General features: G+C 71.4%; 678 protein-coding genes, 2 tRNA genes and 16 pseudogenes (2 of these 696 running past the window's edge). 343 read left to right on the top strand and 353 right to left on the bottom strand.

Going from position 1 to position 922,746, the window contains the following annotated elements; genetic code table 11:
• Both WMF44_RS47705 and WMF44_RS47700 read right to left on the bottom strand, forming a co-directional pair.
• Positions 1 to 678, bottom strand: the start of a protein-coding gene (locus WMF44_RS47705; RefSeq protein WP_437296696.1) for a substrate-binding domain-containing protein. Its footprint begins 1,644 nt before the window's first position; the window shows 678 of its 2,322 coding nt (coding positions 1-678); it begins with the start codon at positions 676 to 678; the stop codon falls past the left edge of the window.
• Between the two features lie 112 nt (positions 679 to 790).
• Positions 791 to 3,040 (bottom strand): substrate-binding domain-containing protein, encoded by a 2,250-nt coding sequence (locus WMF44_RS47700; protein ID WP_437296695.1) that lies wholly within the window; start codon positions 3,038 to 3,040, stop codon positions 791 to 793.
• Between the two features lie 266 nt (positions 3,041 to 3,306).
• On the opposite strand from WMF44_RS47700, the gene WMF44_RS47695 reads away from it, so the two are divergent.
• The 3 genes from WMF44_RS47695 (at position 3,307) to WMF44_RS47685 (ending at position 7,183) form a co-directional block, all read left to right on the top strand.
• On the top strand, positions 3,307 to 4,500 hold the full coding sequence (locus WMF44_RS47695) for a hypothetical protein (RefSeq protein WP_437296694.1): 1,194 nt from the start codon (positions 3,307 to 3,309) through the stop codon (positions 4,498 to 4,500).
• Between the two features lie 250 nt (positions 4,501 to 4,750).
• The gene (locus WMF44_RS47690; RefSeq protein WP_437296693.1) at positions 4,751 to 5,839 is read left to right on the top strand and encodes an alpha/beta hydrolase family esterase; all 1,089 of its coding nucleotides are present in this window, start codon (positions 4,751 to 4,753) and stop codon (positions 5,837 to 5,839) included.
• A 108-nt stretch (positions 5,840 to 5,947) separates the two neighbouring features.
• Complete coding sequence (locus tag WMF44_RS47685) at positions 5,948 to 7,183, top strand: DUF3237 domain-containing protein (protein ID WP_437296692.1); 1,236 nt, start codon at positions 5,948 to 5,950, stop codon at positions 7,181 to 7,183.
• Between the two features lie 48 nt (positions 7,184 to 7,231).
• Here the strand turns inward: WMF44_RS47685 and WMF44_RS47680 are convergent, their stop codons facing one another.
• The 3 genes from WMF44_RS47680 to WMF44_RS47670 form a co-directional block, all read right to left on the bottom strand.
• Complete coding sequence (locus tag WMF44_RS47680; RefSeq protein WP_437296691.1) at positions 7,232 to 8,236, bottom strand: tetratricopeptide repeat protein; 1,005 nt, start codon at positions 8,234 to 8,236, stop codon at positions 7,232 to 7,234.
• Between the two features lie 33 nt (positions 8,237 to 8,269).
• Complete coding sequence (locus WMF44_RS47675; RefSeq protein ID WP_437296690.1) at positions 8,270 to 11,362, bottom strand: nSTAND1 domain-containing NTPase; 3,093 nt, start codon at positions 11,360 to 11,362, stop codon at positions 8,270 to 8,272.
• Between the two features lie 143 nt (positions 11,363 to 11,505).
• Positions 11,506 to 14,112: a glucosyltransferase-I gene (locus tag WMF44_RS47670; protein ID WP_437296689.1), complete on the bottom strand. Its 2,607-nt coding sequence runs from the start codon at positions 14,110 to 14,112 to the stop codon at positions 11,506 to 11,508.
• Positions 14,113 to 14,272: 160 nt separating this feature from the next.
• On the opposite strand from WMF44_RS47670, the gene WMF44_RS47665 reads away from it, so the two are divergent.
• Positions 14,273 to 15,736, top strand: a complete 1,464-nt coding sequence (locus tag WMF44_RS47665; RefSeq protein WP_437296688.1) for a sigma 54-interacting transcriptional regulator — start codon at positions 14,273 to 14,275, stop codon at positions 15,734 to 15,736.
• An 86-nt stretch (positions 15,737 to 15,822) separates the two neighbouring features.
• Here WMF44_RS47665 and WMF44_RS47660 read toward each other — a convergent pair whose 3' ends face one another.
• The 5 genes from WMF44_RS47660 to WMF44_RS47640 form a co-directional block, all read right to left on the bottom strand.
• Positions 15,823 to 16,851, bottom strand: a complete 1,029-nt coding sequence (locus WMF44_RS47660; RefSeq protein WP_437296687.1) for a hypothetical protein — start codon at positions 16,849 to 16,851, stop codon at positions 15,823 to 15,825.
• Complete coding sequence (locus tag WMF44_RS47655) at positions 16,848 to 17,516, bottom strand: hypothetical protein (protein ID WP_437296686.1); 669 nt, start codon at positions 17,514 to 17,516, stop codon at positions 16,848 to 16,850. The genes WMF44_RS47660 and WMF44_RS47655 overlap by 4 nt, the downstream gene beginning before the upstream one ends.
• Before the next feature lie 277 nt (positions 17,517 to 17,793).
• On the bottom strand, positions 17,794 to 18,969 hold the full coding sequence (locus tag WMF44_RS47650; protein ID WP_437296685.1) for a glycosyltransferase family 4 protein: 1,176 nt from the start codon (positions 18,967 to 18,969) through the stop codon (positions 17,794 to 17,796).
• Positions 18,966 to 20,336: a phenylacetate--CoA ligase family protein gene (locus WMF44_RS47645; protein WP_437296684.1), complete on the bottom strand. Its 1,371-nt coding sequence runs from the start codon at positions 20,334 to 20,336 to the stop codon at positions 18,966 to 18,968. Before WMF44_RS47645 ends, WMF44_RS47650 begins: the two co-directional genes overlap by 4 nt.
• 328 nt (positions 20,337 to 20,664) lie before the next feature.
• Positions 20,665 to 24,606: a protein kinase domain-containing protein gene (locus tag WMF44_RS47640; protein WP_437296683.1), complete on the bottom strand. Its 3,942-nt coding sequence runs from the start codon at positions 24,604 to 24,606 to the stop codon at positions 20,665 to 20,667.
• A 570-nt stretch (positions 24,607 to 25,176) separates the two neighbouring features.
• On the opposite strand from WMF44_RS47640, the gene WMF44_RS47635 reads away from it, so the two are divergent.
• The 3 genes from WMF44_RS47635 to hisC (WMF44_RS47625) are packed head-to-tail and all read left to right on the top strand — an operon-like array spanning position 25,177 to position 28,264.
• Complete coding sequence (locus WMF44_RS47635; protein ID WP_437296682.1) at positions 25,177 to 26,289, top strand: AAA family ATPase; 1,113 nt, start codon at positions 25,177 to 25,179, stop codon at positions 26,287 to 26,289.
• Positions 26,280 to 27,140: a hypothetical protein gene (locus tag WMF44_RS47630; RefSeq protein WP_437296681.1), complete on the top strand. Its 861-nt coding sequence runs from the start codon at positions 26,280 to 26,282 to the stop codon at positions 27,138 to 27,140. Before WMF44_RS47635 ends, WMF44_RS47630 begins: the two co-directional genes overlap by 10 nt.
• A gap of 41 nt (positions 27,141 to 27,181) precedes the next feature.
• A complete protein-coding gene (gene hisC, locus WMF44_RS47625) occupies positions 27,182 to 28,264 on the top strand; it encodes a histidinol-phosphate transaminase (RefSeq protein WP_437296680.1) in 1,083 nt (360 codons plus the stop codon).
• A 16-nt stretch (positions 28,265 to 28,280) separates the two neighbouring features.
• Here the strand turns inward: hisC (WMF44_RS47625) and WMF44_RS47620 are convergent, their stop codons facing one another.
• Both WMF44_RS47620 and WMF44_RS47615 read right to left on the bottom strand, forming a co-directional pair.
• Positions 28,281 to 29,000, bottom strand: a complete 720-nt coding sequence (locus WMF44_RS47620; protein WP_437296679.1) for a hypothetical protein — start codon at positions 28,998 to 29,000, stop codon at positions 28,281 to 28,283.
• Positions 29,001 to 29,343: 343 nt separating this feature from the next.
• Positions 29,344 to 30,537: a cytochrome P450 gene (locus WMF44_RS47615; protein ID WP_437296678.1), complete on the bottom strand. Its 1,194-nt coding sequence runs from the start codon at positions 30,535 to 30,537 to the stop codon at positions 29,344 to 29,346.
• A 42-nt stretch (positions 30,538 to 30,579) separates the two neighbouring features.
• Between WMF44_RS47615 and WMF44_RS47610 the strand changes: the two genes are divergently transcribed.
• Positions 30,580 to 31,326 (top strand): helix-turn-helix domain-containing protein, encoded by a 747-nt coding sequence (locus WMF44_RS47610; protein WP_437296677.1) that lies wholly within the window; start codon positions 30,580 to 30,582, stop codon positions 31,324 to 31,326.
• A 101-nt stretch (positions 31,327 to 31,427) separates the two neighbouring features.
• The gene (locus WMF44_RS47605; RefSeq protein WP_437296676.1) at positions 31,428 to 32,600 is read left to right on the top strand and encodes an aminotransferase class V-fold PLP-dependent enzyme; all 1,173 of its coding nucleotides are present in this window, start codon (positions 31,428 to 31,430) and stop codon (positions 32,598 to 32,600) included.
• Between the two features lie 61 nt (positions 32,601 to 32,661).
• Here WMF44_RS47605 and WMF44_RS47600 read toward each other — a convergent pair whose 3' ends face one another.
• The 7 genes from WMF44_RS47600 to WMF44_RS47570 all read right to left on the bottom strand — a co-directional run bounded on the left by WMF44_RS47600 (position 32,662) and on the right by WMF44_RS47570 (position 43,433).
• Positions 32,662 to 33,702 carry a hypothetical protein gene (locus WMF44_RS47600; protein WP_437296675.1) on the bottom strand — a complete coding sequence of 347 codons (1,041 nt, stop codon included), beginning with the start codon at positions 33,700 to 33,702 and terminating at the stop codon, positions 32,662 to 32,664.
• A gap of 66 nt (positions 33,703 to 33,768) precedes the next feature.
• Positions 33,769 to 35,022, bottom strand: a complete 1,254-nt coding sequence (locus WMF44_RS47595; RefSeq protein WP_437296674.1) for a phosphatase domain-containing protein — start codon at positions 35,020 to 35,022, stop codon at positions 33,769 to 33,771.
• A 194-nt stretch (positions 35,023 to 35,216) separates the two neighbouring features.
• Entirely contained in the window at positions 35,217 to 36,677 is a 1,461-nt protein-coding gene (locus tag WMF44_RS47590; RefSeq protein ID WP_437296673.1) for a PAS domain-containing protein, read from the bottom strand.
• A 64-nt stretch (positions 36,678 to 36,741) separates the two neighbouring features.
• Positions 36,742 to 37,797: a poly(ethylene terephthalate) hydrolase family protein gene (locus tag WMF44_RS47585; RefSeq protein WP_437296672.1), complete on the bottom strand. Its 1,056-nt coding sequence runs from the start codon at positions 37,795 to 37,797 to the stop codon at positions 36,742 to 36,744.
• A gap of 129 nt (positions 37,798 to 37,926) precedes the next feature.
• The gene (locus WMF44_RS47580) at positions 37,927 to 39,336 is read right to left on the bottom strand and encodes a c-type cytochrome (RefSeq protein ID WP_437296671.1); all 1,410 of its coding nucleotides are present in this window, start codon (positions 39,334 to 39,336) and stop codon (positions 37,927 to 37,929) included.
• Positions 39,333 to 41,681 carry a PKD domain-containing protein gene (locus WMF44_RS47575; RefSeq protein WP_437296670.1) on the bottom strand — a complete coding sequence of 783 codons (2,349 nt, stop codon included), beginning with the start codon at positions 41,679 to 41,681 and terminating at the stop codon, positions 39,333 to 39,335. The genes WMF44_RS47580 and WMF44_RS47575 overlap by 4 nt, the downstream gene beginning before the upstream one ends.
• 3 nt (positions 41,682 to 41,684) lie before the next feature.
• Positions 41,685 to 43,433: an Ig-like domain-containing protein gene (locus tag WMF44_RS47570; protein WP_437296669.1), complete on the bottom strand. Its 1,749-nt coding sequence runs from the start codon at positions 43,431 to 43,433 to the stop codon at positions 41,685 to 41,687.
• A gap of 602 nt (positions 43,434 to 44,035) precedes the next feature.
• On the opposite strand from WMF44_RS47570, the gene WMF44_RS47565 reads away from it, so the two are divergent.
• On the top strand, positions 44,036 to 45,136 hold the full coding sequence (locus WMF44_RS47565) for a hypothetical protein (RefSeq protein WP_437296668.1): 1,101 nt from the start codon (positions 44,036 to 44,038) through the stop codon (positions 45,134 to 45,136).
• Positions 45,137 to 45,273: 137 nt separating this feature from the next.
• Here the strand turns inward: WMF44_RS47565 and WMF44_RS47560 are convergent, their stop codons facing one another.
• The 3 genes from WMF44_RS47560 to WMF44_RS47550 all read right to left on the bottom strand — a co-directional run bounded on the left by WMF44_RS47560 (position 45,274) and on the right by WMF44_RS47550 (position 47,460).
• Entirely contained in the window at positions 45,274 to 46,293 is a 1,020-nt protein-coding gene (locus WMF44_RS47560; RefSeq protein WP_437296667.1) for a hypothetical protein, read from the bottom strand.
• The gene (locus tag WMF44_RS47555) at positions 46,290 to 46,880 is read right to left on the bottom strand and encodes an RNA polymerase sigma factor (protein WP_437296666.1); all 591 of its coding nucleotides are present in this window, start codon (positions 46,878 to 46,880) and stop codon (positions 46,290 to 46,292) included. Before WMF44_RS47555 ends, WMF44_RS47560 begins: the two co-directional genes overlap by 4 nt.
• Before the next feature lie 328 nt (positions 46,881 to 47,208).
• Positions 47,209 to 47,460 (bottom strand): helix-turn-helix transcriptional regulator, encoded by a 252-nt coding sequence (locus WMF44_RS47550; protein WP_437296665.1) that lies wholly within the window; start codon positions 47,458 to 47,460, stop codon positions 47,209 to 47,211.
• Between the two features lie 372 nt (positions 47,461 to 47,832).
• Here WMF44_RS47550 and WMF44_RS47545 point away from each other — a divergent pair, with 372 nt between their 5' ends.
• Positions 47,833 to 48,528 (top strand): HAD family hydrolase, encoded by a 696-nt coding sequence (locus WMF44_RS47545; protein ID WP_437296664.1) that lies wholly within the window; start codon positions 47,833 to 47,835, stop codon positions 48,526 to 48,528.
• 89 nt (positions 48,529 to 48,617) lie between these two features.
• Here the strand turns inward: WMF44_RS47545 and WMF44_RS47540 are convergent, their stop codons facing one another.
• Positions 48,618 to 49,202 (bottom strand): RNA polymerase sigma factor, encoded by a 585-nt coding sequence (locus tag WMF44_RS47540; RefSeq protein WP_231864596.1) that lies wholly within the window; start codon positions 49,200 to 49,202, stop codon positions 48,618 to 48,620.
• A gap of 285 nt (positions 49,203 to 49,487) precedes the next feature.
• Between WMF44_RS47540 and WMF44_RS47535 the strand changes: the two genes are divergently transcribed.
• The gene (locus WMF44_RS47535; protein WP_437296663.1) at positions 49,488 to 50,915 is read left to right on the top strand and encodes an ATP phosphoribosyltransferase regulatory subunit; all 1,428 of its coding nucleotides are present in this window, start codon (positions 49,488 to 49,490) and stop codon (positions 50,913 to 50,915) included.
• A gap of 112 nt (positions 50,916 to 51,027) precedes the next feature.
• A complete protein-coding gene (locus tag WMF44_RS47530; RefSeq protein ID WP_437296662.1) occupies positions 51,028 to 52,311 on the top strand; it encodes an adenylosuccinate synthase in 1,284 nt (427 codons plus the stop codon).
• Positions 52,312 to 52,460: 149 nt separating this feature from the next.
• On the opposite strand, the gene WMF44_RS47525 is transcribed toward WMF44_RS47530, so the two are convergent.
• On the bottom strand, positions 52,461 to 52,868 hold the full coding sequence (locus tag WMF44_RS47525; RefSeq protein WP_437296661.1) for a hypothetical protein: 408 nt from the start codon (positions 52,866 to 52,868) through the stop codon (positions 52,461 to 52,463).
• Positions 52,869 to 52,952: 84 nt separating this feature from the next.
• Here WMF44_RS47525 and WMF44_RS47520 point away from each other — a divergent pair.
• Positions 52,953 to 53,125 (top strand): annotated as a pseudogene (locus WMF44_RS47520) (adenylosuccinate synthetase); the annotation flags it as partial.
• Between the two features lie 108 nt (positions 53,126 to 53,233).
• Here the strand turns inward: WMF44_RS47520 and WMF44_RS47515 are convergent.
• Positions 53,234 to 53,755 (bottom strand): hypothetical protein, encoded by a 522-nt coding sequence (locus tag WMF44_RS47515; protein ID WP_437296660.1) that lies wholly within the window; start codon positions 53,753 to 53,755, stop codon positions 53,234 to 53,236.
• 665 nt (positions 53,756 to 54,420) lie between these two features.
• Here WMF44_RS47515 and WMF44_RS47510 point away from each other — a divergent pair.
• Both WMF44_RS47510 and WMF44_RS47505 read left to right on the top strand, forming a co-directional pair.
• The gene (locus WMF44_RS47510; protein ID WP_437296659.1) at positions 54,421 to 55,251 is read left to right on the top strand and encodes a class I SAM-dependent methyltransferase; all 831 of its coding nucleotides are present in this window, start codon (positions 54,421 to 54,423) and stop codon (positions 55,249 to 55,251) included.
• 493 nt (positions 55,252 to 55,744) lie between these two features.
• On the top strand, positions 55,745 to 56,590 hold the full coding sequence (locus WMF44_RS47505) for a DUF4142 domain-containing protein (protein WP_437296658.1): 846 nt from the start codon (positions 55,745 to 55,747) through the stop codon (positions 56,588 to 56,590).
• Between the two features lie 18 nt (positions 56,591 to 56,608).
• On the opposite strand, the gene WMF44_RS47500 is transcribed toward WMF44_RS47505, so the two are convergent.
• On the bottom strand, positions 56,609 to 57,277 hold the full coding sequence (locus WMF44_RS47500) for a hypothetical protein (protein ID WP_044967360.1): 669 nt from the start codon (positions 57,275 to 57,277) through the stop codon (positions 56,609 to 56,611).
• A 186-nt stretch (positions 57,278 to 57,463) separates the two neighbouring features.
• Between WMF44_RS47500 and WMF44_RS47495 the strand changes: the two genes are divergently transcribed.
• From WMF44_RS47495 to WMF44_RS47480, 4 genes are all read left to right on the top strand, one after another.
• Positions 57,464 to 58,657, top strand: coding sequence for a hypothetical protein (locus WMF44_RS47495; protein WP_437296657.1), 1,194 nt, complete (start codon positions 57,464 to 57,466; stop codon positions 58,655 to 58,657).
• Positions 58,654 to 59,697: a tetratricopeptide repeat protein gene (locus WMF44_RS47490; protein ID WP_437296656.1), complete on the top strand. Its 1,044-nt coding sequence runs from the start codon at positions 58,654 to 58,656 to the stop codon at positions 59,695 to 59,697. Before WMF44_RS47495 ends, WMF44_RS47490 begins: the two co-directional genes overlap by 4 nt.
• 243 nt (positions 59,698 to 59,940) lie before the next feature.
• On the top strand, positions 59,941 to 61,035 hold the full coding sequence (locus WMF44_RS47485) for a hypothetical protein (protein WP_437296655.1): 1,095 nt from the start codon (positions 59,941 to 59,943) through the stop codon (positions 61,033 to 61,035).
• 120 nt (positions 61,036 to 61,155) lie between these two features.
• A complete protein-coding gene (locus tag WMF44_RS47480; protein WP_437296654.1) occupies positions 61,156 to 61,608 on the top strand; it encodes a hypothetical protein in 453 nt (150 codons plus the stop codon).
• Positions 61,609 to 61,620: 12 nt separating this feature from the next.
• Here the strand turns inward: WMF44_RS47480 and WMF44_RS47475 are convergent, their stop codons facing one another.
• Positions 61,621 to 66,969, bottom strand: a complete 5,349-nt coding sequence (locus WMF44_RS47475) for an AAA family ATPase (protein WP_437296653.1) — start codon at positions 66,967 to 66,969, stop codon at positions 61,621 to 61,623.
• Between the two features lie 285 nt (positions 66,970 to 67,254).
• Here WMF44_RS47475 and WMF44_RS47470 point away from each other — a divergent pair, with 285 nt between their 5' ends.
• A complete protein-coding gene (locus tag WMF44_RS47470; protein WP_437296652.1) occupies positions 67,255 to 69,888 on the top strand; it encodes a hypothetical protein in 2,634 nt (877 codons plus the stop codon).
• Between the two features lie 28 nt (positions 69,889 to 69,916).
• On the opposite strand, the gene WMF44_RS47465 is transcribed toward WMF44_RS47470, so the two are convergent.
• The 3 genes from WMF44_RS47465 to WMF44_RS47455 all read right to left on the bottom strand — a co-directional run bounded on the left by WMF44_RS47465 (position 69,917) and on the right by WMF44_RS47455 (position 74,023).
• Positions 69,917 to 71,869 carry a protein kinase domain-containing protein gene (locus WMF44_RS47465; protein WP_437296651.1) on the bottom strand — a complete coding sequence of 651 codons (1,953 nt, stop codon included), beginning with the start codon at positions 71,867 to 71,869 and terminating at the stop codon, positions 69,917 to 69,919.
• Between the two features lie 77 nt (positions 71,870 to 71,946).
• Entirely contained in the window at positions 71,947 to 73,824 is a 1,878-nt protein-coding gene (locus WMF44_RS47460) for a sigma 54-interacting transcriptional regulator (protein WP_437296650.1), read from the bottom strand.
• A 70-nt stretch (positions 73,825 to 73,894) separates the two neighbouring features.
• A complete protein-coding gene (locus WMF44_RS47455) occupies positions 73,895 to 74,023 on the bottom strand; it encodes a hypothetical protein (protein ID WP_437296649.1) in 129 nt (42 codons plus the stop codon).
• A 424-nt stretch (positions 74,024 to 74,447) separates the two neighbouring features.
• Here WMF44_RS47455 and WMF44_RS47450 point away from each other — a divergent pair, with 424 nt between their 5' ends.
• Positions 74,448 to 75,089: a mannan-binding lectin gene (locus WMF44_RS47450; protein ID WP_437296648.1), complete on the top strand. Its 642-nt coding sequence runs from the start codon at positions 74,448 to 74,450 to the stop codon at positions 75,087 to 75,089.
• 213 nt (positions 75,090 to 75,302) lie between these two features.
• On the opposite strand, the gene WMF44_RS47445 is transcribed toward WMF44_RS47450, so the two are convergent.
• A complete protein-coding gene (locus WMF44_RS47445) occupies positions 75,303 to 76,145 on the bottom strand; it encodes a Uma2 family endonuclease (protein WP_437296647.1) in 843 nt (280 codons plus the stop codon).
• A 528-nt stretch (positions 76,146 to 76,673) separates the two neighbouring features.
• On the opposite strand from WMF44_RS47445, the gene WMF44_RS47440 reads away from it, so the two are divergent.
• Together WMF44_RS47440 and WMF44_RS47435 are read left to right on the top strand one after the other, a co-directional pair.
• A complete protein-coding gene (locus WMF44_RS47440; protein WP_437296646.1) occupies positions 76,674 to 78,512 on the top strand; it encodes a TolB family protein in 1,839 nt (612 codons plus the stop codon).
• A gap of 436 nt (positions 78,513 to 78,948) precedes the next feature.
• A complete protein-coding gene (locus tag WMF44_RS47435; RefSeq protein ID WP_437296645.1) occupies positions 78,949 to 81,249 on the top strand; it encodes a beta-propeller domain-containing protein in 2,301 nt (766 codons plus the stop codon).
• Positions 81,250 to 81,313: 64 nt separating this feature from the next.
• On the opposite strand, the gene WMF44_RS47430 is transcribed toward WMF44_RS47435, so the two are convergent.
• Complete coding sequence (locus WMF44_RS47430; RefSeq protein WP_437296644.1) at positions 81,314 to 82,042, bottom strand: glutathione S-transferase C-terminal domain-containing protein; 729 nt, start codon at positions 82,040 to 82,042, stop codon at positions 81,314 to 81,316.
• A gap of 86 nt (positions 82,043 to 82,128) precedes the next feature.
• Between WMF44_RS47430 and WMF44_RS47425 the strand changes: the two genes are divergently transcribed.
• Positions 82,129 to 82,857, top strand: a complete 729-nt coding sequence (locus WMF44_RS47425) for a helix-turn-helix transcriptional regulator (RefSeq protein ID WP_437296643.1) — start codon at positions 82,129 to 82,131, stop codon at positions 82,855 to 82,857.
• Between the two features lie 12 nt (positions 82,858 to 82,869).
• Here WMF44_RS47425 and WMF44_RS47420 read toward each other — a convergent pair whose 3' ends face one another.
• Positions 82,870 to 83,733 (bottom strand): helix-turn-helix transcriptional regulator, encoded by an 864-nt coding sequence (locus WMF44_RS47420; protein ID WP_437296642.1) that lies wholly within the window; start codon positions 83,731 to 83,733, stop codon positions 82,870 to 82,872.
• 158 nt (positions 83,734 to 83,891) lie between these two features.
• Between WMF44_RS47420 and WMF44_RS47415 the strand changes: the two genes are divergently transcribed.
• Positions 83,892 to 84,656, top strand: a complete 765-nt coding sequence (locus WMF44_RS47415; RefSeq protein ID WP_437296641.1) for an SDR family oxidoreductase — start codon at positions 83,892 to 83,894, stop codon at positions 84,654 to 84,656.
• 54 nt (positions 84,657 to 84,710) lie between these two features.
• Here WMF44_RS47415 and WMF44_RS47410 read toward each other — a convergent pair whose 3' ends face one another.
• Positions 84,711 to 85,499, bottom strand: coding sequence for a Uma2 family endonuclease (locus WMF44_RS47410; RefSeq protein ID WP_437296640.1), 789 nt, complete (start codon positions 85,497 to 85,499; stop codon positions 84,711 to 84,713).
• Between the two features lie 216 nt (positions 85,500 to 85,715).
• Here WMF44_RS47410 and WMF44_RS47405 point away from each other — a divergent pair, with 216 nt between their 5' ends.
• Positions 85,716 to 86,501 carry an HAD family hydrolase gene (locus WMF44_RS47405; protein WP_437296639.1) on the top strand — a complete coding sequence of 262 codons (786 nt, stop codon included), beginning with the start codon at positions 85,716 to 85,718 and terminating at the stop codon, positions 86,499 to 86,501.
• Positions 86,502 to 86,517: 16 nt separating this feature from the next.
• Here WMF44_RS47405 and WMF44_RS47400 read toward each other — a convergent pair whose 3' ends face one another.
• Together WMF44_RS47400 and WMF44_RS47395 are read right to left on the bottom strand one after the other, a co-directional pair.
• A complete protein-coding gene (locus WMF44_RS47400) occupies positions 86,518 to 87,459 on the bottom strand; it encodes a hypothetical protein (protein ID WP_437296638.1) in 942 nt (313 codons plus the stop codon).
• Between the two features lie 34 nt (positions 87,460 to 87,493).
• Positions 87,494 to 88,051 (bottom strand): glycine cleavage system protein R, encoded by a 558-nt coding sequence (locus WMF44_RS47395; RefSeq protein WP_437296637.1) that lies wholly within the window; start codon positions 88,049 to 88,051, stop codon positions 87,494 to 87,496.
• Positions 88,052 to 88,274: 223 nt separating this feature from the next.
• Here WMF44_RS47395 and hisC (WMF44_RS47390) point away from each other — a divergent pair, with 223 nt between their 5' ends.
• Positions 88,275 to 89,372 (top strand): histidinol-phosphate transaminase, encoded by a 1,098-nt coding sequence (gene hisC / locus WMF44_RS47390; RefSeq protein WP_437296636.1) that lies wholly within the window; start codon positions 88,275 to 88,277, stop codon positions 89,370 to 89,372.
• A 117-nt stretch (positions 89,373 to 89,489) separates the two neighbouring features.
• Positions 89,490 to 90,302 carry an alpha/beta hydrolase gene (locus WMF44_RS47385; protein WP_437296635.1) on the top strand — a complete coding sequence of 271 codons (813 nt, stop codon included), beginning with the start codon at positions 89,490 to 89,492 and terminating at the stop codon, positions 90,300 to 90,302.
• A gap of 70 nt (positions 90,303 to 90,372) precedes the next feature.
• Here the strand turns inward: WMF44_RS47385 and WMF44_RS47380 are convergent, their stop codons facing one another.
• Positions 90,373 to 91,305 carry a LysR family transcriptional regulator gene (locus WMF44_RS47380; RefSeq protein ID WP_437296634.1) on the bottom strand — a complete coding sequence of 311 codons (933 nt, stop codon included), beginning with the start codon at positions 91,303 to 91,305 and terminating at the stop codon, positions 90,373 to 90,375.
• A 186-nt stretch (positions 91,306 to 91,491) separates the two neighbouring features.
• Between WMF44_RS47380 and WMF44_RS47375 the strand changes: the two genes are divergently transcribed.
• Positions 91,492 to 92,445, top strand: coding sequence for a zinc-binding dehydrogenase (locus tag WMF44_RS47375; RefSeq protein ID WP_437301690.1), 954 nt, complete (start codon positions 91,492 to 91,494; stop codon positions 92,443 to 92,445).
• A 29-nt stretch (positions 92,446 to 92,474) separates the two neighbouring features.
• Here the strand turns inward: WMF44_RS47375 and WMF44_RS47370 are convergent, their stop codons facing one another.
• Together WMF44_RS47370 and WMF44_RS47365 are read right to left on the bottom strand one after the other, a co-directional pair.
• Entirely contained in the window at positions 92,475 to 93,287 is an 813-nt protein-coding gene (locus tag WMF44_RS47370; RefSeq protein ID WP_437296633.1) for a helix-turn-helix domain-containing protein, read from the bottom strand.
• Between the two features lie 54 nt (positions 93,288 to 93,341).
• A complete protein-coding gene (locus tag WMF44_RS47365) occupies positions 93,342 to 94,358 on the bottom strand; it encodes an aldo/keto reductase (RefSeq protein ID WP_437296632.1) in 1,017 nt (338 codons plus the stop codon).
• Between the two features lie 227 nt (positions 94,359 to 94,585).
• Between WMF44_RS47365 and WMF44_RS47360 the strand changes: the two genes are divergently transcribed.
• Positions 94,586 to 95,344, top strand: coding sequence for an SDR family NAD(P)-dependent oxidoreductase (locus WMF44_RS47360; RefSeq protein WP_437296631.1), 759 nt, complete (start codon positions 94,586 to 94,588; stop codon positions 95,342 to 95,344).
• Positions 95,345 to 95,920: 576 nt separating this feature from the next.
• Entirely contained in the window at positions 95,921 to 96,595 is a 675-nt protein-coding gene (locus WMF44_RS47355; protein ID WP_437296630.1) for a hypothetical protein, read from the top strand.
• Between the two features lie 301 nt (positions 96,596 to 96,896).
• Here WMF44_RS47355 and WMF44_RS47350 read toward each other — a convergent pair whose 3' ends face one another.
• Both WMF44_RS47350 and WMF44_RS47345 read right to left on the bottom strand, forming a co-directional pair.
• Complete coding sequence (locus WMF44_RS47350; RefSeq protein ID WP_437296629.1) at positions 96,897 to 98,036, bottom strand: hypothetical protein; 1,140 nt, start codon at positions 98,034 to 98,036, stop codon at positions 96,897 to 96,899.
• Between the two features lie 12 nt (positions 98,037 to 98,048).
• Entirely contained in the window at positions 98,049 to 98,624 is a 576-nt protein-coding gene (locus tag WMF44_RS47345) for a hypothetical protein (protein ID WP_437296628.1), read from the bottom strand.
• A 530-nt stretch (positions 98,625 to 99,154) separates the two neighbouring features.
• On the opposite strand from WMF44_RS47345, the gene WMF44_RS47340 reads away from it, so the two are divergent.
• Positions 99,155 to 99,304 (top strand): hypothetical protein, encoded by a 150-nt coding sequence (locus WMF44_RS47340; protein WP_437296627.1) that lies wholly within the window; start codon positions 99,155 to 99,157, stop codon positions 99,302 to 99,304.
• Here the strand turns inward: WMF44_RS47340 and eutB are convergent.
• The 3 genes from eutB to WMF44_RS47325 form a co-directional block, all read right to left on the bottom strand.
• On the bottom strand, positions 99,294 to 101,495 hold the full coding sequence (eutB, locus tag WMF44_RS47335; RefSeq protein ID WP_437296626.1) for an ethanolamine ammonia-lyase subunit EutB: 2,202 nt from the start codon (positions 101,493 to 101,495) through the stop codon (positions 99,294 to 99,296). The two genes, WMF44_RS47340 and eutB, sit on opposite strands and share 11 nt — an antisense overlap.
• 39 nt (positions 101,496 to 101,534) lie before the next feature.
• Positions 101,535 to 102,947 carry an ethanolamine ammonia-lyase reactivating factor EutA gene (locus WMF44_RS47330; RefSeq protein WP_437296625.1) on the bottom strand — a complete coding sequence of 471 codons (1,413 nt, stop codon included), beginning with the start codon at positions 102,945 to 102,947 and terminating at the stop codon, positions 101,535 to 101,537.
• Positions 102,948 to 103,026: 79 nt separating this feature from the next.
• Complete coding sequence (locus WMF44_RS47325) at positions 103,027 to 103,704, bottom strand: DUF4336 domain-containing protein (protein ID WP_437296624.1); 678 nt, start codon at positions 103,702 to 103,704, stop codon at positions 103,027 to 103,029.
• A 50-nt stretch (positions 103,705 to 103,754) separates the two neighbouring features.
• Here WMF44_RS47325 and WMF44_RS47320 point away from each other — a divergent pair, with 50 nt between their 5' ends.
• Positions 103,755 to 104,261 (top strand): MarR family winged helix-turn-helix transcriptional regulator, encoded by a 507-nt coding sequence (locus WMF44_RS47320; protein ID WP_437296623.1) that lies wholly within the window; start codon positions 103,755 to 103,757, stop codon positions 104,259 to 104,261.
• On the opposite strand, the gene WMF44_RS47315 is transcribed toward WMF44_RS47320, so the two are convergent.
• Complete coding sequence (locus WMF44_RS47315; protein WP_437296622.1) at positions 104,197 to 104,850, bottom strand: exonuclease domain-containing protein; 654 nt, start codon at positions 104,848 to 104,850, stop codon at positions 104,197 to 104,199. The genes WMF44_RS47320 and WMF44_RS47315 overlap by 65 nt on opposite strands.
• Before the next feature lie 324 nt (positions 104,851 to 105,174).
• Positions 105,175 to 106,080: a hypothetical protein gene (locus WMF44_RS47310; protein WP_437296621.1), complete on the bottom strand. Its 906-nt coding sequence runs from the start codon at positions 106,078 to 106,080 to the stop codon at positions 105,175 to 105,177.
• 217 nt (positions 106,081 to 106,297) lie between these two features.
• Between WMF44_RS47310 and WMF44_RS47305 the strand changes: the two genes are divergently transcribed.
• Positions 106,298 to 106,678, top strand: coding sequence for a hypothetical protein (locus WMF44_RS47305; RefSeq protein WP_012241451.1), 381 nt, complete (start codon positions 106,298 to 106,300; stop codon positions 106,676 to 106,678).
• Positions 106,679 to 106,696: 18 nt separating this feature from the next.
• Here WMF44_RS47305 and tam read toward each other — a convergent pair whose 3' ends face one another.
• Positions 106,697 to 107,467, bottom strand: coding sequence for a trans-aconitate 2-methyltransferase (tam, locus tag WMF44_RS47300; protein WP_437296620.1), 771 nt, complete (start codon positions 107,465 to 107,467; stop codon positions 106,697 to 106,699).
• Positions 107,468 to 107,542: 75 nt separating this feature from the next.
• Entirely contained in the window at positions 107,543 to 107,782 is a 240-nt protein-coding gene (locus WMF44_RS47295; protein WP_437296619.1) for a hypothetical protein, read from the bottom strand.
• Positions 107,783 to 107,792: 10 nt separating this feature from the next.
• On the opposite strand from WMF44_RS47295, the gene WMF44_RS47290 reads away from it, so the two are divergent.
• Both WMF44_RS47290 and WMF44_RS47285 read left to right on the top strand, forming a co-directional pair.
• Positions 107,793 to 108,404, top strand: coding sequence for an NADPH-dependent FMN reductase (locus WMF44_RS47290; RefSeq protein WP_437296618.1), 612 nt, complete (start codon positions 107,793 to 107,795; stop codon positions 108,402 to 108,404).
• Between the two features lie 35 nt (positions 108,405 to 108,439).
• Entirely contained in the window at positions 108,440 to 109,858 is a 1,419-nt protein-coding gene (locus WMF44_RS47285) for a sigma-54-dependent transcriptional regulator (RefSeq protein ID WP_437296617.1), read from the top strand.
• On the opposite strand, the gene WMF44_RS47280 is transcribed toward WMF44_RS47285, so the two are convergent.
• The 4 genes from WMF44_RS47280 to WMF44_RS47265 are packed head-to-tail and all read right to left on the bottom strand — an operon-like array spanning position 109,851 to position 114,374.
• On the bottom strand, positions 109,851 to 111,209 hold the full coding sequence (locus WMF44_RS47280) for a sensor histidine kinase (protein WP_437296616.1): 1,359 nt from the start codon (positions 111,207 to 111,209) through the stop codon (positions 109,851 to 109,853). The genes WMF44_RS47285 and WMF44_RS47280 overlap by 8 nt on opposite strands.
• Complete coding sequence (locus WMF44_RS47275) at positions 111,206 to 112,405, bottom strand: FtsX-like permease family protein (RefSeq protein ID WP_437296615.1); 1,200 nt, start codon at positions 112,403 to 112,405, stop codon at positions 111,206 to 111,208. The genes WMF44_RS47280 and WMF44_RS47275 overlap by 4 nt, the downstream gene beginning before the upstream one ends.
• The gene (locus tag WMF44_RS47270; RefSeq protein ID WP_437296614.1) at positions 112,399 to 113,658 is read right to left on the bottom strand and encodes an ABC transporter permease; all 1,260 of its coding nucleotides are present in this window, start codon (positions 113,656 to 113,658) and stop codon (positions 112,399 to 112,401) included. The genes WMF44_RS47275 and WMF44_RS47270 overlap by 7 nt, the downstream gene beginning before the upstream one ends.
• On the bottom strand, positions 113,655 to 114,374 hold the full coding sequence (locus tag WMF44_RS47265) for an ABC transporter ATP-binding protein (protein ID WP_437296613.1): 720 nt from the start codon (positions 114,372 to 114,374) through the stop codon (positions 113,655 to 113,657). The genes WMF44_RS47270 and WMF44_RS47265 overlap by 4 nt, the downstream gene beginning before the upstream one ends.
• A gap of 149 nt (positions 114,375 to 114,523) precedes the next feature.
• Here WMF44_RS47265 and WMF44_RS47260 point away from each other — a divergent pair, with 149 nt between their 5' ends.
• The 4 genes from WMF44_RS47260 to WMF44_RS47245 all read left to right on the top strand — a co-directional run bounded on the left by WMF44_RS47260 (position 114,524) and on the right by WMF44_RS47245 (position 117,064).
• On the top strand, positions 114,524 to 115,483 hold the full coding sequence (locus tag WMF44_RS47260; protein ID WP_437296612.1) for a GlxA family transcriptional regulator: 960 nt from the start codon (positions 114,524 to 114,526) through the stop codon (positions 115,481 to 115,483).
• Positions 115,484 to 115,697: 214 nt separating this feature from the next.
• Complete coding sequence (locus WMF44_RS47255) at positions 115,698 to 116,414, top strand: DJ-1/PfpI family protein (RefSeq protein ID WP_437296611.1); 717 nt, start codon at positions 115,698 to 115,700, stop codon at positions 116,412 to 116,414.
• A gap of 159 nt (positions 116,415 to 116,573) precedes the next feature.
• Positions 116,574 to 116,753: a hypothetical protein gene (locus WMF44_RS47250; protein ID WP_437296610.1), complete on the top strand. Its 180-nt coding sequence runs from the start codon at positions 116,574 to 116,576 to the stop codon at positions 116,751 to 116,753.
• Positions 116,750 to 117,064 carry a DUF3817 domain-containing protein gene (locus tag WMF44_RS47245; protein WP_437296609.1) on the top strand — a complete coding sequence of 105 codons (315 nt, stop codon included), beginning with the start codon at positions 116,750 to 116,752 and terminating at the stop codon, positions 117,062 to 117,064. The genes WMF44_RS47250 and WMF44_RS47245 overlap by 4 nt, the downstream gene beginning before the upstream one ends.
• 266 nt (positions 117,065 to 117,330) lie before the next feature.
• Here the strand turns inward: WMF44_RS47245 and WMF44_RS47240 are convergent, their stop codons facing one another.
• Positions 117,331 to 118,044 carry a glutathione S-transferase family protein gene (locus tag WMF44_RS47240; RefSeq protein ID WP_437296608.1) on the bottom strand — a complete coding sequence of 238 codons (714 nt, stop codon included), beginning with the start codon at positions 118,042 to 118,044 and terminating at the stop codon, positions 117,331 to 117,333.
• Between the two features lie 223 nt (positions 118,045 to 118,267).
• Positions 118,268 to 118,654, bottom strand: a complete 387-nt coding sequence (locus tag WMF44_RS47235; RefSeq protein ID WP_437296607.1) for a hypothetical protein — start codon at positions 118,652 to 118,654, stop codon at positions 118,268 to 118,270.
• Positions 118,655 to 118,773: 119 nt separating this feature from the next.
• Here WMF44_RS47235 and WMF44_RS47230 point away from each other — a divergent pair, with 119 nt between their 5' ends.
• The 3 genes from WMF44_RS47230 to tnpC all read left to right on the top strand — a co-directional run bounded on the left by WMF44_RS47230 (position 118,774) and on the right by tnpC (position 121,867).
• Positions 118,774 to 119,226, top strand: coding sequence for a helix-turn-helix domain-containing protein (locus WMF44_RS47230; protein WP_437294748.1), 453 nt, complete (start codon positions 118,774 to 118,776; stop codon positions 119,224 to 119,226).
• Entirely contained in the window at positions 119,223 to 119,567 is a 345-nt protein-coding gene (gene tnpB, locus WMF44_RS47225) for an IS66 family insertion sequence element accessory protein TnpB (protein ID WP_165373740.1), read from the top strand. The genes WMF44_RS47230 and tnpB overlap by 4 nt, the downstream gene beginning before the upstream one ends.
• A gap of 257 nt (positions 119,568 to 119,824) precedes the next feature.
• Positions 119,825 to 121,867 (top strand): IS66 family transposase, encoded by a 2,043-nt coding sequence (tnpC, locus tag WMF44_RS47220; RefSeq protein WP_437294747.1) that lies wholly within the window; start codon positions 119,825 to 119,827, stop codon positions 121,865 to 121,867.
• A gap of 590 nt (positions 121,868 to 122,457) precedes the next feature.
• Here tnpC and WMF44_RS47215 read toward each other — a convergent pair.
• From WMF44_RS47215 to WMF44_RS47205, 3 genes are all read right to left on the bottom strand, one after another.
• Complete coding sequence (locus WMF44_RS47215; RefSeq protein WP_437296606.1) at positions 122,458 to 123,216, bottom strand: hypothetical protein; 759 nt, start codon at positions 123,214 to 123,216, stop codon at positions 122,458 to 122,460.
• A 292-nt stretch (positions 123,217 to 123,508) separates the two neighbouring features.
• Positions 123,509 to 124,975: a hypothetical protein gene (locus WMF44_RS47210; RefSeq protein ID WP_437296605.1), complete on the bottom strand. Its 1,467-nt coding sequence runs from the start codon at positions 124,973 to 124,975 to the stop codon at positions 123,509 to 123,511.
• Entirely contained in the window at positions 124,972 to 126,201 is a 1,230-nt protein-coding gene (locus WMF44_RS47205; protein WP_437296604.1) for a hypothetical protein, read from the bottom strand. The genes WMF44_RS47210 and WMF44_RS47205 overlap by 4 nt, the downstream gene beginning before the upstream one ends.
• Before the next feature lie 476 nt (positions 126,202 to 126,677).
• On the opposite strand from WMF44_RS47205, the gene WMF44_RS47200 reads away from it, so the two are divergent.
• The 6 genes from WMF44_RS47200 to WMF44_RS47175 all read left to right on the top strand — a co-directional run bounded on the left by WMF44_RS47200 (position 126,678) and on the right by WMF44_RS47175 (position 133,967).
• On the top strand, positions 126,678 to 128,054 hold the full coding sequence (locus tag WMF44_RS47200) for a hypothetical protein (RefSeq protein ID WP_437296603.1): 1,377 nt from the start codon (positions 126,678 to 126,680) through the stop codon (positions 128,052 to 128,054).
• A gap of 10 nt (positions 128,055 to 128,064) precedes the next feature.
• Positions 128,065 to 129,375, top strand: coding sequence for a hypothetical protein (locus WMF44_RS47195; protein WP_437296602.1), 1,311 nt, complete (start codon positions 128,065 to 128,067; stop codon positions 129,373 to 129,375).
• A gap of 177 nt (positions 129,376 to 129,552) precedes the next feature.
• On the top strand, positions 129,553 to 130,212 hold the full coding sequence (locus WMF44_RS47190; protein ID WP_437296601.1) for a siderophore-interacting protein: 660 nt from the start codon (positions 129,553 to 129,555) through the stop codon (positions 130,210 to 130,212).
• A gap of 272 nt (positions 130,213 to 130,484) precedes the next feature.
• The gene (locus tag WMF44_RS47185) at positions 130,485 to 130,826 is read left to right on the top strand and encodes a hypothetical protein (RefSeq protein ID WP_437296600.1); all 342 of its coding nucleotides are present in this window, start codon (positions 130,485 to 130,487) and stop codon (positions 130,824 to 130,826) included.
• Positions 130,823 to 131,416, top strand: a complete 594-nt coding sequence (locus WMF44_RS47180) for a GNAT family N-acetyltransferase (RefSeq protein WP_437296599.1) — start codon at positions 130,823 to 130,825, stop codon at positions 131,414 to 131,416. The genes WMF44_RS47185 and WMF44_RS47180 overlap by 4 nt, the downstream gene beginning before the upstream one ends.
• Before the next feature lie 43 nt (positions 131,417 to 131,459).
• On the top strand, positions 131,460 to 133,967 hold the full coding sequence (locus WMF44_RS47175; protein ID WP_437296598.1) for a hypothetical protein: 2,508 nt from the start codon (positions 131,460 to 131,462) through the stop codon (positions 133,965 to 133,967).
• Positions 133,968 to 134,115: 148 nt separating this feature from the next.
• Here the strand turns inward: WMF44_RS47175 and WMF44_RS47170 are convergent, their stop codons facing one another.
• Both WMF44_RS47170 and WMF44_RS47165 read right to left on the bottom strand, forming a co-directional pair.
• Positions 134,116 to 135,765 carry a 5'-nucleotidase C-terminal domain-containing protein gene (locus WMF44_RS47170; protein ID WP_437296597.1) on the bottom strand — a complete coding sequence of 550 codons (1,650 nt, stop codon included), beginning with the start codon at positions 135,763 to 135,765 and terminating at the stop codon, positions 134,116 to 134,118.
• Between the two features lie 40 nt (positions 135,766 to 135,805).
• A complete protein-coding gene (locus tag WMF44_RS47165; protein WP_437296596.1) occupies positions 135,806 to 136,699 on the bottom strand; it encodes a LysR family transcriptional regulator in 894 nt (297 codons plus the stop codon).
• A 65-nt stretch (positions 136,700 to 136,764) separates the two neighbouring features.
• Between WMF44_RS47165 and WMF44_RS47160 the strand changes: the two genes are divergently transcribed.
• Entirely contained in the window at positions 136,765 to 137,709 is a 945-nt protein-coding gene (locus WMF44_RS47160) for an MBL fold metallo-hydrolase (RefSeq protein ID WP_437296595.1), read from the top strand.
• Positions 137,710 to 137,733: 24 nt separating this feature from the next.
• On the opposite strand, the gene WMF44_RS47155 is transcribed toward WMF44_RS47160, so the two are convergent.
• Positions 137,734 to 138,597 carry a LysR family transcriptional regulator gene (locus WMF44_RS47155; protein WP_437296594.1) on the bottom strand — a complete coding sequence of 288 codons (864 nt, stop codon included), beginning with the start codon at positions 138,595 to 138,597 and terminating at the stop codon, positions 137,734 to 137,736.
• An 83-nt stretch (positions 138,598 to 138,680) separates the two neighbouring features.
• Between WMF44_RS47155 and WMF44_RS47150 the strand changes: the two genes are divergently transcribed.
• Positions 138,681 to 139,529, top strand: coding sequence for a hypothetical protein (locus WMF44_RS47150; protein ID WP_437296593.1), 849 nt, complete (start codon positions 138,681 to 138,683; stop codon positions 139,527 to 139,529).
• Positions 139,516 to 140,322 carry a hypothetical protein gene (locus tag WMF44_RS47145; RefSeq protein ID WP_437296592.1) on the top strand — a complete coding sequence of 269 codons (807 nt, stop codon included), beginning with the start codon at positions 139,516 to 139,518 and terminating at the stop codon, positions 140,320 to 140,322. Before WMF44_RS47150 ends, WMF44_RS47145 begins: the two co-directional genes overlap by 14 nt.
• Before the next feature lie 150 nt (positions 140,323 to 140,472).
• Here WMF44_RS47145 and WMF44_RS47140 read toward each other — a convergent pair whose 3' ends face one another.
• The gene (locus WMF44_RS47140; RefSeq protein ID WP_437296591.1) at positions 140,473 to 141,438 is read right to left on the bottom strand and encodes a hypothetical protein; all 966 of its coding nucleotides are present in this window, start codon (positions 141,436 to 141,438) and stop codon (positions 140,473 to 140,475) included.
• A gap of 109 nt (positions 141,439 to 141,547) precedes the next feature.
• Complete coding sequence (locus WMF44_RS47135; protein ID WP_437296590.1) at positions 141,548 to 142,192, bottom strand: glutathione S-transferase N-terminal domain-containing protein; 645 nt, start codon at positions 142,190 to 142,192, stop codon at positions 141,548 to 141,550.
• 535 nt (positions 142,193 to 142,727) lie between these two features.
• Here WMF44_RS47135 and WMF44_RS47130 point away from each other — a divergent pair.
• From WMF44_RS47130 to WMF44_RS47115, 4 genes are all read left to right on the top strand, one after another.
• Positions 142,728 to 143,354, top strand: coding sequence for a high-affinity nickel-transport family protein (locus tag WMF44_RS47130; protein WP_437296589.1), 627 nt, complete (start codon positions 142,728 to 142,730; stop codon positions 143,352 to 143,354).
• A 46-nt stretch (positions 143,355 to 143,400) separates the two neighbouring features.
• Positions 143,401 to 144,741: a CobW family GTP-binding protein gene (locus WMF44_RS47125; RefSeq protein WP_437296588.1), complete on the top strand. Its 1,341-nt coding sequence runs from the start codon at positions 143,401 to 143,403 to the stop codon at positions 144,739 to 144,741.
• Positions 144,729 to 145,766, top strand: a complete 1,038-nt coding sequence (locus WMF44_RS47120; protein ID WP_437296587.1) for a WD40 repeat domain-containing protein — start codon at positions 144,729 to 144,731, stop codon at positions 145,764 to 145,766. Before WMF44_RS47125 ends, WMF44_RS47120 begins: the two co-directional genes overlap by 13 nt.
• Positions 145,767 to 145,978: 212 nt before the next feature.
• Complete coding sequence (locus WMF44_RS47115) at positions 145,979 to 146,329, top strand: hypothetical protein (protein WP_437296586.1); 351 nt, start codon at positions 145,979 to 145,981, stop codon at positions 146,327 to 146,329.
• A gap of 8 nt (positions 146,330 to 146,337) precedes the next feature.
• On the opposite strand, the gene WMF44_RS47110 is transcribed toward WMF44_RS47115, so the two are convergent.
• A complete protein-coding gene (locus WMF44_RS47110) occupies positions 146,338 to 146,943 on the bottom strand; it encodes a DUF1826 domain-containing protein (protein WP_437296585.1) in 606 nt (201 codons plus the stop codon).
• 171 nt (positions 146,944 to 147,114) lie between these two features.
• Between WMF44_RS47110 and WMF44_RS47105 the strand changes: the two genes are divergently transcribed.
• Positions 147,115 to 147,240, top strand: coding sequence for a hypothetical protein (locus WMF44_RS47105; RefSeq protein WP_437296584.1), 126 nt, complete (start codon positions 147,115 to 147,117; stop codon positions 147,238 to 147,240).
• A gap of 120 nt (positions 147,241 to 147,360) precedes the next feature.
• Positions 147,361 to 149,505 carry a cytochrome C peroxidase gene (locus WMF44_RS47100; RefSeq protein WP_437296583.1) on the top strand — a complete coding sequence of 715 codons (2,145 nt, stop codon included), beginning with the start codon at positions 147,361 to 147,363 and terminating at the stop codon, positions 149,503 to 149,505.
• 88 nt (positions 149,506 to 149,593) lie between these two features.
• On the opposite strand, the gene WMF44_RS47095 is transcribed toward WMF44_RS47100, so the two are convergent.
• Positions 149,594 to 150,130: a hypothetical protein gene (locus WMF44_RS47095; RefSeq protein ID WP_437296582.1), complete on the bottom strand. Its 537-nt coding sequence runs from the start codon at positions 150,128 to 150,130 to the stop codon at positions 149,594 to 149,596.
• Positions 150,131 to 150,313: 183 nt separating this feature from the next.
• Complete coding sequence (locus tag WMF44_RS47090; protein WP_437296581.1) at positions 150,314 to 151,054, bottom strand: SDR family NAD(P)-dependent oxidoreductase; 741 nt, start codon at positions 151,052 to 151,054, stop codon at positions 150,314 to 150,316.
• A gap of 108 nt (positions 151,055 to 151,162) precedes the next feature.
• Here WMF44_RS47090 and WMF44_RS47085 point away from each other — a divergent pair, with 108 nt between their 5' ends.
• Positions 151,163 to 151,780 carry a TetR/AcrR family transcriptional regulator gene (locus WMF44_RS47085; RefSeq protein WP_437301689.1) on the top strand — a complete coding sequence of 206 codons (618 nt, stop codon included), beginning with the start codon at positions 151,163 to 151,165 and terminating at the stop codon, positions 151,778 to 151,780.
• 33 nt (positions 151,781 to 151,813) lie between these two features.
• On the opposite strand, the gene WMF44_RS47080 is transcribed toward WMF44_RS47085, so the two are convergent.
• From WMF44_RS47080 to WMF44_RS47070, 3 genes are all read right to left on the bottom strand, one after another.
• Positions 151,814 to 152,539, bottom strand: coding sequence for an SDR family oxidoreductase (locus WMF44_RS47080; protein ID WP_437296580.1), 726 nt, complete (start codon positions 152,537 to 152,539; stop codon positions 151,814 to 151,816).
• A gap of 75 nt (positions 152,540 to 152,614) precedes the next feature.
• Positions 152,615 to 153,160: a hypothetical protein gene (locus WMF44_RS47075; RefSeq protein ID WP_437296579.1), complete on the bottom strand. Its 546-nt coding sequence runs from the start codon at positions 153,158 to 153,160 to the stop codon at positions 152,615 to 152,617.
• A complete protein-coding gene (locus WMF44_RS47070) occupies positions 153,160 to 154,512 on the bottom strand; it encodes an AAA family ATPase (protein WP_437296578.1) in 1,353 nt (450 codons plus the stop codon). The genes WMF44_RS47075 and WMF44_RS47070 overlap by 1 nt, the downstream gene beginning before the upstream one ends.
• A gap of 122 nt (positions 154,513 to 154,634) precedes the next feature.
• Between WMF44_RS47070 and WMF44_RS47065 the strand changes: the two genes are divergently transcribed.
• The 3 genes from WMF44_RS47065 to WMF44_RS47055 all read left to right on the top strand — a co-directional run bounded on the left by WMF44_RS47065 (position 154,635) and on the right by WMF44_RS47055 (position 157,172).
• Positions 154,635 to 154,781, top strand: coding sequence for a hypothetical protein (locus WMF44_RS47065; protein WP_437296577.1), 147 nt, complete (start codon positions 154,635 to 154,637; stop codon positions 154,779 to 154,781).
• A 12-nt stretch (positions 154,782 to 154,793) separates the two neighbouring features.
• Entirely contained in the window at positions 154,794 to 155,945 is a 1,152-nt protein-coding gene (locus WMF44_RS47060) for a methionine aminotransferase (protein WP_437296576.1), read from the top strand.
• 102 nt (positions 155,946 to 156,047) lie between these two features.
• Positions 156,048 to 157,172, top strand: a complete 1,125-nt coding sequence (locus WMF44_RS47055; RefSeq protein WP_437296575.1) for an acyl-CoA dehydrogenase family protein — start codon at positions 156,048 to 156,050, stop codon at positions 157,170 to 157,172.
• Between the two features lie 82 nt (positions 157,173 to 157,254).
• On the opposite strand, the gene WMF44_RS47050 is transcribed toward WMF44_RS47055, so the two are convergent.
• From WMF44_RS47050 to WMF44_RS47030, 5 genes are all read right to left on the bottom strand, one after another.
• Positions 157,255 to 157,611 carry a response regulator gene (locus WMF44_RS47050; RefSeq protein WP_437296574.1) on the bottom strand — a complete coding sequence of 119 codons (357 nt, stop codon included), beginning with the start codon at positions 157,609 to 157,611 and terminating at the stop codon, positions 157,255 to 157,257.
• A 79-nt stretch (positions 157,612 to 157,690) separates the two neighbouring features.
• Complete coding sequence (locus WMF44_RS47045; protein WP_437296573.1) at positions 157,691 to 158,425, bottom strand: response regulator; 735 nt, start codon at positions 158,423 to 158,425, stop codon at positions 157,691 to 157,693.
• Positions 158,426 to 158,447: 22 nt separating this feature from the next.
• The gene (locus WMF44_RS47040) at positions 158,448 to 160,028 is read right to left on the bottom strand and encodes a sensor histidine kinase (protein ID WP_437296572.1); all 1,581 of its coding nucleotides are present in this window, start codon (positions 160,026 to 160,028) and stop codon (positions 158,448 to 158,450) included.
• Between the two features lie 25 nt (positions 160,029 to 160,053).
• Complete coding sequence (locus tag WMF44_RS47035; protein WP_437296571.1) at positions 160,054 to 160,788, bottom strand: sensor histidine kinase; 735 nt, start codon at positions 160,786 to 160,788, stop codon at positions 160,054 to 160,056.
• Between the two features lie 46 nt (positions 160,789 to 160,834).
• The gene (locus WMF44_RS47030; protein ID WP_437296570.1) at positions 160,835 to 161,434 is read right to left on the bottom strand and encodes a response regulator transcription factor; all 600 of its coding nucleotides are present in this window, start codon (positions 161,432 to 161,434) and stop codon (positions 160,835 to 160,837) included.
• Positions 161,435 to 162,132: 698 nt separating this feature from the next.
• Between WMF44_RS47030 and WMF44_RS47025 the strand changes: the two genes are divergently transcribed.
• The 5 genes from WMF44_RS47025 (at position 162,133) to WMF44_RS47005 (ending at position 165,323) form a co-directional block, all read left to right on the top strand.
• On the top strand, positions 162,133 to 162,624 hold the full coding sequence (locus tag WMF44_RS47025) for a GreA/GreB family elongation factor (protein ID WP_157907361.1): 492 nt from the start codon (positions 162,133 to 162,135) through the stop codon (positions 162,622 to 162,624).
• 162 nt (positions 162,625 to 162,786) lie between these two features.
• On the top strand, positions 162,787 to 163,875 hold the full coding sequence (locus WMF44_RS47020) for a Spy/CpxP family protein refolding chaperone (RefSeq protein ID WP_437296569.1): 1,089 nt from the start codon (positions 162,787 to 162,789) through the stop codon (positions 163,873 to 163,875).
• A 29-nt stretch (positions 163,876 to 163,904) separates the two neighbouring features.
• On the top strand, positions 163,905 to 164,477 hold the full coding sequence (locus WMF44_RS47015) for an RNA polymerase sigma factor (protein WP_437296568.1): 573 nt from the start codon (positions 163,905 to 163,907) through the stop codon (positions 164,475 to 164,477).
• Complete coding sequence (locus WMF44_RS47010) at positions 164,470 to 164,865, top strand: hypothetical protein (RefSeq protein WP_437296567.1); 396 nt, start codon at positions 164,470 to 164,472, stop codon at positions 164,863 to 164,865. The genes WMF44_RS47015 and WMF44_RS47010 overlap by 8 nt, the downstream gene beginning before the upstream one ends.
• Positions 164,862 to 165,323: a hypothetical protein gene (locus tag WMF44_RS47005; RefSeq protein ID WP_437296566.1), complete on the top strand. Its 462-nt coding sequence runs from the start codon at positions 164,862 to 164,864 to the stop codon at positions 165,321 to 165,323. The genes WMF44_RS47010 and WMF44_RS47005 overlap by 4 nt, the downstream gene beginning before the upstream one ends.
• 40 nt (positions 165,324 to 165,363) lie before the next feature.
• On the opposite strand, the gene WMF44_RS47000 is transcribed toward WMF44_RS47005, so the two are convergent.
• Positions 165,364 to 166,287: an NAD(P)/FAD-dependent oxidoreductase gene (locus WMF44_RS47000; protein WP_437296565.1), complete on the bottom strand. Its 924-nt coding sequence runs from the start codon at positions 166,285 to 166,287 to the stop codon at positions 165,364 to 165,366.
• A gap of 542 nt (positions 166,288 to 166,829) precedes the next feature.
• On the opposite strand from WMF44_RS47000, the gene WMF44_RS46995 reads away from it, so the two are divergent.
• On the top strand, positions 166,830 to 167,681 hold the full coding sequence (locus WMF44_RS46995; RefSeq protein ID WP_437296564.1) for a hypothetical protein: 852 nt from the start codon (positions 166,830 to 166,832) through the stop codon (positions 167,679 to 167,681).
• 425 nt (positions 167,682 to 168,106) lie between these two features.
• A complete protein-coding gene (locus WMF44_RS46990; RefSeq protein WP_437296563.1) occupies positions 168,107 to 169,447 on the top strand; it encodes a PAS domain-containing protein in 1,341 nt (446 codons plus the stop codon).
• Positions 169,448 to 169,451: 4 nt separating this feature from the next.
• On the opposite strand, the gene WMF44_RS46985 is transcribed toward WMF44_RS46990, so the two are convergent.
• The 6 genes from WMF44_RS46985 to WMF44_RS46960 form a co-directional block, all read right to left on the bottom strand.
• Positions 169,452 to 170,489: a hypothetical protein gene (locus WMF44_RS46985; RefSeq protein WP_437296562.1), complete on the bottom strand. Its 1,038-nt coding sequence runs from the start codon at positions 170,487 to 170,489 to the stop codon at positions 169,452 to 169,454.
• A 26-nt stretch (positions 170,490 to 170,515) separates the two neighbouring features.
• A complete protein-coding gene (locus WMF44_RS46980) occupies positions 170,516 to 171,649 on the bottom strand; it encodes a tetratricopeptide repeat protein (RefSeq protein ID WP_437296561.1) in 1,134 nt (377 codons plus the stop codon).
• A 31-nt stretch (positions 171,650 to 171,680) separates the two neighbouring features.
• Entirely contained in the window at positions 171,681 to 173,240 is a 1,560-nt protein-coding gene (locus tag WMF44_RS46975; RefSeq protein ID WP_437296560.1) for a serine/threonine-protein kinase, read from the bottom strand.
• 243 nt (positions 173,241 to 173,483) lie between these two features.
• Positions 173,484 to 174,230 (bottom strand): cyclase family protein, encoded by a 747-nt coding sequence (locus tag WMF44_RS46970; protein WP_437296559.1) that lies wholly within the window; start codon positions 174,228 to 174,230, stop codon positions 173,484 to 173,486.
• Between the two features lie 88 nt (positions 174,231 to 174,318).
• Positions 174,319 to 174,501 carry an ATP-binding protein gene (locus WMF44_RS46965; RefSeq protein ID WP_437296558.1) on the bottom strand — a complete coding sequence of 61 codons (183 nt, stop codon included), beginning with the start codon at positions 174,499 to 174,501 and terminating at the stop codon, positions 174,319 to 174,321.
• A 133-nt stretch (positions 174,502 to 174,634) separates the two neighbouring features.
• Complete coding sequence (locus WMF44_RS46960; RefSeq protein WP_437296557.1) at positions 174,635 to 175,705, bottom strand: glycosyltransferase family 2 protein; 1,071 nt, start codon at positions 175,703 to 175,705, stop codon at positions 174,635 to 174,637.
• 318 nt (positions 175,706 to 176,023) lie between these two features.
• Here WMF44_RS46960 and WMF44_RS46955 point away from each other — a divergent pair, with 318 nt between their 5' ends.
• On the top strand, positions 176,024 to 177,577 hold the full coding sequence (locus WMF44_RS46955; protein WP_437296556.1) for a hypothetical protein: 1,554 nt from the start codon (positions 176,024 to 176,026) through the stop codon (positions 177,575 to 177,577).
• A 227-nt stretch (positions 177,578 to 177,804) separates the two neighbouring features.
• On the opposite strand, the gene WMF44_RS46950 is transcribed toward WMF44_RS46955, so the two are convergent.
• Positions 177,805 to 179,184 carry an O-antigen ligase family protein gene (locus WMF44_RS46950; protein ID WP_437301688.1) on the bottom strand — a complete coding sequence of 460 codons (1,380 nt, stop codon included), beginning with the start codon at positions 179,182 to 179,184 and terminating at the stop codon, positions 177,805 to 177,807.
• Positions 179,185 to 181,043: 1,859 nt separating this feature from the next.
• Between WMF44_RS46950 and WMF44_RS46945 the strand changes: the two genes are divergently transcribed.
• Positions 181,044 to 181,289 (top strand): hypothetical protein, encoded by a 246-nt coding sequence (locus WMF44_RS46945; protein ID WP_437296555.1) that lies wholly within the window; start codon positions 181,044 to 181,046, stop codon positions 181,287 to 181,289.
• 167 nt (positions 181,290 to 181,456) lie between these two features.
• Here the strand turns inward: WMF44_RS46945 and WMF44_RS46940 are convergent, their stop codons facing one another.
• On the bottom strand, positions 181,457 to 182,203 hold the full coding sequence (locus WMF44_RS46940) for a cyclase family protein (protein WP_437296554.1): 747 nt from the start codon (positions 182,201 to 182,203) through the stop codon (positions 181,457 to 181,459).
• A 317-nt stretch (positions 182,204 to 182,520) separates the two neighbouring features.
• A complete protein-coding gene (locus WMF44_RS46935; protein WP_437296553.1) occupies positions 182,521 to 184,068 on the bottom strand; it encodes a serine/threonine-protein kinase in 1,548 nt (515 codons plus the stop codon).
• 198 nt (positions 184,069 to 184,266) lie between these two features.
• Between WMF44_RS46935 and WMF44_RS46930 the strand changes: the two genes are divergently transcribed.
• From WMF44_RS46930 to WMF44_RS46920, 3 genes are all read left to right on the top strand, one after another.
• Positions 184,267 to 188,199, top strand: coding sequence for a serine/threonine-protein kinase (locus WMF44_RS46930; protein WP_437301687.1), 3,933 nt, complete (start codon positions 184,267 to 184,269; stop codon positions 188,197 to 188,199).
• 283 nt (positions 188,200 to 188,482) lie between these two features.
• A complete protein-coding gene (locus tag WMF44_RS46925) occupies positions 188,483 to 189,226 on the top strand; it encodes a hypothetical protein (protein WP_437296552.1) in 744 nt (247 codons plus the stop codon).
• Between the two features lie 78 nt (positions 189,227 to 189,304).
• Entirely contained in the window at positions 189,305 to 190,669 is a 1,365-nt protein-coding gene (locus WMF44_RS46920) for a sigma 54-interacting transcriptional regulator (RefSeq protein ID WP_437296551.1), read from the top strand.
• A gap of 146 nt (positions 190,670 to 190,815) precedes the next feature.
• Here the strand turns inward: WMF44_RS46920 and WMF44_RS46915 are convergent, their stop codons facing one another.
• From WMF44_RS46915 to WMF44_RS46905, 3 genes are all read right to left on the bottom strand, one after another.
• Positions 190,816 to 192,282 (bottom strand): hypothetical protein, encoded by a 1,467-nt coding sequence (locus tag WMF44_RS46915; protein ID WP_437296550.1) that lies wholly within the window; start codon positions 192,280 to 192,282, stop codon positions 190,816 to 190,818.
• A gap of 649 nt (positions 192,283 to 192,931) precedes the next feature.
• Positions 192,932 to 194,326 (bottom strand): pyridoxal-phosphate dependent enzyme, encoded by a 1,395-nt coding sequence (locus WMF44_RS46910; protein WP_437296549.1) that lies wholly within the window; start codon positions 194,324 to 194,326, stop codon positions 192,932 to 192,934.
• A gap of 197 nt (positions 194,327 to 194,523) precedes the next feature.
• Positions 194,524 to 196,251 carry a PHP domain-containing protein gene (locus WMF44_RS46905; protein ID WP_437296548.1) on the bottom strand — a complete coding sequence of 576 codons (1,728 nt, stop codon included), beginning with the start codon at positions 196,249 to 196,251 and terminating at the stop codon, positions 194,524 to 194,526.
• Positions 196,252 to 196,621: 370 nt separating this feature from the next.
• Between WMF44_RS46905 and WMF44_RS46900 the strand changes: the two genes are divergently transcribed.
• From WMF44_RS46900 to WMF44_RS46890, 3 genes are all read left to right on the top strand, one after another.
• Complete coding sequence (locus WMF44_RS46900; protein WP_437296547.1) at positions 196,622 to 197,998, top strand: AAA family ATPase; 1,377 nt, start codon at positions 196,622 to 196,624, stop codon at positions 197,996 to 197,998.
• 227 nt (positions 197,999 to 198,225) lie between these two features.
• Positions 198,226 to 199,188 carry a hypothetical protein gene (locus tag WMF44_RS46895; RefSeq protein ID WP_437296546.1) on the top strand — a complete coding sequence of 321 codons (963 nt, stop codon included), beginning with the start codon at positions 198,226 to 198,228 and terminating at the stop codon, positions 199,186 to 199,188.
• A gap of 2 nt (positions 199,189 to 199,190) precedes the next feature.
• Positions 199,191 to 200,804 (top strand): DUF262 domain-containing protein, encoded by a 1,614-nt coding sequence (locus WMF44_RS46890; RefSeq protein ID WP_437296545.1) that lies wholly within the window; start codon positions 199,191 to 199,193, stop codon positions 200,802 to 200,804.
• Between the two features lie 88 nt (positions 200,805 to 200,892).
• Here the strand turns inward: WMF44_RS46890 and WMF44_RS46885 are convergent, their stop codons facing one another.
• Positions 200,893 to 201,975 carry a formylglycine-generating enzyme family protein gene (locus WMF44_RS46885; RefSeq protein ID WP_437296544.1) on the bottom strand — a complete coding sequence of 361 codons (1,083 nt, stop codon included), beginning with the start codon at positions 201,973 to 201,975 and terminating at the stop codon, positions 200,893 to 200,895.
• Positions 201,976 to 202,189: 214 nt separating this feature from the next.
• On the opposite strand from WMF44_RS46885, the gene WMF44_RS46880 reads away from it, so the two are divergent.
• The 3 genes from WMF44_RS46880 to WMF44_RS46870 are packed head-to-tail and all read left to right on the top strand — an operon-like array spanning position 202,190 to position 204,761.
• Positions 202,190 to 202,705, top strand: a complete 516-nt coding sequence (locus tag WMF44_RS46880; protein WP_437296543.1) for a hypothetical protein — start codon at positions 202,190 to 202,192, stop codon at positions 202,703 to 202,705.
• Positions 202,705 to 203,427, top strand: a complete 723-nt coding sequence (locus WMF44_RS46875; protein WP_437296542.1) for a hypothetical protein — start codon at positions 202,705 to 202,707, stop codon at positions 203,425 to 203,427. Before WMF44_RS46880 ends, WMF44_RS46875 begins: the two co-directional genes overlap by 1 nt.
• On the top strand, positions 203,424 to 204,761 hold the full coding sequence (locus WMF44_RS46870; RefSeq protein ID WP_437296541.1) for an SLC13 family permease: 1,338 nt from the start codon (positions 203,424 to 203,426) through the stop codon (positions 204,759 to 204,761). The genes WMF44_RS46875 and WMF44_RS46870 overlap by 4 nt, the downstream gene beginning before the upstream one ends.
• 410 nt (positions 204,762 to 205,171) lie before the next feature.
• Here WMF44_RS46870 and WMF44_RS46865 read toward each other — a convergent pair whose 3' ends face one another.
• The gene (locus tag WMF44_RS46865; RefSeq protein ID WP_437296540.1) at positions 205,172 to 206,503 is read right to left on the bottom strand and encodes a hypothetical protein; all 1,332 of its coding nucleotides are present in this window, start codon (positions 206,501 to 206,503) and stop codon (positions 205,172 to 205,174) included.
• 139 nt (positions 206,504 to 206,642) lie between these two features.
• Here WMF44_RS46865 and WMF44_RS46860 point away from each other — a divergent pair, with 139 nt between their 5' ends.
• Both WMF44_RS46860 and WMF44_RS46855 read left to right on the top strand, forming a co-directional pair.
• On the top strand, positions 206,643 to 206,876 hold the full coding sequence (locus WMF44_RS46860) for a hypothetical protein (RefSeq protein WP_437296539.1): 234 nt from the start codon (positions 206,643 to 206,645) through the stop codon (positions 206,874 to 206,876).
• A 122-nt stretch (positions 206,877 to 206,998) separates the two neighbouring features.
• Positions 206,999 to 208,831, top strand: a complete 1,833-nt coding sequence (locus WMF44_RS46855; protein ID WP_437296538.1) for a hypothetical protein — start codon at positions 206,999 to 207,001, stop codon at positions 208,829 to 208,831.
• Between the two features lie 66 nt (positions 208,832 to 208,897).
• Here WMF44_RS46855 and WMF44_RS46850 read toward each other — a convergent pair whose 3' ends face one another.
• Positions 208,898 to 210,487, bottom strand: coding sequence for a hypothetical protein (locus WMF44_RS46850; protein ID WP_437296537.1), 1,590 nt, complete (start codon positions 210,485 to 210,487; stop codon positions 208,898 to 208,900).
• Positions 210,484 to 213,579 (bottom strand): hypothetical protein, encoded by a 3,096-nt coding sequence (locus WMF44_RS46845; RefSeq protein WP_437296536.1) that lies wholly within the window; start codon positions 213,577 to 213,579, stop codon positions 210,484 to 210,486. The genes WMF44_RS46850 and WMF44_RS46845 overlap by 4 nt, the downstream gene beginning before the upstream one ends.
• A gap of 721 nt (positions 213,580 to 214,300) precedes the next feature.
• On the opposite strand from WMF44_RS46845, the gene WMF44_RS46840 reads away from it, so the two are divergent.
• The 4 genes from WMF44_RS46840 to WMF44_RS46825 are packed head-to-tail and all read left to right on the top strand — an operon-like array spanning position 214,301 to position 221,987.
• Positions 214,301 to 215,944 (top strand): SulP family inorganic anion transporter, encoded by a 1,644-nt coding sequence (locus WMF44_RS46840; protein WP_437296535.1) that lies wholly within the window; start codon positions 214,301 to 214,303, stop codon positions 215,942 to 215,944.
• A 55-nt stretch (positions 215,945 to 215,999) separates the two neighbouring features.
• A complete protein-coding gene (locus tag WMF44_RS46835; protein ID WP_437296534.1) occupies positions 216,000 to 219,056 on the top strand; it encodes a YbcC family protein in 3,057 nt (1,018 codons plus the stop codon).
• Positions 219,046 to 220,488, top strand: coding sequence for a proton-conducting transporter transmembrane domain-containing protein (locus WMF44_RS46830; RefSeq protein WP_437296533.1), 1,443 nt, complete (start codon positions 219,046 to 219,048; stop codon positions 220,486 to 220,488). The genes WMF44_RS46835 and WMF44_RS46830 overlap by 11 nt, the downstream gene beginning before the upstream one ends.
• Positions 220,485 to 221,987: a complex I subunit 4 family protein gene (locus WMF44_RS46825; protein ID WP_437296532.1), complete on the top strand. Its 1,503-nt coding sequence runs from the start codon at positions 220,485 to 220,487 to the stop codon at positions 221,985 to 221,987. Before WMF44_RS46830 ends, WMF44_RS46825 begins: the two co-directional genes overlap by 4 nt.
• Positions 221,988 to 221,990: 3 nt before the next feature.
• Here the strand turns inward: WMF44_RS46825 and WMF44_RS46820 are convergent, their stop codons facing one another.
• From WMF44_RS46820 to WMF44_RS46795, 6 genes are all read right to left on the bottom strand, one after another.
• Entirely contained in the window at positions 221,991 to 222,422 is a 432-nt protein-coding gene (locus WMF44_RS46820) for a hypothetical protein (protein WP_437296531.1), read from the bottom strand.
• A 340-nt stretch (positions 222,423 to 222,762) separates the two neighbouring features.
• Positions 222,763 to 224,187 carry an SIR2 family protein gene (locus tag WMF44_RS46815; protein WP_437296530.1) on the bottom strand — a complete coding sequence of 475 codons (1,425 nt, stop codon included), beginning with the start codon at positions 224,185 to 224,187 and terminating at the stop codon, positions 222,763 to 222,765.
• Positions 224,188 to 224,383: 196 nt separating this feature from the next.
• The gene (locus tag WMF44_RS46810) at positions 224,384 to 225,523 is read right to left on the bottom strand and encodes a hypothetical protein (protein WP_437296529.1); all 1,140 of its coding nucleotides are present in this window, start codon (positions 225,521 to 225,523) and stop codon (positions 224,384 to 224,386) included.
• Positions 225,524 to 225,714: 191 nt separating this feature from the next.
• A complete protein-coding gene (locus tag WMF44_RS46805) occupies positions 225,715 to 227,943 on the bottom strand; it encodes a biotin carboxylase N-terminal domain-containing protein (RefSeq protein WP_437296528.1) in 2,229 nt (742 codons plus the stop codon).
• A gap of 111 nt (positions 227,944 to 228,054) precedes the next feature.
• A complete protein-coding gene (locus tag WMF44_RS46800) occupies positions 228,055 to 229,371 on the bottom strand; it encodes a FecR domain-containing protein (RefSeq protein ID WP_437296527.1) in 1,317 nt (438 codons plus the stop codon).
• On the bottom strand, positions 229,368 to 230,120 hold the full coding sequence (locus WMF44_RS46795; protein ID WP_437296526.1) for an RNA polymerase sigma factor: 753 nt from the start codon (positions 230,118 to 230,120) through the stop codon (positions 229,368 to 229,370). Before WMF44_RS46795 ends, WMF44_RS46800 begins: the two co-directional genes overlap by 4 nt.
• Positions 230,121 to 230,453: 333 nt before the next feature.
• Between WMF44_RS46795 and WMF44_RS46790 the strand changes: the two genes are divergently transcribed.
• Positions 230,454 to 230,675, top strand: coding sequence for a hypothetical protein (locus tag WMF44_RS46790; RefSeq protein ID WP_437296525.1), 222 nt, complete (start codon positions 230,454 to 230,456; stop codon positions 230,673 to 230,675).
• Positions 230,676 to 230,958: 283 nt separating this feature from the next.
• Positions 230,959 to 232,044 (top strand): hypothetical protein, encoded by a 1,086-nt coding sequence (locus WMF44_RS46785; protein WP_437296524.1) that lies wholly within the window; start codon positions 230,959 to 230,961, stop codon positions 232,042 to 232,044.
• Positions 232,045 to 232,100: 56 nt separating this feature from the next.
• On the opposite strand, the gene WMF44_RS46780 is transcribed toward WMF44_RS46785, so the two are convergent.
• Both WMF44_RS46780 and WMF44_RS46775 read right to left on the bottom strand, forming a co-directional pair.
• On the bottom strand, positions 232,101 to 233,036 hold the full coding sequence (locus WMF44_RS46780) for a ferritin-like domain-containing protein (protein WP_437296523.1): 936 nt from the start codon (positions 233,034 to 233,036) through the stop codon (positions 232,101 to 232,103).
• A 457-nt stretch (positions 233,037 to 233,493) separates the two neighbouring features.
• Positions 233,494 to 234,978 (bottom strand): serine/threonine protein kinase, encoded by a 1,485-nt coding sequence (locus tag WMF44_RS46775; RefSeq protein WP_437296522.1) that lies wholly within the window; start codon positions 234,976 to 234,978, stop codon positions 233,494 to 233,496.
• A gap of 293 nt (positions 234,979 to 235,271) precedes the next feature.
• Between WMF44_RS46775 and WMF44_RS46770 the strand changes: the two genes are divergently transcribed.
• Both WMF44_RS46770 and WMF44_RS46765 read left to right on the top strand, forming a co-directional pair.
• Positions 235,272 to 236,000 (top strand): hypothetical protein, encoded by a 729-nt coding sequence (locus tag WMF44_RS46770; protein ID WP_437296521.1) that lies wholly within the window; start codon positions 235,272 to 235,274, stop codon positions 235,998 to 236,000.
• A 7-nt stretch (positions 236,001 to 236,007) separates the two neighbouring features.
• Positions 236,008 to 240,282, top strand: coding sequence for a serine/threonine-protein kinase (locus WMF44_RS46765; RefSeq protein WP_437296520.1), 4,275 nt, complete (start codon positions 236,008 to 236,010; stop codon positions 240,280 to 240,282).
• Between the two features lie 28 nt (positions 240,283 to 240,310).
• Here the strand turns inward: WMF44_RS46765 and WMF44_RS46760 are convergent, their stop codons facing one another.
• The 5 genes from WMF44_RS46760 to aceB all read right to left on the bottom strand — a co-directional run bounded on the left by WMF44_RS46760 (position 240,311) and on the right by aceB (position 249,141).
• Positions 240,311 to 244,258 (bottom strand): serine/threonine-protein kinase, encoded by a 3,948-nt coding sequence (locus tag WMF44_RS46760; protein WP_437296519.1) that lies wholly within the window; start codon positions 244,256 to 244,258, stop codon positions 240,311 to 240,313.
• Positions 244,259 to 244,269: 11 nt separating this feature from the next.
• The gene (locus WMF44_RS46755; protein WP_437296518.1) at positions 244,270 to 245,184 is read right to left on the bottom strand and encodes a hypothetical protein; all 915 of its coding nucleotides are present in this window, start codon (positions 245,182 to 245,184) and stop codon (positions 244,270 to 244,272) included.
• 16 nt (positions 245,185 to 245,200) lie between these two features.
• A complete protein-coding gene (locus WMF44_RS46750; RefSeq protein ID WP_437296517.1) occupies positions 245,201 to 245,545 on the bottom strand; it encodes a hypothetical protein in 345 nt (114 codons plus the stop codon).
• Positions 245,546 to 246,144: 599 nt separating this feature from the next.
• Positions 246,145 to 247,443, bottom strand: a complete 1,299-nt coding sequence (gene aceA, locus WMF44_RS46745; protein WP_437296516.1) for an isocitrate lyase — start codon at positions 247,441 to 247,443, stop codon at positions 246,145 to 246,147.
• Between the two features lie 75 nt (positions 247,444 to 247,518).
• Positions 247,519 to 249,141, bottom strand: coding sequence for a malate synthase A (gene aceB / locus WMF44_RS46740; protein ID WP_437296515.1), 1,623 nt, complete (start codon positions 249,139 to 249,141; stop codon positions 247,519 to 247,521).
• Between the two features lie 210 nt (positions 249,142 to 249,351).
• Between aceB and WMF44_RS46735 the strand changes: the two genes are divergently transcribed.
• Complete coding sequence (locus WMF44_RS46735; RefSeq protein ID WP_437296514.1) at positions 249,352 to 250,782, top strand: helix-turn-helix domain-containing protein; 1,431 nt, start codon at positions 249,352 to 249,354, stop codon at positions 250,780 to 250,782.
• A 120-nt stretch (positions 250,783 to 250,902) separates the two neighbouring features.
• Here WMF44_RS46735 and WMF44_RS46730 read toward each other — a convergent pair whose 3' ends face one another.
• The 3 genes from WMF44_RS46730 to WMF44_RS46720 are packed head-to-tail and all read right to left on the bottom strand — an operon-like array spanning position 250,903 to position 253,427.
• Complete coding sequence (locus tag WMF44_RS46730) at positions 250,903 to 251,274, bottom strand: response regulator (RefSeq protein ID WP_437296513.1); 372 nt, start codon at positions 251,272 to 251,274, stop codon at positions 250,903 to 250,905.
• A complete protein-coding gene (locus tag WMF44_RS46725) occupies positions 251,274 to 251,966 on the bottom strand; it encodes a histidine kinase (protein WP_437296512.1) in 693 nt (230 codons plus the stop codon). The genes WMF44_RS46730 and WMF44_RS46725 overlap by 1 nt, the downstream gene beginning before the upstream one ends.
• Positions 251,967 to 251,993: 27 nt before the next feature.
• Positions 251,994 to 253,427: a sigma-54-dependent transcriptional regulator gene (locus tag WMF44_RS46720; RefSeq protein ID WP_272096441.1), complete on the bottom strand. Its 1,434-nt coding sequence runs from the start codon at positions 253,425 to 253,427 to the stop codon at positions 251,994 to 251,996.
• A gap of 798 nt (positions 253,428 to 254,225) precedes the next feature.
• On the opposite strand from WMF44_RS46720, the gene WMF44_RS46715 reads away from it, so the two are divergent.
• A complete protein-coding gene (locus tag WMF44_RS46715) occupies positions 254,226 to 254,705 on the top strand; it encodes a hemerythrin domain-containing protein (RefSeq protein WP_437296511.1) in 480 nt (159 codons plus the stop codon).
• Positions 254,706 to 254,739: 34 nt separating this feature from the next.
• On the opposite strand, the gene WMF44_RS46710 is transcribed toward WMF44_RS46715, so the two are convergent.
• From WMF44_RS46710 to WMF44_RS46695, 4 genes are all read right to left on the bottom strand, one after another.
• Entirely contained in the window at positions 254,740 to 255,024 is a 285-nt protein-coding gene (locus WMF44_RS46710; RefSeq protein ID WP_012241329.1) for a hypothetical protein, read from the bottom strand.
• A 15-nt stretch (positions 255,025 to 255,039) separates the two neighbouring features.
• A complete protein-coding gene (locus WMF44_RS46705) occupies positions 255,040 to 255,261 on the bottom strand; it encodes a hypothetical protein (RefSeq protein ID WP_437296510.1) in 222 nt (73 codons plus the stop codon).
• A 43-nt stretch (positions 255,262 to 255,304) separates the two neighbouring features.
• Positions 255,305 to 255,862, bottom strand: a complete 558-nt coding sequence (locus tag WMF44_RS46700; RefSeq protein ID WP_437296509.1) for a hypothetical protein — start codon at positions 255,860 to 255,862, stop codon at positions 255,305 to 255,307.
• 228 nt (positions 255,863 to 256,090) lie between these two features.
• Positions 256,091 to 256,255, bottom strand: a complete 165-nt coding sequence (locus tag WMF44_RS46695) for a DUF1328 domain-containing protein (protein ID WP_437296508.1) — start codon at positions 256,253 to 256,255, stop codon at positions 256,091 to 256,093.
• A 626-nt stretch (positions 256,256 to 256,881) separates the two neighbouring features.
• Here WMF44_RS46695 and WMF44_RS46690 point away from each other — a divergent pair.
• The 3 genes from WMF44_RS46690 (at position 256,882) to WMF44_RS46680 (ending at position 261,849) form a co-directional block, all read left to right on the top strand.
• Complete coding sequence (locus WMF44_RS46690; RefSeq protein ID WP_437296507.1) at positions 256,882 to 259,728, top strand: PAS domain-containing hybrid sensor histidine kinase/response regulator; 2,847 nt, start codon at positions 256,882 to 256,884, stop codon at positions 259,726 to 259,728.
• A gap of 67 nt (positions 259,729 to 259,795) precedes the next feature.
• Positions 259,796 to 260,212 (top strand): response regulator, encoded by a 417-nt coding sequence (locus WMF44_RS46685; protein WP_437296506.1) that lies wholly within the window; start codon positions 259,796 to 259,798, stop codon positions 260,210 to 260,212.
• Positions 260,209 to 261,849, top strand: coding sequence for an ATP-binding protein (locus WMF44_RS46680; RefSeq protein WP_437296505.1), 1,641 nt, complete (start codon positions 260,209 to 260,211; stop codon positions 261,847 to 261,849). The genes WMF44_RS46685 and WMF44_RS46680 overlap by 4 nt, the downstream gene beginning before the upstream one ends.
• A 6-nt stretch (positions 261,850 to 261,855) precedes the next feature.
• Here WMF44_RS46680 and WMF44_RS46675 read toward each other — a convergent pair whose 3' ends face one another.
• The 11 genes from WMF44_RS46675 to WMF44_RS46625 all read right to left on the bottom strand — a co-directional run bounded on the left by WMF44_RS46675 (position 261,856) and on the right by WMF44_RS46625 (position 285,270).
• Complete coding sequence (locus tag WMF44_RS46675) at positions 261,856 to 262,479, bottom strand: methyltransferase family protein (protein ID WP_437296504.1); 624 nt, start codon at positions 262,477 to 262,479, stop codon at positions 261,856 to 261,858.
• On the bottom strand, positions 262,476 to 265,670 hold the full coding sequence (locus WMF44_RS46670; RefSeq protein WP_437296503.1) for an efflux RND transporter permease subunit: 3,195 nt from the start codon (positions 265,668 to 265,670) through the stop codon (positions 262,476 to 262,478). The genes WMF44_RS46675 and WMF44_RS46670 overlap by 4 nt, the downstream gene beginning before the upstream one ends.
• A 16-nt stretch (positions 265,671 to 265,686) precedes the next feature.
• A complete protein-coding gene (locus WMF44_RS46665; RefSeq protein ID WP_437296502.1) occupies positions 265,687 to 267,048 on the bottom strand; it encodes an efflux RND transporter periplasmic adaptor subunit in 1,362 nt (453 codons plus the stop codon).
• Positions 267,045 to 268,301, bottom strand: coding sequence for a TolC family protein (locus WMF44_RS46660; RefSeq protein WP_437296501.1), 1,257 nt, complete (start codon positions 268,299 to 268,301; stop codon positions 267,045 to 267,047). The genes WMF44_RS46665 and WMF44_RS46660 overlap by 4 nt, the downstream gene beginning before the upstream one ends.
• Positions 268,302 to 268,465: 164 nt before the next feature.
• A complete protein-coding gene (locus WMF44_RS46655) occupies positions 268,466 to 268,855 on the bottom strand; it encodes a hypothetical protein (protein ID WP_437296500.1) in 390 nt (129 codons plus the stop codon).
• A 562-nt stretch (positions 268,856 to 269,417) separates the two neighbouring features.
• Positions 269,418 to 269,499 (bottom strand) — tRNA-Leu (locus WMF44_RS46650).
• 230 nt (positions 269,500 to 269,729) lie between these two features.
• Positions 269,730 to 270,962, bottom strand: coding sequence for an ATP-binding protein (locus tag WMF44_RS46645; RefSeq protein WP_437296499.1), 1,233 nt, complete (start codon positions 270,960 to 270,962; stop codon positions 269,730 to 269,732).
• Positions 270,963 to 271,019: 57 nt separating this feature from the next.
• Positions 271,020 to 272,795, bottom strand: coding sequence for a carboxypeptidase-like regulatory domain-containing protein (locus WMF44_RS46640; protein WP_437296498.1), 1,776 nt, complete (start codon positions 272,793 to 272,795; stop codon positions 271,020 to 271,022).
• A 367-nt stretch (positions 272,796 to 273,162) separates the two neighbouring features.
• Complete coding sequence (locus tag WMF44_RS46635) at positions 273,163 to 281,145, bottom strand: hypothetical protein (protein WP_437296497.1); 7,983 nt, start codon at positions 281,143 to 281,145, stop codon at positions 273,163 to 273,165.
• Between the two features lie 161 nt (positions 281,146 to 281,306).
• The gene (locus WMF44_RS46630; protein ID WP_437296496.1) at positions 281,307 to 283,166 is read right to left on the bottom strand and encodes a S49 family peptidase; all 1,860 of its coding nucleotides are present in this window, start codon (positions 283,164 to 283,166) and stop codon (positions 281,307 to 281,309) included.
• A complete protein-coding gene (locus tag WMF44_RS46625) occupies positions 283,159 to 285,270 on the bottom strand; it encodes a zinc-ribbon domain-containing protein (RefSeq protein WP_437296495.1) in 2,112 nt (703 codons plus the stop codon). The genes WMF44_RS46630 and WMF44_RS46625 overlap by 8 nt, the downstream gene beginning before the upstream one ends.
• A 600-nt stretch (positions 285,271 to 285,870) precedes the next feature.
• Here WMF44_RS46625 and WMF44_RS46620 point away from each other — a divergent pair.
• From WMF44_RS46620 to WMF44_RS46610, 3 genes are all read left to right on the top strand, one after another.
• On the top strand, positions 285,871 to 286,998 hold the full coding sequence (locus WMF44_RS46620) for a hypothetical protein (protein WP_437296494.1): 1,128 nt from the start codon (positions 285,871 to 285,873) through the stop codon (positions 286,996 to 286,998).
• 191 nt (positions 286,999 to 287,189) lie between these two features.
• Positions 287,190 to 287,507, top strand: coding sequence for a YtxH domain-containing protein (locus WMF44_RS46615; protein ID WP_437296493.1), 318 nt, complete (start codon positions 287,190 to 287,192; stop codon positions 287,505 to 287,507).
• Between the two features lie 190 nt (positions 287,508 to 287,697).
• The gene (locus WMF44_RS46610; RefSeq protein WP_437296492.1) at positions 287,698 to 288,213 is read left to right on the top strand and encodes a hypothetical protein; all 516 of its coding nucleotides are present in this window, start codon (positions 287,698 to 287,700) and stop codon (positions 288,211 to 288,213) included.
• Between the two features lie 80 nt (positions 288,214 to 288,293).
• Here WMF44_RS46610 and WMF44_RS46605 read toward each other — a convergent pair whose 3' ends face one another.
• The 4 genes from WMF44_RS46605 to WMF44_RS46590 form a co-directional block, all read right to left on the bottom strand.
• Positions 288,294 to 288,605 carry a hypothetical protein gene (locus WMF44_RS46605; protein ID WP_437296491.1) on the bottom strand — a complete coding sequence of 104 codons (312 nt, stop codon included), beginning with the start codon at positions 288,603 to 288,605 and terminating at the stop codon, positions 288,294 to 288,296.
• Between the two features lie 10 nt (positions 288,606 to 288,615).
• Positions 288,616 to 288,825, bottom strand: a complete 210-nt coding sequence (locus WMF44_RS46600; protein ID WP_012241308.1) for a hypothetical protein — start codon at positions 288,823 to 288,825, stop codon at positions 288,616 to 288,618.
• A 315-nt stretch (positions 288,826 to 289,140) separates the two neighbouring features.
• Positions 289,141 to 289,854: an HAD family hydrolase gene (locus WMF44_RS46595; protein WP_437296490.1), complete on the bottom strand. Its 714-nt coding sequence runs from the start codon at positions 289,852 to 289,854 to the stop codon at positions 289,141 to 289,143.
• A 3-nt stretch (positions 289,855 to 289,857) separates the two neighbouring features.
• The gene (locus tag WMF44_RS46590) at positions 289,858 to 291,654 is read right to left on the bottom strand and encodes an AMP-dependent synthetase/ligase (RefSeq protein ID WP_437296489.1); all 1,797 of its coding nucleotides are present in this window, start codon (positions 291,652 to 291,654) and stop codon (positions 289,858 to 289,860) included.
• A gap of 179 nt (positions 291,655 to 291,833) precedes the next feature.
• On the opposite strand from WMF44_RS46590, the gene WMF44_RS46585 reads away from it, so the two are divergent.
• Complete coding sequence (locus WMF44_RS46585) at positions 291,834 to 293,804, top strand: serine/threonine protein kinase (RefSeq protein WP_437296488.1); 1,971 nt, start codon at positions 291,834 to 291,836, stop codon at positions 293,802 to 293,804.
• 23 nt (positions 293,805 to 293,827) lie between these two features.
• Here the strand turns inward: WMF44_RS46585 and WMF44_RS46580 are convergent, their stop codons facing one another.
• The 4 genes from WMF44_RS46580 to WMF44_RS46565 form a co-directional block, all read right to left on the bottom strand.
• Positions 293,828 to 294,523 (bottom strand): hypothetical protein, encoded by a 696-nt coding sequence (locus WMF44_RS46580; RefSeq protein WP_437296487.1) that lies wholly within the window; start codon positions 294,521 to 294,523, stop codon positions 293,828 to 293,830.
• Between the two features lie 117 nt (positions 294,524 to 294,640).
• A complete protein-coding gene (locus tag WMF44_RS46575) occupies positions 294,641 to 295,000 on the bottom strand; it encodes a YXWGXW repeat-containing protein (protein ID WP_437296486.1) in 360 nt (119 codons plus the stop codon).
• Positions 294,997 to 295,959: a prepilin peptidase gene (locus WMF44_RS46570; RefSeq protein ID WP_437301686.1), complete on the bottom strand. Its 963-nt coding sequence runs from the start codon at positions 295,957 to 295,959 to the stop codon at positions 294,997 to 294,999. Before WMF44_RS46570 ends, WMF44_RS46575 begins: the two co-directional genes overlap by 4 nt.
• Positions 295,960 to 295,969: 10 nt before the next feature.
• On the bottom strand, positions 295,970 to 296,245 hold the full coding sequence (locus WMF44_RS46565; RefSeq protein WP_157907348.1) for a hypothetical protein: 276 nt from the start codon (positions 296,243 to 296,245) through the stop codon (positions 295,970 to 295,972).
• Positions 296,246 to 296,319: 74 nt separating this feature from the next.
• Here WMF44_RS46565 and WMF44_RS46560 point away from each other — a divergent pair, with 74 nt between their 5' ends.
• Positions 296,320 to 297,606, top strand: a complete 1,287-nt coding sequence (locus tag WMF44_RS46560; RefSeq protein WP_437296485.1) for a formylglycine-generating enzyme family protein — start codon at positions 296,320 to 296,322, stop codon at positions 297,604 to 297,606.
• 42 nt (positions 297,607 to 297,648) lie between these two features.
• Here the strand turns inward: WMF44_RS46560 and WMF44_RS46555 are convergent, their stop codons facing one another.
• From WMF44_RS46555 to WMF44_RS46535, 5 genes are all read right to left on the bottom strand, one after another.
• Complete coding sequence (locus tag WMF44_RS46555; RefSeq protein WP_437296484.1) at positions 297,649 to 298,089, bottom strand: YbjN domain-containing protein; 441 nt, start codon at positions 298,087 to 298,089, stop codon at positions 297,649 to 297,651.
• Between the two features lie 99 nt (positions 298,090 to 298,188).
• Positions 298,189 to 299,379, bottom strand: a complete 1,191-nt coding sequence (locus WMF44_RS46550) for a hypothetical protein (RefSeq protein WP_437296483.1) — start codon at positions 299,377 to 299,379, stop codon at positions 298,189 to 298,191.
• Entirely contained in the window at positions 299,376 to 300,440 is a 1,065-nt protein-coding gene (locus WMF44_RS46545) for an alpha/beta fold hydrolase (protein ID WP_437296482.1), read from the bottom strand. Before WMF44_RS46545 ends, WMF44_RS46550 begins: the two co-directional genes overlap by 4 nt.
• Before the next feature lie 42 nt (positions 300,441 to 300,482).
• Positions 300,483 to 300,713, bottom strand: coding sequence for a TIGR04563 family protein (locus tag WMF44_RS46540; protein ID WP_012241296.1), 231 nt, complete (start codon positions 300,711 to 300,713; stop codon positions 300,483 to 300,485).
• Between the two features lie 134 nt (positions 300,714 to 300,847).
• Positions 300,848 to 302,830 carry an aconitase family protein gene (locus WMF44_RS46535; protein ID WP_437296481.1) on the bottom strand — a complete coding sequence of 661 codons (1,983 nt, stop codon included), beginning with the start codon at positions 302,828 to 302,830 and terminating at the stop codon, positions 300,848 to 300,850.
• 229 nt (positions 302,831 to 303,059) lie between these two features.
• Between WMF44_RS46535 and WMF44_RS46530 the strand changes: the two genes are divergently transcribed.
• The 4 genes from WMF44_RS46530 to WMF44_RS46515 all read left to right on the top strand — a co-directional run bounded on the left by WMF44_RS46530 (position 303,060) and on the right by WMF44_RS46515 (position 308,251).
• Positions 303,060 to 304,409: a protoporphyrinogen/coproporphyrinogen oxidase gene (locus WMF44_RS46530; RefSeq protein WP_437296480.1), complete on the top strand. Its 1,350-nt coding sequence runs from the start codon at positions 303,060 to 303,062 to the stop codon at positions 304,407 to 304,409.
• Positions 304,406 to 305,149, top strand: a complete 744-nt coding sequence (locus WMF44_RS46525; RefSeq protein WP_437296479.1) for a glycosyltransferase — start codon at positions 304,406 to 304,408, stop codon at positions 305,147 to 305,149. The genes WMF44_RS46530 and WMF44_RS46525 overlap by 4 nt, the downstream gene beginning before the upstream one ends.
• 94 nt (positions 305,150 to 305,243) lie before the next feature.
• Positions 305,244 to 307,025: a glycerol-3-phosphate dehydrogenase/oxidase gene (locus WMF44_RS46520; RefSeq protein WP_437296478.1), complete on the top strand. Its 1,782-nt coding sequence runs from the start codon at positions 305,244 to 305,246 to the stop codon at positions 307,023 to 307,025.
• Entirely contained in the window at positions 307,004 to 308,251 is a 1,248-nt protein-coding gene (locus tag WMF44_RS46515) for an FAD-binding protein (RefSeq protein ID WP_437296477.1), read from the top strand. Before WMF44_RS46520 ends, WMF44_RS46515 begins: the two co-directional genes overlap by 22 nt.
• Before the next feature lie 45 nt (positions 308,252 to 308,296).
• On the opposite strand, the gene WMF44_RS46510 is transcribed toward WMF44_RS46515, so the two are convergent.
• Complete coding sequence (locus WMF44_RS46510; RefSeq protein WP_437296476.1) at positions 308,297 to 309,634, bottom strand: S41 family peptidase; 1,338 nt, start codon at positions 309,632 to 309,634, stop codon at positions 308,297 to 308,299.
• Between the two features lie 454 nt (positions 309,635 to 310,088).
• Here WMF44_RS46510 and WMF44_RS46505 point away from each other — a divergent pair, with 454 nt between their 5' ends.
• From WMF44_RS46505 to rpsT, 4 genes are all read left to right on the top strand, one after another.
• Positions 310,089 to 310,676: an RNA polymerase sigma factor gene (locus WMF44_RS46505; protein ID WP_012241290.1), complete on the top strand. Its 588-nt coding sequence runs from the start codon at positions 310,089 to 310,091 to the stop codon at positions 310,674 to 310,676.
• Positions 310,673 to 312,178, top strand: coding sequence for a hypothetical protein (locus tag WMF44_RS46500; RefSeq protein ID WP_437296475.1), 1,506 nt, complete (start codon positions 310,673 to 310,675; stop codon positions 312,176 to 312,178). The genes WMF44_RS46505 and WMF44_RS46500 overlap by 4 nt, the downstream gene beginning before the upstream one ends.
• Before the next feature lie 95 nt (positions 312,179 to 312,273).
• The gene (locus WMF44_RS46495) at positions 312,274 to 312,462 is read left to right on the top strand and encodes a hypothetical protein (protein ID WP_044967265.1); all 189 of its coding nucleotides are present in this window, start codon (positions 312,274 to 312,276) and stop codon (positions 312,460 to 312,462) included.
• Between the two features lie 13 nt (positions 312,463 to 312,475).
• A complete protein-coding gene (rpsT, locus tag WMF44_RS46490; protein ID WP_437296474.1) occupies positions 312,476 to 312,760 on the top strand; it encodes a 30S ribosomal protein S20 in 285 nt (94 codons plus the stop codon).
• A 306-nt stretch (positions 312,761 to 313,066) separates the two neighbouring features.
• Here rpsT and polA read toward each other — a convergent pair whose 3' ends face one another.
• The 6 genes from polA to WMF44_RS46460 form a co-directional block, all read right to left on the bottom strand.
• Complete coding sequence (gene polA, locus WMF44_RS46485; protein ID WP_437296473.1) at positions 313,067 to 315,769, bottom strand: DNA polymerase I; 2,703 nt, start codon at positions 315,767 to 315,769, stop codon at positions 313,067 to 313,069.
• Positions 315,770 to 315,802: 33 nt separating this feature from the next.
• On the bottom strand, positions 315,803 to 317,146 hold the full coding sequence (locus tag WMF44_RS46480) for a carboxypeptidase regulatory-like domain-containing protein (RefSeq protein WP_437296472.1): 1,344 nt from the start codon (positions 317,144 to 317,146) through the stop codon (positions 315,803 to 315,805).
• Between the two features lie 19 nt (positions 317,147 to 317,165).
• Positions 317,166 to 317,372 carry a hypothetical protein gene (locus tag WMF44_RS46475; protein WP_437296471.1) on the bottom strand — a complete coding sequence of 69 codons (207 nt, stop codon included), beginning with the start codon at positions 317,370 to 317,372 and terminating at the stop codon, positions 317,166 to 317,168.
• An 86-nt stretch (positions 317,373 to 317,458) separates the two neighbouring features.
• Positions 317,459 to 319,393 carry a S8 family serine peptidase gene (locus WMF44_RS46470; protein ID WP_437296470.1) on the bottom strand — a complete coding sequence of 645 codons (1,935 nt, stop codon included), beginning with the start codon at positions 319,391 to 319,393 and terminating at the stop codon, positions 317,459 to 317,461.
• Between the two features lie 475 nt (positions 319,394 to 319,868).
• Entirely contained in the window at positions 319,869 to 321,407 is a 1,539-nt protein-coding gene (locus WMF44_RS46465; protein WP_437296469.1) for an aminopeptidase P family protein, read from the bottom strand.
• 97 nt (positions 321,408 to 321,504) lie between these two features.
• A complete protein-coding gene (locus WMF44_RS46460) occupies positions 321,505 to 322,245 on the bottom strand; it encodes an SDR family oxidoreductase (protein WP_437296468.1) in 741 nt (246 codons plus the stop codon).
• A gap of 141 nt (positions 322,246 to 322,386) precedes the next feature.
• On the opposite strand from WMF44_RS46460, the gene WMF44_RS46455 reads away from it, so the two are divergent.
• Positions 322,387 to 323,235: a hypothetical protein gene (locus WMF44_RS46455; protein ID WP_437296467.1), complete on the top strand. Its 849-nt coding sequence runs from the start codon at positions 322,387 to 322,389 to the stop codon at positions 323,233 to 323,235.
• A 42-nt stretch (positions 323,236 to 323,277) separates the two neighbouring features.
• On the opposite strand, the gene WMF44_RS46450 is transcribed toward WMF44_RS46455, so the two are convergent.
• The 3 genes from WMF44_RS46450 to WMF44_RS46440 form a co-directional block, all read right to left on the bottom strand.
• On the bottom strand, positions 323,278 to 323,823 hold the full coding sequence (locus tag WMF44_RS46450) for an HdeD family acid-resistance protein (protein WP_437296466.1): 546 nt from the start codon (positions 323,821 to 323,823) through the stop codon (positions 323,278 to 323,280).
• A gap of 254 nt (positions 323,824 to 324,077) precedes the next feature.
• Positions 324,078 to 325,424 carry a DUF1552 domain-containing protein gene (locus WMF44_RS46445; RefSeq protein ID WP_437296465.1) on the bottom strand — a complete coding sequence of 449 codons (1,347 nt, stop codon included), beginning with the start codon at positions 325,422 to 325,424 and terminating at the stop codon, positions 324,078 to 324,080.
• Positions 325,425 to 325,467: 43 nt separating this feature from the next.
• Positions 325,468 to 327,168 (bottom strand): DUF1592 domain-containing protein, encoded by a 1,701-nt coding sequence (locus WMF44_RS46440; protein ID WP_437296464.1) that lies wholly within the window; start codon positions 327,166 to 327,168, stop codon positions 325,468 to 325,470.
• A gap of 724 nt (positions 327,169 to 327,892) precedes the next feature.
• Between WMF44_RS46440 and WMF44_RS46435 the strand changes: the two genes are divergently transcribed.
• From WMF44_RS46435 to WMF44_RS46420, 4 genes are all read left to right on the top strand, one after another.
• On the top strand, positions 327,893 to 330,154 hold the full coding sequence (locus tag WMF44_RS46435) for a bifunctional salicylyl-CoA 5-hydroxylase/oxidoreductase (RefSeq protein ID WP_437296463.1): 2,262 nt from the start codon (positions 327,893 to 327,895) through the stop codon (positions 330,152 to 330,154).
• Between the two features lie 164 nt (positions 330,155 to 330,318).
• On the top strand, positions 330,319 to 331,038 hold the full coding sequence (locus WMF44_RS46430) for a MerR family transcriptional regulator (RefSeq protein ID WP_437296462.1): 720 nt from the start codon (positions 330,319 to 330,321) through the stop codon (positions 331,036 to 331,038).
• Positions 331,039 to 331,376: 338 nt separating this feature from the next.
• On the top strand, positions 331,377 to 332,390 hold the full coding sequence (locus tag WMF44_RS46425) for a YihY/virulence factor BrkB family protein (RefSeq protein WP_437296461.1): 1,014 nt from the start codon (positions 331,377 to 331,379) through the stop codon (positions 332,388 to 332,390).
• A gap of 131 nt (positions 332,391 to 332,521) precedes the next feature.
• Positions 332,522 to 333,472, top strand: a complete 951-nt coding sequence (locus tag WMF44_RS46420; protein WP_437296460.1) for a diacylglycerol/lipid kinase family protein — start codon at positions 332,522 to 332,524, stop codon at positions 333,470 to 333,472.
• Between the two features lie 113 nt (positions 333,473 to 333,585).
• Here the strand turns inward: WMF44_RS46420 and WMF44_RS46415 are convergent, their stop codons facing one another.
• The 4 genes from WMF44_RS46415 to WMF44_RS46400 form a co-directional block, all read right to left on the bottom strand.
• Positions 333,586 to 334,524, bottom strand: coding sequence for a hypothetical protein (locus WMF44_RS46415; RefSeq protein ID WP_437296459.1), 939 nt, complete (start codon positions 334,522 to 334,524; stop codon positions 333,586 to 333,588).
• A gap of 81 nt (positions 334,525 to 334,605) precedes the next feature.
• Positions 334,606 to 335,730 carry a hypothetical protein gene (locus WMF44_RS46410; RefSeq protein WP_437296458.1) on the bottom strand — a complete coding sequence of 375 codons (1,125 nt, stop codon included), beginning with the start codon at positions 335,728 to 335,730 and terminating at the stop codon, positions 334,606 to 334,608.
• Positions 335,731 to 335,735: 5 nt separating this feature from the next.
• Positions 335,736 to 337,031 (bottom strand): FecR domain-containing protein, encoded by a 1,296-nt coding sequence (locus WMF44_RS46405; RefSeq protein ID WP_437296457.1) that lies wholly within the window; start codon positions 337,029 to 337,031, stop codon positions 335,736 to 335,738.
• Entirely contained in the window at positions 337,007 to 337,675 is a 669-nt protein-coding gene (locus WMF44_RS46400; protein ID WP_437296456.1) for an RNA polymerase sigma factor, read from the bottom strand. The genes WMF44_RS46405 and WMF44_RS46400 overlap by 25 nt, the downstream gene beginning before the upstream one ends.
• A gap of 132 nt (positions 337,676 to 337,807) precedes the next feature.
• On the opposite strand from WMF44_RS46400, the gene WMF44_RS46395 reads away from it, so the two are divergent.
• From WMF44_RS46395 to WMF44_RS46365, 7 genes are all read left to right on the top strand, one after another.
• Entirely contained in the window at positions 337,808 to 339,142 is a 1,335-nt protein-coding gene (locus WMF44_RS46395; RefSeq protein ID WP_437296455.1) for a ketopantoate reductase family protein, read from the top strand.
• A 214-nt stretch (positions 339,143 to 339,356) separates the two neighbouring features.
• Complete coding sequence (locus WMF44_RS46390; RefSeq protein ID WP_437296454.1) at positions 339,357 to 341,306, top strand: hypothetical protein; 1,950 nt, start codon at positions 339,357 to 339,359, stop codon at positions 341,304 to 341,306.
• A 2-nt stretch (positions 341,307 to 341,308) separates the two neighbouring features.
• Positions 341,309 to 343,126 carry an acetyltransferase gene (locus tag WMF44_RS46385; RefSeq protein WP_437296453.1) on the top strand — a complete coding sequence of 606 codons (1,818 nt, stop codon included), beginning with the start codon at positions 341,309 to 341,311 and terminating at the stop codon, positions 343,124 to 343,126.
• 29 nt (positions 343,127 to 343,155) lie between these two features.
• Positions 343,156 to 344,661 (top strand): OmpP1/FadL family transporter, encoded by a 1,506-nt coding sequence (locus WMF44_RS46380; RefSeq protein ID WP_437296452.1) that lies wholly within the window; start codon positions 343,156 to 343,158, stop codon positions 344,659 to 344,661.
• A 610-nt stretch (positions 344,662 to 345,271) separates the two neighbouring features.
• Positions 345,272 to 345,562 carry a hypothetical protein gene (locus WMF44_RS46375; RefSeq protein WP_437296451.1) on the top strand — a complete coding sequence of 97 codons (291 nt, stop codon included), beginning with the start codon at positions 345,272 to 345,274 and terminating at the stop codon, positions 345,560 to 345,562.
• A 200-nt stretch (positions 345,563 to 345,762) separates the two neighbouring features.
• On the top strand, positions 345,763 to 348,834 hold the full coding sequence (locus tag WMF44_RS46370) for a tetratricopeptide repeat protein (protein WP_437296450.1): 3,072 nt from the start codon (positions 345,763 to 345,765) through the stop codon (positions 348,832 to 348,834).
• A gap of 215 nt (positions 348,835 to 349,049) precedes the next feature.
• Complete coding sequence (locus tag WMF44_RS46365; RefSeq protein ID WP_437296449.1) at positions 349,050 to 351,917, top strand: kelch repeat-containing protein; 2,868 nt, start codon at positions 349,050 to 349,052, stop codon at positions 351,915 to 351,917.
• A 116-nt stretch (positions 351,918 to 352,033) separates the two neighbouring features.
• On the opposite strand, the gene WMF44_RS46360 is transcribed toward WMF44_RS46365, so the two are convergent.
• Positions 352,034 to 353,563 (bottom strand): sigma-54-dependent Fis family transcriptional regulator, encoded by a 1,530-nt coding sequence (locus WMF44_RS46360; protein ID WP_437296448.1) that lies wholly within the window; start codon positions 353,561 to 353,563, stop codon positions 352,034 to 352,036.
• Positions 353,564 to 354,195: 632 nt separating this feature from the next.
• On the opposite strand from WMF44_RS46360, the gene WMF44_RS46355 reads away from it, so the two are divergent.
• Positions 354,196 to 356,217 carry a hypothetical protein gene (locus WMF44_RS46355; protein ID WP_437296447.1) on the top strand — a complete coding sequence of 674 codons (2,022 nt, stop codon included), beginning with the start codon at positions 354,196 to 354,198 and terminating at the stop codon, positions 356,215 to 356,217.
• 35 nt (positions 356,218 to 356,252) lie between these two features.
• Here WMF44_RS46355 and WMF44_RS46350 read toward each other — a convergent pair whose 3' ends face one another.
• Together WMF44_RS46350 and WMF44_RS46345 are read right to left on the bottom strand one after the other, a co-directional pair.
• A complete protein-coding gene (locus WMF44_RS46350; RefSeq protein ID WP_437296446.1) occupies positions 356,253 to 357,704 on the bottom strand; it encodes a peptidoglycan-binding domain-containing protein in 1,452 nt (483 codons plus the stop codon).
• A 492-nt stretch (positions 357,705 to 358,196) separates the two neighbouring features.
• Positions 358,197 to 359,840, bottom strand: a complete 1,644-nt coding sequence (locus WMF44_RS46345; RefSeq protein ID WP_437296445.1) for an ATP-binding protein — start codon at positions 359,838 to 359,840, stop codon at positions 358,197 to 358,199.
• Positions 359,841 to 360,104: 264 nt separating this feature from the next.
• Between WMF44_RS46345 and WMF44_RS46340 the strand changes: the two genes are divergently transcribed.
• From WMF44_RS46340 to WMF44_RS46320, 5 genes are all read left to right on the top strand, one after another.
• Positions 360,105 to 360,695, top strand: a complete 591-nt coding sequence (locus WMF44_RS46340) for a Uma2 family endonuclease (RefSeq protein ID WP_437296444.1) — start codon at positions 360,105 to 360,107, stop codon at positions 360,693 to 360,695.
• Between the two features lie 209 nt (positions 360,696 to 360,904).
• Entirely contained in the window at positions 360,905 to 362,617 is a 1,713-nt protein-coding gene (locus tag WMF44_RS46335) for an endo-1,4-beta-xylanase (protein WP_437296443.1), read from the top strand.
• A gap of 112 nt (positions 362,618 to 362,729) precedes the next feature.
• A complete protein-coding gene (locus tag WMF44_RS46330) occupies positions 362,730 to 363,494 on the top strand; it encodes an ABC transporter ATP-binding protein (protein ID WP_437296442.1) in 765 nt (254 codons plus the stop codon).
• Complete coding sequence (locus tag WMF44_RS46325; protein WP_437296441.1) at positions 363,495 to 365,615, top strand: FtsX-like permease family protein; 2,121 nt, start codon at positions 363,495 to 363,497, stop codon at positions 365,613 to 365,615.
• Positions 365,616 to 366,149: 534 nt separating this feature from the next.
• Complete coding sequence (locus WMF44_RS46320; protein WP_437296440.1) at positions 366,150 to 367,931, top strand: right-handed parallel beta-helix repeat-containing protein; 1,782 nt, start codon at positions 366,150 to 366,152, stop codon at positions 367,929 to 367,931.
• Between the two features lie 30 nt (positions 367,932 to 367,961).
• On the opposite strand, the gene WMF44_RS46315 is transcribed toward WMF44_RS46320, so the two are convergent.
• Complete coding sequence (locus tag WMF44_RS46315; protein WP_437296439.1) at positions 367,962 to 368,678, bottom strand: RNA polymerase sigma factor; 717 nt, start codon at positions 368,676 to 368,678, stop codon at positions 367,962 to 367,964.
• Positions 368,679 to 369,203: 525 nt separating this feature from the next.
• Between WMF44_RS46315 and WMF44_RS46310 the strand changes: the two genes are divergently transcribed.
• The 5 genes from WMF44_RS46310 (at position 369,204) to WMF44_RS46290 (ending at position 375,733) form a co-directional block, all read left to right on the top strand.
• On the top strand, positions 369,204 to 371,150 hold the full coding sequence (locus WMF44_RS46310; RefSeq protein WP_437296438.1) for a YgiQ family radical SAM protein: 1,947 nt from the start codon (positions 369,204 to 369,206) through the stop codon (positions 371,148 to 371,150).
• Positions 371,125 to 372,351, top strand: a complete 1,227-nt coding sequence (locus tag WMF44_RS46305; RefSeq protein WP_437296437.1) for an aminotransferase class V-fold PLP-dependent enzyme — start codon at positions 371,125 to 371,127, stop codon at positions 372,349 to 372,351. Before WMF44_RS46310 ends, WMF44_RS46305 begins: the two co-directional genes overlap by 26 nt.
• A gap of 33 nt (positions 372,352 to 372,384) precedes the next feature.
• The gene (locus WMF44_RS46300; RefSeq protein ID WP_437296436.1) at positions 372,385 to 372,579 is read left to right on the top strand and encodes a hypothetical protein; all 195 of its coding nucleotides are present in this window, start codon (positions 372,385 to 372,387) and stop codon (positions 372,577 to 372,579) included.
• Positions 372,576 to 372,722, top strand: coding sequence for a hypothetical protein (locus WMF44_RS46295; protein ID WP_437296435.1), 147 nt, complete (start codon positions 372,576 to 372,578; stop codon positions 372,720 to 372,722). Before WMF44_RS46300 ends, WMF44_RS46295 begins: the two co-directional genes overlap by 4 nt.
• 656 nt (positions 372,723 to 373,378) lie before the next feature.
• Positions 373,379 to 375,733, top strand: coding sequence for a hypothetical protein (locus tag WMF44_RS46290; RefSeq protein WP_437296434.1), 2,355 nt, complete (start codon positions 373,379 to 373,381; stop codon positions 375,731 to 375,733).
• Positions 375,734 to 375,739: 6 nt separating this feature from the next.
• Here the strand turns inward: WMF44_RS46290 and WMF44_RS46285 are convergent, their stop codons facing one another.
• Both WMF44_RS46285 and WMF44_RS46280 read right to left on the bottom strand, forming a co-directional pair.
• Complete coding sequence (locus WMF44_RS46285; RefSeq protein ID WP_437296433.1) at positions 375,740 to 376,321, bottom strand: hypothetical protein; 582 nt, start codon at positions 376,319 to 376,321, stop codon at positions 375,740 to 375,742.
• Between the two features lie 39 nt (positions 376,322 to 376,360).
• Positions 376,361 to 377,239, bottom strand: a complete 879-nt coding sequence (locus WMF44_RS46280; protein WP_437296432.1) for a hypothetical protein — start codon at positions 377,237 to 377,239, stop codon at positions 376,361 to 376,363.
• A 92-nt stretch (positions 377,240 to 377,331) separates the two neighbouring features.
• Here WMF44_RS46280 and WMF44_RS46275 point away from each other — a divergent pair, with 92 nt between their 5' ends.
• The 4 genes from WMF44_RS46275 (at position 377,332) to WMF44_RS46260 (ending at position 383,830) form a co-directional block, all read left to right on the top strand.
• Positions 377,332 to 379,197, top strand: a complete 1,866-nt coding sequence (locus WMF44_RS46275) for a bifunctional homocysteine S-methyltransferase/methylenetetrahydrofolate reductase (RefSeq protein WP_437296431.1) — start codon at positions 377,332 to 377,334, stop codon at positions 379,195 to 379,197.
• 75 nt (positions 379,198 to 379,272) lie between these two features.
• A complete protein-coding gene (locus tag WMF44_RS46270; protein ID WP_437296430.1) occupies positions 379,273 to 381,936 on the top strand; it encodes a M1 family aminopeptidase in 2,664 nt (887 codons plus the stop codon).
• A gap of 44 nt (positions 381,937 to 381,980) precedes the next feature.
• A complete protein-coding gene (locus WMF44_RS46265) occupies positions 381,981 to 382,769 on the top strand; it encodes an enoyl-CoA hydratase-related protein (protein ID WP_437296429.1) in 789 nt (262 codons plus the stop codon).
• A 113-nt stretch (positions 382,770 to 382,882) separates the two neighbouring features.
• Positions 382,883 to 383,830 (top strand): hypothetical protein, encoded by a 948-nt coding sequence (locus tag WMF44_RS46260; protein WP_437296428.1) that lies wholly within the window; start codon positions 382,883 to 382,885, stop codon positions 383,828 to 383,830.
• Between the two features lie 200 nt (positions 383,831 to 384,030).
• Here the strand turns inward: WMF44_RS46260 and WMF44_RS46255 are convergent, their stop codons facing one another.
• A complete protein-coding gene (locus WMF44_RS46255) occupies positions 384,031 to 385,179 on the bottom strand; it encodes an FAD:protein FMN transferase (protein ID WP_437296427.1) in 1,149 nt (382 codons plus the stop codon).
• Positions 385,180 to 385,358: 179 nt separating this feature from the next.
• On the opposite strand from WMF44_RS46255, the gene WMF44_RS46250 reads away from it, so the two are divergent.
• Complete coding sequence (locus WMF44_RS46250) at positions 385,359 to 386,546, top strand: M20 family metallopeptidase (protein ID WP_437296426.1); 1,188 nt, start codon at positions 385,359 to 385,361, stop codon at positions 386,544 to 386,546.
• Between the two features lie 6 nt (positions 386,547 to 386,552).
• Here WMF44_RS46250 and WMF44_RS46245 read toward each other — a convergent pair whose 3' ends face one another.
• Positions 386,553 to 387,137, bottom strand: coding sequence for a hypothetical protein (locus tag WMF44_RS46245; protein WP_437296425.1), 585 nt, complete (start codon positions 387,135 to 387,137; stop codon positions 386,553 to 386,555).
• A gap of 227 nt (positions 387,138 to 387,364) precedes the next feature.
• Between WMF44_RS46245 and hemE the strand changes: the two genes are divergently transcribed.
• The 7 genes from hemE to WMF44_RS46210 all read left to right on the top strand — a co-directional run bounded on the left by hemE (position 387,365) and on the right by WMF44_RS46210 (position 396,810).
• Positions 387,365 to 388,414, top strand: coding sequence for a uroporphyrinogen decarboxylase (gene hemE / locus WMF44_RS46240; RefSeq protein ID WP_437296424.1), 1,050 nt, complete (start codon positions 387,365 to 387,367; stop codon positions 388,412 to 388,414).
• A gap of 221 nt (positions 388,415 to 388,635) precedes the next feature.
• Positions 388,636 to 389,421, top strand: coding sequence for a class II glutamine amidotransferase (locus tag WMF44_RS46235; protein WP_437296423.1), 786 nt, complete (start codon positions 388,636 to 388,638; stop codon positions 389,419 to 389,421).
• A 1,030-nt stretch (positions 389,422 to 390,451) separates the two neighbouring features.
• Entirely contained in the window at positions 390,452 to 391,351 is a 900-nt protein-coding gene (locus WMF44_RS46230; RefSeq protein WP_012241235.1) for a GGDEF domain-containing protein, read from the top strand.
• Between the two features lie 43 nt (positions 391,352 to 391,394).
• Entirely contained in the window at positions 391,395 to 392,753 is a 1,359-nt protein-coding gene (locus WMF44_RS46225; protein ID WP_437296422.1) for an aspartate aminotransferase family protein, read from the top strand.
• 40 nt (positions 392,754 to 392,793) lie between these two features.
• Positions 392,794 to 393,993 carry an acyl-protein synthetase gene (locus WMF44_RS46220; RefSeq protein WP_437296421.1) on the top strand — a complete coding sequence of 400 codons (1,200 nt, stop codon included), beginning with the start codon at positions 392,794 to 392,796 and terminating at the stop codon, positions 393,991 to 393,993.
• A gap of 2 nt (positions 393,994 to 393,995) precedes the next feature.
• Positions 393,996 to 395,114, top strand: a complete 1,119-nt coding sequence (locus WMF44_RS46215) for an acyl-CoA reductase (RefSeq protein WP_437301685.1) — start codon at positions 393,996 to 393,998, stop codon at positions 395,112 to 395,114.
• Positions 395,115 to 395,247: 133 nt separating this feature from the next.
• On the top strand, positions 395,248 to 396,810 hold the full coding sequence (locus WMF44_RS46210) for a GAF domain-containing protein (RefSeq protein ID WP_437296420.1): 1,563 nt from the start codon (positions 395,248 to 395,250) through the stop codon (positions 396,808 to 396,810).
• Between the two features lie 27 nt (positions 396,811 to 396,837).
• On the opposite strand, the gene WMF44_RS46205 is transcribed toward WMF44_RS46210, so the two are convergent.
• Positions 396,838 to 396,978 carry a hypothetical protein gene (locus tag WMF44_RS46205; protein WP_012241230.1) on the bottom strand — a complete coding sequence of 47 codons (141 nt, stop codon included), beginning with the start codon at positions 396,976 to 396,978 and terminating at the stop codon, positions 396,838 to 396,840.
• Positions 396,979 to 397,093: 115 nt separating this feature from the next.
• Between WMF44_RS46205 and queD the strand changes: the two genes are divergently transcribed.
• Positions 397,094 to 397,456, top strand: coding sequence for a 6-carboxytetrahydropterin synthase QueD (queD, locus tag WMF44_RS46200; protein ID WP_012241229.1), 363 nt, complete (start codon positions 397,094 to 397,096; stop codon positions 397,454 to 397,456).
• A 4-nt stretch (positions 397,457 to 397,460) separates the two neighbouring features.
• Positions 397,461 to 397,751, top strand: a complete 291-nt coding sequence (locus tag WMF44_RS46195) for a (2Fe-2S)-binding protein (RefSeq protein WP_437296419.1) — start codon at positions 397,461 to 397,463, stop codon at positions 397,749 to 397,751.
• A gap of 51 nt (positions 397,752 to 397,802) precedes the next feature.
• Here WMF44_RS46195 and WMF44_RS46190 read toward each other — a convergent pair whose 3' ends face one another.
• Positions 397,803 to 398,630 carry a class I SAM-dependent methyltransferase gene (locus WMF44_RS46190; RefSeq protein ID WP_012241227.1) on the bottom strand — a complete coding sequence of 276 codons (828 nt, stop codon included), beginning with the start codon at positions 398,628 to 398,630 and terminating at the stop codon, positions 397,803 to 397,805.
• Positions 398,630 to 399,307, bottom strand: coding sequence for a HEAT repeat domain-containing protein (locus tag WMF44_RS46185; protein ID WP_437296418.1), 678 nt, complete (start codon positions 399,305 to 399,307; stop codon positions 398,630 to 398,632). Before WMF44_RS46185 ends, WMF44_RS46190 begins: the two co-directional genes overlap by 1 nt.
• A 206-nt stretch (positions 399,308 to 399,513) precedes the next feature.
• Between WMF44_RS46185 and WMF44_RS46180 the strand changes: the two genes are divergently transcribed.
• Positions 399,514 to 400,455 (top strand): M23 family metallopeptidase, encoded by a 942-nt coding sequence (locus WMF44_RS46180; protein WP_437296417.1) that lies wholly within the window; start codon positions 399,514 to 399,516, stop codon positions 400,453 to 400,455.
• Here the strand turns inward: WMF44_RS46180 and WMF44_RS46175 are convergent.
• Positions 400,437 to 401,126: a response regulator transcription factor gene (locus WMF44_RS46175; protein WP_437296416.1), complete on the bottom strand. Its 690-nt coding sequence runs from the start codon at positions 401,124 to 401,126 to the stop codon at positions 400,437 to 400,439. The two genes, WMF44_RS46180 and WMF44_RS46175, sit on opposite strands and share 19 nt — an antisense overlap.
• Positions 401,127 to 401,336: 210 nt before the next feature.
• On the bottom strand, positions 401,337 to 403,694 hold the full coding sequence (locus WMF44_RS46170) for a hypothetical protein (RefSeq protein WP_437296415.1): 2,358 nt from the start codon (positions 403,692 to 403,694) through the stop codon (positions 401,337 to 401,339).
• A gap of 652 nt (positions 403,695 to 404,346) precedes the next feature.
• On the opposite strand from WMF44_RS46170, the gene mgtE reads away from it, so the two are divergent.
• Together mgtE and WMF44_RS46160 are read left to right on the top strand one after the other, a co-directional pair.
• A complete protein-coding gene (mgtE, locus tag WMF44_RS46165; protein ID WP_437296414.1) occupies positions 404,347 to 405,732 on the top strand; it encodes a magnesium transporter in 1,386 nt (461 codons plus the stop codon).
• Between the two features lie 288 nt (positions 405,733 to 406,020).
• Positions 406,021 to 406,623, top strand: coding sequence for a single-stranded DNA-binding protein (locus WMF44_RS46160; protein ID WP_437296413.1), 603 nt, complete (start codon positions 406,021 to 406,023; stop codon positions 406,621 to 406,623).
• A gap of 122 nt (positions 406,624 to 406,745) precedes the next feature.
• Here WMF44_RS46160 and WMF44_RS46155 read toward each other — a convergent pair whose 3' ends face one another.
• The 4 genes from WMF44_RS46155 to WMF44_RS46140 all read right to left on the bottom strand — a co-directional run bounded on the left by WMF44_RS46155 (position 406,746) and on the right by WMF44_RS46140 (position 409,958).
• Positions 406,746 to 407,408, bottom strand: a complete 663-nt coding sequence (locus WMF44_RS46155) for a hypothetical protein (protein ID WP_437296412.1) — start codon at positions 407,406 to 407,408, stop codon at positions 406,746 to 406,748.
• Positions 407,389 to 407,754, bottom strand: coding sequence for a MerR family transcriptional regulator (locus WMF44_RS46150; RefSeq protein WP_437296411.1), 366 nt, complete (start codon positions 407,752 to 407,754; stop codon positions 407,389 to 407,391). The genes WMF44_RS46155 and WMF44_RS46150 overlap by 20 nt, the downstream gene beginning before the upstream one ends.
• 11 nt (positions 407,755 to 407,765) lie before the next feature.
• A complete protein-coding gene (locus WMF44_RS46145) occupies positions 407,766 to 408,071 on the bottom strand; it encodes an integration host factor subunit alpha (protein WP_012241218.1) in 306 nt (101 codons plus the stop codon).
• 321 nt (positions 408,072 to 408,392) lie between these two features.
• Positions 408,393 to 409,958, bottom strand: coding sequence for a glycosyltransferase family 2 protein (locus WMF44_RS46140; RefSeq protein ID WP_437296410.1), 1,566 nt, complete (start codon positions 409,956 to 409,958; stop codon positions 408,393 to 408,395).
• Positions 409,959 to 410,476: 518 nt separating this feature from the next.
• On the opposite strand from WMF44_RS46140, the gene WMF44_RS46135 reads away from it, so the two are divergent.
• Positions 410,477 to 411,517 carry a hypothetical protein gene (locus WMF44_RS46135; protein ID WP_437296409.1) on the top strand — a complete coding sequence of 347 codons (1,041 nt, stop codon included), beginning with the start codon at positions 410,477 to 410,479 and terminating at the stop codon, positions 411,515 to 411,517.
• An 82-nt stretch (positions 411,518 to 411,599) separates the two neighbouring features.
• On the opposite strand, the gene WMF44_RS46130 is transcribed toward WMF44_RS46135, so the two are convergent.
• The 16 genes from WMF44_RS46130 to WMF44_RS46055 form a co-directional block, all read right to left on the bottom strand.
• Complete coding sequence (locus WMF44_RS46130; protein WP_012241215.1) at positions 411,600 to 411,974, bottom strand: response regulator; 375 nt, start codon at positions 411,972 to 411,974, stop codon at positions 411,600 to 411,602.
• Positions 411,975 to 412,269: 295 nt separating this feature from the next.
• Complete coding sequence (locus WMF44_RS46125; RefSeq protein WP_437296408.1) at positions 412,270 to 413,028, bottom strand: ABC transporter ATP-binding protein; 759 nt, start codon at positions 413,026 to 413,028, stop codon at positions 412,270 to 412,272.
• Positions 413,025 to 413,825, bottom strand: a complete 801-nt coding sequence (locus WMF44_RS46120) for an ABC transporter ATP-binding protein (RefSeq protein ID WP_437296407.1) — start codon at positions 413,823 to 413,825, stop codon at positions 413,025 to 413,027. The genes WMF44_RS46125 and WMF44_RS46120 overlap by 4 nt, the downstream gene beginning before the upstream one ends.
• Positions 413,822 to 415,072, bottom strand: a complete 1,251-nt coding sequence (locus tag WMF44_RS46115; protein ID WP_437296406.1) for a branched-chain amino acid ABC transporter permease — start codon at positions 415,070 to 415,072, stop codon at positions 413,822 to 413,824. The genes WMF44_RS46120 and WMF44_RS46115 overlap by 4 nt, the downstream gene beginning before the upstream one ends.
• Positions 415,073 to 415,128: 56 nt before the next feature.
• A complete protein-coding gene (locus tag WMF44_RS46110) occupies positions 415,129 to 415,845 on the bottom strand; it encodes a ClpXP protease specificity-enhancing factor SspB (RefSeq protein ID WP_437296405.1) in 717 nt (238 codons plus the stop codon).
• Positions 415,846 to 416,044: 199 nt separating this feature from the next.
• A complete protein-coding gene (locus tag WMF44_RS46105) occupies positions 416,045 to 417,367 on the bottom strand; it encodes a phenylacetate--CoA ligase family protein (protein ID WP_437296404.1) in 1,323 nt (440 codons plus the stop codon).
• A gap of 250 nt (positions 417,368 to 417,617) precedes the next feature.
• Entirely contained in the window at positions 417,618 to 418,559 is a 942-nt protein-coding gene (locus tag WMF44_RS46100) for a DMT family transporter (protein WP_437296403.1), read from the bottom strand.
• 55 nt (positions 418,560 to 418,614) lie between these two features.
• On the bottom strand, positions 418,615 to 420,324 hold the full coding sequence (locus tag WMF44_RS46095; protein ID WP_437296402.1) for an IgGFc-binding protein: 1,710 nt from the start codon (positions 420,322 to 420,324) through the stop codon (positions 418,615 to 418,617).
• Between the two features lie 471 nt (positions 420,325 to 420,795).
• Complete coding sequence (gene uvrA / locus WMF44_RS46090) at positions 420,796 to 423,840, bottom strand: excinuclease ABC subunit UvrA (protein ID WP_437296401.1); 3,045 nt, start codon at positions 423,838 to 423,840, stop codon at positions 420,796 to 420,798.
• A gap of 136 nt (positions 423,841 to 423,976) precedes the next feature.
• Entirely contained in the window at positions 423,977 to 424,747 is a 771-nt protein-coding gene (locus WMF44_RS46085; protein WP_437296400.1) for a PP2C family protein-serine/threonine phosphatase, read from the bottom strand.
• A 454-nt stretch (positions 424,748 to 425,201) separates the two neighbouring features.
• Complete coding sequence (locus tag WMF44_RS46080; protein WP_437296399.1) at positions 425,202 to 425,648, bottom strand: hypothetical protein; 447 nt, start codon at positions 425,646 to 425,648, stop codon at positions 425,202 to 425,204.
• A gap of 13 nt (positions 425,649 to 425,661) precedes the next feature.
• Positions 425,662 to 426,522 (bottom strand): DUF2894 domain-containing protein, encoded by an 861-nt coding sequence (locus WMF44_RS46075; RefSeq protein ID WP_437296398.1) that lies wholly within the window; start codon positions 426,520 to 426,522, stop codon positions 425,662 to 425,664.
• Positions 426,523 to 426,668: 146 nt separating this feature from the next.
• Positions 426,669 to 427,301: an OmpA family protein gene (locus tag WMF44_RS46070; protein ID WP_437301684.1), complete on the bottom strand. Its 633-nt coding sequence runs from the start codon at positions 427,299 to 427,301 to the stop codon at positions 426,669 to 426,671.
• Positions 427,302 to 427,416: 115 nt separating this feature from the next.
• Positions 427,417 to 430,065, bottom strand: a complete 2,649-nt coding sequence (locus WMF44_RS46065) for a hypothetical protein (protein WP_437296397.1) — start codon at positions 430,063 to 430,065, stop codon at positions 427,417 to 427,419.
• A gap of 18 nt (positions 430,066 to 430,083) precedes the next feature.
• On the bottom strand, positions 430,084 to 430,890 hold the full coding sequence (locus WMF44_RS46060) for a hypothetical protein (protein ID WP_437296396.1): 807 nt from the start codon (positions 430,888 to 430,890) through the stop codon (positions 430,084 to 430,086).
• Positions 430,891 to 431,047: 157 nt separating this feature from the next.
• On the bottom strand, positions 431,048 to 433,186 hold the full coding sequence (locus tag WMF44_RS46055) for a prolyl oligopeptidase family serine peptidase (protein ID WP_437296395.1): 2,139 nt from the start codon (positions 433,184 to 433,186) through the stop codon (positions 431,048 to 431,050).
• Positions 433,187 to 433,512: 326 nt separating this feature from the next.
• Here WMF44_RS46055 and WMF44_RS46050 point away from each other — a divergent pair, with 326 nt between their 5' ends.
• On the top strand, positions 433,513 to 434,307 hold the full coding sequence (locus tag WMF44_RS46050; RefSeq protein ID WP_437296394.1) for an AraC family transcriptional regulator ligand-binding domain-containing protein: 795 nt from the start codon (positions 433,513 to 433,515) through the stop codon (positions 434,305 to 434,307).
• Positions 434,308 to 434,431: 124 nt separating this feature from the next.
• Complete coding sequence (locus WMF44_RS46045; RefSeq protein WP_437296393.1) at positions 434,432 to 435,232, top strand: alpha/beta fold hydrolase; 801 nt, start codon at positions 434,432 to 434,434, stop codon at positions 435,230 to 435,232.
• 53 nt (positions 435,233 to 435,285) lie between these two features.
• Here the strand turns inward: WMF44_RS46045 and WMF44_RS46040 are convergent, their stop codons facing one another.
• Together WMF44_RS46040 and WMF44_RS46035 are read right to left on the bottom strand one after the other, a co-directional pair.
• Positions 435,286 to 436,599, bottom strand: a complete 1,314-nt coding sequence (locus WMF44_RS46040) for a lactonase family protein (protein WP_437296392.1) — start codon at positions 436,597 to 436,599, stop codon at positions 435,286 to 435,288.
• A gap of 270 nt (positions 436,600 to 436,869) precedes the next feature.
• Positions 436,870 to 437,010: pseudogene (locus tag WMF44_RS46035) on the bottom strand (AraC family transcriptional regulator); the annotation flags it as partial.
• Between the two features lie 20 nt (positions 437,011 to 437,030).
• On the opposite strand from WMF44_RS46035, the pseudogene WMF44_RS46030 reads away from it, so the two are divergent.
• The 4 genes and pseudogenes from WMF44_RS46030 to WMF44_RS46015 form a co-directional block, all read left to right on the top strand.
• Positions 437,031 to 437,246, top strand: a pseudogene (locus WMF44_RS46030) (3-beta hydroxysteroid dehydrogenase); the annotation flags it as partial.
• A gap of 212 nt (positions 437,247 to 437,458) precedes the next feature.
• Positions 437,459 to 439,789, top strand: coding sequence for a nitric-oxide reductase large subunit (locus tag WMF44_RS46025; protein WP_437296391.1), 2,331 nt, complete (start codon positions 437,459 to 437,461; stop codon positions 439,787 to 439,789).
• A complete protein-coding gene (locus WMF44_RS46020; protein ID WP_437296390.1) occupies positions 439,786 to 440,097 on the top strand; it encodes a hypothetical protein in 312 nt (103 codons plus the stop codon). Before WMF44_RS46025 ends, WMF44_RS46020 begins: the two co-directional genes overlap by 4 nt.
• 71 nt (positions 440,098 to 440,168) lie before the next feature.
• Positions 440,169 to 441,134, top strand: a complete 966-nt coding sequence (locus WMF44_RS46015; RefSeq protein WP_437296389.1) for a universal stress protein — start codon at positions 440,169 to 440,171, stop codon at positions 441,132 to 441,134.
• A 13-nt stretch (positions 441,135 to 441,147) separates the two neighbouring features.
• Here the strand turns inward: WMF44_RS46015 and WMF44_RS46010 are convergent, their stop codons facing one another.
• The 7 genes from WMF44_RS46010 to WMF44_RS45980 all read right to left on the bottom strand — a co-directional run bounded on the left by WMF44_RS46010 (position 441,148) and on the right by WMF44_RS45980 (position 447,971).
• On the bottom strand, positions 441,148 to 441,501 hold the full coding sequence (locus tag WMF44_RS46010; protein ID WP_437296388.1) for a Na+/H+ antiporter subunit G: 354 nt from the start codon (positions 441,499 to 441,501) through the stop codon (positions 441,148 to 441,150).
• A complete protein-coding gene (locus WMF44_RS46005) occupies positions 441,498 to 441,776 on the bottom strand; it encodes a K+/H+ antiporter subunit F (RefSeq protein ID WP_437296387.1) in 279 nt (92 codons plus the stop codon). Before WMF44_RS46005 ends, WMF44_RS46010 begins: the two co-directional genes overlap by 4 nt.
• The gene (locus WMF44_RS46000) at positions 441,773 to 442,270 is read right to left on the bottom strand and encodes a Na+/H+ antiporter subunit E (protein WP_437296386.1); all 498 of its coding nucleotides are present in this window, start codon (positions 442,268 to 442,270) and stop codon (positions 441,773 to 441,775) included. The genes WMF44_RS46005 and WMF44_RS46000 overlap by 4 nt, the downstream gene beginning before the upstream one ends.
• Positions 442,267 to 443,925: a monovalent cation/H+ antiporter subunit D gene (locus tag WMF44_RS45995; protein ID WP_437296385.1), complete on the bottom strand. Its 1,659-nt coding sequence runs from the start codon at positions 443,923 to 443,925 to the stop codon at positions 442,267 to 442,269. Before WMF44_RS45995 ends, WMF44_RS46000 begins: the two co-directional genes overlap by 4 nt.
• Entirely contained in the window at positions 443,922 to 444,266 is a 345-nt protein-coding gene (locus WMF44_RS45990) for a Na+/H+ antiporter subunit C (RefSeq protein WP_012241187.1), read from the bottom strand. The genes WMF44_RS45995 and WMF44_RS45990 overlap by 4 nt, the downstream gene beginning before the upstream one ends.
• On the bottom strand, positions 444,267 to 447,182 hold the full coding sequence (locus WMF44_RS45985) for a monovalent cation/H+ antiporter subunit A (RefSeq protein ID WP_437296384.1): 2,916 nt from the start codon (positions 447,180 to 447,182) through the stop codon (positions 444,267 to 444,269).
• 87 nt (positions 447,183 to 447,269) lie between these two features.
• Positions 447,270 to 447,971, bottom strand: coding sequence for a DUF998 domain-containing protein (locus WMF44_RS45980; protein ID WP_437296383.1), 702 nt, complete (start codon positions 447,969 to 447,971; stop codon positions 447,270 to 447,272).
• A 126-nt stretch (positions 447,972 to 448,097) separates the two neighbouring features.
• Here WMF44_RS45980 and WMF44_RS45975 point away from each other — a divergent pair, with 126 nt between their 5' ends.
• Together WMF44_RS45975 and WMF44_RS45970 are read left to right on the top strand one after the other, a co-directional pair.
• Positions 448,098 to 449,069 carry a LysR family transcriptional regulator gene (locus tag WMF44_RS45975; protein ID WP_437296382.1) on the top strand — a complete coding sequence of 324 codons (972 nt, stop codon included), beginning with the start codon at positions 448,098 to 448,100 and terminating at the stop codon, positions 449,067 to 449,069.
• A complete protein-coding gene (locus WMF44_RS45970; protein ID WP_437296381.1) occupies positions 449,066 to 449,299 on the top strand; it encodes a hypothetical protein in 234 nt (77 codons plus the stop codon). Before WMF44_RS45975 ends, WMF44_RS45970 begins: the two co-directional genes overlap by 4 nt.
• A gap of 29 nt (positions 449,300 to 449,328) precedes the next feature.
• Here WMF44_RS45970 and WMF44_RS45965 read toward each other — a convergent pair whose 3' ends face one another.
• From WMF44_RS45965 to WMF44_RS45955, 3 genes are all read right to left on the bottom strand, one after another.
• A complete protein-coding gene (locus tag WMF44_RS45965) occupies positions 449,329 to 449,613 on the bottom strand; it encodes a hypothetical protein (RefSeq protein WP_437296380.1) in 285 nt (94 codons plus the stop codon).
• A gap of 209 nt (positions 449,614 to 449,822) precedes the next feature.
• A complete protein-coding gene (locus WMF44_RS45960; RefSeq protein WP_437296379.1) occupies positions 449,823 to 450,005 on the bottom strand; it encodes a hypothetical protein in 183 nt (60 codons plus the stop codon).
• Between the two features lie 74 nt (positions 450,006 to 450,079).
• On the bottom strand, positions 450,080 to 450,940 hold the full coding sequence (locus WMF44_RS45955) for an aldo/keto reductase family oxidoreductase (protein WP_437296378.1): 861 nt from the start codon (positions 450,938 to 450,940) through the stop codon (positions 450,080 to 450,082).
• Between the two features lie 76 nt (positions 450,941 to 451,016).
• Between WMF44_RS45955 and WMF44_RS45950 the strand changes: the two genes are divergently transcribed.
• Positions 451,017 to 451,919, top strand: a complete 903-nt coding sequence (locus tag WMF44_RS45950) for a LysR family transcriptional regulator (protein WP_437296377.1) — start codon at positions 451,017 to 451,019, stop codon at positions 451,917 to 451,919.
• 1,197 nt (positions 451,920 to 453,116) lie between these two features.
• On the opposite strand, the gene WMF44_RS45945 is transcribed toward WMF44_RS45950, so the two are convergent.
• Positions 453,117 to 453,512, bottom strand: a complete 396-nt coding sequence (locus tag WMF44_RS45945) for a hypothetical protein (RefSeq protein WP_437296376.1) — start codon at positions 453,510 to 453,512, stop codon at positions 453,117 to 453,119.
• Positions 453,513 to 453,830: 318 nt separating this feature from the next.
• Between WMF44_RS45945 and WMF44_RS45940 the strand changes: the two genes are divergently transcribed.
• The 12 genes and pseudogenes from WMF44_RS45940 to WMF44_RS45885 all read left to right on the top strand — a co-directional run.
• Positions 453,831 to 454,535 carry a DNRLRE domain-containing protein gene (locus WMF44_RS45940; RefSeq protein ID WP_437296375.1) on the top strand — a complete coding sequence of 235 codons (705 nt, stop codon included), beginning with the start codon at positions 453,831 to 453,833 and terminating at the stop codon, positions 454,533 to 454,535.
• Positions 454,532 to 455,914: an ABC transporter ATP-binding protein gene (locus WMF44_RS45935; RefSeq protein WP_437296374.1), complete on the top strand. Its 1,383-nt coding sequence runs from the start codon at positions 454,532 to 454,534 to the stop codon at positions 455,912 to 455,914. The genes WMF44_RS45940 and WMF44_RS45935 overlap by 4 nt, the downstream gene beginning before the upstream one ends.
• Positions 455,911 to 456,990, top strand: a complete 1,080-nt coding sequence (locus tag WMF44_RS45930) for an ABC transporter ATP-binding protein (protein ID WP_437296373.1) — start codon at positions 455,911 to 455,913, stop codon at positions 456,988 to 456,990. Before WMF44_RS45935 ends, WMF44_RS45930 begins: the two co-directional genes overlap by 4 nt.
• A 285-nt stretch (positions 456,991 to 457,275) precedes the next feature.
• Complete coding sequence (locus tag WMF44_RS45925; RefSeq protein WP_437296372.1) at positions 457,276 to 458,052, top strand: hypothetical protein; 777 nt, start codon at positions 457,276 to 457,278, stop codon at positions 458,050 to 458,052.
• 196 nt (positions 458,053 to 458,248) lie between these two features.
• Positions 458,249 to 458,875, top strand: coding sequence for a hypothetical protein (locus WMF44_RS45920; RefSeq protein WP_437296371.1), 627 nt, complete (start codon positions 458,249 to 458,251; stop codon positions 458,873 to 458,875).
• A 102-nt stretch (positions 458,876 to 458,977) separates the two neighbouring features.
• On the top strand, positions 458,978 to 459,955 hold the full coding sequence (locus WMF44_RS45915; protein ID WP_437296370.1) for an NADPH:quinone oxidoreductase family protein: 978 nt from the start codon (positions 458,978 to 458,980) through the stop codon (positions 459,953 to 459,955).
• Positions 459,956 to 460,503: 548 nt separating this feature from the next.
• On the top strand, positions 460,504 to 465,405 hold the full coding sequence (locus WMF44_RS45910; RefSeq protein ID WP_437296369.1) for a neuraminidase-like domain-containing protein: 4,902 nt from the start codon (positions 460,504 to 460,506) through the stop codon (positions 465,403 to 465,405).
• A 36-nt stretch (positions 465,406 to 465,441) separates the two neighbouring features.
• Complete coding sequence (locus WMF44_RS45905; RefSeq protein ID WP_437296368.1) at positions 465,442 to 469,497, top strand: neuraminidase-like domain-containing protein; 4,056 nt, start codon at positions 465,442 to 465,444, stop codon at positions 469,495 to 469,497.
• Between the two features lie 2 nt (positions 469,498 to 469,499).
• Entirely contained in the window at positions 469,500 to 476,621 is a 7,122-nt protein-coding gene (locus WMF44_RS45900; protein ID WP_437296367.1) for a SpvB/TcaC N-terminal domain-containing protein, read from the top strand.
• Positions 476,622 to 476,680: 59 nt separating this feature from the next.
• Positions 476,681 to 477,094 (top strand): hypothetical protein, encoded by a 414-nt coding sequence (locus tag WMF44_RS45895; RefSeq protein ID WP_437296366.1) that lies wholly within the window; start codon positions 476,681 to 476,683, stop codon positions 477,092 to 477,094.
• A 465-nt stretch (positions 477,095 to 477,559) separates the two neighbouring features.
• Positions 477,560 to 478,051: a hypothetical protein gene (locus WMF44_RS45890; RefSeq protein ID WP_437296365.1), complete on the top strand. Its 492-nt coding sequence runs from the start codon at positions 477,560 to 477,562 to the stop codon at positions 478,049 to 478,051.
• Between the two features lie 528 nt (positions 478,052 to 478,579).
• A pseudogene (locus tag WMF44_RS45885) lies at positions 478,580 to 478,711 on the top strand (NADPH:quinone oxidoreductase family protein); the annotation flags it as partial.
• A gap of 155 nt (positions 478,712 to 478,866) precedes the next feature.
• On the opposite strand, the gene WMF44_RS45880 reads toward WMF44_RS45885, so the two are convergent.
• Positions 478,867 to 481,086: a glycoside hydrolase family 3 protein gene (locus WMF44_RS45880; RefSeq protein WP_437296364.1), complete on the bottom strand. Its 2,220-nt coding sequence runs from the start codon at positions 481,084 to 481,086 to the stop codon at positions 478,867 to 478,869.
• A gap of 968 nt (positions 481,087 to 482,054) precedes the next feature.
• Between WMF44_RS45880 and WMF44_RS45875 the strand changes: the two genes are divergently transcribed.
• The gene (locus WMF44_RS45875; protein ID WP_437296363.1) at positions 482,055 to 482,945 is read left to right on the top strand and encodes a hypothetical protein; all 891 of its coding nucleotides are present in this window, start codon (positions 482,055 to 482,057) and stop codon (positions 482,943 to 482,945) included.
• 35 nt (positions 482,946 to 482,980) lie between these two features.
• Here WMF44_RS45875 and WMF44_RS45870 read toward each other — a convergent pair whose 3' ends face one another.
• Entirely contained in the window at positions 482,981 to 484,906 is a 1,926-nt protein-coding gene (locus WMF44_RS45870; RefSeq protein WP_437296362.1) for a fructose-bisphosphatase class III, read from the bottom strand.
• A gap of 255 nt (positions 484,907 to 485,161) precedes the next feature.
• Between WMF44_RS45870 and WMF44_RS45865 the strand changes: the two genes are divergently transcribed.
• Entirely contained in the window at positions 485,162 to 485,515 is a 354-nt protein-coding gene (locus WMF44_RS45865) for a response regulator (RefSeq protein ID WP_437296361.1), read from the top strand.
• Between the two features lie 16 nt (positions 485,516 to 485,531).
• Here the strand turns inward: WMF44_RS45865 and WMF44_RS45860 are convergent, their stop codons facing one another.
• Positions 485,532 to 488,069 carry a protein kinase domain-containing protein gene (locus tag WMF44_RS45860; protein WP_437296360.1) on the bottom strand — a complete coding sequence of 846 codons (2,538 nt, stop codon included), beginning with the start codon at positions 488,067 to 488,069 and terminating at the stop codon, positions 485,532 to 485,534.
• Between the two features lie 280 nt (positions 488,070 to 488,349).
• Between WMF44_RS45860 and ggt (WMF44_RS45855) the strand changes: the two genes are divergently transcribed.
• Together ggt (WMF44_RS45855) and WMF44_RS45850 are read left to right on the top strand one after the other, a co-directional pair.
• Positions 488,350 to 490,179 carry a gamma-glutamyltransferase gene (gene ggt, locus WMF44_RS45855; RefSeq protein WP_437296359.1) on the top strand — a complete coding sequence of 610 codons (1,830 nt, stop codon included), beginning with the start codon at positions 488,350 to 488,352 and terminating at the stop codon, positions 490,177 to 490,179.
• Between the two features lie 639 nt (positions 490,180 to 490,818).
• Positions 490,819 to 495,759, top strand: coding sequence for an AAA family ATPase (locus tag WMF44_RS45850; protein WP_437296358.1), 4,941 nt, complete (start codon positions 490,819 to 490,821; stop codon positions 495,757 to 495,759).
• Positions 495,760 to 495,838: 79 nt separating this feature from the next.
• Here the strand turns inward: WMF44_RS45850 and WMF44_RS45845 are convergent, their stop codons facing one another.
• From WMF44_RS45845 to WMF44_RS45835, 3 genes are all read right to left on the bottom strand, one after another.
• On the bottom strand, positions 495,839 to 496,843 hold the full coding sequence (locus tag WMF44_RS45845; protein ID WP_437296357.1) for a terpene synthase family protein: 1,005 nt from the start codon (positions 496,841 to 496,843) through the stop codon (positions 495,839 to 495,841).
• Positions 496,844 to 496,890: 47 nt separating this feature from the next.
• Complete coding sequence (locus WMF44_RS45840) at positions 496,891 to 498,114, bottom strand: cytochrome P450 (protein ID WP_437296356.1); 1,224 nt, start codon at positions 498,112 to 498,114, stop codon at positions 496,891 to 496,893.
• Positions 498,115 to 498,674: 560 nt separating this feature from the next.
• Positions 498,675 to 498,944 carry a hypothetical protein gene (locus WMF44_RS45835; RefSeq protein ID WP_437296355.1) on the bottom strand — a complete coding sequence of 90 codons (270 nt, stop codon included), beginning with the start codon at positions 498,942 to 498,944 and terminating at the stop codon, positions 498,675 to 498,677.
• A 551-nt stretch (positions 498,945 to 499,495) separates the two neighbouring features.
• On the opposite strand from WMF44_RS45835, the gene WMF44_RS45830 reads away from it, so the two are divergent.
• The 3 genes from WMF44_RS45830 to WMF44_RS45820 all read left to right on the top strand — a co-directional run bounded on the left by WMF44_RS45830 (position 499,496) and on the right by WMF44_RS45820 (position 502,754).
• Positions 499,496 to 500,164 carry a TetR/AcrR family transcriptional regulator gene (locus WMF44_RS45830; protein WP_437296354.1) on the top strand — a complete coding sequence of 223 codons (669 nt, stop codon included), beginning with the start codon at positions 499,496 to 499,498 and terminating at the stop codon, positions 500,162 to 500,164.
• A gap of 22 nt (positions 500,165 to 500,186) precedes the next feature.
• Entirely contained in the window at positions 500,187 to 500,951 is a 765-nt protein-coding gene (locus WMF44_RS45825; protein WP_437296353.1) for an SDR family NAD(P)-dependent oxidoreductase, read from the top strand.
• A 276-nt stretch (positions 500,952 to 501,227) separates the two neighbouring features.
• Positions 501,228 to 502,754 carry an ATP-binding cassette domain-containing protein gene (locus tag WMF44_RS45820; protein WP_437296352.1) on the top strand — a complete coding sequence of 509 codons (1,527 nt, stop codon included), beginning with the start codon at positions 501,228 to 501,230 and terminating at the stop codon, positions 502,752 to 502,754.
• Between the two features lie 46 nt (positions 502,755 to 502,800).
• Here WMF44_RS45820 and WMF44_RS45815 read toward each other — a convergent pair whose 3' ends face one another.
• From WMF44_RS45815 to WMF44_RS45765, 11 genes are all read right to left on the bottom strand, one after another.
• Positions 502,801 to 505,023 (bottom strand): S46 family peptidase, encoded by a 2,223-nt coding sequence (locus WMF44_RS45815; RefSeq protein WP_437296351.1) that lies wholly within the window; start codon positions 505,021 to 505,023, stop codon positions 502,801 to 502,803.
• A gap of 556 nt (positions 505,024 to 505,579) precedes the next feature.
• Entirely contained in the window at positions 505,580 to 505,840 is a 261-nt protein-coding gene (locus WMF44_RS45810) for a hypothetical protein (RefSeq protein ID WP_437296350.1), read from the bottom strand.
• A gap of 115 nt (positions 505,841 to 505,955) precedes the next feature.
• Positions 505,956 to 507,932: an ABC-F family ATP-binding cassette domain-containing protein gene (locus WMF44_RS45805; protein WP_437296349.1), complete on the bottom strand. Its 1,977-nt coding sequence runs from the start codon at positions 507,930 to 507,932 to the stop codon at positions 505,956 to 505,958.
• Between the two features lie 12 nt (positions 507,933 to 507,944).
• A complete protein-coding gene (locus WMF44_RS45800; RefSeq protein ID WP_437296348.1) occupies positions 507,945 to 508,520 on the bottom strand; it encodes a hypothetical protein in 576 nt (191 codons plus the stop codon).
• Entirely contained in the window at positions 508,513 to 509,829 is a 1,317-nt protein-coding gene (locus WMF44_RS45795) for a DUF3696 domain-containing protein (RefSeq protein ID WP_437296347.1), read from the bottom strand. Before WMF44_RS45795 ends, WMF44_RS45800 begins: the two co-directional genes overlap by 8 nt.
• A gap of 87 nt (positions 509,830 to 509,916) precedes the next feature.
• Positions 509,917 to 510,435, bottom strand: a complete 519-nt coding sequence (locus tag WMF44_RS45790; protein ID WP_437296346.1) for a hypothetical protein — start codon at positions 510,433 to 510,435, stop codon at positions 509,917 to 509,919.
• Positions 510,432 to 511,265 (bottom strand): hypothetical protein, encoded by an 834-nt coding sequence (locus tag WMF44_RS45785; RefSeq protein WP_437296345.1) that lies wholly within the window; start codon positions 511,263 to 511,265, stop codon positions 510,432 to 510,434. The genes WMF44_RS45790 and WMF44_RS45785 overlap by 4 nt, the downstream gene beginning before the upstream one ends.
• Before the next feature lie 311 nt (positions 511,266 to 511,576).
• Positions 511,577 to 512,569 (bottom strand): carbohydrate-binding family 9-like protein, encoded by a 993-nt coding sequence (locus WMF44_RS45780; RefSeq protein ID WP_437296344.1) that lies wholly within the window; start codon positions 512,567 to 512,569, stop codon positions 511,577 to 511,579.
• Between the two features lie 82 nt (positions 512,570 to 512,651).
• Positions 512,652 to 514,292 carry a signal recognition particle protein gene (gene ffh / locus WMF44_RS45775; protein ID WP_437296343.1) on the bottom strand — a complete coding sequence of 547 codons (1,641 nt, stop codon included), beginning with the start codon at positions 514,290 to 514,292 and terminating at the stop codon, positions 512,652 to 512,654.
• A gap of 169 nt (positions 514,293 to 514,461) precedes the next feature.
• Entirely contained in the window at positions 514,462 to 515,004 is a 543-nt protein-coding gene (locus tag WMF44_RS45770; RefSeq protein ID WP_437296342.1) for a hypothetical protein, read from the bottom strand.
• 11 nt (positions 515,005 to 515,015) lie between these two features.
• Positions 515,016 to 515,558 carry a hypothetical protein gene (locus tag WMF44_RS45765; RefSeq protein ID WP_437296341.1) on the bottom strand — a complete coding sequence of 181 codons (543 nt, stop codon included), beginning with the start codon at positions 515,556 to 515,558 and terminating at the stop codon, positions 515,016 to 515,018.
• Positions 515,559 to 515,712: 154 nt separating this feature from the next.
• Here WMF44_RS45765 and WMF44_RS45760 point away from each other — a divergent pair, with 154 nt between their 5' ends.
• The 4 genes from WMF44_RS45760 (at position 515,713) to WMF44_RS45745 (ending at position 523,835) form a co-directional block, all read left to right on the top strand.
• A complete protein-coding gene (locus tag WMF44_RS45760) occupies positions 515,713 to 519,720 on the top strand; it encodes an RHS repeat-associated core domain-containing protein (protein WP_437296340.1) in 4,008 nt (1,335 codons plus the stop codon).
• A 416-nt stretch (positions 519,721 to 520,136) separates the two neighbouring features.
• Positions 520,137 to 521,402, top strand: coding sequence for a hypothetical protein (locus WMF44_RS45755; RefSeq protein ID WP_437296339.1), 1,266 nt, complete (start codon positions 520,137 to 520,139; stop codon positions 521,400 to 521,402).
• Positions 521,403 to 522,184: 782 nt separating this feature from the next.
• Entirely contained in the window at positions 522,185 to 523,012 is an 828-nt protein-coding gene (locus WMF44_RS45750) for a hypothetical protein (RefSeq protein WP_437296338.1), read from the top strand.
• A gap of 40 nt (positions 523,013 to 523,052) precedes the next feature.
• The gene (locus WMF44_RS45745) at positions 523,053 to 523,835 is read left to right on the top strand and encodes a hypothetical protein (RefSeq protein ID WP_437296337.1); all 783 of its coding nucleotides are present in this window, start codon (positions 523,053 to 523,055) and stop codon (positions 523,833 to 523,835) included.
• A gap of 278 nt (positions 523,836 to 524,113) precedes the next feature.
• On the opposite strand, the gene WMF44_RS45740 is transcribed toward WMF44_RS45745, so the two are convergent.
• The 3 genes from WMF44_RS45740 to WMF44_RS45730 are packed head-to-tail and all read right to left on the bottom strand — an operon-like array spanning position 524,114 to position 524,935.
• Positions 524,114 to 524,380 carry a PIN domain-containing protein gene (locus tag WMF44_RS45740; protein ID WP_437296336.1) on the bottom strand — a complete coding sequence of 89 codons (267 nt, stop codon included), beginning with the start codon at positions 524,378 to 524,380 and terminating at the stop codon, positions 524,114 to 524,116.
• Positions 524,368 to 524,640 carry a hypothetical protein gene (locus tag WMF44_RS45735; RefSeq protein WP_437296335.1) on the bottom strand — a complete coding sequence of 91 codons (273 nt, stop codon included), beginning with the start codon at positions 524,638 to 524,640 and terminating at the stop codon, positions 524,368 to 524,370. Before WMF44_RS45735 ends, WMF44_RS45740 begins: the two co-directional genes overlap by 13 nt.
• A 25-nt stretch (positions 524,641 to 524,665) precedes the next feature.
• Positions 524,666 to 524,935 carry a hypothetical protein gene (locus WMF44_RS45730; protein ID WP_437296334.1) on the bottom strand — a complete coding sequence of 90 codons (270 nt, stop codon included), beginning with the start codon at positions 524,933 to 524,935 and terminating at the stop codon, positions 524,666 to 524,668.
• 776 nt (positions 524,936 to 525,711) lie between these two features.
• On the opposite strand from WMF44_RS45730, the gene WMF44_RS45725 reads away from it, so the two are divergent.
• The 8 genes from WMF44_RS45725 (at position 525,712) to WMF44_RS45690 (ending at position 533,013) form a co-directional block, all read left to right on the top strand.
• Entirely contained in the window at positions 525,712 to 525,987 is a 276-nt protein-coding gene (locus WMF44_RS45725; protein ID WP_437296333.1) for a hypothetical protein, read from the top strand.
• Between the two features lie 13 nt (positions 525,988 to 526,000).
• Positions 526,001 to 526,354, top strand: a complete 354-nt coding sequence (locus WMF44_RS45720) for a type II toxin-antitoxin system RelE/ParE family toxin (RefSeq protein WP_437296332.1) — start codon at positions 526,001 to 526,003, stop codon at positions 526,352 to 526,354.
• Between the two features lie 102 nt (positions 526,355 to 526,456).
• Entirely contained in the window at positions 526,457 to 527,566 is a 1,110-nt protein-coding gene (gene thiO / locus WMF44_RS45715; RefSeq protein WP_437296331.1) for a glycine oxidase ThiO, read from the top strand.
• A gap of 544 nt (positions 527,567 to 528,110) precedes the next feature.
• Positions 528,111 to 529,838, top strand: a complete 1,728-nt coding sequence (locus tag WMF44_RS45710) for a discoidin domain-containing protein (protein ID WP_437296330.1) — start codon at positions 528,111 to 528,113, stop codon at positions 529,836 to 529,838.
• A 202-nt stretch (positions 529,839 to 530,040) separates the two neighbouring features.
• The gene (locus WMF44_RS45705) at positions 530,041 to 530,625 is read left to right on the top strand and encodes an RNA polymerase sigma factor (protein WP_437296329.1); all 585 of its coding nucleotides are present in this window, start codon (positions 530,041 to 530,043) and stop codon (positions 530,623 to 530,625) included.
• Positions 530,565 to 531,308, top strand: coding sequence for a zf-HC2 domain-containing protein (locus tag WMF44_RS45700; RefSeq protein WP_437296328.1), 744 nt, complete (start codon positions 530,565 to 530,567; stop codon positions 531,306 to 531,308). Before WMF44_RS45705 ends, WMF44_RS45700 begins: the two co-directional genes overlap by 61 nt.
• 21 nt (positions 531,309 to 531,329) lie before the next feature.
• A complete protein-coding gene (locus tag WMF44_RS45695) occupies positions 531,330 to 532,433 on the top strand; it encodes a cytochrome c biogenesis protein/redoxin (protein ID WP_437296327.1) in 1,104 nt (367 codons plus the stop codon).
• 97 nt (positions 532,434 to 532,530) lie between these two features.
• On the top strand, positions 532,531 to 533,013 hold the full coding sequence (locus WMF44_RS45690) for a DoxX family protein (RefSeq protein WP_437296326.1): 483 nt from the start codon (positions 532,531 to 532,533) through the stop codon (positions 533,011 to 533,013).
• A gap of 52 nt (positions 533,014 to 533,065) precedes the next feature.
• Here the strand turns inward: WMF44_RS45690 and WMF44_RS45685 are convergent, their stop codons facing one another.
• On the bottom strand, positions 533,066 to 533,494 hold the full coding sequence (locus WMF44_RS45685) for a (deoxy)nucleoside triphosphate pyrophosphohydrolase (protein ID WP_437296325.1): 429 nt from the start codon (positions 533,492 to 533,494) through the stop codon (positions 533,066 to 533,068).
• Between the two features lie 442 nt (positions 533,495 to 533,936).
• Here WMF44_RS45685 and WMF44_RS45680 point away from each other — a divergent pair, with 442 nt between their 5' ends.
• The 3 genes and pseudogenes from WMF44_RS45680 to WMF44_RS45670 all read left to right on the top strand — a co-directional run.
• Entirely contained in the window at positions 533,937 to 534,569 is a 633-nt protein-coding gene (locus WMF44_RS45680) for a hypothetical protein (RefSeq protein WP_437296324.1), read from the top strand.
• 16 nt (positions 534,570 to 534,585) lie between these two features.
• Positions 534,586 to 535,341: a VOC family protein gene (locus WMF44_RS45675; RefSeq protein WP_437296323.1), complete on the top strand. Its 756-nt coding sequence runs from the start codon at positions 534,586 to 534,588 to the stop codon at positions 535,339 to 535,341.
• Positions 535,342 to 535,403: 62 nt separating this feature from the next.
• Positions 535,404 to 535,541, top strand: a pseudogene (locus WMF44_RS45670) (AIR synthase related protein); the annotation flags it as partial.
• Positions 535,542 to 535,573: 32 nt separating this feature from the next.
• On the opposite strand, the gene WMF44_RS45665 reads toward WMF44_RS45670, so the two are convergent.
• Both WMF44_RS45665 and WMF44_RS45660 read right to left on the bottom strand, forming a co-directional pair.
• Positions 535,574 to 537,388, bottom strand: coding sequence for a hypothetical protein (locus WMF44_RS45665; RefSeq protein WP_437301708.1), 1,815 nt, complete (start codon positions 537,386 to 537,388; stop codon positions 535,574 to 535,576).
• A 181-nt stretch (positions 537,389 to 537,569) separates the two neighbouring features.
• Positions 537,570 to 537,707, bottom strand: a pseudogene (locus WMF44_RS45660) (DUF6531 domain-containing protein); the annotation flags it as partial.
• 485 nt (positions 537,708 to 538,192) lie between these two features.
• Between WMF44_RS45660 and purM the strand changes: the two are divergent.
• On the top strand, positions 538,193 to 539,239 hold the full coding sequence (gene purM / locus WMF44_RS45655) for a phosphoribosylformylglycinamidine cyclo-ligase (RefSeq protein ID WP_437296322.1): 1,047 nt from the start codon (positions 538,193 to 538,195) through the stop codon (positions 539,237 to 539,239).
• An 81-nt stretch (positions 539,240 to 539,320) separates the two neighbouring features.
• Here the strand turns inward: purM and WMF44_RS45650 are convergent, their stop codons facing one another.
• Positions 539,321 to 543,046 carry a protein kinase domain-containing protein gene (locus tag WMF44_RS45650; protein WP_437296321.1) on the bottom strand — a complete coding sequence of 1,242 codons (3,726 nt, stop codon included), beginning with the start codon at positions 543,044 to 543,046 and terminating at the stop codon, positions 539,321 to 539,323.
• Positions 543,047 to 543,238: 192 nt separating this feature from the next.
• On the bottom strand, positions 543,239 to 544,063 hold the full coding sequence (locus tag WMF44_RS45645) for a hypothetical protein (RefSeq protein WP_437296320.1): 825 nt from the start codon (positions 544,061 to 544,063) through the stop codon (positions 543,239 to 543,241).
• 661 nt (positions 544,064 to 544,724) lie between these two features.
• On the opposite strand from WMF44_RS45645, the gene purN reads away from it, so the two are divergent.
• Together purN and WMF44_RS45635 are read left to right on the top strand one after the other, a co-directional pair.
• Positions 544,725 to 545,447: a phosphoribosylglycinamide formyltransferase gene (purN, locus tag WMF44_RS45640; RefSeq protein WP_437296319.1), complete on the top strand. Its 723-nt coding sequence runs from the start codon at positions 544,725 to 544,727 to the stop codon at positions 545,445 to 545,447.
• Positions 545,444 to 547,069, top strand: coding sequence for an NAD(P)-binding protein (locus WMF44_RS45635; RefSeq protein WP_437296318.1), 1,626 nt, complete (start codon positions 545,444 to 545,446; stop codon positions 547,067 to 547,069). The genes purN and WMF44_RS45635 overlap by 4 nt, the downstream gene beginning before the upstream one ends.
• A gap of 268 nt (positions 547,070 to 547,337) precedes the next feature.
• On the opposite strand, the gene WMF44_RS45630 is transcribed toward WMF44_RS45635, so the two are convergent.
• The gene (locus WMF44_RS45630; RefSeq protein ID WP_437296317.1) at positions 547,338 to 548,132 is read right to left on the bottom strand and encodes an ABC transporter ATP-binding protein; all 795 of its coding nucleotides are present in this window, start codon (positions 548,130 to 548,132) and stop codon (positions 547,338 to 547,340) included.
• Between the two features lie 327 nt (positions 548,133 to 548,459).
• On the opposite strand from WMF44_RS45630, the gene WMF44_RS45625 reads away from it, so the two are divergent.
• Positions 548,460 to 549,929 (top strand): cellulose binding domain-containing protein, encoded by a 1,470-nt coding sequence (locus tag WMF44_RS45625; RefSeq protein ID WP_437296316.1) that lies wholly within the window; start codon positions 548,460 to 548,462, stop codon positions 549,927 to 549,929.
• 289 nt (positions 549,930 to 550,218) lie between these two features.
• Complete coding sequence (locus tag WMF44_RS45620) at positions 550,219 to 551,583, top strand: hypothetical protein (RefSeq protein ID WP_437296315.1); 1,365 nt, start codon at positions 550,219 to 550,221, stop codon at positions 551,581 to 551,583.
• 230 nt (positions 551,584 to 551,813) lie between these two features.
• Here the strand turns inward: WMF44_RS45620 and WMF44_RS45615 are convergent, their stop codons facing one another.
• Both WMF44_RS45615 and WMF44_RS45610 read right to left on the bottom strand, forming a co-directional pair.
• Positions 551,814 to 552,836, bottom strand: coding sequence for an aminoglycoside phosphotransferase family protein (locus tag WMF44_RS45615; protein ID WP_437296314.1), 1,023 nt, complete (start codon positions 552,834 to 552,836; stop codon positions 551,814 to 551,816).
• 34 nt (positions 552,837 to 552,870) lie between these two features.
• A complete protein-coding gene (locus WMF44_RS45610; protein WP_157907324.1) occupies positions 552,871 to 553,209 on the bottom strand; it encodes a hypothetical protein in 339 nt (112 codons plus the stop codon).
• Positions 553,210 to 553,280: 71 nt separating this feature from the next.
• On the opposite strand from WMF44_RS45610, the gene WMF44_RS45605 reads away from it, so the two are divergent.
• Positions 553,281 to 555,158 carry a DUF2169 family type VI secretion system accessory protein gene (locus WMF44_RS45605; RefSeq protein ID WP_437296313.1) on the top strand — a complete coding sequence of 626 codons (1,878 nt, stop codon included), beginning with the start codon at positions 553,281 to 553,283 and terminating at the stop codon, positions 555,156 to 555,158.
• A 648-nt stretch (positions 555,159 to 555,806) separates the two neighbouring features.
• The gene (locus WMF44_RS45600; protein ID WP_437296312.1) at positions 555,807 to 557,399 is read left to right on the top strand and encodes a type VI secretion system Vgr family protein; all 1,593 of its coding nucleotides are present in this window, start codon (positions 555,807 to 555,809) and stop codon (positions 557,397 to 557,399) included.
• Between the two features lie 108 nt (positions 557,400 to 557,507).
• Here the strand turns inward: WMF44_RS45600 and WMF44_RS45595 are convergent, their stop codons facing one another.
• Complete coding sequence (locus tag WMF44_RS45595) at positions 557,508 to 558,743, bottom strand: STAS domain-containing protein (protein WP_437296311.1); 1,236 nt, start codon at positions 558,741 to 558,743, stop codon at positions 557,508 to 557,510.
• 186 nt (positions 558,744 to 558,929) lie between these two features.
• Positions 558,930 to 559,763 carry a hypothetical protein gene (locus WMF44_RS45590; RefSeq protein ID WP_437296310.1) on the bottom strand — a complete coding sequence of 278 codons (834 nt, stop codon included), beginning with the start codon at positions 559,761 to 559,763 and terminating at the stop codon, positions 558,930 to 558,932.
• 102 nt (positions 559,764 to 559,865) lie between these two features.
• On the opposite strand from WMF44_RS45590, the gene WMF44_RS45585 reads away from it, so the two are divergent.
• From WMF44_RS45585 to WMF44_RS45545, 9 genes are all read left to right on the top strand, one after another.
• A complete protein-coding gene (locus WMF44_RS45585) occupies positions 559,866 to 560,660 on the top strand; it encodes a hypothetical protein (RefSeq protein ID WP_437296309.1) in 795 nt (264 codons plus the stop codon).
• Positions 560,661 to 561,304: 644 nt separating this feature from the next.
• Positions 561,305 to 562,693: a hypothetical protein gene (locus tag WMF44_RS45580; RefSeq protein ID WP_437296308.1), complete on the top strand. Its 1,389-nt coding sequence runs from the start codon at positions 561,305 to 561,307 to the stop codon at positions 562,691 to 562,693.
• On the top strand, positions 562,690 to 564,918 hold the full coding sequence (locus tag WMF44_RS45575; RefSeq protein WP_437296307.1) for a hypothetical protein: 2,229 nt from the start codon (positions 562,690 to 562,692) through the stop codon (positions 564,916 to 564,918). Before WMF44_RS45580 ends, WMF44_RS45575 begins: the two co-directional genes overlap by 4 nt.
• On the top strand, positions 564,915 to 565,955 hold the full coding sequence (locus tag WMF44_RS45570) for a hypothetical protein (RefSeq protein WP_437296306.1): 1,041 nt from the start codon (positions 564,915 to 564,917) through the stop codon (positions 565,953 to 565,955). Before WMF44_RS45575 ends, WMF44_RS45570 begins: the two co-directional genes overlap by 4 nt.
• 1 nt (position 565,956) lies before the next feature.
• A complete protein-coding gene (locus WMF44_RS45565; protein ID WP_437296305.1) occupies positions 565,957 to 566,478 on the top strand; it encodes a hypothetical protein in 522 nt (173 codons plus the stop codon).
• 262 nt (positions 566,479 to 566,740) lie between these two features.
• Positions 566,741 to 568,552, top strand: a complete 1,812-nt coding sequence (locus WMF44_RS45560; RefSeq protein ID WP_437296304.1) for an ATP-binding protein — start codon at positions 566,741 to 566,743, stop codon at positions 568,550 to 568,552.
• A complete protein-coding gene (locus WMF44_RS45555; RefSeq protein WP_437296303.1) occupies positions 568,549 to 573,888 on the top strand; it encodes a hypothetical protein in 5,340 nt (1,779 codons plus the stop codon). Before WMF44_RS45560 ends, WMF44_RS45555 begins: the two co-directional genes overlap by 4 nt.
• Before the next feature lie 62 nt (positions 573,889 to 573,950).
• Positions 573,951 to 574,562, top strand: a complete 612-nt coding sequence (locus WMF44_RS45550) for a DUF488 domain-containing protein (RefSeq protein ID WP_437296302.1) — start codon at positions 573,951 to 573,953, stop codon at positions 574,560 to 574,562.
• Positions 574,563 to 574,951: 389 nt separating this feature from the next.
• Entirely contained in the window at positions 574,952 to 576,208 is a 1,257-nt protein-coding gene (locus WMF44_RS45545) for a hypothetical protein (RefSeq protein ID WP_437296301.1), read from the top strand.
• A gap of 208 nt (positions 576,209 to 576,416) precedes the next feature.
• Here WMF44_RS45545 and WMF44_RS45540 read toward each other — a convergent pair whose 3' ends face one another.
• Positions 576,417 to 577,346: a ketopantoate reductase family protein gene (locus WMF44_RS45540; RefSeq protein ID WP_437296300.1), complete on the bottom strand. Its 930-nt coding sequence runs from the start codon at positions 577,344 to 577,346 to the stop codon at positions 576,417 to 576,419.
• Positions 577,347 to 577,432: 86 nt separating this feature from the next.
• Here WMF44_RS45540 and WMF44_RS45535 point away from each other — a divergent pair, with 86 nt between their 5' ends.
• The 5 genes from WMF44_RS45535 (at position 577,433) to WMF44_RS45515 (ending at position 587,659) form a co-directional block, all read left to right on the top strand.
• Complete coding sequence (locus WMF44_RS45535; RefSeq protein WP_437296299.1) at positions 577,433 to 580,183, top strand: ATP-binding protein; 2,751 nt, start codon at positions 577,433 to 577,435, stop codon at positions 580,181 to 580,183.
• 373 nt (positions 580,184 to 580,556) lie between these two features.
• The gene (gene nirB, locus WMF44_RS45530; RefSeq protein WP_437296298.1) at positions 580,557 to 583,097 is read left to right on the top strand and encodes a nitrite reductase large subunit NirB; all 2,541 of its coding nucleotides are present in this window, start codon (positions 580,557 to 580,559) and stop codon (positions 583,095 to 583,097) included.
• A 37-nt stretch (positions 583,098 to 583,134) separates the two neighbouring features.
• Entirely contained in the window at positions 583,135 to 583,533 is a 399-nt protein-coding gene (gene nirD, locus WMF44_RS45525; RefSeq protein ID WP_437296297.1) for a nitrite reductase small subunit NirD, read from the top strand.
• A 119-nt stretch (positions 583,534 to 583,652) separates the two neighbouring features.
• Positions 583,653 to 585,395: a DmsC/YnfH family molybdoenzyme membrane anchor subunit gene (locus WMF44_RS45520; protein WP_437296296.1), complete on the top strand. Its 1,743-nt coding sequence runs from the start codon at positions 583,653 to 583,655 to the stop codon at positions 585,393 to 585,395.
• Positions 585,395 to 587,659 carry a molybdopterin oxidoreductase family protein gene (locus WMF44_RS45515; RefSeq protein ID WP_437296295.1) on the top strand — a complete coding sequence of 755 codons (2,265 nt, stop codon included), beginning with the start codon at positions 585,395 to 585,397 and terminating at the stop codon, positions 587,657 to 587,659. Before WMF44_RS45520 ends, WMF44_RS45515 begins: the two co-directional genes overlap by 1 nt.
• A gap of 63 nt (positions 587,660 to 587,722) precedes the next feature.
• Here WMF44_RS45515 and WMF44_RS45510 read toward each other — a convergent pair whose 3' ends face one another.
• Both WMF44_RS45510 and WMF44_RS45505 read right to left on the bottom strand, forming a co-directional pair.
• Positions 587,723 to 591,757 (bottom strand): non-ribosomal peptide synthetase, encoded by a 4,035-nt coding sequence (locus WMF44_RS45510; protein ID WP_437296294.1) that lies wholly within the window; start codon positions 591,755 to 591,757, stop codon positions 587,723 to 587,725.
• 44 nt (positions 591,758 to 591,801) lie between these two features.
• Positions 591,802 to 592,977, bottom strand: a complete 1,176-nt coding sequence (locus tag WMF44_RS45505; protein ID WP_437296293.1) for a PAS domain S-box protein — start codon at positions 592,975 to 592,977, stop codon at positions 591,802 to 591,804.
• A gap of 1,044 nt (positions 592,978 to 594,021) precedes the next feature.
• Between WMF44_RS45505 and WMF44_RS45500 the strand changes: the two genes are divergently transcribed.
• The 5 genes and pseudogenes from WMF44_RS45500 to WMF44_RS45480 all read left to right on the top strand — a co-directional run bounded on the left by WMF44_RS45500 (position 594,022) and on the right by WMF44_RS45480 (position 599,515).
• Positions 594,022 to 594,963: an AAA family ATPase gene (locus tag WMF44_RS45500; protein ID WP_437301683.1), complete on the top strand. Its 942-nt coding sequence runs from the start codon at positions 594,022 to 594,024 to the stop codon at positions 594,961 to 594,963.
• Positions 594,923 to 595,153: pseudogene (locus WMF44_RS45495) on the top strand (S8 family serine peptidase); the annotation flags it as partial. The gene WMF44_RS45500 and the pseudogene WMF44_RS45495, both read left to right, overlap by 41 nt.
• 475 nt (positions 595,154 to 595,628) lie before the next feature.
• Positions 595,629 to 596,774 carry an AAA family ATPase gene (locus tag WMF44_RS45490; RefSeq protein ID WP_437296292.1) on the top strand — a complete coding sequence of 382 codons (1,146 nt, stop codon included), beginning with the start codon at positions 595,629 to 595,631 and terminating at the stop codon, positions 596,772 to 596,774.
• Positions 596,775 to 596,777: 3 nt separating this feature from the next.
• On the top strand, positions 596,778 to 597,941 hold the full coding sequence (locus WMF44_RS45485; RefSeq protein ID WP_437296291.1) for a hypothetical protein: 1,164 nt from the start codon (positions 596,778 to 596,780) through the stop codon (positions 597,939 to 597,941).
• Positions 597,942 to 597,943: 2 nt separating this feature from the next.
• Complete coding sequence (locus WMF44_RS45480; RefSeq protein ID WP_437296290.1) at positions 597,944 to 599,515, top strand: DUF262 domain-containing protein; 1,572 nt, start codon at positions 597,944 to 597,946, stop codon at positions 599,513 to 599,515.
• Between the two features lie 568 nt (positions 599,516 to 600,083).
• Here WMF44_RS45480 and WMF44_RS45475 read toward each other — a convergent pair.
• A complete protein-coding gene (locus WMF44_RS45475) occupies positions 600,084 to 600,257 on the bottom strand; it encodes a hypothetical protein (RefSeq protein ID WP_437296289.1) in 174 nt (57 codons plus the stop codon).
• A 97-nt stretch (positions 600,258 to 600,354) separates the two neighbouring features.
• On the opposite strand from WMF44_RS45475, the gene WMF44_RS45470 reads away from it, so the two are divergent.
• Entirely contained in the window at positions 600,355 to 600,699 is a 345-nt protein-coding gene (locus WMF44_RS45470) for a hypothetical protein (RefSeq protein ID WP_437296288.1), read from the top strand.
• Here the strand turns inward: WMF44_RS45470 and WMF44_RS45465 are convergent.
• On the bottom strand, positions 600,683 to 601,882 hold the full coding sequence (locus WMF44_RS45465; RefSeq protein WP_437296287.1) for a 2-isopropylmalate synthase: 1,200 nt from the start codon (positions 601,880 to 601,882) through the stop codon (positions 600,683 to 600,685). The genes WMF44_RS45470 and WMF44_RS45465 overlap by 17 nt on opposite strands.
• 349 nt (positions 601,883 to 602,231) lie before the next feature.
• Here WMF44_RS45465 and WMF44_RS45460 point away from each other — a divergent pair, with 349 nt between their 5' ends.
• Both WMF44_RS45460 and WMF44_RS45455 read left to right on the top strand, forming a co-directional pair.
• Positions 602,232 to 602,417: a hypothetical protein gene (locus WMF44_RS45460; RefSeq protein WP_437296286.1), complete on the top strand. Its 186-nt coding sequence runs from the start codon at positions 602,232 to 602,234 to the stop codon at positions 602,415 to 602,417.
• Positions 602,418 to 602,534: 117 nt separating this feature from the next.
• Positions 602,535 to 602,750, top strand: coding sequence for a hypothetical protein (locus tag WMF44_RS45455; protein ID WP_437296285.1), 216 nt, complete (start codon positions 602,535 to 602,537; stop codon positions 602,748 to 602,750).
• 456 nt (positions 602,751 to 603,206) lie between these two features.
• Here the strand turns inward: WMF44_RS45455 and WMF44_RS45450 are convergent, their stop codons facing one another.
• Entirely contained in the window at positions 603,207 to 603,392 is a 186-nt protein-coding gene (locus tag WMF44_RS45450; RefSeq protein ID WP_437296284.1) for a hypothetical protein, read from the bottom strand.
• Between the two features lie 317 nt (positions 603,393 to 603,709).
• On the opposite strand from WMF44_RS45450, the gene WMF44_RS45445 reads away from it, so the two are divergent.
• The 5 genes from WMF44_RS45445 to WMF44_RS45425 all read left to right on the top strand — a co-directional run bounded on the left by WMF44_RS45445 (position 603,710) and on the right by WMF44_RS45425 (position 611,084).
• Positions 603,710 to 606,094, top strand: coding sequence for a type VI secretion system Vgr family protein (locus WMF44_RS45445; RefSeq protein WP_437296283.1), 2,385 nt, complete (start codon positions 603,710 to 603,712; stop codon positions 606,092 to 606,094).
• 58 nt (positions 606,095 to 606,152) lie between these two features.
• Positions 606,153 to 608,831 carry a DUF2169 domain-containing protein gene (locus tag WMF44_RS45440; RefSeq protein WP_437296282.1) on the top strand — a complete coding sequence of 893 codons (2,679 nt, stop codon included), beginning with the start codon at positions 606,153 to 606,155 and terminating at the stop codon, positions 608,829 to 608,831.
• Positions 608,828 to 609,898, top strand: a complete 1,071-nt coding sequence (locus tag WMF44_RS45435; protein WP_437296281.1) for a pentapeptide repeat-containing protein — start codon at positions 608,828 to 608,830, stop codon at positions 609,896 to 609,898. Before WMF44_RS45440 ends, WMF44_RS45435 begins: the two co-directional genes overlap by 4 nt.
• 107 nt (positions 609,899 to 610,005) lie before the next feature.
• The gene (locus WMF44_RS45430) at positions 610,006 to 610,653 is read left to right on the top strand and encodes a DUF3540 domain-containing protein (protein ID WP_437296280.1); all 648 of its coding nucleotides are present in this window, start codon (positions 610,006 to 610,008) and stop codon (positions 610,651 to 610,653) included.
• 29 nt (positions 610,654 to 610,682) lie between these two features.
• Positions 610,683 to 611,084 (top strand): DUF4150 domain-containing protein, encoded by a 402-nt coding sequence (locus tag WMF44_RS45425; RefSeq protein WP_437296279.1) that lies wholly within the window; start codon positions 610,683 to 610,685, stop codon positions 611,082 to 611,084.
• Between the two features lie 61 nt (positions 611,085 to 611,145).
• Here the strand turns inward: WMF44_RS45425 and WMF44_RS45420 are convergent, their stop codons facing one another.
• On the bottom strand, positions 611,146 to 612,096 hold the full coding sequence (locus tag WMF44_RS45420) for a hypothetical protein (RefSeq protein ID WP_437296278.1): 951 nt from the start codon (positions 612,094 to 612,096) through the stop codon (positions 611,146 to 611,148).
• Positions 612,097 to 612,138: 42 nt separating this feature from the next.
• Between WMF44_RS45420 and WMF44_RS45415 the strand changes: the two are divergent.
• Positions 612,139 to 612,288: pseudogene (locus tag WMF44_RS45415) on the top strand (type VI secretion protein); the annotation flags it as partial.
• 64 nt (positions 612,289 to 612,352) lie between these two features.
• Here WMF44_RS45415 and WMF44_RS45410 read toward each other — a convergent pair.
• From WMF44_RS45410 to WMF44_RS45400, 3 genes are all read right to left on the bottom strand, one after another.
• Entirely contained in the window at positions 612,353 to 612,622 is a 270-nt protein-coding gene (locus tag WMF44_RS45410; protein WP_437296277.1) for a hypothetical protein, read from the bottom strand.
• 317 nt (positions 612,623 to 612,939) lie between these two features.
• Positions 612,940 to 613,647 carry a hypothetical protein gene (locus WMF44_RS45405; protein ID WP_437296276.1) on the bottom strand — a complete coding sequence of 236 codons (708 nt, stop codon included), beginning with the start codon at positions 613,645 to 613,647 and terminating at the stop codon, positions 612,940 to 612,942.
• A gap of 267 nt (positions 613,648 to 613,914) precedes the next feature.
• Positions 613,915 to 616,416, bottom strand: a complete 2,502-nt coding sequence (locus WMF44_RS45400) for a DUF2169 family type VI secretion system accessory protein (RefSeq protein WP_437296275.1) — start codon at positions 616,414 to 616,416, stop codon at positions 613,915 to 613,917.
• 160 nt (positions 616,417 to 616,576) lie between these two features.
• Here WMF44_RS45400 and WMF44_RS45395 point away from each other — a divergent pair, with 160 nt between their 5' ends.
• Positions 616,577 to 617,395: a metallophosphoesterase family protein gene (locus WMF44_RS45395; protein WP_437296274.1), complete on the top strand. Its 819-nt coding sequence runs from the start codon at positions 616,577 to 616,579 to the stop codon at positions 617,393 to 617,395.
• 202 nt (positions 617,396 to 617,597) lie between these two features.
• Entirely contained in the window at positions 617,598 to 618,059 is a 462-nt protein-coding gene (locus WMF44_RS45390) for a hypothetical protein (protein ID WP_437296273.1), read from the top strand.
• A gap of 494 nt (positions 618,060 to 618,553) precedes the next feature.
• Here WMF44_RS45390 and WMF44_RS45385 read toward each other — a convergent pair whose 3' ends face one another.
• Positions 618,554 to 620,485 (bottom strand): transketolase, encoded by a 1,932-nt coding sequence (locus WMF44_RS45385; RefSeq protein WP_437301682.1) that lies wholly within the window; start codon positions 620,483 to 620,485, stop codon positions 618,554 to 618,556.
• 388 nt (positions 620,486 to 620,873) lie between these two features.
• The gene (locus tag WMF44_RS45380) at positions 620,874 to 622,277 is read right to left on the bottom strand and encodes a serine/threonine-protein kinase (protein ID WP_437296272.1); all 1,404 of its coding nucleotides are present in this window, start codon (positions 622,275 to 622,277) and stop codon (positions 620,874 to 620,876) included.
• Positions 622,278 to 622,933: 656 nt separating this feature from the next.
• Here WMF44_RS45380 and WMF44_RS45375 point away from each other — a divergent pair.
• Positions 622,934 to 623,197, top strand: a complete 264-nt coding sequence (locus tag WMF44_RS45375) for a hypothetical protein (RefSeq protein ID WP_437296271.1) — start codon at positions 622,934 to 622,936, stop codon at positions 623,195 to 623,197.
• A gap of 837 nt (positions 623,198 to 624,034) precedes the next feature.
• Here WMF44_RS45375 and WMF44_RS45370 read toward each other — a convergent pair.
• The 4 genes from WMF44_RS45370 to WMF44_RS45355 all read right to left on the bottom strand — a co-directional run bounded on the left by WMF44_RS45370 (position 624,035) and on the right by WMF44_RS45355 (position 630,538).
• The gene (locus WMF44_RS45370; protein ID WP_437296270.1) at positions 624,035 to 625,282 is read right to left on the bottom strand and encodes a neprosin family prolyl endopeptidase; all 1,248 of its coding nucleotides are present in this window, start codon (positions 625,280 to 625,282) and stop codon (positions 624,035 to 624,037) included.
• Between the two features lie 674 nt (positions 625,283 to 625,956).
• Positions 625,957 to 626,985: a hypothetical protein gene (locus WMF44_RS45365; RefSeq protein ID WP_437296269.1), complete on the bottom strand. Its 1,029-nt coding sequence runs from the start codon at positions 626,983 to 626,985 to the stop codon at positions 625,957 to 625,959.
• Positions 626,982 to 628,637, bottom strand: coding sequence for a M16 family metallopeptidase (locus tag WMF44_RS45360; RefSeq protein WP_437296268.1), 1,656 nt, complete (start codon positions 628,635 to 628,637; stop codon positions 626,982 to 626,984). Before WMF44_RS45360 ends, WMF44_RS45365 begins: the two co-directional genes overlap by 4 nt.
• A gap of 35 nt (positions 628,638 to 628,672) precedes the next feature.
• Positions 628,673 to 630,538 carry an insulinase family protein gene (locus WMF44_RS45355; protein WP_437296267.1) on the bottom strand — a complete coding sequence of 622 codons (1,866 nt, stop codon included), beginning with the start codon at positions 630,536 to 630,538 and terminating at the stop codon, positions 628,673 to 628,675.
• Positions 630,539 to 630,730: 192 nt separating this feature from the next.
• On the opposite strand from WMF44_RS45355, the gene WMF44_RS45350 reads away from it, so the two are divergent.
• The 3 genes from WMF44_RS45350 (at position 630,731) to WMF44_RS45340 (ending at position 632,762) form a co-directional block, all read left to right on the top strand.
• Positions 630,731 to 630,934 carry a DUF350 domain-containing protein gene (locus WMF44_RS45350; protein WP_437296266.1) on the top strand — a complete coding sequence of 68 codons (204 nt, stop codon included), beginning with the start codon at positions 630,731 to 630,733 and terminating at the stop codon, positions 630,932 to 630,934.
• Between the two features lie 16 nt (positions 630,935 to 630,950).
• Positions 630,951 to 632,123 (top strand): hypothetical protein, encoded by a 1,173-nt coding sequence (locus WMF44_RS45345; RefSeq protein WP_437296265.1) that lies wholly within the window; start codon positions 630,951 to 630,953, stop codon positions 632,121 to 632,123.
• 228 nt (positions 632,124 to 632,351) lie between these two features.
• A complete protein-coding gene (locus tag WMF44_RS45340; RefSeq protein WP_437296264.1) occupies positions 632,352 to 632,762 on the top strand; it encodes a response regulator in 411 nt (136 codons plus the stop codon).
• Here WMF44_RS45340 and WMF44_RS45335 read toward each other — a convergent pair.
• Entirely contained in the window at positions 632,759 to 632,998 is a 240-nt protein-coding gene (locus WMF44_RS45335) for a hypothetical protein (RefSeq protein ID WP_437296263.1), read from the bottom strand. The genes WMF44_RS45340 and WMF44_RS45335 overlap by 4 nt on opposite strands.
• A gap of 472 nt (positions 632,999 to 633,470) precedes the next feature.
• On the opposite strand from WMF44_RS45335, the gene WMF44_RS45330 reads away from it, so the two are divergent.
• Positions 633,471 to 633,755, top strand: coding sequence for a hypothetical protein (locus tag WMF44_RS45330; protein WP_437296262.1), 285 nt, complete (start codon positions 633,471 to 633,473; stop codon positions 633,753 to 633,755).
• A 72-nt stretch (positions 633,756 to 633,827) separates the two neighbouring features.
• Here the strand turns inward: WMF44_RS45330 and WMF44_RS45325 are convergent.
• Both WMF44_RS45325 and WMF44_RS45320 read right to left on the bottom strand, forming a co-directional pair.
• Positions 633,828 to 635,080, bottom strand: a pseudogene (locus WMF44_RS45325) (P1 family peptidase).
• A gap of 330 nt (positions 635,081 to 635,410) precedes the next feature.
• Positions 635,411 to 636,025 carry an NAD(P)H-dependent oxidoreductase gene (locus tag WMF44_RS45320; RefSeq protein WP_437296261.1) on the bottom strand — a complete coding sequence of 205 codons (615 nt, stop codon included), beginning with the start codon at positions 636,023 to 636,025 and terminating at the stop codon, positions 635,411 to 635,413.
• A gap of 69 nt (positions 636,026 to 636,094) precedes the next feature.
• Between WMF44_RS45320 and WMF44_RS45315 the strand changes: the two genes are divergently transcribed.
• Both WMF44_RS45315 and WMF44_RS45310 read left to right on the top strand, forming a co-directional pair.
• Entirely contained in the window at positions 636,095 to 637,102 is a 1,008-nt protein-coding gene (locus WMF44_RS45315) for a LysR family transcriptional regulator (protein ID WP_437296260.1), read from the top strand.
• A gap of 213 nt (positions 637,103 to 637,315) precedes the next feature.
• A complete protein-coding gene (locus WMF44_RS45310; RefSeq protein ID WP_437296259.1) occupies positions 637,316 to 638,659 on the top strand; it encodes a serpin family protein in 1,344 nt (447 codons plus the stop codon).
• A gap of 88 nt (positions 638,660 to 638,747) precedes the next feature.
• On the opposite strand, the gene WMF44_RS45305 is transcribed toward WMF44_RS45310, so the two are convergent.
• Entirely contained in the window at positions 638,748 to 639,728 is a 981-nt protein-coding gene (locus tag WMF44_RS45305) for an HTTM domain-containing protein (RefSeq protein WP_437296258.1), read from the bottom strand.
• On the bottom strand, positions 639,725 to 640,426 hold the full coding sequence (locus tag WMF44_RS45300) for a hypothetical protein (RefSeq protein ID WP_437296257.1): 702 nt from the start codon (positions 640,424 to 640,426) through the stop codon (positions 639,725 to 639,727). Before WMF44_RS45300 ends, WMF44_RS45305 begins: the two co-directional genes overlap by 4 nt.
• A gap of 304 nt (positions 640,427 to 640,730) precedes the next feature.
• Between WMF44_RS45300 and WMF44_RS45295 the strand changes: the two genes are divergently transcribed.
• Complete coding sequence (locus WMF44_RS45295) at positions 640,731 to 643,718, top strand: beta-propeller domain-containing protein (RefSeq protein ID WP_437296256.1); 2,988 nt, start codon at positions 640,731 to 640,733, stop codon at positions 643,716 to 643,718.
• 209 nt (positions 643,719 to 643,927) lie between these two features.
• On the top strand, positions 643,928 to 644,644 hold the full coding sequence (locus tag WMF44_RS45290; RefSeq protein WP_437296255.1) for a hypothetical protein: 717 nt from the start codon (positions 643,928 to 643,930) through the stop codon (positions 644,642 to 644,644).
• A gap of 534 nt (positions 644,645 to 645,178) precedes the next feature.
• Here the strand turns inward: WMF44_RS45290 and WMF44_RS45285 are convergent.
• Both WMF44_RS45285 and WMF44_RS45280 read right to left on the bottom strand, forming a co-directional pair.
• Complete coding sequence (locus WMF44_RS45285) at positions 645,179 to 646,423, bottom strand: type I restriction endonuclease (RefSeq protein WP_437296254.1); 1,245 nt, start codon at positions 646,421 to 646,423, stop codon at positions 645,179 to 645,181.
• 530 nt (positions 646,424 to 646,953) lie between these two features.
• Positions 646,954 to 647,898, bottom strand: coding sequence for a hypothetical protein (locus WMF44_RS45280; RefSeq protein ID WP_437296253.1), 945 nt, complete (start codon positions 647,896 to 647,898; stop codon positions 646,954 to 646,956).
• A gap of 765 nt (positions 647,899 to 648,663) precedes the next feature.
• On the opposite strand from WMF44_RS45280, the gene WMF44_RS45275 reads away from it, so the two are divergent.
• Together WMF44_RS45275 and WMF44_RS45270 are read left to right on the top strand one after the other, a co-directional pair.
• Positions 648,664 to 649,767 (top strand): glycosyl hydrolase, encoded by a 1,104-nt coding sequence (locus WMF44_RS45275; protein WP_437296252.1) that lies wholly within the window; start codon positions 648,664 to 648,666, stop codon positions 649,765 to 649,767.
• 226 nt (positions 649,768 to 649,993) lie between these two features.
• A complete protein-coding gene (locus WMF44_RS45270) occupies positions 649,994 to 652,834 on the top strand; it encodes an AAA family ATPase (RefSeq protein ID WP_437296251.1) in 2,841 nt (946 codons plus the stop codon).
• Between the two features lie 9 nt (positions 652,835 to 652,843).
• Here the strand turns inward: WMF44_RS45270 and WMF44_RS45265 are convergent, their stop codons facing one another.
• The 3 genes from WMF44_RS45265 to WMF44_RS45255 all read right to left on the bottom strand — a co-directional run bounded on the left by WMF44_RS45265 (position 652,844) and on the right by WMF44_RS45255 (position 656,844).
• Positions 652,844 to 653,227 (bottom strand): nuclear transport factor 2 family protein, encoded by a 384-nt coding sequence (locus tag WMF44_RS45265; protein WP_437296250.1) that lies wholly within the window; start codon positions 653,225 to 653,227, stop codon positions 652,844 to 652,846.
• Positions 653,228 to 653,293: 66 nt separating this feature from the next.
• Entirely contained in the window at positions 653,294 to 654,001 is a 708-nt protein-coding gene (locus WMF44_RS45260; RefSeq protein ID WP_437296249.1) for a hypothetical protein, read from the bottom strand.
• A gap of 50 nt (positions 654,002 to 654,051) precedes the next feature.
• The gene (locus WMF44_RS45255) at positions 654,052 to 656,844 is read right to left on the bottom strand and encodes a DUF4388 domain-containing protein (protein ID WP_437296248.1); all 2,793 of its coding nucleotides are present in this window, start codon (positions 656,842 to 656,844) and stop codon (positions 654,052 to 654,054) included.
• Positions 656,845 to 657,147: 303 nt separating this feature from the next.
• Here WMF44_RS45255 and WMF44_RS45250 point away from each other — a divergent pair, with 303 nt between their 5' ends.
• The 7 genes from WMF44_RS45250 (at position 657,148) to WMF44_RS45220 (ending at position 664,835) form a co-directional block, all read left to right on the top strand.
• Positions 657,148 to 657,354 (top strand): hypothetical protein, encoded by a 207-nt coding sequence (locus WMF44_RS45250; RefSeq protein ID WP_437296247.1) that lies wholly within the window; start codon positions 657,148 to 657,150, stop codon positions 657,352 to 657,354.
• 66 nt (positions 657,355 to 657,420) lie between these two features.
• Positions 657,421 to 658,098: a sterol desaturase family protein gene (locus WMF44_RS45245; RefSeq protein ID WP_437296246.1), complete on the top strand. Its 678-nt coding sequence runs from the start codon at positions 657,421 to 657,423 to the stop codon at positions 658,096 to 658,098.
• Between the two features lie 329 nt (positions 658,099 to 658,427).
• Entirely contained in the window at positions 658,428 to 659,621 is a 1,194-nt protein-coding gene (locus tag WMF44_RS45240; RefSeq protein WP_437296245.1) for a hypothetical protein, read from the top strand.
• A 255-nt stretch (positions 659,622 to 659,876) separates the two neighbouring features.
• On the top strand, positions 659,877 to 661,553 hold the full coding sequence (locus WMF44_RS45235; RefSeq protein WP_437296244.1) for an ATP-binding protein: 1,677 nt from the start codon (positions 659,877 to 659,879) through the stop codon (positions 661,551 to 661,553).
• A complete protein-coding gene (locus WMF44_RS45230; RefSeq protein ID WP_437296243.1) occupies positions 661,550 to 662,719 on the top strand; it encodes a response regulator in 1,170 nt (389 codons plus the stop codon). Before WMF44_RS45235 ends, WMF44_RS45230 begins: the two co-directional genes overlap by 4 nt.
• Positions 662,720 to 662,905: 186 nt before the next feature.
• The gene (locus WMF44_RS45225) at positions 662,906 to 663,937 is read left to right on the top strand and encodes a hypothetical protein (protein ID WP_437296242.1); all 1,032 of its coding nucleotides are present in this window, start codon (positions 662,906 to 662,908) and stop codon (positions 663,935 to 663,937) included.
• 241 nt (positions 663,938 to 664,178) lie between these two features.
• Positions 664,179 to 664,835: a superoxide dismutase family protein gene (locus WMF44_RS45220; protein ID WP_437296241.1), complete on the top strand. Its 657-nt coding sequence runs from the start codon at positions 664,179 to 664,181 to the stop codon at positions 664,833 to 664,835.
• Between the two features lie 117 nt (positions 664,836 to 664,952).
• Here WMF44_RS45220 and WMF44_RS45215 read toward each other — a convergent pair whose 3' ends face one another.
• From WMF44_RS45215 to WMF44_RS45190, 6 genes are all read right to left on the bottom strand, one after another.
• Positions 664,953 to 666,920 (bottom strand): protein kinase domain-containing protein, encoded by a 1,968-nt coding sequence (locus WMF44_RS45215; protein WP_437296240.1) that lies wholly within the window; start codon positions 666,918 to 666,920, stop codon positions 664,953 to 664,955.
• A 215-nt stretch (positions 666,921 to 667,135) separates the two neighbouring features.
• Entirely contained in the window at positions 667,136 to 670,507 is a 3,372-nt protein-coding gene (locus WMF44_RS45210) for a protein kinase domain-containing protein (RefSeq protein ID WP_437296239.1), read from the bottom strand.
• Between the two features lie 67 nt (positions 670,508 to 670,574).
• Complete coding sequence (locus WMF44_RS45205; protein WP_437296238.1) at positions 670,575 to 674,210, bottom strand: FIST N-terminal domain-containing protein; 3,636 nt, start codon at positions 674,208 to 674,210, stop codon at positions 670,575 to 670,577.
• Positions 674,211 to 674,329: 119 nt separating this feature from the next.
• Positions 674,330 to 675,583: a PP2C family protein-serine/threonine phosphatase gene (locus WMF44_RS45200; RefSeq protein WP_437296237.1), complete on the bottom strand. Its 1,254-nt coding sequence runs from the start codon at positions 675,581 to 675,583 to the stop codon at positions 674,330 to 674,332.
• Between the two features lie 48 nt (positions 675,584 to 675,631).
• On the bottom strand, positions 675,632 to 676,654 hold the full coding sequence (locus tag WMF44_RS45195) for a hypothetical protein (RefSeq protein ID WP_437296236.1): 1,023 nt from the start codon (positions 676,652 to 676,654) through the stop codon (positions 675,632 to 675,634).
• 231 nt (positions 676,655 to 676,885) lie between these two features.
• A complete protein-coding gene (locus tag WMF44_RS45190) occupies positions 676,886 to 677,749 on the bottom strand; it encodes a hypothetical protein (protein WP_437296235.1) in 864 nt (287 codons plus the stop codon).
• Between the two features lie 448 nt (positions 677,750 to 678,197).
• Between WMF44_RS45190 and WMF44_RS45185 the strand changes: the two genes are divergently transcribed.
• Entirely contained in the window at positions 678,198 to 679,922 is a 1,725-nt protein-coding gene (locus tag WMF44_RS45185; protein ID WP_437296234.1) for an ABC transporter substrate-binding protein, read from the top strand.
• Between the two features lie 71 nt (positions 679,923 to 679,993).
• Here WMF44_RS45185 and WMF44_RS45180 read toward each other — a convergent pair whose 3' ends face one another.
• Entirely contained in the window at positions 679,994 to 681,085 is a 1,092-nt protein-coding gene (locus tag WMF44_RS45180; protein ID WP_437296233.1) for a PEGA domain-containing protein, read from the bottom strand.
• Between the two features lie 235 nt (positions 681,086 to 681,320).
• Between WMF44_RS45180 and hsdR the strand changes: the two genes are divergently transcribed.
• From hsdR to WMF44_RS45155, 5 genes are all read left to right on the top strand, one after another.
• Positions 681,321 to 684,773 carry a type I restriction-modification system endonuclease gene (gene hsdR, locus WMF44_RS45175; protein ID WP_437296232.1) on the top strand — a complete coding sequence of 1,151 codons (3,453 nt, stop codon included), beginning with the start codon at positions 681,321 to 681,323 and terminating at the stop codon, positions 684,771 to 684,773.
• Positions 684,774 to 684,798: 25 nt separating this feature from the next.
• Entirely contained in the window at positions 684,799 to 686,223 is a 1,425-nt protein-coding gene (locus WMF44_RS45170; protein ID WP_437296231.1) for an N-6 DNA methylase, read from the top strand.
• Positions 686,220 to 687,851, top strand: a complete 1,632-nt coding sequence (locus WMF44_RS45165; RefSeq protein WP_437296230.1) for a hypothetical protein — start codon at positions 686,220 to 686,222, stop codon at positions 687,849 to 687,851. Before WMF44_RS45170 ends, WMF44_RS45165 begins: the two co-directional genes overlap by 4 nt.
• Positions 687,852 to 688,538: 687 nt before the next feature.
• Positions 688,539 to 689,597, top strand: coding sequence for a hypothetical protein (locus WMF44_RS45160; protein WP_437296229.1), 1,059 nt, complete (start codon positions 688,539 to 688,541; stop codon positions 689,595 to 689,597).
• A 52-nt stretch (positions 689,598 to 689,649) separates the two neighbouring features.
• A complete protein-coding gene (locus tag WMF44_RS45155) occupies positions 689,650 to 690,054 on the top strand; it encodes a hypothetical protein (RefSeq protein ID WP_437296228.1) in 405 nt (134 codons plus the stop codon).
• A 227-nt stretch (positions 690,055 to 690,281) separates the two neighbouring features.
• Here the strand turns inward: WMF44_RS45155 and WMF44_RS45150 are convergent, their stop codons facing one another.
• Positions 690,282 to 691,763 (bottom strand): hypothetical protein, encoded by a 1,482-nt coding sequence (locus WMF44_RS45150; protein WP_437296227.1) that lies wholly within the window; start codon positions 691,761 to 691,763, stop codon positions 690,282 to 690,284.
• Positions 691,764 to 691,861: 98 nt separating this feature from the next.
• Between WMF44_RS45150 and WMF44_RS45145 the strand changes: the two genes are divergently transcribed.
• The 5 genes and pseudogenes from WMF44_RS45145 to WMF44_RS45125 form a co-directional block, all read left to right on the top strand.
• The gene (locus tag WMF44_RS45145) at positions 691,862 to 692,743 is read left to right on the top strand and encodes a hypothetical protein (RefSeq protein WP_437296226.1); all 882 of its coding nucleotides are present in this window, start codon (positions 691,862 to 691,864) and stop codon (positions 692,741 to 692,743) included.
• A gap of 610 nt (positions 692,744 to 693,353) precedes the next feature.
• Entirely contained in the window at positions 693,354 to 694,172 is an 819-nt protein-coding gene (locus WMF44_RS45140) for a hypothetical protein (RefSeq protein ID WP_437296225.1), read from the top strand.
• Between the two features lie 486 nt (positions 694,173 to 694,658).
• Positions 694,659 to 695,555 (top strand): hypothetical protein, encoded by an 897-nt coding sequence (locus WMF44_RS45135; protein WP_437296224.1) that lies wholly within the window; start codon positions 694,659 to 694,661, stop codon positions 695,553 to 695,555.
• Positions 695,556 to 696,105: 550 nt separating this feature from the next.
• Positions 696,106 to 697,002: a hypothetical protein gene (locus WMF44_RS45130; RefSeq protein ID WP_437296223.1), complete on the top strand. Its 897-nt coding sequence runs from the start codon at positions 696,106 to 696,108 to the stop codon at positions 697,000 to 697,002.
• Between the two features lie 384 nt (positions 697,003 to 697,386).
• Positions 697,387 to 697,842, top strand: a pseudogene (locus WMF44_RS45125) (hypothetical protein); the annotation flags it as partial.
• A 186-nt stretch (positions 697,843 to 698,028) separates the two neighbouring features.
• On the opposite strand, the gene WMF44_RS45120 reads toward WMF44_RS45125, so the two are convergent.
• The 7 genes from WMF44_RS45120 to WMF44_RS45090 form a co-directional block, all read right to left on the bottom strand.
• A complete protein-coding gene (locus tag WMF44_RS45120) occupies positions 698,029 to 698,988 on the bottom strand; it encodes an ATPase (RefSeq protein ID WP_437296222.1) in 960 nt (319 codons plus the stop codon).
• A gap of 906 nt (positions 698,989 to 699,894) precedes the next feature.
• On the bottom strand, positions 699,895 to 702,072 hold the full coding sequence (locus WMF44_RS45115) for a hypothetical protein (RefSeq protein ID WP_437296221.1): 2,178 nt from the start codon (positions 702,070 to 702,072) through the stop codon (positions 699,895 to 699,897).
• A gap of 9 nt (positions 702,073 to 702,081) precedes the next feature.
• Entirely contained in the window at positions 702,082 to 704,130 is a 2,049-nt protein-coding gene (locus WMF44_RS45110; RefSeq protein WP_437296220.1) for a DCC1-like thiol-disulfide oxidoreductase family protein, read from the bottom strand.
• The gene (locus WMF44_RS45105; protein WP_437296219.1) at positions 704,127 to 705,227 is read right to left on the bottom strand and encodes a tryptophan 2,3-dioxygenase family protein; all 1,101 of its coding nucleotides are present in this window, start codon (positions 705,225 to 705,227) and stop codon (positions 704,127 to 704,129) included. Before WMF44_RS45105 ends, WMF44_RS45110 begins: the two co-directional genes overlap by 4 nt.
• Positions 705,228 to 705,492: 265 nt before the next feature.
• Positions 705,493 to 706,179, bottom strand: a complete 687-nt coding sequence (locus tag WMF44_RS45100; protein ID WP_437296218.1) for a hypothetical protein — start codon at positions 706,177 to 706,179, stop codon at positions 705,493 to 705,495.
• A gap of 43 nt (positions 706,180 to 706,222) precedes the next feature.
• Positions 706,223 to 706,630 (bottom strand): hypothetical protein, encoded by a 408-nt coding sequence (locus WMF44_RS45095; RefSeq protein ID WP_437296217.1) that lies wholly within the window; start codon positions 706,628 to 706,630, stop codon positions 706,223 to 706,225.
• Between the two features lie 202 nt (positions 706,631 to 706,832).
• Positions 706,833 to 707,174 carry a hypothetical protein gene (locus WMF44_RS45090; protein WP_437296216.1) on the bottom strand — a complete coding sequence of 114 codons (342 nt, stop codon included), beginning with the start codon at positions 707,172 to 707,174 and terminating at the stop codon, positions 706,833 to 706,835.
• A gap of 205 nt (positions 707,175 to 707,379) precedes the next feature.
• Between WMF44_RS45090 and WMF44_RS45085 the strand changes: the two genes are divergently transcribed.
• Together WMF44_RS45085 and WMF44_RS45080 are read left to right on the top strand one after the other, a co-directional pair.
• Positions 707,380 to 711,447, top strand: a complete 4,068-nt coding sequence (locus WMF44_RS45085; RefSeq protein ID WP_437296215.1) for a DUF6531 domain-containing protein — start codon at positions 707,380 to 707,382, stop codon at positions 711,445 to 711,447.
• A gap of 8 nt (positions 711,448 to 711,455) precedes the next feature.
• Positions 711,456 to 712,136 carry a hypothetical protein gene (locus WMF44_RS45080; RefSeq protein WP_437296214.1) on the top strand — a complete coding sequence of 227 codons (681 nt, stop codon included), beginning with the start codon at positions 711,456 to 711,458 and terminating at the stop codon, positions 712,134 to 712,136.
• Between the two features lie 232 nt (positions 712,137 to 712,368).
• On the opposite strand, the gene WMF44_RS45075 is transcribed toward WMF44_RS45080, so the two are convergent.
• The gene (locus tag WMF44_RS45075) at positions 712,369 to 713,844 is read right to left on the bottom strand and encodes an MBOAT family O-acyltransferase (protein ID WP_437296213.1); all 1,476 of its coding nucleotides are present in this window, start codon (positions 713,842 to 713,844) and stop codon (positions 712,369 to 712,371) included.
• 378 nt (positions 713,845 to 714,222) lie between these two features.
• Between WMF44_RS45075 and WMF44_RS45070 the strand changes: the two genes are divergently transcribed.
• From WMF44_RS45070 to WMF44_RS45060, 3 genes are read left to right on the top strand one after another with little or no spacing between them, the layout of a single operon-like run.
• Positions 714,223 to 714,783, top strand: a complete 561-nt coding sequence (locus tag WMF44_RS45070; RefSeq protein WP_437296212.1) for a hypothetical protein — start codon at positions 714,223 to 714,225, stop codon at positions 714,781 to 714,783.
• Positions 714,784 to 714,786: 3 nt separating this feature from the next.
• Complete coding sequence (locus WMF44_RS45065) at positions 714,787 to 715,596, top strand: polysaccharide deacetylase family protein (RefSeq protein WP_437296211.1); 810 nt, start codon at positions 714,787 to 714,789, stop codon at positions 715,594 to 715,596.
• A gap of 11 nt (positions 715,597 to 715,607) precedes the next feature.
• The gene (locus WMF44_RS45060) at positions 715,608 to 715,736 is read left to right on the top strand and encodes a hypothetical protein (protein ID WP_437296210.1); all 129 of its coding nucleotides are present in this window, start codon (positions 715,608 to 715,610) and stop codon (positions 715,734 to 715,736) included.
• A gap of 108 nt (positions 715,737 to 715,844) precedes the next feature.
• Here WMF44_RS45060 and WMF44_RS45055 read toward each other — a convergent pair whose 3' ends face one another.
• Together WMF44_RS45055 and WMF44_RS45050 are read right to left on the bottom strand one after the other, a co-directional pair.
• Positions 715,845 to 716,063: a hypothetical protein gene (locus WMF44_RS45055; protein WP_437296209.1), complete on the bottom strand. Its 219-nt coding sequence runs from the start codon at positions 716,061 to 716,063 to the stop codon at positions 715,845 to 715,847.
• A complete protein-coding gene (locus WMF44_RS45050; protein WP_437296208.1) occupies positions 716,057 to 716,452 on the bottom strand; it encodes a hypothetical protein in 396 nt (131 codons plus the stop codon). The genes WMF44_RS45055 and WMF44_RS45050 overlap by 7 nt, the downstream gene beginning before the upstream one ends.
• Before the next feature lie 350 nt (positions 716,453 to 716,802).
• Here WMF44_RS45050 and WMF44_RS45045 point away from each other — a divergent pair, with 350 nt between their 5' ends.
• Entirely contained in the window at positions 716,803 to 717,558 is a 756-nt protein-coding gene (locus tag WMF44_RS45045; protein WP_437296207.1) for a SirB1 family protein, read from the top strand.
• A 41-nt stretch (positions 717,559 to 717,599) separates the two neighbouring features.
• On the top strand, positions 717,600 to 717,998 hold the full coding sequence (locus tag WMF44_RS45040; protein WP_437296206.1) for a Uma2 family endonuclease: 399 nt from the start codon (positions 717,600 to 717,602) through the stop codon (positions 717,996 to 717,998).
• Positions 717,999 to 718,008: 10 nt separating this feature from the next.
• Here the strand turns inward: WMF44_RS45040 and WMF44_RS45035 are convergent, their stop codons facing one another.
• Positions 718,009 to 719,643, bottom strand: coding sequence for an ATP-binding protein (locus WMF44_RS45035; protein ID WP_437296205.1), 1,635 nt, complete (start codon positions 719,641 to 719,643; stop codon positions 718,009 to 718,011).
• 145 nt (positions 719,644 to 719,788) lie between these two features.
• On the opposite strand from WMF44_RS45035, the gene WMF44_RS45030 reads away from it, so the two are divergent.
• The 6 genes and pseudogenes from WMF44_RS45030 (at position 719,789) to WMF44_RS45005 (ending at position 724,015) form a co-directional block, all read left to right on the top strand.
• The gene (locus WMF44_RS45030; RefSeq protein ID WP_437296204.1) at positions 719,789 to 720,424 is read left to right on the top strand and encodes a CPBP family intramembrane glutamic endopeptidase; all 636 of its coding nucleotides are present in this window, start codon (positions 719,789 to 719,791) and stop codon (positions 720,422 to 720,424) included.
• A 322-nt stretch (positions 720,425 to 720,746) separates the two neighbouring features.
• Positions 720,747 to 721,793, top strand: coding sequence for an FG-GAP repeat domain-containing protein (locus WMF44_RS45025; protein WP_437296203.1), 1,047 nt, complete (start codon positions 720,747 to 720,749; stop codon positions 721,791 to 721,793).
• A gap of 399 nt (positions 721,794 to 722,192) precedes the next feature.
• Complete coding sequence (locus WMF44_RS45020; RefSeq protein ID WP_437296202.1) at positions 722,193 to 722,651, top strand: hypothetical protein; 459 nt, start codon at positions 722,193 to 722,195, stop codon at positions 722,649 to 722,651.
• Positions 722,652 to 722,692: 41 nt separating this feature from the next.
• Positions 722,693 to 722,965: a hypothetical protein gene (locus WMF44_RS45015; RefSeq protein WP_437296201.1), complete on the top strand. Its 273-nt coding sequence runs from the start codon at positions 722,693 to 722,695 to the stop codon at positions 722,963 to 722,965.
• Between the two features lie 32 nt (positions 722,966 to 722,997).
• Positions 722,998 to 723,204 (top strand): annotated as a pseudogene (locus WMF44_RS45010) (DUF6922 domain-containing protein); the annotation flags it as partial.
• 178 nt (positions 723,205 to 723,382) lie between these two features.
• Complete coding sequence (locus tag WMF44_RS45005; protein WP_437296200.1) at positions 723,383 to 724,015, top strand: nucleotidyl transferase AbiEii/AbiGii toxin family protein; 633 nt, start codon at positions 723,383 to 723,385, stop codon at positions 724,013 to 724,015.
• Positions 724,016 to 724,119: 104 nt separating this feature from the next.
• Here WMF44_RS45005 and WMF44_RS45000 read toward each other — a convergent pair whose 3' ends face one another.
• The 5 genes from WMF44_RS45000 to WMF44_RS44980 form a co-directional block, all read right to left on the bottom strand.
• Positions 724,120 to 726,624 carry a DUF5916 domain-containing protein gene (locus WMF44_RS45000; protein WP_437296199.1) on the bottom strand — a complete coding sequence of 835 codons (2,505 nt, stop codon included), beginning with the start codon at positions 726,622 to 726,624 and terminating at the stop codon, positions 724,120 to 724,122.
• Between the two features lie 171 nt (positions 726,625 to 726,795).
• Positions 726,796 to 728,136: a hypothetical protein gene (locus tag WMF44_RS44995; RefSeq protein ID WP_437296198.1), complete on the bottom strand. Its 1,341-nt coding sequence runs from the start codon at positions 728,134 to 728,136 to the stop codon at positions 726,796 to 726,798.
• A 170-nt stretch (positions 728,137 to 728,306) separates the two neighbouring features.
• Positions 728,307 to 729,221, bottom strand: coding sequence for an aKG-HExxH-type peptide beta-hydroxylase (locus tag WMF44_RS44990; protein ID WP_437296197.1), 915 nt, complete (start codon positions 729,219 to 729,221; stop codon positions 728,307 to 728,309).
• 70 nt (positions 729,222 to 729,291) lie between these two features.
• A complete protein-coding gene (locus WMF44_RS44985) occupies positions 729,292 to 729,441 on the bottom strand; it encodes a hypothetical protein (RefSeq protein ID WP_437296196.1) in 150 nt (49 codons plus the stop codon).
• 736 nt (positions 729,442 to 730,177) lie between these two features.
• Positions 730,178 to 731,782, bottom strand: a complete 1,605-nt coding sequence (locus WMF44_RS44980) for a sigma 54-interacting transcriptional regulator (RefSeq protein WP_437296195.1) — start codon at positions 731,780 to 731,782, stop codon at positions 730,178 to 730,180.
• Positions 731,783 to 732,337: 555 nt separating this feature from the next.
• Between WMF44_RS44980 and WMF44_RS44975 the strand changes: the two genes are divergently transcribed.
• Together WMF44_RS44975 and WMF44_RS44970 are read left to right on the top strand one after the other, a co-directional pair.
• Positions 732,338 to 734,932, top strand: a complete 2,595-nt coding sequence (locus WMF44_RS44975) for a diguanylate cyclase (protein WP_437296194.1) — start codon at positions 732,338 to 732,340, stop codon at positions 734,930 to 734,932.
• Between the two features lie 76 nt (positions 734,933 to 735,008).
• Positions 735,009 to 735,383: a hypothetical protein gene (locus WMF44_RS44970; protein ID WP_437296193.1), complete on the top strand. Its 375-nt coding sequence runs from the start codon at positions 735,009 to 735,011 to the stop codon at positions 735,381 to 735,383.
• 67 nt (positions 735,384 to 735,450) lie between these two features.
• Here WMF44_RS44970 and WMF44_RS44965 read toward each other — a convergent pair whose 3' ends face one another.
• The 3 genes from WMF44_RS44965 to WMF44_RS44955 form a co-directional block, all read right to left on the bottom strand.
• Positions 735,451 to 736,884, bottom strand: coding sequence for a hypothetical protein (locus tag WMF44_RS44965; RefSeq protein ID WP_437296192.1), 1,434 nt, complete (start codon positions 736,882 to 736,884; stop codon positions 735,451 to 735,453).
• Positions 736,885 to 737,403: 519 nt separating this feature from the next.
• The gene (locus tag WMF44_RS44960; RefSeq protein WP_437296191.1) at positions 737,404 to 738,531 is read right to left on the bottom strand and encodes a protein-glutamine glutaminase family protein; all 1,128 of its coding nucleotides are present in this window, start codon (positions 738,529 to 738,531) and stop codon (positions 737,404 to 737,406) included.
• A 195-nt stretch (positions 738,532 to 738,726) separates the two neighbouring features.
• Positions 738,727 to 739,821 (bottom strand): LacI family DNA-binding transcriptional regulator, encoded by a 1,095-nt coding sequence (locus WMF44_RS44955; RefSeq protein ID WP_437296190.1) that lies wholly within the window; start codon positions 739,819 to 739,821, stop codon positions 738,727 to 738,729.
• Positions 739,822 to 740,159: 338 nt separating this feature from the next.
• On the opposite strand from WMF44_RS44955, the gene WMF44_RS44950 reads away from it, so the two are divergent.
• Entirely contained in the window at positions 740,160 to 741,713 is a 1,554-nt protein-coding gene (locus WMF44_RS44950; RefSeq protein WP_437296189.1) for an L-fucose/L-arabinose isomerase family protein, read from the top strand.
• Positions 741,714 to 741,740: 27 nt separating this feature from the next.
• On the opposite strand, the gene WMF44_RS44945 is transcribed toward WMF44_RS44950, so the two are convergent.
• The 7 genes from WMF44_RS44945 to WMF44_RS44915 all read right to left on the bottom strand — a co-directional run bounded on the left by WMF44_RS44945 (position 741,741) and on the right by WMF44_RS44915 (position 752,661).
• On the bottom strand, positions 741,741 to 747,011 hold the full coding sequence (locus WMF44_RS44945) for a pentapeptide repeat-containing protein (RefSeq protein WP_437296188.1): 5,271 nt from the start codon (positions 747,009 to 747,011) through the stop codon (positions 741,741 to 741,743).
• A gap of 151 nt (positions 747,012 to 747,162) precedes the next feature.
• The gene (locus WMF44_RS44940) at positions 747,163 to 747,648 is read right to left on the bottom strand and encodes an SLATT domain-containing protein (protein ID WP_437296187.1); all 486 of its coding nucleotides are present in this window, start codon (positions 747,646 to 747,648) and stop codon (positions 747,163 to 747,165) included.
• Between the two features lie 159 nt (positions 747,649 to 747,807).
• Positions 747,808 to 749,142 (bottom strand): outer membrane protein assembly factor BamB family protein, encoded by a 1,335-nt coding sequence (locus WMF44_RS44935; RefSeq protein ID WP_437296186.1) that lies wholly within the window; start codon positions 749,140 to 749,142, stop codon positions 747,808 to 747,810.
• An 82-nt stretch (positions 749,143 to 749,224) separates the two neighbouring features.
• Positions 749,225 to 749,977, bottom strand: coding sequence for an SDR family oxidoreductase (locus WMF44_RS44930; RefSeq protein WP_437296185.1), 753 nt, complete (start codon positions 749,975 to 749,977; stop codon positions 749,225 to 749,227).
• Between the two features lie 103 nt (positions 749,978 to 750,080).
• Positions 750,081 to 750,665 (bottom strand): TetR/AcrR family transcriptional regulator, encoded by a 585-nt coding sequence (locus WMF44_RS44925; RefSeq protein WP_437296184.1) that lies wholly within the window; start codon positions 750,663 to 750,665, stop codon positions 750,081 to 750,083.
• Positions 750,666 to 750,751: 86 nt separating this feature from the next.
• Positions 750,752 to 751,633, bottom strand: a complete 882-nt coding sequence (gene sigJ, locus WMF44_RS44920) for an RNA polymerase sigma factor SigJ (RefSeq protein ID WP_437296183.1) — start codon at positions 751,631 to 751,633, stop codon at positions 750,752 to 750,754.
• A 5-nt stretch (positions 751,634 to 751,638) separates the two neighbouring features.
• Complete coding sequence (locus WMF44_RS44915; protein WP_437296182.1) at positions 751,639 to 752,661, bottom strand: NAD(P)H-dependent oxidoreductase; 1,023 nt, start codon at positions 752,659 to 752,661, stop codon at positions 751,639 to 751,641.
• Positions 752,662 to 752,804: 143 nt separating this feature from the next.
• Between WMF44_RS44915 and WMF44_RS44910 the strand changes: the two are divergent.
• The 3 genes and pseudogenes from WMF44_RS44910 to WMF44_RS44900 form a co-directional block, all read left to right on the top strand.
• Positions 752,805 to 752,972 (top strand): annotated as a pseudogene (locus WMF44_RS44910) (lipase family protein); the annotation flags it as partial.
• A 60-nt stretch (positions 752,973 to 753,032) separates the two neighbouring features.
• Positions 753,033 to 753,314 (top strand): hypothetical protein, encoded by a 282-nt coding sequence (locus WMF44_RS44905; protein WP_437296181.1) that lies wholly within the window; start codon positions 753,033 to 753,035, stop codon positions 753,312 to 753,314.
• A gap of 236 nt (positions 753,315 to 753,550) precedes the next feature.
• Positions 753,551 to 753,829 (top strand): annotated as a pseudogene (locus tag WMF44_RS44900) (PAS domain-containing protein); the annotation flags it as partial.
• Here the strand turns inward: WMF44_RS44900 and WMF44_RS44895 are convergent.
• Together WMF44_RS44895 and WMF44_RS44890 are read right to left on the bottom strand one after the other, a co-directional pair.
• A complete protein-coding gene (locus WMF44_RS44895; protein ID WP_437296180.1) occupies positions 753,801 to 754,232 on the bottom strand; it encodes an OsmC family protein in 432 nt (143 codons plus the stop codon). The pseudogene WMF44_RS44900 and the gene WMF44_RS44895 sit on opposite strands and share 29 nt — an antisense overlap.
• Positions 754,233 to 754,667: 435 nt before the next feature.
• Positions 754,668 to 755,120, bottom strand: a complete 453-nt coding sequence (locus tag WMF44_RS44890) for an FG-GAP-like repeat-containing protein (RefSeq protein WP_437296179.1) — start codon at positions 755,118 to 755,120, stop codon at positions 754,668 to 754,670.
• 610 nt (positions 755,121 to 755,730) lie between these two features.
• Here WMF44_RS44890 and WMF44_RS44885 point away from each other — a divergent pair.
• On the top strand, positions 755,731 to 757,032 hold the full coding sequence (locus WMF44_RS44885) for an L-fuconate dehydratase (protein ID WP_437296178.1): 1,302 nt from the start codon (positions 755,731 to 755,733) through the stop codon (positions 757,030 to 757,032).
• 82 nt (positions 757,033 to 757,114) lie between these two features.
• On the opposite strand, the gene WMF44_RS44880 is transcribed toward WMF44_RS44885, so the two are convergent.
• Positions 757,115 to 757,681, bottom strand: a complete 567-nt coding sequence (locus tag WMF44_RS44880; RefSeq protein ID WP_437296177.1) for a YaeQ family protein — start codon at positions 757,679 to 757,681, stop codon at positions 757,115 to 757,117.
• 2 nt (positions 757,682 to 757,683) lie between these two features.
• Between WMF44_RS44880 and WMF44_RS44875 the strand changes: the two genes are divergently transcribed.
• From WMF44_RS44875 to WMF44_RS44860, 4 genes are all read left to right on the top strand, one after another.
• On the top strand, positions 757,684 to 757,815 hold the full coding sequence (locus tag WMF44_RS44875) for a hypothetical protein (protein WP_437296176.1): 132 nt from the start codon (positions 757,684 to 757,686) through the stop codon (positions 757,813 to 757,815).
• Positions 757,816 to 757,982: 167 nt separating this feature from the next.
• Positions 757,983 to 758,612 (top strand): hypothetical protein, encoded by a 630-nt coding sequence (locus tag WMF44_RS44870; protein WP_437296175.1) that lies wholly within the window; start codon positions 757,983 to 757,985, stop codon positions 758,610 to 758,612.
• Between the two features lie 220 nt (positions 758,613 to 758,832).
• Positions 758,833 to 760,542, top strand: coding sequence for a CotH kinase family protein (locus WMF44_RS44865; protein WP_437296174.1), 1,710 nt, complete (start codon positions 758,833 to 758,835; stop codon positions 760,540 to 760,542).
• A 94-nt stretch (positions 760,543 to 760,636) separates the two neighbouring features.
• Positions 760,637 to 761,200, top strand: coding sequence for a bifunctional diaminohydroxyphosphoribosylaminopyrimidine deaminase/5-amino-6-(5-phosphoribosylamino)uracil reductase RibD (locus WMF44_RS44860; RefSeq protein ID WP_437296173.1), 564 nt, complete (start codon positions 760,637 to 760,639; stop codon positions 761,198 to 761,200).
• Between the two features lie 78 nt (positions 761,201 to 761,278).
• Here the strand turns inward: WMF44_RS44860 and WMF44_RS44855 are convergent, their stop codons facing one another.
• The 3 genes from WMF44_RS44855 to WMF44_RS44845 all read right to left on the bottom strand — a co-directional run bounded on the left by WMF44_RS44855 (position 761,279) and on the right by WMF44_RS44845 (position 766,568).
• Positions 761,279 to 761,806: an RDD family protein gene (locus WMF44_RS44855; RefSeq protein WP_437296172.1), complete on the bottom strand. Its 528-nt coding sequence runs from the start codon at positions 761,804 to 761,806 to the stop codon at positions 761,279 to 761,281.
• A gap of 143 nt (positions 761,807 to 761,949) precedes the next feature.
• A complete protein-coding gene (locus WMF44_RS44850) occupies positions 761,950 to 765,120 on the bottom strand; it encodes a hypothetical protein (protein WP_437296171.1) in 3,171 nt (1,056 codons plus the stop codon).
• A 440-nt stretch (positions 765,121 to 765,560) separates the two neighbouring features.
• Positions 765,561 to 766,568 (bottom strand): DUF2806 domain-containing protein, encoded by a 1,008-nt coding sequence (locus tag WMF44_RS44845; protein WP_437296170.1) that lies wholly within the window; start codon positions 766,566 to 766,568, stop codon positions 765,561 to 765,563.
• 978 nt (positions 766,569 to 767,546) lie between these two features.
• Here WMF44_RS44845 and WMF44_RS44840 point away from each other — a divergent pair.
• Positions 767,547 to 768,632, top strand: a complete 1,086-nt coding sequence (locus tag WMF44_RS44840) for a hypothetical protein (RefSeq protein ID WP_437296169.1) — start codon at positions 767,547 to 767,549, stop codon at positions 768,630 to 768,632.
• Between the two features lie 157 nt (positions 768,633 to 768,789).
• Here the strand turns inward: WMF44_RS44840 and WMF44_RS44835 are convergent, their stop codons facing one another.
• Entirely contained in the window at positions 768,790 to 769,827 is a 1,038-nt protein-coding gene (locus WMF44_RS44835) for a hypothetical protein (RefSeq protein ID WP_437296168.1), read from the bottom strand.
• A 498-nt stretch (positions 769,828 to 770,325) separates the two neighbouring features.
• The gene (locus tag WMF44_RS44830; protein ID WP_437296167.1) at positions 770,326 to 771,936 is read right to left on the bottom strand and encodes a hypothetical protein; all 1,611 of its coding nucleotides are present in this window, start codon (positions 771,934 to 771,936) and stop codon (positions 770,326 to 770,328) included.
• A gap of 512 nt (positions 771,937 to 772,448) precedes the next feature.
• Here WMF44_RS44830 and WMF44_RS44825 point away from each other — a divergent pair.
• Positions 772,449 to 772,910, top strand: a complete 462-nt coding sequence (locus WMF44_RS44825; RefSeq protein ID WP_437296166.1) for a VOC family protein — start codon at positions 772,449 to 772,451, stop codon at positions 772,908 to 772,910.
• Here the strand turns inward: WMF44_RS44825 and WMF44_RS44820 are convergent.
• Complete coding sequence (locus tag WMF44_RS44820) at positions 772,904 to 774,574, bottom strand: vWA domain-containing protein (protein ID WP_437296165.1); 1,671 nt, start codon at positions 774,572 to 774,574, stop codon at positions 772,904 to 772,906. The two genes, WMF44_RS44825 and WMF44_RS44820, sit on opposite strands and share 7 nt — an antisense overlap.
• A 349-nt stretch (positions 774,575 to 774,923) precedes the next feature.
• On the opposite strand from WMF44_RS44820, the gene WMF44_RS44815 reads away from it, so the two are divergent.
• The 3 genes from WMF44_RS44815 to WMF44_RS44805 all read left to right on the top strand — a co-directional run bounded on the left by WMF44_RS44815 (position 774,924) and on the right by WMF44_RS44805 (position 776,660).
• Positions 774,924 to 775,601, top strand: coding sequence for a hypothetical protein (locus WMF44_RS44815; RefSeq protein WP_437296164.1), 678 nt, complete (start codon positions 774,924 to 774,926; stop codon positions 775,599 to 775,601).
• 400 nt (positions 775,602 to 776,001) lie between these two features.
• Entirely contained in the window at positions 776,002 to 776,397 is a 396-nt protein-coding gene (locus WMF44_RS44810; protein WP_437301681.1) for a GFA family protein, read from the top strand.
• Positions 776,394 to 776,660, top strand: a complete 267-nt coding sequence (locus WMF44_RS44805) for a hypothetical protein (RefSeq protein WP_437296163.1) — start codon at positions 776,394 to 776,396, stop codon at positions 776,658 to 776,660. Before WMF44_RS44810 ends, WMF44_RS44805 begins: the two co-directional genes overlap by 4 nt.
• 21 nt (positions 776,661 to 776,681) lie before the next feature.
• Here the strand turns inward: WMF44_RS44805 and WMF44_RS44800 are convergent, their stop codons facing one another.
• Positions 776,682 to 777,995, bottom strand: a complete 1,314-nt coding sequence (locus WMF44_RS44800) for a hypothetical protein (protein WP_437296162.1) — start codon at positions 777,993 to 777,995, stop codon at positions 776,682 to 776,684.
• A 319-nt stretch (positions 777,996 to 778,314) separates the two neighbouring features.
• Here WMF44_RS44800 and WMF44_RS44795 point away from each other — a divergent pair, with 319 nt between their 5' ends.
• Together WMF44_RS44795 and WMF44_RS44790 are read left to right on the top strand one after the other, a co-directional pair.
• Positions 778,315 to 778,902, top strand: coding sequence for a hypothetical protein (locus WMF44_RS44795; protein WP_437296161.1), 588 nt, complete (start codon positions 778,315 to 778,317; stop codon positions 778,900 to 778,902).
• Between the two features lie 65 nt (positions 778,903 to 778,967).
• Positions 778,968 to 780,515: an MYXO-CTERM sorting domain-containing protein gene (locus tag WMF44_RS44790; RefSeq protein ID WP_437296160.1), complete on the top strand. Its 1,548-nt coding sequence runs from the start codon at positions 778,968 to 778,970 to the stop codon at positions 780,513 to 780,515.
• Positions 780,516 to 780,572: 57 nt separating this feature from the next.
• Here the strand turns inward: WMF44_RS44790 and WMF44_RS44785 are convergent, their stop codons facing one another.
• On the bottom strand, positions 780,573 to 781,190 hold the full coding sequence (locus tag WMF44_RS44785; RefSeq protein WP_437296159.1) for a hypothetical protein: 618 nt from the start codon (positions 781,188 to 781,190) through the stop codon (positions 780,573 to 780,575).
• Between WMF44_RS44785 and WMF44_RS44780 the strand changes: the two genes are divergently transcribed.
• Positions 781,153 to 782,295, top strand: coding sequence for an epoxide hydrolase family protein (locus WMF44_RS44780; protein WP_437301680.1), 1,143 nt, complete (start codon positions 781,153 to 781,155; stop codon positions 782,293 to 782,295). The two genes, WMF44_RS44785 and WMF44_RS44780, sit on opposite strands and share 38 nt — an antisense overlap.
• Positions 782,296 to 782,529: 234 nt before the next feature.
• On the opposite strand, the gene WMF44_RS44775 is transcribed toward WMF44_RS44780, so the two are convergent.
• The 11 genes from WMF44_RS44775 to WMF44_RS44725 all read right to left on the bottom strand — a co-directional run bounded on the left by WMF44_RS44775 (position 782,530) and on the right by WMF44_RS44725 (position 795,938).
• Positions 782,530 to 783,036, bottom strand: coding sequence for a hypothetical protein (locus WMF44_RS44775; RefSeq protein ID WP_437296158.1), 507 nt, complete (start codon positions 783,034 to 783,036; stop codon positions 782,530 to 782,532).
• Entirely contained in the window at positions 783,026 to 785,389 is a 2,364-nt protein-coding gene (locus WMF44_RS44770) for a glycosyltransferase (protein ID WP_437296157.1), read from the bottom strand. Before WMF44_RS44770 ends, WMF44_RS44775 begins: the two co-directional genes overlap by 11 nt.
• A complete protein-coding gene (locus WMF44_RS44765; protein ID WP_437296156.1) occupies positions 785,386 to 785,802 on the bottom strand; it encodes a hypothetical protein in 417 nt (138 codons plus the stop codon). Before WMF44_RS44765 ends, WMF44_RS44770 begins: the two co-directional genes overlap by 4 nt.
• Positions 785,803 to 785,816: 14 nt before the next feature.
• Positions 785,817 to 786,326: a hypothetical protein gene (locus tag WMF44_RS44760; RefSeq protein ID WP_012240970.1), complete on the bottom strand. Its 510-nt coding sequence runs from the start codon at positions 786,324 to 786,326 to the stop codon at positions 785,817 to 785,819.
• A 66-nt stretch (positions 786,327 to 786,392) separates the two neighbouring features.
• Complete coding sequence (locus tag WMF44_RS44755; protein ID WP_437296155.1) at positions 786,393 to 787,802, bottom strand: hypothetical protein; 1,410 nt, start codon at positions 787,800 to 787,802, stop codon at positions 786,393 to 786,395.
• A gap of 80 nt (positions 787,803 to 787,882) precedes the next feature.
• Positions 787,883 to 788,368 (bottom strand): DUF4150 domain-containing protein, encoded by a 486-nt coding sequence (locus WMF44_RS44750; RefSeq protein ID WP_437296154.1) that lies wholly within the window; start codon positions 788,366 to 788,368, stop codon positions 787,883 to 787,885.
• 12 nt (positions 788,369 to 788,380) lie between these two features.
• Positions 788,381 to 789,442 (bottom strand): hypothetical protein, encoded by a 1,062-nt coding sequence (locus tag WMF44_RS44745; protein WP_437296153.1) that lies wholly within the window; start codon positions 789,440 to 789,442, stop codon positions 788,381 to 788,383.
• The gene (locus WMF44_RS44740; RefSeq protein WP_437296152.1) at positions 789,439 to 790,458 is read right to left on the bottom strand and encodes a DUF2169 family type VI secretion system accessory protein; all 1,020 of its coding nucleotides are present in this window, start codon (positions 790,456 to 790,458) and stop codon (positions 789,439 to 789,441) included. The genes WMF44_RS44745 and WMF44_RS44740 overlap by 4 nt, the downstream gene beginning before the upstream one ends.
• A gap of 2 nt (positions 790,459 to 790,460) precedes the next feature.
• A complete protein-coding gene (locus WMF44_RS44735) occupies positions 790,461 to 792,491 on the bottom strand; it encodes a DUF2169 domain-containing protein (protein WP_437296151.1) in 2,031 nt (676 codons plus the stop codon).
• Positions 792,488 to 793,717, bottom strand: a complete 1,230-nt coding sequence (locus tag WMF44_RS44730; protein WP_437296150.1) for a TIGR02270 family protein — start codon at positions 793,715 to 793,717, stop codon at positions 792,488 to 792,490. Before WMF44_RS44730 ends, WMF44_RS44735 begins: the two co-directional genes overlap by 4 nt.
• 43 nt (positions 793,718 to 793,760) lie before the next feature.
• Positions 793,761 to 795,938: a type VI secretion system Vgr family protein gene (locus WMF44_RS44725; RefSeq protein WP_437296149.1), complete on the bottom strand. Its 2,178-nt coding sequence runs from the start codon at positions 795,936 to 795,938 to the stop codon at positions 793,761 to 793,763.
• A gap of 255 nt (positions 795,939 to 796,193) precedes the next feature.
• On the opposite strand from WMF44_RS44725, the gene WMF44_RS44720 reads away from it, so the two are divergent.
• The 8 genes from WMF44_RS44720 to WMF44_RS44685 all read left to right on the top strand — a co-directional run bounded on the left by WMF44_RS44720 (position 796,194) and on the right by WMF44_RS44685 (position 805,829).
• On the top strand, positions 796,194 to 797,666 hold the full coding sequence (locus tag WMF44_RS44720) for a hypothetical protein (RefSeq protein WP_437296148.1): 1,473 nt from the start codon (positions 796,194 to 796,196) through the stop codon (positions 797,664 to 797,666).
• Between the two features lie 302 nt (positions 797,667 to 797,968).
• Positions 797,969 to 798,931 (top strand): hypothetical protein, encoded by a 963-nt coding sequence (locus WMF44_RS44715; protein WP_437296147.1) that lies wholly within the window; start codon positions 797,969 to 797,971, stop codon positions 798,929 to 798,931.
• A 29-nt stretch (positions 798,932 to 798,960) separates the two neighbouring features.
• On the top strand, positions 798,961 to 799,908 hold the full coding sequence (locus WMF44_RS44710) for a glycosyltransferase family protein (RefSeq protein ID WP_437296146.1): 948 nt from the start codon (positions 798,961 to 798,963) through the stop codon (positions 799,906 to 799,908).
• Positions 799,909 to 799,923: 15 nt separating this feature from the next.
• Complete coding sequence (locus tag WMF44_RS44705) at positions 799,924 to 802,323, top strand: glycosyltransferase (RefSeq protein WP_437296145.1); 2,400 nt, start codon at positions 799,924 to 799,926, stop codon at positions 802,321 to 802,323.
• A 55-nt stretch (positions 802,324 to 802,378) separates the two neighbouring features.
• Positions 802,379 to 803,299 carry a LysR family transcriptional regulator gene (locus tag WMF44_RS44700; protein WP_437296144.1) on the top strand — a complete coding sequence of 307 codons (921 nt, stop codon included), beginning with the start codon at positions 802,379 to 802,381 and terminating at the stop codon, positions 803,297 to 803,299.
• Positions 803,300 to 803,397: 98 nt separating this feature from the next.
• Positions 803,398 to 804,324, top strand: a complete 927-nt coding sequence (locus WMF44_RS44695) for a pirin family protein (RefSeq protein WP_437296143.1) — start codon at positions 803,398 to 803,400, stop codon at positions 804,322 to 804,324.
• 75 nt (positions 804,325 to 804,399) lie between these two features.
• Positions 804,400 to 805,023 (top strand): isochorismate family cysteine hydrolase YcaC, encoded by a 624-nt coding sequence (gene ycaC, locus WMF44_RS44690; RefSeq protein ID WP_437296142.1) that lies wholly within the window; start codon positions 804,400 to 804,402, stop codon positions 805,021 to 805,023.
• A gap of 329 nt (positions 805,024 to 805,352) precedes the next feature.
• Positions 805,353 to 805,829 (top strand): glutathione peroxidase, encoded by a 477-nt coding sequence (locus WMF44_RS44685; RefSeq protein ID WP_437301679.1) that lies wholly within the window; start codon positions 805,353 to 805,355, stop codon positions 805,827 to 805,829.
• A gap of 40 nt (positions 805,830 to 805,869) precedes the next feature.
• Here WMF44_RS44685 and WMF44_RS44680 read toward each other — a convergent pair whose 3' ends face one another.
• Both WMF44_RS44680 and WMF44_RS44675 read right to left on the bottom strand, forming a co-directional pair.
• Positions 805,870 to 806,949 carry a hypothetical protein gene (locus WMF44_RS44680; protein WP_437296141.1) on the bottom strand — a complete coding sequence of 360 codons (1,080 nt, stop codon included), beginning with the start codon at positions 806,947 to 806,949 and terminating at the stop codon, positions 805,870 to 805,872.
• 361 nt (positions 806,950 to 807,310) lie between these two features.
• Positions 807,311 to 808,387 (bottom strand): endonuclease/exonuclease/phosphatase family protein, encoded by a 1,077-nt coding sequence (locus WMF44_RS44675; RefSeq protein WP_437296140.1) that lies wholly within the window; start codon positions 808,385 to 808,387, stop codon positions 807,311 to 807,313.
• Between the two features lie 276 nt (positions 808,388 to 808,663).
• Between WMF44_RS44675 and WMF44_RS44670 the strand changes: the two genes are divergently transcribed.
• A complete protein-coding gene (locus WMF44_RS44670; protein ID WP_437296139.1) occupies positions 808,664 to 809,485 on the top strand; it encodes an aldo/keto reductase in 822 nt (273 codons plus the stop codon).
• Positions 809,486 to 809,569: 84 nt separating this feature from the next.
• Here the strand turns inward: WMF44_RS44670 and WMF44_RS44665 are convergent, their stop codons facing one another.
• Positions 809,570 to 810,292 (bottom strand): MBL fold metallo-hydrolase, encoded by a 723-nt coding sequence (locus WMF44_RS44665; RefSeq protein ID WP_437296138.1) that lies wholly within the window; start codon positions 810,290 to 810,292, stop codon positions 809,570 to 809,572.
• Between the two features lie 98 nt (positions 810,293 to 810,390).
• Complete coding sequence (locus tag WMF44_RS44660; RefSeq protein WP_437296137.1) at positions 810,391 to 811,296, bottom strand: hypothetical protein; 906 nt, start codon at positions 811,294 to 811,296, stop codon at positions 810,391 to 810,393.
• Between the two features lie 357 nt (positions 811,297 to 811,653).
• On the opposite strand from WMF44_RS44660, the gene WMF44_RS44655 reads away from it, so the two are divergent.
• Complete coding sequence (locus WMF44_RS44655; protein ID WP_437296136.1) at positions 811,654 to 813,060, top strand: formylglycine-generating enzyme family protein; 1,407 nt, start codon at positions 811,654 to 811,656, stop codon at positions 813,058 to 813,060.
• Between the two features lie 38 nt (positions 813,061 to 813,098).
• Here the strand turns inward: WMF44_RS44655 and WMF44_RS44650 are convergent, their stop codons facing one another.
• Both WMF44_RS44650 and WMF44_RS44645 read right to left on the bottom strand, forming a co-directional pair.
• Positions 813,099 to 815,819, bottom strand: coding sequence for a Kelch repeat-containing protein (locus WMF44_RS44650; protein WP_437296135.1), 2,721 nt, complete (start codon positions 815,817 to 815,819; stop codon positions 813,099 to 813,101).
• 245 nt (positions 815,820 to 816,064) lie between these two features.
• Positions 816,065 to 816,208, bottom strand: coding sequence for a hypothetical protein (locus WMF44_RS44645; RefSeq protein ID WP_437296134.1), 144 nt, complete (start codon positions 816,206 to 816,208; stop codon positions 816,065 to 816,067).
• Between the two features lie 416 nt (positions 816,209 to 816,624).
• On the opposite strand from WMF44_RS44645, the gene WMF44_RS44640 reads away from it, so the two are divergent.
• The 14 genes and pseudogenes from WMF44_RS44640 (at position 816,625) to WMF44_RS44575 (ending at position 832,446) form a co-directional block, all read left to right on the top strand.
• Positions 816,625 to 816,840, top strand: a complete 216-nt coding sequence (locus WMF44_RS44640; RefSeq protein ID WP_437296133.1) for a hypothetical protein — start codon at positions 816,625 to 816,627, stop codon at positions 816,838 to 816,840.
• A 244-nt stretch (positions 816,841 to 817,084) separates the two neighbouring features.
• Positions 817,085 to 818,304: pseudogene (locus WMF44_RS44635) on the top strand (GGDEF domain-containing protein).
• A 466-nt stretch (positions 818,305 to 818,770) separates the two neighbouring features.
• The gene (locus WMF44_RS44630) at positions 818,771 to 819,268 is read left to right on the top strand and encodes a DUF2505 domain-containing protein (RefSeq protein WP_012240946.1); all 498 of its coding nucleotides are present in this window, start codon (positions 818,771 to 818,773) and stop codon (positions 819,266 to 819,268) included.
• Positions 819,265 to 822,027: a signal peptide peptidase SppA gene (sppA, locus tag WMF44_RS44625; RefSeq protein WP_437296132.1), complete on the top strand. Its 2,763-nt coding sequence runs from the start codon at positions 819,265 to 819,267 to the stop codon at positions 822,025 to 822,027. Before WMF44_RS44630 ends, sppA begins: the two co-directional genes overlap by 4 nt.
• Positions 822,028 to 822,031: 4 nt before the next feature.
• On the top strand, positions 822,032 to 823,030 hold the full coding sequence (locus WMF44_RS44620) for an ABC transporter ATP-binding protein (protein WP_437296131.1): 999 nt from the start codon (positions 822,032 to 822,034) through the stop codon (positions 823,028 to 823,030).
• 30 nt (positions 823,031 to 823,060) lie between these two features.
• On the top strand, positions 823,061 to 823,714 hold the full coding sequence (locus WMF44_RS44615; RefSeq protein WP_437296130.1) for a hypothetical protein: 654 nt from the start codon (positions 823,061 to 823,063) through the stop codon (positions 823,712 to 823,714).
• Entirely contained in the window at positions 823,707 to 824,846 is a 1,140-nt protein-coding gene (proB, locus tag WMF44_RS44610) for a glutamate 5-kinase (RefSeq protein ID WP_437296129.1), read from the top strand. The genes WMF44_RS44615 and proB overlap by 8 nt, the downstream gene beginning before the upstream one ends.
• Positions 824,847 to 825,172: 326 nt before the next feature.
• On the top strand, positions 825,173 to 825,709 hold the full coding sequence (locus WMF44_RS44605) for a hypothetical protein (RefSeq protein WP_437296128.1): 537 nt from the start codon (positions 825,173 to 825,175) through the stop codon (positions 825,707 to 825,709).
• Between the two features lie 339 nt (positions 825,710 to 826,048).
• Positions 826,049 to 826,876: a trypsin-like serine peptidase gene (locus WMF44_RS44600; RefSeq protein ID WP_437296127.1), complete on the top strand. Its 828-nt coding sequence runs from the start codon at positions 826,049 to 826,051 to the stop codon at positions 826,874 to 826,876.
• Between the two features lie 72 nt (positions 826,877 to 826,948).
• Positions 826,949 to 827,587 carry a signal peptidase I gene (gene lepB, locus WMF44_RS44595; protein WP_437296126.1) on the top strand — a complete coding sequence of 213 codons (639 nt, stop codon included), beginning with the start codon at positions 826,949 to 826,951 and terminating at the stop codon, positions 827,585 to 827,587.
• Positions 827,588 to 827,816: 229 nt separating this feature from the next.
• Positions 827,817 to 828,875, top strand: coding sequence for an FHA domain-containing protein (locus tag WMF44_RS44590; protein ID WP_437296125.1), 1,059 nt, complete (start codon positions 827,817 to 827,819; stop codon positions 828,873 to 828,875).
• Positions 828,876 to 828,905: 30 nt separating this feature from the next.
• A complete protein-coding gene (locus WMF44_RS44585; RefSeq protein WP_437296124.1) occupies positions 828,906 to 830,735 on the top strand; it encodes a DUF2169 domain-containing protein in 1,830 nt (609 codons plus the stop codon).
• A gap of 27 nt (positions 830,736 to 830,762) precedes the next feature.
• Positions 830,763 to 831,314, top strand: coding sequence for a DUF3540 domain-containing protein (locus WMF44_RS44580; protein WP_437296123.1), 552 nt, complete (start codon positions 830,763 to 830,765; stop codon positions 831,312 to 831,314).
• 19 nt (positions 831,315 to 831,333) lie between these two features.
• Positions 831,334 to 832,446, top strand: a complete 1,113-nt coding sequence (locus WMF44_RS44575; protein WP_437296122.1) for a hypothetical protein — start codon at positions 831,334 to 831,336, stop codon at positions 832,444 to 832,446.
• Positions 832,447 to 832,464: 18 nt separating this feature from the next.
• On the opposite strand, the gene WMF44_RS44570 is transcribed toward WMF44_RS44575, so the two are convergent.
• The 5 genes from WMF44_RS44570 to WMF44_RS44550 form a co-directional block, all read right to left on the bottom strand.
• Positions 832,465 to 833,232 carry a hypothetical protein gene (locus WMF44_RS44570; RefSeq protein WP_437296121.1) on the bottom strand — a complete coding sequence of 256 codons (768 nt, stop codon included), beginning with the start codon at positions 833,230 to 833,232 and terminating at the stop codon, positions 832,465 to 832,467.
• A gap of 91 nt (positions 833,233 to 833,323) precedes the next feature.
• Positions 833,324 to 834,286, bottom strand: a complete 963-nt coding sequence (locus tag WMF44_RS44565) for a S41 family peptidase (RefSeq protein ID WP_437296120.1) — start codon at positions 834,284 to 834,286, stop codon at positions 833,324 to 833,326.
• 20 nt (positions 834,287 to 834,306) lie between these two features.
• Complete coding sequence (locus WMF44_RS44560) at positions 834,307 to 836,046, bottom strand: pentapeptide repeat-containing protein (protein WP_437296119.1); 1,740 nt, start codon at positions 836,044 to 836,046, stop codon at positions 834,307 to 834,309.
• Complete coding sequence (locus WMF44_RS44555) at positions 836,043 to 838,280, bottom strand: pentapeptide repeat-containing protein (RefSeq protein WP_437296118.1); 2,238 nt, start codon at positions 838,278 to 838,280, stop codon at positions 836,043 to 836,045. The genes WMF44_RS44560 and WMF44_RS44555 overlap by 4 nt, the downstream gene beginning before the upstream one ends.
• Complete coding sequence (locus WMF44_RS44550; RefSeq protein WP_437296117.1) at positions 838,280 to 839,479, bottom strand: hypothetical protein; 1,200 nt, start codon at positions 839,477 to 839,479, stop codon at positions 838,280 to 838,282. The genes WMF44_RS44555 and WMF44_RS44550 overlap by 1 nt, the downstream gene beginning before the upstream one ends.
• Positions 839,480 to 839,532: 53 nt before the next feature.
• Here WMF44_RS44550 and tssI point away from each other — a divergent pair, with 53 nt between their 5' ends.
• On the top strand, positions 839,533 to 841,545 hold the full coding sequence (tssI, locus tag WMF44_RS44545) for a type VI secretion system tip protein TssI/VgrG (protein ID WP_437296116.1): 2,013 nt from the start codon (positions 839,533 to 839,535) through the stop codon (positions 841,543 to 841,545).
• A gap of 12 nt (positions 841,546 to 841,557) precedes the next feature.
• On the opposite strand, the gene WMF44_RS44540 is transcribed toward tssI, so the two are convergent.
• On the bottom strand, positions 841,558 to 842,256 hold the full coding sequence (locus WMF44_RS44540; protein WP_012240929.1) for a GbsR/MarR family transcriptional regulator: 699 nt from the start codon (positions 842,254 to 842,256) through the stop codon (positions 841,558 to 841,560).
• Between the two features lie 522 nt (positions 842,257 to 842,778).
• Here WMF44_RS44540 and WMF44_RS44535 point away from each other — a divergent pair.
• Positions 842,779 to 843,153, top strand: coding sequence for a hypothetical protein (locus WMF44_RS44535; RefSeq protein ID WP_437296115.1), 375 nt, complete (start codon positions 842,779 to 842,781; stop codon positions 843,151 to 843,153).
• A 148-nt stretch (positions 843,154 to 843,301) separates the two neighbouring features.
• Here WMF44_RS44535 and WMF44_RS44530 read toward each other — a convergent pair whose 3' ends face one another.
• From WMF44_RS44530 to WMF44_RS44505, 6 genes are all read right to left on the bottom strand, one after another.
• Positions 843,302 to 843,820, bottom strand: coding sequence for a hypothetical protein (locus WMF44_RS44530; protein WP_437296114.1), 519 nt, complete (start codon positions 843,818 to 843,820; stop codon positions 843,302 to 843,304).
• A gap of 5 nt (positions 843,821 to 843,825) precedes the next feature.
• Entirely contained in the window at positions 843,826 to 845,643 is a 1,818-nt protein-coding gene (locus WMF44_RS44525) for an AAA family ATPase (RefSeq protein WP_437296113.1), read from the bottom strand.
• A gap of 46 nt (positions 845,644 to 845,689) precedes the next feature.
• Positions 845,690 to 846,340 (bottom strand): TlpA family protein disulfide reductase, encoded by a 651-nt coding sequence (locus WMF44_RS44520; RefSeq protein ID WP_437296112.1) that lies wholly within the window; start codon positions 846,338 to 846,340, stop codon positions 845,690 to 845,692.
• Between the two features lie 77 nt (positions 846,341 to 846,417).
• A complete protein-coding gene (locus WMF44_RS44515; RefSeq protein ID WP_437301678.1) occupies positions 846,418 to 846,666 on the bottom strand; it encodes a glutaredoxin family protein in 249 nt (82 codons plus the stop codon).
• A gap of 38 nt (positions 846,667 to 846,704) precedes the next feature.
• Positions 846,705 to 848,180, bottom strand: coding sequence for a B12-binding domain-containing radical SAM protein (locus WMF44_RS44510; protein WP_437296111.1), 1,476 nt, complete (start codon positions 848,178 to 848,180; stop codon positions 846,705 to 846,707).
• Positions 848,181 to 848,279: 99 nt separating this feature from the next.
• On the bottom strand, positions 848,280 to 850,823 hold the full coding sequence (locus WMF44_RS44505) for a DNA internalization-related competence protein ComEC/Rec2 (RefSeq protein WP_437296110.1): 2,544 nt from the start codon (positions 850,821 to 850,823) through the stop codon (positions 848,280 to 848,282).
• Between the two features lie 289 nt (positions 850,824 to 851,112).
• Between WMF44_RS44505 and WMF44_RS44500 the strand changes: the two genes are divergently transcribed.
• The 6 genes from WMF44_RS44500 (at position 851,113) to WMF44_RS44475 (ending at position 857,213) form a co-directional block, all read left to right on the top strand.
• Positions 851,113 to 852,294 carry a trypsin-like serine peptidase gene (locus WMF44_RS44500; protein WP_437296109.1) on the top strand — a complete coding sequence of 394 codons (1,182 nt, stop codon included), beginning with the start codon at positions 851,113 to 851,115 and terminating at the stop codon, positions 852,292 to 852,294.
• Complete coding sequence (locus tag WMF44_RS44495) at positions 852,287 to 853,360, top strand: ABC transporter substrate-binding protein (protein WP_437296108.1); 1,074 nt, start codon at positions 852,287 to 852,289, stop codon at positions 853,358 to 853,360. Before WMF44_RS44500 ends, WMF44_RS44495 begins: the two co-directional genes overlap by 8 nt.
• On the top strand, positions 853,357 to 854,103 hold the full coding sequence (locus WMF44_RS44490; RefSeq protein WP_437296107.1) for a TlyA family RNA methyltransferase: 747 nt from the start codon (positions 853,357 to 853,359) through the stop codon (positions 854,101 to 854,103). Before WMF44_RS44495 ends, WMF44_RS44490 begins: the two co-directional genes overlap by 4 nt.
• A gap of 257 nt (positions 854,104 to 854,360) precedes the next feature.
• Positions 854,361 to 855,557 carry an ABC transporter substrate-binding protein gene (locus WMF44_RS44485; RefSeq protein ID WP_437296106.1) on the top strand — a complete coding sequence of 399 codons (1,197 nt, stop codon included), beginning with the start codon at positions 854,361 to 854,363 and terminating at the stop codon, positions 855,555 to 855,557.
• Positions 855,558 to 855,657: 100 nt separating this feature from the next.
• Entirely contained in the window at positions 855,658 to 856,542 is an 885-nt protein-coding gene (locus WMF44_RS44480; RefSeq protein ID WP_437296105.1) for a branched-chain amino acid ABC transporter permease, read from the top strand.
• A gap of 104 nt (positions 856,543 to 856,646) precedes the next feature.
• On the top strand, positions 856,647 to 857,213 hold the full coding sequence (locus WMF44_RS44475) for a hypothetical protein (RefSeq protein ID WP_437296104.1): 567 nt from the start codon (positions 856,647 to 856,649) through the stop codon (positions 857,211 to 857,213).
• A gap of 153 nt (positions 857,214 to 857,366) precedes the next feature.
• On the opposite strand, the gene WMF44_RS44470 is transcribed toward WMF44_RS44475, so the two are convergent.
• From WMF44_RS44470 to WMF44_RS44455, 4 genes are all read right to left on the bottom strand, one after another.
• Positions 857,367 to 857,624 (bottom strand): hypothetical protein, encoded by a 258-nt coding sequence (locus WMF44_RS44470; protein ID WP_437296103.1) that lies wholly within the window; start codon positions 857,622 to 857,624, stop codon positions 857,367 to 857,369.
• A gap of 116 nt (positions 857,625 to 857,740) precedes the next feature.
• Positions 857,741 to 858,562 carry a succinate dehydrogenase iron-sulfur subunit gene (sdhB, locus tag WMF44_RS44465; protein WP_437296102.1) on the bottom strand — a complete coding sequence of 274 codons (822 nt, stop codon included), beginning with the start codon at positions 858,560 to 858,562 and terminating at the stop codon, positions 857,741 to 857,743.
• A gap of 1 nt (position 858,563) precedes the next feature.
• Complete coding sequence (sdhA, locus tag WMF44_RS44460) at positions 858,564 to 860,579, bottom strand: succinate dehydrogenase flavoprotein subunit (RefSeq protein WP_437296101.1); 2,016 nt, start codon at positions 860,577 to 860,579, stop codon at positions 858,564 to 858,566.
• 55 nt (positions 860,580 to 860,634) lie between these two features.
• Complete coding sequence (locus WMF44_RS44455; protein ID WP_437296100.1) at positions 860,635 to 861,468, bottom strand: succinate dehydrogenase; 834 nt, start codon at positions 861,466 to 861,468, stop codon at positions 860,635 to 860,637.
• 176 nt (positions 861,469 to 861,644) lie between these two features.
• On the opposite strand from WMF44_RS44455, the gene WMF44_RS44450 reads away from it, so the two are divergent.
• From WMF44_RS44450 to WMF44_RS44430, 5 genes are all read left to right on the top strand, one after another.
• The gene (locus WMF44_RS44450; RefSeq protein ID WP_437296099.1) at positions 861,645 to 863,570 is read left to right on the top strand and encodes a hypothetical protein; all 1,926 of its coding nucleotides are present in this window, start codon (positions 861,645 to 861,647) and stop codon (positions 863,568 to 863,570) included.
• Between the two features lie 172 nt (positions 863,571 to 863,742).
• Positions 863,743 to 864,876, top strand: coding sequence for a hypothetical protein (locus WMF44_RS44445; RefSeq protein ID WP_437296098.1), 1,134 nt, complete (start codon positions 863,743 to 863,745; stop codon positions 864,874 to 864,876).
• A gap of 3 nt (positions 864,877 to 864,879) precedes the next feature.
• Positions 864,880 to 865,431, top strand: a complete 552-nt coding sequence (gene tsaE, locus WMF44_RS44440; RefSeq protein ID WP_437296097.1) for a tRNA (adenosine(37)-N6)-threonylcarbamoyltransferase complex ATPase subunit type 1 TsaE — start codon at positions 864,880 to 864,882, stop codon at positions 865,429 to 865,431.
• Positions 865,432 to 865,617: 186 nt separating this feature from the next.
• A complete protein-coding gene (locus WMF44_RS44435) occupies positions 865,618 to 866,418 on the top strand; it encodes an MlaE family ABC transporter permease (RefSeq protein ID WP_437296096.1) in 801 nt (266 codons plus the stop codon).
• Positions 866,419 to 866,475: 57 nt separating this feature from the next.
• A complete protein-coding gene (locus WMF44_RS44430; protein ID WP_437296095.1) occupies positions 866,476 to 867,501 on the top strand; it encodes an NADP-dependent oxidoreductase in 1,026 nt (341 codons plus the stop codon).
• Positions 867,502 to 868,153: 652 nt separating this feature from the next.
• Here WMF44_RS44430 and WMF44_RS44425 read toward each other — a convergent pair.
• From WMF44_RS44425 to WMF44_RS44415, 3 genes are all read right to left on the bottom strand, one after another.
• The gene (locus tag WMF44_RS44425; RefSeq protein WP_437296094.1) at positions 868,154 to 869,254 is read right to left on the bottom strand and encodes an LLM class flavin-dependent oxidoreductase; all 1,101 of its coding nucleotides are present in this window, start codon (positions 869,252 to 869,254) and stop codon (positions 868,154 to 868,156) included.
• Between the two features lie 259 nt (positions 869,255 to 869,513).
• Complete coding sequence (locus tag WMF44_RS44420; RefSeq protein WP_437296093.1) at positions 869,514 to 870,722, bottom strand: hypothetical protein; 1,209 nt, start codon at positions 870,720 to 870,722, stop codon at positions 869,514 to 869,516.
• 11 nt (positions 870,723 to 870,733) lie between these two features.
• Positions 870,734 to 871,720 carry an ArsA family ATPase gene (locus WMF44_RS44415; protein ID WP_437296092.1) on the bottom strand — a complete coding sequence of 329 codons (987 nt, stop codon included), beginning with the start codon at positions 871,718 to 871,720 and terminating at the stop codon, positions 870,734 to 870,736.
• Positions 871,721 to 871,798: 78 nt separating this feature from the next.
• On the opposite strand from WMF44_RS44415, the gene WMF44_RS44410 reads away from it, so the two are divergent.
• From WMF44_RS44410 to WMF44_RS44400, 3 genes are all read left to right on the top strand, one after another.
• Positions 871,799 to 872,566 (top strand): phosphoadenylyl-sulfate reductase, encoded by a 768-nt coding sequence (locus WMF44_RS44410; protein ID WP_437296091.1) that lies wholly within the window; start codon positions 871,799 to 871,801, stop codon positions 872,564 to 872,566.
• Between the two features lie 129 nt (positions 872,567 to 872,695).
• Positions 872,696 to 873,358 carry an HAD family hydrolase gene (locus tag WMF44_RS44405; protein ID WP_012240903.1) on the top strand — a complete coding sequence of 221 codons (663 nt, stop codon included), beginning with the start codon at positions 872,696 to 872,698 and terminating at the stop codon, positions 873,356 to 873,358.
• Between the two features lie 73 nt (positions 873,359 to 873,431).
• Positions 873,432 to 875,012, top strand: a complete 1,581-nt coding sequence (locus WMF44_RS44400; protein WP_012240902.1) for a lactate racemase domain-containing protein — start codon at positions 873,432 to 873,434, stop codon at positions 875,010 to 875,012.
• 292 nt (positions 875,013 to 875,304) lie between these two features.
• Here the strand turns inward: WMF44_RS44400 and WMF44_RS44395 are convergent, their stop codons facing one another.
• Positions 875,305 to 877,101 carry a DUF885 domain-containing protein gene (locus WMF44_RS44395; protein ID WP_437296090.1) on the bottom strand — a complete coding sequence of 599 codons (1,797 nt, stop codon included), beginning with the start codon at positions 877,099 to 877,101 and terminating at the stop codon, positions 875,305 to 875,307.
• A gap of 47 nt (positions 877,102 to 877,148) precedes the next feature.
• A complete protein-coding gene (gene purB / locus WMF44_RS44390; RefSeq protein WP_437296089.1) occupies positions 877,149 to 878,447 on the bottom strand; it encodes an adenylosuccinate lyase in 1,299 nt (432 codons plus the stop codon).
• A gap of 182 nt (positions 878,448 to 878,629) precedes the next feature.
• On the opposite strand from purB, the gene WMF44_RS44385 reads away from it, so the two are divergent.
• Positions 878,630 to 879,373 carry a universal stress protein gene (locus tag WMF44_RS44385; RefSeq protein WP_437296088.1) on the top strand — a complete coding sequence of 248 codons (744 nt, stop codon included), beginning with the start codon at positions 878,630 to 878,632 and terminating at the stop codon, positions 879,371 to 879,373.
• A 94-nt stretch (positions 879,374 to 879,467) separates the two neighbouring features.
• Here WMF44_RS44385 and ggt (WMF44_RS44380) read toward each other — a convergent pair whose 3' ends face one another.
• The 4 genes from ggt (WMF44_RS44380) to WMF44_RS44365 all read right to left on the bottom strand — a co-directional run bounded on the left by ggt (WMF44_RS44380) (position 879,468) and on the right by WMF44_RS44365 (position 884,736).
• A complete protein-coding gene (gene ggt, locus WMF44_RS44380; RefSeq protein ID WP_437296087.1) occupies positions 879,468 to 881,342 on the bottom strand; it encodes a gamma-glutamyltransferase in 1,875 nt (624 codons plus the stop codon).
• 155 nt (positions 881,343 to 881,497) lie between these two features.
• Complete coding sequence (locus tag WMF44_RS44375) at positions 881,498 to 882,097, bottom strand: hypothetical protein (protein ID WP_437296086.1); 600 nt, start codon at positions 882,095 to 882,097, stop codon at positions 881,498 to 881,500.
• Between the two features lie 430 nt (positions 882,098 to 882,527).
• Positions 882,528 to 883,622, bottom strand: a complete 1,095-nt coding sequence (locus WMF44_RS44370) for a WD40/YVTN/BNR-like repeat-containing protein (protein ID WP_437296085.1) — start codon at positions 883,620 to 883,622, stop codon at positions 882,528 to 882,530.
• A 7-nt stretch (positions 883,623 to 883,629) separates the two neighbouring features.
• Positions 883,630 to 884,736: a hypothetical protein gene (locus tag WMF44_RS44365; protein WP_437296084.1), complete on the bottom strand. Its 1,107-nt coding sequence runs from the start codon at positions 884,734 to 884,736 to the stop codon at positions 883,630 to 883,632.
• A gap of 157 nt (positions 884,737 to 884,893) precedes the next feature.
• On the opposite strand from WMF44_RS44365, the gene WMF44_RS44360 reads away from it, so the two are divergent.
• Positions 884,894 to 885,115 carry a hypothetical protein gene (locus tag WMF44_RS44360; protein ID WP_437296083.1) on the top strand — a complete coding sequence of 74 codons (222 nt, stop codon included), beginning with the start codon at positions 884,894 to 884,896 and terminating at the stop codon, positions 885,113 to 885,115.
• A gap of 92 nt (positions 885,116 to 885,207) precedes the next feature.
• Positions 885,208 to 886,413: a protein kinase domain-containing protein gene (locus tag WMF44_RS44355; RefSeq protein ID WP_437296082.1), complete on the top strand. Its 1,206-nt coding sequence runs from the start codon at positions 885,208 to 885,210 to the stop codon at positions 886,411 to 886,413.
• 92 nt (positions 886,414 to 886,505) lie between these two features.
• Here WMF44_RS44355 and WMF44_RS44350 read toward each other — a convergent pair whose 3' ends face one another.
• Positions 886,506 to 887,807 carry a citrate synthase gene (locus tag WMF44_RS44350; RefSeq protein ID WP_437296081.1) on the bottom strand — a complete coding sequence of 434 codons (1,302 nt, stop codon included), beginning with the start codon at positions 887,805 to 887,807 and terminating at the stop codon, positions 886,506 to 886,508.
• A gap of 76 nt (positions 887,808 to 887,883) precedes the next feature.
• Between WMF44_RS44350 and WMF44_RS44345 the strand changes: the two genes are divergently transcribed.
• On the top strand, positions 887,884 to 888,555 hold the full coding sequence (locus WMF44_RS44345) for a hypothetical protein (RefSeq protein WP_231864534.1): 672 nt from the start codon (positions 887,884 to 887,886) through the stop codon (positions 888,553 to 888,555).
• Between the two features lie 88 nt (positions 888,556 to 888,643).
• Here the strand turns inward: WMF44_RS44345 and WMF44_RS44340 are convergent, their stop codons facing one another.
• The 6 genes from WMF44_RS44340 to WMF44_RS44315 form a co-directional block, all read right to left on the bottom strand.
• Complete coding sequence (locus tag WMF44_RS44340; RefSeq protein WP_437296080.1) at positions 888,644 to 890,080, bottom strand: ABC1 kinase family protein; 1,437 nt, start codon at positions 890,078 to 890,080, stop codon at positions 888,644 to 888,646.
• 155 nt (positions 890,081 to 890,235) lie between these two features.
• Positions 890,236 to 890,571 carry an HU family DNA-binding protein gene (locus tag WMF44_RS44335; RefSeq protein WP_012240887.1) on the bottom strand — a complete coding sequence of 112 codons (336 nt, stop codon included), beginning with the start codon at positions 890,569 to 890,571 and terminating at the stop codon, positions 890,236 to 890,238.
• Positions 890,572 to 890,881: 310 nt separating this feature from the next.
• A complete protein-coding gene (locus WMF44_RS44330) occupies positions 890,882 to 891,829 on the bottom strand; it encodes an NAD(+)/NADH kinase (RefSeq protein ID WP_437296079.1) in 948 nt (315 codons plus the stop codon).
• Positions 891,829 to 892,491 (bottom strand): NUDIX hydrolase, encoded by a 663-nt coding sequence (locus tag WMF44_RS44325; RefSeq protein WP_437296078.1) that lies wholly within the window; start codon positions 892,489 to 892,491, stop codon positions 891,829 to 891,831. Before WMF44_RS44325 ends, WMF44_RS44330 begins: the two co-directional genes overlap by 1 nt.
• 102 nt (positions 892,492 to 892,593) lie before the next feature.
• Positions 892,594 to 893,334 (bottom strand): CPBP family glutamic-type intramembrane protease, encoded by a 741-nt coding sequence (locus WMF44_RS44320; protein ID WP_437296077.1) that lies wholly within the window; start codon positions 893,332 to 893,334, stop codon positions 892,594 to 892,596.
• Positions 893,334 to 894,308, bottom strand: a complete 975-nt coding sequence (locus tag WMF44_RS44315; RefSeq protein ID WP_437296076.1) for a decaprenyl-phosphate phosphoribosyltransferase — start codon at positions 894,306 to 894,308, stop codon at positions 893,334 to 893,336. Before WMF44_RS44315 ends, WMF44_RS44320 begins: the two co-directional genes overlap by 1 nt.
• A 488-nt stretch (positions 894,309 to 894,796) precedes the next feature.
• Between WMF44_RS44315 and WMF44_RS44310 the strand changes: the two genes are divergently transcribed.
• The 3 genes from WMF44_RS44310 to WMF44_RS44300 are packed head-to-tail and all read left to right on the top strand — an operon-like array spanning position 894,797 to position 899,164.
• Positions 894,797 to 895,762 (top strand): AAA family ATPase, encoded by a 966-nt coding sequence (locus WMF44_RS44310; protein WP_044967114.1) that lies wholly within the window; start codon positions 894,797 to 894,799, stop codon positions 895,760 to 895,762.
• Positions 895,763 to 895,772: 10 nt separating this feature from the next.
• Complete coding sequence (locus WMF44_RS44305; RefSeq protein WP_437296075.1) at positions 895,773 to 896,993, top strand: DUF58 domain-containing protein; 1,221 nt, start codon at positions 895,773 to 895,775, stop codon at positions 896,991 to 896,993.
• Positions 896,990 to 899,164 carry a transglutaminaseTgpA domain-containing protein gene (locus tag WMF44_RS44300; RefSeq protein WP_437296074.1) on the top strand — a complete coding sequence of 725 codons (2,175 nt, stop codon included), beginning with the start codon at positions 896,990 to 896,992 and terminating at the stop codon, positions 899,162 to 899,164. The genes WMF44_RS44305 and WMF44_RS44300 overlap by 4 nt, the downstream gene beginning before the upstream one ends.
• Before the next feature lie 35 nt (positions 899,165 to 899,199).
• Here WMF44_RS44300 and WMF44_RS44295 read toward each other — a convergent pair whose 3' ends face one another.
• Positions 899,200 to 901,188, bottom strand: coding sequence for a hypothetical protein (locus WMF44_RS44295; protein ID WP_437296073.1), 1,989 nt, complete (start codon positions 901,186 to 901,188; stop codon positions 899,200 to 899,202).
• 197 nt (positions 901,189 to 901,385) lie between these two features.
• Here WMF44_RS44295 and aspS point away from each other — a divergent pair, with 197 nt between their 5' ends.
• Positions 901,386 to 903,347 carry an aspartate--tRNA ligase gene (aspS, locus tag WMF44_RS44290; protein WP_437296072.1) on the top strand — a complete coding sequence of 654 codons (1,962 nt, stop codon included), beginning with the start codon at positions 901,386 to 901,388 and terminating at the stop codon, positions 903,345 to 903,347.
• A gap of 201 nt (positions 903,348 to 903,548) precedes the next feature.
• Positions 903,549 to 904,934, top strand: a complete 1,386-nt coding sequence (locus WMF44_RS44285) for a DUF4388 domain-containing protein (RefSeq protein ID WP_437296071.1) — start codon at positions 903,549 to 903,551, stop codon at positions 904,932 to 904,934.
• Between the two features lie 227 nt (positions 904,935 to 905,161).
• Here WMF44_RS44285 and WMF44_RS44280 read toward each other — a convergent pair.
• From WMF44_RS44280 to mxcH, 4 genes and pseudogenes are all read right to left on the bottom strand, one after another.
• Positions 905,162 to 905,248 (bottom strand) — tRNA-Ser (locus tag WMF44_RS44280).
• A gap of 865 nt (positions 905,249 to 906,113) precedes the next feature.
• A pseudogene (locus tag WMF44_RS44275) lies at positions 906,114 to 907,202 on the bottom strand (PepSY-associated TM helix domain-containing protein); the annotation flags it as partial.
• A gap of 55 nt (positions 907,203 to 907,257) precedes the next feature.
• On the bottom strand, positions 907,258 to 908,538 hold the full coding sequence (locus tag WMF44_RS44270) for a hypothetical protein (RefSeq protein ID WP_437296070.1): 1,281 nt from the start codon (positions 908,536 to 908,538) through the stop codon (positions 907,258 to 907,260).
• A gap of 54 nt (positions 908,539 to 908,592) precedes the next feature.
• Entirely contained in the window at positions 908,593 to 911,178 is a 2,586-nt protein-coding gene (gene mxcH, locus WMF44_RS44265; RefSeq protein ID WP_437296069.1) for a TonB-dependent siderophore myxochelin receptor MxcH, read from the bottom strand.
• A 97-nt stretch (positions 911,179 to 911,275) separates the two neighbouring features.
• On the opposite strand from mxcH, the gene WMF44_RS44260 reads away from it, so the two are divergent.
• The 3 genes from WMF44_RS44260 (at position 911,276) to WMF44_RS44250 (ending at position 915,441) form a co-directional block, all read left to right on the top strand.
• Positions 911,276 to 911,512 carry a hypothetical protein gene (locus WMF44_RS44260; protein ID WP_437296068.1) on the top strand — a complete coding sequence of 79 codons (237 nt, stop codon included), beginning with the start codon at positions 911,276 to 911,278 and terminating at the stop codon, positions 911,510 to 911,512.
• Positions 911,513 to 911,533: 21 nt separating this feature from the next.
• On the top strand, positions 911,534 to 913,918 hold the full coding sequence (locus WMF44_RS44255; RefSeq protein ID WP_437296067.1) for a penicillin acylase family protein: 2,385 nt from the start codon (positions 911,534 to 911,536) through the stop codon (positions 913,916 to 913,918).
• Between the two features lie 68 nt (positions 913,919 to 913,986).
• On the top strand, positions 913,987 to 915,441 hold the full coding sequence (locus tag WMF44_RS44250; protein ID WP_437296066.1) for a diaminobutyrate--2-oxoglutarate transaminase: 1,455 nt from the start codon (positions 913,987 to 913,989) through the stop codon (positions 915,439 to 915,441).
• A 44-nt stretch (positions 915,442 to 915,485) separates the two neighbouring features.
• Here the strand turns inward: WMF44_RS44250 and WMF44_RS44245 are convergent, their stop codons facing one another.
• From WMF44_RS44245 to WMF44_RS44230, 4 genes and pseudogenes are all read right to left on the bottom strand, one after another.
• Positions 915,486 to 916,382: a hypothetical protein gene (locus WMF44_RS44245; RefSeq protein WP_437296065.1), complete on the bottom strand. Its 897-nt coding sequence runs from the start codon at positions 916,380 to 916,382 to the stop codon at positions 915,486 to 915,488.
• A gap of 635 nt (positions 916,383 to 917,017) precedes the next feature.
• Positions 917,018 to 918,430 carry a hypothetical protein gene (locus WMF44_RS44240; RefSeq protein WP_437296064.1) on the bottom strand — a complete coding sequence of 471 codons (1,413 nt, stop codon included), beginning with the start codon at positions 918,428 to 918,430 and terminating at the stop codon, positions 917,018 to 917,020.
• 624 nt (positions 918,431 to 919,054) lie between these two features.
• Positions 919,055 to 922,024 (bottom strand): SulP family inorganic anion transporter, encoded by a 2,970-nt coding sequence (locus WMF44_RS44235; protein WP_437296063.1) that lies wholly within the window; start codon positions 922,022 to 922,024, stop codon positions 919,055 to 919,057.
• Positions 922,025 to 922,492: 468 nt separating this feature from the next.
• Positions 922,493 to 922,746 (bottom strand): annotated as a pseudogene (locus tag WMF44_RS44230) (transposase); its annotated part runs 148 nt beyond the window's last position; the annotation flags it as partial.

The following is a 922,746-nucleotide window of genomic DNA, read 5'->3' as shown; positions in this document are numbered from 1 at the left end:
GTCGCTCCGGATGACCAGATCGGGGTCGAAGGCGATGCCCGCCTCGGCGAGCGTGTCCTTGTAGGACGCGAAGCGCTCGCGCACGTCGTACGCGTCGAAGTAGCCGACGAACGCGATGCGCCGGTGCCCGTGCTCGATCAGGTGGCGCACCGCGCTCCGCATCCCGCCGTGGTTGTCCGGGATCACGGCTGGACAGGCGACATCGGCGGCGCGCGTGCCGACGGTGATGAACGGGACCCGGCCGCGCGCGAGCGCCTCGATGCCGTGCAGCTCGATCAGGACGATCCACCCATCCACCTCCTCCCCGGCGAGCGACGGCGCGTGGACCTCGAACGGCGTACCGCGCAGCACCAGCGTGCGAAACCCGCGCTGCTGGGCCGAGTCATGGATGCCGAGCAGGACAGGGTTCCAGAATGAGCCGTCGAGAAAGGGGGAGATCACCCCGAGGGTGCGAGGGCGGGCCGCGGCGCCGGCCGCCGGGACATGGAGCGGCGGGGCGTCGGTGCGGCGCGCCGGAGGGAGAGAAGAGCGGCGCGGCGCAGGGAGAGAAGAGCGGCGCACCGGAGGGAAAGAAGAGCCGGTGCCGCGCCCCGAGCCCTCCCCCTGCCCCGGTGCGCCGGAAGGATCGCCCCACTGCTCCGGCACCACGATGCCGCTGTCCCGCCTCCCCTCGCCCATCCTCGCGCTCCCTCCCGCCCTGCTCGCCCACGTCCGGCCGAGCCTCTCCACTTCCGTGGCCGGCGCCATCCTTAATCGATTTCAGTCGGGAGGTGAGGAAAGCGACACGGCCTCACCGCGCGCCCGGCCCCGCTGCTCGCGCCGCGCGCACCCCCGCCTGGCCGAGCTCGAGGAGCGCCATCGCGAGCGAGGAGAACGTGGCCAGCTCGCCGAGGTCGACGTCGATGAGGCTCTCCGCGATCTCGGGGCGCACGCCGACCAGGTAGACCCGCGCGCCGAGCAGGGCAGCCGCGCGGCTGGTCATGCCCAGGAAATGGGCGACCTGGATGTCCACGAACGGAACGCCCGTGAGGTCGAGCAGCACGGACAGCGCCTCGTGCCGGCTCACCCCCTCGGCCACCTTCTCGAGCACCTGCTGGGCGCGGCCGTTGTCGAGCATCCCGATCAGCGGCACGAGCAGCACGCCGGAGAGGAGCGGGATGATCGGGCAGCCCAGCTCCCGCACCGTCCGCGACAGCGCGCGCTCGCTCGCGAACGCCTGCTGGAGGTCGGCGTGCCGCGCCGACAGCGACGCCAGCAGCGCGTCGCGCTCGAGGGCCGCCCCGAGCAGCGTCCCCCAGATCGCGACCGTGCCCTCGTCCCCGGTCATCGCGACGACGGCCGGGCCGATGAGCACGAGGATCCCCCAGTCGCGCTCCACGGAGCGTATCGGCAGGAGCAGCACCATGTACGTGCCGTCCGCGGCCGAGGGCGGCAGCATCTCCGCCGGCGGGAACGCCTCCAGCCGATGGCGGCTCCCGTTCGGGGGGACCGGGCTGCCGTCGCGGCTGTAGGCGCCCGCGACGACGAGGGCTGTGCGCTCCGCCGGGTCATCCCATAACGCGAGGCAACCCCAGACCATCGTGGTCGTCTCGAGCCACGAGAGCGACCGGTACTCCTGCTGGGTGCCGCCGAGCAGGGCGAAGCTCACATCGTAGTTGGTCCTCGCGAGCACCCCGAGCTGGTGGACGGAGTGGGTCTCGGCGTCGAGCCGCGCCCGCGCGCTCGCGAGGCGCGCCAGCTCCACGAAGTCCTGGACCCGCCGCCTGGCCGCGGCGTCCAGGGACATGCTGCGCCGCTCCGGGAGCTGATCCATCAGGCGGGCCGTCGACAGCAGGGCCCCCAGATCGGGCGTGATGGCGACGGCCTGGCGATAGGCGCGCTCGAGCTCGGCGGCCGGGGCGGGCGCGGTGCCCCGGAGCGCCGCGAAATACATGTCGACCACCCGCGTGACCGCCGGCCAGACCGCGGCCGGCGGGGTATCCGGCGGGAGCGGGCGCGGCAGGAGCAGCTGCTCGACCATCTGCCGGGCCAGGGTGTCTCCGGCGTCCTCCTCGGAGACCGCGCCCTCGGTGTCGAGGAAGTTCTGGACCACATTGCAGCCACACGAGCTCCGCAGGACGAGCGCGTTGGCCGTGCGCACGCCCTCGGGCGGGAAGGGCTCGCCGGCGATCATCGACGCCAGCAGCTCGCACGCCGCGCTCCCCATCATCTCGAACCGCTGGCGCACCGTGGTCAGCGGCGGGTCGGCGCTCTGCGCCTCCACGACGTCGTCGAAGCCGATGATCGCGAAATCCTCGGGGATGCGGACGCCCGCCGCCTTCAGCTCGGACATCGTCCCGAGCGCGTTCTTGTCGGTCCCGAAGACCGCCGCCGTGCACCCGGGCAGCTGCGCGAGGAGCGCCGGCGCGGCGGCCCGGCCTCCGCTGTACATGTTGTTGTCGCACGGGATGACCAGATCGGGGTCGAAGGGGATCCCGGCCTCGGCGAGCGTGCTGATGTAGGCGTCGCGGCGCTCGCGCACGTCGTACGCGGCGAAGCTGCCGACGAACGCGATGCGCCGGTGCCCGTGCTCGATCAGGTGGAGCACCGCGTTCCGGATGCCGCCGTGGTTGTCCGGGACCACCGCGGGACAGCGGACGCCGGCGGGGCGGGCGCCGAGCGTGATGAACGGGACCCCCGCATCGGCGAGCGCCTCGAGGCCGCCGAACTCGATGATGACGAGCCACCCGTCCACCTGCTCTCTGGCGAGCGAGGGGGCCATGACCTCGGAGGGCGTGCCGCGCAGCACCAGCGTGCGGATCCCGCGCCGCTGGGCCGTTTCATGGATGCCGAGCAGGACAGGGCCCCAGAACGCGCCGGAGAGAAACGGGGCGACGACGCCGAGGGTGGGAGGGCGGACCGCCGCGTGCGCGCCCGCGGACCGGCGCGGATCAGGGCCGGAGACGCCGGCCTTTCCCCTGGCCTTCCGCTCCGCTGCGCCAGGCAGCTCGCCCCACTGCTCCGGCAACGGTACCGCACTGCCCTGGCGACGCTGACCCATTCCCGACGGCCTCCTGCTCCACAACCTGACCGCCTTTCCCACGGCCGCTGCGGACCGGCTACATCGTATACGCTGCGCCGCCGGCCCGGGCGAGGAGTCTCGTGTCCTGCCGCAGAATCCGGGGCGTGGCGTCGGACTGCGGACATGGCCGCCCCACGCGCGGCGCGTGTGTCGACGCGCTTCGACGCGCTTCGACGCGCTCCGACGACCGGCGCGCCGCCGGCGCCTGGCGTCGCTGACGGGCTGGTCGGTGGTATCGTCGAGCAATGCACTACCGCGACGAACGAGACGCGCTGCGGGGGCGTGTGGACAGCCTCGAGGAGCAGCTCGCGGCGGCCAGGAAGGAGCTCGAGGAGCACCGCGACGACGATCGGGCCGCGCGGGTCGAGCAGATCGAGCGCCAGATGGCGGAGGCCCGCCGCGTGCTCGACCAGCTCGGCCGGGAGCTCGACGCGGTGCGCGGCCGGCCGAAGCGGTCGTCGGCGGTGCCGCTCCTTGTGACGATGGCGGGCGTGGGGCTCTGCGCGATGATAGCGAGCTACCTCTTGGCGCGGCCCGCGCGCGAGACGATGGCGATCGTCCAGCAGCCGGCCCCGCCCCCGCCTGCCCCTCCCCTCCCGGAGCTGCCGGCGCCGGTCCCCGAGCCAGCGCAAGCGCCGCCGGAGCCGGCCGCGCCGGCGAGCGAGGCGCCGCCGCGGACCGCGACCGCGACCTGGAGGGCGAGCGTCACGCGCGCCACGGGGCTCCCCCTCGCGGCCGGCGCGGCGTGCACGGTCGAGGCGGAGCTCGCGAGCTCGGGCGACGACATCCGCGTGCCCGCGCTCCGGGTCCTCTGCGGCGGCAAGCCGATCTACCGGTCGAGCGATCCGCTGAACGGCATGTCGATGTTCAGCAGCGGCGTGGAGGAGGACTCCGGTCCTGAGCCTGGCACCTATGCTTATGCCCTCTCGTACCAGGACAAGGGCTCGCGCGCCGGCGAGCGGGCCGAGGTCTCGCTCGACAGCATCCGCAAGACGGGCGCCGTCTGGCGCGACTCGGCGCCCGCGTACCGCGTCGAGCTCATGCTGGCTTACCAGAGCCTGTCCGTCGCGGGGGAGCCGCTCCTCGACGCCACCCGGAGGGCGCTGCGCCGGTCCGCGCGCGTCACCGAGTCCACGGGACCGAGCCCGGTGAAGGTGGGCCAGCGGTGCGCGCTGCTCGTCTCGCCGCTCCCGCGCGGCGGCAAGTGCCTCACGCGCCTCGCGTGCGCCGGCCGCATGCTCTACGGCGCGGGCACGACCGGCGTCTCCGAGTGCACGGTCGAGGGAGACAAGGTCGTCCGCGTCCACGACGGGAACACGACCCCGAACGGCGGCGACCCGGCGTTCGATCTCGACGCCGCGACGGGGCGCATCACCGTGAAGGACGACGTGGGCGGCGCCGCGTGGACCGTCGGCGTGCAGCTCGATCCGAGCGGCTAGCTGGAACCGTGCCGTTCGCGCCGACCTTGCCGCTTCGAGCTCGCCCCTCGCCCGCGTCGTCCAGTCCACCCCTCCGGGCGTGACGTCTCGCATCGCGGCATAGGCAAATATGCCTATGCCTCACGCCCGAGGCATAGGTGAGTATGCCTATGCCTCGGGTGTGAGGCATAGGATACGACATCGTCGCAGATGACCTGCATCGGGTGATGCGAGGACGGACGGCGATCTTAGAATAGAGAGGCGGGGACGAATGAAAACGCTTCGCAATTTCGGCGTGATCGCTCCAGGGATCGTTGCGCTCGCGGCGTTCGCGGCGCTGGGCTGCGCCAGCCAGGGAGAAGCAACGACCGAGGCATCATCCGGCGGCAGCGCCGGAGGGCCCGCTGGGCCCGGCTCCAGCGCCTCCGGCGCCACGGGTAGCACGTCGGCGACCGGTGGCTCGTCGGCAAACGGTGGCTCGTCGGCAAACGGTGGCTCGTCGGCAAACGGTGGCTCGTCGGGGACGGCCAGCGGCGCCGGCGGCAGCGGCGGGAGCCCGGACCCGGGGGCAACTGGCGCGGGCGGCGGGGGCGTTGTCGGCTCCGGCTCGAGCGGCGCTGGAGGAGAGGCGCAGAGCGCCGGCTGCGGCAGCGCGACAGCGCCGAAGAGCGGCCGCTTCAGCGTCGATGTCGGGGGCACGACGCGCGAGTACATCCTCGCCGTGCCGGACAACTACGATTCGAAGCACCCTTACCGGCTGATCTTCGCCTGGCATCCCCGCGGCGGCTCGGCCGAGCAGGTCGCGACCGGGTTCGGCGGCGGCTACTACGGCCTCCAGAGCCGCGCCAACGGCTCGGCGATCTTCGTCTCGCCCGAGGGCATCGACCAGGGCTGGGCGAACACGGGGGGCCGCGACATCGCGTTCCTGCGCGCCATGCTCGACCGCTTCCGCGCCGATCTCTGCATCGACGAGAGCAGGATCTTTTCGACGGGGTTCAGCTACGGCGGCATGATGTCCTACGCGATCGGCTGTGCGATGGGCGACGAATTCCGCGCCATCGCCTCCATGTCCGGCGCGCTCTACAGCGGCTGCGAGGACGGCGACAGCCCCGTCGCCATGTGGGGCGCCCACGGCGACGCCGACAACGTGGTTCCGCTCGAGAACGGCCAGAGCGCTCGCGATGTCTTCCTCGAGCGAAACCACTGCGGCCAGCAGACCACACCGGTCGAGCCGAGCCCCTGCGTCAGCTACGAGGGCTGCGACGCGGGCTATCCCGTCGTCTGGTGCGAGTTCGACGGGGGCCACGCCCCGCAGAACAACTCCGGCGAGTCGATCTGGAGCTTCTTCTCGCAGTTCTGAGGCGGGTGTCGCTCGAACCAGCGCCACGTCTCGGCGTGCATCGAATCGCAGCGCGCGATTGAATGGATGGGTCCAGCAATGGTGTTCAAGAATCTGCCAGCGAAGCTCTTGATAACTGGAATCCTGGGCATCTGCTCTGGAGGGTGTGGTTCGTCGACCGACGATACAAGCGGAGCGACGGCGAGCAGCAGCTCCGGCGGCGCGGCGTCGAGCGGTCCCGGCGGAGCGACCGGCACCGGCGGCGACGCCGGCACGGGCGGCGCGGGCAGCGGAACCACCGCGGGCAGCGGGACCACCGGAGCCGGCGGCGCCGAGGAGACGGGCAGCGGCGGCGGCGGCGGCGCTGGCGGGACGCCCGGCGCTGGCGGCGGCGACAACGGCAGCGACGAGGCGACGATCGTCCCCGATCCGTCGTGGACCTGCGGGATGCCGGACGGCATTCCGCTCCCCACGCGCGGCGAGCTCGTCTTCCGGGCGACGCTCCAGCTCGGCGAGACCCACGACGTCGGGACCACCCAGTTCGGCCACCGCCGCCTCCTCGACGTGAAAGGGGGCACGCTCGCGGGCGACAAGATCCAGGCCACCTTCCTCACGGGCGGCATGGACCTCGAGCTCACGCTGTCGAACGGATCCGTCGAGCTCGAGGAGATCAACATCCTGAAGGCGAGCGACGGCAGCTCCATCTTGATGCGGACCTGCGGCGTCGCCGCCGCCGGTGATGACGTCGTCCGGATCGTCCCGGACTTCGAGGTCCCCAACTCGAGCTCGCTCGCGTGGCTCAACACCGGGAAGTTCGCGGGCACCCGTGTCGTCGACGCCGCGGCGGGCACGATCCAGCTCGACGTCTATGACATCAGCGAGGTGGCCGCCGGAGAGCCGAAGATCCAGCTCAAGGATCCCGCGGGCGTCCCGAACCAATCGTGGGAGTGCTCGAAGGCGACCGGGGCGAGGGGCTCGAGCGTGTTCACCGAGTCCGTCACGCTCGGCTCATCCGTGTCTGTCGGCGCCAGCAAGCGCGGCACGCGCAACATCATTCCCATCACCGGGGGCACGGTCACCGGCGGAATGCTGCTGAGCGGCCTGTCGGGCTCGGTGCTCCCCGGAGGCGCGGATTACCAGCTCATCGGATCGACCACGGTGCTGGACGCCCGGTACGCGCTGTCCTCGAAGGACGGCGAGGTCATCGTGGTGAGGAACTGCGGACCGTTCGGCGCGCTCATTCCTGTCTTCGAGACGCGCGCGGACGGCCCCTATGCGATCCTCAACACGAAGCAGTACGTGAGCTCCGACCCGGGTGGCGCGGCGGGCGGCGGGGTGAGCCTCACCTTCTACGAGCGCAAATAGAACAGCAGCGCCGCGGTGACACCGGCGCCGTCCGGTGCCTTCGGCGCTTCAAAAGGAAAGCCGAGCTGACAGCCCGGCCGCCGCGCCCGGCGCCGCGGGCACGATCCGGAGCTCGACGCCGCCTTGATCCTCGGTGCGATACGCCCGCGGCATGTTGAGGAACACGAGGACCGCGCCTGCCGCCAGGGTCGCGCCGCCGGCGATGAACAGGCCGGTGGCGACACGGCTCTCCGTCATACCCCGGCTCGACGTGTCCGTCGTCATCGGAGCGCAACCCGACATGCAGGTCTCTTCAAACTGCCGCTCCGCCTCCTCCAGATGCTCGTCGGCCTGCCAGCGCAACACCGCGCCAGCCAGCCCGAGGGCTGCGCCCGCCCCGACAACGGCCCAGGGTTTCCAGGCGGACCACCTGCGCACCGTGACGATGCCGTCGGCGCTCAGCGTGAGCACGCCCGAGGCCTGGACCCCGGCGAGCACGACGACGGGCTCGACGAGGGGGAAATGCCCCTTCTTCCTCGCGCTGACGACGTGCTCTCCGGGCGTCACGAACCGGCGCGCCGAGCCCGGACCGACGAACCACGACCTCCCGTCGAGCAGCACCTCGGCGCCGGGCTCATCGCAGCGCATCTCGACGACGGCCAGCTCGCGCTCGACGAGCTCCTTCATCAGCGCGCGCGCCTCTTCATGGTCCTCGGGCTCGAGCGACGCCGGCCCCCACCGGAGCGAGAGGCGCAGGTTCTCGTAGGCAAGCAGCGGCATCCCCATCATCTTGAGCACCCTGCCCAGATAGAACCGGAGATCCGGGTGCTCCCACAGGGCGAGCGCCTCCTCGTACTTCTTCTTGGCGTCGCCGAGCACCATCCTTCTGTGCAGGTCCCGCCCCTGCATGAAGAGCTCCAGCGCCGCCTGCTTGCGCTCCTCTGCGACGCCCTCGTGCCAGGGGGGCAGCGCCGGCTCCGTCTGAGCCCACGCGGGCACGGCCCGGGACACGAGGATCGCGATCGACAGCCATGAACAGATCGCAGCTCGGGTGCTCGTCGGCGTCCTCTGCACGGGGAATGGTTCGATGATCTCCCGGAGCGCTTTTTACCTCAAGCGGTCCCGGACCCGCCCGACGGAGCGCTGGATGAGCTGCTCCAGCGCCTCCTTGCTCCGGCGCTCGTCGTCTGCCGCTTGCATGGCCTTCCGCTCCTCGACGCCGACCCTGGCCCGCTCATCATCGGCCTGAGCTTCGGCGCGCCGCGCCTCGGCCTCGGACGCCCGCGCCTCGTCGCGCGCCGTCCGAGCCTCCTCGGCCGCGGCGTGCGCCCTCTCGCTCTCGACCTCGGCCCTGTCCCTGGCCTCCTCGGCCTCCTTCTGCAGCCGCTCGGCCCGGTTCCGCTGCTCTTCCGTGCTCATCCTCGCCTGCTCGGCGGCTCGTCGAGACGCCGTCTCTCTCGCGAGCGCCTCCTCGAGGCTGCGCTCGGTCCGGCGGATGTCCGCGAGCTGCGCGCTGATGACCCGGTTCTGGCGGGCCACCGTGACGATCCCCGCGGCGGCGCCGACGACCAGGAGGGCCAGGCTCGCGATGGTTCCGACGATGAGATTGCGCTTCCGGCGCTGCGCCTGGCCGGCCAGCCTGACCACGGCGTCGAGGTAGCGCTGCTCTCGCTCGGGCAGCCGGCGCGCCGACCGCTCCGAGAAGCGGCGCGCTTCCTCCGCGAGCTTGCCGCGCCACAAGAGGTCCTCGGCGCGGCCGCTCGACTCCCACTGCCGCGCCGCCGCGCGCAGCTTGTCGAGGAACACCGAGTCTTCCTGGCTCTCGTCGAGCCAGCGCTGCAGCGTCGGCCAGCGCGCGATGAGCGACTCGTGCACGATCTCCACCTTGCTGCCGGCGTTGTCGCGCCCCGTCTCGATGGCGAGGAGCCGCGCGTCGGCCAGCAGATGGACGACGCGCTCGATCTCGTCCGGATCCCCGTCCCCTGGCAGCTCGCGGAGCTCTTCCAGGCTGGCCATGGCCCGCGTGCGCTCGGGCGTGACCAGGCGCTCGAAGATGGCTCGGCAGAGCTTCGCTTGACCGCCGCTGAGCCCGGCCCGCACCGCGTCGGCGTGGCTCGCCAGCGCTCCCGCCACGCCGCCGATGGCCTCGTAGCTCGCCCGCGTGAGGAGCCGCCGCTCGCGGTCGCGCATGTCCCACAGCCTGGCCGCAGTGAACTGCAGGATGGGGAGGGCGCCTGGGGTCGTCTCCAGCGCATCGAGGGTGCCCTCGACCATCGCCGGGTCCTCGATCTCGTACCGCGCCGCCTGGACCGGCTTCAAGAGCGCCTCGCGCAGCCCTCCCCGGCCGATGGGCGAGAGGAACACGAGGCCGCGGGTCACCCCCGCCATGAAGCGCCTGTCCTCGGCCACCCGCTCGATGAAATCCGAGCGGGTGGACAGGATGACGCGGAGGGGCGAGGAGGCGTCGTCGGCGACGCCTTCGAGGCACGAGAAGAAGGCGGCGCGCTCTCGGGCGCCGCACGAGAGGGTATAGAGCTCCTCGAACTGGTCGACGAACAGCACGATGCGCCGCTGGGTCCGGGCGGACCACGCGCGCAGCCGGGCGCCCAGGTGGCCGGGCTCGGCGCGCAGCCGCTCGATCACCTGCCCGCGCTCGGCCACCTGCCCGCGCTCGGCCACCTGCCCGCGCTCGGCCACCTGCCCGCGCTCGGCCACCTGCCCGCGCTCGGCCACCTGCCCGCGCTCGGCCACCTGCCCGCGCTCGGCCTCACGGCCGCGCGCCGCCGGCGAGCCGACCTCGCCCTGCTCCAGGAGGGATGGATGGTCGAGCAGATCGGCGAGCGCCGCCATGGGCTCGCGCCCGGGCCGCATGACGAGCGACTCCCACCCGGCCCCCGAGCGCTTGAGCGCCGGGATGATCCCCGCCCTCACCAGCGATGACTTCCCTACCCCCGACGCGCCGACGATCGCGAGGAGCGGCTGGCTCTTCAGGCGCGCGACCATGCCGGCGATGTCGTCGTCGCGGCCGAAGAAGCGGTCCGCGTCGACCTCCTGGAACGCCGAGAGGCCGGCGAATGGGCTCTCGTCGGCGCCGAGGACGACCTCGCGGCGCCCCGGCAGGAGCGGCATGAGCTCGGCCAGGAGCTGCCGCGCCGAGGCGATGCGCTCGGATGTCCGCCTGCGCAGGCACCGCTCGATGATCGGCCCGAGCGCGCCCAGCTCGGCGCGCATCTCGCCGATCTTCCGGACGGACGCGTCGAGCGCGCCGGCCGTCATCGCCCCGTCGAACGGGCGCGCGCCGGTCACGAGCTCATAAAGCATGATCCCCACGGCCCAGATGTCCGTCGCCTGGTCGATCTCCTCTCCGGCCTGCTGCTCGGGAGACATGTAGGCCAGCGTCCCCATGACGGCCCCTTCGTGCGTCAGGGTCAGCTCGCTCCCGGGAGCAGGGCGCTCGCACGTGACGGCGGCGTCGACGTCGAGCAGCTTGGCGATGCCGAAATCGAGCACCTTGATCGCTCCGGACGGCTCCAACATGATGTTTTCCGGCTTGAGATCGCGGTGCACGATGCCGAGCTGATGGGCGCACACGAGGGCGCGCACCACGGGCACCATCAGCTCCACCGCGGCGCTCGTCGACACCGAGGTGGCCGCGACGCCCGCTGGCGCGCCCGCCGGCCTCCGCTGCGCCATCCACGCGCGGAGGCTCTGGCCCTCGATGTATTCGAGCACCATGTAAGGATACCCCTTGTGCTCGTTCACATCGTGGATGGTCACGATGTTCTCGTGCTTGCAGAGCGCAGTGGCGCGGGCCTCGACAAGGAATCGGTCGAGCCGGGAGCCGGTCAGCGTGGTGACGAGCTTGATCGCCACCAGGCGGCCCAGCCGGACGTCGCGGGCCAGAAAGACCGTGCCCATGCCCCCGCGGCCGAGCTCGCGGATGAGCTCGTAGTGACCGAGCGACGTCCCGGCGTCGATGGGCAGGTCGCGCGGCGCTCGCCGCGCAGGGTCGGTCCTGGACGCCGTGACCTCCACCGCACGGAGATCGTGGTCGGTGCTCCAGGTCGCCGACGGGTACATCCCCTCTTCTGACTCCGGACGTCCCCTCCGGCTCGGCGGCGGGGCGGCCGCCTCCTCGTCGACGGCAGAGGCGGCGGATTCGCCCACAGAAGCGAAGCGTATTTCCTTCATCGGGCTCATGACAACTCACCGCAACGACCCGACAGGCTCACGCCTGCGGGCCGGAAGCCTGGCCGGCGCGGCGGCGCCGCGGCGCGCAGAGAGGCTCCGGGTCGTCCATCGCAGCACGAAGCCAACCGAAACCAGGCATCCGCCCTCCGCCTTCACCGGCGGAACGCTGTCCGGCCGAATCGATAACTGCGGTCGCCGCGGGGATCATTGCCGTAAAAAAACACATTACCCAAAGAATCACCCCATACCATCTGGGTGGCCCCAAGTGCTCCGGAACGCATGGGCAGCCAAGATACACCGTCGAAGTGCAGCACGCCGCCGTCGACGGCGAAGACATCGTTGGGCCCGCTGCCCCACAGGCCGGTAAACACGACATCGCGCGCCGATGTCATCGCCGTCCAGGAGCTGCCGTCGAAGTGCAGGATGGCGCCCTGTTCTCCGACGGCGAAGACGTCGCTCGGTCCGCTCCCCCACACGCGGTTGAGAGGCACATGGACCGGCGATGCCATCGCCGTCCAGGAGCGGCCGTCGAAATGCAGCACGGTGCCCCGATCTCCGACGGCGAACACATCGCTCGGCCCGCTCCCCCATACGCCGTAGAGCGGCTGATCGATGCCCTCTACAGACATGCGTGTCCAGGAGCGACCGTCATAGTGCAGCACCACCGGTGGCGGCCCCCCGGCTGACGACCCCCCGACGGCGAAGACGTCGCTCGCTCCGCTTCCCCACACGCCGCCGAGATGCACATGGACCGGCGATGCCATCGCCGTCCATGAGCTGCCGTCGAAATGCAGCACGGTGCTATGCGTTCCGACGGCGAAGACGTCGCTCGCTGCGCTCCCCCACACGCCGTTGAGAACAAGCGTATCGACCGGCGATTCCATCGCCGTCCATGAGCTGCCGTCGAAATGCAGCACGGTGCCCCCCCATCCGACGGCGAAGACGTCACTCGCTCCGCTTCCCCATAGATCCACAACGTTAAAGGTCTTGGCATCGGCCGCGGCAGGCAGCTCTGTCAGGGTGATGCCATCGAAATGCAGCACGCTGCCGGAGACGGCGGCGAAGACGTCGCTCGGACCGCTGCCCCACACGGCCCTCATCTCCGCGCGGCCCGAGTCGCTGACCGACGCGAACGTCGGTGGGGTCATCTTCGTCCAGGCGCGGCCGTCGAAGTGCGCCAGGACATTTCCGACGGCGAAGACGTCGCTCGCGCTGCTGCCCCACACGCGGCGAAGTCCCATCTCGAACGTCGAAGGCATCTCTGCCCAGGAAGTTCCGTCAAAATGTAGCGCGCCCCCTTCTCCGACGGCGAAGACGTCGCTCGGACCGCTGCCCCACACGTCGCCCAGCCACCATTCGACCGGCGAGAGCATCTGTGCCCAGGAATTTCCGTCAAAATGCAGCACGGTGCCCTCCTCCCCGACGGCGAAGACGTCGATCTGGTCGCTCTCGTCGCTCGGACCGATGCCCCACACGCCGCTCAGATTCACATCGACCGGCGAAGTCATCTTCGTCCAGGAGCGGCCGTCGAAGCGGGCCAAGGTGCCCCCAGCGCCGACGGCGAAGACGTCATTCGGGCCGCTGCCCCACACGTCGTAAAGAGCCTCCTCGTAGGGCCAGGGCATCCGAGTCCATGAGTCTCCATCATAGTGCAGCACGAGGCCGTTGACTCCGGCGGCGCGGTCCTCGCGTCCGACGACGAAGACGTCGCTCGGACCGCTGCCCCACACGCCGCGCATATCTGCGCTCGTACCGACCGGTAACGAGATCAATGTCCAGACGGTGCCGTCGTAATGAATCATGGTGCCCCAGTCCCCGACGGCGTAGACGTCGCGCGCTCCGCTTCCCCACATGTCGTTGAGCGGCGCCTGTGTCGGCGCCCCCGTGAAGCGCCAATTGAAGTCGCCGCAGCCCACGACGTCCAGCGAGTCGCAGGCACGCGAGCAGGTAGGGCGGCCGAAATCGTAACGGAGATCCACGCAGGAGGCGGCCAAAGGAACGGCGGGGTCACACGTCTCCTCCTCCGCGACCTCGCCGTCGCCGCAATGAAGCCGGCAGTCCAGGCGGCACACCCCGCCCGCCGACACGTTCTGGCGATCGCTGCACACCGGCTCCCGGGGCGCGACGGCATCGGCGCCGCAGTCACACGCCTCGCCTGGGTCGCGGATCGCGTTGCCGCACACCTCCCGCTGGCAGGTCGCCCCGCACCCGTCGCCCGCCGCTACGTCGCCCTCGTCGCACCCCTCGCCGGGATCGACGATCCCGTTGCCGCACTCCTCCCGCCGGCAGGTCGCGCCGCACCCGTCGCCCGCCGCTACGTCGCCCTCGTCGCACTCCTCGCCGGGATCGACGATCCCGTTGCCGCACTCCTCCCGCCGGCAGGTCGCGCCGCACCCGTCGCCCGCCGCTACGTCGCCCTCGTCGCACCCCTCGCCGGGATCGACGATCCCGTTGCCGCACTCCTCCCGCCGGCAGGTCGCGCCGCACCCGTCGCCCGCCGCTACGTCGCCCTCGTCGCACTCCTCGCCGGGATCGACGATCCCGTTGCCACAGACGTTCCGCGGCGTATCCTGCGGCACGCACCGCGGCGCTCCATCCTTCGAATCGACGCACTGGTAATCCGCCAGGCAGTAGCCGTCCCCGCAGGGAGTGGACACGTCGCACGCGGCCGCGACGAGGAGGAGGCTCGACATCAAGAACACGCGATGATTCATGACGAGGAACTCTCCTGTCGCCGTCGACAGCGACCCATTTGCCATGGATGCCCGCCTGGAAGCTAGCCCCCCATCGGCGCGTCCCGCGCGCCGTCACGTCGCATGGCTGGCACACGGGCCAGGCGCAGGGCGTCCTGAGCGCCCCTCGCCGTGGAGCGGCGGCGCCGAGCTCCGTCTACCGCGGCGGGTGCCCCCTGCACAGGGCATGCGAGCCGCGTTACGCTCGGCGGCGATCGTGGCGCCCCCTGCACCGAACACGACCCTGGACGACGCACCCGGCCCCCCGTCGGAGCACCGCGGCCTCCGGAAGCCAAGGCCCGGGCTGCTCCTGATCTTCTCGGTGGACGGCCCCCGCTGCGATGTACTCCCCCTGGAGGACGGGGAGATCGAGCTCGGGCGATGCGAGGTAGCGGGCGTGCTCCTGGACGACCAGCGGATGTCGCGCAAGCACGCGCGCGTGCGCTGGATCGAGGGCACGTGGCAGGTCGAGGATCTCGACAGCCGGAACGGCACCTGGCTCGATGGCGTCCCGCTGAGCGGCGCGCGCGCCGGCGCCGAGCTCCGGATCCTGCGCACAGGCTGGTCGGTGTTCTTGCTCCAGGCCGATGTGGAGCCGTTCCGCGCGGGGATCTCGCGCGCCGAGGGCACGATCCTCGGCCCGACCCTCGCCCGCACGTGGGATGCGATCGGTCAGGCGGCGAGCCTCGGGACGACGCTGCACATCACCGGCGAGAGCGGGACGGGCAAGGAGCACGCGGCGCGGGCCTTCCACGTCCTCGGCCCGCGGCGCGATGGGCCCTTCGTCGCCGTGAACTGCGCCGCCATCCCCGAGGTGCTCGCCGAGCGGCTGCTCTTCGGCGCGCGCAAAGGGGCGTACTCGGGCGCCTCGGACGCCGAGGGCTACGTGCAGGCAGCGCACGGCGGGGTGCTCTTTCTCGACGAGGTGGCCGAGCTCGACCTCGGGGTGCAGGCGAAGCTCCTGCGGGCGCTGGAGGCGAAGGAGGTGATCCCCCTCGGGGCCTCGCGGCCGGTGAGCGTGGATTTCGCGCTGGTCTCGGCGACCCACAAGGATTTGCGAGCCCAGATGGCCGCGGGGAAGCTGCGCGACGATCTCTTCTTCCGCATCGCGCGGCCTTCGGTCCGCATACCGCCGCTGAGCGAGCGATCGGAGGACATCCCGTGGCTCGTCGATGCGGCCCTGCGACATGCGACGTCGGCTGGCGCGCACGCCGAGGCGACCGCGCCCGCTCGGGCGCATGCGTCGCTGATCGAGGCGTGCCTCCTGCGGGCGTGGCCAGGAAACATTCGAGAGCTCACCGCAGAGATCCGGGCAGCAGCGCAGGAGGCGCAGCTTGCGGGCAGCTCGGTGGTCCACGAGCGGCACCTCTGCCCGTCGGCTGGGCGGCTGAGCGCCCCTGAGCCACCAGCGGGCATGTCCGGCGGGGTCCCGGGCGAGACCGTGAAGGACGCCGCGTGGACGCAGCGGCCGGCGGCGGAGAAGGGGCCCTCGCGGCGGGCAGCGGCGTGGCCCGCCGCGGAGGAGATCGAGGCGGCGCTGCAACGTGAAAACGGCAGCGTGATGCGCGCGGCCCGGGCGCTCGGCATGCACCGGACCCAGCTCTACCGCTGGCTCGCGCAACGCGCGGCGGGCGGGAACGAAGAAGGGTGAGGCAGCGGGCCCGCGTGCGGCGCTCGCCCGGCCGATCGGCAGAGCCGCCCTGGAGCACCGGCCGGGGTCCGACGAGGGGGCAACCGCTACCAGGGCCTGGGGAGTTGGTCGGCCATCTCCGCCGACGTCTTTTGCGCGGCGCGGACCGCCGCGAGCCAGTGGACCTGGTCCGGGTCGCCGTCCCACGGCGGCGCCTCGCGCCAGCGCGCGTCCCAGTACTCGCGCGCGGCCGCCTCGGCCGTCGCGAGCTCGCTCTCGTCCTCGGGCGCGTCCTCGACGCGATCTGCAACGAACCGCCACGGTTCCGAGTCGCGGTTGCACCGCTTCGACCAAGGGCACGCAGGCTCCCCGTCGAGGATTCCGTCGCTGCTCCGGAGATAGGCCTCGTAGGCGCTCTGCGCCATCGCGTCGCGCCGGTGGACGATGACCCAGTACGCGCACGTCTCGCGGTACACCTCGGCCCAGGCGCGATCCTCCTCGGGCACGTCCTCTCGCCAGGCGCTGACATAGAGCTCACGCAGCGCCTGTCTGATTTTCGTGCTTTCCTCCACGCCCTTGCTGTCGTGCCACTGGACCAGGAGGATTCGATTGCGCTCTGCGCTCGGTCCAGGAAGCTCCAAGCTGTTCAACGTGCCGCGCCAAAAATAGGGCGGGTCCACCAACCGAGGGATGTTCCTCTTCGTTGAGTAGGGTCTCTCGCTTCGTCCCAGCCGGAAGCCCCGCTGGAACGCGCGGAGCGCCTCGGGGCCGTGGCCCTGAGCCACATCGTCGGCCGTCAGCAGCTTCCAGAGATAGGTCCTGTCCAGGCGCGCGAGCGCCTCGGCCTCCGTGGTGGGCTTTTGCTCGAGAGCCCCATAGCCAGCAACGAACGCGCGCTTCACGGCGGCGATCAGCATCGGCCACGGCGGGGCGGCTCTGCCGTCGACCCAGTGGTTGAATTCTTTCCGGTGCGCCTCGGCCCACGCGCGATCCTCCTCCTCTGCCAGATCGTCTCGCCATGCCGCGCCGCACACCTCGCCCAGTTTCTGGAGGGAGGACTTCCATTCTCGTGGGTCCTTGGTCGTGAACATGACCGACCCATTGCCCGCCTCGCGCACGACGAGATGATGTTTCACGGTTGATCCCCACCAGGAGGGTTCGTGGGCTCTCCGCCTGTAGGAAACGAGTCGGACGGCCGGGGAGGGCATCCCCAGCCCTCCCCGGCGCCGAGCGGGCAGAGGAGCGGCGCGAACCGAGGAATAGCCCACCCTGGAGGCGGCCCCGGAAGGGTGATCATGGCTTGGATGATATCATCCGACTCGATCGCATCGATATCGACCATCTTCGGGTCCAACTTCTCGGGCTCGTACCGAAAATCCCACACATACTTGCACTCGATGTCGGTGAACTCGGGCAACAGAGCCTTGATTTCGCCCTGCGCGGAAGGCACGACGTAGCGTGCAAACTCCTCAGCGCAAAAGATGTACGACGGAAAGTCGGGCTTTTCCCTGAGACACTTGATCATATCACGAACAGTCAAAAACTGATGCGGACGGTCGTACCAACCGCTCCACAGCCCGCCCTCGTTGTCGCGGCAGATTACCTTGCCCACCTGGTCGTTCTCGTCCCTTGTCTTCAACCATTTCTTCGCCAGCTCGTGCATGGTCCAGCGCTTCATCTGCGTCAGATTGTCGTGCGGCAGCATCGCGATCTGACGTCTCAGCTCCGCGCGATCTTCTGGGTCCAGGATCGAGCAGCCGACGACGAGCGAAACGAGCACGGCGACACGCAGACGTCTCATACCCCTCCCTCCTGAGCGTGACGCACGCTACACCGCACCGCGTCGCCGGACAAGACGTCCCGGGGCCCGTACAGCGCGAGCGGCAAGACTCCCCTTGTGAGCACGGCGCCCGCAACGTCTGCCTTCGTGGTCCCCTCACATGCGGCGACGACGGCAATCAACAGGCTCAACGGCGAGCCGTAGGCCAGCGCCACCCGCGACTGGTTGCCGCGGGGACGAAATCGAAAGCCGCGCGTTCACCTGTGGAGCCGACACTCCGTATCGTGCCCCGCGAACGTTACCCTCCGAGCACCTCGTCATAGAGGTCCTCGTACGCGCGCGCCATGCGGTCGAGCCCGAACCGCTCCATCACCCGCGCGCGCCCGCGCAACCCCATCTCCGCGCGATCCTCCCGCACGGCCACCGCCTCGAGCGCGCCCGCCAGGGTCTCCGGCGCTCCAGGCGGCACCAGCATCCCTGTCTCGCCATCCACAACGATCTCCGGATTGCCCCCCACCCGCGTCGCGACGATCGGCAACCCCGCCGCCGCCGCCTCGATGAGCGTCAGCGAGATCCCCTCCGTCAACGACGCGAGCGCGAACACGTCGAACGCCGGCAAGAGCTCCGCCACGTCACCGCGCGTCCCCGTGAACGTCACCGCCCCGCCGAGCCCGAGCCGCGCCGCCTGCGCCTCGAGCGCAGGCCGCCGCGGGCCGTCGCCGATCAGCGTCAGATGCGCGCCAGGCCGCGCCGCGCGGAGCCGCGCGAAGGCGTCGAGCAGCGTCGCGTGATCCTTCTCCGGCGACAGCCGCGCGACACACCCCACGTGGTAGCCCGTCGCCGGCACCCCGAGCCGCGCGCGCGCCGCGCCCGCGTCGCCCGGCCGGAACACGTCCGTGTCCACGCCGTTCAAGATCGTCACGACCTTGGCCGGGTCGACATGCTCCACCTCGAGCGCGACCGCGCGCGTGTCGTCGCTCACCGCCACCACCCGGTCCGTGAGCGCCGCGGCCAGCCGGTTGACCAGCACCTTCCGCTTCTGCTTCGGGTAGTTGCGCCCGTGCTTCGTGTGGATGACGCGCGGCCCGCCGCCGCCAGGGAGCGCCGCCGCCCGCAGCAGGCCCGCCGCCAGCGCGCCATAGAGGTGCGGCCCCGGGTTGTGCGTGTGCACGAGCGCGATCCCCTCGCGCCGCAGCCACGCCGAGAGCCGCAACGGCAGCCCCGGGTCGAGGCCGGGCTTCCGCGAGAGCACGACGATCGGCACGCCGAGCCGCGCCAGCTCCTCCGCCAGCGCGCCGGGCTCCTGGAGCGCGCACACCACCGGCGCGAACCGGTCGCGCGCCATCCTGTCGAGCAGCCGGAGCACCACCCGCTCGAGCCCACCCACGTTGAGCGAGAGCACCACGTGGGCGACCTTCGCGGGACGGCCCGGCGCGGCGCGCGGCGCCGGCCGGACCCCGGGCGCTCCAGTCACGCCGCAGCCCCGCGGCCGAACTCGATCGGCACCTCGGTCATGGTGAAGCGGAACTTCCCCCCCGAGGTGACCGGGATGTCGCTGACGAGCTGGACCCGGATGTCCGCCCGCTCCCCGAGGAACCGGCGCAGATCGCGCTCGATGGCCTGCGACGTCTCCGGCCCGTACCCCTCGCCAGGGATGATCTTGATCGTGATCGCCCGCGTCTTGTCCTGGTGGACCTGATACCGCTCCACCGTCGGGTTGTCCTTGAAGAAGTAAGGGAAGAACACGGACGAGAGGAGCTGGCCGTCCGTCCCGACGATCATGTCGAGCACCCGCCCCTCGACCGAGGCGAGCAGCGGCAACCCGCGGCCGCACGAGCAGGCCTTGTCGGCCGCGACCACCACGTCCTCGTTCTTGTAACGGAGCAGCGGCATCGACCGGCACACGAGGTCGCTCAGGATCACCTCGCCCGGCTCGCCGGGCCGCGCGTGCCGGCCGCCGCGCACCACCTCGAGGAAGACGTTCTCGATGTTGAGGTGCTTGCCCTCGTGGCGCTCACACTCCGCGCCGATCAGCATCATCTCCCTGCACCCGTAGCGATCGTAGACCGGCGCCTGGAACGCCCGCTCGATCACCTCGCGCTGGTGAGGGAAGAGCCGCTCCGCCGTCGCGATGATCCCCCTCGGCGTGGGCAGCCGGTGCCCCGTCTCGAGCGCATAGCGCGCCGTGTAGTAGAGAGGGCTCGTGTACCCCACGACGAGGTTCGGCTCGTAGCGCCGGATCTCGTCCACCACCCCCGCGAGCCGCTCCTCCGCCAGGTTCCACGCGCTGACCGTCTTCTTCCGGATCAGCGCCTCGTGCAGCGTGCGCTTCGCCTTCTTCCAGCGGGGCTCCAGGGTCGGAATCCCCCAGATGTACAGCTCCTTGTCCCCGATCCGGCCGCCAGCCCACGCGTCGGAGCGCAGGGCCGCGGCGCTTCTACACTCGTACGTCGCGTGATCGTAAAAGAAGCGCGCCGGCTCTCCGGTCGATCCGCCCGTACCGCTCCTGAAGAGCTTGCCGCGCCACCCATCCGCGATGAGCTCGCTGCCGTGCGCGCGGAGATCGGCTTTGGTCAACACCGGAAAACGCGCGAGATCCTCGGGCGCGTGAACGTCCTTGACCCGCACCCCGTATTCGGCGAAGCGGCGCCGGTAGAAGGGCACGCTCTGCTCGGCAAAGCGGAGGGCCGCCAGCATCTTTCTCCAGTTGAGCTCCCTGAGCTCGCGCTCCGGGCGCCACTGGGACCGCTCCAGCTCCCCCAGGTAGGCCAGCGTGGCTCTCCCTCGGAGTTTCGTCTCGTAAAACGGAAAGAGCACGTTCCGAAAGAGGGTTGAATACATGGCTGCTGAGGATTCTTTCGAACCTCGGCCACACAGTCAAGCAGCCACGGCCGGGTCGCCGCTTCCCCACGCACGCCCCACCCGCGCGCGCCACCCACGCGCGCCCACCCACATGTCGCGCACGCCACGCCACCCGCGGCCACGATTGGTTACCGCGGAGATGGCGTGAGTGAACTCCTCATGACAGCGGCGCGGCGCAGCTCGATCCGCTCACCGCGGCGCGGTGACACGCGCGCCGCGCATCCCCGTCGCCCTCGCCCGCCGGCGCGGCCGGGCGAGCCGCCGCACAGGGGCTCTTCCGTCCACAGCGCGGCCGCGACTCGGCGCCTCACTGCAGCGTCGGCTCCGCTTCTTGCTGCCAGAGCGCCGCCAGCGCGAACGTCTTGGCGTTCTCCGGCACGGCCTGGCAAAAGCTCTCCCGCCGCGCCGGGTCCTGGATCCATTGCGCCCGCGCGACGAGCCGCTGCATCGCCACCGTGATCGCCTCGCGCGCCGCCTCGTGGTGGCCGTGGGCGCGGAGCGACTCGGCATACACGAGCCGGATCTGCGCCTCGCCCTCCTCCGTCCCGCCGACCGACACGAGCAGCCCGAGCCCGCGCCGGGCCGCCTCGAGCGCCTCCGCTGCCCGGCCCTGCTCGAGCAGCACCCGCGCGCGCACCGAGAGCGCGTGCGCCTGGAGCGTCGGCACGTGCGCCAGCATCGCCACGGCCGCGCCCGCCTCGTTGTCCGCCGCGTCGAGGTCGCCGAGCCGCGTCAGGATCGCGGCGAGGTACGCCCGCGATCGCGCCTCCTGCCGCCGGTTCGCCTGCGCCACGAAGGCGTCGATCGCCTCGGCCGTGGCCGCGCGCGCCGCGCCGAGATCGCCCTGCTGGATCCAGAGCAGGCCCTGGTTCTGCTTCGCGAACGCCGCCACGTTGTAGAGCCCGAGCCGCCCCGCCTCCGCGAGCGCGTCGCGCAGCTCGGCCTCGGCGCGGCCGTAGACCCCGAGCTGGAGCAGGCAGTGCGCCGCGTTCACGCGGCTCAGGCACGCGTTCCTGAGGTCGCCTGTCTGGAGGTAGGCGGGGATGCTCTGCTCCGTGCACGCGAGCGACGCCGCAGGGTCGCCGTAGCAGAGCGCCCGCGACGCCCGGAGCGCGTGGATGCGCGCGGCCACCGCCGCGTCGCGCTCGGCGAGCGGCATCGCCACCCGGGCGAGCTCCTGCACGATCTCCTCCGCCGCGGCGTACTGGCCCCCGTGCAGGAGCGACCCGGCGATGCGCGCCAGCGCGCTCACGGAGGCGCCGGTCGCCTCCGCGACGTCGACCCACGAGCCGCGGTCCCCGCTGCCCGGGCCGGCCCCCCGGAGCTCCTCGACGAGATCCGCGAGCCGGTCGCCCATGCCGAGGCGCACGCGCATCGACGCGGCCTCCCCGGCCGCCGCGTACCAGAGCGCGCTCTTCCGGGGGAAGCCCCGCATCGCCATGACGGCGCACCGCTCGGCCTGGGAGGCCTCGCCGAGCCACTTGTGCGCCTCGGCCTGGACGAGGCGCAGCGCCGCGAAGAGCTCCCCGTCCACGTCGGCGCTCGCGGCCCCCTGCTCGGCGCGCTGGATCGCGGCGCGGAAGTCGTTCGCCCCGAGCGCCTGCTCCGCCGCGCGCCGGAACCAGACGACAGCGCGCTCGGCGTCGCCGCCGCGCTCGAAGTGGTCCGCCAGGAGCGCCGCGTCGCGCTCGCCGGCCGCGTCCAGCCACTCGCCGGCGAGCAGGTGGCCGAGCGCGCGATCCTCGTCCGTGAGCGTCGCGTACGCCGCCTCGCGCACGAGCGCGTGCCGGAACGCGTACTCGTGCTCGCTCCGGAACTTGCCCTCGCCCCGCCGCGCGATGAGCTCGCGATCGACGAGCACCGCGAGCCACCCGTCCACCTGGGGGGCGCGGCGCTCGCCGCCGAGCAGCGCCATCAGCCCGCCGCGCCAGAACTTCTGGCCGAACACGCTCGCGGCCCGGAGCACCCGCCGCGCCTCGCCGTCGAGCGACTCGAGGCGGGCCTGCACCATCGACAGCACCGTCTCGGGGAGCGCCTCGGTCCGGCCCGAGGCGGCGGCGCGGATGAGCTCTTCCAGGTAGAACGCGTTGCCCCCGGCCCGCTCGCACAGGCGCGCGCAGAGGTCGGGCGTCACGGCGTCGCCGAGCACCTCGCGCACGAGCCGCTCGCTCCCCCGCCGCCCGATCTCGCGCAGCCGGAGCTCCTGGACGCCGCGCGAGACCCACACCTTCGGGAAGACGGTCTCCACCTCCGGCCGCGCCAGCGCGAGCACCATGAGCGGCTGGTCCCGGAGCGCGAGGGCCGCGTCGATGAGCTTCACCGTGGGCACGTCGCCCCACTGGAGATCCTCGAGCACGAGGAGCACCGGCTCGGCCCGGCACTCGGCGAGCACGAAGTCCTCGAAGGCGCGGCGGATCTGGTCGCCCATGAGCATCGGGTCGCTCCGCGCGGCGCGCAGCTCCACCCGGCCCTCGTCGGAGAAGCGGATCCGCGCCACCTCGCCGAGGAACTCGGTCACGCGGTCGAGGTCGGCGCCGTTCAGGTAGCGGCCTACCCGCGCGCGCAGGCGCTGCTCCCGCACCTCCTGCGGCTCGCCGCCCGAGAGCCCGGCCTCGCGGCGGAGCATCTGGCGCAGCATCCCGAAGGGCGAGCCGGCGCTCATCGGGTCGGCGTGGCCGAGCCAGACCTGCACCCGCTCCTTGCGCTCCTCGACGCGGCGCAGAAACTCGTAGCGCAGCCGGCTCTTGCCGAGCCCCGCGGGCGCCGTGATGAGCACCGCGCGCGCGGTCGGCTCGGAGAGGCACTCGTCGAGCACGGCGTCGAGGATGGCGAGCTCGTGGTCGCGCCCCACGAACGGCGTCGTGCGCCCGAGCAGCGTCCGCGCGGCCTCGACGAGGTCGCGCTCGGCGCGGAGCACGAGGCCGGTCGCGTCGCCGCCGACCTCGAAGCGGGCGTCGAGCAGGCCGGCCATCACCTCGTCGAGGCGGATCGACCCGCCGTCGGCGCGGTCGAGCAGCCGCACGGCGCGGTCGATGGTGGGCCCCATCGGGAGCTGGTCGTCGGCGGAGCCGCGGCCGGCGACGAGCGCCATCTGCACGCCGGGCAGGAGGTCCCGCACCTCGAGCGCGCACCGCGCCGCGCGCGCGGCCTGGTCGGTGATGAGGCCGCGCCCCTCGAGGGTGATGAGCAGCAGCCCGTCCGCCAGCGTCTGCAGCGCCCCGCCGAAGCGCGACGCCACGCGCTTCACCTCGTCCTCCGGGACGGTGCGCGCGAGGGGCATCGTCATCGGGAGCGTCATCGGCATGGTGGGCCCCTGCCACGAGGGGGCCTCCGGCGCGCCCATGCGCGCGAGCATCAGGCACAGCGTGCGCCGCTCGCCGGTCGTGAGCGCGCTCGCGCGCCGGCTCGCGGGCGCGGGGGGGGTGCTCTTGATCTCGCCGACGCGGAGCAGCTCGAGGGCCACGGCGGCGCCGTTCGCGGGCCGGTCCGCCGGGATCTTGGCGAGCATGCGCGCCACGGCGATGTCGACGTTCTCGGGGACGTCGGCGCGCAGGTCGCGGAGGCGCGGCGCCTCGTCGAGCACGACGCGGAGGAGGGCCGTGTGGATGTCGTCGCCGACGAACGGCGGGCGCCCGGTGAGGCAGTGGAACAGGACGCAGCCGAGCGCGAACACGTCGGCCTGGGTGCCGACGTCGCGCTCGCCGCGCGCCTGCTCCGGCGCCATGTAGAACGGCGTGCCCATCACGACGCCGGTCATCGTGAGGGGCGCGAGCGACGTGAGGCGGGCGATGCCGAAGTCGAGGAGCTTGACCTGCTCGGCCGACTTGTCGACGAGGTACAGGTTGCTCGGCTTGAGGTCGCGGTGGACGACGTTGTGGCGGTGCGCCTCGGCGAGCGCCTCGGCGACCCGGAGGCCGAGCGTGACGCTCTCGGCGATGGTGAGCCCGCGCCGGCGCAGCCGGTCGCCGAGGCTCTCGCCCTCGAGCCACTCGAGCGCGAGCCAGGGCTCGCCGCTCTCGGTGGCGCCCTGCGCGATGTACCGGACGATGCCGGGGTGCCGCAGCTCGGCGAGCACCTGCGCCTCGCGCGCGAAGCGCTCGCCGTGCTCGAGGCCGCGGCCCGACATGACCTTGAGCGCCGCCGTCTCGCCCGTGTGCCGATCGAGGGCGCGGTAGACGGAGCCCATCCCGCCCGACCCGGCGAGGCGCTCGATCAAGAAGCGGTCGGCGACGATGTCCCCGGGTTTCATCGGGACGGCGAGTATCACACGGAGGGCGCGCCCAGAGGCCAGATCCCGGCGTCCGGCGCGCGGTGACGCCGCAGGCAGCCTCGCGGCACGGGCCCCCACGGGCGCAGGAGGGCGGTGGAGCCGTGGGGAGGTGGGAGGGGAGGCGCCGGGCTGCTGGGAGTGACACCACATGTATCCATCCGTTCACAGCAAGGGCTCCGAAATGACACTACGTGTGTCCCATCGTTTACAGGAAGGGCTCCGAAATGACACTACGTGTGCCCCGTCGTTTACAGGAAGGGCTCCGAAATGACACTACGTACGCCCTGTCGTCTCCAGCGCTCCGCGACGGGGGTCGCTTCGCTCCTCGGCGACCTCGTCGCCACGGCATTCACGAGCAGCCCGGCCGCTCGTAGAGGCGCGTCGCGGCCTTTCGGCCGAGGTCGCGCGATGCCTCTCTCCACCTGGAGCGGGGCCCGAGCGGCGCCGCGGCTGCGCGCCCCGTGCTTGCAAGGCGCTGCACGGGTAGGCCGCCCTGATCGAGCGTGGTAAGACGTCGCGCCGTCGGTTCTCCGTGACGAGGTTCTCTCCATGAAGATCAGCCGAGCGACGATCGAGAACTTCAAGAAATTCGCTCCTCCCGGCGTCGAGCTGGACTTCAAGAACAAGGCGACCGGCGATGTGGCGGATCGGTACTTGATCCTCGGCGACAATGCGTCGGGGAAAACGACCATCCTGCAAGCCATCGCCCTCACGCTGTCGCTGGCGCAGCGGAAGATCCCCGATATCCGCCATTTCGGCTGGACCGGCTGGGCGCCCGAGCGTTACTTCGTGCACGGCGACCCGATCGTCGAGCTGACGGTCGAGTTCGAGGCGGACGAGATTGAGGCGACGCAGGAAGCCGCGAGGCGCTGGTGGGATCTCGCCAACCCCACGAGCAGGAACCTGTTTCGGGAGCCTGGAGACAGCCGGGTCGTGACGCTGCGCCTCGAGGGAGCGCGGGTGAGGACGACCGGCTCCGCGCGCGAGATTTATCAGTTCCGAGGGCGCTCGTACGTCGCCTCCTCGCTCAAGAACGACCCCAGGCTCCGCGAACTCTTCTCTCGGTTACCAGGGGTGTTCTGGTACGACCAGTTCCGCAACATCGCGCTGTCCGGCGCGCGCGAGCCGCCGGAGCGCGAAGCGCCCGACCACGCTCCGCCGAACGAGATGGGCATCCGGTTCGAGACCGCCGTCGAGCGGCTCGATCGGATCCTCAAGCTCTGGCATCGGAACCGCGAGCAGCACGGTCCCCACCCGGACCGCGACTATCTCGGTGATCTGGAAGCGCTCTACAAGACGGCGTTCCCGGGTCGCAGCTTCGCTGGGGTCGAGATCTTGTACGACGGACCCACGCCGGCGGACGATCGCTTCGTGCTGCAGGACGGAGGCCGCACATACACGCTGAGCGAGATGTCCGCGGGCGAGCAATCCGTGTTTCCGCTCCTGTTCGAGTTCGTGAGGCAGCAGGTCCACCGATCGGTCGTGCTCATCGACGAGATCGACTTGAACCTGCACCCGCCGCTCGCACAGACGATGCTCGGCCTGTTGCCGCGCCTCGGCGAGGACAATCAATTCCTGTTCACGACGCACGCGCGCGCGGTCTCGACGCTCGTCAGCCCTCACACCATCCACCGACTTCCGGAGGGGCGGCCGTGCCTGTGAGCGTGCTGCTGTGCGAAGGGGAGGACAACAGTCCGGACGGCAGGCTCCTCCACGCGATCCTCCGAGGTACCGGCGTTCAGATCGAGCCCTCGGGCGGCAAGGACGCCTTCGCGGGCTTGATCCGCGGCCGGCGCCGCCAGAACCCTGGTGTCTGCGGGCTCGTCGATGGCGACTTCCCCAGGGACCCCGACGCCTGGACGGAGACCACCGACCCCGGTCCTCGCAGGTGGACCATGCGCGACCGCCAGAAGCAGATCGTGCTCGGATGGACGTGGGGGCGCAAAGAGGTGGAGAATTATCTGGTCGATCCCGAGGTCCTGGCGCGTGCGCTCCGGTGGACCCCTGAGACGAAGAAGCGTTATCTGGCGCAGATCGAGCGAGTCTTCGATACGCTCGGCCATGTCACCGCGGCGCGCATTGCGTTGACCTGCTGCGCGCCACGGCGGAACCGGATCAACACCGAGGTGCCCCTCGCCGCCACCAAGGAGAAGCTGGCGCAGGAGCTCCATGAGAGGGCCGATGCGTACACCGAGGGCGCTCGGCTCGACAGGGACAAGCTGCTTCAGGTCTTCGAACGCCACGTGCCGGACTGCCTGAGCGGACGGTTCCGTCAGCACGCGATCGAGGTGTTCGCCGGAAAGGACATCCTCGCGAAGATCCAGAGCACTTCGGGCTTCGACCAGGAGTTGAAGGTGTTGAAGAACCAACCCGCGCTCGAGGAGCGGGTCCTCAACGCGCTGGAGCACGACGCGGAGCCCCACGCGTGGCTGCCCGAGTGGGCGGCGCTCCGGTCGGCTGTGGAGACCTGGATGCCCGCGCCCGAAACCGAGGCGACGAACACAGACGCCTGATCCATCCGCTCACGCCTCGGAGGTGTGATAGGGTGCGCGCTATGTCCGCGCTAGTTCTGCCCTCCGTCGAGCTGCTTTCGCCTTACGAGACGGGGAAGCCGCTCGATGAGCTCGCGCGCGAGCTCGGCGTGACGGACGCCGTGAAGCTCGCCTCGAACGAGAACCCGCTCGGCCCGAGCCCGCGCGCCCTCGAGGCGGCGCGCCGGGCGCTCGAGAGCGTGCACCTCTACCCGGACGGGGCGGCCTACCGGCTGCGCGAGCGGCTCGCGGCGGTCCACGGCGTCACGATGGAGGAGATCGTCCAGGGAAACGGCTCGAACGAGCTGCTCGACCTGATCGTGCACGCCTTCGCGACGCCCGGCTCGCACATCGTGTTCGCCGACCCGGCCTTCGTCGTCTACAAGCTCGCCGCGCTCGCCTACGGCGTCCCGTTCACGGCCGTGCCGCTGCGCGACCTGCGGCACGACCTCGAGGCCATGGCCGCGGCCGTCACGCCGAAGACGCGGCTCCTGTTCATCGCGAACCCGAACAACCCGACGGGCACGCACGTGGGCCGCGCCGCTGTCGAGCGCCTGCTCAGGGAGCTCCCGCCCGAGGTGATCGTGGTCATGGACGAGGCGTACATCGAGTACACGGACGCGCCGGACTTCCCGGACTCCATGCGCCTCCGCGGGCTCCGCGAGCGGCTGCTCGTGCTCCGCACCTTCTCGAAGATCTACGGCCTGGCGGGCTTCCGCGTCGGCTACGCCGTGGGCCCGGTTCAGCTCATCGACTACCTGAACCGGGTGCGCGCGCCGTTCAACGTGAGCGCGCTGGCGCAGGCGGCCGCCGTCGCGGCGCTCGACGACGCCGAGCACGTCGAGAAGAGCCGCGCGCTGAACCTCCGCGAGCGCGACCGGCTCACGCGCGAGCTCACGCGGCTCGGGCTGTCGGTGGCGCCGAGCCAGGCGAACTTCGTGCTCGTGGACGTCGGGCGGCCGGCGCGCCCTGTGTACGACGCCCTGCTCCGGAAGGGCGTCATCGTGCGGCCCTTCGGCAACCTGCCGACCAGCCTTCGGGTCACCATCGGCACCGAGCGCGAGAACCAGCGATTCCTCGACAGCCTGTCCGAAGTGCTGGCCTGACCCGGCGAGCGGCGCGCTACCAGCGCCTCGCCTCCGGCGGCGCGCAGCCCACCGCGGCGCGCAGCATGCCGCCGAGGCGCAGCGGCACGAGCGTGATGAGCTCGCGCTCCTCCGCGGCGCCGGGGCGCGCCGATGGGCTCTCGTAGACGTGCAGGAAGTCGCAGCCGCCCGCCGGCTCGGCCGCCGTCTGCCCGACCTCGAAGACGAACGGGCTACCTCGATCGTTCACCTCCGGATCGAACGAGGAGGCGAGCCTGGACATGAGCTCGTCCGCGCCCTCCGGCGGGCTCGTGCGCGCGATGTCGACGAAGCGCGAGAACAGCGCATAGCTCGACGGGTGAGCCACCGAGCAAAGGCAAAACACGGGTCGACCCGGGTGAGCGAGCATGTACCGGATCAGGCGCAAAAGGACCTGGCGGAGGACGCCATCGTCGCCTGCGTGCTCGCCGAGCGCCCCGGACTCGCCGCGGAAGATCGCGATCTGCGCGCCGGAGGGCTCCGGATCCATGATCTGAACCGCGAAATAGCCGGTGATCTGGCCGTCAGCGCCCCTGTGGACCACGACGGCGCCGTGCTCCGCGCCAGCGTCGATGACGTGGGTGGCGAAGCTCTTCTCCCGCTGCGCGCCCTCGAAGATCACGCGGCGTAAGCCATAGAGCTCGTCGATGAGGCGCAGCCTCTGATCCGGCGACATCTCACGTGGAACGAGAACCTCGACGGAGGTCTGGTCTTTCATCGAATCCTCCATGCCTGCCCATCCCGATCGACCACCTCGGCCGCGGGACGGCGGTCCGCTGGGCGCCGCCAGCGTCGTTCATGCGGCCGGCGCCGGCGCCATCAGCGCCATCAGCGCCATCAGCGCCATCCCATTCAGCAATGGTGGTGCCACCGGTGCGAGGCGCGGCGATGACGCCACAGCTGTCCCGCATCGTCGGCGTCCGAGCCGCGCGCGGCGCGGCGGCGCGCCCGCCCGAGCTCGGCGACGCGGCGGATTCAGGCGTCCATCGCTGTACAGCGGCTGCGTTCGCCGGAACGCACTGCGGAGCGGGTGAGGCCGTCGGGCATCAGGCCGGCAGGCATCAGCCCGCGCCGCCGCCGAGGCGCGGCCCCGGCGTGAAGCGGATCGGCAGGCGGGTCGGGCCGTGCACGTGGATCGCCCGGCGCGGCTCCCACGGCGCGTCGCTCGCGAGCTCGAGGCCGCCGAGCCGCGCGACGAGATCCGCCAGCGCTACCCTGGACTCGAGGCGCGAGAGCGGCGCCCCGATACAGAAGTGAATGCCGTGCCCGAACGCGATGTGCGGGTTGGGATCGCGCGCGATGTCGAAGCGGTCAGGATCGCGAAATTGCTCTGGATCTCGGTTGGCGGAGCCGATCATCGCCAGCACCGCCTTGCCGGCCGGGATCACCTGGCCGTGCATCGGGACATCGCGCCTCGTCACGCGGAACATCGCCTGGACCGGCGAGCGGTAGCGCAGGACCTCCTCGATCGCGGAGGGCAGCAGATCGGGCGCGGCCCGGAGGCGGGCGAGCTCGTCCGGGTTCTCGAGGAAACACAGCATCGCATTGCCGATCAGGTTCGTCGTCGTCTCGTGGCCGGCCACGAGGAGGAGCTGGAAGAAGCCCAGGATCTCGTCCTCGTTCAGCCGCTCTCCGTCCACCTCGGCCTCGACGAGCCTGGTCAGGAGGTCATCCTCCGGCGCCGCCCGCCGCTGCTCGATGAGGCCCCTCAGGTAGGCCTGCATCTCGGCCGTCACCGCGGTGAACGCGTCGAGCGCGCGGACCGCCTCCTCGCTGCCGGAGACGGTATGGCTGAGGTCCAGGATCGCGTCGCTCCAGCGCTTGAACCGCGGCTGGTCCGCGATCGGGGCGCCGAGCATCTCGGCGATCACCAGGAGGGGGAGCGGGACCGCGTAGTCCTCGGCGACGTCCATCTGGCCGCTCTCGATCGTCCGGTCCAGGAGCTCGCGCGACAGCCGGCGGATGCGCGGCTCGAGCCCCGCGACCGCGCGCGGGGTGAAGGCCCGTGTGATGAGGGCGCGCAGCTTGGTGTGGCGCGGAGGGTCCGAGAAGACGAGCCACTCGGCGGTCCTGGTGCCCGGCGGCGACACGACCGAGCTGAACGCCTCGTGATCGTGGAGCGCCCGCTTCACGCCGTCGTGATCGAAGATCATCCACGCGTCGGACGGCGGGTAGTGGAGCACGGGAGTGCGGCTCCGGAGCTGGTCGTACGCGGGGTAAGGGTTTCGGCGCATCTCTTCCGAGAACAGGTTCATCGCTCACCACCTCCAGCGGTGGCCAGGGTAGGATCAGGCGACGTGGGCCGCTTGAACGAATCCCGGATCAGCGCCGTGCTCGCGGACGCCTTCGCGGTGCGCGCCTCGACGGCGATGGGGTCGACCCTCCACGCAGAGCACGGCGCGGCGATCCTGGTGGGGCTCGAGCGCGAGGTGACCGTGACCGAGCCGGGCGGCGCGGTCGTGCGCGGGCGCGCGGTCGTGGTGCCCCCCGACCTGTGGCACGCCGCCGCGAGCCCCGGGCCGACGCTCGGGTTCCTGTACGACCCCGAGGCGATGCCGCAGGTGGCGGGTTACGCGCGCCTGCGCGGCGGCCCCTGTCCGCTCGAAGGCCGGCTCCTCGCGCGCCTCGACGGAGCCCTTTCGGCGCACCGCGCGTCCCTGTCGCGCCCCGACGTGCTCGGCGGCCTCGCGCGCGAGGTCGCGTCCTGGCTCGCGCGGGAGTCGCCGCGCGTCGCCCTGGATGGGCGGGTCGCCCGCGTCCTCGAGGCCCTGCGCGATCCGGCCGCGGACCGGCGCCTCGCGGTCTCGCGCGCCGGGGTCTCCGAGGCGCACCTGCAGGCGCTGTTCGTGCGCGACGTGGGGCTGCCCATCCGCACCTTCCAGCTCTGGCGCCGGCTGCTCGCGGCGCTCCTGGCGTTCGCGCGCCTCGACGCGACCGGCGCCGCCCACGCCGCGGGGTTCGCCGATCTGGCGCACTTCTCGCGGACCTGCCGCCGCATGCTCGGCTATTCCCCGAGCGAGCTGCGCGGCGGGCTCATGAAATAGCCCTCACCGCGCTTCACCGGGCGAGCTGCCGCCGGCGGCCGCCGTGATTGACGTGGAGCTGCCCAGCCGGCAGCGTGTCGGCCTCCCGAGGAGACGACGTCATGACGATGGATATCGCCGCGCTGCGCCGCGACACCCCGGCCTGCGCCAGCGTCCTTCACTTCAACAACGCGGGTTCCTCGCTGCCTCCAGCCGTGGTGGTCGACACGGTGGTCGAGCACCTGCGCCGCGAGGCGACCGTCGGCGGCTACGAGGCCGAGGCGGAGGCGGGCGAGCGGATCGAGGCGGTCTACGGCGCGATCGCCCGGCTGATCGGCGCTTCGCCCGGCGAGATCGCGCTCGTCGAGAACGCCACGCGCGCCTGGGACATGGCGTTTTACTCGCTCCGCTTCGGCCCTGGCGATCGCATCCTGACCGCGCGGACCGAGTACGCCTCGAACTACATCGCGTTCCTGCAGGTCGCGCGGCGCACCGGCGCGGAGATCGTCCCCATCCCGAGCGACGAGCGCGGCGCGGTATCGCTGCCCGCGCTCGATCGCCTGCTCGACGGGCGGGTCAAGCTGATCGCCATCACCCATGTCCCCACGAACGGCGGGCTGGTCAACCCGGCGGAGGAGATCGGCCGCCGCGCCCGGTCGGCCGGCGTGCCCTTCCTGCTCGATGCCTGCCAGTCGGTGGGCCAGCTGCCGATCGACGTCGAGGCCATCGGCTGCGATCTCCTGTCGGCGACGGGGCGCAAGTACCTGCGCGGGCCGCGCGGCACCGGCTTTCTCTATGTCCGGCGCGCGCTGCTCGACCGGCTGGAGCCGCCGTTCCTCGATCTCCACGCGGCGCGCTGGACGGCGCCGGATCGCTACGAGCTGCGGCCCGACGCCCGGCGGTTCGAGAACTGGGAGAGTTATGTCGCCGGCCGGCTCGGGCTCGGCGCGGCCGCGGAGTATGCGCTCCGGCTGGGCCTGCCGGCGATCCGCGACCGGGTAGGTGCGCTGGCCGAGCGCCTGCGCGCGCGGCTCTCCGAGCTCCCCGGGGTCACCGTGCGCGACCTCGGCGAGCAGCGCTGCGGCATCGTGACCTTCACCCGGGCCGGCGAGGACGCCGCGGCCATCAAGGAGCGGCTCGGCGCGCAGGCGATCCACGTCAGCGTGTCGACCGCCGCCGGGACGCTGCTCGACTTCGAGGATCGCGGGATTCCCGATCTGGTGCGCGCCTCGGTCCATTATTACAACGACGAATCCGAGATCGACCGCTTCGTCGCCGCGCTCGCCGCGGCCTGAGCGAGGGGGAGGCTCGGGGCGGTCCTTCGCGCGGCCTCCGCGAGGGGGACGCGGCCCGCGATCAGCCAGCGCGCGGCGCGCCGCCGCCGAGCGCCTCCGCCAGGGCCTCGAGGACGCCCTCCAGCCGCGGGGCCGCGCCGCGGATCGCGCGAAAGAAGGTCACCACATCGCGCGCGAGCAAGAGCGGAGGGGAGCCATAGGACTCGTCCGTCAGGTAGATCTCCGCCGTTCCGACGCGGAACGCGAGGTACAGGTTCACGGTGAACTCGACGCCGCGCTCGGACTCCCTGGGCAGCATGCGCTCTGGCAGCCGGGCAAGCACGAGGAGCTGCATCTCGCCCATCGCGCTCGACGAGCTCGATTTGCGGACGGCGCTCGCCCAGGCGAGCGGCGACACGAGGACAAGCGCCCCCGGCGGGAGAGCGGCGGGCCACGGCACCCGGGACGGCGGGGAGGCCGAATCAAGGAGCGCCAGGCCGTCGATGGCGGCGTAGAGCGCCTCGATCTGCGGGTGAAATGCCCCGTGGCGCGCCTCGACCTCGGCCACGTCGCGAAGGCGATCCGGAGAGGGGGTCTTCACCGCGACGGAGCGGCCGGCGCACGGCGAGGAGGCGTCGCGCCGCGCGATGGCGCCACGGAGCGTGTCGCCGAGCCGGTCGTCCGCGGGCGCCGCGCCCGGCTCGCCCGCGCGCGCCGCGGCGTGGCGCGGGTCGAGGCAGGCGTCGATGAGCCCCGCGAGCGCCTCGTCGACGCCCGCGTCGGCGCGGAGGGGGCCGCGGTCGAGGAACGGCGTGTAGCGGAGCGCGGCGGCGATGCGGGCGACCTCCTGGCGCCCGCGCGCGCCATAACGCCGCTCGAAGTACGCGCGCCAGGCCAGCGCCGCGTCCGTGAGCGCCGGGAGCGCGGCGCGCACGACCGCATCGGCGTGCTCGCCGGAGAGCACCCACCCGAACACCATCCCGCCGCCGCGCTCCACTGCGATGAGGCCCTTCAGCACCGAAGTGAAGTTCGCCTGTGCCTCTGTGAACGAGAGCGCGTCGTCCGGCTGATGGCGCGCCATGGCCTCGAAGAACCACGCAAGCAGACGTCCCTCGCCGCCCATGATGCCTGTCAGTCTACCCTTTCGAGGCCCGGGAGGCTCTCGGCGCGGCTAGCCTGATACCCTCTTTCACGGCTGTCCTGTCCGCAGCGAAGGCGGCAGCACCTCGTTCAGGCGTGCGACGTCGCGCGCCATCTCGAGGCGGCGCGCCTCCTTGTCCACCTGTGACGGGAACGGTATCGCGGCGAACGCCGCCGTGGCGGCCTCGGCCACGCGCGCCGCGCCCTCGCGGCCGAGGAGGCCGCGCTCGAGGGCCGTGAGCGCGGCGCCGATGTAGGTATCGAACAGGTGCACGCCCGAGGCCGCGAGCTCCCTCCGCGCGAGATCGGGCGTGGCGACCACGTCGTGAATGAACACCGCCTTCACCGCCCCCGGCGCGAGCTCGAGCATGCGCTGGCCGAAGTGGATATCGCCCTGCCCGCTGTCACCGATGAAGACGAAATCGTACTCCGGGTACAGCCGCCGGTACTCGAGGAAGTTCTCGAGCTTCTTCTCCGCGATCGTGCGGTTGCCGATGAGGCGCGTGAACGAGCCCGCGAGCACGGTCGCGGTGAGCTGACCGCGCTCGGCGAGCGCCTTGATCGTCGCGTCTTCCACGAGGCCGAGGCGGTCGCCGGGGCGGGCGGTGACGAAGGTCAGATCGCCGGCCCGCCCGGGCACGGGGCCAGGGCCGCGGTCGAGCTCCGCATAGAACTGCAGGACGCCGGGATAGACGGTCTTCTTCGGGTACCGGGCGTCCTTCCAGTTCGCATAGAACGTATCGTCGATATCGGACAGGATCTTCACCTCGCGCACCGAGACCGAGCCAGACGCCGAGACCGCCTCTCGCGCGAAGTGCGCGAGCAGCTCCTCGCGCAGGGAGTCGTCGTCGATATCGTGGTAGAAGAGCTGGTGAAGATCGCGGTAGCCTCCCCGGCCGTCGAGCGCGTTCTTGAGCCGCGTGACGTCGGCGCCGCGCGTGCCGAGCCAGAGGCGGCGCAGCGCCTGCTCGTCGAGGCTACCGGTCCGGCCGCGCTGCAGCGCCGAGGCGAGCGCCGCGCGGGCCGGGATCCCGAGGTCGCCGAGGCGCTCGGCGGTCAGGAGATCGAGCAGCGCCGTGCGGTTGTCGGGGCCGATGAGGCGATCGTCGATGTCTCCGAGCAGCGCGGGCAGATCGAGCTGGAGGAGCAGCTGATCGAGCTCGACGGCGGTCGAGCCCGCGAGGATCTCCAGGACCCGTCGCTCGTCGTCCCGATCGGTGTGGGAGGCCATGCGCTGCCGGATCTCGTCGAGCTTCGACAGCACCGACGGGATGGGCGCGTCGGGAGAGGTGTCGATCGTCATGGGGTCCTGACAACGTAACCGATCCGGCGGGCGCTGGTAGTCTCGGCCAGCTCCCGCCGACCGACCACGCGCCTTGCCGCCCGCCCCTCCGGCGGCGGCCGCGCGGCAGGCCTACATGGCAACGCATCAGCGTGGCTCGGCGGTCGAAGAACACGGCTGCCAGGCGGCCCGAGCTCCTGCTCCTTCAGGCGGGTTCACCCCGCCGACCGCTGGTTCCCCGGGTTGCGGAGGGCGTGCGCGATGCCGCTTTGCAGGGTGCCCAGCGTGGTGATACCGGACAGATCCACGCCGAGGGTGACCAGCGTCTGCGCGACCTCCGAGCGCACGCCGGTGAGCACCACGCGTGTGCCGAGCAGCTGGGCGGCGCGCGCGGTCCGCGTCAGGGCATCGGCGACGTGCTCGTCGACAGCGCGCACGCCGGTGACGTCCAGGATCGCGGTGTGTGCGCTCTGACTGCTGATGCCGGACAGCAGCGTCTCCATGATCTGCGCTGCGCGCGCGCTGTCGATCGTCCCCACGAGCGGCATCGCCACCACCCGGTCGGCGATCGGGATGAGCGGCGTGGACAGCTCCCGGAGGGCCGCCTGCTGGGCGACGATGATCTTCTCCTGCAGCGCGGCCCGCTCGGCCTCCGCGTGCCTCAGCAAGGTGGTGTTGGTGACGACGCCGCCGAGGCCCATCGGCTCGCCACGCCCGTCGAGGATCGGGAACTTGACGGTGGAGAAATGAATCGTCGTGTCGCCGAGCCGCAGGACCTCTTCGTACTGCATCGCCTTTCCCCCGGCCATCACCTCATGCTCTTTCGTCACGACCTGCTCGATGGCCTCGGTGGCCAGGGGGCTCAGCTCGATTTCATTCTTGCCGATGACCTCGAGGACGTGCCTCTGGAGGGCCTCGGCGTGAGCTCGGTTGACGAAGACGTAGCGCCCGTCTGTGTCCTTGACGAAGATGGAATTGCGCGAGTGGTCCACCAGCTGGAGGAGCAGCTGAAGCCGCCCGAGCAGCACGTGCTCGCTCCACGGTGGGTCGCCGGTGTCCTCGACGATCGCCGCGATCTCACGCGCGCCGCCGCTGTCGTCGCGCAGCACCGCGTGGGTCCACCGGAAGAGGCGCGCCTGCCCGTCTTTCGTCCTGCCCTCGCTCGTGGCCGAGGCGAACCGGTTCTCCGCCCAGTCGAGCAAGAGCGCACGCACCGCGTCCGGGGACACGGGATCTGCGCCCACGAGCTCGGAGAGCCTGCGGCCGACGGCCTCGCCCTCGCTCCAGCCAAAGACACGTTCGGCGCCATCGTTCCAGCGGGTCACCGTGCCATCGGGACGCCAGTGGATCTGCGCCCGCGCCGGTGTGAGCAGCCACGCGAGCGGGCCGAAGGCGGTGTGAGCGTCCGCGCTCACCGCGCCGGGCTGCGCTGCTCCCCCGGCCGCGCCGCCGCTCGACCGCTCCGCCAGCGCGCTCTCCAGCTCCTCGACCCGCGCGTGCAGCACTGCGATCTCCGCCCTGAGCCGCCCGATCTCCCCTAATCCCTCATCTGCCATTCGTTGGATGATGGACTGTATCCGGAGCGCGCTCGGGGTGGCAAGGTCGACATCCCCGAAGATGTACGCGAGATCCGTACGCCGGCACACTGCTATGCTGTGAATCGCGACATTCCTCAACCAACCGACGGGGCTGCACGTCTCCGATGGTGGATGGGGTCGTGCCGTCTCCCTCGGCGCCAGGTCATTCCCAGCTCTTGCGCTGGGGATTCACCCAGGGGGAGGTGCACATCACGCAATCATCACCGTAGAAATAGTGCTTCCCACCGGTGTCCTGGTAGATCCAGTAACGGAGCCAGGCCACGATCGCCGGCCGCTGGACGCCTCCCACGTCGCGCGTGATGTACCCGTGATCCGCGCCCATCACCGTCGCCAGGAATGTCTGGGTCTGGGACATGTCGTACGTTTTTTGCTGCATTGGAAGCCCGACCGTGTCCTGCGTTCCGCTGGTCTGCAGCATGGGCCCGTGCAGGGCCGCCGTCGCGACGTGGCCGTGGATGGAGACGACGGTGGCCACGGCCTCATGGCCGCCGATCTCCACAGCGGCGGTGCCGCCGACCGAGTAGCCCATGGAAACGGCGTGCTCCACGTCGATCTTGCCCTCGTAGAGGCTGCCCGCCTCGCTGTTTTGCTCGATGATCCAGTCGAGCCCCTCGAGCATGGCCGCGCGGTTGTTCGGGGCGTTGGGGCCGCCCGTGAGGAGGTTGGCGCCGACCACCACGAAGCCGTGAGATGCGAAGTTCGACAGGAGAGCCGTGTAGCTGGTCACCTGCGTATTGATCCCGGGGCCGAAGATGATCGGCGCATGCAGGAAGCCGCCCTCACCCAGGCGCTCAGGCCTGAAGATCGTGAAGTTGCCGCTGGGCCCCGCGCTCCGCTCCACGGTCGTCGCGAACGGCCCCTCGGCAGAGTAATCGGTGATCGGCGGGAGCGGCGAGCCCCCGGCTCCGCCCGCTCCGGCGCCGCCGTCGCCTGCTCCGCCCGCGCCTGCTCCGCCCGCGCCCGCGCCTGCTCCGCCCATTCCGCCGTCGCTCACGTCGGCGCCGCCGCTGCCGCTGGCAGCGCCGCCTGACCCAGCGGTCACGCCGGTCGGCGCCCCGCTGGCGGCTGACACGCTCGAGCTGCCCGAGCCCGCGGCTTGCGCCGCGCCGCCGCTCTCTTCGCCGCACGCCAGCATCGCGACGCTCGAGAGAAAGCAGAAGACATGGAAGCGCCTGATGGCTTTCTTTTCGTGGTCCACGATGCCCCTCGGGTTACGTCACGCCAGCGCGAAGCGGGCAAGGCAATGCAGGTCCTGGAGCGCCAAATGTGAACGCTCACATAACCTGCGTCAACCCCAAACTGGCGCGCGGCGGTCACGCGGACGGCGCTATTTGGCCAGCTCTTCGATGGCCGCGGCGAGCTCCGCGGGGGGCAGCTCGTCGGCGGCGCGCCACGGCGGCATGCGCAGCGGCGAGGTCGCGGGCTCCTGCAAGCGGAAGATGGCTTTGTCCTTCGTCTCTCGCGACATCGCGTCCAGGTTCTTCACGTTGAACCTGGCGCGGTTCAGCGCCGGGTTCCCGCGACCGTCGTGACAGCGCGAGCAGAGCTGCGTGAGCACGGCGCGCCCGCTCGCCCCGGGCGGCGGCACCAGGCCGAGCTTCACCTTCGCGTCTGCGGAGAAGAGGTCGCGCAGATCGAGCAGGGATTGTCGCGGGGCCGCGCCCGTCACCACGTCGAGGTAGGACCGGGCCCGCTCCGCGCGGAGCGCGGGATCCGTCACGTCCACGAGCGGGTAAGGAACCGAGATCGAATCACCCGCCTGCGACAAGGCGAACTGCTCCTCCCAGATCGAGCTCGACGCGCCGGCCTTGGCCTCGGCCTCGATGCGCGGGTCGAACGCGTTCGGCTGCGCCGCCTGGCCTTCGGCGACGAGCAACGCCTCGAGCTGCGCGCCGCTGCCCTCGTCGATGGCATTCTCGATGGTCGCGATGGGGATGCCGCCGTACTGCGCGTCCTCCGCGTGGGCTTCCAGGAACTGCGCCGTGAGCACCCGATCGGACTCCGTCCGCTGCACGAAGCGCTGCGGGAACCAGTGCATCCAGGGGAACTCCAGCTCCTGCATGCGCAAGATCTTCTTCGTGCCATAGCCGCCTGGCTGGTGGCACGAGCGACAGTCGAACGACGTGTTCTCGACGTCTTCCTCGCTGTAAATGGTGAACGCGGTCCAGCCGTGCTCTATCTCTTCGGTGAGCAGGCTCGCCAGATCGCAGCTGCCGTCGTAATCACACTGCCGCTCGAACGTGAACAGGTAGAAATTGTAGTCACCGGTCGAGAGGTCGCGGCTCACGATCTCGACGAAGGGCTCGCCGCGAACGAAGCCGAGCGCGGTCATCTCAGCCGGCCTCTCGCGCATCTCGGTCACGCGCGGAAAGACGATGAGGCGCGGATTGACCGCGGAGACGGCGCCCTTCACGAGCGAGGTGGAGTTGCCGGTGAGCGCGAAGGCGCGATCATCGTCGAGCTTCGCGACGCTGAGCAAGCTGGCGAAGTCGGTGATGTCCGGGCGGGGCGCGGCGCACACCGCCTGCCAGAAGCTGTCGCCGCGCGGCGTCGCGCACAGCGCGCGATACTGCGCCTCGCGCCTGGGCAGGCCCGACAGCTCCGCGTCGGGAGCATTCACGGACGGCAGCGTGTCCCAGTCGGTCGTCGCCTCGTCCGTGGCGACGCCCCCGCCGATCTCGCCGACGCACGCCGCCAGCAGCAGCGAAACCAGGCACAGGCTCTGCAGACGCCTCACGTGGGCCTCCCTCGGCGGGCGCCGAACGTCATCAACGCCGCCACGAGCGCGAACGAAAGGAGCGGCGCGCGGCGATCGCCGCGCCCGCCCGCCGCGCTGCAGCCGAAGAGGCCCTCCTCGCTCGGCTCCTCACCCGCGCCGTCACCCTTGCTCGGCTCCAGGTCGACGGTGCCGTCCAGCTGCTGCACGTAGGCGATGAGCTGCCCGAGCTCGGCTTCGCTGAGCGCGCTGGTGAAGGCGTGACGATCATCAGGGTTGGCCGTGACGAGGACATCGCGCAGCGTCGGCGCGGAGCCGTCGTGCAGGTACGGCGCCGTCTCCCAGACGCCGTTCAGCGTCGGCGTGTCGATGCCGAGCAGCGGCTCGCCGGCGCGCATCCCGGAGGACGGCTTCACGGTGCCGACGTCGTGCAGCTTGCCGCCCGCGCTGTCGGTTCCGTCGGGACCCGTGTGGCAGAAGCCGCAGCCCAGGCGCTTGAAGATGGCGCGACCCGCGACGCCGTCCTGGGTGAGCGAGCCGTCGGGATTGCGAAAGGGGCTCGGCCGGTAGGTGTCGAGCGAGCCGAGGAACGCCGCGAGCGCGTCGAGCTCGGGGCTCAGGCCGGCCTTCTTGTCTCCGCGCGGCGTGCCGACCGTCCCTAGGGCGATCTGCTCGGCGGTCAGGAAGCCCTTCCCGCCGAACAGGTGGCGGATGTTGTCGTCCGAGTCCTGGATCTCGTCGAAGCTGCCGCTCCAGTTGACGTTGCCGTGGCCCGTGCCGCGCCGCCCCAGCAGCGAGACGGTGTTGCGGAGCCCCTCCCCCGCGCTGCCGAAGTCCCAGACTCGCCCGTCCTCCGCGCCGTCGAAGTGACACGACGCGCAGCTGATGTAGCCCTGGTCGCTCATGCGGATGTCGGCCGAGTTGAAGAACAGCTGCTTGCCGCGCAAGACCTGCGGGTCGAGCTTCTCCACGGCGACCGTCGGGATCTCGGCCAGCTTCTTGGTGATGAGGTCGTGCGAGCTGACGATGTCGGCGACGTCGTAGACAGTCACCGTGCGGCTGAGCGACCCGTGAACGAACAGCTTGTTGGTCTCGGTCAGCGCCAGGCCGCGCGGCGCGAAGCCCGCCTCCTTCAGCGCGGTCACGAACTCGCCCGTGTAGGCGTCGCGGACCTCCACCAGGGCCGAGCCGGCGACGCTGATGAACGCGTAGTCGCCGAGCGGCGTGAACACGACCTGGTTCGGCAGGTTGCGATCGTCCAGATCGATGCGCCGCGCGACGTCCTCGGCGCCCTCCGCGAGGTTCAGCAGCGCCACGAGCGGACGTACCGTGTTGTCGTCGGTGAGGTCTAGCCCATCGCGAAATGGACCACGAAAGATGTTGTCCTTCTTGCCCGGCACCCACGCGAACGAGCCGTCGGGCGAGAGCCCCACCGAGAACAGGTAGCTCGGCAGGCCGCGCCCTTGTTGGTCCGTGTCCTCCGTCGTGGTGTCCGCGGCGAGCGCGAAGCGCGTGCTCACCTGGAAGGTCGCCGCGTCGATGCGCGCCACCTCGCCGTGGCTGTCCTCGGAGAGGAAGCGCGTGACGTAGATCTGCGAGCCGTCGTGCGACACCGAGACGCCCCGCGGCGTACCGCCGAGCGAGAGCTCGGCCACGACGGCGCCGCTCGCCACGTCCAGCTTCAGCACCTTGCCGACCGCCATCAGCGTCACGTACGCGGCGTCCCCGGTCGGGCTGATCGCGAGGCCCATCGGTTGCGACGCGTACGGCAGCGCGATCTCGCGCTCCACCGAGAGCGACGCGGTGTCGAGGATGGAGACTGCGTGCGCATCCCGGTGCAGCACCCACAGCGTGCCTTGCGCGGTGAGCGCGAGCCCGACCGGGCCGCGCGCCACCGGCACCTCCGCGACCTTGGTCAGCGCGCTCGCGTCGAGCACGCTCACGCTGTCGTTCTCGTAATTGGCTGTGTAGACCTTCGCGTTCGGCGGGTCGTACACGAGGTCGGTCGAGCCCGCCGCGCTGCCCGTGACGAGCGGCCGGTGCGCCGTGTGCACGAAGGCGACGCTGGTGAACCCGACATCGTCTTTGACCGTCACGAGCACCGGGTAGTGGCCGGGAGCGGCGTAGGTGTGGACCTGCTGCACGTCGTCGACCATGAACTCGGTGCGCGTCTCGTCTCCCATGTCCCAGCGCACCTGAACGGGGCCGACCGCGTCGCCGATCGTCAGGTCGAACGTGACGGCCTCGCCGGCGAGCGAGGGCGCGCGCACGGGGACGCTGGCCGTGACGGCGCGCGCCTCGGCCGGCCAGGCCGCCGCCGCGCAGATGCCTCCGAGCAGGCCGAGGAGCTTCGGGAGCGAGCGCATGGCTCAGGGACCGGTCGTGAACGTCGACTTGAACTCGGCCGCGATGCCGTTGCCGACGAGATCCTTCATGCCGTCCTTCGGCAGCACGATCTCGTAGGTCGTGTTCGGCATCAGGTCCTCGTCGGGGTCGAAGCTCACGATGCCCATGTACAGGCCGAACGAGCCCTTCACCGGCTGCCCGCCCATCGGCCTTACGATGAAGCTGCCGTGGTGAACCGTGGCGATCTCGACGTTGTCGGTGAGGCTGAGGCCGATGCGCGACCTCCTGGACAGCCCCGTCGCCCCGTTCTTCGGCAGCACCGTGTCGACCGCCGGGGGCGTGGTGTCCGGCTCGGTCGAGTGCGCGGCGATGACCATGCCGCGGTAGGGCAGCTCGTCGTCGGCCAGCACCAGCAGGCTGCCGACCGGGATCGAGAACTGGTCGTCGCCGTTCGTGAACTCGAGCCGCCCCCAGACCCGGCTCTTGATCGACATCTTGTGGATGTCGCGCACGTCGATCTTGGAGACGCCGGCGTCCGGCCGCAGGTGACCGAGGAACAGGGTGCCGTCGGAGAAGCTCATGTACTCGGACCCGGCGGGGTAGCCCATGGCCCTGAACGCCGAGTCGGGCAGCGTGGCGATGGGTGAATTGGCCGAGCCGATGTCGGTGGGGTCGGTCAGCACGTCCCACACGCGCAGCGGCGACTGCACGTAGACGTGCTTGCCGTACAGACCGCAGATGTAGCTCTTGCTCGGGGTGATGAAGTCGAGCGCGACCGGGTTCATCGGATCGCTGATGTCCATCGTCGCGATGCCGCCGTTGTCCTTGGGCGTCGTGATGACCAGCGTATTGCCCACGGCCCACAGCGGACCGGCGCTCACGCCGCCGAACTGCGAGATCGGGATCTTCTTGACGAACTTCACGTCCTCGGGATCCGCGGCGTCCAGGATGTGCAGGCCCGTGTTGGTGCCGCCGACGTAGATGACGCTGCCCTGCCAGTACATGCCCCAGACGGCGTCGGTGAAGTCCCCGTAGTTGATGCCGTCGAGCTTGACGAGCCTCACGTGACGAGGCGCGCGGGCGTCGGTGACGTCCCAGATGTCGACGCCGGTGCCCGAGGTGGTGACCTGGTAGAACTTGTCGCCATAGCGACCGAGCGAGGTCTGGTGCGACTCCGCCTCGCCGACGCCCTTGGGCCCTCCCCTGGGATCGAAGCCAGGGCTCTGGATGCGCGAGAGCATCTTCGGGTTGGTCGGATCGGCGATGTCGTAGAAGACGATCTCGGCGTTGCCGGCGCCCTGAACGTAGCCGTTGATGACGATCGGCTGGTTCTGGTGATGGCCCGCCTCGAGCGTCGGCGACACCAGGCCGTCTCGCCAGCTGTTGCGCGGCAAGTTGATCTTGTTCGCCGGCATGGGCATGTTCGGGATCTTGCCCTCCGGCGCGGTGATCGTGTCCGGGTCGATTCCGCCCGCGCCGCCGCTTCCGGTCGTGGCGCCTCCACCGGCTCCGCTCGTGGCGCTGCTGCTCGTGGCCCCGCTGCTCGTGGCGCTGCTGCTCGCGGCGCTGCTGCTCGTGGCCCCGCTGCTCGTGGCTCCCGCCGCCGGCGTCGGGGCTGCGCCGCCGCTGCCTGCCACCATGGAGGTGGTGTCGCCGGAGCCACCGCCGTCATTTCCTTCCGGTGAGTTGAGGTCCCCGCCGGAACACGCCGCGAGCAGGGCGGCGAACGAAGAAAAGCCGAACCAACGTAGTCCCATCCTCTTCGAATGCATCCCTGACCTCTCCTCTGGCGCGTGGGTCATGACGGGTGGCCACCCCGCCGGAACTCGGGGCCGACAGCACCCGCCGCGATCGCGCGGACACACGGGTACACGAACGCGCGATACGCGATACGCGATGCGCCCCCGCAAATGAATCGGTTAAGATGTGGAGAATTGTGAACGTTCACATATGGAATGTCAAGCGCGATCGGCCGCGCTCGTTGTGAGGCGATCCGGCGGCTCGACCCCGCAGGCCGAGGCGCGAAGGCGGCCCCTTCGTGGTCGAGGCCGAGCAGGTTCTACCGCCCAGGTCCACCAGAACGGACGAGAGCTGACGAGGTCGCACGAGAGCTCACGCGGGCGCCGCGGCGCCCTGCTCCGACTCTAGGATCGCCGGTTTTCGATGGACGCTGCAAATGTGAACGCTCACATAGGCTGGCCAGGTGCTGGACTTCCGGCTGCCTCACGTACCACAACGCCGCGCTGTCGTAGCCCTGCGCCCATGAGCACGCCGCCGGCAAGGTGAAGCGGTACCTATCCACCAGCGCGTGCAGCGCGGCTGTACGGTGGCGATCTCGCTTCTCCTGCGCGAGCGTCTTTGATAGGAAGTCATCATGAGATATTTGCGCCAGTTCTTCGTATGTTCCGTCCTCGCGGCACTTGCGATGCAGGTGGGTTGTGGAGCGGAGACGCCGGACGGCGTCGGGCAGGCGTCCGAGGTCGGCTCGATCAGCCTCGCCCTCGTCGGGACCAGCGTCACGGGCGCGACGTACCGCCTGTCGAACGCGTGGTTCAATATCCACGGTCCGACGAACCGGCTCGTCGACGGCTCGATCGAGGCGCCGGTGATCACGGAGGTGCTTCCGGTCGGCCACTATGACGTGTACCTCGAGCCCTCCTGGGTCCTCGAGCGGTGGACCGGCGTCGGTTACCAGCCCGTTCAGGCGGTCCTGACGTCGCCGAATCCGCTGCAGGTCTTCATCAACGAAGGCACGACATCGACGGTCGTGTTCCAGTTCCGCGCCGACGGCGATGTCGTCTCCGTCGGTCAGGGGAGCCTCGACATCGTCATCGGCGTCGACGACACGGCGGCGCCGCGCGAGGACACCGACGCGGCCTGCGGCAACGGCTACGATGACGACGAGGACGGGCTCGCGGATTGCGCCGATCCGGAGTGTCAGGGGCTGCCCCTCTGCGCGCCGCCGAGCATCGCGGCACAGTTCACCGACACGCTCGGCGATGACATCCCCGCCATGTGGCCTGCTGTCGTGCTCGCGGATGCGACAGACGCGGACGACATCGTGCTGGAATGCAGAGAATGCGCGGATTGCGGGACGTCGCGGTGGAGCCTCGCGAGCGTGGGCTTCAGCCAGGAGCAGATCAGCGAGATGACCTATTATTTCACGACAAAGGAAGCGGTCGTGGACGGGGAGGAGGACATCATGCAGTGGTCAGCTGGCTGCGTCGACTGCTACGGGGCCTCTTGCTACCCGCAATACAACTTCTTGTACTGGAGCGCGGGCAGCGGCCTGGCGCACTTCCATCTGACCGAGACCGCGGCGGACTGCAGCTCCTCGGTGTGGAACGTCATGGGACCGCGGGATACGAACGGCGCCGAAGGAAACCTGTGCGGGCCCGGTGTCGTCGGAGGCGTATCCCAGTATTCCGGCAAGGTGGGCGAATGGTTCCAGATTTCGATCGTGAACCCGCGGTAGGGCACCAACCAAGGTCGGGTGCCCCCTGACCCTCCACCGCCGGATGGGCGCTCCGGGCGACGGGCAGCGAGCGCGCGGAGGAACGGCAGCGCGTGGGCGCGGTCTCCCGCCACGCCATGACGATGCCTCTTTTCATATCAGTCTGCGGGTCCGCTCCTCCGCTGCACGGCTCCTTTGCGCGCGTCGAGCCCGGCGGCCGACTCGACGCGATCGGCGTGAGGGCTGCCCGGGTGTGCCTCGAGGAAGCGCCGCGCCGCCGCGTGTGCGCCCGCGCGATCCCCCTTGCGCGCCAGCGCCTCGACGCGGATCGCGGCGGCCTCGTCGGAGAGCTGGGCGCTCGGGAACTCGCGCGCGTGGCGAGCCAGGAGCGCGAGGGCGGCCGCCGGATCACCGCGTCGCAGCGCGCGCCGCGCGGTGTCGAGCAGCGCCAGCTCGGCGGCCAGCGTCGGCGCGTTCCTCTCGCGTGCGCGCGGGCTGCTCGCCGCCGTGGCGACAGGAGCCGTGGCGGCGGGCGCGGCCATGGGCGGAGCCTCGTCCGTTCGCTCCTCCGGGACGCGCTCGTGCAGCTCCGCCTCGGCCGCGACGGGTGCGCGCGGCGCGGCGAGCGCAGTCGGCGCGCTGGCCGCCTCCTGAGCGCGCCCCGCGGGCGTCGGCGCGTCGACGTGCGTCCATTCGGCGACCCCGAGCGTGAGGACCCCTGCGACCGCGCCGATCCCGAGCGCGCTCAAGATGCCGCTCCCGCCCGCCACGCCCGCCACCTTCAGCGCGGCGCTCGCCCCCGCCGCAGCCGCGCCCCCCGTCGCGGCCGCGCCCCCCACCCCCGCGACCGCGCCCCCTGCCGCGACCGCGCCCCCTGCCACGGCCGCGCCCCCTGCCACGGCCGCGCCCCCTGCCACGGCCGCGCCCCCCGCCGCGGCCGCACCCCCTGCCGCGCCCGCGCCCCCTGCCGCGCCCGCGCCCCCGGTCCCCGCCACGGCCGCGCCCCCGGTCCCCGCCGCGGCCGCGCTCCCGGTCCCCGCCACGGCCGCGCCGACGCCGACCGCGACGAGCATTCGCCGGGTCAAGCCGCTCGGCGGACTCTCGTCGAGCGCCGCGCGGAGGAGCGTCGTTCGCAGAGCACTCCCCTTCTGGTCCAGAAGGCGCTCGGGATCGGTCATGGCGATTCACCTCGGAAATGGGCCCGCGCCTCTATCCGCCTCACGGCGGCCTGGAAGTGCTCGCGCGCCCGGCGGAGGCGAGACGCGACGGTGCCTGCCGGAAGATCGAGCAGCGCCGCGATGTTCGCCGTCGTCATCTGCTCCAGCTCGAACAGCACGAAGACAGCGCGCTGCTCGAGGGGCATCGTGTCGAGGATGGCATCGAGCGCCGCGCGGGCGCGAGCGCGATCCATCATCTCCTCGGGGTCCGGCGCCGGGTCGACGCGCTCGCTGGGCGCTTCCTCCAGCACCTCCCGGCGCCGCTGCTGGGTTCTCCGCGCGCGCGAGGCGATCCGCAGCGCCGTGCTGAACAGGAACGCGGCCTCCCGGCCCGATTCGATGTCGCCGAGCCGCCGGGCCGCCACGAGGAACACCTGCTGCGCCGCGTCCTCCGCGTCGGCGCGCGGCACGCCGAGCCGCACCAGCGAGCGCCAGACGAACGCCGAATGCTCCATCACGAGCCCGGTGAGGCGCCCGGCCGCCGCCCGGCTGTCGGGCGGCGCTGCGGCGGGGAGCTGCATCAGGGTCAGCGCTTCACCACGGCTCACGCCTTGTGCAATCTCCGGATCGAGACAACTCGATCACAAAATCGACAGGCCAGCACGGAGCAGCAGCACCCGGTGACCGCGGGCGCTTCGTGGATGAGCTGCGCCGGGCGTTCGAACCAGCATGAACGCCGCACCAGCGGAAATTGCGGTCCTTATTGCACGTCGACGCGCACAAGCGCGCTAAGCGTGGGCTCCCCGTACTGCATCCGCGTCGCCTCACGTTGGAGCACGACCGCGCGCGCAGCGCCTTCGTCGTCGCCGGCACTCGCGGTCACGACGACGCTTCCTTTCCTGTGCCCTTGTTCGACACGGGCAAGCACCGTTGTTCTCAACCCCGCTCGCCCGACGCGTCACCTTTCCACTGAAAGACGTGCTCGAGCGGCACGCCGAAGGCCGCCGCGATGCGGAAGGCGACCTCGAGGGAGGGCGAGTAGCGGCCCTGCTCGACGGCGACGATGGTTTGACGGGTGACGCCGACCTTCTCGGCCAGCTCCGCCTGGGTCATCTCGCCCGCCTGAAACCTCAGCGTGCGGATGACGTTCGTGATCCGAGGTTGCCCCTTGCCCACGCCGCGCTCCATTCCTTGAACGTCACCTCGCCCTCCGAGCCAGCGCGTCCTTCCCCATCCGCAGGCGGCGAGCTCCGCCTTCCACACATCCGGCCGCAGATGGCCGGACGTCTGCGCCGCTTCACGCGCGCGGCCCCGGCTCTGTTTCCTCGCGGTTTCGCCCCGCTCGCGCCCCGGCGCCCGCTCCGCGGCCGCGCTGGTTCGAGGTGTCCGCGATCCCTGGAGGGATCGCGGAAACCTCGAACCAGGTAACTGACCGGCGAACCAATGTCAACTATTTCAATCATAGAGTCTTAATTAATGGACACCGAGTCCGGTTTTTATGACATCTGGGTGCTCGCCGTACCTTCCGTCAGCGAGGGCACCAGCGTAGGCTCTCTGGCGATGCTCACTCCCACGGTGGTCGTGTTCGACCTGGACGGTACGTTGATCGACAGTCGGGGCGACATCGTGGCGGCGGTGAACCATGCGCTCGTGGCGACGGGCCGTGCTCCGCTGCCCGGGCAGGTGATCGTCCGGTACGTGGGCGACGGCGCGCGCGCGCTGTGTGCGCGCGCCGCCAGGCTCCCCGAGACATCCGAGAGCGTCGAGGACGTCCTCCGCCACTTCCTCGACTACTACGCGCGGCACCCGCTCGACTTCACCCGCTGGATGCCCGGCGCGCAGGAGATGCTCGAGAGGCTCTCGGACCTCGGCGATCTCGCGCTCTGCGTCTGCACGAACAAGCCGCGCTCGACCACCGACGCGGTGCTCGCCGCGCTCGGGGTCGGCGCGCGCTTCCGCGCGGTGGTCGCGGGCGGCGACGTCGCCGCCAAGAAGCCGGACGCGGCGCCGCTGCTCCACCTCGCGGCGCGCCTCGGCGTCCAGCCGCACAAGATGGTGATGGTCGGCGACGGCCCCCAGGACATCGAGTGCGCTCGCCGCGCGGGCGCGCGATCGATCGCCGTCCTCGGCGGCTTCGCATCGCAAGACGAGCTCCTCGACGCCCGCCCCGACGTGCTCCTCCGTACCCTGGGAGAGCTCTGGGACGTCCTCCGCCGCTGGCGCGACGCGACGGTCAGGCTCTCCACCGTTCGTTAGCTGCACACCCCCGGGTGGTGCGCGTCGGATTTGCGCGCGCGGCCAGCCTCCCTCCCCGCACGCGCGGGACGTCGCCGCCCGCGCGCCCCTCAGGCCGCGACGCCCTCGGCGATCTCGCGCCCGAACGCCGTCGCGTTGAGGATCGCGCGCAGGCGCACGCGCGCCCGGTGGAGCCGCGAGCGGACAGCGCTCTCGCTCACGGCGAGCTTCTGCGCGATCTCCTGGAGGCCGAGGTCCTCGTGGTAGTGCGCGAGCACCACGTCGCGGTAGTCGTCCGGCAGCTCGCAGAGCGCCTCTCGGACGTACGCTTCCCGCTCCGCCGCGGACGCGGCGTCGTCCTCGCCGATCGTGCTGCGCATCGTCGGCAAGAGGCCGAGCTCCTCGAAGTCGAGCCCCTCGACGATGCGCGCGCGCTGCCGCCGCTGCGACCGCATCAGCATGAGCGCCTCGTTCGCCGTCACGCGGAAGAGCCACGTCGTGAAGCTCGAGTCGCCGCGGAACGAGCGGATCGTCCGCACCACCTGCAGCAGCGTCGACTGCACGAGGTCGAGCCGATCCTCGTCGGACACGGGGTAGCGCGCGAGCTGCCGCTCCACGTGCGGGCGGATGAGCCGCGTGAGCTCGTCGAGCGACTCCCGATCGCCGTCCTTCGCCCGGCAGATGACCTCGGCCAACGGGCCCGCGCTCGGGGCGCGGGGCGAAGGGCGCGACCCGACCACGCCGGGCGGGGTGAGACCGCAGGGCGCCAGAGGAGTCTCAGGCCTCGTGCTGGCGCTCGGTACATCGGTCGGAACGGCGGTCAGAGCCATGAGCCATCTCTCCGTCGAGGGCGCCGCGTGCGCTTCCGGCCCACGGGCCCGGTGGTGCGCACCGACCAGCAAAGGCCTTGCCACGGCAAGCTCAACGGACGTGCGCGCCGCGTGCGCACCGCGTGCTCAGCCGGTATAAGCGGGGCCACGATGTCCAGCGACGCTCCGCGATGGGAAGCCCCCCGAGGGGGAAACAGCCACGTTCCGACGCCCGAGGTGGACCGGCCAGCGCCGTCCGCCTCCACCCCGCCGCGTGCGCTGGCCCACCCGCTGCCCGCCGGGATGCGCGATCTCCTCCCCGAGGAGGCGCGGCGCCGGCGCGCGCTCGCCAGGCGCGTGCTCGATCACTTCGTGCTCTGCGGCTACCAGCCGGTCTCGCTGCCCGCGTTCGAGTTCGCCGAGGTGCTCGAGCGCGGGCTCGGCACGCTCGACGCCGCGGACGTGCTGCGCTTCATCGAGCCCGAGTCGGGCGAGGTGGCGGCGCTCCGCCCGGACATGACCCCGCAGATCGCGCGGCTCGTGGCCACGCGGCTCGCGGACGCGCCCCGCCCCATCCGCCTCTGCTACGAGGGCACGGTCCTGCGCCGCCGCCAGGGGCGGGCGCGGCGCCACCGGCAGATCCCGCAGGCCGGCGTCGAGCTCTACGGCGTCGGCACGCTCGCCGGTGAGCTCGAGATCCTCCGCCTCGCCGCCTCCGCGGTGCGGGAGGCCGGCCTGGAGCACTTCGTCGTGGACCTCGGCCACGCGATGATCGCGCGCGCGCTGCTCGACGCCGTCCCGGCGGGGCTCGCGGCCGAGCTCTCGGAGGTGCTCGAGCTGAAGGACGCCTCCCGCCTCGCCGCCGTGCTCGCGAGCCCGAAGGCCGCCGACGTCCCGCGCCGCATCGTCGCGGCCATCGCCGCGCTGCCGGATCTCGCGGGCGGCGGCGCGGCCGACCCGGACGGCGCCGCTGTCTTCGACCGCGCCACGCGCCTGCTCACCGGCACGCCCGCCGAGGCGCCGCTCGCCGAGCTCCGCGCGCTGTGGGACGCGGCGAGGGCGAGCCCCGAGCTCGGCCCGGCGCTCCGGGTCGACCTCGGCGAGCTCCGCGGTCTGGCGTACTATACGGGTGTAATTTTCCACGTACTGGCCGATGGCCCCGGGGAGGCGATCGCGGCGGGCGGGCGCTACGACATGCTGCTCTCCCGCTTCGGCCTGCCGATGCCGGCCGTCGGCTTCGGGCTGAACCTCGACGCGATGGCCTGGGCGCGCGACGTCGCGGGCGCGGCGGACGAGCCGGCGCTGCGGGTGCTCGTCGCAGCGCGGCCGGAGCGCGCCGCGTCGCTCGCGGCGGCGCTGCGGGGGCTGGGAGTCCCGGCCGTGGCGCACGCGCCGGACCAGGATCCTGAAGGGTACGCGCTGTCCTGGCGGTTCTCTCACCTGGTGCGGGAGCGCGACGGGGCGCTTGTGGTCGAGGCGACATCCGGCGGCGGCGAGGCCGCGACGAGCGCGAGCGCGGTTCCGGCGGCCCTCGACGACGCCGCGGCGGCCCAGGCGATCGTGCTGAAGACGGGGGCAGGACGTCCGGGCGGCAAGTAGACGCTCGCTCGGCAAGCGAGCCTGGGGTAAAGGCGAACCTGGACCCGGACGGAGCCGCTCGGAGTGACGAGCGGGCCGAGGCCGGGCCACGTGATCCAAGAGGAGCTTCGGAATGACCGCGATCGTGATCGTCGGCGCACAGTGGGGCGACGAGGGCAAGGGCAAGGTCGTCGACCTTTATACGGAGAGCGCCGACCTCGTGGTGCGCTACGCCGGCGGGCCCAACGCCGGCCACACGCTGGTGGTGGGCGGGGAGAAGCTCATCGTTCGGCTCATCCCGAGCGGCATCCTCCGCTCGAACGCCCGCTGCGTGATGGCGCAGGGCATGGTGGTCGATCCCGGGGTGCTCGTCTCCGAGATCGACGCGGTGGAGGCGCGGGGCTGCTCGACGCAGGGGCGGCTGTTCGTGTCCGATCGCGCGCACCTGATCTTGCCGTTCCACCCGCTCGTCGACTCGCTCCGCGAGGCGGCGGCGGCGGACGGCGTGCGGCTCGGGACGACCAAGCGCGGCATCGGCCCCTGCTACGAGGACAAGGCGTCGCGGCGCGGGGCGCGGCTCGGCGATCTGCGCGACATGAAGCGGCTCGCGCAGCTCGTGTCGCGCTCGCTCGAGGCGTGGACGCCGACGCTGCGCGCCCTGGGCGGCGAGCCGCCGTCGCTCGACGCGATCCTCGACGAGCTCACGCCGCTGGCGAAGCGCATCACGCCGCTGCTCGCCGACACGTCGCAGCTCATCGACGGCGCGCTCCGCCGCGGCGAGCGCGTGCTCCTCGAGGGGGCGCAGGGGACGCTGCTCGACATCGACCATGGCACGTTCCCGTTCGTGACGTCGTCGTCGGCGATCGCGGGGGGCGCGTGCGTCGGCGCCGGGGTCGGCCCGACGCGCATCCGCCGCGTGCTCGGCCTGGCGAAGGCGTACTGCACGCGCGTGGGCGAGGGGCCGTTCCCGACCGAGCTCGACGGCCCGCTCGGCGAGCGGCTCAGGTCGGTCGGCGGCGAGTACGGCTCGGTGACGGGCCGGCCGCGCCGGACCGGGTGGCTGGACCTGCCGGCGCTGCGCTACGCGGCGCGGGTGAACGGCCTCGACGGGATCGCGCTCACCAAGCTCGACGTGCTGACCGGCATGCCGGAGCTCAAGGTCTGCGTCGCCTACGACACGCCGTCGGGGCGCACGCGCGAGTTCCCGATCGACGACATCGCGACGGCCAAGCCGGTGCTCGAGACGGTGGCCGAGTGGAGCGAGCCGATCGACAGCGCGCGGTCGATGACCGAGCTGCCGGCGGCGGCGCGGCACTACGTCGAGATGGTCGAGAAGGAGACCGGCGTGCCGGTCGACGTCGTCTCGGTCGGCGCGGACCGCGAGGCGACCATCGTCCGGCGCAACGCGTTCGCCTGAGGGGGCGGGACCAGGGGCGCGCCGCTGCGCGGGCGCCCCGCCGGGGAGTCGGTCGCTACCGGCGGCGCGGGCGGGTGTAGGCGCCCGCGGACACGCGGCTGGCGCTCGTCCGTCGATGACGGCGTAACGCAGTCACAGCCCGCGGTAGATCATTCCGGATCGGAGGGGGTGGAGGAGGGGGCCACGCTCGACAAGCAGGGCTCCTGCTTGACCCAATTCAGGATCAAGCTTCGGGCGATGGCCCGTCCATTGGCCAGGTGATAGGCGACCCATGCAACTCGGCCGTCGGCAGTTCTCTCCTTGGGATCTAGCCAGCTCGTAAAGGCACCAGATACGGACCCCGCGGACTCCTCCAGCTCGCGCTTGATCGACGCTGGATCAACTTGGACCCGAACGAACAACGATTCGAGGTATTCGGCCAAGGCGACGCACGGATGATTCCCGATGGCCCGCAGTCGCTCGACAACCTCGGCGTCGCTCAGCGAGAGGATCCAGACCTCCTCTGGACCATACCCACTGGAAAATTCAGCAAGAATCTCGTCGATCGACTTGTCCATCTCTCGTTCGCACCGCTCATTGCACCAGGCATTGACCAAAGCAAATGCCACTGGTGACCGGACCAAGATGCGCGCGTCGCACACCTCCGTGCAACATTCGGCGAGTACGGCTCGGTGACGGGCCGGCCGCGGCGGACCGGGTGGCTGGACCTGCCGGCGCTGCGCTGCGCGGCGCGGGTGAACGGCCTCGACTTGATCGCGCTCACCGAGCTCGACGTGCTGACCGGCATGCCGAGCTCGAGGTCTGCGTCGCCTACGTGCGGCGCAACGCGTTCGCGTGAGCGGCGGGACCTCGGCTCACCGCAGCGGGCGATGAGCCGCCGTCTCGTCCAGCGGGACGGTTGTCCAGACGTGCAGCTTGAAGATTACTGGCCGGAGCCGCCGCTCTTGCTACCGCCGCCGGGCGCGCCGCCCCGCTGGCCGCTGCCGCCGCCCGGCGCGGTGGTCCCGCCCGGCGTGCCGGTTCCGCCGCCCGGCGCGTAAGCCCCTCCCCCCGGCGTGCCGCCGGTGCCGCTGCCCGGCGTGCCGCCCGTGCCCGGCGCGCCGCCGGTGCTCGGCGTGCCGCCCGTCGTGCCGCCCGTGCCCGGCGCGCCGCTCGGCGTGCCGCCGCTCGTGCCGCCCGTGCCCGGTCTGCGGTGGGTGCCGCTGCCCCACTCCTGCGTGCCTCCCTGGGTGCCCTGCCCGCCCTGGGCGCCCGGCTCTCCCATCTCTCCAGGCACCGTATCCGCGCCGGGCGTTCCGCTCTCGGGCGCTCCTGGGGTTCCAGGCGCGCCGGGGGTCTCTCCACCCGCCGGCGCGGGCGCCGGCGAGGCCGCCTCTCCGCCTTGATTGCCCCCACAGGCCATGAGCGGCAACGCGGTCAGGACTACCAGAAACATGCTTCGCATGATGTGTCTCCCAGGTCGTTTGCGTTCGCGGCTCGTGCCGAGCCGCCGGCGATGCGGACGCGCCCGTGCGCGCGAAGGCCGCCTCCGGAGCCTGGCGGCGTAGCGTCCCGCGCTCGACATGCTGGGGCCGGATCCGGCCCTCGGGATCGAGACGACGCCGGAACGGTGCATCGGGCCGCGCCCGATCGAGAGCCGTTAACCCCTCGGGACACGAACAACGCCTGACGCCGGCCGGCGCGCGCTCGACGACAGGCGCTCAGCCGGCCACGGAGCGAGCGAATCGATCCACACGCGCCACACGCGCCACACGCGCCACACGCGCCACACGTCACCGCGCCCGGGCCGCGCTGGCCCAGCTCCGGCGGCAGGGCGGCGGCGTGCTCATCAGACGCCGCGCGGGAAGGGGCGCCTCCTGCGCGCCGCGGTCCTCGGGCTCGCGGCCCTCGCGCCCGCCGCGCCAGGCCTCTTGTGGCTCCGCCCAAGGCTGCTCGCGTAGACGCGCGGCGGTGACGGCGCGCTCCATTGAAGGCGTCTGGACATAACGTCGGGACAAGCGCGCTTTACAGCCCGGGCCGAACAGCCCACCCGCTGTGCGCCGCTCGACAGATCGATGCCGCTGGAAGAAGGTCGGGCGAAGTCAGCAGGGAGAAGTTCGCTTTTCCTCCATGGGATCGACTATTCTGTCCATTCCTATGGCCGAGGACAGCTACGTGTTTGCGGGTTCGGAGCGTGCGCGAGAGCTGGAGCGCCTGCGGCGGATCGAGGGCTTCTTCGACCCCGGCAGCCGGCGCCTTCTCAAGGCGTCCGGGATGGGGCCCGGCTGGAGCTGCCTCGAGGTAGGAGCCGGCGCCGGGTCGATCGCCTGCTGGATGGCAGAGCGCGTGGGCCTCGAGGGCGAGGTGGTCGCGGTCGACCTCGATGTCGGGTTCATGGACGCTTCTCCGCCGCCGGGCGTCCGGATCATCGAGGGCGACATCCGCCAGCTCAATTTCCACGCGGCGCGCTTCGATCTGGTCCACGCCCGCTACGTGCTCGTCCACAACGCGGATTTCCAGGATCTCCTCGACGCCATGCTCGCAGCGCTCAAGCCGGGCGGCCACCTGGTGCTCGAGGAGCCGGACTTCACCGCGGCGAGGGGCGCCTCCGGTCCGGATATCGAGGCCTTCGATCGGGTCAATCGGTCGATCCTCGCGATGTTCGAGGCCGACGGCAAGGACCCCGGCCTCGGCCTGCGCCTCCCCGCGATCCTGACGTCGCGAGGGCTCGCCATCGAGGCCGTCGAGAACGAGGTGCCGCTGTGCCCTGGCGGTCACCCGCTGTCCGAGATCATGAGCCTCTCAGCCACCCAGCTCCAGCACAGGTACCTCGCGACAGGGCGGGTCAGCGCGGAAGATCTCGCCGGCTACGCCCGGTTCGCGGCCGATCCGTCGGCCTGGGGTGTCTACTATGGCACCGTCGGCGTCCTGGCCCGCAAACCGGCCAGGATCTCCGACTGACGTCCTTCTCCCGCCCGGGCGGCCAGGTGACGTGCCAGGTGACGGTGCCAGGTGACGTGCCAGGTGACGGCGACCAAGAGCCCGACTCCGGGCCCGTCCTCCAGCAAAGCGGCAAACTCCGTCCTGCGCTCTCCGTCGAGCCAGGACATGGCATCACGCTGATCCTCCGACAGCGCCGCTCCCGGCCCCCGCCCGCCCTCACGCAGGGATTCCAGCGCCTCCGCCCGGGCGGGCGCCCGCGTCCGTTCATCGACGTCGAGAGGTGGCACCTCTGCGCCGGTCCGTCGCGCGGCACGGACGATTCAGCCGATCCTGCGCGCTGGTGAGAATTGCCTATTTGATGTTCTCGCGGCTTGCGTCTCCCAACAACAGTTCAAGATACGTGACGGGGCGGGCCAGGCATCACCGCCGAGCGCTCCAGCGCCGGCCCCGCTTCCGTCAATGACATGGGGGAATTATGAACATTCGAGTCGACTCTCTTCGTTTTGCATGGATGGCAGCCCTCGCGCTCGCGGGGACCAGCGCTTGCTCCGTCGCGGCGGGAGACGGTGTTCTGGTGGCGGCGGACGAGGACAGCTCGGAGGAGGCGGTCGAGTCCACCTCACAGGCCTTCTCGCTCACCATGCCGCAGCTCGCCGCGGTGCTCGCCGCCTTCAACGCGACCGAGCTCAGCGACGCGCAGATGGCCCGCGCCAAGGCGTCGGACGCGCACGTCTTCGAGCTCGCCCAGACGCTGTTCGATCATCACACCGCCGCGAGCGAGCAGCTCGCGCTCGCGCTCACGCAGATGGGCATGGCGCCGGTGGACAACGAGATCAGCCTGGCGCTGATCGAGCAGGGCGCGGCGAGCCAGCAGCAGCTCACGGGGCTCGCGGGGCCCAGCTTCGACTGGACGTTCGTCAATGTTCAGATCTATCGACACCGGGAGTTCCTCGCCCATCTCCAGGAGCAGATGGCCATCGTGGGGCCCGAGCTGCACCCGGGGCTCTCTCACCTCGTCCCGGAGGTCCTGAGCGCCACGAAGCGGAACCTCTCGTTCGCCACGTCGCTCCTCGCGCTCATCGGCAGCCCGTACATTCCGGAGGGCGGCTATCCGCCTGGCGTGCCCTATTTCGGCAACTACGGCACCTACGGCAGCTACATCGACTACGGCAACTACGGTAACTACGGCAATTACGGCAGCTACGGCGGCGGCTTCGCCAACAGCGCGCCTTCCTACGGGCCCGTCTACTTCGGCGCCAACGGGCCCTACTCGCCCGCCGTCTCCCCCTACTACGGGGTTTACGGCCGCGGCGCGCCGTCTGGCTTCGGCGCGCCCGGCCCGTACCCCCGCCCGTGAGCCGAGGGGCGCGGCGCGCTACAGGCGGCGCCGCGCCCGGCCGCGATCCGGGATGACCGCGTGGATCTCCGCCTCGCTGAAGCCAGCCGCCCTGTAGAGACGCTTCAGGTGCACCAGCTCGATGTGCGCGCTCTTCGCCACCGAGGCGCGGATGCGGTCGAGCACGCTCAGCCGCTCCAGCGGCAGCCGGGTCGCCTCGACCGTCGAGCGCACCGCCGCCGCCGCCGACTTCACCTCGGCCGCCGCGGCCTGCGCCTTGTCCAGGCTGAGCTTCGGGTGGATCCCCGAGCCGAGCAGCTGCGCGAGCACCTCCAGCCGATCCGGCTGCCCCGTGAGATCGCCGTCCTCGTCGTCGGCGAAGTAGGCCACGCCGCCCGGGAACAGGATCGACAGCGCAGGATCCGCGGAGGGGCGGCCCACGGCGTTCCAGACGTCGTCGGCGACCTTGCCGAGCGCGTCGTCGGCGCGCGCGGACTCGGCCTCGACCTTGGCGAGCAGCGGCTCCGCCTCGGAGCGCGCGGCGTTGCGCTGGGCCTCCACCCCGTCGAAGAGCGTCAGCACGGGCACGAGCCGCTGCTCGGCGAGCTCCCGGAGGGGCCCGCCCTTCGCGGAAGCGCTGTGGAGCGTCGCGCGCACGTCACCGATGATGTCGTCCGCTGGCGCATCCTTGCGAATCACCTCGCCCATGATGTCGATCCTCCTCAGGCTCCAAGGCTGCGGAGTCCAGCGAAACACGACCCGCGAACGCCCCCCGTCGACGCTGTCACCTCGGGCACCATAACGGACCAACGCCCACCCGATCAACCGGATCGCAGCCCTGCGCCGCCGGCCCCGGCGTGAGCCTCCAGCGCGCCTCCCTGGTACACTCTCGCCGTGCACCTCGGCCCGCTGCTGCTCACGGCCCTGCTCGTCCTCCCGCTCGCCGCGCACGCCGGACAGGGCGGCGATCTGGTCGCCGCCGCGGCGGCCGCGGGGCGTCCGCCCGAGTGCTCGGCGCGATCCGGCCGGGCCATCGCGCGGGGGCCCACCGTCTGGGAGCGCGCGCGGGCGCCTGAGCTCCCGCGCTACTGCGACCTGCTCGCGCGCGGCCAGGCGCAGCTCGGCGGCGACGCCGAGGCGGCGCGCGCGTCGGCGCGCCTCGCCGACCAGCTCCTCCCGGGGCACGCCGCGCCGCAGGTCCTGCTCGCCCGCGCCGCCCTCGCGCTCGGCTCGCCCGAGGACGCCGCGCGCGCCTTCGAGCGGGCGCGGAGCGTCGATCCCCGCAGCGTCGAGGATCCGCAGACGATGCACGACCTCGCGCGCTCGCTCGCCCGCACCGGCAAGCGCGGCGAGGCGATCGCGATCTACCGCGCGCTCGTCCCGCGGATCGATCTGCTCGGGACCGCGGACCAGCGCGCGCTCGTGCTGCTCGAGGCGGCGCACCTGTCGATGGCCACCGCGGGCGCGGCGTCCGTCGCCGACGCCAGCGCGAGGCCGCCCGCCGGCGCGCACAGAGACGCGCACGGAGAGGCGGCCGCCCGCGGGGACCTCGACGAGGCGATCGCCTACCTGCGCGAGGCGCGCCTGCGCGCGCAGACGCAGCTCGCCCGCGACGTCACGCTGTCGCTCGCGCTCGCGCTGGACCGCTCCGGCGACAAGGCCCAGGCGGACGCCGCGCTCGAAGGCGACGCGACCGCGCTCGAGGCGGCGCGCCCGCGCGGCGAAGGCGCGCGCGGGCGCGCGGACGACCGGAGCGCCGGCGCGGCCGCGCGCGAGCGGACCGCGGACGACCTCGCCAGCGCGTCGGCGCGCCTGCGCACCGTCGAGTACCTCGCGGTCCCGGAGGACAGGCTCGCCCTCGAGGCGCTCGCGCTGGAGCGGGCCATGACGGCGGCCGCGATCGCGCGCTGGGAGGCGTACCTGGCGGGCGCCGGCGGCCAGGGGCCGTGGGCCCCGGCGGCGCGCGCGCGCCTCGACGCCCTCCGGCGAGGCGCCGGCGGCGGAGGCAACCGGCCCGCGCGCGCGGCCGGGCGCGCCCCGCAGGAGCGGAGCGCGGCGCCGCGGCCAGGCGCGGGAGGGGCGCGGTGACGCGGCCATCGCCCCCGCCCCGGCGGTCGCCCCTGCCGTGGCGCTCGCGCCTGCCGGGCGTCGCGGCGCTCCTCGCGTCCGCGCTCGCGGCGGGGCCCCTCCACGCAGCGCCGACCGTCTGGTCCCGCGCGCTCGATCCGGCGGCCGACGAGCGCGAGGAGCTCATCTCCCAGGCGGACGCGCTGCTCGCGCGGTACGACCAGCTCCGGCGCTCGCCGCTCCTGGAGCGGGTCGAGGAGATCGGCCCGCTCTGGCTGCGCGAGGCGCGCGCCCTGTACGAGCGCGCCGGCGCGGCGACGTCGCGCACCCCTTCGGTGCGGCTGCGCTACGCCGACATCCTGGAGCACCTCGGCGACGTGCAGGGCGCCGTCGCGACGCTCGAGGGGCTCCTCCGGCTCCAGCCTCCGGCGCCTTTCCGGGCCGACGCCTGGCACGCGCTGGCGGTCTGCTACGCGCGGCTCGGCAGGTACACGGACGAGATCGAGGCGTACGACGAGGCGCTGGTGCTCGAGCCGCACGCGGCCTCGCGGGCGCTGCTGCTGGCCAACCAGGCCGAGGCCTACATGGCGCTCGGCGACATCACGTCGGCGGTCGAGGGCTACCGCGCCTCGCTCTCGACCCTCGGGTCGCTCGATATGGTCCGTTACGGCGTGACCACGCTCTGGGGGCTCGCCGTGGCGCTCGACCGGTCCGGCGACCTGGAGGGGGGCATCGAGAACATCCGGCTCGCGAGGACCTACGACCGGGCCGACCAGCAGATCAACGGCGCGGGCTGGTTCTACGTGCCCGCCCACGACGAGGCCTGGTACGCGGCGCTCGGCCACTGGGCCGCGGCGCGGAGCGCAGAGCTCGGCGCCGCGCGCGCGGAGGCCTACCTGCAGGCCGTGGCCGCGTGGGACTCCTACATCGCCCGGGCGCCGGGCAACGATCCCTGGCTGCCGCTGGCGAAGGCGCGGCGGGCGCAGTGCGAGAGGGAATCGGAGCAGACGTTGAAGACGTTGAAGCGCCTGCGCAAGCTCGCGGCGCCGCAGCGGCGCTGAGCCGAGGCGGCGGGCGCTTCATCGTCTGGACGGCCGCGCGCCGCTCCCGCCCGCTCCGGCGGCGTACGGCGAAGGGCGGCGGCGCGTGCGCGTGGTTACCGATGGCGCTCTGGTCGTACAGCGTACAGCGGGCGATGGCGAGAGCCCCCTTTACGACCCCGGCCGGCGGGTTCACCTTAACGTGGTCGCCCTCGCGCGCGGGGGCGCGCCGGCCAGCTCACCCCGAACGGAGGATCCATCGAGATGCGTGACTCGGTGTTCGATGAGGTTGTGCTCTGGTCCGGACGTCCCAAGGTCGTCGCGACGCCGATGCTCTACCTCGTGGGCGCGGCGGTCTGCGGCGTGACCTCCGCGATCAGCACCGCGTCCGCCGTCGTCGTGAGCAAGGCGCTCGACGCGTCGCCGAACCAGCTGCTCGCCTTCGCGGCCTGGATGGCGAGCCTCGCGGTGGCGTTCAGCTACCTGCCGCGCTGGTGGCGCTCGGAGCTGGAGTACATGCTCACCGATCGGCACATCGTCGTGCAGCGCGGGAAGCTCCGGCGCTCCATCGAGCGGCGGTCGATCAGCTACGCGCGCATCCACTGGAACCCGAAGCACCCCGGCGTCGGCGACCTCGAGCTCGTCAGGGCGGTGCCGACCGGGGCCCTCCGGCGGCGGCTGTCGATCGTGCTGACCGGTGTCGTGGCCCCGGATCGCGTCTGGGCGATCCTCCGGGGCGTGGTCCCGTCGGCGCCCGCGGGCGACGGTCACCGCCTGCTCTCGCAGCGCCTCGACGAGGGCGAGCGGGTGCTCTGGTCGGCGCACCCGGCCGACGGCTGGCACAAGTGGCTCCCGAACGGCCTGCGCGGCGTCGGCTCGGTGCTGCTCGGCGTGCTCCTCGGCGGCTTCGCGGTGGTCACGGCGGTGCACGCCGTGCGCAGCATCCGCATCGTGACCGCGGCGGGCATGGATCCGGAGAGCGTCTCCTTCGTGGCGCTCGTCGCGTCCCTGTCGCTCACGATCGTGCTGCTCGTCGCCGCGGGCGCGGCGATGCTCTACATGTCGGTGGTGCGCCCGGCGCGGCTCGCGGCGCGGACGCGGTACCTCATCACCGATCGGCGCGTGCTCATCCAGCGGGGCGACGAGGAGCTGCACCTCGATCGCTCGCGCATCGTCGACGTGATCGACGCGCCGGGCGCCGGGGGCCTCCGGGACGTGTTCCTCGTGCTCGACGGCCCGCGCGCCCGCGCCGTCGCCGCGAGCGGCGCCTTCGGCGAGGCCCCGGGCGCCGGGCTCCAGCCGGTGCTGCACCGGGTCACGGACGTGGACTCGGTGCGGCAGATCCTGCGGCCGGCGTAGTCCGCTGCGCGGTGCCGTTCAGGCTGGATCTCGAGCGCTGCCTCACACGCGAGCCCCGATCCTGCGCCTCCGAGCTGAGCAGTGTACCCCGCGCACGCTGGATCAGGGTAAGGAGCCCCCATGCCGATCGTTCAGATCTCCGATCCGCAGCAGCCGGCGCCGACGAGCTGCGGCGTCATCGTCTTTCGCGTCGATCTCCAGACGGGCAATGTCGACGGCACCTTCGCCCTCGCCCTCTACGAGGGGGAGCTCGCGCGCGAGACCGGAACCAAGATCAGCGGCCCGCCCGGAGATTTCGAGGGCGAGTACTCGGTCGTCACCCTGCGCCCCGACGGGACCACGTTCGCCCGAGGCCGCATGATCGCCCAGCGGCTCGGCGCGCAGGGCGTCTACCTGGTCCGCTGGTACCTCGAGCCGGTCCCGGAGGCGCTCGAGGATCTCGGCTATGTCCCGGGGACGCGGCTCATCTACGAGGCGATAGGGATGACGCTCCGAGGCGGCGCGGAGATCGCGGTCGCCTGGGACAACAACGTCTTCGCGCGGCGCTGGCCCCAGGGATCCGCCCCGCAATAGAGAGCCCCAGCCTCAGCCGGGCAACGCGACGATGAACGTCGCGCCCTCGCCTTCCTTTCCATCGACCCGGATCGTGCCCCGGTGGGCCTGGACGATGTCGTAGCTCAGCGACAGCCCGAGCCCCGTGCCCTGGCCCGTGGGCTTCGTCGTGAAGAACGGGTGGAAGATCTTCTCCCGCAGCGCCGCGGGGACGCCGACCCCGTTGTCGCGCACCCGGATCTCGACCTCGCGCCCGAGCCGCCGCGTGCTCACCGCCAGCGTCGGCACGTACGGCCCGGCCGCCGAGCGCTGCTTGTCTCGCAGCGCGTGGAAGGCGTTCGTCAGGAGGTTCACGAACACCCGCCCGATCTCCTGCGGCACCAGCTCGATCGCGCCCACCGCCGCGTCGTAATCGCGCTCGATGATCACGTTCAGATCGAGCTTCTGCGCCCGCATCCCGTGGTAGGCGAGGCTCACGTACTGATCGAGCAGCCCGTTCAGCCCGACGCTCTGGCGCTCGCCCGTGCCGCCGCTCGCGTGCTGCATCATCCCCCGCACGATCCCGTCGGTGCGCCGCCCGTTCTCGGCGATCTTCTCGGCGCTCTGCTTCAGGCTCACCACCAGCTCCTCGATCTCGGCGACCCGGAGATCCCGGTTCGACGCGAGCCCGTCCAGGATCTCGGCGGCGATATCGACGTTCGCCTCGGCGAAGTTGTTGATGAAGTTGAGCGGGTTCTTGATCTCGTGCGCGATGCCCGCGGTGAGCTGGCCGAGCGAGGCCATCTTCTCCGATTGCACGAGCTGGAACTGCGTCGCCTTGAGGTGATGCAGCGCCTCCTCGAGGTCGGCGTTCTTCTTCCGCAGCTCCGCCGTCCGCTCCCCGACCCGCTGCTCGAGCTGCCCGTAGAGCACCGCGTTCTCGATGGACACGGCCATCTGGGCCGAGAGCAGCCGCAGGACCTCCAGCCGCTCCTGCGTGAACGCGCCCGTGGCCAGGTTGTTCTCGAGATAGAGCACGCCGATGAGCTTGCCCTGGTTGAGGAGCGGCATGCACAGGACCGACCGCGTCTGGTTCCGGGTGATGTAGGGGCTCTGGGTGAAATCGCCCTCGTGCGCCGCGTCGCCGAGCAGCACGCTCTCGCGGGTCCGCTCCACGTAGACGGCGATGCTCTCCGCGAACTGCCCCCCCTCCACGGAGGACACCAGATCCAGCTCCGTGACCGCGGGGGCGGCCCGCGGGTCGGCCGGATCCACGCGCGCCTCCACGCTGGGGATGAGCTCCTCGCCCTGCGCGAGCAGCAAGACGCCGCGCTCGGCCCCCGCGTTCTCGATGACGATGGTCATCAGCTTGGTGAGCAGCCGCTCCAGCACGAGCTCGCTGGCGATCGCCTGCGACGCCTTGAGCACGCTGCCCAGATCGAGCACCCGCGACGTCTGCTGCCGGGTGCTCGTGGTGGTGAGCGTCGTCCGGTCGAGGGGCGCCTCGGCCAGCGGCTGCGGCGGGTTGAGCTCCGCGTCGAGCAGCGCCACCTTGCGCCGCGCGCCCCAGAGCTCGAAGCCATAACGCGCGTCGGCAAGGTAATCCCTGCCGAGCCGCTCCTTCCCGCGCCGGAGCCAGAACCTGCCGTAAAGCTCGCTCGCGAGCGCCTCGTCCTGGAGGAACCCGTGCGCCCTCGCCGAGGTGATGGCGCGCTCGTAGCGCTCGATGGCCTCCCCGGTCTCGCCCGCGAGCCGCGAAAGCTCGGCTCCGACCAGCGCGTGCATGTGCGAGAACGTCTCGGGGCAGACCTCCGCCCAGCGCCCCAGCTGATCCCGCCTCGCCGCGGCGGCCTCCAGGAAGGCCCGCCGCTCGTCCGCCCCGGCGCCGTCGGCCAGCGCCGCGAGGCACAGCGCGTGATGAAACTGGTGCTCCGCCGACGCCACGTTGCCGGTGACGGCCGAGATGAGCGCCTCGGCCCTCGTCGCCGCGGCGCGCGCCCCCGCCAGATCGCCGTGCAGGTAGAGCGTCTGCGTCTTCAGGATGTGATGGTAACAGAGCGCCATCACGCTCTGGTTCGCCTCGCATGCGGCCAGGTAGTCGGCCTCGGCGGCGGGATCCGGCGCGGCGCCCCCGGCCCTGCCCGAGAGGTCCGCGATCGCGAGCTCCAGCCCGCGGATGATGTCGATCGCGATCTGGTTCTTGCTCTTCTGGTTGAAGTGCAAAAACTCCGGCAGATCCGCGAGCACCTGGGCGAGGGGCCTGCCCTCGTACAGCTGGTTGAACAGCTTGTAGATGAGGATGTAGCCCGCGTACCGCAGCTCCCCGGCCTCGAGCCCCGCCTTGTACCCAGCGTCGTTGACCGCCTGGGCCGCCGGCAGGTGCTTCACCCACGGCAACAGGAAATTGCCGAGGGCGAAGCAGCCGTTGCAGACGTCGCCGGGGCTGTTGAACCGCTCGCCGAGCCGCACCGCGAGCACCCCCATCTCGTAACCCGCGAGCTGCTGGCCCCGGAACCCCGAGAGCACGATCCCGTAGAACGCGAAGATCGAGCAGGCGCCGGGGGCGAGCCCGTACTGGAGGCTCAGGCCGACCGACTTCGTGACGGTGAACGCGTAGAGCTGCCGGTCCACGTAGAACGTCGCCGAGAGCACGTTCGAGAGCAGCTTGAGCGCGGCCTTGCCGGCGGGGTCCTCCACGGCGGGCGCCTCCAGCAGCGACTCGAGGGGGCGATCGGCGAGCCGGCGGTCGACGTCCGCGAGCTCCGCCTCGAGCGCCGCGCCGAGATCCCGCTCGGGCAGGTCGATGCCGAGCAGGGCGAGCCCGCGCCGGGCCACGTCGATGGCCTCCGCGTACCGCCCGACCATGGTGCAATGGCTGACAAGCGCGTCGTAGACGCCGGCCTGCTCTAGCGGCGTCCGCGCGTGATCGAGCAGCGCCCGGGCGAGCGTCTCGGCGCGCGCGTGGTTGCCGTTGAGCCCCTCGGCCTCCGCGAGCGCGCGGTGGAGATCCGCGGTGAGATCGTGGTGCTCTCCCCAGGAGCCCTCGGGCAGGAGCGCGAGCCCCGCGGCGAGGTACTCCCGCGCCGCGGCGTAGGCGGTGGAGCTCTTCGCCCGCTTCCCGGCCTCCAGGTTCAGCCGGGCGATCTCGAGCCGCTCGACCGGATCCGTGACGAGGCTCTGGCCCTGGTTCAGGTGCGTCGCGAGCTGGAAGATCCGCTCGGCCCGCTCCGGCCCGCTGATCTTCGAGAGGAGCAGCCGCCCGATCCTGAGGTGCACCGCGGGCCGCTCCGCCTCCTCGACGAGCGCGTACGCCGCCTGCTGCACCCGGTCGTGCAAAAACCGGTAATGCCGCACGAGCAGCGAGGGATTGGTCGAGTCCTGGACCACCTCGAGCTCGGAGGCCGGGAGCAGGAGCCCCTCCAGCGCCGCCGCGAAGAGCGCCTGGGACAGCGCCTCCTCGGACCTGCCCGCCACCAGCGAGAGCGCGCGCCCGTCGATCTCGCTGCCCATGCAGGCGCCGAGGCTGAGCGCCTGCTGGGTCGCGGCCGGCAGGCTGCGGATCTTGCCGATCATGAGATCGATGATGCCGTCGGTGACGCCCTTCGCCTCGATCCGGCCGAGGTCCCATTGCCACCGCCCCCGCTGCCGGTCGAAGGCGATGAAGCCCTCCTTGTGCACCGCCTTCAGCAGCTCGCTCACGAACAGCGGGTTGCCCTCGGTCTTGCGCACGATGAGCTCCGCCAGCGGGCGGACCCGCTCCGGCTCCGCGTGCATGGCCTGGCCGAGCAGCTCCTCCACGTGCTCGCGCGCGAGCGGCCCGAGGTGGATCTCGCGCACCGCCGTCCCGTACGCGCGGATGGCCGCGAGCGTCATCGCGAGCGGGTGAGCCGGCCCGACCTCGTTGTCCCGGTAGGCCCCGATCAGGAAGAGGTGCGCCAGCCGCTCCTCGCCGAGCACCCGCTCGAGCAGCCGCAGGCTGGCCGCGTCGGCCCATTGCAGGTCGTCGAGGAAGATCACGAGCGGGTGCTCCCGCTTCGCGAAGACCCGCAGGAAGCGCTCGAGCACCAGGTTGAAGCGGTTCTGCGTCTCCGTCGGCCCGAGCTCGGGCACGGGCGGCTGCGGCCCGAGGATCGCCTCCACCTCGGGGATCACGTCGAGGATGACCTGCCCGTTCTGGCCGAGCGCGCCGCGCAGCGCCTCCTGCCACCCCGCGAGCCGCGCCTGGCTCTCCCCGAGGATCTGCCGCACAAGCGACCGGAACGCCGCCACCACGGCCGCGTAGGGCGTCGCCCGCTGGAGCTGGTCGTACTTCCCGCCGATGAAGTACCCCCGCCGCCGCGTGATCGGCTCGTACAGCTCGCGCACGAGCGCGCTCTTGCCGATGCCCGAGGAGCCGGTCACGAGCAGCAGCTCGGCCGCCCCGCGCGCCCCCTCGACGGCGCTCCGCGCGCCCTGCGCGACCCGCTCGAAGGTCGAGAGCAGCGCCTCCACCTCGCGCTCCCTGCCGTAGAGCCGCTGGGGGATCTGGAACCGCTCCGGCACGTCGCGCGCCCCCAGCTCGATCGCCCCCACCGCGCCCGTCTCGCGGAGCGCCGCGATGCACGCCGCGAGATCCGCCTTGATGCCGTACGTGCTCTGGTATCTCGCCTCGGGCGCCTTCTCCAGGAGCCGCATCACCACGTCCGACACCGCCCTCGGCACGCCTTTCGCCCGGGTGTGAGGCGGCGCCGGGAGCCTCGCCAGGTGGCAATGCACGAGCTCCATCGCGTCCTGCGCCGGGAAGGGGAGCGCCCCGGTGAAGAGCTCGTAGAGGGTGACGCCGAGCGAGTAGAAGTCGGTGCGGTAATCGATCGCCCGGTTGGTCCGGCCGGTCTGCTCGGGGGCGATGTACATGAGCGTCCCGTCGAGCACGTCCGGGCTCTTGAGGACGGGGTTCTCCCGCGAGAGCACGGTGGAGATGCCAAAGTCGATGATGGCGAGCCGCTCCCGCTCCGCGCTCCAGACGATGTTCGAGGGGTTGATGTCCTTGTGGATGATGCGCTGCTCGTGGAGCTGCCCGAGCGCGTCGACGACACGGACGGCGATGTCCAGCGCCTCGGCGAGCGGCGGCGTCCCCCGGCGCAGCAGCCTGTCCAGCGACTCCCCGCCGAAGTCCTCGATAGCCATCGTCCAGCCCTGCAGCTCGAGCCCGAGGCCGTAGGCGCGGGGGACGCAGGGCAGCTCGATCCCGCGCTGCATATCGTATTCGCGCTGGAACCAGGCGAGCCGCTCGGGAGACGGGCGGAGCGGCTTCAGGATCTTGAGGATGAGGGGCGCCCCGTCCGCCTTGCGCAGGGCGCGGCAGACGCGGGTGTTGGTGCTGTCGTAGACCTGAGCCTGTATCTCGTACCCGGGCAGGACCATGCTGGATCTAGCCTCGAAGCGCCGCGGGGCAGCGGGGCGAGTGGCGGAGGGCGGCGCGCATGGGAGCGGATTGGACCACGGTCCGCGGGACAAAGCCATGTCCGCGCCGGAACCGACGCCCACGACGCCCACGACGCCCACGACGCCCACGACGCCCACGACGCCGCTTCGACGCTCCTTCGACGCTCCTTTGTTCGAGCGCGCGCGGCGCCTCCTCCCGCCGGAGGTGGTTGCGAGGCGACCCACATTGACGCCCGCATTGCGGTGCTGATAACAACGACCCTCATGCTCCGTTCAAGGGGGGGAAAAGCCCTCGCGCCGTGGATCCTGCTGGTGGGCCTCGGAGGTTGTTCCAAGCCGCCCCCGTGCGCCCCTGTCCAGATCCACGAGCGGAAGCACCCGTTCATCGCCTTCGATCGCCAGGAGATCCCCGCCCTGCGCCAGCGGGTCACCCAGGACCCTTACAAGACCTGGATGGACGATGTCCGCCGCGGCCCGCCGGGGCAGGGCCACCCGTGCGGGGCCCCCTCCACGGATACGGACGCCAAAGAGCTCCAGCTCTCCAACTGCGCGCTGTACGGGGCCCTCTCCTGGGTGATCGAGCAGCGCGCCGACGGATTGAAGGCGGCGCGCGGCGCGCTGCTGAAGGCGGGCGACACCGCCACCGGCTGGAGCCAGACGCCCGGCGCCTGGTACTGGGGCGGAAGCCTGCTCAACTATGCCTACGCCTACGACCTCGTGCAGCCGGCGCTGAGCGCGGACGACGACGCGGCCATCCGCGACAAGCTGGAGGACGCGCTCGGGAAGACGATGGGTGTGTACGAGGAGTTCAACACGACGTACGTCACCAACTTCCGCTATCGCGTGGGCAGCGGCGCGGCCACGCTGAGCTACGCCCTGGGCGAGCGCGATCACGCCTGCACCGTCGAGCGCGATCTCTTCGGCGACGCGCCGCTGGAGTCGCTCTTCGCCCTCCGCTCCTACGGTCCCTACATGCAAGCCTGCCTCACCCAGGACGGCACCTACGTCGAGGGCCCGAGCTACCAGGACGACGTGTTCTCCGTGATGCTGCCCTATCTCCAGGCCATGAAGAGGCTCTCCGGCGGGGCGCGCGACGGCCGGGATTACATCAACGCGGTGAACACGCCCGCTGCCTGGGGCAATGACAACCGCATCGCCCGCATGCTCCGCTACGGGGCCGCCCTCTCCATGCCGGACGGCAACGCGGCCACCATCGAGACCGGCTGGCGCGAGCCCCTGCAGCTGAGCAGCATCGCCGCCAGCATGCTCAGCGAGAAAGAGGGGCGCCGCGACGCGAAGGGCCTCTATGGCTGGCTCAGCGCGAAGGGCAAGGCCGTCGTCAACAACCCGGTCTACAGCATCCTCTACACCGATCCCGACATCGCCAAGGCCTTCGCCGGGGGCCAGGAGCCCACGTACACGTCGATCGTCACCTCGGACATGACGTCGCTGCGCTCCGGCTGGAGCGCGGACGCGGTTCACCTGCTGATGACCACCGAGCACGAGTACCGGCCGTCCTCGCACAGCCAGCCCGACCAGACGAGCTTCCTCCTGCACGCGAAGGGGCAATACCTGATCATCGATCCGGGCGACGGCCGCAACTACGACCCCGCGGGCAGCGCCCACACCTCGCTGTTCTACTGGGTCAACTTCAGCCCGGAGTCGCACAACCTGGTCACCGTCGACAGCTTCAAGGGGATCCGGGATACTTACCAGACGCCCGCGTGGCGCCAGCTCGGTGTCTTCAGCGATCTGACCCGGCCCGTGGACGATCCGGCGATCCTCCGGGCCTCGTTCCTGACCGGGGAGCTCGACTCCTCGACGGTCACGATCGACGACTACGTCAACGTGCCCGACGTGTCCACGCGGCGCACGGCGGCGCTCGCGCGGAGGAGCTACGTGGTCGTCTTCGACCACATGATCTCCGCGGGCGTCGGCTCGGCCCAACCGATGCTCCACTATTACGACACCCACCTCCATTACAGCGGTTGGCTGGGCTGCCGGCCGGGCGCGCCCGCCATCTGCACCGACTACGCCACCGCCAGGCCCTCCTCGCCCAGCACCGATGTGGACTGCGGCGACGTCTGCGGCGAGGTCCGGATGGCCAGCGACCTCGCGGCGGAGGCAGCGACGGGGCTCGCCCCGAGCGGGCCGGTGACGCCGGACGCCGCCGGCCGCGCTGCGTCCGCCCCCACGGCGGGCCGGCTGGTGTGGGCGACGCGGACCGACGACGGCAAGCGCGAGCTCGAGCTCGACGTGGTCTACGTCCCCCGACCTGACGCCTTCTCGGTCGATCGAAGCGGCTTCACCAACTTCTTCCCGAACATGACCTTCCGGCACCCGTTCTCGGTGGCGCGCTACATCGCCTCGAGCACGCAATGGCTGACCGTGCTCTACCCGCGCGACCTCACCGCGGGCGAGCCGAAGCCGGCGGTCGAGGCGCTCACGGTGAGCGGCGGGAGCGGCTCGGCCGCGCTGATCTCCATCGCCGAGCAAGACACGCAGGATCTCGCGCTGGTCTCCGACGGCGCGCAGCCGGTGGAGGTCGGCGACGGTCCGCGCGTGCCCTCCACGAAGCTGCAGGGTCGCAGCGCGCTGCTGCTCCTGCGCCACAGGGCGCTCGAGCGCGCCCAGGTCGACGCCGGCACCTCCCTGAGCGTCGGCGGCCGCGCCCTGCTGCTCGCCACGTCGCCCGTGTCCGCGTCGCTACGGCCCGAGGGCGCCGGCGTCGCCGCGGAGCTGGTGCTCTCGAGCGCGGCGCAGGTCGGCCTCGCCGTCTCCCAGAAGGACGCGCAGCTTTACCTCGACGGCAAGCCCGCGCCGACGCGCTACGACGCCGCCAGCGGCACGGCCTCGACGAGCGTGCCCCAGGGCCGCCACCGCCTCGCGGCGCGCTGAGGCGCTTCGCGGCAGCGCCTTCGCGGCCTCATCGCATGGTGGTCGTCGAGTGGACTCCGACGGTCGGCTCGCACCCTGCGATGACGTCGACCGGAGCGCGCTTGACGAGGTTGAAGACGCTCACGGGAGGGGCCCCCGGCAGCAGGCTCCTCGCGCCGACGTCTTCGAAATCGAAGAGCTGCTGCGCGGCCTCGCGGACGGTCGCTTCGACGAGGATCTCCCCGGGCCGCGACGCCCTGGCGAGGTGCGCGGCGGCGTTGACCACCTCGCCGAGCACCGTGTAGTCGAGCCGGCCGTACGCCTGAGATCCGACGCTGCCGGAGAGGACCTGCCCCGTGGAGAGCCCGATGCAGATCCCCTGCGTGTACGGCGAGCCCTCGCCGGCGCGGCGCGCCACCGCCGACATCTGCGCGCGGACGGCCACGCACGCGCTGAGCGCCCGCGACAGGTGATCCGGCCCCTGGAACACCGTCATCACCGCGTCGCCGAGGAACTTGTCGACGACCCCCCCCTTGGCGACGAGCTCCGGGACGATCACCTCGAAGTTGGCCCGGAGCAGCCGCATGGCCTCGCCCGGCAGCCTCTCCCTTGTCACGGGCGTGAACTGGAAGATGTCGATGAACGCCACCGTGGCCATGACCGCCTCGCTCGCGAGCGCGATCGCGGGGCCCATCTCCCGGATCCGCTCGATCAACGCCGCGCTCGTGAACTGCCGGAGGATCTTGTTCTCCTCGTCCGAGCGGGCGTTCCTCCGCAGCTCCGCGACGTGCTTGATGGTCTTGTCGATGGTCGCCTCGAGATCGCCGCGCTGGATCGGCTTGAGCAGGAAATCGAACGCTCCCTGGTTCATCGCGCTCCGGATGTTCCCCATGTCGCCGTAGGCGGACATCATCACCGTCCTCGCAAAGGGGCTCACCTCGGGGACGCGCCCGAGGAACGTGAGGCCGTCCATCACGGGCATGTTGATGTCGGTGACGACGACGTCGATGTCGGGGTGGCGCCGGAGCTCGTCGAGGGCGTTCTCGCCGTTGTCGGCGAAGATGAACTCGTAGACCCGGTCGCGGATCTTCTGCCGGAAGAGCAGCTTCATCATGAGCGCCACGTCGGGCTCATCGTCGGCGATGAGGATCTTGGCGGGGCCCCCGCTGGCCTCGATCACCGCCGCGAACGCCGCCACGAAATCGGCCGCGGACTGGAACCGCTGCGCCGGGTCCTTCGCGAGCGCGTGCTCGAAGAAGCGGTCGAAGCCGGGCAGCAGGCCGGGCACGAGGCCCGACGGCGCCGGGAACGGATCGGTACAGATGCTGATGAGCAGCTCTCCGATCCCGCTCGCCGCGAAGGGGAGCCGGCCCGTGAGGGCCCTGTAGGTGATGACGCCGAGCGACCAGAGATCGCTCAGGTGATCCGGCACGACGGCGCGCACCTGCTCGGGGCTTATGTACGACGGCGTGCCGACGACCCTGCCGAACGAGCCCTGCTGTTCCTCGTCCGACTCGAAGACCGTCCACACCACGCCGAAATCCAGGAGCTTCACGCACTCTCCTGGCTCCTTCCGCGCCAGGAAGACGTTCGCCGGCTTGAGATCGCGGTGAATGATCCCCGCTGAGCTCGCCACCTGCAGGCCAATGGCGATCTGCCGGAGCAGGGCGAGCGTCGCCGACGGCGAGAGCTGCCGCTCCCGGGTGAGCCTGGCCTCGAGGTCCTCCCCTTCGAGCAGCTCCATGACGATGTACGGGCAATCTTCGTCGATGCCGTAGTCGTGTATCTGGATGATGTGCTCGTTCTGGAGCCGCGCGATCGCCATCGCCTCTCGCTCGAACCGGCGTCGCGCCGAGTCCGAGCTGACATGCTCGGGCGTCATCACCTTGAGCGCCACGGGGCGCCGGAGCACCTGATCGAACGCCTCCCAGATGACGCCCATCCCGCCGCGTCCGATCTCTCGTCTCAGCGCGTACTTCCGCGCGATCGTGCGATTCAGCATGGTCAGCGCAGTGTAGCGAGCTCCCAGCGCGCTTGCTCAGGTTCGAGACGCGGGAGCGCGCCGGCGGCAGCCGCGCATCATCGAGGAGACGGCCGCTTCACCCCCAGGACCTTCATGCGGTAGGACAGCGTGCGCACCGGGATCCCCAGCCTGCGCGCGGCCTCGGTCCGGTTCCAGCCCGCGGCTTCGAGCATGTCCTGGAGCAGCTTGGCCTCGTACTGCTGCACCTTCCCCCGGACCCGCCCGCCCTCGGGGGGCGCCTCCTTCGGGGCGGACGGCGTGGGGCAGAACACGGCCATGTCCGGCGGAGCGCCGCCGAGCTCGGCGTCCCTCCCCCGGTCCGCGGGGCGCTCCGACTCGCCGCGCGCCGCCGCCGCGCGCACCCTCGGGGGCAGATCCTCGAGCCCGACGAGCGCGCCGGGCGTCACCACGACCGCGCGCTCGATCACGTTGCGCAGCTCGCGCACGTTGCCAGGCCACGCGTACGCGCAGAGCAGGGCGAGCGCCTCGGGGGTGATGCCCTCGACATGGCGCCCGTTGGCCGCGCTGGCCGCGCGCAAGAAATGCCGCGCGAGCGGCTCGATCTCGTCCGTTCGAGCGCGCAGCGGCGGGATGTCGATCACGACCCCGCCGAGCCGATAATACAGGTCGGCCCGGAACGCGCCCGACGCGGCCATCGCCTCGAGATCCCGGTGCGTCGCCGCGACGACGCGCACGTCGACCTCGATCTCGCGGCTCGAGCCGACGCGGCTGAACGACCCCGACTCGAGCACGCGGAGCAGCGCGGCCTGGGCCGGCGGCGGCAGCTCGCCGATCTCGTCCAGGAACACCGTGCCGCCGTCGGCCTCCTCGAACACGCCCTTCTGCTGCTGCAGCGCGCCCGTGAACGCCCCGCGCTCGTGGCCGAACAGGGTGCTCTCCACGAGGTCCTTCGGGATCGCGCCGCAGTTGACGCGCACAACGCGCCGCCCCTTGCGCGGGCCGCCCTCGTGGATCATCCGCGCGACGACCTCCTTGCCGGTCCCCGTCTCGCCGTGAAGGATGACCGGGATGCGCGAGGCGCCCACGCGCCTCACCGTGTCGATCACCTCGCGCATCTGCTGGCCGGCGATGATCCCCCCTTCCTCCGGCTCCTCGCGCGCGAGCACCGAGGTCGCGGCGGGGCCGCACGCCACCGGGCGCTCGGGCGAGGCGTGGCGGGCCGCCTCGCGGGCGGCCGCGAAGACCTCGTCCGCGGTGCTGCCGGCGTCCGGGTAGAGGGCGAGGCCGACGAGGAGCCGGGCGTCGCTGCCCACGAAGGAGGCCGCGATGGCCTGCGCGGTGCGGCTCGCCTCCTCGGCGCCGGCCTCGGGCAGCAGCACGTGGGCAGCGCAGGTGCCGTAGAGCGCCACGCGGTGCACGGGCTGGAGGCAGGCGCGCACGGCGTTGATCCAGCCCTCCGCCGCCACCGCCGCGCTGATGCGCACGTGGAGCAGCGCGAACGGGCGGCGAAAATGCCGGGCGCGCGTCAGCTCGTCCTCCACGCGGCGCAAGAGCTTCTCCTCCCCCTCGAGATCGAGGGACTCGCCCCCGGCGCCGAACGCCTGCACCCGCAGCGCGACGCTGCCGAGAACGACCTCATCCCCTACCGCGATCCCGGCGCGGGAGACGCGGCGGCCGTCGAGGAACGTGCCGTTCTTGGATCCCAGGTCATCGACCCACACCCGCCCGCGCGAGAGGAGGAAGCGGGCGTGCTCCCGCGACAGGGTGCGATCGTCGATGCAGAGCGCGGCAGGCGCGGCGCGCCCCACGACAAGCGGCGTGTCGGGCGAGAGCAAACGTCTCTCCGTCTTTCCGGCGTAGTGCCAGACGAGCGCGATGCCCAGCGCCGCGGTCTGCTGAACGGCAGAGATCGACCTCCCTGCCAAGGTCCAGGTCTTCGCCGCGTCGTCCTGCACCGATTTGCCTGACCGCATGCACTCCGCCTCGCTGGTCTCTATATCAGGCTCCTCCGGGAGGTCCAAGCGCCACCACGGACCTCGCCGCTCATGAGTATCCGCCGCGCCGCTGCTGTTGGTGTCGCCAGGTCGACGCAGGCGGTCGATTCATTTCCACTTCCACTTCCACTTCCACTTCCACTTCCACTTCCACTTCCACTTCCACTTCCACGTCCATTGCGCGCGAGCATTCGCCGACGCGCCCGGCGCGCCCGGTCATGCACGGTGGGCCAGGGACCGGGGGCTCTGGCCGGCTCACGTGCCGGGCGGAGGGACGATCTGGACGAAGGCCGCGATGATCGCCGGAAGGACACCGCTGTTACGTTCGGCCCATCCTTGCCGGCAAACTCTTGCCGGGCAACTCGCGACGGCGATCTCTCGCGGGCAAGGTCTTGCCGAGACGGCCGCCGGCGGGCGCGCCGCGCCCCCGGCGACGCGCGGGTGCCGCTCGCATTCTGCCCGCTGACATAGAGGGCCTGGCGCTTCCGAGGAGAGCGCGCCCTGGTGGCACGCGCGCTGCAAACAACCGAAACCAGAAGCGGACGGGCGGCGAACATCGCGACCCAAGACATCCACCAGACCGACCACTCCAGGAGCCGACCATGAACACGAAACACATCTTCTCCGGACTCTTCACCTCCAGCGCGCTCGGCATCATGCTCATCGCGGGTTGCAGCGTACCGATGGAAGAAGGCGACTCCGAGCAGGCGTTCGCCGACGAGGAGACCGTCGAGGAGGCGTCGCAGGCGCTCGGCCCTGCGTGCGTCGCCACGAACCTCGCACTGGAGGCCGGGCCCATCTGGAACAACATCGATGCCCAGACCAAGTGCCCGAACGTCTGCGACCCCCAGAACATGAACTGGAACGGTCAGTGGTGGACCACCGTTCCGGGCGCGATGTCGGTCTGCGAATGCAGCCCGCGCCCTGCCGCCGTCGTGCAGGCCGGCCCCATCTGGAACAACATTCACGCTCAGACGCAGTGTCCGAACACCTGCGCCGCGTACAGCAGCGCGACGAAGTGGAACGGGCAATGGTGGACGACCGTCCCGGGCCAGATGTCCGTCTGCGAGTGCGCGTTCACCCCGCCGGCCACGGTGTCGCTCGAGGCCGGGCCCATCTGGAGCAACGCCGACGCCCCGAGCAAGTGCCCCGCCGCCTGCGGCACGAGCCGCGCCTGGAACGGGCAGTGGAGCACGACCGTCTCGGGCCAGATGTCCGTCTGCGGATGCGCTTGCACGCCCTGACGTCGCGACGACCCCCTCGTGAGCGCGCTGGCGCAGCCGGGTCGCGGCGCTGAGGCATCCCCTCGAATTCTTCGGGGAATTCACAGGGAGACGGGGAGACGGGGAGGGGAATCTTCAAATACTCCCTGTCTCCTCGCCTCCCTGTTCAATTTCTCCGCTGAAAAGGGCTGCAAAAATCAGGGGATTCCTCGGGCCCCGGCGAGCGCACCGCGCTCACCTCCGGGTCACGCGGGCCTCCAGGTCGCGCACCCGCGCCTCGAGCTCGCGGACCCGCGCCTCGGCGGCGGCGCGGGCGCGCTGCTCCGCGACGCGGGCGCGCTGCTCCAGGGCGCGCGCCTCGCCCTCGGCGCGGAGGGCCTCTTCCTCGGCAGGCACGAGATCCGTCGCGCGGGAGCTCCGCGCGACGCGCAACGTCGGGTGCGGGCCGTCCTTCAGCACGACGAGGTGCGCGTCGAGCGCCTCGATCCAGACGGGATCGCCGCTCCCGTGGACCCGCAGGTAGGTGCCGTCCGCGTCCCGCCGGTACAGCTGGAGAGGCACCCGCTCCTCCGCGAGCGGCGCGCGGGCAGCAGCCGCCTCGGGATCGAAGAGCAGGAGCTCGGGACAGCCGAGCTGCCAGTACTTCGCCGGCGCATCCTCGTACATACGGCGCCAGTCGCCCGCGACCACCTCCAGCGCGAACCGCGGCGGACGATGGCCCGGCAGCCAGGTCTGCCACTGCCGCGGGATGGGCGGCAGCGGGCGATGATCGAGGACGTAGAGGTCCGGCAGGACGCGCACGAACGGCTCGCTTCGCACCCACGCGAAGAAGTGCCCGGTGCCTGCATACAAGTCGGCCCAGCCACGCTCGCGCGCCAGCTGCGCGATCACCGAGAGCAGCAGGCGGACGACCTCGGACCTTCCGACCTTGTCAGGACGCTCCGCGTCATCGGGCAGATACCAGCCGGACCAGTCGATCGCGGCGCCGGCCTCCTCCGGCGAGAGATCGCGGAGCACGAGCGCGCGGGGAGAACGCCGAGGGGTAAGGGGGAACCCGATGCGATTCGGCGATGCCACGCGAGGAAACTAGCACCCCGACAGGCCCCGCGGGGCAGCAGAGACAACGGACGCAACCGACGCAACGAGCGCAACCGACGCGGCCGACGCGGCCGACGCGGCCGACGCAACCGTCGCAACCGACGCAACCGTCGCAACCGACGCAACCGACGCAACCGACGCAACGCGACGCAACGCGACGCGACCGGCGGCAACCAGGCCAGGCGACGTGCCCCTGCCGGGCGCTTGACAGCGACAAGGGTCCATGTCCTCTTACCTGCTCGAACCTTTCTTCACATCATCGTCAACGGCGGCAACGGCGGCAGCCTCGCGCTGAGCGATCTCGCGATCCGCTGCTGGTACACCCCGGAGCCCGGCGCGACGAACCAGCAGCACCGTGACCACGCAGCCATCGCGTCAGCCCGGGTTCGGGCGCGTCGCGCAAGCGTCCGGGATCAACGCCGGCCGCGGCCGCGAGCTCACGGCTGTACCTCACGGTGTGCTGGTCCGGTAGCGCCGAGCCCCGGGCGCGCGCACGGAGGAACCTGGATGAGAACCTTGCATCGACGGATCGGGACTCTGGTGATCGGCTCTGCCTGCGCGATCGCCTGCTCTGCAGGCGCGGATCGGCCCCCGCAGCAGGTCCAGGGAACTGGCGGCGCGGGCGGCATCCCGGACGACATCGGCGGCGGAACGGGTGGCATCTTCGACGTGGGCAGCGGCGGCCCCGTGGAGCCGCCTCCCTGCGCGGTGTGCGAGGACTTTCCCGCGGCCCCGGTGCTCGACGACAGCGGGACGCCGCCGCCGGCGAACGCGGCCGAGCTCTTCGGCGCCCCGGGCAGCGGCGGGACAGGCGGCCCGTGCCTGGCCGAGCCGGAGATCGGCGCGCTCTACCCGAACAACTGGCTGCGGCCCAGGTTCCGCTGGATCGCGCCGCAGGGACAGGACCTGTTCGAGATCCGCGTGCACGCCGACAGGGAGAAGAACGATCTGGTCGTCTACACGACGAACAGAGAATGGAAGATGCCCAAGGACATGTGGGAGCAGCTGGCCGCGCACGTCCGCGGCGAGCCGATCACCATCACGATCCGCTCCGTGTCGACGAGCGCGCCGGGCGCGCCGCTCGTGGGCTCCTCCGGCCCGATCACCATCGCGCCGGCGCCGGCGGGCGGCAGCATGGTGTACTGGGCGGCGATCGGCGAAGGGCCCGCGGACGCCTGGCTGGCAGGCTTCGGCGTGGGCGAGGAGGGCGTCGTCGACGCGCTGAAGGTCGACCAGGTGCAGCAGGGCGGCCGGCGCGACGAGAACGGCAACGTGAGGGGCGACGGCAAGGCGCGGTGCATCGGGTGCCATTCGTCGACGCCCGACGGCGAGGCCGTCATGTTCATGGACCACTGGCCGTGGGATCTCGCCATCGCGTCCGTGAAGGAAGACTCGGTCGGAGCGGTCCCCGCCTATGTGACGCCCGGCGGCTCGGAGGCCATGAACCAGGCCTGGCTCGGGCCACCCAAGATGTCGCCCGCGCATTTCTCCCCCGGAGACCGGATCTTCATCACCTCCTATGGCCGGGACAAGGGCAGCGTCTGGGATGGCCAGTCGCACACCAGCATGCCGAACGCGCGCCTCGCGTGGTTCGACCTGGAGTCGCCCGCGCCGACCTACGCCGAGGGGACGAACGCCACGATGGCCAAGACCGAGATGGCGGCCGCGGAAGGGACCGCCTTCGGCTTCATCGAGCGCGAGGGCGACCCGCGCGGGGCGATGATGCCGGACTGGAGCAACAACGGCCAGACCATCGTCTACGTGTCGACCGACACCGGCAAGGACGGGCGCCTCGCCGCAGGCGCCGGCGATCTCTACACCGTGCCTTACAACAACAGGCAGGGCGGCGCGGCCGCGCCCCTGCCCGGCGCCGCAGAGGCGAATTTCAACGAGTACTACCCGGCATTCGCCCCCGACGACAAGCTGATCGCGTTCAACAGGGCGCCTGGTCCGGGGGAGATGTACTATAACCCCAACTCCGATATTCACGTCATCCCCGCGGCCGGCGGCACGCCGACGCGGCTCGCGGCCAACGACCCGCCCGCGTGCCTCGGGGTCACGAGCCCTGGAATCCACAACAGCTGGCCTCAATGGTCGCCCGAGGCCACGACCGTCGACGGCAAGACGTATTACTGGGTCATCTTCTCGTCGTCGCGCGACGGCTATACGCTCCAGAAGGCCTCGAACAAGAAGGCTTCGCAGCTCTACGTGACCGGCGTGGTCGTGGAGGGCACGACGGTGCACACGTATCCGGCCATCTACCTCTGGAACCAGGATCCAGGCACGAGCAACCACACGCCCGCATGGGACGTGTTCAAGATCCCTCCGGCGCCCGTCCCCCTCTGATCCAGCGAGAGACTCACACGTTTCAGAACGCTCACCCCACAAGGTGTGCTGTCCAGGTCTCATGAAGGTCCGCGCCATCCCGTACTGACGGAAACCAACAGTCGCACCATCCGTCTGGCACACGTGTGCCAAGCGGCCTGCGGCCAGTGCTTGCATGTCGTGCTCTCCGCGGCGCGGCAGGAGCGGCGCGCGAGCGAAGCGCGGTGAACCGAGCGAGCGGGCGGCTGGCGCGGGCCTTGCGAACGCAGCAGGCACCATGCGAACCCACCGCACCCATTCCTCCCTTTGGCTCCTCCTGGCAACAGGCCTCCTCGCTGTCGGATGCGAGACGGGATCAACGCCTGGCGAGCCTGTCGACTCTCAGCGGGCGGCGCTCCACCGGGCTCAGTCCTGCGACGACCTCGAAGCGCTGCTGAAGCAGGACGCGCTCGCCAAGATGAACGCCCAGATCGACGCCACGATCGCGAGCTACTCGGCGTACGGCTACCCCCGCGGCGGCGTCGTCGGCGGCGTCGACAACGGCAGCGTCGGCGTCCCCGGAGGGGCCCAGGATCCCACGGACACGCCCGCCCCGGTGCCGCCCACGGCAGGCGACGGGGATACCGGCCAGGAGACCTCGGGGGAAGACAGCGGCAGCGGCGCCGACCCTGCCCACTCCGAGACGAACACCCAGGTCGCCGGCGTCGATGAGGCGGATATCATCAAGACCGACGGCAACAACATCTACGTGCTCCACGGCCAGAGCTTCTACACCCTGACGGCGTGGCCGGCGTCGTCGCTCGCGGTGGGCAGCTCGCTCGCTATCGAGGGGTCGCCCCTCGAGATGTTCGTGGCAGGCGACAAGGTCGTCGTCTACTCGTCGGTCAACGGGGCCGCGATCTACGAGCAGGCGGGCGTCACGCCGCGGCCGGGGTACTACGACTACCTGCTCGTCGACACCATGGTCGGCGGCGGCGGCGTCGCGCCGACGCCTGGAAACCCCAGCGCGCCGAGCGGCGCGCCGGGGACCCCCGCCGACGGCGGAGACGCGAGGCCGCTGCCGCCGGACGACACCGAGCCGCCGTCCGGCGGTGATACGCCGTCGGAGGACGACACGCCCCCCGACGCCGAGGAGCCGTCCGGCGGTGAAGCGCCGGCGCCCCCGCCTCCGGACGGCGGCGGGGCCGATGAGCCGCCGCCGCCCGACCCGGGCGTCGACGTGCCCGGCTCGGGCGGCGTCTGGGCGCCGCTCACGAAGATCACCGTCCTGAGCCTCGCCGGCGGCGCACCCAGCGTGGTCAAGGAGGTCTACTTCGAGGGAGGTTACAGCTCGGCGCGGCGCACCGGCCCGAACGTGCGCACGGTGCTGGCCGGCGGCGCCCACGGCCCCGCGCTCCGCTACTGGCCGTCAGGCCTGACCGAGTACCCCGAGACCGCCGAGGCGTGGACCGCGGCGTTCGAGCAGCTCCGCACCGAGAACGCGGCGCTCATCGAGGACGCCCCGCTCTCGACGTGGCTGCCGTACCGCTTCGAGAAGCAGGGAGAGGCGGTCACGCTGCTCGACGCGAGCTGCTCGGACTTCTACGTTCCGGAGGCCGGCACGACGTCGTACGGCCTGACGCAGATCGAGTCGATCGACCTCGGCGACCTCGCCGCGGCGCCGGAGTCGACGTCGATCGTCGGCGCGACCGACACCGTGTACGCGAGCCACGACGCGCTCTACGTCGCCGCGCGCTCCTGGCAGCAGCAGGCGGCGCCGGGCGAGGTGTTCGTCGGCACGAACCGCACCCACCTGCACAAGTTCGATCTGATCGCCGACCCGAGCCAGCCCGGGTACGTCGCGTCAGGCTCGGTGCCCGGCCACATCATCAACCAGTTCTCGCTCGATGAGCACAACGGCAAGCTCCGCGTCTCGACGACCTCGCAGGTGCCGGCGGAGCCGAGGTGGACGACGAGCAACAACGTGTTCGTCCTCGAGGCGCAAGGGGCCGATCTCGCCCAGATCGGCGCCGTCACCGATCTCGCCCCCGGCGAGACCATCCAGTCCACCCGGTTCGTCGGAGATCGCGGTTATGTCGTGACGTTCCGCCGGGTCGATCCGCTGTTCGTGATCGATCTCGCGGACCCGGCGTCCCCCTCCGTCGCGGGTGAGCTCAAGATCCCCGGCTTCAGCGAGTACATGCACCCGCTCGACGACGGTCACCTCCTGACGATCGGCAGGGATGGCGAGGAGGACGGCACGGTGACCGGCCTTGCTCTCCAGATCTTCGACGTCACGAGCGCGTCGGCGCCCGCGCTCCTGCACAAGGAGGCGCTCGACGGGGCGCGGTACATGCACTCCGAGGCCGAGTACAACCACAAGGCGTTCACGTACTACGGCGAGCTCGGCGTGCTCGCCTTCCCGCTCGTGAGCTTCGACGGGGAGACCGGCGCGATGTCGAGCACGCTGGAGCTGTTCAACGTCGATATCGAGGACGGGTTCAGCCGGCTCGGCGCGGTCGACCACAGCGGCTTCTTCAGCAGCGTGCCGTCGGGGTGCACCTACGGCGGGGCCGCCGTGCAGCGCGGGCTGTTCATCGAGGACTACGTCTACTCGTACTCCCAGGGCGGCGTGCTCGTGAACGCGCTCGACGACCTCGCGACGCCGGTGGCGTCGCTGCCCCTGCCCACCCCGGACTCGACCGGGTACGCGTGCGCCGGCGTCGACGGCGGCGTCGCGGAGCCCGGGCCGGCGCCCGAGCCGGCGCCCGAGGAGTAGCGCCGACCAGGCGGCGATCGGCCGCAGCGCCGCCGCCCCGTCCGGGCCGGCGGCGCTGCGCCGCTCAGGCGCCCGGCCGCGCCGCCTCCCACGGGTGATCCGGGTAAAACTCCTTCATGAGCCGCGCGGTGTACGCGGTGAGGTTCGCGAACCCCTCGGCCCTGCGCCGCAGCGGCGAGTCGAAGAACGGCGTGAGGATGCCCGCCAGCACCGCGAACGCCGTCGCGTCGACGCCCGCCGGGCGCGCTCCGAAGAGGTACGGCTTGTCCCCGAGCAGCGCGGAGAGCGCGGAGAGCGAGCGCGCGCCGAGCTCGACGATCTCGGCGTCCGAGTGCCGCCCGATGCCCATCGCGCGGAAGTTCTCGCGGACGCGCGCGAGGAGCTCCTCGCGCAGCTTCGGTCGCGCCTCCTCCGGCGCGCCGCTCACGAAATTCGCCGGGCCCTTCGCGAAGTTCTCCGGGATGAGCCAGCGCGCGCAGCCCGAGGCCGCGGCGAGCTGGTGCTCGAGCATGCGCTCGACGGCCCACGCCTCGGCGCGCTGCCGGGCGTCGAGGCCGGCGTCGAGATCCTTGCCGTGCTTCTTCTCGAGGTGCTCGCGGATGAAGTGCGAGTCGGCGATGCGCGCGCCGCCGTCGTCGATGAAGGGCAGCTGCCCCTTCGGCGACAGATCGGGCCGCGCGCGCTCCTTCGCGTAGGGCAGGCCCAGCAGCTTGAGCTGGACCTCGGTCTTGGTGACGTAGGGGCTGGCCTCCGGCAAGCCGAACATGGGGCCGAAGCTGTGGAGCGTGATCATGGGCAATCTCCGAGCGGTTGTGGGTGCGCCGTGGACTGCGCTTGATGTAGCCCCGCCCTGCTGACAACCTGGTGTCAGCATCCCCCGTGCGACGCGCCGATCGCCTGTTCCAGATCCTGCAGATCCTGCGCCGGCAGCGGGCGCCGATCACGGCGGCGGCGCTCGCCGAGGAGCTCGAGACGTCGAAGCGCACCGTCTACCGCGACATCGCGGACCTCCTGGCCCAGCGCGTCCCGATCCGCGGCGAGGCCGGCACGGGGTACGTGCTCGATCGCGGCTTCGACATGCCGCCGCTGATGCTGACGCCCGACGAGATCGAGGTCGCGGTCCTCGGCGCGCAGTGGGTCGCCCAGCGCGGGGACGTCGCCCTGCAGCGGGCGGCGAAGGACCTCATCGCGAAGATCGCAGCGGCGGTCCCCGAGCGGCTGCGGCCCTTCGTGTTCGAGCCCGCGACGGGCGCGCACGCCGCGGGGGACCAGGCGCCCGACGCGCTCGACCTGGCCGAGGTGCGGGCGTCGATCCGCGCCGGCACGAAGATCGCGCTTCGCTACCGCGACGAGACGGGGTGCGAGAGCGAGCGCGTCGTGTGGCCCGTGATCGTGGGGTATCGCGAGTCGACGCGGCTCCTCGCGGCGTGGTGCGAGCTCCGCCAGGACTTCCGCCACTTCCGCACGGACCGCGTGACAGGCGCCAGGTTCCTCGACGAGCGCTACGCCGAGAAGCCGAGCGCCCTCCGCGCGCGGTGGCGCGCGCACATGCGCGCGCGCAGGGAGCTGCCGGAGCACGCCGGCGCGACGTCGGCCAGGGCGCGCTAGGACGTCAGCAATTCATCCGCTGTCAGCCCCGCACAGCGCCGCGAGGCGGCGCTCGTCCTCGGATCCGCCCGCCGCGCGCGCCGTGTAGTAGACGAGCTGCTGGCGGCTCGACGTCGTCGAGGCGAGCGTGTGCCACTCGAGCACGAGCGGCCCGGCGCCGCCGGCGTCGCTGCCGCCCGCGCCCTCGGCCTCGACGCGGAAGGCCTTCGTGCCGCTCACCTTGGCGCGGACCTCGTGCCGCGCCCAGATCGCCCGGAACGCCTCGCTCGTCTCGAGCAGCTCGGCGACGAGCGCGTCGAACTCCGGATCTCCCACGTGCGAGCTCGCGCTGAAGCGGAAGGCGGCCACGACCTCCCGCTCGATCACGCCGATCTCCGCGTAGCGCGCGCGGTAGGCCGCATGGCGGAAGGTCATCCAGAGCAGGTTGCGCCTCCGCGGGGAGACGTCGCCGAAGTCCACGAGCAGGCGGCGCGCCGCGCCGCTCCACGCGAGCACGTCGAACCGAGGGCTGAAGACGAGCGCCGGGACGCGCATCGCCTCGAGCGCGCGCGCCATCGCCGGCTCGGCCCTCTCCTGGCGCGCCGCGGCCCGCGCGGGCTCGGGCCTCGCCAGGTAGAACAGGTGACCTCGCTCGTCGTCGTCGAGCTTCAGCACGCGCGCGATCGCCTCGAGCGTCTCGCGCGACGGGTTCACGTCACGCCCTTGCTCGAGCCGCGTGTACCAGTCGACGCTGAGCCCGGCGAGCTGCGCGATCTCCTCGCGCCTGAGGCCCGGCGTGCGCCGCCGCTTCCCCGCGAACGCGCCGCCCGCGATCGGCGCCGCGCGCATCCGCCTCCCTCGGAGGAAATCCGCCAGCTCGCTCCGCCTGTCGCTCACGATCGCGCGCGCCCCGGGCACGCATCGAAAGATGCACTGTTCGCGCTTCTCTATCCAGGGATTGCGAATCCCAGGTTCGCGGCACGTCTGCCTAACCTCGACGCGGAGCTCCAGATTGCGGGCACCCCCGAGCGGGGACCCAACCAGGAGCTGGCACCATGTCTCAACATCTTCCTCTCGCAGGTCGCATCGCCGTCGTCACCGGGGCCTCCAGCGGCATCGGTGAGGCCACCGCGCGCAAGCTCGCAGCGCAGGGCGCCGCCGTCGCGCTCCTCGCGCGCCGCAAAGACCGCCTCGATTCGCTGGCCGAGGGCATCCGCGCCGCGGGCGGGCGCGCGCTGGCGCTCGCGGTCGACGCCAGGGACAGGACCGCCGTCGCCGGCGCGGCGCGGTCGATCGCGGCCGAGCTCGGCCCCGTCGACCTCGTGATCAACAACGCCGGCGTCATGTTGCCGTCCGGCGTCGAGGAGCACCGGATCGCCGATTTCGAGCAGATGATCGAGGTCAACCTCACCGGCGCGATGCGGGTCGTCGACGCGTTCATCGATCCGCTGCTCGCGGCCGCGAGGCGGGGCGGCCCGTCGGACCTCATCAACATCTCGTCGATCGGCGCGCACGGCGTCTTTCCGACGTTCGCCGTGTACTGCGCCACCAAGGCCGCCGTCACCCACCTCTCGCGCAACCTGCGCGCCGAGCTCGGACCGAAGCACGTCCGCGTCTCGGTCATCGAGCCTGGGTTCGTCGACACGGAGCTCCAGAGCCACATGACCGACGAGGCCGCCAAGGCGTGGATCGCCGAGGCGAGGCAGCAGATCACGTGGCTCACGGCGGACGACCTGGCGAGCACCATCGCCTTCACGGCCGCCCTCCCGCGGCACGTCAACCTGGCGCACGTCACCGTCATGCCGACCCAGCAGGTGTGACCGGCGCCTCCTCGCGACCGGAGACGCTCGCGGCGCCGTGACGCGCGCCCTGCGCTACCCGTGATCCAGCTTCTCCAGCTCGCGCACGCGCGCCTCCAGCTCACGCACGCGCGCCTCGGCCGCCTCCCTCGCGCGGGCCTCGATCGCCGCGGCTTCCTCCTGGGTGGGCACGAGCTCGCCCTTGCCGCCGGTGCGCGTGAGGCGGAGCCGGGCCTCGGCCCCGCTGCCGATCACGCAGAGCCAGCTGTCGAGCGCGGGGCTCCACACGCGCCCGGCGCCGGCGTACACGCGGACATACGCGCCGTCGGGGTCGCGCCGGTAGGCCTGGAGCGCCACGCGCCCCGCCGGCGGCCGGTGCGTGGCGGCCAGCGGATCGAAGATCGCGAGCTCGGGGCAGCCGAGCTGGCAGTACTTGAGCGGGACGTCCTCGTAGGCCTTCTGCCAGTCGGTCGCCACGATCTCCAGGGCGAAGCGCGGGGGCCGGTGTCCGGGCAGCCAGGTCTGCCACTGCTTGGGCAGCGGCGGCGCGGGGCGGTGATCGAGGAGGTAGACGTCCGGCGAGACGCGCACGAGCGGCTCCTCGCGCACCCAGGCGAAGAACCGATCCGTGCCGGCGTGGTGGTCGGTCCAGCCGCGCTCGCGTGCGAGCTGCGCGATCGAGGAGAGGAGCAGGCGGGAGATCTCGTCGTGCTCGCCCCACGCGCCGATGCCGTCCGCGTCGTCCAGGTACCAGTCCGACCAGTCGATGGTCGCGCGGAGCTCCTCGGGCTCCGGGTCGCGGACGACGAGCGCGCGCGGCAGGCGCGTCGCAGGGGGAGCGGCTCCGGAACGGGCAGGCAGCACGAGCCCGCACGGTAGCACCCCGAGCGGAGCGGCGGGAGCCACAGGCGGGCGCGACGGCGCGCGGCAGTCGGCCGTGGCGCGCCGTCGGGCGGAGCCGGAGGAGGCGCGGCGCGGCGCCGCGGGCGGCTGTCGCCAGCGCGCTCCAACGGACTGCGCGCCGCGTCGCCGAGGCGGCGTGGGGCTCCCGATCCGGCGCGCCGGCGCCATGTCGGCGGCATGCGTTCTCTCGGGGGAGTGCTCTTCGACGTGGATGGGGTGGTTGTCGACTCGCCGCATGAGCGCGCCTGGCAGGAGGCGCTGGAGGCGCTGATGGCGACCGAGTGGCGCGCGATCGCGCCCGAGACGCGCTACGCGCCGGAGCGGTTCACGACGGACGTCTACCAGAGCGAAGTCGCCGGCAAGGCGCGCGAGAGCGGCGCGCGCGCGGCGCTCGACTACTTCGGCGTGCCCGACGCGGCGGAGCGCGCCCGGGTCTACGCCGAGCGCAAGCAGGAGGTGCTGCTCCAGAAGATCGCGGCGGGGAAGTTCGTCGTGTTCCCTGACGCGACGCGGCTGATCCTGGAGCTCAAGGCGCGCGGCGTGCTCCTCGCGGCGGCGTCGTCGTCCAGGAACGCCAGCGAGCTCCTCCGCAGGATCCGCGTCGACGCCTTCGTCGAGCACCAGAACCCCCGCCGCGCGCCGGTCTCCCTGGGCGGGACGCTGCTCGATCTGTTCGACGCCGACCTCTGCGGCGTCGCGGTGGCGCGCGGAAAACCGGCGCCGGACCTGTTCCTGGCCGCCGCGCGCGCGCTCGGCGTCCCGCCGCCGCGCTGCCTCGTGATCGAGGACGCGCCCTCCGGGGTGCAGGCCGCGAAGGCGGCCGGGATGATCTCGATCGGCGTGGCACGGCTCGCCGACGAGGCGCTGCTGGCCGCCGCGGGGGCGGATCGCGTCGTGACGACGCTCGATCAGCTCGATCCGGACGCGCTGGTCGACGGGCGGATCGCGGCGCGCGCGGCGTGAGCCGCGGCGCCCCCCCTCAGCCGCCCTGCTTGCGGACGATCGCCAGGCTCCAGATCTCCCCGGCGCTCGTCCCGACCCACAGCGTCGGCGACCCCTTGCCCGCGACCGCGAGCACGGCCGGCTCGCCGCGGGCGCCGAGCGTGACGCTCGCCGTCGGCGCGGGCGGCGCGCCGGTGGCGGCCTCGATGGCGGCGCCGTCGAACAGCGCGACGCGGCCGTCCGCGAAGGCCGCGAAGAGGCTCGACTCGAGGACGGCGACGTCGGCGACGGGATCGGCGAACGTGAGCATCTTGGCCGCGAGCTTGCCGGACGACCTCACGACCGCGCAGAGCGCGCTCGCGCCGCGCTTGTACACCGCCGTCAGCTTCGGGCCGCCGCGCACGCGATCGAGGTTCTTGGCCGCGCGCGGCAGCGAGGCGCGGAGCGTCGGGCCCGGCTCGGGCGTGGCGCCGGGGTGGACGCGGAGCTCGCCGCCCTCCCCCGCGCCGTCCATCACCACGTGCGCCTCGGTCTCGGTCAGGTCGAACGCCCGCGCGGAGCCGCGCACCGCGAACGTGCGGCCGTTCACCTCGGTCTTGTCGAGCTTGAGCTCCGTCGCGCTGCCGTCCCAGCCGAGCGCGAGCGCCGTCTCGCCCGACGGCCGCGTGGCGAGCTGCCGCGCGTCCCGGCCGACCTGATCGAGCTTCGGGCCGTGCGTGATGCCGAGCAGCGCCCACACCGCGTCGTCGCCGCTCCGCACCACGGCGACGTCCTTCGACAGGAGCGCCACGTCGTGCGCCGAAGGCAGCGACAGGTTCGTCGTCTTCGCGCCGGAGCCGCCGACCGGGCAGACGACGAGGCGCACCGGATCGGTCGAGACCATCGCGACGAGCCCGGGGCTCGCGAGGACCGCGGCGCCTCGGATCTCCGCGTCCAGGCCGTGCACCTTGCGGGGGGAGCTCAGATTGCTGAAGGGCATGGCCCGCTAGGATACCGGTTCTCGCGCGGCGCGGTCAGCCCTTGATGAGCGAGCGGACGTCGATGTCGAGGTTCTCGGACTCCGCGACCGCATCCATCGCCTTGCGGAGCTGGGTGACGGTCACCCCGGCGGGGACGTCGACGCGGGCCTCCATCCGGAAGAGCTGCGAGCCGGTGACGGGCGCCTCGTAGGCCGAGGTCTCGAGCGAGACGATGTTGACGCCGACGCCGTGGAGCGCGCGCGACACCGCGCGCACGATGCCCTCGTGATCGAGCGCGTCGACGGAGATGACGCAAGGGATGGTCGCCGCGCGCCGGTGCGACTCCGGGCTCTTGGTCCTGCGGCTCTGCACCGTGAGCCCCGTCGCCCGGGTGAGCGCCTCCGTCTCGCGCTCGACCGCCGCGATCGCGCCGGGGGGCCCCGACGCGAGCAGGAGGATGCCGAACTCGCCGCCGAGCACCGCCATCCGGCTGTCCTCCACGTTGGCGCCGCGCTCCGTCAGGTAGTGGGTCACCTCCGCGACGATGCCCGTCCGATCAGGGCCGAGGCAGGAGAGGACCAGGAAGACTTCAGGCTCGGACGTCGTCGTCATGCGGCGCATCTTAGTCCGATCCGCGCGGCCAGCGCACCTCGCCGCCGGCGCGCGGCGAGGCGCGCGTCCCGGACGACGAGCGCCCGGGCAACGCCGTCCGTGTCCTCCGGCCGAGCTCCCCCGAGGGCGGCCGGATCGAGCGCCGCGCGCGCGTCCGCGCGCGTCATGCCGGCGACGAGGCGCTTGTCTCCGGCGGGCCAGTGGGCGAGAGACGGCCATCCCCATGCTGTACGAACGCGACAACATCCATCGACTCACGCCCTACACGCCCGGCGAGCAGCCGCAGCGGGCCGACGTGGTCAAGCTCAACACGAACGAGAACCCGTACCCGCCGCCGGCCGCCGTGCTCGAGGCGATCCGGGACGTCTCGGCCGATCAGCTCCGCCGGTACCCGCCGCCCCGGGCGCAGCAGTTCCGCGAGACAGCGGCGCGGATCCATGGCCTGTCGCCCGAGCAGGTGATCGCCACGAACGGCGGCGACGAGCTGCTCCGCATGGCCGTGACGGTGTTCTGCGAGCCCGGCGGCCGCGGCATCGGCGAGACGTACCCGACCTACTCGCTCTACGACGTGCTCGCGGAGATCCACGGCACGACGATCACCCAGGTCCCCCTCGCGGAGGACTGGTCGGTCCCGGAGGATTTCGCAGAGCGCCTGAACGAGCGCGGCTGCCGGCTCGCGCTCCTCGTCAACCCGCACGCGCCGTCGGGGCGGCAGGAGCCGCTCGACAAGCTCGAGCGCGTCGCGCGGGCGTTCCGCGGCGTGCTCCTCATCGACGAGGCGTACGTCGACTTCGCGGAGCTCGACGCGACGCCGCTGCTCGACCCGGCGCGGGGGCTCGACAACGTGCTGCTGCTGCGGACCCTGAGCAAAGGGTACTCGCTCGCGGGGCTCAGGTTCGGGTACGGGCTCGGGCACCCGCGGCTCATCGAGACGCTCGACAAGGCCCGCGACAGCTACAACACCGACATCCTCTCGCAGGCCGCGGCCACCGCGGCGCTGTCCGCGCGGGACGAGGCGCGGAAGAGCTGGGAGAAGGTGATCGCCGAGCGCGCCCGGCTCACGGGGGCGCTCCGGCAGAGGGGGTTCACGGTGGCGCCGAGCCAGAGCAACTTCGTCCTGGCGAGCCCGCCGGGAGGAGGGCTGTCGGCGCAGGCGATGTACCGGGCGCTCTACGACCGCGCGATCTTCGTGCGCTACTGGGACGCGCCGCGCATCCAGGACAGGCTGCGGATCACGGTGGGCACGCCGGAGCAGAACGACGCGCTGCTTGGCGCGATCGACGCGCTGTCGCGCGCCGCCGGGGCCGCGAGCGCGCGATGAGCTGAGCCGCTCGATTCACGGACAAAAAGAAGAGCGCTTTTGCGTCACCGGAGCAGCCCGCGCGGTGCGCTGTCATCGCGCGGCGCTGGTCGGCACCACAGCAAAGGAGAAGCACCGATGAGCCAGGAATCCGAGCGAGACAAGATGATGAAGAGGACGGCGGTCCTCGAGATCCCCGGCATGGATGCCGTCCTCCTCCGCAGGGATATCGCGTACCAGGCGACCGATGCAGGCGCCCTGACCTTCGACCTCTACGCTCCACCAACCTCGGTGGCCGTGGCGCGGGCGCCAGCCGTCGTCTTCGTGTCCGGATATCCGGATCCGGGGTTCGAGTCGGTGTTCGGCTGCAAACGCAAGGAGATAGGGCAATCGACGTCGTGGGGACGGCTGGTGGCCGCTTCCGGCCTCGTGGGCATCAATTACACGAACCGGGAGCCGTCCGATCTCCACGCGCTGCTCGATCACCTCCGGCAGAACGCCGCCTCGCTCGGGATCGACGAGCGCCGGATCGGCCTGTGGGCCTGCTCGGGCAACGTCCCCATGGCCCTGTCGGCGCTGATGCGGGAACCGAGCGGCTCGCTCCGGTGCGCCGCCCTCTGCTACGGCTTCATGCTCGATCTCGGTGCGTCCACCCGCGTCGCGGAGGCGGCGGCGCAGTTCCGGTTCGTCAACCCGTGCGCCGGGAAGTCGATCGACGACCTCCCTCAGGATCTGCCCCTGTTCATCGCCAGGGCAGGACAGGACAGGATGCCTCACCTGAACGAGACGATCGATGACTTCGCCGCCGGAGCGCTGGCCCGCAACCTGCCAGTGACGCTCGTGAACCACGCCGCGGGGCCGCACGCGTTCGATCTGCTCGACGACAGCGAGGCTTCGCGAGAGACGATCAGGAGCCTCCTGGGGTTCCTGCGCTTCTATCTCCTGGGGTAGCGCGATCCGGCCTGCGCGCTCGGCTCACCGGGCCCCGCCGGCGAGCGACGCCACAAGCCCCCGCTCGGCCTCACGCTCTGACGGACGACGGCTCGGCCGCGCCGCGCACCGCGTCGCGGAACCACCGCTGCGCCGGATCGCGGTGGTGGCGCTCGTGCCAGTACATGCGCACCTCGAAGCCGGGGAGCTTCACCGGCGGATCGACAACGCGCAAGGGGAGGATCTCCGCGAAGGCCTCGGCCACGCGCGCGCCGACGGTGACGACCAGGTCGGAGCCGGCGACCACGTGGGGCGCGAGGAGGAAGTGCGGCACCGCCAGCGCCACGCGACGGCGCTTGCCGAGCTGCGCCAGCGTCTCGTCGACGACACCGCCGGGCGTGCCGCGCGGGGCGATGAAGACGTGGCGCATCGACGTCCAGGCGGCGAGGTCGATGCCCTTCTTCACCAGCGGGTGCCCCTTGCGCACGAGGCAGACGAAGCGCTCGCGGTAGAGCGGGCGTGACCGGATGCCAGCGGGGAGCCCCTCGCTGCGCGCCGGGGCCACCACCACGTCGGCGTCGCCGCGGGCGAGCTGCTCCCCGAAGGAGGCGTCGACCGCGCGGAGCCAGAGATCGACGTTAGGCGCCTCGCGCCCGAGGCGATCGAGGAGCTTCGGCGCGAGGACGAAGGAGCCGTAGTCAGCGGTGGCGACGCTGAAGCTGCGGGCGGCGCTCGCGGCGACGAACGGCTCCTCGGCGCGGAAGCAGCGATCGAGAGCGCGCATCGCCTCGCGCACCGGCTCCGCCAGCTCCTCGGCCCGCGCCGTCGGGGCGAGGCCGCGCGAGGTGCGGACGAAGAGCGGATCGCCGAAGAGGCGCCGGAGCCGGCCGAGCGCGTGGCTCGTCGCCGACTGGGTGAGGCCGAGCCGCTTGCCCGCGCGCGTGAGGTGCCGCTCGTCGAGGAGCGCGCCGAGCACCCGCACGAGGTTGAGATCGACCGAGGCCACGTCATGAAGGGCAGGCATGATGAGTATGTCTATCATGCAGTGGATCGATGCGCCGAGCCGACGCATCTTCTCCGCGTCGACGGCGCGTTCGCCGTGAAGAACAAGGAGCACGCACATGCACTGCGTCATCGCGGGGGTTCGGGGGAAACGGGCTCGGTCGTCGCCAACACGGCGCCACCGCCACAATCGTTTGGAGGTTTCAGCATGAAAGCGGCAGTCGTACATGCGCTCGGTGTCCCGCCGTCCTATGACGATTTCCGTGAGCCGGAGCCCGGCGACGGTGAGACCGTGGTGACCGTACACGCCGCTCCGCTCAGCCCCATCGTCAAAGGCCTGGCCTCGGGCAGGCACTATGCGAGCGGAACGAGCGGCGGCTTCGTCCCGGGCGTCGACGGCGTCGGCACAGACGCTGCGGGGAGGCGTGTCTACTTCCTGTTCCCGAAGGCGCCCTTCGGCTCGATGGCCGAGAGGTCGCTCGCCATGGACAGCATGATCGTGCCGGTGCCCGACGCGCTATCCGATGAGCAGGCCGCAGCGATCGCGACAGCGGGGCTCGCCTCCTGGATCGCGCTGTCACGCCGGGCGCTCCTCCAGGAGGGCGACACGGTGCTCGTGAACGGCGCGACGGGCGCGGCGGGGGGCATGGCGATTCAAACCGCCCGTCACTTCGGAGCGAGCAAGGTGATCGCTGTCGGTCGTGACAAGGTGAAGCTGGACCGGCTCGACGCCGACGTGAAAATCGCCTTGGACGAGGACGCGGATCGATCATTGCGGGATCAATTCGATCAAGGCGTCGACGTCGTGCTCGACTTCGTGTGGGGCGAGCCGGCCGTCCGCGTTCTCCGGGCAGCGACGAAGGACCGTGGGTCCAGGGCTGGCGAGCCACGCCTGCGCTTCGTTCAGCTGGGTACCGTGGCTGGCGACGAGACTCCAATCCGAGGTGACATGCTGCGCAGCACGGGGCTCGAGCTCATCGGCAGCGGTATCGGAAGCGTTCCCGTGAAGGATCTGCTGGCCGGGGCCGGCGAGTTGCTGGCAGCGGCCCCGGAGGCCGGCTTTCGTGCGCCGTTCAAGAGTCTGCCCCTCAGCGCTGTGACCAATGCCTGGAACGAGGAGCCGGATGTGCGGTGTCTTCTCCTGCCGAATGCGACGGCCTAGAGCGGGGCGTATCTTCGTGCGCTACGGGCTCATCCGCGTCGTTCGGCTCGCTGCGGCGTACTTTCGCACGGAGAACTCGTCATCCGGCCGCCCGCGCGTTTGAAGAACGCGCCCGGTGTGAGCCCGACGAGCTGACGGAAGTCGGCGATGAGGTGGGCCTGGTCATAATAGCCCGCGTCCGCGGCGATGCGCGCCCAGTCGCACGAGGTCGCCGCCATCCGCACCGCGCGTTGCAGGCGGACGGTCCGCGCGAACTCCTTCGGGCCGATGCCGACGTTCTCGATGAAAGCGCGGCGAAGATGCCGCGCCGTGACGCCGAGCCGATCGGCGACACGCTCCACCCGGACCTCGCCCCCTTCGAGCAAGCGAACCGCACGGCGGGCGAGCTCCCCCGATGTCGTCTCGAAGGGTTGGCCGGCGCGGAGGGCGAGCGCCCGGGCGACGCGGTCGATCACGTCCGCGCGGCTCCTCGCGGCGAGTAGCTCACCGCAGAGCTCGCGCCCCGCGCGGCCCCACACGTCCTCCAGCGGAACGATCCGGTCCGTGAGCTCGCTCGCCGCCACGCCGAGCAGCGGAACCGACCAGCCAGGCTTGAACCGAAGAGTGACCGTCCGCGCGAGGCCGGTCTTGCTCTTGAATATCGCGCGCGTCCGGGGGCCCGCGGCCCACACGTCCCCCTCACGCCCCCCCTCGAGCACTCGAAAAAAGAGGCCCGTTCTGCCGTCGGGAAGCCACTCGACGTCGAACACCCGACCGGGGGGTGCCGCGACATCACGGACGTCCTCGACGAAGCGCGGGAGCGCGAGGGTGAAGAGATCCATCGCTGCGGCCACGTTCGTCATTCTTACGCCTCTCGTGCGGCCGTTCAAGCCGACGCGGGTGCCCGCGTCGATCGGCTACCGCTCACTGTCGAGCGCCTTCATGTGCTGGGCGGGGTAGCGCGTGCCGCCGATCGCGTCCGCTGGCACGATGCTCTCGAGCGCCGCGACGTCGCTCGCCGACAGCGGCTTGTCGAGGGCCACGAGGGCATCGTCGAGCTGGGCTCGCGTGCGGGCCCCGACGATCGGCACCAGCGTGGGCTGCTTCGCCAGCACCCACGCGAGCGCAACCTGAGCCGGCGTCATCCCGCGCTCGCCAGCGAAGGCGTGGAGCTTCTCGACGACGCTCGCGTTCTTTGCCCCCTGTTCGCCGGCGAAGCGCGGCATGTACTGCCGGAAGTCCCCCTTTCCGGAGGGCTTGCTGCCAGTGAGCAGCCCCCGCGCAAAGACCCCGTAGAGCGTCGCGCTCATCCCCAGCTCTTCGAGCGCGGGGAAGATGGACGCCTCGGGCCCGCGCGTCGCGATCGCATACTCGATCTGCAGGTCCACGATCGGGTGCACCTTGCTCGCGCGCCGGATCGTCTCGACCCCCACCTCGGACAGCCCGATATGCCGGACGAAGCCGGCCTTGATGAGATCGGCGATCGCCCCGACGGTGTCCTCGATGGGCACCTGCGGGTCGAGGCGCGCGGGGCGGTACACATCGATGACCTCCACGCCCAGCCGTTGCAGGCTGTACGTCACGAAGTTCTTCACGGCCGCCGGGCGGGTGTCGATGCCCAGCGCTGCGCCGTCCGGGCCGCGCATCGCGCCGAACTTCACCGACAGGTGGACCTTGTCGCGCACCCCCTCGATCGCGCGCCGGATGAGGAGCTCGTTGTGCCCGTTGCCGTAGAAGTCTCCGGTGTCGATCAGGGTGATCCCTCGCTCGATGGCGTGGCGGATCGTCGCCACGCTCTCGGCGTCCTCGGCCGGACCGTAGGCGCCGGACATCGCCATGCAGCCGAGGCCGACGGGAAAGACGCTGGGCCCGGTCTTGCCCAGCGGAGTCGATCGGAGCGGGGAGCGGCCCATCGTGGCATCGAGGTGGGTCATGGGGTGTTCATGCCACGCGCCCGCGGCCTCCGATTGGAAGAACCGGACATTTCGACGATCCGGCAGACCACAACCGTGTCGTGCACCGGCTCGTGCACGGCGGGTTGCTCATGCGGCGCGGGACGACCGCTCACGGTGTCCGCTCCTTCCAATCGGAGGGCGGTGGCAAGGGGTACGAAGGCGTGGACATACGCTGTATCCAGCCAACCACCGTCAGGAGCGAACACATGCAAGACAATCACGTCGCCTTGGTCACGGGGGCCAATCAGGGGATCGGCCTCCAGATCGCAAAGGAGCTCGCCGCGAAGAACTTCACCGTTATGGTCGGCTCGCGTGACTTCGTGCGCGGCGTGGAGGCGGCCAAGACGATCGACGGAGACGCCCGCGCGCTCCAGCTCGACGTGACGGATCGGGCTTCGATCGCCGCTGCGGCGAGGCGCATCCGCGAGGAGCTCGGCCGCCTCGACGTGCTCGTCAACAACGCGGCCATCTCGCACACGGGACGGCGGCCGGGCCTGACCGTCGAGGAGTATGCCAGGTCGACCCTCGCGAGCAACGTGTCCCTCGATGAGCTGCGCGCTGTGTTCGAGACCAACGTGTTCGGCGTCGTCGCTGTTTTCCAGGCGATGCTGCCGCTCCTGCGCGAGGCGCCGGCGGCCCGCATCGTCAACGTGTCGAGCGGCGCTGGCTCGCTGACGATGAACGCGGATCCGGCCTTTCCATGGCGCTCGATCTTCGGCCCCGCCTACCCTGCATCCAAGACGGCTCTCAACGCGATGACGCTCGCCATGGCGATCGAGCTGGAGTCGACCGGGATCAAGGTCAACGCCGCCTCCCCGGGCTTCACCAGGACGAACCTCAACAACTATTCGGGCACGGAGACCGTCGAGGAGGGCGCCCGCGAGGCGGTCCGCCTTGCGCTGCTCGGCCCGGACGGCCCCACGGGTACGTTCTCGCACGCAAACCTCGGACGGCTTCCGTGGTGACCGCGTGTTGGGCACGCCGGGTCTGAAAACAGCTCCATGACAACGTCACCCGCAACCATCGGTGCACGACCATCCACGAACTCGTCAAGGAGGTGGATGATTGCCTGCAGGCCCTCTCCCCCCTACCCGGGGTCGACCGCGAGCCTGCGGCCGGTGCTCAGCTCGCCCGTTGCCGATTCAGGATCGGCTATTTAGGTGCAGCCTCAGCCGAACAGTGCTCTCACACGGGTCAACCGACTCATGGGCACCTGTTCCCGCCGCGACAGGGGTGACCCTGCAGCATCCCTCTGGCTTCGAGATGCGGGTCAGGTAGGACCCAGATCCCGTCGCTGCGCTCCGAGCGCGCCCGGGCGCTCCTGAACGGGTCGCCGAGCGCTGGTGGAATGGGCGGCCGAGTCGATCGGAATACGCATTCGGCAGCAAATGAGCGTGGCTTGCGCGCGGTGTTTGTTGTAAGAAGTGAGTATGAATCAGCTTGCGAAATCAGGGGGGACAAGGGGAGCTGCCCGTCAATCATCCGTCCGAGGGATCCCCGTCGCGGGCGGTGGGCCTGCTCCGCGCGCGACGAGCAGCGCCATGTCGCGCATCATCGGGGGTATCGCGATCGTCGGTGCGCTCCCTCTGGCGTATTGGCTCGGCACCCGTACGGCGACGGCCGATCGTCCGGCGCTCACGGCGCGGGAGTCCGGCGCGCCGGATCGCAGCGTCTCCGCACCTATCAAGAAACCGCCCGTGATCCCAGCTGCGCCTGATGTCGTGCGCGAGGGATCCCCCGCCGAGCCCGAGTCGGCTGTCGGCGCGCCGCCCTCCGAGCCTCTGGAACCACCGCAACAGGAGCCGTCGGCGCTCGAGCATCGCGATCGGGTCGTGGCTGAGCTGCGCGCCTCTGGCGTGGACCGCCGCCTGGGCGCGCCGGCATCGACGGTGGTCGACGGGTGGTCGAGCAAGCTCGCGCGGTTCGCGGTCGGCGGGTCGTTCGAGAAGGAGGAGTGTTTCGCGAAGGGCTGCTTTGTGACCATCGTCCACCCATCGCTGCAGGACGCGGAGAAAGCCACCGATATCATCACCCGCACCGGCGAGTTCAATGGCTGGCAAGCGGGCAAGATGCGCAGCGGTCCGATCGCTCACGACGATGGTCGCGTGGAACTTACATGGGTGATGTATCCACCGCCGCCCGACGGCCATGTGCTCCCCGAGACGCTGCCCCCGGACAACTTCGAGGAGCTGATGCGGCGCGGCTCCCCCCAGTGAGGGGTGCTCACGTCTGCATGATCGTGAGCGCCGGGCGCCTGTCTTGAGGTACGAAGTCTGTCGCGGGCCCGGGCTCCGACCCGACGCGCTGACCGCGCCAGCTCGTCTCGGCCCTGCTTGTCGAGCCCGCCCGCGGCTAGAGCACCGATCACGTTGAAACCCGGAGAAATTTCACAGGGAGGCGGGGAGGCGGGGAGGAAGAAGAAAATGAATTTCTCCCTCTTGCCGTCTCTCGCTCCCCGCCTCTCCGCCTCCCGGTGAAATTTCTCCTCTTTCTCGTGGTTTCAACCCGTTTGTCGCTCTAGATGCCGTTGTCGTTTACTGGAGACACGCTCACGGTGGACGTGATCCCTTCGAGCGTCACGTTCGACGGCAGCTTGCACATGACACCGACCTGCACCTCGGGGCCGATCAGCGTCCTGTAGGCGTCGAGGCGCACTTGACGCGTGACGCCGGCTACCTTTGTAAATGATGCGGATTCGGACATGCTCCCATCCCGGGTGACCCAGGTGAGCTTGCAGTCCGGGCAGCTGCCGCCGGCGACGCAGCCCGACGTGGCGGTGCCTCCCGCGTATTGAACCTCGGTGAACGAGATGAACCGGTTGTGCTCGGCGGTGTCGTCCGCGGGCGGAGTGATGGGACAGAACACGTCCAGCTCCGAAACCGACGTGTTGGTGATCCCGGACTCGCTGCGCGTGATCCCCGAGACCCCGCTCGCGGTCGTGGCCGCCGAGCACTCGATGCCGCTGACCTGGACGTTGTTCCAAACCGGCGTGAGGGACCAGGGATCGGGGACCGTCGACGGCAGCGAGTCGGGATTGTTGAGGGAGTCGCAGTTGTCAGCGAGCTGACACAGCATGATTTTGTAGCCGAGTATCGCCGTGGAGGCCGGCAAGACGCAGTTGTAGTCCAGGCTAGCCGCAGTCAAGCCCTCGTTGGCTTCCAGCGTGTGCGTTGCGTCGCTCCCCCAGAAGCTGCCGAAAGAACTGGGGTTGGAGTAGGCTGACGCGTCCGCGAGCTTGATCTTGCCGCTCCCGGCACCACCGGTGTTGCTCACCGTCGTGCTGTAGTACTTCGATCCATTGTTGGCCTGCATTCCGGCGTAGCAGCTGACGGTGCGAGAAGGGACGAAGGTCTGTCGCTGAAAATTCACGACCGCCAACATGGCCTCCGCCCAGTGATTGGCGTTGAAAGTGTAGGAGCCAGGGCCGTTGGAGCCCCAGCGGCTGGCCAGGGAGATCGGACAGATGGCCGTCCGATTCGACTGGGTGGTGTTGAGGAGGGCGCCGCTGCTGTAGACCACGCGATCGTCCGCGAGCGGTGTCGCGAAGTGACATGCCGCCCCACCGTCCTTCAGCAGCCAGTTCTTGTGCGTGGCCGACGCTGCCCCGGCGAACAGAGAGCAAGCACCGAACAATGCTATCATCGCGAGCTTTTTCATGGTGTTCACCTGTCAGTTCGGGATGACCGTGCTCGCGTAGTAGTAGATGCTGGTCAAATTGGGGGCATTGCAGGTCAGGCCCCAGTTCATCGTGGATTGGGAGCCGAATTCATTGAAGAAATACATGCTGCCGCCCCCTGTCCACGAGCTCGGCCCCGGGGTGGTGCAGCCCTGACTCGGGTCCGCCGAGCACGCGTAACGCGTGACTCCATAAGAGATGGATCCGTTGATCGCCTTCTCGAACTGACGGCAGCTGACCGAAGCAGTGCTGGCAGCATCATACACCCTGACCACGGTTGCCAGAGGGTCCACGTAGGTCGGATCATCGCTGTCCACTCCGTAGTAAGCCGTTGACCGCCGCGTGATCGGGCAGAACAGCGTGACCCCTCCAGGGGCCAAGGACAAGATTCCGCCTATGCTGCGCTGGAGATACACCTCGTCGCTCGATGTCCCGGCGACGCACCGGCTACCGCTCATGTTCACGTTGTTGTCCCCCCGGGTGTAGATGAAGTTGACCGGCGCCGCGTCGACCCCGACCGCCAGAGTGCTGACCACACCGAGCGCCAGCGCCTGCATTTGTAATTTCATGATGTCCTCCTTGGGATTCCCTTCTCACGCGCGAACCCCGAATAACGATCGGGCCCCGCCTCACGTAGCCGCATGGCTTCGCATCCGGCGCACCGGCTCTTCGTGAGACCTCGGAGAGGCGCTTCCGACGTTGCGTGTCGCCCGTTGCTGCGCCTGATGCGCTTGCCCGCTGGTGTTTATTGAAGAATGGCGAGCAACACGCGCCAGAGGGCGTGGCCGCGGGGAGATCTAGCACCCCGCGTGCCAGAGGCCGAGGAGGGCTGAGCCCTGGGGCGCTCGCCTCCGCCGCCGCGGCGTCGGCAGCGCGTGAGGGGCTGGCAGTGCGGACGCCGCCTGGGAACAGCTCCGGCCAGACAACAGGCGTGGAGAATGTTGCCGTCGCTGATCACGGAGAATGCGTGACATGTCACGGTGCAGGCGTGACATGTCACGGTGCAGGCGTGACATGTCACGGTGCAGGCGTGACATGTCACGGGACAGGCGTGACATGTCACGGGACAGGCGTGACATGTCACGGGAACGAGCCGGTCATGGGCCTTGTCCTGCAGGGGCGAAAAGAAACGGTGCTAGGGGCCGATTCGTTTCCGATGGGCGTTGGCGAGTGTCTGCTCAGCAAGTTCGGCGCATCGCCGAAGCACGACCTCCCGGCAGGATTGCTGGCCCGCAGCGCTACGCTGTGAGCGACGCCTCCAGCCGGTTGCCGGCCGCACGGTGAGCGAGCACCGCCACGACCTTCTCGACGATCACGCCCCCCGCCTCCGCGGCGGGCAGCCCGCCAGCGTGGATGTTGGAGATCACCGTGTATTCGAAGCCGATCGCAGGGTTGCCGCTGAAGGCGGCGGCCGCCTCCTGGTCCGCGCCGGGCGTGAGGCGGTAGGCGAGGTAGGCCGAGAGGCTGCTCGACGCCAGCTCGCCGCTCCCCGGGCGCTCGCCGAGCAGCACGACGACCAGCCGCGCCGCGAGCCGCTCGGCGACGGCCTCCGCGAGCTTCACCCGGCCATAACGCGCGAGCAGCGGCTGGCCGACGGTCACGCCGCGCGCCCCCAGGCCGTCCAGCAGGACCGGGAGCAGGTCAGGGATGTTGCGGTGAACGGCCTCGGCGCTCAGGCCGTCCGACACAACGATCTGCACCTCGGCCTCCTCCGGCGCGAGCCGGGCGGCGCTCTCCGGGGAGAGGCGCGCCCCCGCGTCGGCGGAGCCGAGGTGCTCTCCCTTGCTGGCCGCCGTCGTGGCGATGAGGCGGAACGCGGCGACGCGGGCCAGCTCGTCCTCGCGCAGCTCGGTGGCGAGCGCCGCCCGCGCGATGGCCTCGTCGCGGCGACCGCGGCGGCTCACCGCGTTGGCCGGGCGCGGGCCGGCGATCGCGAAGCCGTGGGCGGCGGGCGTGGCCGCGAGCAGCTCGGCGAGCTCGGCCTCGTCCGGGCAGAACTGCCGCACGTCGCCGAAGCGCGGCCCGCGGGTGATCGCGCCCGCCTCGCCCTGCCCCTCCCCCGCGCGCGCCAGGATGCCCCGGGCGAGGGCCCACTCCAGGAACTCGCCGCCGGGCGCGCGGCCGTGGATCTCCCGCAACGTCTGCACGTCATGCCCGCTCGTGTCGAAATAGGCGAGCATGCGATCGGTGTTGAGACAGACATCCATGTAGTAGTTGGCGCCCGCGGCGGTGAGGAGCTGCGTCGCCATCTGCTGGCCCTCCAGCGTGACGTGGGCGTGGAGGGTGTAACAAGGGGCCATGCCCATGGGCACGCCGAGGAGCTTGCCCATGAAATGGTCCTGGAGGTTCGCGAGGATCATCTCGCGGTCGTCGAGGTGCGTCTCCGGGCCGATGAAGCCGGTGACGTTGTTGAGCATGAACGGGTCCCAGCGGCGGGCGAGGCCGTAACAGAGCGCCTCGGCCGTGGCCATGTCGATGCCCTCGTGCTTGCCGTACGTGAGCTCGCTGCCCTGGCCGGTCTCGAAATACATGAACTGCTCGGCCTGGCCCGCGAGCGGGCCGCGCGCGGCCATGCGGCGATAGCCCTCGTCGATGAGATCCACGGTGACGTCGAACTCGGTGACACAGCACGACTCGGTGCCGGCCAGGCTCTGAAAGAGGATCTCCACGGGCGCGCCCTGGTCGAGCGCGGCGAGCTGCACCTTGAGGTGCGACAGGCAGCAGATCTGCGTGGGCACGCCTGTCGCGCGGCGGATGCGGTCGAGGTGGCGGAGGATCGCGGCGGTGGCCTCCACCGTGCCGGACGCGGGGTTGACGCCGAGCAGCGCGTCGCCGGCGCCGATGGAAAGGCCCCAGTAGAGCAGCAGGGTGATCCCTCGGAGATCGTCGGTGGGGTGGTTCGGCTGGAGGCGCGAGGCGAGCGTGCCGGGGGCGCCGAGGAGCGTGCGGGCGCGGGTCGGGCGGCTGATCTTGCGGGCGAGGTACACGAGCTCGTGCACGTCGCAGAGCTTGACGAGCGCCGCGGCCATGACCCCGGTCAGGGCGCGGCCGAGGCGCGCCACCTCCGGGCCGGGGGCGCGGAGCAGGTGGTCCTTGAGCTCGCCGACGCGCAGCGAGGCGATCCGGGCGAAGGCGTCTCGGTCGATGTCGTAATTGACGCGCATCACCGCGTCGATCTCGCCCCGCTCGCCGGTGAGCGGGTGATCGTGGAGGTGCTCCAGGGTCAGCTCGCCGAGCAGCTCCCGCGCGGCTTCTCGCGCCGCGTCGTCGCTCGCCGCGAGGCCTGCCTGGCGATCGCCGGCCTTGCTGCAGTCGGCGGCGCCGAGGAGCCGCTTCAAGCCGCGGAACGAGCCGTCGTGGCCAGGCAGGCGGGCCGCGTAGACGACGTCGGTCCGGGGGCGAGGGACCTCGATCCGATCGAGCGGGGTCGGTTCCTTCACGGCGCGCTCCTCCCTTCACGGAAGGTTCGCCGAGCGACGTCATGGCGTCATCCCGTAGAACGAGATCGGCAGGATCTGATCGCACAGGCGGCCGACCTGGACGAACCGGGCGCCGTGCGCCTGCACCTCGTCGATGACGACGAGGTCGATCGGCAGCGCGCCCCAGCCGGTCACGTAGCCCCCGAGCGTCTTGCCCGCGTTCTGCGCGGTGAGCAGCACGAGGGGGTGCTCGGGGATCGGTCCGGCGCGGCGCAGCGCGCCGGCGATGCGCGCGCCGAGGCCCTTGAGGGTGGCCGCCGAGACGTCGTCGAGGGCGATCTCCAGAGCGCCGCCGCGGGTGCTCCGGCGGAAGAGGTCCACGGCGTGATCGAGCTCGGCGTCGGACGAGGCGGGCGAGAGGCGCGCCAGGATGGGCACGTCGCGCAGGGGCAAGCGCTCGGGGCGCGGGAGGAACAGCGTCGCGCCGGAGAGCTGGGTGGCGTGGCGCAGCAGGCCGTACGCCGTGGCCCGGCCCATGCTGGCCGGCGTCGCGACCCGCGCGCTCAGCCGGGGCGAGGCGAGGATCGCGCGGGCGAGGTCCACGCCGAGATCGCCGTGGTGAGCCGGCTCGGGCAGCGGGCGCCCGGCCAGGCCGGCGTAGATCAGCTCGCCCACGCCCCCGGAGAACGTGAGGGTGGGCGCCGCGAACCCCTCCGGCAGCGAGAAGGGCACCTGCACGTGGCGCGCGGCAGCGGGCGTGTCGAAGGCGCCGGCGCGCCCCGCGATCGCCGCCTCGAGCAGGTCCACGTAGAAGGCGACGACGGCCTCGGCCTCGGCCTGCGAGAGCACCTCGCCCGGGCCGCGGCGGAGCCCGAGGTGGTCGAAGGCGGCGCGGGCCTCGGGCGAGAGGGCGCGGAGGCGGCGCGAGCGCGGATCGAGCGCGACGTGCCGCGCGCCCACGAGGAGGCAGCCGGTGCGCTGGACCTCGCCGGCCAGGCCGAGCGCGAGGTTCGTGGTGCCGCCGCCGATGTCCAGGTTGACGAGGGGCTCGCCGGGGCGCGCGCGCGACAGGGGAGCAGCGCTGCCCATGAAGGCCACCCAGGACTCGAGGCAGGGGTCCTCGGCGACGGCGAGCAGCGCGTCCCCAACCCGCGCGCGGATCAGCGCGGCGAGCGCGTCGGCGTTGCTCCGGCGGGCGGCGAGGCCGGTGATGATCGCCCCGCCGCCGAAGAGGGCCCCGGGCGCCACGCCCGCCTCGGCGAGCCAGCGATCGAGGAGCGCCGCCGCGGCGTCGAGATCGAGGGCGTCGCCGGCGAGGGGCGTGAGCGCCATCTCCGATCGGTACCGCTCCTCCAGCGCGCCGAGCTCCACCCGGCCGCTGCCCGCGGCGCGCGTGAGCGTCGCCGAGGCGGCCACGGCGCAGCTCGTGGTGGAGCCGAAATCCAGGCCGAGCAGGGTGACCTGGGCGCCCATCACCGGACCTTCCTGATCTTCATGGCCAGGCCCCAGTCCTACCGCACCGGCGCCCGCGCGCCGCTCCACGTCAGGGACGTCAGAGCACCCGCTCGAACGCCGCCTGCAGCGCGTCTCGACCGCCGCGCTCGACGACGTCGCCGTGCGCCACCACGATGCGCTCCGGCGCCCACGCGAGCATCCGCTCCAGCGAGGCGCGCACCGCGGCGCGATCGCGCATCATCGAGCGGGCGATGCGGGACGGGCCGAACCTCCCGTAGGCGCCGTTCAGGCGCATGAAGAGGCGCGTCGGGAGGTGCTCGCTCTGCGCGATGTGAAAGCAGAGATCCCAGACGAAGAGGGTCCTGCTCGGCCGGTGGAAGAAGACCGTCTCCTCGAGCTTCGGCATCCCGAAGGCCGCCGCCTGGTCGATCTCCGCGGACCAGAGCGGGTCCGGCGCGCCGTCGAGCGCGCCGGTGAACGTCACGTCAGGGCGCTTCTCGCGGAGCCCCCGCGCGCCGTAGAGCCGCGCCCCCGGGAACAGCCGCGCCGCCGGCGAGAGGCCGAGGTGGTGCAGCAGGTTCGGCGCCACGATCGCCCGCACCTCGCCGAGCGCGCGGATCTCGTCCGCCTCCCGCTCCACGCTCGGGAGCGGCGAGAACAGCAGCAGCCCGCCGTCCTCGAGGCGCACGACCGGAGATCGCACCGGAAACCGGAGAAACCCCACCTTCAACGTGTCTTCCGCAACCCAGAGGGATTGATCGAGCCGTCGCAGCATGGTTCAATTGGTAAACCAACTTGACCATTTAGTCAAGTAAGTTGACCATCATGACCAAGCACGACCTCGATCCATGCGACGTCGCCGAGCTCGAGCGGCGCAAGCGTGTGAGCCTCGGGCAGCTCCTGCTCCGCTCGGCGCGGCTGCTCGACGAGCGGGCGGTGGCGCGCGTCGCCCGGCGCGGCGCGACCGGGGTGCGCCGGGCGCACACGGCGCTCATGCCGTACATCGACCTCGAGGGCACGCGGCAGATCGACCTGGCGGAGCGCGCCGGCGTGACGAAGCAGGCCGTGGGTCAGCTCGTGGAGGAGCTCGAGGCGGCGGGCGTGGTGGAGCGGACGCCCGATCCGGAGGACCGGCGGGCGAAGCGGGTGCGGTTCACGCCGCACGGGCTGAAGATGCTCCTCCACGGGCTCGGGGTGCTGCAGGAGCTGGAGGAGGAGCTCACGCGAGCCCTGGGGGAGAAGCAGATGGCCTCGCTGAAGAAGGGGCTCACCGCGCTGCTCGCGGCGCTGGAGGCGCCGGAGACCCCGGAGACGCCGCCCGAGGGCCGGTGAGCGGCGGCGCGGCGGGGCTCCCGGGGGCGCCGGCTGGGTGGGGCTCGAGGCCCAGCGCGTGCGGAAGGAGCCGCGCGATGTTGCGGGCGTCGTCGATGGCGCGGTGCTGCGTCCCCTGAAACGAGAGGCCGACCCGGCGCAGGGCCTGCCCCACGCCGAGCTCGCGCTCGGCGCCGAGGCGGCGGGCAAAGGCCCGCTTGAGGTTGAGGTGATCGCCGCCGAAGGGCAGCGCCACCCCGTGGCGGCGGGCGTCGCGCTCGATCTGCCGCTTGTCGTAGCCGCCCCAGGAGCAGAAGAGCGCCTGTTTCCCGCGCACCAGCTCCCTCAGCCGCGCCGCCGCCGCGGGGAAGCGCGGGGCGGCGTCGACGTCGGCCTGGCGGATGCTCGTCAGCCGCATGCAGAACGCCGAGAGGCGCGGGTGTCGGATCGGGCGCACGAAGCACTGCAGCTCGGCGGCGGGTCGCAGGGTGGCGGCATCGACGAGCACGGCGCCGACCTCGATGATCTCCATCTCGTCGCGGGGGAAGGCGGGGTCGTCGCTGCAGGTCGCCTCGAGATCGATGACCAGGTAGTGAGTGAGGGAAGACATCGGCGTTCTCCTTGAATTCGTTGCGGGTAGTCTGCGGTCGCGACGACCGGAGGACCCGGACACGATTCCGGACACGCCGCCCCAACCGGCTCGTCCACGCGGAGGCGATCGCGCTCGCCGAGTCGGCGTGCCGTCACGCGGGCGACAGCCGCTTCGCCCGGCTACCAGCGATGGCGCTGCTCCCCCTCGCGTGCATCCTGGGCGAGGAGGAGGGGGCGCCGGCGCAGGCGCGAGCGCTCCAGATCGCGCGGCGGCTCGAGGACGAAGAGCTCCTCTGGCGGGGAGAGCGGCTCGCGCCGCGCTGTTCGGGCGCAGCGCCGCCCGTCAGGAGATCACGTCGGAAGCGTCCTTTGCTTCGAGCGCGTTATCGACCCACCGATCGAGGGTCGCAGGGTCCTTGCACGCCTGGATGCGCTCGCGATGGTCGGCGGTGAGGGCGATCCCTGCGCGCGCCACCAGCCGGAGCAATGCGTCGCGCTTGGCCTCGAGGATGCCCTCGAGCTTGCCCTCCCGGATGCCCTCGATCCGGCCACGCTCGATGAGCTGCTGGGCGAACGGGGGAAAAGTTGCCTTGCCTTCGGTCTGCCGCTCCATGATCAGCGCCTCCAGGGCTCTCCGCATGGGTTCACGCAACGCATTGTAGACGATCTGGAAGTACACCGCCGCGTGCTCGTGGTCGAGCCGTCCGAGCGCCCCCAGCGCGGACTGGACCACGGCGAGACCGTTCGGTCCGTTGCCGTGCGCCACGGCCGAGAGAATGGCGAGCTCCGTCTCCTTTTCCGCCTCGGCCTGATCCGTCACCTCCGGCACACTCGCCGGCCCCAGCACCAGCGGCTGGAGCGTCCCGAGCCCCAGCCCGAGATCGATTTTCTGCGCGGCCCAGGCGGCCACCTCCGCGTCGGGCGCGACGACGAGGACGACAGCCGAGCACTCCTTCCGGGCCCGCACGACCGCGACGTAGACAGGCCATGAGTAGCCCTTGCGCCGATCGATGTCGCGCTGGACCTCGAGGACGATGGAGAGCACCAGCGCACCGGCCCCGTCGCGGAGCTCGAGCACCAGGTCGGCGCAGAACTCGACCGGGAGGAGCTGGTCCAGCGAAGCCTCGACGACCGCGACCGTGGCATACGGCGGGAGATCCAGGTGAAAGAGGATCTGGAGGAAATGAGGCGCGAGCGAAGGATTCTCGCGGAACATGTCGACGAAACCGTTGTGCTCGAGCGTCGGCATGGGCAGCACGCTACTGCCACCTACATGAGGTGGGCAAGCCGCGCGCACGCCTCCAGCCATGTCTCCCATGAGCGTAAATGAGCGAAATGAACCATGGTTCAACCACGCAAGTCGCCGTGTCGCTCCACACGCGACGGCTCAACCGTACAGGCCGGCGCCAAGCAGCTCCACGCAACGAGGGCTTCCCGTGGCGGCGCCGCCGCGATAGGACAGCGCGGTGACACGCCCCATTGCACGGTGGATACCCCTCCTCGCAGCGCTCTCCGCCGGGTGCGCCCCGGCGCCGCCCCCCGCGGCCCCGACGGCCGAAGAGGTCACCGCGAAGAAGGCCGCCAGCATGGCGCTCACCGCGCTGTTGAACCGCAAGTTCGACGTCCAGGGCTGCGACGCCTCCGAGGCGCGCGTGGTCCAGGAGGCCGAGGCGCGCGCGGGCACGCCCCAGGGCGAGCGCTGCGCCATCCTCGTCGCGCGCAGGAGCGACCGGACCTGGCTCGTCGCCGTCCGCTCCTCGCTCTCGTCGGCGTCCGTCGGAGCGCAGGCGCTCGTGACCGTGCTCCCCGAGGCCGAAGGCGTCGGCGCCATCGAGTACACGCGCTGAGCCGCGCGGCGGCCACGCTCACCGCGCCGTGGCGACGAGGAACAACCGCCGGAACGGAAACGGCGTCTTCCCGTCCGCCGCCTTCGGATACGCCGCCGCCACCCGCCCGCCGTACTCCTCCAGGAACTCGGCCCGCTCATGCTCATCGAGCGCCGCGAGCAGCGGCCGCAGCGCCGTCCCCTTGGTCCACTCGACGACCGGATTCGCGCCCTCGAGGACGTGCAGATACTCCGTCTCCCAGATGTCGAGCCGCGCCGCGTGCGGCGCCAGCATCCCGTAATACGCCGCCGGCGCCGCGACCGGGCTCTCCCTCACCACCGCCGCCAGCCTGTCGCGGAAGCGAGGCAACCGGCTCGCCTCCGCCATCGCCGCGTGCGACGGCGCGCCGTGGTTCCTCGGCATCTGCACCGCCAGCACGCCGCCGGCCGCGAGCCGCCCGAGCAGCGCCGGGAACAGCGCCTGGTGGTCGTCCAGCCAGTGCAGCGCGGCGTTGCTGAAGATCAGCGCGGGCGGCGCGGACGGCGCGAAGCGCGCGATGTCGCCCTCGACGAACCGCGCCCCGGGCATCGCGGCGCGCGCCTGCGCCAGCATCTCCGGAGAGCTGTCGACCCCGAGGATCCCCCGGCTCGGAAAGCGCTGCGCCACGAGGCGGGTGATGTTGCCGGCCCCGCACCCGAGATCGACGATCTCGCCCGGCGCGGTGAGATCGACCCGGCCGAGCAGGTCAATCGCAGGACGCGCCCTCTGGTCCTCGAACTTCAGGTACTGCGCAGGATCCCAGTCCGCCATCGCGCCCTCCGCCGATCCAGCGCGGCAGAGCGTGAGCTCTCCTCAGCGTGAGCTCTCCGCCGCCGTTTCCTCTCCCTACTTCCAGCAGATCCGGGCGCGCCTGTCGACGCAGAAACCGAGGACGACCCCGGCGGCGACAGCGCAGGAGCCGCCGAGGCCGCCGCGCTGGACATCCCCGCACGGGAGCGGCACCCTCGCGCCGGTGGATGCCCCGGAGATCTCCGATTCCTCGACCCGCCGCGCGAGCGCGGGGTAGCATCGCGCCGCAATCCACCGATCACCGAGGAGCGCCGCGCGATCCGTCGCCGGTCGCACGCAATACCCTATGAAGCTCGCTGTCATCTCAGGCAGTCACCGCAACGGCTCCGAATCGGGGAAGATCGCCCGCCACGTGCAGCAACAGCTGGCGTCGTCGGCGGACGTCTCCTCCACGTACACGCTCGATCTCGCCGACAACCCGCTCCCGCTCTGGGACCCGGAGGTCTGGCAGCCGTCCGAGAAATGGGAGCGCGTCTGGGGCCCCATCTCCGCCGAGCTCAAGACGTCCGACGCCTTCGTGATCATCGCGCCGGAGTGGGGCGGCATGGTCCCCGCCGGGCTGAAGAACTTCTTCCTCCTGTGCACCCGGGGCGAGCTCGCGCACAAGCCCGCGCTCATCGTCGGGGTCTCCGCGAGCGCGGGCGGCGCCTACCCGATCGCGGAGCTGCGCATGAGCAGCTACAAGAACACGTACCTCTGCTACATCCCGGACCACGTGATCGTGCGCAACGTCCGCGGCCTCCTCAACGACCCGGAGGCGCCGCAGTCCCCCGACGACGAGCGCATCCGCGAGCGGCTCCGCTACGCGCTGGGCATGCTCCTCCAGTACGGAAAGGCCCTGCAGCAGGTCCGCGCGAGCGGCGTGATCGACCTGGCCAAGTACCCTTACGGGATGTGACCGGCCCCCGGCGGCGAACACGCTAGTCTCGCCGGGTGCCGAAGATCCTCGTCATCGACGATCAGCCCGCCGTCTGCGTCGCGCTGACGACGCTGTTCGAGCTGCACGGGCACGAGGTCCGCGTCGCCGCCACGCCCGACGAGGCGATGGCGGCGGTGCTCGGCGACGAGCTCGGCGCCGTGGTCCAGGACATGAACTTCCGGCAGAGCGCCACCTCGGGCGAAGAGGGGATGGATCTGCTCCGCCGGATCAAGGCCGTCGACCCCGAGCTGCCCGTCGTGGCCATGACCGCGTTCACGTCGATCGCGGGCGCGGTCGAGCTGATCAAGGCCGGGGCGAGCGACTACGTGCCCAAGCCGTGGGACGACCAGAAGCTCGTCGCCACCGTGGGCAACCTCGCGCGGCTGCGGGCGCTCGAGCAGGAGAACGCGCGCCTCCTGGCCCAGCGCGGGCGCGCGCGGCACAGGCTCGCCGAGCGCCACGACCTGGCCGGGCTCGTGTACGCGAGCGACGCGATGCACGAGGTCATGAGCCTCGCCGTCAAGGTCGCCCCCGCCGACGTGCCCGTCCTCATCACAGGGCCGAACGGGACCGGGAAGGAGCTCCTCGCCACCATCGTCCAGGCCAACTCGCGGCGGCGGGACCGGCCGTTCGTCAAGGTGAACGCCGGGGCCCTCCCCGACGAGCTCGTCGAGGCGGAGCTGTTCGGCGCCGAGCCAGGCGCGTTCACCGGCGCGACCCGCCTCCGCGCAGGCCGCTTCGAGGAGGCCGACGGCGGCACCCTCTTCCTCGACGAGATCGGCACGCTGTCGCTGAACGGCCAGAAGAAGCTGCTGCGCGTCCTCCAGACCGGCGAGTACCAGCGGCTCGGGAGCAGCGTCACCCGCAAGGCCGACGTGCGCGTGCTGAGCGCGACCAACCGCGATCTCCCGCGGGCGATCGCCGAGGGATCTTTCCGCGAAGACCTGTACTTCAGGCTCAACGTCATCGAATTGACGATCCCCGCGCTGCGCGATCGCCCCGAGGACATCGTGCCGATCGCGAGCCACCTGCTCGATCGCCTCGCCGCGCGCGCGGCGGGCGGTGAGCGGGTGGCGCTCGGCCCGCGCGCGCGCCACGCGCTCGCCGAGCACGACTGGCCGGGCAACGTCCGCGAGCTGGAGAACCGGCTCACGCGCGCGGCGCTGGTGCGCAAGGGCGAGACGATCGAGCCGCACGACCTGGGGCTCGACGCGGTCGCGCGCGCGCCGCCGACGCCCATCGCGACCGGCGCCGCGCCCGCCGCGTCGTCCGCGCCTTCCGCGACGTCCTCCGAGCGCCTCGAGATCGAGCGCGCGCTCGTCGAGGCGCGGGGCGTCGTCGCCAAGGCCGCGGCGTCGCTCGGCCTGAGCCGGCAGGGGCTCTACCGGCGCATGGACCGGCTCGGGATCCAGATCGAGCGGAAGCTCAAGTAGCGCGCTCGTCCGGCGGCGGCGGCAGGCGGCACTCCGCCTCGGCCCCGCCCCCCTCGCGGCGCCGCAGCGCGAGCGCGCCGCCGTGCGCTGTCGCGATCTCGCGGCAGAGCGCGAGGCCGAGCCCGCGGCCCTGCTGCTTCGTCGAGTAGAAGGGCAGGAGCGCCTTGCCCGGGGCGTCGTCCGGCAGCCCGTGGCCGCGGTCGGCCACCGTGAGCGCGAGCTCGCCCGTCGAGAGGCGCCGCACCGAGACCTCGATCTGGTCGGGCGGGCTCCCGGCCTCGACCGCGTTCTTGAGCAGGTTCAGGAGGAGCTGCTGGATCTGCGCTGGATCGAAGAAGCCTGGCTCGTCCGGCGCGCCGCCCAGCGTGAAGGGCGCGAGCCCGCGCAGCCGCTCGAGGAAGGGGCGCCACGGGACCCGCTCGGGGGCGGGCGGCGGGAGGCGCGCGAGCTCGGCGTAAGCGGCGAGGAAGCGGGCGAGGTGCGCGCTCCGCTCCTCGATGGTGTCGAAGACGACGCCGAGGCGCTCCCGCTGCTCCGGGCGATCGAGCAGGAGGCGGCCCGAGTGGAGGAGCGAGGAGATCGGCGCGAGGGAGTTGTTGAGCTCGTGGCTGATGAGCCGGATCGCGTTCCTGTGGAGCTCCGCCTCCCGGCGCGAGATCTCGCGCGTGAGCGACCGGACCGAGACGAGGACGTGCGCCTGGGTGTTCAGGCGGAAGGCGCGGCGGGCGACGTACAGCGTCTCGAGCTCGCCCCGGCGCTCGACGGACACGAGGGCGTCCCGCCCGGCGACCATCGCGGCGCGGAGCTCCTCGGGCTCCCCCGCGAGCAGCGCGGAGAGCGTCCTCTGGCCGACGCGCTCGCCCGCGGCGAAGAGGGCGCGCGCGGCGCCGTTGCCGTACACGATCCGGCCCGCCTCGTCGTGGAGCACCATCGCGACGGGCGTGGCGTCGAGCGCCGTCTCGAGCAGGAGCTCCTTCTGGTAGAGGTCGTCGCGCTGCGCCCGCAGGGCGTCGCCGAGGCGGTTGTGGCGCTCGACGAGATCCCCGAGCTCGTCCCGGCGGTCGTGCCGGACGCGCTGCGTGTAGTCGGACTCGGCGAAGCTCGAGAGGCCGTCGGTCACCGCGCGGAGCAGGCCGACAGCGCGCCCGAGCAGCGCGCGGGAGGCGAGCGCGCCGGCGACAAGGGCGAGCCCGAGCCCCGCAAGGGCGGACACGGGCAGGGACACCTGCGATCGCGCGGCGGCGAGGCTCCCGGCGCAAGCGGCGGCGGCGGTCAGGGCGACCACGGAGGCGAGGCGGACCCGGAGGGGCACGCGGAGCGGCGCCCGGAGCCACGCGTGGAAGAAGGTCATGATCGCGACGCCTCCGCGGGGGAGACGGCGCTCGCCCGGAGCGCGGGCACGACCGCCGCGGCCATGCCCGCGAGCCAGAAGGCCACGGCGACGAGGAGCGCCGTCGGCGGCTCGAGGGGCACGTCGAGCTCGGGGGCGGCGGCGCGCGCCGCGGCCCGGAGCCCCGCGAGGGCGACGGCGCCGGCGGCGAGGCCGGCCGTCGTGAGCAGCGCGTTCTCCGCGAGCACGAGGCGCGCGACGCCGGCGCGGGTCGCGCCCAGGGCGCGGCGGATGCCGAGGGCCTGGCGGCGCTCGGCCACGAGCAGCGAGGCCATCCCGATGCGCCCAAGGAACACGACGACGAAGATCGCCCCGAGGAGCGCGAGGGCCAGGCCGCCCGCGCCGCGGCTCGTGCCGGCGTCGAGGTCGACGCCCTCGTCGAGCCGGCGCACGAGCACGGCGCGGCGCGGATCGGCGCGCTCGAGGGCCTCGCGCACGCGCGCGCCGGCGCGGTCGTCAGCGCCCGGACCGACGCGGACGAGGTACGCCAGCGAGCGGCCGAGGGCGGGCCCCTCGGCCGCGAAGAGGGCGCGCTGGGCGTCGTCGGGATCGCGGCCCATGGAGACGCGGAACGACGGGACGACGCCGACGACGACGAGGGGCCTCTGCCGGGCGCTCCGGCGCACGATCTGCCCGACCGCGCGGCCGTCCGGGAAGAGGCGCGCCGCGAGCGCCTGCGTGACGACGGCGGGCGTCGCCTCCGCGCCCGCGGCGTCCCCCGCGGCGAGCAGGCGCCCCGCGAGGGGAGCGAGGCCGAGGACCCCGGCGACGCCGCCGCGATCGTCGAGCATCCAGGCGACCGCGCGCGGGCCGCCCGGGAGGGTCGTCTCGACGACCTCCCTGTGCGTGAGGTTGAACGGCGCCGCGGCCGCCTCGGCGGCGGCGAGGACGCCGGCGACGCGCGCGAGGGCCGCGGCGTCGCGGCGGACCGCGGCCGCGCGCTCGTCGAGGGACGCGAAGCTCGGGCCGTCGCGCTCGGTCGCGGCGAGGAGCAGCGACCGCGTCTCGATGCCGCGCGGCGCGGAGGCGCCGCGGGCGTAGTGGACGGCGAGCCCCGAGGCGTGCACGGCCACGGCGAAGCCGAAGGCGGTCTCGAGCACCATGAGGAGCGCGGGCGTCTTCCGGCGAGAGAGCGCCCTGACGAGGGGGCCTAGCACGATCGCCGGAGCCCTTCGGCCGGGGGGATCCTCGCCGCGCGCAGGGCCGGGTACGCGCCGGCGAGGAGGCCGGCGGCCATCGCGGCCACGAGCGCCGCGCCGGCGGAGCGCGCCTCGAGGTGGTAGTCGACCGGCCGGAGGTGGATGACGCGGTTGACGATCTCGAGCGCCGCCGCGGCGACGCCGACGGCGAGCGCGGCGGCGCTCGCGGCGACGAGCGCCACCTCGGTCAGGAGCCCGAGGAAGACGGCGCGGGCGCTCGCGCCGAACGCGCGGTAGACGGCGATCTCGGCGCGCTTCGCGCGGAGCTTCCCCTCGAGCAGCCGCGCGACGCTGAGCGTGCAGGCGCCGAGGAGGACGTCGGCGAGCAGGACGAACAGGGTCGTGCCGGGGTCGTCCGCGCGGAGCGCGTGCAGGCGCTCGCGCGGCACGAGCTCGGCCCCGAGGACGCGCCGGCCGCGCGCGCGCTCGCCGCGGGCGTAGGCGTCGAGCTCGGCCTGGAACGCGGCCCGGCTGGGCTCGTCGCGCAGCTCGACCACGAGATCCAGCCAGCCGTTGTCGGTGGCGGCGAGCGCGTCGAAGCTGCCGCCCGGGTCCTCGACCTCGCGGACCAGCGCCGGCCGGACGCCGAGCGCGAGGCCGGCGGCGCTCGGCGCGAAGACAACGGCCGTGCGCGGCGCGCGCGTGCGCGGGGCGGCCGGGAGCGCGACGACGCCGACCACCCGGAACGGCTCCCCGAAGAGCCGCAGCGTGCGCCCGATCCCGCTCGCTCCGGAGAACAGCGCGCGCTCCGCCGCGTCGGAGAGCACGACGGGGCGCTCCTGGCCGGCGCCCTCCGCCGCCGGCCAGATCGCGCCGCTCCGGACCGTCGCGCCCACCATCCCGAAGAGATCGCTGGTGCAAAAGATCACCTGGACGGGGACGAGCGGGCCGTCGTCCGGGCGCCCGGCGGCCACGGCGGCGAAGAGATCCGACGCGCGCGAAGGGTGGGGGCTCTCGAGGAGGACGCGATCGCGGTGGCTCGGGGGATCGATCGCCCTGGGATCGGTGACGGCGCCGCCCTCCCGCGGGAGGGAGACGAAGTAGAGCCCGCGCGCCGACGCGAACGGATCGGACGCGCGCGCGTGGAGGACCGCGCGCGCGGCGGTCCATGCCGCGAGGCCGAGCGTGAACGCCAGCAGCATGATGGCGGTGTGCCCAGGCTGCCGGCCGAGGCTCCTGAGGGCCATCCGGAGCGCGTCGCCAGCCGTCACGGGAGGCCCTCCGGCGGAGCTTCCGAGGGCGGCGCCGGCGGCGCGGGGGCCCAGGGATCGATGAGCTTGCCGTCGAGCACGTGGACCCTGCGGCGCGCCCGCGCCGCCAGCTCGGGGTCGTGCGTGGTCATGACGATCGTCGTACCGCCGGCGTGGATGCGCTCGAGCAGATCGAGGATCTGCCGCGCCGCGCGGGAGTCGAGGTTGCCGGTGGGCTCGTCGGCCAGGAGGAGCGAGGGCTCGCCGACCAGCGCGCGCGCGATCGCGACGCGCTGCTGCTGGCCGCCCGAGAGCTCGCTGGGCCGGTGGTGGAGCCGCGCGCTCAGGCCGACGCCCTCGAGCGCGCGCAGGGCGCGCTCGCGCCGCGCCCGCGCGCCCAGGCCCCGGACCCGCAGCGGCACGTCGACGTTGTCGAGCACGTCGAGGTCGGCGATGAGCTGGAAGCTCTGGAACACGAAGCCGATCTTCCGGTTCCTGACCGCGCTCGCGCGGGCGTCGGAGAGCCCCTGCATCGGCTCGCCGTCGAGCAGGTACTCGCCCCCGTCGAAGGGATCGAGGAGCCCTGCGACGTTGAGGAACGTCGTCTTCCCGGAGCCGGAGGGGCCCATCACGGCGAGGAACTCGCCGCGCGCGACGCGCAGCGTGAACCCGGCGAGCGCGTGGGTCTCGAACAGGCCGCGCCGGTAGACCTTGGTGACGCTCGTCATCCGTATCATGTCGGCCACTTTGGCAGGAATTGCAGGTACTTTATCTTCACGGCCACCGGCCAGCCAGCTACCGTCGTCGCGTGAAGCGGCTGTCTCCATCGAAATCCGCTCCCTCTGCCACCCCGCGCGCGCATCGCCATGGACCGACGCGCAGGGTCGTGGCCGTGGTCTACGACGGCGCGAGCGCCATCGACGTGGCGGGGCCCACCGACGTGTTCGCCCTCGCCTCGGACATCGCGAGCGCGAAGGTGCCCGGCGCTCCCCCCGCCTATGCGGTCGAGATCGCGGCCGTGAACGGCGGCGTGATCCGGACGCTGTCGGGGGTGCAGATCGTCGCCCACAAGGCGCTCGCGGATCTGGCGCCAGGCATCGATACGGTGCTCGTCGCCGGGGGCGAGACCCGTGAAGCGACGCGGGATGCCCGGCTGCTCGCCTGGCTGCGCGCGACGACGCCCGAGGTGCGGCGCATGGGCTCCGTCTGCACGGGCGCCTTCCTCCTCGCCGCTGCGGGGCTGCTCGCGGGGCGCCGCGCGGCCACGCACTGGCATTCCGCGGCGGCGCTCGCGCGCGAGTTTCCCGGCGTCGAGGTCGACGCCGACGCCATCTTCGTGCGGTCCGGGAAGATCTACACGTCGGCGGGCATGACGGCGGGCATCGACCTCGCGCTCTCGATGGTGGAGGAGGATCTCGGATACGACATGGCGCTCCAGGTGGCGCGGGGGCTCGTGGTGTTCCTCAAGCGCCCGGGTGGACAGTCCCAGTTCAGCCGCCCGCTCCTCGCGCAGACGGTCGCCGCGGGCTCGCTGCGGGGCGTGATCGACTGGGTGCTCCGGCACCTCGACGCCGACCTGCGCGTCGAGGCGCTGGCGGAGAGGGCGGGGATGAGCCCGCGCAACTTCGCGCGGACGTTCACCCGGGCCATGCGGATGACGCCCGCGAAGTTCGTCGAGGCGGCCAGGCTGGAGCAGGCGCGCTCCTGCCTCGAGGGAGGCCGAGCCTCGATGAAGCAGCTCGCGCGCGACTGCGGCTTCGGCACGGACGAGCGGATGCGGCGCGCGTTCCAGCGCGCCCTGCAGGTCACGCCGGAGGACTACCGGAGGCGCTTCGGTCGAGCGTGAGCGGACGCGGGCGCCCTGCCGCGCGCCCGCGTGTCCTGAAAGCAGGGCACGATGTCCTTTCCGCCGCGGCCGGCACCGCTCACAGTCAGGCCTGCGAAGCGCGCTCCGCCGCGCTCGTGAGCGCCAGGCGCGGGGCCGCATCGAGACGAAGCCCCGCCATCGAGGCGATCCTCGGCAGATGACGAAACGAAACGAAAGGGTTCAGGGACGAACGATGACGGACACCTATGACATCAAGCTGCCAAGTCCTCAGCCGCCGCTCCGGGTCGGCATGGTGCTCTACCCGGGCCTCACGGCGCTGGATCTGATCGGCCCGCAAAACGTGCTGACCGCTCACGCGACGACGTATCTGCTCTGGAAGACGCGCGACCTGGTCATGACGGACTCGGGGGTTCCTATCCAGCCGACGGCGACCTTCAGCGACTGTCCGGACGACCTGGACATCCTGTTCGTGCCGGGCGGCATGGGCACCCCCGAGGCCATGGTGGATCAGGAGATCCTTCGGTTCCTGAGGGATCGGGGCGCCCGCTCCAGGTACGTGACCTCCGTGTGCACGGGGTCGCTCATCCTGGCCGCGGCGGGCTTGATGCAAGGATACAAGGCCACGACACACTGGTCCACGCGCCACATCCTGGAGGCGTTCGGCGTGGAGTGTGTCCCGGCGCGCGTCGTGGTCGATCGCAACCGGATCTCGGGCGGCGGGGTGACCGCAGGCATCGATTTCGGGCTGACGCTGCTGGCGCTGCTGCGCGGAGAAGATGCCGCGAAGCTGACGCAGCTCATGCTGGAATACGACCCCGACCCGCCCTTCAACGCCGGGGTGCCCGAAGCCGCGGGACCCGAGCTGACGCAGCGCCTATTGAGCATCCTCGAGCCGTACGATCAGCAGATGCGGAAGATCGCCGCCGAGAGGAGCAGCAGGGCGAGCTGAAGCGCGGGCCGCGCGGCCGCCACGGGCCGCAGCATCATGCCAGCATCTGTCGCCGCATCCCTCGTCGATCGGGAGCGCGCCGCCCACGCCGCGGCCTCCCCGGGGCTGGCCGTCACGTGAATCGCGGGATACCTCTTGACCGCGCTGCTACAACTCCCCATGACGGAGCTCTGGATCGCCGCGGCGATCCCCCTGTCGCGGGCTTCGCTGCTCGCCCTCGTCCATGACGCCGCGCGCGATCGACGGACGCTCGGCGTGTTCGTGACGACCTTTACCCCTCTCTTCGTGGTGCTGCTGATGATGGTCTTTCACCCCGCCTGGTCTGGTGTCGAACGATGAGCGCGCTCCGCACCCTGCGCCTCGTCGGCTTCCTGGAAGGGCTGTCCTTCCTGGTCCTCCTCGGCGTCGCGATGCCGCTCAAGTACCTCTTTGAGCTGCCGATCGCCGTGCGGATCGTCGGCAGCGCCCACGGGCTCCTCTTCCTCCTGTTCGTCGGCGCGCTGATTCGCGCGGCCACCGAGCGCGACTGGCCGCATCGCCGCTCCCTCGCGGCGCTCGTCGCGTCGCTCGTCCCCTTCGGGACGTTCGTGCTGGATCGCGCCCTGAAGCGCGAGATGGAGGGCGACGCGCAGGCGGCCGGCGATGGCTGACGCTGGCGCGTCGCGTCCACGTCACGCGCGCCGGCGCTGCGCGCGGATGCGGCTCTAAGGACACGGGCGTGATGCCCAGGTACGACGGACAGGCCAGGACTGGCTGAACTTGCGAGGCGGTCGCATTCGAATCGCCCCGGCGCGCTCGCCTGCTCGCGAAGCCGCTCGTCCGCCTCGAGGTCGCGACGCGCCGACGGCGCCTATCGCGCCTCCCTGTGACATTGTCTCCGCTGAAAAGGGCTGCAAATGCAGGGGATCCTCGGAGGTCAGGCGGGAGGGCTCCAGTCGGCATAGTAGCGTTGCCGCATGCGCTCACAGTAGGCAACGAGGTTGGGCTGGGCCTCGGCGTGGCGCTTCAGCGGGGAATCGACGGGGAAGCGGAGCACGCTGGCGAGGAGGGCGTACACGGTCGCGTCCACCGAGCTCGGCTCGGTCCCGAGCATGAAGGGCTGGTCGCCGAGCAGGGTGGCGATGGCGTCGAGGTCCGCCTTGCCCTGGGCATAGATCTCCTCGCGGCTGTGGCGCCCCGTGCCCTGCGTGCGGAGCATGCCGGTCATCCTCTTGCGCAGGAGCTCGACGATCACGCCGCCGGCGACCCGCGGCATGAGCGGAAGGAAGATGGGGCGGTAGGCGGCCCACCCCTCGGGCTCGCTCCAGCGGACGAACACCACCATCCAGTAGAACGCCTCCTCGAGCATGCGCCGGATCACATGGCCTCGAGCGCGCGCCTCCGCGGTGAGGTGGGCGTCGAGCTTGTCGCCGTGGGCGCGCTCCAGCTGCTCGATGATGAGCTGCGAGTCGCCCATGGTACAGCCGTCGATGTCGGCATAGGGGATCTTGCCCTTCGGCGCGCGGCGCGGGTCGGCGGAGCGCACCTCGTAGGGGAGGCCGGCCATGCGCAGCCAGGTCTCGAGCTTGAGGCAGAAGGGGCTGATGTTCGGGACGCCCCACGCGGCGGGGGCCTGATAGAGGGTGATCATGTCGGCGCTCCTATTACTACAGCCGCACATCGCGGAATCTCCGCGGATTTCGATGGGCGGGCGGACGATCGTGACGTGTGGCTCGTCCGCACACTGGTGAAGCCCAGCTCGTTCGGCGCTCTCCGACGTGCGGCTGTAGTACTATAGCGGGGTGCAGGTTCGTGTGATACGGGCTCAGCCGCTAGAACAGAGAACACGTTAAAAATTGCTTAATTTCAAAATGTTATACCGCTTCCTGGAGCAGCTGCCGCGCCGGATCGATATTCTGGATCGCTACCGCGCGCCGAAGATCGAACAGGTTCCTCCTGGCGCCGACGTTGGCACAGAGGGACGTCGAGCCCAGCCTTGAAGCTAGGAGCCAGAAGCAGCGGGATGCCCGCCTTGCGGCAGATCTCCTCGGGCCGACGCTCAGTGCTTTTCGACACGACGCGGGCGATCCCGCGCGCTGCATGCCGAGCAGGTTGATCGTGTCCTCGACCCGCCCGACCCTCGCTAAAGAACGGCTGGCGATGGCAACGCGCAGCGCTTTGAACACGGCCCGCCTCTCGCCCTCCGTCATCGCGCCGGACCGAACGAGCGCCACGGCCCGCTCCAGCAGCATCCGATCCATCTCGTGCGCGACCAGTCGCTCTCGGAACGCCTGCAGGGCGCGCTGCGAGAACGCAGTAGCCGCTCCGCAGACCGCGTCTTTCCCCTGGCCAGATTCGGTTACACGCTACGCGACGCCAGATGAGGGCCGTGCCCTCGCCGAGCGAAGAGGAGCGAGCGATGCCAGGAAGCAGGGAGCTGGTACAGCTGCGTGCAGAGCTGTCGAGGTATCGAGAGCAGAAGAGCCGTGGGAAATTCCCGAGCGAGCTGCGGGAGCGAGCCGAGGCGTACGCCAAGGCGCGCTCCCGCTCGGGGGCAACACCGACCGAGATCGCCACGGAGCTCGGTGTCCACAAGATGACTGCCGACCGATGGGTGGCTGACGGTGAGCGCGCACACGAGGGTGCGTTGCCAAGAGCCCCCAAGGCGGCCCAGCATGTTCCGTTCCTACCCGTCGTGGTGCGCCCGGAGCGCCGCGAGGCACCGCCTTTGCGGCTCAACGTCGCGTTTGCCGATGGGACGCGGATGCAGGTATGTGGGATAGGCGCGCGCGAGCTCGTGGAAGCGATCGAAGCGTTGCGGAGGGGACGGTGACCCCCGCGACGATAGCCGTGTATCTGGCGGTCGGTCCAGTGGACTTGCGTGGCGCTTTCGACCGGCTCGCCGCGATCACCCGGCAGGTGCTGTGCTTGGACCCGGCCAGCGGCGCGCTGTTCTTGTTCCTCAACAGGAGGCGTAACCGGCTCAAAGCCCTTTGGTGGGATCGCAATGGATACACGATCTTGTATAAGCGTCTCTCGAAGGGCGCATTTGCTCTGCCTTCGTTCACCGAGGCCGACGGCAGGTGTATCGAGCTGTCAGCACAGGACTTCGCGCAGCTGCTCGCCGGTCTGCCTGTAGAAGAGCTGGCAAGCCGCCGCCGGCTGGTCCACTGAGGCGTCTGCGCCGGCGCTCGTTCACCGCGCTGCCGGCGCCAGCGCGGCCCGATGGCGGCCGGCGCAGCCCGATGCGGAGATGGAGCAGGGCGCGCGCTGCATCGCGCCCGAAGACCTCGCGAGAGCGCGCCGCCGATGGCGCACCATGGCGGTCCTGCATTCCCGTCTTCGACGAGAAATTCTCATCAAAACCAGCGAATTTTTCTCTGCACAAGGTACTTGTCAAGAGCAAGCGCAGGGGGCATCCATGGCGCGCCTTGACCTCGACGACACGCCCCGGTGAGACCGCGCTGCCGCAGTCGACGGAGACAGAGCGCCTTGACGGCGCGGCGCTCGTGCTCGGCTATCTCCAGGCCAGGGGACAAGGACAGGGGAGCCCCGCCGGCCCCGCGTCGGTGGTCGACGCGCTGCTCCGGCGGGTGCAGGAGCTCGAGGCGAGGCTGGGTGAGCTTTCGACGGCGGAGCAGCAGGCCCAAGAGCTCGCTCGCACCGTCGCGTCGCTCAAGGCGTACAATCAACAGCTGCAGGAGACGATTCGGACCCTGGAGATCGGGTTCCGGCGCCACGTCTCCGAGCAGATCTCGCCTGACCAGCTGCGGCTTTCGCTGGCCGGGGAGCCAGATGCCTGTCCGCCTCCGACTTCGTCGCAGGTCGAGAGCGTCGACGCCGCGCCCGAAGTGGACCCGGGCGAGGCCAGCGGCCCGCCGCCGGGCTCCGCGGGACCACCGGAGCACGCGGGGACGGTAGAATCCTCCTCCGGCTCCGATCCCGGAGGTGGCAAGCCAGTCAAGCGCCACGAGCACGGGCGCCGCCGCATCGGTGTCATTCCGAGGGTGATCATCGAGTCGCTGCCGCAGGAGGTGCTGCTCAAAGGCCTCGAGCGCTTCGAGCGTGTGGGCGCCGAAGACAGCTCGAGCATCGGCTACCGGCGTGGCGGCCTCCTCGAGCTCGTCACGCGTCGCCTCAAGTACGTGGCCAAGGCGGAGGCACCGGCGGCGAGCAGCGCAGCTGAAGAGGAGCCGGCTCCTTCGCCAGCCGCCGGGCCGGCCTTGAATCACGAGCGCGGCGAGCCGCTCGTCGTGCGGGAGCACGAGCTCTCGGGGATCCCCGCGGACACGTCCTTCAAGCAAAGCCCCTTCGTCGACGGCGTCCTTGTACGCTACACGCCCGAGTCGGACGCTGCGGAGGACAGCGGACCGGTGAAGATCGCCTCGCTGCCGGAGCGCCCGATCGACAGGTGCCTTGCCGATCCGAGCCTCTTGGCCCATCTGTTCGTCCACAAGCTCGACTACCACACGCCCTACTACCGGCAAGAGGTGGAGTCGGATCGCCACGGCTTCCGCATCGGCCGCGGTAACATGACACGCTGGCAGTACGATTGTGGCGGCATCGCGATGCGCATCGCCGATGCCATCTGGAGCGACGCGCTCTCGAGGTCGTGGTTCGCCATGGATGCGACGGGCACCGCCATCCGGGCCAAGGACAAGCACCGCTATGGGCATGTCTTCGTCCTGGTCGCGCCGGGCGATGGGGTGCTGTTCCGCTATACACCGACGTACGACGGCCTCACCGTCGCGAAGCTCTTCGGCGGCTACCAGGGGACGCTCGTCGCCGATGCCTCGGCCAACCACAACGTGCTGTTCGGGCCGGGCAAGGCGCGTGAGGCCGGCTGCTGGAGCCATGCACGAAGGCGCTTCTTCAAGGCGTTCAAGGCCGGGGCGGGCAAGGAGGCGGCGTTCGCGCTCCAGACCCTCCAGGCGCTCTTCCACGTCGAGGAAGAATGCGCCCTGTGCAGCCCGGACGAGCGCCTCGAGATCCGGCAGCGCGAGTCCGCACCGATAATCGAGAAGCTCTTCGCCTGGGCCGAGGCGCAGCGGCAGGTCGTCCCGGAGCATTCGCCGTTGCGCGAGGGGCTGGTCTATCTGCACAACCAGAGGGAGGCGCTCTGCGAGTTCCTCTCCAACGGCGAGATCCCCATCCACAACAATGCCTCCGAGAGGGCTCTGCGCCGCGTCGTCAAGGGACGGCGCAACTGGCTCTTCCACGGCAGCGACGAGCACGCTGTCCGGTCTTGTGCCATCTCGTCGCTCATCGCGACCTGCCAGATGCACGGGCTCGACCCCGAGCTCTACTTGCAGGAGATCCTGACCGTGGCTCCGAGCTATCCGCTCAGTCGCATCCTCGACCTGAGTCCCAAGAACTGGGTCGCGACGCGACAACGCCTCATTGCCGAAGGGCGGCTCAAGTACCTGGACATGGCTCGGATCACCGGCTCGCGGCTCGCCTTCCGCGACCGCTGATCGCACCGCGTCGCCCGCTTCCGTCGCGCTCACAGCGCTCGTCGCGTCCGGAGCGGCCGAGACCGGCGCGCGTCCTTTCCGCGCCGAGGTGCGTCGGCTCGTCGAGCCGGTGCTGTCGTCGCTTCGCCCGGCCGCCGTCGACCTCGTCGTGGCGGGGCGCCTTCGGGTCGCATCGCTTCGGCGCTGCTTGTCCGCGCCTCGCGTCGGCCGCCGTCCGCCCACTTCCTCCGCGGACGGCTGGGCGGCGCTCTTGCGGCGTCGCACGTCGGCGGCCTCCGCCGCTCCCGAGCGCTCCTGCTGCCCGGCGGCGCGACGCGGGCGCCCCTTCGCGCGGGCGGGGACGTCCTCGCGGCCTTGCCACGCGACATGCGGCGCGGACAGCTTCAGCACCGCCGTCGTCAGGCTCGGGACTTCGACGCCTGCGTCCCCGCTCCGTCGCTCCGTCATCGCACCGCGACTCTACGTACGGGGCCGCCTTCCACAAGCACGCTTCGGAACGCGCTCGGCGGAGCGGCTACAGAACGCAGGCGTGACCGTACCCAAGCAGCCGAGCACCATCTGCCAGCGCAGGTCGACAACGGACAGTTCCTCTATTTCAGGAACAGCCAAGGAAACAGCGTCTTGACCAGGTCCCACTCGTGCTTTTCGGTCCACTCCGCGGAGACCACCGGGCACTGCTCGGCCAAACCGTGTGAGAGGATGATTGCGTCCGCAAAATCTGGCCAGCCATCGCGCGCCGACGCCCTTCGCGCCATCTCCTCGTGGAGCCCCAGGAACGCTTCGAGCACATCGAAGGAGAGCTCCGGAAACTGAAATACCTCCCACAGCGGCCAATCGCTGCCGCGGATGAGCATCGCTTCCATCACGGAAGAGGCGTTTGCGTGCCGCACCGGATCCTTGACACGCACGATACCAAAGCTCTCGATCAGCACCGCTGCGGGCACGATCAGATGTCCGGAGATGCCCCTTGAATCGAGTGCCTGGGCGAACGAGCGTGCCGCTCCCCGAAGTTTCGCTGCCGGACGGCCGGTGCTGCAAGGGATCGAGCTGAGGCGTCCGCTCGGCGGCAGCTCGTCCAGGAGATCAACGAAAAAATTGGTATCGAGGACGAGATCCGAGGCGCCTTCGCGACACTCCAGTTCTCGCTCGCTCAGCTCGGGCAGGGCGTACCACTGCCGGATATAATCTTCCTCACCCCTCACCTGTTCGAGTGCGTCATTCGCGAGCGCGCGGAAGCACTCGGTGAATGGACGCGGATCACGGAGCCAATCGCGCGGATCGCCGGCGAGAGGGGCACTGTCGACACCGCCTTCCGAGATGTTCGCGCGAGACCAGATGCAGAGGGGCATATTATCGGATGCTCCGTCGCCCCCGTCTAGCAGATGGAGCAAGCACCCCATCGTGCTTCGCTCCCGGTGCGCTTCGACCAGTTGTTGCCAGCAGTCGCGGAATGCCTCGACGTCGAATCTCCTGCCGCGTCGAGCACCAAAGTGAATTGCCCGGCAGAGCTCGAAGATCGGGAGCAGGAGAGCAGGGTTCGTGCCTCGCTCCTGCGCTCGTCGCCATAGCCCGTCCCGCTGCTCAGCGCTCCCGTAACAGTACTCGAGCGCATCGCCCTCTCGAAGCAGATCCACGGCCCGCTCAGTCGCCAGTCAAGTTGGTCCTCGACTTCCCGAGCACCGTGAAATCGTCTTCCTCCTCGTCGAGCGGTTGGCCGCTGGCCAGGAAAGCCTCCACGTAGCTTTTTTCAATCGGTGCAGGGATCGATTCACTGGCTGCTTTCCGCAGGATGGCGTGAGCGTAGCGGAGTGTGTCGCGCGGATATAAGCGAGCCTTGTCCATGGCCGGCGCCAGTGCCCCCTTTGCAAACGGGTAGATCTTGCCACGTTGAGGGTCATCCATTGGACGAAAATAATCCATGTACGTGATGAGCATATGTCTGAGTCGTGGCTCGTTCGACTTCCCTAGCTCGACGGAGATCCGCTCGATCTCTCCCGGCGAGAGCGGCGCAAGCTGATGTAATCCGACGCGCGCCCAGTGGTCCTTGAGGTACGTCTCAATCGAAGGGTGGATCGAGAGCACCGTGACGAAGTATTGGCGTCGGACAGCCGCGGAGTCCTGCTCGTAGAACACCTGGCGGAGCAGATCGAGGAATTCCTCGCGCTTCTTCCCGGTCTGATGAACGTAGATTTTCTCGAACTCATCAAGGAGGATGTAGAGCCTACGATAGCCGGCAAGGACCAGCACAGGGACGAGCCCATTGGTGAGCCACTCGGCGGCCGATCGCTTCCAACGGTAATCGCTCGCAACCCATCCGCCGTTCCGCCAGGCGACCCACGAGGCCTCGATAGAAGCCCCATGATTCAAGAACGCCGCAATGAAGGCGTTATCGAGGCAGGTCGGCGAGATCGCCTCGAGCCGATTCCGGGCGGCCTCGACTACGTCATCCGTTGTGAGGCCGAGCTCAGTGAGCAGGGAGGAGAAGCCGTCGCGTGACTCGAGCTCCTTCGTCAAGCCAGGGCGCTCCGCCACGGCGCTGAGCTGGTCCTCGTCGAGCAGGTCGAGCAGGACCGTCGCCCGAATCTCGCCGTCGATCTTGCGGATCAGACGCCGCCTTTCATGCGGGGCGCCGAGTTCGACGGTGTAGAGGGTCTCGAATAGCAGACGAATGAGCTCGAAAAAGCTTCCGTGCTTCTTCGGTTGCGGCAAGAGGTGGATCGCAAGAGCGGAGAGGCGCACGTCGTCGGGGTCGGCCCAGTCCATCCAGTCGCTCGTATTGAGCCGGACCATGAGGCGGTGAAGGAAGGTGGACTTCCCGTTGCCGCGGCCTCCTGCCTGCGGATCCAGCCTCACGAAGCCGAGCGGGATGGGCGGATCCCCCGTAGGGGGGATCACGAAGCGTTCGAAGAACGTCTTCTCCTCGTCACGGCGAAGCTCGGCATCGTAGATTTCGCCATTTTTCCGCGGGTCTGGGTCGGAAGAGACGAAGAGGGCATGAAACGGAAAAGGGTTGTCGCGGAGCCCATAGAGGCGTTGATATGGATTTTCGGCCGGCTTCAGCTGCTCGGCCTGCAGTCTTCGCTGCCGCTCGATGAGGTTCTTTGTCACCTCGATGCTCCTTGCGCTGCGGCGGGCTGCCGCATGGCGATAATGTACCGCGGAGTTCCGTCGATCATCACCGGCAAGGCTCCGGCGATCCGGAGCCGATCCCGAGGTGAAAGGTCCACCTCGAGCGCCATCGAGTAAGGCAGCTCACCCCGCAGCACCCGCGGGAAGATTCGTTGGAGCAGCGCCTCGAAGCACGCGTTGCCGATCCGGAGCTCGTAGCAGACGTGATCTCGCACAGCGAGGAGCGAGACGTACTCGGTCCGCTCGCGCTGCTGCCGAGCCCGATAACAGTCGTATAGCTCTGCCGCGAACTCGGTCTCCGCATCCGATCCAGACGGCGTATAAACGTGGTATATAAGCTCATCGCGGACAAGTCCCTGAACGGGAGAAAAACTCGGGTTCCCTGGCTTCCGAAATGCGCCGACCGGAAACCACACCCGCCCTCGCACGCCTGGAAGCCTCCGAGCGAGCAAAGTCAGTCCGGCCCATTCCATCCGGCTCTGCCATATGCGGAGATCGCGCGGGGCGACCACACCACCAAACAGCATCTCGTGCAGGCGATCCAACATGGCTTCCTTCAGCCGATCGAGCCGCCGTTTCAAGTTGAGGGACTCCCATCCTTCGCCGAGCCCGCGTTCCACTTTTTGAGCTATCTCTTCGACGGACGCAGGGGGCTCGAACCCGGGCATCTCGCTGGCGAGCTTCTGGAGCCAGGACTCGATGGCCCCCGCGAGCCACCTTTGGATCTCGTCTCGCTCGACGGGCGCGGCGTTCGATGGCGGATCGGCGAGGATCACAGCGCCCTGACGCCCCGGATTGATCTCCCACATCCGCGTGAGCAGCCGGCTCACAACCCGCTTGTTGTGCGCCTCGTGGGCTAGGCAGAGCGTCCGCGCGAAGGGCACGGGCGCACCGACCGGGCCACGCGCCGCGATTTCTTCGCCGACCTTCGTCAGCGCCCATTGTTCGCCGCGCGCCTCGATCCAGCCAAGCCCCGCGAGTTCGCGGAGGCGCCCATCGACATCGGCCGGGCCATCCTTCTCGGGCCGCCCGAAGAACGCGATCCGAACCTCCCGGTGCGTGTTGAGTGAGGCGGCAATCTGCGCCGCCGAAGATGGCCCGAGCCGATGGATCTCTTCGAGGATCTCGGCCAGTCGTCGCGGATCTCTCCCCGAGGAGGGGGCTGCTGCCCGTCCATCGTCGAATCGCTCGGAAGAGGGGCCCATCACGGCCTCAACCTACACCGCCACCCTGGGGGCTCGCCAGGACGATCCGCGCCCCTGCCCGTTCGGCAGCCTGGCGCTCTCCGTCTGTCGCGGGCAACTCGGAGACCATGGATCTCGCGGGCCACGGGGACAGCGCTCGATGCGAGCTGCACGGGTTCCCAGTCATCGCGCTCGGTCGGCCCCGGGTCAGTCCCTCAACGCCGAGATCTGCGGGTGGGACCTTACCCGCATCAACTTCGGAGCGGGGCTGCGACACTAGTTCAATCAGGTTCTAGGCACTCCGGCGCAAGACGCGCGGCTTGACGGTAGAAATCGAACCAGCAGGGTGCCCACCGCGTTGAAGCGGCGCCGGGCCACGCACGACACCTGTCCGCCTCCCCTACGGACACCTGTCCGGACGCGGACACGCCGCTGCGCGCGCCGCCCGCCGATTGCGGCCAATCCTCCCGGGCACGCCCGCTGCTTGGGCGCCTCGCATGCGTCTTCTCATCCACTTCGTCTTGCCCTCCGCCACGGCGCTCCTCCTCGGTTGTTCCCCCGAGGCGGCGCCGGGCGCGAGCCCCCCGACATTCCACAGGGACATCGAGCCGCTGCTCCAGAAGAGCTGCCTCGGCTGCCACGCGCAGGGCGGCACCGCGCCGGTGAGCCTGGCCTCGTACGAGAGCGCGAAGGCGCTCGCGCCGGTCATCGCCGATGAGACCGAGGCGCGGCGGATGCCGCCGTGGGGCGCCCTTCCGACCGACGAGTGCGGGCCCCCTCGCCCGTTCCGGGGGGACCTGCACCTCTCCCTCGACGAGATCGCCCTGCTCCGCGCCTGGAGCGACGCCGGCGCGCCCGAGGGGGATCCCGCGGACGCCCCGGCCCCCTACAAACCCATCGCGGCGGGCCTGTCGCGCACGGACCTCGAGCTCTCGCCAAAGGCCCCCTTCGCCGCGGCGGAGGGCTCCGACAGCTTCCGCTGCTTCGTCCTCGATCCGGGGCTCACGGAGCAGGCGTGGGTCCAGGGCTACGACGTGCTGCCGGGCAACCGCGCCGTCGTGCACCACGCGCTGCTCTTCATCGACGCGAACCGCGAGGGCGAGGCGCTCGGCGGCGAGAGCGGCAGCTACGAGTGCTTCGGCGACGCGCGCCTCTCGGAGACGGCGCTGCTCGGCGCCTGGGCGCCCGGCACGCAGGCGTTCGAGCTGCCGCCGGACATCGGCATCTCGATGCCAGCGAACGCGCTGCTCGTGATGCAGGTCCACTACCACCCGAAGCCCGGCGAGAAGCCGTCGCCCGACGCGACCCGGGTCGCGCTCCGCCTCGCGGACGAGAAGCCGAGCCGCGCGCTCTCGCACCTCGCGCTCGGCAACGCCGAGGCGCCGTTCCGGGACGGCACCGGGCTCCTGCCCGGGCCGGGCGACCGCGGGAGCGTCGAGTTCCGGATCCCCGCCGGCGCCCGGGGGCACGTCGAGCGGATGCGGTACGTCATCGACTTCCCGATCCCCGAGATCTCGATCTACGGCGCCGGCGTCCACATGCACCGGGCCGGCGTCGACCTCAAGGTCGACCAGATCCGCGCCGAGCCGCGGGGCGACGAGGCCGACCGCCAGTGCCTCGTCCAGACGCCCGCGTGGGACTACAACTGGCAGCGGCTCTACAGCTACGACGCGCCGATCGACGAGCTGCCCGCGCTGCGGTCGGGCGACACGATCGAGCTGCGCTGCACGTACGACAACACAACGGAGAACCCGGCGCTCGCGGCGCAGCTCATCGAGGAGCGCCTGCCCGCGCCGCAGGACATCGTCCTCGGCGAGTCGACGCTCGACGAGATGTGCGTGGCGTTCCTGCCTGTCGTCCACCCGAACCCCTGAGGAGACGCCGATGCCTTCGAACCCCTGTCACGCACTCTTCTGTCTCGGCGCGCTCCTGCTCGCCGCCTGCTCTTCACCGCCGAGCGCCGCGCCGCCCGGGCCCACGGCGCCGCGCGAGGACCTCTGCCCGGAAGGCTTCGCCGATTGCGACGGCGACAGCGACAACGGCTGCGAGGCCGCCCTGTTGACGAGCGTCGAGAGCTGCGGCGCGTGCGGCGCGCGCTGCGCGGGCGGCGACGGCGCGACCGCGCTCTGCGCGGCGGGCGCCTGCACCCTCGCGTGCGACGCCGGGCGAGCCGACTGCGACGGCGACGGCGCCAACGGCTGCGAGGTCCTCGTCGCGGAGGACCCGCGCCACTGCGGCGCCTGCGGCGTGACCTGCGCCGACGCTTGCTGGAACGGCACCTGCGACGCCGCCGTGCTCGCAGGCGAGCTCCGGCTGCCCACGTTCCTCGGGATGGACGCGACCGGGCTCTACTGGACGAACCAGGGCACGGGCGACGCGCCGGACGGCAGCGTCATGCGGCTCGATCCGGGCGGCGGGAAGCCGGTGGCGCTCGCGCCGGAGCAGGAGCTCCCGGGCCCGCTCGCGCTCGACGAGGCCGCCGTGTACTTCGCGCACGCGCGCGGCCTCGCGGCCGTCCCGAAGGCCGGCGGTGAGGTGGCCGAGCTCGCGCCCGGCACCCGCGGCGTCACGGCGCTCGCTGTCGACCAGGGCGCGCTCTACTGGGTCGAGGCGGGGGCGCCGCCGGCGTTCGAGGACGGCGGGCTGTTCACGCTGCCGCTCGGCGCCGAGCCCGGCGCGGCGAAGGTGATGCTCGCGGCCATCCCGGGCGCCGCCAGCGGGGTCGCGCTCGACGCAGGCCACGTCTACGTGACCGCGCGGGGCACCGGCGCGGCCGACGGCGCGATCTACCGGGTGGCGCGCGACGCGGCGCCGCCGAGCGCGCCGGAGCGGCTGCACGGGGCGCTGGTCGCCCCGCGCGCGCTCCAGGCGCGCGGCGGCGCGCTGTGGCTCATCGAGGGGCGCGGGATCGCCACCTTCTCGCCCGGGAGCCCGCTTCGCAGGGTCGTCCCGGATCTGCCCCAGATCCCCGCGCAGCTCGCGTTCGACGGCGCGCGCGTCTTCTGGACGACCGCGCGGGAGGCCGACGGTCAGGTGCAGAGCGCGCGGCTCGACGGGGGCGATCTCGCGACGCACGCGCGCAACCTGAGCTACCCGTGGGGCATCGCCGTGGACGGGACGAACGTCTACTTCAGCCTCGCGTGGAACGGCGGGCCCGCTACGGGGGCGCTCGTGCGCGGGCCGAAGGGCCCGTGACCGCGCGCTCCGCCGGGGGAGCCCGGCCTCAGCGCCGGCCGACCTTCGCGCTCGCCGCGGCGTGACCGCGCTGGATCGCGCGGGTCCAGAGGTCTGTGCAGGGCTTTCGCCCTCCGGTCCTCCGGCCTTTGCGCTTCTTCACGCACCGGCGCGGTCGCCCTGACTACGCTGACCCGCATGGCATCCGGAAAAGGTCGCTTGCTCGGGCTCCTCGGCGGGCTGGTCCTGGCCGAGGCGAAGGTGCAGGCCGTGGGCACGCCCCACCCGCTCTACCGGCGCGTGGTGCTCGAGGGCGAGGGGCTGCGCACGCGCAGCTGGCAGCCCGGCGACAAGATCCAGGTGCTCCTCCCCTCGAACGACGTGCGGACGTACACCCCGATCGACTGGGCGGAGGGTCGGACCACGCTGCTCCTCCACGCGCACGGGAGCGCGCCGGGCGCGCGGTGGACGGAGACCGTCCGCCCGGGCGACGTCGTGCGGTTCGTCGGCCCGCAACGCTCCCTCCGTCTGGGAGGCGTGGGCCTCCTGACCGGCGACGAGACCTCGCTCGGCGTGGCGGCCTCGGCGCGCCGCCTCGGCGTCCACGCCGTGCTCCGGGTGGCGAACGTGCCCGCGGCGGAGGCGGCGGCGCGATCGCTCGACGTCTCCGTGGACCTCGCGGGGTCCGACGAGGAGGCCGCCGCATTGCTCCGCGAGCGCGCGGCGGGCGTCGCCACGGCGGTGGCCTGCGGCGGCGGCGCGTGGATCCAGCGGGCCCGCCAGGTGCTCCGGGCGGCCGGGGTGCGTGAGGTGCGCGCCAAGGCCTACTGGATCGCAGGGAAGACCGGGATCGACTGACCCTCTCTGCACACCGGCGAGCGCTGTGCGGAGGGATCGGGAGCTCGATCCAGCGCGCCCGCGGCGCTGGCTCTGCGACGGCTCGAAATCGCCCCCTGCCACCGTTTCAGCGTCATTTCGTCCGTCATCACCGGACGTGGCAACGCTGTCGGGCGATTGCTCCCACGCTCGACGAAGGAGGACGATGCTGCATGTCAGGGCACCGAGCGCGCGGCCCGACCCGCGCGCCTCTCTTGACGGCCGGGCGGGCGGGGGACGAATCTGGCCATACCATGTTGGTGATCCGGCGGGCGCAGTGGGACCGGCTGGCGGACGTGGCCGACGAGGCGCTGGCGGACCGGCTGGCGGAGATCGCGCGCCTGCACTGGCCGGCGGCCGCGGCGTTGACGCCGGAGGCCCGGCGCGAGCGGGTGAAGGGCGCGCTGGCGCGCGGTCGGCGGGCCGGGTTCGTCGCCGATCGCGACGCGGGGTGCTTCGTCATGCTCGACTTCGCGCTCGGCGCTGGCTTCGAGCAGGAGCGGGACTGGGCGCGCGCCATCCTCGGCGCAGGAGGAACGAGGCCCGCCGAGCGCCTGCAGCGCCTGCTCACCCGGGCGCGCGGGGAGCTGGGGTGACCGGCGCGCTCGGGGGTGTGGCGGTCGGTGTTGCGGCAGGGCTGCCCGCGCCGCCGACGTCGCGAGGCGAGCCGTCCCTTCCTCCCGCCGTCCGCCTCGAGCGCCTGGGGTTCGAGCACGCCGCCGCGCTTCAGGCGCTGCTGTCGTCGGCGGCCGTGGCCGGGCCCCTCGGGCTGCGCCGCCCGCTGCGGCCCGATCACGCCGTGGGCGACGTGGCGGCGCTGCGCCACTTCGAGCGCGAGGGGACCCGCGTCGGATTCGCCGTGGTGGTCGCGGGCGCGGGGGGCGCCGCCGTCATCGCCGGTGGATGCGACCTCTGCGCCATCGATCGTCTCCGCGGCGAGGCCACGCTCCGCTTCTGGCTGGGCGAGCCGTTCTGGGGGCGCGGGATCGGGCGCGCCGCCGTGGGCGCGCTGCTCGACGAGGCGCGCGCCCGGAGCTTGCGGACGGCCAGGGCAGTGATAGCCGCCGACAACACCCGCTCCCGGCGCCTCGTCGAGGCGCTGGGCTTCGCCGTCGGCGGCGACGGGCAGCAACGCCCGGCGACGGAGCGGAGCGCGCCGCCCCTCGTCTACCTCCGCGCCATCTGACCGCCCCGGTCGAACGGAACGGCTCTCGAGCTACGAGCTACGAATGGACAATCCCGATCACCTTCCCGCCAAGCGGCTGTCTTCAAGGAACTGGGGGCAGGAGCGCGCCGGGTTCTTCCGGTCACCCACGCTGCAGGAGCTCGGCCTCGTCGATCTCTACCCGTTTCTGAGCTCGGAGGTGGAGGGGAGCTGGCCCGATTGCGACGAAGTGATCGAGCTGCTCGAGACCCTTCGTCTGCGGACCCGCTACTACCGCAAGCGGTTCATCACCATCGAGCAGAGCGGGCTCGACCTCTCCACCGCCGCGGTCCAGACCGAGATCGTGGACAGGAGCGGACCGACGGCGAGCTGCTCGTCCCTGACGGAGGAGGCCAGTCGTGAGGAGAAGGAAGGGGAGGAACGGCCCGAAAAGCGGCTCAAGGACCCGGGCTCCCCCGCGACGTCCGCCACCGAGCTGTTGCTGGCCTGCATCTACGAAGGGAACGTCGCAAAGGCGAAGGAGGCCATCCTGGCAGGCGCCGATCTCTACCTGCCCTGTGCGTACAAGCCGTGCATGATCGACAATTTCCTGTATCACTACTCGGGAGCCACCGATTTCTCATGCTCGCCCCGGCAGGCAGCGTACGTCGAGTATTGCTGCTCCCTGGTGGCCAACGGCGGGCTCTCGTGGGCGTGCCAATCGACGCCGCGCGACATGAAGGCGCGCCTCGCGATGCTGCAGCTGCTCCTCGACCATGACAAGACCGACGTCCACCCGGACGCGCTCCTGACCAGCAAGTTGAAGTTCGACCTGGGGCACCTCGAATGCCTCCTTGACGGGCCGCACTGGCAACATCGGGGCAAGCGGGATGCCTCCACCGACGTGCGCGACTTCATGCTCCTCTTGCTCTGCTGGCTGGTCGGCATGTGCACCGAGCTCAACGAAGCGAACCGCCAGCGCTCGTGTGGAATCGAGGATCTCTGGCAACGACTCCTGACGATCGACTCGCTCTGCGAGCTCTGTGTCGGGATCCTCTACGGCCAGGGGATGACGAACACCATCGGGCTGCCACCGTTGAAGGCGCCGCTGGCCTTCTCGGTCGAGCTCGTCACCGAGGTCTTCAAGCTGCAGGCCACCGCCTCCGATTGCGCCCGGGAGCTGGACAAGCGGCTGCGAAACGAGCTGAACATCGCCGCCCCCATCGTCCCGGGGGGACGCGAGGACCTGTGGGGAGCCGCGAAGCGAAACCTCTGGAACTACCTGCTGGAGATGCAGGACGCATTGCAAGGTTCGGACCTCATCTGGTCCGCCATCTTCACGCCGATGGACCCCGCCGCGCACGCCGAGCTCTTGAAGAATCCGACGGCCGTGTTCCATGGTTTCTGCGAGGCGCTGGAGAAGAGGGCGTCGAGGCACCCGGACAAGGCGGAGAGGTGCAAGCGACAGCTGGATGCCCTGCGCGAGTACGACATGATCGCGCGAGCGATCGTGAGCCGGTCGCTGAAACAGCGAGGTTGCATCGATCTCCAGACCCTGCTCACGCTCCGCCGCGAGCTGCCGGTCGCGGAGAAGGTCGAGGCGCTCATCGCTGGCGCGTTGGGCCTTGGGCAGAGCCTGCAGCAGCACATCGAGGAGGCTCTCGCGGCTGTTCACGCCTCGACGACGCACCCCGAGGAGTTCGGGGTCGCCAGGGAGATCAAGAACAAGGACGACCCCAGCGTCTGCGGGAGCGGTCCCGATGTCGAGTTCTACGGCCAGGGAGGCCTGGCGTGGGACGCCAAGCGCCTGGGCGGCAACCGCAAGGAATGGGACGCCACGCAGCGCAAGGGGTTCAAGACCAAAAGCGCGGTCCCGTGCGCGCTGCTGCTCGACGCCACCTACGGCAACCAGCGCCGCTACCAGCGGGCCTGGGCCGAGATCTTCGCGGTGATCGCCCGCGCCAAGCTGCGGCTGTTCCGCGTCGTGAAGGGGACCCGCCGCCCGGCGCTGCTCGAGATCTCGGTGACCATGATCTGCAAGGCGCGGAGCCCGCAGATCCTCATGCCGGGCGATCCCGAGCTGAGCCCGCGCTGCTCGTACGGGGCCCTCATCGTCGCCGACTGGCTCGACACAAGGAAGCTGAAGCCGGGGGGCAACGCCATCCAGCTGGACACCACCACGAGCTCACATCCGTGGCTGTCCGCGGCCCTGACCATGATCTGCAAGGGGGAGCTCACCTGGTATGACTTCTTCAAGGACCACACCAAGGAGCTGCCACTGCCAGATGGCCGCCACGTGTGCGTCGAGATCGCCCTCACCGCCGTCCCCGGCCTGACATTCCCGGAGCCCCCGAGCGAGGAGACCGGCGAGGAGATCAAGAAACTCTGGCGGATCATCTGGGTGGTCGACACCCATCAGTTCTTCATCACCTTCACGCACTACGAACGCTGGTCCCTGAACCACGAAAAGCAGATCCTGGGGATGCCGGCGTTCTTCGAGATCCTCGGCGCGCCGCCGCTGAACCTGAACCAACCGCCCACGGGCCAGACCGTGGAGACGGCGTTCGGCGCCTTCGTGGGGGCGCTGCAGTGAGAGCGCCGCCGGTCGCCAGCGGGAGGCGTGGCGCCGCAGCAGCTCGGTCACGCCGTGCAGCGAGCCGGCGGTAGAAGAGCCCTGGAGCTCCTCGTGAAAGCGGCCAATCAGCACGGGTTGGGCGCTACTCGCCCCGGTCGAGCCGCGCTCACGGATCGGATCGATCGCGCACCCCCGCGCCCGCGGGCGGCGGGGAGGACAGCGCGTCGACCTCGCCGCGCGTCACGCGCTTGTCGCCGTCGCGGTCGAGCGCCTTCATCATCTCGCCGACGACCACCTCGGACGGCGTCTCGGAGGTCGTCCTCGAGACGGCGTCCCTCAGCTCCTCGGCCGAGACGCGGCCGTCCCCGTCGGCGTCGATCGCCTCGAAGGCCCCGAGCTGGCGGACGAGGTCCGCGGCGAACGACTCGACGAGGACGAGCTTCGGATCGCGCCCGCTGTCCGCCGGCGGCACCTTCTCCGGGCGCTCCTGGGCGAAGCGGACCAGCGGCGCGATGTCATCCATGCCGCCGAGGAGCCCGCGCGGGAGGGCGATCCGGTACGCGCGATCGTCGACCAGCGGGAGGCCGTCTATCGCGGTCAGGACGCCTCGGGCGTCCGTCGCCATCTGGTCGTCGATCTGGAGGTAACCGCCGTGCTGGGCGGGGGCGCGCGACCGCGACGCGGCGACGGCCTCGCGGACGACGCGGCCAGGCAGGAGGGTCACCACCACCTCGTTGCTGAAGGGCACCTCGGCCTTGAGATCCCCGTACGTGAAGCGCTCCCGGTACGCGCGACCGCCGCGGATGCCGCCGCCGTTGAAGAGGCACCCGTCCGCCCCGAAGGCGTCTCGGATCCGCGAGCAGAGCAGCGCGCCGAGCGACGTCTGCTGGACCCGCGTCCCGACGGACGAGAGCTCGCTGCCCGGCGGGAGCCGGAGGAGGGTGGCCGCGTCGAGGTCCCGCACGATCTGCATGTGGCGGTCGACGCGCGCGCGCATCGCCGGATCCTCGGGATAGGCGCCGACCTCCTCGATCCGGACGGTGACCGCGGGCAGGTCGGGCACCCCGGCGGGCGGCGCCATGGCCGGCCACACGAGGTCGATGATCGCGGCGCTCTCCGCGTCCGTGCCGGCCTTCACGACCCAGCAGCCGTCCACGTCGTCGAGGATCACCTCGTGCTCGTGGCCGCCGAGGATCACGGGAAAGCGCGGATCGCGCTGCGCCCGCGCGAGCTCGAGGTCCTGGTCGCGGCTCTGGTGCGTGATCGGGATCACGCACGCGCACCCCTCGTCGCGGACGAGCCGGCGGGTCCAGCGGAGGGCCGCCTCGTTCGCCGGCTCGATGTCGATCCCCCCGAACGCATCCCGCCGGTACAGGCCCTTCACGTGCACGAGCAGGCCGAGGAGGCCGATCCGGACGGCGCGCCCGCCGGGGCTCGAGACATCGACGATCTCGTGCGTCGGCAGCGCCGGGGTGAACGAGGGCATGTTGGTGTTGAGCCACGTGCCCCGGAACTCCTGCACCCGCGCCCTGAGCTCCGGCAGCTCGACGTCGGCCTCGTGGTTGCCGAAGATGGTGTGGGTGATCGGCAGCGCGTTCATGCAGTCGACCATGCCCCTGCCGTGATCGAGGCTCGACAGCAGGCTCGGCGCGAGGAAGTCGCCGGCCATCACCACAAGGAAGCGATCGGCGGGCGCGGCGGCGTGGCGCCGCACGAGGGTCGCGAGGCGCGGCAGGTTGTCGAGCAGGTACACGTCGTTCACGCAGACGATCCGCAGAGAGGGGCCTCCGGGCAGGGCGTGTGCGGCGGCGGTCATGGCCATCGAAGATAGCCCAGCCCGCGGGCGCGCGACGCCGTCAGCGCCGAGCGCCCCTCGCCTTCGGCGGGCGCCACGCGCGCAGGCTCTCCGCGAGCGGCTCGAGCACGGCGCGCACCCGCGGAATGGCGCGGGCGCTGCGCGGGCAGAGCAGGACGAGCGAGCGTCGCGCGGGCGGCAGGTCCACCTTCAGCTCCACGAGCGGCGGGTGCCTCCGGAAGTGCGGGTGCTCGCGCGCGAGCATCATCGCGCCGAGCCCCAGCTCGCACGCGCGGATCTGCACGAGGTAGTCGTCGGACGCGAACGACGGGCGCCACCCCGGGATCAGGCGGCCGAGCGCGCTGTTCGGCGAGAGGTCGTCGAGCGGCGGCGCCCAGCCGATCCAGGCGAGCTCGGCCGGGTCGGTCTTGCCCGCCACCCGCGCCGCGTACTGCTCCGACGCGAAGGCGCGCAGCGCGATGTCGACCGAGGCGACGCTCTCCTCGCCGGCGGGGACGCCCAGCCGCAGCGCCAGATCCGCCTCTCGCCTCGTCAGGTCGAGCGGGCGCACCGTCGACACGACGTGCAGCTCGATCGCCGGCGCGCGCCGCGAGATGGCCGCCGCGAACGGGACGAGGAAGCCGTGCGCGATGCCGGGGGGCGCCGTCACCCGGACCACGCCCGTGGGCGCGTGCCGCCGCTCCGCCGCGCGGGTCAGCTCGGCGGCCCAGTCGGCCATCCGCTGCGCGGGCTCGACGAGGCCGGCCCCGTACACCGTCAGCGCCGTGCCGGCCACGCCGCGGTCGAAGAGCGGCTCGCCGAGGAGCGCCTCCAGCTCCGCGAGCCGCCGGCTCACCGTGGGCTGGGTCATCTGCAGCTTGCGCGCCGCGGCGCTCAGGCTGCCTGCCTCCGCCACCGCGAGGAACAGCCGCGCGTCGTCCCACGAGATATTCATCTGCGTATGACACCATGCGACTTTCGCCAGTTACTCATTCATTTTTCGGAGAACACACTGGCGGCATGTCCAGACGCACCTTCCGCTTCGTATCCCGCGCTCTCCTCGCCTCCGCGCTCCTGCTCGGCGCGTGCGCCGAGCCGCTCCCGGCGCCCAGGGACCCGCCCGCATCGACACACGGCGCGAAGAGGGCCACGCTCGGCACGCCGATCCGGCTGCAGGCGATGGAGGCGCTCCTCGACCAGGCGGGCCCCATCGCCGTCGAGACCGTCGTCAGCGCGCGGTGGGAGACCAGCCGCGCCGGGCTCATCAACCTGGCCCACGAGCGCGCCGCCGGCCTGACCGACGGCCTCGAGCCGGTCGACATCACCTTTCACGCGCTCGCGCACCCGGCCCGGGGCCTGTACCTCATCGACACGGGCGCGTCGCAGGCGCTCGCGGCGAGCGACCATCCCCTCCGCACCGGCCCCGTCGGACAGGCGCTGAACTTCGGCGCCTTGCGGGTGGAGGCCAGCCTGGGCGCCTTTCGCGGCGAGCGGGCGCTGGCCGGCGTGCTCCTCACACACCTGCACATCGACCACGTGCTCGGCCTGCCCGACGTCGCGCGCGACGTCCCGATCTTCGTCGGGCCCGGCGAGTCCACGTTCGAGAGCCCGTTCCATGCGCTCACCCAGTCCACCGTGGACCAGCTCCTCGAGGGCCGCGTGCCCCTCGAGGAGTGGGCCTTCGGCGGCGAGGGCGTGATCGACGTGCTCGGCGACGCCTCGCTCTTCGCGCTCTCGGCGCCGGGACACACGCCGGGCTCGGTCGCCTACGTCGCGCGCACGCCCGAGGGCCCGGTGCTCTTCACCGGCGATGTGTGCCACACGGCCTGGGGCTGGCGGAATGACGTCGAGCCCGGGAATTTCTCGTCCGACCCCGCCGGGAGCGCCGAGAGCCTCGCCTTCCTCCGCGCCCTCGCCGCCCGCCACCCGTCGATGCGGGTGCGCCTCGGGCACCAGTCGCTGTGAGCGCGGCCCTTCCCGGCAAGGCGCTCATCCGCCGGAGGTGAGCTCCTTCTGGAGGTGCCGCTCCAGCCGCTCCAGCACCTGGCGCGCCACGCGCCGGAGCCGCCGGGGGTAGACGACGACGAGGGGCGGGCTCGGCAGCGGGAGCCTGGGCAGGAGCCGGATCAAGCGCCCCTCCTGGACCCGGCGCGCGACAAGCCAGCGCGGGAGCACGCTCACGCCGAGCCCTGCCTCCACCGCCCTGAGGTTCGTCTCGATGTCGTCGGTCGTGAGCCTGACGGTGAGCCCCAGCTTCTCGAGCTCGCGCACCCCGCCGCTCGCCACGACCCGCACCGCGGCGAGCTCCGACATGGATGTCGGCGCCGGCTTGCCCGCGAACAGGCCGGCGCTGCCGACGAGCCACTGGGGCGAGGTCCCCAGCGCTCGCTCGATGAACGACGGCTCGCTGCGGACGCCGACGCGAAGCGCGAAATCGAACGCGCCTGCCACGAGGTCGACCCGCTGATCGGTCAGCGCGGCGTCCACGACGAGCCCCGGCGACTCATGCATGATCCGCACGAGCTCCGGCAAGAGGAGCCGGCGGCCGAGCGCCCCGGGCGCCGAGAGCTTCACGCGGCCCGCGAGGTCCCCGAAGCCGGACGCGGCGCGGAGCTCCGCGTCCTCGAGCGCGCGCACGTGCTCCTCGATCTGCTCGTAGTACGCGCGCCCCTCCAGGGTGAGCGCGACGCGCCGGGTGGTGCGCTCGAACAGCCGGAGACCGAGGCGCGACTCGAGATCGGCGATCCCGCGGCTCGCGGCCGATTGCGTCATGGAGAGCTCGCGCGCCGCCCGCGAGAAGCTGCCGCTGTCCGCCACCTTGCAGAACACGCGCAGCGCGAGGAACCGATCCATGGCTCAATTTATTCTGAATTGATATAACTGTAAGCCGTATTCTATCGGTACCGGCATGAGCGGGCGCTGACCATCCTGCGTGCATGCTCGTACGCCACACGTTCGATGGGCCGAGGCGGGGCCGTCTGCTCCGCCTCCTCGCGTTCTTGAGCGCGCTGCTGCCGCCGCTGGGCGCCCGCGCGGCCGAGGCCACGGGGGCATCTCCGCCGCCGGAGGTCGCGCCCCGCGGCGCCGATTCCGCGGGTCCGGGGCCCGCGGAGGCTCGCCTCGTCCTTGGATCACGCCTCGTGGGCAGGGACACGGGCGGCGGCCTGGAGCTCGACGGCCGCGTGCGCCTTTCGGGTGGGGCGCAGCTCGGAGCCGCTGCCTCCTTCTGGGCCCTCGAGCGAGCGTACATGGGGGGGCGAACGGTGACAGGCGCGAGCGGCGCCTCGGGCGCTGCGGTCTTCCTGATGCCGCTCGTGACGCACGGCCCGCTCGAGCTCGATCTGCGCCTCAGGACGGGGTTCCTGGCGCTCCGGGATGTCGGAGGGGGCAACGGGGGAGGCAGCACCGGGGGAGGCAGCACCGGGGGAGGCAGCACCGGGGGAGGCAGCACCCGGGGAGGCGGCGGCGCGCCCGCGTCGGCGCTCCGGCACGTCGACGAGCTATCGATGGTCGCTCACGTCGCGCTCGGCGAGGCGTGGCTGCTCCGCGCCGGGGCCGCCGTCGGCTTCGAGCTGGAGCTCGATCCGACAACGGAGCTGGCCGACCTGGCGCAGGTCCTGACGGCGGGCGCCGGCTACGCCGTGTCCGAGCACGTCCTCCTCACCCTCGACGCCAGCGCGGGAGGCAGCTTTGGGTTCAACGGCGACAACGGCAAGTTCCTGCTCGAGGGCTCCTTCGGAGCGCGCTTCGCTTTCGGACAAGGAGGCTCCCGTGTCGCTCACTGACCGCTGCGGCCGCGGCCTTCACCTCATGGCGCTCGCGTCGAGCGCGTGCCTCGCGCTCCTGCTCGGGGCCGCGCGGGCCTACGCGCAGGCTCCGGACGCGGGGTCCGGTGCCGTCGAGCGCGCCGGCGCGGGCGCCTTCGATGCCGGGCAGGCCGCGGCCGCGGAGGCGCGCGGCGCGCGCCGGCGCGCGCCGGACGTCCCGGTAGGCGGCTTCGTCGACCTCGAGTGGCGGGTGATGGGCCTTGGAGGGCACGTGTCGCACGGGCCGGCGTTCGCCGCCGGCGTGACCTTCGCCAACGGCCTGGTGCGCCTCGGCCTGGGTGGGCTCGGGCGGCCAGGGCCCATGAATCCTGCCACCTTCGAGGTCGCGCTGCCCGGAGGGCAGACCTACAAGGGGCAACACACGCTCGAGCTCAAGTCCGACGGATCCATGCTGGGCGCGCACGTCGGGCTCTCGTTCCGGCTCCCCTTCGCGGAAGCGCTGGCGGTCCAGATCCCGATCACGGTCGGCTACGGCGGGTTCGGCTTCTACTTGCAGGGGAACGATCGCAAGACGCCCGACGGACGCCGCGTGAGCGCGTGGGAGGACGAGCTCTTCGCGGGCAAGGATTCCTTCCTCGGCCTGGTCGTCGATACGGGGCTGCGCCTCGGGTACCAGCCGGACGACGCGCCGTGGTTCAGGCCCTACGTGGGCGCGAGCTTCACGGCGGTCCCCGGCTTCGACACGGTGGTGCGAGACGACTATTTCGGGTTCAGCGGAGTCCTCGGCGTGGAGATCGGCCACGGCATCTGAGCGGGCGCCTTCGCCGGTGTCGTCGGCCGGTCAACGCGGCCCCGACGCGCGAGCGCGCTCGATGAACGCGCTTCTCGGGTATTCCGTTGGAAGCCGACCCGGCTCCCATCTTCTGTGCGACAGGCCGGCTCGCTAGGCTCCTTCGAGGGCTCAGGAGCTCCGCACCGGCTCCGCGAGCCAGCGCACCAGCGCCTCGCTCTCGAGATCGAGCAACGCATCCTCGACCTCGCCCGGACCGCTCGCGCGGGCTCGCTCGAGGATCGATCGCTCTTCTTCCGCTGTCGGCCGTCGGCCGATCCGCCGCGCAAAGAGGCGACCGAGCAGCTCCGCGATCGCCTTCTCCTCCCCGCGCTGCTCGCCCCTTCGCTCGCCTCGTTGCTCTCCTCGTTCCTCCCCTCGCCGCTCGGCCTCGAGGATCAGCTCCCCGATGATCGGGGTGCGCCGGAGCAGCCCCTCTTCCTTGTCCTCCACCATGTCGACGAGCTCCTTCATCGGATTATGCCCCCAGGGATCGATGGCCGCCATCACCAGCAGCGCTGTGTACAGCTCGGCCCGCTCCGCGGCCGTCGCCGCCCCCGCGTGGATCTCCGCGACGACGTCCTGCAGCGCCGCCGCGGTCGCGTCCCGCGCGAGGGGGGCGAACACCAGCCAGAGCACGCTGCCGCGCGCCCGGAGCTCGCCGATCGTGTGCTGGTAGACGGCATCGATCCGGAAGTGCGCGCCGCTGAACGGCCGCCCCGGCCAGGCGGTAGAGCGCTCACCCGTCGCAGGCAGGCGCCGCCTTCTGCCCGAGAGGACCACGACGACGCTCTCGATCGGCGGCACCGGCTCGCCGGGGGCATCGAGTCGGAGCGCGGCGAAGAGGAAGCCGAGGTATTCGAAGATGCGATCCGGTACGTCGTCACGGAGCGCGAAGCAGAACTCGATGTGCAGCACCCGCGGCTCGCCGTCGATCCGCAAGCGCAGGGCCTTGTCGATGCGGCGCTCGATGTTTGTGACCTGACTGTCCACCCAGCCGACGACCTCGGTGCGATGGCCCTCGGGAACGAAGGCGCGCGCCAGGTCCCCGGGCCGCCTCCGGGCGAGGTGGCGCAACGTGATGTCCGCGTCTCCCATGCGTGGCGTCCCAGGCAGATCGCATGCCACGGAGGAAAAGGCCGAAATCACGGGCTCCCCGCAGGAGGTATGCGCATCGGGCGGGTGGCGGCGCCGTGGCGGGCTGCGCTCAGGGGTCGAACCTGTAGGTCGTCTCCACGGCGGACGCCCGCGCCGCGAACTCTCGACAGAAGCCGCTCAGCGCCGGATAGGGATCGGTCGGCAGGACGCGCCGGAACTCCAGATGCGTGACGAGGCAGAACAGCGCGACCTCCAGATAGCTGAGATCCCGGTCCGACGGGAGCGCGGCGAGCGCGTGACCCGCGTTGTCCTCCAGCCATGACATGGTGTTCATGAGGCTATTTCGCTGCTTGGCGTGGTGCGCGCTTCCGTCGCCGGCCCCGGCGGCGCCGGCCATGATCAGCCCGACCTCCGTCGCCATCGCATGAACGACGAGCTCGTGGGCGTTCGCGAGGAGGGGCTCTGCGAGGTCCTCCGGCCATACCGTGCGTACCGCGCGCTTCGACTGCCGCGACAGCTCGCGGCAGATATTGAGCGCGCCGAACCACACGCCGCGGGATGTCCGGAGAGCCGGCATCTTGAGGGCGGGGTTGCCCCCGTAGTCCGCCGCGTTGGACGACATGAGGTCCCGCACGACCTCGAGCGAATAGTCGACCCCCATCTCCACGGCGAAGATCCGCGTGACGCGCGTGAAGTGCGAGCTGGAACGGCCGACGATCACGGGCTTGACGAGCTCTCCTAGAGCATCTGACATGCTTGCTCCTCCCATCCAGGAACCATTCTGTGTCGATGCGGGCCTGGCGCGTGGATCGCCTCGAGCTCCGAGCCGGCCCCGTCGTGCGGCTCCCACGCATCGTGGAGCGGCAGCATAGCTGGCGCCCGACCCGCGCTGTCAAGCATCCCATGGAGAGACGAAAAGGCGCCCCGCCAGGCCCGCGCTGGTCCCACCGCACGGACGCAGCTCCAGCCGTTCACCTCAAAATCGCCCTCGATCCAGCGACTCCGCTCTCCCGCTCACCCCGATCGGGAGACCCTTGAGCTGAGCTTGGCAGCCAGGAGCGTCGTGAAGGGCGTGCCGATCGAGAGGCGCAAGAGATGGATCTACTCAACCTTAGATACTAATGCAATTTATTTGCAAATAACACGGAGGTCGGCTACGCGGACGCCATGCACCCGAACACGGAAGCTGCGCCGCGCGTCGGCCGCGGCGCGGTCCCCAGGGCGTCCTCGGACGCAGCAGAGCTTCACCTCGAGGCGGCGCGTCGCGCGCACCGCGCCGGAGGGCGGCCGTGACTGGCGTGTCAGCGCTGCTCCTCGGGCTCGGGCTCGGCCTGCGCCACGCCACGGACGCCGACCACCTCGTCGTCGTCGCCACGTTGCTCCAGCGCGAGCGTGGGCCGCGCCGCGCCGCGCTCATCGCGGCGCTCTGGGGGCTCGGCCACTCCGCCACCTTCCTCGGCGTAGGGCTGATCGTCGTCCTCCTCGGCCTGCGCATCCCCGCGCCCTTCGAGAGGGCGGCCGAGATCCTCGTCGCGTTCATGCTGATCGCGCTCGGCGCATGGCACCTCGTCCGCCCGCAGCGACGAGCGCCGGCGCCCGGTCACGGCGGCGCCGCGCACGCGAGGTCCATCGCCATCGGCCTCGTTCACGGCCTGGCGGGCTCCGCGGGCATCGCCCTGCTCGCGACGGCGAGCATCCCCTCGCGGCTCTGGGCCGCGGCGTACCTTGCGCTCTTCGGCCTGGGCACCGTCGCCGGCATGATCGCGCTGACGGTGATCCTGTCATGGCCCATCGGGTGGACGCTGACGCGAGGAGGAGCGCCGCGCCGCTTCTCGATCGTCACGGCGGCGCTGCTCGGCATCGCGACCGGCGTGGTGGTCGGAGCCGATGCCCTCTTCGGCGCAGGGGCGCAATGACCCCTCGCCCCCCGTCACGAACGAACCCCGGAACTCGAAGGGCCCCATGAATCAAGGCAAGATCCCCGTCACCGTGCTCACCGGCTTCCTCGGAGCAGGCAAGACCACGCTCCTCAACCGCATCCTGACGGAGAACCACGGCAAGCGCATCGCCGTCATCGAGAACGAGTTCGGAGAGATCGGCATAGACCAGGCCCTCGTCATCAACGCGGACGAGGAGGTCTTCGAGATGAATAACGGCTGCATCTGCTGCACCGTGCGTGGCGACCTCATCCGCATCCTCGGCGCCCTCATGAAGCGGAAGGACAAATTCGACCATGTGCTCGTGGAGACCACGGGCCTGGCCGATCCGGGGCCGGTGGCCCAGACGTTCTTCGTCGATGACGACGTCCGCGAGCTGTTCGCGCTCGACGCCATCGTCACCCTCGTCGACGCGAAGCACATCCATCTGCACCTCGAGGACTCGAGCGAGTGCAAAGAGCAGGTCGCCTTCGCGGACGTGCTCGTGCTCAACAAGGCCGACCTCGTCACCGAGCGCGAGCTCGACGCCCTCGAGCGGCGGCTGCGCGGCATGAACACGCTGGCCCGCGTGCTCCGCGCGACGAACGCCGACGTGCCGATCGCCGACGTGCTCGGCGTGGGTGGCTTCGATCTCGACCGCGCGCTCGCCCAGAAGCCGGCCTTCCTGGAGCCCGAGTACCCGTTCGAGTGGGCTTTCGCGTTCGACCTCGCGGAGGGCGGCTGCGAGCTCGTCCTGGAGCCAGGCCCCGACGAGTGCATGGACGTCGTGGTCCTGCCGCTCGAGCCGGCGGTCGATCCGGGCGCGCGCGAGGCCGCCGAGCGCGCCGTGCGGCTCTGGGCGGAGCCGGCGGCGCGCGTCGCGCCGGGGGGTAGCCTCTTGATCGGCGACCACCCCTCCAGGCTCGCCCTGCGCGATCCGGGGACGATGCGGTTCCGGCTCAACGCGCCGAAGAGCGGGCGTTACGGCCTGTATCTGCAGCACGCCCCGAGCGAGTTCCGGGCGCGGCTGGAGTCGGCCGGCGCCGTGGAGCCAGCGGTGGCGCGCGAGTTCGCGGCTGGGCACAGCCACGATGAGCAGGTGAGCTCGGTCGGCATCCACCTCGAGGGCGCCGTCGACCGCGAGCGGCTGACCCGATGGGTCTCGGAGCTCTTGCGCGAGAAGGGCGCGGACATCTTCCGGATGAAGGGCATCCTGAACCTCCGCGGCTCCGAGAACCGCTTCGTGTTCCAGGGCGTTCACATGCTCTTCGACGGGCGCGAGGATCGGCCCTGGGGAGACGAGCGCCGCGCCAGCGATCTCGTGTTCATCGGCCGCGACCTGGACCGCAAGCAGCTGACCCGGGGGTTCCAGCGATGCCTGGCGTGACGGCGCGGGCGCCGCGCGGCAAGACCGAGCTCCCGCCGCGCTGGCGGCTCTCGGCGGGAGACCATGTCGTCGCGATGAGCGTGACGCCCGACGGCAGCCTGTGCGCGATCGGGACCGGCGCCGGGACGGTGCTCGCCGTCGAGTTGCAGACCGGCGCGGTGCGCTGGCGCGCCGAGGCGCACCCGAACGGGATCCTCGCGCTCGGGTTCTCCCCCTCCGGAGCCCGCCTGGCCACGTGCGGCCAGGATGAGAAGGCGCGCCTCTTCGACCTCAGCGGCGCCCTCGTGGCCGAGCTCCCCGGCGGGGCGGCGTGGGTCGAGCACGTGGCGTGGGCGCCCGGCGGCGAGCGCCTGGCCACCGGCTCGGGGCGGACGGTGCGCGTCTGGACCGAGCGCGGCGAGCCGGTCGTCGAGACGGAGCCGCTGCCCAGCACGGTCGCCGCGCTCGCCTGGCGGGAGGGCCGCGCCGAGCTCGCCGCGGCGTGTTACGGAGGCGTCTATCTCTGGTCGATCGCCGCCGGTGCGACGTCGCGCCACCTCGCCTGGCAGGGCTCGCTCGTGTCGATGGCGTGGAGCCCCGACGGGAAGGTCATCGCCTGCGGCAGCCAGGACCGGTCGGTGCACTTCTGGCGCCTCTCGACCGGGCAGGACTCCGAGATGCGCGGGTATCCCGCGAAGCCGAAGGCGCTCGCGTGGGACGCGCAGTCGCGCCTGCTCGCGACCGGCGGCGCCCCGGCGGTCACGGTCTGGGACTTCTCGGGCAAAGGCCCCGAGGGCACCCGTCCAATCGAGCTCGAAGGTCATCAAGACACGTGCCTCCAGCTCGCGTTCAGCCCGCGCAAGGGGGTGCTCGCGAGCGGCGCCCAGGACCACGGCGTGCTGCTCTGGGAGCCGCGGCGGCTCGCCAGGCCGGTGCGCTACGCGTTCCTGGAGGACAAGGTCACCGCGCTCGCCTGGCACCCCGCGCACGCGGGGCTCCTCGGCGCAGACGCCTCCGGCACGGTCGTGCTCTGGCAGGTGGAGTAGCGGCAAGGCTGGCCGGGAGCCGGGCTTGACCAGGCGATTGCCGTTTCACAAGAATTTTCGATGACTACCGCACGCGGTGCGGGTAGGTTTGGTCACCTGGAGCCCAATTTCTCGTGTCTGCCAGCCGAGGAGTCGTGCTTCAGGGGTTGATGCAATCAGCCTCATCACCTTTCAGAGCTGTGCGTTTTCCCGCGCTCGACAAGGAGACCAGGATGAAGGACCACGCGACGCACGATGAGCATGCGCACGATCACGGCCAGGCGTGCGGACACCAGGCGATACGTCACGGTGACCACGTCGACTACCTGCACGATGGCCACTTGCACCACCGGCATGACGACCATGTCGACGAGCACGTCCTCTCGGTGAACGAGGAGAACCCTGCACAGTGCACCCCGAACCACGCGTGCTCAGGGCACGACGTGAAGCACGCGCACGGAGACAACTGCGGGCACCCCGCTGTTCCTCATGGAGATCACGTGGACTTCCTCGTCGACGGCCACTTGCACCACCCGCACGGCGGGCACTGCGACCATCACGGCGACGTACAGCTGACGGCGTAGCCGCGGATTCAGGCCAGGGCGTCGAGCGTCACGACGACACGCGGCGACGTTCCGGGGGGCGACCGGTGCACCGCGCCGCGATCCTGGTTGCCCGGCCACGCCTCTCCCTTGAGCAGCCCGACGTCGAACGGCTCCATCCGGCGGAGGCGCGCGCCGGCGCGCAGCACGCCGGAGACCTCGTCGGGGAGGCCGTTCGCGCGGTGTCCGAGCCGGTCGCGCCGGACGGCCGCGTGCTCTGCCCACTCCGTCCCAGGCCCGACATAGGTGGTCACCAGGCGGACGGTCACCATGTCCGCGTGCAGACGAGGGCACATGGGTTTGTCGAGCCGCGCGAGCCGCAGGCCGACCCGCGGGCAGCCCGTGAGATCCGCGAAGAGCGATATCAGCCCGCGCACGTCCTCGAGGAAGGCTTCACGACCGGGCGAGGGGGGTGCTCCAGCAGCCAGCGCCGCGAGGTCGGGCGCGACCGGATCGACGCTCAGCGCCTCGGCGAGCGGCCGTGGCAGCAGCCATTCGCGCACGAAGCCGTCCACGTCGGGGTCGACGCCCCGCCGCAGCACGCAGACGCTCACCTCGGGCGCCGCGAGCTCGGCCAGGTCGACGAGCTCCGTCACGACGCGCGTCGAGCTGGCTGGCGCCGCGCGCGGCGATGCGAAATTCTCGTGTTCCTCAGCGGTCGTTGTCGTCATCACGTCTTGTCTGGCCTTCCGTGGTGGGCGCCGCGACATGAGCCACCATGCCGCGACGAAGTCTCGCGAGCCATGATGCCATGGGGCACGGCGTTGATGCAATCAAGTTGCATCAACGGGCAACCGGTGGAGGGAGCGCTCGACGTCGGCTACCGCTGCGGAGACAACGACCTGAACGACTCGCCTCCTGACTGGGAACGCGTCATCTATCACGCGGATTGAGCCGGGGTCCGAGCAGGCCGCTCACCCCCGCCTGTCCGGCGCTCCGGCCAGGCACGGCGAGCGACCATCCCGCGGCGGCGCCCCTGTCACACTCTCGCCCGCTGGGCCGATGGCCCAGGCATGAGAGCCGCCGCTCCGACCGCCCTCGCCCTCCTCGCCCTCGCCTGCACCCCCTCCCCGCGCGACCCGGCCCCGGCGCCGCCGCCCAGCCCCCCTGCCGCGGCGGAGGCGCCGCCGCGGCCCACCTGCGCCCGGCGAGCGGCGGGCCCCGCGCCCGCGCCCCTCGACGCGACGCACGCCGGCTCCGGCGTCGCCCTCGCAAACCTCGGCGGGCGCACCCTCGCGTTCGTCGCCGACGAGGACGACGCCGCCCTCCACACCGTCGACATCGACGCACGCGCCGCGCTCGCGCGCACGCCGCTCGCTGGCCGGCCCGCCCAGGTGATCGTGCTGGGCGACGGCCGCGTCGTGGCCTCGCTGCGCGACCGCGCCCTGCTCGAGGTGCTGGAGCCGGTGGGCCCTGCCGCCCCGCTCCAGCGAAGGTGTCTGGTGCCCGTGGCGAGCGAGCCGGTGGGCCTCGCGATGACGCCGGACCGCGCCACGCTGCTCGTCGCGAGCCGCTGGGGCCACGCGCTCACCAGCCTCGCGACAGCCGACCTCCGGCGCACCGGCGAGCTCCCGCTCGCCCGCGATCCCAGCGCGGTCGTCGCGTCGAGCGACGGCCGGCGCGCGTTCGTCTCCCACGCGGTCGGCGGCCGCATCAGCGTCGTGACGCTCGGCGAAGGCGGCGCGCCGACCGGCGCACGCGAGCTGTCGACCGACGGGGTGGAGCGGCGCGCCCCGAGATCGACGTCGAAGCTCGCCAAGCCTTTCCCCCGCAGCTCGAGCGGGCCCTCACGGAAAGTGCCCTTCGATTTCGAGGACGGGACGCCGTTCCAGATGCGCCGCCCGACGGTGAGCGTGGATCGCCGCGGCTCCCAGGGCTTCGCGCTGGCGCGCGCGGCGAGCGGCGCGGTCTTCGCGCCCATCGCGCTCGTCGATCCGGGGCCCGCGACGGGCGCCGGCGGTTACGGCAGCGCGCTCGTCCACACCGTGATCGAGCACATCGCGGTCGTCGACGCGATGGGCGAACGCGCGGACGTCCCGCCGGTCTCGGCCCACCTCGGGCTCCGCGGCTGCCGGCTCCCGCGCGCTGCAGCGATCGAGCCCGGGGACGACGTCCTGCTCGTCGCGTGCCTCGGCCACGACGAGGTGATCGCCTACGACGCCCGCGCCCAGATCCCCGGCAAGCCGCAGCGGACCGGATCGGCGCGGGAACGCGAGATCTTCCGCGCCCGCGTGGGCGCCGGGCCCACCGCCATCGCGGTCGACGGCGCGCGCCGGCGCGCCGTTGTCTTCTCCCGGTTCGACGGCGCGCTGACGATCCTGCCCGCCGCGCGCGACCCGGAGCCGACCGCGATCGGCGCCAGCGGCAAGGAGCTCGCGGGCGAGCTGCCGGTCATCCCCCTGCCCCGCGCGTCGCGCCTCGACGAGCAGCGCGCGGAGGGCCAGCGGCTGTTCCACGCGGCCGGCGGCCGTCGCGTCGCGTTCGACGGCCGCGCCTGCGCCAGCTGCCACCCCGACGGCCGCGACGACGCGCTCACCTGGTCGACGCCGGAGGGCCCGCGCCAGACGCCGATGCTCATGGGGCGGCTCCAGGGCACCGCGCCGTACGGCTGGGAGGGCGGCAAGAAGGACCTGGAGAGCCACTTCGCCCGCACCATGTCCCGGCTCGCGGGCACCGGCCTGAGCGCGAAGGAGCGCGACGCCCTCTTCGCGTACCTCCGTGGCATGGATCCGCCGGCCGAGGCGGCGGTCCTCACGGCCGAGGAGCGCGCCGCGCTCGTGGCGGCGCCGGCCGGCGCCGGAGAAGCGGCGACCGCCGAGACGGCAGCCGCGGCGGCCGGCGCCCGCGCGGCCCTCGCCGCGCGCGGCGACGAGATCTTCCACGCCCGCGAGGCGGGCTGCTCGAGCTGCCATGTCGGCGACGAGCTGACCACCGACGGCGCGCGGCACGACGTGCGGAGCGCGACGCGCTTCGAGACGGAGCGCTCCTTCGAGACGCCCTCGCTGCGCTTCGTCGGCCGGTCCGCGCCGTACTACCACGACGGCCGCTACCCGACGCTGCTCGCGCTGGTCGAGGGGGTGGACGGCTCCATGGGCCACACGGCCCACCTGTCGGCCGGCGATCGGCGCGCCCTGGTCGCTTACCTGGAGTCGCTCTGAGGGCGGCGCGGCCGGTCTGATATGCGTCGTCCCGAGCGGGGCGACGCTCGGCTGCCACGCGCCCGATCTTCACGCCTCTCGCGGGAGCTCACGAGTGGCGAATCGGCTCCGCGAGCCAGCGAACCAGCGCCTCGCCCTCGAGATCGAGCAAGGCATCCGTGACCTCCCCAGGGCCGTTCGCTCGGGCTCGCTCGAGGATCGAACGCGCTTCGTCAGCCGTCGGCCGTCGCCCGATCCGCCGCGCGAAGAGGCGGCCGAGCAGCTCTGCGATCGCCTCCTGCGCTCGTTCTTCGCCTCGTCGCTCGGCCTCGATGATCATCTCTCCGATGATCGGCGTGCGCCGCAGCAGCCCCTCTTCCTTGTCCTCCACCATGTCGATGAGCTCCTTCCGCAGATTATGCCGCCAGGGATCGATGGCGGCCATCACCAGGAGCGCCGTGTACAGCTCGGCCCGCTCCGCCGCGGCCTTTGCCCCCGCGTGGATCTCCGCGACGACCTCCCGCAGCGCCGCCGCGGTCGCGTCCCGCGCCAGCGGGGCGAACACCAGCCAGAGCACGCTGCCGCGCGCCCGGAGCTCCGCGACCGTGCGCTGGTAGACGGCGTCCACGCGGGGTGGCGGCGCCATGGCGGGCTGCGCTCAGAGGTCGAATCGAGCTGCGATCTCGCTTGCCGACGCCGGCGCCGCGAAATGCCGAATGTCGGCAGATACCGATGCTCCTGGGACAACTCGACGGCACCGCGCCGTACCTCCCTGGAGTCGCCCTGGTGGCCGCGCGACCAGCGCCATGGCGGGCCGCGCAGCCCCCCCTCAGGCCGTGAACCCGCCGTCGATGGTGATCGTCGCTCCGGTGATGAAGCGCCCGCCTTCGCCGGCAAGATGAGCGACCGTGGCGGCGATGTCGTCGGTGTTGCCGTAGTGACCGAGCGCGAGCATGCTCCGCTGCCCATCCGCTCCAGCGCCGTTGGCCGGGTTCATGTCCGTGTCGATCGGGCCGGGCTGGATGAGGTTGGCGGTGATGCCGCGCGGCCCGAGATCGCGGGCGAGGCCCTTCGTGAGGCCGACAAGCGCGGTCTTGCTCATGGAGTACAGCGTGATTCCCGGCCCCGGCACCCGGTCGGCGAGGCAGCTGCCGATGCTGACGATGCGCCCGCCAGCGCCCATGTGCCGCGCCGCGGCCTGCGAGGCGAGGAAGACGCCCCGCACATGGATCCCCAGCGTCTTGTCCAGGTCCGCGAGCGTCACGGCCTCGAGCGGCGCCATGATGGCGACACCGGCGTTGTTGACGAGGATGTCCAGCCTGCCAAACTCGGCCACCGTCCGATCGACCGCGGCGACGATCGCAGCCGGATCCGCGGTGTCCGCCGCGATCGCCATCCCCCGCCGACCCGCCGCCTCGACGTCGGCGATCACCGAGCGCCCCCTGTCCGCGGCGCTCACGTACGTCAGCGCCACATCCGCCCCGCCCCGCGCCAGCCGCTTGACGATCGCCGCGCCAATCCCACGGCTGCCCCCGGTCACCAGCGCCACCTTGCCTGCGAATTCCGCCACGTGAACCTCTTTTCTGTACAGATCGATACAGAACGTATACGCTGTCCAGTGACCGGTGGTCAATCGGTTTTTTATCGATCGTCACAGAAATACAGAAAGGTCTCGATGATGGTCGGACGGGGTCGCCCTCGCAGCTTCGATCGAGACGCCGCCTTGCGGCGGGCGATGGAGGTGTTCTGGGAGCGGGGCTACGAGGGCACCTCGCTCAGCGATCTCACGGCCGCGATGGGCATCAACTCGCCGAGCCTCTACGCCGCGTTCGGCTGCAAGGAGGCGCTGTTTCGCGAGGCCGTGGCGCTCTACAGCGAGGTCGAGGGCGCGGCGACGAGCCGGGCCATGAGCGACGAGCCGACGGCGCGCGGGGCGGTCGAGGCGATGCTGCGCGGCAACGTGGAGGGGTACGCGACGCCGGGCAAGCCGAGCGGCTGCATGATCGTGCTCGCCGCGACGCTCGGCACGCCGGAGAACGAGCGCGTGCGCGCCTACCTCGCCGGGTGCCGGCGGGCGGCGCTCGACGCGCTCCGGCGCCGGCTGGATCGCGGCGTCGCCGAGGGCGACCTGCCGGCGGGCACCGACACGGCGGCGCTCGCCGCCTTCTACACCACCGTGCTCCAGGGCCTCTCCCTGCAGGCCCGCGACGGCGCCTCGCGCGAGGCGCTCCAGGCGATCGTCGACTGCGCGATGGCGGCATGGGAGACGCTGGCGAGGCCGCGCGCCGCTGTCTGAGCGCGCGCGGCGGCGCGCGAGGCGAGCCAACCTCTACGTGGCTTCGTTCATCGGCCGCATGACGATCTGCACGATACGCGAGCGGTCCCGCGGCAGCGCGGCGAGCACCACGGCCTCGGCCACGTCCTCCGGCGTGGAGAAGCCGCGCATGCGCTCCGAGCCGGCGGTGCGCCCGTCGCCGAGGGCGAAGTGGGTCTCGACGCCGCCCGGACAGACGGCGCTCACCTTGATGTTGTCCTGCCAGAACTCGCGATCGAGCGCCTGGGTCAGGCCCATCTGCGCGAACTTGGACGCGCAGTAGATGGCCTCGCTCGGATAGCCCTGCAGGCCGGCGACGCTGGCGACGTTGATGATGTGGCCGCCGCCCTGGCGGCGCATGTGGGGGATCACCTCGCGGCAGAAAAGCCACGTCCCCTTCACGTTCGTCGCCATGATGCGGTCGTAGTCGTCCTCCGACCACTCGAGGAAGGGCCGGTATCCGCCGATGCCCGCGTTGTTGACGAGGATGTCGACCCGCCCGAGCTGGCGGACGGCCTCCTCCACGCACGCGGCGACGGACGCCGCGCGGGTGACGTCGGCCTCGATCATCCGCCCGCGTCCGCCCGCCTCGCGGAGCTCCCGCTCGAGCGCCGCCAGATCGGCCGCGTTGCGCGCCACGCCGACCACGACGGCCCCCTCCCGGCTCAGCGCGAGCGCGCTGGCCCTCCCGATTCCCCTGCTCGCCCCGGTGATGAGCGCGATCTTGTCCTTCAGCCGCACGGTGTCCCCCTCTCTCCGCCGCGCGCAGAGGAGAGGAACGGAGCGCCGCCCCCCGCGCCGGCGGCAAGCACGCTATCACGGGCGCGGCTCGCCGGCGCGGAGCCGATACACGACCTCAGCCGGAGCGCCGGCCTCGAGCCAGGACAGGGCGCGGCCGCCCTCGGCCCCCGGGTTGACCCACACGATCGTCCGGAGCGCACGGACACGCCGCGACGCCCCAGCGAACAGGCCCCGCGCCGCGTCGTCCAGGGAGAGGATCGTCCGATCTGCGACCTGCGCCGCCTCGACCAGATGGACGTCCTTAAGCATCGCCGCGCGCCCCGGCTCGGTCGCCGGGGCGGCCTCGATCTCCCTGCGCAGCGAGGGATCCGCGGGCACGTCCTCCAAGAGCAGCTTCTTGCGGGCAACCATGGCGACCCGCCACTGGCTCGCGAACACCGACTGATGCTTGTTCCACTCGTCTCGGATGGCAGGGGGCATGACGGCCCGATGGCAGACGTCGAGCACCGTCTTCAGGGCGTCGCGGCACTGCTTGGACAGCGGGTATGTCGCGCCCTCGCCGCCCGCCGCACGGGCCACCGAGGCGTCGATGACGAGGCGCCGAGACGCCTTGGCGCGCATCAGCGCCCGGCCAGCCGCGCTTCGGCGGCGTCCAGGTACCGGCTCTGCACGGCCAGCGCGACCTCGGCGAAGTCTTCGGGCCAGTCCCCGAACGCGCCCGCGTCGTCCAGTTCGGCGCTCCGGACCTCGGTCGCACCGTCCTCGGTCTGGGAGAACCAGTGGAGCGCCACACGATCCGGTGAGAGCGCCCCTTCGGCGACGAGCGATTGCACGCCGAGCAGCAAGAGAGAGCTGTGCGTCTCGGCGACGATGCGCACGCCGCGGCTCGCGGCGTCCGCCAGGATCTGTGCTAGCGCGACCTGCGCCCGCGGGTGCAAGTGAATCTCCGGCTCCTCAAGGTATACGAGCTGACCGGGGCGCGCGATGAGGAGCGCCACGACCACCGGCAGGCACTGCGACAGACCGAAGCCCACGTCGGCGATGCTGACGAGATCACGCGCTCCCCCGCGGCCACCCCGGCGGAGGCGCCCGACGCGCAGCTCGACCTGCGTGTCGTCGATGCGGGAAGTCTCGACCTTCCACGTCAGCCCGAGCCTCTCCAGCGCCGCCCCGAGCTGCTTTTGTCGGATGTCCTTGGTGATCTGCCAGTGATGGATGATGCTGGCCACATAAGGCTCAAACGTACCGGGGAAGACGCCGCCCACAGCCGACGTCTTGTAGGTGCGCGTCGGGTTGCCGCGAAGCGCGGGTACGTGAATGATGCCTAGCAGCGCCGTGTCTATCAACCGAGGCGGGCCCATCACCGTTCCCGCCACATTAGCAAGACGGCCTATGCGCTTTCCCTCGGCTCGGACCGTCAGAAAGCAACGATCGCGAACAACGGAGAGGCTTTGAAACAACGTGGCGATCTGCTCGCGATCGCCTCCGGGGAGGGAATCAAGAATCTCGTCGCGAGACGCTCCGACCCGCACCGTGGAGGGCGATTCGCCTGGTCGCGGCGAGGACATTTCCACGAGGTCGAAGCCCATTCCAGGTTGTCGTTTGAAGCGCACCGTCACCTCTCCGCCCCCGATGACGGCCATCGTGACCGCGAAGCCTTCGCTCATGCGCCTCTTCCCGCTTCGCGAGAGCAACTGCTCTGCTGCGGTGAACCGCACATGCGGCCCATCGAGCAGGAGCGCGCCGGGATCGTAGGGTGCCTCGAGGGTCTGCTTGAGCAGGAGCGGCGCCTGCATCACGCTCGACTTGCCGGAACTGTTAGCGCCGGCGAGGAGCGTCAACGGACGTATCGCGACCTCCGTCCGCTGCCGCAGCGACTTGTACCCCTCGACCGCGACGGCGCTGATGCCGGCGGCTGGCGGAGCCTGCCTCGCGCGCGGGGAGGCCTTCTTCGTCCGCTCGTCCTTCGCCATCTTGCCGGGCGCACTGTCCCATACAGCGCCCCCGCGGTCCAGATTCACCGGCCCGCGCGGACCGCACCTGCCCGGCGGACCGCCGCCGCCCCGCCCCTCCCTCGAGCGGTTACTCCAAAGGCATGCGGCAGAACGTCGTCCTCACCCTCTCGCAGACCAAGCGCGCCGGCGCCCTGTCCTGGCTCCTGCTCCAGGCCGCCGGCCTGGTCTCGACGTCGGCCGTCGCCGCACGCGCGCCGCCGGGGAGCGCGGCCGCGCAGAAGGGGTGATATAAGCCTGCCATGACCACGCCCGCGCTCCCATCGAAGCTGCCGTCGACCGGCGTCAGCATCTTCACGGTGATGACGCGGCTCGCGAACGAGCACGGCGCCATCAACCTGTCGCAGGGCTTTCCGGATTTCGACTGCGCGCCGGAGCTGGTGGAGGCCGTCGCCCGCCACATGCGCGCCGGCCACAACCAGTATGCCCCCATGCCCGGCGCGCTGGCCCTGCGCGAGGCGCTCGCGATGAAGATCAAGCGGCTCTATGGCCGCCGCTACGATCCGGCGACCGAGATCACGATCACCTCGGGCGCCACCGAGGGCATCTTCAGCACGATCACGGCCTTCGTCCGCCCCGGGGACGAGGTCATCCTGTTCCAGCCCTGCTACGACTCGTACGCGCCGGCCGTGCTGCTGAACGGCGGAACGCCCGTGTTCGTCACGCTCCGCTTTCCGGAGTACCGCGTCGACTGGGACGAGGTGCGGCGCGCGATCACCCCGCGCACGCGGCTCCTGCTCATCAACTCACCGCACAACCCGACCGGAACGGCGCTGTCGGCCGACGACATGCGGGAGCTCGCCCGCGTCGTGGACGGGCGGGACGTCGTCGTCGTCGGCGACGAGGTCTACGAGCACATCCTCTTCGACGGGCGCCGGCACGAGAGCCTCGCGCGGTATCCGGAGCTCTCGGATCGCTCCGTCGTCATCAGCTCCTTCGGCAAGACGTACCACACGACCGGCTGGAAGGTGGGCTATTGCGCGGCGCCGCAGGCGCTCTCGGCCGAGATCCAGCGGGTGCACCAGTTCGTGACGTTCGCGGTGAACGGCGCCATCCAGCACGCGTATGCCGAGGTCGTGACGCGCGACCCGCTCGCCGCCGATCTCGCGCCGTTCTACCAGGCGAAGCGGGATCTCTTCCTGAAGCTCATCGAGGGCTCGCGGCTCCGCCCGCTGCCGTGCGAGGGCACGTATTTCCAGCTCGTCGACTATTCCGAGATCACGACGGAGCGAGACGCCGATTTCGCGCGGAGCCTCCTCCGCGAGCACGGCGTCGCCGCGATCCCGATCTCCCCGTTCCTCTCCGGCGTGGAGCCCGGGCCCGTCCTGCGGTTCTGCTTCGCCAAGCGGGACGAGACGCTCGAGCGCGCGGCGGAGCGGCTGCGCCGGGTCTGAGGCGTCCGCCGCGGCGGGCCGCCGGAGCGCCACGCTCTGTACATCCAGCTTCGTTGACAAACAAACCAACTCAATGCCTCGCAGCCACAGAGGAACGACCTCATGAATGCAGAGAAGAACGACGCACGTCAGGCCGGCGAGCTCCTCGCCGAGGCCGAGCGGATCTCGGCGGTCCTCGCCGAGCACGCGGCCCGGCACGACCGGGACGCCACCTTCCCGGTCGAGGGGCTGGCCGCCACGATCCGCTCCCCGATCAACACGGCGCTGCTCGGCGGGGCCGCGGGCGACGACGCCGCCCGTGCGCCCTGCTCGTGGCTCACCTTCGGCCGCATCGTCGCGCTCCTCGCGCGGGGCGACGCGTCGTTCGCCACGGCGTGGCTCATGCACCAGGGCGCCATGTCGGTGTACCGCGCCCTGGTCGACCCCGGCGAGCGGTCCCGCTTCGAGCAGGCGATCCGCCGCGGCGCGTGGGTCGGCAACGCGCTCTCCGAGCCCACCAGCGGCAACATGTTCCTCGTGCCGCGCCAGGTGGCCCAGAAGGCCGAGGGCGGCTATCGCCTGACCGGCGAGAAGCGCTTCGTCACCGGGTGCGAGCACGCGGATTTCTTCTTCACGGCCGCGGTCTGCGACGGCCAGCCCGCGTTCTTCCTCATCGAGAAGGACGACTCGATCGCCATCGAGCCCGTCTGGGACACGCTCGGCATGCGGGCCACGCGCAGCCAGATCGTCCGCTTCCAGGGCACGCTCCTGCCCGAGTCGCGGCGGCTCGCGGTCGATCCCACGGCGCCCAACCCCATTCCCAACGGCCTCGGCTGGCTCTCCGTGGGCATCGCCGAGGCCGCCATGGCCGCGGCCGTGGCCTACGCCAAGGAGCGGGTCCTGCCGCCGGGGGACCGGCCCATCGCCGAGCTGCAATGGGTGCAGTTCGCCGTGGCCGACATGAGCCTGCGCCTCGAGGCCGCGCGCGCCCTCGCCATGCGCACCGCCGCCGCCCTGGACGCGGGCGACCCGAGCTACGGCCTCCTGCAGCTGCAGTCCAAGGTGGTGGCCAACGAGGCCGCGGTGGCCATCGCCACCTCGGCCCTGGAGATCGCCGGCGGCGCCGGGTACATGCGCAGCCGCCCCATCGAGCGCCACCTGCGCGACGCGATGAGCGGCCCCATCATGGCCCTGTCCGGCCCCGCGATCCGCGACATCGTGGGCAAGGCCCTGCTCGGCGTCGCGTGACGCCGCGCGCGCGGCCGTCTCGCGCCGCGCGAGCCCGCGCCGCATCGGAGGGCGCGGCGCCGGCGCGCACGGCGCCTACGCGTCAGCCGAGCAGCTGCCGGATCCGATCGAGCAGATCCGGAAAGCCGATCCCCTTCGAGAGCACCGCGTCCGGCGGGGGCGCGTCGCCGAGGGCCTCGTCGCCGCTGCCGCTGATCAGCACCGCCTTCGCGCGCGGCAGGCGCGCCCGCAGCAGCGCCACGAGATCGGTGCCGTGGCCGTCGCCGAGGTTCTGATCGAGCAGCGCGAGGTCGTACCGCGCGCCCTCCGCCGCGATCTTCCGCCCGGCCTCGGCGAACGAGCCGGCCTCCTCCACCTGGAAGCCCTCGTCCTCCAGGAGCGTCGCGAGCACGAACCGGGACGACGCGTCGTCGTCGACGAGGAGCACGGTCACGCTCACGCCGCCCTCCTCCGCCCGCGCGGTCGCGGCCGGGCAGGGCGGAGCGCCCGCCCCTGCCCGGCGCCATGTCCCGCGGCCCTCAGCACGTCCCCGGGTCGCTCCGGGCGCGCGCGATCGTGTGCATCAGCTCGCGCACCTCGAACGGCTTGTGGAGGCAGGCGTACCCGCCCTGGCTCGTGAACGCGTGGATCATCTCCGGCGTCGCGTGGCCGGTCATCGCGATCACCGTGATCCCCCGGCTCAGCCGCCGGATCTGCTCGTGGGTCCTCACGCCGTCCAGGGACGGCATCCGCAGGTCGAGCACGCACACGTCGACCGCCGCGTCCCGCGCGCGCTGGATGGCCGTGTGCCCGTCGTACGCGGCCTCCGCGCGCAGCCCGGCCGCCGTGAGCCCCGCCACGATCGACTCCGCGACCGCGGGGAGGTCGTCCACCACGAGCACGCCGCGCGACGAGAGGGCCCGCGCGATGATCCGCATGAGGTGCTCCATCGAGAACGGCTTGTAGATGACCGCGTAGACGCCCTCGCCGATGCCCTGCTCGATGAGCTGCTCGCGCGCGAAGCCGGTCATCAGCACCACCGTGAGCTCCGGCTGGAGCCGCTTGATCTCCCGGAACGTCGCGACGCCGTCGAGGCCGGGCATCCTCACGTCGCTCAGCACGAGCGCGAAGCGCCGCTGCCTCACGAGCTCGAGCGCGTGCGCCCCGTCCCGCGCCTCGACGACCTCGTACCCCTCGAGCTCGAGGTTCGCGGCGAGCGTGGCGCGCATCCCCTCCTCGTCGTCCACCACGAGCACCGGTCCGGTCCCTTGCATCGACGGCCGTCTCCCTCCGCTGTCACGCGGGCTGCATGGAGGAGTGTACCTCCGGCGCCGCGGCGCGCGGTAACCGGATGGTGAACGTCGTCCCCGCGCCGGGCGCGCTCTCCACCGCGATCGTGCCGCCGTGCAGGCGGACGATCCCGGCGGTGATCGCGAGCCCGAGGCCCGTCCCCTTCAGCTTCGTGCTGAAGAGCGGCTCGAAGATCTTCGCGAGGTGCTCCTCCTCGATCCCCTCCCCGTTGTCGGCCACCTCGAGGCTCACGGCCTCGTCGCATACCCGTCCAACCACGCGCACCCACCCTTCGCGTTCGACCGGGATCGCCTCGGCCGCGTTCTGGATCAGGTTCACGAGCACCTGCCGGAACTGGTCCTTGTCGAGGCTCGGCACCGGCAGCGCCGCCGGCACGAGGTTCTCCAGGCGCACGTGCGCGGGCGGCGCGACGACCGACATGGCGTCGTCCACCAGGGGCGCTAGCGGACAGGCGGTGCGGCGGAGCCTGCGCTCACGCGCGAAGTCCAGGAGATCGCCGATGATCCGGTTGCACGAGAGCAGCTCCTTCTCCATCAGGCCGAGGAGCTGGGCGACGCGCGGCTCCGCGCCGACCTCGGTCCCGGCGAGGCGCTTCTTGAGGTAGTGCGTCGCGTTCCGGATGGCGCCGAGCGGGTTGCGGAGCTCGTGCCCGACGCTCGCCGCGAGCTGCCCTATCGCCGCGAGCCGCTCGACGCGCACGCTCGACGCCTGGGCCTCGCGCAAGCTCTCGGCCATGTGGCGGAGCGCCGTGCCCATGCGCCCGAACTCGTGCTTTCCCAGGTCGGGCAGCGGGTAATCGAGGTCGCCTCCGGCGATGCGCCGCGAGCACTCCGCGAGCGCGCCGAACCCGCGCGCCATCGAGCGCAGGAGCCCGCCGAGGAGGACGACGAGGAGCACGAGCGCCGCCGTCATCAGCGCGGTGCTCGCGATCCTGATCCTGGCGCCTGCGCGGCCCGCCTCCTCCGCGTTCCGCGCGACGTCGCGCCGCGCGTCGGCGATGGCCGCGTCGATCTGGGGCACGAACCCCTCCTCGTACTCGGCCTCGGGGCGCTCCACGAACCTCCGGTAGGCCGCCAGGTCCCCGGCGCTCGCCATGCGGGACACGTGGTCCACGCCCCCGGCGATCGTCGCGAAGCTCGCGCGCATCCGGCGCAGGCGCTCGTCGCCCTCCTGCGCCTCGCGCAGCGCCTCGGGGCCGCGCTCGCCCTCGATCAGCGCCCGCTCGAGCGGCGCCCACGCCCACTGGAGCGGCTCCCGCGCCCGCTCGAGCGGCGCCCGCGCCCGCTCGAGCGCCTCCGCCGCGGCCAGGTCCCGCGCGACGAGCCCGGCCAGGTGATGGAGCTCCTCGGTGTCGCCGCCGCCGAGGGAGATCTCCGCGGCTTCCCGCATGTAGCGGCCGGCGTGGTTGGCGAGCGTGACGTGGCGGGTGAGACCCTCGTACGACAGCTCGGCGCGCCGCTGGAGCCGCGTCATGCTGGCGGACGTGACGTGGAGCGCGCCGGTCGCGAGCAGCAGGACGGCCGCGGCCACGGCGAAGATCAGCGAGAGGGCGGCCCGGATGCTCATCGCGGCGCCTCGGCCGCGCGCGCCGTCACAGCCGCTCCTCGGCGCCCCCGCCGGGCGGCTCGGGCGGAAGAGCGAGGGGCAGCTCGATGCAGGCCAGCGTGCCCGAGGGCGCGCCGCGGCCGACGGTGAGCGCCCCGAAATAGCGGCGCGCCACGCGCCCGGCGATGTTGAGCCCGAGCCCGAGGCGGCCCGGCTTGGTGGTGTAGAACGGGCGCGTGATCGCCTCCCGCTCCTCCTCGGGCACGCCCGTCCCCGCGTCGCCGACCTCGATGCGGTAACGCGCGCCCACCACGCTCCCGCGCAGCGTGACCACCCCGCCCCCGGGCATCGACTCCGCCGCGTTCTCGACGAGGCACCGGACCGCCAGGGCGAGCTCGGCCGGATCGAGCTCGACCACGCCCTCCGCCGCGTCGACGTCGACGCGGATCGCCGGCTCGGCGATGCGCGCGCAGGCCGCCGCCGTGAGGACGCACGCGCGGGCGCTCGCGCTCACCGGCCGCCGCCTGAGGCTCGGGTTCGCGTCGACGGCGCCGTCGACGAGCGCGCTCGCCGCGATCGCCTCCTCGTCGATGACGTCGAGGAACTGCTCCACCCGCGGGTCGTCCCGAAAGGCCTGCTCCCGGGCGACCTTGCGCCGGAGGAAGAACGCCGCATTGCGGATCGTCCCGAAGCAATTGCGCAGATCGTGGCGCAGCGTGGCCACGATCTCCTCGGCCGTCGCGGTCTGCTCCACCGCGCCGAGCGGATCTCGGCTCGTCATCGTGGGGGATGGCCTCCTCGGGTGCCGCGTTCGCCGCCGCGGTCGATCACTTGAGGGTCCGGGCCGGGAGCCCAGCGTTTCCGCCCCGCACCGTGTCCAGGTAGCTCGACGCCGCGCGGGAGGACGGGGGCGGGTACGAGCTCACCCGCTCGCGCTGCGAGGACGCCGGCGCGTCCTGGGCCTCCCGCGGCCTGAGCGACGGCGCGGCCCGCCTCGTCTTCGAGGCGGGCGCGGCGGCCTCGCGCGCCGAGGAGGCGTCCGCGGACCGCCGCGCGTGGGCGAGGCGCGCGAGCTCCAGGACGATCCGGGTGACCCGGGCGGGCTCGAACGGCTTGAGGATGACGTAGTGGCGGCCCGCCTCGCCGGAGCGGATGTACTCCTCGTCGCCGGTGATCAGCAGGCAGCTCGTGTAGAACGGCAGGCCGGCGACCCGCTTGAGGAGCTCGTCTCCGTTCATCCCGGGCATCTTGTAGTCGGAGCAGACCACGTGGAACTGGCCTGTCTGCAGCAGCTCGAGGGCCCGGTGGGCGGACGTGCAGGTCTCGACATCGACGTCGTCGTCGAGGATGGCCGCGATGCTGTCCAGCATCCTCCGCTCGTCGTCGACGACGAGCACGCGCAGCCGCTCCTGGGCATACAGGCTCACGATTCTCCTCTTGTGTGCTCGTGCAGTGATCTGGACGCAGCCCGGGCGAGCAGCGGCAGGACGCCTCGCGTCATGTCGCGCGCGCTCCAGGCTGTGCGGTGGCGCCGCACGACACCCATGCTCTCGTGTCGATGCGTTCCAGCCCGGAACAGCGGCGCAGCAGATTAGGAATCTACACCACTCACCCTAGCCCGGCAAAGAGATTCCTGAACGATTCCTGAGCGGTTCTCCGGCTCGCCGTTCTGGGGCGTCTTCGAGCGTCGTCGTGCGTCTTCGAGCGTCTTCCCGCGTCTTCGTGCTTCCAAGTCACCGTCTTGAAACATTCGATTCACACGAGCGATAAGCGCGTCGGCAGTCCGCCGCTCGAGACGCGCATGGATTGCAGCTCTGCAAGGAGCGGGGAGATCTCGACGCGAAAAGGCGCCATGAGCTGCGACTCTGTGCGAGAGGCATCCATCACAGAGCTGCAATCAGCGCAGGTGTGCGCTCGGCGCCGCTCGCCGGCGGGCGGGCGCGCGGCGCGCGGCCTTCCCGGAGGAGCCGGGCTGCCTCCCGTCTCCTCCTCTGCACCGGCGGAGACGGACGCGCGCCGGGCGGCGCCGAGGACGGCCGCGCCCCTCGGCTGTCCTCAGCGCCGCGCGGCGCCTCGCGACCGTGGAGTGACCGCCGCGATCCCGTCTGGTAAGGTGTGCGTGTCCATGCCACCCGCCATCGACAAACGCGCGTTGCTCGCGGCCCTGAAGGACCAGCTCGCCCGTGAGCTCGAGCGCTCCACCGAGCGGGCGCGCGACGCCGCGAGCGCCGTGACGCACGAGGAGAACCGCGCCGAGGGCGACAAGGACATGCGCGCCACCGAGGCGTCCTACGTGGCGCGAGGTCACAGCGAGCGCGTGCTCCAGATCGAGCAGGCGCTCGCCAGGCTGGGCGCCGTCACGGTGCGCGACTTCGGCCCTGGCGCGGGCATCGAGAGCTCGGCGCTCGTGGAGCTGGAGAGCGGAAAGCGGCGCGCGCTCTACTTCCTCCTGCCGGCCGCGGGCGGCGAGCGCATCCAGTTCCAGGGGGTCGAGCTGCAGACCCTCGCCACGACGAGCCCCCTCGGCGCGTCCCTGCTGGGCCTGTCGGAGGGCGACGAGGCCGAGGTCGCCACACCGCAGGGGACGCGCACCCACCTGATCGCCAGCGTGCGGTAAGGCCGGGCCCGTTCCAACCCGCGCTGGCCTCTCCCGGCTCCCTGCGGAGCTTGCCTCCGGAAAAAGTAGCTCGCCCTCGTAGGGCCCCCCTCCCCTCCGGCGTCACAGGGATGAACGACCCGCTCGGCACGACGCGGGCGACGCAGGACAGGAGAAGAGTCCATGACGCAGTCTCGTTGGTGGAGGCTTGGTGGGATATTGCCGCTCGTCGGCGCGCTCGTCGGCGCGGCCGGTTGCACGGCGGAGACGGGGCAGGGCGACACGTCCCCGAGCGACGAGGCCGCCGAGGCGGCGCTCGCCAAGGGCCCGCCCAGGGCGGGCGGTCCCCGGGAAGGCTTCGGCGGCCATCGCGGCGGGCCGCGCGGCCCCGAGCACCTCCTGCGCGCGGCGCTCCACGAGCTCGACCTCTCCGACGCGCAGGAAGCGACGATCGAGGGCGCCCTCGAGGGGCTGCGCGACGGCGCGAAGGAGCGCCCGAAGGACGGGGCCGTCTTCGCGGCGCTCGCCGAGGGCGTGCGCGCCGGCAAGATCGATCGGGCGGCGATCGAGGCGAAGCTCCCCGACGCCGGCCGCGCGGCCGAGGAGCGCCACGCCCGCGTCGCCGGGGCGCTGAGCACCCTGCACGCAACGCTCACGAAGGAGCAGCGCCGGCAGCTCGTCGACGCGATCGCCGCGAAGTTGGACGGGCGAGGAAAGCGCGGTCCGCGCGGCGGCGAGCAAGGCGGCGAGCACCACCGCGGCCCGCGCGGCGGCGAGCACCACCGCGGCGGCATGGGCGGCCCCGGCATGCGCGGCGGTCCGCTGGGCCACCTCCTCGCCGGCCTCGACCTGCGCGACGAGCAGCGCGCGCAGATCGACAAGGCCCTCGAGGCGGCGCGCCCGCGCGACGCCGACCGGGTCGGGCGGAAGGAAGATCACGCGGCGAGGCGCGCCGAGATGCGCGCGCGGTTCGAGACGTTCGCCGCGGATCGCTTCGACGCGAACGCGTTCCTGCCGCGGCCGCCGGCGGGCGAGAAGATGGGCCCGCGGGCGCACCTGGACCGCATGGTCGGCGCGCTGGCCGCGATCGTCCCGATCCTCGACGAGGCGCAGCGCAAGGCGCTGGCCGAGCGCATCGAGAAGGGGCCGGCCGCGGTCAGGCCCGAGCGCGGCGAGCGCGGCCCCGGGCCTGGCAGGCACGGCGGCATGCGCGGCCCCGGGCCCGGCATGCGCGGCCCCGGGCCTGGCGGGCCCGGCTTCGAGCGCCGCTGAGCGCCCGTCCCGGTAGCGCGCGCGGTGCCATGGGCGCAGAATCGCGAGGGAACGTGATCGTCGACCTCAGGCTCGTCGCAGCGCGCGTCGCCAGGGGCGATGATGCGGCCTTCCGGCAGATCGTCGAGCACACGCGCGCGCCGATGTACCGCCTGGCCGCGCGCCTGGTCGGCGACCTCGCGGAGGCCGAGGACGCCCTGCAGGAGGCGTTCGTCGACGCCTACCGCGCCCTGCGCGAGGGGCGCTACGACGGGAGATCGAAGGTGGAGACCTGGCTGTACCGCATCGTGACGAACGCCTGCCTCGACGCCCTCCGGCGCCGCCGCGACACCCCGCGCGAGGCGTCGACCGAGCCGCGCTTCGACGGCCTCGTCTCCGCCGAGGCGCGCGTCGCGCTGCGCGAGCTCGACGCCCTGCTCGCCGCGCTCCCGCCCCAGGAGCGCGCCGCGCTCGTCCTCGTCGCCGTCGAGGGTCTGCCCGCGAAGGAGGCCGCGGCGGCGCTCGGCTGCTCCGAGGGCGCCGTCGAGCAACGCCTGGTGCGCGCCCGCGCCGCGCTCCGCGCCCGGCAGATAGAGATAGAGAAGGAGGCGCCGCATGTCTGACCGCGACGACGACCGGACCGGACCCGATCGGGACCTCGCGCGCCTCGCGGCCGCGACCGCTCGCATCGACGCCGACGACCGCTTCACGGCGGCCGTGCTGCGCGCTGCGACGGCCAGCGCGGCCAGCGATCCGCTCGCGCGCATCGCGGCCGCGACCGACGGCCTCGCGCCGGACGCCGGCTTCACCGAGGCCATGGTCCGCGCCGCGACGGCCTCTGCCCTGCCCGCGCGGCCCGCGATCGCCGACGGCATCGTCCGCTCGGGTCGCCCCGCCCTCGTCGTGACCGCCCTCGCGGCGGCCGCGAGCGTCCTCTTCTTCCTGCAGACGCAGCGCGACGTCGACAGCGCGATCATGGCCTCCGTGGAGGCCCTCGAGGCGAGCGAATGACAGAGCGCTCCGCGTCCCCGCCCGCCCTCGCCCGCTGGAAGCCGCTGGCCGTGCTCGCCGCGGTCTTCCTCTTCGGCGGCGTCGCCGGCGCGGCCATCGGCCGCGTCACGGCGTTGCGCGACCTCGAGGCCACCTTCCGGGGCCCTCCGACCGAGGCGCGCGCCCAGTTCCGCCTCAAGGCGATGCGCCGTCACCTCGACCTCAGCGACCGCCAGGTGCGCGAGCTCAGGGCGACCCTCGCCGAGGCCGAGGCCGAGCGGGACAGGCTCCTCTCCGAGTGCCGCCCCGCGCTCGACGCCCTCCGCGATCGCACCGACGCGCGCGTGAAGGGCGTGCTCACGCCCGAGCAGCTCACCCGCTACGAGGAGCTCGAGGCCGAGCGGCGGCGGCGCCCGGGCCCGCCGCCGTTCGGGCCGGGGCCCGGCCGCGGGCGCGGGCCGGGCGGTCGGGGCGACTGAGCGCCCGTCAGGGCGGCGCCGGCGAGGGCGCGCTGCCCCGCTACGCGAGATCCTCTTCTTGCAGCGCGCAGTTGATCCCGAACGCCGCGGCGGCGCCCTCGGCGGCGGCCACGATGGCGAGCAGGACCTCCTTCGAGGCGTCTCCGGCGACGAAGACCCCTTCGCGGGTCGTCTCCTCGTGCTCGGCGACCGTCTCGACGCCCCGCTCCTCCGTGACCGCGCAGCGGAGCCGCTCGGCCAGATCCGACCCCTGCTCCTGCTTCGCCTTGACGAAGAGCGAGCGGCGCTCCACCGCGCTGCCGTCCTCGAGCACCACGCGCTCCAGCATCCCGTCCCTGCCCTCGAGCCGGACGACGCGCTCCTCGCGCACGCCGATCCGGTGGCGCGCGAGCCGATCCGCGTCCGATCTCGACAGGGACGCTGGCCCGTCCGTGAACAGGACGACGTCATCGCTCCACGTCTTCATGTTCACGGCGAGCGAGACCCCGGTGCTGCCCTGTCCGTAGACGCCGATCGCCTGATCGCGCGCCTCCCATCCATCGCAGTAGGGGCAGTGGTGCACGCTCTTGCCGTACATCGCCGGGAGCCCCGGCAGCTCCGGCAGCCGGTCGACGAGCCCGGTGGCGAGCAGGAGCTTGCGGCAGCGCAGGCGCTCGCCGCCTTCCAGCGTCACCTCGAAGCGCCTCGCTCCGCGGCGGACGTCGGTGACGGCCGCCTCGCGGATCTCGACGCCGTACGGCGCCAGCTGCTCGCGCGCTATCCGCCGGAGCTCGGACGGCGCGATCCCGTCGCGCGACAGGAAGCCGTGCATCTCGCGCGCCGCGTGGTTGCGGTACTGCCCCGAGTCGCACACGAGGACGCGCCTCCGGCAGCGCCCCAGGATGAGCGCCGCGCTGAGGCCGGCCGGCCCTCCGCCGACGATGATCGCGTCGTATCCCGGGATGTCCTCTTCGCGTGTCGACATGGCCGGTGCCCGCCTCGCAACGGGCGCGCCGGGCGCGCCGGTGGCACGGCGCGCACGGCGTCGAGGTGGGCTCGCGGGCGCCGCTCGCGGGCGTTCGCTCGGTGAGGCGGATCGCAGACCCGAGCAGCTCGATCACCGCCCGCTCGGCCTGCCTGCACGAGATCCCCTGACAGCGTCGGCCGGGGCCCTCGGCGACGCGCTCGTCAGCGGTGTGCCCCGCGCCGTTGGCCCCAGCCGCGCACACGCTCCTATCGCCACACTGCACATTGCAACGACACACAGTCCGCTCGCTGCCCTTCTGTCGAGCCTTCATGCAATGTGAGATTTCGATCATCCACCGGTCTTCACTGGGTGTCAGACGACGCGCGACACGCGGCCTCGCGCTCGCCCAGCACGCCGTGGACAGAGCACCCCTGACTCCAACGATTCGAGAATTCTACACAAATCGCGAGTTGAGTACTGGACATGATGGCTAGTCATCGGTACACCCCATGTGACCTTCGACGAGGGCACGAAGGGACGAACCCGGGGGGGGAACGACGATGTACCGGATCAGCATCGCTGATTTCGCAGCGCTTTTGCTCGCGTCTCTGGTCGGCTGCGTCGCAGTTCAGGAAGAGGAGGAGGACTCCGTAGGAGCTGCCCTTAGCGAGCTCGAGTTCGTCAACGCCCTCAACCCCAACGCCCTCAACCCCAACGCCCTCAACCCCAACGCCCTCAACCCCAACGCCCTCAACCCCAACGCCCTCAACCCCAACGCATTGAGCCCGGCGGCCCTGAGCGCGATCCGGGATCCGGGCGCGGCCGGCGATCTCTCGCGCCAGCTCCTCAGCTATGTGGTCGGCTGTGCGTTCCTCCCCTCGCAGTCGTTCAGCTTCTCGTGGACCGACGGCTCGGGCACGGTGCATAGCGAGGAGTACAGGGGGATCATCGGCCTCGTGCCGGACTGGAGCACCAGGCCGCTCGGCACCAACGATCAGCAGTGGATCTCGGCGTGCATCGCGTCGCGGACGAACTGGTACGGCGTCTCGGTGACGATCTCCTCGCGGGGCAACTCCGCGGTCATCGACAAGAGCGGGACCCTCGAGCTCACGACGTACACGCATCTGGAAGGCGCCTTCTGGGGCAATCTATTTGCCCCCTCTCCTTACCTGAACGCCTGCTACGACGAGGCCAATCGCAGCTATGTGCGGTCGCTCTCGCGGGAGTGCGCCGCCGGTCACCTCACGAGCGGCGGGGCCGTCCAGCAATGCGGGATGCTCAGCATCCGCGGGTCGTGCGCCGCCTACTGCCAGCAGCTCAACACGAACGGCATGTACTACCCGAGCTGCGTCAACAACCTCACCGGCATCCCGGAGTCGACCACCCGTGTGATCACGGTCTTTCTTCCCTAGCTTCGGAGACGGCGAGCCCGAGCCGCGGGACCTATCCCTGGTCGACAGGACATTCTCCGGGAACAGGAGCCACGCAAACACGAAGCGGCGTCCGTCCGGATCGGATGTGCCTTTCGCCGTGTCGATAGCGCCTCGGAGATGCTCCGATGTACGAGGCGGCGAGCACGAAGGGCAGGTCCCGGTCGGTGGTGCGCGGGGCTGCGATGAGGGCGAGTCGGTCGTGCGTGGGAGTACCGCTGTCGGCGCGCCAGCCCGAGAGAACGAGCCAGCCCGGCCGATTCAGCACTTCACGGGGACAGCCTTATGGTGCACCATTTCAGCGCAGACGAACTCCGGGATGGCCGCGGGCGGGGGCTGAGCGCGCTCTCCTCGGCGGCGAGCGGCCGCGCGTGAGATCGCAGATCAGGTAGGGCTCAGGGGGAACGATGGAGATCGACCGGCACAGCGACGAGCGAATCAAGGCAGAGAACGCGCGGCTCCGGGCTCGCGTGGAGGAGCTGGAGCGAAGGCTCGGCTCGGGCGCGGCGCCGCGCGACGCGCAGCGCGAGCTCGCGGACAGCGTGCCTTACCGCGCGCTCTTCGATGCGGTGACCCTACCGCTGGTGGTCCACCGCGCGGACGGGCTCCTCGTCGCGATCAACCAGGCCGACTGCGCGCGATGGCGCATCAGGCCCGAGCAGATCATCGGCAAGTACAACGCGCTGGAGGATCCGCAGGCGGTGAAGACGGGCCACGCCGAGGCCTTCCGCCGTGCGCTCGCCGGGGAGGTGGTCACGCTGCCCCCGGTCCCCTACGACACCGAGCCGGGCGAGCTCTACAAGGAACGGCGTCGGCTCTGGACCGAGCCGAGCTACGTTGCGTTCGAGGACGCGAGCGGGGACCGCTTCGTGGCGGTGGTGAGCATCGACGTCACCGCGCGCGTGGAGTCCGAGGCGCAGAGGCGCCGGGGCGCCGCGCTGCTGGAGGCCTTCATTCAGAACGCGCCGATGCTCATGTTCGCGCGGGACAGCGAGGGCCGCCACACGCTGCTGAACCCGCCGGTCGAGGCGCTCCTCGGCAAGCCCCGCGAGGAGCTGATGGGGAAGACCCAGCACGACCTGTTCCCCGCGGAGATCGCCGACCGGTTCGCGACGCAGGACCGGGCGGCGATGGCGTCGTCCGAGCCCATCACCTCCGAGGACGAGATGGAGCTGTCCGACGGGACGCACGTGTACATGAGCACCAGGTTCGCGCTCCGCGACGAGGAGGGCAGGGTCTCCGGATGCGGGGCGATCGCGGTGGACATCACCGAGCGGGTGCGGGCCGAGGCGAGGACCCGGCACCTGCAGGAGAAGATGCTGCTCGTGCAGCAGGAGACGATACGGGCGATCTCGACGCCGCTGTTGCCCATCGCGGACGGGGTGCTCGTGGCGCCGCTGGTCGGCGAGCTGACCCGCGAGCGGGGCGCGCAGTTCACCGAGACGCTGCTGGACGGGATCTCCCGCCAGCACGCGCGGATCACCATCCTCGACGTGACGGGGGTGCCGCAGGCGGGGCCGGAGGTGGCGGACGCGCTGATCCGGGCGGCGCGGAGCGCGCGGCTGCTCGGGGCCGAGGTGGTGCTCACCGGGATCCGGCCGAGCGTGGCGCAGGCGCTCGTGCAGCTGGGGGCCGATCTAGGGGGGATCGTGACGCGGGGGACGCTGGAGCGCGGGGTGACCTACGCGCTCTCCAACCGCGAGGGGGCGCGGGCGCCAGCGCGAACCCGGAGCGGGCGCGGCGCGTAGCAGCTCACATCCCGGGGCCATCGTCGCTCTTCGCCAGCGTCGCGGCGTTGGCCTTCACCTGCTCGGGGGTGAGCGGCTCGCCGTACAGCGCGGCATACTGGATCGAGCCGCGAAGAGAGCGCCCGGCCTTCCGCGTATTTCCGAGCACGAGATACCACGTCGGCTCCGCCCACGTGAAGACATAGTCGGCGGGCGGCCGATCCGGGATCGCGTTCGTTTGCACATCGCCGTTCACGTAGAGATCGACGACGCCCTCGGCGGCGTTCAGCACGAGGTGCAGGACGCACGGCTGCTCCAGCTCCTCGACGGGAATGAACCACTGCCCCACGAACTGCGTCTTGGAGTCGGCGTAGATGTGGAACTGCAGCTCTCGGTTCCCCATCCCGTCGGGGTCGCCCGCGCTCAGCGAGTACTTCCCGAACTCGCCTGTATCGGTCCCGAGGTACAGGATGCGCGCCGGCACGCCCTCGACCGCCGCGTCCGTCACGCTCACCACGGTCTCGAGCGTGAGCGCCGCCTTCGATACGAGGAGCTTGCTCGGGGGCGTGGCGGTGGACGGAAACGCGGCCTCCACGCGCGCGTTGCCGCCGAGGTTGTTCCAGCGGATGCCCACGCGCCCCGCCTCGCCTTCCAGGTTGAGCCGCTCTCCGTCCGACACCACGTCGAGCGAGAGCCCCGGCTCCGGTCCCGAGTCGACGAGCTTGCCATCCGTGCCGTACGCGTCGAGGAAGTACCGCGCGAGCAAGCCATCATCGACAAGGCACGTCGAGACATGGCTCCCCGGCCCATCGCAGCCCTCCGGGGGAGCCCCGCCGCAGCCGCCACCCCCCTGGCCGCAAGGCTCCACGGTGCCACCGGCGCTGCCGCTCGTTCCGCCTGTTCCGCCTGTTCCGCCTGTTCCGCTCGTTCCGCCTGCGCCGCCCGCGCCGGGGACGACATCCTCGTAGCTGTAAAAGACGCAGCTACCCCCGGTAAGCGCGACAAGCGGGACGATCGTCGAGAGCGCCCGACCCATCCACGTCCAAGATACGATGCGCACCATCGGGACGATCCCTCTCTTCGGAAACCTCACCAGCGCTTGCTGATCACGAGCCCGCCCGGCATGGGGCTCACCGACAGGCCGGTCGCCGTCGCGTCCCGCGCGTCGGGCTGCCCTGTCAGGAGGACGTACGCCGCCGTGCCGAGCCCCGCCGCGCCCGCGGCCAGGAAGCTCCAGACCGCCGCGTTCGCGAGGTCTGCCTTGGCGTGTCCCAGGTCGTTGTACTGGCGCAGGTCGAGCCCGGGGCAGCGCGCAGGGTCCGTGCAGGCCGGCTCCAGGAGGCGCTGCTGCGCGCTCGCCTTCCCGTTCGAGAGCAGCACGAACGCGACGCCGAGCCCCGTCCCCGCGGCGGTCGCGGCGAGCCCCGTGTACACGACCGCGGTGCTGCGCGGGCTCGGGCGTCCATCCGCCGCGTCACCGCCCTCCTGGGCGCTGCCGTCGGCCGCCCCCTCCCCAGGGCCGAGCGGCCCGCCGCCCTCCTGGGCGCCGCCGTCGGCCGCGCCCTGCCCGGGGCCGAGCGGCTGCGGCTCGCCGCCCGCGTCGCGCCCGATCCTGTCGCTCTCGATCCGCACCTTGCCGGCCGCGAGATCGACCTCGACCTTGGCCATCATCCCCTCCTTGAGGACGATCTCCTTCGTCAGCCCGCGCCGTCCAGGCGCCCCCACGGCGAGCGTGTGGCTGCCCGGATCGCGCGCGACGGGCGTCGACGTCGGCACGTCGAGCCCGCCGAGCGCCACCTGCGCGCCCCCCGAGCCGGCGCCCGTCACGGTGATCTCCACGGTCGGGATGCGCGACGAGAGGGCCTCGAGCTCCGTCCTCGCCTCGGCCTGCGCCTGCCGGAACGCCTGCGAGGCGTCGGCCGAGAGCTGCTCGTCGACGATGACCTGGTAGACCGAGCGCGCCTCGGTCAGGCGGCCGAGCTTGTGGCAGGAGCGCGCGACCATGATCAGGAAGGTCGGCGCATGCACCGTGGCCTCAGCTCGGCGGAAGGCCTGGAGCGCGTCCCGGTACCGGCGTGCTCGGTAGGCCGTCCACCCCTGGTTGGCGTGCGCGACGGCCGCCTGCCGCGCCTTCGCCGACGGGGGCGGCGCCTGCGCGGACGCCTCCGCGCAGGCGAGCGTGGCAAGGAGGAACGTACCCATCACCGCCGCTCGGAAACGCATTCCTGCTCTCTGGGGACGCGGAGCCACCCGGCTAGAGCCCCCAGTCCGGCCTGCTCCCGCCGGACTTCTTGCGAGGAGCCGGCAGCGCCTTGCGCGTCGACGCGGTCCGAGCGGTGGCCGGAGACGTGGGGCGCGCGGGCGCCGCGCTCCGCGCCGCCGCCGCGGAGGGGACGGCGGAGGCCTGTGCCGGCGCCACGGAGGCGGCGCCCGGCGCGCCCGCGCCCGGGTCGAGCGGCAGCGGCGCCGGCACCACCGCGGGCGTCGCCGCGGCGCGCGCCTCGGGGGCGCTCGCGATGGCGGGGACCGCGGCGAGCCCGGCCGGCGCGCCGCTCGGCGGCGCGGCGGGCGCGGGCGCCGCGGCGGCCGCGGACGCCTGGGTCGCGGTCGGGTCGCCGTCGGTCGATGCGCCCCTGAGCGTGGCGACGAACAGGCCGCCCCCCACGGCGACGATCGTCGCCCCGACGGCGACGCGCCCCGCGACCCGCGCGATGGCGCCGCGCGCCGGGTGCGGCGCCGACAGGTTGATCGCGCCGGTCAAGGTGCCCGGCAACGATTGCGGGTTCGGCGTCGAGGCGCGGACATCGTTCGGGTCCGAGCGCCGCTGGATGGGCATCGTCGTCAGCTGCGCCACCGGCGGCGTGCCGAGCTCGGCGAGCCCGGGCTCCCCGCCGGAGCCCCGCGATGACCACCCGGCGCCCGGCGAGGTCTCCCCCACGAGCGAGAAGAACGGCGGCGCGCCCGCGACGCGCGCGAACTCGTTGACCATGTCGCGCACGTTCTGGAACCGCTTGTCGCGATCGCGCGCCAGCGCCCGCTCGAAGAACGCGTCGATGCCGCTCGGCAGATCGGGGGCGAGCTCGCGCGCCGACGGCACCGTGCCGAGGATCACCTTCGTGACCACGCGCCCGATCGCGTCGCCCGGGAACGGCAGCTGCCCCGTGAGCATCTTGAACAGGATGACCCCGAGCGACCAGAGATCGCTGCGCGCGTCCACGTCCCGCTCGCCATAGAACTGCTCCGGGCTCATGTAGTTGGGCGAGCCCATCACCTCGCCCGTGGCCGAGATGTCGGCCGCGAGCACCGCCGAGACGTCCTTCGCGATCCCGAAGTCGAGCAGCTTCACGATCTCGCCGTCCTCGCCGTCGACGCGCGCGAGGAAGAAGTTGGCGGGCTTGAGGTCGCGGTGCACGAACCCCGCTTCATGGACGCTGCGGAGCGCCTTCCCGGCCTGGACGATGATGTGCAGCGTCTCCGGGAGCGAGAGGCGGCCGCACCGCTGGAGGCGCTTGCTGAGATCCTCGCCCTGCAGGAGCTCCATGACGAGGTAGGGCACCTCGTCCTCCTCCTCGAAGCCGAAATCGTGGACCTGCACGATATGAGGGCTCTTGAGCTGCGCGGCGGCGCGCGCCTCCCGCTCGAAGCGCGCCCGGAGCACCGGCAGCCGCGAAAACGAGTCGCGCATGAACTTGATCGCGACGAGCGTGCCGAGCTGTACGTGCTGCGCCACCCAGATCGAGCCCATCCCGCCGTGCGATAGCTCTCGCTCCAGGCGGAATTTGCCGGCCAGAAGGACGTCTTTTTCGAACTTCATACGCCCGGACACCTCCCGAGGGGGGAGTCGAGAGGATACCGAATCCCGGGCAGGACGCGAAGCTCCGTGTGGTCGCTCCGGCGCGGGGAGCAGCACCTCGTACGACCGTCGCGGGGGGCGGTAGGCAAACAGGCGACACGGCGCCAGAGCAGGGCGACGGGGCCGGGACGACGCCGAGCTGCGCCCCGCGCTGCAATGCGCAACGCCACAGCCGCCCGATCCTGCCCGGGGATGCGCGCCGCGCTAGCTCGCCGGGCCGCCGGAGGCCGGCACCAGCGCCAGCACCCGGGCCGGCGCGCCGCTGCCGCGCGCGAGCGGGAGCGGCGCGACCACGACGACCGCCCCGGCCTCGGGCAGCTGCTCCAGATTGGCCAGGTTCTCGATGTGGTAGCCGCCGGCGCCAAGGAAGGCCCTGTGCTGCTCGAATGTCTCGCTCTGCCCCGGGTCGGTCGACAGCGTATCGATCCCGATGCAGCGCACGCCGCGCTCGCGCAGGTAGCGGCTCGCCTCCACGGACACCCCGGGAAAGTGCATCACGCCCTGGGGGTCCTGGTTCAGGTACCTCGCCGGATCGGACCAGCGAGCCCCCCAGCCCGTCCGGATCAGCACGATATGCCTCGCGCCCAGCGCGCCGTGCCGCGCCTCCCAGCTCCGGAGATCGTCCACGGTGACCCGGTGGTCCGGGCTCGCCGCCACGGCCGCCGTCACGTCCACGACCGCCGCCGCCCCGACGAGCTGCTCCGGCGCGATCTGCTCGACGGTCGCCGCCCCGGCCGTGAAGTGCGCCGGCGCGTCCACGTGCGTGCCCGCGTGCTCGGCCATCGAGAACCGATTGGAGCAATACGCGTCCTCCTCGATGGTGCTCAGCGCCTCCGGCGCATAGGGCTCGTCGCCGGGAAACAGCGGCATCTCCGGGGTGATCGGGTGCGTCAGATCGACCACCCGCGCCGCGGCGAGGTCGATCACGAGAGCTCCGTGCGCCTCCTTCATGGCGCGCAGCTCACCACGAGCCCGCCGCCCGCACAAGGCACGCCGACGGGCGCTCGCGCCGCGCCCGCCCGACGCGCCCGCCCGTGTGCTAGCGCAGCCTGCGCAGCATCGTGTCCGCGCTCAGGAAGCGCACGCTGTAGCCGTGCTGGCACGCGAGGTGTCCGAGCGCGTTCGCGAGGAAGGTCTTGCCGACGCTGCCCCATGACGCCGCGAACTTGCAGAGCCCGCTGCTCCTCGCCCGCCCGCACGCCCTGTCGCTGCGCAACGCCATTCCGCCGCGCCCTTCCCCTCCGGCTAGCGTAGGGCGAACGCCCGCGCCGCAGCCGGGCACGGTGGAACAGACGCGCGGCGCGGGGGAGCCGCACCGCCGCGTTGCCCTCGGCGAAGAGACCGAGAGACTCTGCTTACCCTCGCAGCTCAAACGTTCCGGTCGTATCGTGCAGTCTATTCACCGTTCCCGTGATGTCCGGCTGTCGATTGACGACGTCCCCCTCGGCGGTGCCGCTCTGGCGCGTCGCCAGCTCGGAACCTCGCGCTCCGCGATAATGACGGATCGATGGGGACCCAGAGGGGTACGGCCTGAGGAGCCGCGCAAAGACCTTCGTTCTTTCCCAGGAGAAATCGCGATCGGGATGGGGCAGAGAGCGCGGATAGCTCACGAACCAGCGCAGCAAGAAGGACAGCGCCGTCCAGCGATCGTCCTGGCACATGAACGCGATCGTGGCGTCTCGATAGAGGAAGGCGAACGCGGCTGGGCGGATGTGGCGGTATCTGGGATTGTCCTTGAAAAACCTGTCGAGCACGAGCACGAGGCCTTGATACATCGCCATGGCGTTCCGGCTCACCTGCTCGGGGTGCGCGCGATAGTAGTACAATGGCTCCTTCACCCGAGCCGTCGCGAAGGCGGCGGCGAGCCGAATCCACATCTCGCGATCCTCTGCGTAACGGATCTTGACGTCGAAGCCTCCGACCTGGTCGAAGCAGCGCCGCCGGACCATCACGGAGGACTGTGCCAGGGGAGTCCAGGTCAGGAAGTCCACCACGCTCAACCGATCGACCTCTGGCTTTTCAGGCAGGTCCGGCGGCAGCGCGCCCGAGCTCCCGGCTCCGCCGATGACGGAGAGATCGGGGTGAGCTTTCGACACCCGGATCTGCAGGGCCAGCTTCTGCGGATGCCACACGTCGTCGGCGTCCAGCAGGGCCACCCACTCGCCGGAGGCGAGGCCGATGCCGAGGTTGCGCGCCGCGGACACGCCCTGGTTTTGCTGGCGAACATACCGTATCCGGTCTCGGTAGGGGGCCAGTCGCTCGGGCGTATCATCGGAGCTCCCATCGTCGACCACGATGATCTCATGCCGCTCGTAAGTCTGCGCGAGCACGCTCTCCACGGCGTCCACCACAAAATGACCATAGTTGTATGTCGGGATCACCACCGACACCAGCGGTTCCTGCCGCAGCGGCTTCACCTCATTCATACATCAACCCTCCCCTGGGCACAGACCATATTCCATGTTCCTCGGACCCGCCAGCAGGTACTCATTATTGGTCAGAAATCCAACTCATCGTCCGACATGGGCGTGAGCTCCGTAGCCGCGATGGGTGTGCATGCATCGTTATTCGACGTATTAGAACGCGCGGGACGCAGGACGATGTCCGGAGCGGCCGACGCGTAGCGCCGGGCAGAGCGCATGCCGCAAATTCGGCACAAGCGCGTGGACCTGGCAAATCTGGCGCGCTAGAACGAGGGACGGCCACGTATCGACTTTACGGGCCTTACGAGGCTTGCGAGACACATGCAATCCATCGATATCGAGTATGGACAGGCGGCGAGCAAGCCGGCGAGTGTCGCGTCGCGCTGGTCCCGACTGCTCCCCGTCGGGAACGTCTCGGTGTCCTGGCTCAACACGCTCGTGTCGACCGCGGGCGGGTTCATCGTGACCCCGGCGCTCCTGGGAGCGCTCGGGGAGGTGAACTACGGGATCTGGCTCCTCATCACCTCGTTCATCTTCCAGCTGCGGATCCTCGATCTCGGCATGTCGAACGGGACGATGAAGTTCACCGCGGGCGCGTGCGAGCGAGGCGACAACCGGGAGCTCACGAGCGTATGGAGCGCGAGCCTCCTCCTCTTCGGCGCGGCCGCCCTCCTGACGCTTGGGGTCACGAACGTCCTCATGATGGTCCTGCCGAGCGTGTATCCAGCGTCGCTCGGGAAGCACAGAGACATCATCCTGGCGCTCGGGGCGGGCACCGCGCTGGAGCTCTTGCTGAGGCCGTACGCGGCGTGCCTACGCGCGCGCTCTCTCTTCTTCGTATGCGATGCGACCGAGACGGTGTCGTACGCCGTATTCAAGCTCGGCCTCGTGCTCTACTTCGCAGCGACAGGATCCATGTCCCTCGCGCTGCTCTGCGGCATCACGGTCACCGAGGTGGTGTTCAGGAACGTTGTCGTCGCCTCGGCTGCGCTCAAGCTCGCCCCGTGGACGCGCAGGTTCACGCCGCGGGCGGCAGACCGCGCTACACTGATCAAGCTGACGCGCTACGGCGGCGCGACGTTGCTCATCAACCTCGCCGATGTCTTGCGGTTCCAGATCGACTCGGCGGTCATTGGTTGCTTCATGCCAGGGGCGCTGGAGAACATCTCGATTTACAGCATCGGCATACGCCTCGTAACGGTCGCGTGGTACAGCATCGGTGTCATCGGCGCCGTGCTCATCCCGCGCTTCAGCGGGCTGTCCGAGAAGGGAGACGCGGCCGGGCTCACACGCCTCCTCGAGCGTGCGAACCTCGTCACGGGGCTGTTCACGGCTTACGTCCTCGTCAACATCGCAGCGCTGGGACCAGACCTCCTGGCGCTGTGGATCGACAAGCCGTGGATATCACAGAGCTCGACCGTCATGCTCCTCATGCTCCCCTCGTACTATGTGATGCTGTTGCACGGGCCCGCCACGAGCCTGCTCGCCGGGAGCGGGAAGCTGCGCGGCCAGATGAGCATCACTGCGGTCGAGGCGATCGCGAACGTGGCGCTCAGCGTCGCCCTCGTACGCCCGTTCGGGATCTACGGGGTATGCCTCGGCACGGCGATCCCGATGATGCTCGTGCGCGGCATCGTGTTCCCCATCGTCCTCAAGAAGGAGCTGGGCATCGGGGTCTTGCGTTATTACCGCACGCACCTCCCGACGGTGGCGATCGCCGCCGTTTACTCCATCGTGATCGTCGCCGCGCGCTTCCTTCCGATCCACGGCTCCCTCTCGCTCATCGCAGCGGGCGTGGCGAACACGCTGTTCTTCGCCGTCCTTGTCCTCGCGTTCATCCCCGAGGCGCGCCAGCTCGCCGCCACCCGCCGCTAATCCGCTCCTTGTGCCTGCGGTCGCCGGTCGCGTCCTGATGCGCGGCTGGTCGGGCGCGATCTCCGTCGGGCGGGGCTCGCGGGGCGACTGACCCGCTCTCGGGAGCGATCGCTCGGTCCTCTTCCTCGGGGCCGGGCCCCGCCGGGTCACATCTCTGTCTTCTCTTTGGATCGCGCCTTGACGCCGAGGGCCCTCCGCGGGCGAGAATGCTCTCGCTCGCCTGGCCTTCACCCTCTCAAGCGAAGGGAGATGTTCAAGGCTGCGAGGAGGGCGAACATGGCGCAGCACACGACGGCAATCTCCTTGGCCGATATGCGGATCGAGACGCGTGGGTCCTGCGCGCGCGCGGCGCCATACAGGGCCATGGAGGCGCCGAGCACGATGTAGAGCACGTCCTTGTAGCTCCACGACAGGAAGAAGATACCCACGAGCGCGCCGCACAGGCTCACGAAGACGGCCGGGGCGAAGCGCGACACCGTGACGTCGACATTGTAGCCGTCGCGCCAGATCTTGAACGACACCTTCAGCGATGCATAGAGGAGCAGCGCGAAGAGGCTCGCGCCGACGACGCCGGTTTCTGCAGCGGCAAGCAGGTAGGCATTGTGCGCGGTCTGCGCGCCCACGGATTCGTCGGTGAACTGGCCCATGCCGACGCCAATGCCCATGGTCCGCTGGATCATGTCGAAGCCTTCATGCAAGAGGTCGACGCGTGCATCCGTGCTCGAGGCGGCCTCGTCTCCGTCCCGGCCCCCGAACATGAGCATCGGCGTGCCCGCGAACCCTGCCACGAAGAGGCCCTTCAGGCCGTGCCGCTGTATGACGCACAGGCTGATGATGACGAGGTACACGAGGAGCCCCATCCGCGAGCGTGCAAAAACGATCATGGTCCCGATCCCGGCCAAGTTCGCCGTCGCGAAGACGGCGCGAAAGGTCGCCGCTACCCAGGAAACAGGCGTGCTGTGCTCCATGGCCGCCGCGTCCCAGCGCGGCGCATGCTGCAACGCGGGCGCGTGGCGCATACCGGCGCTCGAGTGAGCCCGTCTTCGATGTCGCCCAGTGAGGGTCAGGACAAAGGGAATGGTCATCCCCGCCATCAGCGACAGGTCGTTGGGATCCATGAGCGTTCCGCGGTAGCGGACGCGACTGCTGATGGTCGTGGTCGCGAACGGACCCGGACGCTCGCATCGATACTCCGCATAGGGGTCAGGCGCGTCGCGCCGGCAGTCGTAGTGGAACTCGCACGGGCGACCATCGGGCACCAGGTTCTCCCCGCTCGCCGCCGTGGGGTCGACGATCATGCACTCGAGAGGCGCATACGCCTGCTTGAGCGCGACGGCGGTGACCAGGACGGCGCAGCCGACCAGCGTGAGCACGAAGATCTGGAGGCCCCGCGACGAGGCGCACCCGAAAGCGAGCGCGAGCATCACGCACGCAGTGGGCAGCAGCGCCAGCGCGCGCTCGCCGAAGACGTGAGGGCTCTTCAGCGCGGTCGTCATGAGCGCCCACAGCATGAACCAGATCGCGTAACGCGTTTGCGGCGCGATCGTCAGCGCGATGCATCGCCTCCGGACATCGACGATGATGCAAGCGACGGTGATCGCGAGCATCACGTGCAGCACCGGTACGGCGCCGAGCGCCGGGACGAACTCTTGTGGCTTGATGATGATGAGCGCGCAGAGCGCGCAAGTAGCCCATGCAGCCATAGCGTCGTCGCGCCGCCGCTGCCACCGAGTTTTAGGCTCTATGCCGCGCCGGCCGCTCGTAAGAAGAGAGGCACTCTGGCGGACATACGAGCGGCGGGCGCCCCCTTCGATTTGCCAATTTACACCGGCAATCCATGCTTGTCCAGCACGCGGAGGCCGCCTTGCCGAGCCTTCTTTGAGGACGACCTGTGCTCGCGCCGAGTCGTGGGTCCACGCCGCCCCGCGCCCAGCGTGGTCGACCCCGGCGAGAGCGCAAGGGGCAGTGACCGTGGCGATGGCCTGGCGCTTACGGATCCGGAGCATCCGGAGGTATACAAGTCCGGGAGCTTGGACTCAGCGAGCAGAGGCGCGTGCCGCGCGCGCGAGTCAGGCTGCGCGGTGCGCGCCAGAGGTTTGGTGTCACGAGAAAGCGCCACGTCTTACTCAGGCATGACACTCGCTACCATGTATCGCGGGAGTGGTTTCCCGAACACAGTCTTCGAACGGCGCACAAACAGGGAGGTCGCAGGGAATTCGGCTGCTTCGCGACGAACGAGCGAGAAAATGTCGCTATGGCGCCTCCCGAGCCTCGACGCTCGCTTTCGCATGGCACCGTCGCGGCATCGTTCGCCCCGCCCATGTCGGCGAAGTAGCTCGAATGCGGCCTCGACGGAAGGATTCCGCCACGTGCGTCCGAGAATGTCCGGGAGAATTGGTCGCATCGCTTCGAGTGCCGCGATCTCCTCCGCCAGCGATAGGAAGGCGTGCCATTTTCCGCCGCGCCTGTCTACATCGAGCGCGGCGGGGTCCTCATGATGCATTTTCAGCCAGCGACAAATGGACTTCCATTCCACTTGAGACAGCGCATCCATCCGGCTTGCAGGCAATGATTCACTTGCGCGAGCGAGGTGGCGCAGCAACGCTTGCAATTCATCCTGGACCTATATTCACGCATTCAGCTAGCCATTTGCGCCGGCGTAAGCCACGGGCGGATGTCCAGCGATCGATACATGCCGATTGAGCGCAGCGCGACGCTGGGAATTCTGATCCTCGCTTGGCATCAATCTCACGCGCAAGGTCATGCATGATACCTCGGAGGAGCGGTCTGCGCAAAGACAGTCTGGAATTTCAATAGTGTCCGCCCACGACGCGGCAGTAGCGGTCCGTGCTCGAAATCGTGAGCAATCCGCCCTGGGCTGGGCGAGACGGCGAATTTGGACGATTCAGCGCCGGTGCCGCGCTACCTCGCCGACTCGCCGGAGCCCGGCACCAGCGCCAGCACCCGCGCAGGCGCGCGGCTTCATGTTCATCGTCGTCCCCTTCATCATCCTGGTGACGAAGCTCCTCGGCTGAGCCGGTGCGCTGGAGAGCGAGGCGCTCCGGAGTCGCATCACGGCCTTTATCGAGTTGGCCTGGACGCCCTGATCACCGCCCGAGGCGTATCTGCGCCGGTCGAAGGCCCTCTCTAGATCGAAGCGACCGTTCAACGGGGGCGAAACGCTGGTCGACAGCGATTGACGAGATTCGCGTGACAGGCCTCGAGTAGTGTTCGTTGACATGCTCCGGAGAGGTGCAGCCGATCCGCGACGGTGCTACGCTGGAGAGGATGAACAACGGTGAAAGTTGCCCGGTCATACCGCACGAGTCGGACTCACGCGTTCCGGACACGAGCGAACTGGCACACCTGTTCGCGCCCCTGTCACCGAATCGCGAGAGGCTGCGTCGCAGCTACCGCCTCCTGCAGCGCTACAAGCCGGCGCCGCCGCCGTATGTCTACTGGCACCTTGCGACGTCTCGTCGAGACCGCCGGCTTTTGCGTCGATAAGCTCGTCATGTTCGACGGCTATTCGAACGACCGTCAGGATCTGCGTACGCGCGCGCTGTGGTTCGGGACCGTCCTGTGGCACGCCGCCAGCCTGCAAGCAGGGCGCACGCGCAACCTCATCGATCGCAGCGGTTCGACGTTGATGGTCCTCGCGACGAAAGTCGCGCCTTGTAACGTGACCAGGGTCGCTGCCGTCAAGGTCTGAACCGCCAGGCGCTCGGGGCAGACACGCGCTCTCAGGCGTTCACGAGGGTGCGGCGATGGCGATTCCCCACCGGACAGGCGCGCGAACGACAGCGCCGCTCAATCGACCCGCGCGTGCCACTTCACACGCAATCAGGAGCGAACTTGGTCGGTGCGGTGTTGCTGCCGCTACGTCGCCGGCTCGGCTGAGCCCGGCACCAGCGCCAGCACCCGGGCCGGCGCGCCGCTGCCGCGCGCGAGCGGGAGCGGCGCGACCACGACGACCGCCCCGGCCTCGGGCAGCTGCTCCAGATTGGCCAGGTTCTCGATGTGGTAGCCGCCGGCGCCAAGGAAGGCCCTGTGCTGCTCGAATGTCTCGCTCTGCCCCGGGTCGGTCGACAGCGTATCGATCCCGATGCAGCGCACGCCGCGCTCGCGCAGGTAGCGGCTCGCCTCCACGGACACCCCGGGAAAGTGCATCACGCCCTGGGGGTCCTGGTTCAGGTACCTCGCCGGATCGGACCAGCGAGCCCCCCAGCCCGTCCGGATCAGCACGATATGCCTCGCGCCCAGCGCGCCGTGCCGCGCCTCCCAGCTCCGGAGATCGTCCACGGTGACCCGGTGGTCCGGGCTCGCCGCCACGGCCGCCGTCACGTCCACGACCGCCGCCGCCCCGACGAGCTGCTCCGGCGCGATCTGCTCGACGGTCGCCGCCCCGGCCGTGAAGTGCGCCGGCGCGTCCACGTGCGTGCCCGCGTGCTCGGCCATCGAGAACCGATTGGAGCAATACGCGTCCTCCTCGATGGTGCTCAGCGCCTCCGGCGCATAGGGCTCGTCGCCGGGAAACAGCGGCATCTCCGGGGTGATCGGGTGCGTCAGATCGACCACCCGCGCCGCGGCGAGGTCGATCACGAGAGCGCCGTGCGCCTCCTTCATGGCGCGCAGCTCACCACGAGCCCGCCGCCCGCACAAGGCACGCCGGCCGGCGCCCGCGCCGCGCCGCGCCGCGAGCGCCGCGCCCGCCCGACGCGACGACCGAGCGAGCCGGCATCGCCCGCGCGCGGGCCCGTGCCCGCGCGCGCGGCTCACACCTCGTGCAGCTTCACCCGGCGCCGAAGGTAGTTGCTCAGGTCGATGCGGGTAACCGGCCCGACGAACTCGTCACCGTCGGTCAGGGCCGCCGCGAGCAGCGTCCCGGACGACGAGCCGGCGAGGATGCCCGTCCTGGCGCACTGGGCATGAGGGGCGGGTGATCAGCCCTGTCGTGTCCGTGGCGCTGTGATCCGGCGGAGCGCGCCCTCTTCTCCTGTCGTTGCGATCTCCAGATCGGAAAGGAGCTCGGGTGAGGCGAAGACGCCCTCTCCGGCTTGGTCTGGCACCCACGCCGCGACCTCCAGCAGCTTGCCGGCTGCGGGCGAGCCGTCGCCGGTATCCATGAGCTCTCCCGCGTGGAGGCACAGGCGCACATCGACCCTGGGATCGCGCCCGGAGCGGGCCTCGAGCCGCTGGTAGATCGCGAGCGCCGTGCGCACCACCTGGCGGCGCGCCTCCCTGTCCCCGGCCGGGTCGTCGGGACGATCCGCCGTGAGAAGCACGCTGCTGCCGGTCTGCGCCATGCTCGTGAGACCGGCGCTGACGAGCTCGGCGGCGATGAAGGGGAGGATGACCTCGAGATCCGCGAGCAATCCATCCTCCGGCTCCTCGAGGGCGCTCGGCTCGACGTGCACTTCGGCGTAGAGCGCGAGCGCCTGCCGCGCGCGCGCGGCAGAAGACAGCGCGCCCGTCCCGCCGCTCGCCTCCACCTTGGCCCTCAGCTCGCTCAGAAAGGCCGTGATCGTCGGGGTGCGCTCCCTGCGATCCTTGCTCATCGCACGGAGGATCACCTCATCCAAGGCGGGATGGACGCGCGCCCGGGTGCTCGGGCGCGGCGGGTCCACGTAGAGGTGCAGCTGGCGCAGCATCGGATAGGAGCGCTCGACGAAGGGCGGCTCGCCGACGAGCATCCGGTACGTCAGCACCCCGAGCGCGTAGACGTCAGCGCGAGAGTCGATCGACTCGCCGAGGATCTGCTCCGGGCTGATGCACGTCGGGGTCCCGACGATGTGCCGCGACGACGTGAGCGCAGGCCCCGGCGCATCGAGCAGCTTGGCCACGCCGAAGTCGAGCAGCACCACCCGCCGCCGCCCGCCCTGCTCGGCGAGAAAGACATTCGATGCCTTGATATCCCGGTGCACGATCCCACAGCGGTGCGCCGCATCGAGCGCGCTGCAAAGCGGCTCCAGGAGCGCGAGCACATCGGCGGCGGACAGGCGTCCGCGGGCGCGGAGGTGCTCGTCGAGACTACATCCCTCGAGCAGCTCCATGACATAGTAGGGGTGACCACGGCTGCCGAGCCGCCCGTGATCGAAGATCTCGACCACGTTCGGATGATCCAGGCGCTGTATCGCCTCGATCTCCCGCGCGAAGCGGACGACCGCATCGAGATCCGAGGCGAGGTCGGCGTGAAGGACCTTGAGCGCCGCAGCGGTGCCGCGCTCGGCGTGCGTGGCGCGATAGACGAAGCTGAAGCCACCCTGGGCAAGGGGGCGCTCGAGGATGTAGTCGCCGACGCGAGCCCCCCGCGGCAGGGTGCGGAGCGGCAGATGGGACGACGGCTCCTCCAGCGTGGGCGTGGCCTCGGCCTCCCGTATCGGAAGTGTGCTGTCGTCGAGGGCGCTCGGCGGATGAGCCACGGCCGCCGTCGCCAGCGCGGAAGGGGTATGTGAGCTGGGGAGCGTGTCGTCTTCCGTGGTTCGTGCCATGCGCCGGGCAACAACGATATCATGAGCGCCGCTCACGGCCCCCGCGCGCGGCGCGAAGGGAAAACCGATTTGCATCGCTGTCCATCGTGCCACAGGCGGATCGCAGAGGCGGCCCCGTGCCCCCGGCACGGCGGGCCGCCGCTTGGGCCTGCGCCCGCAGAGGCCCGCGGCGCAGCGCCGCGCGTCGAGGGCTTCCGTCTGACCGAGCTCCTCGGTCTGGGCGGCTTCGCTGCCGTCTGGGCAGGCTGGCGCGAGCGCGACGAGATGCCGGTCGCCGTCAAGGTCGGCCTGAGCGACGCGGAGCAGAGCGATGCGCGCTTCCAGCGCGAGGCCGGCGCTCTCGAGCGGATCGGCCCCCCACACGTGCCGCGCCTCTACGGGCAGGGGAGGCTCGACGATGGCCGACCGTGGATCGCCATGGAGCGGCTGCGAGGGCGCACGCTCGCGGCGGACCTCGCGGCGCTGCCCGCGCCGCCGGACCTGGGCTGGGCGCTCGGGCGAGCCGATGCGCTGCTCGTCGCGCTCGAGGCGGCGCATGCCCGGGAGGTGATCCACCGCGACGTGAAGCCGGAGAACGTCTTCCTCGTGCCAGCGAGCGGCAGCGGAGCGCGCGCCGGCGCCGCGGGGCGAGGCATTCCCGGCGCGGAGGAGCGCGTGGTCCTGCTCGATTTCGGCCTCGCCAAGCGGGGCTCTGGCGCCGAGGCGACCGGCGCCGAGCTCACGCGCGCCGGGACCGTCGTGGGGACGCCCGTCTACATGTCGCCCGAGCAAGCGCGCGGGGACCTGGCGATCGACGCGCGCGCCGACATCTACGCATTCGGCGTGATCCTGTTCGAGCTCCTGACGCTGCGACCGCCGTTCGTCGGCGACGCGAGCGCCATCGAGCACGGCCACCTCGCGCTGCGTCCGCCGCGCCCGACCGAGCTGGCCGCCGTCCCGGCCGCGATCGAGGACGTGGTGCTCGCGTGCCTCGCCAAGGAACCAGATCGCCGGCCCGCGAGCGTGTCGCTGCTCCGGCGCGCCCTCGCCGGGGCGGTCGCTGGCCTCGCCCGCGGCGCCGTCGTGGACGCTGGCCGCGCCCGCGGCGCTGTCGCCGCGGAGGCGGCCCCGCCCGAGAGCGCCGGGAGCGGTCGGCTCATCGCGGACGGGCGCGAGCCGGTCTTGGTGCTGGTCGCGGACGTCGGCGGCGCCGTGCCGCCGGCCGTCGCCGCGCTGGCGAGCCGCAAGGGGCTCGTCGTCCGCCAGCGCGGACGCCGCCTCGTGGCGCTGTTCTCGGGCCTCGACATCGAGCATCCGGCGCAGGCGGCGCTCGCCGCCGCGCGGGAGCTCGTCGACCGATGCGATGCGCGCGCGGGGCTCCACCTCGCGGGCGTCACCGTGCGCCGGAAGGGGAGGTGCGCGCCCGTCGCCTACGGCGCGGCGGTGGATCGCCCGGAAGGCTGGCTGCCGCCCGAGCCCTGGACCGGGGTCGTGCTCAGCGCGGAGATCGAACGCGTGCTGGTGGAGACCGAACCCACGCCCCCCTCGGCAGGCGCCGCGGCCGCGACGGGCGCCGTCGACGGCGAGGTACCCCTGTTCGGGCGGAGCGAGGTCGTCGAGGCGCTGCTGGCGAGCGCCGCCGCGGCCTTTGACGGCACGTGTCCCGGCCTGATGACGCTGCTCGGCGACGCGGGCCTCGGCAAGACGCGCCTCGCGAGCGAGGCGGCTGCCGTGGCGCGATCGCTCCATCCGGGGGCGCTGGTGCTCTCGATGCGCGCGGCGCAGCCGCTGTCGTGCGAGCTCGCGCGAGACGCGGAGGAGATCCTGCGCGCCGCGCTGGGCGCGCAGGAAAGGCCGCCGGCCGACGTCGAGGCGTTCTGCGCGGAGCGGCTCGGCCACGAGATCGGGCGCGCGGCGGGGCCGTCCGTGGCGGCGGCGCTCGGGTGGGGCGCCCCGTCCGGCGGCGCGTCGCACGACCACGAGCTCCGGCGGGCGATCGCGGAAGGGCTCCGCCGGCGCGCGCGCCGCGGGCCGGTGGCCGTGATCCTCGACGACGCGCACTGGGCGGGCGACGCGTTGCTCGATGCCCTCGAGGTCGCGACGCTCGACGGCGCCGGCGTGGCGCTCTGGGTCGTGGTCGCCGCGCACCCGCGGTTCGAGCAGCTCCGCCCCGGGTGGGGTACCCGCACGCAACGCTTCGAGAAGAGGGCGCTTTCGCCGCTCGACGAGGGCGCCGGGATGCGGCTCGCGGCGGAGCTTCTCCTGCCGGCGGAGTACCCGCCGGCGGACACGCTGAGGCGGCTCGCCGCGTGGGCCGGCGGCAATCCGGCGTGCCTTGCGGCGATCGTCCGGGCGCTGAAGCGGGCCGGGATCGTGCGCCAGCGGTCGAACACAGGCAGCTATTACGCGGCGACCGCGGCGCCCGAAGGCCTGGCGTCCTCGCCTGGGTGGCAGTGGCTGGCCATGCGGAGGCTCGAAGCGCTGCCGCCGGAGCTCGCGGCGTGCGCGCGGCTCTGCGCGGTGCTCGGGGCCTCGTTCACCAGGGCGGAGCTGGAGTGGGTCCAGGACGCCGCCGATCGGGCCGGTGGGGCCGGGTCGCCGGTGGACGCGGGCTTCGGCCTGAGCGCGCTGGTCGAGCGGGGCATCCTGGAGCGCGCGCCGCGCGCGTCGCGCGCGCCAGGTGAGCGGTACGCGTTCCAGAGCGGCGTCTTCCGGGACTCGGTGATCGAGCTGCTCCATCCGGAGCACCGCAGGGACACCCACCGGTACGCGCTGGCCTTCTGGCGAGCGCGGGTCTCCGCCGGGGATGCGACCCCGGAGACCCTCGCCTCGCTGGCGCGGCACGCGAGCGCGTGCGGAGCCAGCGAGGAGGCGGCGGAAGCCTACGTGAAGCTCGGGGACATCGCGCTCTCGGCTCACCGGCACGTCGAGGCCGACCAGCACTACACTGCGGCCCTCGGGCGCATCTCCGAGGCGGACCTGCGCCGGCGCGCGCTCGCGCTCGCGGGCCGGGGCAGGGTACGCTACCGAGCGCACCGGACGCGGGAAGCCATCGAGGATCTGACCGTGGCGCGCGAGCTCGGCGAGCGCCTCGCCGACGAGGTGCTCGTCGCGGAGATCCTCCTGGAAGAGGCCACCCTGCTCGACTGGACCGGGGATTACGAAGGGTCGGCGCGGCGCGTGGAGCAGGCGCGCCCCCTCGTCGCGCGGTCGGGCTCACCGCGGCTCGCGGTCCGGCTCGTGGTGGCCGATGGGCGCAGGTGCGTGCGGACAGCGCAGGTGGCGCAGGCGATCGCGCTCCTGGAGAAGGGCGCCGTCGAGGCGGAGGCGCTCGGCGATCACGACAGCCGGATCGTCGCGCTGCTGCTCCTGTCGGTCGAGCTGGCGCACGCGGGCTCGTTCAGCGAGGCAGAGGAGCGCGCGCGCGAGGCGATCGACCTCTGTGCAAGGGTCCACGATCTGCCGCACCTGTGCGTCGCATACATGAACCGCGTCGTGCTCTGGACGCTGAAGAAGTCGCCGTCCCGGGCCACGGAGGATCTCCAGCGCGTCATCTCGCTCGCGCGCGAGATCGGCAACCCGTGGCTGGAGCGCGTGGCGACCTACAACGTCGCCGAGCTGCTCTACTGGAGCGACCGGCGCGAGGACGCGCTCGTGCTCGCCCGCCGGGCGCATGTCCTGGAGCGGCGGTTCATCGAGCGCCCGGTGCCCGAGTGTTCCCTGCTGCTCGCGCGGATCCTGGCCACGGCGGAGCAGGACGACGAGGCGCGCGAGCTCATCGCCTGGGTAGCGGGCTCCTGCCCGCCAGAGCCGGGGGCGCACGCTGCGTTTGCGTGCTTCCGGATGCTCCAGGCGCTGCTGATCGACGAGACGGGGCGCGTCGTCGGTCCCCATGAGACGGTGGCCCATGAGACGGTGGATGGAGCGATGGGCGCCGCCGGCAGCACGGGGAGCCTGCTGTTCGCCGATGAGCTCCTGGAGATCCTGTACTGGCGTGCTCGCCTCGCCCTCCGGGACCGGCGAGAGGCCGACGCTTCTGCGGTCGTGCGCAAGGCGCAGGCCATGCTGGAGGAGCACCCGGCGTGGCGGGATCGCTTCGATGGCCTCGCGCGCGCCCTCGAGAAGGTGCTGGCTGGGCCATGCAGCACCTGAGGGCTTCAACATGCAGGTACCGCCGGATCTCGGCCGCATGGGTGTTGCACGACTCACGTGCTTCGCGCGGCGGCGCGGCCATTTCTCATGCAGGGCCTGCTCCTGCCGGGGCGGGCCGCTGAAGCAGGGGGCCGGCCTGCGCCTTGCACAGCTTGCTCGCCGAGCACATGCGGTCGGCGCCGCGCGCTCCGGGGGGATCATGTCCATTTCACGAGCGTTCAGCGCTGTCACAACGGTTTTTTCTCTCTTCATCGCCGGATGTGGGGCAGAGCGGCACAGCGGCATGAGCTCGCGCACCGAGGAGCAGGACGCGATCATCGTCATGAACGGAGACGATCCTGCGTTCTTCTGGCGATCCGCGACGCAGCAAGCCTTGCGCGCCATGGCTGAGGTGCCGCTCGAGGGATCAAGCGGCGAGCTCACCGACACCCCGCTGCTCGCGAGCGCAGAGGGGCGGCGGCTCCTCTCCTACGTGGTCCTCTGCGCGCTCCCTGGAGGCGAGGCGCTGCGCGGTGAGGCCGCGGGGGTCTCCTTCGAGGGCGCGGTCGGCCTCGCGCCACGGTGGATATCCTCGCCTCTCGAGGACGTCGAGACACAGCGGTGGATGACGGCGTGCCTGCTTCAGACGCTCAACGGCCTCAGTATGGAAGTGGAGGTCCGGATGACGGGGAGCCATCCGGCGCTTGCCGGGCGCGCGGGGGCCGCGCCGTCCGAGTTCACCACCCCGGATGCCACGATGTTCGGCAACCTCTTCCATCCGGACAGCCCGGCTGCTTTCGCCTGCGTCGACAACGCGGATGTGGCGGCGTGCGGCGCCGACTGGAGCGGGCATTCGGTCCAGCGGATCTGCGGCATCTCGCCCACGTGTGGCGTCACCCTCCTTGGCCCGTGCTCCCTCGCCTGCGCTCGCGACGCGGACGGCCGCTCGACGTGTGACACGCCGAGAGACGGCCGCTACGTGGAGGCCATCTCCACGAGCCTGCATCGCAGTATCTCTCTCGACTCGTTCGCGCCCTGCAGCCTGTGACGCGCCGGACGGGCTCAGCGCTCGCCTGTGTGCGCGCCGAGAGCGCGGGTCGGTCGCTCGTGTGGTAGCTTGAGGTCGATGGCCTCGGAGCGACCCCCCTGTCAAGATGTCGGCGCGACAGCGGTGCTGGAGGCGCGCCCCCGCGAGGTGGCGTTCAGCCGGTTCCACGTCCAGGTGCAGCGCGGCCCTGATCAGGGCGCCTCGCAGGTGGCAGATGCGCCGGAGCTCGTGATCGGCTCCGCCCGCGGCAACCAGCTTGTCCTGACCGACCAGGCCGTGTCGCGGCACCACTGCGTGATCACCGTCACGCCACAGGGGTTTCTGCTCCGGGACCTCGGGAGCACCAATGGCACGAGGGTTTCGGGGATCCGCGTCGAGGCCGCGTACCTCGATCCGGGGGCGCTGATTGGCGTGGGCCAGTCCACGCTCCGCTTCGACGTCCTCCCGGACGAGATCCGCGAGCCGCTCGGCGACGAGGACCTCTCCGGGCGCGTCCTCGGGCAGAGCACCGCGATGCGGCGTATCTTTGCCATGCTGCCGCGGGTCGCGGCGTCCGACTCGACGGTGCTCCTCGAAGGGGAGACCGGCACCGGCAAGGGGCTCTTCGCCGAGCTCATCCATCAGCAGAGCCGCCGCGCCTCGGGGCCGTTCGTCGTGATCGACTGCGGCGCCATCCCACCCACGCTCATCGAGTCCGAGCTGTTCGGGCACGCCAAGGGGGCCTTCACGGGCGCGCAGCAGGCGCGGGCGGGCGCCTTCGAGGCAGCGCGCGGGGGGACGGTGCTGCTCGACGAGCTCGGCGAGCTCCGACTCGACCTGCAGCCCAAGCTGCTTCGCGCCCTGGAGGAGCGGACGATACGGCGCGTCGGCAGCCTCGACCCGATCCGCCTGGACGTGCGGGTGATCGCCGCCACGAACCGCGATCTGCGCCAGGAGGTGAACCGGGGCAACTTCCGCTCCGATCTCTTCTATCGGCTGAACGTGGTCCGGATACGCGTCCCGTCGCTTCGGGAGCGCCGCGAGGACATCCCGCTGCTCGTCGCGCACTTCTACCGGCAGTTCGCCGACGGGGCCAAGCCGCCCCTGGAGCTCGTGGAGGCGATGGCGCGCCACGACTGGCCGGGCAACGTCCGCGAGCTGCGCGGCGCGGTCGAGCGGGCCGTGCTGCTCGGGGATCCGCTCCTCTGGCGGGAGGGCGCGGCGACCGAGGGCGAGGCCGCGCAAGGCGAAGCCCGCGAGAACGTCTTCAGGGAAGACGATCTGTCGCTGTCGTTTCGTGAGGCGAAAGAGCGAGTCATCACGCTCTGGGAACGCGCTTATGTCCACGCGTTGATCCGCGCCAATGGCAGCAATGTCTCGCGCGCGGCGCGGGCGGCGCGGATGGATCGCAATTACCTGCGGGAGCTGCTTCGCCGGCACGGCGTCCTGGCGACCGACGTCTGAACGTCCGTGGGCCATCGCTGGCGCCGACGTGCAGGGCGGCCCGGCAAGCGATCATGACACCGCATCCAACCGGGAGGAGGGCGTGGAGGAGTTCCCCGGTTCGCCCTCCCATGGTCACGGTCGAACCCAGCCGCGGCGACCTCGGATCACATCGGCGTGCGGAACATGGCCTGCGCGGAGCAGAGGACGTGGGTCACCGCCTCCGCCTGCGCGTCGCTGGCGGCCGCCGCGGTGAGCGTCGGCGCGAGCGCCTCGACCCCCGCCGCGAACTTCGCGTAGGCCTCGACGATGCCGTCCAGCTCGGCGTCGAGGCTGGCCGACGCGCTCGGGTCGGCGTGCGCCTCGGCGTCGAGGTAGGCCGAGAGCGCGGCCTTCAGGTCGGCGTCGAGCTGCGCGTTGAGGTCGACCGTGGCATCGAGCACCGTCCGCAGCGCCGCCTCGGCGTCGGCCGTGGCGCCCACCAGGAGGCCGAGCGCACCGCCGGCCTCGGCCTGCGCCTCGCCGGAGAGGCTCGCGACGAAGTCGGCGCGCGCGGTCGTGATCGCGTCCACGCTGGCTGCTGCGGCCACGTCCGCCGTCAGCTTGGCGCCTGCGTCCGCGATCGCATCGACGGTGGCCTGCGCGGCGCCGCTCAGCTTGGCGATCTCCGTGGTCGCCTGCGCGGTCGCGCGCGCCTCCAGCTGTGCGGCGGCGTGGGCGCAGGCGAAGAGGACCACCTCTACGTCCGCGGACGCGTCGAGCTCCGCGCTGAGCGCGGCGCGGAAGGTCATGCTGGCCGCGGCCTGCGCCTGGGCGCGCACGTCGGCGGTGGCTCCCGCGGCGTCCAGCGCGGCGTCGACCTCCGCGAGGAACTGAGCGGTCGCCTCGCCGGCGGGAACCTCGCTGTCCAGCGCCGCGTTCAGTGTCTGGGCGGCCTCCAGCTCCGCGCTGGCGAGCGCGTCCGCGTCGATGTTCGCGCCCGCGGCTGCGAGCGCGCGCAGCTCCGCGTGGTGCGCTCCCAGGGTCGCCCCCGCGATCGCGTTCACGACCGCCTTGGTCTCGGCGCCGGCCGACGCCGCGGCCGCGACCGCGGCGGCGAGCTCCGCGTCGACGAGCGCGCGCACGTCCGTCGCCACGGTGGCGTCCACCGCGACGCTGGCGGCGAGATCGATGAGCACGAGCGCCTCGACCGAGCTCTCGGTCGAGATCGGCGCCGCGACGGCGATCTCGCCCGCGGCGCTCCCTGCCGCATCGAGGAACGCGGAGCCGATCACCTGGCCCGAGCCGTCGAGGGCCTGCACGATGAGCGGCTTTGCGTCCACCGGGACCTCCGCGGAGAAGGCCCCCTCCGCGTCGATCGTGGTCTCTGCCAGCGGCTCGAGTGCTCCGCTCTCGAGCAGATGAGAGACGCGGACCGTCCTCGTGTTCGCGACGGTGCTCTCGCCGGCGAGGCTGTGGTCGTGAGACCCGGCGCCCTCGTCGGTCACGTGTCCGTTGACGATCGCGAGTGCGCCGTCTCCGGTCTGCGGATCGCCGTCCGAGGACGAGCCACCGGAACCGGAAGAACATCCCAAGGCCATCGAGACGCCAATCACCAAGGCCAACACGCTGCACTTCGAAGAGATGGTTCTCATGCTCACTCCTGTGTTTGCGGTGTACGCTCCGCGCCGCTGGGCCATGTCGTTCGGACGAGCCGACGAACCCCCTGCGACGCGATCACGACGTGATCACGAGGCGATTTGCGGAGGTGGTCGCCGGACGGTGCCGACAGGAAGCAGGGTTCGCGCTGCGCGCCTGCTGTCCTGACCTACTAGCAGGCTGCGTGCCGCCGGCGCTGCGCGCCTGGCCCGCGGGGAAGGCACCGCAGGCCCGCGCGTCTTCGGCATGGAATCGACGGATCCGAAGGTGCGAATCGACCGGGTGTCACGAGCGCGAAGGGGTGTCGGTTGCTGGGGACAGCCAGCAGTGCCGCAGGCTGCCGCAAGCAGCGGCCGTCGACTTCCGTTCCGGATTGGACGTCCATGTAAGTGCGTTGATGTCGACCTGCGCATGGTCGGATGAACTCGGCCACGTCCTCCGCGCCGACGCGCAGCGGGCCCGAGCGGGAGGGGCGCGATTACCAACCACGACAGCCCCGGCCTCCGGGGGCTGATCCAGATGGGCCGGGTTCTCGATGTAGTAGCCGCCGGCGCCGAGGAAGACCCTGTGCTGCTCGAACGTCTCGCTCGGCCCCGGGTCGGTCGACATCGTATCGATACCGATGCAGCGCCCCGCGCGCGCGGCTCACACCTCGTGCAGCTTCACCCGGCGTCGCAGGTAGTTGATCAGGTCGATGCGGGTGACCAGCCCGACGAACTCGTCACCATCGGTCACGATCGGCACGAGCCCCGCGTCGAACATCGGAAGGAGCTCCCGGATCGGCGTCCGCACGTCGACCGTCCGGAGCCGCGTCGTCATCGCGGCCTCGACCGGCTGGCGGAAGCGCGTCACGTCGTCGACGGCCGCGAGGAGGAGGTCGGACTCGTCCAGGATGCCGATGATCTTGCCGTCCTCCAGGACGGGCAGCTGCGACACGTCGTAGAGCTTCATCCTCGCATAGGCCACGAGGAGCGCGTCCGACCGCTGCACCGTGACCACCGCCCTGTCGGCGTGGCGGCGCGTGATCACGTCGCGCAGATCCCCTGTCGGCGCGCGGTCGGTGAAGCCCTGATCGGCCATCCAGAAATCGTTGTACATCTTCGACAGGTACTTGTTGCCGCTGTCGCAGACGAGGGTACAGACGCGCTTCGGCGACGACTGCTCGCGGCAATAACGCAGGGCCGCCGCGAGCAGCGTCCCGGACGACGAGCCGGCGAGGATGCCCGTCCTGGAGAGCAGCAGCCGCGCCGTCTCCAGGCTCTCCCGGTCGGAGATCGTGTAAGCGCGCTTGACATGGGAGAGGTCGAGGATCGGAGGGAGGAAGTCCTCCCCGATGCCCTCCACGAGCCACGAGCCCGCCTTGCCGAGCTTGCCGGTCTTCACGTAGCCCGCCAGCACCGAGCCCTCCGGATCGGCGAGCACCATCTCGCAGCGCGGCTGCGCCCTGGCGAAGTAGCGCGAGAGCCCTGTCATGGTGCCGCCGGAGCCGACGCCGCACACCATCGCGTCGATCCTTCGATCGAGCTGCGCGTCGATCTCGGGGCCCGTCCCTGTCTCGTGGGCGAGCGCGTTCGCCGGGTTCTCGAACTGGTTCACGTAGAACGCGCCCTCCTCGCGCGCGATGCGGGCGGCGAGGTCCTGGTAATAGCTCGGGTGGCCCTTCTCGACGTCGGAGCGCGTCATCACCACCTGCGCGCCGAGCGCCCTCAGGTGGAACACCTTCTCCTGGCTCATCTTGTCCGGGATGACGAGCGTGAGCCGGTAGCCCTTCTGCGCCGCGACGAGCGCCAGGCCGAGCCCTGTGTTGCCCGCCGTCGCCTCGACCACGTGGCGCCGCTCGCCCCCGAGCTGGCCGGCGCGCTCGGCCGCCTCGATCATCGACAGGCCGATGCGATCCTTGATGCTGCCCCCCGGGTTCTGGCTCTCCATCTTGAGGAAGAGCTCGCACGGGCCGGCGTCGAGCTGAGTCACCTGGATCATCGGGGTGTGCCCGATGAGAGCGACGATGTTCTCTGCGGGCGCAGCGGTCGGCATGGGCATTGGCATGACAGCTCAACGGTCACACGACGCGCACCGTCTGTCGAGGTGGTGCCAGCGATGACGCGCGCGTCACGCGCGTCGCATGGGCGGCGTGGGCCGCGCAGGGTTGCCGCGGACGGCCGACCTCTGGACCGAAGCGACCTTCGCGGCGTCCGGGCCGCACGCTGCCACGCTCAGAGGCGCGATCAGGGACGCGATCAGGCGGGCCGGACCGCCTTCTGGAACGCGGCCGGGCCGAGCGCGTTCAGCACCTCGCCCCGGCGGAGGCCGCCTCGCCGCGCGGTCCCCACGCCGAAGCGCAGGTTGTGGAGCGCGCGCGTCGAGTGTGCGTCCGTCGAGACGACGAAGCGGATACCGCGCTTGCGCGCCTCCTTGATCCACCGGGGCTCCATGTCGAGGCGGTACGGGTCCCCGTTCACCTCGATGGCGGCCCTCGACTCGGCCACGGCGTCGAGCACCTCCTCGACGCGGCACGCGAACGGCTCGCGCCGCTGGATGAGCCGGCCGAGCGCGTGCCCCCAGATCTTGAAGACCGGCAGCCGCATGGCGCTGACGAGCCTGCGCGTCATCTGGTCCGCGTCCATCTTCATGCGCGAGTGGATGCTCGCGATGACCACGTCGAGCTGCTCCAGGATCGCGTCCGGATAATCGAGTCTCCCCGACTCGAGGATATCCGACTCGGTGCCTCGGAGGAGCTTCACGCTCACGCGCTCCTGGACGCGGGCGATCTCGTCCCACTGCTGCTTCAGCCGGTCGAGGCCGACGCCGTTCGCGTAGTGGGCGGCGGGCGAGTGATCGGTGATGGTGAGGTATTTCATCCCCATCGCCTCGGCCTCCAGGGCCATCTCCTCGATCGTGTTCTTGCCGTCCGAGTACACCGTGTGGCAGTGCACCATGCCCTGGATATCGCCCTGCTCGACGAGCTCGCCCTCGCGGCCCGCCCGCGCGGCGCGCTCGATGGCGGCGATGATGTCCTCCGCGCTCTCGCGGAGCTCGGGCGCGATGTACGGGACGCCGATGTGCTCGTAGAGGTCCTCTTCCGTCTTCACGGAGAGGCGCTTCTTGCCCCGCCAGAGCCCTCTCTCGTCGAGCGTGAGCCCCAGCTCGCGCGCGAGCGCGCCGAGGGCCGAGAGGTACTCGGGCGCCCCCGTCCGGTGGTGAAGCGCGGCCGCGTAGTCCCGGGGCGGCACGCAGAGGAGCTCGCCGCGCAGGCCGCCCGAGAGCCTCACCCTGCAACGCGCGTCGCCGCGCGCCTCGACCTCGGCGACCTGCGGGGACCGGACGAAGCAGTCGATCACCTGCGCGGCGTCGTCCGCCGCGGCCACGAGGTCGATGGCCGGCACCGCCTCTTCCCAGCGCCGGATCGAGCCCGCGAGATCGGCCTGCTCGGTCGCCTCGCAGCCGCGCACGTGGGCGAGGAGCGGCTCGGCCGCCTCGAGCGCGTCGACGAGCAGGACGCGCTCGTCGCGCGCCTCGTGGCGGGCTATCCCCTCGAGCAGGCTCGCCTCGGTCTTCGCCCCGAAGCCCTTCACCGCCCTGACCTTCCCGGCGAGACAGGCCCTCTTCAGCTCCTCCACGCTGCCGATGCCGAGCGCCTCGTGGAGCGCCTTCATCCGCTTGAGGCTCATCCCAGGCACTTGGGCGAGCTCCAGCACGCCGCTGGGCAGCTCGGCGCGGAGCTCCTCGAGCTGCGCGGAGCGCCCCGTCTGGTAGAGCTCGGCGATCTGGGCGGCGAGCGCCGGGCCGATGCCCTTGATGCCGGTGAGCTTCTTCTCCCGGACGAGCGCGCCGAGGTCGTCCGTGAGCTGCTCCAGCGCCTCGGCCCCCGTCTCGTAAGCGCGCGCTCTGAACGGGTTCTCGCCCTTGATCAGGAGGAGCGCGCCCGTCTCGCGGAGGGCGCGGGCGATGTCGAGCTTGTCGAGCATGGGTCGTGGCAACTCTAGCACCTGCGGCTCGCGGACCGGAGGACAGGAGGTGTGGCTTTTTGCAACGAGGCAGCTTGCCACAGATACGCGTCCAGCCCCCGCCACGGCGGACGACATTCCACGTCCAGAGCGGCGGAAGACGCTCCTCGCCCACGATCCTCCCGTGGAGCAGTTCGCCCCCCAGCTCGATCCGGCGTCGCCTCACCGCCGACCCAACATCGCGCGCCAGACGACGGCCCCCAGGCGGAGGCGCGCGTCGCGCACGGCCGCCAGGGGAGGCGGTGGAGCAAGGTCACGCGCCGAGGGCGCAGGACGCTCGGCCCGACGCCCCCCACCCGAGCTTGAGACGGCGAAAGCTCTACCGATTCCTATGCCCCGAAGCCTGCTCGATGGTCTCCCACGGCGCCGAACCGGTGCGCCGGCGCGCCGACGACGAACTTTCCACGGGAGGGAGGGCGCACTATGCTCCAGCGAGAGAGCGTTCATGCCCCGCCTGCGCCGCATCTTCGTCGAAAACTACCGCGCCTTCGAGCGCGGGCTCGACCTCGACCTCCGCCCCCTGACGCTTATCTACGGGAAGAACAACGCGGGCAAGAGTTCGGTCGTGCGGCTCGCTGGCATCCTCCACGACTCCGTCACGGAGGGCAGCAAGAGCCCGTTCGAGCTCGGCGGCGCCGCGGGGGGCAACGCGTCCTTCAGGGATGTCCTCAATGCGCGGGCGCGGGACGAGGGCAAGTCTTTCCTGGAGCTCACGCTCGGCTGGGACGACGACATCGAGGCTTCCTGGCGGATTGGTCTTCACGAGCCAGGGGGTGTGGATCGGGTCAGGGTCGAGCAGCTGCTGGTCAAGAACGGCGGCGCGCCGGCCCACTACGCCGCGCCCAAGGTCCTGGAAGCAATCCCTCCCGCGGGCGCCACGCACGTCCCGGAGCTCTCGTTCGGCGGACTCGTCCCGCTCGAAGCCCCCGCCCTCCCCGTTGCCGTGTCGGATTTGCGCGCGCGGCTGCGGGAGATTCACGGGCGCGTCCAGTACCTGTCCGCCGTGCGAGCTCCCTCGCCAAAGAGCGTTGAACCGCGGGGCGTTACGCCCGATCTTTCGGCCGACGGGAGGGAAGCGCAGGAGATCCTGCTCTACGACCGCGCTGTGCAAGCTGAGGTCGAGGCCTGGCTCCGAACCGAGGTCGACCGCGACCTTCGAAGGGAGCGCATGGGAGACAACAGCTGGCGCTGGCTCCTTCCTCCCTGCGCGGCGCCGACGCTCTCCATCCCCTTTGCCTCCACCGGAGAGGGCATGACCCAGGTGCTCCCGATCCTGGTGGCGCTCGCGCAACGCTGGGGCAAGGACCGCCCCGATGGCAAGCGGATGTTCGCGCTCGAGGAACCGACGACGCACCTGCACGACGATCTCCAGATCCGGCTTGCACGGCACTTCGCCTCCATCGCGATGGCAGCCGAGCCCCCGGTCGTCCTGCTGGAGACCCACGCCCGCCCGCTGCTGCTCGGCGTACAGCTCGCCATTCTGAAGGAAGGGTTGGACCCCGCGCGGGTGATCCTCTACTGGGTGGACCAGGACGAGACGGGCGCGAGCCACGCGGAGCCGGTGGAGTTCGACACAAATGGGCTCCCCAAGAGCAGCACCCTGCGCACAGCCTTCACGGAGGAGCGGCGCCTCCTCCAGGAGTTGAGCAGAGCGCACCTCCGCGGCCCGGTGTACGAAGCCCCCAAGGAGGAGCCTCCGACGCGATGATCGTCATCGTCGATCGGCGCCTCTTCCAGAAGGGCCTGCCCGCTCTCGTGCGCTGCCTCCAGTTCGTGTTCGCGGCGAGCACGCGGGAGCACGTGCTGCTGACCGACCCCCCATGGAACGCCGAGGACGACGCCCACCCGGTGCGCGTATGGCTCAGCGCCCTCTCAGCCGAGATCCAGGAGGCGGTGCAGAATGAGCTCGAGCGGAGCCTCGACAAGGCCACGACCATGGCCGCGCACGCCGCCAAGCTCCGCGTGCAGCCCATCGCGGAGAGCCGCTGGGAGGACGGCGTGCTCACCCCCGAGGACGCGCTCCGCGCCATGTACACACCGCTATGGCTCGCGCTGGAGAACGGACGCAACGATCTGCAATTTCTCCGTCGTATCCTGGAGGGGCGCGATCGTGCGGAGCTGGACAGATGCATTGCCGAAGGGCTCGTCGAAATCCCGCTCGGCGGCGGCACGGGAGAGCTCGCGGCCTTCCTGACGAGGCTCAAGGAGCCCGACGGGGCGACGGGCTGGATTCGCCGCCTCCGGAGCTGGGCCATGTTCGATCGGGACGCACACCCCAGCGATCGACGCCTGCCGTCGAAGGAGTCAGAGGACCTCCACGGCCACGTGGCGGCCATGCAGAAACCCTGGCCCTTTCCGGGGCACCAACTCGGCCGGCGTACCATCGAGAACTACCTGCCATTCGAGGCGCTCGACATGTGGGTGGAAGGCGGAAAAGGGCACGACAGGACGAGGCGCCGCCAGCAGGTAGAGGCGTTCAAGTCGGCCGACTTCGGACCGACGCGGCGCGCGTGCTTCAGCATGAAGGATGGTTTCGAGAAGGACGTCGCTCAGGAGGTCCGCGATGAGCTGAATCAGCGCAAGGAAAAGCAGTACAAGCTCAAGCGACAACGCCGCCAGCTCCTCCCTCGCAACCCACCGCAAAACCAGCGGGCCATCGCGCGTCCGACCGTGAGATGGCTGAAAGAGACGGAGTTGCCCGTGGTCTTCCAGGGGATGCAGAACGAGGCGTTCCGCAACCGACTGAACCGTGGCTTCGGGAGGAACATCGCGGATCTCTACTGCGAGGACGAGGACACGAAGATCGACGACATCTGGTTTCATCGCGTCTTCGAACTCGATCCCGCCGCGCAGGCCTGGCGCAAACGGCTCGTGGAGAGCCTCTGGAGCGTGCTCTGAACATGAGCCGGATGTTCGACACGCCGGTCCTGCCCCGGCTTCCCGAGCTGCTCCAGGAGGTGCACGAGGGCACGATCCAGGTCCCCGAGTTTCAGCGCGGCTACGCGTGGTCGGACGAGCAGCGGCTCCGGTTGATGGACAGCATCTGGCGCGGCATTCCGATCGGCAGCCTGCTCGTCTGGCGCACCACGTCGGATCGGGGGATCCGGGTCAAGACGCAAATCGGCCCCTGCCCCCTGCCCCAGGGCCAGCGTTCGGGCGCTCGCGGATATCTCGTTGACGGCTTGCAGCGCGTCACCACGCTGTACTCGGCCCTGATGCCGCTCCCCGAGGGCGTGGAGCAGGACGGCGAGGGGCGCCGCTGGCCCATCTACTACGATCTCGCCGCCCCGCCCAGCGACGACCTGCGCTTCCGATTGCGCCACGGCCGGCAGAACGCGCCGTCCACGTGGATACCGCTCGCGTGCTTGCTCGACGACGATCTGTTCTTCAAGTTCCGCACACAGCTCGTGGACATGGGGCGGCGGGATCTTCTGCAGGAGGCGCGGCGGCTGGAGAGCCGCTTCCGCAGCTACGTCGTGCCCGTAGTCCCGCTGGTCTCGGACGACCAGGAGCTGGTCACCGAGGCGTTCGCCCGGGTGAACAGCTACGGCCAGGACCTCGACGAAGGGGACATGGCCCACGCTCTCACGCTGGGGAGGACCTTCAGCTTCAACGACGAGCTGGCCGTCATCTCCGAGCAGCTCTCTCCGATGGGCTTCGGCGAGCTCGATCGCAAGACCATCATCGCCGCACTGAAAGGGATGTGGGATCTCGACATCTACAAGTCGGGCGCCAAGGGGCTGAAGCTCAAGCTCGAATCGCAGGACGGCCGAGATCTGCTCCGCGCGTTCCCCGAGATCTTCGCCCCGGTCGCCGATTTGCTGCGTGAGTTCGGGGTCTACGGTCCCGGAAGCCTGCCTTACGCCTACCAGCTCGTCGCCCTGGTGCGGGCGCGTCACGTCATCGGCGAGCCTGGCCTGCGGCAGGCTCGGCCGGCGCTGGAGCGGTGGTTCTTCTGGACGAGCTATCACGAGCACTTCACCGGCATGACGAGCGGTCAGCTCCGACAGGAGTTCGAGCGTGTCGAGGCGCTGATCCGGGGACATCACCTGGCGAACTTGATGGCGCGGCCCGTGGTCCAGCCCGTGGACAAGCTGCGGCTCAACTCGGTGCGCTCGCGCCTCGCCCTGCTCGTGATGGCGACCGCGGGCGACCGCGAAGCCGGCGGCGACACGCAGAGGCGCCTCTACGGCGCGATGGGCAACGAGGCGCTGCATCGCCTCTTTCCGGAGCGATCGGCGCACGATCTGGCGAACCGGGTCATCGCCAGCGACGACGGTCTAGCACAGCTCCGCGCATGGATCGGCGCGCCGGGCCCGGGTCTGCCGGGGCTCGAGAGCAATCGCGATGTCGAGCTAGCGGCTCGCCATCTGCTTCCAGCGGACGATAGAACGCGTACCCCGGAGACGGTGCTCGGCTGGCGCTACCAGCGGCTGTGGCGCGAAGAGCGTGACCTGATCCAGCATTTTGGCGGATCCTGGGAGCTCCCCGAAGGCGAAGATCTGGACGACTGAGTCACCAAAGACGATAGGAAGTCGGGCCAACGTTGGGGACGCTCGCGTGCGCGTTGGATCGCGCTGCCAGCCATGGCCGCGCGGAGGCTCACGGCCCTGGCAGGTCGCGCGCGCACATCGCCGATACATAGTAGTGGCGGCCATTCGTCTCGTACGGCGCGCGGTAGGTCGTCGTCTGCCGGTATCCGGCGGCGACGAAGCTCCCGCCGTGCGTGACGCGCAGGGCAGCGTGGTTGTCCAGGCGGGAGCAGTCGTCGCACGGCACGAGCGGGCGGTCGTCGTCGGCGGCGTCGCGCGTGACCTTGTAGGCCTCGCCGGCGAGATCGAGCTGGCCCCAGCGCCCCGCTCCCCTGGGAAAGGAGCCGACAGGCGCGAGATCGTCCGTGGTGCAGTGGATGAGGCTCCACGGGGGAAACGCGTCCTCGCAGGGCAGCGACGTCGCGCCTTCGCCCTGGCAGCAAAAGGCCGCGTCCTCGGAGGTGATGGGGGAAGAGCCCCACGGGTACAGCCGCTGCTCGTCGCCGCCTGCGGCCGCGTAGTTCATCTCGGCCTGGGTCGGCAGGCGCCCGCCGTCCCACGCGCAGAACGCGAACAGCTCGAGCCATGTCGCGCACACGATGGGTTTGTCCTCGTTCGCGGCCGGAGCGTCGGTCCACGTCGGCCAGCCGTAAGGATCGCAGACGAGCGCCTGCTTCATCGCGGCCGTTGTCGCCGGGAGCATCGCGTTCCAGGCCGCGTCCCACCCGCTGTCCGGGATCTTCGGGTGCGCCCCTGCGCCGGCCGGCGGCGGGCTCGCCTGCGTCGGGCCGCCTGTCTCTTCCAGGTAGCGGCGAAATCGCCCCACCGTGACCATGTACTTGTCGAGGTGGAAGCTGCTCACGCTCGCCGGATACCGCGGGTCGTTGAGCCGGTTGAACGTGCCGCCGGGCACGGGCAAGCTGGCGCAGCAGTCGTCGTCGTGGCCGAGGCCACAGCGGTCGTCGGCGCCGGGTGTGCCGCCCGCGCAGCTCGGCGGAGGCGCCTGCGCGCGGTCGCGCCCTGCGTGAACGGAAGCATTCGCGTCCTGCTCCGCAACGCCGCCGCTGTACGCGTGGCTGGATCCCAGGATCGCCGCGAGCGTGCAGAGGACGAGGAGGGTCGAGAGCGGCTGTCGAGGCGGTCGCGTGGCCATTGGAGCGGTTAGGTGCGAGCGCCGCCGCTCTGGTTGTGCGACACGGCGGAAGGCCAGCGCGAGGCGGCCCGGGCGCCCAGGCGCACGGGGACCAGCGAGCTCCTGCGCGCGTCCGCGCGCGCGCGTCCGCGCGCGCGCGTCCGCACTGTGCCGCTGGCGCGCGAGATCAGGCCTGGATCCAGGCCCTTCCGGGCAGCTACGCTGGAGTGCCCTCATGCCTCCGCACCGACCGCCTCGCGACCCCGGCCATCGCTACCCTTCATTGCCCTCCTCCGTGGTGTCCGCGTTCATCCGCCCCGCGAGGCTCGATGCGCTGCTCGCCCCCTGGATGCCCGACGCGGAGGAGCGCGCCTTCGTCGTCCGGTGCATCGTCGGGGAGGGCCCGGTCCATCACCGGGGCGCGAGCTACACGCTGGTCTGCCTGCTCGGTCTGCTGCTCGAGGAGCTCGGCCCGCCGGCGGGCGGCGCGCCGAGCGGCGAGTCGCTGCCCGTCCCGATCCGCCTGCCGCCGCACCTCGCGCGCGGCAGCGAGCACGACTACCCGCTGGCCATCCCGCTCGCGCCGCTGACGCGCCTCGCCCCGAAGGGCTCGCCGGAGCTCGCGGCGCTCGTCGACTGCCTGACCGACGGCCCGCCGCACCACGCGCTCGCCAACGCCGCGATGGTCTGCCTGCTCGACGCCCTCTTCGCGCGCGCCGAGCGCGCCCGCGCCGGGGCGGAGCCGGCCTGATGGCGCTGCCGCCGGCGCTCGGACAGGCGTTCCGGATGGTGGCCGCCGAGCTGGGCATGCGCTCGGCGGCGCGGCTGTTCCTGCGCGAGCTGATGGGCGAAGGCGGCGCCCCGCTCGCGCGCGAGGCCCGCGACCAGCTCGGGCGCGAGTTCCCCGTCCTCGACTTCGTCGCCGAGCAGTGGCTCTCCGGCGGCGCCGAGGCGCCGCTCGACCTGGCGGGCGTCCTCGACGCGCTCCGCGGCGTGACCCGGCTGCTCGTCGTGGGGCTGGAGGCCGACTGCCTCGACGCGCTCGTACCGCGGCTCTCCGGCGTCGAGGCGGGCCTCGTCACCGACGCGGGCGGGCTCGACACGGACTTCGGCCGCGTGCTCGCGAACTACGACGGGCTCATCGCGCCGGTGGGTCTGTCCGAGCTCCACCGCTGGGCCGGGCGCAGCAGCGCGCTGCTCACGTTCGTCTACGGCACCGACGGGCACGCGGCGCACGTGAGCCCCTCGTGGCTGCGCGTCTCGGGCCCCGACGTGCGGACCCAGTTCCGCTCGCTGATCGGCTGGGACATCCTCGGCCGGCCCATGACGGTGTACCCGCGCTGGATGGTCGAGACGAGCTCGGCCGATTTTTCCTGCCTCGTCGGGCCGGCCCCGCGCGCCCCCGCGCCCGAGGTCGCCGCCGCCGGCGCGGGCGACCCGCGCGCGCTCGCGAAGGCGATCGAGGCGACGTGACGGCCCCCCAGGCCGCGCTCTTCACCGTCCTGCTCGGCGCGCTGCTGCTCCAGGCGCTCCTGCCGTCGCGCCGCGTGCTCATCGTGACGGGCGGCGCGGGCCTCGCCTGCCTCGCATCGACGCTGCTCGGGGTCGCGACAACGCCGCTCCTGCTCGCCGACGTGCCGTGGGACGTGCTCGTCATCCTCGTGACGCTGGGGCTCCTGTCCCAGCTCTTCGCGGCCTCGCGGCTCTTCGATCGGCTCGCCGTCGCGGCGACGCGGCTGAGCGGCGCCGAGCCCTTCCGCGTCCTCCTCGTGTTCTCGGTCGCGATGTACGTCGTGAGCGGCGTCGTCAACAACCTCACGGCGCTCGTGCTCGTCCTGCCGGTGCTGCACGTGCTGCTCAAGCTGATGGGCACGCGCCAGCGGTACGTCTCCTGGCTGCTCGGCCTGCTGCTCGTCGCGTGCAACCTCGGCGGGGCCGCCACGCCGATCGGCGATTTCCCGGCCATCCTGCTGCTCGGCCGGGGCAGCATGACGTTCGGGGGCTACCTCTCGCGGGCCGCCCCGGCGACGCTCTGCGCGCTCGCCGTGCTGCTCCTCGTCGTGCGCGCCGTGGTGCGCCCGACCGCGGGGGTGCCGCGCGATCCGGTCTCGGCGCGGCTCACGCGCGCGGCCATGGAGGCGCTGCACCGGCGGGTGCGGACCGACCGGCGCCTCCTCGTGCCGGCGGCGGCGTCGCTCGGCGCGATGGTCGTCGCGTGGCTGTTCCTGCCCGCGGAGCTCGGCGTCGGCCCCGAGCTCGTGTGCTGGCTCGGCACCGGCGCGGCGCTGCTCGCGTCGCGCAGGCTCGGCGAGCGGCTCGCGCGGACGGGGCTCGACATCGAGGCGGTGCTCTTCCTGCTCTCGCTCTTCGTGATGGTCGCGGCGGTGCGGCGCACCGGCCTGTTCGAGGAGGTCTCGCGCTCGCTGGCGCGGCTCCCGGTCGCGCCGTCGCTGCAGCTCGTCGCGTTCCTCGTGCTCGCCGGCGTGCTCACCGGGCTGTTCTCGGCGGGCCCCAGCATGGCGGCGCTGCTCGACGTGGCCGAGTCGCTCGCCGAGCGGCTGCCCGCGCCCGCCGTGTATGTCGGCCTCGCCCTGTCCGTCTGCGCGGGCAGCTCGCTCTTCCTGACCGCCGCGACGTCGGGCCCGCTCGCGCAGGCGCTCACCGAGCGGGCCGACCTGCGGGACGTCGACGGCAGGCCCATCCGGTTCGGCTTCTTCGATTTCCTGCCGACCGGGCTCCTGAGCTTCGCGATCATCCAGGCCGTGGCGATCGCGTACGCGCTCCTCGCCATCTGGGCGGCCCGATGAGGGCGCCCGCCGGGGCAGGAGCTGGCTCGCGCATGCGGGAGATGGGTGGCATTCGCGTCCGGGTGGGTGCGCCTTGAGCATGAAGACGGGTCGCAGCCACCTCCGGCTGACTCCCCCTCCAGCACGAAGACGGGTCGCACTCGTCTCCCGCTGGACGTGCCTCCAACAAAACACGGGTCGCACTCGTCTCCCGCTGGACGTGCCTCCAACAAAACACGGGTCGCACTCGTCTCCCGCTGGACGTGCCTCCAACAAAACACGGGTCGCACTCGTCTCCCGCTGGACGTGCCTCCAACAAAACACGACCCCCGGAATCGCCGTGCCCCTCGCAGCCGTCCACCAGCTCGTCTCCGTCCATCCCGGCGGCTGGGAGTGGCGGAGGGACGAGCGCTCCGCCGCCTGAACGCCCGCTACCGGTTGCCCTCTCCTCGCCGGGTGACGACGAGATCGTCGCCCTCGCTGATCCTGCCGTTTTCGGCGCGCGGACCGCCTGCCTTGCCATCCTTGCCCACGCTGAACAGGCTGTAACCGCCGCCGTCCGGGCTCTTTCTGTACACGAGAGGTCCTGTCCCACAAGGGTCTTGCGCGAGGGCCGGGAGCGCCTCGGGGTAGCCGCCGTCCGTATACGCCCGCTCCGCCTCGACGGCCGCGCGCGCGAGGAGATACGACGCTCGCAGGGCGCAATCCCGCCGCGCCAGGTCCTGGAGAAACTCAGGGTCACGGAAACTGCCGAACGGGGTGGCGTCGGCGGCGAGAGAGTCGTTCGCGAGCTCCCGGAATCGCCCTATCTGAGACGGATCGCGCTGCGCATCGAGCGCGATCTGCTCCGCGCGCCGCAGCCGTGCGTCGAGCTGGGGGATGCCCTCGCCGAACACGGCGTCCGCCGGGAGCACCAGGGTGAGCGAGAGCGCGCTGGCGGACGTCACGCGAAAAGGGATCTCCTCGGCGGAAGTGCCTCCCTCGCTCAGGCCCACGGCCGTCTTCCGGAGGTCCAAGCGCTCCTTCCGGATAGCGTCGGAGAGCAGCGGCAGGTGGCGCCCTCGCTCCGCGAGCGCCCGGTCCAGCTCGGCGAGCTCCGCGGGGGCAAGCCGTGGCGCGCCGGCGACCAGCGCGGCGATGCCGCGGTACGCGGGCGTGGCGGCGAACGCGCTGCTCACGACAGCGGTGTGCGACCCAGCGGACATGTCCGCGCTGACCTTGGCCACGGTGAGATAGCGATCAAGGGCGCCGCGCGCGTCTCCCCTGGCCGCGAGCGCGTGCCCCTCGATCAAGACCAGTCGGCTCGCGCTCAGCGCCGGCCACACCGGCGCGAGATCGCCCAACGGCTCGTCTTTCGCCAGCTCGACGTGAGAGCACCGCGCCGCCTGCCGGAAGGCGTCCAGCGCCGGGCGCTGCCGCTCGAGGACGGCGAGGAGCTCGGGGGAGAGCGGCGCGCTGGGCCCAGCCTCCATCGCTTGCTCCACCATCTGGGAAAGGGGGCTCAGCGGGATCATCGGTATTCTCGCATAGCTCGCCCCGCAGTCCTCGCCCGCGGAGCCTTCGCGGGCGGCCCGCGCGCGCTCGCGGATCTGCGCGCGCTCTGCGTCCCACTCGGCCTCGGTGGCATCCACGTAATCGCGGAGCCGGGATTGCCCCCAAGCCGATGCGCCGGCCCGGAAGAGCACCAGAAGCGCGGCCGTCGCCGCGAGCCCGACGCCCAGATGCTTCAGCCTCCTCCGGAGGCGCGCCTCGCTGTCTGTCATCGGCTATGAAAAGCCCGGGCGTGACTGGCTATTCCGTGCCATTCTGTCAACCCCAGCGGCCGTGGATCGCGATGCCAGCGAGGCGTCGCCGAGCACGGTGAACCGCGCCGTCTGCTAATGCAACGACGGTCGAGCGTTCATGCACCATCTCGACCGCGCGGACCTGCTCGACGAGCACGGCGGCTCGGACATCGTGCAGGTGGCTCCTTCGGCGATTTCGTTCGACCGCGGCAGCGAGCTCATCGCCGCCGTGCGCCCCATCCGGGCGGCGCGTACAGGAGTAACCGCTGAGCCCAACGAGACACGCTTATCTGCTAAAGTTACTCGGTTTTTCTGGATGGCACGACCACGTCGCGGTTGTGGCGTCAGGTGAACTGGATGGGCGGGGTCTCGGACCACGCTGCCGGACGCGGCTCGCCAGAGCGTAATTTTCCACATCGCGATTGCCGCGCACGCAGAGCCGATGATAGCGTCTCCTGATTGCCTGGGGGTGCCATGCCTGTACGACATGTCATGTTCAATGCGCTGCCCGATCCCGTCCGCGATCGGCTCGTCCGGTGCCTCGAGGGTCAGGGTGCGCCCAGGCCGATCTTCTCCGCGCCGACGAGCGCAGGCGCGGGGATCCTCGGGTGGAGCTTCCTCGCGCTGGCCGCCGCCGCCGTGACCCTGGTGCTCGTCTGCAATCGTTTTGGATCGCTTTGGTCGGGCGTTCAGGGCACGGGGCACCTTCTCGGCTACGCCGGCGGCCTCTTCCTGCTCTTCGTGTCGACCCTGATGGCCATCAAGCGGCTCAGGTTCAAGTCGACCCTCCCGTTCAGGGCGGGCCGGTATCTCTTGCCGGCGGACTACGTCGACGCGACGGGGCCCAGGCTGACGATGATCCCGATGTCGGATCTCGTGAACGTCGGCGCGGTACACCACCACACGAATGGGGTCTACACCCACTCGCGCATCACCTTCAGCTTCCAGGGGAACGTCAGCCAGTCGTTCGACGTCCGTTCACAGGCAGAGGTCCAGGCCAAGATCGGCGAGCTCGAGTGGTCCCGGCAGGCGCTCCGGGCCGCGTTCGCGTCGAGGGACGTGCAGCAGCTCATCGCGCTGGATCCGTTCTTCGAGGTCCGGCGCGACGACGCCTGGGACAGGCTCGTGGCCGTCGATCCACCACACGCGCCACCGCACGCGGCGGGCGGCCACGCGCCGCGTGTGGGCACGATGCCGTCGTTCCTCCACCCCGGCGTCATCGCGGGCGCCTCGGCGCTGGTGGCCGTGATCCTCGCGCTGCCCTTGTGGTACGTGCGCAACCTCCTGAGCGACGAGGCGATGTTCCGCAGCGCCAAGGAGGTAGGGAGCGAGTTCGCCTACGAGGGCTATGTCCATTCAGGCCGCAGGCACCTCGATGAAGTGAAGAACAGCTTGCTCCCCCGGGCCGCGCTCGCGGAAGCAAAGCGCGAGGGCAGCGTCACCGCGCTGCGCGCCGTCCTCAAGAAGTACCCGGGATCGGTGGTGGAGGGAGAGACGCGCGCCGCGGTCCATGCGCTCTTCTCGAAGACGCTGGCCGACTTTCGAGCGCAAGCCTCGACGTCGGACCCGGTCATGCTGAGCTTCATGGAGAAGCTGATCTCGTATCTGGAGAAGAGCGAGCGGTCGACCGTCGAGGTCCGCTTCGACCCGCCCTCCACCGACATGCTCGCGAAGCTGGATGTGGTCTTGCAGCAGAAGGCGCAGGCCCTCCGCCCGCGGGGCGCGGGCGTGGCGCCCGTCGCGAAGCATTTCGATGTCGAGCACTCCCTTCCTCGCGAGGCGGCCATCGTGAACAACCTGGCGGCCGGCTTCAAGCGGGTCTTCCCGACGGACATCCTCGAGCTCAAGCAGGGGGAGCGCCTGACCGACGACGCCGGCGCAGCCAGGGTCGATCCGAGCGTTCCGACGATCGACATCCATTACGATGTCGGCTGGTCCGGCACCATGTACTCGGGCGAGCGCAGCGAACGAGCGTTCGTCGGCATCCTGGTCGATTTCGACGGGACCATGCGGATCCCCGGAGAGCGCGACGCGTTCGACTTCAAGCTGAAGGTGATGCCCCCGGACGAGTTCACCGTGGAGTACAGGAGCACGGCAGGGCTGGGGGCCAACCTCGCGAGCGCGCCTCCCGATGACCGGGTCTACGAGGTGATGGCGCTCCGCGCCTTCGACCAGCTCGCGGGCAAGCTCAGGAGCATCTTCTTCAAGCCTGGGAGCATAGCGCTCCAGGGGGCGGACGAGAGCGGCCCGGCGCAGGGGGGCTCGTCCCCCGGCGCGCGCCCGCTCGGGCGCTCCCCGCGCCAGTGACCGGCTGAGCACGCGCGGGCAGTCGCCCTCGAGGTGGCGGAGACTCCGCGACACGCGGCCGTAGCGCTAGTTGCACCCCAGCCGGCACACCATGGCCGCCGTGTAGGAGCACCCGTGGTCGCCCCATATCGTGGAGCTCGGCCCCGTGCACCGGAACGCGCACCCCCGCCCGTCCGCGGTCGCCTCGGCCGTCAGCCGGTATCCCTCGGCGCTGCAGCTCCCCGTCGATGACAGGCAGCTCGCCAGCTGCGGCTCGCACTGCTCGACCACGTAGCCGGCCGGGCACGTCCAGTCGACGCTCGCCCGGCCGTAGTCCGGCGACCGCCCCGTCTCGGTCGCGATCGGCTCGTGCTTCGAGAAGGTCGGCATGCCCGTCGTGACCTGGAGCGGCACCACGACGGCCCGCTCGCGCGGCACCACCGGGGCAGACGCGTCCTTCGGCTGCACGACGAACGTGTCCCGCCGCGTCTGACGCTCGCACCCGGCCGTCGCGCCCTCCGGCGTCCACGAGAACGCGAGCTCCGCGCTCCCGTGCGCGGGCACCTCGACCGTGCGCTCGCCGTGGGTCACCCGGACATCGACCTGCGCCCGGTTCGTGATGAGCGCCTGCGCCGTCCCCGTGGCGCCGTACGGCACCACGCCGAGGTCGACGGGCAGCGGCGCGATCTCCGGCTCGGCGAGCGAGAAGCGGCACACGTCCGCCACCGGGTAGATCGCGTACGCCAGCGGCACCGCCTTCTTGACCTCCATCCGCAGCGCGCCGAACGCCTGCCCGCCTCCCTTCGCGCCCGCGACCGGCGCGCCCTCGACGCCCTCGATGGCCAGCTCCCCGACCGAGGTCATCGTCACCCGGCGGTCCCCCGCCTCGAGCCGGGCCTTGAACAGGCCGAGCGCCGTGCCGTGCGCCTCGCCGGCCGTCACGTCCGTCTCGTAGGCGACCATCGCGCCGCGCTTCACCGCCCCGATGAAATGCGTCGCGCGACCGCAGGCGCAGCCGCCGGCCGCCGCCGGCACCACGCTCTCGGTCGGCTCGAAGAACTGCGGATCCTCGTCCGCGACCAGCGCCATCGCGACCAGCCGCAGCCGGCGCCGGTCGAGCGTCCCACCGGCGCTGAAGTACGCCGGCAGATCGACGTCGGCGCCGACGAGGACCGAGTCGACGGCGATGCCCACGTAACGGAAGTCGATCGCGCGCTCGCCCGGCGCCGGCGCGGGTGCGCCCGGCGCCGCCGTCGCCGCCGGGATCGCGGCCACCGTCTGCGCCGCGGGCGCTGCCGCCGCCCCGGGCGCGCCCGTCACCGCGGGCGCCACCGGCTCCGCCTTCGGACGGGCGCAAGCAAGGCCGACCGGCGAGAACGCGCCCGCCGCGCTCCTCGACAGCCCGCGGCCCGGCACCATCGCGCTCGACGTGTCGAGGAGGTAGTCGTGCCGCACGTCGCTGAACGCCCGCGCGGCGGCGAGCAGCGCCCCGGCCTGAGAGCAGCCGCTGTCCTTGCAGCCCGGCAACACCGCCGCGCCGGCCGGCTTGCGCGCCGGCGGGACCGGCACCTCCGGCGGCCCGGGGCAGCCGAGCGCGGAGGCCAGCGCCCCGAGGAGGAGCCCGCCCGCGCGCAGCGGCGCGGCGCGCCGCCGGCGAGCGCGATCTGCGCCGCTCACGGCCATGCGATCGTCATCCACCGGACGCGCCCCGAGCCGCTCACCGCGTCGTCCGCAAAGAACAGCGAGGCGCCGGACCGCCCCGCGAACGCCGGCGACACGTCCTGCGACGCGCCGCCGGTCAGCCACGCCAGCGGCTTCAGGGAGGGCGCCGACACGTCGCCGGGCGCCAGCGTGAACGCGTTCAGCTCCACCGCGTCCCCCGGGGCCGACGCGAGCACGCCGCGGCAGATCTTGTCGCACGCGAGCGCGAGCGACGAGACCGCCGCGCCGTCCGGGCCGCTCACCACGACGGGCGGGCCCTGCACCGCGCCGTTGCCGTCGACCCGCACGAGCCGCGCGCGCCCGCCGGCCCCCGCGCCCCCGCCGGACTCGTCGGCCGGCTCGTCGATCCAGCCGACGAAGAGCCCGCCTTCGAGCGGCGCGAGCACCGGGCTGCGCGAGTGCTCCGAGGACGCATGGAGGCGCGATTCGTCGCCGATCCGCTGCAGCGTCTTCGCGTCGAGCCGCGCGAGGAAGATGTCGCCGACGGGCTCATCGCCCTGGCCAGCCGCTCCGCCCGCAGCCGCGCCGCCCGCAGCCGCGCCGCCGCCCGCAGCCGCGCCGCCGCTCGCAGCCGCGCCGCCCTGGCGAGCTGCTCCGGCTCCCGCAGCCGCGCCGCCCGCAGCCGTGCCGCCCGCAGCCGCGCCGCCGTCCGTGCGCGCGTCGGACCACACGAGCCACACCTCCTGGCCGCGCACCGCGATCTGCACCTCGGCCGCGTCGAGCGGCGCGTTCGTGATGCGGCGGTCCGGCGCCGTCCGGTTCAGCGCGCGGTCCACCCGCGCCGCGTACACCTCGGCGTTGCCGTCGCGGGTGTCGATCCACGCGACGATGAAACCCCCCGCGCCGTCGTAGGCGATCGCCACGTCGGACGCCTCGCTCGCGGCGCCGCCCTGCTTCTTCCGCGGCGCCGTGGTGAGCTTCTTCTGCGCGACCTTCGCGCCCGTCGCGTCGACCTTGGTCAGGTACACCTGCGTCTCGCCCCGCTCGCGCGCGACCCACGCGATCACGCTCTCGCCCTGCGCCGCGCCCTTGCCCTTCGCGTCGGCCGGGAGCGGCGGCGCCGCCGCGATCGCGACGCCGCCGAGCGACGACGCCTTCTGCGAGAGGACGCTCAGCTTGCCGAGGCCGCCCGGGGACACGGCGCGCACCGCGAGCGTCGCGGAGACCTCCTGCCCGCGGGGCGCGGCGTCCGAGGCGCCCTCGACGAAGTACGTGACCCACGCCGAGAGCGCCGCGCCGCCGTCGAGCTCGACCGCCGCGACCTCGGCGATGGGGTCACCCTCGGCGAGCGCGCGCACCGCGGTCGCGCGCGGCGGCGGGTCCTTGTCCTCCCGGAACGCGGGCGCGCGCCACGCGCTCTCGCGCACCGGGAGCGACACCAGCGCGAGCGGCGCCCGCGCGCCCGCCGCGCCGCCAGCGCCGCCAGACGGCGCGCCGGGCGCGGCGCTCGCCAGCGTCGCGCACGCGCCCGCGTGGCACGTCAGCCCGCGCACGAGGTACGGCACGCCGTCCGTCGCCGCGAACGGCGCGGCGCGCACCGGCTCTGCCGCCCGCACCGAGAGATCCGGGCCGAACCGCACGAACGTCGGCCAGACCGGCGGCGCGGCCGCCCCGTCGCGCGCCATCTTGAGCGTGGCGGGCGCGAGCGTCACCGCGGCGAAGCCGTCGCCGTCGGCCACGATGTCGGGCGGCCCGCTCGCGCTGAAGACGAGCGCCGCCCGCTCCGCGCCGAGCGTCCCGTCCGGGCCGACCGACGCGAGGTGGATGAGGCGCCCCGGCCCGCGCGCGCCCGCGCCGCCGGCCTCGCCGCCGCGGGCGCGCAGCAGGTCCTCCCACGCGAGCAGCGCCCGCCCGCCTCCGCCCTGGGAGGGCGCGACGAGCGACACGAGCGCCTGCTCGCCGGACGGCGACGTCGCCTGCCGCGGCGCCACCACCACCTTGCCGCCCGGCTCGACCGCCGCGAGGTAGACGGCGCCGTCGATGTCCCGCTCGTCGGTCCAGGTGAGCAGGTAACGCCCACCGAGGGAGGCGATCTCGAGATCGATCTGCGCCGTCGGCTCGGGGCTGACGACCACCGGCGCCGACACCTTCCCGGCCGCGTCGATCTCCAGGAGCGCGACGGATCCGAGCTTCCCATCCTCCGCGGCGTCCGCCGCCTCCGCCTTGCGCGCGGGCTTGCCCTCGCCTCGGCCGCGCGGCGCGGCCGGCGGGAGCACGAGGGCGACCGCCGCGCCCCGCTCGGTGGCGACCGCGTGCCACCCGAGCACCTCGCGCGCGACCGACGCGGGCGCCGTCGGCTTGATCGCGGCGCCCTTGCCCTGCGCCACGACCGTCATGACCACGTCGACGCGGTCGACACCGGGGTGGGCGACACCGGGGTGGGCGACGCCGGGGTGGGCGACGCCGGCGCGAGCCGCGTCGCCCTGGGCCTCGCGCGGCATCTCCCACAGCACGAGCGCGCCCTGCGCGTTCGGGAGCACGTCGAGCCACGAGATCTCCTCGGCCGTCTGCGCGACGAGGCTCGCCGGGGCGCTCGGCTTGCCGGCGGGGTCGAGCGCGAGCACGCGCACCGCGCGGCTCCCCTCGATCTGCTCGATCCAGGCGGCGAGGTAGCCCTGCGGCGTGGCGCGCAGCGCGGCGACGGGCACGTCGGCGGCGACCGGCCCCGCGTCCACGGTGTCCCCTCGCGGCGCGCCGTCCGCGCCGAGGAGGCGCGTTCTCCAGCGCCCTCCCGCGGCGTGGAGCAGCAGCGCCTCGTCGCCGCGCCGGACGAAGTAGGGCGTCGCGTCCTCGTCGTCGAGCTCCGCGATCACGCGGGCCGGCAGGAGCGGCGGCCCTTCCGGCGCCTTCGGCTGCGCGGGCGGCGTCTTCACGACCCGCGCCGGGCGCGCGACGGGGGCCGGCGCTGCGCCGGAGCACCCGAGCGAGAGCGCGAGCGCGGCGCCGAGCAGCGCCGGCGCGCAGCGCCCGAGCGCGGGGCCGGTCAGGCGGCGCGCGTCGCGCCGCGGACCGCGTGGAACCGAGGGGAGAGCGCTGCGGACGAGCATGGCGGCGACCATGCCAGAAGCGAAGAGCCCCCGCTACAGGGCGCCGCGCGCAGGCCACTCCGAGGCTCGGCCGCGCTGGTCGAACGGCCCGATCCGCGGACCGGCGGGCCCGGGCGGTGGACCCAAGGAGCGCCCCTTCGAGGAGCGGTACCCCTCGGTAGGAGAGCTGAGCGCGCTCGATGCTCGCGCCGAGGCAGCGCTGCGCGGAGGGCGGGTCGTGCGGCTCGTTCAGGAGGGGGAGCGCGACACCGACGCCGTCCCTGGCCGGCATCGGGAGTATTGCGCCCCATGCGAAGCGCCGGAGTGCCGTGGTGCCCGGGCCAGCGCGGACTCGGTGTACCGGCGATCTGGGTATCTGGGTATCTCGGTATCTGGGTATCTCGGTATCTGGGTAGGGGACAGGCATTCGCGCGCAGGCACGGCGCGCCGATTCGTTTGTGGTAAAATGATCTGGCGCAGGTGCGTCGGGGCGGCAACCCCGAATTTCGTGTGGTCCGGTGCTGGACACGAGCCGCACCGTTTCCTAGGAACGCGTCGCCCGAGATCGTCCGAGGTCCGCCGCGAAGGACCGGCGTGGAGACGAGCCGCAACAGCGGCTCGCCGGCGCGCTGGCCACGTGTGCGACGAGCCTGGAACGAGCCTGGGCGACAACCCACCAGCGGCCGGAACGGCGACTGCGGGACTCTCGTCCTGCCCGCGCATCCGAAGGTCGAAAACCACCATGCCCGTGCCCAAGATCCCGGACCCACCACCAGAACCTGCGCTATCCACGTGGAAGAGCGATCTCGTCTCGGGGTTCCTCGTCTTCTTGATAGCGCTCCCGCTCTCCCTCGGCATCGCCATGGCGAGCGGATTCCCCCCCATCGCAGGCGTGCTCACCGCCGTCGTCGGCGGCGTGATCGCCACCTGGCTCGGCAGCGCGCAGCTCACCATCAAAGGCCCGGCAGCGGGGCTCATCGTCATCGCGCTCGGCGCGGTTCAGGAGCTCGGCGGCGGGGACAACGCGGCGGGCTACCGCCGCGCGCTCGCGTGCATCGTCGTCGCCGCCGCGGTGCAGATCGCCTTCGCGCTCGCGCGCGCCGGCACCCTCGGCGACTTCTTCCCCACCGCGGTGGTGCACGGCATGCTCGCGGCCATCGGGATCATCATCTGCTCGAAGCAGATCCACACGCTCCTCGGCGTCACCCCGGCGGCCAAGGAGCCGCTCCCCCTGCTGCTGGAGATCCCGGCGAGCGTCGTCCGGCTGAACCCCGCGATCGCCCTGATAGGCGTCCTGTCGCTCGTCCTCCTGTTCGGTTATCCGGCGCTGGCCAGGAGAACACGATGGATGCAGAAGATCCCCGCGCCGCTCCTGGTGCTCGCGGCCTCGATGCCGCTCGCGCTGGTCTTCGACCTCGAGCACAGGCACACGTACACCTTCTCGGTGACGGACTCGATCTACACGATCGGGCCAAAGTTCCTCGTCAACCTGCCGGGGAGCCTGGTGCAGGCGATCGCCTTTCCGGACTTCAGCCAGGTCGCCTCGTCCGCGTCACTCAAGTATGTCCTCATGTTCTCCCTGGTGGGAAGCATCGAGTCGCTGCTGTCCGCGAAGGCGGTGAGCTCCCTCGATCCCGAGCGGCGCAGCGCTGATCTCGACAAAGACCTGCTCGCCACCGGCGTCGGCAACCTCGTCGCGGGCATGCTGGGAGGGCTGCCGATGATCTCGGAGATCGTCCGCAGCTCCGCCAACATCGGCTACGGAGCGAGGAGCCGGCTCTCGAACTTCTTTCACGGCGCGTTCCTCCTGGTCTTCGTCGCCTTCGCGCCGGGGCTCATCCACAGGATCCCGCTCGCCGCGCTGGCCGCGATGCTCACCTTCACGGGCGTCCGCCTCGCCTCTCCCAGGGAGTTCGTGCACACGTTCCGCATCGGCAAGGAGCAGCTCGTGGTCTTCGTCGCCACCGCCGTGATCACCATCGCGACCGATCTGCTCGTGGGCGTCGCGGCCGGCATCGCCGTGGAGATGTTCATCCACGTGCTCAACGGCGCGCCGATCCGGAGCCTCTTCCGGCCCGACATCGAGGAGCGCGTCGACGGCGGGCGGCTGGTGCTGCGCGTCAAGCAGGCCGCCGTCTTCAGCAACTACCTCTCGATCAAGCGGAGGCTCGCGCGGCACCCCGACGCCACGGCCGTCGAGATCGACTTCGCCGACACCCGCCTGGTGGATCACACGGTCATGGCCAACCTGCACGATCTCAAGGCCACCCTCGAGCGCGAGGGACGGAGGCTGACGCTCTCGGGCCTCGACGACCACGGTCCGATGTCGTCGCACCCGCTCTCCGCGCGGAAGAAGGTCGTGCTCGCAGCCGCGATGAGCCGCTGAGCTTGCACGGCAGGCATGAGGCAACTTTGAACGACAATTACACTCCACGATTGACATGAACGAGCCAGGTTCGACGTTCGGCGCAGGCGAAGCTCCAGAAGAGCGACTGCGCGCCCTCCTCCAGCACGTCGGTCATTTCCTGCCAGCACAGGGGCCGATCGGCGTGTTCGTCCACCACAACACGCTGCACGCGTTTCAACACCTGCCGTTCCACGACGCGCTCGCCGCGGCGAGCGCGCTGTTCGAGGCAGAGCCGTACCTCTCCGAGGCGGAGTTCCGCGCGCACATCGCGTCGGGCCGCATCGACGACCAGGACATCGAGGCGGCGCTCGCCGAGCGCTTCGCCGAGGTGCCTGACGAGCGCCGAGGTCCGCTGTCACGCATCGAGATCGAGCGCCTCGCGCTGCGCTTCCCCATCGAGACCGCCACCCAGGCGGGGCTGGGGTGGCGCATCGCCGAGACGGGAGCGACGCGCGAGCTCCGGCCCGATCTGCCGTCCGGGCCGTACCACCGCCTCCTCGTCTATACGGAGCGCTGGCTCGCCGAGCGTCCCCACGCCGCCGCGCGCCTCCTGGACCAGGGCGGCCGTGACCCGGAGTCCCGCGCCGCGCTCGCCCTCTGGGACGCCTGCCGCGGCGTGCCGCTGCCGCCGACGGAGCCCGCCGAGCCGCCGCTCGTCGATCGCGTGGGCGTCGATCGATCGCACCGCGATCTCCTGCTCGCGATCACGGGGGAGGATCCGGCCGAGCTCATCGATCCGCCCTTCATCCGGCTCCTCGGCGCCTACCTCGACGAGGGCGTCGCGCACTGGGCGATGCCGGACCGCGCGCAGGGGCTCTTCCGCGCGTTCCGCGGCCTCGTGCTGGAGGGGTCGAGGCCGGCCGGCGCGCACTTCGCCGGGCTCGACGCGGAGCTCCGCGCGATCGGGGCGAACATGCCGCCAGCCGCCGTGGCCGTCGCCGCCCTGCGCGACCTCGGCGTCGCGGAGCCGCGCTGGGAGGGCTACGTGACGCGCGTGCTGCTCGAGCTGCCGGGCTGGGCGGGCATGGTCCACCGCTTCGAGCACACGCCGAGCGACCGGCCCGCGGGCGCGCCGCCGGCGTCGCTGATCGAGTACCTCGCCGTGCGCCTGACGCTCGCCCGGTACGCGCTGCGCGACGTGGCGCGCCGGAGGCTCGGGTACCGGGGGCCCCTCGCGGGGCTCGCCGAGCACGCCCGGCGCGCCGCGAGGCCCGTCGAGCCGCCGCCGCGCTCGCACGACGGCGACAGGCCCTTCCGCCTGTTCCAGCTCGCCCAGCTCGCTGGGCTGTCGGTCGCCCAGGTCCAGCCGCTCTCGGCGGCGGATCGCGTCTGGGCGCTCGAGGTGCTCGAGGGGCTCGACGAGACGGCGCGGCGGCGCCTCCTGCACGAGGCCTACGAGCACCACCACCGGGTCGAGGTGCTGCACGGCATCGCGGCGAACCTGCGCCGTCCGGCGGACGAGCGCGCGGTCCGCTCGCCCCGGTTCCAGGTCGCGCTCTGCATCGATGACCGCTGCGAGGGGCTCCGGCGGCACTTCGAGGAGCTCTCCCCGCGGCACGAGACCCTCGGCATCGCCGGGTTCTTCGGCGTGCCAATCCGCTACCGCGGGCTCGACGACGCAGGCCACGCGAGCCTCTGCCCTGTCAACGTCGCGCCGTCGCACGAGATCGTCGAGCGGCCCCGCGAGGAGGGCGCCGCGCTCGTCCGGAAGGCGCGCCGCAGGCGCTGGGCGCGCTTCGTCCATGCGCTCGGGCACGGGACCCGGACCCTCTCGCGCGGCGTCTTGCTCACGCCGACCCTCGGGCTGTTCTCCACGATCCCGCTCGTCGGCCGCACCCTCTTCCCGCGGGCGTACGCGCGGCTGCGCCGCGCGTTCGAGCGCCGCCTCCTGCCGGCGGTGCCGACCCACCTCCACAGCCCGGACGAGGAGGGGGCGGCGCAGGGCCGCGGAGGCGCGGCCTTCACGGCCTCCGAGAAGGCCGCGCGGGTGGCGGCGACGCTCGAGCTCATGGGGCTCACCCGGCGCTTCGCGCCGCTCGTGGTGATGCTCGGCCACGGCTCGATCAGCGTGAACAACCCGCACCAGTCCGCGTACGACTGCGGCGCGTGCGGCGGCCGCCACGGCGGCCCGAACGCGCGGCTGTTCGCCGCCATGGCCAACGACCGGGAGGTGCGCGCCCAGCTCCGCGAGCGCGGCATCGACATCCCGGACGGGACCTTCTTCCTCGGCGGGATGAACAACACGACGACGGAGGAGATCGTCCTCTACGACGATCACCTCGCGCCGGCGTCGCACCGCGGCGAGATCGCCGCGCTCAAGGGCGCCCTCGGCGAGGCGCGCAAGCGGCACGCGCACGAGCGCTGCCGTCGCTTCGCGTCAGCCCCGGCGCGCCTGAGCCCCGAGCAGGCGCTCGCGCACGTCGAGGCGCGCGCCGTGGACCTCAGCGAAGCGCGGCCCGAGCTCGGCCACGCCACCAACGCCGTCTGCGTGATCGGCCGCCGCGAGCTCACCCGCGGGTTGTTCCTCGACCGCCGGGTGTTCCTCGTCTCGTACGACCCGACGCAGGACCCCTCCGGCGCGATCCTCGAGCGCGTCCTGCTCTCGGCCGGGCCGGTCGGGGCGGGGATCAACCTGGAGTACTACTTCTCCCGCGTCGACAACCTCCGCTACGGCGCCGGCACCAAGCTCCCGCACAACCTCGCCTCGCTGCTCGGGGTCATGGACGGCGCGCTGAGCGATCTGCGCACCGGCCTGCCGAAGCAGATGATCGAGATCCACGAGCCGGTGCGCATGCTCACCGTCGTGGAGACGAGCACGGAGACGGCCGCGGCGATCTGCGCGCGGCAGCCGGCGCTCCGCGAGCTCATCCACAGCGGCTGGATCCAGCTCGCCTGCCTCGATCCGGCGACGGGCCAGATCGCGCGCTTCACCCGCGGCGCCTTCGCGCCGTTCACGCCCCCGGAGCGCCCGCTGCCCGAGGTGGCGCGGTCGCTCGACTGGTACGCGGGCAAGAGCGGCTTCGTCCCGCCCGCCATCATCCGCGCCACGCCCTCGCGGCCCTCCCTGGAGATCGCCGACCATGCTGCCTGACCTCGTCCTCGGCAAGCTCACCGCGCTCGCGGTGCTCTCTCCGGCGGCGGCCTTCGCCGCGCTCGGCGCCTTCCTGCTCCTCCTTCGCACGCCGAGCGAGCGGGTCGTGTCGGGCGTCGTCCTGTCCTCGCTCTCGCTCTCGCTCGCCGCCTCGCTCGTCGTCTGGGGCTCGTCCGTCCTCTCGCCCTACGCCTTCCTCCCGGTGGAGCTCGGGCACTGGTTCGAGGCGTCGGGCTACGCGTTCGACGTCGTCCTGCTCGTCGACCGGCTGTCGGCGACGATGATGGTGCTCGTCTCGCTGATCGCGCTCGTCGCCGGCAGGTTCTCGGTCGCGTACCTGCACCGCGAGGCGGGGTTCGCGCGGTTCTTCCTGCTCCTCGCCCTGTCCTCGGTGGGCATGCTCGCGCTCGTGTCCGCGGGGAGCCTCGACCTGCTCTTCGTCGGCTGGGAGCTCGTGGGCGCGACGAGCGTGCTCCTCGTGGCCTTCTTCCACGAGCGCGCGGCGCCGGCGCGGGCGGCGCTCAGGGTCTACATCACCTACCGGCTCTGCGACGTGGGGCTGCTCGTGGGCGTGGTGCTGATGCACGAGATCGCGGGCTCCTCCCGCTTCGGCGAGGTGTTCGGCGGGGCCGCCTGGCCCGGGCCCACCGCCGCGATCAGCGCCTCCGGGGCGACGGCGCTCGCGCTGTGCCTCTTCCTCGCCGCGATGGGCAAGAGCGCGCAGTTCCCCCTCGGCAGCTGGCTGCCGAGGGCGATGGAGGGCCCGACGCCCTCGAGCGCGCTCTTCTACGGCGCGATCTCGATCCACGCGGGCGTGTACCTGATGCTGCGCGCGGCGCCCGTGCTCGAGCGCTCGCCCGCGGCGAGCGCGGCGGTGGCCGTCGTCGGCGCGCTCACGGCCGTCCACGGGACGCTGGTGGGTCGCGTGCAGGCGGACGTGAAGAGCGCGCTCGCGTACGCGACGATGTCCCAGGTCGGGATCATCTTCGTGGAGATCGGGCTCGGGTATTACAGGCTCGCGCTCGTGCACCTGTTCGCGCACGCGTGCCTGCGGTGCCTGCAGATGCTGCGCGCGCCCTCGGCGCTCCGCGACGCGCAGGAGATCCGGGCCGCGCACGCCGGCGACCCGCTGCCGCACCTCGGGATCGCCTCCCGCCTGCTGCCGGCGCCGCTCGTGCGGCGCGTGTACTGGCTCGCCCTCGAGCGCTTCCACGTGGAGGCGCTGCAGCAGCGGCTCATCGCGGCGCCGTGCATGCGCCTCGGGCAGGCGTTCGACCGGCTCGAGCGCCGCTGGGTCGCCGCGCTGAGCGGCGTCGGCGAGCGCGAGCCCGGCGGCGCGGTCGCCGGGCTCACGCTCGGCGAGCGCGCGGGGGCGGCGGCTCCCGCGGCCGCCCCGGCCTCCGCGGCCGGCGCGAAGGGGGCGCGATCATGACGATGTTCCTGCTCCTCTCGGCGCTCGTCCTCGCGCCTGCGCTCGCCGCGCTGGCCGCCTCCCGCGCGCGCGGCGACGACGCCGCCCGCCGCGTGGCCCTCGCCGGCGCGGCGCTCACCCTGCTGCTCGCGCTCGTGGCGCTCGCGGTGTTCCACGCAGGCGGCGGCGTCGCCCTCGACGCGATGGGCCCGGCGATCCCGCTGCTCGGCGTGCGCCTCCGCCTCGGCCTCGACGGCTTCAGCGCCTCGCTGCTGCCGCTGCTCGGCTTCATGCTGCTCGCCCTGATCGCCTCGGGCCCGCGCGCCGCGCTCGACCGGCCGAACCTCGCGGCGCTGCTCGCCACGGGCAGCGCCATCCTCGGCGTCTACTGCGCGACCGATCTCGCGGTGCTCGCCGTGGCGTGGGTCGCCGCGCTCCTGCCGGGCGCGCGCCTCACCTCCGGGAGGGGCGCGTCCGATCAGCTCCTCCGGCGCACCTACCGCATCTTCTTGATCGGCGGCGCGGCGCCGCTCGTCCTCGGGATCGGCATGATGGCCGCGCTCGCGGCGCGCCGCGGCGCGGCGCTGCCGTTCGACATCCAGGCGGTCGCCCGCGCCGGCATCCCGGAGGCGTGGCAGTCGCCGCTGCTCGCGCTCGTCGGCATCTCCGTGCTGATGCGCATGGCCGCCGTGCCGTTCCACGGCTGGCTGCCGGTGCTGCTCGAGCGAGGGCCGATCGGCGTGACCGTCCTGCTCGCCGAGATGCAGGTCGGCGTCTGCGTGCTGGTCCGCGTGGCGGTGCCGCTCCTGCCCGACGCCTGCGCCGAGCACATGCCGTTCCTCGCCGTGCTGGGGCTCATCAGCGCCGTGCACGGCGCGATCCTCGCGCTCACGCAGGCGGATCTCCGTCGGATGATCGGGTACCTCGTGGCGAGCCAGAAGGGGCTCGTGCTGCTCGGGATCGCGTCGATGACCCCGCAGAGCGTGAGCGGCGCGCTGATCCAGAGCTTCGGCCTCTCGATCGCGGTCACCGGGGTGGCGATGGTCGTCTGGGCGATCGAGGCGCGGACGGGCACGGCGGACATGAGGGAGCTCGGCGGCCTCGTGGCGAGGACGCCGCGCATGGCCGCCTTCTTCTTTCTGCTCGCGTTCGCGGCGATCGGCTTCCCGGGGGCGCTGACGTTCATCGGCGAGGATCTGCTGCTGCACGGGATCTTGCACGTGCACGCCGTGCCCGCGGTGATGATGCTGGGCGCGACGGCGCTCAACGGGATCACGATGTTCCGCGCGTTCCAGCGCACCTTCCTGGGCCCGATCCCGCGCGGCCGGGCGAGCGCCGCCGCGATCACGCCGCTCCTGTTCCGCGAGCGGGCCGTCCTGCTGTCGATCCTGGCGCTCATCGTGACCCTGGGCGTCGCGCCGTCCCGGCTGCTCGCGCAACACGCGCCGGTGGTGGAGCGCGTCCTCGCGGCGGTCGGCGGCGGCCCGGCGGAGGTGTCGCCTCACGCGCGGGCGGAGTGAGCGCTAGAACGCGAGCAGGCGCCCGAGCAGCGTTCTGTACCTGCGCAGCGCGAGCCGGAGTTCCTCCGTCGACGCCTCGGCTCGCCCGGGCTCGCCGTCGACGAGGCGCTGCAGCGCGGCGCGCTCCTCCCGGAAGCTCTGCGTGACCCGCTGGATCACCTCGTTCACGAGCGCGTCGGCCTGCTCGACCGAGAGGCGCGGCGCTTCGATGAAGCCCGCCTGGATCGCGCTCCAGCGCTCGGACAGCTCGCGCGCCTCTTCCGGCGTGAGCACGGGCGCGCGCTCCGGCCAGGGCTCTCCGGTGGGCCCGCCGCGCGCCGTGTAGACGGCCGGCTGGCGGCCCGACTCGGGTGGGATCTCTTCGTCGGCGAACCGCGCCTCGGGCTGGCTGCTCTCGCGCGCCGTCACCATCCGTTCTCTGTGCAATGGGCTCACGATGGCCACCTCTCCGCTCGTTCGCGCTGTGCGCCCAGCGGACATAGCAAGCCGCATGCGCGTCCCGATGTGCATCCGCGCCCGCTGCGGCGCGCGCAGCGCGACAAGGCCAGAGGCCCGGAAGAGCGCGAGAAAATCCAGACAGCCCTCCGGGCACGCCGGGCTGCCCGGCGCCGATCACGCGGAGCGGCGATCCTTCACGAGTCGATGAGGCGGAAGAGTACGGAATACGCCCGGCGCCGGCCAGGCCGCCGCTCGCGCATGCTCGCGCATGCTCGCGCATCACGGAGCCGCCGCCCGAGCGCGGCAGGGCCGCCGCTCGGGCGAGCGGCGCGCAGATTCACCTCAGCGACGGGCGCAGCTTCGTCACGACCGCGCGGATCTCCCGCACCACCTGGAGGAGCGCCTCGTCTTCGTCGGGCCACTTGCTCACGGGCTTCTTGTCCCGCGGCACCGCCTGGAGCTCGGCGAAGCGCGTCGTCTCCCAGTCGCAGGGGCGGAGCAGGATCGGCACGACCACGGCCTGCCCCGCGGCGCGCCGCTCCATCGCGCGCGCCACCTGCGCGTCGCCCTGCTCGGACGCGAGGTAGCTCGCGCTCACCAGGAGGAGGACGAGGTCGGCCGCCTCGAGCTGCTCGCCGATCGCGCGCTCGGTGTCCTCGCCGGCGCCGATCTTCCCGCTGTGCCACGGCGCGATCAGCCCCTCCCGCCGGAGCGGGGTCATGTGCGCCTCGAGGCGCGCGAGGAGCTCCTCGTCGCGCGAGGCGTAGGAGAAGAAGACGCGCACCGGCCGCGGCGCCGCCGTCGCGCCCGCGCCCGGCGCGCGTGCCGCCACGGGCGAGGACGGCAACGTGGGCGACGACGGCTGCGCGGCCCGCGGCGCGGCGTGCGGCGGCGCAGCGGCATGCGGCGACGCAGCGGCGTGCGGCGGCGCAGCGGCATGCGGCGGCGCCGCCGCGCCAGGCTCCAGGCCGAGGAGGACCTGGACGACCTCCGCGTGATCGCCCGCCTGGTTCTCGTAGACGATGAGCCGGACGCCCGACTCCTCGAGCAGCCGGCGGCGGAACGGCGGCACCCCCTTCGGGAGCAGCGCGAAGTGCATCGGCGGCTGCCCGCCGGAGAGCGCGCGCACGCGGGCGAGCGTCTGGTCGATGTTGTCGTCGGCGAGGCCGAAGCCCACGAACAGGATGGAGTGCGTGCGGTAGAGGGCCCCGAACGCGTCCTGCAGCAGGGGCGAGCCGAAGATCGCCCGGTCGTACTGGTCGCGCGAGAACACCCAGGTGTCCCACGCCCGCAGCGTGCCGTGCAGCTTCAGGATGAAGCCCCTGTCCATGGCGACGTCGCCCGCCGGCCGATCGACCATGCGCCACTCGCCCTGGAACGCGCGCTCCAGGAAGCGATCGATGTTCGTTGTGAGCACGGCCTTGAGCTTCGGCTTGAGCGCGGCGATCGCCCGCGCCAGCGCCGGCACGTCGCGGCCGGTGTCGTCGAGCTCCTTGTCGACGGTCCAGTTGAAGTCCTGCGGCCCGAGCGCGAGCCTCGCGGCGGAGAGCGCGTTGATGAGCTGGTTCGAGGAGATGTACTGCTGGATCTCGTCGATGACCGCCTGGTCCGCGCTCCGCCGCCGCGCGCGGTCGCGCAGCTTCTCGGCGAGCTGCTTCCAGGTGGGCATGCCCGCGGCCGCCGAGACGCCGGCGCCCGCGAAGACGATCAGGTTCCCTGACGTGTAGCGCTCACGCAGCTGCTCGAGGATCTCTTCATCCATCAGCGATCAAGATACCGCGGATCTGCGCCAGCGGGCGGCGCCGCCCCCTCACCGCGCCGCACCCTCACCGCACCACAGCCTCATCGCGGCGGCGCGGAGCGCCGCACCCTCACCGCGGCGGCGCGGAGCGCCGCACCCTCACCGCGGCGGCGCGGAGCGCCGCACCCTCACCGCGGCGGCGCGGAGCGCCGCACCCTCACCGCGGCGGCGCGGAGCGCCGCTCGGTGGAGAGCGAGAGGCCGACCCCCAGCCAGGCCCCCTCGACGGCGCCCGCCTCCCCGCGGGCGCCCTCGTAGGGCGCAGGCCGGAGCACGATCCCCGGGTCCAGCGTGAGCCCGAGCCACACCGGGCCGCCCAGCCGGGTCTCCACGCCGAGCCCGAGGCCGGCGCGCGCGGACCACGTGTCGCGCTCGCCCGCGATGCCATCGACGGAGACGGCGGCGGGCAGCCTGAGCGACGCGACGGAGGCGGTGGCGCCGATCGAGAGGCGCCACGAGGCGGCCAGCCAGAAGCGGTAGTCGCCCGAGAAGCCCGCCTCGATCCAGCGCAGCGGCTCGCCGCCGGACGGCGCGGCCAGCAGGCGGGCGAACAGCGACTCCGTGAGCCGCAGGCGCCGCAGGCCGAGCGCGAGGCCGGCCCCGCCGAGCACCCGCGGCCCGCCCGAGACGATCGCCCCGTAGGGCCCGGCCGAGACGGACAGGGTGTCGAGATCGCGCGAGGCGAGCTCGACCTCGTCTTGCGTTGGGCGCCGCGGCGACGGCGGCCGCCGCGGGGCGCGCGCGCGGCGCATCTCGGCGAGGATCATCTCGGAGGCGGCGATCGCGACGAGCCGCGCGGCCACGTCCGAGGTGAGGCCGGAGACGGCGATCTGCCGCCGCACGACGGCGCGGCCGTCGAGGCGCACCTGGATCTCGAGGCGCGCCGCGGTGGGCCGGTCGACCCACACGCTCGCGACGCGGTCGCCGAGCGGGCCGACCGGCTCGGCGGCCAGCGCCGCGCCGTCCGGGAGCTCGATCTCGAGCAGGCGCCGCACGCGGACGCTCGAGACCTCCTCCGCCGCACCGCGCGACAGGGCGACGCGCACCTCGATGGGCGCCGCCCCCTCGGGGAGCCGCGGCGCGACGGGCGCGGCGGCGCGGCCGGTGATCGCCACGACGGCGCGCGGCTCGGCGGCCGCGGCCGGGAGGGCGAAGCTCAGCTGGACGACGACCGCGGAGGCGGCGAGCGCGGGAAGATCCCGGCGCGGGGGGCGCGCCGGGGGCAGGCGGCCAAAGCCCGTCCTCTGCGGCGCCGTCCGCGCCGGAGATGAGCCGCTGGGCATCCTCGCACGGGCCATCGGGGTACTTGGCCACATACCCTGTTGCGATCTGAATTGCCTCTTTCTTGTCGTCCGAGACCACCTCACCGAGGCTGCTCTGGCCGGACGAATCCCCCGCGACGCGCCCTCGATCGAGAACGGCCGCGCGTTCGCGGATTATTTCGCTGCCAGCGCTCACCCCACAGGGGAGCGCGGCTGCCTACCCCGGCTCACGCCTCCTGGCGGAACGCGGCCACGAGCCAGTTGACGTGACGTCCGGTGTCGTCGCCGCTCGAATGGCGCTTGAACAGCGGCATCCTCAGGATGCGCACGTGATCCTGGAGGTTCGTCTTGAAGGGCGAGCCCTGGATGGGCGTCCCGTCGGGCCGCACCTGCCGCCCCTCGATCTTCATCTTCTTCAGCACCTCGAGGGACGCGAGCCGCAGGAGCTCATAGGCCCTGTCCGGGTCCTTGCAGCTCACGGAGACGATGAGCTTGCCGAACGTGGGGTCCTTGTTCACGAGGACGTCCCCCGCCTCGAAGCCGCAGTCGAAGCGGACCTTCAGGTCGGTGAGGCCCTTCTCCTCGAGCGCCTCGCGGATCGGGTCGGTGTCGGGGAGCGCGATGCGATCGAAGATACCCGCGTTGGGCAAGAACAGCCCTTTGCCACCGTCCCGCGAGTCCCTGAGATCGGGATTCCAGCTCTCCGCGTTGATGCGGAACTCGCGGCTACAGTGGGTCTGCACCACGTGGTCCTGCTCGAAATCGATGGGTTGCCCGTCCGCGATGCGCATCTGCCACGCGACGAGGTTCACGGGGACGCGGCTGCGCTTCCGCTTGATGGCGTAGCTCTCCTCGCTGACGGGGTGCTCCACCTGGATGCGCGTGTTCATCTCCAGGAAGTAGAACTTCCCTTCCTTGAACATCAGCTCGACGGTGCCCGCGCCCACGTAGCCCACGCGGTCCGCGATCCGCACCGCGAGCCCGCAGATGCGCTCTTCCAGGCCCGGGTACCGCCGGAGCAGGGCCGGCGGCGCCTCCTCCTGGATCTTCTGGCTCGCGCGCTGCTCGCTGCAGTCGCGCATGCCGAAGTGCCGCGCGTTGCCGTAGCGATCCCGCAGCACCTGCACCTCCAGGTGGATCGTCTCCGGGATGTTCTGCTCGAACATCACGCCCGGCTGCCAGTTGTACGCCTTGATCTCGCCGAGGACCTTCTGGATGGCCTGAGGCACCTGCTCCACCGTCGGGATGACGGCCTGCCCGCGGCCGCCGCCGCCGTTGGCGGCCTTCAGCCGCCCCGGGAACGTGAAGCGCCCAGCCGCGTGGGCCTCCAGGACGATCCGCTGGATCTCGCCCGGATCGTCGCTGTCGATGACGATGCCCGGCGTCACCGCGGTCGGGTCGAAATCCTGGGCCATCAGGCGGAATTTGCGCTTGTCGCCGGCGCTCTCGACCACGTCCTGCATCGGGCCGACGAAGACGATGTTCTTCTGGCGGAAGTGCCGGATGGCCGCGGCGTTCTCCGCCAGCGGGCCGTACCCGGGGTAGAGCCCCGCGCGCGACAGCTCCTCCTGCCAGCCGTCGCCGAAGCGCCGCTCGAACTCGGCCCTCACCTTGTCCGCGATCTGGGTGAAGTTCGCGTAGCTCTCGCGGAAGCTCCCCTCGAGCCCCACGCCGAACCCGCCGCCCTCCCGCGCGATCCGCAGCTGCAGCGCGTTCGCGTCGTCCTGCAGGCTGTAGAGGACCACCGGGATCTTGCCGAGCGCGATCGCCTCCCGCGTCGCCCGCACGCCCATCTCGCCCTTGTCCGCGACGAGGACGTACTTGAGCTGGCCCGCGCTCACCGTCGTGGCGGGGTAGCTGTCCAGGCGATGCACGGCGGCGTACAGGAGATCCAGCGCCTGCGCGTCCTCCCGCAGGAGGTCGCCGGCCCGGGAGCGCAGGAGCTCCGCCGCCTTGTCGCGGAGCGAGGGCTCGTCCTGCTCCAGGATCAGGAATTTGAGGAGCCGCTCGTCGTCGAACTCACGGCGCTTCAGCGCCTGGAGCAGCCCGCCCTCCAGGTAGCGCGCGAACCCGTCGCGGTCCGCGGCCGTGATCGCCGCGCGCGTGTCCCGGATCCGCGCGAGCAGGCCCTCCGCCGCCGCGAGGTGCTCCTGCACCCGCTCCTCGTTGAGGAGCGCCCTGCGCAGCGCCGCTTCCAGGGGGCGCTGCCAGCCGAAGTGCGTCCTCCACACCTCGCCGTTCGCGATGAGGTACCGCAGCCCGAGGAGGCGGTGCGCGTCCTTGCCGCCGGCCAGCGTGCCCAGATCGAGCAGCACGAAGCCAGGGACGCCCATCGCCGTGGTGAACGCCTCCATCGAGGACACATAGCCGCCTCGGGGCAACACCAGCTTCCACGACGGGAGCGATTGAACGTCGTTGCGAGCGGGTAGAGAGCTGGTGCGGACGGCGGTGGTCATCCTGAGCGGTTCTCCGGCGCGGCGAGCAAGCAAGCGCAGAACCGCTAGGGGATGTCAAGCGTGTCCGCCGCGCTCGGCGGAGCGCGATCGACGTGGACGGGCGCCCCCGCGCTACGGGGTCGGGCTCGCGTCCGGGGCCGGCGGAGGCTGGGGCGGCGGGGCCGCGTGCTCCTCTTGCTCGACCGCCTCTTCACCGGACTCGCCGGAGACGATCCGCTGGACGTCCTCGCACCGGCCGTCCGGGTACTTGGCCACGTACTCCTTGGCCATCTGAGAGGCCTCTTCCTTGTGGCCGGCGACCACCTCGGCGCGGATGCGCTTGCAGAACGAGTCCTCCGCGAGGTTGCCCTCGGGCGACAGCGAGCGCGCCTGCTCGTAGTACTTCGCCGCCAGCGCCTGCTCGCCCATGCTCGCGTGCATGTCGCCGAGCTTGTAGGCTGCGATCGGCGCGTTCGCGTCGCTCGGGAAGCCCTCGACCACGCGCGCGAACGCGCGCATCGCCGCGGCGCGATCGCCGCCCTTCCCGCGCAAGAGGTCGCTGAGGTCCATCAGCTCCCTCGCCGTCTTCGCGGAGGCGATGGCCCCGTCGATGCCGCCGCTCTGCTGCTGCAGGCTCTGCAGCGCCTCGGCGACGTCGCCCGCGTTGTACCGCGCGCGCCAGTCCGGCGCGGCGGCGGCGGAGGCGGCCGGCGCGGCGGCCGCCGGCGGCTCGATCGGCGCCACCTCCGCGCTCGAGCGCGGGAGCGACGGGGCGCGGGCGCGCCGCGGCTCCGGCGGCGCCACGACCGCGATCCGCTGCCGGATCGGCACGCCCTCCTCGGCGTCGCCGCGCCCGAGCTCCCGCGAGCCGGCCGGCGACGTGAGCTTGACCGAGCCATCCGCGACGTTGACGTCGATCGCGTCGACGTTGTGCTTCACGCGCAGCACGCTGCCCGCCGCCGCCGCGAGGCGGGCCTCGCCGGCGACGAGCGCGAGCGCCGCCGTGCGCGTCCCGCTCACGGTGTCGAGCCACGCCTCGCCCTGCACGAGCCGCAGCGTCAGCGCGCCGCCGTCCGCCTGCTCGACCTCGACGGTCGTGCCCGCCGTCAGCGAGATCCTCCCGCCGCCCGGCAGCTGGAAGGTGCGCCCCTGCGAGCCCGCGGCGAACACGTCGACGAGCGACGGCGCGTCGTCGGCCGGCGCCACGGCGGTGGGCGCGGGCGCCGCGCGCTCGTCGCTCCAGATCGCCTTGCCGAGCCACAGGCCGCCGCCGAACGCCGCGAACGTCGCCGCCGCGAGCATCGCGGCCATGCCCGCGCGCCGCGGCGACGAGCGCTCGCGCGCCCCGAGGTCGTGCTCGATGCGGTCCCAGACGCGCGCGATCCGCTCCTCGGTCGCGTGGTCGCGCAGATCTGCCGTGGCGATCCGGGGTAGCCCTCGCCGGCTCATGATGAGACCTCGCTGCTGGTTGAATCTACAAAATGACCGTCGAGGAACTGCTGCGCCCGCGAAATCCGCCGCTTGACGGTCGCGAGCGAGCAGCCCGTCATCTGCGCGACCGTCTCGAGATCGTGCCCCTCCACCGAGCGGAGGATCCACGCGATCCGGTCGTCCGCCGGCAACGTCTGGAGCAGGGCGTAGATCTGCGCGATCTGCGCGCGCGCGTGGGGCGACGCGGCCGGGCTCGCCAGCGCGTCGAGATCGACCGGCTCGCTCGACTTGCCCATCCCGAGCACGCCGAGCAGCCGCGCGCGCCGCATCCGCGAGCGGACCTTGTGGACGATGATCGACCCGAGCCAGGCGCGGAACGCGGCGGGATCCACGAGATCGTCGAGGCGCTCGTAGGCGCGGAGGAACGCGTCGTGGACGATGTCCTCCACGTCGCGCGCGGAGCCCTCGATGCGCGTCGCGAGGTGGATGGCGAAGGCGACGTGCCGCCGGTAGAGCTGCTCGAGCGCGCCCACGTCCCCGCGGGCGCCGAGCACCACGAGCTGCGCGTCCGGCAGCTCCGCGAGGCCCGTTCCGCGCTCGGCCGGCCCGGTCGCGGCGGAGGACCGCCGGTCCTGCGCGCCCGCCCCCCCGAACCGGCCATCGCCGCGGCCGCGCTCCTCCGGAGCGAACGCGGGCCCGGCGTCGCCCATGTCCTCCTGGGCCTCCGCGGCCGGGGCAGCCGGGGCGGCCGGTTCGACAAGGCGCAAGCGCCCTCGCTGAGGTCTCAGAGCCATGCGTTCGTACCAGGGGACATGACTGGAAATGTACAGCAGACGGTGATCGCGGTGCCCTCGCGGGAGGCGGGGCAGCGGCCCGGGCGGAGCGCCGAGCCCTGAGCTCCTGTCCAGAGCGGCATCAGGAGCGCCCCGAGGTTCCCACACTTTTCTAGACGCCTGGTCGGGCCCGGGCGGCTCATCGAAAAAACTGTGAGCCGTTCTGGCCCCCAGCGGCGTCTGGGTGGTGGCCGCCGGATTTGCGTGCGGTTCACACGCCTGTTGGTTGTGAGGGTGGCCTGACCGCCCTCTTTTTCGGAGGATTCCATGAAGAAGCTCGTTCTTGCGCTCGTCGCCGTGTCGTCCCTCGTCGTCGCCTGCGGCGGCAGCGCCCCGGCCCCGACCGACCCGGGCGCGGCTCCGGCGGCTGACCCGGCGGCTGACCCGGCGGCGGCTCCGGCGGCTGACCCGGCGGCGGCTCCGGCGGCCGACCCGGCGGCGGCTCCGGCGGCCGACCCGGCGGCGGCCCCCGCCGACGCCCCCAAGTGAGCTCTCTGCGCGGCACGTCGCTTCCTGGTTGAAGCGCGCACCGCGGAGCGCTTTGGGCGACGCCTCTCCGGAGGCGCCGCCCTCTTTTATTTTGTGCCCCGCGTCGCGCATGCGGCCCCGGCCCGCGGCGCGCCTGTGCTTTGGCGCCATCCGTGGGCCGTCTCCATGTATGTTCCGTCCGCGCGCGTTCCCGTGGACGGCTCATCGCGGCGCCGCTGCAGCCCGCGAGCCGGTCCCGCTCCTTCTGACAACCCGACCTCTCGTGATCCCCGGGGCTGATCGTATGGGTACCACAAGCCGGCTGAGCTTCCTGCTGCGGCCCGGGCGGCGTCGCCCTGGCTTCCTCTCCTCGCGCGCCTTCGCCTGGTCTGCGCTCGTCGCCCTCGCGGGGGCCTCGCTCGGGGCGGGCTGCGGCCGCACCGAGACGTGGGAGTACGACAGCTCGTCCGGCGCCGAGCCCCCGGCGTGCGGCGACGGCGCCTGCAACGGCGCCGAGGACTGCCGCTCCTGCGCCCCCGACTGCGGCCCGTGCCAGGGCCAGGGGTGCGGCGACGGCGCCTGCTCGGGGACAGAGACGTGCTCGAGCTGCGCGATCGACTGCGGCCCGTGCGGGGGGTGCGGCGACGGCGCCTGCAACGGCGCCGAGGACTGCGGCAGCTGCGCCGAGGACTGCGGCATCTGTCCGCGCTGCGGCGACGCCGCCTGCGATCCGGCGAGCGAGTCGTGCTCGACGTGCCCGGGCGACTGCGGGGTGTGTCCGAACTGCGGCGACGGCGTGTGCAGCGGCGCCGAGACGTGCGCGACGTGCGCGGGCGACTGCGGCGTCTGCCAGGGCTGCGGCGACGGCGTCTGCTCGCCGCGGGAGGACTGCCGCTCGTGCGCCCCCGACTGCGGCGTCTGCGAGGCCTGCGGCAACGGCGTGTGCAACGGCGGGATCGAGAGCTGCTTCTCTTGCCCGGACGACTGCGGCGCCTGCGCCACGTGCGGCGACGGCGTCTGCTCGGGGACGGAGACGTGCGCGTCCTGCCGGCGCGACTGCGGCGTCTGCTCGGTGTGCTCGAACGGCGTCTGCGAGAGCTTCGAGACCTGCGGCATCTGCCCCCAGGACTGCGGCGCGTGCGAGCCCGTGGACTGCCAGGAGGTGGTCACCTGCGCCGCCCGGTGCATCGACAGGGAGCGGATGCCGCCGGAGTTCAGCGTCGCGTGCGTCTCCAGCTGCGTCTCGCGGGGCTGCCCCAACGCTCAGTTCTTCGCCGATCAGGCCCTCTCGTGCGCCTTCAGGTCGCTCGCCGCCTGCAACGGCGACTTCGCCTGCATCCAGAGGCGGTGCGGCGTCGAGCTCTCGGCCTGCGCCCGGTCCACCTGCTGATCTCTCCCCGGGGCCGGCGCGGGCGTCCGCGTCTTTCGCCCTCGGCCGCCCTCGCCTCACGCGTCGTCGAGCAGCTCCTTGGCCGTCAGCTCGCTGGCCGCCCGCCCGTGCTCGTACTCGAGCAGGCCGAGCGAGGCGTAGCGCGGCCGCATCCGCGCGGACAAAAGGCCGATCCGCTTCAGGTTCGGCACGATCCGCCTGAACATCGTCCGGCGGAAGAACCCCATCAGGTCGCTCTGGAGCATGAGCTCGTCCCACGCGCAGCGCGTCATGCGGTGAGCGTAGAACTCGTCATAGAACTCGTGCGCCAGGAAGCGGTTGCGCAGGAGCACCGACAGGTCGAACGCCCAGTCCTCACGCTCCCTCCGCGCCCGCTCGTCGATGCCCTCGCGGTAGAACCTGCTCAGCGCGAGCACCCCGTAGTGGACGTGGCGCGCCTCGTCGGTGATCACCGACCGGAGGACGTCCTTGAGGAGCGGCTCGCTCGTCATCTGTCGAATCGAGCCGAACGCGCCGAGCGCCAGGCCCTCGATCATGATCTGCATGCCGAGGAACTTCATGTCCCACCGGCCGTCGCTCATGATCGCGTCGATGACGACATAGAGGTTGTCGTTGATCTCGTAGAGCTTCTCCAGCTTCTGCGTCAGGTAGGCGTGGAACACCTCGACGTGGCGCCCCTCGTCGGCGACCTGCGTGCTCCCGTAGAGCTTCGCGTCGAGCGACGGCACGCACTCCGTGATCTGCGACGCCGCGAACAAGGCGCCCTGCTCGCCGTGCAGGAACTGGCTCAGCATCCAGGAGAGCAGCCCGTGGCGCTGCGTCGCGCGCTCCCGCTCGGAGAGCCTGCCCCAGGCGGGCAGCTTGGACGGCGGCATCCAGCTGTCGGGCAAGAGCGGCATTGCCGGGTCGAGCCAGTCGACGCTCCGCGACCAGTCGAGGTCTGTCGCAGCGTCCCACTGGGACGTCTTGGCGAGGTGGTAGAGCCTCGCCATGTCGGGGTCGTCCCGCCCGTAACTCCAGTTAAAGCTGGCCTCGTATCCAACCGAGATATCGGTCGAGACCACGCCCTTGCCCCGCCGCTGGACGAAGCCGCGGAAGGCGGGCCCGAGGAGCGAGGCGAGCACACGGACGTTACCGCTGCTCGATGCGTCGCGAAGGAGAGGGGCGGAATCGAGGAGGGTCTGGAGTGCTTGCTGAAGGCGCATGGACATGAGAGCTTTCCGGAGCCGCGAGGCGCGGGCGCGAGGCCGAGCGACCCGCGGGCGGCCCTTATAATGGCACCTATCATCGAGCGGCAATCGCCCCTCGCTCGTTTTTGCGTCGTCATATCGACTCCGGGAGCTCCCGAGTCGGCCAGGGGGTCCACGCCGAGCGCGCGCCCGTCGCCGACCTGACATCGCGCGTCGCGGGGGCGCGGCGCGCGTCGCTGAAGGGCCGACGCCGGCCGCGTCAGAGCGCGCGGCACCGCAGCGTCGGCGCCGGCGAGGAGCAGTGCCCGGAGAGCTCGCCGATCAGCAGGAGCCCGGGCGGCCCCGCGGAGAGCTCGAGTCCGCCGATCCCGCGGACCGCCGCCTCCGTCGCGCAGAGCGCGTGCACCGCGTCGACGGGCGCCCACGCCCCGACCCGGGCCAGGTCGCCGCCGATGATCTCCGGGTGGTTCGCCGAGCGCACCACGACCTGCCCGGCGTGCAGGCACAGGTTCGTGTGCACGCGCGTGTCCGGGCCGCTCCTCAGCGCGATCTCCTCGTGGAGCGAGGCGGCGATCTCGATCACCGCCGCGCGCTCCAGCAGCGACTCCCGCAGCTCGCTGGAGAGGAGGCGCACGGCGAGGATCTCGCTGCCGGTCACGGAGACCAGCGTGAGCCCGGCGTCCCGGAGGCGCTCCTCCGCGAGGTCGAGCACGAGGCCGAGCTCCTCGGCGAGCGCGTCGTCGAGATCGTCGGCGTCGGTGCGCACCCGGAGATCGAGGTAGATCGCGATCGCGTCGGTCTGGAGCTCCGGCATGCTGCTCCGCCCCGACGTCGGCTCGCCGACCGCCTCGCGCAGCGTGTAAAGGAAGCTCTTCACCGAAGGATAGCGGTGCTCCGGCTGCTTCTCCATGCAGCGCAGCACCACCGCGTCGAGCGCGGGCGGCAGCGGGGTCCGCCGGCTCGGGCGCGGCGCGGGCTCCTCCAGGTGCTGCCGGAGCAGCTCGGTCGCGTCCGGCGAGTAGAACGGGAGCTTGCCCGTGAGGAGCCTGTGCAGGAGGACGCCGAGCGCATACACGTCCACGCGCGCGTCGAGGACGCCGCCGAGGATCTGCTCGGGCGCCATGATCGTGAGGGTGCCAGGCGCCCTCCCCGCCGTGGTGAAGCCGCTCGCCCCCTCGTCCGGCTCCATCAGCTTGGCGATCCCGAAATCGAGGAGCTTGACCGCCCGCGGGGCGCCCCGCGAGACGAAGATGTTGCTGCCCTTCACGTCGCGATGGATGATCCCGGCCGCGTGCGCCGCGTCGAGCGCCGAGCAGACCGGCTCGAGCAGCTCGAGCGCCTGCTCCGGCGAGAGCCGCCCCTCCTGCCGGAGGAGCACGTCGAGCGTCACCCCGTCGAGGTGCTCCATCATATAAAATGGCCGGCCGTCCGCGAGCTCGCCGGCGTCATGAATCTCGACGATCCCGGGGTGGTTGAGCAGCCGCACCACCTCGATCTCGCGCAGGAAGCGCTTCACCATCTTCGGCGACGCGGCGAGCGTGCCGTGGAGCACCTTCATCGCCACGCGCTCGCCGGTCCGGAGGTGAATGGCCTCGTACACGGCCCCACATCCGCCCCGGGCGATGGGCGACACAACGGTGTACTCACCCGCCCGCGTGCCGCACGGCAGCTCGCCTCGGGAAAAGGACCTCTCCTCCAGTGAAAATGCCCGCGTCTCGTTATCTCGTGTCGCCAAAGCATCCATCGTCATAACCCCCCCGATGCGACTAAGGACTCACCCGAGCGAGGAGTTTCTCCGCGCCAGACGGCCGGGTTGGCGCTACACGCCGCTTCGCCAAGTGGTACAGTAAATCCATCGTTATCCTTACGGTAGCCTATTCCATCTGCTAGCAGAACGGGCGCGGAGGGGGACAGATGAAGAGGCGAATCCGAGCTCTGTGCGCGCACACATTTCTGTTGGCTTCAGTGCCGTGCTGCGGTGGCAGCGACGGATTTCCCGCGGAGTGGGGGTCGGTCGACGAGGTCTCAAGTGCGCTCGTGAATCACAACGCGCTGAACCCGAACGCCCTCAACCCGAACGCCCTCAACCCGAACGCCCTCGACCCGATTGCGCTCGCCCCGAACAGACTCGCCTCGAACGCCCTCTCGGCGGCGGTCCGCGCCGCCATCACCCGCCCAGGGGAGCTCGGCGCGATGTCCAGGCAGCTCCTTCAATACATCGTCGGCTGCGCGCTGACCCCGTCGCAGTCGTTCAGGTTCTCGTGGCGCGACGAGCGCGGCGAGCTGCGCGAGGAGGTCTACCAGGGTTACCTCGGGCTCGCGGCGAGCTGGGCCATCGCGCCGCTGAGCGAGTCCCGGGAGCAGTGGGTCTCGGCCTGCGTGGCGTCGCGCGCCAACCGGGCCGGCGTCTCCGTGATGATCTCGTCGCGCGCGGCGCACCTCGCCCTCAGGCACCCGGACGCGAGCGAGATCGAGTCGTATCCGATCGAGGAAGGCGCGTTCTGGGGCGATCTGTTCGCGACCCCGCCCCGCCTCTATGCCTGCTACAACAAATCCAACGTGGAGAGCTCTCGGGCCCTCAGCAGGGACTGCGCCGCGGGGCTCCCCGAGCCCGGCGGGGGCGTCCGAGAGTGCCCGAACATTCACATCGTGGGCTCATGCGATCTCGCGTGTGACGCGCCCGGCGCGGCCGACGGCTATCGCCCGAGCTGCACCGACGATCGAGGCGAGTCGTGGCCCGCGGTGATTACGACGTTCCTGCCATGAGGCCCCCATGTTGCCCGATGCTCGTCGAGGCGGAAGCGCGGCCCGCTCCGGGGCGCCCACCGCGCGGTGCAGGGAGTGCGGCAGGCGCGTCGCGCACGCGGATCCGGGGTGTCCGGAGCACGGCCCCGTGGTGCGGCAGGCGAGCCCCGAGCCCGGCGCGCCCGGCGGCGCGGACGAGTCCAGCGGCAGCTGGCTCGGCGCGAGCGCTCCGCCCAGCATCGAAGGTTACCGGGGCGTCCGGCTCGCCGGCGCAGGCGGGTTCGGGGCCGTGTTCGCGGCCGAGCCCGAGGAGGGCGGCCCGACCGTGGCGATCAAGGTCGCGCGCGTCGACCAGCCGGACGCGAGCGCGCGCCTCGTCAAGGAGATGCGAGCCCTCTACGACGTCGGGCCGCCCCACGTGCCCGCCGTCTACGGGTGCGGCCAGCTCGCCTCGGGCGCGCCGTACTTCGTCATGGAGTACCTCGACGGCCCCACGCTCGCCGACCGCCTCGTGGCGCGCGGGGTCGCCGGGCCGATGCCGGCGCGCGAGGCGTGCGCCCTCGCGCGCTCCGCGCTCCGGGCCCTCGAGGCGATCCACGCGCGCGGCTACGTGCACCGCGACGTCAAGCCGGAGAACATCTTCGTCTCCGGCGCGCCGCTCGCCGCGCGCGCCGGAGCTGGCGGGCACCGCGCCACCATCATCGATCTCGGCCTCGCCGCGGGGCACCGCGAGCCGTCGCCCCGCCTCACCGCCGAGAGCGACGCGCCCGGCACCGCCGAGTACATGGCCCCCGAGCAGTGCGACGGCCGCGGCGACGTCGACGCGCGCGCGGACGTGTACGCCCTCGGCGCCGTGCTGTTCGAGCTGCTCACCGGCAAGCCGCCCTTCTGGGGACCCCCCGCCCTGGTGCGGCAGGACCACCTCAGCCGCCGCCCCCCGCGGCCCTCCCTGATCGCGCCGATCTCGCGCTCGCTCGAGGAGATCGTGCTCCGGTGCCTCGCGAAGGACAGGGGCCAGCGCTTCGCGAGCGCCGCGGCGCTCGGCGCCGCCCTGGAGAGCTTCGAGCGCGGCCAGGAGCGCCGCCCCTCGCGCCTCCGGGGCCCCACCACCGAGCCGCCGCCGCCCAGCGGCCGCAGCGTCGAGCGGCGCGCCGTCGCGCTCCTCTTCTTCGAGGCCGAGCTCGACGTCGTGGCCCTCCAGCGGAGGCTCAGCGCGCTGGGCGGCGAGCTCGCCCACGCCGCGGGCGGCCGCTTCGTCGCCGTCTTCGATCACGCGGACGGCGCGAGCCCGCTGCGCCGCGCGGTGCACGCCGGCCGCGAGCTCGAGCAGCAGCGCGTCCTCTCCCGCGGGCTGCTCGACCTCGCGACCGTGTCCGTCCAGCCGCGGCCCGACGGCACGCGGCGGTTCCTGAGCCCGCTCTTCCACCGGGAGGATCGGCTCGCGGCGGGCGGCCCTCCGGGCCTCACCCTGTCGCCGGCGGCCGCGGCGGCGCTCGGCGACGACGCCTCCCAGGTCCCGGGCGACGGCGCCCCCTCGCCAGGACCGGCCTCCGCCGGGCCCGGGCTGGCCGCCGCCCTGCCCGACGCCGACACCGCGTTCGACTCGAGCTCCCAGCCGCTGTTCGGCCGGAGCGACGTGCTCGACGCGCTGGTCGCGGGCGCGCGCGACGCCGTGGCGACCGCGACGCCCACCATCGCCAGCGTCATCGGCGTGGCCGGCCACGGCAAGAGCCGCCTCGCCGGCGCGCTCGCGCAGCGGCTGCGCGCGATCGAGGGGCGCGCCGAGGTGATCGAGCTCCGGACCGGCGAGCCGGTCGCGGGCGGGGCCGATCGCGTCGTCCGGGAGATCCTGCAGCGGGCGCTCGCGCTGCCGTCGTCCCCTCCGGCGGACGGCGGCAGCGCGCTCCTCCGGCGCCGCCTCGCGGGCGCGCAGCAGGCGCGGCTCGGGGCCGCCGTGGCGCTCGCGCTCGGCTGGATCAGCGACGACCCGCTCGCCGAGGAGCGCTACCCCGAGCTCCGCGCGCTCTCCGCGGCGCCCGGCGCGCTCCGCGCCGCGCTCTCCGTGGCCGCCGGCGAGGCCCTCCGCCGGCGATCGCGCCGGACGCCGCTCTTCGTGGTGCTCGACGACGCGCACGTCGCCGACGACGCGGCGCTCGCCGCGCTCGAGTACGCGGCGCTCGCCGAGGCGCAGGCGCCGCTCTTCATCTGCGCGTTCGGGCGGCCGAGCTTCGAGAGCGCGCGCCCCTCCTTCGGCGAGCGCGCCGCGCGCCGCGAGACCTATCGGCTCGAGGCGCTCGATCGCGAGAGCGCGATCGCCCTGTGCCGGCGGCTGCTCCTGCCCGCGGAGGACGTGCCCGAGCCCGCGGTCGCGCACCTCGTCGAGCGCGCGCAGGGCGTCCCGCTCCTGCTCATCGAGCTCGTGCGCGGCCTCAAGCGGGGGGGCGTCGTGCGCCGGCACCCGCGGGGCGACGCGTGGTACCTCGCCACCGACGAGCTCGATCGGCTCCCCGACATGCCGCTCCTCGACTGGCTGGCCCTCGGCGAGATCGACGCGCTCCCGCCCGCGCTGCAGGCGCACGCGCGGCTCATCGCGCTGCTCGGCCCCGACGTCGCGGTCGCCGAGGTGGCCGGCGTGCTCCACCGGCTCGACGAGCACGGCGAGGCCGACGACCTGCCGCTCGACGCCGCGGTCGCCGTGAAGCGCCTGATCGCCGCGGGCCTCCTCGTCCAGGACCGGCGGGGGCGCATCGGCTTCCGCCACGCGCTGGTCCGCGAGGCGGTGGCCCGCGGCGCGCCCGAGCCGCTCCGCCGGCGCGTCCACCTCGCGGCCTTCAAGCTGCACCGCGACGCCGCGGGCGACGAGGCCGGCGAGCGCGACGCGCCGCACCTCAAGAACGAGCGCCTCATCCCGTTCGCGTACCACGCCGCCCAGGCGGGCCTCGGCGAGATCGCGGAGATCGCCTACCTCACCCTGGCGGAGCGCGCGCGCGCCCGGCACGCCTACCTCGACGCGGAGACGCTCTACAGCCGCGCCCTGGAGCAGCCGATCGAGCCGACGGCCCCGGGCGGAGGCCCGCCCAGCCGCCGCGCGCCGGGCGGGGCGCGCCCCGACCGCGCGGCCGCGCACCGGGGCCGCGGCCTCATGCGCTACCGCCTGGGCCGCTACCACGACGCGCTCGCCGATTTCGCCAGCGCGCGGGCCATCGCGCGGGCGCGCGGCGACGTCCGGGCGCAGATCGACATCCTGCTCGACGAGGCCACGGCGCTCGACTGGATGGACGAGTTCAAGAGCTCCGAGGAGCGCGTCGAGGAGGCGGGCGTGCTCGCCGAGGAGATCACGCTGTCGCCGGCGCTCACCGCGCGCCTCGCGCTCGGCGCCGGGCGCACGCTCCACCGCTTCAGCCGGGAGGAAGAGGCGGCCACCGCGCTCGAGCGCGCGGCGGCGTCGGCCGCCTCGCTCGGCGACGAAGGGTACGAGACGCTCGTCATCTCGCTGCTCATGCTCGGCTTCGTCCTCCAGGGGCTCGGCCGGCTCGACGACGCCGAGGACGCGCTCGGCCGGGCGATCGCGCTCTGCGAGGCGCACCACGACACGCTCCACCTCGGCTCCGTGACGAACAACCGCGCGCTCCTCTGGGCGTGCCGCGGCGACAAGGCCCGGATGATCGCCGACCTCGAGCGGGTGCTCGCGCTCGCGCGCGATCTCGGCCAGAGCGGGCTGGAGCGGGTCGGCGAGTACAACCTCGGCGAGTACCTCTACCTCATGGACGACCTCGCGGCGGCGGGGCCGCACATCGATCGCGCGCTCGAGATCGAGCGGCACCGGCTCTGCGGGGCGTGCCGGCCCGTCGCCTTGCTCCTCAAGGCCCGGTTCCTCTTCTTTTGCGGCGAGCATGCCGAGGCGCGCGCGCTGTTCGAGCAGATGCGCGAGATGCAGGAGCGCGCCCGCGACGAGGGCCAGGCCGACGCGCTGATGGTCCCCTCGGAGGAGGTGCTCTGCGCCATGATCGATCTGGCCACGCAGGACAGGGGCGCCGCGGACGACGCGGCGTGGGACGCGCTCGTGGACCGCTCGGCCCAGAGCTCCGTGGGCCAGGAGCACATCGAGGTCCTCGAGATCCGCGCGGTGACCGCGCTGCGCCGCGGCCGGCTCGCCGCCGCGCGCCGCGCGCTCTCGGCCGCGCTCGCGGCCTCAGCGCGCATCCCGAACGTGATGGGCGACCGGCTGCGCCGCCACGCCGCCGCCATCGCCGAGCGCGAGGCGGCGGAGGCCGCCCTGGATCAGCCGACGCAGCCGGCGTAGGCGAGCCGCGCCGCCGCCCCGTGAAATGTCACTCGGCGGCGGCGAGCGCGAGGGTCTTCGCGTTGTCGGGCACGCACGTCAAGAACCGCTCCCGGAAGGACGCGTCGCTGATCTTCGCCGCGCGGTCGAGCAGGTGCTGGCGCGCGACGGCGAGCGCCTCCGCCGCCTCGCGCGCGGCGCCCGCCGCCGCGAGCGCCTCGGCGTAGGCGAGCCGCACGAGCGACTCGCCCTCCTCGAGCGAGCCCGCCTCCTCGAGCTGCACGAACGCCTCGCGCGCGGCCGGCAGCGCCTCTTCCGGGCGGCCCTGCGCGAGCAGCGCGCGCGAGAGCACCGCCACGGCGGCGGCGCGGAGCGGAGGCGCCACCACCAGCGCCTCGACCGCGGCGCGCGCCTCGCGCTCGGCGGCCGCGGGATCGCCCGACAGGAGCATGATCTTCGCCATGTACGTCAGCGTCACGCCCTCCATGCGCCGGTCGCCCTGCTGCTGGAACGCCGCGGCGGCGCGCTGCTCGAGGAGCTTCGCCTCCTCGAGCTGCCCCAGGTGGGCGATGACGTAGCCGAGGTTCTGGAGCGCGGCCGTCTCCAGGTCGTCGAGGCCCATGCGCTGCGCCCCGGCCAGCGCCGTCCGGAGCTCGGACTCGGCCACCTCGAAGTCGCCGAGCTCGCCGTACAAAAAGCCCAGGTTCGAGCGCGCCGCGCAGGCGTTCCGGCGGTCGCCGGCCTGCTCGAACGCCGCGCTCGCCGCCGTGAACCCGCTCAGCGCGGCCCCGATGTCGCCCCTCGTGTGCGCCCGGATCGCGCGCGCTTGCTGGTATTGGCCCGCCGCCTGCGGCTCGAGCCCGGCGGGCTCGCTCGCGGCCGCCTCGAGCATCTGGATGAGCGCGTCGGCCGCCGTGTAGCGGCCGCCGAAGATCAGGTACATCGCGGCCTCGCACAGGCACATGATCCGCGCGCTGATCGCGCCCGCCGCCTCGGCCGCCCGCGTCGCCCACGCCTCGACGCGATCGAAGTGGCCGAGCTTCCCCTCCGCGATGATCACCTGCCCGATGGCGCGGAACCACGGCGAGCTCCCGGTCCGCACGAGGCTCGCCGCCTCGGTGCCGCGCTGCACGGCGAGCGCCGTCTCCTGTTGCCACAGGGCGATCTCGGCCTCCACGAGCCGCAGCCGCCCGAGCTCCTCGTCGGCCGCCCCGCACTGGACGCCCATCTCGGCGCGCGCGAGCGCGCTCGCCAGATCGTTCGCCTCGAGCGCCTGCTCCGCGGCCCTCCGGTACCACCGCACCGCGCGCGCCGGCTCGCCGCCGCGACGGAAGTGCTCCGCGAGCGCCATCGCGTCGGTGTGCCCGCTGCGCTCGAGCCACTCGCCGGCCAGCTTGTGGCCGAGGGCGCGGTCCGGCTCGGTGAGCATCGCGTACGCGGCCTCGCGCACGATCGCGTGGCGGAACACGTAGTCCGTCGGGATGAGCCACCCCGGCGTCGAGACCGGGGCGATGAGCTCCCGCGCCGCGAGCGCGTCGAGCCACGTCTCGGTCTCCTTCACGCGCGTCGCGCCGCCGAGCAGCGCCGCCACCGCGAGCTTCGAGAAGCGGTCGCCGAAGATGCTCGCGGCCCGCAGCACGCGCTTCGCCTCGTGCCCCTCGGCGTCGAGCCGCGCCTCGACCGTGCCCAGCACCGAGTCGGGCAGCACGTCCCCCTTGCCCGTCGCGACCGCGCGGATGAGCTCCTCCAGGTAGAACGGGTTGCCGTCGGCCCGCTCCACGACCCGGGCCACCGTCTCCGCGGGCGTGTCCTCGCCGAGCGCGCTCCGCACCATGCGCTCGCTCGCCTTGGCGGGCAGCGGCCCGAGCTTGATCGTCTGCACCTCCCGGTCGGTCCACAGCGCGGGGAACTGCTTGCTCACCTCGGGCCGGGCCAGCGCGAGCAGCATGAGCGGCAGGTCCCGGAGGTTCCGGAGCGTCTGATCGATGAGGCGCACGGTCGCCGGATCGCCGAAGTGCAGGTCCTCGAGCACGAGCAGCACCGGCTGCGCCGCGCACTCGGCGGCGAGCCAGTCCTCCCACGCCGCGCGCGTCGCGTCGGCCATGAGCATCGCGTTGTCGCGCGCCGCGCGCAGCCCGCTCGTCTCGCCGTCGGGGAACGGCGTCCGCGAGATCTCGCCCAGGAAGGCCGCGATCCGGCTCAGCGACTCGCCGCTCAGGTGGCGCCCTAGCCGGCGCGTCAGCTTGCGCCGCCGGGCCTCCACCGGCTCGCCCTCGCGCATCCCCGCCGCCTTGTGGATCGCGTCGGCGATGAGGCCGAACGGGGACCCCGCGGCCATCGACTCGGCCCGCCCGGAGAGGATCTCCACCGACCCGAACTGGCGCCGCACCCGGGTGAGGAACTCCAGGCGGAGCCTCGACTTCCCGGACCCCGCCGCGCCGATCACGAGCACCGCGCTCGCCAGCGACTCGCTCACGCACCCGGAGAACACGCCCTCCAGCATGGACAGCTCGCGGATGCGGCCGACCCAGACGCTCGGCTTGCCGAGGAGCACGGGGACGCTCTCGTCGGCCGCCGTCTCGGTCGCGAGGAACGGCCCGTTCTCGTCGGTCTCCACCTTGAGCCGGCCGCCGACCACGCTGGCCGTCACGTCGTCGAGCCGGACCGCCCCGGCGTGCGCGGCCCGCAGGGCGCGCACGCCCCGGTCGATGACGTCGCCCTCGATGAGCTTCGCCGACGACACCCCGCGCCCCGTGGCGACGGCGAGCGGGATGCCGGGGAACCGCGCGCGCAGCGCGAGCGCGCACCGCGCCGCCCGCTCGGCCCGGTCCACCGCGCTCCCGGCGCCGGCGAGGATCGCGATGAGCGAGCCTCGCGAGATCTCCGTGATGTGGGCGCCGTAGGGCTCCACCGCGGCCCGCACCTCCGAGCGCGGCACCGCGGAGCCCGGGCCCTCGCTCGAGAGCTCCTGCAGCACGCTCGAGACGTCCGAGGCGCTCGGCACGCCGCCGGCCGCCGCGACGCTCATCTGCACGTCGTCCGGCTCGCCGGCGAGCACGAGGGACACGAGCCGCTGCTCGCTGCGCGTGAGGAAGCCGTCGGGCCGCGCCGAGCGCATGGTCGCGTCGCGCGGGGAGGCCAGCGTGGCGGGCCGCGGCGTCGCCCAGGTGTCGAGCACCTCCGCGATCTGCGCGAGCTCGACCCCGACGTCGCCGCAGTCGCGCGGCCGGTCCTCGGGGTTCTTCGCCATCATCCGGTCCATGAGCTGCTCCAGCGGCTCCGGGACGTCCGCGCGGACCTCGCGCAGCCGGGGGGTCGTCTGGAACAGGAGCTTGGCGAGCGCCGCCATGACGTGCGCCCCCTCGAAGGCCGGGCGGCCCGCGACGCACTCGTAGAAGACGCACCCGAGCGAGAACACGTCCGCCCGCGCGTCGAGCGCGCCCCCGCCCTCGATCTGCTCGGGCGCGATGTACCCCGGGGTCCCGAGGATCCCGCCCGTGTAGGTGAGCCGCCGAGACTCCCCGTCCGGGCGCGCGATCCCGAAGTCGACGAGCCTGAGCTGGCCGACGTCGCCGGCGACGAGGAAGATGTTGCTCGGCTTGACGTCGCGGTGGATGATCCCGCGCGAGTGCGCGAAGGCGAGCGCGTCCGCGGTCCTGCGCAGCACCGAGAGGCTCTCGGCGAGCGCGAGCTGCCGGCGCGCGAGGCACGCCGCCAGGTCCTCGCCCTCCAGCCACTCCATGGCGAGGTAGTGGTCCCCGGCGCCGGTCCGCCCGTGCGCCACGTACCGCACGATCCCCGGGTGGCTCAGCTCGGCGAGGATCTGCGACTCGCGCTCGAACCGCTCGACGTCGAAGGCCTCGCGGCTGTGCAGGACCTTCAGGGCGACCGGGCGGTCGTCGAGGCGGTCGTGCGCGCGAAAGACCGTCCCCATCCCCCCGGCCGCAACCTTCTGCCCGACGACGAAGCGGTTCGCGAGGACGGCGCCGGAATCCACGCCGCCCGATGCTACTCGAGGAAGACGGACACCGAAGCCTTGTAGCGGTCGGTGCCGCGCGGAAAGACGGGGGGACCGCACGGAAGGTCGAGCGGCTCACGATCGCGGCAGTTCAAGAAGCTGCCGTCCGACCTCGGGCCATCGCACACATCCTCACACTTGCCCACGACATCGATCGGGCAGTTCTTGATCGAGGGCCCGCAGACGCGCGGGATCTGCCGCTTGCCCGGCGCCAGGCAGGCGAAGAGGCGCTGCGGCCTCTGGAAGACGTTACCGAAGTAGGTCGCCTCCTCCTCGTCGTATCTCGCCCGCTCCCGCTTCGTGGACGAGAGCGCTTCGTGCTGTCCGCGGAGCGAGATCATGACGTGTTCGCCCCGGTAGTTGACGCGCGCGAGCAGGCACGCGGAGACCCACTCCTGGCACTCTTCATCACACGAGCCACGCTTCGAGCCCCACTCGGGCGCGAGGCCGAGATCCCCCGCGAAGCTGTAGGGCACCCCATCGACCTTGACGTCGAGGCGGGCCTCCTCGGGGAGCGCGCAGCCCACGATGAAGCTGAGGAGCTCCCTCGACTCGGGGGAGCGGAGCGCATCTTTCAACCGCGAATTACCCATCAACGAATTGACGGTCAGCGCGTTGACGGTCAGCGCGTTGACGGTCAGCGCGTTGACGGTCAGCGCATTGACGGTCAGCGCATTGACGGTCAGCGCATTGACCGTTATGGCCGCCTGCTGGACCTCCTCCACCGCCTCATCGTCCCCTTCGAGCCCGGCAGACGCGACGCAAGCGGCCTGTGAGAACGACACCGCCACGCAAGCGAGGAGAGCGAACTGGCGTGCAGATTCCATAGTACCAATCAGATCTACACCACTCCAGCTATCAAGCTCAATTGATTTATGAACATTTTGCTGGACATCTTTCTCCACACCGCCACGACAGGCGTTACGTAGTCAGGTGCCGGGAGTGGGATAACGCAGAGCGCAGCACTCGGGCGCACCCCGCGTCGGGGGGGAAGCGAAACAGCGCGTGGGTGGGAGATTTACGCCAGCTTCCTGGGCAGCAGCGGAGTGACCAGGTCGGGGCTCGCCTTGCCGCCGGAGCCTTCATGACCTGACCGACGAAGAGCCCGATCCGCTTCGAATTCCCCGCATGGAAGCGGGGAACCTCGCCTGCGTGGCCGGCGATGATCGGGTCGACGACGCGCTCTAGGGCGCCTTCGTCGGCGACCTGCCGGAGCCCTCTCTGCGCGACGATCGCCTTCGTCTTCGGACTACCGCCCTGCTGCATTATCTCAGTGAGGACAGCTTTTCACTCTTCCCGGAAATCGTCTCGTCATCGTCAACGCCCGGTATCCCACGTGTTTCGATGAGGTGTCTGGCCTTCTCGGCCCGCGCCGGGTCGAGCCGCGCGAGGCGCTCCTCGGAGGGCGCGCGCTCGCGCCGAGGCTCCGGCGGCGGCGCCTTCTCGACCGTGGACAGGCTCGGTTCCACCTGACACCCGCTCAGGGCAACCAGCCAACCAGGATTCAAGTTCTCCAGGAAATCCCTTCCCCCCTTCGACCGCGTCGGGCCGCTCGGCCGCGACGAGCCGGTCGTGGAGCCGGGCCTCGGCGGTGAGCGCATGGGCGGCCGAGACCCAGAGCGACGTTCCCTTCGGCTTGCGGCCGTCGGGCGCGTCACCGCTCTTCGTGGGGGCGCTCGTACGTGCGGCGGAGCTCGACGACCTCTCCTGTGGCCTCGTCTCTCACCACGTCGCGACAGGTGACGAACCCGGCGTAGCCGAGCCGCGCCTGCTGCCCGGGCGCGCGCCGGGACCACTTCTTGGGGGGGCGCCGCGGCCGGCAGGCGCGGGCGTGCGCGACGGACGGCGCACGCCCGCGCGGGCGCTCAGAACTGGGCGGCCTCGGTGGACTCGTGGAGGGCCAGCGTGGACGCAGCGCCGCCCGAGATCACCTGAGCGACCTCGTCGAAGTAGCCCGTCCCGACCTCGCGCTGGTGGCGGGTCGCGCTGTAGCCGAACTGCTCGCCGGCGAACTCGGCCTGCTGGAGCTCGGAGTACGCCGCCATCCCCCGGCGCTGGTACTGGCGGGCGAGCTCGAACATGCTGTGATTCAGCGAGTGGAACCCGGCGAGGGTCACGAACTGGAACTTGTACCCCATCGCGCCGAGCTCGCGCTGGAACCGGGCGATCGTCGCGTCGTCGAGGTGCTTCTTCCAGTTGAACGAAGGCGAGCAGTTGTAGGCGAGCAGCTTGCCCGGGAACTGCTTGTGGATCCCCTCCGCGAAGCGCTTCGCCTGATCGAGGTCCGGCGTCGAGGTCTCGCACCAGACGAGGTCCGCGTAGGGCGCGTACGCGAGCCCGCGCGCGATGGCCGCCTCGAGGCCGCCCTTCAGCACGAAGAAGCCCTCGGGCGTGCGCTCGCCCGTGACGAACGGCCTGTCGCGCGGGTCGACGTCGGACGTGATCAGCTTGGCGCTGTCGGCGTCCGTGCGGGCCACGAGGACGGTCGGTACGCCCATGACGTCGCTGGCGAGGCGGGCCGCGATCAGCGTGCGGATGAACTGGCTGGTCGGGACGAGGACCTTGCCGCCCATGTGCCCGCACTTCTTCTCGGAGGCGAGCTGGTCCTCGAAGTGAACGCCCGAGGCGCCCGCCTCGATCATGGCCTTCATCAGCTCGAAGGCGTTGAGCGGCCCGCCGAAGCCCGCCTCCGCGTCGGCCATGATGGGCGCGAGCCAGTAGCGCCCCGCCTTGCCCTCGGCGCTCTCGATCTGGTCGGCGCGGAGGAGCGCCTGGTTGATGCGGCGCACGAGCGTCGGGACGCTGTTCGCCGGGTACAGGCTCTGGTCGGGGTACATGGTCCCGGCCTCGTTGTTGTCGGCCGCCACCTGCCACCCGCTCAGGTAGATGGCCTTGAGCCCGGCCCGGACCTGCTGCATCGCCTGGTTGCCGGTGAGGGCGCCGAGCGCCGCCACGTAGGGCTCGGCGTGCATCAGGTTCCAGAGCCGCTTGGCGCCGAGGGTCGCGAGCGTGTAGTCGATACGGACGGTGCCGCGGAGGCGCGCGACGTCCGCCTCGGAGTACGGGCGGACGACGCCGCTCCACCGGCCCGGGACGGTGTCGCTCGGCGGCGCGTGCAGCGAGTCGGCGGAGATCGGCGTGTTCAGCGGGAAAGCAGCGGACATGACTGGGCTCCTAGTGCGTTGGGGTTGGGGGCGGCAGCGGCCGCTGTGTCGACGTCAAACGAAGCGCGCCGGGCGTCACGAGCGCCGCTCTCCGGCGGTGGAGATCAAGAGCTCGTAAGCAGGCAGCGTGAGGAACTCCTCGAAGGTCTCTCCGATCGAGAGCCGCTCGAACAGCGCGCGCGCCTCGGCGAAGCGGCCGCCGTCGAAGCGCGACGGGCCGAGCGCGCCGCGGAGCGCGGCCATCTCGCCGTCCACCGCCGCGCGGAAGCGCTCCACGGTGAGCCGCTGGCCGTCGTCGAGCGTCGCCCCGTGGCGGATCCATTGCCAGACCTGGGTGCGGGAGATCTCCGCGGTGGCCGCGTCCTCCATCAGGTTGTAGAGCGGGACGCAGCCGAGGCCGCTGATCCACGCCTCGAGGTACTGGACGCCGACCCGGATGTTGTGGCGCAGGCCGGCCTCGGTGCGCGCGCCCTCCGGGACGCGCAGCAGGTCGGCCGCCGAGACGCGGACGTCCTCGCGCTTGCGCTCGATCTGGTTCGCAGCGGGCATGTGCGCGTCGAACACCTCGCGCGCGAGCGGCACGAGCCCCGGGTGCGCGACCCAGGTGCCGTCGTGTCCGTCCTTCACCTCGCGCAGCTTGTCGGCGCGCACCTTGTCGAGCGCCGCGCGGTTCGCCTCCGGGTCGCTCTTGATCGGGATCTGCGCCGCCATGCCGCCCATCGCGTGGACGCCGCGGCGGTGGCACGTCTTCACGAGCAGCTGCGTGTACGAGCGCAGGAAATGCTGCTCCATCGTCACCTGCGAGCGGTCCGGCATCACGCAGGCGGGGTCGTTCCGGAGCTTCTTGATGAAGCTGAAGATGTAGTCCCAGCGACCGCAGTTGAGGCCGGCCGAGTGCTGCCGGAGCTCGTGGAGGATCTCGTCCATCTCGAACGCCGCGGGCAGCGTCTCGATGAGGACCGTGGCCTTGATCGTGCCGATGGGGAGGCCGAGCGCCTCTTGCGCGAAAACGAAGACGTCGTTCCAGAGGCGCGCCTCCAGGTGACTCTCCATCTTCGGCAGATAGAAGTAAGGCCCGGTACCGCGGCGGACGAGCTCACGCGCGTTGTGGAAGAAATAGAGTCCGAAATCGAAGAGCCCGCCTGGCAGCGGCTTGCCGTCGAGCTCGACGTGCCTCTCGGGGAGGTGCCAGCCGCGCGGGCGCACGAGCAGCGTCGCCAGCCTGTCTCCGAGGGCGTACCGCTTGCCGGTCGCCGGGTCGTCGTAACGGAGCTCGCGCCGCGCCGCGAGCCTCAGCGCCGCTTGCCCCTCGATGAGGTTCTTCCACGTGGGCGACGTGGCGTCCTCGAAATCGGCCATGAACACGCTCGCGCCCGAGTTCAGCGCGTTGATGATCATCTTGGGATCGACCGGACCCGTGATCTCCACGCGCCGGTCGAGCAGGTCGTCGGGCAGCGGCGCCACCGTCCAGTCGCCCTCGCGCACATCCCGCGTCTCGGGGAGAAAATCGAACCGTTCGCCCGCGTCCAGCCGCTCTTGCACGGCGCGCCGCCGGGCGAGCAGGGCGGGTACCCGGTCAGCGAACTTGCGCCCAAGACCGGAGAGGAAACGAAGGGCCTCTGGCGTGAGGACGGACTCGTCTCCCCCGACCCGAGGAGCGAGCAAGCGGACGCTTGCGGTCTCATGATTCTGGCTCATCCACATCTCCTGCAACGCTGCGCGTCGTTACAAGCAACCTATGTTTGTCGACGAGGTTTCAGCGTCAACTTCGCTCTGAAATGCAGGCGGATAACGATGTAGACGAAAGGGCTTTACAGCGTGTTAACGTGTAAACTATTGTAAATTTCCACCAGGCGAGCTGCGCCTACATTTCATCCAGGTTGTCCTGGTCACGTCGGGAGGGTCCTCATGGCCGATGCACCTCTTCTCGGAGCCAAGGTCCGCGCGCTCCGGCGTCGCGAGCACATGACGCAGGTCGATCTGGCGGAGCGCCTCGGTGTCTCGGCGAGCTATCTGAACTTGATAGAGAACAACCGGCGTCCGCTGACTGCGCCGCTGCTCATCCGGCTCGCCCAGATATTCCAGCTCGACCTCCAGAACTTCGCGTCGGAAGAGGACGTCCGGCTCACGGCCGATCTCCACGAGGTGTTCGGCGATCCCATCTTCGAGAGCCACGGGCTGACGAACGCGGATCTGCGGGAGCTCGTCGCGGCGTCCCCGAACGTCGCGCGCGCGGTGCTCACGCTCTACCGGACCTACGCGACGACGCGCGAATCGCTGGATACGCTGGGAGAGCGGCTGGCGGGGGACGGGTTCGTCGCGGTCGACAACTCGCGTCTACCGTCCGAGGAGGTCAGCGATCTCATCCAGCGCCGGATGAACCATTTCGCGGAGCTCGAGGAAGGCGCCGAGGCGCTCTGGCGCGAGGCGGAGCTCGACGCGGACGACGTCTACCGCGGGCTCGTCCGGTACCTCCACGCGACGCGCGGCATCGAGGTGCGCATCGTCCGGGTCGCGGACGAGCGCCAGGCGATGCGGCGGTACGACCCCGACAGGCGCGTGCTGAGCATCTCCGAGGTGCTGCCGCCCCGGAGCCGCAGGTTCCAGCTCGCGCACCAGCTCGGCCTCCTGACGCAATCGACGGCCATCGACCGCATCCTGCGCGACGAGAACCTCACGACCCCGGAGTCCCGCGCGCTCGCCCGCGTCGCGCTGGCCAACTACTTCGCCGCCGCGATCCTCATGCCGTACCAGCCGTTCCTGGAGGCGGCGCGCGCCGAGCGCTACGACATCGAGCTCCTCGCGCACCGGTTCGGCACGAGCTTCGAGCAGGTGTGCCACCGGCTGACGACGCTCCGCCGGCCGGGCGCCGAGGGGGTGCCGATGCACATGGTCCGCATCGACATCGCGGGCAACATCTCGAAGCGCTTCAGCGGCTCCGGCATACGGTTCGCGCGGTTCAGCGGCGCGTGCCCCCGCTGGAACGTCCACGCCGCCCTGATGACGCCCGGCATGATCCGGATCCAGCTCTCGCAGATGCCCGACGGCGCCGTCTACTTCTGCATCGCGCGCACCGTGCGCAGCGACCGCGGCGGCTACCACGTCCCCCACACGGTGCAGTCGATCGGCATGGGCTGCGACGTCCGCTATGCCCGCGAGCTCGTCTACGCCGACGGGATCGACCTGGACAACATCGGCGCGGCCGTGCCCGTCGGCGTCACGTGCCGGACCTGCGAGCGCCTCGACTGCGCCCAGCGCGCGCTGCCGGCGCTGCAGCACCCGCTCCGCCTCGACGAGAACCGGCGGGGCGTCTCGTTCTACGCGTCAGTCGACAAGTGAGGCGACAAGTGAGGCGACAAGTGCGGCGACAAGTGCGGCGACAAGTGCGGCGAGCCCGCGGCCGCCCTGCGCCGCGCGCCGGGGTGGCCGGCGCGCGGCGCGGGACCGCCGGCGGCCCGCTCAGCTGGGCCGCCCGAGCAGCTGGTTGAGCGTGGCCACGAGCCGGGCCACGTCGATGGGCTTGACCATGTGCGCGTGAGCGCCGGCCGTCCGGCTCTTCTCGCGATCGTCGTCCCCGCCGAATCCGCTCACGACGATCACCGCCCGCGGCCTGTCCACGAGCGACGCGACAAGCTCGACGCCGCTGCCGTCGGGGAGCGACACGTCCGTCACCAGGGCGTCGACCGCGCTCGCGGCGAGCGTCGAGCGCCCTTCCTCGCACGAGCGCGCCACGAGCACGCGGAAGCCGCGGCGGCGGAGCGCCATGCCGAGCAGCGCCGCCGTGTCGTCGTCGTCGTCGAGCACCAGCACCTGCGGCAGCTCCGCGCTCATCAGGCCCCCGCCTTGCGATCGGCCGCGTTCAGCGGCCACTCCAGGGTGATCTGCGTCTCCGCGCCGACGCGGTCGGCCCGCGCCTCGCCGCCGTGCGCCTTGAGCACGCCGTCGATCACCCGGACGGGCAGCCCGCCGTCGGCGAGCGGATCCGCGTCCGGCGCGAGCGCCGCCTCGAAGAGCTTCTCCACCGAGGCCGCGCTCGAGTCGCTCGTCACCACCACCCGCGCGCGATCGCCGTGGGCCGCGAGCGCAACGACGACCCGCGCGCGGGCGACGTTCAGGGCGAGCATGAGCGCGTCCGAGAGCGCCGCGGTCATCGACGCGGCGTGCGCGAAGCCGCGCACAGGGACGAGGTCGAGCGCCACCGTGACGTCGCGCCGCCCGTAGACGAACGACGCCTCCGCGACGGCCTTCTGGACGAGCGCCTCGAGGTCGAGCGGCTGCGCCGGGGCGTCGAGCTGCCGCGACAGCTCGGACGCGGCGGTGTAGCGGTCGGCGAGGCGCAGCAGGCGGCGCACGCCCCGCCGCGCCATGGTGAAGTACGCCGCGTTCTGGGCGGTGGCCTCGCCCCCGAGGACGCTCTCCAGCTCGTTGAGCGCCGTGGCCACCACCCCGGCGGGCCCGCGCACGTCGTGCCCCGCGCGCGCGAACAGCCTGTAAATCGAGTCGGACAGCGCCTTTTCGCTCATTCGTTACGCCTCGCCTCGCGTCCCGCCTCAGCTCAACGAGGAGCTCGCCGAGCCCGGCGAAGAGGCCGCCTTGTCCTTGTCCGGGCCCTCGTCCCCGCCCGAGCCGTCCTGCTCCCCGTAGCGCTCCAGCTTGCGGTAGAGCGTCCGCCGATCGAACCCGAGCATCTGGGCGGCGCGCGATTTGTTGCCGCCGACGAGCGCGAGCACGCGCTTGATGTAGCGCTTCTCGAGCTCGTCCATCGTCATGATCTCCGCCGGCTCGTCGACGGCGACGACGAAGCGGTCCGGCCGGTAGGCCTGGACCTTCTCCGGCAGGTCCTCGACCGTGATCTGCTCGAAGCGCGCCAGCGCCACCGCGCGCTCGATGCTGTTCTCGAGCTCGCGCACGTTGCCCGGCCAGTTGTACGCCGTGAGCTTCTCCGCGGCCGCGGTCGAGAGCGAGAGCACGCCCTTGCTGCTGCGGGACGAGAACTTCTCGAGGAAGTGCATCGCGAGGTGGAGCACGTCGGTGCCGCGCTCCCGCAGGGGCGGCAGGTCGATCTTCACGACGTTGACCCGGTAGTAGAGGTCCTCGCGGAACCGCTTCTCGTACACCTCGGTCTCGAGATCGCGGTTCGTCGCCGTCACGATGCGGGCGTCGAAGGGGATCTCGGCGTTCGAGCCCACCGGCCGCACCTTGCGCTCCTGCAGCGCGCGGAGCAGCTTCGGCTGGACCTCGAGCGGCATCTCGCCGATCTCGTCGAGGAAGATGGTGCCGCCGCTGGCCTCCAGGAACAGGCCGGTGCGCTGGGTCTTGGCGTCGGTGAAGGCGCCGCGCGCGTGGCCGAAGAGCTCGCTCTCGAGGAGCGCCTGGGGCACCGCGGCGCAATTGACCGCCACGAAGGGGCCGGACCGGCCGCTGGCCTCGTGGATCGCCCGCGCGATGAGCTCCTTGCCGGTGCCCGTCTCGCCGTGCACGAGGACCGAGGCGTCGCTCCGCGCGACGCGGCCGATCAGATCGTAGACGCGCTTCATCGCAGGGCTTCGCCCGACGAGGCCCTTGGTCTGCTGGACGTCGTGGGCCGCCTCGCGCAGGCGCTTCACCTCCGAGCGGAGGCGCCTGTGCTGGACGGCGCGCGAGACCGTCAGGCCGAGGAGGTTCGCGTCGAGCGGCTTCGTGACGAAGTCGAACGCCCCGGCGCGCATGGAGGAAATGGCGGTCTCCATGCTCCCGAGCGCCGTCATGACGATGACGAGCATGTCGGGGCGGGCGCCGAGGATGCGCTCGCAGAGCTCCAGGCCGCTCATCTCGCTCATACCGACGTCGGTCAACACGACGTCGAAATCGTCCTCGCTCACCAGCTCGAGCGCGCTCTTGGCCGAGGTGCGCGCCGCGACGGAGAACTCCTGCCTCTTGAGGAGGGCTTCGACCAGATCACACGTCGCTTCGTCGTCGTCGACGACGAGTATCCTGCCGCTCATCGCGTGTCCTTCCCCGGCAGCTCTTCTAAAGGTCGACCGCTGCCTGCACTTGCAGGGAACGTGCCACGGAGAGTTCGCGCCATCAAGCCCAGTCCGCTCCTCGCTGACGTCCTTCCAACGTGACGTTTCGCCACAGGTGCGCGTTCTTGCCCCATCCTGGATGGCACCGGCCGCGCGCAGCGGCCGAGCGGTCCGCCGCCGACGGGGGCCAGTCAGCGCCGCTGCGCTGGAGGCGCCACGGCCGGTAGGGGGCTCACCGACCCGCCGTTCCTCCGTGGATCGGCGCGAGCCGGCGGCGCGCCTCGTCGGGGCGCGTGCCGCGCCTCCGGCGGGTCACGCGGGGCGAGGGGCCGCTACCGAGGCATCGCCGCGGTCCCCCGCGGACCGGCGCCTCTCTCGATCAGACGGCGCCGCCTGAAGGCAACAGCCGAGTTCGCCCGGGCTCCGGGAGCCATGGCGAGAGGCGAAATTCCACATCGATATTCCCTGTCCGGTGTCCAGCGTCTCTTCGCATCCGGAATGAACCTAATCGGCACGGTGATTGCTTGAGTGCGCCTCATGCAGAAGAGGGGGCGGGAGGGGGGCTCCCGCGCTCGCGGGCCTCGTCGCTGACGCTGCGCGACGGCGCGATATCACCCCGCTGAAGCTCGGCGCGCCGCCGCGGGCCCTCGCCCTCAGCCGCTGCGTGAGCTGGTCGCGAGCGAGCGAGCGTGACGAGCTCCTTTCCACCTCGATGAACGGCGGCCCAGCCACCTCGATGAACAACAACCCGACGTCCGGTCCTTGAGAGGAGAATGCATGAAGGCGACACAGCTCTTGAAGGGGCAACACCGCGAAGCCGAGAGGCTGTTCGATCTGGCCCTCTCGACCACAGGCGATGTCCGGGGAGCGACGGACGAGCTGACCAAGCACCTCCTCGCCCACATGCTCGCCGAGCAGGTGGTCCTCTTCCCGGAGCTGCTCGCCGTCGAGCCGGACCTCATCGGCGGAGCTTGCGAGGAGCATACGGTCACGCGGTTCGAGATCCGCCGCGTCGTCGGCACGGCGCCGGAGGACCCGAGCTTCCAGGCCAGGCTGGCCACCCTGAGGGAGCTCGTCACGCACCACGCCGAGGAGGAGGAGCGGGACCTCTTGCCGAGGATCGAGGCGGAGCTGACCGAGGACACGAACGAGCGCCTCGGCCGGCAGATGCTGGAGCTCTTCGAGGCGCTCATCGCCCACTCCCGCCGCCCCCACGCCTCGAGCCACGCCCCGCTCCGCACGGCGAGGGCGGCCTGACGGCCGGCGCCCTCCTCCGGCGGGCGGCGGTGGATCAGGGGCCGGTCGCGGGCGCGTCGCCGGGGCCGGTCGGGCCGCCGTGCGCGGGTCCATATCCATGGGACTCGCCGTAGCCGAGATCCTCGGGGACCATGGGGTCCGCCGGGCTCGACGGAGCGGTCGAGGCGGGGCTCCGCGCGTCGTTCGTGACGAGCTCGTAAACGCCGCGCTCGAGCTCCACCTCGTCGAGGGCCGAGCCGCAGGCCCGGCAGGGCGTGGCCGCCGTCGACACGAAGACGTACCGGCGGCCACAGGCTTTGCATCGGAGCTCGCGGATCATCGCTGCTCACCCGGTTCAGCTGGGTTGACCTCGCCGCGCAGCTTCCTCGGCTTCGCGCAGCTCGCCGCCCTCGGGTCCGTCGAGCGCGCGGGCGGCCTCCTCGGCGTGCTCCTTGATCTTGCCGGCCTTCACCGACTTCTCCACCCCTTCTCGGTAACGCCGATCGGCCGTGCGGTTGCCCTCTCCCTCGATGTCCGCCGACGGGGTCTGCTGAGTCGCCTTCTGATTCGCCATCATGTCCTCCTCGTGTCGAGCCTTGCTGGGCCCAGGCGAGCCTGCATCAAACGCGCCGCTTCACCGCCTGGATCGCGCGATCCAGCTCCTCCACGCGCTGGTAGACGCCTTGTTTCACCCGGTCGAGCGTCTCGCCGGTCGCCGTGTCGAGGTCGCGCAGGCTCCTGCGGACCGCCTCCGACTTGTCCTCCACGTCCTTCATCAGCCTGCCGACCTCGTCCTTGGGCAGCTTCTTCTCGGCCTTTTCGCGGAGCTCGACGGCATCCTTCTCGAGATCCTCGATCCTGCGCGACGTGGACGCGCGCACGTCCGCGCGCGCCTTCGCCAGCTCCGCCTCGGCCTCTGCGGTCTTCTCCTGGGCCTCGACCGCCGCGTTGTTGAGCTTCTCCGCGGCCTCGCGGAGCGCGTCGTCGGTGGCCCGCTCGGCCTTCTGGTCGATCTCGGCGACCTTCTTGTCGAGCTCGGTGGCGACCTCCGCCGCCTTCTGCTGCGCCTCGCGCTGCGCGCGCTCGGCCTTGGTTTGCGCGTCCGCCGTGGGAGACTCGCAGCCCACGACGGCGCTCATGACGATGGCGATAGGCAGGAATGTTCGGACGGTCAACATGATGATCTCCTCTGGTCTGGGGTCGACGCGCGACCTCGCGTCCGGGCGAGCGCCCGGCGCGTCACGATCGCCCTACCGACGCCGCCCGAGATGGGCCTCATGGCGCGATAGATGGGTCGATCCGCGGGCATTGCGACAGACGTGCCATGCGGAAGCATGGATACCGCTCGTCCTGGCGAGGCATGTCGCCCCGATCGTGGCCTCCGAGCACGTGCGATCCGCATGGCGTCAGGTCGGGGCGCGTCGGCCGAGCGCGAGGGAGACGACCGCCAGGATGAGGAAGATGACGAAGAGCAACTTCGCCACCGAAGCGGCGCTCGCCGCGAGGCCGCCGAAGCCGAGGATCGCAGCGATGATCGCCACGACGAAGAACGCGACACTCCAACTGAGCATGACAACCTCCTCATCGGGTGAATGACTGGGTGAATCACTGGGTGGATCACTGTGTCGATCGGTGTTCCAGCGCTTCGATGCTGCGTTGTTGCAGCGATTGCAGCGGTTACGTCGTTACCGCGTTACGGCGTTACGGCGTTGCAGCCGACGTGCCGCGACATCGCGAGTTCCCCGGATCCGCGGAGCGCCCGGGCGCCCCGGCGGCTCGCTGCAGATGCCGACGCGCGACACGGGCAGGCGGGGGAGCTGCGGCAAATTGCCTCACTCGTGACGTCGCGCACCGCGCATCCTCTCGTTCATCGGCTGGCCGATCTCGGCACAACGCTTGCTCGCGCCTGGGCTTGTACTGGCGAGGTGGAAGTCAGGCTCAGCTCAAGGCCGGTGTCGAGATCGACGCCGACGGAGAGCCGGCCGCGGCTGTCTCAGGAGGGTGGCGGCCGGCCGTCCGAGGCGGGGTGAGCCGCGCTGGCAGTGCGCCTTGTGGCGCTCGGTCAGCTCTCCGAAGATACCGTGCTCGCCGATGCCACCCGCGCCGCCGATCGCCCACCATCGCTCGCCGCTCGCTGCCCAGGCCCCCTGACGGCGACGTCTGCCGAGGTCGGGCTCCCGACGCGAACGATCCGATCATGACGATCCCGCTCTCCACGCTCATCAGGACCCGCCGCGAGGCCATCATCGAGCGGTTCGTGGGCGAGCTGCGCAAGCGAAGCGCGGCGGTGCGCAACATGCCGAAGCCGCTCATCATCAACTCGCTGCCGAGCTTCCTCGACGAGGTGGCCGCCAGCCTGGAGCAACGCGCGTCGACGGCCGGCAGCAAGGAGGCCGCGCGCGAGCACGGCGAGATGCGCTGGGAGCACGGGCTCGACCTGGGCGTGATGGTCCGCGAGTACGGCGTCCTCCGGCAATCCATCCTCCGCGAGCTGGAGGAGGCCGGGATCACGCCGGATCTGCGGGAGATCGAGGCGCTCTCCGAGCGCGTGGACGCGGGCATCGCCCAGGCGGTGAGCGAGCACGCCCGGCTCCAGCTGGAGGCGATCGAGACCGAGCGCAGGCGCACCGAGATCGAGCGAGGCAGGAGCGGCTCGCTGCTCTCGCAGGCGCCCGCGCCGATCTGCTTCCTCAAGGGCGCGACGCTCGTGTTCGAGCTCGCGAACCCGCTCTTCTGCCGCATGGTCGGCCGCGACGATCTCCTCGGCAAGCCGCTCGTCGAGGCGGTCCCGGAGCTGCGCGGGCAGCCGCTGCACGCGCAGCTCGAGGCCGTCCTGGCGAGCGGCGAGCCGAGCGTGGCGAGCGAGATCCCGGTGCGGATCACGCGCTGGACCGGCGAGACGGTCGAGCGGCTGTACAACGTCCTGTGCAAGCCGGTGCACGACGTGGGCGGCGCCGTGGAGGGCGTCATGGTGACGGCGTTCGACGTGACCGAGCAGATCGGCGCGCGCCGGAAGGCGGAGCGGCTCGCGCTCGAGCTCCAGCAGAGCGTGGCCCAGCGCCTGCGCGCGGAGCAGGCGCTCCGCGTGAACGAGGAGCGCTTCCGCAAGGCGCTCCGGGGGTCGCCGGTCATGGTGTTCACCCAGGACCGGGACCTGCGCTACACGTGGATGCACAACTCGTTCGGCAAGTCCGAGCGCGAGGTGCTCGGGAAGACCGACGGGGAGGTGCTGGAGGACCCGGAGGCCGCGAGGTCGCTCGATCGGACGAAGCGCGACGTGCTCGCCAGCGGCGTCGGCCAGCGGCGCGAGATCGCGGTGCGCGCCGGCGGGCGCACCCAGCACATCGACGTCTCTATCGAGCCGCTGGCCGATGATACGGGCGAGATCGTCGGCATCACCTGCACGGCGACGGACATCACCGAGCGGAAGTCGATCGAGCAGGCGCTGCGGGCGAGCGAGGCGAGGTTCCGCACCGTGCAGGAGGCGTCGCCCGACGGGTTCATGATGCTGCGCAGCGTGCGCGACGCGTCCGGGGCGATCTCCGACTTCGAGTGGGTCTACGTGAACCCGGCCACGGGGCCGATCGTCGGGGGCCGGGGCAAGGATCTGGAGGGCAAGCGGCTCCTTGTCGAGGTCCCTGGCAGCGCGCTCGCGAGCGCGTTCGACGCGTGCGCGCGCGTCGTGGAGACCGGGGAGCCCGCCCGGGTCGAGCTCTTCTGCGCGCACGAGGGCGCGCCGCGGACGTTCCGCGCCATCGCGGTGGCGCTGGGCGACGGCGTCGGCCTCTCGTTCCACGACATCACGGAGCAGAAGCGCGCCGACGCCGAGCGCGCCCAGCTCCTCGACCAGGAGCAGCGCGCGCGCCAGCACGCCGAGCAGCTGAACCGGCTCAAGGACGAGTTCCTCGCGACGGTGTCGCACGAGCTCAGGACGCCGCTCCAGTCGATCCTGGGCTGGGCGCGGATCCTCCGGACGGGCGAGGTGGACGCCGAGTCGCTCGAGCGGGGGCTCGCCACGATCGAGCGCAACGCGAAGGCGCAGTCGCAGCTCATCGAGGACGTCCTCGACGCCTCGACGATCCTCGCGGGGAAGCTGCAGCTCCGGACCGATCCGGTCGACGTGCGGCAGGTGCTCGCCACGGCGCTCGACCTGGTGCGCCCGGCGGCGCTGGCGAAGGGCGTCGCGGTCGACGCCTCCGTCGCCGACGACGTGGGCATCTTCCTCGGCGACGCGGAGAGGCTCCAGCAGGTCGTCTGGAACCTGCTCGCGAACGCGGTGAAGTTCACGCCGTCCGGGGGCCAGGTGCGGGCCCTCGCCCGGCGCGTCGAGGCGACGCTCGAGGTCGAGGTGGAGGACAACGGCGAGGGCATCCCGCAGAGCTTCCTGCCGTTCCTGTTCGAGCGGTTCCGGCAGGCGGACGGGGGGATGACCCGGGCCCACGGCGGGCTCGGGCTCGGCCTCGCCATCGTGCGTCACCTGGCGGAGGCCCAGGGCGGCAGCGTGCACGCCGAGAGCGACGGAGAGGGCAAGGGCGCGCGCTTCCGGGTCCGGCTGCCGATCCGCGCCGACGCGCCCGCGGCGCCGCCGTCCCCGCAGCGCCGGGGCGGCGAGGCGCCGGGGGGCGCCGCGCGGCGCGTGCTCGAGGGCATCCGGGTCCTCGTGGTCGACGACGAGACCGACGCCCGCGAGCTGCTCGGCATCATCTTCGTGCGCGCCGGCGCGACGGTGAGCGAAGCGGCCTCGGCGGGCGCGGCGCTCGAGGCGCTCCGCATGGGCGAGTTCGACGTGCTCGTGAGCGACATCGGCATGCCGGGCGAGGACGGTTACGCGATGATGCGGCGGCTGCGCGCCCTGGGGGCCGACGTCCCCGCGAGCGGCATACCGGCGCTCGCGCTCACCGCGTACACGCGCATGGAGGACCGCCGCCAGGCGATCGCCGCCGGCTTCCAGATGCACCTGGCCAAGCCCATCGAGCCGAACAGCCTGGTGACCGCGGTCGCGCACCTCGTCGGCCGCGCCGGCACGCGTGGTGGCTGGCCGTAGCCCCTGCGCGCGGCCTGCGGTTGATGCTATCAACGAGCCTCCGCTTTGCCCCTCCACGAGGACGAGGATGGACGGTAAATTCCTGAATATTATCCTGGTCGAGGACGACACCGTCGACGTGATGAACGTCCGGAGGGCGTTCGAGAGGGGCAAGATCACGAACCCGCTCTGGGTGGCGGGCGACGGCGTGGAGGGGCTCGATCTGCTGCGCGGCAACCAGGTGCCCAGGGATCGGCGCCTCGTCCTGCTCGACCTGAACATGCCCAGGATGAACGGCATCGAGTTCCTCCGCGAGCTCCGGGCCGACGTCTCGCTGCGGGCGACGCCCGTCGTCGTGCTGACGACCTCGAACGACGATCGGGACAAGGTGGACGCGTACGATCTGAACGTCGCCGGCTACCTGCTCAAGCCGGTGACGTTCATGAGCTTCGTCGAGCTCATGACGGCGCTGAACCGGTACTGGACGCTCGTGGAGATGCCTTGAGCCCGAGGTCGGTTCGCCTCCTCGTCGTCGACGACGACACGGTCGATCGGATCGCGATCTTGCGCGCGCTGCGGAGCGGCCGCGTCGACGCCGAGATCAGGGAGGCCGATTCCGTCGATTCGGCGCTCGCGGTGCTGTACGAGCAGCAGATCGACTGCGTGCTGCTCGACTATTACCTCCCCGGGGGCGACGGGCTCGCGGTGATCGAGGCGGCGCGCAAGGCGAAGCTCACGGCGCCGTTCATCATGCTGACCGGGCAGGGCGACGAGTCGCTCGCGGTCGATCTGATGAAGCGGGGCGCGGCGGACTACGTGCCGAAGAACCTGCTGACGCCCGAGCGGCTGGTGCAGAGCCTGCGCCACGTCCTGCGGCTGAGCGAGGCGGAGCGCCGCGAGGAGGAGGCGCGCAGGGCGCTCGCCCGCCACGCGAACCAGCTCGCGCAGCTCACCGAGGCGACGCTGCGCATCCACCGGTCGCTCTCGCTGAACGAGCTGATCGAGCGCACCACCGACGAGGCGCGCGCGCTGCTCGACGCGGGCGTCGCGGCCTCGCGGCTCTCGGCGCGGGGCGTGGAGCAGCGGCCCTTGACGGGCATCTCGCTGTCCGAGGAGTGCGCCGCGCGGGAGGACCGCGACGGCGTCCGCGAGGTCGCGCTCGGCCTGATCGAGCGGAGGAGCACCGGCGTCCGGCTGACGGGCGACGAGATCGCGAGCGATCCGACGTGCGCCGACGTGCTCTCGCGCGCGCCGGCGGAGCTCCACCCGCGCTCGCTCCTCGCGGCGCCGCTGCGCGGCCGGGACGGCCAGTGCATCGGGAGCATCCAGCTGCTCGACCGGCGCGACGGCCCCTTCGTGGAGAGCGACGAGGTGCTGCTCACCCAGCTCGCGCAGTCGGCGTCCGTCGCCCTGGAGAACGCGCGGCTCTACAACGAGGCGCAGGCCGCGACGCGCGCCCGCGACGACCTCCTGGCGATCGTGTCGCACGATCTCCGGAACCCGCTCAACACGATCGCGATCACGGCGTCGCTGCTGCGGAGCGATCTTCTCCAGCGGAAGGACGGCGGCGACGACGACGACGCCGTCCAGCTCGTCGACCGCATGGACCGCGGCATCCAGAGCATGACGCGGCTCATCGAGGATCTGCTCGACGCGTCGCGCATCGAGGCGGGGCGGCTCGTCGTGTCGCCGAGGGTGGAGCGGGGCGGGACGCTCGTCCGCGAGGCGCTCGACGCCGCCACGTCGCTCGCGGAGGCGAAGGGCTGCCGGGTGACGCAGGGGACGCTCGACGCGGGCCTCGAGGTCCTCGCCGACCGGGATCGCGTGCTCCAGGTCTTCTCGAACCTGCTCGGCAACGCGCTGAAGTTCACGCCGCGGGGCGGCGTCGTGAGCGTGTCGCTCTGCCGGGTCGCCGACAGCGCGCGGTTCTCGGTGGCCGATACGGGCCCGGGCATCCCGCCCGAGCACCAGCCGCACCTCTTCGATCGCTACTGGAAGGCCTCGCAGGAGTCGCGCACCGGGGCAGGGCTGGGCCTCTACATCGCGCGCGGCATCGTCGAGGCGCACCACGGGACGATGGCGGTCGAGAGCGCCCCGGGCCAGGGGACGACGATCCACTTCTCGCTGCCCCTGGCGAGCTGAGGGGCGTCAGGGCGGCGGCGGCGAGCCCCCTCGGCCGATCCCGGGCACGAAGCGGCCGACCTTCGCGCAGTAGGCCGCGTACGCGCCGCCGTGGGTGCGCGAGAGGTACGGCTCCTCGACGAGGCGGACCTGCAGCTCGATCGCGATGACCAGCGCGACGAGCGAGGCGAGCGCGGCCGCGTTCGGGAGGATCAGCGGCAGCCCGAGCGCGGCCAGCATCATGAAGCTGAAGACAGGGTTCCGCACCACCGCGAACGGGCCTCCGGTGACGAGGCCCGTGCGCTCCGCCTCGCGGACGCCGATGCGCCAGGACGCGCCCATCGCGCCCTGGGACCAGAGCGTGCCGAGCGTCCCCGAGATCGTCATGGCCGCGCCGAGGCCGACGAGGAGCGGGCCGGGATCGGCGAGGGGCCCGATGAAGGCCGCGAGCTCCGCGACGGGGGCCAGCGCTCCCAGGACGAGCGCGATCACGAAGAGCACGCCGCCGAGCCACGGCAGCGACCCGGGTGGCCCCGAGATGCCGCGGAAGCCCGCCGATCCCGTCGCGCGGAGCTGCCTGAGCGAGCGCCATCCGAACGCGAGCGCGATGTAGATCCCGTAGAGAACGAGGGCGAGCCAGGGTCGGTTCATGTCGAGGTCTCCTGTCGATGGGTCAGCCGGTAGAGGACCGGCAGGACGACGAGCGTGAGCGTCGTGGACGAGAGGATCCCGCCGATGACGACCGTCGCGAGCGGGCGCTGCACCTCGGAGCCGGTGCCGGTGGCGAGCGCCATCGGGACGAAGCCGAGCGCCGCGACGAGCGCCGTCATGAGCACGGGGCGGAGCCGCGCGATCGAGCCGTGGAGCACGGCGTCGTCGAGCGCCTCGCCGCGCTGCCGCAGGTTCTCGATGAACGTCACCATCACGAGCCCGTTCAGCACGGCGACGCCCGAGAGCGCGATGAAGCCCACGGCCGCCGATATCGAGAGCGGGAGCCCGCGGCCCCAGAGCGCGAGGACGCCGCCGGTGAGCGCGAGCGGGACGCCGGTGAAGATCAGCGCGGCGTTCCTGAGCGTCCCGACGGAGAGGAAGAGCAGGCCGAAGATCAGCCCGAGCGCCACGGGGACCACCACGGCGAGGCGCCGCTGGGCGGCGAGCATGTTCTCGAACTGGCCGCCCCAGGACATCCAGTAGCCCGGCGGGAGCTTGATCTCGGCGTCGATCCGCGCCTCGGCGTCGGCGACGAAGCCGCCGAGGTCGCGCCCGCGCACGTTGCACTGGACGACGACGCGGCGCTTGCCGCTCTCCCGGCTGACCTGGTTCGGGCCCTCCTCCACGCCGATCTTCGCCACCGCGCCGAGCGGCACGAACGCCGCCCGCTCTAGCGCGCCGGCCGCGGCGGCGATGGTGGGGCCGCTCGGTCCGGTCGCGTGGCCCCCCTTGCTCCGGAGCGGGATCGGGAGCCGCTCGAGCGCCCCGATGTCGCGGCGGATGGAGTCGGGCAGCCGGAGCACCAGATCGAAGCGCTTGTCCCCCTCGAAGACCTCGCCGGCGCTCACGCCCCCGATCGCGGCCTCGACGACCGCCTGCACGTCGGCGACGTTGAGCCCGTAGCGGGCCACCATGCGCCGATCCACGTCGATGGTCAGCACCGGCAGGCCCGTGACCTGCTCCACCTTGACGTCGGCGGCGCCCGGCGTCGCCTTGAGGAGCGCGCCGATCCTGCTCGCCTCCTCGAGCATCACGCCGAGGTCGTCGCCGAAGACCTTGACCGCGACGTCGCTCCGCACGCCGCTGATGAGCTCGTTGAACCGGAGCTCGATCGGCTGGCTGAACTCGTAGTTCTGCCCCGGCAGCTCGTGGATCACCGCCTCGATGGCCTCGGCGAGCTCCTCCTGCGTCTTCGCCTTCTTCCACGCGCTCCGCGGCCGCAGCATCAGGTAGGTGTCGGAGACGTTCGGGCCCATCGGATCGGTCGCGACCTCGGCCGTCCCGGTCCTGGCGAAGACGTGCTCGATCTCGTCCGGGAACCGCTCCCTGAGGAGGCGCTCGAGCTGCGCCTGCATGGCCACGCTCGTCGTGAGGCTGATCGACGGGATGCGCGCCGGCTGGAGCGCGAGCGCCCCCTCGCTCAGCTTGGGAGCGAACTCGCTGCCGAGCCCCGCGGCGACCAGGCCGGAGGCGGCGAGGGCGACGCCCGCGATCGCGACCACGATCGGCCTGTGGGACAGCGCCCAGGCGAGCGCCCTCCCGTAGGCGTTCTTCGCGTGGTGAAAGAGGAGGTTCTCCTTCTCCGACACGTTGCCCCTGAGGAGCAGCGCCACGAGCGCCGGGATGAACGTCATCGACAGGATCGTCGCCCCCGCGAGCGCCAGGACGACGGTCTGCGCCATCGGCCGGAACATCTTCCCCTCGATGCCGGTCAGCGTGAGGATGGGCAGGTAGACGATCGCGATGATGAGCTCACCGAAGATCGTCGCCTGGCGGACCTCCTGGGACGCCTCGTAGGCGAGATCGAGCCGCTCTTCGCGGGTGAGCGCCCGCCCGAGCCGGCGCTGCTCCTCGGCGAAGCGCCGCACGCAGTTCTCGACGATGATCACCGAGCCGTCGACGATGAGCCCGAAGTCGATGGCGCCGAGGCTCATCAGGTTGCCGCTGATCTTGCTCTCGACCATGCCGGTGACGGCGATCAGCATCGAGAACGGGATCGCGAGCGCGGCGATGAGCGCGGCCCGGAGGTTGCCGAGCAGGAGGAAGAGCACCACGACGACGAGCGCCGCCCCTTCGAGAAGGCTGTTCCTGACGGTGCTCAGGGTGGCGTCGACGAGGTAGGTGCGGTCGTAGACGGTCTTGACCGTCACGCCCGCGGGCAGCGACTTGTTCACCGCCTTGATCTGGTCGTCCACCCGCCTGGAGACGGCGCGGCCGTTCTCCCCGACGAGCATGATGGCCGTGCCGATGACCGCTTCTTCTCCGTCCTCGGTGGCCGCCCCCGTGCGGAGCTCCTGGCCGACGCTGACCTCGGCGACGTCCTCGATCCGGATCGGCGCCTCGCGGTGGTTGCCAACGACGATGCCCCGGATGTCGTCCTCGCTCTGCACGAGGCCCGTGGCGCGGACGAGGTACTGCTCGCCCTTGTGCTCGATGTACCCCCCGCCCGCGTTGGCGTTGTTGGCCGCGAGGGCCTCGAGCACGTCGCGGAACGAGAGCCCGTAGCCGACGAGCTTCGCCGGATCCGGCGAGACCTGGTACAGCCGCTCGTATCCGCCGATCGAGTTGACCTCCGTCACCCCCGGCACGGTCCGGACCTGGGGCCGCACGATCCAGTCCTGGATCGTGCGTAGATCGGTCAGGTCGTACGGCTTGCCGTCGGGCCGCCTGGCGTCCGGCGCGGCCTCGAGGGTCCACATGTAGATCTCGCCGAGGCCGGTCGCGATGGGGCCCAGCTGCGGCTCGCCGAGCCCTGGCGGCAGGCTCTCCTTCGCGGCGCCGAGGCGCTCGGCCACGAGCTGCCTCGCCCAGTAGATGTCGGTGCCGTCCTCGAAGATCACCGTCACCTGGGAGAGCCCGTAACGGGACAGCGAGCGCACCTGCTGGACGCCCGGGATCCCGCCCATGGCCCACTCGATGGGGAAGGTGATCTGGCGCTCGACCTCCACGGGGGAGAGCGCCTTGACCGACGTGTTGATCTGCACCTGGACGTTGGTGATGTCCGGGACCGCGTCGATCGGCAGGCGGGTGAAGTTGTAGGCCCCGAGCGCGCCGACCGCGAGGGTGATGGCGACGACGAGGAAGCGATGGCGGATCGAGACGGACAGGAGCCGCGAGAGCAAGGTGAGCATGGGGTCCTCGCGCTCCTCAGTGCTGGTGTCCGGCCTCGGATTTGCCGAGCTCCGCCTTGAGGATGAAGCTGTTCTTGCCGACGTAGCGCTCGCCGGCGGCGACGCCGGCCTCGATCTCGACGACCGGCGCGCCGCGCCGCGGTTCGGCGGCGGGGGCGCCGGGCGGCCCGCCCCCGCTCGTGCCACGGCGCCCGATCTTCACGGGGCGGGCCTCGAAGGCGCCGCCCTCCTCGACGAAGACGACGTCCTTGCCCTCGACCCGCTGGATGGCCTCGTCGGAGACGACCACGGGCGCGGCCGCCTCCTCGACGGCGATGTCGGCGGTCGCGAAGAGCCCGGGGCGCCACGCAGCGCCCGGGCTCTCTAGGACGACGCGGGCCACGGCCGAGCGGCTCTGCTCATCGACGACCTGCCCCAGGTACGCCAGCGTGCCCTGCGCGCTCTGCTCGATCCCCTCGGCCTTGACCCAGGCCGTCTGGCCGATCCGCGCGCGGCTGAGGTCCTTGGCGTAGACGGTGACGTTGACCCAGATGGTCGACAGGTCGGCGATCACGAAGACCTGGGTGTCTTCCTTGAGCACCTCGCCGATGGCGATGTGCTTCTCGATGATGGTGCCGTCGATGGGGGCGACCAGCGCGTAACCGCTGCCCTTGCCCGCGCCCGAGCCCGCGGCGGCGCTGAGCTTCTGGGCGGCGCTGCGGTGCTCGATCCGCGCCTCGGCGACCGCCTGCCTGGCCGCGAGGTACTCCTTCTCGGCCGAGATGCGCTCCTTCCAGAGCGCCTCGTGGCGCGTGAAGCTCGCCTCGGCGAGGGAGAGGCGCTCCTTGGCCGCCAGGAGCTCGCGCTGGAGCTCGGCGAGCTCGCGGCTGTCGAGCACGGCGAGCACCTCTCCTCGCGTGACCGTGTCGCCGAGCTGCTTCTTCACCTCCCGCGCCGTCCCCGGCACGCGGGGCGTGACGTGCGCGATGGCCTCGGCGTTGAGCGCGACCTCGCCGGGGAGGGTGACCGTCACCGCGACGTTGCCCGGTCCGGCGGTGAGCATCTCCAGCCCGGCGTTCTGGATCATCGCGGGCGACAGCTCGAGCCTGTCGCCGTGGGCGTGCGCTTCCCCGGGCTCGTCCGGCGCGTGCTTTTCCGCGCGGTCGTCGCCGTGGTCGTGATCGTGATCGCCGTCGTGGCCATCGGCGTGCGCTCCCTCCTCCTCGCCGTGCCGATGCCCGTCGTGCTCCTCGTGGCCGGCCTCGCGGTCGTGCCCGTGGCGTCGATGCTCGACGCGCACCGTGATGGCGACGGCCGCGACGACGAGCGCCAGGATCGCGGCGGCGATCGTGGCGATCACCTTCGGGGAAAGCTCGATCTTGCGCGGAGGAGCGCTCATCGGGGCGCCCTCCCCGCGGCGACGAGGAGCTCTATCTTGGCCGCCGCGTGGGCGTGCTCGGCCTCCAGCAGCGCCGCCTCGGCGTCGATGACCTCACGCCGCACCAGGAGGACGCTCGCGAGATCCTTCTCGCCGAGCTCGTACCCTCGCGCCGAGATCGCGGCCGCCTGTTCCATCAGGGTGGCCGTCGGTGTCAGCGCCTGGAGGGCCTCTTTCGTCGCCTTGTAGCGCGCGTAGAGCTGGGTGATGTGGCCCGCGGCGCCGGTCCGCGCGGCCTCGGCGCGGGCCTCTGCGACATCGATCTCCGCGGCGGCGGTCGCGGCGCCGGCGCGGTTGGCGTTGAGGATCGGCAGCGGGATCGCGAGGCCGAGCATGCCGATGTTCGCGCCGTCGTCGCGCTCGACCTGGGCGACGACGTTGACGGTGGGCCACCCGGCCGCCCGCTCGCGCTCCGCCCTGGCCCGCGCGGCGTCGACCGAAGCCTCGGCGGCCCCGACATCGGGGCGCCGCCCCAGGTCGCCGAGGATCGACGCGAGCGGCGGCGGATCGTCAGGCGGCACGAGGGGCCCCTCCACCGGGGGCAGCGGCTGCGCCGCTCGCAAGGGGAGGCCGAGCAGGCCGAGGAGCGCCGCCTCGTCGGCATCGCGCGTGCCTTCCGCCGCCTTCGCGGCCGCCTGGTCGCGCCCTCTCTGGAGCGACGCCAGGGCGACATCGACCTCCGGCACCTCGCCTGCCTTGCGCTGGCGCTCCGCGGCGGCGTGGAGCCGCTCTGCGAGCGCGACGCGGGCGCGGGCGAGCTGCACCTGCCGCTCGCCCCGGAGCACGAGGGCGTGCTGGAGCAGGGCGGCGAGCAGGACGCGGCGCCGGCCGTCCTCGGCGCCGATCTCGGCGGCGCGCTGCTCGGCCTTCGCTGCTGCGATGCGCTCGCCTCGCTGGCCGCCGAGCTCGATCGGCCACGCGAGGGACGCCGAAGCGGCCGCCGGCTTGCTCCCGTCGGGGTTGAGCCGAACGCCGCCCATGCCGGTCAGCACGGGGTTCTCGAGGGAGAGCGCGCCTGCGGCCGAGGTCGCTGCGCGGGCGACGCCGACCTCCGCCGTGGCCACGCGCGCGCTCGGGGCTGCGCGGGCGAGGTCGGCGACGCGGGCGCGGGTGAGGGGCGGCTCTGCGGCGAGGGCCGCCGGGGGCGCGATCGACAGGAGGTGAAGGGCGAGCGAGGAAGCGACGAACAGACGACGCACGGGGGGACGGAACATGGACGGACAGCCCTCGAGCGCGTGGAGCGCTCGCGCGAAGAACCGCGGTTGTGCCCGGTCAGGATCGCGCGAGAGGGCCGAGCCCACGGCTGCGCGGCGCAGGGGCGCTCAAGCGCCTGTGCGCTGCTGCCGTGCTCGCGGGTGCGACACCTGACGCGGGCGCCTCAGGCGCGCGGGTGTCGGGGTGGCCGTTCGAGGCGGTGAAGGAGGCTGCGCCCTGGCATTTCCGGCAGCGTCGACGCGGCGATCTCGTACGCCTCCAGGAGGATGTAGGGCAGCGCGGCGCCGACGGACAGCGTCATGGGGATACGGCCACAAGCGCAGTCGCTGCAGCTGGGCGGACAGTCCTCGTGGGAGCTGTCAGGCGCCGCGTCCTCCTCGTGATGGGCCGACGACGCCTCGATCATCGGGTGCTCGCAAGCGATCGTCATGCCGAGCGCCTGGAGGGTGTGGCCCTGCGCCATGAGACCGACGACGAGCAGCACCGGGAGCGCGGCGCGGATCCAGCGAAGGATCGCGCTGCGGTCACGATGGGGTCGCCGGAGGCGGAACATCCGATGCGAGCGTGGGGGAGGACAAGACGGACGTCAAGGAAGGCGTTCGGCCGAGCCCGACCAGACCGCTCGGCGACCGATGCAAGCCTGCGCGCGCCGTCGATGCGCGCCCGGACGGAGGATTGAGCAGGAATGCGCGCGACACGGTCATCGCGGCACCCCGGACTCCACGCTGGAACATGCTGCGTGGACCCTCCACGAACAGCGTAGGTCCGACTTCAAAGCCCCCTGCCGCGGACACCTCGCGCTCACGACCGATGGCTCGATTGGCGTCAACGCCAGTGCGATAGGGACATGAACCATCGTCCGTATCGAACGGAGCGCCACTCCCCGCGCGGCATGTGCTGCCCGCGTGCATCGCCGTGCGTCCAGCTGGGCGCAGACGAGCGCTCAGCGGTGCCACGGCAAGCCGTCGAGACTCAGACGCGCGCTCCGAAGCCGGGCGGCCCCGTCAAGACACAGGGGCAGCCTCACCGGTACCGCACACGAGCCGAGGGAATGCGCTCAGCCAGCTGTGCACGAGGAGGGGAGAACGAGGCGTCGAGAGTAGAGAGACAGGGAGTGCGAAGGGGGGGACTTGAACCCCCACGGTGTTACCCGCTAGCACCTCAAGCTAGTGCGTCTGCCAATTCCGCCACCTTCGCGAGTGCGGTTGCGGGACGGAACCTACCCAGCTGGCCGGGGAAGTCAAGCTAATCCTCACAACGTCGTCCCACGGCGCAGCGCCTGCGCTGGTCAGCCCGGCGCGGCGGCCTCGCGGCCTCGACCGATCGCCGGCTGCCACGGCGGCGCGCGCGACCGGAGCGCGCACGCGCACGAGAGGAGCACGCCCGCACCCGCGCGGAGCGCTGCGCGCACCTCGCCCGCGGGCTCTTCAGCGGACGAGCGCCTCGACGATCTCGCGGATCTCGAACGGCTTGCGCACCCAGGAGACGCCGGCGTTCGCGGGGAGAGGATCGGCGCCGGCGCTGCCGGACATGACAACGAGCCGCACGTCCGGGTTGGCCCTGCGCACGGCGGAGACGGTGCCGAGGACGTCCTGCTGGATCGGCGAGATGTCGAGCAGCGCAGCCTGGAACGGCCCGGAGGCGAGGGCCCCAGGGAGCTCGACCGCGCTCTGCACGCTGACGATGCTCGCGCCGCGCGCTGTGAGCGCCGTGTCGAGCAGATCCACCACCGCGTCGTCGTCCTCGACCACCAGGATCCTGACGCCATCGAGGATCGTCCCGTGCTGCGGCGGCGACGTCGTGTTCCGCGGCGCAGGCGGCTTTTCCTCGGCGCCTGCTTCGCCGGGCGGGGCGTCGGCGGGCGGCGTGTCCTCGACGGGCCAGCGCAGCTCGAAGCGAGCGCCTTCCTCCGAAGGCACGAGCGCGAGCGCGCCGCCGGCAGCGCTCGCCAGCGCCGCGGAGTGGCGGAGGCCGATGCCCGCTCCGCCAGGCCGCGTGGAGACGCCGGAGCTCAGCAGCGTCGCTCGGCGCGACGGCGGGACGCCGGGCCCCTGGTCCGCGACGCCGATGACGACCGCGGCACCCTCCAGCCTGGCATCGACACGGACGGACGAGCCGCGGGGCGACAGCGCCACGGCGTTGAGCAGGAGGTTCGTCAAGATCTGCACGACCGCAGCGCCGTTGCTCACGCCGGTGCGCGCGACAGCGGGCGCGATCACCGCGCGGAGCGCGATCGCCGAGCGGCGCGCCTCGGGCTCGAGCCCCATCACGGCGTCGTCGATGACGTCGGCGATCAGGCGCGCCGGCTCCCCCAGCGGCCTCGACGCGACCTCGCCGTCGCCGGCCGGACGCCCCTCGGCGCCGATGGCCCGCCGGATCAGGCGGCGAGCGTCGTGCGCGCGGGACGCGGCGACGCCGAGCGCGCGGCCCAGCTCGGGGCCTTGCTCGCCCTGCGCGCGCTCGATGCACCCCACGATGACCGTGAGCGCGTTGGAGACCTCGTGCAGCGCGATCGCGAGCTCCTGCGCAGACGGAAGCGCGGTCCCGGTCGCGCGCTCCTCGTCGGCGCGCTGGCCGAGGTCGCCGCGCAGAGGAGGCGCGAGGCTCAGGCCATCCTCGGTTGAAGGCTCCGATGTCCCACCGCGCGTCGGCTGCGCCACGGGCGTTAGCCTATCTCGCTCCGCGCTGGGCTGGTACCGCCCTTTTTCGCTCCGACTTCACCGGAACATCGATGGGGGGAGCGGCAGTACATAGGAGCCATTGGCCGCCGACCGGGTCTCGCCGATCTGGATGCCCCTCGTCTCCTGCGCGGTCGCGCCCTGGACCGGCAGCCAGGCCACGACCGTGGCGTCGCCGAGCCGGGCGCCCGACGCGTCGCGGACGACGCCCTGGAGCACGGCCGGGAACGAGATGGCGAGCTCGAGGTCGGTGACCGCGGCGTCCATCGCAGAGACCGTTAGGCGCGGCCTGACGAGCCACGGGAAGGCGGAGCCGGGCGTCGGGCGGACCGAGAAGTCGAACTCCCCTGGGTCGATGCCGATCGAGAACGCGCCGTCACGGAGGACCCCGGACGCCTGCCGGGGCAGCAGCGGCCCGGGCGTCAGCACCTGGCCGATGTAGGGCGTGACCTGGCCGCGGGCAGGGACCGCGAACACGCTGGCGCCGTCCATCAGCTCGCCCATGGGCCCCTGGACGCGGCCGCGCAGCGTCCCGGCCTCGGGGATGACGACCGACTGACCGCAGTAGCAGTCGTCGCCGGCGGCGAACTTGAGCGGCTGCTTGACGGCCGCCTTGGTGGTGTCGTTGATCGGCTGCGCGAAGAGGACGTACTCGCCTGGCGGGAGATCGGCGCGGAAGAGGCCGTTCGCGTCCGTCTCGGTGTCCAGCTTGTAGGCGGCGGTGGGCGCCCTGTCGATGATGGCGCTCTGGATACGGACGGCGGAGAGCACCGGGTTGCCGTTCACGTCGAGCGTCTGACCTTCCACGCGGCGCGCCGCCGCGTCGAGCTGGAGGAGCGACAGGTCCAGGTTCCCCGTGGAGCCCTGGAGCGCGAGCGCGGCGAGCTCCCAGTAGACCGTGGGCCTCGGCACGCCGTCCTTCGGACGCAGCCGGATGAGCGGGCTCCTGTCCTTGTCGGCCCAGTAGAACTTCACGTTGAACCCGACCTGCGTCGCGGTCGCCTGCGAGTCGGGCTCGGCCTGTTCGAGGAGGCCTGCCTGGGAGAGGACGCTGCCGGTCACCGGGTCGACGAGATCGAGCTTCCACCCGTCGACGCGCATGCCCTCGGGCACCTGCAAGCTGCCCTGGAGCACGGCGGGCGCCTCGGCGTTGATGCCGAGCGTCCACTGCTCGGGGACCACCTGGTTCGGCAGGAAGATCGGCGGGGGGATGTCGTCGAGGCAGTCGGCGCGCGCCTGCGGAATCAACGAGATGTGGTAGTCGCCTGCGGGGATAGAGAGCTCGAATCTCTGGCCGTCGGTGCCGTCCGGCTCCGAGAGCGTCGAGTAGCTCTGGGTGGGCAGGCCCAGGATCGGCGCGAGGCGCCGGAACTCGACCTTCACGGGGAACTGCCCGCCGGTCAGGGGAGGCAGCCCGCTGGTGCGGCCCTCGCAATAGGAGCCGCCGAGGCGCATCGTGGCCTTCACGCGCGCGGGCATCGGGATCGTGAGATCGACGGAATGCACCTGCCCGCCAGGGTCCTGAGGAGGGAAGCCGCTCGCTGCATCGATGGCGAGGAGATGGGAGACCTCCGCGCCCAGCTCGGGCGAGGCGCGCGGCCGGATCTCGAGGATGAGCCCCTCGAGGTTCGCGCTCGTCGAGACGCACGCGCGTTGCCCGCTGACATCGGCGCAGGTCGCCCCCGGGCCGCACTCGACCGACCCGTCGCAGGCGTTCATGGGGGCGGATTCCGCCATTTCGAGGGGAATGCCGCAGGCCACCGAGGTCGGGAGGCAGGCGAGCAGCGCGGCGCATACGACGTGTCGCGCGCTCACGGCGCCCTCCTCGCCGCGGACGCAGCGCGCGCAGCGCGGAGCAGAGACCGCCCCCGTGGCGGCGCGGAGAGAGAGCGCCGCGGCCCCGCGGAGACGCCGGCGACCGGTGGCCGCCGAGCGGAGGAGAGCGACGCGCGGAGCCCGAACGGGTCCGCACCCGAGCAGGCGCAGGGGAAAATCACACCCGAACGAGAAGGCGATGTTCGTGCCAACCGACAGACGGCGTTCCGGGCAGCGTGTGGCGTGCATCCGCTCGACAGGGCGCCGCGCAACCCGCGGCGGCGCTGTGACAGCGCTGTCGCGTCGAGACGGATGCGCCGATGCGGCCACCCCGCACTCATCGCAACCAGGCGAAGCACGGAGACGCCTACGTGCCTGCACGGAAGCGCGAGCTTCCCGTGTCGACCCGCCGGAGTGAAGGCACCGTACCGGGCTGCCATCGCGCTTCGGCGTACTCCATCCGCGTCGCGAGGCGTACGAGATCGGCGATCTCGGGGACCGCCGCGCAGGCCGCGGCGAGCCCTTCGGGGTCGGAGAGCGGGACCGCCAGCTCCACGCCGCGCTCCTTGAGGGTCGCGCGCACGGCCGTGGCGACGTTGCCCGCGGCGAAGAGGCCAGCGCGGCGCATCGCGGTGCGGGTCGTCTTGACGGCCCCCTCGTAGGTGATCTTGTCGGCGCTGTCGCAGATCTCGCGGAGGCGACGCTCTGCGCGCGGGGGGATGAGCTGCCAGAGGTTCTGCTCGAGCCGCACCACGGCCGGATTGCCGCGGGCGCTGTGCGCGGTGGCCTCCAGGGGCCCGAACGCGGCGACGATGGCGGAGAGCAGCGTGCGGAGCTCATCCTCCGAGCTGGTGTTCACCAGGACATGGTCGGGCATGGCGCCAGCGAGCTGAGCGCCGAGCAGGTAACGCAGCTCGGGGGTGTCCTCGCGGACCTCGCCCCGCAGCAGCACGGCCGGCGGGTTGACCCGGACGATCTGCCCCTCCGGCGGCGACGGAGCAGGCAAGGGAGCGCGCTGGTGGAAGAGCGCGGTGCGCAAGAGGCCGAGGTGAGCGGCCATGACGCCGTAGATCTCCCCGAGGAGGGTAGGCGATGTCGGCTGGATCCGCTCGGAGGGGACGAGCCCGGACTGGCCTGCGTCGCGGCGGTAGAGGCCCGTCTCCCAGACGATCGCGAGCGCCTCGTTGACCGGCGACTCCAGATCGCGGAAGAGCAGCGCGCTCACGAGCTCCGGCGCGTCGCGCTGCGCGGCGAGGGCCGGCGGCGTGACGACGCCCTCGCCGGGCCGATCGGACGGCTCGTCACCGTCGAAGGCGCGCAGCACGTGCTCGATGGCGCGGGCGTAGGTCATGTTCTTGTCGGCGATCGCGGCCGCCTGGAGGCGCTCCAGCGTGCCCCGATCGCCGAGGCGCAGGTGGGCCTGCATCCGTCGGACCGCCAGCGCCTCCCGGGAGCGATCGTCGCGCGGAGCGAAGCTCTTGATGAGCCGCTCGCCAGCGTCGTACGAGCCCGCGGCGAGCTCGCGGAAGAGCGCTGCCTCCTCGAAGCTCTCGGCCGCGGACGGCGACCACGCGGCCACGAGCCGCGTCGCGGAGGAGGGCGGCTGGATCGACGCCGGGGCGGAGACCGGGGGCCCGGGCTGCGGCGCGCTGACGCTGGAGCGGAACGACGCGGCGCCGCCGCGCGCGGCGTTGCTCTCCGCGGCGCCCGACGCGGCGCTCGGCGACGGCGAGGCGGCGGTGCTCGCCGTCCCGTCGAGCAGATCGTCGTCCGACACCGCGGGAGAGGTGGCTTGCGACGGGTCGTCGGCGATCAACCCCTCGTCGAGCGGGTCGTTGAGCTCGACGAGATCGATGTGCGGGTTGCTCGAGGCCGGCGCGCCGCCGCTCGACGGCGCGCGGCTGCTCGCGGGCCCGATCCCGCTCGACGGCGCGCGGCTGCTCGCGGGCCCGATCCCGCTCGACGGCGCGCGGCTGCTCGCCGGCCCGGCGCCGCTCGACGACGCGCGGCTGCTCGAAGGCCCGGCGCCGCTCGACGACGCGCGGCTGCTCGCGGGCCCGACCCCGCTCGACGGCGCGCGGCTGCTCGCGGGCCCGACCCCGCTCGACGGCGCGCGGCTGCTCGCGGGTCCGGCGCCGCTCGCCGCCGACGCAGCGCTGGGCGGCGCCTCTGGCGCCGCCTGGACCGGCTCCGCCGCGGCCCGGAGCGTCGCAACCTGGAGCACTTCCTCGGGAGGCAGGGTCGCCCGCTCGCTGGCCAGCTCGGCGTTCAGCTCGGCGATCTTCAGCCCCAGCGAGCGATCCGAGCCCGCGAGCGCCGTGGCCTGCGAGAGGATCTTCGCCGCGCGATCCGGGTCGCTCGACACGTGCAGGCGCGCGAGCTGCATCAGCGCGCGCGCGCGATCGATCCCCGAGCTCTGCGCGGCGAGCTCCTCGAGCGCCTTCCGGGCGGCCTCGGGCTCACCTCGCGCGGCCGTGAGCTCCAGCTGGCGGCGCAGCGCCAGCGTGCGCGTCTCCGGCTCCGCCGCGGCCTCCTCGAGCAGGCGCGCGGCCGCCTCGAGATCGCCGGCGCTCTGAGCGGTCTCGGCGGCGGCGAGCGCGACCCGACCGCGCGCGCGCATCCCCTGGAGATCGCCGCCGAGCGCGCGGTCGAACAGCGGGAGGGCGGCAGAGAAGTTCCGCTTCAGGGCCAGGCGCTCCGCCATGCCGAGCGCGACCAGCGTGCTCGGGCCGACCTCGGCGTGGCGCCGGGTCAGCTCCCGCATGCCGGCGCCGTGGCCCTGGATGACGTCGAGCGTCTCGGCGAGCAGGAACGCGTGCAGGTCGACGTGCGCCGGGCGCAGGCGCGGCGCGATGCGGCCGAGCTCCTCCACCGCGGCCTGCGCGTCGCGCGGCGTCCCGGTCCCGCGCAGGCGATACTCGATGCGGCGCGCCTCGAGGACGGCGTCGGGCGACTCCGGGGCGAGCTTCACGGCGCGGCGAGCGCGCTCGAGCGCCGTCGCGTCGTCCCCGAGCGTCGAGGTGGCGCGCGCCGCCTCGACCAGCAGCTGCGCGCGCCGCTCGGGGGCGTCGCGCGACGCGCTGGCGAGCTGATCGAGCGCCGCGGCGAGCGCGTGGCCGTCCCCCTCCCGGCGGGCGATCTCGACGCGGAGCTCGATCACGGCCTCGCGCGGCGCGATGCGAGCGACGCTCTCCAGCGTGTCCTTCGCGGACTCGACGTCCCCGCCGCCGAGGTAGCTGCTGCACGCGCGGAGGCTGTACTCGGCCCGCTCGTCGGTGGTCGTCGCGAGATCGCCCAGCCTGCACCAGAGCGGGGCGGCGCGCAGCGGCGTCCCGAGCCGCTCGTGGATGTCCGCGAGGAACCTCAGCGCGCTCACGTCGTCCGGTGACGCCGCGAGCAGGGCCTCCAGCTCGGCGCACGCCTCGTCGAGGAGGCCGAGGCGCTGCTCGAGCAGGGCGGCGCGCCGGAGCCGCAGCGCGCGCCGCGTGTCCGGCAGCGGAGCCGCCTCGATGCGGCGCGCGAGGAGGGCAGCGACCGCGGCGTGATCGCCGCGGTCGCTCGCGTCCTGCTCGACGACCTCGACGGCGTGCATGTCGGTGAGATCCAGCCGGGCGATCGCCTCGTAGAGCGCCACCGCGGCGCCGCGATCGCCGAGCTCCTGGGCCAGCGGCGCGAGCTCGCGGAGCACGACCAGCCGCTCCTCGTCGCCGCTCAGGATGCCCTGGAGGCGCGTGAGCACGTCGAAGAGCCGCTGGCGATCGTCGGCGCTCCGCGCGAGCCGGATGAGCTCGTCGATGTGCGCCTTGTCGAACGGCGTCCTCTGGGCGGCCTCCAGGAGGAGCTCCACCGCGCCATGGAGATCGCCGCCGGCGGCGAGGATGCCGGCGTGCTCGCGCGTCAACCCGAGGCGGACGGCATCCGGCAGGTCGACGCGCGCGAGCTCGGACTGGACGAGCGTCTCGAGATCGGCGCTGCGACGCTCGGCCGCGTACAGCCGGCGCAGCCGGGTGACGACCTCGTCGCGCGTCTCGCCCACGAGCTGCCCGCCGGCGAGCGCCCGCTCCAGGGCGACGGTGGCCTCGGCGCGCTGGCCCTCGCGCTCGTGTTTGTCGGCGAGGTGCAGCAGCGCCTCGAGGCGCCGCGCGACCGGCAGCGCGTCGTCCAGCGAGCGCTTCAGCGCCTCGTCCCCGCTGGCCTCGACGGCCCCCTCCGCCTCATATGCGAGCGCGTCGTCCTCCGGCGCGCGCCGGGCGGCCTCCACGAGCAGCGCCGCGGCGACCGGCGGCACGTTCAGGGCGCCCGCGAGCTTGCTCGCCCACCTGAGCAGGCCGGGACCGACGCTGGAGTGCGGCCTCATCGCCGCGGCGTACACGGCCGCGACGAGGTGCGACGCCGGCTCGGTCTGCCGCGCGAGCTCGCCGACGATGTCGAGGAGCGTCTGGAACTCGTCGACGTCGCCGTCGGCGAGCATCGCGCGCTCGATCGCGGCGAGCGCGAGCGCGGGCGAGTCGAGGACGGCGACGGCGATGCGCGCCATCGCGAGCCCCGCGCGGGCCCCCTCGGGGCCGTCGAGCTTCGCGATGCTCGCCTTGACCGCGCGGTCGAAGCGGATGGCCTCGACCTCCGGCTGCCCCGTGCACGCGATGAGGTCGCGGATGGCCGCGCCGACGTCCTCGACGAGCGCCGCGTCCGGGCGTACGACCATCGCGCGGAGCAGGATGTCGAGGCGCAGCCGGAGGCCCTCCTCCGTGCGGCCGGTGAGGGCCGCGGCGCGCTTCAACCACGCGTTGCGCGACGCCGGATCGGCCGTCGTCGCCACCCGCTCGAGCGCGCGCACGGCGTCCGACGGCTCGCCGACGTGCTCGGCGAGCCGAGCGAGCAGCACGTACGAGGTGCCCTCGGTCGGGACCGCCTCGAAGCTGGCCACGGCGTGCGCGAGCGCGAGATCGAACGCGCCGCGCCGCTCGAGCTGCCGCGCCGCGCGGTAATGGGCGGCGCGGCGGCCATAGCAGCCCAGGGCCGCGTCGGCGAGCAGCCGGTAGGTCTTGTCGAGGACGACGACGCCGCCGTCGGCGTCCGCCGATTTCTCGACCAGCGCGACGGCGTCCGCGCGGAGGGGATCGAGCTCGATCGCGCTCGCCGCCGCGGAGAGCGCGCGCTCGGGCAGGCCGTGCTCGTGCGCCAGGTTGGCGGCCTCGATCAGCAGGTTGGCGCGCCTGCGCCGCTCGGGCCCGACGTCGCCCGACCACCTGTTCTCGTCCGCGGCGGGCTGCGCTCCCCGCTCGCTCCGCGCCTCCGCGGCGCGCGCGACGATCGCCTCGATCGCCGCCTCGACGCCCGCGAACTCGCACATGTCCCGCGCGTAACGCTCGGTGCCGCCGCTCGGCGCGAGCTCGCTCGCGCGGAAGAACGCCTCCTCGGCGCCCCGGTGATCCTCCGCCAGGTCCCAGCGCAGGCTGCCGAGCTCACGCCACGCGGCCGCGGCCTCCGCCGCCGCGGCGGCGCCCTGCGCGGTGAACGCCCGGGCCTTCGCCTCGGTCAGCGCGATGGCGCCGTCGGAGCCGAGCCCCTTCGCGTCGAGCAGCGACGACTCGAGGCGCTGGACCCGCGCGAGGATCTCGTGAGGATCGGCCTGCACCGCGGCTGCGCGCGCGAGCTCCTGCGCTGCCCCGTCCGGATCGCCGCCGTCGAGCCGGCAATCGGTGAGCATGAACATCAGCTCGGGGGCGTGCGCCGCCGTGATCTCGACGGCCAGCCACCGCTCGAGCACGGTCACCGCGAGGTGAGGGTCGCCCGCCCGGCGCGCGAGCTCCAGCAGCCGCTCGCGCAAGAGCGGGTTCTGCGGGCCGAAGACGTCGAGCGAGCGCCTCGCGAGCGCCGTTCCGCGCTCGGGATCGAGGTCGTAGAGGGCGTGCAGCGCGCTCGCCAGCGCCGCCGCCATCTCGCCGAGCGGCTTGGGCTGCGCCAGGATCCACGCGAGCGCGTCCGAGAGCCGGGCCGCGTCGCCGGCGGCGGCCGCGCGGCGGATGAGCTCCGCGGTCGCCTGGGGGCACCCTGGCCGCAGCGCGAGCCAGCGCTGGGTCCACGCGAGTGCGAGCGGCAGCTCGCCCAGCGCCTCCAGCGCCCTCGCGAGGCCGTCGCAGAGCGCGCCGCGCGGGAACACCGTGGTGATGGAGCGCTCGATCGCGGCCGCCACCGCCCGGTCGACCTCGAACGGAGGCGCCTCGCCCGCCTCCGCGGCGGCGGCGAGATCCGCCGTGAGGAGGGAGGCGAGCGTGGCCACGGCGCGCGCGGACGACGGATCGGCCTCGCAGGCGAGCAGCGCGACCTCGCGCGAGAGCGCCGCCTCGCGCGCCCGCTGCGTCCGGTGGTAGAGCGCCGCGGCGATCGAGAGCAGCACCGCGCGCAGCGCCGGCCAGACCGGCGCGGCGAGCTGCACGAGCGCGTCGGCGCGCTCCCGCAGGCGCCCGGTCCGCGTGGCCAGCACGAGCGCGGCGCTCGCCGCGCCGCGGTGCCCCGGGGCCTCGCCGAGCAGCGGCAACACCTCGTCGAGGGCGCGGGCGTCCTGGCCTTGCCGCCGGGCGATCGCCGACAGGAGCAGCCTTGCGCGCACCAGCTCGACCCGCGTCAGCGAGGCCGCGCGGATCGCCTCGGACCTCGCGGAGCGCGCGCCTTCGCCCTCCGAGGGCGCCCGCGTCGCCTCGGCCAGCCGCGCGCGGAGCAGGGCGTCGAGCGCGGCGCCTCCCCCGCTCCGCCGGCTCAGCCGATCGAGTGCCAGCAGGCAGCCGCGGTCGGCCGGCAGCGCCCGCGAGAGCCCGACGAGCGCCTCCTCGTAGGCCGCGCGCTCCTTCGGGCGGCCGCGGTAGATCACGACCAGCCGGCGGAGCGCGTCGATCCGCCCCTCGGCGGTGTCCGCGCCGCGGAGCGCGCGCTGCGCCGCGGCGAGCGCCTCGTCCTGCCCCTTGAGCCGATCGGCGATCCGCTGGAGCCCTGCCTCGGCGGGCGTCGGGTCCCCGCCGATGTCTCTCAGCGCCTCGAGCGCCCAGCGCGCGAGGCCGGGGTCGCCGATCTTCTCCTCCGCGAGGCGCGCGAGCTCCGAGAGCGCGTCGATCCGCCCCGCCGCGTCCTCCGTCGCCCGCGCGTCGGAGCCCTCGCCGATGCGGATGAGCGCCTCGACGAGGGGCGCCATGTCGTGCAGCGTCGCCGCGTGGTCGCGCAGCGCGGAGCGCGCGGCGGCGCTGCCGGAGTCGCTCGCCGCGGCCTCGATCCAGGCCTCCACGGCGCGATCGGGGCTCGCGAGCGGGCCAGCGTGGAGCCGCGCGAGCGCCACGTACGCCTCGGCCCTCGACGCCCCGACCCGCTGCTCCGCCCTGAGCTCGATCCGCGCGGCCACGAGCTCGTAGAGCCCCGCCTGCTCGAGCACCTCGTCGATCGCGCGGGCGGCGTCGCCGTCGATCGCCCCGTCGAGGCCCGCGTCGAGCACGCACCCGACGGCGCGCGCCCAGTCGCCCTCGTTCGTCGCGCCCTGGAGCCGGTGGCCGTGCACCTCCAGCGCGCGTCGCAGGAGGGCGGAGGGGCCAGGGGCCTCGCCCTCGCCGCGAGGCGCCCGCGCCGCGAGCGCGTCGGCGTGCGTCCGGAGCACCTCGTCGGCCGCGCCCTGCCGGCCGCGCAGGAACAGCGCGGCCGCCATCGCCTTGGCGGCCGTGTCGTCGTGAGGCGCGATCTCGAAGGCGCGCAGGCGATCCTCGAACGCCGCCTCCCGCTCCCGCGCGGCTTCGCGCCGCTTGGCCGCCTCCAGGTACGCCTTCGCCGCGGCCGCGGGGAACACCTCGTCCGACGCCCAGGCCGCGATCGTGCCGAGCAGCTCGCTCGCCATCGCGTCGTCCGGGGCGAGCGCGCTCGCCTCTTCGAGCGCGTCGACCGCGCCCGCGACGTCGCTGGCGCGCGCGAGGAGCACGGCGATCTTCACCAGCATCCGCGCCGTCGCGCCGGGCGGCTGCGCGTCGTCGCGGAGGCCGCGCAGCGCCGCGGCGGCCAGGGCTGGCTCGCCCAGCCCGGCCAGCCAGCCGGCGAGCTCGCTCCTCATCGCCGGGTCGTCGCCCAGCGAGAGCGCCCGGCGCGCCAGCGCCGCCGCCTGGTCCAGCTCGACGCCGCGCGCGGCGAGGATCCTCGCGAGGGCGAGGGCTGCCTCGCGCTCCCCTTGCGCGTCGCCGGCGGCGCGGCGCTCGTCCACCCGCGCGCGCCAGTAGGCCTCTTCAGCCCGCGGGCCGCGGTGGCGCGAGACCGGCGCGATCGCCCGGGCCCCTGCGAGGACCAGCTGCCCCGCAGAGGCGGGCCCGGCAGGATCCATCAGCTCCGGCGAATGCAGCGACCTCCTCGCGCCCGACGCTGATGCTGCCCGATCCGGAGGTGAAGAGCTCATTTCGGCGACCCGCTTCGGGTATGCTGAACCCGCTCAGCCTACCAGAACGACCGAGGTACAAGGCCAGTCTTCCGGTGCAATCTCGCGCTTTACCGGAGCGTCACCGCGAACGGTAACACCGTGAGCGCCCTCTCTCCGGCCAGGAGAGGCGCCATGGAGGCGGCGAAGGTCCCGACCTCCGGCGCGACGCCGAGCCACTCCGGCAGGAGGACGGAAGCCACCGCCTCCCGCGCGCGCTCCTTGAGCGCTGCGCGGTCGGGAGCCCGAGCGCTGCCCTCGTTGGCTTCGTCGCCGGTCGCCAGGAGCTCCAGCAGCCCGCCGTCGTCCTGCTCGATCTCGACCGGCGCGTCCGCCGGCAGCTCCGCCAGCTCGCGCGCGAGCGCGATCGCTCGCTCCAGGCCGCCGAGCTCATCGACGAGCGAGCGCCCTGCGGCCTCGACCCCGCCGAAGATCCGTCCCTCCGCCGACGGCGCGATCGTCTCCAACGGGAGGTTCCGTCCCGCCGTGATGCGCTTCAGGAACAGATCGTAAACGGCCTCCATGGAGGCGAGCACACGGACCCGTGTGGGCTCGTCCCAGGGTGTGAGCGCCGACATGTACGCGGCGCGCGCTGCCCGCTGAGGATCCGGGTTGGCCGCGACCGTCTCCGCGTTGATCCCGATGTCCGCAAGCGCCTTCCCCACGGCGAACTTGCCGCCCACGACGCCTATCGAGCCGATGATGCTCGTCCGCTCTGCGACGATCTTGGTGCCAGCGCAGGCGAGGTAGTAGCCGCCGCTCGCGGCCATCCCGCCGATCGAGACGACGAGCGGCTTCTTCTGCCGCAACCGCATCAGCTTCTGCCAGAGCAGATCCGAGGCCAGCGCCGAGCCGCCGGGCGAGTCGATCCGGAGCACCACCGCCTTCGCGCTCTGATCCTCGGTGAGGCGCGTGATCGTTTTCCCGAGCTCGCGCTCGCCGATCCCGTCCGACGAGCCGATGGGCATCCCCTTCGCGCTCATGCTGATGCCGCCGATCGCCGGGACGACCGCCACGTGCGGCGTCCCCAGCGAGCTCGCCCCGGAGACCGAGCGGAACACGTCCACGAGGCTCCGGGAGAAGCTCGCATCGCGCGGGGCGCCGCCGAACCGAGGCACGGAGCGCTCGGTGCCAGCGAGCTTCTTCGCGTCCTCGGTCGCGGACTCGAGATCGCCGATCTCGTCCACGAGCGCCCTCGCCTTCGCCTCCTCGGGCGCGAACGGGCCGTCCTCGAGGGCCTCCCGGAGCTCCTCCTTGCCGCGCCCCTCCACGATGGCCGACAGCCACGCCTCGCGGACCCCGCCGAGCGCGGACTCGAGCGATCGACGCGCCTCGGGGCTCGCCCCTTCCCGCGTGAACGGCTCGCTCGCGCCCTTGAACTTCCCCACCTGGAGGAAGTCGACGTCCACGTTGAGCCTGTCGAGGAGCCCCTTCGCGAACACCAGCTGCGCCGCGATCCCCACCGTGTCGACCTGCCCGGCAGGGCTGAGCCAGAGCTTGCTGCAGGCGATGGACGCCAGCAGCATGGTCGCGTTGTTGTACTCGTCCGCGTGGCACACGACAGGTCGCCCCGCCGCGCGGACATCGCCGAGGATCCGGCCGATCTCGTGGGCCCGCGCGAACGCGAGGCGCGCGCTCCCGAGCCGCACGAGGAACCCCTTCGCGCTCGCGGAGTCGGACAACGCTCGCAGCGACTGCACGAGCTGCGCGTGGGTCCTGCCGCTCGGCGGGCCGAAGAGCGACGCTGACGCGCTCTCGGGGAGCCCGCGCGAGAGATCGATCTCGATGACCGCCGGCTCGTCGAGGCCCGCCGCGGCGGGCGCCGGCAGCGCCGCCGCCCGCTCTCTGCCGGTGCACCCCGCCATCGACGCCGCCACGGCGAGGGCGCCGACGCCGGTCCACCGCACCCCTCGAGCTCGGCGCTTACTCATGCTTCATTCCAGGCAGATCCGAGGTGTCGATATGCGGCGCCGTCGCTCCAGGCGCGGCGGTCGGCGGCGGATGCACGCCGGGCAGATCGCTCGTATCGACGGTGCCGCCCGGGGCGACGTAATCGTCGGGCACGCGGCCGTCGTCCGGCTCCGGCGCGCGGCGAACGCGCGCCGGCGGGCTCGCGGGAGGAGCGCTCGCCGCGGCCTTTGGGCTCGGCGGAGGAGCGCCCGGCGGCGGGCTCTCCGCGCGCGCGCTGGGCGCCGGCTCGGCGGCGCTTCCTGGCTCGCCCTGCGCCTTCTCGAGCCGGTCGATGAAGGCCCGGAGCGGGTGCGCGAGCGGGTGCGGCCGGCTCGTCGCCAGCAGGCGCTCGTCCTCGGCGCGCGCGGCCGCCAGATCGCCGGACCTCGCGAGCGCATAGACGAGGAGCGCCCGCGCTCGCGCGGGGCTCTGCTCGATGCTCGCCGCCGTCCGGAGCCGCTCGACGACGGCGGCCCAGCTCGGATGCGCCTCGGCGAGATCGAGCGCGGCCAGCGTCAGCGCGCTCTCCGGCTGCGCGCTCTCGGCCGAGATCGCGCCGACGAGCTTCCGCGCGGAGGCGAGGTCGCCCTGCATGCGGAGCAGATCGATCGCCGCGCGGGTCACCTCGGCGTTCGCCGGCGCGACGCGCCGCGCGTGCTCGACCGCCTTGCGGGCGCGCTCGATCGCGATGTCGAGCTCGTGCCGCGCCGTGTCCAGATCCGCGTCCCCTGCGGCGAGCAGCTGCAGCCGCAGCCACCGCACGTCCGCGTTCACCGTCTCGACCCGGGCCAGCGCCGCCGCGACGCGCGGGTCGTCCTCGGCGAGCGCGCTCGCCTTGACGAGCTTGTCCCTCGCCGTCTCCGGATCCCCTTCGGCCAGGCTCCTCTCGCCCTCGGCGAGCAGCGCCGAGACGCGATCGTCGCTCGCCGCAGGCCGGGCCTGGACGGCCGGCTTGAGGTACTTCGGCCCGAGGGTCGCCGCGCTCACCACCATGAGGCCGACGACGATGAGGCCGACGACCCACCGCGCGATCCCCGTCCTCCTCGAGGGCAGCGATGTGATCCCCGCGTCGCCGTCCCCCTCGTCGACGTAGGAGGGACGCCCCTCGGGCTCCGCGGGTGCGGCCGGCGACCCCAACGTCGCTGCCCGCCGCGACGCGTGGTCCTCGCTCGCCGCGCGCGGCGCCCCGCGCCTCGCCACGGGGGCTTCTTCTCCCGCGCTGTCGGCGCGCTCGATGCGCGGCGGTGGGACGCTGTTCGGCATCCGCAGCGGAACGACGCCTGCGGCGCGCCCCTGCCCCTCGCCGCCGGCGTCCGCGGGCCCGGGCTTGACGCCGCCCTGGCGCGCTTCGGCGACCCCCGGGCCGCGGAGGGTCCGCGGCTCCTGCCGGCGTGCGGGGTGCCCGTCCGGCAGCGGCGGCGCCTCTTCCGGCGGCACCACGACCCCGGGCAGCGCGCCCGGCTTCGCCATCGCCCGCGCGGGGGCGCCGGCCTCGGAGTCGTAGGCCGCTGTCTGCGCCCCGCGGCGCGGCGACGGGCGCTCCCTGCCCGACTGGACCTCCCGCACGTCCCGAACGATCGTCTCTGCGTCGTGGATGGACTCGGGGGCGACGTCCGCGTCGCTCTCCGCCCGCGGGAGCGGGATCGCGACCGAGTGCTCGGTCTGCGCCGGCGCCGGACCGCCGAGCCCTGGAGGCGTCAGCGACCTCGAGCGGCCAGGGAACGGCGAGGGCCCGCCGATGCCCAGCGCGGTCCCGGCCATCACGATGCTGCCCGGCCCCTTGAAGAACGGCTCCAGCTCCGCGATCGACCCGAGCCGCCGCGGCCTCGCGTTGCCGCGCGAGATCACGTCGTCGCGGGTGATCTGGCCCTGGGTGATCGCCGCCTGGAGCTCCCGGAGCATCTTGAACTCGAGCTCCCGGCCGCCGAGCGTGCGCACCACCCACTTCTCGGGGAGCGCGCCGTCGGTGCGGCGGACCTTGAACTGGAAGCCGCAGTTCGTGCACTTGACCGTCGTGCCGCGCTCCGACACGAGCGCGTCGTCGAACTCGTACTCGGTGCTGCAACGCTCGCAGGTGACATCCATCTGCTCGACCGGTCCCCGTGTCCTCGCGAACGGCTGGCCCCCCAGGCGCGAGCCTGCCGGGGTTCCTCGTTCGGAGGTAGCCGCCCGGAACTCGGCGGAACGGTAGCACGGGTTCCCCTGCGCGCCCCAAAGGGTCGCGCCGCGCCGCGCCGTCCTCCGCTTTCCTCCGCGGTTCAGGGTTCGCGGTCCCCTGCGGCCCCCTCCCCTGCGGCCCCCTCCCCTGCGGGCCCCCTCCCCTGCGGCCCCCTCCCCTGCGGCCCCCTCCCCTGCGGCCCCCTCCCCTGCGGCCCCCTCCCCTGCGGCCCCCTCCCCTGCGGTCCTCCCTGCCCCCCGATGTCGCGGCGGCCGCCGCGTGACCTCCGCGAGGCACGGCACATCGGGGCCGGGCCGCGCCTCGCCTCGCCACGCGCGCGCCACATGCCGACGTGAACGCGGCTTCACGGCGAGCGCGCGATCGGCCAAAATACGCGCCGAAATACGCCGCGACCTGCCAGGCTTGTTTGGGGCATGTCGCTTGCTACGCTCGTCCGGTCGCGACCGTCACGCGCGAGGGCGCGGCTCCTCGACGCCGGGCGGCCGAATGCTTTCGGGAGACGGTGAATGAAGCGACTTACTCTGCTGGGTCTCGCGAGCGTGCTGGCGCCCCTCCTCGCGGGTTGCCCCATCTACGACGACGACGCCGACAGCCCCTTCTGTGATGCAGTCGTCGAGGACTGCACGCCCGGCATCCCGAGCGGCTGTGACGGGCCAGCCGACTGCTGGATCAACGAGACCTGTGGCGAGGACAACCAATGCCACATCGGCGACTGCACGACCTGGGGGTGTAGCCGGGGCTTCGAGTGCGTCATCGCCGACGACCACACCGCCGCCTGCGTCGCGAGCGGCTCCTCCGGGGAGGGGGGCAGCGGCGGGGCCCCCGGCGGCGTCGTGTACTGTGGCAACCCGGACGACTGCGCCGACGGCGAGACCTGCGCGCCGGATGGCACGTGTCAGCCCGGCAGCTGCGATCAGGTCCTTCCGAGCGGCGAGCCGCTCGGCTGCATCCTCGGCTATGTCTGCGAGGGCGACGGGGACGATGCGACCTGCGTGCCGACGACCCCGGCCGCGTGCGGCGCCGACGCCGACTGCGCCCGCCTCGGCGCGGACTACCTCTGCGTCAGCGGCATCTGCACCGCGCCTCAGGACCAGTGCTTCGATCAGACGCAGTGTCCGGTCAACGACAAGTGCGTCGAGGGCAAATGCACGCCCGCCTGCAGCGAGGACGCGGACTGCCCCAGCAGCTACCGCTGCGACGCGACCCTCGGCATCTGCTCCCGCCCTGCGCAGCCCTGCGTCATCACCGACGACTGCGGCGGCCCCTCCGCCGTCTGCGTCGACGGCGCCTGCGTTCCGAGGAGCGACGGCGCCGCCTGCCCCGAGGGCGACGTCTGGGTCGAGAACGGCTGCATCCCGAATCAGTCGAGCAACTTCGTGTGCGGCGAGGATGGAGCACAGGACGTCTGCGCGCCGGGGTCGATCTGTCTGCACCACAGCTGCTACATCTCGTGCGACCAGCCGAACCCGAACGCCTGCGACAACCAGTCGCCCTCGCTGAGCGAGTGCAGGACCGTGGCGACGTTCTCCGGCGAGCACCAGGTCTGCGGGTCGAGCGAGAACCTCGGCGGCGACTGCGATCCCGAGACGCCCTGCAGCGAAGGCAAGATCTGCATCGACGGCTTCTGCCGGTAACGCCGCGGCGCTCCTCCGCCGCGATCGCACCTCGGGGCGGGGCAGCCCCCCTGCCCTGCCCCCTCCGTGCGCAATATGCCCTTGGCATGCGCGCTGCCTCACGTCCCGCCGGTCACTGTTCCAGCCACGTGAATCCACGCTGAGGGATACGCGTCACGCGCCCCCACGCGATACGAACCGACGGAGCCACAATGAAGGCAGACGATCTCGTCAATTACATGGCCGACATGTTCCCCTACAGGAAAAGGAGCTCACTCGATTGGATCGTTCCCCTGTCGCTCGGGCTCGGCCTCGGCGTCGCCATGGGCGTCGGGGTTGGCGTCCTGGTCGCGCCGACGTCAGGTGACGAGGCCCGCCGCCGGCTGCGCGACAGCACGAGCCGGCTGCGCGAGCGCGCGGAGAGGGCCAAGGAGCGCGCCCTGGGCGCTGCGCAGCGGACCCAGGACCAGATCCAGGAGAAGCTCCAGGAGAGCACCGGCTCGTACTCCAACGAGCTCGGCGCCCGCTGAGCGAGCTCCAAGGGGGGCGCGAAGGCGCCGCACCGCCCACGCGCGGAGCGGCGCCTTCCATCATTTCCCGGGATGTGCTCCAGCAGCCGAGCGACATCTGCGCAGCCGGAGCGGCACAAGCGATGCTTTTCCGAGAGCAGATGGATTGAACGAGACACCTCGCGAACCGCGGCACAGGGGCACTCGTCGAATGATGTATTACCGGACGCTCACTGCATTCTTCCCAGGTCGCACGGAAGCCGCGGGCGCACTTGGCCGCCTCCTCGCCCTGGGCGTCGCGGCCGAGGACATCAGCATGGTGCCCAGGCAGCACTCCCGTCTGGACGAGATCGAGCTCACGATCCACAGCAAGGCGTCCGAAGGGGCCGCCCTGGGCGCCGTGATCGGAGGGCTCGTCGGGGGTACGCTCGCTGCGATCACGGCAGGAGGCGCGCTGATCATTCCGCGGCTCGACGCGTTCCTGGCGGGGCCCATCGTCGCGTGCCTCGCGGGAGCGGGCGCCGCCGGCGCTGCCGGCACCCTGCTCGGCGCCGTCCTCGGCGCGCGCCTGCCCGAGTACGAGGCGCGCCGCCTCGACGACGGCGGCGCCGGCGGCGGGGCGTTGCTCTCCGTGCGGTGCTTGCCCGACGTTTCCCGCAGCGTTGAAGAGGTGCTGAGCGAGAGCGGCGGTCGCCGCATCCGCAAGACCTGCAGCCGCAGGGCCTGAAGGAGGACCTGCGCCCGGCGTGGCCCAGCGCAAACGAGCCCACCTTCAGCCAAGGTAATGCGCGGCAGGTGCCAGCTGGATCAGGGCGACGAGCCGAGAGGACTCTGGGGCCGCGTCTGCTCATCGAGGACGAGCTCGACCGCCTGGGCCAGCGCGCTCTTGACGTAGCTGCGCGTCGCGAGCAACCCGAGCCTGCTGAGCACGCGCGGCGTCAGGCCCCCGCCGAGCAGGAACCCCAGCCCAGCCGCCGCTGCGATCGCCACGTGCGGGTTGTCCCGCGCGAACGCCGAGACCGCCCGCTTGACCTCCGCCGCGTCGAGCCGGCTGAGCGCGTCGTTCACCATCTCCCGCGCGTCGCGCTCCCCTTCGGCCTCGACCTCACGTGCCGTCATGATGACCTCCTCAGCTCAGCCGTGTAACGACCCGTCCGATCAGGTAGCCCACGGCGGCCACCGCGAGGAGCGTGGCCACAGGGCGCTCTTGCACGAGCGAGACGAGCCGCTCGTCCGCGCGGCGGACCTCGCCGAAGAGGCGAGGGACGGCGGCGGGAACGTTCGCTCGCCGCTCCCGGCGTCCGGACTCTTGTTCGATGTCTGCATCGTTGGCGATCATCGTGAACCGGTCTCCAGCAATGCCCGAACCACCGCGCGACGTGCATCGGCTGCACGATCTGGAGACCGACCCACCGGCGCGGGGCAGCAGGACGAGGAAAGCCAGCGGAGAAGCGCGCGCGACGAGCGCGGGGCAGAGCGCCTTCCGGGACGTTCGTGCTCACGGACGGAAGGGCGAGCGCGCGACGCGCTAGTGGACCTCGCGACCTCGCGACCTCGCGACCTCGCGCGCGAGCGCCGCGAAGGCGGGCCGCGCTCGCCAGGTGACGGGCTCCTGGAGATCGCTGGCCGCACGACGGCGCGCGGCAGCGCACGGCTAGAAGCGGATACCGAACGCCCGGAGCGCGCGGCGCAGCGCCTCCGCGCCGTCGCACACCGCCACCCGCTCGGGCTCGGACACCTCCGCGGCACGCGCCGGGTCCCCCTTGAACCAGACGGCCCGCATCCCTGCCGCGAGGGCGCCGCCGACGTCGGCGGCGAAGGAATCGCCGACGTGGACCACCGCGGCGAGCGGCGCCCCGAGGCGCTCGGCCGTCCACGCGAAGATCTCCCTGCCCGGCTTCTCGAACCCGAGCCGCCCCGAGTCCGCCACGGCCACGAAGTGCGCCGACCAGCCGAGCTCTTCGATCAGCTCCTCGAGCCGGCCCTCCGAGTTCGACAGCACCGCGACCGGCACGCCGGCCTGCCGGAGCTCGATCACGACGTCGATCATCCCCGCGATCGGCCGGCGCCAGAGGTTCTTCCGGGGCTGCTCCGTCCAGAGCCAGTCGACCGCCGCGTCGAGCGCGCTGGCCTCGACGCCGCCCGCCTCGAGCAGGCGGCGCATCATGATCTTCCACGGGTGGCCACCGAGCCCGCGCTGGATCGCCTCGTTGTACGCGCGCCAGCCCTCGTCCACCGCCCCGTCCAGCCGCTCCCGAGGCGCCGCGATGCCCCGCTCGGCGAGGCGCGCGGAGAGCAGCCCGGTGTCGAGCTCCACCAGGGTCTGGCCGAAGTCGAAGGAGACGGCTGTAGCAGGCTCGTTGCGCATGGATTACTCGGCGTACATCGCCTCGATCTCGCGCGCAAAATTCTGGCTCACATTGCGCCGCTTGATCTTGAGCGTCGGCGTCAGCTCGCCGTCCTCGATGGTGAAGCCGCGCGGCAGGATCGAGAACTTCTTGATCGTCTCGACCTGCGCGAGCTCGCCGTTCACCTCGTCGACGGCCCGCTGCACGGCCTCCCTGATCTCGGGCGACGCGTGCGAGAGCTCGCGGCCGAGCCCGCGCTCGTCCGAGAGGCGCTTCACCGCGTCGGGGGCCAGCACGAGCAGGGCCGTGAGGAACTTGCGCCCATCGCCGACGACCACCGCCTCGGCGATGAGGTCGTGGCGCTTGAGCGCCTCCTCGATGTTCTTGGGCGAGACGTTCTTCCCGCCGGCCGTGATGAGGATCTCCTTCTTCCGCCCGGTGATGTGGAGGAACCCTTCCTCGTCGAATCGGCCGAGATCCCCCGAGTGGAGCCAGCCGTCGACCAGGGCCTGCGCGGTCGCCTCTGGCTCCTTGTAGTAGCCGAGGAACACGGTCGGCCCCTTCACGAGGATCTCGCCGTCGTCCGCGATCTTCACGTCCATGCCTGGCACCGACGGCCCCACGGAGCCGAGCTTCGTCCTGCCCGGCAGGTTGTAGCTCGTCGCGCCGGTCACCTCGGACTGGCCGTAGACCTCGGTGATCAGGATGTCGAGCGACGCGAAGAACTCGAGGACCTCCTTCGCGATGGGGGCCGCGCCGCTGCTGAACGCGTGCGCGCGGCCGAGCCCCACGGCCGCCTTCACCTTCGCGTAGACCAGCGAGTCGAAGGCGCGGTGCTGGAGCGCGAGCAGCGGCCCCGGCGGCTCGCCTCGGGCGCGGAGCTCGCTGTGCTGGAGCCCGACGCGCCTCGCCTGCTCGAGCATGATCTTCTGCAAACCCTTCGCGCCGGAGAGCTTCGCGTCGATCCCGGCCCTCAGCTTCTCCCAGACGCGCGGGACCCCGAAGAAGGCGGTGGGCCGCACCTCCTTCAGGTTGTCGGCGAGCGCCGCCATCGACTCGGCGAAGTACACGGCCGCGCCGACCGAGGCCGGGATGTGGATCGTGAACATCTGCTCGGCGACGTGCGAAAGAGGCAGGTAGGAGAGCGCGATGTCCCGGGACGAGCACGGGATGAGGCGCGCCGCCATGTCCGCCGAGCGCGTGAGGTTCTCATGGCTCAGCATGACCCCCTTCGGCGGCCCCACCGTCCCGGAGGTGTAGAGCAGCGTCGCGAGGCCGTTCGGCTCGAGCGCGTCGAGCCGCTGCTCGAGCAGCTCGTCCGAGACGCGGTCGCCCCGCGCGAGGAGCTCATCCCAGGCCAGGATCCGCGGATCGCGCGGATCGCGCGGATCGCCCGCAGACTCCGCGCCCCGCATCAGCACCACCCACGAGAGCTGCGGCAGCCGATCCCACTGGCTCAGCACCTTCTCCAGCTGGGCCCTGTCCTCGACCAGCACCACCTGCGACCCCGCATGGCGCACGACGTGGCGCACCTCCTCGGGCGAGCACGTCGTGTAGATGCCCGCGGGAGCGCCCCCGATCGCCATGCAGGCCACGTGGAGCACCACCCACTCGGGCCGGTTGAAGCCGAGGAGGCTGACCGTGGCGCCGGGCTCGAGGCCGAGCGCGAGCAGCGCCTTGCCGGCGCGCCGCACCTCGCCCGCGTACTCCCGGAAGCTGGTCATCCTCCAGAAGCCCCCCTCCTTGACGTAGTGGGCAGGAGCCTCGGGACGCGCCTTGGCCTGGCCTAGCAGGCGCCGCGGTATCGAGTCACAGGGCATCGGGCTACCTCGTTCACGGGCAAGGGTCCGCAATCACAGGCGAATCTCGCTGCACCCGCCCGGGGTCCGGGACCGCCTGGGCGGGTGGCGCCCCGCACAGTAGCAGCAGACGCCGCGGCGTTGCTGGCCCGCGCTGTCGTCAGCTTGACGGCACGTCTTTGGATCAGGACCATTCGGCGGTGGGCGAGCGCAAAGGGACGATCGAGGAGGCTGACTGGGCGGCGGACTCCGCCCGCAGCAACGAGCTCGCCGCCTCGGGCCCGCCGGAGCGCGTGCGGGCAGCGATCGACGGCGGGACCCTGGTCTCCAGGCAGGGGCTCGTCCCCGCGCCCGAGCCCCCGCCCACCGTCCAGGTGCGGCGCGCGGATCGCGACGCGCCGACCACGGTCGGCCGGGATGCGCCGCCGGACGCGCCGCCGTCGCCCTCGGATCGGCACGCGCGGAGCTTCGGAAAATACCGGTTCATCGCGACGCTCGGGCACGGGGGCATGGCGGACGTGCACCTCGCGGTCGCTGTGGGGCCGGCGGGCTTCAGCAAGCTGCAGGTCATCAAGCGCCTCCGGCCCAACATCGCCGACGAGCCCGAGTTCCGGGACATGCTGCTCGACGAGGCCCGCCTCGCCGCCCGCCTGAACCACCGCAACGTGGTGCAGACCAACGAGGTCGGCCTCGCGGACGGCGAGTACTTCATCGCCATGGAGTACCTCGACGGGCAGCCGCTGAGCCGGGTGATCTCCCGCGCGCGAGAGCAAGCGCGGGCGATCCCGTTCGCCATCCAGTTCTGGATCCTCAGCGAGGTGCTGGCCGGCCTCCACTACGCCCACGAGCTCGTCGACTACGACGGGGCGCCGCTCAACGTCGTCCACCGCGACATCAGCCCCCACAACATCTTCGTCACCTACGACGGGCAGGTGAAGATCGTCGATTTCGGGATCGCGCTCGCCGCGCACCGCCTCGTCGAGACGCAGACCGGCACGATGAAGGGCAAGGTCGCGTACATGGCGCCGGAGCAGGCGTTCTCGCACTCGTCCCAGATCGATCGGCGCGCGGACGTCTTCTCGGCCGGCGTCATCCTCTGGGAGATGCTCGCCGGCCGCCGCCTCTGGCGTGGGCTGTCCGATCCGCAGATCATCTCGCGCCTGATGCGGGACATCCCGGACCTGCGGTCCGCGCGCCCCGAGGTGCCCGTCGAGCTCGCGCGCATCTGCGGCAAGGCGCTCGCGCACTCGCCCGACCAGCGCTACTCGACGGCCGCCGCCTTCCGCACGGAGCTCGCTCGCTACACGGAACGCCTCGAAGAGCAGGTGACGGCCGAGCAGCTCGGCGCGCTCATGCGCGAGCTGTTCGCCAGCGAGCGGTCCGAGATCCGGGCGATCATCGATCGCCAGCTCAAGCAGCTGCAAGAGCACGGCGCGGAGGCGGGGAGCCCGGGGCTCGCCGGCCGCGCGCCGAGGCTGCCGTCGCTGCCAGGGCGCGATCCGCTCGACTCGGATCCTCCCGCGCAGGAGGACGGCGCGACCACGGGCTCCTCGCCGTCGGCGCCCACGCGCGCCCTCCACCGCTCGAGCCCCCCGCAAGCGACGCTCCACGCCGTCGTGCGGACCGAGCCGGCCACGGCCGTTCAGCCCGCGCCGGCGCCGCGGCGCTCCCGGTTGCCGCTCGTCGCGTTCGCGGCGGTCATCGCGCTGGTCGGCGCCGCGACGCTGTACCTGAAGCTGCGCGATCCGGTCCAGCAGAGCCTCCGCGTGGCCCCGCCGCCGGCCCAGAGCGCGCTGCCCGCGCCGGAGCCCGCGCCGCCATCCGCCGCGAGCAGCGCTCCACGCGAGGAGACGGACGCGTCGCTCCTCCGCGCATCGATCAAGGCGCGCCCCGCCAGCGCGAAGATCTTCGTCGACGGGGTGGAGCTCCCCTCGAACCCGTTCGACGGCAAGCTCGTCAAGGACGGCGCGGCGCACCGGATCGAGGTCTCCGCGCCGGGCCACACCACGCAACGACGGATGCTCGTGTTCGACCGGGACATCGAGCTCGAGCTGACGCTCTCCCACGCGCAGAGGGGGCCGGCTCCCGCGGCCCCGGCGACCCCGAAGATCGTCAAGCCCCCCGCCGAGGCGGATCCCACCGTCCCGCCGCCGAAGCCCGATCCCTACTGATGCGCGGGGACCGCGGGCGGTCGTTACAGATCCTGGTAACCGATCGGCGGCTCGACGAGCTTCGCCGCCTTGGCGACGCCGCGGAACACGTAGTCGGAGTAGCTGTAAGGCCCATCCGACCACACGAGGAAGTCGTCCGCGAGCACCCCGTTGGGCGCTCCCTCGCAGAGCTCCGGCGCCGCCATGACGGGCCCTTCGTTGTAGATCGGCGCCGACGCGTTGACCGCCTCCTCGGCCTCTTCCATGGCGGCCAGCGCGCCGGCGTGCCGGTCGGCGTCGAGCTCGTCGACGGGGTAGAGCTCCCAGTCGAGCATCACGAGCTCCGGGTGCGGGGGGTCGTTCGGGGCCGACGCGAAGGGGGCGTGCGTCGCCTCGGGGAGGCCCGTCCGCGCGAGCGCCTCGAAAAGGCGGCTCCGGTAGCGCAGCGCCGCGTCATCCGGGGTCCAGAACGCCGTGAGGGCCGCGATCACGTCCTCGGTCTTCGCCTCGCGCCACAGCGAGGGGTCGCGCGAGCCGAGATCGAGCGCGCGCTCCTTCTTGAGGCGCGCCTGGAAGGCCGACGCGTGCGGCGCGAACTCCGGCAGCTCGGCCAGGGCGTGATCGACGGACCAGTGGAGCCGATGATCGACCTCGCGCACGTACCGGTGCTTGCCGAGGGCGCGGAGGAGTCGGGCGATTTCGTCGGGTGTGCGCGCTGCGAACGACCAGGCAAGCATCATGGGGCAAGGCTCATCGATCCGTGCAGGGGATGGCACGCCGAGCTGGCTCGCCGGTGCCGATCGGGCGGCGGGCACCTCGGCACGACGTGGATTCCCATCGCGCGGCCGCGGTGTCGATCACTTCTTGCCGGGGAGGTGCCACACGCCGGCGAACCACACAAGGGATCCGTCTGCGCGGCGCACGGTGGTGGCAGGCGCGAAATACGCGCCCGGCGGGACGGGCTCCCATCGTCCCTGCTGCCACGCCCAGCGGCGGCTCCGCCACTGCCACTCGCCGTCGATCCACACATCGCCCGGCCGCTCGGATGGCGCGATGATCTCGACCCGCGCAGGCGGCGGAGGGTACGGCACGACCACCGTCGTCTCGCTCGGCAGGTGAGGGCCGGTCGGAGGCAGCGGGAGCGAGCTGCCGCAGCCCGCGAGCACGAGGAGCGACGCGAGCGGGATCCCGAGCGCGCGGCGCAGGGCGGCGTTCATCCTGCGTCGATCCAGGCGAGGTACGCGTCGAGGACGTCGCGGCCGACGAGCAGGCACTCCAGCGTCGCGAGCGCGAGGAACGGGCCGAACGCCATGCGGGCCTGACCGAACCCTTCGCGAGGCTCCTCCGCGAGCGGATCTTGCGCCAGCTCTTCCTCGGCGGCGGCCCGCTCCTCGGGGGACATGGCCGCGAGCTCGGCGCGGATCTGCTCCCGCTCGAGGCGCACCGCCTCGGGCTCCTCGATGCTCCCGCGCAGGAGCAGCACGGCGATCGCCATGATCGATCCCTGGATGGCGCCGGCGCCGAGCACGAACAGGGCGCCCCCCCAGCCGAACCACGCGCCCGCCAGCATGAGGAGCTTGGCGTCGCCGAGGCCCATGCCGACGCGGCCGCCGCGGATCCGCGGGTAGATCACGACGAACGGGAGCCAGACGATGCCGAAGCCGACCGCGGCGCCGACGAGGGCGTCGACGAAGCCCATCGATCGCAGCGAGGCGGTCGCGACGCCGAGCACCGCGCCGCCGATGGTGATCGAGTCGGGGATGAACATGTGCTCGAGGTCGATGAACGTCGCCGCGAGCAGCCCGAGCGCGAGCGCCAGGCCGGCGGTGTACGTGGCGAGCGCGTGGAGGGCCGGCGTCGTCCCGGGGAGCCGGAGGATGATGACCTCGATGATCGCGAGCGAGAGCAAGCCGCCCGCCGCCTCCACCAGGGGATACCGCGGCGACACGGGCGCCCCGCAGCAGCGAGCGCGGCCGCGCAGCAGCAGGTAGCTGAGGACGGGGATGTTGTCGTAGGCGCGGATCGGCGCGCCGCACGCCGGGCAGCACGAGCCCGGACGGACGACGCTGAGCTCGCGCGGGACGCGGTGGATGACGACGTTGAGGAAGCTCCCCCAGAGCAGGCCGAAGCAGAGCCCGAAGGCGCGCAGGAACCACGGCGGAAAATCGGCGAGCATCACCTGGGGCTCACGTCCTCGGGCTCGACGCGGCGAGCCGGAGCATCATCGTGAGCGCCTGCTCGAGCTCCGCGATCGTCGGTTGCACGGGGTTCTCGGCGAGCGCCGCCTTGAGGTCGACGAGGCGGCCGCCGAGCTCCTGGTAGTGACGGCGCACACCCTCGGTCGGCGCCTCGGCGACCCACCGCCTCACGATCTCGCGCAGCTCGTCGAGATCGCTGCCAGCGAGGAGCTGCGCCATCTGCGAGGCCATCGGATCCGGTGCGCCGCTCACGCCCTGCCCCATCCCGGCCAGCATAGCGCGGGCACTTTGACGGGCGAGGGGTCCTGCGACATAAGGCGAGGCGCTCACGAGGAACCGTGCCGACGAGGACGCCTGCCGTTGCCCTGATCCTGCTGGCCGCCGGCATCGCCGGAGGGGCCGGCTGCAGCCGCGCCGAGCAGCGAGAGCCCGGGGAGAAGCGCGTGGACGGAGGCGCCCCGAAGGCGCCCGCGCCCCAGGGGAAGGTGCTCGAGGCGGCCGAGAACGAGTCGCCCGCCGCGAGCGCGACGCCGCGGGCCGGCGCCGCGGCGGCCGGGCCCGCGCGGATCGAGATCCCCGCGGGAAAGCTCGTCGCGGGCAGCACGCCCGGGGACAAGGGGCGCGATCCGACGCTCGAGCCGGCGTTGCTCGACGTCGAGCTGGGCGGCTTCACCGTCGATCGCCACCTGTACCCGAACGATCCTGCGCAGGCTCCGCTCACCGGGGTGACGCGGGCGCGCGCCTCGGAGCTCTGCCAGCAGGCCGGAGGGAGGCTGTGCACCGAGCTCGAGTGGGAGCGCGCGTGCAAGGGCCCCGAGGGGATGCCCTACGCGGGCGGCGCGGCGTGGGACCCGGCGTGCGCCAAGGCGCCCGCGTCGTGCGCATCCGGGTTCGGCGTCGTCGGGATGGGCGCCGCGCTGCGCGAGTGGACCGCGAGCGACATCGCGCCGATCGAGAACCTCCAGCCCAAGGCCGCCGCCGTGCGCGGGGCCACGGCCAGCGCGAGCGCCGTGGATCACCGGTGCGCGCGCCGCGCGGCGGTCGATCCGGCGGTGTCGGGCGACGACATCGGCTTCCGGTGCTGCCACGGCGCGCCGAACGCGGCGTCGATCCCGTCGCCGCAGTGGCAGCAGACGTTCCGGCGCGCGGAGATCGGGCCGCAGCAGGTCGCAGAGCTGCTCGCGTCGGTGCCGCAGCTGCGCGACCTCGGCGGGCAGATCTCCTTCTTCAAGGAGCCCGACGACGCGAACGCCGTGCTCAGCCGGAGCCGGACGCGGCTCGCGCCGAGCGGCGCTCCGGCGAGGCAGCCCGAGGCGGGCCCGCCCCCGAACACAACGCTCACGACGTCTCCGCTGCTCTGGAACCCGGTCCCGGGCGAGGAGGTGCTCGTCGTGACGGGAAAGGCCGACGACGACGCGTTCATCGTCGCGTTCCTGAAGCTCCCTGGAGATCGCTACCGCATCGCGTCGTCGCTGCTGCTCAAGGACGACCCGGGGCCGCTCGCGCTCGGGTTCAACGGCTACGTGCGGCGACGGCTCGCGTGGGCGACCTGCTGGGACTGCCGCGGCGAGTCCGGCAACATCACCTACCGGGACGACAACCGCGTGGTGATCACGCAGAAGTGACCCCGCCGCGGCGCGGACCGGACACCGACGCGCCCCGGCGCCTCAGGTGTCGGCGCCGAGCAGGGTGTGCTGGTAGGTCGTGCCGTATTCGATGATCCGCTCGACCGCGTCGACGAACTCCGAGCGGTCGAGCGACTCGGTGGGCAGCTCGGCGCACAGCAGGATCTCGTTCCGATCATCGAGGGCGAACTTGGCGACGCGCATGTCGCGGTTGGCCTCGAGCAGATGACGGAGCAGGCCGAGCACCTGGCCGGTGTCCTCGGCCAGGGTCGGCATCGCAGGGCCGCCCTGGGCGTCGCATTGCGCGTCGAGCAGATCGAGCACGCCGAACATCGAGAGCACGACCCAGTTCTCGGTGCACTGGACGTAGAACGGAGGGAGCTCGACGACCCCTTCCTCGCGCGGACGGATGCGCAGGGTCGACGGCTTCGTCAGCTCGGCGCTGTAGCCGATCTCCTCCGTCCAGCGCTGCAGGGTCGCCACGTCGATCACGGATAACGTGATCGCCCTGCCGCCGCCGGAGATCAAGATGCGGCGCGCCGGGAGCCCTCTCGCGGGGGCGAGCGACGGAGGCGAGGGGCGCTAGAGGCTGAGGACGGCGTCCTCTCCCCGGTCGGCGAGCTTCGCCGCGATCAGGCTGAGCAGCGCTAGCCTCCGCTCCTCGAGCTCGACGAGCGCGCGCGGCGGCACCAGCTCCTCCTCGATGCCGCCGGGGCGCAGCGCCGCGGCGGCCGCCTCGGGGCCGAAGCGCGCCAGCGCATCGCGGAGGGCCCGGGGGAACCGCGCCGCTTCCACGAGGCGCCCGAGCTGCCTATCGAGCTCGTGCGCCTTCACGTGCAGCGGGAAGGCGCTCGCGTTGGCCTCCAGGCTGAGCGCTCCCGCTTGCACGTCGATGACGATCTCCTTCCGGAGCCCGTTGCCCGCCAGGTAATCGAGCGCCAGCACCTCCAGGTAGTCACGGAGGATGACCGTGCGCTCGCCGCGCACAGGCGACGGCGACCGAGCCCAGCGCGCCCACACGTCGAGCTCGGGCGCGTCGTCGAAGCGCACCGACCGCCGGCGAGGCGAGATCCAGCGCGGGCCGGGCGGACCGGGAGCGGGCGCGAGGACCAGCGCGTCGACCGTCCCGTCGTTCATGACGGCGAGGCGGCGCAGCAGCTTGCGTGCGTTCGGCTCCCGGCCGATGAGCGCCGCGAGCTCGCCGATGCCGATGCGTCGCGCCGCCGCCGCGGGCACGACATGCGCGCCGAGCGCTTTCGCCATGCGGTAGAACGCGAGCGGGCGCCGGAACGCGAGCGGGGCCTTCTTCTGCGCCGGCGCGAGCTTCACCTTCACCTCGCGCGGGGCCGCCCCTTCCGCGGGCGCGCCCAGCGAGAGCGTCGCCTCGAACCGGCCGTCCGCCAGCTTGCCCGTGAGCCGCAGCGCGCGCAGGGGAGAGCGCTGGAGGGCACGCGCGACGCGCGCTTCCCCCGCGGCCCAGGCGCTCGACGCGGGAGGCGAGCTCGTCTCGGCCGGCGGGCGCGCATCGGCTGCCGAGCGCGCATCGGCCGGCGAGCGCGCCGTGGGCGCGCCGATCGCAGGCGCGCTCTCCTCGTCGACGAGCGCAGCGATCGCGCCGACGGACCCGTCGCTGCGCTCGGACGACGGTCGCGCGCACGAGGCCGCGAGCAGCGCCGCCGCGACGAGCATGCGCGGCGCCCCCACGCCGCCGAGGCGCCGCAGCGGTCCGCGCGCCGATCCGGGGGCGCGCAGGTCGCGCGCGCACCGGCTCATCCGTCCTTCGCGAGCCCGCGCGGATGGTCCGGCGAGGACCCGCCCTCGGCGAGACGCTGCGACGACGCCTCCTCGGCCAGCGACCGCGAGCGCCCGTCATCCGTCGCAGCCTGCGGGCCTGACGCCCGCGCGCTCGCCCCGAGCGACGCGCCGCCGATGACGCGCTCCAGGAGGAACTGCTCCACGCGCTCGATGACCATCTTCTTGCGCTCCAGCGGCACGACGTGCGTGCCGCCGCTCACCATCATCAGCTCTCCGCGCGGCAGCGCCGCCGCCATCTCCTCCGCGAGCCGAGGCGGGGTGAACGTGTCGCGATCGCCCGCGATCACGAGCGCGGGCACGTCGATCTGCGGGAGCAGATCGAGCGCCGAGTGTTCGCCGGCGCTGCGCAGCATGTGGAGGAACATCGAGAAATCGATGTCGACCATGTGCCGCATGTACGGCAGCAGATCCGCCGGCGTGACCGCGCTCGCGTCGACCTCCCGCGTGAGCAGCGCGATCCGCAGCGCCATCGGCGCGGGCACGCGGCTCCAGAGCGCGCGCGCGATGTGCGGGTACGCGTCGACCTGCTCGATCAGCCGCGGCAGGAGCTGCGCGAGCACGTCCGTGCCCTTGAAGTGGTGCGTGATCCTGCCGGACGAGCCGCAGACCAGCACGAGCCCGCGCACCCCCTCGCGGTGGGTCCGCAGGTGCTCCAGGACGACCTGGCAGCCCATCGAGTGCCCGAAGAGCACCACAGGGCCGTCGCCGATCGACGCGCGCACCGCAGCCAGATCGCTGGCGTGATCGCGCAGCTCGACCGCCTGCGGATCACCAGGCAGGCTGCTGCGACCGTGGCCGCGATAGTTCCAGTGGGCGACGTTGACCGTACGGGCCAGGTCGTCCCAGAGGTACTTCCAGATGAAGCCGTCGCACGCGATGCCGTCACAGAGCACCGCGGTGAGGCGTCCCGAGCCCGCCCCGACCCCGCTGGCCAAGCTTCCGCTGCCGCCGGGACCTTCCCGGTAGCGGACGTAGATCCGCGTACCGTCCTTCCCGGCGGCGAAAAGCTCTCGACCCATCGATCCCCGAGCGACGCGGCTTACGCGAGGCTCGCGGCGATGTTAGTCGCCGCTGTCCTCGTCGTCAGCCACGTCATTGACACTCGGAAGCTTTTTGATGTCTATCCGCGCCAGCTTCCACGCGCGCTGCACAACCCAAGAAAGCGAGCGATCGAGCCGCGCCGCTTCCTCCTTGATTTCCTGCAGCATCGACTCCGGAAAGTAGAGGCTCTGCTTCCGCTTGTCCGTCTTCGAGGCTTCGTTGTTTTTCGCCAGCGTGTCCTTGTCGGTCATACGCTCTTGGGGCTCCTCCCGATCCGCCACAGAAGAGCACCTTAGCGTACGGTGCACTTCCGTGGAAAGCATTCGTTTTTCCATGCTGCCGATTGCGGCCACCATGTGTGTATTACCGCGATAGGCGCTCTGCGTCATGATTCCGGGAATGCGATCTTCCCCGCAATCGCGCTCGCCGCGACGATGAGGGGACTGGCCAGGTAGACCTGGCCGGGCCCGCTTCGCCCCGGGAAGTTCCGGTTGATGGCCGAGACCGTGACCTGTTCCTTGCGGTCGGATACACCGGGACCGGCCTTGATGCACGCGCCGCAGGAGGGGTCGACGAGCTCGGCGCCGGCTTTCTCGAAGATCTCGAGGTAGCCCTTGGCCTCCGCGTAGCGGCGGATGTCCTGCGAGCCGAACTGGATGTAGAGGTGCACGCCGTCGGCGACGCGCTTGCCCCGCTCGACCGCCTGGCGCAGCACGGACGCGTACATGTCCATGTCGGCCTTCTTGCCGCCCGTGCACGAGCCTCCGTACGCGATGTCGATCTTCACCGGACCGCCGGCGGCCTCGTCGAGCGACCGCAGCGGCACGCCGTTCCGCGGATCGCCCGGCGTCGCGACCATCGGCTCGACCGACGCGAGATCGACGTCGAACGTCGCCATGTACTCGGCGCCCGCATCCGCGCGCACGATGCGCGCGCGCACGTCCTCCGCGGAGAGCCCGCGCTGCTCGACGAGGTAGCGCACGATCTCCTCGTCGGCCTCGATGATCCCCGTGAAGCCGCCCGCCTCGACCGCCATGTTGGTGAGCGTCGCCCGCTCGTCGAGCCCCATCGCGCGGACGCCATCCCCCGCGAACTCGAGCACCTTGCCGATGCCCTGGCCCGTCTTCCAGAACGGCTGCGAGAGCAGGAACAGCATCACGTCCTTCGCCGTGACCCCCGGCCCGAGCCGCCCGGTCAGGTTGAAACGCACCGACTGCGGCACCGCGACGCGGACGTCGCGCGTGAGCCACGCGTTCGCCATGTCCGTCGAGCCGACGCCGAACGCGAAGCACCCGAGCGCCCCCGCCATGCAGGTGTGCGAGTCGGTCCCCGCCACGATCTGCCCTGGCAGCGCGAGCTCCTCGATCACCTTGTTGTGGCAGATGGCCTCCGAGCCCACGGTCCTGCCGTCGCGCTCGACCTCGCCGTACAGCTTGATCCCGTGCCGCTCGGCGAAGGCCTGCTGCACCGTCGCGAGCGAGGCCGCCTGCTCCCGCAGGCCGAGCCTGAGGTGCGCCTCCGGCATCACGCGATCGAGGAACGTCAGGTGATCCCGGAAGGCGAAGACGCTCTCCGGCTCGGTCACGACCGCGTCCGGCCCGACGCCCGCCCGGAAGAGCGACTCGGCCATCGGCGTGACGTACTCGTGCGAGAAGCGCACGTCGATGCGGGCGAAGAGCGCGTCTCCAGGCTTGACCGCGGGGACGCCGATCTTCCCTGCCCGGGCGTCCACGATCGCGTGCGCCGCGATGATCTTCTCGCACAGCGTCATCGGCCGCGGCGGCGTGGCCAGGGTGGGCGGCGAGACCTCGCCGGCCATCCGCGCCTTGTTGTAGGCGAAGAGGCCGCCGTACTCGACGACGTCGGCGCTGATCGGGTCGAGCCCGCGGGTGAACTCGCCGATCGGGATCTCGTCGCCCCGCGCGATCCGGTCGAGGAGCGAGAAATCGGTCGTCGTGAGCAGCCCGATGTTCTGGCAGTTCTGGCCGTAGATCTTCTCGATGCTGCGCGCGACGACGATCTGGATCCCCGCCTCGCGCTCCGAGTACGGCGCCGTCTCGCGCGAGCTGCCGCACCCCTTCGAGCGCCCGCTGACGATGACGCCGAAGCCGCCGTTCTTGATGGCGTCGCGCTCGATGTGCCCGCCGCGCAGCCCGACCAGGCAGTAACGGGCGAGCGTCTCGTCGTAGTAGTAACAGACCCAGCCCGGCGTGAGCTCGTCGGTCGAGATGTTGTCGATCAGCGCGTGCTGCTCGGGATCGAAGCGAAGCTCGCCGCCCGCCAGCTGCTGCTTCAGGAGCGCCGGGTCCTCGGTCAGGTAGAGGGTCCTCCCGGTGACTTGAACGGACTTCCGGCGGGGGATCGGCATCTGCACCTCGGACGCCCCGGGACGCGCCGCGCGCGCTGGGACCTCTCCACACCTAGTCGCTCTGGGCGGAGGCGCCAACGGCGGTCTTTGCGCGGCGCGCGCGGAGCTCCGTGCGTCTTACGTCGAAGGCAGGAAATCCAGCATGAGCCGAGGAGCGCCTGGACGGCAGCGTGCCTTGACGACGCACCAGGGAGATGGTGTCTTCGCGGCCGCGGCCGGGCCGCGAGCGATGACCCGACCCACGATCTCCAGCGTTCCCGTCGCGATCCTCGGCGCCGGCCTGACGGGCATGGCAGCCGCGTATCATCTGGGACGGGCCGGCGTGCCGCACCGGGTGTTCGAGCGCCTGCCGCGCCCGGGCGGCCACGCGATCACGCTCGAGGACGCCGGCTTCCGCTTCGACCGGACAGGGCACCTCCTCCACCTGCGCGACCCCGCGACCCGGGAGCTCGCGCTGAGCTGGCTGGGCCCCGACCCGCTCGAGATCGAGCGACGTTCGATGATCTGGTCGAACGGCACGTACACCCGCTATCCGTTCCAGGCGAACACCTTCGGCCTGCCGCCCGCGGTGGCCTACGACTGCCTCCGCGGCTTCATCGAGGCGCACTTCGCCAAGGACAGACCTCTGCCCAGGAACTTCGAGGAGTTCTGTCTGGCGCACTTCGGCGAGGGGATCAGCCGCCACTTCATGATCCCCTACAACAGCCGCCTCTGGGGCGTGCACCCGAGCGAGATCACCGCCGACTGGTGCTCCCGCTTCGTCCCGATACCGAAGCTGGAGGACGTGCTCGCCGGGGCGGTCGGGCTGAACGACCGGGAGCTCGGCTACAACGCGAGGTTCCTCTACCCGCGGCTCGGCATCGGGCAGCTGACGCACGGGCTCGCGCGGGCGCTCGCCGAGCAGCGGCCACGGGACGCGCGAACGCCGGCGATCGAGCTCAGCCGCTCTCCCAGATCGATCGACTGGCGCGCGCGGGAGCTCGTGTTCGACGACGAGATCGTCCGGTACGACGTGCTCGTCTCGTCCGCGCCGCTGCCCGCGCTCGTCAGGCTCCTCTCGGACGCGCCTCGCGCCGTCGGCGAGGCGGCCTCCCGGCTGCGCTGCACGCACCTCTACTACCTCGACGTGGCGCTGGACACCCCGTGCGGGCAGCCGCTGCACTGGGTGTACGTCCCGGAGGCGAAGTACCCGTTCTACCGCGTGGGCTGCTACTCCCACTTCTCCGCCGCCATGGCCCCGCCAGGCAAGGCCGGCCTCTACGTCGAGCTCGCCGATCGCGCCGAGCCCGATCTCGCGGCGCTGCTCCCCCGCGTCGCCGAGGGCCTCGTCGAGATGGGCCTCATCCCCGCCCCGAGCGCCATCCGCTTCGCCCGCCTGCGCCGCATCGATCACGCGTACGTCGTGTTCGATCACAGCTACTTCGGCTCGCTGGAGGCGGTGCGGCCGTTCCTCGAGGGCCAGCGCATCCTCTCGTGCGGGCGCTACGGCGGCTGGAACTACTCCTCGATGGAGGACGCGCTCCACTTCGGGCGCGACGCGGCGCACCGCGCGCAGGCGCTCCTCGGAGGCGCGCCGTGAGCGCGGCCGCGCCTGATCGCGAGGACGCGGGCGGATCGCCGGAGATCTCCATCGTCATCCCCGTTTACAACGAGGAGGCGATCCTCCACGCCGCCGTCGTGGATCTGCGCGAGCGGCTCTCGCCGTTCGGCTGGCGCTGGGAGCTCGTGCTCGCCGAGAACGGCTCGCGCGACGGGACCCTCGGCATCGCCGGCGAGCTCGCGCAGAAGTACCCGGAGGTGCGGCATTTCTCGATCGGCGAGCCGAACTACGGGGCCGCGCTCCGCGCGGGCATCGAGCGGGCGCGCGGGCGCTTCGTGCTCTGCGACGAGATCGACCTCTGCGACGTGGATTTCCACCGCCGCGCCATCGCGATGCTGCGGGCAGGCGGCGTCGACATGGTGATCGGGTCCAAGCTCATCCAGGGGGCGCGCGACGATCGCCCGTGGGCGCGGCACGCGGCGAGCCAGGTGTACAACGGGCTCCTCCGCGCCACGCTCGGCTTCCGTGGGACGGACACGCACGGGCTCAAGGCGTTCCTGCGCGAGCCGCTCCTCGGGGTCGCGCGCGACTGCGTCGTGGACAAGGACGTCTTCGCCAGCGAGCTCGTCATCCGCGCCTACCGCGCTGGCCTGCGGATCGAGGAGATCCCCGTCCGCGTGCTGGAGAAGCGGCGCCCCTCGATCAACCTCACCCGCCGCGTCCCGAACGTGCTGCGCAGCCTCGCGAAGCTGACCTGGGCCATCCGGGTCCGCGGCTGACGGCCGGCTCCTCCAGCCTTCGCGCAGCATTCGCAGCGCCGCGCGCGAGGCCGGGCCCGCTCGTGGAAAAATTCTGGCATGCTATACGCCGCAGGTGACGATCCTCCTCTCGAGCGCCGCAAGACCGGCTCGCCGCGCGGACACCGACGTGGACGTCGTGGTCATCGGCGGCGGCGTGAACGGCGTGGGGGTCGCGCGGGACGCATCACAGCGGGGCCTGAGGGTCGCCCTCTTCGAGCGCAACGATCTCGCGTTCGGCGCGAGCGGCAACTCGAGCGGCATGATCCACGGCGGGCTCAGGTACCTGACCAGCGATCCGCAGGTGACCGAGAAATCGTGCCGCGACTCGGGCCACATCCAGGCGATCGCGCCGCACCTGCTCTTCCGGATCCCCTTCCTCGTCCCGTTCGAGAACGCGCGGCACGGGCGCCTCCTCTACCCGCTCGCGGACGCCTTCTTCGAGGCGTACGACAACTACCAGCCGCTCAAGCGCGGCAAGCCGCACGCGCGCCTCAAGCCCGACGAGCTCCGCCGGCTCGAGCCGGGGCTGCGCGGCGACCTGGTCGGCGGCTTCAGCTTCGACGAGTGGGGGATCGACGGCGCGCGGCTCTGCGTCGCCAATGCGGTCGACGCGATCGAGCGCGGGGCCAAGGTCTACGTGGGGCACACGGTCGAGCGGATCGAGCGCCGCGAGGACACCGGTGAGGTCGTCGCCGTCCGTTACCGGGACCGCACGACGGGCGAAGGCGGGCGGCTCCGCACGAGCACGGTCGTGAACGCGACGGGCGCGTGGTCGCCGATCACATCGTCCCTCGCCGGCCTCCCCGCCGCGAGCTCGCGCGTGCGGCCCGGCAAGGGCGTGCACGTCGTGTTCGACCGGCGCCTCACCAACTACGCGATCATGGCGAGGACGATCGACGGCCGTCAGATCTTCCTCGAGCCGTGGGAGAACATGAGCGTCATCGGCACGACCGACGACGATTTTTACGGCGATCTCGATCAGGTCCGCGCGACGAGCGAGGAGGTCAGGTACCTGGTCCAGGGCATCGCCCGCGTGTTCCCGCAGATCCACGAGGCGCGCGCGATCGGCACGTTCGCGGGCGTGCGGCCCACGCTCTACGCGTTCGGGCCCACCGAGGACGCCCTCTCGCGCGAGCACCAGATCGTCGATCACGCGGCGCACGGCGCGCCGGGCCTCTACTCGATGATCGGCGGCAAGCTGGCCAGCTTCCGGCTCTTCGCCGAGGAGATGACCGACGTGCTCTCGCGGCGCTTCGACCTCGGCGCCCGCTGCGTGACGCACACGACCGCGCTGCCCGGCGGCGATCGCGCGGTGGACGCGCTCGCGCTCTCGCGGCGGATGGAGATCGACGCGGTGGCCGCCCGGCGGCTCGTGTACCGGCACGGCTCGCGCGCGCTCCGGATCGAGGAGCGCGTGCGGCAGCGGCCGCGCGAGGCCGCGACGGTGTGCCCCTGCGAGCCCGTGATCGAGGCCGAGGTGCGCTACGTCCTCCGGCACGAGCTCGCCCGGAGCGTCGCCGACGTCGCGCGCCGCACGCGCCTCGGCCTGGGCGCGTGCGGGGGCATGCGCTGCGCGGCGCGGTGCGGGCAGATCGTGGCGCAGGAGCTCTCGCTCCCGCCGCGCGACGGGATGCGGCAGGCGGCGAATTTCCTCTCGCGGCAGGCGGTGACCCGCGCGGTCGCGCTCGGCCCGGAGCAGGCGCGGCAGGAGGCCCTCGCGATCGCCAGCGTCAGGTCGGAGCTCGGCGCGCCCGCGGACGACGAGCCGCCGGCGGCGTGCGAGGACGCCGATCGTCGCGGGCAGCGCGCCGCGAGGGAGCCGGAGGAGAGGGCGTGGCGCGATCGATCCTCGTGATCGGCGCCGGCGTCGCCGGGCTCGCCGCCGCGTGGAGCGCGCGGCGGCGCGGGGCCCGGGTCACGGTGATCTCCGCGGGCGTCGGCGAGACGGCGCTCGCGGGCGGCGCGGTGGACGACGCGCCGTGGGAGCAGATCGAGCGGGCGTCGCGGCTGCTCGGCGGCGACCTGCCCGCGAGCGATCTCGCGCCGGCGGCGAGGCAGTTCGCGGCGGAGCTCGGCCTGTGGGAGCTGCCGCAGGCGGCGGGCGTGCGCCTCGCGACCGTCGCGGGGCGGATCCGCCCCGCCCGCGGCAGGGATCGCGCGCTGCTCGACCTCGGCCCGCTCCGCCGCACGCGCGTCCTCGTCCCGCGCGCGGCGCGCGCCGCGTGGGACGCGGACGCGCTCGCGGAGGCGCTCACGGACGAGCCGTTCGCCCGGGCGCGGGGGCTCCGCTTCCTGCCGGTCGACGCGCCGGTCCTGCGCTTCGACGACGAGCGGCACATCGCCGACGGCGATCTCGCGGCCCGGCACGACGACCCGGCGCGGCTCGCCTGGCTCCTCGATCGGCTCCGCCAGGCGCTCGAGGGCGCGGGCGGCGCGGGGGCGATCCTGCTCGGCCCGTGGCTCGGCGCGAGCGCTCCGCGGGCCGAGGCGCTCGCGGCCCGCCTCGGCGTCCCGGTGGGCGAGGCGCTGATGGGCGCCGGCTCGCCGGCGGGGCTGCGCTTCGAGGCGGCGCGCGACGCGCTGCTCGCGGCGATCGGGGCGGCTCAGCGCCACGGCCGCGTGCGCGCGGTGGGCGGCGGGCACCCGGGACCAGGGGCGCCCGACGAAGGCGTCACGATCCACGTCGAGGGGGAGGACGTGCCGCTCGCGGCGGACGGGGTAGTCCTGGCGATCGGCGGCCTGGCCGGCGGCGGGATCGCGTACACGCCGCCCGAGAGCGGCGCCGGCGCCGATTTCCCCGCGCGCGGCGCCGCGCCGTTCGCGCTCTCGATCGCGGCGCCCGTCACGATGGGCGACGATCGCGGCGCGTTCGGCGTGGTGAGCTCCATGCAGGGCCCGGAGCTCGACGTCGTCGCGTGGCCCCGCGGCGAGCGCCTCGGCGCGCTGGAGGCGGTGGGGGTGCGGTGCGAGGGCGTCCGCGCCGCGCCCGGGATCCTCGCGGCCGGGGCGACCATCGCGGGGAGGGCGCGCACCGTGCTCGACGCGGTGACGACCGGGCTCCGCGCCGGCGCCGAGGCCTGACGCGCGTCGAGCGGCGCCCGGCGCAGGTCGCTCGACGCGCGATCCTCAGCGCTGGCGGCTCGCGGGGATGGCGCGGAGGAGCTGCTGGTACCCGACGGCGAGCGCGAAGTCGCTCCCGCGGTTGGGATCCGAGGGCATGTCGCCCTCGGGGCCGGCCCCCGCGGCCGCCTCGGCGCGCTTCTCCACGAGCACGGCCCTCGGCGAACGGTCGCCGATCGCCCCTTCGGCGGGGAGGTGTCCCTCGAGGTCCTGCTCGCGGAGGATGGCGGCCGGGGCCTGCTGCGCCGCGCTCTCGATGACGACATCCGGCCGGATGCCCTGGGCCTGGATCGAGCGCCCGTTCGGCGTGTAGTAGCGCATCGTCGTGAGCCTGACCCCGGCGCCGCCGGGCAGCTCGTAGATCGTCTGCACCGATCCCTTGCCGAAGGTCCTCGCGCCGACGAGCACGGCGCGCCCGCTGTCCTGCAGGGCGCCCGCGACGAGCTCGGCGGCGCTCGCGGAGTACTCGTTCACGAGCGCGACGATGGGCAGCGAGGCGAACGCGCCGCCGTCGTGCGCCTTCGCCTCGTCGACGACCTGGTTGCGCTGGCGCGTCGAGTAGATCGTCCCCGAGGAGAGGAGCTCGTCGGCCACGGCCTCGGCCTCGTTGACGAGGCCTCCGGGGTTGTTGCGCAGGTCCAGGATGACGCCGGCCAGCGGCGCCTTCGATGCGGCGCGCAGCTTCGCCGCGGCGCGGAGCATCTCTTCGTGGGTGCCTTCCTGGAACTGCTTCACGCGGACGTACGCGATGTCCCGGTCGAGGCGCTTCGCCGCGACGCTCGTGACGTGGATCTGCTCCCGCGTGAGGTCGAACGAGAGGGGCTCGGGCGCGCCCTGCCGGCGGATCGTGAGCTTCACCCGGGAGCCGGGCGCCCCGCGCATGATCTTCACGAGCTTGTCGAGGCGCTCGCCGCGGACGGGGCGGCCGTCGATCGCGAGGATCTGATCGCCGGGGCGGATGCCCGCCCGCGCCGCCGGCGAGCCCTCGATCGGCGCGATGACGGTGATGTTGTCGTCCTTGGCGTCGACCTCGATGCCGACGCCGCCGAACGTCCCCCCCGTCTCTTCCTGGAACTGGGCGAACTCCGAGGAGTTCATGTACGCCGAGTGCGGGTCGAGCTCCGCGACCATCCCCTTGATGGCGCCGTCGAGGATCTTGCTGCGCTGCGCCGGCTCGACGTAGTTGTTCTCGACGAGCACGAGCACGCGCGCGAGCTGATCGAGCGGAGCGTAGGGGCTCTGCGCCTGTGTGCTCGCGCCCGCGAGGTGGGAAGTCGCCGCCCCTCCTGCGAAGGCCGCAGCGATGAGCCCCAGGGTGCGCATCCAGCTCGAGAAGCGTTGCATCCGCCGACCATAGCAGCGGAACGGGCGGCGGCGCCGTGCGCCGGCGACGGCCGCGCGCGTTCTCACGCCTGCGCGGCGCGCGTTCTCACGCCTGCGCGGCGCTCGTTCTCACGCCTGCGCGGCGCTCGTTCTCACGCCTGCGCGGCGCGCGGTGGGCCGGGCGACGCCGCGCAGGCTTTCGAAGTGCCAGCGCGGGCGTATCGCCCGCCGGTCGACGAGGTCATCACGGCGCCCAAGCTCCGGGCGCATGGTTTGTCCTAAGAGGAGTGTTCGGCTATCTTCGCGCGCCTGAACGTGGAACTTGCCTCCTCATCGCCCGGCTTCGCGCTCGCGAAGCGGGGCTCGCCGCGAGGGGCTTCTCTCGCCGAGACGGTCGGGGGCCGTCGCGAGGAGGTGTCCGCGGCTGCGCTGTCGTCCGTGCGCGGGAGACAACTCGCACCCCGAGGCGGCTAGGATGGCCAAACCCACCGATCGTGAGCTCGTCGATCAAGCCCGGAGCGGAGACGCCCAGGCGTTCGGGGTGCTGGTTCGTCGATATCAGAAGCGCATCTTCCGGCTGGCGTTCCACCTTGTCCGCTCGGGCGCGGAGGCAGAGGACGTGACGCAGGAGACCTTCGTCCGGGCCTACCAGGCGCTCGATCGGTTCGACGGCCGGAGCGAGCCGTTCACCTGGCTCTACCGGATCGCCGTGAACCTCTCGCTCAACATGATCCGGGCCCGCAAGCCGAGCAAGAACTCGACCCCCGCGGACGATCCGCGCATCGAGGCGCTGCTGCTCGAGACGCGCCCGAGCCACGGCGTCGATCCGGCCGCGTCGACCCAGCGGCGCGAGCTCGCGGCCGCGCTCTGCGACGGCATCGACGCGCTCTCGGACACGCTGCGGACGACGCTCATCCTCGTGTGCATCGACGGCGTGCCCCACGAAGATGCCTCCAGGATCCTGGGTTGTCCGGAAGGAACAGTCGCCTGGCGCGTCCACGAGGCGCGCCGCAAGCTCCGTGCATACCTTGCGGAGCGCGGTTTCGGAGGGGACGCCGAATGAACGTCACCGACAAGCTCGACCTCGACGGGATGCTCAACGATTGGCCTGCCCCCGCGCCCTCGACGAACGACGAGGAGGCGTGGGAGACGCGGGCCGCTCACATCGTCGAGGCCGCCATCTCCCGGCGCTCGGAGGACACCGCGGCGGCAGCCGATCTCCTCGCCCCCCCCGACCTCACCGCAGCGCCAGGCGAGGAGCAGACGGAGGATCCTTCGCGCGAAGCACGCGCATCAGGAGAACGCAGCACCATGGGGGACGGATCACAAGCAGCCAGGGCCTCGAAGCCTGAGAGCCTGTCGGGCGGCACCTTGTCGCGGCCGCCGGAGAAGAGGCGCCAGTCGCTGAAGGAGATCGCCGAGCGGGTCAGCCAGGCGCCGGGTCGCGCGAGCGGTATACCCGCGATGAGCGGCGCTGCGCTCTCGACGCCGCTGCCGGCTTCGGGACGCAGCTCGGCGCCGCCAGGGCGTGTGTCCCCGCTGCCGGGGCGCGGCTCGCTCTCCGGCGGCGCCCGCGCGTCGTCGCCGTCCCTGCGGCCGGCGGAGGGGGTGCCCGAGGACTCCGGGGTCATCGATCTGAACCGGCTCAACGCGTCGGCGCCCTCGGAGGTGGAGGCCTCCGAAACGGCGCGGCCCGGCGCGGCGGCTCGGTTCGAGGACGCGAAGGCGGCGGCGGTCATGCCGGTGGCGGCGCGCCGCGCCCCGTCCGCGCCCGTGGCTTCGGCTCCAGCGAAGAAGCGATCCGGCGGGGTGATCGCCGGCGCGGCGGTCGCGGCCCTGGGGCTGGCGGCGGCGGTCGCGGTCATGGTGAAGACGACGGCGGCGCCGCAGCCGGAGATCGCGGCGACTACGCCGCCCGCGCCGACCACCGCCGCGACGCCTGCCGCGCCGCGCGGCGAGACGCCGGTCGAGCCGGCTGCTCCGGTCGCCGCGGCGCCGGAGGAGCGCGCCGCGGTCGAGCAACCCGTGCAAGCGGAGGAGAAGCTCGTCGCGGCGCCCAAGGCGCAAGCCGCCCCCGCCGGCGGCGGCGCTCCTGCGCCGGCGGCCGTCGAGGCGCCGGCCACGCCTGTCGTGTCGCCGAAGCCCGAGCAGGGAAAGACGGCGGCTGCGCCGGCGGCGGCTGGCAAGCCGGGGGATCTCCCCTCGGCCATGCAGGCGGCCGTGGGCGACGATGCGGAGCGACAGCCGTCGGTCGTCTCGGAGGCGCCGGTGCCGGCGTCGGGTCCGCTCCGGCAGCAGAACATCCCCGAGCAGCCGTCGCAGGGCTCGGTGCAGGCCGCGCTCGGCTCGGTCATGGGCAGCGCCAAGGCGTGCGTCGCGGGCGCGAACGACGTGTCGCGCGCGCAGATCACGTTCTCGTCGACAGGCCAGGTGAGCAAGGTCAGCGTCAGCGGGTGGGCGGCGTCGAACGGCCAGTCGAGCTGCGTGCAGTCCGCGCTCAAGGGCGCCAACGTGGGTCCTTTCTCCAAGCCGTCCTTCTCGGTCAGCGCGACGATCCGGCCCTAGCCCTGACCACGCACCCACACGCCGACGCGCCCTCGCGGAGGGCAGACAACCTCCCGGTTGACACAGCCCCCCCCGTGGGTAGAATGCGCGCCCCCATGGTTTCCGCGACTCAGCAAACCCAGCGCATCCGCCGGCGCAAGGCGCGCACGGCGGGCACCCGCCGCAAGCGCTTCGAGCGCGCACACGGCACCCCCGCGTTCCCGATCCATCCGGCGGGTTACGACCAGAACGCGCCGGACGCCCTGCGCGCTGCCACGCCCGCCGAGGCGCAGGCGAAGAAGTAGGAGAGCTTTTCTCATGGCCAATCACGCATCTGCCGACAAGCGCAACCGCCAGCGCATCACGAGGACCGCGCGCAATCGCGCCATCAAGTCGGAGCTCCGCACGGTCGTCAAGAAGGCGCGCACCGCGCTGAAGGGCGTTCCGCAAGAGTCCGCTGCGCCGGTGACCGCCGCGGTGAGCGCGCTCGATCGTGCCGCGTCGAAGGGGACGATCCCCGCCAAGCGCGCGTCGCGCGTGAAGAGCCGCCTCGCCCTCGCCCTTCACAAGGCGAGCGTCGCTGCCAAGACCGCCGCGAGCTGAGAACACCCCTTTCCGCACGTACGCCCCGCTCACCGCAAGGTGCAGCGGGCGTCGTCGTTTTGTCTCCCCGCAACACCGTAGCCCCCCGTTGCAGTAGACCCTCGCTGCCGTCCCGCCGCCGTCACAGCCCCGGAGAGCGCGTCTCTTCTCTCCGCCCCTCTCTCCTCTCCCCCCATGACGCCAGCGGGCGGGCACCCGCACAGGAGACGGGTCCAGCTCGGCGTTTTCGGCGCGGAAGCGTACTCCGGTACGCTGAGCACCGAAAACGCCGAGATGGGCCCGTATCCGAAGCGGGTGCCCGCCCCTTCAATGAGCGTCGGCCCAGGTGGGTCCGTGGCCGACGTCGACGACGAGCGGGACGTCGAGCGGGAAGACCGACTCCATGGCCTCCCGCACCTTCGCCTTGGCCTCGTCCACGGCCTCGGCCGGCACCTCGAACGCGAGCTCGTCGTGCACCGTGAGCACCATGCGCGCGCCGGGCACGACGGGGCGCGGGACGCGCACCATCGCGAGCTTCAGGAGATCCGCCGCCGTCCCCTGGATGGGGGTGTTCTGCGCGATGCGCTCCGCCTGAGCGCGGCGCATGCGGTCGCTGCTGCGCAGATCCGGGAGCAAGCGGCGCCGGCCGAGCAGCGTCCGCACCGACTCGGAGCGCTTCGCCTCGGCCATCGTCCCCTCCATGAACTCGTGCACACCCCGGTAGCGCGCGAAGTAGGCGTCGATGAAGCGCGCCGCCTCCGCCCGCGAGATGTCGAGCCGCTTGGCGAGCGCCGACTCGCCCATGCCGTAGATCACGCCGAAGTTGATCGTCTTGCTCCGGCGGCGCATCTCGGCGGTGACCCCTGCCTGGTCCACGCCGAAGATCTCCATGGCCGTGCGCACGTGCACGTCCTGCCCGGTGCGGAAGGCGTCGACGAGCACCGGGTCCTTCGAGAGGTGCGCGAGGACGCGCAGCTCGATCTGGGAGTAGTCGGCGCTCACGATCACGCTCCCGGGCGGCGCCACGAACGCGCGCCGGATCATCCGGCCGAGCTCCGTGCGGATCGGGATGTTCTGCAGGTTCGGGTCCTGCGACGAGAGCCGCCCGGTCGCGGCCACGGCCTGGCCCCAGCGCGTGTGGATCCGGCCCGTGCCCGGGTGCACCAGGCGCGGCAGCGCGTCGACGTACGTGCCCTTGAGCTTGGCGATGGCGCGGTGCTCGAGGACCACCCCGGGGAACGGGTGCTCCTCCGAGAGCGCCTCGAGCACGTCGGCGTCGGTCGAGCGGCCGGTCTTCGTCTTGCGCTGGGAGCGCAGCTTGAGCTCGTCGAACAGGACCGCCTCGAGCTGCTTCGGCGACGCCAGGTTGATGTCGTGCCCCACGATCTCGCGCGCCTTCTGCTCCAGCGCGGCGAGCTCGGTCGTCATCTGCGCGCCGAGCTGCGCGAGCGCGTTCGGGTCGACGAGGACGCCCGTGAGCTCCATCTCCGCGAGCACGGCGGAGAGGGGCAGCTCGATCTGCACGAGCAGGTCCTCGAGCTTCTCGGCGCGGAGCCGCGGGCGCAGCCGGTCGGTGAGCGACAGCGCGACGTCGGCGAACGCGGCCCCGTAGCTCGACGCCTCGCCGAGCTCGATCTCGTCGAGGGCGCGCTGCGCCTGGCCGCGGCGCTTCGGGGCCACCTCGTCGAGGGTCTGCATCTTGGCGCCGAGCTCGCGCTCGGCCAGCTCGTGGAGCTGGTTCTTCCCCTCGGGATCGAGCAGGTAGCTCGCCAGCATCGTGTCGAAGGAGACGCCCACGAGCCCGATGCGGTGCCGCAGGAGGATCACCTCGCAGAACTTGACGTCGTGGCCGACCTTCGGGAGCTCGGGGTCGGCGAGCAGCGGGCCCATCACCGCGTCGATGTCGCTCATCGAGAGCTGGGCCGGCGCGCCGAGGTAGCGGTGGCCCAGCGGGACGTACACGGCCTGCCCCGGCTCGCAGGCGAGCGCGACGCCGCAGACGTGGGCGCTCATCGGCTCGCGGCTCGTCGCGAGCACGTCGAGGGCGAGGCGACCGGCCGCGCGCGCCGACCTGGCGAAGGCCTCGAGCTCCTCGCGCGTCGTGAGGATCCGGTAGGTCGCCGCGCGCGCGGTCGGCTCGGGCGCGCGGACCGCCTTCAGGAAGCGCGAGAAGCCGAGCTCGGTGAAGAGCTCGCGGAGCCTGCCGGTGTCCGCGCCGCCGTAGCGCAGCGTCTCGAGGTCGAGCGACACGGGCGCGCCGCCGTCGAGCGTCACGAGCTTCTGCGAGAGGCGCGCGTCGGCCTCGTTCTGCTGGAGCGACTCCCGGATGCGGGGCTTCTTGACCTCGCCGATGCGCTCGTAGATCGCCGAGAGCGAGCCGAACTGCGCGAGCAGCTCGGCGGCCGTCTTCAGGCCCACGCCGGGGACGCCAGGGACGTTGTCCGAGGTGTCGCCGACGAGCGCGAGCAGGTCGCGCACCTGCTCCGGCGGCACCCCGAACTTCGCGACGACCTCGGGGTGCCCGTAGACCTTGTCGCGCATCGCGTCCCAGAGCATCACCTGCTCGCCGTCGACGAGCTGCATCAGATCCTTGTCGCTCGACGCGATGACGACGCGCAGCCCCCGCTCCCTGGCCCGCGCGACGGCGACGGCGACGAGATCGTCCGCCTCGAGCCCCTCCTGGATGAAGATCGGGATGCGGTACGCCTCGACGATCTCCCGGCACCGGCTCATCTGCACCCCGAGATCGGGCGGCGGCGGCGGCCGGTGCGCCTTGTAGCGGGGGTCGAGGTCGTCGCGGAACGTCTTGCCCGGCGAGTCCATCGCCACGCCCAGGTACGCGGGCTTCCGCTCCTCCACGAGCTTCGTGAGCATCGCGACGGTGCCGTACGTCGCGTGGGTCGGCTCGCCGCTCGGGCTCGAGAGCGGGCTGATCGCGTGGTAGGCGCGGAAGACGTAGCCCGACAGGTCGACGAGGTAGAGGACGTCCGGAGCTCCGGCCGGGGGAAGCGCGGTAGGGCGCGTGGACATGGACCGACCCTTAGCACCTCGGCGCGCGGCCGTTCACCGAACCACGACGTCGCGCCGTATCGTCACGTCGAGGGTGCGCCCTTCCCGCTCCACGCCGACGGTGACGACCGTCCCCGCCGGGCCGCGGAGGCGCTGGATGCAGTCGGTGAGCCCGAGCTCCGTCGTGGGCCGGCCGTCGATGCGGGCGATGACGTCGCCCGCCAGGAGCCCGGCGGACGCCGCGGGCCCTCCCTCGACGACGCCTGCGATGATCACGCGCCCCGAGGCGAGCGAGAGCATCGCGCCGATGCCCGTGAGCTCCTCGCGCGCCCCGCCGTCGTCCAGCTGGCGGAGCTCGATGTCGACGCGCGTCGACTGCGCGCCGCGCGCGTCGAGGCCGGACACGATCTTGGCCATGTACTGCTGGTGGCGCACGCGCACCGAGAACGGGCCGCTGGCCGGCACCCCTTCGAGCTCGTAGTCGCCGTTCGCGTCGGTGAGCGCGAGCGAGATCGCGTTCGCGCCCGACGAGGTCGCGGAGTCGAGCTCGACCTGGGCCTCGACGACCGGCGCGCGCGACGCGGCGTCGACGACCCTGCCCCTCAGCGTCGCGCCCTGCGCCAGCACGATCCGCACGCGTTCGGCGGCGCGGCCCGCCTCGACGTCGACGGGCCGGCTCCGCGCAGGCGGGCGTCCGGCCGAGCTCGCCGTCAGCACGTAGCGGCCCGGGGCGAGCGCGTCCCACCGGAACGCGCCGCCCGGATCCGACACCTTGCGCGCGCGGCCGTTCACGCCCGCGTGCGCGCCGGACCCGGCCGGCGTGAACGACTCGATCGCCAGGAGGTACGCCTCGACGGGCCTGCCCGATGGATCCACGACCTCGCCCACGATCGCGCCCGCGGCGAGCAGGCGAAGGACGTTGTCGCGGCCCGCGGCGACGCGCGTGGGCTCGGCGTCGCCGTACGGAGGCTGCGCGGCGGTGGCGGTACAGCCGTCGGCCTCGGGCGGCAGCTCGAAGCGCCCCTCGCCGTCGGCGCTGGCCGATGCGCCCGGCGGTTCGCGGCAGCTGACCACGGCGCCGGCGCTGGGGTGGCCCTCCGGATCCAGCACGACGCCGCGGACCGGCCCCACGCTCGCGGCCGTGACCTCGCGCGGCGGCGGTGGGGGCGCTGGCGGCGCGGGCGGTGCCGGCGGCGCCTCGACCTCGCGCGGCGCCGTGAGCTCCGGCTGCGGTGGAGGGAGCAGCGCGGCGGCCGGCTCGCGCCGGAGCGGCATCACGGGGCTGGGGCGCGGCAGGAGCAGCCAGACGAGGAGCGGCATGACCAGCAGCGCGACGGAGAGCAGCGCAGCGGAGAGCCAGGCCCTCCGCTGCGCGCCTGCCGTCCGGATGTCCGCCATGCCATCCTCCGCCGCCGGTTCACCGGCCGGCGTCGGCCTCGTTCGCCGGGCCTTCGCCTGCGCCTCGAGGGGCCGCGCTCGGGTCGGCCGTCCCGTCCGGCGACGCCTCGTCCGAGGGACCGAGCGCGGGGCCCCGTGGCTCGGCGGGCCACGGCGTCTCGCTGGAGGAGCCGCCGCACGCCCCGAGGAGCAGCATGAAAGGTAGGAGCAAGGTGCCGGACCGCATCGCCGGCATCCTAGCTCGTTTTTGCAGGGTGGTCATGACGGCCGGGCGCGCCGACCGGCCGTGGAGCGAGCGCGGCAGGCGCCGGCTCAGCGCGTGGACAGGTTGGTCCGGGCGATCCAGAGGCAGGCTGCGGCGTTGACCGCGCACCACACGACGAGGGCCATCCTGCCGAAGGGACCGGCGGCCTCGCCGAGCAGGACGACCGACGTGAGGTAGGCCGCCGTGCCGACGGCGAAGCCCGCGATCGCCGGCCGGAGCCGCTTCACGCCGAAGAAGAGCGCCGTGAGGCCGAGCGGGACGAGCGCGTTGGCGAGCGGCAGCCAGCGGTGGACCGAGGCCCCGATCAGCAGGTCGAGATCGGCGATCGGCCGGGCCAGCACGTCGACGGCGAGCTCCACGCGCGGCAGGAGCCACGGCGCGAAGAAGAACAGCCCCGGCCCCGCCGCGAGCGCCGGCAGGAGGAAGCTCGCCCGCCACGGGCTCGTGGCGGTCGCGTCCTTCTTGCGCGCGCGGCGCGCGACCCACGTCGCGAGCACCAGCAGCGCCAGCAGCCGCACCACGATGTGGCTCTGCGTCACGCGCACGACCGAGCTCGCGGCGTCGAGGATGCCGGCCCCGTAGAGGAGCTTGCCGCCGTCGGACTCGTCGACGACGCGCGCGCCTGCGCGGAGCGCGTCCTCGACCGCGCGCGGGTCCGTCACGCCGAGGCTCACGAGCAGCGCCGCCGCGCCGGCCACGTGGGGCGCGGCCATCGAGGTGCCGCTGTACGCGTAGAAATTCTGGCACTTGTCGCGCCCGCGGTTGCAGATGGTCTGCTGGGTGACGTTCACCCCGGGCGCGGCGACGTCGACGCCCTGGCCGCGCGAGGAGAACCGCGCGATCTTGTCGTTCGCGTCGGTGGCGCTCACGCCGATGACGCCATCGGAGGCGCCGGGGAACTGCACGCGCCCGCCGGTGTTGCCGGCCGCCGCGACGACGACCGCGCCGCGCGCGACCGCGTCGTCGATCGCGCTCTGGAGCACCTTGGAGTTGCGGGGGCCGCCGAGGCTCAGGTTGATGACCTGGGCGCCGTGCTCGGCCGCCCACCGGATGCCGTCGGCCACGTCGGCTGTCGTGCCCCAGCCGCTCTCGTTCAGCACCTTGACCGGCATGAGCCGCGCGTGGAACGCGAGCCCCACGGCGCCGAGGCCGTTGTTGGTCGACTGCGCGATCGTCCCGGCGACGTGCGTGCCGTGCCCCTGGTCGTCGTTCGCGTGGTTCGTCTTGGTGACGAAGTTCCATCCCTCCACGCACTCGGTCGAGGCCAGGTCGGTCCCCTTGGTGAAGGGCCCGTGGTCCTCGCACGCGATGCCCGTATCGACGACGGCGACGGTGACGCCGCGGCCGGAGGCGAAGTCCCACGCGCGCTCGGCGCCCACGCGCGCCATGTGCCACTGGTCCTTCATCAGCGGGTCGTTCGCGACGAACGAGGCGCGCACCCAGGCGAGCGGCTCCGCCGCCTCCACGCGCGGATCGCGCGCGAGCCGCTCCAGCGTCGCGCTGACCGGCCCGTCCACCGTGGCGATCTGGATCCTGGTCTGTGACGTGAGCGCCGTCGGCATCACGCGCAGCGAGAAGTCGCGCACGAGGTCCGCGAGCGAGGCGTCGTCGAGGTCGTCGCGCGCGTCGACGACGATCTGCCCTGGGATGTCGTAGCTGGTCTCGTCGAGCTCGGAGGCCAGGCCGTGCAGCGGCTCCCCCGCGGTCGCGACCGGTTCAACAAGGAGGTCCGTGCCGCGCAGCGACGGTCCGACGTCGACGGGCAGCGCGGGGTTGACGTACCCGGGGAGGCGAGGCTCGAGCATCCCTGGCGAGCGCGCCGCGAGGGCGGCCCCGGCGCCTTGGCTGTCCGTCCCGTCGTCGGCCCTGACCGCGCCCGACGCGGCGACCAGCGCGGTCGCAGCGAGCAGCGACGTCGCGAGCGCGCGTCCGGTTCGGACATTTGCGGTCCCTGGCCAACGCAGAAGGCGAGACGTGTGCATGCGGGTCTCCTCATCGCCAGGGTAGCGCCGCCGCCCGCGAGCAGCCATCTCCAGCATCCTCGCGCCACGCCCGTTGCGTCCGTGCGCCAGCCCCCTCGCCCCCGTCGCCGTGTCCCGATGGCGCCAACCGCAACCACGGACTTCCTGGAACACCGCCCCATCCCCTCAAGCCCGAGCTCGGCTGCCCAAGCTCCCGCTCACCGCTCCTCCCGGCAGAGCCGCCGGTGGAGGGTGGGGCCGCGCGGGAGGGCGGCGGGGGTGGGCCCCACAAACCCGAGCGCCGGCCCGCATCGAAGCGGGTCGCCCCCAGCCCCACCCCACCCTCCTGTGTGGCAGTAGCCCCCAAAAGGCGCGAGTTTGTGGGGGGACCCCCGCCGCCCTCCCGCGCGGCCCCACCCTCCACCGGCGGCCCCCGCGTCTGGGCACGCCCTCCACCTCGCTCGCGCAGGCCGTTTCCCCCCGCCCGCCGTTCAGTTCACTTCGGCGTGGCCCAGAGTCCCGCCATCCACGCTTCCACGTCGCTCACGGACCTCGGGATATCGCTCGACAGGTTCCGATACCCCGTCTCGGTGACGAGGATATCGTCCTCGATGCGCACCCCGATCCCGCGGTACCTGGCCGGGACGGTCTCGTCATCGAGCTGGAAATACAGCCCCGGCTCGACCGTGAGCACCATGCCCGCCTTGAGCTTGCCGAACTTGTAGACCTGCTGCCGCGCCTGCGCGCAGTCGTGCACGTCGAGGCCCAGCATGTGGCTCACGTTGTGGAGCGAATACCGCCGGTAGAGCTGCCTGTCTTCTTTGAGCGCCTCCTCGGCGGAGACGTGGAGGATGCCGAGCCGCTCGAGCCCCCGGGCGAGCACCCGCATCGCCGCCCGGTTCGGCTCCATGAAGTCGTTGCCCGGCTTCACCTCGCGGATCGCCGCCTCCTGCGCCTCGAGCACGAGCTCGTAGATCTCGCGCTGCTCCCTGGAGAACTTCCCGTTGATCGGCAGGGTCCGGGTGATGTCGGCCGTGTAGAGCGCGTTGCCCTCGACGCCGGCGTCGACCAGGAGGAGCTTGCCCGGCTCCAGCGCGCCGTCGTTCCTCGTCCAGTGCAGGATGCACGCGTGGTGGCCCGACGCGGCGATCGTCCCGTAACCGACGTCGTTGCCCTCGACCCGGGCGCGCAGGTTGAAGGTGCCCTCCACCTCTCGCTCGCTCCGCGCGCGGGGGAGCGCGCGGATGACGTCCTCGAAGCCCCGCTTCGTCGACGCGACGACCGCCTCGAGCTCCTGCACCTCGAGGGCGTCCTTGAGGAGGCGCATCTCCGAGAGCGCCTCGCCGAGCTGCTTGTCGCGATCGTGCCGGGCGAGGAGCTTGTCGACGCGCTCGGACATGCCGCGGAGCACGCGGTGGGGGCGCGTCACCGTGCCGACGAGGCCGCTCAGGTACGCGTCCAGCTCGGGGAGCCCGCGGCACTCGTCGACACCGAAGTGCGCGCGGCTCTGCTCGACGCCGAGGCGGGGGCCGACCCAGAGCTCGCCCTTGGCGCGATCGGTGAAGAACGTCTTGTCGCTGCGCCCGGGGTTCGGCTCGACGAAGAGGATGTCCCGGTGCCCGCCCCCCTCCTGCGGCTGCAGCACGAGCACGCAGTCAGGCTCGAGGTTGCCCGTCAGGTAGAAGAAGTCCGAGCCCGGGCGAAAGCGGTAGTGCGTGTCGTTGGAGCGCACCTTCTCGTGCCCGGTGGGGATGATGAGCGTCTCCGCCGGGAAGAGCTTCGACAGGGCGCGGCGGCGGGCAGCGAACACGCCCGCGTGCGCGATCGCCTGCGGGAGCTCGCCGGACGCCGGCGCCCAGCGCTCCAGCATGAACGCGACGAGCGCCTCCGGCAGCGTCGAGTCGTGGCTCGCCGGCTTGGCCTCCGCGCCGGGAGCCGCAGCCGCGGGCGCCTCGGCCGGGGCGCCGCCGGCGGGCGCGCTGTGGGCAGGATCTGCCTGGAGGGGAGCGGCGCTGGTCTCGGGCGTGTGGCTCATGAGGCTCGAACTATGGGTCGATCAGGTGAGGTCGTTCAAGCCAAAGCGCGCGCCCGTTCACGCTGGGGCGGATCGACCCGTGCGAGAAGGCGGCGCGTCACGCGACCGAGACGCCGCCGTCGACCGCGAGGATCTGGCCGGTGATGAAGTCGTTTTCAGCAAGGAACACCACGGCGCGGGCGACGTCTTCCGCCTCGCCGATGCGCTGGAGCGGGATGCGCTCGCGGAGGCGAGCGAGCGTGGCCTCGTCGTAGGAGGACGGCGGCAGCACCGTCCCGGGTGAGACGCCGTTCACGCGCACCTCCGGCGCCAGCCCCACGGCGAGGCCGCGGACCAGGTGCGCGAGCGCGGCCTTCGACACGGAGTACGGCATGTAATTTTTCCAGGGGCGCTCGGCGCTCACGCAGACCATCGCGACCACGCTGCCGCGGCAGGCGCGGAGCGCCGGGGCGAGCTCGAGCGTGAGCAGGTACGGCGCGGTCGCGTTGAGCGCCATGGCGCGATCCCACGCGTCGGCGGAGAGCTCGGCCGGCGGGACCCGATCGAAGTTCGCCGCGTTGTGGACGAGGAGGTCGAGCCGGCCAGACGACCAGTCGAGCACCGCGCGGGCGAGCGCGGCGAGCGCCCCCCGGTCGTGGAGGTCCGCCTGGAACGCGGCGGCGCGGCGGCCGAGGGAGCGCGCCTCGTCGACGACGGCCTCCGCGCCGGCGGCGCTCGTGGCGTAGTGGACGGCCAGGTCGGCGCCGGCGGCCACGAGCGCGCGGGCCGTCGCGGCGCCGAGGCGGGTGCCGGCGCCGGTCACGAGGGCGATACGGCCGGTCAGGGGAGCATGGGGCATGGGGAGCTGTGTAGTCGATGCGGGGCCCCGCGCGTCGAGTCGGTCTACGTTCGCACGCCGCACGCCGCACGCCGCACGCCGCACGCCGCGCGCCGCCGTTTTTTTCGCCCGCGCCGCGCGCCATGGCACGCTGGACCGGCTTTGCCGACGCCTCCGACACGCCGAGCAGCCGCACAGGAACGCTCCCTGGAGCCGCCGCGCCGCCTGCGCGCCCTCGCCGCGGCGCTGCTTTGCGCGGCTGGATGCAGGGAGCGGCTCGAGTCGATCGATCTGCCCAGCATCGGCCTTCCGGGCCTCGATCCGCCCGGCGCGAGCGCCCCCGCGGCGCCGGCGAGCGCCGCGCCGCGGGCCCCGAGCGCGCCGCGCGCCGCAGGGACAGCGAGCGCCGCGCCGCGCGCCGCCGCGCCGGCAACCCGACCCGAGTGCGACGAGCTGCCGTCGGAGGAAGAGGAGCGGCGCGCGCAGCTGCCGCCCCTGACGGCGCTCGGGAAGGCCGTGCCGACGGAGCCGTGGGCCCCGCCGCCGTACGAGGTGCTCCCGGGCGTGACGCTCCCGGCGAAGATCGCCGCGAAGGTCGAGCAGATCGACCAGGGCTACGCGCGACGCACGCGCGAGCACCTCGTGATCACGAGCGGGACACGCGACGCGAACCGCCAGGCCAGGGCGATGTTCACGAAGCTCAGGCTCGGCGAGGACCTCCTCCAGCTCTACCGCAACAAGGCGGCGGTTCAGGAGATCAAGAAGGCGTATAAGGCGAACTCCCGCAAGCGGCCGGAGCAGGTGGTGGCCGCCATGGAGGCCGTCATCCAGGGCCAGATCGACCGGGGGATCTACGTCTCCGCGCACCTGCGCAAGGGCGCCGTCGACGTGCGCAACAGGACCATGTCGCCCAAGGAAAAGCGCGCGTTCCTCGAGAGCACCGCGGAGGTTGGGGGCGTCCTGGTGATCGAGGAGACGACGCCCGCGCACTACCACCTGCAGATCGATTGACGGGCGCGCTCAGGTCCATGGCGCCCCGCCGTCCGCCGGGCGTCAGGGCATGCGCAGCGGCGCGCCAACGCTCGGCACACGGCGCAGGCGCAGCGAGAGCGCGATGAGCATCGCTCCCTCGGCGATCGCGAACGCTCCGATGAACCAGACGAGCGCCAGCACGCCGGCCGCCGGGAGCGCCACCATCATGACGCCGAAGATCAAGAAGGCGGCGCCGCTCAGCCCGAGCCAGATCTCGTTGTCGATCACGTGCCGGAGCTTCACCGCGCTGACGATCTTGAAGATGCCCATCACGATGGCCCACGCGGCGACCACGCCGTAGAGCGTGAGCGCGGTGATCATGGGCCGCCAGAACGTCAGCACCGCGATCCCGACGCCGAAGATGCCCTCGACCACGGAATACACGCCGCCGCGGCCGCTGATCGCGGACGCGAACGCGGCGCAGCCGTCGAACAGCGCCCACACGCCGAACAGCAGGACGAGCGTGGCGAGCGATGGGATCGGCCACACGAAGAACAAGATCCCGAACAGGATCCCGACCACGCCCCTCAGGGCCAGCAGCCACCAGTACCGTCCCAGCGATTCCATGCCTCACCCCCTTCTCTGGCATCCACGTCGCGCACACCCGGCGGACGCGCGCGGCCTGAGCGCGCGGCGTCTCCGCCGCGCGCGCGGCGGAGACGCTGTGCCGCTCATGCCCGCGCGGCGTCACACTGCCCGGGCTGGATGCACGTCCCCTGCCCGACAGCGGCGAGCGAGCTGCTCAGCAGCCCCGGGCAGGCGGGCCCATCGAGGGTCGAGCGCCGGGAGGTGTCACGCGCGGGCCTCGCGGCGCGCGAGGCTCACAGGCCGGCGATCGGCTTGCCCGCCGGGTCGCCGTACTCCGACAGCTCGACGCCGAAGTAGTTGATGATGGAGCAATGGAGCGCGCCTGTCGGGGGCTTGTTGGCCTTGATGGCGCGGCCTGTCTGGAACCCCCCGACGTGACCGGCGAGCATGATGGGCATGTTGGTCCGACCGTGGGAGTCCCCGTCGCCGTTCTCTGACGTGTAGAGCACGAGCGACTCGTCGAGCAGGTTGCCCGTCGCCGTCTGGGCGGCCTTCATCGCGTTGAGCAGGTAGGCGAAGCGGCGCACCTTGAACCGCGAGGTCTGGACGACGCGGGCGTTCGCGATGCGCATCGCCTCCGCCTGCGGCAGCCCGTCGAGATCGGTCGCGCGGTCGCGATCGCCGAGCTTGTGCGAGATGAAGTGGTCGCTCCAGTCCCCCACGCCGTCGGGCAGATCGTACCCGGCGAAGTCGAGGCCCCAGCTGTTCGAGTACTGCAGGACGAGCACCCGCGTCAGGTCGCAGGTGAGGGCGAGGAGCCCGAGATCGATCATCTGCTTGAACTTGCCGTGCAAGCTCTGCCCCTTCGTGGGCGCGCCGGGGACGGTGCAGCCCGACTGCGTCGTCGACTGGATCTGCTTCTCCAGCTCGAACACCGACTCGAGGTGCTGCTCCACGCGCGCCCGGTCCGCCGCGCCGAGGCGCAGGTTCAGGCGCCTCGCGTCCTCTCGCACCCAGTCGAGGACGCTGGCGCGGCGCCGCCGGATGTCGTCCATCTCCTCGCTGGGGTTGCCCATGTTGCTGAAGAGCGTGTCGAACACCTTCGCCGGATCGCGGAAGGCATCCTCGACCTGACCGCCGTCCCTGAACGAGATGAAGCCCTGCGTGACCGCCGTGTCGCCCGTGGGGGACAGGTTGAGGCTGCGGAACGGGGTCTCGGCCGCGATATGGTTGGCGAGGTACTGATCGAGCGTGGCCTTGCGCGGGACGGCCGTCCCGCCGCCGTCGGTGTGGGCGCACAGCGCCATGGCCGGGCTGTGGATGTCGGAGCAGATCACCTGGTGGTCGACGCCGGACACCATGGTGACGTCGCGCCAGATCGCGTCCCCCGCCGGCCACTCGCGCTCGGCGTCGAAGCCCTTCATGTCGACGAGGGCGGGCGGCAGCCCCTCCGCCGAGAGCGGCCCCTCCGTCTTCGGGTGCCACGCCCCGGGATCCGTGCCGTTCGGGACGAAGAACGCCACGAAGCGCTTCGGATCCGCCGGCGCGGCGCTGGCGCGCTGGGGCCGCATCACGTCGAGGAACGGCAGGGCGACCGCGACACCCGCCCCGCGGAGCAGAGCTCTTCTCGAGATCTTCACTGGCGACACTCCTCTTCCGTCGGTCGAACCGTGTGCGAAAAGCTCACTTTGGCGCCCTCCGCAGCCGGAACTCCGGCGAGCGCACGATGGCGGTCAGGAAGGAGCGGAACCGGTTGCCGTCCTGCGTGAAGCTCCCCGCGGAGGCGTCGATCGCGCAGCGGTCCTCGGCCGCCGGCTCGCGCCCCTGGGTGTAGATGAACAGCTTCTCCGCGACGCAGGCGGCCAGATCGGGGCTCCGCCGCAGCTCCGCCGCCAGGGCAGCGAGCGAGTCGAACGACTCGCTTTCCGCGCCCTCCAGGCGCGGCTCCAGCCCGAACTCGTCGATACCGATGCTCCCATCGTACTTCCCCAGCTTGTCGTACTGGGCGAAGCCGACGCCGATGGGATCGATGAGCGCATGGCAGCCGGCGCACCCTTCCTGGGTGTTGCGCTTCTGGAGGACCTCGAGATAGGTCAGGCCGGAGAGCTCGCTCTCCAGCTGCTCGAGCAGCCCCGCGGGGATCGAGATCTTCTCGCAGAGGAAGGCCGCCCGGAGCCACTGGCCGCGCACGGCGATGAGATCACCGTCGTTCTTGGCGCTGATGAGGCTCGCGTGCGTGAGCAGCCCCGTGTTCGCCCGGTGGTGGCCGGCCGGGAACTCGACGCGGCTCACGCCGTCCCCCGGCACCTCGAGGCCGTAGAACTTGCCGAGCGCCGGGGTGACATACGTGTGGTTCGCGGTGAGCGCGTCGAGGAAGTCGACGTCAGGGGTGAACGCGTGCTCGCCGAGGACGAGCTCGCTCTCGGCGATCATGTCCTCGAGCAGGGCGGGCGTGAACGACGCGTCCGGGTTGACCGGCGCGCGGAGCTGCTCGAAGGTCAGCCACTGCTTGAAGAAGGCGTTGAAGAAGACCTGCGTCCGCTCGTCTCCGACCATCTCCTCCGCGACCGCGCGGAGGCCCTCGTCGCTGTCGAGCTCGCCGGACTCCGCCCGCTCGAGCAGCGCCGCGCTCGGGGACCGGCCCCACAGCGTGAACGACAGCCGCGACGCGAGCTCGAGCGGCGTCAACGTCGACGTCTCCGCGCCGGCCGAGCCGACCTCGATCCTGAACAGGAAGCTCGGCGAGGTCAGCAGCGCCTCGATGACGAAGCGGAACGCGTCCGCCCTGTCCCTCGCGACCTCGCCCGCCCGCGCGACAAGATCGCTCGCCTCCTCGGCCGAGAGCGGCCTTCGATACGCCAGCTTGCCGAAGCGCTGCACGAAGCGCTCGAGGCAATCGTCGGCCTCCGGCTCGCAGCCGAGCACCGATGCCCGGCGCGCCTCGTCCGCCATGAGCTCCTGCCCGAGCGTCTCCGCGATCGCCAAGTAGGCGCGCAGGTGCTGATCCGACACGTTCTGGAGGGCGGCGATCGTCCGGAAGCCGCCCTGCCCGGTGTCCTCCGGGATGCTGTCCACGGCGGGCGGCTCGTCGAGCTGGAACAGGTCCTGAAGGGTCAGCTGGACCTCGACCCTGGACAGACGGCGCAGCACGCCTGGGCTCGTTCGGGCCTCTCTGCAGTCGTACGCGGCCGGCTTCCCGGTGACCGGGTCGATGGGCCTGTCGTCGTTGGAGCTGCCCGAGCTGCCCGGGCTCCCATCGCCGAGCTGCCCGGTGCAGGCAGCCGCCGTCAGGCCGACGAGCCCCATCGCGAACATGCCGGCCGCGATGGAACGGCGGAGGAACGGTACCGAGCGATCGGTGTCGGGCGGCGCTGTCTTGCTCATGGAGTGACCAGCCGTTCGGGTGGAATTCACCTGGCCCATGCCGAGGCGTGCCCCGGCGATGCGCCGCATCGTGGCTAAGGAGAATATTTGAAGCAGAGCGGTACGTGCGCCCCGGCGTCACCTCGGGGCTCGGTCTACAGTATTCCCGACGATCGCTCTTCTGATCCAGGCTTACCCTACTTCCGTCCGCCGACCAACCCCTTCGTCGGTCGCCCGGAGGCGCTCATGCAGAGGCATTCAGGGCAGAAGAAGCATTCCCTCGAATTTTCCGGAGAAATTGAACAGGGAGACGGGGAGACGGGGAGGGAAAAATCCCACCGATTTCCCTCCCCGTCTCCCTGTCTCCCTGTTCAATTTTCCGCCCTCCAATGCCAATCCATGAGGGCAATTGTCAGATTGAGAGGACCGATCTGCTCCAGCGCGCCGACATTCGCTCTCTGGCCGTCGGGCTCGACGCCGATGCTCGCGGCGCTCTCGGAGCCTCCATGAGATCGGGTGGGGTGGTCGTCTCTGATAACGGCGTCGCCGGCCGCCTGTGCGAGCCGAGTCACGGCGCGGACTGCCGCGCTCGATCGCGCGATGATGCGAACCAGCTCTTGCGCGTCCCGGAAATCCCGTTCTTCGACCCTGTCCTCCCTTGATTTCCACCGGAGCGGCGCTGTACCTCGGCGTTCTCGTGTAGGCTCCGGCGCGGGCGCAGACGCGGGAGCAGAGGAGCAGGGCGTTGAGGATCACATGCGTGGGCGGCGGGCCGGCGGGCCTCTATTTCGCCCTCCTGGCGAAGCAGGCAGACCCCCGGCGCGAGGTCGTCGTGGTGGAGCGGAATCGGCCCGATGACACCTTCGGCTTCGGGGTCGTGTTCTCGGACGCGACGCTCGACGGCCTCGCCGACGCGGATCGCCCGAGCTACGACGCGATCCGGAGCAGCCTCGCCCACTGGGACGAGCTCCACGCGCACTTCGGCGGGCGCGTCCTCGTGTCGAGGGGACACGGCTTCAGCGGCCTCTCGCGCCAGAAGCTGCTCGCGACCCTGGGGGACCGGGCGCGCGAGCTCGGCGTCGTCCTGCGCTTCGAGGAGGAGGTGACGGATCCGGAGGAGGCCCTCGCCGGGAGCGATCTCGTTGTCGCGGCCGACGGGGTGAACAGCCGTATCCGCGAGAGGTTCGCCGATCGGTTCGGGCCGCGCATCGACGTCCGCCCGAACCGGTTCGTGTGGCTCGGCACGACGTTCCCGTTCGACGCCTTCACCTTCTACTTCGAGGAGAACCATCACGGCCTCTTCCGGGTCCACGCGTACCGCTACGAGCCGGAGCGCTCGACGTTCATCGTCGAGTGCCGGGAGGAGACCTTCCGGCGCGCGGGCCTCGATCGCGCCACCGAGGACGAGACGATCGCGTACTTCGAAGAGCTCTTCGCCGAGAAGCTCCAGGGACACCGGCTGCTGAAGAACCGGAGCGTCTGGCGGAGCTTCCCCACGGTGCACAACGAGCGCTGGAGCGCGGGCAACGTGGTGCTGCTCGGGGACGCCGCGCACACGGCGCACTTCTCGATCGGCTCGGGGACGAAGCTCGCGCTCGAGGACGCGATCGCGCTCGTCGACAGCCTCCAGCAGCACCGGGGCGTGCCCGAGGCGCTCGCCGCGTACGAGGCGGAGCGCAAGCCCAAGGTGCTCGCGCTCCAGCGGGCCGCGCAGGTGAGCCTGCTGTGGTTCGAGAACACCGAGCGCTACATGGCGCTCGACCCGGTGGAGTTCATGTTCAGCCTGCTGACGCGGAGCCTGCGGGTGACGCACGAGGGCCTGAAGGCGCGCGACCCGGCGTTCGTGCGCGAGATCGACGCGCACGTGGCGCGCAAGGCGGAGGCGCAGGCGGGGGCGCGCCTCCTCGCCGGGGATGGGGCGCCGCCGCCGCCGATGTTCACGCCGTTCCGGCTGCGATCGCTCGTGCTGGAGAACCGGGTCGTCGTGTCGCCCATGTGCCAGTACTCGGCCGAGGACGGGCAGATCGACGACTGGCACCTCGTCCACCTCGGCAGCCGGGCGCTCGGAGGCGCAGGGCTCGTCATCACGGAGATGACCGACGTCAGCGCGGAAGCGCGCATCACGCCGGGCTGCGCGGGGCTCTATCGCCCCGGCCACGTCGAGGGGTGGCGGCGCGTCGTCGATTTCGTCCACGCGCGCTCCCGGGCCAAGATCGGCGTCCAGCTGGCCCACGCCGGGCGCAAGGGCGCGACGAAGCTGCTCTGGGAGGGCATGGATGTGCCGCTCGAGCGCGGCGCCTGGCCGCTGCTCAGCGCCTCCGCCATCCCGTACCTGGCGGAGAGCCAGATCCCGAAGGCGATGGATCGCGGGGACATGGACCAGGTGACCTCGGATTTCGTGCAGGCGGCGAGGCGGGCGGACGAGGCCGGGTTCGACCTGATCGAGCTGCACTGCGCGCACGGCTACCTGCTCGCGAGCTTCATCTCGCCGCTCACGAACCGGCGCGACGACGCGTACGGCGGTCCGATCGAGAACCGGATGCGCTACCCGCTGGAGGTGTTCGACGCGGTGCGGGCCGCGTGGCCGGCGGAGAAGCCCATGAGCGTGCGCATCTCCGCCACCGACTGGGCGCCTTCCGGGCTCACGACGGACGATCTGATCGCGCTCTCGACGATGCTGCGAGAGCACGGCGCCGACATCCTCCACGTCTCGGCAGGACAGACGGACCCGTCCAGCAAACCGGAGCATGGCCGGCTGTTCCAGACGCCGCTCTCGGAGCTCGTGCGGCTGGAGGCCAGCGTGCCGACGATCACGGTGGGCAACATCCAGAGCTACGCGGACGTGAACAGCATCGTCGCGGCCGGGAGAGCCGACCTGTGCGCGCTCGCGCGGGCGCACCTCTACGACCCCTACTGGACCCGGCACGCCGCCGCGGAGCAGGGCTTCGACATCGACTGGCCACCTCAGTACAGGTCGGTCGAGAGATACACGCTCCGCATGCGGTGACCCTGCGCGGGGCGAGGGAGAGGCCTGTCCCGCCCGGGCCGCGCCGCGCGGCGCCCCGGTCGAGCGACAAAAAGTGAAGGCGGGCCCTTGATCCTCACGCTACGTGAGGACCTAGCCTCCGGGGCATGGACGTGCTCACCCGCCCTGGAAACAGGGGTAACGCCATGCGTTCAGCACCGTTGAAAGTCGGCGATCTCGCCCGGCAGACCGGCCTCTCCGTCCGCACGCTCCACTATTACGAGGAGATCGGCCTGCTCGCCCCGTCGCATCGCACCGCGTCGGGGCACCGGATGTACTCGGCGGGCGACGTCGCCCGGCTCCAGCAGATCAAGTCGTTGCGCGAGCTCGGCTTCAGCCTGGAGCAGATCGCCGCGTGCCTGGACCAGCCGGGCTTCTCTCCGCTCCAGACCGTCGAGCTCCACCTGGCGCGGCTGCGCGAGCAGATCGCGCTGGAGCAGCGGCTCTGCGCGCGGCTCGAGGGCCTGGCCCACGTCCTGCGGTCGGGAGAGGACGTCTCTGTGGAGCAGCTCCTTCAAACCATCGAGGTGATGACCATGATCGAGAAATACTACACCCCAGAGCAGCTCGAGGAGCTCAAGCAGCGCGCGGACGCGATGGGCCCCGAGAAGATGCGTGAGGCCGAGTCGGCGTGGAAGCAGATCTACGACGACATGCGGGCGGAGATGCAGAAGGGCTCCGACCCGAAGGGCGAGCCGGTGCAGCAGATCGTGAAGCGCATGCGGGAGCTCATCGACGCGTTCACGGGGAAGAACCCCGGGATCGAGCGATCGCTCAACACGATGTACAAGCAGGAGCCCTCGGTGAGGACCCAGCACGGGATGGATCCGGAGCTGCACGAGTTCATCGGCAAGGCGATGAGCTAGCTCGCGGCGCCGGCAGGCCGCCGGCGGAGCGCCCGGCCGCGCGGGGCGGAGCGCCCGCGCGGCCGGCCGGAGGCCACGCGCGAGCGCCCGGCCAGGTGGCCTCGGGCGCTCGCGCCGTGGCCGTTCTGCCGTGTGGGGCAATTCGCGCCACGCGCGAGGATCGAGCCGCCTCTGCGCTCGGCCGGGGCCCCGCGAGCGAAAATCGCCGGCCTGTCCCGGGTGCTGCAGCCGCTGGCCTGGCACCCGCGTTGCTTTTGGTGACAGCGTACAGCGCCTCCGGCGCGAGCCGCCCCAGGAAGAACCCAGCAGCGCCCCATGCGCCCCACCGAAGGTCCATCATGCACCTGCCCGGAAGAGAGATCCCCTGGAAGGATTTCCTGAACGACATCAAGCAGGAATGTATCAAGGACAAGATCGACACCGTCGCTGCTTCGCTGGCGTTCTTCGGTGTCCTGGCGATCTTCCCGTTCCTGCTGTTCGCGGTCGCCCTCGCCGGCCTGGTCATCGATCCTGCCGAGTCCGCGCAGCTGATGGGCCAATTGTACCAGGTGGCCCCGCCCGCCGTGGCCAACATCCTGGGCGAGCGCCTTCAGGCGCTCACCGGGGGCCAGAGCCCGGCGCTCCTGACGGTCGGCGCCCTCGGCGCGGTCTGGGCCGCCTCGGGCGGCGTCACTGCGCTGATGGACTCGCTCAACTCTGCCTACGGCGTCGAGGACAGGCGGTCCTACCTCAAGCGCCGCGGGATCGCCCTCCTGGTCACGCTCGGCGGCGCCGTCCTGCTGACGATCGCCTCGGCGATCGCGGTCGCCACGCCGGCGCTCGCCGCGCACCTCGGCCCCTTCGCGACGCTCGTCCTCTGGCTGCGCATGCCTGTGTCGGCGCTCATCGTGATGGCGGTCCTGGCGACCCTCTATTACTTGCTCCCCGACGTCGAGCAGAAGTTCAGGTTCATCACCCCGGGGTCGGTCGTGGCGGTCGTGATCTGGGTCATCGCGTCGCTCGGCTTCTCCTTTTACGTCAGCCGCTTCGGCAGCTACGAGGTGAGCTACGGCGCGCTGGGCGGCGTCATCATCCTCCTCCTCTGGATGTGGATCTCCTCGATGGCGGTGCTCCTCGGGGCCGAGATCAACGCCATCATCGAGCACCGCTCGCCCGAGGGGAAGCGCACGGGCGCCAAGGACGCCAGCGATACGGGGGCGGATCTACCCAAGGCCGCGAAGGAAGAGGCGCAGAACGCCGCGCTCCCGGCCGGCGCCGCGCGCGCCCCGCGCGACGAGAGCTCGGGCAGCGACGCGGCGCTCCCCCGCCCCGCCGGCTCGCGCCGCTCGGAGCTCCATCGAGGGAGGGCGTAGGCGACGGACGCTCGTTCGCCGCCGAGCCTTCACGCCGAACCCCGCGCAGCGGGCCTGCCGGCGGAGGCGCGGGGCTCGCTACAAAAACACCTCGCCCTGGGCGGCCTGCGGCATCTAGCATCGGGGTCCGCATGCGCCCCCTCCTCATCGTGAATCCCCGGTCCAGCGGCGGAAAGACCGGCAAGCTCTTCGACGAGATGCAGGCGCCCATCCAGCGCCTGCTCGGCGAGGTCGACATCGTGCGCACGGAGCGCCCGCGCCATGCCGTCGACCTCGCGCGCGAGGCCGCGCTCGGCGGGCGCGAGACGGTCGTGGCGGTCGGCGGGGACGGCAGCATCAACGAGGTGGTGAACGGCCTCATGCAGGCGAGGGACCGGGGCGCTTCCGGCACCCGGCTCGGGATCATCGGCGCGGGCACCGGCGGAGATCTCTGCAGGACGCTGAAGCTGAACCGCCGGCTCGACCAGTACTGCTTAGCGATCGCGAACGGCGCCGCGCGCCCCATGGACGTCGGCCGCTTCACGTACGAGACGCACGACGGCCGGCAGGCCGAGGCGTTCTTCGCCAACGTCCTGTCCGCGGGGATGAGCGGCCTCGTGGATCGGATCGTCAGCGAGACGACGCGGGTGCTCGGCAACACGCTCGCGTACACGATGGCCTCGCTCCGGGGCCTCGTCGGCAGCCGCGTCGGCCGGGTGCGCTGCGTGGCGACGCTGCGCGGGGAGCGCCGAGAAGAGGAGTTCGCGACGCGCATGCTGGGCATCTGCAACGGCCGCTTCTTCGGCGCGGGCATGCAGGTCGCGCCGATGGCGAAGCTCGACGACGGCGTGTTCGAGGTCATCGACCTGGGCAGCGCCCCCCACGTCCGCTTCGCGGCCGTGTCGACCGGCATGTACACGGGCGCGCACATCCGCCACCCGGACGTTCGCCACTTCCAGTGCGATCGCCTCGAGCTCACGCTCCTGAACCGCGACGTCGAGCGGGCGTTCCTGCTCGACGTGGACGGCGAGCCGCTCGGGCGGCTGCCGATCACGATCACGCTGGAGCCGAAGGCGATCGAGGTGCTGGCCCCGGGCGATTGAGGGGAGCGGTCGGACAAAGCGCTGTGACCGAGCCCGGCAGGGCTGGCCGGTTGTATGGCCCGGGGCTGGCGCGATCCGCGGGCCTTGTGGACGAACGCCAGTCCGCGTTCGGTTCACTCGGAGGTGCCGTGACAGGAACCGCCTGAATGGCCGCTCACCTCCCCGCACTGATCCGCGCCGGCGAACTCCGTGCCTTGCTTGATGCAGTACTTCCCCGCGCTGCCGACGTCTCCGATGCCAACATAAGGGCGGATCTCCGTGCACTCGAAGCCGCTCGGACAGGCGCAATACTCGGCGCCGTCGTCCGGCGCGCCCTCCGCGGGGCCGCAGCGGCACGAGCAAAAGACGGCCTCCTCGGCGCGACGTCCGGAGTCGCCGGCGCACTGGCCGCACACGGGCGCGGAGACCGGGACATCCGACCCCAGCGCGCAGCAGCTCTTCCCCTCGTTCTCCGCGTCGCTCGCCCCGGCGGTCTGACAGCTCCCCTCCTCGTGGCAGACATACTGCCTGCACTGGCGCGAGCCGGGATCGCAGGCCGTGCCCGCCGGACACTGCGCGTCCGCCGTGCATTCGCACGAGCCCCGCTGCGCGTTGCACACGCCGCTCGCGCACTGCGATGCGCCGCCGTCGGGCGCCTGCGGATCGCAGTAGGGTCCGGCCGCTCCCGCCGCGACACAGGAGCCCGCGGCGCCGCAGCTCGAGTCGCCGGGGCCAGCGCACGGCGCGGGGGCGGCCTGCCCGAGCGGGCAGCTCACGCGTCCCTGGAAATGGTTCACGAGGCAGATCCCCGAGATGCACTGATCGTGATGATCGTAGATGACGTTCTCGCTCACCGCGAACCCCGAGAAGCGCGGGTCGCCCTCGTCGGGCGGGACGCACGGGTCCCCGATCTCACCGGGCACGGCGTCGACGCTCTGCTGCAAGATAGGCGTGATCGGCTCCACGGTGATGTCTTTGCATCCGGCCAGGATCAAGGCCGAGGCGAGGGCCGCGCCGCCCGCTATCGCCCCAGCCACATACCGACGCTCGTCGCCATGATCACGATAGGACATGAGTCACCTCTCTCCACTCCACAGTATCCAGCGCAGGGCTGCGCGGCTCACGCGGCGGAGCGCGACCCAGGTCGCTCGATCTCACGGCCAGATGAGCTCTAGCCCGAGCGAAGGCGCGACGAGCGGCACGCCCCACGTCGCGACGTAACGGCCGGCGAACTCCACGACGGGGACCAAGATCGCCACGCCGCACAGCGCATCGGCGCGCACGCGCACGCGAGGCGTGATGGCCACACCGAGCCCGGCGCGCAGGAGCGGGGCGACGGTCAGGATGTCCTCTGTCGACCCTTCGTAGCTCTCCGACGGCCTGCCTTCGAGGCGCATCCACACGGCGGAGGCGCCGGCCCCCACGGCGAAGCTCCACGGCGACCCGGGGGGCGCCACGATGCCGCTGATCCCCGCGCCGACGAGCCCGACGCGCGCCGTCGCGACGCCCTCGGGGCCGCTCGCGCTGGAGGCGACGGCCGGGATCATCGCGAACACGCTCGCGCTGACCGTCTCGGAAGACTGGTAATGGGCAGCCGCGCTCACGAGCCCCCAGGGCCCCATCCCGCCCGGGCTGAGCAGCATGGCGGGACCGAGCTCGACCGAGAAGGCCGCCTGGCGTGGAGGGGAAAGGTCGAGCCTCGGCGCCGGAGCAGCCGTATCGGCTCGTGGCGGCGCCATCAGCGCGCGGATCATGGGCGGAGGCTCTACCTCGGCCTCGGGAGGGTGCTGTGCGTCGAGCTCCATCAGGCTCGCCCGCAGCAGCTCGACCACCCGGAGCGCGACGGCAGCGCCGCCGGAGGAGCTCCGGGTATCGTCCGTCACCATCTCGCGGAGCACGGTCTTGCCGGTCATCCGATCGACGATCCAGACCTCGACGCCGCCGCGCGAAGGCGCGATCCGCACGGCAGCGACCGCATCGCTCGCTCGCGCCACCTCCTCGAGGCGCGCGCGCGAGGGCGGGCCAGGCTCGATCTCGACCTCGGGCACCTCGAACTTGAGCGCCCTGAGCTCGGCCTGGAGCCGCAGCGAAACCCGATCGTCCTCCGCGGGGGCCACGACCACGATGCGCGGCCCGCCGCCGGCCCGCGCATCGCGCAGCGGGGCGGCGAGCGCGAGCGCGAGCGCGCCGAGCGACGCCGCGAGCCGGATGGCGCGCGGGAGCGCCGCGGCGCGCCGTGGAGGACCACGCCGGGCGCGGGGGGATCGCGGGATCGCCACGGCCATCACTCGCCGGCGATCGCCTTCGCCATCTCGGCGTGCGGTCCGCTCGGGTAGTCCTGGAGGTACCGGCGGGCGGCCCCCCGGGCCTCGGCGCGGTTGCGCGATCGCTCGAGAGACTCGATGAGCCGCCCCGCGGCTTCCCGGGCGAGGCGGCCCCGCGGCCGTTCGTGGAGGTACGCCCTGAACCATTGCGCCGATCGCTCGTGCTCCCCTTGCGCGTCGAACGCGATCACCCCGAGGAGGAAGGCCGCCTCGGCGGCGTGCTCGTCGCCAGGGAAACGCCGCCGGAGCGCGGTGAGCGCCACGATCGCTCGCGGCGTGTCGCCGGAGAGCCGCGCCGCGTCCGCGAGGCTCCTGAGGTCCGCGGCGCTCCCGGAGTCGCACAGATCGAGGAACCCCTCGCGCTCTGCCGCCTCGAGGGACTCCTTGAACTTCCCCGAGGCGGAGAGCTCTCGCCACGACGGGCGCGCGGCGTGCGGCGGAGAGGCGGCTCGCGGAGGCGACACGATGGCCGCGCTCGGGACGGGCGGCGCGCGCTCCGGGGGTCGATCCGGGCCGCCTGATCCAGGCGACTCGACCATGGCGGCGTCAGCGCTGCCGGAGGAGCGGGGCGAGCCCTCCGGAGCGTTGCTGTCGCGCAGCTCGAAGCTCGCCTGTTTCCGCAGCACCCGCAGCGTTTGCCCTGCTCTCACGGCGAGGCCGTCGCCGACGATCGGCCCCGACACCGCGACCGAGCCTTCCGCGAGGTCCACGACGAGCTCCTCCGTGGCCAGGTTCCAGCGCACGTCGAAGCGGGTGCCTGTGACGAGCACCTCGAACGGCCCGCTGGCGACGAGCCATCTCGCGCCGGGCCGGTGCACCACGGAGGCCTCGACAGCGCCGTCCTCGAGGACGACCCGCGCTCCGTTGGCCTCGACCGAAGCCACCCGGACCTTCGTTTCGGGCTGGATCTGCAGGCTGGTTCCGTCGGAGAACCGGAGGGGGATCACCTGGCCGGGTGAGGTCGCGATCCAGGCGCCCGCACCTACATCCCGGGAGGCGTCGCCGGCGCCCACCTGGAACGTCAGCGGGCGCCGGGCGAGGGCGACGAAGAGCGCGCACGCGGCGAACGCCGCGAGCACGGCGGCCCCCAGCGCGGGCCTCGCGACCGCCGGCCGACGGGTCGCACGCAGCGCGAGCGCCGCGGTGACGAAGCGCTCGCGCGCGCCCGGATCGCGCGCGCGGCGCTGCAGGAGCTCCTCCTGCTCCTCGTCCAGCCGCCGTCCTAGCCGGGTCAGCGCTTCTTCGGGGTTCCCCATCGCGCTCCTCCTTCGATCCAGTCCGAAAGCGCCGGGTGCTCGCGCGCGAGCGCCGTGAAGCGGGATTCGGCGCGGGCGAGCCTGCGCTTGATGGTCGCCAGCGAGACGCCGCACGCGTCCGCGACCTCGACGAGCTCCATTCCACCGATGAACCGGAGCGCGAACGGGATCCGCTCGTCGACCGGCAGCTCGTTGAGCACGGCGTACGTGGCGCGGAGCGCCTCCGTCACCTCCCCGCTGGGGGTCGGCGCCTCCACGTCCGGGAGCTCGTGCCACGGCAGGAACCTGAGCCACGATCGCCGCGAGCGGCGCAGGATGCGCGTCCGGGCCGTGAACACGGCGATCGACGTGATCCAGGGCTTGAGCGCCCTCGGATCCCGGAGCTCGTCGAGCGACGCGAGCGCGCCCACGAGCACGTCGTGGAGCAGGTCCGGGAGCTCGCGCTCGGGCCCAAGGACGCGCATGAGCGTGCGCAGGACGTGCGCCTCGTAGCGCACGTAGAAGGCAGCGATCGCCGCGCGATTGCCGGCGCGCATGGCGGCGACCATCGAGGCGTCGTCGCCGGCGAACGGCAGGGTCCGGACCACCACGCCGCTGCCGGCCGCCGGCTCGGCGGCGCTCGTTGAGACCCTGGAGCTGACCACTTCCCCAGAAGTATCCGGACCCCGCTGCCACGGCTCATGCAACGGCCATGGCGGCTTCCGAGCCACGGCTCCCGCCGTGCCGCTCGCCGGGAGCTGTCGAGTCCGCGCCGCAACGGTGGTAATGGATCTTTCATGAGCTTCATCGATTCACCTGCCGAGCTTGCCCCGGGCACCTCCGTGGCCCCCGCTTCCTCCGCCCCCCGACTGCTCGTCGTCGGTGCCGGCGGGATCGGCGGCATCATCGCCGCGTACCTGTTCGAGCAGGGCCACGACGTCACCGCCTTCACGACGAACGCGCTCATCGCGGACGCCATCAACGCCATCGGCTTCCGGGTGCGCGGCGAGGCGAGCCCTGGCACGGTCGGCGGCCGCGCGGTGCGGGAGCTCGGCCCGGACACCCGCCCCTTCGACTACATCCTCCTGGCGACGCAGCCGCCGCAGGTCGAGGAGGCCGCGCGGAACGCGGTCGCGCACCTCGCCCCGACGGGCGCCATGATCTGCCTCCAGAACGGCCTCTGCGAGGAGCGCATCGCGCGCATCGCCGGCCCGGAGCGCACCTTCGGGGGGATCGTCGCGTGGGGCGCCTCGATGGTGGAGCCCGGCGTGTACGACCGCACCTCGAGCGGCGGCTTCGTCCTCGGCCGGCTCGACGGGGCGAGCGACCCGCGCCTCGACGAGCTCGCGCGAATCCTTGAGGCGATCGGGCCGACGACCGTGACGGACAACCTCGCCGGCGCGCGCTGGTCGAAGCTCGCCATCAACTGCGCCATCTCGTCGCTCGGCACCGTCGGCGGTGATCGCCTGGGCGTGCTGCTCAGGCACCGCTTCGTCCGCCGCCTCGCGCTGGAGATCATGACCGAGACCGTGCAGGTCTCGCGCACGCTCGGCGTGCGCCTCGAGAAGGTCGCAGGGACGCTCGACCTCGACTGGATCGCGCTCACGGACGCCGAGCGCTCCGCCGTGGGCTCGCCGGGGCTCTTCGCGAAGCACGCGCTGCTCCTCGCGGTGGGCGCGCGCTTCCGCCGCATGCGCTCCTCGATGCTCGCCGCCATCGAGCGAGGCCGCCCGCCGGCCGTCGACTTCCTGAACGGCGAGGTCGTCGAGCGCGGCGCGGCGCTCGGCATCGCGACGCCGATCAACGCCGCGATCCGCGAGGAGGTGCTCGCGATCGCGGCGGGCAAGCGCAAGCCGAGCCTCACGCTGCTGCGCGCGTTCTTCGACCGGACGCGCGAGCTCGTGGGCGCGCCGTCCTCCATGCGGCCCCCGCCGCCGGCGACGCCCGCCGAGCCGCCCGCGGCCGCGCCGCACGAGCCGCCCGGCGCTCCGCCGGCCGAGCCGCCGGCGACCGCGACGAACGAGCCGCCCGCGGCCGCGCCGCCCGCGACCGCGACGAACGCACAGGCGGATGCGTCGGGTGAGCCGTCCCTGCCCGCAACGAACGTCCAGAGCGATCTCAGGGACGCGTAGGAAAGTGCCGAGCAGCTCGGCGACAGAACACCGACAAGCGGACGAACAGCCGAAGGACACCGATACGTGTCCTGGCGCGCCTGGCGTCGTCGCGGATCGAGCTCACCGCGCCGTCGCGGCACGAACTCTTTGTCGCGCCGCCGCTTCGAAGTTCGGTAGCATCGGGCGTCTCTTCCTGCGGATCCCGAGAGATCCCTCGACGAGGAACCCTCGCATGACGCACTTCTCGCTCGCCCTCTCCTCCCGGTGCGGCGCCGCGCTCCGCGGCGCTTCCCTCGTGCTGCTCGCCGCGCTCGCCGCGTGCGGCGACGACGGAGGCGGCGGCGGCAGCGGGGCCGCGGGCGGCGGGGGGAGCGGCGGCGAGGGCGGCGAGGGCGGCGGCGCGGTCATCGAGGAGCCGAACCGGTTCCGCCTGCGCATCGACGACGCCGAGGTCCCGTCCGTCGTGCTGGAGCTCGACAAGCAGAAGGCGCTCCAGGTCTTCGGCGAGGACGGCGCCAAGCAGATCACGATCCTCGACGTGGACACGACCGGGCTGCTCCGGAACGCGCTCGAGCAGATCCAGAACGCGTGTGGGACCTCATGGCAGAACGATAGCCCGGACCCGGGCCATAACTGCTCGCTCACCGAGCTCGGCCAGAGCTTCGGGGCCGAGTGGCGGAGCTCCCCGGAATTCGCGCTCGTCCGGCTGCTGAGCATGACGCCCGCCAACGCCAACGTGACGGGGACATCGCTCGCGGGGCTGCGGGCGATCTTCGAGGAGAATCCAGGCACCTTCGCGTTCGACTTCGCCGACGTCCTCTCCGACAGCATCACCCTCGATCTGGCGGTCGAGCCGGCTCCGGACGCCGTACGCAGCAACCGGACGGCCCCCTTCGTGCCGATACCCAAGCTCATCCTCGCCCTCCAGCAGCAGCTGCTCGGCACACACCCGGCCATCGCCAGTCCAGATGGCTTGAGGATGCCTGTCAGCCTCTACGAGGCCCTGGTCGATCTCCAGCCGCTGTCCGAGAAGCTCGGACCCAGCGGGGATCATCCAGGCGTGCTCGTGCGGGACGATGAGACGTTCACGACGAAGAGCGATGTCCTCCTGCCCGACTTCCAGATGCGCGTCGTCGCCGAGTCCGGCCTGCGCAGGGTCTCGGGGGTCGATCTCTCCAAGGGAGGCGGTGACATGTTCCTCCGGGACGGCGACGCGCCGCTCCGGTTCGACTTCACCGATCCGGAGAAGCTCCAGATCAGCGGCATCGCCCCGACACCGACGATCGATATGCGCATCTCGCTGCGCGAGCTGCCCGCCGAGGTGGAGGCGTGCGTCGAGTCCGAGGAGCCAGCCTGCAAGGAGAACCGTCCGGGCATGCCGGTCGGCTCCAATACGGTATGGTCCACCCCTCCATTCATGATGGAGCACATCGTGGGCAAGGCGGCTTATCTCACGTATGGCGAGCGCGTGCCCTTCACAGGGTGCTACTTCCGCCTGAGCGGGACGTGCCGGGTGGGCGTGACCATCGGCCAGAACGGCGACCCGCGCGGCTGGACGGCCTTCACGGACCTGGTGTCCGACCAGCCGCCCCCGATACCGCCGTCGCAGTTCTTCTGGGAGCTGCTCACCGAGGTCGGCCAGGTCGCCATCCACGATCCCACCGGCGAGGGCAGCCCCGACATCGTGGAAGGCGCCGCCCAGCCGGTCTTCGCGCTCCGCAACGTCGGCATCGGCCTGACCGCCGACGAGATCGTGGCCGAGCTCCGCCCGACCCTGCAGAGCCAGGCCAAAGAGATCGCCGACATCATCCTGGGCAGGTACTGGGTCAACAACGACGGGCTCGACTTCTTCTACGGCCGCGGCGCGCCCGACGGCGCGCCCACCTTGTTCTTCGTCGCCGAGGACGACCTCCGGCCTTCGGATCAAAGCTCGGAGGCCCCTCGCGCCTACACCTACGAAAGTCCCGGCTTCTTCACGAGCCCGGATCTCAGCGAGGCGAGCAAGGTCTCGACGAAGGAGCTCGACGGGGTCGACGACACGACGCACGAGAAATACAGGCTGCCGCCGGGCGAGACCACGCTGTACATGCAGGACGACGAGGGCGCCGTCTACGAGGTCCGCTTCTACGTGCCCGAGAGCGACGATCCGGTGGAGATCACCGCCGACGTGGAGAAGCTCTGATCATGGAAGCGCGAGACCGCACCCGCCCCGCCGCCCGCCGGCTCTCCCGGCTCGGCCCCCTGCTCGCCGCCGCGCTCTCCACTGCGCTGCCCGGCTGCGTCGATGCCGTCACGGTGGAGCAGGCGCCGCCCCCGCCGGCGCTCGGCGTGCGCCAGAGCCGCACCCTCACGCTCGAGTTCCTGCGGTTCGACGCGAGGGGCTTCGCCAAGACGCTCACGCTCGACGAGCTCAAGGCCATCCCGCGGCCCACCCTCGAGGGGATATGGCTGCTCGATCTCGACATCTCGACGCTCATCGAGAACGCGCTGCTCAAGGTCATGTACATGCCCCCCGCGGAGATCGCGGCGCTCCCGCCCGCGTCACGGAGCCTCGTCGGGCTCCTGAACATGACGCCGGAGAACGCCGACCTCCGCGGCACGAGCCTCGAGGGCCTGCTCGGGGTCGGCAACGCCGTGGGGCTCTCGACCTCGAAGATCCTCTCGGACCTCACGGGCGCGGCCGGCAACGAGCGGCTCATCCCCGTCCAGATCACCTCGCAGGCCGTCCTGGAGAACCTGGTCAGCACCCACCCGAACACCCAGCACCGGAGAGGGCCGACGAACGACGAGCACCCGGACGGCGTCTACCCCGTCGCGCCGCACTCCATCCCCGTCACGCTCTACGACGTCGTCACCGACTTTGCCGGCCTCGCCGCGCAGTTCGGCCCGGCGCCGCTCGATCCGGACGACCCGGACGGCGCGAAGCACCCCGGCTTCATCAAGGCCGCTTCGGGGGTGAAGGCGGCCCTCGACGACTTCACGATGACGGTCCGGGTCGACGTCAACGCCCTGCCGTACAAGGGGGTCGACGCCACGATGGCCGATGTCGCGAGCGTCAACAGCACGCCCGGCCAGATAGACACCCTGTTCGATTTCAGCCAGGAGGACTGGCTCGTTCTGGACAACCTCGCCAGGAACCTGAGCATCGGCGAGCTGACGCTGGCCATCCCCGAGAACGCGATGCTCCTGCCGGGCGGCACGAGCCGGGAGCCCGCGCCGCGCGGCAACTCGCCCGTGTGGGAACAGCCGCTCTGGGAGTTCGAGCACATCCTCGCCCGCGCGGGTGAGCTCAGGGCGGCCCAGATCGAGGATCACTGCTCGAGCTACGCGCCCGCGGGCACCTCGACGAGCGACTTCGAGGCCGTGAAGGTCTGCATCGACGAGAGCGGATGGACAGAGATCAGCGTCGACGAGAGCGTCGTCCTGGAAGACCCGCCTCCGGCGCCTTCCTACTTCTGGGACATCCTCCTCGACGTGGCCCAGGCGCGGCTCCATGACGGCGGCCTCGCCGAGGGGGAGGCCAACCTCGAGGTGACTTTGCGCGACGTGCCGGTCGGCGTGAAGACCGAGGATCTCGTCGCGAGCATCAAGGAGAACCTCGCGAGCGATCCAGCGGTCCTCAAGGACATGGCGCTCGAGCTCAACAACAACGCCGCCGGCGACGCGGACTTCTACCTCTACCAGCCGAGCACCGAGAGCGGCGTCGCCGGCCAGCGGGATTACCTCTACTTCGTCGCGCCCGACGACATCCGCAAGGACGCGGAAGGCGTGCGCGTGCGCGACTATGCCTACGAGAGCCCTGGCTTCTTCTCCGACCCCGCGCTCGAGAAGAAGGTGTCGACGACCGAGGAGATCGACGGCGACGCGCTCCACGAGAAGGTGGAGGTCAAGGCGGGAGATACGCTGTACTTCGCGGACGACGAGGGGCACCGCTACGAGATCAGGATCGGCGACAAGCCGAGCCCCCATCGCCTCTCGCTCACCCTCACCCGGATCCAGTGATCGGCCCCCCCACCGTGAGGACCCGTCTCATGCAAGGAGCTCTGCCGTCCCCGCGGCCCCGCGGCCGCGCCGGTGCCCGCGCCCGTGCGCGTCAACGAACAGGACGTGAACTCGCCGCGCTCTCGCTCGCGACAGGCCTCGTCTGCCTGACGGCGCGGGACGCGCACGCCTCGGGCATCGACGCGCCCTGGGTGACGAGCGGCCTCTCGGGCCCCACGACGGCCGACGCCGCGGCCGTCTACTGGAACCCGGCCGAGCTCGCGGGGGTCCAGCGGCCGGAGCTCGTCCTGGGCGCGGGCCTCATCGTCGGCCACGCGACCTACCAGCGCGAGCGGCGCGGCACGTACCAGACGCCGGACACGCTCCAGTTCAAGCTCCCGCTCGATCCGGCGAACGTCGACGCCAGCAAGCGCGGCCGCGCCGAGGAGGTGTCGACGACGCCGATCGCGCCGACGGGCAACGCCTTCCTGGCGATCCCGGTCCTGCCGGACCGCCTGACCGTGGGCGTCGGCCTGTATGTCCCTTATGCCGCGGCGCTCAGCTTCCAGGACGGCGCGCAGCGCTGGCAGCTCCGGCAGGCGTTCATCGTCTCGACGTCGCTCACGGCGGCCGCCGGGCTCAAGCTGACCGACCAGGTCTCGCTCGGCGCCGGCGTGTCCTACGTCAGCGGCCTCGCGGAGCTCTCGAAGGTGCAGGACTTCGGGAGCCTCAAGGAGTTCCACGACGGCCTCGACTACCTCAAGCAGGACAACGACTTCGGCCCGAACACGCCGTCCGAGCTGCGCGAGCTCGACGTCCTCGCGCGCTCCATCTCGATCAAGGAGGCCCTGTCGCACGGCGCCTCCTTCCACCTCGGGCTGGCCTTCAATCCCAACAAAGACCTTCGCTTCGGCCTCACGTACCAGCACAGCGCGGCGATGCGGTACAAGGGCAAGTTCGCCATCGACATGGACCACCCGTTCTTCACGCAGGACCTCGCCGAGCAGGGCCTGCGCTACAAGCCGCTGGTCGAGGGCGACGTGGAGCTCTCGTTCACGCTCCCCAAGCGGCTCACCGCCGGCGTCGGCTACCGGGTGAACGACAAGCTCAGCGTCGATGGGCTCCTCTCGTACGTGCTCTATTCGGACATCGAGGCGTTCGTCGTCGAGGCCTCCTCTCCGGACCTCGCCCAGCCGAAGCTCGGGATCACCGATCGCGTCACCGTGACGCTGCCGCGCAGGTGGAACGACACGGTGTGGGCGGAGATCGGCGCCAAGTACAAGCTGAGCGAGTCGCTCCTGGCGACGGCGTCGGTCGGGTACCAGTCGGCGGCCTCGCCGGACAGCACGATCGACGTGGCCTCGCCCGACAACCACCGGCTGATCGGGGACGTCGGGGGCGTCTTGAAGCTCAGCGATCGCGTGTCGCTCTCGGGCGACGTCCGCGTGCAGGGCATCCTGCCGCGCACGGTGACCGGCTCGGATTACGACCTCGGCAACGGGAAGTACTCGCTGGTGCTCGCGACGGTGGGCGGACACCTCAAGTTCGTGTTCTGACATCGATTTGCCGGCCGCCTGCGGCTACTTGACCCCGTTCGAGCAGTATGGGCTATCGACGTTCTTGCAGGAGTAACAACCAGAGCTTGTAGGCACTCATCGTCCTCGATCACGGACTCCTGTCTGGCGGTGAGGCTCGGAGGGGGCGAGCCGGCGGTGACCGAGATGCACTGCTTGCCGTAGAGGGAAGACGTGCCGGCGGCGGCGAAGGTCACCGAGAGCCCCACGTCGTGGCTGATCGCCGCGAGCCGGCGCGCTGTTCTCCGCGAGGAACAGGTGTCTCCTTCAGAGAGACAGGAGGCTCGGCAGCCGCGTGCTCAGCTCCGGAGATCAGGCGAACGATGCGCCTCGATTCCGGCGCAAACGCGGGAGCTCGCCGGCGGACGCCCGGCCCGCTCGCCGTGGCATGGCAGCTGCAAAACCTCTCGCCGGACGCTTCGTTTCTCGCCGACAGCGCCGCTTCAACCCACGGGCAATGCTCGTTGCGCGCGGGTCGACGCGCAGAGGGCCATTCGCCGTGAGCTCCTGTCGACGTCAACGACATCGCTGTTCCACCTGTCCGGTCACCATCGAGGAGAGTCGAATGTTCACTCACGTCACCCAACGATCCATGTCTGTCCTTCTCGCGTCGCTGCTGGCGAGCTTCACCCTGTTCGGCTGTCAGGTCGAGGTCGCGGAGGAGCCGTCCCCCGACGTCGAGGTGGGCGAGGCGAGCCAGGAGCTGATCAACTGCAAGGGCCGGTGCGTCAGGTCCTTCCTGGCCTGCATCCGGTCGTCGAGCGAAAGCGAAGACCGCGAGTTGTGCACCGCCGAGCGGGATGCCTGCCTGGCGGACTGCGACGAGCAGACCTGCGAGCCCGGGGAGCCCGGGTGCTGCCAGGGTCAGCCGACCTGCTGGTAGCCGCCTCTCCCCCGCCCTGCCGGGATGATGGAACCGCCAAGGCGCCACAAGACGCCAAGATTGTTGGGATTTTCTTGGCTCCCTTGGCGTTTTGACGCCTTGGCGGTTCCAAAGACCCACCTTGGTCAAAACACCCCACCACCCGAGAGAGGGCGACGCAGGAACCGCAGGCCGCGACGCGGCATGCTACACAGGGTCCTGTGAGCCTGGGCGAGAGCGTGATCATCTGCCCGGGGTGCAGCGCGGAGAACTCACCGTTCAACCCGCGTTGCACCCGCTGCGAGGCGCTGCTCTCGGAGGAGCCGCGGCCGCGCTCCACAACCGCCGAGGAGCACCCGTCGAGGCAGTCGACCTCCCGCGACGAGCACGTGTCCTCGAGCGCCACGATCGATCCGCTCGCAAGCACGATCGTCGTCCCGCACGGGGGAGCGTCCGGGCCTCCGGCGCCGCCCGAGGCCGAGGCGTCGCTCGATCTGCGCCCGGGGACGAAGCTCGGCCGGTTCGAGGTGATCGATCACCTCGGCGAGGGCGGCATGGGCGTGGTGGTGCGAGCGCGCGATCACGTGCTCGGCCGCGACGTGGCGATCAAGGTGCTGCGGCCCGAGGTGCTGGGGCGATCGGGCGCGGCGACGGCGCTCGCGCGGCTCGTCCGCGAGGCGCAGGCCATGGCGAGGATCAAGCACCCCAACGTCGTCACGGTGCACGAGGTCGACGCCTCGGCCGGGCAGGTGCGCGTTGTGATGGAGCACGTCGAGGGCCGGACGCTGCGCGCGTTCTGCGCGGAGAAGCGGCGGCCCGCCGCGGAGGTCGTCGCGGCCTTCCTCCAGGCGGGCAAAGGGCTGTCGCAGGTGCACCACGCGGGGCTCGTGCACCGCGATTTCAAGCCCGACAACGTCCTTGTCGGCGCCGACGGCCGCGTGCGCGTCACCGATTTCGGGCTCGCGGGGCTCGCGGAGGGCGAGGCCGGCGGCGGCGGCGCGGAGGCGGGGATCGAGGCCGCGCTCACGCGCTCGGGCTCGTTCCTGGGGACGCCCGTCTACATGGCGCCGGAGCAGCACCGGCGAGAGGCCGCGGACGCGCGGGCCGATCAGTATGCGTTCTGCGTGTCGCTGTGGGAGGCGCTCGCGGGCGAGCGTCCGTTCGCCGGCAAGACCTACGACGAGCTGCGCGAGAACGTGGCGCTCGGGCGGGTGCGAGAGCCGCCGCGAGGGGCCGAGATGCCGGCGCGGATCCGCCGCTGTCTCGAGCGCGGGCTCTCCGTCGACCGGGACGCTCGATACCCCGACATGGACGCGCTGCTCGCCGATCTCTCGAAGGATCCGGCGGCGGCGTGGAAGCGCGGGCTCGTCGCGGCGTCGGGGCTCGCGCTCGCGGGCCTGCTCGTGTTCACGTTCGCGCGGCAGCCCGCGGACAGGCTCTGCAAGGGCGGTGAGGCGAGGCTCGCGGGCGTCTGGGACGAGGCGACGATGGCCAAGGTGCGGGCAGCGTTCGCCGGCACCGGGCGGCCGCACGCGGAGGACACGTACCGGCGCGTGGAGAAGGCGCTGGGCGATCGAGCGCGCGCGTGGGTCGCGATGTACGCCGACTCGTGCGAGGCCACGCATGTGAGGGGCGATCAGTCGGCCAGCCTCCTCGATCTCCGGACGCTGTGCCTGGAGCGCCGCCGCCAGGAGATGGGGGCGCTCACGGCGCTCTTCGCGCAACGAGCGGACGCCGGGGTGCTCGATCGATCGATCGAGGCGTCGCTCGCGCTCCCGGGCCTCGAGCGCTGCGCGGACGCGGGCGCGCTGACCGCGGCGATCCCGCCGCCCGCGGACGCGGCGGCGCGGGCGCGCATCGACGCGCTGCGGGGTCGCCTGGCCGAGGTCAGGGCCCTCGATGAGGCCGGCAAGTTCGGCGAGGCGCTCGCGCTCGCGCGGCCGCTCGCCGACGAGGCCCGCGCGACGGATTACGCCCAGATCGAGGCGGAGGCGCTGTTGATGCTCGGGCGCGCGGCGCGGGACGCGCACGACGCCCCGGCCGCGGAGGCGGCGCTCCGCGAGGCGCTGCGCGCGGCGGCGCGGGCCAGGGACGACGCCCTCGCGGCGGAGGCGTGGCCGCAGCTCATCTACGTGGTCGGCTATCTGCAGGGCCGGCACGCCGACGCGCTCGCGCTGCAGCTGGCCGCCGAGGGCGCGGTCGAGCGGACGGGGGGCGACGCGCTGGCGAGCGCGCGGCTGCTCGGCACGCTGGGCAGCGTCCTCGACGAGCAGGGGAAGTACGGCGAGGCAGCGCAGCACGTCGAGCGCGCCCTGGCCGGCCTCGAGAAGGCCCTTGGCCCGAAGCATCCCGAGGTCGCGACGACGTGGAGCCGCCTGGGCACCGTCCTCCTCCACCTCGAGCGGTTCGACGACGCGGAGCGCGCCTACACGCGAGCGCTCGCCGTCCGGGAGGAGACGCTGGGCGCCGCTCATCCGAGCGTCGCGCTCACGCTCAACAGCCTGGGTCGCCTCTTCAACACCCAGGGCAAGTACCGAGATGCCTTGCCCCGGATCGAGCGCGCCATCGCCATCCAGGAGACGGCGCTCGGCCCCGATCACCCGTTCCTGGCGGCCTCCGTCAACAACCTCGGCATTGCGCTCGTCATGCTCGGGGAGACCGACGCTGCCAGGCGTGCTCACGAGCGGGTGCTCGCCATCCGGGAGAAGGCGCTCGGCCCCGATCACGCCGACGTGGCGTCATCGCTCAACAACATCGGGGCCGTCCTGGAGATGCAGCAGAAGTTCGCGGAGGCGACGCCCTATTACGAGCGGTCGCTCGCGATCCGCGAGAAGGCGCTCGGCCCCGATCACGCGAGCGTGGCCGCGTCGCTCGCCAACCTGGGGAGCGCGCTCGTCGCGCAGAAGAGGTACGCCGAGGGCCTTGTGCGCCTCGAGCGCGCCGCGGCGATCCAGGAGAAGGCCGTGGGCCCGAGCTCGCACGCGGTCGCGTCGATGCTCACCGGGATCGCCAGCGCCTACAACGAGAAGGGCGAGCCGGAAAAGGCGCGCCCGTTCGCCGAGCGGGCGCTCGCCATCTATGCGGCGAAGGGCGAAGGCGTCTCGCCGATCGAGCTCGCGGATACGCGCTTCCACGCGGCCCGGGCGCTCTGGGGCTCGGCGCGGGACCGGGCGCGGGCGGTCGAGCTCGCGACCCAGGCGCGCGACGCCTATGCGGCCGAAGAGGGGGAGTACGCGAAGCGCGCGGTCACGGCGGTGAACGGGTGGCTCGCGGAGCACGGCGGCGCTCGGTGAAAGGGGGGCCGCGCAGGCCCTCACCCACCCGCGGCTCTCGAGTCTCGAGTCTCGAGCTCGCGATCGTCATCGACCTTGGCGAGGTGAGGGTGAGGCAGGGTATCCATCGCGTGGTCGCAAGTCGTTATACCCTTGTTCGAACCATGCACTCACAGCTTCCACGGAAGAGCCCATTTTTCTTGACAGCCAGAACATCGAGATTGCTATCGTCGGGCATGCGTTCCGCCTCGTTCTTGCGCCGCTTCGCCCCCGTCCTCCTCGTCGCGCCGCTCGCTGCGGCGCTCGGATGCGATGACGCCGATACCCCGCGAAGCCGCGTGGAGGAGCAAGGCATCGGGGCGGCTGTCGCCGCGCTCACGGCGCCGCGCTGGGACATGGCGCCGCCGATGAACGTCGCCCGGAGCAGGCACACGGCGACACGTTTGCTCGACGGGAAGGTCCTCGTGGCCGGCGGAGCGAGCGAGACGGCCGAGGTGTACGACCCCGCCACGAATACATGGGAGCTCGTCGCGCCGATGAGCACGCGGCACACCGGCCACACCGCGACGCTCCTCCCGGACGGCAGGGTCGTCGTGGCCGGCGGCGTGACCGAGGTCGTGGAGATCTACGACCCCGCCGCGGATGCATGGACGCTCGCCGCGCCGCTCGTCACGCCGCGCGAACGCCACACCGCGACGCTCCTGCCCGATGGCCGGATCCTCGTGGCAGCCGGCGAGTTCGAAGAGTGGGTGATGGGCTCGAGCGAGATCTACGATCCCGTCATGAATACGTGGACCGACGCGGGCCCGCTGGCGCAGGTGCGCTCCTCCCACACGGCCACGCTCCTGCCGAACGGCAAGGTCCTCGTGGTGGCCGGGGTGGACGCATCCGGTGACCCCATCGGCAGCGCGGAGATCTACGATCCGATGACGGGCACGTGGACCGCCGCGGGCTCGATCCAGAATCGGGAAGGGCACACCGCGACGCTCCTCGCGAATGGCAAGGTGCTCGTCGCCGGCGGCTACACCGATTATGGTGGTGAGGGGTTCTCCTCCACGAACCGCAGCGCGGCGCTCTACGATCCGGCGAGCGATACCTGGACGACGGCGACGCCGATGAACGTCACCCACCACAACCACACGGCCACGCCGCTCGCCGATGGCCGGGTGCTGGTCGCCGGCGGCGGCGCGCTCACGGAGGTCTACGATCCGGCGAGCGGGAGGTGGTCGCTCGGCAAGTACCTGAACATGGACCGGAGCCGCCACACCGCCACGGCGCTCGCAGGCGGGCGGGTGCTCGTGGCCGGCGGCGGGAGCGCGACCGTCGAGCGGCTCACCCTCGCGGCCCAGGGCGATTCCTGCCTCTTCGCGGGCGAATGCGCGAGCGGCTTCTGCGTCGACGGTGTCTGCTGCGATGCCGCGTGTGACGCGGGCTCGTGTGACGCGTGCGCGGTGAGCGCGGGCGCGTCGGCGAATGGCACCTGCACGCCGCTGAGCGGAGCCGTTTGCGGCAGCGCCGACGGCTGCACGGCGAACGGCGTCTGCCAGGCGGGCGCTTGCGTCGGGGCGTTGCCGGTCGGCTGCCAGTCCCCGTGGACGCCGGCCGGGAACATGCCCGTGCCGCGGCAAGACGGCACGTGGGCCGAGCTCGCCGATGGCCGCGTGCTCGTGGCCGGCGGGTACGACAACGACTGGAACGACACCCTGTCCGCGGACCTCTACGATCCGGCGACGAACGCCTGGGGCGGCGTCGCGTCGCTCTCGCAGGCGCGCCGCAAGCCCGCGTCGATCCGGGTCTCGACCGGCGAGATCCTCGTCGTGGGCGGTGATTCTCCGTCGACGGCCGAGGCCTACGATCCGGCGAGCAATACGTGGACGCTCACCGGCGCCATGGTCGCGCACCACGATCCGAGCGTCGCTCTCTCGCGGCTCCCCGACGATCGTATCCTCGTCGTGGGCGGCGGGACGGCGGTCGCCGAGCTCTACGATCCGACGACGAAATCCTGGGACGCGACGGGCTCGCTCGGCGTCTCGCGCTCGGGGCACTCGGCGGTCCTCTTGCACAACGGGAAGGTGCTGGTGAGCGGCGGCGCTGGCAATCCGGCGACGGCGGAGCTCTACGACCCGGCCACGGGGACGTTCTCGCCGGCGGGGACGCTGACCTTCGCGCATTCCGGGCACCAGGCGACGAGGCTGCTCGACGGCGGCGTGCTCGTGGTGAGCGGCAACGGCGCCGATCGGTATGACCCGGCCTCGAACACCTGGACGCCGACGCAGGCGTTGCTCATGCCGCCCGCCGATTTCACGGCGACGCTGCTCGGTGATGGTCGGGTGCTGGTCATGGGCGCGCCGCACGTCCCGCACGCGCAGGTCTACGACCCGGCGACGAATGACTGGAAGGTGACCGGGCCCCTGGACGTCGCGCGCCGACGTCATACGGCCACGCTGCTCGGAAACGGAATGGTGCTCATCGCGGGCGGCACGGAATGGACGGGCGGCAGCCAGTGCGACCTCCGGAGCGCCGCGGTGTACGATCCCGTGACGAATGGCTGGTCGATGGTGCCGAACCTGAGCAGGCTACGCAGCTCTCCGTCGTCCGTGCTGCTCGATGGCAATCGCGTCCTCGTCTTCGGGGGGTTGCTGGGAGGTTGCTCGTCCGGGGACGGCGACCCCGAGGCGCATGGAAGCACGGAGATTTACGAGGGCGGCGTCACCCCGGAGGGCAGCGGCGGAAGCGCGGGCGCGGGCGGGTCCGGCGGAATGGGCGGCTCCGGCGGCTCCGGCGGAAGCGCAGGCGCCGGCGGCTCCGGCGGAATGGGCGGCTCCGGCGGAAGCCCAGGCGCCGGCGGGTCCGGCGGAATGGGCGGCTCCGGCGGCTCCGGCGGAAGCCCAGGCGCGGGCGGAAGCGCAGGTGGCGCCGGTGGAATGGCCGGCTCCGGCGGTCAGGGCGGTATGGGTGGCGTGAGCGGCACCGGCGGCTCCGACGACGGCGAAGAGCCGGGCGACGGCTGCCGCGCCGCACGCGGATCCGCGGGAAATAGCGGGAGCGGCTTCGCGGCCCTCGTGGCCCTGGGCGCCCTCTTCACGCGCCGCCGCAGGCACTGAAACGCGAGAAGGCTCTCGAAAGCTGTGGAGAATAGGGGGGATGCCCGGACGGCCACCTCCCCCCTCTCCCCTTGGCGTCCTTGGCACCTTGGCGGTTCAAAAGCCGGCGGCGTCCGTCACCCATCGAAGGCAGGGCGCCGGCCGCCTGCGCCGGCGACCCGGTGCTTCGCCAGGAGCTTCTGCAGGTAGGTCCGGTTGAACCCGGATTCCCGCGCCGCCTGCGACACGTTCCCCCCGTGCCGATCCATCAGCGCCACGAGGAACGCGCGCTCCAGCTCGGCGACGCCCGCCTCGCGCGCCGCATCGAGCTCGTCGGCGGAGAGCCGCGAGAAGCGCGGCGCCAGCGGCCCGGGGCCTGCTGGCTGAGCCACGTCGGACGGCAGCAGATCCACGTCGAGCTCCGGCCCCGCCGCCAGGATGCACGCGCGCTCCACAACGTGGGCGAGCTCGCGCACGTTGCCCGGATAAACATGCTCGCGGAGCGCCCGCGCGGCGCGCTCCGTGAAGCGGGGCCGCTCGCCGGGGCGCTTCCAGCAGGTGCGGAGGAAATGCTCGACGAGGAGCGGGACATCGCTCGCGCGCTCGCGCAGCGGCGGGATCTCGATCTCGATCACCTTGAGCCGGAAGTACAGATCGCGCCGGAACTTCCCTGCCTCGACGAGCGCCGGCAGATCCTGGTGGGTCGCCGCGATCACGCGGACATCGACCTTGTCGGTCCGGTCGGAGCCCACGCGCTGGATCTCTCCGAACTGCAGGAAGCGCAGGAGCTTCGCCTGCACGTCGGGCGCGATCTCCGCGACCTCGTCGAGGAAGAGCGTGCCTCCCTGCGCCGACGCGACCCGCCCGACGCGGTCCCGGTCGGCCCCGGTGAACGCGCCTTTGACGTGCCCGAAGAGCTCCGACTCGAGGATGGTGCCCGGCAGCGCCGAGGTGTGCAGCGTGACGCAGGCCTTGCTGCGCCGCGGGCTGTTCACGTGGAGCGCGCGGGCGATGAGCTCCTTGCCGGTGCCCGTCTCCCCGCGCACGAGAACGGTCGCGTCCGAGTCGGCCACCTGCGCGACCGTCTTGAGGAGCGCGAGCATCCTGGCGTCCTGCGTGACGATGCCCTCGAAGTCGTAGCGGGCGAAGAGATCGCGCTCTAGGCGCTGGCTCCGTCGGCGCAGCGCCTCGCGCTCGCTGGCCCGCTTGAGGAAGAGCCCTGCGAGCTCGGCGAACTCCGCGACGAAGCGGAGCGCCTCGTCGCTGGCGGCCCGGGACCTGTACTCCACGTAGACCGCGCCATAGACGTCGGCGCCGTGGGCGAGGGGCGCCACGAGCGCAGCGGACGCGCCCGACTCCTCGAGGCTCTTGAGGAGCGAGGCGCGCGGCTCGTCGGCGTCCCTGGAGAGGTGGACGATCTGCCGCGTCTCGATGGCCTGCCGCACGAGGCCGCGGCTGAACTTGCGCTCCTTGTCGGAGATCTTCGCCTTGTCGAAGTGGACCGCGAACTTCTGCTCGTAGGAGCCGTCCTCCCGGACGACGATGAAGCCGCGGTCGGCGCCCGTCGCCTCGAGGACGCGGCGGAGCACGAGCTCGGGGGCCTTCGCGTCGTCGTCCTCCGAGAGGAGGATCCTCACGATCTGAAGGAGCGAGGGGTAGAGATCCATGGGCGCAGGGGCCAGGGTACGACGGGGGAGCCCCGCGGGCCATCGTCACCTTCCTCGCGTGCACACCCGCACCGCTCGCGGCTCTCCGCCGCCATCCGGTGCACCACCGCGCCTGCATCCGCGCGCCAAGGAGCTACGGGGCGTGGGCCCCCGCGCTTCGGCTACCCTGCCGAGCCGGGATGGAGAGCGTGTGAGCTCGCCACGCTCGGGTTGCGAGCCATCGAGAGAGCCGGCACCGGCGCCGCGGACCCCGGCGGCACCCCGAAGCGCCATTTCGAGGTGGCGTACGCTTCGGAGGCAGGCGCGTTTCGACAGCGAACATCTCTTGATTTCTGGCGCCGCCAATGCGGAGCAAGTCAGCCGTGTCAAGAGCGGATCACCACGCCCGACTCAGGGGACAGAGGGTCGCTCGCGCGATCCGCCTCGCTCCTAAAAGCGTAGCGTTGGGTCGACAGTTTACCTCAGCATCAAGAGGGACTGCGTCCGTTCGACGGCCGCGTGCCCGAGTGACAGCTCGGGCTCTCGCGGCTCGGGCCGCCTTGACAGCGAGAATGGACTGGCGTCCGATCCCTCGTCAGGAGACCATTGCAATGCCAGATCGAACTACCCGACCGCCCGCGAAGCTCCACGGAGTGTTTCTCGGCCTCTGCATGACGCTCTCCGTCATGGCCGTCCCAAGGACTTCGAGCGCCGACTTCACCGAGGCAGTCTACGAAGACACCCGATCGCTCGTGGAGGATCTCATCGAGGAGGAGATACGAAAGACAGCCGTCCCCAAGATGGCCTGCTATGCAAAGTACCATGGGCTCCTGAAGTATTTCCCGAGGACCTTCGGCCAGGCGTATCGAGGCCAGTTTGGGTCGATACGCAACACGCTCCGCAGCGAGATCAATGGTCTCCTGGCGAACGCGGTGGTCGTACTGTATCTACATTCCAATGAGATCCTGCAGAAGAACGCGGATGCCGGAAGTGGACAGAAGAAAAAGGTCGATCTGAAGGAAGTCTTCAGCATACTGACGCGTCCTGACCAGAACTTGAAGAAGGAGGACATGGACGCGCAGTGCCAGAGCATCGCGGAGAAGGACGAGGAAGACGCTGAAGGGAACACGGAGAAGGGATCTCCTGCGAATCAGCTGGGCGAACGCAAGACAGCGCCGGATCCAGCGGACATCAAGCGCGGAGACGCGCAATGGACGGCGCTCGACATCTGTGACGCTCTTCCGTTTCTCAGCGGGCAGCCGCTGGCTGCGTCTCAGCAACCGTTGCCTGCGCCGGAAGCCATTGAATATGAGATGGCTTGCACCCTGGGTCGAATCACGCGAGATTCGCTCGATGGAAGGGAGCGGTCGGCGCTCGACCGGGTCCCTACGGTCGTGGCTCTGGCGATCTCGGACGCGATTTACCGTCTGTCGGTCAAGGAGCCGCTCTTGCAAGACAGCGCCACGAAGGCGCTGCTCGGGGACCGGCAGCTCGTCGCAGAGGTGGTGGAGACCATCGAGGCGCATGTCCGCGCTCTGATGGCCGATGGCAACCTGAACCTTCTCGCCGGGGCCACGGCTGCGGCACCCGCGCCGCTGGCCCCGCCGCCTGGGACATTGCCGCCTCTCCTGCCTGCCAGCGACCAGGAGAGCCTCAAGCGCCTCAACACGCAGATCGCGAGCTCTACCTCGGATCCGAACGTCTACGTCGGGTTGCTTGGCAAACTGGAGCAGGTGCGCGAGGTCGCTGCTTCCTTGCAGCGCGTGAAAATTCTGTGGAGCCTGCGGACCAGTGGCACCTCCGCGATGGGCAACCTCCGGCGGATGGCTGGCGCTGCAGGGCCGCTTTGCAAGCTGCGAGCCCAGGGCCAAAAGGATCCCGATTGCATGTTCGAACCGTCGGCGCTGCTCGACGAGCTCGCTCGCCTCGCGGACGTCAAGGACTACTGGGAGATGCTCGGTCGGATCCTCAAGCCGCTCAACTCCGAAGAATCCGAGTTGTGTAAAGGCGATCGCAAGATCTATTGCACCTTCGCCCTCCGCTTTGCGAGTTACTCCATCGACGCGGTCGATGACGGCGCGGTGAGCGTCGAGGTGCGCGTCGCGCTCCGGCAGAGCATCCTTGATATCGTCCGGTCGACAGGCCAAATCGGCGGGATGAACCGGCCGATTTTCCGTACGCGGTGGTACCGGAGCAATGTTCTGGTGCCGGACTTCGCCTTGCGCCTGTCCTGGAACAGCGCGTACATCAACGAGAGTGACGGAAACGGCTTCCGGTATACGCCCAGCGTCGAGGCGCTCTCACTCAGGGGGCACTTCTGGTACACGAACCGCGTCTACATCGGCGCCGACCTGGCGTTCGTGGATGCGGTCGCGCCGTTCCAGGAGTTTGCCTTGCGCAAGGCCGACGTCAATTACCGGCATTCGAGCCGCCCCTGGGCAAACTTCCTCAACCCGAGGCTGGATCTCCTGTTCGGGGCGCCGTTCCTGACGCGCAAGCTCGCGCTGGCAGCGGGCGCGTCGTGGCGCACGACGGTCGCCATCGCGGAGCCGGGCGGCGAGCATACGACGTACGCGTACTGGTGGGACCAGCCGCGCGAGCTCGAGAACCTGTCGACGGCCTCGTTCCTGTCGCGGTTCCTCGAGATGAACATCGGTATCAAGTACATGCCCTGACGCCGTGGCCCGCGGCGCTCCCCTCCCCGCGAGGTTCACCCCCTGATGCTCGCGCCGTGGATATGCGCGGCGAGATCGGCGTACTTCATTCGAAACCGCCCGCACCCCTCCGGCAGCGGCGCGCGGGGCGGGATCCCCTGGCAGCTGTCCGAACCCGCAGGGTTGCGCAGGATCACCGACGCAGGCGCGCCGTCCGCCCCACGCTCGATCTTCTCGCCCGCGACCCAGTGATAACCACCTTCCCATTTCAGAAGAATCGGCACCTTCTCCCCGCGCCCCAGGGCCCCGGCGACATCGTCAGCGACGGACGCGCCGCTGCGCAGCAGCGCCGACACGCTCGTGTAGCTGCCGCCCATGAGGTCCTGGAACAGGCTCGTGAAATTGCCGAGCGGGACGCGCGAGTCGCCCCTCAGAGCAGCCCAGAACGTGTCGTTGTCCTCGGGGTTGTCGTAGTCGAAGATCCAGCTCATCAGGGTCGCGTGGTTCATGAGCGCGGACTGGAACAGCCGGTCGATGTCGATGCGGCCCGAGGCGTCGCGCGAGATCGCGTTGCGCGGCATCCTGAGCACGCGGCCGGAGCGGAGCGTCACCTCGCCCGCCTCCCGCGTGATCCCGTCGAGGAGCCGCGTGAACTCGGCCGGATCGGCGCGCAGCAGGACGTACTCCATCGTCCCCGCGCCGCAGGTGCCGTGGCGCGCCCCCTGCTTGACGCGCAGCGGGTTGTCCACGTGCCGGATCGCCTGCGCGAGCACGAGGTGCGGATCGATGCCGCCCTCGAGCACGAGCCTGCCGTCGCGCCGGACGCCCGCCATGGTCGCGAGGTTTGGCAGGAGCGCCCCCGCGTGCAGCCGGCCCGCGGCGAGCAGCCTGTCGAGCGCGGCCAGCGCGCGCGCGTCGCCCCGTAGCGCGCGCCGGACCTCGTCGAGGCGCGCGCTCCGCTCGGCGGCGAGCGCGCCAGCAGCGGCGGTCGCGGGCCTGTCGCCGACGGAGTCCACGGCGGGCGGCGGCGTGTCCGGGTCCGGCTCGGCCCCGGGCACGACCCGCGGGAGCCCCTTCGCGTCCGTGAAATAGCCCTGATCGTGGCGCGAGGCCGCGGCCGACGCCTGGACCGCGGACGGCTTGCGGCCGAGCGCCGCCACCTCCTCCGGGCTGAGCCCCGCGGCCCTGGCCAGGGCCTCCTCGAGCGGCTGCGCACGCCGGGCCCCGAGGCGCCTGTCGAGGGCGGCGATCGTCGCGGCGTCGACGATGCCCGTCTGCGGCAGGCCCTCCCCGGCTTGCAGCGCGACGATGGCGGCGTGCGTCTTCGGCCCGAACGAGCCGTCGGCCTTCATCGCCTCGCCGATCGCGCCGAGCGCCTCTTGCAGGGCGCGCACGCCGTCGCCGTGCGCTCCCTGCGCGAGCGTCGCCGCGCCCGCCGCGACCGCTCTCAACACCTCGTTCGACGCGAGCTCGGGGGCGCCGAGCCCTGTGTTCCCGTTGTCCCCCATGGGTCCCCTCCTGCGATCACCAGGCGCGCTGGGTTCGTCCCAGGATACAGCAGCGCCTGGCCGTCCCGGTGCTCATGCCGGCGGCGCGCGGCAGCCCGACGGCTGTCGGCGAGGTGCGACGGGGGCGTGGGTACCAGGAACCGAGACATCCTGGCCCAGAAACAAGACAAAACCCGCTGAAATATAGAAAAACATCTCAGCTATCCGGGTAAAATCAGGCCACATCCAGAGAATCCGCTCTCGCACCTAGACTGTCGAGAGCCACATCAAGAGAATCGGCTCTCACAACCAGACGATTGAGAGCCACATCCAGAGAATTGACTCAAAGAACCAGATCAACTCGTCCTTGATCCAGAGAAATCGCTCAGGAATCGAGCTAAACGGACCGGCCCGCTTGTGCTCGCTCGGCGGAGACGCGCCCCGGCTCGATCTCCGAGAGCCGGCGCAGCTGGTTGCCTGTTCAACGCGGCCGATGGCGACGAGCAGAACGCCTCACGTCCAGCCCTGGGCCGGCCGCGCGTCCGCTGGCAGCCGCATCGTGAACGTCGTGCCGCGACCGGGAGCGCTGTCCACATGGACGCTCCCGCCGTGGGCTTCGGCGCAGGCGCGTACCAGCATCAGACCGAGGCCCCATCCGTGCGCGCGGTGCTCGCCTGCGGCGCGCATGAACGGATCGAACAGCGTCTCTTGCGCCTCCGGCGGGATCGGCGCGCCCTCGTTGTGCACGCTCATCTCGACCCCGTCCCGCAGCTTCGCGATGGCGACGGCGATCGGCGCGTCGTTCGCGCCGTACTTCAGCGCGTTCGAGATCAGGTTCCAGAGCGCGCGTCGCAGCTCCGAGGCACCCCAGATCCCTCGGACACCCTCGTCTGCATGCAGCACGATGCGGCCAGGGTGATCGGCCGCGATCTCGTCGACGAGCTCGCGGCCGAGCTCGCTCAGGTTGCACTCCTCCAGCGTGACCGAGAGACGCCGGCCGGCGTGAATCCGATCGGCGTCGAGCAGATCGGTCACCATGCGATCCGCCCGATCCAGGTTGCGGACGACGACCTCGACCCGCTTCGCGACGACGGGCCCGCCCGCGTCCGGCTGCGCGGCGAGCAGCGTCGCAGCCATCCTCGCTGCCGACAGCGGACCGCGGAGATCGTGCGCCAGGACCGAGACGAACTGGTTTCGCAGCTCGCGCGCGGCGCGCACGGCACCGAGCTGATCGAGCAGCTCCGTGTAGAGTCTGGCGTTATCGAGGTGGAGCGCGAGCCGCTCGCCGACCGCCGCGATGCGCCGCGTCTCACGGGCGGTGAACGTCCGCTTTTCACGGAGGCCGATGTACACGACACCCATGAGAGAACGCTGCGGCGGAAGACGGATGCCGAGCAGCGAATGGATGCCGCTGTGCCGGAGTCTATCCGGCACGTCGAGCAACGTGGTCCCCACGTCGCGCATCGACATCGCATAGTCCTGCAAGGCGACGGCGCCTGCGAAGGACGATGCGTCGACGGCTCGCACGTACTCGACGAGCGGCTCATCGGCCAGGCCCACCGAGGCGACCATCTCCAGCTTCCCGGTCCTGATGTCGTGCAACAGCAGCGCAGCCGTATCGGCGTCCATCGACTCCATGACGACCTCGAGGACCTTCCTCAAGCGCACCGACGACAGGGGCGCCTCTCCGCCGAAAGGCTGCAAGAACGGGTCATGGAGCAGCCGCAGGTAGCGCTTCTCGGTTTGCTCGTCCTCCAGGAGGTGTTGCCGGAACGCTCGCGCTATGAACACGGAACGGGCGTGGATCTCGGCGAAGAGGCGATCGATCTCCTCCAGGCTCGGCTGCTCTTCGGCGGCTGCGATGGCCCAGGTGCGCACGATCGCACGCCCGAGGACGGCGAACTCCTCCAGCGCCTCCTCGAGGCTGAAGCCAGCACGCAAGCGGGAGGACAGATGGCTCTCGATGAGCTCGTCTCGCTCGCGGCGCACTTCCTCCCCGTCCCATCCGCGCGCGAGCGTCCGCACGTACTTGGGCATCATGTTCGTCAGCTCGGGGCTCGCCAGCCCCCGCGCCGCCGCTGTCCTGTTCGCTTCGCTGGCCCACGCTTCGACGATCTCTGATGCGCGCGCCGCGATGATCTGTTTGATCGTCCGCATCGACCCCCTCACATCCTTGTCGAGATGATCCTTAAGAGGCTCGGCGGGGCTCCTGCCAGTGCGCGTCACCGAGGCGCCGGATCACGCCACCCGAGCGCTTGGACGCATTCCCAGATCTCCCGGTGAGCGAAACCCGCACGCACTCGGGCTCGCCCTGGTGATCGCGGTCGTAGCCCTGCCCCGGTCACCCCCCGAGCGGCGCGCCGAGCTGGCCCTGTTTCTCACCGCCTTGCCTCACCGCCCGCTCACGGGCAGGCTTCGCCCATGGGCCAGCCCGCCGAGAAGCAGCGCCGCGCCACGTACGCCGACCTCGGCGCCGTCCCGCCGAACAAGGTGGCGGAGCTCGTCCGCGGCACCCTGCACGTGTTCCCCCGGCCGGCGCCTCGACACGCGAGCGCCGAGAGCGCGCTGCAGGGGGAGCTCTTCGGGCCCTTCCAGCGGGGACGGGGTGGCCCAGGTGGCTGGCGCATCCTTGTCGAGCCCGAGCTCCACTTCCCCGATCCGGACGCGCCGGGGGAGGTCGACGTGCTCGTGCCCGACCTCGCCGGCTGGCGGATCGAGCGCATGCCCGAGCTACCCAAGACGGCCTATTTCGCGCTCGCTCCCGACTGGATCTGCGAGGTGCTGAGCGCATCCACGGAGAACGTCGACCGCGACGAGAAGATGCCTATCTACGCGCGCGAGGGCGTGCGGTATGCGTGGCTGGTCGACCCGATCGCGCGGACCCTCGAGGCCTACGTGCTCGACGCGGATCGTCGCTGGGGACCCGCGGCCGTCTACCGCGACGCCGCGCGCGTTCGCGTCGTGCCGTTCGATGCCATCGAGCTCGACCTGTCCGTGCTCTGGGCGGAGTAGCAGGCTGCTGCCCGTGAGCGCCCGGCCATCGCCATGGGCACGGCCAATTCTGTTATCCTGCGCGCCCCTCGCCCGGTCCGGGCGGGGCGAAAGCCCAGGACGCGCCAATGACCCATCCGCTCCGCGACATCGTGCTCCCTGACATCCGGCCAGGCTTCCAGAACAAAGAGCGTGAACGTCCCGCGAGACTCGGCGCTTCGCCGCTTGCTGTGAGCTTGGTGGCATGCCTCCTGACGGCGGGGGTTGCGTGCGGAGAGAACGAGCCCGCTCCGCCTGCATCCGGGCAGGGCGGCGCTGGCGGAACCGGCGCGCAGGGCGGTGCGGGTGGAACCGGCGGCCAGGGTGGCGCCGGCGGCGACGGCGGTGCTGGCGGAACCGGCGGCGACGCCGGCGCTGGTGGAACTGGCGGCGACGCCGGCGCTGGTGGAGCCGGTGGCCAAGGTGGAACCGGCGGTGACGGCGGCGCCGGCGGAACCGGCGGCGACGAGCTCGGAGAGCTGCGCAAAGCCGCCGCCGCCGCCGGCAAGCTCCTGGGCGCCGCGGTGGACGCGAGCGCGCTGCGGGACGAGCCGCTGTATCGGGAGATCCTCGCCCGCGAATTCGACTACGTCACCGCAGAGAACGCCATGAAGTGGGGTCCGCTCGCGCCGGCCGCCGACAGCTACGCCTGGGCGGACGCCGACGAGATCGTCGCGTTCGCCGAGGAGCACGAGCAGGCCATCAAGGGCCACACCTTCGTCTGGCACCAGCAGACCCCGTCCTGGCTCAGCGAGGACATGAGCGCGGACGATCTAAGGGCCGCCTTGAAGAGCCACATCGAGACGACCCTGGCCCGCTACCGTGGACGGATCCGGGCCTGGGATGTCGTCAATGAAGCCGTGGATACCAACAGCGGCTCCAGGTACACAGAGAGCATCTTCTGGCGGAAGCTCGGGCCCAGCTACATCGAGGACGCGTTCCGCTGGGCGCGCGCCGCCGATCCCGACGTCCTGCTCTTCTACAACGAGGTGGGCATCGAGCGCATCGGGCCCAAATCGGACTTCACCTACGAGATGATACGAGATCTCCTGGCCAGAGGCGTGCCCATCGACGGCATCGGCTTCCAGTCGCACGTCTCGATTCATCGTTATCCGGCGGAGAGCAACCTCCGCGCGAACATCCGCCGATTCGCGGACCTGGGCTTGAAGGTCAACATCAGCGAGCTCGACGCCCGCACCCTGCTGTTGCCCGGCACGCGCGACAGCCGCTGGCAGGCGCAGCGCGTGGCCTTTCAGGAGATCGTGGGCGCCTGCGTGGCCGAGCCCGGCTGCGAGGCGGTGACGTTCTGGGGCTTCACCGACAAGCACTCCTGGATCAACGACGACGGCGACCCCGACGACGCGCTCTTGTACGACCGAGAGTATGCGGCCAAGCCGGCCTACGAAGGCACGCTGGACGGGCTGCGCGGTCTGCGCTCCGTCGTGGGGGACAATGCCCTCGAGAACGGGGACTTCGCGAGCGGCGACGCAAGCTGGGCGGCGACGGGCGGGGAGCTCAGCGTGGGCGCCGCGAGCGAGCGCGAAGGTGCCGCGGCCTGCGTGAGCGGACGGACCGAGACGAGCCACGGGCTCCGCCAGGAAGCCCTGGTGGAGCCGCTCTCCGCAGGGGGCCCTTTCACGTTCTCCAGCTGGGTACGTGTGGGCGGCGCCAGCGGCCAGACCGTCAATGCCGCCCTGACGATCACCGAGGAAGGGCAAGCGCCGCGAGACCTCTCGCTCGCCACCATCGTGGCCGCCGACGGGCGCTGGATCGAGCTCGCGGGCAACTTCGGCCTCGGCTTCAACGCGGCGCCTGTCAGCATCGAGCTCAAGCTCTACGGGCCATCGGCGGACGTGGAGCTGTGCGCGGCCGACGTGAAGATCCAGCCCCTGTCCGCGCGCTGACCCAAGTGTCGGTGAAAATGTCGTCTCCGTGAGCGGAGAGACACGCATCGTCGAACCCCCTGACGGTATCATCCACGCGATAATTTCGACGAGCCCGGCACCGCGCACGCCCATGAGCACCCCCTCGACCCCTGCCTCCGACGAGGCCGTCCTCCGCGTCCGCAACCTCCACAAGTCCCACGCGCTCGGCGCGACGCCCATCGAGGTGCTCCGCGGCGTCGACCTCGACATCCACGCCGGCGAGATGTGCGCGATCATGGGCCCCTCCGGCGTCGGCAAGAGCACGCTGCTCTCGTGCGTCGCGGGCCTCGAGTCGCCCGATCGCGGCGAGATCCGCGTGCTCGGCGAGGACATGGCCGCCCTCGACGAGCACGGGCGGACCCTCCTGCGCCGCCGCCGCGTCGGCATCGTCTACCAGTTCTTCAACCTCGTCCCGACCCTCACCGGCTACGAGAACATCGTCCTGCCCTACCTCATCGACGGCGCCGCCCCCGACCACGACGCCGCGTCGCGCATGCTCGATCGCGTCGGCATGCGCGCCCGCGCCGAGCACCTGCCGTCGCAGATGTCCGGCGGCGAGATGCAGCTCATCTCCATCGCCCGCGCCCTCGTCCGCCGCCCCGCGCTCGTGCTCGCCGACGAGCCGACCGGCAACGTCAACATCGCGACCGGCCGCCGCATCATGGCGCTGCTCGCCGACGCCCTCCGCGACGCCGGCAGCGCCATGCTCCTCGTCACGCACAACGCCGAGGACGCCGCCCGCGCCCACCGCGTCGTCTTCATGCGCGACGGCCTGCTCCTGCACGACGCCGCCCTCGCGGGCCCCGCCGTCACCTCGGCCGCCGTCCACGATCGGCTGAAAGAGCTCGGCATCTGAATGCTCCTCCTCCTCCGCGCCCTCTTCCAGCCGCTCGTCCGGATCCTCGCCCTGCGCAACCTGCGCGCCGACCGCTTCGGCGCCATGGCGGCCGTGCTCGGCGTCGCCCTCGGCACGGCCACCGTCAACGTCGTCCTCATCCTCGACGTCGGGACACGCGCCGTCGAGGCGAGGAGCGCCGTCACCAACCCCGACCTCCCCGTCTTCACCGACCAGACCATCACCCTGCGCGGCCTCCGCCCCGACGGGCAGCCCATCGACGCGGAGGACGCCCAGGAGGAGACCCACGAGGACTACGAGATCATGCGGTCCGCGATCCGCCTCGGCTCGCTCTCCGCGTTCCTCGTCGGCGCCCTCATCGTGTTCTTCACCTTCAACGTCGCCGTCGAGCGCCGCCGCCGCGAGATCGCCCTCTTGCGCAGCGCCGGCGCGCTGCCGCCGCAGGTCGCGGCGGTCTTCGTCCTCGAGGCCCTGCTGCTCGGCGTCGGCGGCGCCGCGCTCGGCCTGCTCGGGTCGATCCCGCTCGCGTACCTCGCCGCGAAGGCGGGCATCACGACGACGGGCCGTTCGCGCATCCCGCTCAACGCCATCGTCCTGCCCTGGAGCGCGATGCTGCTCGTCTGCGGCACCGGCGCCCTGACCGCGCTGCTCGGCGTCCTGCGCCCGGTCCGCGACGCGCTCCGCCTCGACATCGCGCGCGCCCTGCGACCGCGCTTCGTCGAGGGCGGGGCCGAGCAGCGGCGGCGCATGCGCGGCGTCACGCTGCTCGCGCTGCCGTTCATGGTGCTCGTCTACGGCCTTTTGCGCCCGTTCTTCCAGGAGTCCGTCCCGCTGTTCGCCTTCTTCGTCCTCGAGGCGGGCCTCGCGTGCGCGGCGTTCCTCGCCGCCATCGTCTTCGTCCCGGACCTCGTCGCGCGCCTCGGCGCGCTCGCCGTCCGCCTCGCGCCGCGCCGCTGGGCCGCCGAGCGCCTGCTCTTGCGGCGCCGGGTCGAGCACAGCGGCCACGAGCTCGCCTGGAGCGTCGGCGGCGTGATGATGGTGTTCGCCCTCCTGCTCGCGCTGCACATCGCCACGGCGGCGCTCAAGCAGGAGGTCACGGCCTGGGCCGGCCGCGCCCTCGCGCCCTACGCGTTCCTCTACCCGGACGAGCCGCTCGGCCACGCCGAGCGCCTGCTGCCGCGGTTGCCCGAGCGCCTCGTCGCGGCGCGCTTCTCGAGCCGCACCCCGTGGCCCAACGTCGCCTACGCCGTCCCCGCCGACGAGCTCCTCGCGCTCGCCGAGGCCACGGGCCGCGCCGAGTCGATCGCGCTCGCCCGCCGCTTCGGCCCGGGCAAGGCGCTCGTCTCCACGATGATGGCCCGCCGCTTCGGCGTCGGCCCCGGCGACCAGCTCGAGGTGGGCGGCCGCGCCGGCACGCGCCGCCTCGAGGTCGTCGGCATCACCGACGAGCTCGGCTACGTCCACGCGGCCGGCGCGTACCGCAACCTGCGCACGTACGCGGTCATCGACGCGTCCGACTTCCCGGTCATCTCCCCGTACGCGACCGCGATCGGCCACACGATCGCCCTCGCCGATCCCCGGACCGGCGCCGCGGCGGCGCGCGGCGGCTCGGCGACGCCGCCCTGGGACGAGCTCCTCGCCGACGCGCCGCGCGCGCGCGACGTCCGGATGCAGACGGGGGTCGAGATCGAGGCCATCCGCCGGAAGGCGACGGGGCGCGACTTCGTGATCTTCGACATGATCCTCGGCTTCACGACCGTGCTCGCGGCGATCGGCGTCGCGAACCAGATGGTCCTGGCGCTGCACGCGCGGCGCCGGGAGCTCGCGCTGCACCGCGTGCTCGGCATGACGGCGGGGCAGGTCCGCCGGATGGTCCTGATGGAGGGCGCGCTGGTGGGCGCGCTGGGCGGCGCGCTGGCCGTGCTGCTCGGGATCCCGCTGGGCTCCGCGGCGCTCGGCGCGCTGCGCACGGTGTCGACCTTCGAGGTCGAGTTCCATATCCCGCCGGAGTACGGCCTGTTCACGGCGCTCGGCGCGACCGCGGTGGCGCTCTTCGCGTCGCTCTATCCCGCGCGGAGCGCGGGGCGGAGCAACGCGGCGGAGTCGGTCCACTACGAGTGACCACGAGCAGGAGCGCGCGCCCGTCCTTCACGAAACTCGCCCGGCCGTCGCGGGCTCTTCTCCCCCGATCGCCCTCGGCGTGCCGCCTCGAAGCGCTCGGACGCGGCGCTTGCGCAGAGGCGTTCAGCATGACAAGCCACGTTGCATATCGTGGGCGCGACCACATTCCCGCGGGCATGTGCGGCGGTGCCTCCGGCGCGTTCAGCGCGACGGGCAACTCGCTCTCGAAAGTAACTGTCACGGACAGCCTCGCTAGCCGTTGACGGCGAGCCAGCGTGCTCAGCGTCCCTGGCGTTGACGCGCCTCCCCGCGCTCGCCGGGACGGGCGGCCGCACCGCGCGCGGCGCGCCCGCTCATGAAATCGCTCAGGCCGGACACGGAGCGCGGGACATCGGTGAGCTCGCGTCGCGGCGACCCCGGAGAGGGTGACTCTCTCCCTGGCACAGCGGTGCTCCGCTCGACTTCCGCGCTCGCTCCTTGCCCCTGGTGGTGATTGACATCGACGGATCGACCCTCGTCCGTGAGGAGGTATGTGTGTTATTGGACCAGCGGTTTTTGCAGATCTGGATCGGAGCCCTGCTCGCGCTCGCCTCCGCTCCAGCCGGAGCGACGCAGCCCCCGGCCAGCACCGCCCGCTCCGAGGCGGGCTGGGGATATCACCCTCCTCCGGAGGAGCGCGCGGTGTCCTCCCAGGGTTTCTGCAGCCTCGATCTGCCCTACACCGAGCCGCCCTTCCTGGCAGACCAGACGACCGGCGTCGCCTGCCCCGGTTACGCCACGCAATCGCCGATCTGCACGGGGCCTTTCTGCCCCGCCAACGGCGTTTGCCCGGGGACGAGGGCGCTGCACGAGGACCTGAATGCTTGCCAGGGGGCGGCCTGCTGCCTGCCAGGCTCCGTCGACCCGGACGGCGTGGTCAACGCCCTGCCCTACCTGGCGAGGCCGGCGGAATGGCCCTTCTCCGCGGACGCATCCGTCGACCGCAGCACGAACGTCGACGACAGCCCGGGCATCGCGACGGCCATCGAGTGCGCGGCGTCGCTGAGCGCCAGCAGGCGCACCGTGGCTTTCGCTGCCGGGCGTTACGTGCTGCGCACCCCGCTGCGGCCACACCATGACGCGCTCACCCTGGAGGGGCCGGAGCTGTCTCCCGAGGCCAGCCCTGGCGATCCCCGGACCGCGACCCTCGTGGCGATCCCCTGCAATCCGGAGCAGTACCCCGGGGCCATCCAGGTCACCAGGGTCGTCAAGCCGGACGGGACCACCATCAGCGCGGTCCGGGGGCTCTGGATCCGCAACCTGCAGATCACGGCCACGGAGGGGCCACGCAGGACGGCGAACAGCGGCATCCAGCTGAACACCTGCTCGGACTGCAAGGTGGAGAACGTCATCGTGCGCTACTCGCCCCTCGTTCCCCAGCTCCCTTCCTGCAAGCCGAGCAACCTGGAGGGCATCAGCTTCACCTGGGGCTCCGGGGGCGTCATCCGGAACGTGCTCGTGGATGGCTTCTCGAAGAGCGGCATCTACCTGTCCTCCATCGCCGGGTACCACGACACGCCGCCCATCCTCGTGGAGAACTGCGAGATCAGGAACATCGACGGCCCGGTCGGCGCCAGCGGGATCAAGATCGTCACCGCCAACGTGACCGTGCGAAACTGCCATGTCCACCACAACATGATCCATCCCAGCGACGGCTCCACCACGGTCAGCGGCGGGCATGGCCTCTGGATCTCCACCCAGATCTCCCCTGGGCCCGGGATCCCGAGCCCGGCGCCGTACAACGTCGTGGTCAAGGACAGCTACTTTCATCACAACGGCGGCTCCGGCGTCGTGCTCGCGAGCCCCATCGAGGACGAACGTCCGAAGGGGATCCTGATCAAGAGGGTCAAGTTCGCTTACAACGGGGGCCATGGCGTCCACGTGCAGGCTGGCGCCGGCGTGGAGTTCTCGGACGTCTGGTCCTGGGGAAATGCGCTCTACGGCGTGCTCCTGAGCTCGCGGACGACGCTGCCCGCGACCTCGGTCCGGGTGGAGGACGTGACCCTGGAGAACCTGCTCGTCTTCGACAACGCCCTGCGCTTCACGTCGGGCTCCTTTCCCGGCATCAGGATAGAGGCCAGCGACGTCACGATCCGCGGCGGCACGGTGGCTCGCTGCGAGCCCTGGCGCGGGATGCAGTCGCGATCCATCCAGCAGCAATGCTGGCTGTCGGGGCCGGCCGGCGCGCAGGTGCTCTTTCCTCCGGAAGAGAACGCCATCTCGGGCGTGAGCACCTACGGCACGAGCGCGCCGGAAGTGCTGGCGTGCCCTTATTGACGAGCGGCGGGGGGCGCGCGCTGCGCCGGCTCACCTCCCCCGCCTGCGCCGCCGGGGGGCCGGCCGGCGGCGCGTCGTCGCCTCGGCGGCGAACGGCCTGTCGCCGAGGCGCAGCGCGCTCCGCTGCTCCGAGTCGAGCCGCTTCACCGCCGCCCGGAAGTCCTCCCGGGCCAGCCGTAGCCGGTTCTGCCCCGTGTTCTCGTTGATCTGGAGCTCCCGGGCGATGTCCACGACCGGGATGTCCAGCATGTCGTGCATCACCAGCATGACCCGCCGCTGCGGGTCGAGGCTGGCGAGCAGCGCGTCGATCACCTCGGCCCGCTCCATCGCCTCCAGCCGCTGCTGCAGACGGGGCCGGCTGTCGGCGCCCGGGGAGATCGCGATGAGCCGCAGGCCGTCCGGGATCTCGCGGCGCCGATAGGCCCGGTCGCGGTAGTGGCTGACCTGCCGCCACGCGATCCCGTAGAGCCACCGGTAGAGCGAGTCCCAGACCCGCCGCGGCTGCCCCTCCCCGATCCACGGGAGCACCTCGCTGAGCGGCACCGGCTCGTGGTCCTCGTCCTCGAAGTCGTCCTCGAAGAAGTCGTCCTCGTCGCGCCGCCCCTGCAACGCGCGCAGCAGGCGGCTCGCGTCGAAGGTCTCCAGATTCCGGTAAGCGGCGAGGAGGACGTCGTGCAGCACGTCCTCGCGATCGTTCGCCCCCACGCCAAACCCCTGGAGCAGCCCGCGAAGGAAGGGAACGCCCACCTCGTGCACAACAGCGAAGCTGAGATGTTTGACGCGGAGGGCATCATCTGGTCGTGATTCCACATATTATTTTTACGAACCCTCTTTCCGGGTCGTTTTGGAACCCTCCCCCACGCGCAAAAACCACTTGTTTTGAAGCGTTTTTTGATGAGCTCACCAGCGACTGACGCGGAGTGGAGCGCCGCGGCCCGCCGCGGTGGTGCGTGGCGCGAGCCAGCCCTCATGTCGCGTCCGGAGATCGGATGCTCCGTGACCAGAAGCCGTGACCTGCTGGCCGGGTATCGTGCAAGTTGTGCGTTTTTCCCGGGAAAACGCGGGCTGCGCCCTCCCGCCGGCCCCCCGCGCGCCGGCCTCGGCCGCGGCCCGGCGGGGCTCCCCCGGCGCCGTCACGCCGTCACCCGTCCAGCCGTCGCCCACCCGTCGCCACCCGTCGCCCACCCGTCGCCACCCGTCGCCCACCCGTGGCTTCCCCGCCGGGGCCGCCCCCTTGCCGCCCGCTCTCCCGGCCCGTAGGGTGACGGCGCCGTGCCCCTCACCCAGCTCCGCCGAAGCGCCGGCGCCGCCCCCCGCGACCTGACCGCCTTCCTGCCGACGACCCGGGAGGAGATGCGCGCGCGGGGCTGGGACGCGCTCGACATCCTGCTCGTCAACGGCGACGCCTACGTCGACCACCCCGCGTTCGGCGCCGCGATCATCGGCCGCTTCCTCGAGGGGCGCGGCTTCCGGGTCGGCATCGTCTCCCAGCCCCGCTACCAGGACACGAGCGACCTCCTGCGGATGGGCGTACCCCGGCTCATGGTCGGGGTCACCGCCGGCAACCTGGACTCGATGCTGAACAAGCTCACCGCGCAGAAGAAGGTCCGCAGCGAGGACCAGTACTCGCCGGGCGGGCAGGTGGGCCTCCGCCCCAACCGGGCCTCGATCGTCTACGCGAACCTCTGCCGCCAGGCGTTCCCGGGCGTCCCCATCGTCCTCGGCGGCATCGAGGCGTCGCTCCGGCGCATCGCGCACTACGACTACTGGTCCGACCAGGTCCGCCGCTCGGTCCTGCTCGACGCCAAGGCCGACATGCTCATCTTCGGCATGGGCGAGAAGGCCGTCTGGGAGGTCGCTGATCGCCTCCGGCGCGGCGAGCCCGTCCGGTCGATCCGCGACGTCAGGGGCACCGCCGTCCCCCTGCGCAAGGGCGAGTGGGAGCAGATCGAGGGCTCGCGCTACGTCGCCGACGGCAAGGCGGTGATCCTCCCGAGCTACGAGGAGGTGGCCGCGGACAGGGGCGCCTTCGCGGAGATGTCGCGCGCGTTCCAGTTCGAGACGAACCCCGGCAACGCCCGCCCGCTGCTCCAGGCGCACGGCGCCGAGGCGGTGTACTTCAACCCGCCCGCGTTCCCGCTGGAGACGGGCCAGATGGACGCGCTCTACGACCTGCCGTTCACGCGGGTGCCGCACTGGTCGTACGACGCGCCGATCCCCGCGTACGAGACGGTGAAGCACTCGGTCGTCACGATGCGCGGCTGCTTCGGCGGCTGCACGTTCTGCTCGATCACCGAGCACGAGGGGCGGGTCATCCAGTCGCGCTCGGCGGACAGCATCCTGCGCGAGGTGCGGGCGCTGCGGCGCATGGACGGCTTCCGCGGCGTGCTCAGCGACCTCGGCGGGCCGACCGCGAACATGTACCAGATGCGGTGCAAGGACGAGGCGATCGAGAACGCCTGCCGGCGGCTCTCGTGCGTCTTCCCGGAGGTCTGCGAGAACCTGAACACCGACCACGGCCCGCTGCTCAAGCTGATGAAGGCGGTGCGCGAGGAGCAGGGGATCAAGAAGGTCTTCATCGCCTCGGGCGTGCGCTACGACCTCGCGGAGCGGTCGCCCGAGTTCATCGAGGAGCTCGCCGCGCACCACACGGGCGGCCAGCTCTCGGTCGCCCCGGAGCACAACAAGAAGGACGTGCTCGACAAGATGAAGAAGCCGGGCATCGAGAGCTACGAGCGCTTCGCCGAGCAGTTCCGGTGCGCGAGCGAGGAGGCCGGCAAGAACCAGTTCCTCGTGCCCTACTTCATCTCGGGGCACCCCGGCTCGACGCTCCGGGACATGGTCGACCTCGCGATCTACCTGAAGAAGAGCGGGATGAGGCCGCGCCAGGTGCAGGATTTCATCCCCACGCCGATGTCGATGGCGGCCTGCATGTACCACACGGGGATCGACCCGCTCACGCGGGAGCCGGTGTACACGGCGAAGGACCTGCGCGAGAAGAAGCTCCAGAAGGCGCTGCTCCTCTACTGGGACCCGGCGCACCACGACGAGGCGCGGGAGGCCTTGATCAAGGCGGGCCGGGGGGATCTCATCGGCACGAAGCCGCACTGCCTCGTGCCGCCGGCGGCCGGCAAGGGGGCGCCGCCGCGCTACCTCGCCAAGGTCCGCGGGGAGCGCCGGGGGAAGCCAGCCGATGCGACACACCGCCGAAGTCGATAGGGATCGGGCGTTCACCGCGAAGCTCGGCGATCGCGGGCTGTTCCCGCACCTCGCGCCGCTCGTCTACGTGAACCACGCGGGGATCTCGCCGCCGTCGCGGCCGGTGCGCCTCGCGATGATGGCGCTGCTCGACGACTACGCCGCGCAGGGGGCGGCCGCGTTCCCAGCGTGGTACGCGCAGCGGCTCCGCCTGCGGGAGAAGCTCGGCCGGCTCATCGGCGCGGCAGCCGAGGACATCGCGCTGGTCCAGAGCACGACGCGCGGGCTCACGGACATCGCGCTGTGCGTCCCCTGGCGGCCGCGCGACCGGGTGATCCTCTTCGAGGGGGAGTTCCCGGCCAACGTGACCCCGTGGCAGCGCGCGGCCGCGATCTTCGACCTGGAGGTCGTCTTCCTGCCGCTCGGCGGCTTCGCGGACGGCAGCGGCTCGGGCCTCGCCCGGCTGGAGGGCGAGCTCGAGCGCGGGGCGCGGCTCGTCGCGGTCAGCGCCGTGCAGTTCCAGACGGGGCTCAGGATGCCGCTCGAGGCGATCGGCGCGCTCTGCCGCGCGCACGGCGCCGAGCTCTGCGTGGACGCCGTGCAGGCGGCCGGCGCGACGCCGGTGGACGTGGAGGCGGCCGGGGTCGATTACCTCGCGTGCGGCGGCCACAAGTGGCTGATGGGCCTGGAGGGCACGGGCTTCCTCTACATCCGCCGCGAGCGCCTGCCGTCGCTGCGGCCCGCGGTGGCGGGCTGGCTGAGCCACGAGGACGCCGTGAGCTTCCTGCTCCAGGGCCCGGGCAAGCTCCGGTACGACCGGCCGATCCGGCAGCGCGCCGACTTCGTCGAGAGCGGCAACCTCAACGCCGCGGGCTTCGCCGGGCTCGAGGCGGCGGTGGACCTCATCCTGCAGATCGGGGTCGAGCGGATCCACGAGCATGCGAACCGGTTCCTCGATCCGCTCGAGGAGGCGCTCCGGGAGCGCGGATGGGAGAGCCTGCGGCCGGGCGATCCGGCGCTGCGGGGCTGCTCGCTCGGGGTGAGGCCGCCGGGCGGCGCCTCGGTGGTCGAGCTGTACCGCGAGCTCACCCGCCTCGGGATCGCCTGCGCGATCCCGGACGGCGTGCTGCGCTTCTCGCCGCACTGGCCCAACGCGCTCGACGAGTGGGAGCAGGTGCTGCTGTCGACCGACGAGGCGCTCGGGCGGATCGCGACGAGGTGAGTCGGCCGCGCGCGCGGCGCGTCGTCCGATCCCATGATGACCATGATACGGCACAAGCACCTCAAGTTGGACCAATCCAAGATTGATCGTGCCCAAAAGCTCCTCGGCGCGAAGACGGAGCAGGAGACGATCGAGCGGGCGCTCGATCTCGTCCTCGGCGAGGAGCCGTTCCTGAAGGTCCACCGGCGCGTCAAGGCGGTCGGCGGCTTCGAAGATGCTCTTCGATGATCCTCCGGAAGGTGCTCCTCGATAATGATGTGTTGATCGCGCTCTCGGCACGTGCTCTCGGCGCCACCGTCCTGACAGCCGACGAGGACTACGATGCGATTCGCGCTGTCCTCGACTTCAAGCTGGAGCGGATCGTCGCCTGAGCGCGCCTCGGCGGCGCTGCCCGCTGAGATCCTCACCCGCACCGTCCCGATCGGGATGTCGTTATCCGTTCTGTCGACATGTCGCATTCCGTACTGCGGCTGTCTGACATTCACACATTGCAGGGCCCACCTTCACACCACGACCTATCGAGGCGGCGCCCTCCCTCCCTCACGTCATCGATGCTCGCCCTCCTTGACACGCGCGAAACCGAAGAGGACGATGAGAACGGCAAATAAGGACGGGACCGTCCTTCACGTGACTTAACCATCCGCGTGCGCTCGTGCGCTGGCGGGCTCCGCAAGGCGCTCGACAGAAGCGAGCCGCTGTGGACTGCCTTCCAATTCAAGCTCGGGTCATTGGCTCCGGCGCCGCACACGCCGCCGGTCCGTCAGGGTTTACCACCGACAGGGAGAGCCACATGCCGCGTCATCGAACATCCATTCATGCACTCTGGTTCTGCATCACCGCCGTCACGTCGTGCAGCGCGGAGGTTGATCCAGCGAGCACGGACAGCGCCGAGGAAACTCGGCCTCACGGGCAGCAGGGGCCCGACGCCGCGTCCCTGGAGCGCCGCGCGGCGTTCATCGCGACAGTTCAGAGACAGGCGTCTTCTGCGTACAATGTAAGCCTCAACACGGCGGTCGCGCGCGCCGGGGTGAGCGCTCTGAATCCGGCGCACGGCTTCCTCTCCGAGTTCACGTCGGCCGGCGTCGCCGTGACCCGGCAGGGCTCGGAGAAGGCGGGTCGAATCACGATGAAGCTCGCGCGTTATGGCTGCGAGGGGGAGCTCGTCCCCCTGGACGTCGCGGCCGAACCGCGCGGATCAAACAACCGCGTCGAGCTCAGGCACCTAGCCCGGTCCGCGGGCCTGAGCGTCACGGAGTGGTACCTGAACGGCCCCCTCGGGCTGGAGCAGGGCTTCTCCCTGGATTCGCCGCCTCCATGCCGTCGCGACGGCGAAGGCAAGGTGGAGCTCGAGATCGCGCTCGGGGGCGATCTCTCGCCGGAGCTATCGGAGGACGGCCAGTCGGTGGCGCTCTTGGACGAGGCCGGCACGGCCGTGCTGCGGTATGCCGATCTCGTCGTTCAGGACGCGCGCGGGAGCGTGCTTCCGGCGGAGATCAAGCTGAGCGACGCGAGCCTCTCGATCGTGGTGGACGACGCCGGCGCGACCTATCCGCTCGAGGTCGACCCGCTCATCGCCACGGAGCAACACGTGCTCTATGCCAGCGATGCCTCGAGCGACGACTATTTCGGCTGGTCGGTGGCCGCCTCGGGGGACACCGCGGTGGTCGGCGCCATGGGCGCCGAAGCAGCGTACGTGTTCGTGCGCGACGGCGCGTCGTGGTCCCAGGCGGCCGTGCTCACCCCCAGCGATGGTCTGCCTGGCGATTTCTTCGGCGTTTCCGTGGCCATCGACGGGGACACGATCGTCGTCGGAAACCGCACGTCGGCTCGCGCCGCCGAGCGCCGCGCCGCGTACGTGTTCGTGCGCAGCGGCGACGCGTGGCATGAGCAGCAAAAGCTCGTCGCGAAGGACAGCCCAGGCGGCGACAGCCGGTTCGGATACACCGCCGCGATATCGGGCGACACGATCATGGTCGGGGCGCCCACCGAGTATGGCCCGGGCGGCGCGTACATCTTCGTCCGGAGCGGCGCCGCGTGGGTGCAGCAGGCCAAGCTCGCCCCCGGCCGCGACGCGCGCAACCAGGGCTACGCCGTCGCCCTGCACGGCGACACCGCGGTCATGGGCAGCGACTGCGACGACGGTTCAAGAGCGCGCTCGTGTCAAGTCTACGTGTTTACCCGCGCCGGCGACGCCTGGTCCGAACAGGCCGTCCTTTACGCGCCCGTCGGAGCGACACCGCATTACAGGTTCGGCGGCTCGCTCTCGTTGAGCTCGGAGACGCTGGCGGTAGGCACCATCGTCTACAATGAGTATGGCCCTGACAGGCTCGCCGCCGTGGTCTTCGCGCGCGGCGAGGGCGCGTGGAAGCAGCAGGCCATGCTGCACTCCAGCGACGTCGATGCTCCGGGCTGGGGCGGCTGGTTTCGCAACGCCAGCGTCGCCGTGTCCGGGGACAGGCTGGTCCTCGGCGGAAGCGACGACGGTGAACAGGGACCGAGGATCTTCGCCAGGGTCGGCGACGTGTGGACGCCGCAGGGCGCGGTCGAGAGCTCCACATGGAACAGGCGGGATGTTCGCGTGGCGCTCTCGGGAGACACGCTGATCGCCGGCACCTGGACCGACGACGCTCGCGGCTTCAGCGCCGGCGCTGCTCATGTCATCCAGCTGCGAGAGGGTCCGCCGCCTCACCTCGTGGGCGCCCGCGCCTTCGTCGATCACGCCGCCGACAAGCCATTTGTGCTCGACAACCCCGACACCAACAGGTTCGGGACGCCGAGCAGCATCAACTGGGCGAACTTCACCGGGACCACGCAGGGCGCGTCGCTGTTCACCCTGTCCCTCCTGCATGAGGATCCCACGCTGACGACCTCGATCCTCCGCGGCTGGTGGGGTTCCACGAGCCCCACGTCCGCGAGCCTGTACGGCCACGTGGTCGCCGGGAACCACTTCAAGCGGATCTCGAAGATCGGCGACATTCTGCCCGGCGATCTGCTGGTCATCAACTACACGGACGGCGGCTCGGGACACACGGCGATCGTCGATGCGCACCCGACCGCCATCGCGCCGGCCATCGAGCCCGTCGTCTCCGGCACGACGCAGTATTCGCTCCGGATCATCGACTCGACGAGCACCGCCCACGGATGCGCCACGGACCCGGGCACGGGAGACACGCGATGGGTCCCGGCCGATCCCACCAGGCCGTGCCGCGCCGGGAGCACGGACGGGGGGGCGGGCAGGGGCACCATGCGCCTTTACGCCGTCTCCCCGGGCCAGGCGAACGCCGGGGACCTCACCGGCTACAGCTGGAGCCTCACGTCGGGCTCCGCGTACTTCCCGCAGTCCGGCGCGCGGCCCCACGTGATCGGCCGGCTCGTCCGCTGACCTCGCTCACCGCCCCCGCTCGTAGTCGAGCGCGGCCTTCTCCACGACGTCCCAGTCCCGCGCGGCCCGCTCGGCCTCGGCCACGAGGTCCGCGGTGAACAGCGTGAGCCCCCAGATGCCGTTGTCGCGCCGCCGGAACGGGTACCGCGTGCCGCGCGCCGTCTCGACCGTGGCCCGCTCGCCCGTCACCTCCACCTTGCCGATGCCGGACAGGTCGCGCCGGAGGCGCGCGACGAAGCCCTGCTTCGTGGCCATGTCGACCCACACGTCCGCCCCGTCCTCGGCCATCGCGTGCGCGCGGTACTGCTCCAGCAGGCGCGCGCGCTCCGCCTCCGGATAGCTCGCCTCGATCCGCTCGCTCGCCTTCCGCCGGTAGTCGCGGATGGTGTACGCCGCGTGCTGCGCCCGGTCCTCGAGGTACGCGAAGCACGCGCGCGGATCGTTGACGCCGATGCTGTTCGCGATGCGGAGATAGGCGCCCTCGGGCGTCGTGTCCGGCGGAAACCGGCCGAACTTGACCACGACGAGCACGAGGGCCAGCGCGCCGACGATGGCGGCGCCCCAGGCGATGGCACGGCGACGGGTCATGTCCGGCTCATCTCTCGCTCTCTCGAACCGCCCGGCACGCTAGTCGATGTGCCCGCCGAACTGCAGATACAGGGACGCGACCCGATCCCTGTCGAACGCAGGCCCGAGCGGCTCGTCCAGCGCGAGGAGCAGGCCGGCCCGCATGAAGAAGCTCTTCTGGCTGTCGTACACGAAATACGGCAGCAGCGAGACCTGCCCCCGGTCGGCGTAGACCGACGACGGCACCCACACCGTCTGGAGCGCCACGCCGCCGCCGAACCCGGAGCGGCTCTGGAGCTCGGGCTCGACCTTGGCCTGGAACACCGCCTCGAGATCGTCGGAGTCGTCGATGAAGCCGCGCCGGACGCCGTCCCCCACCGGGATGAAGAACGTGAGGTCCCCGCCCGCCCGGAGCACGAACGACCTCCCGAAGCGGTACTCGATGCCGCCCAGGCCGCCGACCGGGAGCGAGTTCGCCGCCCACAGGTGCAGATCGTACCAGGCCATCGCCAACGCGCTGTAGCCCCTGGCCACGTGCCAGTCGATGCCGTCGGCCGCGCCGAGCGGCAGCCCGGCGCGGCCGCCCGCGTACCAGGTGAGCTTGCGGGCAATGTCCGAGTAGTAGATCGTGAACGTCGGGTTGCCGAGCGCGGCGCGCGACTGGCGGTCGAGATCCTCGGCGTCTCCGGGGCCGTCGAACGAGAGCGCCAGCGGGAATTTCAGGTTGATGAACAGATCCGGCGTCGGCTCGAACTGCACGAACGGGACGGCGGCGAGCGACGTGCCGTAGAAGCGGGCGCTCCACATGTAGAGATCCACGCCTGCGTCCGAGCGGTGCACCGGCGGATGCCAGGCGCGCGCCTCGGACGGGGCGGCGAGGAGCGGAGCAGCGGCGGAGACCGCCAGGGCGAATGCTTGAAGCCATCGGGGCGTGCTCATCTCGAGAACTGCCCTACCGAGATCCGCGCCGCGCCGTCAACCGCGTCGAGCCCCCCTTCCTGAGAAGCCGGAGCGCCCCTACGATGCGCCCCATGTCCCGCACGAGACCAGAGGCCCCATTCCTCGACGCGCTCCGGCGTTCGATCCTCGTGTTCGACGGCGCGATGGGCTCGCTGCTCTACGAGCGCGGGGTGTTCGTCACCCAGAACTTCGAGCAGCTGAACGTCGCGCGCCCCGATCTCGTGAAGAAGATCCACGCCGAGTACGTCGCGGCGGGCGCGAACGTCATCGAGACGAACACCTTCGGCGCGAACAGGTTCCGGCTCGAGCGGTACGGGCTCGTCAACGAGGTCCGCAACTTCAACCTCGCGGGCGCGCGCCTCGCGCGCGAGATCGCGGGCGGCGACGCGTACGTCGCCGGCTCGATCGGCCCGACGGGGCTCGTGCCCGGCGTCGCCACGCGCGACGACCTCGCCGCCGCGTCAGCAACGTTCACCGAGCAGGCCGGCGCGCTCGCCGAGGGCGGCGCGGACCTCCTGATCCTCGAAACATTTCGCCACCTCGACGAGATCAAGCTCGCCATCGACGCGGCGCGCTCGGCCGCGCCGGGGCTCCCGCTCCTCGCGTCGATGACGTTCGACACGAGCGGCGTCGCGGCGGACGGCAGCGAGCCGGAGCGCGTCGCGCGGACGCTGCGGGACTGGGGGGTCGAGCTGCTCGGCGTCAACTGCGGCGACGGCCCGCAGCTGTCGCTCGCGATGGCGGAGCGGATGGCGACCGCGGGGCTCCCGCTCTGCGTGCAGCCGAACGCGGGCCTGCCCCGCACGGTCGACGGCCGCCAGCTCTACATGGCGACGCCCGAGTACTTCGACGTCTTCGCCCGCCGCATGATCCAGGCCGGCGCGGCGATGATCGGCGGCTGCTGCGGGACGACGCCGGAGCACGTCCGGTGGATGGCCAAGTCGGCCCGCATGCTCCGGGGCGGCGCCGCGCCCGAGGCCGCCGCGCGCCCGCACATCACGATGGACGCGCCCACGGGGCTCGAGCCCACGCCGCTCGGCGAGCGGAGCCCCCTCGCGGCGAAGATCGCCGCGGGCAAGTTCGTGGTCTCCGTCGAGGTGAACCCGGCGCCGGGCCTGAACCCCGAGAGCGCGCTGAGCGCCGCGAAGATGCTCATCGACAGCGGCGTCGACGTCGTGAACGTCGCCGACGGCCCGCGCGCCACGGCGCGGATGACGAACCTCGCCTTCTGCTCGCTCCTGGTCCAGCGCTACGGCATCGAGCCGATCCTGCACGTCTGCGGCCGCGACCGGAACCTCATCGGCCAGATGGCGCACCTGCTCGGCGCCCACGCGATCGGCATCAAGAACCTCGTCATCATCACGGGCGATCCGCCGAAGGTCGGCGACTACCCGGAGGCGACCGCCGTCTACGACCTCGACTCCATCGGGCTGCTCCACATGGCGAGCACGATGAACCGCGGCCTCGACCCGGCCGGCAAGCCGATCCCGGGCGGCAAGACGTCGTTCCTGCTCGCCACGGGGCTCGAGCCCGGCGCCCAGGACCTCGACAAGGAGATCGCGCGTCTGGAACGGAAGCGCGCGGCGGGGGCCGACATCATCATGACCCAGCCGATCTTCCACCAGGATCTGCTCGAGAAGGTGCTGCGGCGCATCGAGCACCTGGGGATGCCGGTGCTCGTCGGCGTTCTGCCGCTGGTCAGCCACAAGAACGCCGAGTTCCTCCACAACGAGGTGCCCGGCATGCAGATTCCGGAGGAGATCCGCGAGCGCATGCGCAAGGTGCCGGCCGGCCCCGAGGCGCGCAAGGAGGGGGTAAAGATCGCCCGCGAGATGCTCTTCTCGGTGCGCGACCGGGTGCAGGGGGCCTACCTGATGCCGCCCCTCGGCAAGTACGAGCTGGCGCTCGAGGTGCTCGACGGCCTCAAGACGGGCTGATCTGCCCGGCGGCCCGCCCCCGCGCACGAGTTCTTGCTTGCAGCGCCGGGCGCCGCGCGGGGAAACTCCGCGGAGATGTCCATCGAGTACCGGCTCCACTCGCGCTGCGCCTGCGGCTCCGTGCTGTCGTCGTCCGAGTTCGCGGCCGCGTCGCGGCCCTTCACGCTGGCCGGGACGAGGCGCGTCTACGAGCGCTCGCGCCCCTTCACGATCCGGCACATCGCCCTCGATCTCGCGCTCGACGTCGAGGCGCGCTCGATCCGCGGCACGGCGCGGCTCGACGCGGTCCGCGTCGACCCCGGCGCGCGCGAGATCGCGCTCGACGCGATCGGCTTCGACCTCGAGGCGGTCGAGATCAGCGCCGGGGCCGGCCGCGCCGCGAAGCCCAGGCGCGGCGCGGGCAAGGCGGCGAGCGGCGCGCTCCACCCGGCCGAGCACACGTACGACGGCGAGACGATCCGCGTCGCCGTGCCGCTCGACGAGGCGGAGGTGTCGATCCTGGTCCGGTACCGGGCGACGCCGCGGCGGGGGATCTACTTCCTCCAGCCGGACGAGCACGTCCCCGACCGCCCGCGCCAGGTCTGGACGCAGTGCCAGGACGAGGACGCGCGCCACATCTTCCCGTGCATCGACAAGCCCCACATCAAGCAGACGACCGAGCTCCGCGCGCAGGTGCCGCCGGGCTGGTACTGCCTGTCGAACGGCGAGCTCGTGAGCGACGCGAGATCGCAGAAGGAGGGCGTCTATCACTACCGGCTGGACGAGCCTCACCCGAGCTACCTGTTCACGCTCGTGACGGGCGAGTTCGCCCGCATCGACGACGCGGCGCTCGACATCCCGCTCGCGTACTTCGTGCCGAAGGGGCGCGAGGAGGACGGCCGCCGCACGTTCGCGCGCACGCCGGACATGATCCGCCACTTCAGCGAGAAGCTCGGCGTCAAGTACCCTTTCCGCCGCTACGCGCAGGTGGTGGTGAGCGACTTCATCTTCGGAGGGATGGAGAACACGACCGCCACCACGATGTACGAGCACATCCTGCTCGACGAGCGGGCGGCGCTCGACATCTCGTCGGACGATCTCATCGCCCACGAGCTCGCGCACCAGTGGTTCGGCGATCTGGTGACCTGCCGCGACTGGTCGCATGGCTGGCTCAACGAGGGATTCGCGACGTTCATGGAGCACGTCTATCGGGAGCACCACCTCGGCGCCGACGAGTACGATCACGGCCTGAAGGCCGATCTCGACTCGTACCTTGGCGAGGCGCGCGGGCGGTACCGGCGGCCCATCGTCTGTCAGGACTACGACGCGCCGCTCGACGTCTTCGATCGACACCTCTACGAGAAGGGCGGGCTCGTGCTCCACCTGCTCCGCCGGGAGCTCGGAGACGAGCTCTTCTGGCGCGGGGTGAGCACCTACCTGACGCGCCACGCGCGCGGGGTGGTGGAGACACGGGATCTCGCCCGAGCGCTCGAGGACGTGAGCGGCAAATCGCTGGAGCGCTTCTTCGAGCAGTGGGTCTTCCGCGCCGGGCACCCCGAGCTCGACGTGAAGATCGAGATCGAGGGCGACCAGTGCACCGTGACGGTGAAGCAGGCGCAGGCGGCCGGGCAGCCCAGCCGGGAGCACGCGCTCCAGCCGGACGCCTCGACGCCGCCCGTCTTCGCGTTCGATCTGGTGCTCGATTTCGGCTTCACGGAGGGCAAGGCCTCGATCACGCGGCGCGAGGTGCGGCGCGTGGATCAGGCGGCGCACACCTTCGTCATCCCGCTCCCGCGGCGGCCTCGCTTCGTGGTGGTGGATCCGGACCTCAGGATCCTGGGGGAGGTCAGGGTCGACGCGCCCGGCGATCTCCTGCGGGCGCAGCTCGCCCACGCGCCCACGGCGCGCGGCCGCATGCTCGCGGCGAAGCCGCTCTCGCGGCGCGACGACCCGCCGACGGCGCGGGCGCTCGGGCAGTCGCTCTCGGACGCGAGCGAGTTCTGGGGGGTGCGCGCCGCCGCCGCGGCCGCGCTCGGCGCGCTCCAGTCGAGCGCGGCGTTCGCGCTGCTCGAGGGCAGCGCGGGCGTGGAGCACCCGAAGGTGCGCCGGGCGGTCGCGAGCGCGCTCGGCAGCTTCCGATCGGCGAAGGCGGCGGAGGTCCTCGGCAAGCTCGCCCTGCGCGACGCGAGCTACCTGGTGCAGGCCGAGGCGGCGCGCGCGCTCGGGGCCACGCGGCAGAGCTCGGGGTTCGAGACGCTTGTCGATCTCCTGGATCGCCCCTCGTGGGGCGAGGTCATCCGCTGCGGCGTGATCGACGGGCTGGCCAACCTGCGGGACGAGCGCGCCGTGCCGCACCTGACGGCCCGCACGCGCTACGGCGTCCCGACGCGGGGGCGGCGCGCCGCGATCATGGCGCTGCCGAAGCTCTCCAGCGATCGGCGGACGCGCGAGCTCCTCGAGGAGCTCCTCGATCAGCCGGATCCGTACCTCCGGGTCGACGTCGCGCGCGCGCTGGGCGATCTCGGCGATGGCCGGGCGCGGGGCGCGCTCCAGCGGCAGCTCGACCGCGATCTCGACGGGCGGGTGCGGCGTCGGATCCGCGAGGTCTTGCGCGATCTCGGCGGGACGGGCAAGCGCGAGCTGGATCGGCTGCGGGACGAGCTCGAGGCGCTGCGGCGCGACAACGCGGAGATCAAGGCGCGGCTGGGCAAGCTCGAGGCGGCGAGCGCCAAGGTCAAGAAGGCGGCCGACGCCAAGTGAGCGAGCCTCTTTGCCGCGCCGCCGCGGTCGGCTAGGCAGGCTCCATGTCGGAAGCCACTCCCGTGAAGCTCGACCGGCGCGGCGCGGTCGCGGTGCTCACCATCGATCGGGCGGATCGCCGCAACGCGCTCTCCCGGGACGCGCTGCTCGCCTTCGGCCGCCTCGGGCGCGAGCTCGTGGACGACCCGGAGGTGCGCGCGATCGTGATCACGGGCGCCGGGGACAAGGCGTTCTGCGCGGGCGCCGACCTCAAGGAGCGGCAGGGCATGAGCCCCGACGACGTCCGTCGCCAGGTGGGCCTGTACCGGACGGACCTCGGGGTGCTCGCGCGGAGCCCGAAGCCGGTGATCGCGGCGATCAACGGCGTCGCGTTCGGCGGGGGGCTGGAGCTCGCGCTGATCTGCGATCTCCGGGTGGCGGCGCCGCACGCCGAGCTCGCGCTGCCGGAGACGTCGCTCGGCATCATCCCGGGCGCGGGCGGCACGCAGCGGCTGCCGCGGGTCATCGGCGAGGCGCGGGCGAAGGAGATGATCCTGCTCGGCAGGAGGCTCACCGCGCCCGAGGCGCTCGCCTGGGGCCTCGTGAACCGGGTGTCGCCCGAGGGGACGCCGGTGGTCGACGACGCGATCGCGTGGATCGAGCCGATCGCGAGCGGCGCGCCCATCGCGCAGGCCGCGGCGCTCGGGGCGATCGACGACGGCTATGACGTGCCGCTCTCGCTCGGGCTCGAGATCGAGCGGGTCCACTACGACGAGACGCTGCGCAGCGAGGATCGGCTGGAGGCGCTGCGCGCGTTCGCCGAGAAGCGGAGGCCTGTCTACAAGGGGCGGTGAGGGCAGCGACCGGCGGTGACGGCGCGCCTCCGCCCGATCTGGGAGCGGCCCCGCGGCGCGCGCTGGCCCGGTGGTGAAGCTCGTGCGACCGCCTTCGTGCTAGCCTTGTCCGCATGGATCCCAAGCCGACCGGCGCCGCGCTCCTGCTCGCCCCGGCCGCCCGGGGCGGCTCCGCGGTGAGGTTCCCCCCCGCGGAGCCTCAGCGGGCGCATTTCCCGGCCGTCGATGAGCACCTCGTGGCGCCCGAGGTGACGCGCGACGAGCTGATCCGTGGGCGCAAGGTCGTCGCGGCGCCGGCGCTGGAGCCGCACGCCGAGCAGCAGGTGCGGCTGGATTTCCTGATCGCGCCGCACCTTCGGCCCGGCTACATCGGCGCGGCCGATCTCATCACCCGCGTCGCCGAGGGCTCGGATTTCGCCACCGACCTCTCCATCCGCAGGGCGGGGACCGATCCGGCGACGGGGCGCCGGTATCTGGAGGAGCTCTCGTTCGAGATCGTCAACGAGCAGTCGATGCGGGACGCGCGCGAGAAGGCCGAGGATCTCGTCGCCCGGGGCGTGCGCCGCGTCTTCGCCGTCTTCGTCAAGCGCGACGAGGTCGCCGAGTGGTCGGCGGCCGAGGGGCGGTTCGTGCCGCTCGCGCCTGACGCGACGATCGAGGATCCGTGCTTGGTCCGTCCGGTCCCCGTCCGCGCGTTGCTCGACGGCGCGGCGGCCGAGCGTGAGGTCGTCCGCGCGCTGGAGCGCAAGGGCAATTCCGAGATCGAGGCCATCAAGGCCCGCGAGCGAAAGACAGCGCTCGACGAGGGGCGGCGCGCCGGGCTCGACGAGGGGCGGCGCGCCGGGCTCGACGAGGGGCGGCGCGCTGGGCTCGACGAGGGGCGGCGCGCCGGGCTCGACGAGGGCCAGCGCGCCGTGCTGCTGCGCCAGCTCCGGGCGCGGTTCGGAGAGGTTCCCGAGGCGAGGCGGGAGCAGGTCCTCGCTGCGTCCGGGGAGCGGCTCGCGGTATGGGCCGAGCGGATCCTCACGGCCAGGACGCTGGACGAGCTCTTCGAAGGCTGAAACACCGCGATTCGCGGGCGACTCAGCAGATGCGTCGACATCTCCCTCGCCGAGAATGGCAATTGCAACATTGAATTCGCCTTGATGTTTGATGGTCCGAAGCTCCTCGGAAAGCGCGCGGACGCCGCAAGTTCCCGAGAGCACGATTGGCCCCACACGCAAAGCGCAACACCTGAAACCGGGCCTCCGGGCCGAGACCACTACAGCCCGTCGGTCGGCTGCCGCAGCACCTCGACCTTGCCCTCCAGCCGCTTCGACACCCACACCTTGTTGTTCCGGTCGACGATCACCGCGCCGCAGTCCTCGATCGACTCGACGAGCGCGAGCCCCTTCTCGGCCCCCAGGATGAACGCCGCATCATCGACGGCGTCCGCGGTCAGCGCGTCCTTGGCCCAGATGGTCACGCTCCGGCTCTCGGACGCCGGGAAGCCGGTCCGCGGATCGATGATGTGGTGATAGCGCCTGCCGTCCTTGATGAAGCTCCGCTCGTAGTCGCCCGCCGTGGAGAAGGCGTGGTCCTCCACCTCGATCATCGCGAAGTAGTCGTTCGCGTCCTTGCCGCGCGGGTCCCGCACCCCTGCCCTCCACGGCGACCCGTCCGGCTTCTTCCCGGCGATGTACAGGTCACCGCCGGCCTGCACGAAGAACGACGTCAGCCCCTCCCCGCGCAGCACGCGCGCCGCGGCGTCGACGGCGTAGCCCTTCGCGATCCCGCCGAGGCTCATCCGCATCCCGGGCTTCCCGAGCATCACCGTGCGCCGCGCGCGATCGATCGTGATCTGCCTGTGATCGATGAGCGCGCGCGCCCGCTCGACGTCTTCCTTGCGCGGCACGTTGTCGTCGATGTCCTCGTCGAACTTCCAGAGCCCGTGCATCGCCTCGAAGGTGACGTCGAAGACGCCCTCGGAGCGCTCGCTGATCCAGAGGCTCTTCTCGATCACGGCGAGCGACTCCGGGCTCACCTCCACCGCGCCCTTCCCGGCCGCCGCGTTGACCCGCGACAGCTCGCTCTCCGGCCGCCAGGTCGTCATGAGCCCCTCGAGCCTGCGGATCTCGGCGATCGCCTTGTCCAGCCGGGCCCTGATCGCCGCCTCATCCATCGCCTCGCTCGTGTAGGCGGCGAGGAGCAGGCTCGTGCCCATCGCCCTCGCCTCGACCGCGACGCGGGCGGGCCCGGCCTGCGCCGGAGCGGCCTGAGCCGGCAGCGGCCCCGCGCTCGAGGCGGCCGGCCCGGCCTCCTGGCGCGCGCGTGGGCGCGCGTCGCAGGCAGCGAGCGCGAGCGCCGCCGCGAGGCAGGGGCAGAAGCAGAAGAAGCAGAAGAGGAGCGGAGAACAGCGCGGTCCGTGCATTCGAGGGTCCTGGCTCCGTGAGAAGTCCCGACAGCGTGGCGGCGCGCGGCGTGCCAGCTTGCGAACGTGCGAATGCGCGAGCGCGCGAGCACCACCGGGCGGCGTCGGCGGAGCTCCTCCGCCGGCGCCACCATGGCCCGGGCGAGCCGCGCGGATCCAGAGTAGTATCGCTCGCCGCCATGAACCTCGACCCGAGCCGCATCCAGCGTGACATCGACGACCTCTCCCCGGACCTCCGCGAGATCGCCGCGCGCATCCACGCGAACCCCGAGCTCCGCTTCGAGGAGCACAGGGCCGCGGCCTGGCTCGCCGAGGCCGTCGAGGAGCGCGGCATCCACGTCGAGCGGGGGCTCGCCGGCATGCCGACCTCGCTCCGCGCGCGCATCGGGCGCGGCGAGGGTCCCCACCTCGCCATCCTCGCCGAGTACGACGCGCTCCCGGAGATCGGCCACGCTTGCGGGCACAACCTGATCGCGGCGGGTGCGCTCGGCGCGTTCCTCGCGCTGGCGCGGCAGAAGGACGCCGTGGCCGGCACCATCGATCTGGTCGGGACGCCCGCCGAGGAGGGGGGCGGCGGCAAGATCAGGCTGCTCGAGGCGGGCGCCTTCGAGGGCGTCGACGCCGCGATGATGTTCCACCCGTTCGACCGCGACCTGCTCGCGCACGACACGCTGGCCAGCGCCTGGCTCGAGCTCCAGTTCCGCGGCAAGCCGTCGCACGCCGCGCTCGCGCCGTGGGACGGCAATAGCGCGCTCACGGCCTGCCTCGACACCTTCCGGCTGATCGACGGCCAGCGCGTCCACTTCCGCGACGGCGTCCGGGTGCACGGGTTCATCAAGAACGGCGGCCGGGCGGTCAACATCATCCCGGAGCTCGCCGTCGCCGAGTTCTCGGTCCGCGCCCTCGACACCGAGGAGCTCGCCCGCGTGCGGGCGATCGTGGAGCGCTGCGCCCGCGGCGCGGCCATGGCGAGCGGGGCCGAGCTCACGCTCGTCGATCAGGGCGGCTACAAGAACATGGTCAACAACCGGAAGATGGCGCGCCGCTTCGGCGAGCACCTGCGCGCCCTCGGCCGCTCGCCGCTCGAGATGGACCCCGCCGTCGGCACCGGCTCGACCGACATGGGCGACGTGTCCCACGCGCTCCCCGCCATCCATCCGTGGATCGCGATCTGCGGCAAGGGAGAGACGACCTGCCACCAGCACGCGTTCGCCGAGCGCGCCGCGAGCCCCGCCGGCCAGGACTCGATGCTGATCGCCGCCAAGGCCATGGCGATGACGTGCGCGGATCTCCTGCTCGATCCCGAGCTGCGGCAGGGCGTGCGCGAGGAGTTCGCGCAGCGGAAGGCCGGGGCGAGCGCGCGCTAGGCGCGTTCAGCCGTCGTCCTGAAGGGGGTTCCCGAGGTCGTCCATCAGCCCGGTCCCCCCCTCGATCGGGATCGCCCGCGCCAGGGCGACCCGCTCCAGCATCACCGACAGCGCGATCTTGTCTCCGACGTCCGGCAGCCAGGTGCGGGACCCGTCCCAGAGATCGAGCCGGATGTTGCTCGACGGCACGCCCCCGCCGACCGCCGCCGCGGCGCCGGCGCCCGCCTGCGCGGAGGGCACCGCCATCCGGTCGATCTGCGACCAGGCGAAGCGCCGCACGCGCGGCACGCCGAAGGTGAGCAGCTCGCGCAGCTCGATCCCTTCCGGGTGCACGACGACCCCCCGCATCTGCTCGCGCAGCACCATCGCCAGCGCGCTCACGCACAGGACGATGGCGCACACGCTGGAGGAGACGAGCCGGTGGCGATCGCCCTCGACGACGTAGTGGAAGATCCGGGAGCTCGAGGGAGCGTTCTGGCCGTAGAAGATCACCGCCGAGACGCCGAGGGCGAAGGTCAGGTAAAGCAGCGCCGGGAGGCGCTCCTTCAGCGGCGGCCCGAACGCGATGCGCTTCTCGGGCCTGTACGTCATGTCAAAGCCGGGAGGTCTGGAGGGACGCGCCATAGACTCGTAGTCTACACGGCGGGGGAGCCGGCGCTTGGGTCCGCCCCCTCGACCGGGCCGCCTCGGGCCCGGCCGCGCCGCGCTCCCGGCGACCCACGTTCGGGCGATAGGCTGAAACCCATTGCCGGGCGATGGCTGAACGGACATGAAGGGGCGTCCCGACGGCGTCCCGTCGACCCCTCCTGGAGCCTTCCATGCACGATCGCTTCCTGCGCGCCTGCCGGCGAGAGCCGACCGATGTCACGCCCGTGTGGTTCATGCGCCAGGCCGGCCGGTACATGGCCGAGTACCGGGAGCTCAGGAAGAAGTACACGCTCCTCGAGATCTGCAAGACGCCCGAGCTCGCGCTCGAGGTGACGCTCCAGCCGCTGCGGCTCGGGATGGACGCGGCGATCCTCTTCGCGGACATTTTGCTGCCGCTCGAGCCGATGGGCGCCCCGTTCGAGTTCGCGAAGGGCGAGGGCCCGGTGATCCACGAGCCCGTGCGCGATCGGGCCGGCATCGAGCGGCTGCGGGTGTTCGAGCCCGAGGAGGGCCTCGGCTACGTGCTCGACGCCGTGCGCCTCATCCGCAAGGAGCTGGACGGCAAGACGCCGCTCATCGGCTTCGCCGGCGCGCCGTTCACCATGGCGAGCTACCTGGTCGAGGGGGGCAAGTCGAGCGACTACCGGCTCACGAAGCAGCTGATGTGGAGCGACCCCGAGGCGTGGTCGGCGCTGATGGGCAAGATCTCGGAGGTCGTCCGCCGCCTGCTCCGCGCTCAGGTCGCCGCGGGCGCCCAGGCGGTGCAGCTGTTCGACTCGTGGGTCGGCTCGCTCTCGATCGACGACTACCGCGAGCACGTGCAGCCGCACGTGCGGCACATCCTCCGCGACCTCGAGGCGACCGGGGTCCCGGTCATCCACTTCGGCACGAACACGGGGGCGCTCCTGGAGGCGCAGCGCGACGCCGGCGGCACGGTCATCGGCGTCGACTGGCGCACGCCGCTCGACAAGGCGTGGCAGCGCGTCGGGTACGATCGTGCGGTGCAGGGCAACCTCGATCCGCTGCTGCTCTGCGCGCCGCGCGCCGTCGCCGAGCGCCGCGCGCGCGCGGTGCTCGAGGAGGCCGGCGGGCGCGCCGGGCACATCTTCAACCTCGGCCACGGCATCATCCCGGAGACGCCGGTCGATACGGTCAAGGCGGTCATCGATCTCGTCCACTCCATCCCGCGCGCGTCGCTCCAGGGCGAGCCGGATCGCTGACGCCGCGCATCGCGCCGCGGCGTCGACCGGGATCGTGCGGCGGGCGCCAAACCGCGCCGCCGCATCGCGCCGCGCCGGCGCATCGCGCCGCGTCGCTGACCAGGAGCGTGCGGCGAGGAGCGAGGCCGCGCCGCCGCCTGGCCCTGATGAAGAAGCCGCATCGGCACCTCACCGTCGAGATCTCAGACCCCCTCCCGGGGTGATATGGTCCAGCCGCGAGCATGTGCGAGCTCCTCGGGATGGAGTGCAACGTCCCCACAGACATCGTCTTTTCGTTCAACGGCCTCCGGCACCGGGGCGGCCGCACCGGTCCCCACGCTGACGGTTGGGGCCTCGCGTTCTTCGAGGGGCGCGCCGCGCGCGTGTTCCTCGATCCGAGCCCCGCCGCGGAGAGCCCGCTGGCGCGATTCCTCAGCGAGACGCCCATCAAGACGCTGCTCGCGATCGGCCACATCCGGCGCCGCACCCGCGGCGACGTGCTCCTCGCCAACACGCACCCGTTCATGCGCGAGCTCTGGGGACGCCACTGGGTCTTCGCGCACAACGGCACGCTCCCTCGCGTCCGGCGCCGCGCGCTGGGCCGCTTCAACCCCATCGGAACGACCGACAGCGAGCACGCCTTCTGTTACCTGCTGGAGGGCCTCCGCAGCTCGTTCCCCGGCTATCCGCGCCGGCCCAGCGAGCTCTGGGAGGCGGTCGCGGCGCTCGGCGGCGAGCTCGGCCAGGATGGCACGTTCAACTTCCTGCTCGGCGACGGCCGCCACCTCTTCGCCCGCTGCGCAACCCGGCTCTGTCACATCATCCGCAAGGCCCCCTTCGGCATCGCGACGCTCCTCGACGACGATGTCCGCGTCGACTTCTCGGCCGTCACGACCCCGAAGGATCGGATCGCGGTGGTCGCGACGAGCCCGCTCACCGCGAACGAGACCTGGACCATGGGACGACCGGGCGAGCTCTGGGTATTCGACGGCGGTGAGCTGCGCGCGACGCTGTCGTCGCTCGCCTGACCGACGCGCCAGCGCGGCCTCCACCCCTCGCGCGCTGTCGTGCCGCGGCCTGGAGATGGGCACGGCAGCCTGAAAAGAAAAACGCCGCGACGGACCTGGGGGGGGAAGGTCTCCGCCGCGACGCAGGTCTATCCTACGCACCCTGTGTGCCAAGTCAACTAACCGGCACGCTGGCGGGGCCGCCGCACGGTCGCGGCGCACGCGGTTCCGCTCGGCTCCGCTCGGTTCCGTTCCGCTCCGTTCCGCTCGGCTTCGCTCCGTTCCGCTCGGCTTCGCTCGGTTCCGCTCCGGAGCAGCTCCGTTCCGTGCCGCTCGGTTCCGGTCCGCTCCGTTCCGTGCCGCTTCGCTCCGTTCCGCTTCGCACGGTTCCGATCCGCTCCGTTCCGCTTCGCTCAGTTCAGCGTTGTGATGCACCCTGGTTTTGAGGCAGAACTCACAGAGCCTCGTCCCCGCAGAACGCGGACATGCCAGGCGAACAGACACATCGTGTTCCAGCGAACCATTCTCTCCCTTGCCGGCTCAATCGCTCGCCGGACGGGTGGCGGCGCGCTCGGGAAACGCATAGAGAGACCCGCGTCCTCGGCAGCTCGGGCTGCACAAGAGGAAAGAGATGGGGCGTCAACTGCGATAGCAGCGCACAGCGCCCCACAAGGCGCATCGGCGAGCACCGGCGGTGCGGCGCGGCGTGAGCGGCGGCAAACGGCGGCGAGGGGCGGACGGCGTGCGGGGAACAAGCCGAGAACGTGGAAGGGCGCGACGAGCGCAACGCGCGCGACGAGCGCGACGGAGCGCAGAGGGCGACGTAGGCCGTTGTCGGGTCGGGAAGGCGGAGGAAGCACTGAAGACGGCTCCGCCCGGATGGCCGTCTTGACGGGAGTCGGGGCATGTCAGTACGCTTTGACGTTGGGCGAGCTAGGGCATATCGAACCGTTGCATCGCGACCGAAGAGCCACGCCCGGGTAGGTTCCGTCTCGGGAAGAGCTCGAACGATGTCGAGGCTAGGTCGCACGACGGGTTGGGCTGAGCGCGCGTGAGTGACTTCGACGAAAAGACTCGTGTAACGCAGGTGGTCCAGCCCCCACCGGGCGGCGGCAGCAAGAACACGACCGACTGCCTGGTCGTGATCTACACGAAGGAGCCCACGCTGCTCGGCAAGCGGTTCGTGCTGGAGAACAACCCGACGCGGGTCGGTCGCGGCGCGGACAACCACATCGTGCTCGACGGCGACTCCGTGTCACGAAGGCACGCCCATTTCGAGCAGCGGCCGAGCGCCTGGATGGTCGTCGACGATGGGAGCACCAACGGGACGTACTGCAACGATGAGCAGATCTCCCGCGAGGTGGTGCTGAAGAACGGAGACCGGGTGAAGATCGGCCCCACGATCTTCAAGTTCCTGTCCGGCGCCGACGTGGAGGCGCAATACCACGAAGAGATCTACCGGATGACCATCATCGATGGTCTCACGCAGATCCACAACAAGCGCTACCTCTACGAGGCGCTCGAGCGCGAGATCATCCGCGGCCGCCGCCACGAGCGCGACCTCGCGATCCTCCTGTTCGACATCGACCACTTCAAGCGCATCAACGACGTCCACGGCCACCTGGCCGGCGACTTCGTGCTGAAGGAGGTCGCGCGCATCGTGCAGAGCCGCATTCGCCGCGACGAGGTCTTCGCGCGCTACGGCGGCGAGGAGTTCGCCATCATCCTGCCGGAGACGTCCATCGAGGGCGCGGCGGCCCTCGGCGAGACCCTGCGTCAAAAGGTCGCGGAGCACCTGTTCGTGTTCCAGGCCGACAGCATCCGCGTGACGATCAGCGTCGGCGTGGCGCTCCTCCAGGAGGGTGATCGCACCGCGAACGACCTCATCAAGCGCGCGGACGAGCGCCTCTACCACGCGAAGAACAGCGGGAGAAACCGGGTGTGCGCCTGAGCAGCCGCCCGCGGGCGCGCTAGGCTCCGGCGGAGGAAGGACGATGCCGAACAGCGATCTGCCGCTGCCGGCGGCGCCGGACGCGGGCAGCGGCGCGGAGCTGCCCGCGATCCTGTCGCCGCCGCCTGGTCCCCTGTCGCGGAGCGCCCTCGAGCGCCTCGAGCGCGTCGAGTGCCCGGCGTTCGGCCGGCGGCGCGAGGCGCGGGCGCAGAAGAGCGGCGCCGACATGCTGCCGATCGTGCTGTCGCACGGGCGCGGCGCGAACGTCTGCGACGTCGACGGGAACCGCTACGTCGACCTGTGCGCCGGCTTCGGCGCGCTGCTGCTCGGCCACGCGGCGGCGCCGGTGCGGCGCGCGGCGGAGGAGCAGCTGTCGCGGCTGACCCTCGCGCTCGGCGACGTGTACTCGGCCGACGTGAAGATCGCCCTGCTGGAGCGCCTCGCGGCGCTGCACCCCGGGCCTTCGCCCATGGCGCTGCTCGGCCAGAGCGGCAGCGACGCGATCACCGCGGCCGTCAAGACGGCGGCGCTCGCGACGGGGCGGCCGGGGCTCGTCGCGTTCGAGGGCGCGTACCACGGGCTCGGGTACGCGCCGCTCGCGGCGTGCGGGCTGCGCGAGAGCTACCGGGCGCCCTTCGCGGAGCAGCTCAACCGGCGCGTGACGTTCGCGCCCTACCCGCGCGACGAGGCGGGCGCCGCGCGCTCGGTCGACGCCGTCGAGCTCGCGCTGCGCGGGGGCGACGTCGGCGCGGTCCTCCTCGAGCCGATCCTCGGGCGGGGCGGCTGCGTCGTCCCGCCCGACGCGTTCCTGCGCGCGGTCTGCGAAGCGGCGCGCCGGCACGGGGCGCTGGTGATCGCGGACGAGATCTGGACCGGCCTCGGTCGATCGGGGACGATGACGCGCACAGGAGAGCTCGGGGCGCCGGTCGATATCCTCTGCTTCGGCAAGGGGCTCGGCGGCGGTCTGCCCATCTCCGCGTGCGTGGCGCCCGAGCCGATCATGCGGGCGTGGGCGCGCGAGGGCGAGGTGGTCCACACGTCGACGCACTCCGGGTCGCCCCTCGCGTCGAGCGCCGCGCTCGCGACGCTCGACGCCCTCGACGAAGGCCGGCTGGCCGCGCGCTCGCGCGACGTGGGCGCTCGCTTCCAGGCGATGCTGCGGGAGGCGCTCCCGCGCAGGGCAGGCGTCGTCGACGTGCGGGGCGCGGGGCTCATGGTCGGCGTCGAGCTCGAGAGCGCCGAGCTGGGGCTCCGGGCCATGCGCGGGATGCTGGCCGAAGGGTACCTGGTCCTCACGGGCGGGGTGCGCGGCGAGACGCTGACGCTGACGCCGGCGCTCACCATCCCCGAAGCGCTGCTCTCGGCCGCGGCCGGCGCGCTCGCGCGCGTGCTGACGGCCTAGCGCGCGAGCGGAGCAGGACGCGCGTGCTATCCCGGTGCCCGTGGGACCGATAGACCAGAGCGAGGCGCTGCACCGCCGCGCGCGGGCGTTCATCGAGGCGTCGCTCGGCGTGGACGGGGCGGGCTCGGCGGGCGCCGGCCGAGCGGCGGCCGCCTCTCCTCCGCAGGGCCGGGGCGAGCGCGGGGCGCTGCCGGAGACCTTCGATGCGCTCGCGATCGCCCTCGCCCGGCACCAGGCCGCGCATTGCGCGCCGGTCGCCCGCCTCTTCGAGGCGCGCGGCGCGGACGTCGCCGCGATGGATCACGCGGCGCAGATCCCCGCTGTGCCGTGCGACGTGTTCCGGTTCGCGCGCGTCGCGGCCCACCCGCCGGAGGCGGACGAGCGCGTCTTCCGCACGAGCGGGACCTCCCTCGGCGCGGCGTCCCGCGGCGAGCACCCGTTCCGCACGACCGCCACGTACGAGCTCGCCGCGCTCGCGTGGGGGGAGCGCCTGCTGTGGCCCGACGGCGCGCGGCTCCGGGCGATCGTCCTCGCGCCGCCGCTCCACGAGGCGCCGGACTCGTCGCTCGGGTTCATGATCGATCGCTTCGCGGCGCGCCTCTCGGGGCCGGCGAGCTGGCACGTTCGCGGCGGCGAGCTCGACGCCGCGGGGTTCGCCCGCGCGTGCGCCGAGGCGCGCGCCTCGGGAGAGCCGGCGCTCGTGCTCGGCACGTCGTTCGCCTTCGTGCATTGGATCGAGCATCTGATCGAGGCGCGGCTGCCCGAGGGCGCGGCGCGGCTCCCCGAAGGGAGCCGGGTCATGCAGACCGGCGGCTTCAAGGGCCGCTCGCGCGAGGTGCCCGCGGAGGAGCTGCGGGCGTCGATCGCGCGGGCGCTGGGGGTGCCGCTCTCGCACGTGGTGAGCGAGTACGGCATGACCGAGCTCTCCAGCCAGCTCTACGAGGGCACGCTCGCGGCGGCGCTCGCCGGCGCACCGGGCGCGGCGCCGGGGCTGTACCTCGCGCCTCCCTGGACGCGCGTCACCGCGGTGGACCCCGAGACGCTCGCGCCGCTCCCTGCGGGGGCGATCGGGCTCGCGCGGATCGTCGATCTCGCGAACGTCGACTCGGCGGTCGCCATCCAGACCGCCGACCGCGTGCGCGTCACCGCGGAGGGCGTTGAGCTCCTGGGCCGCGCGTCCGGGGCGCCGCCGCGCGGCTGCTCGATCGCGATCGACCAGATGCTCGGCGGCGGGGCGTGAGGATGGACGAGGGCGCGGCGCGGCGCCTCCGCGTCGAGCGCGCTGTCGCTGCGGCGGCGCGGATCGCGGACGCGCGCGATCCGCTGGGCGAGGAGGCGCGCCTGCGGTTGCCTTCCACGAGCGGCCTCTCGCCCGAGGGCGTGGAGCTCGCGCTCGGCCGCCACCTCGAGGTCGCGCCGAGCCACGGCGAGCTCGACGCGCTCGTGGCGGCCTCGGGGCGCGCGCGCCGCTGCCACGTGGTCCTGGCGGCCAACGTCTGCACGGCGCCGCTGCGGGCCATCGCCGTCGCGACGGCGACAGCGCCGGAGGTCTTCGTGCGCCCGTCCCGCCGCGATCCCGTCGTCGCGGAGCTCCTCGTGCGCGCGCTGCAGGCCGACGAAGGCTTCCGCCGCGCCGGCGGGGTCATCGCGCTGGTCGCGGACGTCGCGCTCGGGGACGCCGGGGCGGCGGCCGGCGAGCGGGTTCCCGGGGATCTGCCGCACGCCGAGCTGCACGTCTACGGCTCGGACCAGACCGTGGCGACGCTGCGGGCCCAGGCCGGTCCGGGCGTGCTCGTGCGCGGGCACGGCGCCGGCCTGGGGCTCGCCGTCGTCGGCCTGGACGCAAACCTCGTCGAGGCGGCGCGGGACATCGCCGCGGACGTCGTGCCGTTCGATCAGCGCGGCTGCCTGTCGCCGCGCTTCGCGCTGGTGGAAGGCCCGGCCGAGCGCGCGGAGGCGCTCGCGCGCGGCCTGCACGAGGCGCTCGAGGAGGCGGGCGCGCGCGTCCCGCGCGGGCCGCTCGACGGCCCCGCCCGCGCGGAGGTGACCATGTACCGGGCCACGCTCGAGGCCGTGGGCTCGTTCTGGGAAGGTCGAGGACACGGGGTCGGCCTGGATCCGGCGCCGCGATCGCTGCTGCTGCCGCCGGCAGCGCGCGTCGTCCACGTGGCGGCGAGCAGCGCCGAGGCCGCTCCGGCGCTGCTCGCGCCGATCCGCGGCGCGATCACCGCGATCGGCGCGGGCGGAGGCGGGATGCTCGCGCGCGCGGCGGCCGCGGCAGCCCCGCGCGCCCGGCGCTCCGCGCTCGGGCGGATGCAGCGCCCGCCCCTCGACGGCCCCGTCGATCTGCGGACGCCCTGACGTCCGGCCGCCCGCGCGGGCGGCTCGCGGCGAGCGCGCACGTCGCGCGGCCGCGCCGTCCAGACCGCGACACGATCGGGACGTGGTGGGAGCAAGGTGCGCTCGAGCGACGGTGTGTGATAGCGATCATGGCATGTCGTCGCGCACCGATCCGAAGGCGACCCATCCGCCCACGGAGCTCGAAGCGATCGCGAGCCCGTCGGCGACGCCGTCCGGCGTGGAGGGCTCACGGGACAGCCTCGTGGACCGCGCGCTGGACGAGCGCCGCCCCGACGAGGAGGGCGCGTCCCTCTCGAGCGATCCGGCCGGCAGCTCGGCCCGCGTCGCGGAGGCCGACGACGAGGGCGCGCCGCCGTCGGTCGCCTCCGCGAGGATCCAGGTGCGCCGCGACGAGCGCCTGGATCTCGTGATCGAGTACCTGGCCTTCGTGGCGAAGCCGATGCCGCTGTCGCTCCTCCTCGACGAGGCGCCGCAGCGGATCGCCGCGATCCTGGGCGCCGACGTGGCCTCGCTGTACCTCCTCGAGGGCGACGGCGATGAGCTCGTGCTGCGCGGCAACGTCGGCTTTCCGCGCGAGGCGCGCGGCACGGTGCGGCTCTCGGTCGGGCAGGGCATCACGGGCATGGCGGTCGAGTGCCTGCGGCCGATCTCGGTCGTCCAGGCGACCGAGCACGAGCGCTATCGAGCGTTCCCCGAGCTCCGTGAAGAGCGCTTCCCGGTCTTCCTTGCGGCGCCCATCCTCGGCAGCGGCCGCCCGCTCGGTGCGCTGGTCGTGCAGCGGGCGGGCGATCGCGCCTTCACGGCGCGGGACGTCGAGCTCGTCATGGCGCTGACCGCGCCGATCGCGGCCGGCGCTCGCCACGCGCAGGTGCTCGACGAGCTGCGCGAGCGGCGGCGGCGCACGGGCGGCGGCACGCGCAAGGTCACGCTGCCGGGGTTGCCCGTCGTCGCCGGGCGCGCGCTAGGCGCCATCGCCGCCCTGCGGCGGCCGGCGACCTCATCGCTCGGCGCGCGGCAGGGCAGCGGCGATCCGAAGCTCCTGCGGCTCGCGTTCGACATCGCGGAGAAGGCGCTCCTCGACCTCAACGCACGCGCGGCGAAGCGAGGGCTCGCGCAGGAGGCGGCGTTCCTCTCGACCTACCTCCTGATGATCGGCGACGGCCGCCTGCGCGCGCGCGCCTTCGAGCTCGCGGCCGGCGGGCGCAACGTCGCGCAGGCGCTCGGGACGGTCGCTCGCGAGGTGGCGCGGGCCGCCAACGGGATCGTCGGTGACCCGTTCCTGCAGGATCGCGCCCGTGACATCGAGGATCTCTGCGATGCGATCCTGATGCTGGCGACCCCGGACGCCCGGGCCGAGCTCCCGTCGAAGGCGGTCCTCGTGGGAGACCAGCTGACGGTCTTCGACCTCTTGATCTCCGCCCGGGCCCACCCGGTGGGCGTCGCGCTCAGCGACCGGTCCGGGCCGCGCTCGCTCGTGCTCCTCCAGCTGCTCGGCGTGCCGTCGATCGTGGATGTGGCGGGGGCGTTCCGCTGGGCGTCGCCGGGAGACGTCGCGCTCCTCGACGCGGACCACGGCTTCCTGGTGATCAACCCGTCCCGGGCCGAGGTCGCGACCGTTCGCGCGGCGCGACGCAGGGGACCCGCGTCGCCGGAACCCGACGAGGACGACGACGAAGAGGACGAGCCGGCGAGCTGAGCACCGGCCGGGGCCGGTGCTCGCGGCTCAGCTGCCGGAGCGCGCGGCGGCGGCCGGCTCGGCCGGCGTCCCCTGGGCGCTCTGCAGCTCCTTCTTGGCGCGCCAGTTCGCCAGGCGCTTCGTATCGCGACGCTTCTTCTTGGCTCTCACTGCGGGCTTCTGCGGCATGGCCGGCGGTATAGCCGCTCGAGCCCCTCGAGGGAACCCCGTACCTCACGCCGCCCCCTGTTCAGGCCACGGGGCGTTGACGCCCCACGGCAGCCGCCCCATGACCGCTGCTCCGATGAACGTCCGTCTCGTACACGAGTTCCGCTTCGAAGCCGCCCACCGCCTTCCCAAGGTGCCGCAGGGGCACAAGTGCGCGCGCCTCCACGGTCACAGCTTCAAGGTCGAGGTCGCGATCCGCGGCCCGGTGAACGAGGAGACGGGGTGGTTCATCGATTACAGCCACCTCTACGAGGCCTGGGCTCCCCTCCACGACCTGCTCGATCACCACTACCTGAACGAGGTCCCCGGGCTGGAGAACCCGACGAGCGAGGTGCTCGCACGGTGGATCTGGACCCGCCTCGCGCCGTCGCTGCCGTCCTTGAACCGGGTCACCATCTTCGAGACCTGCGACGCCCGCTGCGAGTACGAGGGCGACTAGATCGATGAAGACGCTCGTCTGCCGCTGCGAGGACGTCACGCTGCACGAGCTCGAGGCCGCGATGGATCGCGGCTACAAGGACGTCGAGTCCGTCAAGCGCTACACGGGCTTCGGCACCGGCTGGTGCCAGGGCAAGTGGTGCCTCGCGCTCTGCGCGCGGCTCATCGAGGAGCGCGGGGGCGACGCCCGGAAGCCGATCACCCCGCGGCCGCCGTACCACCCGGTCTCGCTCGCGGCGCTCGCCGGGCTCGACGAGCTCGGCCTCCGCGGCGGCGGCGGCGGGCGCGAGCGCTAGCGCTGGCCGCGCTCCGCGCGACCAGCGCCCTGGCCCGATCGTCGGCCGTGATCAGACGAGGGGGCGCCGAGCGCTCGCGCACCCGACGTTCACGGTCAGCTCGAAGACCCCTTCGGACCAGTACTTCGAGACCGCGTGGTGCAGGTACTTGAGCATCGAGTCGATGATCTGCGGCTCGACGTCGAGCATCGCCGTCGACTCGGGGATCACCATCAACCTCGAGATGGGATCCTCGAGGAACTCACGCCCGCTCTCGAACGACACGGCGATGAGCTGGACGTCGACCTCGACCTCGTCGAGCCCCGCGCCCTCGATCTCCTCGGCGATGGTCTCGATCGTGGGGCGGCTGACGGCGGCGGCGTCCACCGCGGCGCCGAGCTCCGAGAGGTCTTGCTTGAGCGCGCACTCCCGCGCGATGTCCGCGATCTCCGGGAACGAGCCGCGGAGCGGCAGCGCGATGAGCGCCTGGCCGCCGGGGACGAGGACCCGGCGCAGCTCGGCGAGGAGCTGCGCCCGCTCGCTCGGACGGCAGACCGGGTGCAGCGTGAACGCGTGGGAGAAGCTCGCGTCCGGCAGCGGCGTCGGCAGGGCGTCGGCGAGCACGTAGCTCGCGTTCATCCCGGAGAACAGCGCGGCCTTGTCGCGCGCGAGCTCGAGCGCGGCGGCGGAGCCGTCGACGCCCACGAGGGTCGCGCCGGGCAGCTTGTCGGCCACGATCGCGTCGGGGAAGCCGCTCCTGCAGCCGAGGTGGACGATGCGCGCCGCCTCGGAGGGCAGCAGCATCTCGACCGCCAGCGAGGCGAAGAACGAGAGGTAGCGCGGGACGACCGCGTGCTCGAACAACACGGCGTCCGCCGCGCTCAGCGGCGGGCCGATCATCAGGCGACCCCGTCCTCCTCGTCGTCGTAGGGCGCGAGGAGGCTGAGCGCCTCTTCGGCGAGCTCGCCGATCGTGACCTCCGACGTCGCGTCGTCGCCGCCGTCGTCGGCGAGCTCGACCGTGCGCTTGTCGTCGAGCAGCGGCTGGATGAGCGGCGCATGCGCCGGGTCACCGATCTCGACGAGCGTCTCGATCGCCGCCGCGACCGCGTCCGGATCCTTGTGGCTCAGGAACTGGCTGAGCAGCTTCGGCACGCCCGGCTCCGGCACCTCGGCGATGAGGTACGGCAGCTCCGGGAGCGCCGACGAGCCCACCGGCAGCCGCTTCAGCGCGCGCTCGATCGCCTGCGCGACCTCCTTGAACCGATCGTAGGCCAGCGTTTCGATCTCCTCGCCCGCGGCCTGCCGCGCCTCGGGGTGCTCCGACGCGAGCACATCGATGAGCGCGTCGAGCGCGCGCGGCCCCTCGTGCTCGCCGAGCAGCGACGCGATACGCACCAGCCGGAGCGCCGCCTCGTCCTCGTCGTTCTCGCGCGTCGCGGCCGCGATCGCGTCCGTGAGGACATCCAGCAGCCCATCGCCGGGCATGGCCGTCAGGTCGTCGTGGAGCCGGCGAGCCGTGCGCTCCGCGTCGAACAGCTTGTTCAGGGTCGTCTCGATCGCTTGACGATTTTGCACGAAGAGGAGCTATCAACAGCGCGTCGCCTCCGCAAGCCGGCAGGCAACAAGGGCCTGTTCCTCGCGAATTCCCGTCCACGGCGGGCGCGGCCGCGCGTGCCCGGCGCCGCCCACGCCGTGGCCGCGCGCGCGAGCCGGGCGGGACGAGCGCGCCGCCGCTCCATCGAGCTCGCCCGCCGCGCGCGATGCGGTAGACCGTTCGTGGCATGCGTGTGTCCGGCTCATCGCAAGCCCGCCCGGCGAGGGCGGCGGTCTCCCCTTCCCCGCTGGTGCGCGGCGCCGCGGCGTCGGCGCTGGTCCTCGCGCTCGGCGGCATCGACGATCCCGAGCCGCCGCCGCCCGCGGTCGTCCCTCCGGCGGCCGCGGCGCGCGGCGCCGCGGGCGCGGCGGCGCTCTGCGGCCCGCGCACGGTGCCGGAGGGCGCCGCCTGCGTCCCGCTGCCTGCTCCGGGCGCGCCGCTCCCCGAAGGCGGCGCCGCGGCGCTCTCTGACCCTGCCGGCGCGCGCCCCGCAAGAGCGGGCACGCGCAGCCAGGCCCACGAGCACATCCCCCGCCGCCCGGAACGTCCGGCGAGCGCCGCCGCGTACACGTTCCCGATCGGCGCGCCGGACGCGCCGCCGGGGTTCCTCCTTGTCGAGGAGGCTCCAGCCGGGGCGGGCGCGCTGCCTGCAGCGGGCTCCGTCGCCGCTATCGGCGCGGCGCGGCCCGAGCCGCCGTCGTGGATCGGCGGGATCGACATCGCCGCGACGCGCGGCGAGCGGGTGGCGGCGCTCAGGCTCGAGGGCCAGGAGGGGAAGGCCGAGGTCGTCTTCGTCGGCGCGCTGTCCGGGATCACGGTGGCCACGGCGCACGACGTGCGCGAGGCGCCCGACGCGGATCGCGTGCGCAGGTACCTCCTGCTCCATGGCCACCTCGATCGCCCTGGCCCCGGCGTCGTGGCGGGCGCGCGCCTCGACGCGGGCGACGTGGTCGGGTACGCCGGCGAGACGGGCAGCCCGGGCCTCGTCCGGCTCCGCCTCGAGGCGCGGCAGATCCGCGAGGGCGCGCGCCTCCCCGAGCTCGATGCGAAGCGCATCACCGACGCCGCGGTGACGGTGCCTTGCGACCTCCGCAACGTCCTGCCGCTCCGTCAGGGAGCGAGCTTGTAACCGAAGCCGTAGACCGTGAGGATGTGCTCCGGCTTGTCGGGCGAACGCTCGACCTTCTTGCGCAGCTTGACGATGAAGTTGTCGACCGTGCGGTTCGACGGCCCGGCCTCGATCCCCCAGATCTTCTGGAGGATCTCCTCGCGCGAGACCGGCTGGCCCAGGCGCTCGTGCAGCAGGCGAAGGAGCTCGACCTCGTAGAACGACAGCTGATCCGAGCGCGAGCCCCGCGAGACCGTGTGGGCGGTCATGTTGATCTGCACGTTGCCGATGGAGAACACCTCGACGGGCGCCTCGGCCGGCCGGGCGGCGCGGCGGAAGAGGGCGCGCAGGCGGGCGATGAGCTCGCCCACGCTGAACGGCTTGGTCACGTAGTCGTCGGCGCCCGCGTCGAGGCCGCGGATCTTGTCGATCTCCTGGCCGCGGGCCGTCAGCATGATGATCGGCACGAACGCGTCCCAGCGCCGCAGATCCTCGCAGACCTTGAAGCCGTTGGTGTCGGGGAGCATGAGGTCGAGGAGGATGGCGTCCGGCTTCTCCTGCCGCGCGAGCAGCACGCCGTCCTTCCCCTTCGAGGCCGACGCCACCGAGAAGCCCTCGAACTCGAGGGCGTCCGTCAGCCCCAGCACGATGTGGGGCTCGTCCTCGATGATGAGAATCTTCTTGCGTGCCACCACGACGGAGTCCGGTCTTAGCACAAAACCGAGCAGGTCCCTCCCAGCGCTCCTCCGGCCGGCTCGCTGGAGCCGCTCTGGAGCCACAAAGCACCACAAAAGCGTCGCGGGGCGCGATCTCACGACCGCACCCCGCGCGCCGGGCTCAATCAGACGTTAGCGGACGTTAGCGGACGTTAGCAGACGTTCGCTGACGCCAGCTGACGTCGCCTACTCGCCGGAGCAGGTGATGAACAGCGTGGCCCCTTGCTGGGCTTCGCCCTGACCCGTGAACCGGATCTTGCGCTGCTCGGTCGACGGGCAGTCGGCCACGATGCTGGCTTCGCCGAGCCGGATCGACGGGTCGACGTAGCACCACCCATGCACGTCGATGTCGTCGCTGACGCTGGTCCTGCACGCGACGGCGCCGTCGCCCTCGAGCTGCTGGATCTCGCACACGCAGTCCCAGCCGGACGCCTTCGCGATGTCGAGCGAGAGCACCTCGTCCTTCGCCGCCGTATGAGCGCCCGTCACGTCGAGGCGCCCGAGCTTCCTCGGATCCGCGCAGTTGCACTGGCCCTGCGAGTTGCGCGCCTCGAGGATCAGGCAGGAGACCTGCTGCTTCGCGTCCGGCGTCAAGGTGCGCGGCAGGCACTGGCCGCCGAGCACCGTCTTCAGGCGGTCGATGATGGCGCCGATCGCCGGCCGGTAGCCGTAGTCGGCGTCGCCGGCGCGCTCGAGCTGGCGCGGGCACACCGAGCCGACGATGCCCTGGGGGCCGAGTTCCCGGATGAGCTGCAGCTCGCGGAGGCCCGGGTAGGCCTTCGCCTTGATCTGCGTCGTCGACCTGGGCGCCGGATCCTCCTGATCGTTCCCCGCGTCAGGCCTGCACAGCGGGTTGTCGATCGGCTGACCCCCCACCGCTCTGCAGTCGCAGCTCTGAGCCGCCCCGTCGCAGGTCTTCACCGCGGCCTGGGGGAGATCGAAGATGCAGGCGTACTGGAGGTCCCCCGTGCTGTCCTCCGGGATCGTGTACTCGCGGCCGTTGATGCCGTTCCAGCCCGTCGCCTCCGGTCCGACGATCGCATCGCCCGTGATCGGGTTCATGCCCGAGCGAGGCTTCATCGACTCGACCATGAAGGGATCCTTCGGCGCCTGGTACGTCGCGGGATCGCCGAGGATGAGCTCCCAGGTGCTGGCGGCGCCGGCCACCGGAGCGCTGAGCTCGTCGGAGTTCTTGAACCCACCGACCGGCTCGCCATCCTGGTTGAGGCCGTTCAGCAGGTCGGGCTGGCCGTCCGCGTTCTGACGCGCGATGTCCTGCCACGGCACGCCGACGATACCGGCGAAGAAGACGAGCCCGGGATCGCGGACGTTGGAGTCGAGGTCGTCCGGGTTCGGATCGCTGAAGATCGGGTTCGGGACCAGCTCGCCCCTGCGGTTCGGGATCTGCGCCTCGGTGAAGGCGCGCCGGTAGCGGTCGATCGGGTAGAGGAAGTCGAAGCCGAACCGGCGCTTCTGATCCCAGCAGCGCGAGTTGACCGGGTCCTCCTCCTTGCTCAGCCTGGCGGTGTTGCCGTCCGTGCCCGTGCACGTCGGGTCGGGTGAGCAGCCATCCTGCTTCTGGCTGCACGACCTGCAGCACTTGTCGCCCGGATTGGTGGCGCACTCGCTGCGCGGCCGCCACAGGCGGAAGCTTGGCGTGGTGTCTGCCACGAGGTAGTTCTTGCCCTCCTCGCGGATCGAGCAGTCGTTCTCGTCGGTGAGCATGATGATCGCGAGGAGCGAGCTCGGCCGCATGAAGTCGGCGCGCTGCTTCTTGACGACGGCATCCTCGCCGGTGACGACGATGTTCTGGTCCGCGTCAATGCTGATCGTCGCGTAGGGCTCCGGGTCGACGAGGAAGCGGTACACGCTCTCGAGCTGCGCCTCGAAGCCGCAGCCGGTCTGCCCCGTGCCTTCGACCATCGCGGTGAGCGCCCCGACCAGCGTCGTGTTGTTGAGGTCGGCGTTCGAATCATTCGGGCCGATGTCCGCCTCGCCGTCGTTCTGATCCGGCGTCTCCGGCTCACCGTCGAGCTTCTGATCCGGATCCCAGGCCAGGAAGCCCAGGTTGAGGTAGGTCGGGAGGTCGTTGACGTCGGAGTTCTCGTCGCTGCGCGCGAGGAGGTGCGCCATGTCCACGTTCGAGGCGCTCGTCGACGCCTGGCAGGCGCCCGCCCCGTGGCCGCCGAGGCTCGAGCTGATGATGCCGATGTGGATGTCCTTGACCGGCTCGAACTCACGCTTGTAGTCCTGCGGACAGGGCGTGTTGGGCGAGGCGACCGTGGTCGTCATCACGCCGTCCCTGTGGATGCAGCGCGGGTTGACGAGACCCTCGACGAGGTCGGGGATCGCGGTGGCGAGGATGGCCTGCTTGTCGGCCATCGAGCCCGAGTTGTCGATCGCCAGGAGCAGGTCGATCTTGTCGACCGAGCTCTGCGTCAGCCGCTCGACGATCGTCGACGTCGACCGGGGCTTGTTCTCGGCGATGGGGCGGCTCAGACATCCGAAGGCGCTGCCTGTGCCCGCGATCAGCAGGCCCGCCATGGCGAACCTCACCGCGCCCCTCCACGGGCGCCTGCTCTCACGCTCTATCCGCGTCATATTCGACTTTCCTTTCGACCACCGATCCAGTTGCGCGGCGGTCAAGCCACCGAAAAGGCCCGCCGTCCACGGGCCCATGACCGACTTCCGCAGGCGATCCACGGCTCGACGGGAGCCCGATGCTAGGGACCCGACCGGAAGGCTGTCAATTCGACCCGGCCGGCCCCGCTCGACCCCGCGAAGGGGTGCCATAGCAAACGAGATGCCGCCGCACGCGGCCCCGTGCCCTCCATGCCCCGCGCGCCGCCGCGACGTCAACCTGATTGCGCGACAGCCAACGCAGTAGGCGACCCGCCCCTCAACCTGGGCGACCCGCCCTCAACCTGGGTCGACCTGGCTCCTCCGGCCTGATCCTCAACCTGGGTCGGCCAGTCGAGAAAGTTCACTTATCACTGTATTGCAAATCACTCCTTCCCAGGTTGCGGGAGCCCAGCCTCCATCGCGCGCGGCGGGCGGTCGTGGGAGGGCCAACCTCGGTCGGCCGCGGCGCCGCAGCCCAACCTCGGTCGGTGCGGGGAGCTGGGTGGGTCGCGGGCCCGGCGCCGGTGGGGTTTGCCGCTTCCCAGCAGGGCCGAGTTGTGGTCAGTGCCCGGGCATGTTGCGCGTCGCCCTCGCCATGGTCCCGGAGGTACGGCAGCTGCTCGCCGAGGATCCGGCGCAGCTCTCCGAGCTGCTGGACGAGATCCACGACGAGGACCTCGCCGACCTCATCGGCCTGCTGGACGACGCCGAAGCGGCGAAGGTCCTGATGGCGCTCAGGGCCGAGGAGGCCGCGCCCATCTTCGAGCGCCTCGACGAGGAGACCCAGGAGGCGCTCGTCGAGCAGATGGGCGTCGAGAGCATCGCGCCGATCGTCTCCGAGATGGCGGCCGACGACCGCACGGACCTCATCGAGGCCCTCCCGGACCAGGTCAGCGGCACGCTGCTCTCCACGCTGGAGAAGGTCGACCCCGAGGCGGCGGCCGAGGTCGAGGAGCTCGCCAAGTGGCCCGAGGACAGCGCCGGCGGCCTCATGACCACCGACTACGTGTCGGTGGGCATCCACCTCACGGTCGCCGACGTGATCGAGCGCATCCGCGCCGTCGGCGAGGACGCCGAGACCATCTACTACGTGTACATCGTCTCCGATCGCGGGCACCTCATCGGCGTCGTGTCGCTGCGCGATCTGCTGCTCGCCTCGCCGTCCGAGAAGCTCGCGGACGTGATGACCGAGAACGTCTTCGCCGTCAGCCCCGAGACCGACCAGGAAGAGGTCGCGCGGACCATGGCCAAGTACGATTTCAACGCGCTGCCCGTGCTCTCCGCGGACCGCAAGCTGCTCGGCGTCATCACCGTCGACGACGTGATGGACGTCCTCACGGAGGAGCAGTCCGAGGACATGCAGCGGCTCGGCGCGGTCGGCCCCATCGAGGACAGCTACTTCAAGACGAGCTTCTGGACGTTCATCCAGAAGCGGGCCCCGTGGCTCGCCGTGCTGTTCGTCGGCGAGTTCATGACCGGGGAGGTGCTCCGGCGCTTCGAGCACGAGCTCGAGGCCGTCGCGACGCTCGCCTACTACGTGCCCCTGCTCATCTCCACGGGCGGCAACTCCGGCTCGCAGTCGTCGTCGCTCATCATCCGCGGCCTCGCCGTCGGCGATGTGCGCGTCGGCGACTGGGCGAGCGTCCTCGTCCGCGAGCTCGGGCAGGCGGTCGTGCTCGGCCTTATCCTCTCCGTCATCGGCATGGTCCGCGTCTGGCTCTGGGGCGACGGCACCGGCTTCGTCCTGACGATCGGCGCGACGCTGATGGCGATCGTCCTCATGGGCTGCACCGTCGGCGCCATGCTCCCCCTCCTGCTCCGGCGCATCGGCCTCGATCCGGCGACCAGCTCCACGCCGTTCATCGCGAGCCTCGTGGACGTCCTGGGGATCCTCCTCTACTTCACGATCGCCCGGCTCTTCCTGGCCGACCTCCTCGCGCAGGCCGGAGCGGGCGGGTGAGCGGAATCACGCGGCATTGCGCGGAGCCTGGCGGAATTGGACGGCGATCGGACGGCCATCGGACGGCCATCGGACGGCGATCGGACGGCCATCGGACGGCCATCGGACGGCGATCGAGCGACGCCGCGCCGACCGTGCCGAGGCCCACGCCGGTCCCCCCCGCGCGGGCGCGCCGCGTGCTTTTCGGCGCGCCACGACCCTTGACGCGTCGGCCCCCATGGGGGAGTGAAGCAGGCGACGTTCGTTCAGCGCAGCGTGCGCTGAGCCCCTCCTAGGGAAGGAGTGACGATGGCCGAAGGCTTGAATCGCGTAATGCTGCTCGGCAACCTGGGCGCCGACCCAGAGCTCCGGTTCACCCAGGGGGGTCAGGCCGTCTTGAACCTGCGGCTCGCGACGACCGAGTCGTACCTGGACCGCGACAAGGTCCGGAAAGAACGGACGGACTGGCACAATGTCGTGATCTGGGGCAAGCGCGCCGAGGCCTTGGGCAAGATCCTCAGCAAGGGTTCCTCGATCTTCATCGAGGGCTCGCTCCGCACGTCGAGCTACGACGACCGGGATGGCAACAAGCGCTACAAGACCGAGGTGATCGCGAACAACGTCCTGCTGACGGGCGGGGGCCGCGGTCGCGGCGCTGCCGGCGATGACGCAGGCGCGTTCGGCGCGGATCCCGGCGGGGGCTACAGCGGCGGCGGCGGCGGCTACAGCGGTGGTGGTGGCGGCGGCGGTTACGGTGGCGGTGGCGGCGGTGGCGGCCGCCCGGCAGGCGGCGGCTACAACCGCGGCGGCGGCGGTCGCCCCGCGCCGGCTGCGCAGGATCCCGGTCCTCCGCCCGACGATTTCGGCGGCGGCGGTTACGGCGGCGGCAACGACGACGACATCCCGTTCTGATCGCTCCCCCTGCCCGGTCGAGTCATCCGCCTGGCGTACGCCTCTCCCTTCAGCATCTCGCATCCACGCGACAGGCCCTCTCCGAGGGCCGGGCAGCTCTCCACGAGCCCCTCTTCCCCGCCCTAGGGCCGCGGCCGCGGCCGCCGCGCCAGCAGGACGGTCACCCCCGCCGCCGCGAGCACGCCGAGCGCGGCGGTCATGGCGAGGGGTTGCTCTGCGGCGAGGAAGATCGTCCGCACGAGCAGCCCCGGCTCGGGCGGCGCCACGAACACGCCCTCGAACGCGGTCGCGCCGAGCAGCGCGCCGCACCGAGCGCCCGTCCCCTGCGCAGGCTCCAGACAGGCCAGGCTGCAGAGCGCCGCGTCGTGCTCGCTCCCGGCGAAGCCGAGCGCGTGCTGCCCGCGGATCACCACCGCGCGCGCGCCTGCCCTCCCGGCTCCCTCGAACGCTTGCTCGAACCGCTGCGACTGCGCGTGGATCGGCCCTGCTTCCCACCGCTCGATCGCCACCCCGAGGCCCCCCCGCACGAGCCCCGAGGCCCGATCGAGCACGAGCTCCTCCAGGCCGGTCACCCATTGCCGCGACGGGGCCGTCACGCACACCGCGCGCAGCGAGAGCCCGTCCGCCTCGACGCCCCGCAGGAGCGTCACCTTCGCGCCCGCGATCGCGGAGACGTCGATCGCGGGGAGCGCCCCCTCCGGCGTGTCGCTCGCCCTGGCCGGCAACGCAAGGCGCAACCCGAGGCCCGGCGCCACGCCGTGGAGCTCAGACGCGCTCGAGCTCATCCATCAGCGCGAGCACCTCGGTCCGGATCTCGACGAGGGCCGTGCGCATCCGCTGCACCTCCTCGTGGCTCGCGCCCGCGTCCGGCGGCGGCGGCTCGATGCCGCCCTCGCGCAGCTTGCGCCGCGCGCCCGCGATCGTGAAGCGGTGCGAGTAGAGCAGCTCCTTGACCTTGAGGAGCGTCTCGACGTCGCGCCGGCTGTAGACCCGCTGCCCCTTCGCCGACTTCTGCGGGCGAATGGAGCGGAACTCGGTCTCCCAGTACCGGAGCACGTGCGGCTCGACCCCCACGATGCCGGCCACCTCGCCGATCCGGTAGTACAGCTTCGCCGGAAGCTGCGCGCGCACCGCCAAGCGGTCTACTCCTCGGCCGCCGAGGCCGTCTCACGCGGGTTGAGGGCCTGCTTCAAGATCTGGCTCGCCTTGAAGTTCAGGACCCGGCGCTCCGTGATCAGGATGGGGTCGCCGGTCTGGGGGTTGCGACCCTGCCGCTGGCGCTTGTCGCGCAGCACGAAGTTGCCGAATCCAGAGATCTTGATCTTCTCCCCGCGGCCCAGGGTTTCCTTCATGGTCTCGAACACGAGGTCCACCAGATCGGCAGATTCCTTCTTCGAGAACCCCCCAAGGCGGGAGTAGACCGCCTGAACGATTTCGGCTTTCGTCATGACACCCCCATCGCCCTTGCAGAAGGGGGGACGCGCCGCAACCCCTGAAGACCGTTCAGGAAGCCGCGTGCGGTCCCCCGACCGGCCTGGAGGGCAGAATGCCAGCGTGCGTCGGTAAGGTCCAGGGGGTTACGCAGGCTTCGCCCGATGTGCACCAGGCACGCTTCGTGGAGCCCCCCCCGAGCAACGCAGCGCTCGGAGCGAACCTGCGACCCCACGAGCAGCGCCCCACACCTCGCACCCTCGATCCGGCGGCCAGGAACCCGGCAGGCTCACCGGCGCGACCAGGGGCGCAGGAGGGGCCCGGCGGCGACGATCCGCTCAGACGGCAAGATCGCCGAGGTGGCGTTCCTTCGTCGGCTGCCGGGACCAGGCGCCGACGACGGCCGCCTCGCTCGGCCGCGCGTCGCTCCAGCCGACGACCGGCGCGCTCGAGGCCACATCGCGGCGGCGCACGATCTGCTCCTGGACGACCAGGAACGCCACGTAGAGGTAGCCGACGGCGAAGAGCACCGCGAACGGCGTGGCGAAGTAGTGCCCCGTCTCCACGGACGCGACCACCGCGCCGCACGACAGCACCGCGAGCATCGCCTCGGTGATCGGCAGGTCCGTGCGGACCTTGTACCGGCCCTTGTTGTCGCCCTGCTTCGGCGTCCGGACGAACTCGCCGGACATGCTGCGGAGCCCCTCGATCACGGCCTTCGACAGGTACGGCGCGAGCCCCGTCCCGAGCGCGATGAGCATCGGCAGGCGCCTGACCGCGCCCCAGCGCGAGCGGCCCTGCGCCGTCTCGGCCAGCATGTAGAACGCCGCGAGCGACCCCGTCGTCGCCGTGCAGAGCGGCAGGTCGATGGCGATCATCGTCAGCGTGTCGGCCGCGGGGAACAGCACGAGCGCCGGCAGCAAGAGGACGCTCAGCAGCACCAGCAGCGGGTAGGCGAAGTGCGGCGTGAGGTGGAAGAACGCCTCGATCCGCTGCCCGAGCGAGAGCTTGGCGCTCAGCACGGTCGCCATCAGCTTGCGCGCCGTCTGCACCGTCCCCTTGGCCCAGCGGTACTGCTGCGCGCGCAGCGCCGAGATGTCCTCGGGGAGCTCCGCGGGCGAGACGACATCCTCGCGGTAGATGAAGCGGTAGCCCGCGAGCTGCGCCCGGTACGACAGGTCGAGGTCCTCGGTCAGCGTGTCGTGCTGCCAGCCGCCCGCCTCGCGGATGGCGTCCTTGCGCCACATCCCGCCGGTGCCGGAGAAGTTGAACAGGAGGCCCGCGCCGAAGCGCGCGCGGTTCTCGACGAGGTGGTGGCCGTCGAGCATGAGCGCCTGCACCTGCGTGAGGATCGAGACGTCGCGGTTCAGGTGGCCCCACCGCGTCTGCACCATGCCGACCGTCGGGTCCTCGAAGTGCCCGACGATGGACCGCACGAAGTCCGGCTGCGGGATGAAGTCGGCGTCGAAGATCGCGACCAGCTCGCCCTTCGCGATCTTGAGCCCCGCGTCGAGCGCCCCCGCCTTGTAGCCGACGCGGTCCACGCGGTGCAGGTACACCGCGTCGAGGCCCAGCGCGCGCAGCCGCTCGACGTGCGCGCGGACGAGGCCCTGCGTCTCGTCCGTCGAGTCGTCGAGCACCTGGATCTCCAGCTTGTCGCGCGGGTAGTCCATCTTCGCGACGGCATCGAGCAGCCGCGCCGCGACCGTCGACTCGTTGAAGAGCGGGAGCTGGATCGTCACCGGCGGGAGGTCGCGATCGGTCAGGGCCGCGACCTCCTGCGCGCGGGTGATCTTCGCGCGGTTCATGCGACAGAGGACCACGAGGTGCAGCCGGTGCAGGCCGTAGCCGCTGAGGCCGAGCAGCACGCCGAAGTAGAGGACACAGAGCAGCAGGGAGAGCATCGCGAGCACCTACCGCCGGCGGGTTGCCGTGCAGCCGTGGGGACGGGCGAGAGCGCCGTTCTCCACCCCTGCAGGCGCCGACAGACAACGAACGCGTACCACCCGCCGGATCCGAAGTTGTCAGGCACTTGTAATTCGTTGCAACTCTCTGTCGCGAGGTCCGCAAAGTTGACTTCGGCCCGAGTCGCTCCCCGCGGGGAATGACAATCACCGACAATCCCGCTTCGCCCGGGCGCGCGGCGCTGCCCGCAGGTCCGCCGCACGAACGCCCATGCGCGAGCGGCGCGCCGACTCAGGGGGTTCCCGGATACTGGAGCTCCAAGTAAGGTGTTTTTGGTAAGGCTCCTCCGAAACCACGTTCGATGAGTAAGGGGCTCACCCGCTGGGCAGATTCACAGTACTGCGCGATCTGGGGGTCTGGGCGGGGGCCGCGCGCCGGGCGCCGGGCGCCGCGTCGGCAGGGGCCCGGGGTCATCTGCGCCTGGCACCGGCGGGGGCTCGGGGCTATCGGTTGCCCGATGGATCGCGCGCTACTTAATGAACTGAAGGCTCGTCAGATCGCGTTCCTCGAGGCGCGGCTCGTCTCGGAGGCGGCGGCGCGCGACTTCCGGGAGCGGCTGCCTGCCGGCTTCGCGGCGCTGCTCGCGACGCCGCTCGGCGAGCTCGTGGACGCGGGGGCGATCGGGCGCGCGCTCGAGGCGCTGGCGGCGGAGGAGCCGCTCCGGCGGGCGGTCCGGCCCGCGGCCGCCGCGGCGCTCGCGGCGCTCGTCGAGGCGGCGCGCGCCGAGCGGCGGCGCGCGAAGGAGCTCCTGCCGGAGGGCGCCCGCGACAAGCTCGACCGCATCCTCGAGCAGCCGAAGATCGTGCCGGAGCGGCTCGTGCGCGAGGTGCTGGAGAGCGCGGCGCTCGACGCGGTGATGCGCGACGTCCTCTACGACACGCTGATGGAGTTCTCCGAGAAGGTGAACCCGTTCTTCGCCGAGTGGGGCCTGCCCGCGCTCCTCAAGCGGGTCGCCCCCTTCGGCCTCGGCGGGGTCGGCAAGACGATGGGCGCGATGCGGGGCGAGTTCGAGCGGCGGCTCGAGCCGGAGATCCGCCGGTTCTTGCAGGGCTTCTCGCGCACGGCGATGCGCCAGGTGCACGACCTGCTCGTCGCCAAGGGCGACACCCCCGAGTTCGTCGGCCTGCGCAAGCAGGTCGCCACGTGGGTGCTGGAGCAGGAGATCTGCGCGCTCGTCGGTCAGCTCGACGCGGAGAGCTCGGCGATCGCCGAGGAGCTCGGCGCCGACATCGCCGCGCAGCTGCTCCGGGATCGGCCCGTCCGGGCGCGGACCAGCGAGGCGATCGCGGCGTTCGTCGCCGCGCACGCGGGCGAGCCGCTCGGCGAGGCGCTGGGGCGGCTCGGGATCGCGCCCGAGCTCGACGTCGGCGCGCTCGCGGACGCGCTCTGGCCCGTCGTGAGGAGCATGTGCGCGACCGGACCGGTGCGCGCCTGGCTCGCGTCCGTGGTGGAGGAGTTCTTCGACGGGTTGCCGGACGGGATCGAGCCGTCCGCCTGAGGCGAGCCGATGCGGCAAGCGCCTGCCCCGGGTGGGACCCGGCCCGCGGTGCGCGCGGGCCCCGATCCGAGGCCGGCCGCGGTCAGCCCATGGCCGAGGCGTCGGCCACCGCAGACTCGATGTACGCGAGGCCGCGCGACGGGCACGCGGGCACCGTGGGCGCGAACGCCTCCATGTCCAGGATGAGCTCGGGGCCGACCGCGGGCGTGAGCACCACGACGGGCACGCGCGGCGACATGCGGCGGAGCTCCTCCATCTCGCTGTGGAGCTCCGCCTCCTCCCGGGGCACGAGCACCATCACATGAGGACGCCAGCGGGCAAGCACGTCACGCGCGTGGCCGAGCCCGCAGCACGTCTCCACCGTGTAGTCCCGGGATGAGAGGAAGTGGACGAGCGGCTGGGAGTTGCTGGCGTCGTCATCGATCACCAGGACGCGGGTCGTGCTCTCAATCTCCATGGGTATCCCCCGTCAGCAGCCGGCTCTGGCCGCCGCTGTGAAGACCAGGTCTTCATGGCCTGGCTCACAGTGACCATACTCCATATTCGGCAAAGAGCGATATCAATCGCGCCTCAGCGCATCACGCGATGCGTTGATACGCGCTTGAAACACCAGCGCTCCCTGCCTGTTTCTTTTCCGATCCGCTTCCGATCCGCTTCTGATCCGCTGTGTTCCGCCGTGATCCGTGATGGCCCGTCTGCGACCGCTCGGGGAATCGCGACGCGCCGACGCGCTTCGGCGCGGGGACGCGGGATCAGCCGCCGAGGTAGGCCGCGCGGATCTCTTCGTTCGCCGCGAGGTCCTTCGACTCGCCGCTCATGGCGATCTGCCCAGTACGGAGCACGTAGGCACGGGTCGAGTACTTGAGCGCCAGTCGGGTATTCTGCTCGACGAGGAGTACGGTTGTTCCTGACGCCGCGATCTTGGCGATGGACTCGAAGATGTCCGCGACGAGCCGCGGCGCGATGCCGAGCGAGGGCTCGTCGAGGAGCAGCATGGCGGGGCGCGCCATCATGGCGCGGCCGATCGCGAGCATCTGCTGCTCGCCGCCGGAGAGCGTGCCGCCGTGCTGGTGCATGCGCTCGCCCAGCCGGGGGAAGAGCTTCACCACGTCGTCGACGGTCTCCGCCATGGTGGGGCCGTGCTTGTGGCACCAGGCGCCGAGCTCGAGGTTCTCGCGGACGCTGAGGTTCGAGAAGATCGCGCGCCCCTCCGGGACGAGCGAGACGCCGGCCGCGACGAGCTCCTCCGTCGAGACGGACGCGAGGTCCTTGCCGTCGTAGCGGACGCGGCCGGAGGCGATCGGGAGGAGGCGGACGATCGTCTTCAGCGTGGTCGTCTTGCCGGCGCCGTTCGCGCCGATCATCGCCACGATCTCGCCGCGCCGCACCTCGAGGCTGACGCCCTTGAGCGCCTTGATGCCGCCGTAGCTGACCGCGAGATCGTCGACGACGAGCAGGGGGTCGCCGGGGGCCACCGAGGGGGGCTGCCGCGTCGGATGCGATGTCTTCATGCGGGCTCCTCCGCCGCCGCGCCGGCCGCCTCGTCGTCGATCTCCTCGCCGAGGTACGCGGCGAGGACCTTCGGGTCCCTGCGCACGACCTCCGGGGTGCCGTGCGAGATGGTCTCGCCGTGATCGAGGACGTGGATCTCCTCGCACACCCCCATCACGACCTGCATGTTGTGCTCGACCAGCACGACCGTGATGTCGAAGGTGTCGCGCAGCCAGCGGATCTGCTGCTTGAGCCCCTCGGCCTCGCCGTAGTTCATGCCCGCCGCCGGCTCGTCGAGCAGGAGCACCCTCGGCTTGAGCATCATCGCCCGCGCGATCTCGAGGCGGCGCTGGTTGCCGTACGAGAGCGACGTCGAGATCTCGTCGGCCATGTCCTCCAGCTTGAACACCGAGAGCAGCGAGAGGGCGCGCTCGGTCATCTCCTGCTCGTCCTTGTAGAAGAACGGCGAGCGCAAGAGGGCGGCGGCGAGCGTGGATCTCCGCAGGTTCTCGCAGGCGACGAGCACGTTCTCGAGCACCGTGAGCTGGCCGAAGAGGCGGATGTTCTGGAACGTGCGGGCGATGCCGAGGCGCGCGATCTGGCTCGGCCGGAGCGGCGCGAGGTCGGTCCCGCCGAAGCGGATCGCGCCCTCGTCGTGCTTGTAGACGCCGGTGATCAGGTTGAACACCGTCGTCTTGCCCGCGCCGTTCGGGCCGATGAGCCCGAAGATCGAGCGCTCGGGCACGGTGAAGGAGACGTCGCCGACCGCCCGCAGGCCGCCGAACCGCTTGGTCACGTGCTTCAGATCGAGGTTCACTCGAGCTCCCTCCCGGCCGCCTTGCCCTCGCGGCCGACGGTGATGCCGGGCGGCGGCTCATCGGGCGGCGCGCCCGGGATGGGCGGCGCGCCGTCGTGCCCGGCGCCCGCCTCCACGCCGGTCGTGGCGGGGACGGGCTCGGCCGGGCCCACCGGGAAGCGCCTCCTGCGCGACCAGCGCCGGCCGAAGAGCTCGCGCTCGCCGAACAGCCCCTCGGGGCGGAGGACCATCAGCCCGATGAGGATGGCGGCGTAGATCACCATCCTGAGGGCGTTCAGATCGAGCGCGGGGTAGGCCGCCTTCAGCGCGAGGACGCTGTCGAGGCCCTGCAGCTGCTCGATGAGCTTCACCGTGAAGGTCACGAACACGCCGCCGAGGATCGCCCCGGAGACGCTGCCCGAGCCGCCGAGGATCACCATCGTGATGGCGTCGAACGAGTAGTTGAACGTGAACTGGTCCGGCTGGACCGTGGGGTTGCCGTCGCGCATCGACGAGAGCAGGGCGCCGGCGATGCCGCCGCCGGCGGCGGAGATGACGAACGACGTGACCTTGTAGCGCGTCGGATCGACGCCCACCGCGCCGGAGGCGATCTCGTCCTCGCGGAGGGCGCGCAGCGCGCGGCCCCAGCCGGAGAACTTCAGCCGCCAGGCGACGATCGTCGCGAGCACGACGGCGCCGAAGATCCAGAACGGGCCGGCGTACTGCGGCACGCCGGTGTCGTCGGGGCCGGCGTAGCCGATCGGGCCGCCGAGCGCCCCGAGGAGCCTGCCGATCGCCCCCTGGTCGGGGCCGCCGGTCGTCGCCGTCGCGATCGTCAGGCGGAAGATCTCGGCGAACCCCAGGGTCACGATGGCGAGGTAGTCGCCGCGCAGCCGGAGGCTCGGCAGGCCGACCACGAGGCCGAACAGGGCCGCGACGAGCCCGGACGCGAGCAGCGCCGCGGGCATCACGACGAACGAGTTGCCGAAGAGCGGGTCGCCGCCGCCGAGGTGCTGGTGCAGGTTGCCGGCGACGACCGCCCCGGTGTACGCGCCGATCCCGACGAAGCCTGCGTGGCCGATCGAGAACTGGCCGGCCATGCCGTTGATGACGTTGAGCGAGAGCGCCGCGATGACGTTGACCATCGCGAACAGGGCGAGCTGACGCCAGGCAGCGTCCGGCAAGAGGGTCTCGAAGCCGAACTCGAGGGCGACGACGACGCCGAGGAGCAGGAGCGCAGTGAGGATGCGCTGCAACGGTCGAGGCATGGCCGGCCAGAGTTGGAATGGCCGAGCCGCACCGTCAAGCAGTAGCGTCAGTGGCGTTACTTGATGACCCGCAAATAGGGGGGCAGTTCCCGCTTCGGCTTGCCCGCCCCTTGGCGCGGCTTGGGCTCGGGCTCACCGGAGCCACCCGATTCGTCGTCTTCGCGCTCCTCGGTGGACCGCACCGGCGCGAGGGCCGGCGCCGGCACCGGCGCGAGCGGCCTCACGGCCGCGCCGGCGTCCCGCGCCGGGGCCTCGCGCTCGCCGGCCTCCACGGGCTCGAGCTGGGGGCGCGCCCTGTCGCGCGCCCGCGCCTCGTCCGCCGCCTCGTCGCTCCGCTCGTCGTCGCCGCTGGGGGGCGCGACGGCGGCGAGCCGGGGGCGCGGCCTCTTGGCGGGCTTCTGCGGCGGGGCGACGGCGGGGCGCTGCTGCTTCTGCGCGGCGAGATCGGCCGGGATGTCCTCGGGCCACACCATGCCGCGCTGGTCCTCGCTCACGAGCGCCCAGATCGCGTGCCACGGCAAGCGGCACCAGAACGGCGCGCGGTTGAACGACAGGGTGCAGCTGATCCCGTCGTCGTCCACCTTGAGGTCGGGGATGGCGATCGCCATGTTCATGCCGACCTGGAGGATCAGCTGCGGCTGCCCCGTGAACCACTTGGGGACGGAGACACCGGGCCGGCGCGGATCGAGGTGGATGAACACGCTCGGCTCTCGCTCGAGGAGGGCCAGCGCGACGTCCTTTTTCGGCGGGAGCGGTCTCTGCACGTCGGACATCGTACTGCTCTGCCCAATACCCCGGACCGCGCGGCTCCGCCAGCGCTTCGGGGAGGCCACGCGCCGAGCAGCGTGCCGGGTGAGCAGGCCGCCGCGCCCCAGCCACCAGGCGCTCCAGCAGATCTGTAGAAAACGCGCTGTGAGCGCAGCGCGCGACGCGGCCGGCGCCCCTCGAGCTTCCCGGCGGCCCCGGCGACGCTCACGCTGCGCGCCCCCGGCCCAGCTGGACGGGGACCTCGGAGAGGGTGACCCGGTGCTTGCCGCCGCTCGTGAGGGGGATCTCGTCGACGATCTGGACGCAGACCTCCGCGCGCTCGCCCAGGTGCTGCCGGACGAGGCGCTCGATGAGCCTCGCGGTCTCGGGCTGGAAGCCCTTGCCCGGCACGAGCTTGACCGTGAGCGCGCGCCGCCGGTCCTGGTGGACCTGGTAGCGGGCGATCGTCGGCTGGTCCTTGATGAGGTGCGGGAAGAACTCCCCGGCGAGCAGCTCGCCGTCGGGGCCGACGAGCAGGTCGAGGACGCGGCCCTCGACGGAGGCGAGCATCGGCAGCCCGCGGCCGCACGCGCAGGGCGCGCCGGCGGCGATCGCGACGTCCTGGTTCTTGTAGCGGATGAGCGGCATCGAGCGGCAGACGAGGTCGGTCACGACGACCTCGCCGGGCTCGCCGGGGAGGGCGTGGCGCCCGTCGCGGAGCAGCTCGACGAACACGTTCTCCATGTTGATGTGCTTGCCGGCGTGCCGCTCGCACTCGGCGGCGATCAGCATGAGCTCCCGGCAGCCGTACCGATCGAACACCGGCGCGCCGAACGCGCGCTCGATGGCCTCGCGCTGGTGCGCGAACAGCCGCTCGGCGCTGGTGACGATGCCGCGCGGCGCGGGGAGCGCGCGGCCATCCGCGAGCGCGTAGCGCGCCGCATGGTACAGCGCGCTCGCGTACCCGACGATGAGCTGCGGCCGGTACCGCGCGATCTCGTCGAGCAACGCGGCGAGGCGCCGGTCGGACAGGTCGAAGGCGGAGATCATCTTCTTGCGGAGGATGGCCTCGTGAAGGGAGCGCTTGGCCTTCTTCGCGAGCGTCTCGCTGACAAGCACGGAGCTCCACAGGTGGAGCTCCCGGTCGCCGAGCCGGGCGCCCGCCCACCCGTCGGACCGCATGGCGGCCGCGATGCGGCGCTCGTAGGTGCGGTGGTCGAACCGGAACTGCACCGGCTCGCCCGTCGACCCGCCCGTGCCGCTCGCGTAGAGCCGGCCGACGAAGCCCTCGGCGAGGAGGTCCTGCCCGTGGGCGCGGAGGTCGGCCCTCGTGAGGACGGGGAACCGCAGGAGGTCCTCCGGCGCCTTCACCGAGGCGGCGCGCACGCCGTGCTCGGCGAAGCGAGCCCGGTAGAACGGGACGTGCTGCTCGGCGAACTGGAGGGCGGCGAGCATCCGCCGGAAGCCGAGATCGCGAATCTCATTCTCCGATCGCCACTGGGAGCGCTCTATCCGCTCCAGGTCTTTCAGGGTCTCCCTGCCCCTCAAACGGGTCTCGTAGAACGGAAACAGGATGTTTCGAAACAGCCCACCGTACATGGGCGAAGCGTTCTTTCGAATCATCGACCGTCAAGCGCGCGCGGGCGGCTCTCCCGCAGAATCCCTGTGTTCGTGGCGCGGAGTCCGACCGGAGCGGCGCGCGCCGGCAAACTCCGTCCCAGCAGAGCGGGTGAGCGCTCGGCGCGACCGCTGCACGGACACACGCTGTCACGCCTTCACGCCGCGCCGCAGGGGCGCGTCAGCCTGCGCTCGCGGCCGCGGACGAGCTCGACCCGAGGATCGCGACGGTGGCGCCGAGGAGGATGATCGCGGCGCCCGCGATCTCGAGCGCGGTGGGGGTGGCGTGGAGCCAGACGGCGCCGATGACGATCCCGCCGAGCGTCTCGCCGGGGGACACGAGCGCGACGATGGACGGGGACATGCGGCGCGCCGCGATCTGGACCGCTGTGTGGCCGACGACGGTGGGGACGAGCGCGAGCGCGACGATGGCGAAGGCGGCGTGGGCCGGCGGCGGGGCGACGCCCTCGAGCGCGCCGGGCGCGAACGGGAGCGCCACGGCGAGGAAGACGGCGGCGCTGCCGTAGACGAGGGCGGCGTAGCTCCGCGCCGGCAGCGCGTCCCGGAGCGCGCGGGCGAAGGACACGTAGAGGCCGTAGAGGAGGGTGGCGCCGACGACCAGGAGGTCGCCCGAGAGCCGGTGATCGCCAGCGCCGGCCGAGCGCGCGACGACGAGCGCGCCGGCGGTGGCGAGCAGCACGCCCGCCTGCTCGGAGCGCGTGGGGCGGACGCCGAAGAACGCCCACGCGCAGAGCACGACGGCGAGCGGCTCGAGCGAGACGAGCGAGAGGGCCGCGGCGAGGGAGGTGCGGTCGAGCCCCCAGAGGAAGAGCGCGAAGTGGACGGCGAGCAGGAGGCCGGCGCAGAGGACGGCGGCGCCCTGGTGCGGCGAGAGGCGGGCGGCCGAGCGGGCGATCGCGCGCGGGTCGAGCAGGGAGAGCGCGAGCGCGGCGAGGGCGACCCGGCCGAAGGCGATGGCGAGCGGGTGGACCGGGCGCGCATAGCGGGCGAGCGGGCCGCTCGTGGCGAAGGCGAGGCTGGCCAGGACGACGAAGAGCGCGGCGCGGCGGGCGCGACGTGCGCGACGTGCGCGACGTGCCGAGGAGCGCGGCTCGTCCGTCATGCGAGGGTGCTAGTTCAGGAGACCGGGAAAGACAACCAGCGCGGCGCGCGCGGGGTCAGCGGGGCGGGGGCGGCGGGGGCGCGATGGCGACGAGGTTGAGCCCACCAGGGTACTGGTAGCTCGTGTACGCGCCGTAGCCGAGCACCTGGATGCCGACGGGCGCGGAGGCGGTCAGCACGTGCGCGCCGCCGTTGCCGGGGCCGAGCCGGACACGCGCGACGCCGAAGCCGGAGCCGTTGCCGATCGGGGTCGGGGCGACGTCGACGGCGCCGTCGTCGAGCGTGATCGTGGCGTCGAGCGGCTGGATGATGTCGACGTAGCTCTCATCGTAGTCGCTCGGCGCGAGGAAGACGTACTTGGAGCGGTATTGCTCGACCGCGGTGGGGTGGCTCTGCGACGGATCGCCCTTCTGGCGAGGCTCGGTGTCCGCGTCGACGATCGCGGCGCCCAGCATGAACGTGCTGATCGCGAACTCGTGGTCTCCCACGACCTCGAAATCCCGCCTCACCACGTCGAGGTCGACGACCTGGCCAGCGTCGATGGTGGTCGGCGCGCCGTCCGGCTTGCCGGACGGGTACGTCAGCGCCGTGCCATCGACGTTGCCGTAGAGGCGCACGATGTGGCCGATGACGCGGCCGCCCGGCGATGTCGGGACCGTCACGAAGTACCGCTTGCCCAGCGTCTCGGCGGGGAACACGGACTCCTCGATGTGATCGCAGGCCTGGCGGCCGATCGGCGCCTGCACGCACGGGATGCCCGTCAGCACCTGGACAGGGCGGGTCGCGGTGACGAGGCTGCCGCTGAGGTCGCTCCTCGGGTGCCCGAGGACCTCGACGACATCCCCCTCGTCGAGCTGGACGGTGAAGCTGCCGCCGCCGCTCGTCCGGGGGATGCCGCCGCCCGCGACCACCGAGCCTCCCTGGGCGACGTTCACGGTGACGCTGGTGCCGTCCTGGATCCCGCTGATGACCATGTAGCCGCCGAAGTCCGCCGCCGCCCAGCCGCGCTGGCCGGTGATGCGGTAGTTGCCTGTCATCGCGGTGCTCGGCAGGAGCAGCGACGCGTCGTTGGTGAAGGAGAAGCAGCCGAAGGGCTCCCCGTCGTTGGCCGCGCACGCCTCGTTGCCAGGGCAGGACGACCAGTCCTTCCCGGACGGCCCGCCCTCTCCCTTGTACTCGAGCGCGTTGAATTGATAGACCGTGACCGGCCTTGTCGAGACGAGGTGGTAAGCGCCTCCGTCGACGCGGACGGAGCTCGTGATCGAGTCGCCCCCGGTGCAATGGGTGGCGTCGGGCCCCTTCAGCTCGCGCACCCAGGGGAGGTAGATCTTGCTCAGGCTGTTGGGCTTGACCTCGGCGCGCGCCACCGCGGCGCCGGCGCGCGTCACCTCGACCTCGGCGATCTCGTCGCCGGCGTTCGCGACGACGACCGCGTAGTCGAAGATCGACCAGACGATGTTCGCGGTGACCGTGGGCCAGAAGTCACAGCCGATATAGGACTTGTTCGCGGCGGCCTCCGCGCACGTCCTCGGGTCGCCGCCGAGCTCGGGCCCGACGTCGCCGCCCCCGGTGCCGGCGCCGATGTCGTCGCCGAAACCGCCGGAGCTCATCGACCCGACGGCGTCGCCGCTCGAGCCGCCGCCGCTGGCGGTGCTCCCCGGCCGAGGGTCGCCCGCCGACGAGCCGCTGGCGGAGCACGCCGCCGACGAGGCGGCGCCCACCCAGAGTCCTACGCCGAGAAATAGAGCATGCTTCGAGATCTGCATGGGCCCTCCCGTCAACGGATCTCGAGCGCAGGGGCCTGTACGACAGCCCCGCTGGCGCGAGATATCATGGTGCTTTTTTGCTGAAGTTGCTTGTCGGGTGCTCGCGCACTCCTGGACACGTTGGTGTCCATCGATCCCGGCTACGCGCTTTTGCAGCGCGGTGCAAGCCGATCGAATAAAACCGTTATGGGCGCCACCAATGAATATCGCGCTTCTCTGAAATGGATGGTCAGCGCGCGACGCAAATCACAAACGCGTCTGTCTCAGGCGCGTCGGACTGAGCCGTCGCAGACGTTCTCTGCCTCACTCTGCCCCGGATGATCCATCGCCGAGCGGCCAGCGCCTGCACAGGAGAAGGGGGCATAGGCGTTGACCGAGCTCGTTCCGTTGCACTCAACGCACGAAGCTCGCCCCATCGGTCACCAACGTGAACGTGGTCGTGAACGTAGGAGAACGCGGTGCGAGGCTTGGTTAACGCTTATGGGGGAGAAGGGGGCCAAGGAACTGCCCTGTATACGAGCCCTTCACCTTCGCGACGTGCTCCGGCGTCCCCTCGGCGATGACCCGTCCGCCGCCGGCTCCGCCCTCGGGCCCGAGATCGATCACCCAGTCCGCGCACTTGATGACGTCGAGGCTGTGCTCGATCACCACCACCGTGTTCCCCGCGTCCACCAGCCGGTGGAGCACGCCGAGCAGCTTGCGGATGTCCTCGAAATGCAGGCCCGTCGTGGGCTCGTCGAGGACGTAGAGCGTTCTCCCCGTCTGGCTCTTGCCGAGCTCTCGGCTCAGCTTCACGCGCTGCGCCTCGCCGCCGCTCATCGTCGGCGCGCTCTGGCCGATCTTCATGTACCCGAGTCCGACCTCGACCAGCGTCTCGAGGACGCGGCGCAGCGCGACGTGGTGCTCGAAGAGACGCAGGCAATCCTCGATGCTGGTGTCGAGGATGTCCGCGATGCTCTTGCCCTTGAACCGCACCGCGAGCGTCTGCGCGCTGTACCGCTTGCCGGCGCACACCTCGCACGGGACATAGACGTCGGCGAGGAAGTGCATCTCCACCTTCACCATGCCGTCGCCGCTGCACGCCTCGCAGCGCCCGCCCTTCACGTTGAAGCTGAACCGCCCCGGGCCGTAGCCGCGCGCGCGCGACTCCGGCAGCTCGGCGAAGATCTCGCGGATCTGGTCGAACGCCTTCGTGTACGTCCCCGGGTTCGAGCGCGGCGTGCGGCCGATCGGCTTCTGGTCGATCGCGATGACCTTGTCGAGCGCCTCGAGCCCCTGGATCGCCCGGTGCGCGCCGACCGGCTCGGTGCTGTGGTGGAGCGCCCGGCCCAGCGCCGGCAGGAGGATGCCGTTCACCAGCGAGCTCTTGCCGGCGCCGCTCACCCCGGTCACCGCGAGCAGCACCCCGAGCGGGAAGCGGACGTCGATGCTCCTCAGGTTGTGCTCGGCCGCGCCCAGGATCTCCAGCCACCCGCGCGGCGCGCGCCGCGCCTCGGGCACCTCGATGCGCGCGCGCCCCGCCAGGTACGCCCCGGTCACGCTCTCGGGGTCACGCGCGATCTCCTCGGGCGTCCCCGCGGCCATCACCCGGCCGCCGAGGTGCCCGGCCCCGGGGCCGAAATCCACGACGTAGTCGGCGGCCCGGATCGTCTCCTCGTCGTGCTCCACCACGAGCACCGTGTTGCCCAGATCCCTGAGGCGCCGCAGCGTCTCGATGAGGCGCTGGTTGTCCCGCTGGTGCAGGCCGATGCTCGGCTCGTCGAGCACGTACATCACCCCGGAGAGCTCGCTGCCGAGCTGGCTCGCCAGCCGGATGCGCTGCGCCTCGCCGCCGCTCAGCGTCGGCCCCGAGCGGTCGAGCGTCAGGTAGTCGAGCCCCACGTTCAGGAGAAAGCTGAGCCGGCTCGTGATCTCGCGCCGCACCCCCTCCGTGATCTTCTGCCGGTTGCCCGGCAGCTCGAGCCGGGCGAAGTGATCGTAGGCGTCCCTCACCGTCATCGCGGTGACGTCGGCGATCCCCTCGCCCGCGACGCGCACGGCGAGCGACTCGGGGCGCATCCGCCGGGAGCCGCAGGCGTCGCACGGGCGCTCGCTCATGAACTTGCGGTAAGCGTCCCGCGCCGACTCGGACGACGACTGCTGGAACCGGCGCATCAGGCTCGGGATCACGCCCTCGAACTTCATGCCCCAGGTGCCGTGCGTCTCGGTCCCCTCCTTCCCCCACGTCACCGCGATGCGCTTGCCGGAGAGGCCATGGAGCACCATCTCCTGCTTCTTCGCCCCGAGCTTGCGCCAGGGCACGTCGAGGTCGACGGAGCACGCCTTGGCCACGGCGTCGATGATCCGGAACGTCCAGCCCTCCCCGCGCGCCATGGCCGACGCCCAGGGGGCGATGGCGCCCTCCCGGATCGACAGCGCAGGATCCGGGATCACGAGGGCCGGATCGATCTCGAGGCGGGTGCCGAGGCCGTTGCAGGCGCCGCACATGCCGAGCGGGCTGTTGAACGAGAAGCTCTGCGGCGAGAGCTCGGGGAAGCTCTGGCCGCAGCAGGAGCGCGCGGCGCTGAACAGCAGCGGCGCGTCGGGGCGACGCCGCCGCCCGGACGCCCCCTCGTCGGCCTGGAGCTCGACCCGGAGCTCGCCGCGCCCCTCCTGGAGCGCGACCTCGACCCCCTCCGTGATGCGCTGGCGCTCGTCCGCCCGCACGACGAGCCGGTCCACCACGAGCGCGATGGTGTGCTTGAGCTTCTTGTCGAGCTTCGGCAGCTCGTCGAGCCGGTGCTGCGCCCCGTCGATCTCGACCCGCACGAAGCCGCGGCCCCGGAGCTCCTCGAACAGGTCCTTGAACTCCCCCTTCCGGTGCGTCACGAGCGGCGCGAGCAGCACGAACCTCGTCCCCTCCGGCATCCCGAGGAGCTCGTCGACGATCTGCTCCGAGCTCTGCGCCTTCACCGGCTTGCCGCAGAGGTGGCAATGCTGCTCGCCGGCGCGCGCATAGAGCACGCGCAGGTAATCGTAGACCTCCGTGATCGTGCCGACCGTGGAGCGCGGGTTGCTCGACGCGCTCTTCTGCTCGATGGCAATGGTCGGCGACAGGCCGCGCAGGTGCTCGACCTGCGGGCGCTCGAGCTGACCCAGGAACTGGCGCGCGTACGAGCTCAGCGTCTCGACGTAACGCCGCTGCCCCTCGGCGTAGAGCGTGTCGAACGCCAGGCTGGACTTGCCCGAGCCGCTCACCCCCGTGAACACCACGAGCTTCCGCTTCGGCACCTCCAGCCGATCGATGCGGAGGTTGTGCTCCCGCGATCCGAGCACCTCGATGAAATCCGGCTCGCGCGCGGCGTCGAGGAGCTTGAGCGCCGGCCGGTGGTGCTCCGCGGGATCGAGCTCCGCCGCCGCCGGGCCGGCGCGCCGCGCGCCCGGGGAGCCGCCCTTCCCCGGCTTGCTCAGCGCCGCGCTCCGGGACGGGGAGTCGATGGATTGCGGGTGTGTGGATCCGTTCGTTCGCGCGCCCATTGGATTCGCCACCGCCATTAACACGGTGGCGCGCTCTCTGGCACCTCCAGGCACGCGATGTTCCATGGAAAAACTGGCGGGCTGAGCGCAATGCTCTCGCCCGCACACCGCCGGAGCGGCAGCGCGGGCGCGCGGATCAGCGCCTGGTCGGGCCGCCGGGCGAAGCGCGCCAGCGCACGACAACGCAGGTGACGTTATCGGGGCCACCGTTCTCGTTGGCGCGCTTGACGAGCCGGGACGCGATGCCGGCCAGATCGGCCGGGGTCGCCAGGATACTTGCGATATCTTGCGCCGGCACCACGCCGGACAGGCCGTCTGAGCAGAGCAGGAGGACATCCCCTCCCTCGATGGCGTCGATCCGCGTCTCGACGTCGACCGCCTCGTCGGTGCCGAGGGCGCGGGTGATCACGTGCTGGAGCGGGAACGAGCTGGCCTGCTCGGGGAGGAGGTGGCCGAGCCGGATGCACTCGTTGACCAGCGAGTGATCGCGCGTGAGCTGCTCGAGGCGATGATCGCGCAGGCGGTATACGCGGCTATCGCCCACGTGCGCGACGGCGATGAAGCCGTCGCGCGCCAGCACGGCCGCGATCGTGGTGCCCATGCCGCGCTTCTCCCGGTCGCGCCGCGCGGCGGAGAAGATGCGGCCGTTCGCGAGCTGGATGCCCGCGACGAGCAGGGGGAGCCCCTGATCGACGTAGCGCGCCTCCGAGCCCCGCGTGGTGGGCGGCCCCACGCCGACGGCGACAGGCCAGGTGGAGTCCGGGTCGTCGAAGAAATCACGCACCGTATCGATCGCCATGCGCGAGGCGACCTCCCCGGCGGCGCGCCCTCCCATGCCGTCGGCCAGGAGGAACAGCCCCCGGGGCTCGAGGATCGCGAAGCTGTCCTCGTTCGTGTCTCGGACCATGCCAGGATGGCTGATCCCGGCGGCTTCAAAAACGAGGTGACGCTGCACGGCGCTTCCCTCCAGCGTGCTCGCAGGCACGCTCTGCCGGACTGCCGGGCGACGGGCGCGCGTCTTCCGTCATCGCGTCATCCACACCCTTCCGGCGCCTTCCTCGGACCGATCGCGCGACACGGGGTGCTTCGTCTGCTCATCTTGCCGCCCGCTCCGACTGCTCCCAGCGAGCCTACGCGCCAAGGATCGGTCGCGTCCACCAGATCAGGCCTCGGGGCGCGCCCGCCCGCGGCCGTCCGCGCAGGGCTCCACACGGTGCGCGATTGCGCCTCACGCCGCGCGCCCGTCACCGTTCCGTTTCCAACGTCTTGATTTGCCGCGGGTTCGGGGCGGCCTCCCGTCGGGCCAGCGAGCCGACCGGGCCGCCGGGCCGAGCCGGGGACGCCGGCGCGCGGCGGCCTCGTCACGGGACCGCGAACCGATCGGCGCCGCCGCCGGAGCACGCGCTCAGCGCGAAGCCGAACCGCCCGTCGTCGGTGCCCTCCTGCATGATGCGCTCGAGGTTGCGGCACTCGTGGCGGAAGACGCCCCGGAGCGCGTAGCGATCCTTGCTGTCCACGACGACGACGACGCCCGTGAGCGTGACCTCGAGGCGGTAGGTGACGGGATCGCCTTCGATGGTGTACCGCGTGGTCGTGAACTCGGACGGGTCGTGGTTCCTGTACGCTTGCCAGATGCACTCGCGCGCCGCGCCGTTGTAGCCGTCGCCGCGCTTGACCACCTCGGTGCCGCACTGCTTGAGCGGCGGCGTGAGCGGCCCGCTCTGCACCTTGTCGGGCGACGACGAGCAGGAGCTGGCGAGCAGGAAGAGCGCGAGGGAAGCGAGCGATCGGCCTGGCGAGCGAAGCATGGGGACTACTTACCTAACGCGATCCGCGAAAAAGGGATTCTTTTTTTCGGGCGGACCGGGCCGGCCGCCGGCGAGGGGCGGCGTCGCTCGTGTTCCGAGGGGCGGCTTTTTTCCGCGCTGGCTTCTCGGGCTGCGGCTCGAGCGCGGCGGCCAGGGCGCCGAGGTCCTGGAGGCTGGCCACGAGCGCGCGCAGGTAGTGCCCCGAGAGCCGCTCGGCGGCGCAGAGCGCCCGGGAGGCGAGCACCTGGGCGTTGTAGGGGCCGGCGTCCTCCGGCACGTTGTCGGCCGCGCGCGCGACGGCGAGCGTGGCGCGCGCGCTCACCAGCGACTCGTGGAACAGCGCGGTGGACAGCGCGCTGCTGAGGGCCTGGGCCTGCCGCTTCACCCGGCGCTCGACGACGTCGCCGTCGCACGGGAGCTCCGCGAGATCGCGCGCGAGCGGCCCGGGGAGGCGCACGTCGCGCGCGGCCACCTCGCCGCGGAGGCGCGCGAGCGAGGGGACGGCGGTCGTCTTCCGCTCGGCGGCGAGCGCGCGCAGGCGGCGGCGCGCGGTCCTCACGACGGCGGGGAAATCGCCGAGCGCGAGCGCCGCGGCCAGGGCGCCGTCGTGAGGGAGGCCGGCGTCGGCGAGGGCGCGGAGGTGGGCCTCGGCGTCGGCGCGGGCGCGGTGGAAGGCGGCGTCGAGCGCCGCGAGCCGCGCGGAGGCGCGGGCAACGAGGCGCGCGCGGGCGCCGCCGTCGAGGGCGCGAGCGCGCTCGAGGAGCGCCTCGACGAGGCGGTAGCCGGCGGGGTCGAAGCGGTGGGCGCCGGCCGCCCGCAGGGCGGCGAGGCGCGCGTCGGCCAGGGGCGACCCGGGTTGGGGGGGCGCGGCCAACCCGGGTTGGGGGGGCGCGGCCAACCCGGGTTGGGGGCACGCGGCCAACCCGGGTTGGGGGGACGGGGGCGACCCAGGTTGGGGGCACGCGGCCAACCCGGGTTGGGAGGGCATCATCGTCGGAGAAAAATCCGACGTGGATGTCATCAGGGCGCGCCTCGCCGCGGGATCGGCGAGATCTCCACCCGGCGGTTCTTCGCCCGGTTCTCGCTCGTGTCGTTGGGCGCCACCGGGTGCCGCTCTCCGAAGCCGGCCGCGAACAGCGACGTGTCGGGGACACCCGCCGCGGAGAGCGCCCGCGTCACCGTGAGCGCTCGCTGCGCCGAGAGCTCCCAGTTGTCGGCATAACCGCGGGACGAGCTCGTGAGCGGGCGGTCGTCCGTGAAGCCGCTCACCATGATGAGCTCGTCATGATGCTCGAGGTACGCCTTGAGCGGGTCGGCCAGCGCGCGGAGCAGCGCGATGCCCGCAGGCTGAAGCTCGGCCGAGTTGAGCTCGAACAGGATGCTGCCGCGGATCCCGATGCGCCCCTCCGTCAGGGTGATCCTCCCCTCGGCGAGCGGTCCGGCCAGGGCGCTCTCGAGCGCCTCCAGACGCGCGCGCTCCGTCGCGCGGGTGGCGCGCTCGGCGGCGAGATCGCGGGCCAGATCGACCTGAAACGAGATCGCCCAGACGAAAAAGAGCACGAAGAGGCCGAAGAGACAGGCCATGAGGTCGCCGAAGACCGGCCAGACCGCCGCCTGCTCGGGGACATCGTCTTCGGCCGGCGTCAGGGACATCGCCTCGCTCTCGCGGCTGACGTCAGCCAACGCGGTGAGCTCTCGCCACGATCCGCGGAGGCCACGATCTCAAGGCGCGAGAGACGAGCGCCTGACGCACGCGACGCGCGGCGCATCAGCTCGTCTTGCTCCTCAGCGCCCGCAGCTCGGAGAAGAGCTCGCGCTGGAACTGCAGCGAGTGATCGAAGACCTCACGGGTCTGGTCGAGGTAAGCGCCGAGGAGGTCCGTCGCCTCGCCGTGCTCCCGGCGCTCGATCGCGTCCTCGATCGCCCCCAGGCTGTTCAGCCAGCGATCGCTCGCGTCGCGGTAACGGTCAACCGCAACGGTGAACATTTCCGCCACGGATGTCATCTCGGCACCGCCGGCCCGCACGAGCTCCGAGGCCTCCCGCACCACCGCTGCGGTTGCCTCGAGGCTCTCGCCGAGGCCGCGGGCGTGGGCGCTGAGCCGCTCGGCGAGCCCGTCGGCCGCCTCCCGCCGCGCTCCGTCGAGCCGCTCCTCGAACGCCAGCAGCCGCGACGCCTGCTCCGCCAGCTGCGCCCGCGCCGCCTCGCCCAGCGCCGCCACGCGCGCCTCCGCCCGCGCCTCGCGCTCCGCACCGCTCCGCTCCGCCGCCTCCGCGAGCGCCGCCACCCGCTCCGCCTGCTCCCGCGCGCTCCCGGCCATCCCCGCCGTCGCCTCCGACAGCTTCTCCAGCAGCGCGTCCAGCCGCGCATCCCGCGCTGCGTCCGCCTCCGCGCGCGCCGACAGCCGCTCCGACGCCTCCCCGATCAGCCGCGACGCCGCCTCCGGCGCCGCCTGCGCCGCCCGCGCAGCCTCCGACAGCGCGCCCGACAGCGCCTCGCCCAGCGCCGTCAGGTGCGCCGCCCGCTCCGCGTCCAGCTCCGCTTGCCGCTTCGCCGCTTCCGCAGCGCGCGCCGCGTGCGCTCGCTCCAGCCGCTCGATCGCCTCCCCCACCACCGACGATAGCCGCTCCGCCTGGCCCGCAAGCCTCGACGCCGACGCCGTCTCCAGCTCGCGCCGGCGCGCGGCCGCCTCCTGGTCGAGCCGCTCGAGCCGCTTCGCCGCGCCCTCTTCCATCCGCTCCAGCCGCGACGCCACGCCCTCTTCCATCTGCGCAAGCCGCGACGCCACGCCCCCTTCCATCCGCTCCAGCCGCGACGCCACGCCCCCTTCCATCTGCGCCAGGCTCTCGCCGAGGCCGCGGGCGTGGGCGCTGAGCCGCTCGGCGAGCCCGTCGGCCGCCTCCCGCCGCGCTCCGTCGAGCCGCTCCTCGAACGCCAGCAGCCGCGCCGCCTGCTCCGCCAGCTGCGCCCGCGCCGCCTCGCCCAGCGCCGCCACGCGCGCCTCCGCCCGCGCCTCGCGCTCCGCACCGCTCCGCTCCGCCGCCTCCGCGAGCGCCGCCACCCGCTCCGCCTGCTCCCGCGCGCTCCCGGCCATCCCCGCCGTCGCCTCCGACAGCTTCTCCAGCAGCGCGTCCAGCCGCGCATCCCGCGCTGCGTCCGCCTCCGCGCGCGCCGACAGCCGCTCCGACGCCTCCCCGATCAGCCGCGACGCCGCCTCCGGCGCCGCCTGCGCCGCCCGCGCAGCCTCCGACAGCGCGCCCGACAGCGCCTCGCCCAGCGCCGTCAGGTGCGCCGCCCGCTCCGCGTCCAGCTCCGCCTGCCGCTTCGCCGCTTCCGCAGCGCGCGCCGCGTGCGCTCGCTCCAGCCGCTCGATCGCCTCCCCCACCACCGACGACAGCCGCTCCGCCTGGCCCGCAAGCCTCGACGCCGACGCGACGTCCGCCTCGCGCCGCGCGCGCGCCTCCTCGTCGAGGCGCCGCTCGACCGCCTGCAGCGCGCCGCCCGCGACCGCGCCAGCGCGCTCCACCGCCTCCGCCAGGATCGGACTGACCACGCTCGCCGCGACGTCGGCGGTCTGCCGGAGGCCCGCGGCGATGTCGCCGCGGACCTCGGCCGCGGCCGCCGCGAACGAGGCGGCCGCCTGGCGCGCGCCCTCCACCTGGACCGCGAGCAGCCGCTCCTCGAGGCGCTCGAGCCGGCCCGTCGCCTCGCGGAGCGACGCCGCCGCGGCGGGGAGCGCGTCGCCCTGCCGCGCGAGCGCCTCCAGCGCCGCGAGCTGCCGCCCCGCCACCGTGAGCGCCGCGAGCGGGCCCGACGCGTAGGCCTGGAGCGCCGCCGCGGCCCGCGCCTCGGCCCGGCGCAGGAGCACGCCGGCGAGCCCGAGCATCCCCGACGCCGCGACGCCCGCCGCCGACGTGCCGAACGCGCGCGAGAGGCCCTGCATGGGCGCGGCCAGGCTCTCCCGCAGCGCGTCGACGTCGGCGCTCAGCGTCAGCGCCTCGCGGGCCCCCCGCAGCGTCTCGAACAGGCCGAGGAACGTGCCGAGCAGCCCGATCATCACGAGCAGGCCGACGAGGTACGACGCGAACGTCGCGCTCGCCGGGGGCAGCGCCGCGCCGGCCATCCGCGCCTCGAGCATCGATCGGAGCGGGGCGCCGCTCTGCTCGATCGCCGCCCGCGTCGCCGGCCGCGGCAGCGCGCCGAGCTCGCGCTCGATCCGGGCAGCCCGCCCCGCGCGCACGAACACCTCGAGCGTGCCGAGCGCGAGCCCCAGCGCGATGAGCTGCACGAGGCGGTACGCGAGCGGATCCGCCCCGCGGTAGACGAGCGCCGCCCGCCCCACCAGGGCGAGGCCGACCCCGCCGGTGAGGAGCACCAGGATCCGCGTCGTCCACTGCCGCGCCGTCGCGAGCCGCATCGTGAAGCCCCCCGCGAGCTACGCGGGCGCGCCCGCCGCCGCCGCCCCGTCGACCAGCGAGAGCAGCCGGCCCGCCTCGTGCGCGAGCGCCGCCTGGACCACGAGCTCCATGCGCTGGAGCTCCCGCAGGAGCCACTGCTCCTGCCCGAACCAGCCCGCGACGTCCTCGAGCCCGGCCCCCTCCGGCAGCGCGCCCACGGCCGCGCGGAAGGCCCGCGCGAAGGCGCGCGAGAGCCCGGGGACGAGCTCGGCGAGCGCGCGCTCGCGCCGCTTCTGGGTGGCGGCGGAGATCGCGGCGTCGAGCCGCTCGAGCCGCGCCGCCTCCGGGCCGAGCGCCCGCAGCGAAGGCGCGAGCTCCTCGCGCAGCGCGCGCGTCTCGAGCCGGATGCGGCCGAGGAGACGGCCCATGAGCTCTCCGAACGGCTCCCAGATCTGCCCTGCCGCGGACGCGAGCGGGCGCCCCCCGCGGTCGCGGGCCGCGCGGGCAGGCAGCACCCCGGCCTGCTCCAGCGTCGCGTGCACCGCCGCCGCGTCGGGGAGCTTGTTCCGCCGGTGGAACGGGGCGGCGAACACCTGGTCGAGCGCCTCCGCGAGCTCGCCGAGGCGATCGGCGGCGAGCGCCCGGACCTCGGCGCGAGCGCCCTCGGACGCCGGCGGCGGCGCGGCGTGGCGGTCGAGGAGCGCGAGCTCGCGCGCGAGCGAGACGCTCCCGTGCAGGTCCATGAGCCCGGCCAGCACCGCCGCAGGATCGGCGAGGTCCGCGAGCGGCGCGCGCGGGCCCTCCGCGAGCGCCGAGACGGCGGCCGCGAGGGGGCGCGAGATCAAAGGCCCGCGGCGGGAAGCCCCGGCTACGGGGTGAAGCGTTCGCACAGCGGCGCGTTGTTAGCCGTCGCGGCGCGGAGCCGCAAGCCTGTCCGTCGCCCCGCTCGCGGCGCGCGTCCCGCGCCTCACGCGCGCCGCTCGTGGTGCGCCGCGCGCCCCCTCACCGCTTGATCGCCGGCGCCTGCGCGCTCGTGGCCCACAGCGCGAACGAGATCTGGTCGGCGCCCTTCGCGACCGCCGACTTGATGAGATCCGCGCCGCCGTGCCCGGCGTTCCGCTCGATGCGGAGCAGGACCGGACCGCCCGCGCTCACGGACTGCAGCGCGGCGGCGAACTTGCGCGCGTGCATGGGGTCGACCCGATCGTCGCTGTCGGCCGACAGCAGGAGCACCGGCGGATACCGCTTCCCCGCCTGCACGCGGTGATAGGGGGAGTAGGCGTGGAGCGCCTTGAACTGCTCCGGATCGTCGGCGGAGCCATACTCGCTGATCCACGTCTTGCCGGAGCCGAACAGGTGGTATCGCACCATGTCGAGCAGGGGGACGCCGCAGAGGACGGCCCCGAACAGGTCGGGCCGCTGCGTGAGCGCGGCGCCGACGAGCAGGCCGCCGTTCGAGCCGCCCAGGATGGCGAGCCGCTCGGGCCGCGTGTACCCCTCGCCGACCAGGTGCTCCGCGGCGGCGATGAAGTCGTCGAAGACGTTCTGCTTCTTGAGCAGCATCCCGTCCCGGTGCCACGCCTCTCCGTACTCGCCGCCGCCGCGCAGGTTCGCCACCGCGTACACGCCGCCCCGCTCGAGCCAGGGGTACATCGAGGAGGTGAACGCGGGGGTCTGCGACATCTGGAACCCGCCGTAGCCGTAGAGCAGCGCGCGGGAGCTCCCGTCCTTCTTCATGTCCTTGCGGCGGACGATGAACATCGAGATCTTCGTGCCGTCCTTGGAGGGGAAGAAGGTCTGCTCCACGCTGAAGGGCGACGGATCGATGGGCACCTCGATGCGCGCGTAGAGCTCGGTCCGACCCGTCTTGATCGAGGTCGCGTGGATCTCGTGAGGCGAGGTGTAGGACTCGAACGAGAAATACGCCTCGTCCTCGTCGGGCAGCCCGGAGGGGCCGCCGACGGTGCCGATGCCCGGCAGCGGGACCTCGCGGACCAGCTTGCCGTCGAGCGCGCGCACCTCGACCCGGCTCGAAGCGTCCTTGAGATAGCTCAGCGCGAGGTGCCCACCCACGATGGAGACGCTGTCCAGCGTGGCGTCGGGGCGCTCCGGGACGATCTCCTTCCATGCGGCGCGATCCGGCCTGTCCGGATCGACCTCGAAGACGCGGTAATGCGGCGCGCCCTCGTCGGTGTGGACGTAGAGCCGGTCCTTGTAGACCTCGACGTTGTAGTGGGCGTCGCGCCCGACCGCGAGCGGCTTGTCCGCGGCGTGGCCGCCCGGCCTGCGGAGATCGCGAAAGTAGACGTCAGCCGAGGTCCACCCGTGAGAGACGGTGAGCACCAGGAAGCGGCCATCCTTGGAGAGGGACGCGTTCAGGAAGGTCCTTGGATCGCCCGTCCTGCCGCGCACCACGCGATCCTGCTTGGGATCCTGGCCGAGCCGGTGGAAGCGCACCTCGGCGTAACCCGGCCGCTCGGCGACCGGGATGGACGGGTCCGTGGGGAGCCAGACGTAGTAGAAGCCGTCGCCGGAGGGCGTCCACGACGCAAAGGCGTACTTGGCCCCTTCGATGACGTCCACCTCGGAGCGCTTGCCGGACGCGACATCCATCACATAGAGGGTCGCCTCATCCGAGTTGTTCTGCTGGATCTTGTAGGCGACGTTCTTGCCGTCCCACGACACCTCCCATCCGCCCAGCGAGACGCTGCCGTCCTCGGACCAGGTGTTCGGGTCGAACAGCACGCGCTCCGCGCCGCCCTTTCCCTCCTTCCAGTAGACGACCGACTTCTCCTTCGTCGCGTGCCGCCGGCTCAGGAAGTACCGGCCCCTGCGGTGGCGCGGCGCGGAGACCGCATCGATGTAGAATAGCTGCTTCAGCCTTGACGCGATCGCGTCCCGCTCGGGGAGCCGGGCGAGCTCGGCGCGCGTGAACGCGTCCTGAGCCTTCATCCACTCCTTCACCTCGGGTGCGTCGCCGTCCTCGAGCCAGCGGTACGGGTCGGTGATCTCGACCCCATGCAGGGCGTTCGTCACCGGGGCGACGCGGGTGGGCGGGTACGCGGGGCGGCTCGGGTTTTCGGGGGCGGGCGCGGGCGCGGCGCTGGCCGCGGTGGGGAGCAGAGGGGAGCTTGCGGTCATGGTCGGACCTGACGGGTGTGCCTCGCCACCTCCGCAGGCGCCAGCGAGAAACGCCGAGAGGAGCAGGCAGGGAGGGTACTTCATGGTGCGACAAGCATACCGTGCCCCCGCCGGCAGGAGCACGCGGGTTCGCGGGGCGCGCGCCCGGGAGCGAGCGTCGTGCGAGGCGGGTCGCCGGGGAGGGCGGGGCTGCCGCGCCGGCCGGAGGGCGGGAGGTCACATGATGGGCTGGAATATCCGATAGATACGCTTCGAGCGCGCTTCTCGTCGTGTCCCGACCTGCTGGTCGTGGCGAGACTGGAGGGGCGGCTGCGGCATGACATCTCTTGATTCTCGAGAAGGCGTTTGCTCCTCTTGGCTCCTCTCCTCGGACGATGCCCCCGCGCGGTATAAAAGGCGCAGCACCGAGCCACAGCGCTGCCGCCGGCGCCTTCCTGTCGATTCTCGTCTTTTCCGACGAGCTCGCCCCCGGCGCTGCGAACCGCCTCCGCGCCGAGGTGCTCGCCGGCATCGCGCTCGACGGCGTCGACGCCCGAGGTCCGGCCGAGAAGCTCCCCGAGCTCCTGGGGGCCGCGGTCGAGCTGACCCGCGCCGACGATCTCGGGCTTCGCCTTGCGAAGGCGGCGGACCCGCGCCGCTTCGGGGTCGTCACCTATGCTGCTTCCACGAGCCCCACGCTCCGCGCCGCCTACGAGCGGACCGCTCGCTACATGGGGCTCTGGAACGAAGGAGTCCGCCTCGAGCTCGACCGCGATCGCGCGGCGTGCCTCACGTCGATCGTGCTCCGGTTTCAGGGGAAAACGGCCATGGCCGCTCCCGATGGCCTTCGCCAGCTCGCGGAGCTCGGCAGCGCCGCCATGCTGATGCTCGGCCGCTCCTTCACCGGCGCGCCGATCTCCCCGGTGCGCGTCGAGCTGGCGTCATCGGCCCCGGCCGACGTGCGGCCTCACGAGCGCCTGTTCGCCGCGCCGATCGCCTGGAACGCGCCGGTGCCGCGGCTGATCTTCGATGACGGGCAGCGCGCGGGACCTCTGGCGAGGTCGCAGAACGCCGCGCGCTTGGCGTCGCGCGCCACCTTTCTGGCGCGTCCGGGCAATGTACGCCCTCGAGCAAGGCGCTAGGGTCGAGTCATCGAAGCCGCCACGCTGCGCCCAGCGGGACGATCCGCGCGCACGCCGCTTCGACAAGAGCCTTACCATCAGCGGTTGGGCGAGCGCGCTCGCCGCAACCGCACAAGGAGCCCCCATGGCAACGCACAGCCTCACCCTTCCTGGCCACGGCCAGGTCGATGTCACCGTCGACGCATACGGCGCCGGACACCCGTTCCTGCTCCTGCACGGCGGCGCCGGTCCCCGGTCCGTGGCCGGCTTCGCCAAGACCCTTGCCGAAGGCAACCACGCCCGGGTGATTGTTCCCACCCATCCAGGCTTCGACGGGACCCACCGCCCGCAATGGCTGACCACCATCTCGGGCCTCGCCCAGCTCTACCGCGCCCTGCTCGACCAGCTGGAGCTCGTCGACGTCACCGTCGTCGGCAGCTCGATTGGCGGCTGGATCGCCGCCGAGCTCGCCCTCCTGCAGAGCCAGCGCATCAGCAGCACCATCCTCGTCGACGCCGTCGGCATCGACGTCGCCGACCAGCCCGTCGCCGACATCTTCTCTCTCACCCTCGCCCAGCTGGCGGAGCGCAGCTACCACAACCCCGAACGGTTCCGCATCGACCCGGCCAGCCTCAGCGACAGCCAGCGCGCCGCCATGGCCGCCAACCGGGCCACCCTGCGCACCTATGGTGGCACCATGACCGATCCGACCTTACGCCCACGGCTGGCCGCCATCTCCCAGCCCACCCTCGTCCTCTGGGGCGAGAGCGACGGGATCTGCACCCCCGACTACGGCCGCGCCTACGCCGCCGCGATCCCCGGCGCCCGCTTCGCGCTGCTCCCCGACGCCGGTCATCTCCCCCAGATCGAAACCCCCGAGCCCCTCCGCCAGCTCGTCTGGGACTTCGCCGAGACCCACGCCACCCACCGACCCGCCACTCGCTGATCCAGCCTCATGCCCGCGCTCCTCCAGGATGCGGTGGAATGGGCCCGTGAGCCTCAGAGGACGCCGATGCCGGCAGGGCTCCCGCCGGGGCCGAAGCGCTCCTCCGGCGCCCTGTCGCCGTCGACGGTCCTGGGGAGCCCGCCGTATTCGCCGATCTTGGTGAGCCTGCCGTCGTCCTCGATCCGCCAGGCGCCCACGCTCCCGGAGCCCGGCAGGACGTCATAGAGGAATCGGCCGTCGGGGCTGATGCCGAGATCGAGCGGCGTCGAGCCCTGCTGGCTCGCGCCGGGGGCGCCCGCGCGCTCGTCGGTGAGGCCGGCCTGCTCGTCGAGCACCGTCAGGCTGCCATCGTCCCCGATACGGAAGCTCGAGAGGGTGCCCGAGGTGTAGTTCGCGGTGAACGCGAACTCCCCGTTGTTCTCGATCCAGCACGGATCGAGCTGGCTCACCTTCGCTGTCCGCGTGATCGGCGTGAGCGTCCCGTCCGCGTTGATCTGAAACGATCCGGCCGCGCCGGCGAGATCATCACCGCCCACGAACAGGGCCGTGAGCAGGTGTCCGGCCGCGTCGAACGAGAACCCGAACGGGCCGTCGTTGTCGAGGTCGGTCTGCGTGAATGTCTGCGCGAGCTGGCCGTCCTCGAGCACATCGAACACGAGCACCCGGCTCGGACCGGTCGGGGTCACGCCGTCGATCAGGCCCGCGGCGGGCCCGTCCTTGATCGTGACGACGAGCTGCCTCCCGCTCGGCGTGAAGGACGCCTGCGCCGGGTTGAACAGCGTGTCCGGCGGGCTGACCTGGTTCGCGGAGAGCAGCCGGGTCGAGCCGGGGATCGGCGTGAGCTTCCCCTGGCTACTCAGGCGAAAGCCGGTGACGCTCCCCTCGCCGGCGCCGTTCAGCGCATAGACGAGATCGCCGTGCTGGGTCACGCTGTTCGGGAAGCCCGGCCCGGCGCCATCCTTGGTGGGCTGGACGTCGGTGACCTCGACGGTGTCCTTTCCGACGCGGAGCACGGAGAGCGTGTCGCTGCCGGCGTTCGTGACGAGCAGGAATGCCCGGTCCTGGCTGAGCACCATCGAATGGGACGAGCCGAGGCCGTCACCGGCAAAGCGCGCCGAGGGCCCCGACCCCTGTCCGCCGGTGTCGACGTGATCGGCGAGCTCGAGCGATCCATCGGCGAACCTGCGGTACACGGCGACCTGGTTGGCAGGTTCGCCGGCGTCGTGCGTGTTGTTATGGTTCGTCCCCACGAACACGAACCCGACGGCGCTCTGGCCGTCCGCGGGGCTCTCGGGTTCACCCCCGCAGGCGCTCAGACAGGCCGACGCCAGGGATACGAGCAACAGGGCGCCAGTTGATTTTCTCATAGCTGCCTCTCCATTCTTTGATGGTTTGCGCTGACCGCAGCGCGCCATGCGAGCATTGCGGCCGTCGTGCGGCGTCCACGGGCGAGCCCGTGTCCGGATACGGCCGCATGCTTCGGCGTTCGACGCGTCGCCGCGCTCGTGTCGAGCGGTGCCCAGTCCTACGGCGAAGGCGCCGAGCGGTTTCTGGGTGAGCTCGATCTTTCAGATCGAGGCGGCCACAGGGGCGGAATGTGGGAGCGGAAACGAAGGAGGTCGATGGAAGCGGGAGGACTACATGTCCTGGACGACCGCGGCCTTCTGCTGCAGCGCGCGGGCATCGCGCAGCGGCGAGTTGCCGAACATGCGCGAATACTCGCGGCTGAACTGCGAGGCGCTCGTGTAGCCGACCTGGAACGCCGAGACCTCGGCGCCAACGCGCGGTCGGCGACGAGGGCGTCCCGACCCGCGACATCGCCGGTGTGATCGGCCGCAAGCTCGGCTTGCCTGTCGCGTCGGTCCCCAAGGAGCATTTCGGCTGGCTCGGCGGGTTCTTCGCGCTCGACACCCCCGCGTCGAGCGCGATCACGCAGGCCCGGTTCGGCTGGAAGCCCGAGCAGGCGGGCCTGCTCGCCGACCTCGAGCACGGCACGTACTTCGCGCGCCCCTAGCGGCGTACGCGATCCCGGCCCGCGCGGCCGAGCTCCAGGCGCGCCGAACGCCGCCCGACCTCACAGGACGAGCTCGCCGGCGGCGGCCAGGAGGAATCCGCGGAAAGACCCCTATTTCCTCGTCCAGGCGCACGAACGCCGCGCAACGCAGCCTCCTCGGTCGTCATCTCGGAGAACGGGTGAGCCCTCCTCGGCTCGCTCCCGGCATTCCCATGGCGCGCTCCTCCGGACGGCGAAACCTCCTCATCTCGCGCGGCTGGGTCCAGGCGACGGCCCTCGTTTTCCTGTTCGGGTTCTTCGTGCTCGGCCTGCTCGCCTACCGCACCTACGCGGCACAGCCACCCATCCCCGCGCGGGTGGTCGACCCCGCGGGGCGCGTTCTGTTCACGGGCGACGACGTGCTCACGGGTCAGGAGCTGTTCCTGCGCAACGGGCTCATGGAATACGGATCCGTCTTCGGCCACGGCGCCTACCTCGGCCCGGATTTCACCGCCGATTACCTCCGCCGGGCCGCCTCCCACGCCGCCTCTCGCCACGGCGGCGCGGGCTCGGCGGAGGCGCTCGCGCGCACCGTCGGCGATTTTCGTCAAAACCGCTATGATCCCGCGACAGGGACGCTGGTCTTCACCGACGCCCAGGCAGAGGCCTTCGAGCTGCTGAAGGATCACTATCGCCGCTTCTTCGCCCAGCCCAGCGGCAAGCACGGCCTGCGCGCCGGCCTCTTCTCGGACGCGCGCGAGCTCTCTCAGCTCACCTCGTTCTTCGCCTGGACGGCCTGGACCGCCGCGGCGGAGCGCCCCGGAGAGGCCTACTCGTACACAAACAACTGGCCTCCAGAGCCGCTCGTCCGGAACCAGCCCACGGGCGAGCTGGTGGTCTGGAGCGTGCTCTCGCTCATCGCGCTCCTCGGCGGGACAGGCCTGCTCTTCGCGGCCTTCGGGCGATGGCGCTTCCTCGGGTGGCACGGGCGGGAAGGGCACCGGCTCAGCTTCCGCCAGCCGGGCGAGGTCGCCTTGACCCCAGCCCAGCGCGCGACGGCGTGGTTCTTCCTGGTCATGGCGTTGCTGTTCACCCTCCAGTCCGTCCTCGGAGGCGCCACGCAGCATTATCGCGCCGAGCTATCCAGCTTCTTCGGGATCAACCTGGCCGGGGCCTTCCCCTTCAACCTGGTGCGCACGTGGCACCTGCAGCTCGCCATCTTCTGGGTCGCGGTCTCCTATCTCGGCGCGGGCATCTTCATCGCGCCCATGATCAGCGGGCGCGAGCCGAGAGGCCAGAGCTGGCTCGCCTACGGTCTGCTCGGCGCGCTCGTCATCGTCGTCGCGGGCAGCCTCCTCGGCGAGCTCCTCGCCATCCACGGCGCGTCGGACAGCATCTGGTTCGCGCTCCAGGGGTTCGAGTACCTCGATCTGGGTCGCTTCTGGCAGGTGCTCCTGACGCTCGGCCTGTTCGCCTGGGTCGCGCTGCTCTTGCGCGCGCTCCGGGGTCGGCTCGCCGTCGAGCACCGGGGCAACATGCCCTGGCTCTTCTTCTTCGCCGCGCTGGCCATCCCGGCCTTCTACGCCGTTGGCCTGCTCGCGCACCCGCGCGCGAACTTCACGAGCACCGACTTCTGGCGCTTCTGGGTGGTGCACCTCTGGGTGGAGGACTTCCTCGAGCTGTTCACCACGCTCATGGTGGCCTATCTCTTCGTCCTGCTCGGGGTGGTGGCCGAGGCGATCGCGCTGCGGCTCATCTACCTGGAGGTCATCCTCTACTCGGCGGGCGGGGTGATCGGCACCATGCACCATCTGTACTTCTCCGGCACGCCCGTGGAGCACATGGCGCTCGGCGCCTTCTTCTCGGCCGCGGAGGTGATCCCGTTGACCTTCCTCACGGTGGAGGCGTGGACCTTCCTGCGCCTGGGCATCGCGCAAGGAGGCCAGTCGACGAAGCCCTTCCCGCATCGCTGGGCCATCATGTTCCTGGTGGCCGTGGGGTTCTGGAACTTCCTGGGGGCCGGGATCTTCGGGTTCCTGATCAACTTGCCGATCGTGTCCTATTACGAGATCGGCACCGCGCTGACCGCCAACCATGGGCACGCCTCGATGATGGGCGTCTATGGCATGCTGGCCGCCGGGCTCGCGCTCTTCGCGCTGCGCTACCTGATGCCCGCCGAGCGGTGGTCCGACAGGGCGGCCAAGATCAGCTTCTGGTCGCTGAACGTCGGGCTCGCGTGGATGGTCTTTGCCACGCTGTTCCCGCTCGGGCTCATGCAGCTCCACCACGCGGTGAGCTACGGGTACTTCGAGGCTCGAGAGCTCCAGTACCTGACGAACCCCACGAACCGCCTCATGGAGTGGATGCGCCTGCCGGGCGATGTGCTCTTCATCCTCGGCGGCACCCTGCCGCTCCTCCTCCTCGCTTACCGCGGCGTCCGCCATCGCGTCCCGCAGCTCGCGGGGCCGGAAGCCCGGGACAACCTCTTCACCGAGATCGAGGCGCCGCCCGACAGCGCCGGGAGCGCCGCGCCCTCGGGCGCGGGGCAGGGCGAGCTCTCGTGAGCGTCTCGCCGGAGGCGCTGCTCGGCGCCGGGTATGCGGTGCTCCTCCTGGGGATCGCCGCCGGGATCCGGGCGTTCGGAGGAGCCAGGGCCGAGCCCGCGCCCGGGTGGCCGCACGACGACGCGCGCCGCTTCCACCTCGGCCTTTCGCTCGTGGTCCTGCTCGTGGGCGATTGCATCGTCGGGGCGGTCGCGCTGCGGAACCACGGCCTCGCCGATCTCGGGATCCTCGGCCTCGCCGCGGCGCTCGTGACGAGGGCGCTCGCCAGGGGCCTGGCCGCCTTCGCCCGAGGCGGTCGTCACGCCTAGATCGGCTGTTCCAGGCGCGGTGAAGGGCGTTCTCCGGGAAGGGACCTGCTTCATAGAGAGGAGGCCACACGATGACCGAGAGTCTGAAGGAGCCGGAGGCAGGCAACGGGCAGCCCGAGATGGACGAGGCCGGGCGCTTCCATTCGCTGCTCGTCCCCGTCGATCTGACGGCCATTTCGGACCGCGTCCTCGGCCGGGTCGCACGTCTGCCGCTGGCCGATGGAGCGCGCGTCACGCTGCTTCACGTCGTTCCCGGCAACCTCCCCGCCAGGGCCCAGGACCGCGCCGAGCGGGATGCCAGAAAATCACTCGCGAGCGAGGCGCGGCATCTCGCAAAGACGCTGCCCAAGGGCGTCGACGTCGAACCGGTGGTGAAGATCGGCAGCCCGGCCGCGGAGATCGCAGGCTGCGCGACCTCGACGAGGGCCGAGCTCATCGTCATGGGTCGCGGCGGCAGCCGCGCGCTCCGGGACACCTTCCTCGGCTCGACCGCGGAGCGTGTCATCCGCCGCGGGCAGCTCCCGGTCCTGGCGGTCCGGCTGGCTCCTCGCGCGGCGTACAGCCGGCCCGCGGTCGCCCTCGATCTCGAGCGAGGATCCACGGATGTGCTCGCGCTGATGCTCCGGTTGATTCCGACCCCGCGGCCGCGTGTCCTGGTGATCCATGCGTTCGACACGCCCTATCGCGGAGCCATCTATCGCAGCCTCTCGGAGGAGGACGCAGAGGCATGGAGCAGCGAGCTCGAGCGAGCAGCTACACAGCAGCTCGTGAAGCTGCTCGCTGCCTCGCTCGCGCGGGCGGAGGTGCGGCCAGCAGAGGCGCCGCGCTGGAAGATCCATGTTCGACGCGGCTCCGCCCGGCTCGTGATCGAGAAGGCCGTCAAGAAGGCAGACAGCGACCTCCTGGTGCTCGGCACCCACGGCTACTCCGGGGTCGCTCACGCCTTCCTCGGGACGGTCGCTGGAGACGTGCTGCGTCAGGTCGCCAGCGACGTGCTGATCGTGCCCGCTCGGCCACGCGCCGAGGAGCCCGAATGAGGCTGAACCGCCCTCAGGGGTCGCGGCGTGGAGCGAGCGGAGGCGGAGCGTCGGCGGCTCCCGCGGCGCGGCGGCGGAACAGCGCCACTCGTGCCAGGAGCAGCGTGGTCACAGGGACCGTGATGGAGAGCATGATGACGATGAGCCACGGGTGCAGCACGGGCCGGGACTCGATCGTCGAGGAGTAGAGGATGCCCGCCAGCGTCACGCACCAGCTGCCGAAGGTGTACGCCAGCGCGGGGGGATGCATGCGCAGGAAGAAGTCTGGCAGGCGCAGGAACCCGAACGCGGAGATGACCACGAACAGGCCGCTCAGCACGAGCAGCGCAGCGACCGCCGCCTCGACCCAGAGGGGAAGCTGGTTCATTCAATCACCTCACCGCGCAGGATGAACTTCGCCATCGCGGACGAGCTCACGAAGCTGAAGAGCGCGATCAGCAACGCGGCGTCGAAGTACGTGTCGCTCCGGTGACGAATGCCGAGCACCAGCATGACCAGCATCGCGTGGAGGTAGAGCAGGTCGAGCGCGAACACGCGATCCTGCGCCCGCGGCCCCCGGATCAACCGGATGACCACCAGGACCGACGCGACGGCGTAGCAGCCGAGCGCGAAGGCAATCGCGCCAGACAGGAGTGCGCTCATTCGAAGATCTCCCTGAGAGGCTCCTCGTAGCGAGCCTTGAAGCGGGCGACGAAGGCGCCTTCATCACCGACATCCCACACGTGCAGCAAGAGCGCGTGCCGATCGAGCGCGAGCTCCGACCACACGGTGCCAGGAACCACGGTCGTCACCATGGATAACGCGGCCAGCCCGACGGGGTCACGCAGGTCGAGGGGCACGATCACGAACCTCGACCGCGGTCGCCGCCATTGCCATGTGACCACGCCCCAGGCGACCTCGAAATTCGAGAGCAAGACGTCGTAGCCGACCCTCAGGATGAAGCGCACGACGACCAGCGGTCGCCGCGCCCGGACATTCGTGAGCCGCAGGGTCGAGGTGAGGAGCGGCACCGCCAGCGCGAGCCCCAGCCCGAGGACGATCTGGCCCGCGCTCGTGGAGCGCTCGAGCGCCAGCCACAACGCGAACAGAGCGGCGGACAGCAGCGGCGCGGGCACGATCTTCTTGAGGAAGGTCACGGTGCCACCTCCTCTTCGATCACGGGACGCGTCGGCCCCGGGCGAGGCCGCGCCGACAAGACGGCCTCGATGTACGCCTTCGGCGCGTGCAGTCCCGCGGCTGTGGCGCGCGTGGCGCGCATGACCGGCTCAGCGTACAGCGTGAGCAGGATGCAGCAGAGAAGGAGGCCGAGGACGGAGGCGGCCTCGACGACCTTCAAGCGGGGCGGGAGCCGTCCACCCGTCAACCAGAAGTGTCGAATGCCCGCCCTCGCGAGGGAGATGGTGGCCGCGAGCCCCGAGAGGAGCAGCAGCCCAAAGAGGATCCACGCGGCGGACGAGACGGGGGCGCCGGCGCTCGCGTGGCCGTCCCCTCGGGGCGACAGGAGGGCGGTCAGCAGCGATGTCTTCGCGACGAAGCCCGAGAGCGGCGGCAGCCCCGCGACGAGCAGCGCGCAGACCATGAACGCCAGGCCGAGCAGCGCGATGGACACCGGAAACGCCTGGCCGACGAGCGGCGCCTCCTCTTCATCGAGGTTGGTGTCCTCGCCCGGCTCCACGTCGAGGTCCGGCACCCGCCGCTGTCCATCGGAGCCGACGCGCTCCACCAGCTCGACGAGGAGAAAGAGCGCGCTCACCGCCAGCGTGGCGCTCAGCATGTAGAACAGCGCCGCCGACGTCACAGCGGGGGTCCCCGTCCCGAGCGCCGCGAGGAGCGTCCCCGACGACACGATCACCGAGAAGCCCGCGATGCGCCCGAGGGACATGGACGCCATGAGGCCGATCGCGCCGAAGGCGATCGTCGCGAGCCCTGCGTAGAGCAGGACCGTCCCCCCGAACTGCGCTGAAGCGCCCGCGGAGAAGAACAGCGTCCACGTGCGCACGAGCGCGTAGATGCCCACCTTGGTCATCAGCGCGAAGAGCGCCGCGACAGGCGCGCTCGTGGCCGCGTACGCCGGCACCAGCCAGGAGTTGAGGGGCCAGATCGCCGCCTTGATGAGGAACGCCACGGCGAGGACCGCCGCGCCTGCATGCAAGAGCCCGCGATCGCGCGCCGGGACGAGCGCGAGCTTCTCGGCGATGTCGGCCATGGAGAGCGTGCCCATGACGCCGTAGAGCACCGCGAGGCCGACGAGGAAGAGCGACGACGCGAGCAGGTTCACCGCGATGTAGTGGAGCCCCGAGCGCACCCGCGGCCACCCCGACCCATGAAGATGCAGGCCATACGACGCCGCGAGCATCACCTCGAAGAACACGAAGAGGTTGAAGAGGTCCCCCGTGAGAAAGGCGCCGTTGAGCCCCATCAATTGAACCTGGAAGAGCGCATGGAAGTACGCGCCCGCGCGGCCCCACGCGGCCTCGGCGTAGAGGGCGGCGCAGAGGCTCACCACGCCGACCAGCACCAGCATGAGCGCCGAGAGCCGGTCCGCGACGAGCACGATCCCGAAAGGCGCCTCCCAGTTCGACATGAGATACACACCGGCGGCGCCGGACGAGCCGCCGGCGTCGGCGCCGCGCAGGATCTGGAGCGCCACGAGGAGGCCTGCCAGGGCCGCGCTGATGTTGACGATGGATTTGGCGCGCTTGCGCTTCTCACCGATCAGAAGCAGCAGGGCCGCCGTCATCAGCGGCAGCACGACGGGCGCGACGATGAGGTGCGGGAAGCGCTCGGTCATGGCTCCTCCCTCGTTCCATCCACGTGGTCGGTGCCGCTGAGGCCGCGCGAGGCGAGGAGCACGACGAGGAAGAGCGCCGTGGTCGCGAAGCCGATCACGATGGCCGTGAGCACGAGGGACTGCGGCATCGGATCCGTGTAGTGCTGGAGATCGGCCGGCGCTCCAGGTCGCACGATCGGCGGCTTGTCGATGAAGATGCTCCCCATGCTGAAGATGAAGAGGTTCACCGCGTACGAGAGCAACGTGAGCCCCATGATCACCTGGAAGGTCCGCGGACGCAGCACGAGCCAGACCCCGGCTCCGCCGAGCACGCCGATGACGAGCGCGAGCAAAGCTTCCATCTAGCTCGTGCCCTTTCTCGTCGACGGCGCTGGCCCCTGCGTCGATCGCCGGTGCGCGCGCAGCGACTGGTGCGCGAGCGCCGTGAGGGTGAGGAGCGTCGCTCCCACGACGGCCGCGAACACGCCGAGGTCGAAGAAGGTGGCGCTCGGCAGGTGGACTTCGCCGACCAGCGGCAGCCTGACATGGGCCGTGTGCGTCGTCAGGAAGGGATAGCCGACGGCGAGCGCGCCGAGGCCCGTCGCCGCCCCGAGCAGCAGTCCAGCGGCGATCCAGCGCGCCGGACGGAGGCGCGCGCGCGCCTCCAGCCAGAGCGCCCCCGAGACCATGTACTGCATGAGCATCGCTATCGCGACGACGAGGCCGGCCACGAAGCCGCCGCCTGGCTCGTTGTGCCCACGAAGAAGGAAGTGCGCCGCGACGAGGACGGAGACCGGCAGGAGCACGCGCGCGATGACCGCCGGCACCATCATGTATCCGCGCTCGGCGTCCTCGGCCGTGCGCGGCTTCATGAGGTCGGTGACGATGTCGGCCGGCAAAGCCCTCTGTTGCTGGGGCTGCTCGACGCTCTCCGGCGGCGGTCGAAAGCGGCGCAGGAGGGCGTAGACCGTGAGCGCGACCGCGCCGAGGACCGTGATCTCGCCGAGCGTGTCGAAGGCGCGAAAGTCGACGAGCATGACGTTGACGACGTTGGCGCCTCCTCCCTCCGGCAGCGCGCGGCTGAGGAAGAACGGTGAGATGCTGTGCGGCGCCGGCCGGGTCAGCATCGCATAGGAGAGCGCGGCGAGACCGCTGCCGGCGCCGATCGCGAGCAGCAGATCGCGCGCGCGCCGCGCCCTGTCGCGGGCCGTGACAGGCCTCGAAATTCCTTCGATGCGCATCGGCAACCAGCGCAGCCCGAGCAGGAACAGGATGGTGGTGACGACCTCCACGACGACCTGCGTGAGGGCGAGATCGGGCGCCGAGAACCACATGAACGTCAGGCAGGTGACGAGGCCCGCGCCGCCCATCAACGTGATCGCGATCAGCCTGTGGAACTTTGCCATCACGGCGGCGCCGACCGCGCAGACCGCGCCGATGCCCCACAAGATCACGAACGCAGGCGACGCGGGGAGCCTGTCCCGGTCGCCCCACTCCAGCGGAACGCCATGCCCCGCGAGGAGCGCGAGGAGGAGCGCGACCGCGATGATCGCGAACATCTGCGTCTGAAGTCGTCGAGTTCCGACGAGCCCGAGCGCCCTCCGCGAGAGGCGCGTGAGCCCGAGCAGCGCGCCCTCGAACAGCCGCCTTCCGTTGAACCGCTCGATGAAGGGCGTATCCTGGAGCCGCCCCTGCTCCTGATGCTTGCGCAGCCAGAGGTACCCAACGACGCCGCCTGAGATGGCGATGAGGCTCATGACGAAAGGCTGGTTGAAGCCGTGCCAGATGGCGAGGCTGTAGTCCGGGAGCGTCCCGTCGACCACGGGGCGAGCGGCCGCCGCGAGCGATGGCCCGATGGAGATCGTCGGCGCTACGCCGACGATGAGGCAGCTGAGCACCAGGAGCTCGATCGGTGTCCGCATCCACCGCGGGGCTTCCTCCGGCTGGCGAGGGAGATCGGTCGACGGCGGGCCGAAGAAGATGTCGTAGCCAAAGCGCAGCGAGTACACGACCGCGAAGACCGCCGCGAGCGTCGCCAGCGCCGGGAGCCCCACTTCCACCGACGGGTGCGCGGACAAGAACACCGTCTCGGCGAAGAACATCTCCTTCGACAGAAAGCCGTTGAGCAGCGGCACGCCGGCCATCGCGCCGCTCGCCACGAGCGCCAGCGCGCCGGTGCGAGGCATGGCGCGAATCAGGCCATTCAAGCGTCGGATGTCGCGTGTCCCGGTCTCGTGGTCGACGACGCCCGCGGCCATGAACAGCGAGGCCTTGAACGTCGCGTGGTTCATGATGTGGAACACGCCGGCGACGGCGGCGAGCGCGCTGTTGAGCCCGAAGAGGAGCGTGATGAGGCCGAGGTGGCTGACGGTCGAGTAGGCGAGCACGCGCTTCAGATCGTTCTGGAACATCGCGATATACGCGCCCAGCAGGAGCGTCGTCATGCCCGCGCCGCTGACGATCCAGAACCACAGCTCGGTCCCCGAGAGCGCCGGCCAGAGCCGCGCGAGCAGGAATACGCCCGCCTTCACCATGGTCGCCGAGTGCAGGTAGGCGGACACCGGCGTCGGCGCGGCCATCGCCCGCGGCAGCCAGAAGTGAAACGGGAATTGAGCGCTCTTGGTGAGCGCGCCGAGCAAGATGAGGACGAGCGCGACCGGGTAAAGCGGGTGTGCCCGAATGAGGGCGCCCGAGGCGAGGGCCACATCGAGCTCGTAGCTGCCGACGATGTGGCCGAGGAGGATCACGCCTCCGAGGAGCGCGAGCCCGCCCGCGCCGGTCACGGTGAGCGCCATGCGCGCGCCCCGCTGCGCGTCCACCCGGTGATGCCAGTAGCCGATGAGCAGGAACGAAACGAGGCTCGTGAGCTCCCAGAAGAGGACGAGCTGAACGAGGTTGCCCGAGACAACGACGCCCAGCATCGCGCCCATGAACGCGAGGAAGAGCGCGTACAGGCGCGCCACCGGATCCTCGGGGGACATGTAGTAGCGCGCGTACAGACAGACGAGGGCGCCGATGACGGTGATGAGCACGGCGAACATCCACGCGAACCCGTCGATCCGGAGGACCAGATCGAGACCGAGTGAAGGCACCCACGAGATCGTCTCGCGGATCACGCCCCCGTCACGCACCCGCGGAAACAGGCTGATGACCCAGGCCGCCGCGCCGGCCGACACGAGCCCTGCGCAAGCCGCAAGCTCGGACCGTGCCCGCGTCGGCAGGAGCGCGGTGAGCACGCTCCCGAGAAATGGCAAGAGGAGCAGGGCGACCACAGGCATGGCGCGCGAGTGTACTTGCCGGCCGCGCCGTTTTCAGCCAAAAGACGGGAGGGATCGCGGCGCTTGCGGCCTGCGCGACGATGTCGGTCAGGTAGAGCTCGCCCTGCGCGACACCGCGCTCGAAGGCAGAGGTCGCGAAGCTGCATGAGCGGTCCTGCGAGTCCAGATCGACGTCCCCGCACAGAGGAAGCCGACCAGGATGGGATAGACAGCGCAGCGCTCGACGAGGCCGATGAGGACATTGGCCCCCGAGCTGGCGACCGCGAGGAAGGCCACCATCGAGGCGAGCCCGAACACGCCGAGGGCGACCATGGCCCTCCCGGCCTTCGGAGTGACTCCAATCTGTTGGCGCTGGCGTCCAAGGAGGATCACGAGCACGTTGCCCCCGACGATGGACGCGAAGGCGCCCAGGCCGTGATAGTCGATGGCGCCGTCGGGCGGCTCTCCGGAACCGGGGTTGAGCGCCAGCAGGACGCCGCCAAGCGCCACGAGAGCTCCCAGGATCAGCGCTGCCCAGCGGCGCCAGCTCCGCAGGCCCTCGAGCGCGGCGACACCGATGAAGAACATGATCCCGAAGAGGAAGAACCCGGTGTTCATGACCCAGGCGAGCGGCGAGTTCATGAACTGGCCAAGCGCCTCGAGGGGGCCACGGACTCCCAGGTTGCTGATGTAGTGATGCGTGTAGCTGTAGGGAGGGTCCGTCCATGCCGCGGCGGCGATGAGCTCGGCGAGGAAGAAGATCACCGCCCCGGCGACGAGCGCCGCGCCGGCGGGGCGACGTTGCATCATCGGGTTCGCCTCGGGGTGAGCCGCCGGGCCTCTCTCGTGTCGCAGCATGTTGAACAGCCTGCACGGTCGCGTTCAAGGCCACCAGGACATTGATCGCAACGGTTTCAGACCCTATAGGTCTGAAACATGGAGCTACGTCACCTGCGGTACTTCGTCGCCGTCGCGGAAGCGGAGCACTTCGGAAGGGCGGCCGAGCAGCTTCACGTCTCGCAGTCGCCCTTGAGCCGGCAAATCGCGCAGCTCGAAGAGGAGATCGGCGTCGAGCTCTTCGTGCCCTCGGGACGCGGGGTGAAGCTGTCCGCCGCCGGCCGGAGCTTCCTCGAAGGTGCGCGTGCGACGCTGGCTCGCGCCGCGCTCGCGGTCGAGGACGCCCGCGCGACGGCGCAAGGGCGTATCGGGACGATCGTGGTCGGATTCGACGGCGCCCTGGCCGACGCCCTCCTGCTGCCGGGGATCGTGCAGACGTTCCGCGCGCGTCACCCGCGCGTCGAGGTACGCCTTCGGCCGCTGCCGAGCGAGGAGCAGGTCGCCGCGCTGCGCGACGGCAAGATCTCGGTCGGGTACGGCTATCATTCGCCGGAAGACGACCCGCTCTTCCGCTTCCGCGTGCTGTACCGCGAGCGCGTCGGCGTCGTGATGTCGAAGAGCCATCGCCTCGCGGCGCGGCGCACGCTGAGGGTCGCGGACCTGAAGCAGGAGCGCTTTCTCTGGCCTCCGCGCAAGGAGGGCCCGCGCCTCCAGGACGACATCATCGCTGCCTTCCGGGCGCATGATCATCGGCTCGAGCTCGCCCACGAAGAGGCCAGCAGCGATGTGATCCTCATGCTCGTGGCGAGCGGCGAAGGTCTCAGCTTGTTTCCCGAGAGCGCCGCGTCGACGCTCCTTGCCGGAGTGGTGTTCAAGCGGGTTCGAGACCTCGACGTCGTCGTCCTTGGCCGCTCGGTGTGGCGCGCCATGGACGACAAGGACCTGCTCGTGCGGTCGCTCCTCGAGATCACGAATTCGGAGCACGGATCGAACCAGGCCGGACGGAGACCGCCCGGCTCCGGCGGCCCGCCGTCGCTGCTGGTACGCGGATTGCCTCGAAGCTCATCATGAAAAAGCAGCAGAAGAATCAGCCGACACGAGCGACGAGCCAGCAGAAGCAGGCGGACCCGGCGGCGGAGGGAGAAGCGAAGGAGTGCTCGCCGGAGGACGAGCTCGCCGGAGGCGCGGCCAAGGGGGCGCTCGCCGGAGGCCTCCTCGGAGGCGCCGGCGGCGCGGCCGTGGGCGGCGCGGCCGGCCTGATCGGCGGCGTGCTGGGCGAGGACGAGAAATCCGGCTGGTGACCGGCATCAGCCGCCCGGTGGAATGGGCGTCAATCAGAGATGGGGCACTGCTCGTAGCAGCGCCAGGCCTCCGTGCTGCGGTCCGTGCCGCCGGCGAAAGATGCCTTGATCTCGTCGCAGGGCGCGTCGAGCACGCACGACGCGCGACACGCCTCGTGTTCGGAGCAGCCGGCGAAGTCGTCATCGAGCTCGAGGTCGTCGACCCCGCAAGCCTCGGCGTGCTCGACGGCATCCGCGCATGTCCCCGTTTTGCAGCCGGCCGCGAGCAACGCGGTCGCAACGAAAATCGACGCCATGAGATAAGTCTTGCGCATGGTCCAGCCCTGCAGCTCGCAACGTGTGGATGGAGGGGAGCCGGCCGGCCCATGCAGCGCGGCGCCCCGGAAGCGGCCCGCCGTTGTCGCCGGCCCCTTCACCCTGGGAAGAACGTGACGGAGCCAGTCTGGGCACGGACCGATGTCGATTTTTGAGTTCGAGTCTCGCTGGAATCCGGCGGAGGCTCAACCGGGCGCCGTACGCCGGCTCAGTAGGTCTCTGCGCACACGCCGTAGCCGCACGGATAGACCATGAAGGCGCCGGCGACGGCGCTTCGCAAGCCCGGGAAGGTCGCGAGCGCCGCCCCCGTCTCGATGTCATAGAGGACGCCGTCATAGCGCGAGTAGAGCGCCGTCGCCGATACCGGCTGGATCCCGTAGTTGTCGCGCACATCCGTGGAGTCGGTGCGGATGGGGATCCTCGGCAGCGGCGGCGCGTCGACCGGGTTGCCTCATCGTCGGTGATCTAGATACGGTCGAGCGCCTTCATCGCGTCGTCGGACAGCTCGAGATCTGCCGCCGCGAGGTTCTCGCGCAGGTGCGCGACGCTCGACGTCCCGGGAATGAGAAGGATATTCGGCGAGCGCCGCAGCAGCCACGCAAGCGCGACCTGCATCGGCGTCGCGCCGAGCTGGCGCGCGACGTCGGACAGCGTCGAGGACTGGAGCGGCGAGAAGCCGCCGAGCGGGAAGAACGGCACGTACGCGACGCCCGCCGCGGCGAGGCCGTCGATCAGCGCGTCGTCCTGCCGGTGCGCGAGGTTGTACAGGTTCTGCACGCACACGATCTCGGTCATCGCGCGCCCCTCTTCCACCTGCCTCGCGGTCACGTTGCTGAGGCCGATGTGGCGGACCTTGCCCTCGCGCTGCAGCTTCATGAGCGCGGAGAGCGGCGCCTCGATCGAGCCTTCCGCGGGTCCCTGCGCGTCGAACAGGACGCGCAGGTTCACGACGTCGAGCACGTCGACGCCGAGATTCCGGAGGTTGTCGTGGACCGCGCTCGCGATGTCCTCGGCGGCGAACGCCGGCTCCCAGGATCCCTGTGGGCCGCGTCTCGCGCCGACCTTCGTGGCGATCACCAGATCCCTCGGATACGGGTGCAGCGCCTCGCGGAGGATCTGATTCGTGACGTGCGGCCCGTACACGTCGCTCGTGTCGATGTGATCGACGCCGCTCTTCACCGCCTCGCGCAGCACGGCGAGCGCCGCACCGCGGTCTCGCGGCGGTCCGAACACGCCCGGCCCGGCGAGCTGCATGGCTCCGTACCCGAAGCGCTTCACCGTGCGACTGCCCATCTTGAACGTCCCGGCCTTGGCTAGATTCGTCATGGCTGTCGACGGTAGGCCACGACGGGGTGTATGATAAGAGCCTCGAATCAGCACGGCCCGTACGGAAAGGCGAACAATGGCAGTGGATCTCGACGACGTCCGAGTCTTCGCCGCGGTGGCGCGCGCCGGCGGCTTCCGCGAGGCGAGCCGCACGAGCGGCACGAGCGCGTCGAGCGCGAGCGAGGCGGTGCGCCGGCTGGAGGGCGAGCTCGGCGTTCGGCTTCTTCATCGGACGACCCGCAGCGTCGCGCCGACCGAGGCAGGCGCGCGTCTCCTCGAGCGGCTCGGTCCTGCGCTCGCCGAGATCGCAGCGGCGCTCGACGTCGTGAAGAGCTCGAGCGAAAAGCCGGCCGGCACGCTCCGGCTGAACGTCCCCGTCGTCGCCGCGCGGCTCGTGCTCCCACGGATCTTGCCGCCGTTCCTCGCCGCATATCCCGATATCCGCGTCGAGGTGACGGCGGACGACACGCTCGTCGACATCCTCGCCGCGGGCTGCGACGCAGGCATTCGCTACGAAGAGACGCTCGAGAAAGACATGATCGCGGTCCCGATCGGCCAGCGCGAGCAGCGCCTGGCGCTCGCGGCGTCGGGCGCCTACCTCGAGCGGCACGGGCGCCCGACCCACCCGCGCAAGCTCCTCGACCACGCATGCCTGCGCGGCCGCTTCCCGAACGGCGCGCTGTGCCCGTGGGAATTCGAGCGCGACGGCGAGGTCGTGAAGGTCGACCCGACCGGCCCGCTCGTCGGCAGCCTCGGGAGCGCGACGGACCTCCTCGTGGATGCGGCGATCGCGGGCACCGGTCTCCTCTACTGGTTCGAGGACTGGCTGCACCCGCACCTCGAGAGCGGCGCCTTGAAGCCGGTCCTGGAGCGCTGGTGGTCGCGTTTCCCGGGCCCCTTTCTCTATTATCCGAGCCGCCGCCACATGCCCGCGGCGCTTCGCGCGTTCGTGGACTTCGTCCGCGCGGGCAGCAAATGACGCGCGGGCGCGCCCGCCGCGACGGGGGCGCGCAGGAAAATCGAGCCGGATCGCGTCGCTCGAACCACGAGTGAAAGCGCGAGGAGAACGCCGAGGAACGGAGCGTAGGCGAAGCGCGAGAACACGGAGCGCTCCGAGGCGCTCAGCGCAACGCCCGATTCGGAGCTTGCCCGCGTCTCGTGCCGCCCGTCCTGGTGAAACACGCCGGAAGGCCCGAAGCGAGCCGCGCGGACGATCGGGACCTGATTCTCGATCGCGCGCATAGAGCGACAAACGGGTTGAAATTTGACTGAATTCAATGAGCTGCGAGCCCCCGTCGAGCTGCCAGAAAGCAAGCTCCAAGGGCAAGGAATGCGGGAAAGAGAGAAACCGCAAGGGGCGCAAGGGGCGCAAGGGACGCAAGGGACGCAAGGGACGCAAGGGACCAGAGACGAGATATTATCTTTCCTTCCCTTGCGCCCCTCGCGCCCCTTGCGGTTTCTCTTCCCTTCTGTTGATTCCTCGGGACTCCAACGTGATCGGTGTCCTAGAATAGCCGGTCTTGCCGCGCACGCTCGTTCGACAGCTGTACCAGCAAGCTCTCCTGCATCGGCTCAGCACCGGCGCTCTGGAACCCGTCCACGTCCGACCTCACGACCGGCCGAGGCCGCGGCGGTTGGCGGTGGCTAGAATCAGAGACACTCTGGTCCTGCCGCGAGCGAGGCGCGGCGGGGTGATCCTACCTGTGTGCCTCGCAACGGTCCGTTAGACCAGCACGTCCCGCGGCTCATCTTGCTTTCTTTCGCTTAGGTCGCACAACAAATCCTATGCGGATCGTGTGCGAAATGTGTCGAGACATCGATCGCCGGGTTAGCGACGAAGCAGTCGAGCATCGTCGACCGATCCATGGCGGTCGTGTACGACGTGCTCTGCACGACGCGACCGTCGACGTCTGACGCGAGCTTCGTTCGGCTGCCCCTGGGGTCCGACGCCGTGGGTTCGAAGCACGAGTGCCCGTACCGCGTTCCCCGGATCCGCCCATGAGCGAGGACTTCCTCGATCTGCTTTCGGCCCTGTCCGCCGCTTACGCGGGATTTTTAATTGTCAGTGCATACGCCGTCGCGGTGCGGTTTCGGTGGCAAGCTCAGTCGCCCCCGCCCCGTCGATCTCGACCATCGCGGCCGAGCTCCAGGCGCTCCGAGCGCCGCCTTCCGCCGCTCAGCGCGGCGAGCTGCTCGCCGCCGGCACCGCCGTCCGCTGCCCCGAGCCCGAGCGCGCGCCGCCCTTGATGCGCGCCTCCGTCACGACCTCGTCCCACTGCGCGTCGTACCCGTCGAAGTGGACCCGGTAGGAGCCCGGGGCGACGACGCTGGTGATGACGGCGGGCTTGTACGAGCCCTTCCACTCGACCTCGATGCGGTCACCGACCTTGCGCGCGGCCCCCTCGCCCGAGGCGCGCTGCTCCTCGTCGCGCAGACGCCGGGCGCTCCCCTCGTGCAGGCATTGCTCGCGGTGGCAGGCGAGGCCGGACCCGCAGTCGTCGTCCGCGCGGCACGGAGACCCGAGCGGCGCCTTCTTTCCGCACGCGGCGAGCGCCCCAGGCACGGCGGCCACGATCAACAGCGCTCTCAGGAAGGTAATGGCTCGAACGCGCACGACACGGCATCCCATCAGAGCGGCCGCGGCCCGACAACAGGGATCGCGACGCTCTCGACCGCAACGCCTCTCGAGACGCTCGCGTTCCCCGCGTCCCCGCCGACCACGCCGTTCGGGCAGCGGCCTGCGCGCGCCCACCACCGCCCCTCCCGGGCGCGCCGCCGCCCTCCACGCCCGAGCGCGCGCCCCCGCTTCGGATGCGCCGCGCCCCTGCGCGCCGCGCCCGCCACCACCCGCCGCGCCACCGGGGCCGCCCTACCCGGGCCGCCCTCTGCTATGGTCGCCCCCGCTGTGCGTCTGCTCGCCGCCCTCGCGCCCGTGGCCCTGCTCGTCGCGGCGCCGCCGCTCCTGGGCTGCGGCGGCGGCCCCGCGAAGGACGCGGGCGTGTGCGCGGGCGCGGGCGTCTGCGGCGCCGGCTACTGCGTCGCCGGGCGCTGCCGCCCCGCGAGCGCCCTCCCCGCGCCCCTCGACGCGCGCCGCGTGCTGCTCCCGCCCGAGGACCTCGCCCTCCTCGTCGAGGACGACGACGCCGCGGCCACGCCGGGCGTCCCCGACGCCGTCGCGCTCGGGCGCGCCGGGGGCGGTGAAGTCGTCCTGCTGCTCCGGTTCTCGCCGAGCTTCGGCGCCGGCGCCGACATCGCGAGCGCCTTCGTCGTGCTGGAGCCGGCCCCGATGGCGCCCCCCGCCGAGCGCGCGCTCACCCTGGAGGTCGCGCGCATCCTCGAGCCGTGGCGCTCCGAGACGGCGACGTGGGGCCGGCAGCCGCGGCTGTCGATCCCCGAGGCCGCCGCCATCGCGCGGCCCCGACCGGCGACGCCGCTGCGGATCGACGTCACCTCGCTCGTGCGCGACTGGGCCAGGCGGCGCAAGGACGACCACGGCATCGCCATCCTCGCGCCGGGGAGCGACGCCGTCGGGGCCGCCTACTCGATGGGCATCTCCCAGGGCGTCGGCCCCCGCCTCGAGGTGTACGTACGGTGAGCAACGGCCAGGACGACGAGGACGACGACCTCGGCGCGCGGAACTCGCTCCCGCTTCCCCTGATCCGCCACGACCTCGGCGAGAGAAGGCCGCCCGTGCCCAGCGCGCCTTCCCTGCCCAGCGCCCCGGCCACGCCCGGCGCCTCGAGCGCGAGCGCTCCTCCCGCGCCCGCCACGCCGACCGCGGGCGCTCTCCCCGCCCCCAGCGCCTCCGCCGTCCCCCACGGCGCCGTCACGCGCGGCCTGCTCGACGACGACGAGCCCGCCGTCACCCAGCGCTCGACGGTGAGCGGGCGCCCCCTCCCGCTGCCCCGCGCCGCGCCGCCCTTCTCGCCCGAGGAGGCCCCGCCGCCCACGCTGCTCCGGGTGAGCGACCTCCGCGTGTCGTTCGCCGCCGACGGCCGCGTCACCCGCGCCCTCGACCGCGTCTCGTTCACGGTGCCGCGCGGGCGCACCGTGGCGCTCGTCGGCGAGTCGGGCTGCGGCAAGACCGTGACCGCGCTGAGCATCCTGCGGCTGCTTCCCGCGCCCTACGCGTCCATCGACGGCGGCTCGATCGAGCTCGACGGCCAGGACCTCCTCGCGCTGAGCGAGCGCGAGATGCGCGCCGTGCGCGGCGGGAAGATCGGCATGATCTTCCAGGAGCCGATGACCTCGCTGAACCCCGTGTACACGGTCAGCGCCCAGATCGCCGAGGCCATCCGGCTGCACCGGCCGATGTCCCGCGGCGACGCCCGGCTCTACGCCGTGAACCTCCTGCGCAAGGTCGGCTTCCCCGAGCCCGAGGTCCGCGCGAACAGCTACCCGCACGAGCTGTCCGGCGGGATGCGCCAGCGCGTCATGATCGCCATGGCCCTCGCGCCGGAGCCCTCGCTGCTCATCGCCGACGAGCCCACCACCGCGCTCGACACGACCACGCAGGCGCAGATCCTCGACCTCCTCGAGCGGCTCAAGGCAGAGACGTCGATGAGCCTCCTGCTCATCGCGCACGACCTCGCCGTCGTCGGCGAGCTCGCGGACGAGATCGTCGTTCTCTACGCCGGCGTCGTCGTCGAGCAAGGGCCGGCGCGCGAGGTGCTCGCGGCGCCCTCGCACCCGTACACGCGCGCGCTCCTCAGGAGCATCCCCGCGCGCGGGCTCCGCCCGCACCGCGTGCGCGGCGAGCGCTCGCTCCGCCTGCCGACCATCCCGGGCGCGCTGCCCGATCTGCGCGATCCGCCGCGCGGCTGCCGCTTCCAGGACCGCTGCGACGCCGTGTTCGACCGCTGCCGCGCCGAGGCGCCGGACCTCTACGCCGTCCCGCCCGGCGCGGGGCACCACGCGGCGCGCTGCTTCCTCCTGACGGGCCCGGGGCGCGCGGGCAACGAGGGCGCCTCGTGACGCGCGACAGCGGGTCCCCGCCGCCCACGCAGCGCGACGAGCCCGCCGCGCCGCACCTGCACCCTGCAGCCGCGGCGCGCGCGGAGAGCGCGCCGGGCGAGCGGCCGCTCGTCCAGGCGGAGGGGCTCTCGAAGTTCTACCCGGTGCAGCGCGGCGCCTTCGCGAAGCCGTCGTTCGTGCAGGCCGTCGTCGAGGCGACCTTCCACGTTGACCGGGGCGAGACGCTCGGCCTGGTCGGCGAGTCGGGCTCCGGCAAGAGCACCCTCGGGCGCCTCGTGCTCCGGCTCATCGAGCCCACGGTCGGCCGGGTCCTCTTCGACGGCCACGACCTGAGCGCCCTGTCGAGCCGCGCGCTCCGGGCCATGCGCCGGCGGATGCAGATCGTCTTCCAGGACCCCTACGGCTCGCTCAACCCGCGCATGACGCTGCGCGAGATCGTCGGCGAGGGCATCGTCATCCACCACCTCGCGAGGAGCCGCGACGAGGAGACCGCGATGGTCGAGGGCGCGCTCCAGAAGGTCGGCCTGCGGCCGGACATGATGGAGCGCTTCCCCCACGAGCTCTCGGGCGGGCAGCGGCAGCGGGTCGCGATCGCCCGCGCCCTCGCCGTGCGCCCGGACTTCATCGTCTGCGACGAGCCCGTGAGCGCGCTCGACCTCTCGGTGCAGGCGCAGATCGTCAACCTGCTGGAGGAGCTCCAGGACGAGCTGTCGCTCGGCCTGCTGTTCATCTCGCACGACCTGCGCGTCGTCGAGCACGTGAGCCACCGCGTCGCGGTGATGTACCTCGGCCGCATCGTGGAGATCGGCCCCACGCAGGGCGTGGCCGGGCGGCGGCACCACCCGTACACGCGCGCGCTCTTCGAGGCGACGCCGTCGATCGAGCGGGGGAGCAAGGCGCGCCGCCTGCTGCCGGGCGCGCCCGGGAGCGCGATCAACCCGCCCGACGGCTGCGTGTTCCACCCTCGCTGCCGGAGGGCCGAAGAGGGCAAATGCGACGTCGAGATCCCGCCGCTCGAAGAGCTCGTCCCCGGCAGCGGCCACCGCGTGGCGTGCTGGTACCCCGAGCTCGAGTGACGGCGGCGCGCCGGCCCGTCGCGGGATGAGCCGGGCCGGCCGCTGGTTCGCGCGTTGAAATGTCGCCGGGATGCCCCGGAATAGCTGGCTCGCCGGGAATGACGCCCTGGGAGCGCAGCAGCTCACAGCCCACCACGGCCCAAACTGGCACAATCGAACATCCGGGGGTGTCGCGAACCAGCGGTGCTCCTGCGGGATCTGCGCTTGTGGCGCGAGGCATCCCTTTTGCTGCACGCCCCGCGCCGCCGCGCGCGAGGTTCGGTGGCGGAGCCACGAGGTGATGCGATGACGAGCGACGTGCTTCGCGTGCTGGCGGCAGCCCTGCTGTCCAGTGCGTGCCTGATGGGATGCAAGGACAGCGTGAATGACGGCGTTGGCGCCAGCAGCGGCACCGGCGGCAGCGGCGCCAGCAGCAGCGGCGGCGAGGGCGGCACCGGCGGAAGCGGCGGCAACGACGGCGGCAGCGGCGGCCACAACAGCGGCGGTGGCGGCAACGACGACAGCGGCGAGGACGGCACCGGCGGCTGCGGCGAGGGGAGCGGCGGCGGCTGCATCGACCCGTCGGACGGGCCGTGCGCGGTGCGTGACGTCGAGGGCACGATCCCCGGCGTGAAGATCTCGATCGAGTCGAGCCGCTGCAACTACCGCCAGGGAGAGCCGGCGGAGTTCATCTACACGGTCACGACCGACTCGAGCGTCCCCCCGATCGACTTCGCGGCCTCCACCGGCTGCGGGCGCTGCGTCGAACCGACGAGCGATCCCCTCTCGCTCGTCTCCTACAAGATCAGCGGCCTCTCGTGGGGCGCTGATCCGCAGCCGCAGCTCTACTGCCTGTGCGACGTGGGCTGCTGCGCTCCCGACGAGGCGGCGACCGTGCAGGTCGACGCGACCACGGCGACGCAGACGATCCGCTGGTCGGGGCGGCAGTGGACCGGCCCGTCCGACACGAGCAATCCGGAGGGCGACCCCTTCGCGCCCGGGAGCTACGAAGTCGAGGTGACGTTCGATGGCAAGGAGCAGGGCGTCGTCACGGCAAAGCTCGGGATCGAGATCTACCTCTGAAGCACGGCCGACGCGACGCCCGCAGGCAGGCCGCGGCCCAGACTGGCACAGTCGGCGGCCCGGGGTGGCGCGCCACGGCCTGTCCCTCCGGAGCCCGCGCGCGCATCGCGGAGCATCTCCCTTGCTGCCGATCGCGCGCCGCCGCAAACAGGCGGCGTGGCGCGAAGGAGGGAGAGGTGAGGGAATGGCAAACGACATGCTTCGAGCTCTGGCGATAGCCTTGCTGTCCGCTGCGTGCGCGACCGGATGCGGCGGCGGCAAGGAGGGCGCCGGGAGCGGCGGCGACAGCGAGAGCAGCAGCAGCGGCGGCGACCGCGGGCTGCCGCCGGGGGCCGAGCCGTGCGCGGTGCGCGGCGTCCAGGGCACGATCCCGGGCGTGACGATATCGATCGAGTCCAGCCGCTGCGTCTACTGGAGGGGCGAGCCAGCGGAGTTCGTCTACACGGTCACGACCGACTCGAGCGTGCCTCCGATCGAGATCGCGGCCTCGGACGGGTGCGGGCACTGCGTCGTGCCGAGCGCGGATCCGCGCTCGTTCGTCACGTACCAGATCACCGGGCTGTCGGCGGCGGGGGATCCACAGCAGTACTGCCTCTGCGACACCGGGTGTTGCGCTCCCGACACCGCAGCGACCGTGCAGGTCGACGCGACGGCGGCGACGCACACGATCTCCTGGTCGGGGCGGCAGTGGAGCGGGCCATCGGACACGGACAACCCGGAAGACGAGTTCTTCGCGCCGGGGACCTACGATGTCGAGGTGACGTTCGACGGGCAGGAGCAGGGCTCCGTGACGGCGAAGCTGCCGATCGAGATCGTCCGCTGATCTCGCGCGCGCCGGCGATCCCGCAAGGGATCCCCGGCGCGCGAGGCGGCGCCGCGGCGGCCTCCGCCGGGCCGCCCGGGCTTTCTGCTAAGGTCCGCGGGCATGCATGCCTGGCGCGGACACGCCTTCGGTCCCCCCGAGATCCTCGTCTGGGAAGAGGTGGACGACCCCCCGCTCGCCGAGGGAGAGGTCCGGATCGAGGTGGCCGCCGCCGCGATCAACTTCCCCGACGTGCTCTTCACGGCGGGCGCGCACCAGGTCAAGCCGACTCCGCCGTTCATCCCCGGCTTCGAGGTCGCCGGCGTCGTCGTCGAGAGCCGCGAGCCGTCGCTCCCGCCGGGCGCCCGCGTGGCCGCGACGCTCCCCGGCTCGGGGGGGTACGCGACGCGCGCGATCGCGGGGCCGCGCACCACCTATGCGCTCCCGGACGCCATGCCGTTCGAGGACGCCGCGGCGATGACCATCACCTACCAGACAGGCTATTTCGCGCTCCACCGGCGCGCCGGCGTCCAGCCGGGCGACACGGTCCTCGTGCACGCTGGCGCGGGCGGCGTCGGCAGCGCGGCGATCCAGCTCGCCAAGGCGGCCGGCGCCACCGTCATCGCGACCGCCGGCGGCGAGGACAAGACGGCTGTCTGCCGCGCCCTCGGGGCGGACGTCGCCATCGACTACCGGCGCGAGGACTTCGTCGCCGTCGTGAAGGAGCGGACCTCGGGCCGGGGCGCCGATATCGTCTTCGACCCCGTCGGCGGCGACGTCTTCGATCAATCGACGAAATGCGTCGCCTTCGAGGGCCGCATCGTGGTGATCGGCTTCGCCTCCGGCCGCATCCCCGCGGCGCGCGCGAACCACCTGCTCGTGAAGAACTATTCGGTCCTCGGCCTCTACTGGGGCACCTACAGCCGCGCCCGGCCCGATCTCACGCGGAGGGCGCAAGACGAGCTCTACGCGCTCTACGGCCACGGCGCGATCAAGCCGCTCGTCTCCGCCGCGCCGCCGATGGCGGAGGCGAAGGCGGCCATGACGGCGGTCGCGTCCCGCGCGACCACCGGCAAGGTCGTGCTCACGAACCGGCGATGAGGGCCGCCGCCGCCCGGGAGATCGGCAGCGGCGCAGAGCAAGGGCTCAGTTGCAGTCGGCGTCGATGGACGCCTCGGACAGCTCGCCGATCGTGTCCTGATCCGCCGTGATCAGGGCGAAGCCGTAGGGGAACAGCGCCTCCTGGCCGTCGTTGCGGTCGACGCGCTGGCGCTCGCTCCCGGGCCAGGAGAACGAGACCTTGCCCTGCGCGTCTCTGACGCAGTGGGTCTTGCCGGCACCGGCCGCCGACGCGAGCAGGCAGGACTGCTCCTCGCGACAGCCAACGACAGCGACGTGCGTCCTTGTTCCGGCGTTCCGACCTCACACCGACACGTGGCGGGCACGACCGGTTCCAGGAGTCCAGATACCGCGATCAGATTGCAAGAGCATGGACGTGACGAAGATGCCTTCGCCCCGTCGACACGGGCAGCTTTTCAACATAGAAAACGGCCATCCACCGTATAAGCTGCTCCAATTGCTCAATACCCGCGCGAGCGGACGGCGAGCGCGTCGGACCAATACAACAATTCCTCTGCGGAGATGCTCGCATGGCAACGAAACAGAACGAACAGAAGCTCACCCTCATCGGTCGCGTCGTCAACATCAACAATCTCGCCGGGAACGACTCGATGGCCGGCGTGAACAACGCGACAATCGAGGCATGGGTGTGCACCACGCCAGCTCAGATCATCGCCGCTGCCACGACCGATTCCTTGGGTTCGTTCGCCTTCCAGCTCGACATGGCGTCGCTCCGCCCGCTCCTCGGCTCCAGCCCTGCGTCGGGGTTCTTCCGTGTCTATCAAGGCAACCAGCTGCTCGTCGATACGAGGGACTCCCTGCTGTGGCGCGACGGCTCGACCGACGCGGCGCTCCGCATCGCCGTCAACCCGGCGGCGCCCGCGGGCGCCGCGTCGCCGGCGCACTGGATCGTGCGCGGGCGGGTCACAGACCGGAACGGCGCGCCGCTCCAGGACAAGATCATCTATGTATTCGATCGGAACGTCACCGCCTCGGGAATAACGAGGACAGCCCTCGCGGAGGGCCACACGGACCCCACCGGGTGCTACCAGGTCGGCTACACGCGGAGCGAGCTCGGACGCCCCGGGAAGCAGCTCGCGGACCTCGAGGTGCACGTCTATGACAGCGAGGTGCAGATGGCCATCGGCCACCTCTGCCGCGCGCCGGCGACCGCCGTCATCGACGTGGTGGTGACCGAGGGCGACTATTCCTTCGCGCCGTCCGAGCACAAGCGCGTCACGACCGCTGTCGCTCCCGCCCACGACATGCTCGACCTCGCGGACCTCGACGAGGACAGCCTCGCCCTTTTGGCCTGCAGCTCCGGCGTGGATCGCGGGGAGCTCGCCATGATCGCTGAGGCGTCCAGGATGGCCGGCGGGACCACCATCGCACCCGAGGTCTTCTATGGCCTGCGCCGGTGGGGCCTCCCCGCCGCTCGCTCGGAGCTGCTCTCGCGCGGCCTCCCGGCGCTGCGTGAAGCCATCACCTGGGCGGTCGATGAGCGCGTCATTCCCCGGATGTCCGCGGCCGAGATCGACGCCGCGATGGCGAAGCTCAAGCCCCTCGTGGTGGCGAGCGCGTCCGAGGAGCGGACGCCCGGCGCGGGATCGCTCGATCAGCTGATCGCGACCGTGATACCCGCATCGAGCAACCGGCAGCTGCTGCTCGAGAGCTACGTGGGGTTCCAGGGGACCAGCATCGCGAGCTTCTGGAGCGAGCTCCGCTCTTCGGTGCCGTTCTTCACGCAGAGCGCCATCAGCGCCACGCAACGAACTCTTCAGCTCGCGGCGGTGACCCGCGGCCACCTGCCGCTGGTCAAGAAGCTGAACGAGCAATTTGCGTCCGGCGCGGTGCAATCGCTGCGCGACCTCGCGCGACGCGACGAGAGCGATTGGCTCGCCGTGCTCAACCAGACGGTCGACGGCGCGCCCATCGGCGTTCCACCCACCGTGCCCGGCGCCACGGCGCAGGAGCAGCGACAGAACTATGCCTCGGTGCTGACCTGGACCCTCGAAAAGGCCTTCCCCGGCGCCGCCCTCGTGGGTCGCCTCATTCCAGTGCCCCACGTGCTCGCCCTTGCCGTGGACTTTCTCACTGAGCAGGATCTCTTCGAGTTCGGGAGGACCCGGTTTCGCGCTTATCTCAGCCGCAATCCGATCGCCATCGCCTCTGGCTCGCAACGCGCCAGCGTGGTCGCCCAGCTTGCCGGCATGGAGAGGCTGCACAAAATCACCCCCTCTGCCTCCGAGATCAAGACCCTGATGAGCTACGGGCTCGACTCCGCACAGAGCATCTTCCGCATGGGGCGCGCCCGCTTCACCGAGCTCGCCGGTCCTGCGCTCGGGCCGGCGCGCGCGAGCGCCGTCTACGCGAGCGCGCGCAAGATCACCGCGGCGTCCAACGCTCTCCTCGCGCGCCACCACGCCTCGTTCAACGCGTTGACGGCCTACGTGCTGCCGAACAATCAACCGCCCGCACCGGCCGACGCCGCGCTCATCCCGGACTGGCCAACCCTCTTCGGTTCGCTGGATTTCTCTGCCTGCGACCACTGTCGCTCGGTCTACGGCCCTCCCGCGTACCTCGTCGATCTTCTGCAGTTCCTCGAGCGCCAGCTCTCCACGGTGGAGTCCACCGCGCCGAAGACGAGGTACAACCTCTTCACACGGCAGGAAACCACGCTCCCTGGCGCTCACAAGTCGGCCGGCGACGTGCTGTTCGATCGGCGGCCGGACATCGCCCGCCTGGAGCTCTCGTGCGAGAACGCGGACACGACCGTCCCGTACGTGGACCTCGTGAACGAGATCCTGGAGTATGCCGTCGCGAACACCTCGCTCTCGCCCGACGTCACCTTCCCCGATCACATCGCGACCACCGGCGCGGCGTCCGAGCTCGCCGCCCACCCCCAGCCGCCCCCGCCGTCGAAGCAGATCGTCTACGAGACGGCCTACGAGACGCTCGCCACGCAGCGCTACCCGTGGCGGCTCCCCTTCAACCTGGGGCAGGAGGAGGCGCGCATCTACCTCGATCATCTGGGCGTGCCCCGCGTCCACCTCATGGAGGTGCTCCGCCGGGGCGACGGCTTCGAGCCCGCCGATTACCGCGTCAAGCTCGCGCTCGAGCGGCTCCGCCTCTCCGGTGAGGATCGAAGGCTCCTCGCCGGCGAGCCGCCCGCGGGCTCCCCAGGTCCCTTCAACCCATGGACGCACTGGGGGCTCTCGCAGGACGGCAACTCCATCCCCGATCCCACCGGCGCGTCGCAGAGCCCGATCCAGGGCGGCTGGGAGGCGGTGCTGCGGCACGTCGCGGTGCTGATGCAACGCCTCGGGATCACCTACGACGAGCTCACGGAGATGCTCCATACGCGCTTCGTCAACCCGGGGGCGTTGCTCCAGATCAGCGCGGCGGCGGGGGCCGACCCGCTGACCAGCAAGATATCGGAGCTGCGCATTCCGGCCCTGGAACAGCAGGCGCTGCACCGGATGAACCGCTTCACCCGGCTGCGCCGCGCGCTCGGCTGGTCCGCGCCCGAGGTGGATCAAGCGCTCTCGGTGCTGGGCGGCGGCACGTCCGACGAGCTGCTGGTCAGGCTCTCGGGCGTCGCCTGGCTGCACGCCGAGCTGCGGTTGCCCGTCATCGAGGCGCTCGCCTGGTGGGGGCCGATCCAGACGCACGCAGGGCCCACATCGAAGGATCGCTCGCTCTACGAGCGGCTCTTCCTGAACAAGGCAGTTGTCAACCCGATCGATCCAGCATTCCAGCTGAACAGCGGCGGCTCGGAGCTCGCGGACACGAGCCCGTCGATCGCCGCCCACGCGCCCGCCGTCCTTGCCGCCCTCCGGCTGAGCGCGGCCGAGCTCGCGCTGCTCACCGATGATGTCGCGAGCCAGGCCGCGCTCGGCGCGCCGCCGCTCGTGAGCGGCGGCGCGCTGAACCTCGCCAACCTGTCGAAGCTCTTCCGCGCTGCCTCGCTCGCCCGCGCGCTCAAGCTGCCGCTGCGGGACCTCCTCGCCCTGCACGCGCTGTCGGGGATCGACGTGTTCAATACGGCCGATCCGGCCGTGACCCGGCGGTTCGTCGAGATGGCGCTCGCGGTGGCCGCGACGCGCTTCGGCGTGGCCCGGCTCGATTACCTCCTGCGCCACGCGGCGCAGCCCGCGAGCGGTCTGGCCCCCGAGCCGGCCCGCGTCGACGCCGCGCTCGCGGATATCACCGCCGGCCTCGCCCGTATCGCGAGCGGGGCGGAGCCGCCCGAGGGCGCCGGCGAGCCGCTCTCGGCGGAGCTCTTCGTACGCCAGCGGCTCGCGGCGGAGCTCGACCTGGACGCGCCGACGATCGCGCAGCTCGTCACCGAGACGCTCCGCGCCGAGGTCGATCAGAACCGCAAGGCGATCGCCGACTTCCTCGGCGGGCTGGACGGCGGCCCCACCCCGTCCGACGCGCAGCGGCGCCGCGCCTTCGTGCGCCTCGCGAAGATCGCCGACGTCATCCATCGGCTGAAGCTCACCGCGGACGAGATCCAGTGGGTGCTCGACCCGTCGTGGCTCGATCTGAACGACGTGCCTGTCGAGCCCGCTCCGGCGCCGCCGTCGCTGCGGGACGGCTGGATGCGGCTCGCCGCCCTCCTGCGCGTGCGCGACGCGCTGCCCGCCGGCAAAGCCGCCCTGGCCGACCTCTTCCGCATGCGCGCGGCGGGCGTGAACGCAGAGGGACAGTCGCTCGATCTGCTCGCCGAGATCGCCGGGCGGACAGGCTGGCCGCAGGAGGACCTCTCGTCGCTCGCGGGGACCGGCGGGTGGTTCACGGCGGCGTTCGCGGGGCTCGGCCTCGATCAGCAGCTGGTGCGGCTCGCCGACGCGAGCGCCCTCCTCAAGCGCCTCGGCATGTCCGCCGCGCAGGTGCAGCCCTGGGCCGTGGCCGACGACACGGCCGCCGGCGCGCGTGCGACGGCCGCTGGCATCCGCAATGCGGTCAAGGCGAAGTACAGCGAGGAGGCGTGGTCCGCCGTGGCGCGGCCGCTGCGGGACGCGCTGCGCGAGCGCCAGCGCGGGGCGCTCGTCGAGTTCCTGATCTGGAAGCAGGGCTATGCGAGCTCGAACCAGCTCTTCGCCGAGCTCCTCGTCGACGTCGAGATGGGCCCGTGCCAGCTCACCTCGCGCATCAAGCAGGCGATCGGCTCGGTCCAGCTCTTCGTCCAGCGCGCCTTCCTCCAGCTGGAGCCCGGCGTCGTCCTCGACGACGAGGCGGCCCGCGAGTGGAAGTGGCTCAAGAGCTACCGGGTGTGGGAGGCCAACCGGAAGGTCTTCCTGTATCCAGAGAACTGGATCGAGCCCGAGCTACGCGACGACAAGACGCCGTTCTTCAAGGCGCTCGAGAACGAGCTCTTGCAGAGCGACCTCGACGAGCGCAGCGTCGAGCGCGCGTTCCGGGGCTAGCTGGAGAAGCTCGATCAGGTCGCGCGGCTCGAGGTGATGGCGGTCCTGCCCGAGCAGAAGCGCAGGAACGTCCTCGGGGCCTCCTCCGCCGCCGACGCGCTGCACATCTTCGCCCGCACCCGCGGCACGCCGCACACCCATTTCTATCGACGCCGCGTCCGCGGCGCGGGCTGGACGCCGTGGGAGAAGATCGAGCTCGACATCCAGAGCGAGCACCTGTTCCCGGTCATCCACGAGGACCGACTGCTGCTCTTCTGGGCCATGATCGAGGAGGTCCCGAGGGACAATCAGGGCACCAACCAGACCGGCGCTCCGCCCAGCACCGATGTCCAGGTCAAGCTCGCGTACAGCGAGTACGACGATGGGAGGTGGACAGCGCGGCGCGTCGTGGACGCGCCGACGCTCAGCATAATCAATTGGAACCCGTCGCAGCCCCTCGGCGCATCGCTCTATTTCCGGGCGGCCTCGCGGCAAGCCCCGCTCCAGCAGTCGACCGAGCTCGTGGTGGAATGCCTGGAGTCGCTGAGCGGGCACTACGCCATCGAGCCCACCTTGACCGTGAGCTACCTGCGCGGCGAGTTCTTGAGCTCCAGCTGCAACGGGAGCTGGCGGCTGAACGACTACACCTCTGAGGTCCGCACGTTCCTCCGGCGGCATCCTGGCCGGGCGACGCAGGACCGCATGGCTCTCGTCGAGTCGGCCTCGATCGAGAACAACGGCCGGCTGTATGTGCCCGCCGGGGCGCTCAAGCCGGGGAAGAACAAGGAGCTCGGCACGGGCGGCGAGGTGCTCGTCACGCTCGGGAGCACACCGGGCGCCTTCCGGCTCGTCGTACCGCCCACCGACGAGGACTTCCTCGCGGACACCCCTTTCTTCTACGAGGACGGCACCCGCAGCTTCCTCGTCACGCCCCTGCCCGAGAGCACGCCGCCGTTGCACCTGCCCCAGCGGGCCCACCCCGGCATGTCCGCGACGGTATGGACCGACGGCTCGAACCTCACCTCGACTCAGCGCCTCGAGGCGGAGGGCTGGGCGAATCGCGCCGAACAGGCCATACCGAACCCCCAGATCTTGCCGAACCACCACCTGCGCTTCGAGACGTTCCAGCATCCTTACGTCTGCGAGATGCTCGGCCGGCTGCGCCGCCACGGGGTCCTGGACGGTCTGCTCAACTGGTCGCTGAGCTCGCCACCGCTGCAGCTCACGAGCCGCTCCTTCTTCAACGGCACGTACAGCCCGACCCGTGCGGTGGCTGGCGAGCCCATCGACGAGATCGACTTTCGCTCGGACGGCGCTTACTCCGCCTACAACTGGGAGCTCTTCTTCCACGCGCCGCTGCTCATCGCCGATCGCCTGAGCGACAATCAGCGCTTCGAGGAGGCGCAGCGCTGGTTCCACACCATCTTCGATCCGACCACCGGCTCGAAGGATCCGGTGCCAGCGCGGTTCTGGAAGCTCCGCCCGTTCTACGAGGCCATGCAGGCGAGCTCCTTCGAGACGCTGAACCAGGAGTTCGAGGGGGACAACGAGCATTCCGAGGAGCTCGCGCGGCAGATCGATGCGTGGCAGCGCGACCCCTTCAACCCGCACCTGATCGCCCGGATGCGGCTCGTCGCGTACCAGAAGACGGTCGTGATGAAGTACATCGACAACCTGATACGGTGGGCCGACCACCTCTTCCGCCGCGACACGATCGAGTCGATCAACGAGGCGACGCAGCTCTACGTGCTCGCGGCCGACATGCTCGGTCCGCGCCCGCGGATGATCCCGCCGCGGGCGAGCGCCGCTCCGAAGACCTACCGCGAGCTCGAGCCGCTGCTCGACGCGTTTTCGAACGCCGCCGTGGAGATCGAGTCGTTCGTCACGTCGCTCGCCGGCGCCGGGGGCGCCGGGGGCGAGGAGGTCGAGGCGATGATCCTGCCGACCATGCTCTACTTCTGCGTGCCGCCGAACGACAAGCTCCTTGGGTACTGGGACACGGTCGCGGATCGCCTGTTCAAGATCCGCCACTGCATGAACATCGAGGGGATCGAGCGGCAGCTGCCGCTCTTCGAGCCGCCCATCGATCCGGCGCTGCTCGTGCAGGCGGCAGCGGCTGGGGTGGACATCACGACCGTGATCAACGACGTCAGCACCCCGGCGCCGCACCACCGCTTCGAGGTGCTGCTGCGGCGGGCGAACGAGCTGTGCGCAGAGGTCAAGTCCCTCGGAGCGTCGCTGCTCGCCGCGCGCGAGAAGCGCGACGCGGAGGCGCTCGCGGCGCTCCGCGCCGGGCACGAGGTGCAGCTGCTCGACGCCCTGCGGCAGGTGAAGGAGCAACAGGTGAACGAGGCGCGCGAGGGGCTCGCGGCGTCGCGCGCGGCGCGCGAGGTGGTCAGCCAGCGCCACGCGTTCTACCGCGACGTGGAGTACATGAACCTCTGGGAGAGCGGTCATCTGACCTTGAGCGGGGCGGCCGCGGTGACGCAGGCGATCACCGAGGTGATGATGGCCGGCGCGGCCGCAGCGCACGTGCTGCCCACCGTGACGGTGGGCACGGCCGGCATCTCCAGCCCCGTCACCCTCACCACGACGCTGGACGGCGACAAGCTGGGCGCGTCATCGGAGGCTGGCGCCAAGGCGGCGTCCATCGCCGTCACGCTCCTGCGCGAGGCGGCCATGGCCAGCGCCACGGTGGGCGGCTACGAGCGGCGCTGGGAGGAGTGGAAGCTGCAGGAGGAGCTCGCGGCCCGCGAGCTCGCGCAGATCGACCGGCAGATCGCCGCCGCCCAGCTGCGCGTGGCGATCAGCGAGAAGGAGCTCGCGGCGCACGACCTCCAGATCGAGCACGCCCGCGGGGCGCAGGCCTACCTGAGCGACAAGTTCACGCGCGACGAGCTCTACGACTGGATGGCCGGGCAGATCGCCGCGGTGTACAGCCAGGCGTTCCAGCTGGCCTACGACACGGCCAAGCGCGCCGAGAAGGCGTTCCGCTTCGAGCGCGGCGTGAGCTCGTCGTCGTACATCCAGCTCGGTCACTGGGACAACCTGCGCCAGGGCTTGCTGGCCGGCGACCGCCTGAGCCTCGACCTCAAGCGCCTGGAGCTCGCGTACCTGGAGCACGATCGTCGCGAGTTCGAGATCACGAAGCACGTGTCGCTGCTCCTGCACGATCCGGTCGCGCTCATGACCCTGAAGTCGACCGGCTCGTGCGTCATCACGCTCCCGGAGGCGCTGTTCGACATGGACTACCCGGGCCACTACATGCGTCGGATCAAGAGCGTCAGCCTGACCTTGCCGTGCGTGACCGGCCCGTACACGGCGGTCAATTGCACGCTGAGGCTCGAGTCGAGCAAGGTGCGCTTCAACCCGGACGCGGCGGCCGACTACTCGGCTCAGCCGGAGACGCACGTCGTGCAGGGGTTCACGCCCGTCCAGTCGATCGCGACCAGCCACGCGGACAACGACAGCGGGATGTTCGAGCTCAACTTCCGCGACGAGCGCTACCTGCCCTTCGAGGGCGCAGGCGCCGAGTCCACGTGGCGCCTGGAGATACCGCACGGCGATCAGGCGTTCGACATGGACACCCTCTCCGACGTGGTCATTCACCTGCGCTACACGGCGCGCGACGGGGGCGTCCCGCTGCGCAACGCGGCGCGCGCCGCGCGCGACGAGTGGCTCGAGGGCGCAGAGGACACCTCGCTCGCGCGGATGTTCAGCCTGCGCCAGGAGTTCTCCGCCGGCTGGCAGGGCTTCCTTGACGAGGCCGGCGATCACACCCTCGAGCTCGCCCTGGGGCCCCAGCGCTTCCCGTTCCAGCTCCGGGGCAAGGAGATCGAGATCGAGCGGGTCGAGGTCTACGTGAAGCTCAAGCCCGGAAAGACGCTCTCGTTCGACATGCAGCTGAAGCCTTCCCCCGAGGGCCTCTCTGCGATCGTTCTCCAGCTTCCGCCCGGCAGCACGGGTCTGGTCCGCAGCGAGAAGTCTTGTTCTGGCGCGAGGACAGGGACCTGGGTGCTGTCGGCGGCAGGCGCCGCTCCGGCGGCGCCTGCCGCCGAGATCGACGACATCGCGCTGATCGTCCACTACACGGCAGCTCCGGGGAGCGTGTGACCATGAACCCTCGAGATCCCGAGCGCGATCCGCAGGAAAAGCCCGGCGCAGCCGCTGCGCCCAGAAGCTCAGGCGCGCAGGAGGCCAGGGCGCGCGCGCTGGAGCCCGTGGCCCCGCCCGCCCCGTCTCTCCCGAAGGGCGGCGGCGCGCTCCGGGGCATCGGCGAGAAATTCTCGGTCAGCCCCACGACGGGCACCGGCACGGTCCAGGTGCCGATCGCCACGAGCCCTGCTCGCGCCGGGTTCCATCCGGAGCTGTCGCTCGAGTACGACTCGGGCGCGGGAAACGGCCCCTTCGGCGTCGGGTGGCGGCTGTCCGTGCCGCAGATCACCCGCAAGACCGAGAGAGGGCTGCCGCGCTACGAGGATGCGCACGAGTCGGACGTGTTCGTGCTCTCCGGTGCCGAGGACCTGGTGCCGGCGCTGCGCGAGGACGGCTCGCTCCAACGTTTCGTCGACGGTGACGAGGTCGTGGAGCGTTACCGGCCGCGCATCGAAGGGGAGTTCGCGCGCATCGAGCGGCGCCGCCACCGGATCACCGGCGCGATGTACTGGAGGGTGACGACCCGCGACAACCTCACGAGCATCTTCGGGCGCTCGGAGGGCGCGCGGATCGCCGATCCGAAGGCGCCGCAGCGCGTCTTCTCGTGGCTCCTGGAGGAGACGCGCGACGACCGGGGCAACGTGATCACGTACGAGCACAAGGCCGAGGATCTCGCGGGCGTGACGCGCGCCGAGCCGCACGAGGCGCACCGGCACGCGGGGCTGTCGGCGATCGCGAACCGCTACCTCAAGCGGATCCGCTACGGAAACGTGGCCCCGGGAGACGCTTCGTCGATGCTCTTCGAGGTGGTCTTCGACTACGGCGAGCACGACACGGCGGCGCCGGCCGTCGAGGAGGTGAACGCCTGGCCTTGCAGGCAAGACGCGTTCTCGACGTACCGCGCCGGCTTCGAGATTCGCACCTACCGGCTGTGCCGGCGCGTGCTGCTGTTCCACAAGATGGCTGAGCTCGGGCCCGCGCCTTGCCTGGTGAGATCGACGGATTTCGCGTACGACGACAGCCCGGTGCTCACCCGCCTCGCGTCGGTGACGCACGCGGGGTACCTCCGCGACGCAGAGACGCTCGCGTACACGAGGTCGTCGTATCCGCCGCTCGATCTCGGTTACTCGCTGCCGGAGCTCCATACCGAGGTGAAGGAGCTGGACAGGGCCAGCGCGGCGGACATCGCCGGTGCGCTGGAGGGCGCGCACCAGTGGGTCGACCTCGACGGCGAGGCGCTTCCCGGGCTGCTCGTGCGCCGGGACGAGGCGCTGCTCTACAAGCGCAACCTGGGCGGCGGCTCGCTCGGACCAGCGCTTCCCTTGCCGACCCGGCCATCGCTGAGCCGCGGCGGTCTGCAAGTGATGGACCTCGACGGCGACGGCCAGAAGGAGATGGTCTTCTTCGAGCGGCCGGTGGCGGGCTATTTCGACCGCACCGAGGGAGGCACATGGGCCCCGTTCCGGCCGTTCGCCGCGCAGCCGGTGCTCGACTGGTCCGATCCCGATCTGCAGCTCATCGACCTGAACGGCGACGGGCACGAGGATATCCTCCTCGCGCGCGGCGAGGTGCTGGTCTGGTACCCATCGCTGGCGAAGGGTGGATTCGACAAGCCCATCACGCTGCAGGCCCCGCGCGACGGGGAGAAGGGACCGGCGCTGGTCTTCGCCGACCGCACGCAGACGGTGTTCCTCGCCGATATGAGCGGCGATGGGCTCACCGATCTCGTCCGCGTCCGCAACGGCAGCGTCTGCTACTGGCCGAACCTCGGGCACGGCCGGTTCGGGGCGAAGGTGGAGATGGCGAGGGCGCCTTGGTTCGACCATCCCGACCAGTTCGACCCGCGCCGGATCCGGCTCGCGGACGTCGACGGGTCGGGGACAGTCGATATCCTGTACCTGCACCGCGAGGGGGTGCGCATCTACGGCAACGAGGCGGGCAATGCCCTGGCGGCCCCGGCTCAGGTCCCGGCGCTCGTGGATGCTGGCCAGGCCTCATCGGTCGTCGCGCTCGATCTGCTCGGTACCGGGACGGGGTGCATCGTGGGGTGGAGCCTGCTGCCAGGCTCCGCGGGGGCGCCGCTGCGGTACATCGATCTGCTCGGCAGCAAGAAGCCGTATCTCTTGACCTCGGTGAAGAACAACCTCGGAAGGACGACGACGATGACGTATGCGCCGTCGACGAAGTTCTACCTCGCCGACCGGGCGGACGGCCGGCCGTGGGCGACGAGGCTGCCGTTCGTGGTCCACGTCATCGAGCGCGTCGAGGTCTTCGACGCCATCTCGCGGCATCGCTTCGTCACGACGTATGCCTACCACCACGGCGACTATGATGGTGTGGAACGGGAGATGCGCGGCTTCGGCATGGTGGAGCAGCGGGACACCGAGTCGTTCTCGGCGTTCAGCGGGACGGGCTTCGCGCCGCCCGCGGCCAACGCCGATCCCGAGCTGCACCTGCCGCCGGTGCTGACGAAGACGTGGTTCCATACCGGCGCCTGGATCGAAGGGGCGAAGATCTCGGCGCAGTACGAGAGCGAATATTACGCCGGTGACGCGGCGGCGGTCCGCCTGGCGGACACGCTGCTTCCCGAGGGGCTCCGCGCCGTCGAGATGCGCGAGGCGCGCCGGGCGCTCAAGGGGCGGCCCCTCCGCCAGGAAGTCTATGCGCTCGACGGGTCGGCGGAGGAGCCGCGTCCGTACCTCGTCACCGAGCACAGCTACGCGATGCGGCGCCTCCAGCCCGCGGTGGGCAACGCGCACGCCGTGTTCTTGGCTCATCCGCGCGAGGCGCTCGGGTACCACTACGAGCGCAGCGAGAGCGATCCGCGCGTGACGCACGCGCTCACGCTGAAGGTCGACGATCACGGCGTGGTCATGCAGGCGGCGCAGATCGGGTATCGCCGGCGGGCGGCGTGGGCGGAGTTCCCCGAGCAGGAGCAGGGGAAGGCGACGCTGACGGAGAACAAGGTGAAACACCTGGTCCCGGACGAGGAGGGTGCTTATCGGATCGGGGTTCCGACCGAGACGCGGACCTACGAGCTCTACGGCCTGCCGCTCGGCTCGGAGGGGGTGCTCGGGTTTCAGGCAGTCTTCGACGCGGCGGCCGCGGCGGAGGGCGTGCCGACGCTCGCGTACGACGGGACGCCCGGCGGGTCGTTCCAGAAGCGCCTGTTGCAGCATGCGCGCACGAGGTACTGGAGCGACGATCTCACGGGGCCGCTGCCGTTCGGCGAGGTCGGGGGCAGGGCGCTCGTTTACGAGAGCTTCGCCAAGGTCCTCACGCCTTCACTGATCACGTCCGTGTTCGGGACCCGCGTCACGAGCGGAATGCTCGCGGAGGGGGGTTATCTCCAGCTCCCGGACGATCCGGACTACTGGGTGTCCTCGGGGCGGGCGGTGCCCTCGGCGGCCCACTTCTACTTGCCGACGGCGTTCATCGATCCGTTCGGCAATGCGTCGCAGGTCACCTATGACCCGTATTGCCTGCTCGTGACGGCGGTGACGGATCCGCTGAGCAATGTCGTGGAAGCCGTCCCCGACTACCGTGTGCTCGCCCCGTTAAAGCTGACGGACGCAAACGGCAATGTGAGCGAGGTGCGCTTCGACGCGCTGGGGAGGGTCACGCTGCTGGCGGTGATGGGCAAGCCGGGGGCCGGCGAGGGCGACACGCCCGCCGACCCGACGGCGACGTTCGCGTACGATCTGGAGCGATTCCGGCTCACCGGCAAGCCGAGCGTGGTGCACGCCCGCGCCCGCGAGCAGCACGGCGCGGGCAACACGCGCTGGCTGGACACGTACAGCTACTCCGACGGCTCGGGCAACGAGGTGCTGCGCAAGGTGAAGGCGGAGCCGGGGCTCGCGCCCGAGCGCGACGCGAACGGCGCGCTTGTGCATGACGCGCAGGGCGACCTGGTCTTTTCGCACACGACGTCGCGCTGGGTCGGCACCGGGCGCACGGTGCTGGACAACAAGGGCAATCCGGTCAAGCAGTACGAGCCGTTCTTCAGCGCGACGAACGAGTACGAGGACGAAGTGGAGCTCGTGGAGTCGGGGGTCACGCCGATCCTGCGGTACGATCCTCTCGGCCGGCTCATCCGGACCGACCTGCCGAACGGCACGTTCTCGCGGATGGTGTTCGATGCGTGGAAGCAGACGTCGCACGATCCGAACGATACGGTGCTGGAGAGCGCGTGGTACGCGGCGCGGCAGGCGCTGACGGCGGGCGACCCGGAGCGCCGCGCGGCCAACCTGGCGGCGGCGCACGCCGGTACGCCGACGGTGAGCCACCTGGACGCGCTGGGGCGGGTGTTCCGCGCCGTGGTGGACAACGGTGCTGAGGGGCCGTATGTCACGCAGACCACGCTGGATATCGAGGGGCAGCCGCTCTCGATCACCGACGCGCGCGACAACCTGGCGATGCAGCATCGCTTCGGGCTGGGTGGGCAGCTGCTCTATCAGAAGAGCAACGACAGCGGCGAGCGGTGGATGCTGGCGGGCGCGACCGGGCAGCGGCTGCGCACCTGGAACGCGCCGGGGTTCGTCTACCGCTCGTCGTACGACGGATTGCGCCGGCCGACGCACGAGCACGTGCAGCTGGGCGTGGGCAGCGAGCGGCTGGCGCGCCGTTACGTCTACGGCGAAGCCCATCCGCAGGCGACGGCGATGAACCTGCGCGGGCGGGCGTACCAGGTGTATGATGGCGCGGGTGTGGTGACGAGCCTGGAGTACGACTTCAAGGGCAACCTGCTGCAGGCCTCGCGCCGGCTGCGCAGCGACGTGCATGCGGACGCCGACTGGGTGGTGCTGGCCCCGCTGACGGATGTGTCCGCCATCGCGACCGCCGCCGAGCCGCTGCTGGAGACCGAGAGCTTCGGCACGCAGACGGCGTACGATGCGCTGAACCGCCCGACCAGCCTGACCGCCCCGGATGGCCTGACCGCCTCGGATGCGAGCGAGGTCAAGCCGACGTACAACGAGGCGGGGCTGCTGGAGCGGGTGGAGGCGCGGATTCGAGGCGCGGTGGCGTGGACGACGTTCGTCGACAAAATCGATTACGACGCGAAGGGGCAGCGCGAGCGGATCGAGTATGGCAACGGCACCTCGACGGCGTACACGTATGACCCATTGACGTTCCGGCTCTCGCGCCTGAAGACGACGCGGAGCTCGGACAGCGCGGTGCTGCAGAACCTCACGTATGTGTACGACCCCGTCGGGAACATCGTGCAGATCGGGGACAGCGCGCAGCAGACGGTGTTCTTCAACAACGCGGTGGTGTCGCCGAGCGCGCAGTACGTGTACGACGCGGTTTACCGGCTGATCGAGGCGACGGGGCGGGAGCATGCGGGCGGGCTGTCGGACGCGCCACGGGACCAGAACGACCTTCCGATCCACTCGCTGCCTCACGCGAACGACGCGCAGGCCCTCAGGAACTACACCGAGCAGTACTTTTACGACGCAGTCGGCAACATCCAGCGGATGGAGCATCTGGCCGGCGCGGGGACCTGGATCCGGCGGTATTCCTACGAGATGACGAGCAACCGGATCGTGAGCACCTTCGGGGATCCTGAAGACGAGCCGTCCAGCCCGATGTATCCCCATGATGCCCACGGCAACATGACGGCCATGCCGCACATCGCAGCGCTCACGTGGGATGAGAACGACCAGCTGCGGAGCACTGATCTCGACGGCGGCGGAGTCGTATATTACGCCTACGACGCCTCCGGGCAGCGCGTGCGCAAGGTCTGGGAGCACAGCGGGCTCGTCGAGGAGCGCATCTACATCGGCGGCTACGAGGTCTACCGTAAGCGCAACGCGACGGGGCTCGTGCTCGAGCGGCAGACGCTGCACGTGATGGATGGCGCGCGGCGGGTGGCCATGGTGGAGACCAAGACGGTCGACAGCTCGGGGCCGTTCACGGTAACGCCACGGGTGCGTTACCAGCTTGACAACCACCTCGGGTCGGCGTCGCTGGAGGTGGACGGGGCAGGGCTCGTGATCGGTTATGAGGAGTACCATCCCTTCGGGACGGCGGCGTACTGGTCGGCGGCGTCGGGGATCGAGGTCTCGCAGAGGAGGTACCGATACACGGGCAAGGAGAAGGACGAGGAGACGGGGCTCTACTACCACGGGGCGCGGTACTACGCGCCGTGGCTCGGGAGGTGGACGAGCGCGGATCCTGCGGGGATCGAGGCGGACGGGCCGAACCTGTACATGTATGTACGTGGATCGCCCGTCGGGTTGAGCGATCCGAGTGGAATGGACGCGGATAATAAGGAAGCGAGACCTGACGTTCCGGCCCCCGCACCGGGCATCAAAAGGCCAGAGCCACCTCCGCCACCAGCGAGGATTGAGCGTAAAGAGCCGCAGCCTCCCAAGCCCGAGCCTCCCAAGCCCGAGCCGACGGCAACTGGCTACCGTGTGGAAATCCTCATTGGCGGGCCATACACCTCGCGCGATCCCGCGGAACCTTCGATTGAGGAACACCCATATGGTCATGTGGCAATTCGCGTCGTAACACCGGAGTCGGAGCGGGTGTTTGACTTCGGACGTTACGGTACCACCTGGGGATTCGGCCATTCTGAAGGCGAAGGAATCCTGAACATTTGGAAGAGCTTTAACGACTACATCCGCGGCGAGAATGCTCTGGGGCGAACGACCACGGGTTTTGGATTTGATGTGAGCAAGGGGCAGGCCGAGGGCGCATTGACGTTCTTTGACTCAAAGACGTCGGGACTGAAGCCCCTCTGGTCCAATTCATCAATGACACGGTACAAACTGTCGGAGGACTACCACGCGCTAACGTGTAACTGCACTACGATTTCGCTGGACGCCATCGAGAGCGCGCTGCCGGGTTTTTCCGAAGGAGCGACTGAGTTCATCGAGGGGAGGGGTTTGGACATGATGGAGAAGGCGGCCGCGAAGGTAGCAGGTTGGCCCGATCGACTGTTCATGCCGCAGGATACAAAGGCATATCTTGAGAGTGGCGCGTTCCGTGCTCTCGCAGGCAATCTGGGGCTTGCGGCCCCGAGCACGAGTACGTACTCCCTCAAGACGATGCAGCGCAAGGTACCTGTGGGCCCATGAGCCCGTTACGTCGAGGTGACATGAATCCTAGTGAGCCGCCTACTAGTGGATCTCTGTCGATGCGAATCATTATTCGTTTGGTGAAAGCGCTATGTTGCGCGCTGGCCATCATCGCATCGTTCTTCCTGGGAAGGAGTGGGGCGATGAGCTCTCAACACCTGCATGTGCTGCGTACGCCACTGATTATTCGGTCCAGCGATGCCGTTCCTGGCATCCTGCCTACGGGTACCACCCTGGAGTATGTCGAGCGATTTTCCGAAGGCTTCGATCGATACCGGGTGTACGTAAATGTCGAGCGAAGAACGCTGCCGCTGAGCGAGGCCCCCAAGCGAAACTATGTTTCCCCCGTTGCGGCAGTGGATGATGATTCAGCGCACGCCGTTCTCGACTCCGGGCAACTTCGCGAACTCCTCCGAAGTCTCCGTGTTCGGAAAGACGATCTAGAGCGGCTCGTGGACACGTATGACGAGTAGCTCGGGCTCTGGGTCGGAAGCCGGGCTGCGGAATATACTGAATCGAACCAGGGTGCTGCTTTCCCGAAAACTTAGATATTTCGGTCCCTCGATCAGACCACTGCTGGGGACGATTGCGGAACAGCCAGGAGGGCTCGATGGAGGGTGGTCGGGTAGACGCCGAGGGCGGCGGCGACCTCCCGGATGGATCTCCCCGCCCGTCGAAGCTCGACAGCCCGCCCGAGGCCGAACTCGACCCTGGGCCTGGCGAGCTTGGCGCCACGCCTCTTCGCGGCCTGGGGCCCGGCCTTGGTCCTCTCCCGTTCCAGCTCTGTCGGACAGGGAACCCTAAAGAAGGGGGGCTGAAGTCATGAGCATCTACCGTGGTCGCGGACTGACCATTGTCGTCAGGAGCAGCGGAGAACGGGTTACAGCGCTCAAGTCCGGCGAGGGAATGGATCTTGCGATCCGTATACCGTAATGATGATGTCGAAGATCAAAGGCGCGTTGAGCGGCGCACGGCTCACGGATGTTCTTGTGACCGGCTTCGTCGACAAGAATGAACGGCCGGTGCGATTTCACGCGCTGTGGCGTGCGGTTTACTTCGAATTCGACGATGTGCTGCTAAAGATGGCCGTCGTCGGAGATTCGGGACGGATTCGGCTGTTCCTGGCCGATGAAGTATCCAACGAGGCGGATCTGAATGACGACATGCTGCCTGCGTTGTCGTCTGTCAGGCTGCAGGTGCTTCGCGATCCTGATGGCTCAAATGTGCTCGCGACCATTCGAACCTGGAACACGATCCAGTCTTCTGAATGGATCGAATGCTCTGCGGCTCGCCTCGATCTCGTCAACGGGCAGCAGATATTCATTGACCCGCTGAATTACTTCGGCATCCAGCTCGGCGGTCGCGAGCAAGAGGAGGTCTGGAAACAAAACGCGCAGGAGTCTTGGTTGGAGAGCATGGAGATCGCGTGATGGGGTAGTGGCCGAGCATGTCTGGGCAGGTTTTCCATCCCAGTCTGGGATCCGAGCTGCCAGGGAGCAAGCTCCAAGGGCAAGGAATGCGGACAGAGAGAAACCGCAAGGGGCGCAAGGGACCAGAGACGAAATATTAATTTTTCTTTCCTTTGCGCCCATTGCGCCCATTGCGCCCATTGCGCCCATTGCGCCCATTTCGGTTTCTCTTCCCTTCTGTTGATTCCTCGGGACTCCAACGTGATCGGTGCGCTAGACCTCGATCTGCCCGCAGGCTGCGCCGGGTACAACGACATCGATCAAGTAGGCCGTGATGAATCTTCCCCGAGCGGTGCGCCTTCGACCCGCACGGCGTTGCCGGTGTTGAGTCTTACCATCGACCGCTGTTCATGCGCCAGGTGAGCAGGCCGAGGTTGGGGATGGCGAAGGCCCGGAGCGGATAATGCGGCGTGGCCGCTCCCGTCTCGCCCATCGACTGACGGCGGGCAGCTGCTCGACGTCGATGGAGACGGGCGCAAGGAGAGGGGGGTGTTCGAGGCGCAAGACGAGCTCTACGCGCTCTACAACCAAGGCGCGATCAAGCCGCTCGTCTCGGCTGCGCCGCCGATGGCGGAGGCGAGGGCGGCCATGACGGCGGTCGCGTCCCGCGCGACCACGGGCAAGGTGGTGCTCACGACCGCGCGAGGCGGCGGCGCGCTGGCGCGCGGGCGCGCTGTTCACGGAGACCCGGCCCGCCGCGCGGCGGGCTGGGTCCTCGGGCTGTCCTATGAACGCCGCCGCCGCTCACCAGAGCTGCAGCGGCGCGGAGGATTTGATCAGTTGCAGCCGCCGCCGGAGGACGCCTCCGGGAGCGCCGCAGGCGTCTCCTTGTTCTCCGTCGTCAGGCCGAAGCCGTACGGGAACAGCGCGCCGTCATCCCCGCGGTTGACCCGCTGGCAGTCGGTCGCAGGCCAGGAGAACGAGAGCTTGCCCTGGAACTGCTGCTTGCCGAACAGCACGTCGGCCACGCCGCCGCCCTCGGAGCCCGGGAGCCACGCGGCAACGAAGGCGTCCGAGCGGTTCAGCTCCTTGTTGACGTAGAGCGGACGGCCCGACAGAAAGACCGTCACGATCGGCAGATTCGGCTTGGCCGTGCGGATCGCCTGGAGGACCTGCAGATCCTCGGGGTGGAACACCGCGTGCTCCAGCGTCTTCGCGTGCGGGGTGTCGTCCGTCGCGACCTGGATGTCCCCGTACATCTCGGCATAAGGCGTCTCGCCGATCACCACGATCGCCGCGTCGAAGGTCCCCGAACTGGCGCCGGAGCCGTCGGCGCTCAGCGTCGCCTGGCCGCCGCCGGCCGACACCAGGTCCTGGATCCCCTTGAGGATCGACGTCGCGCCGGGGAAATCGGCGTTCGTCAGGTCGGTGCCCTGCCACGTCCTCGACCAGCCGCCGGACTGGTTCGAGATGCTGTCCGCGGACTTGCCCGCGACGAGCACCTTGGCCGACGGGGCGAGGGGCAGGACCCCGCCCGCGTTCTTGAGGAGGACGAGAGACTTCCGGACCGCCTCGCGCGCGAGGGCCCGGTGCTCCGCTTGCCCGAGCACCGACTGATCTCCCGCGAACATCCGCTTCGACGGCGCCTGCTTGGTCTTCTTCGGGCCGAGCAGCCCCGCCCGCATCTTGACCCGCAAGATCCTCGTCACGGCGTCGTCGACCCGCGCCATCGAGATCTGGCCCCCCTTCACCTGGCTGAGGGTGTTCTCGTAGAACGCCTTCCAGTCGTCCGGGACCATGATCATGTCCACACCGGCGTTGATCGAGGCGGCGCACGAGGAGTTGGTGCAGCCCGACACCTGCCCATGACCGTTCCAGTCGCCGATGACGAAGCCGTCGAAGTGGAATTTGTCCTTCAGCACCCCGGTGAGCAGATCGCCCTTCCCGTGCATCTTCTGGCCGCGGATGCTGTTGTACGACGCCATGACCGTCTGCGCGCCCGCCGGGATGGCAGACAGGTAGCCCTGCGCGTGGATCGTGCACAGCTCGGTGTCGGAGGCGAGGTTGTTCCCCTGGTCGTCGCCCTTGTCCGTGCCGCCGTCACCGATGAAGTGTTTGGCCGTCGCGATGACGCGCGTCGCGCCGAGGAGATCTGGGCTGTTCGCCGCGCCCTGGATGCCCTGCACGACCCGGCCCGCATAGGCGTTCACGATCTCGGGATCCTCGGAGTAGCCCTCGTACGTGCGGCCCCAGCGGTCGTCGCGCACGGTCGCGAGCGTCGGCGCGAAGGTCCAGTCGAGCCCGGTCGCGAGGACCTCCTTGGCCGTCGCGGCGCCGATGCGCTCGAGCAGCTCGGGGTCGCGGGCCGCGCCGAGGCCGATGTTGTGCGGGAAGAGCGTGGCGCCGCGGACATTGTTGTTCCCGTGCACCGCGTCGATGCCCCAGATGATCGGGATGCCCACGCGGCCACCGCTCGTGTCCACCGAGGCGTTGTAGAAGTCGTCGGCGAGCTTCACCCAGTCCGCCGCCGTCGCGTTCTTGTTCTTCCCCGGCCAGGAGCCGCCGCCGTTCAGCACGGAGCCGATGTTGTACTGCTTCACCTCGGCCGGCGTGATCTTCTGGATCTCGGCCTGCACCATCTGGCCGACCTTCTCCTCCACCTTCATCTTGCCGAGCAGCTCGGTGATGGCCGCCTCGATCGCCGGATCCTGCGCGATCGCGCTCCGCACCTCGGGCCAGCCGTTGTCGCAGGGCAAGAGGCCCACGCTGTCCCCGGCGCCGCTGCCGCCGCCGCCGGTGCTGTCGCTGCCGCCGGTGCCGCCGCCTCCGGTCCCGGAGCTGCTGCCGGAGGAGCCAGCGCCAGCGCCAGAGCCGCTTCCGGAGCCAGAGCCGCTTCCGGAGCCAGCGCCAGCGCCGGAGCCGCTTCCGGAGCCGGCACCAGCGCCGGAGCTGGCTCCGGAGCCGGTCGCGTTGTCGGAGGCGTCGTCACCGCAGGCGACCGGCGCGAGAACGACAGCCGCCGCCATGATCCATGTTGCATACCGTGTGAGGCGCATGAGTGCTCCCCTCTCTTGTCGATGAGATGAAGGATGGGCTTAAGGTGAACCGTGACAGTCGAGCAAAGCGTCGAGCGGGACGTGTAAGAAATATAAGACAGAGAGGGAACGTTCTAATCCATGACTCCCCCCGCACGCAAGCCCCCCTCACGCCGCGACCGAGCGGTTCGTCGGCGTGAGCGCGCGAGCGTGATCGCGCGGGCGTCACCGCCGCGCCGTCGCCATGCGCCCGAGCCAGGCTTCCCTCGTGCCTCGTGCCTCGTGGCGCGCCGGATGACACGGTGCGTCCTGGGCCCCACTGGTTAACCATAGTCCGAGTCGGGCCGCAATATACAAACCCGATGGCGCGGCGCGGTAATCCACCCGTGGCATAACGCGACAACCCGTGCACGAGCGAGGACGCGACGGGCTCATCGATGGATGCGGGCTCACCGGGGTCGAGCACATCACCTCCGTTCCGACGTTCGAGAGACCGCGCGACGAAGACAAGGAGGAGCGCTGACGTTCGCGCGGTGACGAGAGACGCTCAGAGCAGTTGACATTACCTGCATTCCGTCGGCGTCGAGGGAGCCTGCGCTCGACGATCCATCATGAAGAGGACGACGAACAGCTATCATGAGCCCTGGCACCTCGGGGATTACGATGAAGCCGCGACGCCACGCCGCGCCGCGCGCGAGCTCCAGATCGTCGAGCCCCCCTCGCGCGGTCGACCACCCGCAATGCCGATTCCAGCCGGGCGCGGCGCGATCGACGCGGCCGACGGGGCCAGCGGGCAGAGCCGTGGCCTCACTGCAGCGCGGGCCGGCGGGCGAGCCGGAGCGTCCGCCGTCGCGATTCAGCGGAAGCATATTCCGTCAAGGGAGCAATGATAGAATCGTGTCGTCTGTGCGGCAGCATTTACCCGCGAGACTGCACGTGCCTATTCTCCGCGCATGGTCTCTATCCCCCGTACTTCCATTCGTCTCTTCATGACCACCGGTACGCTGCTCCTCGCGCTCGCCGCGTGCGGTGACGACGAGGTCGACTTTGGCTCAGGCGGCGCAGGCGGTGAGGCCGGCGGCGGCACCTCCACCAGCACCAGCGCAGGAACTGGCGGCGGCACCACCAACGGCAGCGGCGGCGAGGGCGGCACCGGTGGCGCTCCCGGCACGGGCGGCGAGGGCGGCGCTGGCGGCGAGGGCGGCGCTCCCGGCACGGGCGGCGAGGGCGGCGAGGGCGGCGCTCCTGGCACGGGCGGCGCTGGCGGCGAGGGCGGCGCTCCCGGCACGGGCGGCGAGGGCGGCGAGGGCGGCGAGGGCGGCGCTCCCGGCACGGGCGGCGCAGGCGGTGAGGGCGGCGCTCCCGGCACGGGCGGCGCTGGCGGCGAGGGCGGCGCTCCCGGCACGGGCGGCGAGGGCGGCGCTCCCGGCACGGGCGGCGCAGGCGGTGAGGGCGGCGCTCCCGGCACGGGCGGCGAGGGCGGCGCGGGCGGCGAGGGCGGCGCGGGCGGCGAGGGCGGCGCGGGCGGCGATGACAGCGAGCCCGTACGGTGGGCCGACGTGGAGCCGATCCTGCTGGCGAAGTGCTCGCCCTGCCACACCCGCACGGATCCCCCGCCGGCCAGCGGCTTCTCCATCACCTACGAGTCCTCGCGGCTTGCCTCGAGCTCGACCCAGTGCGCCGTGGGCGCGGGTGAGCCTCCGAGGACGCAGGGGGCGTGCACCGTCATCCGCATCCACGACCCCGACGCAGCCAACCGCATGCCGCGCAACCGCGGATGCACCGGCGACCCGGCGCTCGACGCCGCGAATTCTGCCTGCCTGACCGCGGCGGAGCAGAAGACCCTCGAGGACTGGATCACGGACGGCCAGCTCCCGTGACCTGGCAAGGCGCGGCGGCCCCGCCGCGCCTCAGCTCACCTCGGCTGCTCCAGGAGCGCTCCGTCTCGATACGCCTCGATGAGCCGCTCCAGGATCTCGATCTCCCGCTCGAGCTCCTCCCCCTTCTCGGTGTCTCCCACCCGGCGCTCGGCCTCGTAGACCTCCACGTCGGAGATCACGGGGATGATGTCCTCCCCCGCCTCGACGGCCTGCTCGACCGACGTGAAATGGTGGTGCTGCGCGAGCCGCGCCCCGCTCGCCTCGAGCACGAGCGTGTACCCCTTGTCGCCGTACGCCTCCGAGAACGCCCCGTCGATCGTCACCGCGCGGCGCGACGCCTTGATCGGCGACTCCCCCCGCTCGACCCGGACCGGCACGTGCCCGTTCACGATGAGCCCGCGCTCCTCGTCCACACCGAACTCGCGGCACACCCGGCCGCAGAACGCGGCGTCGTGGATCAGGTGGAAATAAGGGTTCTTCGTCTCCCTGTGTGTCCTCTCGTCGGCGACGAAATACGACTCGAACGTCGTCATCCGGTCCTTGCCGAACATGGGCGAGAGCGGCCCGGTCCAGAGGTACCAGAGCATGTCGACGTCCTCCTGCGCGCCCGCCCGGAAGGCCCGGCGCACCGTCCGCTCCAGCGCGTCGAACAGCGCCCTGCCGCGGCGAGCCTCGCCGTCCACCACGAAAGGAAGGAGCTCGCCCTCGCCGTCCACCGGGACACAGCCGTGGAAGATGAGCGCACGGTCGCGCCTGAGCCACGTCGTCCCCTGCTGCACCATCCAGCGCATCTGGCGAGACAGCGCCGGGCTCCTCAGGAAAGACTCCTTCAGAAGGGCGACGCACGCCGCCTCGTCCGGCGTCAGCGCGTACGGATCGCCGGGGTCGAGCGTCGGGAAGCGCGCGTCGAGCAGCGGGAACACCTCGCCGTCGATCGCGACCGTGCCCGCGCGCGCGTCGATGTGATGGAGCAGGCAGCGGTGCTCGAGCGCGTACTCCGGGCGGCGCCGGCAGAGCTGCCCCTCCAGCTTGAACTGGAGGACGGCCGCCGCCTTCTGCATCCGCGCCATCAGCAGGGCGTCGCGCAGCCCCTCGCCCCGGACCGCGAAGCGCTCCGCCGGATCGTCGGCGTAGGCCGTGCGCGCGAGCCGATCGAGCGGCGCCACGGAGATGCCAAAGCCCTCTTCCAGCTGCGACAGGCGCCCGTACCGCAGCGAGAGCCGGACGACCGTGGCGATGAGCGCCTCCTGGCCGAGGCTCGCGCCCATCCAGCTCACGTCGTGGTTGCCCCACGCGACCCGCACGCGCGGCTGGCGCATCAGGTACTCGATCACCTTGTCGAGCCGGGGACCGCGATCGCCGAGATCGCCGGCCACCACGAGCTCGAAGACCGTCAGGTTCCGGATGGCGCGCGCCATGGCGCGCAAGATCTCGATCTCGCGGCCGTGCTGCACGAACGGATCGATGAGCGCGTCGAGGTAGCCGCCCTCGCCGAGGGTGGCGCGCGCCGACACGAGCTCGCGGAGCAGGCCCCGCATGTCCTCCGGGAACGCCGCCTCCACCTGGCGGAGCGTGTAGCGCAGCGACAGCGCGCGGATGACCTCGACCTCGCGCGCGAGCGTCCAGATCAGGAAGGCCCGCCGCTCCGCCTCGCCGCGGGACGCGACGCGGGCATGACTCTCGCGAGGGTAGTAGACGGCCGAGAGCAGCGCGCGCTCCTCGGCCGCCGTGAGCCGGCCGCCGAAGACCCGCTCGACCAGCGGCCGCAGGCTCCCCGAGGCGTTGTTGATGATGTGCTTCAGCTTCCTGTGCTCGCCGTGGACGTCGCTGACCACGTGCACCGTCCCCTTCGGGAGCGACAGGATCGCCCGCAGATGGCCGATCTCCGAGAGCGCGGCCTCGGTCGTCGGGTACCGGCCCGCGAGGGCCCGGAGGAGCGGCAACTCCCGCGTGTCAAGCATGGCGCCACAGCATAGAGCAAGGCCGCGGGCCGACGCACGCGCGGGACGTGCTCCCCGCGCCGCGCTGAAGCGGCCGGACAGGCGCGCAAGGCGAGCGCATGTGCCTGGCTCTGCCGCGTTTCTCCTTGCGGCTGCGCGGCGTCCTACTAGCAAATGCCATGGGAGCCCATGCAATGTTGTGGCAGCGAGGCAGCATCTCCGCGCCGAGCGGCCTCGACGTTGGCCCACCTTCACCAGCGAACGCCCTCTTCCTACATGAACAAGTCTGTCCTGATCATCGATGACGACGTGGATCTGGCGACGACCCTGGCCGAGACGCTGCGCGACCTCGGTTATGAAGCGACGCCTTTCTTCAGCGGGCGAGAGGCGCTCGAGCGGCTCCTCGACGGCGAGCGGCCCGGAGTGATCCTGCTCGACCTGATGATGCCGAAGATGAACGGCTGGAAGGTGTGCGACGAGCTCTGCGCGATCCCCGCGCTGGAGGAGATCCCCGTCGTCATCATGACCGCGGCGTCGAACATCAAGCAGCCGATGCCGACGCACGCGCGCGAGGTGCTCAGCAAGCCGTTCGAGCTCGACGCCCTGCTCAGGACGATCGACGCCGCCTGAGCGGCGGGCCCCGGCGCTACCGCTTCTTCTTCGCCTTCGGCGGTGCGCTCGGCTTGATATCGATGCTCGTGGCCCCCTGGCACGGCACCTGCGCTGTCACACCCGCGCTGAGCCACTCGGGGAACTTCGTCTTCCCGGCCCGGCCGACGCGCACGAAGAAGCGGCCGCAGCGCACGGCCAGCGCCTGGTTCACGTCCCCCGCGTACTTGCCGGTCATGTAGACGGCCCCCGGCTGCGGAAACCCCACCGTGATCAGGCCCTGATCCTTGGGCAGCGACGCAGGATTGCCCCCCTGCCGCGCCTGGCTCGCGGCCTCCTTCGCCGCCGCGGCCTCCTTCGCCGCCGCGGCCTCCTTCGCGGCAGCCTCCTTCGCCGCCGCGGCCTCCTTCGCGGCAGCCTCCTTCGCCGCCGCGGCCTCCTTCGCCGCGGCTTCCTTCGCCACCGCGGCCTCCTTCGCCGCGGCCTCCTTCGCCGCCGCAGCCTCCTTCGCCGCGGCTTCCTTCGCCGCCGCGGCCTCCTTCGCCGCAGCCTCCTTCGCCGCCGCGGCCTCCTTTGCTGAAAGCGTCTTCGCCGCCTGCGCCTTCCCGGCAGGAGCCTTCTTCACCGGGGGCGACTCGCTCGCCGCGGACGCCGCCGCGGCGACGGGCTCGACGAGCGCGGGCGCCAGCTCCACCGCGGCAGGGACAGCCGGCTCGGGCGGCTCCCGCCGCGCCACGTAGATCCAGAGCCCCGCCACCACCGTCGCCGTGATCGCCGACACCGCGATCGTCCCGACAGGCGACAGCGAGCGCGGCACTTGCCATGGCAGCCCGGGCAGCCGCGGGCGTCGCGACGACGCGCCCGCCGGGGGCGACGACTCCCCCGGAGAGCCGCCGCGGCCCCCCGCGCTCGGCCTCGGGTACGGCACGCCCCCGGGCGGCGTCAGGCCCGATGAGCCGTCCACGGGCACCGTCACCCCGGGCGGCGTCAGGCCCGTTGCGCCCATCGGCACGGTCACGCCGGAGGGGGTCACCGGCGAGCCGGAAGGCGGCTTGGGCGGCGCGCCCAGGAACGCGGGCGCGAGATCCGCCGGGAGGGCCGGCGGCGGGCCGAAGCGGATCGCCTCCGGGATCACCGACGTGGTCGGCACGAAGTGGGCCACCTCCGCGCCGGTGCCAGGCATCGTCGTGCCGTCCTCCTCGAATATCGGATCGACCTCGGTCAACGTCGGCGGCCCGCCCGCCGGCGGCCCGTCGTCGGCCGCCGCCGCGTCGCGCTCCGCCGCGCGCTTCGACGCCTCGAACAGGCGGCCGAACGTCTCGCGATCCGGCAGCGCGGGCCTTCGTCCCTCGGCGCCCTTCGCGCCGTCGCCCCTCACCTCGGACGAGGCCGGCACCGGGATCGTGATCGGCTCGGGCGCGCCGATCGGCGCCTTGCCGTCCTGCCGAGCCGAGCCGAGCAGCGCCTCGGACGCCCCCGCCGAGGGAGGCGCGGTCTTCGCCTGCGCGCCGGGGGTCCGCAGCCTCGCGGCGCCGCCGTCCCTGGCCGCCTGATCCCTGGCGAAGAGATCCTTCGCGAGCCGCTTCGCCGCGTCCGCCGCGGGCCTCGCGGTCTGACCTCCCTTGCCCTTGACCGGGATCGTCGGCCGCCGGTCCTCCTCGTGGTCCGCGTCCTCGATCTCGATCGTCGCGTGCGCCGATTGCACGCGCGTCACGAGCTCGGCCTTCCCCTTCTCCGGGCGCGCGACCTTCGCGAGCGCCTGCTCGATCTCGTGGACGGTGATCTTCCGATCGTCCGGCGCCGGCGCGAGGGCCGTGTCGAGCAGCGCCACGATCGGGCGCGGGATCTCCGGCCGGATCGTGGCGATCGCCTGCGGCCGCGTGCCGTCCGCGGGCGGCCGCCGCCCCGTGAGCAACGACCAGAGCAGGAGCCCCACGCCATAGATATCGGCCTTCACCGTGACGCGCTCGGCGCGCGCCTGCTCGGGCGCCATGTAGCCCGGCGCGCCCTTGACCACCCCCGCGATCGTGTCCGGCGTGCGCCCGAGGATCTTGCCGATGCCGAACCCCGTCAGCCGCACCTGCCCGTCCCACCCGATCACGATGTTCTCCGGGTGGAGGTTGCGATGGATGATCGGCGTGGGGCTGCCGTGCTCGTCGACGGACCCGTGCGCGTGCGCGAGCGCCCCGGCGATGCAGTGGACCAGGTAGTAGACCGCCGCGTCGGCGAGCTTCTGCTGCCGCGCCGCGAGGTGCTGGTGCAGCCGATTGAGGTTCACGCCCTCGACGTGCTCGAGCACGAGGACGAGCCGGCCGGCGTGCTCGAAGAAGTCGAACATCCGCACGATCGCCGGGTGGTTCATCGTCGCGCAGATCGACGCCTCGCGGGCGAGCTCGTCGGCGAAGCGCGGATCCCCCTCGGCGGTATTCGGGACGAGCTTCAGCACGCAGACGCGGCGAAACCCGAGCGGCCCATCCAGTCGCCCGAGATAGACGCTGGTAGGCCCAGAACCGGACAGGCGCCGGAGAATCTTGTAGGCCCCAATCGTCTCGGGAGCGGGCTCCGTCGGAAACATCCGGGGCCGATCATACCCAAGCGGGGCGAAGCCCCCAAGCCAACGACCAAGACCGATCACTTCGCGGCGCCGGGAGGCGTCCCCGGGCGCCTCGGTACGAGCCCATGCTCCACGCGCCCTGTACGGCGCGTCGCTCTCCCGTTCGCCAGAGAGCGGTACAGCTGATCAGCAGATGCCCGAACAGCTGTGACGGATCACCGTGGAGAACCCTCCGGCCGCGCTCGCGCGGCCGCGCCTCTGGTCTTCGAGCGGCGCGGGGCCTGGGCTATAAGCCGCCGCGATGAAGCTCCGCGCCTGGCATCGATTGCTCGCCGTCGTCCTCCTCGCGGGCTGCGAGGCAGCCGTCCCGCCCCCGCCGCCCGCGCCTCCCCCGCCCCCGTCGCCGAACGCCGCCCCCGCCTCGGCGCCTGCGCCCGCGCCGGCCGCGCCGGCCGCGCCGGCGTCGCGGTTCCCCGCCGGGTGGCCTTACCCCGAGGGCGCGCCGCCGGTGCGGGGCCCCTCGATGGTCACGAGCGACGCCGCCCTCGCCACGAAGGTGGGCGCGGAGATCCTCGCCTCGGGCGGCAACGCCGTCGACGCGGCGGTCGCGACGGCGTTCGCGCTGGCCGTTGTGCACCCGACGGCCGGCAACCTCGGCGGCGGCGGGTTCATGGTCGCGCGCGTCGGCGACAAGGAGCACGCGCTCGACTTCCGCGAGACGGCGCCGGGCAAGGCGACCCACGGCATGTACCGGGGCAAGGACGGCAAGGCCACGGAGAGCGCGCGCGTCGGCCACCTCGCGGTCGGCGTGCCCGGCAGCGTGGCGGGGCTCTGGGAAGCGTACGACAAGCTCGGCTCCAAGAAGAAGACCTGGGCCGAGCTCGTCGCGCCCGCGATCCGGCTCGCGAGGGAGGGCTTCTCGGTCGACGAGAACTTCGCGACGACGGTCAAGGCCGCGTCGGGCAAGCTCAAGCGCTTCCCGGCGTCGGTCGCGCTGTTCCTGCCGGGCGGCGCGCCCATCGAGATCGGCGCCACGTGGAAATCGCCCGAGCTCGCGGCGACGCTCGAGCGCATCGCGGAGAAGGGGCCCGCGGGCTTTTACGAGGGCAAGACCGCCGAGCTCTTCGTGGCGGAGATGCGGCGGGGCAAGGGCATCATCTCGGCCGCGGACCTCAAGGGCTACAAGGCGAAGTGGCGCGAGCCCATCGTGTTCGAGTACCGCGGGCGCCGCGTCGCATCCATGCCGCTCCCGTCGTCGGGCGGCCTCGCCCTCGCGATGATCGCGCACCAGCTGGAGGGGCTCGACGTCGCCAAGCTCGGCTGGCACTCGCCGTCGCACGTGCACGTCGTCGCCGAGGTGATGCGGCGGGTGTTCCTCGCGCGCAACGAGGTCCTCGGGGATCCCGATTTCGTGAAGAACCCGGTGGAGGAGCTGCTCTCGGTCGCGTGGGCCGAGAAGCAGCGCGCCACGATCGCGGCGGACCGCGCGACGCCGACCGACGAGCTCGCCCGCGGCGCGGCGGTCAAGGACTCGGGCGGGCGCGGCCCGCACACGACGCATTTCTCGGTGGTCGACGCGCAGGGCAACGCCGTCGCGCTGACCACGACGCTGAACGGCTGGTACGGCTCGGGGGTGACGGTGACCGGCGCCGGCTTCGTGCTGAACAACGAGATGGATGACTTCGCCACCGTGCCCGGCACCCCGAACCAGTTCGGTCTGGTGCAGGGGGAGGCCAACTCCATCGCGCCCGGCAAGCGCATGCTCTCGTCGATGTCGCCGACGATCGTGACCGGGAAGGACGGCCGCGTGGAGCTCGTGCTCGGCGCCGCGGGCGGCCCGACGATCCTCACCGCGGTGTTCCAGATCCTCTCGAACGTCGTCGACTTCGGCTTCGACGTGACCACGGGCGTGAACGCGCCGCGCTTCCACCACCAGGACTACCCCGACAAGCTGTTCGTCGAGAAGGGCGGCTTCCCCGACGAGCTGAGGAGCGCGCTCGGCGCGATGGGCCACACCCTCGACGACCGCGGGCACATCGCCGACGCCCCGTCGATCGGCCGCGAGGGCGCCGCGTTCGCCGGCGCGCGGGAGCCTCGGCGACCCGGCTCCGAGGCGGCCGCCGGGAAGTAGCGCCGGCGGGGCGCCGCTCCCCACATCGGCTCACGCGACACCAGCCCATCCCACAACGGGGCGGGCTCCAGGGCCTGCTCTGGACCGGCAGACCGGCGCCGCGGCGCGCTCGGGAGCGCCGCGGCGTGGGGGCCTCGACAGCGCGCCACCCCCGCGTCGACCGACCCACCCGACCCACGTTGTCGCCCGCCGGGCGACGCATGTTGTCGGGACGACATGGCAGCGGTCACTCGGTCAGGCGTCTCCTTACTTCTCCGTCAGGGGCCGATCGTTGCTCATTTCAATCTCGCTTATCGATGAGGAAAAGCGCCGCGCCTCAGGGAGGGCCTGACGCGCGGCGTCTCGGTGGCGGAGCCAGCCGTGAGCGCTCGATCGGCGCGCGGCCCCGCGGCGGTTCGACCTTGACACAACCCGTCCGTTTCGATTGCGTAGGGCGATGCGCCCCGCCGAGCACGTTCGCTCCCTCGGCGGATCGCGCGACCGCCTGTCGCCGTCCTTGAATCTAGCGCCCCGAGGAGCTGCCGTGAAGCGGGGGACTGCAGCTTGACACGGACCGAGATACCGACTGAACGCCGCGCTGGGCAAGTAGCCCTGTCACTCCAGGGGGTCGCCGTCATGGTGGAGCTGTTGAATCACGAGTTGCTCGAGACGCTGCACGACGGTGCTCGCAGCAGCGTCTATCTCGGCCGGAAGAAGAGCACGGGCAAGATGTGCGTCATCAAGGTCGCGCGGAAGGGCGTCAATGGCACCCGCAACGTGGCGATCCTGAAGCGCCAGTACGAGATCACGAAGCACCTCGACCTCGATGGGGTCGTGCGGGTCCACGAGCTCGAGGTCCGGCTCGATTACGCCGCGCTCGTGATGGAGTACTTCGCCGGTCGCTCGCTGCGGGCGATCATCGACGGCAATGGGCAGGGCGTCGGGCTCGCGCAGGCGGTGAGGATAGCGCTCCAGCTCGCGGACACGCTCGGGGCGATCCATGAGCGGAACATCGTCCACAAGGACATCAAGCCGAGCAACATCATCGTCGACAGCGACGTGCGCACGTCGAAGCTCACGGACTTCTCCATCGCCTCGCTCCTGCCTGGGGAGCGCGCGGCGGTGGTCGACCCCTGGTCGGTCGGCGAGGGCACGCTGCAGTACATCTCGCCCGAGCAGACGGGCCGGATGAACCGGTCGATCGACTTCCGCTCGGATTATTACTCCCTCGGGGTCACGCTCTACGAGCTCACGACGCGGCGCCTCCCGTTCGAGACGACGGATCCGCTGGAGCTCGTGCACCATCACATCGCGAAGACGCCTGTCGCGCCGCACCTGATACGGCCGGCGATCCCGGAGGCGCTCTCCCGGGTCATCATGAAGCTGCTCTCGAAGACGGCGGAGGAGCGGTATCAGAGCACCTTCGGCCTGAAGGCCGATCTGAAGGCCTGCCTCGACATGCTGGAGCACGGAGCGCCGGCGGCGGACTTCGTGCCGGGGAGGAGGGACAAGCCCACGCGGCTCCAGATCTCGCAGAAGCTGTACGGCCGGCAGGGCGAGGTCGGCGCGTTGATGGCGGCCTTCAGGGACATCAGCGGGTCTGGTCCGGAGGCGGTGGAGGGCGGCCGCTCGGAGCTCGTCCTCGTGGCCGGCTACTCCGGCGTGGGCAAGTCGGCGGTCGTCAACGAGATCCACAAGCCGATCGCGAAGGCGGCGGGCTACTTCGCCGCCGGCAAGTTCGACCAGTTCACGCGCAACGTCCCGTACGCGGCCGTGCTCGCGGCGCTGCGGGAGATCGTCCGGCAGATCCTCACGGAGAGCAGGAATGAGCTCGCCGACTGGAGGGCCAGGATCCTCGCGGCGGTCTCTCCGAACGGGCGGGTCATCGCCGAGGTGATCCCGGAGATCGAGCTCATCATCGGCGAGCAGCCGCCCGTCCCGGCGCTGGGCTCGATGGAGACGCGGAACCGCTTCAACCTGACGTTCCGGAACTTCATCGGCGCGATCGCGCTGAAGACGCGGGCGCTCGTGCTGTTCCTCGACGATCTCCAGTGGGCCGACACGGGTTCCTTGAACCTCCTCAGCGTGCTCCTCGAGGATCCGGACATCCGCCACCTCTTGCTGATCGGGTCGTACCGCGACAACGAGGTCGACGACGCGCACCCGCTGACGATGATGCTGGGCGCGCTCCGGAAGAGCGAGGCCCGCGTGCGCACGATCACGCTGGCGCCGCTCGGGCCCGATCACGTCAACCAGCTCGTGTCGGACACGCTCGACGCGCCTCGGGAGGAGTGTCGCGAGCTCTCGGGTGTCATTTTCGCCAAGACGCACGGGAACCCGTTCTTCACCATCCAGTACCTCGAGAGCGTCTGCCGCGAAGGCCACCTGCGCTTCAGCTCGGAGACGGGCGCCTGGCGATGGAACATCGCCGACATCCAGCGGATGGAGGTCGCGGACAACGTCGTCGACCTGATGGTCCGCCGGATACAGGGCCTGGGCGAGGCGACGCAGCGGGTCTTGAAGCTCGCCGCGTGCATCGGCAACCAGTTCGATCTGAGGATGCTCGCCCTCATCCACCAGAAGAACCGGCGCGCGACCGACGAGGACCTCTGGGGTGCGCTCGACGCAGGGCTCGTCGTGCCCGTCGACGGTGAGTACGGGATCGCGCGCTTCCTCGACGACGCGGACGAGGACGCGGTCACGTTCAAGTTCCTCCACGACCGCGTGCAGCAGGCGGCCTACAAGCTGCTCGCGGAGGGCGAGCAGGAGCGGATCCACCTGGAGCTGGGGCGGCTCATGCTCGGAGAGAGCCCTCCCGCGTCCGTCGAGGACCGGATCTACGACATCGTGATGCACCTCAACATGGGGGCAAAGATGATCGTGGACAGGCAGGAGCGCGAGGAGGCCGCGACGCTCAACCTGAGAGCCGGGCAGAAGGCGAGGCGCTCCACCGCGTACGGCCCCGGCGTGCAGTGCCTCCGCGCGGCCGCCGCGTTCTTGCCCGAGGACTCGTGGGAGACGAACCACGAGCTGTCGCTCGCCATCTACACGGATCTCGTCGAGCTGGAGTACCTGACGATCAACTTCGACCGCGCGGAGGCGTGCGCGAAGATCGTCGTGGACCATGCGAGGGACGTGCTGGAGAAGATCCGGGTCTACGAGACCCGTATTCAGTTCCACATGTCGCAGCATCGACTGGCGGATGCTCTCGACATCGCCCTGACTGTGCTCGCCATGTTGGAGGTGCCGCTCTGCGAGGCGCCGCCGGTTGACATCGACATACCTCGGCTGGCGGAGCTGCCGGTGCTCTCCGATCGGAGGATGCTCGCCGCGAACCGGATCCTCGTCTCTGCCTTTCCAGCGGCCGTCCTGACAAAGCCCCACGTCGTTCCGCTGATCGCATTCACCATGATGGAAATATGCGTACAGCACGGAATCTCACCTTCCGCAGCATACGCCTTTGCGATCTACGGCCATATTCAGTGCAGCGTGATGAACAATATAGATCATGGATTCGCGCTCGGCCAGCTCGCGATCGAGCTCACTCATCGCTTCGGGGCGATCGAGCTCGAACCCAAGATCTACACCCTCCATTACATCGCGATTCATCACTGGAAGCGGCACCTGAAGGAGACCATCGAACCGGCGCGCCACGCGGTCCAGGTCGGGCTGGAGACAGGAGACATCGAATACGCCGGATACAGCTCCTGTCAGCACCCCACATACTCCTTATTTTCTGGGGAGGATCTGGGAACGACCGAGCAGCGAATGACACATGCTATCGAGCTAGCGCTGAAGCTCAAGCAGCAGTATCCGCTGTATTATGTAAAAATCTGGAAGCAGCTCGTGCGCAGCCTCCGAGATCCGTCTGCAGAGAAGCTGCGGCTGGTCGGCGAGAGCTTCGACGAAACGTCGATGATCCCTTGTCTCGAGCACAACAGGACATCGCTGTTTTGCCTGCACCTGGCGAAGGGCATGATGCTCTACTATTTCGGCGAGCCAAAGCTCGCCTACGAGTGCCTTCGCGCCGGAGAGGAGTACCAGGATGCGGTGGGGTTTGCCACCGTCGTGGAACAGAACCTCTACAGCTCGCTCTCGGTCCTCGCTGCGTTCGATAGACTCACGAAGGAGGAGCAAGACGCGGCGCTCGCCAAGGTGGACGCGAATCAGCAGAAGCTCGGGATGTGGGCGCGCCACGCTCCGGAGAACAGCCAGCACAAGCACGACCTGGTGAGCGCGGAGCTGGCCCGCGTGAGCCGCTCGATGATCGAGGCGATGGCCCTCTACGATCGCGCGATCGAGGGAGCTCGACAGCACGGATACATCCAGGAAGAGGCGCTAGGGTGCGAGCTTGCGTCGTCGTTCTATCGGGGAATGGGTCGGAGCGAGATCGCTCAGCACTACATGACGATGGCCTACCGTGGCTATGCGCTGTGGGGCGCTGATGCGAAGTGCCAGAGCCTCGTCGCCGCGTTCCCTCACCTGAGGCTCGAGGGGAGGCCAGACCAATCGACGTCGGTGACGGTGACCTCCACCCACGATGACGCGGTCCTGGATCTGCTCAGCGTGGTCAAGGCGTCGCACGCCGTGGCGAGCGAGATCGTCCTGGAGAGGCTCCTGGAAAACCTCATGACGATCGTGCTGGAGAACGTCGGCGCGCAGTCCGGCATGCTGGCTGTGGCGCGTGGCGATGCCCTCTTCGTCGAGGTGGAAGGGACCTTTCAACCAAAGCAAGTTCACGTGCTCAAGTCCGCGCCCGTCGTCTCGTTCAGCAGAGCGCCGCTGTCGATCATCAGCTACGTGCAGCGTACCCAGAAAGCCATCCTGCTGGACAACGCGGAGGAGGAGGCCAGATTCTCTGCCGACCCTTACATCCGAGAGATGCGCCCGAAGTCGGTCATCTGCGCTCCGATCATCCGTCAGAATCGGCTCGTCGGCGTGCTCTATCTCGAGAACAACCTGTCCGCCGGCGTATTCACGCAGAATCGCCTCGATCTCCTGAAGCTCCTCTCCACGCAGATCGCGATCTCCATCGAGAACGCAAAGCTCTACGAGAGGCTCGAGCAGGAGGTCGCCGCGCGCACGGAGGAGCTCCGGCTGTCCAACGAGCAGCTCCGCGACGTCAACGACCAGCTGCAGGTGGAGCTGGGCGAGCGGGTCCGGCTGCAGGAAGAGCGCGTCCAGATGCAGGAAGCCATCATTCAGACGCAGCGGGATCGGCTCTTCGAGCTATCGACGCCCTGCATACCGATCACCGATCAGGTCATGGTGATGCCGATCATCGGGACCATCGATGAGAGACGGGCGGCGCAGATGATTGAAACCGCGATGCAAGGGGTCGCGTCCAGCTCCGCGAAGGTCGTGATCGTCGATGTCACGGGGGTCAAGAGCGTGGACACGAGCGTCGCGAGCAGGCTGATGAGCCTGGCCCAGGCGGTGGGACTGCTCGGAAGCAAGGCCATTTTGACGGGGCTCCGCCCTGCGGTGGCGCAGAGCTTGGTCGCGCTCGGCGTGGACCTCGGCTCGATAGAGACCCGCTCCAATCTCAAGGCGGGTATCGCCTACGCGATGCGTCGGACGGCGACGAGATTGCACGCGTAGGGAGCCCCCTTTCTCGCAGCGCGCCCGTGACGCCGGGCGAGACCTTCGCAAGGCACGCGCCCGGTAGACCGTCTTGCCTTCATCCAGCGCGCACGATCAAACTTTCTAGTCCAGAATAGCGACCGGCCTCGAGCGCCCAGCGCTGATTCCCGGCGATCATGGCCTCGACCGCGTCCAGGTAGAGGCGGATCTCGTCGTCCGCCCAGAGCGCGAGCACCTTCTCCTTCACGCCTTGGTACTCCGCGACCCGGCGGTCGTGCATGTCCTTGAGCCGGTCGATCGCCTCTTCCAGCGTGCTCACGCATTCGTTCCGGAGGACGACGATGAGGTTGTGCGTCTCGCCGTTGGTCAGCTCCTTCCCGAGCGAGAAGTAGTCGTTCGTCCAGCAGAGGATATCATTACAGATGTCTCGAACCGTCTGAATCAACGGGTGCTGGACGACCTCGAGCGGCAGCGGCCGCTCGAGCAGCAGCTCGAGCAGGTCACAGTAGGTATAGACAGCGCCGCTGTAGCGCCGCATCATCAAATATTCTTCAAGATGCGGCACCCTCATCTGCTTTCGGTTATTCGCCTCCCACAGGTTGGCCTCGTAGTAGTACTGAAAGTGCGAGAGCCACCGATTCAGGAAGAAGTGCGGATGGCTGCGTCGGATGCGCTCACGTACATCGAGCATCGCGCGCGTCAGGGGATCGCTCATGTCCGCTTCGGTGTACCCGAAGAGCTCACCCAGGTACTTCTCATTGAGCCACTCGACGGATTCCGGGTCCGTGCTGAGCTGCCCCTCGTCGTACGCGTCATCCAGGAGGAACAGCACGGCCGTGAAGTCCGATGCCAGCTGGAGCGTCTGCGTGCTCGCGGACGGTAAGAGCCACGCCGCCAGGTGGGAGAAGTTCGTCGCCTTGAGACGTGAGAGCGACCGACCGTCTGGCACCAGACGCAACCGGCGAACCCACGCCAGGGTCCTTTGCTCCGCGACCTCTCTCCCGGGGTGACACGACGCAGCAAACGGATACTCGAATCCACCAGCGTCGCGCTTGCTGACGACAACGCTAGTTCGATCAGATGACATGACGAACTCCGCCACAAGACGTTTCCATAGAGTAGAGGCATCCTCACGACGAGAGCATGGCCCTACCAGATCCCCTGGACGACCGGCGCCTCACGTGCGGCGATGGTGGAGACGGGGATCACCTCGATGGGCAGCGCCAACGGGGAGCGCGTGTTGAGAGCCGCTTGCCACTCGAGACGGTCGGTACAAAGCACGATGCGGTGGCATCGACGCAGGAGCTCCTCGAGCACAATGCGGGCCTGCACCCGGGCCAGGAAGACCCCGAGACAGAAGTGGGCGCCATGGCCGAATGCCAGGTTGGCCTGATCGCCACGCTCTGGGTTGAAGCGGTCCGGCTCCTGGAACCTCGCCTCATCGCGCAGACCCGAACTGATGAGCAGCGCGACCACGGCGTGGGCGGGCAGACGCGTACCGCCGAGCTCCGTCTCGGTGACGGTCAGTCGCATCGTGGCATGCACAGGCGCCTCGAAGCGCAGGACCTCCTCGATGAAATGCGGGATGAGCGCGGGCTCCGCACGCAGGCGATCCATCCACATCGGCCGCTGGGCGAGGATCAAGACCATATGGGTCATCAGCGATGTCGACGTTTCGAGCCCTGCCACGAGGAGCAGCGAGAGGAGGGACACGAGGTCCTGGTCCGTGATGCCATCGTCGTCCCTCCGAGACCGGAGCAGCTCACTTACCAGATCGTTCTCCAGCTGACGCCGGCGGCTCGCCAGCAGGCCCAGCATGTACTGCTCCATCTCATCGATGGTCCTGCGCACCTCGGCGATCCGCGCATGATCTTCCGGAGGTATGACGCCGACGATGACCAGGTCAGTCGCCCATCGCTTGAAGTGCTCCTCTAGCCCTGGATCGAATCCGATCAACTTGGCGAGGACGCTGACCTGCGCGCGGCTCGCGAACTCGGAGATAAACTCGACGACACGACGCTGCACCAGGCCGTCCGTGAGCCGCACGGCCATGGATCGCATGTGGTGCTCCAGCGTGCTCACCATGTTGGCGGTGAACGCACGGCTGCTGAGGCTGCGCAGCTGTCCGTGCCGCGGAGGGTCCGCGAGGATCATGGATCCGGACAAGGGATTTTGACGCTTCAGGTAAGGAGGCTCGGTGGCCATGCGCAGCCCCGCGGACGAGAACACCTGCGTGTTCTTGAACGCCGCCACGATGTCATCGTACCGGGTGACCACCCACATCCCGTTGGGGTCCACCTGGCACACGGGCGACTCGCGGCGCAGCGCCGCGTAGAAGGGGTACGGGTTCTCTCGGACCTCGGGGGCGAACAAATTAAGTCGAGTCATTGCGCTCTTCCTGTGGCGAAGGCAGGACGCAGCCGCAACGCCGTGGCGGCACACGTCGATAAGCCTGGAGTGGGTTGTTGCCTCGGATGGCGCGCTGGGCGACGCGACGGCGTCGATTCGGTGCTGCCCTGAGGCAGCTGGCCCCTAGCGCTGAAAGGAGGACGAAACGGAACCCGCAAGCCGCGTTTCCGCGATGCTCCAGCGCGTGGTCACCTGGGCGCTTCTCCCGCGAGCAGGGCGCTGAACAGCCGCCACGCGGCCCGAGCCAACGCTCGGCGTCCGCACGACACGGCTGCACTCCTCGGTCGTCGCTGCGCTCGCCAGGATGCGAGCATGCGACTCACGAGCGCCTGGGCTGCTTCCAGGGCATCTCCCGGTGCATCATGAGACCAGAGCAAGCGAGAGAGCCGCTAGGCTCTCTTCATGGCTGCAGGGGTCCGATGGTTCGTGGGTGCTCCTCCATCTGATGACAGCATCCTATACCATGCGGACGAATGCGCAACTGTATTCTTATTTGCGGACTTCACACGACGACCTCGTCGTGATCAAAAACCCGAGGACAACGAATCTTCCAACACTTCAATACGATGGCCGAGCCGCCACGACATGCCGCGTGAATAAAAATACATTTCAGCGCCTGCGGCCCGCGCCGCGCCAGCAGGCGCCGAGAACATCGACTGCCCCCGAGCAACACCTCGATGGCCATCCGCTGGAGATGCGTTGCGATCGATGAGCGCAATGATCTCTGGATGATCGACGTCGTCTATCGCGAGCGGCTGTGCAGCAATGCAAGATGCAGTCGACTCGGGTTTCATCCGTGAAGGCATGGAGCGTGACCCGGAGCCGCCCGCGCTGCGCTCCGGATGGAGCGAGCCGTGGAAACGAGAACGCCGCAGGCGTACGCCGGCGCCAACGCCCGCGGCGTCGACCTGGAATGCTGACGGCGAAGGTTTTCGCCATCGATGTGACGTGCATTGCAGGAATGCACGGCCGCACGAGCGTGCGCCGGCCCGCTATGCAAAATGAACGCCTCGCTCGAGCGGAGCGCTGTCACGCTTCCCAGCGCCGTCCTCCATGATGCGCGTCGCTCGATGTCACGCTCGGCTCGATCTCGTGACCTCGAACGAGGGGGCCTCTCCCTGGAACCACACCTCCTGCGGAGGCGCGCCGACCCACGCCGGAGGCGCGTTTGGGATGAGGTCCGTTTGGGATCGGGGTCACGCTCTGGGCACTCCCGGGTTGTGCTCAGGGATCTCCTTCGTCGTGCTCAGGGCGTGCCCGGTGCTGAACCGCTGAACAGCGGCCAGGGGCGCGCCCGCTCCCGCCTTGACGATGCGACCGACCGGTCATATGACTGACCGGTCGCATGCCGAAGAGCACGTTCTTTGGGTTGCCCGAGGAGCGGCGGGACCGCCTCGTGCGCGAGGCGATCGCCGAGTTCGCGGATCGCCCGTACGCCGAGGCCTCGCTCTCGCAGATCGCGCGCCGCGCGCGCATCCCCAAGGGGAGCTTCTATCAGTACTTCGAGGACAAGCTCGATCTCTACCGGTGGCTCCTGACCGAGGAGGTGCCGCGGCAGAAGCGCGCGTTCCTCGGCGCCGCGTGCCTGGAGGGCGACTTCTGGGCTCGCCTGGAGGTCCACATCGAGCGCGGCATGGCGTTCCTCGTGGAGCACCCGCGCCTCGCCCGCCTGTCGGCCGCGGCCGCCGACCCGAGCGCGACGGTCGAGGTCCGCGGCCTCCACAAGGCCATCTGCGAGGCCGGCGCCGCGGAGCTCCGGGCCCTGCTCGAGGAGGGCGTCGCGAGCGGCGCCGTCCGTTCCACCGACACGAGCCTCGAGGTGGCGACCCGGCTGGTCGCCGCCGTCATCGGCCCCGGGCTGACCGAGGCGGTGCTCCAGGAGCTCGGGGCCGAGCTCCACGAGGTGCTGGCCTCCGACGCGCTGCGAAAGCAGCTCGGCCCGAAGCGCCGCCGCCGCCTCGCCCAGCAGGCGGTCCAGTTCATCCAGCGCGGCCTTGGCGCGAGCACCGCGTGATTCCACCAGGAAAGGGAGCTTCATGATCACCTACGACTTCGCCGGACGGGTCGCCCTCATCACCGGGGGCACCTCGGGCATCGGCCTCGCGACCGCGCGCGCGTTCGCGCGAGGAGGGGCGCGCGTCACCATCGCCGCGCGCGACGGCGACGCCGGACAGCGGGCCTGCGCCGCGCTCGAGCGAGAGGGCGCGCAGGCGCTGTTCGTCCAGACCGACGTGCGGGACGACGCCTCGATGAAGCGCGCCGTGGAAGAGACGACGAGGCGCTTCGACCGGCTCGATTTCGCGGCGAACTGCGCGGGCGTCGGGGGCGACATGGCCCGCCTCGAGCGCGCCGATCAGGCGGTGTGGGACGACGTGATGGCGACCAACGCCCGCGGGATCTGGCTGGCCATGCGGCACGAGATCCCGGCCATGCTGGCGTCGGGCGGGGGCGCCATCGTCAACATGAGCTCCATCTACGGCGTCGCCGGGAAGCCGGCGCACCACGCCTACGTCGCGTCCAAGCACGCGGTCCTCGGGATGACGCGCTCGGTGGCGCTCGAGGTGGCGCCGCTCGGGATCCGCGTGAACGCCCTCTGCGCCGGCGTCACCCGCACGCCCGCCATGCAACAGGCCGAGGCGTTCGCGCCCGAGCTGGTCCAGGCGCTCGTGGCGCAGCATCCGATGGCGCGGATGGCCACCGAGGACGAGATCGCCGGCGCCGCGCTGTGGCTGTGCTCCGAGGGCGCGGGCTACGTGACCGGCGGCGCGATCCCGGTCGACGGCGGCTTCCTGGCCGCGTGAGCGCGCCGGGAGGCACCCAGGAAGCAGAAGAAGAACAAGAAGAAGGAGCGCGGGAGGAGCGACCGCGACCGCGGAGCGGCGGTTGCGTGGGCCTCGGCCGTCTGTTAGAGAGCACGGTTGACGCAAGAGGAGAGTGCTCCGGTGAAGATCAGCTCCTGAATCGGTCTCCGTCGCAGGTCGCGAGCGCGACAGGTGGCATCCCTGCTCCCTGGCCGCGCGAGGCAGCCTGCCCGTCCCGTGACCGGGCCATGTGGCCCTCAGGATTCAGGAGCTCGTATGTCGTTGTTGCGCGCGCAGCGCCTCTCCTTCTCTTATTCCGACGCGTCGACGATCCTCGCGGACGTCGATCTGTGCCTGACCCCGGGGTGGTACGGGATCGTCGGGCCGAACGGCGCCGGCAAGACGACGCTCCTCCGGCTCTTCGCCGGCGAGCTCGCGCCCGAGGCGGGGAGCTTGCGGCTCGATCCGCGGGGCGCGACCGTCGCGGTCTGCCCGCAGGCCGTGGAGCACGCCGACGCGGCCATCCACGCGCTGGCCGAGGCCGAGGACGGCGCCGCGCGCAGGTTGCGCGGCGAGCTCTTGCTGGATCCGGCGGAGCTCGGGCGCTGGGCCACGCTGTCGCCCGGCGAGCGCAAGCGGTGGCAGATCGGCGCGGCGCTCGCCGCGGCGCCGGACCTGCTCCTGCTCGACGAGCCGACGAACCACATCGACGCGGACGCGCGGGCGCTGCTCGCCGGCGCGCTCGCGGGGTTCCAGGGGATCGGGGCGTGCGTCTCGCACGATCGCGAGCTCCTCGACGCGCTGACCGCCGGCACGATCCGGGTCGAGCGGGCCGCGGCGAGGCTCTATCCCGGCGGGTACAGCGCGGCAAAAGCGCTCTGGGAGGCCGAGGCGCGCGGGCGCGAGGAGGCGCACCAGCGGCTGCGCGCCGAGGAACGGCAGCTCCGGCGCCGCCTCGGCGACGAGCGGCGGGCGCAGGCCTCGGCCGACGCGGACCGGAGCACGAAGCGGCGGATGAAGGGCCCGCGCGACAGCGACGCCCGGGGCCTGCTCGCGGACTTCCGCGTGTCCTCCGCCGAAGCGCGGCTGTCGCGCAACGTCGGCGTGACCCGGCGCAAGCTCGAGAAGGTGTCGGCCGAGGCGGGAGAGCTCGAGCTCGAGAAGGCGGTGGGCCGCAGCGTGTTCGTCGGTTACGACCGATCGCCCGCGCCGTGGCTCTTCGTGCTCGACGCGCCCCGGATCCACGCCGGCGGCGAGCGCGAGGGGCGGCCCCTGCTGCGGGACGTGCGGCTCTCGGTCGGCCGCGAGGACCGCATCCGGATCGCGGGCCCGAACGGCGCTGGCAAGACCACGCTGGTGAACGCGCTGCTCGCCGGCGCGCGCGTGCCGGCGGACAAGGTGCTCCATGTGCCGCAGGAGCTCGGCGAGGCAGAGCAGCAGGCGCTGCTCGCGAGGGCGCGGCGCCTCCCTCCGGAGGAGCGCGGGCGGGTGATGTCGCTGGTGGCCGCGCTCGGGGTGGAGCCGGGGCCGCTGCTCGGGTCGGCGCGGCCGTCGCCCGGCGAGGCGCGCAAGCTGATGATCGCGCTGGGCCTCGGGCAACACGCGTGGGCGCTCGTGCTGGACGAGCCGACCAACCACCTCGACCTGCCCTCGATCGAGCGGCTGGAGCGCGCCCTCGCCGACTACCCGGGCGCGCTGCTCCTCGTCACGCACGACAGGGCGTTCGGGCGGAGCTGCACGTCGATCCTCTGGACGGTGGCCGAGGGAGAGGTGCGGGTGTCGTCCGACGACGCCGGCGCGTGACCCGCGCCGGCGTCCTTGCGATCGTGCTCTCGAGGCTGCGTCGCGCTCAGTCGATGGCCGGCTTGCCGCCCATCTCCTTCAGCACGGCGTCCGCGCCCGACACCGCGTCCATCACCCACTCCATGTAGCGGTGATCGACGTGGATGGTCCGGGTGATCGACGGCATGAACAGCCAGTCGGACGCCATCGCCTCGTAGTTGCCGTCGAAGGCGAGGCCCACGAGCTCGCCGCGCGCGTTCAGCGTGGCAGAGCCGGAGTTGCCGTTCGTGATGTCGAGATCGCTCAGGAAGCAGACCGGCACCTCGCCGAGGTCCTTGTCCACGTACGGGCCGAACCGCTTCTCGCGCGCGGCCTCGAGCAGGGTCGCCGGGGTGTTGAACGGCGCCTCGCCGGTGCTCTTCTTCACGACCTCGCCGAGGGTGGTGAACGGACGAACCACCGGCTTGTCGGCCTGCGGGCGGTACCCCCGCACGGTGCCGTACGTGACGCGGAGCGTGCCGTTCGCGTCGGGCGCCAAGAGGCCGCCCCGGTGCGCGCGGAGCGCCTCGACGAAGCGCGGCTTCACGAGGGCCATCGCCCCGGCGTAGGCCTTGTCACGCGCCTCGATGGCCTTGTCGACCGGCGCGAGCTCGAGCGCCAGGCGGATCATCGGATCCCGGCTCGCCTGGAGCTCCTCGAGCGTCGCCGTCTTGAGCAGCTGGACCCGGGTCGCCGCGTCCTCGAGCGCCGTCTTCTCGTAGATCGCGTCGATCGCCGCGGCGACGCCGGCCTCCGTCTGTGCCTGCCCGCCCGCGAGGGCCCCGAGCAGCGCGGGCCTGTCCTTCGGATCGAGCTGCAGCGCGCGCCGCGTGGCCAGCTTGAAGGTGCTCCGATCGATCGCGCGGTCGTACGACTTCTGCAGCGACGCCTGCGCCTGCTCGAGGCGCTCCCAGTTGCGCTGCTGGTACTCGGCCTCGCGCTCGGCGTCGGCCTTCGGCCGCTCCTCCGCCATGCGCACGATCGTGACCGCGGCGTCGAGGAGCCTCGCCGACGAGGCGATCTCCGACACGGCCGCGTCATGGTCGCGCGTCGCCCGCTGCTCGGCGTGCAGCGCGGCGATCCGCTCGATCGCGCCGCCGTAGGCCGCCTTGCGCTCGGGGTCGGCGTCGATCCAGGCCTTGAGGTCGCCCTCCTGCTTGGCCTTCTCCCTGGCCAGGCCGCCCTGGACCAGCCCGTCGAGCAGGCCGCGCGTCTTGAGCAGGTAGTTGGCGTAGCCCTGGATGGTCGGCTCCGCCTTGATCCGCAGGGCCGGGTCGTTCTTGCCGAGCTCCTCCAGGAGGGCGATCGACTCCTCGTAGAACGACACCCGCTTCGGGTACAGCCATGAGACGGCGGACTCGACCTCTGCCGCGGTCCGGAGCCGGTTCGTCGTGCCGGGGTATCCGGCGACCATCACCAGATCGCCCTGGCCGAGCGGCGACGACGCGAGCTTCAGGTGGTGCGCCGGCCTGTAAGGCACGTTGTCCTCGGCGTGGGCCGCAGGCCGGTTGTCCTTGCCGACATAGGCCCTGAAGAAGGCGAAATCGCCGGTGTGGCGCGGCCAGCGCCAGTTGTCGATGTCCCCGCCGAAGTTGCCGATCGCCTCCTGGGGGACGTAGACGATGCGAACGTCCTTGATCTCCAGCTGCTCGATCAACGAGACCTGGCCGCCGCCGAAGTACTCGGCGATGGAGCAGCGGATCTCGGGGCGCCCCTCCTCGCACGCGGTCACGAGCTGCTTCTTGCGCTTCTCGATCTCCTCGTAGCGCTCGAGATCGCCCTGGATCGCCTCGATGCCGCGCCGCACCTCGGCGGTGACGTCGCGGAAGGCGCGGGTCACGAGCACGCGCGCGGTGGGGCCGGCCCATCGCTCCTCGGCGCGGGATTTCGCGAGATAGCCGTTCGTCAGGAGGTCCTGCTCCGGGGTGGAGTTGTACTGGAGCGCCCTGGTCGAACAGTGATGGTTCGTGGCGATGAGCCCATCGGGCGAGACGAACGAGGCCGAGCAGCCGCCCAGGCTCACCACCGCGCCGAGCGGGGACGCCGTGGGATCGGCGAGCGACTCGGGATCGATCTCGAGCCCGAGCGCCTTGAGCTGGTCCTTGTGCTGCCGCATCTGCTCCGGCATCCACATGCCGCCGGGGTTCTCGAAGGGCGCCCCCTGACCGGGCTCGGCGCCCGGCGGCCTGGTATCGCCCGCTTGCGGCCGCTCCGAGCCGCAACCCGGCGCGAACGCGGAGACCGCGAACAACGCCAGGAGCGTATGACTACGTAGAGAGGAGTGAGACATGCGGTGTTGTTACCATCGTCGGTAGACAGTGCAACCACACAGCATATTTCTAGTGATACGAGACACAGTAGAACGAGCCTCCTGCGGGCCAGGGACGCGCGAAGGTGGCGCGCGGGAGGCGCTCCATGCGTGGTGATGGACACCGGATCTCATCGATGTTCGTGGAGGCGAGCTTCGCCTGTTTCAGCGGGCTTGTCGGGACTTCATGTTCCGTGCGCCGGCCGGCCGGACTGGCATCCACGGCATTCCGGACAAGGCGCGCGGGATGGTGGGGGAAGTCCCCCACCCTGACGGAAGGATGGAAGGAATGATGGAACCGCCAAGGCGCTATAAGACGCCAAGAAAAATACAAAAATCTTGGCGTCTTTTGGCGTCTTTTGGCGTCTTTTGGCGTCTTATGGCGCCTTGGCGACTCCAAAGCCCTCCACCTTCGGCCGAAGTCCCCCGCCACAGCGCGCAGGGGGGACGCCGCGCCAGGGCGTCGCGGGGGTCGGTCGAGCAGCGGGGGCGATGTGGCTCAGTCGACCTGGTGAGCCCGGAACGCAGCGACGGCCCCGTGGGTCTCCAGGCAACGGTGGATCCAGGCGGCGTCGCGCGCGCGCACGGCGATGAGCCGGACGTTGCCGGAGCCGTCGAGCGCCTGGAGGCCCTGGAAGCCGACCAGCGCCGCTTCCTGGAGCGTCATCACCTGCGCGCCTGTCTCGCTCAGGACCTCGTCGCTGAGCAGGCCGGCGCCGTCGGATCCCTCGGCGAGGTGCACCTCGAACACGGTCATCATGACGCCATGGTCGCCGGGCGGCGCCGCGCCGACAAGGCCGTCGTGCGAGGCAGGTCGCCCCTGCGCCCTGCCCCCCGCACCGATGGCCGCCGGCCTCGCGCTCCGTCGCGCCCGGTCACGCCTTGCCGGCGGCCTCGCGCTTCGTCTCGAGCTCCTCCCAGCGGCTGACCAGGCGCGCCGCCTCCTGCTTGGCGCGCTCGAGCTCCGAGAGCAGCCCCGCCACGTCCGCGCCGCGGCTCGCGTAGAGCGTCGGGTCGGCGAGCTTCGCCTCGAGCTCGGCGACCTTCTGCTCGGCCGCGTCGATCTTCCCGACGATGCCGTCGAGCTCGGAGCGCTCGGCGTACGTGAGCTTCGGCGCGCCACCTGCCTTCGCGGCGGCCTTCGCCGGCGCCGCCGCCGGCCGGGCCTCCGCCGCCTGGGCCTTCGCGGCCCGCGCCTCGGCCTCCGTCTCGATCGCGGCGTTCGCGCGCTGCTCGCGGTAGGCGTCGTAGTTGCCCGCGTACCGCACGACCCGGCCGTCGCCCTCGAACGCGAGGATCGAGGTCGCCACCCGGTTCAGGAACCAGCGGTCGTGGGTCACGACGAGCGCCGAGCCGTCGAGCTCGATGAGCATCTCCTCGAGCGCGGCGAGGGTCATCACGTCGAGATCGTTCGTGGGCTCGTCGAGGATGATCACGTTGACGCTCTGGGTGAGCATCTTCGCCAGGGCGACCCGCGCCCGCTCGCCGCCGGAGAGCGAGCCCACAGGCTGCCGCGCCTTGTTCGGATCGAAAAGGAACCGCTCCAGGTAGCTGCGCACGTCCATGGACCGGCCGCCCACCTCGACGCGCGTGTGCGAGCCCGCGATGTTCTCGAAGATCGATTTGTCGAGGTCGAGCCCGCTCCTGTGCTGGTCGAAGTACGCGACGCTCGAGTTCTTTCCGAGCACGACCTCGCCTTCCATGCGGGGCCCCTCGGCGGCCGCGCCGTCGCCTTCGGCGCCGAGCTGGCCGAGGATCGCGCGGAGCATCGTGGTCTTGCCCGTGCCGTTGCGGCCGACGATGCCGACGCGCTCGCCCTTGGTCAGGGTGAAGTCGAGGCCGCGCACGAGCCACTTGCCGTCGAGCGAGAGGCCGAGCTTCTTCAGCTCGAGGATGGTCTTGCCGGTGCGCACCGACTCCACCGAGAGCTGCGCGGTCCGCTCCGCCTTGGGCGGCGGCGCGCTCTTGGTCGTCTCGGCGCGCTGGATGCGGGCCTTCTGCTTTCCGGTGCGCGCCTTCGGCTGCCGCCGGAGCCACTCGAGCTCGGTGCGCAGGAAGTTCTGCCGGTTCGACTCGGTGCGCGCCTCGAGCGCGAGGCGCTCGGCCTTCTGCTCGAGGTACTCCTCGTAACCGCCGTCGTAGCTGTAGACCTTGCCCTTGTCGATCTCGAGCGTGCGCTCCGCGACGCGGTCGAGCAGGTAGCGGTCGTGGGTGATGAGGAGGAGCGCGCCGGGGTGCTCCTCGACGAGGTAGCGCTCGAGCCACTCGACCGTCTCGACGTCGAGGTGGTTGCTGGGCTCGTCGAGCACGGCGAGGGCGGGCCGCGACACGAGGAGGCGGGCGAGCGCGACGCGCCTGCGATCGCCGCCGCTGAGCACGCTCATGGGCGCGTCGGGCCGGGTGACGCCGACGTGGCCGATGATGGCGTCGACCTGGTGCATCATGTCCCACCCGCCGAGCCGCTCGACGTCGGCCCCGGCCTCGGCCTGCTCGGCGAGGAGCGCCTCGGCGTCCCCCGAGCCGGCCGCGAGCGCCCGGCTCACCTCGTCGTGGCGGGCCTTGGCGGCGTGCCAGGCGGAGAGCCCGGCGAGCACCACGTCGCGCGCCGTGTCGGTCGGCTCGAAGACCGGATCCTGCGAGAGGACGCCGATCTCCGCGCCGCGGCGGCGCGCGATGGTGCCGCTGTCGGCCTGCTCGACCCCGGCGAGGATGCGGGCGAGCGTGCTCTTGCCGGAGCCGTTGACGCCGACGAGGCCCACCCGCTCGCCCGTGCGGATGTTGACCGAGACGCCGTCGAGGATGGTCTGCGGACCGAAGGATTTGTGGAGATCGTGAGCGGTGAGGACGGGCACAGGGCGCGGAGCTTAGCGCATGGCGCCGGGGTCGGGGGGGCCGGCTCCGTCCTGTCCTCGATCGCCGGCCCCGGGAGGCATCTTCTCGGGGTTCTTGCGCCAGAACTCTCTCTGGCACCACGCCGGGAGGAGCTGCTCCACGATCACCCCTTCTGCGGAGAGCGCCTCTTCGTGCTCGTGCCAGTCGGTGTCGCACGCGTTGACGATGGTGCTTTGACCGCCTTCGGCCCGGTGCGCGAGGTGCGCCGCCACGAGCTTCTTGTCGGAGTTGTCGAAGCGAGCGAGCCGCTCGGGCACGACGGCGTACTCGCCGTCGTACTGCACGGAGACGAACGCCGCCGTCCGGAGCTTCTCCATCGCCACGACGATGCCGTAGTCCTGGGCCGTCAGCTTCCTCCTGTACTCGCGCAGGATGCCGCGGGCCCTGTCGATGATCAGGCGGCGGCCGTCATCGGCGCGAAAATCCTTGAGCCACGCGAAGACGATCCTCCGCTCGCCCGTCGGGACGTGGGTGTCCTTGAACGGCGAGGCAGGATCGGCGGCGCTCGCGACGATGAGCACGTTGGTGTCGACGACATGATCAGCCACGTTGCTCGTCCTTCTCCATGCGATCGAGCATCAGCTCCATCTGCCGCTCGACCTCGCCCACCGTGTCACCGAAGAACTTGTCTGGCCAGTTCGCGACCCGCCCGTACCCGTTCACCTCGAGCGGCTCCAGCACCGAGTCCCCTCCATCGCACCGGGCAAAGTACATGGCGCACTCGTCCGGCGTGATGCGCTCCTCGGCCATCAGCGTCTGGATCCGCCGGAAGAGGTGCTCCGAGTGCGTCTCCACGAGGAGCTGCACCCGGCGCTCCCGCACGGCCTCGACGAGCAGATCGCCGAGCGCGGATTGCGCCAGCGGGTGCAGGTGGAGCTCGGGCTCCGACATGATCACCGTCGAGCCCTCGGGCGCGAAGTACGCCGCGGTGACCACGGGCAGGACCTGGGAGACCCCGAAGCCGACGTCGAGCAGGTTCGTCCGGTGGCCCTGGAAGGTGATCATGACCTGGAAGAACGTCGTCGCCTGGCGCTCGATCTCCATCCTGTCCGCGATCCCGAGCCGCGCGAGCCCCGCGGAGACCTGCTCGACGAGGCGGCCCCGCTCGGACCCGTCGGCGTGGCGGCCGACGAGGCTCGCGATCAGCGCCGGGATCGCGTGCTCGCCGCTCGCTCCGAGCTGTCCTATCGAGCGCCCCGTCCAGGCGTAGTGGCGCGTGGGCACGCTCCGGTGGGGCCCGAGGTAGGCGAGCCGCTGGAGCTCCCGCGTCAGCGCGAGCGCGAGATCCTGCGCGTCCGCCCCCGAGGCGCCGAGGGCGGCGACCGCATCGGCCGAGAAGCCGACGGAGCGCTCGGGCTCGTAGGTCCGCCGAGCTCGCCGGTCGTCGGGCAAAGGGCCGCCCGGCGCGGAGAGCGCGTAGGCGCCGTCTCGCTGGCGCGCGACGGCGTAGGCGCCCTCGGCGGTGGCGTACGAGAGCCGCTCCACGTAGGGATTCTCGTCCTCGGCGGCGCCGACCTCCACCTCGTAGTCCACGGAGCCGAGCGTGCGCGGCGCGGCCCCCTTCCCGATGCTCACGGGGCCGAACGTCAGGCGGAAGCCGAGCCCGGCGCGCACGTCGCCCCCGGAGACGACGTCGGAGAGCCTGCCGAGGTCCAGCATCTCACCGGGCTGCCCGCCCAGGTTGAGCGAAAGGAGCCGGTCGGGCGACTCGATGGTTTGCTTCAGGAGCAAGAGCGGCTGGAGCAGGCTCGTCTTGCCGGCCGAGTTGACGCCGAGCACCAGCGTGAGCGGCCTGAGGTCGAACGCATGTGCGCCACGCCAGGACTTGAAATTCCGGAGCCCGAGCTTCGTGAACATCCTCTGTTTCCCTTTCCACGGACGGCTCGCGCCGCGAGCGACCGTGCTCCTGCCCGACCGTGGCCGTGAGCATGCCCCCTCCGTCGCTCAATGCATACGGATCCCAGCGGCCGAGGCGGCTTGCACGGGCGAGCCCGCTGCTTCGACCAGCAGGCGGCGAAAGGCGGGATTGAGCCCCTCGGCGTCGTAGTGGCTCTTCAGAAGCCCAGTGACCGTGCCCCAGACGGGCCGGCGCAGGGTGCGGGAGAGCCGGCGGAGGGTGCGCTGCGCCACCGGCCCGAGCGCGGTGTGACAGCCGAGCAGGCGCACCCCGGACACGTGGAGCCGATCGAGGACCCCGCTCTCCGACAACCCGGAGAAGAACGCCGCCACCTCGGGCTGGAACAGATCCACCACCACGCCGGCGAAACGCAGGAGATTGTGCGGGGTGGAGTGGCCGTTCAGATCGAGGGTGGTGGGGCCTTCCGCCGCCGCGCGGCGCTCCAGGTGCAGCGCGAGCGCGTCGAGCGAGGCCACTTGCACGATGCGCGGGCACCGCTCGACGATCCCGCGGAGGACGGGATCCTCCGCCGGCCCCATCACCGAGATCGGGGGGATCGCGCTCACTTCTCGTATCCCGCAGCGAGCCCGGAAGGCGACACCTCGCCGAGACCGGGCGGGATCTTGGGGCTGGCGCTCTCGCCCTCCCACGGCGGGATCTTGGGGCTGGCGCTCTCGCCCTCCCACGGCGGGATCTTGGGGCTCACGCTCTCGCTCGCCCACGGCGGGATCTTCGGCCCACGCGGGGCGGCGGCAGCGGTCGTGACGGTGCCCGTGGCGAGGAACAGCGCTCCTTTCTTCGGGGCGTCGCCGACGCCAATCTGCGTGAGGCTGCCGGGCCCCACGTCGCATTGCTCGGGGGAGGCGAGATCGATCCAGGTCACCGACGGCTTCGCGCCGCGCGCCGCTCCGCCGCTGCTGTAGACAGCCACCTTCGCGAGGGTGCCGCGCGCCTCCAGGATCTCGGCGTGGTAGCCTGTGTACCGCTGGCCCGCCCGCGGGTCGCTCCGGTGAGGCCAGTACACGACCGTCTGGTACTCGTAGTCGTGCCCGGTGGCCCCGGCCGGCGGGCACGTCAGGTGCGCGGCCGCCGCGAGCCGCCTCCACATCGTCGCCTCGAGCAGCACCACGCCGCTGAGCTGCATCTCGGGCCAGCGCGGCCCGAGGGTGGTGCCGGTGAGCGCGCCGCTCAGGCTCACCGTGCTGTCGTCCACCTGGACCGCGTCCCAGCTCGTCTCGCCGCGCGCGGCGGCCGAAGGGGTGAGGGCCAGATCCACGCTGACGAGGCGCGACGGGTCGAAGCCGTGCTCCGTGGGCTCCTCGGCCCAGAACGCGCAACGCGTCTCACCGTCGATGCGGCCCACGAAAGCGACTGTCGTGATGAATTGAGACCTCATGAGATACCTCCAGGAGCGTCGGAAGCGTGTCAGCCTTGGCGGGTGTCAGTCGGGTCGTCGAAGCGACGTTGTCGGCGAGAGACGAAGCGTACGGCGAAGGTCCTGGCAAACATGATGCCACGGCGAGCGGACCGAGCGTCCGGCGACGAGCTCCCGCGTTTGCGCCGAAAACGAGGATCATCGCTCCCCTGATCGCCGGAGTTGAGCACGAGGCCGTCGAGCACCCTGTCTCTCTGGAAGAGACACCTGTTCCTCCCGGAGAACAGCGCGCTCGCGCGTGGTGGCGAGCCTCGAAGCGCCGGACGCGCGGCTCAGCGGTCCGGCGGATCGGCCCGGTAGCCCGGCTTGGCTCCAGCCGGCGCGGAGGGCGCCGCGGCGCCCGGCCTCTCGCCCGCAGCGCCCGTCGCGCCGGGCGGCTTCGCCGATGGCGCCGCCACGGGCGCCGCGCCCGCGTCGCCCGCGCCCGCGCCGCCCGTCTCGCCCCCGGTCCCGACGAACCGGACCCGACCGAACCGCCGCGCCCTGTGGAAGTTCCCGTCGCCCAGGATCGGCGACCACGCGGCCCCGCCGTTGTTCTGCATGGCGTAGAAGTTCATCCGCCACGCGTCCCTCGGCGACAGCGGCGCCGCCTTCGCCTTCGCGAACGATCTCCACGGGATCTTCGCCTCGACCACGTAGCCCCGGTCCTCGTCCGAGTCGTCGTCGATCGTCCCCCTCAGCGCCACCGCGCTCTCGAGGCCCGCGCTCCATTCCTGGTGGCCGAAGGGCCCGCTCGGGCCGCCCCGCGGAGCGTTGTAGTCGTCGAACTGTGAGTCGAAGACGAGGTTCTGAGGGTTTATCTGAATTTCGTAATAGTCTTTATTATCTCCGTCGCCGTCGGGGTCGATCATCACCTCGACGGTGTCCCGCTCCCAGAGGTGCGGGTCGCGCGCGCCCTCGGGGAACCCGCCGGTGATCGTCCTGTCGCTGACGTCGAATCCGACGTAGAGGAACCCGTCGTCCCAGAGCAGCCGCGCCTCGCCCTGCGTCGGCAGCGACCGGTCCTCGCGGCCCGTGCCCACGTTGACGAACGGGCCTGTCGTCGCCGCCGCCTGCCACGCCGGCTCGTCGAGGCGGCCGTCGATGACGACCGCCGCGCCGGGCGCGAGCTTGCGCACCGAGAGCTCTTTCACGACGGCAGGCGGTCGTCTCTGGCTCTGTCCGGCCCCCGCGCCGCTGCTCGCCGGCGCGCGACCCGTCGCCCCGGACGGCGCCGCCTCCTGCTCGCCCCCGCCGCCCCGGGAGCACGCGGCGGCGAAGGCCACGGCGGCGAGCGCGAGCGACCGCGCGCCGTGCGCACCGTCAACAACGCGCCGCCGGCAGCAGGGCCCGCGCACGCGGCCGCCGCTACTTGCGCCCCTTCTTGCGGGCGTCGCGCTCGCGCTTGCGCTGCGCCTTCTTCGCGTTGCGCTCGGAGGCGCTGAGCGTCTTCATCTTCGTCATGTTCGGGCCCCCGGCGCCGGCGCCCGGGAAGCCGCCCATGCCCGGCATCCCCATCCCGGGCATCCCCATCCCCGGGAAGCCCATGCCCGGAAAGCCCATGCCCGGCATCCCCATCCCGGGCATGCCGCCGCCGGCCATCATCTGCTTCTGCATCTCCCGCATGTTCTTGGCCATGGCCATCTGCTTCATGCCGGGGATCTTGCCCATGAGGCCCATGTTCTGGCCGAGGCCGCTCATCATCTGGCGCATGAACAGGAACTTCTGGACGAGCTCGCTCACCGCCTCGGGCTTCGAGCCCGAGCCCTTCGCGATGCGCTCCACCCGCTTCGGCTCGCGGACCAGCGCGTACGGGTCGCTCTTCTCGTGGCGGGTCATCGACTGGATGATCGCCTCGATGCGGACGAGCTCCCGGTCGTCGAGGTTCACGTCCTGGGGCAGGCCGCCCGGGAACATGCCGCCGAGGGGCAGCTTGTCGACGAGATCCTTCAGCGATCCCATCTTCTGGATCATCCGCACCTGATCGAGGAAGTCCTCGAGCGTGAAGTCGCCCTGGAGCATCCGCGCGGCGTCCTTCTCGGCCTTCTTCTGGTCGACGACCTCCTCGAAGTCCTGCATGAGGCCGACGACGTCGCCCATGCCGAGGATGCGGCTCGCCATGCCGTCGGCGCGGAACGGCTCGAACTTGTCCGTCGTCTCGCCGAGGCCGGTGAAGAGGACGGGCGCGCCCGTCACCTCCTTGATGCTGAGCGCCGCGCCGCCGCGGGCGTCGCCGTCGAGCTTCGTCAGCACGACGCCGCCGATCGACAGCCGCTCGTTGAAGCCGCGCGCCGTCTTCACGGCGTCCTGGCCGATCATCGCGTCGACCACGAGGAAGATGTTCTCCGGCTTCGTCGCGTCCTTGATCTGCGCGAGCTCCTGCATGAGCGGCTCGTCGATCGCGAGGCGGCCGGCGGTGTCGTAGATGATGACGTCGCGGCCGAGCCGCTTCGCCTCGCCGCGGGCCGCGGCGCAGATGGCGACCGGCGACTCGCCCGGCACGTTGAACACGGGGATCTTGAGCGACTCGCCGAGGACCTTGAGCTGCTCGACGGCCGCGGGGCGCTGCATGTCGGCCGCGACGAGCAGCGGCTTCTTCCCCTGCTTCTCGAGGTAGCGCGAGAGCTTCGCGCAGCTCGTCGTCTTCCCGGAGCCCTGGAGGCCGACCATCATGATGCCCGTGGGCCCGCCGTCGGCCCAGGCGATCTCGTCGCCCTCGTGGGTCATCATCGCCTCGAGCTCGTCGTGGCAGATCTTGATGAAGTGGTCGCTCGCCGAGACCTGGTGGACCTCGCCGGCGTGCTTCACGCGCGTCTCCAGGGTGCGGCCGACCGCGGCCTCCTTGACCCGGGCAAGGAACGCCTTGACCACCCCGATCTCGACGTCGGCCTCGAGCAGGCTGAGCCGTACCTCGCGGAGCGCGACGTCGATGTTGCCCGCGGTGAGCTCCGTGAGCCCGGCGAGGCGGTTTCTGGCCTGACGAAAGCCCCGTGTCAGCGTGTCGAACATGGCAGGGCGGGTCTTAGCACAGGGGACCGCGAGCGCGGATCCCCTTGCCCTCTTCAACGCCGCGCGACGCGCAGCGCGGGCGCGGACGGCGCCCCTTCCCGGGGGCGCGCGGCGCGGGCGCCTCGGCCAGCGCGGACGCCGCCGGCGCGGGCGCGGACGACGCGGGACGTCACATCCCGCGCCGGCCCGAGCGGCGGAGGATCGCGAGCGCCTCGGCGCACCTCGGCATGACCTCGGCGCTCTCCTTGACCTTCGCGTCCGCCGCGACGAGATCCGCCAGCGCGCCGGGCCCGGCGGCCCCGTCGGGCGCCTCGAGCAGGGCGCGGACGCGCGCCTCGGCGGCCGTCGCGTCGAGCAGCAGGCGGTAGGCCCGCGCGCACGTGTCCTTGGCGCTCGCGGCGGGCGGCGTCGATGCGGGCTGGCGCTCGAGCTCCGCGAGCAGCGCCTCGCGCGCCTCGCGCGGCTCGCTCGGGGCGTCGCGGAGCACGTCGATCGCATGCAGGAGCGCGTCCGCCTCCTGCTGCTCGGCCGATCGGCCGCACCCGGGCGCCGCCTGGACCATGGCGACGGCGGCGAGCGCCGCGGCGATCCGCTTCGCCGCGGCGATCCGCCGGACGGCCGTCCCTGCTGCGCTCGCCGCCGCTGCCGCCTTCGCCGTCCCTGCTGCGTCCGCCGCCCCTGCGCTGCCCGTCGCGCCGGGCCTCGTCGTCACGCTGGGCGCCCTCAGTCGGCCGGCTTCGCGGGCGGGCCCATCTGGATGCGCTCGCCGAGGTAAGAGCCGATCAGCGTGAAGAGCACGCCGATGAGCGCCATGATCACGTACATGAACAGCGGCATCGTCCGGACGGTCTGGCTGTGCAGGAGGTAGAAGACGGTCGGGATCGCGACGAGGAACGACGCGACGACCGGCTCGAGGAACGTCTTTCCGGGCGAGATCATGCCGAGGAGGACGCCGCCGATGAACCAGACGGGGATGGCGACGATCATCCCGTTCGACCCCTCGAAGTCGAGCTGCTGCACGATCATGGGCAGGCCGCCGACGAGGGCCGCGGTGAGCACGCTCTGCAGGACGAGGGCGATGAGGCACCAGAGGATCGAGAAGCCCTCCTGCTGGTAGCGGCGGTTGCGGTCGAGCTCGGCGTCGCGGAAAGGCGCGAGCGAGCCCATCCTGGCGCCGCACGCGATGCAGCGCCCGCTCGCCGTCACGGAGGCGTTGTTCGCGCCGCACGACGGGCACACGATGGAGCTGTCGTTCTTCGAGGGCATCGCGGCTAGGCTAGGCAAGGCGCCGCGTGCGGGCAAGCGCGCGACGCGGCCCCCTGCGCCGCGGGCGGGCGAGCGTGCGGCGAGCTCAGGGGCGGCGCGCGAGGGCGGTGGGCCGCTTGACGGTGCGTGCGGCGCCTGGCGACCATGCGGGCCCATGGCACGAACGGCGCCGGTCCCGAACATCCCCGCGATTCCCGGCATGAACCCCGGCACCTTCATCCTGGGTGGCGGGGGCGGCGGAGGCGGCGGCCGCGGCCGCGGAGGGCGTGGCCACGGCGGCGACCAGGGGGCGGGCGGCAAGAGCGGCGGCAAAGGGCCGCGAGGCGGCGGCAAGAACGCGGGCACCTGCGGGCCGGGCAGCGGCGGCGGGTGCCCGAACCCGTCGCACGGGCGCGGGGGCGGCACGTCGGCCGGTGACCCGGTCGATCCGGTGACGGGGCGGGTCTACACCGCGAAGGCCGTGGATCTGGCGCTCGGCGGGATGATCCTGCCGCTCCGGATCGAGCGGAGCTACTCGTCGGAGACGAGCGACGTGGATCTGGGGCTCGGGTTCGGCTGGAGCCACTCGCTGGCGTGGGCGATCGAGGAGCGACGGCGGACGCTGCGCGTCCTGGAGCCTCACGCAGCGCCGACGGAGGCGGAGATCCCCGAGCCGGGCCGTCCCGTGCCGATGCCGTACGGCGTGCTGAGGCGTCACGAGGGCGGCTACACGCTGGAGGCCGAGGGCGTGCTGCTCGTGTTCGGTGAGAGGCAGGAGAGCATGTGGCTCTTGTCGCGCATCGTGGACCGGTACGACAACGAGATACGGCTCTCGTACGAGCGAGGGCGCCTGTCCCATGCGATCGACGCGGTGGGGCGGATGGTGCTGGTGCGCCGGCGAGCGGACGGGAGGATCGCCGCGTTCGAGGTGAACGACGAGTCGCCGGGCGGAGGGTGGCGAGCGTTTCGCACGTATAGTTACGACGATCGAGGAGATCTGGTCTCGGCGCGCGACGCCGTGGGCAACGAGGAGCGGTACGACTACGACGAACAGCACCGCTTGGTCCGGCGCAGCGAGCCGGGAGGCCTGGTGGCGGAGTTCCGCTACGGCGACAACGGCCGCTGCGTGGAGGCATGGTGTCGTCGCGAGGGCAACGACGCGCTCGACGGCGACGTGCCTGGCACCCTGGACGATGGCGAGACGAGGGCCAACGGCTTGTGTCACGTCAAGATCGACGATTACGACCACTTCGTCGAGGTGATCACCTCGCGCGCGAAACGGCGGATTGAAGGCAACCACCTGGACAAGGTGAACGGCGTCGCGTGGGACGGCGGCATGCACGCCTACACGTTCGATGCCGCGGGCAACGTGCTGGTGTATCGGGACGCGCTGGGGCACGCATGGCGCTGCGAGCGAGACGACCTGGGCCGGCTGCGCGTCGTGACGGATCCGATGGGCGCGAGAACCGTGTATGAGTACGACGAGCGGGGCTTCATCGAGGAGGTGCGCGACGCCATAAGCGGGTTCGCGCGCTACCAGCGGAACGCGCGAGGCGATGTGGTGGCCGTCGAGGACGAGCTCGGACCGGTGGTCTGGTTCCGTTACGACGAGCGCGGTTTGCTCGTCGAGGCGACGCTGCCGAACGGCGGTGTGACGCGGATGGCCTATGACGCCCTCGGCAATCGTGTGGAGGTGATCGAGCCGGACGGGGCGAGGCGGAAGATCCGGTATGATTTCCTGGGGCGAGTGACGAGCTTCGTCGATGAGCGCGGGCTGGAGACGTCGTATGGATATGACGCCTGCGGAAGGTTACTCCGTGTGCGCCGGCCGAGCGGGGCGACGGACTGGTATGGTTATGATGTCGACGGGAACCTGTCGGAGATAGCCGACGCGGACGGGCGGGTGACGACGCTTCGTTGGGGCGGTGTCGGGGTGGTGACCGGGGTGGTGAGGCCGGACGGGAGCTCCGTGCGGTACTTCTACGACCGGGAGCAGGACCTGGTGCGGGTGGTGAACGAATCCGGCGAGGAGCACCGGTACGTGCGGCGCGGCGAGGGGCGGATCGGCGAGGAGCGGACGTTCGACGGGCGGCGGATCCACTACCGGCACGATGTGATGGGACGGATCACGCAGATCCGGGATGGGCTTGGTACGGTCGACTTCGTCTATGACCCGTGCGGCCGGCTGGTGGAGCGGAGGTTCACGGATGGTCGGACGGAGAGCATCGGTTATGACCTGCTCGGTCGGATCGAGGTCGTGACGAGCGGCGACGTGACATGCGAGTACACCCATGACGCGCGCGGGAGGGTGGTGCGGGAGACGGTGACGCGCGGCGGGCGGCGAACGGTGGTGGAGACGGCGTACGACGCGCTCGGCAAGGCGGTGAGCACGAGCGGGCCGTTCGGGCGGATGGAGATCGCGCGCGACATGGTGGGGCGGCCGTTGGCGGTGGCGGTCGGGGATCTCGGCGCGCAGACCATGAAGGTGCAGCTGGCCTACGATCCAGCGGGCCACCTCCTCGACCGGGCGCTGCCCGCGGGAGGGCGCATCGCGGAGGGGTGGACGCCCGATGGGCTTCCGTCAGGGGTGCAGGTGACGGGCCTCGGGGCGACGCCCGCGGTGCGGCCGGGCGAGCCCGCGTGGGTGGGGCCGCTGCCGCATGAGGTGACGTTCTTGCAGAGCTACGGGTGGTCGGCGGCCGGGCTGCTCGGCGCGGTGGGCAGCGGCGAGCCGGGCGCGGCGTACGTGGAGTACCTGCGCGATGCACAGGGTCGGGTGGTGGGGCGGGAGCGGGGGGACGGGGCGCGGCGGGAGCTGATCGAGGGGTATCGCCACGGGCCGAGCGGGCAGCTCTACGAGAGCGCGACGCTGCGGCAGTATGCGCCGGGCGGGCAGCTCAAGAGGCGGGGAGGCGCGGAGCTCGCGTACGACGAGCGGGGGCGGATGACGAGCAAGCGGTTGCCAGGCGGGCGCGTCGCTCGCTTCGAGTGGGGCGACGATGATCTGCTCCAGGCGGTGCGGTTGCCGGACGGGCGGGTGGTGCGCTTCGCCTACGACCCGTTCGCGCGGCGGCTGGAGAAGCGGGTGGAGCGGGGGCGCGATCGGGTGGTGGAGAGCGTGACGCGGTATACGTGGAGCGGGGACGCGCTGGTGCACGAGATCCGCGAGCGAACGGCGGCGGGCGGGGAGCCGATGGTGGAAGAGCGCGCGTACGCGGTTCTCCCAGAGGGGGTGACGCCGCTCGCCGATCGGGTGCGGCGGGGCGACCTGGACGCGGTGCGGTACTACGTCGAGGCGCCGAACGGGATGCCGGCGGCGCTGGTGGGCGCGGACGGACGGCTCGTGGGCGAGATCGAAGCGTCGCTGTTCGGCAAGGTCGAAGGGGAGCAGGCCGGGCTGACGCCGGTGCGGTTTCCGGGGCAGTACGCGGACGAGGAGACGGGGCTCTACTACAACCGGTACCGGTACTATGACCCGGAGACGGGGCAATACCTGAGCCCGGAGCCCATCCGGCTGGAGGGGAGTTTGATGGTGTATGCGTACACCGACGGATCGCCCATCGACTTCGCCGACATCGATGGTTTGATGCGATGCACCGTCACCCGCAGGGACGGCTCAGTCGTGGAGGATGTGAGCGGATTCAACGATCCATTGACCGGAAGCAAAAGGACACCTGACCAGCTACATCCAGCCGTTCAGGCTGCTTTGCCTCCCTCCAACGCTCGAGGTCCGGCATCGCGGACGCCCTCATCTGGCTGCGCCGAACCATGGGCATTGTCCAGGCATCTCGACGACTGGGAGTCCCGCAACGCGCCGAAGACTTGCCGGCCTGAGGATCCGAAATGGCGAGCGAACCTCAAGGCTGCGCTCGGAGAAATCACCCCGCGCGGCGGTATTGCGTCTGCGGAAGGCGATCTGCCGCGCGCATCTTGCCCTAACTGCTCTCAGACGATCCCTCGTCTCTGGGCGCTCGCCGGCCAGATGCCGCCGAACGGCGTAATCGCCCCAGGCTATCAGGGAAAGAGGCGAAGGGGACCAGTCGGGCCGACGACCGATCCTGCACCGGCCCTTTTCCACCACGATCCCTCGAATCATCTTGCCAGCACGAACGATTATGGCGCTCTCCAGCTTGGCACCTGGAGCCGCGGCGAAAATGAATGGAAGCGCCGTCCCCAGAGGTGAGAGCCATGCACGTCTACTCGTCCCGCATGCTGAAGTATCTAGCAGGGCCCCAGAGCGAATTCAGGCCATGGTCCCCCGAGGCTCTGCAGAGAGTCGAGCGCGAACATGGACCGCTATCGAAGAAGCATTGGGAGATCGAAGAGTCGCTGTTCGAGGCCGGCGGGCGTCGAGGTTCTCCAGTCATCGGACCCTACGTATTCGGTGCTGTCGAGTGTCTTCGCGAGAGCAATGCACCACTACACAATCAGAGAGCCGTCAGCGGAGCGCGCGCGACATTATTTGCCTGCTCACCTCGCGGCGGGCTCTATGTGTCACCCTCGGGTTCGGTCGAAGATCATCGGGGCTACCTCATCGGCCGTGACGCCCACTCTGTGATCGAGCGACTTGCGATAATCGAGGGGCGTAAGTGGCTGCCCATGAGAGCGATCCTCGTTGGAGCATGCCCAGACAAGGCGCTGAAACGCTCGAACATCAAACCAATCAAGGAAGCAGGCGACGGCTATGTCGAGGTCTGGGCGGACGAAGACGTCCTGATTGTCACAAATTCACTCGATGGCAACATGGCGCTCTTTGGATCGTTCGAATCGATGGATCGAATTCTTCGCGCCCTGTCATCGTCGAACGCATTTGTTTACATAGAATCAGATTCTCGGGTTGAGGTCGTGGATTCTGATGATATCGAGTGGACCGCACCACTCGAGCACAAGGCGCAGTACAACGTGAGTGGTGAGCGGCTGATCGGGAGCGATCCGTCCGCGCGATTGGCGTTTGAGGCAACCAGCCGCAAGGGGCGCGTGGTCGAGAAGAAAGTATTCCATGGCGACCATACAGAGGTCACGCGTTACGCCGCAGCTTCCAGATATCTTGAGAAATTCGTCTCAAGGCGAGTCGCTCATCACTGCGATGTTCATGGCCTGTTTCGCGACCCGGCGCTCGTCGGAGGATTCGATGCGCTGGCCACCGAGATCGAGCGACGGGGTTTGCCATTTCATGATGCGTGGTTCGAGTTCGAAGAGCGGTTTGGTGGGATCGCGTGGGAGAGCACCCATCGCGGTCGGATGGAGATGTCTTTGGGTGTATGGCAGTGCCTGTCCGCCTCGGCGGAGGAGGAGCCTGCGTGGCGAATCAAGTCGAACCAGCTTTCCCCGGATGTGTGGCCGACGGCGCGCTGCGGGGAACGTCACCTCATCTTGGCAGGGGCCATGGACAACTTTGACGATCAGCTGTTCGTCGACGAGCGAGGCGTCTTGTATCGACTCGTGGGACTGCTCGATGAGCTCAGCGCTGAGGCGTCGAACGGTCGCTCGTTCCTCGAGAAAATAGCCGTCGAATGGGAGATATACGGGTCGATCGAGGAGTCCGCCCCCACGACGATAGACGCAGATGTGTCAGAGGAGCTTGTTGGGCGACTGTCGCTTTCGCCTCTGGAGGAGGCTTCCGACGCGGTGTCGCGCGTGTATCGAAACGATCAGCTATGGGTCTGGCAGCATCTCGCCTTTGCTCCCAACGCGGCGAAGACGACCCTGATAGCGCGTACGCCGCAGGCCGTCGTCGATGCGGTCAAGATCGCCCGCGAGATAGATCCGAGCGTCGGTGTTTCGGTGCGCAGAGATCTCCCGGGGGGGCGAGCGCGCCTCTCCGCGCTCCGTGCTGCGGGGATGAGCGTGCGGGAAATGTTCTGAGACACTGAAACCTGGATGGCGACAGCAAGACGGGCCGATAGGCGTGGGAGAAAAGGAACATTGGACCCAGCCAAGCGAAGCGTTCCTCGCAGACTCTAGAACACCAATCATGCTGAATCCCCGAGAATTTTTCACAGGGAGGCGGGGAGGAAGAAGAAAGAAATTCTCCTTCTCGCCGTCTCTCGCTCCCCGCCTCCTCGCCTCCCTGTGAAATTCACGCTTTTCGTCAGGGTTTCAACCCGTTTGTCGCTCTAGCAACACGAACGCGGCGCCATCGGAGGTTTGGTTGCCTTCGGTGAAGTGGACCGTGCACGTGTACCATGCAACGAGACCAGGCTGGGCGTATACCGTGTCTTGAGGCTGCGAGCAGGATCGCCGACTGCTACGGTGACATCGCTGTCGATACGGCTCGCGAGCCAGCTGGTAGAGGTCGTTCGAAGCGCGCAGCGTCTTGCGCCGGGGGCACGAATCGCCGTTCGCTGTGGTGCACGACCCTTTTACGCGCTGAAAGACGCTGGCGTTGACGTGGAGCTCGTTTGAGGTGAGCGTCTGGCCAAGCACATCGTGACCGTCCGCGCAGCGCTGGTTGGCTGTTCCCGCTCCGTGGGTGCCGATCCGTCGGCGTCGAGGCGCAGCATCGAGCGCGCCCTTCGCCCCTGTCTTGCGCCCCGCGACCGACCTCCTGCGCGCCCACGTCCGCCACGCCCGAGCCCGCTCCTCCCCTCGTCCTCGTCGCCGCCGCCGTCATCGAGCGCGGCCGCGTCCTGCTCGCGCAGCGCGACGTGGGCGCGTACCTCAGGGACGCCTGGGAGCTCCGCGGCGGCAAGGTCGAGGCCGGCGAGGATCCGCGAGACGGCGGTGCACCGCGGCCGGCGCTCCGGCTATATACTCGACGAAGCGTGCCCACCGACCCGACCTCGACCCTGGAATCCATGACGACCGGCCCGCGCGGCCCGGGCGGCGATGGCCTCGACGTGGCGGGGCCCGATCCGGAGCTGCTCGCGCTGCCGTCGCCGCCGAAGCAGGAGCGCACGGTCACGGTGGCGCTGATGGCGGCGACCGCGATCGCCGCGCTGTGGATGGCGATCGCGCTCCTCGGGGAGGCGCGTTACGCGCTGTCGCCGGGCCAGCCGGCGGACGTGGGGGAGCTCGCGTCGCTGCGGCCGCAGGCGGACCTCGCGAACCGTTACGTGCGGGCCGTCGGCCTGCTCGGGACGCGCGGCGCGATCCGGTACGGGCGCGCCGCCGAGGGCGACTCGTTCCGGCTGGCGCCGGTGGCGGGCAACCCGGGGCTGTGGGTGGAGATCCGGGTGCCGGAGGGGTTCGAGGGCCCGCGCTTCGTCCCGCCGAGCACGTTCGCGGGGCGGCTCGTGCCGTTCAAGAGCGCGGGCATCCGGCACGCGCGGCTGGCCGCCGAGGTGGAGGAGCAGGCGGGGATGGCCGTGACGGACGACGCCTGGCTGCTCATCGACGGCAGCTCGCCGCGCGCGTCGCGCTGGGCGGTCGCGCTCGTCGCGCTGTTCGTGGGCTTCGCTGGCTGGAACCTGTTCGGCATCGCGCGGGTGCTGCACCGCGTGCGGGACGCGAGGGACGCGCGCCGCGCTTCTTGACGCGCTCGCGGCAGGGGAGCAGGACGCTCCCTGCCCACCGATGCCCAAGGTCACCTTCGTCAACGAGCACAGGACGGTCGAGGCCGCGCCGGGTCGTCTCCTCAGCGACATCGCGGCCGAGCTCGGGATAGCGGTCTGCCGCGAGGCGTTCCGGGGCACCGGCATCGGCGATTACACGTGCTGGGTGAAGGGGGAGCCTGGCGCGACGTCGCCCCCGACGTTCCTGGAGAAGCTGCTCGGCGCCCGCGGCCTGCGGCGGATGGCGAACAGGACGCGCGTGCTCGGCGACGTGCAGGTGTGGACCCAGGCCGGCCCTGGCGACCGGCTGAGCGCGCCGCGGCCGATCGCGCCGCCGCCGAGCCCGGCGACGGATCCGGAGGCCCCGCGCAAGCCGATCGACGCGAGCGGCAGCGCGGCGTTCCCGTACGGCGATCCGCGCGCGGTCGGCCACGGCAAGCGCGAGCCGATCGCGGCGGGCGCGCTCGAGGCGAAGGCCGCGAAGGAGAAGAAGGCGAAGGCGGGAGCGCCGGCCAAGGCGGCGGAGGGCGCGGCGGCGGCGGCGAAGGGCGTGACGCCGGAGGCCGCAAAGGCGCCGGAAATTGCAGCGAAGACACCAGAGACCGCGACGTCGGAGCCTGTCAAGACGGCGGAAGCCGTGACACAGACGCCGGACGTCGCGGCGCCGGAGCCTGCCGTGAAGGCGCCGGAGGTCGCGGCCTCCGACACCGCCCAGGCGCCGGGAGCCGCGGAACCCCAGGCCGCAGCGAAGGTGCCCGAACCTGCAACGGCAGCCGAGGAGACCGGCGGAGGGACGTCGGCGTAGCGGTCGTTGCGCGCTCACGCCACGCTGAGGCGAGCGAAGCCGGAGGCTCCGAGGGGCTTGTTGTGTCGAAGATCCTCGCGCCCCCTGACGCCTTGTACCAGGGCGTGCGTATGTCTTTAAGGCTCTGAAGTGGCTTCGTCGAAAGGATTGAGGAGCTTCACGCCGGTACGCGCAACGTCGCGGGTGTTGCGGGTGACAAGAATGAGGTTGTGCACAAGGGCCGTGGCAGCAAGGAGGCCATCGGCGGTCGGCAATCTGTCGGGCACGGACAGGCGGCCTCAGGTTTCTGCGATCTCCTGAGTGACTGGCAAGATTCGCCCACCAAACGAGACGAGGATACGGTCGAACCACGTATCCAAGGACTGTGCTTGTGCCGAATCCTTGCGACGCAGGCTTTCGATTCCGCGGCGAATCTCGCCCACCACGAGCACGGAGAGAAACATGGCGCTCCGATTCACGCGCGTCGACCAAGTGATGAAGCGCGGGTGCGCCGCACCTGCCTCGCGCAGCTCGGAGGCGACGTTCGTGTCGATCAGGTAGTCCATTCGAGCAGCTCCCGCTCGTGATCCCTGGGGCGCTCGAAGTCTGCATCATCACCCACGTTGGGCCCCTGCATGAGCAGCTCGTACAGCGTCCCCTCGGTCTCGAGCGCAGACGGCGCCGTGATCTCACTCACGGCCTCCGGGGCGACATCCCCACGAGCGACCCAGAAGACAGCCGCCGCCTGCCGCATCTCCTCCGCGACCTGCTCGGGGGTCTTGGCCGTTCGGAACACCTTTTCCGGTATCTTTACGATGAACTCCATCCGTTCCTCCCGTCTCGCCGGTACCTCAATCGAGCTCGGCGACCGGCCGCCTGTAGGCCCCTGGTCGCTCGAAGTCCGCGCCCTCCCCGACCTCGGGCATGCTCAACAAGATATCCATCAACGCCGCTCCTTCTCGGGCAGGGGACGGCGCGATGATTTCACTCACGACTGCCGGGGCAACATCCCCATGAGCGGCCGAGAAAGCTGCTGCCGCATGCCGGATTTCCTCCGCGACCTGCTCCGGGATCTTGGGCGTACGGAACGCGCCTTCCAGTATTTCCATGATGACCCGCATGCGCGACTCCTGTTGCTCCAGAACCCTAGCCCTATCTTCCGCGTGAGCACACCGTCCAATCACCGCCGGCTCCGAACGCGGGCAAGGCTTTCCCCTATCGTCGTTGCCGGCACCCGGAAGCGCGTTCCCCTGCCCCTGGCGGCACCTGGCAGCGCTTCCCTATCCCTGCCGGGTCTCGGCAACGCTTCCCCCCCTGCCGGGTCTTCGCAGCGCTTCCCCCCCACCCCTGCCGGTCTCCGCAAGCGCTTCTCCCTGCCCCTGCCGGGTCTCCGCAGCCCTTCCCCTCACCCACGCCGGGCGTCCGCAGCCCTTCCCCTCCCCCCTGCCGGGCGTCCGCAGCCCTTCCCCTCACCCCCTGCCGGGCGTCCGCAGCCCTTCCCTCACCCCCTGCCGGGCGTCCGCAGCCCTTCCCCTCACCCCTGCCGGCAGGCGGCAGCGCCTCTCCCACGCCCTTCCGGTGCCGGCGAGTGCCGGAACGCGTGGGCGAAGGCCTGGGGCGATGGATCCATGCTCACCCGCGCCGACCTACCCCTGACGCGGAGCGGAAGTCTGGCCATCACTGGCCGACGGAGCTGGCCAGCGCTCGGCGCTCTTCAAGAGATCTCCGGCGTCTCCCCAGCAGCGGCCGGACCGCCCGGTTGCACACCATAGTGGATTTCACTATCCTGCCTCCGCGAGGAGCACCGATGAGAGGGACGGGAACGGCGAAGCGTGGCCGGGATGAGGAACGCGGTCCGGCGGGACGAGGCCCGGACGAGGACAGCGGACCCGTCAGCGTGGTGCTCCCGGCCGAGCTCCGGGAGCGGGTCCAGGCCGAGGCGAAGAAGCGCGGCCTCAAGCTCTCGCCCGCGATCCGCGCGCTCCTCAGCGAGCGCGTCCAGGAGATCGACGACCTGGAGCAGCTCAGCCGGGCCGAGGAGTGGCAGCGAGCCCAGGTCTGGGCGGTCTGGGAGCGGATGAAAGCGGGAGACCACGACGAGGCCGCGCGCCAGGAGATCGACTCCATCTTCGACGAGGCGCTCCGTGACGCCCCTCGTCGCCGCGCCCGCTAGGCCAGGGCGCCACGTGAGCCGCCGCGTCCGCTTCCGCCGGGAGTTCGCCCGCGACCTCCGCGATCAGGTGCGCTGGCTCGACGAGAACCGCGGGCTCGAGCAGGTCGAGCGCCTGCGGACCGGCCTCGACGAGGCCATCGAGCTCCTCGCCCGCTTCCCCGGGATCGGTCCCGCCGAGGCCAAGGACGATGAGAACCGCGCCGTCGTCCGCAGGCTCCTCCTGCGCAAGCTCCCCTACGTCGTCTGGTATCTCGTGGACGCCTCCGACCCCGACGGGGACCTCTGGCTGCTGCGCCTCTTCCACGCGCGGCAGCAGCGGCCGCTGGCCGGGGCCGGCCTCCCCTCACGCAAGCCGCGGAAGAGGTGAACGGGCAATGCGTCGCGTCGCTCCTCCCGGCGCGCGCCGACCCCCCGCAGCGCTCCAGGTTGGGTGGCTGCTCTCGGCGCCCGGCGTGCTATGCACGCGCCGATGAGCGACGTGGTGGTGATCGGCGGCGGCGTGGCCGGGTGCGCCTCGGCGCTGGCCCTGGCGCGGCGCGGGCTGTCTGTCCGCGTCCTCGAGCGCAACCAGGGCGAGGGCGCTTCGTGGGCGGCGGCGGGGATCATCGGGCCCCAGCTCGAGGCCGCGGGCGACGGCCCCCTCGCGCGGCTCTGCCTCGCGAGCCGCGCCCTGTACGCGGAGCTCGCCGCGTCGCTCGTCGAGGCGACGGGGATCGACGTCGGGTACCGGCAGAGCGGCGCCCTCCGCGTGGCGTTCACCGCCGAAGGACGCGAGGAGATCGCGCGCGAGCTCGCGTGGCAGCGGGAAGCCGGCCTCGCCGTGGAGATCTGCGACGGCGACGGGGTCCGCGCGCACGCGCCGGCGCTCTGCGACGAGGTCGCCGGCGGCGCGTGGCTCGCCGACGAGGCGCGCATCGATCCGCCGTCGCTCATGCGCGCGCTGCGCATCGCGGCGGAGCGCGCGGGCGTGTTGTTCAGCACCGGGGCGACCGTCCGGCGCATCGTGGTCGAGCGGGAGCACGCGCGCGGCGCGCAGCTCGAGGACGGCACGAAGGTCGAGGCGGGCTGGACGGTGCTCGCCGCCGGGAGCTGGTCGTCCCTGCTCGAGGCGTCGGGCCTCGCGCCCTCGGCGGTGCGCCCGGCGCGCGGGCAGATCGTCGAGCTCACGCCGGCGACGCCGGTGCTCTCGCAGGTGGTCTACGGCCCCGGCTGCTACCTGTCGCCGCGCGACGACGGGCGCGTGCTCGTCGGCGCGACCACGGAGTTCGCCGGCTACGTCACCGCGGTGACGTCGCGCGCCGTGCGCGACCTCTTGACCGCGGCGCTCCGGCTCGCGCCCGCGCTCGGCGACGCGCCGATCGGCAGGACGTGGGCCGGCCTCCGGCCCCACCCGAAGGACGCGCTGCCGATCCTCGGCGAGGGGGAGATCGCGAATCTGATCTTCGCGACAGGGCACTTCCGCAACGGCGTCCTGCTCGCCCCGGTGACCGCGAAGATCGTGGCGGCGCTGATCGCCGGAGAGGAGCCGCCGGTGGATCTGTCGCCCTTCTCCGCCAGACGGCCCGGCATCACCGGCTGAGCGCGGCGGCGAGATGTGCGCACCTGGCGCGGCGAGCTGACGGTCGCCCGCTCAAGCATCGATGCGCGAAGACTCTCGCGATTCCTCGGGGCGACAGCGCCCGAGCCACTGGCCACTCCGCCCGATGGGAACGAAGCCAGCGTGACGATGGTAATCCGCTGAGCTCCCTCGCGAGGCCAACGCTCCTCGGGGAGCCTCGATCGTCAGCCGTGAATTGACCACAGCCCATTCGGTCAGCGGACAAGACGCTGACATACATTCTTCTTCCAGGCGGGAAGCCAGACGAGCAAGGCAATGAGCTGTCAACCAGGAGCAGGCTCTCTGGCACGAGCTTGACATCGGCGCGGAATACCGTATTTCATACCCTTGATAGCTTCGATCTTACTTGGTGGCATCATCACGCACACGCCTTGATGGTAAAATGATCCACCGAAAGGAGAATACCTTGAGCTTACGCACCGCCGTTCCCACAATGTGTGTTGCGCTGACGGCTGTTCTCGCGGGTTGCGTCGTAGGTACCGACACAGGCGCTGACGAGGGCTCTGTGGCAGGCAGCTATGAATTCGGCGACCAGCAGCAATCGCCGCTCGCAGCGCCTGGCTGCACGGTTCGCCTCACGCCGACGAGCCTCGTCGCCAGCGTCGCGCAGGCCGAGAACCCGGCGGCGAACGTCGGCGATGGCAGCCTGGCCACCCGCTGGTCGGGCCGCGGCAAGGGCGCCTACGTGACGGCGGACCTGGGCGGGACGCAGCGCATCTGCAGCGTCTCTCTGGGGTGGTACAACGGCGGAGTCGATGGACGCATCTACGACTACGCGCTCTCGACGTCCACGGACGGCCAAAATTTCTCTCCGCTCTTCGCGGGGAAGAGCCTGCCCAACACATCGCTCCAGCCGATCGAGCTCCAGGCCGTCGACGCGCGGTACGTCCGCCTCACGGTCAACGGGAACACCGTCAACGACTACGCCAGCGTGACGGAGCTCCAGATCACCGCCAGCGCGGCCCCCGCCGGTGGCTTCGTGCATCCGGGCATCCTGGTCAGCAAGGCCCAGCTGGATTTCGTCAAGGCGAAGATCGGCGGCGGCGCGCAGCCCTGGAGCAAGGAGTACCAGCTCGCCCGGGGCTCGAGGCACGCGAAGCGGGACTACGTCGCCAGCCCGGTGCCCGTCGTCAAGTGCTCCACGCCCGGCTCGAAGCAGAAAGCCCTCGATATGGGCTTCGAGCAAGCGGGGTGCAGCGAGATCGTGAGCGACGCGAACGCCGCCTATACGCAGGCGCTGCTCTTTTACTACAGCGGCGACGCACAGTACGCCGAGAACGCGAGGCGCATCATCAACGCCTGGGCGCGCACGATGACCGCCATCCTGTTCGATCAGCCCCGCTTCCCGGACAACAACGGTCAGGTCTACGCCAACGGCCACTTCGCCGCTGGCTGGGCAGGCACCAACTTCCTGCGGGCCGCGGAGATCTTGCGCTACACGTACAGCGGCTGGACTGCCGAGGACACGGCGCTGCAAGAGAACCACTTCAGGACCGTCTACTGGGACCTGGTGAAGGACGGCTGGACAGGCGGCCAGAACCGGACCTCCGTGATGAACGAGACGGCGCTCGGCATCGCGATCTTCACGAACGATCGCGAGAAGTACGAGTACGCCGTGAGCCAGGTGGAGCACTCCAGCAAGGCCATGATCTACATGCCGAGCGACGGCCGCCAGCCGCTCTATCCCATCTATCAGGGCCGGCCGCGCTACACCGACGACGCGAAGGGCGCTCTCGCGGGGATCTGGAGCAACCCGACGCGCTACATCGCCGGCCTGGAGCAGGAGACCTGCCGCGACCTCGGGCACATGCAGATGGGTGTGAGCTCGCTGGCGAACATGGCAGAGACCCTTCGCATCCAGGGCGATGCTCGCAGCGCCTACAGCGACGACCCGGCTCATGACGAGAACCGCCTGCGGGCGGCGCTCGAGCTGAACGCCGATTACGTGCTGCAGTACCTCGACAACACGGGCAATCGGGTCGGCGTGGAGGTGACACCCACGGGCTGGATGCCGGCGCGGAACTGGCCGTGCAGCAGCTTCGCCAAGACCGCCGGCGGCGGCTCGGCGGTCATGGGCTGGGAGATCGGGTACAACGAGTTCCGCAACCGGCGCGGGATCAGCATGCCGAAGACCCAGGAGCTCATCACACGCATCAGGGCGATGAGCAGCGCCGGGACCCGGGTCGGCAACCACATCGGCTGGGAGGCGCTGACGCACGCGGGCGCGCCCTAGCCGCCCGCAGCCCCGCCCGTCCTGAACACCGGCTCCCGCGCGCCGCGGGAGCCCCCTGCGCCGTCGCCCGCCGCCGTCGATGTGAGCCGGGCCCCATCACGGCCGAGATCCCGCGCGTCAGGAACTTTTCGCGGGGCTCGCCGTGTCCTGGGAGTGTCCGGGGTACGAGGCAGCGTCAGCCTTCGTCCTCCCGGCCCGGCCCATGCGTACGTCTCCCCACACATCGTTCCTCGATCGGCTCCTCGCCGAGCTCCCGTGCCTCCTGCGCGCGGCGCGCCGCCTGACGCGCTCGGAGCAGGACGCCGAGGATCTGGCGCAGGCGACGATCCTGCGCGCGATCGAGCGGCACGCCGACCTGCGCGACGAGGATCGCATGCGCGCGTGGCTGCTCCGCATCGAGCGATCGGTGCTGCTCAACGCGACGCGCGGCGCGCGGCAGCGGCTCGAGGTGATCGAGGGCGGCCGCGGCGCCGAGTCGGTGCCGGAGCCGCAGGGCAATCTGGAGGCGGAGCTGCTCGAGCGCGGCTTCGCCGACGAGGTCGAGCGCGCGCTCGCGCGCTTGCCCCCGGAGTGGCGCGAGGCGCTGCTCCTGCGGGAGGTCGAGGAGCTCTCCTACGAGGAGATCGCCGATCTCCAGGCGTGCCCGGTGGGCACGGTGCGATCACGGCTCTCGCGGGCGCGGCTCGCGCTCGTCGAGGGCCTCTCCGAACGATGCGAGGAGGCGTCATGGCAGGGTGCAACCGCGAGTGGTTCGAGAACATTTCGGCGTGGCACGACGGCGAGGTGACGCCCGAAGACGCGGCGCGGATCGAGGCGCACGTCGCCGGCTGCGCGCCCTGCCGGCGCGCAGCGGAGGTCCTCGGCGGCGTGCGGCGCGCGCTCGTCGCGAAGGCGGACGGGGAAGTCCCGGAGCGCCTGCGCGATCGGGCGGAGGCCGCGGCGCGGAACGCGCGCGCGCGGCGGCGCGGCCCCTGGGCGATCACGGCCGCCCTCGCCGCGGCCGCGGCGGCCGCCGCGCTGCTCGTCGGCAGCCCGGGCCGGGGCGTGAGCGCGGCGATGGCCGACGAGCTCGTGAGCCACCACGTGCGCGGCTTCGCGCGCGAGCGCCCGTGCGACCTCGAGTCCTCCGATCCGGGCGCCGTCGCCGGGTGGCTCGAGGGCGAGCTCGGCTACGCGGTGACGGTCCCGGCGGTGTCCGGCGCCCGGCTGCTCGGGGCGCGCCTCTGCCAGATCGGCGGCACGCGCACGGCGGCGCTCATGTACGAGAGCGGGGACAAGCCGCTCACGGTGTTCGTGCCGCCGCCCGGGTCCGGCGCCGCGACGGCGGCGCGCGCGCTCGCGGGGCGCGGCGTGGGGTGCACCCGGGGGCCGCTCGGCAACGCGATCTGCGCGAGGAGCGTGGAGCAGCCGGTGCTCGCGGTGGCTGAAGTGGACACAGCGGCGCTCGCGCCGGCGCTCTTCGGGCGCTGATCCCGTCGATCTCGAGGACCCATGACGATCGGTTCATTGCTGGCGCTCTTCGGCGCGGGGCTCCTGACGTTCGCGTCGCCCTGCGTGCTCCCCATGCTCCCCGTCTACCTGTCGGCCCTCGGCGGCGCCGGGGCGCTCGGCGGCCCGGACCCGGCGGCGGCGAGGCGCGGCGTGCGCCTCGCCGGTGTCGGCTTCGCGATCGGCCTCGCGATCGTGCTCGTCGCGCTCGGCGCCGGCGCCTCGGCGATCGCCGCGGTCCTCGCGCCCCACCGGCGCGCGTTCACCGTCGCGTCGGGCGTGATCCTGGCGCTCTTCGGCGCGAAGCTCCTGGGCGTGCTGCGCCTCCCGTGGCTCGAGCGCGAGGCGCGCCCGCTCCTCTCCCGCCTCCCGGGCGCGGGCGGCTTCTGGGGGGGCATGCTCTTCGGGATCGCCTTCGCGGCGGGGTGGACGCCGTGCGTCGGCCCGGTGCTCGGCGCCGCGTTGACCTACGCGGCCAGCGCGGGCTCGAGCCCGCTCACCGGCGCGATCCAGCTCGGCGCTTACGCCGCGGGCCTCGCCGCGCCGCTCGTCGCCGCGGCCTTCGTCGGGCCGGCGGCCGTCGCGCTCGCGCGCCGCCTGATGCCGGCCACGCCGGCCCTCCAGCGCGTGACGGGGGCGCTGCTCGTGGCCGCCGGGATCGCGGTCGCCGACGGCCGTCTGGACGCCCTCTCGCCGGCGCCCGCGGCGGCCGTGGATGCGGGCGCGCCCTGCGAGGTCGGCCCCGCCGGCGCGTGCGCGGCCCCGGAGGGCGCCGTGGCGCAGGGCGACGTCGCGCTGCCCGAGGGGATGCCTCGTCTGCTCGAGTTCGAGAGCGCGCACTGCGCGGTGTGCGAGCGCATGGCGCCGCTCGTGAAGGAGCTCGAGGCGCGCTGCGCCAGGGAGGACGGCACCGTCCTGCGCATCCAGGTCGACGATCCGCGCGGGCGGGCCCTCGCCGCCCGCTACGGCGTGCGCTTCGTGCCGACGTTCCTCAGCGTCGACGCCGCCGGGCAGGAGGTGGAGCGCGCCGTCGGCGAGCTGCCTGCCCAGCGGCTCGCGAGCCTCATCGGCGACGTCCGCGGCGAGGCGTGCCCCCCTGCCTTGTGAGCCCACCACGGCGGGGCTCGCTGCCCCCTCATCCCCGGAGGCTGCCCGAGCTTCGTGGGGGTGTCTTGTACCCTGTCGGGCAGGAGACATCGTCCGGATGAGCAACAGAACGTCGATCTCCGAAGCGCGAACCAGCCAATGGGCGCCCCTGCTCATGCGCCTGGTCATGGGCTATGGATTCATGGTGCACGGCTGGGTGAAGCTCAGCAGGGGGCCCGCCCGATTCGAGATGTTGCTCGCCCAGGTCGGCGTCCCCTTCTCGAAGCTCATGTCCTGGGTGGTGCCCTTCGTGGAGCTCCTCGGCGGCATCGCCGTGATCGTGGGCGCGTTCGCCGCGATCGCCGCCGTTCCTCTCATCGCCACGATGCTGGCGGCGATGTTCTCCGTTCATCTCAAGCACGGCTTCAGCTCCGTCAACACGATCGGATTGGCGGCGGATGGGCCTGTATTTGGCCCTCCCGGGTACGAGATCAACCTGCTGTACATCGCGGGGCTGCTCTCCCTCGCGCTCGGCGGCGCAGGCGCGTTCTCCGTCGACGCGCTGAGAGCCCGTCGACGAAGGCTGCGAGGGCACGCCTGACGTGAAGCGACGACCGCGCGCCGCCGCCCGTTCGCCCTCGGGCGGCGCGGGGCTAGGCTCCCGAGAGGCGCGCGCGCACCTTGGCGAGCACCGCGACGTCGGCGGGCGGGAAGAGCTCGTCCCGGAGATCAGCCGCCTCGGCCCAGCGCACGGCGGCGACGTCGAGCGCGGCGGGCGCGGGCGAGCCCTCGGCGAGGGCGGCGGCGTAGAAGAGGAGGAGCACCGGTTTCTTGGGATAGCGGTGGTAGGTCACCTCGACGATGTCGCCGATCCGGGCCTCGACGCCGATCTCCTCGCGCAGCTCGCGGATCAGGGCGTCTCGCGGATCCTCGTCGGCCTCGACCTTGCCGCCGGGGAACTCCCAGGCGCCCTCGAGGTGCGCGCCCGCCTTGCGCTGCGTGAGCAGGACGCGGCCGCGCTCGATGATGACGGCGGCGGCGACGAGGACCGGGGGAGGAGCGGGGACGGGCGTGGCGGACATGGGCGCGTAGAATGGCGGTCGCGACGCGCAAGACAAGGGCGAACGGCTGGCTCGACGCTGCACATCCCTCCGGCGTCTCCATTGCCTTGCGCGGCTGGGATTTCTCACCCCCCGAGATGTGCCCTGTCGGAGGATAGGGCCACCCGGTCTCGGGGCCAATTCCAGCCGATGAGCTGCCGGAGCAGGCGGCGCCCCACGGCGGCCCCGGTCGCAGCGCTCGAGACGCTCCGAACGCCGCCGCCTGGACCCGACACCCCTTCACGCCTCGCTGCCGGAAACGTGCTGAGCCGTCCCGCGGCGCCCCGCGGGCGTGGATCGATCTTGCTCACCCCGGGCGTGAATGGGATCATCGAGACCTGCTTACCGCCAGCTCGGCTGGGCTGACCCCACATCGAAGGGGCGTCCTGCCCGCGGCGCCTTGGCCAGCGTCAAAGAGGGTATCATGAAGGGAACCGACACCTCGGCCGCAGCGATCCGGAAACTCGATCCATCCTCCTCGCGGCGTGAGGACACCCGAGCGGGAGGCGGATGGCGCGGCCGGGCGGTGCTGCGCGCGGCCGCCGCCGCGACGGCCCTCCTCGCGATCGCCGCGCTCTTCACCGGATGTCCATTGTGCAATGGGAACGACGTCGGTTGCGGGGACGGCGTCAAGATCTCGGGGCCTATCGGGCTCGCCGCGAATACGTCGGCGCGCATCGAGGTCCGGGCCTGCTGGAACGGGCGGTGCGGGGAAGCGACGCTCGGCTCGGAGCCGGGTGATTTGCCGAGCTCGCCGAGCCCTGCCAACGGCGCGAGCGCCGATATCGACGGCGGGCGGTTCTACTTCGCGCTCTTCGACGTCGACCCGACCAACGCCGAGTGGGAGCTCTCGATCGATTTCTTGCCGGACGTCGATACGGAGCTCGAGGACGGGGACGTCTATTCGGTCAGCGTCATCGACGCCGACACGCAACGCGAGCTCGTGAGCCTCGAGCAAAGCGTCTCCTACCGTGAAGTCCAGCCCAACGGCGAGGGCGCCTTCTGCACGTCGTGCTACGTCGCGGGGATCAAGCTCCCTCCGCCCGCTGCGCAGTGATCACGAGGTTGATTTCGTGAGCCGCTACTTCGCTCCGGCGAAGGGCGCCCCGGAAGATCCGGTGACCGGGGGGGCGCTCCCTGCATGCTCACCCCCTACTGGGCCAAAGAGCTGGGAAGTCGATCATGTGTTCCTTGCGACGCCCGACGTGGGCATCGTCGAGCGGATGCTCGCCGAGTTCGGCCTGAGCTTCAGTCGCCACGCGGTGCATGAGGGTCAGGGGACCGCGAATGCGTGCGCGGCCTTCGAAAACGCTTTCTTCGAGGTCCTCGGCGTCCATGATCTGGAGGAGCTGCAGACCGAGATCGTTCGGCCGCTGGGGCTACACGAACGCATTCATTGGGGCGAGACCGGCGCATGCCCGTTCGGCATCTGTTTCAGGACCCTCGATGCCGGAGGCGCCGGGGACTGGCCCTTCGAGACCTGGGACTACAAGCCGAAATACATGCCGACGGGCATGAGCATGCCCATCGTGACGCCGCGAGGGTCCCTGGCGGAGCCCATGATATTCGTGGCGCCCTGGACCATCAGGCGGACCACCCCGATCGAGTCGCGCTCACATCGCGGCGCGCGCCGGACGCTGACGCGTGTACGGCTGCAACGGCCAGCGGAGAGCCCGCCACTTTCATCGGGCGTGCGTTGGTTCGTGGACCAGGGCATGCTCTCGATCGATCGTGGGGCGACCTACTCTCTCGAGCTGGAGTGGGATCACGGCCGTGATGGGGAATCGCACCAGTTCCCCGCAGAAGTGCCGCTCGTCGTGCGCTGGTAGAGCGGGCTTTCGCTGTACGCTGGGGGAAGCACGAGCGCTCGCCCGGCCGAGCGGTGGCGCGTCTGTTCCTCCTCGACTACTTCGCGACGGGCAAGCTCGACGTCGACGTGGGCGAGGCCGTGGTCCGCGGCATCGCCGAGGGCTGCAAGCAGGCCGGCTGCGCGCTGATCGGCGGCGAGACGGCCGAGCTGCCCGGTATGATCCGGGCGCGAGGCCGTCGAACCGCTAGATATCACGAGTCCAAGACATCGGAATCATTGAAATCAGACCACCATTGTCGGTTTGACGAGATCGTCCGGATGCCTTCGCGGCCGAGCGCCTGCGACAGCTGCGTCCGGCTCTCGCTCCAAGCGCTGATAGCCACTGACTCCAGCCGCATCACCTCTCGTGCATTCTCGATCAGCAGGAGTGCCTGCTCGCTGGTGTCGCAGCGAACCACACAGAACGAGGTTCCAAGTGGAGCTATCAGCTCGCGGACCCAGAGGTCCTCCCCCTCATAGCTGGAGACGAGGCGGTCCGTGCACTCAGGGACAGGTCGGAGTCCGAGCCGCTCCGCGATGAGCCCCCGCCGTAGGTGCGAATCCAGCGGGAAAGCCAGCTCGACGCGGAGTCGCTCGGCCTCCGCTAGGCCGTCCTCCACCGCGAGGATCTCGAGCCATGTCCGGAGCTCGCCTGCCACAAAGTCCATCTGCTCAGGCATATTTGCGTACACCCAAAGTCCGCCTTCGCCGGACCACAGGATGAGCTTCCAGTCGTGCCATGCTCCCACGGCAACGAGCTGCAAGTCCTTCCACGACCAGAGCGGCCAGTGGACAAGGCGAAGGCCGGTCGGAAACGACTCTGCTCCGCCTTCGAAATCGAGGAGCGACTGAGCTCGCTCTGGGAGCATCTCGCGCGGAAGCAGCCCCAGCCACAGTGCGCCGTCCGGCATCTCGTGCTCGCGGGGCATGACCACACAGCCTCCGCCCACGAGTCCGCGTATGGACTCGACCAGTGCCGAAGGCGCAGGGACCGGCGGCGCAGCGACGCAGACGGCCCCTTGGTCCTGCAGGTAGCGATCGAGCCGAGGCGAGCCGAGTGCCGGCGCGCGGCAGCGGTGCTGAGTCGCTTCCTCGCGGACGATGTCGAGCCGTGCGACTGCTTGATCCAGCACGAAATCGCCCTGAATCACGTGTTCATCAGTCACCCACACACGGCGCGAAGTGAAGGCGGACGCGTCCGTGTAGAGAGGAGCAGCCGTGGGCACCGATAGCTCTGGAAGCTCGCGCACAGCGACGCCAGCCCCCACGTCGAGCACCGCCCGGGCACCTTCATGGGCGCAGAACCGAAGCACGTCCCCGAGCACTTCCAGCGTGCGCGTGAAGATGCGCGGCTGCGCGACGACGACATCGTCCGCTCGAAGGAGCGAACCACCTTCTCCAGACGGTGAAAGCGAGAACCGCTCACTCAGTCGCGTCCAGAACGCCTGCGCGGCCCGTCGACGGCGCACGACGAGCGCAGGCCAGAAAGCGCCAAGACAGTCCACGCACGCCATCAGCGCCACATAGTCGCGCCACAGGCCGACACCGAGGCCACCAAAGGAGTCTAGGTAGAGCGCGCCCTTCCAACGATGCCACGCGAAGAGGCGGCGCTCACCGCGGCCCATCGAGGGCACCGTGCTGGGCGCGAGCGCGCGGGCAGCGGGGTAGCCGAATGCTGCCCCCCCGAGGAGCGGGAACCCACGGCGACCCGTCAGCTCAAAAAGCTCTTCGTCCTCGACGGGTGTCGGTGAATCCGGCCGAAGGCTCACGCCAGGAACGATGGGCGCCCGGCGGAGCTGCTCGCACGTCGCAGGAGACCATCGCTGCATCAGAGCTTCGTCCATCTCTTCCCGTCCCAATTCCAGGCACCAGGCTCCGCCGCTCGGCCTTCTTTGTTCATGAATTTTCCCCGTATCCTGCTCCCATTGCTTCAAATAGTCGCTCAGCGCCTTGGGTTCCGAACAAACATTCTGCGCGCCGCCGCTCTCGGAAGGGCGTGCGTTGTTCGGAGCCAGCGCGGCCTCCACTGCGGGATGTAGGTCCGTGGAGCCCGCCCCTCTCGCCGAACACGAGCAGCACGCCGTCGGCCTCCAGCGTGTAGCCGCCCTCATGACGCCTCAGCACGCCGCACGGCATCGAGACGGGACGGCCCGGCTTGGGGATCTCCGCCTCCGTCGGCGCTGCGTGAGGCTCCAGGACACGCAGCGTCCGCCGCCGGTCCTCGATCGCCCACGCCAGCGAGTGGCTCCAGCCGAACCCGAGCCCCAGATCCACGTCGCTCGTCTCCGACGAGTAGCTCCGCTCGATCCGGAGCTGCAAGATCATCCCGCCGAGCGCCAGATCCACGGCCTTCCAAGCTATGCGGGTTCGGACCTGCTTGCCGAGGTTCGGGCCCTCAGCGCGAACACCGGGTTGAAGCAGGGGCGCAAGGGAGTGTTCAACCGCCGGCCGTCACAGAAGCGGCGCAGGAAGTCCCCTCGTCGTGTGATGCTGGCGAACATGGCTTTGCAGCCTTCTGGCCCCTTACCGCCTGAGCACCGTCGCGCCCCGTGCCCTCCCCGCCCATGGCCACCGTCTCCGCGCCAAGGATGAACGCGCCCGGATTCATGCCAGGAATCACGGGGATGCTCGGGATCGAGGCCGCGCGCCATGCCGGCCACCGCCGAGAAGCGTTGCACGCGACGTACAGCGGCCCACCATCCTCCCCGCGCTGCCCAGCCAGCCGGCCGTGCTGGCGAGGCTGCTCACCCGAGGCGAGCCGGGCGACCCCGGAAGCCGCCCCAAGAGCGAGCCCGCTTCCCTTTGCCGCCGAGGTGTGGGATGCGCCTGCCATGAGCGTCACGTACCGGGAAGCCGGGGTCGATATCGATGCAGGGGACGCGCTCGTCGAGCGCATCAAGCGGCTCGCGAAGCCGACGCGCATCCCCGAGGTGCTCGCCGACGTGGGCGGCTTCGCCGGGCTGTGCGCGCTGCCGGGCGGGCTGTCCGAGCCGGTGCTCGTCAGCGGCACGGACGGGGTCGGCACCAAGCTGAAGGTGGCGTTCGCGACGGGCGTCCACGACACCGTCGGCATCGATCTCGTCGCGATGTGCGTGAACGACGTGCTGACCGTCGGCGCGCGGCCGCTCTTCTTCCTCGACTACTTCGCGACGGGCAAGCTCGACGTCGACGTGGGCGAGGCCGTGGTCCGCGGCATCGCCGAGGGCTGCAAGCAGGCCGGCTGCGCGCTGATCGGCGGCGAGACGGCCGAGCTGCCGGGCATGTACGCGGACGGCGAGTACGACCTCGCTGGGTTCGCCGTGGGCGTCGTCGAGCGGTCGCGCATCCTCGACGGCAAGCGGATCGCGGCCGGGGATGCGGTCATCGGCGTGGCGTCGAGCGGGCTGCACTCGAACGGCTTCTCGCTCGCGCGGCGCGTGCTCGAGAAGGAGATGGGCCTCACGATGAGCGACCGCGTGGCCGACCTCGGCGGCACCGTGGGGGAGGCGCTGCTGAAGCCGACCCGGATCTACGCCCGCGCGATCACGGCGCTCCTCGCGGCCTGCGGCGATGCGGTCCGGGGGCTTTCGCACATCACGGGCGGCGGCCTGCCGGGGAACCTGCCGCGCGTGCTGCCGGACGGGCTGGGCGCGCGGCTCGACCTCGGCTCCTACCAGCGGCCGGCGGTGTTCCAGGTGCTCCAGCGCGGAGGCCCCGTGGAGGAGGCCGAGATGCGGCGCACGTTCAACCTCGGCGTCGGGCTGGTCGCGGTCGTGGAGAAGAGCGCCGCGGACCGGGCCATCGAGGCGTTCGCCAAGAGCGGCGAGCAGGCCTGGGTGCTCGGCGAGGTCGTGTCGGTCGGCGACGTGCCGTTCGAGGAGCGCGTGCTGTTCGGATGAGCGGCCCGGCGCCGGCGAGGGCGATGCGCGGCGCGCGGGCCGGGATGCGCCGAGCGGCCGCGCGGGCCTCGCGGCGCGAGCTCAGCCGCCTTCGAGCCGCGCTCGCAGGTTCTTGATCGCCTCGTCGATCGCCCGGCTCTTCTTGTAACAGGGCCTCACCGTCGTCTCGAGCACGACGAGGGTGCGCTGGTCGCCCTCGGAGACGGCGCGCTCCAGGAACGGGAGCTTCTCGCCGCACGTGGCGTCGCGCAGCTCGAAGGAGATCCGGACCGCGGGGGTCCCGCGGGCCGCGATCTCCGGATCGCGGAGCAGCTTCGCGGCCCGGGTGGCCGGCGTGGAGCGGCCGCGGGTCTCGACGATCTCGTAGAGCACGTCGATGCCCGCGTTCCCGAAGCGGCTCGAGAGCGCGTCGAAGACCTTGTCGGCGTGCTGCTCGCCCGTCTTCGCGATCGCGATGGCGACGTTGCGCGCCGCGATCGCGAGCGCGCGCTCGCGGAGCGCCGTCGGATCGCGCTCCGCGAGCTGCTGGATCGCGTCGGCGGCCTTCACCCACCGGCGCGCCCTGACGGCGTCGGTGAGCGCCTTCCGGGCCGCTTCATCGGGCGGGGGTTCGGCCGGCGGGTCGGGCGCCGCCGGCGCAGCGGCCTCGGGCGCCTGCGCCGTGGGCGCGGGGGTCTCGGGGACGGCGGCGGCGTCGGCCGGGGCCGGCTCGCTCGTGGCGAGCGCGCTCGCGGGGGGCCTCGCGGAGCCGAGCTGGGGCTCCGGCTCGGGCGGGGCGCGCCCACCGCCGGCGAGCGCCGCGATCACGGCCGCCGCGAGGAGGCCGCCGCCCAGGTACGGGGCCAGCCGGCCCACGCGGCCGCCGAGGCCTTCGGGGCCCAGCCGCGACGCGCGAGCCTCCCGGGCTTCGCGCTTTCGCCTGGCCTTCTCCTCGCGCTCGCGCTCGGCGCGCTCTGCCTCCTCGGCGAGCTTCCGCCTGGCCTCTTCCTCGCGCTCGCGGGCGACGCGCTCTGCTTCGGCGGCCTCCAGCTCCCGCAGCAGCGTCGGGGCGAAGGCTGGCCGCGAGCCGCTCATCCGCTCGGACGTCGGCTCCGAGACGGGCGCCGCATCCTCTGCGGGCGGCTCGTCCGGCGGCGGCGACGCGGACGCCACGGGAACCGGCTCGTTCTGCGGCGGCTGCGCCTTCGCGGACGGCGCGGGCGACGGCGATGGCGCCGGCTCCACGCCGGCCTCGGGCGGCGGCTTCGACGACGCCGGCTTCGCGACGGATGCCGGCTCGACAGCGGGCGCGGACAGCGGCTCCGATGGCGCACGCTCCGCCGCAGGCGACGACGGCGGCTTCGATGGCGCCTGCTCCGCTGCAGACGACGACGGCGGCTTCGACGACGCCGGCTTCGCTTCAGGCGACGACGGCTCCGCAGCGGACGCGGGCGGCGCCTTCGATGGCGCACGCTCCGCCGCAGGCGACGACGGCGGCTTCGATGACACCTGCTCCGCTTCAGGCGACGACGGCGGCCTCGACGACGCCGGCTTCGCGACGGACACCGGCTCCACAGCGGACGTGGACGGCGGCTTCGATGACGCACGCTCCGCTGACGGCGGCTTCGATGGCGCACGCTCCGCCGCAGGCGACGACGGCGGCTTCGATGATGCACGCTCCGCCGCAGGCGACGACGGCGGCTTCGATGGCGCACTCTCCGCCGCAAGCGACCACGGCGGCTTCGATGACGCACGCTCCGCCGCAGGCGACGACGGCGGCTTCGATGACGCACGCTCCGCCGCAGGCGACGACGGCGGCTTCGATGACGCACGCTCCGCTGACGGCGGCTTCGATGGCGCCTGCTCCGCTTCAGGCGATGACGGCTCCTCCACGCCCGACGGCGACGGCTCCTTCGCCGAGGGCTCTACCGGACGACGCTCCGGCTGCCCCGGCGACGACAAGAGATCGTCCAGCGACAGCCGTAGGGCGCTGAATCCCGTTGCCGCCGTCGCCACAGGCGTTTCGGCGGACCGCGCGGCCTCCCCAGGCGATGGATCCGTCGAGACCGGCAGCGCCGGCTCCTGCGACGGCGCCGGCTCCTGCGACGGCGCCGGCTCCTGCGACGCCGCGTCGAGCAGCTGCCACGACTCGCGCGGCGGCCGCGGGTCATCGGTCTCGGAAGACGCGCCACCGCCGGCTGCTTCGCGAGCGAAAGCCGCCTGGGCGATGAGCGCCGCGCCGCCCACCGTCGTCGGACGCGCGTCCTCCGGCACGCTCGAGTCGTCGGCCGCGGCGGCAGCGTCGGCCCTGGCGGCCTCCTGCGCGAAGGCGATCTGCGCCATGAACGCCGCTCCGCCGATCGCCGTCGGGCGCGAGTCGCGCGTCAGCTCAGCGACGAGGGTCGGCGTGTTGCGCACCGGCGTCGGCCGCGAGTGGCTGAGGGCGTCCTCGTCGTCTTCATCGCCCGCCGCCGGCTCCACGGCCGCCGCCGCCGGCTCCACGGCCGCCGCCGCCGCCGGCTCCACGGCCGCCGTCATCCCCGCCAGCTCCACGCTGTCCGCGCGGCCCTCCCCCGGCTCGCTCGACGCGCGCGCTCGCTCTGCCTCCGGCGCGCCCGCGCCGCTCCCGGCCGGCGCCAGCGCGCCCGCGACGTCCTCCAGCGAGACCAGGCACGAATCGCCGAGGAGGATCGCCGAGGAGCCGCCGGAGCCCGCCTCGAGCTCACGCGACGGCGCGCTGGGCACGGGCGGCCGGTTGCTCGGCACGCGCGCCGCGTCCCCGATCGCGGGCACCGACGTCATCTCCGCCCTCGAGGACATCTCCCCCCTCGACGACATCTCCGCCCGCGGCTCGTGCACCACGATCCCCGACGTGGCGCACGCGTCGTCGAGCGCCGCGATCAGCTCCTCCGCGGTGCCGAAGCGGGCGCGCGGATTCTTCTCGAGGAGGAGCCGCACGACCGCCTCGAGGGCAGGCGGGACCACGACGCCGGGCGCGTGCGCGGCGATCGCCGGCACGGGCGCGCTCCGCTGCTGGTTGAAGAGCTCGACCGGATCCTTGGCGAGGAACGGGTGCTTGCCGGCCAGCATCTCGTAGAAGATCAGGCCCAGAGCGTAGAGATCCGCGCGCTCGTCGACGAAGTCCATCCCGAGCGCCGACTCCGGGGCGAGGTAGGCGATGGTCCCGAAGATCACGCCGGCCGTGGTGAGCCGGACCGGGAGCGAGTCGGCCCCCGCCCGCGCGGACTCGGGCGACGCGACGGAGCGGCGCAGCTGATCGACGCTCACCTTCGCGAGGCCGAAGTCGATGAGCTTCACGAGGTCGCCCTGCGGCTCGATGACCATCGCGTTGCGCGGCTTCACGTCGCGGTGGACGATGCCCATCGCGTGGGTCGCGTCGAGCGCGGCCGCGAGCTGCCTGGCGATCAGGGCGGCGCGCGCGGCGGGCACCGGCCCCCGCCGGATGATCTCGTGGAGCGTCGTGCCGCGCACGTACTCGAGGACCAGGAAGAACGAGCCGTCCTCCGCCTCGCCGAAATCGGTCGCGGTCGCGACGTTCCGGTGCTGGATGTGGGCGCCGGCGATGGCCTCGCGCTCGAAGCGCTGCACGAGCTCGGGGAGCCGCTCGGTGTCGGGGTGCAGGATCTTGATCGCGACGCGCTTGTGCATGTGCACGTGCTCGCCGCGGTAGACCGCGCCCATGCCGCCCATCGCGATGACCTCGTCGATGCGGTAGCGCTTCGAGATCACCCGCCCGAGGTAGGACCTCGCCCGGTGCTTCGCGGCCTCGTCGGCGGTAAGGGTCGGCTCAGGCGGGCGTTCCGACATCGTGGCGCCGCCACCCTACCCCGAGCGGCGCGAAGATGGTAGGTTGCCGGACCGCTCGGGGCGGCTCAGAGGGCGACGACGCGCCACGAGACGCCGGATGGCCTGCGCCGCTGCGTGCAGCACGTCAACGACACCGTCCGTGAGCGGAGGTACACGCTTCGCGTGCAGACGCCGCAACGGGGCTCGGTCAACCTACCTGACGCAGAGCGCGCGGCCTTGGATCCGGCTCCTCGTCGTCCATACGCTGAGAAATTGGGCGTGTAGCTCCTGGTGCCGCCAGATGGTGATGCTGTGGTCCTCCTGGTTGTTGCTGCTGAACTCGCCCGCGACGCGCGTCAGCATGCATTGCGTGTCGAAGTCGCCCGCCGGCGTCAGCATTTCGTAGGTCGGGTCGTCTTCTGCAGGGACGCCGAGCTCGTCCGAGAGCGCCAGTTGAGTGGTTATCGACGAGACGGTGATGCAGCGCGCCCTGGCGTGTACCCCTGTGCTGCTCGAGACGCCGCTCAGGATCCAGTGGCCGAAAACCCGAAGCACCGACACGCCCTCGTTCATGCCGTTGAAATCTCCGCCCATCCGTGTGAGGAAGCACGCCCGCGGAAGGCCGGCAGACGTGGTGTCCAACCCGAGATCGACGCCGGCATCGCCTTGCGACCACGAAAATTCGGCCGTTCTGCCGAGGGTCGAAGAGACACAGGTGGCCATGGCGCGGGCGCTGCCGTGCGTGTTGTTGCCGTGGAGGTACCATCGCCCACCCGAGATGGTTGTGTGCACCCACTCGCTACCTGACTCGAAGTCCCCCATGATCCCTGTCAGAAAGCAGGTCCTGTTCGAGGCGTCGCCCATGTCCACCGGCCCGCTGCCAGCCACCCAGATGCCCCCGCTCACCCAACCCAGGGGCTGCTCGGCAACGCTGGTCTCCTCGCTGTCATCTTCTTCCTCGCCAGCCCCCGCGATACAGCCGCTGGCGCCGATCGCAACGAGGGCCAAAAGCCCCTTCATCAAGAGTTCTTTGACCATCTGTCTACCTCCAAGCAATGAGAAGCTCGTGTGTGTGGCGAGCCAGCTCGGTCGAGCAAGGCGCATGCCACCTTGTGGGCGTTCGCTTCCGTGACGGCCATGGGCGGAGATGCGGTGGATAGCTACCGAAGCGGAGGGTCGGCACACGACGGGGGCGGTCGGACGGCGCGCCGGCACAGCAGGTTCAGGCCGGAATAGGCGGCTCATGGCGCGCGCCGGGCCGAGGAGCGCGACGGTACAGCCAGACGCGTGACCGTGACATATCACGATCGAGGGCGTGACATGTCACGGTCGCTGTCACGCTTTCACCGTGACATGTCACGCGGAGACCGCTCGAGGGCGATCGTCGCGATCGAATGACCAGGGCGCGCCCCCGGAAGCATCGCTCTCCAGACAACGCCGAAGTCTTCGCGAACAACGGGGTGCCGAGGGGCGCAGGTCGCGAGGCCGAGCCCGGGCGGCCGAGGCGACGCGGCGGATCCGCGCCCGCCGTCCCACCCGCGCCCTCGGGCCCGGCCTGCTCGCGCGATGGCCCGGCGCGTCACCCGGCGCGCGCTCGGCGGCCATGGAAACGGGCCTCGCGGCGCGATCGCCGGACCCGGGCGGCCGCTTCCGCCCCGGATCTCTCCCGCGCCCGCCTCCGCCGTAGTATCTGCCCCCCATGCCCCCCCTCGATCTCGGCGTCCTCATCTCCGGCCGCGGCTCGAACCTCCAGGCGATCCTGGACGCGATCGCCGCCGGCCACCTCGACGCCCGCGTGCGGCTCGTCCTGTCCAACCGGCCCGACGTGGAGGGCCTCGCGCGCGCCGAGCGCGCCGGGGTCCCCACGCGCGTCATCGCGCACCGGGACTTCGCCGATCGCGACAGCTTCGACGCCGCCGTCGTCGACGCCCTCCGCGAGGCGGGCGCGACCTGGGTCGTCCTCGCGGGCTTCATGCGCCTGCTCACGACGACCTTCCTCGACGCCTTCCCGCACCGGGTCGTGAACATCCACCCGTCGCTGCTGCCCTCCTTCCCCGGCGTCGACGCCCAGCAGCAGGCGATCGATCACGGCGTGCGCGTCACCGGCTGCACGGTCCACCTCGTGGACGCCGGCACCGATACGGGGCCCATCCTCGCGCAGGCCGCCGTCCCCGTGCTCGACGGGGACGACCGCGACGCGCTCGCCGCGCGCATCCTCGTCCAGGAGCACGCCCTGCTCATCCGCGCGCTCTCGTGGATCGCCGAGGGTCGCCTCCAGATCGCGCCGCCTGACGTGCCGGGCGGGCGAGCGCGCGCGACGCTCGCCGGCGTCGAGACCGCGCTCGGGCTCGCCCAGAGCGGCCGCGCGCGGGGAAGCGCCGGGGAGGTCAGCGAAGTCGGAGAAGTCGGGGAAGGGGCGTGATCCACAAGCACTACGACGTCATCGTCCTCGGCCGGTCCATCGGCGCGCTCACGGCCGCGGCGCTCCTCGCGCGCCGCGACTTCACCGTGATGGTCGTCGGGCACGGCGAGCGCCCGCCCACCTACCGCCTCGACCAGCACGTCCTCCGCCGGCGCGCCTTCACGATGCTCGCCGAGCCCTCGCCCGCGTGGCGCCGCTTCCTCGTCGAGCTCGCCCAGTCGCAGACATGGAAGCGCCGCATCGTCCCGGCGATGCCCATGCTGCAGGCCGTCGCGCCACGCCGGCGCCTCGACGTGCCGCCCGACATGGTCCTCTTCGGCCGCGAGATCGACCGCGAGTTCCCCGAGCTCCGGCGGGTCGTCGACGAGCTCTACGCCGAGCTCGCCCACGTCAACGGCGCCGCGGACGACGCCTTCTCGCACGACGCCCTCTGGCCGCCGGGCACCTTCTGGGAGCGGCGCGAGACCGCGCGCTACGCCGGCATGCTCCCGTACGCGCGCGCCGAGCCCGACGCCGACCTGCTCGTCGAGTTCCCGCGCGGCCACCTGTTCCGCTCGATCGTCACGCAGTCCGTCCTCTTCGCCACGGACCTCTCGGCGCTCCCGCCTCCGTTCGCGGTCGCGCGCCTGCACGGGGCGTGGACGCGCGGGCTGATGATGCTGCCGCGCGGCGAGGAGGAGCTCGAGGAGTTCCTCGTCGAGCGCATCCTCGCCCACGGCGGCCGCTGCCTGCTCGACGAGCGCGCGGCGTCGGTCCACGTCCGCCGCGGCACCGCCGCGGGGGTCGTGCTCGACGGCGACGATCACCCGAACGGCAGCAGCTTCGTCATCACCGACATGGACGGCGAGACGCTCGCGAGCCTCTCGGGCGGCGAGGGCATCCACAAGCGCGCGCTGCGCGAGTGGCCGCGGATCACCTCGTCGGTCGGCCGCTTCGTCGTGTCGCTCATCGTGCGCCGCGAGGGCTTGCCCGAGCCGCTCGGCCCCGAGGCGCTGCTGTTCCCCTTCCCGTCCGCGTCGGCGGGCCGCTCGCCCGCGCCGCCGCGCGTGTCGAGCGACGGCGCCTCCGGGGGCCGTCCGAGCTCGCCGCGGCAGACGCGGCCGACCGGACCCGGGCGCCCCGTGGTCCACCTCCAGCGCTGCGATCTGCCGGCTCCCTCGACCGACACGCTGCTCGTGGCGGAGATCCTGCTCCCCGACCGGGGCCCGCTGTCGCTGCTCGAGGCGCGCCAGGCGGTGCTCGACGCGCTCACGGCCGAGCTCCCCTTCCTCGAGCGCCACCTCGTGCTCGTCGACTCGGTGCACGACGGGCTGCCCGTGTGGCTCTACGACGGCCAGCGCCGCCGCCTCATCGAGCGCGCCGCGCTGAAGGGCGCGGCCCCGGGCGCCGAGCCGATGGTGCGGCAGCTCGAGGTCGACCCGCCCGGCTACCTCGGGCTCGCGGGCGAGCCGATCCGCGGGCCGATCGAGCGCACGCTGCTCGTCGGCCGGAGCGTGCTGCCCGGCCTCGGCCAGGAGGGCCAGCTGCTCGCCGCCTGGGGCGCCGCCCGGCTCGTGACCCGGACCGACCGGCGGAAGGAGCGGATGCGGCGGGACATGTGGAGCAAGGTGGAGATTGGGTAGCGGGCGGGGGGCGGACCTCGCAGGGCTGCCCGGCCCCCAGAGAGGGTGTTCTCGGCGCGGGGTGGGGGCCCCGCCGAACTCGCCTGAAACACGAGCCACCCGGCGTTGCCGGATGGCTCGTGTTTCAGGCTCAAACATCGGCCCATCCCCCACCCCGCGCCGAGAACACCCTCTCTGGGGGCCTACCGTTTTCGGATCTCTCCACTGCGCAGAGGACGAACCGTGCGTCTTGCAAAGCGGGTGAGGCGTGAAGGCGAGACTCCGTGTCTCAGAGAGATCGGGGAAAGACCTGGAAGAACCCGTCGCGCTCGACCACGGTGAGCGGCACGTCGAACAGGCGGGACAGGTTGTCGTCGGTCAGCACCGCCCGCTTCGGGCCATCGGCGAAGACGCGGCCACTCCGCAGCAGGACGACCCGCCCGATCTCCGGCGGGATCTCCTGCACATGGTGCGTCACCAGGATCAGCGTCTTGCCCTGCCGCGCGAGGCGCCTGAGCAGATCGATGAGCTCGAACGCGGCCTTCAGATCGAGGCTCGTCGTCGGCTCGTCGAACACAAGCGCCTCCGGGTCGTGCACGAGGGCGCGCCCGAGCAGACAGCGCCGCTGCTCGCCGGCGGACATCTCCGCGATGGGCTTTTCGCCGAGGTGCGCGACGCCGAGGTCACGGAGCACCTCCTCGGCGCGCCGGCGCTGCGCGTCCGTCGCCGGCTCGTGCTCGTGCAGCCCGGCGCTCGCGAAGAAGCCGGAGAGCACCACGTCGGAGCCCCGCACACCCCGGGGATAGGCCATCTGCAGCTCGTACGACACGAGCCCTAACCTGCGCCGCAGTGCGGACACCTCCCACCTTTCGCGACCGAGTATCCGTACATGCGAGCTCTCGCGGTGGACCGGATAGATTTCCCGTGAGAGCAGCCGCAGCAAGGTCGACTTCCCGGCGCCGTTGGGCCCGAGGATCGCGGTGTTCTCGCCCTGCTCGATGCGCAGCGACAGCCCCTCGAAGACGCGCGTGTCGCCGCGGAAGACCTCGGCGTCCTCGATCTCGATGAGCGCAGGCGCGCTCATCGCTCCACTCCACGGTCCTGGTTCATCGGGCGCAGACTACCCGCTTGCCGGCGTCCCGCACCGAGAAATCAGGCCGTTCGCGGTGGATCATCCGTGCCCCGGTTCGGCGATCCACTCCATCGGCCCACTCTCCATCTCTCGCGGACAGGCACCGTCGGAATGCGCCCGTGAACCGGCGTTCTCCGCTCTGGAGAGACGATGGCCCGGCCGTTGCAACGCTCTCCGAACCTTCCTTTCAACAAGCGCCCCGTGCCAAGCCGATGCTGGCACTCGGGAGTGGAAAAATCCGATGCGGCGCGGAGCCGCTCGGTCACTTGGAGATTGACAATGACGAAGATCAAGGGTTCGCTTTTCGGTGCTGGGGCAGCTCTGTGCCTGCTCGCCGCTGTCGGCGGGTGCATCGTTGTCGCGGACGATGGTTCCAGCGCCTCCGAAGAGAACGAGATTTTCGCCGATGAGGCAGCGGCGGCCGCGGCGGCATCGCAGATGCGCTTCGGCGTCGCTCCGCAGTGGAGCCAGACCTGGTCGCCGCCCCAGTCCGGACCCGCCAACGTCGATGTGGTCGCCGTCGGGGACTGGTTGCAATCTGGCGGCTTCACCAGCACCCATAAGAACAAGCTTACGCAGATCGTCAACGCGGGGAAGACCCCCTACTTCTTCGGCTACATCGCCACGGACATGACGAAGAAGGGGCTCGGGTCCGAGAACGACTGCGACGGCAACAGCGGCGCTCCGCTGTGCCAGAGGGGCGCGGCGTACGTGCGCGCCAACATCGCCTCGATGGCGAGCGCCTACCAGAAGGCGGCGGCAGGGATCAACGGGGCCCTCGGAGGGCGCGAGGCGCTGATCCACATCGAGCCGGACTGGTACCAGTTCTCGCAGACGGCGCAGCAGAACGCGCTCACGGAGACGGAGTCCGACAGCTTCATCAACCAGATCCTCGGCGCCATCAAGTCGGGCTGCCCCTCGTGCAAGGTGGTCATCGACTTCAGCCCGTGGTTCAGCCCGTCGGCCACCAAGTGGGCGTCGTCGGTCGGCGACTTCTACGACGGCTGGGATCGCAGCGTGGTCAAGTACGTCGGGCTCACGGGCAAGCAATTCCCGTTCACCACGGGCAAGATCGACAACTTCACCTACAAGGAGATCACCACCGCGCTCAGCCTGCCGCTCGTCATCGTGGACGCGTACACGTTCGGCGGCGGCCCGATCAACGTCGACTCCACCTGGCTGAACGAGAGCAACGTCGCCAAGGCCGTCGACATGGGCGTCGCGATCGTCATGCTCTCCCAGACGGGCGACGTCGCCGGCTATGACAGCTTCATCGCGCGGGTGAAGGGCAGCAGCAGCTCCAGCTCCAGCAGCACCACCTCCAGCAGCTCCAGTTCCAGCTCCAGCAGCTCCAGCTCCAGCACCTCCGGCAGCGGCGGCGGCGGCGGCGGAGGCACCACCACGTCCTCGTCGAGCAGCAGCAGCAGCAGCAGCACCGGCGGCGGCAGCGGCGGGGGCAACCCCGGGACCGGCGTGCGCGTGGAGGGCGGCAACATCACCGTCAGCATCACCCCCAACTCGACGTGGACGGGCGGCTACTGCAACAACATCAAGCTGACGAAGAACGACAGCGGCGAGACCACGTGGAAGCTCTACGTGCCCTCGAACGGCGCAACGCTCCGTGACTTCTGGAACACCAACGCCGTCAAGCAAGGCACCGACTTCGTGTTCACCGGCGTGAACTGGAACGCCAAGATCAAGCCTGGAACGAACGTCGAGTTCGGGTACTGCGCGAACGGCAACCGCTGAGGTCCAGCCGATTGGCGCCGCGCCAGCCGAGGAGGCCAGACAGCCCCCGGCGGCGCGGCGCGCCGGCCCGCAGGATCGGCCGAACGACACGGGAAGAGCCCATCTCGGGCTCCCCGCGCGGCGTCCGCGCCCGGTCGCGCTCGCCCGCGGGCCGCGCCCTCTGGTACCGTGGGCGCCCCGTGTCCTCCGCCCCGCAGCGCTCCCCCTTCGCCGGCGATGGCCCGGTCGACCCCCTCCACGCCGCCGCGCTCCCTCCTGGCGGGGCGCGCCCTCCTATCCGGGGCGCCGCATGGCGCTGAGGCTCCGGGTCACCTGGCGCAATGCGGGCAGCCCGCTGCTGCCGGACGCGCTCGCCGACGTGCAGGCGACGGCCGACGACGCGCCGCTGCCGCTCGCCGGCTCGGGCCCGGGGCGGCGCGAGTTCGTGATCCCCGCCGGGGCGTCGCGCGTCGCGCTCAGCGCGCGCTTCTCGGCGGCGTTCGACGCCTTCGAGGACGTCCCCGCCCAGGAGGAAGAGGTCCTGTCGGTCGACCAGGCGTTCGACGTGGCGAGCGGCGGGACGGCGCTCAGCCCCGCCCCTGACCCGGCGCTCGGGCAGGCTCACCCGCTCATCGACGTGCAATCGACGCCCGGCCTCGCGCTCGCCCAGATCAGGACGGATTTCGTCGATATCACCCCGTTCTGGATGGCTTACGCCGGGTATGCGGACGAGTACCGGCGCGAGCACCGGCCCGGGACCGAGCTCGTGGTCCTCGGCGCCACCGCGGGAGATCCGAAGATCTGGTTCGCGAGCATCCCGGAGGCCTGCAATGCGCCGCCGGACGGCGGGATCTCGGCCCTCGTGTTCTACCGGCCGGAAGGGTATGCTTATACCCGGGTCGACCAGCGTCACGAGATGTTCGGGCTGAATCGATACCTGCTCGCGCCCGACCCGTCTCCCGGGGCGTCGTTCTGGGCGCGCGACGTGTTCGAGCGCGATCCGCGCGACCAGTCCCGCTGGGTCTATGTCCGCTGCGGCTTCGAGGAGGCGCTCGCTGCGAGCGGCAGGGCGGTGGTCATGCTGCACCCGTGGCCGAGCGGGGCGAGCTTCGGCGCCGCCACGACGGCGAGCCTGCCCGGCCTCGCCGAGGCGGCGCTCCGCTTCCTCTGCGGCGCGCAGAAGATCGGCGCGGCACAGGGCGGGGCGCGGCTCGGCAAGCTCGGGCTCGCCGGCTTCAGCGCCGGCGGGCTGGCCCTGTGGCAGGCGCTCGCGGCCAACAAGGACCGCGTGAGCGAGGTGTTCGCGTTCGACGCCCGCGGCATCGCCAAGAACGAGGCCTTGCTCGTGCGCTGGCTCGGCGGCGACGCCTCGCGCCGCCTGCGGATGACCGGCGGCCACCAGCTCGACGCGAACGCGGCGCTCCAGCAGAAGCTCCCCGGCCCCTCGAAAGAAGCGCGCCTGACCAGCCTGCCGCCCGACAAGAGCGGCTATCTCCCCGGGGCGAACCCGCGCTGGGATCACGTGTGCTCCTCGCTCGAGGCGAGCGAGAAGGATACCTATCTGAACGCCGACTGGGTATGGCACCAGTTCGCGATGTTCGGGGGCTTCCCCGAGGCTGGGGAGCAGACCGCCGTCACGTTCCTCCAGCGCTTTCTGGAGGAGTCGGAGCTCTGAGCGGCACAGCACCCGAGGCCGAGATGCGGCCGGCCGACGACCAGGCATGTCAGATTCAAACGCCAAGAGACGCCAGAAGACGCCAGAAGACGCCAGAAAAGAGACAGGATTGTTCGCGACAAGATAGCCAGGGTCGTCGATAGGGCGTTCCGAGGACCACGCGCCCCCTTTTCTCTCGTCTCTTGGCGTCTCTTGGCGTCTCTTGGCGTCTTTTGGCGTCCAACTCTCTCTCACCACGCGATGAGCCGCGCCAGCACCCGCATGTCCTCGTCGTCGCCCAGCCTCGCGAGCGCGGCGCGCGCCCTCGCGAGCGCGGGCTCGACGTAGCGCAAATACGTAGGATCCACGCCGATGCGGTCGAGAAAGACGAAGCGCCCGGCGTCCTTCAGCTTGCGCTGGACCGTGAGCACATCGAACTCCCGGCCGAGCGCGTCGCGCGCCGTCCTGTCGAGCGAGGCTTCTGCCGCATAGTCGTCCAGCCGGGCCTCGACGAACGCGCGATCCAGGTCCTGGGCGCTGTCGTTGAGGAGCGCCGCGAGATCGTAGGCGCGCGGGCCGAGGAGGGCGTCCTGGAAGTCGAGCCAGGCGATCTCGAGGCCCCCGCCCGCCGCGTCCACGACCATGAGGTTCTGGCTCTGGTAATCGCGGTGAACGAACCCCCGCGGCCACGCGGCGATGCGCCGGGCGAGGCGCTCCGAGACGGCGTCGAGCTCGGCCCGCGCGGCGTCGCCCAGCCGGAGCCCGCGCGCGTCGAGCGCCCACGCGCGGAAATGGTCGAGCTCCCAGCGCAGGAGCGTCTCGTCGAGCGCGCACGAATCGACGATCGAGCCGCTCGGGAGCGCCGCGAGCGCCCGCTGCGCCCGGGCGAGATCGCGCGCGGCCAGCGCGTAGACCTCGGCGCGGCGGGCGGGCGCGCGCTCGACGAAGGCCGAGAGCGTCGCGTCCCCGAGATCCTCCAGGAGGAGCAGGCCGTGCTCGCAGTCCTCGGCGAGCAGCGCCGGCACCCGGACGCCGCGCTCGCGGAGGAGCGCGTGCACCTCGAGAAACGGCCACCGCGGGGGAGCGGCGCCGACCGCGACGCCGTCGGCCCCCGCGCTCGGCGCGAACATCGCGACAGCCGTCCCGGCCGGCGTCACGACGCGCAGATAGCGCCTGCACGACACGCCCCCGCGCAGCGGGACCATCGACGACGGGACATGGCCCGTGGCTCGCTGCACGAGCCGGAGCAGGGCGTCGGTGTCGAGCTCGCGCACTCCCTTTCCTACGCCGGCGGAGCGAGCCAGACGCTCAGCAGGCGCCGGCGCAGCCGTCGGCGCTGTTGAACCAGAGACCGCCCGAGTCCTCGCACGCGCTGCGGTCGTACCTGCCGGAGCAGCAGCGCTCCTGGCTCTCGCACACCTTCGCGGCGCCCTCGCCGCTCCGGAAGCAGCACTTCCGGCTCTCGGGCGTCTCGGGCGCGGCGGGATCCTCGGGCGCGGCCGGCTCCCCGGGCGCGGTCGCCTTCTCGATGACCACCGGCACCGCGGGCGCGACGAGCGTCGCCACCGTGTCGCAGCCGAACGAGGCAATCATGACGAGGAGGGCGAGCGCCGATCCCAGCGCACGAGCGTTTCCAGCCGGCTTCATGATCGCCGTGGGTGGCATGGGCGCAGTGCGGCGGCAAGTTCGTGACGAGAGCCGTGCTATAACGCCGCGGAATGGCGAACGGTGCGGCGAAGGGCGCGGACAAGGGCGCGGACAAGGGCGCGATGAACCGTGGGACGGCCGGCGCGACCGGGCCCGTGAGGGTCACGCCGCTGAACGGAGCAGCAGCCGCCGCCGTCGCGTGGCGCAGCCGGGGCGAGCTCCACATCACCGTCATCGTCAAGGCCACCTTCGCCTTCGCGGCGGACGCGGAGATGCCCAGGGTCGAGCCGCAGCAGGTCGTCCACGGGGAGGTCCATCACGGCAACAACCCAGGGCGGAGCGTCCGGCTCACGAGCGATCTGGCGCCGCACCTGGAGCGCGCCGACGTGCTCTTTACCGGCCACGCCCACGCGCCGCCGCCCGGCGCGCCCGTGCACGCCTTGCCCGTGCGACTCGCGATCTCCGATGAGGACGGGCCCCTCCTCGACAAGGAGCTCCTGGTCAAGGACAGGGCCGGGTTCCAGCGGATGCCGCTCGTGTACGAGCGGGCGCTCCGCGGGGAGAACGACCAGGAGAACTTCCTCGGCGTGCAGGGGACGGGCGACGCGTCCGAGCCCGAGGCGACCATCGTCGATCCCCTCCAGCCGGCGCGCGCGGCCGGCTTCGGGCCCATCGCGCGCGCCTGGCCCGCGCGCAGGCGGCTGCTCGGGGCCACGCCCCGCAAGGCGCTCGACGCCGCCATCGCCGAGATCCCCGATCCCTTCGAGTGGGCCTATTACCAGGCGGCGCCCCCCGATCAGCGGACGCGTTACCTGCGCGGCGGCGAGTGGATCGAGCTCCACGGGCTCCACCCCACGCTGCCGCGCTTCCGGACGCGGCTGCCCGGGGCGCGCGGCCGAGCGCGCGTCCACGGCCTCTCGGCCTTCGGCGTGGGCGAGGGCCACCCGCTCGAGCTGAACGCGGACATCCTGCGCATCGACGGCGACGAGCAGCGCTGCACCCTCGTCTTCCGGGGCAGCCTGGTCGTCCCCGGCGAGGCCGCGCTCGCGGCGGCCACCCTCGTGGCGGGGGTCGAGCTCCCCGGCGAGCCGCTCGAGTGGCCCGACAGGCCGGCGGAGCAGGGCGCCGCGGCCCAGGATCCCGCGAAGGCAGCCGACGCGGCTGGCCGCGCGCGCGGCGTGGGAGGCGACGGCGACGGCGGCGACCCCCTGGGCGCGACCCAGGCCGCGCCGGCCGCCGGGGCGCGCACGGTGAGCCTCTCGGACGCTGGCGCGGTGGCCGCTGCCCTCGCCTCGGCGGCGGCGACGCCGTTCCGCCCCGGGTCGGCTCCCGGCGACATCGCCGGGCCGGCCGAGGGCGCGCACGGGCCGCGGGTCGACACGGGGACCCTCTCGATCTCCTCGGTGGAAGAAGGGCCGAAGGGGTCTCCCGCCGCGACGCTGGCGCTGCTGCCCGAGGAGGACGCCGGCGCGACGGACCAGCCGGCGCTCCCGTTCCAGCCGGCGCCCCCGGGCGGCGCGCTGCCTCCCTCGATGATCAGCCGGGAGCCGGTCACGGCGGAGGAGCGCGCGGGCTCTGGCACGCTCGCGCTCGCGATGGAAGACGACTGGGAGCCGGTCGCCGGCGCGCCCGGCCCCTCCGGCGCCGGCGCGCTCGCGGCCCCCCCTGCGCTCGTGCCAGCCGCCGTGGAAGCGCCAGAAACGGCGGCAGCGCCGCTCCCGGCGCCTGAGCCGGCGGCGCCACCTCCGGAGCCGCTGCTGCCGGAGCCGCCTCCCCCGCCGAGGCCAACGCTGAGCGCCTCGCCTGCGCGCTCCCCCGAGGCGGACGAGCCGCCGCCGGCCCCGCCGCCCCGCAGGCCGCCGCCTCCACCGCCCGAGCGCCCCGCGCTGCCGACCCCTTCCCCCGCCTTGAGGAGGAGCCTTTACGAACGCTTCGATCGCAAACGGTAGCTCGCCGAGCCCGCATCGACGAGCGTGAGGGGCGCCCGCGGGCGAGGCGCCCCTCAGCAGGAGCCCCTCCCCCACGTCACGAAGGATGGATCGACGATGACGACGCGCAGACCCTCCGATTCAGATGCCCCTCAGCAGGAGACCCTCTCCCACGTCACGGACGATGATTCGACGAGGACCGCGAGCAGGCTCGCCGATTCAGACGCCCCTCAGCAGGAGACCCTCTCCCACGTCACGAACGTTGAACCGACGGAGACGGTGAGTAGGCTCGTCGATTCAGACGCCCCTCAGCAGGAGCCCCTCTCCAACGTCACGAACGTTGAACCGACGAAGACGGTGAGTAGGCTCGCCGATTCTGGCGCCTCTCAGCAGGAGACCCTCTCCCACGCCACGAAACTTGAACCGACGAAGTCGGTGCGCAGGCTCGCCGTTTCAGACGCCCCTCAGCAGGAGACCCCCTCCCCCGTCACGAACGATGGTTCGACGACGACGATGCGCAGGCTCGCCGTTTCAGACGCCCCTCAGCAGGAGACCCTCTCCCACGCCACGAAACTTGAACCGACGAAGTCGGTGCGCAGGCTCGCCGTTTCAGACGCCCCTCGGCAGGAGACCCCCTCCCCCGTCACGAACGATGGTTCGACGACGACGATGAGCAGGCTCGCCGTTTCAAGCGCCCCTCGGCAGGAGCCCCTCTCCCACGTCACGAAGGAGGGATCGACGAGGACGGTGAGCAGGCTCGCCGATTCGGGCGCCCCTCGGCAGGAGACCCTCTCCCAGGTCACGAAGGAGGGATCGACGGGGACGGCGAGCGGGCTCGCCGATTTGCTGAACATTCGACTCGAGCTCTCCGGCTTCTCGTCCGACCTCCTCCAGGTGAGCAGGCTGTCGGGGCGCGAAGCGATCTCCCAGCTCTTCACGTTCGACGTCGAGGTGGTCTGTCCGAGCGACGCCGGGGTCGACGGGCAGACCTTCACGGGCGAGAGCGTCGCGATCGTCTTCGAGCAGAACAGGGTCGAGGTGCGGCGCGTCCACGGGATGGTCGCGGAGGTCCACGACATGCTCGCGAACCTGCGCGACCACCGGGCGTACCGCCTGCACATCGTCCCGCGCGCCTACCGGCTGGCGCTGGTCGAGACCACGGAGACCTCGATGAACAAGGCGGTGCCGGATCTCATCAAGCAGAAGCTCGAGCTCGTGGGCCTGAGCGGGAGCGACGTGGCGCTCAGGCTGACGGGCACGTACGCGCCGCGGGAGTTCGTGGTGCAGTACCAGGAGACCGATCTCGCCTTCATCAGCCGCCTGGCCGAGCACGCCGGGATCAGCTTCTTCTTCGAGCACCAGGACGGGCAGGACACGATGGTCTTCACCGACGGCGCCGGCTTCGAGCCCGCGGCCGGCGCCGAGTCCGTCCAGTTCCGCGAGAACAATGACACGCGCGACGTCTTCGAGCTCGAGGCGAGATCGCGGCTGGTGCCGAGCGTGTATGTCGCCCGCGACTACAACTACCGGCAACCGATGCTCGATCTGACGGCGGAGCACGTCCTCCCCACGGGGTACGCGGGGGGCGTGGTCGAGTACGGCGGCCATTACAAGACGCCGGCGGAGGGGAAGGCGCTGGCGCAGGTCCGGGCCGAGGAGCGGCAGGCGACGCAGCTCGTGTACGCGGGCAGGAGCGCGGTGTGCGGGCTCGGCGCGGGCGCGCGATCGACGCTGGAAGGGCACCCGAACCTGGAGTCGCTCGACCTGCTCTTCGTCGAGGTGGAGCACCGCGCGACGCTGCTGACCGGCAGAGACGAGCCGCGGCGCTACGTGAACACCTTCCGCGCGATCCCGGGCAAGAACACGTACCGGCCGCCGCGCGTCACCCCGACGCCCCGGATCGGCGGCGTCGTCACGGGGATCGTCGACGCCGGGCCGGGGGGCGGGGGCAACAACGCGCAGATCGACGATCAGGGCAGGTACATGGTCCGGTTCCTGTTCGATACGGGGGCTGCGGGCGGCCTGACGTCCAGGCCGGTGCGCATGCTCCAGAACCACGCCGGAGCGAACTACGGCACGCATTTCCCGCTCAAGCCGGGGACCGAGGTGCTCATCGCCTTCGTGAACGGCGACCCGGATCGGCCGGTCATCGTGGGCGCCGCGCCCAACCCGCTGACACCCTCACCGGTCAACAGCGCGAACCGGTCGACTCACCGGATCAAGACGCAGGGAGGTATCGTCTTCGATCTCGTGGACGAGTGAGCCGCGCACGGCCCCCCCGGGCGGCGGGCGATGGCGCCGCTCAGGGAGCGGGCTTCTTGACGAGTAAGCCGCGCACGGCCCCCCCCGGGCGGCGGGCGATGACGCCGCTCAGGGAGCGGGCTTCTTGCCGGGCGCGGGGCTCGCGCCGTGGGAGGCGCCCTGGGCGCCTGTCATGGCCCGGATGGCGTAGTTGAGCGCGGCGCGCAGGTTGCGCTGCGTGTTGAGCTGGGTGAGGTCGAGGCCGAGCGCGACCATGGTCTGGGCTACCGTCGGCTTGATGCCGGCGACGATGCCGTCCGCGCCGAGGAGGCGGATGGCGGTGATGAGCTGGATGAGGTGGCTCGCGACCCGGGTGTCGACGACCTCGACGCCGGTGAGGTCGAGGATGGCGAAGCGCGCCCGCTTCTCGACGATCTGCGCGAGCAGGCTGTCCATGACCTCGGCGGTGCGGACGCTGTCGACCGTGCCGACCATGGGGAGCGTGAGCACGCCGTCCCAGACCTCGATGATCGGCGTCGAGAGATCGCGGATCACCTTCTGCTGCGCCGCGATCTGGTCGAGCTGGATGCGCAGCTCCTTCTCGACGAGCCTGGAGTCCGACACGTCGAGCGAGACCCCGAGCACGCCGTCGACGCGGCCGCCGGGCTCGCTGCGGAGCGGGATGAGCCAGGTGTCCCAGTCGGCGCCGTGCGCCTCGCCGCGACCGCGGCGCACCTCGCCGTCGTACCATTGCCGCATGTCGGCGGCGGCCTCCGGGGTGGCCGCATAGAGGTCGTAGATGCTGCTCCCGACGTGCTGCCCCCGCTTCAACCCGGCCTTCGCGACCGACTTGCCGTCGTGATAGACGTAGATGCCGTCGCCGTCGAGCGCCCATACCGTCATGGGATCCACGTGCTCGACGAGCCCGTCGAGGAGGCGCGCCTTGAGCCGGAGCGTGCTCAGCTCGTTCTCAGTCACCGGCGTCACCGGCGTCACCGGCGTCACCGGCGTCGCGGCGGCGGCCGCGGGCGCGGGGCGGAGCGAGCCGAGGACGGCGCTCCGGTCGGACGACCGGCTGGCGCTGCACGACAGCGGCCGGTAGGCGCCGCCGCCGTCGCGCAGGCGCACGCTGAACGAGACGGGCTCGTCCCTCTGAAGGAGCGACGACCAGGCCGCCGAGAGCGCGGCGCGATCGTCCGGGTGCGCGAGATCCGCGAGGCGCGCGCCCCCCTCGACCCCGGGGCCCAGCGCCTCGCGGAGTCCGCCGCTCCCGTGGAGCAGCGCTCCGTCGGCCGAGGCGATGAAGAGCAGATCGGGAGAGCGGGCGAAGAGCTCGCCGAGCAACACACTGGAGGCAGATTCCATCAGTCTCACGACTCCTCAGAGAACAGAGAAGGATAAGTGTATCGTGAACGGAGCAGGCTGCGAAAGAGCTCCCTGGCGGCCGTCATGCGATTGAGCCGGGAGAAACGCGCCACGGCGTGGGGGCGCTAGCGCTAGCGTGGCGGGCGCTCCGCGGCAAGACGGTGAGCCGGCTCGCCACTGAATGAGCTACGGCGAGGTGGGCCCGAGGACGGCGAGGCGCCGCTTGCGTCGACCGGAGCGGGAGAGGTGGTGAGAGGTGCGGTGCCGGGGATGCCGGGAGCGCGTCACGGCAGGTTCGTGACCACGAGGCCATGGACTGGGCCGGTCTGGACGACATACGCGCCGTGGTCGTCCCATTTCAGGATCTTCCAGTCGCTGTCGAAGGCGAAACGGAGCTTGCCCTCGTCGTGCACGAAGGTCGAGCCGGCTGGTGAAGGGCGTTTCGACACCGGTGGACTCGTAAAGAAACGGCAGCGGCCGCACCGGCGCCGGCAGGAGGTCCGGGAGCCCGGCGGAGTACTTCTCAATCTGCCCCTCCACACCGGTGAGCGTGGTGCCGACCTCCTTCGCCTCGATCACACCGACCGCCTCGCCGCCGACGTAAAGCAGGTAGTCGGCGAAGCCGTGACCGCGCTTCAACGGGAACTCCCGGACGGCGACGCCATGCGCCGCATCGAGGTTCATCGCCTGCCTGTCCTGCACGGCCCAGCCGGCAGTCGTCAGCGCTTCGTCGATGTTCTTCCGGGCAGCATCTTCGGGACGAGTCATGGGCCGGATCAGGAAGCGTAACGAAAGCAGCGGGTTCGCGTCGATACCGAGGCGTGGTGGGGGAGCCATTCCACCCGGAAACGCCAGGTGGGATATCGACGCCGGAGCAGGCGGGGAACGGGCGAAGGGAGGTGAACGCAGCGCCGGTGCAAAGTATGGAGAGAGCTCGAGCCGCGGGTCGCGACCGCGGAGCCGCGCGCCACGGGTCGCGACCGCGCGCTCCGAGGAGCCAAAGCCGGTGGCGGCGAGCATCGTTCCGGCGCTCGCCGGCGCTTGCGATGCGCTCGCGGATCAACGAGCCTGTCGGGCCATGTTGCGGCCGTTCCGGCCGCGTTCCCCGACAAGGAGGGATGGATGGCGTCGAAATTGGTGACCGACAGGGACAAGTCCAGCCGCGCCGTGGCCGCGTCGGCCGAGACGCACGCCGAGGAGATCGCGAAGGGGATTGCGGCCGAGCTCGCGCCCTGCCTGAGGTCCGGCGAGAAGATGCCCGACGTGGCGTTGCTCATGCGCCTCGTCGCGCGCCGGCTCGCCGCGGACACGGCCGCGCTGGTGGCGGCCGACGACGCGCACGAACGCGAGCTCGCCGACGACGCCGCGCCCCGCGAGGCGCGCGACGAGGCGGCAGCCCGGCTGCGCTCGGTGCTCGTCGACGGCCGCGCCGCCGTCGATGCTGCATTCGGGCCGGCAGGCCTGCGCAAGCTGCTGCTGGACGGGGCCGTCCCCGAGGACCCTTCCGTGCTCGTCACGGCCGGCGAGCGGGTCGCGAGCGCCCTGCGGGACGCGGAGATCAAGCTCCCGAAGCCGAGGCGCGCGTCGATGAAGCTCGATCGCGCCGCGCTCGCCGACGAGATCGCGGCCGAGCTGCCGGCGCTGAAGAAGGCGCTCGCGAAGGTCGCGACCGAGGAGCGCGAGAAGGAGGCGACGCTGCGCGCGAAGCAGAGCGCCATGCGCAAGAGCGACAAGAGCTTCGGCCAGGGCGCCTCGCTGCTCGCCGCGAGCTTCACGTTCGCCGGCCTCGAGGATCTCGCCGCCAAGGTGCGCCCCTCCGGCCGCAGGCCCGGCCGGACCGCAGCCGAGGAGGACGACGCGCCGCCCCCCGAGGAGCCCGCCTCGCCCGGATCGCCTCCAGCGCTCGAAGGCGACTGACCGCCGGCCGCGCGGGCCGAGCCTGAAAGCGGCCCCTCCGCTCCCCAACTCGCGCTGCCACGGCCGGGAAACGCGATGCTCCCGCGGCAAAGCGCGCTCCGAGCCGTTCCCCGCGGCCGTCGCCGCGGGCGCAACCCTTCCGAAGCGATCGGCGGCTCCGGGGCCGCCGGCCCCTCGCCTTTCCCACGGCTCCAGCGTCGTCTCGCCCTGGGCTCGCCGCCTGTGGAGCGGCTATTGCGTCGTCTCGCCCTGGGCTCGTCGCTTGTGGAGCGGCTCCAGCGTCGTCTCGCCCTGGGCTCGTCGCTTGTGGACGGGCTGCTGCGGCGAGCCCCACACGTCCCTGCGTCCCCTGCGCTTCGGTGGACGGCGCTGGCGTCACCACAGACTCCCGTCGGATGCACCGGAGGACACCTCCCCGGTCCGGCGACGGTCCTTGCGTTGGCGACGGACGATATGGCGCACGAGGGCGCGATCCACGGCCGCGCAATGTCCTATCGCTTTCGTGAGGACGCTTGCGCCTGAAAAAGGGGCGGGCGAGCGTGCCCGGGCGAGAAAAGTCGTGGGGTGGAGGCAATGAGATGAGAACGGTGCGATTGGCGACGATCGTTGCGGCGGCTCTTGCCGCCCTGGTGCTTGGTGCGACCGTGCCCGGGTGCCTGTGGGATCGCGACGACGAACCCCTGAGCGGGAGGATTTGCGCGATTCCGAATACCGGCGTCGTCGAGCACTGCGTCGACGCGAGCGAGGGCCCGGCCAGCGCGTGGAACAAGGCCGAGGCGGACGGCGAGCTGCCGATATTCATGTGGGCGCGGTGGTCGGGTCGCGTGACGCCCGAGGAGCTCATCGCGAACGAGGCGGAGCTCGGGGCCTGGTTCGACACCATCGATCGGGTCGTGTCCTATGTGCGCGACGAGAAGAAGCACGCCGAGTCGCTCCGGGCGACGCTCCACGGCGAGCTCGGTAAGCTGCTCCGGCTGATCAGGGATAGCCAGGAGGAGGCCCTCCAGGCAGAGCCGATCCATGCGGCCGACAACTTCAACGAGGCGATGACCGGCAAGGCGAGCGCTGAGCGGGGGCCCCTCGCCGCAGCGATCGCGGCGGACAAGCTGGCGATGGCCGCCGTGCAGGCCGTCCTCGATCGAGCCAGGGACGAGGGCGCGCCGCTGCAATCCAGGTACGCGGGCGCGGCGGCGCGCTTCGCCGCCTACCGCGCGACCGAGGCGGCGGAGACGGCGGCGTACGCGGCGCTCTCGGCGCAGGCGTCGCGATCGGCGATCGACGAGCTCGACGGCGTGGAGCAGGCGGTGCTCGCGGCGGCGCGCGGGGCGAGCCGGGCGCCGAGCGAGCTCGCCGCGGAGGCGATGACGCTGTCGGCGGAGCTCCAGGCGTTCGCGGTCTCGTTCGAGGAGGCGATCGCGCCGCACAGGGAGTTCCTTGCGACGCACGGCGCGGTGGTGCCGGACATGACGTCGGGCGCGCTGCGCTCGCTGAGCGCGATGCTGGGGTATGTGCAGCGGCGGGTCGCCCGGAGCGACGCGACCGCGACGGCGCTGCTCGGCGGCATCGCGCTGCGCCGGCAGGCGCTCGTCGCGCTGGAGGCAGACGAGGGGGCGCGCGAGGCGATCGGGCGGGCGCGGAGCCAGAAGGCATCGGAGGTGTTCAGCGAGGGAGCGCGCGCACGGGTCGCGGCGCTCTCCGCGGCGCCGCCGGTGAGCGAGCGGCTCGGGCTGCCGCTCTTGGCCGAGCGGTGCGGGGAGCTCTTGGCGCTGGTGCAGATGCGGCCGCTCTGCGAGGCGGCGCCGTCCTCGTGGCGAGAGGCCGGGTGCGCGACGCTCCGAGGGCAGCTCGACGCCGCGGAGGCCGAGCTCAGGACGGGCTTGCCGCAGAAGATCGCGGCGGGCCTCGCGGCGCTGCGGGAGAAGGGGATGGGCGCGGCGGAGCTCGACGCGGCGCAGGCGAGGCTCGACGCGGGCGACGTGAAGGGCGCCGCGATCGCGTATGACGCCGCCGTGCGCGGCGCGGAGGGGACATGAGCCGCTCGAAGGATCTCGTCACGCTGCGCGGGCGGATCGCCGCGGGCTTCCAGAAGGTCGTCGCGCTGATCGCGGTGCTGGCGGTGCTGGCGCCGTCGCCGGCGTGGGCGCGCACCCGCACGCCGTACAGCATGCTGTGGAGCAGCGACGAGGACGCCAACTCTTGCGGGTCTACCGAGCTGGAGACCGAGGGCGACGCGTTCTTCGAGGTGAACCAGACGCCGCTGCCCACCTATGGGGTTCCGGGCGCGCTGCAGACCCACGGCGACGGCTCGCGGAGCAACACGTTCGAGGCAGAGTTCGACTCGATGCTGCTCCGCACGGGCACCAACGAGTTCCACTTCAGGGTACACACCGCGAACGGCTCCGACTGGTGTACCCACGCGCGCGAGGTGGTGCACCTCGTCTCCGAACCGCTCGGGCTGAACAAGCCGCTCTTCGACATCCGCCGCGACGGGACCGGCTTCGAGGGCAGCACCGTGGCCGACCTCAGCCTCGCGGAGATCAACCCGGCGCTCGCGCGCGACATCGCGGAGCTGGAGGTCGCCATCGGCAAGCTGATGGAGGCGATCCTCCGGAACGCCGCCAAGATAGCGGACCTCCGGGCGCGGATGGATCTGCTGCGGCAGCTCGACACCGAGTTGCACGACCTGGTGAGCCGGCCGCTGGACGAGATCTCGCGGACCGACCTCGACGCGATCCTCGACCGGTACGAGGACGTTGTCGACCCGGCGACGCGGGCAGCGATGGAGCAGCTCGTCGACGACCTGAAGAAGAGCGTCAGCGACCTGGAGGACGAGCTCGCGCGGCTGATGGACGAGTTCGGCGCGCAGGCCGACGAGGTGGGGGACCTCGCGACGCAGGACGCGCGCGCCGAGGGATGGAACCCGGACGACCCGTGGGCGTACGCGCTCGGGGAGAGCGAGGTGCCGTGGGTCGAGGTGCCCGACATCGCCGAGGTAGAGGGAGCGTTCGAGGAGGGGAGAGACCCGTACGCGGCGTATGCGGACGGCGTGATCGCGGCGCTGGAGGCCGACGTGAGCGGCGGGGTGGTGGTCGCGCGGGCGGACTTCGTGGCGAACGTGCGGGCGTGGCGGGACAACAGCGCGGCGCTGGAGATCGCGCTGCGCGACCGGATGGGGGTGTCGCTGGCGGAGACCAACGCGTTCCTGAAGGCGCAGAACCGGATCACGGCGGTCGTGCGGCGGTTCATGGATGCGTCGGACTGGTTCATCGACACGCCCGTCCCGCCGGACCTGCGGGCGCAGGTGGACACGGTGCTGAAGCCGCGGTTCGACGCGCTCGCCGACCAGATGAAGGATAGCCTGAACCAGTGGACGGGGGACGGGCTCGACCTGGAGCAGACGCAGCTCTACCAGACGATCAGCGCGTTCGCGGGCGCGATGTCGACCGTCGCCGAGGGGTTCGGGGCGTACGCGGAGGTGATGCAGACGCTGGTGCACGCGACGACGCGCATCGGGGTCGGCTTCGTGCCGGTGGTCGGGCCGGCGCTCGACCTGTGCGAGGCGGTCACGGGCAAGACGTGGTGCCTGCCGTCGGGGGAGGAGCTCAGCACCGAGGAGCGGATCTTCTCGGGGGTGGGGTTTGGGCTCGGGGCGGTCGTGCCGATGTGGCGCGCGATCAAGGGGGTCGGCGGGCTGACGCCGGATGCGATCCGGGTCGCCGAGGAGATCGCGCAGATGGGCGAGGAGCTCGCCACAGCGCTGCGCGCGCCCCGGCGCACCTGGTACAAGACGCTGCGCGGGGCAGTCACGAGCAAGCCACTCGATGCGATGGAGAAGAAGGCGGCCAAGTTCATGCTGGACGACGGGCGGGCGCTGATCGGCGTCGGCGACGACGGAGTGCGCCGGGTGCTGGACATCCTGAAGGAGTCGCCTCCAAGTACGACCTTGGGAAGGGCTCCCGACTTTCTCACCGTGACCAAGGGAAACAAGCTGGCCCTGACCGAGGTGAAGGACATCGACAGTGCCACCGGGAAGGTCGACATCGACCACGCACTCACGCAACTGGAGAATGCGATGAAGAAACTGAGCGACAAAGGACTCGCCGGCGACGTCGAACGGATCGAGTTCATCACCCCCAAGGGTGCGTCGCTCAAGAACGAGAACAAGATCGTCAAGGACGGCTATCTAGTCGACGCGCTCACGGGTAAGCGCATCAAGATTGAAGGCTTTAGGAACCTGGTCATGGTGATCCAGCTATGAGTGTGTCAGGTCCCTGGCTCTATGCATGGTGTGACGAGGCGGACAGGGTCGACGCGCTCGCGGCGGCTCTGTCTGCTCTCGTCATCCCGGGGGGAACGTGCGGCTTCCACATCGAGTCCATCGACCATCCCGATAGCACCTGGCGATGGCGCGATACGGTCCCCCTGAGCGAGACGGTCGCGACGGTGCGCGCAGGATTCACCGCAGGGACGCATGTCTTCGCATCCTTCGGCGTGAAGCTTAGCTCCGGCAGCGCAATCGAGCTCGCCATCGAATGCAATGGCGAAGAGTGGGAGCGCCGGTATCCCTCCGGTCCTCTATGCGCAAGCCCCGGCGATCGCACCGATCTACTTCCCTGGAGCCTTCGCATCGCCCTCGGCGGTACCCGCTCTGTCGAGGTCGAGGCGGCGATCCTGGCGGTGCAGGTCCAGCAGGATCTCGAAGATCTTCTGGTCCGCCTCTGCGCGCCGGATGCGCGTGCGCGCGTGTCGGCCGGCGCCTGGACGGAATTCGCGGCTTGGGGGCCGCCCACCAAGGCGTGCGCGACCTATCACGCCAACGCGGCGTTGGTTGCACACGATCTCGCCCTCACGTGGGTAAACCTGCAGGATGGTGACAAAGTCGCACATTCCGCGGGAATGCCAACGGACGTGTTGCACGCGCGCGTCGACGCCGCGCCGCGCGGAGCGCGCGTCGTTGTTGAGGGCGGCGCTCAGCTTTCGCGCGAAGCGGTCCTCAAGGCGCTCACGGAGTCACCGGCTGCTCTGCTCGACGCACTCGAAGCGTCCGCGGTAGCGGATGAGGAATGGCGCACCGTCGAATCGGCCGCCCTTGAGACCATCGGAGCGACGAAGGAGGGCGCGCCGACGTGCGAGGTGGACGTGACGTCGCGCAAACACGTCCAATTCATCGAGCGCCATGCTCCCTACCACGTGCGTCGCCTCCCGAGCGGCGGGGTGGTGCTGGCGACGCACCCGTACCGCACGCTCTGGCCGCTCTGGGCGGACGCCCTCCTCCTGCTCGATATCACGTCATGACGTGAAGGATCTATTCGCTCTGCGTCGCGGCCCGCGATATTCCATCGAGGTCGCCGTCAACCATCAGAATCGGGATATATCGTTTATGAGCAATGACCATGGCGAAAGGATGGGCGAGCTCTCGCGTCTCGTTGGGCTGGTACTCGACGTCGTAAAGAGTGCTCTGGAGGGACAGGGAACATTTCTCCCCGGTTCGATCGCGATCGACGCCGCCGGGAAGTATGCCATCGGTGTGGCGCCGCACGGCGGTGTTGACGGCTGGACGCTTCTCACGACCGCATTCCGGCAGCGCGCGGCGGCCGAGGAGCTCCGGGCGGTCGCGCTCTATCGAGACGTACGGGTCCGTGAACGAGGTGCATCGGAGGACGTGGACGCCATCCATGCAGTCGTGGAGCTCGCCTCGGGCGAAGCGGCCCAGGTGTTCCAGATCTATCGCAAGAATGACGCAGGGGAGATCGTCTACGACAGACCGGAGATCGAGCAGGCCCCCTCCGTCATCTTCGGACGGCGCACCCCTCCCTGAGCGCGCGGAGCGCGCGATTGGGGAGGGGCGGACCGCGCGCAGGCGCGGAGCGCCGAGCACGGGCCGGGGGTGGGCATCCGCTCACGAGGGTTCACGCTGGACCAAGAGAGGAGTCGACCGGAGCGGCGCGCTGCGGAGGCCCCCAGCAGCCTTCTCGCCCTCCGGCCCAGGACTCCGGATCTCTCGCGGCGACTCCACCCCTCCAGCCCCCGCAAGCCCCCTCCAACCGCGGCTCCCGCCGTGTGATAGCCTCGCAGGACGCATGGCACCCTACCGCTCCTCTCGCGAGGACCGCGCCGCACCCCCGCCGCCGCCCCCGGGCCCGGTCGCCGACATGGTGCAGCAGTTCGCCGACCCGTACGCCTTCCTGCGGGAGCTCGTGCAGAACGGCATGGACGCCGGCGCGCGGAAGATCGCCGTGCGCGTCGAGGCGCTGCCCGGCGCGTGCGCTACCTCGGTCACCGACGACGGGTGCGGCATGAGCCGCGAGGACATCGAGGGGCCGCTGCTCACCCTCTTCAACTCGTCGAAGGAAGGCGACGCGACGAAGATCGGGAAATACGGCGTCGGCTTCGTCTCCGTGTTCGCCCTCCAGCCAGAGCAGGTCGACGTCGAGACGTGGCGCGACGGGAAGGCATGGCTCCTGCGGCTGCACAGCGACACGAGCTACGAGCTCGAGGACGCCGGACCGCGCCAGGGCAGCGGCACACGCGTGACCCTGATCCAGCGGCTCGACCGGGAGGCGTTCGTGGAGCACGCGCGCCGCGCGCACGCCGCGCTCCGCCGCTGGTGCCGCCACGCCGACCGCGAGATCACCCTGAGCATCGCAGACCACGAGGGGGGCTCCCGGACGGGCGCCGTGCGCATCGACGCCCCGCTCTCCATCGCAGCGCCCGTCTCCGTGACCGCCGTCGAGGAAGAGACCACCGTCGTCGTCGGCCCCTCCGCCGGCGCTCAGCACCTCGCGCAGCCGAGGAGCGGAGACCCCGCCGCCGAGCACGGGCAGAGCTTCGCCGGCTTCTACAACCGCGGGCTCACCCTGTTCGAGACCGCGGACGAGCTCTTCGGCGGGCTCTCGGGCGTGCGGTTCAAGGTGATGAGCCCCCACCTCCAGCACACCCTGAGCCGCGATAACGTGCGCCGCGACGACGCGTTCTGGGACGCGATCGCGCGCGTGCGGGAGCTCGTCAAAGGTCCGCTCCGGCGCGAGCTCGCCGCCCGCCTGCCGCAGGCCGCGGCCGCGGCTGCCGCTGGCGGGGCGGAGGGCGCCGCCGCCTACGCGGCGATGCTGGAGGCGGCGCTGTCGCCGCCGACAGCGCTCGATCCGGACGAGATCCCGTTCCCGCTCGCGAGCCCGGTCGCCGGCGAGCGGAGCCGCGCGGGGCTCCGGGCGCTCGCGCCGGGGCGCGCGCCGCTGCTCGTGGCCAGGCGATCCGACGCGCTGACCGCGGCCATGGCCCGCGGCGGGTTGCCCGTCGTGCTGTGCAACCACCCCGCGACAAGGGCGCTGCTGAAGCGGTGCTTCCCGGCGGCGCGCGTCGAGAAGGCGCACGCCGCCTACCTGCTCGTGCGCGAGGAGCGCGAGGAGCGCGAGGAGTTGAAACGCGCCCGCGCCGCGGACGCCGCGCTCCTCCAGGTGATCGCCGACGCGCTCGCGCGCGCCCGGCACGGGGTCGCCCGGGTGAGCTTCTGCCAGATCGAGGGCGCCCTCCGCCAGCGCAGCGGGTTCCTCCTGCCCGGGAGCGGGGAGCGCGCCGGGCCCGAGCAGAGCTGCCACGCGGCGCGCGAGGTCGTGCGCCGCGCGGCGCGCTTCCCGGAAGGACACGCCCTCTACCTCAACATCGAGAGCGACTCCGTGACCCTCGCGCGCAGGCGCGCCGCCGTCGACGCGGTGACCGCCGGCAACCTGCTCGCCCGCGCGCTGCTCGTCGAGGCCAAGGGGCCGCTCGATCCCGAGGACAGCGACCGGCTCCTCGACCTCTCGGCGAGCCCGCCGCCGCGCGCGGGGGCGGCGCGCGGCGAGAGGGCGCCCGCAGGCGGCGCGCGCCCCGCGCCGAGGGGGTCGCCGCGGTGAGCCGGGTCGTCGCCCGCGGCGCGATCCGCGTCGATGCCCGCCGCGCCGTCCAGAAGCTCAGGGAGCACCTGCTCGTCGACCTGGACCTCTACCTGCTCGAGCTCGTCCGCGCCGCGGCGGCCGGGGGCGCGACGCGGATCGATCTCCGCTACGACGCCGACGACGTCGTCGTGACCTTCGACGGAGAGCCGCCCGACGGGTCCGCCCTGGCGCGCCTCCTCGACCACGTGCTCAACGCCGCGCCCGACGCCGCGTCCCGGAGGCTCCGCCTGCTCGCGCTCGGCGTGAACGCGGCGCTCGGGCTGCGCCCGGCGCGCGTCGATCTGCTCACGACGGGGCCGTCCAGCGCGGCCAGAAGCGCGAGCTGCACGCGCGTGCGCTTCACGCCCGCCCTGATCGAGGCGCCCGCCGAGGCCTTCGCGCCGGCCGACGGCCCCGCCTGCGACGAGGTCCCGAGGCCGCCCGGAATGCCCGCGGCCGGCCTGCGCATCGAGGTGCGGCGGAGGCTCGGCTGGTCGGTGCTCCGCCGGGCGCTCACGGGCGATAGCCCGCCCGAGCTCGCGCACCTCGCCGCGGCCACCGGCGATTTCCCGATCCCGATCACGCTCGCCGGCGAGCCGCTGCGCCGCGCTCTCCCGGGCGGCGACCTCGCGGTGCTCGTGCGCGTGCCGTTCCACGTGCGCGGCGCGCGCCGCGCAGCGCTGGAGATCGTCGCGCCCCCAGAGCCCGCAGGAGGTCCGGCCAGCTCGGCGCCCCGCTCGCGCCCCGTCGCCGCGCCCATCTCAACGCCCCTCCCCTCCGGCCTCCCCGCCGTCGACTACCTCGAGCGCGGCGTGCGGCTCGTCCGCGAGCGCTGGAGCTTCGCCCCGCGGTTCCCGTCGGAGCCCTACCAGGGCGTCGAGCTCCCGGTACGCGTCGTCGTCGACGCGGACGCGCTGCCCACCAACGCGTCGCGCTCGGCGGTGCGCGAGGACGCGCCCCTCCGCGCGCGGCTCCGCGAGGCGGCGGCGGGCGCGCTGCTCGACGCCATCCAGGCCCTCGCCGCGCTCGTCTGCGGCGAGGGCGCGGTCCCCGACGGCGCGCTCGTCGTCGACGAGGACAGCGGCCGGCTCGCGGACGCGCTCGCGGCCTTCGCCTGCGTCGCGACCGGGGCGGCGCGGACAGGCGCCGAGCTGCCCGCCGAGGCGCGGGCCGTGCGCGAGCTCCCGCTGCTCCGCGACGGGCGCGGGCGGCCGACGTCGCTCGCGGCGCTCGACGCGCACGATGCGGCGCGGCTCTTCCTCTTCCGCGGCGACGCGAGGCTCCCGAAGGAGCTCGCCCCCTGGGCCGACGACGTGGTCTGGAGCACGGGGGGCCTCGTCGAGCGCGCGCTCGCCGGGCTCCCGCTCGCCGACGCGGAGGCCATGATCGAGCAAGTGAAGCTCGGCGCCGAGCGCCGCAGGGCGTTCCTCCTGCACGCGACCGGCGATCCCGTCGTGCCGCCCTCCCCGGAGCACGCGTTCCGCGACGCCTTCCAGGTGGACGAAGGGCCGCTCGCCGGCCTCCGCGGCGAGCTCGCGGTCTTCGCCGGCGACCGCGAGCCCCCGCGCGGCGCGGAGGTCCGGGTGTTCGTGGACGGGCGCCACCTCGAGACCGTGGAGCTCGATCCCGCCGCCGTCCCCTTGCCCGTCGAGATCGCGCTCGCGTGGAAGGGGCGCGTGCGGCCGCGGCCCGCGTACGACGGGGTCGAGCGCGACGCGCGCTTCTGGCGCGCCGTCCGCCATGCGCTGAAGCTCGCGATCGCCGCGGCCGACCGCGAGGCGAGGCGGCTCTTCGGCCCGGGGGACGCTCGGCCAGACGCAGGCTCGACGACATCCGCGCCTGCGCCCGAGGGCGAGCTCGCGCGCGTGAGGCCCGCGCTGCGCGCCGCGATCGGCGCGGTGTTCTGCGCGCCTCGGCGCCTCGGCGCCGGGGACGGCGGCCCCGGGCGCGGAGGCGGCGCGGCGCCGGCCCCGGACGACGGCCCCGCGCCCGCGAGCTTCGAAGGCCTCCTGGACGCGCGGATCTGGCCCACGCTCACGGCGGGGTCGTTCGTCAGCCTGAACGGCCTCTCCGCGCTCTCCCGGACGACGCGCGGCCTCTGCACGGCGCCGCCCGAGGCGCGGGGGCGCGCGGCCGACCGGAGGCCGGTGCTCGCCGTCTCGCAGCGCGAGCTCGACTGGCTCGCCGCCGCGCTGCCGGAGCGCGAGCTCGTCCCCTACGGCCCGGCCCTCTTCACCGAGGACGAGCTCGCGGCGCGAGGGCCGGCGCGGCGGCGCGCGCTCGCGGCGTCCCTGGAGAGGCTCGGGGCGATCCCCGCCGGCGCGCCGGTCCTCGAGGTCAGCGGCCCCGGCTTCCTCGCGCTCGCCACGCCGAGCGACGCGACGGTGGAGGTGTGGCACCACGCGTCGCGGCCCCTCGCCACCCTGGAGGCCGCGCCGCTGTTCAGCCCCGCCGCCATCGCGATCGACGACGACGCGGCGGCGCCGAACAGCGGCTGGGACGGCCTCCTGTCGCCGCGCAACAACGCCGCCGTCCACGCGGTCGAGTGCGCGCTATGCGAGGCGCTCGTGGCCGCGCTGGAGGGCGACGCCGCAGCGCGCGCGCGGCTCGGCCTGCGGGGCGATCCGCGCGGCAGGCCCGACGCCCGCGTGAGCGCCTACCTGCTCGACAGCGTGCACGCGCTCCAGTCGCGCGCGCGGGCGCTCAGAAGCGCGCCGCTCGAGGCGGCCCCGAGCGAGCTCGCCGCCCGCATCCGGCGCCTGCCGCTGCTCGGGATGCTCGACGCGCGCGGCCAGGAGGTCGCGTGCTCGCTCGAGACCCTCGACGCGACGCACCCGGCGCCCGCGCCGATCCCGGTGCTCGACGCGGCGCCCGGCTTCGAGACGCTCTCCTGGCACCCCCTCGTCGCCCGCGACCCGCGAGAGCGCGCGGCCCTGATGCGGTGGGCCGGCGGGCGCGCCCTCCTGGCGCAGAGCGGGGTGCCGGCGCGGCGGCAGCGCGCCGCCGCCGAGCAGGAGCGCCGCGCGTCCGCCGGCAAGGCGCAGCAGGAGCAGGGCGCGCGCGGGGCCGCTGGCCCGCCGCGCGCGCCGCTCGCGCTGCCAGGCGCGCCCTCGCACCCGCTGCTGCGGGTGAGCGCCGCCGCGCTCGGCGTGCCGGGGCTCGAGGGCGAGATCGAGATCGTCGAGGGGCCGGTGTCGGACGCCCGCTTCGTCGGCCCCGACGGCGCGGAGCGGCGCGTTGAGGTGGAGCTGCCGATCCCGCTCCGCCTGCTCGTGCGCGCCGGCGCGGCGGACCCGTCGAGGGACGCCTCGCGCGCGATCCTGACGCGCCTCGCGAAGGCCGCTGGCCGCCACCTGATCGCGCTGGCGCCGCGCTTCGACGAGCTGCCGCCGTTCGCGCGGGGCCACGCGCGCCGCGCCGTCCTGAAGACGCTCGCCCAGGGCAAGCGCGTCGTCGCCGACGCGGCGCGCGCGCCGCTCTTCCACGACATCGAGGGGAACCTCTTCTCGCTCGACGACCTCCGGCGCGACCCGCGCGCCGAGTGGCTGTGCACCTCGACGCCGCCGCCCTACCCGAAGCAGCGCTACGAGCGGCCGGTCCTCGCGCTGAGCAGGCCCGAGCGGCTGCAGCTCGCGACCGCCGTGCTCGTCAAGGACATCACCGACGCGGTCGCGCGCGATCGCGCGGCCGAGGAGCGCCTCGCGGCGCCGCCGCTCGCCGCCGTCGGCCTCGACGCGGCCGCGCGCGCGGCGTGCTTCGTGATCCTGCCCTTCGAGACGCCGGCCGGCGCGCAGGAGGGCGCGCGGGCCGCGCACGGCGAGATCGGCCTGCTCGCCCCGGAGCACGCCTGGGCGGCGGGCATCGCGGTGCACGTGGGGCGCCGCCCGCTCTGCGCGCTCGACGCCGGCGACGGGTGGCCCCTGTGCGCGGCCGTCAACGACGACGCGCTCGAGCCGAACCGCGCCTTCGACGGGCTCAAGGCCCGCGGGGACGCGTCGAGGCTCCGGCAGGCGGTGCGCGACGCCGCCGCGCGGTGGCTGCGCGCCCGGCTCGCGCCGCCCGGCGACGCGCTCGCGACGCGGTGGATCGACGTCGCCACCACCTGGCCCCTGCCGCTGTTCGTGACCGGCGCGCTGTGGCTGCCCGCGCGGTGGCCGCGCGCGCCCGAGGTGCTCGTCGCCGCGCCCTCCGCGGCGGTCCTCGGCGAGGGCCGCGGGGGCGGCGAGGAGCGCGACGGCGGCGGCTTCACCCCCGTCGCGCTGCGCTGCGGGGCGGGCGGGGGCCCCGGGACGACCGGCGTGGCCCCGCTCGCGCCCGTCGAGGGGAGGCTCCTCGTGTGGCCGCTGCGCGAGACGCACTGGGACGCCATCGCGGAGCTCGCCATGGAGGCCGCGGCCTCCATGGCGGCCGAGCTCTCGGATCAGGCGGCCGCGGCGCCGTACCTGTGGAACTTGCACCTGCTCGGCCGCCTCTCCGGCGGCAAGATCGCGGCGCGGACCGCCTCCGGGGAGAGCGTCGGCCCGGCGGCGGTCCGCGCCGAGCTCGCGGCGAGCGGCTGCCTGTGGATCACCGATCGCCGGGGGAGCGCGGACGGCGATTTCCCGGACGGCTCGCCGCCGTTCGTGCTGCTCGACGACGGCTCGTCGCTCGTCGAGGTGCTGCGCCACCGCGCCGCCCCCGGCGCGCTGCGCGAGCTCGGCGCCCTCGCGGCGACGCCCGCCCCGGCCGCGGCGATCGCGGCGGAGATCGGGCCCGCCTCCGGCACGGGCCTCCCCGCCTCCGGCACGGGCCTCCCCGCCGCGAGCGCGGGCCCTCCCGCCGCGGGCGCCCGCGGCGCGGAGGCGCCCGCGGCCATGCGTGACGCGGAGGCGCCCGCGGCGGAGGCGCCGCCCGACTCGAGCGGCGCGCGGGCCTGGGCGATCGCGCTGTGGCGCAGCGTGCTCGGCCTGCTCGGCGGCGAGGCGGCGCCGGCGCCCGGCGCCACGCCCGAGGGGCAGGAGGCGGCGGCCGGGAGCCCGCTCGCGGCCGCGCTCCACGAGGCCATCGTCCGGATGAACCTCGAGGGGTCCCCTGTGCGCGCCGTCGTCGAGGGCCGCTCGGGGCGGCCGATCCGCTACGACGCGAGCCGGAGGCACATCGTCGTCAACACCGAGCACGAAGCGCTCGCGTGGCTGCGCGCGCGCGGGGCGCCCGACCCGGCGGCCGTCGCGCTGCTGGCGGCGGCCGCCGTCGGCGAGGTGAACCGGGCGCTCCAGTCGGTCACCGACGCGGAGGAGCGCCGGGCGCTCGACCATCTGCTGCGCTCCATCGGGTAGCGCGCGCGGGCGCCCCGCCCCCGGCGTTGCCCGCGCGCCGCCGGGGCGCAAAGCTCTTCCCCGTGGACACCGTCTTCACCGTCGGCCACGGCACCCGCAGCGTGGAGGAGCTCGTCGAGCTGCTCGGCGAGGGGCCGGCCGACACGCTGATCGACGTCCGGAGGTTCCCGGGATCGAGCCGCTCCCCTCACCTCGGCCGCGCTGCGCTCGCCGAGGCGCTGCCCCGGCTCGGGGTGACCTACGTCTTCCGCGGCGACGCCCTCGGCGGACGGCGGACCGGGCGGGCCGACTCGCCGCACGTCGCCTGGGAGAACGCGAGCTTCCGGGCCTACGCCGATCACATGGAGACCGCCGCGTTCCAGCGCGCGCTCTTCGAGCTCGAGGCGGAAGCGCGCGCTGGACGGCGAATGGCCCTCCTGTGCGCCGAGACGCTCTGGTGGCGGTGCCACCGCCGCCTCATCGCCGACGCCCTCGTCGCGCGCGGGCTGGCGGTCGTCCACCTGCTCGGCCCCGGCGCGCGGGCCCCGCACGCGCTGAACCCCGCCGCCCGTCCCGACGGCGCCGGCCACCTGATCTACGACGTCGGCGCGCAGCGCGCGCTGCCGCTCGGCGGCGCCGGCGCGGAGCGCGGGCCCGCGCGGCGCGAGCCTGCGCGCCCGCGCCGCGCGCGGTGATCCCGGCCAGCCTGGTGGCCGCGGGCCAGAAGCGCGTCGCATTCCTGCGGACGGCGATTGGCGCGGGAGCCCGCGATCGACCCGAGGTATCGCTGGCCGCTCACCGGCGCCGACCAGAGGGCCGTACGGTACGTGTCAAAAATCACGAAGTCCGCGTAGCGGTCCAGTCGGGTATCACCTGAAAAATAGACCATCAGTCGTCTCACTGACGTCCTGATCCCGGCCCACCTGGAGCGCCATCCGCTCCCACGGGGGCTTTCCGCGGAGCGCGAGATCGAGCGCGCCCCCGCCCGTCCGGTATGGCGGAGCCGCACCGATTCCGTTACCGTCCCGAGATCACATGAAGGCGCGCCCGATGTGGGCAGGGCCTCCTGGCTCGGGAGACAGTAATGAAAGTGCAACGCATTTCGGCGATCCTGCTCACCTCGGTCGCCTTCTCTGCAAGCTTCATCGGTTGCGGCGACGACGATCCGGGCGAGGGCTCAGGCGGCGGCTCTTCCTCTTCGACCACGAGCTCGTCATCGGGAGTCGCCTCGACCACGGGCGCGGGCGGGAGCAGGGCCGAGTTCCTCGGCGCCGGCTGCACGGCCGACGCCGACTGCGGGCCGGACGGCGTGTGCGCCCTGGAGTCGGACGGGGAGGCCGGTCCTGCGGGCGGGTACTGCACGATGGAGTGCATCGACGACGGCGACTGCGAAGGCGAGGGCAGCGCCTGCCTCGGGGGCATGTGTTACCTGGGCTGCGCCTTCGGAGAGCCCGAGATTGAGTTCATCAACGATGAACTCGACCCGTTCAAGTGCCACGGCCGCGAAGATCTGCGCTGTGAGGAGGCGGACGGCGTGACGGTCTGCATGCCGAACTGCGGCTCCGACTCCCAGTGCTCCGACTCCGGCCGCAGCTGCGATCCCAGGCAGAACGCGTGCGTCGACACGCCGCACGAGGGCCTGCCGATGGGGGCCGCGTGCGACCGCGACGCGGACGAGGACCCGTGCGCCGGATGGTGCGCGGGCTTCCCCGGCGGCGTCACCGCGTGCACCGAGTTCTGCGGCTTCGGCGGCGATCCGTTCGAGTCCGACTGCGGCGGGTCCGAGAACGGTATCTGCCTCTACCAGTTCGACGATGTCGTCGGCGCCGGCGACTTCGGCGCCTGCACCAAGGCGTGCACGGCGCACGACGAGTGCCTGTTGCCGAACGCCCGCTGCCAGAATATCGGTTTCACGGCCAACGGCTTCTGCGTCTTCACGAAGCTGGCGTGCGAGGACAACAGCGATTGCAAGGCACCGGACGAGTGCGCCGAGACGCCTGATGGCTTCTTCTGCCTCGACCCGGCGTTCCCGCTGAGCAACGAGGGCACTGGCGGCGGCGGCGGCGCGGGTGGCGCCGGCGGCAGCGGCGGCGCGGGCGGCGCCGGCGGCAGCGGCGGCGCGGGCGGCGCCGGCGGCAGCGGCGGCGCGGGCGGCGCCGGCGGCAGCGGCGGCGCGGGCGGCACCGGCGGCGCGGGCGGCAGCGACAGCGCGAGCAGCTCCAGCAGCGCGAGCAGCTCCAGCGGCGCGGGTGGCAGCGGCGGCACCGGCGGCACCGGCGGCGCGGGCGGCACCGGCGGCATCGGCGGCGCGGGCGGCACCGGCGGCACCGGCGGCGCCTGATCGCTGAGCCTCAGGACAGGCACTCATCTCATCTCCTCTCGATCTCCAGGAGGTGAGATGAGCGCCTCGCGCTCCACTCCCCTCCCTCGAAGCACCCGAGACACCGCGGTGGCGGTCGCGACGACGCGTTACCCAGGGCTCCCACGCGCCCAGGGAGCGGCGCGCGCCGCCGTCGCCATCCCCTCTCCGTCGCGAGCGCGAGATCTGTCTATCGGCCCGCGGACGGCGCGCTCGCCCGCGGCGACAGGCCGCGGACGAGGGTCGCGAGCGTGCGCAGCACCGGGGTGTCGATCCCGGCCCGGCGCGCGCGCTCGACCACCGCGCCCTGGAGGATATCGACCTCCGTCGCGCGGCCGGCCCGCACGTCCTGCAGCATCGAGGGCTCGGTGAGCGGGAACTCGGAGCGCGTGAGTGCGAGCATCGCGTCCGCGGTCGCCTCGGAGATCTCCGCCCCTTCCGCCCGCGCGACCGCGATCACCTCGAGCATCGCCGCCCGGGTGAGGTCCTCCATCCGCTCCGCGACCACGCCGGCGCGCTGGCCGGTCAGCGCGCAGATCGCATTGAAGGGGGCGTTCCAGACCATCTTCTCCCAGAGCATGGCGCGGTGGTCCGCCCCGCGGCGGACCGGGATGCCCGCGCGCTCGAGCAGCGCGGCGGTCGCCTCGACCCGCGCCTCCTGCCCGGGCCGGTAGGGCGCGAGCCCGGCGCGCGTCGGCGCGAGCGTCTCGATCTCGCCAGGCCCGGCGACGCCCGCGGACATGTACGCGATCGCGGCGATCACGCGCGGCGCGCCGACGTCGCGCGCGACAACGTCCTCGGAGTCGAGCCCGTTCAGGAGGGGCGCGGCGAGGCCGTCCGCGGCGAGCAGCCCGGCGAGCTCCGCGCTCACCGCGGCGAGCGACGGCGATTTCACGGCGATGAGCGCGAGATCGAACGGCCCGCGCGCCCCGTCGAGCGGAGCGACACGGAGCGGGGGAGTGCGCAGCTCGCCGGACGGCGTGCGGACGATGAGCCCGCGGGACCGCATCGCCTCGGCGTGCGCGCCGCGCGCGACGAAGGTGACGTCTTCCCCGGCGAGCGCGAGCCGCGCCCCGAAATAGCCGCCCACCGCGCCCGCGCCGACGACGAGGATCCGCATCGGCGGCGACCATAGCACGCTCGAGCCGGACCGCGGCGGGCCGACGAGTGGCGACCCGCGGGGATTGCGGATATGCCTACGCCGAGATGCGTAGGCCGGAAGCCCCCGCCACGGCGCACGAGAGCGGCCTCATGAGCGCAGGCGAGCCGAGCGTGACGATGGAAGCCGAGCAGCTCCAGCGCTTGCTGGACGCCCTGCCGGCGCTCATCTCGTATATCGACAGCGACGAGCGCTACGGCGTCGCCAACCGGGCCTACGAGCGCTGGTTCGGCGAAGACAGCGGCTCGATCGTCGGCCGGCAGGTGCGCGAGGTGATCGGCGACGCCGCCTACGCCGTCGTGAAGCCGCACATCACCGCGGTGCTCGCCGGACGGCCGCAGGACTTCGAGTCGCGGCTCACCTACCGGGAGGGCCGCCGGCGCCACGTGCGCATCCAGTACATCCCCCACCTCGGCGCGAGCGGCGACGTGCGCGGCTTCTTCGCGCTCGTCGCGGACGTCAGCGAGCAGAAGCGCGCCGAGGACGCGCGGCGCTTCCTGGCCGACGCGTCGGCCGCGCTCGATCCGGCGCAGGGCCGCGACGCGGGCTTCCGGCGCGTCGCGGCCCTCGCGGTCGCCTCGGTGGCCGATCTGTGCGCCGTCCACACGCTCGAACCGGACGGCTCCGTCCACGCGCGGGTCGTCGCGCACGCCGATCCGGCCAAGGCGGAGCTCGCCGCCCGTCTGGCCCGGCGCAGCCGCCCCCTGCCGGCGCCCGGGGAGCCGCCATCGCCGCTGCGCGAGGTGCTCCACGGCGGCCACGGCCGGCTCCTGCCCGACCTCGCCTGCCACGCGCCGGCCGGCGAGGACCACCTCGCCGCCCTGCGCGAGCTCGGCTGCCGCTCCGCGGTGATCGTGCCCATCCGCGGCGACGGGTGCGTCCTCGCGGCGCTCACGCTCGCGTCCGCAGAGGCGGAGCGCACCTTCGACGCCGCCGATCTCGCCTTCGCCGAGGAGCTCTCGCAGCGCATCGAGGTCGCCTTGCAGCGCGTCCGCCTCTACGACATGGCCCGCGACGCCGAGTCCGAGGCGCGGCGGCGCTTCCTGGCCGAGCAGGAGGCGCGCCGGGCCGCCGAGCGCGCGGCGCAGCGCATGGCCGGCCTCCAGCGGATCACGGCGGCGCTCGCCGACGCGCTCACCAGCGAGGCCGTGGCGCAGGTCGTCGTCGACATCGGCGTCGCCGCCGCGGGCGCGTACGCCGGGGCCGTCGTCGTGACGGCGGGCGACGCGCTCGAGTGCCTCAAGGAGGTCGGCTACGAGCGCGAGGCCGTCGAGCGCTTCCGGCAGATGCCCCTCGACGCCTCCCTCCCGCTCACCGACGCGCTGCGGACCGGCGCGCCCGTCTGGCTGCGCTCGCGCGAGGAGTGCTCCGCCCGCTACCCGCGCATCGCGAGCACCGTGCTGTCCGGCGCGACCGTGTCGCTCTGCTGTCTCCCGCTCGTGGTCCAGGAGCGGCCCATCGGCGTGCTCGGGCTGAGCTTCGCGGAGCCGCGCCCCTTCGACCGGGAAGAGCAGGAGTTCCTGGTCGCTGTGTCGCGCCAGTGCGCGCAGGCCATGGAGCGCGCCCGCCTGCACGAGGAGCGCGCCGCTCTCGTCGAGCGCGAGCGGCGCGCCGCCCTCGAGAACGCACGGCTCTACCGCGAGGCCCACGAGGCGGACCGGCGCAAGGACGAGTTCATCGCCATGCTGTCGCACGAGCTCCGCAACCCGCTGGCGCCCCTCACCACTGGCCTCGAGCTCCTGCAAATGAGCGCCCAGATGAGCGCCGGCGAGCGCGCCGATCGCGACGACCGGCAGATCCTGGCGACCCTCGAGCGGCAGGTGAAGACGATCGTCCGGCTCGTCGACGATCTCCTCGACGTCTCCAGGATCACGCGGGGCAAGATCGAGCTGAAGCGGGAGCGGCTCGACGTCGCCTCGGTCGTCGAGGCCGCTGTCGAGTCGGTCCGCCCGCTGCTCGTCCAGCGCGGGCACGATCTCGTCCTGTCGGTGGATCCGGGCGTCTTCGTGCACGGCGACCGCGTCCGGCTCGAGCAGGTCGTCGTGAACCTCCTCAACAACGCGATCAAGTACACGAACCCCGGCGGCCGCGTCTCGCTCGCCTGCGCCGCGATCGCCGGCGACGCGCGGATCCGGGTGACCGACACCGGCGTCGGCATCTCCGCCGACCTGCTCCCGCGCGTCTTCGAGCCGTTCATGCAGGCCCGGCGCACGCTGGACCGCTCCCAGGGCGGCCTCGGGATCGGGCTCACGCTGGTCAAGCGGCTCGCCGATCTGCACGGCGGCCGCGTCGAGGCGCGGAGCGGGGGCCCCGGTGAGGGGACGGCCATCAGCGTCTGGCTCCCGCTCGCGGGCGCGCCGGCCGAAGCCCCCGCTCCGCCGGCGCTTCCCCCAGCGCTCGAGGCCGCCCCTCCGCGCGCCACGACGCGCCCCCTCCACGTCCTCCTCGTCGACGACAACGTCGACGCCGCCGAGGGCCTCCGGCGCGTCCTCCAGCTCCACGGCCACGCCGTCTCGATGGCCCACGACGGCCCGGCGGCGCTCGAGGCCGCGCGCGCGTCGAGGCCCGATCTCGTCCTGCTCGACATCGGCCTGCCCGGGATGGACGGCTACGAGGTCGTCCGGCGCCTGCGCGCCGAGCCCGAGCTCACGCGCTCCTACATCGCCGCCCTGTCCGGTTACGGGCAAGACCAGGACCGCCGCCGCTCGCGCGAAGCCGGCTTCGACGCGCACCTCACCAAGCCGGTCGCGACGGAGCAGCTCCTGTCCCTGCTCGCCGAAGCCGCCCCGCGCGGCTGATCGGCCCGCGCTCCATTTCAGAAGTGCAATGCAGCCGCGCCTCCCGCCAGGCGCGCGATACATCGCTGAAACAGACTCTTCCAGTTCTGAACGTTGCGCCCATTTCCTTTCATCGGCGCTGTCGCGTCCAGACGCGCTCCGGGCCTTGTTGTGCCCGTTGATGCTCGCGAAACGTGCATGAAACAGAGGTGGCAGAGGCATTTGTGTAAGAGGCCGTGCGCGCCGTCGGGCCGACAATTTATTCCTGCGAAACAGTTGCGAAACAGAGCCCACAGTACACAGTTTTTGGTCCGGGACTGTGGCTGACGCCTGGTACGGACGGCAGCGCGGCAGTGACGGTGAGAAGGACTCACCGGGTCCAAAGGTGGGTTTCATGAGCAAGAAGAAGGACCTCCTCGTCATCGGCAACGGCATGGTCGGGCACAAGTTCATCGAGAACATGGTTCTCGGTGGCTTCCTGCGCGAGTGGAACATCACGACCTTCTGCGAGGAGCCGCGGCTCGCCTACGACCGGGTGAACCTGTCCGCCTTCTTCAACGGCAAATCGGCCGAGGATCTGTCGATGGTCAAGCCCGGCCTCTACGAGGAGGCGGGCATTCAGGTCCACCTCAACGACAAGGCCGTCTCGATCGATCGCCGGAAGAAGGCGGTGACGTCGGCGAAGGGGAAGACGGTCTATTACGACAAGCTCATCCTCGCCACCGGCTCGTACCCGTTCGTCCCGCCGATCAAGGGCAAAGACGCGAAGGGCTGCTTCGTCTACCGCACGATCGACGACCTCGAGGCCATGGACGCCTACGCCAAGGTCGCGAAGGTCGGCACGGTCATCGGCGGCGGCCTGCTCGGGCTGGAGGCGGCCAACGCGCTCAAGAACATGGGCCTCCAGGTCCACGTCGTGGAGTTCGCGCCGCGCCTGATGGCCCTCCAGGTCGACGACGCCGGCGGCGCGATCCTCCGGGCGAAGATCGAGTCGCTCGGCGTGAACGTGCACACGAGCAAGTCGACGACGGAGATCGTCGCGGAGCACGGCCGCGTGGCGAGGATGGTCTTCGCCGACCAAAGCGAGCTCTCGACCGACATGATCGTCTTCTCGGCCGGCATCCGCCCGCGGGACGAGCTCGCGAGGGCGTGTGATCTCGCGCTCGGAAACCGCGGCGGCGTCGCCATCAACGAGCGCTGTCAGACGTCGGATCCGGACATCTACGCGATAGGCGAGTGCGCGAGCTATAACAGCCAGCTCTACGGCCTGGTGGCGCCCGGCTACCACATGGCCAAGGTCGCGGTCGACGCCCTCACCGGCGGGAAGGAGACCTTCAGCGGCTTCGACATGAGCACGAAGCTCAAGCTGATGGGCGTGGACGTCGCGAGCTTCGGCGACGCGTTCGCGACCCAGCAGGGCGCGCGCGTGCTCAGCTTCATGAACGCGACGTCGAACGTCTACAAGAAGCTCGTCGTCAGCGGGGACGGCAAGCTCCTCCTCGGCGGCATCCTGGTCGGCGACGCCGCGAACTACGGCCAGCTGCTCCAGCTCGTGCAGAACAAGATCGTCCTCCCGCCGCACCCGGAGGACCTCATCGTCACGGCGCGGGACGGCGCGAAGCCGGCGGGCCTCGGCGTCGACGCGCTGCCCGACACCGCCATGATCTGCTCGTGCCTGAACGTCACGAAGAAGGCCATCTGCTCGGCCATCTGCGACGACAAGCACGTCACGGTCGCCGGCATCAAGTCGCACACCAAGGCCGGCACGGGCTGCGGCTCGTGCACGACGCTGATCTCCGACATCCTGAAGAAGGAGCTCAAGAAGGCCGGCGTCGCGGTCAACAACTACATCTGCGAGCACTTCAACCACTCGCGCCAGGAGCTCTATCACCTCGTCCGGATCCACCAGATCAAGACGTTCGACGACCTGCTCGCCCGCCACGGCCAGGGCAAGGGCTGCGAGATCTGCAAGCCCGCGGTGGCGTCGATCCTCGCGTCGACGTGGAACGAGCACATCCTGAGCAAGAAGCACCTCCCGCTGCAGGACACGAACGATCGGTACCTGGCCAACGTCCAGCGGGACGGCACCTACTCGGTGGTCCCGCGCGTGGCGGGCGGCGAGATCACGCCGGATCAGCTCATCGCCCTCGGGGTGGTCGCGAAGAAGTACAACCTGTACTCGAAGATCACCGGCGGCCAGCGCGTGGACCTGTTCGGCGCGCGGCTCGAGCAGCTGCCCGACATCTGGCGCGAGCTCATCGCCGCCGGCTTCGAGTCGGGGCACGCGTACGGCAAGGCGCTGCGCACCGTGAAGTCGTGCGTGGGCAGCACCTGGTGCCGCTACGGCGTGCAGGACTCGGTGGGCTTCGCGGTCGCGGTCGAGAACCGCTACAAGGGGCTGCGCAGCCCCCACAAGCTGAAGTCCGCGGTTTCCGGCTGCGCGCGCGAGTGCGCCGAGGCGCAGGGCAAGGACTTCGGCATCATCGCGACGGAGAAGGGCTACAACCTCTACCTCTGCGGCAACGGCGGGATGAAGCCGCAGCACGCCCAGCTCTTCGCGTCGGATCTCGACGAGGCGACGCTCATCAAGTACCTCGACCGGTTCCTGATGTTCTACATCCGCACGGCGGACCGGCTCCAGCGCACGTCGGTGTGGTTCAACAACCTCGAGGGCGGCATGGATTACCTCCGCCAGGTCATCATCGATGACTCGCTCGGGATCTGCGATGAGCTCGAGAAGGAGATGGCCCACCTCATCGCCACGTACGAGTGCGAGTGGAAGGCCGCGGTCAACGACCCCGAGAAGCTCAAGCAGTTCCGCCAGTTCGTGAACGCCGGGGAGCCCGACCGGAGCATCGTGTTCGTCAGCGAGCGCGCGCAGCACCGCCCCGCGGCGTGGCAGGAGAAGTCGAACCTCGTCGAGGAGATGATCTGACAGCAGGGCCGAGGGGCCTTGTCTGAGGGAAATCGTCATGAGCGAGCTGCACACTTCGAAGGCGCCTCGGAGCGAGACCATGACCCAGGGGTGGATCGACGTCTGCGGGGTAGAGGACATCATCCCGAACACGGGCGTCTGCGCGCTCGTCGGGAAGCGCCAGATCGCGCTGGTCCGGGTCGGCGAGGGCGAGGAGGTCTACGCCATCAGCAACTTCGACCCGTTCAGCAAGGCGTTCGTCCTCTCCCGCGGGATCGTCGGGGACAAGGGGGGCGTCCCCAAGATCGCCTCGCCGATCTACAAGCAGAACTTCGATCTGCGGTCGGGTCAGTGCCTGGACGACCCGGGCGTGAGCATCCCCGTGTATCCCCTCCGGGTCCGGGGCGGGCGTGTCGAGATCCAGGCCGCGGCGGAGCCGCTCGCGGCGGCGAGCTGACGGGATGACCTGGCGAGCCAGCGCCAGGCGCTCCCGTGCGGCGGACGCGCCGCCGTTCGCTGTGTCTCTCTTGGAGTTCTCGGGGCTGGGCTTCCGCGCCGGGTAAACAGGGAATTTCGATGAGCGTTGCAAAGGTCTCGGACACTCACTTTCGCTTACCCATCGTCAACTCGGCGCCGAAGATCCACGACAGCAACAAGAGCCTGCTGGACTCGCTCCTCGCCGACCAGCAGAAGCTCACGGCGGTCGAGAAGTTCTCCAGGATGCACGAGGAGCACGCGCTCCCGGCTCAGTCCAAGTACTACCGCGACCTGATCCCGCTCGAGAAGCCGAAGCCCGGCCAGCAGTACGGCTTCGAGGTCGACCTCGACGCGTGCACGGCCTGCAAGGCGTGCGTCACCGCCTGCCACAGCCTGAACGGCCTCGACGACAACGAGGTGTGGCGCTCGGTGGGGCTCCTCCACGGCGGCACGCCCCAGACGCCGGCGCAGCAGAGCGTGACGACGGCGTGCCACCACTGCCTGGACCCGGCGTGCATGTCGGGGTGCCCGGTCAAGGCCTACGAGAAGGACCCGATCACCGGCATCGTCAAGCACCTCGATGACCAGTGCATCGGCTGCCAGTACTGCATCCTGATGTGCCCCTACGACGCTCCGAAGTTCAACGCGGAGCGGGGGATCGTGCGCAAGTGCGACATGTGCAGCGATCGGCTGGCCAACGACGAGGCCCCGGCGTGCGTGCAGTCGTGCCCGAACGGCGCCATCCGGATCACGATGGTCGACCAGCAGCAGGCCGTGCAAGAGAGCCAGACGAGCCTCTTCCTGCCGGGGGCGGCGGCGCCGGAGATCACGATCCCGACGACGACCTACAAGACGCAGAGGTCGCTCCCGCGCAACATGCTCCCCGCGGACTTCTACCAGGTGAGCCGGGAGCACTCCCACCCTCCGCTCGTCGCGATGCTGGTGCTGACGCAGCTCTCGGTGGGCGCGTTCTGCGTGAGCCTGGCCCTCAACGAGCTGCTCGGCGCGCAGGCGACGCGGGATTTCGGCGGCCACAGCGCCACGTTCGCGCTCGTCTTCGGGATCGCCGCGCTCATGGCGAGCCTCTTTCACCTTGGCCGGCCGCAGTTCGCGTTCCGCGCCTTCCTGGGGCTCAAGACGTCGTGGCTCAGCCGGGAGATCCTGGGGTTCTCGCTCTTCGCCGGGGCCGCGACGCTGTACGCGGCGTCCTTCTGGGTGCCCGCCATCCCGGCGCTCGCCCCGGTGGTCTCGGCGCTGCCCCCGGTCGACCTCGCGCAGGCGCCGCTCTCGTATGCGGTCGCGCTGAGCGGGATCCTCGGGGTCTTCTGCTCCGTGATGGTGTACGCCGCGACGCAGCGGGAGCACTGGCGCGGGGCCCTGACGGGCTTCAAGTTCGCGACGACGGCGGCCATCCTCGGGAGCTCGACGGTCCTGATGATCGGGCTGCTCCTGAGCGCCGAGCACGCGGCGCTGCTCCTGACGCGGGGCTTCCGCGCGCTGAGCGCGTTCCTGTGCGTGACGACGGCGCTCAAGCTGCTCGTGGAGCTCTCGATGTTCCGGCACCTCCGGAAGCGGAGCCACTCGACGCTCAAGCGGAGCGCGATCCTGATGACGGGGGAGCTGAAGGGCGCGACGGGCTGGCGCTTCGCCTGCGGGGTGCTCGGCGGGATCGTCCTTCCGGCGCTCAGCCTCTTCTCGGCGCCGAACAGCGGCGTGAGCTCTGAAGTGCTGATGGCGATGGCGGTCGTGGCGTTCCTGTTCTGCCTCGCGGGCGAGTTCCTCGAGCGGTACCTCTTCTTCGCAGCGGCGCCCGCCTCCAAGATGCCCGGAGGGCTCTCCTGATGTCGACCAGCGATGCAAGCGATGCGAGCGATGCGAGCGATGCGAAGAAGACGTCTTTGGCGCCCAAGCAGGCGGACAACCTCCTCTTGCAGCGCAACGGGCCGCTGACGCGCGAGCTGCTGCTCACGCCCGGCGAGTTCGGCCTCGGGAGGGTGCCTGCGCGGCTCAAGCCCGACCAGACGACGACGGTCGTGTGCGGGTTCTGCTCGACCGGGTGCGGGCTGAACGTGCACCTCAAGGACGGGGAGGCGATCAACCTCTCGCCCAACACGGACTATCCCGTGAACCTCGGGATGGCGTGCCCGAAGGGCTGGGAGGCGCTCACGCCGCTCCGCGCGACCGACCGCGCGACGACGCCGCTCCTCAGGAACGCGCGCGGCAAGCTGGAGCGCGTGGAGTGGGACGTCGCGCTCCGCACGTTCGTCGATCGGTTCAAGGCGATCCAGGACGCGCACGGCAAGGAGTCGATCGCCTTCATCAGCACCGGGCAGATCGTCACCGAGGAGATGGCCTTCCTCGGGGCGCTCGCGAAGTTCGGGATGGGCATGCTGCACGGGGACGGCAACACCCGGCAGTGCATGGCGACGTCGGTGGTCGCGTACAAGGAGGCGTTCGGGTTCGACGCGCCGCCCTACACGTACCGCGATTTCGAGGAGTCCGACGTCGTGGTGCTCGTCGGCTCGAACCTCTGCATCGCCCACCCGATCATGTGGGAGCGGCTCTGCAAGAACAAGAACCGCCCCGAGATCCTCGTCGTGGATCCGCGCAAGACCGAGACGGCGATGGCGGCGACGGCGCACTATGCGCTCAAGCCGAAATCGGATCTGACGCTGTTCTACGGGATCGCCCACATCCTCATCCAGCGCGGGTGGATCGACCCGGGGTACATCGAGGCGCACACGGTCGATTTCGAGGCGTTCAAGGCGCACGTCGAGGATTTCACGCCGGCGCGGGTCTCCGAGGCGACGGGGCTCAGCGAGGCGCAGCTCGCGTCGTTCGCGGAGAAGATCCATAGCGGAAAGCGGGTGTCGTTCTGGTGGACCATGGGCGTCAACCAGAGCCACGAGGGCGTGCGGGTCGCGCAGTCGCTCATCAACCTGGCGCTGATGACGGGCAACATCGGCCGCCCCGGCACCGGGGCGAACTCCATCACGGGCCAGTGCAACGCGATGGGCTCGCGGATGTTCAGCAACACGACGGGCCTGTTCGCCGGCCACGACTTCACGAAGGAGGAGCACCGGAAGAAGATCGCCGGGATCCTCGGCATTCCGGAGGAGGTCATCCCGACCCGGAACAGCCTGGCCTACGACCAGATCATCGAAGGCATCTTGAAGGGGAAGATCAAGGGCCTCTGGATCATCGCGACGAACCCGGCCCACTCCTGGATCAACCAGGAGGATCTGCACGAGCTCCTCGGCCGCCTGGAGTTCCTCGTGGTGCAGGACATGTACGCCACGACGGAGACGGCGGAGCGCGCCCACCTCGTCCTCCCGGCGGCCTCGTGGGCCGAGAAGGAGGGCACGTTCATCAACTCGGAGCGGCGCATCGGCCTCGTCAAGAAGGTCGCGCGGGCCCCGGGCCAGGCGCTGGCGGACTTTCACATCTTCCAGCTGGTCGCCCAGTACTGGGGCTGCGGCGAGCTGTTCAAGGAGTGGAAGAGCCCGGAGGCGGTCTTCCAGATCCTGAAGCGGCTCTCGAAGGGGCAGCCGTGCGACATCACGGGCATCGACGGCTACACGATGCTCGACGAGCGCGGCGGCATCCAGTGGCCCTACCCCGAGGGGGCTGCCTTCGAGACGAACGAGCGCCGGCTGTTCGAGGACGGCCAGTACTACCGCCCGGATCAGAAGGCGAAGTTCGCCTTCCAGGCGCCCCGCCAGCTGCCGGAGCCGACCGACGAGCAGTATCCGTTCACGCTGCTCACGGGGCGAGGGAGCTCCAGCCAGTGGCACACGCAGACGCGGACCAAGAAGTCGGCGGTGCTGCAGCGGCTCTATCCGAAGGAGATCTACGTCGAGCTGAGCCCTGTCGACGCGAAGAGGATCGGTATCGAGATGAACGAGTGGGTGGTCATCGCCTCCCGCCGCGCGGAGATCAAGGCGCGGGCGTTCGTCACGAACTCGGTGAAGCCCGGGGAGATCTTCGTGCCGATGCACTACGAGATCACGAACAAGCTGACGTTCCCGGCCTTCGACCAGTACTCCCGGCAGCCGTCGTACAAGGCCTGCGCGGTGAAGGTGCGGCGGGAAGAGGATCGCGGGTAGCCCGCGCGGCCTCCGCGAGGACAGCCTCCGCGAGGGGGCGCGTGGCACGCGTGGGAGGCGCGCTCAGCCGGTCGCCCTCCGCCGCGGCGGGCGCGGGGCGTTCGGCCATCGTTGCGGACTGCGGGCCCTCGGCGCGGCCCGGCGCACGCCGCTCGCGGCCGGCGCCGGGGCGCTCAGGTGCCCGCGGCGCAGGTAGTAGGCGAGGAGCGTGTCCAGCAGCCGGGCGTTCATGGGGGGACACGCGATCGCCGTGCCGGCCAGCCCGTCGATCGTGTTCTGGCAGTCGTAGACGGGCATCCGCGCGTACAGCTCCCATCGGGTCAGGTCGCCGTGGACCTTCTCGGTCAGCATCGGCAGGAGGGGAAGGAACGGGCTGTCGCTCGATCGCCGTACCCGCGCCAGCAGCTGCTCGCACCATTGCGCGTACGGCAGCCGCGCCAGCGGATAGCCGCGGGAGACGAGCAGATCGAAGAAGCCGTTCAGATCGAGCCGCTGGGACGGCGGGGGCACCAGGTGGAACGCCTTTCCCAGCGAGCCCGGCCGGGAGGACAGGCGCACGATCGCCCGGCTGACGTAGTCGACCGTCACGAATTCCTTGCTCTGCGCGGGGAGGTCGGGGGCACAGCGCATCTCGATGCAGCCTTTGATCATTCTGCTTACGAAGTCGGTCAGGTTGGCGGCGCCCGTCTGGCTGTGACCCAGGATGAATCCGGGGCGGAGGACGGTGACGGGCACCCCGCGCGCGCGCGCGATCCACACGAGCTTCTCGGCGACCCACTTGCTCTGGGAATAGCCCATGTCCGTGTGGAGGTGGTCCACCCAGCGATCGAGATCGTCGCTCTCCCGCACGGTCTGGGCGCCGGTGAAATAGCCGATCTGGCCGATGACCCCGATCGTCGAGACGTGGTGCACGGGCTTCGTCCGGCCCAGGCAGGCGAGCCGCAAGACCTCCTGTGTCCCCAGCACGTTCGCCGCCTTGTGGGACGCGTACGGCTTGATGTAATTGACCTCGGCGCCGGCGTGATAGATCGCGTCGACGCGCCGCGCGAGCGCCTCGAAGCGAGCCGGGGTGAGCCCGAGCAGCGGCTCCCTCAGGTCGCCCGGCACGGCGACGATCCTCGCGCTCGCCGCCGGATCCCAGAGCGAATAGGCCGAAAGGCTCTGCCGCAGTCTCGCAAGGCCTGCGGCGGCGTCGGGCGCGCGGACCAGGCAATGGACCGTGGCGCGCGTCTGCGTGAGGAGCTCGCGCACGAGAAAGGCGCCCAGGAACCCCGTGGCGCCGGTGAGGAAGACGTGGCGAGGCGGAGCGCTCGTGTTGACGAACGAGCCGCAAGGGCGGATGTCGGGGGCGAGGGCGGCCTCCGCGCGGAGGTCGATCGCGCCCATCGACGCCGCGGCGCCGCGCGCCTTCCAGCGCCGCGCCTCCTCGACGGCACGGGCGAGCCCGGCCAGGGTGGGTGACTCGAACAGCCGGCGCGCGGGCACGTCGACCTGGAAGGCCGTCCGCACCTGGAGGAGCACCTGCGCCGCCAGCAGGGAGTTTCCGCCGAGCTCGAAGAAGTCATCGTCGACCTCCGGGCGATCGGCATGGAGGACGGACGCCCAGATCTCGGCCACCCGGCGCTCGATCGGAGAGCGGGTGCTCTCCGGAGAGCGGGTGCTCTCCGGCTCTCCGGTGTGCAGCCGGCCGGCGTCGGGCGGCGGCAGCGCCCGGCGATCGACCTTCCCTGTCGCGGCGAGCGGCAGCGATGGCAGCACGACGAACGCGGCCGGGATCATGTAGGCGGGCAGCTTCTCCTGCAGAGACCGGCGCAGGCTCCTCGACAGGTCGCGGGACGCGGGACCGCAGCTGTCCACGCCGGCCTCCGCTCCCCGCCACCGATCCCCGTCCGCGGGGCGCGACGGAGGGCCGCCCGGGCCGAAGTCCGAGACGACGTACGCCACGAGGCGCATGTCGCCGGGCGCGTGCTCGTGGAGCACGACAACGGCCTCGCGCACGGAGGGGCACGCGCACAGCGCCGCCTCGATCTCCGCGAGCTCGACGCGGAAGCCACGGATCTTCACCTGGCAGTCGATCCGCCCCAGGAAATCGAGCGACCCATCGGCCAGATAGCGGACCTGATCGCCCGTCTTGTACAGGCGCTCTCCCGGCTCCTCGGGCAAGGGGTTCTGGACGAACGCCGCGGCTGTCAGATCGGGTCGGTTCAGGTAGCCTCGGGAGAGCCCGTCGCCGGCGACGTAGAGCTCACCGGGGACGCCCACCGGCACCGGCTGGAGCCGGCGGTCCAGGACATAGACGCGCGTGTTCGAGATGGGCCGTCCGATCGGCACGCGGGAGGCGCCCTCCGGGACCGCGCGCACGAGGTGAGCCGTGGAGAACGTCGTGTTCTCGGTCGGACCGTAGCCGTTCACGAGGTGCTTCGGGGCGCCTTTCAGGAGCACCTCTCTCGACAGCTTCGGATTGAGCACGTCGCCGCCGACGACGAGGTAGGAGAGCCCCTGAAAGGCGTCCGGGCTCACTCGCGCGAGGTGGTGGAAGAGCGCCGTGGTCAGGAACAGGACGGAGATGCCTTCTCGCCGGAGGAGCGCGGGCAGCGCTTCCGGTGACAGCAGCGTCTCGTGAGACACGATGACGAGGCAAGCGCCGTTGAGCAGCGCGCCCCAGATCTCGAACGTCGACGCGTCGAACGAGAGGCTGGAGGCGTGCGCCACGCGATCCGATGGCCCGAACGCGACATAGCCTGTGTCCCGTACGAGACGGACGACCCCTCGGTGCGGGACAGCGACGCCCTTGGGCCGGCCGGTCGAGCCCGAGGTGAACATCACGTAGGCGAGATCGGTCGCGGCAGCAGGGATGGCGGGGTTTCTGTCGTCGCGGGGCGCCCCGTCGTCCTCGTCGAGGCACATGACGTCCCCGCGGAAGTCGAGCCGCGTCACCAGCGCTCGCCGCCCGAGCACGAGGCTCACCGCCGCGTCCTCCAGCATGAAGCGCAGCCGCTCGTCTGGCATGCTCGGATCGAGGGGCACGTAGGCGCCGCCGGCCTTGAGGACGCCGAGCAGGGCGACGAGCGCGCGCGACGACCGCTCGGCGAGGACGGCCACGCGCAGGTCGGGGCCGGCGCGGCGCGCGGAGATCCGATGAGCGAGCCGGTTGGCGCGGCGGTCGAGCTCGCGGTAGGTGAGCGCCTCGTCGCCCTCGATGACGGCGATGGCGTCGGGCGTCCGCGCGGCGTGCTCCTCGAAGAGCGCATGAATGCACGCGTCGCGCGGATAGGCGGTCCGCGTCGCGTTCCAGACGACGGTCACCCGGCGCCGCTCCTCCGGCGTGAGCAGCGGAATCTCGGCGATCGGCCGCTCGGCGTCCTCCGCGACGCCTGCGAGCAGGAGACCGAGATGGTCCAGCATCCGCTCGATCGTCCCGGGATCGAACACGTCGGCGCTGTAGGTCATCGTCGCGACGAGCGATCGCTCCAGCGCCGTGACGGACAGCGACAGATCGACCGGCGCGGCCGGGCGGGCGCGCGAGCGCCGCGCCGCCGTCGCCCCCCTGATCGCGGCGCGGCGCAGCACATCCCCGGGTCGCACGAGCTCGAAGGTGGTCTGGAACGTCGGGTGATCGCTCGTGTCCTCCGCCCCCCCGGGCCCCGCGAGCGGCTGGTCCAGAGGCGCGTGGCGGCGGGCCTCGGCCGAGGCGATCTGCGCGGCGAGCTGCGCGAGGAGGCCTCGAAAGCCGAGCTCCTCGTCGATGCGGGCGCCAAGGACGAGCGGGCAGCGGGGCCCAGGCGCCGCGCGCCAGCCCCGCCGGCCGCCGCGGCGAGGCCAGGGTGTCCCGATCACGATCTCGCTCTGAACGGTATGGCGGTAGAGCAGCGCCGCATAAGCGGAGAGCAGGGTGACGAAGAGCGTCGCGCCCGAGCCCCGGCGCACGCGGTCGAGCTCCCGGACGAGCCGAGGCGGCAGCTCTCGCGACGCCGACGCGCGACATCGCGAAGGCGCGGGCGGGCGTGGGCGATCGGTCGCGAGATCGAGCGCGGGGAGCTCGCGCGGGAGCTCCCCCGGCGCGTGGGACAGACGTGCCTGTGTCGCGTGAGCGCGCATGATCGAACCTCCCCGTTGAACTGCAGAGGACGATGCGTGGGAGCTCAGACGGTCATCGAGCGTGCCTTGCGCTTCAGCGCATAGGCGATACCACTTTGCAGGGTGCCGCAGGTGACGAGCCCTCTGAGCTCGGTGCCAAGATCGACGAGCGCCTGCGCGACGACGGGGCGGACGCCTGACAGCACGACGTCGGCGCCGAGCAGCCTCGCCGCCTGCGCGACGCGGACCAGCGCGGCGGCCACCTCTGCGTCCACGGCCTTCACGCCGGTGATATCGAGTATGGCCACCGCCGCTTGCCTCTCGCCGAGGGCGTTCAGGAGCGTCTCCAGGATCTGCTGCGCGCGCTCCCGGTCGATCGCCCCGATGAGGGGCATCGCGATCACGCCGTCGGCGATCGGGATGAGCGGCGTGCCGAGCTCCCGGAGCGCCGCCTGCTGCGCCTGGATCACCCGCATCTGGGCGAGCGTCTCCTCCTCGTACCGGAGCTGCTCCGTGATGTCCCTGAAGAACGCCGCCATGCCCGTCGGCTCGCCCGCCGGGCCCATGACCACGAAGGCGCTGGTCTGCCCCATCCACTCGCTCCCGTCGGGGCGCCGGATCTTGAGGACGCCGCGCCATGCGCCGTCCTTCATCAGGATCGGCAAGACCTCGTCGGAGAGCCGGCGGAAGGTCTCCGGCATATAGAAGTCATTCAGCCCGCAGCCGACCGCGGCGTCGCCGAAGCCGCTCATCGCCTTGAAGGCGGTGTTGGCGTAGACGACCTGCCCGCTCATGGACGTCAATGTGATACCATCCAGCGCATTGTCAATCAACGTCTTGGAGACGCCGAGCTCTTCGGCCTGGCGGCGCTGCTCCACCTCCATGTCCTTTCGACCTGTGATGTCCTGGACTACGCTCATGACCTGGCGCGGCTTGCCGGCGCCATCCCGCGCGAGGACGATCTCGCGCCTCGTGACCCAGCACCACGACCCGTCGGCCTTGCGCAGCCGATACGCGAGCTCCGCCGAGTCGCTCGCCTGGCCTTCTCCCGCGTGATCGAGCTGCTCGCGAGCCCGGGTCTGGTCGTCGGGGTGCGCGAGCGTCACGAACGCATCGAGGCCGGCGAGGCCCGCTTCGTCCGCCGCATATCCGAGCTCGCCGGCCAGCGAGCGGTTCTCGTAGAGCTTTCGCTGCTCGACAGGATCGTGGACGCAGAGCAGGCACGGAATTGCCTGTAGCACGGCGTTCGTACGGCTGAGCTCGGCGCGCAGATCCCGCTCGATCTGCTCTAGCCTGGACACACGAGCGCGCAGGGCGGCAAGCTCGCCATGGTGCGATTGGAGAACCGTCTCGTGAGGTTCCATCGATTTCCCCCGATGCTGGCTGCTGGCAAAGGTCAGGCGGCGGCGACGCTGGACACCTCGCCTCCACCAGCGACGCTACACCTGATGAGACGCCTTAGACAGCATCAATCTCGGCAGGAAGAGCGTCACAGTGGGGACAGCAGGGCCCGCTGATCTGTATTGTCACAGCGAGGACGTTTGCTGCGGTTATCGACTTATTGTGCGGTCCGGCGCCTGGTCGATTGCTTGGCTGCGCGCGTCTCCGACGGAGCGGGCCCGCGCGTGGCGCGGCTCGATGTGACGGATGCCCAGCGTCGCAATCGTGCGCTCGTCGCATGCAGACGGTCAAAAAAACCTGTTAACAAACACCGCCCGTCTGGCGCTGTCGTTCCCTGTGCGTCACTCTGGGCACCGCACCACCGCGTTGCGGTTTACCGACGGTCCGCCGGGCGAGCTCGCGCCTGCCGCAGCAGCCGGTGGGGAGAAGACGGGCGCGCGGCACGCAGCCGCCCGCCGCGAGCGGGAAAGGACGAGCCTCGGCTCGTTCGTCTTAGCCCCGCGTCTGGCTTGGGCTGGGTGGGCATCGCCAGCCAGCGTGAGCAGCGCGCCCGAGAGCCAGAACGGGCCTCACGCGAGACAGGCCCGGATCGAGCACGATTGAATAGGCTCGATGGATTGTCGCGTAACGCGGGGATGGTGCGCAAGATGCCGGACGACTTCGGTTATTCGCGACCGCGTTCCGGGTGCGGGCCCGAGAAGATCACCGTCTTCTCCGCGTGCTCCCAGCTCCCCCGCGAGCGGCACCTCGGACAGGGCGGACGCAGCGCGTCCGGGTGAACCTTGACGAAGCCCGCTCGGTCATGTTGCCGTGCGCCGAATCCAGGTAGACTTCTCCATCTGGGAGCACGCGGGACCATGGCGACGGCGGAGTAGCTCAAGGCGCTGCTGAAGAGCTACAGCGAGGGCGACGAGGAGCGCTTCTACGCCGTGGCGATGCAAGTCGCCGCTCACGCCGCCCGGCAGGGGCACGGCAAGCTGGCCCAGGAGCTGCGCGAGCTCATCGACACGGCAAAGGGAGCACCTCGGCGAGGTGAGCGGGTGCCGCACCCGGTCGTGCAGCCGCGCGGTGAGCTCGCCGGCCCGCTCTCCGTCAGCTACCCGAAGACGCGCCTCTCGGACATGGTCCTGGAGCCGAAGCTCCAGGCTCGCCTCGAGCGTATCCTCCTCGAGCAGCGCCAGCGCGAGAAGCTCCTCACTCACGGCCTCGCTCCACGGCGCAAGATCCTCCTCGTCGGGCCGCCCGGGACGGGGAAGACGCTCACGGCCCGCGTCCTCGCGGGTGAGCTCTCGCAGCGGCTCTTCACGATCCTCCTCGACGGCATCATCACCAGGTTCATGGGCGAGACGGCCGCGAAACTCCGGCTCGTCTTCGACGCGCTCCAGCACACGCGCGGCGTCTACCTCTTCGACGAGTTCGACGCCCTCGGGAGCCACAGGACGTCGCAGAACGACATCGGCGAGATCCGCCGCGTGCTCAACTCGTTCTTCCAGTTCCTCGAGCAGGACGAGACGGAAAGCCTCATCATCGCCGCAACGAACCAGCCCGAGTTCGCCAGTGCGCCCGGCTTCGACTTGGCGCTCCAGAGTTTTAACGTGAGGAGCGCGGGCATCGAGATGGTGACCAGCCGAACGTTGGCCGGCGTGACCTACGCGACGGTGTACGTGCCCAAGGGACAACTCGGCTACTTCGAGAAGAACGTCGAGGAGTACCTCACGGAGCGCGCGCCCAGAGGGAACCCGAAGAACAGGCCGCTCATCGAGAGTATCGCGGAGATCCTCTCGAATGCCCCTGATCGAGCGAGCGGACTGGGCCAAGGATCTTGAGGGCCGCATTGCCAGACCTACCCCGGACGCGCCCGCAGCCTGCATCCTCGACACCGGCGTAAACGCTGGGCACCCGCTGCTCGAGGCGGCCACCTCGGAGCGCGACTTGCACACCTGCAATCCTGCGTGGGGCGTTCAGGATGACGACTGTCACGGCACAGAGATGGCTGGCATCGCGCGCTACGGTGATCTCTCGGAGCCGCTGCTCTCGGCCTCCTTGGTCTCCGCGCGGCCCCCGAGTCGTTCTGGCGTCCCGATCAACCCCCGAGGCCAACATCGGTTATTTTTGGCGAGGCTCGGACGCACGATCCAGCCTCCGCCCGGACACTCTATCCCGCGGGCTCAGGTGGCCTCGAACGGAGGCGGGTCGGGTAGCTGGGAAGCGAACCGGCACGGGTGCGGGCGAGCTATGAGGTGCGAGCGCGGCGGGTGGATCGGCTTGGCGTTGTGTATCTGTGGCCGGCAACGGGGTGAGCTGCACCGGGTTCACCCTCTGCGATCGTGCCGACGGCCGATCGTCCCGATCACAGCCCGGGCCCGACCGAGCTCGACGATGGACAAAACCATGACTTCGGCCAGGGGGAAGGATAAGGTTGGCCATGTCTCCTCCCACGGCCCTCCTCGTTTCGCGGTACCGCGCGTTCGCGGGCGACGAGGTCTTGCCCTTGCGGCCGCTGACGATGCTGTACGGCCGCAACAACTCCGGGAAGAGCGCGCTCGCGCGTGCGCTCCGGATCGTCGGCGCCTCGGTGACCGAGGACGCCGCGAGTGCGCTGGTCGTCCCGCCCGAGATCCTCCGTGAAGGGAGCTTCACGGATCTGGCTTGGCAGGGGGACGCAGGCAATTACTCCTTCGACTTGGCGCTGCGCTGGGACGACGGCGAGTTGCGGGAGGCACGCTACACCCTGGATGGTGGCCCGGGGCGAGCCGCGTATGTGAAGGAGCTGTTTCTCAAGGGTGAGGGGGGCAAGCTCCTGTGGGCGGGGATCGCTCCGGCGGACCACCCGATGCGACCCCAAGCCGGTCACCAAGGCGGCGAACTGCGCTTCGTCGGGCTGATCCCGCAGGAGTCCGACGTGCCCGCGGTGCGGGCGCTGGCCGAGCGCATGCGAGCCCTCCGCGGTCGGGTGCGCTGGCTAGACGGGGTCCGCGCCCGCCCCGAGCGCGAGATCAAGCGCACCGGGAGTCTGCCTCGGGACGCTCCAGATGGATCCGACGCGGTCAGGATCCTGATCGAGCGGCCGGAGCTGGTAAGCGAGGTCAGGCGTTTCTACGCGGAGCTGGACCCGCCTCGCGACCTCGAGGTCATGGAGGTGCTCGACGTCGCCCACCGGATCCTCCTCACCCCCAAGAGCCGAGCGAGCTTCCGCATCGATCTCGTCGACGCTGGGGAGGGCATGGCCCAGGTGCTCCCCGTGCTCGTCAGGGCGACGGTGGCGGCGCGCGAGGGTCTGGGGAGCTTGCTCGCGGTGGAAGAACCGGAGAGCCACCTCCACCCCGACGCACAGACGATCCTGGCGCGCTTCCTGTGCGCCATCGCAGCGGGGCAGACGCCCCCCACCCTGATGCTGGAGACGCATAGCCGCGTGTTCTTGCTGGGCGTGCAGCTCGCGATCGCGGAAGGCCGTCTGCCGCCCGACCGGGTCGGACTTGCCTGGATCGATCAGGACGCGACCGGGCGCAGCCATATCACGCCCGTGGAGCTTTCGCCTTCCGGTCACCCACAAGCAGGCTGGCCGAGCGTTGCTCTCGGGGAGGACCTCCGCCTCGCAGGGGAGCTTGCCCGGCTGAGCATGAGGCGGAAGAGCTGAGCCGTGCGATTGGTCCTTGATCGGGCGCTCTTTGCGCCGCAATCCGGGCGGGAGGCGGGCGAGCTGTTACGCCTGTTCACGGCGGCGATTGACGACGTAGCGCCCCATGCGGTGCAGACCGATCCTCCCTACGTGCTCGGCGCCGACAATCAGGAGATCGACGCCTGGCTCGCCGGGCGACACGCGGAGGAGGCTGGCGCGCTGCAAGCCGTGCTCGCGCAGGGCAATGTCCTCGCGAGCGGCGCCCGGGGCGCTGCCTCCGTCGACCCGGCGCCCCTGCCGAGTTGGCGCCTCGCGGGCGGGTTCGACGTGCGGGTAGAGCGGCGGGCCGCAAGCGACTGGGGAGCCTTGCAGCTCACGCTCGCGGACGCGATCGATCTGCTTCGGGAGCCAGTGCACTTGCTGCTGGAGAACGAGTTCAACGACCTCGCGTTCGTCTGCCACTTGGCGGGCCCGACGCTGGGGCCGGTCCTCCGCCGGCTGCATGCCGCGTCTGGGCGCCTTCATGTCCACGGCGGCGGTGGTGGGCAGGCGAAAACCTGGCTCGAAGCCTTGATCGAGCCGCCATTGACGGCCGCGAAATGGCGCCGCGCACTCCGCGCGTGGGTGCTCTTCGATCAGGACTCCGGCGATCCCGATGCGCGCGACCCGTCGCGCACCGCCGTGGACATGATGACCCTCTGCGAGCGGGTCCACGCGGCGTTCCCCGCTGGCCTGACGTGGAGCTGCCTGCGACGGCGCGAGATCGAGTCCTATGTCCCCGACGCCGGGCTCCACGCAGAGGCCACGGCGACGCACGGCGCGATGGTCCAGCAGATCGTCGACTGGCGCCGTGACCCAGCCCTCGCGCCGCTGGCGTGGGCCTTCGACCTCAAGCTAGGCCTCCGCGGCGATCTCAGGTCGAGCTTGCCACAGGCGACCCGTGAAGCCGTGAAGCGGAAGACGCTCGCACTCGACGCCACCATGCTGAAGGTTCCCTTCGACGCCCTGGGCCCTGCCGAGGTGGCCGCGCTGGATTCGGGGCTCGGAAAGAGCCGCCTCAACGATGCCCTCAAGGCGGACCCGCCGTCGGGCTGGACGTCCGACATTCCCGCCGAGTACGACCGCGGCCCGGCCCACCAAGCACCCCGGCTGGCCCTCATCCAGTCGCTCTTCGATCGGATTTAGCTATGGAACGCAAGATGTTCGACACGCCGGTGCTGCCTCGCCTGGCGACCATTCTGGCCGAGGTGAAGTCCGGCGACCTTGTCGTCCCCCGCTTCCAGCGCCCCTTCGTCTGGGACGACGATCGGCGCCTGCAGTTGCTGGACAGCATCGCGCAGGGCATGCCGATCGGCAGCTTGCTGGTCTGGCGCACGAGCCGGCGGGACCTCGAGACGTACGAGCGGGTAGGCGGGATCCGGCTCGAAAGGGCACGCCAGGGCGACGAGAAGGTCAACTACCTGCTCGACGGGCATCAGCGCATCTCCACCCTCTTCGGCGCCCTGCAATCCGGAGAGCGCGAGCCTCCTGGCAAGGACGACGACACGCGCTGGCCCTTGTTCTATGAACTGGGCGCCAAGGAACGCCCGGCCTTCCGGATCGCGCCGCGTCGAGGCGACCCCCCAGTCCACTGGCTCCCGCTCGATATCCTGCTCGACGGTGACGCGCTCTTCGACTTCACCCAGCGCCTCCGTCTGGAGAGCAAGCGCGACCTCGCCCGGGAAGCCGAGAACCTCGCCAACATCTTCCGCGACTACATCATCCCCATCGTCCCCTTGGTGACCGAGGAACTGGACACCGTGACCGATGCGTTCGTGCGCATCAATAGCCAGGGCAAGGGGATGACCGAGGCCCACATGCTGCGGGCGCTCACGCACCTCAAGACCATCGACACCGACCAGCATTTCTCGGAGGTGCGCGCCCGCCTGCAAGCCGTCGGCTGGGGTCGGCTCGACGACCAGGTGCTGGTCAACGTCCTCAAGGCGATGCTCGGCCTGGATGTTTATGCCTCCGGCGTGCGCCGCGTCCACGAGATGCTGAAGACAGACTCGAAGCCCCTCGGCGCCCTCGCGTCCGCGGTCGAGGAGGCGGTCGAGGCACTGAATGCGATCGGGGTCTGCGGGCCGCCCGCACTCCCGTATGCCTACCAGCTCGTCACGCTAGCGGCCATCGCCGCGCGCTTCCCCGGGAGGCTGGGTGAGCCCGGTGTGCGGGACAACCTGAGGCGCTGGTTCTGGATCACCACCTATACCGAGCACTTCACGGGCATGACGGGCAGCGGTATCCGGGACACCATCGAGGACCTCGCGAGCAAGCTGTGGGGCCCGCCGATCAAGGCTGACCTCGTGGAGACCGTAGAGCTGCTCCCCGCGTTCCGACTGCCCTCGGTTCGAGCCCGGGCATTCCTGCTCTTCCTGGCGCAGCTCCCAGAGAACGAGACGGCACGCTCGCAGCACCAGCAACTGCTCGGCATGGACGACGTCAGATCGGCTCCCTTGCTCTACCCGGACTGGTCGAGGAGCGATCCCGCGAACCGCGTCATCGCGGCTCCTGCCGAGCTCCGCAAGCTTCGCGCTGCCCTGCAGAGGGGCCAGATCCTGACGTCCGACCTGGCAGATGCGCACGGCATCCCTGAGGAAGCCGTGCGGGTCCTCCCAGACCCCAAGGCGTTTTTGGACGCGCGCCGTAACTGGCTGTTCCGCCACGAGAAGGCGTTCGTCGAGAGCTTCGTTAAAGACGCCCCCTCACCCAGGCGCTGAATCTACCGGTGGGCCATCGACGTCGACCAGTACGTGCGCGATGTCCCGGATCACCGTTGCTTCCTACCGTCAACGGGGCTTACACCGCGAAGCTGACAGCCTGCCATCGCTATCGTAGGCTAGCGCTCGCGGAGCGTGAGATCGGCCCTATTCAGAGGATGCCTCGCTTGTGCCGTCCATGTGTCGCAACCTTGCACTATCAGGGGGAACTGGACGGGCTCCGGTGGAGCGCCAAGACACGAATATTCCCGAGCAATCTCCGCAATTTATGAACTAAACTCGCGTTTCGTATAGGTTTCCGGAAACCACCTCGCAGAGTTTGAATCCCGGCGCTTACGCCACAGACACGGCGGGAGCCGTGTCTTCATTTGTTTTTACGACCTGCGTGTGACCCGACAAATTTTGACATCGTTTAACGGCTTAACACGAGAATCACCTGCTACGGCCTTTCGAGGAGGGCATCCTCGCAGACCACTGTGGTGAGGCGGGCGCAATCGCGGGACTCGGGACTCCTCACTTCACGCTCCTTGCCTCACCTCACGCGCCCAGCCACAGCCCTCACCTCGCCTCAAACACCGCGCGGGAAGTCCCCCTGCGGCGGGAAGCGCGGGTCTTCCGTCGGATCGGGCGACGGCGGCTCCGGCTGCTCCGGCCCCGGATCCCCCGGGTTCGGCGGCAGCGGGGCATCCTCGTCGTCGCCGGGAATGTCCGTCTTTGCGAGCTCATGCGTGCGATGGTTCATGACGGCCTTCCGCTGCAATTTTCAAACCGGAGCATCCGGCGGCCCAGGAGCCGCACCGGCTTGACGCCCCCGCCCGGCCCCCCTGATCTGCAGCAGCGTGCTCTCGATCCGCCACGACCCCTTCCCGCTGGAGGCCGCCCGCGACCTGCTCGGCATCGTGCGGGCGCTCTACGCCGAGGCGCGCTCCCGCGGGGCCAGCGTGGCAGATCTCCACGCCATCGCGGCGGTCGGCGACGACCTCCGGCAGGCGATCGCCCTCGCCGAGGCCCATCCGCCCGGCACGCTCGGCTTCTCCTCGGCGTGGGCCCGCGCCGAGCGCGCGGCCGGACGCGTCGGCGAGCTCGCGGACGCGGTCGCGCCCGCCGCGCCCATCGTCCGCGCCGCCCTGGCGCGCGTGGGCGGGGGCAGCGTCGGCGGGGGCAGCGTCACCCCCGGCGGCTGAGCGCCCCCGCGATCGGGTGGTCCGGCGCGATGGGCCAGGTGAGCGCGCGCGACGCGGCCGCGCAGTACGCGACGAGGCGCTCGCGCGGCACCGGGGGGCGCGCGCCGAGGCGGCCGAGGTTGTCGACGAGCAGCTCGAGGCAGGTGTTGCCCGTCCGCTCCCCGACGCCGAGCGCCGTGGCGTGGACCCGCTCGACGCCGCTCGCCACCGCCCAGAGCGCTGCCGCGAGGCCGAGCCCGCGATCGTTGTGGCCGTGCCAGTCGAGCTCGATCCCGGTCGCCCCCAGCGCGCCCAGCTCGCGCCGGGCGAACGCGACGAGCGCCTCGACGCCCGGCGGGGTGACATGGCCGGTCGTGTCGCAAAGGCAGAGGCGCGCCGCGCCGGCGTCGACGGCGGCGCGGAAGAGCGTGCGGAGCATGTAGGGCGGCGAGCGGGTCGCGTCCTCCGCGACGAGGCAGAAGGGCAAGCCAGCCGCCGCGGCCGCCCGCCCGGCCTCGTCGACGCTGCGGGCCAGGAAGTCAGGCCCCCACCCCTCGACGAAGTGCCGGATCGGCGAGCTGCCGATGAACGCGTAGACCATGATCGGCGCCCCGGTGCGCTCGGCCACCCGGGCGACCTCCTCGACGTCCGCGGCGAGGGTGCGCGCGGCCGCGGTCAGGCCGAGAGGCAGGCGGGACGCGACGATCTCCCGGGCGAGCAGGCACGCGTCGTCGAACTGCCGCGGCCCGGTCGCCGGCATGCCGAGGTTCACGACGTCGACACCGACGCTCGCCATCGCATAGAGGAGCTCGATCTTGCGCGCGCGCGGCGGGTTCACCGTGGAGACGCCCTGGATGCCGTCGCGCAACGTCTCGTCGAGCACCTCGACGGGCCGGGCTCCCCGGTCGAAGGGCAGCCACGCCTCGCTCTCGGCGCGCGCGGCGCCCCACGCGTCGGGGACCAGGCTGCCGGGGGGCGGCTGAGGGCCACCGGGGGGCTGAAGGCCATCGCGGGGCGGCTGAAGGCCATCGCGGGGCGGCTGAAGGCCATCGCGGGGCGGCTGAAGGCCATCGCGGGGCGACGGCTGCCCGCCAGGGGGCGACAGCTGCCCGCCAGGGCGCGGCGGGCGCTCCCCGGGCGCCGGCTCGGCGCGGTTCCAGTCGAAGGTGGCCGCAGCGCCGGGATCCCGGCCGTCGGCGCTCATGCGCTGTATCTCATCTCGAAGGGGGCTCTCGGCGTGGCGCGGGCGCGGCGCATCGCGTCGATCCGCGCTGGGGGGAGAGATTACTTCATGTCGGCCGCCGGAGCAGGTCCCAGCAGCGCACGGCGAGCGCCGCGCCGCGGGCGCATCGAGCCGGCGCCCGGCGCCCGCAGGGCCGGACCACCGCGCCCGCCGGCGGGAGCGGCTTTCCGCGCGGAGAGCAGCAGCGTAAAAAGCTGACCAAGGAGCAACTTGCTGCTCCGGGACACCTGCCGCTCCGGGAGCTTCGATCATGCCAGACTTCGCCGCACGGTGATGGAGGACAAGCGGACAGACGAGCTCGCCCTCTCCAGTGAACGTCCTCGCGCCGCTCGCGGCAGGCATCGACGAGGTGGCCGCGGGCGGCAGACATACGTGCGCGCGCGAGGGCGCCGAGGTCTACTGTTCTGGCAACGACTACAACGCCGAGGGGCAGCTCGGCGTGAGCCAAGGGGTCGGCGACCAGCCTTCGCCGGTCGCGGTCAAGTTCGAGCCCTGAGCGGGGGCGGCGCTCGCGAAACGCGCCGTCGCATCGCACACCCTCGTCGTGCTCGCGGCGATCATCGCAGCGAGTCAGCCGGGTTGTCATCGAGGGTGGAAGTGCCAGGGCGGCGCCGTGTGGCGCCCCGATGCCTCGTGCTGGTCGACCCTCGACACCACGATACGGCCTCAGCGCCTCAACATGTGCTCGTGCCACGGGGCGCTCAGCTTGCCCGAGGTCGAGTGGATGGAGTGTTCGCGCGGACGCGAGCAAGATCCCACGGCGGTGCCTTTCGTGACGCACACGGTGCTCTACGCAGCGCGCGGCGGCGCGCTCCGCCGCGCGCCGTGATCGGGCGCGGCAGCCGCTTGCGCGGCAGCCTGGCGGCGCTGGACCCGGGCGGTGGAAAATCAGGCAGCCTTGCCTTCCCAGGGAGGCGTAGGAGCGCCGCAGAAGACAGGTCTGTATTTCGCGCCACATAGGGTGCCTCCTCTCGCAGGCAGTTCCGTGTGATGAACTACTATCAAGTCGATTCCAGCAGGCATCCATGTATGCCATATTACTTTCGGATCGGTTCTCGCAGGCAGGCCTGCATGATGCCTTACATCCGAAGGCGTTCTCGCGGTCGGACGCAACCAGCGCTGCATGATTTGTCATTTCCCGACGTGAGCAGATAGGCCCAGGTCATGGCGGCTTGCGTCCCGGCGCCCTTGCGGAGTTCCTCTTGAGACGAAGAGCGCCGATCCCAACCTCCCGTCGCCAGACAGCCGGGGGCGGGCGCATCGCGTCCTTGCTCCTCATCGCCGCTCAGCGATATGGTGAGTCGCCTGGGCTCCGCATGCCGCCAAGGCGGAGCTTGTACTCGAGCGCGTCGATCTCGACCTCCAGCTCGAAGCGCGCGCGCTCGAGCGCGCGCCTGCGGCGGGCGGCAGCGACGACGAAGGGGCCGACGAGCAGCAAAGCGACCATCACGAGGCCGGCGTCCAGCAGCACGCTCGTCCACGTGGCGGCGCTGGGATAACGTTAACGTGGAAGGCGTGCTGGGCCAATGGGCCAACGTCCATGGATGCCGGGACCCGTCGCGCGGACGAGGGTGCCGCACGAACTCAGCCTCGGGATCCGCGTCCATCGGTGTCGCTTCCTCGCTCGGCCAGGGTACCACCACGCGACGGTGTCGTGCGGCGACATCCACGACCTTGCACGTCGGTCGCGCTTCTGTGTAGGGTTCGCGGTCGCGACATCGTCCGCGCGCGGCCGCTGCGTTCGAGGGGGCCTCGGGTGGACCACAACCTGGTGGGGAGCTCATGAGCGTGGACGTTCTTGCCATGCACTGCGCAGCGCTGCCGGCCGCCCGGGCCGTCGGCTTCAAGGGCACCGAGGCGCTGTGCCGACCGTTCGAGTTCGACGTCCTGTTCACGGTGCCAGCGGGCACCGACGTCCGCGCCGCGATCAACGCCCCGGCGATGCTCACGCTCCAGCGCGGCGCCGACGCGCCGCCGATGTGCTGGCACGGCGTGTTCGTGCGCCTCCGGCTGCTGCGCGAGTCGGCCGACCGCGCGCTCTACCATGGGTCGCTCGTGCCCAGGCTGTGGCTCCAGCGCCACTCGGTGCGCAGCTTCGTCCACACGAAGAGCAAGATCGACGCCTTCCTGACGAAGACGCTCACGCATGGCGGCCTCACGACGAGCGACTTCCGGTTCAGCGTCGACACGGACCGCTATCCGGAAGAGGAGTTCGTCTGTCAATACCGGGAGAGCCACCTGGACTTCACCCATCGATGGCTCGAGCGCGAGGGGCTCTACTACCACTTCGAGCACCCGGTCGACGACGGCGGCGCCGAGGTCATGGTCATCGTCGACAGCAAGGATCAGCACGAGCCGCTGAGCGGCAACGGCCGGGTTCGTTACCACCCGACCTCGAGCCACGACGTGTCGGCGGGCGAGTGCTTCCGGGAGGTGCACGTCGATCTCAGCGCGCTGCCGGCCGCGGTGCGGATCAACGATTACAACTACGCGAACCCGGCCGCCTCGGTGTCGGGAGAGCACGCCGTGTCGAAGAGCGGCCACGGCGAGGTGCGCGAGTACGGCTACCGCGTCTTCACGCAGGACGAGGCGACACGGCTGGCCCAGGTCAAGGCGGAGTCGATGGCGTGCCGTGAGCTCACCCTGCACGCGACCGGCAACGCGACAGGGCTGCGGGCCGGCTACGTCTTCGAGCTGGAGGACGGGCCTTCGGACGTGCCCACGCGCTACCTGGCCGTCGAGGTGCGGCACGCGGCCGCGATCACGGGCGGCTCGCTCGACATCACGCGCTTCACGGGGATGGCCGTGGACGAGACGTACCGCGTCGAGGTGGTGGCGATCCCGGCCGACGTGCAGTTCAGGGCGGCCCAGGCGACGCCGTGGCCGCGGATCTACGGCTTCGAGAACGGCGTCGTCGACGGGCCCAGCGACAGCCAGTATGCCCAGATCGACGACATGGGTCGTTACCTGCTCCGCCTCAAGTTCGACGCGAGCGACCTGCCAGACGGCGCAACGTCGACATACCTGCGCATGATGCAGCCGCACGGCGGCACGGTCGAGGGCTGGCACTTCCCGCTCCGCAAGGGGACCGAGGTCATGGTGTCGTTCCAGGGCGGCGACCCGGACCGGCCGTTCATCGCCGGCGTGGTGCCGAACGCCCACCGGCCGAGCACGGTCACGAGCCGCAACCTGACCCAGAACGTGCTGCGCACGGGCGGCAGCAACCACATGGTCGTCGAGGACCTCGAGGGCAAGCAGCACATCGACCTGTTCACCCCGGTCGGCGCGACCAACGTCCACATGGGCGGCCCCACCCACCAGGCGTTCGTCGTGCCCCCGAAGACGCCGGACGCGAACCCCGACATGCAGCCCGTCGACTGCATGTTCTACGTTTATACGGAGGGCAACGCCGGCTTCAACGTGTGCGGCGAGTGGTGGCAGAACGTCGGCGGCAAGTACTACGTCGACGTCAGCGACGACGCGACCATCCACTACGCCGGCGTCCACACGATCAACGTCGACGGCGACTCGAACGAGTTCTACAACAGCCACCAGAACATCAAGGTGCGCTCGGGCCGGACCGACAAGGTCGAGAGCGGCGGCATGACGCAGGACATCCACGGCGGGTTCACCCAGACCATCGAGGCCGGCGGCAAGCAGGATGTGCTGGGGAGCTGGTTGCAAAAGATCAGCGGCCAGAACCACGACGACTACGGATCGTGGAAGACCGACGTCAAGCTGGGGTGGACGGCGGACATCAAGGGGGCGTGGTCGCACACCGTGAAGGGCGACATCAAGATCGAGAGCACGAGCGGGACGGTCACGGTGAAGAGCCCGACCAAGATCACGCTCGACGCGAAGGAGGTGACCATCACGGCGCCGGCGAAGGTGTACAAACACACCGACGCCCTCATTGAGACGTTCTATACGAAGAACTCGGCAGGCGTGCACAAGTGGGACAACACCGCGATCAACATGTCGATCAACATCTCGAAGGTGGAGGCCACCGCCATAGCGGCGTCGAGGGTCGGCATGAAGGCGGACAGCGTCGGGATCAAAATCGATCACGTCGGTATCGCGAGCAAAAAATGCGGCGCCGGGCAGGACATCAAGACGTTCAGCCTGCGCCAGGCGGCGGCGTCGATCGGCACGTACGGCTTCAAGAAGCTGTGAGGACCGAGGACTCGTGCGAGGGGCGCCGCTCGGGCGCCCAGGGGAGCGACGACGCGCCATGAAGATCATCAAGCCCATGAAAATGACCGTGCTCCACCGCGTGATCGAGGTGGCGCGTAAGCCGTACTTCCATCTCGGCGCCATGCTGGCATTCCCGCTGGCCGCGCCCCGGGCGCTCCTCGACGAGCTCTCGTTTTGGACGGCTATTTCCACCCAGCTCGGCGCGCAGGGCGTCGTCGACGAGGGCGTCGCCAAAGCGCGCGGCGAGCTGCTCGTGTGCGGCCACTTCTTTGCCCCCGGAGGCAAGCCGCTCCCCGCCTCCTACGTGCGCGCGCGGGTCGGACCCGTCGACAAGCGCCTCGCGGTCGTCGGCGATCGCTTCTGGCAGGAAGGCGCGCCGTCCGCTCCTGCGCCAATCGCGACGCTGCCGATCGACTGGGCCCACGCGTTCGGCGGCCCCAAGTACGACCGGAACCCGTACGGCAAGGGTGCAGAGGCGATCGAGGTGGGCGGACGCGCTGTGCAGCCGCTGCCAAATATCGAGCGCTACGGGGCTGGGTTCCTGATGCGCGCCCCCTCGGAGCGACCAGAGCCGGCGGGCTTCTTGCCGATGGATATCACCTTCGCGCAGCGCAGGAAGCGCGCCGGCACCTACGACAGCGACTGGCTCAAGGAGCATTTCCCCGGCTTGCCCCCCGACGCGGATCCGACGTTCTTCAACGTGGCACCCGAGGATCAGTGGATCGACGGGTTCTTCCGCGGCGACGAGGCGCTGTCCATCGAGAACATGCACCCGAGCGAGCCGCACATCGACGGACGTCTCCCGGGGCTCTCGGCGCGGAGCTTCGTCACCCAGAGGACGATGGATGGCGAGCGTTTCCACGAGATCGCCTTGCGCTGCGACACGGTGTGGCTGTTCCCCGCGGCCGGGCTCGGCGTGGTCATCTTCCACGGCGCGCTCCAGATCGCCGAGGACGACGCGGCAGACATCGTTCACCTCGTCTGTGCGTGCGAGGACCCGTCATCGCCTCGCCCCGCCGAGCATTACCAGCAGGTCCTCGCGCGCCGGCTCGACAAGGACAAGGGCGCCCTCGCGGGCATCTCCGATAGCGATCTGATGCCCCCACGCGCCTCGGGGGTCATACCTAACATCAGCCTCAGTGAAATCGACATCGGCCGGTGGCTGAAGGGCGACAACCTGGCGCTGAAGAACGGGCGCCGCGGCCAAGAGCGGGAGCTCGCGGAGACGCGCGTTCGCCTCGAGGCCGCGGGGATCGACCCGAAGGACCACGGCGTCGCTGAGCTGCCGCCCGACGAGGAGCCACCGCCGCTCGACGATCTCGATGCGCTCGCCACCTTCATGGAGGAGCAGTCAGCACGCGCGGATCTGGCGTTCGACAGCGTCGATGCAAAACAGGCGGAAGCGCGCGAGAGGGCTCGGGAGCTATATGCGGAGATGGGCCAGGACTACGACGCCGTCATGGCCGAGGCGGTGAAGACGGGCGGCGGCCCTCCCAGGTTCTCGGCCGCCGCCCATCTCGAGGAGCTGCGGTCGATGGCCGAGGACGCCCGCGCCGACGGGGGCGCGCTAGAGGAGCTCGAGCAAGCGATCGCCGACCCGGGCTACCGAGCGCAGATCGTGCAGCAGGAAGAGCGCCTGCGCGAGATGTACCGGAGCTTCGCGCACCTCCAGCCGGCGGCCGGAGCGATGGATCCCGAAGCCTCGGCGCGGGCGCGAATCGTCATCTCGCTCGCGATGGAGTCGAACGAGAGCCTCGCGAACCGTGACTTCACGGGGGCGAACCTGGCCGGGATGCGCCTGGACGGCGCCGATCTGTCGGGCGCTTTCCTCGAGGCGGCGGACCTGTCGGGCTGTGATCTCTCCGGCGCGAATCTCGCTGGCGCCGTGCTCGCCAGGGCGAACCTCGGCGGCGCGGACCTGACCGGAGCCCGGCTCTCCGGCGCGAACCTCGGCGCCGCCGTGCTGCGCGACGCGATCCTCGATCGCGCCGACCTCACCGAGGCCGTCCTGAACCGCGCCGAGCTCGCAGGCGCGCGGTTCGCCGGAGCGAACCTCAGCGGCGCCGACTGGCTCGAGGCGAAGATCGGCGCGGTCGATCTGTCGGGCGCCCAGCTGGGTCAGTGCAACATGCTGAAGGCGGACCTCGTCGGCGCGCGCTTCGCGGGGGCGGACCTGTCGGACGCAAACCTCGTCGAGTGCACGCTGGACGACGCCGATTTCTCGCGAGCGACGCTGCTCAAGACGACCTTCGTCAGCTGCAGAGGAGATCGGGTCTCGTTCCGTGAGGCGCGCTTCCGCCAGGGCGCCATCGTGCACGGCTCATCGTTCCCCAGAGCGGATTTCCGTGACGCCGACCTGGAGAAGGCAAACCTCCGCGGGACGGCGCTGGAGGGCGCGCGCTTCGACCGGGCCAACATCGGCGGCGCTGACCTGTCCGAGTGCGACGCCGCTGGCGCGAGCCTCGAGCGCGCGGTGCTGAAAGGCAGCCTGCTCGTTCGCACGAACCTCGCGAACGCGTCGCTCCTTGGGGCGAACCTGATGGACTCGCTCGCTTCGAAGGCCCGCCTCGCCGGCGCGAACTTCACGGGGGCGAACCTGGCTCGAGCCGACCTCTCCCGTGTGGTGGGTGACGGTCGGACGACGTTCGCGGAGGCGGAGGTCGATCACGTGCGCTTCTTGCCGACGGCGGATGTCCCTGCGAGGAGCGGCGCATGAATCGGGACGAGCTCTTCGACAAGATCCGGCACGGAGAGCCGGTGCGCGGCGAAGATCTGTCGCACCTCGCGCTGGCCGGCGCGGACCTCTCGGGCGCGTTGTTCGAGGAGGTGCGGTTCCCCGAGGCGCTCGGCGGCGCGTGCCTCAAGGAATCCGTCTTCATTGGCTGTGATTTCACAGGGTGTGATCTGACGGGCGCCGACCTGCACCTCGCGAGCGTCTTCCGATCCAGCCTCGACCGCGCGCGCTTCGATCGCGGCAAGCTCATCGCGGCGAGCTTCACCGAGTGCACCGCGGCCGGCGCGTCGCTCGCGGAAGCCGAGGCCCCGCTCGCGAGCTGGATGAAGACGTCGCTCCGGGGCGCATCGTTCGCCGGCGCGAACCTCGACCGCGCGAACCTCGTCGAGATCGACGCCGACCAGGCGGGCTTCGCCAGCGCGAACCTCGAGAAGGCGACGCTGTATCGCGCCGACCTCCGCACGGCCGACCTCACAGCCGCAAATCTCACGTTGACCACGCTGGTCGAGGCCAAGCTGGGACCGAAGAGCTTCGCTGGAACGAGGCTGTTCCGGACACAGTTCATGAAGAGCGACCTCGCGGGCGCGAGCTTCGCGGGGGTCGATTGCACTCAGTGCAACTTCATGGGCGCCGACCTTCGCGACGCCACGTTCGAAGGCGCCCATGGACCGCAGTGCTTCTTCGGTGAGGCGAAGCTGCCACGAGCGCGCCTCGTGAACGGTAATTTCCCGCAAGCGGTTTTCGAGAAAGCGGATCTCACCAGGACGAACCTGTCCGGCGCGACGCTGGAGGAGGCCTACTTCGGCCGTGCGCTCGCGCTCGGAGCATCGTTCGTGGATGCGAAGCTCCGCGAGGTGGATTTCTCCCACGCCGACGTGTCGGGCGCTGATTTCTCGGGAGCCGGCCTCCACCGCACCCGGTTTCATCTGGCGAAGCGCGCGGGCGCGGTGCTTCCCCGCGGCGCGGGCTGGCTCGGCGACGATGAGGCCCTGGCCCGGCTGGAGATGTGGCAGCCCAGGCACGGAACTGCGCGCGAAGAGGAGAGCTAGGGTGTTGTCCGCCCCGCGACGCAGGAACACCAGATGAACGCCCCCGAGGACGATGGCTCGCGGAGAATCTCCGCCGCACACACGAGGAAGCGAGAGGTCGACAGATCATGACAGCAGCGAAGAAGCTGGCCAGCGCAGAAACTTACATGGAGACGGGGCGCGTCGAGCGGACCGGCGCGGCGTTCGCGGTGCGGCTCTCGTCGGGGAGCTGCGAGGCGCGGCGCGCGAAGAGCTGCCTCGTCGCGCCCGACGTCGGGGACAAGGTGCTTTGCGCCATCGAGCCGGATGGGGTCCATGTGCTGGCCGTGCTCGATGGCCGCGACGGCGCGCCGACGAAGCTCGCGACCGACGGCGATCTGGTGGTGCAAGCCCGGGGGGGACGTGTCGTGATCTGCGCCTCGGAGCGCGTCGACATCGCGGGCGCGCGCGAGGTCGCCGTGACCGGCGCCGAGGTGCAGGTGCGCGCCAGAAAGGGCTCTGTGGCGATCGATGAGCTCGGGTTCTTCGGCAGGCTGGTGCAAGCCGAAGTGACGAAGATCGCGCTGATAGCGCAGGAGGCCGACACGGCGCTCACAAGACTAACACAACGCGTCAAACGCGTGTTCCGCTTCGTCGAGGAGGAGGAGATCGATCAGACGCGCGCAGGCACCATCGATTTGCGCGCCCAGGACCTGCTCGGCCTTCGCGGAGAAAATGCGATCATCTCGGCCCGTGTCCTCGCCAAGGTCGACGGCGAGCAGATCCACCTCGGCTGATCGCTGCGCCGAAGAGAGGAGAACCCGATATGTTGGCGAAGACGAGCGCTGGCGGCATGTGCCTGGCGTTTCCCGACGTGTGCCTCACGCCGGCCCCACCTGCGCCGGCTCCGGTCCCGGTGCCTTATCCGAACATCGCCCTCGAGCCCACCAACGTGGGATTCGTGCCGAACGTCCTCATGACGTGCACGCCTGCGCACAACATGGCCACGATGCCTGTCCTCACGAACGGCGATAACGCCGGCCTGGCGACCGGCGTCGCGTCTGGCACCGTGATGGGCCCTGCACGCACGGTGACCGGGGCGTTCACCGTGGTGGTCGGGGGGATGCCGCTGGCGCGGCTCACCAGCATGACCATCCAGAACAACACCAATGCGCCAGGCGCCAAGATCGTACCCAGCGTCACCAACGTGCTCGTCCTGGCTCCGTGAGCATGCCGGCCGCGCGATGTGGGCCTCGGAAGGCGAGCTGCGCGCGCGGGCACCCGGCTGGCTACGTGGCCCACAGCACGGCGGCGGACAGGGCGATCGCGAGCTGGGCGGCGAGGATCACCAAAATCGCATAGGCGGATGACGCGCGCTCGTGGGAGTCCGACCGGCCCCGGATGCGGCTCGACACGGCGGCTGCAAGCGCGAGCCCGACGGGGAGCCCCGCTGCGAGGCCCAGAGGAACCGGCGTGAAGCACCCATCCCACGACAGCAGCACGCTCGCGCCGCCGTTGTTCTCGAAGTCGCATCGATCTCCGGCTGCGAGGAAATAAACGGGCGCGCCGAGCAAGAGAAGAACAGCGCAGAGAACGCCGCCGACGAGGAGCAGCGTGCGCCCGGTGTCCGCCGGCCGCAGCGCGGACGATCGCGCCACATGAGGGACGTTGCGGGCAATCGTGGCAAATGCATCGAGCATGCGCGCGGCGCAGCCGGGGCTGCAGTGCCTGTCCGTGAACGCCTGGAGATGCGCGCAGATCTCGCCTCGTTCGTCGTCGATATCGATGCTCGAGAACCCCTCAGCCAGCAGCTCGCGGACGCTCGCGCGCAGCTCGGGTGAGCCGAGCACCCGCTGGACGATGAGAGGATCGCTCGGCGAGTGGATATAGACCTCGTGATCGAACGGCGGATCGCCTGTCTGGACCTCGGTCGAGACGAGGGCGACCTTGGCAGCGCGGTGCTCGGACGTCTCGGGCCGCAGCTCGATGCTCATTGGTCGGACGGCAGAGAGCGGCGCGCCGGCGGGCTCGCGATAGGTCACCTGGGCGCCGTCCACAGGCCGCTGCGCGCGGGGCGCGTACGGCGACCTCAGCCGGATGAAGTCTTGTACCGAGTACGTCACGCGGATGGGGTAGCCGCCGATGCTGAAGTGGAAGTCGACGGGCCACTCGGTCTCTTTGGGCGCGCCCGCGAGCTCGCGGAACTGATGCGCGAGCGCGGACTCGGGATCACCGGTCATCTCATGGCTCCTTGCAAGGCGATCGTACCACGCCCCGCCGCGCCGGTGCGCACCGTGACGGCCGCGTTCACCGTGGTCGTCGGGGGGATGCCCCTCGCGCGGCTCACCAGCATGACGCTCCAGAACAGCACCAACGCGCCCGGCGCCAAGATCGTGCCCAGCGCGACCAACGTGCTCGTCCTGGCGCCGTGAGCGTGTTGCACCAGGGGTGGCGACGGCGCGCCTCGAGCCGTCACCCAGCCCCACCCTGCGTCAGTCACCGGTACGGCGTGCCGGCCGCCGCATCGATGTAGTGAACCCTGGCGCCCGGTTGTGACATGAGCTGGGCGAGTGCCTGGTTCGCGTCGCGCGCATACCACTCGGTGAAGCCGCAGATCGCGCAGATCCAGGTCTCGAAGAAGCCCGCATTGACGAGCGCGGTCGCCGTGCCCACAGACTCCGTGTTGCCAGTCGGGATGTACTGGGACGTCACGTGCAGCGGGTTCGTATGCGCGTACTGGCAGTCTTTCTGCTCCACTTTCTGCACGACCCAGAGCTTCCTGGACTGACACTTCGGACACTGACGAGAGTTCTTCATGGCGATAGGTCTCCTTGGCCCGGCAGAGCCTAGCACCTCGGCTCGCCGCTCCTCCAAGCGATCGACCGAGACACAACGCCCCCAGGGCCGTCTCGACGGCACGGTCCCGGTGCCCACAGAGGGACCCCGCCAGGGCGGCACACCGCGCGCGCCTGCCTGGCGCCCCGTTCTTCGTTCTTGCCCGTGCGTCGATGCCCGAGATCACCGCGCGAGACGCTGCTCCGGTTCCCCTCGGCCGAGCGTCTGTCCCGCAGCGCCCACCACGCTCATCGATACGGAGAGTCCCCTGGCCTCCGCGGACCGCGAAGGCCGAGCTTGCGCTCGAGCGCGTCGATCTCGGCCTCCCACGCGGAGCGCTTGCGCTGGATCTCGCGCGTGCGCAGGGCGGCAGCGACGAAGGGCCCAGCGAGGAGCAAGACGAGGAGCACGACACCGACGTCCACCGGCACGCTCGCCCAGCGGGTGAGGCGGTAGGGCGCGAGATCCTGGTCCTCGCGACGGGACACGTCGCTCGACGTGAGGCGGTCGATGTCGACAGCGCGGTTGTGACAGAGCTCTACCGACACCTCCGCCTCGGCCCAGGTGCCCGACTCGTGCCATGTGAAGACTCGCCCCGGGCCGCGGCACCCCCGGCATACGCTCGGACAGAAGACGCTCGCAGCCATGATCGAGCGGCCGATCATGGGCTCCACGCACGCGGGGAACATGAACCCGCCGATCAGCGCGGCGAGGAGGGCGAACAGGACAAGCACGGGGCGACTCGCGTACCACATCGTGGGAACTGTCCCGAGGCTCGCGTGGTGCCTGTCGCGAAGGCGCGCGAGGCGTGATTCATCGGCGATCCGCTGCTCGGCCGCCGCCTTCTCGGCCTGGGCGCGGGCCGCCTCGCGCACGGCTTCCTCCTCGCGCCGCCTCTCCATCGCGACGATCTCGCGCGCCTTGTCTTCGATCATCTTCGCGAGAACGTCGGGCACGCCGTCACCATCGGCGTCGACCGGCGCACCGCAGGCGGGACATCGGGGCTTGGAGAGGTCGAGGGCGGCTTGACAGCGAAGGCATCTCATGGGCGCGGGCTTTCATCCAGAGCTTACCACAGCGCACCTCGTGCATATCGCGGCAGCGCCGGGTATCCGATCATCGGAACGCACGCCCTGGATCAAACGACGGATCGCCGATCTGGCTCTCGACCGCGACGCCGGCGGCCTTCGCATCGCCGTGATCGTAGCCTGGCCCGCGATCGCTCACGAGCCTTCGGGATCTTCCGGCCTCACCGGCGCCGTCTCGTCGATCTCCTTCATGTTGGCGCCCGCGATCTTCGCCCGCCTCCGCGAGGCCCCATGCAGATTGGCACGCTCCAGGTTGGCGCCGCGGAGATCGGTCAGATCGAGCTTCGCGTGCGCCAGCACCGCGGCGACGAGGCGGGTCTTGCAGAAGGAGGCTGCGCCGAGGTCGGCGCGGTCGAGCCGCGCCGACATGAAATCGGCGCGATCGGCCTTCGCGTCACGCAGGTTGGCGCCGGCGAACGACGCGCCCACGAAGCGCGCATCCTCCAGGTCGGCGCCTGCCAGGTTCGCCGCGGAGAGGGTCGCGCCGTCGCCGCGGGCACGACCGAGCCGCGCTCGCTCCAGGTTCGCCCCGCGCAGCGAGGCGCCTCGGAGGTCCGCCTCCTCGAGCGAAGCCTCGACGAGCTCCGCGCGGTCGGCGCGCGCGTTCGTGAGATCGGCGCGAGACAGATCCGCGCCGCGGAGGTCGGCCTCGTCGAGCGTCGCCTCGACGAGGCTGGCCCCCGCGAGGCGGGCACCACGGAGCCTCGCGCCGCGGAGCGCGCACCGCGCGAGCGAGCGCCCGCTGAAGTCGAGCCCCGACAGGTCACCGCCCGACAGGTCGTCTCCATCGAAATCGCCGCCTTCGGCGAGCCTCGCCTCGGCCCGCTTTCGCGCCTCCAAGCCGGTGAGCGGCTCGCTCGTCACAGGCGGCGATACGGCTGCCGGCGACTCCTCCTCGGGCGGCCGACTCCTCCTCTCCGGCGGCGGCACCCTCTCAGGCAGCGCCACCTCGACCAGCGCCGGCGGCGCCATCTCGAGCTGCGGACTCACCTTCTCCGGCGGTGCCGCCTCCACCGCCAGATAGGCCGCCTCCTGCCCCGATGGCTCTCGCGCCACGAGCGTCGCCCCGGATGACGCCTCCGCCGGAGCCGCCTCGGCATCCGGCTCCGGCGGCGGCGCCGATTCCACGACACCGCTCGCAGGATCTCCCGAGTCGACCAGCGTGCGCCCGGGCTGCGAGCCCCCGGCGCCAGCGGGGCTGACGGGCCGAGGCGCGGCCATCGGGCTCCACGGCGCGCCCGGGATGGGGTCCTCCCCGCCCGACACGCTCGTCCCCGGCGCTGCCACCGGGAACTGCGCCCGCTCTGCCCCGACCTCCGCGAGCCTGTCCTCGGGGATCGGCATCCTCTGGCCCAGCGGTCCCGTGATGCCTCCGCTCACGGCGAGATCGGCAGGAGCCTGCGGCGCGGCAGGCGAATCACGAAAGGGGAGCACCGGCATCTCCATCTTCCTCTTCGAGAGCGGGCCTGTCTCCACCAGCCCGGCGGGCGCGACGATCGGTTTCGCAAGCAGCACCGCCGGCGCCGAGCTCCGGTGCGTCGCCGCAGGGTCCCCAGGGAGCGACGCGCCGTGCTCCGGCCACGGAATGCTCTCTTTGAGCGTCTCGACACCCGCGAACAGGCGGATGCCCTGGAGCGCCTCCTCGCTCTCCGTCGCGAAGTTGCCCCGCCACACCAGCGAGGCGATCTGGCGATCACCGTCGATGACGAGCGTGTCGGCCACCAGCGGGATCTCCTGCGATCCGCCCGCCCGCTCGGCGTCGATGCGGTAGCGGCGCACACGAGCGCGCGCCGAGGGGAGGCGCGGCCAGATGAATGCTCTCCCCGCGCTCAGGTTCTCCAGGATGATCGACTCATCGCCTTGCAGAAAGGGGATCTGCTGATCGAACGGCGCCGGGTTGAAGGCGCGAAAGTCGAAGTCCGCCGGGAGGTCGAGCACCTCCGCGCGCCCCGCGGCGGCGGGGTCCGCGCCGGGCGAGCCGAGCTGCGCTGAACGCCGCGTGGCGCCTGGCTCGAAGCCGTTGAAGAGCCGCTTCCGCAAGGGCCAGTGAGGCGCGATCGGCCCGAAACACGCGGGCCGGTGGGGGCTCGCAGGATTGACCAGGTTCGGGCGCGCTCGCCTTGGGCCCATCGCTGGATCCAGCGCGCCCTCGCCGGCCTCGGAGACACCGACCGGGTTCCAAGGATGGCTGGGTCCGCCCGCCGCGCGCTCGTACACGAGCGGCATCCTCTGGAACGGCGTGGGCGCGATGCTGCCGGGCGTGGGGTCCCCGAAGACGTGGATCGTCTTGTCGAGCAGCGGCCCACCGCGGAAGAGCGCGAGCCTCGCCGCGAGGCCGATCACCGGCCCGGTGGCGTCCGAAGCATGCGCGTGCCCGGTGAGCACGACGCCGGCGCCGGGGAGGTACGGCGCGGTGTCGCTCGCGGAGCGCAGGCTCCGCGAGGGGTCGTCGTCGTGAAAGCGGTCCTCGCGCTCGACGGGCTCGGGCGCCACGAGATCCGCGCCGTCGCCCGCGCCGAAGGCGAACGTCGCCTTCACGAGGATCGTGACGCGCAGCACGCCGCCGATGCGCCACAGGACCGAGCCGCACGACACGGGATTCAAGGCGACGATGTCCACCGGCCAGAGCGCGCGCACGCGCCGATCCTACCCGCTCGTGGCCCGGCGCGTGCAGGGAGACTGGGGAGACTTCGCGGCTGTGACGCGCGTGTCCATCACCCCCAGCCGTCGCGCCACCGCGCTACCTCGCGCGTCGCTCGTGCCGGCCGGGCGCGAAGGGCTGGAGGCGCCGGCGGACATGGTCTATCGTCACGAGTCCGCCGATCGGACGCCGCGAGGCGCCGAGAGCCGCTCCAACGTCTCGATGGCCGCTGAAGGGGGTCTTGCCATGCGGATCGCGCTGATATCCGACATCCACGGCAATGAGGTGGCGCTCAGGGCCGTGCTGGCCAGCATCCGGGCGACGGGCGTCGATCAGGTGATCTGCCTGGGCGACGTCGCGACGCTTGGACCGCGGCCCTCGGCCATCCTGGACATGCTGCAAGAGCTCGGGTGCCCGTGCATCCTCGGGAACCACGACGAGTTCATGCTGGATCCGCAGCTGATCCGCACCTACACCGAGGCCCCCATCGTCGTCGACGCGGTGGACTGGTGCCGTGATCGGCTGTCGAGAGACGAGCTCGCCTTCCTGCGCACGTTCCAGGCGCGCCTCGAGATCCCGCTCGACGCTCACTCGACGCTCCTCGTGTTCCACGGCTCGCCCCGGTCTCACATGGAGGACCTCCTCGCGAACACCCCGCCGGAGGAGCTCGATCGCCGGCTCGCGGGCCACGCTGCGACGGTGATGGCCGGGGGGCACACGCACCTCCAGATGCTCCGCCAGCACCGCGGCACGCTCCTCGTGAATCCGGGGAGCGTCGGGCTCCCCTTCAAGGAGTACGCGAACGGCGGGCCGCCGACGCTGCTGCACCACGCCGAGTACGCGACCGTGGAGGCGCAAGGCGGCGCGGTGAACGTCAGCCTGCACAGGGTGCCGGTCGACAGGGACGCGCTCCGCGCGGCGGTGAAGGCCTGCGATAACCCCATGCGCGGCGCGCTGCTGCAACAATACGCCTGAGCGAGCCCGGCCGGTCCCGCCGGCCGCGGCGCGAGGAGACCAGGGAGCGCGAGCGCCTCGAGGCCGCCCGCGACGCCGCGCGCCGCGCGCTGCGCCGACGAATCCCGCTGCGTCGGCGAGGCCGAGGCGCCCGATCCGCGTGCGGCGGGGCGCGGCGATCTGGTAGCCTCGAGGGCGCGCGCCGGAGAGCGATGGAGCCCCGATGACGAAATACGAGCAGATCAAAGTATCCTATGAGGCCTCCAAGGCGGCGATCGGCCAGGTCGCCGAGGAGCTCTTGCAGTGGATATACGAGCTCCGTGACCACATGGCCTGGCCAAGGGACAAGTGGGCCCTCAACCGGATCGCCGGAGACGCCCACGCCAACGGGCTCTTGCAGCGGTTCGTCGTCGAGAATCAGCCCGGCGTCGGCGAGGTCCTGAAGTGCCAGCTGTCCCTCACCGTCGAGGAAGAGCTGCCGTTCACCGTCGACTTCTTCGCGGTGGGCAGGACCGACAGGGGCCTCCTCGTCGTCCTCATCGGCGGAGAGCAGATCACCGTCAGCAAGGCTTCCCCCGAGCCCTTCTTCGAGAAGGCCGTGGAGCACATCCGGCAGCAGGCGAGGCGCGTTGCGAAGACGCGCCGCGTCGGAGCCATCGCCGGCACACCCCACCGCCCTGCCTAGGCGCAGCGCTCGCCCGGCTGCCCAGGTGGTTCGCCTGGCGCTCGGGCGTGCGCCACCGTGCCACCGCCCGCGGAAGATGCCGCCCCTGCGCTTCACCAACGAAATCCGTCATACCAAAAACGAAAGCCTCACCCGTACGGCGCCTACGTAAATTCACGGACCCACGTCAGGAGATTCCTGGCCCAGCTCCTGCATAGCTCGGTGACCGGAGCGCCTGAGGGACGGTTTCCCCCCCCACACCGTCGGACGGGCGCTCTTTTTTTCTTTTGTGCGAGTGCGACGCCGCCGCGTCGGCACCGCGCTTCGTCCGGGCGGCGCGTCACGACAGCTCGGCGACCAGCACGCGATGGCCGAGGTCGAGCGACTCCAGGCGCCGCAGCTCCCCGTACTTGCGATCCCACTCCCCCGACGCGAGGTCCGCCCTCAAGCGCGCGAGCCCTTTCGCCAGCTCGCCCGATCCGCAGCGCTTGCGCTCGCCTCGCGCGAGGCCAGGACTATCGCGCGAGGCGCGCTTCGCCGGAGAGGAGCCGCTTCGCCGCGCCAGCGATGGAGGAAGCGTCCAACCCCGTCGCGCGCAGGAGCTCGGCCGGGGTGCCCGAGCCGGGCATCTCCCTCACGGCGAGGTGGACGACGCGCGCGACGACGGGCTCTTCGCCGGCCAGGGCCTCGAGCACGGCGTCGCCCAGGCCGCCCTCGGGCCAGTGATCCTCGACGACGACGACGTTTCCCGCCGTGGCCTGCACCGCGGCGCGGATGCCGGCGGCGTCGATCGGCTTGATGCCATACGCGTCGAGGACTCGAGCGGAGAGCCCGCTCGCCTCGAGCTCTGCGTGGGCCTTCAACGCCTCGTGGACGGTGATGCCGGCGGCGATGATCGTCACGCGATCGTGGGGTGTCTCGCGCAGCACCTTGCTCCCGCCGATGGGGAACGCTTCGGTCGCATCGTACAGGATGGGCGTCTTCTCGCGCGTCGTTCGGAGATAGACGATGCCCTTCTGGTCGGCCATGGCGGCCACCAGCCGAGCGGCCTGATTGGCGCAGCACGGATAGAGCACGGTGCTCCCGTGGACGGCGCGCATCATGGCCAGATCCTCGAGCCCCATCTGCGACGGGCCGTCCTCGCCGATGGATACGCCCGCGTGCGAGCCGCACACGCGGATATCGGCCCTCGACACAGCGGCCATCCGGAGGAAATCGTGGGCGCGCGTGAGGAAAGCCGCGAACGTCGACGCGAAGGGCGACCAGCGCCGGACGCTCAGCCCGACGGCGGCGGCCACCATCTGCTGTTCGCTGATGAACATCTCGAAATAGCGGTCTGGATGAGCCTTCGCGAACTCCTCGGCAAAGGTCGAGTTGCTGACCTCGGCGTCCACGGCGACGACATCCGCGCGCGCAGCGCCGAGCGCCTCGAGCGCGTCGCCGTAGGCTTTCCGCGTCGCGACGGCCGTGGAGCGCTCGTAGGTGGGGAGCTTCAGCGGCCCGGCGGTGGGCCGCGGAGCAGGCTCACCCGGCGCAGGCGCCTCTGGCTCGATGACGATGTCGCGCGTGCCCCCCAGCTCCTCGATCGCCTTCGCGCACTGCGCCTCGTCGAGCGCCTTTCCGTGCCAGCCGTCCTTGTCCTCGACGAGGGACACGCCCTTTCCCTTCACCGTGCGCGCGACGATCAGCGCGGGCGCGTCCGAGACGCCGAGCGCTTCGGCGTAGGCGCCGGAGATGGCGGCTGGATCGTGGCCGTCGATCTCCAGGGCACGCCAGCCGAACGCGCGGGCGCGCGCCGCGTAGGCCGCGGAGTCCCAGCCGAGGGGCGTCTGTCCGCGTTGCCCGAGGCGGTTCATGTCGAGGATGGCAATGAGGTTGCCGAGCTTCGTGTGGCGCGCGTGGTCGAACGCCTCCCAGATGGATCCCTCGGACATCTCGCTGTCGCCGAGCAACACCCAGACACGGTAAGGAGCCTTCTCGAGGTACTTCCCGGAGAGCGCGATCCCGACGCCCATGGGGAGCCCCTGACCGAGGGAGCCGGTCGCCACGTCGACCCAGGGGAGCGTCGGCACCGGGTGCCCTTGCAGCGGGCTCCCGAAGCGCCGGTACGACAGGAGCTCCGCGTCGGAGAGGACGCCCGCCGCCTTGAGCATCGCGTAGAGCAGCGGGGAGGCGTGGCCCTTCGAGAAGATCAGGTGATCGTTGTTCGGGTTCTCCGGATGGCTCAGGTCCCAGCGGAGGTGGTCGCGGAGGAGCACCGCCATGAGATCGGCCGCCGACAGGCTGGAGGTCGGGTGTCCGGAGCCGGCCTTGGTCGAGCAACGGAGGCTGTCGACGCGAAGCTGCTGAGCTAGCTCACGCTGGCCCTGAGCCTGCTCGGCGCTGCTTCGGTGTTGCCCCTCGGTCCGGTCGCGCCCGCCGCGCGGTTCGTGCCCACGCGGAGGCACCCCGTGGGGCGCCTGGGTCGACCGCTCGCCGGACGGCGCGGGCGAGCGGTCCTTCTCGGCCTTCGGCGCTTGCTCTCGATCCTCCTGCGCGGGCAGGCCCCTGGGGCGGCTCGGCGCAACGTCTTTCAGGGGGCTGCGTACATGCTTTGGCCGTCGCTTCTCGGCCGGCTTGGGGGCTTCTTGCGCCATGGCTGCACCTGACGCCGCCGTCTTGATGCAAGCAGGGCGCCACCGCGCACAAAGCTTGTGTCGGGCCACGACGATGACAGCCAAGCCTGCCCGCATGGCGCGATCATCGAGCGGCCTGAGGCGAGCGCCGAACCGCCGATTTCACTCACACGCTGGTTGACCCGCCGATTTCACTCACACGCTGGTCGGCAACGACCGCTCAGTGACGCGTCCTGAGCAGCTCGCGTTCGGTGGGGACGCTTCGCGCGCCGGTCGCGCGGTCACCACGGAGGATGCGAGCGCTCCGCGGCGCCGGGCGCGGGTCGACCGGGCGCCCGGCCTGCGCGGTGAGGGGGCGCGGCGCGGCCGCGGGGTCAGCGGCCTCGTCGGGCGCGGGGACAGCGGCATCCAGCGCCGCGGCGTCACCCGATCGCGCTGCTCGGGGTGGGCTCGCCTGGGCCGCGATGCGCGCCTGCGCGGCGCGGACCACGGACGCGGCGCGCGCGTCGAGGCTCGACGCCCGCAGCGCGGAGGGGACCTGGGCCTGCGCCCACAGGGCGCCGGTCGACAGCACGACGCCGAGCGCCACGACGAGGCCGGCCGCGAGGCCCAGCTTGCCCCGGCGCGCGGGCTCGGCCCGCTCGGCGCGCGCCGGCGCACCCGGAAGGCCGACGGCGGCCTCGTAGGCGGCGACCATGGCCTCGATCGAGGGGAATCGCTCCGTCGGGTTCAGGGCGAACGCCCGCGCGAACCAGGCCGAGAGCGCCGGCGGCGCGTCCGGGTACAGCGCCGGCCGCGGCGGCTGCGCGCTGGCCAGGATCGAGGCGAGCACATCGCTCATGGTGTGGCCCGGAAAGGGCAGCCGGCCCGTGAGCGCCTCGTACGAGACGACCGCGAGCGCCCACATGTCCGAGTGCGGGTTGGTGTCCCCGTCGCAGGCGTGCTCCGGGCTCAGGTACGCCGGCGTGCCCAGCACCACGCCGCCGATGGTCCGGCGGGGGAAGTCGGCTGGCAGCTCCTTTCGGATCCACTTGGCGATGCCGAAATCCGCGACCTTGGCGCGCACCTCACCGCTGCGCTCCTCCTCGAGCAGCACGTTCGTCGGCTTGATATCGCGGTGCACGATGCCGAGGCCGTGCGCGACGGAGAGGGCCTCTCCGATCTGGCCGAGGAGCGGGGCGAGCTCCGCCGGGGACATCGGCCCCCGCTCCTGCATGAGCTGCCTCAGGGACCGACCTCGAACGTAGCCCATGACGAGGTACGGGCCCGCTGCAGGGTCGTTGCCGACGTCGTGCACGGCGACGACGTGGTCCGTCTTCTGCGCCAGCTGCGCCGCGACCTGGGCCTCGAACCGGAAGCGCTCCAGCGCGGTGCCGGCCTGGCTCTCGCGCCGGACCGTGAGGAGCTTGAGCGCGACGTCGATCCGCAGGGCCCTGTCGTGCGCGAGCCACACCTCGCCCATGGCGCCGCGTCCGACAAGCCGCGAGAGCTTGTACCGCCCGGCGACGAGCTGGTTGCGCCGCGGGTCCTGGGCTACGTCGCCCCGCCCGGCCGCGGAAGAAGCGGGAGCGGCGTCGCCGGAGCGGTCAGAGCGCGCCGCAATGGCACGCGCGCTGTCCGCCATCGGGACATTGGCGTCAGATCGTCCACCGGAAGCCGATGCTTGCCACACGAGCAGTACCCTCCGTGCCGTCGCCGTGCCCAGGCTCGTTGACGCGGTGATGCGACAACGCTCCTGGACGCCGAGACCGGGGCATGTCAGCCACGGTACCACCGGGCGGGCGAGGCAGGAATCAGGAACGACGGAAGCGCCTCGCTCAGGAGTCTCCGGATCCACCATGAGGTGCGCAAGGGTGGTGAATCAGCGCCATACGGCGCCATCGCCCCGGTCAGAACGTCATCGTGAGCGCGTTCGCCAGCCGGTTCGCCCGGCCGTGCGGGAAATCATGCGGCGGCGCCGGATGACGCGAGGAAGGGCCGCCGCCCAGACGGCCATCCATGCCGCCGGAGCACCCGTCGGGGCGGTTCGACCGGCCATTCCGCAGGTGCACCCGCCGCCTTCATCACCTTCTCCACCTGCGCTGTTCGATGTGCTGGAGCCGCCGCTGGACGCGGATGATCCCGTGCCGCTACCGGCGGCAGCGGCCACGCACCCAGCGATCCGCATAAGAGAGGATGACGTCCTTGTTGACCGGCCATGCGGCCGCGAGCGCAGGCATGAGGAGCGCCGAGTAATGGGCAGATGCCATTGCCGAACGCCGGGGTCGACACATCGCGGTCGTGGCGCTGGCGCGGCGGCTTTCGGGGGTGCTGTGGGCCATGTGGCGCGACGGCACGCTCTACGACGCGCAGAGCGCAGCGGCTGCCTCGGCCAAGGGCATGCGCCTGCAGGCGCAGTCGGTCCAGCAGCAGGCACAGGCCATGAAGCGAGCCACGGTCAAAGCGCGCCGCCGGCAGCGATCAATCGACAAGGGACTCGACGCCGCCGCGGAAGCGGCTCCATCGAGGCCGACCTCGACCTCAAGGAGGGCCTCGATGAACTGACTTCCCCCACACGGGGGACATGCGCCACGAGCGCGCCACGCCAGGAGCGTGAAAGAGGGCTACGTGGATGAGCGCGAGAGCACCGAGGGCGCTCCGCCTCTGGGTCGAACACGCCGTTTGATAGATTGCGCCTCCACGATCCCGCTTCGGATTCCAGCGTGCATCCATGCCACCAAGGCGACTGCCGGCCTGTGAATGCGGATCGTCGATCGATTGAGCCACAGCTCGCTCCTGCGGACTCGACGCGACGCTCCAGCCCAACCGTAACGACGCCCACCAGGGCGAAGGGAGACGTCCATGCCGAAACGACCTGCACCGACGACGCCGAGCGCTAGCGCGGCCGAGCCGAAGCCGGCCAGCCGCGGAAAGAGAGCGCTAAAGCCCTTGACCCCGGGGCTGCATCATCGTCGGTGCTCTGGCCTTTACGGAGCGCCGCAAAACCAGCCTGGCGTGGCGGGGTCGTGGGACCTCTGGCAAACCCCGCCCCCGGAGCAATCCGCATTGCTCAAGCACGATCGGCAACGACCCTCTCGACAAACGTACGCGCCGCAGACGCGCAGCTTCGACGCCCGGATGGGATTGTCGGCTGGAAGCGAAGACTCATCACACTCCCAACCGTAGTGCCGCGGATCAAATTTCGCCGCGCACCGAGCCCGATCACAGAATCCCGACGCACAGTCGCCGTCGGTCGCGCAGCTCACCTCAGCCTCGGCGCCGTCCGCTTGACGCGCTTCGGCAAGCTGGACCGCCGGCCCATCCGCGTCTGCGCTCACGCGTGAGCACGCCAGTACCGCCAACAATGCCAGCAGCACCGCGGAGGACGCCAGCGCTGTCCTGTTAGTTACAGCCACTTCCATCTCCGCCCGGGCCTCCAAGACGGAAGAACGTGATGTTGTTGACGTCTAGCAGCATGTTGGAAAGGCTATAGCAGTCAGGATCGTACCCTGAAAAGGCCCCACCCGGAGCGTTGCCGCCGTTGAATGCGAAGGTGTTGCTCGGAGTCGTTATGCCGATGCGCGGATTATAGATCCAGGCAGCCTGACCCGAGCTGTTGCCATGCTGACCACTGCCGACATCACCATTGGCCCAGGGGGTCGGCGGACTTCCGGTGTTGACGCCGGGATGCCAGTACTCGCCGTACCAGTCGGCACGGCACGCTCCGCTGGCGATCAGGTCGAAGGTGATGCGCTCACCGGCGGCGTCCGCGACCGAGTTCTGTGTCGGGTAGTAACCCATCCATTGGCCGCAAGCGTGGACCCACCAGCGGTTTTGAAACAACTGGATCTCGACGGGGCAGGAGTAGTGCGTTCCATTGACCACGCTCATCGTGCTCGAGGACATCACCGCGCCCGGGAAGATTGTCGCCGCAGGTTCGCGCTTGAAGCCCGCCTGGAGCTCGTCGTAGCCACCGATGCGAGCACCCTGCGCCCCACCGGCCGTGCGAAAGTAGAGAAATAGATGGATGGAAGAATTGCTATAGAGCGGGCTCTGCTCCATGAAGCCGACCTCAACCGCTTCCATGGTGGTCGACGGGCTCGCTCCTGAGCACAAGGAGGCGCCCTGCATCAGGCTCATCTCCGTGCTTCCGACGTTGGCATAGTCCCAGGTGCTCACGTCTGCAGCGTTGGACACGTGAGTGCGCAAGTCTTGCTTGTTCGCGTAGAGCTTCTTGTTTCCGTCGTAGCTCGGCAGCGGCGTCGCAATGTGGTTCTTGATATAGCTGTCCAAATTCTCTGCCGAATGGTTGCCCTCGACGTAGCCGTCGAACGTTGGCCGCGGCATGGGCACGGTCCCTTCGGGGGCCTGGATCCCAAGCTCCTCGTACTCGGTGCGCGCCCGACGAGCGTTGTGCATCGGTGCCGTCTCCTCGGCGCTCACTTTATCTTCGGCCCCTCGACGCCGATCCTGGCTCGGGGTCGGCGTCTGCTGAGGTTGCGGCGGTGGAATAACGTTAACCGCGTCCGGATAGAGACTCGCGTACTCGACGAACTCGATAATCTGGCCGCTGGGCATCTGAACGGTACCAACGATGTTCCATCCTCGGGCCCGCTGGGCGTTCCAGCCGTCCACCTCGGAGCGACGCATCGCTCGGAGATCCGACGTGACGCGCTGTACAGCGGTCTGCTCCGGTATGTCTGCCTCTGACTCCTGGCTCGGATCGGCTCCGAAACAAGCCTGCAGCAGGACGGCGCCTATCATAAGACCACTGGTCGCAATTCGGCTTATTCTCACACTAATTCCCCTCTCGCCATTACATCGCTCCTGTAGATCGATGCGTATTCGTCGCCCGAGTGAGCCAGGTCACTTCGGCGGATAGTATGCAATTGAGTTTCTCAGTCAAGCATCGACGCGAAGTTTTGGATTTTATGTCGTTTTTTTGTATTTTTGGATTCCTGGAGGCGCGCCCTGCGGCAGAAATCCCGGATGCCTGAGAAAATGTCGCCGCTGGCGAAATTGGTCTTGTGTGGCAGGAAAACCGGCTGTGCGGCCGCGCCTGACGCAGATGCGCGAAGAAAAAGAATGAGCGCTCGACCGTCTCAAGGAGTTGGACGAGGAGCGCCAGCCGCCGATTGACGACTTCGGGTCCTTCGAGCGCGAACTGCGCGGGAGGATGGCGGAGATCGAGCGCGACCTGCTCGCGGAGAAGCCCCAGTGATGCTGATCGACGGCGTACCCCACCCCTATACGTCAGAGACGATGTCGTCTCGAATCCTGGGGCGGAGGGCGGGCCACGGACGCGGCCGCGCGTCCTGGGGCGGTCAGGGCGAGACGCAGGGCACGCTCGGCGCGGCGTCCGGCGAGAGGAGCGGCGGCAGCCAGCGCCGCAGCACCAGGGGCACCATGGCGTCGTGGGGCATCGGCTCCGTCGGGACGAGCGGCTCGAGCTCGCGGAGAACGCCGGGCGCCGCGGGGTGCGCCTCGACGCCGCGCTGGAAGGCGCGGCGGAAGTCGGCGATGGGGCGCTTGGCCCAGGTCATCGTCTGCCACGACACGACGACGTGCGTGGTCGGGCGCGAGCGGGCGAGGGGGAGCGCGATGTCGACGTCCATGCACGTGTCGATCACGAGCGCGGCGTGCACGGGGGTGGACGCGCCGAGCGCGGCCGCGATGCCGCCCGCCTTGTTGCAGCCGCCGCCGGAGTGGCCCGCGACGACGACGCGCGCTCGGTCGAGGGTCGCGACGCCGCGCAGCCGCGCGGCCGTGGCGTCGAGGAACGCGTCCAGATCGAAGGCAGGCCAGCTCGTCCGCGCGACGGCGACCGCCGCCGGGAGCACGGCGCTCGGCGCGGCGACAAGCATCGGCGGGATCCGGCCCGCCTCCATGAGCTGCGCCGCGATCCGGCGCACGTCGCCCTCCTGGCCGCCCCCCATCCAGCGGTGCTCGATCCGCGCCTCGTTGGTGCCGTGCAGGAACACGAGGATCGGCAGCGGCCGCGCGGGCTCGGCGGCCGCCAGGCGGTGCACGAAGGCGCGACCCCGCCAGCGCCGCTCCGGCGGCACCGGGGGCGCGGCAGCCCCGGCCTGCGCTGCGCCCTGCTCGGCGGCGCCGCTCGCCGGCGCAGACGGGTGCTCGTAGTCGTACGTCGCGCCGTCGAGCTGCCCAGCTGCCGATGTCGACGCCGCCGGCGCTGCGGCCACCGGCGCTGGCTTCGGCTGCGCCCCCACGGCGCCCGGAGAGGACGCGGCCGCGAGCGCCGCCGCGAGCGCGAAGGCGCGCGTCGCGGGCGCTAGCCCACGCACCGCCGCCCGCGGAGCGCGCGCGCCCCCGCGGCGCCCGACCGCCGTCACTGCGGCTCCTCGGCCGGCGCCGCGCGGCCAGCGCCCGGCGCCGGGGCGGGCGAGGCGCTCGCGTCCCGCGGGATCGTGCGCTTCCGCTCGAAGGCGCGGGTCGGGTCGACCACCTTGACGTCCCCGAGGCGGCTCAGCATCGGGCCGACCGCCTGGGCGTCGCCCACCACGACGATCGCGGCGTGCGCCGGCCGCACGTTGTCGTGCGCGACCTTGCCGGCGAAGGCCGGCGTGATGTCCCGGAGCTCCTTGCGGTAGCTCTCGTGGTGGTCGTCCGGCAGATCGAGCGCCTGCATGACGGCGATCTCGTCCGCGAGCCCGGTGGCCGTCCCGAGGCCGAGGCCGAGGCGCGCCGTGAGCCGCCGCGCCGCGGCGTCGACCTCCTCCTGCGAGGGCGCCGCGGCCGCGAGCTGCTCCGCGTGCTCGAGCATCGCCTGCGCGGCGAGGCCCGTGCGCGCCGCGGGGACGCGGACGTGGGCCAGGAGCGGGACGGGCCCGTGCGCGACGTCGAGCGGCGCCGCGGACACCTCGCGCGCCGGCCCGCGCGGCTCGAGCAGCTCCTGCGAGAGGCGCCCGGAGGGGCCGCCGAGGACCTCGCCGGCGACCGCGAGCGCGGGCCACTCCGAGGCGCCGCGCTCGGGGCCGAGCACGCCGAGGAAGAGCTCGCTCTCCGCGCTCTTCGGGCGATCGACGATCGTGATCTTGAGCGACGCCGGAGGCACCGGATCGGTGAACGACAGCGCCGGCGGCTCCGCGCCGCGGCGGTCGGTGAAGGCCTTCTCCACGGCCGCGCGCGCGGCCTCGGGCGTCGTGTCGCCCGCCACCACCACCACGGTGTTCTTCGGGACGTACCACGCCGCGTGGAACGCGCGGCAGTCGGCGGCGGTGATCCGCGGGAGCTCCGCCGCGGTCGCGCCGAACGAGGCGTAGGGGTGCAGCTCGGTCGGGAGCGCGTAGAGGTCGCGGAAGAGGACCATCAGCGCTCCCCAGCGGGCGTCCGAGCGCGCGCGCTCCCTCGCCGCCTCGGCGGCCTGGGCCTTCAGCCTGGCGAGCTCCGCGGCGTCGAGGCGCGGCCGCTGCACGACGTGCCCGAGCAGCAGGGCCGCCTCCGCGAGGCGATCGCTGGGCGCGCGCAGCGCGATCACGGTCGCGTCGAGGCCGGTGTCCACCCGCAGGGAGGCGCCGAGCGACTCGACGCGCGCGAGCAGCTCGCGGCCGGGGAGGCCGCCCGCGCCCCCGCGCAGGAGGAGCTCGCCCGTGATCGCGGCGAGCCCCGTGCGCTCGCCGTCGGCCGCGGAGCCGCCGCGGATGACCACCCGGACCTCCACGAGCGGCAGCGCGCGGCTCACCGCCGTGGCGACGCGGAGGCCGCTCGGGAGCTCGGCCCAGGCGATGGCGGGCATGCGCGCGGGCTTCGCGGGGCCGGACGGCGGCGGCTGCTCCCCGCGAGCGGCCTCGGCCGGCGGCGCCGCTGGCGCAGACGTCGCCGGCGCAGGCGTCGCCGGCGCGCCCGCCTGCGCGGGCGGCTGCGGCGCCCGTCCAGCAGCGCAGCCGCACGCCACGGCGGCGGCCGCGAGCGCCGCGGTCCAGGAGAGCCAGGGGCGCGCTGTCCGTCGCCCGCGCAGGTCGCGTCGCTCGCTTCGCTCGTTCATCGCGTCACGCGTTCTCCGTCGCTCGCCTGTTCGCGTCACTTCTTCGTGGGTTTCGCCGGCTTCGTCGGCGCCGGATCCGGCGCCGGCCGGCTCGCCGCGCCGTGCGCCTTCGCCGGGCGCTCGCCCGGCGCGCCCTTGCCCGACGCGGCCTTGCCCGACGCGCCCTTGCCCGACGCGCCCTTGCCCGGCGCGCCCTTGCCCGACGCGGCCTTGTCCGCGCCCTTGCCCGACGCGGCCTTGTCCGCTCTCTTGCTCGGCGCGGCCTTTCCCGCGCCCTTGCCCGGCGCGGCCTTTCCCGCGCCCTTGCCCGGCGCCGCCACCTCAGCGTCCTGCTCCGGCGCCGCGGCGCGCGCCCCGCCTCGGGCCCGCGGCGCGCCGGCCGACGCGCGCGGCGGCAAGGAGGCCCCCGGCAGCCCCGGGGGATAGGTCTCGACGATCGTCCGGCGCGTCGGGCCGAGGTGGTCGCGCGCGACGCGCTGCACGTCCTCCCGGGTCACCGCGAAGTAGCGCGCGAGCTCCCCGTTCAGGTGGGCGGCGTCCCCGAAGAGGAGCTCGTGCTCGCCGAGCGCCCGCGCCCGCGCGCCCGCGTCCGCGAGGCCCGCCACGAACGCCGACTGGAGCAGCCGGCGCGCCCTCGTCAGCTCGGCCTGCGAGGGTCCCGCCGTCGCGAGCGCCCGGATCTCGCCCTCGATCAGCTTCTCGACGTCGCCGACCCGGGCGTCCTCGGCGGGCCGCACGTCGATGGAGAAGAGATCGGGCCCGCGGTGGCCGTCGATCGCGACCCGCACCGACCGCGCGACCGCCTTGTTCCCGACGAGGAGAGCCGGGAGCCGCGAGCTCTCGCCGCGCCCGAGCAGGGACGCCGCGAGCGCGAGCGCGTGGTGATCCGGGTGCTCGCGCGGCGGCACGGCCCACCCGTAGAGGATCGACGGCGCGCGGGCGGCGCTGTCCCTCACGACGCCGGTGCGCTGGCTCGTCTGCTCGGGGAAAGGCACGTCCTTGAAGGGCGCGGCGGAGACGGCGGGGATGCCGTCGAAGTACTCGTGCACGAGCGCCATCGCCGCGCCCGCGTCGAAGCCGCCGGCGATCGCCAGCACCGCCCTGTTCGGGCCGTAGTGGGCGGCGTGGAAGTCGCGGACCCACGAGAGCTCGGCGCCCGCGAGATCGTCCGCCGCGCCGAGCGCCGGGTGCTCGTGGGGCCAGTACCCCTGGAAGACGAGCTCGCGGAGCCGGATCGCGCCCTGGCCGTGGGCGGCGCCGAGGACCGCGCCGCGGCGCTCGATCGCGCCCCTGCGCTGGGCCTCGAAGCCCTCTGCGCTCGGCGCGGGCGCCCGCATGCGATCGGCCTCGATCCACAGCGCCAGCGCGAGCTCGTTCGCAGGCAGCGCCGCCGTGAAGGTGGTGCGATCGACGTCCGCCTCGGCGTGGAGCTCGCCGCCGCGCTCGGCCACGAGGCGCTGGGGCTCGCCCGCCGGCAGGCTGCGGCTGCTCCGGGCCATCGAGTCCATCACGAGGCGCGCCACGCCGCTCCTGCCGCTCGGCTCGTCGCGCGAGCCCGCGTCGTACGTCACGGCCACCGCGACCGTGGGCGAGCTCTCATCGGGGCTCAGCACCACGCGCATCCCGTTCTTCAGCGTGACCCGCTCGACGGGCAGCGCGAGATCGAGCGGCGCTTCCGCCGGAGCCGCCGCGGCGCTCCGCGGCGCCCCCGCCGTGTGCGCCGCCTTCCGGATCGGCGCGCCGCCGCCGCGCGCCGCCTTGCGGGCCGGCGCGCGCGCCGCCTTGCCGGACGGAGGCGCTGCCGCGGCGAGGTGGGGCGCGCCTGCGCAGAGCAGGCCGAGCGCCGCGAGCGCGGCCGTGAGGGCGCGACGGGGCAGGGTTCGGCGCACGGTCGTGGACACCGCAGGGCGATAGCACGTCGCCGCCCGGGTGCGCGCGTCGAGGACGCGACGCGGCGCAGCGACCGCGCTTCACCCTGCCGGCCGACTCGCGTAGGCTCACGCCCCGAGCTCACGACGTCACGAGCGCGCGCCGCGCGCCGCCCCGCGCCGCCCCACGCCCAGAGAGAACCGCCGATGCCCGACGTTGAAAATTTGATCAAAGCCGTTATCGGAACGCTCGTCTTCGTCAGCGTCGGGCTGCTCGTCTTCCTGCTGGCGTTCGTGCTGATCACGAAGCTCACGCCCTTCTCCATCCGCAAGGAGATCGAGGACGACCAGAACACGGCGCTCGCGATCGTGATCGGCTCGGTGATCCTGGGCCTCGCCTGGATCATCTCCGCGGCCATCCACGGCTGACGCGCGGGTCTCGGCGTTGGCCTCGGCCGGGCCCGACCTCCTCGGCGCGCTGCCGGCCGGGCCCAGCGGCGCGGCCCGCGGCGGCTTCATGTGGAGCCGCCGCGCCGACCTCGCTGTGTTCGGCGGCTCCGCCGCGGTCGCCCTCGCCCTCGCCGCGCTCTCGACGGGGGGCGCGCTGCCGGCCTGGGGCTTCCTGCTCTTCGTGGTCGGCGTCGACGTGGCGCACGTGCACACGACGCTCTTCCGCACGTACCTCGATCCGGAGGAGCTCCGCCGCCACCCCGCGCTCTACGCCGGCGTGCCGCTCGCCTGTTACGCCGCCGGCGTCGCGCTCCACCTCGCCTCCGAGCTCACCTTCTGGCGCGCGCTCGCCTACGTGGCCGTGATCCACTTCGTCCGCCAGCAGGTCGGGTGGGTCGCGATCTACCGCGCGCTCGCGGGCGAGCGCTCGCGCGTCGATCGCCTCCTCGACGACGCGCTCGTCTACGCGGCAACCGGGTGGCCGCTCCTTTACTGGCACGCACACGCGCATCAACCGCGCGCGTTCCAGTGGTTCATGGACGGCGATTTCGTGAGCGCGCCCTGGCTCGCGGCCGCGGTGGGCCCGCTCGGCGCGGTGTACGCCGCGCTCGCCGCCGCGTACGTCGCCCGCGCGATCCAGCGGGCCTGCGTCGACCGCGCGCCGCTCAACCTCGGCAAGCACGTCGTCGTCGGGACGACCGCGGCGACGTGGTACGTCGGCATCGTCGCGACCGACAGCGACTTCCAGTTCACGGTCACCAACGTGATCGTCCACGGGGTCCCGTACATGGCGCTCGTCTTCGCGTACGCCCGGGAGCGGGCCCGCGAGGCGCCGCGCTCGCTGCTCGCGCGGGTCCTCGCCGCCGGGCTCCTCGCCTTCCTCGGCGTCGCGCTGGCGCTCGCGTTCGTCGAGGAGATGCTCTGGGACCGGCTCGTCTGGCACGACCGGCCGGAGCTCTTCGGCGGCGCGCGGACAGCGGACGAGCCGCTCCTCGGCCCGCGCGCGCGGGCGCTGCTCGTGCCGCTGCTCGCGCTGCCGCAGGCGACCCATTACATGCTCGACGCCGTGGTCTGGCGCCGTCGCCACACCCGCCCTGCCCAGGCGCGCGCGCTCGGGTTCCGGCCGGGAACGCCCGAGCGCGAGCGGGGCGAGCGCGGAGAGGCTTGACCCGCGGCGGAACTCCCGTAACCCTCGGCGCTTCGCATGGCTTCGCTCGCGGTGCCCGTGCTCCCGCCACGCCCCTCGCCCGCCGCTCGGCGCGGATCGGCGCCGCCCCCGCGTAGCCCGGAACCATGTCCGGAGAAGATCCGACGATGCTGAAGGCATGCGATGCGTGCGCGGTGCTCGCCTGCTATCGCTCCTGCATGCTTGCGCCGTCTGGAAGAGGTAACAGCGATGAGTGAACCCTGGCCAACCGACGGGCTCGGCGGCCCGCGCGTGACGCCGATTCCCCCGAACCCACGCGCCCCCGTCCTCCTTGTCGACGACGACGCCGAGCTCCGCGAGATGCTCCGCGAGATGCTCGAGTCGTCGGGCTACGATGTCTACTGCGCCAGCAACGGCAGGGAAGCGCTCGATCTCCTGCACCAGGCGGACCCGCCGCCCGGGCTCATCCTGCTCGATCTCATGATGCCGATCATGACCGGCGAGGAGATGCTCGCCGCGCTGAAGCAGGTGCACGCCCTCGCGGCGATCCCGGTGACCATCGTCTCCGGCCACGACGGCCCGCCCGAGGGCACGGCCTACCTGAAGAAGCCCGTCGACTTCAGCGCGCTGCTCGGCGTGGTCCAGAAGACCTGCGGCTAGCCCCGCCGGTCGAGCGCGCTCGCAGCGCCGACCGGAGCGTCGACCAGCGCGCCGACCTCGACCGGCGACGGCGACCGCGGGCTCATCGCCGCGAACGCGAGGAGCGCCACGACGGTCAGCAGGAGCGCGAGCGCGAACGCCGCGGCGAGGAACAGGATGCCGAGCGACGCGCGCTCGCTCCCGGCTTCGCCCGCGCCCTGGTCCGGGTCCTCGTCGCGCCGCTCCGGCTCATCCACGCTCCGCCCTCCGCTCGCCGGCTGTGCTTACCGCCTCGCGCCGGACGGCGCAACGGACGCTGCGAAGACCTCCGTGTCCGCCGCGCGGCGGCGTCCTCGGCGGACGCGCCCGTCCGGACATTGTCTGTCCGGAAGGGCCATCGCCGTCCGCCTCCAACGGCTGTAGGTTCGCCTCCTCGGAGGGCGTGAGAATGGCAGAAGGCCGCACCAGCGACGCTGCGGAGAAGAGCGGACAGGCGAGCTCCGATCGCCTGTGGATCCTTGTCAACACAAGTCTTCGTGAGTCTGCGCCAGAGCGCGTAAGTGGCCGCCCTCCGCGGGAAACCATGGTGATACGTGACGGCGATACCCTCCTCGTCAGCGTCGATGTCGGCCGGGGCCGCGGCAAGGCGCTCACGGTGCCGTTCAACATGGTAGAGCTCGGCCGCCTGGAGGCGACGCTGGTGGTGCGGCTCGCGGCCAGCTCCGCCCCGTGCGCCGCCTGCATCGACGAGAGCCTTGCCAGGGCGGCTCAGGAGCCCGGGGGCTCGACACGGAGCGCGTCCTCCGGGCGGTGCGCGCCGCGATCGCCGGCTGCGCGCAGCGCGCGCACGGCGAGGCCGCCCGCGGCGCGGCCGACGCCGGCGGGCCTCCGCCGGAGAGCTCGGGCCCGCGGCCGTGGGGCGCGCTCCGGCTGGCGCCGCTCAACGCGCCTCACGTGCCCGCGGGGGGCGCGACGGCAAAGGAGAGCGAGCTCGAGCTCCTGCTGATCATCTGAGTCGGGACTTGGCGCTTCCCGGGAGGCGCGCATGCCGGCTCTCGATCCGGCGTCGCGGCGCGCGAATCCGGCTCAGCGCCCCGGCTCACCGAGCCTCCCGTACCGCCGCATCGCCTCGCGCAGCCGGTCGAGGGGGATGGCGTGGGCGACGTTGTCGTCCTGTCCGAAGGTCGTCGTCGCCATGGTCATCGCGTTGAGGATGGCCTCTTCCACGGCCTCTTCGGCGCCCTGGAACATCGGGTTCAGGCGCGCGTCGTCCACCTCGCGGAGACTCCGTATCAGCCCGCCGGGCTCTACGGGCACCCGGTTGCCCGTCGCGAAGGCCAGGAACAGGTCTCCGCTCCCATCGCGCGAGATCGTCCCTGTGCGCCCCACCGCGAGCGCGATGCGCCGCGCCATCCGCTCGAGCTGCCGCGCGGACAGGGGCGCGTCGGTCGCGACCACGGCGAGCAGCGAGCCTTCGCCGAGGAGTTCCAGCACGGGCAGGAGATCGCGGATCTCCAGCCCTACCGGCACCCCGTCGACCCGGAGCTCTCCGCGTGCCCTGAAGTTCGCCTGCACGATGGCGCCCACCGTGAACCCGCCCGCGGCCTCCGGCAGGACGCGCGACGCCGTCCCGATACCGCACTTGAATTCGTAGCAGATCACCCCCGTCCCGCCGCCGACCGCCCCTTCCTCGACAGGGCCACCCGCCGCGCGCTCCGCCGCCTCGAGGACGTCCTCGGCCGACACGTGCAGCCCGCGGATGTCGTTCAGCGCGCTGTCGTCGCACTCTCCGACGACCGGTGTCACCGTGGGCTCGTCCACGCCGATGCCCGGATAGCGCCGGAGCATGTACTGGATTGCCCGTCGAGCGCGCGCCCCACGGCGAGCGTGTTGGTGAAGACGATCGGCGTCTCCAGCACCCCGAACTCCCTCACATCATGGAGGCCGGTCATCTCCCCGTTCCCGTTCAGGACGAAGCTCGCGGCGGGGACCTTGTTGTGCCAGAAATCATCGGACGTCGGCAGGATGACGGTCACGCCCGTGCGCACCGGCCCCTTGCCCGGGTCGAGCCGGCCGGCGCCGCGGCGATGGGTCACGTGCCCGACCCGCACGCCGGGGACATCGGTGATCGCGTTCAGGCTCCCGGTGGGCAGGCGGCCTATCACGATGCCGAGATCCCGCGCGCGCCGGCGCGCCTCGCCGGCGGGCGCCGGGGGCGGCGGACCAGCGCTCGGCGCGGGAGGGGCGGGTCGAGCCGCAGGGCCGGCGCACGCGAGGAGCGAGGGCAGCAGGAGCGCCGCGGCGAGCGCAGCGCCAGCGGGGAGGCGGGGGCAACGCATCGGCGGGAGGATAGCTGACGGCGGTGTGCTCGAGCTCCGCTCAAAGAGCCGCAGAGGAGTCCTTACGCGATCTGCCCCTCCTGGATGAGCGACACCATCTCGACCCCTCATCCGCGCATCGAAGGCGCCACTTTCAGGTGGTGAACATTCCCGCAGCTGCCGGAATGGTGAGGACGCCAGAAGACGCCAAAAGAAAACGCCAAAAGACGCCAGGATTATATAATTTTTATTCTCTTGGCGTCTCTTGGCGCCCCATGGCGTCTTTTGGCGTCCTCTGGCCTCTCGGGGCCCCAAAGACCCCAGCAACCCCCAACACCCCACAACCGACCTTCACGCCACAGCCAGCGTGCGGGACGATCTGGCGGGGAACTGCCGCGCGTCCCGCTCGCCGATGCGCTCCATCTCCCGGAGCCAGGCCGCTCGTTGCTCGGGGGTCCGCGTCTTCTGATCGAAGAAGGTGGTCTCGCGGACGGGCCCGAAGCCGACGAAGCGCAAGGTCGCGTTGATGAACGAGGTATGCACGGAGCGCCAGTGCCAGAACCGGTACCACCAGCCCGGGCTATCCATCGTGGTCACGACGCGCGCGCTGCGGCCGGCGAGCAGCCCCTCGGGCAGCGCGCTCCGCTTTCGGTAGGCGAACGACCATCCAGGCAAGAAGGTGCGATCGATGAAGCCCTTGACCAGCGCGGGTGGCGCTGCCCACCAGGTGGGGAAGAACCAGGCCACGTGGCTCGCGCGCTCGATGGCGGCCTGCGCCTGGCGGAGATCGGGCTCGAGCTCCTGCTGGCCGCTGAAGCCGGCGCGCAGGTGCGGATCGAAGGCGAGCGAGCGCAGGGCCAGGAGCTCGACGCGGGCTCCGCCTCTCTCGAGGCCGCTGGCGTAGGCCCGCGCGAGCGCGTCGCTCAGGCTGTCGGGGGCTGGGTGACCTTGGATGACGAGGTGCATGCGTCAAATCTTGGCCATGCAGCAGCGTCTGGGTAGACGGTTCTGCGCAGGCATGCCATGCGTGGGTGCATGGCACGCTCTCCCGCGCCGCCGCCCGCAGGCAGGCCGCTCGCCGACCTGGATTGGGCCGATCTGCGCCTCTTCCTTGAGGTGGCGCGCGCCGGCAGCTTCTCGGCCGCCGGCCGCAGGCTCGGCATCGAGCAATCGACGGTGAGCCGGCGCATGGCGACCTTCGAACGGACGCTCCGGGTGGCGGTCTTCGATCGGCTGCCGGGAGGCTCGATGCTCACCCCGCTCGGCGAGCAGCTCCGCCGCCACGTCGAGTCGATGGAGGCCGGCGCCGACCAGTTCGTGCGCGAGGCCAGCGGCCACGAGAGAGAGGCCGAGGGCCTGGTCCGACTGGCGCTCACGGAGTCGATCGCCGTGCACGGCGTCATCCCGCGCGTGCTCCCGGCGCTCGCCGAGAGGCACCCGCGCGTCTCGCTCCACCTGCTGACGAGCTACGAGGTGGCCGATCTGGGCCACCGTGAGGCCGAGATCGCCGTGCGCTTCTTCCGGCCGAAGAGCGGTGATCTGGTGGCCGCGCGGATCGTCACCCTGCCCACGGTGCCTATCGCCCACCGCAGGCTCTCGAGGAAGGGCCGCGACGAGCTCGACTGGGTCGGCGTCGATCTGGGCCGCACCCCCACCGTCGAGGACGACTACCAGAAGCGGCATGTAAAAAAGGCACCGAAGCTCATCGTGAGCAGCTACATCGCCCAGATCGAGGCCGTTCGCGCGGGGCTCGGCGCCGCGGTCCTGCCGTGCAGCGCGCTCGATCTGGACGACGACCTGGTGGAGCTCGATCTGGGCCTGCCCGCAGGCCCGGTGCTCGAGCTCTGGCTCGTCACGCCGCGCGGCCTGCGCCAGGTGCCGCGCATCGCCGCCGTGTGGGGCGCCCTCGAAGAGCATCTCCAGTTCCTGAGCTCGCCGCGACGCGCGCGGGCGCGCGGGCGCTCGGCGGATCCTCAGCAGCGATCGCGGCTTCGGCCGGCAGGGCATGAGCCGGATGCGAGCAGAGGCCCGCCCGCCAGGTAACGTGTCCGCAGGCGAGCTTCTGCAGCGGGAACCCGTGGAAGAAAAGGGTCAGAGTCATGCTGGTCTTGTGCCAGAACGGGCCAGCTGTTCGCCGGATGTCAGGGTTCGGGGGCGCCCCGCGCGCGGCGGCTCGGTCGCTCCGCGCGTTTCGGCTCGGAAACACGAGCCCGCGATCGAGGCCGGCGCGGCACGGCCGATGCTGGACGGGGCGGCATGCGGCGAACCCTCCGAACCTGCGCTCCGCTCCTCGTCCTGTCTCTGACCGCGATCCTCGGTTGCGAGACGTCCACCGATCCCAACCCGGACTCGTACCTCGACCCTGAGGGCGAGGATTGCAGCGACGCCGACAAGCCCTTCTGCGTGGTCGCCTCGGACGAGCAGCGCATCTCGAGCCCGGACGTCCCTCCGGAGGACAGGACCGCGCTCGTCTCGGGCAACTCCGCGTTCGCGCTCGACCTTTACCAGCAGCTCCGCCAGGAGCCGGGCAACGTCTTCTACTCGCCCTACAGCATCTCGACGGCGCTCGCGATGACGTGGGCCGGCGCGAAGGGCGAGACGGAGACGGCCATGGCCGACACGCTGCACTTCGACCTCGGGCAGGACAAGCTCCATCCGGCGTTCAACTGGATCGACCAGGAGCTCGAGAGCCGCGGTCAGGGCGCCCAGGGCGCCGACGGAGAGGGCTTCCGCCTGAACGTCGTGAACGCGCTCTGGGGGCAGATCGGCTACCCGTTCGAGGCGCCCTTCCTGGACACGCTCGGGCTGCACTACGGCGCTGGAATGAACGTCGTGAACTTCTGGGACTTCCCGCAGGAATCGGCCGATCTCATCAACGGCTGGGTCAGCGACCAGACCGAGGGCAAGATCGAAAAGCTGGTACCCGTCGACGCGATCACCCCCGAGACGGTGCTGGTCCTCACGAACGCCATCTACTTCAACGCGGCGTGGCGCACCCCGTTCAAGGTCACCGCGACGGAGGACGGCCCGTTCGAGAAGGCCGATGGGACCGAGGTCACGGTACCCCTGATGCACGGCAACCTGGAGATGCCCTATGCCGAGGGCGACGGTTACCAGGCGGTCGCGATGCCCTACGACGGGGACGAGCTGTCGATGGTGATCATCCTGCCGGCGAAGGGCACGCTCGACGCGTTCGAGGCGTCGCTCGACGCGGCGAAGGTCGACGGCATCGCCGGCGCGATGAGCGAGCACCTGGTCGACACCACGATGCCCAGGTTCAAGTTCGACTACGAGCTGAGCCTGAAGAAGACGCTGGAGGCGATGGGGATGGAGATCGCGTTCACGCCGGGGGTCGCGGATTTCACCGGCATCAACTCCAGGGGACAGCCCTACATCCAGGACGTCCTCCACAAGGCGTTCGTCGGCGTGAACGAGGCCGGCACCGAGGCGGCGGCCGCGACCGCTGTCCTCGTCGGCGACAGGTCGGCGCCCCAGCCCGCGTCGCTCGCGCTCGTGAATCCCTTCCTGTTCCTCATCCGCGACAACGCGACGGGCAGCATCCTGTTCGTCGGCCGCGTCGCCGACCCCAGCGCGAGCTGACCCGCCAAGCCCGGTTCTGCGACGGACGCGGACGCGTCCCCCGTGAGTGCGCCAACGTACGTGTGGCAGAGTGCCTGTACTGACGATGTCAGGCCTCGCCACGCCGAGCACAGCGTGCCGCAGCCGAGGGCGCTCGCGCCTGTCGAGGGTCCGCCTTCACGCCGAACGCGGCGATGGTGAACACCGACATGATGGCGCCGAAGACATCGAGCCTCATGAAGACCGCGATCCCGGCGTGCAATCCGACCGTGGCTGCCACCCAGAGCCGCCGGGTCCGGCGTGGCCAGATGAAGAACGGGTACCCGATCTCCACGAGCAGCACGAGCCACCCCGCGATCACGGCGATCCAGGCGTGGTGAGCGAGCCACGAAAAGTCGAACCGCCGGTACTCGGGCAGCATGAGCGAGCGCCATATCGCGTCGCCGTCCCACCACGCTGCGCCCAATGCCTTCTCCACGCCGCTCGAGAGGTAGACGAGGCAAAGGTGCAGCTGCACCACCCGCAGCGCGAGGCGCGCTGTCGCGCTCGGCTCGGGCGGCGCTCGCCCAGAGACACGATCGAGCGACAGCGCAGCGCCAGGAGGCATGAAGACGAGGTAGAACAGGAAGATGTTCGCGAATTGATCTGCTCCGTAGTTCGTCCTCTCCGCGGTCATCATCAACGTGAAATGCACGAGCCATGTGCACGCCGCGGAGAGCCTCGTCCTCCAGCCGAGCAGGAGGCCAGCCAGCGACAGCACGTAGAGCACACCCACGCCAGCGATGACCGAGCTCTCGCCGACCCCGAAGCGCGAGAATGCATCCACGAGGTGGCCGATCCGGGGGAAGCCGATCGCGCCAGACCCGTCGAGGAGCTGTCCCTGAACGATGCCCGAACGCGAGTACAGCTCCGAAGCGATGGGCGCGATCAGCGCCGCCTGCACCAAGAGCACCGCCGCGAGCCCTATCCGGAGCGCCGCCAGGGGCCGCGCCGACGCGGGCGCGAACGCGAATCGCCGCATCGGGCCCCACAGGCGCGCAGCTGCGTCTCTGGCGTTCGGCAGGAGCAGGGTGCAGGTCCGCAGCCTCATGGCGTCGTCTCTCTGTCGTTCTCGCCGGCAGCGAGCCGCGCCTTCAGGTTGAACTTGGCCTTGTATTCGACGTACCACCGCGGCTGTTTGCCCGCGCGATACTCCGCCATCGAGGGCAGGTCGTAGCTTTCGAGTCGGACGACGACGCTGTCCGCCGCTGGGTGCTTGGCGAACACCTTCGCTGCCCACGACGCAACCAGGGAGCGCCTTACGGCCGGGTCCTGCTCATCCCGGAACATGCCGATGATATTCTTGACGCGGAGGTCCGCTTCGCGGCTAGCTCCTGTCTCCAGCACCTCGGTCGTCAGCGCTCCCGCGCGATCCCTGACCTCGAAGGTGGCCCAGAGCAGGGGCCCGACGGTCGGAGCGAAGAAGGAATACGCGCTGCTGGCCCCGGAAAACGCGCCATAATAGCCCACCGCGCGCTCCACCCAGCCCTCGTACGGCAAGCGCACCTGCAGCACACCCAGCACGATCACCAGCCCGAGGTGGATCGCAGCGGCGGGCAGCACGAAGAGCGCGCGCTTTTCTATGTTTCCTGTCTCCTCCATGGAGCTCACCCCCATGGATCCGTCGTGCGCGCGGCGTGCCACCCGCTTTCGCCACGCACGTTTCCAATGGGTCGCCACCGAGCCGCAGAGCAGGCCGCGGTCGGACCGCGGCGGCATTGAGGCATCCGCGGCAATCCAGCCATTCATGGCCGTCGAGAAACTGCCCCAGCAGGGAGCCTCCAGGATCTCGGGAGACCCTGTTCAGGAACCTGCGCCGGTAGGTCAGGGGGCGGTTCGCAAGATAAGGGTGTGCGGCTGTGCCGACATGGGCCATCGCTGCGGCAAGGATCCCGCGCGCATCGTGGCACATGATGCGCTCACATCACCGAAACCGCGCTGAAATCTCGTGAATTTGCCTGGCCCGCCGCTTGCTGATTGTGCCAGCGCGACGAGATTGCTGCGCTTTGCAGGGGCGCTGCGTCCTGCGTCTTGCTGTCAAGGAGAGGTGACCATGTCCATCCCGTTCAGAGCCGGCGCCAGCTGGGTCGTCCTCGCTGCGACCGCGGCATCGATCGGACTCGCCGGTTGCGAGCGTGGCGCTGGCACATCCAACCAGACCGGCTTCATCTCCGCCAATCCGACGGGTCCCCGCGGCGGCGATCCGGCGGGTGCTGGCTCGGGCGACGCCAGCTCGGGCACGGGAGAAGGCGAAGGCCCGGACGAGGAGCCGCCGGTGCCGCCGCGCGGCGGAGCCATCGCGGAGCGCGCTATCCGCGACGCGGACATCGTCCAGGAGAAGGACGGCAGGCTCTACGCGATGTCGAGGCACTCGGGGCTCAGCGTCATCGATGTCTCAGGACACGACGGGCCGCGCGTCCTCGGGACCCGCCGGATGTACGGCTCGCCCGCCGCGATGTACCTGCGCGACGGGCTCCTCTACGCCCTGTTCTCCTCCTGGTGGACGCCCGACGCGCCCGACGCGCAGGGGGGCGGGCCCATGAGCCATGTCGAGGTGCTGGATGTCTCCGATCCAGCGGATATCCAGCCCGTCGGCTCGTTCGATCTGCCGGGCAAGCTCACCGACGCGCGCCTCTCCGGCGACGTGCTCCACGCCGTGACCTACTCGCCCGGCTCCTGCTTCGACTGCGCCGACGCGCCGGACATCACCGTCACCTCCCTCGCCGTCGGCGACCCGGCGGACATCGCGGTCATCGATCAGCGGAGGCTCATCGAGAGCGCCCCTTCGGGCTACTGGGGATGGCCCAGCGTGAGCATCAGCGACGATCGCGTGTATGTCGCCAGCGCCGTGTGGAACGACGGCGAGGAGGAAGGGCGCGCCACCATCCAGGTCGTCGACATCTCCGACCCCAGCGGCGCCCTCGTCGAGGGCGCGCGCGTCGAGGTGGCCGGCCAGATCGCGAGCCCCTGGCAGATGGATGAGCACGACGGGGTGCTCCGCTTCGTCAGCCTGCCCGGCCCCTGGCAGCCCGACGCGAAGCCCGGCATCCAGACCTTCTCCATCGTGTCCTCCCAGGAAATCGTGCCCCTCGGCGCGACCGAGCTCGACGTGCATCCGGCGGCAAAGCTGCACTCGGTCCGCTTCGACGAAAACCGCGCTTACGTGACCACGAAGTACGCTTACCTGGTCGCGGAGCCCATGGACCCCGTGCTCACCGTCGACCTGAGCGACCCGGCGAGCCCCGCCCAGGTCGGCGAGATCGGGGGGCACCGCTGGATCAATCACGTGGAGCCGCGCGGAGATCGCCTGTTTGCCTTCGGGGCCCACCTCGACACCGGCGACGGAACCTCCCTGCACGTCGCGCTCTTCGACGTCTCCGATCTCGCGAACCCCGCGATGCTGGCGCGTGTCGACTTCGGCGGCCGTGGCGCGCGCGTCGTCGAGGAACACGATCGAATCCACGAGGCGTTCGCGCTCTTCGACGGCCTCGGCACCCTCGCCGTGCCCTACAGTGAGCCGGGCCGCGAGGCCTCTTCTTGGGACTGCGGAACCCTCACGGCGGGCATCCAGCTCATCGATTTCACGCGCGACACCCTCGCGAAGCGCGGCGCCGCCGCCACACGCGGACAGGCGCGGCGCGTCCTCGCCAGCGGGGAGCGGCTCGTCGCCGCCTCCGACCTGGGCGTCGAGGCCTTCGGCATCGAAGATCGCGGCGCCCCGGCCAAGGTCGCCGAGCTCGCGCTCGCGACGCTCGCCGACGGCACGGTCGCTGTCGACGACATCGTGGTCCGCATCAGCGGCACCTCGCTCGAGATCGCGCCGGCCGCGAGCCCGGGCCTCGCCGAGCCGATCGCCAGGCTCGACGGCGCGGCGCTGTACACGAATGCCCCCGGCTGCCAGCGCTACCTCGGCACTGCCCGCCTCTTCGCGCACGGACAGCACGTCTACGTGCTCGCGCAGACATCGAACGCCGCGCTCACGCGCCTCGCGATCGTCGATGTCGGAGACCCGGCCGCGCCGCGCGTGGTCGCCCAGCGCGATCTGCCCTTCAGCCCCGGCGCGCTGTACACGAATCCTTCCGGCGCTCTCGTGTCCGCGGGCGACTCCGTGGTTCAGGCCGGCAGCACCCTCGTGATCCGCGGCGTCAGCGATGACGGCTACTACACTTTCGAGGAGGACCGGCCGCCTCACGAGGCGTGGCTCGATCTGCTCGACCTCTCCGACCCGCTGAACCCGCGGCACAGCTCGCTGGCGCTCCCGGACGGCGCCGGCCACACGGGCCTTCAGATCGACGGCACCACGGTGCTCGTCTCGCGCTGGACGCCGCTGCCCGGCGATCCCTCCAGGGCGCGCTTCTATCTCGATCGCATCGACGTCGCGGACCCGTCCTCGCCGGTGATGCGGGCGCCGGTCAACGTGCCCGGCTCGCTGCTCGCGTTCGACGGCGCGTCGAGCAGGCTGCTCACGACGGATTACGAGACCGTCGAGACCCCGGTGGTGGGGAGGGAGGCGTGTGCTCACGCCTTCGCGTCGAACGCGGCGTTCACGCCGGCAGCCGCCGGCGATGATGCCGGTCCGGGCGTGTGCAGGGGCACGCGGAGGACGCTCAAGCTCCTCGATCTCGATGACACGGGCGCGCGGCTCCTGGACGAGAGTCCACTGGACGACACCGTGGCGGTCATGAAGGCGCTCGCCGGCGAGAACCGCGCCTTCCTGTCGGTGAAGGACGCCGCCCACGACGGAGGGTCCTCGATCCTCGTGGCCGGCGGGCTGCAGGAGGGCAGCCTGAAGACCGCGATGCAAGAGGTCGCGGGCTTCGACCATAGCGATGGCCCGCTGCTCCTCGCGGACGGAGCGCGCCTCCTCGTCGTCGACAACTACTGGCCCGCTCTCTCCGTCCTCGACGCGACCGACCTCACCGCGCTCTCGTTCGAAAAGAAGAGCGAGCTCCCGGGGTATGTGGTCCACGTGACGCTCTCCGGCGACCGCGCGCTCTGCTCCTGGGGCTACGGCCTCGAGGCCGTGGACGTCGGCCCTTGATCCACGTCGCGCGGCCCGCGGCCGAACCGCGCCCGCGCCCGCCACACGAGGATCCGCGTGCTTCGGCCAAGCCGCGTCGACCCGCGCTGGTTCGCTTGAATGACCGTCCCAGTGGCATGTCTGGTGACAAGCCGAAGTGCATCGCGAGGAGGCGAACGATCATGCGCAGGGAATTGGAGTGTCTCAGGCCCATGAATGGACTTGCACAGATGCGAACGCTGGCGATGGGTTGCATCGCCGCGAGCGTCCTCGGCCTCGCCGCGTGCGGCGACGAGGGGCAAACGAGCAGCAACGCTGGAGGCGCGGGCGGGCAAGGCGGGGTCGGCGGCGCGGGCGGGCAAGGCGGTGCCGGCGGCGCGGGCGGGCAAGGCGGCGCTGGAGGCGCGGGCGGGCAAGGCGGTGCCGGCGGCGCGGGCGGGCAAGGCGGCGCTGGAGGCGCGGGCGGAGGGGGATCGAGCGCGTGCGAGCCCGGCGTTTCAGGGACGGCCACGCCCGTGACGATCCGCTTCCGAAACACAGGGGCGACCGAGCTCCTGGTCGGCGACACCCCGTGCATCTCGACGTGGATCGTGACCTCGTCGAGCGGCGCCGAGGCCCCGAGGAACCTGGCGAGGCCGCTGTGCGACGACGGGACCCCGATCTGCCCCGCAGATTGCCTCGAGGATGGCTATAAGCCGCTCCCGCCTCAAGGCGAGCTGACGTTCACCTGGAACGGCGTCATCTTCGAGAGCGTCGACGCAGTGGCGGCGGGGTGCCCCGCGGCTCAGGCGGACGAGCTGTGCCCCGCGATGTGCGCGCGGCCCGTGGACGCCGCGCCGGGCAGCTATACGCTCAAGGCATACGCGTACGACGGATCGACGCCGATTGAAGAGACCGTCACGTTCACCTACCCCGAGTTGGCCGAGGTCGAGGCGGTGTTCCCATAGATTGAACGGCTCGCCGGCGGGTAGTGGTTAACTTTGCCCAGAGAGAGTCCAAATGAAGGCGGGAGGAACATCGAGCTTTCTTCCCACCTTCCCGCCTTCATGTTCAAACTTGACCACCACCCGCCGGCGCTCGCCGCAGACGCCGCCGCGAGGTGATCTCTCAGCCTGCGGCAGGGGCGCGGTTCCGGGAGCATCCGGGTGGCTTAGAAATTCAGCCTGAAAGACCCGCAGCCCCCGCGATTACGGCAAGCTCATCTTTAGTTCCAGGGACGACGACGCCACTCGACGATCGGCGCTACGACCGGGTGCTCTACGTCCACATGGCGGCGCTCGCGACTGTGGAGGGGAGACCATTTACCGCCGAAACGCTGACCGGCAGCACGCTAGCCTAGGGCACCGATCACGTTGAGCGAGCGAGAAGTGAACCGCCAAGGCGCCATAAGACGCCAAGATTTTTGTGATTCTCTTGGCGTCCTTGGCGCCTTGGCGGTTCGAATTCTGCTCTCTTCTGGCGGTTTCAACCCGTTTGTCGCTCTAGTGGGGCATGGCGACGCCAGCCGGCAACTCGTCTTCCTCGGGCACGTCGCCAGATTCGGCGCGACGAATCTCGTCCTCGAAGGCGAGCATCAGCAGAGGCCTCAGCCGCTCGAGGTCCTTCAGGCCACTAACATATACGCGGCTCTTCCCGACGTTTTCGCTCGGCGCGTCGACCTCAAATCCGGGCGCGAGCAGCGTTGCTCTGTCGGCGGGGACTTTGGTAACCACGGACTTGCGCTTGCCGTCGAAGAACAGGCGAACGAACCACTTTTTCGTGTTCCCGATGTTGATGCCGAAATAGTTAACCGCGTCTCGGTAGTGAACCTGGGCCTTGCTGGCCGCTGGAGAGTCGGCGCATATGCGACGAACGACCTCGTAGGCGTCCAACTCCTCTTGGGTCGTGACGACGCCTTTCCCGTTCTCCGGAGCTGAGTCTCTTGAAGGCGGCGCAGCCTGCGGGGGTGGTTGTGGTATGGGCGGGGGCGGGGGCGGGGGCGGCGCGGCCACTGCGATGTCCTGCGTCTCCTGCCTGATCGATCTGGTGGCCATGTCGAGCAGGGTTGTCTGGATAGCCTTGCGTACGATCGGTATGAATTTTTCGACGCGCTTCGCCGTGAGCTTGCCCGTCGTGATGTTCAACTCGCCGAGAATGAAGCGCGTGAACTCTTCTGTCGGGTTGCGTAGCACGTCGTTGATGTAGGCCGTCATTCGCCCGGTGAATATTATGTCTTCCGCGCGCGTTCGCACAGTTCCAGCATCGAAGTTGTCCTTGGAGAACGCATCGAGCGTTTCGACGTCTCTTTCCGCGAATTCGAGCACATTGAACTCGAAGAACGGTCGCTCGCCCATGATGTTAGGTTCTTCAAGATCGGTGAAGAACATGTATCGAACGCCATTCGTGACAACCGCCACCTTGACGGACGGAGTCGAGTTGAAATACCGTGACAGCTGGCCGCTGTGCGTGTTCGGCTCCGCATCGGCCGGCTTGCACTCGATGAACATCACCGGCACGCCATTGATGTAGATCGCGTAGTCGACCTTCTCGAACTGACCGTTGCTTTTCTTCTTGGCGAAGTCGGCCACATACTCAGGGCGAACCTCCGTCGGGTCGAACACGTCGTAGCCAAGTGCTCCAAGAAATGGCATCACGAGAGCGTTCTTGGTCGCCTCTTCGCCGATCGTGTTTGGGAGCCTCTTCCGAACTTGCTCCGCAAGACGCCGCATGTTGTCAATAAGCGCCATCGTTGCCTCCTGCTCCAGCCGAGCCATACTTGGCTAGGAAGCCTGTAAGGCTACGCGCTCGGCGAGATGCCAGTCAACTGCGCGGTCTTGGGACAACGGTAGCCGTCGTGGTAGTGAAAGGTATTACCTGGGTTCCATTCTCCGCTTGCGCTCGGGCCGAACCAGCGGTTCCACTCGGGCGTCGTCCCGCTGGACCTCGCGCTCGCCGGCGGCTGCGCCGTATGGCTCCATGGGTTCGGCCGCGCGGAGGATCGACGCCTCGGCGGTGGTGGCAGAGGGGCGGGAGCTGTGGGGCGGGTGGGTGCGGCTCAGCGCCGAACGCTGGCCAGCGTGTCTCGTCGACGAAGATGGCCGACACAATCGGATGATAATGCAGATTTAATTTGAGGCTGCCACCGAAGTTCGAGCAGGAGCAGCAGAGGCGACGCCTGGAGCCGGCATGGCCCCACGACCCAGCGCCGTGCCAGCATGCACCAGCCCCGTCGCCGCTCATTCCTCGCGTGGGCTCGAGGCGGCTGGTGGCCCCCGGTTCACGAAGGGCTTCCCTCCACGCCCTCCGGGGAGGGCGTCTCCACCGCCTCTTCCCCGCCTGCCACGCGCCCGCTCCCGCCACCGTCGCTCTCCCGACGCCTGTCCGACGCACTCTCCTTCCTCGGTCGGCCCGAGTTCGGCCGGCCCGCGGCGAACAGCGAGGGGAACCGCTCCTGCACGCGCGCGCTCCTCCGCCACAGCCACAGCGCCGCCGCCCGCACCTCGTCGTAGCGCCGGCAGAGCAGCGTCCAGACCCGCACGTACCGGCCGTAGGCCTTTCGCGCCTTGGGCGTCATCGCCGTCGAGCGCCGCTGGACCATCACCCCGGCCAGTTCCCGCGCGCGCGCCGCGTCCCCGGCCCGGTAGAGCTTCCGGTCGTCCTTCACCACGTCGGCGCGAAGCTCGTAGATCCGGGCGTATCCGAGCAGGTCGTTCGCGAGGTCGCGGTGCCCGGTGCCGGGCCGCAGACGATCGAGCTCCGGCCTGATCGCCGGGTCGTCCGAGAGGTGGTACTCGCATAGCGCCTGCATGCGCCCCTCGATCTCCGTCGCCTCGCTGACGATTTCGATGGGGAGCCGCGCGTCCGTCGTCGTGAGCGCGCCGGCGGCGCGGGCCTCGGCCAGCGCATGGAGCGCGGCGAAGCACACGAGCTCGAGCTCGTGGACGTACGTCATGTCGAACTCCTCCCGGGGCAACAGCGCGAAGCGCGCACGAACGTCGGGCGAGGACACGAATCTGGCGACGCCGAGGGCCGCATACGTGGCCGCCTCGACGTCCAGCCTCACGGTCACGAGGTCGGCCTCGGCGAGGCGGTCGAGCGCCGGGGCGAGCGCCTCGAGCGCCTTCTTGCCGATCGCAGGAGAGTAGATGGGCGAGGGATACGTCGGCTCTCCAGCTGGCATGGCGGCCGCGGAGCGCTTCTTCGACTTGATCACGGCAGGCATATCTCTCCTCCTGAAGTCTCCTCGAAAAGGGAGTCTGTCGGTTGCGTTCGACCCGGGCCGTCGCCTCGCCACGCAAGCAGCGTGAGCGAACGATGGACCCGTGCCGGCGGGACCGAGCGCGCCGCGCGAAGGGGCTCCGTCGCCCGGCGTCCTTCCGTCCCGTCGAGGAGATAAATCGGGAGCTCGACCCCGATCGGGTCACGAAAATCGACCCGAGCCCGTCGTTTTCCTCGTCTCTCCGTCCGGCAGGCGCCCCTGCACGTCCGGAGATCCGTCGGCACGAGAAAGAGACGCCGGCGAGGCTCTCGGTGGGGGGCTCGGTCGACTGCGGTCAGGTCATCGTGCGCTACAGGCAATCTTGACCGTTGTGGGTCAACGTTGACCGTCACCCCCGGCAGCCTCCGTCCAGAGCTCGAGCTCTCCCCGGAGCCTCCCGACAGCTTCCAAGCAGAGTTTCAACTCACCCGGGTGGCTCCCGCCAACGTCCGGCCAGAGCTCGACATCTCCCCGGAGCCTCTCGACAGCTTCCAAGCAGAGTTTCAACTCACCCGGGTGGCTCCCGCCAACGTCCGGCCAGAGCTCGACATCTCCCCGGAGCCTCTCGACCGCTTCCAAGCAGAGTTTCAACTCACCCGGGTGGCTCCCGGTAGGCTCCGCTCTGAAGTTCACCACCTGCCGGTCGGCCACGACGTGCCGCGTTCGCGAGCAGCGCTCTATCCTCGTGCAAGCCCGGGATCGAACCCGAAGCCCCTTCACGAGGACCCGATGAAGCGCTGCACCCGCCTCCTCTCCCTGCTCGCCGCGGCGAGCTTCGCCTCCGCGTGCGGCGGCGGCGACGACACCGGCAACGGCGGCGGCGATGGCGGCGATGGCGGCAACGGGAACGGCGCCCTCCTGTTCGGCCCCTACAAGGACACCGGCGTCCACATGAACTGGGACACCAGCGTGATCTCCACGAAGGTGTCGGGGACCCAGACCGTGTTCGCCGACGACTTCAAGGCCGCCGGCGGCGACGTCGTCAGCCTGGCCTTCGCCACCGGCGAGTGCGGCGACGAGCGCTGGGGCGACGTGCCCGGCGCGGCGATGGCCGCCGCCAACGTCCCGGTGCTCGAGGCCGCCGGCGTCGGCTACATCCTGTCGACCGGCGGCGCGGCGGGCTCGTTCACCTGCGGCTCCGACGCCGGCTTTGCGGCCTTCCTCGATCGCTGGGCCGGGCCGCGCCTCATCGGCGTCGACCTCGACATCGAGGCCGGCCAGTCGCCACGGGTGATCGCGGCGCTGGTGCAGCGCCTCGAGGCCGCGCACGCCGCGTACCCGAACCTGCGCTTCAGCCTGACCCTGGCGACCCTCGCCAGCAACGAGGGCGCGTCGGCGGCGCGCTCCCTCGGCAGCAACATCGGCTCGAGCCTCAACGCCCTCGGCGACACCGCCATGGCCGCGATCGCCGACGTCTTCGGCTTCGACGGCAGCGCGGCGACCTGGCCCAGCCACGTCACCGTCAACCTGATGACCATGAACTACGGCTCGCCCGGTCCCGGCGTGTGCGTCGTGTCCGGCGGCCAGTGCGACATGGGCCAGTCGGCGATCCAGGCCGCGTACAACCTGCACGATCACTTCGGCGTGCCCTACGCCAACATCGAGCTCACCCCGATGATCGGCGGCAATGACGTCCGCGGCGAGCTCTACACGCTCACCGACGTCGACGAGACCGCCGCCTTCGCCAGGTCCCAGGGCCTCGCCGGCGTCCACTACTGGTCCTACGACCGCGACGTCGACTGCCCGATCGGCGCCGCCTCGCCGGTGTGCAACTCCCTCGGAGACGCCGGCACCCGCGGCTTCCTCGCCCGGTTCCTCGCCGCGGGGCTCTGACCACAGCGCGACCGCGCGCGGCGGAGCGGCCGTCGAGCTCGTCCGCCTCGCAGCTGCGCGCGGTGCGCCTCGGGTGCGCCGAGGGGTTCGCCGCCGCCACGCCCGTCTGCAAGACCGAGGAGGTGATCCCTCAGTGACATGGCACGCGGCGCGCGGCCGCCGGCCTCCGAAACTTGGCCCGCCCTCGCCCGGCGTGCGAACCCCGAGCCCGGAGACCTCTGCAAGGATGACCAGCCCTCGCTCCCACGCCGAGCTCGTCACGCTGCGCAAGCTCGCGCAGGACCTCGCCGCCCAGCGCAAGGAGCGCCTGTCGAGCGTGCACCTCCTCGCGGCCATCGCCATGAGCGGAGGCCCCGCCGCGGATCTGCTCCGCGATCGGCGGCTCGACGACGAGGCCCTGCTCAAGGCGACCCGCTCGGTCGACGACGAGGGCCCCGACCCGATCGGCCGGGCGATGGGGGGCGCGCGCGACGTCGCGAAGCGAGCGACAGCCAAGGAGCCCGCGGCGCTCCACCTGCTGCTCGCGCTCCTGTCCGACCGCAGCTCGGCCGCGCACCGCGCGCTCACCCAGTCGGGGGTCGATCTCGCGCGGCTGCGGACCGCGGCGCTCCAGATCGCGCTCGGCGTGGTGCAGGCGCGGCGGACGCCCGCGCGGCTGCTCCAGGACGGCGGCGCGCCGGAGACGCCGGCGCCGGGCGCGACGCCCACGGCCCGCCGCGCCCGCGGCGAGGCCGCCGATCCGGGGCGCACGCCGCGCTCGCCGCGCACGTCCCAGGAGCTGCGGCCCGCCAAGGGCGCCGGCGTCGCCGTCCCGGAGCTGCGGCCCGCCAGGGGCGCCGGCGTCGGGATCCCGGAGCTGCGGCCCGCCAGGGGCGCCGGCGCGCCGGAGTCGCGGCCCACCAAGGGCGCCGGCCCGGGCGTCACCGTGCCGCTCTTCCCGCCGACGCCGCTGTTCCCGCCGGGGCGCCCCCGCCCCGCCGCGGCGCCGATCGGAGCCGACGCGCTGGCAGCCGCCGAGCCGATCGCCCTCACGCCCACCCCCTCCCCGGCGTCCTCGGCCTCCCCTGCCCCCGCTCCCGCCGCCTCCCCCGCCGCGCCCGCGCCGGGGCGGCCGCTCCCGCCGCTCGCGCCGCCGACCGCCACGAGCGCCGCCGCGAGCGCCGCCCTCGCGGCGCGCTTCACCCTCGACCGCGCGCGCTTCCCGGCCCTCGCCTCGCTCGGGCACAACCTCTCGCTCGCGGCCGTGCAGGGGGAGCTCGAGCCGATCGTCGGCCGCGAGCACGAGATCGAGCAGGCGCTCGACGTCCTGGCCAAGCGCCACGCGAACAACCCCTGCCTCCTCGGCCCGGCGGGCGTCGGCAAGACCTCCGTCGCGCGCGGCGTGGCGCACCGGCTCGCGTTCGACGAGCGGGAGCCGCGCGTCGTCGTCGAGCTCGTGCCCTCGGAGCTCCTCGCCGGCACCGGCGCGCGCGGCGCGCTGAGCGAGCGCCTGTCCGCGCTCCGGTCCGAGGTCCGCGAGGCGGGCGGGCGGGTCATCCTGTTCATCGACGGCCTGTCGGAGCTCTTCGGCAGCGGCGCGCTCGACGAGGCGATGGCCGAGATCAAGCTCGCGCTCGCCCGCGGCGAGCTCACGCTGATCGGCACCGCCACGCCCGAGGAGTACAGGAAGAGCATCGAGGTCGACCCGGCGCTCGCGCGGCGCTTCACGATCGTCGAGATCGACGAGCCCGAGGAGGACGAGGCGTTCCTGCTGCTCCGGAGCGTCGCGGTCGGGCTCGGCGCGCACCACGGGCTCGCGTTCACGGACGAGGCGCTGGCCTCGGCCGTCGCCTGGTCCGTGCGCTACCTGCCCGGGCGCGCGCTGCCCGACAAGGCGCTCTCGATCCTCGACCTCGCGGGCGCGCGCACGCGGCGGCGCGCGTCGTCGACGTCAGGCGCGTCAGGCGCGTCGCGCGCGTCAGGCGCGTCGCGCGCGGCGCTCCGTGAACCCGCGCAGCCCGCGCGGCAGGTGGGCCCCGCCGAGGTCGCCGAGGTGGTCTCCGAGCTCGCCGACCTGCCGGTCGAGCGGCTGCTCGAGACCGATCGCGAGCGGATGCTCTCGCTGGAGACGCTGCTCGCCGAGAACGTTGTCGGCCACGGCGAGGCGCTCTCGCGCATCGCGCGGGTGCTCCGCCGGAACGCGGCCGGCCTGCGCGCGCGCCGCCCGATCGGGTCGTTCCTTCTGCTGGGGCCGACCGGCGTGGGCAAGACGGAGACGGCGAAGGCGATCGCCGAGGCGCTGTTCCACTCGCCCGACGCGATGACGCGGCTCGACTTCTCCGAGTACGCGGAGTCGCACGCCGTCGCGCGCCTCGTCGGCGCGCCGCCCGGCTACGTCGGCCACGAGGCCGGCGGCCAGCTCACCGAGGCGGTGCGGCGGAGGCCGTACCAGGTGGTGCTGCTCGACGAGATCGAGAAGGCGCACCGCGACGTGCTCGAGGCGTTCCTCCAGGTCTTCGACGAGGGCCGCCTGACCGACGGACGAGGGCGGCGGGTGGACTTCACGAACACGGTCCTCGTGATGACCTCGAACCTCGGCGCGGCGGAGGCCGGCGCGCTCCGGTCCGAGCGCTCCGTCGGCTTCGCCCGCGCCTCCTCGGCCGTGTCGCCCGAGCGCCTCGGGGAGACGATGCTCGCCGCGGCCCGCGCGGCGCTCCCGCCCGAGCTCTACAACCGCATCGACGAGGTCCTCTGCTTCGCGCCGCTCACGCGGGCGGACGTCGCCGAGATCACGCGGCGGCTGCTCGGCGGCCTGGAGCGCGAGCTCGAGGCGCGCGGCGTGGAGCTCGAGGTCGAGCCCGAGGCGATCGACGCGCTGCTCGACGCCGGGGGGTTCGACCCGGAGCTCGGCGCCCGGCCGATGAAGCGCACGATCGCGCGCCTCGTCGAGGCGCCGCTCGCGGAGCTCATCCTGCGCGGCCAGCTCGAGGAGGGGTCGGCGGCGCTCGTGGGCGTCGAGCAAGGCGAGGTCGTGGTGGACGCGATCGCGCGGGCCGGCACGCGGCGCTACGCCGCGTGCTCCAGCTGAAGCGCGGCGCTACGCCGCGTGCCTCAGCGGCAGCCCGAGCGACCTCGGGTCGAAGTACGCCCTGAACCGCGCGATCGCGCCGGCCGGGTGCTCGAGGACGCTCACGCCCTCGTACGAGAACTCGGCCCCGCTGGGCAGCGTCCCGCGGCTCGTCCACTCGAGGAGGGAAGCCGCATCCGACTCGGCGACGCACCGGAACTCGGACCGCACCTCGCCGAACGCGTGGCGGTAGCTGCGCCAGAAGTTGCGGGCGCCGTCGGGGCCGTGGAGCGGCCTCGAGATCGCCGGGTTGCTGAGCACGGCGTCGGGCGCGAACAGCCGCGCCATGGGCTCGACGTCGCCGCTCTCCTCGATCCGACGCAGGGCTTCGATGAACTCGCTCGCCTTGGACATGGTGCCTCCTGCGGTGCGTGTGCGTGCAAGGGGCGGACCTCTCTCAGTCAGTGCGCGGCAGAGCGCTCAGTGCGCGGCAGGGCGCTCGTGCCGCCGCCCGAAGACCGCGATGGCGACGGCGAGCAGCGCGGCGAGCAGGAACCCCCCGCCGAACGCGAGGCCGATGATCCAGGGCTGCATCGCCCTCCCCAGGCCGTCCGCGAAGCCCGTGGCGGCGGCGCGGCTCGCGCGCTCGATCGCGGCGCTCGAGCAGCCCGGGTCGCCGGCGGGGCACCCGGCGAACTGCTCCATGAGCTCTGCCGTCCCCTCGCGCGCCGCGGCCCTCGCCGCGGCGCCCGTGCCCTGCTCGACGAGGGTGACGAGCGCCCTGTCGTGCTGGAGGGCGCCCTCGACGACGGCGCTGCTGACCGCCTCGCTCGTCTGCGCGATGACCGGCTCCAGGCCCTCGGCCTGCCGCCCGATCTCCGCCGCGCCGGCCCGGACCGCGTCGTGGACGATGGCCCCCACGAGCGGCCGCTCGCGCTCGCGCGCGCCCTCGGCCGGCCTCTCGGCCGATCCTCCGGCGGGCCCGGCCCCGTCCTGCGCGCCGCGCTCGAGCGCCTCGAGCGTGCCGTGGGTCGCCTCCTTCGCCGCCTCGCGGACGCACCCCGGGGCGAGCGCGAGGGCGGCGATCAGCGCCGCCGCGGCCGATCGACCGGAGCGCGCCGGCTCGCCCGCGCGCGGCGCCGCCGGTCCGGGAGAGAGCGCGCATTGCACAGCCGCGCCGGCTTTCATCAACCGTGCCCGCCGCGCGCCGTACCGAGCGCGCGCTGCCCCGCTCCCCGCTACGGCGGCCCCGCCTCGATCGCCCGCCGGTACCGCTCGCGCCTGTGCGGCTCGCGCAGGATCTCGTAGGCCTCGTCGAGCACCTCGATGACGAGCCGCACGTCGTCGAGCAGGTCCACGGTCGCGGCGGTGAGCAGGGTGGACGGCTCGAAGGCCTTCCTCAGCGCGAGGTACGCGCGGCGGATCTCGTAGTTCGTCGCGTCGCGCGGGATGCCGAGGATCGAGAAATAGTCCCCGTCCTCCACCAGCGCGAGCCGCGCCCGGACGCGCTGCCGGATCGCCTCCTCGTCGAGCGGATCCTCCACCGGCGGGGGCGGCGCCTCGGTGATCGACGGCGGGATGAGGACGTCGAGCACCTCCAGGCAGACGAGCGCGTAGAGCACGCTCGCGTTCTCGGGCTCCGCCACGCTCACGAGCTCGCCCACGCTGCGGCCGCGCGCGGTGCGCACGAGCTCCTCCTCCTCGCGCCGCAGCGCGCACTCGCCGAGCAGGTTGCGCCGGACGCCGTCGTCGAGGCGCGCCCCCGGGCCGCCGAGGCGGCGCAGGGCGACCTCGGGGGCGATCACGCGGCGGATCGTCTCGACGAAGACCTCGGCGCCGGTGGCGCCGCCGAAGACGTTCGGCTCCGCCTTGAGGCGGCCCGGCGGCTCGGGCTCGAGGTCGCACGTGCCGGCCTCGACGAGCACGACGTGGCCGATGACCCACTCGGCGTGCGCGCGCAGCACCGGCCAGAGGTCGTCCTGGCCGAGGTGGCCGTGCGCGATGAGCGCCGCGCCCGCGTGCCGGCCCGAGGCGGGCAGCTTGCCCGCGAGCCGCGCGGCGACCTCGCGCTCGAGGTCGCCCCGCCCCACCAGGAAGGCGAGCAGCGTCTCCTCGGGGATGCTCGAGCCGGCGGTGACGAGATCGCCCTCGTGCAGGACGATGCGCCGCGCGCCCTCCTCGGTCGTGATCGCGAGGGCGCCGGAGGAGCGGCTGCCCACCGCGCGGGCCAGCGCGCGCGGGGCGTCGCCCGGGCCGAGCACCGTGGTCGAGGACACCCCGCCGGAGCTCGGCGCCTCGTCGATCGGCTCGAGCGCCATGGCGCGGCCGAGCCCGGCCGCTGTGACCGTGGCGGGCGCGGGCGGCACGAGCGGCAGCGGAGGCGGCGCGGGCCCACGCAGGGCCGCGCCGGAGATGGCCATGGACGGCGGCGCTGGCAGGGGCCCGCGGCCGAACGCGGCCGCGCTCGGCGCGGCAGGCGGGCTCGGCGCCAGGAGGCCGCGCCCGAGCGAGCCGGCGCCCGCGCTCGCCGGGACGGGCCCGCCAGCAGGCGCCGCGGCGCGCCCCGCCGGGGCGGAGCGGGCCGGGGACGTCACGGGCGGCAGCGGCTCGGGCTCGGCCCTTCCGACCGGCGACAGCAGCGCGGTCCTCACCTCGACCGAGGGAGGCGACACGAACGCGACGCCAGGCGACGGCGGAAAGCCAGGCGCGCGGGCGTCGCGGGCCTCGCGCGACCGGGGCGGCGGCGGCTCGGTGACGCGCTGGCGCAGGCTCGGCTCGACGCGGCCCGACGGAGCGCGCGCCCAGTCGACGTCCTCGCCGCCGCGCGCAGGGCCGGCGCGGTCCCACGCGGGCTCCTCTCGCGGCACGGGCGAGGGCGACCGATCCCACGCGGGCTCGGGGCGCGGCGGCGGCGACGCGAAGGCGTGGGGCCGGCCCGCGTCGCGCGGGGTCGGCGGCGCGGCGTCGCGGCCGCCGCTCCGGCGCGCGGGACCGCCGAGATCGCGATCCTCCCTGCCGTGCGGGTGCGCCTCCCTGTCGAGCGAGAGCGCCGCGAGCTCGGGGCCGGCGCGCTTCGTCGCGTGCGCCCCGTCGAACGCGGGCTCGGCGTCGCGGTCGTCCTCGTGCTCGTCGCCCGGCTCCGCGAGCTCGACGAGGGAGTCGCCGGGCCCTGTGTGCTCGGCGCCGGTGGCCGCCGGCTGCGGCGCGGGCGCGACGCCGTACGGGCCTTCGCTCGCCCTCGGCTGCGAGGGCGACCCGGTCGGCACCGGGGCGACGGCCGCGCTCGCGCCGGTCCGCGGCTCGTCCTCCTCCGGATCCAGGGGCTCGTCGAGGGCGGAGAGCAGCTCCGACGACAGCATCAGATCGACCTCCTCCTCGGCCGCCGGGATGCTCGACGGGTGCGCCTTCGCCGTGACCCGCTGCTCGGCGGCGACGAGGATCTCCTCGAGCTCCGGGCTGATCCGCGCCGGCAGGAGGCGCGGACCGACCTCGTCGCCCTCCTCCTCCGGGGGCGGCAGCACCGAGCCGACGTCGAGCGGGTCGAGATCGCTCGCGAAGTCGGGGTTCGACGGGACGTCGTTGTCGAGCGGCAAGCCCGCCGCGAGGCGCGCCTCGACGGCGTGCTCCCCGCGGAACCGCCCGGGCTCCGCGACCGCGCTCACGTGCGCGGCGAGCTCGGCGGTGTCGACCGGGCGCTCGAACACCTGCCCGAACAGCTGGGGATCGAGCTCCGCCGAGCGGACTGGATCCCCCACGAGGAGCACGGACGCGGCGAGGCCGCCCGGCCGCAGGTAGAGGCGCTCGAGCGCCTCGATCGCGCCGGGCTCGTCGATGTCGACGATCACGACGCGCGGCGCGTCGCTCGCGAGGCGCGCGTCGAGCTCGGCGATGGGCGCCGCGATCACCTCGAAGCCCCGGCCCCGCAGCGCCGCGCCGATCGCCTCCCCGTCCGCGGACGCGTCGGCCAGCAGGATGGCGCCTTCGCGCGGGCGCGCCTGCACTGCTTCGTAGTCGTCGCGGGGCTCGGACACGGCGGTCATCTCGTGGCGGCGGCCCGGCGGAGCAGCGCCCAGGGGCCCGCATCGACTGGACTCTCGACGGTCGTCGGCGGGCTGTCAAACGCGATCGCGGCCCGCTCGCGTTCCCGCCGCGCAGCGCAGCTCCCTCCACGACCGCCCCGCCGGAGCGGCGAGGTCTCCACCCCTGCCGCGCTGGGGGCGCCCGGCCGACATCACCTCCGCGACGCGAGCGCGAGGTCGGCGCCGCCGCGCCGCCGCACGCGCGCGCGGCGGCGCGGCGGCGCCGTGGGCGCCGCGTGTGGTAGACGTCGACCCATGGTGCTCGGCGCTTCCCACAACGAGATCGCCCTGACGGCCTTCCTGCTCATCGTCGTGCTGCTCGCCGCGAAGATCGGCCGCATCGGCGAGGCGATCGGCGGGCTGTTCGAGCGGGACGCGCCCGCGACGGACGGCGGCGCGCCCGGGGACGGCGCGGAGCAGGCCGAACACGCGGAACAGAAGGAAGAACGCCAGGAAAGCTGAGCGCGCCCCCTCGCCGGCGGCCTCGCCCGCGCTTGCGTTCTGTTTTTTTGGAATTCATAGTTTCCGATGCTCGTGAACGAGCCGGCCTCGCCGCGGTCGCGGCGGCGCGCGGAGATCGCGGCGCGGATCCCGCGCGGGTACCGCCCGGCGCTCCACCTCGCGGCGCCCACGCTGCTCGGCGCGCTCGTGCTCGCGGCGGCGGTGCGCCTCCTCGACGCCGTCGATGCCGTCGAGCTCGTCGCGGTGCCGGCGACGCTGCTGCTCGGCTTCGCCTTCGAGTGGTGGGCGCACAGGTCGGTGCTGCACCGGCGGGCGCCGCTGCTCGGCGCGCTGTGCGAGCGGCACGAGCGCGAGCACCACCTCGCCTTCACCGCCGACGACATGGCGCTGCGGAGCGCCCGCGAGCTCTGGCTGGTGCTGACGCCGCCGGCCTCGGCGCTCCTGGTCCTCGCCTCGCTGCTGCCGCTCGCCGCGGCGGCGGGCGCGCTGTTCTCGCCGGACGCGGCGCTGCTCGGGCTCGCGACGGCGATGGTGTTCTTCGTGAGCTACGAGTGGCTGCACCTCGCGTATCACCTGCCGCCGGACAGCCCGGTGTACCGGCTCCCGGGGCTCACGCGGCTCCGCGAGCACCACCGCAGGCACCATGATCCCCGGCTCATGAAGCGCTGGAATTTCAACGTGACCGTGCCCGTGTTCGATCTCGTCCGCGGGACGCGCTGGTCGCCGCCGCGCAAGGGCGCGTAGCCGCCCCACAAGGGCACGTTGACGCCCCACAAGGGCACGTTGACGCCCCACAAGGGCACGTTGACGCCGCTCAAGGGCACGTTGACGCCGCTCAAGGGCACGTTGACGCCCCACAAGGGCACGTTGCCGCCGCGCAAAGGGCACGTTGCCGCCGCGCAAGGGCACGTCGCCGCCCCACAAGGGCACGTCGACGCCCCACAAGGGCACATTGCCGCCGCGCAAGGGCACGTCCGGGCGGCGCAGCGCCATCCTCGGCCACGTGCCGGCGCGCGCGAGGGGGCGCGCGCCCGCCGGGGCGTCCGCCGCGGCCGTGTGCTAACGGGTCGCGCGTGCAGCCGCGGACCAGAGACGGCCTCGTCCTCCTGCTCGCCGGGGTCCTGCTCGGCGGCGGCGCCGCCTGGCTCCTCGGCCGCCGGCGGGAGAGCCCCCCCGCCGCGCCGCGCGCGCTCGACGCCGTGCCCGCCGGCGCGATGCTCGTCGCGACGCTCGATCTCCCGGCCCTGCGCGCCTCTCCCGCGTTCGCCTCGTTCCTGCGCGAGGAGCGCGAGATCCCCGGGCTCGGCAAGGTGCGCGACGTGTGCGGCTTCGACCCGGTGGCCGCGTTGACCGAGGTCGCGATCGCCATCCCGGCGGCGGGCGAGGGCGGCGACTTCGGGCTGGTCGCGGCCGGCGCCGTGCAGGACGAGGCGCTGCTCGCGTGCGCCTCCAAGGTCATCGAGGCCCGCGGCGGGCGGCCGGTCGTCTCCGCGATCGGCAGCTTCCGCGCGGTGCGGGACTCGAGCGCCGAGGGCCACGGCGAGATCGCCGTGCGCCCCGGGGGGCCGATCCTGCTCGGCGGGGGCGCGTACCTGCGCGCCATGATCGACGCCGCCGAGGGCCGCGGCGGGAACGTCGGAGGGAACGTCGGCGCGAGCGCCGCGCACGACGACATCGCCCGCGCCGTGGGCGAGGGGGCGGCGCGCGTCACGGTGGTGCTCACGCCCGAGCAGCGCGCCGAGATCGGGCGCGAGCTCGCGCTGAGCGGCTCCAGCCGATCGCCCGCGGCGTCCCTGCTCTCCGGCGGCGCCAGCGTCGCGCTCGGCCCGGAGATCGCCGTCCACGCCGCCGTCCTCTGCGACGCGGAGGCCCCCTGCGCCGCGCTCGGCGCGGAGCTGCGCGCGGCGCGAGACGCGCGCGCGGCGGACTTCGCGACGCGGCTCATCGGCTTCGGGGCCGTGCTCGAGCGCATCGCGATCGCGGCCGAGGGCAAGGCGCTCCACGCGCGCGTCAAGCTGTCGGCCGAGGAGGCCGGCGTCCTCGTCGATCGGCTCGCCTCGCTGCGCGGCCTCCGCCAACCCGCGCTCACGCCCGCGCCCAGGCCGCCGCCCGCGCAGGCAGACAGCGACGCGCCGCCGCGCGGAGACGCCGGCCCGCCGCCGCGCGGAGACGCCGGCCCGCCGCCGCGCGGAGACGCCGGCCCGCCGCCGACCGATGAGGTCGTCACACCCCCGCGACGAGCGAAGCCGGACGGCGGCGCGCCATAGCGCGTGAACCCGCGCCGGGGAGCAGCGCGTGAACGCGCCGGGGAGGACCGACCGCCGCGTCGCGCTGCCGCGGCGCGGCTCCGTCGATTCCGTGGTCTGCCTGACGAGCGCGCCGCACCGCCGCCCGAAGCCGCGCGGCGCGGCCGATCGGGCCCCCACGGGCTGCCCCGAACTCCTGTAACCTGATCGGTGCCTTCCGACGGGATCGGCGCTCCGGTCTTTCCCGCCGCGCAGGAGGCGGGTGGGGCACATCGAATGCAGGTCGTCGGGATCTCCGCCTCCGTTGTCGTCGGGACCCTCCTTCTGGTCGCCCTCTGGGCGCTCCGCCGGCGGCTCCACGCCAGCGAGCGCGAGCTCGAGCGGAAGGCGCAGGAGCTCGCGACGAGCCGCGCCGCGGAGCAGCGCCTCGTCGAGGAGCTCGCCGAGGCGCGGCGGGCCGAGGAGGAGGCGCGCAGGGCGAGGGACGAGGCCGTGACCGCGAGCCGGTCGAAGAGCGCGTTCCTCGCCAACATGAGCCACGAGCTCAGGACCCCGCTCAACTCGATCCTCGGCTTCGCGCAGCTCGTGGAGCGCGACCCCTCGCTCGCCGACCGGCACCGCGAGAACCTCGCTGTCATCTGCAAGAGCGGCGAGCACCTGCTCGGCCTGGTCAACGACATCCTCGAGATGGCGAAGATCGAGGCCGGCCGCATGACGCTCGTCGACGCCGAGTTCGACCTCCACGACACGCTCTCGGGGCTCTCGGAGATGTTCGCGGTCGAGGCCCAGAAGCGGGGCCTCACGCTCAGGGTCGAGCGGGAGCAGGACGTGCCGCGGCACGTCCACGGCGATGAAGGGAAGCTGCGGCAGGTGCTGATCAACCTGCTCGGCAACGCGCTGAAGTTCACGCCGCGCGGGTCGGTCACGCTGCGCGCCTCGTCGCGGCGCTCTACCGGTGTGCGTGAGGGCGGCGCGCCCGACGGCGCGGCGGCGGGGCGGGTGCGGGTCTCGTTCGAGGTGACGGACACCGGCCGGGGCATGGCCAAGGCGGAGCTCGCGGAGCTCTTCGAGGCGTTCGGGCAGACCGCGACCGGGCGGCAGTCGCGCGAGGGCACGGGCCTCGGCCTGCACATCAGCCGGCGCATCGTGCGGATGATGGGGGGCGACATCCGGGTGGAGAGCCAGGTCGGCCGCGGGACGACGCTCCGCTTCGACGTGCGCCTGTCGCTGGCCGACGCGCCCGACGCCCGCGCCGGCGGCGCGGCGCGCCACCCGGCGGCGCTCCGGGCCGTGGGGCTCTCGCCGGGCCAGCCGAGGTACCGCGTGCTCGTCGTCGACGACCGGTGGGACGTGCGCCACTGCCTGCTCAAGCTGCTCGACTCGGTGGGCGTCGAGGCGCGCAGCGCGACCAACGGGCTCGGCGCCGTGGCGCAGTGGGAGACGTGGGCGCCGCACCTCGTCCTGCTCGACCTCCGCATGCCGCTGCTCGACGGCTACGAGGCGGCGAGCCGCATCAAGGCGAGCGCGCGGGGGCACGAGACGGTCGTCGTGGCGATGACCGCGAGCGCGTTCGAGCAGAACCGGGCGCTCGCGGCGGAGGCCGGGTGCGACGACTTCGTGAGCAAGCCGTTCCGCGACGCGGACATCCTCGGCCTCCTGACGAAGCACCTCGGGGCCCGCTTCGAGTACGAGGAGCGCGCCGCCGAGCCCGGCGCCGCCCAGGGGGCGCCGGCCGTCGACCTCGCCCGGGCGGCGGCCGGGCTGCCCGCCGCGCTCCGCAAGGACCTCCGGCGGGCGGCGACGCGGCTCGACGCGAAGGCCGTCCAGGCGACGCTCGATCGGTTCCGGCCGGAGGACGCGGACCTCGCGGGCGCCGTGGCCGAGCTCGCGCGGGGGTATCGCTTCGACAGCATCTTGGCGCTATCGAGCGCCGACGAGGAGGAGCCGTCATGACGGACACCGACGCAAAGCCAGCCCCCCGCGGGGCGGCCCCGGGCGCGCGGCCGGAGCGCCCCAGGGAAGAGCCCCCGAGCATCCTGATCGTGGACGACATGCCGGCGAACCTGTCGCTCCTGACCTCGATGCTGACGGCGCAGGGCTACGAGGTGCGGGCGGCGATCAGCGGCGCGATGGCGCTGATGTCGGCGGCGGCGGCGCCTCCGGACCTCATCCTGCTCGACGTGAGCATGCCCCACATGGACGGCTACGAGGTGTGCCGCCGGCTCAAGGGGGATCCCGGGACAGCGGACATCCCGGTCATCTTCCTGAGCGCGATGACCGGCATCGGCGACAAGGTGATGGCGTTCGACGCGGGCGGCGTCGATTACGTCACGAAGCCGTTCGAGCTGCGCGAGGTGCTGGCCAGGGTCGGGACGCAGCTGCTCTTGCACCGGCAGCGCCGGGAGCTCGAGCGGCAGCGGAGGGAGCTCGAGGAGCGCTACGCGCAGGTGCGCCAGATGCAGGCGGCGCTGCGCGGTTACCTGTCCGACCGGGCCTGGGAGAGCATCGAGGAGAGCGTGTCGTCGAACCGGCCGAGCCCGCCGGCGCGCGAGGTGCTGACGGTGCTGGTCAGCGACATCGAGGAGTTCGTGCGGCTCTCGGAGAGCGAGGATCCCGGGCCGCTGATCGCGGATCTCAGCCTCTACATGGCCACGGTGGCGCAGATCGTCTACGACCACGCGGGCGAGGTCGACAAGTACGTTGGCGACGGCATGCTCGCGTTCTTCCGGGGCGCGAGCGACGCGCTCGCGGCGGCGCAGCGGATCCAGCGGAGCATCGCGGCCTTCAACGAACACCAGCGCTCGCGGGGCCGCCCCGCCTTCCCGACCCGGCTCGGGCTCTCGACAGGGCCCGTCCTCCTGGCGAGCATCGGGTCGAGCGGCAGGCGGGAGTTCACGATCATCGGCGATCGAGTGAACACGGCGTTTCGGATCCAGGCGCAGGCGAAGGCCGGCGGCCTGCTGATGGATGAGGCGACGTTCACCGCGGCCGGGAGCCCGGGAGAAGCGATGCCCGCGCTCGTGCGGATCCGGGGAAAGCAGGGAGAGGAGAGGCTCTATGCGATCTCGCCGGAGGCGATGCTTTCGGGCGCGGAGGGGAGCGGGGCGGACGGCGGTTGAGCGCTCACGCTCGCTCCCGGCCCGATAGGCGGGCTGTTCAAGGCTGCTCCCGGGCATTTTCGTGCTGCCCCGCACCGCCGGGCCATTCGAGTTCGAGCGCCTGGATCGTGCGATCTGCCGAAAACATTCGTTCTTGAATCACGCGATGACCTCGTGCAATAGTCGCCGCGGAGGATGGAAACGAACATGAATCTTCGAATTAGCGTTACTTTGCTTGGCCTGCTCGCGACCTTTGCGGCGGGCGCGGCTGCGTGCTCGGATGACGATGGGGGCACGACGTCGGCAACTTCCTCGACCACCGGCACGGGCGGCGGCGCCGCCAGCAGCGGCGCAACCGGCGGCGGCGGCGCAGGCGAGGGCGGCGCCGCCACCACCAGCAGCGGCGCAACCGGCGGCGGCGGCGCAGGCGAGGGCGGGGGGGACGGCGGCGGCACGGCCTGTGCGGGGCTGCTCTGCGACGACTTCGAGTCGTACGAGGGCGAGGGCGCGAACGGCGAGAAGCTGGGCGCGTGGACGGTCTATACGGCGATGGCGGGCTCCACCGTGTCGGTCGACACAACGAAGCATTACAGCGGCACCAAGTCCATCAAGGTGACCACGCCCGCGAGCACGGGAGACAACAACTACAAGTCGGCCATGATCAAGTTCACGGACGCCGACGCCCTGCCCACCGAGGCGAACGTCATCCATGGTCGCATGATGTTCTTCCTCGAGGCTGCGCCGACGGGGGATGTGCACTGGACCATCATCGACGGTTCAGGGACCATTCCTGGCAGCGATTTCGAGGGAATGCCCTACGCGGCACAGTATCGCTACGGCGGGCAGCACCCGACCGCGGCCGGCAGCCAGCTCATGGCGAACTACGATACGCCCGGGTTCTGGAGCGACCCGAAGACCGGCCCGGAGACGGACTGCTGGCACCACGCGGAGGAGACGACGGTGGTCCCGACCGGCGCGTGGACCTGCGTCGAGTTCAGCTTCGACGGGCCGAAGAACGAGATGCGCTTCTGGCTCAATAATGAGGAGCTGACCGATCTCAAGGTGACCGGGACGGGCCAGGGCTGCGCCAACGACGTGGAGAACTACGAGTGGAAGGCGCCGGCGTTCGACAGCATCGGCCTCGGCTGGGAGTCCTATCAGGCGGACTCCGCCCGCTCGATGTGGATCGATGACGTCGTGATCGGCACCGGGCCCATCGGCTGCCCGCCCGCGCAGTGAGCGCGCGCCGCTGAGCTCGGCGAGGCGCGGAGGCGGACTCCGCGCCTCGCTGGTCCCTTTCCAGGGGTCGGGCGCGCGCTGCCCGCGGCGCCGGCCGGCGCGAGCGACGCAGGCCGCGCGCCGGCGCGCCTCACGCCGGCGCACCTGACGAATGTCGGGTTCGCCGATTGATCGCTCGCCAGGACCGCTCTACGAGACGGCGGAGGTCCAACGCTTCACGAACCTGGAGGTCTCCGCTGTGATGAAACCGGCCTATCGTCTCTCGCTGCTCGCCTCGTTCGTCCTGGGCGCCACCGCTTGTGGCGGCGCGCCCGAGCCGGCCCCTGCGGTCCCCGACGTCCCCGCCCAGCCTGCGCCGGAGGCGCCCGCGGCGCCTGCGGCCGCGGCGCCCGAGGCCAGCCCGCCGGCGGACGCCGCGGCGCCGGAGGCCGCTGCGCCGCCTGCGCCGCCGGTCAGCGTCTCCGTGCCCATCGAGGCGCGGACCAAGTCGAAGCTCAAGGGCACTGCGACCTTCACCGAGGTCGAGGGCGGCGTGAAGGTCGCCGTCCAGGTCTCGGGCGCTCCCAAGGGCAAGATCGCCGTCCACGTGCACGAGACCGGCGATTGCAGCGCGCCGGACGCGAAGAGCGCGGGCGCGCACTACAACCCCGAGAACCACCCGCACGGTCTCCCCGACGCCGCGGCTCGCCACCTCGGCGATCTCGGCAATATCGAGGTCAAGGCCGATGGGACCGGCACCCATGAGATCATCGCCAAGGGCGCGAATCTCAAGGAGGGCGCTCCGAACACGTTCCTCGGCCGCGCCATCATCGTCCACGAGAAGGCGGATGACGGCGGCCAGCCCGCCGGCAACGCCGGTGGCCGCATCGGCTGCGGCGTCATCTCGCAGGGCAAGTGACGCGCGCGCGGCGCGGCCCGCCGCTCCGCGCTCACGACACGTCGACTCCACCTCACCGCCTGTCCCGAGAGGGCCTCTCCCCGAGCGCCCGCAAGGCGGGAGTCTCCGCCTCCGGCGTCACCGGGGCGGAGCGCTGACCGGAACGCCCTTTCCCCCCGGGGGCGAGCCCGGGCTCGGGAGGCTCCCGCTCGCGGGGAGCCTCGGCGCGGCCGGGGGACGCCGGGGCTCCTGCTCCGTGCGCCGGCTCGGCTCTCGAAGCGCCTCGCGCTCGATGTCCGCCGCCGGCTCGGACGACCGCGGCAGGGACGCGGAAGACGCCGCGGCCGCCGGGACGACCTGACCGGCTGGCTCGGCGTTGCGCGCCTCGCTCAACGTGGCGCCCGCGAGGGGCCCGGAAGCGCTGGAGCCCGACGGCCGCTCCTCGGGCCGCGTCCCGCTGACCAGCAGCGCGACGACGATCGCCGCCGCCACCGCCGCCAGGACGAAGCTCGCCCTGACGGGCGAGCGCAGCCGCCGGAGCGTGTCCGCGAGCGTCGTCTCGTCGGCGTCCTCCTCGACGCGCGCCCTCTCCGGAGCCGGGCCGGCCGCGCCGAGCCCGACACGGCCAGCTTCCACCCGGGGCTGCGGCCCGTCCGAGCCGGCCGCAGCCTCGCTCCGCTCCGCGGGGCTGGCCTCCGCCCGGACGCCCGCGTGGTCCGGGACCGCGACGCCCTCGCTCCGCGCCACCGGATCCGCCTCCGCAGGGGCGCGCGGGCGGCCCGAGACCGTCGCCCCCTCGCTCCGCTCCGCAGGGCTGGCCTCCGCCCGGGCGCGCGGGCGCTCCGAGACCGTGACGGCCTCGCTCCGCTCCCCCGGATCCGCCTCCGCAGGGGCGCGCTGGCGGTCTGACACCGTCGCCGCCTCGCGCCGCTCCACCAGGTCGGTCTCCTGCCGGGCGCGCGAGCGGTCCGAGACCGTCACGGCCTCGCTCCGCTCCACCGGATCCGCCTCCTCAGGAGCCGCGGAGAACACGGGAGGTGGCAGCTCCGGGCGAATCTCGATCGCCATGCCGCCGGTGGACGGGCCCGAGCCCATGGTGGTGGGGATCGAGCCGCGCTCCCCCGCGTCGGCGCCGTCCACGCCGGGGCGCGCCCCGGACAGCGAGTCGCGCAGGCCCCCGCGCAGCATGCGCTGGATGCGGTCGACGAGCGGCTGCGCCGCGGGCGGCGCGAACGGGCGGAGCGCCAGCGTGAGCTCCGCCAGGTCGGGCCAGCGCTTGTCGCGATCCCGCTCGAGGCACCGCATGATGATCGGATCGATGTCCGGCGAGAGCCCGCGGCAGACCTTCGACGGCAGCTCCGGCACGAACTTGCCCCCGAGCACGAGCGAGACCGTCTGGACGGAGCGCGCGTGCATGGGATACCGGCCGGTGAGCAGCACGTAGAGGAGCGACCCGACCGCCCAGATGTCCGCGCGCGCGTCGACGTCGCGCTGCCCGCGCATCTGCTCGGGGGGCATGTAGTGGGGCGTCCCCAGCATCTGGCCCGTGCTCGTCCGCATCTCGGCGACGCCGAGGAGCGCCGCCTGCGACACCTTGGAGACGCCGAAGTCGAGCACCTTGATGCACGGCGTCCCCTCGCGCGTGTGCGTCAGGAAGAGGTTGGCCGGCTTCACGTCGCGGTGCACGAGCCCGAGCGCGTGCGCCTCGGCGAGCGCGTCGCACGCCTGGATGACGTAGAGCGTCGCCTCCTCGACCGGCAGCGGCCCCCGCTGCTTGCGGATGACCCGGAGATCGCGGCCGTCGAGGAACTCCATCACCATGTACGGCAGCCCGCTCTCGAGCCGCCCGACGTCGTGCACCTTGACCGCGTGCTCGCTCCTGAGCCGCGACGCGATCCGCGCCTCCTGCAGGAAGCGCCCGCACATCTCCGGATCGGCCGCGGTCGCCGGCAGCAGCACCTTGATCGCCCGGAGCTCGTCGAGATCGACGTGGGTCGCGGCGACGACGGCGCCCATCGCGCCCTTGTCGAGCAGCCGGTCCACGCGGTACTTGCCGGCGATCAGCGTTCCGGCCTCCAGCCCTTCGATCTCTTCCAGGCCGCGCATGTTCGAAACCTCCGACGGAGAACGCCGCGCCGCGGCAGTCAGCATAGCGCAGCCGATCGTCGGCCGGACAGCCGATGCCGCGGAAGCGACGCTCCTCTGCCCCTCCGCTGGCCTGCGCGACGCTCGCGCGCCGGCGCGGCGCGATGTCGCGGACGCCCTCACCGCGCCCCGCGCCGCTCGCGGGAGCGCACCACGGCGGCGCGGCCCGCCCTGGCTCAGCCCCCTTCCGGCGCCCCGCTCGGCCTCTTGATCGCGACCGTCCGCCGCGCGCCGCCCGACTCGAGCGTGAGCTCGAGGGTGGCGCCCTCCTGCGCGCTCGGCAGCGCATGACGCATCGCTTCAAAGCTGGCGAGCGGCCGGCCGTTGATCGCGACCACCGCGTCGCCGACGCGGACGCCCGCGGCGGCGGCGGGGCCGCTGTCTTCCACGGCGACGACGACGGCGTCTCCGCTCGTCTTCAGCGCGCCTTCGAGCAGCGGGAAGAGGGGCGCCGCGGTCAGCCCGAGCGCGCTGACCGTCCTCCCGTAGCTCTGCACGGCCGCGTCGAAGCTCTCCTTGCGCATGCGGTAGCGCGCGACGGCCGCCACCGCGCCGCCGCGCTCCTGGAAGCGCGCGTCGACGCGCTCGGGGGTGGCGAACGCGCCGACCTGCTTCAGGTAGCGGCTCGCCTCGGCCTCCGCCATGCCGGCGCGGCGCGCGCCGCCGCCGTGCGCCTGGATGAAGGCGTACGCCTGCGACCCCGCGAGCGCCGGCAGGACGTTGCTCGCGAGCCGGGAGATCGCGTCGGCGCGCGCGACAGCGAGCGCCGCCTCTCGGCTTTCGCCCGAGCCCTCGCCGACAACGAAGATCGCGTCGCCCTCGGCGGTGAACGGCCGGTCCATCCACGGAGGGCTCTCCTCGGCCGGCGGCGCCGCGCGCCACCCCGAGCTCGGCGCGGGCGGCGGGTCCGCCCCGGCGGCGGTGCGCGGGCGTCCCCGGCCCTGGTAGGCGAAGGCCACGGCGAGGACGAGCAGCGCTCCCGCCGCGAACGCCGCGAGCACCCCGCGCGAGCTGGAGCCACCGGCCGCCGAGACGGCCGCGGCCGGCGGAGACGCCCCCGCCGGCGCCGCTGCGCCCGCGGGCGCCCCTGCCCCCGCCCCCGCCGGCGCCGCTGCGCCCGCGGGCGCCCCTGCCGGCGCCGCTGCGCCCGCGGGCGCCCCTGCCCCCGCCCCCGCCGTCGTCACATGCCCCCCCGCGGCAGAGCGCTTCGTCGCCGGCTCGGACGCTCCGGTGAGCGTGGGCGCCGGCTCCGGCGCGGCGCCGAGGCGCCTCAGCGCCGGCCGGAGCCACGGGAACGCGAGCGGCGCGTTGCACCGCTTGCACGGCACGTACGGCTCCCGGTCCTCGCGGGCGGCCTGCGCGGCCTCCTTCACGTCGAGCAGCGTCTGCCGGGGCGCGTCGCACCGCTCGCAGGAGCCCTCGACGATCGCCGAGACCACCTCCGCGCGCAGCGGGGGGCTCTCGGAGGCGAGGTGCTCGAGCAGCACCACGGGACAGCCCTCGATCTGGATCGACGTCACCTCGCCGCCCAGCGCGCGGAGCGACAGCGCGAGCGCCCTCGCGCCCTCGGACGTCACCCCCGCCGCGCCCGCGAGATCGAGCACCAGCGCCCCCTCGATCCCGTCGAGCGCGCGCTTCCACCGCACGTGCGCGTCGAGCTTGCAGCGCACCCGGATGCGCGTCCCGCGCTCGTCGACCGTCTTCTCGATCGCCTCGTGGGTCCCCGCGTCGAGCCGCGCGAGCTCGTCGAGCGCGGCCCGCACGTCCTCCGGCAGATCGATCCCCGCGTGGATCGCCGCGAACGCGAAGTAGCTCTCGGCGTCGTCGTCGAACACCGCCGCCGCGCCGCAGCGCGGGCAGGGGCTCGCGGGCGGCTCGTGCGTCCTGACGAGGTGCGCGTCCCTGTCGCAGTCGAACAGCCGATCGAAGGCGGCGCCGCAGCGCTCGCACCGGTACGGGCCGTAGAACGACGCGACGCGCCCGTCCCCGAAGAAGCGGCGGATCATGCTGATCTGGTTCACGATCGGCTCGGTGCAGCGGCCGATGTAGATCTCGGACGCGCTCCGCGACACCTCGGCCAGCATCGCCATCCACTCGCGCACGCCGAACGACGTGACCCGCTGCACCCCGCCCAGATCGAAGAGCACGCGGCCGGAGATGCCGCGCGCGACCGCGAGGCCCTGGAGCTCCTCGGTCATCCGCCCCGACAGCGAGACGATCAGCAGGCTGCCCAGCCTCCGCTTGGTCACCGTGAGGGCCCGCGGCCCGTGCCCGTGCGCCCCCTCCGGCTCCGCGCCCTCCACGCCGGCGCCGGCGTCCGCGAGCGACAGCGCGGGGAGCCTCCTCGATCGCGGCGGCGTGTCCAGATCCCCCGCGGCGTCGGGCCGCGACGCCGCGAAGAGCGGCGCGGAGAGCTTCGTGGCGACCCCGCCGGGGCGCCCGGTCTCGGCGGCCTGCGGCTCCGCGCCCATGGCGTCGAGCGCGCCCGCGAAGGAGTCCTCGTTCTGTATCGATTCCTCCTTCTTGACGATGTGTGATTCGAGGTCCGCCCCCGAGGCGAGCGCGCCCCGCCACACCTCCACGCGCTGGCCGAACAGCTCCGACATGAACGACGACAGCGCGAGCGCCGAGGTGGCGAGCCGCTCCTCCCGGGCGAACGCCTCGAGGTCGATCTGGAGATCCCTCGCTGTCGCGTACCGCTTCTCCCGATCCCGCTCCAGGCACTTGAGCAGGATGCGCTCCAGCCTTGGCGGGTAGTCGGAGCAGACCTCGCTCGGCGGCATCACGGGGTCCTCCACGATCGCCCGCATCAGCTCGAACTCGGTGGCGCCGCGCCGGAACATCCGGCTCCCCGTCGACATCTCGTAGAGCAGCAGGCCGACCGAGTAGATGTCGCTCCGGCGATCGAGGTGCTCGCTCGTGCACTGCTCGGGCGACATGTACGGGACCTTGCCCTTGAGCGCGCCGTCGCGCGTCTCGTTGACGCGGTTCGCCGCCTTCGCGATCCCGAAGTCGAGGATCTTCACGGCCCCGTCGTAGGTGACGATCACGTTGTGCGGGGACACGTCGCGGTGGACGATGTCGAGCGGCTTGCCGTCGAAGCCGACCTTCTCGTGCGCGTAGTGGAGCCCCGCCGCGACGCCCGCCGCGATGGTGATCGCGTGCTCGATCGGCATCCGCCGGTTCGCCGACCGGAGCGACTTCCGGACGGTCCTGAGATCCTCGCCGTGGAGGTACTCCATCGCGATGACCGGCACGCCGTCGACGTCCTCGATGTCGTACATCTGGACGAGGTTGGGGTGGTCCAGGGTGGCGGCGATGCGCGCCTCGTCGAGGAACATCCGCACGAACTCGGGGCTGTCGACGAGGTGCGGGAGGATGCGCTTGACCACGCAGATCTTTTTCACGCCCGAGATGCCCGCGACGGAGGCCACCCAGATCTCGGCCATACCGCCCATGCCGATCTTCTTGATCAGGCGGTACCTGCCGAGCGTGGTGGGGTGGCGCGCGCCGACGCTCATCGGGCCGGCGGCGTGGCGCTCGGTCATTCGACCGCCTCCATCGCGCGAGCCGGCGGCGTCACTTCGAAACGAGCGCGGCGGGCGGTCATGGTGCTCATCGAGGGCCTTCGGCCTGGGATTTCGCGAAGCTCACGCTGCGGCGCTCACCGCGCGACTCGATCTGGAGGGTCATCGTACCACCGGCCGGCGCGCGCGCCCACGCGTCCGCCGCGGCCTTCCCGAAGATCTCGACCGAATGGACGGGGCGCTCGTTGACCGCGAGCACGACGTCCCCCGCGACGACCCCCGGATCCGCGCCGCGCCGCGGGCGCTCCGCCGCGACGACGACGAGCTCGCCGGAGGTGCGTACCCGCGCCTCGAGCTGCGGGAAGAAGCGCGCCACGGTGAGCCCCTGGAACGTGGCCGTCTGGCGGTAGAGCGCCGCGGCCGCGTCGAAGCTCTGCCGGGACAGCCTGTACCGCGCGAAGGCGAGCACGCCGCCGCCTTCCCGCCGCACGACGGCGTCCACGCGCTCGGGCGTCGCGAACGCGCCGGCCTGCGCGAGGAAGCGCCCGGCGATGCGCTCGACGACCTCCGCGCGCTGCGCCGCCCCGGCCTCGGCCGGCGGCTGCGCGACGAGGAGCTCGGCCGCGGGCGAGCCCGCGAGCTCCGCGGCGAGGCCGGACGTGAGGCGCTCGATCGCCCCGTTGCGCGCCGCCGCGAGCGCGCCCGACTCGCTGGCCGTGGGGCCGCCGCGGCCGACGACGAGCACGCTCTCGCCCTCGACGACGAACGGCCGCTCCACCCACGCGGGCGGGAGGTCGTCCATGACCGACCAGCCCGCCGTGCCGGGGCCGCTCGCGGGCGGCGCCGGCGCGCGCGCCTCGCCCGCGCGCGCCGCCGAGGCCGCGGGCGCCGCCGAGGCCGCGGGCGCCGCCGAAGCCGCGGGCGCCGCCGAGACCGCTGGCGCCGCGGCGGGGCCGACGCCGCCGCGCCAGGCCGCGAAGCCGGCGGCCGCGAGCGCCACCCCGCCGAGCAGCGCGAGGAACGCCGCGTTGCTGCCCGCGCCGCGCGGCTGCGCCTCGGGCGCCGCGGCCGGCTGCTGCTGCGCGCTTGCCGCGGGCAGGGCGGGCGGCAGCGGGACCGAGGGGGCGCGCGTCGCGTGGGCGCCGAGGACGTAGAGCAGCGAGCGGGAGCCGTCGAAGGCGAGCGGCGTGTTGCAGCGCTTGCAGGTCACGCTCGGGTCCTCGCCGCCGCGGAGCAGGGGCGCGTGCCGATCGACCTCGACGAGCACGGTCCGGGTCGCGCTGCAGGACGCGCAGCGGCCCTCGACGACCGCGGACTCGATCCGCGCGAGCTCGGGCCACGAGGGGCCCGCCGTGCGCTCGGCGAGCAGCCGGGGACAGCCCTCGATGCGGATCGCCTCGACGGCGCCGTCGAGCTTGCGGAGCGCCGACTCGAAGCGCGCCGCGCCGTCGGCGGTGACCGCGGGGACGCTGCTCAGATCGAAGACGACCTGGCCCTCGAGGCCGTCGATGATGCGGCTCCAGCGGATCGTCGCGGTCAGCTTGCTGCCCACCTTGAGGCGCGTGACGCGCCCCTCGACGGACTTCTCCACCACGTCGCCGACGGCGGGCTCGTCGGCCTTCTCGAGCTCGAGGAGGATCTCGCGCACCTCCGGCGGGATCGCGCCGGCGCCGTGCTGGGCGACGAACCCGAAATACGTCTCCGCGTCGTCGTCGAAGGCGCCGGCGCCGTCGCAGCGGGGGCACACCGCGTCGGGCGGCTTGCCCTCCGCGAGCGAGGCCGCGTCGTGGGCGCAGTCGACGAGGCGCTCGAACTGGGCGCCGCACGACTCGCAGCAGTACGGCGCATAGAACGAGACGACCCGCCCGTTGCCGGCGAACCGCCGGATCATGCTGAGCTGGTTGATGACCGGCTCGGAGCAGCGCGCGAGGTAGAGGGCGCGGAGGCGCGGCTGGGCCGCGTGGATCATCTGGAGCCACTCGCGGACGCCGAACGACGTGATCCGCTCGACGCCGGCGAGGTCGAGCAGGACCTTGCCCTCGAGCTCCCGCGCGAGCGCCGCCCCCTTGAACGCCTCGGTCATGCGCCCGGCGAGCCGGACGACGAGCACGTCGCCGATCGCGCGCCGATCGAACGCGAGGCTGTCGAGGCGGCCGGCGGCGCCGGCGGGCGGCACGCTCCGCGTCGGCGCGGCGCGGGGCGCCCAGGCGGCGGGCGGCGGCCGGTCCACGGTGGTGGGGCTGTGCCCCGACGAGACCGGCCCCGAGGCGGGCTCGGCGCTGTGCGGGCGCGACGCCCTGCGGCCGTTCGGCGGCACCCGGATGGTCGGCCGCGGCTCCTCGCCCTCGCGCCCCGGCGACAGCGGCGCCGGCCCCGGCGTCGCGCTCGACGCCGACGCCGGCGCCGGCGCGTCGAAGGAGGTCTCGGACGTGAAGGTCGAGTCCGACGCGATCTCGAGCTCCTCGAACTCCGCCATCCCGCCGGCCGGCTGCGCGACGACGCGCGCCGCCACGGCCGGCGCCCGCTTCGCGGCGCGCGGCCTTCGCTCCCGCGGGCCTTCGCTCCTGGCGAGCGGCGTGGGCGCCTCGGAGAGGACGGTGAGGGTCATGGTCTGGTTGTGCAGGTCGCAGTGGCCGGTCGCGTACGGCGAGATCTCCCCGTACGAGTAGAACCCCGTCACCTGCGTGCCCTTCGGCAGCACGTCCGCCACCGCCTCGACCTCCTCCTCGGTCCGGTCGCCCAGCACGATCCGGCGCCCCACGCAGCTGATCGCGATCGCCAGCGCGCTGTCCCCGCCCGCCCTCCCCGCCTCGCTCGCCGCCCTCGCCGCCTGCTCCGCGCCCCCGATCAGCCGCTCGAAGTCCGCCTTCATCAGCTGCACCAGGTGCCCTCTCGGCACGTCCCCCGCGAACGTCAGCGACTGCGCGTCGTGGTCCACCGCCAGCACCGTCCGCACGAGCGCCTTCTCGTCCTGCGCCGTCGCGCGCAACGCCAGCGGGAACAGGAGCGCCGACGCCGGCAGCTCCGCCGCCTTGTCCCCGAGGTACTCCTTGTACAGCGAGAGCGCCGGGCGCCCGTCGACCTCGTAGAGCACGTTGCCCTCCGAGCGGGTCACCACGCGCTCCGGCCCGAACTTGTCCCAGCCCCCCTTCGATCCGTGCTGGATCACCACGTGCTCGCCGTACAGCCCCACGGCCGCCACGAGCCCGCTGCGCACCACGTCCCCCGCGCACACCCACGTCCGCTTGAACTGCGTCCCGTCCCCGGACAGGCCTCCGGTCACCACCACCGACTCCGGCAGCACCGCGTTCAGCCCGCGCACCAGCTGGCTGCCGTTCACCCCGAGCCCCTCCGACAGCACGAGCACCCCGCGCAGCCCCGGCCGCTCCAGCTTGCGCGCCAGCGCCTGCCCCGCGGCGAACGACCCCGACGCGCTCGCCACCTCCACCTGCGCCGTCGCCAGCGTCGTCCGCTCGAACCGCGCCACCGCCACCGTCAGCGTCCCGTCGCGCACCGACGTGCCCGCGATCTCCCCCGCGCTCGAGCACCCCACCACGTGCGACCGCGGGTACGCCCGCCGCAGCTCGCGGATCGCCCCGGGGTCGTCGAGGAGCTCCGGCGCCCCGAACGCCAGCACCAGCGTCCGCTCGCTGTCGAGCACCGGCAGCACCCGCACGGACCACTTCTTGGTGTCCCGATCGTAGTGGAATGTCTCGAGGATCATGGAGCTCCGCGCTCTCAGGCTACAGCACGCGGGCCACGGCGGGCGTCGGGACGTGGTGAGCCGGGCGCCATGACGCGACGGTCGAGCTCGCTCGCACGCCCCTGGCCCCTACGAAGCCCTCACGACACGCGGGCCACGACGAGCGTCACGTCGTCGTCGAAGGAGCGCTCGCCGCGGAACCTGGACACCGCCTCGACGATCGCGTCCCTCGCCTCCTCGGGCGGGCAGGCGGCCACGCTCTGGAAGAGCGATCGCAGCCGCTTCTCGGTGAACTGCTCGCTCGACTCGTTCTCGCACTCGGTCACGCCGTCGGTGAACCAGAGCAGCGCGTCGCCGCCCTCCAGGGCGATGGTGCTCGACGTGTACTCGGCCGAGCTCGCCGCCCCGAGCGGCTCGCCCTGCGCGGCGAGCTGCCGGAGCGCGTTGTTCCTGACCAGGTAGGGGAACGGGTGCCCGGCGTTCGCGAGGGTCATCGAGCCGGCTGCGGGGTCGAAGATGCACGCCGCGCACGTCATCAGGAACTTCTGCTGCCCTGCCTCGAAGATCGAGCAGTTCATGACCCGCAGCAGCTGCGCCGGGCCGATCGCCTCGCGCGCGAACGTGCGCACGACGTCGCAGGCGGCCTTCGCCGCCCCCGTGATGATCGCGGACGAGATGCCGTGCCCTGTCACGTCGCCGACGACGGTGAGCAGCCTGCCGTCCGGCAGATCGTGGAACGTCCACCAGTCGCCGCCGCACTCCGCCGCGGGCTGGAAGTGGCTGGCGAGCCGCAGCGAGGGCCGCTCGATGACGTTTTCGCTCGGCACGAGCATCTGCTGGACGGCGCGCGCGACCTCGAGCTGCTTCTTCAGCGACGCCTTCTCCGCCGTGTCGTAGAGCAGCTGCACCAGCCGGTCCCCGAGCGCGACCAGCTGCACGCGGACCTCGTTGATCGCCTCGTCCGAGCCGCTCGCGCCCGCGGCGTCCTGGGCCGCGCCGCCGGGCGCCGCGCCGCTCAGGGAGAAGAGCTCGCCGAGCTTCGACGCGAAGCGCCGCTTGGCCGTGGAGATCGTCGAGCCGACCTCGATCGGCCGCGACGGCTCGACCTGCGAGCTCGCGGCGTCGTGGAAGATGGTCAGCGCGTCCCCGATGGCCACGACGACGCTGCGCAGGCGGTCCCGCTCGGCCAGGAGCTGCCGGTGCAGCGCGCCCATCTCGTTCGTGGAGAGGTCGAGCGAGCGGGTGAGCAGGCTCCGATCGTCGGCGACGTGGCGGTAGTGCTCGCTGATGCGCGCGACCACCTTGTGCCAGGTCTCCTTGTCGGGCGGCGCGTCGAGGTCCTCGATCCCGAGGCGCCGGAGCTGCCGCGCGAGGAGCGGATCGATCTCAGCCATGGCGCCCGCCTCGGCCGGCTCGCCGTCCTCTTGCGCCGCGCGCGGGCGTCACCACCCGGTCCGCTCCAGCGTCTCGATCGCCGGCGTGGAGCGCTCGAAGAAGTGGAGGGACGCCGGGAGCGAGCGGAACTCCCGCGGGTTGACGTCGAGGTCCCAGAAGGAGGTGACCATGGTCGAGGCCATGGGCGAGACGTCGACGACGAGCACGGCGCCTGCCGCGTAGATCTTGAGCATGCCGAGCCCGGCGCCGCCGCGCGACGTGTCGAGCACGGGGGCGCTCGTCGAGTCGGCGCCGCGGGCGCTCAGGCCGCGGGTGATGCCCTCGAAGACGTGGTGCCGCCGGAGGCCGCCGAACGGATCGTGGGCCTGGAGGGCGAGGTACGCGCCGTCGGTGCCGAGGCGCAGGGTGGGGATCTCGTTCTCCTCGAGCACGAGGTCACGCCGCCTGTCGTGCGCGTAGCGGGGCCGGCCGCGGCGGTCGACGGGCGCGTCGTACATCGCGTTCATGAGCAGCTCGTGCGCGAGGGAGGCGATCCGCTCGGCGACCCGCGCCGGGGCGCCGGAGCGCTCGGCCCAGTGCGCGACCTCGGCGACGGTGCGGTCTCGGTCGTCGCTCGTGCGGGGGCGCCATTTCACGATGGTGGCGCCCCAGGAGAGCAGGTCGGAGAGCCGAGGCGGCAGGGCGAGCGGCTTGAGGATGCGGCGGACGGCGAGGGCGATCTCCCAGGGCCGCGGCATGGAGGCGAAGCTCGGCCAGCCGACGATGCTGGAGAGGCGGGGCTCCTTCAGGGCGGCGTGGAGGATCGCGTCGGTGCTGCCCGAGGTCCACACGAGCAGGTGCATGCTAGGGTATCGCTCGGCCGCCCACTCGAGCGCGAGGTCGAGATCGGCGGCGTCGCAGCCGAGCAGGAGGGGCCGCTCGGACAGCCGGGCGCGCAGCTCGGCGGGATCGCTGGCGACGGGCACGTCCTGCAGGCCGGAGGCAGCGGACATCGCGCGGGCGATGCGCTGGCCGACGACGCGGTTCCGCTCGAGGACGGCGATCGTCGCTTTGGGAGGAGAAGCGCTCAAGGGCTCACCGCGGGTTATCCCCCTGGGCAGCCGCTGCCCCGGGGGTGGACACGGCCCATTACATCACAGCGCGCGTCCGAGAGGTGCCGTGAAGACGCCGAGCCGCCGCGTGGGCGTGGAGGCGCGGGGGACGCTCGCCCCCGCAGACGACCGCACATGCGGAGCCGGCGGCGCCGCCGAGCGCCGGCTCCGGGCCCTGGACGGCATTCCTCCGTCAAGCCGCCGTGCCGGTCACCGGACGCACTGAGACCAGGCCGTCTTGTTGTTGACGGTGTGCTGCTCCCAGTCGAGCGTCGTTGGATTGTACTCGAGCCAGACGCCGTCGGTCCAGTTGTTCGAGGTGAAGGGCCCGCCCAGCCCTGTCATGCCGCACGCCACCCCGCCGACCGAATTGCTCGCCAGAAGATCGACGCGATGGTTGTTGCCGGCGAGCCACTGCCATGCGCCGTAGTTTTGCGGCACGTCCACGCAGATGGCCTTCACCGTGGCCGTCACCGGGGTATCCACGCCCGTGGTGCTGACGCCCTCGAGGAACCATTCGCCCGAGGCGTCCTTGCGCACCTTCGCGTAGTCCGTGATCCAGTTGTTGAACCTGAACGCGCCGTCGCTGATCACCTGCGTGAGGAAGCACCGCCGTGACGACGTGCCGAATCCCATGCTCGTCGGCAGGCCCTCCCCCGGTCCCCAGGTCCAGGTGTATTGACCCGTCCTGTTCTCCGCCGTGTTGACGCACACGGCGTTGGCGCCCAGGTTCTGGCCGCTGGCGGCGTCGACCTCGAGGATCCAGTCGCCGCCGGACCGCTGTACGCGCACCGAGGCCTGAGAGCTGGCCCCGAGCTTGCCCCAGACGCCTGCGAGGAAGCACGTCCGGTCGACGTCCGTCCCCAGGTTGAGGTCGCAGCTCCCGCCGCATCCCCAGCTGTACCCCGACCAGCCGATCGCCGCCTGGGCCTCCCCGACGGCCTCGTCCAGGGTCCCCTCGCCCTCGTCGCCCATCTCGCTCACGCAGCCCAGCGAAAGGGGAGCGACGATCAGCGCCAGCGCCGAGCCGAGATGAGCGCTCCACGGCTTGTTCATCAGCGGATTCGATCTCATGGGAGGAGCTCCTTGGCAGAGGGGAAGTGAGTCGATTTCAAGTTCAGGACAACACTACGACCTCTATCGTTTTCAACGATGGTTTGTCAACATGGTTAACTTTCGAGCAGCGCCTCCTCTGCGACATGAAGCATGAAGGAGGAGGTCCGGAATCAGCGAGCACCACGCGCGGGTGAGCCCCCTGCTCGCGTGTCGCTGTCCGGCTCCGGCTCCGGCTCCGGCTCCGGCTCCGGCGCGCGCGGGCCCGCGACCCGCTCGACCAGGCCACGTCTGCGCGTTGACACCCACATGACTTAACCGGTAAAGTGTTCCATGCCATGCCGAGCCCGGCATGGAGGACCTCGCGCGGCCGTCCGTCGTCCCCTGTCTGCCGGGCGACGGCGCCGCGCGCTGTCACGGGGATGGAGCGTCGCGGGGACCCGGCGTCGCCCGCGCGGAGAGGCTTGTCATGAAGACTGGACTTATGTCGCGTCGCATCTTCTTTCTATCGGCGCTGATGCTTTCCGCCGGCGCCGCCGCGGGTTGTTCTTCCAAGGAGAAAGCCGAGGCGGCGCGTGGCGCGCCGGAGGGGTCGGCCGCGTCCGCGTCGACGCCTGCGGCGAAGGGCGCTTCGATGGTCACGATCTCGAGGGAGCAGCAGGCTTCCTGGGTGCGGAGCTTCAACCCCCTGCTCGCCGAGGGGAGCGTGCGATTCCCGACGCTCGCCGGCATCTACGAGCCGATGCTCATCTTCAACACGATGAAGGGCGAGTACACGCCGTGGCTCGCCACGAAATACGCGTGGAGCGACGGCAACAAGAGGCTCACCTTCACGACCCGCTCCGGCGTCCAGTGGTCGGATGGACAAGCATTCTCGGCGAAGGACGTCGTGTTCACGTTCGAGCTCCTGAAGAAGCACGCCGCGCTCGACCTCTCGGGGGTGTGGAAGTTCGTCGAGTCCGTGAAGGCGACGGACGACACGACGGTGGAGTTCGCGTTGAAGCGGCCGTACGTCCCGGGGCTCAGCTACATCGGCCACCAGCCGATCGTGCCGGAGCACAAATGGAAGGACGTCGCCGATCCGGTCACGTACGCGAACGAGAACCCCGTGGCGACGGGGCCGTTCACCGAGATCAAGACCTTCCAGAACCAGGTCTACGAGCTCGGGAGGAACCCGAACTACTGGCAGAAGGGGAAGCCGGCCGTCGATGGGCTGCGCTTCCCGGCGTATCCGGGCAACGACCAGGTCAATTTGGCGATCATCAACGGCGAGGTCGACTGGGCGGGCGCGTTCGTCCCCGAGATCGAGAAGGTCTATGTCGCCAAGGACCCGGCGAACCACCATTACTGGTTCCCGCTCGTCGGCGGCATGGCCACGCTCTACCCGAACAGCACGAAGAAGCCGTTCGACGACGTGCGTGTGCGCAAGGCGATCAGCATGGGCATCGATCGGGCGCAGATCGTGAAGATCGCGTCCAACGACTACACCCAGCCGGCGGACGCGACGGGGCTCGACGACTCCTACGAGCGCTGGCGCAACCCGAAGGCCGTGGCGGCGGGCGACTGGGTGAAGCTCGACGTGGAGAGGGCGAAGAAGCTGCTCGACGAGGCCGGGTACGCGCCGGGCCCGGACGGGATCCGGGTGAAGGACGGCAAGCCCATGCGCTTCGAGATCAACGTCGTCACCGGCTGGTCCGACTGGGTCCGCGCGGTCCAGATCATGACGCAGAACCTCAAGCAGCTCGGCATCGACGCCTCGCTCAAGGCGTACGATTTCAGCGCGTTCTTCGAGGCGCTCCAGAAGGGCACGTTCGACATGTCGATGGGGTGGACCACCGTCGAGCCGACGCCCTACAACTACTACCGAGATCTCATGTCCGCGGAGCTCGTGAAGCCCGTCGGCGAGGCGAGCGCGCGCAACTGGCACCGCTACGGCGACAAGGAGGCCGACAAGCTGTTCCAGCAGTTCGAGGCGGCGACGGAGTCAGCGGAGCAGAAGCGCATCCTCGACGAGGTGCAGGTGCTCTACGCGCAGAACGCGCCGGTGATCCCGCTCTTCAAGAACCCGTCCTGGGGCGAGTACAGCACGAAGCGCTTCACCGGCTTCCCCACCAAGGAGAACCCGTACGCCAAGCTGTCGCCGAACAACCCGCCGGAGTACCTGCTCGTCCTCACGGAGATCAGGCCGAAGTGACGCGCCGCGGGCCTCCGCGGGGGACACCGCGAAGGCCGCGCCGACGGTGATCCCCGTCATGGGTGGCGGGCTCACCACGCCCCGAGCGCCACAACGCCGATCTGCTGGGCCGTCGTCACCGGCAAGACACGGAGGGCGGCCGGCGCCGCATTCGCTCGCGGGGACGAGGAGCCCGCGAAGAAGGACACAACGGTCGCAGCGCCAGCGACGACCCCCGTCGCGACAAGGGCGGCCCCGAGGGCGCGGGACGTGTCGCGCTGGACGCGCAAGCGGTGGAGCTCGGGGCATGCGGAGGGCTGCGGCACCTGGCGGCACGCGTCGGAGGTCCATGCTGGATCGCGGTCGAGGCCGTCGCCGCGCTCATCGATGTCTCCATCGAGGACGTTCGCCCGGAGCATGAAGACGGTCCCCGAGGAGATGGCGGCCGTCGTGACGGCGATCCCCGCGATCCGCAGTGTTCCCGGCCACGACGTCCAGGGCCCAGGCGGGGCCGCGGCCGGCGCGACCGGTTCGCTCTTCTTGGCGCTCGGCTCGGGGGCGGGCGGGGGCGGCGGGGCCACGCGAGAGAGCGTCAGCGCCGCGCCGACCGTGCCCCCAGCGGCGATCTCGACCCGCTGCGAGAGCTCCTCGTACCCCGACAGCCGGGCCAGGACCGTGTGTTTCCCCGGATCGACGAACAGCTCGAGGACCGTGGCCCCTGTGCCGATCGGCTCCCCGTCCAGGAGGACCTCGGCGTCGGGCGGGGCGGCAGCCACGTAGATCCTTCCGACGTGCTCCAGCGCCTTGTTGAAGGCGCTCGTGAACCGGCGGACGAGCGCCTCCTTCAGGGCGGCGTCGTGCTCGAGGCTCTCCCCCAGGTGCTCGGCGGCCTCCCGGTGCTTGCCCTGCTCCAGCTCGGAGAGCCCGAGATACCCGAGGACCTCGGCCAGCTGCGCCTCGGTCATCCCCGCGGCGTCGGGCGCCGCCAGGGCGGCCTCGAAGCGCGCCTCGGCGTCCGCCCACCGCCGCCCGAAGAAGGAGATCCGCGCCTGCTGGCGCAGCGCCGCGGCCGCCGGCGGCGCCCCTCCGGGCGGCGGCGCCGCGCGCGAGGGCGCCGTGGCGCTGGTCAACGCGCCGAGAAGGCAGCACCGCAACAGGACCGACCGCAAGCGCAAGCGCGTCATGGATAGCCCACCTTATCAACGACGTCCCCAGCCCGGCAACGGCGCGCGCCCGCGCCGCTGCATGCGTTTTCACGACGATTTGACGTCGTCTCGACGTGCCCGTCGACCGCGCGCGCACCTGAACGTCTGCTCCTCGCGCGATACCGCCCGGCACGGCGGGTCGTTCCACTTCCATCCGCACCCCGGGCTGGTGTTCCATGGAACGGTCCCCCCCACCCACGCGCGAGCTCGATCCATGCCCCCTGCCGCCTCGCCCAACTTCGCGTTTCTCGCCCACCACGACCCGCGCCTCGTCGTGCTCGGGACGCAGGCGGAGCGCTACTTCGCCGAGGACCCGAACACCTGCCTGGTGAAGCTGCGGCAGTTCGGCGAGATCCTCGCTCAGCGCGCCGCCGCGCGCCTCGGGCTCTACATCTCGCCCGAAGACAACCAGGCCACGCTGATCGGCCGCCTCCGCGACCGGGGCGCGCTCGACGCGACGACACGGCAGCTCTTCCACGACCTGCGCATCGCCGGAAACAAGGCGACCCACGAGCTCCGCGGCGACCATCACGAGGCGCTTCACCAGCTCAAGATGGCGCGCGAGCTCGCCGTCTGGTTCCAGCGCTCGTTCGGGAACAACAGGAAGTTCGACCCTGGGCCCTTCGTGCCGCCCCCGGATCCGGCGAAGGAAGACGCCTCGCTCGCCGCCGAGCTCGAGCGGCTGCGCGGAGAGCTGGCCAGGAGCAAGGTCGACATCGAGGCCGTCCGAGCCGCCGCCGAGGAGGAGGCAAGGAAGCGCCTCACGGCCGAGGAGCGCGCCCGGAAGGAGGCCGAGGACCGGGCGCTCTGGGAAGCGCTCGCCACCGAGGCCGAGCAGAAGCGGTCGAAGGACGTCGAGGCCTTCGAGCGCCAGAAGGCGCAGCTCGCCGCGCAGCTCGCCGCGGAGCTCGCCGCCCTCCAGGCCCAGGCCGCGGCGGCGCCCGCCGCGGAGGTTCAAGCCTTCGTCGACCGCGCCGCGGAAGCAGCGCAGGCGATCCACCTCGACGAGGCCGCGACCCGCCGGCTCATCGACAAGCAGCTCCGCGACGCCGGATGGGAAGCGGACTCCGAGCAGCTCCACTACAGGCGGGGAACGAGGCCGCAGAAGGGAAAGAACCTCGCCATCGCCGAGTGGCCGACGGAGACTGGCCCTGTCGACTACGCGCTGTTCGTCGGGCTCGAGGCGTTCGCCGTCGTCGAAGCCAAGAAGATGAGCGTGGACGTGGCCAACGTGCTCAAGCAGCAGACCACGCGTTATAGCCGTGGCTTCCAGGTGGAGGGCGACGCCAGGTTCGCGGGTGGTCCATGGGGAGGGGCGCACAAGGTGCCGTTCCTCTTCGCCACGAACGGGCGGGCGTATCTCAAGCAGCTCGAGACCAAGAGCGGTATCTGGTTCCGCGACGCGCGGCGGCCAGCCCACCTCACGCGCCCGCTCCAGGGCTGGTACACGCCGGAGGGGCTCGTCGCGCTCTTCAAGCAGGACATCGACGCCGCCCACGCCAAGCTGGGGAGTGAGCCCACGGGCTACCTCGATCTGCGCGACTACCAGATCAGCGCCATCCGGGCCGTGGAGGCGGCGATCGAGAGCGGGCAGCGGGCGTGCCTCGTGGCGATGGCCACGGGGACGGGGAAGACGCGCACCGCCATCGGGCTCGTCTACCGGCTGATCAAGGCCCAGCGGTTCCGGCGCGTGCTCTTCCTCGTCGACCGGAGCGCGCTCGGGGAGCAGACGGTGGACGCGCTCAAGGACGCGCGGCTCGAGAACCTGCAGACGTTCGCGGAGATCTACAACATCAAGGGTCTCGACGACGTGCGGCCCGACGCGGGCACCAAGCTGCATGTCGCGACCATCCAGGGCATGGTCAAGCGCGTCCTCTCGCCAAAGGAGGAGGGCGACAAGGAGAAGAGCGACGTGCCGCCGGTCGACCAGTACGACTGCATCGTCGTCGACGAGTGTCATCGCGGGTACACGCTCGACCAGGAGATGAGCGACGTCGAGCTGAGCTTCCGCAGCCTGGACGACTACGTCTCCAGGTACCGGCGCGTCCTCGATCACTTCGACGCGGTGAAGATCGGCCTCACGGCCACGCCCGCGGCGCACACGGCGGAGATCTTCGGCAAGCCGGTCTTCCTCTACTCGTACCGTGAGGCGGTGATCGACGGTTGCCTCGTCGACCACGAGCCGCCGGTGTCCATCGTCACCGAGCTCGCGAGGAAGGGGATGATCTGGAAGAAGGGCGAGCAGATGCGGCGCATCGACCCGCGCACCGCCGCCGTGGAGCTCGTCGACGTCAAGGACGAGGTGAAGATCGACATCGACGGATTCAACAGCAAGGTCATCACCGAGAGCTTCAACGAGGTCGTGTGCGCCGAGCTCGCCAGGCACATCGACCCCACGCTCCCCGGGAAGACCCTTATCTTCTGCGTCAACGACGCTCACGCCGATCTGGTCGTCAGGTTCCTGGAGGCGGCGTTCGCCGCTCACTATGGCAGCGTCGACGAGGGGACGGTGGCCAAGATCACCGGCCACCCCAGCGTCGATCGCCCGCTCCAGCTCATCCGGCACTTCAAGAACGAGCGCCTCCCCAACGTGGTCGTCACCGTGGATCTCCTGACCACCGGCGTCGATGTCCCGGCGATCTGCAACCTCGTCTTTCTGCGGCAGGTCAAGAGCCGCATCCTGTACGAGCAGATGCTCGGCCGGGCCACGCGCCTGTGCCCGCAGATCGACAAGGCGAGCTTCCGCATCTTCGACGCGGTGGCGCTGTACGAGAACTTCGAGCGCCTCACCTCGATGACGCCGGTGGTGAACGACGTGAGCTTCTCGTTCGAGGCGCTCGTGGGCGAGCTCCGGACGGTGAAGGACGCCGAGGCGCGGGCGGCGGTGCTCGAGCAGCTCATCGCCAAGCTCCAGCGCAAGCGGCAGGTGCTCAAGGGGGATAACCTGTCCCGGTTCGAGAACCTCGCAGGGATGTCGCCGGCCGAGGTCGCGCGCCTGCTCAAGGCGGGGACGCCGGAGGCTGCGGCGGAGTTCTTCGCCCAGCACGGGTATCTCGTCTCGTTCCTCGACAGGAAGAGCGAGGCTGGCCGGCCGATGATCGTCTCGGAGCACGTCGACCGGGTGATCGAGGTGGGGCCTGGTCACGGCAAGGTGGCGCGGCCGGACGATTACCTGGAAGGCTTCGCGGCCTATCTTCGCGACCACGGCAACGCGCTCCCGGCGCTGATGCTGGTCACGCAGCGGCCGCGCGACCTCACCCGCGAGCAGCTCCGGGAGCTCAAGCTCGCGCTCGACGGGGCCGGCTACAGCGAGGCGGGGCTGCGGGCCGCGTGGCGGTACAAGACGAACGCCGACATCGCCGCCTCCGTCATGGGCTTCATCCGGCGCGCGTCGCTCGGCGATCCGCTCGTGCCTTATGGCGAGCGGGTGGACCGGGCGGTGGCGAAGATCGGCCAGAGCCGCGCGTGGACGAGCGTGCAGCGAAAGTGGCTCGAGCGCATCGGCAAGCAGATCAAGGCGGACGAGGTCGTGGACCGGGCGGCGCTCGATCGCGGGCAGTTCCAGGCCGACGGCGGCTTCCAGCGGATCGACAAGATCTTCGACGGGCAGCTCGAGCAGGTGCTGGGCGACCTGAAGGAGGCGATCTGGGAGAAGGCGGCCGGCTGACTGTGGTAGGTGGAAAGCGCCGACCATGACGACCGCTGACATCGTCCGCAAGCTCTGGGATCTGTGCCACGTCCTGCGGGACGACGGCATCACCTACCACGAATACCTCACCGAGCTGACGTACCTGCTCTTCCTCAAGATGGCGAAGGAGACGGGCACGGAGAAGGAGCTGCCCAAGGGGTACCGCTGGGACGACCTCGCTGCGAAAGAGGGTGTCGGGCTGCTCAACTTCTACCGCGCCACGCTGCTCCACCTGGGCACCGAGGCGTCAGGGCGCGTGCAGGCGATCTTCGTCAACGCCAAGACGTCGATCAAACAGCCGAAGAACCTCGAGACGCTGGTGAAGGAGATCGAGCGGCTCGACTGGTACTCGGCGCGCGAGGAGGGACTCGGCAACATGTACGAGGACCTGCTCGAGCGGAACGCGAGCGAGAAGAAATCGGGCGCCGGGCAATACTTCACGCCGCGGCCGCTCATCGACTGCATGGTGCGGCTGGTCCAGCCCAAGGCGGGGGAGCTGGTGCAGGATCCGGCAGCGGGGACGGCGGGGTTCCTGATCGCGGCGGATCGGTTCATCAGGGCGGATGACAAGATCTATGAGCTGAGCCAGCGCGAGCAGGATTTTCAGAAGAAGAAGGCGTTCTACGGGATCGAGCTGGTGGAGGACGCGCACCGGCTGGCGCTGATGAACCTGATGCTGCACGGCATCGAGGCGAACCTGGTGCGCGGGGACACGCTCGCGTCCGACGGCGAGCGGCTGGCGCCTGCGGATGTGATCCTGACGAACCCACCCTTCGGGACGAAGAAGGGGGGCGGGCTGCCGTCGCGGAAGGACTTCACGTACCCGACGTCGAACAAGCAGCTCGCGTTCTTGCAGCACATCTACCGCGGGCTGAAGCCGGGCGGGCGGGCCGCGGTGGTGCTGCCCGACAACGTGCTCTTCGAGGAGAACACCGGGGCGCAGATCCGGGCAGATTTGATGGACAAGTGCGATCTGCACACGATCCTGCGGCTGCCGACGGGGATCTTCTACGCGCAAGGGGTGAAGACCAACGTGCTGTTCTTCACGCGCGGGGAGGAGCGGAAGGACAAGGGGAACACCAAGGCCGTATGGGTCTATGACCTGCGGGCGAACATGCCCTCGTTCGGGAAGCGGACGCCGCTCGGGCAGGAGCACTTCACGGAGTTCGAGAAGGCGTTCGGGAGCGATCCGTACGGGAAGAGCCGGCGGAAGGATCAGGGGGAGGAGGGGCGCTTCCGGAAGTTTACCCGGGAGGAGATCAAGGGTCGGGGGGATAACCTCGACATAAGCTGGCTCAAGGACGAAAGCGTGCATGGGGCAGCCGACCTGCCGGAGCCGGAGGAGATCGCGGCGGAGATGCTTGAAAAGCTGCGGATCGCGACGGCTGAGATCCAGGCGCTCCAGGCGGCGCTAGGGGAGGATGCGTGAGTTACAGCGATGATCTCCCTCCGGGCTGGATCTCCGTGATCGCGAGCCATGTTTCCGAAGTCCGACTCGGCAGGCAGCGCTCACCGGACAAAGTGGCGGGCGATTACCTTAGACCCTATCTCCGCGCAGCCAATGTCACCTGGAATGGTCTCGAACTCTCCGATATTAAGAAGATGAACTTCGAACCGCGAGAATTCGAGACATATCGCCTACATCCAGGCGATGTGCTGCTGAGTGAGGCGTCGGGCAGTGCGAGCGAAGTAGGCAAGCCCGCTATCTGGCGCGGAGAAATCGATGGCGCCTGCTTCCAGAATACTCTCATTCGCATTCGCTCGCAAATGCCCCTGCCGGAATATCTATATTATCACTTCTTGAACGATGCTCGGTCAGGCCGATTCGCCGATGCGGGCAAGGGCATCGGAATCAACCATCTGGGCGCCGACCGCATATCTAATTGGGTGCTGCGATTGGCTCCCCTCGCCGAGCAGCATCGCATTGTCAACAAGCTCGACGAGCTTACTTCCCGCAACCGCCGCGCCAAGGAAGCACTCGACGCCATCCCCGCGCTCCTCGAGCGCTTCCGCCAGTCCGTGCTCGCAGCCGCCTTCCGCGGCGATCTCACGGCAGACTGGCGGGAGAAGAACCCCGACGTGGAGCCGGCCGAGGAGCTGCTCAAGCGGATCCGCGCCGAGCGGCGGCGGCGGTGGGAGGAGGCGGAGCTCGTCAAGATGCGGGCGAAGGGGAAGGTGCCGGGGGACGACCGGTGGAAGGAGAAGTACGAGGAACCCGCGGCGGTGGATGCGAGCGAGCTACTGGAGCTGCCGGAGGGGTGGTGCTGGACGAGCATCGATGAGGTGAGCAGTTGCGAGCGGCCCATCTGCTACGGCGTTGTCCAACCAGGTGATGAGGATGAACGTGGCGTACCGCTGGTCAGAGTCTGTGATCTGGAAAGTGGGACAGTTCTGACGAGTCAGCTTCGGACTATCAACGCGACCGTCGATGCAGAATATAGCCGGTCACGTCTCCAGGGAGGAGAGGTCTTAGTTTCAGTAGTGGGCACGATTGGCCGCGTGGCCGTGGCGCCTCCTGATACTGCAGGTGCCAATATCGCACGTGCCGTTGCCCGTATCGTGGCCGATGCTGTTCCGGCCGGATGGCTTGCGTCGTGGCTCTCCTCCACAACAATGCAGCACCGGCTGAACCTCGACGCTAGAGAAGTCGCTCGAAAAACGCTGAATATCGATACGCTGAGGAAGTGCGCGGTTCCAGTCGGGCCGCGCGGCGAGATGGACGTGGTTGTAGAGCGTGTTCGCTCTCTGCAACTGTGGACGCAAAAGGTTGAAACGGCTGTACATCCGGCTCGCGCAGCACAAGATCTGCTCGACCGCGCCATCCTCGCCAAAGCCTTCCGCGGCGAGCTCGTCCCCCAGGATTCGAACGACGAGCCCGCCTCCGTCGTCCTCGAGCGCCTCCGCGCCGAGCGTGAGCAGAACGGCAAGACCACCAACGGCGTCGGCCGCCGCCGCACCGCTGCATCTCCGCCCCCAGCCCCATCCGACCCCACGGTTCCAGGAAGGAAACCCCATGCAAGCCGCCGAAGCCAAGCGCCGGCGCGTTCTCGAGGGTAGCAAGCAGTTCCCGGTGCCGCACTACCGGCGGCCGTACTCCTCCCCCTGGCAGCGGGCGCAGTGAGAGGCATCTGGCAGCCTCGCCTGCCGAATGGACCCACCGTTACCGCCGCGACCGGGAGCGCTCAGCCTTCGCAATGGCCAGCAAGTAGCCCGCGCGCGACATGCGGCCGACCGCACCAGATTCGTACGCACTATAGCATTAACATAGTCGTGATGTAGACAACCTGTTGACGTCGCCTTCCAGTGGGAGAACGGTGCGCGCATCCGGAAAGCGGAGGAAAACAGGGGAGACGGCTTGAAGAAGGCGAGCGCGCTCGTGTCGTGCGGCGGGCTCGCAGCGATGCTCGTGTCGGCATGCGATTTGTCCTACACTTGCGACACAGTGGAGCCGGGAAGCGCGGGTGCTGGATACCCGACAGAATCCGCAGGGGCGGGAGATTTCCCAAGTAACGGCGAAGAAGACGAAGGCGGAAGCGAAGACGTGCGCAGCGACTCGTCCGCGTTAATGGCAGGGTGCACGCCAGTTCACGAATGTACCGAGATGTACGAAAAATGCAGGGACATGGGGCGGCGGTGCACGCGTCCGATTGGCCACAGGAGTCTTTGTGATTACTGCCGCGAAGATTGCCAGGACAAACGTCCCTACAAGTACAGTGAATGCTACGAGTGTGGGTTTAATTGAGCATGACGGACGCCCCTATGCTTCTTGATGCGACGCACGTCGCCTTTGATCCGCCAACAGCAGACCGCCTGGTTCAGCTCGGTGCTACCAACGTCGTGCGCGCGTCAGACTGTCTCGTCATCGGACCGAGCCGTCGGGATGCCGCAGAACATAACCGGCTCCGCGAGACGTGGTTGTCCCTCTCTGAAGCCCACTCCGATAGGGATGATTCTGGCGAAACGTGGGATCGGCTCTACGCTCCGGATGTTCGCTGGGAGCCGCCCGTCGTCTTGTGGGTATCAGTGAGCCTCCACGAGCGAGTGAACCTATGGAGGGCCTGTAGCTGGTTGAGGCACATCGGGATCGCATTCAGTGACGTCATTGTCGCCGAGTTCGAGTTTGTGTACGGCACAAGAACAAGTCCTCCAGAGCCGCCGATCGTTCCGCGGTTCAACTGCTCCGCATCGGTAGCGGACCATTTGGACAAGGCTCTTCTGGATCGTCTCGACGAATCATGCCCTTGGCCAGCGGAGCGCTACGACCGTGCCGTTCGCCTCTGGGAAAGCTACACCGAGGAGGATCCCTTGGCCTTCGTCGAGAGCTGCATGGCTGGCGTCGAAGGGTTCCCAGAGCTTGCCCCCTTGTGGGAGCTTCTGTCATGCTTCTTTCCGAGAAGGACCACGGAAGGCGCCCTGCGCCTCAGCCGATTCGACGAGCTCATCCTGACCATCCTTTCGGGACAGGATTACAAGACTGACGTGTCCGTGTTCTGCGACAGGTCGCAACCTGGACTGGACTTGCGAGAAATTCTCTCCTGTACAGGCGACCTGTTCCTGGAAGGTCGTCTGTCCCGATGGGCGAGGCACGATTCGAGCGCATTCGTGGAGCGCGCGCCTGGCCCGAATCCTGACGAGGGGATGAAGTCGTTCGTCTACCGCCTCACCGAACGTGGCATCCGACTCCGCGACGAGGGGCTCGAACAGCTCACGGATGCGCCAAGCCTGCCCATCGCCGGGACCGAGGCGTATGCACCTTCCTCCCCCTGGATATTGCTCGAAGACGGACGGCTCGCTCGGCTGTGAGGGGTAGCAGCGGCTCCGGCCAGCGCGGCCCAGATCGGCGCAGGCGCCAGCGGTGAACGGTGAACACCAGCGAACACGTGGCCGCGATCTTCGCCGGCCCGACGCGGGACGCGATGATCACCGACACACGACGTGGGAGCAGGTCACCCAGCTGGACGATGAAGGGCTCGAGCGGGCGCTCTACGGCACGACCGTCGTCGAGCCGGGGGTCGCCCCAGCCGAGCCCGACTGCGCCTGGATTCACCGCGAGCGGCACCGGCCGCACGTGACGCTGGAGCTGCTGCACCTGGAGTACTTGCGGCAGCATCCCAGCGGTCTCCGGTACACCGCCTTCTGCAACCGGTACCGGGCGTGGCTCGCGCGGCGCGGCCTGGTGATGCGCCAGGTGCACGTCGCGGGCGAGAAGGACACGCTGGAGGCGTGTCTGCAGTCCGGCTCCGGCTCGAAGCGCCGTTGATCCGTGTGCGGGCGCGCGCGTCTCGGGAGCCGGGCGGCGCCCGCGCTCGGGCCGGCGCTTTCACACTGCACATCGACTGGCGCGGATTCTTCGTTCGCCGTCGACGGCGGGGGCGAGCGCTCGGCTGGCGTGATCGGCGACGTTGGCATGCGCACCCCCGCGTAGTGGCACGGTACGGGCTCTCCTTCTACGTCGAGTCCGATGGGTAGGCGCCCGACGACCGCTCGTCACTCATCATCCCACCCGGAGGCTTGCGCGGGTGACTGCCCGTCCAGGAGCCGCTCGATCAACCATGGCAACGAGAAGTAGTCCTCCATCACAGTGGCGAAGAACTCCATGTCGAACGGCAAGCGCGGCGGCGCCTGAGCTTCGGCCTTGCCGGCGACCCCGCTCTCGACGATTTGCCTTCGCGCTTCGTTGAGGGCGGCGGTGACCAGGTTGCGGCAAACAGGATCGGATATGGATTGCCGCACGCGCTCTGCGGCCTCTTCGTTCAGCGCCAGTGGCGCGCGCACGATGGGGGCCGGTGCAACGGCTTCTCCTTCCAGAATGCTACGAATGAATTGCGGTGTTGAGAAGAGCGCCCGCGTCACGCGGATGAAGAACGCCATGTCGAACGACTCCGCGGGCAGGCGGAGCGGAATCTCCTGGCCGTCCAGCGTAAAGCTCCTCGCGAACCGCCCCCACGCCTTTCCGAATGCAACGCTGACAAGGTTTCGAACCACTGGCTCGTGGATCGATTCCACGATCGCGCTTGCCGCGTCCGCGTCGATGGGTTGCACCTGTATCGATCGGCTGGTCATTTCGTTCCCCATTTCGTCAGCTTGTCGAAGTTCGCCGTGAAGGACCCGTTCGCCTTCAGGGGTGAATTGGTCTGGGGTCCTCAGATTTCCCCGAAACGCCGTGCCATCCTTGGTGAACACCAACGCTTCGCCTGCCGAGCCCACGAACATGGCTTCCGCGTTCGTCACCTTGCGCTCGAAAACATCATCTCTCCGGGCGCATCTGCCATGATCTGCGCCGCAGTTTGCCGGAACATGGCGATTCGCTCGTGGGGCGCCGCCGCCAGAATCCGTTTCTTGGCGTCGCTGAACATGAAGATCCCCGCACGTTTGTGCAACGGAGGAAAGCCTCCTTGCGCCGGCGCTGCCGCGGGCTCGACCTTCGGGGCAGCCGGCCTGGGCTGTTCCGCCGCCGGAGCCTGCGCCCTGGTGCCGGGTTTGGCAGGGGACTCCGGCTTCGGAGGTGACTTCGACGAACCACCATCGCCTTTGTTCGCAGCGCTCATGGCAGCTGCTGGAGCCTTGATTATCGAAGAATCGAATACGATGGTCCCTGCTGACGTGGCCATACTGCCGGCGTTGGCGGTCGCCAGGCGCGGTCCAGGGATGTCTATTCAAATTTCTCCAGCTCCAGGAAACAAAGATATTCCAACGCATGGGCTCACGCAACCCGTTCCAGATGACCTGAAAGTAGACCATCGCGTGCTCCTGGTCGAGCCGACCGAGGGCGACGAGCGCCTCCTGAACCACGGTGAGCCCGTTCGGCCCGTTGCCGTGCGCCACCGCCGACAGCACGGCGAGCTCCGCCTCCTTCTCGGCCTCGGCAGGGTCGGTGATCTCGGGGACGACGGCCGGACCGAGCACTGAGCGTCGGGGCACCCGTGGTTCACATGGCGTGACGACCTCACGGCTCTCCCCGGAATTCATGAGTGGGAGAACGCTGCTCGGCCCCTGCGGGTCCCACCGCATGAGCCTGGCGCGCCACGCAAATCCAGCATGATTGCAACCACTCGTGAGACCACTCCATGCCCTCTGTGACCCATGAAGCCCTGGTGGAGCTCTTCAAGAACCGGCCGACGCTCGCCGCCGAGATGCTGCATGACGCGCTCGGCCATCCGGTCCCGACCTTCACGGAGGCGCGCGTCGAGTCCTCCGATTTCACCGAGATCGTGCCCTCCGACCGCCGCGCGGACGTCGTCGTGCTGCTGGTCGGCGAACAGCAGCGGCCCGCGATGGCCATCGTGGTCGAGGTCCAGCTCCGCGTGGACCCGGACAAACCCTACGTCTGGCCGGTATACGTCACACAGACGCGGGCCCGGCACCGCTGCCCAACCGGGCTGCTGGTCGTGACCATCAACGCGGAGATGGCGAGCTGGTGCTCGCGGCCGATCGACACCGGCCACCCTGGCTGGACGCTGACGCCGCTGGTGCTCGGGCCCCAGGGCGTCCCGGTCGTCACCGACGCCGAGCAGGCGAAGGCGGCGCCCGAGGTCGCCGTGCTCTCCGCGATGGCGCACGGACAGAGCGAGGCGGCTGTAGCGATCGGTGAGGCGTTCTTCGCGGCGGCACCCGGGCTCGATGAGGAGCGCCGGGCCGTCTACGGGGATCTGGTGCTATCCTCGCTGAACGCAGCGGCGAGGCGGAGGTTGGAGGCGATGATGAAGAGCGGTTACCAGTTTCAGAGCGAATTCGCGCGCGGCTACGTAGCGAAGGGCCGTCAGGAGGGAATCCTCGAAGCCAAGGCGCAGGCCGTGCTCGCCTTCCTCGAGGCCCGCGGGCTGGAGGTCCCCGCCGAGGTCCGGGAACGCGTCCTCGCGAGCACCGACCTCGACGAGCTGGATCGCTGGATCCGCCGCGCCGCCGTGATCAGCGACGCCAGGGAGCTCCTCGCCACGACCGGCTCCTGAACCGACACCCGGGGCCCCAGGAGCAGCCGAGCGCGCCGCCCCTGTCGCCCGACGGCGATGCAGGGTGTCCTCCGCACCAGCCGACTTCTCCGCGCTCGCCTCCCTGCGCATCGGCGGCAACGCCGGCTCCCCGATCGCGGTCGATTCTCCGGCCTGGGTTGCGACAGGCTCGGGATCCCCTCGCCCCTTCGAAACGACAAGTCACGGAGCTCGCCGCGTCTCCTGAGGGAGACGCCAGGAATCGGCCCCTGAGCCGAATCAGAAGTCCAGCTTCGCAAGAGCCACAGCGGACGCCATGTCCGAGGCCTCGGTACGGAGTCGACGACCACGAGGGCCTGAGTCTGCTCGTATCCTTGAGAGCCCCACGCGCAGCCCCGCGCCCTGACTGTCGGGGGCCCCCTCGGGTCACATGGCGTGATGACCCCGGGAAGCTGCCCGGAATTCATGAGTGGGAGAACGCTGCTCGGCCCGTGCGGGTCCCACCGCATGAGCCTGGCGCGCCACGCAAATCCAGCATGATTGCAACCATTCGTGAGACCACTCCATGCCCTCTGTGACCCATGAAGCCTTGGTGGAGCTCTTCAAGAACCGGCCGACGCTCGCCGCCGAGATGCTGCACGACGCGCTCGGCCATCCGGTCCCGACCTTCACGGAGGCGCGCGTCGAGTCCTCCGATTTCACCGAGATCGTGCCCTCCGACCGCCGCGCGGACGTCGTCGTGCTGCTGGTCGGCGAGCAGCAGCGGCCCGCGATGGCCATCGTGGTCGAGGTCCAGCTCGGCGTGGACCCGGACAAACCCTACGTCTGGCCGGTGTACGTCACCCAGACGCGGGCCCGGCACCGCTGCCCAACCGGGCTGCTGGTCGTGACCATCAACGCGGGGATGGCGCGCTGGAGCGCGCGGCCGATCGACACCGGCCACCCTGGCTGGACGCTGACGCCGCTGGTGCTCGGGCCCCAGGGCGTCCCGGTCGTCACCGACGCCGGGCAGGCGAAGGCGGCGCCCGAGGTCGCCGTGCTCTCCGCGATGGCGCACGGACAGAGCGAGGCGGCCGAAGCCATCGGTGTGGCCTTTTTTTCGGGAGCGGCGGAGGGGCTCGATGAGGAGCACCGGGCCGTCTACGGGGATCTGGTGCTATCCTCGCTGAACGCAGCGGCGAGGCGGAAGTTGGAGGCGATGATGAAGAGCGGTTACCAGTTTCAGAGCGAATTCGCGCGCGGCTACGTAGCGAAAGGTCGGCAGGAGGGAAGCCTCGAAGCCAAGGCGCAGGCCGTGCTCGCCGTCCTCGAGGCCCGCGGGCTGGAGGTCCCCGCCGAGGTGCGGGAACGCGTCCTCGCAAGCACTGACCTCGACGAGCTGGACCGCTGGATCCGCCGTGCCGCGACCATCGGTGACGCCCGGGAGCTCCTCGCCACGACCGGCTCCTGAGAGCGCCCCAGGAGCGGACAAGCGCGCTGCTTCTGTCCTGGCAGGCGATGGCAGGCCGGCCGGGCACCATCCTACTTCTCCGCCCTCACCGCCTTCAGCGCCGGCGGCAGTGGCGGTAGCTTTTCAGAACGAAAACACACCGCTCTCTCCATGTCATCCGAGTGAAGGCGCCGGGTGTCCAAGCCGGAGCTGAATCGGAGGGCCAGCTACGCAAGAGCCACACCGGACACCATGTCCGAGGCCTCGGTACGGCGTTGGCGACCGTCGAGGGCTTGATTCCGCTCGTGCGCCCGAGCGCCCTCCCCTCTCGTTCAGCTGCATGCCATGACCGCCGGCGCACATGCGGGTCACATGGCGTGACGACCTCACGGAGCTGCCCGGAATTCATGAGTGGGAGGGCGCCGCTCGGCCCCTGCGGGTCCCACCGCATGAGCCTGGCGCGCCGCCCAAATCCAGCGTGATCGCAACCACTCGTGAGACCACTCCATGCCCTCTGTGACCCATGAAGCCCTGGTGGAGCTCTTCAAGAACCGGCCGACACTGGCCGTTGAGATGCTGCACGACGCGCTCGGCCATCCGGTCCCGACCTTCACGGAGGCGCGCGTCGATTCCTCCGATTTCACCGAGATCGTGCCCTCCGACCGCCGCGCGGACGTCGTCGTCGTGCTGCTGGTCGGCGAGCAGCAGCGGCCCGCGATGGCCATCGTGGTCGAGGTCCAGCTCCGCGTGGACCCGGACAAGCCCTACGTCTGGCCGGTGTACGTCACCCAGACGCGGGCCCGGCACCGCTGCCCGACCCGGCTGCTGGTCGTGACGATCGGCGCGGCGATGGCGCGGTGGAGCGCGCGGCCGATCGACACCGGCCACCCTGGCTGGACGCTGACGCCGCTGGTGCTCGGGCCGCAGGGCGTCCCGGTCGTCACCGACGCCGAGCAGGCGAAGGCGGCGCCCGAGGTGGCCGTGCTCTCGGCGATGGCACACGGACAGAGCGAGGCGGCGGAGGCGATCGGCGAGGCATTCTTCGCGGCGGCACCCGGGCTCGATGAGGAGCGCCGGGCCGTCTATGGGGATCTGGTGCTATCCTCGCTGAACGCAGCGGCGAGGCGGAGGTTGGAGGCGATGATGAAGAGCGGTTACCAGTTTCAGAGCGAATTCGCGCGCGGCTACGTGGCGAAGGGGCGAGAAGAAGGGATGCGCGAGGGCACCCTGAAGACCAAGGCACACGACGTGCTCGCCTTCCTCGAGGCCCGCGGGCTGGAGGTCCCCGCCGAAGTGCGAGAGCGTGTCCTCGCGAGCGCCGACCTCGACGAGCTGGACCGCTGGATCCGCCGCGCCGCCGTGATCAGCGACGCCAGGGAGCTCCTCGCCACGACCGGCTCCTGAACCGACACCCGGGGCCCCAGGAGCAGACGAGCGCGCTGCTCCTATCGCCAGACGGCGATGCAGCGTGCCCCCTGCCCTCCCCACTTCTCCGCGCTCGCTTCCCTGAGCACCGGCGGCAACGCCATCAGCCCTGGGCGCGGCCGATACCGCGGCTTCCGGCACGTCACGATCGGGATCGTCTCGCTTTTCAGAACGAAAACACACCGCTCTCGCCATGTCGTCCGAGTGAAGGCGCCGGGTGTCCAAGCCGGAGCTGAATCGGAGGGCCAGCTACGCAACAGCCACACCGGACACCATGTCCGAGGCCTCGGTACGGCGTTGGCGACCGTCGAGGGCTTGATTCCGCTCGTGCGCCCGAGCGCCCTCCTCTCTCGTTCAGCTGCGTGCCATGACCGCCGGCGCACATGCGGGTCACATGGCGTGACGACCTCACGGAGCTGCCCGGAATTCATGAGTGGGAGGGCGCCGCTCGGCCCCTGCGGGTCCCACCGCATGAGCCTGGCGCGCCACGCAAATCCAGCATGATCGCAACCACTCGTAAGACCACTCCATGCCCTCTGTGACCCATGAAGCCCTGGTGGAGCTCTTCAAGAACCGGCCGACACTGGCCGTTGAGATGCTGCACGACGCGCTCGGCCATCCGGTCCCGACCTTCACGGAGGCGCGCGTCGATTCCTCCGATTTCACCGAGATCGTGCCCTCCGACCGCCGCGCGGACGTCGTCGTCGTGCTGCTGGTCGGCGAGCAGCAGCGGCCCGCGATGGCCATCGTGGTCGAGGTCCAGCTCCGCGTGGACCCGGACAAGCCCTACGTCTGGCCGGTGTACGTCACCCAGACGCGCGCCCGGCACCGCTGCCCGACCCGGCTGCTGGTCGTGACGATCGGCGCGGCGATGGCGCGGTGGAGCGCGCGGCCGATCGACACCGGCCACCCTGGCTGGACGCTGACGCCGCTGGTGCTCGGGCCGCAGGGCGTCCCGGTCGTCACCGACGCCGAGCAGGCGAAGGCGGCGCCCGAGGTCGCCGTACTCTCGGCCATGGCGCACGGACAGAGCGAGGCGGCGGAGGCGATCGGCGAGGCATTCTTCGCGGCGGCGGCCGGGCTCGATGAGGAGCGCCGGGCCGTCTACGGGGATCTGGTGCTATCCTCGCTGAACGCAGCGGCGAGGCGGAGGTTGGAGGCGATGATGAAGAGCGGTTACCAGTTTCAGAGCGAGTTCGCGCGCGGCTACGTGGCGAAGGGCCGGCAGGAAGGCCGGAAGGAGGGAATCCTCGAAGCCAAGGCGCAGGCCGTGCTCGCCTTCCTCGAGGCCCGCGGGCTCGAGGTCCCCGCCGAGGTCCGGGAACGCGTCCTCGCGAGCACCGACATCGACGAGCTGGATCGCTGGATCCGCCGCGCCGCCGTGATCAGCGACGCCCAGGAGCTCCTCGCCACGACCGGCTCCTGAACCAACGCTTCGGGCCCCAGGAGCAGCCGAGCGCGCCGCCCCTGTCGCCCGACGGCGATGCAGGGTGTCCTCCGCACCAGCCGACTTCTCCGCGCTCGCCTCTGCGCATCGACGGTAAAGCCGGCCCCCCGATCGCGGTCGATTGGCCGGCTCGGGTTGCGACAGGCTCGGGGTCCCCTCGCCCCTCGAAGCGACAAATCACGGAGCTCGTCGCGTCTTCTGAGCGACACGCCAGGAATCGGCCCATGAGCTGAATCTGAGGGCCAGCTGCGCAAGAGCCACAGCGGACGCCATGTCCGAGGCATCGGTACGGTGTCGACGACCACGAGGGCCTGAGTCCGCTCGTGTTCCCGAGAGCCCCACGCGCAGCCTCGCCCCCTGACTGTCGAACAGGCGAAGGCGGCGCCCCAGGTGGCCGTGCTCTCCGCGATGGCGCACGGACAGAGCGAGGCGGCGGAGGCGATCGGCGAGGCATTCTTCGCAGCGGCGGCCGGGCTCGATGAGGAGCGCCGGGCCGTCTATGGGGATCTGATGCTATCCTCGCTGAACGCAGCGGCGAGGCGGAGGTTGGAGGCGATGATGAAGAGCGGTTACCAGTTTCAGAGCGAATTCGCGCGCGGCTACGTGGCGAAGGGCCGGCAGGAAGGCCGGAAGGAGGGAATCCTCGAAGCCAAGGCACACGACGTGCTCGCCTTCCTCGAGGCCCGTGGGCTCGAGGTCCCCGCCGAGGTGCGGGAGCGCGTCCTCGCGAGCGCCGACCTCGACGAGCTGGACCGCTGGATCCGCCGCGCCGCCGTGATCAGCGACGCCCGGGAGCTCCTCGCCACGACCGGCTCCTGAGAGCGCCTCGCGCACCAGGAGTTTTCTTGGCGCCCTTGGCGGCTTGGCGGTTCGCCTCACCGGCCGACTTCCGGCAGTAGAGCCACGGCGCCCGAGGTGAGTCAGCTGGCGGGAGCTCTCCGGGACCGGCGCTCGCCGGTCGGGCGGGCTCGGGGTCGTCCCGTCAGGGATCCGCGAACCCCGCGCTCAGGGCGATTCCCTGTCATCGCTCGCCTCGCCGTCTCCCGGCTCGCTCTCCTCCGACTCGCCGTCTCCCGGCTCGGACTCCTCGGACTCGCCGCCCTCCTCCCCCTCCTCTTCTCCTCCGCCGTAGGCGCCGCGGGAGGAGGGGAACGGCGCATAGTCCTTCATCTTGTCGGTGCCCGCGTACCAGTACTCCGCGGCGGCGCGCAGCCTCCGCTCGGCGTTCACGACGAGGGTGTACGCGGCGTCGCGGAGCTTGCGCGAGCGCACCGCCTCGAGTGAGAGCTTCTTGTCGGCGAGCATGCGCGCGAGCAGCGGCGAGAGCTCGCGGAGGCGCTCCGCCGCGGCACCCTCGCCGCGAGGCGCCTTCTGAACGGCCTCCGCGTGCTCGGCGCAGAGCAAGAGGAGATCGGAGGCGTCCTGGACCAGATCCGCGTCGCCGCTGCCCGCCCGGATCGCCATGAGCCGCTTTTGCCCTTCGGGGCTCTTCTTGAAGCGGAGATTGAAGAAGCGGAGCAGCGATTGCTTGATCTGGACGGCCTCGGCGGCCGGCCCCACGAAGGCCGCGGCGGCCCGCTCCTGGCGCTGCTGCGCCGCTTGCCAGCGCGATTGCACGACGCGCAGGAGCTCGATCTTCTCACGAAGCCCTCCGATCTCCTCGCGCGCGAGCAGGGGCTCCCCCTCGGCGAACGGCGTGCGCACGAGATCCGCCGCGTCGCGCTCGGCGGCGAGCTGAATCTGGCTCGACCAGATGACACGCCGAGCGAGCTTGCCTGGAAAGAAGGAGACGTTATCACCGAGCGACTCGGCCTCTCGAAGCAGCTCGGCCTCTCGCTCGGCGCTCAGCGTGAACTCGGGCGCACCGCCCGATGATCGGCGCGCGCCTCCGGCGTCGCTCGAAGCGCGCGAGCTCTGGGCGTTCTTGGTCCTGGATGAAGCGGCGGTGGGTGCCTTCGGTGCCATGGCGATGAGACGTCTCCTTGTCGAGGTCAGCGCCCCTCCGAGCAGAGGCGCGGTCGCTCAATGAGGAAATCGGCGGCGCCAAGGATTCGGGTCACAGGAGAGCACGATACCGACGATCTCGTCACACGATCGCAAGGAGACAGCGGCGCCGCGCAAGCGGACACCGAGGCTGCGCAGCAGCGGTGCAGCAGCGGCAACGGCCATGCGCAGGCGTCGAGCCATGGCAACCCAGGGCAGCAACCGGGCGTGCAGAGGGGCGCTGAGGCTGCACAGGAACCGCGCGATCGTACGATAGGACACATCAGTGGGTGCGCAGGAGGGTCGCGAAGGCCGCGCAGGAGCCACGCGATCGTACGATAGGACACAGCAATGGGTGCGCGGGAGGGTCGCCCGGGCTGCGCAGCAGGGCGCCGAGGCCGCGCAGCAAGGTCGCCGAGCCTGCGCAGCAGGGCCGCCGGGGCTGCGCAGCAGGGCGCCGAGGCCGCGCAGCAAGGTCGCCGAGCCTGCGCAGCAGGGCCGCCGGGGCTGCGCAGCAGGGCGCCGAGGCCGCGCAGCAAGGTCGCCGAGCCTGCGCAGCAGGGCCGCCGGGGCTGCGCAGCAGGGCGCCGAGGCCGCGCAGCAAGGTCGCCGAGCCTGCGCAGCAGGGCCGCCGGGGCTGCGCAGCAGGATTGCCGGTGCCGCGCAGGAGGGCGTCGAAGCCGCGCAGCAGGGCCGCCGGGACCGCGCAGCTCGTTCCGTCGCGCTCAGCGCACCAAGCCCGCCCCCCTCCACCCCCCAACGGTCACCAACGTGGCCGTGAACGTGAAAGTGGACGTGGACGTCCACGACGACGTTGGTGACTGCTGGGGGCTTGGTGCGCTGAGCGCGAGGGAACGAGCTTGGTTGACGCCGAGGGGGGCTTCCCCCCTATTTTTCCGCGCTCGCTTCCTTGAGCGGCGGCGGCAGCGCCGGCAGCCCCGGCCGCGGGCGATACCCCGGCTTCCGGTACGACAGGATCGGGATCGCCTCGTTCTTGTACGGCGCGCGCTCCCCCGGCTTCGGGCACTGATCTCGCACCCAGTACACGTCGTACGCCACGATCTCGTCCTCCGGCCGCCCGGTCCGCTCATGATACCTGAGCAGGTAGTCCTGGAGACCCGGCTTGCGAAACGCCTTGTTCCGATCGAGCCGGATCCGGTTGAAATAGTCCTGCCGGATCTGCCCGAGCCCCAGCCCCCGCGCGTCGGAGAGGTTCAGATCCGGCGGGAGCCCCGTGAACGGATCCACATGCCGGCCGTCGACCGTGATCGCGTCGACGCTGATCGACCCGTCCTCCGTGATCGGGTTCGGCGCGAACATCCCCCAGCCCTGGAGGATGCGCGGATACACGATCGTCGCCTGCACGAACTTCGGCTGAGTGTGCTTGAGGAACGCCGGAACGCTCTTGTTCTCGTTGATGGCCTGGCTCACCGCGCAGAGCCCGAGGTACGCGACGAGCGCCTCCCGCGCGATCGTCCTCCCGCGGGCGAAGCGCTCCGCGAGCGGCGACGGGCTCTCCCCCCCGCCAGCACCCCGCCCGCGCGGCGCCCGATCCAGCCCGAAATACCGCGCGATCCCGTCGCGCCGCCGCGAGGCGACCCCGAGCAGCGCGCCCGGCGCGCCGAGGGCCAGCGCCCAGACGAACGGCCACGCAAAGCGACCTCCAGGGAGCGCCCGCACGATCTCGCGCAGCGCCGCCGCACCGCGGAACACCCGCCCATCCGCCGGGTCGCTCGCGTCGCGCACCTCGAAGAGCTCCGGCCGGAGCTCCCCTCCCCCGTCCACCTCCGCGCCGCCCGCCGGGACAGCGCGCGCCTCCTCGAACCGGAGCAGCTCCAGCGCGTCGAGCCGGACAAGCAACCGCATGAGCGCGAACGCGAGCGGCGAATCGCCGTCATAAACGACGACCCGGGGCTCCGCGCGGCGGCGATACCACCGCGCGAGCGCGTCCCAGTGCTGCGCCGTCGGCAGCAGGAACGACCAGGCGATCATGAACCACGAGAACGGGCCGAGGCGCATCATCACCCCGAACGTCCCGTGCAGGGCCCACATCCCCCCCATCGCGAGCGCCCGCGTGAAGCGGCGGCCATAGGGCGAGAGGATCCACGTGATGAGCAGCGCCTCGAGCACCAGCACGCCCCAGGTGAGCCCCTTCGTCGCCCAGAAAGGGATGAGCTCCCGCGCGAGGACGGCGATCCCGGTCACCATGCGATCGAGGTGCAAGACGTAATGCACCGTCTCGCCGCGACGCCAGATCTGGCCCGACTTGTTGACGACGTTGAAATAATAGATGGTCGCCAGGTTCAGGATCGCGAGGAGCACGACCCCCGAGACGTACGGCCGCTCGGCCCACTCGGGTCGCCTCCGATCCGCGAGATCGGCGGCCGTCCGCTCCCGCCGCTCGCGGAACGAGCGGATCAGCGCGTCGACGGAGAAGCGCCTGCCGGTCGGCATGAACATGGCCCAGCAGGTGATGATGTTCACGACGACATAGCCGCCGTTCTCGATCATCACGATCCGGTTGTCCCTGCTCGCCACGAGCACGAACGACAGGATCGAGAACAGCCGCGTGTTCCATCCGACGAAGAAGCAGAGGAAGCAGAAGAGCGAGAGCGCGAACGCGACGTGGACCTCTGCCGTCGACGAGAACGCGTGATACAGGCTGAAGTTGTATCCGCTGCTCGGGTGGAAGAGGTGATAGTGGTTGGTGAGCACCCCGTCGTTGCTGTAGATCCAGCTCGCCTCGGCCCAGTGGCGCACGCAGTCGGCCGACAGGAGGAAGCCGAGCACCAGCCTGAACAGGCCGAGCGTGCGGACGTCGATGGTGCAGTAACGCTCCTTGATCCATCGCCCCACCCGCCGGAGGCGCCCCTCGGCCGGACGCCTCGGAGCCCCGCCCCCGGGCGCCGGCGGCGCGCCCTCGCCGCACGGCGCGCTCTCCGGCGCTTCGCCGTCGCCGGACGGGACATCCCCTGTCGGCGCGCCTTCACCGGGCGGCGCGCCAGCGCCACTTCCGAGCGCCGCGTCGGATTCCGCGGCGCCCGGGTCCTCGTCAGGCCGACCCATCCGAGCGCCTCACTTCGGCTTGCCGTGGTGCCGGAGGACGCTCGGCGCGATGGGTAGGCCCCGCTCGCCCAGCTTTCCCAGGCCGCCCCGCGAGTGCGAGAACAGCTTGTCCCGCTCGAAGCTGCTCGGCGCGGGCTCGCCCGGCGCGGGGATCGGCGCCGAGACCCAGTACGCATCGAAGCCCGACAGCGACGCCTCGCGCCCTTTCCCGGACGCCTGGGGCCCGCCCTTCGCGAGGTAGTCGCGGAAGGCCCGCTGGTAATCGGACCACTCCGGCCGCCGGATGCGATCGAGGTAATCGGACCAGAGCTGGCCGAGCCGCGCCCCGGAATGCGCCGCAGGCTGGAGCCGCGGCTCCTCCCCGGTCAGCGGATCGATCGGCTCCGACGCGCGCGTCTGGCCGTCGATCACCATCAGCGCGTTGTCCCGCGGCGGCTCGGGCGCCATCACGTTCCACCTCGCCAGCATGCGCGGCCACGACGCCACGCCCGCGAGCACCGCCCCCTGCGGGACGGCCGCCGCGCCGGGCAGCGGGTTCTCCTTCGCCGTCTGCGCCAGCACCGCGGCGAGCACCACGAGCACCGCCGCCTCCCGCACCGACCCCAGCGCGAGCCGCGCCGTCCGCACCGCCGGCGCAGGGACTTCCGGAGCCGGGCCCGCGTCGCCGCCGTCCGCCTCGCCCTCGTCGGGCAGCGGGACCCCGCACGCCTGCCGCCCCAGGAGCTCGCTGATGCGGTGCCTGCGGGCTGCTACGACGTCGTAGAGCGCGTTCAGGAGGTGCGAGACGCCCGGCAGCTTGAGCGGCCAGGCGAGCCAGCCGAGCGGCAACGCCAGGAGCCCCTCGGTCACCGCGGCGCCCCGCGTGTACACGCGCCCCTTCCGGTCGATCGCGAGCGCCGTCCGCTCCACGAGCTCCGGCGTGACCTCCTTCGGCATCGGCACGCGCTCCTCGGCCCCCGTCTGGTTGCGGACGTAGAGCTCGTCGAGCGTCACGTTGCCCTGGAACGTCAGGTGCTCGCGCAGATCGAGCCGCTTGATCAGGCGCGCCAGGAGGAGGCAAACCCCGCAGTCGGCGTCGTACACGAGCGTGCGCGCGCGCCCCTCGCTCCAGGAGCGCTCGTACACGTCCCAGAGCTCACCGGGCAGCACGAGCGGCGCGGCGGCGGCGAGCGCCCAGCCGAACAGCCCGAGATCGAAGAAGACCCCGAGGATCAGCCCGTGCAGGACCATCAGCGCGGCCGCGACCCCGCGCGTCCAGCGGAAGAGCGCCGGGACGAAGAGCAGCGCCGGGATCGCGAGCTGCATGGCCCACGTGCCGAACGTGAGCCCGCGCAGCGTGCCGAGCGGCAGGACGTCGCGGAGCCAGGTGCCCGCGTCGCTCGCCAGGCGCTCGGCGTGGAGCGCATAGTAGAACGCCGTCCCGTCGCGCCACGCCTCGCCGCGCTGCTGGAGCGCCGTACAGAGGTAGATGAGGGCGAGCTGGAGCAGCACGGCCAGCGCGGCGAGCGACGCCGGCGACCACCCCGGCAGGCGCGCGGCCGCGATCTCGGCCTCCGAGGCCCTCGACCTGTCGTTCAGCTCCGTGTCGCGCTTCTCGTCCCGCAGGGAGAGCGAGGCGCGGAGGCTGTCGAGCGACAGGCGGCTCCCGCACGGCAGGAACGCCGTGAGCGCGAGGAGCGCGATCGCGGCGTAGTTGCCGGCGTTCTCCAGCAGGACGTTCCTCGACGTCAGGCTCACCAGCACGAGCACCGAGAGCACGTGGAAGACGCGCGTCCGGTGGCCGATGAGGAACAGGGCGTAGATGACGAGCGCCAGCGAGAAGGCGAAGTGGGCCTCTCCCTCCGTCGAGATGGCGTGGAACAGGCTGAAGACCTGCTGCTTGCCCCGGAGGTTGAAGAGGTGGTTGTGGTTCGGGAGGACGCCCTCGTTCGAGTAGAAGTCCCGCACCCATCGCCACCGCCCGAAGAGGTCGGCGATAAGGACCAGCCCGAAGGTGATGCGAAACAACCCGAGCGAACGGGCATCAAGACGCAAGAAGTGATCGCGAAGTGATTTCACGGAGAGTCCTCGACACGGAATCCGTAATCCGATGCGTGCTCGAGCTCAGGGACGCTCGGCTTACGCAAGAGCAGGGAGCGCACCGTCCAGAGATCGCCGAAGACGCGGTAGCGCAGCGCGGTCTGGTCGAGGTAATCGACGCCCGCGGAGCCGCCCGTGCCGGTGCGCCGGCCGATCACCCGCTCGACCATCCGCGCGTGGCGCTGCCGCCAGATGAGCATGGCCTGCTCCATCTCCAGGATGCGGTCGAGCACCTCGCGCGGCCACGCGAGCCGGGGCAGCTCGCGGTAGCTCTCGATGAAGACGATCGCCGCGCGGACCGCCCGGCGCTTCTCGCGCGTGGCCGCGTCGGCCGCCGGATCGTCCTCGGCGAGCAGGAACGCCTCGGCGGCCGCGCTCTCCGCCTCGTAGCGCGCGCGGAGCCGCTCGACGTCCGGCGGGGTGAGCGCCTTGTCGATCGCCATCTGGACGCGGCGCTCGTTCTCCTTGCGCATCGAGCGCGTGTAGCTGCGCAGGAAGCTCATGACGCCCTCCGGCTCGCTCGATCCGTCGATCGGCGTCCGCGAGAGCCACTCGTCCAGGAAGTGCTTGAGGCTCGGCCCGCTCGCGAGCCTCGCCTCCACGCGGCGCGTCGCCGCCGAGGGCGCGCCGTCCGCGGTCTTGAGCGCCTCCTTGTAGCTGCCCTCCCGGCCGAGCGGGATCCGGAGCGCGTCGTCGAGGCCCAGCAGGAGCTCGATCTCGCGCAGCTGCGCCGACTGGAAGCCGCTCGCGGGGATGAGGCGATCGCGGAAATCGAGGTAGTCGCGGGTCGTGAGCGTCTCCATGACCCGGAAGTGCTCGATCGCCTGCTCGAAGATGGTGACGATCCGCCGGAACGAGCGCGCCGCGGAGGCGAGCTTCTGATCGGGCACCGGGTTCTGGCGGAAGAGCTCGCGCGCCGAGGTGAGCTCCCGGAGGATGAGCTTGAACCAGAGCTCGTAGATCTGGTGGACGACGATGAACAGGGCCTCGTCGTTGCCGACCTTCTGCTCGTCGTCGTCGAATCCACCCTGGAGGGCGAGCAGCTCCTCGACGTGGATGTAATCCCAGTAATTCATGTCCTTGGTGATTCGAGAGGCGCCGCCAGCGGCGTTCGCGCGGGCGTGTTCGCAGCAAGGGGTGCGCCCGCGCCACGAGCGGCGCCGGGAGTCTACTTCCCGCCCCCCAGGAAACGGAAGGGCCTGGCACGGGTCGCACGGATTGCGCGCCTGCGCAAAAAGCAACGGGATGCGCCGCCGGGCGAGCGCGCGCGGCGTGGCGGAGCGCGCTCGGCGTGGCGGGGCGCACGCGGGCGGCCTCCACCGCGGAGCGCGCGCTGCGCGCTCAGGGCGCGCTCGCGGCGCCGGGAGGCGGATCGGCCGGGGCGCGCCGCACGCCGTCGGGGCCCACATCGACGGGCGGCGCGTAGCTCTTGAGCTCGGCCCGCTCGTGGCTCGCGCCGCCCGCGGCCTCGATCACCACGACGCCGACGTCCGGGCAGAACGTCGACACGTAGCGCGCGGGCCTGTCGCCGAGGCGCTCCTCCACGGTCTGCACGCACCCGGTGAACCGCCCCGCGGGCACCTCGATCGTCACGTCGACCGCGGCGATCCGCGCACGGCCGCCGTGCTCGCCGGTCCACGTGGTCCCGGGCGCGATCGGCTCCTTGAGCACGAAGACGCCCGTGTCGCCGCGGATCACGCCCTCGCTGGTGAACTCGAAGCGCTTCACGCCCGAGGGGAACCGGAGCTCGCCGCGGCGCGCGTCCGCGCGGTGCACGCGCGCGACGAGGAGGCCCTGCTCGCCGCCCTCGCTCAGGGTCGCGTAGTGGTAGATGTGCCCGTCGACGAGCGGGAAATAGCGCTCGGCCCGCGTGCCCGAGGCGGCGCCCCGCTGCCCGTCGGGCGCCGCGTTCCACGCCGCGGGCCGACCCTGGCCGGGGGCGCCGCCGCAGGCGATCAGCGCGAGCGCGAGCGCGGCGAGCCAGCGCGCGGGGGGGCGGCCTGAGGGACGTCCGGGCTCGGCGTTCACCGCGCTGCCTCCTCGGTCGTCACGGGCGTCACGGGCGGGGTCGTCACGGGGCCGCGTGGCCGTGGGACCAGTACCAGAGCGCGAGGAACGCGAGCAGCGCCATGGCCGCGACGAGCAGGACGACGGCCAGCGGGTCGGGGTCGATCCGGCGCAGCAGCGCCCGCGCCGCGCGGCGGATCTCGTCGCGCTCGGCCTCCTTCGCGAGCCGCCCCGCCTCGGCGCGGACCAGCGCGTAGTCACCGCGCTCGAACGCCTGCTCGAGGCGCTCGATCTCGGGATCGCGAGGGCGCGCCGGCGCGTCGTCGCCGGGGGGCGGCGCCGCCTTCTCGCCGCGCCGCTTCCCGCGCTTCTTCGGCGGGCGCCGCGGCTCGGCGTCGGCCTGCGCGTCCGGCGGCGAGCCGGGATCCGGCTCGGGCCGGGCGTCGGTGTCGGCCTGCTCCGTGTCGGTCACGAACAGCTCTCGGTGGTGATGTGGGCCATGGCCGAACCCGCGGCAGATCCCCGGGACGGCGCAGGCTACCTCAGGCCCGGCCGCGCGTGCCCGAAAAAGGCCAGAAAAGCCGCTGTCCGCCGGCGTTTGCCACCGGCGGGCTCTCCGGGCGCTCCGGTGGCGAGCGCCGGGCGCGCGGCGCGCTCATCCGATGCGCCCCGGCCTACTCGAACGGCAGCCGGTTCCGCTGCCGATCGACCTCGGCCGGATCCGGGCGGTCTCTCCACGGGACCATCGCCTCGCCCTCGCCGCTCACCACGCAACGGAGCGCCTCGCAGGCGGCCCGGTAGTACGCCTTGCGACCGCAGCCGACGGCCTTGAAATGACCGCCGAGCTGCTCCTCGATGCGGACGTCCTTGTCGGCGCAGTCGAGGTCGGAGGTGGCGCGCGCACGGACCATCGGCATCGCGTTCGACGGCACGTTGGACACGCTGCACGCCAGCGAGAGCGCGCCGGCGAGGAGCACGGCGAGGGGGGCGAGGGCGGTGAGACGGGGCGGGCGCACGGCGGGAGCGTAGATCACAACGGGAGATCGCGCCGACTCCTCTCTGCGCCGGCGGCGGACAGCGTCATCCATCCAAGCTGGCGGGCCGGGGTCGTGCCGGGGGGACGCGTCGCTATCCTGGCCGAGGCCGTCGGCATCCCCGGACGTGGCCTGCCTTACACGTGCATGGACTGCCGCTCCGGCCACCAGCTACGCTCACTGGATCATGAGCAAGGTCACCGCGCTCGGGATGGACACGATCACCGAGAAGTCGGGGCACCAGATGACCGGCATGGCGGTGAGCGTGTGCACCACGCCGGCGGCGCCGAGCCCAGTGCCGATCCCGTACCCGACCGCAGGCACGGTGGCCGAGGGGATCACCGACCCGCCGATGCGCACGAAGATCAACGGCGCGAAGATCCTGACCGTCGGCGGGTGCATGAAGGCGTGCCACGGCAACGAGCCGGGCACGCTCAAGGAGGTTGTCAGCCTCAACACGGCCGGTCCGTGCTTCCCGTGGCTCGGCGCGCCCAACGTGCTCATCGAGCTCGGCATGGCCGGCATCACCGGCAGCATGGGACAGATGAACAAGTCGGTCACGGTGGGGGCCGGCGCCAGCGGCAGCGGAGCCGGCAACGCGGGAGGCCGTGGTGGCGGCAGCACCGGCGGCGGGGCCGGCGCGCCCGGCGGCGGTGGGCCGCAGGGGCCGCGCGGAGGAGGAGGCGGGGGCGGCGGGACGAGCCATCAGGGCGCGAGCGGACCGCCCGGAAGCTCGTCGGCCCCGCCGGACGCGCACACCTGCCAGGACGGGCACCCGGTCAACGTGGCGACCGGGGATGTCGTGGATCAAGCCGTGGACCTGGATCTGCCGGGGCTGATTCCGCTGATTTGGAGGCGGTACTATTCGTCCGCGCGCAGCGGCGACGCCGCCGCGAGCCTGGGTCCCGGATGGGCGCACGGCTTCGAGCAGCGGATCACGGAAGACGAGCGCGCTCTGACGCTGCGCGACGCCGAGGGGCGGTCGATCTACTTCGCCAAGGCGGCGGCAGGGGAGAGCACGTTCCACCGCCGCGAGCGGCTGGTGCTCTCGCGCGAGAGGGACGGCACGCTCCACGTGTACAGCCTCGACACGCGCCGCACGCACGTCTTCTCCGCAGACGCGCCCGCAGGGCCAGCGCGGCTGCGCGCGATCCGCGACGCGTGGGGCAACGCCATCGCGCTGGACTACGAGGGACGAGAGCTGCGCCGCGTCGTCGACACCGCCGGCCGCGAAGTGAAGGTCGCGTGGAAGGACGGGCGGATCTCGCGGCTGGAGGTGTGGAGCGAGCGGCGGCTCTGGCTGTGGGTCGAGTACCGGTACTACACCGGGTCGGGGTGCCTGTTCGCGGCGGTGGACGCCCTCGGCAACGCGGACACCTACGAGTACGACCGCGAGCGGCGCATGGTCGCCACGACGATCAAGACGGGCGCGCGCTTCCAGTACGCCTATGGCGACTCGGGCAGGTGCGTCAAGACGTGGGGACCGGAGGGGCTCTACGAGATCTCGCTCCGCGCCGACTCGAGGGCGCGCATCACGGCGGTCGAGGGGGAAGAGCCGCGGGTTTACGCCTGGAACGAGCACGGCCTGATGACGCGCGAAGCGCTGCCGGACGGGACGGTCATTGAAGAGCGCGCGTACGACAAAGACGGCTTCCTGATCGCGGAGGCCGACGGCGAGGGCGCTGGCACGGAGCACTGGTACGACGAACGGGGCAACCGCATCCGGTCGGTCGACGCGGAGGGAGGATACACGACGACCGTCTACGACGAGCGCGACCTGCCCGTTCGGCGCGTAACGCCGGACGGGCTGGAGACGAGGTTCGCGCACGACGAGCGCGGGGCGCTGACCGAGATCGTGGAGCCTTCGGGGCGGACGATGTGGCTGACGTGGGATGCGCGCGGCCGGCTGACGGCGATCCACAACGCCGAAGGGCTGGTGCGGGCGTGGGAGTACAACGAGCACCACAACGTCGTCGCCGAGACGGACGAGCGCGGCGCGCGGACGACGTACACCTACGATGGGCTGGGGCGCGCGATCTCGCGCGTCGACGCGCTCGGGCGTGAGACGCGCGTACACCACGATGGGCTGGGGCGGCCGCTGCACGTCTTCTTCCCGGACGGCACGAAGCTGACGCGGCTCCGCGACGCCGCGGGCAACGTCGTGCGGGAGGTGGACGCACTCGGCCGCGCGACGCTCATGGGCTACGCCGGCATGGGCGTGCTCGCGTGGCTCAAGGATGCGGAAGGGCGAGAGTGGCGCTTCGAGTACACCAGCAAGGAGCGGCTGCGCGCGATCAAGAATCCTCGCGGGGAGGTGTACTCGTTCGAGCGCGATGACGCGGGGCGCGTGCGCCGGGAGCAGACCTTCGACGGGCGGGAGCTCCGGTATCACTGGACCGGCGCCGGGCGGGTGAGGGAGATCCACTACCCGGACAAGACATGGCGGCTGTTCGGCTACGATCGGAGAGGCCTGCTCACCAGCGAGCGGGCCAGCGACGGAAGCAACGTGTCGTATGGCCGCGACCGGAGGGGGCGGGTGTTCGCGGCGGTGCTCGAGGAGGACAGCGGCGAGCTCGTCGAGACCAGGATCGAGCGCGACGCGCTCGGCAGGGTCACCGTCGAGCGGCAAGGAGATCTCGCGATCCGGTACGGCTACGACGCGCGCGGACGGCGCGTGGAGCGGGTGATGCCCAACGGGGCGAGGACGCGGTATGCGTACGACGCGGCCGGTGCGCTGGTCGGGGTGGAGCACGGTGGCGTGACGATCGGGATCGAGCGCGACCTCTTGGGGCGGGAGGTGGCGCGCGGCAACGCGGACGTGGGGCTCGTGATCCGGAGCGCTTGTGACGCGATGGACCGGCTGATCGAGCAGCGCGCGACGGCGCCCGCGCCGGGCGAGGGTGTGCCCGCGGTGCTGCTCTCGCGGCGGTGGGAGCGCGATGGAGCGGGGCGCGTCACGCGGGTCGAGGACGCGCGCTGGGGAGCGACCGCGTACCGGTACAGCCGCGGCGGGGACCTGGTCGAGGCGGCGCGCGGGGCACACCGGGAGGTGTTCGCCTACGACGGCGCCGGCGCGCTCGTGCAGGTGCTCGAGGGGCTGGAGGCGCAGGTGACCCCGGCGGACGTGTGGTGGACCGGCGGGCGGTCGCCGCGGTGGACGACCGCGCCGGGGAACGTGCTGCGGCAGACGGACAGGCACCGCTATGCGTACGACGCGCGCAGCAGGCGTGTCGGCAAGTGCGAGATGGCGGCGGGGAGCAACGAGAAGGCGACCGGGGCCGATGGCGCAGCGCGGCCGGAGCGCGAAGCACGGGAGACGCGGTATGCGTGGGACGTCCGTGATCGACTCCGCGAGGTGCTGCTGCCCTCGGGCGAGCGCATGCGGATGACGTACGACGCGTTCGGCCGGCGGGTGCGCAAGGAGGTCATCGGCGCGAGCGGCCAGACGGCGCGTGCGCTCACGTTCGTATGGGATGGAGACGCGCTCGCGGGGGAGGTGGATCGCGAGCGTGGCGCGCGCTGCTTCGTCCACGAGCCGGGCACGCTGGTGCCGCTCTTGCAGGCCGAGCGGGGGGACGTGTTCGCCTACGTGAACGACCCGTTGGGCACGCCGAAGGAGCTGATCGATGACAAGGGACTCGTGGCGTGGTCGGCCGCACACTCGGCTTGGGGGAAGGTGGTCGAGACCTACGGCGATCGCATCAGCGGGCTGAACCACCGCGGCGAGGTCAGCTCGCCGTTCAGGCTGCTGGGGCAATATGAGGACGAGGAGACGGGGCTGTGCTCGACGCGCTTCCGGTACTTCGATCCGGAGGTGGGGCGGTGGCTCTCGTCCGATCCGCTGGGGGTGCTGGGCGGGCTCGAGCTGTTCGGGTTCGACGGATGCGCAGTCAACGAGAGCGATCCCCTGGGCCTTACGACAGGCAATCCACATGACCACGATTTACCCGCCAACTTACTCAAGGACCCCAAATCGATCTGGGGCAAGTCTTCGCAAGAAATCGCCGACGTCTTCGGGCGCGCTGGGTACAAAGCGACGATAGAACCATCGACCAAAGGTTCGAAGCTCTCGACACAGATCAGAATCTCCGGACACCCAGAGATATCCAATATCCAGGTTCACCCTGGCGGCGGCCGACACGAGGGAGCCTACTACAAAATATCAACATCCACACAAGGCAAGATCAAGGTGGTTGACCCTGACAGCTATGTCCCTACTCCTGGGGAAAAGGCGACGATCGTTCCGTTCAAATGAGACGCGCCATGAATACACACGATCCAATCATCGTCGTTTCTGGCCTAGTCCACGAGGCACACATCAACAAGCTCCGTGCCGAGCGCAACACTTCAGAACCAAAGATCCTGCTGGCCTGTGCGACCCCAAGCACGCGAGAGCATCAACACGGGGTGTCCTGCATCGACCTGACCGGACATGCCCACATCGATAAATGTGTCCACGCCTGCCTACATCAGTCAGTCCCCGGAGACATCGTTATCGTACGCGACCATCAGCTCGATCATCGGGCTCTCGTCGAGGCGATAGCCTCGTCCAACCTCAGAGGAATAGTACTAAACACGGACGCATCTTACGACACCGATCCTGGATGGATAACTTCCAGGCTTCGCTGGGCAGCTTCGCTGATACCCGTCGAATGGTTCGCGCTAGACCTGTTCTGCGACGTGGAAGAATCGTGGGAAACCTTGCGCCACGCGAGAGACGACGAGTTCAATCTCTCCGATCTTCAGCAGATATGCAATCAGTTTCCAGTCATCCTCTCGGCCGACACGAAACCGGAGAACTTGATGGAGATCGCCACTTTCCCCGGCGCGCGCGGGGTCCTTCTTCCATGCGACGAATTGATGCCTGTGATCCCGCAGGAGCGGCACACGCTGCCATTCGACGCCGTCGTCCACCTATTGAACCTTTTTCAGAAACAATGTTGACGTAGACCTCAGTGGAGCCCCCCTACTCGACCCGGGCTACCTGTTATACCGCGACTCGAATGAGCGGTGGAGGGGGCCATGGATGAACGGCCAGCAGCTCGGACAAGCCATTCGGGACGCCGGCTTCGGAGACGGGCCCATCTCGGCGTTTTCGGTGCTCAGCTCCCTTTCGTGCGCTTCCGCGCCGAAAACGCCGATCTGGACCCGTCTCCTGTGCGGGTGACCGCCGCTCTCAGAACTGGAAGTACACGAACGGCACCGCGGCCACGCTCGCCGCCTCGTGGAGCCCGATCGCCACCAGGAACAGCAGCGCGCCCTGCACCGGCGCAGGCGCCGCGATGAAGGCGCCGCGGGCGCGCTCGTAGAGGCGCTCCGGCACGTAATGGGACAGGAGCGCGACCCCGAGGAGCGCGACGAGCACGGGCGGGAGGTTCGGGTGGAAGGTCGTCAGCGTGCCGATCTGCCGCAGGATGAGCACGGCCTGCGAGAACGTCGGCACGCGGAAGAAGATCCACGCGAAGCAGACGTAGTGGAACGTCAGCAGCACACACAGCGCGCGGAGGGGGACGCGGGAGAGGGGCGAGCTCGCTGCCGCGCCCCCGCGCTCGCCCTCGCCGGCCGGTCGCCGGCGCTGGACCGCGCGCTGGAAGGCGCGCGTCACGGCGAGGCCGAGGCCGTGGAGGAAGCCCCAGAAGACGAAGTTCCACGATGCGCCGTGCCAGAGGCCGCCGAGCAGCATCGTGATCATCAGGTTGCGGTACGTCGCCAGCTCGGAGCCGCGGTTGCCGCCGAGCGGGATGTACAGGTAGTCGCGGAGCCAGGTGGAGAGCGAGATGTGCCAGCGGCGCCAGAAATCGGCGAGGTTGTGCGCCTTGTACGGCGCGTCGAAGTTCTTCGGGAACCGCACGCCGAGCAGGAGCGCCGAGCCGATCGCGATGTCGGTGTAGCCCGAGAAATCGCAGTAGATCTGCGCGGCGTAGCCGTAGACGCCCGCGAGGACCTCCAGGGCCGAGTAGTTCTCCGGGCGCTCGAACACGCGGTCGACGAGGTTGAGCGCGAGCTGGTCGGAGAGGACGACCTTCTTCACGAGGCCGATCGCGACGAGGAACAGGCCCTCCCCGCCCTCCTCGAGGGTGAGGCTCGGGGCGCGCTCGAACTGCGGGAGCAGGTCCCGCGGGCGGACGATCGGCCCGGCGACGAGGTGCGGGAAGAAGGCGACGAAGAGCAGGTAGCGGAGGTAGCTCTTGTGCGGCGGGAGCTCGCCCCGGTACACGTCGACGACGTAGCTCATCGACTCGAACGTGAAGAACGAGATGCCGACCGGCGGCAGGAGCACCCGGAACGCGTGGCCCACGCTCGCCGGCTCGCCCGTGAGCAGGGCACGGAGCGCCGCGGCGTTCTCGAGCGCGAAGTTCCAGTACTTGAAGAACCCCAGGAACCCGAGGTTCAGCGCCACGGTGGCGATGAGCATCGCGCGCCGCGCCCGGGGCCGCTCCTCGCGGGCGATCGCGCGGGCGAGCAGGAAGTCGACCGTGGACGAGGCGAAGATGAGCGGCAGGTAGCGCCAGTCCCAGGCCGCGTAGAACCCGTAGCTCACGAGCAGCAGGAACACGAGGCGCGGCCAGGCGCCGGCGTACCGCACGAGCGCCCACGATCCGACGAAGACGGTGGCGAAGAACTCGGCGTAACGGAGGGTATTGAAGAGCACGGCCGGTCGGAGCCCGGGTCAGGGTGCGGCGAGGGGCGCGGCGCGCGGCGGGGCCGAGCGCGTTGTCGAGGAGGAGCGGGCTACCCGGACGGTAGGGGGCCGTCTACCACAGGGAGCGCGGCGCGGTCGCGCTCCTGGCGCGGCCCGATGGCGCCGCGCGGTCGCGCTCACAGCGCGGCGCCCTGCGGAACGGCTCGAAACGGTACGGAACAGCGCAGAACAGCGCGGAACAGCGCGGAACAGCGCGGAACAGCGCGGAACAGCGCGGAACGGCTCGGAACGGCGCCGGAAACGCGACCGCGCGGGGCCGCGTTCCAACGGCGCCATGGCGCCGCGCCCTGTTGAACGGCGCCCCGCGTCGTGCCAAGGATGGAGTCGATGCTGGGTCGCCTGATCCTCGGGGTTGTGAAGGGGCTCATCGTGGGGGGCCTGCTGGGCTTCGCGCTGGCGAAGCTCGGCTTCGCCGCGCCCATGGCGATCGTCGCCTACCTGGCCGCGGCGCTCGCCGGGGTCCTCGTGGGGCTGATCGCGGGCAAGCCCATCTGGGCGAAGGACGCGAAGATCGAGGCGGGGATGAAGGCCTTCGTCGGGGCGCTGCTCGGCGCTGGCCTGATGTACGCCGCGCGCAGGTGGCTCACGGTGCCGGTGCCGGTGCCGCTCGGCGAGCTCGGGGGCGCGAACCTGTCGCTCGGCGAGGCCGCGGGGGGCGCCGGGACGTTCGGCGGCCTGGCGATCACGTCGCTCGCCGCGATCGCCGCGCTGCTCGGCGGCTTCTACGAGGCCGACAACGACCCCTCGGACGAGGAGAAGCCGGGCGCGAAGCCGGCGGTGAAGGCGGCGGCCGGGGGCAACAACAAGCGCATCGCCGCCTCCGCCGCGGCGGACGAGCTCGACGACGACCTCGAGGTCGAGCCCGAGAAGAAGCGCGCGAAGAAGTAGCCGGTGCCGTTCGCGCGGGCCCTCCTCTACGCGGCGTCGCTCGGCGCGCTCGCGCTGGTCGCGCGCTCGCTGCTCGTCGCGCCGGTGCCCATGGCGGTCGCGGGCGCGGCCGTCGCCGGCTACCTCGCGCTCGTCCTGTGCGGGGTCTTCTTCCTCGGGCTCGGCATGTTCGTCGACGTGGTGAAGCGCGGCCCGCCCGGCGCGCGGGGCGTGGCGCTGACCTTCGACGACGGGCCGAGCCCGGAACACACGCCGGCGGTCCTCGCGCTGCTCGACGAGGCGGGCGTGAAGGCGACGTTCTTCGTCATCGGCCGCAAGGCCGAGGCCCACCCGGAGCTCGTCCGCGAGATCGCGGCGCGGGGCCACGCCATCGCCCTGCACAGCCACGCGCACGACCGGCTCTTCTCGCTGCGCTCGGCGCGCCGGGTCGAGCGCGACCTCCGGCAGAACCTCGACGTCATCGAGCGGATCACCGGCGCCCGCCCCACCCTCTTCAGGCCGCCGGTCGGCCACACGAGCCCGCGCATCGCCCGCGTGGTGGACGCGCTCGACCTCGACGTCATCGGCTGGTCGGCGCGGGGGTTCGACGGGCTCGCCGGGGCGGACCCCGCGCGGGTGGCGGCGCGGATCATCCCGGGGCTCCGCGACGGGGCGATCGTGCTGCTCCACGACGCGGCCGAGCGCGACGACCACGCGCCCGCGGGGCCCCTGGCGCTCCCGCGCATCCTGGCGGCGATGGAGAGGCGCAACCTGGTCGGGGTCCGCGTCGACGCGTGGCTCGACGACGGCGCGCGGGACGACGGCGCGGCGTAGCCCACGCGGCGTTGCTCGACGTCTCGCTCTTCAGTACACCCGAGGCGCCGAAGGAGGAGTCCAGTCCGCTGCCGTCGGCCTTGAATTTCACGATGGCCAACGCCGGCGACTCGGGGGCGGTCGAGACGAGCCCGACATAGGCATTCCGCCGTGGATCGGTGACGATCGCGAAGGCCTCCTGTGTTGTTCCCAGCCCGAGCGCGTCCAGGTCGACGGAGGCGTAGCCGCTGTCCGCGCCGAAGCCGGTATCATGGGACCACGCCATCGCCCCCCTCGATGAAGCGGATGACGTTGGCGCTGCGGGAGCTGCCGATGCTCCCGACGACATAAACGAACCCGTCGCGCGCCGTGGCGGCGAACGTCTCGTAGACATAGAAGGGAATGCTGATGTTCTCGAACGTGGGCTCCGACCCGGGCTTGACGTCGCCGAAATAGAGCCCGTCGGCGTCTCGCGTGGAGGTCAGCACGCGATGCAGCTGGCGCTGCTCGGAAAGATGAACGAGCTCCAGACGTCGCTGCTCCCTCCGTTCCCGAAGGGGATCAGCGTCGAGCCGGAGGGCGCCACCTGCGCGACCCGGAGCCGCGTGATCGGGGTTGCTGTCTCTCTGTCGCCGTGCCTGGTGCGCACGATGATGTTCTTGTGGTCCTCGTCGATGTAGGCTCCGAGGATCCGAACGTAGCTGGTGCCGCGGTCGATCGGGAGGACACCCCGCCCGTTGTGGAACCCTTCCAGTCCATCGAATGCCGGGGCGAACGCGGGGTCGAGCGCTCCCTCGGGGATGAGGATCGCGACGAAGGCATCCGAGTCGTCCGGCGGCCGAGCCTGTCGTGTTGAGCGTCGGCTCGTCGATGCCAAAGAGGGCGTTGCAGCCCAGGAAGCATGACGTGAGCGCGACGCCGATCCCTACGCAGGTTCCTGCTGAACGCGCGGAAATCATGGTGCTCTCCGATCTCAGAATACACGATGGGCGGGAATCCGAGGAATCGCGATGGGTCGGCGCCGCGGAACAGTCCCTGGCGGAATTTCTGAATTACGGAACCACGCGAAGCCGACGCCGGGGGTGCGGGGCGGAGCCCGAGGAAACCAAGTCAGGGCCGCCCGCGTGAGGCCGCCGAGGAGCGGCGCGGAAGTCCGGCCCGCCATGGCCGGGACTTCCGGCGGGCGGCCCTAGACCATCTCCGCCGGGTGGCGCTACGCTCGGTCCGATGGCCGCGCCGGTGAGTCTGACGCTGTTTGCGCATATCGCCGGGAGACCGGAGGATGAGCTCGACCTCGCCGAGGCGGCGCTCCTCATCGACGACGCCGCGTACCCGGGCCTCGACATCCCGCACTACCTCGGCGTGCTCGACCGGCTCGGCGGCGAGGCGCGGCGCGCGGTCGATCGCCCCCTGCGCGCCGCGGAGGCGACGCCGGGCAGCGGCCCCATCGAGCAGCTGCTCCGCTGGTTCTACGGCGACCTCGGGTTCCACGGCAACTCGGGGGACTACTACGACCCGAAGAACAGCTACCTGCACGAGGTCCTGGATCGCCGGACGGGCATCCCCATCACGCTGGCCGTCGTCCTCCTCGAGGTGTGCTGGCGCGCGGGCCTCGAGGCCCAGGGCGTCTCGTTCCCCGGCCATTTCCTCGTGAGGACGCCGGTCCGCGGCGGCGTGCTGCTCATCGACCCGTTCGAGGGCCGCCTGCTCGGCCGGGACGACCTGCGCGCGCTGCACACCCGCGCCACGGGCGCCACGCGCGATCCCGAGCCGCGGCTGCTCGTGCCCGCGCAGAAGCGGCAGATCCTGGTGCGCATGCTGAACAACCTGCGGTCGATCTACTCGAGCCGCTCGGACGCGTCGCGGCTGCGCAGCGTGCTCGAGCGGATGCAGGTGCTCGCGCCGACCGACGAGCTCCGGAAGGAGCTCGATCAGCTCGGCGGCGAGCGCCCCTGGCCGTCCGCGGGGCGCGAGGTGAACTGACGCGGCCCGATCGCCGCTCGCGCGTCGCCGGCAATCGGAACGTGGGCGGCGTCGGCTGGTGGATCGAGCCCGAGACGGAGATCCGTTTCCCCGGCGGCCGGCTCGCCGTGCCTGACCTGTGCGGCTTCCGGGTCGAGCGGGTCCCCGAGCTGCCGGACGAGAACCCGCTGGCGATCCTCCCCGACTGGTGCTGCGAGGTCCTGTCGCCGCGGACCGCCCGCGACGACGTGGCGGTGAAGCTGCCGCTCTACGCGCGCTCCGGCGTGGGCTGGAGCTGGATCGTGGACCCGATGCGCCGGCTGGTCGAGGTCTTCGAGACCGTCGGCGGGAGGCCGGCGCTCACGGCGACCGCGCAGGACGACGAGCGCGTCGTGCTACCGCCCTTCAACGGCGAGCTCGCCGTCGCCTCGTGGTGGCTCCCGGGTCCTGTCGAGGAGTAGCGCCCTCCCGTCAGCCTCGTCCCCCCACCCCCGGCAGCAGCACCACGAACCGCGCCCCGCCGTCCGCGCCTCGCTCGACCCCGATCGTCCCGCCGGCCGCCTCGACGAGCCCCCGGCACACGGCGAGCCCGAGCCCCGTCCCCTCGCCGACCTCCTTGGTCGTGATGAACGGCTCGAACAGCGTCTCGCGGACCGCCTCGGCGATGCCTGGCCCGTTGTCCTCGACCTCGATCCGCGCGCCCCCGCCCGCGCCCCGCGACGCGCGCACCGCCACGCGCCCCCCGACGCGCGGCACCGCGTCGGCCGCGTTCAGGAGCAGGTTCAGGAGCACCTGCACGAGCTGCCCGTGCGCGAGCGGCACGGCCGGCACGTCGGGCGCGACGTCCCGCTCGAGCGCGATCGCGCGGAACGCCTTCTGCGGCGTGACGAGCGAGACGACGTCGCCGATCGCCTCCGCGACCGACCCCGAGGGGAGGTGCCCTGCCTCTCCATCGCCGCCGGCCTCGGCCGCGCCCCGCGCCGCAGGCCGGGCGAAGTCGAGCAGATCGCGCAGGATCTTGTGGATCCGCTCCGTCTCCCGCTTCATCCGCTCGACGAAGTCGCGCTCCTCGGCCGGCGTGAGGCCCCCGGCGAGCAGCAGATCCTGCAGGCCGAGGATCGCCGCGAGCGGGTTGCCGATCTCGTGCGCGAGCCCCGCCGCCAGGCGCCCCACGGACGCGAGCCGCTCCGAGCGGACCAGCCGCTCCTGCGCGCTCTTCAGGTCCGCCGCGTAGCGCTCGACCTCGGCGATCTTCGCCCGCAGCGACTCCTCGTCGGCGCGGAGGCGGCCCGTCATCAGCGCGAGGCTCGCGCCGAGCTCCGCGAGCTCCCGCGCGCCGGCCCGCGGCACGTCCAGGTCGCGCGCCCCGCCGGCCACGCGGCGCGCGGCCTCCGACACCGCGTCGATCGGCCGCACCACGAGGTGCGTCATGGAGATGTACGCGAACACGAGCAGCGCCAGCGCCACGATGCCCGTGTAGAGCGCCACGATCCGCACGAGCGGCGCGGCGGCCACCGTCGACGGGTCGGTCGGCACCAGCACGGCCACGGAGCCCGTCGACGCCGCGGGCGCCGGCTCGGCGAGAGACGCCGCCTCGCGCGCGGGCTCCGGGACGACCACGAGGAGCGCATCGCCGCGCGCCGTCCGCACCGTCTTCAGCACCTCCGTGCCGGCGTCCACCGACGCGGGCAGCGCCGCCACGACCTCCGGCTCCCCGGCGCGGCTCGAGAGCGCCCCGGCCGCGTCGTAGACGCCGATCGCCGACGCCCCGTCCGGGCCGAGCTGCGCCTCGAGCAGCAGCGAGAGCTCCGGGGCGGAGCGGGTCGTCCGCGCCGCGGCCACGTGCCCGGCGATGGCGCGGCCGATCGCGCGGGCGCTCGACGCGCGCGCGCCGCTCATCGTGGCCCGCGTGAGGCTCGCCACGGCGAAGAAGAGCGGCACGAACGCCAGGAGGAGCAGCGTGCCGAGCGCGAACAAGAGCTGAAGCCGGATCCCGAGCCGCACGGTGTGGTCTGCCCCCTGTCGTACCGTCCTCGTCCAGCTCGGCGCCCGCTCGTCCGTGGCAGCGCGCCGGGCTCGGAGGAACGACCTCTCTGATAGCGGCATGCGCGCCCATGGCAAAGCTCGCGAAGCTCGCAAAGCTCGCAAAGCGCGCAGAGCCCAACCGATGGCTGGGCCTTTCGCCCGCCGCGCCGGCCTGGTACCCGCCGCGCCGAGCTGGTACCCGCCGCGGGAGCCAGACGTGAACGACGTGAACGACGCAAACGACGCAGTCATCGCCCTCTTCGGCGTCGCGCAGCTCGTCCGGGATCTCATCCGCGCCGATCTGCCGCCGCTGCTCCAGATGGGCTATTCGTGGGGCCTCTTGCTGCTGCTCCTCGTGCCGATCGGGTGGTTCGTCCGGCGGCAGCCGCTGCCGCTCGCGCGGCTCGGCGTGACGCTCTCGGGCGCGCGGCATAGCCTCCGCGAAGCGCTCCTCATCGGCGCCGTGGCCTTCGCCGCGTGCCTCGCGCTCCGCGCGGGGCCGGCCCTGCGGGGCGAGCCGTGGCTCGACTGGGGCTCGGTCGCGGGGTATTCGCGCCTCGAGTTCGCGATCTTCCTCGCGAGTTATGGGCCGCACTGCCTGCTCCAGGAGTTCATCGCGCGCGGCGTGATCCAGACCTCGCTCGAGCGGCTCCTGCCCGACGCCGGGCGCCTCGCGCCCATCGTCGTCACCTCGGTGCTCTTCGGCGTGTTCCACCTGTATGTCTCGCTGGCCTTCGCGGTCATCACCTTCGCCGCGAGCGTCCTCTTCGGCCTCTTTTACGCGCGCCACCGCACCCTCGTCGGCGTCACCGCCGTCCACCTCACGGTCGGCCTCGCCAGCGTCGCCGCCGGCCTCAACTGACGCTCTCCGCGACAGGCAAACACGTGGGCAGGCTCCTCCCGGGTGTACGTCCCCGGTAGAGCCCTCCTCGCTGCGAGAAGCGGGGAGTGGCCTGGTGAGGCACCATGTGGTGACCACGCCGAGATCGGGCACACGACACGGCCTCGATGGCCTTGCGCTTGCTATATCGGCCCGCGCACGTGCTCGGCGTGCTCAGGGTCGCGGACCGGATCGGATCTCCCGTGCCGGCGTCGGCGCCCGCGCCCGAGCCGCAAGCGAGGCGAGTGTGAGGAGGTCTGCGGCTACAGGGGCTGCGCTGTGCGCGATCGCTGCCGTTCACCCCATGCCGGCCTGCACGCCCGGCGTCGAGCCGGACCACGCCGGCGTCGAGCCGGACAACGACCGCTGGTCCGCCGAGCCGGCGGCGTCGCCCCTGGGACGCGCGACGCAGCGGGCGAGCAGGTACGGGTGGAAGGCCGTTCGTATGAATGACTTCAGCCGCGACGAGATGGTGGATGTGCTCTGGGAGCATCCCGAGAAGAGCCTGGCGGCGATCTGGCTGATGGAGGGGACCCAGCTGATCGCGCCGGGGCCGGTGATCCCGGGGCCGATCGGCCAGGGCTGGGAGGCGGCCAACGCGGGTGACTTCAACTCCGACGGCATGGCGGATCTGCTCTGGCGCAACATCGACCAGAACCTGGTGGCCATATGGCTGATGGAAGGGAGCCAGCTGCTCTCGCCGGGGCCGATCCTCCCGGGGCCGATCGGCAAGGGCTGGAAGGTGGTCGGGGTGTCCGATCTGAACCGCGACGGCATGGGGGATGTGGTCTGGAACAACAAAGATCAGAACCTGTTGACGACATGGATGATGGATGGACCGCGGGTGCTCGCGCCGGGGCCGGTCATCCCGGGGCCGCTCGGCCAGGGCTGGGTGGCGCGCAGCGCGAGGGACTTCAACCGCGACGGCATGGCAGACGTGCTCTGGGAGAACACGGAGCAGAGCCTGATAGCCGTCTGGCTGATGGACGGCGTTCAGCTGCTCGCGCCGGGGCCGGTCATCCCCGGGCTCGGCCGCGGCTTTCACGTCGTCACCGCGCGGGACTACAACGCCGACGGCATGGCGGACGTGCTCTGGAACGACACGGAGCAGAACCTCATGGCCGTCTGGCTGATGGAGGGCAGCACGGTGGTGATCTCGGCAGGACCGGTGATCCCGGGGCCGCTCGGCCGCGGCTGGAAGGCATGCCCCGCCGCTGACAGCAATTTCGACGGCATGGCGGACGTGCTCTGGTACGCCACAGGAACGAACCAGGCGGCGGTCTGGTTGATGAACGGCACTCAGCTGCTCGCGCCAGGGCCGGTGTTTCTGGGGCCGTACGACGGCGGGTGACAGGGCGCCGTCCCACGTCCGCTGCGCTGCCTCCGCGTCGGTGGCGCCGGCGGGGCCGGCGTCGCGGACGACGCGGAGGCAGCGAGGAGACGGAGGAGCGCTGAACACAGCCGATGTTGTGCAACAACTTCGGGCACTTACGTCCGCGGCCGACCGTCCCCCTCGACGATCCCTCCGGAGCGCGCAGCAATGATGAATACAGCGTGGCTGTCCAGGAGGGCGCAGGGCGCGCAGGCGATTCTTGTCGCCTCGGCTCAGCGCCGTGATTTGTCATTGACAGCCGCGAATCGCTTTGCTCTTCCTTTTCATGCTGCCCTGCTGAACCGACCGGGACGTACATGACCGCCGCATGCTCCGCGACCGCCCTCTCGTACGAACCCATCCGCGTTTCGGGCCAGCGTGGCGTTCGTCGGGACGGAGGCGGCCTTGGCGCGCGGGATTGAGCTGGATCGTTCGCGCTATCCGCTGGTCGTGATGCGGGCCGGTGAGCACTACACCCAGGACGATTGGGACGTGCTGATGAGGGGCATGATCCAGCTCATCGTGTCGGGGCCGTTCGGCCTGATCAACGACACGCGCGGCAGCGGCATGCCGAACGCCGTGCAGCGGCGAGCCGTCGCGCAGATGTACGCCGACTACGAGCGACAGGCGCGCGCGCACCTGCCCGCGTCCGGCATCGTGGGCGACTCCAGCCTGGTGAACGGCATCCTGACCGCGCTCAACTGGTTGAGGCCGCCGCCGCATCCCGTCAGGGTCTTCTCGTCGATGACCGACGCGGAGCGCTGGGTGCTCCAGCATTTCAACGTCGAGCTCCGCCAGCAGGCCCTGGCGCCGAGCGTCGAGCACCGGGTCGGCTGACCCGCGCACGAGCGCACGCGAGTTGCCGGCGCGGTGCGAGCGTGGCGCCCTGGGCGGTGGCGATCGCCCGCAGCCTGCTCATCGAGCACCTGCGCTCCGCCCGGCGCGAGCGGCTCGGCGCGGCCGACACGCTGCACGGCGCCGGGCTCACGCGCGCTGCGGTCCCGCCCGACGAGGAGCTCGCCGCGCGCCGGATGGCGGACGAGCATCCGCCGCCGCCTCGGCGAGGCGTGGGGGGTCGCGGGGTGAGCAAGGGGAGACGGGAGAACGATGAGGATCTAGCAGAGCGGGAGATCTGGCGACCGTTCGCGTGAACACGTCGCAACCATGGTAAGGTGCCAGTACCGTGCGCCCGACGTCCGAGCCCAGGCCCGCTCCCCGCGGAGAAGCACTGCCGACCAGAGGCCGCGCGCGCCGCTCGCCGAACGACAAGCTGCCCGAGCTGCTCCGGCCGTTCTTCTGGGAGTACGATTTCGACGAGCTGACGTGGCAAGCCGACCGCGCGATGATCATCGAACGGCTCCTCAGTCGCGGCTCCTGGTCGACGTGGCGGTGGCTCAGGGACGAGCTGGGAGACGGCTCGCTACGCGACTTTCTGACCCAAACCAGGGGGCGCGCGCTCGCTCCGCGTCAACTCCGGTTCTGGCAGCTCATCCTGGAGCTTCCGGAGAAGAGCGTTCGTTTGTGGATGGACGACAAGAAGAATTCCATTTGGTTTTCGAGGACCGGTCATGAAGCTACACCGAGGAATCCTCACCGCAGCACAACGGAAGGCCCTCGATCTGCTCGGTCCTCCGGCGACGTCTCGCGGCCTTTACCTCGGCGGCGGCACCGCCCTGGCGCTGCGCCTCGGCCATAGGTCTTCGATTGACTTCGACTGGTTCTCAGATGCGCAGCTCGGCGATCCGCTGTTGCTCGCGGAAAAATTGAGAATGTCTGGGGTACCGTTCGCGACGTCCATGATCGCCGAAGGGACGCTCTACGGAACCGTTGCAGGCGTGCAGACTAGCTTCCTCCAGTATCCGTACAAACGCCTCCGAGGTCTGGGAAAGGCCCGCGAGTTCAGCATCGCATCGCTCGACGATCTCGCCAGCATGAAGCTCAGCGCCATCGTCGATCGCGGTTCGAAGAAAGACTTCGTGGACATCTTCGCTCTGTGCACGAAGCACCGTCCGCTCCATGAGCTGATCGGACTCTATCAACAACGCTTCCAGACGGTCGATGTTGGCCATGTGCTCGTCGCTCTCAGCTACTTCGACGACGCCGAGCGGACACGGATGCCACGAATGAACTGGGATATCGACTGGAAGACGATCAGGCGAAGTGTCGAGGACTCGATCCGCGATGCTGCCAGAAGACTATGACGCCACCCCGCGCCCAGCATCGTCGACCCCGGCGAGAGCCGCAAGGGGCCGTGCCCATGGCGATGGCCGGGCGCTTACGCCGGTGCCGGGGGCGGCCCCGGCAATCAGCGCCACGAGTGCGATATCTTGAGCAGGAGCGCGTCCGAGGCCGCTCTCGGCGCGAGCAGCGGCAGGCGCAGCATAGCGGGCTCACCGGATGGCGGTGTTCTACCCCCGTTCTGGTCGTGCGTGTAAACGAGGAAGAACGTCGACCCCAGGCTGTATTCCCAGCGAAGCACCAGGTTGGCAATGAGCGTAGCGGACTCGTGATCCGGGTTCGCTTCGACCGACGCTGGAGCAGGGCCTAGATCGCGCAGGCGGATGCGGGGCGGCGGACCTGAGCGAACCGCGGGAAACGTGGTATAATTACTGTACGCCTCTGATACGATGAACGCTTGTGCATAGGCCTCGAAGCTTAGCCGCGGCGTGAGGGTGTAGGCTCCTCGCAGGGTGAGCCCCAGGCTCTGCGCCCGAAGTTCGCCGAACAGATGGGCGCCGCGCTCGGTCGCAAAGTAGCGCTGCTCCCCGGAGGTGTAGAACGCGGTAGGCGAGAACGAGAACTCGAGCTGCGGAAGAGGCAGGAATGTCACGGCCGCCTCTGCGTTCCAGCTCATGCCATCCTCGAGGACATCGACCCACGAGGACAGCTCGCCCCGAACGGGCTTCCGGGGGTCGGTCGAGACGGCCGCGGACACACTGCAGAAGCCGCCGCGCTGGAGGGCGGTCCCGTCACCGACCTCGCGGTCGTCGAACCGGGGCGCGCTGTATGTGACATTGAGGAAGAGCTCCCAAAAGTTCTTCAGCGTCCACGTTGACTCCACGAAAGCTCCCCGTTGGAGATTCAAGAAGTCGAGCGTCTCGTGATCGAAGAAGCTTACCTCCGTGTTCGTGTTCAGGGTCGTCCACCAAGGTGTCAGCGAGCGATATCGAAGCGTCGCGACGCCAATCTGATGGTTCTGGCGTTGCATGTAGCCGAGATCATTATAGTCGACCCTGCGGCCCCGGCTCTCGTACTTGACTTCCCAGAGCCAATTTCCCCCCTTTTTGGCGACAAGCACGCGACCCGCGGGAGAGACGTCTCCCGACGCAATGATCGTGCCGTCCGGCATGGTGCGCGGCGGGCCCTCGTGAATCACCGATGCACCGACCTGCCCGGATGCCACGTAGTCACCCGAGGGTGACCGCCAGGTCGCGTCGGCGCCGCCGACATACGCATCGTGGAAGCAGCGCTGTCCGGCCCGTACCTCCTCCCCGCCGGGGCAGCGCTGGAGCCCAGGCGAGCCCCCGTCTGAGGGCGCGCGCGGATAGCTGCCCGTCGACTCCGCCCGGTGGGTGGACATCGCGATCCCGCCGACCTGCCACCCAGCGCCAAGATCGCTCGCGAGCCGAAGCACCGTGAACCCGGTGAGCGGCTCCGCCACGCGGTGCGCGAGGCTGCCGTCAGCGCGTCGAACCGCGATTGTCTCCTGGTCCGTGATCGCGACGAGCTGTCCGAGCGAGAGGTGCCTGCCGATCTTGCCGACGAGCTTCGCAGCACCCAGGATGGTCGCGGGTGCCGGGGTCTGCGCGAGCTCTTCATGGTGGGGCGCCTCATCGATCAACGCTGGTTCGGCGGGAATGCCACCTATGCGCCGCGTATAAAACAGGTTGAGCGGTGTATTGAAGATATCGGCGCCCTCGACGAAGAAGAGGCGCTTCTCGGTGCGCAACGTCTCGAATGAGTCCAGGTTGAGCACGGCGGGGTCTGCCTCGATATGGCCGAAATCGGGATTCAGCGTAACATTCCACGTGAGCTGAGGGGTCACGCGCCACCGCAGGTCGAAGCCCGCGGAGACGTCCGGGACCACGCTGCCCGAGGTGGCATCCCGGCGCAGTCGCGCGATCGCGAACGGGAAGAAGTCGAGGCTTTCCCGATGATGCAACCTCGACATCCCCTCGAGCCGACCGTAATGCGATACCTCCCCGGCGCGGGTTGCCGGGGCAAATGCCCATTCGTCGAGCTCCCGGCGCGCCGACAGGTAGCGGCGGACCTGAAGACCCCAGCGCTGCACCCGGTCCGACTCGTACCGCAACGCCTGCAGCGGGATACGGAGCTCCGCCGACCACCCGCCAGGCGTGATTGCGGTGCGCGCGTCCCAGAGCCCATCCCAGTCTGATGAGAAATCAGTGTCGTTGGCGTACACTCCGTCCGAGAGGACACCCGCGGCGTTGACGGTGAACTCGAACGCAGTCTTGCCGTCCATCCGCGTATCGAGCCCGACCGTGACTGAATCGGACTCCACCTGCCGGTCACGCCGCGCGAGGCGCGCGACCACCGGCGCGCTCTCCTGCGCGCAGGCGATGCCGACGTACACCGCATCATCGTCGTACAGGACGCGCACCGTGGTGCGTTCGGTCGGTTTCTGGCCCTCGAAAGGGCGCTTCTGAGTGAAGCTATCGGTCGACGGCGCGTTCTGCCATTCGGTCTCAACGAGTCGACCATCGATGACCGGCGGAGTTGCGGCTCGCGCAGCGGTCAGGGTGGGTAGCCAGCCAGATTGGAGCGTAAGCAATGCGGGGAGCACAATCATGAGCGTTCACGCAGCAGTTAGGACGAGCGCCTGGATTGTGCTCGAGGATTCGTCCGGGCGTTCTGGATAGAGGAGCATCGGGCCCTTCGCGTTCTCGGGCAGCGGACCGGCCGCGAATGCGGACCGGCGGGCGAGCGTCGAAGCGCGAAGATACAGAGATACCCACTGCCCTCAGGCTCTCCCCCCGTGTCGGACCTCCACGACGAGCTTTGTCTTGGCGATGTGATCGAGGAGATCGGACACGCGAGCGCGGTTGTCATCGTCCAGGTTCGCGTCCCATTCGTCCAGGAGCAGCATGCTCACGTCGGTTTCGGCAGCTTCCTCCACCTCCGCGAGCGTCTTCTGACCGGTGGAGAGGCCGCCCGACGCCGTCAGGTGGAACACCAGGGAATGACTCGCCGGAATCAAGAGACTCGACCGCGTCCCGCGCAGAAGGTAGAGAATCGAAGATTTCCCCGCACCGTTCTGGCCGCGTAGCGTCACCCGTGCGGCTGGGAGCTCGGCCACGTAAGACACCAGGCTGTCGGCGCTCGAGAAGCGCCTGACCGTCCCCTCATGATGAACGTCGATGGCTTCGGCCCGGACTCGCTTGGCGAAATCCTGTGCGGGCACCTCGAGTGACGCGAACAGCGTGAGAAGACGCTGCGTGACGTCCTGGTAGGCGGCAGCATGGGATACGATGACATGAAGATGTTGAATCGTCTGTACCTGGCGTGGCAGCGTCGCGACCAGGACGGCCATCGCGCCGACGTCGGAGCTGAGCCGCCAGGCATCGAACGCCAGGAATCCGAGGATCGGGGCCAGGCCGGCCACCATCGCCCCAGACGACACCGTCTGCTGGACCAGCGAGGCTTTTTCCGCTGCGCGCCGCGCGCCTCGGACGCGCTCGTGGTAGCGCCGCTCCCACAAAGACAAGTTATAAGCGTTGCCGATGATGATACTGTCCCAGCCGGCGAAGAGCTCTGACTGCAGCGCCATGCTCTGCTGTTGCGAGGCCTCTGACGACCGGAGGATGGCGCCGGACCGGAGCCGGACAACGAGGAGCACGAAAAGCGCGCTCACGACATAGGCGAACAAGAGATCCGTCGACGTCACGAGCGCAAGCGCTATCACGGAGAGGAATGTATTCAGCAGAACCGCGACAAGATCATACCCATAGTCGAGGGTGAGTCGGAGCACCGTAGAGCTCTCAGCCGCGAACACCTGTATTTGCGCATGCTCCTCGCCTGGCGCCCCGCGGCCTCTGGCGAAATGGGACTGGCGGAACCTCGTCGTGAAGCTGTCGAGCGCGTCGATCTTGGCGCCCTCGAGGAGCACCTGGCTGGCGGAGGCAGGGATGTAGACGAGGACGAGCGCCATCACGAACGCGAGAGCCGCAGCAACATCAATCCGTCCGTTCGCCACCGTCGCCGCGAGGTGCGCGATGAAGAACGTTGATGACGCGACAATGAGCTGCTGCACCACGAGCAACAGCAGCGAGAGCCGAAACCGCCCGCCGGAAAGAGCCTGCATGAATCTACGGAAGGGCCGCATCACTGCCACCTGTAGGTGTGAGCGCCGATGCCGATGCCTGCTTGGACACAGCGGGCCGGACACTGGCTGGGGCAGGGTAGCATACCAGCCCGCCGAAGGGAACCTTCGTGCCAGCCAGAGCCTGAGCTCGCGTCCACGACGGCTCGCCGCTAGGCTGCCGCCATGGGCTGCGGCGAGGTTTGCGGCGCAAGCACCTGGGTGGCCGCACCTCGATCGCGCGCGAGCTGAGCGAGGTTGTCGCGGCAGGCCTCCATGAGATAATGACCTCGCTTGGTCAGCAGTGCGGTCACGTTTGGCGAGGCGTAGATGGAGTCGAGAGCGGCCAGCGTACATTCCACCATCCTCTCCGTGGGAGGATGGACCTTTGGAGAGGACGGCTCTCCCAGGAAGTTGCGGCGCGCGTGGATCAGCTCGACTGCAACGATGATACTGTGAAAGACCTTGTCGAGTGGGCGCTGAGTCGCGAGGATGGCCGAGCGCGCGTAGTTCTGCGGTTGAGCGATGAGCTTGTAGTCTGCGAAGTGAAGATGGCGGAGCTCGTCGAGGAAGACGAGATTATGCGTCAGCTCGTGGATCAAGAGCTCTTCAAAGTCCTGACGCGACCAGTCGTCGCGGCAATTGACCCAGATGACACCGACAGCATTCGACGTCGATCCCCCGCCGGCGCCGGAGGATTTTCTGAGAAAGATGCTGTGAATCACAAGCTCGAAGAGCGCGGAGAGCTCCGGGTGATGACTCTTCATGGCGCCGATGGCGGCCTCGAGCGCGGTCTCGGCTCGCTGCCGTTCCTTTACCGAGTAGGGGCTCCCGAGCATGGAAGACTGATCCCGATCATCAAGGATCGCAGTCGTCTGGTAGCTCTTGACCAGCGCTTCCTCACGCGAGTTTTCGGACACGAGGATCTTGCTGAACGGGATGTGCGGGACGTCTGGCTGACAGTTGTCCAGGAAGCGGCCCAAGGCGACCTTCAGCTGCCACAGGTCCTTGAGATCGCCGCCGTGGTACGGGCGGGCAAGCGTCGCGATGGTCTTGATGATGTCGCGGAATCCGACAAGGTGAAGCATGTGTGGTACCTTTTGTGTTGTATTAATGGGCGGAAACAGCCCTCCGGAGAGGGCTGTTTCCGCCACGAGATCAGATGTCGTCAGACGAGGCCAGGTCGTCGTACGCGATCATGCGGAGCCTCGCGCTCCCGATCTCGTTGGCCATGGCGGAGACGCTGGCGCGCGCATCCTGGACGTCCTCGTCGGAAACCGCTGCGATGATCTCTTCGATGTTCGGCATGACATTCACCCTTCGTAATTGCTTCCGTAATTGGAAGGTGTTGTTACCATGTGCAGTATCGATCGTGTTGTCAACCGCATATTGTGCCGGAATCTCGCTGATTGATTCGGTCGAAGTCGTCGTAGATCTGCGCTCTGAGAGCAGGATTTGAGCTCGATTTGATTGCTGTTGGTGTCAAGGGCGCCGCAGGCTGTGGAGTGAAGGTGGCCCCTTCGATGCATGGATGAATTGCTGCACTAGCGTCGCTTTTTCCGGGAGCGGCAGGTGGCATAGAAGTATGTTCTCTCGTAACCGTTCACGGGTCGGATCGATAATCGCAACAATTTCGCGCACTTGCAAGACCGAGCGGGCTTATGAGAACAACGCTTGACGTGCTCGCAAGTGTCCGAGATTGCTCAGGAATGCGATCCGACCCGTAATCGGTTACCTGTCATCATTCATCACAAGAATTCTCCTCATCCAGGCTGATGCGCAGGAACATCATCGACGTGCCGCGGACCGCCGCTCTCGCTCGAGGCGGAGCTCGCGGCAGTGGCTCGCGCACACCGTACACGAGGGCCAGCGGACGCGAGCGTGCCCCACGCTCATCTCAAAGCAGCCGACGTGCCATGTCGATGTGGCCCGGGATTCCAGCGATCCAGCGCGGCTGAGCGCCGCCCGTGCTTCGCCTTCGGTGGCTCCAGACAGTCCGCGAACCGTCCGCGAACCGTCCGGCCCCGCGCTCAGGCTGGCGGAGTCACCTCTCGCGCCGCTGTCGTGTGACGACGAATTCCCGCAGGCGCAGCGTCAGCCCCCGCTTCGACACCTCGAGACGCGCCGACATGGCGTCGAGATCTCCGCCGCACGCGTCGTGGCAGCGCATCAGCTCGTCCTCCGGGATGTCCGCCGCCTTGCGGACGTGAGGGCTTCGCTCGATGAGACGGTAGAGGGCGGTGCGGGAGACGCCGAGCATCGCCGCCGCGGGTCCGATCGACCAGTGGGTCTGCCGAAGCGCCCTGAGCAAGGCGTCCTCGCCGACCTCCCGGTCCACGGGGTGGTCCGCTGGATTGGCCGTGGAGGCGTCCGCATCTCGCCTCTCGGCAAGGCGCGGTGCATCCGACGGGGGCCGCGGTGTCTGACGCGCCTGCTCCAGCATCCGCTCCAGGCTCTCATCGATGACGATGGCGTCGGCGCCGCGGCTGGAGATCACCAGCTGCCGCGCGACGTTCCGGAGCTGGCGCACATTGCCGGGCCAGCTGTGCTGGAGCAGCCGCACCATCAGGGATCGAGGAAACCACGGCAGTGCGGCGTCCGCGGTCGACTCCAGCCGGCCCAGATCTCCGACGCGCGCGAGCTCCTCGCGCAGAGAATGGAGCAGCAGGCGGGGAATGTCCTCGCGGCTGTGGCGGAGCGGAGGAATGGTGATGGTATAGCCCTGTAGCCGATGGAGCAGCGGCGCGCGAAACCTGCCTTGCGCGACGGCTTGCTCCAGGTCGACGTCGGTCGCCGCGATGACCCTGACATCCGCCGCGCGCTGCTCGGTGTCGCCGAGCGGCAGGATCGTGCCGGTCTCGAGCGCCCGGAGCAGCATCGCCTGGACATCCATCGACATGTCGCCGATCTCATCGAGGAAGAGCGTCCCGCCGTGCGCACGCTCGAACAGGCCGACGTGGCGCTGGTGAGCGCCCGTGAAGGCCCCTTTCGCGTAGCCGAACAGCTCCGCGGCCGCGGTGGTCGGGGCAAGCACGGCCATGTTCACCGCGAGCCAGGGGCGACCTGCTCGCGGGCTCGCCTGGTGGACGGCCTGCGCGACGCGCTCCTTGCCAGCGCCGGTCTCCCCCCGAAGAAGGACGGGGACTTGCAGATCGGCCACGCGCGCGATCGATCGGAGGACCACCTCGAGGGCGTCGCTCTCGCCGACGAGCCCGTATCTCGGCGCTGGGGGCGCGGCGGTCACCGTATGGACGAGGATCACGATCCTCCTGGCGAGCTGCAACAGCAGCCCCGCGCGCAGGGCCTCAGGAGAAAACCGGTGGGTCTCGTCGATGGGCTGCCCATCGACAGACAGCTGTCCCCGCCCCGCGGGCGTGATGGTCAGCGACTCGTCCGCGCCCCACGTCACAAGGTGAGGTTTCCGGCTCACATGAGGGTCGCAGAGCGGCGCGCACTCCTGGCTGCGCGGCTGCGCGAACTCGGGCTCGAGGCGGGAAAGGGGCACCGCGTACCCAGGGACAGCCACCGTGGTTGCCCGCGCGCCGATCCGGCGCAGGTCCGGGTGGTAGAGCAACGTGAAGCGCAGGCCATGGGCCACCCCGGAGCCACGGCGCGCCTTCGCCGTGTCGACGCCATTCAGCGTCTCCATCTGGTGCCATGAGTCTCGCAAGGAGCATTCGGCCGAGCTCGGCTGCTCGCCTCGTGCTCCCTCGGTCGTCCCTGTCGTATGAGCGGACGCCTGAGCGACAGCCCCGAACCTGTCACCGCCCCTGATCTCGGTGCTGAACTGACGCTGAGACACGATCCGTTACTCTATCGCTGACCTCCTGGTGTCCGTCCAGAAATCAGTTGGCCGCCACACAATTGTCACGCTCCTGCGCCGTGCCTCGCAAAGGCCGACCAACCCCGGTCGATCTCGCGCTCCGCTCGTATCAACCGTCCACGGTCCGTGGGGTAGCTCAGCTGCGCCCTCAAGGTCGTTCACGGTGCCCGCTGCCGCTCGTCGAGCCGCACACGTGGCGACAAGGATCATTGCCCCGCCTCCGCGCATCCGGGCCAGGCCCCTCAACTCTCCTCCCTCCATGATTCCAGGTCACACCCTCGCCCCCGCTCTCCCCCCTTTCCCCCCACTGTTCGGCCTCCTCTCTGCGCCGGCAGAGAACTGGGCCCGGGGGATCGACCTCTGGTACCGGCATCCGAGCCGATGGCCAACCTCGTGCTCGCCGTGCTCACCGCCCGCCGTATCGCGCGCAACGCGGCGCCGCTCGCCTGCGCGCTGGCCCTCGGGGCGCTCGTTGTCCTCGACGCGGCCGCGCCGCTCCCGCCGCTCGCGGCCGCGACCGCGCTGCTCGTGCTGCTCGTGGCGCTCGTCCAGCGGGCGCGGCGGCGCGCCGCCGCCATCGAGGCGAGCGCCCTGCTCGACCTCGAGGTCGGCGCCCTGCTCCTCGTCGCCACGTTCGCCGCCGTCCTCCGCCTCGACGGCTCGCTCGACGGCGACGCCCACGCCGCCCTCTACGTCGTCATCGCCCTCGTGAGCGCGTTCGCCCGCCCAGGGGCGTCGCTCCTCGTCGCGATCGCCGCCGCCGCCCTCGAGATCGCCGTCCGCTCGGCCGCGGCTCGGCGCGGCGCGCTGCCCTTGCTCGACGCCGCGCGCGCGGCCGCGCCGCACATCGGCTTCATGGCCGTCTTCTCGCTGCTGAACGCCACCATCCTCCGCGCGGAGCTCGGCCGCGTCAGGAAGGCCTCCCACACCCGCCTCCAGGCCGAGATCGAGCGGCTCCGCGACGACGCGCGCAGCTACCGCCTGCTCTCGGCCCCGGCCCAGGCGCGCGGCGCGGGCGCGCCCCAGAAGGGCGACGACGAGCGGCTCGCCCGCTCCGGCGTCGAGGAGATCCACCAGTCGGTGCTCTTCGCCCTGCGCCTCCTGCGCGAGTCGCTCGACCTCTACACCGCCGTGCTCCTCTGGCAGAACGACGCCGGCACGCACCTGCGCATCAGCGAGCTCGCGAGCGACGCCCCGAACCTCTCCGAGGGCCCGTTCCTCTCCGGCGACGGCGTCTTCGGCGCGGCGATCACCCAGCGCGCGCCGGTCGTCCTCGGGGGCCTCAAGCCCGGCTACAAGCTCCCCTACTACGTCGGCCCCTCCCCGGTGCGCGCCGTGTGCGCGCTGCCGGTGTTCGAGCACGGCCAGCTCCGCGGCGTGCTCGTCGTCGACCGCGTCGAGGACCGGCCGTTCTCGCCGCGCGAGCTCGAGCTCATCGACGAGGCGTGCCGCTACGCCGTGCGGGCCATCCAGAACGAGCGCGTCTTCGTCCAGCTCGAGCGCGCGAAGATCGAGCAGGGCAAGCTCTACCGCGCCGCCGAGGGGCTCGGCGCCGCCACGACCGAGGCCGGCGTCATCGAGGCCGGCGTCACGAGCGCCCGCGAGATCACGTCCGTCGATTTCGCGGCCGTCACGCTGTACGACGAGGCGCAGAAGGTCCACGAGATCCGCGCCGTCAGCGGCGACGGCGTCGCCGAGCTCACCGGGCAGCGCTTCCGCCACAACGCGGGGCTCGTCTCGATGGTGCTGCAGAACCGGCACCCGCTGCCGTACCGCGGCGAGTACGACGAGAAGCGGCAGGTCGTCTTCACCCGCCGCGTCACGCCGCCGTCGATGCCGTCGATCATCGTGCTCCCGCTCGTCGTGCACGACCGGCCGCTCGGCACGCTGGTGCTCGGCTCGCGGCGGCGCGCGGCCTTCACCGACTCGGTGCGCAGCACGCTCGAGGTGCTCGCCAGCCACATGGCCGTGTCGCTCTCGAACGCGCGCATGGTGCGGCGCCTCGAGGAGCTCGCGACGATGGACGGGCTCACCGGGCTGCTCAACAAGCGCGCGATGCTCGATGTGGCGGACCAGAAGATCACCGCGGCGCGGCGGTTCTCGCGGCGGCTCTCGGTGCTCGTCACGGACATCGACCACTTCAAGAAGGTGAACGACACGTACGGCCACGACGTGGGCGACGTGATCATCAAGGGGCTCGGCGACGTCCTCCGGCGCGCGAAGCGGACGACCGACGCGGTCGCGCGCTTCGGCGGCGAGGAGTTCGTCGTGATCTGCGAGGAGACGGACGCGCGCGGCGCGATGCTGCTCGCGGAGCGCGTGCGCGAGGAGCTCGGCCGGACGACGTTCCACGCGGCCGGGAGCAGCGGGCCGGTGCAGTGCCAGGTGACCTGCTCGATCGGGATCGCCACCTACCCCGAGGCGGGCAGCACGTGGGAGGAGCTCTTCAAGGCCGCGGACGAGTCGCTCTACGTGTCGAAGCGGTCGGGCCGGAACCGCTCCACGGCGTGGTCGCCGGCGGTGCGCTCGAACAGCGCGCATCCGCCCGCGGCGGAGGCGGGCGCTCCGGCGAAGCAGGCGGCGGAGGTGGCCGCCACGGCGAAGCAGACGGCGGAGGCGGCGGCCACCGCGAGGCACGCGGCAGAGGCGCCCGCCGCGGCGAGGCACGCGGCGCCCGCGACGGCGCGGTCCGCGGCGCCCGCGACGGCGCGGCCCGCGGCGACGGCCGCGGCGGCCAGGGCTGCGGCGGCGAGGCCCGCGGCAGGGGCGCCCGCGCCGCAGCGCAGGCCGGCCGTGACGGGCGGCGCAGGCGGCGCGCCGGCGGCCCCGGGGCAGGACGGCGCGCCGTCCGCCGGGAAGCGCGCCGCGGCCGCCGCGCAGGCGCCGGGGAAGGCGCCCGGCGAGGCCGAGCCTCGGAGCAAGCCGAGACGCCCGCCGGACGTCGATCCCACGAGCAAGCCGAAGACGGCCGCCTGAGGTCTGCGCGCCGCTTGCGGCGCAGGCGCGGCGGGAACATAAGCCTCCTCGGCGAGACCGAAGCCAAGGAGGCGCGATGAGCTCGGACCCCGATCGAGACGACCCCAGGGAGGATCTCAAGCAGGGGCTGAGCCTGCTCTGGCGCGCGGCGCGCAAGACGGCCGTGGACCTGCGCAAGGACCTCGACAGCACGAACGTCGGCAAGGCGATCGACGACGCCGGGCGCGAGCTCGTCCGGGCCGCGACGAACGTGGTCGGCCGGATCGGCGCCGAGCTGAGCAAGGGCCCGGCGCAGGCGCCCCCGCGGGACGAGCGCTCCGAGCACCGCGGGGAGGCCGAGGGCCGCGGGGAGGCCGAGGGGCCCGAGACGCGGCCCGCCGGGCCCACGCCGGAAGACCCGGGGTTCCGCATCGCGGTCGACCCGGAGGACAAGGACACGAAGCCCCGCTAGCTGCGTGGCTGCGGCCAGTGAGGAGCCGATGGACGAGCGCCGCAGGCGAGCCTGCTACGATGTCTCGTCAGGGGGACATGTGGGCGAGGAACACGTCCAGCTCGCCGGTACCGTCGCTCTGGTATGACAACGGGCCTCCGCCAAAATCCACGGAGCTGACGTTCCCCCCGTGCTGCCCGAGGAGGATCGTGTTGTCCGAGCTGTCCACTGCGACGGCGACAGCGACCTGAGCTGAGCCACCGGTATAAAGCACGCTGTCGACATACGTTCCGGTCGTATCCCACTGCGCGACAAAGACGTCAGCCCACGATCCAGGGGTCAACGCCCCCCCGCCAAAATTGACGCTGCTCCAGACGTTTCCGGTGAGTATCACGTCGTCGGAGCTGTTCGTCGCAAGGCCGTGATTCCACGTGTGCGCGTCGATGAAGCCCTTGGTCCAGACGTCCGTTCCGCTGCTGTCGAACTGCGTGACGAAGGTAGAGACGGTCCCCCCGCTCGTCAGCGTGGGCGTGTTGCTGCCAAAGTCGATGGTTCCATCATACTGGCCGGCCACGATGGGGTTCCCCGACGAGTCGACGACGACGTGCAGACCGGATGAGTCGCCGTTGCCGAAGGATTGGCTCCAGAGCTCCGTGCCGCTGCTATCGAATTTCGCGACAAATGCGTCCCAGCCCGTGCCCCCGGTGTTGCTGGTCAGCGTGCCGCCGCCAAAGTCCGCCGTCGTGATGAACGAGCCCGTGACCGCGAAGCTGTCGTCGTTGAGATCGACGGCGACGCCCGAGCTGGAGATGTATGAGCTGGCGCCTGAGTGCTCGAAGAACCTGGCAAAGACAGGGGTCCCCGAGCTGTCGAACTTCGCCAGGACCGAGCCGCCCCATGACAGGGAATTGGAGTCGCTGCCGATCGTGAGGTTGCCGTCGTATTGACCGACGACGATGACATTGTCCGAGGAGTCGATCGCGATCTCATTGCCGACCGCGACAGGCCCGCTGCCGTAGCTGTAGCTCCAGATGTGGGTGCCAGACGAGCTGTATTTCGCGACGTACAGGCTGCTGCCCGGGGCAGCGCTGTTGGTCACCGTTCCGCCGCCGAAGTCGCCGTCGTCCCCCATCACTCCCGTGATGACCACGTTGCCCGAGCTGTCCGTGGCGACGCCGCGGACATCCGCAAAATCGAAGCTCTTGCTCCAGAGGTGGCTGCCCGCGCTGCTGAACGCTGCCACATAGCCAGCAGAGAAGCCCGCGCTGAAGAACGTGGTACCGCCGAAGTCCGCCGAGCCGCCGTACCACCCGACCATGATGGAGTTGCCCGATCCGTCGACCGCGACCCGCTGAGGAATGATCCAGCTGTAAGGCTCGCGGAACGAGAGGCTCCAGTCGTGGGTCAGGGCCTGATTGGACGACGCGACAGCCTCCGAGCCGTCGTCGCCCGCGCCGGAAGGCGCATGACAAGCGGTGATCCCGACAAGCAAAGACAGACCGATAGCCCCGATGGGCAGCATGATCCCACGCATAAGGATGACCTCCTCCTGTTCCGGCGTGCTCGAACGCTGCCGCGATCGTCCGTTCAAACCCGCGGGAGCTGGCCGCACGCCAATTTGTTAACTAGAACAGTACCGTAGATCACCATTGTCCATGAAGTCAAGGCGGACGCATCGTTCCGGATGGAATTTTCGGTCACACCCCTGGCCAGCAGCGGCGTCCAGGTGGGCAGGCGGCACCGAAGCGGAGGGGCCAGCGCCCAGCGCCGGCGGTTTCACGCGCTGTCGTGGACGTTCCCGGCCCTGGAGCGGCGCGCGGATGAAGGGCGATGGCCTCCGCTTCGAGCGCTCGCTCTCCGCCGCGCCGTGGTGGTGCTCGCCGTCTTCCCTGGGGTGATCGCCCTCGCCGCGGCGATGTACGCGATGTACGCGCCGATCTTCGAGCTCGCGGGAACATCAAGCCAGAACAGGCTCGAGGGCCGCGCCGGTGCTCGGTCATGTGCGGAAGAGCTCTTCACTCTCGAGTGGAGCGACGCCGAGTCACTGAATATGAAGGACCATCGGCTGACTCGCGAGCTCTCCGTTCGACACCGTCACCTGATAGTCGCCGGGCGGATACTCCTGGGTGATCAGGATCCTGCGGATGTTGCAGGCGTCGATGGGCGCGAGCTCGTCGATGCCGTTTCCGGTGATGCGCACGGTCGTCCAGCCTTCGACGAAATTGTCCCCGATGATGTAGATGGGATACCAGACGGGGCTGTCGAACTGGTCCGACGCAAAGCGCCGGATGGTCGGCGGGAGGCCCGGATCGGGCGTGGGCTCCGGCTCGGCGCAGGGGCCCCACGGCGGACAGGCGCCGAGGACCCGGTACGGATCGCGCCCGAGGATCTCCTGAACTCGCCATTCGGTCAGGAGCCGCGTGTGCATGCTGCCATAGGGGTTCAGGTTGGGCGGCGGCGGCTCCACGGGCGCAGCGTCGAAGCACCCCTCCCCCAGGGCGTGGTCGCGGCACAGCGCGACGTCGATGTCGTCGGCGACGCTGAATTGAGAGAGCCACTCCGCGATCGGGAGGGGTCGCGACGGATCGATGGCGGCGTCCAGGATCATGAGCTGCCCACCGACCCGGACCACGGGCGCGACGTGGCCGGACCACGTCACGCTTCCGGACGGCTCGTTGGCTGTCTGGAAGACCAGCCGCTTGCGCGGCTTTGCCTTGACCCTGGCGAAGTAGGGCGTCGGATAGTCCCATTGGTGGAAGAAGTGGACCGCCGCCTCGGCCCGCTCCTCGCAGCCGTTGTCGGCCGCGAGCCAGGGGATCCGCCGCAGAAACCCGGGTTGCTCCGGCACGGTGAGCAGCCGGCTGTCGCGGATCGCGGCGAACCCGGAGCTCAGCTGCTCCTCGGTCCACGTGGGAACGCAGTCGGCCGCCAGGCTCCCCGGCGGGCCCTTGAGCTCATCGAACGAGCGCGGACCGTCGGGCAGCTGGCAGGCCGCGCTCGCGCCGCCTCCGGGGGATCCTTCGTCACCGGGCGAGCCCGCGCCGGACGGCAGGGCGTCGGCGGCGTCCTCCAGCAGCGCTCCCGTGTCGGAGCGATCGATGTCAGGAGCCCGATCGGAAGAAGCGCCCTCGTCGCCTCCACAGGCCGAGACGGCCAGGGCCGCCGACACGACACACAACACTCTTGCAAGAGCAACATAGGACCGTCGCATGAATCTGATCTCCCTGCGCAGTTCGCCCCAGGTCGGGCACATGCCGTCCGAGGGACTGCAATCCGTGTCACGCCCTCCGCGAATCTCCGCGGATGCCTACGGTTCGCCCCCACGGAACCTTCCCGCCAGAAAACCGATCGATGTGGTGGGTGGTCACGAGCGGTCGGCTCTCCGTGTCCGCGCGCGAGCTCGCCTCTCGCCGCGCGGCACCTCCGATGTTCGCGCGGTGAGGCGAGGGGGGAGCAGGACCTCTCGCGTGACCTTGGCGCCGGCCAGCATTTCGAGGAGCAGCCGGACCGCTTCGCGCCCTATCGCGCCGACGTCCTGATCGACGGTCGCGACGGGATAGCGCAGGAGATCGGCCATCAGGATGTCGTCGAATCCGACGACCTCGATCTCGTCGGGCACGGAGAGGCCGGCGGCGCGGATGGCCCGCAGGGTCCCGACAGTGCTCCAGAAATTCGCCGCGTAGACGGCCAGAGGTCCACGCAGCCGCTGGAGAAGCTCGACCATGCGCGTTTCGGCCGCTTCCGGGGTGGCCTCCTTCAACTCCTCGATGGCCGCCGCCGTGACGCCGCTCCGCGTCAACTCCGCCTGGAACCCGTCGAGACGAACTCGGTAGGTCGGGATGTCGAGCGGGCCGCCGATGTAGACGAGCGACCGATCCTTGTGCCTCAGCAGGTGGCGGAGCGCCAGCACGGAGCCGGCGGCGTGATCGGTGCGCACGCACGCCACGTCGAGGTCCGGGACCGCCCGGTCGATCTGCACGAAGGGAAGTCCCTGCTTGTGCGCCTCGATGAGATCACAATCCCCTCCTGAAACCGGGGACACGATGAGCCCATCCACCCGGGACTCGTGCACGAGCTGCAGCGCGCGACGCTGGCGCCCCGCGTTGCCGGCCAGGTGGCTCACCACGAGCGTGTAGCCATGGAGCTCGGCCTCGCGCTCGGCGCCGACGGCTATCCCGGCCCAGAACGGGTTCGCCAGGTCCTCGACGGCGAGCGAGATCGCGTACGATTTTTGCTCCCGGAACGCCTGGGCCATGGCGTTGGTCCGGTACCCCAGCTTCTGGGCCAGCGCCCAGACCCGCTCCACCGTGGCGGCGCTGATGCGGAACTTCGCGTGCTTGCCCGTCAGGACGTGAGACACCGTCGTCTGGGACAACCCCAGCTGTTCGGCGATGTCCTTCATACGGACCGGACGCAGGCCGGGCACGTGCGGCGGGTCGGGGTCGGGGGGATCGTTCAAGCGCGCGCTCCGTTTAGCTAATTCGGATTAGCTGTTGACGCTAGCACGGACATGCATAGTATTGAAGCCGAATACGCGGTCGGTGGTCGCGGTCCCTCGCGCGCGAGGGGGCCATGGCAGCGATCTACGGATCCGCCCGATCGAACAATCGTTCAGCGAGCGGCGTCAACGCGCTGGCGGGGGTCTCGTTCGAGCTCCGCCCGGGTGATGTGTACGCCCTGGCAAGGAGGCGCTCCCAGCGTACGTGGGCGCCGATGCGACGACGACCTTGACGTTCACCGACGGGCTGGAGCGGCGAGGCCATTCTGGCTCAAGCCCGCCTGCTCCAGGAGACAGCAATGGCACAGAGTGAACCGGTGATCTTGGGCTTCATGGGCAACCGCGGCTTCTTTCCGACGGAGTTCGCGGAGGAGGGAGCGAAAGCCACCCGATCGGCCGTGGGCCATGTGCTCGGACAGCGCGTGCGCTACGTCGATCTCGGCAACGTCGAGACCTACGCCGACGCGCGCGCGGCCGCGGGCGTCGCCCAGCAGTACCGCCGGGCTCCCGACGGCGGCGGGGCCATCGGCGTCATCTGCTCGATGTACAACTTCTCCGACGAGAACGGGATCCGGGACTTCCTGCGGCTCGCCGACCTCGACGTGCCGGTGCTGCTGCACACCGAGCCTGACGTGCGCGGCCTGGGACGCATGGGACAGAAGGGCCGGCGGGACGGGGCGTGCGGGCGCTTTTCGGCCGCCAACGCGCTCCGCCACATCGGCTACCCGTACACCCTCACGTCCAGGCATTGCGAAGCCGTGAGCTCGGCCGCCTTCGCGGACGATCTCCACGCCTTCTACGCGAGCTGCGTCCTGGCATCGAAGTTCCGTCGCCGGGGCCGCGGCGTGCGCCTCGGGCTGGTGGGCTCGGGGCCCGACGCGTTCCAGACGGTCACCAACGTCTCCACCGAGCTCCTGGGGCACATGGGCCTGAGCACGGTCGGCCTGGAGCTCATCGCGCTCGATCGACAGATGCGCAAGGTCTCGCCGCGCGAGCTGTCCGCCCAGCTGGAGGCCGTCTCCGGCTACATCGCGGCGGCTGACGTTCCGCGCGCCTCGCTGGAGGCGATCGCCCGGATGGGCGTCGTCTTCGATCGCTTCGTGAAAGAGAACGACCTCGACGGCATCGCGGTGCGCTGCTGGACGGAGATGCAGAAGTACCAGATCGGCGGAGAGGTGGGCGTGATGCCCTGCACCTGCATGAGCATGCTCTCGGACAAGCTCATCCCCGCCGCCTGCGAGACCGACATCGCGGGCTGGATGGGGATGTACATGCTGCAGTGTGCTTCCGGGCTCGTGCCGCTGCTGGGCGACTGGAACAACATGTACGATGACGAGCGCGAGGAGGTGGATCTCTTCCACTGCGGCGTCTGGGCCAAGAGCGTGATGCGCCCCGGCGCCCGCATCACCCGCCAGGAGATCCTGGCCACCCAGGCCGACATCGGCGCGGAGAACACCTGGGGCGCCGTCGACGGCGAGCTCAAGGCGGGCACCTGCGCCTTTCTGAGGCCCTGCACCAACGCGCGCGAAGGCAGCGTGTTCCTCTACGGCGGGGTGGGCCGGGTCAGCGAAGAAGGCGTCGACACCTTCGGCACGCGCGGCCGCATCCAGATCCCGCGCATCCAGGAGCTCTTCCGCTATTTGACGCAGCCCGAGCGAGCGGTGGAGCACCACACCGCCCTCGTGGTCGGGACGCAGAAGAACATCGAGCTGACGATGAAGGCGATCCGAGATGCGGTGCCCTACATCAATGCCCAGGCGGGCCTCGGCCGCGGCGGACAAGCGCTTGTCGATTTCTACGAGCACAGCCAGGTGGGCGAGCTCCGAGGCGACGGCCGGCTCGCTACGACGTAGCTTGACGTGGGCTCGGGCGCGGTCCGCCTATACGGTGCCGCTCCCGGGCGGCGTTCCGGCGGGCCGGAGCGCGATGAGGGGCGCGTCGTCGGGGATGCGGAGGGGGTTCGGCAGGTAGGGATCGAGCTCGCCGGGCTCGAAGCGGCAGAGGCCGATCACGTGCCAGAAGGAACCTGCGATGTCGCCGCCGAACCTGTAACGACCGTCGGGGGTGAAGGCGGCCCATCCCTCGGCGCAGGGCAGGAGGATCGCGAGACATCGGCCGGTGGCGACCCGCCAGAGGCGGAGGGTGCCGTCGGTCGAGGCAGAAGCGAGGAGCGTGCCGTCAGGGCTGAAGGTGACGCTCGCCACAGCGGCAGTGTGGCCCCTGAGAGCGCCGAGGAATCGACCGCTTCCGGCCTCCCACAACCTCACGATCGTATCGTACGAACCCGAGGCCAGCGTTCGGCCGTCAGGGCTGAACGCCACGCTCGTCGCCCCCTTGCCGTGGTCCTCGAAGACACGGAGGGCTCGCCCGCTCTCGACCTCCCACAACCTCACGGTCGTGTCATTCGACCCCGAGGCCAGCGTCCGGCCATCGGGGCTGAACGCCACGCTCGTCACCACCTTGCCATGACCCCCGAAGGAGCGGAGGACTCGGCCGCTCTCGACCTCCCACAATTTCGTTGTCGTGTCATTCGACCCCGAGGCCAGCGTCCGGCCGTCAGGGCTGAACACCACGCTCGTCGCCGCCTTGCCATGGCCCTCGAAGACGCGGAGGGCTCGCCCGCTCTCGACCTCCCACAACCTCACGGTCGTGTCATGCGACCCCGAGGCCAGCGTCCGGCCATCAGGGCTGAATACAACGCTCGTCACCGCCTTGCCATGACCGCCCAGGGTGCTCAGGGCTCGCCCGCCCTCGACCTCCCACAACCTCACGGTCGTGTCATGCGACCCCGAGGCCAGCGTCCGGCCGTCAGGGCTGAACGCCACGCTCACCACGTGATGGCTGTGGCTCTCGAAGACGCGGAGGACTCGACCGCTCTCGACCTCCCACAACCTCACGTTCGTGTCATGCGACCCCGAGGCCAGCGTCCGGCCGCCGGGGCTGAACGCGACGCTCGTCACCACCTTGTGATGTCCCCCCAGGGTGCGAAGGACTCGACCGCTGTCGACCTCCCACAACCTCACGGTCGTATCATTCGGCTCCAGGGCCAGCGTCCGGCCATCAGGGCTGAACGCCACGCTCATCACGTCATGGCTGTGGCTCTCGAAGACGCGGAGGACCTGCCCGCTGTCGACCTCCCACAACCTCACGGATGTATCATTCGACCCCGAGGCCAGCGTCCGGCCGTCAGGACTGAAGACAACGCTGTTCACCCGGGCGCCATGGCCCTCGAGGACGCGGAGGGCTCGCCCGCTCTCGACCTCCCACAACCTCACGGTCATGTCACGCGACCCCGAAGCAAGCGTCCGGCCATCAGGCCTGAACGCCACGCTCGTCACCATCAGGCCGTGGCCCTCGAAGACACGGAGGGATCGGCCGCTCTCGACCTCCCACAACCTCACGGTCATGTCATCCGACGCCGAAGCGAGCGTCCGGCCATCAGGGCTGAACACGACGCTGTTCACCCAGTTGCCATGACCCTCGAAGACGCGCAGGACGTGCCCGCTCTCGACCTTCCACAGGCGCATTGCACGCCCCGCCCCCGAGGCCAGCGTCCGGCCGTCAGCGCTGAACACGACGCTCCTCACCCCGACGCCATGGCCCTCGAAGACGCGGAGGGCTCGCCCGCTCTCGACCTTCCACAACATCACGCTCGAGTCATCCGACCCCGAGGCCAGCGTCCGGCCATCGGGGCTGAACGCCACGCTGTTCACCGGACCGAGGTGTCCGGCTATCCCCCGGATGGCTCGCCCGGAGACCACATCCCAGAGCCGGACCGAGCCGTCGCCATGGCCCGTCGCGAGGAGATCTCCCGAGGGATTCCAGGCCACCGCATTGCACGATGACACCGGTATCCACATCAGGTCAGCCCCGGAAGGCCGAGGTGGCGCCGCCCCTTCCGCCACGAGCGACGCGACGGCCACCCCCCGGGCGCCGACCAGCTTGGCGCCGCGCAGCGTCGCCCCGGCGAGGTCGGCGCCGGTCAAATCCGCGTCCACGAGGCGGGCGAACGACAGGTCCGCGCCCCGGAGATCGGCGCCCATCAGCGAAGCGTTGCGCAGATCCGCCCGTCCAAGCCGCGCCGAGAGGAGCGAGGCGCCGGCCAGCCTGGCCTCGACCAGCGCCGCGTTCGCGAGGTTGGCCCTCGCCAGATTGGCGCTCCGGAGATCCGCGCGGTTGAGGTTCTGCCCGCTCAGGTCCTGGCCGGCCAGGTTCACGCCCTCGACCACCTCGATCTCGTCCTCCCCGACGACCGCCGCCCCCTGCTCGCTCTTCTCCAGCAAGCGCACGATCCGCAGCCCGTTGTCCTTCGCGTGCCCCTTGGCCGCCCCGTGCAGCACCCGCGCCGCCCACGCCGCCGCCTGCTCGCGCCCCGCGAGCGACACGAAGAAGTCCACCATCAGCTCGCTCATCTCGTCGGCCGCGAGCGCCGCGCTGTCCCCTGTGTCCTGCACCTCCCGCGCCGCCGCCTCGGCCACGAGCCACTCCAGGACCGAGCGGTGGACGAACGAGAAGGCGCCCTCCGCGTCCCGCACGAGCAGCGATCCCGAGCCGATCAGGAACTCGACCATCGCCCGCTCCAGCGGCGGCCCGTCCTTCGGCTGTACGCCCTTCACGAGGCTCTCCGGCAGCTCGGCGATCCCGACCGCGCGCGCCCGCCGGTCCCACAGCAGCCGCGCGAGCTCGGTCATCGCGCCCCGGAGCGCCTCGCGCGAGATGCCGCGCGGCGCTCCCCGCGGGTTGGCGCGCCGGTGCTCGTGGTCGAGCCACTGCTCCACGAGCAGCTCGTACAGCTTGGCCGCGGTGATCTCGCCCGTCCCCTCCTTGGCTTCGAGGAGCTTTCTCTCCTCGATCTTCGCGATGAACCCGAGCATGCGCGGGTTCTCCGAGAGCCCGAGCAGATCGCTGACCTCGTGGAGCAGCCTGTACCGGGCCTCGGCCTCCGCGGGCTCGGGGATCAGGTTGCCGAGGAACCGCCGGATCTGCGGCTGCCCGAACCCCTCCAGCTGCACGAGCCGGTAGCCCTGCACCTGCTCCGCCCGCCGGGCGAGCTCCTGCTCGATCTGCCGGTCATCGAGGAAGTGCTGCGTCCGGCTGGTCACCACGACCTTCGCGATCCCCTCGGCCGCCTGCATCACGGTCTCGAAGTGCTCGAGCACCCGGTCGTACGTCAGCCGCAGGGCGAGCTCGTCGAAGCCGTCGAAGAGCAGCGCGATCCGCCCCTCGGCCAGCATGTAGCCGAAGGCGCGCGGATCGATCGGCTCGTCCGCGAGCGCGAAGTGCTGCGCGACGAGCACGCTCAGCGACCGCTGCTTCTCGAGCCGGCTCATCTCGATGAGCACCGGCACGAGCGGGTGCTTCTCTCTCGCCATCCGCCGCGCGAGCTCATGCAAGAGGAACGTCTTGCCCGCGCCGAAGTCGCCGAGCACCAGCACGAAGCGCCGGCGGGGCGCGTCGAGCAGCTCCCACAGCGATGCGAGCGCGCTCTCGGTCGCGCTCTTTTCTCGGTCGCCGAGGCTCACCACCGCCGGCTGCTCCACGTAGAGCCACGGCGGGTAGATCGGGTCCGCCTCGAGCCGGTCCGTCTGTCGTTCGAGGTACCGGCCGAAATCGATGAGCCCCTGGTATTCGGAGAAGCTCTTCAGCACGACGCCGCGACGCCACGCGCGCTGGACCAGCTCCGGCGGCGCCTTCGGGCCCGTGTGGATCAGCGTCGATCGCAGCAGCGGATCCTGCTCCCGGAACGGGCGCTCCACCTCGGTCACGTAGCGCGCGACGAGCTCCTCCGTGATCGACTGGTCGAGCGCGCCGATCACCCGCAGGTCGACGAGCGCTCCGTCCCGCGCCGCCACCTCGAGCACGCCCGCGAACGGCGGCGGCGTCCGGTGCCTCGTGACGGTCGCGCCGGGCGCGCGCAGGAGCGCCACGCGCTCGATCCGCTGGAGGAAGCCGTCGTGCCGCTCCTCGAACGCGCGCTCGCCGCGCTCGCCGTCTCCCCAGGTGCAATCCACCTCTCCAGCCGGCCCGTGCCGCCCCGGCAGCTCGCGCTCCGGCCGCGGCGCCGGCTCGAGGTGCTTCTGCAGGAACGCGACAAGCACCGCCGCCGAGGCGCGGCACGCGAACGCGCGGAAGCCGTCGTCCTTGGCGAGGTCGGCGTGATCGCTCACCGCCTTCACGAAGATCGACCGCTTCTGGCAGCGGCCCGCGAGGTCGCCGATCGCCGCGCCCTCCATCTCCAGGCCGAGCGTGCCCCGCACAACGCGCTGGAGGTCGCCCCAGATGCCCGGGTCCTGCGCCACCGCCGTGAGCGTGGCGACGGCGCCGACGTGCACGCAGAGCGGCGGGTCGGCCGGCGGACCGTCCGGGTGGAGCAGCCGCTCCTCCAGCGCCTTCTCCCGCCCCGCCTCGGTGAGGCGCAGCGCGCCGCCCTTCATCGCGGCGAGCCCGTCCTTCACGGCCTCCTTGAGCCGCGCCGTCCACCCAGGACAGGCGCGCCTCCGGTCGGGGTGCGAGACCGGCGAGGGCCCGCCCTCCGCCTCGTGCGCGTGGAGCGCGTCGAGCAGCCACCGCTGCTGGGCTTCCCGGGAGGGCGGGCGCTCGCGGGAGAGCGCCGCGAGGTCGAGCTCGCGCGCGAGGAAGGCGGCGTCCATCTTCCACGTGGCCGCGAGATCGAACGTGCGCAGGTCGTGGAGGAGCTCCGCCTCCTTGCCCGGCGGCGCGACGCGCTTGCCCTCGTCGAAGCTGTAGAGCCGGTCGGCCACGATCACGTCGCCGAGCGCCACCTTGCGGGGGTCGCCCGCGCAGATGCCGCACATCGCGAGGCACGCAGGATCGAGCTCGGAGACGAGCTGCTGCCCCCGGATCGCCGCCGTGCGCTGGCCCGCCTCGCCGATCCACGCCGCGGCCACCGCGAGCGACCCGCCGTGGGCGCTCGGAAAGGCGCGCCGGTAGTAGCGGAAGCCGCCGAGGTCCCGCAGCTCGCGCCACCCCGCGGCGCCGCCATCGCCCTGCGCGAGCACCCCCTCGAGCTCGTCCTGGAGCGCCACGACCACGAGCACGTCGATCGGCCCGACGTCGACCTCCGCGCTTGCGTCCGCGCCTCCCCGGCCCTCGTCCCGCGCCTCCGCCGTGTCGTGCTGCGCCTTCGCCACGCAATGCATCGTGCAGCCGGAGCGAGAGGCACCGCAATAGACACGGCGCGCGGAGGAGAACCAGCGCAGGAGCTCCCCGGCGCGGGCCCCGGCTCGGCTCGAAGCCGGAGCTCGTCGGGCTCGACGAGGTCGCGCAACCGCGACGATCTATCTACACGTTACCATCCTCGGAGTCCGGAGCTCTTCGAAGCCTCGACTCCGTGAGCGCACCGATGTTCTCCGGGCTTGGCACCAAGGGGACCCATTGCTCATGGGAGAACATCACGATCTCGGCGACCCGCTTGGCGAGCAGGCGATCGCGGTCGGCCGCCCTTTCGAAGCCTGCGAATCCGAACGAATGCGCCGCCTGCAGATCCTCGATACGCCGCTGACACGTGCGGTACAGCGCCCAGAGCTGCTGAGGCTTCCTCAGCTGGAGCCATGTCGTCATTCCCGCTGCCAGCAGCGAGAGCAGCGACGGCGTCAGTTTGCTCAGCCAGAACCCCTCTCCGAGCATGACAAATATCGGCGCCACCAGCGTGCATGCAACGACGGCGGTGAAGCAGATCAACGCCTCGGCCTTGTTGTGATCCGCCTTTTTCTCGAAGTGTAGACGCCATTTCCCTGCATAGCGTACCGCGTCAAGCTCGTCGGACATGGTGATTCGAATCTTTGCTGTCGCTGGTGGAGAGCGCTTCCAGCTCGCCGCGAAGTATTGCACCCGAGGGGTGCGGTCGAGGCTACGTGCTCCTCCGACGGTGGATCAAGTCGGCCGGGGTGTCCTCGGACCGAGAGCGTGCGATGACGGCTCTTGGCTTCATTCACCTGCTCCTGAACGCCTCGCGCCGGCCATCGCGGCGTCCACCGGCCTCGTGCCGGCCGCTGCGGCCTCCGCGGGCCTCGCGGGGGCCGCCGCGACGGTGAGCCCGTCGGCCTGCACCACACACGCCTGGATCGGCCGGCCGAGCGACGCGCGCCCCGCCACGGCCCCGCGCTGCGCTTCGAGGAACGTGATCCCGCCGCGCGCGTCGCACAGCGCGAAGCCGCCCGCGTAGGCGGCGCCGCCGAGGAAGTCGGCCTCGCCGGCGTGGGCCCAGGCGAGCGCGCCGGAGCGCGCGTCGAGGCCGACCGCGGCCCGGTAGTACGTCGCCACGTAGCGCTCCGCCTCGATGCCCGGCGGGCCGGCCGCGCGAGGGCGGGCGTAGAGCCGCGCCCTGTCCTCGGCCGAGGCGGCCAGCGCGAGCACCTCGGTCCCTGCGGTCATCCAGACCGGCGCCCCGGGCAGCTCGCGCGCCGGCAGCCGCGCGGTCGACGCGCGCCCGGCCGCGCCGAGCCCGATCGAGGCGTCGAACCGCGTCGCCGCCTCGCCGCCGAAGAAGACCACCCCGCCGAGCAGGAAGGCGTGGCTCACCTCGGTGCGGAGCAGCGCCCGCGCCACCTCGCCGCCGGTCTGCAGGTCGAACACCGTGACGTAACGCCCCTGCCAGGGCAGGAACGCGTAGCGCCCCACGACCGCGGGCACGCCGATGGCGGCGGAGTCCTCGATCTGGCGCAGCACGAGCCCCTCGCGGCTCACCGCGAGCACGACGCTCCTGGTGCCGGTGGTCGACACGAGGGACACCACGGTGGTCTCTCCGTCGTCGCCCGCGCCGCGGAGCCTGCCGCCGGCGCGCCGCTTCCAGAGCAGCTCCCCGGTGCGCGCGTCGAGGGCGAACAGCTCGCCCCGGCCGAGCCCGACGACGACGCTCCCCGCGACGGCAGGGCGCGCGTCGAGCGGGTGCACGAAGGTCCACGCCGGGCCGCCGTCGAGCGGCACCCCGACGAGCTCGGGCGCGGCCGCGCCGGCGACGACGCCGACCGCCACGTCGGCGCCGAGAGGGATGCGCCTGCCCGCGAACCGCCGCTGGAAGGCCGCGATGCCCGCGCCGCCGTCGTCCTTCCAGCGCGGGTCGAACGCCTCGCCCTGCGTCTGGCCGCCGCCGCAGGCCACGGACAGGGCCGCGAGCGCAGCGCACACAGCGACGAGCGGCGCGCGGGCGCGGGCGGCGGCGCAGCGCGGGCGCGGGGCTCGTCCGCGGGCCGTGGCCGGAATGGCCCAGTTCGAATCGATGATCTCGGGCACCTGCGCCCACGTTCCGGCCGTCCCCCGCATGCGATGTGTTCCTGCGCCGGTCGTAGCGTGGCTTCGGCTCACCGAGCAAGCGAGGCAGGTCCCTGCGAGCAGCGCTGGCAGCTCACGCCGAGAAGGCGCCGTCGATCGTCAGGCTCACGCCGTTGATGTAGGTCGACTCGGGCCGGGCCAGGTAAGTCACGAACCGCGCGATCTCGTCGGGGTCGGCGATGCGCTTCTCGGGGCTCAGGTTGCGCACCCAGTCGACGTGCGGGCCGTCGGCCGGCATCATGTCGGTCGTCGTCGGGCCAGGCTGGACGTTGATGACCGAGATGCCGCGCGGGGCGAAATCCAGCGCCAGCCCGCGCACCAGACGGGCGACCGCGGCCTTCGTCATCCCGTAGACGGCCGAGCCGGCGAGCATCGCGCGCTCGGCGATGTTGCTGCCGATGACGAGGATCTTCCCGCCGCGCGAGAGGTGATTCGCCGCGGCCTTGGCGGCGACGAACACGCCGCGCACGTTGACGGCGAGCATCCTGTCGAAGTCCTCGAGGCGGTATTCGTCCGCATTGCCGAAGATCAGGATGCCGGCGTTGTTCACGAGGACGTCGAGCCCGCCGAGCGCCCTCGCGCCCTCGGCGATCGCGCGCTCGAGCGCGCTCGCATCGGCGCTGTCGGCCTGAAGGGCGATGGCGCGCCCGCCCCCGGACTCGACGGCCGCGACGAGCTCCCGCGCCCGGTCCGGCCGGCTCACGTAGGTGAAGGCGACCGCCGCGCCCTCCCGCGCGAGGCGCTTCACGATGGCCGCGCCGATGCCGCGCGATCCGCCGATGACGATCGCCTTCTTCCCTGCGAGCGGCCCGATGTCGTTGTTCATGCTGAGCTCCTTTGCGTCGTTGGCTGCTGTGCTTCGTTTTACTTGAACGATCAGTCAAAAATAGCGCGCGGCGAGGGCGCGGTCCGGCGCGGCCGCCGCGCGATCAGCGCGGGCGCAGGCTCTGGACCGCGAAGGCCGCGACGTCGCGGAGGGCTTCGGTCGATGCGCCGGCCTTGGCTTGCACCTTCATCCCGCCGAGCGTGGTCGCGAGGAAGCGAGCGGCCGCGCGGCTGTCGACCGCGCAGCCGATGTCACCCTTCGCCTTGCCGTCGTCGATGACGTCCTTGAGCACGGTCTCCAGCAGCGCGACGCTCGTCGCGGTGAGCGCGCGCACCTCGTCGTCCTCGCGGGCGAGCTCGCAGACGGCGTTCACGCCCATGCAGCCGCGGGAGCGCGCCGTGCCGTGCTCCTCGGCGAGGTCGATGAGGACACGCTCGAGCGCCGCGAGCGCGGTCGATCCGGCCCGGAGCGCCTTGATCACCGAGGCGATGCTGTCGGCGTTGTAGGCGCGGAGCGCCTCGAGGAACAGCCGTCGCTTGTCGCCGAACGTGTCGTAGAGGCTCTGTCGGCCGATCCCCATGGCACGGACGAGATCCTCGGTCGAGGTGCCGGCGAAGCCCTTCTCCCAGAAGACCGGGATGGCGCGCCGGAGCACCTCGTCGCGATCGAACTCCTTGGGCCGGGCCACGGGGAGAGCATGACCGTTCTGGACTGCCGGGTCCAGAAAAAAGAGCAGGGCGCCGCGCCTGCTTTCCCTCGCCGGGCCCGCGCCGCTCAGCCCGCCTCAGCGAGGAAGGCTGCGAGCTTCTCCGGGTTGCGGTGGGCATAGACCCCTCGAATCACGCCCTCGTCGACGATCACGCTCACGGCGGCGATCAGCCGACCGTCGTCGTGGACAAGGAGCCCCGGGGAGCCGTTGAACCACCGCACCACGAAGCGGTAGCGGCCATCGGGATGCGCCGTGGCGCTCCAGACGCGGGCGAAGAAGGTGCTCACCGCGTCCGCGCCGCGGAGCACATGGGTCACCGTCTCGGCCTTGCCGCCCCCGTCGGCGTGGAGCTCCACGCCCTCCGCGAGCAGGCTGCGGAGCTCGTCGATCCGGCCGGCGCGCGCGGCGTTCAGGAACGCGGTCAGGAGGCGCTGGTGCTCGGTGGACGACGCCGCGAACTTCGGCCGCGCGTCGCGGACCCGCGCGCGGGCACGGGAGGCGAGCTTCCGGCACGCCGCGCTCTCTTTGCCGAGCAGGGTGGAGATCTCGTCGAAGCTGTAGCCGAACACGTCGTGCAGCAGGAACGCGGCCCGCTCGTTCGGCGTCAACCTCTCGAGGGCGTGCATCAACGCCACCGAGACGGTCTCGTCGATCTGCGGCTCCTCGTCAGGGCTCCGCGACTCCTCCATCAACGGCTCCGGCAGCCAGGTGCCCACGTACGTCTCTCTCCGGGAACGCGCCGATTGCAGCGTGTTCAGCGCGATGCGGCTGCACACCGTGACGAGCCACGCACGCGGGTCGCGGATCGGGTCGATGTCTGTCTGGCTCCACTTCAAGAACGTCTCCTGCACGATGTCGAGCGCGTCGGCGCGCGTGCCGAGCATCCGGTAAGCGAGCCCCTCGAGGAGGGGGCGGTGGCTCTCGAAGAGACGCGTTCGGTGATCCATGACGGTTACTCGATGGCGTTGGACATCAGCACGGCGAAGCGCCAGCCCTGCGCCGTCCGCCGGAAGACATGCGTGTACTTCTGCCGCGCGGCGAAGACGCCCGCGGCCCCGCCGCGCCGCATGGCCACCTCTTGCCGGCCCACCTCGACGGCCAGGTCGCCGCTCCGCTCGATCCGCTCCGGCGTCTTCCTGAACGACGCGAAGCTCGCGCTCCGGAAGAGCTCCGCTTCGCACGCGAGGAACCGCTCGCGGCCGGAGACGACCTCGTGCCCCGGGATCAGGAGCTGGATGTCGTCGGCGCAAAGCGCCGCGTAGGCCTCCGCGTCGCCCCGCTGGATGGCAGCAGCCTGCGCGGCACGCAGCCCGCCGATCTCCCGGCGATCTTGCTCGGTGAACGGCCCGAGCCACACCGGCTCTCCAGGAGAGGCGAAGAGATCGTCGATCTCGGCCCGCGCGCGCGCGACGCGACGCGACCGAGAGGCCTCGTCTCCGCTCATCCCATCCAGCGAGATCACGTCGACCTTCGTGACGCCGATGAAGGCCAGCATCGCCCGCAGCGTGCGGGTCTGAAGCTCGTCCTCGGCGGCGGGCGAGGCGACGCCGCCGCGCGCCGTCACGACGGACGCCGACTTGCTGTTGAGGAGCCCCACGTAGCGCCCTTCTACCTGTGCAAACGTCCGGTCATTGCGGATGACGTGATCGAAGTAGGCCTTGAGGGTCGATGGCAGCGTGAGGTTGTACAGCGGGCTGCTGATCAGCAAGTGATCGGCCGAGCTCAGCTCATCGATCAAGGCGTCGGACAGCACGAGGCCCTCGGGCGGCGGCCCCCCGGAAGGCGGCGGGGGCGCGAGAAACGCAGCGATGGTCGCGGCGTCGAGGTGTGGCACCGGATACCGGGCGAGGTCGCGAACGATGACGCGGCCGCCCGGATTCGATTCTGTCCAGCGTACCTGGAAATAGTCCGCCACGCTCCGCGAGATCGACCCTTGCGTACGGGCGCTTGCATCGATTCTGAGCAGTCTCTTCATGTCCTCTCCCGGTGGGGTCCGCTACGAGGACAAGGCAGCCCCCCGGAATGTGACCGCCGGCGCAGCACGAACGCAGGCGCTCACGCCCGGCACGTCAGGTCCGCCCGCGCCGCCAGGCGCCCCTTGCGCCAGCGCAGCGGCGCATCGGCGGGCACAGCCTGGGCGGCGCACTCGCGGTCCTGGCCGCCGCGGAGATCCACCGGGATCCCCTCCTCGCTCCCCTCCAGAGGAAGGTCCGCGGTATCTACACCTTCGGCCAGCCCATGGTTGGCGATGCGGTGTTCGCGCAGACGTGCGACGATCGGTTCGGAGAGAAGCTTTTCCGGCACGTCTACCGGCGCGACGCTGTACCCCAGTTCCCGCCGATCAGGATGGGGAAGTTCGCGCACTCCGGGCAGCTCTACACCGCGCCGCCGCTCGACACCGGCTGGGCTTTGCAGCGCACGCAGACGAGCGCGAACGGGCTGCTTATCGGCAGCGAGCAAGCCCTCGCAGGGACAGCGGCGCTAGCGCTGGGGGCCATCGCCTGGCTCAAGGACCAGCTCCCCCTCTTCTCGTGGCTGCCCCTGCCGTGCTCGCTGGGGGATCACTCCCCGCTCAACTCCCTCCGCACATCCCTCCAGGTCGTCCCTGGCTCCGAGTTCCGCCCCTGAGCGGCGCGGTGCCAGCATGGCGTAGACAATGTTGCATAGTCGAGTGAGCTCGTTGGATCTGCTGGTTTTTATAGGCGGAACTTTGGACCGCGGAGCGTGGCCTATCCTCACGCCGTGAGGATATCCAAGCGATGACCAGAGCCGAGGTTGACACCGAGGTCGCCGAGCTGCAAGTCCGGGTGGCGGAGCTCGAGCACCAGCTCGCGCAAGTCCGGTAGGAGCGGGACGAGTACGAGCAGATCGTGCACCGCGCGCCTGCGCTCATCTCGCGGCTCACACCCGACGGGCGGGTGGTGTACACGAACACGACCTGCGAGCAGATCATCGGCTACAAGCTCGAAGAGGTCATCGGCCAGGAGCTGCTCCCGATACTGACCTTGCTGTCGGGCATCTCGCGGTCCCAGGCGAGCACGGCGATCCCGCCTGGGAGCGGCCTCCGGTCTCGCAAGGCCCGCTCCCTGGCAATCACACCCCCTCACCGACCTCTCACTCGATCAACGTCGCATCGAGGGTGATCTCGGCATTGAACAGCTTGGACACCGGACACCCGGCCTTGGCCATGCCGGTGAGCTTCTCGAACGTCGCCTGATCCGCGCCCGGGATCTTGGCCTTCAACGTCAGATGAACGGCGGTGATGGCGAAGCCCCCTTCCACCTGCTCCAGCGTGACCTGCGCCGAGGTGTTCATCTGTTCGGCGGTGAGCTTGGCTTCGCCCAGGATCAGGGACAGAGCCATCGTGAAGCAGCTGGCATGGGCGGCGCCGATCAGCTCTTCGGGGTTGCTGCCACGCTGCCCTTCGAAGCGGCTGGCGAACCCGTAGGGATAGTCCTTGAGCGCGCCGCTCTCGGTGGAGATGGATCCCTTGCCATCCTTGATTCCACCTTGCCAGGCCGCCGAACCGTTCCTCTTGATCTTCATCTCTAGCTCTCCTCGGTCGAAGCGCGAGCTCTGCGGTGCGCGCGCGGGTGAAACAGCGGACACCGAATAGCGCGGCCGAGCCACCGGCGCAAGTGACATGGGTGCAGCCCCCACGTTGCTACGGCGTTTCGCATGGCTTCATGACCGGCAACGCATGATTCAGGACGCCGTCTTCATTTGCCTCTTCGCATCGTGCGTGACCGTTGGCACCGGCTTCGGCGCGAACCGGAGTGAAGCACGGCGCGCGAGGTATGACTCGAAATCTGCCCATAAGCGCCTGGCGGTGCGCGAGCACGGTGCCCCCCTCGCCAGACGACGGCGGAGCGACTCCGACGGGTCCGGTTGCGCGACCTCGATCGGCAGGTGCGGGAACCAGCAGGATCGACCTTGCGGACGCCGCGTTCCGATGATGCCTTCTCCCCGACAGCCTCTCGCTCAGGGCACCGTCGTGTTGAGCAGGAGCTGATTCGCCTGGCTATAATTCCCCAGCATGAGATCCAGGTCCCCGTCGCCATCCATGTCGCCGACGTCTCCGTCGGCCGTCAAGAGGAGGGTCTGGGTGAGCCAGGGGGCGTCGATCTGGTCGAAGTAGCCGCCGGCGTTCCTGTACAGCGAGTGCTTGCGCGACAACATCGAGGGGATGTTGCCCCGCAGCATGACGATGTCCACGTCGCCGTCCGTGTCGAAGTCGCCGAGCTCGACCTCGCGAGCGTCGGCGTCGTAGGCGTGCGCGCTGATCCGGCTCGCCGTCACGTCGGCGAAGTACCCGGTCCCGTTGTTCGAGAGCAGGACAGTCTGATCTCCGCCTGCGGGGGCGAACACCAGATCCAGGTCCTCATCGGCGTCGAGGTCCGCAGCCTCGACGTCGACCGATCCGAATCGTGCCATCGCAGCTGCATATCAATGCTAAGGCGGCGACCCATCGTCCACGTTTCATAAGATTCTCTCGCTGATGCCCGAAGATTGAACCAAGATGGAAGTCGGCAGATCCACGATGGAGGGCATTCAGGGGGCGTGCTGCATGACGTGCCTGTCGCCGTCCCGTTTGACGCCGGCCCGCGTGTCGGGCGTGCACCGGGTGCCAGGCAGGCATGGCAATGCTCATGCCCGCCGGCTCTGCAAGCGCGACCATGTCTCTCGGCCGGCTTCTGTCGCGAGGGCGGGCGTGAGGTGGCGCGATGTCACGGTGCGACGGCCCGCTGTCGCGTGACAGTGTCACGTGACAGTCACGGGACACGAGCCGGCCCGCCGCTCCGGCCCCCGGCTGGCCTCGACGAAGCACGTCTCCGGCTTCGGCCGCGGATTGTGGATGACGCGGCGCATCTCCGTCCCAGCCGCAGCCTCCGCCGATCGCCCGGATCCGCCGTACGCGGCGCGTGCGCCTGCCGCACGAGCCGGTCGATCAGGGGTGTGGGGTCGTGCTCGGCTGGGCTCCATCGGCATCTGACACACGAGGCTATGCCCGCTGTCCGGCGTAGCTCACACGAAGGGGGACCCCATGTCCGTGTGCATCACCGATGTCATCGCCCGCGACATCCGCTTTCCGACCTCGCGCTCTCTCGCCGGCTCGGACGCCATGAACCCGAGGCCGGACTACTCGGCGGCCTACGTCGTGCTCGAGACCGATGGCCCGGAGCGGATCGCGGGGCATGGCCTGACCTTCACGATCGGCCGTGGCAACGAGCTCTGCGTGGCGGCGATCGACGCGCTCCGCCCCCTGCTCGTGGGCAGGCGCGTCGACGCCATGACGGCCGACATGGGCGCTTTCTGGGACGAGATCACCGGCGACAGCCAGCTCCGCTGGGTCGGCCCGGAGAAGGGGATCATCCACCTGGCGACGGCCGCCGTCGTCAACGCCGCCTGGGATCTGTGGGCGAAGACCGCGGGCAAACCGCTCTGGAAGCTGCTCGTGGACATGACCCCGGAGGAGCTCGTCCGCTGCGTCAGCTTCCGCTACATCACGGACGTGCTGAGCCCCGAGGAGGCGCTCGAGATCCTCCGCCGGAACGCGCCCACCCGCGCGGCGCGGGAAGACGAGATGCGGCAGCACGGCTTTCCGGCCTACACGACCTCGGCAGGGTGGATCGGCTATTCCGACGACAAGCTGCGCCAGTTATGCCGCGAGGCGCTCGCGCGCGGCTTCTCCCATTTCAAGATCAAGGTCGGCGCGAGCATCGATGACGACGTCCGCCGGGCGCAGATCATCCGGGAGGAGATCGGGGCGCAGCGCCGGCTCATGATGGATGCCAACCAGGTGTGGGACGTCGGCCAGGCCATCGCCAGCATGCGGCGCCTCGCCGCGTTCGATCCGTGGTGGATCGAGGAGCCCACGAGCCCCGACGACATCCTCGGCCACGCCGCGATCGCCAGGGCGATCGCGCCGATCGGCGTGGCGACGGGGGAGCACACCCACAATCGCGTCATGTTCAAGCAGATGTTCCAGGCGGACGCGATCCGGTTCTGCCAGGCGGACGGCGCCCGGCTGGGCGGCGTCAACGAGGTGCTCGCCGTGCTGCTCATGGCGGCCAAGTTCGGCGTCCCGGTCTGCCCTCACACCGGCGGGGTCGGCCTCTCGGAGATCATGCAGCACATCTCGCTCTTCGACTACATCTGCGTGAGCGCGTCGCTCGAGGATCGCATCCTGGAGCATGTGGATCACCTCCACGAGCACTTCGTCGATCCGGTCGTCGTCCAGGCCGGCCGGTACATGCCGCCCACCGCGCCGGGGTACAGCACCACCATGCGACCCGCGTCGCTCGATCAGTTCGAGTTTCCGACCGGCGCGGCGTGGGCGAGGTGAGGCGGGCTGCCGACGTGCCGTGCGCCTGCGAGAGCAGCCGAGCGCTCCGGAGGGCAAAGCCTGGCCTCTTGCCTCGACGCCATCACGGCTCTTCGAGCCGCGAGCGGACGACCTCACCGTCGAGCGTGCTGCCGTCGGCCTCGATATAGAGGTGATCGCCCACGATCGTGACCGCCCATTTGCGCCGCAACCCCGTGTTCTCCGCGAGCGCGGCGACGAGGCGGTGGTCGACGGTGGAGAGCGAGATCGCGCCGGTGACCTTGCTCGCGCGCGAGGCGGCCTCACGCGCGCCGGACACGAGCTCGTCGCGCCGGCGCGCGTCCGAAAAGAGCGCGTGAACGGCCACGCCCGGGTTGTGCTGCACGACTCTCTTGAGCTTCTCGAACGGCGCCGCGCCGCACTCGATCCACGTGAGGACGCGGCCCGCGGGATCGCGGGTCCAGAGGTCTGCCGCCTCGGCGTCGCAGAGCCCTGGGCCGAAGGCGAGGCCCTCCTCGTGAAAGAGGCAATACGCGAGCACCCGCAGCATGACGTGCTCGGCGCTCTCCGACGGGTGGCGGGCGACGATCACCCGCTCGCTCGCCTCGCGGCCGCGATCGACGTGCGAGAGGTCGATGCGGAAGTCCATTCGCGTCGAGGGGAGTGCCATCGATGCTCCCGCTAGCCTCGATGCGCCGCGCCGCCGTCGCCGGACGCGGCTTCGGGCAGCGCCGCTGCCTCTTCTCGTCGCTCTCGCCGCAGGCGGGCGCCGAGCACGACAACCCCTGTGTTCAACATCGATGACCTCCGGAGCGCGCCGCTGTTCGCATCGCGCAGGACCGTGCTCCAGCCGAGTACCACGCGAGCGAAGGAGAGCCTATCTGGAACGTGCCTCACGGTCACGCGCTTCGCGCGGATCTCCCTCGCACGGCGTCGCGATCGTCGGCCGGTGATGGTATAGGGCCTTGTCCATGATGTCCCGCCGCGCCGTGATCGCCGCAGCCGGCCTGTTCTCCGCCGGCGCGCTCGCCCCGGGCCTGGCCCGCGCGGCGGGGCGCGTGCCCCCTCCCCTCCCCGCGTTTCCCCTCTCGATCGCGGTGACGGAGGAGGAGGCGGGGGAGCCGGTGCGCGACGACGCCTGGATCGACGCGCAGGTCGCCGAGGCGGTCCGGCTGTTCGAGCCCGCCGGTGTGGCGCTGCGCAGGGTCGCCTCGCGCGCGCTCGCCCCGCGGTTTTCGCGGATCGAGACGCGCGAGGACCGGGACGCGCTCGCCTCGGCGATCGAGGCGCGCCGGATCAACGTGATGGTGGTCGCGTCGCTGCGGGACGTCGACGATCCGCGGCGCTTCCGGATGGGCGTGCACTGGCGGCACCGGGCGACGCCGGAGCGGCGCTTCGTCATCCTCGCGGCGAACGCGCGGCCCACCGTGCTCGCGCACGAGCTCGGGCACTTCTTCGGCCTCGGGCACAGCGGCGTCGACGACAACGTGATGAGCTACACGCGCACCGGAGCGCCCGTCTCCTTCGACGCGGCGCAGATCGCGAAGATCCGGTCCGCCGCCCGCGGGTACGCGTCGAGCAAGGCGTTCGAGCCCGCCTGAAACGGGACCTCCGCTCGAGCGCGCCGGGGCGCGGCCCCGCTGCTGCCGCGCTCGTTCGCCCCCCGCCGCGCAGCCCCCGCCCCGCGCGGCATCGTACCTACTCATCACGAACCATCCGACATACGCAGGACTGCATGGATTTCGGCCCGATTCGAGGAGGACGCGAGGCCCATCACGCGCTCGTTCGAATTCACGAGCGACCCGAGTAAGCTGTGCGGGAATGTTCTACGTATCGAAGCTCGCGGCGCTGCGCGTCGCGGGGGTGTTCGTGCTGGCCTCGCTCGGGGGCTGCTCCAGCGAGGCGCGCGATGACGCGAAAGCGCCTGTGCCTGCGCCTGTGCCTGCCCCGAAGTCGCTGGCCGTCGTGTTCACGCCGAAGGGAGGCACCTTCCAGACGTCCGAGCCCGTGGAGCTCACGGTCGAGAACGAGCGCGCCGTTGTGCACTTCACGACCGACGGCTCGCTGCCCACCGCGAGCTCGCCGGTCTACGTCGAGCCGCTCGTGCTCACCGCGTCCACGCGGGTGCGCGCCCTCGCCGTCGTCCCTCACGCCGCGCCCTCCGGAGAGGGGGGCAACGGGGGGGCGGGCAGCGACGGGGGAGCGGGCGGCGACGGGGCCGACCTCCTCGGGCCGATCGCGAGCGAGGCGTATTTCAAGGTCGCCGCCGACAGCGCGGAGTTCAGCTCGGAGCTGCCGATCATCGTGATCCACACCTTCGAGTCGAAGCAGCTCGACCCGCTCGAAACCGAGTTCGTCCCGGCCACGTTCATGCTGCTCGAGCCCCAGGATGGGCAAACCAGGCTCCTGGGCCGCGCGAGCTTCGATGGCCGCATCGGCATCCACGTCCGCGGCGCGACGTCTCGCGAGTTTCCGAAGAAGCAATACGCCGTCGAATTTCGTGACGACGCGCTGGACACGGATCTCGACCGGGAGTTCCTGGGGATGCCGGCGGACTCCGACTGGGTGCTCAGCGATCCGGTGAGCTTCGACCGCTCGCTGATCCGCAACGCGCTCGCCTTCGAGATGAGCAACCGCATCGGCCGGTACGCGCCGCGCACGAGCTTCGTCGAGGTGTTCCTCGTCGACTCGGGGGCCGACGTGGCGAAGAAGAGCTTCCTCGGGTTCTACACGGCGATCGAGAAGATCAAGCGCGGGAAGGCGCGTGTCCCGGTGGCCAAGCTCTCGGCCGACGATCTCACGGAGCCGGACGTGACCGGCGGCTTCCTCTTGCGCATCGACAAGGGCGAAGATCATTTCAAGGCCGCCGGCCAGGACCTCCAGTTCGTGTACCCCGACCCGGAGGACATGCTGGCCCCCGCGCGAAGGCCGCAGCTCGACTACATCCGCAGTTACATCGACGACTTCGGTCAGGCCGTCGACGCGGATGACTTCAAGCAGCCCAGCAGCGGCAAACACTATTCGAGCTTCATCGATCAAGACGCCTTCATCGACCACAACATCATCAGCGCCCTGACGAAGAACGTCGATGCCCTGCGGATCAGCACGTACTTCTTCAAAGATCGACAGGGCCTCCTCTCGGCCGGCCCCGTGTGGGACTTCGACCGGAGCCTCGGAACGCCCTACGATGGACGCGCGTTCGAGCCGGAGGAGTGGAAGCTCGAGGGCTCCGACGGGACCGACTACTTCACCGAGGGCTGGTGGGGGTCGCTGTTCCGCGATCCGGCGTTCAAGGCGCGGTACAAGGAACGATTCTTGGCGCTGCTCCAGGGCGAGCTCGCGCCCGACGAGCTCGACGCCATGGTGGACGGCCTGGTGCGCAAGGCGGGAGCTCCGGCCGTGGAGAGGAACTTCGCGCGCTGGCCGGATTCCCCGCCTCTCGATGGGTCCCACGACGCCGAGATCAGCCTGCTCAAGGACTTTCTCCGCAGGCGGGCCAGCTGGATTCACGACCAGCTCATGACGTGGTGAACGTGCGTTTCATGAGCACGGCCCACGCGACGTGGCGCGACGTCGCGAACGACTCCCCGTCGCGCAGCCGCCCGAGGGCAAGACCGAGATCAGGATGAGCAACGACCTTGAGAAATGGATGCGCCTGGCGATCGAGGAGGCCGAACGGGCGCGCGGAGGAACGGGCGACAACCCCTGGGTCGGCTGCGCGATCGTGAGCGCCGCCGGGGAGCTCCTCGGCAGCGGGCATACCCTGGGGCCGGGTGAAGATCACGCGGAGATCGCCGCGGCACGCGCGGCGCACGCGCGCGGGCTCAGCGTGGTCGGAGCGACGCTCTATTCGACCCTCGAGCCCTGCTCGTTCCACGGCCGCACGCCGGCGTGCTCGCGATCGATCGTCGAGCGCGGCGTGGCCCGCGTCGTGATCGGGATGAACGACCCGAACCCGCGCGTCGACGGCGAAGGCGTTCGCATCCTGCGCGAAGGGGGCGTCGAGGTCGTGGAGGGCATATGCGAAGCGGAGGTCCGCCGGCAGCTCGGGGGTTGGGTGATCGAGCACCATCCTCACGAGCCGCTGCGGCGCGCGCTGGCCTTTCCGGCGTCGGACCGCGTCCCGCGGCTCGCGGAGATCTACGGCGTCGATCCGTCCCGAATCGAGGCGCTGCTCGCGAAGCGGTAGAGATCGCACAGAGATCGCGTAGAGCAGGGCCGATCCGGCGCGCTGCACGCCCGCCGCTCGCTCGTATGCCGCTCGGGCCTACTCGCTTCGGTCCAGCTTCACGACGCGTGTGCCCGCGATGTGATCATGCACGCAGCGCCGATCCTTGCGAAAGATGAACACCACGTTGACGAGGCTGAGGACGCCGCCCACGTACGGGATCAGAGCCACGACCGACATCGGCAGGAGCCGCCGCAAGACGATCGTGCCGAAGGCCGCGCGCTTGCCGTCGCTGGCGTTGACGATCTGTATGCCCAGCGCCTTCTTGCCGATGGTCTGCGCGCTGCGGGCGAGGAACGCGCCGTGCAGCGCCAGGGTGATCGCGAACCCCGCCAGCGCCCACAACAACGACTGCGGAAACGGCTGCTCGGCGACCTTCGGAAAGTCGCGATAGACGCCAGCAAAATACTGCAGCGGGACGATGATGATAAGGGCCAGAACCCCGTCGATCATCGCCGCCCAGAAGCGCGACATGCGCGACGCGCTGCGTTCGTCGGCTCGCTCCGAGTCAGCCATCGGCTCGAGCGCGGTCGGCGGTTGATACGGGTTGGGAGCGGATTGGGCCATGGCTCATGGAACGCCGACCGCAGCCGCGCGTCAATTGGCAACCGGGGTTGCGTCCGTCGCTGGTAACGAGACGCTAACGAGACGCTAACGAGACGCAACCCCCGTCCCGCAGACCACGCCGGCGCCGGCCGCGCGAATCGAAGCTAGGTGTCCGCCAGCAGCAAGCGCTCGGCGGCGTCAGCGTGCATCGCGCGGATGGCGTCGAGCCGAGCGCGCCATGCGGGGGTGTCTCGGAGTTGCTTCTCGACCTGCAGCGACAGCTCGGCGGCCGACAGCGCGGCCGCCAGCCCGCCATGCTGGATGAGCCAATCGATCAGCGAGGCGGCGAGCCCGGAGTCCTTCAGCTTGCCGGTGGAGGGGCTCCGACGCGCGGGCTGTTCGTCCACCAGGGCCAGATACTCCGACCATAGCTCCGCGGCGAACCTGACCTCGACGAGATCGACGTCGAGGATCTCCTTCAGCGAAGCGGCGGCGATGAGGCGCAGGCCAGCAGCCTTCTGGGCCAGGCCGAGCGCGATCCGGAACGCCCGTGGCCTGGGCGCGAGCCGCGCCAGCCGGGCCGCGGCCCAGGTCTGGCCGCCGCTCGCCGCGGCGACGAGCCGGGCCAGCGCCGCCTGCCAGTAGGGTAATCCGGCGTCGTCGGGAAGGCGGCTCAAGGAGTCGACCGTCTGGACCAGGACGCGGCCGGAGGTGCGCGCCTCGGCGAGGAGCCTTGTGGCCAGACCGAGCCCTTCCGAGCACAGGTCATGCTGGGCAATGCAGACGCCCGCTGCCGTGGAAGCGATGCGCTCGTCGCCGCATTCGACCAGCGCCTCGGCCAGGGCCACGAAGCCGCGAGCGACCGCGGGTCGCGCCTGCGACTCGTTTGGAAACAGGAGCCTCGACCCGGGGTTGAGCAGCGGCCACGGTTCCGGCACCGTCGTGATGCCGTCGATCAGCACCTGTCGGACGTCGGCCTGGTCGACGAAGCGCAGTAGCCCCGCCAGGATGTCCGGCCGGATGCTGGGGTGCAGGTCCTCGGACCGCCACGCCTCCATCAGGAGGTCGCGCGCCTCCACGGTCGCAGCGGCCGAGACCCTGCCGGCGGCGTTCTTGCGGTTGACCACCGCGCAGCCCTTCGACAGCAGCAGCTCACGGTACGGCGCCAGATCGAACGGGCCGGGCATGCGCTCGGAAAGCACGTTGAGGGCGCTCATCGCCGCGCGCCCCACCACGCCGGATCTTCGCGCGCGCTCCAGGAACAGCCGACGGAGCTCGGCGGTCGGCGGGGCGATGCGGGCGCACCGCGCCAGGATCGCGGCGGCGACCGGCCCGGCCGATCCCGGCAGCAGCTCGAGCAGCAGCGGCGCGTCCTCGACCCGGCCAATGGCCTTGACGCGCCTCGAGAGATCGAGGCTGGCGTCCCGCGCCACCCGCAGGAGATGCTGCGTGAAGCGCCTGCGCTGGGAGGGCGTCCACCGCCCGGGGGCCGATCGTGAGATCGCCGCCACCAGATCGGTCTTGTGGGGATCGGTCGTGTCGTCCCGATCCAGCAGCTCGTCGACAAGGGCAGTCTCCTTCAAGCTGATCTCCGGGACGTACCCCATCACCTCGTCCAGCGGCCCGCCGCACGTGGCGGGCTTGCGCGGAGGCCGCGGCGCCTTCGGTGCTCTTCCGAGGAGCAGGTCCACGATGAGCCGCTCCGCCTCGGGCTCGTAGCGACCGACCGCCACCGGTCCCAGCATGGGTGTGGTGCCGTCGAGGCGCACGCCCTCGTAGGCCGCATGGAGCTGGGCGGCGACACCTTCGGTGATGCGCAGCGGGCTCGGCAGAACCTCCATGGACGGCGGCTTATGACCAGGCGCCGGCGCCTTGTCGGCGCGCCAGCGCACCCGGGGGTCCAGGCGAATCTGAACCAGGAGCCCGAGCAGCTGCGCCGCGCGTGTGATGCTGTCCCGGAGGATCGCTTCGCCGATGGCCTTGTGCACGGCCCGCTCGGCGTGGGCCAGGGTGGTTGCGTTCGAATCGCGCGACTGCACGGTGGTGAGCAGAGCGTCCCTGTACGTCTGCACGGGGATCTCCGAGACCTGGCGATCGGACAGCTGGGCCAGCTCGGCCATGACCAGATGGCGCCTGGCGCCATGCCATGCCGGCTCCACCTCGGCGAGGACGGACGCGCAGGTCGCCGGGTCGGCGCCGCGGCGGAGCGAACGCACAAGCGCAACCATCCGCGTCGCGCGCTCGCCCCGGTCGCTGGCCACGCCCAGCGCCTCGTGCTCGGATCGCAGCTGGGCGAGGTCGAGGTGCTTCTCGAGGGCCCGAAGCCGCTTGCGCCGGGTGTCCGGATCGACGGGAGGACTCAGGGCCGCCGCCGTGAGCCGCGTGACGCTCGCCGGTGGCATCGTGGCCAGCCGCGCCTCCATGCCAGGGCGGGGCAACCATGCGGCCGTGGCGGCCTGTTCCAGCTCGGCGCCAAGGAGACGTTCGCGCTCGGTGAGGGGCAGGAAGCGGAAGAGCGGATCGGCGGAGGCGTCGAGGGGCTTGCACCGGCTCCGGAGCTCCAGCACCTCCTCGGCCGGCAGCGTCGAGATCGGCGGCGATCCGGAGGGAAGCGGACCGCTCGCGAGCGAGACAGTCCAGTCGTTCCGGCGCAGGACCTCGAGCAGCCCGGCCGGGCAAGCCATCAGAAGGGCGTGGATCGCCCTCCCATCCAAGGCATCCCGCCGCACGAGCAGCGCCAGGGCCTCCCTGGGATATCGGGTGCAGAACAGCGTGGCCTCGTCCGCCGTGATCTTGCGCCTCGTCGCCAGCGCCACGCGAAGGCCCCGCTCCGGCGCGCGCGTCAAGAGCTCGCGCCACGCGGCCTCGTGCTCGGTCGCGTGATGTTCCAGCGTGTCGAGATCGCATGTCGCGAAGAGGCGTGTCGCGAGCCCCACACCATGCCTGGAGATGACCAGGGGAATGACCGCCGTCGCCTGGGCGACGAGGCGGTGCCTTTGCATGATCAGGACCACCCCGCGGGCCTCGCGGCGATTCCCCTCGCGCAATACCTGGAGCAGCGCTTCGTCCGACACCGGCACCCGGCGCGCCGAGGAAAGCGCGGCCCGGCGCATCATGGGGTCGCGTAGCGCCTCCTCGATGCGCGCCACGTCCCGGCGATAGGTCGCCAGGTCGAGCGCCAGCCGCCGCTCGTCGGCGTCGCCCCCATCCAGCGCAGCCATGACTGAATCGGCCGTGGCCTGATCCCAGCCGCGGGCGAGCAGGGCAAGCGCCCGCCCCCGCTTCGCGAAGCTCAGGCTTCCGAGTCGACGGACCTCCGCCAGCGGTTCGACCATGCGCCGAGTCTAGACGAACGCGACGACCACGTGGGGGGCGTCGCGGGTCCCGCTGATGCTCGTAGGGGCGGGCGGGGTAGCCCACGACAGCGGCGTCCTGGCGACAGGCCGTGAGGACCGCGTCGTCAAGCTCAGCGTTATGCGGATAGGAAGCCGTAGAACTTTCGCCCGTGTCAAGCCGCGCGGGGACGGCGCCTGGCGAGCCGTTTTTAACCCATCAGACGCCCGCTTGCCCCGTCACGGGGCTGGAGCGGCGTGCTCCGGGCGCAGCCGTGCCTCGACGACGGCGGCGCGCGCTCGCCATGACGGGGGCGGGTCGTGGTCCGACTGGTTCAACAGAGTCATATGTGAGCACTAGTGTCACACCGCTGACCAGTCACTCCATCCTATAGCTCGAAGCTGCTCCGAAGCGGCTGAATTTCGAGCATGTCGATGGCTCATCAAAATCCTGTCGCCACGCTATGATTCGTCGCCACCTTATCGACGACCGTCATGGTAAGACCGCTGTCCCTGGCCAACAGTTCTAACGCTTTGAGGAACTCAGCATCGGGCTGTAGCGAAAGCAAGCGTCGAAGCTCTTGGGCTGCGCGAGAGAGACGACACGCACCGACCCCACGAGAACCCGCGACGCGTCTCCGGAAGAGAATTTGCTTGTCACAGTACCCGACCGCCTCTTCATCCTCAAAGCACCAGGCAAGCCCCGACTGAAGAAGGCCACAGTCTACCAGCACCATTGTCTCTTCTACACTTAGCCCAGAAACCGATTCATCAGAAAGAATCACATCCTCATCAAAAGCTCGAGAACAGGCCTTTTCAAAGAGCCTTGCCTCCACCGGCGAGAGGTTACGGAGAACATCAAGCGTTCTTACAGAGTAGCAGCCCGGCGCCGCAACCTCCCCAGCAAGCAGCTTTCCCCACAGCTTCCGCATCTCCTCATTGGAGACATCCTTAGCCCCCTCAAAGAAACGCGCAACCCAGTCATCATCAACCGGCTGAGAAGACACTTCAGACGGAATCTCGTTGTAGGCAACAGCAACGATCTGTTCGACATTGAACTGCCGTTTTGCCTCTTGGTATCTAAACCTCGCCTCCGCTCTCGCGGTCAGCGGCGGCAAACCAGACACGTCGGACTCAATCAGCTCACCCTCATACACTGGAACTTCTTGAACGTTCGAATCTTCACCCAAAGACGGGAGCGACTTAGATACCATCGCAGCACGCAATTCTGCCAGCTGCCGCTCACCTTCGACCTCCATCAACTTCAACCGAATCTGACCGCTGGCTCTAATCGCTTGCGCCTCCACCTCGGCAGCAGCCATCTGCTTCAACCGCCACGGCGCCGTAATGGCTCCGATCCCAGAAGCTACGACTTCGATAAGCTTGTCTACTGCTTTCACTCCCACATAGACCCCCGCGGCCCCGAGTGCGAGCCCTTCGACTTCGACCATTGAAACTCACCTCCAGAGCAGAGTTAAGTAGTGGGAGCCGCGGCGAGGAATCAAACGCACCGCTGCGAATTTGTCGGCAAGAAGCGGAACTGCTCCGCACGCGATGAGGGCTGATAGGGGCAGCCTGAGGGGAGTTCACAGCCGGGAAGCAAATCCCTGAGTACGTATTTGAAGTCTTTGTCCGCCATGGCCACTCGATCCTAAACCGCCTGCTTCGCCGGGTCCAACATCCACGACAAACAATCGAAATTACTCATCATTTCGCAGACACGTCCATGGGTCCGAGCACGGTCTCGGCAGTGGATCGGTGCACTGGTTCCTGGGCTCAATGAGCTCGGCCTTGGGCGCTAAGCGCCGTGACGCCGGTCTCAGGCAACGGGCTTCACGAACTCGACCTGAGTCACCTCGGATAGGAAACCTTGGAACTTTCGCCCGTGTCAAGCCCCGCGGGGACGGTGCCTGGCGAGCTGTTTTGTCTTGGCCCGTCAGACACCCGCTTGCCCCGTCGCAGGGCCGGGGCGGCATGCTCCGGGCGCAACCGTGCCTCGACGACGGCGGCATGCGCTCCCCATGACGGGGGCGGGTCGTGTGCTCAGCAACGCGGCGTCGAACCCGAGCGCCATCGGTCCCCACGTTGGGTCGCACGAACCTCTCGCGGCCCTGATCGTCGTCCGCTGCGATGGGCTCTTCGTAATGCGATCGAACGGGGGTGGTCTTCCCCCGGGTTTGTCTGGTAGCGCCCTGGGGTCCCCTGGTAACGTGACCGCAATTGCGGCGGCGTGACGTCAACAGCGCCGCAGATCATGAGGAGCGGCGATGGCGGCGCGGGCGCGACGTTGGCAGCGTGGGATGATGGCGGTTTGCTGCGCGAGCACGCTCGGGCTAGGGCTCGGGGTCACGTCCGGCGGATGCGGATCGTCGACCGGATACATATGCCCCTGGGATGAGGACCAAGGACCCAAGACAACCCCTTGTGAGGTGCTCGAGCCCCCCGACGCCGGCGGAGCTGGCGGGTGCGGGGATGGCGGTGATGGCGGCGAGGACTGCGCGGCCGAGGACGACACGGACGTCGCCATCGCGTCCGATTTCGGCGACCTGATCCCGCCGGCAGAGGTCTGCGCAGGGCAGTGCGTACCGAAGGAGCCGCTCGGCTGGTCTGAGCCCGCGCTGCTCTGGATCGGCTCCCCCGACGGCGGGCCGAGCTGCCCTGCGACCGCGCCGATCGTCGGCTACGAGGGCTACGCGGATTTCGCGGCTCCGGCCCCGCACCAGTGCCCCGCCTGCGCGTGCGACCCGCCGGAGGCGACGTGCGAGGTGCCGACGGAATGGAGGGCCTACGCCAGCTTCCCGTGCGGCGGCCCCGAGGCTCCCGCGACCTCGTTCGCTGCCCCGGAGGGGTGGGACGGGGCCTGCACCTCGGCGAATGCCGTCGAGGCCGAACGGACCTGCGATGGAGCCCCGTGCGTGCAGTCGCTCGCAATCCAGGCGCCTCGCGTCGTCTCCGCAGGTTGCGCACCGAGGGTCGCGGAGGCGCCGGAGAGCCCCGACGAGCCCGCGAGGGCGGGGAGCTTCGCGATCGTCGCCCGGGCGTGTACAGGAAACGCGTCCCCCCCGTGCGCGGATCCGGGCATGACCTGCACGCCGGCGCCGCCGATCGGCGACGCAGCGCCGCCGGAGGGATTTCTCACGTGCATCCACCACGAGGGAGAGCAGGACTGCCCGGCCACGTACCCGGACCGGTACATCTTCTACTCCGGCGTTGAGGACACCCGCGGCTGCGCGCCTTGCGACTGCACCGAGCCGACCGGAGCGACGTGCAGCGTCCTGGCCTCCGCGTTCAGCGATGAAGGGTGCTCGCAGTTCGTGGCGGGCCAGGTGATCACCTCCGAGGCCTCTGGCTGCGGGACCGTCGCTTCCGGGACGGCGCTCGGAAGCAAATCGGTGAGCGTCGTCGGCCTCGAGCCCGGACGATGCGAACCGTTCGGCGGCGAGCCGGTTGGCAGCATCGCGCCGACCGCGGCGGCAACGTTCTGCTGTCACCGCCCCAGCGCCGTACCGGCCTGAGTCGGCAGCTCGTTCCGGGCGCAACAGCCGCCTCTCCAGAGGGCGGCAGGCCGTGAGGGGCGCGCCCGAAACCCCCGCGCACCTCACGCACTCGCGACCGCCTCGTGAGAATCGCTCCCGCAGGCGCGTCCGACGCTTCGCGAAACCACACGGAGGTTCAGAAGAAAGCGACCAGGCGGAGCGCCACCGCCTCCGAGATGGGCGCCACGGACCACCCTTCACCATGGAGCGGTCGAATGTGCGTCCGATGTATGTTGATCGAGAGGTCGCCGCTGAGCTGCCCGGCGAGGCGGGCCGAAAGCGGCACCTCCAGCCCCGCACGAAACCCAAGCCCTGCGTAGGGCAGTGCGAGCTCCCTGCCGGTGCTGTCCCTGATGTTCCACAGCCCGCCTGCCGTGGCGAGGGCGCAGCCGAAGAACCAGTCCGCGTGACCGCAGGGAACGAGCGAGCCGCTCAGCCCCGACACGCCGATGGTCCAGCTGCGGTAGGGCTCGGCGTCGATCGGAAGATCACCGCGGGCCTCCAGCGACAGCGAGAACCTCTCCCAGCGGGCGCCGGCGACCCCCGAGAACCCGACCGCCACCGACGGCGCCACGCCGGCGCCGAGCAGCACCCCGGCGCCCAGCTGGAGGCGCGGGCCATCCGGCGGCGGCCTCGGGCGCGGAGCGGGTCGGGCCGGCGCAGCGACCGGGTGGGGCGGCTTCGAGGCCGGCGCCTTGGGCGGCACGCCCGGCGCGTCTGGCAGAGCGGCGCCCCCCGGCGCCGGCGAGGGCGGCGGCCCTGGCGGCGGCAAGTTGGGAGCGCTCCCCGGTGCAGGTCTTGGTGGCAGAAACGGGCGCATGAAGGCGCTGAGGGAGACGCCGATGTTCTGCACGAGCACGCCACAGATCGGGCTGGAGAGGCCCTGGCGGCCGAGCGCCCGGCCATCGCGGTCGTGAAGCGCGATCTCTCCCTGGAACGCCGGCCCCTTGCGCCGGATGACCACCTCGATGTGCCACGCGCCGTCGCTCACGAACGGGTCGATCCCGCCGAGCTGGCTCGCGACGATATGCCGGAGGCTCGGCTCCTCGAGGCACCCCTCGGTGCCAGGGCCCCGCGTGTAGGACAGGCGCGCGCCGTGCGGCGCGACCTGCGCGAGCGCCACCGGCGCCGCCAGGAAGAGCGATGCAGCGAGCGGCAGCGCGGCGCGGTTCACCCTCCGGCTCCGGCTGCGGACCGAGGAGCGGGCCGGACATGAGCGGAGCGCCGTCATCTGTCACCCGTCGTCATCCCTACTATTTCCGGGAAGGTCCCCCGGGTTGTTGCGAAATCGTGCGCCGGAGCCGAAAAAAAAAGGGTGCGCGAGGTGTACCGGCGACATCTCCCTCCAACCTGAGAGAGATGTCACCTGGGATCGGGACTGGAGCGACGTTGCGAGGTGACCGGCGAACGGCGTCGTCGCGCGAGGGCTGGGGTGGCCGGCCGCCTGCCGGCCGGCGTCCCCCCACGCCCCGCCGCACGCCGGCCGGCGTCCCCCCACGCCCCGCCGCACGCCGGCCGGCGTCCCCCCACGCCCCGCCGCACACCGGCCGGCGTCCCCCTACGCCCCGCCGCACGCCGGCCGGCGTCCCCCCACGCCCCGCCGCACACCGGCGGAGTGAGGCGCCGCCGCGGCGCTCCTCGCCGAGTGCGCGCCGAGATCCCGCGGCCGGCTTCAGTGCGTGGCTCCACCGTCCGCGATCGGGCCGCCCCCGGGCGCCGGCCGCACGTAGAGGGTGCCTTTCAGGCGCCCCGCAGCTGCCTCGCGGTAGTGGTGCTCGCGGGCGTACCGGAGGAGCGGGGCCTCGAGACCGTGCTCGGTCTCGAAGCCGACGAGGATGGCCCCAGGGGGCTCGCGCTCCAGGAGCTCACCAATCGTCAGGGGTGAGGTCGCCACCACGGCGGCACGGACGGATGCGGGGACGAGGTCGCCGACGCGGTAGAGGAACGCGCCCGTCGCGAGCTCCGGATAGACGGGCAGGCCCCCTTCCACGGCGTAAAGAGGGAAGAGCGTCGCCACCCTCCCCGACGCGGCACGCGCGCCGCCCGCCGCGACGATCGCGTCGCGGAGCCTCAGGCCCTCGGCGTGGACCTCCGCCGGCCTCCAGCCGGTGGGCCGCGCGAGGTGCGGGAGGTAACGAGCGAGCCGGACCCCGTGGAAGAGGGCCACGGCGATCGCGAGCGCCGACCAGACGCGCAGCCAGGGGCTCGCCGGGCGCTGCGCGAGCGAGCGATAACAGGCGGCGCCGGCGAGCAGCGACAAGGGGACGACCATCATGAAGTAATGTCCCCAGACCGGAGAGGTCACGAGGGCGGTCACGAAGGCGGCGCCGGCGAGCGATGCCAGGACGGCAGCGTCGGTCGGGAACACGGTACGAAGGGGACGTCGATCCCTCCAGGCGGTCCAGGCAACGACGAGGACGAGCGCCGCCAGCAGGGCGACGAGCATGCCCGCCGTCGGCATCGCCAGCACGTCCCAGAGCGCCCTCGCCTTGCCGGACAGCGAGGTATAATGGTGACTGTCCATGACGCGCCACCGCGAGTTCACCGTGTGATACGTGATCACGTTGAACACGAAGACCCGCCCCTCGCGCGCGAGCTCGATGAAGACGGGGGCCAGGCCGAGCATCGCGCCGCCGAGGTAGGAGAGGAACGGCGCCCCGAGGCGCTCCCACGGCGAAGCCGCCTGCGAGCACGCGAGCAGCAGGACGGGTGACAGCGCGAGGAGCGGCGCGTGATAGATCTTGGTCGAGACCCCCAGGGCCACGAGGAACCCGGCCAGCAGCGCGCGCCCCAGGCGCGGAGGCGCGGGCGCCCCGAGGGGCGGGAGCAGGCAGCACACCCCCGCGACGCAGAGGGTGAGCGCTGCCATGTCGTTGCACGACGACCCCGCGCGCTGCCCGATGATGTGGTTGCCGGCGAAGAGCGTGGCCGCGAGGGCGGGCGCCGCCCGGTGGGAGGGGCCGAGCAGCCGCCGCGTTGCCGCGTAGATCGCGACGACGCCCGTGAGCAAGAAGCAGAATGTCACCACGCGCGCGACGTGGAGGTAATCGTGGCCCGGCGCAGCGCTCCGGAACAGGGCGGCGTAGAGGAGCGGCAGCACCGGCGCTTGAAGATAGGCAAAATCGCCGTACAGCTCGCCGTCCTGGGCCAGAGCCCCGGCGGTGACGTACATGCTCTCGTCGCTGAGCAACGTGCCCGACATGCAGTAGGCGAAGAGCGCCGGGGCGATCGCGAGGAAGTAGATGCTCTGGACAGCGCGCGGGCTACCCACGTCAAGCTGCATGGCTCCCTCCCGATGGGACTCGTCCTAGCTAGCCATTGACCGGCGCACCGCGCAAGCGATGAGCGCTGCGCGACGGGCGGGACTCCGGCGGCGACGGACTGCGCCCACGACGCACAATCCAGCTCGTCGAGGCCCACGCGCCTCTGGATCCCAGGGTTAGAGCAGGTCAGTGCGCGTCGCAACAGGAGCAAGCGTCCTTGGGAGTGACGTCCGAAACGCTCTCCCCGCCACGTCCGTGGCCATCGCTGCTCGCGACGACGGAGGCCGAATCCCCAGCAGCGTGGGCGCGCACCGGGGGCGCGCGGCACCTCGCGATCATCGCACGCGGAGCCCCTCGGAGGTCGCGGCGCAGATCGCGAAGATCCGGTCCGCCGCGCGCGGGTGCGCGTCGAGCGAGGCGCTCGAGCCCGCCTGGAACGGGACCTCCGCTCGAGCGCGCCGGGGCGCGGCCCCGCCGCTCCCGCGCCTGTTCTTCTGCTACGCTGCCGGGGAGAAAAGAAGGGGAGTTTACGATGAAACCGATGATGACCCACGTCGCGCTCCACGTCGGCAACCTCGACGCGACGATCGCCTTTTATCGCGAGTTCTGCGGGCTCAAGGTGGTTCACGAGCGCAGCGACGCCGGCTCGCGGGTCGCCTGGCTCGCCGAGGAGGGGAAGGAGCGGACGTTCGTCCTTGTGATGATCGAGGGCGGCCGGCGCGCTCCGCAGGCGCCGGAGGACATGAGTCATCTCGGGTTTGCGCTCGAGAGCCGCGCCGCGGTCGACGAGATCGCGCGCCGCGGCGGAGCGCACCTCGTCTGGCCGCCCAAGGATCTGCCCTATCCGGTGGCTTATTTCTGCGCGCTCAAGGACCCGGACGGCAACTACATCGAGTTCTCCTACGGCCAGCCGCTCGGGCCCGGCGCCGAGGCGCACGACGCGGCGTTGCTGGAGCTCTCTGCCTCTTCAGAGCCCGCGCAGACGTCTCAGTAGAGCGGGTGGAGCGGGATCAGCTCCGCGATCTCGTCGAGCTCCGGATCGCCGCCCGGGTTCGCCGCGATCACCTGCTCGCGCGCGGCGTGCAGCGCCTCGCTCGTGCTCGCCTTGAGCGCCTCGGCGTAGGCCACGATGGCCTTGCCCTTGACGAGCTGCTCCTTGCTCCCGGCGGCGAGCTCCGCGAGGGTCGCCTCGCGGCTCGCCTCTTTCGCCTCATGGGTGAGCGGCGTCTGCCAGCGCGCGCGCACGGTGAGGGTATCCTCGTCGTTGATCACGCCCGGATCGCACCCCCGCACGAGCTGGCTGAAGATCATCGCGTCGCCCGGCGCGAGGTGCTGCGGCTCGACCTCCTCGGGGTTCGTCGAGTACTCCTCGCCGTAGAACTTCTCCATCTTGAAGTACCACGGCATGGTGAGCTCCACCTGGACGCCGCGGGCGGCCACCTCCATCACCTCCGCGAAGCGATCCCGGAACATGTGGAACGCCTCGTCCTCGTCATCGAGATAGACATAGGCGCCGCGCCCCTTGTCGGTCACGGTGTCCATGAGCACATCGTTGTAGCCGAGCGCCGGCCCCGTCCCGACGCCCACGAGGTAGATCGCCTCCTGGTCGGCGTCCTCGGCGTGCAGCGCGATGAGCTCCTCGGAGGTGACTCCCACGTTGGCGCCGCCGTCGCTGACGAGGATCACCCGGTTGATCCGGCCTTCCTCGAAGTGCTCCTGGGCGAGCTGATACCCGACCCGGAGCCCGCTCTCGAGATCGGTGCCGCCGCTGGCGGAGAGCGCGTCGGCCGCCGCGAGCAGCGCCGGGTCGTCCGGACCGTCCACCACGTGGCCGCTCAAGACCACCGAATTCTGGGTGTTCCAGGTGACCATGTTCACGACGTCGCCCTCGGACAGGCTCGCGGCGACGGCGCGCACCGTGGCCTTCTCGCGCGCCATCGGCTCACCCTCCATCGATCCGGAGGTGTCGAGGACGAACGTGACCGCGATGGGGCGGCGCGGGCTCGGCGGATCGTAGGAGCGAACGCCGATCTGAAGGGCGTAGCTCCCCGCCTCCTCACCGGGCTCGATCTGGGGCTCGACGCGGAGCTCGCCCTCGTCCGGCGGCGCGTAGTTGATGCGGTAGTAATTGAGGAACTCGTACGTGCGCACCTGCCGCGGCGCCGGCGCCCTGCCCGAGCGGAGCAGCTCGCGCACGTGCACCGGCGAGCTCATCGAATTGGAGTCGTCGGCCGACAGGTACAGGACCACGGGCTGGCTCGAGTCGAGCCCCTCGCAGGTGAACGCCGGGGCCGCGCCGGCGTCCTCGTCCGAGGGCGCCGGGGGCGGCTCGGGCTGGGCTCCATCGACGTCGCCCGCACCGCCGCCGGCGCCGCCGCTGCTGCCGGCGCCGCTGCCGACGCCGGCGCTGCCGGTGCTGCCGGCGCCGATGCCGACGCCGGCGCTGCCGGTGCTGCCGGCGCCGATGCTGCCGGTGCCGGTGCTGCCGGTGCCGGTGCTGCCGGTGCCGGTGCTGCCGGTGCCGGTGCTGCCGGCGCCGTTGGCGAAGGGCGGCTCCGGGGAGGAACCCTGGCTGCAGGCGACGAGCCCGGCGCCGCCGAGGAGGACCGCCGATACAGCGTAAAGACAGAGAGATAGAGACGCGGGAACGGTTCGCACTGGCACCCTCCTCCGCGGTGCGACCGCACCGCGCTCGGGACGGCCCGCCCAGCAACATGGATGCCGCGCGCGCAATGCCATCCGGACGTCGCGCCGCACCCGAGCGCCGCTGGTCCGATCGCGCCGGATCGCGCGGGCCACACAGCTCAAACCGCGGCCATCTGCGCTCCGGCGGCAATACCATGACAGCGTTGTCAGGTTCGCGTCTCAGCATGGCGCACGGTGGCATTGCTCGGCCCACACGGAGGCGAAACAGCGTGACGCGATACACCATGGTGAAGCGGCCCGGGCGCGCCGGAGCTTCGAGCATGACCCGTGACGCCTCCGCTCTCGTGGTATTCTCGAGCGCGTGGGGCAGCCTACCCGCGTCGCGCCCGCGCTGATCCTTGTCGGGGTCTCCGCGTTTCTCGTCCTCACCGCGCTCGCCGCGGCCGCGTATCCGGGCGGCACCTTCTGCGACGCGAACGCACCCGGCTACGATTTCTGGGGCAACTTCTTCTGCGACCTCACGCAGCCCGTGACCCAGCGCGGGGTGGAGAACACGCGCGCTCGCTCGCTCGCGCAGGCCTCGTTCGTCTGCTTTTCCCTCGCGCTCGTCCCGTTCTGGTGGGTTCACGGCGCCCTGCTCGGCGGCCGGCTCGGCGGCGCGGTTCGCGTGTTCGGGCTGCTCTCCGCCGCCGGCACGATCCTGATCGCGTGGCTGCCGTCCGTGGTCTCGCCGCTGCTCCACGCAGCGTCGGTGTTCGTCGCGACGATCCCCGGGCTGCTGGCGACGCTGCTGGGCGTGACAGGCGCGTTTGCACGGGGCAATGCGGGCGAAAGCCGCTCGTCACCGTTGCGCTTTTCGGCGTGGCTCGGTGCGCTATCGCTCGCGCTCGTCAGCGCGGACGCCGCGTACTACGCGGTTGCGATCGCGGTGCCGGGCTGCCACGTCCTCTTGCCAGCGCTTCAGAAGCTCGCAGCGCTTTCGGTGATCGGGTGGATGGGCACGATTGCGCGCGTGGGTGCCGCGCGTGGGGCGCGCTAGCGCGTCGAATGGCGCCTGCGACCCGTGCTCTCGATCCTTCTGTCACCCCTGGACGTGAACCCGACCCCGTTCCTGGGTCTGCCAAAGGCGCCGCAAGTCAGGACGCAACCTGGGTGGCGACCGATGCCCGTTCGGAGCGCAGCGCTTCCAGAGCAGGAGCGCATCCGCCGCCCCCCTCCACGCGCCCCGGGTGCCTGGAAAGGCAGCGACTGCCGTCGATGTTGGACGGGTCTACCCTATGGCGCGGGACAGCACTTGCCTTGCGGCGCAGAGCCGATCCGTGAGACTTTCCGTGGGGGGAGTTTACAGAAGGCGACGCGCTCGACGGACCTGGTCCGGCGGCTTTGGTTGACCAATCGACTGATAGTCAGGCGGCGCAATGGAAACCACTTCACTGCCCATGACACCTCGAATAGCATCCTGCAGCTGCGGCCAGCTACAAGCGAGAACCGCTCGCGAGCCTTTTCGCGTTTCGGTGTGCCACTGTCTAGCGTGCCAGCGCCGCACCGGCAGCGTCTTCGGTGCTCAGGCTCGCTTCTCGAGCGAAGCAGTCACCATCGTCGGCGAGAGCGTCGAGTTCGTCCGCGTCGGAGACGAAGGCACAAGAAGCACGTTCCGGTTCTGTCCTCGCTGCGGTGCCACCGTCTACTATACCCTCGAAGGTCATCCAGAGCTCGTGGCAATACCCGTTGGCGCGTTCGCCGATCCTGAGTTTCCGGCCCCAACGTTCTCGGTCTACGAGGAGCGCATGCACTCCTGGGTCGACATGCCCGCGGGCATCGAGCACATGGCATGATCCAGGGAGCAGCTGGCGGCACGTTTCTCGTCGTTCAGGCGAGCGACGCCGAGAAGGGGCCGTTCACGACGCTCGGCGAAGGCCGGCTCGCCCGCGGCGAACCCCTGAGCGTCGTCCTGCTTCCGCTCGTCCCGCTCATGAAGCTCGTGCTCCCGGCCCTGAAGCTCGAAGACGTGGAGCGCGCGATGGTGCGTTGTGTGACGAGCGGGGCGCCGGAGCAGGTGCTCGAGGTCGCCGACATCGAGGCGCTCGCCTCGGCGTAGCTCGCGCGCCCCACGCCGGGATCAGCCGACGAGCATCCGTTCCCCGTCGCGCCGCGCCGCCGCCCACGTCTCGTCCCAGGCGGCGTCGGCCTCGGCGCGCGGGAGCTGGCCGAAGGCCCGCAGCTCCTTCCGCTCGCCCTCGACCTCGGCGTCGTCCCGCGGCGGCGCCGGCGCCGGCCCGGTCATCACGTCGCCGACCGCCTCGCGCACCTCGCGCCCGCCCTCGGCCAGGCAGTAGGCGAGCACGCGCCACCCGAGCTCGGCGTGCAGCGCCTCGTCGCGCGCGATCTCGCCGAGCGCCGCGCATACGCCCGCGTCCTTCGCGCCCGCGAGCGACCGGCGCGCCCGGGTCGCGGCCGCGCCCTCACCGAGACAGCCGTCGTGCCACGCCTCGAGCGCCATCCGCACGAGCGCCGCCTGCCGGCCGGCGTCGCGCGCCGCCGGAGGCGGGAGCAGCGCCGGCCCGAGGCGCCACCCCGCGAGCGCGCTCGCGATCTCGCTGCATCGGGCCGTGTGGCGGACCTCATCGCCGAGCGCGGCGAGCGCCCGCGCCACGAGCGACGCGGGCGCGCCGACCGCCGCGAGGTCCCGCGCGAGGGCGAGGAACGCCGGGATCGAGCCGCACTCGGCCCGCGCGCTGTCCAGCCACGCCCCCGCGAGCGCTGCCCGGGTCGCGCAATCGAGCCGCGCCGGGGCCGACACCGCCGGGCCCAGCCCGAGCGCCGGCGGGAGCACGACCCCATCGGCCGTGCGCAGCGGCCGGCCGACAATGGGCCTGAACCGCACGCCAAAGGGCGGAGGGAAGCGGAGGCCGGCGCCGAACGTCCCCTCGGGGACGAACGGCTCGCCCGACAGCGGGATGGCCGCGCGCGCCGAGAGCTCGAGGCCCAGCGGGCTGAACAGGGTGGTCATCGCGCCGACGTGGAGGCCGTGTTGCCCGGGGAGCTCGTCGCTATAGCGGGTGCGGTACGTCCATCCGAACTCGCCGTCGATGCTGTAAGCGTTGTTGTCGAAGTCGTCCGAGATATCGCTGCCGCCGTGCAGGCCGGCCGCGAAGCGGCCCGCGGAGAAGTTGAGCCATGTCGCCTGCGCGAACGGGCCGAATCCCATGTTCCCCGTGCTGTACCCTCCGGGCTGACTGCCATCCAGGAGGACCGCCGCGCGGAGGTCGGCGCCCAGGCCGAAGGCGAGCTTCTGGCCGAACGAGAGCGACAGGGAGACCCCGCCCGAGACGGCGAAACGCTCGTCGGCGCGCGCCTGGCCGGGCAGCGAGACGAGGGCGGCCACCCCGAGGGCGGCGAGCGCGGGCGGGAGCGAGCAGGAACGAGAGGACATGGAACCTCCGAGAGCCACAAGGCGGGCAAAGGATCGATCTCGGCTCCCAATTTACCAGAGGGCGCGGACCAGCACGACCGGGGTGGATGACGGAAAGCGGCTCTGGACGACGAGCTGAAGCATCCTGGAGCACGCCCGCGCGCTGGTGCTCGCTGGCCATGGCAGGCTGGAGCTGATGGGGTGACCCGCGGCGACACGCCGTCGGAGCGCTCGCACGAAAAGCCCGGATTTGTGGAGCTTCCGGCGCGGAGCTGACGGCAAACCGTCGAGCTCACGCTTTGGGCCGCGCGCGCCGGCGCCCGGTGATAGAACGACCGCCGTGAATCCGCACACGGACGCTGGCCCAGCGAGCAGCGACTACCTGGATCGCCTGATGCGTCGAGGGTCTTTCGAAGCCCTGTGGCCGCTCTTTGCCAAGGCCACGCGCCCCGCCAAAGAAATGACCGAGAGCTATTCGGCGCTCGAGCACCTGCGGCCCTTCATGTCCGGCGCGCCGTGCCGGGTCATCCACGTCGGCGACGGCGCCCACGCCCGCACCGGGGCGTTGTTCGCGCTGAAGACGGAGGCTGAGAACGTCAGCGTCGATCCGGTGCTCAACGAGCCGCTTGTCGAGGCCTGGCGCACCCGATTCGGCATCCGCCGCTTCGCCTGGCAACGCGCGGACGTCTTCGCAGCCATCGAACGGCTCAACGCGTTGCCCGACATGCGCGTGCTCGTCACGTTCGTGCACGCCCACGTCCCCATCGACGATGTCCTCGCCCGGCTGCGCTGGAACGTCGCGTACACGCTCGCCTGCTGCCAGCCAGGTCATCAGCTGAGCCAGCGGCACGACGTGCTCGCGACCGGCGAGGACCCGTACGTGTTGTCCAGCGGACGGCGCTTTCAGGTGCTCGCCCCGCGCGCGTGAGCGCGGCCGTCACACGTCGCACGCGCCGTCTTGACGGACGAGCGCCCCCGCGCATCCTGGCAGCCATGTCGCCACGCCGCGCGTCCGTCGCTCCCCTCGCCCTGCTCACCTCCCTCCTCCTCGCCGCCCCCGCCGCGGCGGCCGTCGTGCCGGTCGGCACCACCGACGAGCTCGTCGCCGCGATCGGCGCGGCCAAGGCCGGCGACGAGATCGTCCTCGCCTCGGGCACCTACGCCTTCGACGGCGTCTCGTGCGCGGCCGCAGGCACCGAGGCCGCGCCGATCGTCGTGCGCGCCGCCGAGCCGCTCGGCGCGATCGTCGAGCTGTCGGGCCTCGAAGGCTTCAAGGTCAGCGGCCCGAACTGGCACTTCGAAGACCTCGATATCCGCGGCGTCTGCGCCGACGACTCGGACTGCGAGCATGCCTTCCACGTGTTCGGCGCCGCCAGCCGCTTCACCCTCCGCCGCTCGAGGGTGCGGGACTTCAACGCCCAGCTCAAGATCAACGCCGCGCAGGTGGACGGCGTCTGGACGGCCCCCGACGACGGGCTGATCGAGCGATCGGAGCTGTTCGACACCCACCCGCGCAGGACCGGCAGGCCCGTCACCAAGATCAACATCGACGGCGGCAAGCGCTGGACCGTGCGCGACAGCTACCTGCACGACTTTCAGAAAGACGGCGGCGACGGTGTCAGCTACGCCGCGTTCATGAAGAGCGGCGGCTCGGACGGGCTCTTCGAGCGCAACCTCGTCGTCTGCACCACCGCCGGCTCGCCGGACGGGGCGCGCATCGGGCTGTCGTTCGGCGGCGGCGGCACGGGGGCGCAGTACTGCGCCCCGGCCTACGACCCCGACGTGCCCTGCGAGGTCGAGCACACCGGCGGGACGATGCGGAACAACATCATCGCGAGCTGCTCGGACGTCGGGATCTATCTGAACCGCGCGGCGGACACGCGGCTTCATTTCAATACGCTGATCGCGACGAGCGGGATCGACTTCCGCTTCGCGACGACAAGCGGCGTCGCGCGCGGCAACCTGCTCACGGGCAAGATCCGCGACCGCGACGGGGCCACGCACGAGGAGAGTGACAACCTGGCCGAGGTGGGGCTCGCGACGTTCCAGACGTGGTACGAAGATCCGAGTCTCGGCGACCTGCACCTCAAAGGGGATGTGGCGTCGCTCGTCGGCGAAGCGCCCGCCGAGGCCGCGGTGACCGATGATTACTGCGCGCGCGGGCGGCCGGGCAGCGGGAGCTTCACGCTCGGCGCGCTCGAACATTCGCTCGGCGACTGCGCGACGGTGCCGCCGCCGGGGCCCTCCGGCGACGGGGGCGCGGGCGGCGGCACCGCCGGCTCGGGCGGGATGGGCGGCGGCACCGCCGGCTCCGGCGGGATGGGCGGCGGCACGGGCGGCACGGGCGGCACGGGTGCAGGAGCAGGCAGCGGCACCGGCGCGGCCGGCGGGGGTGGCGACGCCTCCAGTGACGGCGAGGGCTGCAGCTGCCGCGCCGCGGGCGTCGGCGGGAATCACACCCTTGGCCTGCTGACGGCGGTCCTCGCCGCGTTCGCCCTCCGGCGACGACAGGCCTCCTCGCCGCGGAGCGACGCCCGCTAGAACACCGAACAGCTTGGCAACCATAAGAATGAGACGCCAGAAGACGCCAAAAGACGTCTAAAGACGCCAAGAGAACAATAAAATTCTGGCGTCTTTTGGCATCTTGGCGTCTTCTGGCGTCCCAACTTCTCGCTGTTTGCGTGGGGCTTCAACCCGTTTGTCGCTCCAGGTGGAGAGGGGCGACGACGATCCACCCGGGCTCGCGGTGGGCCGCAGCCGCCCGCGCCCGGCGTGGGAATTCGCCTTGCGGCGCGGGTCGGCCATACTGCGCAGCATGACGAAGGGAAGCTGCCCATGAGGACCACGCGCTCCATCCGCGGCAGCGACCACGCGCTGGTGCAGCGGATCACGCACGTCGCCTATGGCGACGACGCGCAGGACCAGTCCCTTCCCGACGGCTGCTGGGACCTCGTGTTCATGAAGCGGCGCGGCCGGCTGCAGGTGCTGCATACCGGTCTGATCACGCACCCGGTGACGCTGGGCTACGAGACCGGCGACGAGTACCTGAGCATCGCCTTCCGGCCAGGCGTGTTCATGCCGGGGGTGCCGGCGACAGGCATGCTGGACCAGGGCGTGCTGCGCCCGCTGGCGAATTCGCGCTCGTTCCTGCTGGGGCCGCACGCCTTCGAGGTGCCCGATCTCGAGAACGCCGACGATCTGGTGGCACGCCGACATCGACGACCTGCGCGAACGCCTGGCGCGCACGCGCTGGCCGGCGCAGCTGCCGGGCGGCGACTGGGTGAGGGGCGTGCCGGTCGCCTACCTGCAGCGGCTGGCGGCGCACTGGCAGCACCACTACGACTGGCGGCGCTGCGAGGCCCACCTGAACAGCCGCCCGCAGTTCACCACCCGGATCGATGGGCAGACGATCCACTTCGTGCACCTGCGCTCGCCCGAGCCGGGCGCGCAGCCCCTGCTCCTGCTGCACGGCTGGCCCGGCAGCTTTGCCGAGTTCGACCGCGTGGTGGACGCGCTGTCCGACCCGCGCCGCCACGGCGGCGACCCCTCGCAGGCGTTCCACCTGGTGATCCCGTCGATCCCGGGTCACGGGTTCTCGATGCCGCTGGCCGACGCCGGCTGGAACCACGGCCGCTGCGCCCGTGCGCTGGCGGCGCTGATGCAGCGCCTGGGCTACTCACGCTACGGCGTGCAAGGCGGCGACGTGGGCGCGTTCATCGCGGCGGAGCTGGGCCGCATCGACAGCGAGCATGTCAGAGGCGTGCACTGCAATGCGCTGGTGACGTTTCCCTCCGGCGACCCCGCCGAGCTGGAAGGCCTGACCGCCTCGGAGCAGCAGCGCCTGGAACGGCTGCAGAACTTCCGCGACCGGATGATGGGCTTCGCGCACATCCAGGGCACGCGGCCGCAGACGCTCAGCTACGGGCTGCATGATTCACCGGTGGGCCAGCTGGCCTGGATCGTCGAGAAGTTCAAGGAATGGACCGATCCCGCGGCCGCGCTGCCGGAGGACGCGGTGGGCCTGGACGCGCTGCTGGACAACGTGAGCCTGTACTGGTTCACCGGCACCAGCGGCCCCTCGGCCAACCTGTACTATGAAGCCTTCAACGACCCGTCCGGCTGGGCGCCCAAGCCGCGCGGCACCGTGCCCACGGCCGTGGCCGTGTCGCTGACGCAGGACGTGGCGGTGCGCCGGCTGGCCGAGCGCGACCACCACATCGTGCGCTGGACCGAGCTGGAGCGCGGCGGGCATTTCCTGGCGACGGAGACGCCCACGGCGCTGGCCGCCGATCTGCGGGAGTTCTTCGGTTCGCTGTCCTAGAACATTGATTACGTTGAAACCCGGAGAATTTTCACAGGGAGGCGGGGAGGCGGGGAGGAAGAAAAAAAAGAACTTTTATCTCTTGCCGTCTCTCGCTCCCCGCCTCCCCGCCTCCCTGTGAAATTCCTGTTTTTTCTCGTGGTTTGAACCCGTTATCGCTCTAGGGCCTGCCTGCCCACACGACTTGCGCGCCCACGCCGGCGGGGGAAGCCGAGCCGCCTGCTCGCGCTCGGCTCACATGGCAGCGACGCGCAGCACGTCGGACCGTAGGTGAAGAAACGACGCGTGCACGTAGCGCACGAACGGCGCCTTCAGGCCGAAGAACTCCGCCAGATCGACCTCGGCCGCCGCGCGGAACATCCCTTGATCCAGCACGGGAGCCTCGGTGCGGAGCGCCCCGCCCGCGAGGCTCCGGCAGGCGGGGGACGCCGACGCCGGGTGGACGGCGACCACGAGCGTGGCGGCCCACGGGGCGGCGGCGAGCCGCTCGCCGATGGAGCTCGGGTACCGGTAGCGGAGCGCGAGCACGCCGCCCCGCAGCGCGGCCTCGAGGACAGGCGCCGCGCCCGCCGCGGCCGGCGCCGGAGGGGCGGCCTTCCCCGCGGCAGCCGCGCCTTTCGCCCCCGCAGCCGCGCCCTTCGCCCCCGCCGCCCCGGGCGCGCCGCCGCACCCGCCGAGCGCCACGAGGCCGGCCCCCGCGGTGACCTGCGCGATGAACGCGCGCCGCCCCTCACTCGCCATGCGACGGCCCCTGGAGCCTGCGCCTGCGCGCCTGCCCCACCAGCATCCGCGCCGGTGTGATGCGGCCCAGCGCCGCGGCGCTCTCCTCCGCCGTCGGCCGCACGGGGTGACCCGGCGGGAGCTCGGCGACCATGCTCTGCCACAGCGCGAGCGCCCGGTGCTGGTAGATCTGCGCCAGGCTCGATCGCGGCGAGAGGAAGCGCTGGCCGAGCACCATCGCCCTCTCCAAAAAGGCGATCGCCTCGTCGTCGCGGCCGTCGTTCAGGAGGTGGAGCCCCTCGTTGTACCAGGGCATCGGATCCGCCGGATCCTCCTCGCGCATGCGCTGGTTCGCCTCGAGGTAGCGCGACAGCTTCTCTTCCATGACGCCGTCGTCCTTCAGGAAGCCGTAGTGCTGGATCTCCACGCCGGCCGCGCGGACGACGAGCTCCGGGTGCCGGTCGAGGCTCGGCTGCACCGTCTCGTGCACGGCGCGCCCATACCGGATCCGCGCGTCGTTGCGGAACAGCCGCACGGCGATCGTCATGACGGGCGGGCCGTCCTTCTGATGATTGGCGATCTCGAAGGAATAGGCGTGGACGTCGAGGTCGTCCATGAGCCGCACGACGCGCGGCAGATCCCAGTGCGCGAGCTCCTCGTCCGGGTCGAGGCTCAATATCCAGGGCCGCGTGGCCATCCCGAGGCCCACGTTGCGCACCTCGGCCAGGTCGAGCCGGTCCGTCCTGTGGACGCGCACGCGGTCGGTGAACCGCCGCGCGATCTCGACCGTCGCGTCGTCGCTGCCGTTGTCGACGACGCAGATCTCGTCGACGAACGGCTCCAGGAACGCGAGGAACCGCTCCAGCCGCTCGGCCTCGTTCCTCGCGATGATGCAGAGCGATACGCCGGACGCGGGCGCGTACCTGCGCAGCGTCACCGTGTTGCTCGCGAGATCGGCCAGCTCGGGGGGCGCGCCCGCGCGCGGCGGCGTGTACGGGTCCGGCCGCCCGTGGAGCGCGAGCCGCGCCTGCCGCGACGCCTCGGTGTCGTAGCCGAGCCGCCGCACGCGGACGTCGGTGAAGCGCCCGCACCCGTCCGGCATCTCGGGGATGCCGCCGCCGGGCAGGCCGCCCTCGGCCCCGCGAGCGGCGCGCAGGCCCGGCTCGTTCCGGTACATGCGGTACCCCGACATGGCCCCGAGCGCGCCGTCCGCCCGGAAGTACGTGCGCGTCGGCTCCCAGAACGTGTACCAGTGGAAGCCGAGCGCCTTGATGTGCGGATCGGCGAGCTGCATGAGGCGCTCGGCGCGCGCGCGGTCCATCTCGAACACCTCGTCGGCGTCGACCGCGAGGATCCAGTCCGGGGAGAGCTCCGCCGCCATCTGCAAGGCGCGGTCGCGATCGCGCCGTCCATCGACGCCCGGCGGCAGCTCCGTCCGCTCGTACCGGGCCACGGCGGGGTGCGACCGGGCGATCGCCCCCGTCCCGTCCGTCGACCCGTCGTCGAGCACGACGATCGCGTCGGCGAACCGCGCCGTCGCGTCGAGGCTCTCGCGCAGCGTCGCCTCCGCGTCCCTGATGCGGTACGCGGCCACGAGCCGCGTCTTCCCGGCGCGGCGGGCGCGCCACTTCTCGAAGAAGAGGTCCGCGCCCCCGAGGCCGCCCTGCGCGCCGGGAAACGCCTTGCTCAGCGTGGCGCTCCCCTCGTGGTGCACGTACACGTCGCTCGCGATCATGCACTCGAAGCCGCGCTCCTGCGCCCGCAAGGCGAGGTCGGCGCCCTCGTGGCCCACCGGGAAGAAGCGCTCGTCGAGCCCGCCGATCTCGGCGTAGACCTCGCGGCGCATCATCAGACAGAAGGTCGAGAGGGCGAACGACGGCGCCCACCGCCGGCGGAACGCCTCGCGGTGCTCGGCCGCGAGCTCGTTCAGCGCCTCCGGCTGGAACGGCGGCGGGTTCTGCACCTTCTGCGGGCCGCGCGCGCTGTTCGTCACGGGCCCGACGAGCCCGACGCGCCGCGCGCCGGGCACGGCCCGCGGCGCCTCCTCCATGCACTCCCGCAGCCCCTCCAGCCACCTCGGGGTCACCACGACATCGTTGTCGAGCAGCACCAGGTAGTCCCCGGCCGCGACCTCGAGCCCCCGGTTCGCGCCGCCGGCCAGGCCGAGGTTCTCATCCAGGAAGACCGTCTTGGCGGCGTCCCCGAGCCGGCGCGCGACGTCGGTGAGGTAAGCGGGGGTGCCGTCCTCCGAGCCGTTGTCGACGAACACCACCTCCGCGTCCGAGGGGAGCGTGCGGAGGAGGGCGTCCACACATCGCGCCGTGTACTGGAGGTTGTTCCACGTGACGACGATAACGGAATAAACAGGCGTCATCGGGCACCGGGCGGGGCCATGAGGCGAACCACGTTGGAGACGTACTGGCGATACGCCGCGTGCAGATAGAACGCCCCGACCCGGGGTGCCAGGACGATCTCGCACCGGAAGCTGCCCACGAGGTCCGCGCCCACGTCGTCGATGTCGTCGGGGAAGACCAGCCTCGGCCCGAGCAGAGGCACGGTGACGCCGCCCTGCGCGGGGGCGTAGATCAGCGTGAGAAAGACGCCGCGGAGCACCTCGGCGCGCTCGACCTCGATATCGACGGCGGGCACACGCGAGCTGCCGTGGACGACGTGGACGAGGGCGCCGCCCTCGACGATGGGAGGGCCCGGCTGGGCGAGGACGACGCCAGCGCCGGAGGTCGCGGGCGTCTCCGCGGTCAGGCCGAAAGAGACGGATCGGACGAGCATGGGTTCACCGCCGGTCAGAATTCGATGGCCTTCTTGTCGACGAGATCGATGCCTATCACGTTCGACACGTAGTTCTCGAGGACGAGGTACACGTAGACGCTCGGCCGGTAACGGGGCACCGCCACGGCGCAGGGGAACGCGACGGTGACGTTGAGCCAGGCGCCCTGGTACCCCTCGGACGCGAGGCTGCCGCGGCCCGGCATCGGCAGCGCGGGCTCGGCGAGCTGGTTCGGGCCGTCGCGCTCGCCGGCCGGGAACTCGATGAACGTGTTGCGCGCGAGCAGGGCGCCGCCGTCCGCCTGCTCGATGTCGTGGACGACGAGGACCATCGACTCCTCGACGTCGCGGTAGCGGCTCGCGACGGCGTCCGGGAACAGGAACGAGGCCGAGACGTCGAGCTCCACCGTGCCGGCCGCGAAGGACACCCGCGAGATCGCGAGTCGGATGGCCTCCTTGCCGGCCGCGATCTCGGGCGAGCCCCCGTGCGGGGCGAAGCCAAAGGGTGTCCGGGGTTCGATCTCCATGGGGTCCTCTCGACGTGGGCGCGGCGCGGGGTCGAGAGCAGCGCGCCCCCGCCCCGCCCGCGACGTTCAGCCAAAGTGGTTCCAGCTGCGGGAGGTCTGCGCCGGCGTATCGAGGCGCACGCGGCGGATGCGCGGGGCGCACACGGGGCAGAAGACGCCGTCGTCGCGGTTGTAGTGGCCGGCGTGGTAGATGGTGCAGAGCCGCCCACCGAGCGCGGGCCACCAGTCGTACCGCTGGCCCGACGTGGTGGACGGGTCCGGCGTGAGGCCCGCGTTCGTGTTGCAGTGCGGGCCCTGCCCGCCGAACTGGTCGGTGTACCAGCGGGGGTTGGCGAGCTGCGTGGCGAGCGCCACGCCGGCCGCGCTGTACTGCGGCTCCTGCCGGACGGTCTGCCCGATGCCGTGCCCCATCTCGTGGACGAAGGTGCCGAGGACCGCCGTCTCGCTCCGGCCCGGGCCCGTGCACCCGACGACGCAGAAATTGCCCCAGCTGTAGCCGTTGATCGAGCTCTTCCAGATGAACGAGAAGGTGAGGTTGTACGTGTTGCCCGGCGTGGCGAGGTGGGCCGTGAGGCCCGGCAGCGTGGTGAGGTTCCAGTTCACGCGGTTCGGCGACCCGGGCGTGAAGGTGAAGTACGCCCGCACGTCGGTGGCGCCGGCCGCCGGCCACGACGCCTGCGCCGTCCACATGAAGTTGTTGCCGTTCGTGGGGTCGCGCCACACGGTGCGGAACGTGGTGATGCTCCCGACCGCGTTGTTCGCCGTGGGGAACGCGCGCCGCTCCAGCTGGGTGTAATAGCAGTTCGGCACCAGCAGGAAGGCCATGTGAAGCGGCTTGTCGGTCAGCGTGCCTCCCCCGGGGGGCGCGCCGCCGACGCGCAGGTTGAGCAGCGCGTTCGGGCCGCCGTTCATGAACGGCCAGTCGAAGGTCGGCGAGCTGACCGCCTGCTGCGACAGGCTCTGGAAGTCGACGCGGGCCGAGTCCACGGTCGCGAGCGCCGGGAGGACCGCCCTGCGCTCCAGCTCGATGAAGTGCCGCGCGAACTCGCCCACGAACCGCGGATCGATGTTGTTGTACGTGGCGAGCGTCTGCGCGCCGGAGTACCAGACCGTATAATAGAGCTTTCGCCACGTCTGGAACTCGTCGGTGGCGAGGAACTGGGCCCGCTGCCCGTCGCGCGACGCCTTGACCTTGTACTTGTCGCCGCCGATGTGCGTGAACGTGAGCGTGTTGTCGAAGTGGTGCCCGGCGCCGACCGTCACCCCGGGGGCCGCGCCGTGCGCGAGCCGCGTGCGCTCGGTGAGCGACTGGAAGGCGAGGCTCTCGTTGCCCGGGTCGGGCTCGATCCACCAGTCCACGCGGTCGCCGGGCGCGACGTTGGGCACCTGGTTGGGCGTGACGCGCAGCTGCCGCACGGGGCCGTTGACGCCAGTCGCGGCGGCAGGGAGGTTCACGTATTGCTTGATCGTCGGCATGCGAGAGCTCCAGGACGAATCAGCGGGGGGTCCGGTCCATCAGCGCGGCGCGGGTCGAGGCCCGCTCCGCGGCCGCCCCCTCAGAACACCTCGATCTTGTCGACGCCCCAGTCCTTGGGGTTCTCGGGCGCGGGCGGGGGCTCCTCCATGACGATGACGATGAGCGGCGGCTGGATGACCGGCGTGGGCGGGGTGTTCTTGCTGTTGTGGAGCATGAGATCGAGCGCGCGGGCGCAGCCCTTCCCCTCGACCTTGACGTCGAACGAGTAGCTGATGAACTCGGCCTTGTTCATGTTCACGCCGGAGGCGACGCCCCCGTTCGTGCCCGCCTCGTCGCCGCTGCTGCGCGAGAAGTTGCTGTCCTGATGGCAGATGGGGTTGCCGTCGGCCTTGACGTTCTTCGCGGTGCTCGCGGCGTCGGACGACATGGCGATGTTGGGATAGGGGACGGGGACCGGCGGGGCGGGCGGCGCCGGGGTGAGGCACACGTCCGGAAAGGCGATGGTCATTCCATTGCTCGCGGCGTGGACGACCGTGCGTGAGTTGACTCCTACGGTGACAGGCATATCGCTCCTCCTTCACGCCCTCTTCGCTGCCGCCGAGACGAGGCACACGGCGGCGCGCGTCCCGTCGCCGGAGCCCGCGAAGAGCGCGGCGCGCGCCTCGGGGGACGCGCCGCGCTCGAACGATCGCACGCACGCGGCCGCAAGGCACCCGCCGGTCGCGGCGCCGACGTCGCCGTAGCCGTCGGCGGGGTGCCACAGCGCCCGGACGCCCCCGAGGAGCGCGGGCGCGCGGACGCGCGCGAGCCCCCACTCCTTGGCCCGGTAGCTCTCGCCGTTGAGATCGCAGAGGACCCACGCGGGCGGGCCGCCCGCGGCGCACGCGGCGGCGAGCGCCGCGGCGAGGGCCTCGCCCGAGGGGGGATCGCCGCTCTCGATGAGGTGGGGCTCCTCCCCGGCGCCCGAGCCCTCGATCTCGGCCAGGATGGGGGCGCCGCGGGCCTCGGCGCGGCGGCGGTGCTCGACGAGCAGCGCGGCCGCGGCCTCGCCCGGGATGAAGCCGTCGAGGTTGCGGCGGCTCTTGAGGCGGCGCGCGTGGTCGAGCGCCTCGAGCAGCCCCACGTCGACCAGGGCGTCGGCGCCGGCCACGATCCAGGGCGTGCCAGGGTCGGCCTCGACGGCGCGCGCCGCGTGGGCCAGGCCGAGGAGCATCGCCGCGTGCCCGTCGGGGGCGAGGAGGCCGCGGGTCACGGCGTCGACCCCGGCGGCGTCCGCGACCCGCTCCCGGAAGGCGTCGCGCAGCTCGTGGTGGTGCGCGGCGGGGCCGGGCGAGGGGCGCGCGAGGAAGAACGAGGCGTCCTCCAGGTCGGCGCGCGCGAGGTCGCCGGAGGTGGCGAGGTCCTGGAGCGCCAGCGCGAGCAAGCGGACCGGGAGGTCGAGCGCGCGGGGGAGATCGGTGTACGCCGCGACGACGGAGAAGGGCTCCTCCGGGCGGGGCGGGTCGGCGGGGAGGCAGGGGTAGCTCGGCCACTCGCGGAAGCGCGTGAGGCGGGCGCGGACCGCGGCGGTGGTGGACGCGGCGGTGTCGCCGAGGGCGGTGACCATGCCGGCGGCGGTGATGACGGCTCCGGTGCTCATGCGGGCGCGGGCTCCACCTCGATGCGGCGCACGCGGAAGAGATCGCGACCGACGGGCATGGCGCCCCGGTACACGAGCACGGCGCGGAGGTCGTCGGGCTCGAGGACCACGGTGTCGAGGACCAGCGGGAGCGGGCGGCGCTCGGAGTCGATGAGGACCACGGCGCGAGGCGCCGCGGGGGGCAGCGAGAAGCGCTGCGGGCCGAGGGGGCTCAGGTGCACGAGCTCGACCGGCTCGCCGCCGCGCAGGTGCGGCGTGGCCACGAGGCGCGGGTGCGCGCCCTGGTGGTAGCGCGGGTCGAAGGCGGCAGGCAGGAACGGCGACGGGGCGGGGGGCGGCGACCCGGCGGGGGGCGGCGACGCGGGGTCCGGCGCCGTGGCGGCGTAGCGCAGGCGCGGCTGCCAGCTGCGCCCGATGAAGCCGAGGCCGACGGGCTCGGGGCGATCGTCCGGCGAGCGGAGCGGCTTCCTGGGATCTTCGAGGTTCGGCATGGCGAGCTGCGCGAGGTCGACGAGCGAGCGGCGGGCCCGGAACCCGCGCCCGACGGGGTTGCGCGGCTCGACCTCGTGGTCGGCGGCGGACTCGGCGGACTCGTCCCGCCCGCCGAACGCGCGCTCGTACACGAGCGGCATCCGCTCGAAGGGCGCGGGGGACGCGGGGCGCGCCCAGGTGCGGTCGCCGAAGACGGCGAGGGTCGCGCGGATCGGGCCGACGCGCACGGAGACCTGGACCTCGGCGTCGCGGCGGCCGGGAGGGTACGCGTGGCCGAGGACCACGACGTCCGTGCCGACCTTGTGCGGCGCGAGGTCGCTCTCGTAGCGCACGCTCGAGAGGCCCGGCTCGCCGTGGAAGGCGTCGGCGTGCTGGAGCGGCACCTGCTCGGCCGCCGGCGCGAGGCGGCCGCCGGCGTGGATGGCGAGCGTCGCCTTGACGAGGACGACGAGCACCTCGGCGCCGGCGGCGTCGACGTGGACGATGCGCTCGGCGACGAAGGGGGTTCGGTTGCGGAGGTCCATGTTCAGGTGGGCGTGGGCGCGGCGTCGGGCACCGAGCGGAGGAACGAGGCGCCGAGGCCGTCGGCCGCGACCTTCGCGGGGCGGCGCTTGCGCGGCGGGATGAGCGGCTCCGACGAGGGGCGCGCGTCCGGGGTGAGGCGCGGACGGCGCGGCCGCGCGGGACGCCGGGCAGGGGCGGCTGCGGAGGCCGCCGTGGCGGGCCACGGTGAGGCGGCGGGCGGTGATCCCAGGGCGTACGACGGCGCGATGCGCGGCTGGGCGAGGGCGTACGACGGCGCGACGGGCGGCGGCGAGGCGACAGGCGCCGGGGCCGCGGCCGCGCCGGACGCCCACGGCGAGCTCGGCTCGGAGGCGGCGTGGGGCGCCGCGCCCGACACCCAGGGCGAGGAGCGCTCCGGCGCGGACGGCGCGGGAGGGTGCGCGGGCGGCGCCTGGGGAGCCGCGGGGACGGGCGCGGACGGCGCTGGCGCGAACGGCAGCGCGCCGGACGCCGCCGCCGGCGATACGAACGGCAGCACGCCGGACGCCGCCGGCGCTCGGAGCGGCCCCGCAGGCGACGCCGCGGCGGGGGCGGCGAACGGCAGCGCCCACGCCGCCGCGCCATCGCGGGCGCCCGGGGAAGGCGGGGCGGGCGCGAACGGCAGCACCCCGGAAGCTGCGCCCGCCGCCGGCGGCGCCACGAAGGGCAGGCCGCCGCGCCGCGGCGCCGCGGGCGGTGTCCCCGCCGCGGCGGGCATCTCCGCCGTGCCAGACCTCGCGAGGCGCGGTGCTTCCGCGGAGGCCGCGGGCGACCGGAACGGCAAGGCGGGGTTCCGAGGCCCTTCGTCCGGATCGACCGCCACCGTCCCGGACAGCGGATGCTCCGCCGCGCGCCCCGCCCGCTGCGGGCTCGCCGCCGCCGGCGCCTCCTCCGGATCGAGCGCCACCGTCCCCGCCAGCGGGTGCTCCGCCGCGCGCCCCGCCCGCTGCGGGCTCGCCGCCGCCGGCGCCTGCGCCGCTCGCGCCCGCTGCGGCGCCGCCTGCGCCCGCTCCGCGCCTACCGGCGGCGCTGCCGCGACGTCCCACGGCACCGCCTCGCCCGGGAGCGCGACCCTGGCCGTGACCCGGACGCTGGCGAGGATCTCCTCGCCCGGCAGCAGCGCGCTGGCGCGCCACACGAGCGAGCAGAGCCAGCGATCGGCGTCGATCACGAGCATGTCGGCGACCAGCGGCAACGCCTGCGGCTGCGCCGCCCCCCCGAACGCGACCCGCGCCTCGGCGACGGGGCCCGGCAACCAGGCCTCGATGCGGTCGAGATCCGGGTGCATCCCCTCGATCAGGATCCACTCGTTCCCCCGGAGGTACGGCGTCTGCTGGTCGGCCGGCGCCGCCTGGAAGTACGCCCAGTCGAAGCCGTCCGGGACCACGGGCCACGGGGCCTGCACACCGCGCGGATCGGCGTTGCCCAGCCGGCGCTGCCGCGCGGGCCAGTGCGCCGCGATCGGCCCGAGGCCGGCGGCGCGCGCCGGCTGCCGGGGATCGATGATGTTGGGCGCGCGGCCGGCGCGCGGATCGACGCCGGCCGGGTTGTCGGGGTCGGCCGCCCCGCCCAGGGCGCGCTCGTAGCCGAGCGGCATGGCGAGGAACGGCTGCGGGGCGCCGCGGCCGTTGCCGCCGCGGTCGCCGTAGACGTGCAGGGCCTTGTCGAGGAGGACGGCCGCGTCGAGGCCGACGCGCAGGCGGACGGGGACGAGCGGCGCCGGGCTCCGCCCGCGGGCCCAGGCGTGGCCGCCGAGGAGGATGTCCGCGCGCGGAAGGAACGGGGCCATCTCCGCGGCCGCCGAGATGGCGGCGCGCGGGTCGGCCGCGGCGCGCGCCGCGCGCACGTCCGCCGCGACGATCGGCGCGGGCGGGAGCGGCGACATGGCGCGCTTGTGATCGAGCCGGAAGGTCGCCTTGACGACCACCGCGAGCATCACCCGCCCCCGGGAGCGGAAGGGGCGCACCGCGGCCGCGGCGTGCCCGAGGGCGCGCGGCGCGGGCGGCGCCCTCACGGCGAGGCCCCGAGCGCGGCCCTCTGCCGCTCGACCCGCGCGACCACGTCGAACAGCGGGCGGCCGGGCGCGCGCGCCGCCCGCTCGAACGCGGCGCCCGCGCGGCGCCGCTGGCCGCCGAGACGGAGCACGCGATCGAGCGCGCCCTCGTCCAGCGGGCGGCCGTCGACGTGGCGCACCCCCGGCGCGAAGCGCCCGCGGTGCGCCGCCCAGAGCGCCCGCGCGTTCGCCCCGTGCGGCCACGAGAGCTGCGTGTCCGGGTCCATCTTCACGCTCGTGTCGCGCGGATCGTCGCTCGGCCCGGCGTCGAAGCCGGGCGCCGGGGCCCCGCGCAGCGCCCCCTCGATCGGCGCGCCGGTGATGCGCGAGAGCGCCTCGCCGGCGAGCCGCGCGAGCGGCGCGACGGTGAGCCGGTCGAGCACCCACGGCAGCAGCGCCGGATCGCCCAGCGCCCCCGCCGCGACGAGGCAGACCCGCCCGAGCCCGGGCGACCGCATCAGCGCCTCGATCCGGCGGCGGGCCTCGCCCGGCGGGCTCACGCGGGCGGCGCAGTCGGCCGCCTCCTCGGCGAACGCGCCGCTCCGCCCGGCGACGCTCCACAGCGCCTCGTCCGCGCCGCGCGCCCCGAGCAGCGCGCCGGCCCACGCCGACCAGAACCGCTCGGCCTCGTCGTCCGAGCCCCACGCGCCGCGGAGCTCGCCCGCCAGATCCGCGCGGCCCAGCGCGCCGGCCGCGCGGCAGGCCAGCGCGCGGACCGCCGCGTCGCCGTCGCAGATCGCGTAGCCGAGGAATTGCCCGGGATCGCGGCGGTGCGCCACGCACGCGGCAAGCGAAAGGCGGCGCAGCGCCGGCGGCTGCGCCCCCGACAGCATCGGCTCCACGATCGCGAACGCGTCGGCCGGCGACGCCCACGCGAGGGCGCCCGCGACGCCGGCGGCGGGCTCGTCCGCCTCCTCCGTCGCGTCGAGCACGGCCGCGAAGCCCGGGAAGTCGCGCGCCTCGACCGCGGCGATGGCCGCCGCGAAGAACGCGCCCGGATCCTTCGTCGAGAGGGCGGCCAGCGTGAGCTCCCAGCCGGGCTCCCCCGCGATCCGGAGCCCATCGAGGTGGGCCTCGACGCGCTCCTCGAGCTCCGCGAGATCGGCCAGCGTGTAGTGGTGCGACCTCACGGCCATCTCGCGGAGCTCCCAGAGGAACGACGCCATCTCCGCGTGATCAGCCACCACCTCGTGAACCATCCGCCTCGGCTCCGATCCTGCGCCACGCCGCTCAGTTGATGTCGACCCCGCTCCCCGAGAGCTTGATGTTCGAGCCCGCCTTGACGCTCACGTCGCCGTCGCTCTTCACCTCGACCTTGGCGCCCTCGACCTTGACGGTGCCCGAGCCCTTCACGGTGATGTCCGACCCCTCGACCGTGATCTTGCCGGAGCTGTCGACGATGATCTTGCCGCTCCCGCACTCCAGCGTGAACTTCTCGCCGACCTTGACGGTCTTCTTCGCGCCGACGGACTCGGTCGCGTCCACGTCGATGTTCCGGGTCTCGGTGCCGCCGACCGACAGCGAGTCGTCGCTGCCGACGGTGGTGTTGCGCTTCGAGCCGACCTCCAGCGTCGCGCGATCACCCACCTTGACGGTCTCCTCGCCGCCCACCGTGAGCTCGCGCTTGCCGCCCACCGACTCGATGTCGTCCTTCCCGACGTCGGTCTTCCGGCTCTGCCCGATCTTCAGGCTCGCGTCCTCGCCGATATCCACGCTCTCGCTCTTCACGACGCCGAGCGTGCGGTTCGCGCCGATCTTCTCGCTGTGATCCTCGCCGACCTCGGTGGTCTTGAAGGCGCCGATCGACTCCCACTGGCTGTTGTCGATGCGCTTCTTCCGGTCGTGGCCGACGGTCAGGCGCTCGTCGTGGCCGACGGACTGGGTCTTGTCGTTCTCGACCTCGATGTTCCAGTCCTTCTGCGCGTGCAGGTAGATCTCCTCCGCGCCTCTCCTGTCCTCGAACCTGAGCTCGTTCGAGCCGCCGCCGCCCGGCGAGGTGTCCGACTTGATGGTGCTCTTCGTCTTCTCGGCCGGCAGCGCGTAGGGCGGCACGTTCGCGCCGTGGTAGACGCGCCCGACGATCAGCGGGCGATCCGGATCGCCCTCGAGGAAGTCGATGACCACCTCGTGGCCGATGCGCGGGATGTACATCGAGCCCCACGCGGCGCCCGCCCAGATCTGGCTCACCCGCATCCAGCACGAGCTCTGCTCGTTGCGGCGCCCCTTCCGGTCCCAGTGGAACTGCACCTTCACCCGGCCATAGATGTCCGTGTGGATCTCCTCGCCCGCCGGGCCCACGACGATCGCCGTCTGGATGCCGCGAGGCGTCGGCTTGGGCGTCTGCACGGGCGTGCGGTAGGGCACGTCGTCCGGGATGCACTGGAATCGATTGGAGTACCCGACGACGGTCTCCTGCGACTCCCCCCCGACGGCCCGCGAGCCGAAATGGTCGACGCGCGTGATCAGGTATCCGCGGTTGAAGCTCTCGCGGCCGTGGTCCTCGAGCGTGAAGGTGGCCCCGGGCATGAACCGGAGCACGCTCCCCTGCCCCTCCGCCGTGCGGCGCACGAGCTGGAGCTGCTCGAGCCGGAGCTTCGCGAGCTGGGTGCCCTCCTCGGGCAGATCGTGCTCGGTGGCGTACACGTACACCTCGAGATCGGTGTCGCGGTCGGCCTCCGCCTCCCCCTCGAGGCTCAGGCTGGGCTTCTGGAAGTTGTAGTCGCGGACGGTGACCTTGCCGGGCCGGACCTCCTCGGCCATCGAGAAGCGGGAGACGGCCTCGCGCGCGGCGAGCGCCCCGCCGACGGCCCGGTACGGCACGACGCTCGATCCGTCGATGGGCTCGTGGACGAACGGCGCGTCACCGAAGACGAGCACGTGGTTGTCGGCCTTGTGCTCGAAGAAGCAGAACATGCCTGTCTCTTCCATCAGGCGGCTGATGAACGCCCAGTCGGTCTCGGCGTACTGCACGCTGTACTCCCGCCGATCGTGGGTCATCGCCGTCGAGATGCGGAACTCGTCCGACGACAGCCCCGCCGCGCGGAGCACCTTGTCGATGATCTCCGGCGCCGTCGCCTCCTGGAAGATGCGGTAGTCGTGCCGGTGCTGCAGGCGCCACGCCCGCGGGACGACCGTCGCCAGGTACGTGGTGACCGCGCGCCCCTCCTCGTGCTGCTCGAAGCGCGCGACGATGCCGTGGATGTACCGAGTCGACACGTCGGTCCGGATCGTGAGCAGGCACGTTTGCCCGACCAGCCCGTCGAACGCCAGCGCGGCGTCCGTCGACGCGAGGGTCACGCGGAAGTGGAACAGCCGCGATATGCCCTCATGGCCCTCGATCCGCGCGACGCGCCACGGATCGGTCGCGCCTTCCACAGCGAAATCAAACTCGATCGCACCGTCCGCCATCGGTCGCCTCGCCCTCGCACGTCCCGGAGCCCGAGCCGTCGAGCCTACCATCGCTCGCCGGCCGGGTGGGCACATTCACGCGCGCCGGCGCTGTCGACAGGCCGGCGCACGTGCCGTCGACATGGCGTCGACATGCCGGCGCACCCCCCGTCGACATGCCCGCGCGCGTCTTGACGAACGGTTGACGCACGGCGAGGGCGGGCCTAGTCAGATAGGGCGCCGGGGGGGACAGCGGACAGCGGATCGCGCGGATTCATGGGCAACGTCTGGCAGGTCGTCGATGCGTACGGAGACGTCGGCTTCGTCCGCGCAGCCGGTGCGGTCCTGCCCGAGGGCGCGGAGCCGATCGAGCCGCACCTGGCCGCCCTCGAGGTGCCCGCCTGGTTCCCTTCGGAGGCGCCGGACCGCGAGCGCGTCGATCTCCTGAGCGAGCTGTGCGCCGCGGGCGCCGGCATCGTGTCGCTCGACGCGGCGCGCGAGCTCGACCTGCTCCGCGAGCGCGTCGCCGAGCTGCTCCGGACGGGGTGCCTCCTCGCCTTCCGCGGCCCGCCGCCGCGCGCCCCCGAGGCGCGCAGGCCGCTCGAGGTGCCGCCGCCGGCGCAGCCGGCGCCGAAGGCGCCCGACGTCGTCCACGCGCTTGTCGGCGTGATCCAGGTCGACTTCGCGGCGAACCACGCGGTGGAGCGGGACTCCCTCGGCAACTTCGCCTCCCCCGAGTGGCTGAGCACCCGGCAGGCGGCGGATCAATCGCCTGTCTGCTACGTCCGCGGCGCGCGTGTCCCGCTGGCCGTGGTGCTGCGCGTGCTCCGGCCGCCCACCGGGACCGAGTCCGTGCAGCTGCGCGGCCGCGCCATGGCCGGCGGCGTGACGCTCGAATGGACGTGCACGGTCAGCGTGTCGCCCGGGTCGGTCGACGTCTCCACGCCCTCGATGACGAGCAGCGCGCCGCTGCCGGACGTCGTCGCCTGCTACGATCCGCTGACGATCGCGTGGGAGGCGAACGCCGCCGGCACCGGCTGGGTCGGCGCGGGCACGACGGCGCACCTCGTCTACGCGGTGCTCGGCGCGCCGGCCGGCACGGTCCACTGGACGCTCGTGGACATCTCGTGCCGCGCGGCCCAGGGCGAGACGACCGAGGGGCGCGTCGTGTCCCAGAGCTTCGTCCCCTTCGCGACGCGGGCGCTCACGCGCAAGCGCGACGGCGTGGGCCTCACGTACTGGAACCCGAACACGACCACCTGCACGAACACCCGCCTGCTCCTCGCGAGCGCCGACGGCAGCGGGCAGTGCGGCTCGTGGGCCGAGCTCTTCATCGACATGCTCAAGGTCCACGGCATCACCAGCGCCGACAAGGTGGTGGTCGTCGTCACGGTGCCGGCGTGGACCTCGGGGTCCCAGGGCTTCCTCGTGAAGAACTGGCAGTGGAACGCGGCCACGCAGCCCGCCCCGTGGACCCACCGCATGGGGACCGACGTGGTCAACCTGCCGGGGATCCCCGGCCAGCGGAACCCCGAGCCCCCGCCCGCGTTCTTCAACCATTTCATCGTCGTGCACGGCGGCCAGCTCTACGACCCCTCGTACGGCGGCGGGCCGTTCGCCGACGCGGCCACGTGGGAGACCGGCGCGATCGACGGACTGTTCGCTGCCGCGCTCGCCGGCTATCCGAAATCGTCGAACCCGCAGGCCCTCGTGCAGCTGTGGAACATGCGCACGAACGCCCGCATCTAGAGCACCGACCAGCTTGGAAACCAGGGGAATGAACCGCCAAGGCGCCAAGGACGCCAAGAAGACAATAAAATCTTGGCGTCCTTGGCGCCTTGGCGGTTCAATTTCTTGCTGTATGCATGCGATTTCAACCCGTTTGTCGCGCTAGCGCAGCGCGGAGGTCGACCGGCATGCCCTCGCCCCTCTCGACCGCCGCGCCCCGCTCGACCAGCGCCCCCTGGAGGCCGCGCCGCGGGCCTCCCGCGCCCGCGCTCCTCGTCTGTCTCGCCGCCGCCGCGTGCCGCCCCGCCCCCGGATCTGCGCCCATGAACGAAACGCCCCCTCCGCCTCTCGCGCTCTCTGCCGCCGCGCTGCCCGACGCCCCGCTCGCGGACACCCTGCGCCTCGTCGCGCTCGACGGGGCGCCCGTGCTGCTCGCGTCGTCGACGCACAGCGCGGCCCCGCCGCACCGCACCGACGTCTGGGCCTTGCCGCTCGCGGGCCGCGGTCCGTCGGGCGCCGTCGCCACGATCCCGCAGCTCTTGCCCGCGCTGCCCCGCTGGGACGCCGCGGCGGCGGACGGCGGCGCGCTGTCGTTCGTGGTGGAGGTCGCGGGCGGCGCGGTGAACGCGCTGGTCCGGCTCGACGGCGCCGCCGGTGCCCGCACCTCGCTCACGGCGCACCGGCCGTTCGCGAGCTTCAGCGGGCCTCGGTTCGTGCGCGGCGCGGGCGCCGGCTCGCTCCCAGCGCCCTCCCCCGGCGCCGTGTCCGCCGTCGTCGACAGCGCGACGGCGGTCGTGCTGGAGGCCGCGGCGGCCGGCGGCGGCCCGGTGGACCACCCGATCGGCGAGTGCATCGATGTCGTGGTCCTCGCCGGGTCGCCTGGCCCCACCGCGGTGTGCAAGCGCGTCGCCCCCGGCGCCTCGCGCGGCGGCGCGCTGCCCGGCACCGTGCGCGTCTCGGCCCGCGATGCGGCGTACGGCCCTGCCGGCGCCGAGGAAGCGCCGTTCGGCGACCGCCGCGTCTTCGAGCTCGACGCCGACCGCGCGGGCGGCGGGCTCGTGATCGTCGCGACGTCCGCCGCCCACCTGCTCGTCGCGCACCGGCCGGCCCCGGGCGCCGCGTTCCGCGTGCTCCCCGTGGACGCTGGCGGCGCCGATCCAGCGACGTTCTCGGCGCCGTGTGTGCTGGTCACCGATCGCACCGTGACGCTCGCGGTGCTCTCGAAGGCGCGCACGCCCGACGCGCGCGCGCTCGTGGCCAGCTGGCCGCTGGACCCGCCGCCCTGACGGGCGCCGCCGTCGTGGCCCCCTCGCCCATGCGCCGTCGCGTCCTGTACATCGGCAATTTCGGCCCGTCGTTCTCGACCGAGAACCACGTCGGCGAGAGCCTGCGAGCGCTCGGCGTCGAGGTCGTCCAGGCCCAGGAGAACGCGTTCACCCTGCAGGAGCTCGACGGCATGGCGCGCGACGTCGATCTGCTGCTCTACACCCGCACCTGGGGCCTGCGCGGCGACGCGCTGCGCTGGATCACGCAGCTGCCCATCCCGACGGCCTCGTACCACCTCGACCTGTACGCCGGCCTCTCGCGCGGCCGCGATCTCCGGCTCGACCCGTTCTGGCGCACGCAGCACGTGTTCACGCCCGACGGCGGGAGCGAGGCGTTCTTCCGGGCGCAGGGCGTGCGCCACCATTACCTCAAGCCCGGCGTGTACGGCGCCGAGTGTTATCTCGCGGAGGTCGACCCTGGCGTCGCGGCCGACGTCTGCTTCGTGGGCTCGTACGATTATCATCCGGAGTGGCCTTATCGCAGGCGCCTCGTGGATTTCCTGTCGGAGACGTACGGCCGCCGCTTCGTGAAGCACGGCTCACCGGAGAGCTGCGTGCGCGGCGACGCCCTCAACCGCCTGTACGCCTCCGCGAAGATCGTCGTGGGCGACAGCCTGTGTGTCGGCTTCGATCACCCGCATTACTGGTCCGATCGCATCTACGAGACGCTCGGCCGGGGGGGCTTCATGATCCACCCCTACATCTTCGGCCTGGAGGAGGAGTTCCGCGATCGCGAGCACGTGGTCTTCTATCCGTTCGGCGACTTCGCGGCCCTGCGGCGCCTCATCGACTATTATGTGAAGCACGACGACGAGCGCGAGGCGATCCGGCGGGCCGGGCACGCGCGCGTCAAGGCGAGCTTCACGTACGTGCACCGCATGCGCCAGATGCTCGGCATCCTCGGCGAGCACCACGCGGGGCTGAGGGGCTGGGTGTGACCCTGGGTGCTTCCGATGCGGATCCACATCGTCACCAACATCGACAACGGCAAGGGGCTCGAGCGCGACTACCGTCTTCTCAGCAGCCTCCTGGAGAGCTGGGGTCACCGGGTCACCGGCGTTCACTTCCAGCGCTCCGAAGGCGTGGGGGGCGCCGATCTCGTCATCTTCCTCGAGGTCTACGAGCCGCGCCTCGCCGAGGGCGCGCCGCGCCGCTGGCTGATCCCGAACGCCGAGTGGTGGCGGCCGGAGGCCCGGCCCGCGCTCGACGATTTCGAGCTCGTCCTGTGCAAGACCCGTGACGCGCTGTCGCACTTCGCCCCGCTCACGCCGCGGGCTCGCCACCTCGGCTTCTTCTCGGAGGACCGCTGGGACCCGGCCGTGCCTCGGGCGCGGCGCTTCCTGCACGTCCCTGGCGGCTCCGACGCGAAGGGCACGGACTCCGTGCTTCTGGCCTGGGAGCGCCACCGCATCCCGTATCCGCTGACCGTCGTGTCCTCGCTCGGCTGGCCGCTCAGGCCGCGGAACGTCGAGCTCGCGGGGCGCGTCGACGAGCGGCGGCTTCGCTTTTATCAGAACGCGTCTCGATTCCACCTCTGTCCGTCTCGTTACGAGGGCTGGGGCCACGCGCTCCATGAGGGCCTGTCGGTCGGCGCCGCGGTCCTCGTGCCCGACACCGAGGCGATGAGCGAGATCGACGGCTGCGCGCTGCGCATGCCGGCCGCGCCGCACGGCGCGCAGGGCCTCGTGCGCACACACGCGGTGGCTCCGGAGGACGTGCGCGATGCGGTCGAGCGCTGCATGGCGTTCACGGAGGCGGATCTCCGGCGCATCCAGGAAGCGGCGCGGGACGCGTACCTGACCGAGCGCGAGCGGTGCCTCGCCAGCTTGTGGGAGGTGCTCGGCGAGCGGCCGGCGCTGAGGGGCGGCTCCGCGGCGGGTGCGGGCGGCCGCGGCGCGTCTGCGGGCGATGCGGCCGTGGGAGGCGGCGCCGGGCGCGACGCGGCCGGCGCGCCCGGCTCGGCTGCGGAGGCTCGCGCGACGGGCGCCGCTCCGCCGCGCATCGCCCTCGTGATCCCCTGCCATCCCGCGACCGCGCCCCTCCTGCGGCGCGCCGTGCTCGCGCTGCGCGCGCAGACCGCCGCCCCGTCGTCCTTCGAGGTCGTGGTGGTGTGCGACGGCGGCGATCCGGGCGGCGCGATCCGCGCCGCGGCGGAGCCGGGCTCTCACCCCTTCCGGGTCGAGATCGTCGACAGCCCGCGCCCGCGCGGGCAGTTCCCGCACTGCAGCCATGCCAGGAACGCGGGCTTCCGCGCCGCCCGCGCGCCGTTGATCTGGTTTCTGGACGCCGATGTCCTGCTCCCGCCCGAGGCGGTCGAGCACGCGCTCTCGGAGCACGACGCGGCGCTCGCGCGCGGCGTGCCGGCCGTGCTCACGCCGGCGCTGGCCCGCGTCGCCTTGCCGCCGGCCGCGTGGATCGAGCGCTCGGCCGCGTGGGCGGCCTCGGGCGCCGTCGAGGGGCTCGCTCCGCTCCTCGCGGCCACGCCGCTCGACGGCGTCGTGCCCGACGCCCACGGCGATCGGCTCCGCCCCGGCGCCCCGGGCTCCGAGCCGCTCTGCGATGTGCGCGACGGGCTGCCCATCGTCTGGCGAGGCCTCGTCGATGCGCTCGGCGGCTTCGACGAGTGGTTCATCGGCGGCGGCGCCGAGAAGGGGGCCTTCGTCGATCTGCTGGAGGGCGCGCGGCGTGCGGACCTCATCGACATGCGCCTGCTCACGAGCGTTCGCGCCCTGCGCCAGCCGCAGAAGGCCGCCACGGAGGCGTTTCATGTCCACGTCCATCGAGGGCGGGAAGAGCGCGAGCGCCGCGCCCGGGAGATCGGGCATGGCGCGCGGTGGTGGCGGGCGCGGCTCGCCGCGATCCGGGCGGCGCTCTCGCCGGCCGTCATAGCGGCTGCCCCGGACGCGCCGGCGGCGGAGCGCCTGCCGGACTGCTCGCCCGGCGCGATCGAGGCGCGCGCGCGGCTCGTGCGCGGCGTGAGGGCGGTCGCCGCCCCCGCCTTGCGCGGCCTGTACGGCGGCGTCGTCGTGGTCGGCGAGGCGGCCGAGCTGCTCGCGCGCGACGTGGCGCACGTGTGCGGCCTCGCGGCCCGCGTGGCGACCGTCGCCGGGCTCGCCGCGCTGCCGGCGAACCGCGCCTGCGGGGTCATCCTCAGCGGCGTCCTCGCCGGCGCGACGGAGGAAGAGCGGGCGCGCGTGCTGGCCCAGGCCCGCCGCATCGTGAAGGCGACGGGGCCGCTGCTCATCGCGGAGATCGCGGGCAGCTCGGCGGAGCGCGGCGCAGGGACGGCGGGCGGCGACGCGGCGCTGGCGGCCGCCGAGGTGCGGGTGCGCGTCGAGCGCGTCGGCGTGTGAGCCTCCCAGCGCTGCCTTGGAACAATTCGCGCGATTTGCGTAAATTGTCCCACCCATGGACCCTCGCCTCCCCAACGTCGCTCTCGACGAGATCGTCCTCTTCACGCGGGTCGTTCAGGGAGGCAGCTTCACGGCGGCCGCGACCGCCGCCGGGATGCCGAAGTCGACCGTGAGCCGGAAAATCTCCGATCTCGAGTCGCGCGTCGGCGCGCGGCTGCTCCAGCGGACCACGCGGACCTTGAGCCTCACGGACGTCGGTCGCGTCTACTACGAGCACTGCGTTCGCATCGTCGCCGCGCTCGAGGAGGCAGAGCTCGCGGTCTCGCAGCTCCAGTCGACGCCCCGGGGGCTCCTGCGGGTGACGGCCCCGCTCGCGTTCTCCGTCCTCGGGCCGATCTTCGCCGAATACCTGCGTCTTTTCCCCGATGTCCAGGTCGACCTGGTCTGCACCGACCGCCGGGTCGACGTCGTCGAGGAGCGCTTCGACCTCGCGCTGCGGGCCGGCGCCACGCCGGACACGAGCCTCGTCGCCCGGCGTCTCGGGGCCGTGCGGCGCCGTCTGGTCGCTGCGCCCGAGGTCAAGAGGGCGCTCGGCGAGCCGAACGACATTGCCGAGCTCGCGGACCACCCGTGCATCGTGTTCGCACCGGAGGGAAGCTCCTGGGAGCTCAGGTCGGGGCCCAAGATCGCCGAGATCACGGTTCACCCGCGGCTCGTCGTCAACGACTACGAGATGCTTCGCTCGGTCGTTCGCGCGGGCTTCGGCGTCGCCCTCTTGCCGGAGTACCTGTGCGCGGAAGACCTCGCCGCCGGACGGCTCATGCCGGTGCTCGCGTCCTGGTCGGCGCCCGAAGTGCCCGTGTTCGCGCTCTATCCGAGCACACGGCACCTCTCGCCGAAGGTGGTGGCCTTGCTCGACCTGCTCCGCCAGCGCCTCGTGCTGTCCACCACGCCGAGCGTGGCCGCCAGCGTGTGACAGGATTGTTCCAAATTTCGGAACAGTTCTTCCAGTTATTGCGCATTGTTCTAAGGGCTCGGCATGTCTATTCCTCCTCGTGTCAGGAGAACGCAGCCATGACCACCACGAATACGATGCAGACGCGGACGAGCGCCACGCGAGCAGCGCGGTCCGAGCTCCGAACGATCGAGGGAATCTACCGGGCCCCTGGCCTGCACTGGGTGGGTGACGGCTTCCGGGTCGCGGGGTTCTTCTCGGCGATCCCGGAGGCTGCGCGAAAGCTGAACCCGTTCCTGCTGCTGGATTATCACCCGCCGTACGAGTACGCGCCGACGGCGAGGCCGCGGGGCGTCGGCGTGCATCCCCACCGAGGCTTCGAGACGGTCACGCTCGCCTGGCAAGGGAGCGTCGCGCACCACGACAGCGCGGGCGGCGGCGGCGTGATCGGTCCGGGCGACGTGCAATGGATGACGGCGGCGTCCGGAGTCCTTCACAAGGAGTACCACGAAGAGAGCTATGCGCGCCGCGGCGGCCCGTTCCAGATGGCGCAGCTCTGGGTGAACCTTCCGAAGGCGCACAAGATGTCGCCGCCTCGGTATCAAAGCATCACCAGCGATCGGATGGGCATCGTGACGCTCCCCGAGAATGCGGGCTCCGTCCGGGTCGTCGCAGGCGAAACCAAGGGCGTGAAGGGCCCCGCGCAGACGTTCACGGAGATCGATGTCCTCGACGTCCGCCTGAACGCGCGCGGCAGGGTCGATTTCACCTTCCCGGCGCGCCATAACCTCGGCCTGCTCGTCATGAAAGGCGACATCGCGATCAACGGAACGCACGCTGCGGCGCACGACCTCGTGGTGTTCGAGAACGCCGGCGAGCGCTTGCTCATCGAGGCCGGATCGGAGGCCCACCTGCTCGTCCTGAGCGGCGAGCCGATCGACGAGCCCATCGTCCAGTACGGCCCGTTCGTCATGAACAGCGCGCAAGAGATCCAGCAGGCGTTCGCCGATTTCGCGAGCGGGAAGTTCGGCCACCTGGACGATTGAACGCCTTCCATGCTCGGGCGTCGAGCCCGAGCCACACAGACAAATCACCCACGACGAGAGAAGAGGACACAGCCCATGACCAAGCCGTACGTTCGACTCGACAAGAACAACGCCGCCGTGTTGCTGGTCGATCATCAGGCGGGACTTCTGTCGCTCGTGCGCGACATCCAGCCGGACACGTTCAAGAACAACGTGCTCGCGCTCTCCGATCTCGCGAAGTACTTCAAGCTGCCGACGATCCTCACGACCAGCTTCGAGTCCGGCCCCAACGGCCCGCTCATGCCGGAGCTGAAGGAGCAGTTCCCGGACGCGCCGTACATCGCGCGCCCCGGCAACATCAACGCGTGGGACAACGAGGACTTCGTCAAGGCCGTCAAGGCCACGGGCAAGCAGCAGCTCATCATCGCGGGCGTCGTGACCGAGGTGTGCGTGGCCTTCCCCGCGCTGTCGGCGATCGAGGAGGGTTTTCAGGTCTTCGTCGTCACGGACGCGTCCGGGACCTTCAACGAGATCACCCGGCACTCCGCCTGGGATCGCATGTCGCAAGCCGGCGCGCAGCTCATGACGTGGTTCGGCGTCGCCTGCGAGCTGCACCGCGACTGGCGCAACGACATCGAGGGACTGGCGACGCTGTTCTCGAACCACATCCCCGACTACCGCAACCTCATCACCAGCTACAACGCGCTGACGAAGAAGTGACGGCGAGCGTCCTGCCCGTCCACCCTGCTGCCGTCGCGATGGCCTCCTTCCAGCAAGCCAGGTCACCGAGCCCGACCGCCGCGTGCCGCGTCCATGCCGAGGTTCTCCAGCAGCGTTCGGCGGCGTCGCCTCGACGCGGAGCGCGTTCCTGCTCGACGCGGCCCGGACGCGGGTCTATCCCTGCCGCCATGGAACGCTCGCCGCGCGTGCTCCGGTGTCGACTCACCCTGATCAGCTCGCTCGCCCTCGCCTGTGTGTCGGGTTGTGGGAGGAATGTCGAGCGCACCTCGCCGGAGCCCACGCCCGGCGCTGCTCAGGAAGGAAAGGCCATGTCGCTCTACGACTTCACCATGAAGACCATCGACGGACAGGACCGCTCCCTCGGTGATTACCGAGGCAAGGTGCTGCTCGTGGTGAACACCGCATCGGAATGCGGGTATACGCCGCAGTACGCGGGGCTCGAGGAGCTCCATGATCGGCTCAAGGAACGCGGCTTCGCCGTCCTCGGCTTCCCGTCGAACGATTTCGGCGCGCAGGAGCCGGGGACCGACGCCGAGATCGCCGCCTTCTGCTCCACGAAGTTCGGCGTCAGCTTTCCCATGTTCTCGAAGATCCCGGTCAAGGGGGGCGGCAAGCACCCCCTCTATGCGTTCCTCACGCAAGCCGCGCCTGCCGGTGAGGTGAAGTGGAACTTCACCAAGTTCCTGATCGGCAAGGACGGGTCGGTGATCGGGCGGTTCGAGTCGTCCGTGGCGCCGGACGACCCGAAGCTCACGCAGGCGATCGACAGGGCGCTCGGCGGGTGAGCAAGGCGGCGCCCGAGCCACCGGCCCGACGAGGCGGCCGTCAATTGCAGTCGAGGCACCTCCACTCGACCTGTCCAGACGCCGGGACCCCGAACCGCTGAGCGGTGTATTTCTCGATGTCGATCAGGTACCCCGACGGCTGCGCGTTCCGCGTGCAGCACCCGCTGCAATCGGAGTCGGCGCACATGTCGTACACCTTGACGTCGATCTCCTTGCCATTCTTCCGAAGGCGCAGGGTCTTGAGCTTGTACCTCTCGAAATCCTTCGAGTGCACCGCGGCGATGTTGTTCTCTCTGACCCAGCTCTCCGGCTGCTTTCCGTCGAGCGCCGCGAACTGACCGGCCCACGTGCACCCGTTGTACTCGATGCACTCCTCGCTGCCGGGGTTGGGGTAAGACTCGAACTCCGTCAGGCTGGCCGTCTGCCACACGACGCCCGAGCCGCCGCTGCCGCCGCCCGAACCCGTGGTGCTACCGCCGCCCGCGCCCGTGGTGCTGGCGCCACCCGTCGTGCTGCCGCCGCCCGCGCCCGTGGTGCTGGCGCCACCCGTCGTGCTGCCGCCGCCCGTGGTGCCGCCGCTCGTGCCTGTCGTGCTGCCGGCGCCGCTCGTCGTGCTGCCGCCCGTGCCTGTCGTGCTGCCGCCGCCCGTCGTGCTGCCGCTGCTGGAGCAGCTGGTGTCGCGGAGCTCGACGCGGGACGGGGTGAACGAGGACACCGAGTCGGTGGAAAAATTGAGTGTGAATGACGCGCCGCGAGCGATGGACACGTTCGATGTCCTCGAATAGGTGCATCGGGAGCCGGCTTGTGTGTGGGTCCAGCCCGGCTCGTGATGATCGCACGTGACACCGTCCGGCACGTCGAAGGCGACAGTCGGCTTCTTCAGCGCGCTCGTGCCCGTGTTCTTGATCTTGATCGTCCCCCAGTACTCCGGGGCTCCTTCGTACGCGTTCGTCGTGACCGCATACGAACAGGCTGCAAGATTCTGGTCCTGCTCGCCCATGTCTTCGGCCGTGGGGCCCGTGTCGGTCGAGCACGCTGCGAAGCAGAAGGCTGCTCCCGCAGACGCGGACGCGAACGCAAGCTGAGCTGCCCGCAGACCTCGGATTCGATCGATGCGCATACGGCGATCCTTTCCTGCGTGCATCGGCGACAGGCCATGATGTAATGACATGTCCTCCCCCTCAGCGCCGGACACGTGGGATGGGTAGCACTGCCGTGCTGGGCTGTCGAGACGAGGAGGCCGGGATTTGCAGCCAGGCGCCGCGCGAGCCTCGGATACCCGCGAATGGGGCCTTCGCTCGTCATCCTCATCGCGTGGTCGCGTGGAGGGGCTCAACCCACGTTCTCTGCCATGCAGCCTGCGCCGGTTGTATCGGATCGCTCGACAGATCTGCCAGCGTCTATTTTATATGGTCTCGCTGAACTCGCATCGTTCGCCCATCGCCGGTTCGCCCCCAACCCCGCGCGGACACGCTCTGGATTCAGGGCTGAAGGCGCAGCCTGGCGGTGACGGGAAAGTGATCCGAGGGATAGAAGCCGTCGCGGTGTTCGCGGATGATCTGGGCCATCAGCACCTCCGCGACCGGCGCCGGCTGAGCGAAGATGAAGTCGATCTTCTCTCCGTCCTCGTCTCCGCTGAACGAGTGGAATGTGCCGACCGGCGCCGCATCCGGGTAGAGGACGCGAAACGTGTCCACGAATCCCGGAGGGGCGGGCACCGGCGCGGCCCCTTCGCTCGCGCGCGCCGCCTCTCCCTTGACATAGAGGACAGCCGGATTGCGCTCACCCGCATTGAAGTCGCCCGTGAGAAACACCGGATCAGCGTGGGCACGCTTCGCGATCCTGCCGGCGATGAGCTCGACGCTCCGCGCGCGCGATGGCTGGGATTCGTGGTCCAGGTGCGTGTTGAAGAGATAGAAGGCGCGGCTGGAGCTCTTTTCGAGGAACCTCGCCCATGTACAGATCCGCACGACCACGTTCCCGAAGCTCGTCGACCCAGGCACCTCCGGGGTGTCGGATAGCCAGAACGTGCCGCTCTCGTCCACATCGAATCGATCTGCGTCGTAGAGGATCGCGGAGTATTCACCCGCCTCGATGCCGTCGTCCCTGCCCACCCCGATCTGCGAGTACGGGAGCGCACCGCGGAGATCATCGAGCTGGGACCTGAGCGCTTCCTGAAGCCCGAGCACATCGGGGTGTGCGTCACGGACGACCTGATAGAGCATGTCGCGGCGATTCGGCCAAGCGTTGTCGCCGTCCGCGCGATTTGCGTAGCGGATGTTGAACGTCATCAGGTCGAGCTCCATCGGCGGCACCGCGACGGCGCCGCCCGCGCCGCCTGCGCCGCCTGCCCCGGCGACACCGCCTGTGCCGCCCGCTCCGCCTGTGCCGCCCGCTCCACCTGCGCCGTCCGCGCCGCCCTGTCCACCCATGCCGTCCCCGCTGCCTGTGCTGCCCGTTGCGCCGTGCCGCTCTCCACCGCCGGGCTCGCTGCTACATCCGGCCAGAAAGAGGACTGCCCCCGCTGCGAGGATCGGCGCTCCCTTCGATTTTCTCATTGTGCCCTCGTTGTACGACCCGTCCGCCAGCCCGCGACTTGCGCCGAAGGTGCGAACCAAAGCGCAAGCGCCGGCGCTCCTGTCAAGCTTTGCCTATTCTGCACGAAGCGCTCGCCCTCTTCAGCGATATCGGCTGGCTAGCGCGCGCTCTGCACAGTCGCCACAGAGTTTTCTTGCTCTTGCCGTCGACCTTCACAGTGACTAGCGTGTCGACTTCGTCAGCACACTCTTTGCGCTCGGCCGAGCCGAGCGATGGACGACTCCGGGGGCCCGCCCATGATCGAATCACCACGCCTGCAGATGATCGACGGTCGCTACATTCCGCAGCTCGGGCTCGGGGTGTATCAATCGGCGCCCGGCGCCGAGACCGAGGGCGCCGTCCTCGAAGCGCTGCGCCTCGGCTATCGCCACGTCGACACTGCCCAGTACTATGGCAACGAAGCGGACGTCGGCAGCGCGTTGCGCAAGAGCGGCCTCGGGCGCGACGCGGTGTTCATCACGACGAAGATCGCGAATTTCAACCAGGGGCGCGACACGACGCTGCGCTCGCTCGAGCGCTCGCTCGAGGAAGCCGCGCTCGACGCCTACGATCTCGTGCTGATTCACTTTCCCGTCACCGGCAAGCGCAGCGACACCTGGCGCGCGCTCGTCGACGCGCAGAGGCAAGGCCTCGCGAAATCGATCGGCGTCAGCAACTACACCGTGCGTCACCTCGAGGAGCTCCTCGGCGAGAGCGCGGTGGTGCCGGCGATCAACCAGGTCGAGCTCAGCCCGTTTCTCGGGCAGGCCGAGCTGCGCGCGTTCTGCGCAAAGCACCGGATCCTCGTGCAGGCGTACAGCCCGCTCACGCAGGGCGTGAAGCTCAGGCACAAAGACATCGTCTCCGCGGCGACAAAGGCCGGGCGCACACCAGCGCAAGTGATGCTGCGCTGGGCCGTGCAGCACGACTTGATCGTTCTGCCGAAGTCGGTCACGCCCGCGCGTATCGCCGAGAACGGCGCGATCTTCGACTTCGCGCTCGACGCCGACACGATGCGCACGCTCGACGGGCTCGATATCGGCTTCCGCGCGAGCTGGGACCCGACGGACGTCCCCTGATCCACGCCGTCAGCGAAACGCGCTCAGCGGAAGCGCCATCTGCCGAGGGCGCAGCGAGCATCGGCGCGCGCCCGCGAGCGCCGCTCACGCCGTGAGGGCGAGCGCGCGAGCGAGCTCGCGCAGCAGCGCGGCCCCGTCCCCCTCGTACGCCCCGCCATGCATGCAGGCGAGCATGCGGGGGGACGTGGCGGCGAGCTTCTCGAGGAGCTGGGGCGCATCGCGGCCGTGCGCATAGTAATCCATCGACCGGCGCATGGCCTCGCTCGGCGCGAGGATGTCGTCGCGCGTGAGCGCGGGATGGTCGGCGCCGGGCTGCGTGAAGAGATCGCCGCAGAGCAGCGTGGCGGTGGACTCTTCGAACAGGTAGCCGCACTCCCAGCCGTGCGGCAGGTGGGGCGCGTCGAGCCAGCGCACCCGGCGCTCACCCAGCTCGAGGACCTCGCCCTCCTGGAGCGCCCGTGGCGCGCGGTCGAACATGTCCGCGTCGACCATCGCGGCGATCCGCCCGCACACCGGCACCGCCTGGGGCGCGGCATCGAGCAGTTCGTTCATGGCGCCGCACTCGTCCGACTCGCAGTGGGAGAACGCCACGTAGCGCAGCCGCTCGACCGGCATCACCCGCGCTATCGCCGCGCGCACCGCCGGGAAGAGGCGGCGCGAGCCGGTGTGGAAGAGCAGCGGCGCGTCGTCGACCAGGAGGTACTGGTTGAACGAGAACCCAGCCTTGCCAGTCCCCACCGGGGTGTGGAGCTGGTAAATGCCATCAGCCACCTCGGTGACCCGAGCCTCCATCGACGAATCCGCCATCTGCTCCTCCTCTCACGCCGCGCCGGGCGCCGTTCCGCACCTGCCACCGATCGCACCGCCGCGAGCCGGCTGCAAGCGCAGGAAAGCCTGACTGTCGCTCACGGACACGTCTCCGGGCGGACCACCGCATAGACGAAGTCGTGGAATCCAGCTGCCACGAACCCACCGCCGGGGAGCGATGTGATTCCATTGATCCGGCTCGGCGTGCCGACATCCCCTTCGTACTCCCAGCGCAGCTCCCCGCCGGTGTCGACGGAGAGCAGCCAGATCCGCTGCGTTCCTCCGTCCGTTCCCCGCGTCGCCCCGCCGAGGTGCAAGAGCCCCGTGCTCGGATCGTACGAGATGGCGTGAAGCTCGGTGTCGAGCTCAGGGTGATAGGTCCTGGCCCAGATCACCGCTCCCTCGGCATCCAGCAGGATGACATGACTCTGACCGACGCTGATCGCGGCGATCGCGATGCGGCCATCGGGCAGGGCCGCGATGTCCTGTGGCCACGCTCCGCCGACCTCCTCCAGCACACGGTCGAACACCGGCGCCGTCTGCTCGGTGCTGCGGACGACGCGCAGGTACCCGGCGTGCGCGGTCAGCTGAACCACGTCACCGCCGGGCAGCAGCGCGGCCCCACCCCGACTCCATGACTGCGTGATCGCGGACCCGGGAGCGATCGGCATGAACCGTTCGTGGGCGATCTCGCCCGCGTCGTCCAGCCGCACCAGGCGCAGCCGAGGCGCCGCGCCCTCGGCCTCGGTGTCGTGGGTGGAGAGCACGTATCCCCCGGTCGGGTGCCGGAGCAGCTCGATGTCGACGTGCGCGCTGAAGGCCGAGGGTCCGAGCTTCCGGCTCGCCAGCAGCTGACCGGCTCCGTCGAGCCGACCGAGCCACAACCCCGTGCGGGACGGAGACGTCGAATCACCCACCTGGCCCGCGACCAGGAGGCCCCCGTCCTCGGTCCTGGCGCCGCTCTTCAGAAATCCGCCGGGCAGGGGGACCGAGCTCCACACCACGTGGCCCGCCTCGTCGAGCTCCGCTGCTCATCGGGCCACTCCGCGAGCGGGTGAGGAAGCGGGCGAAGGGGCCGCGAGCGGGGGCAGACAGCGGCGGATCTCGGCGGGGATCGCCTGGAAGGGAGTCGACGTGCTAGCGTCGACGGCATGATGGGTGAGCACCGGTACCGTGCCGCGATGTTCGCTTTCTTGCTGGGCTGCGCGGGAAAGGGCGCAACCAGCGCCCAGCAGGCTCGGCCCCCCTCACCCGTCGCGACGGCACCCGCAGCGTCGCCGGCGCCGCCGGGAGCGAGGACGACGTCAGCTCCACCCACGCGCGGACCCAGGCTGATTCCGATCCCCGGCGGGAGCCTCGAGATGGGTTCGAATGACCCGAAGAGCGATTCCAACGAGCGCCCGGCGCACCGCGTCGAGGTGAAGCCTTTCGAGATGGACGCGACGGAAGTCACGGTCGCTGACTTTCGCGCGTGCGCCGAGGCGGGCGCGTGCGAAGCCACCGCGACCATCGAGACGTTGGGAGGCTTCTCCGCCGATGCGCGCAGGGCATACGAGCCTTCGTGCAACGCTGGTCAGGCTGGGCGGGACGTCCACCCGATGAACTGCGTCGACTGGACTCAAGCGAGCGCCTACTGCAGGTGGGCAGGCAAGCGTTTGCCCACGGAAGAGGAGTGGGAGCTCGCGGCGCGTGGTGCCGAGGGACGCCTGTATCCCTGGGGCGATGCCGCGCCCGACGAGGCGCTGGTCAATGCGTGCGACCCTTCGTGTCAGAAGCTCATGGTGTCTCGTGGTTTTGCGTCGGTCGGTCAGGCCGGGCGCCGCGAGTTCACGAGGGACGACGGCTTCCCGGAGACTGCGCCCGTCGGCTCTTTCCCTGCCGGCCGGAGCCCGACGTTCGCATTCTTCACGCGCGCCGCTCTCTCTGTCGTCGCGTCCTCGATTCTGACAGCGTGCGCCGCCGCGTCGCCACCGGAGCCGGAGCCACCGGGCCATCCGTACTGCACGGCTCAGGAGCACGAGGCCGCCGTTTGTGACCAGCTTCGTCGCGCCGTCCTGATCGAACCGGACGGGACGCGCATCCCGCTCGACGTCTCGGAATGCTCCGGGGGAGAGCCGATCGTCCGCGTGATCTTGGAGCGGCGTGATACCGGCGCGTTTCTGTATCGTGGAGCGATGGCGTTTTCGCTCGCCGAGCCGCGCGCGCCGATGACCCCGCGGGGGATCGAGCCGGAGATCCGCGAGTGGCCCTGCGCGGACGATTCCTGTCGGAGCATGCGGGAGATCGCCCCGGGGACGCGCCTTGCAATGCCGATCATGCAGCCATGCCCCGACGCTCCCCGGACGGAGACCGCCGAGGTGGTGTTGCCCCTTCCGCCGGCGACGGCGGCGAGCTGCACCGATGGGCGATGGCCGCGGTGGTGTGTGGATCCGGGCGATGGCACGGATCGATATGGGATCATCGAGTATGGATGGAGGGTGGGCATCCCCCGAGAGGCCGTCGTCGAGGTGCGCGAGGGGATCGTCTCCGTTCGGAGCATGGGCAAAGCGCGACGTGTTCTGCCGAAAGAAGAGGTCGACGAGCTGATGCCGAGCCTGGAGAAGCTCTGGCAAGGGTCCCTCGAGAGCCACCAGGGTTGTCGTGACGGGACCGTCACGCTCGTCCATGCGCGCAGGTCGGGGGCGTGGAAGAGCATCGTTCGCAGCGGTTGTAGCGGCGTTCCTGGGCTCGCAGGACCGTTGTGGCGCCGGCGAAGGCCCGAGCGTTGAGCCCAGGAGGAGGGGAGCAAGCCCCTGGTGGAGAGCTTCTATGCGGCGTCGCAAGGGGGCGGCGCTCGGCGGGCCCGCCTGCGGCGCGCGCCGAGGAGCAGCGCGAGCCCGGCGGCGGCAAGCTGCCAGTCGGAGCCCGAGCCCGCCGCGCTGCAGCCGCTGCTGGAAGGCGGGGTCGGGCCGGGACTCACGTCGCTCGCGCCGGCGCTCCCCGCGCTGGTGACAGCTCCGCCGTTGCCGGTTCCGGCGCCCGCCTCGCCAGCATCAGCGCCTCCTGCACCAGCGTCAGCGCCACCATTGCCGGCGGCAGCGCCTCCTGCGCCGGAGCCGCCATTGCCGGTGTCTCCAGCGCCAGCGCCTCCTGCTCCAGCACCAGCGCCGCCGTCGCCAGCGCCTCCCTCGCCAGCGCCGGCGCCGCCATTGCCAGCACCGACGCCGCCATTGCCAGCGCCGGCGTCGCCGTCACCAGCGCCGCCATTGCCAGCACCAGCGCCGCCGTCGCCAGCGCCTCCTGCTCCAGCGTCACCACCTCCTGCGCCGGAAACTCCTGCACCAGCGCCAGCGCCAGCGCCGCTGTCGCCGGCGCCAGCGCCTCCTCCAGCGACGGCGCTCCCCTCTCCGTCGCCAGCGCCTCCCGCGCCAGCACCGCCGTTGCCTGCGCCAGCGCCTCCTGTTCCGCCGCCGGCACCCCCCTCTCCAGCGCCACACTCCGCGCTGCTCGACGGAGATCCGGCGCACGCCCCGGCGTCGCAGGAATCGCCGAGCGTGCACGCGTCGCCGTCGTCACACAGGACGCCGTGGGCAGGCGTGCACACCCCGTCCACCGTGCCCCCCGCCGCGATGGAGCAGGCGATGCACTCACCATCGCTGCACGGCGACGCGCAGCACACGCCGTCCACGCAGATCCCGCTCGCGCATTGCGTGACGGTCGAGCAGGGCGCGCCGTTCATCAAGGGGTCACTGGCATACACGACGGCGCTGTCTGTGGTAAGGCCCGCGCGCGGCGACCAGAGCAACGTGTACCCACCCGCAACGAAGACTCCGCCGTCATCGAGCGCCGTGGCGGAGTGATAGCCTCGCGCAGCCAGGATATTGCCGCCCGGCGACCACGCGTCCGTGACCGGATCGTAGAGCTGGACTCGATTGTAGACATCGTGGTCGTGCTCCAGATAGATCGAACTGCATCTGGTCCCTCCCCAGGGGTGCGCGTAGTAGATCTGCTCGATGCCTCCGCTGATCATGACCTGGCCGTCGGGGAGCCGCGCGGCCGCCTCGCCGAGCACGCCGAGCCCGGCCGCGTAGGTCCCGTCATCCCACGAGCCCGTCGCGGGCGTGTCGCCCCACTTGCCCGGCGCCGCGGTCCACGCATCCGCAGCAGGATCGTAGACCTCGGCGGCGCCGGCGAGGCCCGTGACGAGCACGCGTCCGTCGAGGAGCAGCGTCGCCGTCAGCCAGCGAATGGGGTCGAGCGGCGCCGCAGCCGACCAGGTCGCCGTCACCGGGTCGAAGATCTCGACGGCGCCCGCGGCCGGCCCGAACGTGCCGCCCGTGACGAGCACGCGTCCATCGAGCAGCCGGGTGGCCTGGTGACCGGCGCGGACACCCTGCATGGGGGGTCCTGGGGCCCACGTGTCGGTCGCCGGATCGTAGATCTCGGTGCTCTCCGGCGCCGCGGACCCGCCCCCTCCGCCGGCGAGGAGGACCCGCCCGTCGTCGAGCAGCGTGGCCGTGTGCCTCACCCTCGAAATCGACGGCGACGAGGCCGGAAGCCATGCATCGAGCGCGGGAGCGTAGATCTCGACGCCCGGGCCCTCGGCCTCTCCGCCGATGACCAGCACCCTCCCGTCCGCGAGGCGTGTCGCGGTGTGAGCGCCGCGCACAGCAGCCATCGGCGCGGCCGCCAGGAACGCGCCCGTCGCGGGATCGTAGATCTCCGCGCTGCCGAGCGGCATCGTCGAGTAGTTCGGATCGCAAACCATCCCCTCGTCCAGGCCCAGGAACCCCCCCGCGATGAGGACCCTGCCGTCGTCCAGCAGGGTCGCTGTGTGCTCGGCGCGCGGCGTGGTCATCCTCCCGGTCGCCACCCACAGCGGGTCCACGAGCACGGCCTCCTCCGGCGGGGCGTCGACCCAGAGCGAGAGCGTCGAGCCCGCGGCGTCGAGGCGCGTCGAGACCCTCCGGCCCCCGCGCGCGAAGGCCGACGGCGCCGTCACGGCGAGGCGCGCGACGCCGGCCTCGTCGGCGAGCTCGATCGCCGCGCCGCGCCGCCGCAGCGTCGCGCCCTGAACGGACCACGCGGCGACCGGCGCGTCCGGCCGGAAGGTGCCCGGCCGGAGGAGGAGCCACTCCTCGTATCCCCCGTGCGCCGCCGTCCAGAAGGAATACCCACCCTCGTGCGCATAGGCGACGGCATCTCCGCCGGCGATCTCCTGAGTCCCCACGAGCCGCCCGGCGCCGAGCCCCCTGCGCTCGCGGACGCGCACGTGAAAGCCGTCCGGCAGCTCGATCCGAACCTCGTCGCTCCCGTGCTCGGGCAGGTGGACGACGAGCCCCTGCGACGATGAGCCGCTGCCCGGCGCGGCCTCGCCGCGCGCGGCCGTCACGGAATAGCCGCGCTCGCCGCGCGCTAGGGCGCCGTCGGCGGCGAGCACCAGCCCGGCCTGCTCCGGGAAGAGAGCGCGCAGCTCGGCCTCGGCGGGGTCGAGCTCGTCCTGCATGCCGCCCGCGCACCCGGCGGAAAACACGGCGGCGAACGCCACGAGGCAGAGCCGGAGCGCGGTCGAGAGCCCCGCACCGCGGCGGCGAGCCGGCGCGGCGCAGGGCCGCCACTGCGCGCGCGCCGAGGGCTCGCGGGAGCGGGGCGGGCGCCGCGCACCGCCAGGTGACGGGCCGCCGGTGGGAGATGGAGACGGTCGCACGGCGGGCGTGGGGTCGTCGAAGCGATGCATACGGCTGCTTCGATGCGCCCGCTCGGCCGGCATTCACGCCGGGCACGGGCTCGACGTCACGGCACGCTCCACGCGCGCGCCGGCCGCGCGCTCGATCGCAGCGTGGCCCCACGCGCGCTCGGCCGCTGCATGCCGTGCGTGAGGCCGGCCCGCAGGTCGGTGTTGGTCACGATGGCGCTGAGGTCGAGTCCTGGCGCCAAGGTGCACCTGGTTGCCGACGCAAGGTATGTGGAATTCGCGGCCACCTGTGGCCAGCGTGCCCCCCGTGTCAACATCCGCTCGATTACAATCGATCACAGCGCGCCCCCTCTCCTCTCCTCGCCGGCCGTCTCTCCGTCGACTTCGTGCAAGCGCACCTCCCTGGCGCGCCTCGCGCGCGGCGAGTGCGTCTGTCGAGGCCAACGCCGCGAGCCGCTGCGCCAAGCTCAAGATGCTGGTGAAGATCGCGGAGGCGCTCCGTTGGATTCTCCACCGACCGTCGCCCCTACAACGTCCTCATTCGCTGGGACGTGCCCAGTGCGGCGCAGAGGGCAGCGTGACCGCACCATGGGAGGGCGCGATCAGCGCGGCCATGGCAGGGCTGTGGAACCAGGCGGCCCCGTGCTATTGGTCGTGGATGAACGAGGAAAATGCGAAGAAGATCGAGGAAGTGCGGAAGCAGCTGCTCGCGGTGGCGGACATGAGCCTCCAGAAGATCACTCCGTCCCTCACGCATAATGCCGCCATGGGCCATCTCCAGGTGGCCGTGCTGGCATTCCACACGGCTACCGGGGCTGCTCCCAGCCGCGCCAGCACGAAGACGCCCGGCGATCCCGAGCCCGGCCCGGGTTGACGACGACGACGCTGGGTGGCCAGCCCGTGGTGGACCCGCGGACATGTCGCCGGTCCTCTAGCACCGAACGCTCCCACAGTTCTTCGCGCTGCCAGCTTGCTGCCCTCGGCCCCCCGTCATCGCACCTGATCCGCCATCGATGATGGTGTTCTCCGGTGGGTCGAGCACCCCGCCATCAAAGAGCTGGATCGACAGGCGCGCCATCGGCATCAACGACGGTGCTCAGTAACAGTCCCTTCGACCAATGCGGACGCGATGCGCACGCGCGTCTCGAAAGGAAGCACGTTCGGCACGGCCCCTTGCCTCTCTCCAAACGGGGGCGCCTGCTGCACAGGCGACGTGCGCAGGGCGGCCCTACCGCTCGGCGTTCCGCAGCCTCCTTCCGGGTGCCAGCCGGAGGGAGGCGCCTTGCTCAGGACCTAAAATAGCACCGGATCCAGCAGCAAACGTAGGCGTTTCGCGTCGGTCAAGGGGAGCGGACGCGCGACGTGGCGCGGCTCGGCTTGGGGCGCCTGGACGCCTTGGCGGGGCACCGGTTAGATGCAAGCCGGACAAGCCTCGCCCCAGGTCGTGGTACAGTGACACCATGAGCCGGGTCGACGCACGTCTTCGAGAGATGCAATTTCTTGCATGGCTGGATCGCGAGGGGCAGATCGAGGTCCGCGGACCGTACGACGGAAGCGCGGAGCGGCAAATGCTTATTTCGTTGATCGACCAAGGGTACATCAATGGTGTCGACTCTGAGTCTCACAATCGGTCCGGCCCTTCGTTGCTAGAACAAGCCATCAAAGACAAGCGTGTGGCGGACATGTGGAGGCTTCTCTCCCCTGACGAGAAGTACGCCCGTGTGACGGTTCGCATTGGCCACAAGGGCCGTGTGCGCCTGTCAGAACTCGAGCAGCAACTCAAGACCGGGCGCGATCGCGATGATACGGGCCTGCTCTGGGCCAAGCGTCACCTCGTGACCGACCTCGCCATCGCGCTCCTGTCCGCGAGGGACAATGCACCGCTGTCGGTCGTCTTTCTCGACATGAACGGGCTGAAGGCAATTAACGACGAGTGCGGTCACGCCGTCGCGACGACGCGATCCGCGCCTTCTTCCAGTCGATCGTCTCGACGCTCGGGCAGCACGGCGAGGCGTACCGCAACGGAGGTGACGAGGCCGTGGTCGTCTTGCCGAACGCCACCGATGAGCGAGCCGGCACGCTTCTAGGCGCGTTCGTGCAGCAACTCGGGAAGGAGGTCCTGCGGCTTCCCGATGGCGCGACGGCGCTGACACTAACGGCCTCGTGCGGGAGCGTGAGCACGACGAACCCGGCCGAGAATGCCGAGGCGCTCCTCAAACGCGCGGACGAAGTTCAGTACCGCGCGAAGCGCAAGTCGAAGGAGCGGCCGGCGAGGGTGAGTGCCATCGCCGTCGGCGAGGGTGAAGGTGAGGTAACCACCCACCCGCCCGGGGCTTGATGCGCGAAGTGCCGTTTGAGGGGGCTGGGCGAAGCACTTACGGCGAGGTGGTCGCAGTTGGATCGGGGTGGTCGCGTTTCAGGCAAACGCGACCACTACCATCGCTCCCGCGCCCGTCCCGATCGCTCCCGCGCCCGATCCTCTCGCTCCCGTGCCCATCCCGATCGCTCCCGCGCCCGTCCCGATCGCTTCCGCACCCGTCCCGATCGCTCCCGCGCCCGATCCTCTCGCTCCCGTGCCCATCCCGATCGCTCCCGCGCCCGATCCTCTCGCTCCCGCGCCCGATCCTCTCGCTCCCGCGCCCGATCCTCTCGCTCCCGCGCCCGATCCTCTCGCTCCCGCGCCCGATCCTCTCGCCAGGCGGCTCGCAGCCGCCATCGCGCCGGGCGCCCCACACCGTCGTGGCCTCATCCGCCCCGTTCCGACCTGCCCGCGACCGGCCTCCGCCGCGTGATAGAAGGGCCGCGTGCACTTCACCATCTCGCACGAGCTCGACGCGCCGCTCGACGCCGTGGAGCTCGCCGTGCTCTCGCCGGACCTCGGGCCTCGGCTCGCCACGCGGGTCGCCTCCCTCGAGAGCGTCGTGACCGTCGAGCACGCGCTCCGCGACGGGGAGCTGCTCCGCGTCCTGCGCTTCCAGGCGAGCGCGCCGCTGCCGATCTTCCGGAGCTACCCCGTGGCGAAGGACGCCATGTCCTGGGAGGAGCGCTCGACCTACCGCCTCTCGGACCACGCCTCCACGTGGCAGGTCAGCCCGAAGGAGCAATGGCGCAGCTACTTCCGCTCGGCGGGGACGTACCGGCTCGAGCGCCTGCCCCAGGGCCGCACCCGCCGCCGCGTCGATGGCGACATCCAGATCCGGCTGCACCTGCTCGGTCCGCTCGTCGAGCGCCTCGCCCTCGCCGAGGTCCAGCGGACGTACGACGCGGAAGCAGATACGCTCAGGGAGCTCATCCGCGCATGAACAACCTACCCCGCCCCCAAAGCCCTGCCCGCTCCCCGCGCCCCGCCCGGCTGGGGCGGCTCGCCAGCATCACGCACCCCGCCAGCGCCGCTCGCCCGGCCAGCGCCGCTCACCCGGCCAGCGCCGCTCGCCCCGCCAGCGCCGCTCGCCCCGCCAGCGCCGCTCGCCCCGCCAGCGCCGCCGCCGCGCTGCTCGGCCTGTGCGCGGGCCTCTGCGCGCTCGCCGGCGCGACCGCCGCGCGCGCCGCGCCGGTCGACGGCCCCTCGCAGCCGCTCCCCGATCCCGGCAAGCCCGTCGCCAGCAGCGACGACACCTCGGCCATCGCGGTGAACCCCGCGAACCTCTCCTTCCTCCCGGGCACCGAGCTCCGGTGGACCTGGGTCCACACGGGCTCCGCCTCGCCGCTGCCCGCGCGTGGCCACTCGATCGCGCTCGGCGCGCCGCTCTGGTTCGTGTCGACCGGCCTGCGCTTCGACTTCCTCGACCCGCCCGACGCCGCGCCGGCGCCGTTCGATAGCCCGTCGCGCTGGATCCGCTGGGGGCTCGCCCTCGACACAGGCCCCACCTTCGCCTTCGGCACGACGCTCGGCTGGGGCAGCTCCGACGCGCCGGCGCTCGACGGGTACTTCTCGCTGACGAGCGGCGTCACGCTCCGGCCCTCCACCTGGCTCTCGCTCTCGGCCGTCGCGCGCGACTGGAACCGCCCCGAGAACCGCCTCCGCGAGGCCATCGAGCGCAGCTACGACTTCGGCGTCGCCGTGCGGCCCGCGGGCGGCAGGCGCGCGCTCGAGATCGGGCTCGAGACCTCCTACGTCGAGAACAGCGACCCCGACGTGAGCGGCACCTGGACGCCCCGGGCGACCCTCGGCCTGCGCGTGCCCTACGTGGGCACGCTCCGCGGCGACGTGGCGCTGCGCGACCTCACGGCCGACGGCGGCCCGAAGATCGCCGCCATGGCCGGCCTCGACGTCAACGTCGACGAGCTGCAGGTCTCCGCCGGCGGCGTCTTCGGCAACGCCATCACGAAGAGCGGCACCGGCTTCTACACAGGCGTCGCGCTCCGCAGCTTCTCCGAGCCGGGCGTCCGGCTGCCGGCCCGCGTCGTCCGCGTGCGCCTCGACTCGACCCCGGGCGTCCGCAGGCACACGCGGCTCCTCCAGCAGCTCTGGCGCCTCGCCGAGGACCCGGAGGTCTCCGGCGTCGCGCTCGTGCTCCGCGCGGAGCCCGCCAGCTCGCTCGCCCACGCCGAGGAGGTCTCCGACGCGATCCGCAACCTGAGGAGCCACGGCAAGAAGGTCCTCTGCCACCTCGAGGACGCCGGCGGGCGCTCGCTCCACGTGTGCTCGAGCGCCGACGCCATCGCCATGAACCCCGCGGGCGGGCTGCGCTTCGCCGGCATGTCGTCGAGCTACTTCTACTTCGGCGGCCTCCTGAAGAAGCTCGGCGTGCAGGCCGACATCGTCCGCATCGGCGCGCACAAGCTCGCCGCCGAGCAGTTCGCGCGCGAGACAAGCACCCGCGTCGGCAAGGAAGACCACCAGGCGCTGCTCGATCAGCTGAGCGGCGCCTTCCTCGCCGAGGTGAGCGCCGGGCGCCGCATCCCCGTCCCGGAGCTCGAGCGGCGCATCGCGCGCGGGCCGTTCCTCGCCCAGGAGGCGCGGCAGAGCGGCCTCGTCGACCAGCTCGCCTACGACGACGAGCTCGGCCGCGTCGTCGACGAGGTCATGGGGCGCACCTCCCGCGTCGTCGACGACGACCCGGGCGACGAGGCGCCCGAGCGCTGGGGCCGCTCGCCCAAGGTCGCGCTCGTCTACCTCGACGGCGACATGATCGACGGCGAGAGCCGGTCGATCCCGTTCGTCGGCGTCAAGCTCGCCGGCTCGTACACCGTCGCGGGCGCGCTGCGCCGCGCCCGCGAAGACCAGAGCGTCCGCGCCGTCGTGCTCCGGGTCGAGACCGGCGGCGGCTCGACGCTCGCGGCGGACGTCATCCTGCGCGAGGCGATCCTCACCGCGCGCGTGAAGCCGCTCGTCGTCTCGATGGGCTCGTCGGCCGCGAGCGGCGGCTATTACGCGTCCGTCGCCGGCGCCCCGATCTTCGCGAGCCGCTCGTCGATCACCGGATCCATCGGCGTCTTCTACGGGAAGGTCGACGTCACGGGGCTGCTGCAGAAGCTCGGCGTCAGCATCGAGACGTTCCGCTCGTCGCCCCGCGCCGACGCCGAGTCGCTCTACAGGCCGTACACCGACGACGAGCGCGAGCAGCTCGGCGTCAAGGTGAAGCAGTTCTACGATCGGTTCGTCGCCCGCATCGTCGAGAACCGGCACATGAAGGCCGAGGAGGTCGACGCGCTCGGGCGCGGGCAGGTGTGGACCGGCGCCCAGGCCCTCGAGCGCCGGCTCATCGATCGCCTCGGCGGGCTCCGGCAGGCGATCGCCGAGGCGCGCCGGCTGGGCCAGCTGCCCGACGACGCGCCCATCCAGTCGCTCCCCGAGGAGGACACGTCGCTCCTCGGCTACGCGCTCAGCCTGGTCGGCTTCTCGGCGCAGGCCCAGGGCGAGCTGGCGAGGGCGACCATCCCGCCCGTGATGCTCGACGCCGCGCGCGCCCTCTCGCCGTTCTTCGTGTTCGGCGCGGACAGGCCGCTCGCGCGCAGCGAGTTCGCCGGGGAGATCTCGTTCGGCGTCCCGGCGACGGCCCGCGAGGACGAGCCCGGAGGATCCGCGCCGCCGGCGTCGCCTGCGTCGAAGGAACGCTGAGCCCATGGAGCAGAGCGAGCCCGCGCCGCCCAGGACCGCCGAGCCCGCGGAGCAGGCCGGGCCCGCCGCGCCGCCGCTGCTCCACGCCCGCGCGGCGCGCATCGCCGTGGACGACGTCGTCGCCATCGACGCGCTCACCGCGGCGACGCGCGGCGATCGCGTGCTCTGCGCCGGCGACGCGGGCGCGCTCTTCGCGGCGCTGACGGGCGTCCCGTTCTCGTCCCTCCGGAGGCCGGCGCAGGCCGGCGCGGCGGACGACGCGCGCGGCGGGGCGCCCGGGGAGGCGCGCGTCGTCGCCGGGCGCCTCGAGGTCGCGGGGCGCGACGTGGCGCGCTCCGCGCACCGCGCGGCGAGCGGGGCGGCGCCGCTCGATCCGCCGCTGCCGCTCGCGTGGACCGCGGACGCCTACGTCAGCTGGGGCGCGCGCCTCGCGGGGGCCTCGCCGCGCGCGGCGGCCGAGATGGTGGCCCCCGCCCTGGCCCGGGTCGGCCTCGTGGCCTCGCGGAAGCGCGCGCTGGGCGCGCTCGCGCTGCCCGAGCGCCGCGCGCTCGTCCTCGCCCAGGCGATCGTGGCCGCGCCCGCCGTGCTGATCGCCGAGGATCCGCTCGTCGGCCTCGACGGCGCCGCGGCCGCCTTCGTCCTGGCCGCGCTCGCGGGCGCCACCGAGGGCCGCGGCGCGCTGCTCACCGCCGCGCGGCTCGACGTCGAGGGCCCGCGCGGCGCCCTGGTCCGCGGCGCCACCGACGTCCTCGTGCTCGCGGGCGGCGAGCTCGCCTTCTCGGGCACGTTCGCGGAGATCGCCGCCGGGAGCCGCCTCTACGCCGTCACCGTCCGCACCAACGCGGAGCTCCTCCGCGAGGAGCTCGCCGCCCGGGGGATCGCGCTGCGGGGCGGGCCGGTGCGCTTCGCCGCCGCGCTGCCCGAGGGCGCGACCACCCGCGACGTCGTCCTCGCCGCGACGCGCTGCCGCGCCGCGATCGTCGAGCTCACCCCCCTCTTCTGACCTGCCGCCCGCCGTAGTACCGTGCGCGCGATGTCATCCGAACCCGCCGCGAACAAGCCGACCGCCGCTCAGGTCACCCCGGGCGGCCCGCCTCCCGGAGGTCGACTCGCCGTGCTCACCGCCTTCGCGGTGGGCGCCTCGTGGATCCCGGTCCCGGTGCTCCCCGCGCGGATGCTGCTGCGCATCCGCGGGGCCATCGTGCAGGACACGGTCGCCCGCCACGGCCTCAGCCTCACCACCGACGCGCGCGCGCTCCTCGTCGAGCCCGGGTCGGAGCAGACGACGCTCCGCAAGGCCGCGCAGCTCGTCACGAAGGAGGTCCTCCGGCGGCTCAACCCGGCCCTGGCCCTCGCGGCGGCCGCGCGCGGCCTGGAGGTCTACGCCCTCGGCCACCTCCTCGACCGCTACATCACGCGCTTCCGCCGGAGCACCGCCGTGCGCGTCCACGCCGAGGAGGCGCGCTGGGTCCGCGACGCCGTCGATCGCGCCGTCCGCCGCGCGCTGTCCCCCTCCCTCCAGGCGAGCTTCACCGTCCTGCCGAGCGGCACCGAGGACCTGCGCGACGAGTTCACGCGCTGGATCGACGCCTTCCTGCTCGCTGGCGCCTCGGTCCCGGAGTACATCGAGCGCCGCCTCGACGCGGCGTTCGACGAGATCGCCGCCGCCGGCATCCCCCATGACTGACACCGAGGACCGCACCGCCCCGAAGGGCGGCGCCGCGCCGGAGCTCGATCCGCAGGCCGCGCGCGCCGCGCTCCGGCGCTGCCGCCGCATCATCGTCAAGATCGGCTCGAAGAGCCTCTCCGGCGACGCCTGGGACCGGCTCGCCGCCGAGGTGGCCGCGCTCCGCGGCCGCTCCGGCCGGAGCCTCGTCATCGTGTCGAGCGGCGCCATCGCCCTCGGCGTGGCGAAGCTCGGGCTGAAGTCGCGCCCGAAGGACATGGCCTGGCTCCAGGCCGCCGCCGCCGCCGGCCAGAGCGTGCTGATGCAGCGCTACGAGGAGGCCTTCGGCAAGGTCGGCCTGCTCGTCGCGCAGGTGCTGCTCACGCACGCCGACCTCGCGGACCGCACCCGCACCAACAACGCGAGGAACGCCCTCGCCGCGCTGCTCGAGGCGGGCGCCATCCCGATCATCAACGAGAACGACGCCGTCGCGGTCGAGGAGATCAAGTTCGGCGACAACGACCAGCTCGCGGCGATGGTGACCCCGCTCTGCGAGGCCGATCTGCTCATCCTGCTCTCGGACGTCGAGGGCCTGCTCGACGGCGACGGGCGCCGGGTGCCGTTCGTGCGCAGCGTCGCCCGCGAGGCGCGGCACCTCGCGGGCGCGTCGACCTCGGGCGTCGGCACCGGCGGCATGGCCAGCAAGGTGGAGGCCGCCCGGCGCGCGACGCTCGCGGGCTCGCACGTGGTCATCGGCGCCGCCCGCGAGGCGGGCATCATCACGCGCATCGTCTCGGGCGAGGACGTCGGCACCCTCTTCGCCGCCGTCCCGCAGCGGCTCAGCGCGCGCAAGCACTGGATCGCGTACACGCTGCGCCCGCGCGGCGCGATCCTCGTCGACCGGGGCGCCGCCGAGGCGATCGGCTCGAAGAACCGGAGCATCCTCGCCGTCGGTGTCCTCGGCGTGCGCGGCACCTTCCTCCCCGGCGACGCCGTGGCCGTCGTCGACCCGGACGGCGCCGAGATCGCGCGCGGGCTCGCGCGGATGTCCGCGAGCGACGCCGCGCGCACCGCGCGGAAGAAGCGCGAGGAGGCCGGCGATGACGACGTCGTCGTCCACCGCGACGACCTGGTGGTGCTCCCGAGCGAGTAGCCCCGCGGCCCTGGCCGAAGGTGGGGTCTTTTAAACCGCCAAGTCGCCAGAAGACGCCAAGAACAGCACAAAATCTTGGCGTCTTCTGGCGACTTGGCGGTTCCATCATTCCGGCAGGATGGGATGAGTGCTCCACAGGCGTCGGCCGCCCTGTAGGTGCGCCAGCCACCCGGCCAGCCACGATGGCGCGCCGCTCGCGCTTCGCGGGAACCTTCGCGCCGCCCCGCTGTCGCTCGGGTTTACCGCATGTCACCGCGCGCGACTGCCCGTCACCGCCGGCCGCCGCCGACGGCCGGGGGTCGCTGCCGGTTCCTGGAGGTCGGGTGATGCGCTTCGGGTTGTTCGTCGCGAACGGCTTGGTTCTCGCGGGGGTCGTCTGGACGATCGGGCTCGGGCCGAGCGTCCGGGCGTCGCAGCTCCTGCCGTCGCGCGCCGCGGCGGGGGCCGACGAGCTCGCGGCGCTCGAGGCCCGCTACGCCGAGGGCAGGACGCCGGCCAGCGTCACCGCGCTCGCCACGGCCTACCTGGAGCGCGATCAGCCAGGGCTCGCCTCCTCGGCCCTCGACGCGGCGCCCGGCGAGGTGCGCGCGCTCCCGGAGGCGGCGCTCCTCTCGGCGCGGGCGCTCCTCCGCCGAGGCCGCGTCCGGGACGCCCTCGCCGCGTCCGAGCAGGCGTCGGCGGCCTGCGCGGCCGGCGCCTGCCCCGCGTGGCTCGCGGCGAAGTCCGAGCACCACCGCGCCTTCCTCGAGCAGCTCGTCGCCGCGGGCGTCGAGGATCCGCAGGTCGACGCGGCCGCCGCCCGCGCCGCGCTCGACGCCTACGCGCGCAGCGCGAGCCAGGTGCGCCTCGTCGCGCTGCGCTAGCGCGGCGCGGAGAACATCGACGCACGCGCCAGCGGAAGCGCAGGCATAAATGTACAGAGCAACTACAAACGATGCGGCGAGACGCGCGAGACGGCGAGACAGCGAGACAGCGAGACAGCGAGCCGCGAGCCGCGATCGTCGAGGCCGTATCCAAGCTTGGAAACCCTGTCGTTGTCGAATGACGGTCACCGTCTTATGGCGTAGTCTTTGGCATTGCTCGGCGCGTTCGTACCGGGGGCGCTGTCCGAGAGAACAACCGGTTGCGCTTGGGAGGGTCTCCCTCAGGTGGAACAGCCGCAAGCTCGCACGCTGGGCGCCCTGGCGACCGCATGGACAGGGTTGTACCGACGCGGCGCCGCCGTGGCGGCCGCGCTCGCCCTCACCGCCGCCGCGGGCTGTGCGCGGCCGATCACCAACGCGGGGCTGCCGATCCCCGCGGCGAAGCCGGGCATGGAGCAGCGCCCGTTCGAGCTCCGGCCGCCGTTCGAGCTGGCGACGAACGAGGACGCGATCGTCCGGATCGTCACCGACGTGACGTGCACGGGGACGCTCATCACCGAGGACCTGGTGCTCACCGCGCACCACTGCGTCGCGGCGCGGGACGACAACGGCAGGACGCTGCGCCGCGATCAGGATGCCGAGGCGATCTCGATCGAGCTCGGGGGCGACCACCTGCCGTGGGGCGACGTGAAGGTCCGCGCGGTGGTGTCGCCGGACTGCGGGTACACGTCGGGCGAGGGCGACATCGCCATCCTCGTGCTGTCGCGGCGCCTCATCGGGATCCCGACCCTCCCGCCGCGGATCGAGGCCGAGCCGTCCTCGAAGGAGCAGGTGACGCCCTACGGCTTCGGCCGCTGCGCGCTCTCGCGCGATCCGATCCACCTCGCGCCGCGGCTGGGCGGCACGATCGACGCCGTGAGCCCGGGGCACTTCGTCGCGACCGCCTCGATCTGCCCCGGCGACTCGGGGGGGCCGGCGCGCAGCGATCGGGGGGGCGACGTCGTCGGCGTCATCTCGTCGAGCGTGATGGACGGCGACGAGCGCACGACCGGGACCTCGTATTTCAGCCGCCTCGACGTGTGGCCCGAGCTCTTCTCCGCCGCCCGCGAGATCGCGGCGGGCGCGAGCCCGAGCGAGCTGCCGCCGTACCGGGGGTGCCTGCGTTGACGGCGCGGCGGCGTCGGCGAGCTTCGCTTGCCCGCCGCCCGCGGCCGGAGCTGCGCTAGGCTGCGCTGCCGCATGCGGAAGCTGTTCAACGGGCTGCTCTGGATCGTGGGGACCCTGCTGTTGCTCGGCCTGGTGCTCCGCGCGCTCGTCCTCGACGTCTGGAAGGTGCCGAACGACCCGATGCTCGGCGCCGCGCTCGCGCCGAGCATCGCCCCGGGCGACGTGGTCGTCGTGCTGACGCGGGGCACGCCCGGCTTCGGCGAGCTGGTGCGGTGCCCGGATCCCGAGGCGCCCGGCAGCCACATCGTCGGCCGGATCGCGGGCTTGCCGGGCGATACGGTCGACGTCGACCACACCGTCCTCGTCGTGAACGGGCGGCGCTACGACGCCGAGACGGCGTGCGCCGAGCCCAAGGTGAGCATCCCCGACCCGGCCACGGGCAACCCGGTGCAGCTCTCGTGCGACATGGTGATGATGGGCCCCGGCCTCCACGCCCGGGCGACGGGGCGCAAGCCCCCGCTCGAGCGCCGCCACCACGTCGAGGTCCGGCCCGACACGGTCTTCCTGCTGAGCGACAACCGGAGCTACCACGACGACTCGCGCGACTTCGGCCTGCAGCCGCGCGCCGCGTGCAACCAGCGGATCGTCTTCCGGCTCTGGGGCGGCGCCGGCTGGAGCGACGACCGGCGCCGCTTCACCTTCGTGCGCTGAGCAGGGCCGGCCGTGTCGCCCCCGCCAGCGTCACCTCGAGCTTGACCCCTCCGCTCATCGACGTCTAGAACCGTGTTTCTCTCCACCCGGGTCGGGGACCCCGCGCGAGCAGCGGCCCGGGTTCGCCGTCCTGGCTCGCTTCATCGGTCGGAGGTCCGCCACGGCGGCCTTCCACTGGCGCGGGTCGGAGAACCGCGATCCGCGGTCCTCCAATGCACCGAGGAGACGTTTGCACACCGAGCAGAACGAGATTGGCATCGTCTGTGGCCAGTGCGACCTGTGGAGCCCGATGGGCACCGCGCGTTGCCCTGAGTGCGCGAACGACTTGGCCCTGTTCACGACGCGCCGGGCGAGCTCGACGACCACGCCGGCCCGGCGCTCCCCGACGCCCGCGGCCGGCAGCGCGAGCGCCCGGCTCGACCCGACGAGCGCGCGCGGTCAGGGCCGGGGCCCCAAGACCACCTCGTCCAAGAGCGAATTCGCCGAACTCTCCCAGGAGGAGCTGATGGAGCAAGCCCGTAACTACGTCTGCCGTTCCTGCTCGAGCGGTGTCCCCTCGGGCCACAAGTTCTGTGGGAGGTGCGGAACGGCGGTCCCGCCCGAGATCCTCAACGCGCAGACGCTGTTCTTCGGGGACATGCAGAACCCGGCGAAGGCGAAGCTGATCCTCATCCGCGGCGAGGGCATGGACGGCCTCTCGTTCCACCTCAAGGCGGAGCAGCACATCGTCGGCCGCAACGGGCAGCTCGTCTTCCCGGACGACCCGTTCGTCTCGCCGAAGCACGCGAACTTCTTCTACCGCGACGGCAAGCTGGTGGTGCGCGACGAGGGCTCGCTGAACGGCGTGTACATCCGCGTGCGCGGCACCATCGACATCACGCCGGGCGACACGTTCCTCGCGGGCGAGCAGCTCTTCCGGCTCGATCCGACGCCGCGCGCCTCCGACGGCCAGGATCCGGACGGGACGTTCTTCTACTCCTCGCCGAAGCACCCGAGCCCGTTCCGCCTGACGCAGGTGCTCCAGGGCGGCGCGGTCGGCATGACCGTCTGCGCGCGCGGCACCTCGCTGCAGATCGGGCGCGAGGGCGGCGACCTGAACTTCCCCGTCGACCTGTACATGTCGGGCTCGCACTGCCGCCTCGAGGAGCACAACGGCAAGTTCACGCTGACCGATCTCAACAGCCGCAACGGCACCTACGTGCGCATCAAGAGCGAGCGCGAGCTCGCCCACGGCGACTACCTCTTCATCGGCCGCAAGCTCCTGCGCGTCGAGCTCAACACGAACTGACGCTGGCCCGCGGGCGCGGCGCCCTCGCCCATGACCACCGCTCGCTGGCCCCTCGACGTCTTCCGCGCCGGACCGGTCGCCGCGGGCGCGACGCTGTGGCGCAGCCGCGGCCAGCTCCACGTGACCCTCGTCGCCAAGGCGACCTTCGCGCTGGTGCCCGGCGGCGAGGCGCGGCGGATCGAGCCGCTGGAGATCGTCCGGAGCGAGGTCTACGCCCGGGGCAACCCGATGAAGCCGCTGCTCGCGGCGAGCGATCTCGCGCCCTGGCTGGCGCGCGCCGAGGTGGTGCTCACCGGGCACGCGTGGGCGCCGGGCGGGGCGCCGGTCCGGCGGGTGGCGGTGCGGCTCGCGATCCTGCGCGAGGACGCGGCGCTGGTGGACAAGCGCCTCGAGGTCGTGGGCGATCGGGCGGGCGGCGCGGCGGCGGGCGCGCTGCCCGAGCCGTTCGTGAAGATGCCGATCGAGTACCAGCGCGCGTATGGCGGCCCCGGGGAGCCGGAGAACCCGCTCGGCGTCGGCGCCGACGAGCGCGCGGGCGGCGGCGGCGCGCTGCCCAACCTGCTGCCGCCGGGCGGGGGGCGCGCGCCGGTCGGCCTCGGGCCGATCCCGCCGATCGTGCCGAGCCGGGCGCGGCTGCTGCGCGGGCTCGCGCGCGCCGAGCTGGAGGGGATCGCGTCGATCCCGGACGATTTCGACTGGTCGTACTTCCAGTCCGCGCCGGCGGATCAGCGGTTCGATCGGGTGCTCGGCGGCGAGGAGATCGTGCTGGAGGGCCTGAGCCAGCACCACCCGGCGCTGGCGACGCGGCTGCCGGCGCTGCGGGCGCTCGCGACGATCCTCCTGCCGAACGGCGCGGCGCGGTGGCTGCCGCTCGTGGGCGACACGCTGATCGTGCAGCCCGACGCCGAGCGCTGCGCGGTGGTCTTCCGCGGTAGCTTCCAGGTGGCCTCGGAGGAGGTGCTCTCGGCGCTGCGCGCCGCGGTGGGCGTGGAGGTCGGGGACGAGCCGGTGCCGTGGCCGGACCTCAGCGAGGCGCCCGTGGGCGCGGCGGGCGCGGCGGCGGGGGAGAGCGCGGCGGCGGGGGAGAGCGCGAAGCGGACGGACTGGAGCTCCACGGTGCGGCTCGGCGAGGGCGACGTCGTGGATGCGCCGGTGAGCGTCGCGGGCGTCGCGACGGGGCGAGAGCCGGCGCGCGAGGGGGCGCACCCGCTCGAGGGCACGTTCCCGCTCGATGACACGCTGCCGCCGGCGGGGAGCGAGCGGAGGCCGCGCGAGGCGCAGGCAGCGCCGCTGCCCAGCGTGAGGGTCCGGGGCCCGGGCCAGGACGACGCGGTGAGCGCGCCGTTTCCGATCGCGCCCGCGGGGGTGCGCGGCGAGCGGGAGGGCGGCGAGCGCCCGAGCGCGCCGTGGGCGGCGGGCGGCGCGGCGGCGATCCCGGCGATCGCGTCGCCGCTGGAAGGGACGGTCGATCTGAGCGAGCCGGATGCGACGCCTGCGCCCGCGCTGACGGCACCATCGCCCGCGCTGACGGCACCATCGCCCGCGCTGACGGCACCATCATCCGCGCTGACGGCACCATCGCCCGCGCTGACGGCACCATCATCCGCGCAAGACTTCGCGCCTGCGCCTGCGCCCGTGGAGATCGCCACGCCTGCACCTGCGCCAACGCAGGCCGCCGCGCCTGCGCCGGTCGCCATGCCCACGCCCGCGCGCGCCTCCGAGCCGCTGCCCGCTCCGACGCGCGATCCGCAGATCGAGCGTTCGCCCGAGCCGCGCGCGCCGGCCCCCGCGCCGTCCGCGCCGAAGCAAGAGCGGCCCAATCTCCTTGGCAGCCTGTACAAGCGCTTCCGCAAGGACTGAGGCGGAGCAAGGATGGAGGGACCCACCATGTCGGAGCGAGCCGCGGTTCGGGAGCGCGCCACACCCGCGCGCGTCGAGGAGTACCTGGGGCCGGCGCACGTGCTGGAAGCCCGCGGGCAGGCCGTGGTGGTCGAGCTGCCGGACGGCGAGAGCAGCGAGGCGACGATGGCGCTGGCGCTGCCCTATACGCCCGCGGTGGGCGACGTGCTCCTCGTGATCGGCCGGGGCGCGCGCCTCTATGTCATCGGCGTCCTGCACGGGACCGGCAAGGTGACGCTGGAGCTCCAGGGCGACGTCGACGTCCGGGCCGCGGGCGGGGCGCTGCGGCTATCCGGGGACCGGGGCGTGGAGCTCCGAGGGCCGGAGGTGGACCTCCACGGCGACAAGGTGCGGGTGTTCGCGGGGTCGCTGGTGCAGAAGGCGGCGTCGCTCGTCCAGCGCGTGACGGACCTGTTCAGCCTGCACGCGCGCGAGAGCCACACGGTGGTGGACGGGTCCGCGACGACGAAGGCGAAGAGCGCGACGGTGCTGACCGAGGAGACGATGACGATCAACGGGAAGGAGATCCGCCTCGGGTAGCAGGGAAGGGAGGACGCGCATGAAAAGGGTCAGGCGCCTGAGCCAGGACGGGAACAAGCTGGGGACGGGCGCCGCGATCCAGAAGGAGGGCGGCGCGGCGACCCTCCGCAACTCGCAATCGACCCAGACGCAGGCCGACGCCCTCGCTGCGAAGGAGATCGGCGGGACGAAGGACGAAGACAGCGAGCCCGAGCCGCAGAACCCCGACAAGCCGAGCTCCGTGCTGGATCTGGCAAGGAGTAAGACGGTCGAGGCGTACCATGCCTCGTCGAACAGCAGCGAAGCCGGGCTCGGGATCGAGATGCTCGACCTCGGCCCCAGGCAGCGTGACGCTCTGCTCGATCTGGCGGAGCGTATCGCCGGAGAGGCGCGCAGGACGATCGCCGAGATGACCGCTCCGCCCATCCAGGGGCTGACGTGGTGGCCCTACAAGTCCATCAACAAGCGAAAAGACGAGAGGGACAAGGTACGTCAGCAAGAGCTCTCTTATGCGGCCTGGGTCAGCGGACGGCAGATGGCGTACTCAACTGCCAAGCAGGGCACGTCGCCGCTGCACATGAGCATGGACCAGATACGCGCCTTTGGAGCTCGGGTCGGGCAGGCGAAGGTCGGCAATTGCCTGGAGCTCTCCGCGTTGGCGATATGGCTCCTCTCCCGTCCGGAGGAAGCCCACGGCGCGAAGGTGGACATGGTGCGCCTCGGCAAGCGGCTGCCCACCGCGGATAACGGCGACTTCACGAGCGGAGATCACGCCTTCGTCGTCCTGAACCCGCCGGAGGCCGACGAGAACGGGGGATACCCGGGCGACTTCGACGACTGGGGCGAGGCCGTCATCATCGACCCCTGGGCGAACATCGCCTGCAAGGCGCGTGACTTCCCGGAGCGATGGAAAGAGAAGATGCGGAAATGGAAGCGCAAGGGGAAGGAGATCGACACCGTGACGAAGGAGGGCGCCGGTACGAGGCCGCCTGACCAAGAGCCCTGGATCGACGGCATCGTCGTGTTCGAGAAGATCTCGGTCACGAAGTCGCCGAAGCCCGCGCCGGCCCTCGAGATCGGGGGGACGGCCACGCACGACGCGGATGCGGGCGATCATCCCGATCGGCAGTGCGCCATGTGCAGTGTCATGTGAGCGTGCGACCGGCCTTTCTCACTCCGCAGGCCGGAAGATCTTGATGCTCACCTGCTGGTCCTCATTATTATCTTTGTCCAGGTAGATGCCCCCCTGCAGGACCCTCATGACCTCGTCCCAGGACGAGCAGGACACGACCCCTGTATTCTCCGTCTCGACGACCGTCAGGACCAGGCTTCGCGCGGTCCGCTCGATCCGCACGCTCATGTGGTGAGCGTCGGTCTCGATGTGCACGATGCAGCGGGTGTTCTTCTCGCCGATCATCTTCTGGATCTGCTCGACCACCTCGCGGCCCGCGTAGTCCTTGCTCACGGTGATGTTGCTGGAGCTGCCGCCCCGAGGGGCCTCGCCCAGCTGGCCCGTCGTCTGCACCGAATCCGGCACCGGGCCATAGTTGGCGTTGGGCTCGAGCTCGTCCATCATCTGGTAGGCTGTCTTCAACAGGAGCACGAGCTCCTGCGCGCCGCGGCCGGATTTGCACCACGCGATCTCAGAGGACATGTGGTCGTTGAGGTGCTCCAGGAGGTCCCCCGGGTCGCCGTCCGGAGGGGTCCACGACGCGATGGCCCGCCACAGGTCCTCGATCCACACCGGATCGCGTTTGTGGATCTCGACCCATCCCCCGCACAGGCCGTTGAGTTTGACGCTCTTGTACCACGCGTCCGTCGCCTTATCGGGGTCGCCCTCCCCCTCCCGTTGCTGTCGGACCCATTCGCAGACCTTGATCAGCTTCGCCTGAATGAAGTCCTGGGATGCTTGCGTCCTGCTCGGGTTCGCTTTCTCCACCGGAGGGCCCTTGCGCTTGGGGGTCGAGAGCGTCGTGGTGGAAGCCTTTCCCCAATCGGACGTCGTCCTGCCGAGCGGCCTCGAGGTCTTCTTACGCCCCACGACCCCCTCCCGCGGTCCCCACATCGCGCTCCGGTCCCACGCCCACCCCCTGCACCTCCACGCCGCCCGGCAACGTCACCCGCACCGCCGCCGCCATCCGCGCGCCGCCCTCGCCCGCGCAGAGCGCCTGCCCCACCCCCTTACCGTACGTCCTCTCCCCCGCGATGGCCACCCGCCCGTGCGCCTTGAGGCACCCCGCGAACAGCTCCGCCGCCGAGGCCGTCCCGCGGTTCACCAGGATCGTCACAGGCACCGAATACGGCTCCTCCTGTCGCGAGCGATAGACCACCTCGTCCCCGTCGCCGTCCGTCACCGTCGCCACGACGCTCCCCGCCGGCAGGAAATCCCCCGCGAGCTCCACGAACGCCCGCAGCTCTCCTCCGGGGTTGTCCCGTAAATCGATGACCAGCTCGCGCATCCCCTCCGCCTCGAGCGCCCGCATCGCCCGGTACACGAGCGCCGGCACGTCCAGCGAGAACACCCGGATCCGGATCACCCCGATTCCATCGCTCAACAGCGCGTGCTCCACGTTCCCCGCGCCGGGGAGCACCTCCTCCGGCGCCGCCGCGCACGTGTAGAACACGTTCACCGCGCTCGGCACGAGCACCGCGCCCACCGCGTTGTTCCCGGCGTTCCCGGTCGTGGGACAGGTGAGGTTGATCGCCGGCAGCCCCTCGATGATCACCTTGGGATTGCCCGCCACGTAGGCGCCGACGTCCATGTAGAGCGGGTGCGCCACCCCGGGCTCCATCCCGAAGGTCATCGGGATGGTCGTGCCGAGGTGCAGCGCGTTCATCATCGACACCTTCACCTTCACCGAGAAATTCACCGCCATCGCGTTGAGCGCGAAGTTCGGGTACGGAATCGGCACAACCACCGGCCCCACCGGCGTCAGGCACACGTCCGGAAACCCGATGCTCATCCCGGCGCCGTTGTTGCTCGCAGGCAGCATTCCGTTCGCTCCTTCCGCTCTTATCGCGGCGGCCGCGGGGGCGCGAATGCCTCCGCTTCCAGCCGTTCGACGTCCGTCCGGCGCGCGCCGAGCAGCCTCGCGCCGGAGAAGCGCGCGCCCTTGTCGTGGAGGGCGTGCAGGTTGGCGCCGCCGAGATCGGCCTCGCTGAAGTCGGCCTCCTCGACCCGCGCGTGCGACAGGTTGGCGCGCTCGAGGCGCGCCGAGAGGAAGAGCGCGCCGCGGGCCTCGGCATGATCGAGCATGGCGTCCCGGAGATCCGCGGCGGCGAGGTTCGCGTCGGCGAGGTCCGCCCGGGTGAACGTGGCGTACCGGAGCATCGCCCGCGAGAGCTTCGCCCCGCGCAGCGAGGCGCCGCCGAAATAGGCGGCCTTCGCCACGACATGCGGCAGGCTCGCGCCGTCCAGCGCGGCCTCGCGGAGCCTGGCCTGCGTCAGGATGGATCCCTCGAGATCGGCGCCGCGCAGGTTCGCCTTCGAGAAATCGCTGCCCATGAAATCGCAGTCGCGGAGGCTCATCCGCTCGAGGTTCGCCTCCATGAAGGCGCAGCGGTGCACCGTGAGGCCGGCGAAGGAGACGGCGCGCAGATCCACGCCGGTGAAATCGACGCGATCGAAGATCGTCTTGCCGAGCACGGCGCCCTCCAGCGCGGCCCCGCGGAGGAGCGCCTGCTGGAGCACCGCGCGCGTCAGGTCCGCGCGGCAGAGCCGCGCCCTGTCGAGGATGCAGCGGACGAGGCGCGCGGCCGTGAGATCGGCGCCCTCGAGATCGGCCTCGATGAGGATCACCGACTCGAGATCGCGGCCCGAGAGGTCCACGCCGCGGAGGATCGAGCGCGAGAGGTCGCAGCCGAGGAGGCTCGCGCCCCGGAGGTCCGCGCCGGTGAGATCGCAGTCCGAGAGGATCGAGCGCTCGAGGCGGGCGCCGCGGAGGCTCGCGCCGCGCAGGTCGGCGCCGCGCAGCGAGCAGAGGGAGAGATCCGCGCCCGCGAGGTCGAGGCCGGAGAGATCCGCGCCCGTGAGGTCGGCCCCGGCGAGGTCCTTGCCCGCGAGCTCGGGCCGGCCGAGCTTTGCCTCGTCGAGGACCACGCCGTGCATGCGCTTCGGGAAGCGGGCGCCGCGCAGGTCCGCCTTGAGGAAGACCGCGCGATCGAGCTCCGCGCCGTCGAGGTCCGCGCCGCCGAGATCGGCCCCCACGAAGGCGCAGGCCTCGACGCGGGCGCGGGCGAGGCGCGCGCCTCGGAGGTTCGCGCGGGTGAACGAGGCGCGCGCGACGCGGGCCTCGGTGAGATCCGCGCCCTCGAGGTTCGCGAGGTCGAGGCGCGAGCCCGAGAGCGTCGCGCCGGCGAGCCGGGCGCCGGACCAGTCCGAGCCCACCGCCTCGACCTCGACGATCGTCGCGCCGGAGAGATCGGCGCGGGCGAGGCGCTGGTACGAGAGCTTCGCGCGGGTGAGCGTCGCGCCGGCGAGGCGCGCGCCCTCGAGGTTCGAGCCGAGCACGAGCGCGCCGTCCAGCACGCAGCCCGCGAGATCCGCGTCGCGCAGATCGCACTCGACGAGGTGCGCGCCCGGGAGCGCGCTGCCCGCGAGCCGCGCGCCGCGCAGGCTGGTGCGGAGGAGCTTGACGCGGGCGAGATCGAGGTTCGTGAGATCCCGGCCCGAGAGGTCGAGGCCGTCGAGGCGGGCGCCGCGGAGCGGCGCGCCGGCGCGGAGGCGGTCGAGCAGCTCCTCGACGCTCTTCACGCGCCCTCCAGGCTGGAGCGCCGCAGGTTCGCCCCCTTGAAATCGCAGCCGGCGGCGCTCGCGCCCTCGAGGCGGGCGCCGTACAGGCTGGCCCCGGCGAAGGAGGCGCCGTCGAGGCGCGCCTTGCAGAGATCGGCGCCGAAGAGATCGGCCTGCGCGAGGTCGGCGCGCTCGAGCGAGGCGCGGTAGAAGCGGCTCCCGCGAAGGACCGCGCACGCGAAGCGCGCGCCCCGGGCCGAGGCCCACGAGAGGTGCGCCCGCGGGAGGGACGCATACCGGAGATCGGCGCCGTCGAGCTTCGCCCGGAGCAGCGCCGCGCCCTCGCCGCGCGCTTCCACGAGCGTCGCGCGCTCGAGATCGGCGTCGGCGAAGCTCGTGCGCGGCAGGGACGCGCCCGTGAGATCCGCCTCTGTCGCGGAGGATCCGGCGCACATGCACCCGACGAGCGACGCGCCCCGCAAGCAGGCGCGATCGAGCTTCGCCCCCTGGAGGACGGCGCCGTCGAGGTGGAGCTCCTCCCCGTCGATCTCGCGGAGGTCGGCCTCGTCGAGCAGCGCGCCGCGCCCCCGCGCCCTCGCCAGGCGGGCGCGGGCGAGATCGGCGCGGGTGAAGATGGCCTGGTCGAGCGTCGCGCCGCGCAGATCGGCGCCCGCGGCGCGCGCGCCGGTGAGGTTCGCCTGGGAGAGGTCGGCGCCCGGGAGCGCGGCGCCCTCGAGGTTCGCCTCGAACAGCACGGCCCGCGAGAGATCCGCGTTCGAGAGGTTCGCCCCCGAGAGGTCCGCGCCCGAGAGGAGCGCGCCCGAGAGCTTCGCCCCGGAGAGGTCGCGGCCCGAGAGGTCCTGCCCGGAGAGGTCGCGCCCCGAGAGGTCGGCGCCGGGGCCGGGCTCGGGCGGCGGCGCCGCGGCCTCGCCGGGGAGCCGGTAGCCGGGGACGATCTCGCGGAGGCGGGCGTCGCGGAGCAGCGCGTCGAGGCGCTCGACGCCCTCGAGCGCCGTCCCGCGCGCGGCCGCGTCCCGCCGGAGCTCCTCGATGCGCGCGACGAGCGCGTCGAGCGCGCCGCCCATGGGGACGCGCGGCGTGCCCGCGGGCACGGCCGGGAGGTACGCGGCCTGCCGCTGCGCCGGGAGCCGCGCGAGCGCCTGCGCGACGGTTCGCTCGAGGTCGACGCCCTCGGGGGTGCGCAGGGCCCGGAGCTTCGCGACGAGCTGCCGCACGCGGTCCTGCTCCGGCGCGTGCAGGCCGCCGAGCCGCTCGGCGAGGAGCTTCGACACAGGATCCGCCTCGTCCGCGGCGGCGCTCGGCGGCCGCGGCGCGCCGTCGCGGACGAGATCGTAGGCGTCGCGCACCTCCGGCGGGAGATCCTCGAGGCCGCGCGGATCGCGGGCGAGCTGGGCGAGCTTCTCCCGGTACTCGTCGAGCGGCAGCGGCGCAGCCGAGAGCGGCTCGGCGGCGATGACGACGGCGCGCACGTCGGCGAGATCGTCCTCGGCCACCTCGGCGTGGCCGCGCCAGGTCAGCGTCACGAGGCCCGCGTCCGGCTCGACGAAGAGGGTGTCGAGGCTCATGCGGGCGTCCTGCACGCGGCCCTGGGCGTCCTCGACGACCGCGCGGATCCGGAGGCCCGGCAGGCGGAAGGAGGCGGTCTGCGCGGCGGGGTGGAGGTTCAGCAGCGTGACCTCCTCGTCGCCGCGCAGGTGGCCGGCGAGGCGCTGATCCGGCGGGGCGGCCTGGAAATAGGCCCAGTCGAAGTCCTCGGCGTACCAGGGGGCGCGGGCCTTCCGGTACGAGGGGCCGTACTCCTTGCCGAGCATCCGGCGGTGCTCGGGCGAGTCCGGGTGGATCGGCCCGAAGGGCGCGGGCACCTGGCGGCCGTCGCGCGGCGCCGGAACGAGCAGCGATTTCGACCAGCTCCCGACCGCGAACCCCACGGGGTGCTCGCGCTGCGGCTCGCCGGGGGGCGGGCGGCAGGCGCCGCGGAGCAGGAGATCCGCGGCCGGCTTCCAGTCGGCGAAATCGCCGGGGTACGTGCATTCGCCGTCGCGCTCGCCGTCGCCCCCCTCGAAGGTCTCGGCGGTCAGCGCCCCCTGCGCGAGCTGCCCTTCCAGCGGCGCGAGCGGCTCGCCGAGGCGGAGCGAGAACCGGCCGCGGACGACGAGGACCACCTCGGGCTGCGGCGGCCTGCGCGAGCAGACCTTGGCGCCGAAGGGGAAGGGCGTGAGGTTTTTGGTCCGCATCAGAACAGGTTGATGACGCCGGACATCAGGTTGTACGCCCCGGTGCTCACCGACTCGGCCGACGAGACGCTCGCGCAGATGTTCTTCACGTTGGTGCGGAACTGGGAGAGCTCCTGCCGGTTGGTCAGGTTGAGCTCGGCCTTGGGGCCCATGTTGATCGAGACCCCCGCCGTGAGCGAGACCTCGAGCATGGCCGCGATCGTCAGCTCGACCAGGCCGCCGATCGTGATCTCCTCGGTGGCGCCGACGGTGATCGACGCCGCATTGCCGATGGTGACGTCGCTCGTATTGCCGATGGTCACCGACTGGACCTCGCCGATGGTGGTATCCGACACGAGCGAGGCGGTCGTCGTGCTGGACACGGTGCTGGCGGTGGTCTCGTCGCTGATCGACGTGGCGCTCGTGGTGCTGGAGATGGTCTGCGCGGTCGTCTCGTCGCTGATCGCGGTCGCCGTCGTCTTGCTGGCGATCTGGTCGGCCCATGTCTCGTCGAGGATCTGCGGCACAGGGCAGGCCGCCGAGCCTGTGTACGACTCGATCCGCTGCGCCCAGGTGGAGCTCAGGCAGGTGGGGTTCGGTCGCTCTGCCGTGGGGGCCTCGGAGCCGGTGATGCTGGTTTGCTTGTTGCCGTAAAAGCGATCGAACGTGTCGCCGTGATAGGTGGTGTCGACGTCGCCCTTCTCGGTCTTCTCGGTGACCTTCCAGGTGCCGTTGTAGTTCTGGACCCATTCGATGGTGGTGGCGGCGGTCCAGAGATCGGTGGCGTCCTGGATATGGCCCCCGGAGACGTCCCAGCCGGCGGTGTCCTCCTGCCGGCCGAGGACGAGCATGCGGTAATTGCCCTTGATGACCTCGACCTTGTCGCCGCGCGTGGTGGTGATGCGGTTGCCGTCGGAGTGATCGCGCCAGCCGCCCTTGGTGTGGAGCTTCGCGGTCTCCGCCTGCCGCTCGGCCTCGGGGAGGAAATCGGGGCAGCCGTCGCGCTTGCGGGTGTCGTCGATGAACGAGGTGACCCGGGCGGCGAGGTCCTCGCCGGTCGCCCTCGGCGCGCCCGGGCTTCCGGCGAGGCTCGGGTCCTTGACCGCGCCGAGGCGCAGGTACGAGCCCATCGCCTCGGCCTCGGACGCCGCGTCGTTGAAATTCGGGACCTCGATGAGGAGGTATTTCCCGTTGAACCCCTCACCCTCGCGCGTACCCATGCGTGCCTCCGCGTCGGGTACAGTACCAGGCGAGCCGCGGAGGAGGCGCGACGATGAACCGAGAGCCGACGGAACCCCTGAGGTGCAGCGAGCCGTCCCTACCCGCCGCCCCGCCGTGCGGTGAGCCCGCGGGCGCGACGGCGCACCGCGCGCCCAGCGCCGTGACGATGGCCACGGCGTCCGCCCCCGCGCGCATCCGCGAGGCCCCGGACGCAGGGCCCCCGTGCAGCGAGCCGATCGCGCGCGCGGCCTGCGCCGAGCGCCCGGAGGAGGCGGACGAGCCGGTGGACGATCCCCCGCCTGCGCCGTCTCCGGACGACCGAGAGATCCTCGAGGCGCCGGTGCGAGCGACCGCCGGAGGGCCGCGCGATGTGCCGCCATCGCCGCTGCGGGCGACCGCCGGAGGGCCTCGCGATGTGCCGCCATCGCCGCTGCGGGCGACCGCCGGAGGGCCGCGGGAGCTCCCGCCGTCCCAGGGCGGCCCAGAGGCGCCTGCTCACGTGCCGTTCCGCGAGACCGGCGCATCGGAATCGGCGCCGCGCCCGGCGCGCGCGGCGCCGATGGAAGCGCTTCAAGAGGCGAAGGCCGCGCTCCGGGACCGGGCACGGCGGGCGCCGATCCTGCGGCTCGACTCCAGCGATTTCTCCTGCGACCTCCTCCGGGTGCGCGGGGTGCACGGCAGAGAGGCCATCGGCCAGCTCTTCTCGTACGACATCGACGTCGTGTGCAGCGACGGCGCCGAGCTCTCGATCGAACAGGTGCTGGGGGCGGCGGCGTCGCTCGTGTTCGAGGTCGAGGGCGCGGACGAGCGGACCGTACACGGCATGATCGCCGAGGTGGAGGACCGGCACGAGACGGAGACCGCCTTCCGCTCCTACCGGCTCCGGCTCGCGCCGCGGGCGTTCCGCGCGACGCTTGTGGAGCTCCAGCAGGTCTTCCTCGACATCAGCGTGCCAGAGCTCATCCAGCACAAGCTCGCGATGGTGGGGCTCGGGCCCGAGGACGTGGTGATGCGCCTCTACCGCGATCACCCCCAGCGGGAGATGATCGTCCAGTACAAGGAGACGGATCTGGCCTTCATCTCGCGGCTCGCCGAGCACCTCGGGATCTCGTTCTTCTTCGAGCACGAGTCGGGCCGCGACGTGATGGTGTTCACCGACGAGCCGACGGGCTTCCAGCCGCTGCCGGGGGGCGACGCGGTGGTGTTCCGGCCGCGGGGCGAGCGGCGCGACATGTTCGAGCTCAGGGAGCAGGCCAGGGCCTTCCCCGCGACGTACGTCATGCAGGAGTACAACTACCGGACGCCAAGGCTCGACATGACGGCGGCGCACGAGTCGCCGGCGGGCCTCGGGGGCGGCGTCGTCGAGTACGGCGCCCACCACAAGACGCCGGAGGAGGGCCAGCAGCTGGCGCGGATCCGCGCGGAGGAGCGAGCCTCGTCGAGCCGCTATTTCGAGTGCCAGAGCGACGAGCTCCGGCTGATCCCGGGGGCCGTCTTCGCGCTCGAGGGCCACCCGCGGCTCGACGGCGAGCGGCTCCTGGCCGTCGAGGTCGAGCACCGCGCGGTGCAGCCGGTGGCCGTCGAGGGCGGGGCCGGCGGCGAGCAGGAGTACGTCAACCGCGCGCGCCTTGTGCGCGCCGCGCAGGCCTACCGCCCGCCGCGGACGGCGCCGCGGCCGAAGATCCACGGGGTGGTGTCGGCGCTGGTCGAGCCGCTCCCGGACGGCGAGATCGGCGAGGTCTCGCCGATCGACGAGCAGGGGCGCTACCGGGTGCGGTTCCACTTCGACGCGGGGGATCCCGCGTCGCGCGCCTTCCCCTCGCGGCTCGTGCGGATGATCCAGCCGCACGCCGGGCCGAACTACGGGATCCACTTCCCGCTCAAGCCCGGCATCGAGGTGCTGATGGTCTTCGTCGACGGCGACCCCGACCGGCCGATGATCGTGGGCGCCGCGCCCAACCCGATCACGCCCTCCCCGGTGACGCGGGAGGTGAACCTGATGCACCGGATCGAGACGTCGACCGGCATCCTCATCGAGATGCGGGACTGCCCGCCGCGCGGGTGACGCCGGCCGCCGCTACTTCTTGCGCCCCGCTCGGCCGCTCAGGCGGCTGATCGCGTCGCCCGCCGCCCAGGCGACGCGGGCCGCCGCGTTCAGGGAGCGGACCATCGCCTCGGGCACCTGCGCGATGAGCCGCTCCAGATCGACCGGGCCGTCGATCGACGGCAGGAGCTGCTCCATCAGGTCGGCGAACAGGTCGTACTTGCGCGACAGGTCGTCGAGCCGCGAGCGCATCGCGTCGGCCTCCGCGCCCTGCGCGTCGCCGAGCAGCGAGAGCGCGCGCCGCGCGAGGGCGCGCTTGTCCTGCACCACGCGGCGCAGGCGGCCGAGGTACGCGCCGACGATCACGTCGGGGTACTTGCCGCGCAGCGCGAACGAGTCGTGCCGCGCGCCCGACTCCCGCCGGCGCTCGATGATCCCGGCCGCCTCGAGGCCGCGCAGGTTGGCGAAGATGTTGCTCTTGGAGCGGCCGAGCTCCTGGCTGAGCTCGTCCATCGAGCGCGGCTCGTCCGCCAGGTAGAGCGCCGCCACGACCTGCCCACCCAGCCGGGTGATGCCGGGGAACGACGCGGCGATCTCGGCGCCGACCCCCTCGAGCAGCGCCTGCCGCGCCGCCGCGACCCGCTCGTCCGAGGCGCTCCCGTCTCCCCCCTCGCCGGTTGCGGGCGGCTGCGGCGGGTGCGCTGTCGGCGACGTCGGCCTCCGGGCGGTCATGGTGGGTGACTCACATAACGATCTTTCGCGGGTGCGCCAAGCGGCCAGCGCGCGATCATCTCGCCCACCTCGAGCGCCAGGCTGCTCGACCCGTCCCGCGCGCCGTCGAAGCGGGCCCGGAGGATGCCGTCCGGATCGAGGATCCACGTCTCCTGGGAGAGCTACGTGCCGTACGTGTCCAGCACGACCTGGCGTCGGGGTCGAACAGGACCAGGAACGGCGGATCGCCGTTCGGGGACGGCGGCGATCGGGTGCTGGCGCCGGGGGTGGGGGCGGCTCTCGGGGCGGAGATACCCGGGCGCGGCCGCTGCCTTGCGGAGCACCGCGCCGGCGAGCCGGGGAGAGGAGCCCGCCTTGGACCGCCCCAAGAAGCGACGAAAGAAAACCAACGAACCTTGTCAGACGACCGAGGACAGCGGCGAACGAACCATCGTGGACAGCGCGCGAGGTCATCGTCGCGCGAGGCACCTCGACCCATTTCAGGAGGACATCATGCGACGTTTCATTGCTGGACTCTGCGTCATGTTGTCGGCTTATTTCATGGGGTGCATGGCGTATCCGCCCGACGTGGTGACGGACGAGAGCCTATCGAGCGAGGCCGTCACCGAAGAGGTGGAGGAGGCGTCCGAGGCGCTGACGGCCTGCGGCCCCGGGCTCTGCTGCTCCCTGTCGGACTGGTCCGGCTCCAGCGAGTGTCAAAGCGGGAACCAGGTCGCGCACTGCTGTCCCTCGGGCTACGGCTCCGTGGGCAGTTCCTGCCTGCCCTATTGCCCAGGCGGCCGTTCCTGCGGATGGAACCGCGTCGCGGGCGCAGGCGCCTGCACACAGGACTGCAAGGGATCCATGCTCTTCTGCTGTCCGGCCGGGAAGACGTATACTTCCGCGGGCTGCCGGTAACCTCGCATCTGCCGGTCCGCGCCTCCCGCGCGGTCTTCTGCGCTCCGATGCGCGGGGCGGCGCGTTTACCTGGGCCGCTGCGCCTCGTCGCCCCTCAACCACTCTCCCATCCAGCACCGGCGCCCGCGTGAATCGGCGCGTCGCGCCACTACCGCGGAGGGGGCGAGACGCGGAGGGGCAAGCCGAGCGCGGAGGCTTTGTCCTGGTTCATGACCACGGTGTCGCACGTCAGGCCGAGGAGCTCCGCGTACGCCCGGATCGAGCAGGCGATATGGTCCTTCATCGTGCTGATCGGCTTCATCCGCGTGGCGGCATCGACCTTGAGCACGAAGATGAGCCGCACGCGCGAGCGGACGCGCAACCGCTCGGGGAGCTCCCTGGCGAGGGTGGCGCCGATTTCTGTGTCGCCCCCGCGCCACGCGCTCTGGAGCATGACCAGAGAGTCCCGCCCCTTGGCGATCAGGCGATCGGCGAGGTGGCCGGGTGCGTCGCGCCCGGTGTAGTCCTTGATCTCGAGGAGGACGACACGGCCGCGGTCGGGATCCCAGTACGTGAAGTCCATCTCCGCGACGCCCGCGCCCGAGAGTCGCCGGTAGGTGGGGAGGTCCTCGAAGCGGAACCACGCCACGTCGGGCGGGGTGAACGCGAAGCCCGACTCTTCCGCCATGAGCGTCAACCCGCCATCGCGAGGTCGACGTCCTCATCACCCATCGAGAGCTCTTCCTGGACGATCTCGTTGGGTGGCATGCCCTCGGAGAGATCATGAAAGCTCCCGCTCACGTGGCCCTCGCGGTTCGTGAGGGCGCAGAGGCGCACGTCCGCCTTGTGCTGCCTGGCCACGAGCTCGAGCTGCTTCAGGATGAAGTAGCTGTGCGTCGCCATGAAGATCTGGACGCCCGCGAGCGACACGTCGTGGAGCATGCGCACCAGCGCGCGGGCCGCCGCGGGGTGCAGGTTGGTCTCGGGCTCGTCGATGAACAGCACGGTGTTCCGCCGGAGCTCGCCGTTCTGGATGAGCCTCGCGAAGAGGCCGATCTTCTTGATGCCCTCGGCGACCTGGGACATCCAGAACTGATCGTCGCCCCGGCGGAACACGAACCTCCCGCTCTCGCGGACGATCTCGCCCGAGAACAGTTCGCGGAGGGAGATGAGCACGCGGCGCAGGCTGTCCGGGAGATCTTCCTGCATCACCTCGCCGCGGAGCGCGACCGCGAGGTCGTAGTACGTGTCGTCGAAGCCGAAGCGCTTGTCCTGCTCGTGGAGCGACGTGATGGCGTCGACCGACGTGAGGATCTCCTTCGGGGGGATGAACAGAGCGCGCAGGTTCAGCTGCGGGCCGCCCTCGTCGTCCATGCGGAGCGACCGTGCGTCCGACGCCGAGAGGAGCGCGGAGTACACCGCGTTGCACAGCGTGGCGCCGAAGACGGCGTCCCCGGGGCTGCGCTTCTTCACGAGGTCGCCGAGGTGCGCGCTCGCGGGCTGGAACGTCCACATGAGCTTCTCGGCAAGGACCTCCCCCAGGGAGGGCCGGTCGGCGTCCATCCGCCGCGTGTAGTCCTGCACGCTCCTGGCGAGCACATATGCCAGCTTGAGGAGCGTGCTCTTGCCGGTGTCATTGCGGCCGATGACCACGTTGATCCGGCCGAGATCGGTCCAGCGGAACTCCTCGAAAGGGCCGAACCGGAAGACGCCGAGCTCGTCGAAGAGCGTGCTGTCCTGCCCGGCGAGATCGGGCGGGGGCTCGCCCGCCGCGGCCTCGACGACGCCCTCGCTCTTCTCCGGCACGGGTCGCCTCGAGGGCGCGAGCGCGCGCCGGATATCCACGTACGGCTCGCCCTCGACGTCGCTGTCCTCCCCGCGCGTGACGAAGGGCAGCTTCACGAGCGCCGCGCGCACGACGCGGGCGAAGGCGTCGGGGTCGAGCGCGCCCGAGAAACCCTGCGGCACCCGGAAGAGCGTCGCCGTGGCCGCACCCATGAACGGGAGCCCGAGCTTGCGGGCGAGCTCGATCTGGTAGCGCAGGTACGCACGCTTCTCGTCGCCCTTCTCGCGATCGAAGAGGGCGAGGCTCACCGGGATCACCGCGTCCTCGAGCATCGCGTCCTCGCCCTCGGGCGAGACGTCGAGGATGCGCTGGGTGACCGTGCTCCAGACGATCTGGCGGTTGCGTGGCGCGGTCGCGACCTCGAGCGCGAGCTGCCCGTAATAGCGCGGCTTGGCGCGCCACGTGCTCCAGCGGGCGACGAGCGCGACGTGTCCGCCCTTCCACGAGCAGTCGAGCCGCACCGCCGAGGGCCACGGGCCGTGGCGCTGCTCATCGAGGCCAGGGATCGGCTTCCCGTAGGGAAGCGCGGGCCACGCGATCGGCGGCTCGCGCTGCGGGGTGACGTGGATCGTCACCCCCTCGATCTCCACGTCGAGCGGCCGCGCCGCGCCGAGGAGGGCTCTGCCCGCCTCGAACGCGAGCACGTTGGCGGCTTCGAGCTTCATGGGTAGATCCTAAGCGCTCCCACCGCCCTCACGGCAAGGAGCCCGCTCAGGAGTCGTCGGCGCAGACGTCGACGGACCCGGCGCGCGGCTTGCTCTTGTAGATATCGGCCGGGCAGCTGCCCCAGCGCGAGACCATCTCGCCCACCTCGATGGCCAGGCTGCTCGACCAGTCCCGCGCGCCGTCGAAGCGGGCCCGGATGATCCCGTTCGGGTCGATGATCCACGTCTCCGGGTAGAGCTGCGTGCCGTACTGGTCCATCACGACCTTGGACTCCGGGTCGAAGAGGACAGGGAACGGCGGGTCTCCGTTCAGGGCCACCTTGAGCGCGTCGCGCACGTCGTCCGGACCCTCGTCGGTCGAGATCGTGAGGACGACGATGTCCTTCCGCGACTGGGCGATCCGGCCGAGCTCCGCGAGCGCCGGCATCTCCTGCAGACACGGAGCGCAGGTCTTCGTCCAGAAGTTCAGGAAGACCGTCTTGCCCCGGAACGACGACAGCCGGACGGGCTTGCCGTTCATGTCCGGCAGCTCGAAGTCCGGCGCGAGCCGGTTGCGGCCGGCGTACGCGGGGCGCAGGGCGCAGATGGCCTCGCAGCCGGTGGTGCGCTGGTCATTCTGCGCGGCGTGCACGAAGCCGTAGACGGCGACGGCAGCGACGAGGATGAAGGCGAGCTGCACGAGGGTCGTCCACTTCACGGGGGTTCGCATAGCGTAGCGCGGCGCAGGGCGAAAGCGGGCCGAAACGCCCCGCCCCCGCTCTTCGACGCGGTGCTTCACTCCGGGCCGGAGAGCAGCCGCTCGAGCCGCCGCTCGTCGACGCGGTACTTCATGATCTTCCGCCCATCGAGCTCGACCACGGGGACCTCCCAGTCGTACAGCGCTCGCTTCTCCGGGCCGGCCTCCCGATCGAGGTCGACGACGGCGAGCTCGAACGGCAGCCGGGCGCGCACACGCTCGAGCGCGGCGTGAGCCACCTCGCAGAGGTGGCAGCGCTCGCGCGTGAAGAGGGTCAGCGTCTTCATCGTCACGTGGCACCCTCCGGGCCGGGCTGCCGCCCCGCTCACCCCGCCGCGAGCAGCGGCAGGCTCTGGCGGCGCGGCGGCTCCGGCCGCTTGATCTTCTCGAACGCGCGCTCGTAGTCCCGGAACGAGCCGCCCGCGTGCACGGCCTGCAGCACGGCGTGCCCCTCGGCCTCGCCGCCCGCGGCGAGCACCGCCTCGACCCACGCCCAGCGCGCGCTCGTGGCCCGCACGTCCGCGCGGCCCCGCAGCCCGCGGCGGAGCCGGTCGAGCCGCTTGTTCACGACGTCGATCCCGGCGAAGCGCGCGCCGTGGAGCGGCGTGTTGCGCTTCGGGCAGAACGGCGCGATCCCGAGCGCGACGGGCACGATCCGCGACAGCTCCGCGACGAAGGCGACGCACTCGTCGACGTCGGCGTCGGTCTCGCCGGGGACGCCGACCATCAGGTACAGCTTGAGCCGATTCATCCCGTGCTGCCGCGCGAGCTCCGCGGCCCGCTGGAGGTGCCTGGGCCGGGCGCGCCGCTCGAGCGTCTCGCGGACCCGCTCGCTCGTGCCGTCCATCGCCGTCGTGAGCGTCTTGTAGCCCGCGAGCCGCAGCGCGCCGACGAACTCGTCGGTCAGCCGGTCCGGCCGGAGGCTGCTCAGCCCGACCTCGCAGCCCCGCTCGGCGAGCGTCCGGACGACCTCGACGATCTTCGGATGATCGCTGACCGCAGCGCCGACGAGGCCGACGCGCCTCGCGTCCTCGGGGATGAGCTCGAGGAGGCGCTCCTTCGGGACGATGCGCATGCCGCCGTTGGTCGAGCGGCGCATCACGCAGTAGGTGCACCCGCGCGAGCAGCCCCGCTCCGCCTCGATGAGGAACATGTTCGAGAGCTCGGTCTCCTCGGCGCGGATCGGCGACCAGGCGGGGAGGAGCGCGTTGTCGCACTGCGCGACCGGGGGCATCTCCGCGCCGTGGCGCGCGGGGACGAAGACGTGGGGGAGGGCCGCCAGCGCGTCGAGCGCCGCCTCCCGCGACGGGGCGTCCCGCAGCACGCGGAGCGCCTCCACGGCCAGGGTGTCGGCCTCGCCCATGATGATCGCGTCGGCGAACACCGCGAGCGGCAGCGGGTTCGAGAACGTGAGCGGACCGCCCGCGAGGACGAACGGATCGCGAAAGGAGCGCTCCTCCCGGAGCGCCGGCATCCCCGCCAGCTCGAGCAGGCGGACGACCCCGGCGAGCTCGAGCTCGTAGGCCACCGAGAGCGCGATGACAGGGAAATCGGAGATGGGGCGGAGCCCCTCGTACGTGATCGGGGGGCCGCCCGCGCCCTGGCCCTCGTCGTCCGGCAGGAAGGCCCGCTCGCACGCCATCCCGGGCTCGGCCTGGATGGTCTTGTAGATCTGGAGGAAGCCGAGCGAGCTCATTCCGGCCCGGTACGGCGAGGGGTAAGACAGCGCGACGCGGAAGGGCGCCTGCTTGTCGATACGACCGATCTCGCCCGCCAGGCGGCGGCGGATCGTGGTCGTCATCGCGCTTCGAGACATCGACCCAGCGTCCCTCAGGGGACGTCCAGGCGCAAGGATGGGGAGGCCAGCTGACAGCCGCCCGGAGCGGCGATTTTTTCCAGCTCACGGCCCACCGTTCTCCGGGACGTGTCCGGGGGCGGTCCTCCCGTCGCGGGGAGCGGGGGCCGGGCGCGGCGGCTCGCCCGGGCGGGACCAGAGGACGCGCTCGCCGTCGGTCTCCCAGGTCAGGGCGCCGCCGCGGTCCGTGCGCGCGATCGCGACGCCGCGCGCCGAGAGGCGGGAGAGCACCTCCGGGCTCGGGTGCCCGAAGCGGTTGCGGACGCCGCAGGAGACGGCGGCGATCGAGGGGTCGACGGCCGCGAGGAGCGCCGCGCCGGTCGACGTCCGGCTGCCGTGGTGCCCCACCTTGAGCAGATCGGCGCGGAGCGCGGCGCCGTAGCGCGCCACGAGCGCGTCCTCGGCCTCGTGCTCCGCGTCGCCCACGAGCAGCGCGGATCGAGCCCCGTAGGTGATGCGCACGACGAACGAGTTGTCGTTGGCGCCCCGGTCGGGGTGGAGCTCCGGGCACGGCGCGAGCACCTCGATCGTCGCCCCCGAGAGGATCCGCGGCCTGCCGCAGAGCGCGTCGGGCCGCACGATGGGCACGCCGCGCCGGCGCAGGTCCGACAGGAGCTTCCGGTAGACCGGGCCCGCGCCCTCGGCCTCGCCCTGGCCGGTGTCCCAGAGCTCGCCGACCTCGACGCCCTCCACCGTGGCCGGCAGGCCGCCGAAATGATCGGGGTGCGGGTGCGAGAGGACGACCGCGTCGAGGCGCGCGCGGCGGCGCGACCGCAGGAGCGGCCGGAGCACGCGCGCGCCCGTGTCGACGGGGCTGCCCACGAAGCCGCCCGCGTCGACGAGCATCGCGCCGCCCTCGGGCAGGTCGATCAGGATGGCGTCGCCCTGCCCCACGTCGAGGACGTTGACGCGCAGCACGCCGCGGGGCGCGCCCGCGCGCGTGGCGACGCCCTCGAGCAGCAGCCACGCGGCGGCGCCGGCGGCGAGCGCGGCGAGCCGGCGGCCGCGGCGCTCCGCGGCCCACGCGAGCGCGATCGCGGCGGCGAGCGCGGCCAGCTGGGCGGGCGACGGCTCGGGCAGGCGCAGCACCACGCCGGTCTCCGCCGAGGCGCGGGCCACGGCGCGGACCGCGAGCAGCGCGCCCGACCCGACGAGCGCGCACCCGCGCTCGACCGGCGGCGCCCACGAGAGCACGGCGTGCGCGAGGCAGAACGGGAGCGCCGCCAGCTCGCCGATCGGCGCGGCGACAACGTTCGCGGCCACGCCGAGCAGGGGGAACGTCTCGCCGTTCATGAGCAGCAGCGGCGCGCACCCGAACATGGCCGCGAGCGTCGTCGCGAGCGGCGCGAGGACCTTGCGCGCGAGCTCCCGCGCCGACGACCCGCCCGGCCCGCCCTCGGCGCCGCGCCCCTGCTCGACGCCGCGCATCCCCTCCCCGGGCACGAGCAGCGCGGCGAGCGGACGCTGCAGCCAGAGCAGCCCGGCGGTGGCGGCCGCGGACAGGCCGAACGAGAGATCCCACGCGACGAGCGGATCCACGGCGGCGGCGCCCGCGAGCGACAGGGCGAAGCAGCGGACGCCCACCGGACGGAGGCCGAAGAGGCGGGCGCCCATCGCGCAGCTGAGCATCGCCGCGGCGCGCATCGCCGAGCCGCCGCCGCCGGCGAAGTCGGCGTACAGCCACGCGGCCGGCACGCACAGCGCCGCGGTGATCCGGCCCGCGTCCCACCGGGCGGCGATCGGCCCGACGCGGACGAGGATCGCGCGGAGCGCCGCCGCGAAGCCCGCCACCGCGAGCACGAGGTGCGTCCCCGAGACCGCGAGCAGGTGCGCGAGGCCGCTCTCGCGGAACGCCTCCTGGTCCTCGGGCGCGAGGTCGGTCTCGCCGAGCACGAGCGCGCGCCCGAGCGCCACCGCGTCGGGGTGGAACGTCGCCTCGATGCGCCCGCGCACGAAGGCGCGCGCGCGATCGACGGCCGCGCGCACGTCGATCGCGCGGCCCTCCGACGTCCGCCGCGCCTCGACGATCGTCCCGCTCGCGACGATCCCGCTCCGCGCGATCGCGGCGGTCGCGTTCCGGAGCCCCTCGTTCCGGAACAGGTGGATCGGCGCGAGGTCCACGGTGACCTCGAGGCGGTCGCCCCGGGCGAGGTCCATCGGCGCGCCGTAGAGGCGCGCCCGGAGCGGCCCCTGCAGCGCTCGCCCGCCGCACGTCCCGCCGGAGAGCTCCACGTCGATGCGCGAGGCCGGCGGCTCGTCGTCCGCGCCGCGCGCCCCGGCGGAGCGCCGCTGCGCCGCCCCGACGACGACCGGCGAGCCGACGACGGCGCACGCCACCTCGCAGCGCGCCGGCGGCTGCAGCTGCGCGAGGGCGCCATCGTAGGCGGCGCCCGCGCCGTCGAGCAGCGCGCGGGCGCGGAGGCCGCTCACGACGAGCGCCACCCCGGCGGCGGCGAGCGCGGCGCGGCCGGCCCGGCGGCGGAGCGCCGCCGCGGCGAGCGCGGCGCCGAGCGCCGTGGCCAGCGGAGAGAGGGCGAGCGGCGCGCCCGCGGCGAGCGCCAGGCCGAAGAGCAGGACGGGATCGATCACGGCCCCACCGCCCCGCAACACCTGGGCCGCGCGCATTCCCGCGGAATTTCAGGGGGGAGCGGCCGCCGCGCCCCTGGCGCCGCCATGGCGGCGCGCGGCGTCGAACGCGTCGGCGCGCCGGCCGATCCTGCAAGAGCTCTCTGTTATGTGGGGGGAGCAACGCGCCGAGTCGGTCATCGCACGGTCATCGCACCCGCCGCGCGTGCACGTCAGCGGCTTCGCCTCTAGAATCTTTTGCTCCTTGCGGCACCCCGCGGCGCGCAGACATTGCAGTATCTGGAGGCTTTCGATGTCGTTTTGCTTGCCCAGAGTCACCTGGATTCTCGCCCTGGGACTCGCTGCGACGGCGTGCAGCTCGGCCCTGGAGGCGCCTCCTGACGAGATCGGTGAGGCGCGGGACGCCATTCAGGACGGATATCTCGACGACGGCGACAGGGCTGTCGTGGGCATCTACAACGACGAGATCGGCGCGATCTGCACCGGCAGCTTGATCGCCCCGAACGTGGTGCTGACGGCCCGTCATTGCGTGTCGGACATGGCCAATGAGCTCGACGGCCAGATCACCTGTCGATCCACGAAGTTCACGGACACGCACCTCGCGCGCCGGATCTTCGTGACGACCGACGCGGAGATCGGCAGGTACGCGCGTTATTACGGCGGCAGCGAGGTCGTGTTGCTCCCCGGCGAGGGGACGGACGCGTTCTGCGGCAACGATCAGGCGATCCTGATCCTGGACGAGCCGATCCCGGAGAGCGAGGCGGTGCCGCTCGTGCCGCGCGTCGACGTGCCCCTCGTGGAGGGCGAGGAGTACTACGCGGTCGGCTTCGGGGCGACGAACGACGAGAGCGCGGGCGCGGGCCTGCGGCGGCGCCGCGACAGGCTGTTCATCGACTGCGTGGCCGACGGCTGCCCGTCGTCCCTGGTGAAGGCGACGGAGTGGGTCGGGGACACCGGCATCTGCGAGGGAGACTCGGGCGGACCCAGCCTCGATCTGATGCACCGCGTGATCGGCGTGACCTCGCGCGGCGCCGAGGGCTGCGAGTATCCGATCTACGGCTATGTGTACCGCTGGGCGGAATGGATTAAAGAGACGACCGTGCGCGCCGCCCGTGCCGGAGGATACAAGGAGCCCCCCTGGGCGACCGGCTACCCCACCGATCCCGCGTATTCGGCGGAGGTAGGCGCGACGTGCGAACAGCCGGAGCAGTGCCCCGCGAACGCGTGCCTCGACGGCACCTGCACGCGGCCCTGCAACGAGGCCGCGGCGTGCCCTGACGGCTACAGCTGCAACGGCGAGCCCGGCTTCTGCGCGAAGGTCCCCGAGCCGCCCGCGGACGACGAGCCGAGCGGGTCCTGCAGCGTGAGCCCGCGGCCTGATCCGACGCAGCCGGTCCCCTGGGTGCTCGGGGCGGCGAGCCTGGGCGCTCTCGCGAGCCTGCGGCGGCGGCGCAGCCGGGAGCGGCTTGGCTGACGAGCGGCGCTCCTCCACGCGGAGCGCCGCCGGCGCGGCGCTCCTGCCGGGCGCCGCGCGCGCCTCGCTCCTGCCGGGCGCCGCGCGCGCCTCGCTCCTGCCGGGCGCGCCGGGCCGCGCGCTCTCGCGGCGGGCCGCGCTCGCCGGGCTCGCGGCGCTCGGGCTCGCGGCGTGCGGGCGCACCGCCCCGGCGCGCGCGGCGGGTGCGCGCGTCGTCTCCCTGTCGCCAAGCACCACCGAGGCGGTCTGCGCGATCGGCGCCGGCGCGGCGCTCGTCGGCCGGTCCCGCTACTGCGACCACCCGCCCGAGGTGCTCGGCCTGCCGAGCGTCGGCGGCTACGCCGACCCGAGCATCGAGGCGATCATCGCGCTCTCGCCGACCCTCGTCGTCGGCGCCCGCGGCCCCGCGGGGCCCGCGCTCGACGAGTCGCTGCGCGCGCACGGGATCGCGACCTGCTTCCCTGACACCGAGTCGCTCGCGCAGATCGAGGACATGCTCACGGAGCTCGGGCGGCGGCTCGACGCGGCGCCCGGCGCGGAGCAGGCGATCGGCCGGATCCGCGCCCGGCGCCGCGCGGTCGAGCAGGCCGTCGCCGCGAGAGGCGCCCCGCGCGTCCGGGCTGCCCTGCTTTACGATACCTCGCCCCTCTTCGTCGCGGGCCCCGGCAGCTTCCCCGATGAGCTCATCCGTCTGGCCGGCGGCGAGAACGTGATCACCCGCGGCGGCCCCTACCCGTCGATCAGCGTCGAGCAGCTGCTCGTGCTGGATCCCGATGTCCTGCTCGACGGCACGTCCAGCGACGGCGACATGCGGGGCGCCTCCAGGCTGGCGGGGCTCAGGGACGCGCCCGGCTGGCGATCCCTGCGCGCCGTGCGCGAGGGGCGCCTGCGCCCGCTGAACACCGAGGTCGCGCTGCGCCCGGGCCCCCGCATCGGCGACGGCCTCGCCGCCGTCGCGCGGGCGCTCCACGGCGAGGCGCTGGCGCTCTCCGGCGACGCGGCCGTCCCTCCCTCCCCCGGCGGCGCAGGCCTCGCCGCGCCCCTGCCCGGGACGGAGGCGCCATGACCCGCGTGCGCGCCGACGCCCTGCTCGTCGCCCGGAAGCTCGCCGGCTCGCGGACCGAGGCGCAGGCGCTGATCATGGCCGGCAAGGTCACCTCGGGGCCGCGCCGCATCGACAAGCCGGGCACGCTGCTCCCGGAGGACGCCGAGGTCCACGTCGCCTCCGGCCCCCGGTTCGTCTCGCGCGGCGGCGAGAAGCTCGAGCACGCGCTCGCGGCCTTCGCCGCGCACGGCCTCGACGTCGCCGGGAAGACGTGCGTCGACGTGGGCGCCTCGACCGGCGGCTTCACCGACTGCCTGCTCCAGCGCGGCGCGGCGCGGGTCTTCGCCGTCGACGTCGGCTACGGCCAGCTCGCCGCCAAGCTCCGCGCCGACGCGCGCGTCGAGGTGCGCGATCGGGTCAACGCCCGCGAGCTCCAGCGAGAGGACTTCGACGTCCCCATCGATCTCGTCGTCGTCGACGCGTCGTTCATCAGCATCTCCCGCCTCATCGACGCGATCGCCCGCCTGCTCCGCCCCTCGGGGGATCTCGTGGCGCTGATCAAGCCGCAGTTCGAGGCGGGCCGCGAGGCCGCCGCCCGCGGCCGCGGCGTCATCCGCGACGAGGCGACGCGCCTCGCGGCGATCGCCGACGGGCGCCACGCCATCGAGGCCGCGGGCTTCTCGGTCGTCGGCCAGGTCGACAGCGCGGTGCGCGGGCCGAAGGGGAACGTCGAGCACTTCGTCCACGCGCGCCGCACCGGCTAGCCGCCATGCGCGCCGCGTTGGCTGGCCGCGGCGCGCGACGCCGCGCGCCACGACGCCGGGCTCGGTCGCCGGAATCCGTGGAAAGTCGAACACTTAAGATGCTCCGCGCCGACCGCGTCGCGGCCCGACGATGCTGACGTGCCGCGTAGACAATGGTAGACGCGGTGAGTACACGCGCTCTGAGCCGCTCCGTGGGCGGCCATGGCCACCGCGGGCGACCCCACGCGAGGCAGCCCGGCGACAGGGAGGACGACGACATGCTCGGACGACGGGGTTTGGTGAAGATGATCGCCGGGGCGCTCGCGCTCAGCGCGATGACGCTCGGTTGCGACAAGAAGAGCGAGGGTTCGGCCGGCAACGCGGCCGAGCACGCCAAGGACGACGCCGAGTGGAAGGTCGGCGCTTACTTCAGCCTCTCGGGCGAGGAGACGGCGTTCGGCGTCGACTCGAAGGAGGGTATCGATCTCGCGATCGACGAGATCAACAAGGCCGGTGGGATCAAGGGCAAGCCGATCCACGTCCTCTACGAGGACAACAAGTCGAAGCCCGAGGAGGCGACCAACAAGGTCCTGCAGCTCATCGATCGGGATCACGTGCTGGCCCTGCTCGGCGAGGTCGCCTCGTCGCGGTCGCGCGCCGGCGGCATCGTCGCCAACAAGAAGAAGGTGCCGATGATCTCGCCGTCGTCCACGAACCCGGACGTGACGAAGGTCGGCCCGTTCGTGTTCCGCGCCTGCTTCACCGACGACGTGCAGGGCCAGATGGGCGCGCAGTTCATCGTGAACACGCTCGGCAAGAAGAAGGTGGGGCTCTTCTTCGCCTCCGACGACCTCTACTCGTCGGGCCTCGCCAAGGAGTTCCGCGACGAGGTGAAGCGCCTAGGCGGCGAGATCGTCATGGAGAAGAGCTTCCTCAAGAAGGAGACCAACTTCACGACGTACATCAACGAGCTCAAATCGGCGAACCCCGAGATGATCTACGCGCCGATCTATTACACGAGCATGGCCCCGGTCGCGCGGCAGGCCAAGGCCGCGGGCGTACCAGGGAGCATGTTCGTCGGCAGCGACGGGTGGGACGCGAACGAGCTCCTGCGCGACGCCGCCGAGGAGCTCGACGGCGCGTACTTCACGAACCACTACGCGCCGGACGTCCCCTGGCCCAACTCGCAGGCCTTCGTGCAGAAGTACAAGGACCGGTACAAGCGCACGCCGTCGAGCATCGCGGCGCAGGGCTATGACGCGGCCAGGCTGCTGGCCGACGCGATGGGCCGCGCGAAGGCGATGACGCCGGACGACATCCGGGCGGCCATCCAGGACACCAAGGGGTTCCAGGGCGCGACGGGCGTCATCACCATCGATGCCGAGCGCAACGCGGACAAGCCGGTCGTGATCGTCCGGATCAAGGACAAGCAGTTTACTTACTACGCGACGGTCAACGAGAAGGCTGCGAAGTAATAGCGGTCGTTTCCGTGCGCTGGCCCGTGCGCTGGCCCGCGCGCTGGCTCGGACGTGAGGGGCGCGCGGAACGTGCGGAACGTGCAGTAAAGAGGTCTCCATGGAGAAGATCGTGAATGCCCTGATCACAGGGCTCGCCCAGGGGTCGATGATCGCGCTGGTCGCCCTCGGCTACACGATGGTTTACGGCATCCTCAAGCTCATCAACTTCGCTCATAGCGAGATCTTCATGATGGGCGCCTTCGCCGGGCTCTTCGGGATCGCGGCGTTCGGCGCCGACAGCTCGCCGCTGTTCGCGGGCGTGGCCGGCACCCTCTGCGCCATGGCCTTCGCGGGCGTCCTCGGGGTCGTCGTCGAGAAGGTGGCTTACGCGCCGCTCCGCTCACGGGGGCGGGGCCTCGCGAACACCCGGATCACGCCGCTGGTCACGGCGCTCGGGATGAGCGTGCTCCTCCAGAACCTGGCGCAGCTCCTCTTCACCGCCCGTTACCGCGGCTATCCGCAGCTCCTGCCGATCGAGCACACGCGGCAGGTGATCTTCGTCACCTCGATCCTCGTGATGATCGGCCTGGAGCTGCTCGTGCGGCGCACCTGGACGGGCAAGGCGATGCGCGCGCTCAGCGTGAACGTCGAGGCCGCTCGGCTGATGGGCGTCCGCACGAGCCGCATCATCGCGCTCACCTTCCTCACGGGCTCGATGCTCGCGGCGGTGGGCGCGGTGCTGTACTGCCTCGATCAGTCGCAGGTGTACCCCACGATGGGCGTCGTGATCGGCAACCGCGCGTTCGTGGCGGCGGTCATCGGCGGCATCGGCAACATCACGGGCGCCATGCTCGGGGGCATGTTGATCGGGATCATCGGAGAGATGACGAAGCTCACGCCCTACTCCGGCTTGCAGGACGTCCTTGTGTTCGCGGTGCTGATCGGGGTGCTCCTCGTGAAGCCGACGGGGCTGCTCGGCACGACCGGGACCGAGAAGGTGTAAGGCCGCCCTGGCCCGCCGGCCCACGCGCCGCGCTTCCATCCATCCTCCACGACAAGCAGGGCTGCCGGCCCACGCGCCGCGCGTCCTTGGGGTATGCTCGGCGCATGCGACGCCTCGCTCTCGTCGTACCGCTCTCGCTGCTCGCGGCGTGCGCCGCGACGCCCCCCGCCAACTGGGTGCGCGGCGGCGCGCTGCTCGACATCCCCCGCGCGCGCTGGGCGCTCGCCGACCTCACGGTCGACGTCATGCCGGACGGCAAGATCCTCGTGAACGGCGAGCACCAGCTCAGCGTCGATCGCGGCGGGCGCGTGTTCGGCCTGGAGGCCGAGCCGGTGGCGCTGCTCGAGCCGGACGGCCGTGTCACGGGCCCGAACGACGATCCGCTGGGCCAGGTCGGCGTGCTGCACGCCTCGCTGCCGCGCCAGGCGAACGCCTGGATCACGGTCGCCGAGGGCGGCGCGGTGATCCGCTACGCCGAGGACGGCGAGCGGGAGCCGCTCGGCGCCTGGATGGGGTGCGAGGCGACGGCGCGGGCGCACCAGGCCTGCACGCTGATCACGCACCTGCTCGGGATGCGCCTGGACAAGCTGGCGCGGCCGCGCGCGCCGGACGCGCTGCAGATGGGGCTCGGGAACGGGCTCGGGCTCGGGACGGGGTCGCTGTTTCCTTAAATCTCATCGCCGCTCTGGTTTCGCTCCAGCGGGGATGTCCCTCGCCAGCATCGCTGGGCCGCGCGAGGACGCGCACTGCGCTCAGCGTCTCCTTGGCTGCCGTCTCACCCCGCGCCGAGCTGAGAGAAGACGTCAGCGAGCGCCCCGAGGAGCTCAACGAACGGCGAACGCACCTGCCGCCCGTTCGAGAAGACGTTTCAACGCGACGTGATGCGCGAGATCCTCGGCGCGCTCCCGCTCCGTAGGGAAATCGGGGCGCACGCGTCGCGCGTGCTCGTACAGCGCATGGCCAGCCTGGAGCGTCGCCTGGAAGCCATGCTCGCGGTACGTGCGACTCCAGTGGTCGAGCTTGCGCTGCTCGACCTCCGCTCGACTCCGCTCGGCGAAAGCTCGGATATGCGCGGGATCCATCGTGGGCCCAGTATAACCGAGCGCTGCGCCGAGGGCCGCCGCTTGTGCCGCACACGCGCCGCCGGAGGCCGTCCCGGGCGCCCAGGGCACACCGGTCGGTCGGCGCGCGGGCCTCGCTACTTCAGCAGCCAGCCGAACAGCATCCGCTTCGTCGTGTCGCGGGAGACGGCCGCGAGCGAGTCGACGAGCGGGATCTCCTTCGGGCACACCTCGACGCAGTTCTGCGACTTGCCGCAATCGGTGATCCCACCCTCGCTCATCACCGACTCGAGGCGCTCGCCCTCGTGCATCGCCCCCGAAGGGTGCATGTTGTAGAGCCGCACCAGGTTGATGGCGAAGGCGCCGACGAACTTCGTCCCGTCGCTGTACTGCGGGCACGCCTCGACGCAGCAGCCGCACGTCATGCAGCGGGAGAGCGGATACCGCTCCTGCTGCCGCTCCGGCGACTCGCGCGGGCCCGGGCCGAGCTCGTGCGTGCCGTCGATGTCAATCCACGCCCGCACGCGCTTCATGTCCTCGAACATCCGGCTCCGGTCGACGAGCAGGTCGCGCACGAGCGGGAACTTGGACATCGGCTCCAGCGTGATCACCTCGCCCTTCGGCGCGAGCTGGTCGATGAGCGCCGAGCAGGCCTGTCGGACCCGACCGTTGATCACCATCGTGCACGAGCCGCACACCTCCTCCAGACACACCGCCTCCCAGACGACAGGAGCCACCTCCTTGCCGTCCACGGTCCGCGGATCCTTCTGGATCTGCTGCAGCGCGCTGATCACGTTCATCTGCGGCAGGTAGGGGACCTTGAACTCCTCCCAGCGCCGCGACTCCGTCCGATCCGCGGTGTCCTGCCGCCGCACGCGCAGGTGCACAAGCCGGCCCTCGCCCTTCGGCTGCGCCGGCGCCGCCGCCCCGTTCGCCTCGTCTCCGCTCGCCTTGGCCATCCTACACGCTCTTCTGCGACAGCTTCCCTGTCGCTTGTGCGCTCGCCGCGCCCGCCTGCTCGTACTTGCGCTCCCGCGGCGTCACGAGCGACGTGTCCACCGCGTCCGTCACGTGGATCGACTGGCCGGCGCACGCGTAGTCGAACTCGCGGACGAACCTCACCGCGCCCTTCTCCTCGTGGCGCGCCAGCGTCGTGCGCATCCACGCGGCGTCGTTCCGCGCCGGGAACTCCGGCTTGTAGTGCGCCCCGCGCGACTCGTCGCGGTTCCTCGCGCCCTGCGCGATGACCCGCGCGAGCACCAGCATGTTCTCGAGGTGGCGCACGAACTGCGCCCCCTGGTTCACCCGCGGGGCCGTGTCCGTGCACTTGATCCGCCCCGCCCGCTCCTCGAGCTCGCCGAGCTTCTCGAGCACCCGGTCGAGCGTGGCGTTGTCGCGCTCGATCGTGCAGTCGCGCAGCATCGTCTCGCCGAGCTCCTGGTGCAGCCGGTACGCGTTCTCCGGCTGCTTCGCGTCCTGGTTCTGCGTCAGGATGCGCTGGTAGCTCGACTCCGCGCGCTTCTCGGCCTTGTCGAAGATCGAGCGCGGCAGGTCGAGCGCGCTCCGCTTGATGCTCCGCTGGTAGGTCGCCACCGCCGGCCCGCACACCATGCCGGCGTAGATGCACGAGAGCAGCGAGTTGGCGCCGAGCCGGTTGGCCCCGTGGTACTGGTAGTCCACCTCGCCCACCGCGTAGAGGCCCGGGATGCTCGTCGCGTGGTTGCGCGGCGACCCGGCCTTGAGCGAGCCCCGCGCGTCCGCCTCGTAGTCGACCCACAGGCCGCCCATCGAGTAATGGACCGCCGGGAAGACCTTCATCGGGTTCTTGTACGGGTCGGTGCCCGCGAACTTCTCGTAGATCTCGAGGATGCCCGCGAGCTTCGACCGGAGGAACTTCTCGTCCTTGTGGGTCAGGTCGAGGTAGACCTCGTTCTCGTTCCGGCCCGTCGCGGCGTTCCAGATGCCGCGCCCTTCGTGGAAGCACGTCTTGAAGATCGCGCGCGCGGCGATGTCGCGGGGGACGAGGTTGCCGTAGCCGGGGTACATCCGCTCGAGGAGGTAGTCGCGCTCCTTCTCGGGGATGTCCCGCGGGCTCCGCGCGTCGGTCTTGTCCTTCGGCACCCAGACGCGGCCGCCCTCGCCGCGCGCGCTCTCCGAGATGAGCCGCAGCTTGTCGGCGCCCGGGATCGCCGTCGGGTGCACCTGGATGAACTCGCCGTTCGCGTACACCGCGCCCTGCTGGTAGACCGCCGACGCCGCCGTCCCCGTGCAGATGACGCTCAGCGTGGAGCGGCCGAAGACGATGCCGCAGCCGCCCGTCGCGAGCACGACCGCGTCGCCCGTGAAGGCGCGGATCTGCATCGATTTCAGGTCCTGCGCGACGCAGCCCACGCACGTGCCGGAGTCGTCGAGGATCGCCTCGAGGAAGTCCCAGAACTCGAACTTCCGGACCATCTTCTCGCCCGGGATCGCCACGCCGTGCTCGTCGGTCACGTCGGCGAGCTCGTACCGCCGCACCTGCTCGTCGAGCGCGTAGAGCAGCTGCTGCCCCGTCGTCGCGCCGGCGAACGCCGTGCGGTGGTAGAGCGTGCCGCCGAAGCGGCGGAAGTCGAGCAGGCCCTCGGGCGTCCGGTTGAAGGGCACGCCCATGCGATCGAGCATGTTGACGATGCCCGGCGCCGCTTCGGCCATGCCCTTGACGGGCGGCTGGTTCGCGAGGAAATCGCCGCCGTACGCCGTCTCCTCGAGGTGCACCTGGGGGCTGTCGCCCTCGCCCTTCGTGTTCACCGAGGCGTTGATGCCGCCCTGCGCGCACACCGAGTGCGAGCGCTTCACCGGCACGAGGGAGATCAGGTCGACAGGGACCTTCGCCTCGCACAGCTTGATCACCGTCATCAGGCCGGCGAGCCCGCCCCCGACGACGATCACGCGCCGAACCTTCCCCCCCTCGCTCCTCGTCGTGCTCTTCGCGGCCATGTTCGATCCCGATGCTCCCGCGCCGCTCCCCGGAAGGGCGCGGCCGATACGATGGTCAGTGCGAGGCCGGCGCGCCCACGCCGACGCCGACGCCGACGCCGGCGCCGGCGCCGACAGACGCGCGCGCGCGGGAGCCGGTGGAGCCGGTCGAGGTCGACGCGATGTCCGCGCAGGTGCGGCCCCCCTCCGCCGACGGGCCCGGCGTCCCGGGGAACGGCGCGCCGGTGGCGAAATAGATCACCGTGTTGGCGCCGAACAGGAAGACCACGAGGCCCACCGCGCCGAAGACCACCGCGGCCATCCGCTGCGCCCGGCGCGACACGGTGATCCCCCACGAGAAGCAGAAGCCCCAGAGGCCGTTGGCGAAGTGGAACACGCTCGCCGCGATGCCGAAGAGGTAGACGAGCGCGATCACCGGGACGCCGCCGACGGTCGACGCCATGTCGGCGCACAGCCGCGGGTAGAACTCCTCGGGCGCCATCCGGCCCAGCCACTTCTGCGCCCAGTACGACCAGAGGTGGAAGCCGATGAACGCGAAGGCGAGCACCCCCGTGACCCGCTGCAGCGTGTACATCCAGTTGCGCGAGAACGTGTAGCTGCCGACGTTCGGCTTGCCCTCGAGCACCAGCTTGACCCCGTAGAGGGCGTGGAACGCGAGCGGCAGCACGACGAGCCCGATCTCGAGCACGGGCAGGTACGGCATGTGCGAGATCTCGGCGACGGCCGCGTCGAACCGCTCCTGCCCCTGGAGCGCCTTCGCGTTCGTCCAGAAATGGAAGAGCAGGAAACCGCCCACGGGGAGGGCGCCGGTGAGAGAATGCAGCTTGCGCAGGAGAAAGGACCGGCGGCTCTCGTGAAAGAGCGATCTCGCGGGGGTTGCCTCGGACACGCTGACCTCGATGGAAGGCGGGCGCGGCGGGTGTATGGGATGCCCCGGGTGACGTCAAGGTGAACGCAGTCAACAGTTCCGGCCGGTTTTCCGCTGCCTTTGGCGCGTCGAGCGGCGGCGGGGCGGCCAACCCGCGCCGCCGCGCCGCCCGGCGACGTCGGCCACGTCACGCCCGCGTGGCCGCGATCGCGGCCGCGGCCCTGCTCGCGCTCGCCGCCGCGACCGCCGGCTGCGGCGCGCAGGACGGCGGAGCGCCGGTGAGCCCGGCGCTGGCCGGGTCGCCCGCGGCCCAGGCCGAGCTGCGCCCCCTCCTCTCGCGCTTCGCGAACGGCGCGCACGCCGAGCGCATCGCGCTCGAGCCGGAGCTCCTCGCCTTCCGGGGGCGCCACGCCTCCGACGACCTCGCGCGCGTCGCGACCGTCCACCTCGCGTGGATCGCCCTGGAGCGCGGGGACCTCCGCCGCGCCGAGGCGCTCGCGGCCGGGGTCGAGGCGGCGGGGCGGAGCGCGGTCGGGGACCTCGCGCGCGTGATCCGCGGCGCGGCGCTCCGGCGAGCCGGCAAGCCGAGGCCCGCCTTCGGGGTGCTGCGCCCGCTGGTGAGCAAGATGATCGACCCGTACGTGCGCGCGCTCCTCAACGAGGAGGTCACCGCCGCCGCGATGGAGGCGGGCGCGTGGACGCAGGCGATCGAGCTGATGAGCGTCTGGCTGCGCGAGGCCGACGACGACCGGCGCGCCGCCGTCCGGGCGCAGATCGGGGCGCAGCTGCGCGAGGTGCCGATCGATCACCTCGTCTGGGCGCTCCGCGCCGGGCGGGCGACCGGCGAGGTCGTGAGCCCGGAGGTCGACCTGCGCTCGCTGGTCGCCGAGCGCCTCGCGATCGTCGCCCGCGAGCGCCGCGACGTGGCGCTCGCGAAGGAGCTGCTCGATCGGGCCGACGCGGCGCTCGGCACCCAGCGCGACGCGATCTTCGAGCTCGCGGCCGGCGCGGGGGCCGCGCGCGTCGAGCCGCCCACGGTCGGCCTGCTGCTGTCGACGCGCACGGCCGCGTCGCGCCGCCGGGGCGTCGAGATCGCCGCCGGCGTGGCGCACGGGCTCGGGCTGCTCCGGCCGGGCGCGGACGCGCGGCTCGTGAGCCGCGACGACGGCGGCGAGGGCAGCGTGGACGAGGCGCTGAACAGCCTCACCGCCGAGGGCGCCGCGGTGCTCATCGCCGGCTCCGATCGGGAGCAGGCGACCGAGGCGGCGAAGTTCGCGCGGACGCACGCGATCCCGGTGCTGCTCGTCCACCCGCCGGAGCCGGCGGCGCTCGACGGCGCGTTCGTCTTCGTCGTGGGCGAGGAGCCCGCGAGGAGCATCGAGGTGCTCGCCGCCGCGCTCGCGGAGCGGGGCGCGAAGCCGGTGGCGCTCGTGGGCGGCGACGCCGATGTCCAGAAGGACGCGGCTCCCGCGCCGGCGGGCGCTGCCGGGGCCGCGACGGCGGGCGCCACCGGGGCCGCGCCGGCGGGCGCCGCCGTGGCCGCGCCGCTGGCCGAGCATGGCATCGCGCTGGCGCTGCCCTGCGATGGGACCTTCGACGCGCGCGCTCTCCGGCCCCCGGCCATCCGCGGGATGGTCCTCGCCGGCGACGCGCGCTGCGCGGACCAGGCGCTCCGCGCGGCTCCACGCTCGGTGACGATCGCGCTCGCCTTCGAGGCGGCCGTCGCGCCGCCGCCGGGATCGCTCGTCGCGACGGCGGGGCTCTTCCCGCTCCTCGCGGCGCCCTCCGGCGCGCAGCCTCCGCCGGGCGCGGGTGATCCCAGGGCGACGCCTGCCTCGGGCGCGGCGGCCGCGCTCGCGGCGTGGCTCGCCACCCATCCTTCGCCGCCGAGCTTCTGGGCGGCGCTCGGGCGCGACGCCGGCGTGCTCGCCTGGGCCGGCGTGCAGCGGCTGCCGAAGACGGGCACCGAGGACCCGGCGGAGGTGAAGGCGCGGCGCCTCGCCGCGGCGAGCGCCATGAGCACCGCGACGGCGGAGCTCTGGACGACGGCGGCGGGCGGCTTCGGCGGGCGGCGCGTGCTGCCGCGGGTGATCGGCTACCGCGAGAGCGGGAAAGCGCGATGAGCGGGGCGAACGCGCGGTGAACGACGCGGTGAACGACGCGGTGAACGACGCGGCGAACGCGGCCGGCGCCCGGCCGGCGCGGGGGACGACGCGCGAGGCCGCGCGTGGAGACCGTGCCGGCGCGTCGCCCCGGGGCTGCTCCGGCCTGCCGGCGGGCGTAGCATGGCGCCGCATGATCCGCCGAGCCCTCTCCTGTGCCGCCGCCGCCGCGCTCCTGGCGATCGCCCCTGCCGCGCTCGCCGATCGGGTGGCGTTGCTCCCCACGCGCGGGGGCACCGACGAGGCCGCCCGGAGCGCCGCTCAGGCCGAGGTCGCGCGCGGGCTCGCCGCCCTCGGCCACACAACGGCGCCGGACGGCGAGGTCGCTGCCGCGCTCAAGGACGTCGCCGATGGCGTCGCCGACAGCGCGGACGAGTACCGCGCGGTGGGCGCGCGGACGGGCGCGGACTGGGTCCTGACCGGCACCGTCGATCCTGCGGTGACGACCACCCGGATCGAGCTCACCGCGTACCTCGCCTCGACGGGCCGGGTCGAGTCGGTCGCCAGGGAGGTCGACCGGGGTAAGGAGACCCGGCAGACGCAGGAGATGCTGGCGGTCCTGCTCCGCCCGGAGGGCGTCGGCGCCGGCGAGCTCCCCTGGGAGCGCGCCGCGCGCTCCGCTCCGGCGAGCGCGCCCCCGTCCGCGGGAGGGGCGATCGTGCTGCCCCCGGTGCCGGCGCCGCCGCCCGCGCCGCCCGCGAAGGAGGTGCTGATGGCGTATCCCCTCGGGCCGGAGCGCGTGTGGCCTGCGTACTCGGGCGGGCGCCGGGTCGCCGTGTCCGCGTCGCTCGGGCTGGCCGTCGCGGCGGCGCGCCTCCCGGGCGCGAGCGGCAGCGCGGCCTCGCTGGTCGGGGAGGCGCGCGTGGCCTATGCGCCCGGCGACCGCGGGCTCGAGCTGTTCGCCGGCGGCGGCGGCAACCTGGCCGGCCCCTTCGCCGGCTGGATCGAGGGCGGCGCGCGCCTGCTGCTGACGCCCAGCCTGACGCCGCACGACGGGGCGTGGCGCGCGTTCCCGCTCCACCTCGGCCCGTCGCTCCGCGCGGGCGCGTTCTTCAGGTCCAGCGCCGACGTCGTCGGCCCCGACCTCACGACGTACCGCGGCGATCTCGACGTCGACCCCGTGCTCGGGGCGTCGCTCGACGTCGCGCTCGCGCTGAGCCCCTCGGTGCAGCTCGAGGCCCAGCTCGGCAACCTCCGGTGGGTTCCCACGGGGGGCGGCTCCCTGTTGCTCGTCGGCGCGACGCTCGGCGCCGGGGCCCGGTTCTGACGCATGCGCATCGAGCTGCCGAGCCGCCGCAGCACCATCCGCCTGGCGCGGGCGCTCGCCGCGCGCCTCGCGGGCGGCGATCTGGTCGTCCTCGCCGGCGATCTCGGCGCCGGGAAGACGTTCTTCGCCCGCGCCCTCTGCCGGGCGCTCGGCGTCCCGCCGGCGCTCCCGATCACCAGCCCGACGTTCACGCTGGTCCACGAGCATGAGGGCCGGATCCCCATCGCGCACGCCGACGCCTACCGCCTCGGGGGCGCGTCCTCCGCGGAGGGCGCGCGCGACGACGCGGCCGCGGAGCTCGCCCAGCTCGGGCTGCGCGAGCGCCGCGCGGAGGGCGCGCTCGTCGTTGTGGAGTGGGGCGAGCCGTTCGTGGAGGCGCTCGGGGGCGACGCGCTCCTGATCCACCTCGCCGCCCCCGAGGACCCGGCCGCGCCCGGCCGCGCCGCCGAGATCAGGGCGACCGGCGCGCGGAGCGGCGAGGTGCTCGCCGCGCTGGAGGACGAGCTGCGGCGCGGCGCCGTCGGATCGCGAGGAGCCGGGCCGGGCGCTGCGTGAGGCGCGTCGAGCGGCCGGAGCCTGGCGAGGGCGAGCGGGGGATCGCTTCGCCCCCGGGCGGGCTCGACCGGCGGATCGATCCACGCGCCGGCGCGAAGCGCGCGTCGCGGCGCGGGCGAGCGGGCGCGCGGGGTCGTCGCGAGCCCGGCCCGTGCGCGGCGGCGTTGCGTGGTACAAGAGCGCACCGTGAAGGAAGGCGCTGAGACCAGCCGCGGCCAGCTGCTCGACAGGGCGCTGGAGCCGGTCCTCGCGTTCCTCGACAACATCGGCAACATCGTCACGCTCACCTTCCAGACGATCGTCTGGCTCGTGCGCCCGCCGTTCCGCCCCGCCCAGTTCCTCGCGGCGATGGACTTCATGGGCGCGCAGTCGGTCTTCATCGTCGGCCTGACCGGCGTCTTCAGCGGCATGGTCGTCACGCTGCAGACGTCCTACGCGCTGCGCGCGTTCAGCGCCGAGGGCCGCGTCGGCGGCCTCGTCGCGGTCTCGCTGGCCCGCGAGCTCGCGCCGGTCTTCTCCGCGATCATGGTCACCGCCCGCGCCGGCAGCGCGATGGCCGCGGAGCTCGGCAACATGCGCGTCACCGAGCAGATCGACGCGATCGCGACGATGGGCGTGAGCCCCGTGCAGTACCTGCTCTCGCCCCGGCTCTTCGCCGCGACGGTGATGCTGCCGCTGCTCTGCATCCTGTACACGAGCGTCGGCATGTGCGGCTCGTACCTCGTCGCCGTGCTCTGGCTCGGCGGCGACGAGGGCGCGTTCTTCCAGAGCATCCGCGACTTCGCCCTCCCCAAGGACATCTCCATGGGGCTCATCAAGGCGTGCGTCTTCGGCTTCATCGTCTCGTCGGTCTCGTGCCGCCACGGCTTCTACGCCTCGGGCGGCGCGCGCGGCGTCGGCGTCGCCACCACGCGCGCGGTCGTCGAGAGCTGCGTCACCGTGCTCGTCACGAACTACATCCTGACGCAGCTCCTGCTCGACATGTGAGCCGCGGCGGTCGGGTTGCATCTTCCGGTGAAGCCTCCGGGCGTCTAGCTTCGCTTCATGAGCACCTCGTCCCTCTCCAACCGCCACTACATCCTGAAGGCGCGCCCCGAGGGCCCGCCGGACCGCAGCCATTTCGAGCTCCGCGAGGCGCCGGTGCGGGAGCCTGGCGACGGCGAAGTCCTCGTCCGCACGCGCTACCTGTCCGTCGATCCGACGAACCGGATCTGGATGAGCGACATGAAGCAGTACATGCCGCCCGTGAACCAGGGCGAGGTGATGCGCGCGCTCGGCGTCGGCGTCGTCGAGCGCTCCCGTCACCCCGACTATGGCGCAGGAGACCTCGTCTCCGGCCTGCTCGGCTGGCAGGACTACAACGTCGCGGCTCCAGGCGACCTCGTCCTCACGCGCTTGCCCGCGCTGGACGTCCCGCTCGGCGCCTTCCTCTGCCCGCTCCACGTGACCGGCGGCTTCACCGCCTACGTCGGCCTCTTCGATATCGCGCAGCCGAGGCCCGGCGAGACCATCGTCGTGTCCGCCGCCGCCGGCTCGGTGGGCTCCCTCGTCGGCCAGATGGGCAAGATCGCGGGCTGTCGCGTGGTGGGCATCGCCGGCAGCGACGCCGGGTGCCGCCATGTGACCGAGGAGCTCGGCTTCGACGCCTGCATCAATTACCGCACCGAGGACGTCGCGGCGGCGCTCGACCGCGCCTGTCCGAACGGCGTCGACATCGATTTCGAGAACGCGGGCGGCGACATCCTCGACGCCGTGCTCGACAAGATGAATCTCTTCGGAAGGGTCGCGATCTGCGGGCTCATCTCGACGTACAACGACAAGCAGCCGCGCCCGGGCCCCGTGCGCTTCCCGCTCATCCTGATGCAGCGGCTCCGGGTGCAAGGCTTCGTCGTCAGCGATCATCAAGCGCGCTTCCCCGAGGCCTTCGAGAAGATCCACGGCTGGATCAAGGAGGGCCGGATCACCTGGCGCGAGCGCGTGGTGGAAGGCCTCGAGAACGCCCCGGACGCGCTCGGGATGCTCTTCCAGCCGAACAAGATCGGAAAGCTGCTGATCAAGGTCTCCGAGTAGACTGCCCCACCCGGTCTCAACTCGCTTGATTCCTGAGCGATTTTTCTGGATCCAGGCTGCGATCACCTGGATCTTTGAATCGATTCTCTGGATCCAGGCTGCGATCACCTGGATTCTTGAATCGATTCTCTGGATCCAGGCTGCGATCACCTAGATTCTTGAATCGATTCTCTGGATCCAGGCTGCGATCACCTAGATCTTTGAGTTGGTTCTCGGGATGTTGCCTTCAATTAACCTGATTCAAGCGAATAGCTTCTGGACTGAGGGCCAATTTATCTAGACAGCCAGATTCATTCTTGAAATTACGTCGACTGAACTGCTGGCACGCGAGCTCAGCCCGCCACCGGCACCCACACGTCCTCGGCCGGCACCTCGATCGGGCGCGTCGGCCACGGTCCTTCACTCGGCGCGTCGAGCGGGTGAATCGACCACACCTCACCCCGGGGATGGCGAGGCGATCGGCGTCGAGCCGGATGGGGCGATCGTGTGCGCGGGGATCCATCGGAGACGTCTCGACAGGCTACGCGGGCCCAGCGCGGGCTCCAAGCGCCCGCCTTCAGGAGCGGAAGGCCTCGAGAACGCCCCGGACGCGCTCGGGATGCTCTTCCAGCCGAACAAGATCGGAAAGCTGCTGATCAAGGTCTCCGAGTAGTCAGCCAGGCCGGCGGACGCCCATGTCGACGAGGCGGGGCAGGACCTCATCCCTGAAGTACGGGAGCTCGGCGGCGTAGTCGATGAAGCAGAGGGCCAGGCCGCGGACCCCGATATCGCGGATGCGCCGGAGCTCCTCGGCGACGTCGCTCGGCGTGCCGACGATCGGGTAATGCCCGTGGCTCGCGGCGAACCGGCTCCGGAACATCGCGAGGAACTCCGGAGAGAACGAGCGGCAGTCGAGCCCCAGCAGCCGTAGCGCATTGTCGATCGCGGGCTCGTCGGCCATCTCGCGCGAGATGCGCTCGTAGTATTCCTCGGCTTCCTTCCGGCTCGGACGGCAGACGATGCACGCCGCGGTGTACACGTCCACGCGGCGCTCCGCGCGCTGGGCGGCCTCCGTGACCTTCGCGATCTCGTCGCGGCACGCCTCGAGGGAGACCAGGATCGTGAACAGCCGATCGCAGTGGTTGACCGCGAACGCCCGGCCGGCGACCGACGCGCCCGCGCTCATCAGGGTGACCTTGCCGCCTTGCGGCTTCGGGGCCCCGGTCGCCCCGCGCAGGTTGAAGAACCTGCCCTCGTGATGAAACGGCTTGTCCCTGGTCCACAGCTTGAGCATCACGTCGAGCCATTCGCTCGTGTACTCGTAGCGCTGATCGTGCTCGCGTTGCTCGATCCCGAACATCTCGGCCTCGTCGCTGTTCCATCCGCTGACGATGTTGATGCCGACGCGCCCCGGGCCGATGTGATCCAGCGTGGCCAGGTGCTTGGCCGCGACGATGGGGTGCGTGAAGGGCGTATGGATGGTGGTGAAGAGCGCGATCCTCTTCGTCAGCGCGAGGAGCCCGGCCGCCCAGGCGACGGGATCGAGGGTGACGCCCAGGGGGTCCGACTCGCCGCCGAACCCTTTCCAGCGCGCGAACGGGATGTGGAAATCGAGGCCTGCCGCCTCGGCCGCGAGCACGAGGTCGCGGTTGTTCTCCCACGTCGGGCGCCAGCGCTCTGGCACCCTGGACAGCGCCGTGCTCGTCCCGTTGGCGCCGAACATCCCGAGCTCGAGGTGATGGGCCCTGCCCGCAACACCGGTCATCTGCGTCATGTCTGCCCCCGTCGTCTTTTCATGGGTTCACAGGCACCCGCGCGAGAATCGCGCCCGCGCGGCGGCTCCTGGCGCAGGAGCCGTGGGCGAGCATTTCACCCCGAGCGGGCGGTGAAGCACCAGCGCCAAGTTCCTGATGGGGATAGGCGCCGCGGCCGCGACTCGCACGTTGATGTCCGGGCACGAATCCACACGTCCGGCAAAGAGCTCCGTCCGCGCGAGCCGGCGAGCTCGGCGAGCTCTCATGCTCACCCGGAAGCTACCGCAGCACCCCCGGCGGATCCGGCTCCCGCAGCGCGATCAGCGCCGGCGAGAACTGCACCGGGTACCTCGCCGGCGCGCGCAGGTGCGCCACCGCGTCCGGCAGCTGCTGGCGCCCCGCGATGGACCGCTCGCGCCCGGCGCTCGGCGGCTCGGGCGACTCGAGCGCGCGCCCGCCGCGCATCGCCGCGCGCGCGAGCGGGGCGAGCCTCGCGACGCCGAGCGCGCGCGGCGCCAGCATCCGCTCGTGCGCGAGGTGGATCACGTCGAAGGCCGCGCGCCCCGCCTCGTCGTAGTAGCGCGCCACCATCTTCCGCCCCGCGATCACGTCCCCGCGATCGCTCGTGCCCTGCCGGAGCGCCCACGCGCCCGACTCCTCGAGCGCCACGAGCTCGCAGCGCGCCGCCGGCAGCCCCTCGACCGCCTCCCCGAGCCCCGACGCGACCCAGCCGCCCGCGCCCGCGCCCACGCGCCTCGCCTCGAGGAGCAGCGCCTCCTCGTCGTCGCCCCCGAGGTCGACCATCCGATCGGCGTACCAGGGCCAGCGGCCCTCGAGCGGCGACGGCGGCGGCGCGAGCTCGCCGAGGTCGATCCCCGCCTCGCCGCGGAACGGGATGCCGAGCGCCGTGGCCGCGAGCGCGCACGTCGTCGCCGCGGCGCCGCCCACGTGCGCCGCGCGGGCGAGCGCGAGCGCCTCGTCGGCGAACGGCGCGCTCGCCGACGACCCGTCGACGATGTCGCCCCCGCCCGCCGCGATGTGGAGCCGCGCGGCCCGCGTCGCCGCGGCCGTGCCGCGGCGGAGCGCCGGAGCGAGCAGCGCGCCCACGAGCAGCGCCTCGACGAACGGCCCCTCCACCGAGGCGACGGGCGTCCCCGGGAAGGCGATCGTCCCGTCGGGCATCGCGTCGATGTCGACCGACAGCGTCGCGCCGGCGAGCCGCTCCTCGAGCGCGTCGCTCAGGCCGCACGCCGCGCGCGCCGCGGAGACCGCCGCCGCGTCGAAGCGCGCGCCGTCGGCCGCGAGCGCCTCGAGCGCCGCCTCGACCCCCGCGACCACGAGGAAACCCGTGTGGGGCGGCATCGCGGCGAAGGCGAGCTCGAAGCTCGCGCGCCGGTCGGCGACCCCCGCGTGGACGAGGCGATCGGCGTCGAGCAGCGCGCGTCCGTCGCGGAGCAGCGGGCTCGCTCGCAGCAGGGCCGCCGGCATCCGCCCCCCGCTCAGAGCCGCTCGGCCAGCATCCGCGTGCCGGCGACCGTCGAGGCCTCGTCGAAGAGGAACGGCAGCATCACGGTGGGCAGGTCGAGATCGCGCCGCAGGCGGGCCAGGCTCTCGCGCTGCACCGACTCGCGCATCGCCCGCCGCGCGCCGGCCACGAAGGCGCTCTCGACGGTGTCCGCGGCGCGCGCCGGCGCCTGGATGTCGAGGCGCGCCGGGTCGACGAGGAGCGCCCGCTGCTCCTCGGGCGAGAACAGCGCCGGCAGCACGCCGTTGATGATCACCCGGTGGACGGGCAGGCCGAGGTCGCCCTGGACCTCCGCCACGAGCTCGACGGTCTCGGTCGCCGGCATCTCCTCCGGGAGCGTCACGACGACGACCCCGCTCCGCGCGGGATCCCTGAACATCGCCCACGCCGCCTCGGCGTCCCGGCGCAGGATGCCCGGCGGCGCCACGTCGAGGATCACCTTCGGCACCCGCAGCATGTCCACCCCGTGCCCCGTCGCGGGCGCGTCGAGCAGGACCACGTCGAAGCGGTTCGAGCCGTCCGGGAGCAGCTCCGTCGTGTGGAACCACGCCTTGCCGAGCATCGCCCACTCGAACAGCCCGGGCACCGCGCGGAAGAAGGTGCGCGTGTACTTGTTGTCGAAGACGAGATCGGCCGCGGCGCGCATCTTCAGGACCATCTCGCCGTACTCCCGGAGGGCCCTGTCCGGCGCGATGTTCACCGCCGACACGCGCTCGGCGACCTGGATGACCTCCGGGCCGATCGGCCTCGAGCCGAGGATGGCGGAGAGCCGCTCCTTCGTGTGGCACATCGCGACGAGGACGCGCTTGCCGCGGGCGGCGAAGGCGAGGGCGAGGGCGCCGGAGATCGTCGTCTTCCCGACCCCTCCCTTGCCGGTCACGAACAGGAAGCGCCGGCGCTCGAGCTCCGGCAGGTCCTGGCCGAGCCCGCCCGCTTTTGAGGCTTGATAGACGCTGGTCATTCCTCGCCAGCGGAGTTACGCGCAAGCTCAGGCGAAGGCAACCCGGATCAAGGAAACGGGCTCTGCTATCCATCGCTCATGCGCATCACCGAGCGACACCTCGAACCGCTGAACCGACGCTTCCAGGGCGCGTCACCCGTCGAGCTCCTCCGCTTCGTCCGCGAGTCCTTCGGCCCGCGCGCGGCCATCATGAGCAGCATGCAGCGCGCCGGGACCGCGCTCTGCCACATGGCCGACCGCGCCGGGCTCTCCTTCGACGTCGTCTTCGTCGACACCGGCGTGCTCCACGCCGAGACGCTCGCCACGCGCGACGCGCTCGCGCGGACCCACCCGAACCTGCGCGTCGTCACGCTCTCGCCCGAGCGCAGCTTCGCGCAGCAGACGCGCGAGGAAGGGCTGCTCTACCTCTCGAAGGAGGGCCAGGAGCGCTGCTGCGACCTCCGCAAATCGGCCCCGCTGAGCGCCATCCGGGGCCGCTACGACGCGCTCGTCGCGGCGCTGCGGCGGGGCGAGGGCGGCGCCCGCGCCAAGGTCGCGCCGTTCGGCCTCGACCCCGCGAACAACACGCTCCGCGTCCACCCCTTCGCGTCGCTGACCGGCGAGGAGCTCGACGCGTACTTCGCCGCGCACGAGGACGCGCTCGAGAACCCGCTGCACGCGATGGGCTTCCGCACCATCGGCTGCTTCCCCTGCACGACACCGGTGCTGCCCGACGAGCCCGAGCGCGCCGGGCGCTGGCGCCACCTGGCGAGCGTCGAGTACTGCGGGATCAACCCGGTGGACCGGGGAGACACCGACGGCGGCGTCGACCTCGACGACCGGTACGAGCGCCTGTTCGCCGCGTGACGGCCCGACGCCCTGCGCGAGCGCATCGACGCGGCGTGGCACCTCGACGCGGCGTGACGATCGCCTGCGAACACCGGTTCGCGGCAGCTCGATCTTGACTCAAACGGCATGCAGGGAGATTTGCCCCGCATGCCGGCGAGCTACTTCGACGTAGACGGCACCCTGGTCACGACGAACCTCGTGCACCCGACGGTGTTCTACATGCTGAACCAGCCGACGCCGATGCACAGCCTCGCGAAGCTCGGCCGCGCCATCGTCAAGGCGCCGTGGATGGCGATGGCGGAGCTCCAGGATCGGCGCCTCTTCAACGAGCTGCTCTTCAGCTCGTTCGAGGGCGTCTCCGAGGATCGCCTCGTGGCGCTCGCGGAGGAGGCGTTCGCGAAGGTGCTCAAGCCGGCGATCTACGCCAAGGCGCGGGACCTCGTGAAGTGCAGCCTCGACAAGGGGCACGACGTCGTCCTCGTCTCCGGCGCGCTGGATTTCCTGATGCAGCTGCTCGCCGATCACCTCGGCGCGACGGGCATCATCGCGAACCGCCTCGAGGTGAAGGATCGGTTCGCGACGGGCAAGCTCCTGCGCCCGGTGGTGGCCGGGCCCGAGAAGGCGCGGCTCATCCGCGAGCACGCCCACGCGCACGGGCACGACCTCGACGAGTGCTTCGCCTACTCGGACAGCTACTCGGACGTCCCGATGCTCTCGGTCGTCGGCTACCCGGCGGCGGTGAACCCGGACCGCAAGCTCAAGATGCTCGCGCAGGCGTACCACTGGCCGATCCTCCACCTCGCCGCATGACCCTGCCTCCCCCGCCGGCGGCGGGAGGCCACCCCCCAGCCCAACACGTCGCACCCCCTGCTCTGAAGGTCCCATGAGCCATCCTTGCGTCGTCACGCTAGACAGCCGCAGCGCCCCCCGGGTGCTCTTCTCAGGCGACCAGCTGGTCGAGGTCGACCTGCCCACCGGCACCCGGGTGCTCTACGCGAAGCCGCCCATCGAGCCGCTGAAGGACGTCGACGCCGCGATCCGCTACGCGATCAACCACCCGTACAACTCGGAGCCGCTCTACGCGAAGCTCCGCCCGGGGATGAAGGTCACGATCGCGGTGGACGACATCTCGCTGCCGCTGCCGCAGATGAAGCGCCCCGACATCCGCGAGCGGGTGCTCACGATCGTGCTCGATCTGCTCGCCGACTACGGCGTCGACGACGTGGAGATCATCATCGCCACGAGCGTCCACCGGCGGATGAAGGACTGGGAGGTCCGCCACATCGTCGGCGACCGGATCTTCAACGCCTACTGGCCGAAGCGGCTCTACAACCACGACGCCGAGAACGTCGCCAACATGAAGTACGTCGGCACGACCGACGTCGGCGAGGAGGTCGAGCTCAACAAGCGCGCGGTCGACAGCGACCTCGTGATCTACGTGAACCTCAACCTCGTGCCGATGGACGGCGGGCACAAGTCGGTCGCCGTCGGCCTGTGCGGCTACCGGAGCCTGCGCGCGCACCACAACCCGCGGGTGATGCGCGACTGCTACTCGTACATGGATCCGAAGAGCTCCGCGCTGCACACGAGCGTCGAGCGCATGGGCCGGCTGGCCAACAAGAAGCTCAACGTCTTCACGATCGAGACGACGATCAACAACCGCATGTTCGATCGCCCGCTCGAGTTCCTCGCGAAGAACGAGGACGACCTGAGCGCGGGCGAGAAGAGCGCGCTGCGGGCCCTCCGCTTCACGCTCTCCAAGGTGCCGCAGCCCGCGCGCCAGGCGATCTTCCAGCGCGTCCCCTCGCCGTTCGGGGTGACCGGGGTGTTCGCCGGCGAGACGGAGGCCGTCCACGAGCACACGCTGAAGCGCAGCTTCGACCAGTACCTCGTCCCGGTCTCGGGCCAGGCCGACATCCTGATCACGGGCATCCCGTACATCAGCCCGTACAACGTGAACTCGTTCCTGAACCCGCTGCTCGTGCAGGTGATGGCGAACGGCTACCTGTTCAACCTCTACCGCGGCGCGCCGATGCTCAAGAAGGGGGGGACGATGATCATCCTCCACCCCTGCACCGACCTGTTCGACAACGAGCACCACGCCCCGTACATCGAGTTCGTGCACCGGCTCCTGCCGGAGACGCGGGACGCGATGGAGCTGCACAAGCGGTACGAGAAGAAGTTCTCCGAGAACCCCGCGTACATCGAGATGTACCGCTTCGGGCACGCGTACCACCCGACCCACCCGTTCTTCATGTGGTACTGGGGCGAGGCGGGTCGGCAGCACATCGGCCGGATGATCGTCGTCGGCGCCGACAACGAGTACATCCCGCAGCTGCTCGGCTGGGAGACGGCGCGCACGATGGACGAGGCGCTGCGGATGGCGAAGCAGTCGGCCCCGCCCGCGCCGGAGATCCTGGCCCTGCACACCCCGCCGATCTTCATGGCCGACGTGACGGCCTAGAGGAAGGATCACGTTGAAACCCGGAGAATTTTCACAGGGAGGCGGGGAGGCGGGGAGGAAGAAAGAATGAATTTCTTTCTCTTGCCGTCTCTCGCTCCCCGCCTCCCCGTCTCCCTGTAAAATTCTTGCTTTTTCTCGTGGTTTCAACCCGTTTGTCGCTCTAGCGCGCCCGCGGAGGCGCCACCGTGCGGCGGCACGTCATCGACGGCACCTACGAGCTCTTCCGCGCCCACTACGCCAAGCGGCCCGATCACCGCGCGCCCGGCGCGCTGGGCACCTTAGAGCAGGGACTTTATAAAGGCTGCTTCCTCAGCGACGCCTTGAGCTCGGCGAGCACGCGCTCGCGGACGAGCGGCAGCGGCGGCGAGCCGTGCGAGAGGAGCGCGTCGTGGAAGCGTCTCCGCGAGAACGCCGGGCCCAGGGCCGCCTTCGCCTCCTCGCGGAGCTTCAGGATCTGGAGCTTGCCGAGCGTGTAGGCGAAGTAGCCGGGGTCGAACGTCGCGCGCACCGCCTGCTCCCGCGCCGTCGCGCGGTCCTGGAAGCAGTCGTCGACGAAGCGGCGCTCGGCCTCGTCGAGGCTCATGCCCTCCGCGTGCACCCCGAGCGACACGACCACCCGGCAGTTGCGCAGCAGCGCGTCCGCGAGCTGGCCGAGGCGACTCTGCGGGTCCTCCTTGCCGAACCCCTGCTCGATCATCATCTGCTCGACGTAGTGGGCCCAGCCCTCCACGAACGAGTCGCTCCCGAACATCTTCTGCGTCTCCGTCGGCGCCCGGTTCCCCCAGAGGCCCTGGACGAAGTGCCCCGGGTAGACCTCGTGCACGGTCGTCGAGAGCAGCGTGCCCCGCAGCATCACGTACTCCTCCTGCTCCTTCCGGGGCCACGAGGGGTCCGGCTTCGTGATGTAGTAGAACGCCTCGAGCCCCTTCCGCTCGAACGGCCCCGGCGCGTCGAGGAAGGCGGCGTTCCAGCGCATGTAGGGCGGCGTCTCCTTCACGATCGCCCGCTCGTCGGACGGCAGGCTCACGATCTCCTTGTCGACGAGGAACTTGCGCGCCGACTCCATCATCCGCGTCGCCTCGCCGAGGAGCTGCTCCGCCTTCGGCCGGGAGGTCTTCACCTTCCTGGCGAGCTCCTGGTACGCCGCCTTGTTCGCCGCGAGGTCGTCCTCGCCCATCTTCTTGAACTCGGCGAGCGGCATCGAGAGCCCCTCCTGCGCGAGGAGGAGCTTCCGGTACCGCGCCTCCCCGAGCACATGGCTCGCGTCGCCCTTCGGCAGCTCGACCTTCGCGAGGTGCTCGGCGAGCTGCTCGGCCGCGTCGGCGAGCGCGGCGTTCGTCTCCTCGAAATCGGCCTGGAACGCGGGGTCGCCCACGCCCTTGAGCAGCTTGACGACGTCGCCGCGCAGGTACTCGGCGTAGCCGCGGAAGATCTTCACGGCGACCTCGATCACCGGCTTCGGCATCGGGCTCACGAGGTTCTCGAGGACGCGCGGCGCCTGGGCCAGCGCCGCCTTCTCGTGCTCGAGGAGGCGGCGCGCGCGCTCGGGCAGCGGCGCGTACGCGCGATCGAGGTAGTGGTTCACGCCGAACAGATCGCCGTAGAACTGCGGCCGCCGGCGCCACTCCTCGAGGTCCCTCCCGCTGAAGATCGTGAGGTCGATCTGCTGGAGGAGCAGCGCGCGGTCGAGCGCCTCGTCCGGGGAGAGCGCCGCGGCGTCGACGGCGGCGAGCGCCGCGCGGTCGCGCTCGAGGCGCGCGAGCCGCCGCTCCATCGCCGCGGCGGCGTAGTCGGCGACCTTGCCGTCCTGCTCGTGCAGCCCGCGCGAGCGCGCGAAGGCCGGCTCGTCCGCGACCCACTCGCGCAGGATCCGATCGCGCAGCGCGGTGAACGGCTCGCGCGGCGCCTCCGCCGGCCGCGCTGGCTCGGCGCTCGCCACAGCCCGAGGGGGCGCCGCGGCCTGAGGGGGCGCCGCGCCGAGAGGCGGGGGCGGCGCCGAGGCGCCCCCGCTGCAGGCGGCGAGCGCCGCGAGCGGCGCGAGCGCCGCGAGCCGGCGCCAGCGCGAGCGGACAGGTGTGGGGGCGGCCATGGCGGGGCGAGCCTGTCAAACCGGCCCGCGCAGGTCAACGCCGCAGGTCAGTCGCGGAGCGCGCGATCGATGATCGTGTCCACGTGCGAGAGCGCGTGGTCGAGGTCGAAGCAGCGCGCGATTTCGTCCGGGGCGAGCAGCGCCGCGACGTCGGCGTCGGCGGCGAGGTTGTCGCGGAAGCGCCCCTCGCCCGCGATCGCGCGCATCGCGCAGCGCTGCACCAGCTCGTAGGCCGCCTGCCGCGGCCTGCCCTTCTGGACGAGCGCCAGCAGCACCGCCTCGCTGAAGAAGAGCTCGCCCGTGCTGTCGAGGTTCGCGCGCAGCTTCTCGGGGTAGACGACCAGCCCCTCCACGAGCCCGGCGGCGCGGTCGAGCATGAACCCGAGCGTCGAGGTCGCGTCGGGCGCGATCATCCGCTCGACCGACGAGTGCGAGATGTCGCGCTCGTGCCACAGCGGCACGTTCTCGAGCGCCGGGATCACGGCCGCGCGCACGATGCGCGCGAGGCCGCACAGGTTCTCGCTGAGGATGGGGTTGCGCTTGTGGGGCATCGCGCTCGATCCCTTCTGGCCCACGGTGAAGCGCTCCTCCGCCTCGCGGACCTCGGTGCGCTGCCAGTGCCGCACGTTGGTCGCGAGCCGCTCGATGCCCGCCGCGATGAGCGAGAGCGCGGTGAAGAGCTCGGCGTGGCGGTCGCGCGCGACGACCTGCGTCGAGACCGTCTCGGGGCGCAGGCCCAGGGCGGCGAGCGCGCGCTCCTCGATGCGCGGCGACAGGTGCGCGTACGTCCCGACCGCGCCGGCGATCTTCCCGACCGCGATCGCCTGGCGCGCCGCGAGCAGGCGCGCCCTGCCGCGCTTCATCTCCGCGAGGTGGCCGGCGAGCGCCAGGCCGAACGTGATCGGCTCGGCGGCGATGCCGTGGCTCCTGCCGATCATCGGGGTGCGCCGGTGCTCGTCCGCGCGCCGCGCGAGCGCGCTGCAGAGCTTGTCGAGCCGCGCCGAGAGCAGGTCCGTCGCGCGGGCGAGCAGCAGCGCGAGGCTCGTGTCGAGCACGTCGCTCGAGGTCATCCCCCTGTGCAGCCACCGCGCGCCCTCGCCCGCGAGCTCCTCGACGTGCGTCAGGAAGGCGATGACGTCGTGCTTGACCGTGCGCTCGATCGCATCGATCCGCGCGGGATCGAGCGTCAGCTGCTTCGCGCGGATCCCCTTCGCGATGCCGGCGGGCACGAGCCCTTCGGCCTCCATCGCCTCGCAGGCGGCGAGCTCCACCTCGAGCCAGGTCGAGAATCGGGTGGCGGGCGACCAGAGCTCTTCGAATTCAGCGGGAGTGTAGCGGGGGATCATGGGCGGGACGCTGCGAAGGTCTGGAGGGTGCGTCAAGGATGGAGTGGCCCAGGGAGGTCCGGGCGCGCGGGGGCCGGCTCGCGCTGCTCGCCTGCGCGCGCCACGCCGCGCCGCGCTGCGCGCGACCCGCGCCGTCGGGCGGGGCGCTTGCGGACGCGCGGCGCGCGGCAAACGTTGGCGCGATGCCAACCGAAGCACCGGCGCCTGCGCGCGCCGATCAGGGCAGGTCGTTCGCCCCCACGCCCCACGCGGCGGGCGACGCGCCGCCGGAGACGCTGCCCGCGGGGGCGAGCGAGGCGGGCGCCGTCGGCCAGGCGCCGCTCCCCCCGCGGGCCGAGCCTGGGCGCCGCGAGCCGGCAGGGCGCGCTGGCGGCGCGGCCGCCGCTGCCAGCGCGCCGGCTGCCGTGAACGAGCCGGCGCCCGCGAGCGAGGCCCGCGCGACCGTGCGCGGGGGGCGCCGGGTGAAGCCGTACATCGTGGTGGTCGCGATGGACCTGTCCGAGCCGGGCGGGCGGGCGTGGCGCTTCGCCTTCGATCTGGCGGCGCTCCGCGGCGAGACGGAGATCCACGCGGTGGTCATCGGCCCGCGGCAGGTCGCCCCTGCAGTGCGCGACGTGACGACGCCGGGCGCGTCGTCGCCGCCGTCGCTCCGCGTGCTCCAGCACCGGTTCGCGGACGGCCAGGCCCGGCTGATGGCAATGCACTTCCGCACGGGCCGGCCGGACCGGGCCATCGTCTCGCTCGCCCGGGAGCTCAGCGCCGATCTCATCGTCGTGGCCACGCACCCGCAGTCGCCCCTGCAGCGGCTCTTCGGCGGCTCGACGGCCGATCGGATCGCGCGGAACGCGCCGTGCCCTGTCGTCGTCGTGCGCCCCAAGGAGGACGACGACGCCGACGCGGCCAACTACGACCCCAGGCTGCGCTGACGCGGAGGCGCGCGGCGGACCACCGAGCGCTCGATCTGCGCGCTCGGTGTCGCTCGGGCGCGGGCTGCCGCGCGCTCGATGCCCGCGCGGCGGGCTACCGCGCGCTCGATGGCTGCGCCTCGGCCTGCGCCGCCGGGCCGAGCCTGTCCGGCGCGCTGACGCCCTCGGCCTTGCCCCCTTCCCGCGTGTCCGCGTAGCCCCACGCGACGCCGGCCGCGTCGACGAGGAGGTTGTTCGCGTCGCCGATCGGCATCGGGTCCATCACGACGACGTGCCCTCGCCGCGCGAGGTCGTCGAGGGCGGCCTGCGGCGGAGGCGTCAGCCGCTCGACGCGCACGCGATCCGGCATCCACTGGTGGTGGATGCGCGCGTGGCGGACCGCCTCGTCGATGGTCATCCCGTGATCGACCAGGTTGCGGAGGACCTGCGCGACGGTGTTCGGGATCGTGTCGCCGCCGGGAGATCCGAGGACGAGCGCGACCTTGCCGTCGCGGCTCACGAGGGTGGGCGTCATCGAGCTCGCCATGCGTTTGCCCGGCGCCACCGCGTTGATCCCCGTCTCGGAGAAGGCGCCCATCGCGTTGGCGAGCAGGATGCCCGTGCCGGGGATCACGATCCTCGCGCCGAAGCTCGCCGACAGGGTGGTCGTGCACGAGACCGCGTTGCCCTGCGCGTCGATCACCGAGAAGTGCGTCGTCTGCGGGGACTCCTGCGCGACGGCGCCCAGCGGCGCCGCGATGTCGCCCGCCGGCGTGGCCCGCTCCGGGTCGACGGGCGGCCTGCGGCGCATCAGGTAGGCCCCGTCGAGGAGCTGCGCGAGCAGCTGCGCCGTCTCGGGCGCCACGAAATCGGGGTCGGCGCTCACCTTGCGCCGATCGGCGTACGCCCGCTTCGCCGCCTCGACGAACAGGTGCAGCGACAGCCCCGAGTCGGCGGGCGCCTCGTGCGCCTTGAGCCGCTCGAGCGTGAGCATCATCTCCGCGAGCGCGACGCCCCCCATCGAGGGGGGCGGCATCGTGTCGACGGTGAAGCCGCGGTACGAGAACCGGAGGGGCGCGCGCCACTTCGCCTGGTAGGCGCGCAGGTCGCTCTCGCTGATGTGGCCGCCGCGCTCGCGCATCGCGCCGGCGATCTGCCGGGCGATGGCGCCCTCGTAGAACGCGCGCGGCCCCTCCGCGGCGAGCGTCTCGAGGGTGCGGGCGAGATCGAGCTGCCGCACCAGCTCGCCCTGGGCGACCGGCGCCTTGCCCCGCCCCCAGATGGCGCTCGCGGCCCGATCGGCCTTCAGCCGCGGCCACGCCCAGCGCAGCGTCAGCGCCTGCCGCGCGCCGAGGCGGTGCCCCTTGCGCGCGAGGGAGATCGCCGGGGCCAGGAGCTCGGCGAACGGGCGGGTGCCGAACCGCTCGTGGGCCAGGGCGAGGCCGGCGACCGAGCCCGGGACGCCGGCGGACGCGTAGCCGTGCGCGCCGGCGCGCACCATCGCCATGTTCGACTCGGTGGTCACCGACGCGGGCGCGGCCTCGCGGAAGTCGATCGCCTGCGTCTCGCCGTTCGCGAGGCGGACCAGCATGAAGCCGCCGCCGCCGATGTTGCCCGCGCTCGGGTGGGTCACCGCCAGCGCGAACGCCACGGCAACCGCGGCGTCGACCGCGTTGCCGCCGCGCCGCAGCACGTCCACGCCCGCGCGCGTCGCGTGCTCCTCGACCGAGGTCACGAGCCCGGCGTCGCCGCGCACCGCCCGCGGGCCGCCCGAGGCGAGCGCGATCGGCGGCACCGGCGGCAGCGGCTCCGGCGCCGCGGCGCTCGCGGCCCGCGGCGCGGCGCTCGCGCTGGCGACGGCCGGCGCGGCGTCGGCCGCGAGCGCCGCGGGCGCCGCCGGGTGCGGCGCGGGCGGCGTGCGGGCCTCGCAGCCTGCGAGCAGCGCCAGGGCGAGCGCCCAGCGCGGCTTCGAACGACGGAGCAGGGTCATCAGGGTGCGCGCGAATCTACACCGGTGCCGGAGAGACCCGGGCCGGGCCGCGCGGGGCGACCCGGCCTGGGGGATTCGTTCAGGACGCGAGGGTGCGCAGCCGGCGCGCGCCGGATCCGCCTCCGGCGCGCGCCGTCAGGAACGTCGGGCCCTGCTCAGGACCGCTTGCGGCGGCGCGCGGCGGCCACGCCCACGCCGGCGACGAGCGCCGCGAGCCCGGTGCCCGCGAACGGCGCCGAGGACGACCCCGGCGCGGCGGCGCAGGAGACGCTGGCCTCGGCCTCCGCCTCGGCGTGGAACTCCACCTCGACGCCCTGCGTGAGCAGCCAGTTCTTGCACTCCTCCATGCTGCCGGCGATGTCGACATACTGCCCGTTGCAGAACAGCGCGCCATCCGGCGTGGTGCACTGCACCTCGCACCCACCCCGGAGCTCGGACGTGCAGTTGAAGTTGCAGTCGAAGTTCGCGTCGACCTTGCACTCCCCCTCGCAGCTCGCCTCGCACTTCGCCTCGCACGAGGCGCTCGGCGGCGTCGCCTCGCAGCTCACGCTGCACTCGCCCTCGCAGCTCGACGAGCACGACGCCTCGCAGTCCGCCCGCGCGCCGGCATCGCTGCCCGCTTTCGCCTCGCACCTCGCCTCGCAATTCCCCGTGCAGCTCGCCTTGCAGCTTCCCTCGCAGTCCAGGCTCCCCGCGTTGCCGGTGCACTCGCCTTCGCAGGCCGCCTGGCACTGGCCCGTGCACGACGCCTGCACGCCGCCAGTGCACCGCCCGGAGCACTCCGCCTCGAAACGGACCGGCTCGCAGTAGCCTTCACAGCCGCCCTCGGTTCGAATCTCACACTCGCCGGCCGCCGCGAGCTGGAGGTTTCCACATGGATTGGGCTGGGCTGATGCGGAGGAAGCGATCAGCACAGGAACCGCAAAAGTAAACGCACTCACAAAAAGCTGAGCAATGGTCCGTCGCATGCCAATTCTCCTGGGTTCAGAGCGCGGGATCCGCGTGTGGTCTCCGCAGGTGTTGCAATCGGACGACCAGCGCCACCCTTTGAAGCATTTCCCAAGAAAAAAGTCTCGCTGGTCGTGACCGCTCGGCCACAGCGTATCTCCGAGTTCACGGTCCCATGATGCGCCATGCCACACGAAGGGCATGTCCGAGCAGGTGAGGACACCTGCTACGGGGTGATCAGCGGCTCACAGTGTCGGCGATTTGCCCTGTTCCGTAGCGCGCCACCACGCCCTTGCGGGCTCTGCCGGGTGTCGGCTGGCTAAGGAAGTCCCCGCCGACCGCCCAGAAGGCCCCTTCCTTGTCGGCCCAGACGGCGTGGAGATCGGCGTAGGGCTCCTCGGTGAACTCATCGATCCAGGCCCCGTCGACGAGGCGCTGCTTGAGCCCTCCATACCCGACGATCGCGACCTCCCCCGGGCGGCCGCAGGCGACGCCGTTCACGTCGTTCGTGAGCTCTATCTCGAGCCTGCGCCACGACGCGCCGTCCGAGCGGAGCACGTCTCTCCCGCCGACCGCGTACACCTCTTCACGGCTGCAGCCGGCGGCGGTGAACAGGGTGCCCTGCGCGATCGGCGGATCGGATTGCACTTCCCAGGTCGAGCCCGAGCGGTGCCAGATCACGCCGAACTCGCCCACGGCGTAGAGATCCTCGGACGATTCGCCCCACACCTTGTAGAGCGCCCGGCCGGTCGCCGCCGGCAGCGGCTCTCGCGACCATGCGCTGCCGTCCCAGCGGAGGACGATGTCCTTCTCCGCGTCCGCGCCGCTGCCGGGCATGCCGCCGACCGCCCAGGCATCGTCGGGTGAAAACGCGATCACGCCCCACAGCGTCGCCTCCGTCCCCGTCGCGTGCTCGGTGAACGTCGCGCCGTCCCACCGCGCGGCGCGGCCGCGCTCGCCGACCATCCACACGTCCCGCGGACCGGAGCCGGCCACCCACCAGAAGGTCGTCTCCCCGCCCGCCGGGAGCTCGCGCCACCTCGCCCCGTCGTAGTGCAGGGCGAGCGCCTTTAGGCCCGTGTTGCCGAGCGGCCCCCCGACGGCGAACACGTCGTCGGGCGCCGTCCCCCAGATCGAGAGGACCGCGCGGTCGAGATCGTCTTCGTCGAGCAGCACGCGCCACGCCGGCGGCTCCTGCTCGGGCGGCCTCGCAGGATCGCCGGGGCAGCCGGCGAGGGCGACCGCGCCGAGCGCCGCCAGAGCCATGGAGTGAAAGCAGGTGCGCATCGGAGTGAAGGCCCGCCTGGAGAGGTCCTGCCGGCGCGCCGCCATGGAGGGCTCAGTTGCAGAACACGTCGTCCTGCTTCGGATAGTAATAGACGAAGATGTTGCAGTGCTCGTTCTTCTCGACGATCGGCCCGAACGTGTAGCAGCAATCGAGCGACTCTTCGGCGGTCCCGTTCTTGGACACGTCGTACTCGTCGAGGCCCTTGCACCCGACGGACGGATCCGGCTGCTGCCACTCGTAGGTGCATCCGTACCAGACGCCGCCGTTCGTCGGGAGCTCCCTGTCGAGCTCCGGCGAGATGAGCATCGGCGGGTCGTCCCACGCGTTCGATGTATAGAAGCGATCCGAGGCCGGAGGCGTGCCGATGGTCTTGCCGTCCCATGCATACATATCGAACCGCGTGCCTCGGCTGTGGAAATGGCCGTTGGCGCCGATGATCCTCACGGGAGAGGGGCTGTTGATCTGGCACGAGCCCTCGAACGTGGGTGTCGGGTTCGACTGACAGACACGGATCGACTGCTTGGTCGCGAAGACGGTGCCCATCTCGGCCTTGACCTCGGCGGCGGGCAGCGCCCAGAAGTTCACCCGGACGCGGCCGACCGCCTCGGGGGTCTTCTGCGACGTCGCGTTCACGTAATGCGTCTGCAGCATCAGCCACTCGTCGGGCGCGAGGACGTTCGCGACGCCCTCGGGGAACTCCCAGTCGACCTGGCCGTCCTGCTGCGAGTTCGCGATGAGCGGCCAGTCGGCCCAGTTGGGGCTCTTGAAGCACTCCCCCACCCCGTTCTGGTTCTTCTGGATGAGCCCGCCCTCCGGCCCCAGCCCCTTCACGGTCTTCACGCGGAAGATGTTCATGTGGTGCGAGCCGTCGCGCTGCGCGATCTGCACGCGGTGGAGGTTCACGGGCGCGGCCGGGTCCAGCCCGTTCGACGCGGCGAGCTCGCTGACCTTGAAGAAGTAGCAGTCCTGCTGCTCGACCCCCGCCGGCACCTCGGTCTCCTCGGTCTGCATCTGGAAGCCCTGGCCGACCGGCGGCACATCGAGCAGCGACTCGTCGACCGGCGCGGGCGTCTCGCCCCCGCCCCCGCCCCCGTCAACGCAGGCCACGATCCCCAGCACGACAGGAAGCAAACCAAGCGTCAGGCATCGAACGGCCATGAGTCCCTCCAGGCAATCGCGTCGCGATGAGGAGAGATATACACGGCTGCACAATTTCAGGGCGTTCGTGTCGCGCGGCGGGCAGGGTTCCGTCGGGCTCCGGGGCGTCGTGGCCGAGCGCTGGCCGGTGCTGCTAGGATGTGGGAGAGGTTCAACCATGGCGGCGCCCAAGAAATGCGGTCCACACACCGAGCTCGCCTCGAACGAGGCGACACGCATCACCCGGTGCGGGTGTGGCACCGTGCACGTGACACTCATCGGCCCTGGCGTGACGTTTCGCATGCCAGCGGACGCGTTCCGGGGCGTCGCCTCCGGGCTCAAGGCAGCGGCCGAGCGGCTTGACGACGACCCCCGTTTCGGCACGACCTCCATCAATTAGCTTGCGCGCCCGCAGCGGAGCGGCCTACCAGTGGCTTCGCCGCCGAGATCTCTCTCCTCGGATGGCCGCTGGTCTCAAAGAGGGCGCCTCTCGTGTACGACGACGACGCGGAGCACTGGGTCGGCAAGACGTTCGCCGGGACGTGGTGGATCGAGCGCGTGCTCGGCACCGGCGGCATGGGGAGCGTGCTGCTCGGGCGCGCGGCGGACGGCTCTCAGGTCGCGCTCAAGGTGCTGCACCCGGAGCTCAACGCGATCACGGAGGTGCGGAAGCGCTTCCTGCGCGAGGGGTTCATCGGCAACACGCTCGGCGGGGCGGACGCGGTGCCCGGCGTGGTGCGCGTGCTCGGCTCAGGCGAGACGCAGGAGGGCCTCGCCTACCTGACGATGGAGGCGCTCCAGGGCGAGACGCTCTTCGATCGGATGGCGCGCACCGGGACGATGCCGGCCGGCGAGGTGCTCGCGCTCGCGGACCAGGTGCTCGAGACGCTGGCGATCGCGCACGCGCGCGGCGTCGTGCACCGCGATCTCAAGCCCGAGAACATCCACCTCGGCAACGACGGGCGCGTGCGCATGCTCGACTTCGGCATCGCGCGCGTCGTCGACGGGCTCACCGGCCTGCCCGAGAAGACAGCGACCAAGACGGGCATGATCATGGGCACGGCGACGTACATGGCGCCGGAGCAAGCGACGGGGCTCATCCACGACATCGACGGGCGCACCGATCTCTTCGGGCTCGGCGCGACGATGTTCCGGCTGCTCGCGGGCCGACAGGTGCACGGCGAGGTGACGGAGGCCATGGAGGTCATCGCCGCCGCGACCGAGGCCGCGCCGCCGCTCGCCTCCGTCGCGCCCGGGATCTCGCCCGCCGTCGCGGCCGTCGTCGATCGCTCGCTGGCGTTCATCAAGTTCCATCGCTACCCGAACGCCGAGACCATGCGCGCGGACGTCCGCGCTGTACGCGCAGGCGCGCTGCCTCCCTATGCGCAGGCCGTCATCGAGGGGCGGATCCGCGCCGGCCAGCCGATCTCTCAGCCGGCGCCTCCGCTGCATGCCGGCGGTTCGCCGAGCGCGCGCCCGCAGCCGACCGTCGTGGAGCCGGCCGCGGCCCCTCGCCATTCACACTCGATGAGCCGACCGGAGCGAACGCTCGACGACAACCCGTCAGCGCCCTCCCGCGCCGGCGCGTCGCTCTCGCAGCTCTCGACGGGCAAGCTGCTCCTGCTCGTCGGCGGCGCCTCGCTCATCACGGGCGTCATCGTGGCGGTGATCGTCGTGCTGCTGGTGTTCAGCCGCTGAGGGGCCGCGAGCGCGCGCGCCGAGGGCGCGCTCGTCGAAGTGAGGGGATCGTCGATGGAAGGCGCCGGCGGGGCCACTGGGCCCCGCCGCGGTCACTCGCGCTCGTCGAGCGGCGTGTAGTCGACGGCGTTCTCGCCGGTGTAGATCTGCCGCGGACGGCCGATCTTGCCGGTCGGGTCGTCGTTCATCTCCTTCCAGTGGGCGATCCAGCCGGGGAGGCGCCCGAGCGCGAACATGACGGTGAACATGTTCGTGGGGAAGCCGAGCGCGCGGTAGATGATGCCGCTGTAGAAGTCGACGTTCGGGTAGAGCTTCCGCTCGACGAAGTACGGATCCTTCAGCGCGGTCTCCTCGAGGCGCTGCGCGATGTCGAGCAGCGGATCCTTGATGCCGAGCTTCGCCAGGATCTTGTCGGCGGCCGCCTTGATGAGGACGGCGCGCGGATCGTAGTTCTTGTACACGCGGTGGCCGAAGCCCATCAGGCGGAAGTTCGAGGTCTTGTCCTTCGCGAGCTTGACGAACTTCGAGACGTCGCCGCCGTCCGCGCGGATCGCCTCGAGCATCGTCACGACCTCCTGGTTCGCGCCGCCGTGGAGCGGGCCCCAGAGCGCGCAGATGCCCGCGGCGACCGAGGCGAAGAGGTTCGCCTTCGAGCTCCCGACGAGGCGCACCGTCGACGTCGAGCAGTTCTGCTCGTGATCGGCGTGCAGGATCAGGAGCAGGTTCAGCACCTTCACGATGTCCTCGTCGATCTCGTACGGCTCCGCCGGGACCGAGAACATCATGTTCAGGAAGTTCGCACAGTACGAGAGCGAGTTGTGCGGGTAGACGAACGGCTGGCCGATCGACTTCTTGTACGAGAACGCCGCGATCGTGCGCACCTTGGAGAGCAGCCTCGCGATGGTGATGTCGAGGTGCTCGGTGTTCTTCACGTCGATCGCTTCCGGGTAGTAGCTCGACAGGGAGAGCACCATCGCGGACAGGATCGCCATGGGGTGCGCCGTCGACGGGTAGCCGTCGAAGAAGCGCTTCATGTCCTCGTGGATCAGCGAGTGCCGGGTGAGCAGCGTCGAGAACCGGGACAGCTCGCTCTTGCTCGGCAGCTTGCCGTAGATGAGGAGGTACGAGGTCTCCACGAAGGTCGACTTCTCGCCGAGCTGCTCGATCGGGATGCCGCGGTAGCGGAGGATGCCCTTCTCCCCATCGAGGAACGTGATGGAGCTCGTGGTCGAGGCCGTATTGACGAAGGCCGGGTCGATGCAAACGTACCCGGTCTTCGAACGAAGGGACGCGACGTCGATCGCCTTCTCCCCTTCGGTGCCCGTGATCACAGGCAACTCGATCGTCTGCTCCCCACCGTTCTTCTTCAGCGTTAACTTCGCGGTCTCCTGCACGCCTCCTCCTTCCGCCGCAGCGCGGCGTAAGCTATCACGGGCCGAGGGAAGAATGCTTCCCCGAGAAAATGAGGTGATGCATTTGAGCGAGCCGGTCGTGCGGGGGGAGCTGGCCCACCACCCGGAGGCGCCTCGGTTTGCGGCCGAGGTGCGGCGAGTCCACGGGCGTTACGCCGACGAGGTTGTCGCTCGCTACCGGCTCTGCCCGTTCATGCGCGACGCTGCAACCGGATTCGGACGCTTTTACGTCCTGCTCGATCGCGAGCCCGTCCTGGAGACGGCGCTGGCGGTCATGGAGGAGGCCGACTCCGCGGTGGTGCACCTGGTTTTCCCGTGCATCCATGCTCCGTCGCCCCAGTTCGAGCGCTTCGCGTCGCGCCTGGGTGAACAGCTGCGGCGGCGCTTCAGCCCCGCGCCGGTGCTGGCCGCGTTCCACCCCGAGATGGCGGGGGACGAGACGAACTCGCACCGGCTCGTCGGTCTCCTCCGACACGCGCCAGATCCGTTTGTACAAACGATTCCAGAGGGGCTGAACCATACTGGGACCGTCCTCGCAGGGGCAGGCGTCGAGCCTGCGGTCGACCCGGCCGAGGACAATTACCGACGCCTTGAAGGGGCAGGGATCGCCGCAGTCAAGATGAGGCTCGCGGAGATCATGGCTGATCGGGACTCGAGTTATGCGCCCTTCCTCGCGCAGCTCGGGCTCACCCGCCCCGGCCCGCGCTTCAGCCCGCTCCCGACACGGTAGCGAACGGGCGAAGAGCGCAAATGAAACACCCGTGAAACGCGCGCGAAACACGCGTTGAGCGTGGTGTGAGCGTGGTGAGGGCCTCGGCTCACTCCGCGGGCGAGCGGCGCGCCGCCGGGTCCGACCCGTCGGAGCCGGAGCCGGTCTTGGCCTCGCGCTGCGCCATCAGCGGCATCAGGTACGGGAAGCCGGCCGCCATCGTATCGAGGTGAGGATCGATCTGGGCGGCCAGCCAGAAGAGGAGCACGCAAGCGCGCTCGACATAGAACCAGTCCTCCGGGTACTCGAACGACCGCATCAGCTCCTGGAGCTCACCGCGCTCCAGCTCGGGGTCCGCGAGCCGCTCCAGCTGCTCGGGGCGGGCGCGCATCAGCGCCGCCGGCGTGCGATCCCGGATCTTGAGCAGCTTCGCGAAGTAGGTCTTCACGGTCCTCTCGAGGAGCGCGTCGTTGCCCCCGGGCGCGACGAAGCCCATCCTCCGGAAGCCGCGCACGACGGCCGCGTCGTCCTGCGCGAAGATGCCCTTCAGGATGTCGAGCAGCCCGTCGATGAGCTCGTCCCGGGCCTCGCAGCTCGCGCCGAAGTCGAGGACGACGAGGCGAAAGCCGCCGCCCTCCTCCGCGGGCCGCGCGGCGACAAGGAAGTTCCCCGGGTGCGGATCGGCGTGGAAGAAGCGATCCGCGAAGAGCATCTTGTAGAAGGCCTGCACGAGCCTGAGCGCGACGTCCGAGGGATCGACGCCCGCGCTCCGGAGCGCGTCGAGGCGGGTGATCTTGATGCCTTCCATGAAGGTCATCGTGAGCACGTCGCGCGTCGTGAGCTCGTGGATGACCTCCGGGAACGCGATGCCCGCGTCCCCCTCGAAGTTCTGCGCCATCCGCTCCATGCACGCGGCCTCGTGCAGGTAGTCGGTCTCCCGGCGGAGCAGATCGACCAGCGACTCGTGCACCCGCTCGATGTGCCCCACCGGGACGAACCGCTTGTAGACGAGGATCGCGAGGCGCAGGACGCGCAGGTCGACGGCGATGATCCCGCGGATGCCGGGGTAGAGGAACTTGACCGCGACCTTGCGGCCGTCGCGGAGGCGCGCGACGTGGACCTGCCCCAGCGACGCGGCCGCGAGCGGCGCGCGCTCGATCGACGCGAACAGCTCGCCCGCGGAGCGGCCGAAGCTCGCGCGCAGCGCGGCCTCGAGATCGCTGAACGGGTGCGGCGGCACCTGGTCCTGGAGCTGCTCGAGCTCCTTGCCGTAAGCGCGAGGCAAGAAGCCGCCCATGATGGACAGCACCTGGCCGAGCTTGATGAAGACGCCCCGCAGCTGGAGCATGACGCGCAGCAGGCGCCGGGCGTTGTTCTGATCGACGCGGGCGCGGCGCGCGACGAGCCAGCGAGGCGGCTCACCCGCGGGCGAGCCGCGCCCGAGGCGCCTCGCGAACACCCGCACGAGCCCCAATTGAATGAGGTAGCTCGTCAGGATGACCGAGAACGCGAGCAGCGCGCGGAAGAGTCGGACGGCGAGCGTCATGTGCGGCAAAGCAGCCGCACCATGCTACCGCAGGGGCCGCGCGGGGCCAGCGGTGCTCGCCCTCGCCCTCGCCCTTCAGCGACGGGTGAATCCGGGCGAGGGGGCCGCCGCGGACCTCCGCCGCGCAGCGGAGCCCTCCGGCGAGCCGGGCAGGCTCAGGAGAGCGAGTCCTTGATCGCCTTGATGGGGCGGGCGCGGACCGACTTGCTGGCCGGCTTGGCCGCGAACGTCATCGGCTGCTTCGTGAAGGGGTTGATCCCCTCGCGCGCCTTCGTCGCGGGCTTCTTGACGACGCGGAACTTCGCGAAGCCGGGCATCGTGAAGATGCCGTTCTTCTTGAGCTCCTTGTACGCGATGTCGGTCAGCGACTCGAGGATCGCCTTGACCTGCTTGCGCGAGATCTCGTTCTCGTTGGCCTCGACCACCGCGTTGATCAGCGCGCTCTTGCTGAGCGACGTGCTCTTCTTCCCATCCGCCTTCTTGGCCGCCATGTTCATTCCTCCTGAGGTTTGTGCCCTCTTGCGGGCCAAAGGAACCACAACGGCCGCCGCAGATCCAGTGTCGAATCGTCGATCGGAGCTACAAAAGAAGGGGTTTCATGCCCCGGGGGGCGCGCCGCTCCGCCGGGAGGAGGGCCGGGGGGCCCTGGGGCGGGCCGTCAAATCCGCGGGAAAACAGCTCAAATAGACCCTTCTTCAGGCCTCGCGCGCCCGCCGCGAGGGAGGTTGCACGCCGGGCGCTCGACGTAGGAGATCACCCGAACCCCTTCCGTTGAAGGCGATCCTGGTCGCCCGGGCGGCCCTAGCGGCGGCTCGCCGCCGAGCCCGCGCCCCACTTCCTCTTGGCGGAGAGGCCCAGGATCGTCAGCGACTGGGGCGCCTGCGTGAACTCGATGACGTCGCCGAAGCCGACGCTGACCGAGTGGATCGGCCCGTCGAAGAAGAGCTTCGCGTCGTGCGTCTTGCTGCGCACGACGAGCGAGGCGCCCGGCTGGATCAGGGCGTGGCGGAGGCGGTACTCCTCGCCGTGGGGGGTGTAGGGCTCGCGGACGACGAGCTGGAGCCGCTTCGACGTGAGCGGCAGGACTCGCCCGCCCGCGGAGCGCTGCGCGGCCGTGGACCCGGCCGCAGGGCCGATCCAGAAGCCGCTCGACTTCTGCTCCTCCTCGGCCCGGCCGAGCCGGAGCACGTAACGCGACGTGGCCGCGGGGGAGACGTGGCAGAAGAGCGCGTCGTTCAGGACGCGCCCCGTGGCGAGCTTGTCGTTCACCGTGACCTGCATGCGGGTGAGCACGGTGCTGCGGAGCGAGCCGCTCAGCGCCCCCGCGATCGCGTCGGCCGCGTCGCGGCTCGTCGCGCCGCAGAAGAAGCCGACGGAGTGGCCCGGCGCGCTGTTGATGCCGAGGATCGGCACGTCGCCGACGTTGTGGGACGCGCTGAGGAGCGTGCCGTCGCCGCCGACCGTGATCACGAGGTCGAGCTCGCCCGCGTCGAAGGACTGCGCCGCGCTGGCGACGACGTCGATCTGCACCCCGAGGTCGTCGAGCGCCGCCTTGACCTCGCGCACGGTCTGCTCGTGCGCGTCGTGCGACGCCTTGAGGCGCGCGACAGCGGAGTCGCCAGCCTCGATGAGCCGCGTGATGCGCGGGTCCTTCCGCTCCTCGCGGTAGATCTTCCAGGCGGAGCGCTTCACGACGAGCGCGACGCGGGGCGGACGCCGCGGCGCGGGCGCGGGGGATCGTTCCGCCATCAGAGCTCCGCGAGGCGCCGGAGCGCCACCTCCGTCTTCGCGTCCTCGATCACGCCGCGCCGGGTGAGCTCGATCGCCTCGTCGAGCGGGACCGCCGCGATGGCCGCGAACCGCTCGAGGGGGGAGCCGTCCTCGAGCGGCGTCCCCTGGCGAGCCGGGTCGACCTCGACATGAAAGAAGAAGTGCCGCTCGCCCACCATGCCCGGCGCCGGGAACGTCGACGGGCCGAGCGGGTGGAGGTCCGACGGAGGCACGTCGAAGCCGACCTCCTCGAGCAGCTCGCGCGCGGCGGAGCGCTTCAGGCCCTCCGGGCTCCGCTCGTCGAGCTCGACGAGCCCGGCGGGCAGCTCCCAGATCGCGCCGAGCGTCGGCGCCTCCGGGATGGGCCACGCCTCGGGCGGGCGGGTCGCGGCCGGAGGCCGGAACGCCGAGCGGAGGAAGACGTGACGGCGCCCGTCCGCGCCGCGGTAGTGCGGGGCGATCACCACCGCGTCGAGGCGCGCGCGATCGACGCTGTCGTAGGTGAACGGGTCGCTCAGCGAGCCGTCCGGGAACTCGACGCGGAACACCTGGCGTCGCACGTTGAGGAAACCAGGGCCGTCGAGCGAGGGGATCGTCCGGACCAGCTTGAGAGCGAGCTTCGGGAAGGGAGGTAGCCGCATGCGTCGAGGCGCAAAGCATAGCGCCAAACGGCCGCCGATCGCGATGTGCCTCGTTCCCGCGCCCGGCGCGCGCTCGCCCCCGCGCTCGGGGCGGCCTCGGGCTCAGCGGAGCACGAGGACCCAGACGTCGTAGAGCGCGTGGGTCCAGACGGCCGGCGCGAAGCCGCGGAAGACGTAGATCGCCGTGAGGACGAGCCCGCACACCATGCGGAACACGAAGGAGGGGAGGTTCCAGGGATCACCCAGCGACCCGACATAGTGCCAGCCGGAGAAGACGGCGGCGGCCACGACCGCCCAGCCGACCATCAGGACCACCCCCTGGACCCCCCTGCCGAAGAAGAACTTGATCCCGAGCGCGCCCAGCCCGTAGAGGCCGACGCGGAAGGCGATCTCCTCGTAGAAGCCCGCGCCGAGCGACATCACGACCCCGGTGAAGATGTCGTTCGACGCGGCGGGCGGGCCGAGCCGGAGGGAGCCGACGACGTAGGCGCCGGCGAAGCGCATCAGGATGGCGTAGAGCGCGCCCTCGGCGGCGAGCAGCGCGAAGCGCCTCGTCTGGAGGGCGTGGCCGCGGCCGAGGATGGAAAGGACGAGGACGAACGCGGCCCCGACGGCGACGGTGAGGCCCGCGTAGAGCGGCAGGCTGTGCTTGGCCAGCGCGCGGAGCTCGGCGGTGACCGGATCCGCCGCGTTGCGGATGGGGAGGAAGGCGACGCCGAGGTGATAGAGGACGAAGATCGGCATCGTCAGCGCGAGATCGGTCAGCGCATCGCTCTTCGCGGTGGGCTTGGCGCCGGCAGGGGCCGCCCCCGGCCGGGCGAGCTCCGGTCCGGCGCCGAGCATCAGGACGGCCTCAGGCGGTACACGATCACCAGCACCTCGGCCGACCACATGACGACGTTCAGGACGAAGGGCGTATCCCGGAGGATCTCCTGGGTGGGGCTCTCCGACCTCGCGCTTCCGGCCACGAGCTGGAGGAACCGGATCCCGCCGAAGAGCGGGTGAATCGCCGTGAGCCAGAGGTACGGGTTCTGGAAGAACCGCTGCGTGTCGTGGTCGAGCGTGTACGCCAGGTAGGTGGCGAAGGTGGCGAGGCCCGTCACGGCGAGCGCCGCCGTCAGGGCGGAAGGCGAGTAGCCGTCGAGCGCCGCGCGCTGCTTCGAGGCGTTGACCGAGGCGAGCTCGTGGCGGCGCTTGCCGAAGCCGAGGAAGAGCGCGAGCAGCGCGGTGCAGGCGATCATGAAGCCGGAGAGCGGCGTCCTCGTCGCGAAGCCGCCCGCGAGCACGCGCAGCACGAAGAAGATCGCGATGCAGCCGACGTCGAGGTAGGCGATCTTCTTGAGCCGGAACGAGTAGGCGACATTGAGGACGTAGTAGCTGGCGGCGACGACCGCGAAGAGCGGCGGGCCGAGCAGGCTCGCGCCGAGCGCGATGACCGCGAGGCCGACCGCCATCGCCTTGGCGACCGGGATGGGCACGCGGCCCGAGGCGATCGGCCGGAAGCGCTTGACCGGGTGGACCCGATCGGCCTCGACGTCGACGATGTCGTTCAGGATGTAGACGGCGCCGGCGAGCAGGCAGAAGATCGCGAAGGCCCCGATCGCGCTCATGATGATCGAGGGGTGGGTCAGGTGCTTGGCGAACACCACGGGGGCGAGGACGAAGAGGTTCTTCACCCACTGGTGGGGCCGCATCGCGCGGACCATCCCGCGCACACGCCAGAGCAGCGTCCCCCTCGGCGAGTCGGGCAACAGGGGCGGCTGCGCTATCAAGCCGCCCGAGGGGGGCCCGCTCTCCGGCGGACGGGAGCTCGGCACGCCGGCGCTCCGCGGCCGCGACGACGGAGGCTTGCCGGCGGGGACGGAGCTCACCGGAGCGGGCGAGCCGCCCTGCTCGGCAGACGCCGGCGCGTCCGGCGCACCCGCATCCGGGCGAGCCTCGGCGCCGGGCGCCTCCTGTTCAGGGAAGCCTGCGGCACTGTTGCGAAAAAAAGGCCCCGAGGCGGTCACGGCGCGCGGAGCATACCCGGGCGCCCAGGTCCCGGCCATTCCGCGGCAAGTTAAAAGCACGGGGCGCCGGCGCCCGAGACCGACGAAACCGGCGAAACCGAGCGCCAGCAGCGGCGCCGAAGCCCCGCCAGGCCACGAACCGGGAAGAACGTGGCGCAGCGCACCCGGGCCGGCGGCCACGCCGCGAGGTCGCGAATCTGCCTTCGCACCCGCCAGCCCGGCTCGTGGAACGCAAGTGGAACGCGAAATGCGCATCCCCGCAGGCGCGCCGTGACCTCGTGCTACCATCGCCCCCGATGACATCAGCGCTCTCGGTCGCGCGTGAAGCTTCGCCTCTGCTCCTGAAGCTTCGCTCTGCCGTGGAGCAGGCCCTCGAAGGGAAGCCAGAGGCGGTCGAGCTGGCGCTCATCGCGCTGCTCGCCCGGGGCCATGTCCTCATCGAGGACGTGCCCGGCGTCGGCAAGACGACGCTGGCCCGAGCGCTGGCCAAGGCCGTGGGGGGCGAGCTCCGTCGCGTTCAGTTCACCAGCGATCTCCTGCCGAGCGACGTGCTCGGGGTCAGCGTCTTCGACCAGCGGCTCGGGCAGTTCGTCTTCCGGCAGGGGCCGATCTTCGCGAACGTGCTGCTCGCCGACGAGATCAACCGGGCGAGCCCCCGGACGCAGTCGGCGCTGCTCGAGGCGATGAACGAGGGGCAGGTGTCCATCGAGGGGACGGCGACGCCGCTGCCGTACCCCTTCTTCGTGCTCGCGACCCAGAACCCGCAGGATTTCGCGGGCACGTTCCCGCTGCCGGAGTCGCAGCTCGACCGGTTCATGGTGCGGATCCGGATCGGGTACCCGCCGCCGCAGGTGGAGATGCGGCTGCTCCTCCAGGGCGGCGAGCCCGACCGGGCGCGGAACGTGCCGCAGATCATCGATCCGGCCCAGCTCGTCGCCCTGCAGCGCGAGGTCGATCGCGTCGAGCTCGACTCGTCGCTCGCGACCTACCTCCAGGCGGTGCTCACGGCCACGCGGTCGAGCCCGACCCTCTCGCTGGGCGCATCGCCGCGCGCCGGCATGAACCTGGCGCGCGCGGCCCGGGGGCGCGCGGTCCTCTACGGACGCTCGTACTGTATCGCGGACGACATCCACAACCTTGCGGTGGCCGTGCTGGCGCACCGGGTCCGGCTCTCGGCCCACGCGGAGGGCTACATGCCGACCCGCGACGAGTGTGAGGCGGCGGTGCGCGACCTCGTGGCGCGGGTGCCGGTCCCCCTCTGAGGGGTGGGCGATGGGCGCAGAGGACAGGGAGCGGGGATCTCTCAGCGGCAGCTCCCGCGGCGCCGAGCGCGCCGGCGCAGCGGCGCGGAGCGCCGTCCGGCCGAGCAAGCCGAGGCGCGAAAGACCGCTTGTCGAGCAGCGCCCGCTGCTGCCCCCGCGCGGGGACAACGCGTCGTTCTGGACGAGGGTCCTGCTCTTCCTGAGGCCGCCCCGGAAGCTCAAGTTCACCCGGGAAGGAAAGTACTACCTCGGGATCACGCTGGGCGTCGGCTTCGCGGCGATCAACACGGGCAACAACCTCCTCTACCTGCTGCTCGGGATGCTGCTGTCGCTGATCGTCGTCTCCGGCGTGATGAGCGACCTGTCGCTGCAGCACCTCACGGTGACCCGGCGGCTCCCGGCCCGCGCCCAGGTGGGCCGGGCTCACCTCGTCGAGATCGAGGTCTACAACCACAAGAAGCGCGTGCCGTCGTACGCGATCGAGGTCGAGGATCTGCGCGCCGGCCAGCCGGCCGACAAGCGCTGCTTCTTCCTGAAGATCAGCCCCTCCAGCGCGCAGGTGGCCGCCTACCGGCGGACGCCGGCGAGGCGCGGCCGCGACCGGCACACCGGGTTCCGCATCGCGACCCGCTTTCCCTTCGGGCTGTTCGAGAAATCGAGGGAGGTCGAGGCCGAGGGCGACCTCATCATCTACCCCGCTGTCGATCCGGTCCGGCTCCCCGTCGAGGACGCGGGCCGGCGCGAGGGCGGCGCGAGCCTCAGCGGGCGCGGGGGCGGCGACGAGACCTTCGGCCTCCGGCCGATGCGCGAGGGGGACGATCCGCGCGACATCTACTGGAAGAAGAGCACGATGCGCGATCAGCTGGTGCTGCGCGAGCGCACCCGCGAGACGCGGCCGGACGTGCAGATCGTCATCGACACGGTGCGCCCCGCCGGGGAGGGCGACGCGTTCGCGCCGGCCTTCGAGCGCAGGATCCGCGAGGCGGCGTCGCGCGCCGTCGCCCACATCAAGCGCGGCGACGCCGTGGTCGTCGCGACGACGCTGGGCGAGCGGGTGCGCGGCGATCGCAACATCGGCTCCGACGCGATCCTCCGCTTCCTGGCGCTGCTCGATGCGGTCGACGACGGCCGGGCGCCCGAGCGCGGCGCCCGCGCGCCGCTGCGCCAGGGATCGAGCCCGAGCCCGGGCAGCGGTGAGCGCCGCGCCGGCGCGCCGAGGAGCGCGTCGTGAGGTTCGGGATGGTGCACCGGGTGATGACCGACGCGCTCGCGGCGCTCGGCGTCATCGCCCTCGTCGCGAGCGGGCAGTTCAACCGCTACGTGAGCTGGGCGATCCTCATCTGCCTCGGGCTCGCGCTCGTCGTGCGCGAGTCGTGGCAGCGGCACCCGGCGCTGCGCCACCTCGACACGGGCATCCTGCTGGCCGTCATCGCCGTCCAGGTGGTCCGCATCGTCGCCACCGACGCGAGCGTGCTCGACGTGCTCGTGGAGTTCGCCGCCGCGCTGCAGATCATCCGGCTCGCGACGCGCAAAGGGGCGGCGCACGACCAGCAGGTCATCGTGCTCGCGCTGCTGCACCTCATCGCCGGGACCGTCCTCGGCGGCGGCATCGGCTACGGGCTGTGCTTCCTGGGGGTGCTCGTCGTCGCCCCAGGCGCGCTCGTGCTCAGCCACCTGCGGCGCGAGGTCGAGGGCAACTACCGGCAGGGGGCGCGCGACAGGACGGGCCTGCCCGTGGACGTGCCGCGCATCCTGCGCTCGAGGCGGGTCGTCGGGCGCTCGTTCCTGGCCGTCACCTGCCTGCTCTCGGTCCCGATCTTCGCCTTCACCGCGGTCCTGTTCGTGATCTTCCCGCGCGTCGGCCTCTCGCTGCTCCTGCTCAACCGCGGCCACACCGGGCGGATGATCGGCTTCTCGGGCAAGGTCGACCTCGGCGCGGTCGGCGTGCTGCGCAGCGACCCCAAGCTGGCGATGCGGGTCGAGATCCCCGAGCTCCCGGAGCCGCCGCCCCCGCGCCTCACCATGCACCTGCGCGGCACCGCGCTCGACGCGTACGACGGCCGCACCTGGACCCAGAGCGAGACGTTCAAGCGCCCCACGGAGAGCGACGGGGGGCTCGTGCCGATCGAGCGGTACCCGGACCCGGCGGTCGACCCGGTGATGCGCATCGATCTCGAGCCGATCGATCCGCCCGTGATCTTCCTCCCGCCGAACGCGACGGGGCTCCGGCTCAAGCACCGCGGGCAGCTCGGGGTCGACCCAGGCACGATGGCCCACCGCGGGCCGGAGGGGGAGCTCAGGTACCAGCCCACGGACGAGCGCGGGCTGGTCTACGACGTCTTCCTGTCGCGGAAGCGGGCGCCGACCTTCCAGCGCCTCCCGGGCGCCGAGCGGAGGCGCTACCTGGCGCTCCCGAGGGATCTGCCGTCGCGCGTCGTCGATCTCGCGCAACAGTGGACGCAAGGCGTGGATCGTCCGGCCGATCGGGCGCGGGCGATCCAGGAGCACCTGCGCGCGGAGTACCGGTACGACCTTGCGTCGCCGTCAGGCGCGGACCCGCAGCCGCTCGATCATTTCCTGTTCGAGTCGAAGCGCGGGCACTGCGAGTTCTACTCGACCGCGATGGCCATCCTGCTGCGCGCGGTGGACGTCCCGACGCGCAACGTGACCGGCTTCGTCGGCGGCACCTACAACCGCTTCGGCCGGTTCTATGCGGTGCGCCAGGGCGACGCCCACTCGTGGGTCGAGGTGTACCTCGACGGCGAGGGGTGGATGACGTTCGACCCGACGCCGCCGGCCGACGCGGCGCCAAAGAGCGAGCTGGTCGGGGCCTGGGCGTACCTCCGCGATTTCATCGAGGCGACGAGCCAGCGCTGGGACAGGCACGTCGTCGGCTACGACCTGAACCAGCAGGTGGGCCTGCTCCAGACGCTGACGTCACGCTACCGGAGGTCCGGATCGCGCAGCGACCTCTCGCTGTCGCGCCCGCGGATCCTCGCCGTCGCCGCCGTCGCGCTCGCGCTGGGCGGCGGCGTGCTCTACTGGCGCCTCCGCCGCACGCGCCGCGGGCGCGAGGAGCGCCGCGCGGACGCCGGGCGCACCCCGAGCGCGATCCTGGCGACGGCGCTCTACGAGAGCCTGGAGGCCGCCATGCTCGTCCAGGGCGTGCCGCGCCCGCCCAGCCTGCCGCCGCTGCGCCACGCCGAGGCGCTGGAGTTCGCGGAGCACCCGCTGGCGCGCGAGATCCTGACGCTCACGCAGGTCTACCTGCGCGCCCGCTTCGGCGGGGCGACGCTCTCGGAGGACGACAGCCGCGACTTCGAGCGGCGGGTCAAGGCCCTGCGCGGGGCGGAGCGGCGAGCGCGCGCCGCGGGCGAGAGCGGGCTGGCCGCGTCGCCCTGATCGCGGCCGGGGAGCGGGAAGACGCGCGGAGCGCATCAACGGCGGCGCAAAGGTCGCTTCGCGATGAACGCCTGCCGGATGCCGGCGACGGCGCGGCGGCTCGGGCCGCCGGAGATGAACGGATCCTGGGGCGCGAGCTCGCCCAGCCGGTCGAGGAACGACTGCGCCACGACGCGCTCGCCGAGCAGGCTCACGACGTCCGACTGGCTTCGCATCGTGGACGCGAGGACGGCCGCCGTCGACGTGTCCGGCACCGCGGCGATCGAGAGCGACTCCAGCACGCGCCTGAGCGGCACGATCGACTGCGCCGTCGCCAGCTTGCGATCCGAGGCGCCGAGCGGCTGCGGGGCGTACTCGAGCCAGATGCCGGCGACGTTCAGGTGGGCGAGCAGCTTCTTCGACCAGCGCGGATCGAGCTCCACGTGGAGCGGCCGGACGTCGGCCAGCGTGGAGAGGGCGAACTCGCCGGGCTCGCCCGCGAGCGCGAAGTCGCGCAGGAGCGGCGCGAGCTTGCGCTCGTCGGCGAGCAGGCTCCCGGCGACGTGGCCGCGATCGAGCAGCGGGATCGGGACCACGAGGACATCCGGCCGCTCGCCGCGCGTGATCCGCGCCGCCCACACCCGCCACGTGATCGCCGGGGATCGCACGAGGATCGCGGACCCGGGATCGAGGCTCCCGTACGCCTCGTCCGTCCAGACCTCGGCGGCCGTCTGCTCGCTCCGATCGGCGGCGAAGCCTGCCTCCTCGCTCGTCAGCGCGACGAGCGTCAGCTGGAAGACGACGAGCAGCGCCGCGCCGCTCCGCGAGAACGGCACGCGCGTGTGGAGCAGCGCCCGCACCGCGGCGTGCGCGCCGAGCGCCGAGCCGACGGCGATCGCCGCGACAGCGAGCGAGCGCAGGGGGGTGAGCGGATCCGCGGAGAGCACGCCGGCGGCCCGCGCGGGCAGGAGCGTGTCGAGCGCGAGCAGGACGAGGAAGGGCGCGACGAGCCACCGCGCGCGCGGGCGCAGGAGCGAGAGCGAGAGCCCTGCCGCGGCGATGAGCAGGGAGACGACGCCGATCTCGCGGCTCCACGCGGCGAGCGCCGTGGTGCGGGCGCTCGCGACGTCGAGGGCGGCGAGGCTGCCGGCCGTGAGCGCGCGGCCGATGTCGGCCCAGGCGCGCGGCGCGAGCGGCCTGAGCACGAGCGGCGCGAGCAGGAGCGCGGCCGTGAGCGCCCCCGCGCCGGCGGCGGCGCCCAGCATGCGCCGGGGCGGGCCGCCGACCGGGGCCTCGTCGGGGCGCCCGCCCGCGCGCTGGGCGCCGCCGCGCGCGAGGAACATCGCGTACGACGCCGCGAGAGCGGCGAGGCCAGCGGGGGGGCTCTCGGCGAACGTCGCCCCGAGGAGCGCGCCGAGCGCGATCCACGCGCGCCCGGCGTGCCGCGCCTGCTCGGCGCACGTCGACGCGAGCGCGAGCGTCACGAGCGCGCAGCAGGTGGCGATCATGGCGCCGCCGCCGACCGTCGCCTCGCGCTGCCAGGTCGGCGACAGGGCCGCCGTGAGGACGGCGATCGCGGAGAGCACCGAGGCGAGCCGCGGGCTCACGGCGCCGCCGGGCGCGTCCGGCGCGGCGGGCGCGGCGGGCGTAGATCGCGCGCCGGCGGGGGTCGGCTCGGCTGCGCCGCCGCGGAGCTTGCGCCAGAGCGAGAGCCCCGGGAGGGGCGCCGGCCGCGCGGACTCCAGGAGGAGGTGGCGCACCATCCCGTAGAGCAGGTGCGACGCGAGCGCGAGCGCGAGCGCCGATCCGAGGGCGGTGCGGAACGTGCGGGAGCCCAGCGGGAGCAGGCTGAGCGCCTGGGAGAGCGCCGTCGACAGGCCGCCGCCCACGCCGACCGCGACGAGGCCGAGATCCCGGACGGCCGTGAGATCTTCCCGCCATTGCCCGGAAGAGGCGGCGCGGGCCAGCGACAGCCCGAAGGGCAGCGCGGCCGACAGCAAGGCGAGCGACCGATCGAGCCAGCAGCGTTTCTCTCCGGAGCCCACCGAGCGGCCATGCCAGATCGGCCGCGGCCGGGCCAAGTTCCGGCGCACCCCGGCGCCGCGCGCGGTTCGGCGGCGGCGCGGCGCGCGCGGCGCCGATCCGCCGCCGAACCGCGCGCGGGGCGCGGAGGATACGGAGAGGCGGTGAGCGGCGACCTGGGCTAGAGTCGCCCCTCCCACGGAAAATCGGAGGTCGTCTCGTGTCCCGTTTCATCGATGAGCTCAAGAGGACGCACCGCTGCGGCGATCTGCGCGAGGCGGACATCGGCAAGGAGGTCGTGCTGTTCGGCTGGGTCGCGCGGCGCCGCGATCACGGCGGCTGCATCTTCATCGACCTCCGCGACCGCACCGGCGTGACGCAGATCGTCTTCGATCGCAGCTACCTCGAGGCGATCAGGAAGCACGGCCTGAAGGCGGAGGAGAAGGACCTCGTCGACGCGCACGCCTCCGCGGAGCGCGCCCGGTCCGAGTGGGTCATCGGCGTCCGGGGCGTCGTGGTGAGCCGCGAAGGCAACGTGAACGACAAGATCGACACGGGGGCCATCGAGGTCTGGGTCGCCGAGGCGACGATCTTCAACAGGGCGGAGACGCCGCCGTTCGAGATCGCGGACGAGATCGAGACGCGCGAGGAGATCCGCCTGCAGCACCGGTACCTCGACCTGCGCCGCGCCCCGCTCCAGCGGGCGCTGCGGATGCGCCACGAGATCAACCGGGCGACGCGCAATTACCTGTCGGACAAGGGCTGCCTCGAGCTCGAGACGCCCTTCCTCGTGAAGTACACGCCGGGCGGGGCGCGCAACTTCCTCGTCCCCTCGAGGATCTCGGCCGGCAAGTTCTACGCGCTCGCCGAGAGCCCGCAGCTCTACAAGCAGCTCTTCATGGTCGCGGGCTTCGACCGGTACTTCCAGATCGTGAAGTGCTTCCGGGACGAGGACCTGCGCATCGACCGGCAGCCGGAGTTCACCCAGATCGACGTCGAGCTGTCGTTCGTGAACCAGGACGACGTCTTCGGGCTGATGGAGGGGCTCGTCTTCGCGGTGTTCAAGGCCGCCCTCGGCAAGGACCTCACCGAGCTCTACCCGACGGGCCGCTTCCCGCGCATGCCGTACGCCGAGTCGATGCGCCGCTTCGGCAACGACAAGCCCGACCTCCGCTTCGGGATCGAGCACACCGACCTCACGGACCTCATCATCGAGCACAACGGCGGCGGGGTGCCGTTCTGGGTCGAGCTCGCCGAGAAGTTCAAGTCGGGCAAGCTGCGGCGCGACCTGCCCGCCGAGATCGTGAAGGGGCTCGTGATCCCGGCGAGCGCCAACCTGTCCCGCCAGCAGACCGAGGACCTGGAGAAAGGGCTCCGCGACGTGAAGGGCTTCCGCGGCCTCGCGCGCGCCAAGCTCGCCGAGGACGGCTCGTGGACGCAGTCGCCGCTCACGAAGTCGATCACGCCGGAGCTCCGGCAGAAGCTGAACGAGGCGCTCGGCGCCAAGCCGGGCGACGTCCTCTGCTTCCAGTTCGGCAAGGAAGCCGTCGTGCACACCGTGATGGCGAAGCTCCGCATCGACGTCGCGAAGAAGATGGGGCTCATCCCGGAGTACGGGCATGGGGACCAGTGGAGGTTCCTCTGGGTGACGAACCCACCTCTGTTCGAGTTCGACGAGGACACGGGGCGCTGGGCCGCCGCGCACCACGCGTTCACGCGGCCGATCGACGAGCACGTCCCGCTGCTCGAGAGCGATCCGGCGCGCGTGGAGTGTTACCGTTACGATCTCGTGCTGAACGGGTTCGAGATCGGCGGCGGCTCGATCCGGCTGCACGATCCCGAGGTGCAGGCGCGCGTCTTCAAGACGCTGGGCATCGACGAGAGCGACGCGCGCGACAAGTTCGGGTTCCTCCTGGACGCGCTCCGCAGCGGGGCGCCTCCGCACGGCGGCATCGCGCTCGGCATGGACCGGCTCGCGATGCTGCTCAGCGGCGCGCCGACGCTCAGGGACGTCATCCCGTTCCCGAAGACCAACCAGGGCACCGATCAGATGACGGGCGCGCCCGTGATCGTCGACGCCGCGCAGCTCGCCGAGCTCCACGTGAAGACGGCGGTCGCGGCCGCGGACACCCGGGCGGACACCAGGCAAGGCGCGGCGGGCACCGGCAGCGCCGGCGCCTGATGCCAGCCCGGGGGCGCGCGCGGGATGGGCTGATGCACCTCCGGCGGCGGCGGTGAGGCGGCGCGGCGGGCCCCTCGCCGCTCGCGCGCGCCGCCGCGACCGCGCTCGGTGTGCTCTGCCTCGCCGCGCGTGGCCGTCCGCGTTGGCCTTTATGTTTGCAGGCCGCGCACTTCTGGTAGGGTAGGGCCTGTATCCTTCGCCATGGCCTCCCCGGCGCGAGTCCTCGTTGTCGATGACAGCCCGACCATCCTGAAGGTCGTCAGCGCCATCCTCGCTCGCAATGGGTTCGACCCGACCGTGGCGCGCGACGGGCTCGCGGGGATCGAGCTGGTCAAGAAGGGGCCGAAGTACGACCTCGTCCTCCTCGATTTCGTGATGCCGAGGATGAACGGCTACGCCTTCTGCCGGGAGCTCCGCTCGAACCCGTCGCACCGCAACGTGCCCGTCGTCCTGATGAGCGCCAAGGGCGACAAGCTCAGGGGGCAGTTCGTCCAGCAGACAGGCGCCGTCGACGCGATCACCAAGCCGTTCGACGCGCGCGCGCTGGTCGCGGTGATCGAGGGCGCGCTCTCGAAGGCGGCGGAGGGGCGCGCGCGGCCCGTGCCCGAGGGCGCGAAGATGCCCGACGAGGACACGATCGCCGAGAGCGTGCGGCCGAGCCTCCTCGCCAGGAACATGCGCCAGCGCGCCGGCGCGGAGTTCGCGCAGCAGCTGTCGACGGTGATGACGCCGGTGATCATGAGCCTCTCGCCCGAGGCGCGGGTCAACGAGGCCGCGGTGATGCAGGCGGTCGCCCGCGTGATGACGAGCGAGGTCGTCTCCAGGCTGACCCTGACGCTCCGCGACCTCGACGACACGCCCGCGGACGCGAAGGAGGTGATGAGCGGCGACGTCTCCGCGATCCCGCTCGCCGAGATCCTCCAGCTGCTCCAGATGCAGCGGCAGACGGGCGTGATGCGGGTGACCACGAACCGCGCGTCGGTCACGATCTCGCTCCGCCAGGGGCTCATCGATCTGGTGCAGGCGCGCAACTCGTCGGACGAGTTCAAGCTGGGCCGCTACTTCATCGAGCGCGGGCTCCTGACGCGGGAGCGGCTCGAGGCGCTGCTCCGCGCGAAGCGGCCGCACGCCCTGCTCGGCCAGGTGCTCGTGGAGGCCGGCGTCGCGACGAACGACGACCTCATCGCCGTGCTGGAGCGGCAGTCGAGCGAGCTCATCTACGAGGTGCTGCGCTGGCCCTACGGGCGCTTCTCGTTCACGCGCGAGCCGTTCCGCCCCGAGGTCGAGCAGGCGCACCTCGGCCTCCCGGTGTCCGCGCTGGTCCTCGAGGGGTTCCGGCGCGTCGACGAGTGGCGGCTCATGGAGGGGACGATCAACTTCGACCAGGTGGTGGTCGTCGACCAGGTCGCGCTCGACGGCGTGGGCTCCGGCAAGCTGACGCGCATCGAGCAGCTCGTGCTCGGCGCGGTCAACGGCTCGCGCACGGTGAACGAGGTGATCAAGGAGAGCGCGGTCGGCTCGTTCGACGCGATCAAGACGATCTACCAGTTCCTCCAGTCGCGGGTGCTGAGGACCAGGGCGGCCTGAGCGCGGCGGCCGCGAGGGCCACGCGGTCCCGCGTGAGGCCCGCGTGAGGCCCGCGTGAGGCCCGCGTGAGGCCGCGACGACCGCCCACGCGCTGCTCGCCGCGGCGGCGCGCTCGAGCGCGCCCTGCACAGCCAGCGGGTCGTCTGGTTGTGCACGCGTTCTGCTCGCGTTGTGTTCGCGGTGCTCAGGCCGCCGCACGACGGGCGTAGCGCTGAGCGTTCTCGCGGCGGAGAGGGCGGGATTCGAACCCGCGGATCAGTTTCCCGATCGCACGCTTAGCAAGCGTGTGCCTTCAGCCACTCGGCCACCTCTCCTGGTATCCAGGATGGTCCACCCGCCCCGTGCTCGGCGCAGGAGCAGCGCGGACCTCGATGCATGACGATAGAAAGAACGCTGGCTCGTCCGACGCTCGTCGCGGCGGCGAGGGAGCGGCAACATACCAAAGAGGTTGTCGCCGTGCACAAAAGATCGTGCAGGGGGATGCCGGTAGCGACGGATCGCGAGGGGGCGGGACGGACGGCCCGGGAAGCGGGCTGACAGGCCCGTCCGTGAGCGGCGCGAACCGCGCGAGGCACACGCGCGCCAGGACGGCGAGCGGCAGGGTCCCGACGAGCGCCGCGAGCACGCGCAGCGCGGCGTCGAGCCGGGCGAGGCGGCGGCTGGCCATCGCCGCGCTCTCGCTCCTCGGAGCGCGCCATGGCCAGCCGCCGCCTCGCCCGGCGGCGCACGCCGCGCCATCAGGAGCCGCGCCTCGGGTCGCGAGGTCGCCCGGCGAAGCGCCCAGGCAGAGGCGCAGAGCGCCGCGGCCGCCAGCAGGAGCGCGACGTCGACGGCGACGACGGCTCCGAGCTTCGGCCCCGCGCCGAAGAGCCCCGCCTCCGACCAGCGCGCCGCGAGCGCGGGGACCGGCAGCAGCAAGAGCCCGGCGAGCCCGAGCTGGCGCGACCAGAGGCGCCCGCCGTCACGCGCGGCGAGCGCCCAGGCGATGCAGAGCACGAGCACCCCCAGGAACGTCAGCTCCTCGGCCGTCGCGCGCGCGCCCCAGTCGAGCGGGAACGCCCGGCTCACCAGGAACAGCGCCGCTGTCGCGACGACGGTCCCCGCGCCGAAGCCCACGGTGAGCCGCGCGAGGAGGCGGTTGCCGAGGCGCTCTTGCCGCGCCTCCCGTCGAGCGAGCCAGATCCAGTTGCCGGTGAGGATCGTGGCGCACGTCGCCAGGGCGAGCACGAAGAACAGGATACGAAGCGTGGTGCCGCCGAAATCAGCGTAATGGAGGCCATAGATCCAGCGCAGCACGTCGCTGCGCGCGCCCTCGACGCCCGGCGCAGAGCGCGAGAGGACCGCTCCGTCGATCGCCCGCAGCCGTATGCGCACGGCGCTACGCGTGAACGGCGCGCCCTCGATCGATCCGCGGACATCGACCGTTCCGCTGTCGAGGCCGTGGTGCCGGATATAAAGCCTCTCGGGCACGAGCCGGGGCTCCGCGGCGCGCGCGCGGGCCATGAGCTCATCCAGCGTCAGGCCACGAGCGGGCGCCCCGCGCTCCGGCTCGTCCGCGAAGGACGCCCCCCAGGCCGAGAGGTCCGCCCGCCCGGCGTCGCCGCCGAACACGGGACCTGTGAACACCCCCACGAGCACCCCCAGGAACACGAAGAGCGCGCCGGAGTACGCGTACAGGAGCTGGAACGGAAGGCCTATCACGCCGAGCACCTTGTGCATGTCCGACCACAGGACACGGCGCGTCTTGTCCGGCCGGAACTGATGAAACTGCCGGACGATGTCCTTCAGGTGGATGAGCACGCCGGTCGCCAGCGCGAGCAGGAGCGCGACGCACAGGAGACCGGCCACATAGAACAGCCACACTCCGGTCGCTCGGTGCCAGAGGTAGTGCAGGTCGTAGAGGAAGTCGGACAGCCGCTCTCGCTCGGGCACGAGCCCCTCGTGGACCCACGCCGTGACCGCCTCGCCCTGCGCGTGGTAGAGGAGCCGCGCGGCGCCCAGCCCACCTTCCGGCACGTCGAACCAGAGCTGCTCCGGCGTCGTCCCCGCGGCGGCGAGCCCCTCATCGAGCGTGGCCTCCAGCCCCACCTGCTCGACGGAGGAGCGCTGCTGGGTCAGCGGCTCCTCCCACACCTCGAGCTGCCTCCGGAAGAGCGTGATCCCCCCCGACAGGAACATCACATAGAGCAAGAGCCCACCGATCACACCGGCCCACGCGTGCACGTCCCAGAAGGTCGTGAAGGCATGGTGGGAGAGCTTCTTGGCCATCGCGAGTCACCCTGTCCCCTCGCGCGGAGCGCCGCGCGCCGCGCGCCGCGCGCGCTTATCTCACCTTCGCCAAACCGTGCAGGTACCCCAGCGTCTTCAGGCCGAGCTTCGGGCCGCCCTCGGCCGTGAGCTCGATCAGCGTGCTCTCCGTGGAGCCGCTCCCCTCATCGATCGTGAAGACCCGGCCGTCGACCTCGAAGAAGGAGACGTTCGCGGGCGAGGGGACCAGCTCCTCGACCGGCGCGGCCTCGTTCGTCGCGGTATCCCACCGCCACCAGTGCCACGCCGGCTGGCCCGTGACGCCAGACATCTTGGTCTCCTCCTCGATCGTGGCGAGCTCCGCGTCGAACACCCGGAGGAAGATGCCGTCCCCGCCCGCAGGGATGGGATCGCCCGCGAGCGCGCCGTCCGTCAGCGTGCTCAGGAGCAGCGCGAAGTCCGGATCGAAGGCGTCCGCGTCCTTCAGGATGCGCAGCGCGCAGGGCTCGGACTCCAGGCGCTCGAGGTGATGGTCCGCCGCGGCGAGCGCCGAGCTCACGAAGTAGGCGTCGCCAGAGGCCGTCTCGACGGGCTGCGTGATCCCGCCGCACCGATCGTCGACGTCGAACCGCACGACGGTGTCCGTCTCGGTGTCGATCGCGATGAGCCCTGTCTCCGGGAGGATGGTGTCCGTCGTCTTCCAGTCGAACCACCCCACCGAGACGAGCAGCGTCTTGCCGCGCAGGACAGACCCGTATCCGTACAGCGCCAGGTAGCCCTCGCGGTGCGTGTCCGGCAGCGGGATCGTCCCTTCCACCTCCATCGTCGTGGGGTTCCACACGACGATCTGCTCGCCCGCGCGATCCGGATGATAGGCCTTCGTCGGAGAGATGAGGTAATTCGTGGCCCAGAGGGACTGCACGCCGAAGGGCTGGAAGCTGAGCGAGTCTCCCTTGACGAGCGCGCCGCCCTCCAGCGTGTAACGCGAGATCGTCGGCGCCTGGGCCTCACCGATGCCGAACCAGCCCAGCCCCTCGAACGCGAAGAGCCGTGCCGATCCGGGGACCTCGAACGCCTGGGACGGGTCGACCTCCGTGCCTGGCTCGATCGACGGCAGCACGTGAAAGTAAGAGTTGGTCGCGGTGTCGTCCCAGACACGCGTGGCGACGATGAACGCGTCGCCGTTGCTCTGTCCGCCGCCACCCCCGCCCTGACCGCCGCTGCCGCTCTGACCGGCGGGGTTCGACGTCTCGTCGTCGCCGCAGCCGCCGCCGAACACGCCGGTCAGGAGCACGAGCGCGAAGGCCGTCGCGCTCGTTCGGGTCGATGACCGCTGCTTCCGCTGAATCACACTCATCTGTGTCTCCATTCCGTCGTGCGAGCGAGACGGCTCACCTCGACATCGTCGTCATCACATCTCCAGCGTCGCCTTGGAGAACAACGTCCGCCTGGGTCGCTGGACACCGTAGAAATCGGAGGCCCGCTCGTTGGTGAGGTTGTGGGCCTCGATGGTGAAGCTCACCGTGCGCGGCTCATCGCGCGCGACGTAGGTGAGCGCGAGCGAGTGCAGGAGCTGCGAGTCCACCTTGGCCTTGGACTCGGGCTGCCCCCAGTTCTCGAAGCCGAGGTAGAACCCGTGCACGTAGCGCGTATCCCAGGTGAGCGAGATCGCGTCGCGCGGCGCGACGACCTCCTGGATCTGCACGCGCGCCGAGCCGTTGGCGAAGAGCCACGGCCGGTTCGGCATCCGTTCACCCTCGGAGCCAGCGAAGTTCCCTTCGTCGGACACCTTGCGAAAATCGTCATAGGTGATGTTGCCGTCGAGGGCGAGGTGCTCCCCCGGCGACGTCCAGCCGGCGGCGGCCTCGACGCCCAGCGACCGCGCCCCCGAGACGTGGATGTACTGGATCGACTCCGTGCGGTTGTTCAGCGCGATGAGCCGCTCGACCGCGCGGACGAAGCCGTTCGCGTCGAGCCGCCACGCGCCCCACGCGGTGTCGCGCGCGTCGATCGTGAAGCCGACGTTCCCGTTGTGGCTCGTCTCGGGCTTGAGCGCGAGGTTGGAGACGATCATCATCCCGTCGCCGAACACCTCGACGGGCCGCGGGAGCCGCGTCGTCCACTCGTACGACGCCTTGGCGTAGAGCCATTCGGAGAAGCGATAACGGAGGCCATCGCCGACGCCGAGGCGGTGGGTGTCGCGCTCCCGCTGGTCGAAGTACCCGTGCAGCCCCGGGAGGCGCCCCGTCATGCGGAGGAGCTGCACGTAGTCCTTCACGAAGGAGCTGTTCTCCAGGCGATCGTCGAACAGGTTGAGCTGATGCTCGACGCCGAGCACCAAGGTGAACAGGCTGTGCGCGCCCCTGAGCTGCTCGCGGGCGTCATTGTCCAGTCTGCGCTCTTCTACCGTGCGCGTGATGAACGTCGGAGACACGGAGAGCTGCAGCGCGTGCTCCGGGTGGGGCCGATAGCGGAGGTTCAGGCGGCCGAGGCCGCTGTGCTCCAGGAACACCCGATCCCGGGGGGACGTCTCGTCCTCGCCCGGATTGGGGCGCTTGCTGCGGCAGCGACCGAACCAGTCGTAGGTGCACTCGCTGACATCGAGGAAGGTGGCGCGCCCGTACGTGTACCCGACGAGCGCTTCGAGGGCGACGCCGCGGCCGAGCCCTTGCTCGTACTGGAGCGTCGCGCCCGGCGCGGTCTCGCCGTTCGTGACCTCGCCATAGGGCGTCTCCATGACGCCGAACCTGTGCTGATGCTCCTTGTCGTAATCGGTGACGTAGGCGCGCAGGAGCAGGCGCCGCGCCCAGGGCCGATTGACGAAGCCGACCTCGGCGCTGGCGCCCGCCGCCCGGTAGGCGTCGTGGAATCGGCGGACGCGGGTGAGCTCGGGGTCCCTGCGCCCGGTCTTGAAGTCCACCACATGGACATCCACCGGGTAGTCGTTCTTCGCGTAATCGAAGAAGCCGTTCACGCGGGTGAAGACGCCGCTCGGCTCGTGCAGGTGCCGCGCCGAGAGCGTGAGCCGGTGGGTGTCGTAGGAGCCGACCTCGTAGGACGCCGCGCCATGGGTGCCGCGGACGTCCCGATCCGTGACCAGGTTGACGGCCCCGCCCAGCGCGTCGGCGCCGAAGCGCACCGGGACCACGCCGCGGTAGAGCTCGACGCGCTCGACCAGGTTCACGGGCACGTTCGAGACGCCGAACGGGTACCCCGCGAGATCGAGCGGCACGCCGTCGATGAAGAAGCGGATCTGCTCATCCGTGAGGCCGTTCAGCGAGAAGCGCGCCCAGGAGCCGAGCCCCGCGCTCTTCCGCACGCCGACGCCCTGGGTGCGGGCGAGCACCTCGCCCAGGTCCGCGGTCCTCCGCTGCGCCTCCTCGGTCTCGATGACCGTGACCGCCTGCGCGGATTGCCGGAGGCGCTCGGCCATCGCGGCGCCGCGCACGGTCACCTCGGCGGGAGCAGCGCTGTTGGCCGGGTCGGACCCCGTGGCCGGCGCGGGCGTGGTCGCCGCCGTGCCCGTGGCCGCGCCTCCACCCGCCGCCGGGGAGGTGGGCTCGGCCGGGGGCACCTCGGGGAGCCGGAACGCGTAGCTGTAGAGGATCCGTGCAGCGACCGGCGTGCCGTCCCGGCGGGCCGGCGTGAAGCGGGAGCGGAGCACCGCCGCGCGGGCGGCCTCGTCGAAGCCGTCGCCTATCGGGCGCGTGACCTCGGCCTCGGTCACGCGCCCCTCCGCGTCGATCAGGAGCTTCAGCACGACCGTGCCCTCCCGGCGCGCCGCTCGGGCCGCCTCCGGGTACTCGGCCTCGGCGAGCTCGAGCAGCTGCGGCGGCTCGATCCGGGGGCCTCCCGCGCCGGGCGGTGAGCGATCGAGGCCCGGCGAGCCGGCGACAGGCGCGCTCACGGTCGGCTCCCGGTCCCCCGCGGCGCGCTCGGGCATGCCTTCGTCCTGCGCGTGCGCTGGTGCCTGCAGGCCAAGCAGCAGGAAGGTCAACGCGCCAGCAAGCGGGCCTCGAAGCGCAAAAGGGCTCCGCGTCACCCCATCGACCTTTGACCTGGCCCGCAGGGGCCGAGAAACCGAGCGGGCGTCCATGGACAAGCTCGCCAGTAGCCATGTTGAAAACAAAAATCAATTTCGGCTTTCTGCCGAATTTCGCCTGTCTCGGGCGCGCCGCAATCGCCGCGCCATGGGCTCGCGGCAGGAGTTCCGTCGAGCGATTCCGTTCATTTCACTTGACTTGACCCGAGCAAATGGACCACATGACGACCTTCCCGATATTGAAAGTTATGTTCATTTTCATTCATGGCGTACGATCTGCGACATGTAGGTCAGTGACGGAGCAGGAGGTATGAGGCGCGGCGTCCGATCGCTCCTCCTCTCGGCGCTCGCCTCGCTGACGATCGCCGGCTGCGCGGACGGGACCCAGGGCGCCGCCCGCGCCGCCCGCGCCGCGGCGCCGCGCGCCGGCGGCGGGGTGGCCGTGCCGGGCCTGGAGAGCACGGCGACGGTCACGTCCGATCGCCTGGGGATCCCGACGATCCGCGCCGCCTCGCGGGAGGACGCCCTCCGCGCCCTCGGCGTCGTCACGGCGCGCGACCGGCTGTTCCAGCTCGATCTGCTCCGCCGGAGCAGCGGGGGGCGGCTCGCGGAGATCCTCGGGCGCGATCTGCTGGCGGCCGATACCCGGCAGCGGCTGTACGGCGTCCCGCGGGCCGCGTCGGCGATCCTCGCGCGCCTCCCGGAGCGCCAGCGCGCCGCGCTCGACGCGTACGCCGAGGGCGTCAACGCCTATCTCCGGAGCGCCGAGGCGCTGCCTGTCGAGTTCAAGGAGCTGGGCTATCGGCCCGAGCCGTGGCGGCCGGAGGACAGCGTCCTCGTGGTGCTGGGCATGTTCAACGCCCTCAGCGTCAGCGAGGAGCTGGAGCGGTCGCGCACGGTCCTGACACGCAGCCTCCCGAAGGGCGTGACGTCCTTCCTGCTCGAGGGCACCGACCCGTACACGCGATCGCTGCTCGGCGCCGAGGCGCCCGCGGCGCCGCCGCTGCCCGCCGAGGAGCTGCGCGCGCTGGTGGCCCAGAGCCGGAGCGCGGATGCGCGGCGCGGCGCCGTGCTCAGCGCGGCCTCCGGCGGGGCGCCGGTCGGCTCGAACGGCTGGGCGGTGGCCGGCCAGCGCACGAGCGACGGCCGCGCCCTGCTCGCGAACGACATGCACCTGGAGCTCGGCGTTCCCAACATCTGGTACCGCGCGGAGCTCCGCTACGGCGACAGCGAGGTCGCGGGCATCGTGCTGCCCGGCGTGCCCATGGTCATCGTGGGGACGAACCACCACGTCGCCTGGGGGCTGACCAACCTCGACGGCGACGTGATGGATCTCGTCCAGATCGAGGCCCACCCCGGGCGTCCCGACGAATACCGGACGCCCTCGGGGTGGAGGCGGTTCGACGTCGCGGAGGAGACGATCGAGGTCCGCGGCGAGGCCGACGTCACCGTCACGGCCCGAAGGACGCTCTGGGGGCCCGTCGCGCCGCGGCCGCTCCTCGGAGCGAACGTCGCGATCCGCTGGACGGCGCTCGATCCCGGGGGGGTCGACCTCGGCCTCATCGACATGGATCGCGCCCGGACCGTCGAGGAGGCGATCGCCGTGATGAACGCCGCCGGTGGGCCCGGGTGCAACGTTTTGCTCGCCGACCGGCGCGGCCGCGTCGCGTGGACGGTGACGGGGCGCATGCCCCGGCGCCGCGGCCTCGACGGCTCGGTCAGCGTCTCCTGGGCAGACGGGCGCGCGGGCTGGGAGGGCTACCTGCCCCCCGCCGCGCTGCCGCGCATCGTGGATCCGCCGGCGGGGTTCGTGGTCAACGCCAACCACCGGATGCCGATCGGCGAGGGCGCGCTGGAGCTCGGCCGCGACTACGCGAACGGCTACCGCGCCTTCCGCATCACCGAGCGCCTGCGCGAGGCGCGAGCGGTCACCGAGGCCGACCTGCTCTCGCTGCAGCTCGACACGCGGGCCGAGTTCTACGGGTTCTACCGCGACCTCGCGCTGCGCGCGCTCACCGGAGAGGCCGTGGCGAGGCGGCCTCCGCTCGCCGAGGCGCGGCGCGCGGTGACGGCGTGGGACGGCCGGGCGGACGCGTCGAGCGTGGGCCTGCCGCTCCTCGATCGGTTCCGGCGCGTCCTGGCGGGCGAGGTGTTCGCCGCGTGGCTCGGCGCGAGCCGCGCCGCGGAGCCGACCCTCGAGCTCGAGCTGTCCGACATCGACACGCCCTTGCAGCGCGCGCTCGACGCGCGATCGGCCGATCTCGTCCCGGCGCCGGAGGGCTGGGACGCCTTCGTCCTCGCGGCGCTGGAGAAGGCGATGACCGCGGTCAAGCAGGAGCACGGCGGGCGACCCGTCGACCAGATCGCGTGGGGCGCGGTGAGCCGGGTGCGGATCGCGCACCCGCTCGGCGTGACGCCGGAGCTCGCCGCGCGCCTCAACATGCCCGACGAGCCGCTCCCGGGGTGCAACGTGTGCGTGCGCCTGGTGAGCGACTCGTTCGCCGCCAGCGAGCGGCTCGTGGTCTCGCCAGGACACGAGGCGGAAGGGATCCTGCACATGCCGACCGGGCAATCGGGCGACCCGCGGTCGCCCCACTACCGCGATCAGCAGCGCGCCTGGGTCGACGGGCGCCCGCTGCCGCTCCTGGCAGGGCCGGCCGCGCACACGCTCACGCTCGTCCCCGAGCGCCCATGACGCTGAACCTCGATGAGCGCGCCCTGGAGCGCCGGAGCGGAGCAACCCTTCTCACCAGGGAGTACCCCATGAGTCTGTCTGCAGCTTCCAGTTTGCCCGTGTCGGACCCCGCGCCGGCGGCCTCCAGATCGTCCCTCCACGCGGGCCTCGCCGCGGAGCTCGGCGAGCGCCACCGGCGGCGCGCGCTGTACGAGCTCGGGGACAATCCCCTGCTCGAGCGGCAGCGGCAGCGCGAGTCGAACGCCCGCTCGTACCCGCGTCGCCTGCCGCTGGCGCTCTCGCGCGCGCAGGGCGTGTACGTGGAGGACGTCGAGGGGCGCGTGTTCCTCGATTGTCTGGCAGGGGCCGGCACCCTGGCGCTCGGGCACAACCACCCTTTGGTCACCGACGTCCTGGTGCGGACGCTGCACTCCGGTCTACCGCTCCACACGCTCGACCTCACCACGCCTGTCAAAGATCGCTTCACGCAGGACGTGCTCGGCGTGCTGCCGGTGCCCTTCGCCAACCAGGCGCGCATCCAGTTCTGCGGCCCCACGGGGGCGGACGCCGTGGAAGCCGCGCTGAAGCTTGTCAAGACCGCGACCGGGCGCGGCACGGTGCTGGCTTTTCAGGGCGCGTACCACGGCATGACGCAGGGCGCGCTCACCCTGATGGGCAATCTCGGGCCCAAGGCGGCGCTCGGCGCCAGCCTGAACGGTGTGCAGTTCCTGCCGTATCCGTACGAGTACCGCTGCCCGTTCGGGCTCGGCGGCGCCGCCGGCATCGCGGCCTCGCTCGCGTACATCGACAACCTGCTTTCCGATCCGGAGGGCGGCGTGCCCAAGCCCGCTGCGATCATCGTCGAGGCGGTGCAGGGCGAGGGGGGCATGATCCCGGCGCCGGTCGCCTGGCTGAAGGGGCTGCGGGAGCTGGCGACGCGCCATGACATCCCGCTGATCCTCGACGAGGTGCAGACGGGCTTCGGCCGCACGGGGCGCATGTTCGCGTTCGAGCACGCCGGCATCGAGCCGGACGTGCTTGTGCTGTCGAAGGCGCTTGGCGGCGGACTGCCGCTCTCGGTGGTCGTGTACCACGAGCGCTTCGACACCTGGCGTCCGGGCGCCCACGCCGGCACGTTCCGCGGCAACCAGCTCGCGATGGCGGCGGGCTCGGTCACGCTGTCGGTGCTGCGCGCGGAGCGCCTCGACGCGGCGGCCGCGGAGCTCGGCGCGCGGCTCACGGCGCAGCTCGCCGCGCTCGCCAGGGATCACGCGAGCATCGGCGACGTGCGCGGGCGCGGCCTGATGGTCGGCGTGGAGCTCGTGGACGCGGCGGCCGCGCCCGACGCGCTCGGGGCGCGCCCTGCCCACCGCGACCTCGCCGGGCGCGTGCAGCGCGAGTGCCTGCGGCGGGGGATGATCGTGGAGCTCGGCGGCCGCCACGGCAGCGTGGTGCGCTTCCTGCCGCCGCTCGTCATCACGGCGGCGCAGATCGACGAGGCGGCGAGGATCTTCGGCCAGGCGCTGGCGGCGGCTTCTGTGTAGCTGTCGTTGGGGGGAGGGAGCTCGGGGACACGGAGGCGCCGTGTTCAGGAGCCGGTCGTGGCGAGCAGCTCCCTGGCGTCGCTGACGACGGCGGCGCGGCGGATCCAGCGGTCCAGCTCGTCGAGGTCGGCGCTCGAGAGGACGCGCTCTCGCACCTCGACGGGGACCTCCAGCCCGCGGGCCTCGAGGACGGCGAGCACCGCCTGTGCCTTGGTCTTCAGGGTGCCCTCCCGCACACCTTCCTCTCGCCCCTTCGCCACGTAGCTGCGCGCGAATTCGCTCTGAAACTGGTATCCGGCCTTCATCATCGCCTCCAACCTCCGCCTCGCCGCTGCGTTCAGCGAGGATAGCACCAGGTCCCCGTAGACGGCCCGGCGCTCCTCATCGAGCCCGACTGCCGCCTCGAAAAACGCCACGCCGATCGCCTCCGCCGCCTCGCTCTGTCCGTGCGCCATCGCCGAGAGCACGGCCACCTCGGGCGCCGCCTTCGCCTGCTCGGCGTCGGTGACGACCGGGACGCCCTGGGGCCCGAGCACCAGCGGCGTCAGCGTCCAGCCAGGGTGGCCGATGTCGATCGGCCGCGCGCTCCAGCGCGCCATCTCCGCATCGATCGTCACGACCAGCAGCTGGGTCGGGCAGCGGTGCCGGGCGCGCGTCTGGGTGACGTACACGGGCCAGACGTAGGGCTTGTCCGGGTCCACCCCGAGCTGGACCTCGACCACGATCGCCATCGCGGGCCGCTGCTGCTCGCCGACCAGCAGCACGACGACGACATCGGCGCGGCGGTCGGAGGGCACGATCTCGGTGAAATCGGAGGACTCGACGCGCGCCTCCGTGAAGGTCGGGACCGGATGGCCGAGCGCGTCGTGCAGCATCTCGGCGGCGAGCGTCGGCCGGTTCTTGAAGAGCTCCACCAGGGCTTCATGGGTCACTGAGGGCATCGGGTCGTCTCGCAAGTGGTTGCAATCATGATGGATTTGCGTGGCGCGCCAGGCTCGTGCGGTGGCGCCCGCAGGGGCCGAGCAGCGTCCTCCCACTCATGAGTTCCGGGCAGCTTCTCGGGGTCGTCACGCCGTGTGGACCACGGGAGCCACGTTCAGGGCGCGGAGCTGCACGAGACGGCGCTCGGTGTACGCACGGAATAGCTCTACTGCGGGAAGTTGCCCCGGGTCAGCAGAAAAACCGCCAAGGCGCCGAGGCCGCCAAGCGAAGAAGGGGAGGGCCGTCCCGGCATTCCCCCTCTTATTTCCCTGGTTTCTTGGCGCCCTTGGCGGCTTGGCGGTTCGCTTCTCAGGGCGACCTCCCGCAGTAGTGATAGAACCCTCGAACGGCGCCAGGGCGATGCGCACCATCCTGGAGGCTGAAATGCAAGGGAATCCAATAAAGACCAGGGCGGTCAGCGTGTTCGCTGACCGCGCCACCATCACGATCTTTCTGGGGACCGATGCCACGCACTTCGAAGAAGCACGGTTGCTCGCCGACCGTCTCCTCAAAAGCGCCCGAACAGGCCGAGCTCCAGCAAGCTGCTCGGCCTCGCAGGGCGCAACGGACCACCAGGCGCCCGGGCCGGGGTGCCTCAGCGTCGCGCGCGGCCGAGGACGAACCGGCTGCTCGTCGGCGCCGCGTACGTCGTCCACACGAGCGCGGCGCCGTCGTCCGACGGCGCGGCCGCGAGCCTGGACAGCAGCTCCGGCTCCCTCGCGAACGCATACCGAGGGACGGTGAGCGAGCCGTCGGCGTCCACGTGGAAGAGGCTGACCTGCGTCGCCTCCTCCTCGACGAGCGCCACGATGGCGCGGCCGTTCGACACGGTGATCGCGTGCTCCTGCGTGTCCTTCGCGGGGTCGCGCGTCGCGATCGTCACGGGGTCGCCGGCGAGGGCCGCCTGTCCGTCGAGCCAGCCGACCTCGAAGCGCTCGCCATGGAGCCACACGCCGCCGACCCGGCCTGCTCCGGCGGGCGCGAGCGCCACGTCACGGAGGCCGGCGAGCTCGCGCGCCGGGCCGACCTCCCCTGACGCGTCGATCGGCACGAGCACGGTCGCCCCCGCGTCCTCGCCGTCGTCCGTGAGCACCCCGGTGGACACGACGAACCCCGGATCCGCGAAGGCCGCCGCGGCCGTCTCGCCATGGGCCGAGTCGGCGACCGTCGCTTGCCATGTCGCCTCTCCGTCTTCGTCGAGCAGCTCGGCGACGATCTTCGCCGGCGCCCACGCGACGTTGGTGCTCGCATAAACGAGCAGCGGCGGCGCGCCGGGCCTCGCCGCGAGCACGGGATAGGCGGCGTTCTTGATCAGGCGCACAGCGATCTCGTCTCCGTCGGGATCGAGGCGGTAGAGCCACAGCTCAGGGTCGTCGCCCGCGCCGCCGACCGCCATGAGGAAGCCTCCGGGGCTGGGCGCGAGCGCCACCCGCAGCGCCGAGCGCGCGTCCACGCAGTCCCACTGGCGCTCCAGCTCGAGGCTCGTCGAGAAGCGGGCGAAGCGGACTTTGTCGTCGAAGCTCAGCCATGCAGCGGCGAGCCCCTGTTCGTCGCTCGCCATCGCGATGTCGCTGACGTTGTATCCATCGACGCGCGGGCGCGCGCACGCGAGCTGGTTCGGGGCCCCGAGGCACGAGTCGCAGTCACGGACGTCGATCGAGCAGGTATCGCTGCACGCGGTGCTGCCTCCCGCGTATCCGAGGGAGCTGCACGTCTCGCTGACGGCGCCGTCGCACGCCTCGGTCGCCTCGACGCACTGGGGGGCGTTGCCGTCGAGGCTCCAGCAGACATCACACGTATCCAGCACGCCGTTGCCGCAGAACTTCGCGTCGGTGTCGCACACCGGATAGAGGTCGGGCGCGCTGCATGTCTCGGGGAACGGCTCGGCTTCGCCCGTGCCGCCGGAAGCGCCTGTGCCGCCGGAAGCACCTGTGTCGCCTGGGTCTCTGTCGATCTCGACCGAGCCGCAGGCCCCGACCCCGAGCGCGGCCGCGAGCAAGGATGCCATTGCGCACAGATGGGTTCCGGTTCGCATGGCGGTGTCCGCAGCAACGACCAAGCCAACGAAGAGAGCAGCGGAGCGCACGAGCCCAGACCGAGCGCGAGGCCCGCTTCATGGCCCATAATGGCCCATAATGGCCCATCACGAGCCGGCTCACGGCGCATTTTGTGTCTTGTTGCAGGAACTCGCCGAGATCGAATTCCTCGTAAATCGATCCGGCGGATGTCCTTCACAGCCGAGCGAGCCGTCCGTCTTCGAGCAACACCCAGGAGCTGAAGCCGAGTACGCCTCGGTCGCGGCAATGGACAGGCTTGGCGCGTCCGTGGGCTGGTCGCGCCGCGTCGAGTAGAAGCCTTCGGTCGCCCAGGGACCCCTCTCACGGAACCGGACTTGTGGGCCTCACATCCGGCTCTTCGGGACGCCGGCTCCGAGGTCGCCCTCGTCGCCGCTGCCTCGGTGCAGATCCAGAAGAAGCCGATCCAGCCGAGCAGTTACGCGTTCAGCTGGAGGATACAGTCGCGGAGCGACCTTCCCCAGTTGCGCGGCACCAGTTCGCGGACCTTTTCGTCGATGCGGGTCCTGGACCGCTTCGACAGCCTCACCCGCGAGCTATCTCTGTGGTGGACGCGCTTAATGGCTCTCCTGGACGAGGCAGCGGCGCTGCGCCTCCTGGCGCTGGTTGTCTGCCTCCTGCAGAGCGCGCTCGGTCTCTTGCTGGCGGCGGCGTGCGTACATCGCATTGACACCGAGCGCCACCACCAGGCCAGCGATCATCGTGATCGCGGCATTCTTGAGCCGCTGGTTCCGCTGGTGCGTCCGCATCTCCGCACCCAGCATCTCGTCGGGATCGAAGTTCCGCAGCCGAGCGGCTATCTGGTTCACCTGCTTCTTGAACCTCGGGTGCTGCAGGGAGAGGTCTTCGTCGCGCGCCCACGTCATGTCCACGAAGAGCGGCGTCGTCGTGAGGTGATGCCTGAGCACCGCCGGCAACGAATCGGTCGCGTTCCAGTCGATGGCCTTCGCGTGCGCGTCGATGCTGATCGTGCCGCCCGTCAGGACGACGATGAGGTTCGACGCGCGGCCGAGCTCTCGGCACCAGATATCGATCTCGTCGTTCACCCACGGGGAGGCGGCAGACTGTGGAGAAGCGAGCAGGATCAGGAACTCGGAAGATTCGAGCGCAGACCGGATGAGCGCAGGCAGGTCGACCCCTGGACGCAGGTGTCGCTCGTCTCGGAATATCCGCATCGGCGGCTGCAACAACGGCTTCGCATACGACGAGAGCGCCGACTCGACGCGCTCGACGAACACCGAGCTCTGCTGGTGCTTGTAAGAGATGAACGCGCGATAGCGGTGGTCCGAGCGCCGGTGCGACCCATCGACCTTTGGACCCGCGAGCTGCTTGGCCGGCGAGTCATTGCGCTGTTTTCCACGCGCGATGACGAAGCGATGGAACATCGCGGCGAGCTCCGGAGCCTCGGCCGTGAGCCGCCTCAGGCCTTCTTCCGAGAGCTGGTAGAGAGTGGCGTGCGTCTTGCTGGCCACGGTTTCCGAGCGCTTGATTCCCGTAAAAAAATCCGACTCGCCGACAACCGAACCAGGCCCCATCATTCGGAGCCGCTTGACCTTCCTGCCGTCCACCTCCAGCCAAGCGGTGAGCTGTCCAGACTCGATGAGATAAAGGTGCTCGGAGGCGTCTCCCAACCTGAAGAGGTCGTGGCCTTCCGGGATCTCCGTGCGTTCGAGATACGAGAGGAACCGGATCATCTCCTGGCGCCCGTTGAATGCATCCTGGAGGTCGTAAAAGAGCATGGGCGGCGGCAACGCGGCCGGCGGTGCTCCGAGGAGAACCTCGTTCTCGAACGCCTCCAAGCCACGGTCGAGATCGGGAAATATCCTGCACACATCGTCATTGTTCAGCACGACGTCGGCTCGTTCGAAGTACTCGCGGATGAATGTCGGGACCTCCGTCAGGATGATCTTGCCGCCGTTCGCCGCGGCGAGCCTGCGCAGCTCCTGGAAGGTGTCGATGGCGGACGAGTCGAGAGCGTAGACGAACCGAAAGTCAATCAGCAGGTACCGCGTCTTCTGGCTGTCGGTGCTCTGAAGGTGATGCCGAGCGTCCACGAGCATCGGATGCGCATTTCCGAAGAATATGTAGCCTTGAAGTTGAAGCACACGCCCCTGGTCGCCCCGCTCCATCAGACTCATTTCTTCCTCGTCGCTGCGGACGACCTGGCTGCGGAGAGCCGCGCAGGAGACGGCGTTGCGCACCACCACCACGCGGCTGTAGCCGAGCGCAAAGAAGGCAAACGAGGTGGCGAGCCCGACCGCGGCGCCGTGAAGGAAGCCCCGGCTCGCGACGACGAGGAGGATAACAATGACCACGATGTAATCCGGAGGACGCAGCCGAAACCAGCGCCGGGAGAGGGACACGGCATCTAGCAGGAACCGCAACCCGAGGAAGGTCACGAGCCCGCCGAGCACCGGCCGCGGGAAGTATGTCAGCGCGTGCCCGCCGAAGATCATCACGAGCGCGGTGAACGCGGCGGCGGTCAGGCCCGCGATCCGTTGATTCGCGCCGGCCTTGTAGTTCATCGTCGACTCGGCCATTGCGAGATGGCCGGGAGCCGAGCCCGCGGCGCTGGCCAGAAGATTTGCGATGCCCGTCGCGCGGAGCTCTCCGTTCAGATCGATCTCCTGCGCCGTCTCGCGCTCGACGCCCAGCGCGCCCAGGAGGAGCGTCATCACGGCCATCATCGTGATCGTGGCTATGTTGCCGGAGTTCTGCGCGAGGACGGACCAGTTCACCTGCGCGATGTCGTGGATCCCCATCGGCGGCCACAGGTTCCCGGTCGATGAGGCGCCGAGCAGCAGCTGCATCTCGCGGGCACGTTCGACCGTCACCCCGATCGCGCGCAGGACGGCGTAAAACACGCCGATGGCCCCAGCGATGGCCGCGGGTAGCAGGAGGAAATGAGTGAACCGACGGCGCAGCGCGGTCATGAGCACGCCCAGGAAGAGCCCAGGTAGGATCGTAGCGAGAGCCTGCGGCTGAACGAGGCCGGGCGGGTCGTGGAGCCCCGCCGAGGAGTTCGCCATGATGGCAATCGAGCCCTGCACGGCTCGCCAGGCCACGCCCGCGAAGAGCCCGATCATGACCGGATAAGGAATGAACCGAACAAGGACCCCGAGACGGAGCAGGCCCATACAGAGGAGCAGGGCCCCCGTCGCAAACGAGGACACCGCGACGGCGGCGACGATCGTCGGGAATGGGTCCGCAGCGGGATCGATCTTCGCCATGGCAGCCGCGATCCCCGCCGCCATCGACGCGAGTACGACGCCTGTAGAATGCTGCGGCGCCGCGATCGTAGATCGAAATGAGCTGCCGAGCGCGACGATCAGCCCCGTCACGACCGAGCTCATCAAGAAGATACCGACGCCGGCGGGGAGGCGATGACCGGGGTCCCCCGTCGAGAAGAGCGCGGCGAGAGAGACGTCGAATGTGACGACCAGCGCCCCCACAACGATCCCACGGAGGATCGCGGATAGGTAGGGAGTCTGCTTCAGCCTGCCGAGTAGTCTATCACGCGTCGACATCAGTGCTGCCCTCCCCGGTGGGTGTCAAGATAGCTGTCCGTTGATTCGGTCACATCCTCGTGAGTGCTTGAGCCTCGTGCGTGTAGAGGTTGAGGGTCACGGGGCCGATTGGCCTCCAGTTGCGGATCTGGCCGGTCCAGCGCAACGGCGTCCTGCGGCGAGCTCGCTGGTAGAGAGCATGGCGGGCGCCGAGCAGCACGCCGTCGCGCCCCTGGTGGCGGTCCCGCCTCCGTCACCGCGCGCAGCTTCTGCTCCCGGGTCCAGTCCTCGGTGCAGCGAGCGGCGGCACGGGGCGGAGGCGCGGAGCGGCGAGCGTCGTCGGACATGTGCGCGAGGCTACGAGCTTCGCGAAGCCAGCGCGAGAGCGTCGTCTGATGCATCCCCGTCTCGGCCGACAGCGCCACCGCCGTTGGTCCTTGTGGGACCAGGAGCCTTTGGACGATGCGCGGATCAAGGACGCGGTCTTGCCTAAGAGCCTATCCCAGTAGGCGCGGCCGCGCGCCAGGTGATGACCCCGCAGGCGAGGTGCAGAAGGGCGAGGTAGGTGTCCGCACGCTTCGACCACCGGATGAGGATCCCCTGAAAGCGGTTCATCCAGCTATGTGAACGCTCGACGACTCATCGGCGGGCCCTGCGGCCTGCCTCCTTCTTGATCTCGCGCGCCGCATCACCGTGTGGGCGGATGTGTGCCGTGAACCCGAACTCCTTCAGCAGCGCCGGTA

The sequence above is a fragment of the Sorangium sp. So ce426 genome (assembly GCF_051475585.1).
GTDB lineage: Bacteria > Myxococcota_A > Polyangia > Polyangiales > Polyangiaceae > Sorangium > Sorangium cellulosum_B.
Note: the sequence above shows the minus strand (reverse complement) of the source record. Positions and strands in the feature narration are given on the sequence as shown.

Bases quoted from the DNA above. Each gene is read 5' to 3' on its own strand.
- WMF44_RS47700 (WP_437296695.1), bottom strand. From the start codon at position 3,040: ATGGGTCAGCGTCGCCAGGGCAGTGCGGTACCGTTGCCGGAGCAGTGG.
- WMF44_RS47695 (WP_437296694.1), top strand. From the start codon at position 3,307: ATGCACTACCGCGACGAACGAGACGCGCTGCGGGGGCGTGTGGACAGC.
- WMF44_RS47690 (WP_437296693.1), top strand. From the start codon at position 4,751: ATGAAAACGCTTCGCAATTTCGGCGTGATCGCTCCAGGGATCGTTGCG.
- WMF44_RS47675 (WP_437296690.1), bottom strand. From the start codon at position 11,362: ATGAGCCCGATGAAGGAAATACGCTTCGCTTCTGTGGGCGAATCCGCC.
- WMF44_RS47670 (WP_437296689.1), bottom strand. From the start codon at position 14,112: ATGGCAAATGGGTCGCTGTCGACGGCGACAGGAGAGTTCCTCGTCATG.
- WMF44_RS47665 (WP_437296688.1), top strand. From the start codon at position 14,273: ATGCGAGCCGCGTTACGCTCGGCGGCGATCGTGGCGCCCCCTGCACCG.
- WMF44_RS47655 (WP_437296686.1), bottom strand. From the start codon at position 17,516: ATGAGACGTCTGCGTGTCGCCGTGCTCGTTTCGCTCGTCGTCGGCTGC.
- WMF44_RS47645 (WP_437296684.1), bottom strand. From the start codon at position 20,336: ATGTATTCAACCCTCTTTCGGAACGTGCTCTTTCCGTTTTACGAGACG.
- WMF44_RS47640 (WP_437296683.1), bottom strand. From the start codon at position 24,606: ATGAAACCCGGGGACATCGTCGCCGACCGCTTCTTGATCGAGCGCCTC.
- WMF44_RS47635 (WP_437296682.1), top strand. From the start codon at position 25,177: ATGAAGATCAGCCGAGCGACGATCGAGAACTTCAAGAAATTCGCTCCT.
- hisC (WP_437296680.1), top strand. From the start codon at position 27,182: ATGTCCGCGCTAGTTCTGCCCTCCGTCGAGCTGCTTTCGCCTTACGAG.
- WMF44_RS47620 (WP_437296679.1), bottom strand. From the start codon at position 29,000: ATGAAAGACCAGACCTCCGTCGAGGTTCTCGTTCCACGTGAGATGTCG.
- WMF44_RS47615 (WP_437296678.1), bottom strand. From the start codon at position 30,537: ATGAACCTGTTCTCGGAAGAGATGCGCCGAAACCCTTACCCCGCGTAC.
- WMF44_RS47605 (WP_437296676.1), top strand. From the start codon at position 31,428: ATGACGATGGATATCGCCGCGCTGCGCCGCGACACCCCGGCCTGCGCC.
- WMF44_RS47600 (WP_437296675.1), bottom strand. From the start codon at position 33,702: ATGGGCGGCGAGGGACGTCTGCTTGCGTGGTTCTTCGAGGCCATGGCG.
- WMF44_RS47595 (WP_437296674.1), bottom strand. From the start codon at position 35,022: ATGACGATCGACACCTCTCCCGACGCGCCCATCCCGTCGGTGCTGTCG.
- WMF44_RS47575 (WP_437296670.1), bottom strand. From the start codon at position 41,681: ATGCGCTCGCTCCCGAAGCTCCTCGGCCTGCTCGGAGGCATCTGCGCG.
- WMF44_RS47570 (WP_437296669.1), bottom strand. From the start codon at position 43,433: ATGCATTCGAAGAGGATGGGACTACGTTGGTTCGGCTTTTCTTCGTTC.
- WMF44_RS47565 (WP_437296668.1), top strand. From the start codon at position 44,036: ATGAGATATTTGCGCCAGTTCTTCGTATGTTCCGTCCTCGCGGCACTT.
- WMF44_RS47560 (WP_437296667.1), bottom strand. From the start codon at position 46,293: ATGACCGATCCCGAGCGCCTTCTGGACCAGAAGGGGAGTGCTCTGCGA.
- WMF44_RS47550 (WP_437296665.1), bottom strand. From the start codon at position 47,460: ATGGAGCGCGGCGTGGGCAAGGGGCAACCTCGGATCACGAACGTCATC.
- WMF44_RS47545 (WP_437296664.1), top strand. From the start codon at position 47,833: ATGCTCACTCCCACGGTGGTCGTGTTCGACCTGGACGGTACGTTGATC.
- WMF44_RS47535 (WP_437296663.1), top strand. From the start codon at position 49,488: ATGTCCAGCGACGCTCCGCGATGGGAAGCCCCCCGAGGGGGAAACAGC.
- WMF44_RS47530 (WP_437296662.1), top strand. From the start codon at position 51,028: ATGACCGCGATCGTGATCGTCGGCGCACAGTGGGGCGACGAGGGCAAG.
- WMF44_RS47525 (WP_437296661.1), bottom strand. From the start codon at position 52,868: ATGGACAAGTCGATCGACGAGATTCTTGCTGAATTTTCCAGTGGGTAT.
- WMF44_RS47515 (WP_437296660.1), bottom strand. From the start codon at position 53,755: ATGCGAAGCATGTTTCTGGTAGTCCTGACCGCGTTGCCGCTCATGGCC.
- WMF44_RS47510 (WP_437296659.1), top strand. From the start codon at position 54,421: ATGGGATCGACTATTCTGTCCATTCCTATGGCCGAGGACAGCTACGTG.
- WMF44_RS47505 (WP_437296658.1), top strand. From the start codon at position 55,745: ATGGCAGCCCTCGCGCTCGCGGGGACCAGCGCTTGCTCCGTCGCGGCG.
- WMF44_RS47500 (WP_044967360.1), bottom strand. From the start codon at position 57,277: ATGGGCGAGGTGATTCGCAAGGATGCGCCAGCGGACGACATCATCGGT.
- WMF44_RS47485 (WP_437296655.1), top strand. From the start codon at position 59,941: ATGCGTGACTCGGTGTTCGATGAGGTTGTGCTCTGGTCCGGACGTCCC.
- WMF44_RS47480 (WP_437296654.1), top strand. From the start codon at position 61,156: ATGCCGATCGTTCAGATCTCCGATCCGCAGCAGCCGGCGCCGACGAGC.
- WMF44_RS47475 (WP_437296653.1), bottom strand. From the start codon at position 66,969: ATGGTCCTGCCCGGGTACGAGATACAGGCTCAGGTCTACGACAGCACC.
- WMF44_RS47470 (WP_437296652.1), top strand. From the start codon at position 67,255: ATGCTCCGTTCAAGGGGGGGAAAAGCCCTCGCGCCGTGGATCCTGCTG.
- WMF44_RS47465 (WP_437296651.1), bottom strand. From the start codon at position 71,869: ATGCTGAATCGCACGATCGCGCGGAAGTACGCGCTGAGACGAGAGATC.
- WMF44_RS47460 (WP_437296650.1), bottom strand. From the start codon at position 73,824: ATGCGGTCAGGCAAATCGGTGCAGGACGACGCGGCGAAGACCTGGACC.
- WMF44_RS47455 (WP_437296649.1), bottom strand. From the start codon at position 74,023: ATGGACGTGGAAGTGGAAGTGGAAGTGGAAGTGGAAGTGGAAGTGGAA.
- WMF44_RS47450 (WP_437296648.1), top strand. From the start codon at position 74,448: ATGAACACGAAACACATCTTCTCCGGACTCTTCACCTCCAGCGCGCTC.
- WMF44_RS47440 (WP_437296646.1), top strand. From the start codon at position 76,674: ATGAGAACCTTGCATCGACGGATCGGGACTCTGGTGATCGGCTCTGCC.
- WMF44_RS47435 (WP_437296645.1), top strand. From the start codon at position 78,949: ATGAACGCCCAGATCGACGCCACGATCGCGAGCTACTCGGCGTACGGC.
- WMF44_RS47430 (WP_437296644.1), bottom strand. From the start codon at position 82,042: ATGATCACGCTCCACAGCTTCGGCCCCATGTTCGGCTTGCCGGAGGCC.
- WMF44_RS47415 (WP_437296641.1), top strand. From the start codon at position 83,892: ATGTCTCAACATCTTCCTCTCGCAGGTCGCATCGCCGTCGTCACCGGG.
- WMF44_RS47405 (WP_437296639.1), top strand. From the start codon at position 85,716: ATGCGTTCTCTCGGGGGAGTGCTCTTCGACGTGGATGGGGTGGTTGTC.
- WMF44_RS47400 (WP_437296638.1), bottom strand. From the start codon at position 87,459: ATGCCCTTCAGCAATCTGAGCTCCCCCCGCAAGGTGCACGGCCTGGAC.
- WMF44_RS47395 (WP_437296637.1), bottom strand. From the start codon at position 88,051: ATGACGACGACGTCCGAGCCTGAAGTCTTCCTGGTCCTCTCCTGCCTC.
- hisC (WP_437296636.1), top strand. From the start codon at position 88,275: ATGCTGTACGAACGCGACAACATCCATCGACTCACGCCCTACACGCCC.
- WMF44_RS47385 (WP_437296635.1), top strand. From the start codon at position 89,490: ATGAGCCAGGAATCCGAGCGAGACAAGATGATGAAGAGGACGGCGGTC.
- WMF44_RS47380 (WP_437296634.1), bottom strand. From the start codon at position 91,305: ATGCCTGCCCTTCATGACGTGGCCTCGGTCGATCTCAACCTCGTGCGG.
- WMF44_RS47375 (WP_437301690.1), top strand. From the start codon at position 91,492: ATGAAAGCGGCAGTCGTACATGCGCTCGGTGTCCCGCCGTCCTATGAC.
- WMF44_RS47370 (WP_437296633.1), bottom strand. From the start codon at position 93,287: ATGACGAACGTGGCCGCAGCGATGGATCTCTTCACCCTCGCGCTCCCG.
- WMF44_RS47365 (WP_437296632.1), bottom strand. From the start codon at position 94,358: ATGACCCACCTCGATGCCACGATGGGCCGCTCCCCGCTCCGATCGACT.
- WMF44_RS47360 (WP_437296631.1), top strand. From the start codon at position 94,586: ATGCAAGACAATCACGTCGCCTTGGTCACGGGGGCCAATCAGGGGATC.
- WMF44_RS47355 (WP_437296630.1), top strand. From the start codon at position 95,921: ATGTCGCGCATCATCGGGGGTATCGCGATCGTCGGTGCGCTCCCTCTG.
- WMF44_RS47350 (WP_437296629.1), bottom strand. From the start codon at position 98,036: ATGAAAAAGCTCGCGATGATAGCATTGTTCGGTGCTTGCTCTCTGTTC.
- WMF44_RS47345 (WP_437296628.1), bottom strand. From the start codon at position 98,624: ATGAAATTACAAATGCAGGCGCTGGCGCTCGGTGTGGTCAGCACTCTG.
- WMF44_RS47340 (WP_437296627.1), top strand. From the start codon at position 99,155: ATGGGCCTTGTCCTGCAGGGGCGAAAAGAAACGGTGCTAGGGGCCGAT.
- WMF44_RS47330 (WP_437296625.1), bottom strand. From the start codon at position 102,947: ATGGGCGCCCAGGTCACCCTGCTCGGCCTGGATTTCGGCTCCACCACG.
- WMF44_RS47325 (WP_437296624.1), bottom strand. From the start codon at position 103,704: ATGCTGCGACGGCTCGATCAATCCCTCTGGGTTGCGGAAGACACGTTG.
- WMF44_RS47320 (WP_437296623.1), top strand. From the start codon at position 103,755: ATGACCAAGCACGACCTCGATCCATGCGACGTCGCCGAGCTCGAGCGG.
- WMF44_RS47315 (WP_437296622.1), bottom strand. From the start codon at position 104,850: ATGTCTTCCCTCACTCACTACCTGGTCATCGATCTCGAGGCGACCTGC.
- WMF44_RS47310 (WP_437296621.1), bottom strand. From the start codon at position 106,080: ATGCCGACGCTCGAGCACAACGGTTTCGTCGACATGTTCCGCGAGAAT.
- tam (WP_437296620.1), bottom strand. From the start codon at position 107,467: ATGGCGGACTGGGATCCTGCGCAGTACCTGAAGTTCGAGGACCAGAGG.
- WMF44_RS47290 (WP_437296618.1), top strand. From the start codon at position 107,793: ATGAAGCTCGCTGTCATCTCAGGCAGTCACCGCAACGGCTCCGAATCG.
- WMF44_RS47280 (WP_437296616.1), bottom strand. From the start codon at position 111,209: ATGACCTTCTTCCACGCGTGGCTCCGGGCGCCGCTCCGCGTGCCCCTC.
- WMF44_RS47265 (WP_437296613.1), bottom strand. From the start codon at position 114,374: ATGATACGGATGACGAGCGTCACCAAGGTCTACCGGCGCGGCCTGTTC.
- WMF44_RS47255 (WP_437296611.1), top strand. From the start codon at position 115,698: ATGACGGACACCTATGACATCAAGCTGCCAAGTCCTCAGCCGCCGCTC.
- WMF44_RS47250 (WP_437296610.1), top strand. From the start codon at position 116,574: ATGACGGAGCTCTGGATCGCCGCGGCGATCCCCCTGTCGCGGGCTTCG.
- WMF44_RS47245 (WP_437296609.1), top strand. From the start codon at position 116,750: ATGAGCGCGCTCCGCACCCTGCGCCTCGTCGGCTTCCTGGAAGGGCTG.
- WMF44_RS47240 (WP_437296608.1), bottom strand. From the start codon at position 118,044: ATGATCACCCTCTATCAGGCCCCCGCCGCGTGGGGCGTCCCGAACATC.
- WMF44_RS47235 (WP_437296607.1), bottom strand. From the start codon at position 118,654: ATGGATCGGATGCTGCTGGAGCGGGCCGTGGCGCTCGTTCGGTCCGGC.
- WMF44_RS47230 (WP_437294748.1), top strand. From the start codon at position 118,774: ATGAGGGCCGTGCCCTCGCCGAGCGAAGAGGAGCGAGCGATGCCAGGA.
- WMF44_RS47215 (WP_437296606.1), bottom strand. From the start codon at position 123,216: ATGCCCCTCTGCATCTGGTCTCGCGCGAACATCTCGGAAGGCGGTGTC.
- WMF44_RS47205 (WP_437296604.1), bottom strand. From the start codon at position 126,201: ATGGGCCCCTCTTCCGAGCGATTCGACGATGGACGGGCAGCAGCCCCC.
- WMF44_RS47200 (WP_437296603.1), top strand. From the start codon at position 126,678: ATGCGTCTTCTCATCCACTTCGTCTTGCCCTCCGCCACGGCGCTCCTC.
- WMF44_RS47195 (WP_437296602.1), top strand. From the start codon at position 128,065: ATGCCTTCGAACCCCTGTCACGCACTCTTCTGTCTCGGCGCGCTCCTG.
- WMF44_RS47190 (WP_437296601.1), top strand. From the start codon at position 129,553: ATGGCATCCGGAAAAGGTCGCTTGCTCGGGCTCCTCGGCGGGCTGGTC.
- WMF44_RS47185 (WP_437296600.1), top strand. From the start codon at position 130,485: ATGTTGGTGATCCGGCGGGCGCAGTGGGACCGGCTGGCGGACGTGGCC.
- WMF44_RS47175 (WP_437296598.1), top strand. From the start codon at position 131,460: ATGGACAATCCCGATCACCTTCCCGCCAAGCGGCTGTCTTCAAGGAAC.
- WMF44_RS47170 (WP_437296597.1), bottom strand. From the start codon at position 135,765: ATGACCGCCGCCGCACACGCCCTGCCCGGAGGCCCCTCTCTGCGGATC.
- WMF44_RS47165 (WP_437296596.1), bottom strand. From the start codon at position 136,699: ATGAATATCTCGTGGGACGACGCGCGGCTGTTCCTCGCGGTGGCGGAG.
- WMF44_RS47160 (WP_437296595.1), top strand. From the start codon at position 136,765: ATGTCCAGACGCACCTTCCGCTTCGTATCCCGCGCTCTCCTCGCCTCC.
- WMF44_RS47155 (WP_437296594.1), bottom strand. From the start codon at position 138,597: ATGGATCGGTTCCTCGCGCTGCGCGTGTTCTGCAAGGTGGCGGACAGC.
- WMF44_RS47150 (WP_437296593.1), top strand. From the start codon at position 138,681: ATGCTCGTACGCCACACGTTCGATGGGCCGAGGCGGGGCCGTCTGCTC.
- WMF44_RS47140 (WP_437296591.1), bottom strand. From the start codon at position 141,438: ATGGGAGACGCGGACATCACGTTGCGCCACCTCGCCCGGAGGCGGCCC.
- WMF44_RS47135 (WP_437296590.1), bottom strand. From the start codon at position 142,192: ATGTCAGATGCTCTAGGAGAGCTCGTCAAGCCCGTGATCGTCGGCCGT.
- WMF44_RS47125 (WP_437296588.1), top strand. From the start codon at position 143,401: ATGAATCAAGGCAAGATCCCCGTCACCGTGCTCACCGGCTTCCTCGGA.
- WMF44_RS47120 (WP_437296587.1), top strand. From the start codon at position 144,729: ATGCCTGGCGTGACGGCGCGGGCGCCGCGCGGCAAGACCGAGCTCCCG.
- WMF44_RS47115 (WP_437296586.1), top strand. From the start codon at position 145,979: ATGAAGGACCACGCGACGCACGATGAGCATGCGCACGATCACGGCCAG.
- WMF44_RS47105 (WP_437296584.1), top strand. From the start codon at position 147,115: ATGCAATCAAGTTGCATCAACGGGCAACCGGTGGAGGGAGCGCTCGAC.
- WMF44_RS47100 (WP_437296583.1), top strand. From the start codon at position 147,361: ATGAGAGCCGCCGCTCCGACCGCCCTCGCCCTCCTCGCCCTCGCCTGC.
- WMF44_RS47095 (WP_437296582.1), bottom strand. From the start codon at position 150,130: ATGGCGCCGCCACCCCGCGTGGACGCCGTCTACCAGCGCACGGTCGCG.
- WMF44_RS47085 (WP_437301689.1), top strand. From the start codon at position 151,163: ATGGTCGGACGGGGTCGCCCTCGCAGCTTCGATCGAGACGCCGCCTTG.
- WMF44_RS47075 (WP_437296579.1), bottom strand. From the start codon at position 153,160: ATGCGCGCCAAGGCGTCTCGGCGCCTCGTCATCGACGCCTCGGTGGCC.
- WMF44_RS47070 (WP_437296578.1), bottom strand. From the start codon at position 154,512: ATGGCGAAGGACGAGCGGACGAAGAAGGCCTCCCCGCGCGCGAGGCAG.
- WMF44_RS47065 (WP_437296577.1), top strand. From the start codon at position 154,635: ATGCGGCAGAACGTCGTCCTCACCCTCTCGCAGACCAAGCGCGCCGGC.
- WMF44_RS47060 (WP_437296576.1), top strand. From the start codon at position 154,794: ATGACCACGCCCGCGCTCCCATCGAAGCTGCCGTCGACCGGCGTCAGC.
- WMF44_RS47055 (WP_437296575.1), top strand. From the start codon at position 156,048: ATGAATGCAGAGAAGAACGACGCACGTCAGGCCGGCGAGCTCCTCGCC.
- WMF44_RS47045 (WP_437296573.1), bottom strand. From the start codon at position 158,425: ATGCAAGGGACCGGACCGGTGCTCGTGGTGGACGACGAGGAGGGGATG.
- WMF44_RS47040 (WP_437296572.1), bottom strand. From the start codon at position 160,028: ATGAGCATCCGGGCCGCCCTCTCGCTGATCTTCGCCGTGGCCGCGGCC.
- WMF44_RS47035 (WP_437296571.1), bottom strand. From the start codon at position 160,788: ATGACGAGCCGAGATCCGCTCGGCGCGGTGGAGCAGACCGCGACGGCC.
- WMF44_RS47025 (WP_157907361.1), top strand. From the start codon at position 162,133: ATGCCACCCGCCATCGACAAACGCGCGTTGCTCGCGGCCCTGAAGGAC.
- WMF44_RS47020 (WP_437296569.1), top strand. From the start codon at position 162,787: ATGACGCAGTCTCGTTGGTGGAGGCTTGGTGGGATATTGCCGCTCGTC.
- WMF44_RS47015 (WP_437296568.1), top strand. From the start codon at position 163,905: ATGGGCGCAGAATCGCGAGGGAACGTGATCGTCGACCTCAGGCTCGTC.
- WMF44_RS47010 (WP_437296567.1), top strand. From the start codon at position 164,470: ATGTCTGACCGCGACGACGACCGGACCGGACCCGATCGGGACCTCGCG.
- WMF44_RS47005 (WP_437296566.1), top strand. From the start codon at position 164,862: ATGACAGAGCGCTCCGCGTCCCCGCCCGCCCTCGCCCGCTGGAAGCCG.
- WMF44_RS47000 (WP_437296565.1), bottom strand. From the start codon at position 166,287: ATGTCGACACGCGAAGAGGACATCCCGGGATACGACGCGATCATCGTC.
- WMF44_RS46995 (WP_437296564.1), top strand. From the start codon at position 166,830: ATGTACCGGATCAGCATCGCTGATTTCGCAGCGCTTTTGCTCGCGTCT.
- WMF44_RS46990 (WP_437296563.1), top strand. From the start codon at position 168,107: ATGGAGATCGACCGGCACAGCGACGAGCGAATCAAGGCAGAGAACGCG.
- WMF44_RS46985 (WP_437296562.1), bottom strand. From the start codon at position 170,489: ATGGTGCGCATCGTATCTTGGACGTGGATGGGTCGGGCGCTCTCGACG.
- WMF44_RS46980 (WP_437296561.1), bottom strand. From the start codon at position 171,649: ATGCGTTTCCGAGCGGCGGTGATGGGTACGTTCCTCCTTGCCACGCTC.
- WMF44_RS46975 (WP_437296560.1), bottom strand. From the start codon at position 173,240: ATGAAGTTCGAAAAAGACGTCCTTCTGGCCGGCAAATTCCGCCTGGAG.
- WMF44_RS46970 (WP_437296559.1), bottom strand. From the start codon at position 174,230: ATGAAGGAGGCGCACGGAGCTCTCGTGATCGACCTCGCCGCGGCGCGG.
- WMF44_RS46965 (WP_437296558.1), bottom strand. From the start codon at position 174,501: ATGGCGTTGCGCAGCGACAGGGCGTGCGGGCGGGCGAGGAGCAGCGGG.
- WMF44_RS46960 (WP_437296557.1), bottom strand. From the start codon at position 175,705: ATGAATGAGGTGAAGCCGCTGCGGCAGGAACCGCTGGTGTCGGTGGTG.
- WMF44_RS46955 (WP_437296556.1), top strand. From the start codon at position 176,024: ATGCAATCCATCGATATCGAGTATGGACAGGCGGCGAGCAAGCCGGCG.
- WMF44_RS46950 (WP_437301688.1), bottom strand. From the start codon at position 179,184: ATGCTCGCGATCACCGTCGCTTGCATCATCGTCGATGTCCGGAGGCGA.
- WMF44_RS46940 (WP_437296554.1), bottom strand. From the start codon at position 182,203: ATGAAGGAGGCGCACGGCGCTCTCGTGATCGACCTCGCCGCGGCGCGG.
- WMF44_RS46935 (WP_437296553.1), bottom strand. From the start codon at position 184,068: ATGGCACGAACCACGGAAGACGACACGCTCCCCAGCTCACATACCCCT.
- WMF44_RS46925 (WP_437296552.1), top strand. From the start codon at position 188,483: ATGAGCTCGCGCACCGAGGAGCAGGACGCGATCATCGTCATGAACGGA.
- WMF44_RS46920 (WP_437296551.1), top strand. From the start codon at position 189,305: ATGGCCTCGGAGCGACCCCCCTGTCAAGATGTCGGCGCGACAGCGGTG.
- WMF44_RS46915 (WP_437296550.1), bottom strand. From the start codon at position 192,282: ATGAGAACCATCTCTTCGAAGTGCAGCGTGTTGGCCTTGGTGATTGGC.
- WMF44_RS46910 (WP_437296549.1), bottom strand. From the start codon at position 194,326: ATGCCCATGCCGACCGCTGCGCCCGCAGAGAACATCGTCGCTCTCATC.
- WMF44_RS46905 (WP_437296548.1), bottom strand. From the start codon at position 196,251: ATGCTCGACAAGCTCGACATCGCCCGCGCCCTCCGCGAGACGGGCGCG.
- WMF44_RS46900 (WP_437296547.1), top strand. From the start codon at position 196,622: ATGCCCCGAAGCCTGCTCGATGGTCTCCCACGGCGCCGAACCGGTGCG.
- WMF44_RS46895 (WP_437296546.1), top strand. From the start codon at position 198,226: ATGGCCGCGCACGCCGCCAAGCTCCGCGTGCAGCCCATCGCGGAGAGC.
- WMF44_RS46890 (WP_437296545.1), top strand. From the start codon at position 199,191: ATGAGCCGGATGTTCGACACGCCGGTCCTGCCCCGGCTTCCCGAGCTG.
- WMF44_RS46885 (WP_437296544.1), bottom strand. From the start codon at position 201,975: ATGGCCACGCGACCGCCTCGACAGCCGCTCTCGACCCTCCTCGTCCTC.
- WMF44_RS46880 (WP_437296543.1), top strand. From the start codon at position 202,190: ATGCCTCCGCACCGACCGCCTCGCGACCCCGGCCATCGCTACCCTTCA.
- WMF44_RS46875 (WP_437296542.1), top strand. From the start codon at position 202,705: ATGGCGCTGCCGCCGGCGCTCGGACAGGCGTTCCGGATGGTGGCCGCC.
- WMF44_RS46865 (WP_437296540.1), bottom strand. From the start codon at position 206,503: ATGACAGACAGCGAGGCGCGCCTCCGGAGGAGGCTGAAGCATCTGGGC.
- WMF44_RS46860 (WP_437296539.1), top strand. From the start codon at position 206,643: ATGCACCATCTCGACCGCGCGGACCTGCTCGACGAGCACGGCGGCTCG.
- WMF44_RS46855 (WP_437296538.1), top strand. From the start codon at position 206,999: ATGCCTGTACGACATGTCATGTTCAATGCGCTGCCCGATCCCGTCCGC.
- WMF44_RS46845 (WP_437296536.1), bottom strand. From the start codon at position 213,579: ATGCTCGTCCGCAGCGCTCTCCCCTCGGTTCCACGCGGTCCGCGGCGC.
- WMF44_RS46840 (WP_437296535.1), top strand. From the start codon at position 214,301: ATGCCCGTGCCCAAGATCCCGGACCCACCACCAGAACCTGCGCTATCC.
- WMF44_RS46835 (WP_437296534.1), top strand. From the start codon at position 216,000: ATGAACGAGCCAGGTTCGACGTTCGGCGCAGGCGAAGCTCCAGAAGAG.
- WMF44_RS46830 (WP_437296533.1), top strand. From the start codon at position 219,046: ATGCTGCCTGACCTCGTCCTCGGCAAGCTCACCGCGCTCGCGGTGCTC.
- WMF44_RS46825 (WP_437296532.1), top strand. From the start codon at position 220,485: ATGACGATGTTCCTGCTCCTCTCGGCGCTCGTCCTCGCGCCTGCGCTC.
- WMF44_RS46815 (WP_437296530.1), bottom strand. From the start codon at position 224,187: ATGGATGAAGAGATCCTCGAGCAGCTGCGTGAGCGCTACACGTCAGGG.
- WMF44_RS46810 (WP_437296529.1), bottom strand. From the start codon at position 225,523: ATGGCCCGTGCGAGGATGCCCAGCGGCTCATCTCCGGCGCGGACGGCG.
- WMF44_RS46805 (WP_437296528.1), bottom strand. From the start codon at position 227,943: ATGACCACCGCCGTCCGCACCAGCTCTCTACCCGCTCGCAACGACGTT.
- WMF44_RS46800 (WP_437296527.1), bottom strand. From the start codon at position 229,371: ATGAGCCGGCGAGGGCTACCCCGGATCGCCACGGCAGATCTGCGCGAC.
- WMF44_RS46790 (WP_437296525.1), top strand. From the start codon at position 230,454: ATGAAGAAGCTCGTTCTTGCGCTCGTCGCCGTGTCGTCCCTCGTCGTC.
- WMF44_RS46785 (WP_437296524.1), top strand. From the start codon at position 230,959: ATGGGTACCACAAGCCGGCTGAGCTTCCTGCTGCGGCCCGGGCGGCGT.
- WMF44_RS46780 (WP_437296523.1), bottom strand. From the start codon at position 233,036: ATGGCGAGGCTCTACCACCTCGCCAAGACGTCCCAGTGGGACGCTGCG.
- WMF44_RS46775 (WP_437296522.1), bottom strand. From the start codon at position 234,978: ATGGATGCTTTGGCGACACGAGATAACGAGACGCGGGCATTTTCACTG.
- WMF44_RS46765 (WP_437296520.1), top strand. From the start codon at position 236,008: ATGTTGCCCGATGCTCGTCGAGGCGGAAGCGCGGCCCGCTCCGGGGCG.
- WMF44_RS46750 (WP_437296517.1), bottom strand. From the start codon at position 245,545: ATGCAGCAGGGCGGTAGTCCGAAGACGAAGGCGATCGTCGCGCAGAGA.
- aceA (WP_437296516.1), bottom strand. From the start codon at position 247,443: ATGTCCGCTGCTTTCCCGCTGAACACGCCGATCTCCGCCGACTCGCTG.
- aceB (WP_437296515.1), bottom strand. From the start codon at position 249,141: ATGAGCCAGAATCATGAGACCGCAAGCGTCCGCTTGCTCGCTCCTCGG.
- WMF44_RS46735 (WP_437296514.1), top strand. From the start codon at position 249,352: ATGGCCGATGCACCTCTTCTCGGAGCCAAGGTCCGCGCGCTCCGGCGT.
- WMF44_RS46730 (WP_437296513.1), bottom strand. From the start codon at position 251,274: ATGAGCGCGGAGCTGCCGCAGGTGCTGGTGCTCGACGACGACGACGAC.
- WMF44_RS46725 (WP_437296512.1), bottom strand. From the start codon at position 251,966: ATGAGCGAAAAGGCGCTGTCCGACTCGATTTACAGGCTGTTCGCGCGC.
- WMF44_RS46720 (WP_272096441.1), bottom strand. From the start codon at position 253,427: ATGAGCGGCAGGATACTCGTCGTCGACGACGACGAAGCGACGTGTGAT.
- WMF44_RS46715 (WP_437296511.1), top strand. From the start codon at position 254,226: ATGAAGGCGACACAGCTCTTGAAGGGGCAACACCGCGAAGCCGAGAGG.
- WMF44_RS46710 (WP_012241329.1), bottom strand. From the start codon at position 255,024: ATGATCCGCGAGCTCCGATGCAAAGCCTGTGGCCGCCGGTACGTCTTC.
- WMF44_RS46705 (WP_437296510.1), bottom strand. From the start codon at position 255,261: ATGATGGCGAATCAGAAGGCGACTCAGCAGACCCCGTCGGCGGACATC.
- WMF44_RS46700 (WP_437296509.1), bottom strand. From the start codon at position 255,862: ATGTTGACCGTCCGAACATTCCTGCCTATCGCCATCGTCATGAGCGCC.
- WMF44_RS46695 (WP_437296508.1), bottom strand. From the start codon at position 256,255: ATGCTCAGTTGGAGTGTCGCGTTCTTCGTCGTGGCGATCATCGCTGCG.
- WMF44_RS46690 (WP_437296507.1), top strand. From the start codon at position 256,882: ATGACGATCCCGCTCTCCACGCTCATCAGGACCCGCCGCGAGGCCATC.
- WMF44_RS46685 (WP_437296506.1), top strand. From the start codon at position 259,796: ATGGACGGTAAATTCCTGAATATTATCCTGGTCGAGGACGACACCGTC.
- WMF44_RS46675 (WP_437296504.1), bottom strand. From the start codon at position 262,479: ATGAACCGACCCTGGCTCGCCCTCGTTCTCTACGGGATCTACATCGCG.
- WMF44_RS46670 (WP_437296503.1), bottom strand. From the start codon at position 265,670: ATGCTCACCTTGCTCTCGCGGCTCCTGTCCGTCTCGATCCGCCATCGC.
- WMF44_RS46665 (WP_437296502.1), bottom strand. From the start codon at position 267,048: ATGAGCGCTCCTCCGCGCAAGATCGAGCTTTCCCCGAAGGTGATCGCC.
- WMF44_RS46660 (WP_437296501.1), bottom strand. From the start codon at position 268,301: ATGTTCCGTCCCCCCGTGCGTCGTCTGTTCGTCGCTTCCTCGCTCGCC.
- WMF44_RS46655 (WP_437296500.1), bottom strand. From the start codon at position 268,855: ATGTTCCGCCTCCGGCGACCCCATCGTGACCGCAGCGCGATCCTTCGC.
- WMF44_RS46635 (WP_437296497.1), bottom strand. From the start codon at position 281,145: ATGGATCCTGCCGGGCCCGCCTCTGCGGGGCAGCTGGTCCTCGCAGGG.
- WMF44_RS46630 (WP_437296496.1), bottom strand. From the start codon at position 283,166: ATGAGTAAGCGCCGAGCTCGAGGGGTGCGGTGGACCGGCGTCGGCGCC.
- WMF44_RS46625 (WP_437296495.1), bottom strand. From the start codon at position 285,270: ATGGATGTCACCTGCGAGCGTTGCAGCACCGAGTACGAGTTCGACGAC.
- WMF44_RS46620 (WP_437296494.1), top strand. From the start codon at position 285,871: ATGAAGCGACTTACTCTGCTGGGTCTCGCGAGCGTGCTGGCGCCCCTC.
- WMF44_RS46615 (WP_437296493.1), top strand. From the start codon at position 287,190: ATGAAGGCAGACGATCTCGTCAATTACATGGCCGACATGTTCCCCTAC.
- WMF44_RS46610 (WP_437296492.1), top strand. From the start codon at position 287,698: ATGATGTATTACCGGACGCTCACTGCATTCTTCCCAGGTCGCACGGAA.
- WMF44_RS46605 (WP_437296491.1), bottom strand. From the start codon at position 288,605: ATGACGGCACGTGAGGTCGAGGCCGAAGGGGAGCGCGACGCGCGGGAG.
- WMF44_RS46600 (WP_012241308.1), bottom strand. From the start codon at position 288,825: ATGATCGCCAACGATGCAGACATCGAACAAGAGTCCGGACGCCGGGAG.
- WMF44_RS46595 (WP_437296490.1), bottom strand. From the start codon at position 289,854: ATGCGCAACGAGCCTGCTACAGCCGTCTCCTTCGACTTCGGCCAGACC.
- WMF44_RS46590 (WP_437296489.1), bottom strand. From the start codon at position 291,654: ATGCCCTGTGACTCGATACCGCGGCGCCTGCTAGGCCAGGCCAAGGCG.
- WMF44_RS46580 (WP_437296487.1), bottom strand. From the start codon at position 294,523: ATGATGCTTGCCTGGTCGTTCGCAGCGCGCACACCCGACGAAATCGCC.
- WMF44_RS46575 (WP_437296486.1), bottom strand. From the start codon at position 295,000: ATGAACGCCGCCCTGCGCCGCGCGCTCGGGATCCCGCTCGCGTCGCTC.
- WMF44_RS46570 (WP_437301686.1), bottom strand. From the start codon at position 295,959: ATGCTCGCCGATTTTCCGCCGTGGTTCCTGCGCGCCTTCGGGCTCTGC.
- WMF44_RS46565 (WP_157907348.1), bottom strand. From the start codon at position 296,245: ATGGGGCAGGGCGTGAGCGGCGCACCGGATCCGATGGCCTCGCAGATG.
- WMF44_RS46550 (WP_437296483.1), bottom strand. From the start codon at position 299,379: ATGAGCCGGTGCGCGCGCGACCTGCGCGCCCCCGGATCGGCGCGCGGA.
- WMF44_RS46545 (WP_437296482.1), bottom strand. From the start codon at position 300,440: ATGGGTCGAGAGCTTTTCGCCGCCGGGAAGGACGGTACGCGGATCTAC.
- WMF44_RS46540 (WP_012241296.1), bottom strand. From the start codon at position 300,713: ATGACCGACAAGGACACGCTGGCGAAAAACAACGAAGCCTCGAAGACG.
- WMF44_RS46535 (WP_437296481.1), bottom strand. From the start codon at position 302,830: ATGCCGATCCCCCGCCGGAAGTCCGTTCAAGTCACCGGGAGGACCCTC.
- WMF44_RS46530 (WP_437296480.1), top strand. From the start codon at position 303,060: ATGACCCGACCCACGATCTCCAGCGTTCCCGTCGCGATCCTCGGCGCC.
- WMF44_RS46510 (WP_437296476.1), bottom strand. From the start codon at position 309,634: ATGCAACGCTTCTCGAGCTGGATGCGCACCCTGGGGCTCATCGCTGCG.
- WMF44_RS46505 (WP_012241290.1), top strand. From the start codon at position 310,089: ATGGCCAAACCCACCGATCGTGAGCTCGTCGATCAAGCCCGGAGCGGA.
- WMF44_RS46500 (WP_437296475.1), top strand. From the start codon at position 310,673: ATGAACGTCACCGACAAGCTCGACCTCGACGGGATGCTCAACGATTGG.
- WMF44_RS46495 (WP_044967265.1), top strand. From the start codon at position 312,274: ATGGTTTCCGCGACTCAGCAAACCCAGCGCATCCGCCGGCGCAAGGCG.
- rpsT (WP_437296474.1), top strand. From the start codon at position 312,476: ATGGCCAATCACGCATCTGCCGACAAGCGCAACCGCCAGCGCATCACG.
- polA (WP_437296473.1), bottom strand. From the start codon at position 315,769: ATGTCCACGCGCCCTACCGCGCTTCCCCCGGCCGGAGCTCCGGACGTC.
- WMF44_RS46480 (WP_437296472.1), bottom strand. From the start codon at position 317,146: ATGGCGGACATCCGGACGGCAGGCGCGCAGCGGAGGGCCTGGCTCTCC.
- WMF44_RS46475 (WP_437296471.1), bottom strand. From the start codon at position 317,372: ATGCGGTCCGGCACCTTGCTCCTACCTTTCATGCTGCTCCTCGGGGCG.
- WMF44_RS46470 (WP_437296470.1), bottom strand. From the start codon at position 319,393: ATGCACACGTCTCGCCTTCTGCGTTGGCCAGGGACCGCAAATGTCCGA.
- WMF44_RS46465 (WP_437296469.1), bottom strand. From the start codon at position 321,407: ATGAGCCACACGCCCGAGACCAGCGCCGCTCCCCTCCAGGCAGATCCT.
- WMF44_RS46460 (WP_437296468.1), bottom strand. From the start codon at position 322,245: ATGCCCCATGCTCCCCTGACCGGCCGTATCGCCCTCGTGACCGGCGCC.
- WMF44_RS46450 (WP_437296466.1), bottom strand. From the start codon at position 323,823: ATGGAATCGCTGGGACGGTACTGGTGGCTGCTGGCCCTGAGGGGCGTG.
- WMF44_RS46440 (WP_437296464.1), bottom strand. From the start codon at position 327,168: ATGAGCAAGACAGCGCCGCCCGACACCGATCGCTCGGTACCGTTCCTC.
- WMF44_RS46430 (WP_437296462.1), top strand. From the start codon at position 330,319: ATGCGTTCAGCACCGTTGAAAGTCGGCGATCTCGCCCGGCAGACCGGC.
- WMF44_RS46425 (WP_437296461.1), top strand. From the start codon at position 331,377: ATGCACCTGCCCGGAAGAGAGATCCCCTGGAAGGATTTCCTGAACGAC.
- WMF44_RS46420 (WP_437296460.1), top strand. From the start codon at position 332,522: ATGCGCCCCCTCCTCATCGTGAATCCCCGGTCCAGCGGCGGAAAGACC.
- WMF44_RS46415 (WP_437296459.1), bottom strand. From the start codon at position 334,524: ATGTCCTATCGTGATCATGGCGACGAGCGTCGGTATGTGGCTGGGGCG.
- WMF44_RS46405 (WP_437296457.1), bottom strand. From the start codon at position 337,031: ATGGGGAACCCCGAAGAAGCGCTGACCCGGCTAGGACGGCGGCTGGAC.
- WMF44_RS46395 (WP_437296455.1), top strand. From the start codon at position 337,808: ATGAGCTTCATCGATTCACCTGCCGAGCTTGCCCCGGGCACCTCCGTG.
- WMF44_RS46390 (WP_437296454.1), top strand. From the start codon at position 339,357: ATGACGCACTTCTCGCTCGCCCTCTCCTCCCGGTGCGGCGCCGCGCTC.
- WMF44_RS46385 (WP_437296453.1), top strand. From the start codon at position 341,309: ATGGAAGCGCGAGACCGCACCCGCCCCGCCGCCCGCCGGCTCTCCCGG.
- WMF44_RS46380 (WP_437296452.1), top strand. From the start codon at position 343,156: ATGCAAGGAGCTCTGCCGTCCCCGCGGCCCCGCGGCCGCGCCGGTGCC.
- WMF44_RS46375 (WP_437296451.1), top strand. From the start codon at position 345,272: ATGTCTGTCCTTCTCGCGTCGCTGCTGGCGAGCTTCACCCTGTTCGGC.
- WMF44_RS46365 (WP_437296449.1), top strand. From the start codon at position 349,050: ATGCGTTCCGCCTCGTTCTTGCGCCGCTTCGCCCCCGTCCTCCTCGTC.
- WMF44_RS46360 (WP_437296448.1), bottom strand. From the start codon at position 353,563: ATGGATCTCTACCCCTCGCTCCTTCAGATCGTGAGGATCCTCCTCTCG.
- WMF44_RS46350 (WP_437296446.1), bottom strand. From the start codon at position 357,704: ATGGGGGACAACGGGAACACAGGGCTCGGCGCCCCCGAGCTCGCGTCG.
- WMF44_RS46345 (WP_437296445.1), bottom strand. From the start codon at position 359,840: ATGCGGACGATCAAACAGATCATCGCGGCGCGCGCATCAGAGATCGTC.
- WMF44_RS46340 (WP_437296444.1), top strand. From the start codon at position 360,105: ATGGGCCAGCCCGCCGAGAAGCAGCGCCGCGCCACGTACGCCGACCTC.
- WMF44_RS46330 (WP_437296442.1), top strand. From the start codon at position 362,730: ATGAGCACCCCCTCGACCCCTGCCTCCGACGAGGCCGTCCTCCGCGTC.
- WMF44_RS46325 (WP_437296441.1), top strand. From the start codon at position 363,495: ATGCTCCTCCTCCTCCGCGCCCTCTTCCAGCCGCTCGTCCGGATCCTC.
- WMF44_RS46305 (WP_437296437.1), top strand. From the start codon at position 371,125: ATGCGACACACCGCCGAAGTCGATAGGGATCGGGCGTTCACCGCGAAG.
- WMF44_RS46300 (WP_437296436.1), top strand. From the start codon at position 372,385: ATGATGACCATGATACGGCACAAGCACCTCAAGTTGGACCAATCCAAG.
- WMF44_RS46295 (WP_437296435.1), top strand. From the start codon at position 372,576: ATGATCCTCCGGAAGGTGCTCCTCGATAATGATGTGTTGATCGCGCTC.
- WMF44_RS46285 (WP_437296433.1), bottom strand. From the start codon at position 376,321: ATGACCCGTCGCCGTGCCATCGCCTGGGGCGCCGCCATCGTCGGCGCG.
- WMF44_RS46280 (WP_437296432.1), bottom strand. From the start codon at position 377,239: ATGAGCACGCCCCGATGGCTTCAAGCATTCGCCCTGGCGGTCTCCGCC.
- WMF44_RS46275 (WP_437296431.1), top strand. From the start codon at position 377,332: ATGTCCCGCACGAGACCAGAGGCCCCATTCCTCGACGCGCTCCGGCGT.
- WMF44_RS46270 (WP_437296430.1), top strand. From the start codon at position 379,273: ATGTCCATCGAGTACCGGCTCCACTCGCGCTGCGCCTGCGGCTCCGTG.
- WMF44_RS46265 (WP_437296429.1), top strand. From the start codon at position 381,981: ATGTCGGAAGCCACTCCCGTGAAGCTCGACCGGCGCGGCGCGGTCGCG.
- WMF44_RS46260 (WP_437296428.1), top strand. From the start codon at position 382,883: ATGGATCCCAAGCCGACCGGCGCCGCGCTCCTGCTCGCCCCGGCCGCC.
- WMF44_RS46255 (WP_437296427.1), bottom strand. From the start codon at position 385,179: ATGCACGGACCGCGCTGTTCTCCGCTCCTCTTCTGCTTCTTCTGCTTC.
- WMF44_RS46250 (WP_437296426.1), top strand. From the start codon at position 385,359: ATGAACCTCGACCCGAGCCGCATCCAGCGTGACATCGACGACCTCTCC.
- WMF44_RS46245 (WP_437296425.1), bottom strand. From the start codon at position 387,137: ATGACGTACAGGCCCGAGAAGCGCATCGCGTTCGGGCCGCCGCTGAAG.
- hemE (WP_437296424.1), top strand. From the start codon at position 387,365: ATGCACGATCGCTTCCTGCGCGCCTGCCGGCGAGAGCCGACCGATGTC.
- WMF44_RS46235 (WP_437296423.1), top strand. From the start codon at position 388,636: ATGTGCGAGCTCCTCGGGATGGAGTGCAACGTCCCCACAGACATCGTC.
- WMF44_RS46225 (WP_437296422.1), top strand. From the start codon at position 391,395: ATGCCGAACAGCGATCTGCCGCTGCCGGCGGCGCCGGACGCGGGCAGC.
- WMF44_RS46215 (WP_437301685.1), top strand. From the start codon at position 393,996: ATGGACGAGGGCGCGGCGCGGCGCCTCCGCGTCGAGCGCGCTGTCGCT.
- WMF44_RS46210 (WP_437296420.1), top strand. From the start codon at position 395,248: ATGTCGTCGCGCACCGATCCGAAGGCGACCCATCCGCCCACGGAGCTC.
- WMF44_RS46205 (WP_012241230.1), bottom strand. From the start codon at position 396,978: ATGCCGCAGAAGCCCGCAGTGAGAGCCAAGAAGAAGCGTCGCGATACG.
- queD (WP_012241229.1), top strand. From the start codon at position 397,094: ATGAACGTCCGTCTCGTACACGAGTTCCGCTTCGAAGCCGCCCACCGC.
- WMF44_RS46195 (WP_437296419.1), top strand. From the start codon at position 397,461: ATGAAGACGCTCGTCTGCCGCTGCGAGGACGTCACGCTGCACGAGCTC.
- WMF44_RS46190 (WP_012241227.1), bottom strand. From the start codon at position 398,630: ATGATCGGCCCGCCGCTGAGCGCGGCGGACGCCGTGTTGTTCGAGCAC.
- WMF44_RS46180 (WP_437296417.1), top strand. From the start codon at position 399,514: ATGCGTGTGTCCGGCTCATCGCAAGCCCGCCCGGCGAGGGCGGCGGTC.
- WMF44_RS46170 (WP_437296415.1), bottom strand. From the start codon at position 403,694: ATGGCGGGCCTGCTGATCGCGGGCACAGGCAGCGCCTTCGGATGTCTG.
- mgtE (WP_437296414.1), top strand. From the start codon at position 404,347: ATGTTGCGCGTCGCCCTCGCCATGGTCCCGGAGGTACGGCAGCTGCTC.
- WMF44_RS46160 (WP_437296413.1), top strand. From the start codon at position 406,021: ATGGCCGAAGGCTTGAATCGCGTAATGCTGCTCGGCAACCTGGGCGCC.
- WMF44_RS46155 (WP_437296412.1), bottom strand. From the start codon at position 407,408: ATGAGCTCGAGCGCGTCTGAGCTCCACGGCGTGGCGCCGGGCCTCGGG.
- WMF44_RS46145 (WP_012241218.1), bottom strand. From the start codon at position 408,071: ATGACGAAAGCCGAAATCGTTCAGGCGGTCTACTCCCGCCTTGGGGGG.
- WMF44_RS46140 (WP_437296410.1), bottom strand. From the start codon at position 409,958: ATGCTCTCCCTGCTGCTCTGTGTCCTCTACTTCGGCGTGCTGCTCGGC.
- WMF44_RS46135 (WP_437296409.1), top strand. From the start codon at position 410,477: ATGGATCGCGCGCTACTTAATGAACTGAAGGCTCGTCAGATCGCGTTC.
- WMF44_RS46130 (WP_012241215.1), bottom strand. From the start codon at position 411,974: ATGGAGATTGAGAGCACGACCCGCGTCCTGGTGATCGATGACGACGCC.
- WMF44_RS46125 (WP_437296408.1), bottom strand. From the start codon at position 413,028: ATGAAGACATCGCATCCGACGCGGCAGCCCCCCTCGGTGGCCCCCGGC.
- WMF44_RS46115 (WP_437296406.1), bottom strand. From the start codon at position 415,072: ATGCCTCGACCGTTGCAGCGCATCCTCACTGCGCTCCTGCTCCTCGGC.
- WMF44_RS46110 (WP_437296405.1), bottom strand. From the start codon at position 415,845: ATGTCCGACGTGCAGAGACCGCTCCCGCCGAAAAAGGACGTCGCGCTG.
- WMF44_RS46100 (WP_437296403.1), bottom strand. From the start codon at position 418,559: ATGACGGACGAGCCGCGCTCCTCGGCACGTCGCGCACGTCGCGCACGT.
- WMF44_RS46095 (WP_437296402.1), bottom strand. From the start codon at position 420,324: ATGCAGATCTCGAAGCATGCTCTATTTCTCGGCGTAGGACTCTGGGTG.
- uvrA (WP_437296401.1), bottom strand. From the start codon at position 423,840: ATGGGCGCGCGAACGAACGGATCCACACACCCGCAATCCATCGACTCC.
- WMF44_RS46085 (WP_437296400.1), bottom strand. From the start codon at position 424,747: ATGGTCCGAGACACGAACGAGGACAGCTTCGCGATCCTCGAGCCCCGG.
- WMF44_RS46080 (WP_437296399.1), bottom strand. From the start codon at position 425,648: ATGCTTCGCTCGCCAGGCCGATCGCTCGCTTCCCTCGCGCTCTTCCTG.
- WMF44_RS46070 (WP_437301684.1), bottom strand. From the start codon at position 427,301: ATGTCCCTGACGCCGGCCGAAGACGATGTCCCCGAGCAGGCGGCGGTC.
- WMF44_RS46065 (WP_437296397.1), bottom strand. From the start codon at position 430,065: ATGCGGCTCGCGACGGCGCGGCAGTGGACGACGCGGATCCTGGTGCTC.
- WMF44_RS46055 (WP_437296395.1), bottom strand. From the start codon at position 433,186: ATGACCGCAAGCTCCCCTCTGCTCCCCACCGCGGCCAGCGCCGCGCCC.
- WMF44_RS46045 (WP_437296393.1), top strand. From the start codon at position 434,432: ATGGCAACGCACAGCCTCACCCTTCCTGGCCACGGCCAGGTCGATGTC.
- WMF44_RS46040 (WP_437296392.1), bottom strand. From the start codon at position 436,599: ATGAGAAAATCAACTGGCGCCCTGTTGCTCGTATCCCTGGCGTCGGCC.
- WMF44_RS46025 (WP_437296391.1), top strand. From the start codon at position 437,459: ATGGCGCGCTCCTCCGGACGGCGAAACCTCCTCATCTCGCGCGGCTGG.
- WMF44_RS46015 (WP_437296389.1), top strand. From the start codon at position 440,169: ATGACCGAGAGTCTGAAGGAGCCGGAGGCAGGCAACGGGCAGCCCGAG.
- WMF44_RS46010 (WP_437296388.1), bottom strand. From the start codon at position 441,501: ATGAACCAGCTTCCCCTCTGGGTCGAGGCGGCGGTCGCTGCGCTGCTC.
- WMF44_RS46005 (WP_437296387.1), bottom strand. From the start codon at position 441,776: ATGAGCGCACTCCTGTCTGGCGCGATTGCCTTCGCGCTCGGCTGCTAC.
- WMF44_RS45995 (WP_437296385.1), bottom strand. From the start codon at position 443,925: ATGACCGAGCGCTTCCCGCACCTCATCGTCGCGCCCGTCGTGCTGCCG.
- WMF44_RS45990 (WP_012241187.1), bottom strand. From the start codon at position 444,266: ATGGAAGCTTTGCTCGCGCTCGTCATCGGCGTGCTCGGCGGAGCCGGG.
- WMF44_RS45985 (WP_437296384.1), bottom strand. From the start codon at position 447,182: ATGCCTGTGGTCGCCCTGCTCCTCTTGCCATTTCTCGGGAGCGTGCTC.
- WMF44_RS45980 (WP_437296383.1), bottom strand. From the start codon at position 447,971: ATGATGCAACGTCGCCCCGCCGGCGCGGCGCTCGTCGCCGGGGCGGTG.
- WMF44_RS45975 (WP_437296382.1), top strand. From the start codon at position 448,098: ATGGAGCTACGTCACCTGCGGTACTTCGTCGCCGTCGCGGAAGCGGAG.
- WMF44_RS45970 (WP_437296381.1), top strand. From the start codon at position 449,066: ATGAAAAAGCAGCAGAAGAATCAGCCGACACGAGCGACGAGCCAGCAG.
- WMF44_RS45965 (WP_437296380.1), bottom strand. From the start codon at position 449,613: ATGCGCAAGACTTATCTCATGGCGTCGATTTTCGTTGCGACCGCGTTG.
- WMF44_RS45955 (WP_437296378.1), bottom strand. From the start codon at position 450,940: ATGACGAATCTAGCCAAGGCCGGGACGTTCAAGATGGGCAGTCGCACG.
- WMF44_RS45950 (WP_437296377.1), top strand. From the start codon at position 451,017: ATGGCAGTGGATCTCGACGACGTCCGAGTCTTCGCCGCGGTGGCGCGC.
- WMF44_RS45940 (WP_437296375.1), top strand. From the start codon at position 453,831: ATGGTCGCCCCCGCTGTGCGTCTGCTCGCCGCCCTCGCGCCCGTGGCC.
- WMF44_RS45925 (WP_437296372.1), top strand. From the start codon at position 457,276: ATGACGAGCGACGTGCTTCGCGTGCTGGCGGCAGCCCTGCTGTCCAGT.
- WMF44_RS45920 (WP_437296371.1), top strand. From the start codon at position 458,249: ATGCTTCGAGCTCTGGCGATAGCCTTGCTGTCCGCTGCGTGCGCGACC.
- WMF44_RS45915 (WP_437296370.1), top strand. From the start codon at position 458,978: ATGCATGCCTGGCGCGGACACGCCTTCGGTCCCCCCGAGATCCTCGTC.
- WMF44_RS45910 (WP_437296369.1), top strand. From the start codon at position 460,504: ATGGCAACGAAACAGAACGAACAGAAGCTCACCCTCATCGGTCGCGTC.
- WMF44_RS45905 (WP_437296368.1), top strand. From the start codon at position 465,442: ATGGCGGTCCTGCCCGAGCAGAAGCGCAGGAACGTCCTCGGGGCCTCC.
- WMF44_RS45900 (WP_437296367.1), top strand. From the start codon at position 469,500: ATGAACCCTCGAGATCCCGAGCGCGATCCGCAGGAAAAGCCCGGCGCA.
- WMF44_RS45895 (WP_437296366.1), top strand. From the start codon at position 476,681: ATGCGAATCATTATTCGTTTGGTGAAAGCGCTATGTTGCGCGCTGGCC.
- WMF44_RS45890 (WP_437296365.1), top strand. From the start codon at position 477,560: ATGTCGAAGATCAAAGGCGCGTTGAGCGGCGCACGGCTCACGGATGTT.
- WMF44_RS45880 (WP_437296364.1), bottom strand. From the start codon at position 481,086: ATGCGCCTCACACGGTATGCAACATGGATCATGGCGGCGGCTGTCGTT.
- WMF44_RS45875 (WP_437296363.1), top strand. From the start codon at position 482,055: ATGACCACCGGTACGCTGCTCCTCGCGCTCGCCGCGTGCGGTGACGAC.
- WMF44_RS45870 (WP_437296362.1), bottom strand. From the start codon at position 484,906: ATGCTTGACACGCGGGAGTTGCCGCTCCTCCGGGCCCTCGCGGGCCGG.
- WMF44_RS45865 (WP_437296361.1), top strand. From the start codon at position 485,162: ATGAACAAGTCTGTCCTGATCATCGATGACGACGTGGATCTGGCGACG.
- WMF44_RS45860 (WP_437296360.1), bottom strand. From the start codon at position 488,069: ATGTTTCCGACGGAGCCCGCTCCCGAGACGATTGGGGCCTACAAGATT.
- ggt (WP_437296359.1), top strand. From the start codon at position 488,350: ATGAAGCTCCGCGCCTGGCATCGATTGCTCGCCGTCGTCCTCCTCGCG.
- WMF44_RS45835 (WP_437296355.1), bottom strand. From the start codon at position 498,944: ATGAAACCCGAGTCGACTGCATCTTGCATTGCTGCACAGCCGCTCGCG.
- WMF44_RS45830 (WP_437296354.1), top strand. From the start codon at position 499,496: ATGCCGAAGAGCACGTTCTTTGGGTTGCCCGAGGAGCGGCGGGACCGC.
- WMF44_RS45825 (WP_437296353.1), top strand. From the start codon at position 500,187: ATGATCACCTACGACTTCGCCGGACGGGTCGCCCTCATCACCGGGGGC.
- WMF44_RS45820 (WP_437296352.1), top strand. From the start codon at position 501,228: ATGTCGTTGTTGCGCGCGCAGCGCCTCTCCTTCTCTTATTCCGACGCG.
- WMF44_RS45810 (WP_437296350.1), bottom strand. From the start codon at position 505,840: ATGATGACCGTGTTCGAGGTGCACCTCGCCGAGGGATCCGACGGCGCC.
- WMF44_RS45795 (WP_437296347.1), bottom strand. From the start codon at position 509,829: ATGTTCACGAAGCTCGGGCTCCGGAATTTCAAGTCCTGGCGTGGCGCA.
- WMF44_RS45785 (WP_437296345.1), bottom strand. From the start codon at position 511,265: ATGAGGTCTCAATTCATCACGACAGTCGCTTTCGTGGGCCGCATCGAC.
- ffh (WP_437296343.1), bottom strand. From the start codon at position 514,292: ATGTTCGACACGCTGACACGGGGCTTTCGTCAGGCCAGAAACCGCCTC.
- WMF44_RS45765 (WP_437296341.1), bottom strand. From the start codon at position 515,558: ATGCCCTCGAAGAACGACAGCTCCATCGTGTGCCCGTCGTGCGGCGCG.
- WMF44_RS45760 (WP_437296340.1), top strand. From the start codon at position 515,713: ATGGCACGAACGGCGCCGGTCCCGAACATCCCCGCGATTCCCGGCATG.
- WMF44_RS45755 (WP_437296339.1), top strand. From the start codon at position 520,137: ATGAGAGCGATCCTCGTTGGAGCATGCCCAGACAAGGCGCTGAAACGC.
- WMF44_RS45745 (WP_437296337.1), top strand. From the start codon at position 523,053: ATGCCCAAGGTCACCTTCGTCAACGAGCACAGGACGGTCGAGGCCGCG.
- WMF44_RS45740 (WP_437296336.1), bottom strand. From the start codon at position 524,380: ATGGACTACCTGATCGACACGAACGTCGCCTCCGAGCTGCGCGAGGCA.
- WMF44_RS45735 (WP_437296335.1), bottom strand. From the start codon at position 524,640: ATGGAGTTCATCGTAAAGATACCGGAAAAGGTGTTCCGAACGGCCAAG.
- WMF44_RS45730 (WP_437296334.1), bottom strand. From the start codon at position 524,935: ATGCGGGTCATCATGGAAATACTGGAAGGCGCGTTCCGTACGCCCAAG.
- thiO (WP_437296331.1), top strand. From the start codon at position 526,457: ATGAGCGACGTGGTGGTGATCGGCGGCGGCGTGGCCGGGTGCGCCTCG.
- WMF44_RS45705 (WP_437296329.1), top strand. From the start codon at position 530,041: ATGCGTACGTCTCCCCACACATCGTTCCTCGATCGGCTCCTCGCCGAG.
- WMF44_RS45700 (WP_437296328.1), top strand. From the start codon at position 530,565: ATGGCAGGGTGCAACCGCGAGTGGTTCGAGAACATTTCGGCGTGGCAC.
- WMF44_RS45695 (WP_437296327.1), top strand. From the start codon at position 531,330: ATGACGATCGGTTCATTGCTGGCGCTCTTCGGCGCGGGGCTCCTGACG.
- WMF44_RS45690 (WP_437296326.1), top strand. From the start codon at position 532,531: ATGAGCAACAGAACGTCGATCTCCGAAGCGCGAACCAGCCAATGGGCG.
- WMF44_RS45685 (WP_437296325.1), bottom strand. From the start codon at position 533,494: ATGTCCGCCACGCCCGTCCCCGCTCCTCCCCCGGTCCTCGTCGCCGCC.
- WMF44_RS45680 (WP_437296324.1), top strand. From the start codon at position 533,937: ATGAAGGGAACCGACACCTCGGCCGCAGCGATCCGGAAACTCGATCCA.
- purM (WP_437296322.1), top strand. From the start codon at position 538,193: ATGAGCGTCACGTACCGGGAAGCCGGGGTCGATATCGATGCAGGGGAC.
- WMF44_RS45650 (WP_437296321.1), bottom strand. From the start codon at position 543,046: ATGTCGGAACGCCCGCCTGAGCCGACCCTTACCGCCGACGAGGCCGCG.
- WMF44_RS45645 (WP_437296320.1), bottom strand. From the start codon at position 544,063: ATGGTCAAAGAACTCTTGATGAAGGGGCTTTTGGCCCTCGTTGCGATC.
- purN (WP_437296319.1), top strand. From the start codon at position 544,725: ATGCCCCCCCTCGATCTCGGCGTCCTCATCTCCGGCCGCGGCTCGAAC.
- WMF44_RS45630 (WP_437296317.1), bottom strand. From the start codon at position 548,132: ATGAGCGCGCCTGCGCTCATCGAGATCGAGGACGCCGAGGTCTTCCGC.
- WMF44_RS45625 (WP_437296316.1), top strand. From the start codon at position 548,460: ATGACGAAGATCAAGGGTTCGCTTTTCGGTGCTGGGGCAGCTCTGTGC.
- WMF44_RS45620 (WP_437296315.1), top strand. From the start codon at position 550,219: ATGGCGCTGAGGCTCCGGGTCACCTGGCGCAATGCGGGCAGCCCGCTG.
- WMF44_RS45610 (WP_157907324.1), bottom strand. From the start codon at position 553,209: ATGAAGCCGGCTGGAAACGCTCGTGCGCTGGGATCGGCGCTCGCCCTC.
- WMF44_RS45605 (WP_437296313.1), top strand. From the start codon at position 553,281: ATGGCGAACGGTGCGGCGAAGGGCGCGGACAAGGGCGCGGACAAGGGC.
- WMF44_RS45600 (WP_437296312.1), top strand. From the start codon at position 555,807: ATGAGCAGGCTCGCCGTTTCAAGCGCCCCTCGGCAGGAGCCCCTCTCC.
- WMF44_RS45595 (WP_437296311.1), bottom strand. From the start codon at position 558,743: ATGGAATCTGCCTCCAGTGTGTTGCTCGGCGAGCTCTTCGCCCGCTCT.
- WMF44_RS45590 (WP_437296310.1), bottom strand. From the start codon at position 559,763: ATGCTCGCCGCCACCGGCTTTGGCTCCTCGGAGCGCGCGGTCGCGACC.
- WMF44_RS45585 (WP_437296309.1), top strand. From the start codon at position 559,866: ATGGCGTCGAAATTGGTGACCGACAGGGACAAGTCCAGCCGCGCCGTG.
- WMF44_RS45575 (WP_437296307.1), top strand. From the start codon at position 562,690: ATGAGCCGCTCGAAGGATCTCGTCACGCTGCGCGGGCGGATCGCCGCG.
- WMF44_RS45570 (WP_437296306.1), top strand. From the start codon at position 564,915: ATGAGTGTGTCAGGTCCCTGGCTCTATGCATGGTGTGACGAGGCGGAC.
- WMF44_RS45560 (WP_437296304.1), top strand. From the start codon at position 566,741: ATGGCACCCTACCGCTCCTCTCGCGAGGACCGCGCCGCACCCCCGCCG.
- WMF44_RS45545 (WP_437296301.1), top strand. From the start codon at position 574,952: ATGAAAGTGCAACGCATTTCGGCGATCCTGCTCACCTCGGTCGCCTTC.
- WMF44_RS45540 (WP_437296300.1), bottom strand. From the start codon at position 577,346: ATGCGGATCCTCGTCGTCGGCGCGGGCGCGGTGGGCGGCTATTTCGGG.
- WMF44_RS45535 (WP_437296299.1), top strand. From the start codon at position 577,433: ATGCGTAGGCCGGAAGCCCCCGCCACGGCGCACGAGAGCGGCCTCATG.
- nirB (WP_437296298.1), top strand. From the start codon at position 580,557: ATGAGCAAGAAGAAGGACCTCCTCGTCATCGGCAACGGCATGGTCGGG.
- nirD (WP_437296297.1), top strand. From the start codon at position 583,135: ATGAGCGAGCTGCACACTTCGAAGGCGCCTCGGAGCGAGACCATGACC.
- WMF44_RS45520 (WP_437296296.1), top strand. From the start codon at position 583,653: ATGAGCGTTGCAAAGGTCTCGGACACTCACTTTCGCTTACCCATCGTC.
- WMF44_RS45515 (WP_437296295.1), top strand. From the start codon at position 585,395: ATGTCGACCAGCGATGCAAGCGATGCGAGCGATGCGAGCGATGCGAAG.
- WMF44_RS45510 (WP_437296294.1), bottom strand. From the start codon at position 591,757: ATGCGCGCTCACGCGACACAGGCACGTCTGTCCCACGCGCCGGGGGAG.
- WMF44_RS45480 (WP_437296290.1), top strand. From the start codon at position 597,944: ATGGAACGCAAGATGTTCGACACGCCGGTGCTGCCTCGCCTGGCGACC.
- WMF44_RS45475 (WP_437296289.1), bottom strand. From the start codon at position 600,257: ATGAACCATCGCACGCATGAGCTCGCAAAGACGGACATTCCCGGCGAC.
- WMF44_RS45465 (WP_437296287.1), bottom strand. From the start codon at position 601,882: ATGAGCGCCGACGGCCGGGATCCCGGCGCTGCGGCCACCTTCGACTGG.
- WMF44_RS45440 (WP_437296282.1), top strand. From the start codon at position 606,153: ATGAAGATCATCAAGCCCATGAAAATGACCGTGCTCCACCGCGTGATC.
- WMF44_RS45435 (WP_437296281.1), top strand. From the start codon at position 608,828: ATGAATCGGGACGAGCTCTTCGACAAGATCCGGCACGGAGAGCCGGTG.
- WMF44_RS45430 (WP_437296280.1), top strand. From the start codon at position 610,006: ATGACAGCAGCGAAGAAGCTGGCCAGCGCAGAAACTTACATGGAGACG.
- WMF44_RS45425 (WP_437296279.1), top strand. From the start codon at position 610,683: ATGTTGGCGAAGACGAGCGCTGGCGGCATGTGCCTGGCGTTTCCCGAC.
- WMF44_RS45420 (WP_437296278.1), bottom strand. From the start codon at position 612,096: ATGACCGGTGATCCCGAGTCCGCGCTCGCGCATCAGTTCCGCGAGCTC.
- WMF44_RS45395 (WP_437296274.1), top strand. From the start codon at position 616,577: ATGGTCTATCGTCACGAGTCCGCCGATCGGACGCCGCGAGGCGCCGAG.
- WMF44_RS45390 (WP_437296273.1), top strand. From the start codon at position 617,598: ATGACGAAATACGAGCAGATCAAAGTATCCTATGAGGCCTCCAAGGCG.
- WMF44_RS45380 (WP_437296272.1), bottom strand. From the start codon at position 622,277: ATGGCGGACAGCGCGCGTGCCATTGCGGCGCGCTCTGACCGCTCCGGC.
- WMF44_RS45370 (WP_437296270.1), bottom strand. From the start codon at position 625,282: ATGCGTCGCTCCGAGGTGGACGGCTGGAACGCCCAGCGGGCCCGAGGA.
- WMF44_RS45360 (WP_437296268.1), bottom strand. From the start codon at position 628,637: ATGAACGAGCGAAGCGAGCGACGCGACCTGCGCGGGCGACGGACAGCG.
- WMF44_RS45340 (WP_437296264.1), top strand. From the start codon at position 632,352: ATGAGTGAACCCTGGCCAACCGACGGGCTCGGCGGCCCGCGCGTGACG.
- WMF44_RS45320 (WP_437296261.1), bottom strand. From the start codon at position 636,025: ATGCACCTCGTCATCCAAGGTCACCCAGCCCCCGACAGCCTGAGCGAC.
- WMF44_RS45315 (WP_437296260.1), top strand. From the start codon at position 636,095: ATGGCACGCTCTCCCGCGCCGCCGCCCGCAGGCAGGCCGCTCGCCGAC.
- WMF44_RS45310 (WP_437296259.1), top strand. From the start codon at position 637,316: ATGCGGCGAACCCTCCGAACCTGCGCTCCGCTCCTCGTCCTGTCTCTG.
- WMF44_RS45305 (WP_437296258.1), bottom strand. From the start codon at position 639,728: ATGAGGCTGCGGACCTGCACCCTGCTCCTGCCGAACGCCAGAGACGCA.
- WMF44_RS45300 (WP_437296257.1), bottom strand. From the start codon at position 640,426: ATGAATGGCTGGATTGCCGCGGATGCCTCAATGCCGCCGCGGTCCGAC.
- WMF44_RS45295 (WP_437296256.1), top strand. From the start codon at position 640,731: ATGTCCATCCCGTTCAGAGCCGGCGCCAGCTGGGTCGTCCTCGCTGCG.
- WMF44_RS45290 (WP_437296255.1), top strand. From the start codon at position 643,928: ATGCGAACGCTGGCGATGGGTTGCATCGCCGCGAGCGTCCTCGGCCTC.
- WMF44_RS45285 (WP_437296254.1), bottom strand. From the start codon at position 646,423: ATGGCGCTTATTGACAACATGCGGCGTCTTGCGGAGCAAGTTCGGAAG.
- WMF44_RS45280 (WP_437296253.1), bottom strand. From the start codon at position 647,898: ATGCCTGCCGTGATCAAGTCGAAGAAGCGCTCCGCGGCCGCCATGCCA.
- WMF44_RS45275 (WP_437296252.1), top strand. From the start codon at position 648,664: ATGAAGCGCTGCACCCGCCTCCTCTCCCTGCTCGCCGCGGCGAGCTTC.
- WMF44_RS45270 (WP_437296251.1), top strand. From the start codon at position 649,994: ATGACCAGCCCTCGCTCCCACGCCGAGCTCGTCACGCTGCGCAAGCTC.
- WMF44_RS45265 (WP_437296250.1), bottom strand. From the start codon at position 653,227: ATGTCCAAGGCGAGCGAGTTCATCGAAGCCCTGCGTCGGATCGAGGAG.
- WMF44_RS45260 (WP_437296249.1), bottom strand. From the start codon at position 654,001: ATGAAAGCCGGCGCGGCTGTGCAATGCGCGCTCTCTCCCGGACCGGCG.
- WMF44_RS45250 (WP_437296247.1), top strand. From the start codon at position 657,148: ATGGTGCTCGGCGCTTCCCACAACGAGATCGCCCTGACGGCCTTCCTG.
- WMF44_RS45245 (WP_437296246.1), top strand. From the start codon at position 657,421: ATGCTCGTGAACGAGCCGGCCTCGCCGCGGTCGCGGCGGCGCGCGGAG.
- WMF44_RS45235 (WP_437296244.1), top strand. From the start codon at position 659,877: ATGCAGGTCGTCGGGATCTCCGCCTCCGTTGTCGTCGGGACCCTCCTT.
- WMF44_RS45230 (WP_437296243.1), top strand. From the start codon at position 661,550: ATGACGGACACCGACGCAAAGCCAGCCCCCCGCGGGGCGGCCCCGGGC.
- WMF44_RS45225 (WP_437296242.1), top strand. From the start codon at position 662,906: ATGAATCTTCGAATTAGCGTTACTTTGCTTGGCCTGCTCGCGACCTTT.
- WMF44_RS45220 (WP_437296241.1), top strand. From the start codon at position 664,179: ATGAAACCGGCCTATCGTCTCTCGCTGCTCGCCTCGTTCGTCCTGGGC.
- WMF44_RS45215 (WP_437296240.1), bottom strand. From the start codon at position 666,920: ATGCGCGGCCTGGAAGAGATCGAAGGGCTGGAGGCCGGAACGCTGATC.
- WMF44_RS45210 (WP_437296239.1), bottom strand. From the start codon at position 670,507: ATGACCGAGCGCCACGCCGCCGGCCCGATGAGCGTCGGCGCGCGCCAC.
- WMF44_RS45205 (WP_437296238.1), bottom strand. From the start codon at position 674,210: ATGATCCTCGAGACATTCCACTACGATCGGGACACCAAGAAGTGGTCC.
- WMF44_RS45200 (WP_437296237.1), bottom strand. From the start codon at position 675,583: ATGGCTGAGATCGATCCGCTCCTCGCGCGGCAGCTCCGGCGCCTCGGG.
- WMF44_RS45190 (WP_437296235.1), bottom strand. From the start codon at position 677,749: ATGAGATCGAATCCGCTGATGAACAAGCCGTGGAGCGCTCATCTCGGC.
- WMF44_RS45185 (WP_437296234.1), top strand. From the start codon at position 678,198: ATGAAGACTGGACTTATGTCGCGTCGCATCTTCTTTCTATCGGCGCTG.
- WMF44_RS45180 (WP_437296233.1), bottom strand. From the start codon at position 681,085: ATGACGCGCTTGCGCTTGCGGTCGGTCCTGTTGCGGTGCTGCCTTCTC.
- hsdR (WP_437296232.1), top strand. From the start codon at position 681,321: ATGCCCCCTGCCGCCTCGCCCAACTTCGCGTTTCTCGCCCACCACGAC.
- WMF44_RS45170 (WP_437296231.1), top strand. From the start codon at position 684,799: ATGACGACCGCTGACATCGTCCGCAAGCTCTGGGATCTGTGCCACGTC.
- WMF44_RS45160 (WP_437296229.1), top strand. From the start codon at position 688,539: ATGACGGACGCCCCTATGCTTCTTGATGCGACGCACGTCGCCTTTGAT.
- WMF44_RS45150 (WP_437296227.1), bottom strand. From the start codon at position 691,763: ATGAATTCCGGGGAGAGCCGTGAGGTCGTCACGCCATGTGAACCACGG.
- WMF44_RS45145 (WP_437296226.1), top strand. From the start codon at position 691,862: ATGCCCTCTGTGACCCATGAAGCCCTGGTGGAGCTCTTCAAGAACCGG.
- WMF44_RS45140 (WP_437296225.1), top strand. From the start codon at position 693,354: ATGCTGCACGACGCGCTCGGCCATCCGGTCCCGACCTTCACGGAGGCG.
- WMF44_RS45135 (WP_437296224.1), top strand. From the start codon at position 694,659: ATGCCCTCTGTGACCCATGAAGCCCTGGTGGAGCTCTTCAAGAACCGG.
- WMF44_RS45130 (WP_437296223.1), top strand. From the start codon at position 696,106: ATGCCCTCTGTGACCCATGAAGCCCTGGTGGAGCTCTTCAAGAACCGG.
- WMF44_RS45120 (WP_437296222.1), bottom strand. From the start codon at position 698,988: ATGGCACCGAAGGCACCCACCGCCGCTTCATCCAGGACCAAGAACGCC.
- WMF44_RS45115 (WP_437296221.1), bottom strand. From the start codon at position 702,072: ATGGGTCGGCCTGACGAGGACCCGGGCGCCGCGGAATCCGACGCGGCG.
- WMF44_RS45105 (WP_437296219.1), bottom strand. From the start codon at position 705,227: ATGAATTACTGGGATTACATCCACGTCGAGGAGCTGCTCGCCCTCCAG.
- WMF44_RS45085 (WP_437296215.1), top strand. From the start codon at position 707,380: ATGAGCAAGGTCACCGCGCTCGGGATGGACACGATCACCGAGAAGTCG.
- WMF44_RS45080 (WP_437296214.1), top strand. From the start codon at position 711,456: ATGAATACACACGATCCAATCATCGTCGTTTCTGGCCTAGTCCACGAG.
- WMF44_RS45070 (WP_437296212.1), top strand. From the start codon at position 714,223: ATGCTGGGTCGCCTGATCCTCGGGGTTGTGAAGGGGCTCATCGTGGGG.
- WMF44_RS45045 (WP_437296207.1), top strand. From the start codon at position 716,803: ATGGCCGCGCCGGTGAGTCTGACGCTGTTTGCGCATATCGCCGGGAGA.
- WMF44_RS45035 (WP_437296205.1), bottom strand. From the start codon at position 719,643: ATGCCGCTATCAGAGAGGTCGTTCCTCCGAGCCCGGCGCGCTGCCACG.
- WMF44_RS45025 (WP_437296203.1), top strand. From the start codon at position 720,747: ATGCCGGCCTGCACGCCCGGCGTCGAGCCGGACCACGCCGGCGTCGAG.
- WMF44_RS45005 (WP_437296200.1), top strand. From the start codon at position 723,383: ATGAAGCTACACCGAGGAATCCTCACCGCAGCACAACGGAAGGCCCTC.
- WMF44_RS45000 (WP_437296199.1), bottom strand. From the start codon at position 726,624: ATGATTGTGCTCCCCGCATTGCTTACGCTCCAATCTGGCTGGCTACCC.
- WMF44_RS44995 (WP_437296198.1), bottom strand. From the start codon at position 728,136: ATGCAGGCTCTTTCCGGCGGGCGGTTTCGGCTCTCGCTGCTGTTGCTC.
- WMF44_RS44990 (WP_437296197.1), bottom strand. From the start codon at position 729,221: ATGCTTCACCTTGTCGGATTCCGCGACATCATCAAGACCATCGCGACG.
- WMF44_RS44985 (WP_437296196.1), bottom strand. From the start codon at position 729,441: ATGCCGAACATCGAAGAGATCATCGCAGCGGTTTCCGACGAGGACGTC.
- WMF44_RS44980 (WP_437296195.1), bottom strand. From the start codon at position 731,782: ATGGAGACGCTGAATGGCGTCGACACGGCGAAGGCGCGCCGTGGCTCC.
- WMF44_RS44975 (WP_437296194.1), top strand. From the start codon at position 732,338: ATGGCCAACCTCGTGCTCGCCGTGCTCACCGCCCGCCGTATCGCGCGC.
- WMF44_RS44970 (WP_437296193.1), top strand. From the start codon at position 735,009: ATGAGCTCGGACCCCGATCGAGACGACCCCAGGGAGGATCTCAAGCAG.
- WMF44_RS44965 (WP_437296192.1), bottom strand. From the start codon at position 736,884: ATGCTGCCCATCGGGGCTATCGGTCTGTCTTTGCTTGTCGGGATCACC.
- WMF44_RS44950 (WP_437296189.1), top strand. From the start codon at position 740,160: ATGGCACAGAGTGAACCGGTGATCTTGGGCTTCATGGGCAACCGCGGC.
- WMF44_RS44940 (WP_437296187.1), bottom strand. From the start codon at position 747,648: ATGTCCGACGAGCTTGACGCGGTACGCTATGCAGGGAAATGGCGTCTA.
- WMF44_RS44935 (WP_437296186.1), bottom strand. From the start codon at position 749,142: ATGCGGGGGACGGCCGGAACGTGGGCGCAGGTGCCCGAGATCATCGAT.
- WMF44_RS44930 (WP_437296185.1), bottom strand. From the start codon at position 749,977: ATGAACAACGACATCGGGCCGCTCGCAGGGAAGAAGGCGATCGTCATC.
- sigJ (WP_437296183.1), bottom strand. From the start codon at position 751,633: ATGGATCACCGAACGCGTCTCTTCGAGAGCCACCGCCCCCTCCTCGAG.
- WMF44_RS44915 (WP_437296182.1), bottom strand. From the start codon at position 752,661: ATGAAGAGACTGCTCAGAATCGATGCAAGCGCCCGTACGCAAGGGTCG.
- WMF44_RS44905 (WP_437296181.1), top strand. From the start codon at position 753,033: ATGGGGAAGTTCGCGCACTCCGGGCAGCTCTACACCGCGCCGCCGCTC.
- WMF44_RS44895 (WP_437296180.1), bottom strand. From the start codon at position 754,232: ATGAAGATCAAGAGGAACGGTTCGGCGGCCTGGCAAGGTGGAATCAAG.
- WMF44_RS44890 (WP_437296179.1), bottom strand. From the start codon at position 755,120: ATGGCACGATTCGGATCGGTCGACGTCGAGGCTGCGGACCTCGACGCC.
- WMF44_RS44885 (WP_437296178.1), top strand. From the start codon at position 755,731: ATGTCCGTGTGCATCACCGATGTCATCGCCCGCGACATCCGCTTTCCG.
- WMF44_RS44880 (WP_437296177.1), bottom strand. From the start codon at position 757,681: ATGGCACTCCCCTCGACGCGAATGGACTTCCGCATCGACCTCTCGCAC.
- WMF44_RS44875 (WP_437296176.1), top strand. From the start codon at position 757,684: ATGCTCCCGCTAGCCTCGATGCGCCGCGCCGCCGTCGCCGGACGCGGC.
- WMF44_RS44870 (WP_437296175.1), top strand. From the start codon at position 757,983: ATGATGTCCCGCCGCGCCGTGATCGCCGCAGCCGGCCTGTTCTCCGCC.
- WMF44_RS44865 (WP_437296174.1), top strand. From the start codon at position 758,833: ATGTTCTACGTATCGAAGCTCGCGGCGCTGCGCGTCGCGGGGGTGTTC.
- WMF44_RS44860 (WP_437296173.1), top strand. From the start codon at position 760,637: ATGAGCAACGACCTTGAGAAATGGATGCGCCTGGCGATCGAGGAGGCC.
- WMF44_RS44855 (WP_437296172.1), bottom strand. From the start codon at position 761,806: ATGGCCCAATCCGCTCCCAACCCGTATCAACCGCCGACCGCGCTCGAG.
- WMF44_RS44850 (WP_437296171.1), bottom strand. From the start codon at position 765,120: ATGGTCGAACCGCTGGCGGAGGTCCGTCGACTCGGAAGCCTGAGCTTC.
- WMF44_RS44845 (WP_437296170.1), bottom strand. From the start codon at position 766,568: ATGGTCGAAGTCGAAGGGCTCGCACTCGGGGCCGCGGGGGTCTATGTG.
- WMF44_RS44830 (WP_437296167.1), bottom strand. From the start codon at position 771,936: ATGCAGCTTGACGTGGGTAGCCCGCGCGCTGTCCAGAGCATCTACTTC.
- WMF44_RS44825 (WP_437296166.1), top strand. From the start codon at position 772,449: ATGAAACCGATGATGACCCACGTCGCGCTCCACGTCGGCAACCTCGAC.
- WMF44_RS44810 (WP_437301681.1), top strand. From the start codon at position 776,002: ATGACACCTCGAATAGCATCCTGCAGCTGCGGCCAGCTACAAGCGAGA.
- WMF44_RS44805 (WP_437296163.1), top strand. From the start codon at position 776,394: ATGATCCAGGGAGCAGCTGGCGGCACGTTTCTCGTCGTTCAGGCGAGC.
- WMF44_RS44800 (WP_437296162.1), bottom strand. From the start codon at position 777,995: ATGTCCTCTCGTTCCTGCTCGCTCCCGCCCGCGCTCGCCGCCCTCGGG.
- WMF44_RS44790 (WP_437296160.1), top strand. From the start codon at position 778,968: ATGTCGCCACGCCGCGCGTCCGTCGCTCCCCTCGCCCTGCTCACCTCC.
- WMF44_RS44785 (WP_437296159.1), bottom strand. From the start codon at position 781,190: ATGTCGGCGTGCCACCAGATCGTCGGCGTTCTCGAGATCGGGCACCTC.
- WMF44_RS44775 (WP_437296158.1), bottom strand. From the start codon at position 783,036: ATGGCGAGTGAGGGGCGGCGCGCGTTCATCGCGCAGGTCACCGCGGGG.
- WMF44_RS44770 (WP_437296157.1), bottom strand. From the start codon at position 785,389: ATGACGCCTGTTTATTCCGTTATCGTCGTCACGTGGAACAACCTCCAG.
- WMF44_RS44765 (WP_437296156.1), bottom strand. From the start codon at position 785,802: ATGCTCGTCCGATCCGTCTCTTTCGGCCTGACCGCGGAGACGCCCGCG.
- WMF44_RS44760 (WP_012240970.1), bottom strand. From the start codon at position 786,326: ATGGAGATCGAACCCCGGACACCCTTTGGCTTCGCCCCGCACGGGGGC.
- WMF44_RS44755 (WP_437296155.1), bottom strand. From the start codon at position 787,802: ATGCCGACGATCAAGCAATACGTGAACCTCCCTGCCGCCGCGACTGGC.
- WMF44_RS44750 (WP_437296154.1), bottom strand. From the start codon at position 788,368: ATGCCTGTCACCGTAGGAGTCAACTCACGCACGGTCGTCCACGCCGCG.
- WMF44_RS44745 (WP_437296153.1), bottom strand. From the start codon at position 789,442: ATGAGCACCGGAGCCGTCATCACCGCCGCCGGCATGGTCACCGCCCTC.
- WMF44_RS44740 (WP_437296152.1), bottom strand. From the start codon at position 790,458: ATGGACCTCCGCAACCGAACCCCCTTCGTCGCCGAGCGCATCGTCCAC.
- WMF44_RS44725 (WP_437296149.1), bottom strand. From the start codon at position 795,938: ATGGCGGACGGTGCGATCGAGTTTGATTTCGCTGTGGAAGGCGCGACC.
- WMF44_RS44720 (WP_437296148.1), top strand. From the start codon at position 796,194: ATGGGCAACGTCTGGCAGGTCGTCGATGCGTACGGAGACGTCGGCTTC.
- WMF44_RS44715 (WP_437296147.1), top strand. From the start codon at position 797,969: ATGAACGAAACGCCCCCTCCGCCTCTCGCGCTCTCTGCCGCCGCGCTG.
- WMF44_RS44710 (WP_437296146.1), top strand. From the start codon at position 798,961: ATGCGCCGTCGCGTCCTGTACATCGGCAATTTCGGCCCGTCGTTCTCG.
- WMF44_RS44705 (WP_437296145.1), top strand. From the start codon at position 799,924: ATGCGGATCCACATCGTCACCAACATCGACAACGGCAAGGGGCTCGAG.
- WMF44_RS44700 (WP_437296144.1), top strand. From the start codon at position 802,379: ATGGACCCTCGCCTCCCCAACGTCGCTCTCGACGAGATCGTCCTCTTC.
- WMF44_RS44695 (WP_437296143.1), top strand. From the start codon at position 803,398: ATGACCACCACGAATACGATGCAGACGCGGACGAGCGCCACGCGAGCA.
- ycaC (WP_437296142.1), top strand. From the start codon at position 804,400: ATGACCAAGCCGTACGTTCGACTCGACAAGAACAACGCCGCCGTGTTG.
- WMF44_RS44685 (WP_437301679.1), top strand. From the start codon at position 805,353: ATGTCGCTCTACGACTTCACCATGAAGACCATCGACGGACAGGACCGC.
- WMF44_RS44680 (WP_437296141.1), bottom strand. From the start codon at position 806,949: ATGCGCATCGATCGAATCCGAGGTCTGCGGGCAGCTCAGCTTGCGTTC.
- WMF44_RS44675 (WP_437296140.1), bottom strand. From the start codon at position 808,387: ATGAGAAAATCGAAGGGAGCGCCGATCCTCGCAGCGGGGGCAGTCCTC.
- WMF44_RS44670 (WP_437296139.1), top strand. From the start codon at position 808,664: ATGATCGAATCACCACGCCTGCAGATGATCGACGGTCGCTACATTCCG.
- WMF44_RS44665 (WP_437296138.1), bottom strand. From the start codon at position 810,292: ATGGCGGATTCGTCGATGGAGGCTCGGGTCACCGAGGTGGCTGATGGC.
- WMF44_RS44655 (WP_437296136.1), top strand. From the start codon at position 811,654: ATGGGTTCGAATGACCCGAAGAGCGATTCCAACGAGCGCCCGGCGCAC.
- WMF44_RS44640 (WP_437296133.1), top strand. From the start codon at position 816,625: ATGAACGAGGAAAATGCGAAGAAGATCGAGGAAGTGCGGAAGCAGCTG.
- sppA (WP_437296132.1), top strand. From the start codon at position 819,265: ATGAACAACCTACCCCGCCCCCAAAGCCCTGCCCGCTCCCCGCGCCCC.
- WMF44_RS44620 (WP_437296131.1), top strand. From the start codon at position 822,032: ATGGAGCAGAGCGAGCCCGCGCCGCCCAGGACCGCCGAGCCCGCGGAG.
- WMF44_RS44615 (WP_437296130.1), top strand. From the start codon at position 823,061: ATGTCATCCGAACCCGCCGCGAACAAGCCGACCGCCGCTCAGGTCACC.
- proB (WP_437296129.1), top strand. From the start codon at position 823,707: ATGACTGACACCGAGGACCGCACCGCCCCGAAGGGCGGCGCCGCGCCG.
- WMF44_RS44605 (WP_437296128.1), top strand. From the start codon at position 825,173: ATGCGCTTCGGGTTGTTCGTCGCGAACGGCTTGGTTCTCGCGGGGGTC.
- lepB (WP_437296126.1), top strand. From the start codon at position 826,949: ATGCGGAAGCTGTTCAACGGGCTGCTCTGGATCGTGGGGACCCTGCTG.
- WMF44_RS44585 (WP_437296124.1), top strand. From the start codon at position 828,906: ATGACCACCGCTCGCTGGCCCCTCGACGTCTTCCGCGCCGGACCGGTC.
- WMF44_RS44580 (WP_437296123.1), top strand. From the start codon at position 830,763: ATGTCGGAGCGAGCCGCGGTTCGGGAGCGCGCCACACCCGCGCGCGTC.
- WMF44_RS44575 (WP_437296122.1), top strand. From the start codon at position 831,334: ATGAAAAGGGTCAGGCGCCTGAGCCAGGACGGGAACAAGCTGGGGACG.
- WMF44_RS44565 (WP_437296120.1), bottom strand. From the start codon at position 834,286: ATGCTGCCTGCGAGCAACAACGGCGCCGGGATGAGCATCGGGTTTCCG.
- WMF44_RS44555 (WP_437296118.1), bottom strand. From the start codon at position 838,280: ATGCGGACCAAAAACCTCACGCCCTTCCCCTTCGGCGCCAAGGTCTGC.
- WMF44_RS44550 (WP_437296117.1), bottom strand. From the start codon at position 839,479: ATGGGTACGCGCGAGGGTGAGGGGTTCAACGGGAAATACCTCCTCATC.
- tssI (WP_437296116.1), top strand. From the start codon at position 839,533: ATGAACCGAGAGCCGACGGAACCCCTGAGGTGCAGCGAGCCGTCCCTA.
- WMF44_RS44540 (WP_012240929.1), bottom strand. From the start codon at position 842,256: ATGACCGCCCGGAGGCCGACGTCGCCGACAGCGCACCCGCCGCAGCCG.
- WMF44_RS44535 (WP_437296115.1), top strand. From the start codon at position 842,779: ATGTTGTCGGCTTATTTCATGGGGTGCATGGCGTATCCGCCCGACGTG.
- WMF44_RS44530 (WP_437296114.1), bottom strand. From the start codon at position 843,820: ATGGCGGAAGAGTCGGGCTTCGCGTTCACCCCGCCCGACGTGGCGTGG.
- WMF44_RS44525 (WP_437296113.1), bottom strand. From the start codon at position 845,643: ATGAAGCTCGAAGCCGCCAACGTGCTCGCGTTCGAGGCGGGCAGAGCC.
- WMF44_RS44515 (WP_437301678.1), bottom strand. From the start codon at position 846,666: ATGAAGACGCTGACCCTCTTCACGCGCGAGCGCTGCCACCTCTGCGAG.
- WMF44_RS44510 (WP_437296111.1), bottom strand. From the start codon at position 848,180: ATGACGACCACGATCCGCCGCCGCCTGGCGGGCGAGATCGGTCGTATC.
- WMF44_RS44500 (WP_437296109.1), top strand. From the start codon at position 851,113: ATGTCGTTTTGCTTGCCCAGAGTCACCTGGATTCTCGCCCTGGGACTC.
- WMF44_RS44490 (WP_437296107.1), top strand. From the start codon at position 853,357: ATGACCCGCGTGCGCGCCGACGCCCTGCTCGTCGCCCGGAAGCTCGCC.
- WMF44_RS44485 (WP_437296106.1), top strand. From the start codon at position 854,361: ATGCTCGGACGACGGGGTTTGGTGAAGATGATCGCCGGGGCGCTCGCG.
- WMF44_RS44480 (WP_437296105.1), top strand. From the start codon at position 855,658: ATGGAGAAGATCGTGAATGCCCTGATCACAGGGCTCGCCCAGGGGTCG.
- WMF44_RS44475 (WP_437296104.1), top strand. From the start codon at position 856,647: ATGCGACGCCTCGCTCTCGTCGTACCGCTCTCGCTGCTCGCGGCGTGC.
- WMF44_RS44470 (WP_437296103.1), bottom strand. From the start codon at position 857,624: ATGGATCCCGCGCATATCCGAGCTTTCGCCGAGCGGAGTCGAGCGGAG.
- sdhB (WP_437296102.1), bottom strand. From the start codon at position 858,562: ATGGCCAAGGCGAGCGGAGACGAGGCGAACGGGGCGGCGGCGCCGGCG.
- sdhA (WP_437296101.1), bottom strand. From the start codon at position 860,579: ATGGCCGCGAAGAGCACGACGAGGAGCGAGGGGGGGAAGGTTCGGCGC.
- WMF44_RS44445 (WP_437296098.1), top strand. From the start codon at position 863,743: ATGATCCGCCGAGCCCTCTCCTGTGCCGCCGCCGCCGCGCTCCTGGCG.
- tsaE (WP_437296097.1), top strand. From the start codon at position 864,880: ATGCGCATCGAGCTGCCGAGCCGCCGCAGCACCATCCGCCTGGCGCGG.
- WMF44_RS44430 (WP_437296095.1), top strand. From the start codon at position 866,476: ATGAGCACCTCGTCCCTCTCCAACCGCCACTACATCCTGAAGGCGCGC.
- WMF44_RS44425 (WP_437296094.1), bottom strand. From the start codon at position 869,254: ATGACGCAGATGACCGGTGTTGCGGGCAGGGCCCATCACCTCGAGCTC.
- WMF44_RS44420 (WP_437296093.1), bottom strand. From the start codon at position 870,722: ATGCCGGCGGCCCTGCTGCGAGCGAGCCCGCTGCTCCGCGACGGACGC.
- WMF44_RS44415 (WP_437296092.1), bottom strand. From the start codon at position 871,720: ATGACCAGCGTCTATCAAGCCTCAAAAGCGGGCGGGCTCGGCCAGGAC.
- WMF44_RS44410 (WP_437296091.1), top strand. From the start codon at position 871,799: ATGCGCATCACCGAGCGACACCTCGAACCGCTGAACCGACGCTTCCAG.
- WMF44_RS44405 (WP_012240903.1), top strand. From the start codon at position 872,696: ATGCCGGCGAGCTACTTCGACGTAGACGGCACCCTGGTCACGACGAAC.
- WMF44_RS44400 (WP_012240902.1), top strand. From the start codon at position 873,432: ATGAGCCATCCTTGCGTCGTCACGCTAGACAGCCGCAGCGCCCCCCGG.
- WMF44_RS44395 (WP_437296090.1), bottom strand. From the start codon at position 877,101: ATGGCCGCCCCCACACCTGTCCGCTCGCGCTGGCGCCGGCTCGCGGCG.
- purB (WP_437296089.1), bottom strand. From the start codon at position 878,447: ATGATCCCCCGCTACACTCCCGCTGAATTCGAAGAGCTCTGGTCGCCC.
- WMF44_RS44385 (WP_437296088.1), top strand. From the start codon at position 878,630: ATGCCAACCGAAGCACCGGCGCCTGCGCGCGCCGATCAGGGCAGGTCG.
- ggt (WP_437296087.1), bottom strand. From the start codon at position 881,342: ATGACCCTGCTCCGTCGTTCGAAGCCGCGCTGGGCGCTCGCCCTGGCG.
- WMF44_RS44370 (WP_437296085.1), bottom strand. From the start codon at position 883,622: ATGGCGGCGCGCCGGCAGGACCTCTCCAGGCGGGCCTTCACTCCGATG.
- WMF44_RS44365 (WP_437296084.1), bottom strand. From the start codon at position 884,736: ATGGCCGTTCGATGCCTGACGCTTGGTTTGCTTCCTGTCGTGCTGGGG.
- WMF44_RS44360 (WP_437296083.1), top strand. From the start codon at position 884,894: ATGGCGGCGCCCAAGAAATGCGGTCCACACACCGAGCTCGCCTCGAAC.
- WMF44_RS44345 (WP_231864534.1), top strand. From the start codon at position 887,884: ATGCATTTGAGCGAGCCGGTCGTGCGGGGGGAGCTGGCCCACCACCCG.
- WMF44_RS44340 (WP_437296080.1), bottom strand. From the start codon at position 890,080: ATGACGCTCGCCGTCCGACTCTTCCGCGCGCTGCTCGCGTTCTCGGTC.
- WMF44_RS44335 (WP_012240887.1), bottom strand. From the start codon at position 890,571: ATGGCGGCCAAGAAGGCGGATGGGAAGAAGAGCACGTCGCTCAGCAAG.
- WMF44_RS44330 (WP_437296079.1), bottom strand. From the start codon at position 891,829: ATGGCGGAACGATCCCCCGCGCCCGCGCCGCGGCGTCCGCCCCGCGTC.
- WMF44_RS44325 (WP_437296078.1), bottom strand. From the start codon at position 892,491: ATGCGGCTACCTCCCTTCCCGAAGCTCGCTCTCAAGCTGGTCCGGACG.
- WMF44_RS44320 (WP_437296077.1), bottom strand. From the start codon at position 893,334: ATGCTCGGCGCCGGACCGGAGCTCGCCCGGCCGGGGGCGGCCCCTGCC.
- WMF44_RS44310 (WP_044967114.1), top strand. From the start codon at position 894,797: ATGACATCAGCGCTCTCGGTCGCGCGTGAAGCTTCGCCTCTGCTCCTG.
- WMF44_RS44305 (WP_437296075.1), top strand. From the start codon at position 895,773: ATGGGCGCAGAGGACAGGGAGCGGGGATCTCTCAGCGGCAGCTCCCGC.
- WMF44_RS44285 (WP_437296071.1), top strand. From the start codon at position 903,549: ATGGCCTCCCCGGCGCGAGTCCTCGTTGTCGATGACAGCCCGACCATC.
- WMF44_RS44270 (WP_437296070.1), bottom strand. From the start codon at position 908,538: ATGAGTGTGATTCAGCGGAAGCAGCGGTCATCGACCCGAACGAGCGCG.
- WMF44_RS44260 (WP_437296068.1), top strand. From the start codon at position 911,276: ATGGACAAGCTCGCCAGTAGCCATGTTGAAAACAAAAATCAATTTCGG.
- WMF44_RS44255 (WP_437296067.1), top strand. From the start codon at position 911,534: ATGAGGCGCGGCGTCCGATCGCTCCTCCTCTCGGCGCTCGCCTCGCTG.
- WMF44_RS44250 (WP_437296066.1), top strand. From the start codon at position 913,987: ATGAGTCTGTCTGCAGCTTCCAGTTTGCCCGTGTCGGACCCCGCGCCG.
- WMF44_RS44245 (WP_437296065.1), bottom strand. From the start codon at position 916,382: ATGCCCTCAGTGACCCATGAAGCCCTGGTGGAGCTCTTCAAGAACCGG.
- WMF44_RS44240 (WP_437296064.1), bottom strand. From the start codon at position 918,430: ATGGCATCCTTGCTCGCGGCCGCGCTCGGGGTCGGGGCCTGCGGCTCG.
- WMF44_RS44235 (WP_437296063.1), bottom strand. From the start codon at position 922,024: ATGTCGACGCGTGATAGACTACTCGGCAGGCTGAAGCAGACTCCCTAC.